The 922,746-nt window shown below is 30.9% G+C and carries 867 protein-coding genes, 16 tRNA genes, 6 rRNA genes, 2 other RNA genes, 3 pseudogenes, 6 riboswitches and 6 other annotated features (2 of these 906 running past the window's edge); of the genes and pseudogenes, 798 read left to right on the forward strand and 96 right to left on the reverse strand.

Annotation, left to right across the window (positions count from 1 at the left end; genetic code table 11):
• From KQI41_RS04190 to KQI41_RS04230, 9 genes are all read left to right on the forward strand, one after another.
• Nucleotides 1–1,652: the 3' portion of a methyl-accepting chemotaxis protein gene (locus tag KQI41_RS04190; protein WP_154439266.1), read on the forward strand. The gene continues 427 nt to the left of window position 1, outside the view; 1,652 of the gene's 2,079 nt are visible here — the last part of the coding sequence; its start codon lies off the left edge, out of view; its stop codon occupies nucleotides 1,650–1,652.
• A gap of 144 nt (nucleotides 1,653–1,796) precedes the next feature.
• Nucleotides 1,797–2,171, forward strand: a complete 375-nt coding sequence (locus tag KQI41_RS04195; RefSeq protein WP_154439265.1) for a DUF2500 domain-containing protein — start codon at nucleotides 1,797–1,799, stop codon at nucleotides 2,169–2,171.
• Nucleotides 2,161–2,808, forward strand: coding sequence for a signal peptidase I (gene lepB / locus KQI41_RS04200; protein ID WP_154439264.1), 648 nt, complete (start codon nucleotides 2,161–2,163; stop codon nucleotides 2,806–2,808). The genes KQI41_RS04195 and lepB overlap by 11 nt, the downstream gene beginning before the upstream one ends.
• A gap of 19 nt (nucleotides 2,809–2,827) precedes the next feature.
• Nucleotides 2,828–3,439: a DNA-3-methyladenine glycosylase gene (locus KQI41_RS04205; protein ID WP_154439263.1), complete on the forward strand. Its 612-nt coding sequence runs from the start codon at nucleotides 2,828–2,830 to the stop codon at nucleotides 3,437–3,439.
• Nucleotides 3,440–3,592: 153 nt separating this feature from the next.
• The gene (locus KQI41_RS04210) at nucleotides 3,593–4,045 is read left to right on the forward strand and encodes an RNA polymerase sigma factor (protein WP_154439262.1); all 453 of its coding nucleotides are present in this window, start codon (nucleotides 3,593–3,595) and stop codon (nucleotides 4,043–4,045) included.
• Between the two features lies 1 nt (nucleotide 4,046).
• On the forward strand, nucleotides 4,047–5,609 hold the full coding sequence (locus KQI41_RS04215) for a DUF4179 domain-containing protein (RefSeq protein ID WP_154439261.1): 1,563 nt from the start codon (nucleotides 4,047–4,049) through the stop codon (nucleotides 5,607–5,609).
• An 88-nt stretch (nucleotides 5,610–5,697) separates the two neighbouring features.
• Nucleotides 5,698–6,102 carry a nucleoside-diphosphate kinase gene (gene ndk, locus KQI41_RS04220; RefSeq protein WP_154439260.1) on the forward strand — a complete coding sequence of 135 codons (405 nt, stop codon included), beginning with the start codon at nucleotides 5,698–5,700 and terminating at the stop codon, nucleotides 6,100–6,102.
• 179 nt (nucleotides 6,103–6,281) lie between these two features.
• Nucleotides 6,282–7,496, forward strand: a complete 1,215-nt coding sequence (dapG, locus tag KQI41_RS04225; protein ID WP_154439259.1) for an aspartate kinase — start codon at nucleotides 6,282–6,284, stop codon at nucleotides 7,494–7,496.
• A gap of 102 nt (nucleotides 7,497–7,598) precedes the next feature.
• Nucleotides 7,599–8,762 carry an AI-2E family transporter gene (locus KQI41_RS04230; RefSeq protein ID WP_154439258.1) on the forward strand — a complete coding sequence of 388 codons (1,164 nt, stop codon included), beginning with the start codon at nucleotides 7,599–7,601 and terminating at the stop codon, nucleotides 8,760–8,762.
• A 28-nt stretch (nucleotides 8,763–8,790) separates the two neighbouring features.
• Here KQI41_RS04230 and hisC read toward each other — a convergent pair whose 3' ends face one another.
• Nucleotides 8,791–9,870, reverse strand: coding sequence for a histidinol-phosphate transaminase (hisC, locus tag KQI41_RS04235; RefSeq protein ID WP_154439257.1), 1,080 nt, complete (start codon nucleotides 9,868–9,870; stop codon nucleotides 8,791–8,793).
• A gap of 223 nt (nucleotides 9,871–10,093) precedes the next feature.
• Here hisC and fusA (KQI41_RS04240) point away from each other — a divergent pair, with 223 nt between their 5' ends.
• From fusA (KQI41_RS04240) to radA, 6 genes are all read left to right on the forward strand, one after another.
• Nucleotides 10,094–12,157, forward strand: coding sequence for an elongation factor G (gene fusA, locus KQI41_RS04240; RefSeq protein WP_154439256.1), 2,064 nt, complete (start codon nucleotides 10,094–10,096; stop codon nucleotides 12,155–12,157).
• A gap of 257 nt (nucleotides 12,158–12,414) precedes the next feature.
• Complete coding sequence (locus KQI41_RS04245) at nucleotides 12,415–12,873, forward strand: CtsR family transcriptional regulator (protein WP_154439255.1); 459 nt, start codon at nucleotides 12,415–12,417, stop codon at nucleotides 12,871–12,873.
• 15 nt (nucleotides 12,874–12,888) lie between these two features.
• Entirely contained in the window at nucleotides 12,889–13,404 is a 516-nt protein-coding gene (locus tag KQI41_RS04250) for a UvrB/UvrC motif-containing protein (RefSeq protein ID WP_154439254.1), read from the forward strand.
• Nucleotides 13,397–14,422, forward strand: a complete 1,026-nt coding sequence (locus KQI41_RS04255) for a protein arginine kinase (protein ID WP_154439253.1) — start codon at nucleotides 13,397–13,399, stop codon at nucleotides 14,420–14,422. The genes KQI41_RS04250 and KQI41_RS04255 overlap by 8 nt, the downstream gene beginning before the upstream one ends.
• 4 nt (nucleotides 14,423–14,426) lie before the next feature.
• Nucleotides 14,427–16,853: an ATP-dependent Clp protease ATP-binding subunit gene (locus tag KQI41_RS04260; RefSeq protein ID WP_154439252.1), complete on the forward strand. Its 2,427-nt coding sequence runs from the start codon at nucleotides 14,427–14,429 to the stop codon at nucleotides 16,851–16,853.
• A gap of 53 nt (nucleotides 16,854–16,906) precedes the next feature.
• On the forward strand, nucleotides 16,907–18,283 hold the full coding sequence (gene radA / locus KQI41_RS04265) for a DNA repair protein RadA (RefSeq protein ID WP_154439251.1): 1,377 nt from the start codon (nucleotides 16,907–16,909) through the stop codon (nucleotides 18,281–18,283).
• A 165-nt stretch (nucleotides 18,284–18,448) separates the two neighbouring features.
• Here the strand turns inward: radA and KQI41_RS04270 are convergent, their stop codons facing one another.
• A complete protein-coding gene (locus tag KQI41_RS04270) occupies nucleotides 18,449–18,862 on the reverse strand; it encodes a nucleoside triphosphate pyrophosphohydrolase family protein (RefSeq protein WP_154439250.1) in 414 nt (137 codons plus the stop codon).
• A 234-nt stretch (nucleotides 18,863–19,096) separates the two neighbouring features.
• On the opposite strand from KQI41_RS04270, the gene KQI41_RS04275 reads away from it, so the two are divergent.
• From KQI41_RS04275 to KQI41_RS04645, 75 genes are all read left to right on the forward strand, one after another.
• Nucleotides 19,097–19,603, forward strand: coding sequence for a CarD family transcriptional regulator (locus tag KQI41_RS04275; RefSeq protein WP_154439249.1), 507 nt, complete (start codon nucleotides 19,097–19,099; stop codon nucleotides 19,601–19,603).
• Between the two features lie 69 nt (nucleotides 19,604–19,672).
• The gene (locus tag KQI41_RS04280; protein ID WP_154439248.1) at nucleotides 19,673–20,767 is read left to right on the forward strand and encodes a PIN/TRAM domain-containing protein; all 1,095 of its coding nucleotides are present in this window, start codon (nucleotides 19,673–19,675) and stop codon (nucleotides 20,765–20,767) included.
• An 87-nt stretch (nucleotides 20,768–20,854) separates the two neighbouring features.
• Nucleotides 20,855–21,595: a 2-C-methyl-D-erythritol 4-phosphate cytidylyltransferase gene (gene ispD, locus KQI41_RS04285; RefSeq protein WP_154439247.1), complete on the forward strand. Its 741-nt coding sequence runs from the start codon at nucleotides 20,855–20,857 to the stop codon at nucleotides 21,593–21,595.
• A 17-nt stretch (nucleotides 21,596–21,612) separates the two neighbouring features.
• Nucleotides 21,613–22,092: a 2-C-methyl-D-erythritol 2,4-cyclodiphosphate synthase gene (gene ispF, locus KQI41_RS04290; RefSeq protein WP_154439246.1), complete on the forward strand. Its 480-nt coding sequence runs from the start codon at nucleotides 21,613–21,615 to the stop codon at nucleotides 22,090–22,092.
• Between the two features lie 34 nt (nucleotides 22,093–22,126).
• Nucleotides 22,127–22,328: a binding site (T-box leader), on the forward strand.
• 523 nt (nucleotides 22,329–22,851) lie between these two features.
• Entirely contained in the window at nucleotides 22,852–24,573 is a 1,722-nt protein-coding gene (locus KQI41_RS04295; protein ID WP_154439245.1) for a proline--tRNA ligase, read from the forward strand.
• 232 nt (nucleotides 24,574–24,805) lie between these two features.
• Nucleotides 24,806–24,961 carry a hypothetical protein gene (locus KQI41_RS04300; protein ID WP_154439244.1) on the forward strand — a complete coding sequence of 52 codons (156 nt, stop codon included), beginning with the start codon at nucleotides 24,806–24,808 and terminating at the stop codon, nucleotides 24,959–24,961.
• Between the two features lie 149 nt (nucleotides 24,962–25,110).
• Nucleotides 25,111–26,592, forward strand: a complete 1,482-nt coding sequence (gltX, locus tag KQI41_RS04305; RefSeq protein WP_154439243.1) for a glutamate--tRNA ligase — start codon at nucleotides 25,111–25,113, stop codon at nucleotides 26,590–26,592.
• 43 nt (nucleotides 26,593–26,635) lie between these two features.
• Complete coding sequence (gene cysS / locus KQI41_RS04310) at nucleotides 26,636–28,033, forward strand: cysteine--tRNA ligase (RefSeq protein ID WP_154439242.1); 1,398 nt, start codon at nucleotides 26,636–26,638, stop codon at nucleotides 28,031–28,033.
• A gap of 3 nt (nucleotides 28,034–28,036) precedes the next feature.
• Nucleotides 28,037–28,459 (forward strand): Mini-ribonuclease 3, encoded by a 423-nt coding sequence (locus KQI41_RS04315; RefSeq protein ID WP_154439241.1) that lies wholly within the window; start codon nucleotides 28,037–28,039, stop codon nucleotides 28,457–28,459.
• 16 nt (nucleotides 28,460–28,475) lie between these two features.
• Nucleotides 28,476–29,240 (forward strand): FAD-dependent thymidylate synthase, encoded by a 765-nt coding sequence (gene thyX / locus KQI41_RS04320; protein WP_154439240.1) that lies wholly within the window; start codon nucleotides 28,476–28,478, stop codon nucleotides 29,238–29,240.
• A 182-nt stretch (nucleotides 29,241–29,422) separates the two neighbouring features.
• Nucleotides 29,423–30,157, forward strand: coding sequence for a 23S rRNA (guanosine(2251)-2'-O)-methyltransferase RlmB (rlmB, locus tag KQI41_RS04325; protein WP_154439239.1), 735 nt, complete (start codon nucleotides 29,423–29,425; stop codon nucleotides 30,155–30,157).
• The gene (locus tag KQI41_RS04330) at nucleotides 30,150–30,692 is read left to right on the forward strand and encodes an NYN domain-containing protein (RefSeq protein ID WP_154439238.1); all 543 of its coding nucleotides are present in this window, start codon (nucleotides 30,150–30,152) and stop codon (nucleotides 30,690–30,692) included. Before rlmB ends, KQI41_RS04330 begins: the two co-directional genes overlap by 8 nt.
• 62 nt (nucleotides 30,693–30,754) lie before the next feature.
• Nucleotides 30,755–31,399 carry an RNA polymerase sporulation sigma factor SigH gene (gene sigH / locus KQI41_RS04335; RefSeq protein ID WP_326828302.1) on the forward strand — a complete coding sequence of 215 codons (645 nt, stop codon included), beginning with the start codon at nucleotides 30,755–30,757 and terminating at the stop codon, nucleotides 31,397–31,399.
• Nucleotides 31,400–31,453: 54 nt separating this feature from the next.
• Nucleotides 31,454–31,529, forward strand: a tRNA-Thr gene (locus tag KQI41_RS04340).
• Nucleotides 31,530–31,636: 107 nt separating this feature from the next.
• Nucleotides 31,637–32,830, forward strand: a complete 1,194-nt coding sequence (gene tuf, locus KQI41_RS04345; RefSeq protein WP_216584918.1) for an elongation factor Tu — start codon at nucleotides 31,637–31,639, stop codon at nucleotides 32,828–32,830.
• 278 nt (nucleotides 32,831–33,108) lie between these two features.
• Nucleotides 33,109–33,258 carry a 50S ribosomal protein L33 gene (gene rpmG / locus KQI41_RS04350; RefSeq protein WP_216584919.1) on the forward strand — a complete coding sequence of 50 codons (150 nt, stop codon included), beginning with the start codon at nucleotides 33,109–33,111 and terminating at the stop codon, nucleotides 33,256–33,258.
• A 29-nt stretch (nucleotides 33,259–33,287) separates the two neighbouring features.
• Nucleotides 33,288–33,491, forward strand: a complete 204-nt coding sequence (gene secE, locus KQI41_RS04355) for a preprotein translocase subunit SecE (protein ID WP_154442954.1) — start codon at nucleotides 33,288–33,290, stop codon at nucleotides 33,489–33,491.
• A gap of 69 nt (nucleotides 33,492–33,560) precedes the next feature.
• On the forward strand, nucleotides 33,561–34,076 hold the full coding sequence (gene nusG / locus KQI41_RS04360; protein WP_216584920.1) for a transcription termination/antitermination protein NusG: 516 nt from the start codon (nucleotides 33,561–33,563) through the stop codon (nucleotides 34,074–34,076).
• A gap of 94 nt (nucleotides 34,077–34,170) precedes the next feature.
• On the forward strand, nucleotides 34,171–34,596 hold the full coding sequence (gene rplK, locus KQI41_RS04365; RefSeq protein ID WP_154442952.1) for a 50S ribosomal protein L11: 426 nt from the start codon (nucleotides 34,171–34,173) through the stop codon (nucleotides 34,594–34,596).
• Nucleotides 34,597–34,650: 54 nt separating this feature from the next.
• The gene (rplA, locus tag KQI41_RS04370; protein ID WP_154442951.1) at nucleotides 34,651–35,349 is read left to right on the forward strand and encodes a 50S ribosomal protein L1; all 699 of its coding nucleotides are present in this window, start codon (nucleotides 34,651–34,653) and stop codon (nucleotides 35,347–35,349) included.
• A gap of 37 nt (nucleotides 35,350–35,386) precedes the next feature.
• Nucleotides 35,387–35,519: a sequence feature (ribosomal protein L10 leader region), on the forward strand.
• A 16-nt stretch (nucleotides 35,520–35,535) separates the two neighbouring features.
• Complete coding sequence (gene rplJ / locus KQI41_RS04375; protein WP_216584921.1) at nucleotides 35,536–36,063, forward strand: 50S ribosomal protein L10; 528 nt, start codon at nucleotides 35,536–35,538, stop codon at nucleotides 36,061–36,063.
• A 33-nt stretch (nucleotides 36,064–36,096) separates the two neighbouring features.
• Entirely contained in the window at nucleotides 36,097–36,483 is a 387-nt protein-coding gene (rplL, locus tag KQI41_RS04380) for a 50S ribosomal protein L7/L12 (protein WP_154442950.1), read from the forward strand.
• Between the two features lie 241 nt (nucleotides 36,484–36,724).
• Entirely contained in the window at nucleotides 36,725–40,474 is a 3,750-nt protein-coding gene (gene rpoB, locus KQI41_RS04385) for a DNA-directed RNA polymerase subunit beta (RefSeq protein WP_154442949.1), read from the forward strand.
• 31 nt (nucleotides 40,475–40,505) lie between these two features.
• Nucleotides 40,506–44,084, forward strand: a complete 3,579-nt coding sequence (gene rpoC, locus KQI41_RS04390) for a DNA-directed RNA polymerase subunit beta' (protein ID WP_195838060.1) — start codon at nucleotides 40,506–40,508, stop codon at nucleotides 44,082–44,084.
• A gap of 110 nt (nucleotides 44,085–44,194) precedes the next feature.
• Nucleotides 44,195–44,437 carry a ribosomal L7Ae/L30e/S12e/Gadd45 family protein gene (locus KQI41_RS04395; protein WP_154442947.1) on the forward strand — a complete coding sequence of 81 codons (243 nt, stop codon included), beginning with the start codon at nucleotides 44,195–44,197 and terminating at the stop codon, nucleotides 44,435–44,437.
• 26 nt (nucleotides 44,438–44,463) lie between these two features.
• Nucleotides 44,464–44,883, forward strand: a complete 420-nt coding sequence (gene rpsL / locus KQI41_RS04400) for a 30S ribosomal protein S12 (protein ID WP_154442946.1) — start codon at nucleotides 44,464–44,466, stop codon at nucleotides 44,881–44,883.
• 124 nt (nucleotides 44,884–45,007) lie between these two features.
• Nucleotides 45,008–45,478 (forward strand): 30S ribosomal protein S7, encoded by a 471-nt coding sequence (gene rpsG, locus KQI41_RS04405; RefSeq protein WP_216584922.1) that lies wholly within the window; start codon nucleotides 45,008–45,010, stop codon nucleotides 45,476–45,478.
• 72 nt (nucleotides 45,479–45,550) lie between these two features.
• The gene (gene fusA, locus KQI41_RS04410; RefSeq protein ID WP_216584923.1) at nucleotides 45,551–47,620 is read left to right on the forward strand and encodes an elongation factor G; all 2,070 of its coding nucleotides are present in this window, start codon (nucleotides 45,551–45,553) and stop codon (nucleotides 47,618–47,620) included.
• A 25-nt stretch (nucleotides 47,621–47,645) separates the two neighbouring features.
• Nucleotides 47,646–48,839, forward strand: a complete 1,194-nt coding sequence (gene tuf, locus KQI41_RS04415; protein WP_216584918.1) for an elongation factor Tu — start codon at nucleotides 47,646–47,648, stop codon at nucleotides 48,837–48,839.
• Between the two features lie 336 nt (nucleotides 48,840–49,175).
• The gene (rpsJ, locus tag KQI41_RS04420; protein WP_072976851.1) at nucleotides 49,176–49,493 is read left to right on the forward strand and encodes a 30S ribosomal protein S10; all 318 of its coding nucleotides are present in this window, start codon (nucleotides 49,176–49,178) and stop codon (nucleotides 49,491–49,493) included.
• Between the two features lie 53 nt (nucleotides 49,494–49,546).
• Nucleotides 49,547–50,173, forward strand: a complete 627-nt coding sequence (rplC, locus tag KQI41_RS04425) for a 50S ribosomal protein L3 (RefSeq protein WP_154440249.1) — start codon at nucleotides 49,547–49,549, stop codon at nucleotides 50,171–50,173.
• Nucleotides 50,174–50,200: 27 nt separating this feature from the next.
• A complete protein-coding gene (gene rplD / locus KQI41_RS04430; protein WP_154440251.1) occupies nucleotides 50,201–50,824 on the forward strand; it encodes a 50S ribosomal protein L4 in 624 nt (207 codons plus the stop codon).
• A complete protein-coding gene (gene rplW, locus KQI41_RS04435) occupies nucleotides 50,824–51,117 on the forward strand; it encodes a 50S ribosomal protein L23 (protein ID WP_154440253.1) in 294 nt (97 codons plus the stop codon). The genes rplD and rplW overlap by 1 nt, the downstream gene beginning before the upstream one ends.
• 25 nt (nucleotides 51,118–51,142) lie before the next feature.
• Entirely contained in the window at nucleotides 51,143–51,973 is an 831-nt protein-coding gene (rplB, locus tag KQI41_RS04440; protein WP_154440255.1) for a 50S ribosomal protein L2, read from the forward strand.
• A 26-nt stretch (nucleotides 51,974–51,999) separates the two neighbouring features.
• A complete protein-coding gene (rpsS, locus tag KQI41_RS04445) occupies nucleotides 52,000–52,284 on the forward strand; it encodes a 30S ribosomal protein S19 (protein ID WP_154440257.1) in 285 nt (94 codons plus the stop codon).
• A gap of 20 nt (nucleotides 52,285–52,304) precedes the next feature.
• A complete protein-coding gene (rplV, locus tag KQI41_RS04450) occupies nucleotides 52,305–52,640 on the forward strand; it encodes a 50S ribosomal protein L22 (RefSeq protein WP_216584924.1) in 336 nt (111 codons plus the stop codon).
• A 17-nt stretch (nucleotides 52,641–52,657) separates the two neighbouring features.
• Nucleotides 52,658–53,326, forward strand: coding sequence for a 30S ribosomal protein S3 (gene rpsC / locus KQI41_RS04455; RefSeq protein ID WP_154440259.1), 669 nt, complete (start codon nucleotides 52,658–52,660; stop codon nucleotides 53,324–53,326).
• Between the two features lie 30 nt (nucleotides 53,327–53,356).
• The gene (gene rplP, locus KQI41_RS04460; protein WP_154440261.1) at nucleotides 53,357–53,800 is read left to right on the forward strand and encodes a 50S ribosomal protein L16; all 444 of its coding nucleotides are present in this window, start codon (nucleotides 53,357–53,359) and stop codon (nucleotides 53,798–53,800) included.
• Nucleotides 53,790–53,996: a 50S ribosomal protein L29 gene (gene rpmC / locus KQI41_RS04465; RefSeq protein ID WP_154440263.1), complete on the forward strand. Its 207-nt coding sequence runs from the start codon at nucleotides 53,790–53,792 to the stop codon at nucleotides 53,994–53,996. Before rplP ends, rpmC begins: the two co-directional genes overlap by 11 nt.
• A gap of 6 nt (nucleotides 53,997–54,002) precedes the next feature.
• Complete coding sequence (gene rpsQ, locus KQI41_RS04470; protein ID WP_154440265.1) at nucleotides 54,003–54,257, forward strand: 30S ribosomal protein S17; 255 nt, start codon at nucleotides 54,003–54,005, stop codon at nucleotides 54,255–54,257.
• Nucleotides 54,258–54,286: 29 nt separating this feature from the next.
• Nucleotides 54,287–54,655, forward strand: coding sequence for a 50S ribosomal protein L14 (gene rplN / locus KQI41_RS04475; protein ID WP_154440267.1), 369 nt, complete (start codon nucleotides 54,287–54,289; stop codon nucleotides 54,653–54,655).
• Nucleotides 54,656–54,670: 15 nt separating this feature from the next.
• On the forward strand, nucleotides 54,671–54,985 hold the full coding sequence (rplX, locus tag KQI41_RS04480) for a 50S ribosomal protein L24 (protein WP_154440269.1): 315 nt from the start codon (nucleotides 54,671–54,673) through the stop codon (nucleotides 54,983–54,985).
• A 26-nt stretch (nucleotides 54,986–55,011) separates the two neighbouring features.
• Nucleotides 55,012–55,554 carry a 50S ribosomal protein L5 gene (gene rplE / locus KQI41_RS04485; RefSeq protein ID WP_154440270.1) on the forward strand — a complete coding sequence of 181 codons (543 nt, stop codon included), beginning with the start codon at nucleotides 55,012–55,014 and terminating at the stop codon, nucleotides 55,552–55,554.
• A 17-nt stretch (nucleotides 55,555–55,571) separates the two neighbouring features.
• A complete protein-coding gene (locus KQI41_RS04490) occupies nucleotides 55,572–55,757 on the forward strand; it encodes a type Z 30S ribosomal protein S14 (RefSeq protein WP_154440272.1) in 186 nt (61 codons plus the stop codon).
• A gap of 31 nt (nucleotides 55,758–55,788) precedes the next feature.
• Nucleotides 55,789–56,184 carry a 30S ribosomal protein S8 gene (gene rpsH / locus KQI41_RS04495; protein WP_154440274.1) on the forward strand — a complete coding sequence of 132 codons (396 nt, stop codon included), beginning with the start codon at nucleotides 55,789–55,791 and terminating at the stop codon, nucleotides 56,182–56,184.
• Between the two features lie 33 nt (nucleotides 56,185–56,217).
• On the forward strand, nucleotides 56,218–56,757 hold the full coding sequence (gene rplF, locus KQI41_RS04500; protein ID WP_154440276.1) for a 50S ribosomal protein L6: 540 nt from the start codon (nucleotides 56,218–56,220) through the stop codon (nucleotides 56,755–56,757).
• Between the two features lie 16 nt (nucleotides 56,758–56,773).
• Nucleotides 56,774–57,136 (forward strand): 50S ribosomal protein L18, encoded by a 363-nt coding sequence (gene rplR, locus KQI41_RS04505; RefSeq protein WP_216584925.1) that lies wholly within the window; start codon nucleotides 56,774–56,776, stop codon nucleotides 57,134–57,136.
• Nucleotides 57,137–57,153: 17 nt separating this feature from the next.
• Complete coding sequence (rpsE, locus tag KQI41_RS04510; protein WP_154440278.1) at nucleotides 57,154–57,660, forward strand: 30S ribosomal protein S5; 507 nt, start codon at nucleotides 57,154–57,156, stop codon at nucleotides 57,658–57,660.
• Between the two features lie 12 nt (nucleotides 57,661–57,672).
• On the forward strand, nucleotides 57,673–57,849 hold the full coding sequence (rpmD, locus tag KQI41_RS04515; protein ID WP_216584926.1) for a 50S ribosomal protein L30: 177 nt from the start codon (nucleotides 57,673–57,675) through the stop codon (nucleotides 57,847–57,849).
• 20 nt (nucleotides 57,850–57,869) lie between these two features.
• A complete protein-coding gene (rplO, locus tag KQI41_RS04520) occupies nucleotides 57,870–58,319 on the forward strand; it encodes a 50S ribosomal protein L15 (protein WP_154440280.1) in 450 nt (149 codons plus the stop codon).
• The gene (secY, locus tag KQI41_RS04525; RefSeq protein ID WP_154440282.1) at nucleotides 58,320–59,594 is read left to right on the forward strand and encodes a preprotein translocase subunit SecY; all 1,275 of its coding nucleotides are present in this window, start codon (nucleotides 58,320–58,322) and stop codon (nucleotides 59,592–59,594) included.
• Between the two features lie 19 nt (nucleotides 59,595–59,613).
• Nucleotides 59,614–60,261 (forward strand): adenylate kinase, encoded by a 648-nt coding sequence (locus tag KQI41_RS04530; protein WP_216584927.1) that lies wholly within the window; start codon nucleotides 59,614–59,616, stop codon nucleotides 60,259–60,261.
• A gap of 69 nt (nucleotides 60,262–60,330) precedes the next feature.
• Nucleotides 60,331–60,612, forward strand: coding sequence for a KOW domain-containing RNA-binding protein (locus KQI41_RS04535; RefSeq protein ID WP_154440284.1), 282 nt, complete (start codon nucleotides 60,331–60,333; stop codon nucleotides 60,610–60,612).
• Nucleotides 60,613–60,642: 30 nt separating this feature from the next.
• On the forward strand, nucleotides 60,643–60,861 hold the full coding sequence (gene infA, locus KQI41_RS04540; protein WP_154440286.1) for a translation initiation factor IF-1: 219 nt from the start codon (nucleotides 60,643–60,645) through the stop codon (nucleotides 60,859–60,861).
• A gap of 16 nt (nucleotides 60,862–60,877) precedes the next feature.
• Nucleotides 60,878–60,991: a 50S ribosomal protein L36 gene (rpmJ, locus tag KQI41_RS04545; protein WP_072976919.1), complete on the forward strand. Its 114-nt coding sequence runs from the start codon at nucleotides 60,878–60,880 to the stop codon at nucleotides 60,989–60,991.
• A 51-nt stretch (nucleotides 60,992–61,042) separates the two neighbouring features.
• The gene (gene rpsM / locus KQI41_RS04550) at nucleotides 61,043–61,405 is read left to right on the forward strand and encodes a 30S ribosomal protein S13 (RefSeq protein WP_154440288.1); all 363 of its coding nucleotides are present in this window, start codon (nucleotides 61,043–61,045) and stop codon (nucleotides 61,403–61,405) included.
• Between the two features lie 19 nt (nucleotides 61,406–61,424).
• Nucleotides 61,425–61,823 carry a 30S ribosomal protein S11 gene (gene rpsK, locus KQI41_RS04555; RefSeq protein WP_216584928.1) on the forward strand — a complete coding sequence of 133 codons (399 nt, stop codon included), beginning with the start codon at nucleotides 61,425–61,427 and terminating at the stop codon, nucleotides 61,821–61,823.
• 17 nt (nucleotides 61,824–61,840) lie between these two features.
• Nucleotides 61,841–62,464, forward strand: a complete 624-nt coding sequence (gene rpsD / locus KQI41_RS04560; protein ID WP_154440290.1) for a 30S ribosomal protein S4 — start codon at nucleotides 61,841–61,843, stop codon at nucleotides 62,462–62,464.
• A 68-nt stretch (nucleotides 62,465–62,532) separates the two neighbouring features.
• On the forward strand, nucleotides 62,533–63,480 hold the full coding sequence (locus tag KQI41_RS04565; RefSeq protein ID WP_154440291.1) for a DNA-directed RNA polymerase subunit alpha: 948 nt from the start codon (nucleotides 62,533–62,535) through the stop codon (nucleotides 63,478–63,480).
• A gap of 23 nt (nucleotides 63,481–63,503) precedes the next feature.
• Nucleotides 63,504–63,845, forward strand: a complete 342-nt coding sequence (gene rplQ / locus KQI41_RS04570; protein WP_216584929.1) for a 50S ribosomal protein L17 — start codon at nucleotides 63,504–63,506, stop codon at nucleotides 63,843–63,845.
• Nucleotides 63,846–64,267: 422 nt separating this feature from the next.
• Complete coding sequence (locus tag KQI41_RS04575) at nucleotides 64,268–65,089, forward strand: energy-coupling factor transporter ATPase (RefSeq protein ID WP_216585917.1); 822 nt, start codon at nucleotides 64,268–64,270, stop codon at nucleotides 65,087–65,089.
• A complete protein-coding gene (locus KQI41_RS04580) occupies nucleotides 65,086–65,949 on the forward strand; it encodes an energy-coupling factor transporter ATPase (RefSeq protein ID WP_154440295.1) in 864 nt (287 codons plus the stop codon). Before KQI41_RS04575 ends, KQI41_RS04580 begins: the two co-directional genes overlap by 4 nt.
• A complete protein-coding gene (locus tag KQI41_RS04585; RefSeq protein ID WP_154440297.1) occupies nucleotides 65,942–66,739 on the forward strand; it encodes an energy-coupling factor transporter transmembrane component T family protein in 798 nt (265 codons plus the stop codon). Before KQI41_RS04580 ends, KQI41_RS04585 begins: the two co-directional genes overlap by 8 nt.
• Nucleotides 66,740–66,747: 8 nt before the next feature.
• On the forward strand, nucleotides 66,748–67,488 hold the full coding sequence (gene truA / locus KQI41_RS04590; protein ID WP_154440299.1) for a tRNA pseudouridine(38-40) synthase TruA: 741 nt from the start codon (nucleotides 66,748–66,750) through the stop codon (nucleotides 67,486–67,488).
• 117 nt (nucleotides 67,489–67,605) lie between these two features.
• Nucleotides 67,606–68,034: a 50S ribosomal protein L13 gene (rplM, locus tag KQI41_RS04595; protein WP_154440301.1), complete on the forward strand. Its 429-nt coding sequence runs from the start codon at nucleotides 67,606–67,608 to the stop codon at nucleotides 68,032–68,034.
• A gap of 25 nt (nucleotides 68,035–68,059) precedes the next feature.
• Entirely contained in the window at nucleotides 68,060–68,452 is a 393-nt protein-coding gene (gene rpsI, locus KQI41_RS04600) for a 30S ribosomal protein S9 (protein WP_216584930.1), read from the forward strand.
• 647 nt (nucleotides 68,453–69,099) lie between these two features.
• Nucleotides 69,100–69,921, forward strand: a complete 822-nt coding sequence (locus KQI41_RS04605; protein ID WP_216584931.1) for a TnsA endonuclease C-terminal domain-containing protein — start codon at nucleotides 69,100–69,102, stop codon at nucleotides 69,919–69,921.
• The gene (locus KQI41_RS04610) at nucleotides 69,905–71,968 is read left to right on the forward strand and encodes a Mu transposase C-terminal domain-containing protein (RefSeq protein ID WP_154440305.1); all 2,064 of its coding nucleotides are present in this window, start codon (nucleotides 69,905–69,907) and stop codon (nucleotides 71,966–71,968) included. Before KQI41_RS04605 ends, KQI41_RS04610 begins: the two co-directional genes overlap by 17 nt.
• The gene (locus tag KQI41_RS04615; protein WP_216584932.1) at nucleotides 71,949–73,334 is read left to right on the forward strand and encodes an ATP-binding protein; all 1,386 of its coding nucleotides are present in this window, start codon (nucleotides 71,949–71,951) and stop codon (nucleotides 73,332–73,334) included. The genes KQI41_RS04610 and KQI41_RS04615 overlap by 20 nt, the downstream gene beginning before the upstream one ends.
• Entirely contained in the window at nucleotides 73,331–74,596 is a 1,266-nt protein-coding gene (locus KQI41_RS04620) for a TnsD family Tn7-like transposition protein (protein WP_154440307.1), read from the forward strand. Before KQI41_RS04615 ends, KQI41_RS04620 begins: the two co-directional genes overlap by 4 nt.
• Before the next feature lie 399 nt (nucleotides 74,597–74,995).
• A complete protein-coding gene (locus tag KQI41_RS04625) occupies nucleotides 74,996–75,298 on the forward strand; it encodes a hypothetical protein (RefSeq protein ID WP_078025161.1) in 303 nt (100 codons plus the stop codon).
• Nucleotides 75,299–75,316: 18 nt separating this feature from the next.
• Nucleotides 75,317–75,739 (forward strand): hypothetical protein, encoded by a 423-nt coding sequence (locus KQI41_RS04630; protein WP_078025160.1) that lies wholly within the window; start codon nucleotides 75,317–75,319, stop codon nucleotides 75,737–75,739.
• Between the two features lie 13 nt (nucleotides 75,740–75,752).
• Nucleotides 75,753–75,914 (forward strand): hypothetical protein, encoded by a 162-nt coding sequence (locus KQI41_RS04635; RefSeq protein WP_154440309.1) that lies wholly within the window; start codon nucleotides 75,753–75,755, stop codon nucleotides 75,912–75,914.
• 55 nt (nucleotides 75,915–75,969) lie between these two features.
• Nucleotides 75,970–76,281 carry a hypothetical protein gene (locus KQI41_RS04640; RefSeq protein WP_078025159.1) on the forward strand — a complete coding sequence of 104 codons (312 nt, stop codon included), beginning with the start codon at nucleotides 75,970–75,972 and terminating at the stop codon, nucleotides 76,279–76,281.
• Nucleotides 76,282–76,455: 174 nt separating this feature from the next.
• The gene (locus KQI41_RS04645; RefSeq protein ID WP_216584933.1) at nucleotides 76,456–77,889 is read left to right on the forward strand and encodes a DNA primase family protein; all 1,434 of its coding nucleotides are present in this window, start codon (nucleotides 76,456–76,458) and stop codon (nucleotides 77,887–77,889) included.
• Between the two features lie 296 nt (nucleotides 77,890–78,185).
• On the opposite strand, the gene KQI41_RS04650 is transcribed toward KQI41_RS04645, so the two are convergent.
• Nucleotides 78,186–78,848, reverse strand: a complete 663-nt coding sequence (locus KQI41_RS04650; RefSeq protein WP_154440312.1) for a hypothetical protein — start codon at nucleotides 78,846–78,848, stop codon at nucleotides 78,186–78,188.
• A 136-nt stretch (nucleotides 78,849–78,984) separates the two neighbouring features.
• On the opposite strand from KQI41_RS04650, the gene KQI41_RS04655 reads away from it, so the two are divergent.
• From KQI41_RS04655 to KQI41_RS04845, 39 genes are all read left to right on the forward strand, one after another.
• Entirely contained in the window at nucleotides 78,985–79,170 is a 186-nt protein-coding gene (locus KQI41_RS04655; protein ID WP_154440314.1) for a hypothetical protein, read from the forward strand.
• A 1,478-nt stretch (nucleotides 79,171–80,648) separates the two neighbouring features.
• Nucleotides 80,649–81,581, forward strand: coding sequence for a ParM/StbA family protein (locus tag KQI41_RS04660; RefSeq protein WP_154440316.1), 933 nt, complete (start codon nucleotides 80,649–80,651; stop codon nucleotides 81,579–81,581).
• 4 nt (nucleotides 81,582–81,585) lie between these two features.
• Complete coding sequence (locus KQI41_RS04665; RefSeq protein ID WP_154440317.1) at nucleotides 81,586–81,864, forward strand: hypothetical protein; 279 nt, start codon at nucleotides 81,586–81,588, stop codon at nucleotides 81,862–81,864.
• Nucleotides 81,865–82,025: 161 nt separating this feature from the next.
• Entirely contained in the window at nucleotides 82,026–82,628 is a 603-nt protein-coding gene (locus tag KQI41_RS04670) for a hypothetical protein (RefSeq protein ID WP_154440319.1), read from the forward strand.
• An 11-nt stretch (nucleotides 82,629–82,639) separates the two neighbouring features.
• Nucleotides 82,640–85,933 (forward strand): N-6 DNA methylase family protein, encoded by a 3,294-nt coding sequence (locus KQI41_RS04675; protein WP_154440321.1) that lies wholly within the window; start codon nucleotides 82,640–82,642, stop codon nucleotides 85,931–85,933.
• An 11-nt stretch (nucleotides 85,934–85,944) separates the two neighbouring features.
• The gene (locus KQI41_RS04680) at nucleotides 85,945–86,721 is read left to right on the forward strand and encodes a hypothetical protein (RefSeq protein WP_154440323.1); all 777 of its coding nucleotides are present in this window, start codon (nucleotides 85,945–85,947) and stop codon (nucleotides 86,719–86,721) included.
• A complete protein-coding gene (locus KQI41_RS04685) occupies nucleotides 86,714–87,163 on the forward strand; it encodes a hypothetical protein (RefSeq protein ID WP_154440325.1) in 450 nt (149 codons plus the stop codon). Before KQI41_RS04680 ends, KQI41_RS04685 begins: the two co-directional genes overlap by 8 nt.
• A 16-nt stretch (nucleotides 87,164–87,179) precedes the next feature.
• Nucleotides 87,180–91,322: a hypothetical protein gene (locus KQI41_RS04690; protein WP_154440327.1), complete on the forward strand. Its 4,143-nt coding sequence runs from the start codon at nucleotides 87,180–87,182 to the stop codon at nucleotides 91,320–91,322.
• Between the two features lie 9 nt (nucleotides 91,323–91,331).
• The gene (locus KQI41_RS04695; RefSeq protein ID WP_154440329.1) at nucleotides 91,332–93,809 is read left to right on the forward strand and encodes a PglZ domain-containing protein; all 2,478 of its coding nucleotides are present in this window, start codon (nucleotides 91,332–91,334) and stop codon (nucleotides 93,807–93,809) included.
• Nucleotides 93,806–95,089 (forward strand): BREX system ATP-binding protein BrxD, encoded by a 1,284-nt coding sequence (gene brxD / locus KQI41_RS04700; protein ID WP_154440330.1) that lies wholly within the window; start codon nucleotides 93,806–93,808, stop codon nucleotides 95,087–95,089. The genes KQI41_RS04695 and brxD overlap by 4 nt, the downstream gene beginning before the upstream one ends.
• A gap of 9 nt (nucleotides 95,090–95,098) precedes the next feature.
• Entirely contained in the window at nucleotides 95,099–97,237 is a 2,139-nt protein-coding gene (locus KQI41_RS04705) for a DEAD/DEAH box helicase (protein WP_154440332.1), read from the forward strand.
• 21 nt (nucleotides 97,238–97,258) lie between these two features.
• Entirely contained in the window at nucleotides 97,259–97,462 is a 204-nt protein-coding gene (locus KQI41_RS04710) for a hypothetical protein (RefSeq protein WP_078025145.1), read from the forward strand.
• 35 nt (nucleotides 97,463–97,497) lie between these two features.
• Nucleotides 97,498–97,764 carry a DUF1653 domain-containing protein gene (locus KQI41_RS04715; RefSeq protein ID WP_229768563.1) on the forward strand — a complete coding sequence of 89 codons (267 nt, stop codon included), beginning with the start codon at nucleotides 97,498–97,500 and terminating at the stop codon, nucleotides 97,762–97,764.
• Between the two features lie 15 nt (nucleotides 97,765–97,779).
• Entirely contained in the window at nucleotides 97,780–98,385 is a 606-nt protein-coding gene (locus tag KQI41_RS04720) for a hypothetical protein (protein WP_154440334.1), read from the forward strand.
• A 40-nt stretch (nucleotides 98,386–98,425) separates the two neighbouring features.
• On the forward strand, nucleotides 98,426–99,130 hold the full coding sequence (locus KQI41_RS04725) for a hypothetical protein (RefSeq protein ID WP_154440335.1): 705 nt from the start codon (nucleotides 98,426–98,428) through the stop codon (nucleotides 99,128–99,130).
• A 611-nt stretch (nucleotides 99,131–99,741) separates the two neighbouring features.
• Nucleotides 99,742–100,245 carry a hypothetical protein gene (locus KQI41_RS04730; RefSeq protein WP_154440337.1) on the forward strand — a complete coding sequence of 168 codons (504 nt, stop codon included), beginning with the start codon at nucleotides 99,742–99,744 and terminating at the stop codon, nucleotides 100,243–100,245.
• Between the two features lie 348 nt (nucleotides 100,246–100,593).
• On the forward strand, nucleotides 100,594–101,007 hold the full coding sequence (locus KQI41_RS04735) for a hypothetical protein (RefSeq protein WP_059031719.1): 414 nt from the start codon (nucleotides 100,594–100,596) through the stop codon (nucleotides 101,005–101,007).
• Between the two features lie 250 nt (nucleotides 101,008–101,257).
• Nucleotides 101,258–101,824, forward strand: coding sequence for a site-specific integrase (locus KQI41_RS04740; RefSeq protein ID WP_216584934.1), 567 nt, complete (start codon nucleotides 101,258–101,260; stop codon nucleotides 101,822–101,824).
• A 60-nt stretch (nucleotides 101,825–101,884) separates the two neighbouring features.
• A complete protein-coding gene (locus KQI41_RS04745; protein WP_195837977.1) occupies nucleotides 101,885–102,361 on the forward strand; it encodes a DUF4365 domain-containing protein in 477 nt (158 codons plus the stop codon).
• A 334-nt stretch (nucleotides 102,362–102,695) separates the two neighbouring features.
• Nucleotides 102,696–105,992, forward strand: a complete 3,297-nt coding sequence (locus KQI41_RS04750; protein ID WP_195837978.1) for a serine/threonine-protein kinase — start codon at nucleotides 102,696–102,698, stop codon at nucleotides 105,990–105,992.
• Between the two features lie 2 nt (nucleotides 105,993–105,994).
• Entirely contained in the window at nucleotides 105,995–107,329 is a 1,335-nt protein-coding gene (locus KQI41_RS04755; RefSeq protein WP_154440341.1) for a hypothetical protein, read from the forward strand.
• Nucleotides 107,330–107,378: 49 nt separating this feature from the next.
• Nucleotides 107,379–108,137, forward strand: coding sequence for a hypothetical protein (locus KQI41_RS04760; RefSeq protein ID WP_154440343.1), 759 nt, complete (start codon nucleotides 107,379–107,381; stop codon nucleotides 108,135–108,137).
• A 51-nt stretch (nucleotides 108,138–108,188) separates the two neighbouring features.
• A complete protein-coding gene (locus KQI41_RS04765) occupies nucleotides 108,189–108,749 on the forward strand; it encodes a DUF1643 domain-containing protein (protein WP_216584935.1) in 561 nt (186 codons plus the stop codon).
• Nucleotides 108,750–108,811: 62 nt separating this feature from the next.
• Nucleotides 108,812–109,657 (forward strand): hypothetical protein, encoded by an 846-nt coding sequence (locus KQI41_RS04770; RefSeq protein WP_154439950.1) that lies wholly within the window; start codon nucleotides 108,812–108,814, stop codon nucleotides 109,655–109,657.
• Between the two features lie 107 nt (nucleotides 109,658–109,764).
• Entirely contained in the window at nucleotides 109,765–110,886 is a 1,122-nt protein-coding gene (locus KQI41_RS04775; RefSeq protein WP_154439949.1) for a hypothetical protein, read from the forward strand.
• A 1-nt stretch (nucleotide 110,887) separates the two neighbouring features.
• Nucleotides 110,888–111,187 (forward strand): hypothetical protein, encoded by a 300-nt coding sequence (locus KQI41_RS04780; RefSeq protein WP_154439948.1) that lies wholly within the window; start codon nucleotides 110,888–110,890, stop codon nucleotides 111,185–111,187.
• Nucleotides 111,188–111,274: 87 nt separating this feature from the next.
• Nucleotides 111,275–111,547, forward strand: a complete 273-nt coding sequence (locus KQI41_RS04785) for a hypothetical protein (RefSeq protein WP_154439947.1) — start codon at nucleotides 111,275–111,277, stop codon at nucleotides 111,545–111,547.
• Nucleotides 111,548–112,749: 1,202 nt separating this feature from the next.
• Nucleotides 112,750–113,484 (forward strand): N-acetylmuramoyl-L-alanine amidase CwlD, encoded by a 735-nt coding sequence (gene cwlD, locus KQI41_RS04790; RefSeq protein WP_154439946.1) that lies wholly within the window; start codon nucleotides 112,750–112,752, stop codon nucleotides 113,482–113,484.
• A gap of 643 nt (nucleotides 113,485–114,127) precedes the next feature.
• Nucleotides 114,128–115,222, forward strand: a complete 1,095-nt coding sequence (gcvT, locus tag KQI41_RS04795; RefSeq protein ID WP_154439945.1) for a glycine cleavage system aminomethyltransferase GcvT — start codon at nucleotides 114,128–114,130, stop codon at nucleotides 115,220–115,222.
• A 21-nt stretch (nucleotides 115,223–115,243) separates the two neighbouring features.
• On the forward strand, nucleotides 115,244–115,627 hold the full coding sequence (gcvH, locus tag KQI41_RS04800; protein ID WP_154439944.1) for a glycine cleavage system protein GcvH: 384 nt from the start codon (nucleotides 115,244–115,246) through the stop codon (nucleotides 115,625–115,627).
• Nucleotides 115,628–115,630: 3 nt separating this feature from the next.
• Nucleotides 115,631–116,977, forward strand: a complete 1,347-nt coding sequence (gene gcvPA / locus KQI41_RS04805; RefSeq protein ID WP_154439943.1) for an aminomethyl-transferring glycine dehydrogenase subunit GcvPA — start codon at nucleotides 115,631–115,633, stop codon at nucleotides 116,975–116,977.
• Nucleotides 116,974–118,428: an aminomethyl-transferring glycine dehydrogenase subunit GcvPB gene (gene gcvPB / locus KQI41_RS04810; protein WP_154439942.1), complete on the forward strand. Its 1,455-nt coding sequence runs from the start codon at nucleotides 116,974–116,976 to the stop codon at nucleotides 118,426–118,428. The genes gcvPA and gcvPB overlap by 4 nt, the downstream gene beginning before the upstream one ends.
• A 9-nt stretch (nucleotides 118,429–118,437) precedes the next feature.
• Nucleotides 118,438–119,847 carry a dihydrolipoyl dehydrogenase gene (gene lpdA, locus KQI41_RS04815; RefSeq protein ID WP_154439941.1) on the forward strand — a complete coding sequence of 470 codons (1,410 nt, stop codon included), beginning with the start codon at nucleotides 118,438–118,440 and terminating at the stop codon, nucleotides 119,845–119,847.
• A 48-nt stretch (nucleotides 119,848–119,895) separates the two neighbouring features.
• Complete coding sequence (locus KQI41_RS04820; RefSeq protein WP_154439940.1) at nucleotides 119,896–120,504, forward strand: phosphatase PAP2 family protein; 609 nt, start codon at nucleotides 119,896–119,898, stop codon at nucleotides 120,502–120,504.
• A gap of 105 nt (nucleotides 120,505–120,609) precedes the next feature.
• The gene (locus KQI41_RS04825) at nucleotides 120,610–121,641 is read left to right on the forward strand and encodes a M42 family metallopeptidase (protein WP_154439939.1); all 1,032 of its coding nucleotides are present in this window, start codon (nucleotides 120,610–120,612) and stop codon (nucleotides 121,639–121,641) included.
• Nucleotides 121,642–121,733: 92 nt separating this feature from the next.
• Complete coding sequence (locus tag KQI41_RS04830; protein ID WP_154439938.1) at nucleotides 121,734–123,134, forward strand: hypothetical protein; 1,401 nt, start codon at nucleotides 121,734–121,736, stop codon at nucleotides 123,132–123,134.
• Nucleotides 123,135–123,264: 130 nt separating this feature from the next.
• On the forward strand, nucleotides 123,265–124,245 hold the full coding sequence (locus KQI41_RS04835) for an ABC transporter substrate-binding protein (RefSeq protein WP_216584936.1): 981 nt from the start codon (nucleotides 123,265–123,267) through the stop codon (nucleotides 124,243–124,245).
• Entirely contained in the window at nucleotides 124,220–124,975 is a 756-nt protein-coding gene (locus KQI41_RS04840; protein WP_216584937.1) for an ABC transporter permease, read from the forward strand. The genes KQI41_RS04835 and KQI41_RS04840 overlap by 26 nt, the downstream gene beginning before the upstream one ends.
• Nucleotides 124,954–125,640: an ABC transporter ATP-binding protein gene (locus tag KQI41_RS04845; protein ID WP_154439935.1), complete on the forward strand. Its 687-nt coding sequence runs from the start codon at nucleotides 124,954–124,956 to the stop codon at nucleotides 125,638–125,640. The genes KQI41_RS04840 and KQI41_RS04845 overlap by 22 nt, the downstream gene beginning before the upstream one ends.
• 30 nt (nucleotides 125,641–125,670) lie before the next feature.
• Here the strand turns inward: KQI41_RS04845 and KQI41_RS04850 are convergent, their stop codons facing one another.
• The 6 genes from KQI41_RS04850 to KQI41_RS04875 form a co-directional block, all read right to left on the reverse strand.
• Complete coding sequence (locus KQI41_RS04850) at nucleotides 125,671–127,491, reverse strand: ABC transporter ATP-binding protein (protein WP_195837963.1); 1,821 nt, start codon at nucleotides 127,489–127,491, stop codon at nucleotides 125,671–125,673.
• A gap of 11 nt (nucleotides 127,492–127,502) precedes the next feature.
• A complete protein-coding gene (locus KQI41_RS04855; protein WP_154439934.1) occupies nucleotides 127,503–129,296 on the reverse strand; it encodes an ABC transporter ATP-binding protein in 1,794 nt (597 codons plus the stop codon).
• Between the two features lie 358 nt (nucleotides 129,297–129,654).
• Complete coding sequence (locus KQI41_RS04860; protein ID WP_216584938.1) at nucleotides 129,655–129,924, reverse strand: putative Se/S carrier protein; 270 nt, start codon at nucleotides 129,922–129,924, stop codon at nucleotides 129,655–129,657.
• Between the two features lie 8 nt (nucleotides 129,925–129,932).
• Nucleotides 129,933–130,145 carry a sulfurtransferase TusA family protein gene (locus KQI41_RS04865; RefSeq protein WP_216584939.1) on the reverse strand — a complete coding sequence of 71 codons (213 nt, stop codon included), beginning with the start codon at nucleotides 130,143–130,145 and terminating at the stop codon, nucleotides 129,933–129,935.
• Entirely contained in the window at nucleotides 130,138–131,235 is a 1,098-nt protein-coding gene (yedE, locus tag KQI41_RS04870; RefSeq protein ID WP_216584940.1) for a YedE family putative selenium transporter, read from the reverse strand. The genes KQI41_RS04865 and yedE overlap by 8 nt, the downstream gene beginning before the upstream one ends.
• Before the next feature lie 143 nt (nucleotides 131,236–131,378).
• Nucleotides 131,379–132,059, reverse strand: a complete 681-nt coding sequence (locus tag KQI41_RS04875) for a Crp/Fnr family transcriptional regulator (RefSeq protein ID WP_244971088.1) — start codon at nucleotides 132,057–132,059, stop codon at nucleotides 131,379–131,381.
• A 280-nt stretch (nucleotides 132,060–132,339) separates the two neighbouring features.
• Here KQI41_RS04875 and KQI41_RS04880 point away from each other — a divergent pair, with 280 nt between their 5' ends.
• From KQI41_RS04880 to KQI41_RS04895, 4 genes are all read left to right on the forward strand, one after another.
• A complete protein-coding gene (locus KQI41_RS04880) occupies nucleotides 132,340–132,624 on the forward strand; it encodes a hypothetical protein (RefSeq protein ID WP_154439929.1) in 285 nt (94 codons plus the stop codon).
• A gap of 22 nt (nucleotides 132,625–132,646) precedes the next feature.
• Nucleotides 132,647–133,240, forward strand: a complete 594-nt coding sequence (locus KQI41_RS04885) for a DUF4230 domain-containing protein (RefSeq protein WP_216584942.1) — start codon at nucleotides 132,647–132,649, stop codon at nucleotides 133,238–133,240.
• Nucleotides 133,241–133,335: 95 nt separating this feature from the next.
• On the forward strand, nucleotides 133,336–134,055 hold the full coding sequence (locus KQI41_RS04890; protein ID WP_326828325.1) for a L,D-transpeptidase family protein: 720 nt from the start codon (nucleotides 133,336–133,338) through the stop codon (nucleotides 134,053–134,055).
• A 90-nt stretch (nucleotides 134,056–134,145) separates the two neighbouring features.
• Nucleotides 134,146–134,631, forward strand: coding sequence for a ferritin (locus KQI41_RS04895; RefSeq protein ID WP_216584943.1), 486 nt, complete (start codon nucleotides 134,146–134,148; stop codon nucleotides 134,629–134,631).
• 52 nt (nucleotides 134,632–134,683) lie between these two features.
• Here KQI41_RS04895 and KQI41_RS04900 read toward each other — a convergent pair whose 3' ends face one another.
• A complete protein-coding gene (locus KQI41_RS04900; RefSeq protein WP_154439926.1) occupies nucleotides 134,684–134,905 on the reverse strand; it encodes an alpha/beta-type small acid-soluble spore protein in 222 nt (73 codons plus the stop codon).
• A gap of 285 nt (nucleotides 134,906–135,190) precedes the next feature.
• On the opposite strand from KQI41_RS04900, the gene KQI41_RS04905 reads away from it, so the two are divergent.
• The 19 genes from KQI41_RS04905 to KQI41_RS04995 all read left to right on the forward strand — a co-directional run bounded on the left by KQI41_RS04905 (nucleotide 135,191) and on the right by KQI41_RS04995 (nucleotide 149,661).
• Nucleotides 135,191–136,303, forward strand: a complete 1,113-nt coding sequence (locus KQI41_RS04905; protein WP_216584944.1) for a sodium ion-translocating decarboxylase subunit beta — start codon at nucleotides 135,191–135,193, stop codon at nucleotides 136,301–136,303.
• A gap of 10 nt (nucleotides 136,304–136,313) precedes the next feature.
• Nucleotides 136,314–136,427, forward strand: a complete 114-nt coding sequence (locus KQI41_RS04910; RefSeq protein ID WP_154439924.1) for an OadG family protein — start codon at nucleotides 136,314–136,316, stop codon at nucleotides 136,425–136,427.
• Nucleotides 136,428–136,538: 111 nt separating this feature from the next.
• Nucleotides 136,539–136,739, forward strand: a complete 201-nt coding sequence (locus tag KQI41_RS04915) for a spore coat associated protein CotJA (protein ID WP_216584945.1) — start codon at nucleotides 136,539–136,541, stop codon at nucleotides 136,737–136,739.
• Nucleotides 136,732–136,992 carry a spore coat protein CotJB gene (locus KQI41_RS04920; RefSeq protein ID WP_154439922.1) on the forward strand — a complete coding sequence of 87 codons (261 nt, stop codon included), beginning with the start codon at nucleotides 136,732–136,734 and terminating at the stop codon, nucleotides 136,990–136,992. Before KQI41_RS04915 ends, KQI41_RS04920 begins: the two co-directional genes overlap by 8 nt.
• A gap of 11 nt (nucleotides 136,993–137,003) precedes the next feature.
• Nucleotides 137,004–137,576: a manganese catalase family protein gene (locus tag KQI41_RS04925; protein WP_154439921.1), complete on the forward strand. Its 573-nt coding sequence runs from the start codon at nucleotides 137,004–137,006 to the stop codon at nucleotides 137,574–137,576.
• Nucleotides 137,577–137,777: 201 nt separating this feature from the next.
• On the forward strand, nucleotides 137,778–138,323 hold the full coding sequence (locus tag KQI41_RS04930) for a rubrerythrin family protein (protein ID WP_154439920.1): 546 nt from the start codon (nucleotides 137,778–137,780) through the stop codon (nucleotides 138,321–138,323).
• A 115-nt stretch (nucleotides 138,324–138,438) separates the two neighbouring features.
• Nucleotides 138,439–139,005: a DUF5317 domain-containing protein gene (locus tag KQI41_RS04935; protein ID WP_216584946.1), complete on the forward strand. Its 567-nt coding sequence runs from the start codon at nucleotides 138,439–138,441 to the stop codon at nucleotides 139,003–139,005.
• Nucleotides 139,006–139,110: 105 nt separating this feature from the next.
• Nucleotides 139,111–139,815, forward strand: a complete 705-nt coding sequence (locus KQI41_RS04940; RefSeq protein WP_154439918.1) for a PrsW family intramembrane metalloprotease — start codon at nucleotides 139,111–139,113, stop codon at nucleotides 139,813–139,815.
• Between the two features lie 100 nt (nucleotides 139,816–139,915).
• Nucleotides 139,916–141,127: a CapA family protein gene (locus KQI41_RS04945; RefSeq protein ID WP_154439917.1), complete on the forward strand. Its 1,212-nt coding sequence runs from the start codon at nucleotides 139,916–139,918 to the stop codon at nucleotides 141,125–141,127.
• A 114-nt stretch (nucleotides 141,128–141,241) separates the two neighbouring features.
• Nucleotides 141,242–142,075, forward strand: a complete 834-nt coding sequence (gene cdaA / locus KQI41_RS04950; RefSeq protein WP_154439916.1) for a diadenylate cyclase CdaA — start codon at nucleotides 141,242–141,244, stop codon at nucleotides 142,073–142,075.
• Nucleotides 142,056–143,270 carry a CdaR family protein gene (locus KQI41_RS04955; protein WP_154439915.1) on the forward strand — a complete coding sequence of 405 codons (1,215 nt, stop codon included), beginning with the start codon at nucleotides 142,056–142,058 and terminating at the stop codon, nucleotides 143,268–143,270. The genes cdaA and KQI41_RS04955 overlap by 20 nt, the downstream gene beginning before the upstream one ends.
• Nucleotides 143,271–143,281: 11 nt before the next feature.
• Nucleotides 143,282–144,373: a butyrate kinase gene (buk, locus tag KQI41_RS04960; protein WP_216584947.1), complete on the forward strand. Its 1,092-nt coding sequence runs from the start codon at nucleotides 143,282–143,284 to the stop codon at nucleotides 144,371–144,373.
• Nucleotides 144,366–145,268: a phosphate butyryltransferase gene (locus KQI41_RS04965; RefSeq protein WP_154439913.1), complete on the forward strand. Its 903-nt coding sequence runs from the start codon at nucleotides 144,366–144,368 to the stop codon at nucleotides 145,266–145,268. The genes buk (KQI41_RS04960) and KQI41_RS04965 overlap by 8 nt, the downstream gene beginning before the upstream one ends.
• A gap of 10 nt (nucleotides 145,269–145,278) precedes the next feature.
• Nucleotides 145,279–146,346, forward strand: a complete 1,068-nt coding sequence (gene buk, locus KQI41_RS04970) for a butyrate kinase (protein WP_154439912.1) — start codon at nucleotides 145,279–145,281, stop codon at nucleotides 146,344–146,346.
• Nucleotides 146,347–146,358: 12 nt separating this feature from the next.
• A complete protein-coding gene (locus KQI41_RS04975) occupies nucleotides 146,359–147,036 on the forward strand; it encodes a nucleotide-binding protein (RefSeq protein WP_154439911.1) in 678 nt (225 codons plus the stop codon).
• Between the two features lie 19 nt (nucleotides 147,037–147,055).
• Entirely contained in the window at nucleotides 147,056–147,271 is a 216-nt protein-coding gene (locus KQI41_RS04980; protein WP_154439910.1) for a 4Fe-4S dicluster domain-containing protein, read from the forward strand.
• A gap of 29 nt (nucleotides 147,272–147,300) precedes the next feature.
• A complete protein-coding gene (locus tag KQI41_RS04985) occupies nucleotides 147,301–148,362 on the forward strand; it encodes a 3-methyl-2-oxobutanoate dehydrogenase subunit VorB (protein WP_154439909.1) in 1,062 nt (353 codons plus the stop codon).
• Nucleotides 148,362–149,108, forward strand: a complete 747-nt coding sequence (locus tag KQI41_RS04990; RefSeq protein ID WP_154439908.1) for a thiamine pyrophosphate-dependent enzyme — start codon at nucleotides 148,362–148,364, stop codon at nucleotides 149,106–149,108. Before KQI41_RS04985 ends, KQI41_RS04990 begins: the two co-directional genes overlap by 1 nt.
• A 1-nt stretch (nucleotide 149,109) precedes the next feature.
• Entirely contained in the window at nucleotides 149,110–149,661 is a 552-nt protein-coding gene (locus KQI41_RS04995; protein WP_154439907.1) for a 2-oxoacid:ferredoxin oxidoreductase subunit gamma family protein, read from the forward strand.
• Nucleotides 149,662–149,715: 54 nt separating this feature from the next.
• Here the strand turns inward: KQI41_RS04995 and KQI41_RS05000 are convergent, their stop codons facing one another.
• Nucleotides 149,716–150,603: a CsxC family protein gene (locus KQI41_RS05000; RefSeq protein WP_216584948.1), complete on the reverse strand. Its 888-nt coding sequence runs from the start codon at nucleotides 150,601–150,603 to the stop codon at nucleotides 149,716–149,718.
• 203 nt (nucleotides 150,604–150,806) lie between these two features.
• Nucleotides 150,807–150,938: riboswitch (cyclic di-AMP (ydaO/yuaA leader) on the forward strand.
• A 98-nt stretch (nucleotides 150,939–151,036) separates the two neighbouring features.
• Here KQI41_RS05000 and KQI41_RS05005 point away from each other — a divergent pair.
• Both KQI41_RS05005 and KQI41_RS05010 read left to right on the forward strand, forming a co-directional pair.
• A complete protein-coding gene (locus KQI41_RS05005; protein ID WP_216584949.1) occupies nucleotides 151,037–152,161 on the forward strand; it encodes an NAD/NADP-dependent octopine/nopaline dehydrogenase family protein in 1,125 nt (374 codons plus the stop codon).
• Nucleotides 152,161–153,801, forward strand: coding sequence for a cobalamin B12-binding domain-containing protein (locus KQI41_RS05010; RefSeq protein ID WP_216584950.1), 1,641 nt, complete (start codon nucleotides 152,161–152,163; stop codon nucleotides 153,799–153,801). Before KQI41_RS05005 ends, KQI41_RS05010 begins: the two co-directional genes overlap by 1 nt.
• An 83-nt stretch (nucleotides 153,802–153,884) precedes the next feature.
• Here KQI41_RS05010 and fabZ read toward each other — a convergent pair whose 3' ends face one another.
• Nucleotides 153,885–154,316, reverse strand: a complete 432-nt coding sequence (gene fabZ / locus KQI41_RS05015) for a 3-hydroxyacyl-ACP dehydratase FabZ (protein WP_216584951.1) — start codon at nucleotides 154,314–154,316, stop codon at nucleotides 153,885–153,887.
• 200 nt (nucleotides 154,317–154,516) lie between these two features.
• Between fabZ and KQI41_RS05020 the strand changes: the two genes are divergently transcribed.
• From KQI41_RS05020 to yihA, 28 genes are all read left to right on the forward strand, one after another.
• The gene (locus KQI41_RS05020; protein ID WP_244971089.1) at nucleotides 154,517–155,515 is read left to right on the forward strand and encodes a beta-ketoacyl-ACP synthase III; all 999 of its coding nucleotides are present in this window, start codon (nucleotides 154,517–154,519) and stop codon (nucleotides 155,513–155,515) included.
• Nucleotide 155,516: 1 nt separating this feature from the next.
• The gene (gene fabK / locus KQI41_RS05025; protein WP_216584952.1) at nucleotides 155,517–156,479 is read left to right on the forward strand and encodes an enoyl-[acyl-carrier-protein] reductase FabK; all 963 of its coding nucleotides are present in this window, start codon (nucleotides 155,517–155,519) and stop codon (nucleotides 156,477–156,479) included.
• Nucleotides 156,466–157,434 (forward strand): ACP S-malonyltransferase, encoded by a 969-nt coding sequence (fabD, locus tag KQI41_RS05030; RefSeq protein ID WP_216584953.1) that lies wholly within the window; start codon nucleotides 156,466–156,468, stop codon nucleotides 157,432–157,434. Before fabK ends, fabD begins: the two co-directional genes overlap by 14 nt.
• A 79-nt stretch (nucleotides 157,435–157,513) precedes the next feature.
• Nucleotides 157,514–158,260 (forward strand): 3-oxoacyl-[acyl-carrier-protein] reductase, encoded by a 747-nt coding sequence (gene fabG / locus KQI41_RS05035; protein WP_216584954.1) that lies wholly within the window; start codon nucleotides 157,514–157,516, stop codon nucleotides 158,258–158,260.
• Nucleotides 158,261–158,566: 306 nt separating this feature from the next.
• The gene (acpP, locus tag KQI41_RS05040; RefSeq protein WP_154439901.1) at nucleotides 158,567–158,800 is read left to right on the forward strand and encodes an acyl carrier protein; all 234 of its coding nucleotides are present in this window, start codon (nucleotides 158,567–158,569) and stop codon (nucleotides 158,798–158,800) included.
• Nucleotides 158,801–158,822: 22 nt separating this feature from the next.
• A complete protein-coding gene (gene fabF, locus KQI41_RS05045) occupies nucleotides 158,823–160,061 on the forward strand; it encodes a beta-ketoacyl-ACP synthase II (protein ID WP_154439900.1) in 1,239 nt (412 codons plus the stop codon).
• Between the two features lie 119 nt (nucleotides 160,062–160,180).
• A complete protein-coding gene (locus KQI41_RS05050) occupies nucleotides 160,181–160,363 on the forward strand; it encodes a hypothetical protein (RefSeq protein ID WP_154439899.1) in 183 nt (60 codons plus the stop codon).
• 80 nt (nucleotides 160,364–160,443) lie between these two features.
• On the forward strand, nucleotides 160,444–161,169 hold the full coding sequence (locus KQI41_RS19075) for a LytR/AlgR family response regulator transcription factor (protein WP_154439898.1): 726 nt from the start codon (nucleotides 160,444–160,446) through the stop codon (nucleotides 161,167–161,169).
• A complete protein-coding gene (locus KQI41_RS05060) occupies nucleotides 161,160–162,443 on the forward strand; it encodes a sensor histidine kinase (RefSeq protein ID WP_154439897.1) in 1,284 nt (427 codons plus the stop codon). Before KQI41_RS19075 ends, KQI41_RS05060 begins: the two co-directional genes overlap by 10 nt.
• Nucleotides 162,444–162,616: 173 nt before the next feature.
• The gene (locus KQI41_RS05065; RefSeq protein ID WP_195837960.1) at nucleotides 162,617–162,760 is read left to right on the forward strand and encodes a cyclic lactone autoinducer peptide; all 144 of its coding nucleotides are present in this window, start codon (nucleotides 162,617–162,619) and stop codon (nucleotides 162,758–162,760) included.
• A gap of 11 nt (nucleotides 162,761–162,771) precedes the next feature.
• Nucleotides 162,772–163,116 (forward strand): accessory gene regulator B family protein, encoded by a 345-nt coding sequence (locus KQI41_RS05070; RefSeq protein ID WP_195837962.1) that lies wholly within the window; start codon nucleotides 162,772–162,774, stop codon nucleotides 163,114–163,116.
• A 143-nt stretch (nucleotides 163,117–163,259) separates the two neighbouring features.
• Nucleotides 163,260–164,084 carry a hypothetical protein gene (locus KQI41_RS05075; protein ID WP_154439894.1) on the forward strand — a complete coding sequence of 275 codons (825 nt, stop codon included), beginning with the start codon at nucleotides 163,260–163,262 and terminating at the stop codon, nucleotides 164,082–164,084.
• A gap of 58 nt (nucleotides 164,085–164,142) precedes the next feature.
• On the forward strand, nucleotides 164,143–164,661 hold the full coding sequence (locus tag KQI41_RS05080; protein WP_154439893.1) for a hypothetical protein: 519 nt from the start codon (nucleotides 164,143–164,145) through the stop codon (nucleotides 164,659–164,661).
• A 391-nt stretch (nucleotides 164,662–165,052) separates the two neighbouring features.
• Entirely contained in the window at nucleotides 165,053–165,364 is a 312-nt protein-coding gene (locus KQI41_RS05085; RefSeq protein ID WP_195837961.1) for an ATP-binding protein, read from the forward strand.
• Between the two features lie 173 nt (nucleotides 165,365–165,537).
• A complete protein-coding gene (locus KQI41_RS05090) occupies nucleotides 165,538–165,681 on the forward strand; it encodes a cyclic lactone autoinducer peptide (RefSeq protein ID WP_195837960.1) in 144 nt (47 codons plus the stop codon).
• Between the two features lie 11 nt (nucleotides 165,682–165,692).
• Nucleotides 165,693–166,250 carry an accessory gene regulator ArgB-like protein gene (locus tag KQI41_RS05095; RefSeq protein WP_195837959.1) on the forward strand — a complete coding sequence of 186 codons (558 nt, stop codon included), beginning with the start codon at nucleotides 165,693–165,695 and terminating at the stop codon, nucleotides 166,248–166,250.
• 1,131 nt (nucleotides 166,251–167,381) lie between these two features.
• The gene (locus KQI41_RS05100; RefSeq protein WP_154439889.1) at nucleotides 167,382–167,882 is read left to right on the forward strand and encodes a hypothetical protein; all 501 of its coding nucleotides are present in this window, start codon (nucleotides 167,382–167,384) and stop codon (nucleotides 167,880–167,882) included.
• A 117-nt stretch (nucleotides 167,883–167,999) separates the two neighbouring features.
• Complete coding sequence (locus tag KQI41_RS05105) at nucleotides 168,000–168,839, forward strand: hypothetical protein (protein WP_154439888.1); 840 nt, start codon at nucleotides 168,000–168,002, stop codon at nucleotides 168,837–168,839.
• Nucleotides 168,840–168,870: 31 nt separating this feature from the next.
• The gene (locus tag KQI41_RS05110; protein WP_154439887.1) at nucleotides 168,871–169,290 is read left to right on the forward strand and encodes a hypothetical protein; all 420 of its coding nucleotides are present in this window, start codon (nucleotides 168,871–168,873) and stop codon (nucleotides 169,288–169,290) included.
• 206 nt (nucleotides 169,291–169,496) lie between these two features.
• Nucleotides 169,497–170,840, forward strand: a complete 1,344-nt coding sequence (locus tag KQI41_RS05115; protein ID WP_154439886.1) for a CCA tRNA nucleotidyltransferase — start codon at nucleotides 169,497–169,499, stop codon at nucleotides 170,838–170,840.
• Nucleotides 170,841–170,921: 81 nt separating this feature from the next.
• Nucleotides 170,922–172,268 (forward strand): phosphoglucosamine mutase, encoded by a 1,347-nt coding sequence (gene glmM, locus KQI41_RS05120; protein ID WP_154439885.1) that lies wholly within the window; start codon nucleotides 170,922–170,924, stop codon nucleotides 172,266–172,268.
• An 18-nt stretch (nucleotides 172,269–172,286) separates the two neighbouring features.
• A complete protein-coding gene (locus KQI41_RS05125; protein WP_154439884.1) occupies nucleotides 172,287–173,123 on the forward strand; it encodes a DegV family protein in 837 nt (278 codons plus the stop codon).
• 65 nt (nucleotides 173,124–173,188) lie between these two features.
• A tRNA-Leu gene (locus tag KQI41_RS05130) sits at nucleotides 173,189–173,272 on the forward strand.
• Between the two features lie 146 nt (nucleotides 173,273–173,418).
• Entirely contained in the window at nucleotides 173,419–174,708 is a 1,290-nt protein-coding gene (gene tig / locus KQI41_RS05135; protein WP_154439883.1) for a trigger factor, read from the forward strand.
• A gap of 18 nt (nucleotides 174,709–174,726) precedes the next feature.
• The gene (gene clpP / locus KQI41_RS05140; protein WP_326828322.1) at nucleotides 174,727–175,308 is read left to right on the forward strand and encodes an ATP-dependent Clp endopeptidase proteolytic subunit ClpP; all 582 of its coding nucleotides are present in this window, start codon (nucleotides 174,727–174,729) and stop codon (nucleotides 175,306–175,308) included.
• A gap of 18 nt (nucleotides 175,309–175,326) precedes the next feature.
• Entirely contained in the window at nucleotides 175,327–176,607 is a 1,281-nt protein-coding gene (clpX, locus tag KQI41_RS05145) for an ATP-dependent Clp protease ATP-binding subunit ClpX (protein WP_216584955.1), read from the forward strand.
• Nucleotides 176,608–176,674: 67 nt separating this feature from the next.
• On the forward strand, nucleotides 176,675–179,029 hold the full coding sequence (lon, locus tag KQI41_RS05150; protein WP_154439881.1) for an endopeptidase La: 2,355 nt from the start codon (nucleotides 176,675–176,677) through the stop codon (nucleotides 179,027–179,029).
• Nucleotides 179,016–179,600, forward strand: coding sequence for a ribosome biogenesis GTP-binding protein YihA/YsxC (yihA, locus tag KQI41_RS05155; protein ID WP_154439880.1), 585 nt, complete (start codon nucleotides 179,016–179,018; stop codon nucleotides 179,598–179,600). Before lon ends, yihA begins: the two co-directional genes overlap by 14 nt.
• Before the next feature lie 62 nt (nucleotides 179,601–179,662).
• On the opposite strand, the gene rd is transcribed toward yihA, so the two are convergent.
• Nucleotides 179,663–179,821 (reverse strand): rubredoxin, encoded by a 159-nt coding sequence (gene rd / locus KQI41_RS05160; protein ID WP_154439879.1) that lies wholly within the window; start codon nucleotides 179,819–179,821, stop codon nucleotides 179,663–179,665.
• Between the two features lie 177 nt (nucleotides 179,822–179,998).
• On the opposite strand from rd, the gene KQI41_RS05165 reads away from it, so the two are divergent.
• The 7 genes from KQI41_RS05165 (at nucleotide 179,999) to KQI41_RS05195 (ending at nucleotide 188,204) form a co-directional block, all read left to right on the forward strand.
• Nucleotides 179,999–180,394 (forward strand): ATP-binding protein, encoded by a 396-nt coding sequence (locus KQI41_RS05165; RefSeq protein WP_229768536.1) that lies wholly within the window; start codon nucleotides 179,999–180,001, stop codon nucleotides 180,392–180,394.
• Between the two features lie 302 nt (nucleotides 180,395–180,696).
• Nucleotides 180,697–182,532: an ABC transporter ATP-binding protein gene (locus KQI41_RS05170; protein ID WP_216584956.1), complete on the forward strand. Its 1,836-nt coding sequence runs from the start codon at nucleotides 180,697–180,699 to the stop codon at nucleotides 182,530–182,532.
• Nucleotides 182,533–182,655: 123 nt separating this feature from the next.
• Nucleotides 182,656–184,482, forward strand: a complete 1,827-nt coding sequence (typA, locus tag KQI41_RS05175) for a translational GTPase TypA (RefSeq protein WP_216584957.1) — start codon at nucleotides 182,656–182,658, stop codon at nucleotides 184,480–184,482.
• A 16-nt stretch (nucleotides 184,483–184,498) separates the two neighbouring features.
• Nucleotides 184,499–185,956 (forward strand): cardiolipin synthase, encoded by a 1,458-nt coding sequence (cls, locus tag KQI41_RS05180; protein ID WP_216584958.1) that lies wholly within the window; start codon nucleotides 184,499–184,501, stop codon nucleotides 185,954–185,956.
• 43 nt (nucleotides 185,957–185,999) lie between these two features.
• The gene (locus KQI41_RS05185) at nucleotides 186,000–186,926 is read left to right on the forward strand and encodes a hypothetical protein (protein ID WP_216584959.1); all 927 of its coding nucleotides are present in this window, start codon (nucleotides 186,000–186,002) and stop codon (nucleotides 186,924–186,926) included.
• A 20-nt stretch (nucleotides 186,927–186,946) separates the two neighbouring features.
• Nucleotides 186,947–187,789, forward strand: coding sequence for an aminotransferase class IV (locus KQI41_RS05190; RefSeq protein WP_154439873.1), 843 nt, complete (start codon nucleotides 186,947–186,949; stop codon nucleotides 187,787–187,789).
• 247 nt (nucleotides 187,790–188,036) lie between these two features.
• Complete coding sequence (locus KQI41_RS05195; protein WP_154439872.1) at nucleotides 188,037–188,204, forward strand: aspartyl-phosphate phosphatase Spo0E family protein; 168 nt, start codon at nucleotides 188,037–188,039, stop codon at nucleotides 188,202–188,204.
• A 30-nt stretch (nucleotides 188,205–188,234) separates the two neighbouring features.
• Here KQI41_RS05195 and KQI41_RS05200 read toward each other — a convergent pair whose 3' ends face one another.
• Complete coding sequence (locus KQI41_RS05200; protein ID WP_154439871.1) at nucleotides 188,235–189,008, reverse strand: ZIP family metal transporter; 774 nt, start codon at nucleotides 189,006–189,008, stop codon at nucleotides 188,235–188,237.
• A 283-nt stretch (nucleotides 189,009–189,291) separates the two neighbouring features.
• On the opposite strand from KQI41_RS05200, the gene KQI41_RS05205 reads away from it, so the two are divergent.
• From KQI41_RS05205 to KQI41_RS05260, 12 genes are all read left to right on the forward strand, one after another.
• Nucleotides 189,292–190,164, forward strand: coding sequence for a DegV family protein (locus tag KQI41_RS05205; protein ID WP_216584960.1), 873 nt, complete (start codon nucleotides 189,292–189,294; stop codon nucleotides 190,162–190,164).
• Nucleotides 190,165–190,313: 149 nt separating this feature from the next.
• A complete protein-coding gene (locus KQI41_RS05210) occupies nucleotides 190,314–191,252 on the forward strand; it encodes a DDE-type integrase/transposase/recombinase (RefSeq protein WP_216584566.1) in 939 nt (312 codons plus the stop codon).
• A 222-nt stretch (nucleotides 191,253–191,474) separates the two neighbouring features.
• Nucleotides 191,475–191,547: transfer RNA gene (locus KQI41_RS05215), tRNA-Lys, on the forward strand.
• Nucleotides 191,548–192,000: 453 nt separating this feature from the next.
• On the forward strand, nucleotides 192,001–193,536 hold the full coding sequence (locus tag KQI41_RS05220) for an IS1182 family transposase (RefSeq protein ID WP_280634075.1): 1,536 nt from the start codon (nucleotides 192,001–192,003) through the stop codon (nucleotides 193,534–193,536).
• Between the two features lie 684 nt (nucleotides 193,537–194,220).
• Nucleotides 194,221–195,939 carry an ABC transporter substrate-binding protein gene (locus KQI41_RS05225; RefSeq protein ID WP_216584962.1) on the forward strand — a complete coding sequence of 573 codons (1,719 nt, stop codon included), beginning with the start codon at nucleotides 194,221–194,223 and terminating at the stop codon, nucleotides 195,937–195,939.
• A 96-nt stretch (nucleotides 195,940–196,035) separates the two neighbouring features.
• The gene (locus tag KQI41_RS05230; protein ID WP_154440022.1) at nucleotides 196,036–197,001 is read left to right on the forward strand and encodes an ABC transporter permease; all 966 of its coding nucleotides are present in this window, start codon (nucleotides 196,036–196,038) and stop codon (nucleotides 196,999–197,001) included.
• Between the two features lie 12 nt (nucleotides 197,002–197,013).
• On the forward strand, nucleotides 197,014–197,925 hold the full coding sequence (gene opp4C / locus KQI41_RS05235) for an oligopeptide ABC transporter permease (RefSeq protein WP_154440021.1): 912 nt from the start codon (nucleotides 197,014–197,016) through the stop codon (nucleotides 197,923–197,925).
• Nucleotides 197,926–197,940: 15 nt separating this feature from the next.
• Nucleotides 197,941–198,924, forward strand: coding sequence for an ABC transporter ATP-binding protein (locus KQI41_RS05240; RefSeq protein WP_216584963.1), 984 nt, complete (start codon nucleotides 197,941–197,943; stop codon nucleotides 198,922–198,924).
• Entirely contained in the window at nucleotides 198,925–199,911 is a 987-nt protein-coding gene (locus KQI41_RS05245) for an ABC transporter ATP-binding protein (protein WP_154440019.1), read from the forward strand. It begins immediately after the preceding gene.
• 33 nt (nucleotides 199,912–199,944) lie between these two features.
• Complete coding sequence (locus tag KQI41_RS05250; protein ID WP_216584964.1) at nucleotides 199,945–200,136, forward strand: hypothetical protein; 192 nt, start codon at nucleotides 199,945–199,947, stop codon at nucleotides 200,134–200,136.
• Nucleotides 200,137–200,274: 138 nt separating this feature from the next.
• The gene (locus KQI41_RS05255) at nucleotides 200,275–201,000 is read left to right on the forward strand and encodes an HAD family hydrolase (RefSeq protein WP_216584965.1); all 726 of its coding nucleotides are present in this window, start codon (nucleotides 200,275–200,277) and stop codon (nucleotides 200,998–201,000) included.
• A 193-nt stretch (nucleotides 201,001–201,193) separates the two neighbouring features.
• Nucleotides 201,194–202,267 (forward strand): GerMN domain-containing protein, encoded by a 1,074-nt coding sequence (locus tag KQI41_RS05260; RefSeq protein ID WP_216584966.1) that lies wholly within the window; start codon nucleotides 201,194–201,196, stop codon nucleotides 202,265–202,267.
• Between the two features lie 259 nt (nucleotides 202,268–202,526).
• On the opposite strand, the gene KQI41_RS05265 is transcribed toward KQI41_RS05260, so the two are convergent.
• Nucleotides 202,527–204,389: an ATP-dependent helicase gene (locus KQI41_RS05265; protein WP_216584967.1), complete on the reverse strand. Its 1,863-nt coding sequence runs from the start codon at nucleotides 204,387–204,389 to the stop codon at nucleotides 202,527–202,529.
• A gap of 146 nt (nucleotides 204,390–204,535) precedes the next feature.
• Here KQI41_RS05265 and KQI41_RS05270 point away from each other — a divergent pair, with 146 nt between their 5' ends.
• The 21 genes from KQI41_RS05270 to KQI41_RS05370 all read left to right on the forward strand — a co-directional run bounded on the left by KQI41_RS05270 (nucleotide 204,536) and on the right by KQI41_RS05370 (nucleotide 224,471).
• Complete coding sequence (locus KQI41_RS05270) at nucleotides 204,536–205,093, forward strand: phosphatase PAP2 family protein (protein ID WP_216584968.1); 558 nt, start codon at nucleotides 204,536–204,538, stop codon at nucleotides 205,091–205,093.
• 66 nt (nucleotides 205,094–205,159) lie between these two features.
• The gene (locus KQI41_RS05275) at nucleotides 205,160–205,975 is read left to right on the forward strand and encodes a nitroreductase family protein (protein ID WP_154440013.1); all 816 of its coding nucleotides are present in this window, start codon (nucleotides 205,160–205,162) and stop codon (nucleotides 205,973–205,975) included.
• A gap of 116 nt (nucleotides 205,976–206,091) precedes the next feature.
• Nucleotides 206,092–208,218 carry a heavy metal translocating P-type ATPase gene (locus KQI41_RS05280; RefSeq protein ID WP_154440012.1) on the forward strand — a complete coding sequence of 709 codons (2,127 nt, stop codon included), beginning with the start codon at nucleotides 206,092–206,094 and terminating at the stop codon, nucleotides 208,216–208,218.
• A gap of 62 nt (nucleotides 208,219–208,280) precedes the next feature.
• On the forward strand, nucleotides 208,281–209,219 hold the full coding sequence (locus KQI41_RS05285) for a tetratricopeptide repeat protein (protein ID WP_216584969.1): 939 nt from the start codon (nucleotides 208,281–208,283) through the stop codon (nucleotides 209,217–209,219).
• Nucleotides 209,220–209,254: 35 nt separating this feature from the next.
• A complete protein-coding gene (map, locus tag KQI41_RS05290; protein WP_154440010.1) occupies nucleotides 209,255–210,007 on the forward strand; it encodes a type I methionyl aminopeptidase in 753 nt (250 codons plus the stop codon).
• Nucleotides 210,008–210,041: 34 nt separating this feature from the next.
• Nucleotides 210,042–210,710 carry a PAQR family membrane homeostasis protein TrhA gene (trhA, locus tag KQI41_RS05295; RefSeq protein WP_154440009.1) on the forward strand — a complete coding sequence of 223 codons (669 nt, stop codon included), beginning with the start codon at nucleotides 210,042–210,044 and terminating at the stop codon, nucleotides 210,708–210,710.
• A gap of 65 nt (nucleotides 210,711–210,775) precedes the next feature.
• The gene (locus KQI41_RS05300; RefSeq protein ID WP_154440008.1) at nucleotides 210,776–211,426 is read left to right on the forward strand and encodes a response regulator transcription factor; all 651 of its coding nucleotides are present in this window, start codon (nucleotides 210,776–210,778) and stop codon (nucleotides 211,424–211,426) included.
• A gap of 136 nt (nucleotides 211,427–211,562) precedes the next feature.
• Nucleotides 211,563–212,525, forward strand: coding sequence for a M23 family metallopeptidase (locus tag KQI41_RS05305; RefSeq protein ID WP_154440007.1), 963 nt, complete (start codon nucleotides 211,563–211,565; stop codon nucleotides 212,523–212,525).
• A 471-nt stretch (nucleotides 212,526–212,996) separates the two neighbouring features.
• Nucleotides 212,997–214,409, forward strand: a complete 1,413-nt coding sequence (locus KQI41_RS05310) for a radical SAM protein (RefSeq protein ID WP_154440006.1) — start codon at nucleotides 212,997–212,999, stop codon at nucleotides 214,407–214,409.
• Nucleotides 214,381–215,535 (forward strand): P-loop NTPase family protein, encoded by a 1,155-nt coding sequence (locus KQI41_RS05315; RefSeq protein ID WP_154440005.1) that lies wholly within the window; start codon nucleotides 214,381–214,383, stop codon nucleotides 215,533–215,535. Before KQI41_RS05310 ends, KQI41_RS05315 begins: the two co-directional genes overlap by 29 nt.
• 9 nt (nucleotides 215,536–215,544) lie before the next feature.
• Entirely contained in the window at nucleotides 215,545–215,799 is a 255-nt protein-coding gene (locus tag KQI41_RS05320; RefSeq protein ID WP_154440004.1) for a hypothetical protein, read from the forward strand.
• A gap of 70 nt (nucleotides 215,800–215,869) precedes the next feature.
• The gene (locus tag KQI41_RS05325) at nucleotides 215,870–216,064 is read left to right on the forward strand and encodes a hypothetical protein (RefSeq protein ID WP_154440003.1); all 195 of its coding nucleotides are present in this window, start codon (nucleotides 215,870–215,872) and stop codon (nucleotides 216,062–216,064) included.
• Between the two features lie 108 nt (nucleotides 216,065–216,172).
• Nucleotides 216,173–217,498 carry an ABC transporter permease subunit gene (locus KQI41_RS05330; protein WP_154440002.1) on the forward strand — a complete coding sequence of 442 codons (1,326 nt, stop codon included), beginning with the start codon at nucleotides 216,173–216,175 and terminating at the stop codon, nucleotides 217,496–217,498.
• Nucleotides 217,499–217,528: 30 nt separating this feature from the next.
• Nucleotides 217,529–218,440 carry an ABC transporter ATP-binding protein gene (locus tag KQI41_RS05335; protein WP_154440001.1) on the forward strand — a complete coding sequence of 304 codons (912 nt, stop codon included), beginning with the start codon at nucleotides 217,529–217,531 and terminating at the stop codon, nucleotides 218,438–218,440.
• Nucleotides 218,433–219,623, forward strand: coding sequence for an ABC transporter permease (locus KQI41_RS05340; RefSeq protein WP_195837968.1), 1,191 nt, complete (start codon nucleotides 218,433–218,435; stop codon nucleotides 219,621–219,623). Before KQI41_RS05335 ends, KQI41_RS05340 begins: the two co-directional genes overlap by 8 nt.
• A gap of 58 nt (nucleotides 219,624–219,681) precedes the next feature.
• On the forward strand, nucleotides 219,682–220,368 hold the full coding sequence (locus KQI41_RS05345) for a peptidylprolyl isomerase (protein WP_154439999.1): 687 nt from the start codon (nucleotides 219,682–219,684) through the stop codon (nucleotides 220,366–220,368).
• A 105-nt stretch (nucleotides 220,369–220,473) separates the two neighbouring features.
• Nucleotides 220,474–220,623 carry a hypothetical protein gene (locus KQI41_RS05350; protein ID WP_195837967.1) on the forward strand — a complete coding sequence of 50 codons (150 nt, stop codon included), beginning with the start codon at nucleotides 220,474–220,476 and terminating at the stop codon, nucleotides 220,621–220,623.
• A gap of 338 nt (nucleotides 220,624–220,961) precedes the next feature.
• Nucleotides 220,962–222,134, forward strand: coding sequence for an MFS transporter (locus KQI41_RS05355; RefSeq protein ID WP_154439998.1), 1,173 nt, complete (start codon nucleotides 220,962–220,964; stop codon nucleotides 222,132–222,134).
• A 5-nt stretch (nucleotides 222,135–222,139) separates the two neighbouring features.
• Nucleotides 222,140–223,300 carry a sensor histidine kinase gene (locus KQI41_RS05360; RefSeq protein ID WP_154439997.1) on the forward strand — a complete coding sequence of 387 codons (1,161 nt, stop codon included), beginning with the start codon at nucleotides 222,140–222,142 and terminating at the stop codon, nucleotides 223,298–223,300.
• Between the two features lie 20 nt (nucleotides 223,301–223,320).
• A complete protein-coding gene (gene ybaK, locus KQI41_RS05365) occupies nucleotides 223,321–223,803 on the forward strand; it encodes a Cys-tRNA(Pro) deacylase (RefSeq protein ID WP_326828328.1) in 483 nt (160 codons plus the stop codon).
• Nucleotides 223,804–223,814: 11 nt separating this feature from the next.
• On the forward strand, nucleotides 223,815–224,471 hold the full coding sequence (locus KQI41_RS05370) for a pentapeptide repeat-containing protein (protein WP_154439996.1): 657 nt from the start codon (nucleotides 223,815–223,817) through the stop codon (nucleotides 224,469–224,471).
• Nucleotides 224,472–224,487: 16 nt separating this feature from the next.
• Here KQI41_RS05370 and ymfI read toward each other — a convergent pair whose 3' ends face one another.
• The gene (gene ymfI / locus KQI41_RS05375; RefSeq protein WP_154439995.1) at nucleotides 224,488–225,228 is read right to left on the reverse strand and encodes an elongation factor P 5-aminopentanone reductase; all 741 of its coding nucleotides are present in this window, start codon (nucleotides 225,226–225,228) and stop codon (nucleotides 224,488–224,490) included.
• 270 nt (nucleotides 225,229–225,498) lie between these two features.
• Between ymfI and KQI41_RS05380 the strand changes: the two genes are divergently transcribed.
• The 6 genes from KQI41_RS05380 (at nucleotide 225,499) to KQI41_RS05405 (ending at nucleotide 230,928) form a co-directional block, all read left to right on the forward strand.
• On the forward strand, nucleotides 225,499–226,431 hold the full coding sequence (locus KQI41_RS05380) for a helix-turn-helix transcriptional regulator (protein WP_216584970.1): 933 nt from the start codon (nucleotides 225,499–225,501) through the stop codon (nucleotides 226,429–226,431).
• A 68-nt stretch (nucleotides 226,432–226,499) separates the two neighbouring features.
• A complete protein-coding gene (locus KQI41_RS05385; protein ID WP_154439993.1) occupies nucleotides 226,500–226,757 on the forward strand; it encodes a zinc ribbon domain-containing protein in 258 nt (85 codons plus the stop codon).
• A 121-nt stretch (nucleotides 226,758–226,878) separates the two neighbouring features.
• On the forward strand, nucleotides 226,879–227,859 hold the full coding sequence (locus KQI41_RS05390) for an ABC transporter ATP-binding protein (RefSeq protein ID WP_154439992.1): 981 nt from the start codon (nucleotides 226,879–226,881) through the stop codon (nucleotides 227,857–227,859).
• Complete coding sequence (locus KQI41_RS05395) at nucleotides 227,856–228,656, forward strand: ABC transporter permease (RefSeq protein WP_154439991.1); 801 nt, start codon at nucleotides 227,856–227,858, stop codon at nucleotides 228,654–228,656. Before KQI41_RS05390 ends, KQI41_RS05395 begins: the two co-directional genes overlap by 4 nt.
• 4 nt (nucleotides 228,657–228,660) lie before the next feature.
• A complete protein-coding gene (locus KQI41_RS05400) occupies nucleotides 228,661–229,461 on the forward strand; it encodes an ABC transporter permease (RefSeq protein WP_154439990.1) in 801 nt (266 codons plus the stop codon).
• Nucleotides 229,462–229,575: 114 nt separating this feature from the next.
• Entirely contained in the window at nucleotides 229,576–230,928 is a 1,353-nt protein-coding gene (locus KQI41_RS05405) for an MATE family efflux transporter (RefSeq protein WP_154439989.1), read from the forward strand.
• Between the two features lie 38 nt (nucleotides 230,929–230,966).
• Here KQI41_RS05405 and KQI41_RS05410 read toward each other — a convergent pair whose 3' ends face one another.
• Nucleotides 230,967–231,329 (reverse strand): DUF1667 domain-containing protein, encoded by a 363-nt coding sequence (locus tag KQI41_RS05410; protein WP_216584971.1) that lies wholly within the window; start codon nucleotides 231,327–231,329, stop codon nucleotides 230,967–230,969.
• Nucleotides 231,330–231,421: 92 nt separating this feature from the next.
• On the opposite strand from KQI41_RS05410, the gene KQI41_RS05415 reads away from it, so the two are divergent.
• The 3 genes from KQI41_RS05415 (at nucleotide 231,422) to KQI41_RS05425 (ending at nucleotide 233,462) form a co-directional block, all read left to right on the forward strand.
• The gene (locus KQI41_RS05415) at nucleotides 231,422–231,931 is read left to right on the forward strand and encodes a nitroreductase family protein (RefSeq protein WP_154439987.1); all 510 of its coding nucleotides are present in this window, start codon (nucleotides 231,422–231,424) and stop codon (nucleotides 231,929–231,931) included.
• A 30-nt stretch (nucleotides 231,932–231,961) separates the two neighbouring features.
• A complete protein-coding gene (locus KQI41_RS05420; protein ID WP_154439986.1) occupies nucleotides 231,962–232,663 on the forward strand; it encodes an MgtC/SapB family protein in 702 nt (233 codons plus the stop codon).
• A gap of 193 nt (nucleotides 232,664–232,856) precedes the next feature.
• The gene (locus KQI41_RS05425) at nucleotides 232,857–233,462 is read left to right on the forward strand and encodes a peptidylprolyl isomerase (RefSeq protein WP_229768546.1); all 606 of its coding nucleotides are present in this window, start codon (nucleotides 232,857–232,859) and stop codon (nucleotides 233,460–233,462) included.
• 67 nt (nucleotides 233,463–233,529) lie between these two features.
• On the opposite strand, the gene KQI41_RS05430 is transcribed toward KQI41_RS05425, so the two are convergent.
• Entirely contained in the window at nucleotides 233,530–234,330 is an 801-nt protein-coding gene (locus KQI41_RS05430; protein ID WP_154439984.1) for an ABC transporter permease, read from the reverse strand.
• On the reverse strand, nucleotides 234,323–235,096 hold the full coding sequence (locus KQI41_RS05435) for an ABC transporter ATP-binding protein (RefSeq protein ID WP_154439983.1): 774 nt from the start codon (nucleotides 235,094–235,096) through the stop codon (nucleotides 234,323–234,325). The genes KQI41_RS05430 and KQI41_RS05435 overlap by 8 nt, the downstream gene beginning before the upstream one ends.
• Nucleotides 235,097–235,244: 148 nt before the next feature.
• Here KQI41_RS05435 and KQI41_RS05440 point away from each other — a divergent pair, with 148 nt between their 5' ends.
• From KQI41_RS05440 to KQI41_RS05455, 4 genes are all read left to right on the forward strand, one after another.
• Complete coding sequence (locus KQI41_RS05440) at nucleotides 235,245–235,817, forward strand: thymidine kinase (RefSeq protein WP_154439982.1); 573 nt, start codon at nucleotides 235,245–235,247, stop codon at nucleotides 235,815–235,817.
• Between the two features lie 5 nt (nucleotides 235,818–235,822).
• A complete protein-coding gene (gene nudC, locus KQI41_RS05445) occupies nucleotides 235,823–236,647 on the forward strand; it encodes an NAD(+) diphosphatase (protein WP_154439981.1) in 825 nt (274 codons plus the stop codon).
• A gap of 286 nt (nucleotides 236,648–236,933) precedes the next feature.
• On the forward strand, nucleotides 236,934–238,556 hold the full coding sequence (gene abc-f / locus KQI41_RS05450; RefSeq protein ID WP_154439980.1) for a ribosomal protection-like ABC-F family protein: 1,623 nt from the start codon (nucleotides 236,934–236,936) through the stop codon (nucleotides 238,554–238,556).
• 16 nt (nucleotides 238,557–238,572) lie between these two features.
• Nucleotides 238,573–239,274, forward strand: a complete 702-nt coding sequence (locus tag KQI41_RS05455) for a metallophosphoesterase family protein (protein WP_154439979.1) — start codon at nucleotides 238,573–238,575, stop codon at nucleotides 239,272–239,274.
• A gap of 43 nt (nucleotides 239,275–239,317) precedes the next feature.
• Here the strand turns inward: KQI41_RS05455 and KQI41_RS05460 are convergent, their stop codons facing one another.
• From KQI41_RS05460 to rodA, 5 genes are all read right to left on the reverse strand, one after another.
• Nucleotides 239,318–240,454: a DUF4932 domain-containing protein gene (locus KQI41_RS05460; protein ID WP_216584972.1), complete on the reverse strand. Its 1,137-nt coding sequence runs from the start codon at nucleotides 240,452–240,454 to the stop codon at nucleotides 239,318–239,320.
• 23 nt (nucleotides 240,455–240,477) lie between these two features.
• Nucleotides 240,478–241,812, reverse strand: a complete 1,335-nt coding sequence (locus tag KQI41_RS05465; protein WP_154439977.1) for a DUF4097 family beta strand repeat-containing protein — start codon at nucleotides 241,810–241,812, stop codon at nucleotides 240,478–240,480.
• On the reverse strand, nucleotides 241,802–242,395 hold the full coding sequence (locus KQI41_RS05470) for an HAAS signaling domain-containing protein (RefSeq protein WP_154439976.1): 594 nt from the start codon (nucleotides 242,393–242,395) through the stop codon (nucleotides 241,802–241,804). The genes KQI41_RS05465 and KQI41_RS05470 overlap by 11 nt, the downstream gene beginning before the upstream one ends.
• Nucleotides 242,392–242,709, reverse strand: coding sequence for a PadR family transcriptional regulator (locus KQI41_RS05475; RefSeq protein WP_154439975.1), 318 nt, complete (start codon nucleotides 242,707–242,709; stop codon nucleotides 242,392–242,394). Before KQI41_RS05475 ends, KQI41_RS05470 begins: the two co-directional genes overlap by 4 nt.
• Nucleotides 242,710–242,796: 87 nt before the next feature.
• Nucleotides 242,797–243,903 (reverse strand): rod shape-determining protein RodA, encoded by a 1,107-nt coding sequence (gene rodA / locus KQI41_RS05480; protein WP_154439974.1) that lies wholly within the window; start codon nucleotides 243,901–243,903, stop codon nucleotides 242,797–242,799.
• Between the two features lie 112 nt (nucleotides 243,904–244,015).
• On the opposite strand from rodA, the gene KQI41_RS05485 reads away from it, so the two are divergent.
• The 71 genes from KQI41_RS05485 (at nucleotide 244,016) to ssrA (ending at nucleotide 328,307) form a co-directional block, all read left to right on the forward strand.
• Complete coding sequence (locus tag KQI41_RS05485) at nucleotides 244,016–244,855, forward strand: deoxyribonuclease IV (protein WP_154439973.1); 840 nt, start codon at nucleotides 244,016–244,018, stop codon at nucleotides 244,853–244,855.
• On the forward strand, nucleotides 244,843–245,880 hold the full coding sequence (gene queG / locus KQI41_RS05490) for a tRNA epoxyqueuosine(34) reductase QueG (RefSeq protein WP_154439972.1): 1,038 nt from the start codon (nucleotides 244,843–244,845) through the stop codon (nucleotides 245,878–245,880). The genes KQI41_RS05485 and queG overlap by 13 nt, the downstream gene beginning before the upstream one ends.
• Before the next feature lie 59 nt (nucleotides 245,881–245,939).
• The gene (locus KQI41_RS05495) at nucleotides 245,940–247,130 is read left to right on the forward strand and encodes a glycine C-acetyltransferase (protein ID WP_154439971.1); all 1,191 of its coding nucleotides are present in this window, start codon (nucleotides 245,940–245,942) and stop codon (nucleotides 247,128–247,130) included.
• A 65-nt stretch (nucleotides 247,131–247,195) separates the two neighbouring features.
• The gene (locus tag KQI41_RS05500; RefSeq protein ID WP_154439970.1) at nucleotides 247,196–247,477 is read left to right on the forward strand and encodes a DUF503 domain-containing protein; all 282 of its coding nucleotides are present in this window, start codon (nucleotides 247,196–247,198) and stop codon (nucleotides 247,475–247,477) included.
• 8 nt (nucleotides 247,478–247,485) lie between these two features.
• Nucleotides 247,486–248,136 carry an endonuclease III gene (gene nth / locus KQI41_RS05505; protein ID WP_216584973.1) on the forward strand — a complete coding sequence of 217 codons (651 nt, stop codon included), beginning with the start codon at nucleotides 247,486–247,488 and terminating at the stop codon, nucleotides 248,134–248,136.
• A 156-nt stretch (nucleotides 248,137–248,292) separates the two neighbouring features.
• Nucleotides 248,293–249,645: a VanW family protein gene (locus KQI41_RS05510; protein ID WP_154439968.1), complete on the forward strand. Its 1,353-nt coding sequence runs from the start codon at nucleotides 248,293–248,295 to the stop codon at nucleotides 249,643–249,645.
• Between the two features lie 45 nt (nucleotides 249,646–249,690).
• The gene (locus KQI41_RS05515; protein ID WP_216584974.1) at nucleotides 249,691–250,365 is read left to right on the forward strand and encodes a DUF2225 domain-containing protein; all 675 of its coding nucleotides are present in this window, start codon (nucleotides 249,691–249,693) and stop codon (nucleotides 250,363–250,365) included.
• Between the two features lie 89 nt (nucleotides 250,366–250,454).
• Complete coding sequence (locus KQI41_RS05520; protein WP_154439967.1) at nucleotides 250,455–251,282, forward strand: type II restriction endonuclease; 828 nt, start codon at nucleotides 250,455–250,457, stop codon at nucleotides 251,280–251,282.
• Between the two features lie 30 nt (nucleotides 251,283–251,312).
• Entirely contained in the window at nucleotides 251,313–252,401 is a 1,089-nt protein-coding gene (locus tag KQI41_RS05525) for a DNA adenine methylase (protein WP_342366210.1), read from the forward strand.
• Between the two features lie 184 nt (nucleotides 252,402–252,585).
• Complete coding sequence (locus KQI41_RS05530) at nucleotides 252,586–253,239, forward strand: CPBP family intramembrane glutamic endopeptidase (RefSeq protein ID WP_216584975.1); 654 nt, start codon at nucleotides 252,586–252,588, stop codon at nucleotides 253,237–253,239.
• Nucleotides 253,240–253,461: 222 nt separating this feature from the next.
• Complete coding sequence (locus KQI41_RS05535) at nucleotides 253,462–254,172, forward strand: LytR/AlgR family response regulator transcription factor (protein WP_216584976.1); 711 nt, start codon at nucleotides 253,462–253,464, stop codon at nucleotides 254,170–254,172.
• On the forward strand, nucleotides 254,169–255,497 hold the full coding sequence (locus KQI41_RS05540; protein ID WP_216584977.1) for an ATP-binding protein: 1,329 nt from the start codon (nucleotides 254,169–254,171) through the stop codon (nucleotides 255,495–255,497). The genes KQI41_RS05535 and KQI41_RS05540 overlap by 4 nt, the downstream gene beginning before the upstream one ends.
• 190 nt (nucleotides 255,498–255,687) lie before the next feature.
• Nucleotides 255,688–255,894, forward strand: coding sequence for a hypothetical protein (locus KQI41_RS05545; protein ID WP_216584978.1), 207 nt, complete (start codon nucleotides 255,688–255,690; stop codon nucleotides 255,892–255,894).
• A 148-nt stretch (nucleotides 255,895–256,042) separates the two neighbouring features.
• Nucleotides 256,043–256,279 carry a hypothetical protein gene (locus KQI41_RS05550; protein WP_216584979.1) on the forward strand — a complete coding sequence of 79 codons (237 nt, stop codon included), beginning with the start codon at nucleotides 256,043–256,045 and terminating at the stop codon, nucleotides 256,277–256,279.
• 73 nt (nucleotides 256,280–256,352) lie between these two features.
• Nucleotides 256,353–257,360 carry a CPBP family intramembrane glutamic endopeptidase gene (locus KQI41_RS05555; RefSeq protein WP_216584980.1) on the forward strand — a complete coding sequence of 336 codons (1,008 nt, stop codon included), beginning with the start codon at nucleotides 256,353–256,355 and terminating at the stop codon, nucleotides 257,358–257,360.
• A 31-nt stretch (nucleotides 257,361–257,391) separates the two neighbouring features.
• Nucleotides 257,392–260,622, forward strand: a complete 3,231-nt coding sequence (locus KQI41_RS05560) for a lantibiotic dehydratase (protein ID WP_216584981.1) — start codon at nucleotides 257,392–257,394, stop codon at nucleotides 260,620–260,622.
• Nucleotide 260,623: 1 nt separating this feature from the next.
• Complete coding sequence (locus KQI41_RS05565) at nucleotides 260,624–261,955, forward strand: lanthionine synthetase C family protein (RefSeq protein WP_216584982.1); 1,332 nt, start codon at nucleotides 260,624–260,626, stop codon at nucleotides 261,953–261,955.
• A 20-nt stretch (nucleotides 261,956–261,975) separates the two neighbouring features.
• Nucleotides 261,976–262,689 (forward strand): flavodoxin family protein, encoded by a 714-nt coding sequence (locus KQI41_RS05570; RefSeq protein ID WP_216584983.1) that lies wholly within the window; start codon nucleotides 261,976–261,978, stop codon nucleotides 262,687–262,689.
• A gap of 71 nt (nucleotides 262,690–262,760) precedes the next feature.
• Entirely contained in the window at nucleotides 262,761–264,596 is a 1,836-nt protein-coding gene (locus KQI41_RS05575) for an ABC transporter ATP-binding protein (RefSeq protein WP_216584984.1), read from the forward strand.
• A 279-nt stretch (nucleotides 264,597–264,875) separates the two neighbouring features.
• Nucleotides 264,876–265,076, forward strand: a complete 201-nt coding sequence (locus KQI41_RS05580; protein ID WP_154440988.1) for a hypothetical protein — start codon at nucleotides 264,876–264,878, stop codon at nucleotides 265,074–265,076.
• Nucleotides 265,077–265,264: 188 nt separating this feature from the next.
• Nucleotides 265,265–265,396: a hypothetical protein gene (locus KQI41_RS19080; RefSeq protein ID WP_280634051.1), complete on the forward strand. Its 132-nt coding sequence runs from the start codon at nucleotides 265,265–265,267 to the stop codon at nucleotides 265,394–265,396.
• 179 nt (nucleotides 265,397–265,575) lie between these two features.
• Nucleotides 265,576–266,583, forward strand: a complete 1,008-nt coding sequence (locus KQI41_RS05585) for a CPBP family intramembrane glutamic endopeptidase (protein ID WP_216584985.1) — start codon at nucleotides 265,576–265,578, stop codon at nucleotides 266,581–266,583.
• Nucleotides 266,584–266,804: 221 nt separating this feature from the next.
• A complete protein-coding gene (locus KQI41_RS05590; RefSeq protein WP_216584986.1) occupies nucleotides 266,805–268,190 on the forward strand; it encodes an IS1182 family transposase in 1,386 nt (461 codons plus the stop codon).
• 322 nt (nucleotides 268,191–268,512) lie between these two features.
• Nucleotides 268,513–268,701, forward strand: a complete 189-nt coding sequence (locus KQI41_RS05595; RefSeq protein ID WP_154440982.1) for a GHKL domain-containing protein — start codon at nucleotides 268,513–268,515, stop codon at nucleotides 268,699–268,701.
• Between the two features lie 59 nt (nucleotides 268,702–268,760).
• Nucleotides 268,761–269,255, forward strand: coding sequence for a methylated-DNA--[protein]-cysteine S-methyltransferase (locus tag KQI41_RS05600; protein WP_216584987.1), 495 nt, complete (start codon nucleotides 268,761–268,763; stop codon nucleotides 269,253–269,255).
• Nucleotides 269,256–269,298: 43 nt separating this feature from the next.
• Entirely contained in the window at nucleotides 269,299–270,540 is a 1,242-nt protein-coding gene (locus KQI41_RS05605) for an esterase/lipase family protein (protein ID WP_195837995.1), read from the forward strand.
• A gap of 18 nt (nucleotides 270,541–270,558) precedes the next feature.
• Nucleotides 270,559–270,745, forward strand: a riboswitch (cobalamin riboswitch).
• Nucleotides 270,746–270,847: 102 nt separating this feature from the next.
• Nucleotides 270,848–271,825, forward strand: a complete 978-nt coding sequence (locus KQI41_RS05610) for an ABC transporter substrate-binding protein (RefSeq protein ID WP_154440976.1) — start codon at nucleotides 270,848–270,850, stop codon at nucleotides 271,823–271,825.
• A gap of 13 nt (nucleotides 271,826–271,838) precedes the next feature.
• Nucleotides 271,839–272,882: a FecCD family ABC transporter permease gene (locus tag KQI41_RS05615; RefSeq protein ID WP_154440974.1), complete on the forward strand. Its 1,044-nt coding sequence runs from the start codon at nucleotides 271,839–271,841 to the stop codon at nucleotides 272,880–272,882.
• A gap of 12 nt (nucleotides 272,883–272,894) precedes the next feature.
• Nucleotides 272,895–273,674, forward strand: a complete 780-nt coding sequence (locus KQI41_RS05620) for a heme ABC transporter ATP-binding protein (RefSeq protein ID WP_154440972.1) — start codon at nucleotides 272,895–272,897, stop codon at nucleotides 273,672–273,674.
• A gap of 101 nt (nucleotides 273,675–273,775) precedes the next feature.
• Nucleotides 273,776–274,588 carry a Cof-type HAD-IIB family hydrolase gene (locus KQI41_RS05625; protein ID WP_154440970.1) on the forward strand — a complete coding sequence of 271 codons (813 nt, stop codon included), beginning with the start codon at nucleotides 273,776–273,778 and terminating at the stop codon, nucleotides 274,586–274,588.
• 15 nt (nucleotides 274,589–274,603) lie between these two features.
• Complete coding sequence (trmL, locus tag KQI41_RS05630) at nucleotides 274,604–275,071, forward strand: tRNA (uridine(34)/cytosine(34)/5-carboxymethylaminomethyluridine(34)-2'-O)-methyltransferase TrmL (protein WP_154440968.1); 468 nt, start codon at nucleotides 274,604–274,606, stop codon at nucleotides 275,069–275,071.
• A gap of 88 nt (nucleotides 275,072–275,159) precedes the next feature.
• Nucleotides 275,160–276,779, forward strand: a complete 1,620-nt coding sequence (locus tag KQI41_RS05635; protein WP_154440966.1) for a Na/Pi cotransporter family protein — start codon at nucleotides 275,160–275,162, stop codon at nucleotides 276,777–276,779.
• A gap of 144 nt (nucleotides 276,780–276,923) precedes the next feature.
• Nucleotides 276,924–277,027: riboswitch (glycine riboswitch) on the forward strand.
• A gap of 299 nt (nucleotides 277,028–277,326) precedes the next feature.
• The gene (gene trxB, locus KQI41_RS05640) at nucleotides 277,327–278,265 is read left to right on the forward strand and encodes a thioredoxin-disulfide reductase (RefSeq protein ID WP_154440964.1); all 939 of its coding nucleotides are present in this window, start codon (nucleotides 277,327–277,329) and stop codon (nucleotides 278,263–278,265) included.
• A gap of 36 nt (nucleotides 278,266–278,301) precedes the next feature.
• Nucleotides 278,302–278,622 (forward strand): thioredoxin TrxA, encoded by a 321-nt coding sequence (gene trxA / locus KQI41_RS05645; protein ID WP_154440962.1) that lies wholly within the window; start codon nucleotides 278,302–278,304, stop codon nucleotides 278,620–278,622.
• 87 nt (nucleotides 278,623–278,709) lie between these two features.
• Nucleotides 278,710–279,996, forward strand: a complete 1,287-nt coding sequence (locus tag KQI41_RS05650; protein WP_154440960.1) for a glycine/sarcosine/betaine reductase component B subunit — start codon at nucleotides 278,710–278,712, stop codon at nucleotides 279,994–279,996.
• An 82-nt stretch (nucleotides 279,997–280,078) separates the two neighbouring features.
• Nucleotides 280,079–280,552, forward strand: coding sequence for a glycine/sarcosine/betaine reductase complex selenoprotein A (gene grdA / locus KQI41_RS05660; RefSeq protein ID WP_154440958.1), 474 nt, complete (start codon nucleotides 280,079–280,081; stop codon nucleotides 280,550–280,552).
• A gap of 43 nt (nucleotides 280,553–280,595) precedes the next feature.
• The gene (gene grdB / locus KQI41_RS05665) at nucleotides 280,596–281,912 is read left to right on the forward strand and encodes a glycine reductase complex selenoprotein B (protein ID WP_154440956.1); all 1,317 of its coding nucleotides are present in this window, start codon (nucleotides 280,596–280,598) and stop codon (nucleotides 281,910–281,912) included.
• A gap of 129 nt (nucleotides 281,913–282,041) precedes the next feature.
• Nucleotides 282,042–283,580, forward strand: a complete 1,539-nt coding sequence (grdC, locus tag KQI41_RS05675; RefSeq protein ID WP_154440954.1) for a glycine/sarcosine/betaine reductase complex component C subunit beta — start codon at nucleotides 282,042–282,044, stop codon at nucleotides 283,578–283,580.
• Between the two features lie 10 nt (nucleotides 283,581–283,590).
• A complete protein-coding gene (gene grdD / locus KQI41_RS05680) occupies nucleotides 283,591–284,778 on the forward strand; it encodes a glycine/sarcosine/betaine reductase complex component C subunit alpha (RefSeq protein WP_154440952.1) in 1,188 nt (395 codons plus the stop codon).
• A gap of 170 nt (nucleotides 284,779–284,948) precedes the next feature.
• Nucleotides 284,949–286,055, forward strand: a complete 1,107-nt coding sequence (locus tag KQI41_RS05685) for a BMP family lipoprotein (protein ID WP_216584992.1) — start codon at nucleotides 284,949–284,951, stop codon at nucleotides 286,053–286,055.
• A 77-nt stretch (nucleotides 286,056–286,132) separates the two neighbouring features.
• Nucleotides 286,133–287,659, forward strand: coding sequence for an ABC transporter ATP-binding protein (locus KQI41_RS05690; RefSeq protein ID WP_154441006.1), 1,527 nt, complete (start codon nucleotides 286,133–286,135; stop codon nucleotides 287,657–287,659).
• Nucleotides 287,646–288,755: an ABC transporter permease gene (locus KQI41_RS05695; protein WP_154440950.1), complete on the forward strand. Its 1,110-nt coding sequence runs from the start codon at nucleotides 287,646–287,648 to the stop codon at nucleotides 288,753–288,755. Before KQI41_RS05690 ends, KQI41_RS05695 begins: the two co-directional genes overlap by 14 nt.
• Entirely contained in the window at nucleotides 288,748–289,725 is a 978-nt protein-coding gene (locus tag KQI41_RS05700) for an ABC transporter permease (protein WP_154440948.1), read from the forward strand. The genes KQI41_RS05695 and KQI41_RS05700 overlap by 8 nt, the downstream gene beginning before the upstream one ends.
• A gap of 126 nt (nucleotides 289,726–289,851) precedes the next feature.
• On the forward strand, nucleotides 289,852–291,228 hold the full coding sequence (gene rpoN / locus KQI41_RS05705; protein WP_154440946.1) for an RNA polymerase factor sigma-54: 1,377 nt from the start codon (nucleotides 289,852–289,854) through the stop codon (nucleotides 291,226–291,228).
• A gap of 163 nt (nucleotides 291,229–291,391) precedes the next feature.
• Nucleotides 291,392–292,423, forward strand: coding sequence for a sugar-binding transcriptional regulator (locus KQI41_RS05710; protein ID WP_154440944.1), 1,032 nt, complete (start codon nucleotides 291,392–291,394; stop codon nucleotides 292,421–292,423).
• A 48-nt stretch (nucleotides 292,424–292,471) separates the two neighbouring features.
• Nucleotides 292,472–293,476, forward strand: a complete 1,005-nt coding sequence (gene gap / locus KQI41_RS05715; RefSeq protein ID WP_154440942.1) for a type I glyceraldehyde-3-phosphate dehydrogenase — start codon at nucleotides 292,472–292,474, stop codon at nucleotides 293,474–293,476.
• Nucleotides 293,477–293,590: 114 nt separating this feature from the next.
• Nucleotides 293,591–294,787: a phosphoglycerate kinase gene (locus KQI41_RS05720; RefSeq protein WP_154440940.1), complete on the forward strand. Its 1,197-nt coding sequence runs from the start codon at nucleotides 293,591–293,593 to the stop codon at nucleotides 294,785–294,787.
• A 40-nt stretch (nucleotides 294,788–294,827) separates the two neighbouring features.
• Nucleotides 294,828–295,571 (forward strand): triose-phosphate isomerase, encoded by a 744-nt coding sequence (gene tpiA / locus KQI41_RS05725; RefSeq protein ID WP_154440938.1) that lies wholly within the window; start codon nucleotides 294,828–294,830, stop codon nucleotides 295,569–295,571.
• Nucleotides 295,572–295,583: 12 nt separating this feature from the next.
• Complete coding sequence (gene gpmI, locus KQI41_RS05730; RefSeq protein WP_154440936.1) at nucleotides 295,584–297,116, forward strand: 2,3-bisphosphoglycerate-independent phosphoglycerate mutase; 1,533 nt, start codon at nucleotides 295,584–295,586, stop codon at nucleotides 297,114–297,116.
• Between the two features lie 19 nt (nucleotides 297,117–297,135).
• Nucleotides 297,136–298,428: a phosphopyruvate hydratase gene (gene eno / locus KQI41_RS05735; protein ID WP_154440934.1), complete on the forward strand. Its 1,293-nt coding sequence runs from the start codon at nucleotides 297,136–297,138 to the stop codon at nucleotides 298,426–298,428.
• Between the two features lie 222 nt (nucleotides 298,429–298,650).
• A riboswitch (cobalamin riboswitch) is annotated at nucleotides 298,651–298,835 on the forward strand.
• Nucleotides 298,836–298,950: 115 nt separating this feature from the next.
• Nucleotides 298,951–299,103, forward strand: coding sequence for a DUF2292 domain-containing protein (locus KQI41_RS18865; protein ID WP_216584993.1), 153 nt, complete (start codon nucleotides 298,951–298,953; stop codon nucleotides 299,101–299,103).
• A 133-nt stretch (nucleotides 299,104–299,236) separates the two neighbouring features.
• Nucleotides 299,237–300,205 carry a DUF4430 domain-containing protein gene (locus KQI41_RS05745; RefSeq protein ID WP_154439148.1) on the forward strand — a complete coding sequence of 323 codons (969 nt, stop codon included), beginning with the start codon at nucleotides 299,237–299,239 and terminating at the stop codon, nucleotides 300,203–300,205.
• Nucleotides 300,206–300,221: 16 nt separating this feature from the next.
• Nucleotides 300,222–300,926, forward strand: coding sequence for an ABC transporter ATP-binding protein (locus KQI41_RS05750; protein WP_154439147.1), 705 nt, complete (start codon nucleotides 300,222–300,224; stop codon nucleotides 300,924–300,926).
• Nucleotides 300,923–302,722: a COG1361 family protein gene (locus KQI41_RS05755; RefSeq protein ID WP_154439146.1), complete on the forward strand. Its 1,800-nt coding sequence runs from the start codon at nucleotides 300,923–300,925 to the stop codon at nucleotides 302,720–302,722. Before KQI41_RS05750 ends, KQI41_RS05755 begins: the two co-directional genes overlap by 4 nt.
• Nucleotides 302,722–304,026: an ABC transporter permease gene (locus KQI41_RS05760; protein WP_154439145.1), complete on the forward strand. Its 1,305-nt coding sequence runs from the start codon at nucleotides 302,722–302,724 to the stop codon at nucleotides 304,024–304,026. Before KQI41_RS05755 ends, KQI41_RS05760 begins: the two co-directional genes overlap by 1 nt.
• A gap of 175 nt (nucleotides 304,027–304,201) precedes the next feature.
• Nucleotides 304,202–305,122: a DUF4430 domain-containing protein gene (locus tag KQI41_RS05765; RefSeq protein WP_216584994.1), complete on the forward strand. Its 921-nt coding sequence runs from the start codon at nucleotides 304,202–304,204 to the stop codon at nucleotides 305,120–305,122.
• 69 nt (nucleotides 305,123–305,191) lie between these two features.
• Nucleotides 305,192–309,568 (forward strand): DUF5018 domain-containing protein, encoded by a 4,377-nt coding sequence (locus KQI41_RS05770; protein ID WP_154439143.1) that lies wholly within the window; start codon nucleotides 305,192–305,194, stop codon nucleotides 309,566–309,568.
• Nucleotides 309,569–309,579: 11 nt separating this feature from the next.
• Nucleotides 309,580–314,016, forward strand: a complete 4,437-nt coding sequence (locus tag KQI41_RS05775) for an InlB B-repeat-containing protein (protein WP_216584995.1) — start codon at nucleotides 309,580–309,582, stop codon at nucleotides 314,014–314,016.
• 38 nt (nucleotides 314,017–314,054) lie between these two features.
• Nucleotides 314,055–315,077, forward strand: coding sequence for a prenyltransferase/squalene oxidase repeat-containing protein (locus KQI41_RS05780; RefSeq protein WP_216584996.1), 1,023 nt, complete (start codon nucleotides 314,055–314,057; stop codon nucleotides 315,075–315,077).
• A 34-nt stretch (nucleotides 315,078–315,111) separates the two neighbouring features.
• Entirely contained in the window at nucleotides 315,112–315,822 is a 711-nt protein-coding gene (locus KQI41_RS05785; protein WP_216584997.1) for a DUF4430 domain-containing protein, read from the forward strand.
• Nucleotides 315,819–316,715 (forward strand): energy-coupling factor transporter transmembrane component T, encoded by an 897-nt coding sequence (locus KQI41_RS05790; RefSeq protein WP_216584998.1) that lies wholly within the window; start codon nucleotides 315,819–315,821, stop codon nucleotides 316,713–316,715. The genes KQI41_RS05785 and KQI41_RS05790 overlap by 4 nt, the downstream gene beginning before the upstream one ends.
• A complete protein-coding gene (locus tag KQI41_RS05795) occupies nucleotides 316,688–318,352 on the forward strand; it encodes an ABC transporter ATP-binding protein (RefSeq protein WP_154439138.1) in 1,665 nt (554 codons plus the stop codon). Before KQI41_RS05790 ends, KQI41_RS05795 begins: the two co-directional genes overlap by 28 nt.
• Nucleotides 318,334–319,065: an ECF transporter S component gene (locus KQI41_RS05800; RefSeq protein WP_154439137.1), complete on the forward strand. Its 732-nt coding sequence runs from the start codon at nucleotides 318,334–318,336 to the stop codon at nucleotides 319,063–319,065. Before KQI41_RS05795 ends, KQI41_RS05800 begins: the two co-directional genes overlap by 19 nt.
• Nucleotides 319,066–319,233: 168 nt before the next feature.
• Nucleotides 319,234–319,458, forward strand: coding sequence for a preprotein translocase subunit SecG (gene secG / locus KQI41_RS05805; protein WP_154439136.1), 225 nt, complete (start codon nucleotides 319,234–319,236; stop codon nucleotides 319,456–319,458).
• 17 nt (nucleotides 319,459–319,475) lie between these two features.
• Nucleotides 319,476–321,473, forward strand: coding sequence for a sodium-translocating pyrophosphatase (locus tag KQI41_RS05810; RefSeq protein ID WP_154439135.1), 1,998 nt, complete (start codon nucleotides 319,476–319,478; stop codon nucleotides 321,471–321,473).
• A 150-nt stretch (nucleotides 321,474–321,623) separates the two neighbouring features.
• On the forward strand, nucleotides 321,624–322,388 hold the full coding sequence (locus KQI41_RS05815) for an alpha/beta fold hydrolase (RefSeq protein ID WP_326828299.1): 765 nt from the start codon (nucleotides 321,624–321,626) through the stop codon (nucleotides 322,386–322,388).
• Nucleotides 322,389–322,460: 72 nt separating this feature from the next.
• Nucleotides 322,461–323,975 carry a UDP-N-acetylmuramoyl-tripeptide--D-alanyl-D-alanine ligase gene (locus KQI41_RS05820; protein WP_154439133.1) on the forward strand — a complete coding sequence of 505 codons (1,515 nt, stop codon included), beginning with the start codon at nucleotides 322,461–322,463 and terminating at the stop codon, nucleotides 323,973–323,975.
• 20 nt (nucleotides 323,976–323,995) lie between these two features.
• Nucleotides 323,996–325,159, forward strand: coding sequence for a D-alanine--D-alanine ligase family protein (locus tag KQI41_RS05825; RefSeq protein ID WP_216584999.1), 1,164 nt, complete (start codon nucleotides 323,996–323,998; stop codon nucleotides 325,157–325,159).
• Between the two features lie 118 nt (nucleotides 325,160–325,277).
• Complete coding sequence (gene rnr, locus KQI41_RS05830) at nucleotides 325,278–327,389, forward strand: ribonuclease R (protein ID WP_216585000.1); 2,112 nt, start codon at nucleotides 325,278–325,280, stop codon at nucleotides 327,387–327,389.
• Between the two features lie 64 nt (nucleotides 327,390–327,453).
• On the forward strand, nucleotides 327,454–327,918 hold the full coding sequence (gene smpB, locus KQI41_RS05835) for an SsrA-binding protein SmpB (RefSeq protein WP_154439131.1): 465 nt from the start codon (nucleotides 327,454–327,456) through the stop codon (nucleotides 327,916–327,918).
• Between the two features lie 61 nt (nucleotides 327,919–327,979).
• Nucleotides 327,980–328,307, forward strand: a transfer-messenger RNA (tmRNA) gene (ssrA, locus tag KQI41_RS05840).
• A 339-nt stretch (nucleotides 328,308–328,646) separates the two neighbouring features.
• On the opposite strand, the gene KQI41_RS05845 is transcribed toward ssrA, so the two are convergent.
• A complete protein-coding gene (locus tag KQI41_RS05845) occupies nucleotides 328,647–329,051 on the reverse strand; it encodes an LAGLIDADG family homing endonuclease (RefSeq protein ID WP_154439130.1) in 405 nt (134 codons plus the stop codon).
• 120 nt (nucleotides 329,052–329,171) lie between these two features.
• Between KQI41_RS05845 and KQI41_RS05850 the strand changes: the two genes are divergently transcribed.
• From KQI41_RS05850 to argS, 4 genes are all read left to right on the forward strand, one after another.
• On the forward strand, nucleotides 329,172–330,263 hold the full coding sequence (locus tag KQI41_RS05850; protein WP_216585004.1) for an AAA family ATPase: 1,092 nt from the start codon (nucleotides 329,172–329,174) through the stop codon (nucleotides 330,261–330,263).
• Nucleotides 330,260–330,925, forward strand: coding sequence for a DUF4276 family protein (locus KQI41_RS05855; RefSeq protein WP_154439129.1), 666 nt, complete (start codon nucleotides 330,260–330,262; stop codon nucleotides 330,923–330,925). The genes KQI41_RS05850 and KQI41_RS05855 overlap by 4 nt, the downstream gene beginning before the upstream one ends.
• Nucleotides 330,926–331,140: 215 nt before the next feature.
• The gene (locus KQI41_RS05860) at nucleotides 331,141–332,079 is read left to right on the forward strand and encodes a DDE-type integrase/transposase/recombinase (protein ID WP_216584757.1); all 939 of its coding nucleotides are present in this window, start codon (nucleotides 331,141–331,143) and stop codon (nucleotides 332,077–332,079) included.
• A gap of 223 nt (nucleotides 332,080–332,302) precedes the next feature.
• Nucleotides 332,303–332,508: a binding site (T-box leader), on the forward strand.
• A gap of 96 nt (nucleotides 332,509–332,604) precedes the next feature.
• Nucleotides 332,605–334,368: an arginine--tRNA ligase gene (gene argS / locus KQI41_RS05865; protein ID WP_154439128.1), complete on the forward strand. Its 1,764-nt coding sequence runs from the start codon at nucleotides 332,605–332,607 to the stop codon at nucleotides 334,366–334,368.
• Between the two features lie 296 nt (nucleotides 334,369–334,664).
• Here argS and KQI41_RS05870 read toward each other — a convergent pair whose 3' ends face one another.
• The 4 genes from KQI41_RS05870 to KQI41_RS05885 form a co-directional block, all read right to left on the reverse strand.
• On the reverse strand, nucleotides 334,665–336,923 hold the full coding sequence (locus KQI41_RS05870; RefSeq protein WP_216585006.1) for a transglutaminase-like domain-containing protein: 2,259 nt from the start codon (nucleotides 336,921–336,923) through the stop codon (nucleotides 334,665–334,667).
• Nucleotides 336,916–338,124, reverse strand: a complete 1,209-nt coding sequence (locus KQI41_RS05875; protein ID WP_216585007.1) for a DUF58 domain-containing protein — start codon at nucleotides 338,122–338,124, stop codon at nucleotides 336,916–336,918. The genes KQI41_RS05870 and KQI41_RS05875 overlap by 8 nt, the downstream gene beginning before the upstream one ends.
• A complete protein-coding gene (locus KQI41_RS05880; protein ID WP_216585008.1) occupies nucleotides 338,117–339,058 on the reverse strand; it encodes an AAA family ATPase in 942 nt (313 codons plus the stop codon). Before KQI41_RS05880 ends, KQI41_RS05875 begins: the two co-directional genes overlap by 8 nt.
• A gap of 166 nt (nucleotides 339,059–339,224) precedes the next feature.
• Nucleotides 339,225–340,223 (reverse strand): sigma-54 interaction domain-containing protein, encoded by a 999-nt coding sequence (locus tag KQI41_RS05885; RefSeq protein WP_216585009.1) that lies wholly within the window; start codon nucleotides 340,221–340,223, stop codon nucleotides 339,225–339,227.
• Between the two features lie 288 nt (nucleotides 340,224–340,511).
• Between KQI41_RS05885 and KQI41_RS05890 the strand changes: the two genes are divergently transcribed.
• From KQI41_RS05890 to KQI41_RS06135, 50 genes are all read left to right on the forward strand, one after another.
• A complete protein-coding gene (locus tag KQI41_RS05890; protein ID WP_154439123.1) occupies nucleotides 340,512–341,552 on the forward strand; it encodes a zinc-binding dehydrogenase in 1,041 nt (346 codons plus the stop codon).
• Nucleotides 341,553–341,756: 204 nt separating this feature from the next.
• Complete coding sequence (locus KQI41_RS05895) at nucleotides 341,757–342,365, forward strand: superoxide dismutase (RefSeq protein WP_216585010.1); 609 nt, start codon at nucleotides 341,757–341,759, stop codon at nucleotides 342,363–342,365.
• 215 nt (nucleotides 342,366–342,580) lie between these two features.
• Nucleotides 342,581–345,160, forward strand: coding sequence for a bifunctional lysylphosphatidylglycerol flippase/synthetase MprF (mprF, locus tag KQI41_RS05900; RefSeq protein ID WP_216585011.1), 2,580 nt, complete (start codon nucleotides 342,581–342,583; stop codon nucleotides 345,158–345,160).
• 15 nt (nucleotides 345,161–345,175) lie between these two features.
• Entirely contained in the window at nucleotides 345,176–345,934 is a 759-nt protein-coding gene (locus KQI41_RS05905) for a sugar phosphate isomerase/epimerase family protein (protein ID WP_216585012.1), read from the forward strand.
• A gap of 4 nt (nucleotides 345,935–345,938) precedes the next feature.
• Nucleotides 345,939–346,793, forward strand: a complete 855-nt coding sequence (locus tag KQI41_RS05910) for a cobyric acid synthase (protein ID WP_216585013.1) — start codon at nucleotides 345,939–345,941, stop codon at nucleotides 346,791–346,793.
• Nucleotides 346,794–346,805: 12 nt separating this feature from the next.
• Entirely contained in the window at nucleotides 346,806–347,753 is a 948-nt protein-coding gene (gene cbiB / locus KQI41_RS05915) for an adenosylcobinamide-phosphate synthase CbiB (protein WP_244971090.1), read from the forward strand.
• A 160-nt stretch (nucleotides 347,754–347,913) separates the two neighbouring features.
• On the forward strand, nucleotides 347,914–348,588 hold the full coding sequence (locus KQI41_RS05920; protein ID WP_154439117.1) for a response regulator transcription factor: 675 nt from the start codon (nucleotides 347,914–347,916) through the stop codon (nucleotides 348,586–348,588).
• On the forward strand, nucleotides 348,585–349,874 hold the full coding sequence (locus KQI41_RS05925; RefSeq protein WP_216585014.1) for a sensor histidine kinase: 1,290 nt from the start codon (nucleotides 348,585–348,587) through the stop codon (nucleotides 349,872–349,874). Before KQI41_RS05920 ends, KQI41_RS05925 begins: the two co-directional genes overlap by 4 nt.
• A gap of 22 nt (nucleotides 349,875–349,896) precedes the next feature.
• Nucleotides 349,897–350,607, forward strand: coding sequence for a zinc metallopeptidase (locus KQI41_RS05930; protein WP_216585015.1), 711 nt, complete (start codon nucleotides 349,897–349,899; stop codon nucleotides 350,605–350,607).
• Nucleotides 350,608–350,691: 84 nt separating this feature from the next.
• Nucleotides 350,692–352,434, forward strand: coding sequence for a methyl-accepting chemotaxis protein (locus KQI41_RS05935; protein ID WP_216585016.1), 1,743 nt, complete (start codon nucleotides 350,692–350,694; stop codon nucleotides 352,432–352,434).
• Nucleotides 352,435–352,777: 343 nt separating this feature from the next.
• Nucleotides 352,778–353,188 (forward strand): Fur family transcriptional regulator, encoded by a 411-nt coding sequence (locus KQI41_RS05940; protein WP_154439113.1) that lies wholly within the window; start codon nucleotides 352,778–352,780, stop codon nucleotides 353,186–353,188.
• 16 nt (nucleotides 353,189–353,204) lie between these two features.
• Nucleotides 353,205–353,507 (forward strand): hypothetical protein, encoded by a 303-nt coding sequence (locus KQI41_RS05945; RefSeq protein WP_216585017.1) that lies wholly within the window; start codon nucleotides 353,205–353,207, stop codon nucleotides 353,505–353,507.
• 100 nt (nucleotides 353,508–353,607) lie between these two features.
• Nucleotides 353,608–354,591, forward strand: a complete 984-nt coding sequence (locus tag KQI41_RS05950) for a metal ABC transporter substrate-binding protein (RefSeq protein ID WP_216585018.1) — start codon at nucleotides 353,608–353,610, stop codon at nucleotides 354,589–354,591.
• Between the two features lies 1 nt (nucleotide 354,592).
• Nucleotides 354,593–355,294 (forward strand): metal ABC transporter ATP-binding protein, encoded by a 702-nt coding sequence (locus tag KQI41_RS05955; protein ID WP_154439110.1) that lies wholly within the window; start codon nucleotides 354,593–354,595, stop codon nucleotides 355,292–355,294.
• A 1-nt stretch (nucleotide 355,295) separates the two neighbouring features.
• Entirely contained in the window at nucleotides 355,296–356,162 is an 867-nt protein-coding gene (locus KQI41_RS05960) for a metal ABC transporter permease (RefSeq protein WP_154439109.1), read from the forward strand.
• On the forward strand, nucleotides 356,162–356,689 hold the full coding sequence (locus tag KQI41_RS05965) for a TIGR03943 family putative permease subunit (RefSeq protein WP_154439108.1): 528 nt from the start codon (nucleotides 356,162–356,164) through the stop codon (nucleotides 356,687–356,689). Before KQI41_RS05960 ends, KQI41_RS05965 begins: the two co-directional genes overlap by 1 nt.
• A gap of 122 nt (nucleotides 356,690–356,811) precedes the next feature.
• Nucleotides 356,812–356,991: riboswitch (cobalamin riboswitch) on the forward strand.
• 163 nt (nucleotides 356,992–357,154) lie between these two features.
• Nucleotides 357,155–357,871 (forward strand): energy-coupling factor ABC transporter permease, encoded by a 717-nt coding sequence (locus KQI41_RS05970; protein WP_154439107.1) that lies wholly within the window; start codon nucleotides 357,155–357,157, stop codon nucleotides 357,869–357,871.
• Nucleotides 357,855–358,148 (forward strand): energy-coupling factor ABC transporter substrate-binding protein, encoded by a 294-nt coding sequence (locus KQI41_RS05975; RefSeq protein ID WP_154439106.1) that lies wholly within the window; start codon nucleotides 357,855–357,857, stop codon nucleotides 358,146–358,148. Before KQI41_RS05970 ends, KQI41_RS05975 begins: the two co-directional genes overlap by 17 nt.
• Nucleotides 358,132–358,812 (forward strand): cobalt ECF transporter T component CbiQ, encoded by a 681-nt coding sequence (gene cbiQ / locus KQI41_RS05980; protein WP_216585019.1) that lies wholly within the window; start codon nucleotides 358,132–358,134, stop codon nucleotides 358,810–358,812. Before KQI41_RS05975 ends, cbiQ begins: the two co-directional genes overlap by 17 nt.
• Nucleotides 358,813–359,616 (forward strand): energy-coupling factor ABC transporter ATP-binding protein, encoded by an 804-nt coding sequence (locus tag KQI41_RS05985; RefSeq protein WP_216585020.1) that lies wholly within the window; start codon nucleotides 358,813–358,815, stop codon nucleotides 359,614–359,616.
• Entirely contained in the window at nucleotides 359,613–360,362 is a 750-nt protein-coding gene (locus tag KQI41_RS05990) for a sirohydrochlorin cobaltochelatase (protein WP_216585021.1), read from the forward strand. Before KQI41_RS05985 ends, KQI41_RS05990 begins: the two co-directional genes overlap by 4 nt.
• Nucleotides 360,362–361,015: a precorrin-2 C(20)-methyltransferase gene (locus KQI41_RS05995; protein ID WP_216585022.1), complete on the forward strand. Its 654-nt coding sequence runs from the start codon at nucleotides 360,362–360,364 to the stop codon at nucleotides 361,013–361,015. The genes KQI41_RS05990 and KQI41_RS05995 overlap by 1 nt, the downstream gene beginning before the upstream one ends.
• Before the next feature lie 10 nt (nucleotides 361,016–361,025).
• The gene (locus KQI41_RS06000; RefSeq protein WP_216585023.1) at nucleotides 361,026–362,057 is read left to right on the forward strand and encodes an ABC transporter substrate-binding protein; all 1,032 of its coding nucleotides are present in this window, start codon (nucleotides 361,026–361,028) and stop codon (nucleotides 362,055–362,057) included.
• A 12-nt stretch (nucleotides 362,058–362,069) separates the two neighbouring features.
• On the forward strand, nucleotides 362,070–363,074 hold the full coding sequence (locus KQI41_RS06005; RefSeq protein WP_216585024.1) for a FecCD family ABC transporter permease: 1,005 nt from the start codon (nucleotides 362,070–362,072) through the stop codon (nucleotides 363,072–363,074).
• A complete protein-coding gene (locus KQI41_RS06010) occupies nucleotides 363,071–363,883 on the forward strand; it encodes an ABC transporter ATP-binding protein (RefSeq protein WP_216585025.1) in 813 nt (270 codons plus the stop codon). The genes KQI41_RS06005 and KQI41_RS06010 overlap by 4 nt, the downstream gene beginning before the upstream one ends.
• Before the next feature lie 36 nt (nucleotides 363,884–363,919).
• Complete coding sequence (locus tag KQI41_RS06015) at nucleotides 363,920–364,969, forward strand: pyridoxal phosphate-dependent aminotransferase (protein ID WP_216585026.1); 1,050 nt, start codon at nucleotides 363,920–363,922, stop codon at nucleotides 364,967–364,969.
• Entirely contained in the window at nucleotides 364,970–366,289 is a 1,320-nt protein-coding gene (locus KQI41_RS06020) for a cobyrinic acid a,c-diamide synthase CobB (RefSeq protein WP_154439098.1), read from the forward strand.
• A 1-nt stretch (nucleotide 366,290) separates the two neighbouring features.
• Nucleotides 366,291–366,911 (forward strand): precorrin-8X methylmutase, encoded by a 621-nt coding sequence (locus tag KQI41_RS06025; RefSeq protein ID WP_154439097.1) that lies wholly within the window; start codon nucleotides 366,291–366,293, stop codon nucleotides 366,909–366,911.
• Nucleotides 366,908–367,984 (forward strand): cobalt-precorrin-5B (C(1))-methyltransferase CbiD, encoded by a 1,077-nt coding sequence (gene cbiD / locus KQI41_RS06030; protein ID WP_154439096.1) that lies wholly within the window; start codon nucleotides 366,908–366,910, stop codon nucleotides 367,982–367,984. Before KQI41_RS06025 ends, cbiD begins: the two co-directional genes overlap by 4 nt.
• Nucleotides 367,978–368,574 (forward strand): precorrin-6y C5,15-methyltransferase (decarboxylating) subunit CbiE, encoded by a 597-nt coding sequence (gene cbiE, locus KQI41_RS06035; protein ID WP_154439095.1) that lies wholly within the window; start codon nucleotides 367,978–367,980, stop codon nucleotides 368,572–368,574. The genes cbiD and cbiE overlap by 7 nt, the downstream gene beginning before the upstream one ends.
• Nucleotides 368,561–369,115, forward strand: a complete 555-nt coding sequence (gene cbiT / locus KQI41_RS06040; RefSeq protein WP_154439094.1) for a precorrin-6Y C5,15-methyltransferase (decarboxylating) subunit CbiT — start codon at nucleotides 368,561–368,563, stop codon at nucleotides 369,113–369,115. Before cbiE ends, cbiT begins: the two co-directional genes overlap by 14 nt.
• Nucleotides 369,108–369,863: a precorrin-4 C(11)-methyltransferase gene (gene cobM, locus KQI41_RS06045; RefSeq protein WP_154439093.1), complete on the forward strand. Its 756-nt coding sequence runs from the start codon at nucleotides 369,108–369,110 to the stop codon at nucleotides 369,861–369,863. Before cbiT ends, cobM begins: the two co-directional genes overlap by 8 nt.
• Complete coding sequence (gene cbiG, locus KQI41_RS06050) at nucleotides 369,860–370,882, forward strand: cobalt-precorrin 5A hydrolase (RefSeq protein WP_154439092.1); 1,023 nt, start codon at nucleotides 369,860–369,862, stop codon at nucleotides 370,880–370,882. Before cobM ends, cbiG begins: the two co-directional genes overlap by 4 nt.
• The gene (cobJ, locus tag KQI41_RS06055) at nucleotides 370,875–371,597 is read left to right on the forward strand and encodes a precorrin-3B C(17)-methyltransferase (protein WP_154439091.1); all 723 of its coding nucleotides are present in this window, start codon (nucleotides 370,875–370,877) and stop codon (nucleotides 371,595–371,597) included. The genes cbiG and cobJ overlap by 8 nt, the downstream gene beginning before the upstream one ends.
• Nucleotides 371,594–372,343: a precorrin-6A reductase gene (cobK, locus tag KQI41_RS06060; RefSeq protein WP_154439090.1), complete on the forward strand. Its 750-nt coding sequence runs from the start codon at nucleotides 371,594–371,596 to the stop codon at nucleotides 372,341–372,343. Before cobJ ends, cobK begins: the two co-directional genes overlap by 4 nt.
• The gene (locus tag KQI41_RS06065) at nucleotides 372,344–372,598 is read left to right on the forward strand and encodes a cysteine-rich small domain-containing protein (protein ID WP_154439089.1); all 255 of its coding nucleotides are present in this window, start codon (nucleotides 372,344–372,346) and stop codon (nucleotides 372,596–372,598) included.
• A gap of 17 nt (nucleotides 372,599–372,615) precedes the next feature.
• A complete protein-coding gene (cobT, locus tag KQI41_RS06070; protein ID WP_154439088.1) occupies nucleotides 372,616–373,689 on the forward strand; it encodes a nicotinate-nucleotide--dimethylbenzimidazole phosphoribosyltransferase in 1,074 nt (357 codons plus the stop codon).
• 13 nt (nucleotides 373,690–373,702) lie between these two features.
• Nucleotides 373,703–374,239 carry a bifunctional adenosylcobinamide kinase/adenosylcobinamide-phosphate guanylyltransferase gene (cobU, locus tag KQI41_RS06075; RefSeq protein WP_154439087.1) on the forward strand — a complete coding sequence of 179 codons (537 nt, stop codon included), beginning with the start codon at nucleotides 373,703–373,705 and terminating at the stop codon, nucleotides 374,237–374,239.
• Nucleotides 374,236–374,970: an adenosylcobinamide-GDP ribazoletransferase gene (gene cobS / locus KQI41_RS06080; protein WP_154439086.1), complete on the forward strand. Its 735-nt coding sequence runs from the start codon at nucleotides 374,236–374,238 to the stop codon at nucleotides 374,968–374,970. Before cobU ends, cobS begins: the two co-directional genes overlap by 4 nt.
• Nucleotides 374,961–375,527, forward strand: coding sequence for a histidine phosphatase family protein (locus tag KQI41_RS06085; protein ID WP_154439085.1), 567 nt, complete (start codon nucleotides 374,961–374,963; stop codon nucleotides 375,525–375,527). Before cobS ends, KQI41_RS06085 begins: the two co-directional genes overlap by 10 nt.
• Nucleotides 375,528–375,693: 166 nt before the next feature.
• Entirely contained in the window at nucleotides 375,694–376,233 is a 540-nt protein-coding gene (locus KQI41_RS06090) for a helix-turn-helix domain-containing protein (RefSeq protein WP_216584828.1), read from the forward strand.
• Nucleotides 376,196–376,771 (forward strand): IS630 family transposase, encoded by a 576-nt coding sequence (locus KQI41_RS06095; RefSeq protein ID WP_216585027.1) that lies wholly within the window; start codon nucleotides 376,196–376,198, stop codon nucleotides 376,769–376,771. The genes KQI41_RS06090 and KQI41_RS06095 overlap by 38 nt, the downstream gene beginning before the upstream one ends.
• Nucleotides 376,772–377,462: 691 nt before the next feature.
• Nucleotides 377,463–378,998: an ABC-F family ATP-binding cassette domain-containing protein gene (locus KQI41_RS06100; protein WP_154439084.1), complete on the forward strand. Its 1,536-nt coding sequence runs from the start codon at nucleotides 377,463–377,465 to the stop codon at nucleotides 378,996–378,998.
• Between the two features lie 366 nt (nucleotides 378,999–379,364).
• The gene (locus tag KQI41_RS06105; RefSeq protein WP_154439083.1) at nucleotides 379,365–379,805 is read left to right on the forward strand and encodes a LytTR family DNA-binding domain-containing protein; all 441 of its coding nucleotides are present in this window, start codon (nucleotides 379,365–379,367) and stop codon (nucleotides 379,803–379,805) included.
• A 7-nt stretch (nucleotides 379,806–379,812) separates the two neighbouring features.
• Nucleotides 379,813–380,214, forward strand: a complete 402-nt coding sequence (locus KQI41_RS06110; protein ID WP_154439082.1) for a DUF3021 family protein — start codon at nucleotides 379,813–379,815, stop codon at nucleotides 380,212–380,214.
• A gap of 12 nt (nucleotides 380,215–380,226) precedes the next feature.
• Entirely contained in the window at nucleotides 380,227–380,925 is a 699-nt protein-coding gene (locus tag KQI41_RS06115) for an ABC transporter ATP-binding protein (RefSeq protein WP_154439081.1), read from the forward strand.
• A gap of 4 nt (nucleotides 380,926–380,929) precedes the next feature.
• A complete protein-coding gene (locus KQI41_RS06120; protein WP_154439080.1) occupies nucleotides 380,930–382,651 on the forward strand; it encodes an FtsX-like permease family protein in 1,722 nt (573 codons plus the stop codon).
• 677 nt (nucleotides 382,652–383,328) lie between these two features.
• On the forward strand, nucleotides 383,329–384,003 hold the full coding sequence (locus tag KQI41_RS06125; RefSeq protein WP_154439079.1) for a biosynthetic peptidoglycan transglycosylase: 675 nt from the start codon (nucleotides 383,329–383,331) through the stop codon (nucleotides 384,001–384,003).
• Between the two features lie 272 nt (nucleotides 384,004–384,275).
• Nucleotides 384,276–386,573: an RNA polymerase recycling motor HelD gene (gene helD / locus KQI41_RS06130; protein WP_195837913.1), complete on the forward strand. Its 2,298-nt coding sequence runs from the start codon at nucleotides 384,276–384,278 to the stop codon at nucleotides 386,571–386,573.
• Between the two features lie 165 nt (nucleotides 386,574–386,738).
• The gene (locus KQI41_RS06135; protein WP_154439077.1) at nucleotides 386,739–387,326 is read left to right on the forward strand and encodes a DUF3841 domain-containing protein; all 588 of its coding nucleotides are present in this window, start codon (nucleotides 386,739–386,741) and stop codon (nucleotides 387,324–387,326) included.
• Nucleotides 387,327–387,547: 221 nt separating this feature from the next.
• Here KQI41_RS06135 and KQI41_RS06140 read toward each other — a convergent pair whose 3' ends face one another.
• Together KQI41_RS06140 and KQI41_RS06145 are read right to left on the reverse strand one after the other, a co-directional pair.
• Complete coding sequence (locus KQI41_RS06140) at nucleotides 387,548–389,284, reverse strand: ABC transporter ATP-binding protein (RefSeq protein ID WP_154439076.1); 1,737 nt, start codon at nucleotides 389,282–389,284, stop codon at nucleotides 387,548–387,550.
• A complete protein-coding gene (locus KQI41_RS06145; protein WP_154439075.1) occupies nucleotides 389,281–391,017 on the reverse strand; it encodes an ABC transporter ATP-binding protein in 1,737 nt (578 codons plus the stop codon). Before KQI41_RS06145 ends, KQI41_RS06140 begins: the two co-directional genes overlap by 4 nt.
• A gap of 150 nt (nucleotides 391,018–391,167) precedes the next feature.
• Here KQI41_RS06145 and KQI41_RS06150 point away from each other — a divergent pair, with 150 nt between their 5' ends.
• From KQI41_RS06150 to KQI41_RS06190, 9 genes are all read left to right on the forward strand, one after another.
• Nucleotides 391,168–392,037 (forward strand): LysR family transcriptional regulator, encoded by an 870-nt coding sequence (locus KQI41_RS06150; protein WP_154439074.1) that lies wholly within the window; start codon nucleotides 391,168–391,170, stop codon nucleotides 392,035–392,037.
• A 314-nt stretch (nucleotides 392,038–392,351) separates the two neighbouring features.
• Entirely contained in the window at nucleotides 392,352–392,753 is a 402-nt protein-coding gene (locus KQI41_RS06155; protein WP_216585028.1) for a BlaI/MecI/CopY family transcriptional regulator, read from the forward strand.
• Nucleotides 392,746–394,485, forward strand: coding sequence for a M56 family metallopeptidase (locus KQI41_RS06160; RefSeq protein WP_154439072.1), 1,740 nt, complete (start codon nucleotides 392,746–392,748; stop codon nucleotides 394,483–394,485). The genes KQI41_RS06155 and KQI41_RS06160 overlap by 8 nt, the downstream gene beginning before the upstream one ends.
• 21 nt (nucleotides 394,486–394,506) lie before the next feature.
• On the forward strand, nucleotides 394,507–395,778 hold the full coding sequence (locus KQI41_RS06165; protein ID WP_216585029.1) for a S8/S53 family peptidase: 1,272 nt from the start codon (nucleotides 394,507–394,509) through the stop codon (nucleotides 395,776–395,778).
• A gap of 95 nt (nucleotides 395,779–395,873) precedes the next feature.
• Nucleotides 395,874–397,112: a S8/S53 family peptidase gene (locus KQI41_RS06170; protein ID WP_216585030.1), complete on the forward strand. Its 1,239-nt coding sequence runs from the start codon at nucleotides 395,874–395,876 to the stop codon at nucleotides 397,110–397,112.
• A gap of 395 nt (nucleotides 397,113–397,507) precedes the next feature.
• Nucleotides 397,508–398,995, forward strand: a complete 1,488-nt coding sequence (locus KQI41_RS06175; RefSeq protein ID WP_154439070.1) for a radical SAM protein — start codon at nucleotides 397,508–397,510, stop codon at nucleotides 398,993–398,995.
• A gap of 26 nt (nucleotides 398,996–399,021) precedes the next feature.
• Nucleotides 399,022–400,041, forward strand: a complete 1,020-nt coding sequence (locus tag KQI41_RS06180) for a hypothetical protein (protein ID WP_154439069.1) — start codon at nucleotides 399,022–399,024, stop codon at nucleotides 400,039–400,041.
• Nucleotides 400,041–400,757, forward strand: a complete 717-nt coding sequence (locus KQI41_RS06185) for a TraX family protein (protein WP_229768486.1) — start codon at nucleotides 400,041–400,043, stop codon at nucleotides 400,755–400,757. The genes KQI41_RS06180 and KQI41_RS06185 overlap by 1 nt, the downstream gene beginning before the upstream one ends.
• Nucleotides 400,758–400,928: 171 nt before the next feature.
• Entirely contained in the window at nucleotides 400,929–401,129 is a 201-nt protein-coding gene (locus KQI41_RS06190; RefSeq protein ID WP_154439067.1) for a hypothetical protein, read from the forward strand.
• Between the two features lie 110 nt (nucleotides 401,130–401,239).
• Here KQI41_RS06190 and KQI41_RS06195 read toward each other — a convergent pair whose 3' ends face one another.
• From KQI41_RS06195 to KQI41_RS06205, 3 genes are read right to left on the reverse strand one after another with little or no spacing between them, the layout of a single operon-like run.
• Entirely contained in the window at nucleotides 401,240–401,485 is a 246-nt protein-coding gene (locus KQI41_RS06195; protein WP_154439066.1) for a hypothetical protein, read from the reverse strand.
• A 4-nt stretch (nucleotides 401,486–401,489) separates the two neighbouring features.
• On the reverse strand, nucleotides 401,490–402,524 hold the full coding sequence (locus KQI41_RS06200) for a M56 family metallopeptidase (RefSeq protein ID WP_229768485.1): 1,035 nt from the start codon (nucleotides 402,522–402,524) through the stop codon (nucleotides 401,490–401,492).
• A gap of 32 nt (nucleotides 402,525–402,556) precedes the next feature.
• A complete protein-coding gene (locus tag KQI41_RS06205) occupies nucleotides 402,557–402,958 on the reverse strand; it encodes a BlaI/MecI/CopY family transcriptional regulator (protein ID WP_154439064.1) in 402 nt (133 codons plus the stop codon).
• A gap of 285 nt (nucleotides 402,959–403,243) precedes the next feature.
• Between KQI41_RS06205 and KQI41_RS06210 the strand changes: the two genes are divergently transcribed.
• The 15 genes from KQI41_RS06210 (at nucleotide 403,244) to KQI41_RS06280 (ending at nucleotide 419,607) form a co-directional block, all read left to right on the forward strand.
• Nucleotides 403,244–403,567, forward strand: coding sequence for an ArsR/SmtB family transcription factor (locus KQI41_RS06210; RefSeq protein ID WP_154439063.1), 324 nt, complete (start codon nucleotides 403,244–403,246; stop codon nucleotides 403,565–403,567).
• A 24-nt stretch (nucleotides 403,568–403,591) separates the two neighbouring features.
• Nucleotides 403,592–403,942, forward strand: coding sequence for an arsenite efflux transporter metallochaperone ArsD (arsD, locus tag KQI41_RS06215; RefSeq protein ID WP_229768484.1), 351 nt, complete (start codon nucleotides 403,592–403,594; stop codon nucleotides 403,940–403,942).
• A 46-nt stretch (nucleotides 403,943–403,988) separates the two neighbouring features.
• A complete protein-coding gene (arsA, locus tag KQI41_RS06220; RefSeq protein WP_216585031.1) occupies nucleotides 403,989–405,734 on the forward strand; it encodes an arsenical pump-driving ATPase in 1,746 nt (581 codons plus the stop codon).
• Nucleotides 405,735–405,782: 48 nt separating this feature from the next.
• Nucleotides 405,783–406,844, forward strand: coding sequence for an ACR3 family arsenite efflux transporter (gene arsB, locus KQI41_RS06225; protein WP_154439060.1), 1,062 nt, complete (start codon nucleotides 405,783–405,785; stop codon nucleotides 406,842–406,844).
• A 275-nt stretch (nucleotides 406,845–407,119) separates the two neighbouring features.
• A complete protein-coding gene (locus tag KQI41_RS06230; protein WP_216584757.1) occupies nucleotides 407,120–408,058 on the forward strand; it encodes a DDE-type integrase/transposase/recombinase in 939 nt (312 codons plus the stop codon).
• Nucleotides 408,059–408,313: 255 nt separating this feature from the next.
• Nucleotides 408,314–408,570 (forward strand) — a binding site (T-box leader).
• Nucleotides 408,571–408,654: 84 nt separating this feature from the next.
• Nucleotides 408,655–409,869 carry a tyrosine--tRNA ligase gene (gene tyrS, locus KQI41_RS06235; protein ID WP_154442980.1) on the forward strand — a complete coding sequence of 405 codons (1,215 nt, stop codon included), beginning with the start codon at nucleotides 408,655–408,657 and terminating at the stop codon, nucleotides 409,867–409,869.
• Nucleotides 409,870–410,165: 296 nt separating this feature from the next.
• On the forward strand, nucleotides 410,166–411,470 hold the full coding sequence (locus tag KQI41_RS06240; RefSeq protein ID WP_195838062.1) for a S8 family serine peptidase: 1,305 nt from the start codon (nucleotides 410,166–410,168) through the stop codon (nucleotides 411,468–411,470).
• Nucleotides 411,471–411,826: 356 nt separating this feature from the next.
• Entirely contained in the window at nucleotides 411,827–412,933 is a 1,107-nt protein-coding gene (locus KQI41_RS18870; protein ID WP_154442979.1) for an HD-GYP domain-containing protein, read from the forward strand.
• Nucleotides 412,934–413,145: 212 nt separating this feature from the next.
• Complete coding sequence (locus KQI41_RS06250) at nucleotides 413,146–413,883, forward strand: GntR family transcriptional regulator (RefSeq protein WP_195838061.1); 738 nt, start codon at nucleotides 413,146–413,148, stop codon at nucleotides 413,881–413,883.
• 91 nt (nucleotides 413,884–413,974) lie between these two features.
• A complete protein-coding gene (locus KQI41_RS06255; protein WP_154442977.1) occupies nucleotides 413,975–414,532 on the forward strand; it encodes an ECF-type riboflavin transporter substrate-binding protein in 558 nt (185 codons plus the stop codon).
• Nucleotides 414,533–414,556: 24 nt separating this feature from the next.
• Nucleotides 414,557–416,275: an ABC transporter ATP-binding protein gene (locus KQI41_RS06260; protein WP_154442976.1), complete on the forward strand. Its 1,719-nt coding sequence runs from the start codon at nucleotides 414,557–414,559 to the stop codon at nucleotides 416,273–416,275.
• Nucleotides 416,265–417,098, forward strand: coding sequence for an energy-coupling factor transporter transmembrane component T family protein (locus KQI41_RS06265; protein ID WP_154442975.1), 834 nt, complete (start codon nucleotides 416,265–416,267; stop codon nucleotides 417,096–417,098). Before KQI41_RS06260 ends, KQI41_RS06265 begins: the two co-directional genes overlap by 11 nt.
• 16 nt (nucleotides 417,099–417,114) lie before the next feature.
• Entirely contained in the window at nucleotides 417,115–417,957 is an 843-nt protein-coding gene (locus tag KQI41_RS06270; RefSeq protein ID WP_154442974.1) for an SAM hydrolase/SAM-dependent halogenase family protein, read from the forward strand.
• Between the two features lie 8 nt (nucleotides 417,958–417,965).
• Nucleotides 417,966–418,772 (forward strand): GNAT family N-acetyltransferase, encoded by an 807-nt coding sequence (locus KQI41_RS06275; protein WP_154442973.1) that lies wholly within the window; start codon nucleotides 417,966–417,968, stop codon nucleotides 418,770–418,772.
• Nucleotides 418,765–419,607 carry an SAM hydrolase/SAM-dependent halogenase family protein gene (locus KQI41_RS06280; RefSeq protein ID WP_154442972.1) on the forward strand — a complete coding sequence of 281 codons (843 nt, stop codon included), beginning with the start codon at nucleotides 418,765–418,767 and terminating at the stop codon, nucleotides 419,605–419,607. Before KQI41_RS06275 ends, KQI41_RS06280 begins: the two co-directional genes overlap by 8 nt.
• Nucleotides 419,608–419,785: 178 nt before the next feature.
• On the opposite strand, the gene KQI41_RS06285 is transcribed toward KQI41_RS06280, so the two are convergent.
• From KQI41_RS06285 to KQI41_RS06295, 3 genes are all read right to left on the reverse strand, one after another.
• Nucleotides 419,786–420,883, reverse strand: a complete 1,098-nt coding sequence (locus tag KQI41_RS06285; RefSeq protein WP_195838080.1) for an IS4 family transposase — start codon at nucleotides 420,881–420,883, stop codon at nucleotides 419,786–419,788.
• 138 nt (nucleotides 420,884–421,021) lie between these two features.
• A complete protein-coding gene (locus tag KQI41_RS06290; RefSeq protein ID WP_154442887.1) occupies nucleotides 421,022–421,945 on the reverse strand; it encodes a pseudouridine-5'-phosphate glycosidase in 924 nt (307 codons plus the stop codon).
• Between the two features lie 4 nt (nucleotides 421,946–421,949).
• On the reverse strand, nucleotides 421,950–422,876 hold the full coding sequence (locus KQI41_RS06295; protein ID WP_154442886.1) for a carbohydrate kinase family protein: 927 nt from the start codon (nucleotides 422,874–422,876) through the stop codon (nucleotides 421,950–421,952).
• Nucleotides 422,877–423,121: 245 nt separating this feature from the next.
• Between KQI41_RS06295 and KQI41_RS06300 the strand changes: the two genes are divergently transcribed.
• The 4 genes from KQI41_RS06300 to KQI41_RS06315 are packed head-to-tail and all read left to right on the forward strand — an operon-like array spanning nucleotide 423,122 to nucleotide 427,331.
• On the forward strand, nucleotides 423,122–424,186 hold the full coding sequence (locus KQI41_RS06300) for an ABC transporter ATP-binding protein (protein ID WP_154442885.1): 1,065 nt from the start codon (nucleotides 423,122–423,124) through the stop codon (nucleotides 424,184–424,186).
• Nucleotides 424,183–425,079, forward strand: a complete 897-nt coding sequence (locus KQI41_RS06305) for a carbohydrate ABC transporter permease (RefSeq protein ID WP_154442884.1) — start codon at nucleotides 424,183–424,185, stop codon at nucleotides 425,077–425,079. The genes KQI41_RS06300 and KQI41_RS06305 overlap by 4 nt, the downstream gene beginning before the upstream one ends.
• 14 nt (nucleotides 425,080–425,093) lie before the next feature.
• Complete coding sequence (locus KQI41_RS06310; RefSeq protein WP_154442883.1) at nucleotides 425,094–425,915, forward strand: carbohydrate ABC transporter permease; 822 nt, start codon at nucleotides 425,094–425,096, stop codon at nucleotides 425,913–425,915.
• Nucleotides 425,916–425,966: 51 nt separating this feature from the next.
• Nucleotides 425,967–427,331 carry an ABC transporter substrate-binding protein gene (locus tag KQI41_RS06315; RefSeq protein WP_216585032.1) on the forward strand — a complete coding sequence of 455 codons (1,365 nt, stop codon included), beginning with the start codon at nucleotides 425,967–425,969 and terminating at the stop codon, nucleotides 427,329–427,331.
• 66 nt (nucleotides 427,332–427,397) lie between these two features.
• Here KQI41_RS06315 and KQI41_RS06320 read toward each other — a convergent pair whose 3' ends face one another.
• The gene (locus KQI41_RS06320; protein ID WP_216585033.1) at nucleotides 427,398–427,958 is read right to left on the reverse strand and encodes a CD3072 family TudS-related putative desulfidase; all 561 of its coding nucleotides are present in this window, start codon (nucleotides 427,956–427,958) and stop codon (nucleotides 427,398–427,400) included.
• A 212-nt stretch (nucleotides 427,959–428,170) separates the two neighbouring features.
• Here KQI41_RS06320 and KQI41_RS06325 point away from each other — a divergent pair, with 212 nt between their 5' ends.
• The 3 genes from KQI41_RS06325 to KQI41_RS06335 all read left to right on the forward strand — a co-directional run bounded on the left by KQI41_RS06325 (nucleotide 428,171) and on the right by KQI41_RS06335 (nucleotide 429,970).
• Complete coding sequence (locus tag KQI41_RS06325) at nucleotides 428,171–428,479, forward strand: winged helix-turn-helix transcriptional regulator (RefSeq protein WP_154442880.1); 309 nt, start codon at nucleotides 428,171–428,173, stop codon at nucleotides 428,477–428,479.
• Between the two features lie 174 nt (nucleotides 428,480–428,653).
• A complete protein-coding gene (locus tag KQI41_RS06330) occupies nucleotides 428,654–429,355 on the forward strand; it encodes a pirin family protein (RefSeq protein ID WP_216585034.1) in 702 nt (233 codons plus the stop codon).
• 15 nt (nucleotides 429,356–429,370) lie between these two features.
• A complete protein-coding gene (locus KQI41_RS06335) occupies nucleotides 429,371–429,970 on the forward strand; it encodes a nitroreductase family protein (RefSeq protein WP_154442879.1) in 600 nt (199 codons plus the stop codon).
• 66 nt (nucleotides 429,971–430,036) lie between these two features.
• On the opposite strand, the gene KQI41_RS06340 is transcribed toward KQI41_RS06335, so the two are convergent.
• From KQI41_RS06340 to KQI41_RS06350, 3 genes are all read right to left on the reverse strand, one after another.
• The gene (locus tag KQI41_RS06340; protein WP_342366189.1) at nucleotides 430,037–430,681 is read right to left on the reverse strand and encodes a DMT family transporter; all 645 of its coding nucleotides are present in this window, start codon (nucleotides 430,679–430,681) and stop codon (nucleotides 430,037–430,039) included.
• A 159-nt stretch (nucleotides 430,682–430,840) separates the two neighbouring features.
• The gene (locus KQI41_RS06345) at nucleotides 430,841–431,938 is read right to left on the reverse strand and encodes an IS4 family transposase (RefSeq protein WP_195838080.1); all 1,098 of its coding nucleotides are present in this window, start codon (nucleotides 431,936–431,938) and stop codon (nucleotides 430,841–430,843) included.
• 104 nt (nucleotides 431,939–432,042) lie between these two features.
• Nucleotides 432,043–432,285, reverse strand: coding sequence for an EamA family transporter (locus tag KQI41_RS06350; RefSeq protein WP_216585036.1), 243 nt, complete (start codon nucleotides 432,283–432,285; stop codon nucleotides 432,043–432,045).
• Nucleotides 432,286–432,612: 327 nt separating this feature from the next.
• Between KQI41_RS06350 and KQI41_RS06355 the strand changes: the two genes are divergently transcribed.
• The 22 genes and pseudogenes from KQI41_RS06355 to KQI41_RS06455 all read left to right on the forward strand — a co-directional run bounded on the left by KQI41_RS06355 (nucleotide 432,613) and on the right by KQI41_RS06455 (nucleotide 455,412).
• Nucleotides 432,613–436,047, forward strand: coding sequence for a pyruvate carboxylase (locus KQI41_RS06355; protein WP_154442877.1), 3,435 nt, complete (start codon nucleotides 432,613–432,615; stop codon nucleotides 436,045–436,047).
• A gap of 349 nt (nucleotides 436,048–436,396) precedes the next feature.
• A pseudogene (locus KQI41_RS06360) lies at nucleotides 436,397–436,564 on the forward strand (hypothetical protein); the annotation flags it as partial.
• A gap of 193 nt (nucleotides 436,565–436,757) precedes the next feature.
• On the forward strand, nucleotides 436,758–436,946 hold the full coding sequence (locus KQI41_RS06365; RefSeq protein ID WP_154442876.1) for a hypothetical protein: 189 nt from the start codon (nucleotides 436,758–436,760) through the stop codon (nucleotides 436,944–436,946).
• A gap of 146 nt (nucleotides 436,947–437,092) precedes the next feature.
• On the forward strand, nucleotides 437,093–437,953 hold the full coding sequence (gene dpsA, locus KQI41_RS06370; RefSeq protein WP_154442875.1) for a dipicolinate synthase subunit DpsA: 861 nt from the start codon (nucleotides 437,093–437,095) through the stop codon (nucleotides 437,951–437,953).
• 2 nt (nucleotides 437,954–437,955) lie between these two features.
• Entirely contained in the window at nucleotides 437,956–438,534 is a 579-nt protein-coding gene (locus KQI41_RS06375; RefSeq protein ID WP_154442874.1) for a dipicolinate synthase subunit B, read from the forward strand.
• A 119-nt stretch (nucleotides 438,535–438,653) separates the two neighbouring features.
• On the forward strand, nucleotides 438,654–439,142 hold the full coding sequence (locus KQI41_RS06380; RefSeq protein ID WP_216585037.1) for a YkvA family protein: 489 nt from the start codon (nucleotides 438,654–438,656) through the stop codon (nucleotides 439,140–439,142).
• Nucleotides 439,111–439,539 (forward strand): hypothetical protein, encoded by a 429-nt coding sequence (locus tag KQI41_RS06385; protein WP_216585038.1) that lies wholly within the window; start codon nucleotides 439,111–439,113, stop codon nucleotides 439,537–439,539. Before KQI41_RS06380 ends, KQI41_RS06385 begins: the two co-directional genes overlap by 32 nt.
• Nucleotides 439,540–439,682: 143 nt before the next feature.
• The gene (locus KQI41_RS06390; RefSeq protein WP_154441975.1) at nucleotides 439,683–440,564 is read left to right on the forward strand and encodes a YitT family protein; all 882 of its coding nucleotides are present in this window, start codon (nucleotides 439,683–439,685) and stop codon (nucleotides 440,562–440,564) included.
• A gap of 205 nt (nucleotides 440,565–440,769) precedes the next feature.
• Nucleotides 440,770–440,907 carry a hypothetical protein gene (locus KQI41_RS06395; protein WP_154441977.1) on the forward strand — a complete coding sequence of 46 codons (138 nt, stop codon included), beginning with the start codon at nucleotides 440,770–440,772 and terminating at the stop codon, nucleotides 440,905–440,907.
• Between the two features lie 130 nt (nucleotides 440,908–441,037).
• A complete protein-coding gene (locus tag KQI41_RS06400; RefSeq protein ID WP_154441979.1) occupies nucleotides 441,038–441,721 on the forward strand; it encodes a response regulator transcription factor in 684 nt (227 codons plus the stop codon).
• Nucleotides 441,722–441,739: 18 nt separating this feature from the next.
• Nucleotides 441,740–443,155, forward strand: coding sequence for a sensor histidine kinase (locus KQI41_RS06405; RefSeq protein ID WP_195838025.1), 1,416 nt, complete (start codon nucleotides 441,740–441,742; stop codon nucleotides 443,153–443,155).
• Between the two features lie 221 nt (nucleotides 443,156–443,376).
• Nucleotides 443,377–444,063 (forward strand): polyphosphate polymerase domain-containing protein, encoded by a 687-nt coding sequence (locus KQI41_RS06410; RefSeq protein WP_216585039.1) that lies wholly within the window; start codon nucleotides 443,377–443,379, stop codon nucleotides 444,061–444,063.
• 25 nt (nucleotides 444,064–444,088) lie between these two features.
• A complete protein-coding gene (locus KQI41_RS06415) occupies nucleotides 444,089–444,781 on the forward strand; it encodes a DUF4956 domain-containing protein (RefSeq protein ID WP_216585040.1) in 693 nt (230 codons plus the stop codon).
• 15 nt (nucleotides 444,782–444,796) lie between these two features.
• Complete coding sequence (locus KQI41_RS06420) at nucleotides 444,797–446,662, forward strand: CotH kinase family protein (RefSeq protein WP_216585041.1); 1,866 nt, start codon at nucleotides 444,797–444,799, stop codon at nucleotides 446,660–446,662.
• A 146-nt stretch (nucleotides 446,663–446,808) separates the two neighbouring features.
• The gene (locus KQI41_RS06425; protein WP_216585042.1) at nucleotides 446,809–448,497 is read left to right on the forward strand and encodes a phospho-sugar mutase; all 1,689 of its coding nucleotides are present in this window, start codon (nucleotides 446,809–446,811) and stop codon (nucleotides 448,495–448,497) included.
• A 142-nt stretch (nucleotides 448,498–448,639) separates the two neighbouring features.
• A complete protein-coding gene (locus tag KQI41_RS19255; RefSeq protein WP_342366190.1) occupies nucleotides 448,640–449,506 on the forward strand; it encodes a sulfide/dihydroorotate dehydrogenase-like FAD/NAD-binding protein in 867 nt (288 codons plus the stop codon).
• On the forward strand, nucleotides 449,506–450,891 hold the full coding sequence (gene gltA / locus KQI41_RS19260; protein WP_154441993.1) for an NADPH-dependent glutamate synthase: 1,386 nt from the start codon (nucleotides 449,506–449,508) through the stop codon (nucleotides 450,889–450,891). The genes KQI41_RS19255 and gltA overlap by 1 nt, the downstream gene beginning before the upstream one ends.
• 103 nt (nucleotides 450,892–450,994) lie before the next feature.
• A complete protein-coding gene (locus KQI41_RS06435; RefSeq protein ID WP_216585043.1) occupies nucleotides 450,995–452,362 on the forward strand; it encodes an MATE family efflux transporter in 1,368 nt (455 codons plus the stop codon).
• Between the two features lie 137 nt (nucleotides 452,363–452,499).
• A complete protein-coding gene (locus KQI41_RS06440; protein WP_216585044.1) occupies nucleotides 452,500–453,210 on the forward strand; it encodes a LytR/AlgR family response regulator transcription factor in 711 nt (236 codons plus the stop codon).
• A gap of 2 nt (nucleotides 453,211–453,212) precedes the next feature.
• Nucleotides 453,213–454,547, forward strand: a complete 1,335-nt coding sequence (locus tag KQI41_RS06445) for a sensor histidine kinase (protein WP_154441999.1) — start codon at nucleotides 453,213–453,215, stop codon at nucleotides 454,545–454,547.
• A gap of 117 nt (nucleotides 454,548–454,664) precedes the next feature.
• Nucleotides 454,665–455,099, forward strand: coding sequence for a hypothetical protein (locus KQI41_RS06450; RefSeq protein WP_216585045.1), 435 nt, complete (start codon nucleotides 454,665–454,667; stop codon nucleotides 455,097–455,099).
• Nucleotides 455,100–455,244: 145 nt separating this feature from the next.
• On the forward strand, nucleotides 455,245–455,412 hold the full coding sequence (locus KQI41_RS06455) for a hypothetical protein (protein ID WP_216585046.1): 168 nt from the start codon (nucleotides 455,245–455,247) through the stop codon (nucleotides 455,410–455,412).
• A gap of 94 nt (nucleotides 455,413–455,506) precedes the next feature.
• On the opposite strand, the gene KQI41_RS06460 is transcribed toward KQI41_RS06455, so the two are convergent.
• The 6 genes from KQI41_RS06460 to KQI41_RS06485 all read right to left on the reverse strand — a co-directional run bounded on the left by KQI41_RS06460 (nucleotide 455,507) and on the right by KQI41_RS06485 (nucleotide 464,900).
• The gene (locus KQI41_RS06460; protein ID WP_216585047.1) at nucleotides 455,507–456,553 is read right to left on the reverse strand and encodes a flavodoxin family protein; all 1,047 of its coding nucleotides are present in this window, start codon (nucleotides 456,551–456,553) and stop codon (nucleotides 455,507–455,509) included.
• Nucleotides 456,550–457,809, reverse strand: a complete 1,260-nt coding sequence (locus KQI41_RS06465) for a Rossmann-fold NAD(P)-binding domain-containing protein (protein ID WP_216585048.1) — start codon at nucleotides 457,807–457,809, stop codon at nucleotides 456,550–456,552. Before KQI41_RS06465 ends, KQI41_RS06460 begins: the two co-directional genes overlap by 4 nt.
• 17 nt (nucleotides 457,810–457,826) lie before the next feature.
• Entirely contained in the window at nucleotides 457,827–462,647 is a 4,821-nt protein-coding gene (locus tag KQI41_RS06470) for a cytidyltransferase (protein ID WP_216585924.1), read from the reverse strand.
• Nucleotides 462,647–463,516 carry an L-serine ammonia-lyase, iron-sulfur-dependent, subunit alpha gene (sdaAA, locus tag KQI41_RS06475; RefSeq protein ID WP_154442009.1) on the reverse strand — a complete coding sequence of 290 codons (870 nt, stop codon included), beginning with the start codon at nucleotides 463,514–463,516 and terminating at the stop codon, nucleotides 462,647–462,649. Before sdaAA ends, KQI41_RS06470 begins: the two co-directional genes overlap by 1 nt.
• Before the next feature lie 4 nt (nucleotides 463,517–463,520).
• Complete coding sequence (sdaAB, locus tag KQI41_RS06480) at nucleotides 463,521–464,189, reverse strand: L-serine ammonia-lyase, iron-sulfur-dependent subunit beta (protein WP_154442011.1); 669 nt, start codon at nucleotides 464,187–464,189, stop codon at nucleotides 463,521–463,523.
• Nucleotides 464,190–464,255: 66 nt separating this feature from the next.
• Entirely contained in the window at nucleotides 464,256–464,900 is a 645-nt protein-coding gene (locus KQI41_RS06485) for an undecaprenyl diphosphate synthase family protein (protein WP_216585049.1), read from the reverse strand.
• Nucleotides 464,901–465,076: 176 nt separating this feature from the next.
• On the opposite strand from KQI41_RS06485, the gene KQI41_RS06490 reads away from it, so the two are divergent.
• From KQI41_RS06490 to KQI41_RS06775, 59 genes and pseudogenes are all read left to right on the forward strand, one after another.
• Nucleotides 465,077–466,846: a peptide ABC transporter substrate-binding protein gene (locus tag KQI41_RS06490; RefSeq protein ID WP_216585050.1), complete on the forward strand. Its 1,770-nt coding sequence runs from the start codon at nucleotides 465,077–465,079 to the stop codon at nucleotides 466,844–466,846.
• 134 nt (nucleotides 466,847–466,980) lie between these two features.
• Nucleotides 466,981–467,928 (forward strand): ABC transporter permease, encoded by a 948-nt coding sequence (locus KQI41_RS06495; RefSeq protein WP_154442017.1) that lies wholly within the window; start codon nucleotides 466,981–466,983, stop codon nucleotides 467,926–467,928.
• Nucleotides 467,928–469,046 (forward strand): ABC transporter permease, encoded by a 1,119-nt coding sequence (locus tag KQI41_RS06500; RefSeq protein WP_154442019.1) that lies wholly within the window; start codon nucleotides 467,928–467,930, stop codon nucleotides 469,044–469,046. The genes KQI41_RS06495 and KQI41_RS06500 overlap by 1 nt, the downstream gene beginning before the upstream one ends.
• Nucleotides 469,047–469,059: 13 nt before the next feature.
• Nucleotides 469,060–471,057 (forward strand): ABC transporter ATP-binding protein, encoded by a 1,998-nt coding sequence (locus tag KQI41_RS19265; RefSeq protein ID WP_342366191.1) that lies wholly within the window; start codon nucleotides 469,060–469,062, stop codon nucleotides 471,055–471,057.
• Nucleotides 471,058–471,178: 121 nt separating this feature from the next.
• Nucleotides 471,179–471,343: a hypothetical protein gene (locus tag KQI41_RS06510; protein WP_154439234.1), complete on the forward strand. Its 165-nt coding sequence runs from the start codon at nucleotides 471,179–471,181 to the stop codon at nucleotides 471,341–471,343.
• 662 nt (nucleotides 471,344–472,005) lie between these two features.
• Nucleotides 472,006–473,409 (forward strand): radical SAM protein, encoded by a 1,404-nt coding sequence (locus tag KQI41_RS06515; RefSeq protein ID WP_216585051.1) that lies wholly within the window; start codon nucleotides 472,006–472,008, stop codon nucleotides 473,407–473,409.
• On the forward strand, nucleotides 473,399–474,442 hold the full coding sequence (locus tag KQI41_RS06520) for a P-loop NTPase family protein (RefSeq protein ID WP_154439232.1): 1,044 nt from the start codon (nucleotides 473,399–473,401) through the stop codon (nucleotides 474,440–474,442). The genes KQI41_RS06515 and KQI41_RS06520 overlap by 11 nt, the downstream gene beginning before the upstream one ends.
• A gap of 23 nt (nucleotides 474,443–474,465) precedes the next feature.
• Nucleotides 474,466–474,648, forward strand: coding sequence for a hypothetical protein (locus KQI41_RS06525; RefSeq protein WP_154439231.1), 183 nt, complete (start codon nucleotides 474,466–474,468; stop codon nucleotides 474,646–474,648).
• A gap of 184 nt (nucleotides 474,649–474,832) precedes the next feature.
• The gene (locus KQI41_RS06530) at nucleotides 474,833–476,155 is read left to right on the forward strand and encodes an ABC transporter permease subunit (RefSeq protein WP_154439230.1); all 1,323 of its coding nucleotides are present in this window, start codon (nucleotides 474,833–474,835) and stop codon (nucleotides 476,153–476,155) included.
• A 40-nt stretch (nucleotides 476,156–476,195) separates the two neighbouring features.
• Nucleotides 476,196–477,527 carry an ABC transporter permease subunit gene (locus KQI41_RS06535; RefSeq protein WP_195837920.1) on the forward strand — a complete coding sequence of 444 codons (1,332 nt, stop codon included), beginning with the start codon at nucleotides 476,196–476,198 and terminating at the stop codon, nucleotides 477,525–477,527.
• Nucleotides 477,528–477,569: 42 nt separating this feature from the next.
• The gene (locus KQI41_RS06540) at nucleotides 477,570–478,901 is read left to right on the forward strand and encodes an ABC transporter permease subunit (RefSeq protein WP_154439228.1); all 1,332 of its coding nucleotides are present in this window, start codon (nucleotides 477,570–477,572) and stop codon (nucleotides 478,899–478,901) included.
• Between the two features lie 42 nt (nucleotides 478,902–478,943).
• Nucleotides 478,944–480,275: an ABC transporter permease subunit gene (locus tag KQI41_RS06545; protein WP_154439227.1), complete on the forward strand. Its 1,332-nt coding sequence runs from the start codon at nucleotides 478,944–478,946 to the stop codon at nucleotides 480,273–480,275.
• A gap of 40 nt (nucleotides 480,276–480,315) precedes the next feature.
• Nucleotides 480,316–481,638, forward strand: a complete 1,323-nt coding sequence (locus KQI41_RS06550; protein WP_154439226.1) for an ABC transporter permease — start codon at nucleotides 480,316–480,318, stop codon at nucleotides 481,636–481,638.
• A gap of 42 nt (nucleotides 481,639–481,680) precedes the next feature.
• Entirely contained in the window at nucleotides 481,681–483,003 is a 1,323-nt protein-coding gene (locus KQI41_RS06555; RefSeq protein ID WP_154439225.1) for an ABC transporter permease subunit, read from the forward strand.
• Between the two features lie 11 nt (nucleotides 483,004–483,014).
• Entirely contained in the window at nucleotides 483,015–484,250 is a 1,236-nt protein-coding gene (locus KQI41_RS06560) for an ABC transporter permease (protein ID WP_154439224.1), read from the forward strand.
• A complete protein-coding gene (locus KQI41_RS06565; RefSeq protein ID WP_154439223.1) occupies nucleotides 484,247–484,972 on the forward strand; it encodes a peptidylprolyl isomerase in 726 nt (241 codons plus the stop codon). The genes KQI41_RS06560 and KQI41_RS06565 overlap by 4 nt, the downstream gene beginning before the upstream one ends.
• Before the next feature lie 15 nt (nucleotides 484,973–484,987).
• Nucleotides 484,988–485,884, forward strand: coding sequence for an ABC transporter ATP-binding protein (locus tag KQI41_RS06570; protein WP_154439222.1), 897 nt, complete (start codon nucleotides 484,988–484,990; stop codon nucleotides 485,882–485,884).
• A gap of 161 nt (nucleotides 485,885–486,045) precedes the next feature.
• Complete coding sequence (locus tag KQI41_RS06575) at nucleotides 486,046–487,017, forward strand: MBL fold metallo-hydrolase (RefSeq protein ID WP_154439221.1); 972 nt, start codon at nucleotides 486,046–486,048, stop codon at nucleotides 487,015–487,017.
• Between the two features lie 50 nt (nucleotides 487,018–487,067).
• The gene (locus KQI41_RS06580) at nucleotides 487,068–488,237 is read left to right on the forward strand and encodes an iron-containing alcohol dehydrogenase (protein ID WP_154439220.1); all 1,170 of its coding nucleotides are present in this window, start codon (nucleotides 487,068–487,070) and stop codon (nucleotides 488,235–488,237) included.
• Nucleotides 488,238–488,379: 142 nt separating this feature from the next.
• Entirely contained in the window at nucleotides 488,380–489,312 is a 933-nt protein-coding gene (locus KQI41_RS06585; protein ID WP_154439219.1) for a 1-phosphofructokinase family hexose kinase, read from the forward strand.
• Between the two features lie 68 nt (nucleotides 489,313–489,380).
• A complete protein-coding gene (locus tag KQI41_RS06590) occupies nucleotides 489,381–490,313 on the forward strand; it encodes a DUF5700 domain-containing putative Zn-dependent protease (RefSeq protein WP_154439218.1) in 933 nt (310 codons plus the stop codon).
• Between the two features lie 121 nt (nucleotides 490,314–490,434).
• On the forward strand, nucleotides 490,435–491,514 hold the full coding sequence (locus KQI41_RS06595; protein ID WP_154439217.1) for a metallophosphoesterase family protein: 1,080 nt from the start codon (nucleotides 490,435–490,437) through the stop codon (nucleotides 491,512–491,514).
• A gap of 4 nt (nucleotides 491,515–491,518) precedes the next feature.
• Nucleotides 491,519–493,954, forward strand: coding sequence for an ATP-binding protein (locus KQI41_RS06600; RefSeq protein WP_216585052.1), 2,436 nt, complete (start codon nucleotides 491,519–491,521; stop codon nucleotides 493,952–493,954).
• Between the two features lie 78 nt (nucleotides 493,955–494,032).
• Complete coding sequence (locus KQI41_RS06605) at nucleotides 494,033–494,722, forward strand: metallophosphoesterase (RefSeq protein WP_216585053.1); 690 nt, start codon at nucleotides 494,033–494,035, stop codon at nucleotides 494,720–494,722.
• 5 nt (nucleotides 494,723–494,727) lie between these two features.
• Nucleotides 494,728–495,453 carry a glucosamine-6-phosphate deaminase gene (gene nagB / locus KQI41_RS06610; RefSeq protein ID WP_216585054.1) on the forward strand — a complete coding sequence of 242 codons (726 nt, stop codon included), beginning with the start codon at nucleotides 494,728–494,730 and terminating at the stop codon, nucleotides 495,451–495,453.
• 14 nt (nucleotides 495,454–495,467) lie between these two features.
• Nucleotides 495,468–496,010 (forward strand): class IV adenylate cyclase, encoded by a 543-nt coding sequence (locus tag KQI41_RS06615; protein ID WP_244971091.1) that lies wholly within the window; start codon nucleotides 495,468–495,470, stop codon nucleotides 496,008–496,010.
• A gap of 64 nt (nucleotides 496,011–496,074) precedes the next feature.
• Complete coding sequence (locus KQI41_RS06620; RefSeq protein WP_154439212.1) at nucleotides 496,075–496,269, forward strand: hypothetical protein; 195 nt, start codon at nucleotides 496,075–496,077, stop codon at nucleotides 496,267–496,269.
• Between the two features lie 109 nt (nucleotides 496,270–496,378).
• A complete protein-coding gene (locus KQI41_RS06625; RefSeq protein WP_154439211.1) occupies nucleotides 496,379–497,770 on the forward strand; it encodes a TldD/PmbA family protein in 1,392 nt (463 codons plus the stop codon).
• Nucleotide 497,771: 1 nt separating this feature from the next.
• The gene (locus KQI41_RS06630) at nucleotides 497,772–499,121 is read left to right on the forward strand and encodes a TldD/PmbA family protein (RefSeq protein ID WP_216585056.1); all 1,350 of its coding nucleotides are present in this window, start codon (nucleotides 497,772–497,774) and stop codon (nucleotides 499,119–499,121) included.
• 78 nt (nucleotides 499,122–499,199) lie between these two features.
• Nucleotides 499,200–499,406 carry a hypothetical protein gene (locus KQI41_RS06635; RefSeq protein ID WP_154439209.1) on the forward strand — a complete coding sequence of 69 codons (207 nt, stop codon included), beginning with the start codon at nucleotides 499,200–499,202 and terminating at the stop codon, nucleotides 499,404–499,406.
• A 126-nt stretch (nucleotides 499,407–499,532) separates the two neighbouring features.
• Nucleotides 499,533–499,867 (forward strand): annotated as a pseudogene (locus KQI41_RS19380) (putative PEP-binding protein); the annotation flags it as partial.
• Nucleotides 499,868–500,116: 249 nt separating this feature from the next.
• Complete coding sequence (locus KQI41_RS06640) at nucleotides 500,117–501,652, forward strand: glutathione ABC transporter substrate-binding protein (protein WP_216585057.1); 1,536 nt, start codon at nucleotides 500,117–500,119, stop codon at nucleotides 501,650–501,652.
• A gap of 104 nt (nucleotides 501,653–501,756) precedes the next feature.
• Nucleotides 501,757–502,683: a nickel ABC transporter permease gene (gene nikB, locus KQI41_RS06645; protein ID WP_216585058.1), complete on the forward strand. Its 927-nt coding sequence runs from the start codon at nucleotides 501,757–501,759 to the stop codon at nucleotides 502,681–502,683.
• Between the two features lie 28 nt (nucleotides 502,684–502,711).
• Nucleotides 502,712–503,599, forward strand: coding sequence for an ABC transporter permease (locus KQI41_RS06650; protein ID WP_154439207.1), 888 nt, complete (start codon nucleotides 502,712–502,714; stop codon nucleotides 503,597–503,599).
• Between the two features lie 18 nt (nucleotides 503,600–503,617).
• Complete coding sequence (locus KQI41_RS06655; RefSeq protein ID WP_154439206.1) at nucleotides 503,618–504,607, forward strand: ABC transporter ATP-binding protein; 990 nt, start codon at nucleotides 503,618–503,620, stop codon at nucleotides 504,605–504,607.
• A complete protein-coding gene (locus tag KQI41_RS06660) occupies nucleotides 504,608–505,573 on the forward strand; it encodes an ABC transporter ATP-binding protein (RefSeq protein WP_154439205.1) in 966 nt (321 codons plus the stop codon).
• A gap of 103 nt (nucleotides 505,574–505,676) precedes the next feature.
• Complete coding sequence (gene eutH / locus KQI41_RS06665; RefSeq protein WP_154439204.1) at nucleotides 505,677–506,759, forward strand: ethanolamine utilization protein EutH; 1,083 nt, start codon at nucleotides 505,677–505,679, stop codon at nucleotides 506,757–506,759.
• Nucleotides 506,749–508,527 (forward strand): aminopeptidase P family protein, encoded by a 1,779-nt coding sequence (locus KQI41_RS06670; protein WP_154439203.1) that lies wholly within the window; start codon nucleotides 506,749–506,751, stop codon nucleotides 508,525–508,527. Before eutH ends, KQI41_RS06670 begins: the two co-directional genes overlap by 11 nt.
• A gap of 165 nt (nucleotides 508,528–508,692) precedes the next feature.
• Entirely contained in the window at nucleotides 508,693–509,919 is a 1,227-nt protein-coding gene (locus KQI41_RS06675; RefSeq protein WP_216585059.1) for an FprA family A-type flavoprotein, read from the forward strand.
• A gap of 134 nt (nucleotides 509,920–510,053) precedes the next feature.
• Nucleotides 510,054–511,931: an excinuclease ABC subunit UvrC gene (gene uvrC, locus KQI41_RS06680; protein WP_216585060.1), complete on the forward strand. Its 1,878-nt coding sequence runs from the start codon at nucleotides 510,054–510,056 to the stop codon at nucleotides 511,929–511,931.
• Nucleotides 511,932–512,123: a PspC domain-containing protein gene (locus KQI41_RS06685; protein WP_216585061.1), complete on the forward strand. Its 192-nt coding sequence runs from the start codon at nucleotides 511,932–511,934 to the stop codon at nucleotides 512,121–512,123.
• A gap of 226 nt (nucleotides 512,124–512,349) precedes the next feature.
• The gene (gene nifJ, locus KQI41_RS06690; protein ID WP_216585062.1) at nucleotides 512,350–515,874 is read left to right on the forward strand and encodes a pyruvate:ferredoxin (flavodoxin) oxidoreductase; all 3,525 of its coding nucleotides are present in this window, start codon (nucleotides 512,350–512,352) and stop codon (nucleotides 515,872–515,874) included.
• Between the two features lie 383 nt (nucleotides 515,875–516,257).
• On the forward strand, nucleotides 516,258–516,695 hold the full coding sequence (locus KQI41_RS06695; protein ID WP_216585063.1) for a hypothetical protein: 438 nt from the start codon (nucleotides 516,258–516,260) through the stop codon (nucleotides 516,693–516,695).
• A 279-nt stretch (nucleotides 516,696–516,974) separates the two neighbouring features.
• Entirely contained in the window at nucleotides 516,975–517,352 is a 378-nt protein-coding gene (locus KQI41_RS06700; RefSeq protein ID WP_216585064.1) for an amidase domain-containing protein, read from the forward strand.
• 29 nt (nucleotides 517,353–517,381) lie between these two features.
• Nucleotides 517,382–517,819: a hypothetical protein gene (locus tag KQI41_RS06705; protein ID WP_216585065.1), complete on the forward strand. Its 438-nt coding sequence runs from the start codon at nucleotides 517,382–517,384 to the stop codon at nucleotides 517,817–517,819.
• Between the two features lie 312 nt (nucleotides 517,820–518,131).
• Nucleotides 518,132–518,488 carry a hypothetical protein gene (locus KQI41_RS06710; RefSeq protein WP_216585066.1) on the forward strand — a complete coding sequence of 119 codons (357 nt, stop codon included), beginning with the start codon at nucleotides 518,132–518,134 and terminating at the stop codon, nucleotides 518,486–518,488.
• Between the two features lie 272 nt (nucleotides 518,489–518,760).
• Nucleotides 518,761–519,705, forward strand: a complete 945-nt coding sequence (locus tag KQI41_RS06715; RefSeq protein ID WP_154439197.1) for an ABC transporter ATP-binding protein — start codon at nucleotides 518,761–518,763, stop codon at nucleotides 519,703–519,705.
• Nucleotides 519,702–520,397: an ABC transporter permease gene (locus KQI41_RS06720; protein ID WP_154439196.1), complete on the forward strand. Its 696-nt coding sequence runs from the start codon at nucleotides 519,702–519,704 to the stop codon at nucleotides 520,395–520,397. The genes KQI41_RS06715 and KQI41_RS06720 overlap by 4 nt, the downstream gene beginning before the upstream one ends.
• 1,090 nt (nucleotides 520,398–521,487) lie before the next feature.
• Nucleotides 521,488–521,655 (forward strand): hypothetical protein, encoded by a 168-nt coding sequence (locus KQI41_RS06725; protein WP_154439195.1) that lies wholly within the window; start codon nucleotides 521,488–521,490, stop codon nucleotides 521,653–521,655.
• 94 nt (nucleotides 521,656–521,749) lie between these two features.
• On the forward strand, nucleotides 521,750–522,721 hold the full coding sequence (locus KQI41_RS06730) for an ABC transporter ATP-binding protein (RefSeq protein WP_154439194.1): 972 nt from the start codon (nucleotides 521,750–521,752) through the stop codon (nucleotides 522,719–522,721).
• Nucleotides 522,722–522,723: 2 nt separating this feature from the next.
• The gene (locus KQI41_RS06735) at nucleotides 522,724–523,494 is read left to right on the forward strand and encodes an ABC transporter permease (protein WP_154439193.1); all 771 of its coding nucleotides are present in this window, start codon (nucleotides 522,724–522,726) and stop codon (nucleotides 523,492–523,494) included.
• Nucleotides 523,494–524,264, forward strand: coding sequence for an ABC-2 family transporter protein (locus KQI41_RS06740; RefSeq protein ID WP_154439192.1), 771 nt, complete (start codon nucleotides 523,494–523,496; stop codon nucleotides 524,262–524,264). Before KQI41_RS06735 ends, KQI41_RS06740 begins: the two co-directional genes overlap by 1 nt.
• 19 nt (nucleotides 524,265–524,283) lie before the next feature.
• Entirely contained in the window at nucleotides 524,284–525,507 is a 1,224-nt protein-coding gene (locus KQI41_RS06745) for a YcaO-like family protein (RefSeq protein ID WP_216585067.1), read from the forward strand.
• A complete protein-coding gene (locus KQI41_RS06750; RefSeq protein ID WP_154439190.1) occupies nucleotides 525,473–526,327 on the forward strand; it encodes a peptide arginase family protein in 855 nt (284 codons plus the stop codon). The genes KQI41_RS06745 and KQI41_RS06750 overlap by 35 nt, the downstream gene beginning before the upstream one ends.
• 522 nt (nucleotides 526,328–526,849) lie before the next feature.
• Complete coding sequence (locus KQI41_RS06755; protein WP_195837918.1) at nucleotides 526,850–528,361, forward strand: S41 family peptidase; 1,512 nt, start codon at nucleotides 526,850–526,852, stop codon at nucleotides 528,359–528,361.
• Nucleotides 528,362–528,664: 303 nt separating this feature from the next.
• Complete coding sequence (murB, locus tag KQI41_RS06760) at nucleotides 528,665–529,576, forward strand: UDP-N-acetylmuramate dehydrogenase (RefSeq protein ID WP_154439188.1); 912 nt, start codon at nucleotides 528,665–528,667, stop codon at nucleotides 529,574–529,576.
• Complete coding sequence (locus tag KQI41_RS06765) at nucleotides 529,577–530,344, forward strand: PHP domain-containing protein (RefSeq protein ID WP_154439187.1); 768 nt, start codon at nucleotides 529,577–529,579, stop codon at nucleotides 530,342–530,344.
• A 12-nt stretch (nucleotides 530,345–530,356) separates the two neighbouring features.
• Nucleotides 530,357–531,214: an RNase adapter RapZ gene (gene rapZ / locus KQI41_RS06770; RefSeq protein ID WP_154439186.1), complete on the forward strand. Its 858-nt coding sequence runs from the start codon at nucleotides 530,357–530,359 to the stop codon at nucleotides 531,212–531,214.
• 12 nt (nucleotides 531,215–531,226) lie between these two features.
• On the forward strand, nucleotides 531,227–532,231 hold the full coding sequence (locus tag KQI41_RS06775) for a gluconeogenesis factor YvcK family protein (RefSeq protein ID WP_154439185.1): 1,005 nt from the start codon (nucleotides 531,227–531,229) through the stop codon (nucleotides 532,229–532,231).
• A 10-nt stretch (nucleotides 532,232–532,241) separates the two neighbouring features.
• Here the strand turns inward: KQI41_RS06775 and KQI41_RS06780 are convergent, their stop codons facing one another.
• Together KQI41_RS06780 and KQI41_RS06785 are read right to left on the reverse strand one after the other, a co-directional pair.
• Nucleotides 532,242–532,763: a hypothetical protein gene (locus KQI41_RS06780; RefSeq protein ID WP_154439184.1), complete on the reverse strand. Its 522-nt coding sequence runs from the start codon at nucleotides 532,761–532,763 to the stop codon at nucleotides 532,242–532,244.
• Between the two features lie 148 nt (nucleotides 532,764–532,911).
• The gene (locus tag KQI41_RS06785) at nucleotides 532,912–533,937 is read right to left on the reverse strand and encodes a M42 family metallopeptidase (protein ID WP_154439183.1); all 1,026 of its coding nucleotides are present in this window, start codon (nucleotides 533,935–533,937) and stop codon (nucleotides 532,912–532,914) included.
• Between the two features lie 155 nt (nucleotides 533,938–534,092).
• Between KQI41_RS06785 and KQI41_RS06790 the strand changes: the two genes are divergently transcribed.
• The 27 genes from KQI41_RS06790 (at nucleotide 534,093) to KQI41_RS06925 (ending at nucleotide 564,874) form a co-directional block, all read left to right on the forward strand.
• The gene (locus KQI41_RS06790) at nucleotides 534,093–534,494 is read left to right on the forward strand and encodes an NUDIX hydrolase (protein ID WP_154439182.1); all 402 of its coding nucleotides are present in this window, start codon (nucleotides 534,093–534,095) and stop codon (nucleotides 534,492–534,494) included.
• A 20-nt stretch (nucleotides 534,495–534,514) separates the two neighbouring features.
• Nucleotides 534,515–535,474, forward strand: coding sequence for a DNA-binding protein WhiA (gene whiA, locus KQI41_RS06795; protein ID WP_154439181.1), 960 nt, complete (start codon nucleotides 534,515–534,517; stop codon nucleotides 535,472–535,474).
• A complete protein-coding gene (locus tag KQI41_RS06800) occupies nucleotides 535,467–535,853 on the forward strand; it encodes a GrdX family protein (RefSeq protein WP_154439180.1) in 387 nt (128 codons plus the stop codon). The genes whiA and KQI41_RS06800 overlap by 8 nt, the downstream gene beginning before the upstream one ends.
• 114 nt (nucleotides 535,854–535,967) lie before the next feature.
• Complete coding sequence (locus KQI41_RS06805; RefSeq protein ID WP_154439179.1) at nucleotides 535,968–539,438, forward strand: DNA polymerase III subunit alpha; 3,471 nt, start codon at nucleotides 535,968–535,970, stop codon at nucleotides 539,436–539,438.
• A 37-nt stretch (nucleotides 539,439–539,475) separates the two neighbouring features.
• Entirely contained in the window at nucleotides 539,476–539,670 is a 195-nt protein-coding gene (locus tag KQI41_RS06810) for a hypothetical protein (protein WP_154439178.1), read from the forward strand.
• A gap of 20 nt (nucleotides 539,671–539,690) precedes the next feature.
• Nucleotides 539,691–540,650, forward strand: coding sequence for a 6-phosphofructokinase (gene pfkA / locus KQI41_RS06815; RefSeq protein ID WP_154439177.1), 960 nt, complete (start codon nucleotides 539,691–539,693; stop codon nucleotides 540,648–540,650).
• A 47-nt stretch (nucleotides 540,651–540,697) separates the two neighbouring features.
• Nucleotides 540,698–542,455, forward strand: a complete 1,758-nt coding sequence (gene pyk, locus KQI41_RS06820) for a pyruvate kinase (protein WP_154439176.1) — start codon at nucleotides 540,698–540,700, stop codon at nucleotides 542,453–542,455.
• Between the two features lie 19 nt (nucleotides 542,456–542,474).
• Entirely contained in the window at nucleotides 542,475–543,485 is a 1,011-nt protein-coding gene (locus tag KQI41_RS06825) for an aldo/keto reductase (RefSeq protein WP_154439175.1), read from the forward strand.
• Between the two features lie 122 nt (nucleotides 543,486–543,607).
• Complete coding sequence (locus tag KQI41_RS06830; protein ID WP_154439174.1) at nucleotides 543,608–544,249, forward strand: GntR family transcriptional regulator; 642 nt, start codon at nucleotides 543,608–543,610, stop codon at nucleotides 544,247–544,249.
• Between the two features lie 185 nt (nucleotides 544,250–544,434).
• A complete protein-coding gene (gene grdA, locus KQI41_RS06840) occupies nucleotides 544,435–544,908 on the forward strand; it encodes a glycine/sarcosine/betaine reductase complex selenoprotein A (RefSeq protein WP_154439173.1) in 474 nt (157 codons plus the stop codon).
• 54 nt (nucleotides 544,909–544,962) lie between these two features.
• Nucleotides 544,963–545,346 (forward strand): GrdX family protein, encoded by a 384-nt coding sequence (locus tag KQI41_RS06845; protein ID WP_229768490.1) that lies wholly within the window; start codon nucleotides 544,963–544,965, stop codon nucleotides 545,344–545,346.
• 31 nt (nucleotides 545,347–545,377) lie between these two features.
• Nucleotides 545,378–546,664, forward strand: a complete 1,287-nt coding sequence (locus KQI41_RS06850) for a glycine/sarcosine/betaine reductase component B subunit (protein WP_154439172.1) — start codon at nucleotides 545,378–545,380, stop codon at nucleotides 546,662–546,664.
• Between the two features lie 25 nt (nucleotides 546,665–546,689).
• Entirely contained in the window at nucleotides 546,690–547,988 is a 1,299-nt protein-coding gene (locus KQI41_RS06855; RefSeq protein ID WP_244971092.1) for a glycine/betaine/sarcosine/D-proline family reductase selenoprotein B, read from the forward strand.
• A 100-nt stretch (nucleotides 547,989–548,088) separates the two neighbouring features.
• The gene (locus tag KQI41_RS06865; RefSeq protein ID WP_154439170.1) at nucleotides 548,089–549,171 is read left to right on the forward strand and encodes a YkvI family membrane protein; all 1,083 of its coding nucleotides are present in this window, start codon (nucleotides 548,089–548,091) and stop codon (nucleotides 549,169–549,171) included.
• Nucleotides 549,172–549,424: 253 nt separating this feature from the next.
• A complete protein-coding gene (locus tag KQI41_RS06870) occupies nucleotides 549,425–550,828 on the forward strand; it encodes an MATE family efflux transporter (RefSeq protein WP_154439169.1) in 1,404 nt (467 codons plus the stop codon).
• A 143-nt stretch (nucleotides 550,829–550,971) separates the two neighbouring features.
• The gene (locus tag KQI41_RS06875; protein WP_154439168.1) at nucleotides 550,972–551,829 is read left to right on the forward strand and encodes an AraC family transcriptional regulator; all 858 of its coding nucleotides are present in this window, start codon (nucleotides 550,972–550,974) and stop codon (nucleotides 551,827–551,829) included.
• A gap of 70 nt (nucleotides 551,830–551,899) precedes the next feature.
• Nucleotides 551,900–552,031, forward strand: coding sequence for a hypothetical protein (locus KQI41_RS19085; protein ID WP_268233506.1), 132 nt, complete (start codon nucleotides 551,900–551,902; stop codon nucleotides 552,029–552,031).
• Nucleotides 552,032–552,359: 328 nt separating this feature from the next.
• Nucleotides 552,360–553,199, forward strand: a complete 840-nt coding sequence (locus KQI41_RS06880; RefSeq protein WP_216585071.1) for a pirin family protein — start codon at nucleotides 552,360–552,362, stop codon at nucleotides 553,197–553,199.
• A gap of 203 nt (nucleotides 553,200–553,402) precedes the next feature.
• Nucleotides 553,403–554,341 carry a linear amide C-N hydrolase gene (locus tag KQI41_RS06885; RefSeq protein WP_244971093.1) on the forward strand — a complete coding sequence of 313 codons (939 nt, stop codon included), beginning with the start codon at nucleotides 553,403–553,405 and terminating at the stop codon, nucleotides 554,339–554,341.
• A 130-nt stretch (nucleotides 554,342–554,471) separates the two neighbouring features.
• Nucleotides 554,472–556,355 carry a ribosomal protection-like ABC-F family protein gene (gene abc-f, locus KQI41_RS06890; protein ID WP_216585072.1) on the forward strand — a complete coding sequence of 628 codons (1,884 nt, stop codon included), beginning with the start codon at nucleotides 554,472–554,474 and terminating at the stop codon, nucleotides 556,353–556,355.
• 13 nt (nucleotides 556,356–556,368) lie between these two features.
• Complete coding sequence (locus KQI41_RS06895) at nucleotides 556,369–558,549, forward strand: DNA topoisomerase III (protein ID WP_216585073.1); 2,181 nt, start codon at nucleotides 556,369–556,371, stop codon at nucleotides 558,547–558,549.
• 146 nt (nucleotides 558,550–558,695) lie between these two features.
• Nucleotides 558,696–560,351, forward strand: a complete 1,656-nt coding sequence (locus tag KQI41_RS06900; RefSeq protein ID WP_216585074.1) for a phosphoenolpyruvate carboxykinase (ATP) — start codon at nucleotides 558,696–558,698, stop codon at nucleotides 560,349–560,351.
• A 109-nt stretch (nucleotides 560,352–560,460) separates the two neighbouring features.
• Nucleotides 560,461–561,294, forward strand: coding sequence for a CvfB family protein (locus tag KQI41_RS06905; protein ID WP_154439163.1), 834 nt, complete (start codon nucleotides 560,461–560,463; stop codon nucleotides 561,292–561,294).
• Between the two features lie 23 nt (nucleotides 561,295–561,317).
• The gene (locus tag KQI41_RS06910) at nucleotides 561,318–561,848 is read left to right on the forward strand and encodes a TDE2712 family protein (protein ID WP_216585075.1); all 531 of its coding nucleotides are present in this window, start codon (nucleotides 561,318–561,320) and stop codon (nucleotides 561,846–561,848) included.
• Between the two features lie 65 nt (nucleotides 561,849–561,913).
• Entirely contained in the window at nucleotides 561,914–563,269 is a 1,356-nt protein-coding gene (gene rlmD / locus KQI41_RS06915) for a 23S rRNA (uracil(1939)-C(5))-methyltransferase RlmD (protein ID WP_154439161.1), read from the forward strand.
• A 314-nt stretch (nucleotides 563,270–563,583) separates the two neighbouring features.
• Nucleotides 563,584–564,600 carry a DNA cytosine methyltransferase gene (locus tag KQI41_RS06920; RefSeq protein WP_154439160.1) on the forward strand — a complete coding sequence of 339 codons (1,017 nt, stop codon included), beginning with the start codon at nucleotides 563,584–563,586 and terminating at the stop codon, nucleotides 564,598–564,600.
• Nucleotides 564,566–564,874 carry a hypothetical protein gene (locus KQI41_RS06925; RefSeq protein ID WP_216585076.1) on the forward strand — a complete coding sequence of 103 codons (309 nt, stop codon included), beginning with the start codon at nucleotides 564,566–564,568 and terminating at the stop codon, nucleotides 564,872–564,874. The genes KQI41_RS06920 and KQI41_RS06925 overlap by 35 nt, the downstream gene beginning before the upstream one ends.
• Here KQI41_RS06925 and KQI41_RS06930 read toward each other — a convergent pair.
• The 3 genes from KQI41_RS06930 to KQI41_RS06940 are packed head-to-tail and all read right to left on the reverse strand — an operon-like array spanning nucleotide 564,855 to nucleotide 566,874.
• A complete protein-coding gene (locus tag KQI41_RS06930; RefSeq protein ID WP_097033496.1) occupies nucleotides 564,855–565,649 on the reverse strand; it encodes a PDDEXK family nuclease in 795 nt (264 codons plus the stop codon). The genes KQI41_RS06925 and KQI41_RS06930 overlap by 20 nt on opposite strands.
• Complete coding sequence (gene dcm, locus KQI41_RS06935; protein ID WP_154439159.1) at nucleotides 565,649–566,629, reverse strand: DNA (cytosine-5-)-methyltransferase; 981 nt, start codon at nucleotides 566,627–566,629, stop codon at nucleotides 565,649–565,651. Before dcm ends, KQI41_RS06930 begins: the two co-directional genes overlap by 1 nt.
• A 41-nt stretch (nucleotides 566,630–566,670) precedes the next feature.
• Entirely contained in the window at nucleotides 566,671–566,874 is a 204-nt protein-coding gene (locus KQI41_RS06940; protein WP_058009470.1) for a helix-turn-helix domain-containing protein, read from the reverse strand.
• Nucleotides 566,875–567,144: 270 nt separating this feature from the next.
• Here KQI41_RS06940 and KQI41_RS06945 point away from each other — a divergent pair, with 270 nt between their 5' ends.
• Complete coding sequence (locus tag KQI41_RS06945; RefSeq protein ID WP_216585077.1) at nucleotides 567,145–568,971, forward strand: helix-turn-helix domain-containing protein; 1,827 nt, start codon at nucleotides 567,145–567,147, stop codon at nucleotides 568,969–568,971.
• On the opposite strand, the gene istB (KQI41_RS06950) is transcribed toward KQI41_RS06945, so the two are convergent.
• Both istB (KQI41_RS06950) and istA (KQI41_RS06955) read right to left on the reverse strand, forming a co-directional pair.
• Nucleotides 568,957–569,718 carry an IS21-like element helper ATPase IstB gene (istB, locus tag KQI41_RS06950; RefSeq protein WP_154440362.1) on the reverse strand — a complete coding sequence of 254 codons (762 nt, stop codon included), beginning with the start codon at nucleotides 569,716–569,718 and terminating at the stop codon, nucleotides 568,957–568,959. The genes KQI41_RS06945 and istB (KQI41_RS06950) overlap by 15 nt on opposite strands.
• Nucleotides 569,715–571,295, reverse strand: a complete 1,581-nt coding sequence (gene istA / locus KQI41_RS06955; protein ID WP_154440364.1) for an IS21 family transposase — start codon at nucleotides 571,293–571,295, stop codon at nucleotides 569,715–569,717. Before istA (KQI41_RS06955) ends, istB (KQI41_RS06950) begins: the two co-directional genes overlap by 4 nt.
• A gap of 695 nt (nucleotides 571,296–571,990) precedes the next feature.
• Here istA (KQI41_RS06955) and KQI41_RS06960 point away from each other — a divergent pair.
• From KQI41_RS06960 to KQI41_RS07160, 41 genes are all read left to right on the forward strand, one after another.
• On the forward strand, nucleotides 571,991–572,485 hold the full coding sequence (locus KQI41_RS06960) for an RNA polymerase sigma factor (protein ID WP_154439157.1): 495 nt from the start codon (nucleotides 571,991–571,993) through the stop codon (nucleotides 572,483–572,485).
• 111 nt (nucleotides 572,486–572,596) lie between these two features.
• Nucleotides 572,597–572,806, forward strand: coding sequence for a hypothetical protein (locus KQI41_RS06965; protein ID WP_041160340.1), 210 nt, complete (start codon nucleotides 572,597–572,599; stop codon nucleotides 572,804–572,806).
• Nucleotides 572,799–573,116 carry an rRNA biogenesis protein rrp5 gene (locus tag KQI41_RS06970; protein WP_154439156.1) on the forward strand — a complete coding sequence of 106 codons (318 nt, stop codon included), beginning with the start codon at nucleotides 572,799–572,801 and terminating at the stop codon, nucleotides 573,114–573,116. Before KQI41_RS06965 ends, KQI41_RS06970 begins: the two co-directional genes overlap by 8 nt.
• Nucleotides 573,113–574,240: a DUF2800 domain-containing protein gene (locus tag KQI41_RS06975; protein WP_154439155.1), complete on the forward strand. Its 1,128-nt coding sequence runs from the start codon at nucleotides 573,113–573,115 to the stop codon at nucleotides 574,238–574,240. The genes KQI41_RS06970 and KQI41_RS06975 overlap by 4 nt, the downstream gene beginning before the upstream one ends.
• 5 nt (nucleotides 574,241–574,245) lie before the next feature.
• A complete protein-coding gene (locus KQI41_RS06980) occupies nucleotides 574,246–574,806 on the forward strand; it encodes a DUF2815 family protein (protein ID WP_154439154.1) in 561 nt (186 codons plus the stop codon).
• Nucleotides 574,803–577,664 carry a DNA polymerase gene (locus KQI41_RS06985; RefSeq protein ID WP_154439153.1) on the forward strand — a complete coding sequence of 954 codons (2,862 nt, stop codon included), beginning with the start codon at nucleotides 574,803–574,805 and terminating at the stop codon, nucleotides 577,662–577,664. The genes KQI41_RS06980 and KQI41_RS06985 overlap by 4 nt, the downstream gene beginning before the upstream one ends.
• 86 nt (nucleotides 577,665–577,750) lie before the next feature.
• Complete coding sequence (locus KQI41_RS06990) at nucleotides 577,751–578,542, forward strand: phage antirepressor (protein WP_113784416.1); 792 nt, start codon at nucleotides 577,751–577,753, stop codon at nucleotides 578,540–578,542.
• Nucleotides 578,543–578,545: 3 nt separating this feature from the next.
• Nucleotides 578,546–578,965 carry a DUF7768 domain-containing protein gene (locus KQI41_RS06995; RefSeq protein ID WP_009052904.1) on the forward strand — a complete coding sequence of 140 codons (420 nt, stop codon included), beginning with the start codon at nucleotides 578,546–578,548 and terminating at the stop codon, nucleotides 578,963–578,965.
• Entirely contained in the window at nucleotides 578,962–581,307 is a 2,346-nt protein-coding gene (locus tag KQI41_RS07000) for a virulence-associated E family protein (RefSeq protein ID WP_154439152.1), read from the forward strand. Before KQI41_RS06995 ends, KQI41_RS07000 begins: the two co-directional genes overlap by 4 nt.
• 257 nt (nucleotides 581,308–581,564) lie before the next feature.
• On the forward strand, nucleotides 581,565–581,846 hold the full coding sequence (locus tag KQI41_RS07005; protein WP_097033507.1) for a VRR-NUC domain-containing protein: 282 nt from the start codon (nucleotides 581,565–581,567) through the stop codon (nucleotides 581,844–581,846).
• 221 nt (nucleotides 581,847–582,067) lie between these two features.
• Nucleotides 582,068–583,654, forward strand: coding sequence for an IS21 family transposase (gene istA, locus KQI41_RS07010; RefSeq protein ID WP_216554205.1), 1,587 nt, complete (start codon nucleotides 582,068–582,070; stop codon nucleotides 583,652–583,654).
• The gene (gene istB / locus KQI41_RS07015) at nucleotides 583,651–584,409 is read left to right on the forward strand and encodes an IS21-like element helper ATPase IstB (protein ID WP_280634044.1); all 759 of its coding nucleotides are present in this window, start codon (nucleotides 583,651–583,653) and stop codon (nucleotides 584,407–584,409) included. Before istA (KQI41_RS07010) ends, istB (KQI41_RS07015) begins: the two co-directional genes overlap by 4 nt.
• 36 nt (nucleotides 584,410–584,445) lie before the next feature.
• On the forward strand, nucleotides 584,446–585,687 hold the full coding sequence (locus KQI41_RS07020) for a DEAD/DEAH box helicase (RefSeq protein ID WP_154441581.1): 1,242 nt from the start codon (nucleotides 584,446–584,448) through the stop codon (nucleotides 585,685–585,687).
• A gap of 4 nt (nucleotides 585,688–585,691) precedes the next feature.
• Nucleotides 585,692–586,150, forward strand: coding sequence for an ArpU family phage packaging/lysis transcriptional regulator (locus tag KQI41_RS07025; protein WP_044036416.1), 459 nt, complete (start codon nucleotides 585,692–585,694; stop codon nucleotides 586,148–586,150).
• A 119-nt stretch (nucleotides 586,151–586,269) separates the two neighbouring features.
• Nucleotides 586,270–586,629 carry an HNH endonuclease gene (locus tag KQI41_RS07030; protein WP_154441583.1) on the forward strand — a complete coding sequence of 120 codons (360 nt, stop codon included), beginning with the start codon at nucleotides 586,270–586,272 and terminating at the stop codon, nucleotides 586,627–586,629.
• A 112-nt stretch (nucleotides 586,630–586,741) separates the two neighbouring features.
• Nucleotides 586,742–587,293 carry a P27 family phage terminase small subunit gene (locus KQI41_RS07035; RefSeq protein ID WP_154441585.1) on the forward strand — a complete coding sequence of 184 codons (552 nt, stop codon included), beginning with the start codon at nucleotides 586,742–586,744 and terminating at the stop codon, nucleotides 587,291–587,293.
• A 17-nt stretch (nucleotides 587,294–587,310) separates the two neighbouring features.
• Nucleotides 587,311–588,492 carry a methionine adenosyltransferase gene (gene metK, locus KQI41_RS07040; RefSeq protein ID WP_141396866.1) on the forward strand — a complete coding sequence of 394 codons (1,182 nt, stop codon included), beginning with the start codon at nucleotides 587,311–587,313 and terminating at the stop codon, nucleotides 588,490–588,492.
• On the forward strand, nucleotides 588,467–589,708 hold the full coding sequence (locus KQI41_RS07045) for a site-specific DNA-methyltransferase (protein ID WP_154441587.1): 1,242 nt from the start codon (nucleotides 588,467–588,469) through the stop codon (nucleotides 589,706–589,708). Before metK ends, KQI41_RS07045 begins: the two co-directional genes overlap by 26 nt.
• Nucleotides 589,701–591,860, forward strand: a complete 2,160-nt coding sequence (locus KQI41_RS07050; RefSeq protein WP_097033513.1) for a DNA cytosine methyltransferase — start codon at nucleotides 589,701–589,703, stop codon at nucleotides 591,858–591,860. Before KQI41_RS07045 ends, KQI41_RS07050 begins: the two co-directional genes overlap by 8 nt.
• A gap of 100 nt (nucleotides 591,861–591,960) precedes the next feature.
• Nucleotides 591,961–592,746 (forward strand): virulence protein, encoded by a 786-nt coding sequence (locus KQI41_RS07055; RefSeq protein ID WP_097033514.1) that lies wholly within the window; start codon nucleotides 591,961–591,963, stop codon nucleotides 592,744–592,746.
• Nucleotides 592,746–592,973: a DUF4314 domain-containing protein gene (locus KQI41_RS07060; RefSeq protein WP_009052894.1), complete on the forward strand. Its 228-nt coding sequence runs from the start codon at nucleotides 592,746–592,748 to the stop codon at nucleotides 592,971–592,973. Before KQI41_RS07055 ends, KQI41_RS07060 begins: the two co-directional genes overlap by 1 nt.
• A 135-nt stretch (nucleotides 592,974–593,108) precedes the next feature.
• Complete coding sequence (locus tag KQI41_RS07065; RefSeq protein WP_097033515.1) at nucleotides 593,109–594,008, forward strand: amidoligase family protein; 900 nt, start codon at nucleotides 593,109–593,111, stop codon at nucleotides 594,006–594,008.
• A 37-nt stretch (nucleotides 594,009–594,045) separates the two neighbouring features.
• Nucleotides 594,046–594,504, forward strand: a complete 459-nt coding sequence (locus KQI41_RS07070; protein WP_097033516.1) for a gamma-glutamylcyclotransferase family protein — start codon at nucleotides 594,046–594,048, stop codon at nucleotides 594,502–594,504.
• Nucleotides 594,497–594,682, forward strand: coding sequence for a DUF5049 domain-containing protein (locus KQI41_RS07075; protein WP_021401016.1), 186 nt, complete (start codon nucleotides 594,497–594,499; stop codon nucleotides 594,680–594,682). The genes KQI41_RS07070 and KQI41_RS07075 overlap by 8 nt, the downstream gene beginning before the upstream one ends.
• Before the next feature lie 56 nt (nucleotides 594,683–594,738).
• The gene (locus KQI41_RS07080; protein WP_425335885.1) at nucleotides 594,739–596,346 is read left to right on the forward strand and encodes a terminase large subunit; all 1,608 of its coding nucleotides are present in this window, start codon (nucleotides 594,739–594,741) and stop codon (nucleotides 596,344–596,346) included.
• A gap of 18 nt (nucleotides 596,347–596,364) precedes the next feature.
• Entirely contained in the window at nucleotides 596,365–597,621 is a 1,257-nt protein-coding gene (locus KQI41_RS07085; protein ID WP_097033517.1) for a phage portal protein, read from the forward strand.
• Nucleotides 597,618–598,298 (forward strand): head maturation protease, ClpP-related, encoded by a 681-nt coding sequence (locus KQI41_RS07090; protein WP_009052888.1) that lies wholly within the window; start codon nucleotides 597,618–597,620, stop codon nucleotides 598,296–598,298. Before KQI41_RS07085 ends, KQI41_RS07090 begins: the two co-directional genes overlap by 4 nt.
• A gap of 11 nt (nucleotides 598,299–598,309) precedes the next feature.
• Nucleotides 598,310–599,509 carry a phage major capsid protein gene (locus tag KQI41_RS07095; RefSeq protein ID WP_056975865.1) on the forward strand — a complete coding sequence of 400 codons (1,200 nt, stop codon included), beginning with the start codon at nucleotides 598,310–598,312 and terminating at the stop codon, nucleotides 599,507–599,509.
• Nucleotides 599,510–599,521: 12 nt separating this feature from the next.
• On the forward strand, nucleotides 599,522–599,743 hold the full coding sequence (locus KQI41_RS07100) for a Head fiber protein (RefSeq protein WP_216585078.1): 222 nt from the start codon (nucleotides 599,522–599,524) through the stop codon (nucleotides 599,741–599,743).
• A gap of 17 nt (nucleotides 599,744–599,760) precedes the next feature.
• Nucleotides 599,761–600,069: a head-tail connector protein gene (locus tag KQI41_RS07105; RefSeq protein WP_024400893.1), complete on the forward strand. Its 309-nt coding sequence runs from the start codon at nucleotides 599,761–599,763 to the stop codon at nucleotides 600,067–600,069.
• A 3-nt stretch (nucleotides 600,070–600,072) separates the two neighbouring features.
• Nucleotides 600,073–600,408 (forward strand): head-tail adaptor protein, encoded by a 336-nt coding sequence (locus tag KQI41_RS07110; protein WP_046058035.1) that lies wholly within the window; start codon nucleotides 600,073–600,075, stop codon nucleotides 600,406–600,408.
• Nucleotides 600,401–600,832, forward strand: coding sequence for an HK97-gp10 family putative phage morphogenesis protein (locus tag KQI41_RS07115; RefSeq protein ID WP_021401134.1), 432 nt, complete (start codon nucleotides 600,401–600,403; stop codon nucleotides 600,830–600,832). The genes KQI41_RS07110 and KQI41_RS07115 overlap by 8 nt, the downstream gene beginning before the upstream one ends.
• A complete protein-coding gene (locus KQI41_RS07120; RefSeq protein ID WP_024400890.1) occupies nucleotides 600,829–601,182 on the forward strand; it encodes a hypothetical protein in 354 nt (117 codons plus the stop codon). Before KQI41_RS07115 ends, KQI41_RS07120 begins: the two co-directional genes overlap by 4 nt.
• Nucleotides 601,183–601,185: 3 nt before the next feature.
• Entirely contained in the window at nucleotides 601,186–601,788 is a 603-nt protein-coding gene (locus KQI41_RS07125) for a major tail protein (RefSeq protein ID WP_021401015.1), read from the forward strand.
• 11 nt (nucleotides 601,789–601,799) lie between these two features.
• Entirely contained in the window at nucleotides 601,800–602,183 is a 384-nt protein-coding gene (locus KQI41_RS07130) for a hypothetical protein (RefSeq protein ID WP_021401022.1), read from the forward strand.
• Between the two features lie 214 nt (nucleotides 602,184–602,397).
• Nucleotides 602,398–604,956 (forward strand): phage tail protein, encoded by a 2,559-nt coding sequence (locus tag KQI41_RS07135; RefSeq protein ID WP_216585079.1) that lies wholly within the window; start codon nucleotides 602,398–602,400, stop codon nucleotides 604,954–604,956.
• 13 nt (nucleotides 604,957–604,969) lie between these two features.
• A complete protein-coding gene (locus KQI41_RS07140) occupies nucleotides 604,970–605,743 on the forward strand; it encodes a distal tail protein Dit (RefSeq protein WP_021401045.1) in 774 nt (257 codons plus the stop codon).
• 4 nt (nucleotides 605,744–605,747) lie between these two features.
• A complete protein-coding gene (locus tag KQI41_RS07145; RefSeq protein ID WP_216585080.1) occupies nucleotides 605,748–608,270 on the forward strand; it encodes a phage tail spike protein in 2,523 nt (840 codons plus the stop codon).
• A gap of 15 nt (nucleotides 608,271–608,285) precedes the next feature.
• Nucleotides 608,286–608,480, forward strand: a complete 195-nt coding sequence (locus KQI41_RS07150) for a hypothetical protein (protein ID WP_009052876.1) — start codon at nucleotides 608,286–608,288, stop codon at nucleotides 608,478–608,480.
• A 9-nt stretch (nucleotides 608,481–608,489) separates the two neighbouring features.
• A complete protein-coding gene (locus KQI41_RS07155; protein WP_046058039.1) occupies nucleotides 608,490–609,071 on the forward strand; it encodes a hypothetical protein in 582 nt (193 codons plus the stop codon).
• A 41-nt stretch (nucleotides 609,072–609,112) separates the two neighbouring features.
• Nucleotides 609,113–610,570: a glycosyl hydrolase family 18 protein gene (locus tag KQI41_RS07160; RefSeq protein WP_216585081.1), complete on the forward strand. Its 1,458-nt coding sequence runs from the start codon at nucleotides 609,113–609,115 to the stop codon at nucleotides 610,568–610,570.
• A 13-nt stretch (nucleotides 610,571–610,583) separates the two neighbouring features.
• Here KQI41_RS07160 and istB (KQI41_RS07165) read toward each other — a convergent pair whose 3' ends face one another.
• Both istB (KQI41_RS07165) and istA (KQI41_RS07170) read right to left on the reverse strand, forming a co-directional pair.
• The gene (gene istB, locus KQI41_RS07165) at nucleotides 610,584–611,345 is read right to left on the reverse strand and encodes an IS21-like element helper ATPase IstB (protein WP_154440362.1); all 762 of its coding nucleotides are present in this window, start codon (nucleotides 611,343–611,345) and stop codon (nucleotides 610,584–610,586) included.
• The gene (gene istA, locus KQI41_RS07170) at nucleotides 611,342–612,922 is read right to left on the reverse strand and encodes an IS21 family transposase (protein ID WP_154440364.1); all 1,581 of its coding nucleotides are present in this window, start codon (nucleotides 612,920–612,922) and stop codon (nucleotides 611,342–611,344) included. Before istA (KQI41_RS07170) ends, istB (KQI41_RS07165) begins: the two co-directional genes overlap by 4 nt.
• Before the next feature lie 116 nt (nucleotides 612,923–613,038).
• On the opposite strand from istA (KQI41_RS07170), the gene KQI41_RS07175 reads away from it, so the two are divergent.
• The 32 genes from KQI41_RS07175 to KQI41_RS19090 all read left to right on the forward strand — a co-directional run bounded on the left by KQI41_RS07175 (nucleotide 613,039) and on the right by KQI41_RS19090 (nucleotide 645,910).
• Nucleotides 613,039–614,043, forward strand: a complete 1,005-nt coding sequence (locus tag KQI41_RS07175) for a hypothetical protein (RefSeq protein ID WP_216585082.1) — start codon at nucleotides 613,039–613,041, stop codon at nucleotides 614,041–614,043.
• Between the two features lie 81 nt (nucleotides 614,044–614,124).
• Nucleotides 614,125–614,535, forward strand: coding sequence for a phage holin family protein (locus KQI41_RS07180; protein ID WP_044036476.1), 411 nt, complete (start codon nucleotides 614,125–614,127; stop codon nucleotides 614,533–614,535).
• Complete coding sequence (locus tag KQI41_RS07185; RefSeq protein WP_044036478.1) at nucleotides 614,532–615,233, forward strand: N-acetylmuramoyl-L-alanine amidase; 702 nt, start codon at nucleotides 614,532–614,534, stop codon at nucleotides 615,231–615,233. The genes KQI41_RS07180 and KQI41_RS07185 overlap by 4 nt, the downstream gene beginning before the upstream one ends.
• A 132-nt stretch (nucleotides 615,234–615,365) precedes the next feature.
• Nucleotides 615,366–615,587, forward strand: coding sequence for an SHOCT domain-containing protein (locus KQI41_RS07190; protein ID WP_097033525.1), 222 nt, complete (start codon nucleotides 615,366–615,368; stop codon nucleotides 615,585–615,587).
• A gap of 61 nt (nucleotides 615,588–615,648) precedes the next feature.
• On the forward strand, nucleotides 615,649–617,214 hold the full coding sequence (locus tag KQI41_RS07195; RefSeq protein WP_097033526.1) for a recombinase family protein: 1,566 nt from the start codon (nucleotides 615,649–615,651) through the stop codon (nucleotides 617,212–617,214).
• A complete protein-coding gene (locus KQI41_RS07200) occupies nucleotides 617,215–617,628 on the forward strand; it encodes a recombinase family protein (protein ID WP_097033527.1) in 414 nt (137 codons plus the stop codon).
• A gap of 27 nt (nucleotides 617,629–617,655) precedes the next feature.
• The gene (locus KQI41_RS07205; protein WP_425335886.1) at nucleotides 617,656–619,203 is read left to right on the forward strand and encodes a recombinase family protein; all 1,548 of its coding nucleotides are present in this window, start codon (nucleotides 617,656–617,658) and stop codon (nucleotides 619,201–619,203) included.
• Between the two features lie 135 nt (nucleotides 619,204–619,338).
• On the forward strand, nucleotides 619,339–619,851 hold the full coding sequence (locus KQI41_RS07210; RefSeq protein ID WP_097033529.1) for a hypothetical protein: 513 nt from the start codon (nucleotides 619,339–619,341) through the stop codon (nucleotides 619,849–619,851).
• A 41-nt stretch (nucleotides 619,852–619,892) separates the two neighbouring features.
• Complete coding sequence (locus KQI41_RS07215) at nucleotides 619,893–620,393, forward strand: hypothetical protein (RefSeq protein ID WP_097033530.1); 501 nt, start codon at nucleotides 619,893–619,895, stop codon at nucleotides 620,391–620,393.
• Between the two features lie 21 nt (nucleotides 620,394–620,414).
• Nucleotides 620,415–621,233: a hypothetical protein gene (locus tag KQI41_RS07220; protein ID WP_047341614.1), complete on the forward strand. Its 819-nt coding sequence runs from the start codon at nucleotides 620,415–620,417 to the stop codon at nucleotides 621,231–621,233.
• 108 nt (nucleotides 621,234–621,341) lie between these two features.
• Complete coding sequence (locus KQI41_RS18885) at nucleotides 621,342–621,812, forward strand: SEC-C metal-binding domain-containing protein (protein ID WP_097033531.1); 471 nt, start codon at nucleotides 621,342–621,344, stop codon at nucleotides 621,810–621,812.
• A 207-nt stretch (nucleotides 621,813–622,019) separates the two neighbouring features.
• Entirely contained in the window at nucleotides 622,020–622,958 is a 939-nt protein-coding gene (locus KQI41_RS07230) for a DDE-type integrase/transposase/recombinase (RefSeq protein ID WP_216584757.1), read from the forward strand.
• A 234-nt stretch (nucleotides 622,959–623,192) separates the two neighbouring features.
• Nucleotides 623,193–623,286, forward strand: a riboswitch (NiCo riboswitch).
• Between the two features lie 114 nt (nucleotides 623,287–623,400).
• A complete protein-coding gene (locus KQI41_RS07235; RefSeq protein WP_097033532.1) occupies nucleotides 623,401–625,938 on the forward strand; it encodes a cation-translocating P-type ATPase in 2,538 nt (845 codons plus the stop codon).
• Nucleotides 625,939–626,062: 124 nt separating this feature from the next.
• Complete coding sequence (locus KQI41_RS07240) at nucleotides 626,063–626,647, forward strand: hypothetical protein (RefSeq protein ID WP_097033533.1); 585 nt, start codon at nucleotides 626,063–626,065, stop codon at nucleotides 626,645–626,647.
• A 362-nt stretch (nucleotides 626,648–627,009) separates the two neighbouring features.
• Complete coding sequence (locus tag KQI41_RS07245; RefSeq protein ID WP_154442970.1) at nucleotides 627,010–627,774, forward strand: MerR family transcriptional regulator; 765 nt, start codon at nucleotides 627,010–627,012, stop codon at nucleotides 627,772–627,774.
• A 2-nt stretch (nucleotides 627,775–627,776) separates the two neighbouring features.
• On the forward strand, nucleotides 627,777–628,748 hold the full coding sequence (locus tag KQI41_RS07250; protein WP_154442969.1) for an alpha/beta fold hydrolase: 972 nt from the start codon (nucleotides 627,777–627,779) through the stop codon (nucleotides 628,746–628,748).
• A gap of 195 nt (nucleotides 628,749–628,943) precedes the next feature.
• Complete coding sequence (locus KQI41_RS07255; RefSeq protein ID WP_154442968.1) at nucleotides 628,944–629,216, forward strand: AbrB/MazE/SpoVT family DNA-binding domain-containing protein; 273 nt, start codon at nucleotides 628,944–628,946, stop codon at nucleotides 629,214–629,216.
• The gene (locus KQI41_RS07260) at nucleotides 629,206–629,472 is read left to right on the forward strand and encodes a type II toxin-antitoxin system RelE/ParE family toxin (RefSeq protein WP_154442967.1); all 267 of its coding nucleotides are present in this window, start codon (nucleotides 629,206–629,208) and stop codon (nucleotides 629,470–629,472) included. The genes KQI41_RS07255 and KQI41_RS07260 overlap by 11 nt, the downstream gene beginning before the upstream one ends.
• A gap of 198 nt (nucleotides 629,473–629,670) precedes the next feature.
• Entirely contained in the window at nucleotides 629,671–629,898 is a 228-nt protein-coding gene (locus KQI41_RS07265; protein ID WP_216585083.1) for a hypothetical protein, read from the forward strand.
• A gap of 306 nt (nucleotides 629,899–630,204) precedes the next feature.
• Nucleotides 630,205–630,354 (forward strand): hypothetical protein, encoded by a 150-nt coding sequence (locus KQI41_RS07270; RefSeq protein WP_154439628.1) that lies wholly within the window; start codon nucleotides 630,205–630,207, stop codon nucleotides 630,352–630,354.
• 270 nt (nucleotides 630,355–630,624) lie between these two features.
• A complete protein-coding gene (locus tag KQI41_RS07275; RefSeq protein WP_154439629.1) occupies nucleotides 630,625–631,857 on the forward strand; it encodes a copper amine oxidase N-terminal domain-containing protein in 1,233 nt (410 codons plus the stop codon).
• A gap of 276 nt (nucleotides 631,858–632,133) precedes the next feature.
• Complete coding sequence (locus KQI41_RS07280) at nucleotides 632,134–633,162, forward strand: hypothetical protein (protein WP_154439630.1); 1,029 nt, start codon at nucleotides 632,134–632,136, stop codon at nucleotides 633,160–633,162.
• A 139-nt stretch (nucleotides 633,163–633,301) separates the two neighbouring features.
• Nucleotides 633,302–634,306, forward strand: coding sequence for a hypothetical protein (locus KQI41_RS07285; RefSeq protein ID WP_154439631.1), 1,005 nt, complete (start codon nucleotides 633,302–633,304; stop codon nucleotides 634,304–634,306).
• 191 nt (nucleotides 634,307–634,497) lie between these two features.
• Nucleotides 634,498–636,909, forward strand: a complete 2,412-nt coding sequence (locus tag KQI41_RS07290) for a restriction endonuclease (protein ID WP_154439632.1) — start codon at nucleotides 634,498–634,500, stop codon at nucleotides 636,907–636,909.
• Nucleotides 636,910–637,270: 361 nt separating this feature from the next.
• The gene (locus KQI41_RS07295; protein WP_216585084.1) at nucleotides 637,271–638,275 is read left to right on the forward strand and encodes an AAA family ATPase; all 1,005 of its coding nucleotides are present in this window, start codon (nucleotides 637,271–637,273) and stop codon (nucleotides 638,273–638,275) included.
• 463 nt (nucleotides 638,276–638,738) lie between these two features.
• A complete protein-coding gene (locus tag KQI41_RS07300; RefSeq protein ID WP_216585085.1) occupies nucleotides 638,739–638,993 on the forward strand; it encodes a hypothetical protein in 255 nt (84 codons plus the stop codon).
• Between the two features lie 226 nt (nucleotides 638,994–639,219).
• The gene (locus KQI41_RS07305; RefSeq protein ID WP_216585086.1) at nucleotides 639,220–640,914 is read left to right on the forward strand and encodes a recombinase family protein; all 1,695 of its coding nucleotides are present in this window, start codon (nucleotides 639,220–639,222) and stop codon (nucleotides 640,912–640,914) included.
• Between the two features lie 817 nt (nucleotides 640,915–641,731).
• Nucleotides 641,732–642,976: a group II intron reverse transcriptase/maturase gene (gene ltrA, locus KQI41_RS07310; RefSeq protein WP_216585087.1), complete on the forward strand. Its 1,245-nt coding sequence runs from the start codon at nucleotides 641,732–641,734 to the stop codon at nucleotides 642,974–642,976.
• Nucleotides 642,977–643,158: 182 nt separating this feature from the next.
• Nucleotides 643,159–643,527 carry an IS66 family insertion sequence element accessory protein TnpA gene (gene tnpA / locus KQI41_RS07315; protein ID WP_216585088.1) on the forward strand — a complete coding sequence of 123 codons (369 nt, stop codon included), beginning with the start codon at nucleotides 643,159–643,161 and terminating at the stop codon, nucleotides 643,525–643,527.
• A complete protein-coding gene (gene tnpB, locus KQI41_RS07320; RefSeq protein ID WP_154443011.1) occupies nucleotides 643,524–643,880 on the forward strand; it encodes an IS66 family insertion sequence element accessory protein TnpB in 357 nt (118 codons plus the stop codon). Before tnpA (KQI41_RS07315) ends, tnpB begins: the two co-directional genes overlap by 4 nt.
• 113 nt (nucleotides 643,881–643,993) lie before the next feature.
• Nucleotides 643,994–645,568, forward strand: a complete 1,575-nt coding sequence (gene tnpC / locus KQI41_RS07325; RefSeq protein ID WP_244971094.1) for an IS66 family transposase — start codon at nucleotides 643,994–643,996, stop codon at nucleotides 645,566–645,568.
• Nucleotides 645,569–645,787: 219 nt separating this feature from the next.
• Complete coding sequence (locus KQI41_RS19090; RefSeq protein WP_277720476.1) at nucleotides 645,788–645,910, forward strand: hypothetical protein; 123 nt, start codon at nucleotides 645,788–645,790, stop codon at nucleotides 645,908–645,910.
• A gap of 551 nt (nucleotides 645,911–646,461) precedes the next feature.
• On the opposite strand, the gene istB (KQI41_RS07330) is transcribed toward KQI41_RS19090, so the two are convergent.
• The 3 genes from istB (KQI41_RS07330) to KQI41_RS18890 form a co-directional block, all read right to left on the reverse strand.
• Nucleotides 646,462–647,175, reverse strand: coding sequence for an IS21-like element helper ATPase IstB (istB, locus tag KQI41_RS07330; RefSeq protein ID WP_216585089.1), 714 nt, complete (start codon nucleotides 647,173–647,175; stop codon nucleotides 646,462–646,464).
• Nucleotides 647,168–648,403, reverse strand: coding sequence for an IS21 family transposase (istA, locus tag KQI41_RS07335; protein WP_216584826.1), 1,236 nt, complete (start codon nucleotides 648,401–648,403; stop codon nucleotides 647,168–647,170). Before istA (KQI41_RS07335) ends, istB (KQI41_RS07330) begins: the two co-directional genes overlap by 8 nt.
• 93 nt (nucleotides 648,404–648,496) lie before the next feature.
• A complete protein-coding gene (locus KQI41_RS18890; protein WP_216585090.1) occupies nucleotides 648,497–648,715 on the reverse strand; it encodes a helix-turn-helix domain-containing protein in 219 nt (72 codons plus the stop codon).
• A 471-nt stretch (nucleotides 648,716–649,186) separates the two neighbouring features.
• Here KQI41_RS18890 and KQI41_RS07345 point away from each other — a divergent pair, with 471 nt between their 5' ends.
• A complete protein-coding gene (locus tag KQI41_RS07345; RefSeq protein WP_216585091.1) occupies nucleotides 649,187–650,893 on the forward strand; it encodes a methyl-accepting chemotaxis protein in 1,707 nt (568 codons plus the stop codon).
• 130 nt (nucleotides 650,894–651,023) lie between these two features.
• Nucleotides 651,024–651,476 carry a chemotaxis protein CheW gene (locus KQI41_RS07350; protein ID WP_216585092.1) on the forward strand — a complete coding sequence of 151 codons (453 nt, stop codon included), beginning with the start codon at nucleotides 651,024–651,026 and terminating at the stop codon, nucleotides 651,474–651,476.
• Nucleotides 651,477–651,499: 23 nt separating this feature from the next.
• Here the strand turns inward: KQI41_RS07350 and KQI41_RS07355 are convergent.
• Nucleotides 651,500–652,620 (reverse strand): IS3 family transposase gene (locus KQI41_RS07355; RefSeq protein WP_154439633.1). Its coding sequence is split into 2 segments (ribosomal slippage): nucleotides 651,500–652,371 and nucleotides 652,371–652,620, totalling 1,122 coding nucleotides; the frame shifts between segments, so codons are not numbered across the junction.
• A gap of 76 nt (nucleotides 652,621–652,696) precedes the next feature.
• On the opposite strand from KQI41_RS07355, the pseudogene KQI41_RS07360 reads away from it, so the two are divergent.
• The 31 genes and pseudogenes from KQI41_RS07360 to KQI41_RS07510 all read left to right on the forward strand — a co-directional run.
• A pseudogene (locus tag KQI41_RS07360) lies at nucleotides 652,697–653,449 on the forward strand (phosphomethylpyrimidine synthase ThiC); the annotation flags it as partial.
• Nucleotides 653,450–653,648: 199 nt separating this feature from the next.
• Nucleotides 653,649–654,830 carry a GNAT family N-acetyltransferase gene (locus tag KQI41_RS07365; RefSeq protein WP_216585094.1) on the forward strand — a complete coding sequence of 394 codons (1,182 nt, stop codon included), beginning with the start codon at nucleotides 653,649–653,651 and terminating at the stop codon, nucleotides 654,828–654,830.
• Nucleotides 654,831–654,918: 88 nt separating this feature from the next.
• Nucleotides 654,919–655,620 (forward strand): flavodoxin family protein, encoded by a 702-nt coding sequence (locus KQI41_RS07370; protein WP_244971095.1) that lies wholly within the window; start codon nucleotides 654,919–654,921, stop codon nucleotides 655,618–655,620.
• Between the two features lie 52 nt (nucleotides 655,621–655,672).
• Nucleotides 655,673–655,912 (forward strand): hypothetical protein, encoded by a 240-nt coding sequence (locus KQI41_RS07375; protein WP_154439635.1) that lies wholly within the window; start codon nucleotides 655,673–655,675, stop codon nucleotides 655,910–655,912.
• Nucleotides 655,913–656,100: 188 nt separating this feature from the next.
• The gene (locus KQI41_RS07380) at nucleotides 656,101–656,661 is read left to right on the forward strand and encodes a hypothetical protein (RefSeq protein WP_216585095.1); all 561 of its coding nucleotides are present in this window, start codon (nucleotides 656,101–656,103) and stop codon (nucleotides 656,659–656,661) included.
• A gap of 10 nt (nucleotides 656,662–656,671) precedes the next feature.
• The gene (locus tag KQI41_RS07385; RefSeq protein WP_154439636.1) at nucleotides 656,672–657,064 is read left to right on the forward strand and encodes a hypothetical protein; all 393 of its coding nucleotides are present in this window, start codon (nucleotides 656,672–656,674) and stop codon (nucleotides 657,062–657,064) included.
• A gap of 55 nt (nucleotides 657,065–657,119) precedes the next feature.
• Complete coding sequence (locus KQI41_RS07390) at nucleotides 657,120–657,842, forward strand: Cache 3/Cache 2 fusion domain-containing protein (protein WP_216585096.1); 723 nt, start codon at nucleotides 657,120–657,122, stop codon at nucleotides 657,840–657,842.
• A gap of 132 nt (nucleotides 657,843–657,974) precedes the next feature.
• A complete protein-coding gene (locus KQI41_RS07395) occupies nucleotides 657,975–659,429 on the forward strand; it encodes a serine hydrolase domain-containing protein (protein WP_216585097.1) in 1,455 nt (484 codons plus the stop codon).
• Nucleotides 659,430–659,827: 398 nt separating this feature from the next.
• The gene (locus KQI41_RS07400; RefSeq protein ID WP_154439639.1) at nucleotides 659,828–660,172 is read left to right on the forward strand and encodes a BMC domain-containing protein; all 345 of its coding nucleotides are present in this window, start codon (nucleotides 659,828–659,830) and stop codon (nucleotides 660,170–660,172) included.
• 16 nt (nucleotides 660,173–660,188) lie between these two features.
• Nucleotides 660,189–660,629 carry a EutP/PduV family microcompartment system protein gene (locus KQI41_RS07405; protein ID WP_154439640.1) on the forward strand — a complete coding sequence of 147 codons (441 nt, stop codon included), beginning with the start codon at nucleotides 660,189–660,191 and terminating at the stop codon, nucleotides 660,627–660,629.
• Between the two features lie 2 nt (nucleotides 660,630–660,631).
• The gene (locus KQI41_RS07410) at nucleotides 660,632–661,210 is read left to right on the forward strand and encodes a cob(I)yrinic acid a,c-diamide adenosyltransferase (protein WP_154439641.1); all 579 of its coding nucleotides are present in this window, start codon (nucleotides 660,632–660,634) and stop codon (nucleotides 661,208–661,210) included.
• Nucleotides 661,211–661,262: 52 nt separating this feature from the next.
• A complete protein-coding gene (locus tag KQI41_RS07415) occupies nucleotides 661,263–662,402 on the forward strand; it encodes a 1-propanol dehydrogenase PduQ (RefSeq protein ID WP_154439642.1) in 1,140 nt (379 codons plus the stop codon).
• A 24-nt stretch (nucleotides 662,403–662,426) separates the two neighbouring features.
• Complete coding sequence (locus tag KQI41_RS07420) at nucleotides 662,427–662,771, forward strand: BMC domain-containing protein (protein WP_154439643.1); 345 nt, start codon at nucleotides 662,427–662,429, stop codon at nucleotides 662,769–662,771.
• Between the two features lie 152 nt (nucleotides 662,772–662,923).
• Nucleotides 662,924–664,354 carry an ethanolamine ammonia-lyase reactivating factor EutA gene (gene eutA, locus KQI41_RS07425; RefSeq protein WP_216585098.1) on the forward strand — a complete coding sequence of 477 codons (1,431 nt, stop codon included), beginning with the start codon at nucleotides 662,924–662,926 and terminating at the stop codon, nucleotides 664,352–664,354.
• Between the two features lie 20 nt (nucleotides 664,355–664,374).
• Entirely contained in the window at nucleotides 664,375–665,742 is a 1,368-nt protein-coding gene (locus KQI41_RS07430) for an ethanolamine ammonia-lyase subunit EutB (RefSeq protein WP_216585099.1), read from the forward strand.
• A 25-nt stretch (nucleotides 665,743–665,767) separates the two neighbouring features.
• On the forward strand, nucleotides 665,768–666,673 hold the full coding sequence (eutC, locus tag KQI41_RS07435; protein WP_154439646.1) for an ethanolamine ammonia-lyase subunit EutC: 906 nt from the start codon (nucleotides 665,768–665,770) through the stop codon (nucleotides 666,671–666,673).
• Nucleotides 666,674–666,704: 31 nt separating this feature from the next.
• Entirely contained in the window at nucleotides 666,705–667,358 is a 654-nt protein-coding gene (gene eutL, locus KQI41_RS07440) for an ethanolamine utilization microcompartment protein EutL (protein WP_154439647.1), read from the forward strand.
• A 12-nt stretch (nucleotides 667,359–667,370) separates the two neighbouring features.
• Complete coding sequence (locus tag KQI41_RS07445) at nucleotides 667,371–667,976, forward strand: BMC domain-containing protein (protein WP_216585100.1); 606 nt, start codon at nucleotides 667,371–667,373, stop codon at nucleotides 667,974–667,976.
• Nucleotides 667,976–669,454: an acetaldehyde dehydrogenase (acetylating) gene (locus KQI41_RS07450; protein ID WP_216585101.1), complete on the forward strand. Its 1,479-nt coding sequence runs from the start codon at nucleotides 667,976–667,978 to the stop codon at nucleotides 669,452–669,454. The genes KQI41_RS07445 and KQI41_RS07450 overlap by 1 nt, the downstream gene beginning before the upstream one ends.
• A 65-nt stretch (nucleotides 669,455–669,519) precedes the next feature.
• The gene (locus KQI41_RS07455) at nucleotides 669,520–669,810 is read left to right on the forward strand and encodes a BMC domain-containing protein (protein ID WP_094899924.1); all 291 of its coding nucleotides are present in this window, start codon (nucleotides 669,520–669,522) and stop codon (nucleotides 669,808–669,810) included.
• A gap of 112 nt (nucleotides 669,811–669,922) precedes the next feature.
• Nucleotides 669,923–670,618: a hypothetical protein gene (locus tag KQI41_RS07460; protein WP_154439650.1), complete on the forward strand. Its 696-nt coding sequence runs from the start codon at nucleotides 669,923–669,925 to the stop codon at nucleotides 670,616–670,618.
• A gap of 10 nt (nucleotides 670,619–670,628) precedes the next feature.
• Complete coding sequence (gene eutD / locus KQI41_RS07465; RefSeq protein ID WP_154439651.1) at nucleotides 670,629–671,264, forward strand: ethanolamine utilization phosphate acetyltransferase EutD; 636 nt, start codon at nucleotides 670,629–670,631, stop codon at nucleotides 671,262–671,264.
• Nucleotides 671,265–671,269: 5 nt separating this feature from the next.
• Nucleotides 671,270–671,887: a hypothetical protein gene (locus tag KQI41_RS07470; protein WP_216585102.1), complete on the forward strand. Its 618-nt coding sequence runs from the start codon at nucleotides 671,270–671,272 to the stop codon at nucleotides 671,885–671,887.
• Between the two features lie 13 nt (nucleotides 671,888–671,900).
• Complete coding sequence (locus KQI41_RS07475; RefSeq protein ID WP_216585103.1) at nucleotides 671,901–672,170, forward strand: EutN/CcmL family microcompartment protein; 270 nt, start codon at nucleotides 671,901–671,903, stop codon at nucleotides 672,168–672,170.
• A 41-nt stretch (nucleotides 672,171–672,211) separates the two neighbouring features.
• Nucleotides 672,212–673,297, forward strand: coding sequence for an ethanolamine utilization protein EutH (locus KQI41_RS07480; RefSeq protein ID WP_154439654.1), 1,086 nt, complete (start codon nucleotides 672,212–672,214; stop codon nucleotides 673,295–673,297).
• A 42-nt stretch (nucleotides 673,298–673,339) separates the two neighbouring features.
• Nucleotides 673,340–673,795: a cupin domain-containing protein gene (locus KQI41_RS07485; protein WP_195837943.1), complete on the forward strand. Its 456-nt coding sequence runs from the start codon at nucleotides 673,340–673,342 to the stop codon at nucleotides 673,793–673,795.
• A 135-nt stretch (nucleotides 673,796–673,930) separates the two neighbouring features.
• Entirely contained in the window at nucleotides 673,931–674,374 is a 444-nt protein-coding gene (locus KQI41_RS07490; RefSeq protein WP_154439655.1) for a GNAT family N-acetyltransferase, read from the forward strand.
• Between the two features lie 125 nt (nucleotides 674,375–674,499).
• A complete protein-coding gene (locus KQI41_RS07495; protein ID WP_154439656.1) occupies nucleotides 674,500–674,994 on the forward strand; it encodes an HD domain-containing protein in 495 nt (164 codons plus the stop codon).
• A 460-nt stretch (nucleotides 674,995–675,454) separates the two neighbouring features.
• The gene (erm, locus tag KQI41_RS07500) at nucleotides 675,455–676,333 is read left to right on the forward strand and encodes a 23S ribosomal RNA methyltransferase Erm (RefSeq protein WP_154439657.1); all 879 of its coding nucleotides are present in this window, start codon (nucleotides 675,455–675,457) and stop codon (nucleotides 676,331–676,333) included.
• A 202-nt stretch (nucleotides 676,334–676,535) separates the two neighbouring features.
• The gene (locus tag KQI41_RS07505) at nucleotides 676,536–677,003 is read left to right on the forward strand and encodes a MarR family winged helix-turn-helix transcriptional regulator (protein WP_154439658.1); all 468 of its coding nucleotides are present in this window, start codon (nucleotides 676,536–676,538) and stop codon (nucleotides 677,001–677,003) included.
• Between the two features lie 28 nt (nucleotides 677,004–677,031).
• A complete protein-coding gene (locus KQI41_RS07510) occupies nucleotides 677,032–677,565 on the forward strand; it encodes a flavodoxin domain-containing protein (protein WP_154439659.1) in 534 nt (177 codons plus the stop codon).
• 145 nt (nucleotides 677,566–677,710) lie between these two features.
• Here KQI41_RS07510 and KQI41_RS07515 read toward each other — a convergent pair whose 3' ends face one another.
• The 6 genes from KQI41_RS07515 to KQI41_RS07540 all read right to left on the reverse strand — a co-directional run bounded on the left by KQI41_RS07515 (nucleotide 677,711) and on the right by KQI41_RS07540 (nucleotide 685,727).
• Entirely contained in the window at nucleotides 677,711–679,465 is a 1,755-nt protein-coding gene (locus KQI41_RS07515; protein WP_154439660.1) for an ABC transporter ATP-binding protein, read from the reverse strand.
• The gene (locus KQI41_RS07520; protein WP_154439661.1) at nucleotides 679,462–681,192 is read right to left on the reverse strand and encodes an ABC transporter ATP-binding protein; all 1,731 of its coding nucleotides are present in this window, start codon (nucleotides 681,190–681,192) and stop codon (nucleotides 679,462–679,464) included. The genes KQI41_RS07515 and KQI41_RS07520 overlap by 4 nt, the downstream gene beginning before the upstream one ends.
• Nucleotides 681,193–681,452: 260 nt before the next feature.
• The gene (locus KQI41_RS07525) at nucleotides 681,453–682,550 is read right to left on the reverse strand and encodes a hypothetical protein (RefSeq protein ID WP_154439662.1); all 1,098 of its coding nucleotides are present in this window, start codon (nucleotides 682,548–682,550) and stop codon (nucleotides 681,453–681,455) included.
• A complete protein-coding gene (locus tag KQI41_RS07530; RefSeq protein ID WP_154439663.1) occupies nucleotides 682,547–684,340 on the reverse strand; it encodes an HSP90 family protein in 1,794 nt (597 codons plus the stop codon). Before KQI41_RS07530 ends, KQI41_RS07525 begins: the two co-directional genes overlap by 4 nt.
• A gap of 309 nt (nucleotides 684,341–684,649) precedes the next feature.
• A complete protein-coding gene (locus KQI41_RS07535) occupies nucleotides 684,650–685,225 on the reverse strand; it encodes an IS630 family transposase (protein ID WP_216585027.1) in 576 nt (191 codons plus the stop codon).
• Nucleotides 685,188–685,727, reverse strand: coding sequence for a helix-turn-helix domain-containing protein (locus tag KQI41_RS07540; RefSeq protein WP_216584828.1), 540 nt, complete (start codon nucleotides 685,725–685,727; stop codon nucleotides 685,188–685,190). The genes KQI41_RS07535 and KQI41_RS07540 overlap by 38 nt, the downstream gene beginning before the upstream one ends.
• A 208-nt stretch (nucleotides 685,728–685,935) precedes the next feature.
• Between KQI41_RS07540 and KQI41_RS07545 the strand changes: the two genes are divergently transcribed.
• Nucleotides 685,936–686,760: a MerR family transcriptional regulator gene (locus KQI41_RS07545; RefSeq protein WP_154439664.1), complete on the forward strand. Its 825-nt coding sequence runs from the start codon at nucleotides 685,936–685,938 to the stop codon at nucleotides 686,758–686,760.
• A gap of 37 nt (nucleotides 686,761–686,797) precedes the next feature.
• The gene (locus tag KQI41_RS07550; protein ID WP_154439665.1) at nucleotides 686,798–687,310 is read left to right on the forward strand and encodes a GrpB family protein; all 513 of its coding nucleotides are present in this window, start codon (nucleotides 686,798–686,800) and stop codon (nucleotides 687,308–687,310) included.
• 18 nt (nucleotides 687,311–687,328) lie between these two features.
• On the opposite strand, the gene KQI41_RS07555 is transcribed toward KQI41_RS07550, so the two are convergent.
• Together KQI41_RS07555 and KQI41_RS07560 are read right to left on the reverse strand one after the other, a co-directional pair.
• Entirely contained in the window at nucleotides 687,329–687,889 is a 561-nt protein-coding gene (locus KQI41_RS07555) for a chromate transporter (protein ID WP_154439666.1), read from the reverse strand.
• Nucleotides 687,882–688,460 (reverse strand): chromate transporter, encoded by a 579-nt coding sequence (locus KQI41_RS07560; protein ID WP_154439667.1) that lies wholly within the window; start codon nucleotides 688,458–688,460, stop codon nucleotides 687,882–687,884. The genes KQI41_RS07555 and KQI41_RS07560 overlap by 8 nt, the downstream gene beginning before the upstream one ends.
• 123 nt (nucleotides 688,461–688,583) lie before the next feature.
• On the opposite strand from KQI41_RS07560, the gene KQI41_RS07565 reads away from it, so the two are divergent.
• From KQI41_RS07565 to KQI41_RS07610, 10 genes are all read left to right on the forward strand, one after another.
• A complete protein-coding gene (locus KQI41_RS07565) occupies nucleotides 688,584–689,474 on the forward strand; it encodes a LysR substrate-binding domain-containing protein (RefSeq protein WP_154439668.1) in 891 nt (296 codons plus the stop codon).
• 203 nt (nucleotides 689,475–689,677) lie between these two features.
• Nucleotides 689,678–690,271: a DUF3841 domain-containing protein gene (locus KQI41_RS07570; RefSeq protein WP_154439669.1), complete on the forward strand. Its 594-nt coding sequence runs from the start codon at nucleotides 689,678–689,680 to the stop codon at nucleotides 690,269–690,271.
• A 35-nt stretch (nucleotides 690,272–690,306) separates the two neighbouring features.
• Complete coding sequence (locus KQI41_RS07575) at nucleotides 690,307–690,861, forward strand: DUF3841 domain-containing protein (protein ID WP_195837944.1); 555 nt, start codon at nucleotides 690,307–690,309, stop codon at nucleotides 690,859–690,861.
• Between the two features lie 233 nt (nucleotides 690,862–691,094).
• Entirely contained in the window at nucleotides 691,095–691,433 is a 339-nt protein-coding gene (locus KQI41_RS07580) for a PadR family transcriptional regulator (protein WP_154439671.1), read from the forward strand.
• Complete coding sequence (locus KQI41_RS07585) at nucleotides 691,420–692,052, forward strand: DUF2812 domain-containing protein (RefSeq protein WP_154439672.1); 633 nt, start codon at nucleotides 691,420–691,422, stop codon at nucleotides 692,050–692,052. Before KQI41_RS07580 ends, KQI41_RS07585 begins: the two co-directional genes overlap by 14 nt.
• 73 nt (nucleotides 692,053–692,125) lie before the next feature.
• A complete protein-coding gene (locus KQI41_RS07590) occupies nucleotides 692,126–692,461 on the forward strand; it encodes a hypothetical protein (protein ID WP_154439673.1) in 336 nt (111 codons plus the stop codon).
• Nucleotides 692,462–692,617: 156 nt separating this feature from the next.
• Complete coding sequence (locus KQI41_RS07595; protein ID WP_154439674.1) at nucleotides 692,618–692,983, forward strand: DUF4180 domain-containing protein; 366 nt, start codon at nucleotides 692,618–692,620, stop codon at nucleotides 692,981–692,983.
• A gap of 234 nt (nucleotides 692,984–693,217) precedes the next feature.
• Complete coding sequence (locus tag KQI41_RS07600) at nucleotides 693,218–694,573, forward strand: MATE family efflux transporter (RefSeq protein ID WP_216585105.1); 1,356 nt, start codon at nucleotides 693,218–693,220, stop codon at nucleotides 694,571–694,573.
• Between the two features lie 150 nt (nucleotides 694,574–694,723).
• Nucleotides 694,724–695,029 (forward strand): AbrB/MazE/SpoVT family DNA-binding domain-containing protein, encoded by a 306-nt coding sequence (locus KQI41_RS07605; protein ID WP_216585106.1) that lies wholly within the window; start codon nucleotides 694,724–694,726, stop codon nucleotides 695,027–695,029.
• Nucleotides 695,022–696,188 (forward strand): macrolide family glycosyltransferase, encoded by a 1,167-nt coding sequence (locus KQI41_RS07610; RefSeq protein WP_216585107.1) that lies wholly within the window; start codon nucleotides 695,022–695,024, stop codon nucleotides 696,186–696,188. The genes KQI41_RS07605 and KQI41_RS07610 overlap by 8 nt, the downstream gene beginning before the upstream one ends.
• 67 nt (nucleotides 696,189–696,255) lie before the next feature.
• Here KQI41_RS07610 and KQI41_RS07615 read toward each other — a convergent pair whose 3' ends face one another.
• Together KQI41_RS07615 and KQI41_RS07620 are read right to left on the reverse strand one after the other, a co-directional pair.
• Nucleotides 696,256–697,431, reverse strand: coding sequence for a MalY/PatB family protein (locus KQI41_RS07615; protein WP_216585108.1), 1,176 nt, complete (start codon nucleotides 697,429–697,431; stop codon nucleotides 696,256–696,258).
• A gap of 152 nt (nucleotides 697,432–697,583) precedes the next feature.
• The gene (locus tag KQI41_RS07620) at nucleotides 697,584–698,123 is read right to left on the reverse strand and encodes a TetR/AcrR family transcriptional regulator (protein ID WP_216585109.1); all 540 of its coding nucleotides are present in this window, start codon (nucleotides 698,121–698,123) and stop codon (nucleotides 697,584–697,586) included.
• A gap of 211 nt (nucleotides 698,124–698,334) precedes the next feature.
• On the opposite strand from KQI41_RS07620, the gene KQI41_RS07625 reads away from it, so the two are divergent.
• The 10 genes from KQI41_RS07625 to KQI41_RS07670 all read left to right on the forward strand — a co-directional run bounded on the left by KQI41_RS07625 (nucleotide 698,335) and on the right by KQI41_RS07670 (nucleotide 708,752).
• Nucleotides 698,335–699,270 carry an ABC transporter ATP-binding protein gene (locus KQI41_RS07625; RefSeq protein ID WP_216585110.1) on the forward strand — a complete coding sequence of 312 codons (936 nt, stop codon included), beginning with the start codon at nucleotides 698,335–698,337 and terminating at the stop codon, nucleotides 699,268–699,270.
• Nucleotides 699,270–700,376: an ABC transporter permease gene (locus tag KQI41_RS07630; RefSeq protein ID WP_244971146.1), complete on the forward strand. Its 1,107-nt coding sequence runs from the start codon at nucleotides 699,270–699,272 to the stop codon at nucleotides 700,374–700,376. Before KQI41_RS07625 ends, KQI41_RS07630 begins: the two co-directional genes overlap by 1 nt.
• Nucleotides 700,369–701,418, forward strand: coding sequence for an ABC transporter permease (locus KQI41_RS07635; protein ID WP_216585112.1), 1,050 nt, complete (start codon nucleotides 700,369–700,371; stop codon nucleotides 701,416–701,418). Before KQI41_RS07630 ends, KQI41_RS07635 begins: the two co-directional genes overlap by 8 nt.
• Nucleotides 701,419–701,715: 297 nt before the next feature.
• Nucleotides 701,716–702,738, forward strand: coding sequence for a ribosome small subunit-dependent GTPase A (gene rsgA, locus KQI41_RS07640; RefSeq protein ID WP_216585113.1), 1,023 nt, complete (start codon nucleotides 701,716–701,718; stop codon nucleotides 702,736–702,738).
• Between the two features lie 3 nt (nucleotides 702,739–702,741).
• On the forward strand, nucleotides 702,742–703,710 hold the full coding sequence (locus tag KQI41_RS07645) for a GNAT family N-acetyltransferase (RefSeq protein WP_216585114.1): 969 nt from the start codon (nucleotides 702,742–702,744) through the stop codon (nucleotides 703,708–703,710).
• A 48-nt stretch (nucleotides 703,711–703,758) separates the two neighbouring features.
• A complete protein-coding gene (locus KQI41_RS07650; protein WP_216585115.1) occupies nucleotides 703,759–704,439 on the forward strand; it encodes a class I SAM-dependent methyltransferase in 681 nt (226 codons plus the stop codon).
• 161 nt (nucleotides 704,440–704,600) lie between these two features.
• Entirely contained in the window at nucleotides 704,601–705,245 is a 645-nt protein-coding gene (locus tag KQI41_RS07655) for a hypothetical protein (RefSeq protein ID WP_154439689.1), read from the forward strand.
• Between the two features lie 78 nt (nucleotides 705,246–705,323).
• Complete coding sequence (locus KQI41_RS07660) at nucleotides 705,324–706,409, forward strand: sodium ion-translocating decarboxylase subunit beta (protein WP_154439690.1); 1,086 nt, start codon at nucleotides 705,324–705,326, stop codon at nucleotides 706,407–706,409.
• 114 nt (nucleotides 706,410–706,523) lie between these two features.
• Entirely contained in the window at nucleotides 706,524–708,026 is a 1,503-nt protein-coding gene (locus tag KQI41_RS07665; RefSeq protein WP_154439691.1) for an ATP-binding protein, read from the forward strand.
• A 24-nt stretch (nucleotides 708,027–708,050) separates the two neighbouring features.
• Entirely contained in the window at nucleotides 708,051–708,752 is a 702-nt protein-coding gene (locus KQI41_RS07670; RefSeq protein ID WP_154439692.1) for a response regulator, read from the forward strand.
• An 82-nt stretch (nucleotides 708,753–708,834) separates the two neighbouring features.
• On the opposite strand, the gene mnmA is transcribed toward KQI41_RS07670, so the two are convergent.
• The 3 genes from mnmA to KQI41_RS07685 all read right to left on the reverse strand — a co-directional run bounded on the left by mnmA (nucleotide 708,835) and on the right by KQI41_RS07685 (nucleotide 711,723).
• Nucleotides 708,835–709,947 carry a tRNA 2-thiouridine(34) synthase MnmA gene (gene mnmA, locus KQI41_RS07675; RefSeq protein ID WP_154439693.1) on the reverse strand — a complete coding sequence of 371 codons (1,113 nt, stop codon included), beginning with the start codon at nucleotides 709,945–709,947 and terminating at the stop codon, nucleotides 708,835–708,837.
• Nucleotides 709,948–709,995: 48 nt separating this feature from the next.
• The gene (locus tag KQI41_RS07680) at nucleotides 709,996–710,937 is read right to left on the reverse strand and encodes a phosphoglycerate dehydrogenase (RefSeq protein WP_216585116.1); all 942 of its coding nucleotides are present in this window, start codon (nucleotides 710,935–710,937) and stop codon (nucleotides 709,996–709,998) included.
• Between the two features lie 66 nt (nucleotides 710,938–711,003).
• On the reverse strand, nucleotides 711,004–711,723 hold the full coding sequence (locus KQI41_RS07685) for a zinc dependent phospholipase C family protein (protein ID WP_154439695.1): 720 nt from the start codon (nucleotides 711,721–711,723) through the stop codon (nucleotides 711,004–711,006).
• Between the two features lie 211 nt (nucleotides 711,724–711,934).
• Between KQI41_RS07685 and thpR the strand changes: the two genes are divergently transcribed.
• The 4 genes from thpR (at nucleotide 711,935) to KQI41_RS07705 (ending at nucleotide 715,506) form a co-directional block, all read left to right on the forward strand.
• A complete protein-coding gene (gene thpR, locus KQI41_RS07690; protein WP_154439696.1) occupies nucleotides 711,935–712,492 on the forward strand; it encodes an RNA 2',3'-cyclic phosphodiesterase in 558 nt (185 codons plus the stop codon).
• 87 nt (nucleotides 712,493–712,579) lie between these two features.
• On the forward strand, nucleotides 712,580–713,470 hold the full coding sequence (locus KQI41_RS07695; RefSeq protein ID WP_154439697.1) for an acyl-CoA dehydratase activase-related protein: 891 nt from the start codon (nucleotides 712,580–712,582) through the stop codon (nucleotides 713,468–713,470).
• 1 nt (nucleotide 713,471) lies between these two features.
• The gene (locus KQI41_RS07700; protein ID WP_216585117.1) at nucleotides 713,472–714,569 is read left to right on the forward strand and encodes a 2-hydroxyglutaryl-CoA dehydratase; all 1,098 of its coding nucleotides are present in this window, start codon (nucleotides 713,472–713,474) and stop codon (nucleotides 714,567–714,569) included.
• Entirely contained in the window at nucleotides 714,550–715,506 is a 957-nt protein-coding gene (locus KQI41_RS07705; RefSeq protein WP_216585118.1) for an acyl-CoA dehydratase activase, read from the forward strand. The genes KQI41_RS07700 and KQI41_RS07705 overlap by 20 nt, the downstream gene beginning before the upstream one ends.
• A 34-nt stretch (nucleotides 715,507–715,540) precedes the next feature.
• On the opposite strand, the gene KQI41_RS07710 is transcribed toward KQI41_RS07705, so the two are convergent.
• Nucleotides 715,541–717,106, reverse strand: coding sequence for an FAD-dependent oxidoreductase (locus KQI41_RS07710; RefSeq protein ID WP_216585119.1), 1,566 nt, complete (start codon nucleotides 717,104–717,106; stop codon nucleotides 715,541–715,543).
• 486 nt (nucleotides 717,107–717,592) lie between these two features.
• Here KQI41_RS07710 and KQI41_RS07715 point away from each other — a divergent pair.
• The 3 genes from KQI41_RS07715 to rrf (KQI41_RS07725) all read left to right on the forward strand — a co-directional run bounded on the left by KQI41_RS07715 (nucleotide 717,593) and on the right by rrf (KQI41_RS07725) (nucleotide 722,334).
• Nucleotides 717,593–719,122 (forward strand): 16S ribosomal RNA (locus KQI41_RS07715).
• An 89-nt stretch (nucleotides 719,123–719,211) separates the two neighbouring features.
• Nucleotides 719,212–722,105, forward strand: a 23S ribosomal RNA gene (locus tag KQI41_RS07720).
• Nucleotides 722,106–722,217: 112 nt separating this feature from the next.
• A 5S ribosomal RNA gene (rrf, locus tag KQI41_RS07725) occupies nucleotides 722,218–722,334 on the forward strand.
• The 16S, 23S and 5S rRNA genes sit together here, the layout of an rRNA operon.
• A gap of 394 nt (nucleotides 722,335–722,728) precedes the next feature.
• Here rrf (KQI41_RS07725) and feoB read toward each other — a convergent pair.
• Both feoB and KQI41_RS07735 read right to left on the reverse strand, forming a co-directional pair.
• Complete coding sequence (feoB, locus tag KQI41_RS07730) at nucleotides 722,729–724,864, reverse strand: ferrous iron transport protein B (protein ID WP_216585120.1); 2,136 nt, start codon at nucleotides 724,862–724,864, stop codon at nucleotides 722,729–722,731.
• Between the two features lie 19 nt (nucleotides 724,865–724,883).
• Complete coding sequence (locus KQI41_RS07735; protein WP_154443119.1) at nucleotides 724,884–725,123, reverse strand: FeoA family protein; 240 nt, start codon at nucleotides 725,121–725,123, stop codon at nucleotides 724,884–724,886.
• A 124-nt stretch (nucleotides 725,124–725,247) separates the two neighbouring features.
• On the opposite strand from KQI41_RS07735, the gene KQI41_RS07740 reads away from it, so the two are divergent.
• The 12 genes from KQI41_RS07740 (at nucleotide 725,248) to KQI41_RS07795 (ending at nucleotide 735,035) form a co-directional block, all read left to right on the forward strand.
• Nucleotides 725,248–725,724 (forward strand): metal-dependent transcriptional regulator, encoded by a 477-nt coding sequence (locus KQI41_RS07740; protein WP_154443120.1) that lies wholly within the window; start codon nucleotides 725,248–725,250, stop codon nucleotides 725,722–725,724.
• A gap of 251 nt (nucleotides 725,725–725,975) precedes the next feature.
• Nucleotides 725,976–726,659 carry a helix-turn-helix domain-containing protein gene (locus KQI41_RS07745; RefSeq protein WP_216585121.1) on the forward strand — a complete coding sequence of 228 codons (684 nt, stop codon included), beginning with the start codon at nucleotides 725,976–725,978 and terminating at the stop codon, nucleotides 726,657–726,659.
• Between the two features lie 20 nt (nucleotides 726,660–726,679).
• On the forward strand, nucleotides 726,680–727,504 hold the full coding sequence (locus KQI41_RS07750) for an IS3 family transposase (RefSeq protein ID WP_342366211.1): 825 nt from the start codon (nucleotides 726,680–726,682) through the stop codon (nucleotides 727,502–727,504).
• A gap of 50 nt (nucleotides 727,505–727,554) precedes the next feature.
• Entirely contained in the window at nucleotides 727,555–728,790 is a 1,236-nt protein-coding gene (gene istA, locus KQI41_RS07755; protein ID WP_216584826.1) for an IS21 family transposase, read from the forward strand.
• On the forward strand, nucleotides 728,783–729,571 hold the full coding sequence (gene istB / locus KQI41_RS07760; protein WP_216584825.1) for an IS21-like element helper ATPase IstB: 789 nt from the start codon (nucleotides 728,783–728,785) through the stop codon (nucleotides 729,569–729,571). The genes istA (KQI41_RS07755) and istB (KQI41_RS07760) overlap by 8 nt, the downstream gene beginning before the upstream one ends.
• An 18-nt stretch (nucleotides 729,572–729,589) precedes the next feature.
• Nucleotides 729,590–729,733, forward strand: coding sequence for an IS3 family transposase (locus KQI41_RS19385; RefSeq protein WP_425335887.1), 144 nt, complete (start codon nucleotides 729,590–729,592; stop codon nucleotides 729,731–729,733).
• A gap of 168 nt (nucleotides 729,734–729,901) precedes the next feature.
• Nucleotides 729,902–730,471: a GNAT family N-acetyltransferase gene (locus tag KQI41_RS07770; protein ID WP_154441850.1), complete on the forward strand. Its 570-nt coding sequence runs from the start codon at nucleotides 729,902–729,904 to the stop codon at nucleotides 730,469–730,471.
• Between the two features lie 307 nt (nucleotides 730,472–730,778).
• Nucleotides 730,779–731,552 (forward strand): hypothetical protein, encoded by a 774-nt coding sequence (locus KQI41_RS07775; RefSeq protein ID WP_154441848.1) that lies wholly within the window; start codon nucleotides 730,779–730,781, stop codon nucleotides 731,550–731,552.
• Between the two features lie 112 nt (nucleotides 731,553–731,664).
• Nucleotides 731,665–732,426, forward strand: coding sequence for a hypothetical protein (locus KQI41_RS07780; protein WP_154441846.1), 762 nt, complete (start codon nucleotides 731,665–731,667; stop codon nucleotides 732,424–732,426).
• Nucleotides 732,427–732,568: 142 nt separating this feature from the next.
• Nucleotides 732,569–733,048 carry a superoxide dismutase family protein gene (locus KQI41_RS07785; RefSeq protein ID WP_154441844.1) on the forward strand — a complete coding sequence of 160 codons (480 nt, stop codon included), beginning with the start codon at nucleotides 732,569–732,571 and terminating at the stop codon, nucleotides 733,046–733,048.
• Nucleotides 733,049–733,159: 111 nt separating this feature from the next.
• Nucleotides 733,160–733,984, forward strand: coding sequence for a metallophosphoesterase (locus KQI41_RS07790; RefSeq protein ID WP_154441842.1), 825 nt, complete (start codon nucleotides 733,160–733,162; stop codon nucleotides 733,982–733,984).
• A 4-nt stretch (nucleotides 733,985–733,988) separates the two neighbouring features.
• On the forward strand, nucleotides 733,989–735,035 hold the full coding sequence (locus KQI41_RS07795) for a DNA polymerase IV (protein WP_154441840.1): 1,047 nt from the start codon (nucleotides 733,989–733,991) through the stop codon (nucleotides 735,033–735,035).
• Between the two features lie 174 nt (nucleotides 735,036–735,209).
• On the opposite strand, the gene ftsH is transcribed toward KQI41_RS07795, so the two are convergent.
• On the reverse strand, nucleotides 735,210–737,054 hold the full coding sequence (gene ftsH, locus KQI41_RS07800) for an ATP-dependent zinc metalloprotease FtsH (protein WP_154441838.1): 1,845 nt from the start codon (nucleotides 737,052–737,054) through the stop codon (nucleotides 735,210–735,212).
• A gap of 30 nt (nucleotides 737,055–737,084) precedes the next feature.
• Nucleotides 737,085–737,528, reverse strand: a complete 444-nt coding sequence (locus KQI41_RS07805) for a MarR family winged helix-turn-helix transcriptional regulator (protein ID WP_154441836.1) — start codon at nucleotides 737,526–737,528, stop codon at nucleotides 737,085–737,087.
• Between the two features lie 545 nt (nucleotides 737,529–738,073).
• Here KQI41_RS07805 and KQI41_RS07810 point away from each other — a divergent pair.
• The 5 genes from KQI41_RS07810 (at nucleotide 738,074) to KQI41_RS07830 (ending at nucleotide 744,942) form a co-directional block, all read left to right on the forward strand.
• Nucleotides 738,074–739,876 carry a MutS family DNA mismatch repair protein gene (locus KQI41_RS07810; protein WP_154441834.1) on the forward strand — a complete coding sequence of 601 codons (1,803 nt, stop codon included), beginning with the start codon at nucleotides 738,074–738,076 and terminating at the stop codon, nucleotides 739,874–739,876.
• A 94-nt stretch (nucleotides 739,877–739,970) separates the two neighbouring features.
• Nucleotides 739,971–740,645, forward strand: coding sequence for an ABC transporter ATP-binding protein (locus KQI41_RS07815; protein WP_216585123.1), 675 nt, complete (start codon nucleotides 739,971–739,973; stop codon nucleotides 740,643–740,645).
• Nucleotides 740,645–743,158 (forward strand): ABC transporter permease, encoded by a 2,514-nt coding sequence (locus KQI41_RS07820; RefSeq protein ID WP_216585124.1) that lies wholly within the window; start codon nucleotides 740,645–740,647, stop codon nucleotides 743,156–743,158. The genes KQI41_RS07815 and KQI41_RS07820 overlap by 1 nt, the downstream gene beginning before the upstream one ends.
• 78 nt (nucleotides 743,159–743,236) lie before the next feature.
• Nucleotides 743,237–743,914, forward strand: coding sequence for a response regulator transcription factor (locus KQI41_RS07825; protein ID WP_154441828.1), 678 nt, complete (start codon nucleotides 743,237–743,239; stop codon nucleotides 743,912–743,914).
• The gene (locus tag KQI41_RS07830) at nucleotides 743,911–744,942 is read left to right on the forward strand and encodes a sensor histidine kinase (protein ID WP_216585125.1); all 1,032 of its coding nucleotides are present in this window, start codon (nucleotides 743,911–743,913) and stop codon (nucleotides 744,940–744,942) included. The genes KQI41_RS07825 and KQI41_RS07830 overlap by 4 nt, the downstream gene beginning before the upstream one ends.
• Nucleotides 744,943–745,108: 166 nt before the next feature.
• Here the strand turns inward: KQI41_RS07830 and KQI41_RS07835 are convergent, their stop codons facing one another.
• On the reverse strand, nucleotides 745,109–745,345 hold the full coding sequence (locus tag KQI41_RS07835; protein ID WP_154441826.1) for a hypothetical protein: 237 nt from the start codon (nucleotides 745,343–745,345) through the stop codon (nucleotides 745,109–745,111).
• Nucleotides 745,346–745,369: 24 nt separating this feature from the next.
• Nucleotides 745,370–745,843, reverse strand: coding sequence for a glycine/sarcosine/betaine reductase selenoprotein B family protein (locus KQI41_RS07840; protein WP_154441824.1), 474 nt, complete (start codon nucleotides 745,841–745,843; stop codon nucleotides 745,370–745,372).
• A 233-nt stretch (nucleotides 745,844–746,076) separates the two neighbouring features.
• Between KQI41_RS07840 and KQI41_RS07845 the strand changes: the two genes are divergently transcribed.
• The 12 genes from KQI41_RS07845 to KQI41_RS07900 all read left to right on the forward strand — a co-directional run bounded on the left by KQI41_RS07845 (nucleotide 746,077) and on the right by KQI41_RS07900 (nucleotide 762,302).
• Entirely contained in the window at nucleotides 746,077–746,745 is a 669-nt protein-coding gene (locus KQI41_RS07845; protein WP_154441822.1) for an N-acetylmuramoyl-L-alanine amidase family protein, read from the forward strand.
• A 239-nt stretch (nucleotides 746,746–746,984) separates the two neighbouring features.
• The gene (locus KQI41_RS07850) at nucleotides 746,985–748,457 is read left to right on the forward strand and encodes a DUF1538 domain-containing protein (protein ID WP_216585935.1); all 1,473 of its coding nucleotides are present in this window, start codon (nucleotides 746,985–746,987) and stop codon (nucleotides 748,455–748,457) included.
• Nucleotide 748,458: 1 nt separating this feature from the next.
• Nucleotides 748,459–749,145 carry a P-II family nitrogen regulator gene (locus tag KQI41_RS07855; protein ID WP_229768609.1) on the forward strand — a complete coding sequence of 229 codons (687 nt, stop codon included), beginning with the start codon at nucleotides 748,459–748,461 and terminating at the stop codon, nucleotides 749,143–749,145.
• A gap of 102 nt (nucleotides 749,146–749,247) precedes the next feature.
• Entirely contained in the window at nucleotides 749,248–750,009 is a 762-nt protein-coding gene (locus KQI41_RS07860) for a MerR family transcriptional regulator (protein WP_154441818.1), read from the forward strand.
• 139 nt (nucleotides 750,010–750,148) lie between these two features.
• Nucleotides 750,149–751,534 carry an IS1182 family transposase gene (locus KQI41_RS07865; protein WP_154441216.1) on the forward strand — a complete coding sequence of 462 codons (1,386 nt, stop codon included), beginning with the start codon at nucleotides 750,149–750,151 and terminating at the stop codon, nucleotides 751,532–751,534.
• A 287-nt stretch (nucleotides 751,535–751,821) separates the two neighbouring features.
• On the forward strand, nucleotides 751,822–752,526 hold the full coding sequence (locus KQI41_RS07870) for an ABC transporter ATP-binding protein (RefSeq protein WP_154441816.1): 705 nt from the start codon (nucleotides 751,822–751,824) through the stop codon (nucleotides 752,524–752,526).
• On the forward strand, nucleotides 752,526–755,732 hold the full coding sequence (locus KQI41_RS19270) for an FtsX-like permease family protein (protein ID WP_195838020.1): 3,207 nt from the start codon (nucleotides 752,526–752,528) through the stop codon (nucleotides 755,730–755,732). Before KQI41_RS07870 ends, KQI41_RS19270 begins: the two co-directional genes overlap by 1 nt.
• Before the next feature lie 236 nt (nucleotides 755,733–755,968).
• Nucleotides 755,969–758,086 carry an MASE3 domain-containing sensor histidine kinase gene (locus KQI41_RS07880; RefSeq protein WP_154441812.1) on the forward strand — a complete coding sequence of 706 codons (2,118 nt, stop codon included), beginning with the start codon at nucleotides 755,969–755,971 and terminating at the stop codon, nucleotides 758,084–758,086.
• A gap of 151 nt (nucleotides 758,087–758,237) precedes the next feature.
• Nucleotides 758,238–759,605, forward strand: coding sequence for a sodium-dependent transporter (locus KQI41_RS07885; protein ID WP_154441810.1), 1,368 nt, complete (start codon nucleotides 758,238–758,240; stop codon nucleotides 759,603–759,605).
• A gap of 122 nt (nucleotides 759,606–759,727) precedes the next feature.
• Complete coding sequence (locus tag KQI41_RS07890; protein ID WP_154441808.1) at nucleotides 759,728–760,003, forward strand: hypothetical protein; 276 nt, start codon at nucleotides 759,728–759,730, stop codon at nucleotides 760,001–760,003.
• 134 nt (nucleotides 760,004–760,137) lie between these two features.
• Nucleotides 760,138–761,490, forward strand: a complete 1,353-nt coding sequence (locus tag KQI41_RS07895; protein WP_216585126.1) for an MATE family efflux transporter — start codon at nucleotides 760,138–760,140, stop codon at nucleotides 761,488–761,490.
• Nucleotides 761,491–761,552: 62 nt separating this feature from the next.
• The gene (locus KQI41_RS07900) at nucleotides 761,553–762,302 is read left to right on the forward strand and encodes an acyl-[acyl-carrier-protein] thioesterase (RefSeq protein WP_154441804.1); all 750 of its coding nucleotides are present in this window, start codon (nucleotides 761,553–761,555) and stop codon (nucleotides 762,300–762,302) included.
• Nucleotides 762,303–762,357: 55 nt separating this feature from the next.
• Here the strand turns inward: KQI41_RS07900 and KQI41_RS07905 are convergent, their stop codons facing one another.
• Complete coding sequence (locus KQI41_RS07905; RefSeq protein WP_154441802.1) at nucleotides 762,358–762,855, reverse strand: hypothetical protein; 498 nt, start codon at nucleotides 762,853–762,855, stop codon at nucleotides 762,358–762,360.
• A 217-nt stretch (nucleotides 762,856–763,072) separates the two neighbouring features.
• On the opposite strand from KQI41_RS07905, the gene KQI41_RS07910 reads away from it, so the two are divergent.
• From KQI41_RS07910 to KQI41_RS08000, 19 genes are all read left to right on the forward strand, one after another.
• A complete protein-coding gene (locus tag KQI41_RS07910; RefSeq protein WP_342366192.1) occupies nucleotides 763,073–763,510 on the forward strand; it encodes a methylglyoxal synthase in 438 nt (145 codons plus the stop codon).
• A 241-nt stretch (nucleotides 763,511–763,751) separates the two neighbouring features.
• Complete coding sequence (locus tag KQI41_RS07915) at nucleotides 763,752–763,949, forward strand: cold shock domain-containing protein (protein WP_154441800.1); 198 nt, start codon at nucleotides 763,752–763,754, stop codon at nucleotides 763,947–763,949.
• A gap of 123 nt (nucleotides 763,950–764,072) precedes the next feature.
• Nucleotides 764,073–764,822, forward strand: a complete 750-nt coding sequence (locus tag KQI41_RS07920) for a peptidylprolyl isomerase (protein ID WP_154441798.1) — start codon at nucleotides 764,073–764,075, stop codon at nucleotides 764,820–764,822.
• A gap of 153 nt (nucleotides 764,823–764,975) precedes the next feature.
• Complete coding sequence (locus KQI41_RS07925) at nucleotides 764,976–765,959, forward strand: RnfABCDGE type electron transport complex subunit D (protein ID WP_229768579.1); 984 nt, start codon at nucleotides 764,976–764,978, stop codon at nucleotides 765,957–765,959.
• On the forward strand, nucleotides 765,956–766,561 hold the full coding sequence (locus KQI41_RS07930; RefSeq protein WP_154440818.1) for an RnfABCDGE type electron transport complex subunit G: 606 nt from the start codon (nucleotides 765,956–765,958) through the stop codon (nucleotides 766,559–766,561). Before KQI41_RS07925 ends, KQI41_RS07930 begins: the two co-directional genes overlap by 4 nt.
• Complete coding sequence (locus KQI41_RS07935) at nucleotides 766,561–767,193, forward strand: NADH:ubiquinone reductase (Na(+)-transporting) subunit D (protein ID WP_154440819.1); 633 nt, start codon at nucleotides 766,561–766,563, stop codon at nucleotides 767,191–767,193. Before KQI41_RS07930 ends, KQI41_RS07935 begins: the two co-directional genes overlap by 1 nt.
• Nucleotides 767,190–767,780 carry an NADH:ubiquinone reductase (Na(+)-transporting) subunit E gene (locus tag KQI41_RS07940; protein WP_154440820.1) on the forward strand — a complete coding sequence of 197 codons (591 nt, stop codon included), beginning with the start codon at nucleotides 767,190–767,192 and terminating at the stop codon, nucleotides 767,778–767,780. The genes KQI41_RS07935 and KQI41_RS07940 overlap by 4 nt, the downstream gene beginning before the upstream one ends.
• A gap of 11 nt (nucleotides 767,781–767,791) precedes the next feature.
• Nucleotides 767,792–768,895, forward strand: a complete 1,104-nt coding sequence (locus KQI41_RS07945; protein WP_154440821.1) for an NADH:ubiquinone reductase (Na(+)-transporting) subunit F — start codon at nucleotides 767,792–767,794, stop codon at nucleotides 768,893–768,895.
• 106 nt (nucleotides 768,896–769,001) lie between these two features.
• Nucleotides 769,002–770,348, forward strand: a complete 1,347-nt coding sequence (locus tag KQI41_RS07950; protein WP_154440822.1) for a GTP pyrophosphokinase — start codon at nucleotides 769,002–769,004, stop codon at nucleotides 770,346–770,348.
• Nucleotides 770,349–770,428: 80 nt separating this feature from the next.
• Nucleotides 770,429–772,192 carry a DUF4153 domain-containing protein gene (locus KQI41_RS07955; protein ID WP_154440823.1) on the forward strand — a complete coding sequence of 588 codons (1,764 nt, stop codon included), beginning with the start codon at nucleotides 770,429–770,431 and terminating at the stop codon, nucleotides 772,190–772,192.
• A gap of 96 nt (nucleotides 772,193–772,288) precedes the next feature.
• A complete protein-coding gene (msrA, locus tag KQI41_RS07960; RefSeq protein WP_154440824.1) occupies nucleotides 772,289–772,765 on the forward strand; it encodes a peptide-methionine (S)-S-oxide reductase MsrA in 477 nt (158 codons plus the stop codon).
• 46 nt (nucleotides 772,766–772,811) lie between these two features.
• Nucleotides 772,812–773,690: a radical SAM/SPASM domain-containing protein gene (locus tag KQI41_RS07965; RefSeq protein ID WP_154440825.1), complete on the forward strand. Its 879-nt coding sequence runs from the start codon at nucleotides 772,812–772,814 to the stop codon at nucleotides 773,688–773,690.
• Nucleotides 773,691–773,789: 99 nt separating this feature from the next.
• A complete protein-coding gene (locus KQI41_RS07970; RefSeq protein ID WP_216585127.1) occupies nucleotides 773,790–776,114 on the forward strand; it encodes an anaerobic ribonucleoside triphosphate reductase in 2,325 nt (774 codons plus the stop codon).
• Nucleotides 776,115–776,126: 12 nt separating this feature from the next.
• Entirely contained in the window at nucleotides 776,127–776,594 is a 468-nt protein-coding gene (gene nrdG, locus KQI41_RS07975) for an anaerobic ribonucleoside-triphosphate reductase activating protein (RefSeq protein ID WP_154440826.1), read from the forward strand.
• 58 nt (nucleotides 776,595–776,652) lie between these two features.
• Nucleotides 776,653–777,150 carry a GAF domain-containing protein gene (locus KQI41_RS07980; protein WP_154440827.1) on the forward strand — a complete coding sequence of 166 codons (498 nt, stop codon included), beginning with the start codon at nucleotides 776,653–776,655 and terminating at the stop codon, nucleotides 777,148–777,150.
• A gap of 112 nt (nucleotides 777,151–777,262) precedes the next feature.
• A complete protein-coding gene (locus tag KQI41_RS07985) occupies nucleotides 777,263–778,717 on the forward strand; it encodes an aminoacyl-histidine dipeptidase (RefSeq protein WP_154440828.1) in 1,455 nt (484 codons plus the stop codon).
• Between the two features lie 86 nt (nucleotides 778,718–778,803).
• Nucleotides 778,804–779,214 carry a DUF1292 domain-containing protein gene (locus KQI41_RS07990; protein ID WP_195837993.1) on the forward strand — a complete coding sequence of 137 codons (411 nt, stop codon included), beginning with the start codon at nucleotides 778,804–778,806 and terminating at the stop codon, nucleotides 779,212–779,214.
• A 97-nt stretch (nucleotides 779,215–779,311) separates the two neighbouring features.
• Nucleotides 779,312–780,259, forward strand: coding sequence for a tRNA modification radical SAM protein MnmL/YtqA (gene mnmL, locus KQI41_RS07995; RefSeq protein ID WP_154440829.1), 948 nt, complete (start codon nucleotides 779,312–779,314; stop codon nucleotides 780,257–780,259).
• Nucleotides 780,260–780,360: 101 nt separating this feature from the next.
• Nucleotides 780,361–780,795, forward strand: a complete 435-nt coding sequence (locus KQI41_RS08000) for a hypothetical protein (protein WP_154440830.1) — start codon at nucleotides 780,361–780,363, stop codon at nucleotides 780,793–780,795.
• A gap of 35 nt (nucleotides 780,796–780,830) precedes the next feature.
• Here KQI41_RS08000 and KQI41_RS08005 read toward each other — a convergent pair whose 3' ends face one another.
• Nucleotides 780,831–780,992 carry a DUF1540 domain-containing protein gene (locus tag KQI41_RS08005; RefSeq protein WP_154440831.1) on the reverse strand — a complete coding sequence of 54 codons (162 nt, stop codon included), beginning with the start codon at nucleotides 780,990–780,992 and terminating at the stop codon, nucleotides 780,831–780,833.
• A 130-nt stretch (nucleotides 780,993–781,122) separates the two neighbouring features.
• Here KQI41_RS08005 and KQI41_RS08010 point away from each other — a divergent pair, with 130 nt between their 5' ends.
• Both KQI41_RS08010 and KQI41_RS08015 read left to right on the forward strand, forming a co-directional pair.
• Nucleotides 781,123–781,845 (forward strand): pseudouridine synthase, encoded by a 723-nt coding sequence (locus KQI41_RS08010; RefSeq protein WP_154440832.1) that lies wholly within the window; start codon nucleotides 781,123–781,125, stop codon nucleotides 781,843–781,845.
• A gap of 47 nt (nucleotides 781,846–781,892) precedes the next feature.
• Entirely contained in the window at nucleotides 781,893–782,447 is a 555-nt protein-coding gene (locus tag KQI41_RS08015; RefSeq protein WP_154440833.1) for a DUF6648 family protein, read from the forward strand.
• Nucleotides 782,448–782,477: 30 nt separating this feature from the next.
• On the opposite strand, the gene KQI41_RS08020 is transcribed toward KQI41_RS08015, so the two are convergent.
• Entirely contained in the window at nucleotides 782,478–782,999 is a 522-nt protein-coding gene (locus KQI41_RS08020) for an endolytic transglycosylase MltG (protein WP_154440834.1), read from the reverse strand.
• Between the two features lie 101 nt (nucleotides 783,000–783,100).
• Here KQI41_RS08020 and KQI41_RS08025 point away from each other — a divergent pair, with 101 nt between their 5' ends.
• The 14 genes from KQI41_RS08025 to KQI41_RS08090 all read left to right on the forward strand — a co-directional run bounded on the left by KQI41_RS08025 (nucleotide 783,101) and on the right by KQI41_RS08090 (nucleotide 803,461).
• A complete protein-coding gene (locus tag KQI41_RS08025) occupies nucleotides 783,101–784,069 on the forward strand; it encodes an RluA family pseudouridine synthase (RefSeq protein WP_154440835.1) in 969 nt (322 codons plus the stop codon).
• 16 nt (nucleotides 784,070–784,085) lie between these two features.
• Nucleotides 784,086–785,753 (forward strand): nucleoside kinase, encoded by a 1,668-nt coding sequence (locus KQI41_RS08030; RefSeq protein ID WP_154440836.1) that lies wholly within the window; start codon nucleotides 784,086–784,088, stop codon nucleotides 785,751–785,753.
• A gap of 16 nt (nucleotides 785,754–785,769) precedes the next feature.
• Nucleotides 785,770–786,681: a glutaminase A gene (glsA, locus tag KQI41_RS08035; RefSeq protein WP_154440837.1), complete on the forward strand. Its 912-nt coding sequence runs from the start codon at nucleotides 785,770–785,772 to the stop codon at nucleotides 786,679–786,681.
• A gap of 109 nt (nucleotides 786,682–786,790) precedes the next feature.
• Complete coding sequence (gene nagZ / locus KQI41_RS08040; protein WP_216585128.1) at nucleotides 786,791–788,029, forward strand: beta-N-acetylhexosaminidase; 1,239 nt, start codon at nucleotides 786,791–786,793, stop codon at nucleotides 788,027–788,029.
• A gap of 22 nt (nucleotides 788,030–788,051) precedes the next feature.
• The gene (locus tag KQI41_RS08045) at nucleotides 788,052–791,156 is read left to right on the forward strand and encodes a PD-(D/E)XK nuclease family protein (RefSeq protein ID WP_216585129.1); all 3,105 of its coding nucleotides are present in this window, start codon (nucleotides 788,052–788,054) and stop codon (nucleotides 791,154–791,156) included.
• Complete coding sequence (locus KQI41_RS08050; protein ID WP_154440840.1) at nucleotides 791,156–794,422, forward strand: UvrD-helicase domain-containing protein; 3,267 nt, start codon at nucleotides 791,156–791,158, stop codon at nucleotides 794,420–794,422. The genes KQI41_RS08045 and KQI41_RS08050 overlap by 1 nt, the downstream gene beginning before the upstream one ends.
• 40 nt (nucleotides 794,423–794,462) lie before the next feature.
• Complete coding sequence (locus KQI41_RS08055; RefSeq protein ID WP_154440841.1) at nucleotides 794,463–794,666, forward strand: hypothetical protein; 204 nt, start codon at nucleotides 794,463–794,465, stop codon at nucleotides 794,664–794,666.
• Nucleotides 794,667–794,676: 10 nt separating this feature from the next.
• Entirely contained in the window at nucleotides 794,677–796,488 is a 1,812-nt protein-coding gene (locus tag KQI41_RS08060; protein ID WP_154440842.1) for a hypothetical protein, read from the forward strand.
• Nucleotides 796,489–796,561: 73 nt separating this feature from the next.
• Entirely contained in the window at nucleotides 796,562–798,289 is a 1,728-nt protein-coding gene (locus KQI41_RS08065; RefSeq protein ID WP_154440843.1) for an ABC transporter ATP-binding protein, read from the forward strand.
• Nucleotides 798,290–798,354: 65 nt separating this feature from the next.
• The gene (locus tag KQI41_RS08070) at nucleotides 798,355–798,672 is read left to right on the forward strand and encodes a hypothetical protein (RefSeq protein ID WP_154440844.1); all 318 of its coding nucleotides are present in this window, start codon (nucleotides 798,355–798,357) and stop codon (nucleotides 798,670–798,672) included.
• Nucleotides 798,673–798,965: 293 nt separating this feature from the next.
• Nucleotides 798,966–799,853 (forward strand): polysaccharide deacetylase family protein, encoded by an 888-nt coding sequence (locus KQI41_RS08075; protein WP_154440845.1) that lies wholly within the window; start codon nucleotides 798,966–798,968, stop codon nucleotides 799,851–799,853.
• A 19-nt stretch (nucleotides 799,854–799,872) separates the two neighbouring features.
• Entirely contained in the window at nucleotides 799,873–800,568 is a 696-nt protein-coding gene (locus KQI41_RS08080) for a response regulator transcription factor (protein WP_154440846.1), read from the forward strand.
• An 11-nt stretch (nucleotides 800,569–800,579) separates the two neighbouring features.
• Nucleotides 800,580–801,980: a sensor histidine kinase gene (locus tag KQI41_RS08085; RefSeq protein ID WP_154440847.1), complete on the forward strand. Its 1,401-nt coding sequence runs from the start codon at nucleotides 800,580–800,582 to the stop codon at nucleotides 801,978–801,980.
• Nucleotides 801,977–803,461, forward strand: a complete 1,485-nt coding sequence (locus KQI41_RS08090) for a hypothetical protein (protein ID WP_154440848.1) — start codon at nucleotides 801,977–801,979, stop codon at nucleotides 803,459–803,461. Before KQI41_RS08085 ends, KQI41_RS08090 begins: the two co-directional genes overlap by 4 nt.
• 46 nt (nucleotides 803,462–803,507) lie before the next feature.
• On the opposite strand, the gene KQI41_RS08095 is transcribed toward KQI41_RS08090, so the two are convergent.
• On the reverse strand, nucleotides 803,508–803,747 hold the full coding sequence (locus tag KQI41_RS08095; RefSeq protein WP_154440849.1) for a GIY-YIG nuclease family protein: 240 nt from the start codon (nucleotides 803,745–803,747) through the stop codon (nucleotides 803,508–803,510).
• 6 nt (nucleotides 803,748–803,753) lie between these two features.
• Complete coding sequence (locus tag KQI41_RS08100; protein WP_154440850.1) at nucleotides 803,754–804,374, reverse strand: regulatory protein RecX; 621 nt, start codon at nucleotides 804,372–804,374, stop codon at nucleotides 803,754–803,756.
• Between the two features lie 208 nt (nucleotides 804,375–804,582).
• On the opposite strand from KQI41_RS08100, the gene KQI41_RS08105 reads away from it, so the two are divergent.
• The 5 genes from KQI41_RS08105 (at nucleotide 804,583) to KQI41_RS08125 (ending at nucleotide 810,298) form a co-directional block, all read left to right on the forward strand.
• Nucleotides 804,583–805,011 (forward strand): FHA domain-containing protein, encoded by a 429-nt coding sequence (locus KQI41_RS08105; RefSeq protein ID WP_154440851.1) that lies wholly within the window; start codon nucleotides 804,583–804,585, stop codon nucleotides 805,009–805,011.
• A 12-nt stretch (nucleotides 805,012–805,023) separates the two neighbouring features.
• Nucleotides 805,024–806,271, forward strand: a complete 1,248-nt coding sequence (locus tag KQI41_RS08110) for an FtsW/RodA/SpoVE family cell cycle protein (protein ID WP_154440852.1) — start codon at nucleotides 805,024–805,026, stop codon at nucleotides 806,269–806,271.
• Nucleotides 806,255–807,661 (forward strand): peptidoglycan D,D-transpeptidase FtsI family protein, encoded by a 1,407-nt coding sequence (locus KQI41_RS08115; RefSeq protein ID WP_154440853.1) that lies wholly within the window; start codon nucleotides 806,255–806,257, stop codon nucleotides 807,659–807,661. The genes KQI41_RS08110 and KQI41_RS08115 overlap by 17 nt, the downstream gene beginning before the upstream one ends.
• Before the next feature lie 13 nt (nucleotides 807,662–807,674).
• Nucleotides 807,675–809,477, forward strand: coding sequence for an oligoendopeptidase F (pepF, locus tag KQI41_RS08120; protein WP_154440854.1), 1,803 nt, complete (start codon nucleotides 807,675–807,677; stop codon nucleotides 809,475–809,477).
• A gap of 212 nt (nucleotides 809,478–809,689) precedes the next feature.
• Entirely contained in the window at nucleotides 809,690–810,298 is a 609-nt protein-coding gene (locus KQI41_RS08125; protein WP_154440855.1) for a hypothetical protein, read from the forward strand.
• A 75-nt stretch (nucleotides 810,299–810,373) separates the two neighbouring features.
• On the opposite strand, the gene KQI41_RS08130 is transcribed toward KQI41_RS08125, so the two are convergent.
• Entirely contained in the window at nucleotides 810,374–811,171 is a 798-nt protein-coding gene (locus KQI41_RS08130; RefSeq protein WP_216585130.1) for an NAD(+)/NADH kinase, read from the reverse strand.
• A gap of 104 nt (nucleotides 811,172–811,275) precedes the next feature.
• Between KQI41_RS08130 and KQI41_RS08135 the strand changes: the two genes are divergently transcribed.
• Entirely contained in the window at nucleotides 811,276–812,178 is a 903-nt protein-coding gene (locus KQI41_RS08135; protein ID WP_154440856.1) for an RluA family pseudouridine synthase, read from the forward strand.
• Nucleotides 812,179–812,211: 33 nt separating this feature from the next.
• Here KQI41_RS08135 and KQI41_RS08140 read toward each other — a convergent pair whose 3' ends face one another.
• Entirely contained in the window at nucleotides 812,212–812,823 is a 612-nt protein-coding gene (locus KQI41_RS08140) for a hypothetical protein (RefSeq protein ID WP_154440857.1), read from the reverse strand.
• A 129-nt stretch (nucleotides 812,824–812,952) separates the two neighbouring features.
• On the opposite strand from KQI41_RS08140, the gene KQI41_RS08145 reads away from it, so the two are divergent.
• From KQI41_RS08145 to ssrS, 3 genes are all read left to right on the forward strand, one after another.
• Nucleotides 812,953–813,234, forward strand: coding sequence for a hypothetical protein (locus KQI41_RS08145; RefSeq protein ID WP_154440858.1), 282 nt, complete (start codon nucleotides 812,953–812,955; stop codon nucleotides 813,232–813,234).
• A gap of 133 nt (nucleotides 813,235–813,367) precedes the next feature.
• On the forward strand, nucleotides 813,368–815,113 hold the full coding sequence (locus KQI41_RS08150; protein WP_154440859.1) for an ATP-dependent metallopeptidase FtsH/Yme1/Tma family protein: 1,746 nt from the start codon (nucleotides 813,368–813,370) through the stop codon (nucleotides 815,111–815,113).
• A 63-nt stretch (nucleotides 815,114–815,176) separates the two neighbouring features.
• Nucleotides 815,177–815,352, forward strand: a non-coding RNA gene (gene ssrS / locus KQI41_RS08155) — 6S RNA.
• A gap of 34 nt (nucleotides 815,353–815,386) precedes the next feature.
• Here ssrS and KQI41_RS08160 read toward each other — a convergent pair.
• The 3 genes from KQI41_RS08160 to KQI41_RS08170 form a co-directional block, all read right to left on the reverse strand.
• A complete protein-coding gene (locus KQI41_RS08160; RefSeq protein ID WP_154442654.1) occupies nucleotides 815,387–816,187 on the reverse strand; it encodes a histidinol-phosphatase HisJ family protein in 801 nt (266 codons plus the stop codon).
• Nucleotides 816,188–816,262: 75 nt separating this feature from the next.
• Entirely contained in the window at nucleotides 816,263–818,278 is a 2,016-nt protein-coding gene (locus tag KQI41_RS08165; protein WP_154442652.1) for an ABC transporter ATP-binding protein, read from the reverse strand.
• A gap of 10 nt (nucleotides 818,279–818,288) precedes the next feature.
• Nucleotides 818,289–820,040 carry an ABC transporter ATP-binding protein gene (locus KQI41_RS08170; protein ID WP_154442650.1) on the reverse strand — a complete coding sequence of 584 codons (1,752 nt, stop codon included), beginning with the start codon at nucleotides 820,038–820,040 and terminating at the stop codon, nucleotides 818,289–818,291.
• Between the two features lie 188 nt (nucleotides 820,041–820,228).
• Between KQI41_RS08170 and KQI41_RS08175 the strand changes: the two genes are divergently transcribed.
• The 14 genes from KQI41_RS08175 to KQI41_RS08240 all read left to right on the forward strand — a co-directional run bounded on the left by KQI41_RS08175 (nucleotide 820,229) and on the right by KQI41_RS08240 (nucleotide 837,903).
• Nucleotides 820,229–820,414 (forward strand): ferritin family protein, encoded by a 186-nt coding sequence (locus KQI41_RS08175; RefSeq protein WP_154442648.1) that lies wholly within the window; start codon nucleotides 820,229–820,231, stop codon nucleotides 820,412–820,414.
• 92 nt (nucleotides 820,415–820,506) lie between these two features.
• Nucleotides 820,507–820,938 (forward strand): YtxH domain-containing protein, encoded by a 432-nt coding sequence (locus KQI41_RS08180; protein ID WP_154442646.1) that lies wholly within the window; start codon nucleotides 820,507–820,509, stop codon nucleotides 820,936–820,938.
• A 13-nt stretch (nucleotides 820,939–820,951) separates the two neighbouring features.
• A complete protein-coding gene (locus KQI41_RS08185; protein WP_154442644.1) occupies nucleotides 820,952–821,425 on the forward strand; it encodes a methyl-accepting chemotaxis protein in 474 nt (157 codons plus the stop codon).
• Nucleotides 821,426–821,607: 182 nt separating this feature from the next.
• On the forward strand, nucleotides 821,608–822,492 hold the full coding sequence (locus tag KQI41_RS08190; RefSeq protein WP_154442642.1) for a diacylglycerol/lipid kinase family protein: 885 nt from the start codon (nucleotides 821,608–821,610) through the stop codon (nucleotides 822,490–822,492).
• 33 nt (nucleotides 822,493–822,525) lie between these two features.
• Nucleotides 822,526–822,978 (forward strand): MarR family winged helix-turn-helix transcriptional regulator, encoded by a 453-nt coding sequence (locus KQI41_RS08195; RefSeq protein WP_154442640.1) that lies wholly within the window; start codon nucleotides 822,526–822,528, stop codon nucleotides 822,976–822,978.
• 22 nt (nucleotides 822,979–823,000) lie between these two features.
• Nucleotides 823,001–828,376 carry a diguanylate cyclase gene (locus KQI41_RS08200; RefSeq protein WP_154442638.1) on the forward strand — a complete coding sequence of 1,792 codons (5,376 nt, stop codon included), beginning with the start codon at nucleotides 823,001–823,003 and terminating at the stop codon, nucleotides 828,374–828,376.
• A 208-nt stretch (nucleotides 828,377–828,584) separates the two neighbouring features.
• Nucleotides 828,585–830,114, forward strand: coding sequence for a histidine ammonia-lyase (gene hutH, locus KQI41_RS08205; protein ID WP_154442636.1), 1,530 nt, complete (start codon nucleotides 828,585–828,587; stop codon nucleotides 830,112–830,114).
• Between the two features lie 12 nt (nucleotides 830,115–830,126).
• Nucleotides 830,127–832,154, forward strand: a complete 2,028-nt coding sequence (locus KQI41_RS08210) for a urocanate hydratase (protein ID WP_154442634.1) — start codon at nucleotides 830,127–830,129, stop codon at nucleotides 832,152–832,154.
• 17 nt (nucleotides 832,155–832,171) lie between these two features.
• Nucleotides 832,172–833,068 carry a glutamate formimidoyltransferase gene (gene ftcD, locus KQI41_RS08215; RefSeq protein WP_154442632.1) on the forward strand — a complete coding sequence of 299 codons (897 nt, stop codon included), beginning with the start codon at nucleotides 832,172–832,174 and terminating at the stop codon, nucleotides 833,066–833,068.
• Nucleotides 833,069–833,076: 8 nt separating this feature from the next.
• Nucleotides 833,077–834,342, forward strand: a complete 1,266-nt coding sequence (hutI, locus tag KQI41_RS08220) for an imidazolonepropionase (protein ID WP_154442630.1) — start codon at nucleotides 833,077–833,079, stop codon at nucleotides 834,340–834,342.
• A gap of 98 nt (nucleotides 834,343–834,440) precedes the next feature.
• Entirely contained in the window at nucleotides 834,441–835,565 is a 1,125-nt protein-coding gene (locus KQI41_RS08225) for a TMEM165/GDT1 family protein (RefSeq protein WP_154442628.1), read from the forward strand.
• A gap of 50 nt (nucleotides 835,566–835,615) precedes the next feature.
• Nucleotides 835,616–836,074 carry a chemotaxis protein CheW gene (locus tag KQI41_RS08230; RefSeq protein ID WP_154442625.1) on the forward strand — a complete coding sequence of 153 codons (459 nt, stop codon included), beginning with the start codon at nucleotides 835,616–835,618 and terminating at the stop codon, nucleotides 836,072–836,074.
• A 5-nt stretch (nucleotides 836,075–836,079) separates the two neighbouring features.
• Nucleotides 836,080–837,240, forward strand: coding sequence for a sensor histidine kinase (locus tag KQI41_RS08235; protein WP_154442623.1), 1,161 nt, complete (start codon nucleotides 836,080–836,082; stop codon nucleotides 837,238–837,240).
• Nucleotides 837,241–837,243: 3 nt separating this feature from the next.
• A complete protein-coding gene (locus KQI41_RS08240) occupies nucleotides 837,244–837,903 on the forward strand; it encodes a response regulator (protein WP_154442621.1) in 660 nt (219 codons plus the stop codon).
• Between the two features lie 112 nt (nucleotides 837,904–838,015).
• Here KQI41_RS08240 and KQI41_RS08245 read toward each other — a convergent pair whose 3' ends face one another.
• Entirely contained in the window at nucleotides 838,016–838,930 is a 915-nt protein-coding gene (locus KQI41_RS08245) for a selenium metabolism-associated LysR family transcriptional regulator (RefSeq protein ID WP_216585131.1), read from the reverse strand.
• Between the two features lie 528 nt (nucleotides 838,931–839,458).
• Here KQI41_RS08245 and KQI41_RS08250 point away from each other — a divergent pair.
• The 48 genes from KQI41_RS08250 to KQI41_RS08485 all read left to right on the forward strand — a co-directional run bounded on the left by KQI41_RS08250 (nucleotide 839,459) and on the right by KQI41_RS08485 (nucleotide 878,353).
• Nucleotides 839,459–840,988 (forward strand): 16S ribosomal RNA (locus KQI41_RS08250).
• A gap of 54 nt (nucleotides 840,989–841,042) precedes the next feature.
• Nucleotides 841,043–841,119, forward strand: a tRNA-Ile gene (locus KQI41_RS08255).
• 158 nt (nucleotides 841,120–841,277) lie between these two features.
• Nucleotides 841,278–844,171, forward strand: a 23S ribosomal RNA gene (locus tag KQI41_RS08260).
• Nucleotides 844,172–844,282: 111 nt separating this feature from the next.
• A 5S ribosomal RNA gene (gene rrf / locus KQI41_RS08265) occupies nucleotides 844,283–844,399 on the forward strand.
• Nucleotides 844,400–844,509: 110 nt separating this feature from the next.
• A tRNA-Asn gene (locus tag KQI41_RS08270) sits at nucleotides 844,510–844,584 on the forward strand.
• Between the two features lie 17 nt (nucleotides 844,585–844,601).
• Nucleotides 844,602–844,690, forward strand: a tRNA-Leu gene (locus KQI41_RS08275).
• Nucleotides 844,691–844,819: 129 nt separating this feature from the next.
• Nucleotides 844,820–844,896 (forward strand) — tRNA-Met (locus tag KQI41_RS08280).
• A gap of 34 nt (nucleotides 844,897–844,930) precedes the next feature.
• Nucleotides 844,931–845,005, forward strand: a tRNA-Glu gene (locus KQI41_RS08285).
• Nucleotides 845,006–845,118: 113 nt separating this feature from the next.
• Nucleotides 845,119–845,194, forward strand: a tRNA-Val gene (locus KQI41_RS08290).
• Nucleotides 845,195–845,321: 127 nt separating this feature from the next.
• A tRNA-Asp gene (locus tag KQI41_RS08295) sits at nucleotides 845,322–845,398 on the forward strand.
• A gap of 4 nt (nucleotides 845,399–845,402) precedes the next feature.
• Nucleotides 845,403–845,478, forward strand: a tRNA-Thr gene (locus KQI41_RS08300).
• Between the two features lie 64 nt (nucleotides 845,479–845,542).
• Nucleotides 845,543–845,627 (forward strand) — tRNA-Tyr (locus KQI41_RS08305).
• 50 nt (nucleotides 845,628–845,677) lie between these two features.
• A tRNA-Gly gene (locus KQI41_RS08310) sits at nucleotides 845,678–845,752 on the forward strand.
• Nucleotides 845,753–845,770: 18 nt separating this feature from the next.
• A tRNA-Gly gene (locus KQI41_RS08315) sits at nucleotides 845,771–845,844 on the forward strand.
• A 13-nt stretch (nucleotides 845,845–845,857) separates the two neighbouring features.
• Nucleotides 845,858–845,934: transfer RNA gene (locus KQI41_RS08320), tRNA-Arg, on the forward strand.
• Nucleotides 845,935–846,779: 845 nt separating this feature from the next.
• Nucleotides 846,780–848,129: a radical SAM/SPASM domain-containing protein gene (locus tag KQI41_RS08325; protein WP_216585132.1), complete on the forward strand. Its 1,350-nt coding sequence runs from the start codon at nucleotides 846,780–846,782 to the stop codon at nucleotides 848,127–848,129.
• Nucleotides 848,130–848,260: 131 nt separating this feature from the next.
• A complete protein-coding gene (locus tag KQI41_RS08330) occupies nucleotides 848,261–848,620 on the forward strand; it encodes a VOC family protein (RefSeq protein ID WP_154441088.1) in 360 nt (119 codons plus the stop codon).
• 92 nt (nucleotides 848,621–848,712) lie between these two features.
• Nucleotides 848,713–848,959: a binding site (T-box leader), on the forward strand.
• 50 nt (nucleotides 848,960–849,009) lie between these two features.
• Nucleotides 849,010–849,990 (forward strand): aspartate--ammonia ligase, encoded by a 981-nt coding sequence (asnA, locus tag KQI41_RS08335; RefSeq protein ID WP_195837998.1) that lies wholly within the window; start codon nucleotides 849,010–849,012, stop codon nucleotides 849,988–849,990.
• 208 nt (nucleotides 849,991–850,198) lie between these two features.
• Nucleotides 850,199–851,851 carry a glycosyl hydrolase family 18 protein gene (locus KQI41_RS08340; RefSeq protein WP_154441084.1) on the forward strand — a complete coding sequence of 551 codons (1,653 nt, stop codon included), beginning with the start codon at nucleotides 850,199–850,201 and terminating at the stop codon, nucleotides 851,849–851,851.
• Between the two features lie 48 nt (nucleotides 851,852–851,899).
• Nucleotides 851,900–852,436, forward strand: coding sequence for an O-acetyl-ADP-ribose deacetylase (locus KQI41_RS08345; RefSeq protein ID WP_154441082.1), 537 nt, complete (start codon nucleotides 851,900–851,902; stop codon nucleotides 852,434–852,436).
• A 69-nt stretch (nucleotides 852,437–852,505) separates the two neighbouring features.
• Nucleotides 852,506–853,159 carry a zinc dependent phospholipase C family protein gene (locus tag KQI41_RS08350; protein ID WP_154441080.1) on the forward strand — a complete coding sequence of 218 codons (654 nt, stop codon included), beginning with the start codon at nucleotides 852,506–852,508 and terminating at the stop codon, nucleotides 853,157–853,159.
• A gap of 128 nt (nucleotides 853,160–853,287) precedes the next feature.
• On the forward strand, nucleotides 853,288–854,391 hold the full coding sequence (locus KQI41_RS08355; protein ID WP_154441078.1) for a transglutaminase domain-containing protein: 1,104 nt from the start codon (nucleotides 853,288–853,290) through the stop codon (nucleotides 854,389–854,391).
• Nucleotides 854,392–854,409: 18 nt separating this feature from the next.
• Entirely contained in the window at nucleotides 854,410–854,883 is a 474-nt protein-coding gene (locus tag KQI41_RS08360) for an endolytic transglycosylase MltG (protein ID WP_216585133.1), read from the forward strand.
• A gap of 162 nt (nucleotides 854,884–855,045) precedes the next feature.
• Nucleotides 855,046–855,780, forward strand: a complete 735-nt coding sequence (locus KQI41_RS08365) for a hypothetical protein (protein ID WP_216585134.1) — start codon at nucleotides 855,046–855,048, stop codon at nucleotides 855,778–855,780.
• A gap of 19 nt (nucleotides 855,781–855,799) precedes the next feature.
• Nucleotides 855,800–856,432, forward strand: coding sequence for a CBS domain-containing protein (locus KQI41_RS08370; protein ID WP_154441072.1), 633 nt, complete (start codon nucleotides 855,800–855,802; stop codon nucleotides 856,430–856,432).
• 68 nt (nucleotides 856,433–856,500) lie between these two features.
• The gene (locus KQI41_RS08375; RefSeq protein ID WP_154441070.1) at nucleotides 856,501–857,091 is read left to right on the forward strand and encodes a BofC C-terminal domain-containing protein; all 591 of its coding nucleotides are present in this window, start codon (nucleotides 856,501–856,503) and stop codon (nucleotides 857,089–857,091) included.
• A 162-nt stretch (nucleotides 857,092–857,253) separates the two neighbouring features.
• Nucleotides 857,254–857,718 carry an IS200/IS605 family transposase gene (tnpA, locus tag KQI41_RS08380; RefSeq protein WP_154438790.1) on the forward strand — a complete coding sequence of 155 codons (465 nt, stop codon included), beginning with the start codon at nucleotides 857,254–857,256 and terminating at the stop codon, nucleotides 857,716–857,718.
• Nucleotides 857,719–857,906: 188 nt separating this feature from the next.
• A complete protein-coding gene (gene ruvC / locus KQI41_RS08385; RefSeq protein ID WP_154441068.1) occupies nucleotides 857,907–858,401 on the forward strand; it encodes a crossover junction endodeoxyribonuclease RuvC in 495 nt (164 codons plus the stop codon).
• 21 nt (nucleotides 858,402–858,422) lie between these two features.
• Entirely contained in the window at nucleotides 858,423–859,013 is a 591-nt protein-coding gene (ruvA, locus tag KQI41_RS08390; protein WP_154441066.1) for a Holliday junction branch migration protein RuvA, read from the forward strand.
• A 13-nt stretch (nucleotides 859,014–859,026) separates the two neighbouring features.
• Nucleotides 859,027–860,037, forward strand: coding sequence for a Holliday junction branch migration DNA helicase RuvB (ruvB, locus tag KQI41_RS08395; protein ID WP_216585136.1), 1,011 nt, complete (start codon nucleotides 859,027–859,029; stop codon nucleotides 860,035–860,037).
• Between the two features lie 27 nt (nucleotides 860,038–860,064).
• Nucleotides 860,065–861,444: a SpoIID/LytB domain-containing protein gene (locus KQI41_RS08400; protein WP_154441064.1), complete on the forward strand. Its 1,380-nt coding sequence runs from the start codon at nucleotides 860,065–860,067 to the stop codon at nucleotides 861,442–861,444.
• A 35-nt stretch (nucleotides 861,445–861,479) separates the two neighbouring features.
• A complete protein-coding gene (queA, locus tag KQI41_RS08405) occupies nucleotides 861,480–862,505 on the forward strand; it encodes a tRNA preQ1(34) S-adenosylmethionine ribosyltransferase-isomerase QueA (protein ID WP_154441062.1) in 1,026 nt (341 codons plus the stop codon).
• Nucleotides 862,506–862,518: 13 nt separating this feature from the next.
• A complete protein-coding gene (gene tgt, locus KQI41_RS08410) occupies nucleotides 862,519–863,643 on the forward strand; it encodes a tRNA guanosine(34) transglycosylase Tgt (RefSeq protein WP_216585137.1) in 1,125 nt (374 codons plus the stop codon).
• Nucleotides 863,644–863,698: 55 nt separating this feature from the next.
• A complete protein-coding gene (gene yajC / locus KQI41_RS08415) occupies nucleotides 863,699–864,016 on the forward strand; it encodes a preprotein translocase subunit YajC (RefSeq protein ID WP_154441058.1) in 318 nt (105 codons plus the stop codon).
• Nucleotides 864,017–864,109: 93 nt separating this feature from the next.
• Complete coding sequence (locus tag KQI41_RS08420; RefSeq protein WP_154441056.1) at nucleotides 864,110–864,487, forward strand: TIGR04086 family membrane protein; 378 nt, start codon at nucleotides 864,110–864,112, stop codon at nucleotides 864,485–864,487.
• Between the two features lie 76 nt (nucleotides 864,488–864,563).
• On the forward strand, nucleotides 864,564–864,704 hold the full coding sequence (gene scfA, locus KQI41_RS08425) for a six-cysteine ranthipeptide SCIFF (protein ID WP_154441054.1): 141 nt from the start codon (nucleotides 864,564–864,566) through the stop codon (nucleotides 864,702–864,704).
• A 67-nt stretch (nucleotides 864,705–864,771) separates the two neighbouring features.
• Entirely contained in the window at nucleotides 864,772–866,133 is a 1,362-nt protein-coding gene (scfB, locus tag KQI41_RS08430) for a thioether cross-link-forming SCIFF peptide maturase (RefSeq protein ID WP_154441052.1), read from the forward strand.
• 10 nt (nucleotides 866,134–866,143) lie between these two features.
• Complete coding sequence (secD, locus tag KQI41_RS08435; RefSeq protein ID WP_154441050.1) at nucleotides 866,144–867,445, forward strand: protein translocase subunit SecD; 1,302 nt, start codon at nucleotides 866,144–866,146, stop codon at nucleotides 867,443–867,445.
• Nucleotides 867,442–868,308 carry a protein translocase subunit SecF gene (gene secF / locus KQI41_RS08440; protein WP_154441048.1) on the forward strand — a complete coding sequence of 289 codons (867 nt, stop codon included), beginning with the start codon at nucleotides 867,442–867,444 and terminating at the stop codon, nucleotides 868,306–868,308. The genes secD and secF overlap by 4 nt, the downstream gene beginning before the upstream one ends.
• Before the next feature lie 148 nt (nucleotides 868,309–868,456).
• Complete coding sequence (recJ, locus tag KQI41_RS08445) at nucleotides 868,457–870,226, forward strand: single-stranded-DNA-specific exonuclease RecJ (protein ID WP_154441046.1); 1,770 nt, start codon at nucleotides 868,457–868,459, stop codon at nucleotides 870,224–870,226.
• 121 nt (nucleotides 870,227–870,347) lie between these two features.
• On the forward strand, nucleotides 870,348–872,510 hold the full coding sequence (locus KQI41_RS08450) for a RelA/SpoT family protein (protein WP_154441044.1): 2,163 nt from the start codon (nucleotides 870,348–870,350) through the stop codon (nucleotides 872,508–872,510).
• Nucleotides 872,511–872,524: 14 nt separating this feature from the next.
• Nucleotides 872,525–872,974 carry a D-aminoacyl-tRNA deacylase gene (dtd, locus tag KQI41_RS08455; protein WP_154441042.1) on the forward strand — a complete coding sequence of 150 codons (450 nt, stop codon included), beginning with the start codon at nucleotides 872,525–872,527 and terminating at the stop codon, nucleotides 872,972–872,974.
• A gap of 2 nt (nucleotides 872,975–872,976) precedes the next feature.
• Nucleotides 872,977–873,606 carry an MBL fold metallo-hydrolase gene (locus KQI41_RS08460; RefSeq protein ID WP_342366193.1) on the forward strand — a complete coding sequence of 210 codons (630 nt, stop codon included), beginning with the start codon at nucleotides 872,977–872,979 and terminating at the stop codon, nucleotides 873,604–873,606.
• Between the two features lie 26 nt (nucleotides 873,607–873,632).
• Nucleotides 873,633–875,111 (forward strand): coproporphyrinogen dehydrogenase HemZ, encoded by a 1,479-nt coding sequence (gene hemZ / locus KQI41_RS08465; RefSeq protein ID WP_154441038.1) that lies wholly within the window; start codon nucleotides 873,633–873,635, stop codon nucleotides 875,109–875,111.
• Between the two features lie 17 nt (nucleotides 875,112–875,128).
• Nucleotides 875,129–875,515, forward strand: a complete 387-nt coding sequence (locus KQI41_RS08470; protein ID WP_154441036.1) for a bacteriohemerythrin — start codon at nucleotides 875,129–875,131, stop codon at nucleotides 875,513–875,515.
• A 60-nt stretch (nucleotides 875,516–875,575) separates the two neighbouring features.
• Nucleotides 875,576–875,773 (forward strand) — a binding site (T-box leader).
• A gap of 43 nt (nucleotides 875,774–875,816) precedes the next feature.
• Complete coding sequence (gene aspS / locus KQI41_RS08475; RefSeq protein WP_154441034.1) at nucleotides 875,817–877,604, forward strand: aspartate--tRNA ligase; 1,788 nt, start codon at nucleotides 875,817–875,819, stop codon at nucleotides 877,602–877,604.
• A 48-nt stretch (nucleotides 877,605–877,652) separates the two neighbouring features.
• Nucleotides 877,653–878,075 (forward strand): SoxR reducing system RseC family protein, encoded by a 423-nt coding sequence (locus KQI41_RS08480; protein ID WP_154441032.1) that lies wholly within the window; start codon nucleotides 877,653–877,655, stop codon nucleotides 878,073–878,075.
• Between the two features lie 17 nt (nucleotides 878,076–878,092).
• Nucleotides 878,093–878,353, forward strand: coding sequence for a metal-sensitive transcriptional regulator (locus KQI41_RS08485; protein WP_229768583.1), 261 nt, complete (start codon nucleotides 878,093–878,095; stop codon nucleotides 878,351–878,353).
• A gap of 2 nt (nucleotides 878,354–878,355) precedes the next feature.
• Here the strand turns inward: KQI41_RS08485 and KQI41_RS08490 are convergent, their stop codons facing one another.
• Complete coding sequence (locus tag KQI41_RS08490) at nucleotides 878,356–878,793, reverse strand: threonine/serine exporter family protein (RefSeq protein ID WP_154441028.1); 438 nt, start codon at nucleotides 878,791–878,793, stop codon at nucleotides 878,356–878,358.
• Entirely contained in the window at nucleotides 878,794–879,567 is a 774-nt protein-coding gene (locus KQI41_RS08495) for a threonine/serine exporter family protein (protein ID WP_154441026.1), read from the reverse strand.
• Between the two features lie 161 nt (nucleotides 879,568–879,728).
• Between KQI41_RS08495 and KQI41_RS08500 the strand changes: the two genes are divergently transcribed.
• From KQI41_RS08500 to KQI41_RS08530, 7 genes are all read left to right on the forward strand, one after another.
• Nucleotides 879,729–880,958, forward strand: coding sequence for a serine hydroxymethyltransferase (locus tag KQI41_RS08500; RefSeq protein WP_154441024.1), 1,230 nt, complete (start codon nucleotides 879,729–879,731; stop codon nucleotides 880,956–880,958).
• A 97-nt stretch (nucleotides 880,959–881,055) separates the two neighbouring features.
• Entirely contained in the window at nucleotides 881,056–882,399 is a 1,344-nt protein-coding gene (locus KQI41_RS08505; protein ID WP_154441022.1) for a DUF512 domain-containing protein, read from the forward strand.
• Between the two features lie 11 nt (nucleotides 882,400–882,410).
• Nucleotides 882,411–883,727 carry a ribosome biogenesis GTPase Der gene (gene der / locus KQI41_RS08510; RefSeq protein WP_154441020.1) on the forward strand — a complete coding sequence of 439 codons (1,317 nt, stop codon included), beginning with the start codon at nucleotides 882,411–882,413 and terminating at the stop codon, nucleotides 883,725–883,727.
• Between the two features lie 2 nt (nucleotides 883,728–883,729).
• Nucleotides 883,730–884,323, forward strand: coding sequence for a glycerol-3-phosphate 1-O-acyltransferase PlsY (gene plsY / locus KQI41_RS08515; protein WP_154441018.1), 594 nt, complete (start codon nucleotides 883,730–883,732; stop codon nucleotides 884,321–884,323).
• A gap of 13 nt (nucleotides 884,324–884,336) precedes the next feature.
• Entirely contained in the window at nucleotides 884,337–885,365 is a 1,029-nt protein-coding gene (locus tag KQI41_RS08520) for an NAD(P)H-dependent glycerol-3-phosphate dehydrogenase (protein WP_154441016.1), read from the forward strand.
• A 117-nt stretch (nucleotides 885,366–885,482) separates the two neighbouring features.
• Nucleotides 885,483–886,961, forward strand: coding sequence for a stage IV sporulation protein A (gene spoIVA / locus KQI41_RS08525; RefSeq protein ID WP_216585138.1), 1,479 nt, complete (start codon nucleotides 885,483–885,485; stop codon nucleotides 886,959–886,961).
• Between the two features lie 221 nt (nucleotides 886,962–887,182).
• A complete protein-coding gene (locus KQI41_RS08530) occupies nucleotides 887,183–887,431 on the forward strand; it encodes a GlsB/YeaQ/YmgE family stress response membrane protein (RefSeq protein ID WP_154441014.1) in 249 nt (82 codons plus the stop codon).
• Nucleotides 887,432–887,589: 158 nt separating this feature from the next.
• On the opposite strand, the gene KQI41_RS08535 is transcribed toward KQI41_RS08530, so the two are convergent.
• Nucleotides 887,590–887,757: an aspartyl-phosphate phosphatase Spo0E family protein gene (locus KQI41_RS08535; protein WP_154441012.1), complete on the reverse strand. Its 168-nt coding sequence runs from the start codon at nucleotides 887,755–887,757 to the stop codon at nucleotides 887,590–887,592.
• 463 nt (nucleotides 887,758–888,220) lie between these two features.
• Here KQI41_RS08535 and KQI41_RS08540 point away from each other — a divergent pair, with 463 nt between their 5' ends.
• The 3 genes from KQI41_RS08540 to istB (KQI41_RS08550) all read left to right on the forward strand — a co-directional run bounded on the left by KQI41_RS08540 (nucleotide 888,221) and on the right by istB (KQI41_RS08550) (nucleotide 890,750).
• Entirely contained in the window at nucleotides 888,221–888,358 is a 138-nt protein-coding gene (locus KQI41_RS08540) for a hypothetical protein (RefSeq protein ID WP_154441010.1), read from the forward strand.
• A 375-nt stretch (nucleotides 888,359–888,733) separates the two neighbouring features.
• Nucleotides 888,734–889,969, forward strand: coding sequence for an IS21 family transposase (gene istA, locus KQI41_RS08545; RefSeq protein ID WP_216584826.1), 1,236 nt, complete (start codon nucleotides 888,734–888,736; stop codon nucleotides 889,967–889,969).
• Nucleotides 889,962–890,750 (forward strand): IS21-like element helper ATPase IstB, encoded by a 789-nt coding sequence (istB, locus tag KQI41_RS08550; RefSeq protein WP_216585139.1) that lies wholly within the window; start codon nucleotides 889,962–889,964, stop codon nucleotides 890,748–890,750. The genes istA (KQI41_RS08545) and istB (KQI41_RS08550) overlap by 8 nt, the downstream gene beginning before the upstream one ends.
• 324 nt (nucleotides 890,751–891,074) lie before the next feature.
• Here istB (KQI41_RS08550) and KQI41_RS08555 read toward each other — a convergent pair whose 3' ends face one another.
• A complete protein-coding gene (locus tag KQI41_RS08555; protein WP_195838079.1) occupies nucleotides 891,075–892,178 on the reverse strand; it encodes an IS4 family transposase in 1,104 nt (367 codons plus the stop codon).
• Between the two features lie 285 nt (nucleotides 892,179–892,463).
• Nucleotides 892,464–892,537: transfer RNA gene (locus KQI41_RS08560), tRNA-Pro, on the reverse strand.
• Between the two features lie 919 nt (nucleotides 892,538–893,456).
• Here KQI41_RS08560 and KQI41_RS08565 point away from each other — a divergent pair.
• The 18 genes from KQI41_RS08565 to pyrR form a co-directional block, all read left to right on the forward strand.
• Nucleotides 893,457–894,113, forward strand: coding sequence for a TetR/AcrR family transcriptional regulator (locus KQI41_RS08565; RefSeq protein WP_154442957.1), 657 nt, complete (start codon nucleotides 893,457–893,459; stop codon nucleotides 894,111–894,113).
• A complete protein-coding gene (locus KQI41_RS08570; RefSeq protein ID WP_154442958.1) occupies nucleotides 894,106–894,384 on the forward strand; it encodes a hypothetical protein in 279 nt (92 codons plus the stop codon). Before KQI41_RS08565 ends, KQI41_RS08570 begins: the two co-directional genes overlap by 8 nt.
• 684 nt (nucleotides 894,385–895,068) lie before the next feature.
• Complete coding sequence (locus KQI41_RS08575; RefSeq protein ID WP_216585140.1) at nucleotides 895,069–898,071, forward strand: S-layer homology domain-containing protein; 3,003 nt, start codon at nucleotides 895,069–895,071, stop codon at nucleotides 898,069–898,071.
• 90 nt (nucleotides 898,072–898,161) lie between these two features.
• Nucleotides 898,162–902,418 (forward strand): S8 family serine peptidase, encoded by a 4,257-nt coding sequence (locus KQI41_RS08580; protein WP_244971149.1) that lies wholly within the window; start codon nucleotides 898,162–898,164, stop codon nucleotides 902,416–902,418.
• A gap of 324 nt (nucleotides 902,419–902,742) precedes the next feature.
• On the forward strand, nucleotides 902,743–908,070 hold the full coding sequence (locus KQI41_RS08585; RefSeq protein ID WP_216585142.1) for a S8 family serine peptidase: 5,328 nt from the start codon (nucleotides 902,743–902,745) through the stop codon (nucleotides 908,068–908,070).
• Nucleotides 908,071–908,163: 93 nt separating this feature from the next.
• Complete coding sequence (locus tag KQI41_RS08590) at nucleotides 908,164–914,394, forward strand: S8 family serine peptidase (protein ID WP_216585143.1); 6,231 nt, start codon at nucleotides 908,164–908,166, stop codon at nucleotides 914,392–914,394.
• A gap of 291 nt (nucleotides 914,395–914,685) precedes the next feature.
• On the forward strand, nucleotides 914,686–915,060 hold the full coding sequence (locus tag KQI41_RS08595) for a hypothetical protein (RefSeq protein ID WP_154438298.1): 375 nt from the start codon (nucleotides 914,686–914,688) through the stop codon (nucleotides 915,058–915,060).
• A gap of 23 nt (nucleotides 915,061–915,083) precedes the next feature.
• Nucleotides 915,084–916,367, forward strand: a complete 1,284-nt coding sequence (locus tag KQI41_RS08600) for a biotin/lipoyl attachment domain-containing protein (RefSeq protein ID WP_154438296.1) — start codon at nucleotides 915,084–915,086, stop codon at nucleotides 916,365–916,367.
• Between the two features lies 1 nt (nucleotide 916,368).
• The gene (locus KQI41_RS08605) at nucleotides 916,369–917,073 is read left to right on the forward strand and encodes a YggS family pyridoxal phosphate-dependent enzyme (protein WP_154438294.1); all 705 of its coding nucleotides are present in this window, start codon (nucleotides 916,369–916,371) and stop codon (nucleotides 917,071–917,073) included.
• Between the two features lie 10 nt (nucleotides 917,074–917,083).
• Nucleotides 917,084–917,524 (forward strand): cell division protein SepF, encoded by a 441-nt coding sequence (locus KQI41_RS08610; RefSeq protein WP_154438292.1) that lies wholly within the window; start codon nucleotides 917,084–917,086, stop codon nucleotides 917,522–917,524.
• Between the two features lie 19 nt (nucleotides 917,525–917,543).
• Entirely contained in the window at nucleotides 917,544–917,810 is a 267-nt protein-coding gene (locus tag KQI41_RS08615; RefSeq protein ID WP_154438290.1) for a YggT family protein, read from the forward strand.
• 10 nt (nucleotides 917,811–917,820) lie between these two features.
• Nucleotides 917,821–918,606, forward strand: a complete 786-nt coding sequence (locus tag KQI41_RS08620) for a YlmH family RNA-binding protein (RefSeq protein ID WP_154438288.1) — start codon at nucleotides 917,821–917,823, stop codon at nucleotides 918,604–918,606.
• A 14-nt stretch (nucleotides 918,607–918,620) separates the two neighbouring features.
• Nucleotides 918,621–919,154, forward strand: a complete 534-nt coding sequence (locus tag KQI41_RS08625; RefSeq protein WP_154438286.1) for a DivIVA domain-containing protein — start codon at nucleotides 918,621–918,623, stop codon at nucleotides 919,152–919,154.
• Between the two features lie 51 nt (nucleotides 919,155–919,205).
• Nucleotides 919,206–919,958, forward strand: coding sequence for a bifunctional 3-deoxy-7-phosphoheptulonate synthase/chorismate mutase (locus tag KQI41_RS08630; RefSeq protein ID WP_154438284.1), 753 nt, complete (start codon nucleotides 919,206–919,208; stop codon nucleotides 919,956–919,958).
• Nucleotides 919,959–920,078: 120 nt separating this feature from the next.
• A complete protein-coding gene (locus KQI41_RS08635) occupies nucleotides 920,079–920,714 on the forward strand; it encodes a TraR/DksA C4-type zinc finger protein (protein WP_195837878.1) in 636 nt (211 codons plus the stop codon).
• Nucleotides 920,715–920,827: 113 nt separating this feature from the next.
• Nucleotides 920,828–921,283: a signal peptidase II gene (gene lspA / locus KQI41_RS08640; protein WP_154438280.1), complete on the forward strand. Its 456-nt coding sequence runs from the start codon at nucleotides 920,828–920,830 to the stop codon at nucleotides 921,281–921,283.
• 9 nt (nucleotides 921,284–921,292) lie between these two features.
• Entirely contained in the window at nucleotides 921,293–922,210 is a 918-nt protein-coding gene (locus KQI41_RS08645; protein WP_154438278.1) for an RluA family pseudouridine synthase, read from the forward strand.
• 7 nt (nucleotides 922,211–922,217) lie between these two features.
• Nucleotides 922,218–922,746: the 5' portion of a bifunctional pyr operon transcriptional regulator/uracil phosphoribosyltransferase PyrR gene (gene pyrR / locus KQI41_RS08650; RefSeq protein WP_154438276.1), read on the forward strand. It continues 5 nt past the right edge of the window; 529 of the gene's 534 nt are visible here — the first part of the coding sequence; its start codon is at nucleotides 922,218–922,220; its stop codon lies off the right edge, out of view.

Raw genomic sequence — 922,746 nt, forward strand, 5'->3', positions numbered from 1 at the left:
CAGATATAGCAGGTACGAGTCAAGATGATGCTGAAGCTGCATTCTATTATAACGCTATAAAAGCAGGAGAAGGAATATGGGGAGACCCTTATTTAAACCATGGAAATATTAATGTAATGACCTACTCAGCTCCTATTGTTGTAGATAATGAAACATTAGGAGTAATAGGGGTAGACTTACGTGTAAGAGATTTAATAAAAGGTATAGAAGCAATAGAATTATATGATACGGGATATGGATTTTTACTTAATAAAGATTATGACTATTTAGTTCATCCTACTTTAGATAGTAGCAGCAATTTTAAAACTATAGACGGTGGAATATATAGCAGTATAGCTGATGAGATTGGAAGCAATGATTTTGGAACCAAAGATATGCAATTTGGTGGAGAAAGTAAAATCATGGGTTTTGCTAAACTAAATGATGGAAAGATAATAGTCTTAACAGTTCCTAAAACTGAAATATTAAAGGAGATGTACAGTACAGTTTATGTTATTTTAGGGGTTGTATTGGTAGCATCTATACTAGCTGCTATTATATCCTTTGTTATGGGAAAAATGATTTCTAACCCAATAGTATTTATTACTGAAGTAATAGAGACTACATCAAAATTGGACTTAACAGATATTGAAGAGACCAAGAAGATAAAACTTTTATTTAATAGAAAAGATGAAGTAGGTTCTATTTTTAGAGCTACTGGGCTTTTAAGAGAAGAAATGAGAAGAATAATAAGTGCAATAGAAGAAACCACAACAAATATTGTTGAGAACACTAATAGTTTAACTTCTGCTACAGAAGATACTGCACAGTCTATAAGTGATGTGGCTAGAACTGTGGAGGAATTAGCAGAAGCCTCTATGGGACAAGCATCGGATGCAGAAACAGGCTCAGAGAAACTATATAAGTTAGCTAATGAAATAAAAGAGGCAGTAGTAGATGGAGAAACAGTAGTTGGAAGTTCTATAAAAGCTCAAGAGATGAACCAACATGGATTAAAATCAATGGATGAAATGATAGAAAAGTTTAATATAACCAATGAGTCTACTAATTCTGTAGTAAAGAATATTGATTCTTTACTAGAAAAGTCTAAATCAATAGGAAACATTTTAAATATTATAACTGGAATTTCAGAGCAGACAAACCTTTTGGCCCTAAATGCGGCTATAGAAGCAGCTCGTGCAGGAGAAGCTGGAAGGGGTTTCGCTGTAGTAGCTGAAGAAATCAGAAAGCTATCTGAACAAACAGGAAATGCTACTAGGGACATAGAAGGAATATTAAGTATTATTCAATCTGAAGTAGAAAATACAAAAGAGAATATGGACGAATCTGAAATTGCCTTAAATGAGGCTAATGTAACTTTATCGGAGGTTAAGAAGGCCTTTGAAGAAATCAATTCAGCCATAAGTATATCTATGGAGGCGATTACTCAGTTAGAACAAAGATTAGAGATTGTAGATAATGATAAGGAAGATGTAATATTGGCTATTCAGAGCATATCTTCAGTAACAGAAGAAACAGCAGCCTCAACGGAAGAATTATCTGCATCTATGGAAGAACAAGCTGCAACTATGGAAAATATATCAAATAACACAGACAATTTAGCTCACACAATAGAAAAATTAAATGAATTAGTTAATAGATTTAAGTTATAATAAAAACTGAATAGGATTTCCTATTCAGTTTTTTTATGGCAACTATTTATGGGTTTCAAGAAAATCTGCATTGTTAATATTTCAATATAAGCTTTTTTATATTAATAAAATTTGTGATATAATAAATTAGAAGGAGGGATTACAATGTATTTTTCTTTTATAGGATTAATAGTTCCAATATTTTTTATAGTTATATTTGGAATATTTATATTTACTGCTGTAAAGGGAATTGGACAATGGCATTCAAATAATCAGCAACCAGTTTTAACAGTGGCGGCTAAGGTGGTATCTAAAAGAACCAATGTAAGTAGGCACAATCATACGAATGACAATAATATTCACTCAACAGCAGATACTACTTATTATGCTACTTTTGAAGTAGAAAGTGGAGATAGAATGGAGTTTCATATCTCGGGGAAAGAATATGGAAAGTTAGCTGAAGGCGATATTGGAAAGCTTACATTTCAAGGAACAAGATACCAAAATTTTGAAAGGATAAAAACTAGTTATGAAGAGTAATTTATTTGTATCACATCAAAAGAGAAGAAGAAATGTTTTTATTAGAGAGGTAATAAGTTGGTTAACAACAATTATTTTAACAATTATAATAGCCTTGTTTATTTCTGGAAATATATTTTCATTAACTGGAATAAAGGGACAGTCAATGGAACCTACTTTTTATGAAGATGAAAGGGTAATTAACTATAAATTAGGATATAATTTTACAGCACCTAAAAGAAATCAAATTGTTATTATAAATAGATATGAAGGACAAGAAAGAGGAATAGTTAAAAATATCATTAATGAAGGTAAAGATATTATAACTAATATATTAAATAAGTTTACTAATAATATAGATGAAAAATATATAATTAAGAGAGTAATAGGAGTACCTGGAGATATTATTGATATTAAAGATGGAGATGTTTACCTAAATGGACATAAGTTAGAAGAAGATTATATAAAAGGAAATACCTTTGCAAGAGAAGATTTAGGCTATCCTTTGACTATTCCAGAGGATAAAGTATTTGTATTAGGAGATAATAGAGAACATAGTCTTGATAGCAGAGACTTAGGATTAATAGACTATAGTCAAGTAAAGGGCAAAGTAACCTTTAGAATTTGGCCATTAAAGAGCATTAGTAAGGTATCATAGATTTGAAAGGAAGTTTTACATGAGATTAACGAGAGAATTCTATGAAAGAAACACTATTTTAGTTGCTAGAGATTTACTTGGAAAGACTTTAGTATATAATGATAAAGGAAATATATATAAAGGAAGAATAGTGGAAACAGAGGCTTATATAAATGCTAAAGATGATGGTGCTCATTTTAATAAGGGCATTACTGACAGAACCAAAATAATAGATGAAGCTGGTGGACATATTTATATTTACACAATATATGGAATGTATCTTTTATTTAATATAGTTGCAGAAAAGAAAGGTATTCATGGGGCAGCATTAATTCGAGCTATAGAGCCAATAGAAGGTATAGATAAGATGTATGAAAACAGATATAAAAAGGAATTTAACAATCCTCCAAGAAAAGAAATAATCAATCTAACTAATGGACCAGCTAAGTTTGTAATGGCATATGGTATGACTAAAAGTGATTATGGCTTAGATTTAGTAACAAGTGAAAAGATTTGGGTAGAAGATTCACCAAGACTATCTTTAGATAAAATTGTCAGAAGTAAAAGAATAAATATAGATTATGCAACAATGGCAAAGGATTATTTACTAAGATTTTATATTAAAGATAATCCATTTGTATCAAAAAAATAATCATCAAAACATTAGAGCAAAATTATTTTGCTCTTTATTTTTTTATGGGAACTTTTATACATATAAATACATCTAATTAGTAGAGGGAAAGGAGGGATAGGTATAATTAAGCTGAGTAATAAAAAATTAGTAAAAAAAATAAAATCAAGAGATATGGAAAATCTAATGACTTGGGTTATGGAGAGACAAGATAAGTTTTATAAAATAGCTTGGTCTTATGTCTATAATCATCAAGATATTGAAGATATACTTCAAAATACTATGATAAAAGTCTATGAAAATATTAAAAGTTTAAGAGATACTAATCTCTTTGAAACTTGGTTTACTACTATTTTAATTAACGAATGCAGGCAGTGTTTAAGAAAGAGAAAAAGAGAAGTTCTCCAAGAATATATAGAAATACACGGTCATTATAGTGATGAATATAATTTTTTTCAGGAAATCCATTCTGTTGATGAAATATTTAGGGAGGTCATTATACTTAAATATATAATAGGATATAGCCAAGAAGAAATATCCAATATATTAGATATTCCAATGGGTACAGTAAAGTCTAGGATATATAGGGGGGTAAAGGCACTTAGAAATTTAGTAGAGGAGGAATAGTATGGATTGTAATTTCATAGGAGAAAAAATCATTGATTACATTGATGGAAATTTAAGTAAAGAAGATAAAGAAAAAGTAAAATGCCATTTAGAAAAATGTCCTCAGTGTAATAAAGAATACAACGAAATTAAACTAACCATAGAGAAATTATCAGAAAAGAGAAATATGATTAATACAAATAAGGAAATAAATTTAAAATTAAAGAAATCTGAAATTAAACCAATTAGAAGTATAAGAAGAACTATACTTATTGCGGTTATACTTACTTTTACTTTAGTAATGACTGCCATTGCAGCAGATAATTTTGATTTTCTTAAAAGTTGGAAAAAACAAAGTGAGGTAACAATTACTGCATGGGAAAAATTACTTGATGCTGGAGTTGGACAGAAGTTAGATATATCTGTAATAGACAATGACATTAAAGTTACTGCAGAAGGAGTAATAGCGGATGAATTAAATACTGTTATATTTATTAAAGTAGAAAATTTAAAAGACAATTTAAGATTATCACCACTTGTTTTTGCTAATCAAGATCATGATCCGATTAAAATAGGTGGAGATATTGAAAATATATATACTAAAAACAATACATTAACTCCAGAGCGTCAAGAATCGAGTTCAATGGTTGCTTTTTCAAGTTTATATACGGAAGATGAAAATTCCACTAGATTTATGATAAATACAGATACTTTAATTGGAGAAGAAGGCAATATAGATATTAATATTAGTAATTTATATACTATGTTTAATAAAGATGAGGAAAGTATCTTAGATATAGAAGGAGACTGGAATTTAAAGATTCCTGCAAAAAAAATAAAATCCAAATCATATTATCCTAATGAAAGTATTGAATTTCATGGAAATAAGGTTGTCATAGACAAGATTACAATAGCTCCTACGGCAACTAATATAAATTATAGGATAAAAAACTATAACGAAGAAAAGAAATACTATATAAATCAAGTAAGATTTTCTATAAAAAACAAACTAAAAAAATATAAATATTCTTCTTTATATTCGAAAAGTTCTCTTTCACAGAATAATGGATATTTAACAACAAATGCAGGACTAGAATCCTTATATCTTGAAGACCCTAAAAAGATAAGCTTGATAATTGATAGTTTTGAATATACCACAAAAAATAGGGAGGTTTATGATATAGATGTAGATAAATTGCCTCAAACCATAGAATATAATGGCAACGAATTAATCATTGAAGATATTATATACAATAAGGCCAATACTGAGGTTATATTAAGAGAAGATAGTAGAAGGAACAGAAAGTATAATGACTCGAGTTTGGAAATTACGGCAAAGGACAAGGCTAAGGATCTTGTTCGCATGTATACGGAAATATTAGATTTTGAATATAGAAATTCAAAAGGAAAAGTTCCTAAGGAATTAGATTATTATGTACGGAGTATATCCAAATTAAAAAGGTTAGTATTAAAAAATAGGGATGAAGAACCTAATAATGATAAAATAATTCCAGAAAAGTTAATTATACATGGTCAAGAATATACTATGTATCCCAATAAAAAAATAAAGATTAAGTTAAAGTAGTGGTATCCACTACTTTTTTTAATACTTATGATGCAATTGGGTAAGAATACCAATAATTACAATATCAATATATAATAGAGGTGTTTATATGGAGAAAACTTTTATAATGATTAAACCTGATGGAGTTCGTAGAGGGCTTATGGGTGAAATCATAGGAAGAATTGAGAGGAAAGGTTTTAAAATCACAAAGGCAAAGTTGTTTAAACCTAATGTAGAATTAGTAGAAAATCATTATATGGAGCATAGGGAAAAAGATTTCTTTAATGAGCTAGTAAATTTTATTGCTGAAGATTTAGTTATGGCAATGAAGGTAGAAGGGGAAGCAGTAATTGAAGTTATGAGGCTTATGATAGGTCATAGAGATTTTAAAGTAGCTTCTCCAGGAACCATTAGGGGAGACTTTGCTAATACTATTACACAAAACATTATACATGGTTCAGATTCTTTAGAGTCTGCTAAAAGAGAATTAAATCTATGGTTTGAGGAGTTTTAATTAAGTTTTGCTGAATAAAAAGTTATTTTCATCTTTCATAAAAAAGTTCACAATATATTAAATATAAACTATAATATATAGTGATATTAAATATAGACTATATATTATAGTGTCAAAAATAGTAATAACTGAATAATCATATAATAAGTGAATATAGAATTTTGATGGAGTTGAAGACGATGAAAATAATTGTTCAAAAATTTGGTGGAACTTCTGTAATTAATGAGGAACGAAGAGGATTAGCCATAGATAAAATTGAAGCTGCTATAGAAAAGCATTTGAATCCTGTTGTAGTAGTATCTGCCATTGGAAGGTCAGGAGACCCTTATGCAACTGACACCTTAATAAACTTAGCTAAATCAACAGGAATAGAACCTAATACAAGAGAACTTGATATTCTAATGTCCTGTGGTGAAATAATTTCGGCTGTAGTTTTATCTAATACCTTAAAAGCTAGGGGATATAAGTCCTCTGTATTTACTGGAGGGCAAGCAGGAATCATAACGGATAATAATTTCTCCGATGCTAGAATACTTAGGGTAAATCCTCAAAAAATACTAGAAGCCTTAGAAAATGGAGAAATACCTGTAATAACAGGATTTCAAGGAATTACAGAAAATGGAGATATTACAACTTTAGGAAGAGGAGGCAGTGATGTTACTGCATCTATAATGGGAGAAGCTTTAAGTGCCGAGTTAGTGGAGATATATACAGATGTAGACGGAGTAATGACAGCAGACCCTAAAATAGTACCAGATGCTAAAGTAATGGATACAATCTTTTATAATGAAGTATTTCAGATGACAGAATATGGTGCAAAAGTTCTCCATCATAAAGCGGTAGAAATAGCTATGCGTTCCAATATACCTATAGTTATTAGGAATACTACTTCTGATTACAATGGTACATTGATTACAAACTATCATAGAACTAGGTCGTATATAGATGAAAATACAAGAATAATTACATCTGTTGCAAATATAAATAATAGAATTCAAGTAAAAATAACTCCAAGAAAAGACGATTATGATAATCATGAATTAATATTTGACAGTATAGCAAATGTAGGAGTTAGTATAGATATGATAAATATATATCCAAATCAAATCTTTTTTATTATAGATGAAAAAGATAAGAAAAAGCTAGAAGATGTATTGGAGAAATTAAGATTTAAATATGAATTGCTGGAAAACTGTACAAAGGTAACTCTTATTGGAAATCGAATGCGTGGAGTACCTGGAGTAATGGCGAAGGCAGTTGCTGCATTAGCTAAAGAAAATATTGAGATATTACAAACCTCAGACTCACATACTACAATATCTTGCTTAATAGAATCAAAGTATACAAATAGAGCAGTAAACGGATTACATGGATATTTTGAGTTAGGTAAATAAAGTGTTTTACAGGAACGATTTTTTTATTGTTCCTGTAATTTTTTGTCATATTTATTTATAAGTATGGTATAATGGACTATAAAATAATGTTAGGGGGAGAGTATGAAAGTAAATTGGAATTCTAAATATACGACTATATCGGTATATTCATTTCTAGTGGTTTGCGCAAGTGTTATATTTTATTTAATTGCATCAGAAATAAGTTCATTTCAAATTAAGGTAGGAGAAAGTGTAGCAACTTTTATGCCTTTTATAATAGGTTTTATTATGGCATATTTATTTAATTTTATATTGAAGTTTTATGAGAATAATATGCTGAAATTAGATTTTTTTAATAAGAAAAGTCATAAGTTTAAAAGAGCCATAGGATTATTATTGACTTATGCAACTGTAGCATTACTTGTATTCTTATTTTTTAATTTTGTATTTCCACAACTACTATCAAGTATAATGGGGTTAGTTAATGATATTCCTTCTTATGTAAGTCAGGCAACTGATTTAGTTAATGATTTCAATGACAAATACGAAATACAAGAAGAATATTATAATTTACTATTGGAAAGATGGAATACATATAAAGATAGTATTATAAAATTCGCAACAAATCTTATACCAGTTTTGGGGAATTTTGTAAAGAATACTCTATCCTATGTATGGAATATAGTAATTGGTCTTATAGTATCTATATATTTATTGATAGATAAAGAAAGATTCTTTGGAATGATTAAAAAGATAAATAGAGCAACATTTTCTGAAGGTACTGCAAATAGACTGGCTGAGCTAACAAGTAGATCGAATTATATATTTGGACGATTTTTATCTGGAAAGATATTGGATTCATTTATTATAGGAGTATTGACCTTTGTGGTCATAACCATATTTAAAATGCCCTATACAATACTAATATCTTTTATAGTAGGAATAACTAATATAATTCCTTTCTTTGGTCCATTTATTGGTGCTATACCTTCTGCAATAATAATTCTATTTGTATCACCAATAAAGGCATTATGGTTTATAGTTATAATACTTATTATCCAACAAATCGATGGTAATATAATAGGGCCTAAAATTCTAGGAGATTCCCTTGGAATATCTGCATTTTGGATTTTATTCTCCTTATTAGTCAGTGGAAAGATTTTTGGATTTATAGGACTAGTCATAGGAGTTCCCCTATTTGTACTTATATATTCCATAGTTAAAGATATAGTAGAAAATAGGTTAAAGAAAAAGAATTTACCTTATGAAACTGATGATTATATGTAAAAAGTGGTGAGTAAAACTCACCACTTTTTTAATCTATTACTTCTTTTAGTTTTTCAATAAACAATCTATTTTCATCCATAGTGCCTATGGATACTCTTATAAAGTCTCCACCCATAGGTCTTATGATAACTCCTCTTTTCTGCATTTCTATAAAGACCTCTTGTCCATTTTTACCTACATTAACAAATATATGGTTTGTTTCTGATGGTGGATAATAGAATCCTAGTTTATCAAACTCACTATAAAGGTAATTCTTACCTTCAAGGTTAAGATTATAACTTTTTTCCAAGAATTCTTTGTCCTCTAATGCTTTAATTGCTGCCACCTGTGCTAAAGTATTTACATTAAATGGACCTCTAACTTTGTTTATAGTTTCTATAATATCTTTATGGCCAATAGTATAAGCTACTCTAATGCCAGCTAGTCCATAAGCCTTTGAAAAAGTTCTCATAACTAAAAGGTTAGGATAATCTTTTAAAAGTTTTACAGTGTTATGTGGATAATCATCTCTAGTAACATATTCTCTATATGCTTCATCAGATATTACTAAAACATTAGAAGGTATTTTATCCAAGAAATCTACAAATTCTTTTTCTGTAATCATTGTACCTGTAGGATTATTAGGATTACATATCCATATAATTTTAGTCTTATCCGTGATTTTACTCAAGATTCCGTCTAAATCAAAGGTAAATTCCTTTAAAGGAACTATAACTGGAGTACCGCCCATCATCTCTGTAGTTTGTATGTATCTTGGGAAAGTAATATCAGCCATGATAATTTCATCGTCTTTGTTTATATATGCCTTTGCTATTGTGTCAATCATTTCATCTGAACCACTACTAGGCAATACTTCATTAACATTTATTTGATGTATTGATGCTAAAGCTTCTTTTAGTTCAGTACAATTTCCATCTGGATATATTCCTAGTTCATTTACGGCGTTTACTATTGCCTCTCTAACCTTTGGAGAACAACCTAATGGATTTTCATTTGAAGCAAGTTTGATAACTTGTTGAAGACCATATTCCTTTTTTACATCTTCTATTGGTTTACCTGGTTCGTATGCCTTTAAATTTCTGATTTCCTCTCTAAAACTAATTGACAATATAAACATCTCCTTTCAGTATACACTAATATTAGTGTATCAATATGTAGAGGATAAAAAAAGACTATGATAATAATATGTCTTATGATATAATTAAAAGAGTAACTACTTTTTTAAATTTCTTTAAATGAAATTAACTAAAAATTTTGTCAAATGTGTAAAATAGGTATAAAGATTTTTAAAATCTTTTAAATAAATATGCTGGTTAAGGGGGCAATGTATAATGAAAACATATTCAGCTGATAAAATCAGGAATGTAGCATTATTAGGGCACAGTAGTAGTGGTAAAACAACTTTAACTGAAGCAGTACTATTTGCAACAGGAGTAACAAAAAGACAGGGAAGAGTAGACGACGGAAATACTGTATCAGATTTTGATAAACAAGAAATTGCACGAAAAGTATCCATAGGTACAACTGTTATTCCAGTTGAATGGAATAATTTCAAATTTAATTTATTGGATACACCAGGATACTTCGATTTTATCGGTGAGATGTATGGTGCAAAGAGAGCATCTGAAGGTTCTATATTATTGGTAGATGCTTCTGCAGGTATTGAGGTTGGTACAGAAAAATCATGGAAAAACTTAGAAAAATATATAACTCCAAGAATTATCTTTGTAAATAAAATGGATAAAGAAGAAGTTGATTTTGATAATTTAGTATCTGAATTAAAATCAAAATTTGGAGATAAAATAATACCATTTACACTACCAATAGGAGTGTCAAGTGATTTTAAAGGAATTATAGATGTAATAGATGAAAAAGCATATGAATATAACGGAACTCAAAGAAAAGAAGTAAGTCTTACGGAAGATCAAAAATCGGAAATAGAATTTATAAAAGAAGAATTAGTTGAGAAAATAGCGGAAACAGACGAAGCTTTAATGGAAAAATACTTTGAAGGAGAGGCTTTTACTGCTGAAGAGATAAATAAAGGATTAAAACTTGCAGTTAAAAATGGAGATTTAGTTCCATTATTAATAGGATGTACAGAAAAAGCCTTAGGTGTAGACATTTTATTAGAAGCAATAGAAAAATACATACCATCACCAATGGATGTAGAGCCAGCTAAGGGATTAAAAGATGGCAAAGAAATAGAAAGAAAACTGGATTCTTCTCAGCCATTTTCAGCAGTTGTATTTAAGACAATTATAGACCCATTTGTTGGTAAATTAACTTTATTTAAAGTTATGTCAGGTAAAATAACTAAAGATATGGAATTATATAATTCCACCAAAGATAAGTTGGAAAAACTAGGGGGATTATTCTTACTTAGAGGTAAAAACCAGGTGGAAGTTAATGAAATACAGGCAGGAGATATTGGAGCCACTGCGAAATTAAACTTTACTCAAACAGGAGATACTCTTTGTGCTAAAAATGACCCTATTCGTTATGAAGAAATTAAATATCCTCAACCAACATTATTTTTAGCTGTAGAACCAAAATCTAAAGGTGATGAAGAAAAAATTGGTACAGCATTACAAAGATTAACAGAAGAAGACCCTACTTTTATAGTTCAAAGAAACTCTGAAACTAAACAACTTCTAATAGGTGGTCAAGGCAATATGCAGTTAACTGTTATTGTGGATAAATTAAAAAATACCTTTGGAGTAGATGTAAATTTAACTAATCCAAGGATTGCATATAGGGAAACAATAAAAAACACTTCATCTGTTCAAGGAAAACATAAGAAACAATCTGGTGGTGCAGGTCAATATGGAGATGTTCATATAAGATTCGAGCCATGTGAAGAAAGCTTTATATTTGCAGAAGAAGTATTTGGCGGTGCAGTTCCTAGAAACTACTTCCCAGCAGTAGAAAAAGGACTTTCAGAATCCTTGGAAAAAGGAGTATTAGCGGGTTATCCAGTAGTAAATGTAAAGGCTACTTTATTTGATGGATCTTACCATCCTGTAGACTCTAATGAGATGGCATTTAAAATAGCTGCTTCCCTTGCATTTAAAAAAGGTATAGAAGAAGCAAAACCCATATTGCTTGAACCTATAATGAAATATGAAATATCTATACCTGAAGATTATATGGGCGATGTAATGGGAGATATGAATAAACGTAGAGGAAGAATATTAGGTATGGAACAGCAGGATGACGGAAGTCAGAAAGTTACTGCAGAAGCACCTCACTCTGAAATGTTTGAGTATGCCATTGATTTAAGAGCTATGACTCAAGCTAGAGGAAGCTTTACAATGGAGTTTGCAAGATATGAAGAAGTACCATCTAATATTGCAGAGAAGATTATAGCGGAATCAAAAATTGAAAAAGAATAGAAATAATTTGTCCAGCCTATTGTGGCTGGACTTTTTACATAAACTATTGTAAATAATATAAAATATGATTATAATAAAATTAAGAGATTGAATATAATATACTAAAAAAAGTAAATTTAAAAGTTAGCATGATAAATGATAATAAATAGTATAATAGTGGTAGATAATCTTAATATAATAAATATTTGCTCTAACGAATTCTTAGAGCAAATATTTTAAAAGGAAGGTCAGAGAAAGTCAAGAAGAGGAGAATTGATATGTCTGGTTTAAGCAATATAATTGAAAGGTTTATTAAATCTATGATAGAAGCAGCAGAAGATAGTACAATTGAAATTCAGAGAAATGAGCTAGCTGAAAAGTTTGATTGTGCTCCTTCTCAGATAAATTATGTATTAACAACTAGATTTACACCCTATAAAGGATATTATATTGAGAGTAGAAGAGGTGGTGGTGGGTATATTAAGATTATAAAAGTAGGAATAGATATAAATGAAGACATAAATAATATTATTTCACATACTATTGGTGAATCCATTACCAGAAATAAGGCATATCATATAATTGATGGGTTAGTGGAAGAAGAATTTATAAGTGAAAGAGAAGGAAAAATTATAAAGTCTGTAATGGAAGATAGGGCTTTAAGTGTGGAAACTGCAGAGAATAGAAATAAATTAAGGGCAAATATATTGAAGAATATTTTATTAATTCTTATTTAAGTAGGAGGTGGTTTGATGTTATGTCAATCATGTAATAAAAATAATGCTACTATACATTTTACAAAAATAATCAATGGAAATATAGAAGAGACTCATTTGTGTGATAGTTGTGCTAAGAAGAAAAATGATTTTGATTTAGATTTCCCATTTCCATTTCAAAAAATTTTCACAGGACTTATAGGTTCAGTTCAGGAAGGACAACAGGAGTTTAAAAATATTACTTGTCCAAAATGTGGATTAACATATAAGAAGTTTTTAGAGGCAGGAAGATTTGGGTGCGATAAATGTTATGAAGCCTTTGAGGAAGATGTTGAATCCTTAGTAAAGGGAATTCATGGTCATACGGAACATAAGGGAAAGATACCAGCTGGTGCAAGTAACAAAATTCAGCATAAAAAAGCCATTGATTCTTTGAGAAAGGAATTAGAAGAATCTATTGTTAAAGAAGATTTTGAAAGAGCTGCCTTTCTAAGAGATGAGATAAAAAGATTAAGTTGTAATATCAGTCAAGGATGTGATGAATATGACTAAATGGCTAGAAAGTGTAGGTACAGATGAAGATGTGGTAATTAGCACTAGACTTAGAATAGCAAGGAATATATCAAATTATAAGTTTCCAGATTTTATGACTATAGACGAAGGTCAATCTGTTACAGAAGAAGTTTTAAATGCTATGAAAGACAATAAGGATATATATAAATTCTACAGAATAGAGGATTTATCTCAATTGGAAAAGACTCGATTTGTAGAAGACCATTTAATAAGCCCTAGTTTGGCAACAACTACTAAAAGTGGAAGCTTTCTTTTGAGAGATGATGAGAAATCCACTATAATGATTAACGAGGAAGATCATATACGTATACAAGTTTTATTATCTGGTTTAAATACCTACGAAGGATGGGAACTTTGTTCAGAAATAGATGATTATTTGGAAAAAAATATTGAGTATGCTTTTCATGAGAAATTTGGATATTTAACTTCTTGCCCAACTAATGTAGGTACAGGTCTTAGAGCTTCAGTAATGGTTCATTTACCTTGTCTATCTATGACAGGACATATAAATACTATAATAGATGGTCTAGGGAAAATAGGGCTAACCTCTAGAGGGATTTATGGAGAAGGCTCTAAAGCATTGGGGCATTTATTTCAAATATCTAACCAAATTACCTTAGGAGAAAAAGAAGAGGATATAATTAAAAAATTAAATAAAGTAGTTTTACAAATAGTAGCAAGGGAAAGAAGTACTAGAGGGTATATGTTAGATAGAAAAAAGATAGAGTTGGAAGATAAAGTATTTAGATCCTTAGGTATTTTAAACTATAGTAGACTTATATCATCTACAGAGGCAATGGCTCACTTATCTAATGTTAAATTAGGATGTGATGTAGGTATAATAAGTGGTATTAATCCTAAGGATATAGTTAAACTAATGATAGACATACAGCCAGCAAATATACAAAAAAGTTCCAATAAGGAAATGATGAAAGATGAAAGAGATGTATATAGGGCACAAATAATAAGGAATAAATTCATAGATATGGAGGGGTAGTAATATGGCAATGTTTGGAAGATTTACAGAAAGAGCACAAAGAGCAATACTATTATCTCAGGAGGAGGCAAAGAGCCTAAAGCATAATTATGTAGGTACAGAACATTTGCTCCTAGGTCTTATTGCAGAAGGAGAAGGAGTAGCTGCAAAAGCATTATCCAAACTAGGTGCTACATTAGATAGAGCTAGAGGCGAAGTGATTTCCGCCATAGGTCAAGGTGAATATGGAGCAGATATTTTAGGATTTACTCCTAGAACTAAAAGGATATTTGAATTAGGATTTGTAGAGGCAAGAAATCTTGGACATAATTATGTAGGTACAGAGCATCTATTACTTGGATTATTAGAAGAAGGTGAAGGTGTTGCTATAGTTGTATTGAAAAAGTTAGGAGTAGATATAGATAAACTAACGGAAATGATTCTTAGTATGATAACAGATGCAAATCAAAAAGGAGGACAAAATACAGAATCTAGTAATCCTAATACTCCAAATCTGGCTAAATATAGTATAGATTTAAATAAAATGGCTCAAGCAGGAGAAATAGATCCAGTAATAGGTAGAGCAAAGGAAATAGAAAGGGTAATCCAAATTTTAAGTAGGAGAACAAAAAATAATCCAGTTTTAATAGGAGAACCAGGAGTAGGAAAAACAGCCATAGCTGAAGGATTAGCACAAAGAATAATAGAAGGTAATATACCAGAAATCATAAAGGATAAAAGAGTGGTTACATTGGACTTACCTGGAATGATAGCTGGAGCAAAATACAGAGGAGAGTTTGAAGAAAGATTAAAATCTGTAATGAAAGAATTGAAGGAAGCAGGAGATGTTATTCTTTTTATAGATGAACTTCATACAATAGTAGGGGCAGGAGCTGCAGAAGGGGCTATAGATGCTTCTAATATTTTAAAGCCAATATTAGCCAGAGGTGAACTGCAAGTAGTAGGAGCAACTACTATAGATGAATATAGAAAGCATATAGAAAAGGATTCTGCTTTAGAAAGAAGATTTCAGCCTATAATGGTTGAAGAGCCTACTATAGAAGATACGATTAAGATATTGGAAGGATTAAGGGATAAATATGAGGCCCATCATAGGGTTAAAATAACAGATGAAGCTATAAAAGCAGCAACAGAACTATCTAGCAGATATATAACTGATAGATTTTTACCTGATAAGGCAATAGATTTAATAGATGAAGCTGCATCTATGATTAGAATAAATTCTTATGTTGCTCCAGATGAACTTAAAAGTTTAGAGGAAAGATTAGAAGAACTGTCACAAGAAAAAGAAGAGGCAATCAATACTCAAAACTATGAAAAAGCAGCAAAAGTAAGGGATATGGAAAGACAAGTAAAGGAAGAGCTGGAAAGCAACAAGGTAAAATGGCATCAAGAAAAACAAATATCAAGTATGAAGGTCGGATATGATGAAATTGCTAAAGTTGTATCCAATTGGACCGGAGTACCAGTGACTAAGATGACAACAGAAGAAAGTGAGAGACTGTTAAACTTAGAAAAGATATTACATGAGAAAGTCATTGGCCAAGAACAGGCAGTAAAGGCTGTAGCAAGTGCAGTAAGAAGATCTAGAGTAGGACTTAAAGACCCTAAAAAGCCAGTAGGAAGCTTTATATTTGTAGGGCCTACAGGAGTAGGTAAAACATATTTAGCGAAAGCATTGGCAGAGGCTTTATTTGGTGATGAAGAGGCTATGATTAGAATAGATATGTCAGAGTATATGGAAAAACACTCAGTATCTAGATTAGTGGGTTCACCTCCAGGATATGTTGGTTATGATGAAGGGGGTCAATTAACAGAAGCCATAAGAAGAAAACCTTATGCTGTGGTCTTATTTGATGAAATTGAAAAAGCCCACCCCGATGTATTCAATATGCTTTTACAAATATTAGATGATGGACGACTAACGGATTCAAAGGGTAGAACTGTAGATTTTAAAAATACTGTAATTATAATGACTTCAAATGTGGGAGCTACATCTATTAGAAAGCAAAATGTATTAGGTTTCTCTGCTGGTAAAGCTGATAATAGAGAAGAATATGAAAAGATGAAAGAAACCATAACGGAAGAACTAAAAAGGACTTTTAGACCAGAGTTTCTAAATAGGCTTGATGAAACCATAGTATTCCATAGCTTAGAGGAGAAACACATAAAAGAGATTGTGGAAGTTATGATAAAGGATTTAGAAAAACGTCTTTCAAGTATAGGTGTAAAAATAAATGTATCCGAAAACACAAAAAATTATATTGCAAGTAAGGGATTTGATCCTATTTATGGAGCAAGACCTCTTGAGAGAACCATAAGAAGAATGATAGAAGATGAATTGGCAGAAGAAATCTTAAGGGGAAATGTATCTAAAGACGATAGTATTATAATTGATTATGAAAATGATAAATTAGCATTTAAAATTTAGATAATGTATAAAGGCGGTCTTTGACCGCCTAAAATATGTATTAGGAGATAAATATGAAAAAAAGGATTATATATAGATGTGAAAATTGTGGTTATCAAAGTAGCGGACATTTGGGAAGGTGTCCTGAATGTAGTGCTTGGAATAGTATTAAAGAGACTTTGATGGAAGACAAAAAAGAAACTTCAAAATCTAAAATAAAAGCAGAAAGAAAACCAATTAAAAGGTTACAAGAAGTAGCGACTACAAATAGTCATAGGATTGTAACCAGTATAAATGAGTTTAACAGAGTAATGGGTGGAGGAATAGTAAAGGATTCAATTACTATACTTTCGGCAAAGCCAGGAGCGGGTAAATCAACTTTATTGTTACAAGTAGCCAATGACTTAGCCAATATGAACTATAAAGTTCTATATGCCTCAGGAGAAGAAAGTGAGTCTCAAATAAAAAGCCGTGCTGATAGAATTATAGAAAAAATTAATGATGATGTATGGGTAATATCTGATAATAGTATGGATAATGTTTTAGGCATTATAAATGAGGTTGACCCTGATTTAATAATAATTGATAGTATTCAAACTTTTACTTTAGATGAATTTCCTAGTTCTAGAGCAGGTTCTCCTACTCAGACCATGGAATGTGCCAATGCTTTAGTAGAGGTGGCAAAAAATATAGACAGGCCTAGAGCAATTATTTTAGTTGGACAGATGACTAAAGAAGATGAAATAGCAGGTGTAAGAGCATTAGAACATTTAGTAGATGCAGTCCTTATTATAGAAGGTGAAAGTGGAGAAGAATTAAGGACCTTATTAACTACAAAGAATAGATATGGCTCCACTGGAGAAATGGGTTTCTTTTATATAACAGATAAAGGCATGATTTCTATAGATAATCCTTCTGAGTATTTTATGACATCAAGAGAAGGCAATAAAGTTATGCCAGGAAATGCAATTACTGTAGTTAGGGAAGGAACTAGACCTATTATTCTAGAAATAGAAAGTTTAGTTTCAGATTCATTTACTCCTTATCCTTCAAGAATAGGGGAATGTCTAAAGAGAGAGCAATTAAATACTTTAGTATCCATAATAGAACAGAGAGGTGGAATGAAATTTTATGATAAGAATGTAGTAATCAAAACTACTGGAGGTATAAAGCTAAAGGAACAGGCATCTAATCTAGCTGTTCTCATGAGTATTATATCTTCTGTGAAATCTGTTGGGATACCTAATGATACTGTTTTCATAGCTGATGTTGGTTTAACAGGAGAGCTAAAAAGAGTGCCATCTCTTGAAACTAGACTTAGAGAACTGGATAGAATGGGATTTAAAAAGGCATATGTAGCCCCTCATAGTGGAAAGGGGATAAAGACTAATAATTTAAAGATTATAGAATTAGAGACTTTAAGAGATGTTATAAGAAGTATTTTTAATTAAGAAAACCAAGCCTAAATACTAAGCTTGGTTTTTTAATTATAATTTTAAATTGGCATAGCCATTTTATGGCGAATATGAAAGTTCTACAGTTTTATATTTTATAAAGAACTTTCAATTAATGAGTATCAACAACAGATACATTTAATGTTTTCACATAAGCTTTTGTTATTTTAAGCTAAATACACCTAAGGTTTTAATTGTATTATATTCGCTTTTTAAGATTTCATCTAAATCCAAATCTAAAGAGTTACAAAGAGCAGCCAAGTAAAAAATATAGGAACCAATTTCTCCACTAAGAACTTCTTTGCAACTATTACAAATTTCCCCATTAAGGTGGTTCTTAACTGAATCTAGCATTTCTTCAAAACTATCGTTGCTGAAGTCTTGCTTACTTGCATTGATAGAAATACATCCGCAAGAAGTAACTGATTTTGCCACTGCTCTATTAATTCTGGCATTATATTCATCAAGCTTGGTAGTTATATCTAATATACTTTTATGCCTAATAAGAACTTGTGAAACTTGTTCTTGAAGATCCTTACATAATGAATTTTTATCAATATTTATATTATTACTCATACTCTCCACTCCCGTCAAAATTTTTTGCTGTTATAGTTCAATTATACTTATGGAGACAAGCAGTTGTCAAATATTTCTATCAATTATTTAAAAAATATAATTTTTATAATTCGTTGAAAAAAACATAATAAAAATGATTGACAACTGAAATGAGACTATGATACAATATAAACTTTACAATTTCAGCATTTTAAGGTATAATATAAAGAGAAAAGGTGAATAGGAGGTAGTGGAATGTTTAATATTGGTGATAAAGTTGTATATCCTATGCATGGTGCTGGAATTATTGAAGGTATTGAAGAAAGAGAAATATTGGGAGAAAAAAGAAAATATTTTATTATGAGAATGCCCATTGGAGATATGAAAGTTATGGTTCCTGTAGACAATGTAGAAGAAGTAGGAGTTAGGGAAGTAATTACTAAAGTGGATTTAGAAAGGGTAATTTCTATACTTAAAGGTAATAAAACATCTATGCCTCAAAATTGGAACAGAAGATATAGAATAAATATGGATAGGATAAAATCTGGTGATATTTTTGAAATTGCAGCTGTTGTTAGAAATCTTTTGATGATGGATATGGAAAAAGGATTATCTACGGGAGAACGTAAGATGTTAATTTCTGCTAAACAAATGTTGCTTTCAGAAATGGTTTTAGTATCAGAGTATGATGTTGAGCAAGTTGAAGAAGTAGTATTAGAGGCTATTAAACATGAAGAAGAGGAAGACATTACAGAAAAATAATTGTCAAAGTATAAAGAAATGGTTTATTTTTAGAAAAACTGGCAATAAATATATATAGGAGGTGAATAGATGATTGGTAAAATTTTAAAAGGGGCAATAGGAATACTAGGTATGCTAATAGGATATGGTATTTTATCTTTATTCATCAGTTTAGAGATTATACAGATTAATAAGGCAGGATGGCTGAATTTAGTCTTATATTTAGGTGTATCTATTATATTCGGAATTATATTCTTTTCCTTATCATCTAAAATAATTGACAAAGGAAGAAAGTTAGTTAGATTGATTGAAAACGAATTAGAAAAGTTTTCTGCATATGATATTGCTATATCAGCTGTTGGACTTATTCTTGGACTTATAATTGCATTTTTATTAACTCAGCCATTAAACAATTTAGGCATACCTTATGTGGGAGTTCCAGTATCCATAGCTCTTTATGTTGTACTTGGATATTTAGGATTATCTATACCAAATAGGAAAAAGGATGATATAACTTCAACTTTAGGCAACATTAGAAAGACACCAAGAGATAGGGCTAAAGCCCAAAATAGAACATATCCTAAAGTACTAGATACATCTGTTATAATCGATGGTAGAATAGCAGATATATGTAAAACAGGATTTATTGAAGGACCTCTTGTTATACCAGAATTTGTATTGTCAGAATTACAGCATATAGCAGATTCTTCTGATTCCCTAAAAAGAAATAGAGGAAGACGAGGATTGGATATATTGAATAAAATACAAAAAGAATTAGACATTGAGGTAATAATTCATGACAAGAAATTTGAAGATGTTCCTGAAGTAGATTCAAAACTATTAAAATTAACTCAACTACTTAAAGGGAAAATAATAACAAATGATTACAACCTAAATAAAGTAGCAGAAGTACAAGGAATTGATGTGCTGAATATAAATGAATTAGCAAATGCAGTTAAACCAGTTGTACTTCCAGGAGAAGAAATGCTTGTGCAGGTAGTAAGAGATGGAAAAGAATTAGGTCAAGGTCTTGCATATTTAGATGATGGAACCATGATAGTTGTAGAAAGCGGTAGAAAGTTCATAGGTGAAACCATAGATGTAGTAGTTACATCAGTACTCCAAACATCTGCGGGTAGAATGATATTTGCCAAGCCAAAGTCAATGGTAGATAGAGCAGTTTAAGACCCTTAGGGGTCTTTTATTTTTGGTATAAAAAATAATATATTTATTTATAATGTACTATGTTATAATACTCTAAGAGGTGAGATGATGTATAAAGACTACTATGTATCTGTAATCATAGCTGCTGCTGGAATGAGTAATAGAATGGGAAGCAAAATCAATAAACAATTTATTGCAATAGGTGGCAAGCCTATATTAGCTCATACAATAGAAAAATTTGAAAGATGCAGATACATTGATGAAATAATTTTAGTAGCAAAAGAAGAGGAAATTGAATATTGTAGAAAAGAAATCGTTAGAAAATATAAATTTAATAAAGTTGCTAATATAATAAGAGGTGGAAAGGAAAGACAGGATTCGGTATATAATGGTATACTAGCCTTAAATGAATGCTCAAATATAGTGCTTACCCATGATGGTGCTAGACCTTTTGTAAAAAATGAAAATATTGAAGATGGTATAAGGGGTGTAATAGACCATGGGGCTTGTGTCATAGGAGTACCTGTAAAGGATACAATAAAGATTGTAGGCAGTGAAAATAATATAGATGATACTCCACCAAGAAATCTAATCTGGGCCGCCCAAACTCCACAATGTTTCTTTAAAGAAATACTTGTTAAAGGCTATGAAAATGCAATGTCCACTGGATTTTTTGGAACTGATGATAGTTCAATTGTTGAGGAAATTGGTTATAATGTTAAGATGATTATGGGAAGTTATGAAAATATAAAGATTACTACCCCAGAAGATATTATTCTTGCAGAGTCCTTAATCAAAGACAGGGATATGATTTTTAACAGAAGAGAGTTTGTATTTCAAAGTAGATAATAGAAATAGGTGATAATATGAGAATTGGATTTGGTTATGATGTTCATAAACTTGTAGAAAACAGAAAGTTAATACTGGGTGGTGTAGATGTGACCTTTGAAAAAGGTCTATTAGGTCATTCTGATGCAGATGTTTTAGTTCATGCTGTAATGGACAGTATTCTAGGGGCATTAGCTTTAGGTGATATAGGCAAACATTTTCCAGATACTGATAATAAATATAAAGATATATCAAGTATTTATCTTTTGTCTCAAGTTTACGAACTTATGGAAGAAGCAGGATATACTATTGGAAATATAGATGTAACTGTTGCGGCTCAAAGACCTAAATTAGCTCCTTATATAGAGGAAATGAGAAAAAATATTGCCAATACTTTACATACTTCCATAGACAATATAAATGTAAAAGCCACTACTACAGAATGGTTAGGCTTTGAAGGAAGAGAAGAGGGAATATCTTCCTATAGTGTTTGTATGCTTAAAAAAGAAAATAATTGACACAATATAATAGTACTAGTATAATATGTATAATATCCTAGCAAAGAAGGGAAATAGTAAGTATTATAGGTCCTAGAGAGGAAGTTAAATGGTGGAAAACTTCTGTCCTTCCTAATATTGAACCTACCCCAGAGCATTTAAGCCAAAAGCTTAAACGGTTGTGCGTTATAACTATTGAGTGAACCTGTTTAGGTTTATTAGAGTGGTACCGCGGAATTTAACCTTTCGTCTCTTACAAAGAGATGAAAGGCTTTTTTTATGACCTAACCCGATTTGCGTTTTTTGCAAATCGATGGTAGGTCAAACGCAATGAGAACCCAATTTATACGAGTGTAACGAGTAAATAAATTGGTGTTTCGAAACTGCGTAGTCACTGCATCAAACAATCCAACTCAACGAAGTCAACAAACTGTAGGTAGGTCAAACGCAACGAGAACCAAATTCATACGAGCATAGCGAGTAAATGAATTTGAGTTTCGAAACTGCGTAGCCACCGTGTCAAACAATTGAATTTAACGAAGGTAACAAATCGATGGTAGGTCAAACGTACCTACTCTGTCCGTTTTATCTACAATTCGCTATGCTCATTGGACAAAAAGGCAACGAGAACCAAATTCATAAGAACATAGCGAGTAAATAAATTGGGATTTCGAAACTGCGTAGTCACCATATCAAACAACTGAATTTAACTAAGTCAACAAATTTATAACCTAGTCAACATTTTTAATTTTTTATATAAATATAAGGAGAGTGATTTTTATGAGAATGTCAAAATTTTATATACCTACTTTAAGAGAAATGCCATCAGATGCAGAAATAGCAAGTCATAAATTACTTTTAAGAGCAGGTATGATGAGAAAATTAGTTAGTGGTGTGTATTCTTATCTTCCAATGGGATATAGAGTAATAAGGAAGGTAGAACAAATAGTTAGGGAAGAAATGGATAGGGCAGGTGCTCAGGAATTATTGATGTCTGCAATTCAACCAAAGGAAATATGGGAAGCTTCTGGAAGATGGGAAAATTTTGGTCCAGAAATGTTTAGACTTAAAGATAGAAACAGTAGGGAATTCTGCCTTGGACCTACCCATGAAGAATATTTTACAGATTTAATAAAGGATGAAGTAAAATCTTATAAACAACTTCCATTAAATCTTTATCAGATTCAAACAAAATATAGAGATGAGAAAAGACCAAGATTTGGCTTAATGAGATGTAGAGAATTTATAATGAAAGATGCCTATAGCTTTGATGTAGATGAAGAAAATATGAAAACATCATATCAAATAATGTGGGAAGCTTATGATGAAGTATTTACAAGGCTTAAACTGAAATATAAAGTAGTTCAAGGAGATACAGGAGCCATGGGAGGAAAAATATCTCACGAATTCATGGCAATGTCAGAAGCAGGAGAAAGCTTGGTTGCTTATTGCGATAATTGCAACTATGCAGCTACTGATGAAAAGGCAGATGTAGTATATAAAGTAAACAATGAAATAGAAGAAGAATTAAATATGGAGCGAGTTCATACTCCAAATGTAACTACTATTGAATCTTTAGTAGAATTCTTTGGCATTGATCATGGCAGATTTGGAAAAGCGTTGGTATATAATATAGGAGAACCAATAGTTGCAATCATCCCAGGAGATAGAGAACTAAATGAAACTAAGTTATGTAATTATTTAGGAATAGGAGAACATGATTTAGAATTAGCCAATGAAGAAATTATACTAGATATAACTGGAGCAAATAAAGGCTTTACAGGGCCAGTAGGAATTAAGAAGGGAGTTAAAGTTCTAGTAGATTCTAGAATTGCCAAAATGAAAAATTTAATAGTAGGTGGAAATGAGACAGATTACCATCTAAAAAATGTAAATTATGGTAGAGACTTTACAGGAGAAGTAGTAGAAGATTTACTTTTAGTAAGAGAAGGAGATATATGCCCTAAATGTGGTGAGCAGCTTAAAATGGAAAGAGGAATTGAAGTAGGAAATATATTCCAGTTAGGTACTAAATACTCATCAGCTTTAGATTCTAACTTTTTAGATGAAAATGGTAAGGAAAAGCCATTTGTAATGGGATGTTATGGTATAGGAGTTTCTAGGTCAGTGGCAGCAGTTGTAGAACAATATCATGATGAAAATGGTATAATATGGCCATTAGTTGTAGCTCCTTATCATGTAATTATAACTGTAGTAAACACAAAGGATGAAAGTCAAGTAAACTTAGGTGAAAAGTTATACCAAGAATTAGGAGTATTAGGTGTTGAAGTTATAATAGATGATAGAAATGAAAGAGCAGGAGTTAAATTTAAAGATAGAGATTTAATAGGAATTCCAATTAGAATAACTGTAGGAAAAAAAGCAGGAGAATCTATTGTAGAATACTCAGTTAGAGGAGAAGAAGATAAACAAGAAGTAGAAGTAGATAAATTAATATCTTTAATAGAAGAAGAATTTACTAAAGAGGGTTTGAAATTATAGTATGATAAAAAGATAGTCCAAGGGGACTATCTTTTTTATTATAAAAGAAGGAATTTTTTAAATTATGTCGAATATATATAAGTATAATATTTCAGAAGATTCAAACATGGAGAAGGCTAAAAAATATCTAAAATAAAACATTGTTTTCAAGCATTTAAGTAATTTCTAAGAAATATAAACATAAGGTAAATAATAAAAATATATTATAATACTAATGAAAGGTGAGGGAGTTATGAATGTAGGTTTAGAATTGGCTAAGGTATGTGAAGAATTTATTTGTATATTAGAGGTACTGAAAACAAATGATTTAATAACAGAAGAAGAATTTATACTACACTCAAAGATAAAAGAAAAGTTTATAGAAGAAAAATCCTCTTTAGAATCTTAAAACCATAATATTTTTAAAATGGGCAATACTATAGTAAAATCTTTTCAAAGATTTTTTACTATAGTATTTTTACTTATTTAGATAGAGAGTTTACAGTAATGAACTGGTGATATATAATATAATATAATTAATTTAAGGAGGTAACAGTTTTGAAAGAAATTAGATTAAGATTTGCCCCAAGTCCAACGGGTTTCATACATATAGGCTCTATTAGGACTGCTTTATACAATTATCTATTTGCTAGACGCAATAATGGAAAGTTTATTTTGAGAATAGAAGATACTGATCAAACTAGATTTGTTGAAGGAGCTATAGAGAATTTAATAGAGTCTTTGCATTGGGCCGGAATAGAATATGATGAAGGAATATTTGTGGAAGATGGAAAGATTGTTCAAAAAGGAGATTATGGTCCATATATTCAATCTGAAAGATTAGATATATATAAGAAATATGTAGATGAACTTATTGAAAAAGGTCATGCTTATTATTGTTTCTGCTCTAAAGAAAGACTTGAAAGTGTTCGTGAGGAACAAAAAATTAAGGGTCTAGTTCCAAAATATGATGGATTCTGTAGAAATATTTCTTTAGAAGAAGCAAAAATAAGAATTGCCAATGGTGAAGAATATGTTGTTAGATTAAAATTACCTCAGAACTATGATATAAAGTTCCACGATTTAGTTAGGGGAGATATTGTAATAAATACTGACGATATTGACGATCAAGTACTACTGAAGTCTGATGGATATCCAACTTATCATATGGCTGTAGTAGTAGATGACCATTTAATGAAAATATCCCATATAGTTAGAGGAGAAGAATGGCTGCCTTCTACACCAAAACATATTTATTTATATGAAGTATTTGGATGGGAAAAACCAACATATGTGCATTTACCTACTGTTTTAAATAAAGACAGAAAGAAATTAAGTAAGCGTCAAGGAGATGTTTCTGTAGAAGATTTTAGAGATAAGGGATATTTACCAGAGGGATTAGTAAATTATTTAGCATTGGTGGGATGGAGTCCAGAAGATAATGAAGAAATATTATCTATGGAAGAATTAATAAACAAGTTTTCCTTTGAAAGAGTATCAAAAACAGGTGGAATTTTTGATAAAGATAAATTAAACTGGGTAAATGGACATTATATAAGAAGTTCGTCTGTGGAGAAAATCACAGATTTGGCTATTCCTCATTTAACAGAAGCTGGTTTAATTGACAAATCTTTTACTAGAGATAAATATGATTGGCTTAAATTATTGGTTCATACTGTTCAAGAGAGTTTAGATACTATAAGTGATGTAGTGGAAAAAGTAGAATTCATATTTAAAGATCATGTAGAGATAGTCGAAGAAGATGCGTTGGAAATAATAAAAGGTGAACAAGTAAGCTCTGTACTTACGGCTATTAAGGAAGAGTTAAACAATGTAGAAGTAGTAGATGAAGAATATGCTAAAGGATTTATGAAGCTAATCCAAAAAGCAACTGGAGTAAAAGGCAAAAATTTATTTATGCCAGCAAGAGTAGCTTTAACAGGAACAGCACACGGACCAGAGTTTGTGAATATACTAGTTTTACTAGGGAAAGAAAATATAATAAAGAGAATTGAGTATGTAGAGAAGAATTATATTTAGTGAAAAGAAAAAGACCCTTCACTAAAAAAGAAGGAGGTTAGGTATGAGGATTTATAATACTTTAACAAGAAAAAAAGAAGAATTTATACCAGTAGTGGAAGGACAGGTTAGTATGTATACCTGTGGACCAACGGTATATAACTATATACACGTTGGAAATGCTAGACCCATAGTAATATTTGATACTTTAAGAAGATTTTTTATGTATAGGGGATATGAGGTTAAATATATTTCAAATTTCACAGATATTGATGATAGAATAATAAGCAAAGCAAATGAAGAAAATACTACATTTAAAGAAATATCCGAGAGATATATAGAAGCTTTTATGAATGATACAAAAGGCTTAAATGTATATGAAGAAAAAACTATACATCCGAAAGCTACAGAATTTATTCAGCCAATGATAGAATTTATAGAAGCTTTGATAGAAAAAGATGCAGCCTATAATGTAGATGGAAATGTTTATTTTAATATAAATAGTGCTAAGGATTATGGTAAATTATCCAAGAAAAATATTGAGGATTTACTAAGTGGTGCTAGAGTTGAAGTAAGTGATGAAAAACAAAATCCTATGGATTTTGCATTATGGAAAAAGGCTAAAGAAGGAGAACCATCATGGAAAAGTCCATGGGGATTAGGTAGACCTGGATGGCATATAGAGTGTTCTGTAATGGCTAGGACTTTAGTAGGAGATACAATAGATATACATGCAGGTGGAGATGATCTTCAGTTTCCACACCATGAAAATGAAATTGCTCAGTCTGAGACGTTAACGGAGAGGCCCTTTGCTAATTACTGGATGCATAATGCTATGTTAAATGTAGAAAATCAAAAGATGTCAAAATCCTTAGGTAATTTTTTTACTGTAAAAGAAGTTGGAGAGGAATTTGACTTGGAGATTCTTAGATTTTTCCTATTATCTGCACATTATAGATCTCCTATAAACTTTACTAGAGAAATAATGTATCAAATGGAAAATGCTTTAGAAAGGCTATATAATGGCAAGAAAAATTTAGAATATTTATATGACAAGGCTGAAGATAGAGAATTAAATGAAGAAGAAGATAATCATCTGAAAGAAATCGAGAAATTTAAAGAAGAATTTATAGAGAGTATGGAAGATGATTTAAACACTGCAGATGCTATTGCAGCAGTATTTGAGCTAGTAAAATATGCCAATACCCATGTAAATGAAAAGAACTCTAAAGAATTGATACGAAAAACTTATGATCTTCTTATGGAATTATGTAATGTTCTAGGAATATTAAATAAAAAGGAAGAAATCCTAGAAGAAGAAATAGTAGAATTTATTGAAAAAAGAACTGAAGCAAGAAAAAATAAAGATTTCAAACTAGCTGATGAAATTAGAAATATATTAAAAGAAAAAGGAATAGTTTTAGAGGACACCCAAGAGGGTGTGAAATGGAAACGAGTGTAGATTATGGAAAAAGACAATTTATTTAGAAAAACAAACCAAAAATTAACTGCAGAGGATATAGCTATGCTGTCTCCTTTGCAGCTTGCTTATATAGGCGATGCAGTATATGAATTATTAGTGAGAACTTATTTACTGCAAAAAAAACTTCCAGTAAATAAACTGCATAAAGCAACAATTGAATATGTAAAAGCTAAGGCACAAGCAAATATTGTCCATATATTGGAGGAAGACCTTAGTGAAGAAGAGCAAACAATAGTAAAAAAAGGAAGAAATGCTAAATCACATACAATGCCTAAAAATGCAAATATGATAGATTATAAATATGCTACAGGATTTGAGGCGTTAATAGGGTATCTTTATTTACAAAAAAAGGATGAAAGAATATCTGAAATATTTGAAATGATTTCAAATATGGATATTGAATAAATAGAGGGGGGTTGAAATGTTAAAGGTAAAACTTTTAAGATATACACCTGATGGTGAAAAGTTAGTTGCATCAGCTGCAAAACTATGCTACTCTCCTGTAGGGATTGATGAAATTGAAGAAAGTTTAGACGAAGAAAAAGTTGAGTCCTTTTTATCTCTCTTAATGGATTTAAACCATGAAAGTCCAATAGAACATATTAGCTTTACATTCGGAATTGAAGGAGTATCACGGACATTGACTCATCAATTGGTGAGACATAGAATTGCAAGTTTTTCTCAGCAATCCCAAAGATATGTAAAACTTGAACAATTTGAATATATAATACCACCTAATATTTCAAGTAATAAAAGTGCTAAAGAATTGTTTATAAAGGCAATGGAAGATGACCAAAAGTATTATAATGAAATAACTGAAATATTATTTCAAGAACATTATAATAAATATATAAACCAAGGATTTTCAGAAAAGGAATCTAAAAACAAGGCAGAAAAAGAATCTATAGAAGATGCTAGATATATTTTTCCAAATGCCTGCGAAACCAAAATAGTAATTACTATGAATGCAAGGTCATTGCTTAATTTCTTTAATTTAAGATGCTGTAATAGGGCTCAATGGGAAATAAGAAGTCTTGCAACATCAATGTTAAAAGAAGTTAGAAAAGTATATCCAATACTATTTAAAAATGCAGGTCCTAGATGTGTGAATGGACCTTGTCCGGAAGGAAAGATGAGTTGTGGAAAAATGGTTGAAGTTAGGGAAAGGTTTAGAACCAGTGAATAGTTAAAACATAGTGAAGAGTGAATAGTGAAAGGTGAATAGTTAAGAAACAGTGAAGAGTGAAAAACGAAAGATATGTCATTCTTGGAAAAGGTAAGTCAATAGTTTCAAGTTCGCTTGAAACTACCACAACTATTCACCATTAGTTATTAGTTATTCACTGAATTAAAGAAAGGTGTGAATAAATGGATTTTCAATATGTTGTAGGAAGAAATCCTGTTTTAGAAATACTTAAAACAGACAGAGAAATAGAAAAACTATATATTTTAAAAGGAGAACTCCAAGGCTCCATAAATAAAATAATTGGTATGGCAAAGGATAGAAATATTGTAATTCAACAAGTGGATAAAAATAAACTTGACTCTTTATCAGAAGGTAATGCACATCAAGGGGTAGTTGCTTTAGTTACCTCCTATACCTATGTAGATATAGATGATATATTAAATAAGGCTAAAGAAAAAGAAGAGCCACCCTTTGTTGTAATCTTAGATGGATTAGAAGATCCACATAATTTGGGTTCCATAATTAGAACAGCAGAATGTGCAGGGGTTCATGGGATAATTATTCCTAAAAGACGTTCTGCAGCAGTTAATCAAACGGTATACAAAAGTTCTGCTGGAGCAGTAGAGCATATGCTTGTGGCAAAAGTAAATAATATTGTCAATGCAATAGAGGAGTTAAAAGAAAAGGGCCTATGGATTTATGGTGCAGATATGACTGGTGCTGATTATTATAAAACATCTTTAAATGGTGGAGTAGCATTGGTAATAGGCAATGAAGGGAAAGGGATTTCCAGACTAGTTAAAGAGAAATGTGATGTACTAGTTAAAATTCCAATGCTAGGTAAAGTATCTTCTTTAAACGCTTCTAATGCGGCATCTATATTAATGTATGAGGTAGTAAGACAAAGCAATGGCTAAAAGAAATAAAAAGATTAAAGAATATCTTTTTGTTGACGGATATAATATTATTAATTCATGGGACAGGTTTAATAATCTAAAAAAAGCGCACCTAGAAGAAGCACGCAATGAACTCATAGAAATTATGATGGAATATAAGCATTATTCTGGTATTGAAGTAATAGTTGTATTTGATGCACATTTAGTAAAAGGGAATTATGGAGCACAGGAGAGCCACAATGGGTTGGAAGTAATATATACTAAAGAAAATGAAACAGCAGATCAATATATAGAGAAAAAACTAGATGAAATAGGCAGAATAAAAACAGTACGGGTAGCTACATCAGATTGGATGGAACAACAGATTATACTAGGTCGTGGAGGCACTAGAGTATCTGCAAGAGAATTGGAGATGGAAATATTCAACCAAAAAAAACTGATGAAACGAAAAAGAAGCAATGAAAATAAGAAAAATGATTTATTACTAGGTAGATTAGATGAAGAAACTATAAAAAGATTGAATAATCTAATTAGTAATTCAAATGACCTTGACTAATAAAAAACTATTGAATATAATAAAGTTGACAGAATTTAACATCTATGCTGGGGGGATTATTGGTGCATTTAAGTTTGTATAACGACATGGAATTAACCACCTATATGAATATGAGTGATGAAGAAATAGTGGCATTTGCTAAAGCTGATAATGATATGGCATTGGAATATTTAATCAATAAATATAAAAATATTGTAAAATGCAAAGCTAGATCTTATTACTTAATAGGTGCTGACAAAGAAGATATTATACAGGAAGGCATGATAGGTCTTTACAAGGCTATTCGCGATTATGATAAGGACAAGCTTGCTTCATTTAAAGCCTTTGCAGAAATTTGCATCACGAGACAAATTATTACAGCTATTAAAACTGCTACTAGACAAAAGCATATTCCATTAAATTCTTATGTTTCTCTTAATAAACCTATATACGATGAGGAGTCCGACAGAACTTTACTAGATATTGTTACTGGTGTAAATACATCAGACCCAGAAGAGTTAATGATAGGTAGGGAAGAACTAGATTTTATGGAAGGCAAAATAGGAGAAATATTATCTGAACTAGAATGGGAAGTTTTAATGTCCTATGTAGATGGAATGAGCTATCAAGAAATTGCAGCAAACTTAGACAGACATGTAAAGAGTATTGATAATGCTTTACAAAGGGTAAAAAGGAAATTAGAGGGAATACTAGAAAATAAGATGTAAATGGCTTGACAATTTTAAAGGTAAATAGTAAAATAACAAACAGTGAGTGAAAATGCCCACGTAGCTCAGGAGGTAGAGCACTTGCATGGTAAGCAAGAGGTCACCGGTTCGAGTCCGGTCGTGGGCTCCACATTTTTTTTACAAGTCATGAAACACCAGGACGAGTTTTCTTAGAATGTTTCTAAAAAGACTTAAAGTAAAATTATTAAAATATAAATATTAAGGAGGAATACCGAAATGGCAAAAGCAAAATTTGAAAGAACTAAACCCCACGTAAACATAGGAACAATAGGACACGTAGACCATGGTAAGACAACATTAACAGCAGCTATAACAATGGTATTAAACAAAAGATTTGGTTCAGGAGAAGCAATAAGCTATGACAACATAGATAAAGCACCAGAAGAGAGAGAAAGAGGAATCACAATATCTACATCACACGTAGAATATGAAACAGCAAATCGTCACTATGCACACGTAGACTGCCCAGGTCACGCTGACTACGTTAAGAACATGATAACAGGAGCAGCACAAATGGATGGAGCAATCTTAGTAGTATCAGCAGCAGATGGTCCAATGCCACAAACAAGAGAGCATATCCTATTATCAAGAAACGTAGGAGTACCAAAGATAGTAGTATTCTTAAACAAACAAGATATGGTAGATGACGAAGAGTTAATCGAATTAGTAGAAATGGAAGTAAGAGAATTATTATCAGAATATGACTTTGATGGAGATGGAACACCAATCGTAGTAGGTTCAGCATTAAAAGCAATAGAAGAGCCAGACGGACCATGGGGAGACAAAATAGTTAAACTAATGGAAGAAGTAGACGCATATGTTCCACAACCAGAAAGAGATACAGACAAACCATTCCTAATGCCAGTAGAGGACGTATTCTCAATAACGGGAAGAGGAACAGTAGCAACAGGAAGAGTAGAAAGAGGAATCGTAAAAACAGGAGACAACGTAGAAATCGTTGGATTAGCAGAAGAAGCAAGAACAGTAGTAGTAACAGGAGTAGAAATGTTTAGAAAACTACTAGATGAAGCCCAAGCAGGAGATAATATAGGAGCCTTATTAAGAGGAGTTCAAAGAAACGAAATCGAAAGAGGTCAAGTATTAGCAAAGCCAAAATCAATAAACCCACACTTAAAATTTGAATCAGAAGTATATGTATTATCAAAAGAAGAGGGTGGAAGACATACTCCATTCTTCAACGGATATAGACCACAATTCTATTTCAGAACAACAGACGTAACAGGCGATATCAAATTAGAAGAAGGCGTAGAAATGGTAATGCCAGGAGATAATGCAAAATTCACAATAGAATTAATTACTCCAATAGCAATAGAAGAAGGATTAAGATTCTCAATTCGTGAAGGCGGAAGAACAGTAGGTTCAGGAGTTGTAACTAAAGTTCTTGCATAATAAAAAAGACTAGGTCTTTTGACCTGGTCTTTTTTCTGGATAAAGTTAGAATAATACTTTAATAAAAAAGGAATAATGTTTAAAAGAAAGTTATATAAAATTGATTTGAGCTATATGGTTTGAAAAAAAGTTATATTATAATGCTTTGATAGAAACTTTTTTTATTGACATAGTTTTTAATTTATGATAGTTTATATTAGTAACGTTGTTAAAGATGGGGAAAAGTACCCGAAAGCGATAGCTTAACATATATATAGCGTTTGTAGGAGGTGTTTTAAGTGAGAGATAGAGTCACATTAGCTTGCACAGAATGTAAACAAAGAAATTACAATACTACTAAGAATAAGAAAAACAATACTGAGAGAATTGAACTAAAAAAATATTGTAAGTTCTGCAAAAATCATACTGCTCATAAAGAAACTAAATAATACTATAACAAGGTAAGGATGTGAGTGTTATGACAGCGCCAACAGGCACAAAAAAAACAAAGATGTCCACCTACTTCAGAGGCGTTAAATCTGAAATGAAAAAAGTAATTTGGCCTAGTAAAAAAGAATTAATAAACTATACAGGAATAGTTATAATGATTAGTGTTATTGTAGCTATTATTGTATGGGTACTAGACTTAATAATACATGGTGGTCTTCAATTTATAATTTAGTTACAAGAGGGAGGGAAGGAACAATAGGTTCCTGAATTTATGACGGAGAAAAGTAGGGAAGAAAGGGCTATGGATGCAAGATGGTATGTAGTCCATACTTATTCAGGTCATGAAAACAAGGTTAAGGCTAACCTTGAGAAGATGGTAGAGAATAGAGGTATGAGAGATGATATATTTGAAGTAGCTGTGCCTACTGAAGAATATATGGACAGCAAGGGCGGGAAGAAAAAACTTAAAGAAAGAAAACTTTTCCCTGGATATGTTCTTGTGAAGATGATTATCAATGATGAATCATGGTACTTAGTTAGAAACACAAGAGGAGTTACAGGATTTGTAGGACCAGGTTCTAAACCAGTTCCGTTGACGGACATAGAAGTAAAGGCATTGGGAGTACAGGAAGCTATATTGCCTACAATGGATTTAAATGTAAATGATGTAGTAAAAGTATGCTCAGGTCCTTTTGAAAACTTTATGGGAAATGTTGACAGTTTAAATGTGGAAAAGAGAAAAGTAAAAGTTTTTGTATCCATGTTTGGAAGAGAAACACTAGTTGAATTGGATTTTGACCAAGTTGAAAAGTTATAAGTTTTTAAAAGCAAAATGCTTTTTAAATATATATAATTAAGTGGGAGGGTTTTATCCCGCCAAACCACAAAGGACACGAGGAGGTGGAAGTATTATGGCAAAAAAAGTTATGGCTTTAGTTAAATTACAAATTCCAGCTGGTAAAGCAACTCCAGCCCCACCTGTAGGAACTGCATTAGGACCTCATGGAGTAAATATTATGCAATTTACAAAGGAATTTAATGCTAAAACTGCAGATCAAGCAGGAATGATAATACCAGTTGTTCTTACTGTTTATCAAGACAGATCTTTTTCTTTTATAACAAAAACACCACCAGCTGCAGTATTAATTAAAAAAGCTGTAGGTATAGAATCAGGTTCAGCTGAACCAAATAAGAAAAAGGTTGCTAAACTTTCTCAAGCTAAGGTTAGAGAAATAGCTGAATTAAAAATGCCAGATTTAAATGCTGCTTCAATTGAAACAGCTATAAGTATGATTGCAGGAACTGCAAGAAGTATGGGAATCACTGTAGAAGAATAATTATTAGGAAAATAGTGGGAGGAAATTCCGTTATAACCACAAGGAGGTAAAGTTATGCCAAAAAGAGGTAAAAATTATACAGAAAGTATGAAATTAGTAGATAGAACTACTCTTTATGATGTAGATGCTGCTATTGAATTAGTACAAAAAACAGCAAAAGCTAAATTTGATGAAACTATAGATTTATCAGTAAGACTAGGAGTAGATCCAAGACACGCTGATCAACAAGTAAGAGGTGCTGTAGTATTACCACACGGTACAGGTAAAAGTAAAACTGTACTTGTTATTGCAAAAGGCGATAAAATAAAAGAAGCTGAAGAAGCTGGAGCTGAATATGTAGGTGGAGAAGAATTAGTTGCTAGAATTCAAAATGAAGGCTGGATGGACTTTGATGTAGTAGTTGCGACACCAGATATGATGGGACTTGTTGGTAGAATAGGTAGGATCCTTGGACCAAAAGGATTAATGCCGAATCCAAAGTCTGGAACTGTAACTTTTGAAGTAGCAAAAGCTATCGATGAAATTAAAGCAGGAAAAGTTGAATATAGAGTTGATAAAGCTAGTATTATAAATGTACCTATAGGAAAAGTATCATTTGGTGCAGAAAAACTAACAGAAAACTTCAATGCAGTTATGGATGCTATAATTAAAGCAAAACCTGCTGCTGCTAAAGGAAGATATTTAAAATCAGTTGCTATATCCAGTACAATGGGTCCTGGAATTAAAATAAATGGACAAAAATTAATGGATTAATCTATTGACAATATAATTGTAAAATGATATAATTTTTATGTTAATTAAATAGATGCCGTAGACAGTAGGTACCCAAGGGTTTAAACTCCTACCGAGGTGAGAACGAACTAATTATAAAATTGAAATTAGGGTCTCTCTGTGTCTACGGAGGGACCTTTATTTATTGTCCTATGGGAGGTGAATTCAGTGAAGGAACAAACCCTTCAAGCTAAAAGCCAAAATGTAGAAGAGATTAAAGGAAAGATTAGCAAAGCTCAATCTGTTGTATTAGTTGATTATAGAGGACTTAATGTTGAACAATTAACTGAATTAAGAAGTAGATACAGAAAAGCTGGTGTTGAGTATAAAGTTTATAAGAACACTATGATGAGATTTGCTTTTAAAGATTCAGGTCTTGAAGAATTCGATGAGTTTTTAAAAGGACCAAGCGCTATTGCTTTTGGATATGATGATCCAGTTCAAGCAGCTAAAATTACAGCTGATTTTGCTAAAGAGCATGATAAACTTGAAATAAAAGCTGGTGTTGTAGATGGTAAAATAATAGACGTTAATGGTGTAAAAGATTTAGCAGATCTTCCACCAAGAGAAGTACTTATTGCACAAGTACTTGGAGGATTTAATGCACCAATTCAAGGATTTGCTAATGTACTTCAAGGTACAATTAGAAGCCTTGCAATTGTTTTAAATGCTATTCAAGAAAAGCAACAAGCCTAAAAAAATAAAATTACTGTGGAGGGATATATAAAAATGGCAAGTGAAAAAGTATTAAATTTAATCGAAGAAGTTAAAAATTTAACTGTATTAGAATTAGCGGATTTAGTTAAAGCATTAGAAGAAGAATTTGGAGTAAGTGCATCTGCACCAATGGCAGTGGCAGCAGCTCCAGCGGCAGGCGGAGCAGCAGCTCCAGCAGCAGAAGCAAAATCAGAATTTGATGTTATCTTAGCATCAGCTGGTGCAGAAAAAATCAAAGTTATCAAAGTTGTTAGAGAAATAACTGGTTTAGGATTAAAAGAAGCTAAAGAATTAGTAGATGGAGCTCCAAAGCCAATTAAAGAAGGTGCTTCAAAAGAAGAAGCTGATGATATTAAAGCTAAATTAGAAGAAGTTGGAGCACAAGTAGAAGTAAAATAATTATAGTTAATAAAAAAGGCTTTCAAATTTAAAGAAAGCCTTTTTTACATTTATACATAAGAAATGCCTTGACATAAGAGCTATATTATGGTAATATATCTAAATGCTAATAGAGAAAAATATTGTCTATTGTATAAAATTACAATTAATTGACAATATTATAATATATTTGTTTTGAAAAAGATTTACCAAAAGTATTTAATGCTTTTGGATATTTTAGTTTAATAAGGGGTGAATTTTAATGGTACATCCTGTAACTTATGGAAAGCGTGTTAGAATGAGTTATTCACGCATTGACGAAGTATTAGATTTGCCTGATCTAATTGAGGTACAGAAATTTTCTTACCAATGGTTTGTAAATGAAGGGCTAAGGGAGGTCTTTGAAGATATTTCCCCAATTCAAGATTATACTGGAAACTTAATACTTGAATTTGTTGACTATCATATTGGAGAAAATATTAAGTATGAAGAAGATGAGGCTAGAGAAAGAGATGCTAATTACTCGGCACCGCTAAAAGTGAAGGTAAGACTTATTAACAAAGAAACTGGTGAGGTAAAAGAACAAGAAGTATTTATGGGTGATTTACCTTTAATGACTGATAAGGGTACCTTTATTATTAATGGTGCTGAAAGAGTTGTTGTTAGCCAGTTAGTTAGATCTCCTGGTGTTTATTTTGTAGAGGAAATAGACAAGACAGGGAAAAGATTGTATTCTTCTACACTAATACCTAATAGGGGAGCTTGGCTAGAATATGAAGCGGACTCTAACGATATAGTATATGTTAGAGTGGATAGAACAAGAAAAGTACCTATTACAATTTTATTGAGAGCATTGAAGTTACAAAGTAACTCTGAAATCATAGAGGTACTTGGTGAAACCGAACAATTGTTAAATACCTTGGAAAAGGACAGTACTACTAATGAAGAAGAGGCATTATTAGAAATATATAAGAGACTTAGACCTGGAGAGCCACCTACTGTGGATAGTGCTAGAACTCTTATTAACAACTTGTTCTTTGATCCTAAGAGATATGATTTAGCTAGGGTAGGAAGGTATAAGTTCAATAAAAAATTAGCTTTATATAATAGGATATATGGTAAAAGAGCTGCTAATGATATTCATAACCTTGAGACTGGTGAGATTTTGGTGTCACAAGGAGATAAGATCACTAGAGATCAAGCTATAGAAATTGAAAATAGTGGTATAAATGTAGTTGATATATTATTAGAAGATGGAAAAACCATAAGAGTCTTAGGAAATAATTTTGTGGATTATAAAGCTTTTGATTTACCTTTCTCAATAGAAGAATTTGGACTTAAAGAAAAGGTATACTATCCTCTTATGAAGGAATTAATAGATACCTATGAAGACCAAGAAGAATTAAAAGTTGCTATAGGTGAAAGAGTAAAAGAATTGTCACCTAAGCATATAATCATAGACGATATAATTGCATCTGTAAATTATGAATTCAATTTGTTCTATGGTATAGGTGGAACTGATGATATAGACCACCTTGGAAATAGAAGATTAAGGTCTGTAGGAGAATTATTGCAGAATCAATTTAGAATAGGTCTAGCTCGTATGGAGAGAGTAGTTAGAGAAAGAATGACAATACAAGATATTGATGTGGCTACTCCTCAAGATCTTATAAATATAAGACCTGTTGTTGCTTCAATTAAAGAATTCTTTGGTAGTAGCCAGTTATCTCAATTCATGGATCAAACCAATCCACTTGCAGAATTAACACATAAAAGAAGAATGTCAGCCTTAGGACCTGGCGGACTTAGTCGTGACAGAGCAGGATTTGAAGTAAGAGACGTTCACCACTCTCACTATGGTAGAATGTGTCCTATAGAGACTCCTGAGGGACCTAATATAGGGCTTATAACATCACTAACTACTTATGCTACTATTAATGAATATGGATTTATAGAATCTCCTTATAGGAAAATCCAAAAAGGTGAGGGCAGAGTAACAGGTGTAATTGATTATTTAACTGCGGATGTGGAAGACGAGTTTATCATAGCTCAGTCTAATGAGAAGCTTACAGAAGATGGAAGATTTGAAAGTGCGAGAGTTGTAGCAAGGGGAAAAAATGGAGTAATAGATATATTCCCAATTGAAGAAGTTGATTATATGGATGTTTCTCCTAAACAACTTGTATCAGTAGGTACTGCCATGATACCATTCTTGGAGAATGATGATGCCAACAGAGCACTAATGGGAGCTAACATGCAGAGGCAAGCTGTACCACTTCTAAAAACAGAGTCTCCTATTATTGGAACTGGAATAGAATATAAGGCTGCAAAAGATTCTGGAACAGTAGTATTGGCACATAATTCAGGAGTAGTATTGAAAGTAAGCGCATCTGAAATATTAGTAAGAAAAGATGAAGATAATAAGGTAGAGAAGTATAAGCTGCTGAAATTTAAAAGATCTAACCAAGGAACAACCATTAACCAAAGACCTATTGTTGAAGAAGGAGAAAAGGTTGTTAAAGGTCAGGTAATAGCAGATGGACCAAGTACAAATTTAGGTGAAATAGCTTTAGGTAAAAACATATTAATCGCTTTCATGACATGGGAAGGTTATAACTATGAGGATGCTATTTTAATAAATGAAAAATTAGTAATGGACGATGTTTTAACATCTGTTCATATTGAAGAATACGAATCAGAAGCAAGAGACACTAAGCTAGGGCCTGAAGAAATAACTAGAGACATTCCTAATGTGGGAGATGATATGTTAAAGGATCTAGATGATAGAGGCATCATAAGAATAGGTGCAGAGGTAAAGCCAGGAGATATTTTAGTTGGAAAAGTGACTCCTAAGGGAGAAACTGAATTAACTGCTGAGGAAAGATTACTTCGTGCTATATTTGGTGAAAAGGCTAGAGAAGTAAGAGATACTTCCTTACGTGTTCCTCACGGTGAAGCTGGTATTATAGTGGATGTAAAGATATTCTCTAGAGAAAACGGAGATGAACTTCCACCAGGAGTTAATCAAATGATCCGTGTATATATAGCAACTAAGAGAAAGATAAACGTTGGAGACAAAATGTGTGGACGTCATGGTAACAAAGGGGTAGTATCTAGAATAATGCCAGAAGAAGATATGCCTTACTTACCAGATGGTACACCAGTCGAAATAGTTTTAAATCCTCTAGGAGTACCATCTCGTATGAACTTGGGTCAGGTTTTAGAAGTCCACTTAGGGCTTGCGGCTAAGAAATTGGGGTGGCATGTTGCTACACCAGTATTTGATGGAGCCAATGAAGAAGATATTATTCAAGCATTGAGAGATGCAAACTACCCAGAAACTGGAAAAATATATTTAAGAGACGGCAGAACTGGAGAGGCTTTCAATAATCCAGTAACTGTAGGATACATGTATATGTTAAAACTTCATCACCTTGTTGATGATAAGATTCATGCTAGGTCTACTGGTCCATACTCTCTAGTTACTCAACAGCCATTAGGTGGTAAAGCACAATTTGGTGGACAAAGATTTGGAGAGATGGAGGTTTGGGCACTTGAAGCATATGGAGCTGCTCATACATTACAAGAGATATTGACAGTTAAATCTGACGATATTGTAGGTAGGGTTAAAACCTATGAGGCCATTGTAAAGGGAGAAAATATACCGGAGCCAGGTATTCCTGAATCCTTTAAGGTTCTAATAAAAGAACTTCAAAGTTTATCATTAGATATTAAGATTTTAACTGAGGAAAATCAGGAAATAGAAATTCAAGAATCTGCAGATGATGAATTTTCAGATTTAGAGAATATAGGTGAAGAGTTAACTGGAGAAAAAGTATTCTCAAACAATGAAGAAAGAGAATATGAAGATGAGGATGAAGAGGAGGTAAAATCAGAAGAAGATGATTTGCCTACTGGATTTATCCTAGAAGAAGATAGTGAAGAAACAGATTTAGATATTGATTTGGATATTGACGAAGATGAAGAATATGAAGAATATGATGATTTTTAATTAATTCCTCGGGCTTATGCCCGGGGACAATATGAAATTAACATTCTTATATAATTTTATTATAGAAAGGAGAGAATGCTCCTTGTTTGAATTCAATACATTTGATTCAATTAAAATTGGGCTAGCTTCACCAGAGAAAATTAGACAATGGTCTAAAGGAGAAGTAAAAAAACCTGAGACAATAAACTATAGAACATTAAAGCCTGAGAAGGAAGGACTATTTTGTGAAAAGATATTTGGACCACAAAAGGACTGGGAGTGCCATTGTGGTAAGTATAAAAGAGTAAGATATAAAGGTGTAGTTTGTGATAGATGTGGAGTAGAAGTAACAAAATCTAAAGTTCGTAGAGAAAGATTAGGTCATATTGAGTTGGCTGCTCCAGTATCTCATATATGGTATTTTAAAGGTATTCCTAGCAGAATGGGACTCTTATTAGATATGTCCCCAAGATCTCTTGAGAAAATATTATACTTTGCCTCCTACGTTGTTATAGATGGTGGAGATACTTCTCTATATGAAAAACAACTTTTAACAGAAACTGAATATAGGGAAGCTTATGACAAATACGGAAATAAATTCAAAGCAATGATGGGTGCAGAAGCTGTAAAAGCTTTATTGGCAAAGATAGATTTAGATAAGGAAGGCAAGGAATTAAGACAACAGCTAAAAGATGCTTCAGGACAGAAGAAAATAAGAATAACTAGAAGACTTGAAGTAGTAGAAGCTTTTAGACAATCAGGAAATAGACCTGAATGGATGATTTTAGATGTTGTTCCAGTAATACCACCAGATTTAAGACCTATGGTACAATTAGATGGTGGTAGATTTGCTACATCTGACTTAAATGACTTATATAGAAGAGTTATTAACAGAAATAATAGATTAAAAAGACTTCTAGATTTGGGAGCACCAGATATTATTGTTAGAAATGAAAAGAGAATGCTTCAAGAGGCAGTAGATGCTCTTATAGACAATGGACGTAGAGGAAGACCAGTAACAGGACCAGGTAATAGACCTTTAAAATCTTTATCAGATATGCTTAAAGGTAAGCAAGGTAGATTTAGACAAAACTTACTAGGTAAGAGAGTAGATTATTCTGGACGTTCTGTAATAGTAGTAGGTCCTGACCTTAAATTCTATCAATGTGGTATACCAAAGAAAATGGCTTTAGAACTATTTAAGCCATTTGTAATGAAGAAATTAGTAGAAGAGGGTCATGCTCACAATATTAAATCTGCCAAGAGAATGGTTGAAAGAGTAAAACCGCAGGTATGGGATGTATTAGATTCAGTAATAAAAGACCATCCAGTACTTCTAAATAGAGCTCCAACTCTTCATAGACTAGGAATTCAGGCTTTTGAGCCTGTATTAGTTGAAGGTAAGGCTATAAAACTACATCCATTAGTATGTACAGCATATAATGCTGACTTTGATGGTGACCAAATGGCAGTTCACGTACCTTTATCTACTGAGGCACAAGCGGAAGCAAGACTTCTAATGCTATCTACAAATAATATTCTTGCACCGAAAGATGGTAAACCAATAACTACTCCAACACAGGATATGGTTTTAGGAGCTTATTATCTATCAGTTGAATCTCCTGGAGAACCAGGGGAAGGAATGATATTCAAAGATTATGACGAAATGCTTCATGCTTATTACAATGGCTCTGTAGGTCTGCATGCAAGAGTAAAGGTTAGAATGAGACTTAATGAAGATGATAAAGGTCAATTAGTTGAGTCTACAGTAGGTAGATTTATATTAAATGAACATCTTCCTCAAGATTTAGGATTTGTTGATAGAACTAAAGATAAATACTCTTTAGAAGTGGATATGTTAGTAAATAAAAAAGCTTTAGGAACTATTATAGAGAAATGTTTTGCAAAACATGGTAATGCAGTTACTGCAACGGTACTAGATCATATTAAAGAAACAGGATTCCATTATTCAACTTTAGGGGCTATATCTATTTCTATGAACGATATAATTATTCCTGACTCAAAGGGAGAATTATTAAAGAAAGCCCAAGAAGAAGTTGATAAGTTTGAAAGATCATATCGTAGAGGTTTAATATCAGATGAGGAAAGATATGAAAAGGTTATTGAAATTTGGAATAAAGCTACAGATGATTTAACTAGTATATTGATGGACGGTCTAGACCCAATGAACAATATCTATATAATGTCTCTATCTGGAGCAAGAGGTAGTGTAAACCAGATTAGACAGTTAGCAGGTATGAGGGGGCTTATGGCATCTGCATCTGGTAGAACCATAGAAATTCCTATAAAGGCTAACTTTAGAGAGGGATTAGACGTACTTGAATTCTTTATTTCTACCCACGGTTCTAGAAAGGGACTAGCGGATACTGCTCTTAGAACTGCTGACTCTGGATACTTAACTAGAAGATTAGTTGACGTAAGTCAAGATGTTATAGTAAGAGAAGTTGACTGTGGTACTGATGAGTATTTATTAGTTAAACCTTTTACTGATGGAAGAGAAGTAATTGAAGAGTTACATGATAGAATTGAAGGAAGATATGCCTTTGAAGATATATTACATCCTGAAACTGGAGAAGTCTTGGTTAAAGAAAATGAAATAATCTCAAACAGTAAAGCAGAAGAGATTCAAAATCTTGGAATAACAGAAGTTAAGGTACGTTCCGTTTTAGGCTGTCAAGCTAAATATGGAGTTTGTGGTCACTGTTATGGTAGAAACTTAGCCACTGGAGATGAAGTAAATATAGGAGAAGCAGTTGGAATTATTGCAGCTCAATCAATTGGTGAGCCAGGAACACAGCTTACAATGCGTACTTTCCATACAGGTGGAGTTGCTGGAGCAGATATTACTCAAGGTTTACCTAGGGTTGAGGAGCTATTTGAGGCAAGAAAGCCTAAGGGTCTTGCTGTAATTTCTGAAAATGCCGGAGTCGTTAGCATAGAAGAAAGTAAGAGAAAGAAAGAAGTTATAATTACTTCTTCAAATGGAGAATCAATGAACTATAATATAGTTTATGGCTCTAGATTAAAAGTGAGGCCAGGAGATATAGTTGAAGCTGGTGATGAACTAACAGATGGTTCTGTAAACCCTCATGATATTCTTAAAATCAAAGGAGTGCAAGGGGTACAAAATTATTTAGTTAAAGAAGTTCAAAGAGTTTATAGACTACAAGGTGTAGATATTAATGATAAACATATTGAAGTAATAGTTAGACAAATGTTATCTAAGGTAAAAGTTGAAGAAGCGGGAGATACTAATATGTTGCCAGGTTCTTTAGTTGGGGCTCATGATTTTGAAGCAAATAATCTAAAAGCTATTCAAGAAGGATTAGAACCAGCAGAAGGTAAAAAGACTTTACTAGGTATTACAAAGGCCTCATTGGCTACAGACTCATTCTTATCAGCAGCTTCATTCCAAGAGACTACAAGGGTTCTAACACAAGCTGCAATAGAAGGAAAAGAAGATTTCCTTCTAGGATTAAAAGAGAATGTTATCATTGGAAAACTGATTCCAGCAGGAACAGGAATGAAAAGATATAGAAATATAGAAATTTCTGGAGATGAAAATATTCAAATTTTAGAAGAATTAAATGTTGACAGTGAAAATAACTGATGGTAAAATGTATTAGTGTGTAAACTTAGAAAATGCTCTGGATGACATAAAGATTATGTGGGTTTAATATCCACATAATCTTTAAGATGTTTAAAGGAGGAGACGATTTTATGCTATCAAAACTTAATACCGACAAAAAAGTTGTTGGTGCTAAGCAAGTAAAAAGGGCTTTAAACTCTTATGAAATTGAAGTAGTTTTTATTGCAAAGGATGCAGAGAATAAGGTTACAGACGAGATAAAAGAAATTTGCATTGTCAAACACATTGAACTTATCCTTGTGGATAATATGAAAAAGTTAGGCGATGCCTGTGGCATTGATGTTAGTGCAGCAACTGCTGCATTATTAAAATAACATACAAAATAGAAGGAGGTGCCTTGATGCCAACTATTAACCAATTAATTAAAAAAGGTAGAGAGAAAGTTCTTTACAAATCAAAATCTCCAGCTTTAGGAGTAAACTTAAATACTCTTAGAAAAAAGGAGACAGAAGTTAATTCACCACAAAAAAGAGGGGTATGTGTTGCTGTTAGAACAGTTACACCTAAGAAACCAAACTCAGCTTTGAGAAAGGTTGCAAGGGTAAGACTTACTAATGGTGAAGAGGTTGCAGCATATATTCCGGGAATTGGACATAACCTACAAGAGCATAGTGTTGTTCTAATTAGAGGTGGAAGAGTTAAAGACCTTCCAGGAGTTAGATATCACATTGTTAGAGGTACCTTAGATGCTTCTGGCGTTGACAAAAGAATGCAAAGCAGATCTAAGTATGGTGCTAAGAAGCCAAAGGTAAAAAAATAATAGTGCTTAAAATGCAGGATTAAATCCGTTTATATATAATATAGATGCATTTTGGCGCACGACGGTAATTTTAAATTACCGAGTACCAATGAATCAACTTTATATAGTTAAGGAGGGAAGTAAAGTGCCAAGAAAAGGACATATACCAAAAAGAGAGGTTATGCCAGATCCGATTTATAACGATATGGTAGTAACTAAATTAATCAATGGAATCATGTTAGATGGTAAAAAAGGAATTGCTCAAAACATAGTATATGGAGCGTTTGATTATATAGCTGAAAAGTCAAATGAAGATCCATTAGAGGTATTCTATAAAGCTATGAACAATATAATGCCAGTACTAGAAGTAAAGGCAAGACGTATTGGTGGAGCAACTTATCAAGTACCAATAGAAGTAAGAACAGAAAGAAGAGAAACTCTTGGTCTTAGATGGTTAGTAGACTATTCAAGAAAAAGAGGAGAAAAAACTATGGTTGAAAAATTAGCAAAAGAAATCTTAGACGCTTCCAATGGAATGGGCTCAAGCGTTAAGAAAAGAGAAGATACACACAAGATGGCTGAAGCTAATAAAGCTTTCGCACACTATAGATGGTAATATATATTTAAGTAGTATATCGTTGTTAATGTGTGGAGGGGGACCAACAATCAAGAAGAAGGAGGAAAAATTGTGCCAAGACAAATTTCATTGGAAAAAACTAGAAACATCGGCATAATGGCCCATATTGATGCAGGAAAAACAACCACCACAGAGAGAATTTTATTTTACACTGGTAAGATACACAAAGTAGGAGAGACCCATGAGGGTGGAGCCCAAATGGACTGGATGGAGCAGGAGCAAGAAAGAGGAATCACAATTACATCTGCTGCAACAACTTGTATGTGGAGAGAGCATAGGATTAACGTTATTGACACACCAGGACACGTGGATTTTACTGTAGAAGTAGAAAGATCTCTACGTATCCTTGATGGAGCAGTATCTGTATTCTGCGCCAAAGGTGGAGTTGAACCTCAATCTGAAACGGTTTGGAGACAGGCTGATAAATATCAAGTACCTAGATTAGCATTTGTTAACAAAATGGATATTCTTGGAGCTGACTTTTATAGAGCAGTAGATATGATTAGAGAAAGACTTAAAGCCAATCCAGTACCTATACAATTACCAATTGGAAAAGAAGATGACTTTCTAGGAGTAGTTGACTTAGTTAATATGAATGCTAGGGTTTATTTAGATGACCTAGGTGAGAAACTTGAAATAAGAGAAATACCATCAGATATGGTGGATTTAGCTAATGAATATAGAGAAAAAATGCTTGAAAATATAGCAGAACACGATGAAGAGTTAATGATGAAGTATTTAGATGGAGAAGAATTAACTGTTGAAGAAATCATGAGAGGTATCAGAAAAGCTACAATTAGCGTAGGTATGACACCAGTTTTATGTGGTTCTTCATATAAAAACAGAGGGGTTCAGCCTCTACTAGATGCTGTAATAGACTATCTACCTTCTCCAGTAGATATACCAGCAGTAAAAGGTATGAATCTAGACACTGAAGAAGAAGAAGAGAGACTGGCGTCAGATAACGAACCATTCTCAGCATTAGCGTTTAAAATAGTATCAGATCCTTTCGTAGGAAAACTTGCATACTTTAGAGTGTATTCTGGTAGTTTAAAATCAGGTAGTTATGTAAAAAATACTTCTAAAGGCAAAAAAGAAAGAATAGGTAGAATTCTACTTATGCATGCTAATAAAAGAGAAGAAGTGGATGAAGTTTTTGCAGGAGATATAGCGGCTGCAGTTGGTTTAAAGGATACAAGTACAGGTGACACTTTATCAAGTGATGAAAATCCAATAGTGTTAGAAACTATGGAATTCCCTGAACCGGTTATTCACGTTGCTATAGAGCCAAAGACAAAAGCATCTCAAGACAAAATGGCTGCTGCTTTAGCGAAATTAGCTGAAGAAGACCCTACATTTAAAACTTATACTGATGAAGAGACAGGTCAAACAATAATTGCTGGAATGGGTGAACTTCACCTAGAAATAATTGTTGATAGACTTTTAAGAGAATTCAAAGTTGAAGCAAACGTAGGTAGTCCACAGGTAGCATATAAAGAATCTATTCAAGCTTCTGCTGAAGCAGATTCTAAATATGTAAGACAGTCAGGTGGTCGTGGACAATACGGTCATGTTAAATTAAGAGTTGAACCACAAGAACCAGGTAAAGGTTATGAATTTGTAAACGCTGTAGTTGGAGGAGCAATTCCTAAAGAGTATATGAATGCTATAGACAATGGAATTCAAGAAGCCTTAGAATCAGGTGTTATTGGTGGTTATCCAGTATTAGATATAAAAGTTACTGTTTATGATGGATCATATCACGAAGTAGACTCTTCAGAGATGGCATTTAAAATAGCTGGTTCTATGGGTGTTAGAGATGCAATTTCTAAAGCAAAACCAACATTACTTGAGCCGATGATGAAAGTTGAAGTAACTGTGCCAGAAGAGTATATGGGTGATGTTATAGGAGATATAAACTCCAGAAGAGGTAGAATAGAAGGAATGGAGCCTACAAATGGTGTTCAGATAATTAGATCATTTGTACCACTATCAGAAATGTTTGGTTATGCGACTGACCTTCGTTCAAATACTCAAGGTAGAGGATTATATTCTATGCAGTTTGACCATTATGAATCAGTGCCAAATAGTATTGCAGAAAAAGTTACAGGTAAAAAATAATCTATAATTAAGGAGGAATACCGAAATGGCAAAAGCAAAATTTGAAAGAACTAAACCCCACGTAAACATAGGAACAATAGGACACGTAGACCATGGTAAGACAACATTAACAGCAGCTATAACAATGGTATTAAACAAAAGATTTGGTTCAGGAGAAGCAATAAGCTATGACAACATAGATAAAGCACCAGAAGAGAGAGAAAGAGGAATCACAATATCTACATCACACGTAGAATATGAAACAGCAAATCGTCACTATGCACACGTAGACTGCCCAGGTCACGCTGACTACGTTAAGAACATGATAACAGGAGCAGCACAAATGGATGGAGCAATCTTAGTAGTATCAGCAGCAGATGGTCCAATGCCACAAACAAGAGAGCATATCCTATTATCAAGAAACGTAGGAGTACCAAAGATAGTAGTATTCTTAAACAAACAAGATATGGTAGATGACGAAGAGTTAATCGAATTAGTAGAAATGGAAGTAAGAGAATTATTATCAGAATATGACTTTGATGGAGATGGAACACCAATCGTAGTAGGTTCAGCATTAAAAGCAATAGAAGAGCCAGACGGACCATGGGGAGACAAAATAGTTAAACTAATGGAAGAAGTAGACGCATATGTTCCACAACCAGAAAGAGATACAGACAAACCATTCCTAATGCCAGTAGAGGACGTATTCTCAATAACGGGAAGAGGAACAGTAGCAACAGGAAGAGTAGAAAGAGGAATCGTAAAAACAGGAGACAACGTAGAAATCGTTGGATTAGCAGAAGAAGCAAGAACAGTAGTAGTAACAGGAGTAGAAATGTTTAGAAAACTACTAGATGAAGCCCAAGCAGGAGATAATATAGGAGCCTTATTAAGAGGAGTTCAAAGAAACGAAATCGAAAGAGGTCAAGTATTAGCAAAGCCAAAATCAATAAACCCACACTTAAAATTTGAATCAGAAGTATATGTATTATCAAAAGAAGAGGGTGGAAGACATACTCCATTCTTCAACGGATATAGACCACAATTCTATTTCAGAACAACAGACGTAACAGGCGATATCAAATTAGAAGAAGGCGTAGAAATGGTAATGCCAGGAGATAATGCAAAATTCACAATAGAATTAATTACTCCAATAGCAATAGAAGAAGGACTAAGATTCTCAATTCGTGAAGGCGGAAGAACAGTAGGTTCAGGAGTTGTAACTAAAGTTCTTGCATAATTTTTAGATTTAGCAGGGGTTATAAAATTTTAAGCCCCTGCTAAATATATAAATATGTAAAAAAACAAAAAAACTAAGATATTTTGAAAAAAAGGCTTGAGTTTTTATTAATCATGTTATAAAATGTATTAGTGTTCAAATTAAGACATTGCGATGATGCAAAAGGTGGCTGTTAAAAGCAGGGAATTTTTGCTGAGAATGTCCGGTTAAAAATCGGGCGACTGGAGTTGTCATGGGTGAAAAAGTTAAAAAAAAATAACAACACACCCGGAAGTGTGTATCGGCAACCCCACGTCGCATGTAAAAAAACAGCATGCGATAAAAGGAGGGAATTAAATGTCAAACAATGGTAAACAAAAAATAAGAATTAGATTAAAAGCTTATGATCATGAACTTTTAGATGCATCAGCTCAAAGAATAGTTGAAACTGCTAAAAGAACAGGTGCTACTGTATCAGGTCCAGTACCGCTACCAACTGAAAAAGAAATAATAACAATATTAAGAGCTGTTCATAAGTACAAGGATTCTAGAGAGCAATTCGAGCAAAGAACTCATAAGAGATTGATCGATATCTTAAATCCAAATCAAAAAACTGTAGACTCACTTATGAAATTAAATTTACCTGCAGGGGTAGATATTGAAATAAGATCATAATTGTTTATATGATTACGTAAGTAATCCGCTGTAAGATAATAGGAGGTGCAAGTATGAAAAATATGATAGGAAAGAAGATTGGTATGACTCAAATCTTCAAAGAAGATGGATCTATTGTTCCAGTAACTGTAATTGAAGCTGGTCCATTGGTTGTTGTGCAGAAAAAAACTGTTGAAAATGATGGATATAACGCAATCCAAGTTGGATTCCAAAATATAAAAGAACAAAGAATGAATAAGCCAGCAAAAGGTCATTTTGACAAAGGGAACCTTGAATACAAAAAATACTTAAGAGAATTTAGAGTGGAAAATCCAGATGAATTTGAAATAGGTCAAGAAATAAAAGCGGATGTATTTGAAGCGGGAGACTTAATCGATATTACTGGTACTTCTAAAGGTAAAGGAACTCAAGGTGTTATAAAAAGACATGGATTTGGTAGAGGAAGGGAATCACATGGTTCTAAATTCCATAGAGCGCCAGGTGGTATGTCAGCAGGTACTTATCCAGGAAGAGTATTTAAAGGTCATAGAATGGCTGGAAGAATGGGTAATGAAAGAGTAACTGTTCAAAATCTTGAAATAGTTAGAGTGGATGCTGAAAAAAATCTAATACTTATAAAAGGTGCAGTGCCAGGACCTAAAAAAGGTTTAGTAACTATAAAAGAAACGGTTAAAAAGTAATAATTAAGGCGGAAAGGAGGATGCAAAATGCCTAAGGTAAAAGTTTACAACATGTTAGGAGAACAAGTAGAAGAAATCGAATTAAATGAAAATATATTTGGTATTGAAGTAAACCAACATGTAGTTTATGAAGTAGTAAAGAATCAACTTGCTAATAAGAGACAAGGAACTCAGTCTGCTAAAACTAGAGCAGAAGTAAGAGGCGGTGGAAGAAAGCCTTGGAGACAAAAAGGTACAGGTAGAGCTCGTCAAGGAAGTATTAGAGCCCCTCATTTCTCAGGTGGTGGAGTTACATTTGCACCGAAACCAAGAGATTATAGCTATAAAGTACCTAAAAAGGTTAAAAGACTTGCAATGAAGTCAGCTTTAACTTCAAAAGTTTTAAATAATGAGATAATAGTAATTGATGATATAAAATTTGATGCACCGAAAACTAAAGATATGGCTAATTTCTTAACTAAAATCAATGCAGATAAGAAAGCGCTAATAGTTATGGGTGAGAAAAATGATAACGTTATAAAATCAGCGAATAATATTCCAAATGTACAAACTGCTCTTGTTAATACTTTAAATGTTTATGATATATTAAAATACAATTCATTTATTATAACTAAAGATGCAGTAAGAAAAGTGGAGGAGGTGTATGCATAATGCGTAATCCACACGATATTATAATTAGACCAGTAATAACTGAAAGAAGTATGGATGATATGGCATACGGTAAGTATACTTTTGTTGTTGATAAAAGAACAAACAAAGCTGAGGTTAAAAAAGCTATAGAGACTATATTCGGTGTTAAAGTTGAAAAGGTTAGTACAATGAATATGCTTGGTAAAGTAAAGAGACAAGGTGTTCATTCAGGTAAAAGACCAGATTGGAAAAAAGCTATAGTAAAACTAACTGAAGATTCTAAGAGAATAGAGTTCTTCGAAGGAATGGAATAAAAGTTTTATAGAAGGAGGGAAAACGATGAGCGTTAGAAAATTTAAGGCAACTTCCCCTGCACTTAGACAAATGACAGTATCTTCTTTTGAAGAAATAACAAAAAAAGAGCCTGAAAAATCACTATTAGTGGATTTAAATAAAAGCGGTGGAAGAAACTCTCAAGGTAGAATTACTATTCGCCACAGAGGTGGTGGAGCTAAGAGAAAATATAGAATAATAGATTTTAAAAGAGATAAAGACGGAATACCAGGTCGTGTAGCAGCTATTGAATATGATCCAAATAGAACGGCTAATATAGCTTTGATAAATTATGTTGATGGTGAAAAAAGATATATTCTTGCACCTCATAACTTAAAAGTTGGAGATATGATAGAATCTGGAGAAAATGCAGATATTAAAATAGGTAATGCGATGAAATTAAAAGATATGCCAGTTGGTACAAATGTTCATAATATTGAGTTGAAACCAGGAAAAGGTGGTCAACTTGTTAGATCAGCTGGAACATCGGCTCAATTAATGGCAAAAGAAGGTGAATTTGCACAACTTAAACTTCCATCAGGAGAATTTAGATTAATTAGAATGGAATGTCGTGCAACAATCGGTCAAGTAGGAAACATATCTCATGAGCTTATTACAATTGGTAAGGCTGGAAGATCTAGACATATGGGAATTAGACCTACTGTTAGAGGTAGTGCCATGAACCCAGTAGACCATCCACATGGTGGTGGAGAAGGTAGAGCGCCAATAGGTATGCCTGCGCCATTAACTCCATGGGGTAAACCTGCATTAGGATTAAAAACTAGAAAGAAAAATAAAAAATCAGACAAATATATCGTGAGAAGAAGAACTAAATAGTTAAATATCTGAAAGGAGGAGTAATCATGGGTAGATCTCTAAAAAAAGGACCATTTTGTGATGATCATCTTCTTAAAAAAATAGAAGAATTAAATAAAAGTAATGATAAAAAAGTTGTAAAAACATGGTCACGTCGTTCAACTATATTCCCGGAAATGATTGGTCACACCATAGCAGTACATGATGGAAGAAAACATGTTCCTATATATATAACTGAAGATATGGTAGGTCACAAACTGGGTGAGTTTGTTCCAACGAGAACATTTAGATCTCATGTTGATAAAAACGAAAGGTCATCTGGTGTAAGATAAGAGAGAAGGAGGGAAATATAGTGGAAGCTAGAGCTATAGCCAAATATGTACGAATTTCACCACTAAAGGTAAATTTCATATGTAAAGAAATTAGAGGCAAACAAGTAGATGAAGCTTTATCAATTTTAAGATTTACACCTAAAAAAGGTGCTAGAGTTCTTGAAAAAGTACTAACATCTGCAATTGCCAATGCTGAAAATAACTTCAATATGGATAGAGAAAATCTTTATGTGGATAATGCCTATGCAAACGATGGTCCACATATGAAAAGATTTAGACCAAAAGCAAGAGGAATGGCTTATCCAATAATAAAGAGAAGTAGTCATATAGGAGTAGTTGTAAAAGAAAGAGACTAGAAAAGGAGGGATAGTTAATGGGTCAAAAGGTTAACCCACATGGATTAAGGGTCGGAATAATAAAAGATTGGGATTCAAAATGGTATGCGGATAAGAAAACTTTTAATGAATACCTAGTTGAAGATAATAAAATACGTGAATATGTAAAGAAAAAATTATTTATTTCTGGTGTTTCTAAGATTGAAATCGAAAGAGCTGCTAATAGAGTTAAAGTTACAGTTCATACTGCTAAACCTGGTATGGTTATAGGTAAAGGTGGTTCAGGAGTAGAAGAACTAAGATTAAATCTTGAGAAATTAACAAAGAAATCTGTAGTTATAAATGTTGAAGAAATAAAGGTTCCTGAGTTAGATGCTCAACTAGTGGCTGAAAACATAGCTTCTCAACTTGAAAGAAGGGTTTCATTTAGAAGAGCAATGAAACAAGCGATTCAAAGAACAATGAGAGCTGGAGGAAAGGGAATCAAAACTGCAGTGTCAGGAAGACTTGGCGGTGCAGATATGGCTAGAACTGAAGGATATAGTGAAGGAACAATACCTCTACAAACATTAAGAGCGGACATAGATTATGGTTTTGCAGAAGCGAACACTACTTATGGTAAGCTTGGAGTAAAAGTATGGTTATATAGAGGTGAAGTTCTTCCTACTAAAAAAGAAGAAAAAGTAGAGAAATCTGTGGAAGAATAATATAAATTCCGTAGGAAGGAGGAAATAAAAATGTTAATGCCTAAAAGAGTAAAATATCGTAGAGTTCATAGAGGAAGAATGAAAGGTAAGGCTACTCGTGGTAATACAATTACTTATGGAGAGTTTGGATTACAAGCTTTAGAACCAACTTGGATTACTTCCAATCAAATAGAGGCTGCTAGACGTGCTATGACAAGATACGTTAAAAGGGGCGGAAATATTTGGATTAAGGTATTTCCAGATAAGCCAATTACTGAGAAACCTGCTGAAACACGTATGGGTTCAGGAAAAGGTTCACCAGAATATTGGGTAGCAGTTGTTAAACCGGGTAGAATTTTATTTGAAATGAGTGGAGTATCAGAAGAAGATGCTAGAGAAGCAATGAGACTAGCTGCGAATAAATTGCCAATAAAGACAAAATTCGTTACTCGTGAGGATGCAGGAGAAAAGGGTGGTGAAGCTAATGAAGATTAAAGAAGTACGCCAATTATCAGAAGCGGAATTAAATAATAAATTATCAGAACTTAAAACTGAATTATTTAACTTAAGATTTCAATTGGCTACTGGTCAATTAGACAATCCATTAAGAATAAAAGCAGTAAGAAAAGATATAGCTCGTGTAAAAACAATAGTTAGAGAACGAGAATTAGGTATAGGAAAGGAGGTTTAATCTTAGATGGAAAGAGGAAATCGTAAGGTTAGAATAGGCAATGTTGTAAGCGACAAGATGGATAAAACTGTAGTTGTTGCTGTTGAAACTTTCGTAACACATCCTTTATATAAAAAGCAAATAAGACAAACCACTAAGTTTAAAGCTCATGATGAAAATAATGAGTGTGGAATCGGTGATGTTGTTAAAATAATGGAAACCAGACCACTTAGTAAAGATAAAAGATGGAGAGTAGTAAATATAGTAGAAAAGGCTAAATAGGCTATTCAACTCAGAAGGGAGGTATTCGCATGATTCAAACGGAAAGCCGTATGAGAGTAGCTGATAACTCTGGAGCAAAAGAGGTATTGGTTATTAGAGTATTAGGTGGAACAAATAAAAAGTACGCAAGAGTTGGAGATATAGTAATTTGTACTGTAAAAACAGCAACACCTGGTGGAGTTGTTAAAAAAGGTGATGTAGTTAAAGCAGTTGTTGTAAGAACAAAACATGGTGTTAGAAGAAATGATGGCTCTTATATTAAATTCGATGATAATGCAGCTGTTATTATAAAAGACGATAAAAACCCAGTGGGTACTCGTATATTTGGACCTGTTACAAGAGAACTTAGAAGAGGAAACTTTATGAAAATAATTTCCTTAGCACCGGAAGTACTATAGGAGGAGGTGTAGACTATGCACGTAAAAAGTGGAGATACAGTAGTTGTTATCGCTGGAAAAGATAAAGGAAAAAAAGGAAAAGTATTAAGAGTATTTCCTAAAGATAGTAAGGTAATAGTTGAAGGCGTAAACATGCTGACAAAACATAAAAAGCCACAAGGACCTACAGCTCCAGGCGGAATAGTTAAAATGGAAGGTCCAATAGACTCATCAAATGTAATGTATTTTTGTGATAAAGACAAAAAAGCAGTAAGAGTAGGCCATAAAATATTGTCAGATGGCAAAAAGGTAAGAGTTTGTAAAAAATGTGGAGAAGCTTTAGATAAATAATTTAATGCAGAGAGGAGGTAATAGGAATGGCTTCCAGATTAATAGAAAAGTATAATAACGAAGTAGTAAATGCACTGATGGAAAAATTCCAATATAGCAATATAATGGAAGTGCCAAAGCTTGAAAAAGTAGTAATTAACATGGGTATCGGAGAGGCAAGAGACAACCCTAAAATACTTGAATCAGCAGTGAAAGAGTTAGAAATGATAGCGGGACAAAAACCTGTTATAACTAAGGCTAAAAAATCAATAGCAAACTTCAAACTACGTGAAGGTATGAGTGTTGGTACGAAAGTTACTCTAAGAGGAGATAGAATGTACCACTTTTTAGATAAACTTATGAATATTGCATTACCAAGAGTTAGAGACTTTAGAGGTGTAAATGCAACTTCCTTTGATGGTAGAGGCAATTATGCATTAGGAATTAAAGAACAGTTAATATTCCCTGAGATCGAATATGATAAAGTTGAGGCTATTAGAGGTTTAGACATCATAATCGTAACTACAGCAAACACTGACGAAGAAGCGAAAGAGTTCTTAGCACTAATGGGAATGCCCTTTAAAAAGTAAAGAAGGAGGGAAAGTTTTTGGCAAAGAAATCTATGGTTGTTAAACAACAAAGAAAACAAAAGTTCAGCAGTAGAGAATATAATAGATGTAAAATATGTGGAAGACCTCATGCTTATTTAAGAAAATATGGAGTTTGCCGTATTTGTTTTAGAGAATTAGCGTATAAAGGTCAAATACCTGGAGTTAAAAAGGCGAGCTGGTAGTAAGAAGTATATGAAAGGAGGTAGCTAAATTATGATGACAGACCCAATAGCGGATATGTTAACGAGAATAAGAAATGGAAATAATGCAAAGCATGATTCTGTTGATATTCCTGCTTCAAATATAAAGAAAGAATTAGCTCAAATCTTGTTAAGTGAAGGATTTATAAAGGGCTTTGACGTTATAGATGATGGGAAACAAGGTATTATAAGAGTAGATTTAAAATATGGAAAACATAATGAAAAAGTTATATCTGGAATTAAAAGAATTTCTAAGCCAGGACTTAGAGTTTATGTAAAATCTGATGAAATTCCAAGAGTGTTAGGTGGTCTTGGAATAGCAATACTTTCTACTTCTAGTGGTATAATGACTGATAAAGTTGCTAGAAAAGAAGGCGTGGGCGGAGAAGTTATTTGTTACGTATGGTAATAAATAACTAAATTACGTGAAGGAGGTGCACTCATGTCAAGAATAGGTTTAAAACCGATTAATATTCCAGCTGGTGTGGAAATTAAAATAAATGATAATAATATAGTTGAAGTAAAAGGTCCAAAAGGACAATTAGCTGAAAAAATAAGTTCAGATATGGAAATCAAAATAGAAGATGGTGTGCTAACAGTTGCTAGACCAACTGATAACAAAAAACATAGATCTCTACATGGTTTATCAAGAACTTTAATTTCAAACATGATAGTAGGAGTTACAGAAGGCTATTCAAAATCTTTAGAAATCGAAGGTACTGGATATAGAGCTGCAAAACAAGGGAAGAAACTAGTACTTACTTTAGGATATTCTCATCCAATAGAACTAGAAGATCCAGCAGGAATAGAAGTAGAAGTACCTGCTACTAACAAGATTATAGTTAAAGGTATAAATAAACAGCAGGTAGGAAACTATGCAGCTAACATAAGAGAATTTAGAAAACCTGAACCTTATAAAGGAAAAGGTATTAGATACTCTAACGAAGTGGTTAGACGTAAGGTTGGTAAGACTGGTAAGTAGAAGGGAGTGAAAATACGTGCTTAAAAAGATAAATAGAAATGAAAATAGAAAAGCAAGACATGAAAGAGTAAGAAAAAAAATCAATGGCACTCCTGAAAGACCAAGACTTACTGTTTATAGGAGTGGAAACCATATTTATGCTCAAATAATTGATGACTCAATAGGAAATACACTAGTTTCAGCTTCCACATTAGACAAATCTTTAAATCTTACTTCTACAAAAAACAAAGAAGCTGCAAAAAATGTTGGAGAAGCTATTGCCAAAAAAGCACTAGAAAAAGGAGTTTCTGAAGTAGTATTTGATAGAAGTGGATATATTTATCATGGAAGAGTAAAAGAACTTGCAGAAGCTGCAAGAGAAGCTGGACTTAAGTTCTAATAGAAGGAGGGGAATCAATGGAACGTTCATATAAAGACGGAAGTGAATTAGAATTAAAAGAGAGAGTTGTTAGTATCAACCGTGTTACTAAAGTTGTAAAGGGTGGTAGAAACTTTAGATTTAGCGCTTTAGTAGTTGTTGGAGACGAAAATGGCAACGTTGGAGTAGGAATGGCTAAGGCATTAGAAGTACCTGAAGCTATTAGAAAAGCTATACAAGATGCTAAAAAACACATAATATCAGTTCCGCTTGTTGGAACTACAATACCACATGAAATAATTGGAGAATTTGGTGCAGGAAGAGTATTACTTAAGCCATCTAAAGAAGGTACAGGAGTAATTGCTGGAGGAGCAGTACGTGCTGTATGTGAGTTAGCTGGTATTAGAGATATAAGAACAAAATGTTTGGGAACTAATAACCCAAGAAACGTAGTTAATGCTACAATGGCAGCGCTACAAGGATTAAAAAGAGCAGAAGATGTTGCGCGTCTAAGAGGAAAGACTGTAGAAGAAATATTAGGATAGGGGGGATTTAAAGTGACTATGATCAAAATTAAATTGGTTAAAAGCCCTATCGGCAAACCTGAAACTCACAGAAGAACCATAGAGGCTCTTGGATTAAGAAAAATTGGTCAGGTAGTGGAAAAGAATGATACCCCTCAAATAAGAGGTATGATACATCAAGTAGACTACATGGTTGAAATAGTAGATTAAGCAAAGAAGGAGGTGTACCTATGAAACTAAATGATTTAAGACCAAATGCTGGTGGAGGAAGTAAACCTAAGAAGAGACTTGGTAGAGGTATCGGTTCTGGTCTTGGTAAAACTTCTGGTAAAGGACATAAAGGTCAAAATGCAAGATCAGGCGGTGGAGTTAGACCAGGCTTTGAAGGTGGTCAAATGCCACTATTTAGAAGAATTCCAAAGCGTGGATTTACTAATATATTTGCAAAAGAATATGCTATAGTAAATATTGAAGAACTAAATAGATTTGAAGAAAACACAGTTGTTACTCCTGAGCTTTTATTTAGTGAAGGAATAGTTAAAAAAGGTAAAGCAAAAGATGGAGTTAAGATACTTGGAGACGGAGAAATTAGCATCAAACTTACTGTACAGGCACAAAAATTTAGTAAAACTGCCGCTGAGAAGATTGAAGCTGCAGGAGGAAAGGTAGAGGTGATATAAATGCTTTCAACCTTAAGGAATGCCTGGAGGATACCTGAGATTAGAAAGAAAATTATATTCACATTATTGATGTTATTGGTTTTTAGATTAGGATCTAGTATACCAGTACCATATATGAATAAGGTCATCATAGCAGATTTATTTGAAAAGTCTAGAGGTGGAATTTTAGAATTCCTTGATTTAATGGGCGGTGGAACCTTTAGTAACTTTAGTATATTTGCAACGAATATTTATCCATATATTACTGCATCCATAGTAATTCAACTTCTTACTATAGCTATTCCTAGATTAGAAGAATTAGCTAAAGAAGGGGAAGCAGGAAAAAAGAAAATAACAAAATATACTAGATATACTGCTATTGGCTTGGCATTAATTCAAGCTGTAGGATTTACATTTGGATTATTTAGTACTGCATTAGAAACTACTAATGCTTTACAAAATGTAATAGTAATAATCACCATGATAGCTGGTACTGCGTTTTTAATGTGGTTAGGAGATATGATAACTGAGAAGGGAATAGGAAATGGTATATCCCTTATTATCTTTATAGGTATAATATCTAAACTACCTACAGACCTAATAAATACATTTAGATTAGTAAGAATAGGTCAATTAAATGTGATAAAAGTAGCTATCTTTGGTATAGTTTTCTTATTTATCATAGCTTTTGTAGTTGCATTACAAGAAGGAGAAAGAAGAATTACTGTCCAATATGCTAAGAGAGTTGTTGGAAGAAAAATGTATGGTGGTCAATCCACACATATACCTGTAAAGGTATCAATGGCTGGTGTAATGCCAGTAATATTTGCATCATCTTTACTAGCATTTCCACAAACAATAGCATTATTTACAAAAGGAGCTCCTTCAGAATGGATAACTAAATATCTAACACCACAAGGAAGCGTTGGAGTGTGGATATATTCTATATTAAATATAGCATTAATAATGTTCTTTACGTATTTCTACACAGCTATTCAATTTAATACTGTAGAATATGCGAAGAATTTACAACAAAATGGTGGATTTATTCCAGGGATTAGACCAGGAAGACCAACATCAGAACATCTAGGTAAAGTTGTAAATAGAATTACTTTTGTTGGTGGATTAGCTTTAGCAGTTTTAGCATCTTTACCAATTATTTTATCTAAAATATTTGGAATGAATGTTAATTTCGGTGGAACAGCTATAATAATCGTTGTAGGTGTTGCATTAGAAACAGTTAAACAAATGGAAGCTCAGATGTTAATGAGACACTATAAAGGATTTTTAAATTAAACTATAGGAGACGATTGTTGTGAGATTGATTTTATTAGGACCACCTGGAGTGGGTAAAGGAACTCAAGCATCAGCTATAGTTAAAAAATATGATATACCACATATTTCAACAGGAGATATATTTAGAGCCAATATAAAGGAAGGTACTGAGTTAGGTACAAAGGCAAAAGAATATATGGATAAAGGACTTTTAGTTCCAGATGAACTTGTGGTTTCAATTGTCAAAGATAGATTAACTAAAGAAGATTGTGAAAAAGGTTTTCTTCTAGATGGATTTCCAAGAACTATTAACCAAGCAGAAACTTTAGACAAGGAACTTACAAAAATGGGTATAAAACTTGATAAAGTTGTTAATATTCAAGCAAGTAAGGAAATTTTAATTGAAAGAGCTGTTGGTAGAAGAATATGTAAAAAATGTGGTGCTTCCTACCATATTACATTTAATCCACCTAAAGTTGAAAACATATGTGATATAGATGGTGGAGAACTATTCCAAAGAGATGATGATACTCATGAAACAGTTTCTACAAGAATAGAGGTATATGAAAATCAAACACAACCTTTAATTGATTATTATGAGAAAAAAGACATAATACTTAATGTAGATGGGACTAAGCCCATAGACAAAGTATATGAAACTATAGTAGAAGCTTTAACTAATAGGTAATGAGAAAGGCATAGCCTTTCTCTAAAGGAACCAGCGGTAAATAGGCTATTATAAAGAGGTGAATTTATAATGGATTTAAGTGACGACATAGCCATTGGTCAAGTGGTTAAGTCGAGAGCTGGAAGGGATAAAGGCAAAGTTTTCTTAGTATTAGAAGTCATAGATAATCAAAATGTATTGATTGTAGATGGAAATTTAAGAAAGCTTGACAACCCAAAACAGAAGAAGTTGAAACACTTAATTGTTTATAATACAGTTTTACCCGAATTAGGGTATAAATTAGAAAACAAAGTAAAGATAAATAATGCGTACATTCGAAAATTGTTAGAACCCTTTAACAAGGATTTCTAAATTTGCTTGAACAGGAGGTTAAAAAACCTAATGTCTAAATCTGATATTATTGAAGTTGAAGGTACAGTAGTAGATGCTTTACCTAATGCTATTTTTAAAGTAAAACTGGAAAATGGTCACGAAATATTAGCCCATATTTCTGGAAAACTAAGGATGAATTATATAAGGATACTTCCTGGAGATAAGGTAACAGTAGAACTGTCACCCTACGATTTAACTAGAGGTAGAATAACCTGGCGAAACAAGTAGCATAGGAGGGAATTAAATGAAAGTAAGACCATCAGTTAAAAAGATATGTGAAAAATGTAAAATAATCAAAAGACATGGAAAAGTTATGGTTATTTGTGAGAATCCAAGACACAAGCAAAAACAAGGCTAGTAAATAACTGGTTGATTTTGCGATGAATTATATTAGGAGGTGTAAACATTAATGGCTAGAATAGCAGGTGTTGACTTACCAAGAGACAAAAGAATTGAAGTTGGTTTAACATATATATATGGTATTGGTAGACCAAGATCAAATGAAATATTAACAAAAGCTGGTGTTAACCCAGATACTAGAGTAAAAGACTTAACAGAATCCGAAGTAGCAAGTTTAAGAGCTGTTATAGACGGTTACCATGTAGAAGGCGATCTTCGAAGAGAAATAGCTCTAAATATTAAAAGACTTAGAGAAATCAATTGTTATAGAGGAGTTAGACATAGAAGAGGACTTCCAGTAAGAGGTCAAAGAACTAAGACTAACGCAAGAACTAGAAAAGGTCCAAAGAGACTTGTATCTAAGAAGAAGTAGGTAAAGGAGGGGAAACTAAGTGGCAGCTAAAAAAGGCAAAGTGACTCGTGTTAGAAGAAGAGAACGTAAGAATATAGAAAGAGGTCAAGCACATATCTCATCAACATTTAACAATACTATGGTTACCTTAACAGATTTACAAGGTAATGTATTGTCATGGGCTAGTGCAGGACAGTTAGGTTTTAGAGGTTCAAGAAAATCTACTCCTTACGCAGCACAACAGGCAGCTGAAGAAGCAGCTAAAAAAGCTATGGAACACGGATTAAAGAGTGTAGAAGTATTCGTTAAAGGACCAGGTTCAGGAAGAGAAGCGGCTATTAGGTCCTTACAAGCAACAGGATTAGAAGTAAATATGATTAAAGATGTTACTCCTATTCCTCATAATGGTTGTAGACCACCAAAACGTAGAAGAGTTTAATAGGAGGTGTAAAATACATGGCAAGATATACAGGTCCAGTTTGTAGATTATGTCGTAGAGAAGGTATGAAACTTTTTCTTAAGGGAGATAAATGTTATACTGAACAATGTGCAATAACTAGAAGAAACTATGCTCCAGGACAACACGGACAATCAAGAAAAAAGGTTACAGAATATGGAATGCAGCTTAGAGAAAAACAGAAAGTTCGTAGATTCTATGGAATTTCTGAATCTCAAATGGTTAAATATTTCCTAATGGCAGATAAAGCTAAAGGAATCACAGGTGAAAACTTACTTAGATTACTTGAACTAAGATTAGACAATGTAGTATATAGAATGGGTTTTGCATCATCAAGAGCAGAAGCAAGACAATTAGTTACACATGGTCATTTTTTAGTTAATGGTTCTAAAGTAGACATACCATCTGTAATCCTTTCAGCAGGAGATACAATTCAAGTAAAAGAGAAATCAAGAAGTAGTGAAAAAATAAAATCACTAATTGAAAATCATAATGGCAACACTGTTAAATGGATAAGTGTGGATCTTGATCAATTTAAGGGTAGCATAGTAACTGAGCCAACTAGGGAAGATATAGATATACCAGTAGAAGAACACTTAATCGTTGAGTTATATTCTAAATAATAGTATTCATAATAAAATCAGTTGCCCTCGTACTTTAACAAACCAAATTTTAAGGAGGGTTAATGTTAATGATAGAAATTGAAAAACCAAGAATCGAAATTCTAGAGTTGAGTGATGATGAGAGTTATGGAAAGTTTATGGTAGAGCCTCTAGAGAGAGGCTATGGTACAACTTTGGGAAATTCCTTAAGAAGAGTGCTATTATCTTCACTACCAGGTGCAGCTGTATCATCAATAAAAATTCAAGGAGTACTTCATGAATTTTCAACTATACCAGGGGTATTAGAAGATGTACCAGAGATAATTTTAAACATAAAAGGTCTTGCTGCAAAAATATATGTTGATGAACCAGTGACTCTAAAAATAGAGGCACAAGGTTCTCAAACTATAACAGCAGGAGATATTATTACAGGTCCAGATGTTGAAATAATCAACAAGGACCATCATATTGCTACCATAAATGAAGACGGTAATCTATATATGGAGCTTGAATTAGTAAAGGGTAGAGGGTATGTAGTAGCTGATAGGAATAAAAAAGAGGGGCAGCAAGTAGGTGTTATACCTGTTGATTCCTCATTTACTCCAGTTACAAAAGTGAACTTTACTGTGGAAAATACGAGAGTAGGTCAAATCACTGATTATGATAGATTGATTCTAGAAGTATGGACCAATGGAACCATGAATCCAGATGAAGCTACATCTTTAGGAGCAAAAATACTTACAGAGCACTTAAATCTTTTTATTGGGCTAACTGAACATGTTAGTGAAGTGGAAATAATGGTAGAAAAAGAAGAGGACAAGAAAGAAAAAGTCCTTGAAATGACTGTGGAGGAGTTAGATCTTTCAGTTCGTAGCTATAACTGTCTGAAGAGAGCAGCTATAAACACAGTGGAAGAGTTAACACAAAAGACAGAAGAAGATATGATGAAAGTAAGAAATCTTGGTAAAAAATCCCTTGAGGAAGTACAAAGAAAACTTGCTGAATTAGGATTAGGTCTCAAAAAATCTGATGAGTAACAAGGCATGAAGGAGGGATAAATGTGACAACATTAAGAAAACTTGGTCGCCCTACAGATCAAAGAAGAGCAATGCTTAGAAATTTAGTAACATCTTTATTGAGAACCGGAAAAATAGAAACAACAGTTACTAGAGCTAAGGAAACAAAAAGAATGGCAGATAAAATGATTACCTTAGCAAAAAGAGGGGATTTACACGCTAGACGTCAAGTACTAGCTTATGTATATGACGAAGATGTAGTGAAGAAATTATTTGATGAAATAGGACCAAAGTATCAAGAGAGAAATGGTGGATATACAAGAGTATTAAAAGTTGGACCACGTCGTGGAGATGGGGCAGAAATGGCTATAATAGAACTAGTATAAATGTAGGGGATTAAGTTTAAACTTAGTCCCTTTTATTTTATGACCTAACACAGCGAACGACAGTGAGCTGATGTAGGTCAAACGCAATGAGCACCAAATCTATACGAGCATAGCGAGTAAATAGATTTGAGTTGCGAAACTGTGGCAAATGACCTAACTTAGCGAACGATAGTGAGCTTTAGTAGGTCAAACGCAACGAGAACCAAATCTATACGAGCATAGCGAGTAAATGAATTTGAGCTTCGAGACTGTGGAAAATGACCTAACACAGCGAGCAAACCAATTTTAGTTTTAAAATATATTGGTAAACTTATGCCGTAAATCTATAAGATTATGAATTGTAGATTGAATTAAGGGTATCCTTATGTTATATTATAGTATGAAAATAATATAAAAATAGAGGTATAACAATGAGTGATATAATGATAAAAGCAGATAATGTAACCTATGAATATAAATCCTTAATAGATGATAATATACATCAGGCAGTAAAAGAAATAAGTTTAGAAGTAAAAAAGGGTGAATTTTTAGTTATACTTGGACATAATGGTTCAGGTAAATCTACATTGGCCAAGCTTATGAACGGTCTTATTATGCCTACAAATGGTAATGTATATGTGGCAGGTATGGATACTCAAGATGAAAAAAACATATGGAATATACGAGAAAAAGCAGGTATGGTGTTTCAAAACCCTGATAATCAAATAGTTGCTACAATAGTAGAAGAAGATGTGGCATTTGGTCCAGAAAACTTAGGTATTGATCCTAAAGAAATAAGGGCTAGAGTAGATAAAGCACTAGAAGTTGTAGAAATGACTGAATACAAAAAACATGCACCTCATCTATTATCAGGTGGTCAAAAACAAAGAGTAGGAATTGCAGGGATTTTGGCAATGAATCCAGATTGTATTATTTTAGATGAACCTACAGCCATGTTAGATCCCATAGGCAGAATAGAAGTAATGAATACAATAAAAAAGTTAAATAAAAATGAAAATAAAACCATAATATTGATTACTCATTATATGGATGAAGCTGTAGAAGCTGATAGGATTCTTGTTATGGAACAAGGACAAATAGTTATGGAAGGATGTCCAAGAAATATATTTAAACAAGTCGATAAAATTAAAGAATTAGGGTTAGACGTACCACAGGTAACAGAATTAGTATATGAATTACGAAAAGCAGGGATCAACTTAAAAGATGATATAATATCTATAGAAGAATTGGTGGAATTACTATGATTATGAAAATAAATAACTTAAATTATATATATAATCCCAATACTCCCTTTGAAAAAAAGGCATTAGACAATATAAATTTGGAAATAAATGAAGGAGAATTCATAGGGCTAATAGGTCACACAGGATCAGGAAAATCTACATTAGTTCAGCATTTAAATGGACTAATAAAGCCAAGTTCTGGAGCTATAATAATAGATGGAGTAAATATTACAGATAAAGATGTTAATTTGAAGGAAATAAGACAAAAAGTTGGTCTAGTATTTCAATATCCAGAACATCAATTATTTGAAGAGACCATATATAAAGATATTGCCTTTGGACCAAAGAATTTGGGGCTTAGTGACGATGAAGTAGATAAAAGGGTAAAGGAATCCATGGAGCTAGTAGGATTAGATTTTGAAGCATTAAAGGATAGGTCTCCTTTTGAACTAAGTGGTGGTCAAAAAAGGAGAGTTGCCATAGCAGGTGTAATAGCTATGAAGCCTAAGATACTGGTTTTAGATGAACCTACAGCAGGATTAGACCCTCATGGTAGAGATGAAATTCTAGGTGAAATTCAAAAACTTTATGATAAGGAAGGGATTACTATAATACTTGTATCCCATAGTATGGAAGATATAGCAAAGCTTGTGCAGAGAATTTTAGTAATGCACAGGGGAAAGCTAGAAATGGATGGAAAGCCTAGAGAGATATTTAAAAAAGTTGATGAATTGGAAAACTTGGGATTAGGAGTTCCACAAATAACTAAATTTATGAAGATATTTAAAGAAAAAGGAAACCATGTTAATGATGACATATTAACAGTTCATGAAGCTAAAGAAGAAATATTAAAGTTTTTAAGGAGAAAAAAAGATGCTTAAAGATATAACCATAGGGCAATATTTTCCTGGAGACACTATAATTCATAGACTGGATCCAAGAATAAAGATAATTATAATTTCATTATTTATAGCATCATTATTTTTTGTAAATAGTTTTATACCCTATATATTCATAGTAGCATTTATCCTCCTAACAGTTAAAATATCAGGAGTGCCATTAAAATTCATTTTAAAAGGTATAAAACCTCTTTTATTCATTATATTAATAACCTTTTCGATAAATATATTTATGACTAAAGGAGAAGTACTATATGAGTTAGGGCCATTGACAGTTACAAAAGAAGGAATATACTTGGCTACCTTTATGGCTCTTAGATTAATTTTTTTGATTACAGGAACTTCACTTCTTACTCTTACTACATCTCCCATAGCCTTAACAGATGGAATAGAGAAGCTATTATCTCCATTTAAAAGAATTGGATTACCTGCACATGAGCTGGCTATGATGATGACCATAGCTTTAAGATTTATCCCTACTCTATTAGAAGAAACAGATAAGATAATGAAGGCACAAATGGCAAGAGGAGCTGACTTTGAATCTGGAAATATCCTTAGTCGAGCAAAAAATCTAGTGCCTCTTTTAGTTCCTTTATTTATAAATGCCTTTAGAAGAGCAGATGAACTTGCTACAGCCATGGAAGCAAGATGCTATAGAGGTGGAGATAATAGGACTAGATTAAATGAGTTAAAGCTCAAGAAACTAGATATAGTGTCATTAATATCTATGACTATATTCTTTGGTCTTATTATAAGTACAAGGTATATATAGGAGATAAAATGAAAAACATCAAGCTTACTATTGAATATGAAGGAACTAATTATGCAGGATGGCAGAGACAAGATAATGTAATTACAATTCAAGAAAAACTTGAAGGAGCTTTAGAAATATTAACAAATGAAAAAATAAAACTAATAGGGTCTGGACGAACTGATGGAGGAGTACATGCCTTGGCACAAGTTGCTAATTTCATAACAAATGCGACGATTCCGGGAGAAAGATATAAATATGCACTAAAATTTTTATTACCAGATGATATAACCATAATGGATTCAGAAGAAGTGGATATAGGATTTAATTCTAGATTTAGTGCCACTAAGAAAACATATAAATATATAGTATACAATGGAGAACTTCCAAAGGCATTATATAGAAATTTTTCTTATTATGTGCCTTATGATATAGATATTGATAAAATGATTGATGCTTCAAAATATTTAATAGGTACTCATGATTTTGCTTCATTTATGGCAGCTAAATCAAGTGTGAAAAGTACCATAAGAACAATTTATAGTATATCAATAGAAAAAGAAAAGGAAAATGAATTAATAATTTTTAAAATAGAAGGGAATAGCTTTCTTAGAAATATGGTAAGAATAATAGTAGGTACTTTATTAGAGATAGGATTTGGAAAACTTAATGTGGAGGATTTATGTAAGATAATTTCAGAGAAAAATAGGGAATTAGCAGGACATACGGCACCACCACAAGGATTATTTTTAGAAAAGGTTTTTTATTGACAAAAAACGTCTTGACATAGGTAATTACTTGTATTAGAATATATTAGAGTGTTTTAAAAAAGCCCCGGAACTTTTTTAATTTTTTATTGCTCAACGCTGTGATAAGGAGGGAAAATGATGAAAAGCTTTATGGCTAAAACAAACGAAGTTGATAGAAAATGGTATGTAATAGACGCAGAAGACAAAGTCTTAGGAAGATTAGCTACAGAAGTAGCTACAATATTGAGTGGTAAAAATAAGCCAATATATACTCCTCATGTAGATACAGGTGACTTTGTTATAATAATAAATGCAGAAAAAATCAAATTAACTGGAAAAAAATTAGAACAGAAAACTCATTTCTACCATACTGGGTACCCAGGAGGAGGAAGAGAAATATCATACAAAAGAATGATGGAAGAAAAACCAGAAATGGTTATTGAATTAGCAGTAAAAGGAATGCTTCCTAAAAATAGTTTAGGAAGAAATATGATTAAGAAATTAAAAGTATATAGTGGAGCAGAACATAATCACGAAGCTCAACAACCTGAAATATACGAATTTTAATGCTCACGAGAAAGGAGGACTGTAAGTGGCTAATATACAATTTTTGGGAACAGGAAGAAGAAAGACTTCTGTAGCAAGAGTTAGATTAGTGCCAGGTAATGGTAATATTGTTATAAATAAGAAAGATATAGAAACTTATTTTGATTATGAAACTTTAAGAGTAATTGTAAAAGAACCACTAGTTATTACTGAAACTTTAGATAAATATGATGTTTTTGTTAATGTTCATGGTGGAGGATTTACAGGTCAAGCTGGAGCAGTTAGACATGGTATAGCTAGAGCTCTTATTGAGTCAGATGAAGAATTAAGACCAATACTTAAAAAAGCAGGACATTTAACTAGAGATTCAAGAATGAAAGAAAGAAAGAAATATGGTCTTAAAAAAGCAAGAAGATCACCACAATTTAGTAAGAGATAGTATAATTGTCGACTTACAAAAGAGTCGGTTCAAAATTACAAAGTTTGTTCACGAAAGATACAGAGCGTCAGACTGGGAAACCAATCTGGCGCCTTTTATTTGTGCAGAAGTAGATCCCCCCGCCACAAACATTCCCGAAATCCAACAACCAATAATCCCCCGTAGCCCAGTGAAATCAATATATATAAAAATATAAGTAAATACCTCCCCTATGCATATCGCACTTACATCTCATATAATTGTTCCTATTTTTCCACGAGCAAACTTTGTCATTCTTCACTGCTCACGAGCAAACTCGCTTGTCATTTTCTCATTTTTTATCTCTTTTTTTCTATTTTTTAAGTAAATGCAACCCACGAACAAACTTTGTCACTCAAAGTAAGTTATGGGCGATAGACCTTGCAACCACTCGCTTACCATCCGAGCAAACTTTGTCACTACGTGAGCAAACTCGTGTGTAATTGGACATAGTAGAAAAAATAATAAATATAAAAATAGAGTGAAATTCTGAAAAAATTTCTAATATTCATCCCTTTGTTTTTAGCCAAATAATTGAATAAGTAAGAATTTAATAGATACTATATTGAAAACTTTTATGTTCTGCGTTAACATCACATCCAAGAAGTATGAAAGAAAGGAAGATTTATATGGCGAAAAGAGATACTACTTGGACAGTGGCTAAGTATAAAAGGTTTTTATCTAAAAATCGTGGTAGTGGTGAGTTAGCCTCTTACAAGCCTTGGCTTTCAATACAAGACTTTCCGTCAAAAGGCAGGGTATCACGTGTGAAAGGCTGGAAAACTAATAGAATACATCATTTCTTTTCAGATATACAAACGAGATGTTTCTATATGTTCGAATGGGACAATGAGGTAGTAGATATTAGAGAACATTATCCTCTTTTAGATTTAGTAGAGGTAGTGAAAGAGAATAAAGACCTTAAACAAGATTTCTTTACTAATGAAGAGCCTCCATATATTCTTACTACTACATTCTTGCTTACTTTGAAGAATCATAAATATGTTGCAAGAACTGTAAAATCATCAAGTGAGTTAGAGAAAAAGTCTGTATTAGAAAGGTTGGAAATAGAAAGGCGATACTGGGCAGCAAAAGAAATTGACTTTGGAATAATTACTCAAAAAGAAATCCCTATTAAAATGGTAAAAAATATAGAGTGGATACATCAAAGTTTATATACCTATGAAGAAAGAGGTTTAACAAAAAGTTTACTGGAGAATTATTGTACCATTCTAATTGATAAATTTAGAGACAGTAATTATTCAATAAGAAAGATAACTTCAGATTTTGATAAAGAAAATAATGTATCAGATGGTACAGGCCTATACATATTTAAATACCTTCTAGCATCTAAATTAATAACCATTGAAATGAATGAATCTATAGATATAACAAAAAGTAATCCAAAATTAATCATTGATTGGGGTGCAAGATATGCTTCCAACCAATAGTGTGATTTTATTTGAAACAATTCAGGGTAAAAGATATGAACGAATTCTATACCGTTACAAGGATATTATCTACCTAATTGATATTTACGGTAATTCAATGCCTACTACAGTCTCGGAATCCTTTATTCAGAATGGGTTAAATGATGGCACAATATTTGTTTTAGAAAATGAACCATATATGATAATTAAAGAAGAAGAGGATATTCTACCAAAACACAAAGCCATAAGAGACAAGGCTTATAATGCCATTAAAGACATTGTTACATTTGAGCCTGATATATACATCCCTGATAAGAGAGTTAAACTTGTCAGAGAATATATTGATAATATTCACGAAGCAACAGTTATGAGATATCTGAAGCGATTTTGGCAGAGAGGTATGCATAAAAACTCCTTACTTCCTGACTATTATAAGTGTGGAAAGACACAAGGTGATAAAGTAATCAATAATACTTTTATTATTACCCCCGAGACGGTAAAAATTTTCAATGCTGCTCTTAATAGATTTTATTATAATTCATCACAGAAGACATTGACATTAACCTATGAACTTATGATTAAAGAATACTTTAGTGAAAATGGAATAGTAAATGATGAAATTCCTACCCTAAGACAATTTAGATATTGGTTTAATAAAGAAAGAAATATCAAGAAGGAAGTATCAACTAGAAAAAGTGCAAAGCGATATGAGTTACAACATAGAGGACTTACAGGGTCTGCTACTGAAGAAGCATTTGGTCCGGGAGCAATATTTCAAATAGATGCAACTGTAGGGGATGTGTATTTAGTGTCCCAATATAATCGAAATTGGATTATAGGAAGGCCAGTTATATATACTGTTATGGATGTGTTTTCACGTTGCGTAGTAGGAATTAATATATCTTTGGAAGGACCTAGTTGGATTGGAGCAAGTATTGCCTTAATTAATGCTGCTACTGATAAAGTGTCATTTTGCAGGAAGTACGATATAGAGATTAATAATGATGAGTGGAATTATTGTAGTACCTTACCTGAAGCAATTATAGCAGATCGAGGTGAATTAGAAGGACAGAATATAGAATCTTTAATAACAGCCTTTGGAATAAAAATATTAAATACTAGTCCTTATAGAGGCGATATGAAAGGAATTATCGAAAGGTATTTTGATACACTAAACCAACATACTAAGCCATTTTTACCCGGAGCAATCAAAAGCCAATACCGTGAAAGAGGAGAGCAAGATTATAGGCTTTCAGCGACTCTTGACTTGAAACAGTTTACTCAAATTATAATTAAATGTGTATTGTATCATAACAATCATCACTATTTAAAAAAATATACCAGAAGTGAAGATATGATTGCAGACGGAGTAGAGCCCATACCCAAGTTAATTTGGGAGTGGGGTGTTGCTAATAGAACAGGGCGGTTAAGAACTGTCGATGAAGACTTATTGAAATTAAATCTACTACCAAATGACAAAGCGACTGTAACACAGCACGGGATAAAATTCAAGGGGATGTTCTTTGGTTCTAAAATTTCAGTAAAAGAACGATGGTTTGAGAAGGCTAGAAGCAATGGGGCTTGGAAAGTTGACATATCATATGATCCACGAGATATGAGTTATATTTATATTAAGTATGAAGATGGTAGAAAGTTTGATAAGTGTTTTTTACTAGAACATCAGTCAAGATACAGGGAAAAAGCAATTGAAGAAATAACCTATCTACTAGAATATGAAAAGATGCAGGCTAAAGCCTCAAAGAAGGTAGAACTGCAAAATAAGATTAATTTATTAGAAGACATAGAGAATATTATAGAGCAGGCTAAAGATGATACTAAAAATGAAGTTAAAGAAGGTATAAGTAAAAAGAGGCGTATCCAGAATATCAGAGATAATCGGAATTTCGAGAAGCAGCAGGAGCGGAAGCAAAATATTATCGAAATAAGACCAAAAGAGCCTAAGATAGTAATTGAAGAAAAGTCCTATGGTGATACAGACCAAGATATGATTGAATTACTATTAAAAGCACAGAAAGAGGGGAAAGACCGTGCAGGAATTGATACATAATGCAGAATATAAGGAACAGATTATTTCAGAGTATAAAGATAATCCATTTATAGAAGCATTACCTAAGATTTCATCGCCAAATGAAATAGTATCAAAGTTAGCATATTTTCCTCCCTATGATAAAGAGGAAAGACAGTTAGATAGTCAATATAGAACACATCTTGTTGGACGTCTATATGACGTTTTTCAGCCTCTAAAGATACATTTAGATTTGGAAAGTAGAATTAGTAGAGTTTTAAGGCAAGGATATATAGGAAGAAATATATTGGATAAAGCCTATGTTTCAAACCATTATCGTAGCACTGCAGGCTCTTTCACACTTTTAGGAGTGTCAGGTATGGGGAAAACCACTGTTGTAAATAGGATATTAACAATGTATCCACAAGTTATTGTCCATAGCAAATTTAAAGATAGAGAACTTTCAAGATATCAGGTAGTTTTCTTAAGACTAGAATGCTCTTACGATGGAAGTATTAAAGGCTTATGTTTATCATTCTTTAATAAGGTTGACGAAATATTAGGAACTGACTATTATTCAAGATTTGGTAGTGGAAAACTTTCAGTTGATAATATGCTTGTCGCTATGACTAATATTGCTAAAAATATTTCATTGGGACTTTTAGTAATTGATGAGATTCAAAACCTTAGTAAGTCCAAGTCTGGTGGAGCCGATAGGATGTTGAACTTCTTCGTTACCCTAGTTAATACTATAGGATTACCAGTTTTGTTAATTGGTACTCCTGAGGCTATGGGGGTATTACAAGGAAAGTTTAGACAGGCAAGGCGCGGCTCAGGACAAGGAGATTTGGTGTTTGAAAGGTTAGATAATGATATTAACTTTAATTTACTTATAAACGCAATATGGGGCTATCAATGGACTAAAAAACCTACTGTATTGACAGACGAACTGATAGATACCCTATTTGACCAATCCCAAGGAATAATTGATATAACGGTAAAACTTTATGTCCTTGCTCAAACAAAAGCAATTTCAAGTGGAAAAGAGACTATAACCCCTGAATTAATCAAACAAGTGGCTGACGAAAGTTTAAGGTTAGTAAAACCAATGTTAAATGCATTAAGAACAGGCAATGTAATGGAAATAGCAAAATATCCTGATATTTATACAGGGAGCATAAATTTAAATTATGAAGAGCCTCCTCAAAATAGGTTTGTAATACCCACTACTCCTAAACCATCTGTAGTAGAGAGTAATGATAATCCAGTAAAAATTAAAACAAAGAAGATACCTCCAAGTGCAGAAAATGATATTAGAGTTATAGTACAAAGTGGTGCAGGAGAAGGATTAACTACCTATGAGATATTAAAAAATTACGGAATAATTAAAGGATTTGAAGTTGTATGATGACATTCTTTCCTACACCATATCAAGATGAAATACTATACAGTGTTTTTGCTAGATATCACGATAAAAGTCCAAATTTCAATGGTAGTGAAACTGCAAGGGATCTATTTAATGTAAATCGTATAGTGTGTAGTCTGGAGTTCCCAACACTATTGGTTAATTTGCTCCAAAATATGCCCTTAAACAGTCCTTTTGATGCAGACAGGCTAATAGTCGAACATACACTATTTCCGTTTTATACAGCCTTTTTAAGCCTTAAGAATAAGAATATAATAAGACAGTATATGTTATATGGAGATGTTGAGATATATAATAAAATTACAAGTATTATAAATCCATTGGCTGAAAATAAATTCTTAAGATTTTGCCCAAAGTGCAATAAAGAGGATTTGGATATATATGGCGAATTATATTGGCATAGGATTCACCAGATAAGAGGTGTTTATATTTGCCCCATTCATAAAACACCTATTTATGATAGTAGTGTATCATTTGAAGAGAATAAATATAAATACGTAGCAGCGACTGAGAAAAACTGCATTGTTGAAAGTGAGATTGTGTATGAACATAAAATCTATGAGAAATTACTGCTCATTGCAGAGGATATGCAATGGATTTTGAATAATCCTCAAATTAAAACAAACATAAAGAACCAATACCTAAATCAGTTGAAGATATTAGAGTATGCTACAGTTAATGGAGGTATACGCCAGAAAAATCTTATTACTGATTTTGAAGCCTTTTGGAGTGATGATATACTTCAAATGACACAAAATACAATCACTAAAACTAATAATTGTAATTGGCTTTTTAAGATGGGATGGGACAAGGCAACTATAGAAGACCCATTAAAGCATATATTATTTATGAGGTTTTTAAGTCTAACTCCAGATGTGCTATTTAACCATAATATAGAGTATCTTCCTTTTGGTAAAGGACCATATCCTTGTTTAAATCCTGTTTGTGTGCAATATGAAAATGAAGTAATTGGGAATGTAGAAATTAGGAATAGTTATAAAACTAAAAGTCCAATTGGATATTTTACTTGTCCAGAATGTGGTTTTTCTTATTTAAGACGTGGTCCAGATAAGAAAATAGAAGATAGATACAGGTATTCTAGGATTGTAGATTATGGGGATTATTGGAGAGAAGAATTAATGCGGTTATTAAAGTATAACAGCGTGCCAAAGGTTGCAAAATTAATGGGGACAACACATACTACAGTTTATGATTATATAAGGCGATTGGGAGTTAGAAAGTAATTGAAGCATTGATTTTACAAATATCTCAAAAAATATTGATATAAATATTTGACAAATGAAAAATGTCGAGTTAATATTTAAGCATAAAAAACTAGAGATTTCATAATTAATGATTTATTTGTCAATAGGTTGATAAATAACTTTATAAGATATGTAACTAAACTGTAATGTTACTTAGCAAGAAATTGTGGTAATATATATAATATACAAAGCAAAATATTTTTTTATCGATTAGGTACAGACAATTAAATAATTAATAATTATAGAATTCTAACAGAGCAAAATGTATTCAGTGTTATTTGACACTGGTATTTTGCTCTGTTTTTGTTTTCTTAAAAGGAGGTGCAACCTAATATGAAAATATAAATGTTGTGACTGTTTGGAAAGGAGGTTGAATAAATGGCAATTATCTATGCTAATGAAAAAACAGGGGTCATAGCAAGAGCATCAGATTTAACTGGTATTAAAGAATTAGCAGAAGATCTTGGTTTTAAGATACTGATTAATAATTATAGGTCTTTCTTCTATGGGATCTATAGAAGATTCAACTCTGAAACTAAGAAATTTGAATTCAGAAAAGTATCTAAAATAAACGAGGAAAAAGAACAAGTGCTCTTAAATGAAGGATTCGAAAAGATAAAAGATGCTTATAGTAATCAAATTCCAAAAGAATTCTTATGGAATACCCATATTAGAAAATAGAATCTAAGGAGGAGTTAAATGTCTAGCAAGGTTTATGAGTATGTAAAAAAGGAAATTAAGATGTTTAATTTTCAAAGTGGACAATCTTGGATGAATGAAGAAAAAATTATTAAAGTATTAGGAAAGAAGTTCACAAACCAAGATTTATATGAAGTATTAATGTGGAGATTTGTAGTTGAGGAAAATAAAATAATTGCATATGATTTGGAAAACAGAAAGAGAATCATTTGTAATATAACAGATTATGACACATTAGAGGGTGTAAGAGAAGACTTTATTTCAATTGCAGGATGCTACTTATGGGGTGTTTTTTATGATGAACAAAATCGTCCAAGGCTAGAACTATATTTAGATGAGATACACAAGGAATCAGGATTACTGGATTTTATATTTGCTTTGCTGCAGACAAGTGTAGAGTCTTGTTTAAGAAGTAGAATTTAAAGGAGGTTAATAAATGGAGGAAAACAGATTCATTTTAAAAGATATTGATTACGATGAAGAGATAGCAAAAATGAATTTACAGAAAATAAGAAATTTAAGTGACTCTCCATATGAATACACTACATCCGAAGATTTTTGCTATGAATATGGCTACTTCTTTGATTTTTATGAATGAAAATATTAATAAATGTATATTAATTTGTGTTGTATTTTTGAAAGGAGTGTTTTTAATGAGAAAAATAATTAATAAGAAAGTGTATGACACTGAAACTGCTGAATTCGTGGCTGAATACCATAATGGTTATTTCAGAAGAGATTTTCGTTATGAATATGAAGGATTATATAAATCAAAAAAGGGGCAATTTTTCATTCACGGTATTGGGGGAGCATTGTCAAAGTACAGTGAGTCATATGGGAATGGTAGAACAGGGATAGAAACAATAGTTTTGTTAACTAAGGAAGAAGCCCTTGAATGGTTATCAGAACATAATAAATTAGAAGAAATCGAGAAATATTTTTCTGATAACATTCAAGAAGGATAAGTACTAATCACAAATATTAAATATAAATAAATCATTATAACAGGGCAAAAAATGAAATATCAATAGTATGTAACATAATACCAAGAAAGCATTCTAATAAAGCATAAAGAAAAAACAAATAATAGTATTCTAACATAGCAAGCCCTTTGTTTAAAAACAAAGGAGGTATTGTTAATGGGTAAAAATGAAGAGTACAAGGATTTAATTAAGGAAATGGGCCTGCCAGATCCTAATGATAGTAGTTATTTTAGAGAATCAAGTATAAAAAATAAACAAAGAATAAATGGGAAGTATAATGTAAGTGGTGATAAAGTACCTGAGTGGGTTCAAGTAAGTGAGAATGGGAAAGTTACAATTAATACTGGATTATTGGCAGATTACTTAATAGATAATATCCCTGCTATTTATGTAGCAAATCAATTTTATATTTATGAAAATGGTGTATATCGTAAAAGTTTAGAAGATGAGGATTTAACAATTGTTAAAGAATTGATCGATAGTAAGTATTCAACGATGTATAGGATTAAAGATGCTGCTGCTCAATGGAAAACTGACAGAAAAGTTAAGATATTTCCTCATCAAATTAATTATAATCCATATATTATCAATTTAAAAAATTGTCTCTATGATTTAAGAGATAATCAATGTTATAAACATACATCTAATTATAAGACTACAATCCAACTAAATGCAAATTACAATCCGAATGCTAAAGGAGAAACCTTTGAGAGATTTATTAAAGAGGCCATTCCAAATGAACTCAATCGAAAAATTGCACAGGAGATTTTAGGATATTGCTTAACATCTTTTACTGAAGCAAAGAAGTTATTTATCTTATTAGGGAAAAAAGATACAGGTAAATCAACTTTTTTAAGAATTATAGAAAACTTAATACCTGAAGAAAATGTTTCACACGTAGAACTTCAAGCAATCAATAAAGATTATAATACAGCGCAATTATTTAATAAATTAGTTAATATTTTTGCTGATCTTCCTGATCAAGGAATTAAAGATGTAGGGTTAATTAAGGCTTTGACTGGTGAAGATACAATATCTGCAAGGCATATATATGGAACACCATTTGATTTTATAAATAAGGCAAAAATGATTTTTTCTACAAATAATATGCCGCCTAATTATGGAGATAAAAGTGATGCATTTTATGAAAGACTCATTATACTTCCTTTTAATCAACAAAAAAAGGATGGAGAAAAAGACCCACAATTAAAATATAAACTAGCAGAAGAAAATGATTATATCTTTATGTGGGCTTTAGAAGGTTTAAAACGTTTGATAAAGCAAAATTTTATATTTACTTACTCACCTGAAGTAAGGGCATTAATTAATGAGTATAAAACAAGTTCTAATAGTGTTCTTCAATTTGTAGATGAAAAGTGCATTATAAATGAAAATATGTGGGTTTATAGGAGTTTACTATATAAGGAATATAGAGAATTTTGTCAAGAAAATGGATTACTACCTTTAAATTCAACAAAGTTTAATAAAGAATTGGAAACGAACCTTAGTCTCAAAAGGAAACAGATGGGACCAAAAAGGTTAAGGGCGTTTATAGGGCTCGGATTAATAAATAATGATAGAGGAGAGTAAACACTCTCCTTTTTTAAAAGGAAAATATGAAAAACGAACAAAATCTGAACGATAATAAATAGCGAATTTTAAACATTTGAACGAGATGAACTATCTATTGTTTTAAATTACATAAGTATTAAAACTACATAAGTGAAATAGCAGTAATTTTAATCAGGTTCAATTTAAAAGTCGTTCAACCCGTTCAAGTTAAGTAATACAATTGTTTTAGTAAGGATGTACTGGTTCATTTATTATCTTTGACGTGAGGGGTTATACAACTATGACTAAAGCAAGATTACGGAATGTGATATTTTTTATGGGGTAAACTCCGGGATAAGTTCTGTTTCTAGAAAATCTAATGCTCTAAACCATATATTAAGCAATTTATTGTGGGTGTCCTCATTTAACTGTGCTTCATTAGTTAATTTTTGCTCAGTAATTTCTTTGTGTAATTGGTCTATTGTCAAGCGTTCTTCTTCTATAATCTTTAAGGCACGGCGATTTTCAATATACGGTTGAACCAAATTGAACCTCTTTTCACAATATGCATCAATAGATTTTATATAATAGTGAAGACTGCAGTAGAACCATCCAGAGATGATTATATTGATATAGTTAACTCTTTTTCCGTCATCATCTAATATAATTTTTAGTAATTCTATAGCCCATTGAATGGAATCGTTTATGAAATCAAGATCATTTTGTTCTATTATTCCATCTTTTAATACCGACTTTAATATATTACGGCTATAGTTTAATTTTTGATAATGTAGTTGTAAAAATTCAACCCAAAGCATACGCTCTTCTGAAAATAACTTCTCATTTCTATCAAACTCTAAGACAATATCTTCCAGTGATGCTAGCAAACAGAAGCACATTTTACGTAAATGATATTCCTTAGATTTGAGCAAATCTAAAGTAAAATTTTCAACATTGATATAATCTTTTATATCTGAAACATCAATTGGAAATCCCATAGGATGAAAACCGCCTCCTTTGTTGTATTATGCGTTACATCATAACATTTTAGAATTAGGATATCAAGTTTTAACATATGGCCCTGAAAATGTAACTAGAAGATGGTATACTAAAGTAAAAAATGGAGGGATTCTATTGAAAATAAAAATATTATTAATATTGCTAATGCTTGTAGCAGGGATAGTAGGTGGAGTAGCGGGAGTAATAGAACTATTTGATATATTAGAAGGGAAGAAGGCATTTCTTACATTAGGGCTAATCTTAGTATTATTCTTATTTCCTACATTAAAATGTTGGATGAACTTAGAAAATCATAATTGAGGGGCTGCGTATTCGTTTTGATCTTGATATAATTAATATAGTAGTTACTGACATTCCTTTCTTTTGTTTAATATAGATTTAGAGAACCACTGTGAACTTTGTAGTGATGCCTTGTGCAGATATATCGAAAGTTCCATAGTGGTTTTTCTATTTAATAACAGATAATAACTGTTATTAATAAATAATAATGGTTGTTAATGATTATTAAAATATACAATCAATAATAACTAGTAATAACAGTTATTAATAGATTATCAAGGAGTTAAATAATAAAGGCTTAACTTCTTTACAAGACATTTATCAGGATTTAATAACTAATAATAACTATTAGGAACAGTTAGCAATAATTAATAATAGATAATAAATATTATTATTGGTTATTAAGATAAAGATATAATTAAAGTGCTATATCGAAAAAAGAGAAAGATTATATTTTTTTCGTAAGTAAAGAATAATCAATGAAAAAAATAGAAATAAAATGAATTAATTAGATATGATAGCGAAAAGAAGCAAATATAGTATTTATTCATTAAAAATAGCATTAATCAGTTTAATTTCACAAATAATCAGTTTCATATTATTATTAAATTTTCGATAAAAAGTAAAAAAGCATTCAGTATTTAATGGGATATGTATAAATTTTTCGTGATAATATAGAAGATTTTACTAAAATCATTTTTTTCATTTATTTCGTCACGAAAAAAATACCTACTAAAGGACTCATAATAGCAAAAAAAATAAAAAAAAAGAATTAAATAGGAAAATATATGGATATGCATAACATTTAATCATAATGAGTGTATATCGCAATATTTGAAGTTATTTCAGGTATTTTGGGATAATCGCATAAAAAATAAATATGATATTAGAATTCTGAAAAAGCAGGAGTTTAAGTTGATTTGTTTAAGAGATAAGTATGGATTATACACTTATGATAGAGGGTTTATGGAGTTATTTAAGGTTATAAATATCCATAATCTCTTTTCCATACAGATAGCATAATCTAGAGACAAATTAACTAGGGGGTGTTACTATAGTATAAATTATAGCATTATTTATTGCAGTGGTTTGAGTGGTGCAAATCATTTGTAGAATTAAGTCTGACGGTAGTTATAATCAAAGTAGTGTCATATGTGAAATTCCTTTAATATTAAGATGTAGCCGGCTCTTTAGCCGGCTACATACTTTTTTAGGGAAATAATCTATAGTAATAGTGTCAATTCAATAACCTAAAATACTGAATGAAGATTATTTTAATATAAACAAGGAGTAGCACTAGTTTTATTGAATAGGTAAATATGAATAAATTACTCAAGAAAGATAGAGGAACATAAAGGATATTAATCCATATTATGATTCCTCTTTTTATTTTCAAATTAGAAAGAAGGGATGATAACTTATTTAGGTTCTAAAATGTTCTATCAAAAATTAATCAGGTTCCATTAGGAACTAAAAACAAATGAAAGGGGATTTTTCAAATGGAAGAAAGCAATAACATTATAATTGGTATTGACCACGGCAATACCAGCATTAAAACAAATACTGGGTTTGAATGCAAGTCAGGTTTTACTATTCTCAACGATGAGCCTATTACTCAGAGGGGATTACTAAATTATCAATCTAAGTACTATTCCATAGGAACTGAGAGGCTACCTGTAAAAATGGATAAAACAAAAGATGAGGACTTTTTTATTATAACCCTTGCTGCAATAGCAGAGTCATTAAGTTACGGATCAGAATATATCTCAACTATAGAAAAAGATATTACACTTTCAGTTGGACTGCCTATAGTAAATTATGGGCATTTAAAGGAGAGATTTAAGTCTTATTTTATTAAAGATAATGTTTTTTATGAATATGAGGAAAAAGAGTATCTGATAAATATTAAAGATTGTTTTGTTTTTCCACAATCATATTCAGCATTACTCACAAGATATTCTGAATATAAAAATGTCCAACTTATCAATGTATGCGATGTAGGTGGTGGAACTACAGATTGTTTTAAGATGGAGAATGGGATAATTGACATTTCATCTTGTTTTTCCTTACCACTTGGAGCAGTTCATTTATTTAACGCTATTGTTCAAGAAGTTCTTGCAAAAGGATACTATTTAACTGAATCTCAAATACAACAAATTATTTTAGGAATGGAGCCAGTTTTCGATGAAGAAGGTATTAGTAAGATTGCAAGAGAAGAGACTCAACAATTTACAAATAAGTTGATCTCAAACATTATTGAACACGGGCTAGAATTAAGGATTAATCCTACAATTTTTGTCGGCGGAGGTTCAATTCTCTTAAAACAGTATATTAATGATATCAAAATTGGTTATGTAGAGATTATTGAAGATACATTTGCTAATGCAAGGGGATTTGAGATGCTTGCTAGACAAATATTATTAAAAAGGTGATCGTATGGATTGTATCAAGAGAATAAATCTTAGTTTTGATTTAAGAAGGGATAGGGATAGGCAGGCATATAATATATTAGTTCAGGTTCAACATAAGACAGCATTTATAGTAGAAACTGTGCTCTATTATGAAAAGGACAATCAAAATAAATTTGACAAAAGTACTATTAAACAAGCACTAAAAGAAGTTCTTAGTGAAATTAACTTTACAATAGATAAGAATAATGAAGATGGAGAAGATGAAATTCCAGATGAAATATTTGATCTATTTGAGCAATTATAATCAAAAATATGCCATTACAAAGTGGCATATTTTTTGTTGCATAATAAAGTTGACGGCTTGGTAAAACTTGTATTTACTAATGAAAAAAGTGACAACTTATGATATCATAAACTTATATTGTATTACGGAACTATTATCATTTCAATGGGGAGGAATGGGAATTGAATATAAGTGAGAGTAAAACGGAATTTATAAATATTATAGAAGATTTTAAGAGGGAAATTGAAGATACCTTAAATAGAAGCATTTATTCAAGCGACATAGATGAATTAAGGCTTGGCTATGAGGGAAAATTTAGTAAAGAACGCTTTAAAGAGTATCTGGTTAAGAAAAACGCTTTACATATAGTTTTTAAGTATATTTTTATAAGGATGATGTCTGAAGGAGAAAGATTAGTGAATCCTAAACTAAATAAAGAAGGTATTACTAATTGGAAAGAGATGAGCAAAAACTATCGTGGAGATTATTTAATGCTTTTTAAAATAGCCAGTGAAGATTTAAGAAGAATAGAAAAGACAAGAGATTTTTTTGAACCAACTCTTTATGATAAATACTTAGATAAATTAGAATATAGTATTTTTAATAAAAACAATGATAATTTTATAGAAAAATTAAGGGTTTATGATTTTAGAACTTTAGATCCAAATACGGCTGTTAGTTTATTTGATAGTTTATATCCTAGTGAAGACAGAGAAAAATTACAAGGATTTTTAGATGAATCTCATATAACAACATATTTAATGACATCACTAGGATTGATGTAAGGGGTGAAAGGATGATTATTGAAAACACATTTGATAAATTAAAACTTATTTCTGAGTTGAAAGAAATACATATTGAACTTGTGGAAGTCTATAAAAAGATATTTGATTATAAATATAGGACAAATGCAGATTTTGAAGCGTTTATAGACAAAGAATATAAGGAAAATAAAATAAGTGACGGAGAACAACAGGTGTGGAATGATAATTTTTGCCATAGAGCCTCTTATACTCTTTTAAATAAAATATTATTTATAAGAATATGCGAAGATAAAGGGTTTATGTTGAATCCTGAGGACTATGTGGCAGGTGAACCTAAGGATCCACATATAGGCAAAAAATTATCTAGAATAGGTCTTCAGAAATGGGCTAATCTTGTAACAAATTATACACTAGGAGAACTAGTTAAATTAGCCTTCTTAGATATGAAAAAATCTTATGGTAACATTGCGCTCTATAAAGATGATAAATATGAGATGCTAACCCCTACAACTGAAGAATTAAGCCTCAAATACTTAGATGGTGATGAAGAAGCACAGAAATTAGTATTGCAATTTGAAAACGCACTAGGCAATATTGTCGAAAAGTTGGATACAAACAACTATAATTTTAATAGTACAGATGGCAATATATTGGGTGATGTTTATGAAAAGTTTATGGATAGAGAAACCCGTAAGGCTATTGGACAGTTCTATACCCCAGAATTTGTTATTGAGTATATATTAAATAATACAGTTGCGAAGGCGGATGTAGTAGAAAATCCTTTTGTAAGCGTTGCAGATATTTCTTGTGGTTCAGGGCATTTTTTAATTATGGCTTATGACATATTAAGAGAAAAGTTTATTAATAATTTAGAATTATTAAGGGACAAGTATGCTGATGAAGTATACACTCTTAAAAAGAACGGGAAAGTAGTAGAACTAACTGGAAAGGGCTATTGGAAAGAGGAACATATTCATTATCATTTATTAAAACATTGTATTTATGGGGCTGATATTGATAGTTTTGCAGTTCAGTTGACTACTATTAACCTATTATTAAAGGATTTAGATAACTTTACAGATGAACTAAACATTGTAGAATGTGATAGTTTAATAAAATGGGAAAAAGACTATGATTGGAAAGAACTGAAGCAACAATTGGGAGAAGAGTTTGAAACGATTGAATATACGCAAACTAATTTAATTGGAGAAGAAGAGAAAATTGTAGTTACTAGTAAGAAAGAATTATTTGAATTAAGATATAAGGATATTATTGGAGTTGAAAGAGTTGAAATGGTTGATAGAGAAAGAGCGCAGGAATTAATCAACTTATGTGAATTTTGGGATTGTAAGTTTGATTATGCAATTGGGAATCCACCCTATGGCTCTAGAAAGAGGATCGATGAAAGCAAGAAAATTTACTATGGTAATAAGTATTTTGAAGAAGGTGACTATGACACCTATATGTTTTTTATATGGCGTTCTATTGAACTGTGTAATCTTAAAATTGGGTTTATTACACCTAACGGTTACTTTACAAATATTTACAATAATAAATTAAGGACATTCATACTTAATAATACTCATCTTGAGGAGATAGTTAATTTAAAAAGTAATGTTTTTGAAGATGCAAATGTGGATACCGTTATAACCATATTTAATAATAAAGAAATAGATAAAGAACAGATTTTGATAAAAGCAATTGAAAAATTTAATACAAGTATTTATGATTCTCAGTTTAATAATTTTTCTATCTATTATAGTGAGATACTAAAAGATCCTAATAAGATGATATATATCAATAGCAAAGAAGGATTAGAGTTAGAAAAAATTTTGTTTAGAAATTCTAAAAAATTAAGAGATATTGCGTATTGTGGACAAGGAGTTATTGTTTATGGAACAAAGGAAGAAAGTAGAAGAGGAGGGTACTTAGAAGTTACATCGGAGACAGGTTTATGGAAAAAAACTCTAAAAGGCAGGGATATTGGAGACTTTTATATTGAATGGAAAGGCTTAAAGGTTAAATATGGAAATTGGCTAAGAAGGTCAAGAAATGAAGAACACTTAAAATCAAATAAAATTTTGATTCAAAGATTAAGAAATCAGAAATTAAGTAGGAGATTAGTTTGTGCATTAGACGAAGAAGGGTATTATGTATTAAATAATCTTAATTATGTCATCTCAGAAAATAAAGATTATGATTTAATATATTTATTAGGCATACTTAACTCAAATTTATTAAACTATTATTATGCAACAAAATATACTGATGTTAATATTAAAGAAGAATATATAAGAAACCTTCCTATAAAAAAAGTTAACAGTAAAAGCGAAGAAATAATTCAAGTAGTAGATAAAATTAATAGATTAAGAAAATACAACTTTAAAAAAAATATAGTTGATTCCTTGATAACTAAAACTTTTACTGAAGAAAAATTAAGTAATATTATTAAAAATAGTTTGGAAATAAACGCACTTTTAAATGAAAATCTAGTTTTGCTAAACATGTTAATATATAACTTATATGAAGTTGATATAGATATAATTCAAGATGCTGAAGTACATGTTTTAGGATACTTATCATTAGAAAGAAAAGAATTATTCCTAGACTTTCTAGAACTATCATTTGAAGATGCAAATTCAGCACTAAATAAAATCAAGATAGATTCATACAAAGAATTAGTTAAGTATTTAAGTAAAGATGAATTATATGAAAGACATGTAATTAACAATGAACCTTTGGAGCAAATTGCTACAAGTTATAATTGTGAGTTATTTACATTAATATATTATATGGAACAAGTCATACAATCAAATCCTAGCCAAATATGGGATATTATTAACTTTAGTGAAATTTATCAAGCAATAAATGAGTATATTAGTATAAAGTGTACTACTTTATTAAGAGATAATATTGAAGTAACAGATATAAGTCAAATAAAAGATTGGTTTGTTAATAATGATTGTAATTACAAAATCATCTTAAAAATTTTTAGGAAAGATAACCACACTAAACAAGTAATAGATTTATTTAAAGATGCTTTAAAGGGAGATATGTATACTTGGAATACATACAGAAAAGCAAAGACTGAAGGGAAAAATGATAAAGTATTTATCAAGTATGATGCGAATAATTATGGTCTAGCAGAATGGTCAGACGAAATCCATAAAAATTACTTTTTAGATGCTATTGAAGAATACACGGTAAATAACCCAAATGAAAAGAAAGCAAAAGACATACTTAAACTATTCGAGGACTTAGACATAGAAGACAAGCAGGACTATATTGAAGTTATTGAAGAAAAAATTAGAAAAACCTTTAAGTAAGGGGTGAGAAATTGAATATACAATCAATATCAGAAAAAATACCTATAGAGGAAACAATAAAAGGAATTGAATTTATTAAATACGAAAGAAGTATAGAAAAACTAAAATCTTATATGGACGATATAATGCCATTTGGTGAGAAAACTACTGTTAAATATAGAAATAAATTTTTTCAAAGATTTGTAGAAACTGAGGGAGAGGAAATTGCTTATACTCCACTTTTGAAATTCATTAATAGTGCTGATAGTTTTCAAACTAAAAAAGAAGTAATTTATTTCATAGTTTGTGAAACATCAGATGCAGTAGGTGAGATTGTCAAAGGTTTTTATGAAGGTTCTATACCAGAACAAATAGAGTCAGATCAATTTATTGAAGTTTTTAAAGCAGCAATGCCCGATGCAAAAGAAAGTTCTATTAAAAAAACTTATAGTGTAGTTACTACAATCCTTGAGGATTTTGGGATATTGAATTCAAAAAAGGATGAGGTTACAAAGAAAAAGGTATTTCTTTTAAATAATAATATCAGATCTTCCAATGAAGGAATCCTATTTAATTTGTATTATGAGTTCATAAAGATAAAAGGAAATAAAATGCCAGAGGAAGAATTGGTTTTAAATTGTGATACCTTCAAGTATTTCATAATGAGCGATTTAATGAAAAAGAGGCATTTAAAATGGATGTTAGATCAAGGATATCTTGAACATTATGTAATGGGTGGGAATTCTAAATATCAGTTTTCTTATGATTCACTAGATCTTCTTGTAGAAAAGGTGATTAAAAATGATTGAACGTATTGAGAGTACACTAGACAGTATGGGGCAGAGAAGGATGTTATTTATAATCGGAGACCATTTAAGTGGGAAAACGAAATTGGTTAAGGATTGTTTAGTTAGTTGGTTTGGACAAGATTCAGAGAGCCATTATGTAGATGTAGGCTTGTATATTAAAAACAAAGTTGCTGATGAATATTTAGATATTTATAAAATTTATCCAGAAGAATTTAGAGAAGATGCTGAAGGTTTTTTTAACCAACTTATAGAAGAAAAGTATAAGGATAACAGACTGGTTGTATTTGATCATATGGAATATTTGCTTTCTGAAAAGTATACTGGATGGATTAGGCTTCTTGATAAAGTAACTTTAAAAGATAATACTGCCATCATAGTTGTACCAACTGAATATGAAAAGAGTTTGCCACTTTTGGCGTACAAGTATTTAAGAGTTGAATGAGAATGGGGGGAAGGAAATGAAGATTAGAGAGATTATTGAAGTACCTAAGATTGATAAAATTGTTAGGCTTACAGATAATATGTCTGATCAAGCGGATAAAAAGAAACTAGAGGACTTACTTAAAGGCTATGTCATTACTGAAAGTGTTGAAAAGAATCTAAGCAATTTTTTCTACAAAATAACTAATTTTAAGGATAAAGGTCACGGATTTCTCATATCGGGGCTTCCCGGATGTGGTAAGTCTCATTTTATGTCTGTTTTAGGATTGCTTGTTAAATACAATGAAACATTTAATATAATGAGAGGAAAAAGCGAATCTATCGATAGTGCAAAAACCTTTTTTGAAAAAAGAAAAGTTTTTGTTGTACCAATTATGGCAGAAGAGGGTGGACCTGAGATTTCACTAGAAGAAATGTTTTTCAATGCTGCAGAAGATATAACAGGTTTTCCTTTTACTGATGATAGTTACTATATAAAACAGTTTGAAGAGGCTATTGTAGCAAATTCTAATTATGAAAAAAAGGTAGACGATTTTGTAAGAATAGATTCAGAGGGAATGTTCTTAACGTGGGCTGATTTCAAATCAAAGATTAAGAGTAGCAGAACTATAACAAAATTGATCAAAGCCTTTATTGATAAATATGAAATTACATTTTTCAATCCTAATAGAGGTAGAAAGGATAGATTAGATTATCTTTATAAGTGGTTAGATGAAGAAAACTATGATGGTGTACTTGTATTAATTGATGAATTATCAGAATACTTGAACGACAGAGGGGTTAGGGCAAGAAATGATGCACTATTTCTTAAAGTATTCCTAGAAAATGCTGAGAAGGAGAGAAATGGGAAGGTTATTCCTGCTTGGATTGTAGGAGCATTTTTATCTTCATTAAATGATATAACAGTACCTGATGTTTATGACTTGATGAAGGACAGGTTTCCAACAGAAAATCAATTTACATTAAAAGTAGATGATGTTGAGGAAATAATAGATCAAAGGCTAATCATTAAGAAAAAGTCAGATAAAATTGAAGAAGCCTATGTATTATTAAAAAATAAATATAATGCTTTTGATAAAGTGGATAAAAAGACATTTCAACAAGTATATCCTCTTCACCCAGAAACTCTTAATATTCTTTCAAAATCTGTTCGGTTCTTATCAAGACAAAGATCAATTGTTGATTTTGTATTAAGTGAAGTAAAAGGTAATTTAGATGAGGGCGGCAAGACAAAAGGGATAATGGATGAGGATTTTTTAAGACTTGTGACTCCAGATAGAATACTTAATCATTTTCAAGAGAGAATCAGAGAATTAAGCGATAAGAGAGAATACTTTGAAAGCATTTATTCTTATTATATGGGCCCTGAAGGTTTAGGAAATGGGAAAATCAAAGAGTTATTTAAAGACGGAGATACTGATAGGGAAACCGCTTGCAAGTTAATCGATGTTATGACACTTTTGAAAATATTAGATTTAGAGAAGGAGTACAATGTCAGAGATTTAACATATATGATTCAATATCCTAAGATGCAGGGAGATTTTGCTGAAGAAAAAGTAAATAAAATTCTTCTAAGGATGTATGACAAAGGAAGATTCATTGAAATTGACCCAAGTAACAGCGATAGTAATGTAGGAGACAATAAATACTATATAAATAAAGATGTAAGTCTTTCCACTAAAATTAATCAAGATTTAAAGAAAAAACTAGGATTACTTGAAGGAGAAAGTGTAGTTTCTATTGTTCCTGAAATTGCAAAAACATTAACCCAGGAACCTTTAAATATAAGTAGTTATTTTAATGAACCTACTCCATATAGAATAAATTGGAACAACACAGCAAGAGAAGGAGTAATTATATTCAATCAAATAGAAAAGATTGGATCAAAAGAATACTTATCAAAGTCACTAAATGACTTAAAAAATTCAGAGAATGATTTTTACCTATACATTGGTACAATTTTTGAGTATGAGCAGCAAAAGAATTTCATAGATAAATCCCTAAAAGAGGTAAGTAGTAATACTAAACAACAATCTTTATTATCTATGTGGTCAAATTATGAAGATGAATCTTCAAAAGAGATTGAAAAAAGGCTATCTAGGGCTATAGTATATTGGCTTCCTTCAGATGAACTAGAAAAAGAAGAAGGAAAGGACAAGTTACAAAGATTAAAGGAGTATTATGCTTATTTAGAACTTCGTAAGGAATATAAGAAGAATAATGAGGATACAAATTCAAAAGAGAGTATCCAGTTACTAGGGAAAGTAGACGAGAAGATATTAAACTTAGAGGATGAAGTTTTTCAAGTACTGAAAAGTCTTTACCTAAATGGCAATTTCTTCAACATAGATGGAAAACTAGACATTAACATTTCTTCTTATGGCAATGAGTCATTAACTAAGATTATAAAAGCAGTTATAGGTAATGTACTTCAACAAGTATATAGCAGCAACAAATTTATTTGTCCTGATGAAAGTCTAGGCTTAACAGATAATGTGACTAATAAATTTTTAAACAATTATATATTTGGTGGAAAAACTGATCCAACGGGCATAGATGTCAGTATAATTAAAAATATAGTTAAAAAATTTGGAGAAGCCAATATAAAAATAGATTCCTTTAAATTTACTGTGGATTCAAAAAATAATAGTCTTGTAAAACTAATAATAGAAAGTGTAGAAAATAAGGATGAGGTAATTTTTAAGAATCTATATAATAAAGTTAGAAAATCCTCATTTGGTCCAGATAGAAATATGACTGAGATTCTTTTTGGAATGATGATAAAAAAAGGCTTCCTTATACCTGTTAAGAATGATATGCCAGTTGGAATAGCAAATGTGAAAGCACCTTTAAATACTTCTGTTACAAAGTTTAAAATGGGTGAATTTGTTGATGATAAGTATACTGAAGGATTGATAAGAATAACAAAACTCTTCTTTGATAGGAAATTTGAGAAACAAGATCTTTCATTTCAAGAAGAACTTTGGGAAGATTTAATTGAATTTAAAAACAATACAGTATCTACAATAAATAACATATTATTCGAAGTATCCAATTTTAGAAAACCTTTAGATATAGAAAAGGACTGTTTTACTAAGACATATGATATTGTTGATACAATTAAAAGAATATTAGAAGACATTGTAGAGTCTAATGGTTCTAAAGATGGTTTAGAATATTTTATAGAGGAAAATAAAGATAGTATTACCAAGGGTGATTTAGAAAGTCAGTACAAAGACTTTGGAATGATAGTTGAATGGATTAATTCAGAAGTCCCTATGGGTATTAGAAGAGTCAATGTAATGCTTAAAGGATACAAAGAATTTATTCCTGATAAGGAGGAATATAAAGATTTAATTAAACAGTATGAAGATATATATAATCTTCTAAGTAATGGAGATGAGTTCATATTTGGGTCCGTTACAAGTGAAATGAATAAAAAATTTGATATTTTTAAGAACAGTTTTATATCCCTATATGTAGAGGAACATAATAGAGAAAACAGCAAAGAAGAATTTGAAGAACTGAGAAGTATCTTAGAAGATGATAATTTTAAATTCCTATCCAAATTGAGTCATATTGAAAGAATTAATATGGATTATGATTACATCAATATTAGAAATGATATAGATAAACAATTAGAGGGGCAATGTAAGGAATCACCGTTGAAACATATTAATGGCGGGGAGAGTAGTTGCATTTGTCATTTTAAACTAGGGCAGAAGAAATATGTTGATAGTAGGGATTATTTTGACAGTGCAATTGATAATGCTGTATTGGGTTATATAGATGAACTGAATACAAATGCCAATAAAGAGAAGGTATTTAAGTATATTAATGACCTTAGAGAAATAGGAGAGAAGAAAGATGTAATTACTTTAGTGGAAAAGATGTATGAGATACCTCTTGATGATAATAGGGTATATAAATATAAGCAATTTTTGACAATAAATCCTGAGGTTATACCATTCATTGATAGAGCCTTGAAAGTAAATATTAATTTTATACAAAGAGATATCAACAAGTTAATAGAGGTTTTTAAAGATAAGGCTTACTCTAAAGAAGAAATGATACAGAAGTTTACTCAAGTAGTTGAGGGACAAGACGACATCAAACCAAATCTTTATATTAAGTTTACAGATTTTAGAAATGATGATTAGGTGATTATAATGGGTGAAATGTATAGATATTATCTTCAGAAATATTTAGAAAAGATGACTAACTTAGAAAGCCATCTGTTGGTGCTCCAAGATAAGAACAAACTATTGGATGATATTAAGGATATAGAGTTATATCTATATCCTTATAAAGTCATTTTTGCAAACGAAAATGTTGTATTTAGGGCTCTATATGAAGATATAAAAGAAAACAGAGGAAATTATTATATAATAATCTTAAAAAATGAAGATATACAAAATAAATTATTAGATTTCATCAAACGATCTGAAGGCGGAACAGTAAAAGAAATCACTATGCAGTCACTACTTGAGTGTGTTGAAGAAGATCTTAAATGGAATGAAGAAGTTAACGAGTTTGGTAGTATAGATATTAAGAAAAAGTTCAATGAATTAATTTACTATCGAAAACTTATTAGAAAAAGAAATATAGAGAAACTCGAGACCGATAAAGTGATGTTATCTTCATTACTTGAGTTAGATGCTGTTCATATAAATGATGAGGCAGATTGTTATTTATATTATAGAGATATAAGAGATTTATATGGTGGAATTGGAAACTTAAAATTTAGGACTGATGTAAAAGGCTTGATTCGAAAGATATTTTTAGAATATGGCTCAATTTTATCGAATGTAATAGAAATGAATTTATTTGAAGAATTTGAGCGTTTCCTATGGGTATGCTGCGGATTGGATAGTTTTGATAGACTTTCTGATGAAAATTTAAAAATTGTTCTAGAGGATGAGTACGAAAAACTGAATGCCTTTACTGAACACTTAGATAAATTGGTGGAGTTTGCAAATCTTATAGGTAAAAAAGATAAAAAATATTATATACAAAAGAAGGATTGGGCTGAAAAATTAATACTAAATGCAAAAATAGATATTCTCTCAAGTGAACATAGTTATAAGGAAATACTTAGAGAGGGAACTGGTTCTCTAATTAATGTTCTTGAGAGTATAAAAGCCGTGCTTAAGGACTATAATTTGGAAGGGCTAAAGAAGGTATTTAAGTATAATTTAGATAACCTTTATGAACTAAATGTATTAATTAAAGAAAATGTTAATTATAAGACTGAAAATATTAGTAAATTAACAGATTTATATGATTTAATAATCAATTTCTTTAGTAGAGTGGAATATGCTGAAAAACAAATATATTTTGCCGACAGCATAAGTAGTTATAGTGAATGGGAGTCTTTTTATAAGAATTATCTTTATGATTTGCAATATAAATTATCAGAATTGAGATATTTAGATAAACAAAACTTAATAGATGAGCATAGATACGTTTTGGTCGATAAACGCGTGAGTAATATATTAAATAGGTATAGGGAGAATTTTGCAAGATTTCTAGAAAAAGATTATGATTATTGGATCAATAGTCCTTACGGGGTATCAAGGCCTTTGTTAAATAGCGATATTCCTAATATACTCAATTTAGATTCCCAGAAGACATATATTATTATTTTTGATGGTATGAGATATGATGCTTGGGAATATATTGTTAGACCTTACTTTGAAAAAGTATTTACAGTTAGAAATACAAAATACAGGAGTTCTTTTGCACTTCTACCAACTATTACTTCAATTTCAAGAGAGGCTATATATTCAAGTATTCTAAAGGAAAATAAGAATGATACCACTTTCCTTACTAAGCCAGAAAGTGTAAAAAAAGAGGAACAGTTAAAAGAGATAATATTACAAGATAAAAAGATAAATATATTAATATTTAATATGTTCGATAATGACGGACACAAAGCAACAGAAGATTTCTATATATTCTACGATAAACAGAAAAAGGTTTTTGAAAATAGTATAACAGAACTATTAAAAATGATTACTGAAGATTCAAATATTGTAATTGCTTCGGACCACGGATTAATGCGTGTTGATGAAAATATTAATATGAAGGACCAAGAAGGAATAGTAAGCGTTAAATCAAGATATTTAAAAACCAATGGAGAACCTTATTTAGGTAGATGTATAAATATCAAAGATAGTATTGCATTGTCGTACGATAATAAAGGATATTTTGTAGGTGGTGGTGAAAAGGATTTTTACAGTCACGGTGGTGCAAGCATTGAGGAAGTAATTGTTCCATTTATAATTGCAGAGGCAAAAGTAACAAAGAAGGATTCTATCTTTATTGGGGAAAATTCTTTATCATCTACATATTCAGAGATATTGCAATTAGATCAAGATACCAAATTAAAGTTAAAATTCAAATTAAGTGAAAAGGAAAGAATTATACTTACTTCATTATATGGATTTAAAAATCAAACTATAAGTAATAGGGATATTGAGAAGATATTAAAAAACAAAACAGGATCCGCAGGATTAGTAAGTGCAATAGTAAGAAGACTTATTAAAAAACTACAAAAAGACGGACTAGATATCATTGAAGAATCTGCTATGGGTGATTTAATTATGTATAAGTTTAATCACGATAGATTGGAGGAGATACTATGAAGAATGAACTTCTAAAAGATATTATCGACGCTCTGAGGAATGGTACAGTTCCAGCAGAAGGGACAGAGAATATTGCAGTTGGTATAGATGAGGAATTATTAGAAATTGATATACAACTTGATAATGTACAAAAAGGTAAATCTTCATTTAAATTTGTTATTGGAGATTATGGTTCTGGTAAAACTTTTTTTAGTACAGCAGCGAGAGAGAAGGCATATGATAAAGGGTTTGTGGTTTCTTCAGTAGTTATATCACAAGAAGCCCCACTTCATAAGTTTGAAGAACTTTACCGAAAAATTATGGACGGTATGAGAATACCAGATAATAAAAAGATTCCTGCATTTACTCTTATCCTTGAAGAATGGCTTCTAAACATAGAAGACAAGATAATTGAGATAGAAGGAATAGATCCTGAAGAGGATATGGAAAGATTTTCACAAGAAATGTACAAAAGAATTAATGAGGAACTACAGATAGTTGGTTCTATTGCTGCTTCTTTTGCTAATGCAATTAGGGGGTTTTATAAAGCAAAATATGAAGGAAATCAAATTCTATCTCAAGGGGCAATTGCGTGGCTTAAAGGTGAAAATGTAAGACCAGAGATTAAAAAAGGCTTAAATGTAGCAGGTTCGGTAACTAGAGAAAACTCATTTGAATTTTTCAAGGCATTACTTCATATGATAAAATCTGCGGGATATCAAGGATTAGTAATTTTACTTGATGAGGTAGAAACAGTGCAGAAACTAGTGAGAGCAGATATGCGTAATGCTGCATATGAGAATCTTAGGTTCTTTATCGATGAGGCAGACAAGAATAACTTTCCAAATTGCTTTTTCTTATATACAGGAACCACTGATTTAATGGAGAGTGAAAAGGGATTTAAATCATTAGAACCTTTGTATCAAAGAGTTAAAGTAAAAAGAGATAAAACATTTAAAAACTTAAGGCAGCCTGTAATGTTTTTAGAGGGGCTTAATAAGAAGAAATTAAATGAGGTTGCAAAAAAAGTTAGGAGTATTCACGGTGAGGTATATTCTTGGACTCCAAATGAAAAAGTCAGTGATTCTTTTATAGAAAAACTAATTGATGATATGGCTACGGGTTTTGGTGGAGAAATAAGTATTGGACCAAGAGGTTTTTTAAGAACATTAGTAGATATACTTGATAAGAGCCAAATGTATGACAATTATGTACCAGTAGAGCAGTTCGTATTTAATGATGAAATTAGAACAATGGCAGAAACAGTTGAGAATACTGCTGCACATATTGTTAACTTTTAGGTGGTTAATATGTCAAATTTTCATATGCTTTGTGAACCTATAAAAGAAAAGATTATAAACAAACTTGGTTGGAGAGAGTTAACACCAGTTCAAGAAATGACTATTCCTGAAATAATAAATGGGAAAAATTCAATAATTCTTGCACCTACTGCAGGCGGAAAGACTGAAGCAGCATTTTTTCCTATTCTACATACTATCCATATAGAGGATATAATAGGAACATCAGTGATTTATGTATCTCCAATAAAGGCATTACTTAATAATCAGGAAGAAAGGCTTAAGAATCTTTCTTCTTTTGTATATGGAAGTGTCTTTAAGTGGCACGGAGATGTTGAATCCAGTGAAAAGATTAAGTCATTTAAACAACCACCTAATATACTTATGATTACACCAGAATCATTAGAGGTAATTCTAATGAATAAAAAAATAGATAAGAATAATTTTTTTAAGAATATTAGATTTGTTGTGGTTGATGAAATTCATTCTTTTGCAGATAGTGAAAGAGGAGTTCATCTAATGGCACTTATAGAAAGAATACAGGATTATTCACAATATGATATTCAAAGAATTGGTCTTTCTGCAACTGTAGGTAACCCTAGAACTATTGGTCAATGGATGCAAGGAAGTAGCAATAGAGAGTTGACTATAATAGATCCACCTAGACAAAATAGTCAAAAACTTATTGAGATAAAACTTAACAAGAAAAATGAAGACTTCGGTGCTGAAGTATGTAAAAGAATTTATGGAAAGAAGGCTCTATTTTTTTCTAATAGTAGAAGTGCAGCAGAAGGATTAAAAAAATCTATCGAAGATTATGGCATAGAAACTTTTGTTCACCATTCATCAGTAGATAAAAGATTTAGGGAAAAGGCAGAGGAGAGATTTAAGATTGGCAATAATACTTGTATTATTGCTACTAGTACATTAGAGTTGGGAATTGATATTGGAGATTTAGATATTGTTTTACAACTTGATTCTCCTAATACAGTCTCATCTTTTTTACAACGTATGGGAAGAACAGGTAGAAGAAAAGGTACAATTGCTCATTATGTATTTTTCCCGACGAAATCTAATAAATTTATCTTAGCAATCGCTATATTGAATCTTGCAATTAAAGGGTTTGTTGAAAATGTATACGTTAGTAAGATATCATATGATTTAATGTTTCATCAAATATTAACTATGTCTCTTGCAGAATTTGGTATCAATAAAGATAAAGTTTTTGAAGTGCTAAAAGGAACTTATTCATTTTCAGGAATTAGTAGAGAAGAATATGAAGATCTTCTAGGATATATGATAGATAAGAAATTTATACAAATGGAAAAAAATAATATATATGTAGATACTCAAACCGAAAAAAGTTTCGGAAGACAAAACTTTATGACATTATATTCTGCCTTTGAAACTAATAAGGAATTTACAGTTAAGTATAGAAACAGAAGCATAGGTACATTAGAAAGATGGTTTGTTAATGCATTGGGAGATAACTTTCAATTTATTTTAGCGGGTAAATATTGGCAGACAGATAAGATAGATTATGATAAATCAATAATACACGTAGTAGAAACAAAAACAGCATTGCCTCCAAGGTGGATGAGTGGAGAAGGCTTTTATTCTTATGAGTTATCCCAAGAAATACTCAAAGTATTAAGCACTGATGAAGATTATTCTTTTCTAAATGGTTATGAAAAAAATGTACTAAATGAAATTAGATATGAAGAGAAGGCTTTCGGGCTTAAAATTGGGAAAGTGATTATCGAGGAGATTAAAGATGGATATCACTTTCATACCTACGCAGGAAACCGTGTGAATTATACACTGGCTACTGCTTTAAGTTTAATAAATAAAATGATTGATATAAAAAGTATTACGTGGAGTGGATTTAAGTTAGTTGTGGTAGATAAAGATTTTAGACCAACAGATAAAGAAATCTTAGATGAAATTCACAATATGAAAAATGATGAGGATTATTTTAATTGCATTTATGATGAACTAATCAATCGTGTACCGGACATTTCACTATCTAAATATCAGAGATACTTGCCAGATACATTAAGAAAAAAGATGAGTGCAGATTATGCATATGATGTAGAAAAAACTAAGGAATTCACTAAGAATGTTTCAATAGAAATATTAAAGATATATTAATGTTGGGAAGGGGGAAGAGTTTTGCCTAGTTTTAATAATTTAAAGGATTTAGAAAATTATCTAAAGAAAAATCCTGAAATAGTACTTGAACAAAATATAGGTAAAGTAATCGAATATGAGTGTCCTAAATGTAAAACAGTTGAAAAGATAAAGATTACTTCTAAGAATAAGGGAAGATGTCAAAAGTGCAATAGTGATATTGAAATCACAATGGTTATAGAATAATCTAAGGCTATTTTAATTTTAGGGGAGTTTTTACAATGAAAGATAATAATTCAGTAGTTTTTACAAAAGATAGAAAGATGAATAATCGTAATTTAACAATCGGAAAGAAATATAGGCATTTTAAAGGAAAGGAGTATCTTGTTTTGCATATTGCAAGACATTCAGAAACATTAGAAGAACTTGTTGTTTACCAAGCATTATATGGCGAAAAGGGTATCTGGGTAAGACCACTTGATATGTTTTTAGAACAGGTTGAAGTTAATGGGATGTTAGTAAATAGATTTGAAGAGTGTGAGGAATAACAAGGAGAGATGGGTATGACCTCTGTAAAAAGATCAGAATGTATAGATGATATAACTTTACACGAAGCAATCAAAAGAGTTATAAATGAATACGGTTCTACTACAGTTGAAGAAATAACTTTAAGAGTTAATGAATATGGTCTATATGAAAGAAAAGATAAGAAACCTATACCTAAAAATCAGGTAAGTGCTCGAATTAGAAAATATCCTGATCTGTTTATAATAGAGGATGGGAAAGTGTACCTAAATTGTAAAAACAATATTCTATCCATTGAGGCATTTGTAGGAGGTTATTTTGGAAGTTCTTATCAAGTGTCAATAGACTTAGAAAACAATACTGCAACTTATAAAAAACTTGAAGATGGTTATGAGATTATTAATGATAGAGAAGTTGTGATAGAAAATACTGAAATTGAAAAGTTTCGTTCGGAATTAGAAAGTATCCGTATTTTAAAATGGGAGAAGGAATACTTTGCTTCTGTTTTAGATGGGACAAGTTGGTCAATTATTATTAAAACCGCAGATGGGGAATTTGAAAGTAGTGGTTCCAATTCTTTCCCAAGAAATTGGAATAGGTTTTGTAGTAGCATAGAGAAGATTATTATGAGTGAGTTTAGGTGATTGCAGTATCTAAAAGTAAGGGTAAAAGAAGGTGAATTATATGCTATCTAAACAAGATATTAAGAAAATGTGTGAGGCTCCTGCTGATAATAAGGCATATTATAGGCCAATCATCTGTAAAGGTGAATTATCTAAAGTTGATATTTTCTTTGTAGGCACCAATCCTGCGACTCCGATTTATCCATTAGATATGGATTTGGATACATATGTAGATTTACTTATGAATTATGAAAGATTTATTGAGTTTTATAAGATGTACAGAGTAAAAAAAGGTAAACAAGAAGTTTCTCGAACTCGTACTGGTATGAAATCTTTTCTTAATTGGCTCTCAAGTAATACTTGTGAAGCAATTGCTGAGACAGAAGTTATCCCTTATCCAACAGAAAGCCTAAAATTATTAAAAAAAGAACCTGACTTTATAATTGAGCGAGGTAAAGAAGTGTTCTATGAGTTACTTATGGAAATTAAGCCTCGATTAATTATTCTTCACGGAAAGAGAACTGTTGAATATTTTGATGAAATATTAACTGAAAGAGGTGCTATACCCTCAAAATCTATTTGCTTAGATAAAACTATTGAAGATATAGAAAAGCAACTACCGTTATATAGATTTAAATATCAAAATGGAAAGATTGCGAGTATTATGGCTTGTAGACACTTTATGTATTATGGTATGAAAGGGGAATCATTTAAGTCATTTAGAGAAAATATCTTAAAGGTATTAAAAGATAATATACATCAATAATATTTGTTAAGAGTAATTTAATTTTGAAGGTTTTATAATATAAGTTTAATAGAAATTAAGTGAACAGGTAATTTGGAATTCGTTAGATAATGATTTAATGCATTCCAAACTATCTGTTTTTTTATTTTGAAAATTGTGATTAAATTTATAAAAAATGCTTGACAAATTCAATTTTTGTTTATAAAAAAGTTTCCATAGACAAAAAAGATGAAACTGTAATGTAACTTTTTCATCTTTTTCATCCTTTTTTGCATAAAAGAAGAGATACATAACAGGAAATGAGTTAGAAAATGGTAAATTTGGAATGATTCGAATAAAAAATTTTGCTTTTAAAAAGTGGTCTCAAACTCAGTGATGGTGATGTGTTAGCAATTTTTATCTACGAAATTACGGAAATAAACTTTAATAGTAATAGTTTACAGCCTTTTAAGCCTTTCGATATAATTATATTATAAAGAATAACGGCCTTTATTTCTTTTATAAACTGAAACTTCAATTAAGTTCAAAGATATTTTTTAAAAAATTTATAGTTTATTGTTTTATTAGGTGAAAGTTGCAACTATGTGCGATCTTATAAGTAACACTGCTAAATATAAAAGGGAGGAATAAAAATGCAAATTTTAAAAGAACGTATAAAAAATGCTCAAAATGGTGTGGAAACATTAGAAATGCTTGATAAATATATTAATGATTACCCAATGGGAGAACCTTTAACAGGTTATGAGTTTGACTTTGCAGCAACTCTAATTAAAGAAGAAGAGTTTGTTATAACCGAAAATGGATATAAGGTTGGTTTTGTAAAAGGAAGGTCTTTCGCTTATTTTATCTATTACAAAGAGATACCTTCTTTATATGAAAAAATTAGCGGTATTGATAGGAATTTTTTAATCCATCAGTGCAATACTCTTTTATTTATTATTAATATTCAAGAGTTTTCAAAAAGAATACTTCATTTTTTTGAGAATATTAATGATAGCATAACATCAGAAGGTTTGAATACATTAATTTGTAATTATCTAACTCTTGTTTATGGTAGTGTGGAAAATTATCAAAAGAAAAAACAAGAATTAAGAGAATGGTATGAGGAAAAAATTGGGAAAGAGAGTGGAGAGTAATCTCCATTTCTTTTACTATAGCCTAGGGGTACTAGAAAAATATATTTCATTTAATATCCTCAACATAATATAAATTATGCTGCCGTTGTCCGCTTTTACCCGAGGATCAAGAGATGATTAATACAAAATATCAACATAGTTTAAGAGGAAATTGCAGTATTATTTGAAGACATAATTTATGGAGTGTTATTTAGTAATAAAACATCTGTTAATGATAGAAGTTTCAATGTAGTTAACACAGTTTTATCGCTATTGATTAGCAGCAGTTGTTAGCCATAGAATTGCTAAAACAGATTACACCATAATATGGTATTATAAAGAAAATATCATTTATAAGGGGGAGAAAGGATGTCGATTCCAAATTTGCAAATTGTGCTCAAAACAATCAGAGAAAATTATAATTGCTCGCTAACAACCATTAAAGGTAAACGAATTATGTTTGAAGGAGTGAGCAATAACAAGAAATTAGTTCTTTGTACTCCATCTTCAAAGTTGCATTCTCAAGGTAAAGGCTGGTTTGATCTCACAACTAAACAAGTCGAACTTCTAGATGATTCAGACATTTCGATACTTGCAGTTCGGTTAGAAGGAGGAAAAGTATATTATATTAACTTTAAAGATCTTAGAAGGTTAATGGAACCAGAGATGATACTTGAGAACCCAAGAGAAGGTAAACACTGGAAGTTTTATGTTTGGCCAAGTTATTTAAAAGTTCAAGGTAATGAAAAAGAATTTCATATTCAACCTGAAGTTGTTTACTAAGAAGTAGATACCCTTCCATTTGATAAAATTTATAAGAGTCAGGTGATAATCCTGACTTTTGTATTTAAATAATTTTCTATTCGAGTGTAACACAATTAAAAAAGAGTTAATCTCATAAAATGGCTGAAAGCCTTGAAAAATAAACATCCCTTTAATAATATCATAATTTATGTCTTATTAGTGTAACATATTGGGCTGCCTTATAACAGTAAGCGTGATATAATGAGACTAGAAAAAATTTCTGGAGGGAGTGTTTACCATAGAATTAGTTCAGCCAATAAAAGATATGGATAAGATTATTGAACTCAAAAGAGAACTGCTGAAGCGCAATTATAAGTATTATATGCTTTGTATTATGGCATTTAACACAGGAATGCGTATTGGAGACATAATTTCTCTAAAAGTTTCAGATGTAAAAAATAAAACTCATATTGTTATTAGAGAAGAAAAGACAAATAAAACAAAGTTGTTCCCAATCAATGAACAGTTAAGGCAGGAAATTAATAGTTACATTGTTGGAATGCAAGAAGAAAATTACTTATTTCCAAGCAGGCAAAAAAATGCGAATGGGGTAAAATCACATATTACTAGAGTACAGGCCTATAGGTATATTAAAAATGTAGCAGAGAAATTAGGAATAGAGAACTTTGGAATGCATTCGTTTAGAAAATCATTTGGCTATTTTTACTATCAACAAACAAAAGATATTGCAAAATTAATGCAGATTTTCAACCATAGTTCTCAGGAGGTAACTAAAAGGTATATTGGATTATCACAAGAGGAAATCGACGAAAGTTTGCAGAATTTCTTTTTATAACAATTATAGATGTAATATTCCTAGGGCTAGAAGTTTAGATTTTATAATGGAGGGAGATATATGCCAAATACTGATTGGTCTTTATTAAACACATTGCAATTAGGGCGATATGCTGAATATTATGCAAAAATGGAATTTGCTTCTTATGGTCTAGAGATATATTCATCTGAGGTAGATGATCACGGAGTAGATTTTATTGTAAAAGATAAAAATGGTCGTTTTTGTGAAATACAAGTAAAATCTTTAAGAAATAAAGGGTATGTTTTTGTTCAAAAGAGCAAGTTTGATATAAGTAATAAAAATTTGTACCTTACATTATTGTTATTTGAAAATGGAAAGAGTCCTGATATGTTTATAATTCCATCAGGGGTATGGGAAAAACCTAATGAAGTATTTGTTGATAGAAACTATGATAAACCCGGGCAAAAAAGTGCTCCAGAGTATGGAATTAATATATCACTGAAAAACTATGATATCTTGGATATATTTAGGTTTCAAGAAGTCATTAGAGAATTTACTGAGAAAAAATTATGTTAAGAGAAATTAGAGAGTAAAATTAATGAAACAAAGCGTCAGACTTGGAAATAATCTAGTGCATTTTATTTTTGTAAATGAACACTCATCCGCTAGAAAGAAATCCAATATTATTTTAGATCAAATAGAAGACGATGATTAATATTAGTCAGTCTTCTATTTTTTGTGGCAAGAATTTACAATATCATATATAATTATAGTAATAGATTTGTCGATACCAAGTATAAAAGTATAACTATGATATCACTATGTTGTATTGGTCGGTATTAATTCTTCATTTTATTAGAACAAGATGTATGAATGAATGCAAAAAAGAAGTAAGGAGGGGTTGGGTAGGATGGTACTAAGCAAATATGAAGTTGTAAGAATATTAAAGCCAGGAAATAACAGTTATTCAGAGGTATCTGAGATTAAAGATATATCCACAGAGAAACATTATGCTATGAAAATAATTAAGGGAATTAATACTCCTTTACATAATGTTATTTTTGAAAGAGAAGTAGGGGCATTAACTAAATTAAGAACGTGTAGTAATATCGTCAGATTAGAACATTATGATATTCATAATGATGATAATTATGGAAAATGCGGACGAGTATTTCTAGAGTATATTGAAGGGGAACAACTGCAAAAAATTGATGTCCTAGAATTAAATACTATTGAAAAAGTCAAAATTATAGAGCAATTGATAAGTGCTATTCAGACAGCACACGAAAATAATATAATACATAGAGATATAAATCCTAAGAACATAATGATTACTCCAGATAAACAAGTTAAATTAATTGATTTTGGAATTAGTAAAATAAAAGATATGGTAAACTCTGATACTTTATTTCAGTTTGCCACCAATAAATATGCTGCCCCAGAAGTTCATACTCATAGTGAGAATGCTACAGAAAAGAGTGATATATATTCATTAGGAGCAGTATTATATTTTATATTTACGGGAGAAGAGCCACCAATAGCAAATGAGTTTGAAACAAAGTTAGAAAAGACTGGTGGAATTGATATTGAATTTAAAGAAATAATCAAAAAAATGGTAAAGTTATCGCCTGAGGATAGATACGATAATATTTTTGAAGTTAGAAAGGAATTAAAAAAGTTATTTAATAGATTTACTAAGCAAAATAGAACTTATATCTTTTCAATTGATTCAGGTAAAATAGTACATATGAGAAATCTTTCTTTAGTTCCTAATAGTGATAATTTTGCTGATATAATAGAAAATTACATTAATGAAGATTTTTTGGAAGCCTATATATTTATTGAAAATGATGATGAAGAAGATAAAATAGAGGAGTTATATACGCTTTATGGTATTCACTATTATTTTGAGTGTTATTATGATGATAAGAACCAGATATTCCGTATTACTAAAGTAGATAAGTTACAACCTTATAAAAGAGAGCAAATTAAGAGAAAAGCAATGTATGTTAATGGGGATGTTAAGTTTATTTTGGGTGGAAAAAGAATACCTTCTAATAATAATTTTGAATTAACAATTAGTACTAAAGATAGCAAAAAGGACTTCTTATCTTCTTCTAATGTCAATAACGAATACACGAAGAAGTTTTTCGCGTGGCATAAATTACTAGATATAATGGAAATAGAATATAAGAAGAATGTTATTAGAGTAAACTATGATTCATTTAAAATAGAAGATAATGTTTGTGTTTTTTCTATTAATGAACAGGATTATTATTTACTTGATGAAAATAAGGATGAAATTACATTTATATATGAAAATACGAAGGGCAAAAGAAATAAGGTTGTTGAGATAGGAAATCTAAAGAGTATTTATATTGATAATGAAAAATTCTATTTAAAACTAAATAATATAAATACGGGGTTGAAGTCAAAGTTACCTAAAATTGGAGTTATATGTGAAGATTATAGAAGAAATCTTTCTTTGATTAATAGAGAAAAAAAGGCCTTAAATTCTTTTAATAATGAAGACTATGTAAGTCCCTCAAATTTAAAAAGCATCTTTTCTGGCATACAATCAGCAAGTTTTTTTAATGCACCTACAGGAAGAGTTTATTTTAACGAATTACTAGATGGAACGCAGAAAAAAGCAGTTACTAAAGCGTTAAATTCTCAAGATATATCACTAATACAAGGGCCACCGGGTACAGGAAAAACTAATGTAATAATTGAGATTTTAAGACAAATACTTGAAATGAACAACCAAGGGCAAATATTTAAACAGAAAATTTTGCTAGTATCTCAAGCACACGCTGCTGTGGACAAGATGCTTGAAGATTTAGATCAAACTTCTAGTGATAATATAAAAGTTATTAGAATAGGAAGAGATGAAAATTTATCAGATACTGTTAGGGAGAAATATGCCGTAGATTATGCACAATCAAGATGGGTTAATAGAATTATTGACGGTAGTAATAATTTTGCAAAAAATTTGTTATCATCTTTAGAAATTGATAAGGAAGAGTTCGATAAGTATTGTGAAGCGATTATGGAAACTAAGTTTTCTAAGGGAGAAGATGAAAAATTATATGAAAGTGCTATGTCTTTTATAACATATTTCGAAGAAAAGTATAAAGAACTATTAGAGACAAAGGACTTTAAATCTCTTCAAATACAAAAAGATTGGGTAAATAGAATTGTTGGTAGAATGGATATTCAGCAGCACTTTATAAAAAATGCTGAGATTGTTTCAGGAACTTGTACAGGTGTTATATCCAATTATGTAATAAATGATATGGTATTTGACTATGTAATAATCGATGAAGCAGCAAAAGCAACATTTCCAGAATTATTAATATCCATCATTAGAGCAAAAAAAATTATAATGGTTGGCGATCATAGGCAACTTCCACCAGTATTGGACGAAGAACTAATAAAGAATAGTAAGCAAACATTTATTGAGAGCAACTTAGATTTTAATACATTATATAATAGTATATTTATGAAACTATTTGAACATCTTCCTAGTGAAAATAAGCAAGTGTTAAATACACAATATAGAATGCACCCCACTATTGGAACAATGATAAGTCAACTTTTTTATGATAATCAAATTTTAAATGGAGTTTCAATAAAAGATAGAAAGCATAATATCAAGAAGTATATGGACTTAGCCATTGTTTGGCTAGATACCTCAAAGTCACCAGATAGATTTGAGGAGAATATTTCAACTACGTATAGGAATATGCTAGAGGCAAATATTGTAAAAGAACAATTAAAACTTATAAATAACAGTATAGATAGTTCTGAGTATGATGTAGGGGTTATTACACCATACAGTGGGCAAAAGAATTTAATTCGTAATGAAATACAGCAAAATACCTATGATAACATAAATAGTAATGTAGTAGTGAATTCAGTTGATGCTTTTCAGGGCGGTCAAAAGGATATAATAATTTATTCTACTGTCAGAAGCAGTGATAAACACAAAAATATTGGATTTCTAAAATCCGAAGAAAGATTAAATGTTGCATTTTCAAGAGCGAAAAGACTTTTAATAATAATTGGAGATGCTGAGTTTTTAAGTGATACAAGCATTAATGACAACAAGTTTCCATTAATAATAAAATATATAAAGGAAAATCCGGAACATTGCAGGATCATTGATTATCTTTCTTTAAATGCAGACGGAAATAGGGAGGTTTAAATATGTGGAATATTGCTTATGATTTAAATAGATTAATTCCTCCTATAAAAAGTGGCTATAACTTTATTAAATCGATAAAGTTATATATACCGTATAAAGAAATAGGACTTAAGACATTGGTTAGAAAAGAACAACCATTACCCTTTTTTTATGAAATAATACTGAAGTTAGTTGACTGTAAATATAATGAAATACATAATATTTCAGAATTGACTGGTGTAGAAGAAGAAATTTTAAATGATGTAGTAGGTGAGATGTCAGGGAGCGACTTATTATACATCAAGAGTAACATAATTACTTTAACACCTAAAGGAAAGGAATCATTGAATAAATTAAAAAGGACTGTTATTGAAAAAGAGGAATTAAATAGGATTTATATAAATGCTATTACTGGTGAAATCAAGGATTTAGATCGTACATATAAAAAACCTGATTATATGTGTCCTTGTTTAGACGAAAAAATTAAAATTACTGATGAATTTATTACAAACCATTTTAGTGATTTTGATGAATATTACCAAAAGAGACAGGAAGACTACGAAGTTAAAGAACAACATAATAGTATCAGAAATGAAATTTACCAGATAATTGGGAAAGAATATGAAAAATTATGTTATATTGAAGAAAGAGCATTTATATATAAGAATATTAGAGATAATGATTTATTATTTGAATGTGAAAATGACCCAGAGAATATATATGGAAATACTCTTGCAAGACAAATTTATGACTGCACTGGTGCAAGAAGTTTTTTAGTTCCTCCTTTTAATTGTGGCAAATATTTAGACATACAAGTTAGTATAGATGGTGAAAAAAAGGAAAACACTGAAAAATTAGTGCAGGTTTTATCGAATAATACTACTTTAGATAATAAAAGTAAGGAAGAGATAGAAGAATACTATTTTACGGATAGATATTTATTAGAGAATGAGTATTTCGATATTCTAACTTCATTAAAAAATATTAAACCATCTGAAGTTGTAATATCATCAGGAGAATTATCGAAGATGTTAAATGATGAAGTTATTTCAGCATTACAATCAATTATTAATAAAACTAGAATTTATATTATATATGATAAGAATGAATATAAAATTAGTCAACTAAAGAGTAAATTAATGAATTATATGAAGAAAAATCGAAATAGGATACAATGGATTGAACAAGAGAACATTACTCAAACTGATATAGTATTATATCCTCAATGTTTAATTAACATTAAATATAACCCCATTCCAGTTGGAAAAGACTATTTGATAGAAGAGGTTCCAGAGATAATTTTTGATAGAGAAAAGATAAAGATTCAGAAAGATAGTCTATTAACCAAGAATAAATGATTTTTTCTGTTAATACTTAACAAGTAAAATACTGGTTGAGGAGTGAAAGATGATGTCTCAGATAAACAATAAACCTTTATTGATGACGTCTGATAAATATGTAATGTTGAGACAGAAGTACGACTATAATTCGCCAGACTGTAAATTAGAAATTGTGAAAACAGGTAACATATATAATGTAGGAAAGTTTATTGGAATATTTGCAAGAGAAGTACCAAATGGAAATCCTAATGGTATAAATATTAGAAGATTTGAAAGTATTGTACAAGAAGTATTTCAAGATTGCTATGCTGCATTTATCTCCAATAATCTTACAGATAATCATATAATAAATTTGAAGCAAATATCTTCAGCAATTGTATACTGGAAAATGACAAGTCAAGGTGGGCGTGCTAAATTAAAGATGGACAATGTCTTGGCTAAGTGGAATGCTGACACGGTAAATCAGTTAATGAATGCATATGAGAAAAAGGATATGTCACTTTTCCGAATTGGAGGAGTTAGAATACCTACAGCAACAACATTTATGCGGTTCCTGTTTCCAAATGATTTTGGAGTGATGGACTCCCGTGTAGTAGGCAATCATACACAACCTAATGGTATAACGGCTCTTAGTTTAAGAAAAGATGGTTATATAAATGATACTAAGCAGAATGTAATAAAGTATGAAACTGAATATACAATATTTCTCAGAAGTCAGGCAGCATATCTTAATGAGTTGGGTATTAAATTTAAAGATGTTGATGATCGGGGGAAAATATTTTTATCAAAATTTCGTGCTTCTGATATCGAAATGAGTTTATTCTAAACGATAATTATCAATAGGATAATGTTTAAGGCGAGAACAAGTGAAAAGGGTGTGAAAACAATTAAAGATATAGTTGAAGTTAAGAATATGATTGAGACAGACCAGAAGCAAATAAATACAGAAGTGAAATTTTTAAAAGATGGACAACATACATATCGATACCTGTTAAAAAAACAATGGAGTGAAGGTAAAAATACCGCAGCAGTCATAATGTTAAATCCTAGCAAGGCTAATTCTCTAAAAATGGATCAAACGGTTATGAATGTTATGAATTATCTTGTTGATAATGGATTTAGTGGTATGTCCATAGTTAATTTGTTTTCATATATGTCTACTAATCCTGATAATTTAAAATATAGAAATCAAGATTATGAAAGTGTTAATATTGAATATATAGAGCAAGCATTTGAAGATTCATCAATAATAATCATTGCTTGGACAAGAGGTGGACAGATAAATGAGAAGAGAAGAATTAAAGGTATATTAAAGAAATATGAACATAAGTTGAAATGTTTTAAAGATGGTAATGATAAAATAATGAGGCATCCGAGTAGAGGATTTAATGATAAGTGGACCTTAGTAGATTATAATTTTAACATAGAAGGATTATAAATTTCTATCAATTTAATGAAGGATAAGCAATATCTTTAGTATACGAAATGGAGAGTGAGTAAATGACGCCAGAGAAAAGTCTACATTATACAATGATTAAATACTTAGATATAGAAGGTGAAACTCAACTTAGTAACTTTATCAAACATTCAAAAATAGTATATGATAGGCGTTGGGATTATTCAGGTATAGTGTCGAATCAAAGAAAGATGTTCATTAATATTAAAACACCTATTGAGTTTAAAAAGACTTTAGAAGATAATCTAGAGAAGTTAGAGAAAATCTGTTTCGAGATTTATGAAGATGATGAAGAATATGCTGCGGTAGGTGTTTATATAAGTACATTAGCATATAACATAACAAGTGTAGAAATTGATGAAATTGAAAATGAAATTGTGGAGGATTCCATTTATCGGAACTTTATGTTGGAAATCTCAAGTATGGATATTGATCAGATTGAAAAGAGATATTTATATGAGGCTTGTGAATGTGGAATAAGAGATAATAGATTAGCAGCGAGTACAATGCTAGGATGTGCTGCAGAATACCTATTAATTAATCTTAGCAATGCATACTATAAATATTTGGAGAACAATGGAACGTCTAACGAAATTGAAAATTTCAAACGCAAAGTTATTAATGCAAAATCTGCTTATGATAGACTTGATGAATTTGAAAAAAGGATAGAATCAAATATAAGTTTATTTCAAGAATTAGGGTTTGAAAATCCTAAATTGAATTTTAACTTTCTAGATATTATCCGAAAGGTCAGGAATCAATCTGGACATCCAACAGGGCTAGAGGTTTCTGAAGGAGATTTAAAAATGTTCTTCGGCAATTATCAGCACTTTATAAAATTGGCCCATAAACTAATTGATGTATTTCCTACATATAGTGTTGAGGGGTAGATTTATTTGTTCGTTGTCGACTTATAAGTAAATCAATTCAGAATTACAAAATATGTTCACGAATAAAACCGGTATAAATAAAGATTATATATGGGAGTGGAAGAACTATGGTTGAAGGGAATTCAGTACAACCTGTTAAGATTGAGTTAGAAGTATTAAATACACTAGATGTAAACGATGTTTTTAGTCGGAAAGAAACCGAAATAGATTCTCAATTAATTGATGGGTTAATAAATTTAGTAAAGTCTAAAGATAATTTTTCTTCAATTAAGGAAGCCCCTGAAAATGTAAAAGATCTGTATGAAGTGGTTATTAAACCACATCTTCAGGAAGGAATAGATTCAGGAAATTTAGAATGGAATGGTGTTAGTGCTCAGATACGAAACAAGAAGAATGGGGAAATAGCAGGAAATATTGAACTATCAAAATACGAATTAGAGCAGGTGGTTCCCAATAAAAGTGCAATAAGTAATGCAACCAAAGCCATATGCAGTGTTGCAGGACAAATGCAATTAGTTGAAATTACGCAAAGATTAGAACAGATATCAGAGAAGATAGATTTATTAATAGAAAATGAAAGAGATAAAACAAACGCAAGACTAACTGGCACTTTAAAGACTTTGCAGAAAGCATTAATGATTGATGACAACAGTTCCTTTAAATTTGCTAGAATCGACAGATGCATTGATAGATTGCAGGAGTTAGTAGATTATTTTGAAATAAAAATTGATAAGGACTTAAACAAAGAAATAAAAAGGGGTATGCTAGAGTCTATTATTGACAGTTTTAAACCTTCAAATAGGCAAGATATAAAATTTTACGATTCTATGAAGAAATGGTTGGATAATAGCAATTATTATATTCAAGGGTATGTTTACTCTAAATTAGCATTAGCAAAATGCTATGAGGTTATCGAGGGCATTGAAGAAGGTCAGAGAGAACTTTATGAATGCAAACAAGTTTACAATGAATATCTTTTACGAATAGGTGAAAAAGTTACATATTTGCTTAAGGAGAAAGGATTATCAGTATCTGAAAGTCAAGACATTAATCAAGTTATTGATTACATAAGTAAAAGGCAAAAACATTCAAGGATAAAAACGAATCTGATTAAATTAAAGGAAAATACTGTTAAAGGTAATGATGATATTAGCAAACTTGATACTCAAGGAACAGGTTCAATTATTTTGGAATTGCAGGATATACAAGGTCTAGATAAGGAGGATTAAAATGCTTGAGGGATTCTGTTCAAATTGTCAGAAGAAGTCTTATTTTACCCATATAAAAAACAACACATATAAATGTAGTTTTTGCGGGATTGAATTTAAAAAGTGTAAAAACAAAAAGCACAATTGCTTAAATATGATAAATATTAAAAATCCTTCAGGATATTGTGATGACTGTATTAATAATGGGATAAAAGTTGGTAGAGTAGGACCAATTGCTGTTCTTGGTGGCATAGGTGTCTTTGCTTGGAAAAATAAAGGCAAAATTATTAAAGTTGCATCTAAAGTTATCAAAAGAGTATAAAAAATAGTAGATATAAAAAATTAATACGTTTGCTCATAAGGAGAGGGAAAAATGTATTAACTATATTAGAAAGGAGGAAAACATAATATGAAAGAACAATTTGAAAGGTATCTGATAGATTGTGGATATAAGCAAATAACTCCAAGTGGTAATCCTAGCACGGTTTATGATTATATCAAAAGAATTGATAAGATTTGTGAATGGGAGAATATCTCTTGGGAACAACTGGCTACTAATATACATATAATTCTACCGCAATATAATGTTGGAGGTAATAAAGAGGATTTGGGGAAAAAGTCACACAATGCAGTAATAAATGCTTTGAGACGTTTTTCAGATTATGTAATCCAAAACCTTTAAAAGTACGAAGATAAATAGAAGTCTGGAATTTGGGGAATTAAATTAAAGGTTTCTGAGACGATTCTTCTGAAGAAGTATGGACATTTTATAGATTTAAACGTATATCTAAACCTCTAATTTGGAAAGACGAATATAGCACACATTAAGTAAAATATTATATAGTATATTTAGGTCAATAAAATACCCTATATATAATGTAGGAAAAATTTTATTAATAACTAAATATATTAATTATAATTTATTACAATAGGCTTATTTGTTCATTGTCGACTTACAAAAGAGTCGGTTCAAAATTACAAAGTTTGTTCACGAAAGATACAGAGCGTCAGACTGGGAAACCAATCTGGCGCCTTTTATTTGTGCAGAAGTAGATCCCCCCGCCACAAACATTCCCGAAATCCAACAACCAATAATCCCCCGTAGCCCAGTGAAATCAATATATATAAAAATATAAGTAAATACCTCCCCTATGCATATCGCACTTACATCTCATATAATTGTTCCTATTTTTCCACGAGCAAACTTTGTCATTCTTCACTGCTCACGAGCAAACTCGCTTGTCATTTTCTCATTTTTTATCTCTTTTTTTCTATTTTTTAAGTAAATGCAACCCACGAACAAACTTTGTCACTCAAAGTAACTTATGGGCGATAGACCTTGCAACCACTCGCTTACCAGCCGAGCAAACATTGTCAGTGGATGAGCAAACTCGTGTGTAACTGGACAATAATAATATCAAAATCCCTCAAGTATTTATATTTGAGGGATTTGTTGCTTTTATAATAAAAAAAGGAAGATTTACACCTTTTATTCTAAAGGCTTTTCGTAGATGATTTCCAAGAAAATTTGTTTTGGGAATTCCAATAGTGCTAATAAAGAAAAATAAACCATAAAAACAACCTAATAAATCGGATAAAAAATAATATAAAAAGCCTAGAAATCATACGACTTCTGGATCTCTTATATTATTTTTTTGTGTATAAATCATTGTGAAAAAAATAATAAATTTAATTTTGCTGTTTATAATTTCTAAAATGTCATTAGTATACTTGATTGCTTTAAGAGTCAATTTATTCAAGTTTTATAGGGTCCTAGAATTGGAATTTGATACCCTTTTTGTAGAATAATAAAAGCTTAATAATTACTCTTTCCTAGGAATATCCTTTGAATAAATACAATATATTTCTATAGGAGGGGATAGAATGAAGCTAATAATCATAAAGAAGAAGTATCTGCAAATACTCTGCATATTATTAATAGGAATTCTGATTTTAGGATTCTTTATATTAAAAAAGTCAAAAACAATGCCTGTTACCTATTTACCTATAGCGAATAAGGTTATTGCCATAGATCCAGGACATGGCGGGGTAGACCCAGGTGCAGTAAGCAAAAATGGAATCAAAGAAGATGAAATAAATTTACAGATAGCACTGAAATTGAAGCGATTAATAGAGCAAAGTGGAGGTATAGTAGTAATGACTAGATTTGAAGATGAAGGTTTATATACATCAGAATCTAAAACATTACGACAAATGAAAAGAGAAGATTTATTCAATAGAAAGGAAATAGTAAATGGAAGTAACAGTGAAATATTTATATCAATACACTTAAATAGCTTTATTAGACCTACATATTATGGGGCACAGACCTTTTATAATAAGGATTCAGAAGGAAGTCAACAACTGGCCTTGATAATACAAAAGGAATTAAAAAATATATTAGATAAAGATAATAATAGACAACCTCAAGTTAGGGATGATATTTTTATATTAAATGAAGTTAATATACCCTCTGTATTAGTAGAATGTGGTTTTCTATCAAATTCTAATGAAGAAAAACTCTTAATTAATGAATCATATCAGGAAAAAATAGCTTGGGCAATTTATGTAGGCATAATGAATTATTTCAATGAGTTAGACTTAGGATTTGATTATTGAATGTGGATAATTATTGTGGATAACATAAGGATATGTTAGTAAATAAAATACATTATTTACTAAACTTTAAATATAAAAGATTTAATTAAATTATAAGTTTACATAACTTATCCACTGCTGATTGTGGATAATGTTAATAAAGTGGATAAGTAAATGGAGTAATATTCAAATACTTCATTTATTTGTACATTCGACAAATTAAACTTATTAAAAACTTTATATTTCCAAAGAAATGTATTTTTCGACAATGGAATTTATTTACCATATATATGTAGAAAACTGTCAAATTATAACCTTAATGTGTTGTGACAAAATAGTCAATAAAAGGATAAAAGTATAAGAAGTAAATTTTAAATCAATGATAAAGTAAAAAGGTTAGAGAATTATAATGTAATTTATTTATAGACAAATTTTTATCAATCATTGATAAATACTTGTAAAACCAGAGAATATCAGATATACAAGGAATGATTGTTAAATAATTTGAAAAATAACAGTATTGCATAATTTTTCCTACTCTTGTATAATTAAAGCGTACTACAATATTATAATACTTAATACTATATATATAAAAACTGGTTTGAATTATAAATATTAGGGTAGCATATATGTAGTATGAAAAAATAAGGGAAGGAGTGGTAAAATGGAAGCAAAGAAAACCCCATTATACGATGAACACGTAAAACTTGGAGGAAAAGTAGTTGACTATGCAGGATGGTATCTTCCAATACAATACGAGGGTTTAGTTCCAGAACATGAGGCAGTTAGAAATAAAGTAGGATTATTTGATGTATCCCATATGGGAGAAATCACAATAAAAGGTAAAGATGCTTTAGCGTTTGTAGATTATCTTATGACAAATGATATATCTAAAGTTGTAGATAATCAAATAGTTTATACTTTTATGTGTGCACCAGATGGTGGAGTAGTAGACGACTTATTGGTTTACAGATTGGCTCATGATGACTTTTACTTAGTAGTAAATGCTTCAAATACAGACAAGGATTATAAATGGATTACAGAGCAAAAAGGTAATTTCGATGTAGAAATCGTTAATATTTCTGATACTGTTGGAGAAGTAGCAATACAAGGACCCTTAGCCCAAAAAGTACTACAAAAATTAACTAATACTGACTTAAATACAATTACCTTCTTTACTTTAAATAGAAAAGTAGATATTAATGGAGTAGAGTGTATGGTTTCAAGAACTGGATATACTGGAGAAGATGGATTCGAAGTATATACTACAAATGAAGGTGTAGTAAAGGTTTGGAACGATATACTTGAAGCAGGAAAAGAAGAAGGCATAAAGCCATGTGGTTTAGGATGTAGAGATACACTTAGATTTGAGGCTTCATTACCATTATATGGACATGAAATGTCTGATGTAATATCACCATTAGAAGGTGGATTTAAATACTTTGTTAAACTTGACAAAGCATCAGACTTCATAGGAAAAGAAGCACTTAACAAACAATGGACAGAAGGACTAAAAAGAAAATTAGCTGGATTTGAGATGATTGGAAGAGGTATTCCAAGAGAAGGCTATGAAATACAAAAAGATGGTAAAGTAATAGGACATGTAACTACAGGATATATGTCACCTACACTTAAGAAAAATATAGGTAATGCACTTATAGCAACTGAATATACAGAATTAGGTACAGAAGTGGATATAATGATTAGAAATAAGCCTGTTAAGGCTAAAATAATTAGCAAAAAATTCTTAAGCAAATAATATAAATTAGGAGGGTTAATAATGAAAGTACAAAAAGGTTTACATTATACAAATGATCATGAATGGGTTAAATTAGAAGGCGATGTAGCAGTTATAGGTGTTGCAGATTATGCACAACATCAATTAGGAGATATAGTTTATGTAGAACTACCAGAAATTGATGATGAAATTGAAAAAGAAGAAGCTTTTTCAGCTGTAGAATCCGTTAAGGCAGCAGCAGATATTTATATGCCAGTAAGTGGTAAAGTAGTGGCAATAAATGAAGAACTAATAGATGACCCTGCTCTTTTAAATGCTGATCCATATGAGAATTGGATGATTAAAGTAGAAATGACTAATAAAGCTGAATTAGACGAATTAATGACAAGTGAGGAATACGAAAAGTTTTTAGCTGAGGAGGAATAAAATATGTATCCATACATTCCAACTACTCGTGAAGACGAGCAGGAGATGCTAAAGTCCATAGGGCTTAACTCTCCAGAAGATCTTTTTAGTGACATTCCAAAGGACTTACAATTAAATAGAGAATTAAATCTACCTAAGTCCAAATCTGAATTGGAAGTTAGTTCATATTTAACAGCTTTAGCTAATAAAAACTGTTCTATAAGTGAATTAACTTGCTTCCTTGGAGCTGGAGCATATGATCATTATATTCCTTCAATAATAAATCATATTATTTCAAGGTCTGAATTTTATACATCATATACTCCATACCAGCCAGAAATAAGTCAAGGAACACTACAATATATATTTGAGTTCCAAACACTTATATGTAATTTAACTGGAATGGATGTTGCAAATGCTTCATTATATGATGGAGGTACAGCAATTACTGAAGCGGCTTTAATGGCTGCAGCACATTCTAGAAAAGATGAAATAATAATTTCTAAAACAGTGAGACCAGAATCAATTCAAATTTTAAAAACTTATGCTCATGTTCAAGGACTAAAAGTTATAGAAGTTGATATGAAAGATGGAGTTACTGATTTAGAAGCATTAGATGGTTTAGTAAATGATAATACTGCAGCAGTAGTGGTTCAAAGTCCAAACTTCTTTGGTATAATAGAAGATTTAAAAGCTACAAGTGAAATTGTTCATAAAGCTAAAAAGGCTAGTTTTATAGCATCAGTTGACCCAATATCTCTTGCTGTCCTGAAAAAACCTAGTGAATTAGGGGTAGATATTGTAGTGGGAGAGGCACAAGGAATGGGAATACCTGTATCATTTGGTGGACCATATCTAGGATTTATAGCTGCAAGATCTGAATATATGAGAAAGTTACCTGGTAGAATAGTTGGACAGACTGAAGATAAAAATGGTAAAAGATCTTTTGTTCTAACTCTTACAGCTAGAGAACAACATATAAGAAGAGAAAAAGCTACTTCCAATATTTGTTCAAACCAAGGTTTAAATGTTTTAGCTGCAACTATATACATGGTTACCATGGGTAAAGAAGGACTTAAAGAAGTTGCACTTCAAAGTACTAAGAAAGCACATTATGCTTTTGAACAACTTACTAAATCTGGTAAATATAAGCCAGTTTTTGATAAACCATTCTTTAAGGAATTTGCTGTTACATCAGATTTATGCCCTGAAAATATTACTAAAGAATTAAGAAAAGCTAATATTATAGGTGGCTATAACTTAGGTAAAGATTATCCCCAATTAGAAAATGCTGTCCTTTATGCAGTAACTGAAAAGAGGACAAAAGATGAAATAGATAGATTAAGTAGTGTATTGGAGGGGATAAAATGAGAAAGTATGATAAATTAATATTCGAATTATCTAAACCAGGAAGAAAAGCATATAATCTTCCAGAACTAGATGTAGAAGATAAATGTATAAAGAATTTTATTCCAGAAGAATTTTTAAGTGATAGTGAAGTTAACTTCCCAGAACTATCTGAAGTTGATGTAGTTAGACACTATACTAATTTATCCAATAAAAACTATGGATTAGATACTGGATTTTATCCACTTGGATCTTGTACAATGAAATATAATCCAAAGATTAATGAAGATACAGCAAGATATGATGGATTTGCCAATATCCATCCTTATCAATCAGAAGACTGTGCTCAAGGAGCATTACAGTTATTATATGAATTAGATAAATCACTTGCTGAAATAGCTGGTATGGATAAAATGAGTTTACAACCAGCAGCTGGTGCTCATGGTGAGTTAACTGGTATAATGGTTATAAAAGCATACCATGAGAACAATGGAGATTTCAATAGAAATAAAATCATAGTTCCAGACTCAGCTCATGGTACTAACCCGGCTACTGCAGCAATGGCAGGATATAAAATAGTAGAAGTTAAATCAACTAAAGAAGGTTTAGTTGATATAGAGGCTCTTAAAGCCGTAGTTGGAGATGATACAGCAGGTTTAATGCTTACAAATCCAAATACTTTAGGTATATTTGAGAAGGATATTAAAGAGATTGCGAAAATTGTTCATGATGCTGGTGGACAACTGTATTATGATGGAGCAAATGCCAATGCAATTCTTGGCCATGCGAGACCAGGAGATATGGGATTTGACGTAGTTCACTTTAACCTTCATAAGACTTTCTCAACACCTCATGGTGGTGGAGGACCAGGAGCAGGACCTATAGGAGTTAAGAAACACCTAGAGGAATTCTTACCAGTTCCAATTGTACAAAAAGAAGGAGAAAGATACTTCTTAGATTACAATGTTCCACATACTATAGGTAAAGTTAAAGATTTCTATGGACACTTTGGAATATTAGTTAGAGCATATACTTACATCCTAACAATGGGTAGTGATGGATTAAAGAAAGCTAGTGAAATAGCAGTATTAAATGCTAACTATATGGCTAATAAGCTAAAAGAACATTTCTATTTACCAATAGATACATTATTCAAGCATGAGTTTGTATTAGGTGGATTAAAAGATACATTATCAGAAGTAACTACATTGGATATAGCCAAGAGATTACTTGATCTTGGTTATCATCCACCAACAGTTTACTTCCCGTTGATTATTAATCAAGCAATAATGATTGAGCCTACAGAAACTGAATCTAAGGAAACTCTTGATGAGTTTATTGATGCTATGATTCAAATTTCTCAAGAATCAAAGGATAATCCACAAATATTAAAAGATGCACCTAATAATACTAGAGTAAGTAGACCAGATGAAACTAAGGCAGCGAGAAGTCCAATTCTTAAATATGAAGGGTAGGTGTACTATTTGACTAAAACTATTGCAGTTATAGGAGCTGGTCCAGGAGGCTATGTAGCGGCAATAAGAGGAGCTCAACTTGGTGCAAATATCATCTTAATAGAAAATAGAGAAGTAGGGGGTACATGTCTCAACCGAGGCTGTATCCCTACTAAAACATATTTTAGAAATGCAGAAATAATGTCTAATTTCAAGAGAGCAGAAGAATTTGGCATTACAGCAGGAGAATTTAAGATGGATGGAAAAGCACTTCAAGAGAGAAAAAATAATGTAGTAGGTACTTTAGTAAAAGGTATCGAACAACTTATATCTTCTTATAAGAATATAGAATTCTATAATGGAACAGCTAATATAAAAGACAAGAATACTATTTCCATAGATTTAAAAGATGGTACTGAAAAGACAGTTACTGTAGATAATATAGTAATTGCCACAGGCTCTAAACCTCAAATGACTGAAACCAAAGGGGTAGATTTAGATGGAGTAATTACATCTGATGAACTTCTGGAGATGGAAGAGATTCCAGAAACCTTAATTGTAGTAGGTGGTGGAGTTATAGGATTAGAGTTTGCAAGTATTTATCAAGAATTAGGCTCTCAAGTAATTCTTTTAGCATCAAGAATATTAAAAGATGCAGATAAAGAAATTTCAAGAAGATTAACTCCTATACTGAAAAAACAGGGTATTGAGACATATATAGATATAAGGGCTAAAGAAATCACTAAAGAAGGAAATAAATTAAAAGTTTTAGCCAAGTATAAGGAAAAAGATGAAGAAATAGAAGTAATAGGAGATAAAGTACTTATTGCATCAGGTAGGGGACCTGTATTAGAGGGACTAAACCTAGATGAATTAGGAATCAAATATGATGACAAAGGTATATTTGTAAATCAGGAATTTGAAACCCACATAGAAGGTATATATGCTATAGGAGATGTAAACAGGGGAGTACAGTTAGCCCATGTGGCATCAGCTCAAGGTGTATATGTAATGGAAAAAATAATGGGTCATACCCCTGATATTAATATGGACATATATCCTAATTGTGTGTTTACAATGACTGAAGTAGCCCATGTAGGGTATACTGAAGAAGAACTAAAAGAAAAAGGAATACCTTATAAAGCTAGTAAGTTTATGTTTGCAGCCAATGGTAAAGCCTTATCTTTAGGAGAAGGAGAAGGTATAATTAAAATCCTTGCTGGGGAAGAAGATAAGAAGGTTTTAGGAGTTCATATTCTAGGATCTCATGCAAATGATTTAATACATGAAGGCGCATTGGCTATATCTAATGATTTAGATATTAATAGTATAATGAGAACGATTCATGCCCATCCAACTCTTTCAGAAGCATTCTTTGAAGCTACATTAGGATTGGAAAATCAAGCAATTCATATAGCACCACCAAGAAAAAGAAGATAAAAAGACGGGGAATTTTTCCCGTCTTTTTTGTAACTAGTAGGAGGAATTATGAGTAAAGATACTAAGATTATTATATTAAGCCTTATGATGATTATATTCTTTGCATTAGGGTTAATGGTTAGGGGAAATAGTGAAGGAATTCTTTTTGATGCAAATATAATGGAATATGTGCATAAAGATATTAATCCCAATTTATTGTCTATTATGAGAACTATATCTTTTATTGGATCAGAAAAGTTTTTAATTCCTGCTATAGCTATGGTTATAGTATATACCTTAGTTAAGAAGGAATATTATATATCTAAATTATTATTAACATCTTCATTAGGATGCTATATATTAAATTTTATATTAAAGCAAATATTCAATAGAACAAGACCAATAAAATATTTTTTGGTGAAACAAGGCGGATTAAGTTTTCCTAGTGGACATTCTATGGTTACTATGAGCCTTTATTCTACAATAGCATTTTTATTGGCGAAAAAAGTAAAAGACAAAAGGAAACAAAGGTTAATATACATTGTATCTTTTGTCATGATTTGTATAATGGGTCTAAGCAGGATTTATCTAGGGGTACATTGGCCAACAGATATAATAGGAGGTTTTCTTATAGGATATGTATTCCATTATTTGACTATTACTTTAGTTAAGGAATAGAGGGATATAATTTTTACTTAAATCCTCAAACATTCTGAATTTGCAATCAATGGCATATCTGCTATAATTTAAATAGATACAAATAAAATAAAGGGAGGTATAAAATTGAATATAGATATAGAAAAGATTTTAGACAAGATGACAAAATACTTGGATATACCTAGTCCCACTGGCTATACAAAGGAAGCCATAACAGAAGTCCAAAAAGAATTTGAATATCTAGGACTGTCTACTCAATTGACTAAAAAAGGAGCTTTAATCGCTACTTTAAATGGACAAAATAATGATGAACATGTAATGCTATCGGCTCACATTGATACTTTAGGTGCCATGGTTAAAGAAATAACTAACGATGGTAAGCTAAGATATAATAAAGTTGGTGGAGGTAGTTGGTCTGCTATAGAGGGAGAAAATTGCTACATAATAACTAGAAAAGGTAAAAGAGTCCGAGGATCCATAGTTCCTAAAATTGCTTCAACTCACATTTATGGTCAAGAAAAAGCAAATGTAGCAAGAGATCAAACCAATATGCTTGTTAGAATTGATGAAATAGTAAAATCAAAAGCAGATGTGCTTAAGTTAGGCATTAATGTGGGAGACTTCATAGCTCTTGACACAAGAACAGAAATAACAGAAAGTGGATTTGTTAAAAGCAGATACTTAGATAATAAGTTAGCAGTTGCCATTTTACTAGAAATATGCCGATATTTTAAAGAGAATTCTATAACGCCTAAATATACTACACATTTTTATATAAGTAATTATGAAGAAGCAGGTCATGGGGTGTCTGTGATTCCAGAAAAGACAAAAGAAATGATAGCAATAGATGTAGGAATTGTGGGAGAAGGGCAAGAATCTAATGAGTTTAGTGTAAGCATTGCAGCTAAGGATAAAAAAAGCCCATATAATTTTGAATTTAGAAATAAGCTTGTAGATATAGCTGAAGAAAATAATATAGATTATGTAGTTGATGTATATAATTTTTATAGTTCTGATGCTACCCAATGTATGCATCAAGGAAAAGATGTAAATTTTGCTTCCTTAGGACCTGCAGTAGATTCTTCTCATCATTATGAGAGAACTCATGTAGGATCTATAATAAATACAACTAAATTATTAATTAAATATTTGTATTAGATATTAATATAAAGTAGGTTTTAGATTTATTTTCACCTACATAACCTTCTTTGCATATTCTAAAGTACTAAAGAAATGCAAGGAGGGATATTATGTCCATTGAATTAAATGCTCTACACTATGTGTATCTCTTATTTACATTAATAATATTAGGTGTAATGATTAAAAAGAGAGATACTACATTAGTTTGTATTCTGGGGATATTTATATTAGGGCTTATTGCAACATCTTCGCTGTCACAATCTGTAATGGGTGTTTTTAATTCTTTTATTTATGCCATAGTAGAATTAATGGGAACGATTCTAATAATTTCAGTAATAGTAGGAATGAGTACAATACTAACTAATACAGGAATAAATGAAATAATGATCTCACCTTTTACTAAATTAATTAAAAATCCTACATTGGCCTATTGGACAATAGGAATACTTATGATGATTATATCCTGGTTTTTCTGGCCTTCACCAGCAGTGGCATTAATAGGAGCTGTTATGTTACCAGTAGCAATAGGAGCAGGATTACCTGCTTTGGGAGTAGCTGTAGCCATGAACTTATTTGGTCATGGAATAGCTTTATCAGGAGATTTTATTATTCAAGGTGCACCAAAACTTACAGCAGATGCAGCAGGATTAGCAGTGGGAGAGGTAATATCAGCTAGCATTCCATTAGTAATTACCATGGGAGTAGTTACAACTTCTATAGCTTTTATAATGCTGAAGAAAGACTTAAAAAATGGTAAACTGAAATTAGAAGAAAAAACAAATATAAGAAAATCAGAAGAAAATGAAGAAAATATAAAAGAAGTTCTAAGTATAAAAACCAAGAAAACTTTATCAATAATAATTCCATTATTATTTGCTCTAGATGTTGTAATTATGTTTATAGCAAAATTACAAGGTGGGGATGCTACAGCTTTAATAGGTGGTACTGCAATATTTATACTCATTCTAGTATCACTTTTAACCTTCAAAGGAAAAGCATTAGAAGAAATAACAAAACATCTAGTAAAAGGATTTAAATTTGGATTTGAAATATTTGGTCCTGTTATTCCAATTGCTGCATTTTTCTATTTAGGTGATGATGGCTTTCTAAAAGTTATTGGAGAATTTTTACCTCAAGGTTCGGAAGGTTTAGTCAATGATTTAGGTATAGCATTGGCTAATATTGTTCCATTAAACCCAGGAGTAGGAGCAGCAACTCTTACAACTGTAGGTGCCATAACAGGTTTGGATGGTTCGGGATTTTCTGGAATATCTTTAGCAGGTTCAGTAGCCAGACTTTTTGGGGCAGCCATAGGAAAAGGAGTAGCTACACTTACAGCATTAGGTCAAGTGGCTGGTATATGGGTAGGTGGAGGAACTATAATTCCTTGGGCAGTTATTCCAGTAGCAGCCATATGTGGTGTAGACCCATTTGAATTAACAAGGAGAAACTTTAAACCTGTAGTCACTGGATTAATTGTAACGACAATAGTAGCAATGTTTATAATGTAGATATATGAAATAAATATAAAAAAGGTTTTCTAAAGGATTTATGAGTTAGAAAACCTTTTTTTAAATGAAATGTATATATGATATAAAGTATATGATATAATAATAACAAATTATGGAAAGGGGATTAAATATGAAAAGATATTTTAGATTATTAGTAATATTAGTCATTATAACATCATTAACTATTGGGTGTACTAAAGACACAAATATAAATAAGGAATTAAAAACCATAAGTTTTGCCTATCAAGATGGTACACCAGCATTGACAGCAGCTAAACTTGCTTTGGAGAATGAAACTTTAGATGAATATATAGGTATTGATTATGAGATGGTAAAGTCGCCAGACTTGTTAGTTAGTAAGATACTAAAAGAAGAGGCAGATATAGCCATAGTACCATCTAATTTAGCGGCTCAAGCTTTTAATAAAGGTTTATCCTATGAAGTAGTAGGGACTTCTGTATGGGGATCACTTTATTTAACAAGTACAGAGGATATAAATAATATTGAAGAGCTAAAAGGTAAAGAAATACATAGCTTTGGTAAAGGGTTGACTCCAGATTTAGTTTTTACATATATTCTAAATAAAAATGGTATTGATTCAGTAAAGGATGTAAATATAAGCTATTTAAATGCTGCTTCAGAGGTTGGTCCCATATTTCTAAGCGGAAAAAGTAATTTAGCTATTCTAGCTGAACCATTGCTTACTACAGTAATGATGAAAAAAGAAGATGCTAAAATAGTTTTTGATTTAAACAAGGAGTGGGAAAGGGCAACAGGGGCACAAAATGGTTTTCCTCAAGCTAGTTTAGTGATAAAAAGAGACTTAATAGAAAGTAATCCAGAGTTCGTAGAAAGCTTTATTAGTGCTTATGAAGAAAGTAGAAAATGGGCAGGGGAAAATAAAGAGAAACTTGCTGAATATGCTGAAAAACTTGAAATCAGTGTAAATAAAGAAACCATAGAGAAAGGAATCCTATGGAACAATATAGAGATATTTGGTATTGAAGACTGTAAAGAGGAGTATAAGATTTACTACAATGCTATATTGGATTTTGCACCAGATTTCATAGGGGGAAAAATACCAGATGAAAAGCTTTACTTTGAAAAATAGAAGATTATCTGTTATTTCAAAATTATTAATAATAGTCCTATGGATATTACTATCAAGAACTATAGATAACGAAGTGATATTTCCTACAATAAGTAGTACATTTCATAGTTTTACGGATATAGTTAGAAGACCAAGTTTTATAATTATTATAAGTCATTCTCTAATAAGAACTTTGATTGGATTTGTTATTTCGTTAGTATTGGCAGTTATTATTGGAATATTATCTAGTATTTCTAATATTATATATCACTTAATGATACCTATAATCAATTTTTTAACATCAGTACCAACCATGGCAATCATCATATTAGCTCTTATATGGCTAAATAATGAATTTGCACCAATGTTTGTAGGGTTTATTATGGTATTTCCAATATTATATGAAACAGTTCTAAAAAGTATATTGGATTTAGATAGCAACATTATAGATATGGCAAAAGTATATAAAGTACAAAAGATGACTCTTATAAAAGATGTCTATATACCAAATATCTTTTTAAATTTAAGTTATATTTTCCCTTCTGCATTGGGAATTAATTTTAAAATGGTAATAGCAGGAGAGGCTTTATCTCAACCTAAATACGCCATAGGAACTAATCTTCAATTACAGAAGATGTATTTAAATACATCTGGAGTTTTTGCTTGGATAATTATAATCCTCCTTATGTCTAAGATATTTAAGTATGTATTAGAAGGAGTAAATCATTTATGTATAAAATCAAAAATATAAATAAAAGTTATAAGGATTTAAAAGTTCTTGAAGATATTAGTATTGACTTTCCTAAAAATAAAACCATATGTATATTAGGTTCATCTGGATGTGGAAAAACTACTTTATTAAATATATTATTGGGAATAACCAATAAGGACTCGGGAGATATAATTGGATTTGAAGAAGATATATCTGTTGTGTTTCAGGAGGATAGGCTTATTCCGTGGAAAAACATAAAAGATAATATTAAATTTGTATTGAAAAGAAAAATGGAAAAAGAACAAATAGAAAGTATTATAGATGAGTATTTTGAATTAGTAAATTTACAAGAATACAAATATTATTACCCTAAAAATATTAGTGGGGGGATGAGACAAAAAATAAATATATTAAGAGCATTTCTTTATCCATCAAATATACTTATAATGGATGAGCCTTTTAAATCCTTAGATATTAACAGTAAGGAAGTTTTAATAAACTTTTTTAAGGATTTGAGAATAATTGAAAATAAGACTTGTATAATAGTAACTCATGATATAGATGAAGCAATAGCTTTAGGCCATAAGATAGTAATACTTACAGATAAACCTACTATGGTGAAAAGAGTAATTGAATCAGAGGGGATAAAAGATAAAACTGAATTAAGAATACTTATAGAAGAAGAGTTAATTATAAAAAAATGAAGTATCTAGGGAAACTAGATACTTCGTTTTCTATTGGCTTAATACATCTAAACTTTTTTCCTCAATAAATTGATTAGTATATAAATTATAGTAGTACCCTTTCTTTTTGATTAATTCCTTATGATTTCCCATTTCTTCTATTTTTCCATCTCTTATAACTAAGATTCTATCTGCATTTCTTATGGTAGACAGTCTGTGTGCTATAACAAATGAGGTTCTTCCATCTAGTACTTTGTTAATTGCATCTTGAATGATTTTCTCTGTTTCAGTATCTATAGAAGAAGTTGCTTCATCTAATACAAATAATCTTGGATTTCTAACAATAGCTCTTGCAAAGGATATAAGCTGTTTTTGACCAGTGGAAAGAAGTCCTCCTCCTTCACCAACTTCCATTTCATATCCTTTTTCAGTTTCCATTATAAAATCATGGGCATCTACTAATTTACTGGCTTGAATAACGTCCTCATCAGTAGCATTTAAATTTCCATACCTAATATTATCTTTTATTGTACCACTAAATAAATGTGGAGACTGTAGTACATAACCAAGATTTTCATGTATCCAGTTTTGAGGCATATCTTTGTAATTTATACCATCTATTAAAATTTCACCAGAAGTAGGTTCATAAAATCTACAAAATAGATTTACTATGGTTGATTTTCCAGAACCAGTTTCTCCAACTAAGGCTATGGTTTCACCAGGTTGAATCTTTAGATTGAAATTTTCTAATATAGTTTCACCAGTTTTATAGGAAAACGATACATTTCTAAATTCTATTGATCCTTTAATATCAGGCCAATTTTCCTTTTTCGGATTTAAAAGATCACCATATTTTTCAACTACTTCATCTCTGTCAATTATTTCAGGAACTTCATTAAGAAGAGAAAATACTCTTTCAGCAGAAGCCTGAGCAGCTTGTAATTCAGCAAATATTACAGCTATTTGACGAATAGGTTCAAAAAATTGAGTAGTGTAAGAAATAAATGCAAATAAAGTTCCGTAGGATATAGCATTTAGCATAACAGACTTACCACCATTAGATAATGCTAAAGCTGTACCTACACTACCCAAAGTAAGAACTATAGGTAGGTAAATAGAAGAAATTATTGTAGCATTTATGGATTTATCTCTCATGGAAGTAGTTATATCTTGAAATTCTTCTAAGTTTATTTCTTCCCTGACTAAAGTCTTTGTAGTTTTAGCACCTTGTATATCTTCATTATATGCAGCAGTAATTTTAGAATTTATTTTTCGTACACCTCTTTGAGCCTGTAGGATTTTCTTTTGAAAGTAAAAACTAACTATGGCTATAAGAGGTACAACTGATAATGTAATTAAAGCTAATTTTGCATTCAATCTAACCATAGCAATGGTTACAGCAATCATCATAGAGAATCCCCATGCTAAATCTACTAAGGACCATGATATGGTTTCAGATAATCTAGATATATCAGATGTCATTCTAGACATTAACCAACCAACAGCTTTGTCATCGTAGTAGGATAGGGGAAGAAGCTGAAGCTTTTCAAAACCCATCTTTCTTATGTCATAGGCCATCTGCATTTCTAACTCTCCTGCTTTGGAAATAAATAGATAGACAGTAAGAGCCAAAGCGATTACTGCTGCAAGATATACTATACTAAAGGTCTTTATACCAGCAATAGTATTTTTTTCAACAAAATTATCTATGGCATATTTAGTTAAAAGTGGGAAGATAGAGTCCAGTATTCCTAAAGCTATCATCATTAAAGTAAGTATGGCAAATTGCTTTTTATATGGTTTTAAATATTTAAAGAAATTTTTCCATACACCAATTTGAATTTTATCGTAGTTTAAATTTTCTTTTTCCAAATTAACACCTCCTAAAGATTTATCACTTCATCATCTAAAGAATTTTGGATATTATATACTCGTTTATATAGTCCTTCTTCATTGATTAAGCTATTATGAGTACCCCTTTGAATAATTTTTCCCTTATCTATTACAAGGATTAAATCAGCCTCGGATACAGTTGAGATCCTATGGGATATAATAAAAGTTGTGGCTTTATTTTGTCTTTCTTTTAAAGCTTTTCTAATAGATATATCAGTTTCTGTATCTACAGCAGAAAGAGAATCATCAAATATAACAATAGGGGAATTATTTATTATAGTTCTGGCTATGGCCATTCTCTGTTTTTGCCCCCCAGATAAAGAAACACCACGTTCTCCAACTAAAGTTTCATAGCCTAATTCAAAAGAATTTATATCTTCGTGAATAGAAGCAATTTTAGCAGCATCAAATACTCTTGAATCCTTCATAGAAGGATTAGCAAGTCTTATATTTTCCTTAATAGTTTTAGCATATAGAAAAGGTTCTTGAAGAACTAATCCTACATTTTTCCTAATCCAAGCCTTATCTATAGTATTAAGCTCTATACCATCTATTTTAATTGAACCTTGATTATATTCATATAACCTTGGCAGTAAATGAACTAATGAAGATTTACCAGAACCAGTAGGTCCAATAAAAGCAATGGTTTGACCAGCCTTGATATTAAAAGTAATATCTTTTAATACAGGCTTACCTTTTTCATATTCAAAATAAACATTTTTAAACTCAATATTACCATCAATTTTAGGCTCATGATGGTTTTCCTCTAATACTTCTATAGGCTCCTTTAGTATTTCATCAATTCTACCTAGAGATACAAAGGCTTTACCCATATCAGTTAAAGTTCTACCCATTTGTCTAACTGGCCATATGATCATATTAATGTAACTAGTAAAGGCTATTAATATACCTAAAGATATTTCACCTTTATAAGTTAAATAAGAACCAAATATTATTACACAGCCCACTTGAACCATACTAAGAAAGTCTGATAGAGCCCAGTATAAAGACAAATTTTTAATAAGTTTATAAGTTAAGTTCTTATAATCTAAGTTTTTTTCATCAAATTTATTTACCTCAAATTCTTGTCTAGAAAATGCTTTAACTACTCTAACTCCTGTTAGGTTTTCCTGTAATGTAGTAGTCATCCTAGCTTCAGCTTCATCTGAAGCCTCAAAATTCTTTTTGACCTTCGTAAAGAAAATAAAGGAAAAGAAAAATGTAATAGGTAATACTAAAATAGATACTAAGGTCAACTTAATGTTAAGAGTTAACATTACATAAAGTATAAATACCAACATAAATATAGAACCAGCTACTTCCACAAGTTGAATAGCTAAGAATCTTCTTATGGTATCTACATCAGATGTACATTTTTGTATAAGTTCTCCGGTTTCACTTTTTACATGAAATTCATAAGGCAATCTTTGAATATGGTCATAAAGTCTATCTCTTATTTTTTTAGTAGTATTTTCTGCTGCTTTACTGGCTAAGGTATTTTTCAAGTATAGAAATATGCCTCTTAGTACAGCAACAAAAACAAGAATAAGTCCAATAATCCACAATCTTTCTTTAATTAATTCTTTTCCTCCCAGTAAATTTACAATACTTTGGATAATAGGGGAACTAATGGATTTTTCTCCTATTATACTGTCAACTGTAGTACTTAGAATTAAAGGGGTAACAGTAGTAAGCATTTGAGATATAAGGATTGATATCATTCCCAGTAAATAAATTAACTTATATCCCTCCATAAATTCAAGTAGTTTTTTAAAATTCTTCATTTTCTCCCTCCTTAATAAAAAAACCATAGGGTATAATCCTATGGTTAATTGAAAATATATAAGACGGCATAATCTTAGTATAAAAGGACATAAAAAAACCATAGGCTAACACACCTATGGTAATAGTTTTTACAATGATAAATTAAAACTTATTAATAGGTCGTGCCAAAATTTTTATAAAGTTTTCATTTATTTTAACTGCATAATTAATTCTTATCATCTTCACGACCTCCTTTCATATATTTGCCAATAATACTATTATATACGAAAATTTAGAAAAATCAAGTATTTTTTTAAAAAAATGTTAAACTAAATAATTAAAAGGAATATAGCGGTTTTAACACTATATTCCTTTTAATTATTTAGTTATATATTTAGAAAACCAAGACGTTCCTTTCTTATTTATTACATGATGAAAATCATCTATAGGTATGTCTTCTTTAATACATAATGTTTTTACATCTTCTTCTATGTCACAAGGTATTTTTGCAGCAGTTCCACAACTGGAACTAACTTGCCTTGGCACAGGCATTAATTTTACATCTATATTGTTTTCTTTCATAAAGTTTTCAAAGATTAATGCGTGTTGAGTAACATGAAATGTAACTACACAGTAAAATTCCTCCACCAAATCACCTATTTCTTAATAATTAATTTAAATTCTCCATTATTTTCTTCTACATTTACATTATATCCTTTACCAGTAGCAAATCTAGTAATATTTTCAACGGCAACATGAGTGTCCACTAAGACCTCCAAAGATATATTAGGGTTAGAATCAATTTGATTTTTAGTCATAATTACAGGTTCAGGACAAGACCTACCTCTAGCATCAATAATATTAACCATTTATCTTAACCTCCTTTTTAGAATGAGAATTGGATTTTCTAGTATCTACTATAACTCCATAGGCTATAATTAAAACAAACAGTATACCTATTATAACAGCAAATTTACCATTAGCTGTAACACCCTTAGCACTAGAAGCTAATCCAAAGTTATGAGCAAAGGCGGCACCAGCTATGAGACCTAGAACTGTAACTCCAGCATCAGTATCTCCTTCACTGGCTAAAATAGTTTGTCTAATAGGACATCCACCAAGTAAAACAGAGCAAAGACCTACAAGAACCATACCCAGAAAGTTCCAAAGATGATTGGTGTGAGCTACTGGTTGCTCTATAAATCCTAAGTGGAATTTATCAAAGTTTAATATAAGATTTCCTGCTAAAGCAAATACAAAGATTCCAATTAATCCCCATAAAAAATAAGAGTCTTTAATTAATATTAAATCTCTAAATCCGCCTGCTGTACAAATTCTACTTCTTTGTAGGGCTATACCAACTACTGCTCCTAATACTAAAGCTATAGCAATAGGTGCCGCCATAGAGCCAGGACCTTCACTACTAAATAAAATAAAAGCAGGCCTTACGACTAAGAAAATAAGTAAAATAACAGCTATGATGGGATAAATAAATCCAGCAATCTTTGGCTGGTCTATACTTTTACCGAGGGTATATCCTTTTTTAAGGAATTGAACTCCAATAAATATTCCTGCAACATATCCCACTAATCCAACTAAAGCATTTAAGTCACCATTTGCTAAACGTAAAATCATACGAAGAGGACAACCTAAAAATACAAGAGCTCCTATCATTAAAAAGAACCCTAAAACAAATCTTATTAATGGTGAAGAACCACCTTTAACCTTAAAATCTCCTGTAATATAAGAGATAATAAATGAACCAAAAATTATTCCGATAATCTCAGGTCTGATATACTGAACTACCTCAGCACGGTGTAGACCTAGTGCACCTGCAATATCCCTCCAAAAGCAGGCGATACAAATACCCATATTACCAGGGTTACCTAATTTCATTAAGACAGCACCTATGAGTCCTACAATGCCACCATAGATAAACATTTTACGTTTACCACTCATTTTATAAAACCCCCTTGAAAAATAATTATCAAACTTAATTAGATTATATAAGAGTAGTTTAAAATATAAAAATAGAAAATATCTATGGTTTAATTATAGCCATAGATATTTTCTATCCATAAAATGGAAGTTATATTTAAAACTTATTTTAGCAAACACTCTTCAAGCAATTCTAAGTCAATGATTTTTAAATTATCTTTATAATAGTCAATTATACCATCTTCTTTCATTTTCATCAGTTCTCTAGATAAAGATGGTCTTGGAACATTTAATAACTCAGCCATTTTTTTTCTGCAAAATGGAAGAGTTAACAGTTTACTATTTTGTTTCTCATATTCAATTAAAATAGTATTTGCTATTTTTTTTCTAACACTATCATAAGAAAGATTTGTAATTCTATCGTTTAACATTAGTATACGGTTGGATAAAACTGATACAAAATTATTTAAAACCTTGTCATCCTTAGTCATTAACTTAATTATATCATCTTTAGATATATACATTATTTTTGAATCACTGGAGGAAACTATTGTTGCAGGGTACTTATGTTTACCTGAAAATACTAAAGCTTCACCAAAGACATTCCCAGCTTGAAAATTACTTATTGTAACAACTTTTCCAGAGGGAAAAGGTTTCTGAATTTCTACTGTACCACTAAGTATTATACCTAAACTATTACAATCATCATCCTCAATTGCGATTATATCATCTTTTCCATAATCACTTATATTATAGGATACAGAAGAAACTAAAGACTTTATTTTTTCTATTTCTACATTTTTGAAAAGTATAGATTTACTTAAACTATCTAAATATTTTTCCATCATAAGCTCCTTTCTAAATCTTAATAATAGGAAGGTTATTTGATTAATAATTATATCATATATGGATTAATCTTATAACATAATATATGTAAATCATTGTATTATCTAATTTGGCACAGTTTTAAAAAATTGTGAAGTTATTATAATCAGTATAAATAAAATTAATAATAAAATAATATTTATAAATGGGTTTTGTTTAAAAAATATTGGGTAATAGAATAAAGGATGATTGTAAATTTTGAGAAGGAAAATCTCATAAAATTAAAAAGGAGTCTTTTAAATGAATAAAATCATGTTAATTAGCAGATTAAGTCCAGAGGATTATACAGAGGAAAGGAGAAAAATATTTTTTTTATTAGGTAATAAAAATGATGTTATAATAGAAAATAAAATCATAGATACTATACATAATTTGGGTAAAGTGGATTTAAACGATATAGTTTTAAAATATAATGGAATTGAGTTAAATATTACTACGCAACAAATTCCTGCTATAATTAAACTCCTATGCAGTGAGAATATTTCAATATATAGTGTTTATCAATACTATAATCCAGATTTATAGAATAGCTTAAAGAGGTGAATATATGAAATATTTTGAAGGAATTAAAGGAAAGTTACTATTAATTGCTATTGTGGTAATTTTCATTCTAGGCACAATAGGATATGCTAAGATTTCTGTACAAAGAAAAACCAATTTATTATCTAATAAAGTAGAAGAACAAGTTACAAAGTTAATGGAATTATCAACTGTAAAATATAGTTATACAAATGTAGTGGAATATGAAGATAAGATGCAATTAAGTGGGATAAATCTTCCCTTTACCAATAAAAGATTTATTTTAAAATATAGTGGATATATTAAAGCTGGAATAAATTTAGATACCATAGAGGTAAAAGTAAAGGATAAAAATTCAGTAGAGATAATAATGGAAAATGCAGAAATATTTGAAAATGTAATTCCTGAAGAAGAGGTTTATTTTTTTGATGAAAAAGAATCTATATTTAACAAGCTAAGCTTTAAAGATCTTTATGTAGTTTTAATAGAAGAAAAAGATAAAATGGAAAAGGAAGCAGTAGATAAAGGTCTTTTAAATGATGCAGAAAAAAATGGCAGTGAAATTATAAAATATCTATTAGAAGGAATGGGCTTTAAAAATATAACAATTAGATTTAAATAGAGAACTTCCCATAGAAGCAACCATTTTATAAATTAAGATGATTATAAGTTTAATTTATAAAATGGTTGCATATTAATGTATGGGGAGGGATATTAGTGAATAAAGAAGGGAAAATGTTTATTCTAATAATATTATTGGTTGTTGTTTTTTTAATTCTAGGAAACTCCATACATAGATATTCGTTTATGAAAAAGATTAATTCAGAAGACGTTTATTTAAGAAATAAAGAACAAAAGTATACTATATTAATTGAAGTTGATACAAAACAATTAAAATTAGTAGATAGGGAAAATGAAAATATAGTAAAGACATATCCAATAGCTACAGGAAAACCAAGTTCACCTACTCCCTTAGGAGTATTTCAAATTATAGAGAAGGGAAAATGGGGAGAAGGTTTTGGAACTAGGTGGATGGGACTTAATGTACCCTGGGGTAAATATGGAATTCATGGAACTAATAAGCCAGGTTCCATAGGAGGAAACCTGTCAGCAGGATGTATTAGAATGAGAAATAAAGATGTAGAGGAGCTTTACTCTATGGTTAATCATAATACTATAGTTATCATAACTAACGGTTTATATGGACCTTTAGGTCAAGGATTTAGAGATTTAAGACCTGGAGATAGAGGAGCAGATGTATTGGAGGTACAAAAAAGATTAATGCAAAAAGGATACTATGAAGGTGAATTAGATGGAATATATGGAGAAGGTATGAAATCATCTTTAATTAAATATTTAAAGGAAAACAATATTGAATTAACAGATAAAATAAATCAAAAGATATATAATGCTTTAGATATTATTATTATGGAATAGTAAATTTATGATTAATCATAAGTAACAGGGGTATTATAGAGACGTAAGGAAATATAAAAAAGATGAATATAAATAATGGGGGTATATATTATGGCAACAGAAAAATTATTAGATGCACTTAATGATCAATTTAATTTTGAATTATTAGCAGGATACTATTATATGGGAATGGCGTCATATTGTTCTGATAAAAATATGAATGGATTTGCTCATTTTCTAATAGAGCAAGCTAAAGAAGAATACGAACATGCTATGAAATTCTATGATTTTATTTATGATATGGATGGTAGAGTAAGGACTCAGGCTATGAATCAACCTGAAAATGACTATAATTCATTTTTAGCAGTATTTGAAGCAGCACTTGAGCATGAGAAATTAGTTACATCTAGAATTAATAAATTAATAGAAGTAGCAGAAGAAGAGAAATCATATCCAACTATCCAATTTTTACAATGGTTTGTTGAAGAACAATTAGAAGAAGAAAATAGCATGAAAGATATAATATTTAAATTAGAAGGCATTAAAGATAGTTTCCAAGGATTATATTTATTAGATAAAGAACTAGGAGCAAGATAATATAAATAAAAAAAGATAGACTTAAGTCTATCTTTTTTTATTTATGGATATACTATTTTATAGTTCCACCCATGTTTTGTTGAGCCATTCTAACTAAGTTTTTAGTCATATATCCACCAACATAACCATTTTGTCTTGATGGAAGATTACCTTTATCCATTGAATCATAGTTTGCCATACCTAATTCAGAAGCTATTTCTAATTTCATTTGGTTAAGAGCTTGACGTGCTTCTGGAACAAGAATTTTGTTACTGTTATTGTTATTTGTAGTCATTTTAAATTTCTCCTTTCAAATAATTAATTTTGTAAAACTTTGGTGTAGTAGTATTATGTGTAGAAAATAATTTAATAATCATGTAGTATTAACCAATACTGAAGCTGTTTTCCAGTTTTACCATAAACATCAAATTTTTAAAAGAGATTTTTCTTTTATATTAGATAAAATATCTCCTATATTATAAATGTAGTGTTTAATTTAAGTAGATATTCTTATGATTTCAAATTCTATAAGTATATGATATAATAAGCTGTTTAGATTTATAGAATAGGAGGAATAAATTTGGAAGAATTATTAGTAGGTATTAAAAGTCTTCAATTTAATCAGGTGATTATGTTTTTAGTTGGTGGCGTACTTATTTATTTAGCAATTAAAAAGGATTATGAACCGATGTTGTTATTGCCAATAGGGTTTGGGGCAATACTTACAAATCTGCCTGTTGTTGCAGGTATTCCTGGAATAGCCAGTGATGAAGGAATTTTAGGAATACTTAAAAATGCAGGTATTTTAAATGAATTATTTCCAGCTTTAATTTTTATAGCTGTAGGAGCAATGATAGATTTTTCACCACTACTTCAGATGCCATCTATGCTATTTTTTGGTGCAGCTGCACAGTTTGGAATTTTTATGACTATAATACTTGCAAACAAGTTCGGTTTTGATATTAAAGAAGCAGCATCCATAGGTATTATAGGAGCCGCAGATGGACCAACGTCTATATTTGTAGCTACAAGGTTTGCCAAACATTTGCTTGGACCAATTTCTGTAGCGGCATATTCCTATATGTCTTTAGTACCTATGATTCAACCAGTAGTCATAAAACTTCTAACTACTAAAGATGAAAGAAAAATAAGGATGGAATATAAAGAAGTTAAAATTTCTAAGACTGTAAAGATAATATTTCCAATAGCAGTTACTATAGTAGCAGGTATTATCGCACCTATATCTGTTACTTTAATAGGATTTTTAATGTTTGGAAATCTTATTAGGGAATCAGGAGTATTAGAGAGATTGTCACAATCGGCTCAAAATGAATTAGCTAATTTAGTCACTTTATTATTAGGTATAACTATTGGTTCTACAATGACCGCAGAAGCATTTCTTAATGTAGATACTTTAAAGATAATGGGACTTGGATTAGTTGCATTTATATTTGATACAGCAGGTGGAGTATTATTTGCTAAGTTTTTAAATTTATTTGTGAAGAAAAAGTACAACCCTATGGTTGGAGCTGCGGGTATTTCTGCATTTCCAATGTCTGCTAGGGTAATACAAAAGTTAGCTAAAGAAGAAGATCCTATGAACTTTATTCTAATGCAAGCAGTATCAGCCAATGTGGCTGGACAAATAGGTTCAATTATAGCAGGTAGTATTGTATTGATATTGTTATCTTAGGAGGAATAGTATGGACAATATATTATTGAAACTATTAATCTATGGAATGGGTACTACATTTTTTGTACTGATATTATTTTATTTCGTTATAAGAATCTTGGTTAAAGTATTTCCAGAAAAATAATCCCTTTAGGGATTATTTTTTATTTAATAAATTAATTTCAAAACTTTTACTTGTAACTCTTTGATTTCTTTTGCGTAAGATGTACTGTACAAACTTTTAGGGGGGAAAGAAATGAACAGAGAGTATAATATAGACAATGAACCATGTTGTCCAGGTGGATTAGCAAGAGCTTGTGTTCCTATGCAAATAATGAATGAAGTATTTAGTCCAAGAGAAGCTTTAAAAAATGGTACTCTATTTCCAGAGTTAATTAAGCCTGATTTTACAACAGGAATAGGAGATAGAGAAAGAGGAGGAAGATACTATGGATAGGGCACAAATGGATTTATTATTAGAAATAATGGAAGTATCTTTTGTAATAGATGAAACATCTTTATATTTAGACACCCATCCAAATGACGAAAAAGCTTTAAGGCTTCATAATAACGCATCTCAAAGATATTTTGAATTAAAAAATATGTATCAGGCAAGATATGGTCCTCTAACAAATAGAGATATGAGCAGGTATCCTTGGGCATATATTGATGGACCTTGGCCTTGGGAAATAAATTTTACTAATTTTTAGGGGGGATCAATATGTGGTTTTATGAAAAAAAATTACAGTACCCAGTGAGGGTAGACACAACTAATCCTACATTAGCAGCCATGATAATAGAACAATTTGGAGGAGCTGATGGAGAATTGTCAGCAGGAGTAAGATATTTGACACAAAGATGGACTATGCCCACTAATCAAGGTAAGGCAATACTTACGGATATAGGTACAGAAGAATTAGCCCATTGGGAAATGATTGGAACATTGGTATGGAAACTAGTAAAAGATGCAACAGTAGATCAAATAAAGGGTACCCCTTTTGAAGCACATTATGTAAATCATGGAAAAAGTCCTTTTCCCCATAGTGCAGCAGGAGAAGCTTGGACAGCTTCATATATTGGGTCAAAAGATGATCCGATAGCAGATTTACATGAAGATATGGCAGCGGAGGAAAAAGCAAGGGCTACCTATGAATGGTTAATTCGTGTAAGTGATGACCCAGGAGTAACAGATACTTTAAGATTTTTAAGAGAAAGGGAAATAGTACATTTTCAAAGATTTGGTGAAGTATTGATGATAGTACAAGATGAAATAAATAAGAAAAAATGTTATTAATTAATATATAAAACTAAAAGCTCATATCCTACGTAGATATGGGCTTTTATATGACAAGGTTTTAACAAAACAAAAGATAATTTTAATTATTTGATTAGAACAATGAAAAAATGGATATATAAAAAGAGATTTGAATAACTAGACTTTGTCTAGAATAATATATACAATATACAAGACATATTTTATAAAGGGGGAGTTTTAATGAACGCAATGACAGCAGAAAATTTAAGATCAGCATTTGGTGGAGAGTCTCAGGCACATATGAGATATAGAATATGGGGAGATAAAGCTAAAAAAGATGGTTTCCCAACAGTAGCTAGATTATTCATGGCAACATCAGATGCGGAAGAAGTGCATGCTACACTACATTTTAAAGCATTAAAAGACATATCAGGTGACTTTCTAGTAGCATCAGGAGCAGGATTTGGACTGAGCCATACTTCAGATAATCTTCAAGGAGCAATAGATGGAGAGTTACATGAAGTTAATCAAATGTACCCTGCATACATAGCAGTTGCAGAAATGCAAGGAGAAAAGACAGCAGTATCAGCTATGAGATTTGCAATAGAAGCAGAAAAGGTTCATGCAGATTTATTTACTAAAGCTAAGGAAGCTGTAGATGCAGGTAAAGATTTAGAAGCAAAAGTAATAGAACTATGTCCAGTATGTGGATATATTTCATTAACAGGCGAAGAGGATAATTGTCCACTTTGTAAAGCAAAAAAGGAACTGTTTATAGGATATTAATAAATAATGCTAGACATACGCATATGTCTAGCATTATAATTTTATATAAGTATAAATTTTAAATTTATACTTATTGATGATTTTTACTGTCAATAGATGTAAAGGAGTGCATTATATGGTTACAGAAATTATTACTTTATCCTTACTTCTTGGTAAATTAACAGGTGGAAAGATACGAAACATAGGTAATTTATATATTAACGGATGGTATTTATTTGTTATATCATTTTTAACAGAAATTATATGCCTTTTAATAGCTTCAAAAACTAATGGAAGATTAAGTATTATAATAGAAGATAATTTCTTCTATATACATATATTTGTTTATTTACTATTGATTATAGGACTTATAATGAATTTTCATGAAATAGGACTTAGAACAACATTGGTTGGAGCTATTTTAAACTTTTTACCACTTCTTTTAAACAATGGAAGAATGCCAGTTTCAATTAACGCCTTAAAGTTTTCTAAACTATATACTCAATTATCACTATTAGATGAAGGCAGAATAATGACTCATGCTTTAGTGGATAAGAGTACAAAACTATGGGTTTTAGGAGATATAATACCTATACCAAAACCTTATTTTTTCCCTAAGATTATTAGTATCGGAGATATTTTAATTGCATTAGGACTTTTTATTTTAATTTTAACTAATATGAAGAAAAGATATTCAACTTAAAAAATCATAGAATTTTATAAATCCTAAATTCATTAGGATTTATTTTTTAGAATTCTTTTCTGTGTTTTTGGGAAACTATAAGAAAAGACATAAGGAGGTATTTTTTTGAGACTTAGACTTTTCATTATAGCTGTTATACCTGCTGTGATTATTCTTTTAGGTATATATTTATCAGATAGGCGAGATAGAGAACCTTTAAAAGTTTTGTTATTTACTTATATACTAGGAGCATTAACAGTGATTCCTTCAATAATAGTTGAAGAAATATTAATAGCTTTTAATATATTTCCTGGTATACTAGGTTCCCTTTTTAATGCCTTTATTGTTGCAGGACTTACAGAAGAATACTTTAAGAGATTAGCAGTGTTAAAATACCCATATAAAACAAAATTTTTTGATGAAAAATTAGACGGTATAGTCTATTCTGTTTTTGTAACTATGGGGTTTGCTACTGTAGAAAATATAATTTACGTAGCTTATAGATATACAAATAATCCATTTATAGGATTATATAGAGGAATATTTTCAGTACCAGCCCATGCTGTATTTGGAGTAACCATGGGATATTATCTATCTTTAGCAAAGTTTGATACAGATATAGATAGAAAAAGAAAAAATATGAAAAGATCCCTATATATGCCAGTGATTATGCATGGAATGTTTGACTTTATATTAATGGCAGAAATTCCCCATCTTACAATAATATTTATTCCATATGTAATATTTTTATGGATTTTAAATCAAAGAAGATTAGCAAGTTTTATGTATGATTCAAGATCTAAAATAATGAGTTTTAGAAAAGAAGAATAAATTGTTATTGTATAAGTATTAAACACAGTATAAAATCAAAGGTAGAGGGTTCTCTACCTTTTGTTCTTAGGACAAGTTATAAAGATTTAAGGGGGAAAAGATGAAAAAATTAATGATTATTTTTGTACTGGTAGCTAGTTTATCTATTGGTATACTTGGTTTTACCGTATATAAGGAAATTCTTGTATTTAAAAACAATGATTATGTAGAAGTAAATAAAGATTCAGTGTATGAAGACTTAAAAGTCGAAGAAGATGAAACTATTGAAAGTACTGAAGAAAAAGTATCTACCGTGAAACTATTAACAGTAGGAGATATTATGTTTCATTCTCCACAAAATAAAGCAGCCTATAATCCGGAAACCAAAACCTACGACTTTAATCAATCCTTTAAGTATATTAAAAAATATACAGAAAATGCAGATATAGCTTTAGGAAATTTTGAAACTGTAACGAGAGAAGATGTAAGCTATTCGGGGTTTCCAAGGTTTAATACACCTAAAGAATCATTATTAGCTTTAAAGGAAGCAGGCTTTGATATACTTTCTACAGCAAATAATCATTGTTTAGACCAAGGAAAAAAAGGATTGGTTGATACTATAAATAATATACATGAATATGGAATGAAAAACATAGGAACATATATAGAAACAAATAATATGCTTGTAGAAGAAGTAGAAGGCATAAGAATAGGATTTCTTTCATATACCTATGGTTTAAACGGCATGGATGGTATGTTGTCCAAAGAAGAATTAGACTATATGGTAAATAGAATTGATGAAGATAGAATAAAGCAGGATATTGAAAATATAAAGGACTTACAAACAGATATAATAGTTGTATCTATTCATTGGGGAAATGAATACGAAATGGAACCCTCTAGTTATCAAATGGAATTAGGTGAAAAAATGGTGGATTGGGGTGCAAATATTATTTTAGGTAGCCATCCACATGTAATTCAAAAATCTCAAATAATTAATAAAAATGGTAAGGATAATTTTATCATATATTCCCTAGGAAATTTTATATCTAATCAAAGGAAAAGCACTATGGATAATTCCTATACTGAAGACGGTGTTATGGTTCAATTGGAAATAGAAAAGAATTTTTCAAAAGGAGAAACTGAAATTAAAAACATAGACTATATACCTACATGGGTTCATAAATATAGAAAAGATAATAGATTATTTTATGAAGTTCTTCCTATAAGCGATTATCTCAATGGAGAATTAGAAGTTTCAAATAAAGAAGATATAAAAATAAGATTAGAAAAATCCCAAAAAGACACAATGAGTAAAATGATTGAAAATTAGAGCATTTCAGAATTGAATTAAATTTATTATATTCAATTTATTAGTTCAAATAAGACAATATATATTATATAATAGAAGCAAGTAACAAAAATATGATAAGAGGTGTGATAGTCCTTGCAATTTTTCAAATCGTTATTTTCCAATCTTAGAATAGCTGACATAATAGATATCATAATAGTAGCAGCAGTTTTTTATAAGCTTTTTAAACTAATAAGAGAGACTAGAGCGGAGCAATTAACAAAAGGGATTTTTGCACTATTTATATTTGCCAAAGTTAGTGGACTTTTAAAACTATATACTATTAACTGGATATTAGAAAATGCAATGACAGTTGGAGTTATAGCAATATTAATTGTATTTCAGCCAGAACTACGTAGAGGATTGGAGTATATAGGAAGATCAAGATTTTTTACTAAATCTTTCTTGGAAATTAAAGGAGAAAGTCTTTCAAGAACTGTAGATGAAATAGTGGAAGCTTGTGCTTCTTTATCTAGACAAAAAATAGGTGCCCTAATAGTTTTAGAAAGACAAACAGGTTTAAATGAAGTTGTAGAAACAGGAACCAAAATCAATGGACAGGTATCTAGTAATTTACTCATAAACATATTTATTCCAAATACCCCATTGCATGATGGAGCAGTAATTATAAAAGAAGATATGATTAAGGCAGCAGCTTGTTTTTTGCCTCTTACAGAGAATATGAATATTAATAAGGAATTAGGAACTAGACATAGGGCAGCATTAGGCATATCAGAAAGGTCTGATAGTCTATCTATAATTGTTTCAGAAGAAACAGGGGCAATATCTATAGCAGAAAATGGAGCTATAGCAAGACATTTGGATTCTCAAACACTTAAACAAATATTAACAGATATGTATAAGCCGAAGGATTCACAGGAAGCATTTATTATAAAATGGAGGCGAAAAGATGAGCAAGGAGAAGAATGATTTAACCTTAAAAATCTTTGCTTTTGCTATAGCGATTGTTTTGTGGAGTTATGTTATGAGTATAGAAAACCCAGATATATCAAAGGAATATAGAAATATAACATTAACATTAAACAATATTGATGAATTAGATAGACAAAAATTAATAGTTATGGAGCCAAAGGAAGCTACTATATCTGTAAAAGTAACAGGTAGAAAGTCTGATATGGCAAACTTTTCACCTGATTTAATAAAGGCTCAAGTAGATTTATCTGGTTATAGTGAAGGCAAGAAGAAAGTACCAGTAAATGTAAGTTTAAATCAACTTAACAATGTAAAAATAGTAAATTATGAACCTAAAGAGATACTATTTACATTTGACAAATTAATAACTGTAGATAAGCCTGTTACTGTTAAAACAGTAGGTAAGTTAGAACCCAACCATGTAATAGGAGATATAACAATAAAGCCTGGCTCAATTTTACTGAAAGGTCCTAAAACTTGGGTAAATGAAGTGTCAGAAGTAATAGCAGTCTTAGATGTAACTGGAAGAAAAGGTGATATTCATGAACAAGTACCTATACAATTAATAGATTATGAGGAAAATGATGTTCGAGGAGTAGATAAAGAACCTAGTGTAGTAGATGTTTATGTGCCTGTATTTAGAACTGTAACTGTACCAATTGAACTTAAAACGGAAAATCAACTTCCGGCTCAGTATGAAATTACTAATATTACAATAAATCCTAGTACCGTAAGTTTAAAGGGTGATAGTAGTATAGCTAATTTAAAATCTATTCAGACTAAGGCAATAGATATAAATTCGTTGGTAGAAAATACAACTCAATTAGTAGATTTGGATTTACCAGCAAATGTATCCCTTTTAAATCCAAACGAAAAGATTAGTGTTTCCTTAAATATTGAAGAAATTTCCACTAGAGTATTAGAATATACTTTAGAAGATATAGGTATAACAAATTTAGATTCAGACTTAGTTATAGACAAAGAATATTCTAATGAGCCTATATATGTGACAGTAAAGGGGAACAAGCAAATCATTGAAAGTTTAAGTAAGGAAGATTTAGAGTTGAGCTTAGATTTACTTCATCTTGATGAAGGAATTCATAAGGTGAATTTAGGAGTAAATGTGCCAACAGGAGTTGCAGTTAAAGAAATTACACCACAGACTGTGGAGTTAAAATTAACTAAATACTAAGGGGGAAAAAGATGGAAAGAAAATATGTATTAGCAATTAATCCAGGATCTACATCTACTAAAGTAAGTCTATTTGAAGAGAATAAAGAGTTAAAGACCTTTAAAATAGACCATAAAAAGCAGGAGTTAGATAATTATAAAAGAATAGCTGACCAATATGATTATAGATTGAATTTAATCAAAGATTGGTTGCAAAGAGAAAATATTAACTTAAGTTCTTTGAGAGCAGTAGTAGGGAGAGGTGGGTTATTAAGACCTATGCCTGGTGGCACATATATAGTTTCTGATTTTATGATAGAAGATTTAAAGATTGGAATACAAGGGGAACATGCCTCTAATCTTGGTGGAATGTTAGCCAAAGGATTGGGAGATTTGGCGGACATACCTTCTTTCATAGTAGATCCTGTGGCGGTAGATGAGTTTCATGAAGTCGCTAGAATTTCTGGTTTAAATGAAATCTCAAGAAAGTCATTGATTCATGCACTAAATATAAAAGCAGTAGCCCATAGAAGAGCTAATGAAATAAATAAGGATTTAAAAGATATGAATTTAGTAGTTGCCCATTTAGGTGGTGGAATATCAATTGCACCAATTGAAAACGGAAAAATGATTGATGTAAATAATGCTAAGGAGATGGGTCCATTTTCTCCAGATAGAACAGGTGGACTTCCTATGGGAGACATAGTTAAGATGTGTTATTCAGGAAAATACACCTTAAATGAGATGAAGCTCAAGGTTCAAGGAGAAGGAGGATTATTTTCCTATTTAGGTACTATGGACGGTAGAGAAGTTGAAGATAGAATAAATCAAGGTGATAAATATTCAAAGCTTATATATGATGCTATGGCTTACCAAATTGGAAAAGAAATAGGAGCATATTCTACTGTACTCAAAGGTAAAGTTGATAATATAATACTTACAGGTGGACTAGCTTATTCTAGTTATCTTATGGAAAAGATAAAAGAAATGATTGAGTTTATAGCAGAAGTAGTGGTTTATCCGGGTGAAGATGAAATGGATGCACTGAATAAAGGTGCGTTAAGAGTTATCAATGGCTATGAAGAAGCAAAAATATATGAAACAGAGGTGGACATAAATGGCTAAATCATTTAAAGATTTATTAGAATTAGCTAAAACTAGAGGACCAAAGAAGGTATCAGTAGCTGTAGCTGAAGACAAAGACGTATTATCTGCAGTAAAAGAGGCTACGGAATGTAAAATAGCTGAACCTATATTAGTAGGAAACAAAGAAAAAATATTAGAAATATCAAAGGAAATAAACTTTGATTTATCAGGTACTCAAATAATTCATGAGGAAGATAAGGTTCTTGCTTGTAGAATAGCTACAGAATTAGTTAGTAGCGGAAAAGCTGATGTTTTAATGAAGGGACTTATAGATACTTCTGTAATAATGAAACAAGTATTAGATAGTGAAATTGGACTTAGGACAGGTAATGTAATATCTCATGTAGCTGTGTTTGATGTGCCTACTTATCATAAAGTATTTATTGTAACTGATGCAGCTATGAATATAGCTCCTGACCTTAACCAAAAGAAAGAAATTATTGAAAATGCTGTAGTATTAGCAAGATCATTAGATATAGAAATGCCAAAAGTTGCAGTTTTAGCTGCAAAGGAAAAAGTATCTCCAAAAATGGAAGCAACAGTCCATGCTAAGGAATTGGCAGATATGAATAAAGCTGGTGAAATTAAGGATTGTTTAGTAGATGGACCTTTTGCTTTAGATAATGCCATATCTAAAGAATCTGCAATTTTAAAAGGAATCCATAGTGAAGTAGCAGGAGATGCAGATATACTTTTAGCACCTAGTATTGATGCAGGAAACGTACTTTATAAATGTTTAGCATTTTTAGCAAATGCAAAATCAGCAGGACTTATAGTAGGTACTAAAGCTCCAATAGTTCTTACTTCTAGAGCTGATAATGAAGAAGCAAAATTAAATTCAATTGCCTTAGCAGTATTAATGGCTTCAAAATAGGAGGGTAAAAATGACTAGACTTTTAATTATAAATCCAGGTTCTACTTCTACAAAGATAGCAGTATTTGATGATGAAAAAAGTATATTTGAAGAAACCTTAAGACATTCAGTTGAAGAATTATCTCCTTATGAGAAAATATATGACCAATATGAATTTAGGAAAAATATTATTGTAAATATATTAGAGAAAAATGATATTACAATAGATTCATTAGATGGAGTAGTAGGGAGAGGTGGGCTTCTTAACCCAATAGAAGGTGGAACTTATGAAGTAAATGACTTAATGTTAGAAGATTTACGAATAGGTAAAAAAGGAGAGCATGCTTCAAATCTAGGCGGTATAATAGCTTATGAAATAGCTAAGGAAGTAGGAAAACGTTCATTTATAGTAGATCCAGTTGTAGTAGATGAATTACAAGATGTAGCTAGAGTATCTGGATTAAAAGAAATTGAAAGAACATCTATATTTCATGCACTAAACCAAAAAGCAGTGGCGAGACGTCATGCTAAAGAATTAGGACAAAATTATGAGGATTTAAACTTAATAGTAGTCCATTTAGGTGGTGGAGTTTCAGTAGGAGCTCATGAAAAGGGCAAAGTAATAGATGTAGCAAATGCTTTAGATGGAGAAGGACCATTTTCACCTGAAAGAGCGGGATCTTTACCAGTTGGAGACATGATAAAATTATGCTATTCAGGAAAATACACATATAATGAAGTAAAGAAAATGCTTACTGGAAATGGTGGAATTGTTTCATATTTAAAGACTAATGATGCTAGGGAAGTTACAGAAAGAATTGCAAATGGAGATAAATATGCAGAACTAATATATAATGCCATGGCATATCAAGTAGCAAAAGAGGTAGGAGCATGTGCTGCAGTTCTTAAAGGAAAGGTAGATGGTATTCTCCTTACTGGGGGAATAGCATATGATAAGTTGTTTACTTCATGGGTAGAAGAAAGCGTAAAGTTTATTGCTGATGTAACTATTTATCCTGGAGAAGATGAACTTACAGCTTTAGCAGAAGGTGGATTGAGAGTTTTAAGAGGAGAAGAAGCAGCAAAAGTTTATAAATAGGATATGGTGACTATGTTAAATAATGATAAAAGAATAAGAGTTATAATTGGGCATTATGGCAGTGGAAAATCTGAATTCAGTGTGAACTATGCTGTGAAATTAGCTCAGATGGGGAAAAAGGTTGCTTTAGCTGATTTGGATATAGTAAATATGTATTTTAGATCCAGAGAGAAGGCTTTGGAAATGGAAGGTGTAGGCATAAAAGTAATTGGAAGTCAAATCAATGCACCAGCCATAGAAGTACCGTCTATATCAGCAGAAGTATATACACCATTACAAGATGAAAGTTATAATTTAATCTTAGATGTAGGTGGAGACCAAGTAGGAGCTAGGGCATTGGGAAGATATGTAGAGTATTTTGAAGAAGGTAAATATGATATGTTTTTTGTCCTAAATGCTAATAGACCTGAAACTCAAACAGTAGATAAAGTACTTGAATATATGACAAAAATTCAAGATGTATCTAGAGCTAAAATAACAGGTATTATAAACAACACTCATTTACTAAAATCTACAACCTATGAAGATGTATTAAGAGGGCAGCAATTGGCTTTAGAAGTTCAAGAAAGAACTGGAATAAAGCTTAAATATATATCTGTACTAGAAGAAGTAATACCAAGTCTTCCTAATAACTTAGAAGGCGAAATATTCCCCATAAAATTATTTATGAGGGATGAATGGATGCTATAAAATAAAAGGAGGGTTAAAAATGGCTAAAGGTAAAGTAACATTTAATGAAGACATCTGTAAGGGATGTGGACTTTGTACAACTGTTTGTCCTGTAAAAATACTTGCATTAGATAAAACAAAAATAAATGCAAAAGGATACCACCCAGCATCAGTAACAGACCCAGAAAAATGTATCGGTTGTGCAAACTGTGCAACTATTTGTCCAGATGTAGTTATTACAGTAGAAAGATTCTAACTATACTTTAAAAAAGGAGGTTTTAAAATATGACTAAAGTTCTTATGAAAGGTAATGAGGCTATAGGTGCAGCAGCAATTCAAGCAGGATGTAAGTACTTCTTTGGCTACCCTATAACTCCTCAATCAGAACTACCAGAATATATGTCAAGGGAGTTACCAAAGGTAGGAGGAGTATTCTTACAAGCAGAATCAGAAGTAGCTGCAATAAATATGGTTTATGGTGCTGCAGGAGCAGGTGCTAGAGTAATGACATCGTCATCAAGTCCTGGAATGGCATTAAAACAAGAAGGTATTTCATATATTGCTGGTGCAGAATTACCTTGTCTTTTAGTTAATATAATGAGAGGTGGTCCAGGTTTAGGAAGTATTCAGCCTTCACAAACTGACTATTTCCAAGCAACTAGAGGCGGAGGAAATGGAGACTATAGAATGGTAGTATTTGCTCCAGCAAATGTTCAGGAATTAGTTGATTTAATTATAGAAGGATTTGATCTAGCAGACCAATACAGAAATCCAGTTATGGTTCTTGGAGATGGTATGATTGGACAGATGATGGAGCCAGTTGAATTTAAAACTCCAACAAAAAGAGATTTACCAGAAAAAGATTGGGCTACAGTAGGTACTGGAGATAAGAGAAAACCAAATATAATAAACTCTTTATATATAGCAGCAGAAGATTTAGAAGCTCACAATATTAGACTTCAAGCTAAATATAAAAAAATGCAGGAAACCGAGTGTAGAGTAGAATCATATAATATAGAAGATGCAGATGTGGTTATAGCAGCTTATGGAACTACATCAAGAATAGCAAAAACAGCCATAGCAAAATTAGAAAAAGAAGGATATAAAGTAGGACTAATTAGACCTATTACATTATGGCCATATCCATTTGATGAATTTAAGAAAATAAATCCAAACTGTAAAGGTATACTAACAGTTGAAATGAATAATGGACAGATGATAGATGATGTTAAAATAGCTGTTGAAGGTAAATTTCCTGTATCTTTCTATGGAAGATCAGGAGGAATGGTACCTACACCAGACGCAATAATTGAACATGTAAAGAAAATCTATGGAGGTGATAAATAATGACTATAGTTTTTGAAAAAACCAAAGGATTAACAGATGTACAAACTCACTATTGTCCAGGATGTACTCATGGAATTGTTCATAGATTAGTAGGAGAAGTATTAGTAGAATTAGGGGTATTAGATAAAGCCATAGGAGTTGCCCCAGTAGGATGTTCAGTATTTGCATATAATTATTTCAATTGTGATATGCAGCAAGCTGCACATGGTAGAGCACCAGCAGTAGCTACAGGAATAAAAAGAGTTCATCCAGATAATTTTGTATTTACTTATCAAGGTGATGGAGATTTAGCTTCCATCGGTACAGCAGAAATAGTTCATGCTGCTCATAGAGGAGAAAAAATTTCAACAATATTTATAAATAATGCTATTTATGGTATGACAGGTGGACAAATGGCACCTACAACACTTATAGGACAAAAAGCTACAACTGCACCTTTAGGAAGAACTGAAGAACATAGTGGTAGACCAATAAAAGTAAGCGAGATGTTAGCTACAATTCATGGAGCAGCATTTGTAGAAAGAGTTGCAGTAAATAACCCAGCAAATATAAGAAAAGCTAAAAAAGCTATAAAAGAATGCTTCCAGATACAACTTGAAGGAAAAGGATTTGGAATTGTAGAAGTATTATCCACATGTCCAACTAACTGGGGATTAACAGCTCCAGAGGCTATGAAATGGCTAGAGGAAAATATGATGCCTTATTATCCTCTTGGAAACTATAGACGTCCAGAGGAGGTTGAATAAAATGGAAGAAAGAATAGTAATTGCAGGATTTGGTGGACAAGGTGTAATGGCATTAGGTCAACTTTTAACATATTCAGGCATGACAGAGGATAAAAAAGTATCTTGGTTACCTTCTTATGGTCCAGAGATGAGAGGAGGAACTGCAAACTGTAACGTTATTATATCATCAGATGCAGTAGGTTCTCCAGTTGTTATAGATTCAACTTCAGCAATAGTAATGAATAGACCATCCTTAGATAAATTTGAAGATTCAGTAGTACCAGAAGGAAGACTGTTTATTAACTCATCATTAATAGATAGAAAAACTACTAGGGAAGATATAGAAGTATATTATATTCCAGCTAATGAAATAGCTAATGAAATTGGTAACCCAAGAGTAGCCAATATGGTAATGTTAGGAGCATTTTTAGAAGCTACAAAGGCAGTTGAGGTAGATACTATATTAAATAAAGCATTTACAGCAGTATTTGGAGAAAATAGAGTTAATTTACTTCCAATAAATAAAGAAGCATTGGAAAGAGGAGCAGAATTAGTAAAAGAGCAAAGAAAATAAATTACTATGAAAATAAGACCAGTTATAACACTGGTCTTATTTTATAGCATAGATTTAATCTTTGTTTGCTGAACATGGGAATTTAGGATGGCATCCTCCAGAAGTATCAGTTACTGCGGGAATTTGAACTTGCCTATTTTGTAAAACTTTAACTGTAAATTCTATAACCATTTTTTCTTCTATTCTGTTAAAGAATTTTTCCTCAATTGGGAACTCAGCACCACAAGGGCGATGACGACCAATGAATTCATCAAATTCAAAAATTCTTGCATTAATTAATTCGCAGAATGGAAGTTCATTGAAATTTTCAATTATAATCTGATTAAACTCCGATAAATCTCCAGATAGTAGTTTATCTTTTTCAGCAAAATGTTTATCCGGTAAATTACTAACCTTAAAGTATTCAAATTCAGTACTGGAATTTACAGCAAGTTCTTCTGGCGGAGTATAGAAAGTAAGTGGTGTTGAACATTCAAAAGGAACATCTATTGTACAATGATGTAGTTCTCCACATATACCTTCCATATTTGCACAATTGCCTGTAGTATAGTCAATGTTTTTACGGATAAACCCTTTAATAAACAATATATTAGTGGGTTGAAGTAAAAGACATTGAGTGATTTTTACTTTTTTCTTTATATTTTTAACATCAAGAGCTAATTCTGGTAATTTAATTAGTGAACTAAGATGAAATTGTACAGTTAATTCAGCTAATACTACTGGAATTTTAGCTATGACACCTGTAGTTATACCCACTGGAGTAATTGGTGTATTAGTACAACTATCTAACATATTAGTTTGAACTTCTACGCAAGAGTGGGGATATTTTGAATTACTACTACATTCCGAAATTGAAGGGCTATAGTTACCTTTTGTTCTTCCATGGGTATTATCAAATACTCGTACATTACTAATATTTGTACCTTCTACTGATCTATACATATTTTATTTCCTCCCTATATAATTAGTCATTAATAGCTTGTATTGTCTGTACATACTATAATATATTCAGATCGTCCAATTAGGTGATAGTAAACAACAGAAAAATAAACATTAAAAAATTATAGAAAATTAAATTATCAAATTTTTCCAGAAAAGGGTTTTTGCAAAAAAATGGTTAATATGGTATAATAATTCTAGTCTCGAAACGAATAATGCTTAATTCGATTTTTGAAGCGGGGGAACCAATTTTTTTGGGGTGAATCCATTATAGGACGGGCATAACCCTTTAGCCCGAACCCGACAGCTAACCTCGTAAGCAAATAAAGGGGGCATGAAATCTGTTGATTTCAAAACTATGGAAGCCCATAGTTTTTTTTGTCCCTCAAATCCAGTTAACATAAAATGAGACAAAAAATTCAAGGGGGATGATTAAATGCTAGGATTAAAATTTAGTATTATAGGTGCAGGAAATGGTGGAATTGCAATGGCAGGTTATTTAGCCATGATAGGATATGAGGTAAATTTATACAATAGGACATTAGAAAATATACTATCTTTAATAAATAATCCAACAATATCTCTAACGGGAGAAGTAACAGGAAAAGGCAAATTAAACAAGGTAACTAACATAATGGAAGAAGCTATAGATGGGGCAGATATAATTATGGTTACAGTACCTGCAATGGGGCATTATCAGATGGCTATAGAAATGACACCATATTTAAAGGATGGGCAAATAATAGTTTTAAATCCAGGTCGTACAGGTGGGGCATTGGAGGTATATGAAGCATTAAGACAATACAACTGCAATAATAAGGTAGTAGTTGCAGAAGCTCAAACTTTTATATACGCTTGTAGAGCCACTTCACAAAATAGTGCCCATATATTTCAGGTGAAAAATGAAGTAACCATAGGAGCTATACCTTCATCTAAAACAAATCATGTAATCAACTTACTTAAATTTGCTTATCCACAATTTATTCCTGCTAAGGATGTTCTTGAAACAAGTATAAATAACTATGGAGCAATATTTCATCCAGCACCAACATTATTAAATAGTGGGCATATTGAAAGAGGGGCAGCTTTTGAATATTATATAGAAGGCATAACTCCATCCATAGGAGATTTTTTAGAAAAAATGGATCATGAGAGAATGGAAATAGGAAAAATTCTTCAAATAAATACTTTATCTGCTAAGGAATGGTTATGCGAATCCTACGGAGCAAAAGGAAAAAATCTTTATGAAACAATTCAAAATAATTCTGCATACAAAGGACTTCAGGCACCAAAGGGGTTAAATATTAGATATATCTATGAAGATGTACCTTATAGTTTGATACCTATGGCATCTATAGCTATAGAATTAGGGATCCAAACTCCAGCTATTAATTCCATTATAAATATTGCAGAATTAATAACAGGAAGGAATTTTTATGTAGAAGGTCGAACTATAGAGAAATTAGGATTAAAAGGACTATCAGTATATGATATGCATAAAATTGCACAAATAGGAGGAATAGACAAAAAAGATAAAAAAGGTGAGGAAGGTGTTGCTTAGTGAAAAAGATTATAGCGGGAACTTTAGGTAACTGTGTACATGTGGCAGGAATAATGAATTACTTAAATTTAGCAGATCAAGAGAAGTATTATACTGATTTTATAGGAATAGGTAAATCAGTAGATGAAATAATAAATTTAATCAATGAAAAAAAGCCTGATATAGTAGCTTTATCCTATAGATTAACTCCAGAGCCACTTTATCAAATTCTAGAAGAACTAAAAGAAAAGATAATTGAAAATAATATTAAAGATATAATTTGGTTATTTGGTGGAACAGAACCTACATCATTAGTGGCTAAGGAGTATGAAATTTTTCATAAAGTATTTGATGGCAGTGAAGATATTGACGAAGTCATAGCATATCTAAAGGGTCAAGATTTATCAAAAGAAGAATCTTATCCAAAAGACCTAATAAACAGAATAAAATCTAAATATCCGTATCCAATATTAAGACATCACTTAGGATTACCAACTATAGAAGAAACCATAAAGTCAATAGAAAAAGTATCAGAATCAAAAGTAATAGATATAATTTCTATTGCACCAGATCAAAATGCTCAAGAATTTTTCTTTGACCAAGAAAATATGGATGAAAGACTAAATGGAGCAGGTGGGGTACCCTTAAGAAGTAAGGAAGATTTTAAGGAAGTTTATAATGCAGCACAAAGGGGAAATTTCCCACTATTACGTTCCTATAGTGGGACAAAAAATATAATACCTTTTGCCGAATTGTTAAAAGAAAGCATAGATAATGCTTGGTGTGCAGTTCCATTATTTTGGTATAGTGAACTAGATGGCAGAGGACCAAGAAAATTAATAGATGCCTTAAAAGAAAATCAAGAAGTAATGAAATGGCATGGGGAAAGAAATATTCCAGTAGAAGTAAATGATCCACATCATTGGAGTTTAAGAGATGCCCATGATTCCATAGCTGTGGCAGTAGCATATATTGCTGCCTATAATGCAAAAAAAATGGGAGTAAAAGATTATATAGCTCAATATATGTTTAATGTACCAGCATCTATTTCTCCAGAAATGGATTTAGGTAAGATGTTGGCAAAGATAGAATTAGTAGAAAGTTTAGTAGATGATGATTTTAATGTATATCGTCAAGCAAGGGCAGGTTTAGCAAGCTTTCCCACTAATCTTTATCAAGCTAAGGGGCAGTTGGCGGCCTCAGCATATTTAGCCATGGGAATTAAACCTCATATATATCATGTAGTAGGATTTTGTGAAGCTCATCATGCAGCAAAAGCTGAAGATATAATAGAGTCAGCTATGATAGTAAGGGGAATACTAAAAAATGAATTCTTAGGCTCAGTAGATATGACTAAGGACAAAAATGTTCTTGAAAGAAAAAACACACTGATAAAAGAAGCGAAGGTAATAATAGATACAATAGAATCTCTAAATTTAAGCGTAGAAGATCCATTAATAGATCCAGCAACTTTAACTGAGGCAGTAAGAGTTGGAATACTAGATGCACCTCATTTACAAGGCTCTAAAATAGCCAAAGGTACTCTTAAAACCAGAATGGTAAGTGGAGCATTATATGCCTATGATGAAAAGCAAGGAAAGATTATAAATGAAGAAGAAAGAATAGATATAATTTTAAAAGAAGCTATTAGCAAACAATAAAAAGAGTATGATAAACCTTTAAAAATCTTAATAACTATAAAAGGATTAAGAAATTTTCTTAATCCTTTTTTAAATATGGATATTTACTCTATAGCAAACAAAAACTCTCCTTCGCAAGCAAGTTCATCTCCAACGTAGGCCTTACCTTCACCAACTCCTACAGAACCCCTAACTCTAGTTAGAATCACTTCCATTTTAAGGGTGTCTCCAGGTACTACTTTTCTTTTAAATCTTACTTTATTTATTCCAGCAAAATAAGGGGTTTTTCCTTTATATCTTTCATCTGATAAGAGAATCACAGCTCCAACTTGAGCCATGGATTCAACAATTATTACTCCAGGCATTACAGGCATATTTGGAAAATGGCCTTGAAAAAATGGCTCATTTATAGTTACATTTTTATATCCCAATCCTTTAACTCCAATTTCTTCTATTAAAACTTTATCTATAAAGAGAAAAGGATACCTATGAGGAATAATCTCTTTTATTTCTTCTATATTTAACAATTTATCCATAAAATCGCTCCTTTTTTGATTTTTATAGTGAAAAATTAATGATTGCTTATTTTATTATATTCATATATACTAAATCTTAAAGTTCTAATTATATTATAGTATTAATATTAATCTAAAGAAAACTAATTTGCAAATATTTTTAAGGAGGTGGTAGATGAAGAAGAGGAAGGACAAATCACAATTAAATATGGAGGTGGAAAATGAAAAGTATTTATGTAGGTATCTCTGGTGTAGGTAGTTATGTTCCTGAAAGAGTTGTTACTAATGATGCTCTATCTAAAATTGTAGATACATCTAATGAGTGGATTGTTGAAAGAACAGGAATTGAAGAAAGAAGAATAGCAGAGGATGATACGGCGACTTCTGACTTAGGAACATTAGCAGCTAAAAGAGCTTTAGAAGATGCAAAATTACAACCAGAAGATATAGATTTAATTATTGTTGCAACAGTTACAGCTGACCACGCTTTTCCATCAACTGCCTGTATAATTCAAAAAAATATAGGAGCGATGAAGGCAGCAGCATTTGATATAAATGTAGGATGTTCTGGATTTGTATATGGTTTATCCATAGGGGAGAGTTTCATTAAATCAGGAACATATGAAAAGGTGTTAGTTATAGGAGCAGAAGCATTATCCAAAATAGTGGACTGGCAAGATAGAAATACTTGTGTATTATTTGGAGATGGTGCAGGAGCTTGTGTATTGGAAAAATGTGAAGAAGGATTTGGAATTCTTTCTAGTGAACTAGGCTCAGATGGTACAAATGGGCAAGTATTAAGTCAACCAGCAGGAGGATCTAGATTACCAGCCAGTATTGAAACTCTAGAAGATAGACTTCACTATGTAAAGATGGATGGAAAAGAAGTATTTAAATTTGCCGTTAGAGTTATGGAAAAAACATCAATGAATGCTTTAGAAAAAGCAAATTTAAATTTAGCAGATTTAGACTTTTTAGTTCCTCATCAAGCTAATATGAGGATTATAGACGCAGCAGCTAAGAAATTAAAACTTGAAAAAGATAAGATTTGTATAAATTTAAATAAATATGGTAATATGTCTTCAGCCTCTATTCCAGTTGCCCTTGATGAAGCAGTTAAGAATAAAAAAATTAAGAATGGTGACAATATACTTTTAGTAGCATTTGGAGCAGGACTTACTTGGGCTTCAATGACCATAAAGTGGAGTAGGAGGAAATAAAATGTGGAGGACTAGAATAACAGATATTTTTAATATTAAATATCCTATACTACAAGGGGGAATGGCTTGGGTGGCTACCCATGAATTAGCGGCAGCTGTATCAGAGGCAGGTGGTTTAGGGATCATTGGAGCAGGTAATGCCCCAGGAGAAGTAATAAGAGAAGAGATTAGAAAGCTAAAGGAATTGACAGATAAACCTTTCGGTGTAAATATTATGATGATGTCACCTTTTGCTGAAGATATTGTAGGTATAATCTGTGATGAAGGAGTTCCTGTTGTAACTACAGGTGCAGGAAGTCCAGGAAAGTATATAAAGAAGTTAAAGGAATACAATGTAAAAATCATACCTGTAGTACCTACTGTGTCTTTAGCAGTGAGATTAGAAAGAGAAGGCGTAGATGCCTTAATCGTAGAAGGAACTGAAGCGGGAGGCCATATTGGAGAATTGACTACTATGGCATTAGTTCCTCAAATAGTAGATAAAGTTAATATTCCTGTTATAGCAGCAGGAGGAATTGGAGACGGAAGAGGATTTTTAGCAGCTTTAAGCCTAGGGGCAGAAGGCGTTCAACTAGGAACTAGGTTTGTATGCTCTACTGAAGCAAATGTTCATATAAATTATAAAGAGGCCATAGTAAAATCTAAGGATAGAGATGCACAAGTAACTGGGAGAAGTACTGGGCATCCTGTTAGAGCATTGAAAAATAAATTTACTAGGGAATTTTTAGAGTTAGAAAAAAACAATGGATCTCTTGAAGAACTAGGGTTATTAGGTTCAGGAAGATTAAAGTTAGCTGTAGTAGATGGAGATATAGAAAAAGGATCTTTAATGTCTGGACAAATTGCTGGATTAATAGAAGATATTAAACCATGTAAGGAGATAATTGAAGATATAGTTTCATCTGCAGAAAAACAATTAAATTCATTGTACTCCCTAGGAGGTGAGAACAATGAAAAAAAATAAATTAGCTTTTATATTTCCTGGTCAAGGATCACAATACGTAGGAATGGGCAGTGACTTTTATGAATCCTTTGCAGAATCAAGAAAAGTATTTGATGAAGCAAATGAAGTACTAAATATGGATTTAAAATCCATATGCTTCAATGGAACTGAAGAAGATCTAAAGAAAACGGAAAATACTCAACCAGCTATATTGGCAACAAGTATTGCAATACTTAAGGCTATGGAGGCTAGAGGTATAGACTGTGAATATACAGCTGGACTAAGTCTCGGAGAATATAGTTCCTTAGTTACAAGTAAAAGCTTAGAATTTAAGGATGCTCTAAAGGTTGTAAAAGAAAGAGGAAGATTTATGCAGGAGGCAGTTCCCCTAGGAGTTGGTGGAATGGCTGCAATTCTTGGATTGGATAAAGAAAAATTACCTTTGATTATACAAAAAACTAAGGAATACGGAATAGTTGAAGTCGCTAACTATAATAGTCCAGAACAAATAGTATTATCAGGAGAAATGAAAGGTCTAAAAGTTGCCTGTGAAGAGGCAGTGAAACTAGGAGCGAAAAAAGCAGTGCCGTTATCTGTATCTGCACCATTTCACTCATCATTACTATCTTCAGCAGGAGAAAAGCTAAAGAATGAATTATCTAAGGTGGATATAAGAGAAACTCAAAAAAAGTTTATTTCCAATGTAGATGCTAAACTTAGTTCTAACAGAGATGAAATAAAGCCTAAGCTAGTAAACCAAGTAAGCAATTCAGTATTATGGCAGCAGTCTGTAGAATATATGATAAATGAAGGTGTAGACACATTTGTGGAGCTAGGACCAGGAAAATCTCTATCAGGCTTTGTAAAAAGAATCGGAAAATCCATGGGAAAAGAAGTAAAGGCATTAAGTGTAAATGATGTTAATTCCTTTGAAGAAACAATTAAATATATAAAATCAGTAAAAGATAATGAATAGTGAAGAGTTTCAAGTAGACTTGAAACTTCCATAACTATTAACTATTAGTTATTCACTATATACAGGAGGGGGTGAACAAGTGAGCCTAAAAGATAAAGTAGCCCTAGTAACTGGAGGATCTAGAGGTATAGGAAAAGAAATTGCTTTAGAACTAGCTAGAAATGGTGTTAATGTAGGAATTACCTATGTTAACAATGAAGAAAAAGCTAAAGAAGTAATAGACGAAATAAAATCCCATGGAGTAAAGGGAATTGCCATAAAAACAAATGTATCCATAGAAGAAGATGTATTACAAATGATAAAATCCATGGAAGAAGAACTAGGGACTATAGATATATTAGTAAATAATGCAGGAGTCACAAAAGATAATCTCATTATTCGAATGAAAGAGGAAGATTGGGACGAAATAATGAATGTAAACCTAAAGGGAACATTTTTAACTACTAAGGCAGTAACAAGGATAATGATGAAGAAAAGATATGGAAAGATCATAAATATTACTTCTGTAGTTGGTATAATGGGTAATGCTGGTCAAGGAAATTATAGTGCTTCAAAGGCTGGAGTTATTGGATTTACAAAATCCATGGCAAAGGAATTAGCCAGTAGGGGTATTAGAGTAAATGCCATAGCACCAGGATTTATAGAAACCGATATGACTGAAGTATTAAAAGAGGATATAAAGGAAACAATGCTAAAAGCAATACCACTAAATACCTTTGGTAACCCAAGAGATATAGCAAACCTAGTAGTATTTTTAGCCAGTGAAAAATCAGACTATATAACAGGCCAAGTAATAAATGTAGATGGTGGAATGGTTATGACCTAACACAGTGAACGATAGTGAGCTGATGTAGGTCAAACGCAACGAGAACCAAATCTATGAGAGCGAAGCGAGCAAATAGATTTGAGTTTCGAGACTGGGAGGTAGATAAATTATAAAAAACGAGTCTCCAGTTCAAGATTTGTGAAATATCACAACACAGAAAAAATAGTTTTGCAAACTCTCTACGCTCAAACAGTGCAAAATTTACGATTTTTTTCCTTAGTTGGATATTTCAATCAAATCATTCACAGTCGAGTCTTATTTTTATAATTTATCTAACAGAATTAAAAATATAGGAGGAATGTAAAAATGATATTTGAAAAGGTTGTAAATATAATAGCAGAGCAATTAGGAGTAGATGATATAGAAAGTATTACAATGGAGACTTCTATGATGAAGGATTTAGAAGCAGATTCATTAGATGCAGTAGAAATTATGATGGCTTTAGAAGATGAGTTTGGGATTTCTGTACCAGATGAAGATGCCGAAAACTTTAAGAACATTGGTGATATAGTAAAATATGTAGAAAAAAAGGCAGAATAATACCTTATATTGGAGGTAAAAAATGAAAAGAGTTGTAATAACAGGATTAGGAGCAGTTACTCCTATAGGTATAGGAAAAGAAAATTTTTGGAATTCCTTGATACAAGGTAAATCAGGGGTTGGACTTATAACTAGATTTGATACTACAGAATTTGATACAAAAATAGGTGCAGAAGTTAAGGATTTTAATCCATCTGACTATATAGATAAAAAAGAAGCCAAAAGAATGGATAGGTTTACACAATATGCAGTAGTAGGTTCAAAACTAGCAATAGAAGATGGAAATATAGATTTAGATAAATTAGATTTAGATAAAGTTGGAGTTGTAATTGGAGTTGGTATCGGTGGTATGGAGACTATGGAAACAGAGTATGAAAAACTAAGGGATAGAGGACCAAGTAGAGTTAGCCCACTTTTCATACCAATGATGATTTCCAATATGGCACCAGGACAAATATCCATGACCTTTGGATTTAAAGGACCAACAATGACAGTAACTACGGCCTGTGCATCAAGTACCCACGCCATAGGGGAAGCTTTTAGAATGATAAAATCAGGCAATGTAGATATGGTAGTAGCAGGTGGAGCAGATGCGTCTATAACACCTATTTCAGTGGCAGGTTTTTGTTCAATGAAAGCTCTTTCAACTAGAAATGATAATCCTACAAAGGCATCTCGTCCATTTGATAAAGAGAGAGATGGATTCGTAATGGGAGAAGGAGCAGGTATATTGATTTTAGAAGAGTTGGATCATGCACTTTCTAGAGGAGCAAATATATATGGTGAAATTGTAGGATATGGCTCTACTTCAGATGCTTTCCATATAACTCAACCAGACCCAGAAGCAAGAGGGGCAACAAGAGCTATGGAATTGGCATTGGAAGAAGCAGTAGCTAGTTACGAAGATGTGGATTATATAAATGCTCATGGTACATCAACATACTTTAATGACAAATTAGAAACTTTAGCAATAAAAAATGTCTTTAAAGACCATACAAAGAATATAAACATAAGCTCAACAAAATCAATGACAGGTCATTTACTAGGAGCTGCCGGTGGAATAGAGGCTATAGCAACCCTTATGGCAATAAAGGAAGGAATCATCCCTCCAACCATAAACTACGACAATCCAGATGAAGAGTGTGATTTAAACTACACACCAAATATTGCCGTAAAAAGAGATATAAAATACGCCATATCCAATTCATTAGGATTTGGTGGACACAATGGAACAGTATTGTTTAAAAAATATATAGATTAAACAAAAAGGACTTTGATTTTTCAAAGTCCTTTTTGTTTCGAGATAACTTTAACAAGTTTTAGGACAATAAATTATTTATATGATAATATAGAGGTAAGGAATAATAGGGGGTATAAAATATGTTTACAGTTAAGGTATTACCACCGTTATCATCATTAGTAATTGGATGGATTGTAATTGCAATAATAGTTTTAGTAGTTATAGCTATACCAATTTTTGGTTTTGTTAGACTAAAAAGAAAAATCAACAATATAGAAAACTCTCTTAATGAAATAAAAGAACAATTAGATAAAGATATATAGGTAAAATAAGATTGAAGAAATAAAATATAATTAAAAAGTAAAGATGATATAATATGTAATTTTATAGAAGGTGGTATTCAGTGTTAAGAATAGCTATATGTGATGATGAAAATTCAATATGTAATCAATTAGAGGAAATTTTAGAAAGATTTCAAAAGAAATCTTCAAAGGAATTACAAATAGATATTTTTCATTCTGGTGAGGAATTATGTTTATATTTATCTCAAGATAATCATTATGATATTATTTTCCTTGATATTGAACTAAAGGAAATGAATGGCGTAGAAGTGGGACAAATAATTAGAGATAAGATGTTAAACGAAACTACTCAAATTATATATATTTCAGGGAAAGAAACTTATGCAATGGAACTTTTTAAAGTAAGACCCTTAGATTTTATTATAAAACCTTTTAATTATAATAAAATACAGAAGGTTCTTGAGATTGCTTTAAGGATTATACAAAGAGATGAAAAGGTCTTTCAGTATAAAGTTGGACATACAACATACAATTTACCAATAAGAGATATTATATACTTTGAAAGTAAAAACAGAGAAGTTATAATACACACTATAAATGGGTCAGAAGTATTTTATGGAAGATTAAAAAATATATATGAGGATCTAAATCAATCTAAATTCATTCATATTCATAAATCCTATTTAGTAAATTATAATCATATTATAAAACTTGAATATCATCAAGTTACTATGTCAAATAAAGTGATTTTGCCTATTAGTCAAGCAAATAGAAAGAAAGTAAGAGAATTACAGTTAGAGTTAGAAAGGGATAGGATATGGCATTAAATATTTATGACTATTTTTATTTAATAACTAATATTTTGAGGGCATATACTACATATAAATTCATGGATATATTCTTTGATACCAGAAATACAAATAAAAAAGTAGAAATCTTTTCCTATACATTTTATTTTATTGTAATTAGTTTTGTATATTTAACTATTAATACTCCTGTAGTTACATTTATAAGCAATATATTATTATATTTTGTTTTAACATTTAACTATAAATCATCTATAAAACATAAGATTATATCCATTATGAATATATATATGATTTTAATGTCTATAGAAAGTATAATCGTCTTATTATCAGGATTTATTTATACTAATGGTTTCAGTAGCAATCCATTATATTCTTCAATTATAGGAATGATTGCCATAAATATAATTTCATATATGATTGCACTAATAATGGGGGGATATAAAAATATAAAGCAAGGTATAGATATTCCAAATGTTTATTGGTTATCTATATTTTTAATACCATTAGGAAGTTTATATATTATCTTGACTCTTTTACAGAACTTTAACTTAGATATATACAAAACTGTAGCTTGTATTATTATATTATTTTCAATAAACATAATTATTTTCTATTTATATGATACTTTAAGTAGAGCATTTAAAGATAAAATAGAGAAAATAATACTTGAAGAACAAAACCACTATTATCAAAGACAGCTTGAAGTTATAGATAGTTCCTATGAGAATATAAGTTCTTTGCGTCATGATATAAAGAATCATTTAATAGCATTAAAGGGATACATAGAAAATGGAGGAGAAGAGAAGGCTATTGATTATATTTCACAAATAAATGAAAGCCTCTATGAAAAGGAACAATTTTCTAAAACAGGTAATATAGAAATAGATAGCATTTTAAACTATAAGTTGCAAGAGGCCAAATTAAAAGGAATTTTAGTATCACTGGAACTAAAAATTCCATCTAAATTGAATATCTCTCCATTGGATACAGTAGTGATCTTAGGGAATTTGTTAGATAATGCAATAGAAGCTAGTGCCAAAGTTGAGAATAATAAGACCATTGATATTAGAATTAAATATAAGAATGATATACTATTTATTTATATTAATAATTCTTTTGATGGCTCTATTGTCTATGAAGGAGAAAAGATAAAAACAACGAAAAAGGACAAAGAAAATCATGGTATAGGATTAAATAATATAGAAAAGATTTTAAAGAAATATGATGGTACCATGAAGGTATATCATACTGAAAATAGATTTCATGTTGATATATTAATGTATAGAGTTTAATGGATTAGATAGTTGGGACTTTGAGAAATCAAAGTCCTTTAATATTTTAATGATAAATATACAAAAATTGTAAGTTTCAACAAAAACATATATAAGTTTCAACAAATTCTCAAAGACCTATTATTTCTTATTGTATAATGAATATACAAAAAATAACAAAGGGGATGATTCGTTTGAAGAAAGTTATTTTAAGATTTGGTGGAGTTCTTGCAAGTTTAGCATTGATGGTAACATCTATGAATGTAAATACAACATGTATGTATCTTGCTCATCAGCCTGAATTGCCAAAAGGTGCAGAAAAACTTCGTAAAAATTAATGGAAAATAATATGATTGAGAAAATAACAAACTACTTTGTTGTTAATGAGCTAATAAAAGATGAGGATAAAGAGATTTATGCCTATGGATTACATCAAGGACTTTTAATACTAATAAACATCATAACAACGATCTTAATAGGATTTATATTTAAAGCAGTCTGGGAAAGCATTTTATTTATAATAGTGTATACTCCGCTTAGAGCTTATGGAGGAGGGTATCATGCTAAAACTGAAGTTAAATGTTATTTGTTTTCTATAATTTTAATTTTAGTAGTATTATTAGGAATAAAAACTATTCCAGAGACAGATGTGATAATCCTAGCTTTAACAGAAGTAGGAGCAATTATAATCTGATTTCTAGCATCTGTAGAAGATAGCAATTTGAGTTATGGTTAAAAAAATTACATTTAAATATGAGATAATAGCAATTAAAATCAACTTACTAGCTGAATCATTGTGTTGTAAATTTATTGAAATTTAAAATCTTGGAGGTTTTTATGAATAATAGAAATAAAGGTTTTCTTCTTATTTTGAGTATTCCTTTAATATTAGCTTCATGCTCAAATTCAGAACCTGATAATGAATATACGAAGTTAACAGATACAGAACTTGCTTATATTGAAAATTATTCAACAGATACAATTATAAAAGAACTGCAAAGCAAAATTCAAAAGCCTATTTTGGAATTTGATAATATAGAAATAAAAGAATTAAATGTCTATGAAGATAAGCTATTAATGAAACCCAAAGAGAATAAGAAAGAGTTTGCAAATATATTTATAGATGCATACTTAATATTAGATAAAAGTTTAAGTTTTGAAGAAGCTACTAATTTAAGTGAAGAATGTATGGATAAAATAACTGATATTTTTAGAGAAAGGAAGGGTGGAGAATTTAGACTTTCTACAATATCTGTTGTATTTGAATCTGAAAACTTTAAAGAAATTCTAAAAGAAAATATACACTTTCGAGATATTGATAAAGATATAAATGTATTGAGTCTAAAACAATCAGAAGAAGACTTTAATATTCAGACAATCATATTTAATGAATTTTCTAAAGATAATGAAGTTGATATTTTAAGATTAGGGCTAGAAGATATATCTAATAATTATATTATAGAAATAAATATATTTGAAGTAACAAATACTGAGACTTATATTGATGATATAGATTCAAAAAATGATGAATTAATAAAAATATTCTCCAATAATGAAGACGTTAAAAAATACTTTAAAAGTAATTCTGTAAATAAATTAAAACTAATTTATAATATGCCATGGCATAAAGAACCACAACTTATATATGATTTTGAACTTTAAATAATATGGTGCATAAATTAGTTTATTTATTTAATATATTATACAAGGGGGAAAAGAAATGAAAAAGGTTTTATCAGTTTCATTAATTATCATGATGTTATTAACTGGAACACAGGTATTCGCTATTAAGGATATAGGTGTGAAAGAATTCTATGGTGATTCAATGGATAAGTTAAGGCAACAAGTAGGAGAGACAGAAATTCGTGAAGCTATAAGAAAGCCACAGATGGAGAGAGGACCGGGTAGTGGATGGATGTATACTAGTACTGACAGATATATACTTTCTCAACAAGGGATTGATTTAGCAACTTTAAGAACTCGTGTCAAATGGGAAGCAGATGATAGGGGAAATATACTTGCTTATACTTATGATCTCTTTGAATTTTCAAATGTTAAATCAGGTGTTAATACAATTAGAACATATAGACATTATGAGCCAATGACTGGTATTGCTAGACTAACATTAACAGGAGAGGCTGCTGCAGGAGGAGAATCATTTGGATTAAGAGATGCAGTTGACCATGTATATCATGTATATGCAGATGGGAAATATGCGTTTTCAAGATATACAGAGTAAAACTTAATATAAATCTACTAAAACAATATAGAGTATAACTATAAATAAAGGGGATGTTTCATAATAAATAAGCCCTAAAATAAAAAAAGGTCAAAGATGAACAGACTCCCATTAGTTAGAACAAAACTCTAACTAATGGGGGTCTGTTTTAATTGATTTGTCCTCCAAAAGTTGAACATATAATAAGGATTGAGTTCTATATGGAGGAGAAGAGAAGGCTATTGATTATATTTCACAAATAAATGAAAGCCTCTATGAAAGGGAACAGTTTTCTGAAACAGGTAATATAGAGATAGACAGCATTTTAAATTATAAGTTACAAGAGGCTAAATTAAAAGGAATTTTAGTATCACTGGAACTAAAAATTCCATCGAAATTGAATATATCTCCATTGGATACAGTAGTGATCTTAGGGAATTTATTAGATAATGCAATAGAAGCTAGTTCCAAAGTTGAGAATAATAGGATCATTGATATTAGAATTAAATATAAGAATGATATACTATTTATTTATGTTAATAATTCTTTTGATGGTTCTATTGTTTATGAAGGAGAAAAGATGAAAACAACGAAAAAGGACAAAGAAACTCATGGTATAGAATTAAATAATATAGAAAAGATTTTAAAGAAATATGATGGTACCATGAAAGTATATCATACTGAAAATAGATTTCATGTTGATATATTAATGTATAGAGTCTAATAGATTAGATAGTTAGGACTTTGAGAAACCAAAGTCCTTTAATAATTTAATGACAAATATACAAAAATTGTAAGTTTCAACAAAAACATATATAAGTTTCAACAAATTCTCAAAAAGCTATTATTTTTTATTGTATAATGAATATACAAAAAATAACAAAGGGGATGATTCTTTTGAAGAAAGTTATTTTAAGATTTGGTGGAGTTCTTGCAAGTTTAGCATTGATGGTAACATCTATGAATGTAAATACAACATGTATGTATCTTGCTCATCAGCCTGAATTGCCAAAAGGTGCAGAAAAACTTCGTAAAAATTAATGGAAAATAATATGATTGAGAAAATAACAAACTACTTTGTTGTTAATGAGCTAATAAAAGATGAGGATAAAGAGATTTATGCCTATGGATTACATCAAGGACTTTTAATACTAATAAACATCATAACAACGATCTTAATAGGATTTATATTTAAAGCAGTCTGGGAAAGCATTTTATTTATAATAGTGTATACTCCGCTTAGAGCTTATGGAGGAGGGTATCATGCTAAAACTGAAGTTAAATGTTATTTGTTTTCTATAGCTCTAATTTTAGTGGTATTATTAGGAATAAAAATTATTCCAGACACAGATTTGATAATCCTAGCTTTAACAGAAGTAGGAGGAATTATAATCTGGTTTCTAGCACCTGTAGAAGATAGCAATAAGCCTTTGGATAAAGAGGAAAGGATTATATATAAAAAGAGGACAGGTATTATTCTCACTACAGAGATAATAATTACCATATCTTTATTAGTATTGAATTTTAAAGAAATAGCATTGGTTATGGCCATATCAATATTTGTAGTAAGTTTAATGTTGGTTTTGGGGAAAAAAGTTAATAAAGATTAAATATATTATTTTAGTTATGTATTCAAACTTCGCACATAAATATTCCCTTGTAAACCTTGAAAATTCAATATTTGATCAGAACTATATATACCTTATATTGCTTTTAAGAACATAAACCCTAAAAACACTTCGTTTTGATTTGTATGACACCTTACAATTAGATTTAAGGATAGCAAAAAATAATATCAGTCCGACAAAACCTATGTTTCGTGCTATATTTGTCGAAAATAGGCGAACGAAATAAGTGGACTTTACCATTCTTGTATGTTAATTTATATACAAGTTAGCCTCATAGATTTATTGAGTATTTCCAAATTTCATTGTTTAAGATATATAAATCTTGTATAGGTTAAAACACACTTGTGTATCTATAAACTTGAAGTTCTATAAACTTGAAGTTCTATAAACTTGAAGTTCTATAAACTTGAAGTTAAGTTTAGTCAACTATTGAAACTACAAGGTTTGACTAGGAAAATCAACTGCGAAGTATGAGTTATGTATTAGAAGCAAAGCCCTATATAAATAGGAGGTGATACCAATGAATATGCTAACTCACAAATGACATTAATTGGTGAAGTTACATTTAGAGAAAGTGGTAGTACCTATAGTATATCATTGTATAAAACATCTACTGTACCTAAGAGATATACTTGCAGAGTTTCATCGGAGGTAAAGACATATAGTGGAGCTAGTAATGCAACTAGGAGTTTAGTAAGTAGTGGGGTAAAATATTAGAATTTATCATATTGACGTTTCTATCAAAAGTGTTGCTTTCTAGACATACTATCAACAAAACCATACAAAGCATAAGGCTTAATGCTAATACTAGAAATCTCTATTCTTCCACTACAAGTAATTAATTTATTAAAGAATATAGGGGTGTTTCTATTCAGTATAAATATGAGGAAAACATGTTTTTAGGCTTAAAGTCAATATGAAAATTTTATTTGTCAAATAAAGTTATTAAGATTTCTAGATTAAGCTAACATATTTAAAAGTTATAAAGATTTTGAAAGAGCTGTATTACACTTTTTATCATATTAAAAAGGAACCTAATATAAGGATTTTAACCATAAATAAGTTAAAAAATACGAGAATATAAGTATATAATTAAATTATGGAGGTTTTATAATGAGAAAAAGAATATGTACATTATTAATTATTGCAATATTAGCCACATCTGGTGCAGTATTTGCAGAAACGCAGCAAATAAATCCTAAGAATATGAGTTTAAATGAGTATGCAGACTGGATAGAAGAAAATGTTGAACCTAGAGAGTATGAAGGCATAAAAAAAGGAAATAGAGAAATAAGAGAATGGTTATATACAGGAGAGGAGTATAATACTATATATAATGGGTTATACGATTATATAGGATGGATGGCTACAGAGGCTAAATGGTTAGTAAATGAAAGACTTCAAGTTCTTGACTATGGAACAGTAACTTTTAGGCATGGTAAAGCAAGAGAATCAATTACAGCACATCCACATTCTGATTCAGCTTGGATAGCTAATGATAATGTAAGACTAATTTATCAGGTGGACTTTGTAGAATGGTCGGGGGATCATTATATAACACATATGTATAACTTACATGGAAATGGAAAGGTTTCCCTTCGTGTTATTAATTAAGGTTATCGAGTACGACTTTGATTATTCTATATCCAATATTAATATAATATAGGTATTATGAGTAAGAGGTAATCAATAGCCTCTTACTCATATTATTAAAGGGAGGTAAGCTTAACTATGAAAAAAATAAATTATTATATTATTGGAATAATTTTACTTTTGTTGGTAACATCATGTGGCTCTGGTAGTATATCTAAGGAAGATATAAATAAAGTAAAAAATATTAGTTATGATGAGGTTGTAACAAATCTTTCAGGTATAATTAATGATTTTTTACATGGGTATGATTATTATACTGTTTCTAATTTGGAATTTATAGAAGATAAATTAGCCATAGATAATATTAATGAAGTAAAAAAGTTTAATAATATAAAAATACTACTGGATATAGAGGTGGATTTAGATAAATTTTCTACTGATTTAGAAAAAGACAGGACTATAGCAGAAAAAGATCAAGCTTTTAATGAACTGGCAAAAAATACCAATAAGGATTTATTAGATATATTACATAAGGAAAGTCCTATTGAATATTCAAAAGTTGGAAGATTGGAAATATTATATACAGATACAAAAAATAAGTTAAAATATAGTTCAAATATAAACAATTCAAGGGATTCCCAAACAATGATAACTTTAAGAAATGAAGAGTCTAAAGGCGAAAAATTAATATTGGAAGAGATATTTGATTATATAAGACAGTATAAGAAAAACTATGAATTAAAAAGATTTGGTAAAGACAATAATGAGCTAATTATAGAATTTGATTTATATACAGTTAATGAAATACATAATCAAGAAATTGAAAAGATAAGTAATGAATTATTTGAGTTAATTATGGAGAATGAAAATACTAATAGATATATAAATGATGGGGAGGTTAAGTCTATGAAGATTGTATTTAATAAAGAAGTAAATGATATGGATCCAATTGTCTTTGAAAAAGAGATTTTAATGTAATTTATAGTGGACATATAAGGTGATTATATGTATGAAAGGTAAAATTAAAAAATTTCAAAGTAAAATTGCAATTACTATAATTATATTAATTTCATTTATTTTTGCATATTCTGTTATTAACTCTTTCAGTGAAGATCATTTAAAACGATACATTCCTCATTATACTGTTGATATTATTCTAGCCATAATTTCTGCGATTATTTTCTTATATATGTTTATAAGAGAAGAAACAAATATTTTGAATAATAGTCTTTCGTTTTTTATGTTTTTTTTATTAAATCTAGCTACAATGGTTTTGCTACATCGAAATTTTACATCATCAGTTAAATATCTAGATGCTACTGGTTTTGGTGGAAATGTAATATATGGTTCATTGGCAATTGTTGCATTTATACTCTGTATTATTTCTCTAATAAAATCAATATTTATTATATACAATAAATATAATTAAAGAAATAAAGATTAAGACAGATATAATATAAGATCTCACAAAGTAATTCTATAAATAAATTAAAACTCAATACTAATTTACAATACAGAATATAACCACAAAGAAAGGCATTGGAATGATTTCCAATGCCTTTCTTTGTATAAAAAAACTTGTCTGCCACAAATACTATGATATACTAAAATAAGATGAAATATTGGAGTGATAATATGGAATGGAATATTCCAGAGTATGTAGATAGAATTATAGATAAGCTTGAAGCTAATGGATATAGTGGATATATAGTAGGCGGATCTGTTAGGGATATTTTAATAGGAAGAGAACCTTCAGATTTTGACATAACTACAGATGCTTTGCCAGATGAAATAGAAGAAGTTTTCAAAGAATATAAGACTCTTGAAGTAGGCAAACAATTTGGAACTATAGTTGTAGTTCAAGAGGAAGGGATTGTAGAAGTAACTACATTTAGAGCAGATGGAGAGTATGTAGATGGAAGAAGACCAGAAAGAGTATATTTTTCAAAAAATATTATAGATGATTTAAGTCGTAGAGATTTTACTATTAATTCAATGGCATATAATAAAAAAGCAGGACTAATAGATTATTTCCAAGGAAAAGAGGATTTAAAAAAAAGACAGATAAAAACTGTAGGAGATCCAAAAGAAAGATTTAGTGAAGATTATTTAAGAATAATGAGAGCACTTAGATTTGCATCACAGCTTGAATTCTCAATTGAGGAATCTACTTTTCAAGCTTGTAAATTATATAGTGAATATATTTTAAATATCAGCATAGAAAGAATTAGAGAAGAGTTTTTTAAGATTTTACTATGTAAAACCCCTTCAAATGGAATTAGGTTAATGAAAGATACAGGAATGCTTTCTATAGTTTTGCCAGAGATAATGGATACAGTAAGATTTAATCAACACACTCCTCATCATGACAAGGATGTATTTGAACATATACTGTGTGTACTAGATAATACAGATCCTATTTTAGAATTAAGACTTACTGCACTTTTACATGATATAGGAAAGCCTCATACATTGACTATAGATGAAAACGGCATAGGACATTTTTATAATCATGATAAAGTAGGGGCTAAAATAGCTGAAAAAATATTAAAAAGACTAAAAGCTTCAAATGAACTAATTGAAACTGTTAGTTTATTAATATATAAACATATGACACAGCATGATAATTTAGGAGAAAAAGGGTTAAAAAGACTATTGGCTATCATGGGAGAAGAAAGGATATTTACACTATTGGAATTAAATAAAGCTGATAGGCTATGTTCAAATAAAGATGCAAATATACAGGATTTAATAGAGAGAGAAGAGAAAATAAAAAGAATTATAGAAAATAAAGAAGTATATGAAAAAAAACAATTAACAATTAATGGTCATGATGTGATAAAATTAGGATATAAAGAAGGAAAAAAAATAGGAGAAATATTAAATTATCTATTAGAAAAGGTATTAGAAAATCCTGAATTAAATGATAAGGAAAAGTTGATTGAAATTATAAAAGAAAAGTTTAAAGCTAGTGAATAGTTAAAACGACCAATGGATTGCTGTTCTCAATTAAATGAGGAATTTTTGTTTTAGTTATTCACTAATGGGGAGGTTTATAATATGGGTAAACTATTTGGTACAGATGGTATTAGAGGAATTGCAAATAAGGACTTAACTCCAGAGTTAGCCTATGAAGTAGGGAGAGCAGGTGCTTATATATTAGCTAAAGAAAAAAAAGGTATAGTAATAGTAGGAAAAGATACAAGGGCATCAGGTGATATGTTAGAAGCTGCCATAACAGCAGGTATTTGTTCCATGGGATTAGACGTTATATCCGTAGGAGTTATACCTACTCCAGCAGTGGCATATTTAATAAGAAAATATAATGCTCTATCAGGGGTAGTTATATCTGCGTCTCATAATCCAGGTGAATATAATGGGATTAAATTTTTTAATAACCAAGGATTTAAACTGCCAGATGAGGTAGAGGAGGAAATTGAAGACATTATATTAAATAAGAAAGAATTAGATATAAGACCAATAGGAGAAAATATTGGTAAGGTAATAAAAGAAGAAAACGGACCAAAGGATTACATAGATTATTTAGTATCTACATCTAATATAGATTTAACAGGAGTTAAAATTGCTATGGATTGTGGGCATGGTGCATTATATAAAATTGGTCCTGAAACTATAAAAAGACTTGGTGGAGAAGTGGTAGTAATAAATACTGAACCAGATGGAATGAATATAAATAAAAATTGTGGTTCTACTAATCCTAAGATGATTCAAGAGCTAGTATTGAAAGAAAAAGCAGATATAGGTATCTCTTTTGATGGTGATGGAGATAGGATAATAGCCGTAGATGAACTGGGAAACGTATTAGATGGTGACCATATATTGGCTATTTGCGGACAATATCTTAAAAAACAAGGCAAACTTAAAAACAACACTATTGTAGGTACTATAATGACTAATATGGGGTTAGACACCTTTTTACAGGAAAATGGTATGAATATAGTAAAAACTAAAGTCGGAGATAGATATATATTGGAAGAAATGATTTCTAAAGATTTTGTATTAGGTGGAGAACAATCAGGCCATATAATCTTTCTAGATTATAATACTACAGGAGATGGTTTGGCCACTGGACTTCATTTACTTGAGGTAATGAAAGCTACAGGAAAAGTTATGTCGGAATTAAATAATCTAATGACTGATTTCCCACAGATATTAGTAAATGCAAAAGTAAGAAATGAACTTAAATATAAATATTATGAAAATGAAGAAATAAGAGAAGAAATAGAAAGAATTGAAGATATGTTTAAAGGTCAAGGAAGAGTAGTCATAAGACCTTCAGGTACAGAACCTTTAGTTAGAGTAATGCTTGAAGCTAAGGAAGATATAGGGCTTTTAAAAATAGCATCTGATTTAGCAGAGTTTATTGAAATAAGATTAGGAAATTAAAAAATGTGGGGTGATTAGATGAATTATAAAATTGTAGCAGATAGTAGTTGTGATTTAAATGAAGAACTAAAGGAAAATCTTAATATAAGCTTAGTTCCATTTAAAATAGATGTAGACGATAAAAAATTTATTGATGATGAAAGCATGAATCCTATAGAATTAATTCAAGCTATGAGAAATAGTTCAAATCCAGTAAAGACTTCCTGCCCTTCACCTGGAGATTTTGTAACTGAATACAGAAAGGCAGATAATATTTTTGCTGTTACCATCTCAAGTCAGCTAAGCGGAACATATAATTCAGCATTGTTGGCAAAAGAAATGGTACAGGAGGAAGATCAAAATAAATTTATTCATGTATTTGATTCAAAGTCTGCAAGTATAGGAGAAACTTTAATATCTATGAAAATACAGGAATTAGTAGAAAAGCAGTTAAGTAACTTTGAAATAGTAGAAAAAGTAGAGAGTTACATTAATGGAATGAAAACATTTTTCATTTTAGAGAGTTTAGATAATTTAATTAAAAATGGAAGGATTTCAAAAACAAAGGGATTAATAGCTAATGTATTAAACTTAAAGCCTATTATGGGATCTACTGATGACGGGGAAATAAAATTAGTTGAAAATGTAAGGGGTACCAAAAAGGCTTTCAAGAGACTAATTGAGATAATTGGAGAAACTGGAGAAAAATTTGAAGAAAAGATTTTAGCCATTTCCCATGCAAATGCTCTGGACAAAGCTGAGGAATTAAAGAGAGAAATTCAAAGTAGATATAATTTCAAGGACATAATTGTAGTAAAGACAGCAGGTCTTAGTACGGCATACGCTTATGATGGGGGAGTAATACTTGTCTTTTAAAAAAATATTGACAAGTAAAAACAACATGGTATAATAATAAAGTGAGTTAAATTTATTTTATTTATGCGGGAGTGGCGGAATTGGCAGACGCGCTAGACTTAGGATCTAGTGTCATTGACGTGGGGGTTCAAGTCCTCTTTCCCGCACCATGTTAAAACCAGTGGATTTGGACCATTGGTTTTTTTACTATGTTTTTGTGATTTATAGTGTTGGATATTGTTATTTGTTATGTTATAATTTTATGATATAATAGGTTAGTTAAAATGGATAAATATACTGGAGGAGGAAAATATAAATGAAAGCTGTATTAGAAAAAAAAGAGAGTAATAAAGTTAGTTTTACCATTGAAATACCAGAGGTAGATTTTGAAAAAGCAACGCAAGAAGCGTATATAAAAAACAGATCAAGATTCAATATTCCAGGATTTAGAAAAGGAAAAGTACCAAGAAAGATTATAGAACTAAATTATGGTCCAGAATTTTTTTATGAAGAAGCTATTAATCTTATTTTGCCAGAAGCATATAATAATGCAGTAGAAGAATTAAAGCTTGAACCAGTTGACCAACCAGAAGTAGATATTGATGAAATAGAAAAAGGGAAACCTATTGTTGTTAAAATAGAAGTAGTAGTTAAACCAGAGGTAAATATTGGAGATTACAAAAGTATAGAAATCGAAAAAATAGAGTATAATGTAACAGATGATAATATAACAGAAGAATTAAAATCAGTTCAGGAAATGAACGGAAGAATAATAGATGTAGAAGATAGAGCTGTTACAACTGGTGATATATTAAATATTGATTATAAAGGATTTGTAGGAGAAGAACAATTCCAAGGTGGAACTGCTGAAGCACAAGAATTAGAAATTGGTTCTGGAAGATTTATTCCAGGTTTTGAAGAACAATTAGTGGGTAAGAATAAAGGAGAAGAAGTAGATGTAGTAGTAACTTTCCCAGAAGAATACCATGCAGAAGAGTTAAAAGGCAAAGAAGCCATATTTAAAGTAAAGATAAATGAAATAAAAGAAAAAGAATTACCAGAACTTGATGATGAGTTCGCAAAAGATGTATCTGAATTTGATACTTTAGAAGAATATAAAAATGATATTAAAGAAAAACTAGAAAAAGAATTCAAAGAAAAAGAAGAAGTAGAAAATGAAAATAATCTAATTGAAAAAGTAATAGAATCTTGCGAAGTGGATATACCAGAAGCTATGATAGATACTCAGTTACAAAATGAATTATCTGATTTTGATTATAGAATGAGAACACAAGGAATCAATTTAGAGCAGTATTTACAAATAACTAATTCAACTATAGATAGCTTAAAAGAACAGTTAAGACCTATGGCGGCTCAAAGAGTTAAAGGAGACTTAGTTCTTGAGGCTATTGCTAAGGCTGAAAATATTACTGTAACAGAAGAAGATATAGACAAAGAATTAGAAAAAATGGCTGATTCCTATAAGCAAGAAAATAAAGAGAAATTTATTGAAGATATGAGAAAGGGAGATTTATCTTTCTTAGAAACAGCTATTACTAATCAAAAGGTTATTGAATTGCTTAAATCAATCGTTAAATTTAAATAATTAATGGAGGGATGTAAAGTGACTTTAGTTCCTATGGTAGTAGAGCAAACTAACAGAGGGGAAAGATCTTATGATATTTACTCTAGATTATTAAAAGAAAGAATAATATTTCTAGGCAGTGAAGTTAATGATGTCAGTGCAAATCTTATAGTTGCACAATTATTATTCCTAGAAGCAGAAGACCCAGAGAAAGATATTCAACTTTATATAAATAGTCCAGGTGGTTCAGTAAGTGCAGGATTTGCTATATTTGATACTATGCAATATATAAAACCAGATGTATCAACTATATGTACTGGTATGGCAGCATCTATGGGTGCATTTTTACTTGCAGCAGGAGCAAAAGGTAAAAGATTTGCTTTGCCAAATGCTGATATTATGATACACCAGCCTTTAGGTGGAGCTAAAGGTCAGGCTGAAGATATAAGAATTCAAGCTGAAAAGATTATTGAAATAAGAGAAAGAATAAATAGAATATTGGCAGAAAGAACAGGTCAACCATTAGAAAAGGTATCTAAAGATACAGACAGAGATTATTACATGACAGCAGAAGAAGCAAAAACATATGGAATAATAGACGAGGTAATATCAAGAAAATAATATAAGTGAGGTGTCATCGTGGTAAAATATGATGAAAGACAGCTTCGTTGCTCTTTCTGTGGGAAGCCCCAAGAACAAGTCAGAAGGCTTATTGCAGGGCCAAATGTTTATATATGTAATGAATGTATAGAATTGTGTCAAGAAATAATTGAAGAGGAATTCATTGATAGTTTCGATTATGAAATGCAAGATTTACCAAAACCTGCTGCCATAAAGGATACTTTAGATGAATATGTTATAAAACAGGATAGAGCTAAAAGAGCTTTAGCCGTAGCAGTTTATAATCATTATAAAAGAATAAACAAGAAACCCACAAAGAGTAACGATGTGGAGCTACAAAAAAGTAATATTATTATGTTAGGGCCTACAGGTTCTGGTAAAACATTATTAGCACAGACTTTAGCAAAGATATTAAATGTACCTTTTGCAATAGCAGATGCTACTTCCTTAACAGAAGCAGGATATGTAGGAGAAGATGTAGAGAATATAATCTTAAAGCTTATTCAAGCAGCAGATTATGATATAGAAAGAGCTGAAAAAGGTATAATATATATAGATGAGGTAGATAAAGTAGCTAGAAAAACTGAAAACCCATCTATTACAAGAGATGTAAGTGGTGAAGGAGTACAGCAGGCACTTCTGAAAATACTAGAAGGCACAGTTGCAAATGTCCCACCTCAAGGTGGAAGAAAACATCCTCATCAAGAATTCATTCAAGTTGATACAACGAATATATTGTTCATAGTTGGAGGAGCTTTTGATGGTTTAGATAAGATAATTCAAAATCGTGTAGGTAAAAAAGCTATGGGTTTTGGCGCAGATATAACTTTACAAAAGGAACAAAAGATAGGAGAACTTTTAAAACATCTTCAACCAGAAGACCTTCTTAAATTTGGATTGATTCCAGAATTTGTAGGAAGACTTCCAGTTACGGTGACTTTAGAGGAATTAGATGAAGAATCACTAGTAAAAATCCTTACAGAACCTAAAAATGCACTTGTAAGACAATATAAAGAATTATTCAATATGGATGGAGTAGATCTTGAATTTGAAAACGAAGCTTTAGTATCCATAGCTAAAAAAGCTATAGAGAGAAAGACAGGAGCAAGAGGACTTAGAAGTATAATAGAAGAAGTAATGCTGGATATTATGTATGAAATTCCTTCTAGAGATGATGTAGAAAAATGCGTCATAACTAAAGAAACAATAGAGAATAAAGTAGAACCTACTTTAGTAATTTCAGATAGAAAAAAGAAAAGTAGATCTAATAAAACAAATAACAAGGAATCTGCATCTTAAAGGCTCACTTTTTGTGGGCTTTTCCTTGTATTTATACATATTGCAGTTTATTGGAGGGATATTAGAATTGAATCAATATAATATAGAGAAGAAAACCCTGCCATTAATACCACTAAGAGGCATATCCATGTTTCCGCATATGGTGGTTCATTTTGATATTGGACGAGATAAATCCATTAAAGCTTTAGAAAAGACCATGATGGATGATTCTGAAATCCTTTTATGTACTCAAAAAGACCCTAAGGTCAATGAACCAAGTATAGATGATTTTTATCATACAGGAACTATAGCAAAGGTAAAACAAATGTTAAAATTACCTGGTGGAAGTATTAGGGTATTGGTGGAAGGAGTAAATAGAGGTAAAGTAACAGATATAATCCAAGAAGAACCATATTTTATAACTGAAGTAGAAGAATTAAAATATGAAGAAGAAGATATAGAAAAAGATTCTACTACAGAGGCAGCCATGAGACTTGTAGTAAATGATTTTGAAGAATATATCTCCTATAATGATAGAATATCTTCTGAAATCTTAATTACCATAACAGATATAGAAGATCCAGGAAGGCTTGCAGATGTTATAGCCTCTTATATATATTTAAAACCAGAAGATGACCAAAAAATATTAGAATCCTTTGATTTTTATGAACGATTGGAATTACTTCATATAATGCTTCAAGAAGAAATAGAAGTGTTAAAAATTGAAGATCAAATAAATCAAAGAGTAAAGAAACAAATAAATAAAGTTCAAAAAGAATACTACCTTAAAGAACAAATAAAAGCTATTCAAAAAGAATTAGGTCAAGATGATGATATAATAGTGGAAGCAGAGGAATATGAAGAGAAAATAAATGGAATAAAGATGCCTAAAGAAGTAAAAGAAAAGGCAATGAAAGAAGTTGAAAGACTTCTCAGATTATCATCTCACTCACCAGAAACAGGAGTTATTAGAACTTATTTAGACTGGATAATAGACCTTCCTTGGAATAAGGAAACTAAAGATAAAATAGATATTAAAAAATCTAGAGATATATTAAATGAAGAACATTATGGATTAACTGATGTAAAGGAAAGAATACTAGAGTTTATAGCAATTAAGAAGCTGACTAATAGTATGAAAGGGCCTATAATCTGTTTAGTAGGACCTCCAGGAGTAGGAAAAACGTCCATAGCAAGGTCAATTGCTAAATCTCTCAATAAAAAATTTGTTAGAATGTCTTTAGGTGGAGTAAGGGATGAAGCAGAAATAAGAGGTCATAGAAGGACTTATATTGGTTCTATGCCAGGAAGTATAATTAATTCCATGAAAAAAGCAGGAACTAAAAATCCAGTATTCTTATTTGATGAAATTGACAAATTAAGCAGTGATTATAGAGGAGACCCAGCCAGTGCATTATTAGAGGTTTTAGACCCTGAACAAAATGTAACATTTACAGATCATTATTTAGATGTACCTTTTGATTTATCTAAAGTGCTATTTATAACTACTGCAAATACTACAGCTACAATTCCAGGGCCACTTTTAGATAGAATGGAAGTAATTAGAATATCAGGATATACAGAAGAAGAAAAGTTGCAGATTGCATTAAATCACTTGTTGCCTAAACAAATAAAAGAACATGGTTTAAGTGAAGATAATTTAATAGTATCAGAATCTGCCGTTAGAAGTATAATAAATAATTATACTAGAGAAGCAGGAGTTAGAAATTTAGAAAGAAATATAGCCAATATATGCAGGAAATCAGCAAAGAGAATTGTAGAGGAAAACAAAAAGAAAATTAGAATAAATAATAACAATTTATCAAACTATTTAGGGGCTGAAAAATATAGATTTGATACCTTAGAAGAGGAAAATCAAATAGGGGTAGCAAATGGATTAGCTTGGACAGCTGTAGGAGGAGAAACACTTTCTGTAGAAGTAAATAGTATGAAAGGCACAGGAAAAATTCAACTAACAGGAAAATTAGGAGATGTAATGAAGGAGTCAGCCATGGCAGCAATTAGTTATATTAGAGCTAATTCCAATACTTTAGGTATTGAAGAGAACTTCCATAAAGAAATGGATATACACATTCATGTTCCAGAAGGAGCAATACCAAAAGACGGTCCATCTGCAGGAATTACCATTGCTACAGCAGTTATTTCAGCACTATCTAATAGACCAATTAAAAGGGAAGTTGCAATGACAGGAGAGATTACCTTAAGAGGTAGAGTACTCCCAGTTGGTGGTATTAAAGAAAAGGTATTGGCAGCTAATAGAATGGGAATAAAGAAGGTGCTATTACCTTTAGAAAATGAAAAAGATTTAGAAGAAATTCCGGATAAAATAAGAAGAAAAATGAAATTTGTTCCTGTAAAAAATATGGAACAAGTAATAAAACAAGCTTTAATTGAAAGAGTTGATAAAAATGAAAATAATTAAATCGGATTTACATTCAATTGCAGTAGGTCCAAAGCAATATCCTCAAGATGACCTTCCAGAAATAGCCTTTGCCGGAAGGTCCAATGTAGGAAAATCCTCTTTTATAAACTCCATGGTTAATAGAACAAATTTAGCAAGAACTTCAGGAAAACCAGGAAAAACTAGAACTATTAATTTCTATATAATAAATGATAGTTTTAGATTTGTGGATTTACCTGGATATGGTTATGCAGTAGCTTCTAAAAGTGAAATCGAAAAATGGGGAGAAATAATAGATAGGTATTTAACCCAAAGAGAAAACTTAAGGGAAGTAGTTTTAGTTGTAGATATACGACACGAACCAACTAGCCAAGACTTACAGATGTACCAATGGATTAAATCCTTTGGATATACAGGTATAGTAATAGCAACTAAGGTAGATAAGATTTCAAAGGGAAATTGGCAAAAAAACGTAAAGATAATTAAAGACAAACTGGGAATCAAGGACACCAACCTTATAATTCCTTATTCATCAGAAAAAAAGATAAACAAGGAAAAAGTATGGCAGGTATTTGAAGAGATTATTTCATAGAAAAAAACAAAGGCTAGTAGTTTAAAAACTACTGGCCTTTATGTAAGGAATATTATCCTTTTTTATTCTTGAGAAAATTGGCTTTTATCTGCACCACATACTGGACACACCCAATCCTCTGGTACATCTGTCCAAGCAGTTCCTGGAGCTACTCCATTATCTGGATCTCCCTCTGCTGGATCATAAACATAACCACATGGATCACATACCCATCTTTCCATTTCCATCCTCCTCTCATTTTGTAATCATGTAGATGATACCCAAATATAAGATTAATAAACTTATAAAATAATAATTATAAAAACTTTTTTAAGCTTATTTATAATGTGGGTTAGATTAAGAAAAATATGGGTAAAATATAAATAGACAATAAGAAGTTAAATATTTAGATGGAAGTGATGACATTGGATTTTAAGTACAGTGGCACTGTATGCAGCGACTTAGAAATGATAAAAAACTTTATTGATGATATTTTAAAGAAATTAAACAAGATAATATCGAACAGAGATACTATGTTTGACATAAAACTAATACTAAATGAACTAGTTATTAATGGAGTTTTACATGGTAATGATAGTATTATATCCAAATGTGTTAAACTATCTTTAGAGGTAGAAGAAGATAAAATAACAATTCAGGTGGAAGATGAAGGAAAGGGTATAGACTATGACTGCAAATCCTATGATCCTACTGATCTAAAATGTTTTGGAAGAGGATTAGTTATTGTAAATGGTCTTTCAGATGAGTTTTATATACAAAAAAATAAAGTTACAGCAATAAAACGAATAAACTAAAGATTAAAATCAATAAATCAGGTCTTATTTTGAAGACTTGATTTTTTTATTATAAATATTTAAGTAAGAAAAATAATACAGAAAAAAGTTAAATTTTCAGACAAGGTTCGACAAAAGAACAAATATATATATGATATAATAGATAAGATATTAAAACTTTATATAATGATATGAAATATACTATCTATTTGATTTAAGAAGAAATAGTAATGGCAACTGTAAGACATACATTACAAGCGTTAGAATATAGAGAATAAACATCAAAAGATTATGGTAAAATAGAAACTATAAAGGAGAAAACTATGGATCATGAAATATATTCATTTAACTTAAAAGATGCAATAAAATCCTTCAAATCATTTCCAAAGGTATTTAAGTTGCTGTGGAATGTTAAACGAACATATTTAATATTAATAACGATATTTTATATAATAAATGGCATACTTCCAGCGGCTTCAATACTTGCTACACAATCTTTACTAAATTCAATACAAACCAGTATAGGGAAAGAATTTACCTATGTATTATATCCATTGATAATATATTTAGCTTTAAATTCTTTTGGATATATAATTTCACAACTCAATTCATATTTACAGAATATATATAGAATAGATTTAAACTATAAAATGAGTGTAATGATATTAGAGAAAGCTAAAATCCTTAGTCTAAGTGATTTTGAGAATTCAGAAGTCTATGATAAGCTAAGGAGGGCACAAAATGAGGCAATAGAAAGACCCTATGCAGTATTCTCCATAGTACTAAGTTTAATAAGCCAATTTTTAGGCTTTATATCATCCTTAGCTATATTATTATATTGGAAACCATGGATAATACTTTTAGTAGTAGCTATTCCATTTATATCAACAATTTATATGGCTAAAATAGGGCATTTACAATATAAAATAGAATATGAAAGATCACAGGAAAGAAGAAAAGCTTGGTATCTTAATTATCTAATGACAAATGATATAGCATTTAAAGAAATAAAGATATATAGATTAGGAGATTACTTTATTGAAGGATATAAAAAACTAAGTAATAGTTTTATTAAACAAGATAAAAAAATAATCAAAAAAAGAACATTTACATCATTTATATTTGAAATATTAGACCAAATAATAGGAGGATTTATACTATATCTAATAGTACAATCTGCTTATATAGGAGAAATACTACTAGGAAATACAGTAGCGTACATAAGAAGTCTTTCAAACATAAAAGGAAACATGGAAGGGTTACTAGGCTCAATATTAGCAATGTATCAAAACAACCTATATATAAAACAGCTATTTGACTTTCTGGAAATGCCGGTAAAAGAAGAACTACCAATATCAGATAGTATACCAATAGAAGAAATAAATACAATAGAATTTAGAGACGTTAGTTTTAAATACCTTAATAGACAGGAATATGCCTTAAGAAATATAAGCTTTAAAATAAGAAAAGGAGAAAATATTTCTTTAGTGGGAGAAAATGGTTCAGGAAAATCTACATTGGTAAAGTTAATATCGGGGTTTTATTATGATTATGAAGGAGAAATATTAATTAATGGAGTATCAATAAAGAGAATAGATAAAAAAGATTTAGGCAATAAAATAGGAATTATATTTCAAGATTTTAATAGATATGAATTAACTTGCAGAGAAAATATAGGATTAGGAAATATAGATTTAATAGATAATGATATAAAACTACAAGAGGCAATAGATAAGGCTTATGCAAGAGGGATGGTTAGTAATTTGCCAAAAGGAATAGATACACAGCTAGGAGTATGGTTTGATGAAGGAGTTCAATTATCGGGAGGACAGTGGCAAAGAATAGCATTGTCTCGAGCATTTTTAAGAGATGCAGACTGCTATATATTAGATGAACCAAGTGCATCTTTAGACCCAATATCAGAACATGAAATATTTAAAAGAGCTTCGGATTTATCAAAAGATAAAATAAGTATATTTATATCCCATAGATTATACAATCTAAGAAAAATATCTTCTAAAATAATGGTATTAAAAGATGGAAGATTAATAGAGTATGGAACTCATGAAGAGCTTATGAACTTAAATAAACATTATAGATATCTTTATGATCTACAAAACACTATTGATATGCAAGATGAAATAAAAACGACTGCATAGTAACGATAAAATAAAATCTGATATATAAATATCAGATTTTATTTTGTTTTATTCTTAAAGTATGATAAAATGAATTCTGTTAAAGCTATAGATAAGAATTTTAAATATGAAAGGACTTGTTGTATGAAGATCAAAAGAAACGATATAAGAAATATTGCTATAATTGCCCATGTAGACCATGGAAAGACAACTTTAGTTGATAGTTTATTAAAGCAATCAGGAGTTTTTAGGGCAAATCAAGTAGTAGAAGATAGAGTAATGGACTCTAATGATATAGAAAAAGAAAGAGGTATAACAATACTTGCAAAGAATACTGCAATAAATTACAAAGATGTTAAAATAAATATAATAGATACTCCAGGGCATGCGGATTTTGGTGGAGAAGTGGAACGTGTTTTAAAGATGGTAAGTGGGGTAATCTTAGTGGTAGATGCTTTTGAAGGACCAATGCCTCAAACTAAATTTGTTTTGAAAAAGGCATTTGAACTAGATTTACCAGTAATAGTATGTATCAATAAAATTGATAGACCAGAAGCAAGACCAAATGAAGTAATAGATGAAGTTTTAGATTTATTTATAGAACTAGGTGCAAATGAAAGTAATTTAGATTGTCCATTTTTATTTGCCTCTGCTAAAAAAGGTATAGCTACTTTATCCTTAGAAGATGAAGGAGAAAATATGGATCCATTATTTGAAACTATAATCGAAAATATACCTGCCCCAGAGGGTGATATAGACGAGCCTTTACAGGTTTTGGTATCTACAATAGACTACAATGATTATATAGGAAGAATAGGAATAGGGAAAATTGAAAGAGGAAAAATAGCTGCTAATGATGAAGTGTTAATAGTAAATATTGAAAGTCCACATAAGCAGCAAAAAGTTAAAATATCTAAAGTATATGAATTTGAAGGATTAAACAGGGTAGAAGTAGAATCGGCATCAGTAGGAAGTATCATTGCCGTAACTGGAGTAGAAGATATTCATATAGGAGACACATTATGTGATATTGATAAATCTGAAGCCTTACCTTTTGTAAAGATTTCAGAACCAACTATTGCCATGACTTTTTCAGTAAACAATAGTCCTTTTGCAGGAAGAGAAGGAAAGTTTGTAACCTCTAGACAAATAAGGAACAGGTTGTTTAAAGAACTACAAACAGATGTAAGCCTTAGAGTAGAAGAAACTGAATCTACAGATGCCTTTAAAATATCAGGCAGGGGAGAGCTTCATTTATCAGTTTTAATTGAGAATATGAGAAGAGAAGGATATGAGTTTCAAGTATCTAAACCAGAAGTTTTATTTAAAGAAGAAAATGGTAAGAAAATGGAACCAATGGAGAAGGTAACAATAGATTTATCTAATGATTTTATTGGAGCAGTTATAGAAAAATTGGGACAAAGAAAAGGTGAGCTAATTAGTATGACTGAATCCAACGGCGGATATGCTAGACTGGAATTTTTAATACCAGCTAGAGGTTTAATAGGCTATAGGCAAGAATTTATGACAGACACAAAGGGTAATGGAATACTTAACTCCGTGTTTGAAGGATATGCAGCTTATAAAGGAGAAATTCCAAGAAGAAAAGTAGGCTCTCTTATTTCATTTGAAACTGGTGAATCTACAGCCTATGGACTTCACTCAGCGCAGGAAAGAGGAATATTATTTATAGGTGCTGGTATACCAGTATACACTGGTATGATAGTAGGTTCTAACCCTAAAGGATTAGATATAGATGTAAATGTATGTAGAAAAAAACAACAATCAAACGTTAGGGCCTCTGGTTCAGATGAATCATTAAGACTTTCACCACCAAGGGATATGTCTTTAGAAGAGGCTTTAGAATTTATCGAAGATGATGAATTAATAGAAATAACGCCTATTAGCTTTAGAATAAGAAAAAAAATATTAGATAGCAGCAAGAGATATAAAGCAAAGAAAAATAATTAATTTCTAGGGGGGAAATATGGAATTTCTGTTTACATCTTATGGATGGATATTTAGAAATATATTATGGTTAAATATTTTATTTGCTATTTTACTTGTATTCTTTGAAAGAAGAAATCCTACTTCTACTTGGCTTTGGGTAATGGTTTTAACATTTTTACCAGGAATAGGTTTTATTTTGTATCTATTTATTGGTCAAGATCTAAGCAAGAAAAGATTATTTAAAATAAAAGAGGAAGAAGATTATTGTTTTAAAAATTTGGCATTGAGCCAAGAGGAACAAATGATAAATGATGAATATAAGTATAGGGACCCAAATTATACCAGATATGAAGATTTGATAAAAATGCACTTAATTAGTTCAGACTCGTTTTTTACCCAAGATAATAATGTAGCCATATATTTTGATGGAAATGAAAAATTTGAAGCATTATTGGAATCCATAAAAAGTGCAAAACAATATATTCATTTACAATATTATATATTTAAATCAGATAATCTAGGAATTAAAGTAATAGATGCCTTATGTGAAAAAGCTAAGGAAGGAATAGAGGTAAAACTTTTAATTGATGGAATGGGAGGCAGAAATTTTTCAAAAAAATATATCCATAAATTAAAAATGGCTGGTGGAGAAGTTGGAGTATTTTTCCCACCATTTGTTCCTTTAATAAGTCTTAGAATCAATTATCGTAATCATAGGAAGATATGTATAATAGATGGAAAAGAAGCTTTTATAGGTGGTTTTAATATAGGTGATGAATATATTGGTTTGTCTAAAAGATTTGGATTTTGGAGAGATACTCATTTAAAAATAAAGGGTTCTGCTATATCATCTTTACAGTGGAGATTTTTTCTTGATTGGAGATTTGCTACAGGTAAAGAAATAACTAGATGTCAAACATATCTTGCAGCAGAAGATGATTGGGGAAATACTGGAATTCAAATAGTTTCTTCAGGACCAGATTCAAAATGGCCCAGCATTAAAGATGGGTATCTTAAGATGATTTCTAATGCAAAAGAAAAGATATATATAGAGACTCCCTATTTTATACCAGATGACAGTATATTTGAAGCCTTAAAATTAGCAGGATTATCTGGATTAGATGTAAGGGTTATGATACCTTGTAAACCAGACCATCCATTTGTCTATTGGGCTAGTATGAGTTATATTGGGGAATTACTTCAAGCAGGAGTAAGATTCTATACTTATGAAAGAGGTTTTCTTCATTCAAAAGTGGTTTTAATGGATGATTTCATTTCCTCAGTAGGAACAGCAAACTTAGATATTCGTAGTTTTAAATTGAATTTTGAAGTTAACGCATTTTTATATGATGAATCTATAAATTTAAAATTAACAGATAAATTTATAGATGATTTACAGTATTGTAAGGAAATAACTTTAAATGAATATAGAAATAGGAGCAATATAGTAAAAATTAAAGAATCTTTTTCTAGATTATTATCTCCTATTCTTTGATAAAATAATTACCTCTGGAAATAATAATCTAGAGGTGATTATTTTGAAAAGAGTTAAATTATCTATATTATTCATAGCAATATTGTTTACGTTAAGTGGATGCAAAATAACTAAAAATCAAAGTGCAAAATTTGAAAAGAAAGATAAAGCACCAAACTATCTAAGAGATATAAGTGGAGAACTTCAAGATACACTCAAAAATATAGAAAAAATTGAGAAAATCTTAGATGGTACTTATGTCGAGGAAAAGCCTAAGGAGAATAATCATAAACATCAAGAATCTACAGGAGAAAAAGGTAAAGAACAAGGGCAAAATCAAAATTCTAGTAATGAAAAATCAGGCGGCCAACAAGGGCAAGGGAATAGTGAAGGTGGAAGTAGTAAGGAAGATGTGAATAAAGAAAGTACAAAAAATAAAGAGCAGGAAAAAAAAGAAAAAGATAAAGAAGAACTTTTAAAAAACTGGCAGGAAATAGATAAGAAGATAGAAGATATACACAAGAATTGGAATGATTACGAACCAGAAGGAATAAAAAAAGGAGCTACTACAGAAAAGACTGATAGTTTTAGATCTAGTTTAAATTTATTAACAAAAAGTGTTGAAGAAAGAAATATAAGAAAAGTTTATAACTATGGCAGTCAAACTATGTTAAACCTTGTACCTATTATGAGTTTATATAGAGATGAGGTGGGAGGAGAAATAAATAAAATTAAATATGCTGTATATCAAGCATATATAAATTCGTTAGAAGGAAAAAATGCTAAAGCTTCTGATTTATTAAAAAGTGTAGAAGAAGATCTAGATAAAATGAGATTGAAATTTGAAAAAGATGATGATAAAGTAAAGATATTAGAGAAAATCAACTTATCTATAGAAGATATGCGAAAGTCATTATCACAAAAAAGCGTAAAGCTAATTAGAATTAAGAAGGATATAATTATAAACAATTTGGAGGAAATAGAAAAGTAATATATAAAAGGGGGATAAAAATGAAGAAAGAAGCAATTAAAGATTATGTAATTTTAAACGGAAAGATTATAAAAACAGAAGAAATCGAAATTTTTGAGAAAGTAGAAAAGCCACCTATATACGAAGTTATAAGAACTATAGATGGAGTTCCTCTTTTTTTAGAAGATCATTTAGAAAGAATGTTTGAATCAGCCAATATAATTGGATATAGAATAGATAAAGATATTTACGAAATAAAAAATGATATTAAAAAACTCATTTTAAAAAATAATATAGATAAATTAAATATAAAACTTTTATCTACTGATATTGAAGGAATAGGAAAAGTATTTTTAGTTTACAATATAGAAAGCTTTTATCCTCCAGAAGAATATTATAAAGATGGAATACATACTACAATATTTCATCATGAACGTAACAATCCCAATGCAAAAGTATTATTTACATCCTTTAAAGAAAATGTGACAAAGAAATTAGAAGAAAACAAGGCATTTGAAGCATTACTTGTAAATAAATCAGGTTATATACCTGAAGGAAGCCGTTCCAATATTTTCTTTGTAAAAGGTGATAAAGTTTATACAGCAAAAGGCACAGATGTACTAATAGGCATTACGAGAAAACATATATTTAATATATGTAATAAGCTAAATATAAAAATAGTGGAAGAAAGTATTCATATAGATGATATAAGAAAAATAGATGGAGCATTTATGTCAGGAACATCTGTAAATGTATTGCCTATATCAAGTATTGATGATATAAAAATAGATTCTATTAACAATAAAATTATAAGAGAGATAAAGAATACCTATGTAACTGAAATGAATAATTATATATCGAACAATAAAAAACAATGGAAATAGTTATTCCCATTGTTTTTATTGTTAAAAGTATATTATAAAATTGTAAAAAGGATTTTTTAAGACTCTAATTATTATATTATTTATATAAATAATATAAAAGATGTGTTTAATATAAATTAAACTGGATATAATACAATAAAGTATTAATTGGATGAACCTTTAATGAATATCTAGAATTGCAAAGATAAAATCTACGTTCCAAATTTTATTTTAGTAATATTTTTGATAATAGAAAGGTTGTGAAGCCATGGGTGAAAATGTAAGATTAAAGGAAGTAAGAAATGAAATTGAACAAAAAAGAAAAGAGTTAAATGAGATTATTGTAGAAGGTATAGATAAAGAAAAGATTGTAACTTTCAGCCAAGAGTTGGATGTACTTATAAATAAATATTATTTCTTGAAAGTAGAGGAGTGACAAAAAATAGCAGATTAATCTGCTATTTTTTTATCCCAAAGTAACATCTAGTATCATCATAATAACAAAACCAATTATGACACCATAAGTAGCCTCACGTTCATATCCATTATTGTGAGTTTCAGGGATTATTTCATCTGATATAACGAATAACATTGCACCGGCTGCAAAGGCTAAAATAAATGGCAATATAGGCTTAAAAACCGACACAAGTCCAATACCTAGTATACCACCTATTGGCTCTACTAGTCCTGTTAATAGTGCTACTAAAAAAGCTTTTTTAACATCGTATTTTTCTCTAACTAAAGCCAAGGCTACAGCTAGACCTTCAGGAATGTTTTGAAGTCCTATACCTAGGGCAATTGATAAGCCGTTTCTTATATTATCATCACCAAAACCAACGCCTACAGCCAAACCTTCAGGAAAATTATGAAGGGTTATTGCAATGATAAATAACCATATCTTTTTTAGAGATGTACTAGCTCCTTCAGTTCTTTTATCTAAAAGATGAACATGGGGTGAATATTTGTCTGTTAAATCGAGAAATATAGCACCTACTAATATTCCTAATGCAGTTATAAAAGCACCTTTAACAGTACCACCTGAATATTCTAAGCTAGGCACTATGAGGGAAAACGAAGTAGCTGCTAACATTACACCAGCAGCAAAACCTAGTAAGGTATCTAACATTTTTTCAGAGATATTTTTTGTGAAAAATATAGGAATAGCCCCTATACCTGTAAATAGACCGGCTATGGTACTGGCTAATATACCTAATAAAAAAGTATTTTCTAGTAAAGTCATAAATATCCCTCCTTTATATTAAGTATAAGAAGGTAAAGTTAGTAAGTCAATACTTAAACTAAAAAAGGAATACCTATTAAACAAATAATCATTAAAATTAATATTGCAATTATCCAAAATAAAGTTTTTTTCTTAATAAAGAATAATTTCATGAAATTCAGCTCCTTAAAATAATAGTAATATAATCTATTTAAAAAATAAAAAATATATTCCATTATTTTCATTTTATTGTTAATTCTATTTAAATAATGTTGTATAATATTATAGAGGGAGGGATATAAAAGTGGGAATAAAAATATTAAGTGATAGTGCTTGTGATTTACCAAAAGAATTAATACAAGAATATAGTATAGATATTTTACCTATTGTTGTGATTAAAGATGATAAGGAATATTTAGATAATATTACAATAGAATCTAAGAAAGTATATGATGATATGAGGAATGGTGAAGTATATAAAACAGCACAGATACCACCTAGTGTATTTCAAGAAAGGTTTACAGAATATGCTCAAAATGGGGACAATGTTATATATATAGCTTTCTCATCAGGATTATCTGGAACTTACCAAACATCTTTATTTGTAAGAGATGAAATTTTAGAAAAATATCCAAAGTTTCAATTGGATATAATAGACTCTAAATCAGCTACTGTTGGTTTTGGATTGATTGTACTTGAGGCAGCAAAAATGGCGAAAGAAGGAAGAACAAAAGAAGAAATCATAAAGGCAATAGAATTTTATGTAGAAAATATTGAACATATATTTACTGTAGATGATATTGAATATTTATTTAGAGGAGGGAGGGTATCCAGAACTCAAGCTTTTTTTGGAGGATTATTAAATATTAAACCAGTTCTTCATGTAGATGATGGTAAATTAGTTCCATTAGAAAAAGTAAGAGGGAAAAACAAAGTATTTAAAACTATGTTGGATATTATGGAAAAGAGAACCTCTGAAGTTGAATTAAAAGATCAAATTGTTGGAATTAGTCATGGTGATAATATAGAAGGAGCTATGAAATTAAAAGAACTAATTTCCGAAAAGTTTGGAGTTGAAACTTTTATTATAAATACCATAGGTGCTTCAATAGGTGCTCACTCTGGTCCAGGAACATTAGCAATATTTTTTCTTAGAGAAAGATATAAAGACAATTAAAGAAATAGAAAGCTAAATAAATTTTTATTTAGCTTTTTTTATACTTGATATGAGACAATACATTTGTGACAAGTAAATATGAAAAAAGGAAAGACCTCTGATATAATGTTGTTTACCATAACAAACAAAAATCGGAGGGATCTTTCCTTATGAAAACAATTATAACAGAAGAGATGAGATTTCGTCAAAGGGTAGTTAAATATGCAATTAAACATGATAATAATGCTAAGGCAGCTAGAAAATACCATACCAGCCGTCAGCAAGTTCAACGCTGGAGAAAAAGATATGATGGTGATGTAAAATCCTTGGCCAATAGAAGTACAAGACCAAAGTCACATCCTAATCAACATACTCAAGAAGAGTTAGATTTAATAAGATATAAGCATCGATACCATCAGCATGAAGGTTATGCACAGATATATCGTAAGTTAAGAGATGCAGGGTATAAAAGAACCTATGATTCTATGTGTAGACAGATAAGAAAAATGAAATTAAATGTAGCAAAGAAAAGAGTGAGCTATCCTAAATCTAACTATCATAAAAACCTTGCTACTTATCCAGGGGAAAGAGTACAAATAGATGTAAAGTATGTTCCAAATGAATGTATTGGCTTTGCAAGTAATCATAGCAGATACTACCAAATAACAGCTATTGATGAATATTCAAGAAAGAGATATTTAGAATTAGTTAATGAACTTAGCACATATAGTACATCTAACTTTTTAACACGATTAGAAGATAAATTAGGATTTAAAGTTGAATTGGTTCAAACTGATAATGGAATCGAATTTGTTAATGATCAAGATATTACAAATAAGAAAACTAGATTTGAAAAGTATTTAGAAAAGCTAGATATAAAACACAAACGTATTCGTCCATATTCACCATGGCAAAATGGTATAGTAGAGCGTAGTCATAGGATAGATAATGAATTATTCTACAGCAGAAGACGGTTTAGTAGCTATAAAGAAATGGAGAAGTCATTTAGAAGATATAGTAACAAATACAATAACATAGCAAGGAAAATTCTTAACTTTAAGACGCCAAATGAAATAGTTGAGGAGTACTTCTCTAAAAATGCTGCTTAAGATGGTATTACTAATAATTATTTAATCAAGGATCGCTATCGCTTTCCTCCTTGACAAAATAATTACTAGCAATTTAAGAAAACCACAGCATTATTCAGAGAAAATTTTTCAGAGGTCTGTGTCACATATGTTTGACTTCTCTAGAATTTTTATTTAGCTTTTTTTATACTACTATAGACAAATATAAACTATAGTAGTATAATGATAATGTTAATTAGATTTGCACCTTTAGCTCAGATGGTAGAGCAACTGACTCTTAATCAGTGGGCCCAGGGTTCGAGTCCCTGAAGGTGCATTATATAAAAAAAGAGTTATTTCATAACTGATTTATCAGTTATGAAATAACTCTTTTTTTATATCAAAGTTGAGAACTAAGTTATATAAATTTATATAAATATTAAATATATTTTTTCTAGATTAATTTAGGGTGTATGAAATAAAGATTAGATTTTTCTAAACTTTTTTTATTTATATTATTTTGCTTTCTAAATTGCTTCTTTATATCTAACAAAATCTAATTTATCTGCCTTTATTTTACTACTTAGTTTTCTTATACTTATTGAAACACTTAATAACTTTACTTCTGAAACCACTTTTTCCATCTAAAAAAGGGGCTGTTTCAAAATAAATAACCCTTAATAAAAGAAAAAGAGTTCAGAAAGCGATTGCTCTCTGAACTCTTTTTTAGTATGATTTATCTGCTATGAATATACATACTAAAGTTAATCATAAAGCAAAAATCAAAAAAATGCAACTAACTTTTAGTTTTGATTTGACTAATAATTTTGATATGGATGATGAGGTTTTCCTGGTGCACAATATTATTGAGGGGATGAATTTAAAGTTTTTAGATAGTGCCTACTCTAATAAAGGTAGAAAGCCAGTTGTAGAATCAAAGACCATGTTGAAAATTCTAGTTTTTGCATACATAAATAGAAAATATTCAGCTAGAGATGTTGAAGATGCCTGTAAGTATGATCTTAGATTCAGATGGCTTTTAGATAATGGAAAACCCCCTGATCATGTAGCCATCAATAGATTTAGGAATAAGATATATTCCTTCATGGATGAAATATTACATCAACTAGTAAATCTGCTAGTAGAACAAGGAGAAATAGATTTAAAAAGTATATACATAGACGGAACGAAAATTGAAGCAAATGCTAATAAATACACATTTGTGTGGAAAAAATCTATACTTAAATATCAAGAGAAACTAATGCAGAAAATACTAGAATACTTCGGAATTAATAAAAATTTATCTAGTGAAGATTGTAAAAAGCTTGTTTTACTTGAGTTCAATAACATAAGAAACATTTGCAAATCAAAAAATATAGTATTTGCTTATGGTAAAGGGAAGCGAAAATTAGAAGAACAAAAGAAATATGAAATGTTGGAAGAGTGGCTTGATAAGCTAAATATATATGAAAAACATTTAAATATACTTGGTGAAAGAAATAGCTATTCAAAAACAGATAAAGATGCAACTTTCATGAGATTAAAAGATGATCATATGAAAAATGGTCCTTTAAAACTTGCTTACAATATTCAATGTGCAACGAATGGTGGGTATATTGTAGACATAGAGGGATTTAGTAATCCTACAGATGTTAGAACCTTAACTCCTTTTATGGATAAACTTTTAAAAAAATATGATACAAAAATAAATAGAATTGTAGCAGACTCAGGCTATGAAAGTGAAGAAAATTATCTTTACCTAAGAGAAAAGAAAATAAACCCATTCATAAAACCCTTAAATTATGAAGTGAAAAAGACAAGAAAATATAGAAATGACATATCAAGAAAAGAGAATATGACTTACTGTAAAGCAGAAGAACATTATCTTTGTCATAATAATAAAAAGCTTAAATTTGAAAAGATAATATATAGAAAAAATAAATATGGATTTAAAAGTGAGTCTAAGGTTTATCTATGCAATGACTGTCTAAATTGTACATATTCTAGTGATTGCATAGATATGAAAAACAAGACTGGATTGAAACGCATATATGTTTCTGAAAGATTTGAAGAATTAAGAAAAGAGTCAGAAAAAAATATAATAACAGAAGAAGGAATTACAGAAAGGCTTAATCGTTCAATTCAGGCAGAAGGAGTATTTTCATATATAAAATCAAGAATGCAATATTTAAGATTTAAACATAGAGGTATGGAAAAAGTTGTTTCAGAAATAAAGCTACTAAGTGTTGCAATAAATATAAGAAAACTAAGTAGTAAAATAAAGGCAGACAAATTAGGTTTTGTTAGATATAAAGAAATAATTTAGGAAGGAAAAATAATATAAATAAAAAAGTTTAGAAAGATCTAAGCTTTATTTCTTGTACCATAAATTAATCTAGAGAGAGTATATTTTATATTTATAGAGATTTATATAACTTAGTTATCAACTTTGATATAGGGAAAGAGGAGTTTCATAACTGATTTATCAGTTATGAAACATCCCCTTTTTTATCTAGTTTAAATATTCCAAAAAAGGAATATAAATAGGAAAATATTAATACCCTTAAATTAACCATTTTGAAACAATCTTTTTTAATTTTTGATTCAATTATTTACTATATTCTATATTTTAAATTTTAAATTTATAAAGAATTGCTTGACTATTCCGTGAAAGAATATATACTATATATTAATACAAATTAAAAAATTCTATTGAACTTGTATTAATAAATTTCATTGTAAAGCATATTATTTATTAAGCTTATATTTTGAAAAAACATTTAGTAAGTATATAAATTTCAAGTATATAAAGAGTATATAGAATATAGATTCTAAACAAAAAAGTTAGATTTTAAAAAACTATTGAAATTATCTGTAAAATGTATTAAAATATAAATAATTATTTTAATGATTACATTTCAAAGTATTACGCTACGTTGTTTTTGAAAAGTAATATGGGAAACCATATTAGCTTTTTAAAATATAATAATTACAAGGGGGAATGAAAACAATGATGAAAAAAAGTATTATTTTTCTATTAGTTTTGACTTTAGTACTATCAGCATTCCTAGCTGGTTGTAAACCTAAAGATACAGCAGTGGATACTCCACCTGATGTAGCTGATGATAGTAACAAAGATGAACCAAAGGAAGTTTATCCAGGTTCTGAAAGAGGAAATGTGTTAACAGTTGGTGGAACAAGTCCAGACGGAATATTTAACCCAATTACATACTCAGCTACTTATGACTATTATATGATTGAGTTAATGTTCAATTCACTACTAAACGTTGAAAAAAATGGTGCACTTACAACTGAAGGTGCATTGGTTAAAGATTATACTGTATCAGATGATGGATTAAAATATACTTTTAATCTAAGAGAAGGGATAAAATGGCATGATGGCGTTGAAGTTACAGCTGATGACGTTGTATTTACTTTCAATGCTATATTTGCACCAGATTACAAAGGTAGAGGATATACTCTAGTAATGCAAGACATCGTTGGTGCTAAAGATGTTAAAGCAGGTAATGCTGAAACAGCTGAAGGTGTTAAAGCATTAGATAAATATACAGTAGAAATTACTGTAGAACAAGCTAAAGCTACTACCCTTAGAGGTTTGGCTATAATGCCAATACCAAAGCACTACTACGGTGATAAGACTGCAGATGAAATGGCAGCTCTAAATCGTGACCCTATAGGAAACGGAGCTTTCAAACTTAAAAAATATGAAGCTGAGCAATATGTAGAGTTAGAGGCAAACCCAGATTACTGGCAAGGCGCTCCAAAGCTTGACGGTATAATTTGGAAAGTTATAGCTAATGTTGACGAATTATCAGAATTTGAAATAGGTGCAATTGATGCTGTTAACTTCGAAGGTTCTATAGAAAACTATGAAACAATCGAAGGTGATGCTTACAAACATGGTACATTAATTAACAATATGAACAATGGTTACGCATATGCTGGATTTAACTTTACTAATCCAATATTCCAAGATAAAAACGTTAGACAAGCACTAGCATATGGTCTTGATAGAAAAGGATTTATTGAATCCTTCTTTGGTGATAAAGGTGGTTTCGTAGCTCATACACCTATTTCTCCAGTATCATGGGCTTATCCAGATGAAAGCCAACTTAATTTATATGAATATAATAAAGATAAAGCTATTGAATTACTTGAAGCATCAGGCTGGAAGCTTGGAGCAGACGGTATAAGAGAAAAAGATGGTAAGAAATTAGCATTTAAATGGCACTCATACCAAGAAGCTCTTTGGTCAACTAAGATAACTGCTTTAGCAGCTGAACAATGGAAACAAATTGGTGTTGATTGTGAAATCGTACTAATGGACTTCAACTCCTTATCAACATTGATTTCTGATCCAGGAAATAAAGACAAATATGATATGTGGAACATGGCTTGGGGATTAGGAGCAGACCCAGATATGTCAGGTGTATACTCTAAAACTTTATTCCCTCCAGGAAACAATAGAGGATACTTTGACAATGAAAAGATAGAGCAGTTAATGAAAGATGGAGTAGTTGAGTTTGATGAAACTAAGCGTAAAGAAATTTATCAAGAGTTAGCAAGAGAGTTTAATGAAGAACTTCCATACCTATATATTTATATAAGAATGAGTCCATGGTTAGTAAATAAGAGAGTTAAAAACTTTAACCCATCAGAATTTATTTACTGGTCAAGAGACGGTCATTTAATAGAAATAGCACAATAATATAAGTTTTCAAAGTCATAAAAATAACAAACTTAATATAGCCTAGCTCGACTAGGCTATATTAAGTTAAAACTATTTTGATAAGGAGGAATATAAATGGGTAGATTCATTACCAGACGTTTGTTACAGCAAATTCCCATACTTATAGGTGTAAGTATATTGGTATTCTCCATAATACAACTTGCACCAGGAGATCCACTTGCTAGTTACACTCAGGACCCTAATATGACTAAAGAGACACTAGAGGCTCTTAAAGAGGCTCATGGATTGAACAAGAGTCCCGTATTACAATATATAGATTATGTTAAAAATGCTTTACAAGGGAACTTTGGATTTTCATTTCAATTAAAACAACCTGTAGAAAAATTAATAGCTGAAAGATTATGGCCAACATTTTACATAGCTTTTGGTTCACTAATTATTAGTATTATTATTGCAATACCTATTGGTGTTATTTCGGCGACTAAACAATATTCAGTTTTTGATTATGCAGGTACAGTATTTGCTTTAGCAGGAATTTCAATACCAGCTTTCTTCTTAGCCCTATTACTTAAAAAATGGCTTGCTATAGATCTCAGACTATTTCCACTATCTGGAATAGAAACACCAGGGGCAATGTATACTGGGTTTGCTAGGATGATGGACTATTTAAGACATACATTTATACCATTGATTGTTCTTGGATTAACTGGAGCAGGTGGACTTATGAGATATACTCGTTCCAGTATGCTAGAAGTAGTTAGACAAGACTATATAAGAACTGCAAGAGCAAAAGGTTTAAAAGAAAGAGTTGTTATATATAAACATGCTTTAAGAAACGCTTTAATACCAGTTATTACTTTATTAGGATTTACTTTACCAACTCTATTTTCAGGAGCAGTAATTACTGAAATCATGTTTGCATTGCCAGGAATGGGTAAATTACAACATCAAGCAGTTATGCAAAGGGATTATCCAGTGTTGATGGGGACAAACTTATTCTTAGCTATATTTACTCTATTAGGGAACTTATTGGCAGATATTTCTTATGCCTTAGTAGACCCAAGAATTAGATTAGATTAGGGGTGAGATTTGATGATAAAAGAAAAAGGACAAATAAATGAAAATCAAGAAGAAAATCTAGCCACCAGCAGTAAAGTGGAGAGTCCCTGGACAATTGTAGGGAGACGTCTTAGAAAAAATAAACTTGCTATGATAGGTTTAGTTGTAATTACAATTTTATCTTTAGCAGCAATATTTGCACCTTTTATAACAGGTATTCCGAGAGATATTACTAATTTAGCCAATACAAATGCTCCTCCTAGTAGCGAGCATCTTTTAGGTACAGATTCACTGGGAAGAGATATGTTAACGAGGTTAGCCTATGGTGGTAGAATATCTTTAACTGTAGGATTTGTATCAACATCACTAAGAATATTAATAGGGGTTATACTTGGAGGTATAGCTGGATATTATGGTAAAGGCATAGACAATGTTATAATGAGAATAGCAGATATTTTCTCCTGTTTACCATTTTTACCTATAGCTATTACTTTCGTAGCAGTATTAGGACCAAGTATATACAATATAATGATTGTATTGGCGATTTTAGGATGGCCTGGAATTGCTAGGATTGTAAGGGCAGAGATATTATCTTTAAGGGAAAGAGAATTTATGGAAGCTGCCACAGCATTAGGAATTGGTGACTTTAAAAAAATTGTTTCTCACTTAATACCAAATACAATGGCTTCAATTATAGTATCAGCAACAACTGGTATAGCATCTGCTATACTTACTGAATCGGCTTTAAGTTTCTTAGGGTTAGGAGTTGCGCCTCCTACACCAACATGGGGAAATATGATGTATGATGCACAGAGTCAATATGTACTTAAGAATCGTTGGTGGCAATGGGTTCCACCTGGAATAATAATTTTCCTTGCAGTAATAAGCTTGAACTTACTAGGTGATGGACTAAGAGATGCTCTAGATCCAAGACTAAAACAATAAGCTAGGGGTGATTATATGAAATACTTATTAGAAGTGAAAAATTTACAGACTCATTTCTTTACAGAGGACGGAATAGTACCAGCTGTAGATGGAGTTGACTTTGAATTAGAACCTGGACAAACTCTAGGTATAGTAGGAGAATCTGGATGTGGTAAGTCTGTTACGTCCGTATCTATTTTACGATTAGTTCCAAATCCTCCTGGCAGAATTGTAGGTGGAGAAATATTATTTGAAGGCAAGGATTTAGTTAAGGCTACAGAATCGGAAATGCAGAGTATAAGAGGAAATGATATAGCAATGATTTTCCAAGAGCCTATGACTTCATTAAATCCTGTTTTCACCATAGGAAAACAAATTTCTGAGGCAATAATGCTTCATCAAAAATTGGACAAAAAGGCAGCAAAGGAAAGATGTGTCCAAATGTTAAAATTAGTAGGTATACCTAGAGCAGAACAAGCAGTAGACGAATATCCTCACCAATTTTCTGGGGGTATGAGGCAACGTGCTATGATTGCCATGGCACTATCTTGTAATCCAAAGCTATTAATAGCTGACGAACCTACTACAGCTTTAGATGTAACTATTCAAGCACAAATCATTGAACTTATGAAAGATTTAAAGGAAAAACTAAATACAGCTATAATGCTTATTACTCATGACCTTGGAGTTGTAGCAGAAATGTCAGATCATGTTATAGTAATGTATGCAGGTAGAGTTGTTGAAGAGGCAGATGTAATAGATTTATTTAAAGACCCAAAACATCCTTATACCATAGGTCTTATGAAATCAAAACCCAGCTTAGATGGTAATGCAAAGAGATTAGATGTTATTCCTGGAGCAGTACCTAATCCATTGGCAATGCCTAAAGGATGTGCTTTCCACCCAAGATGCTCACATGCAATGGATATCTGTAAGGAGAAAATGCCAGAGTTAAATAAATTTGGCGACAACCGAAAGATACGTTGCTGGCTGCATGAAAAAGAGGGAGGGGAGAAATAGATGGCAGAAAAACTTATAGAAACTAATGACTTGTTAGAAGTTAAAAATCTGAAGAAATACTTCCCTATAAAAGGTGGATTTTTAAAGAAAACCATAGGACATGTTAAAGCTGTAGAAGATGTTTCATTCACCATTAAAAAAGGGGAAACCTTGGGTATAGTTGGAGAGTCAGGCTGTGGTAAATCAACTACAGGACGTACTTTACTTAGATTATTAGAAAAAACTGATGGTGAAGTATATTATGATGGTCGTGAAATATATGGATTACCAAAAGATGAAATGATAAAATTACGTACTAAAATGCAAATAGTATTCCAAGACCCATACAGTTCATTAAATCCACGTAAAACAGTATCACAAATATGTGGTGAGGCTTTAGTGGAGCATGGTCTTGCGAAGAAAGGTAAAGAAGTTAATGAAATAGTAAGTGATGTTATACAAAAATGTGGATTAGCACCATATCATATAAGAAGGTATCCACATGAGTTTAGTGGAGGACAAAGACAAAGAATAGGTATTGCTCGTGCGTTAGCTTTAAATCCAGAATTTATAGTATGTGATGAACCAGTATCTGCTCTTGACGTTTCAATCCAATCACAGGTAATAAACTTACTTATGGATTTACAGGAGGAAATGGGTTTAACATATCTATTTATATCCCATGACTTATCTGTAGTAAAACATATTAGTGACCGTATAGGTGTAATGTACTTAGGTAGCTTAGTTGAGTTAGCGCCAAAGGATGACTTATATGCAGAGCCACTACATCCATATACACAGGCTCTTTTATCTGCTATACCAATTGCAGATCCAACATATAAGAAAAAAAGAATTATATTAAAGGGAGATATACCAAGTCCTGCAAATCCACCATTAGGATGTCGTTTCCATACAAGATGTCCTTATGCTATGGATAAATGTAAGACTGAAGTACCAGAGTTTAAGGAAGCTAAACCAGGACATTTTGTGGCTTGTCATTTGGTTTAATTTAAGATATAATAAGGTTATTGGAGGGATATTATGTTTACTGATCCATATAGCAATAGAACTGAAGCTCCAACAAACAAGAATACTGTAGACGATGTTGAGGTATCTTGGAAAGACATATTGGCTATGATTATTGCTGCATATCAAGTAATATTTCCCTTTGTAGCCATATTAGCTCTTTCTTTTGCAGTAATTGTTGTTATATTTAGATTATGGGTAATGTAACAAAAACGGTGATTTAATTAAATAATATAAAATCAAAAGAAAGAAATCGGTACTGATTAAGTGCCGATTTTTTTATGGAATGATTTAATGCTAATTGGGTATAACTTATATAATAATAAAAAAAGTAAGGATGATATTATGAAAAATATAGCTGCATTTTTTGATATTGATGGTACAATATTTAGAAATTCTTTGATGATTGAACATTTTAAGAAACTCAATAAATATGAAGTTATAGACCCTGCTATTTGGTATACAAAAGTAAAGAAAGTCTATGAAGAATGGGAAAAAAGATTTGGAGACTTTGAGCTTTATTTAGAAACATTGGCAGATGTATATATTCAAGAATTAAGAGGAGTAAATAAAACCTATATAGAATTTATAGCAAGTCAGGTAATCAATGTTAACGGTGATATGGTATATAAATATTCTAGAGATCAAATAGAATGGCATAAAGATCAAGGGCATAAGGTATTTTTTATTTCTGGAAGTCCCGATTTTTTAGTATCAAAGATGGCAGAAAAATACGGTGCTACTGAATATAAAGGAACAGTATATAAGGTAGATGAAGAAAATAAATTTACAGGTGAAATAATTAGAATGTGGGATTCAGAAAGTAAGCAAAAAGTCTTAAGGGACCTTATTGAAAAATATAATGTCGGGTTAGATAGAAGCTATGCCTATGGAGATACTACAGGAGATTTATCAATGCTTAGGATGGTAGGAAATCCAATAGCAATAAACCCAAATAAGCCTTTATTTCTTGCCATAAGAGAAGATAAAGAATTATCACAAAAAATATCCATAATAGTAGAGAGAAAAAATGTAATATACAAACTAAATCCAGATGTAGACATACTTTAATTTTAGGAGTTATTTATATTTTAAACAGTAGAATCATGTTTTTATTATGGTCAATGTTAGTTATCTACAGACTTAAAGAAATTTTGTAACTCTATCGTAACGACTTTTTTAATAAAATATATTATAATAAAAATAAAAGGGGATATAATCTATATGAATTAAGAATGAATAATTTAAATATAGGAGTGATAATATGAAAAGGACTTTTTATTTATTATTAGCATTAGTAATGACAATTTCTTTATTCGGATGTAAAAGGGTTATATCTAAAGAACAAAATAATGCAAATGTATCTAAAGAAGATGACAAATTAAATAAGGATATTTTAACAATAGAGGACTATTATCCTTTTAAAGAAAACCTTGTTATGAGCTATGAAGGCATAGGAAATGAATATGCAGAACAGCAGGTATTTGTAGAATTCATTGAGAATAAAAAAATGCAAATAAAAATTATGAATCCTGGAACAGTATTTGTAAAGGTTTTGGAATACAAAAATGGTGAACTAACAGAGGTATTTGGAGAAGGCGAATTTTATCATATTGAAAATATGTTAAATGCCAATACAAATAGCCAAAACATCATATTAAAAGAGCCCTTAGAACTTAATAACACTTGGAAAGATGATCAGGGTAATACAGTTAAGATTACTAGTCTAGATAAGCAAATGGAAACCCCTGCAGGAACCTATAATACTTTAGAAGTAACTACAGATTTTGGAGAAGGCAGAACTAATAAAGACTATTATGCAAAAGGTGTTGGATTGGTTGCAAGAATTTATATAGATGGAGAGATGGAAGTAAAAACCTTATTGGAAGAGGTAAATACTAAAAAACAAGAAATGGAAATATTAGCTTATTATCCAACATCTGATGATATTTCTACCGAATATGTTAAAGAAAATATAGAATTTGGTACAAATGATAATATTGAAAACATTTTAGAAAATATAATGAAAAATCCACCAAGTAATAAATTAATATCTCCAATTTCAAAAAATACTAATATAAATAAGATTCACTTAAATAGAGATGCTTGGACTTTAGAAGTAGATTTTTCTAAAGAATTGATAGAAGAAATGAATGTAGGTTCTTCTTTTGAAATGGAGATTTTAAAATCTGTAGTAAATACATTGGGTAAGTTTTATGATGTGGAAAAGGTATATATAACTGTTGAAGATAAGCCTTATGAATCAGGTCATTTTGGTATAAAAAAAGATGAAGCGTTTGAAGTTGAAACTTTAGATATAAAAGAATTAAATGAGTAAATAAAGATCCCTTTAAAAGGGATCTTTATTTATTAGTGACATTATCTATCATCGTTTTTGTTTTGTTCTCTGTTATCATTATTGTTTTGATTTTGTTCTTGGTTTCTATCTTGGTTTTTGTCTTGATTTCTTTTTGAATTGTTCTTATTTTTAGCCATTGTAAATTCCCTCCTTATATAAAATTTACTTTTTCATATATAGTATTACAAATAAATTAAATTTTACTCATAAATTTAGGAAAAAGTTTTAAATGGCTATATTAAGCTTTTTTGTTCTGTAATTCTAATAAAAATCGTGATGGAGAAACAGATTTATCTCCTATATTATGGGGGGTAATTAAAGATAGATGATGTTTTGCTCTGCTCATTCCCACATAGAACAATCTTCTCTCCTCTTCTATTAATTCATATTTTCCTTTTTCAGAAGCATCAACACTTGAAGAAGAAGGAAAATCACCGTCTATAAGATCTATCATATACACTCTGTCAAACTCTAAACCTTTGGCAGAATGAACTGTGGATAGTGTTACTGAATTTTTTGTATTAGGAGAACTTCTGCACAAATTGTCTAAATATCTTAGTCTATTTAATAACTCATTTAGATTTTCAGTATTATTTGCTATAAGTTTTAAATAGTATAATATAGTTTTTAAGGAATCATAAGTATATCCAAACCTCATGGAATTTTCCTTCAGATACCTTTCATACTCTAAATCATACTCTATGAATCTAATTGCTTCAGATGGACTTAGTTTGGAAAGCTTTTTAAAGTCTAATTTTAAATCCATAAGAGTTGATTTATAAAAATTTGATAGACCAGGAAAATCCATTATTCTATCAAATACTGAAAGGTTATAATTAAGAGTCTTAGCATAGTTAATTTGTTTTTTAGATATATATCCTCTCTTTTTATAATAAATATTTTCATATATATTCATATTACTTGTATCACCAGAAAATATAATAAAGTTTATTATATCTTGTATAAGCCAGTGGTTAAAAAACTTAACTTTAATATCACGCATATAAAATGGAATTTGATTTCTTTCAAAAAATTCTATAAGTCCTATGGAAGACAGATTATTCCTATATAAAATGCAGCATTTAGATAATTCTCTGTCTTTTAAATCATCTATTATATATTTATATTGTTGGCTAATAGAATTAACTTTTACTATATTAATAGGTTCAATAAATTTATTATAGGTTTTAATATTTTTATTATAACGTAATTTGTTTTTCTTAATAAATTCATTACATACTGATACAATGTTTTGGGAAGATCTATAATTATCCTCCATAAAAAATAATTTACCCTTAGGGTAAATATTATTGAAATTAAGCAAACCCTTTGGATATGCGCCTCTAAATCCATATATGGACTGGTCATCATCTGCTACTATAAATAAATTATCTTTAGGCTTTGATATTAACTTTATTATTTCCATTTGAACCTTTGAAGTATCTTGCCCTTCATCTACTTGTAAAAAGTCATATTTACTACGATAATTGTTTAATATATGTTTGTTTTCTGTAAGGATTTCTAAAGATAAAGTTAGCATATCATCGAAATCGATTAAGTTATTGTCTCTTTTATGTTTTTCATATGTATTGTATATGGTTTTTAAATTTTCAATATCAGTTTTATTGTTTTTTAAGAACTCATCTACTGTAATCATCATATTTTTAATATACCCTATGGCATTTAGTAAAGATTCTAATTTTTCTTCAGTAATATATTGGTGATTTATATCAAGATATATTTTTTTTATTAAATTAAATTTATTTAATTCTTCCTTTTCACCTTCAATTAAAGTATATTTAATTTTATTAATATAAGCATATTCTCTAATTAAGCTAAAACAAAAGCTATGAATCGTGGAAAATTCAATGGGAATAGAGGTATATCCAAAAAAACTATCAAATCTTGACTTCATATCCCTAGCAGATGCCTTACTAAAGGTTATGGATAAGATTCGTTTCGGATTTATTTTATGATTTAAAATTAAATTAGCAGTTCTATGGATTAGAACTGTAGTCTTACCTGCACCTGGTACGGCTAATACTAAAGCAGGACCTTCTAAATGTTTTACTGCATTTTGCTGTTCCATACTTAAATTCATCTCTACACCTACTTTTCTAATAATCATTTATATTCTAACATAAAAAATATATAAGTAGTATAATTATATAAGTCTATAAAATTATAAACATCTGGGTAATAATAATTTAATATAGTAAATTTAGTAAAGTTCACAGAGGTGAAGATATGAAAGATAAATTGAAAAAGTTTGATGATTTTCTTATAAATTTAATTAATATAAAAATGAGCCACAAATACTTAGATACTATAATGTCTAGAGCTACAAACCTAGGGGGAGTAATATTTTCTTCTCTTTTAGTAGTAGTTTTAATACTAATAGGAAGCAGTCATATAAAGCTTATGGGTTTTGAACTTTTAGGAGTTTTGGCTATTAGCCAAATTATAGTTCATACTTTAAAGATGCTTCTAAGTAGAGAAAGACCATATAATATTATAGAACATTTAAATACCTTTGGTATAGATTTAAAAGACTATTCCTTCCCATCAGGTCATACTACTGCAAGTTTTTCCATGGCGGTAACCATAGCTCTAAATATACCTAGATTATCCATATTAGTCTTTATCATTGCCATGGTGGTTGGAGTTTCTAGAATATATTTAGGAGTTCATTATCCTACAGATGTAGCGGCAGGTATGTTTGTTGGTTGTTTTACATCTATTCTAGTACATTTTTATTTATTAGAATTTGTATATAATATAGCAGAAGCTCTAGGGCTAAAATGATAGATTAAAAAACTATAAAAGTGGTATATATTTCATAGATTTATATTATCTAAGGGGGTTTTTTATATGTTAATGACTAATTTTTTAAGGGAAAGGAAATCTATAAGAGAATTTAAAAACAAAAAAATAGATGTAGATGTATTAGCTGAACTTAAATCCTATTTAAACTCAATAGAAAATGATGATGGCAGTGGATATATAAGATTTAGATTATATGAATATGGTGAAAATTTATATAAGGAGCTAAAGGGGATTGGCGGATATTCAGGAGTTATGATTGAAAGTCCCCATTATATAGGTCTGGAACTAATAAATAATCAAGAGGATACCATTATATATGGTGCATATTATATGGAGAAGATAATAACTAAACTAAACTCTTTAGGTATTGATACTTGCTGGGTTAGTATAGGAGATGCAGATGAAGGACAAAAAGAGAAGATATTTGGAGAAATAATAGGTAAAATTAACTATATCTTAGCCATAGGATATGGAAAACCAAGAAATCCTTTTATAAATGAGTCTATTAGCCATAGAATCGGTGTGGAAGACTTAGTTTTTGTTGATAAAATAGGAAATTCTCCAAAAGCAGACGAATTGGAAAATAGAGGATTAGATGACTTGTTTTATTATATAAGATTTGCACCATCAGCTTTTAATAATCAACCATGGAGATTTTTACTTAAAAAAGACAGAGTAAGTTTATTAATTAAATATAATGATAAAGAAAAACCAAGTCTTATGGATGCAGGAATAGTAATGTATTATTTTGAATACTTGGCTAATTCCATTGGAATAAATAGCAAATGGGAGTTAATTAAGGATATGACAGTAGAAGACGAAAATACGCACTACAAATATATAGGAGAATTTAAGCTATAATAAAAGCACTGAAAAGTGCTTTTTTCTATTGACAAAAATTAAATCCCGTCATATAATTATATTAACATATGAATGATTGTTCATATGTTAATATGTAATATAGGGGGACAGGAAATATGAAGCAGATTGAATTGGAATTAAACGGTCTAAATTGTGCTGGTTGTGCAGGAAAAATAGAAAAATTGTCTAATGAATTAGACGGAGTTGAAACTGCCAACTTAGATTTTGTGTCTAAAAAATTAAAGGTAAATGTAAGGGAAGATGAAAAAGCAGCCATAATAACAGAGGAAATAAAAAGAATAGTAAATAAACTGGAACCTCATGTGAAAGTAATAGATAAGGCAGAAAGCCATGATCACAATCATGAACATAGTGATGGCTGTTGTGGCCATGACCATGGTGGGGAAACAAGTAAAAAGGAAATCATAAAGTTAGCTATAGGTGGATTATTATTTATACTTCCTTATCTTTTAAAATTAGAGGGAACACCAAGGCTGATGGTTTATGTTCTTTCTTATATTATAGTAGGTCATGAAGTTATTTTAATTGCAGTTAAAAACATATTGGCAGGAATACCTTTTGACGAAAATTTTTTAACGACCATAGCTACCATAGGTGCCTTTGTAATAGGAGAATATCCAGAAGGCGTTGCAGTTATGTTATTCTATCAAGTTGGAGAAATGTTTCAAGGAATGGCAGTTAATCATTCAAGAAAGTCCATATCTTCATTATTGGATATACGTCCAGATTCAGCTAATTTAGAGAGAAATGGAAAGATAATAGTAGTAGATCCTAATGAAGTAAATATTGGTGATATTGTGATCGTAAGACCAGGTGAGAAAGTTCCTCTAGATGGAATTGTAGTAGAAGGAGAATCTTCCTTAGATACTTCAAATATAACTGGAGAATCTGTTCCAAGAAATGTAGGAATTAATGATAATGTTTTATCTGGAACTGTAAATAATCATGGATTATTAAAAATTAAAGTAACAAAGAAATTTGGAGAGTCTACAGTATCCAAGATACTTGATTTAGTGGAAAATGCCTCAAGTAAGAAGGCACCAACAGAAAAATTTATTACAAAGTTTGCTAGATATTATACACCTATAGTGGTGTTTGCAGCATTAGCCATAGCCATAATACCTACTGTATTTATGGGTGGAGATTTAAGGGAGTGGGCATATAGCGCTTGTGTATTCTTAGTTATATCCTGTCCTTGTGCTTTGGTTATATCTATTCCACTAGGTTTCTTTGGAGGAATAGGTGGCTCATCTAAGGCTGGAATACTTGTAAAAGGTGGAAATTATTTAGAGGCTTTAACTGGAGTAGATACAATAGTATTTGATAAAACAGGAACTATTACTAAAGGGACATTTAAAGTGACAGAAATAATTTCTTATGGAGAATATTCAAAGGAAGAAATATTGGAATTAGCAGCTTATGGAGAAAGCCATTCAAATCATCCTATTGGTAAATCAATATTAGAAGCATATAATAAAGAGATAAACAAGGAATATATAAAATCATATAAAGAAATAGCTGGAAAAGGTATAGAAGTATCTATAGATGGAAAAGAAATTATACTGGGAAATAAAAAAATCTTTGATGAAAAGGGTATAAAGGTAAAAGAAAGTGATTCCATAGGTACTGTAGTATATATAGGAAAGAGTAATAAGCATATAGGAACAATTATTGTATCTGATGAATTAAAAGATAATGTAGTGGAAGATATTAAAAAATTAAAGTCTTTAGGAATCAAAAGAACTATTATGCTTTCAGGAGACAATGAAAGTACTGCTGAAAAAGTAGGAGAGCTAGTGGGCTTAAATAAAGTATATGGAAATCTTCTTCCACAAGATAAAGTAAACAAATTTGAAGACATAGTTAGAGATAGCAAGGGGAAAGTAGTTTTTGTAGGTGATGGAGTAAATGATGCACCAGTTCTTGCTAGAGCAGATGTAGGTATAGCCATGGGAGGTCTAGGCTCAGATGCTGCCATAGAAGCCTCAGATATAGTTATTATGACAGATGAAGTAGGAAAAATTGCCACAGGAATTAAAATAGCCAGAAACACTAAAAAAATAGTTACTCAAAATATTGTATTAGCATTGGGATTGAAAATAGTAGTTTTAGTACTGGGGGCTATGGGAATGGCTACTATGTGGGAGGCTGTATTTGCAGATGTTGGTGTATCTATTATAGCCATATTAAACTCAATAAGGGCATTAAAAATAGAGGAATAATAATTCCTCTATTTTTTTTAGTATAAAATGTGGTAGACTATAAGTAGTATATAACTTGAGAGGTGGGTTTATTGAGTAAAATAACCAACAATAATAAACAATATAATTATATTTTATTGGCAGAAAACTTTTATTTAAACAATGATAAAGAAAAGGCAATTAGTTTTTATAGAAGAGCATTAGAATTTACAGAGGAAATAGGAGAATATACGTCAATATTATATAATATTGCTGAAATATACGATGAACTGGATTATATGGAAAAGTCTTTATATACTTATGCAAACATAATAAAAATTAATCCAAAGGAAGCAGGAGCTTATTATGGTATGGCGATGATATATGAAAAGATGAATGATTTTGATAAGGCATTAGTATACTATCATAAAGCTATAGATATAGACCCGAATTATGATAGAGCATACTATTATTCTGCAAATATATTTGATGAAAAAGGTAATAAGGATAAAGCTATTGAGTATTATAACAAGGTAATTGAATTGGCACCTAATGACTATATAAGTTATAATAATATAGGATCTATATATGAAGAATTAGGACAATATAACAAGGCATTAGAATTTATACAAAAAAGTTTAGATTTAGAGCCTGAATACTATAAAGCATTATTTAATATGGGAGTTGTTTCAAAGGCATTGGGAGATAATAAAAAAGCTTTAGAGTATTATTATAAGGTTATAGATATTAATCCTGAATACTCCTATTCATTTTTAAACGTATCTGCAATTTATATAGAGGAAAATAAATATAGAGAAACAATAGATATATTGACAGAAGGAATAAATCATAATCCAGATGCACATGATTTATACTATAATAGAGCTTGTTGTTATTCTTTATTGAATAATGATAGAAAAGCTATTAGTGATTTAAGAAAAGCTGTAGTTTTATTACCAAGTATAATAGAATATATAAAGACAGATAAAGATTTTATAAATCTGCATGAGAATAAAGATTTTATAAAATTAATAAATAGGTGAAATAATAATTTATATAGAAAAGAAAGGGAGATTATATGATTATATTAAAAACACAGGAACAAATGGAAAATATGAAAAAAGCAGGAGAGATATTAGCCAATCTACATAAAGAAATAGCTAAGATGATAAAACCTGGAATATCTACTATGGAAATCGATAAATTTGTAGAAAAGTATTTAGAAGAACGTGGAGCATATCCAGAGCAAAAGGGCTATCATGGTTATCCTTATGCAACTTGTGCATCTATAAATGATGAAATCTGCCACGGGTATCCTAGGGTAGAGCCATTGAAGGATGGGGATATAGTAACTATTGATATGGTAGTGAACTTAAATGGATGGCTTGCAGATTCTGCTTGGTCCTATGCTGTAGGCGATATATCTGATGAAGCAAGGAAGTTGTTGGATATAACGAAAGAAGCCCTATATAAAGGAATAGAAAAAGCTGTAGTAGGAAATCGACTAGGAGATATAGGCCATGCTATACAATCTTTTGTAGAATCCCAGGGTTACTCTGTAGTTAGGGATTTTGTAGGTCATGGAATTGGGAAAAATATGCACGAAGACCCTCAAGTACCTCATTATGGAGTACCAGGTAGAGGGCAAAGACTTGTAGAAGGTATGGTTATAACCATAGAGCCAATGATTAATATGGGAACATACCATATGAAAATAGATGATAATGAGTGGACAGCAAGAACAGTGGACGGAAAACTATCAGCCCAATATGAACATACCTTAGGAATTACAAAAGATGGACCAATAATTTTAACAGACCAAGGAGAATAAAAAATAAGGCTTTTAAGAAAGGATAGGTGAAAGTATGAAAAATGAAAATCTAGTTCAATTGTTAAGCAAGAAGTATACAGTGAAAGAGGAAATAGCCAATGGTATAACCCATGGATTAGGGGTGTTGTTTGGTATAGTATCTTTAGTTGTATTATTGATGTTATCTATACAAAAAAGACAAACGATTTCTATAGTTGCATTTAGTATTTATGGTTCATGCTTAATTTTAATGTATCTGGCATCTACATTGTACCATAGTATTCCTTATGAAAAGGCAAAACAAATACTTCGTGTATTTGACCATTCATCTATATTTTTATTTATAGCAGGAACATATACCCCAATAGCACTTCTTACTATGACAGGAGCATTGAGAGTTGGAATATTGATTTCAGTATGGTCCATAGCTATACTAGGAGTTGTATTTAAAATATTTACCTTTGGAAAATTTGATAAGTTTAAAGCAGTATCTCTAATTATGTATATAGGTATGGGATGGATAGCAGTATTTACAATAAAGCCAATTATTAGAATGGCTTCTTTAGGATTTTTCATGTGGATATTGGGAGGAGGACTACTTTATACACTGGGAACTATATTCTATAGTACAAAAAAAATTCCCTATAATCATGCAATATGGCATCTATTTGTATTGGCGGCTTCTGTGTTACATTTTGTAGGTATTGTAATATATTTAGCATAATAATACCTCCGATTTTGTTGACCCAAAATCGGAGGTATTGAATATTCTGAAAGGAGAGAATCACCATGATCAGAGTTTTAATCGTAGATGATCAAAGTCTAATACGAGAAGGTCTTAGAATGATGCTAGGGATTTATGATAATATATTTGTAGTAGACGAGGCTATTAATGGAAAGGAAGCCATAGAAGCATTAAAATATAAAGAAGTAGACTTAATTTTAATGGATATACGAATGCCTATAATGAATGGAGTAGAGGCTACAAAGATAATAAAAGAAAATTATCCAGATATAAAAATATTAATACTAACTACTTTTAATGAAGATGAGTACATATTTGAAGGACTAAAAAATGGTGCAGACGGATACTTGTTAAAGGATATATCCTCCCAAGAGTTGGTTGGCTCAATAGAAACAGTTTATAAAGGAAATGTACTTTTACAGCCTGATGTTGCTAAGAGAATATTAGGGTCTATAGGAAATAATAGAACCATACAAAATAATAGAAATGAAGATATATTTAAAGACCTGACTAAGAAGGAATATGAAATATCTCTATTAATTGGAGAAGGAAAATCCAATAAGGAAATAGCAAAAACTTTGTATATAGCAGAAGGAACTGTGAAAAATCATATAACTAAAATATTAGATAAATTAGATTTAAGAGATAGAACTCAATTGGCATTACTTATTAAGGACGGAAAAAGCTATGATTAATTAATCATAGCTTTTATATTACTTTAGTAATATAAAAATATGACCTTAGTTAGATTTAGAATATTCAATATTATTATATAATTAAAGTATTGGAACCTTCTGTTTCCTAAATATAAATAGGCTATGGGGTGATACTATGGTATCTAATAAAGTAATTATTTTTTTGGCTAACCTATATTGTCAGATAATATTACCATGTGAATTAATATATATGATTTTTACTGTAAGGTATGACACAGTAAGTGAATATATTTTATTGGTTATATATGTACTAGTAATGTTCTTTTTTCATTTTTCATTTTTCTATTGGGGATATACTAGTTTTTATTTGAGATATGTATATAGCTTTTTTATAATAATTGGTACTTTTTTAATTATCTATAGAATTATATTTATTCAAGATATTACATTTGGGCAATTAAGTGATTTGATAAATAGTTTCAGAAGGATTATTTTTATTATAGTTTTTACCATAATTGATATTAATATTATTTTAAGTAAAAGGAAAAAGAAAAATTGTTTTGATTTAACATTCCCTTTTAAAAATGGTAGATTTTTAGTTATTGATGGTGGAGACGGTAAAAAGTCATATTTTACTAATTATCATTATTATGGATGGAAAAGAAAAAACATAAAAAATTACTATTCTATGCGATTTGCTGTAGATTTGATTAAGTTAAACAAATGTGGCTTTCAAAAAGGTAATCTACTGTCATCTTATAATAAGGCTTACAATATTTATGGAGAAAAAGTATATAGTCCCATAGCAGGTCAGGTAGTAAAAGTAATGGGAAATCTAGATGATAATATTCCACATAGTAGATTCCCTAATAATACAGGAAATCAAATTATTATTAGAAGCAACAATTATTATATATCTTTATATCATTTTAAAAAAGATACTATTGTAGTAAATCTTGGTCAAAATCTAGAAATAGGTGATTATCTTGGGGAGGTGGGTAACTCAGGTTACTCAATAATACCCCATCTTCATATTCAGGTTGTATACTCTGAAGACAGTGATTATTGGTTAGGAGAAAGTATTCCAATAATATTTGATAATATATACCCCGTTAAGAATTATGTAATTAAATCTTAGGTTGTTTCTAAGAAAAATATAAATAAATTTTATAGCTTAGTATTCAAATTTATTATTAGCATTAATAAATATATTAAGAAAATAGGGTATATAGACATGTATAGTAGCAACAGAAAATAATAATTATAATGGAGGTAATACTATGAAAGAGCTGAGAAAAACCATCTATTTTATATCTTTTTCATTATCCTTTATAGGTAATGGTGTAAGAATATGTAGAAATATGGGCAAAAATAGTGGAAAAAGTTTTTAAATTACCATCTGATATGTGTTACAATTAGGATAAACAGTTCATGAACAACAATCTAAAAAGCTTATATAATTTCAAAAAGATATAAAACTTTTCAAATCATTCAAATCATAGGAAAAAACATTAATAGCTATTTTAGAAAGTAATATAACATTATATTTATAAATCAAATATAATGTGTTTTTGTTATACAATTATGAGCATTTTGGAGGAGAGTGTGTATGAAACCATTTATTCATCTTTTTAAAACACCTAAAAATTATTATTTTTACGATGTAAATAAAAATGAAAATGTAAGAATTGAACACAGCTTATATCAATATTTAAACAATATGATGTCTGGTTCTAATAAGATTGATATTAATAATGAATTAGAGGACAAACTAAAGGATTTAAAAGAAGGGGGGTACTTATCAGATAATAGGGTAAAAGAAATAAAACATCCAACTACTGATAGTTTGGGTTTATACTTAGAACGTCAAACTGATATGCTAATATTACAATTAACACAGTCTTGTAATTTACGTTGTAGTTATTGCAACTATACTTCTAATAATGGTACAGAGAGAGTGCACAACAGTGCAAATAAAATGTCATGGGATTTAGCGAAACAAAGTATAGACTATTATATAGAGAAATCTGTAGATTCACAACAAATTACGATTAATTTTTATGGTGGTGAGCCATTATTGGAGTTCGAGTTACTAAAAAAATGTGTTGACTATGTAAATCAAGTATTTAAAGGTAAAGGTCGAAACTTTCATATGACAACAAATGCAACGTTGTTGGATGATGAAAAGGCAAGATATTTAAATGATAATAATTTTAATTTAGTTATTAGCCTTGATGGAACCAAGACAATAAATGATAGAAATAGGAAATTTGCTAATGGGAAAGGAAGTGTTTTTGAATCTGTCATAACAAATATTGAAAATATTAGTAAATATTATCAAAATTTATTTTCTAATTTATGTATTAACATGGTTTTAGACCCAAGTGCTACATTTGAGAATTACATTAAGGTTTTTGATGAATTTGAGTTTCTTAAAAGTGTTCGGGTTATGAGTAGCATTGTTGATGATAGTTCATTAGTGAATAAAAATCAAGTGTCACTTGAATTTATTGAGTCGTACGATTACTATTCATTTCTTAGTTATTTACATATGCTGGGAAGAGTAAATTTGAAAGATAAATTCTATTTACTAAGCAATTATCTAATGCAATGTACGGAGGTTTTAGAAGGTCTTACTAATAGTGTAAGATTAGGTAAAGTATATGCTCCAAGTGGCCCTTGTCTGCCTGGAAAACAAAGGCTGATGGTAAATGCAGAGGGAAAGATGCTTCCGTGCGAACGTGTTAGTGAAATAATAGAAAAAAACCATCTTGGAAATATTCAGAACGGAATAGATTTGGAAAGGGCACTAAGAATTTTAAATGTTGCCAAATCTAATGAAGATACATGTAAAAATTGTTTTGCATTTAGACATTGTTCATTGTGTGCTAAGGCATATGAATGTGCTTCAATAAGCAAAGATATTCTTAAGGAATCATGTAATAGGTGTAGAGATTCTTTCCATGATAAATTGGTAGATATGGAAATATTAAATGAAATTAGGTATGATAATCTATTATAGAAAAAATATTCTTAGAGAAGGTGATTATATGTTGACAAAGGATGATAAAATTTTAATTTATCCATTTTCTTATAAGGCTTTTTCAATAGTAAAACTATTAGTTGAAAATAAATTTAATATTATAGTAGCAACAGAAGATGGAACTGGTCTAATAGGAAAAGACATAGCTTTTTCAGTAAACAGAAAGAAATCTGATGTATCAGTATTAAAATACTCAGATGAACTATTAGAAGAAGTTGATCTTTTATTTATACCCGAGGGATATATTGGTGATCCAATAAATGAAGGAACAAAAGATGTTCTGCAAAAAGCAATTAAAACAAACAAAAGAATAATTTCATCACTAAAGTTAGATGAAGAAAATAAACACCTTTTAGAGTATAGCAAATATATTGACTTGTTAACTACAAAAAATTTAAAGATAGATTCATATCTAACAAGGATAAAAGAAAATAGATTATCTTTCTTTATACCAAATATTCCAGTGATATATGTAGGTGGGGTTTTCGATATTGTCGATAATAATTACATTACTATTTCTTTAAAGCAAAAATTTAAAGAAAATGGATATAGAGCATGTTGTATCATGGCAGATAATTCTGGAAAATTATTTGATTGTCTTACGTTTCCTAAAAACTTCATAAATAATGGGTTATCCATTGAGGATAGAATAATGGAGCTTAATAATTATATTAGAGCATGTGTAGAGTTAATAAAACCACATGTAATAATAATTCAAATACCATTTGGTATGATTAGATATAATAAGTATTTTGAAAACTCATTTGGTAGTTATGCATTTATGATATCTCAGGCAATAAAAAGTGATTACTTTATATGTGCTTCAACTCCAGAATTAATAGATAGTAGATATTTTAAGGAATTGTCGTCTATTTTTGACAGACAATTTAACAGCGCAATAGATGCTTTACATATATCAAATTGTGAACTAGATATACCAATGATTAATAGGGCAAGTAAGGTAGAGGTTATTTTTAGTAATGAATCAAAGATAAATGATATAATTGGTAATCTGAATAAAGATTTAAACTTTAAAGTATTTAATGTTTTTATGGAAAAAGATTTAGAAAATTTATTTCAGGATATAATAGAACAATTGGGATAGGGGGATTTTATGGAGACTATATTAAATGATGTTTGTAAGATAGTGTCAAATTTATTTAATATATCGTTAGATGATGTAAAAAACAATGAAGAAAGATGTTTATTTAGCCAACCTTTTTATTTTAGACCTACGGAACTATTGTTTATATTTTTCTATCTAGAAGAAAAATATAATATTCACTTTGATGAAAAGGATGTGTTTGATTTTTCATTTATCAGTATAAGAAGTATTGCAAACAACGTAAGTAATCACATCAATAACTAAGTTATTAACTTGCACATAGATGTTGTTTTAAGTAGCTATTACTTTGTTATTTTAGAAAGGGGAAAATAATATGAAATCACTTAATAAGAGAAAACAAAGCCTAAGTAGTGCGAGAGAAATTGCAAATGCATGTGCATGTAGTAGGCATCCTTGTCATTGTTATCCTACCTTCGATGCTCATATTGATAGTAGTGAGAGTTTATATGCAGCTTCAAGAAATATGTCAGTAAGGGGAGTAGAGCCTACGTCTATTAATAAGATATAAATTTAATGTGATTCGCTGATGTAGTATAAATAAATACGTTATCGTCTATGTGCTAGTTAATTAATAAATTTTTTTATCTGATTAAAGCCTATTTCTAGGAGGTAGAGAATGGGAAAATACATATGGTTTGAATTTAAGAGACAAATTGGTCAAGCTAGAACATGGTTTTTAATTTTATTAATTTTTATTTTATCTTTTCAGAAAATATTAGACTATAAAACCAAGTCATTAACAGAGACTTCTGCAATCAACTTTGATTCGCTTGGGAGATATATGGAAAACGCTGGTAGTAGATTGTTAGATGAATATAAAGATGGACCAAAAGAATCTCAGAATGCTTCTAATGTTCTTATTGATATAGGAACACAGATGAGAATTGCTGCAAAAGAGGAAGATTATACGGAGTGGGAGCGATTAGCATCATTTGGATATTTAATAAGAGGTAAAGCTGCAGTACAAAGGTTTGGTGGTTTAAGAGAGGAAAGCTTTCGTATAAAATCCATGAAATTTTGGGATGAAGTAAATGGTGGAATAGAGTATGAAGATATAGATTTTAAATTTGGAGTACTAGGTTCTACAAGAGAAAAAGTAGATACTTATTTAATTACAGCTAAATATTATAATATTTTATACAAAAACAATCTTCAGCCAGTTGAAAAGTATCATATGGATAGCATGATGTTTTTATATCATTATTTTAACCATATAATACCAATCGTAATAGGTTTTATTATACTTGCAATTATTTTTAATAGCATTAATGATGAGTGGAATACTGGGAGTCTAAAGCTTATTCTCACACAACCTTTTTCTAGAAATAAGTATTTGGGTTCTAAAACTATTGTAGGTATATTGATTTCTTTGTTTATAATCATTATTCCAGCATCAATTATTTCTATAGGATATGGAGTTATAGATGGGTTTGAAAACTATAATTATCCAGTATTGTTTATGAAAGATACTATGATAACTTTTAAATCATTACCTGACTACTTAGAGAAAGATATAGAAACTAGAGGATATAATGACTCCTTGGGAATTAGTTTATATGCCAGTGCAGAAGGTGGAGATAGAGATATAAATAAAAAGTTAGACTTTATTTCCCTATATAAATTACTATTGTTGGCCTTAGTGCTATTAGTATCTTCTGTAATATTTTATGTTACTTTAAACTTATTTATATCATCCATAGCAAAAAATCCAGTAATAGGTTTTGTTTTTTCTGGATTAATAACCTTAGTTGGAACTATTTTAAGCAAAAAATGGACAATAAAAGGTGGATACAATTTAAGTCCATTTTATATGAATAATCCTGTGAGGATATTAAATGGAACATATAGAGTGACAGCTTTAGCTGCATTGTCAGTATTATTAATTACAGCCTTATTCATATTTTTATGTAATGTTATATACTATCGAGGAAAAGATTTATAGTTTAGATTAATTATAGTAGGTGATTTTATAATGAATAATAAATATGTAGTAGTTGTTGAAAACTTAAACAAAACCTATGGAAAAAGACATATATTAAAAGATGTATCCTTTAAAATTTCTCATAATGAAATTGTAGGTTTTATTGGACCAAATGGAGCAGGCAAATCAACAACAATGAAATGTTTGTGTAATTTAGTAATTCCTGATAGTGGGAAAATTCAAATCTGTGATGTAGACTTATTCAAAGAAAAGGAAAAGGCTTTAAGTTATCAAGCTTCTTTAATTGAAACTCCAGGACTTTACTTAGATATGACTGGGAGAAAAAATATTCACCTCATATCAAAAATGAGAGATATCACAAAAGAAAGAGTTAAAGAAATTGAAGACTTTATTGGATTAAGGGATAAATTAGATATTAAGGTATCTCAATATTCTATGGGAATGAAACAAAGGTTAGGGTTAGGAATTGCACTTCTTAGTAAACCTAAGTTTTTGATTTTAGATGAACCTACCAACGGATTGGATCCTAATGGAATTATTGATTTGAGAAATACACTACAACAGTTAATTAAAGATGAAGATATTTCAATTTTATTTTCTTCCCATCAATTAGGAGAGGTAGAAAAATTAGCTGATAGAATAATATGTATAAATAATGGAAAAATCATAGAAACTCCAGAAGTTATTTCCGAACGATTTAGTTACATCTTACAACTCTCAGACTTAGAAAAAGCAAGACCAATTATAGAATCTATAATTGATAAAGAAAAAATACAATATATTTCACTAGATAATGTAAAGGTTTCCTTGGAAAATCAAAAATTATTATCAGAATTGTTGTCTGAATTATTAGAAAAAGGAATATTAATATTAGATATTAATAAAGCAGAAATAGATATTGAATCAGTCTATCAACAGGTTTATGGTGATAAAAATGATTAAATTAATAAAAAGTGAATGGAGTAAATTTGTAGAAAGTAGGAAAAATAGAATTGTTTTGTTATTATTAATTGGTTATTTAATAGGTCTAGTATTTTATTATGTAAAACTAGATAGAGAGTTTTTTAGTATAATGGAACAAAATATGAGAATTCAAAGCTTTGAAGCTAATCAGAAATCAAATATAATTTCTATACTTGAAGAACATGTAGAAGATTATGAAAAGAACCCAAACGAAGTAGCATTTTTAGCCATAGAAGGTCGTACATCTACATTGTTAGAAGATTACTATAAAGCTCCGAAAGTTAATGATTGGCGACACAACCTTGAACTTGAAAATAGCAAATTTAAAAATTTAATTTTCGGAGAAAAAAATGAATTTATACAAGAAACCATTTTAAAAGCTAGGAATCAACATCCAACTAAGTTAAAACAGCAGATAATGATGAATGAATTTTTACTAGAAAATAGTATGGAGCCTTATTTATCACCATATAAATTGAATGGGGTACAGTTTTTAACCTTTTTATTAAAAAGACATAATCCAATGATATTAATTATATTTTCTATTATATTATCAATAGATGTTTTTATGGGAGAGATTGAAGAAGGAAGTTATAAATTATATTTTACCCAACCTTATTCTAGAAAGAAAATATATTGGTCAAAGTTATTGAGTATTCTACTTTTTTTAATAGTAATAATGGTATCATTGATATTAATCTTTTTTATAATAATAAGTATGATTTATGGAATAGGAAAGGGAGACTTTCCACAAGTAATAGGTTCTACAAAGATCCTAATTTCTTTAACTAGTAACGTAGATAATCTTGGAAATTTTCAAGTCATATCTACAAGTGGATATTTAATATTAGGATATGTTTTGTTACTTTTCAGTGTGATAATGTCCATACTATTAACTGTAGCTTTTTCAATTTTGATTAATTCTATTTCAAGGACTTTAGGATTAATCACAGGTCTAATTATGCTAAATTATGTATTTGAATCTTTTTTAGATAATAAATCTATGTTACGATTTTGGTTACCATTATCATATCTAAATATAGAGCAAGTAATAAAGGGTGAAGTTAACGCATCTTATTTATTGGGAATAACAATTACTGTCTTTTTATCCATAATACTAACTGCCATTAGCTATGGTAAATTTATAACGGATGACTTATAAGGAGCAAAAAACTAATGGATAGGAAAATATCAATACTGTCAATAGGAGGACAAGGGCAATGAAAAAGAAAAGAATTATATTGGCTGTGATTTTATTAATATTATTTCTACTATTGTGTTCCTGTTCAAAAAGAAAATCCATAGATTTAGATCAGTTAAAGCTTCCAGAAAAAGGCGAAGAAGTGATTGTGATGAAAACAGATTTAGGTATTATTAGGATCAGACTATTTCCTAATGTAGCACCAAAGGCTGTGGAAAACTTCAAAGGCTTAACAAAGAAAGGATATTTTGATGGTCAAAGTTTTTATAGAGTCAGAAAAGATTATTTTATCCAATCAGGAGATCCTACTGGAGAAGGTAAGTATGGGGAAAGCATTTGGGGAGATGAATTTGAAGATGAATTTAGCTTAAATTATCGACATTTCTATGGAGCCTTATCCATGGCAAACAGTGGACCTAATACAAATACTAGTAACTTCTTTATTGTTCAGGGAAACGATGTTGATAATGATATAATAGAGCTTATGAAAGAAATAGGAGAAGAAGGTGGATATACTGATGAAGTGATTAAGGCCTATGAGACATTGGGTGGTGTTTATGATTTAGATAATAAACATACTGTTTTTGGTCAAGTATTTGAGGGAATGGATGTAGTTGATGCCATAGCTAATACAGAAATAGATACAGTAGTAGGCCAACCTATTAAATCAATAGTCATAGAAAAGGTGGAACTTGTATCTTATTAAGGGAATAATCTCATGAGGAGAAAATAATATGAAAGAGAATACATATAAAAAAACTAAAAAATCCATAAAACCAATAATACAATATATTTACGAAATCTCTCCAATTTGTCATTTTTTAAAGTTGTAAAGATGGTGGCAATAGGAAAGGATTTAGTAGGAGGTATAGTAGCTTATATAGAAAGTTTAAGTGCTATACAGTCAAATGTAGCTAGTTTTTTAAATAGTGTATCACAAATTTATAATGATATTTTATAAGTAGAACAATTTTATAAATTATTAGATTTGGAAATAAAGGCTAATGAGAATAGGATAATAAAAATAAAAGAAATAGAATTCAAAGAGGTATTTTCTTTAGTAGGTGATGGTATTGAGGAAGAACTGATAAAAAGTTGTGAAGAATATATGGAACTGTTGGAACTAAAAAACAATATAACTAATCTGTATTTTTTTGATGAAAATTATTTGGAAAAAGTGAAATCTAACATATTACTATAGTCATAGAAAAACATGACCATGATAATGACATTAGATAGATTTTTTATTTTCAAATTTCCTATACACTTAAAATAAGAATATATAGGAGGTTTTTTATTATGAGAGGATTATACAACACCATCTATTTTATATCTTTTCCATTATCCTTTATAGGATTTATATTTCCAATATATGCCTCATCTATAGGGGCAAATGTTATCCAAATAGGGTATCTTTATTCTATTTTTTCAATAATAAGCATTATCATAAGACCAATAGTAGGAAACCTAATAGATAAAAGGGGAAGAAAGACAGGAATATTAATAGGTACTATTCTGTATACAGTAGTTAATGTGTTTTTTATAATGGCTAGAGATTTTAAGTATTTATTAATAGGAAGAATAATTCAGTCCTTAGGAGCCTCCTTTTTATGGATAAGTGTAGACACATTTATTTCCGATATTAGTGATAAAACCAATAGAGGACAAAATTTTGGATTATTAGATCAGTGGATGGCTAAAGGTGAATGGATAGGCAGCATTATTGGATTTACTATTCTATACAACAATTTTACTGATAATCCATTTAGATTAATATTTATTATTTTTATGGTTACTAGCTTAGCATCTGTTTATTATACGATTAAAAATCTTCCAGAGACTGTTAATATTAAAAAGGGGTATGAAGAGGGTAATATTAAAAATAAGAAAGAGTTGAAATATTTCCTGGGAATAATAGGAGTTATTTCATTGATAATCAGTTTAACAGCACCAATATATTTATTATATTTACAGGAACATATTACATATGACCTTAGTCTAATAACTTTCTTATTTATTCCAGCATCTATTTTAGCTCTTTTTTTACCAAAGAGATTTGGAAGTTTCTCAGATAAATATGGGAGAGAAAAGATAGTTATAGTTGGAATGTTTATAAATGCCATACTTCAAATATTGATACCTTTTAATAAAGGGTATTATAGTTTTATGATTTTATATACTTTGATTTCTACTATAGTAATGTTCTATAGTCCTGCATTTTCTTCATTGATAATTGATTTTGTGGGAGAAGATAAAAGAGGAAGATCCTATGGATTATATAGTTTTGCCAGTGGTATAGGTGGAGCAATAGGGTATACAGCTGGTTCTTATATATACGAAAATATAGGAAATGATATAGTGTTTTATACTAAAGGAGTACTTTTACTTGTAATGACTTTATTTATCTGCTATCTTTATATTAAGAATATAAGAGTGAAAACAGAAATAGAGATAACTAGAACAATGAGGTAATATAGATGAATAAAATTTACAAGTACAATCGTTATTTGTATAAGGCAGTACAGATTCTTATAGGGATGGATGTTATTTATCGTTGTAGAGACAATAATATTAAGGCATTAATTTGCTTTGTATTATTTTTAGTAATAGTAATAAATGATTATCTAAGAACAAAATATTTTTATAAAACTATAAAAGAATATTATTCATCTATATCTTTAGCAATGATAATAAACTTAATATTATCATTGCATGTAGAGGGATATATCGATATATATTTTTATCTGATTTTGTATGAATTAATTTTATATGGAGAAGGAAAAATTTCAAGATTATTCATATCATTAGAAGTAATATCTCTTCTAGGTCTAATTTCATTTAGAATAATATCGGATTATGATAATATAGATTATGATAATATATTAGGTATTATTATGGTATCAACTGGAATATGTTTCTATTTAGTAAGTTTATTTGGATATAAAGCTTTAAGAAAAGAAAAAAAAGAAGTAGATAGGCTAAATAAAGAATTGGCATTATCCTATGAAAAGCTAAAGGAGCAATCAGAGAAAATAGAAGAATTAACTATAAGTAAAGAAAGAAGCAGGGTGGCAGAAGAAATTCACGATAATTTAGGACATAATCTTATAGCTTTAAATATGAATCTAGATGTGACAGAGAAGATTATAGATAGAGACATAGATAAAGCTAAAGAGCTAATTAATAAATCCCATATATTGACCAAGAGAAGTATGGATGATTTGAGAAAAGCGGTTTATGCCTTGAAAGAGAAAGTCACTAAAACATTTATAGATTCCTTAAAAGAAATAGTTGCTAATATAGAGGATACAGGAAAGGTTAAAATAATATTAGATGTGGAGGAAAGTATAGAGGAGATTTTACCTGAATATAAAGATATAATATATACTTCCATAAAGGAAATCATAACTAATAGTGTAAAACATGGTAAATGTAGTGAAATAAATATAAGTGTCAAGGCTTATATCGAAGAAATAAAGATTATAGTATCTGATAATGGAGTAGGATGTAATGAGTTCATTAAAGGAAACGGATTGTTGGGAATTGAAAAAAGAATTTTGGATTACAGAGGTAAAATTAATTATGATAATAGTATAAGCAAGGGATTTAAAATTGAATTAGTGTTGCCAAATATATAATCAATTAGGTGGTGAATAATGTGTCCAATATAAAAACTAATGCAATGAGAATTTTAGACCAGATGAAAATAGATTATAATACTATTACTTATGATAAAAGTGATGATAGAATAGATGGAATTTCGGTTTCAGAAAAAATTGGGAGAGAACCAAAATTTGTTTACAAAACATTAGTAACTCAAGGTCATAGTAAAAATATTTATGTTTTTCTTTTACCTGTACATAAGGAACTAGATTTTAAAAAAGCTGCAAAATTAGCAGGAGAAAAAAATATAGATATGATACCGGTAAAAGATGTATTTAAATTTACAGGATATATAAGAGGCGGATGTTCTCCCATAGGAATGAAGAAAAGCTATAAGACTTTCATTGATGAAAGTGCTTTAGAAATAGACAATATTATTGTAAGTGCAGGAAAGATCGGTGTTCAAGTGGAGTTACAAGTAGTAAAATTGGTTCAATTGGTACAAGGAGAGATTGGAAATTTTATTGTTGATCATTAGGGGGAAATAAAGTGTCAAAAGTAAAAGATGAAATAAAGATTCTATCACCTGAAATTCCAGAGAAATTGGAGCAGTTGGATATAGGAAATAAAACCATAGAAGATGAAGATTTTTTTAGTATGGGTATTATTAGTGATTGTTATATAGAAGAACAAAGGGCAGATAAGGTAATATTTGAAAAGGTAATATTTAAAAATGTAATATTTGAAGATGTATTTTTAAATGCTCTTGAGCTAACAGATGTAAAGTTTATTAATTGTGATTTATCCAATATAGATTTAAGCGGAGGAATTATACATAGAGTAGAATTTGTGGATTGTAAAATGATTGGAGTAAAATTAACTAATGGAACATTGAGAAATGTACTATTTACTAATTGTAATCTTAATTATTCTATTTTTAGATTTTCTGATTTAAAACAAGTAAAATTTATAGAATCTCTATTAAATAATGTAGATTTTCAAAATTCTAAGTTTTCGAAGATAGGTTTTACAGATATTGATATGAAAAGAATACAAATGGTTGGAGTAGCATTAAAAGGCATAGATTTAAGAACCTGCAATATAGAGGGAATAGGAATAAGGATAGAGGATTTAAATGGAGTAATAGTCTCAAATATGCAGGTAATTCAATTAGCAGGATTATTGGGAGTTGTAATTAAGGAATAAAGTAGATAAAAACAAACTAAATCACAAATCCACCATTGGGACTAATTATTTGTCCAGTTATAAAATCAGCATGATGAGATGCCAAGAAAAGTACACAATTAGCAATGTCATAAGGAGTTCCTAATCTCATTAAAGGAGTATTTTCTTTAAGGACATTTAATTCATCTTCACTATAAGAAGAAAGCATATCAGTTTGAATAACACCAGGTGCAACAGAATTTACTTGAATATTTGAAGGACCTAGTTCTTTTGCTAAGGCTTTTGTTAATCCTATTATACCTGCTTTAGTAGCAGAATAGTGAACTTCGCAAGAAGCACCTATGATACCCCATATAGAAGAAATATTGATGATTTTTCCTTTTTTATTGGGAATCATATACTTTAAAACTTCTTGTGTACAGTAAAAAACACTTTTAAGATTGACATCTATCATATTATCTAAATCCTCATCAGTAATATCTGTAAATAATTTTGATTGACTTATTCCTGAATTGTTAATAAGTACATCAACATTATGAAACTCTTTAATGCAAAAATCTATCATTGAATTTACTTCATCTCTTTTGGAAACATCTGCTTTAAATAATCTTACAGATAGACCTTTGTTTTTAAGCTTATTATATAAATTAAAGACATTTTCTTCGGATTTATTAAAGTTAATTAAAACATTATAACCTTCATTGGCAAATAATTCTGCTATAGATTGTCCGATGCCTTTAGAAGCACCAGTTACAATTGCAGTTTTTGAAAAAATCATGAATAACCCACTCCTTATGTATAACAGTTTATATTAATTTTATAATCTATTTTTATATAATAATAATTATACTCTATATTTTAAGTTAAGGAAATATATAGAAGAACCAAAAACAATATATTAAAGTGAGATTGTTATATGATTATTGAAAACAAAATAATAAAATTTAGAGGTCTAGAATGGGTACTTCCTTGTCTTATTATTAAAGAGGAAGGACTGTATACACAGGAAGTAGGTAAAACATAATAACAACAAAAGGGGAAATAAATAATGAAAATAGATAGGCTGCTTTCTATTATAGTTATATTACTTAATAAAAATAATATAACTGCTAAAGAATTGGCTAATAGATTTGAAGTTTCATTAAGGACTATATATAGAGATATAGAAACTATTAACTTAGCAGGTATCCCTATAGTATCTAACCAAGGCAGAGATGGAGGATTTAGAATTTTAGACAACTATAAAATGAGCCATCAGCTACTGACACTGGATGATATGGCTTCAATTGTAATTGCGCTAAAAAATATAGAGAATTTTTCACATAATAAAGACATTGACTTAACAATTGACAAAATAAGTAATATTGTACCAAGAGATAAAAGAGAGGAATTCGATTATTATTTTAATGAATTGATAATATGTGACTTGCCTTGGGGATATAGAATTGATTCTGGAGATAAAGAGAAATATAATATTATATATGAAGGAATAAGCAAAGAAAAATTATTATATATAGGCTATAGAAATCGTGATGGAAATATAACAGAAAGAAGAATAGAACCTATGAGTCTTGTATTGAAAGGACTTAATTGGTATGTTTTTTCATATTGTCTTTTGAGAAATGGATATAGGTTTTTTAAGCTTTCTAGGATACATAGGATTCATTTATTAGAGGAAGGCTTTAATAGAAGAGAAATGAGTTATGAGGAATTTAAGTATAAAAGTATTCCTAAAAATAATATGGTAGATTTAGTTCTAAAGTTTTCTTCTAAGGTACGGCAAAGAGTAGAAGAATTTTTTTATGAAGAAGATATTACCATAGATGAAGATGGATCTATAATAGTTAGAACTTCATTTCCAGAGGATGAATGGGTTTATTCCATGATATTAAGCTATGGTGAATATATAGAAGTAATTGAGCCGTTTTATATTAAAGATATAATTAAGAAAAAATCACGAAAAATTTATGAAAAATATTAAATATGACATACTGTTGACAAAACATAATGGTATCATAAGATAAATAATAGAAATAAGGGGGAAATCTTATGAAACAAGAATATTGTCAAAGCTGTGGGATGCCAATGGAAGATACTAGTCTTTATGGTACAGAGAAAGATGGGAGTAAAAGTCTGGATTACTGCACTTATTGTTATGAAGATGGAAGTTTTAGAAAGCCAGAGGAAACAATGGAAGAAATGATAGAAACTTGTGTACCTTTTATGAAAGAAAATGGAATGGCCGAGGAAGATGCTAGAGCAATACTAAACAATTCACTTCCACATTTAAAACGATGGAATAAATAATCATTATAGCTTAAAAACTCTTATATAACAAATATGTTACATAGGAGTTTTTTTATTGACTTTACCTGCTTACTTTGATAAAATCAACCTTACGCTTTAAAAATGGAGAGGGGGTTTAGTCATGGTTATTGTAGCAAATCAGTTGTCTAAGGAGTATAAAATAGGACAGAGAAAGTCAGGCATAGTAGGAGGATTACAAAATATTATACACAAGGAATATAAAATAGTAAAAGCTTTGGAAAATATATCCTTTGAAATAGGTGAAGGGGAACTAGTAGGATATATTGGACCTAATGGGGCTGGAAAATCTACTACTATTAAAATATTATCTGGAATATTGACACCAGATTCAGGGGAGTGTAAAGTATTAGGGAAAGTTCCATACAAGGAAAGAATAAATTATGTAAAAGATATAGGAGTAGTATTTGGACAAAGAACTCAGCTTTGGTGGGATTTACCTGTAATCGATTCTTTTGAGCTCTTAAAGGATATTTATAAGATTCCAAAGGGGGATTACATAAAAGTAAAAAAGGAACTTATAGAATGGCTAAACTTAGAATCCTTTATAAACACTCCAGTAAGACAATTGAGTTTAGGTCAAAAAATGCGATGTGAACTTGCTGCATCATTACTTCATTCTCCTCAAGTACTTTTTCTTGATGAACCTACCATAGGCTTAGACGCCATATCTAAATTAGCAGTTAGAGAATTTATAAAAAAGCTTAATAAAGAAAAAGGAGTTACGGTAATTCTCACAACTCATGATATGGATGATATAGAAACTCTATGTAATAGAGTAATGGTAATAGGAAAGGGACAAATTCTTTTAGATGGTTCCTTAGAAACCCTTAGAAATACAGTATCTAAAGATAGAAGAATGATTTTAGAAACTTATGAAGGTACAAACGGCTTTTCCATAAATGGAGCAACTCTAATTGAAGAAGAAAAAAATAGGCTTATGATAGATTTCAATCCTGATATAATAACTCCTGCAGAATTAATAAATATTTTATCAACTAAATATAAGATAAAAGATATATTAATAGAAAACACTCCTATTGAAGAAATAATTGCTAAATTATATGGAGAATTAAATATATGAAGCCATTTATATCTATTATAAAAATTAGATTTAATTTGATGTTACAATATAGAGTGGCTGCTTTTGCAGGGGGAGTCACTCAATTTTTCTTTGGAATGGTTATGATAATGGTTCTATATGGATTTTACAATTCTTCAAGTGGAGAAATTCCTATTGATTATAAAGTGGCAGTTACTTATATATGGATTGGTCAAGCTATGCTTGGTATGTTGCCTTGGAATGGAGATAGGGAAATTCAGGATTTAATTAGAACAGGAAATGTAACATACGAACTTGTAAGACCTATGAATTTGTATAACTATTGGTTTGCAAGGGCATTTGCTTTGAGAACTGCTCCAACTTTGCTTAAATCCATTCCTCTATTTATAGTAGTTTTATTACTGCCCAAAGATTATAGTATGGAATTGCCATTAAATATGTTATCTTTCATAGGATGGATAGTGACTACCTTTGGAGCACTTCTTATTTCTTGTACCATAACAAATATTATAAATATAACTACTCTTTACTCTATTTCAGGAGATGGTATTCAAAGATTACTATCATCTATTGTCACCTTATTTTCAGGAATGATAGTACCATTACCACTTTTCCCAGATAAATTGAAACAAATATTAAATTATTTACCTTTTAGCGGTTTAGTAGATATTCCCGCTAGATTTTTTACTGGTGAAATTCCCTTTTATCAACTGTTTAAATACTTCTTATTTCAATGTATTTGGGCATTGATAATCTATATATTGGGACAATGGATACTAAATAGAAAAATAAAAGATTTAATAGTACAAGGAGGCTAAAGATATGGAAAGTATTAGATTATATTTTAAATATGTTAAATTAAGTATAGAATCTCAGCTTCAATATAAGGCTTCCTTTATTATGATGGTCATAGGTCATTTTTTAATAACATTTATTGAATTTCTAGGTATATGGGCATTGTTTCAGCGATTTGGGAATATACAAGGTTTTACTTTTGAGGAAGCAGCTTTATTCTATGGAATAGTTCATATTGCATTTGCTATTACGGAAGGATGGACTAGAGGATTTGATATTTTTCCTAGATTAGTTAGGCTGGGTGATTTTGATAGAATACTACTTAGACCTAGAACAACAGTGTTGCAAATTTTAGGATATGATTTTCAGATAATGAGAATAGGCAGACTTTGTCAAGGTCTCGTTGTCCTTATATGGGCTGCAATTAGATTAAATATAAAATGGACAATAGGTAAGACATTATTATTATTTGGATCAATTATAGGGGGAAATTTCTTGTTTTCAGGGCTTATTGTACTTCAAGCTACTTTATCCTTTTGGTCTGTTCAAAGTTTGGAAATAGTAAATTCTTTTACTTATGGAGGAGTTCAGGCGGCACAGTATCCCATATCTATATATAAGCCTTGGTTTAGAAAAATACTTATATATATTATTCCACTGGCTACAGTCAATTATTTTCCTGCCATGAGTATATTGGGAAAGACAGAACTATATAATTATCCCATATGGTTGGGATGGATTTCACCTTTAGTTGGAACAATGTTCTTTTTATTATCTTTACTAGTATGGCAAATAGGAGTCAAACATTATACTTCAACAGGAAGTTAGAAGCGAATAAAGTTCTATTATAGCTTTCAAATATCTTGATTAATTTTATTTTTTACTATACAATTATTTAGAGTTACTAAACATAAATTTATTAATTAGCAAAGGGAGATTTATATGCAAAAAAATATTAACTTAACAGAAGGAAATATATCCAGTACCCTTACTAAATTGGCTTTGCCTATTATGGGTACATCTTTTATACAGATGATGTATAATTTAACAGATATGATGTGGCTAGGCAGACTTAGTACCAATGCTGTAGCTGGAGCGGGAACAGCAGGATTCTTTATGTGGTTTGGTATGTCTCTTGTACTTATATCCTCAATAGGAGTAAGTGTAGGGGTTGCTCAAGCCCATGGAAGGGATGATATGGCTGATGCAAGGGAATATATATCAAATGGATTAAAACTAGATATATTTGTAGGACTTATGTATTCTTTAATTCTATTGGTATTTAGAAATCAAGCCATTGGATTTTTTAATTTAGGAGATGCAGAAGCTATTCAAATGGCTACTGATTATTTAGTAATTGTGGCTTGTGGATTTATATTTAATTTTGTAAATCCAGTATATTCTGCTATATTCAATGCTTCAGGAAACAGTGTAACACCTTTTATTATTTCAAGTATTGGATTGGTGGCGAATATGGTTTTAGACCCAGCTTTAATCTTTGGATTTGGGCCAATTCCAGCCATGGGAATAAAAGGGGCAGCATTGGCTACTATAACTGCACAATTTATAGTTACATTGATATATATAGTTGTTTCAAGGAAAAATAGAGTTTTATTTTCACATTTAAACCTATTTAAGTTGCCTAATATGAATTATATTCAAAGAATATTTAAGTTAGGATTTCCATCTTCTCTACAATCAGGGGCTCATGCCTTAATATCTATGGTACTGACAAAAATATTAGCAAATTGGGGTCCAACTCCAGTTGCAGTATCCTCCGTAGGTTCACAGATAGAATCAATATCATGGATGACTGCAGAAGGTTTTTCCACTGCCATAGCAGCTTTTGTAGGGCAAAACTATGGGGCAAAGAATTATGATAGAGTAGAAGAAGGTTATTATAAGGGACTTAGAATAGTAAGTATTATAGGTATGTTTGCTACATTCTTATTGATATTTGCAGGAGGACCAATATTTAAAATATTTACTCCAAACGATGTGGTGGCAATAGAAATGGGAAAAAAATACTTGTGGATATTAGGATTATCACAATTCTTTATAACTATTGAAATAGCTTCTACAGGAGGATTTAATGGAATTGGAAAGACATATATTCCAGCTACTACAGGAATTATCTTGAATTTACTTAGAATTCCTGGAGCATTGGTATTATCAGCTACTGCATTGGGAATGGCAGGAGTTTGGTGGAGTATGAGTATTAGTACTGTATTTAAGGGAATAATTTTAACAGGATTATTTATATATACTTTAAAGAAAGGGCTTCATAAAGAATAACTCCAATTTTTGGTACTTAGCACCAAAAATTGGAGTTATCATAGACTATTTACTTTTCGAGCTGCTACTACATCTACGCCAGTATTTAATATATTCTTTATAATAATATCTCCCTTTTCTACAGGAGCAGATACTTCAGCTATTTTAATTATTTCCATACATTGTTCTACTAGTCTTTCAGGAATAATGTCAGTGGTCTTTACTGGAAGTCTGCTCATAGGACCATTTTTTAAGAGTACTCTAGATGTAAGGATGCGTGAAGGTTCTATAATTTCTTTTATGCCATATTCTTCACCTCTATTACATCGATTGCCTTCAACGAAGTATTCATTATTGTCATTGGTGATTTTAAGATTACATCCTACTGGACAGACTTTACATTGTTTTTCAATTATATTCATAGGTATAACCTCCATTATTATTTACATAATTATTATAACACAATATAAAAATAAGAATAAATATAATATAATAAAATAAAAGGAGTGGTAAAATGGATGTATTAAAAGCTATTATGACTAGGAGAAGTATAAGACGATTTACTGGGGAAGTAATTACTAATGAACAGATAGATACATTACTTAGAGCAGGATTTCAAGCTCCATCTGCCCACAATATGCAGCCTTGGCATTTTGTAGTACTAAAAAATAAAGAATTACTTCAAGAAGTATCTGAATTTCATAAGTATGCACAGATGTTGCCTAATGCTGGATGTGGAATAGTTGTTTGTGGAGATGAAGAAAAACAACCTGCTAGAGGATTTTTAGTAGAAGACTGTGCTGCAGCTATACAAAATATTCTTTTAGCATCTCATGGAATTGGATTAGGAGCAGTATGGTGTGGATTATATGATTCATCTGATTTAGTAAATTCTATGAAAGAGGTTTTAGGGCTACCAAGTAATATAATTCCCATAGGAATGGTAGTAGTAGGAAATAAAGATGAAGAAAAAGAACCATCTAATAACTACCATGACGGCAAAATTCATTATGATAAATGGTAAGAGTATATATACTTTAAAGGAGCTGCTTTCATGATTTCAAAAGTTGAGATAATTGGAAGGCTTTTACTATCTGCCATAGTAGGTGGATTAATAGGTGTTGAGAGAGAAGCAAATAATAGACCTGCAGGACTTAGAACACATATTTTAGTAACATTGGGGTCTACCTTAATTATGCTTATTTCTATAGATGGTTTTTTAAAACTTAATGATAGTGTGCCTAGAGGAGACCCAGCCAGACTGGCGGCTCAAGTTGTTAGTGGTATAGGTTTTCTTGGTGCAGGAACTATTATGAGAACAGGAAACAATATTAGCGGACTTACGACTGCTGCCAGTCTTTGGGTTTGTGCTGGTATTGGATTAGCCATAGGTTCTGGCTATTATTTAGGTGCAGTTGTTACTACAGTCATAGTTTTAACTACTTTAACCAGTGTAGGAATTTTTGAAAATAGAATATTGGTAAAGAAATATAAAACTATTGAAGTAATAGCCACAAATAGACCAGGTATTATCGGTCAGATAGGAGTCCTTTTTGGCAAGTATTATTTATCCATTAAAGATATTATTATATTAAACAATAGTGGATATGATGAAGAAAGTGGAATAATGGAGATTCGTTTTATAGTTAAAACACCTAATAATTTTAACATTAGCAATCTATATAAAGAAATTTATCAAATACATGGAGTTATAAGTGCAAATTTTGAGGGAAATATTGTATCAGATAATAATTAGATGAACTAATACGACTATATAAAACCATAAAATTATGCTATATTATTAACTAGGAGATGGAAAGATGTATAAGCTTAATAAAAGAATTATGCTAATATTGTTTATTTCTTTTGTTGTATTATTTGCAGTAGGATGTAAAGGTAATGGAGATACTGAAGTAGAAGATATTGATCAAAATCAAGGAGGAAATGTGATGAATTTAGAACAATTAAAGATGCCTAAGGATGGAGAAGAGGTAGCTATTATTAGTACAAATTTTGGAGATATTAAAATAAGATTATTTCCAGATGTAGCACCAAAGGCAGTAGAAAACTTTAAAACTCATATTGAAAATGGATACTATAATGGAATTATGTTCCATAGAGTAATCAAAGATTTTATGATCCAAGGGGGAGACCCACAAGGTACAGGTGCAGGTGGGGAAAGTATATGGGGAGCACCTTTTGAAGATGAGTTTGATTCAAACTATCATAACTTTAGGGGAGCATTATCCATGGCGAATGCAGGACCAGGTACAAATGGAAGTCAATTCTTTATAGTTCAAAACTCAGCTGTAGATAAGAATCTAATGAACCAAATGAAAGAGCTAGGAGAAAAATCAGGTTTTTCAGAAGATGTAGTAAAGGCTTATGAAGAGTTAGGTGGTACTCCATGGTTAGACTTTAAACATACTGTATTCGGTCAAGTATATGAAGGGATGGATATAGTAGATAAGATTGCTAATGTAAAAGTTGGAGCTAATGATAAGCCAGTGGAACCAGTTATAATGGAAAAAGTAGAAATTGTAAAATATAAATAATAAAAGAACCTCATTTACAGTAAAAAGTGATTACTGTAAATGAGGTTTTTATTTTAACTTTTTAACCTTACCATTTTCTAAATTTATTTTCCAATATGGAAATTGCTTTGTACATAAATACTGATATAACAGCTAAAATAAATATGCTCATCATAACTATATCCAATTTAAACACTTGACCACCATAGACTATTAAATATCCTATACCAGCTTTAGATACTAGAAACTCCCCTACGATTACTCCTACCCATGATAATCCAATATTGATTTTTAATGTATTTATAAGTGTAGGAATAGATGATGGAATTATTATTTTTTGTAATATTTGCAACTTAGTAGCACCAAAGGTATTTAATAGCTTTATTTGATCGTTATCCACTGATATAAAACTTTCAAACATATTCATAATTGTAACCACTATAGACACTGTAATTGCAGTAACTATAATACCGCTATATCCTGCACCAACCCAAATAATTATAATAGGTGCCAAGGCAGTTTTAGGAAGACTATTTAACATTACTAAATAGGGGTCTAATACCTTTGCCCAAAAATCTGACCACCAAAGACCAATTGCTATAATAACGCCTAATAAAGTTCCACCTAAAAAGCCTATTATAGTTTCCATGACAGAAATCCCAACATGGTAAAATAGATTACCATGCTTTATATAAGTCAAAAATAGTTTCCAAATTTGCGATGGATAACTAGTTAAGAAAGTATCTATCCACTTAAAATGTGCTGCTACCTCCCATAATAAAAGACCTAGTATCAAAATACTTATTTGAGTTAAGAATATATTTCTATTTTTTTTCTTTAAGTTAATTAAATACTCTTCATGTTCTTTAGAAGGTTTTTTATTAGACATGTATATCCAACTCCTTCCATATCTTATTGAAATAATGCCTGAATTCAGGTGCTTCCCTACATCCTAAAGGAGTTTCTTTCCCAATTGGACAGGTTAGTTTAATATCTACAATTTCTTTGATTGTTGCAGGCCTGTTGGAAAGGATTACAACCCTATCTGATAAACTAATAGCCTCAGCTATATCATGAGTTATTAACAATCCTGTTTTTTGTTCCTTTTTTAGAATAATACCGATCTCGTCTGCTATGGCAAGTCTAGTTTGATAATCTAAGGCAGAAAAGGGCTCATCTAAAAGAAGTAACTCAGGCTCTAATAGAAGAGTTCTAATCAATGCAACTCTTTGTCTCATACCACCTGATAACTGTCTAGGATAGGAAGATATAAATTCTCCTAGTCCATAACTGTGAAGCATGGCTTTGGCATTATCATAAACTTCTGGAGTTAATTTTCTTTGAATTTCTAATCCAAGGACTACGTTTTCTAAAATATTTCTCCACTCTAAAAGCTGATCTTTTTGAAACATATATCCAATATTACTATTAGATTTACTTACTTGTTTTCCATTTATTAATACATTCCCCTTACTTGGAGTTATAAGTCCTGCTATTATTGATAATAAGGTGGACTTTCCACATCCACTAGGCCCTACTATTCCAACTATTTCCCCTTTGGATATATTTAAATTTATATCTTTAATGGCTTCCGTTTCACCTTTTAAGCTGTGATAAGTCATTCCAATGCCGTTAATTTCAACTAAAGGTTTCATATAAAAAACACCTCCTGCAATAAATAATATATAGTAATTTATTGTATTCCCAAGGAATGCAATATGTGAGATTACAAAATATTAATTTTGTCCAAAACCATAAAAAATGGTATAATACTTCAGTAATAATATTAAGGAGGAGTTTATTTTGCATCAATACAAAGGAAAGCTAATTATACATACAGGGTCCATGTTTTCAGGGAAAACATCAAGTTTAGAAAAAGACGTAAAAAGATTTAATATAGCAGGATATAAAACAATAGCCTTTAAACCATCAATAGATACTAGGTATCCTAAATCAGAAATAAGAACTCATGACAATACAACATTAAATGCAGTTATGGTAAATAATATATTTGAAATCTGTGAATACTGTAAATCTTATGACTTAGACGTTATAGCAATAGATGAAGTACAATTTCTAGGAGGTAAAATAGAAGATATTGTAGATACAATCAATAAGTTTTTAGAAAAGGGAAAAACAGTCATACTTGCAGGACTTGATATGGATTTTTCAGGACAAGCTTTTGAAATAGTAAAGGAACTTATGCCTATGGCAGATTATCTATATAAACACCATGCAGTATGTGTTAAATGTGGTACAGATGCTTGGGTAAGTCATAGAAAGACTAAAGCTCAAGAACGAATAGTAATAGGAGCAACAGACGAATATGAACCTCTTTGCAGAAAATGTTTTTTGGAAGAGCAGAAAGGACAGTGATATAAGTGGGAGAATATATAAAATTTGAACCTTCAAAAGAGCCACTATATGGTGAATATAAGAAGTGGAATATGTATTTATTTCATAAAGATAAACTTCTGGTAAAGATAGACGGAGATAAGTTTATTATACCTAATGGAGATGATATAAAAAGGCTTAAATTAGATGTTTATCATCTTCAATGTTTAGGAGCTTATGAAAAGACCGATTGTTACTCAGGAGAAATAGAAGAAATTAAAGATGATGAATATAAGTTTATAGATTTAAGAACTTATTCTAAAAATATAAGTCATGATGAATTTTTAGTGGGAGCGAAGGCATTACTTCTATTGGATCATGTAAGAAATAATCAAAAATGTGGAGTATGTGGAACTAAAATGATTATGAAAGTCAGTGGAAATGATAGAGCCATGATTTGTACCAATTGTGATAATATGGTATGGCCTAAAACTGCTCCTGCTATAATTGTAGCAGTTACAAAGGAAGATAAAATATTATTAGCCCATAATAAAATGTTTCCAGAAGGAACATATAGTGTACTAGCAGGGTTTGTAGAAATGGGAGAGACTTTTGAGGATTGTGTAAAGAGGGAAGTATTTGAAGAAGTAGGTATTAAAGTACATAATATTAAATATTTTGGCTCTCAGCCTTGGCCATTTCCAAATTCCATGATGATTGGATTTACGGCAGAATATCTTGAAGGCGAAATTAAGGTAGATAATGAAGAAATTGTAGATGCTAAATGGTTTTCAAAAGAAGAAGCTAGAAAAATATCTAGAAAATCCATTAGTATCAGTAGTGATTTAGTAGAATGGTTTGTTAATAGATAATTTGAAGATTTTCTTGCAAAATAAGATAATTTGTGATAATATTTAATTAATTTAAATAATAGAAAAGGATGGAAACTAGAACAATGAGAATATAATCCCTTTATTAAAAGAACAATTTGATTTGAAAAAATAATACCTAGTATACTTAGGTTTATTTTAGTTTACAAATGTTCTGAAGGTGATTATAATGGTCTCTTATTCTTAAATTAACCTATATGGTTGATTTATTCCTTTTGCAATAATAAAGACATTAATCCCTTCAGACAAAATTAGGAGGGATTTTTTTATGTTAGTTTTAGATATAAATAATTTAAAAAAGTATTTTGAATATAGACTTGTATTAAATATTAAGGATTTAAAAATATACTCAGATGATAAGATAGGTCTAGTTGGATTAAATGGTTCTGGGAAAACTACATTATTAAATTTAATTGCAGGAGAAATTAACCCAGATTCTGGAACCATAAGAACAAATATTAAGCCATTCTATATTAAACAGCTAGAAGATAGTTCAAATAAGGAAGTAGATGGTGAATATATAGGTAAATTAGGACTAAAGGAAAAAAATAAAGAATTTATGAGTGGGGGAGAATTAACTAGACTAAAAATCGCTGGATTTTTAACTGATAATGGTAAGTTTCTTCTTGCAGATGAGCCTACTTCAAATCTTGATTTTGAAGGAATTGATTTTTTAATAGAAAAATTGACTAATTTTGAAGGTGCTATGGTTATAACTTCTCATGATAGAGATTTACTAGATAAGGTATGTAACAAAATAATAGAACTTGAAGATAGTAAAATTAAAATATATGATGGAAACTATTCTCATTATAAGGTTCAAAAAGAATTGGAAAGAAAGACTCAAGAGTTGGAATATGAGAAGTATATAAATGAAAAAAGAAGGCTAGAAAAGGTTTTAGTTGATACCAAGACAAAATCAGATAAAATAAAAGGACCTCCTAAGAGAATGGGAAATTCTGAGGCAAGACTTCATAAAATGGGGGGACAAAAAGCCAAGAAAAAGCTGGATAATAAGGTAAAAGCAATAGCTTCTAGAATAGATAAATTAGAGGTAAAAGATAAATTAAAGGAAGTAGATAAAATAAAAGTGGATATTAGTGGAGAGGAGATATTTTCCAAAATAGTTATTGAAGGTAAAGAATTGACTAAATCTTTTGGAGAGAGAACTTTATTTAAAGACTCTAATTTTCAAATATATAATAAATCTAAGGTTGCATTAATTGGTGGAAATGGTAGTGGAAAGACTACATTACTAAAAATGATAATGGAAAATGAAGATAATATTAATATTTCTAAGAAGGCAAATATAGGATATTTTAGCCAAGACTTAAATATTCTAGATGAAAGCAAAACCATACTAGAAAATTTATTGGAAGTAGGTCTGGAACAAGATGCAAGGGATATTTTAGCAAGATTTCTCTTTAAACGAGATGATGTATATAAAAAGGTTAGTGTACTAAGTGGAGGAGAGAGAGTAAAGGTATCTTTAGCAAAGATATTACTTAGCGATTTTAATATATTGATATTAGATGAACCTACTAATTATTTAGATATATATTCAGTTGAGGCAGTGGAAGAAGCACTAATAAGCTATAATAACACATTATTATTTGTTTCCCATGATAAAAGATTAATTGAAAATGTAGCTGATACTATAATGTATATTGAAAATGAAAAAATAAATACTTTTCAAGGAAACTTAAATGATTACAATAAAAATAAAGACAATGATTTTCAACATAAGGATATTGCAAATAGAAGGGCTATATTGGAAAATAAATTAAGTGAAATAATAGGGCTTATTTCCATTGCAAAAAAGCCAGAGGATAAGGAAAAACTTGATTTGGAATATACAAATATATTAAAAGAATTAAATAAAATTAGATAAAATAAGGTGATAATATATGAAATATGTAACCAGTGATATACATGGCAAATTAGATAGGTTAAAAAGGTTAATTGAAACTATTGAGCTTTCTGAAGACGATAAACTTTATATAATTGGAGATTTAGTGGATAGAGGTGATAAACCTATGGAAACTATAGAATTTGTCATGAATTATCCACAGATAGAAGTAATTATGGGAAATCATGATGAGATGATGCTCTATGGACTTAAATATAAAGACGAAAAACAAACAGAAAGATGGAGCAGAAATGGTTGTGAGCCTACTATAAAAGGATTTAATAAAAGAACCTCAGAAGAACAAGAAAAGATTTTATCCTTTATAGAGGGATTGCCATATTTTAAAATAGTGGATAATAAATATTTACTTGTCCATGGTGGATTTGAACCAGAAAGACTAATTGAGAGTTTGAAAGAAAAATCACTAGAAGATGCTTTAACTGAACAAAGAGATAGACTTGTTTGGGTAAGAGATGATTTTATAAAAAATAAAGCTTTAGATAGTTTAATTACCATATTTGGACATTCCCCTAGAAGATATATAGATAAGATATTTGAGGTAGAATCAAAATTACCCTATGAAATTTGGTTTGATAAAATCTATAATGACAAAATAGGTATAGATACAGGAAATTGTTATGATGATGGAAGAATGTCTTGCTTAAGATTAGATGATTATAAGGTGTTTTATATTGAGTAAAAAATGTGACAGGTAATTCAAGATTACCTGTCACATTTTTAAGTTAGTTTTTGAATTGATCCAATGCCTTTAAAAGCTCAGGATAAAAATCCTCTATTGTAGGGTATTTATCTCGATTGTCTTCATATTCTTCTAGTTTATTGTATAGTGCTTCTACATATATAAAGTTTTTTTCCTCTTCTGCTTTGAGAAGATTCCTGCCTTTAGTTTTATTTTCATGAGAAGCAAATCTTGAAGTCAAGGCACGAATTATATGCTCATTTAAGCAGGTTTCCCATTCTGCATAAGCAAGGTATTTCATTTCATCTTTTATAGGCTCAAAGAGTTCCTCATAAGAATTTGCTAAATCCAGATTTTTTGAAGTTGTTGGATTAATAAACGAATGACTAAATTCGTGTTGTTGGAGATAATTAAAGTAGTCTATAGTTCCAAAGGAGGGATCAAGATTTCCGTTTAACATCTGACATCCTATAATACTATAAATTTCAACATCTTGGTTTTTATTAGATATACTAGGTCCATATGCTCCTGCTCCGTATAATGAGGATAATACTATGTTGTAACTTTTATTTTGCCAACCGTAGTAGCCTTCTAGATGATTTATAATATCAAATTCATCATCTATTAAGAAAAGAGTATTATCAATAATAGTATTGTAGTATTCTATATTATCATTAAAAAATGAAGTAAAATCAGAGATTGAAGCAAAGTCCTCAAGAAGATTATAAAGTTTAATTATATTTTCACGGCTACCAGCTCTTCTGGCTATATAATCAGTTAATTCTACATCTTTTCTTACTTTAAAATTATTGTCCATAAAAAGCATTGAAGTTGGAGGAGCATCAAAGGTAAAACCATTTTTAGAAATTTCATTAAAAAATTTTATAGCCTCATGTTTTCTAAACTCCATAAAATGCTTTCTTACTTTGTCTTTATACTCAAAACTTTCCATAGTAATCAATCCACTGGCAATTGTATTATAATTACTTAGATATTGGACTATTGATAACAATTCTATTCTCGGGTCTACTGAAATATTTAAAGAATTTTTTGTTTTAACTATTGGTTCCATAAGAATAACACTATTATCAGTTGATGTTTTTATAGAACCACAAGCAGTCATTATATTTGATATTACAATACAGATAACTACAAATAAAATTAAAGATTTTCTATTCACCTTAACCCCTCCATAACTAATAGTTATTTACTAAATCTAACATTTCCAGATGAAGTACTAATATCAATAGATTTTTCCCCTGAACCTATTGTAGCTCTAAATCTGCCTTTATCGTTTTCTTGTATATTGATATTTCCAAATGTAATAAAATCACCTGAAGAAGTAGTGCCTTGGATAGTGTAACTAGGATTATCACCTAAACTAATAGATATATCACCAGAACTAGTGGATAATTTCATATTTTCTTTTGACTTTTCATTATCTAAAGAAATATGACCAGAGTTAGTAGATATTTTAAGTTCACCTATACAATCTTCTAACTCTATATCTCCAGAAGTAGATGATAAGTCTAATTTTTTGCCTTCAACATTTTTATACCTTTGTTCACCAGAATTAGTAGACACTTTAATCTCGCCTACACAATTTTTTAATTCTATATCTCCAGAACTAGCTGATAAGTCTAGTTTTTGACCCTCAACATTTTCAAATCTTTGTTCGCCAGAACTAGATTTAGATTCAACTTCACCTATGGAATTTTTTAATGTAATGTCTCCAGAAGTAGCAGTTAAAGTTAATTTATTGCCTTCAAGATTTTCCAGATGCTGTTCGCCAGAATTAGAGGAAATGTTGAAGTTTTTTCCAGCTAAACCTTTCATATAAATATCTCCAGAAGTAGCAGTGACATGAAAGTTACCATTATAAGATTTCGGTACAAAAATTTCTAAAATAACATCAGAAGTTACTACAGAATAATTATTCCTATTTGTTTTAAGTTTAATATCTAAACTATTAGACGTTTTGTCTACATTTAAAGTTGGTACTATATTGGTTTTCATTTTACCATAATAATGAATACCAACATCATCTCTTTCCTCAGAAGTTATCTTAACATCAATAAAATCAGGAGAAACTATTATAGTATCTATTCCAGTTATTTCAGCTTGAGTTTCTTCATCGATAGTTTCCCATTTTAAATTTCTGGAATTTATACCGAACCAGTTCCAGTTACTAAAAAATGATTTGTTTTTTTCCTTAATATTAACACCATTTAAGCCAATAGAAACCTGTTCATCTCCATCCTTAACTTTGACTCCATCCCAACCAATAGAAACACCATTCTTTCCATCGTTGACTTTAATGCCGTTCCAACCAATGGAAACTTGATCATCCCCATCTTTAACTTGTATTCCATCTTCATCTATTTTTACTATTTCATCATTAGATCTAACATTGACCCAGTTAATAGAATTAGAGCCTATAAACTTATAATTGTCATTATATCTTAAAGATAATATGCCTACTCCAAAAGCAACTAAAACAACTACTGCTAAAATTGAAACAACTTTTTTAGTATTCATTTTCTAAACCTCCCAACTTATTGATTAGTTCTAAATTCCATTTAATATATTTAATTGTAAGTTGATATAATAGTTTCGTTAAATATACAGATAGTATAATTCCCAATGTACCTAATGCAAGTAATCCTATACCAAAAGCTATGGAAGTAAGAATATGAGGTGTAGGTATTGGAGTAAAAATACTAATTGGAAAACCAAATAAAACTACAAATCCACTTACTATAATACTGATACCAACTCCATAAAAACTAAGAAGGACACCTGCTAAACCTAAATAAGGTCCTGCTACTATTATTATATTAAAGGCTATTAGTCCTATGGTAACCAGTAGTCTTTTTGTATCATTACTGGAATAATTTGTATTATCCATATTTTGGGTATCATTATAGCCATATATTGTTTTGTAATTATTGGCAACTTCCATAGGGTCTCCTAGTTCTTTTGATATTTCTTCTTCCGATTTGCCTTTTGAAATACCCATACGAAAGTGTTCTTCATAGTCTGAAAAAATATCTTCTAGCTCAGATATAGGTAATCCTTGAAGATAGTACATTAGTCTATCTAAGTATTCTTGTTTATTCATGATAAATCACCCCTTAATATATTATTTACCCCGTCAATAAAACTTTCCCATTCAATGACTAATTCTTCAAGAACTTCCATACCCCTTTCAGTTAATTTATAGTATTTTCTCGGAGGTCCTTCTTGAGATTCTTCTAGGTAATTTGTGACATAGCCTTCAGTTCTAAATTTCCTTAGTAGAGGATAGATGGTTCCCTCTGAAATATCTATATATTGAGAGATATGTTCTACTAGTTCATAGCCATAAAAATCCTTTTTCTCTAATAAGGAAAGAACACAAAGCTCTAATACACCTTTTTTAAATTGAATGTTCATTGGCATATCTCCTTTTATTTTCTTAACTACACTATATCATATGCTACCTTTCATTACAAGGTACTAAAATAAAAAAATAGAGAGGAATTAAAAAGTTAATTCTTCTCTATGAACACTTATACTTAAAACTATACCTATACAAATCATATTAGATAGCTGGAAAGTTCCTCCATAGCTCATAAAAGGAAGGGGAATACCTGTTATTGGCATAAGCCCAATGGTCATGCCTATATTTTCCCATATATGGAAAAGAAACATTGCAGCAAATCCGATTATCATTAATGAACCAAATAAATCCTTAGATTTTCTAGATATTGCAATAAATCTATTAAGTAGTATAAAATATAGGATAATTAGTCCAAAACCCCCCATAAATCCCAGTTCTTCTACAATTACAGCAAATATATAGTCAGTTTGTTTTTCAGGGATATAATTAAATTGAGTATATACTCCTTGAAATAATCCTCTGCCAAAGATTTTCCCTGAACCAATGGCAACTCTACCCTGCATAGCTTGATATCCAGAATTAGGTAGATCTCTTTCAGGATCTATAAAGTTAAATATACGATCCTTCTGATATTGATCTAGCTTAAACCATAGAACAGGAAGACTTAAAAGCCCTAAAGATATTGCATAGCCAATATACCGCCATTTCACTCCAGCAATAAACAACATAGCAGCTATAAAAAATATAAATACCATTGCAGTACCAGCATCAGGCTGCATAAGAATAAGAACTACTGGAAAAAAGGCAAAGCCCAATATCTTTAACAATATAAAAGGTTCATTTATACTATCTTTATGATTATCTATAAATTTAGCTAGGGATATAATTAAACCAATTTTTACAAACTCTGCTGGTTGAAACCTAACAGGTCCAATTTTCAGCCAAGACCTTGCACCCCATTGATCTTCTCCAATTCCAAATATAAGAACAGCCACAAGAAGTAGATTACATATTACATAAATAGGTATATAAAGTTTTCCTAGAAATTCATAATCAAGTAGAACAAGTATAGCAATTACAACTAGCCCTAAAATTGTAGCTATTCCTTGAGTTTTGACATTACTCATAGTTTCGTGACTTAAAGTAGCACTCATTATCATAAGCAGACCATAAGCACAAAGTAATAGCATAGTGAAAAATAAGGTATAATCAAAATTTTTGTAGGCTTTTTTCTTTAAATTAAACATAATATTTCTCCCTTTCTCAACACTAATGAATATTATAACATATTTTAATCTATTGAAGTAGTTAAAAATAAATGACAATGTGGTATTATATATAAAGAAAGGGTGATAAGATATGTTAAATATTGGCTGTCATTTATCCATTTCAAAGGGATATTATAATGCAGCATTAGAGGCAGTATCCATAGGAGCTAATACATTTCAATTCTTTACTAGAAACCCTAGAGGGGGGAAGGCAAAAGAAATTGATATAAAAGATATAAATAAACTTAAAGAGTTGATGAATGAATATAAATTTGCACCACTTTTTGCTCATGGAGCATATACTATGAATCTTTCCTCAAATAAGGAAGAAACTAGGGAATTTGCAAATATGATTTTAAAGGATGATTTGGAAAGGCTAAGAATAATTCCAAACACTTATTATGTATTCCATCCAGGTTCTCATGTGGGGCAGGGCAGTGAAAAAGGTGTAGAAATTATAGTAGATGCCTTAAATAATGTCATAAGTGAGGACAATAATACAGTGATTTTATTAGAAGGAATGTCAGGTAAGGGAACAGAAATAGGCAGAAATATGGAAGAGCTTAAATCCATAATAGATGGTGTAAAATACAATAAAAACCTTGGCATATGTATAGATACCTGTCATTTATATTCTGCTGGATATGATATAGTTAATAACTTAGATGGAGTGCTTCAAGAAATAGATAATATAATTGGTATAGATAGAATTAAGGCAGTACATCTAAATGATAGTAAAGTAGAATTTGCTTCTAATAAGGATAGACATGAGGTTATAGGAGAAGGCACCATAGGTTCTGATACTATAATAAATGTTATAAATCATCCATTATTAAAAGATTTACCCTTTAATTTAGAAACCCCAAATGAATTAGATGGATATAAGAAAGAAATTGAAATTCTTAGAAGGGAATATAAATGGGAGAACTAAACCAATATATATTAGAAAAATCTAAAGAGCTAAATATAGATATTTGTGGATTTACAGATTCATTGCCCTTATATAATTTAGAAGAGTATCTACTGTATAGGGAAAAAAATAATGTAAAGACTGAATTTGAGGAAAAAGATATAAATAAAAGAATAGACCCGAGACTTACTATGGATAATTGCAAATCAATAATAGTTCTTGGACTATCCTATAATATAGATTATGATGAAAAACCAGATTATCTGTTAAGAGGAAAATTATCAAAATCAAGTTGGGGAATTGACTATCACTTAGTTTTAAGGAAAAAGATAGAAAGTCTTGTTGAAGAAATAAAAAAGAAAATAGACTTCCAGTATAAATATTTTGTAGATACAGGGCCTTTAATAGATAGAGAGCTAGGTAGAAAATCTGGTATTGGATATTATGGTAAAAACTGTTCCATAATAAATAAAGAATACGGTTCTTTTATATTTTTAGGATATATATTAACTAATTTAAATTTAGATATAAGTAAAGAGGCAGAATCTGAATGTGGTGATTGTAATTTATGTATCAATGCTTGTCCTACAGGTGCTTTAGAAGAACCATACAAGCTAAATCCTAAAAGATGTATATCATATTTAACTCAAACAAAGAGTAATATACCTATAACTTTGAGGGAAAAGATGGGGATGAAAATATATGGATGTGACACCTGTCAATTAGTTTGTCCAAAGAACAAAGGTATAAAAAAATCCAATCATGAAGAGTTTATTCCGATACTGACTAAGGGTTATATGAATCTAGAAGAATTACTTACCATATCCAATAAAGAATTTAAAAGGAAATATGGAACTATGGCAGGAAGCTGGCGAGGGAAGTCTATATTAAAAAGAAATGCCATAATAGCTTTAGGCAATATGAAAAGAACAGAGAATATTCAATTGTTAGTAAATTTGTTAAAGGATGAAAGCCCTGAAATAAGAGAATATTCAGAATGGGCCATAGTAAATATTTTTTTAACAATCAGTCAAAAATCGATTTAATAAATATAAAAGATGTGTTATAATATATCTCGAAAGAAGAAATTTAAGGAGGTTATACTATGTCTAATATTCATGAATTAAGTTATTTAAAGGAAAAGATAGAAGAACTGAAGAAGGATGGAGTATATAGAACGTTGCCAGTGATGGAAACAGCAAGTGAGGCAGAAGTAATACTAAACGGAAAAAAAGTTATAAACTTATCATCAAATAACTACCTTGGATTCGCTAATAATGATAGAATAAAAAAGGCAGCTATTGCAGCAATAGAAAAGTATGGTGCAGGTTCAGGAGCTGTTAGAACTATAATAGGAAATATGGATATTCATGAAGATTTAGAGAAGCTTTTAGCTAAATTTAAAAAAGATGAAGCTGCATTTTTATATCAATCAGCTTTTAATTGTAATGCTGGTACTATTCAAGCTATAACTGAACCAGGAGATATTATAATATCTGACGAATTAAATCATGCTTCAATAATAGACGGTTGTAGATTATCAAAAGCTTCAAAAACTGTTTTCAAACACTCTGATATGGACAGTTTAGAAGAAGTTTTGAAAGAGTCAAGAAAAAACTATAAAAATATCTTAATCATTACTGATGGTGTTTTCAGTATGGATGGAGACATAGCTAAACTTCCTGAAATAGTAGAATTAGCGGAAAAATATGAAGCTATGACATATGTAGATGATTCTCATGGTTCTGGAGTATTAGGTGAAAGCGGAAGAGGTACTATAGACCATTTTGGATTACATGGTAGAGTAGATTTCTCAATGGGATGTCTTTCAAAAGGAATCGGAGTAATGGGTGGATATGTATCAGGTTCACAAACTATGTATGATTGGTTAAGCCATAGAGCAAGACCAGTACTATTCAGTACATCATTACCACCAGCAGTTGTTGGAGCTGTTACAGAAGCAGTAACTATGTTAATGGAATCAACAGAATATACAGATAAACTTTGGGAAAATGCAAGATATTGGAAAGAAAAAATTGGCAGCTTAGGATTTAATACAGGACATAGTGAGACTCCAATTACTCCAGTAATTATAGGAGACGAAGCAAAGACTATGGAATTCAGTAGAAAATTACTAGAAAATGGGGTTTTCGTATCAGGTATTGTATTCCCAACAGTTCCAAAAGGAACAGGAAGAGTTAGATGTATGGTAACTGCAGCTCATACAAAAGAACAACTAGATAGAGCAGTTGAAGTGTTTGAAAAAGTAGGAAAAGAAATGAATATATTAAAATAATTAAGGGGAGAATAATTCTCCCTTTTTCTTTTACATAAAAATAATATAGATTAGGAGATAATAAAATGATAATAGGTTCTTGCTCATTGAAGATAATAATATATGAATCTAATTCTCTAAAGGATAAGAGACAAGTAATTAAAAGCATAATGGGAAGACTACAATCAAGATTTAATATATCCATAGCAGAAGTAGATTTAAATAATAGTTGGCAATCTTCCATAATAGGATTTGCCTGTGTAACAAATGATGTTAATCATGCTAACGAAATTTTATCAAATGTAATTAAGTTTATAGATGATGATGGTAGGGTAGAAATAGTAGAGCATGAAATAGAAATATTGTAGGTGATAAAATGAAGAAGATGTTATCAAAAGAAGAAATAAAAGTAGTTTTAGAAAAACTAGACGAAAGGTTTCCAGATGCAAAGGCAGAGCTAAACTATACTAATCCATTTGAACTATTAATAGCGACTATACTTTCAGCACAATGTACAGATGTTCAAGTAAATAAGACTACATCCGTACTATTCCAAGAACTTAAAACACCAGAGGATTATATAAAGTTATCAGAAGAAGAAATAGGAAAAAGAATCAAATCCTGCGGATTTTATAAAACTAAGGGAAAGAATATATTGGAAACTTGTAGATTACTTATAGAAAATCATAATAGCCAAGTACCTGATACTATGGAAGAACTGACTAAACTCCCAGGAGTAGGTAGAAAAACTGCAAATGTAGTATTATCAAATGCCTTTGATATACCAGGCATTGCCGTAGATACTCATGTTTTTAGAGTGGCTAATAGAATAGGATTAGCTGATAGTAAAAATGTTTTAGATACAGAAAAGGATTTAATGGATAATATAGATAAACAAATATGGTCAAAGGCTCATCATTTACTAATCTTTCATGGAAGAAGAATTTGCAAGGCTAGAAAACCTTTATGTGATATATGCCCCGTAAGGGAATATTGCTTTTATTATGAAAGGGAAGTTCAAGAATAGATGAATATTAGTTTAGAATATATAGATAGACCTTAGATAATAATAAAATGAATAATAATAAATCAATTTATGAGTAATAAACATTGAAGCCATATAAATATAATATATAAGAATAAATTTATGTAAAAATTGATTATTATAATTCGGAGGTAATATATGAAAAAGTCCATAATTATATTATTATCTATTTCTATAATATTAGTGGCTACAATCTTAGGAGCAGGAATTTATGTTTATAAAAACATTTTAAATATAAACACCATTTATAAAGGTGTAAAAATAGATGGTTATAGTGTAGAGAACAAAACAAAAGAACAAGCCTTAGAGTTTATAAAGAAAACAAAAGAAGCTGAAATTCAAGAAAAATATATGAATTTGTTATATGGTGGAAAAATATATAAAATAAATTTGAAGCAGATAGGATTTTCCTATGAATATGATAGTGCTGTTAGTCATGCTTTTACTTTAGGCAGAGAAGGAAACTTTATCAAAAGATTAAGGGATATAAAAAAGTTAAAGACAGGTCTGGATATTCCTCTTAAATCCTTTTATAGTGAAGATAAGATAGAAAATATATCAAAAAACATTTCCCGGGAAATAAATATAGAACCTATAGACGCTAAGATAAATTTTAATAAAGGAAAAATTACAGTTACAGATCATACAGTTGGAAAAAAAGTTGTTTTGGAAGATTTAGTCACTTTAATAGATAAAAATATATATGAATTAAAAGATATAGAGATTCCAGTTAAAGATATAGTGCCTAATCTTACAAAAGAATTTTTAAGTAGAATAAATGGAGTAATAGGGGAATACTCCACGTCTTTTAAAGGAAGTAGTAAAGGAAGAATAGAAAATATTAGGTTATCAGCTGAAGCAATTAGTAATAAACTTATTTTACCTGGACAAGAATTTTCATATAATAATACCACTGGACCAAGAACTCAAGAGTCTGGATATAAAGAAGCAAATGTAATTATAGGGGGAGAATTAACTCCAGGGCTTGGTGGGGGAGTTTGTCAAACTTCAACTACCATGTATAACGCATTATTATTGGCTGACCTTACGATTATAGAAAGAAGTCCTCATTCAATCCCAGCAAGGTATGTACCTTATGGTCAAGATGCAGCAGTTTCTTATGGATATTTAGATTTGAAATTTAGAAATGACTTTGATTTTCCAATATATACTTATTCAAAAATAACAGGAAATCAAATATATATTTATATTTATGGAGATATAAATACTAAGAATTATCAAGTAAAAATAAATCCACAGATTGTAGAGACTATACAACCTAAAACTGAAACAATATATGATGGAAAATTGTCTCCAGGTGAGAAGATAAATATACAAAAAGGCAGAACAGGATATAAAGTTAATACCTATAAGACTATTATGAAAAACGGAAAAGTGGTGTCTAAAAAACAAATCACCACGGATCATTATAGAAAAAAAGATTATATATATAAAATAGGGCCTTACTTACCTGCCAATTCTAATAATTAGTGATATAATATAATTAGGTATAATTATAGAAAGGTGGAGTAGTAAGTGTCAGAAACCAATGAATTATTTGATAAAAAAGTGAATTGTCCTATATGTAAAAGAGAATTTACAACTAAAAAAGTAAGGACATCGAGATTAAGGCTTATAAAAAGGGATGAGGACTTTTTAAATCATTATAGCACGGAAAATCCTATAAAATATAGTGTGTTTGTATGCCCCCATTGTGGATATGGAGCTTTAGAAACTAGATTTGAAGATATTAAACCTAGCGAAATAGAAATAATTAGAAAGAATATATCTCCTAAATGGTATAAAAGAGATTTTGGTGGAATAAGGAATTTAGAAGAATCAATAGAGACTTATAAATTAGCATTACTTGCTGCAAATTTAATAAATGCAAAAAAAATTGAAATTGCAAATATTTGCTTAAATCTTGGATGGCTATATAGATTAAGTGAAAAAAATGATGAGGAGATAAGATTTCTAACTTTAGCAAGAGATACTTTTATAGATGTATATAATAATGAATCTTTAATAGGAACTAATATGGATGAAAGTAAACTATGCTATTTAGTAGGTGAGTTATCTAGAAGAATAGGTGAGAAAGATAAGGCTTCATCTTGGCTTCGCATTTGTATAGAACTTCCAACTACAAAAATGAATCCAGGCTTAGATGATATGGCTAGGGAACAGTGGAGATTAGTTAAAGAGATGGAATAATGAAAAAGGATCATTTTACAGTTAAAAAGATAATTAATATATCTATTTGAAAAATACTTAATACATAGAATACAAAGGGGATTGGGAATATGGAAGCTGAAAAATTTAGAATGAAACTACTGACGACAGTCAATGATAATATAAATATTTTGCAAACCCATAATAAAGATTGGACAGTGAAAGGATTTATAGATATATATAAAAATATATATACAATTTCCGTTGATACAAAAGTAGTAAGCAAGATTATGGAGTTAATGTTGTTTCCTATTATACATAAGTTTGCAGTTGATAATGACTTAAAGATTGAACTTGCAGAATACCAGAATCATTATCCCGATATAACTTTTATATGCAAAGATGGGACAAAATATGCATTAGACATCAAATCAACTTATAGAACAAGTGATACTACTGTAAATGGATTTACACTGGGAGCATTTACTGGATATTTCAGAAATAGACAAAGTAATAAAAATATACTTTATCCTTATGAACAGTATTCTAAGCATTTTGTATTGGGTATTATTTATACTAAGCAAGATGGAGCTATAGATGAAAGAGAAATATATACTTTAGAGGATATAGAAGATATTCTTTCAGTAGTGACGAATATAGAATTCTTACTACAGGAAAAGTATAAAATAGCAAATACACGACCTGGATCTGGAAATACAAAGAATATTGGAGGAATTACCAATATAAAAAAACTTAAAGAGGGAGAAGGACCATTTTCAAAGCTAGAAATAGATATATTCGATGATTATTGGATGTATTACATGACAAAAGATATGATGGAAGAAGGTAAGCCACCCTATAAAAACTTAAAAGAATATATAGAATATAAGAAAAAGTCTCCCAATCTTAGTGTTGAAGATGTTGAAGAAGAAGATTTAATAGTGGAAGATGAGGAGTAAATTAGGAAGGTGATTTAAATAGAGCAGTTAATACTTAAAGGAGTAGAAGAATTTGAAGATGCAAATAACAGTCAAAGCTTTGAGAACTATTATTTCCCTACAACAAGATTTCAAGGTAGTAAGGCAAAGATAATAGACTGGATATGGTTTAACACTAAAGATTTTAAATTTAGGACTGTATTAGATGCTTTTGGTGGAACAGGCTGCGTCTCTTTTATGTTTAAACAGCAAGGAAAGCAAGTGTATTACAATGATATATTAAAATTTAACTATATAATAGGAAAAGCATTAGTTGAGAATACACATGAACAACTAGAGGAAGATGATATTGAATATATATTGGCAAAACATGATATTAAATATCCATCTTTTATTCAAGATAATTTTAAAGATGTTTTTTTTCTAGAGGAAGAAAATCAATGGTTAGATATGGTTATCACAAATATAAGAAATATAGACAATGAATATAAACAAGCAATAGCATGGTTTGGATTATTTCAATCATGTATAATAAAAAGACCTTATAATCTGTTCCATAGGGCTAATCTTTATGTAAGGACAGATGAAGTTAAAAGGAGCTTTGGCAATAAAACCACATGGGATAAATCATTTAAAGACCATTTTGTTAATTTTGTAGATGAGGCAAATAGAGCAGTATTTGATAATAAGCAGAAATGTAAATCCTTGAATTATGATGTTTTAGAGTTACCAATTGAGGACTATGATTTTGATTTGGTCTATATAGATAGTCCTTATATTACATCTAAGGGCGTGGGTACAGATTATTTAGACTACTATCATTTTTTAGAAGGAATGTTAGACTATGACAATTGGGAAAATAAAATTCTTCCAAAGTATAAACATAAGCCATTAAAGGGAAAAGGCGAAAGTCCATGGACTAAAAAGAATGAAATACTAGATGCCTTTGATAAGTTATTTAAAAGGTATAGAGATTCAATTTTAGTGGTATCTTACAGGTCAGATGGAATTCCATCCTGTGATGAAATATTAAATTTACTAAAGAAATATAAAAAAAATATCAGAGAATTAAAAAAGACTGATTATAAATATGCATTATCACATAAGAAAACTGAAGAGATTTTATTTATAGCAGAGTAGGAATTAAGAAAAGAGTAGTATAGTATCTACTCTTTTTTGTTGTTTAAATTCCATAATTCAGCCTAATAATTAAGAGGTAATGTCTAGTTTTGTCGATTGGATTGAAAATAATATAGCCATATGTTAGCTTAATAGTACGTAGTGTTAAGATATTAAAATCTAATTAAGAAAAGAGGCCATAGATATGGAAAACAATATTGAACCAATTAAATATTTTAAAAGAAAAAATATCAAAGCAATAGATATGATTAAACTATTTATATATCAACATGCTGTTGTTTATACAATTTTATTATTTTTAATTATAATTGAATTCATATTAAATACTAAAGGATATTCAATGTATAAAGGTATTCTATATAAAGTTGATAAATCCGCTATTAGCATTACGTTTTGGACAGGTGTTCGTATTTGTTTGATTTCGCCATTTATAGAAGAATTTGTTTTTAGAGATTTAATATTAAGATTACTAAAAAAATATGGAGTCAAATTTGCTATAATAACTCAAGCATTAATATTTGGTATTCTTCATAACAATATAATTACAATTGTACATACTACAGTATTCGGGATATTATATGGATATATTGCAGTCAAAACCAATTCAATTGTAGTAACAACTATTTTACATATAATGCAGAATTCATTTACTGTTTTCATGGGTATGACTATATTAAAAAATGTAGTCAATGTAGACTTAGCACAAATCCTCATGGCTATAATATATCTTATAGTAGCAATAATAACTTTATATCACTCTAACTGGAAAATTAGAGTAGGTGATGAAATAAATATTGATGTAAAAGAGATTTTATTAAAATATAAATCAAATAAGTAATGGGGTGTATATTTTTAATATAATAGTTAATAAATATATACAGTTGCTTAATATTTTAAATAACTTCAAAAGATAAAAGTTACTTTTAAATATAAAAAAAATAACTTTTTACATTATGACAAAATCCGACAAAGTATTTACTGTCTTTATGATATACTAAACTTATTGAAAAACAAAATATTATCAATGATAATAAATATTTCTCAAGAGTAGGTGTATATAATGCATATAGCCGTCTGTGATGATGAAAAACTTTATAGGAACAAAATTAAAAATTATTTAGAAGAATACATAACCTTATATCCAGAAATGAGTATAGTAGAATTTAGTTGTGGAGAAGATTTGATTAATGCCTATGATGATGAGCAAAAAATTGATTTTCTTTTTTTGGATATAGAAATGAAAGAAATAAATGGTATAGACACTGCACAAGAAATAAAAAAAAGAAATAATCATATAATAATCTTTTTTATAACAAGCTATGTGAATTTTGTGTCAGACACTTTTAGGATAGGAGCTTTTCAATTTCTTATAAAGCCTATTGATAAAGATGAATTTAGAAAAGATTTTAATAGAGCGATTGAACAATATAAGGTCAATAATTATAGGTACATAGTTAAATACAAGGATTCTACTGCTACATTAGAAATTAAAGATATAATTTATATTGAGGCATATAATAGACATTTGTTTATATTTGATGGAATTAATAGATATGAATGTATAGGTAAATTAAAAGATGAGGAGAAAAAACTATCATTTTATGGATTTGTTCGTTGTCATCAAGGATTTTTAATAAACATGGCATATATAAAGATTATTGATAAAACCTTAATTCTACTAAAAAATGGAGATAATGTTCCAATTAGCAAAAGATTAAGATCAAAAGTAATGGAAGATTTTAATAGATTTATTACGAGGAATATAGTATGAATAACTCTAGAATATTAATAGATACTGTAGGATTATTTCTTGAGACAGCTATAACATATTATTATATGAGAGCATTACTAAAAGACTGTAAGGTGAATAAAGAAATAGAACTGTTATCTTATTTTATTATGATGAGTCTTACAATTATTACAACTATATATTATAAAAATACAATTGTATTTCCTATAATTTATTTTATATTGCTTATGTTTATATCTATGCTATATAAAGGAAAACTGTTATTAAAGATAATACTAAATTTAATTCTTATTATTTTTCTAGTATCAGCCGAAGTAATAGTAATTGCAATTCTTGTTGCTTTAACTGGTGAAAACCCACAATTTATTTTAAATAATATAATATATTATCTGCAAGGGCTACTTGTATCTAAGTTATTAGTACTTATTATAGTAAAGATATATGAATATAGAAGAAATAATAATTATTCTTTAATCTATCAAAAAATATTATTTTCAATAATATTAATGCCTATTTCAAGCATTTTAGTACTATTTATTATTACTGAGAAGATTTTTGCCACTACAAATACATATATTGCTTTATTGATTGTTTTAACTATTTCATTATTAATTATAGCCAATATTTTCGTTTTTTATTTATTTGAAAAACAATTGAAGTATGAAAGTGAAAAGCTTAAACTTGAATTTTTCAGGCAGCAGATCAAAGATCAGAAAAAACATTTTGAAGAATTAACTGAAAATCAAAGAAGGATTAGCATAGCAATTCATGATACTAAAAATCAGCTACTAGCAATATTAGGATATATAGAGAATAATGAAAATAAAATAGCCATAAAAAACTTAAAATTATTATGTAAGGATATTGTTGGAGGCCAAGGTTTCATTAATACTGGTAATGTAGCTGTGGATTCATTAATAAATGCAAAGATAAAAAGAATAAATGAATTAGGTATAAATTTAGAGACTTCTATTTTCTTAGAACAAAATACTCAAATAGAAGGAATAGATTTATGCATAATACTAGGTAATCTATTAGACAATGCTATTGAGGCTTGTGAAAAGATACAACTGAAAGATAATAAAAAAATTCAAATTAAAATTATTCAGGTAGAAGAGTATTTATCAATAAAGATAAGTAATTCAATATTTAACAAAGTTAAAATTCATAAAGGCAAAATTCCTACTACAAAAAAAGATAAGCTATTTCATGGATTTGGACTAGAAAGTGTAAAAGAAATGGTAGAAAAGTATAATGGACATATAAATTATGAGCAGAAAGAAAACAATTTTATAGTTAATATATTATTGCAAAATTCCGCAACGAGTCCAATGTTGCAGAAATAATGCCCAGTTTTGCAGAGTATATTGAAAGGAATATAACAAAATGATACTTTAATAGGCAGGAAGAGTAATTGAATTAATTACTTAAATGCCAAATAAAGTATCATTTTTTATACCTTATTTAACTTAGTAGGAAGATTTGTAAAAAAATATGATGAAATTACATTTCAGAGCTAAAAAGGAGATATATTAAATGAAGGACAAATCTTATATGCCTATAGTGGTACTTATAATAACTTATATAATTACTCGAGTTATTTATAAATTAACAGGATTTAGTTATAGTTTTTCTGAAGGAATATTAAATATAAAGCTGTTAATAGACGTAAGTCTATGGATTATAATATCTGTATTGATTAATACCATTTTAAATAAGATATTATTAAAATCTAAGGAGTAGTTTAAAAATAATAAAGAAAAATAGTAGAGCTATTGACATTTTATATAACAAGATTGGATTTTAGACAAGATAAATATATGTTTTTAAATGTGCGAGCTGTAATAAGAGGATATTAATTAAATTTTCGGGATAAAAAAAGGAGGACGCTATGTCAAAATATGATGAATTTGATTTAGATATAAAAAGTATAGGAATGGATAATGAGTATAGTACAAATGGTTGGAGTGATGGTTGGAAGTGTAAAGCTTCAGAGGAAATTATAAAGTATATTACAGAAAAAGTAACAGATGCTGCAATTGAAAGTGTGAAACAAGGTTGTGGTTCAGATAATTGTCATGGGCCTAGAACATCTATGCATAGTATAGTTGTAAGAGAATACGAATAGTATATTTGTAGGAAAATAAGCTAAATAAAAATTACAGCTCCACACATTTAATTTTATAGATAAGGAGAACAACATGAGTTTATATTCGTTAAATGAAATGGAAAAAGATTTAAATAAATTAGGATGGGTTTATTTAAAAGGTAGATCTATGATTTTGATAGTAGATTTTATATTTTCTTTAATTAGTGCATTATTATCCTCAAGTGGAAGATTATCAGTAATAGAAAGTAGTTATTTTATTAATATTCGTATTAATATATCCTTTTTATGCTTATTTTTAATGCTATTATTTCATTATAGAAAGGAAAATATATTATCTAAAGACATATTTAATATTGAAGGCATAGGATTAATGACCATAATTAAAGCTTTTATTATTAGTTATCCTATTATGATGATAGGAGTTTATATAACTGATCTAATATTTACGTTTCTAGATTTATTAGGAGTTACATTTGTATTTGACCCTGAAATATTTTCATCAGATAACATTACATCTATAGCAACAATAGTTTCTACTTGTTTAGTAGCCCCTATTTTAGAAGAATCTATATTTAGAGGGATAATATTAAATATTCTTAGAAAGTATGGAGATAAATTTGCAATCATTACTTCTGCATTATTGTTTGCGCTTATCCATGGAAATATATTTCAATTTTCTACAGCTTTTACCACGGGGTTATGGTTAGGCTATTTATTTATAAAAACTAAATCTTTAACCTTAACCATAGTAATGCATGGATTATCTAATTCTTTAGCTTTATCTTATGTAATATTTGAGATACCAGTGATTATTAATATAGCAATTAAAATAGGATTTGGATTAATAGCAATTGTTATATATTTTTATTCAGGCAAGAAGTATAAGTTAAGTAAGAATGTCACACTTTTGGAAAAAAGTGACACGATTTTTTGCAGAGATAAATCTATTGCAAAGAAACAAGAGAAACAATATCAATCAGAAATTCCTTTAGAAATCACTAGTCCATATGAATGTTTTTATGGACAAGTACCTGTTAGATTATTCCTAATGATTGATATTGCCATTATTATAATAGTTACTTCATTTTCTACGAAATAACTAATTTTTTAAAGTTATGGAGGGATTGAATATGTTTGATAAAATATATAATTGTGGAGATTTCTATATGTTGCGAACTCCAATTTTAGATTCGTCAATTTATTTAAATTTAATGGATACTCTAAGTAAAGAAGACACATTAAATAGAATATCTCTATCCAATTTAAAAAATGCTGAAGTGATAAAAGGGTCTTTAGCTATAGCAAGCTTAGATTTATATCATGAAATAAAAAGAACATACGATAAGAACATAAATAAATTGAATCAAAATCTAAGTAATTCTATTATGAAATACTTAATTCGAATGTCAACTAGACCAACACCATATGGAACTTTTTCAGGTGTTACTTGTGGAACATTTTCTGACAATACAAATATTATGTTAGCGTCTTCCAATGAACACATAAAAAGAGCTAGAGCTGATATGATATGGATATATGGAATTGTAAAAGAATTAGAAAAAGATAAGACAATACTTAATAATATTAAAGTAAGATTTAACAATCAATGTTATAGCCATGGTAATCGTATGAAAAATCCATATCGAACCAATTATGGACAAACGTATAATCAAAATGAGATAGATTCCAAATTTGACCAATCTAACATTAGATATACAAGATTAGTAAAATTTGTACAAGAGTTTTCTAAAACACTTGTAAGTTACAAAGATTTGTGCGATTCAATATTAGAAAAATATGATGATGTACCTATTGAAATAATTGAAAAATTTTTAAGAGGGTTAATTGATAATGAATTTCTAATAACAGAGTTACGACCACCGATTTATTGTAAAGATCCATTAGATTATATTATATCATTATTGTCTATGGCGGATTCTAAAAATAATATATTACATAATCTAAAAATAATTCAATATAAAATAAATAAATTTAATCAAGAAAAGATAGGGAATGATTTACAAATATATTTTGAAATAATTAATCTCATGGAAAACATGTATAAATCTAATTCATATTTACAGATAGATACGTCGATTGCCTGCATAAATAATTCGATTTCCAGTATTGTAAAGCAAGAGTTAGATGATTTATCAAAAGTTTTGACTATGATAGCTGAAGAATATAATGAACCGTCATATCTAAAACAGTATAGAGAAAAGTTTATGGAAAGATATGGTGTGGATACTGAGATTTCTTTACTTGAACTTACTGATAATGATATAGGATTGGGTTTTCCTGATGATTATGATTTTAATTATTCGCATATAAGGAGTAATAGATCATTATCTCGTAGAGAAGAAAGATTTAAAAAATTAATTAATGATAAAATTATAAAAGCAATCAAAAAACAAGATAAACAGATTGATATAATAGATGAAGAACTTAAATATGTTAATGAGGAATTTAAGGCAGATAATCTAAATTTTTCTCAGTCATTTGAATTAAATGTAATAATTACTTCGGAGTCCCAAGAGGAAATAGATAAAGGAAATTTTCAACTTAATATTGGACCTAACTACGGATCAGATAAAGCTGGAAACATGTTTAGCAGATTTAGTGATTTGTTGGAAGAGAAATACACTCAGAAATTAAATAATTTATATGAATCCGAAAAAAAGAATTGTAAGGATAACTATATTATTGTAGATATACATGAAATGTATAGAAATGGAAGAATAAACAATATATTAAATAATAGTAGCAATCATGATTACCATATTGTATTATCATCAAATACAAGTTCTCCTGATAGAGAACTAGATATTAGGGATATTTATATAGGGATTGATGAGAATACAAATAGATTTTATGTAAAATCAAAAAAGTTAAATAGCAAATTAAAGGTAATATCTGATAATATGTTAAACACTGCATCATGCAGTAAAATAAATAGATTACTTAGGGAAATATCAAACGCTTATGAAGTACATATAGTGAATAGACTAATAAATATAACAAATAAAGACTATAAATATATTCCTAGGATTGTTTATGGCAAAACAATATTATCAAGTGCAAGATGGACAATCTATAAAGATGATTTTAGAGAAATAGATAGCTTGTCTAAGTTTAAAATAGAGATACAGGAATTCATAAATAGTTGGGATATACCAAGATATGTTTATGAAACAAAAAGTGATAATAGATTATTATTAGATTTGAAGAAAGATGTGCATATAGAGTATCTCTATAAGTTATTAAAGAATTCATTTAATCCTATTATTCTTACAGAATTAGAAGGTAATGGTTTTGATAATTTATGGGTGAAAGATAAAAATAATATGAAATACTTTTCGGAGATCGTTGTACCATTTGTTTTAAATAAAAGATCAATGAAAGGATTGCATCCAAAAGAAAATAGAAATGTATTGGAAACGAAATCCAATATAGGAATAAATAAGAATATAATTTCTATTATTGATAATAAGCGATTAATATGTCCTGGAGATAATAATTGGATTTATTTTAAATTATATGGTACGAGGACAAGGATAAATGAATTAATAGGGATTTATCTAAATGAATTTTTAGAACCCTTATTGGAAAGTGGCTCTATAGATAAATATTTCTTTATTAGGTATGCTGACCCTGAGCAGCATATTAGATTAAGAATAAATGGGTCATCTGATATTAGCATATTTCAACTGCTTCCACAAATTATAAGATGGATTAAAGATATGCAAAGAGATGGATTGGTATCCAGATTTACCATTGATACTTATGAGAGGGAGCTAGAGAGATATGGTGGAGTGGAATTAATAACTTATGCTGAAGAAGTATTTTTTAGAGACAGTATGTTAGTTTCAAGAATATTAGGATTAAAAGAGAAAAAAAACTTTAATATAGAAGACGATATTCTAGGAATCATAGGAATTATGACGTTAATAGATAAATTTATTGATGATGTAGAAATAGAGGAAAACCTTTTATCAATGGTTATTCAAAAAAATGAGTATAGAGATCAATTTGTAAAGGAAAGAAATAAATATATTGATATTGTAAACTCTGTATTAGATTGGCAGGAGAATAATGATTTAATTGAAATAAATGTATTAAGAGATCTTTTGATTTTAAGAGATGATAGTATTTTAAAGTATAGGAGAATGATTAATGAAGTTGATGATCGTGGAAACTTAGCTAATACAAAAACAAATATTCTTTTAACTGTTATTCATATGTTTTGTAATAGATTTATGGGAGATCGAAACTGGGAAAGAAAAATTCTAGCATTAACTCGACATAGCTTATATGCTATAAATGCCAAGAAAAGAAATATGAAAACGTTAGTGGGAGGATAAAATGAACATAAAGCAATTAGTTATTAAAGAAAGTTGTTTTGAACTAAACTCTAGCCGGCTAAAAAAGATTGATAGGATATTAAATAGATATTTTAATGATTTATTAACATCTGTTAATAGATCAATTACAAATCCCTTAGAATTGAATGAATATATAATGACAATTGCGGAAGCTTTTCCGTTGTTTGAGGATAAAGACAAATGGTTGGAAATATCTTATATTATTATGAATGATATAAAAAGAGAGCTAATAAATCCTGCTATTAACAAATCAATATCTTTATTTGGTGGACTTTGTGATACAGGATTTGCTACGTACTTGCTAAATAAAAATACTGGACATTATGGTAAATTTTTAGATAGTATAAATAAATTAATTTTTAATTATATAAAGCAGTATTTAGATTACTGTAATTCTAACTTTAATGAACTAACAATGCAACATTATGATATAATATCTGGTTTAGCAGGAATGGGATACTATATGCTATTAATTCATAAAAATGAACAAGAAAATGAATTGCTTCATGATGTAATGCGATATCTGATAAAGTTATCAGGGAAGCACTTATTAGAAAAAGAAATGATACCTAATTGGCATATTAAATCAAGAAATCAATTTAGAAATGATGAAAAATTAAAATTTCCAAAAGGAAACTTTAATTTCGGATTAGCTCATGGAATTGCTGGTCCCATGGTTACACTTTCAAAAGCTTATGGTCAAGGAGAAATTCTAGAGGGGCATAGAGAAGCAATTGAAAGTTTTATAGAGGAATATAAAAACTATTCCATTACATCCCAAGATGGAAGTATATTTTGGCCAACTCAACTAAGTTTTGAAGATTATATAGCTGGAGTGGCCAATGACGAACTCAGACCAAGAATTGCAAGCTGGTGCTATGGGAATATTGGTATCTCAAGATCTCTATATGTGGCATCAAAGAATATAGGTGATGAAAAAATGATGAAGTTTTCCTTTGAAAATATGGAGAAGATAGCTTTAATGAATATATTAGATTATAATCTGGAGTCACCAATACTTTGCCATGGGTATGCAGGATTACTATCTATACTAAATTTAACTTATAAAGAGACTAAAAATGATAATATTAAGAATGGTATGTATAAAATAATAGATGAATTACTTAGTCTATACGTAGAAGAGTCACGATTTGGTTTTAAAAATAAGGAAACTTTATATGAAGATGGAAAGATTGTTAAGAGAGCTACTGAAAATAATAGCTTTTTAGAAGGGACATCAGGAATTATATTGTCATTAATTTCAATAGTTAAAGATAAAACAGATTTTGAAAATCATTTAATAATAAAATAGATTGAAAAGAGGTTAATATAATGAAAAAGGTATTTGCTTTTACAGCTTCAAATTCAAAGAATTCGATTACCTTCCATTTATTAAATGAGATATTGAAGAATATGCAAATTTTAGATACTAATATAGTTTACGATATATATCACAGTGGATTTATAGATTTAAAACCATGCCTAGGATGTGGACAGTGTTTCAGACAAGGTAAATGTCCTTTGGATAAATTAGATGATATGAGAATTCTTAAAGAAAAAATGTTAGATGCTGATATTATTATATTTGCGTCACCTGTCTATGCTCATAATGTATCAGGAACAATGAAGATTTTTATAGATAGAATATCATATTGGCTTCATTTATTACGTTTAAGTGGTAAACTTGGTGTGGTTTTTGTTACAAGTAGTAATAATGGATGTGAGTATGTTGAATCATACTTAGTAAAGATGTTAACCTATTTAGGGACAAATGTTATTGGTAAATATAGATATGAAACTATTAATAAAAATGCTAGAGAGATAGAGTTTGTTGAGTCAGTATCTAGTGGATTAATTGAATCAATTAAAATGAATAAAGGAAAATCAAACCAGATATTAGAAGAGATATTTAATTTATTTAAATCTACGTATTCCTCTGTTGATAAAGATATATTAGAAAAATCAGAAGACAGTGAAATAAGATACTGGGTAGATACTGGGTTGATTTCTTATAATAGCTTACAGGAATACATATCAGAATTGTAATCACCGAAATATGAAAAAAAATTGACAAAATAGAGTACCAGTTTCATAAGTATTGACCAAAGGAGGAGACTATGAATCAAGAAATATATTCATTTAATTTAAAAGATGCAATAAAATCCTTCAAATCATTTCCAAAGGTATTTAAACTATTATGGAGCATTAGAAAACTTCATCTAATATTAATTAGCATGTTTTATATAATAAATGGTATGCTTCCTGCAGTTTCTATACTTGCCACACAATCCCTTTTAAATGCCATACAAACAAGTAGAGACAAGGAGTTTATGTATGTATTGTATCCATTAATAGTATATTTAAGTTTAAATTCATTTGGATATATAATTTTACAATTAAACTCATATCTACAAAGTATATTTAAAATAGATTTAAATTATAAAATGAGTGTAATGATACTAAATAAGGCAAAAACTCTTAGCCTAAGTGATTTTGAAAACTCAGAAGTCTATGACAAGCTAAGAAGGGCACAAAATGAAGCCATAGAAAGACCCTATGCAGTATTTTCCATAGTGCTAAGTCTAATAAGTCAATTTTTAGGGCTTATATCATCCTTAGCTATACTATTACATTGGAAACCTTGGGTGATACTTCTAGTAGTAATTATTCCAATTATATCAACAATTTATATGGCTAAAATGGGACATTTACAATATAAAATAGAGTATGGAAGATCACAAGAAAGAAGAAAATCTTGGTATCTCAATTATCTAATGACCAATGATATAGCATTTAAAGAAATAAAGATTTATAGACTAGGAGATTATCTTATTGAAGGATATAAGAAACTAAATAAAAAGTTTATTAAACAAGATAAAAAGATAATCAAAAAGAGAACATTAGCATCATTTATATTTGAGATATTAGATCAAATAGTGGGAGGATTTATACTATACCTAATAGTGAAATCTGCTTATATAGGAGAAATCCTATTAGGAAATACAGTTGCGTACATAAGAAGTCTTTCAAATATAAAAGGAAATATGGAAGGTTTACTAAGCTCAATATCAGCAATGTACCAAAACAATCTATATATAAAACAACTATTTGACTTTCTAGAAATGCCAGTAAAAGAAGAACTATCAATATCAGATAGTATACCAATAAAAGAAATAAACACAATAGAGCTCATGGATGTTAGTTTTAAATACCCTAATAGACAAGAATATGCTTTAAGGAATATAAGTTTTAAAATAAGAAAAGGAGAAAACATTTCTTTAGTAGGAGAGAATGGTTCAGGAAAATCCACATTGGTAAAGCTAATATCAGGATTTTATCATGATTATGAGGGCGAAATACTAATTAACGGAGTGTCAATAAAGAGAATAAATAAGGAAGATCTGGGCAGTAAAGTAGGGATTATATTTCAAGACTTTAATAAATATGAATTAACCTGTAGAGAAAATATAGGATTAGGAAATATAGATTTAATAGATAATGATATAAAACTACAAGAGGCAATAGATAAGGCTTATGCAAGAGAGATGGTTAGTAATTTACCAAAAGGAATAGATACACAGCTAGGAGTATGGTTTGATGAAGGAGTTCAATTATCAGGAGGACAATGGCAAAGAATAGCACTATCTCGAGCATTTCTAAGAGATGCAGATTGTTATATATTAGATGAACCAAGTGCATCCTTAGATCCAGTATCAGAACATGAAATATTTAAAAGAACTTCAGATCTAACAAAAGATAAGATAAGTATATTTATATCCCATAGATTATATAACCTAAGAAAGATATCATCTAAGGTACTTGTATTAAAAGAGGGTAAATTAATAGAAGAGGGAACCCATGAAGAATTAATGAATTTAAATAAACACTATAGATACCTTTATGATTTACAAAATGCCATTGATTTAGTAGATGATATTGAATCCATTGCATAAAAAAATAAATTTACTTATAGTATTGCGGAATTATTCAAGTTCTAATTATAAAATACTATGATAGAAGAAATAAGAAATGATTTGAGGTTTAAATTAAATAAAGATTTACATTGAAATCCATAAAGACAAGAATATCATAGTGATTTTTATAATGACCAGGTAATTTAAATGTATAGATAGAGCTAATAAATTTTAAAGTGTTTTTAAATGTGTAGGGTATGTTGGATATGATATGAGGATACTAATCAATAGAATTTATAAGATAAAAAGGAGGATACTATGTCAAAATATGATGATTTTGATCTAGATGTAAAAAGTCTTGGAGTAGATAATACTTATAAGCAAATAGATTTACCATGTATATCTGCTTCTGCTTCAGTTACTTGTGAGATATTTAAAAGCATAATTGAAAGATGTGTATCAGATAATTGTTCAGTAGGGCCTTGTACATCTATGAATAGCATAATTGTAAGAGAATAAAAAAATAAAGTTAAATTAAACCCACAGCCCTACACTTTTAATTTTACAATAGCTTTATCTAGTTTAGATATTACCTTAGCAAGTTTTACATTATATTTACTTTATATCATAATATATCATCTTTGCAAGGAGTAATGAATTAAATGTATTTATCACCATTATATTTGAAAATTTAAGGAGGGGATAGAATGAATAAATATGATGATTTTGATTTAGATTTACAAAATATTAAGATTGAAATTGATAATTCTAATAAAATTGCAACTATGCTGTGTACAGCAAGTACATGTTCATGTATATCATGTGGCATATTATGCTGATTGTGTCCTGTTAGGTTATATTTTAGATTTATGATTCACAAGATTTAGATTGTGAACTTGAATTACAAATAGTCAATAATAGGTATATAATTATTTAATCCAAATTAACGGTGAAAGAGAGATCAAATATAGAAACTTACAGCTTCACACATTTAATTTTATAAATAAAGGAGAATAACATGAGTTTATATTCATTAAACGAAATGGAAAAAGATTTAAATGAATTAGGGTGGGTTTATTTAAAAGGTAGATCTATGATTTTAGTAGTAGCTCTTATATTTTCTTTAGTCAGTGCATTATTATCTTCAAGTGGTAAATTAACAGTAATAGAAAATAGTTATTTTGTAAATATTCCTAGTAAAATATCATTTATGAGTTTGCCTTTAATACTATTATTTCATTATAGAAAGGAAAATATATTATCTAAAGATATATTTAATATTGAAAGTATAGGGTTAATATCCATAATTAAAGCTTTTATTATTAGTTATCCTATTATGATGATAGGATCTTATATATCTGTTATGATATTCGCATTTTTGGACTTATTTGGATTTACTTTTGAATTTGACCCTGAAAAGTTTTCATCAGATAACATTACATCTATAGCAACAATAGTTTCTACTTGTTTAGTAGCGCCTATTTTAGAAGAATGTACATTTAGAGGAATAATATTAAATATTCTTAGAAAGTATGGAGATAAATTTGCAATCATTACTTCAGCATTATTGTTTGCACTTATTCATGGAAATATGTTTCAATTTTTTACAGCTTTCACGGTGGGGTTATGGTTAGGTTATTTATTTATAAAAACTAAATCCTTAGTCTTAACCATATTAATGCATGCCTTATCTAATTCTTTAGCTTTATCCTATGGAATATTTGAGATACCAGTAACTATTAATAGAACAATCGAAATAGGATTTTTATTAATAGCAATTGTAATATATTTTTATTCAGGCAAGAAGTATAAGTTAAGTAAAAATGTCACACTTTTGGAAAAAAGTGGCACGATTTTTTGCAGAGATAAATTTATTGCAAAGAAACAAGAGAAACAATATCAATCAGAAATTCCTTTAGAAATCACTAGTCCATATGAATGTTTTTATGGACAAACACCCATTATATTATCGCTGATGATTGATATTGCCATTATTATAGTAGTTACTTCACTTTCTATGAAATAACTAATTTTTTAAGCATTATAGATACCTTTGTGATCTACAAAATACTTTTGATGCAACAAATGATATTTAGCTAACTCTTAAAATATAAAAAAGTTACTTTAAAATTAAAGTAACTTTTTTATATTGAGTTCATCGAAAAAGTAAAATATTTTTAAGAAAATCCTAAATTCAAAAAGGATTTTCTTTTTTTATGTCGTATATAGTATATGAGGTGATATATTATGATGACAAGAGGCAAAAGAAAGAATCAACAATTTGAATTGGAATTAGTAATGTTAGAACAGTTAGTAAAACCAGATCATGACTTAAGAAAAATAGATAAACACATTAACTTTGACTTTATCTATGACTTAGTTGAGCCATATTATGCAGAAGATAGAGGTAGACCATCAATTGACCCTGTAGTATTGTTTAAAATGTCACTTATTCAAGCACTTGATGGCATCCGTTCCGAAGAAAAGCTAGTAGATGCAATACATCATAATATGGCTTACCGTTGGTTCTTAGGATATGGATTAACTGAATCCATACCAGACCATTCAACCATAAGCCATAATAGAGCAGTAAGATTCAAAGATTCAACAATATACGAAGATATATTTAACGAAATAGTACTAATGGCTATAGACCACGGATTTGTAGAGGGAAAAATTGTATATACCGATTCGACACATGTAAAGGCTAATGCTAGTAACTCAAAGTTTGAAAATGTAACAGAAGAACGTGTAATAGAAGAAGATGAGTCGTTACTAATGTTAATAAACGATAAGCGAATTAGTAAAGATCAGAAAGCCTTAAAGCCAGCAGATTCTAAAATAGAAGTTCATTCAAGAAAAGTAAGTAAGACCGATCCTGATAGTGGATATATGCATCGAGACAGAAAACCAATAGGATTTTATCATTTGGTTCATGGCACAGTTGATAGCTCAAATAATATACTACTAAGTGCACACGTAACACCAGGCAATGTTCATGATAGCACAGTATATATAGATAACCTAGAGGACATGTTTAAAAAACTAAATTTAGCTCCAAAGTATGCAGGTGCAGATGCAGGATATTTTAATCTAGATATAATAGAAGAACTAAGTACTAAAGGAATAACACCAGTAATTGGACCAAGAAAATATGCAGGAAAAAAAGGTAAAAAATCAAAGTATTGGTTTGAATACTACCCAGAAGAAGATATATATCGTTGCTTTGAAGGAGAAGAATTAAAATATAAAACTACAACACGACAAGGTTATGTGGAGTATGAAAGTGATAAAAACATTTGTAATAAATGTCCTAAACGCGATAAATGTTTATACGAAAGTAATACCACAGGAGAAATTTCCTCAGAGCAAACAAGGATAATTAGACGACATATCAAAGAACATTATGCCGATGAAGTTCGCTCTTTCATGAAGACAGAAAAGGGCAAAAATCTTTATCAACGAAGGAAAGAAACCGTTGAAAGGGCATTTGCAGATTTAAAAGAATTGATGGGTATGAGATATGCACATTATCGTGGGTCACATGCAGTAAAAGCTCAAGTCCTAGTGACAGGGGCTGCTTATAATGTCAAAAAGATTGCAAGACTGCTGGACAAGCAGGAAAAGGAATAGTGATAATACCAGAAAAGCCATTAAATATAGGGTAACTTCAATTAAAATTTAATAAATTTAATTATATAAGGAGAAAAAAGCCTAATTTCTTACTTTTCTTAAGAAATTAAGGCTTTTTTCGATAGTCTCAATATAAAAAAGTTACTTTAAAATTAAAGTAACTTTTTTATATTCTGATTCCTTCAAAATTTGATAAAATATTTACTATATCTATGATATATTTAAAGATATGGTAGAGATGAAGGTCAAAGTAGTAATTATTCTTTTATTTATTAAAAGATACTATTGTAAGAATACTTATCAATATAAATAAGGAATTTTTTTGATAAAGCTAGAATTGAAAAAGACAGGATTTGACTACAAAAAAGACAAGCTGTTTCACGGATTTGGTTTGGAGAATATAAATAAAATAGTAGATAAATATAACGGGTATATGAATTATGAACAAGTTGAAAATACATTTATAGTTAAAGTATTGTTACAGAATTCCTTAACTAGTCCTATATCATAAATAAAATTTATGATAAAATACTTATAAGATTTAAATTTAAATACTAGGAGATGAAAAAAATGAATCCAAAATATTACTCATTTAATTCACCCATAGGAAAACTAACAGTATATTTTATTGAAGAAGGAGTTATAGGTCTTTCCTTTGCAGAAGAAGGGGACAATTTGAAATATATGAAAAGATACTACGGTACTCCTGTAGAGGTAGATAAAAATGATTATAATTATCATGATGAAATAATTAAGTATCTAGAAGGAAGTCTAAAGGAATTTACTATACCTTTTTTATTTAAAGGAACTCCTTTTCAAGAAAAAGTATGGAAAGAGCTAATAAATATTCCCTATGGTGAAACTAGAACTTATAAAGAAATGGCTGAAATAGTAGGATGTCCAAAGGGACCTAGAGCTGTAGGAAGTGTATTAAATAAAAATCCTGTGGCTATAATTGTACCTTGCCATAGAGTAGTTGGTACTAATGGAAAGTTAGTAGGATTTGCAGGTGGAATAGATTTAAAAGAAAAATTATTGAATCTAGAAAAGAATAACATTATATAATTAACTTGAATATCCTAATATAAAAACAGAAGGGAGAATGATTATGGATTATCCTATTGTTTTTATACCAGGACTTTTTGGCTCCATGGGCGATGATGTAATAAATGGAACTGGAGATTTTTCCTTTGGATTTGCAGAGAAAATCTATAGACCATTTATTGGAATACTAAACTCTATGGGTTATGAAGAAAATAAAAACTTATATATATCCTATTATGATTGGAAAAAACCTGTATTGGAAATAGTAGAAAGGTATTTGATTCCCACTATTGAGGAAGCCAAAAGAAAATCAGGAATGGATAAGGTAATTCTTATAGGGCATAGTTTAGGTGGATTAGTGGGAAGAGCCTATATGTGCTATATATATCCTTTAACTATAGATAAACTAATTATGATAGGTACTCCAAATTTAGGTTCTGTAAATGCCTATTATTTTTGGAGTGGAGGGAAATTGCCTTATTCTAAAGTAGAAGATAATATTTTATATAATGCAGTGAAATTTGGGTTTATATTATACTATAGTTTGTTTCATAGGGTAAACTATATAGAAGGTTTAAGAAAAATATTTCCAGTGGTACAGGATTTACTTCCAAGTTATAAATATGGAGACTATTTATTATTTAAAGATAAAGAAGTTATGAAGACGGTCTCTGTCGAGGATATGATTGTTAGTAATCCATTTTTAAATGGACTGGAAAATATTATAATGGATAAAAATAAAACGTTCATTGTAAGTGGTACAGGAGTAGCTACAAATAATGAGTTTATAGTAAACATAAATAAAAGAAAGAAAGTATTATGGTCAGATGGAAAGCCTATAGATACAATTAAAACAAGTTATGGAGATGGCACAGTAACTACAACTAGTACATTGGGATATTTAGGTGGGAATCATATAGTATTAGAAGGAAATCATACAAATATCTTATATAAATCCAAGAATTATTTGGAAGATATATTAGGAAAAGTATCTTCAATGGAAGAAATAACTGAGGAACAAGTAGAAAAGGTATATTTTATTATAGCTGACAACTGTAATGCCATAAATATTCAAACTTCAGAGTCCAATCAAGTGTCTAGTAAATCAATAAACATTGTTGATGATAAAATTCAAGCTATAAAACTGTCCCCTAATAGATTTATGATAATGATTGCAGGAGATAAGGATTTAAGTTTTAAAATCAATATAGATTCATATATAAAATCTAAGGCTGAAATTCATATGTTTATTGTTGATAATAATGGTATTAATATGGAAAGGGACTACTTGAAGTATATAATGTAATATGATATTATTTTTTTACAATGTAATAGCTTTATAGGTGTTTCATACATTATTATGAAACTTAATAGGGAAAGTGGTGAAATGCCACTACAGCCCCCGCTACTGTAAATGGGTACGAAACCAAAATAGCCACTGGGAAACTGGGAAGGCATTGGAACTAGGATGAACCATAAGTCAGGATACCTGCCTATATTTAAGCCTCGGAGGGAGGGATGAGATATAAAAAACTTATCCTTAATAAAGGCTTAAGTTTTTTTGTTTTCAAAGAGGCAAGTTATTGTAGATAATAAAAAACAGGAGGAAGAAAATGAGAAGAATTAAAGGGTTAGCATTATTATTATCATTGTTATTAGTATTTTCAATAGTTGGCTGTACTTCTAAGGAAAAACCAAATGAAGAATTGTCATTAGAAGATATAGATTCACAGGGTAGTGAAGTAGATGAAGAGATAGTATCTTTTCCAGTAGAAATAGAAGATAGCTTTGGAAACAAAGTAACTATAGAAAAAGAACCTACTAAAATAGTATCTTTAGCACCAAATAATACAGAAGTGTTATTTGCTTTAGGATTGGGAGATAAAGTAATAGGAGTAACATCTTATTGTGATTACCCAGAAGAAGCTAAGACTAAGGAAGTTGTAGGAGATTTTAGTGGAAATAATTTGGAAAAAATAGTGGAGTTAAACCCAGATTTAGTTTTAATTTATGGTGCTGGAAATGAAGAAGATAATAAGATACTAAAAGAGGCAGGAATAAAAGTTCTTGGATTTATGCCTGAAACTATAGATGCTGTAATGAAGGATATAGAAACAGTAGGAAAGGCTACGGGAAAAGATAAAGAAGCATCTGAATTTATAAAATCTATGAATAATAAGAAGAATGAAATACTAGATAAGGTAAAAGATCAAGAAAAAATTAAAGTATTTTATGAAATATGGCATGATCCATTAATGACAGCGGGTAAAGGTTCATATATAGATGAGTTAATTACTTTATCTGGAGGAGAGAATATAGCACAAGATGCAGATGGTGCATATCCACAATATGATTTAGAACAATTAGTTGAAAGAAATCCAGAAGTTTATTTAACATCAGCAGATACTGAAGATAAAACTGTTGAATCTATAAAATCTAGACCAGGTTATGAAAATATATCAGCCATAGAAAATGATAGAATCCATATCTTTGAAGGAAATGAATCAAATATCATGTCTCGACCTGGGCCAAGAATAATTGAAGCATTGGAGTTAGTGGCAAAATCCATTCATCCAGAATTATTTAAATAAAGTTGGGGTTTAGATGAAAAAAGACATAAGTAAGACAAGATATAGTTTGATTATAGTTATATTAATATTGATCCTAACATTTGCCATAGCTTTTTTTTCCGTAATAGGTACTGCAAATATTGGTGTAATAGATACATTTAGAATTGTTATTTCAAAGATACCTATTATAGAAAGATGTATAGATATTTCAGATATTTCTAAGTCACATGAAACTATAATTTGGTCCATAAGACTTCCTAGAGTATTGTTAGGAGCTTTAGTTGGTGCTAGTCTATCTATGACAGGTGCTGCTTTCCAAGGAATATTTAAAAATCCAATGGCTGATCCTTATGTAATAGGAATTTCATCAGGGGCTGCACTTGGTGCTTCCATAGCAATAATACTTGGAATAAATATATCCTTTATGAATTTATCAACTATATCTATATTTGCATTTATTGGGGCCTTATCTGCAGTTTTTACAGTATATAATATAGCAAGAATAAAAAACAAAGTTCCTGTAACTACTTTACTTTTAGCAGGTATTGCCATAGGTCAGTTTTTAACTGCAATAATGTCTTTTTTAATGGTTATTTATAGTAAAGATATGGCAAAGATAATATACTGGACCATGGGAAGTTTGGCGGGAAAAGGGTGGACACCTTTAATAAGTATAACTATTCCTGTAGTTATATCAATGACGGGTATCGGCTTTTTTGCAAGAGACTTAAATATTATGCTAATAGGAGAAGAATCGGCCCAAAGTCTAGGGATAGATGTGGAGAGAACGAAGGTATATATACTTATACTAGGAAGTTTCTTGGTTTCCATGGTAGTATCTGTATCAGGGATCATAGGATTTGTAGGACTTATTATACCTCATATAGTGAGAATAGTATTGGGGCCAGATAATAGAATATTACTTCCATCATCGGCTTTAGTAGGAGCTATATTTATGATATTTGCAGATACCATAGCTCGTACAATAATTTCCCCAGTAGAAATTCCAGTTGGAATAATAACTGCTTTATTTGGAGGTCCATTTTTTCTATATTTGCTGCGAAAGAGTAAGAAATAGTGAGGTGTTGCTATGTATACTTTAGAAGTTAAAGATTTAAGCTTTAGTTATGGAAAGAAAGCAGTATTAAAGAACATATCTCTTAATATAGAAAAAGGAAACTTTATAAGCATAATAGGTCCTAATGGTTCTGGGAAATCCACTCTTTTAAAAAATCTTAATAATTTATATAAACCTGATAATGGAAGCATATTTTTAGATGGACTAAATATAAAGAAAGTAAAACCTAGGGAATTGGCCATGAAAATAGCTTTAGTGCCTCAAAATACTGTTATTGATTATGACTTTACAGTGGAAGATATAGTTCTTATGGGAAGACATCCTTATAAGGGAAGATTTCAAAAGGAAGATGAAAGCGATTATAGGATTGTAAATGAAGCAATGGAAATGACTAATACCCTTTATTTAAAGGATAGGATAATTACAGAGATTTCAGGTGGGGAAAGACAAAGGGTTATAATAGCCAAGGCTCTAGCCCAAAATCCTTCTATTATACTATTAGATGAACCTACTTCTCATTTAGATATAAATCATCAAATAGAAATACTAAATCTATTGAGAAAATTAAATCAAGAAAAAGGTACAACTATAGTGGTAGTAATCCATGATATAAATCTGGCATCAAGGTATTCTGATGAGATTATTCTGATAAAGGATGGTCAAATAAAAGCTACAGGTAGTCCTCAAAAGGTTATAACGAAGGAAAATATTGAATTTGCATATAATATTAACGTTGAAATAGACATGAATAAGTATTCAAATAGTTTATATTTAACACCAATTAATGAGTGAAGATTAAATATAAAAAAACAAACTAGTTTAAACTAGTTTGTTTTTTTATATTTAATTTTTTTATTTGTTATGTTATATTAAATAATTGAGGAGTGATAAAAATGAAATATAAATTAGTTGCAATAGATATGGATGGAACACTTTTAAATAACAATAATGAAGTTTCTGAAAGGACAAGGAAAGCTATAGACAAAGCCAAAGAAAAAGGCGTTCATATTGTTATATCTACAGGAAGGGTTCTCAAATCAGCTTTATACTATGGGAAGTCATTAAATTTAAAAGCCCCAATAATTGCATGTAATGGTGCCATTATTGCAGATGAATCAGATAATATTATTTATAAAAATTCTATAGATAAAAATTTAATAAAGTCAATAATTGATATTGCAAAAGAGAGAAATATATATTATCATTTCTATGATGAATCTAGATTTTATTCTCATGTTAAAGTTGAAGAAGTATTGAAATTTTATAATGAAGGAAACAAAGAAAATAGTATAGATATAAAAGTATTTGAAAATATAGAAGAAATTATAGAAGATAAAGATTTGAATGTATATAAATTTATATTTATAGATGAAAATAAAGATAATCTACAGAATTTAAGGCGAGAATTGGGTAATATAGATAATATAGGTATATCCAGTTCGTGGGCAAACAATATAGAGGCAATGGGATGTAATGTGTCAAAGGGAGAGGCAGTAAAAGAATTATGTACAAAGCTTAATATTAAACCAGAAGAAGTAATAGCCATAGGTGATAGTGAAAATGATTTACCCATGTTACGTTTTGCAGGTTTAGGAGTTGCCATGGGAAATGGAAATGAAATAATAAAAAAAGAGGCTGATTATATTACAGATACAAATCAGGAAGATGGAGTAGCTAAGGTAATAGAGAAATTCATACTAGAATAGGAGAGTAAACAATATATGTCATTAAATATAGTACTTGTGGAACCTGAAATACCTTCAAATACAGGAAATATCGCTAGAACTTGTGCTTTAACAGGAACGGTACTTCATTTAGTAAGACCTTTAGGTTTTTCAGTAGATGATAAGGCACTTAAAAGAGCTGGACTTGATTATTGGAATCTAGTGGAAATCCATTATTATGATAATTTTTTTGAGTTATTGGAAAAATACCCTTATGGGGATTTTTATTATGCCACAACTAAGGCTAAAAATAACTATACAGAATTTAACTACAATGATAATTCATTTTTTGTTTTTGGTAGGGAAACGAAAGGGTTATCAAAGGAAATATTAGAAGATAATTTTGACAAAGGTATTAGAATACCTATGAAGACAAATATAGCTAGATCTTTAAATTTAGCTAACTCAGTAAATATAGTATTATTCGAAGCTTTAAGGCAATTGAATTTTCCTAATATAGAATAAAGTTAAAAAAAACGATAATAACCACAATAAATGTGGTATTATATATTTAGAATAAATAGGTTAATAAATTTACTTAGGAGGTTAACTTATGGATATAGCTCTGCCAGTACTTGGTGGACTTGGATTGTTTCTTTATGGAATGAATCTAATGGGTACAGGTTTACAAAAAGCAGCAGGTGAAAAATTAAAGAAATTAATTGAAGTTTTAACTAATAATAGACTTATGGGCGTAATTGTAGGAGCACTTGTAACTATGGTTATTCAAAGTAGTTCTGCTACTACAGTTATGGTAATAGGATTTGTAAATGCAGGTCTTATGTCGTTATCTCAAGCTGTTGGTGTTATTATGGGTGCTAATATAGGTACTACAGTGACAGCTCAGCTAATTGCTTTTAATTTAACAGATTATGCACCTTTAGCAGTGGCAATAGGTGTAGGGATTTGGATTGCAACTTCAAAGAAAAAAGCTAAGGATATTGCTGAAATACTTATTGGATTCGGTATTTTATTTATTGGTATGGACATGATGAGTGGTGGTCTAAAGCCATTGGCAGATTTACCAGCTTTTACTAATATTATGATTAGCTTAAATAATCCTGTTCTAGGTATGCTAGTAGGATTAGGACTTACTACTATTGTTCAAAGTAGTAGTGCTTCAATAGGTTTATTACAAGCTTTGGCTAGTCAAGGATTACTAAATATCAACATTGCATTTCCAATTCTTTTTGGAGACAATATAGGTACAACTACTACAGCTATGATTTCATCAGTTGGAGCTAATAAGACAGCAAAACGTGCAGCTATAATACACTTTTTATTTAACTTAATTGGTACAATTATATTTATGACAATTTTAAAAAATCCGATACAAGATTTGGTAACTAAAATATCTCCTAATGATGTTCAAAGGCAAATAGCCAACGCCCATACATTCTTTAACTTAATAAATGTAATTATTCAATTACCTTTTGCTGGATTACTGGTTAAGGCTGCCACAGCTATAGTGCCAGGAGATGTAAAACAGGATGCTCAAGAATCAAAATTCCTTGATTTTAGAATTATAGAAACTCCTTCTATAGCATTAGGACAAGTAAGAAAAGAAATTGCAAGAATGGGTGACTTTGTAGAAGACAACTTAGATAAAGCTAAAAAGATATTTGTAGATAATAAATATAAGGAAATTGACTCTGCTTTAGAACAAGAACAAAAAATAAACAAACTCCAAAGGGAAATTACCGAATACCTAGTTAGGCTTTCTAATGCTCCTATATCTGATGAAGAACATAAACAACTAAATGTACTTTTCAATAATATAAATGATATCGAAAGAGTAGGGGATCATGCTGAGAATATAGTAGAGCTTGCCCAAGAAAAAATGGAAGGTAATATGCAGTTTACAGAGGAAGCTATTGAAGAACTAAATGAAATATTTGGTAAATGTCAAACTGCATTTAAACAATCTATGAATGCTTTTAAAATCAATGGAGAAAAAGAAGCTAGAGAAGTTTTAGTTTTAGAAGATGAAGTAGATGCTTTAGAAACAAAAAATAGAACAAATCATATAGATAGATTGAACAAAGGATTATGTTCTACAGGACCTGGGATAATTTTTCTAGATTGTATAAGTAATTTAGAAAGAATATCAGACCATTGTTCTAATATAGCCTTATATGTATTAGATAACTATAAGAGTAAGCCTAAACATTAATAAAAAAAATTAATAGTTAAAAGGGTTGTATAATTATATTTTATGTATTATAATACTAATTGGATGTGAAAAAAGTATCAAAATAACTGATTTTGCATACCATAACATTAAAGAAAGACATAATTTTAAAATTTAATTGTCTGGATGATTAATGCGGAAGAGACCATATATTATGGCGCCGAAGGAACAAGTTGATGGGTTAGCCGATCCACAATGAAACTCTCAGGCAAAAGGACCGTATTATGACAGAACTCTGGAAAGCGCAAGCACCGAAGGAGCAACCCCAAAATGGGAGAATCTCTCAGGTAAATGAACAGAGTAAGTAGGCCTTATAGACCTATTTATTCTGTTTTTTATTTTTGTATTTCTAGAGAAAGTATAAAAAAATATTGATTTTTTAAATTTGTATGACTATAATTAGGGTAATATGTTAATATGGCGGATAATATTTCTTTTAACCATAAAATTTTAGGGATATTATTAGTGATATTTGGCAAAAATGCAATACTAGACAACTACATAAATATATATTAAGGGAGGAAAACAAATGATTTATGATGTAATAATCATAGGAGCAGGTCCAGCAGGATTAGCAGCAGGTCTTTATTCATCAAGAGCAAGACTTAACACTTTAATCATTGAAAAAGATGGAGATGGAGGACAAATAGCTACTACTGATGAAGTTGCTAACTATCCAGGTTCAATTGAAAATGCAAGTGGACCATCTTTAATTGCAAGAATGGTGGAACAAGTTAATGAATTTGGTGCTAAAAAAGTAAATGATGAAATTAAATCAGTAGAATTAAATGGAGACATTAAAGTTTTAAAAGGTGCAAAAGAAGAATATCAAGCTAAAACAGTTATTATAGCTACAGGCGCTACACCAAAACCAATAGGTTGTCCAGGAGAGAAAGAATTAACAGGTAGAGGAGTTTCATACTGTGCTACATGTGATGCAGCTTTCTTTGAAGACCTAGAAGTATTCGTAGTAGGTGGAGGAGATTCAGCAGTTGAAGAAGCTATGTACTTAACAAAATTTGCTAGAAAAGTTACTATAGTTCATAGAAGAGACGAGCTTAGAGCAGCTAAATCAATCCAAGAGAAAGCATTTAAAAACGAAAAAATGAACTTCATGTGGGATACTACTATTACTGAATTAAAAGGTGATGGTATTCTTGAATCAATGATAGTTAAAAATGTTAAAACTGGTGAAGAAAAAGAAATATTTGCAGATGAAGATGATGGAACATTTGGAGTATTTGTATTCGTAGGATATAACCCAGCTACAAAATTATTTGATGGCATAATTGACATGGAAGATGGGTATATAAAAACTGACGCAGATATGAAGACAAATATACCAGGAGTATTTGCTGCTGGAGATAACAGAGTTAAATCACTTAGACAAGTAGTTACAGCTACAGCAGATGGTGCAATAGCAGCAGTTCAAGCTGAAAAATATATAAATGAGCATTTTGAAGACTAATTTAGATTAAAATTAAATTTAGGAGGTATAATAGAAATGTTAGAACTAAACAAAGATAATTTTGAAGAAGAGGTATTAAAAGCAGAAGGTTATGTTTTAGTTGATTACTGGGGACCAACATGTGAACCATGTAAAGCACTTATGCCACATGTTCATGCTTATGAAGAACAATATGGTGATAAAATTAAATTTACATCATTAGATATTACAAAAGCAAGAAGACTTGCAATTGGACAAAAAGTTATGGGATTACCTGTAATTGCTATTTACAAAGATGGAGAAAGAATAGATGCTGTAGTAGCTGATGATGCTACAAAAGAATCAGTAGAAGAGTTAATTAAAAAATATTATGCTTAATTAACTAAATTGACATTGGTTTTAATTCTGGGCTAAGGCCCAGGGTTGAGATATAGATATTTGCCAAAATAAGAGGAGGTGAATTTTATGCGTCTGGAATTAGGCCATGTGCTAATTAAAGATGTTCAGTTTGGTAATGAAACCAAACTTGAAAACGGGGTGCTAACAGTAAATAAAGATGAATTAATCAACTTGATTAAGGAAGATGAGCACCTTGCATCAGTAGACGTTGAAATTGCAAAACCTGGTGAAAGTGTTAGAATTACACCTGTTAAGGACGTAGTAGAACCAAGAGTTAAGGTTGAAGGTCCAGGAGGAGTTTTCCCAGGAATATTATCAAAGGTTGATGTTGTAGGTTCAGGAAAAACTAATGTATTAAAAGGTTGTGCTGTAATGACAACTGGAAAAATCGTTGGTTTCCAAGAAGGTATAGTAGATATGACAGGACCTGGAGCAGAATATACTCCATTCTCCAAAACTATAAACTTAGTTATGAAATGTGAACCAATAGAAGGATTAAAGCAACACGATCATGAAAAAGCTGTTAGATTTGCTGGATTTAAAGCTGCTGCTTATTTAGCAGAAACAGCAAAAACATTAACTCCAGATACAGTAGAAGTATACGAAGTAGATACATTCTTAAAAGGAATTGAAAAATATCCAAATCTTCCAAAAGTAGGATATGTTCAAATGCTTCAAACTCAAGGATTACTTCATGATACTTATGTATACGGAGTAGATGCTAAGCAAATAGTACCAACTATAATGTACCCAACTGAAATAATGGATGGTGCAATTGTAAGTGGTAATTGTGTATCAGCTTGTGACAAGAATACAACTTACCATCAAATGAATAACCCAGTTATTCATGACCTTTTAGCAGCTCACGGTAAAACAGTAAACTTCGTAGGTGTTATAATCACAAACGAAAACGTTTACCTAGCTGATAAAGAAAGATCATCAAACTGGTCAGCTAAACTTGCTGAATATCTAGGACTTGATGGAGTTATAATTTCACAAGAAGGTTTTGGTAACCCAGATACAGACCTTATTATGAACACTAAGAAAATAGAAGCTAAAGGTATCAAAACTGTAATCATCACTGATGAGTATGCAGGTAGAGATGGTGCCAGCCAATCTCTAGCAGATGCGGATCCTTCAGCTAATGCAGTAGTTACAGGAGGTAATGCTAACGAAATAATCGTATTACCACCAATGGATAGAGTAATTGGTACTTTAGATTATACTGACATCATTGCAGGTGGATTTGATGGAAGTTTAGCTGAAGATGGTACAATTACTGTAGAAATCCAAGCTATTACTGGAGCAACTAATGAAGTAGGCTTCAACAAAATGTCAGCAAGAGGATTTTAATTTAAACATATAAATATATATGTGAAAAATACGAATTATATACTAATGAAGAAGAAATAAAATTAAGAAAGGAAGTGGCGAAATGTCAATATTTAATGAAAACTCAAAAGTTATCATTATCGGGGACAGAGATGGTATACCAGGACCAGCTATGGAAGAATGTATAAAAACCACTCCTGCAGAAGTAGTATTTTCAGCAACAGAATGTTTTGTCTGAACGGCTGCAGGCGCAATGGACTTAGAAAATCAAAAAAGGGTTAAAGATTTAACTGAAAAATACGGTGCAGAAAATATGGTCGTATTAATTGGTGGAGCAGAAGCTGAATCAGCAGGATTAGCAGCTGAAACAGTTACAGCAGGAGACCCTACTTTCGCAGGTCCATTAGCAGGAGTTCCGTTGGGACTTAAAGTTTATCATGCAGTAGAACCAGAATTCAAAGAAGCAGTAGATGCTGATGTATATGATGAGCAAATTGGTATGATGGAAATGGTTCTTGAAGTTGATGAAATCGTTTCAGAAGTAAAAGGTATGAGAGACGAACATACAAAATATTAATATATAATATCCCGATACGCAATACATGAGAGGAGGGAAACAAATGGGGAAAATTAAAGTAGTACACTATATTAACCAGTTTTATGCTGGAATTGGTGGAGAGGAAATGGCAGACCATAGACCAGAAGCAAGAGAAGGTGCTATGGGACCTGGTTTAGCTATTCAAGCAGGATTTAAAGACGAAGCAGAAATCATAGCTACGGTTATATGTGGTGATGGATATTTTGGCGAAAATCTAGAAGATGCAAAAAAAGAAGTACTTGAATTAATTAAACAATATAACCCAGACCTAGTTATAGCTGGACCAGCATTTAATGCAGGTAGATATGGAGTTGCAGCAGGTACAGTTACAGAAGCTGTACAAAATGAACTAGGAATACCAGCTGTAACTGGTATGTATATAGAAAACCCAGGTGCTGATATGTTCAAGAAGTCAGTATATGTTGTTTCTACAAGAAACTCAGCTGCTGGTATGAGAGATGCAGTTAGTAAATTAGTGCCATTAGCACTTAAAGTAGCTAAGGGTGAAGAAATAGGTTCTCCAGAAGAAGAAGGATATTTAGAAAGAGGAATCAGAAAGAATTACTTCACTGATAAGAGAGGTTCTGAAAGAGCAGTTGATATGCTTGTGAAGAAACTTGCAGGAGAAGAATTTGTTACTGAGTTCCCTATGCCAAACTTCGATAGAGTTGATCCAAACCCAGCTATAAAAGATTTATCTAAAGCTACAATAGCAATTGTAACTTCAGGTGGTATAGTTCCACACGGAAACCCTGATCACATTGAGTCATCATCAGCTCAAAAATATGGTAAATATGATATTGAAGGTGTTGATGATCTTAAAGAAGGAGAATGGGAAACAGCGCACGGTGGACATGACCCAGTATATGCTAATATAGATGCAGATAGAGTTATTCCAGTTGACGTTTTACGTGAAATGGAAAAAGAAGGAAAAATTGGTAAACTACACAGATATTACTATTCAACAGTAGGAAATGGTACTGCTGTAGCAAGCTCTAAGAAATTCTCAGAGGAATTCTCTGCAGAAATGAAGAGAGATGGAGTAGACGCAGTTATCTTAACTTCTACGTGAGGCACTTGTACACGTTGCGGTGCAACAATGGTAAAAGAAGTTGAGAGAGCTGGTATTCCAGTAGTTCATATGTGTACAGTAGTTCCAATATCATTAACAGTAGGAGCTAATAGAATAGTTCCAGCTATAGCTATTCCTCATCCATTAGGAGATCCAAAATTAGATCCTAAGGAAGAGAAAGCTCTTAGAAGAAAATTAGTTGAAAGAGCATTAGAAGCTTTAACAACTGAAGTAACAGAACAAACTGTATTTGATGTTAAAAAATAATTAATAAAAATTATAAAAGGGTGATTTCTATCACCCTTTTATAAGCAAAGTACTAAAAAGTAAAATTAAGGTATCTTTGCTTGAATTCACAGAAGACAATTACATACCAAAATTTATGGAGGTGGACATATGAATTATTCAGTAGTAAAAGGAACATCTTATGTTCTAATGCAAGCACCAGATATGATTATTCACAATGGTACAACTCAAACAACAGAGAGATTACTACACCCAGATTCAGAATATTTAAAGGAATTACCAAAGCATATTCGTAAATTTGAAGATGCTGTTAACTATTTACCAAACCAAGTTTACATTGGAAACCATAAGCCAGAAGAGCTTAAAACAATAGAACAACCATGGTATGATAAAGATGTTCAAGATGCAAAAAGAGATGGTAAATTTGGTGAAATAATGCCACAAGATGAATTTATAGGTCTAATTAAAATAGTAGACGTATTTGATCTTGTGTTATTATCAAAAGAATTCACAACAATGGTTAAACCAAAACTAGATGCACATCCACTAATTAAAGATGAATTTGTTGCAAAATTAAAAGATGGTGCAGAAATAGCAGATATTGAAAAATATATTAACGAGCAAGGTGCAGAACCACTATATCATGATGAAAAAGTAGTAGGTTGTGTAAAGAGAGCTCACGATGTAGACGTTAACTTAACAGCTCACGTTATGTTTGAAAACTTAGTTACAAAAGCATCAGGAGTATTAGCTGCATTACATTGTTTAGCTAAAAATGATTTAAATCCTGAAGAAGTTGAATATGTAATTGAGTGTTCAGAAGAAGCTTGTGGAGATATGAACCAAAGAGGTGGCGGTAACTTTGCTAAGGCAGTTGCAGAAATGGCTGGACTTACAAATGCTACAGGTTCAGATTTAAGAGGATTCTGTGCAGCTCCTGCTCATGCTATAGTATCAGCAGCTTCATTAGTTCAAGCAGGAACTTATAAAAAAGTTATGGTTGTTGCAGGTGGATGTACTGCTAAATTAGGTATGAATGGTAAAGACCATGTTAAAAAAGATATGCCTATATTAGAAGACGTTATTGGTGGATTTGCAATGATAGTTGCAGAAAATGATGGCGTAAACCCAGTTCTTAGAACTGACTTAGTTGGTAGACATACTGTAGGTACTGGTTCATCACCACAAGCAGTTGTTACTTCATTAGTTACAGCTCCACTTGATAAAGCAGGATTAAAAGTAACTGATATAGATAAATACTCAGTAGAAATGCAAAACCCAGATGTTACAAAACCAGCGGGAGCAGGAGATGTTCCAGCAGCTAACTATAAAATGATAGCAGCTCTAGGAGTTAAGAGAGGCGAAGTTGAAAGAACTGGTATAGACGCATTTATTCAAAACCATGGTATGGAAGGATGGGCACCAACTCAAGGACATATTCCTTCAGGAGCACCATATGTTGGATTTGCTAGAGAAGAAATGTTAGAAGGTAAAATGAATAGAATGATGATCGTAGGAAAAGGAAGTTTATTCTTAGGTAGAATGACTAACTTATTTGACGGTACATCAATAGTAATGGAAAGAAATACTGGAAAGTTAGATGACAATAAAGGTGTATCAGAAGAGGAAGTTAGAACACTTGTGGCAGAAGCTATGAGAGATTTTGCTTCTCATCTACTTCAAGATTAGAGGTGATAATATGTCAGATAACAATATAAAAGACATGATTGGTAAAGTCTTTAATGATATTGCCGATGCCATGCAAACTGGACAATTTGGCGAAAGAGTTAAAGTAGGTATTACAGTAGCAGGTTCAGAATTAGGAATTGACAATATAGTAAAAGGTGCTGAAATGGCTCAAGCTAGAGATAAGAGCATTGAGGTAGTATTAATAGGACCTAAAGTTGATTCAGCTCTTACTCAACATAACGTTGAAGGTGAAGATGCTCAACATAAGAAAATGGAAGAACTATTAGACAGTGGAGAAATTGGAGCTTGTATTACAATGCACTATAATTTCCCAATAGGGGTTTCTACAGTAGGTAGAGTTGTAACTCCTGGACAAGGTCGTGAAATGTTCTTAGCTACAACTACAGGAACATCATCACCACACAGAGTTGAAGCTATGGTTAAAAATGGTATATATGGTATTATAACTGCTAAAGCTATGGGGATTAAAGACCCAACAGTAGGTATCCTAAATGTTGATGGTGCAAGACAAGTAGAGAGAGCTTTCAAAGACTTAAATAGCAAAGGCTATCCAGTTAATTTTACAGAATCAGGAAGAGCAGATGGTGGTTCAGTAATGAGAGGTAACGACCTTTTAACAGGAACACCAGATATTATGATAACTGATACATTAACAGGTAATCTTTTAATGAAAGTATTCTCATCTTTCTCAACAGGTGGTTCTTATGAAGCACAAGGCTTTGGATATGGCCCAGGAATTGGTGAAGATTACAATAGAACAATTCTGATTCTTTCAAGAGCATCAGGTACTCCAGTAGTGGCTAATGCAATAGCTTATGCAGCGTCTTTAATAAGAGGAAATGTAACTCAGATTGCTAAAGAAGAATTTGAAAAAGCAAATAAAGCAGGGTTAAAAGATATATTAAAAGGTCTTACAAAAGACACTAAAAAGGTAGAGGCTAAAGAAGAAGAAGTTGTAGAAGCTCCACCAGCAGAAACTGTAACAGGAACTATAAACGGTATAGATATTATGGAACTAGAAGATGCTGTTCAAGCACTTTGGAAAGAAGGTATCTATGCTGAATCTGGAATGGGTTGTACAGGACCAATAGTAATGGTAAATGAAGCTAAGTTAAGCGAAGCTATTAAAGCATTAGCAAAAGCTGGCTATGACGTAGGCGAATCCGATCCATGCTAAGATTTAAGGCTCCAAGGAAACTTGGAGCTTTTATATTGAAAAAAAACTGAATATACATTATAATGTTATTGTAAGAAAATTTGCCTAAAGGGGTAATTATATAATATTATTTAAATAATATTATATAAACAATATTATTTAAACAAATAAAAATTTGGGGGTAATGAAAAGTGAAAAGAAAATTATTAGCATTATCATTAGTCTTAGCATTAGTTTTATCCTTTGCACTAACAGGATGTAAGCCAACTGAGAAGGCTCCGACAGATGATAACAATGTAACAAATGAAGATACTAATACACCAGATGACAATGATGCAGAAGCTACAGATATTAAAGTTGGTATGGTTACAGATGAAGGTGGAGTAAATGACCAATCATTTAACCAATCAGCTTGGGAAGGTTTAGAACAAGCACAACAAGAATTAGGAGTTACTGCAAAATATCAAGAATCACATCAAGAGGCAGATTATGCACCTAACTTTGAAACATTATTAGATGCAGGTAATGATTTAATTTGGGGAATCGGATATAAACTAGCAGATGCTGCATTAGCTGCAGCTGAAGCCAATCCAGATACTAAATATGGTATAATTGACTCTGCTTATGGAGATGATACACCAGAAAATATGGTAGGAGTATTATTTAAAGCAGAACAACCATCATTTTTAGTTGGATACATTGCAGGTAGAATGACAGAAACTAATAAAATAGGTTTCGTTGGTGGTATTGAAGGAGAAGTTATTGGTTCATTTGATTATGGATTCCAAGCAGGAGTTCAATATGCAGCAAAAGAATTAGGAAAAGAAATTACTGTTTTATCACAATATGCTGATTCATTCTCAGATGCAGCTAAAGGTAAATCAATAGCTACTAATATGTATCAACAAGGTATGGACGTAGTATTCCATGCAGCAGGTGGAGTAGGCGATGGTGTTATTGAAGCAGCTAAAGAGCAAAACAAATGGGTAATTGGAGTAGATAGAGACCAAAGCGATATGGCTCCAGACAATGTTTTAACTTCAGCTATGAAACGTGTAGATATAGGTGTATACAATATAGTTAAAGCATTAAAAGATGGAAATTTCCCAGGTGGTACTACTGTAACATATGGTTTAGCAGATAATGGTGCTGTAGATATAGCTCCTACATCAGATAAACATGTTCCAGCTGATATATTAACAAAAGTAGAAGAAATCAAACAAGATATTATAAATGGCAAGATAGAAGTTCCAGTTAATCAAGATACTTATGATGTATTTGTAGAAGGTTTAAAATAATAAAAATAAAGCAGCTCAGGCTATAGTCTGAGCTGTTTAACTCTAAATAGGAGGGAAACCTGTTGACCACTGAAAAAATGGATATAAAAGCAATAGAAATGAAGAATATAACTAAAAAATTTGGTGATTTTACTGCTAACGATAATATAGATTTAACAGTCCATAAAGGTGAGATTCATGCCTTATTAGGTGAAAATGGTGCAGGAAAAAGTACTTTAATGAATGTTCTTTACGGACTTTATACACCAACTTCAGGTGATATTTACATAAATAGTAAGAAAGTAAACATTACTAACCCTAATATAGCAATAAAAAATGGTATAGGAATGGTACATCAACATTTTATGCTAGTAGATACTTTTACAGTGGTAGAGAATATTATTTTAGGTATGGAAACCACAAATGGTGCTGTATTAAACATAAAAGAGGCAACTAAAAGAGTAGAAGAAATTTCTAAAAAATATGGTTTACTAGTAGATTGCCATGCAAAAATACAAGATATTTCTGTAGGAATGCAGCAAAGAGTAGAGATACTTAAGGCTTTATATAGAGGTGCTGATATTCTAATATTAGACGAGCCAACAGCAGTTCTTACACCTCAAGAAATTGATGAATTGATTAATATAATTCATTCCTTAGCAGATCAAGGTAAAACTATAATTATAATTACCCATAAATTGAAAGAAATCAAGGCAGTTGCTGATTACTGTACAATCATTAGAAGAGGTAAAAAAATTGATACAGTAAAAGTTGAAGATGTAAACGAAGAAAATTTAGCAGAAATGATGGTAGGTAGGGAAGTAAGTTTTGTTACAGATAAAAAGCCTATAAATAGAGGTAAAAAGATATTAAATATAAATAATGTTCTTATAAAAGATAATAGAAAATTAAATGCAGTAAATGGATTATCCTTAGAGCTTCATTCAGGAGAGATACTAGGAATTGCTGGAGTAGATGGAAATGGGCAATCTGAACTAATAGAAGGTATTACGGGACTTAGACATATTGAGTCTGGAAATGTAATCCTTGATGGAAAAGATATAACAAATAAAACTCCTTTTGAAATAATAAACTCTGGTTTAAGTAATATTCCAGAAGACAGGCAAAAAAGAGGTTTAGTATTAGACTTTACAATTGCAGAAAATATGATATTGGAAAATTACCATAAAGAACCTTTTTCTAAAAAAGGTAGGTTAAATCATAAATCTATAGAAGATTTTTCAAAGAAATTAATAGAAAAATTTGATGTAAGACCAAATAATCCAAGCCAAAAAGTAGGTGCATTATCTGGTGGTAATCAGCAGAAAGTAATTATAGCCAGGGAAGTAACAAACAATCCAGAAGTGTTAATTGCTGCTCAACCAACGAGAGGACTAGATGTTGGAGCTATTGAATATGTTCATAGATATTTAATAGAACAAAGGGATAATGGAAAAGCAGTACTTCTTATTTCCTTTGAACTTGATGAAGTAATAAATCTTTCTGATAGAATAGCAGTTATTTATGAAGGACAAATAGTAGATATAATAGATGCTAAAGATGCAGATGAAAGAAAACTAGGTCTTCTTATGGCTGGAGGAGGTGTAAATAATGAAAAAAAATAACAAATTTATAGTAACCTTATTCTCAATATTTTTAGGACTAGTAGTGGGAGCTATAATCTTATTTATATCAGGATATAATCCAATAGAGGCTTACCAAGTAATGTTTATGGGCATATTTGGTAGTCCAAAATATATTTCTTATACAATAGTTAGATCTACCCCTATAATAATAACTGGTATATCAGTGGCATTTGCTTTTAAAACAGGATTATTTAATATAGGAGCAGAGGGACAATTTATAATAGGTTCAATATTTGCAATGATAGCAGGATATTTATTTAAATTACCTCCAGTAATTCATGGTTTAGTGGCTATTCTAGTAGGAGCACTGGCAGCAGGTATATGGGCAGGAATAGTTGGAGTACTAAAATCTAAATTTGGGATAAATGAGGTAATTTCATCTATAATGTTAAACTGGATAGCTTTATATATGAATAATTATTTTTTAACATTTCCACTTCTAAGAAGACCGAATTCAGATGCTTCATTTAAAGTATTAGATACAGCAAAAATAAACTTTTTAGGACAATGGAAGGTATCAGAGGCAGGAAAAGCATTTTTGAAGGATAATAAATTTTTAAGAGAATTATTGAACCCACCAGTAAATTATGGTTTTTTAATAGCCATATTATTAGCCATACTAGTATGGTACATACTAAAGCATACTACATTAGGCTACCAACTAAAAGCTGTTGGATATAATAAAGATGCTGCTGAATACGGTGGGATAAATATTAAGAAAAATATAGTAGTATCTATGATGATTGCAGGTGCAATATCTGGGATTGCAGGTGCTACACAGGTTCTAGGAGTAGAACATCAAATAGGAATTCTTGCTGCATCTCAAGGATATGGATTTAATGGCATGGCAGTATCTTTAATTGCAGGAAATAATCCTTTAGCCACTATACCAGCAGGATTATTATTTGGTGGATTGACTTATGGTGGTGGAAAACTTAATTCTTTAATTGGAGCACCGTCAGAAGTAATAAATATAGCCATAGGTTCCATAGTATTCTTTGTGGCTATGCCAAAACTATTTGAAATGTTTGGTAAAATCTTTACTAGAAGAAAAAGAGGTGAAAATCTTGATTAGTATAATCAATAATCTAGGAATTATAATAGGAATATCTTTAATGTATTCAGCACCTCTTATATATACTGCCCTAGGTGGAGTTATATCTGAAAATGCAGGTGTAGTTAATATAGGTCTTGAAGGTATGATGACTATAGGTGCCTTAGTAGGTGCAACAGTAGGTTATTATTCAGGAAACCCTTGGTTGGCATTTTTAGCAGCAGGTATTGCAGGAGGAATTATGGCTATACTCCATGGTATCGCGTCTATTACCTTTACTGCTGACCAAATAGTATCTGGTATAGCAATTAACTTTATAGGACCTGGACTAGCTTTATTCCTTTCAAGATTGTTTTTTGAAGGAGCAACAATGACTAAACCTATTCCATTAGATAATAAAATGCCACAGCCATTTAAAAATATTTTACCAGAAGTTACACAGGTAGAAACCATAAAAGATGCTATGATAAACTTCTTTAGAAATGCAATTTTTAATCAATATATAACGGTTTTTATTGCTTTTATATTAGTATTTATAGTATGGTTTGTATTATATAAGACAAAACTAGGTCTTAGAATCCGATCTGTAGGAGAACATCCAAGAGCAGCAGATACATTAGGTATAAATGTATATAGAATCAAATATATAGCAGTTATTTTATCAGGCGTATTTGCAGGATTTGGTGGTGCTGCAATGAGTATAGCAGTAGTAGCAAACTACAGAGCAACATTAATATCTGGTCAAGGATTTATAGCTTTAGCGGCTATGATATTTGGTAAATGGAAACCTCAAGGGGCTATGTGGGCTTGTTTATTATTTGGTGCAGCTCAAGGTATTGCAATTTATCTTGGAGGTACAGCAATTAAAGTGCCATCAACTTTACTAGCCATGACCCCTTATGTAATTACATTATTGGCATTGATATTTGTAGTTGGAGAAGGAAATGGACCTAAAGCTAATGGACTTCCTTATGAAAAAAATCAAGGTTAAATAAATTATATATTTCAAAAAAGACTTCTTTAAATGATTTTATGGAAGTCTTTTTTTATTTTGTACTTTGTTAATATTCTGATATAATATAATTAAATACAATTTTATTTAGGAAGGTTGAATTTTATGAGACTTAGCTATGATTTAATCCTTGAACAATCTCAAAAGTTAATAATGACTCCAGAATTAAGACAAGCTATAGAATTATTACAATTTAATAGCTTGGAATTAAAAGAATATATTACCAACGAATTAGAAGAGAACCCTATGCTTGAATCAGCAGGTGCCAATGAAGAATTTGAAAACCTAGATAAGTATAAAGATGATAATGATATTGACTGGAAAGAGTACCTAGAAAAGTATGATGATATTAGTTATAGAGCCCAAGTAGATAAAAATGTAAAGGAATATAATTATGAATCCTTTATAAGCCATGGACCTACATTAAGGGAACATTTACTATCACAACTAAGCCTTATTTCCCTGGAAAATAAAGAATATAAAATAGGGGAAAACATTATATATAATATTGATGAAAACGGATATTTAAGTACTTCCATAGAAGATATTGCAAAATTTATGAAATCAAATATAGAAGAGGCAAAAATATTATTAGATATTATACAAGCCTTTGATCCAGTAGGAGTAGGAGCTAGGGATTTGAAAGAATGTTTATTAATTCAATTAAGAGATAGAAAAGATGTTCATCCCTGTACTCAAACAATAATTGAAGATTATTTAGAGGACATAGGATATAATAGGGTACAGAAAATTTCAAAGGAGTTAGGTCTTGAACTTGTAGAAGTGCAAGACATCTGTGATTACATAAAAAACTTAGAGCCTAAGCCAGGTAGGACATTTAGGGGAGAAAGTGGGGATGCAAGATATATAACTCCAGATGCTGAAATCAAACTTGTAGATGGAGAATTTGTTGTTATAATAAATGATTCTACAGGTCCTAAACTTAATATCAATAATTATTATAAGGAACTTATGAAATCAGAAGGAGATAAAGATACGATAGACTTTCTTAATGAAAAGTTTAATTCAGCAATGTGGGTAATTAGAAGTATAGAACAAAGAAGATCAACTATTAGAAAAGTAATTGAGTCTATATTAAAGTTTCAAATGGATTTTTTTATAGAAGGAGAAAAATCCCTAAAGTCTCTTACATTAAAGGATGTAGCAGAAGACATAGAAATGCACGAATCTACCATATCTAGAGCTACAAATGGAAAATATGTGCAAACTCCTAGAGGATTATTTGAGCTAAAATATTTTTTTTCATCTGGAATATTAAGTGAAGAAGGAGAACTATCATCTACTAGTATAAAGGTTACATTAAAGGAAATTATAGATAATGAAAACAACAAAAAACCTTATAGTGATCAAAAAATAGCTGAGTTATTAAAGGAAAAAGGAATAAATATTTCAAGAAGAACTGTTGCAAAATATAGAGACGAATTAAATATACCTTCCTCAACAATAAGGAAAAGATATTAAATGAATATATTATTTAATATTGCATAATATATAAATGTATTATATACTAGAAGTGGTAGAATTTTTATTCTACCATTTCTTTAAAGATACTGGGACTAAAAATGCACTACTGGGACTAAAAATGACCAAGTAGGATAATACTTCCAATTAAGAGGTGAATTATATGGAAATGCTAGAATTATTAAAAAAGATAACTCCAGAAATAGTCGATATAATTGAAAAAAGATATCTTATTTTAAGGGCTATTTCCTATAATCAACCTATAGGAAGAAGAGCCTTGTCTACAGAATTAGGTTTTAAAGAACGAACTGTAAGAGACGAAGTAGGAATACTTAAAAATCAAGGGTTGTTAAGCATTGATTTAATGGGTATGTATATAACCCATGAGGGGAAAAATGTGTTATCAAATCTACATTCAATATATGGCAATCTAAAAGGTATTCCTAAAATGGAAGAAAGATTAAAAGAAGTTTTAAAAATAAGAAAAATAATCATATCACCAGGTAATTTGTCAGAAAACAGCATGGTTCTAAAGGATATGGGTAAAATTACAAATAGGTTGTTAAAAGAATCTTTGTTGGCTAAAGAGGTAATAGGTATTACTGGAGGAAGTACTATGGCAGCAGTAGCTGATGAAGTTACTTCTGATAACAAAATAAGAGATGTAATAGTAATACCAGCTAGGGGAGGATTGGGACGTGAGGTAGAGACTCAATCAAATTCCATAGCAGCAAAACTAGGTCAGAAATTAGGAGGTTCCTATAGGTTATTATATGTACCAGATGGGCTGGAAGAAAAAGCTTTAGAACTTATGTTAAAAAATGAAGAAGTTAAAGAGTCTATGGAGCTAATTGATAATATGAATACCCTTGTATTTGGAATTGGTAGGGCAGATACTATGGCAAAGAGAAGAAATTTATCTGAAGAAAAAATAGACGCATTAATTAAAGCTGGTGCAGTAGCTGAAGCTCTTGGACATTATTTTGATATTAAAGGAAATGAAGTTTGGGAATTTAAAACCATAGGATTATCCCTTGGAAAATTTAAGGCTTTAAATAACCTTATTGGAGTAGCAGGTGGAGAAGAAAAAGCTGAATCAATAATTGCAGTATCTACATTAAATCAAAATATGACTTTGATAACAGATGAATCTGCTGCAAAAAAGATATTGGATATAGTAAGTAATGCTACATAGTAGCCAAAATATATAAATAAAAAAATATAATAAATAGGAGGAAGAGTTATGTCAATGAAAGTTGGATTAAGTGGATTTGGTAGAATAGGTAGAGACGTATTAAGAGCTTATGCAGAAAATGGTGTAGATGAATTTGAAATAGTAGCAATAAATGCTTCAGGAAGTTTAAATGATTTAGCACATCTATTTAAGTATGATACTATGTATGGTAAATTCAATGGTACACTAGAAGTAGTTGAAGATGGATTTATTATTAATGGAAAAAAGGTTAAAGTAGTGGCTCATAGAGATCCATTAGAAATACCTTGGAAAGACCTTGGTGTTGAATTAGTAATAGACTCTACAGGAGCATTTAGAGATAGAGATGGTCTATCTAAACATATAAAAGCAGGTGCAAAAAAGGTTATCATAACTGCCCCAGCTAAGGATGAAGACATTACCATAGTACTTGGAGTAAATGAAGACAAATATGATCCAGCTAATCATCATATTATTTCAAATGCTTCATGTACAACAAACTGTTTAGCACCAGTGGCTAAAGTTATACTTGAGAAATTTGGCATTAAAAAAGGTCTAATGACTACAATCCATGCTTATACAAATGATCAACAAATTCTAGATAAAAGACATAAAGATCTTAGACGTGCAAGAACAGCGGCACAAAATATTGTTCCAACAACAACAGGAGCTGCTAAGGCAGTAGCTTTAGTACTTCCAGAATTAAAAGGAAAACTTAATGGTTTCTCAGTAAGAGTACCAGTTCCTACAGTTTCTATGGTAGATGTAGTGTTTGAAGTGGAAAATAAAGCTACAGCAGAAGAAATAAATCAAGCATTAAAAGAAGCCAGTGAAGGAGAATTGAAAGGAATACTAGGTTACTCTGATGAACCATTAGTATCATCAGACTATATAGCTGATCCTCGTTCATCAATTGTAGATGGATTATCAACTATGGCTATAGATAATATGGTTAAAGTAGTTTCTTGGTATGATAATGAGTGGGGATATTCAGAAAGAGTAGTAGACCTTGCAAAATTAGTAGCAACTAAATAGGCTTACGCCAATTATGAATGTTGAATTTTAAATTGTGAATTAAAACAACTAACAATTTGATACTGAGTATCAGATTGTTAGTTGTTTCATAAATATTGGTGAAGAGGTGTTAATATGTTAAATAAAAAATCGTTAAAGGATTTTAATTTTGCAGGAAAAAGAGTATTAGTTAGATGTGATTTTAATGTTCCAATGGACGAAAATGGAAATATTACAGATGATATAAGAATTACATCATCATTACCTACTATAAATTATTTAATAGAACAAGGGGCTAAGGTAATATTAATGTCACATCTAGGTAGACCAAAAGGTGAAGCGAATAAAAAATATACATTAGAAGCAGTTGCCAATAGACTTAAAGAATTATTAAATAAAGAAGTAATATTTGCAGATGATGATAACGTAGTGTCTAATGCTGTAAAAAAACAAGTAGAGGCTATGGAAGACGGAGATGTTTTATTACTTCAAAATACTAGATTCAGAAAAGAAGAAGAAAAAAATGAAGAAAATTTTGCTAAAGATTTAGCATCCTTGGGAGAGATATATATAAATGATGCTTTCGGTACTTCCCATAGAGGTCATGCATCTAATGTAGGGGTGTCTACATATTTACCATCTGCTGTGGGATTTTTAGTAGAGAAAGAAATATCTATTATGGGTAAAGCCTTAGAATCACCAGATAGACCTTTTGTAGCAATACTTGGTGGTGCAAAGGTATCTGATAAAATAGGAGTAATAGAGAATCTTATAAATAAAGTAGATGCCATAATAGTTGGTGGTGGCATGGCTTATACCTTCCTAAAAGCACAGGGATATGAAATAGGAAAATCCTTACTTGAAGAAGATAAAATTGATTTAGCAAAGAATTTATTAAAAAAAGCAGAAGATAATAATGTAAAGTTAATGTTGCCAGTAGATGTAGTAGCTGCAAAGGAATTTAAAAATGATACTGAATTTAAAACAGTTAAAATAGAAGAGATTCCAGAAGATATGATGGGATTAGATATAGGTGAAGAATCCATAAAATTATTTTCAGCTGCAATTAAAGAAGCAAAAACTGTAATCTGGAATGGACCAATGGGAGTATTTGAAATGGATAATTTCAAAAAAGGTACAGATGCCGTAGCAAAAGCTATGTCAGAAACAGAAGGTATAACCATAGTAGGTGGAGGAGATTCTGCATCAGCAGTTGAAAAATCAGGCTTCGCTGAAAAAATGACTCATATTTCAACAGGTGGAGGAGCATCACTAGAGTTACTTGAAGGAAAGATTTTACCTGGAATTGATGCAATAAGTGAAAAACAGTGAATAGTTATTAGTTGTTAACTAAAGAAATGGAGGAGATATAATGCGAACTCCTATAATCGCAGGAAATTGGAAAATGAACAATACAATTAAAGAAGCCTTGGAGTTAATAGAAGAAATCAAGTCCTATGAATTAAATAAAGATGTGGAAGCTATAGTTTGTGTACCTTTCACATGTCTTTCTGATGTTAAAAAATCATTGGAGAACACAGAAATCAAACTGGGTGCACAAAATATACATTGGGAAGAAAATGGAGCTTTTACAGGTGAGATTTCTCCTAAAATGTTAAATGAGATGGGAGTTGATTATGTAATAATAGGTCACTCTGAAAGACGTCAATATTTCAATGAAACAGATGAAACTGTAAACAAAAAAATAAAATCTTCTCTAAATCATGGTCTTAAACCAATAGTTTGTGTAGGAGAGACATTAGATGAAAGAGAATCTGGTATAGAGAATGATATAGTAAAAAAGCAAATAAACAAAGCTTTTGAAGGTATAGAAGAAAAGGATTTAGACAATATAGTAATTGCCTATGAGCCAATATGGGCAATAGGTACAGGAAAAACAGCATCTGCAAGTGATGCAAATAATATGCTAGGATTCATAAGGGAAACTATTGGACAAAAATATGGAGAAAAGAAAGATCATATTAGAATACAATACGGTGGAAGTGTAAAGCCTAGCAATATAAAGGAATTAATGGATAAAGAAGAAATAGATGGTGCCTTAGTTGGTGGAGCTAGTTTAGTGGCTAAGGATTTTGTAGATTTAATAAATTTTTAATTGGAGGATAATATGAATAAATCGCCAGTTATGTTAATAATACTAGATGGTTTTGGTGTGGGAAAGACATACGAAGGAAATGCAGTAAAACTGTCTAAAACTCCTAATATAGATAAATTATTTGAACAATATCCTAATACTACTTTGGATGCCTCTGGTTTCGCGGTAGGTCTTCCAGAGGGTCAAATGGGAAATTCAGAAGTCGGACATTTAAATATAGGCTCAGGTCGTATAATATATCAGGATTTAACTAAGATAACTAAATCTATAGAAGACGGAGATTTTTTTAATAAAAATGAGTTTTTAGAAGCCATAGAAAATGCTAAAAAGAATAATTCTAAAATTCATCTAATGGGTTTAGTATCATCAGGTGGAGTTCATAGCCATAATAGTCATTTATATGGATTGTTGGAATTAATGAAGAATCATGATTTCTACAATGTTTACATACATGGAATATTAGATGGAAGAGACGTACCACCAACATCAGGTAAAGAAGATATAAAGGAATTAATAGAAAAGATTGATGAAATAGGTGTAGGGCATATTGCTACAATATCTGGCAGGTATTATGCTATGGATAGAGATAAAAGATGGGATAGAATTAAATTAGCTTATGATGCTTTTACTTTAGGTAAAGGCAAAGAAAGTGAGAATCCTTTAATAGCAATAGAAAACTCTTATAACGAAGGAGTAACAGATGAGTTTATCATACCTACTGTTATTAAAGAAGAAGGTAAGCCTGTAGGAACTATAGATAGTGGCGACTCTATTATATTCTTTAATTTTAGACCAGATAGAGCTAGACAAATTACAAGAGCCTTTGTAGATAAAGATTTTGATGGTTTTGAAAGGGAGAAAATAGTGGATACTTTCTATGTAACTATGACGGAATATGATAGGACTATAGAAAATGTTCATGTAGTATATACTGATGAATCTCCTATAAATACATTGGGAGAATATATAAGTAATAAAGGATTAACACAATTGAGAATTGCTGAAACTGAAAAATATGCTCATGTGACATTTTTCTTCAATGGTGGAATAGAAGAACCTTATGAAAATGAAGACAGAGCACTTATTCCATCACCAAAAGTGGCAACTTATGATCTTCAGCCAGAAATGAGTGCTATGGAGGTAAAGGATGAGGTACTAAATAGGCTCAGTATGGATAAATACGATTTAATTATATTAAACTTTGCAAATCCAGATATGGTAGGTCATACAGGAATAGTATCAGCTACAGTAAAAGCTATAGAAACTGTAGATACTTGTTTAGGTGAAATAATAGAACTTCTAATTAAAAAAGGTGGTAAAGCACTAATTACAGCAGACCATGGAAATGCAGAGATGTTGATAAACGAAGCTGATGGTAGCCCTATAACATCTCATACAAATAATAAGGTGCCATTGATTCTAGTGGGAGCAGGAGATGTAAAGTTACAAGAAGGAATATTAGCGGATTTAGCACCAACAATACTAGAACTTATGGATTTAGAAAAACCAAAAGAAATGACAGGGAAATCATTAACTATTTGCTAAATAAAAAGGAGGAATTGTTTTGAGTATAATAACAGATGTATATGCAAGAGAAGTATTGGATTCTAGAGGAAACCCTACAGTAGAAGTAGAAGTATTAACAGAAACTGGGTCTTTCGGTAGAGCATTGGTTCCATCTGGAGCATCTACAGGAGCTTTTGAAGCTGTAGAATTAAGAGATGGAGATAAAGAAAGATTTCTAGGCAAAGGTGTTATTAAAGCAGTAGAAAATGTTAATAATATAATAGCAGAAGAAATAATAGGTTTAGATGTGTTTGAACAAACGGCAATAGATAAATTGATGATTCGCTTAGATAATACACATAATAAAGGGAAACTAGGGGCTAATGCAATTCTAGGGGTATCCTTAGCAGTAGCAAGGGCAGCAGCAGATGAATTAGGTATGCCATTATATCAATATGTTGGTGGAGTAAATGCTAAAACTTTACCAGTTCCTATGATGAATATTTTAAATGGTGGAGAACATGCTGATAATAATGTGGATATTCAAGAATTTATGGTAATGCCCGTGGGAGCAAAGAGTTTTAAAGAAGCTCTTAGAATGGGAGCTGAAATATTCCATAACTTAAAATCAGTTTTAAAATCTAAAGGATTAAATACTGCTGTAGGAGATGAGGGAGGATTTGCACCAAACTTATCTAGTAATGAAGAAGCTTTAAAAACCATAGTAGAAGCAATAGAAAAAGCTGGATATAAACCAGGAGAAGAAATAATGCTTGCATTAGATGTGGCTGCTACAGAAATGTATGATACAGATAAAAAAGTATACAATTTAGCAGGAGAAGGAAGAGTTCTCACAGTAAATGAAATGATTGATTACTATGAAGAATTAGTAAATAAATATCCTATTATATCTATTGAAGATGGATTAGCAGAAGATGATTGGGATGGCTGGAAACTATTAACTGAAAGACTAGGAAATAAGATTCAGTTAGTAGGAGATGATTTATTTGTTACAAATACTGAAAGATTATCTAAAGGAATAGAATTGGGAATTTCAAATTCAGTATTGGTTAAATTAAATCAAATTGGTACTTTAACTGAAACCTTAGATACTATAGAAATGGCTAAGACTCATGGTTATACTGCTGTAATTTCTCATAGATCAGGAGAAACTGAAGATACTACTATTGCAGATTTGGCTGTTGCAATGAATGCAGGACAAATAAAAACTGGTGCTCCATCAAGAACTGATAGAGTAGCAAAATATAATCAATTACTTAGAATAGAAGATATGCTAGGAGAAGAAGCGGTATACAAAGGAATTAAAACTTTTTATAATCTAAAAAAATAATATTTAAACATAAGAAGATTTCATTGTATTTAATGAAATCTTTTTTTATTTTATAGAAATTTAAGAATAAATAAGAAAATCTTTTCATATTCTCTAGTATTAATTAAACTTTTTATATGTTATTCATTTTATAATTAGTTAAATATAGAAGTTCCATAGTTAATATTCTAAATCTATTGTTAAAATTCAAGATATGGTATATAATGGAAATAATTATAAAATTAAATATAAAAATACTTAGGTTCTTTATATAATAGAGATTAAAAGATAATCATGTGTAAATCATGAACGGTCCGGCCACTGTAAATGGAGAGCAATTTTTTGACACACCACTGGAAAAATTCTGGGAAGGTAAAGAAAAGCTACGACCCATAAGTCAGGAGAACTGCCTAAGCTATATTTTCATTAGCCTTCCGGGATTGAGGTTAGATGTAGTGACTATGTGTATTGATATATGATTAAAATGTCTTAACTCCTGGAAGTTAAGACATTTTTTTTATTTAGGGGAGGTGCTATGCAAAGGTGAATGATAAAAATGTTAGTTTAAGGCTTACAGATAAGGAAAAAAATCTTATAGAATTAATAAGAAATACGGAATTTGGAGAAATCAAAATTATAATTCAGAATAGTGAACCCGTAAGAGTGGAAGAATTAAAGAAGTCGATAAAACTATAGAATATGCTGACCAGAAAACTGGAGGCACTACTTGTAATAAGGTAGTGTTTTTTTGTTTTTGTAGAAATTAAGAGGGGAATTTGTATTGAAAAGATTTATACCTTTTACATTAGTTAAATTATGGAGGGGTAAAATGAAGAAAAATATCATAAAAAAATTAATTCTTTTTTTCATCTTAATTACATTAATCATTCCTTTAACAGGATGTTTTTCAGATAAGGCTGAGGGAGTAAGCAGTAATGAGGATTTAGAAATAGACTATTTTATAGAGAACAAAAAAGATGAAGAAAGTTTAAAAGCGACTTCCCTACTGGCACAGATGAGAGAAAAGTTATCATCAAAAAATGAGGATGAAATTGAAATTGCAATAGAGGAAGAAGATGTAGTTCAGCAGGATAAAAAGGAACTATCATTTTGGGAGAAATTAAGATTAAAAAATTCGGAGAAATCTAAAGACGAAGAATTAAGGTTTGTATTAAAAGATAAAGAAGAAGGAAAAGATAATGTAGAAATAAAGCCAGCAGAGGACAAGAAAAAAGATAACTTTTTTGAACAAAAGTTAAGGGAGAAGGAAAGTAAAAAGGAAGAAGAAAAAGAGAAGGAAAAAGAAGAAAAGAAAAAAGAGAAAGACAATAGTAGAAATGAAAATAAAGGGGAAACGGAAAAAGAAAAAGAGCCAGAGAAACAGAAACCAAAGGAAAATACAGTAACCCTTACTATACGTTGTGACACAGCAGTAAATAAAGATATGCATAAAGACCCTAAATTTAAAGGAATAGTACCAGAAAGCGGAGTGATCTTATCTACAACCACATTTAAAATAAAAGATGGAGATACGGTATTAAATGTATTGGAAGTCGCAAGGGATAAATATAAAATACAGATGGCATATAGAGGAAATAAAGAATCAGCATACATAGAAGGGATAAATAATCTTTATGAGTTTGATGGAGGACAATGGAGCGGATGGATGTATTGCGTAAATGGCTGGTATCCTAACTATGGAGCTGGAGTATATGTATTGCAGTCAGGAGATGTAATAGAGTGGAATTATACCTGTGACTTAGGAAAGGATCTAGGTCAAGAATGGCTAGGGAATTAAATAAGAGGAGAATATAATGTCTTTTATTGAACTAAGGAATATTAAAAAAGAATTTAAAATAGGAGAAAATATAGTAAAAGCTCTTGATGGAATCAATTTATCTATTGAAAAAAAAGAAATCATTAGTATTACTGGGCGTTCAGGCTCAGGAAAATCCACCTTATTAAATATTTTAGCAGGATTAGAAAAATCAACAGATGGGGAAATTATAATTGAGGGAGAGCATATTGAAAAGATGGGAGAAAGTCAGAGAATAAAATTTAGACGTAAAAATATAGGATTTATATTTCAGTCATATAACCTATTACCTCAATATACTGCCTTGGAGAATGTAGCTCTTCCTCTGGCATTAAAGGGAATTGAACCAAAGGAAAGAATTGAAAAAGCCAGGGAGATAATGAAACAAGTAGGGATAGAAACCCATGAGAATCATAGACCTAATGAGATGTCAGGGGGACAGCAACAAAGGGTAGGAATTGCTAGAGCACTGATAACAGACCCAGCTATTGTACTGGCAGATGAACCAACAGGTAACTTAGATACTAGAACAAGCATAGAAGTCATGGAATTATTAATTAATCTTTTTAAAGAAAAGGGGACAACTTTCTTACTGGTCTCCCATGATGAAGTAGCTAAAAATTATACTGAAAGAACTATTAATCTACTAGATGGCAAAATCGTAGATATTGAACAAATATTTAGGGGGACAATTTTAACATGAAGAAGAGAAAAATATCCATTCTTTGTTTTATACTAGCAGTTTTTATAACTGTAGCTATGGCTAACTCAGTTTGGGCAGATACAACTACAACACCTGCACCATCACCTGCTAGAAACCAAGATAAGGTAGAAGGATCAGATAAAAAAGCAATAGTAATAGCAGACACAGGTGCATCTGCTGCCTTTGGAAAACCAGGAGAGAACATTATCATAGAACTCCCTCTAGCTGTAAACAGGGAATACTTACCCACAAGAAAGTATGTACTTAGAAATATTACCATAGAACCAATTATACCTGTAAAGCAGGAGGATATGAAGAAGTGGCCTTTTGAAATAAACCAGACAAGCTATGTAAAAAAGATGGAAGATATGACCTATGGAAGCATGGCAGATGTTTTTTATAGCTTCAAAATATCTGAAACAGCCAACAAAGGACTTTATCCTGTTACGTTTTCAATAAATGCAACAGTGTGGAGATTAGATGATATAAATGGAACCGATATAAAAGAAGATATAGAATTTCAGCTTGTGACTTATGTAAATGTACTAGAAGATGGAAGCCAGTCACAAAAGATTAATGAGTTAGGAGCATTGGCAATAGCGTCAGTTGATGAAGATGGAGCCATAATACCTGCCCCTGCAGGAAATGCAGGAGAAAGAGTAAATCTTAGACTTCCCATTGTAAATAATGGAGGAAATCTATCAAATATCAGCATAACTCCAGTTATATCTACATCGTTGGATGAATGGCCCTTTGTAGTGGAAGCAGTAAACTATGGGAAGAGTCTGCCACATATGAAGCATGGGGATATAACTTTCTTAGAATATGATTTCAAAATTTCTCCCAATATATCTGAAGGAGCAAAACCAATTAACTTCAGAGCAACATATAAAGAAAATGACGTATATATGGAGAGCTTGTTTTCAGCATATATCAATGTAGCAAAGGGAAAACCAGAGATAAAGGAACTTCCAGATTCTGTGCCTAAGCTGATAATTACAGGATATAGTATAGAACCAGAGGTAGTGTATGCAGAAGATGAGTTTCAATTGGTTTTAAACTTCCAGAATACCTCTCATAGTTCAACTATAAAGAATGCAGGTATTGTATTGACTTTAGAAGAAAATAGTATCATGCCTGCTAAAGGAGAAAGTGATACTAGGTATATAAATTCATTGAAGCCAAGGGGAACTACAAGTAGTACTTTTAAGCTTAAGGCATTGCCTACAGCCTTAAATTCCACAACTACAATTGCAGTTACTATGGATTATGAAAATGAAAAGGTTGTAAAGGGCACTGCCACCCAAGGAATAGTAATTCCCATTAAACAGAAAATGGAGGTATCAGTAGAAGAGCCTCTAATCTATGATGAGGATACTGCCGTAGGAGATCCTATAGCCGTAAGCATGGCAATTGTAAATAAAGGAAGGACTAAGGCGTTTAATTTAGAAATTGATATTGAAAGTGAAGATATTCTTATGTTTGAAAAATATTATGGGGGAGATTTGATACCAGCAGGTAAACATAGTGCAGATTTTCAAATTATCGGAGGAAAGACGGGAACCCTGACAGGTGATTTTGTAATAACCTATGAAGACATAGATGGAGAGATATTTGAAGAGAGAAAACCTTTTCAGGTGGAAATACTTAGTGAAACCTCTGACACAGATAAGATAATTCAAGGAGAAATTCAACAGCCTAAGAAGAAATCAGCATTGCCTTGGATAGGAGGCACAGGAGGAATAGGAGCCATTGCTTTAGGATATTTATATAGGTTTAAGTGGAGGAAGAAATAATGAAGTTTTCAGATTTTTTTCGTATGGGATTTATAAATCTAAGGCGAAGAAAAGTACGAACTATTTTAACAGCAGCAGCCATGGCAGTAGGAGTAGCCTGTATAGTGGTACTCATATCCATTGGAATTGGCTATAACCAAACATATCAGGAGTCTATTTCTGAAATGGGAAGTCTGACGAAAATAGATGTAACCCCTCCAAGGGAAACCAAGGGAAAAGTAGCTTTACTAAATGATAAAGCAGTATCAGCATTTAAAAAGTTAAAGGGAGTAGAGGCTGTAACTCCTGTTGTACAAGTAGTACCATATTTAAAAGGCGGAAAGTATATAGCTCCCATTAGACTATATGGAATTGATTTAGACACAGCAGGAGACTTTCAGATAACTCCATTGAAGGGACAACTGCCGTTGAAGGGCACAAAGCTTGTACCTCAGATTATATTAACAGATGATGTGGCAGACTCCTTTGCAGATCCTCAAACATGGGAGCAAATTAAGGATATGAAAAACAAACATCTAATAGACCCCATGAAGGGAAATATTAGACTTACCTTTGATTATAATACATTATCAGGACAGTATGTAGAAGGAGAAGATGGCAGAGCAGTACCAAGTGGGAATATCTATAGGATAGAGGTAACAGGAATCACCAGTATGCAAAACTATACATATTCTACTTCAGGATTTATACAGCTTAAAATATTAGAGGAATTAATAGAAGCCAATGAGGATTTTTTGCCTCCTTCCAATACAGCTAATGATATGAAAAATATAAAAACCTACCCTTTAGTATGGATAAAGGCTGATGATATAAAAAATGTACAAAGTATTACAGATGTAATAAGAAAGGCTGGATTTGAGACTTATTCCTTAAACGATATGTTAGAATCGGTAAAAAAGCAATCAAAACAAATTCAGGGGATGCTGGCAGCCATTGGGGCAGTAGCACTTTTAGTGGCTGGTATTGGAACAGCCAATACTATGATGATGGCAATCAATGAGAGAACTAAGGAAATAGGAATACTCAAGGTTCTAGGAACTGATTTAGGAGATATAGTAAAGATGTTCTTAGTAGAATCTGCAATAATAGGAGTTATAGGAGGAACCATAGGACTTTTTGTTAGTCTTATATTGCAAGGAATATTACCTATACTATTGAAGGAGATGGAAGTTCGCTCCATTATACCAATTTGGCTAGCAGGAGGAGCAGTAATATTTGCAGTATTTGTAGCGGTAATATCTGCACTGGGACCAGCAATAAATGCTATGAGAGTCAGTCCCCAAGTGGCCATAAGGGCTGAATAATTAGCAGTTTGGTTAAAGTGTAGTTTATTATAAATAAATCAAAAGATTGGAGGTATATAGAGGACTAGAGAGAAACAGGGAATTACATCCATAGTAAAGACAGGAAACAGTAATCTTAAGGGATAAGCCCATAAGATGAGAGAAAGAGATTTATAAGAAGAAAGGGGATAAGAGTATGTTTAAGAAGTTTAACAACAAAAAAATATTTAGTTTATTACTAGCATTAGTACTAGTATTGGGAATGAGTGTATCATCATTTGCGGCGACATTGACAGATGACGGGATATTAGTAGTAAAAGCAATAGAGGGTTCAAATGAGTATACAGCAGAGATGAAATTTGTAGATGTAGGGGGAGTCACCAGATATACAGGATATATTGAGTTTCCTAATTCCTCAAGTGTGGATTTAAGCGACGTGGAGATAGTTGCCACAATCGCAGGGTCATATACTCTAGAAGTAGATGGAACTCCTTATACTCCAAATATGAGTGTGGATTTTAGTGAGGGGTATGTAGATTTTGTTCTAAAATCAGGCAGTACAGTTTACAGAACTTATCAAATGAATGCTAATATCCAAGGAACAAGTGTTTTGATATTTGTAACCATTGATTTGGAAAATGCAAATGATTGGTTAGATGGAACTTATACAAGTCCTAATACCGGAGGTTATGTAGCTCCTACAGCAGCAGCTTATCCTGCAGCAGCAGCTAGAGTACAGAATGCAGTAACTGGACTGGAAAGTGGTTCATTATTCATACCGGTAACAGCGGAAGTAGGAGAGTCAGCAATGGATGTATTCCAAAAGGCAGTAGATGGAACCAATCTTAATGTAATCGGTATAAACAGCGGCTATGTAAGTGAAATTGGCAGAGGCGCTGACCCGACTTTGCCAGATCTATTATTCCAAAAAACAGAAGGGGAGCCAGATTTCCCATCATGGGATTGGGAGAAGGACAGAACAGGCTGGATATATCTTATAAATGGTGAGGTTGCTAATATAGGAGCATCTCAATATATTATAACAGCTAGTGATAGTACCTTAACATGGGGATATACCTTTGACTGGGGTATAGACTTAGGAGGACCTGAGTGGTAGAAGATGAATAAGGGTAAGGGGCTTGTGCCCCTTACTTTTTACATAAAATAAAAGAATAGGAAGATTTATATGAAAAAATATTTAAAACTAAAAAAAATATTAAGCTTTTTTTTAGCAATTCTAATTTTATTTACATCAGGGAATATTTCCTTTGCTTCAATTAGTGGTAGAGATTGGGTAGTCTATGCTTTTCAATCAATAGAAACTAAAGAGCATTTTAGCCCGGGAATGATTGTTCCAGATAATATATTAAACACTACTGGAGCGATTAGTATAAACTCTACTTTTATCCCCATAAAGGTTAAGGAAGCCACCATAACAAAGGCGAAAACATCTGCGTATAGCAATTCAAAAAATGGAAACTGGAATCAACCGCCATTGGGAGAACTAGTTATTGATGGACAAAAGCGTAACTATGAACTACCTTTAAAGTATCTTTATAGATTTACCTATGATAATGATACTAGGGAAGACTTTATGCCTGTATGGCTTATGGAGAATTATGACAAAAGTCAAAGAGTAGACCCTAAAGATGTAGAGGATTTAAAGGAGGATTTTAAAGAGGCTTTAGATGTAATTCAGTCCTTGGCAGATAAAATTGCCAGACAGGGGGAACCTAAAAAAACTGGGGATTATCACCCTATGCATAAAAATTATGCTATAAATGCAATTCGAGAATGGAAACAGATACTCTTAACAACTACGAATTCCACAGAATTCAGCCAGTTTCTTTCCAGAGAGAAAATAGAAGCATCTATTCCACTGCTTTATGATGTAGTAAAGTATATAGAATCCCATAGGATAAATGAACCTGAGATACTTGATTTTAAAATCGGTGAGTATTCAGGTGTAATTGATAAAGAAAGTTCTTTAGTGAATTTATATGTTCCGGAGGGAATAGAGCCGGATAAATCTCAGGTGGAGATTATCACACCTGATTGGGTAATTGGAAGATATAAATCTGGAGATTTTGAAATAGGGAGTTCTGCAATTTATTCTATAAGACCTATAGATGCGTCCCATGACAAATATATAGAATACTATGGTTTAAAGGATTATAGTCATATGGAAAAGGAGTGGACAGTCAAAGTATTAGAAGAAGAACCTAGACTGCTGATTAACTCTTTAAATTATACCAGCGAATATGGGGAAAAAATAGGTGGGATAATAGGAGAAGATAGCATAGACTTAGATATACCATTTTATATTGATTCACAGGAACTATATCTGGATATCTATCATACAGGTGATGAAGCCTATTATATAGATGAAAATAATAATAAAATTAAAATTGAAAAAAATAAAAATGTAAATATAGAAAAGATAAATAGTATAAAAATCGTAAGGGACGATTTAGAAAAAACATATACCTTAAATGTAACTTTAGAAAGGTCTCATAATAATGAAATTCTTTATTTTGGTATAGATGACTATAATGTAAATATCGACCATGATAATGGAAGGATTAATATTACAGCACCCTATGGAACCGATATTACTGCTTTAACACCAGATATTGGGATAGATTATAGAGCCAGTGTAGTTCCAAAGTCTAAAAAAACACAGGATTTTACAAATCCTGTCATATATACAGTAACATCTGAATCGGGGGAAACTAAAGAATATGAGGTAATAGTATCACATGGTATTGCTTCTTCTGAAAATAAGATATTATCTTTTAAGGTAGGAACCATAGACGGGAAAATAGAAGAAAATAATATTAAAGTGGAAGTTCCAAACACAGAAAATTTAAGTAATATAAAACCCTTTATAGGGATTTCTCCAAATGCAAAAGTAAAACCTGCTAGTTCGGAGGAAGTGGATTTTTCAAAGGGAGAAATTGATTATACAGTGACTTCCCAAAATGGGGAACAAAGAGTATATAAAGTATCCGTAATCCATAGTCAGGAAGAAGCCGTTGGCCCTGATGAAGAATATATGAACAAACTTAAACAATTAAGAGACAATATATACAATAAATATAAAAATGAAGCAACTCATGAAGATTGGGAATGGATGAACATAGGATTATACGAAGGAGAAAAAAATGGCACCTCTGATGGGATAAGGAGAACGACTGAAGATTTGCCTCAACGATTCGACATGTATGATGAAGTAGGAGAATTATCCAGCAGTAAAATTACAGATTTTGCCAGATTTGCTATGACTTTAACTGCTATGGGAGTAGATGCTACTAATCTAGAACCATTCAAAATTTATGGTAAACCCTTTAAGACGGATTTAGGTAGACCTTTCGGGAAAGAAGTTGTCAATATAATGGAGATGATGTATAACGGGGGTATCGGCGGTATAAATGGAGGAATTTATTCCCTTATAGCTTTAGATATGGGGAATTATTCCATACCTGCCAATGCTGATATTACCAGAGATGATTATATTGAATTTTTGCTAAATCATGAATATGGTTCCGATCCCTATGGAATTGATATGGTAGCCATGCTGATGCAGGGATTATACCCATACCAGAATCATCCCGTCTATGGTGATAAAGTAATGGATAAATTAGAAGAAGGGGTAGAGTCATTCTTAGGGGATAAGCGAGGAGGAAAATCAGTTAAAGGAGTAGAGCCATTAAATGATGATTTCTTAGGGATTTCATGGGGAGATGTAAACAGCGAATCCACATCTCAGGCTATCATAGCCCTATGTTCCATGGGTATCGATCCTTTTTCAAATTATAGATTTTCCAGAGGACCAGAGGATAATATGATAGTCAATTGGATTAATAAATTTGCTACTCCTGCAAGGGACGGATTCGGACATACTAATAATAGTTATAATTTCATGGGAACTTATCAAGGAATGTATGCTCTTCAATGGTATATCAATTTTGTAGAAAATGGGGGAAAAGCCTATTCCTTATACCATGATGCAGTTCCATTTGATTTTAGCTCCAATTTCAGCGATAAAGCTGAAATCACCTATTTTGAGTTATTAGGTAAGGAAGGAATGATTGACCATGAAAATAGCACAATAACTATTGAGATTCCCATGAATACTACAGATGAACAGTTAAAGGTAAAACCTATTATAAAGATTTCTAAAAATGCAGTCATTAATCCAGCAATAGGGGTGCTTCAAGATTTTACAAAAGAGATTTCCTATATTGTAACTGCTGAAGACGGGAGTACAAGAAAGAACTATAGTATTATAGTTGAGAAAAAAGAAGATATATTAAGCGGAGAAAAAGAAATAACCTCCATTGGTATAAAGGAATTTCCCACTGCCAAAGTCAATATAGATAACCATAATAGAGAAATATCCATAATTCTTCCTAGCGATACTGAAGAATCCAAGTTGAAAAATCTAGTATTAGATATAGACTTTAAAGGTAAAAGCATAGAAGTTAAAAGCAAAAATCCTAATCCTAGTGAACCACAAGACTTCACTAAAGATGTAATATATATGATAAGGGCAGAGGATAGTTCCATAGCTGAATTTACAGTAAAGGTCTCAATTGAAAAGGAAGACTCATATGAATTTACAAAATTTGTGCTTCGTGGAGTAGAAGGGGAAATAGATACTATTTTCAATAAAATAGTGATAAATTTTCCGAAGGAAGCATCTAGAGATTATCTAAGACCAAATGAATTTGAATTTGAACCAGATGAAGTTAATACAACAGTAAATCCAGGTTATAAGGTAGTAGAGTCTTTTGAAGATGAAGAAGAATATTCAATAAATCCCTATCCAAATTTTCAAGATGGAGTAACATATACTGTAACATTAAACACAGAAATTGAAATTGGAGGAAATAGCGAAATTGAAAAATTCTCTATTGGAAATCATGTGGCGGAAGTAGTCGGAAAATCTATTAAATTAAAAATACCAAAAGGAATGACCAAGACGAAATTTATAGAAAGTTTAAGCGATCAGGAACCGGAAATAGAATGGAGTGGAAAGAGTATTGATCCTATGCCAGGAAGTGAAAATAATTCTTTAAAGTATGAATTCATAAATTCTCAAGGATACAAGGATTATAAAGATGATTTTCTAAAAGATTATGTTCTAACTGATAATGATAATAATGTAAACTTGTATACAGTTGAATTTATTGGCGGAAGTACATCTCCTGGTACAGGAGACGATGAAGAAAATGATGATATAGAAATAACCTACTTTACTGTAAATGGCATAAAGGCGACTATAGATAACGGAAACGGAAGGATTTTTCTAGATGTTCCATTTGAAATGGAAAATTACAAGGTATTTCCCATAATCACGGCAAGTGAGGGTACAAGTGTATATCCTGATTTAAGACAGCCTATAGATTTAAGGCGAAATAATATATTTACCCTTAAAAAGGGAGACACATATAAACACTATACTCTGATAGTAAGACGGGCAGAACCAAAGCCTGCAACTTTGCTTTGGCGATATATGGAAGAGGATTTAAATATACCTTATTATCAATTAGTTGAATAAAGGAGGAGACTATGAAGAATTTTATCAGAGGAGTAATGATATTTGTTTTAGTGCTTATAAACATAATAAATATAAACACAGCATTTGCAGAAACGGAACCAGAAACAATAACATTGACCATAAGGGCAGTTGTAAATGATAAAAAGATAGATGAATTGATAAATGCGGGAATAGTAGTAGAAAAAGATGGAGAGGAAGTATTAAAAAATACCGTAAAAGTAGAACTGGGGACAACAATAACAATAAGGGCAGTAGACGGAAATAAAAGCTTTTTTAAGGAATGGAAAAGACCTACTGGTGTGAATAATTTAGATTTTATTGAGCTATTCGGAGGCTCACATGAGACTCCAGAATTGACATTTGTGGTAACAGAAGAGTTTAAAACAAGAGAGATAAAAACCATAGAAGCCAGTTATAACCATTTTATTGAAATAGATCCAAGCAGAACGGACTTTGGAAAAGGGACTGTTGATATTGAAGTGACAGGAAAGGGAGCTAATCTTTACTCGAAGAATGGATACCCTTTAGGACAAAATAATGATATAGTAAAATTTAAAGCTGATGCAAAATCGGGATATGAATTTGAAAAGTGGGAGTTTATAAGGGCAATGCCCATAATAGGATTAGGGGCGGCATCAAATCAAGATGTGAAAGAAACTGATGCTGAAATAGAAATAATTCTTCCTGCAATACCTAAACAAGGCCCCTCTTTCCCTCAGAATTACCTTCCTGTAATAGCTCATTTTAAAGTTTCTGAAAAACAAAGCTACAGGGTATCCTTTAACACAAATGGAGGAAGCACTATAGAGGAGCAGCTAATAGATGAAGGAGAAAAAGTTGTAAAACCAGCAGACCCTACTAAAGAAGGATATAAATTTATAGATTGGTATATAGATGAGACCTTAGAAAATGTATTCGACTTTGATACAGTTATTTCAGAGGATACAACTCTATATGCAAAGTGGAAGGATAATAATAAAACCTTAGATCCTAGTGATTATATAACCAATATAAAAATTCCTATTAGTCCAAAATCTCCAGACATAAACACAGTTTTTTTTCATAAGTATGAGCTTGTGGATAATAAAATGCTTCTATATATAGGAAAGGATTCTTCTTCTTGGAAAAATCCGACTTATAATGCATTTCTAGGATTTACTGATCCAATTAACGGTATGGGAAGATTGATGAATGATAAGCTTGTTATAGAAACCACAGGTATAAAGGAAATAAAGGTGGATAATCAGGCAGAGAATGAAACTATCTCTGATCCCAAACTCATAAGTATTAAAGGTTTTGGAGCAGAAGCGGATAAATGGAGAGAAGGTATATGGTTTAATGATTTTGGTGCTAAGGTCATATATAAGGACGGTACGGAACTTAATAGATCCAGATTTGATAAGGATAAACCCCCTTTATTTACTTTTATAACAGAGAATGGAGATGAATTTACCTTAACTTGGGAAGCTATCAAGGTAGAGGCAGAAATTGAAGAACTGATTGAACTTACAGTAAAAGCCTCTGATACAACATATAATATTTATGACCCAGAAGTAAAAGCTGGTATTCTGCAAGAGAATGAACTAATAGGATATAAGGAACTTAAAAAAGAGGATAGAGTTAGTATAAAAGCAGAAGATGGTAACAAGAGTTTTTTTACTAGATGGAAAATATGGAGAACGGAAGATATTGATATAGATAATAAATTAAATATACTTTTAGGAGAAGAGATCACAAATAGGGAAATAGAATTTAAGATAGGAGATTATGCCTTTGAATTGGCAAAAAATTATAGATTACAAATTGAAGCACTATATAAGACATATACTATTATAGATACAACTCAAACATCATATGAGGAAGGAAATATAGATATTTTAGTATTTGATATGAACGGAAAGGAAAGGAAAGACTTCAACTCAAAGGACGGTTTCCCTCTTTCAGATACAAAGGATATAATAAAGTTTCGAGCAATACCCGAAGCTGGATATGCCTTTGATAGATGGGAATTTATAACTCCTGGTGTTGCAGGGACAGGTACTAAAAATCCTAATGTGAATTTAAATTCTCCGGTCATTCAGATTGAGCTTCCAGAAATGATTTCGGGAGGTGATCCTGAGAAGAACTATAACCTTAGACTTAAAGCTGTTTTTTCCGAAAATACTAAAAATATTGAAGAAATACTAGATATGGAAGATGAAGAATTCATCCAAGGATATGATAACTATCAATTGCCTTCAACAGTAAAGGTAAGATATGATGATGGAAATGGAGGTTTAGAAATAATAAACTGGAATGAATCCGTAGAAACAGCTATATTAGGAAAGAATATATTTACAGGTACTATTGGAGATACCGATGAAGTAGTAAAGATTAATGTCATCATGAAAAAAATCACAGACATCAATGAAGAAGATAAGATTCAAGAAATAACAGTTTATAGGGATTTCTTTGGGGAATATCAAAGCTATCGTTTGCCAACAACCATTGGAGTGAAATTGAATGACGATAGTGAGAGAAGCATAAATATTGGAGAATGGAAAGGCAAAGATGTATACTATAATGTTAATCATTACAGTATTCGTTACTACAACCACGATACCTATAAAGCAGAGGGTACAATAAAAGGTTTTGATGGGAAAATTGAATTAACATTAAATGTAAAAAGGGAATCGGAGAAGCTGAAACTGAAGGTTGAATTTAATTCCAATGGTGGTAGCTCAATCACTTATCAAGAGATATTAGAGGGTGAAAAAGTAACCATACCCCCTCAGAAACCTACAAAAGATGGGTATAGCTTTGCAGGCTGGTACAAGAATGAAGAATTAACACAAGAATTTGATTTTGATACACCAATTACAGGAAATTTAACTCTATATGCTAGATGGGAAAAGGAACCTATACCTGAAACCCTTGAAATAACATCTGTAAAGCTATTCAAAGATGATAAAGAGATTTCTACAGGAGTAAAGGTGGGAAATACATTTACTCTTACACTTCAAAAGGGTTACAGTGAAGAATTGGATGTAGGTCATATTTTGAAAGTTACAGGTACTGAAGGCTCATGGCTTCAACAGGATAGAGGACATGGGGTTCCTATAGAGGAGTGGACTGCAGGAGGAGTATCTAATAGCATTGTTACAGGAGAAGTAAAAAAATTCACCATATCTAAAGATGGTGAGTCTCGGATTTACTATATAGAAATTAAATCCTTTGAAGAAGAAATACAGAGATATACAGTAAGTTTCAACACCAATGGTGTAAGTAATATCTCTTCTCAAGATGTAGAGAAAGGAAATACTGCTAAAAAGCCTAGCAATCCAAGTAAAGATGGATATAGATTCATAGGCTGGTATATGGATCCAAGCCTAACCCAAGCTTTTGATTTCAATACTTCTATAGATAGAAATATAACCCTATATGCTAAATGGGAAAAAGTTGAAGACCCTAAAGAACCTACTAATGAACTTCCTAGAATTCTAAAATTTTCTCTTTTAGGATATGAAGCCTCAATAGATGATAGAAATGAAAGGATTACTATTAATATACCATATAATATGGATCTAAGCAATCTTGTTCCAAGTATTACAATAACTGACGGTGCATCTATTTCTCCAAGTAAAGACAGTGCAGTAAATTTCAATCGTACTGTTTACTATACAGTATATGGATCAGGTAATACTCAGAAGACATATCGTGTAATAATAAATATACCATCTGATAGAGATTCACGTTACTGGGATGATTATTATGATAATTATAAAAAGGAACGAGACGATTACTACAAGAGAAGGGGAGAAATCTCTTGGTGGGAATTAGCAAAGGAAGCAAAAGAAAAAAGAGCAGAAGAAGAAGAATTGAAAATAAAATCGAAAAGAGATGAAAAGTTAGTACTGACGGAAAGAGCAAAGATTTTAAATGATATAGGTAAGATTGAATCAAGAGCTAGAAATAGCCGCAGCTCTTTGATGATAAATGATCGATTTGATCATATAGAAATCAGACCTACTGTTTCAGATTTCAAATCAGGATTCAGTAATATAATAACCATACCCAAAGATGTTCTGCCAAATTTATTAAAGGGAGAATATGAATTCATAAAATATCATACTGGGGTTGTAAATATAGAGATATATCCATCTATGGAAACAGCATCTGGATTAAAACTAAATTTATGTGACATACCTAAGGATATACGAGAAAAATGGAATAAAGTAAAGGGAAAGGGTTATATATTCCAAGTAGAATCGGATTCTACTAAGGGTGGACTTTCCTATGAAATAAATCTAGAAAAACAGTATCCAGTGGAAAAACTTAGATTTGTAAAATACAATTATATGAAGGGTAATTTTGAAGATGTTTCTCCTGAGAAATGGTATGTATTCAACGGAAAACTTCGTTGTGATAAGGTTTCATCAGGGATTTATGGAATAATATACAAGGACTAGAATATTAATTGAAATATATAGATAGGGAGGGTTAATATATGAAGAATAAAGTCAAAAATTTATGGAGGATTACTTTTCTTATTATATTAAGCTTTAGCCTTATATCATGTACTGTTACAACATCCTCAACAGATTATAATATAGAAGAAAAAATAGCGGAAACAGCTAATTTTATGCAAGAAACTGTACCTGATCCAACAGTGTCCTCCATAGGAGGAGACTGGACTATAATGTCTTTGGCAAGGGCAGATATAGAGATTCATAAGGATTATTTTGAAAACTATTATGATAATGTGGTAAATATACTTGAAGAAAATCAAGGTATACTCCATGAAAGAAAATATACGGAATATTCCAGAGCTATTCTTGCCTTAACTGCCATTGGGAAGGACCCTTCAGATATAGCTGGATATAATTTGCTTGAGAAATTAGCAGATTATGAAAAGGTTATATTTCAAGGGATAAATGGACCCACATTTGCATTACTAGCCTTGGATTCCAAAAACTATGAAATTCCTTTAGTTCCAGAGGTAAAGATTCAAGCTACTAGAGAAATGTATATAGATAATATATTAGAAAGGCAACTACCAGACGGAGGGTTTTCCATAGCAGGTGATGATGCTCCTGCTGATCCAGATATGACAGGAATGGTATTGCAAGCTTTATCAAAATACAAAGATATAATTAAGGTAAAGGACGCTATAGATAAGGCTGTGGAATGTTTATCTAAGCTTCAATTGGAAGATGGAGGATATGAAAGTTGGGGAGCTACTAATTCTGAATCTGTAGTGCAGGTTATTATGGCTTTAACAGAGCTGGGGATTGATCCAAATGATAGTAGATTTGTAAAGAGTGAAAAAACGTTAATAGATAATTTAATGACTTTCTATGTAGAAGGCGGAGGCTTCATGCATATAAGAGAAGGTGAAAAGGAAAATGGAGGAGCACAGGCGGGATTAGTAGATCCTATGGCAACAGATCAAGGAATGTATGGAATAGTAGCGTATCAAAGATATATGAACAATATGAATAGTTTCTATAATATGACTGATGTGAATTAACTATAACTTAGGATATAAATTAAGGTGATAAAAGATGAAAAATAGAAAAGTTAAAATAGGAATATTTGTAATCTTTGTATTGATAGTTACATTGTTTTGGGGTGGAAACAAAACTGTAAATCCTCTTGATTCCAATGAGATTTATGTAGATATTGACATAAATCAGGATGAAATAAATAAGGAACAAAAATTAGAGAAACAAAACATAATAGAAGAAGATAAAAATAATAGTGATGAAAAGGATAAATACTTAACAGACCCAGTTCCAGAGGGAAAGCCAAATCCAGTTGAATGGCAGGATATAACCATAAATAAGGAAAAACAACTGACAGCAACTCTATCTGTTACAAGTAAGACCATATTAAATAATATACATTTATTTAATAAAGATAAACTTGAAGTGCTGCCTGAGGATGGAATTATTTATCCCCCTCAGACAGTAAATTTCTACGAAGGAGAATCTGTATTCCATGTTTTGCTAAGAGAGATGCAGGCAAATAAAATTCATATGGAGTTTGTAATGACTCCAATATACAATAGTCATTATGTAGAGGGAATAAACAATATATATGAGTTTGATTGCGGAGAATTAAGTGGATGGATGTATAAGGTAAATGACTGGTTTCCCAATTATGGATCTAGCAGATACCTATTAGAGGATGGAGATATAATAGAATGGATTTATACCTGTGATTTAGGCAGGGACATAGGTAGCGGTTTTGCTGTTACAGGAGGAGAAGAATGATGTATGATAGTTTTTCTAATTTTCACCCTATAGTAAATTTCATATATTTTTTAGCTGTATTAATCTTTAGTATGTTCTTTATGCACCCTATATTTCAAATAATAGCTTTAATATCAGCTATTACTTATTCAATTATGATAAAGGGATTAAGAAAAGGTATAAGATTCAATATTATATATATGATGCCAATGTTATTGTTTATGGCAATTCTCAATCCTTTGTTTAACCATGAGGGAGTTACTATATTATTTTATCTAAAGGATGGAAATCCAATTACATTAGAATCCATACTCTATGGCATAGCTTCAGCCACCATGTTTATTACAGTTATTATATGGTTTTCTTGTTATAATGCAGTTATGACCTCCGATAAATTTATCTATTTATTTGGGCGGATTATACCTTCATTATCTTTAATTTTTTCAATGACTCTTCGGTTTGTTCCAAGATATATAGAACAAATAAAGGTGATTTCCAACGCACAAAAATCTATAGGCAGAGATTTATCTCAAGGAAATATTATTAGAAGGGCTAAAAATGGAATCAAAGTATTATCCATAATGACCACATGGGCATTGGAAAATGCCATCGAAACAGCGGATTCCATGAGGTCAAGGGGCTATGGATTACCTGGAAGGACTAGCTTTTCTATATTTTCTTTTGATAATAGAGATAAAATAGGAATTTCAGCCATATTACTATTAGTGCTGGTTATTTTAACAGGGGCATTTAAAGGAGAAAACACAATTAGATTTTTCCCATCTATTAAATTTAGTGAAGTAACAGGATTTAGCCTACTGGTATATCTAGCATATTTAATATTATGTATGATGCCTGTAATTATAAATATTCAGGAGGAAGTTAAATGGAAGTCTATAGAATCAAGGATTTGAATTTCACATATCCATTAATGGATAAAAAGGCATTAAATAATATAAATCTTATAATAAATAAGGGTGAATTTTTAACGATATGTGGGAAATCAGGTTCAGGAAAGAGTACTTTGATTAGACAATTAAAAACTATACTTTCACCTCATGGAAAAAAAGAAGGTGAAGTATATTTTTCTGGACAACCTCTACCAAAGGTTGAACATAGGATTCAGGCTTCTCAAATCGGATATGTATTTCAAAATCCAGATAATCAAATAGTAACAGATAAGGTTTGGCACGAGTTAGCTTTTGGACTGGAAAGCCTAGGATATGATAACAAAACCATCCGAATTAGAGTAGCAGAGATGGCTAGTTTTTTTGGTATTCATAATTGGTTTCATAACAAGGTAACTGAGTTATCAGGAGGACAAAAACAAATTCTAAATTTAGCAGGTATAATGACAATGCAGCCTTCTGTATTGATTCTAGATGAGCCTACATCTCAGTTAGATCCCATTGCTGCCTCAGAATTTATTGAAACCATAAAAAAAATCAACCAAGAATTAGGTACAACTATTATAATGACTGAGCATAGATTAGAAGAAATAATTCCAATATCAGATAGGGTTATAGTTATGGATGAAGGAAGTATTATTAGTGAAGGTACACCTGAAGAAGTTGGTAAAGATTTACATAGAAATAACCATCCAATGGTTCATAGTATGACATCAGCTATGCAGATATATGCAGGAGTAAGAAATCAGTTGCCTTATCCTATTACGGTGAATGAAGGAAGACGGTGGATTGATTCGTTTATGGAAGGAAAAGATATAAAGATAAATTCTGTAGAATCTATAAGAGAAAAAAGAGATGTAATAATAAAACTTAAAGATATTTGGTTTAAATACGATAAAAGCTTACCTGATACCATTAAAGATATGTCTTTGGAAGTAGAAAAAGGGGAAATATACTGTATATTGGGAGGAAATGGAACTGGAAAGACTACAGCATTATCAATTATTAGTGGAATATTAACTCCTTATAGAGGTAAGGTTTTCATAGGGAATAAAAACCTAGCTAAGATGAGTACCAGAGAAAAATTCATCAATAATCTAGGGGTATTACCTCAAAACCCTCAACACTTATTTGTAAAAAAGACTCTTGAGTTAGATTTGTATGAAATGTTGTCAGAGTTAAAGATACCTAAAGAGGAAAAGTCTCAAAAGATTAAAGAAGTAGTAGAGCTAACTGAATTGGAGAACCTATTGAATCGGCATCCCTATGATTTAAGCGGTGGAGAACAGCAAAGAGGGGCTCTTTCAAAAGTATTATTACTAGAACCTAAAATATTGTTATTAGATGAACCTACTAAAGGGTTAGACAATTTTTTTAAGGAGAAACTTGCAAAAATTCTTAAAACTTTAAGTAATAAAGATGTAACAACTGTAATGGTGTCCCATGATATAGAATTTTGTGCAAAACATGGAGATACTTGTGCTATGGTTTTTGACGGAAATATAGTCAGTTCTAAACCAACTAAGGAATTTTTTGCTGGGAATAGTTTTTACACTACATCTGCAAATCGTATTTCTAGACATATTTGTTCAAAAGCAGTAACTATAGAGGATGTGATTAGATTATGTCAAGAAAATATTTAGGGGAGAATTTTTTAAAGTCTAGAACTTTAATCTCAGCAATTATTATTTTAGTACTGATTCCAATAACTATTTTTTTTGGAATATACTTTTTAGATGATAGGAAATATTATTTCATTAGTGTTTTGATTATTATTTACACTATAATCCCATTTATAATGATATTTGAGAAACGAGAGCCACGGGCTAGAGAATTGGTTGTCATAGCTGTATTAACTGCCATAGCTGTAGCAGGGAGAGGTGCATTTTATATGCTACCTCAATTCAAGCCTGTTGTGGCAATTGTAATTATTACTGGGGTGTCACTTGGACCAGAATCTGGTTTTCTTGTGGGAGCAATGACTGGATTTGTATCTAATTTTTTCTTTGGACAAGGTCCTTGGACACCGTGGCAGATGTTTTGTTTCGGAATAATTGGATTTTTAGCAGGCATATTATTTCAAAAAAAAATTCTTAAGAAGACCAGATTATCATTATGTATTTATGGTGGGTTATCTACATTTTTCATATATGGTGGAATCATAGATATTGGAAGCCTTCTAATATTTACTTCTAATTTTTCATGGAAAGCTTTATTAGCAACTTATATTTCAGGGTTTTGGTTTAATATTGTTCATTCTATTTCCACAGTCTTTTTTATATTTTTCATTTCTCAGTCTATGATTGAAAAATTAGATCGGATTAAAATTAAATATGGTTTGATTGAGATAGAATAGTATTGAAGTTAAATTTTTATTAGTTAAGACCCTATATATTTGAAAATAATGGGGAATATATAGATTACTATTTAATATGTATAAGTCTATAAACTATTGATTTTATGCTTCTACTATGTTAAAATAGTAATGTTTTAGGGGATATATAAATTGTTGGGAGGTGTAAATATGACAATATTTTTCTCAGTAGTAGTACTTATATCAAGTTTATCATTAATAGTTTCAGTAGTAATGCAGGAAGGCAGTGAAAGCGGTTTAGGTGCCATAGGTGGGGGATCAGAACCATTATTCGGTAAGTCAAGAGGAACAAGCCGTGAAGACATGCTTAAAAGAATAACAGTAATATCAGCTGTTATCTTTATAATATCTACTTTAGTTTTAGCAGCTAAATAATAAAGGAGGAATAAAAGATGAATTTGGCATTAATTTCTGCGCCAGTAGTAGGTATATTGGCGCTGTTATTTGCTTTTTATAAAGCAAACAGTATCAATCAGGTTAGTCCAGGGAACGATAGGATGAAGGAAATTGCAGCTTATATCGCAGACGGAGCCATGGCTTTCCTAAGAAGACAATACAGGTCTTTAGCAATCTTTATAGTAGCACTTTTTATTATTTTATCATTTGCACCAGGACTTGGTTTAAGTACTGCAATTTGTTTCTTATTTGGAGCATTATTCTCTATTGCAGCAGGATACTTCGGTATGAAAGTGGCTACTAAAGCCAATGTAAGAACTGCAAATGCAGCGAAAGAATCAGGTATGACAAAAGCGTTAAACGTTGCATTTTCAGGTGGAGCAGTAATGGGAATGTGCGTTGTAGGATTAGGGCTTTTAGGAGTAGGTCTATTCTATATAATATACGGAGACGCAAATATTATAACTGGATTTGGACTTGGAGCTTCATCTATAGCATTATTTGCAAGAGTTGGTGGAGGTATTTATACTAAGGCAGCAGACGTAGGAGCAGATTTAGTAGGTAAAGTAGAAGCAGGTATTCCAGAAGATGACCCAAGAAACCCAGCAGTTATAGCAGATAACGTTGGAGATAACGTTGGAGACGTAGCGGGTATGGGTGCAGACTTATTTGAATCCTATGTAGGAGCTATTATATCAGCAATTACTTTAGGAATAGTTGCATATGGAGAAAGTGGAGTTTACTTTGCTCTTGCACTTTCAGCAGTAGGAATCATAGCATCAATTATAGGTGTTTATTTTGTTAGAGGAGATAAAGATCCTCAAAAAGCATTAAATAATGGTACATTAGCTAGTTCAGTAATTACTGTAGTAGTTGGTTTCTTTTTAAGCAATTATATGTTATCATCAATTAAACCATTTATTGCAATATTATCTGGACTTGCAGTAGGTCTTATTATAGCTAAAATAACAGAATACTATACATCTGGAGATTATAAACCAGTACAAAGAATTGCGAAAGAATCAGAAACTGGAGCATCAACAAATATTATAGGTGGATTATCAGTAGGTATGATGTCAACAGCTATGCCAATAGTAGTAATTGCTATAGGTATATTAGTAGCTTATTATGTATCAGGTGGATCAAGCGAACCTGCACATGGACTATATGGAATTGCTTTAGCAGCAGTAGGTATGTTATCAACAGCAGGTATGACTATAGCAGTAGATGCTTATGGTCCAATAGCTGATAACGCTGGTGGAATCGCAGAAATGTGTGAGTTACCAAAAGAAGTAAGACAAATTACAGATAAACTTGACTCAGTAGGAAATACTACAGCGGCAGTAGGAAAAGGATTTGCAATAGGCTCAGCGGCTCTTACAGCTCTTGCATTATTTGCTTCCTATACACAAGCAGTAGGTTTAACAAGTATAGACATGACTAAACCAACAGTTATAGCAGGTGCATTTATAGGAGGTATGTTGCCATTCCTATTCTCAGCTATGACAATGGATGCAGTAGGTAAAGCAGCATTCTCAATGATTGAAGAAGTAAGAAGACAGTTTAGAGAAATACCTGGTATTATGGAAGGAAAAGCAACTCCTGAGTATGGTACTTGTGTAGACATCAGTACAAAGGCTGCACTAAGAGAAATGATAATTCCAGGATTATTGGCAGTAATAGTACCTGTAGTTATAGGTCTTGTACTAGGTGCAGAAGCATTAGGTGGATTATTGGCAGGAGCATTAGTTACAGGAGTACTAATGGCTATATTTATGTCAAATGCTGGTGGTGCATGGGATAATGCTAAGAAGTATATAGAAGAGGGAAATCATGGTGGAAAAGGTAGTGAAGCCCATAAAGCGGCAGTTACTGGAGACACTGTAGGAGACCCTTTTAAAGATACTTCAGGACCGTCATTAAATATCCTAATTAAACTTATGACAATTGTAGCATTAGTATTTGCAGGATTATTTGGAAGCGGAATATTTTAATTAAAATCTCTAACATAGTTGCACCCCAAATGTTATATGGTAGACATTTGGGGTGTATTTTTATAGTATAAAAATCTATTTCTATATGATATAATTATGTAGTTGAGGACATAATTATATATAAAAGAGTATAGAAAGGTAGTAATGAAAATGAAAGTAGAAGATACAAAATTAAATTACATAGTAGAAGGAAAAGGAAAAGATATACTTATACTTCATGGTTGGGGAGCAAATATAAATACTGTACTTCCCATAGTAAATATACTTAAGAATAAATTTAGAGTACACGCTTTAGACTTGCCAGGCTTTGGAGAAAGTACTGAACCATCTGAGCCAATAGACTCTTTTAAATATGCAGAAATAGTTAAAACTTACATTGATAATATGGAAATTGAGAAGGTTACTTTAATAGGTCATTCTTTTGGAGGGAAATTATCTATTATACTGGGAGCCAAGTATCCAGAACTAGTGGAAAAAATAGTTTTAGTAAATAGTGCAGGATTAATACCAAAGAGGGGACCTAAATATTATTTTAAAGTATATAGCTTTAAGACTTTGAGATTTCTATATAAAACCCTTTTTTTCTGGATGAAAAATGAAGAAAAAATGGAAAGATTTTATAAAAAATTTGGATCTACTGATTATAAGGATTCATCAGGAATCATGAGAAAAATATTGGTTATAGTAGTAAATGAAAATCTATTGCCATTATTAAATAAAATAAAAGCTCCCACATTACTTATATGGGGAGATAAAGATACAGCAACTCCGCTATATATGGGGAAAATAATGGAAAGAGAAATAAAAGACTCAGGTTTAGTAGTATTAGAAGGTACAGGTCATTACTCATATTTAGATGATTATCAAAGATTTACAGTTATATTGAGGAACTTTCTACAGTATGATGCAATATAGTATATAGTAAAGAGCTTAAAATAGCGAATAGTTAAGAAAGAATAACTATTCACAATATAGTGGGGTGTTTTTATGTTAATTATATTTATTGTTATAGGTATTATTGCTATAGTTTTAATAGGAAACAGATCAAAATATTTATTACATATGATGCAGCTTGAGGGGTATAATTCAGAGCAATTTGAAAAATGGATAAATAACAATAAGAAAAAGGCATTTTCTTGGAAAAACAACACTGGTGATACCAAAAAACCATTAGTATTTACAAATAGGGCTAAGAGGCTATATACAGCTAATTTAGTGGCAAATAGTATATTTATCTTGTATTTTATATTTAAAGTCAGTATATTACGTGAGCTTTCTAATTTATTTATTGCTCTAAATTCAATTATATTAGTAATTCTAATTGGGATACTTTATTACCTACAACCTTTAATGTTCTTGGCAGTAAATAAAATAATCAGTCCCATGGAAAGAAAAATCAATATGAAATTTTACGAAGAAGCTCAAGAAAGGATAAAAAATAGAAAAGATTTAAATATAGTAGGAATTACAGGAAGCTTTGGAAAAACCAGTACAAAGTTTATACTGGGGACTATATTAGGTGAAAAATTCAAGGTATTAAATACTCCAGAATCATATAATACTCCTATGGGTTTATCAAAGGTAATAAACAATGATTTAACAGAAGAACATGAAGTATTTATTGCAGAGTTAGGAGCAAGAAATATAGGAGATATAAAAGAAGTCTCTGAATTGGTTCAGCCTAAAATAGGTGTTCTTACTTCTATTGGACCCACCCATATGGAAACTTTCAAAAATATTGATAATATAATGAAGACAAAGTATGAGCTAATAGAAGAATTACCACCAGATGGTGTAGCAATATTTAACTATGATAATGAACATATTAAAAAACTAGCAGATAAGACTTTCAAAGAAAAGATACTTTATGGATTTGAAAATATAGAACAATTAGACTTATATGCTGAAGATATAGAAGTGTCAGAACTGGGTTCTACTTTTACTGTCAAGGATAAAGATGGTAACTCTATAAGATGCACTACTAAGTTATTAGGCAAACATAATATATATAATGTTTTAGCAGGAGTGGCAGTGGGAAAGGTTTTAGGTTTATCTTTTGAGGAAATTAAAGAAGGAATAAGAAAAATAGAACCAATACCTCATAGATTAAATATAATGAATCCAGGGACAGGAATCATAATTATAGATGATGCCTTTAACTCTAATCCCATAGGAGCTAAGGCTGCTTTAGAAGTATTATCTCAGTTTAAAGAAGGAAGAAAAATAATAGTGACTCCAGGAATGGTAGAACTAGGTGCTATGGAAAAAGCTGCTAATAAAGAGTTTGGTATAAATATAGGAAAAGTTTGTGATTATGTAATATTAGTAGGACAAAGTAGAACAAAGCCAATATTCGAAGGATTAATGGAAGTAAACTATAGTAAGGATAATATATTTATTGTAAATACATTAGATGAGGCAACAGGATATATTCAAAAGATAGCAAGACCAAAGGACATTGTCTTATTTGAAAATGATTTGCCAGATAACTATAGTGAATAATATATAAGGAGGTCCTCTATGTGAAGAAAATCGGTGTATTTTTTGGGGGTAGAAGTGCAGAACATGAAGTATCTGTAATTACAGGTATGCAAATAATAGAAAATATAGATAAAACCAAATATGAAGTAGTGCCTATATATGTAAGTAAAGAAGGAAAATGGCTAACTGGTAGTAGTTTATTAGATTTTAAGAATTATAAAGATGGAAAATTTAAGGATACAAAGGAAATAATACTATCTCCTAACTATGAAGATAACAATGTATATGCCCATCCTGAAATAGTAGGTTTATTTGGTAAAAAAATAATAGATAAAATAGATATAGCCCTTCCTGCATTTCATGGAATGAATGGTGAGGATGGTACTGTACAGGGTATATTTGAACTTATGGATATTCCGTATGTAGGCTGTGGGGTATTGGGTTCAAGTGTGGGAATGGATAAGGTCTTAATGAAAGATGTCTATAAAGCAAATAACTTACCTATAGTTGATTATACTTGGTTTTATAGATCAAAATGGTTAAAAGACAAAGACCTAGTTATAAACCAAATTGAAGAAAAATTATCTTATCCTATGTTTGTTAAACCTGCTAATTTAGGATCAAGTATAGGAATTACCAAAGCTAAAGATAGAGATGGACTTATATTAGCCATAGAAATAGCAATCAAATATGATAGAAAGATAATCATAGAAAAAGCAGTAGAAAATTTAAGAGAAATAAACTGTGCTGTAATGGGATTTGATGAAGAGGTTAGAACTTCTTTATGTGAAGAACCTATTGGTTGGGAAGAAATTTTAACTTTTGAAGATAAATATGTAAAGAGCAATGAAAAAGGTGGAAAAGTCAGTGGAGAAAGAAGAATAATACCTGCTGATATTGATGAAGAAGTTAGAGTGGAAATAGAAGAATTGGCTAAAAAGGCATTTATAACTATAGATGGCAGAGGAGTCTCAAGAATTGATTTCTTATTAGACCAAAATAATAAAGTGTTTATAAATGAAATAAATACTTTACCAGGTTCCATTGCATTTTACTTATGGGAAGGAAAAAATTATTCTTTCACTAAATTAATAGATGAATTAATAAATATTGCAATTAAGGTTCATAAAGAGAAGAAAGATAATATATACTCTTATGAAGCAAATTTATTAAATAGAACTAGTTTCGGTTCTAAGATTAAGTAGGGTGAGCAAAGCTCACCCTTAATCTTTAATTATATAATATAAAGTGGATTATTATTGGAAAAAGGGTAAATACTAAAAGTAAAGAAAAATATAGAATACTCCAAAGGGAGGAATAGAAATGAGCATTAGAGAAATAATTATTGAATTTATGGAAGAAAAAAAATATAGTCCCATGTTAAAAGAAGAACTAGCAGTTCATTTTGACATAGGACGTAGAGAATTAGAAGACTTTTATAATATATTGCAAGGCTTAGAAAAAGAAGGAATAATTATAAAAGCGAAAAATGAAAGATATGGATTAATAGATAATGACTATTTAGTAGCTGGTATTTTAGAAGGACATGAAAGAGGATTTGGATTTGTTGTATCTAAGGATAAAACAAGGCAAGATATATTTATTCCTGCTGAAAACATGAATGGAGCTATGCACGGAGATAGAGTAATTGCTAATCTTACAAAGAGACAAGAGGGACAACGTAGAGAAGAAGGAGAAATCATTAGGATTCTTGAAAGAGGAAATAAAACTATTGTAGGAACTTTTGAGGATAATAGAAACTTTGGATTTGTTGTACCTGATGATCGTAAAATTGGATATGATATATATATTCCAAAGGCTAAGACTATGAAGGCTAAAACTAGTCAAAAAGTAGTTATAGAAATAACACAGTGGCCAGAACCAAGGAGAAATCCAGAGGGTAAAGTAATAGAAGTTCTTGGATACTTAGATGAAAAAGGTACAGATATTTTGTCTATTATCAGACATTTTAACTTACCAGAGGAGTTTCCCAACAGAGTACAAGAAATTGCAGAAAGAATTCCTCAAGAAGTAGAAAGAGATGAGGCATCAAGAAGAGTAGATTTGAGACATTTAAATACCTTTACCATAGATGGAATAGATGCAAAGGATATAGATGACGCTGTATCAATTGAGAAAAAAGATAATGGAAATTATTATCTTGGAGTCCATATTGCAGATGTTGCTCACTATGTTAAGGAAAGGGCAGTTTTAGACAAGGAAGCATTTCAAAGAGGTAATTCAGTATACTTAATAGATAGAGTAATTCCAATGCTGCCAAAGGAACTTTCCAATGGAATATGCTCCTTAAATCCTAATGTAGATAGATTAACTTTATCTGTAATGATGGAAATAGATAAAAAAGGTAAGGTAGTTGACCACGAAATAGTTGAAGGACTAATCAATAGCAAACAAAGACTAGTATATGATGATGTTTCTGACTTCTTAGAAAATGATGATGAGGAAGCTAAGAAAAAATTGGTTAATGTAGCAGATGATCTGAAACTAATGGAAGAACTATGTCATATTCTATATGAAAAAAGAGAGAGAAGAGGAAGTATAGACTTTGAATTTCCAGAAACTAAGATTATCTTAGATGAAAAAGGAGCACCAGTAGAAATAAAAAAAGAAGATAGAAGAATAGCCAACAGATTAATAGAAGAGTTTATGCTAGTATGTAATGAAACTGTGGCAGAAAGATTTTTTTGGTCTCAAACGCCATTTTTATATAGGACACACGAAGAGCCTTCACCTGAAAAGATTGCAACATTTAGTAAATTAATACACAATTTCGGATATACTCTAAAGGGACAAAATGAAATTCATCCTAAGGAACTTCAGCTACTAACTAGAGAAGTAAAAGGAAAAAAAGAGGAAACCTTGATAAATACCCTTATGTTAAGATCCCTTAAAAAAGCAGTATATAGCAGTGAACCAGGAATTCACTTTGGTCTTGCAGCACAGTATTATTCTCACTTTACAGCACCAATTAGAAGATATCCAGACCTTGTAATTCACAGAATAATAAAATCATATTTACATGGAAAACTGAACCATCAAGTTCAGCAAAAACTTGAAGTAACTTTACCTGAAATAGCAGATCATACTTCAATGACAGAGAGACGAGCAGAAGAGGCTGAAAGAGAAGTTGAAGATATGAAAAAGGCTCAATACATGACAAGACATATTGGGGAAGAGTTTGAAGGAATAGTATCATCTTTAACTAGCTTTGGAATGTTTGTACAACTAGAGAATACAATTGAAGGTCTAGTGCATTTTAATAATATGTTAGATGATTATTATCATTTTGATGAAGAAAAATATTATATAATTGGTGAAAAAACTAATAGAATCTATAGATTAGGAGATATAGTTAAAATAAGAGTCATAGATGCTAATGTAATGACTAGAAATATCGACTTTGAATTGATATAGAACATTGACATCACCATGGATATTTGTTAAACTTAATTACAAGAAACTATAATGTGGTGATAATATGAAGAAAAAGGGAACCAATGTAGTTGCAACTAATCGAAAAGCAAGATATGAATATTTTATAGAGGAAACTATAGAAACAGGATTAGTGCTGACAGGAACAGAGGTTAAATCCATAAGACAAGGAAAATTAAATATAAAAGATAGTTACGCATCTATAGAACAAGGAGAAGTATTTATAAACAATCTCCATATAAGTCCTTATGAACAAGGAAATATATATAATGTTGATCCCCTTAGGAAAAGAAAACTATTACTTCACAGAAGAGAGATAAGGAAACTAATGGTTGCCATAACACAAAAAGGCTATACATTAGTTCCCTTATCCGTGTATATAAAAGATGGTCTAGTAAAAGTAGAGTTGGCAACTGCCAAGGGTAAGAAACTTTATGATAAAAGAGATGATATAGCTAAGAAAGATGCTGAAAGAAGAATGCAGCAGCATAGTTCTGAGAAATACCAATAACAGTTGACATAATACTATTAATTTGTTACAATAGTTAAGCAAAATTAAATATGGGGGCGAATTTGGTTTCGACGGGGATGTGGAATCAGGAGTAGCGAGTCGTTGTCGCCAAGCAACGTTAAAAGTGGCAAAATAAATTAAACGCAAACGATAATTACGCATTTGCAGCTTAATTAAGCTGCTCGTTCTACCTAAGTAACCCACGGCTAAGGATAGAACGTCAATCTAGTGGGGCACCGCACTTAGGAAAGCTTTGACCTAAGGACGGAATCTATGAAGCTACTGAAACTTGAACCTTGTCAGTAAGGGTCAAGTAGAGGGAATGTTAAATTACTGACTGCACTCGGAGAAGCTCTTGTGGAAGTGTTTTCGGACGTGGGTTCGATTCAAGTAGGAGTCGCCCTATGGGGTAATCCATAGGTGAAAACTTGGCTTTATCGGTGAAGGCTTTAAAATGCTAATACCGAGGGGTATGTGGAGAAATCCAACAGCCCTGTATCGACTTATAGGCTGCTAAGTCTTATGATATGCAGTACTAGGATGGAAGAGAAAAACTATAATAACTTCCATAATACGCCAAGGAACTTTGAGAAAAGTTTAAGATATAGTCAGTGCCTTTAGGAAACTATTGGATAACATGTCCCACCGCCTCCACCATACATAATTACAAAACCCTTGATTAAGTAACTTAATCAAGGGTTTTATAATTCCATGAAATCTAAATAAAATTATTCTTTTGCTATTTTTTGTTCATTATTATATCTACCATTTCTCAAAGTAACTTCTTTGTACTTAGAAATAATATGTCTTGCCCTAGCTTTTTTCTTCTCTATTACTAAATAAGGTTCGATATTTTGTAAGAGTTGTATAGCTTCGTCATATATTATTGTATATGTATAGGAATTCTTATGTCTTTCTTTATTATAATTTTTTTTAGTAGTAATTTTACCAGACTTTATAGTATTTTTAATCCATTCTAATAGCTCTAGGTCAGTAGAAGAAATTGAAATACATGGAGAATGATATTGATTTTTATGAAATCTAGTAAGCACAATACTACCTTCTCCATCTATTATACCAGCTATATAAGCTTTCTCAGTATTTGTCGTTTTAATTATATAATAAATGGGCATAATAGCAAATATTCTATTTTATTTTAATATATAATATTATTATGAATCCATTTTATGGTAGTTAAATAGGGTTTATGATATAATTTAATTTATATTGATATTCAAGTGAGGTGGCTGATAGTGAATGATAAGCAAATAACTAAAGTTCAGATAAAGGGATATAAGTCCATTAAAGAATGTAATTTAGGTCTTGATATGTTAAATGTGTTTATTGGTTGCAATGGTGCCGGTAAATCAAATTTTATTTCTTTATTTAAAATGTTACAGCATATTATTGATAATAAATTAGAGTACTATGTTACTAGTCAAGGTGGAGTTGATTCTATCCTACACTTTGGTAGTAAAACAACAGAACAATTATTTGTAGATTTTAAATTTGGAGATAATGGATATGGATTTATTTTAGTGCCTACAAAAGATAATAAACTAATGTTTGAAGAAGAATGGTTTTATTGGGAAATATCTGGTAAGAAATATTTAGGTAGTGGTTACCTTGAATCAAGATGGAAAAAAGGCACGGATACAGGCATAGACAATTATGTAATGCCTATTTTAAAAGAACAAAAATGGAGGGTCTATCATTTCCATGATACTAGTGATACAGCACTTATAAAGCGGGAGCACGGTATAAATGATAATATCAGCTTTGCTACAGATGCACGTAATTTAGCTGCTTTTTTATATATGCTAAAAGAAACAGAAAGTCAACATTATGAAAAAATTGTTAAGACAATTAGATTGGTAGCACCGTTTTTTGATGATTTCATTCTTCGACCAAATCCATTAAAAGGAGATAGGATTCAGCTTGAATGGAAAGGAATAGATAATGATATACCATTTACAGCTTCGCAGCTATCAGATGGTACTTTGCGTTTTATTTGCCTTGCTACTTTATTGCTTCAGCCACCTAGGTTAATGTCAGAAACAATACTAATTGATGAGCCAGAACTCGGGTTACATCCATATGCAATTACTATACTTGCATCCCTTATAAAATCTGCATCAAAGAAGAAACAAATAATTATTTCAACCCAATCTGTAGAATTATTAAATCAATTTGATGTTGAAGATATTGTAGTAGTTAATAGAGAAGAAAATAACTCTACATTTAATCGGCTAAATGAAAAAGAATTAGAAATATGGCTTGAAAATGAATATACATTAGGTGAATTATGGAATAAGAATCTTTTGGGGGGGAGACCTGCCAAATGATAAGATTATTTATTTTATGCGAAGGGCAAACAGAAGAACGGTTTGTAAATGAATTACTTTCTGGATATTTATCTAGCAAAGGAATAATAGTAATACCTATAATTTTAGCTACTAAAAGAACTCCAACAAAGAAATATAAAGGTGGTATATCTAGTTATAATAAAATTAAAAGTGAAGTTGAGATATTATGTAAAAGTGATAAAGCTGCATTTGTAACTACAATGTTAGATTATTATGCACTACCATTAGATGTTCCTGGACGTAAAGAACCAATTGGAAAAGATATATATGAAAAAGTATGCTATGTTGAAGGGCAAATGTATGAAGATATAGCTCTTGAGAATTTTATGCCTAATATAATATTACATGAATTTGAAGGACTATTATTTTCAAATCCTGAATGTTTTTCATATTGTGATTCTGATACAAGAAGAATTGAAGAGATTGTTAAGATAAGGGAAGAAAATGAAACTCCTGAACATATAAATGATGGAGTAAGTACAGCCCCATCAAAAAGAGTAGTAAAAATATTTGATAATTATGATAAGATTATTGATGGAATCAATATAGCAATTAATATTGGAATAGATTGTATTCTAAAGGAATGTCATCATTTTGGGAAATGGATAGACAAGCTATGTAAATTGGTTAATGAGGATTGAAAATGAGCATGATTTTAAGTAAAAGAATTATACGAGTTTATTATGGTTTGTATACAGACTAGAATATTGTGTTATTAAAAAAAGCATACTATGATTACTACTAAAAAATCTTGATATGAGACAATACATTTGTGACAAGTAAATATGAAAAAAGGAAAGACCTCTGATATAATGTTGTTTACCATAACAAACAAAAATCGGAGGGATCTTTCCTTATGAAAACAATTATAACAGAAGAGATGAGATTTCGTCAAAGGGTAGTTAAATATGCAATTAAACATGATAATAATGCTAAAGCAGCTAGAAGATACCACACTAGCCGTCAGCAAGTCCAACGTTGGAGAAAAAGATATGATGGAGATGTAAGATCTTTGGCAAATAAAAGCAGAAGACCACAATTTCATCCTAACCAACATACTCAAGAAGAGTTGGACTTAATAAAGCATAAACATAGATACCATCAGCATGAAGGATATGCACAAGTGTATCGGAAGTTAAGGGATGCAGGGTATAAAAGAACTTATGACTCTATGTGTAGACAGCTAAGAAAAATGAAATTAAACGTAGCCAAGAAAAGAGCTAGTTATCCTAAATCTAATTATCGTAAAGATGCTACTACTTATCCTGGAGAAAGAGTGCAAATAGATGTAAAATATGTTCCAAATGAATGTATTGGTTTTGCAAGTAATCATAGTAGATACTACCAAATAACAGCTATTGATGAATATTCAAGAAAGAGATATTTAGAATTAGTTAATGAACTTAGCACATATAGTACATCTAACTTTTTAACACGATTAGAAGATAAATTAGGATTTAAAGTTGAATTGGTTCAAACTGATAATGGAATCGAATTTGTTAATGATCAAGATATTACAAATAAGAAAACTAGATTTGAAAAGTATTTAGAAAAGCTAGATATAAAACACAAACGTATTCGTCCATATTCACCATGGCAAAATGGTATAGTAGAGCGTAGTCATAGGATAGATAATGAATTATTCTACAGCAGAAGACGGTTTAGTAGCTATAAAGAAATGGAGAAGTCATTTAGAAGATATAGTAACAAATACAATAACATAGCAAGGAAAATTCTTAACTTTAAGACGCCAAATGAAATAGTTGAGGAGTACTTCTCTAAAAATGCTGCTTAAGATGGTATTACTAATAATTATTTAATCAAGGATCGCTATCGCTTTCCTCCTTGACAAAATAATTACTAGCAATTTAAGAAAACCACAGCATTATTCAGAGAAAATTTTTCAGAGGTCTGTGTCACATATGTTTGACTTCTCTAGATACTATGATTACTACTAAAAAATCTTTCATTGACTTTTCGTAATGTATAATATAAAATCAACAATAATTAATAAAATTAGAAATTCTAGGAAGAGGAAAGTAATCATTTGAGTTTCTAACAGCGAACAAGAACAGAGTGAGAGTCTTGTAAGAAAGCTTATGGTGAAGAGAGCCTCGGAGAAGATGTCTGAGCAATTGCGAGGATAATACGTTAACTGCGTTAAAGTATTTAAGTGGACTTATGTCAATTTGAGTGGTACCGCGGATTTAAACCCGTCTCAGTTTATGAGGCGGTTTTTTTATTTATGTATATTTTGATGTTATAGTAATAATCCAATTTACTGAAACATCTAATATAGTTAAATTTAAGGAGGGAAGCCATGGAAAAATTAATTAAAATATTAAGTAGGATAGTTGAAGATGCTTTTGAGCAATGTGGATATGAAAGAAATTTTGGTAATGTTACTATATCCAATCGTCCTGATTTATGTCAATTTCAATGTAATGGAGCTCTACCTGCATCTAAGAAGTATAAGAAGTCACCTATACAAATTGCTAATGAGATATTAGAAATATTGAAAAATACTAATGTTTTTAAAGATGTTTTTTCTGCGGGACCTGGTTTTATAAACATAAATATAAAGGATAACTTCTTAGCCGATTACCTAAATGATATGAGTAAAGATAAGAAATATGGTTGTTCTAAGCCAGCAAAACCTATGACAATCATAGTAGATTATGGCGGAGCAAATGTTGCAAAACCCCTTCATGTTGGTCACCTTAGAGCTGCAATTATTGGTGAAGCAATAAAGAGAATTTCTAGATTTCTAGGGCATAATGTCATAGGTGATGTTCATTTAGGTGATTGGGGTTTGCAAATAGGAATGGTAATATCTGAGATTAGAAGGCGTATGCCCGAGCTACCTTATTTTGTTGAGAGTTATAAAGGTGAATATCCTGAGGAGGCTCCTTTTACAATAGATGAACTTGAAGAAATATATCCAGCAGCAAGCTCCTTAGCGAAAAGCAATATTGAAGCAATGGAAGAAGCTAGAAAGGCTACTTTCGAATTGCAAAGTGGGAGAAAAGGATATATAGCACTTTGGAAACATATTTTAAATGTTTCTGTAGAGGATTTGAAGAGAAATTATAGCGCTTTAAATGTAGAGTTCGATCTCTGGATGGGTGAAAGTGATAGTCAGAAATATATTAATGAAATGGTAAATTATCTAGAAGAAAACAACTATACCCATAAAAGTGAAGGGGCATTGGTTATAGATGTTGCTAAGGAAACTGATACTTATACCATTCCACCGATAATAATATTAAAATCAGATGGAGCTATACTATATAGTACTACTGACCTTGCTACTATTTGGCAAAGAGTAAAGGATTATAATCCGGATCAGATAATATATGTTGTTGATAAAAGACAGGGACTACATTTTGAACAAGTTTTTAGATGTGCCAAAAAAACAAGAATTGTAAATGAAAATCTATCCTTTGATTTTATTGGCTTTGGAACAATGAATGGTAAAGATGGGAGACCTTTTAAAACTAGAGAAGGCGGTGTTATGAGGCTACAAGATTTGATTAGAATAATTCAAGATAATGTAGTGAGTAAACTTGATGACAATAAGGGTTTTAGTGAATCTGAAATATATGATATAGCAAGAAAAGTCGGACTGTCTGCATTAAAATATGGTGATTTATCTAATCAGGTTACTAAAGACTATATATTTGACATGGAAAAATTCTCATATTTTGAAGGAAATACAGGACCATATATTTTATATACCACTGTAAGAATTAAATCTATTTTGAGAAAAGCTAGTGAGGAAAAGATGAATAATATAGATGTAATATGTGAACCCTATAGCCAGAGTGAAAGAGATTTAATGCTAAAGCTTTCAAAATTTAATGAGGTGATAGAGTTTAGTTTCTTGGAAAAGGCGCCAAACAAATTATGTGAATATATTTATGATCTATCTAATCTATTCAACAAATTTTATCATGAAAATAAAATTATAAGTGAGGAAAATATTGAGAAGAAAAACTCTTGGTTAAGTCTTATTACCTTAACAAAGAATATTTTAGAAACTTCTCTAGATTTACTTGGAATTGAAGTGCCTGATAGAATGTAAATAACAAAGTCAGAATTGAATAAAGATTTATAGATAATGAACAGGCTAAAAAGTATAGTAAAATATCAAGCAGGGAAGTCCAAGCTGGCTTCCCTGTTAAAGTATTTAGCTAGATTAATATCTTCTGGCAATTTTATAAAGTTAGATTTCGATAATCCATTTAAACGTATTCTTTATTAAGAATAGTATGAAGTTTATAACGAAGTTTTATGAAAGCAAGCTAATATCAAGAAATTCTTGGTAACTCTATGGTTAATAAATTATACCTAGTAAGGATATGATTAAAAATACTAAAATCAATATATTCCTTTCACATATTTCTGATAGTAATATCTCATTTTACCCAAATAATTTTTAAGTCGTTTCTCCATAGTCTTTCTATACATTTCCAATTTCAATACGTTTTCATCTGAAGAAATAGAGTTACTATACTTACTTTTTACAAAAATTTCTGTAATTTCTTTTATTCCTATGTCATCATAGGAATGGAACTTATACGCAATACGATTTGCATATTCATAGTGAGTTTCTCCATATAGCTGTGGACAACCCATCAATTCTTTAAGTCTTAGAATTTGCTGATATAGATAAATAACTCTTTTATTATTGGACAACTTTTTAGCTTTAGCTTCGCCATAGCTATATTGTAATAATCCTACTAAAGATTTTAGAGGGATAATTAATAATAAAAGGACTATAAATAAGCCAATAGTATTACTTGGTAAACCAGTAGATGTATCTTCGTAGTTTTCCTCATAGTTTGGTTTCATTTCATCCATAGCAATTTGGTCACTATCAATAATTTGACCATCAATATCATTTCTATGAGTTCTAATATTTTCCCTAGATTCATTTAACTCCATATTCTTATGAGATTCATTTAGCTGATAATTTTCTAATCTAGATTCTACAGGATAAGCCGGTGTAGGCTCAAAGGTCATCCAACCAACTGGTTCAATAAATGCTTCTACCCATGCATGAGCATTTTCATGTTTCACTTCATATATACCATCTTCAATAAGGTCTTTAGCTAAATAGCCTTCTATATACCTGCTTGGTATTTCTGCTAGGCGAAGCATTACAGCCATAGATGTTGCATAATAAGTGCAGTAACCCCTTTTTTCTTCAAATAAGAAATAGTCTACAAATTCTCGATGTTCTGGTACATATTTCACATCTAAGCTATATTTATAATTAGTTCTAAGATAATTCTCAATAGCTACTGCCTTTCCAAAGTCATTTTCTGCATCCTTTACAATTTCGTTTACTAGATTTCTTATTCGTTCAGTTATTTTTTCATTTGGAATTTGAAGATATATATTCAAATCGGGCAGATACGTCTTCTTATTTTCCATTCCAGTGGAGACAAGAATTCCATAGGGAAGAGGTTTTTGGATTTCAATAGTGTAACTTTCCCTATCATAAACTCCATTTGGGAAAATAATAACATCATCATTATTTACTTTTAATATATGATTATCCTTGAAATTAACTTTACTTGGTTTGTAGGGACTAAAAAGAGTAGTTGATGCAAAATCATTGTTGGTTATTATAATATGTTCTTCTTTATAAAAATATTGTTGTTCTTTATAAGTAAGCTTACTAAAATCTTCCCCTAACTTATAATCATATAAAGGTTTCAGTATGGAATCCCAAGAATCTCCAGTATATACATGTTTCACATTCCCTCTAAGATAAATGCTATCATCTGCATATACAGTCATAATTTTTTTGTTACTTAAATTTACTGGACCTCCTAACTTTGAAATTTTGCTTTGAAAACCTGTAGTAGAGAAATCAAATAAAATTGCCTCTCCTGATTTTCGAGTATATTTATCATAGGAGCGTAAATTTTCAACAAAAGGAAATGCAGTATAAACTTTTTGCTGCAACCAAAACCATTCAATATAGTTGTAATTTTTGGGCAATAGTAAAGCTATAAAAACAATTAATATACTATAGTTAGTTAATATTTTGAGCCATGGAGCATAAAGGTTTTGTATCTTTTTCTTAGAATATTTATCTAATCCCATAAGAATAAAAAAAGCTATTAAAAATATGGAAATCATCCAATATGCTTGATTAAAAAAGTTGTACCAATAGTAAAGGAAAGTACTTATATAAATAGGAAGCAATAGATAAATAGTTTTGCCTCTAAACAAGATAAATGCAGTAAAAAGTGACACTAAAATTATAAGTATTCCCCAGAATAATAGTATATTATCTGATGCAATATTTTCTTTTCCTCGGAAGTTAGCTATTATGTTTTTAGATAAATAAAGGACTCTTTCTACAATGGTAAATAAAATGGGAGCAGCAAAACGGTGTATTAAAATAGTTATTATAGAGCTAATAGCTATAATTCCATATAGGATTAGTGGATTTAGAAGAAAGAATTTAACCATCATACTTCCTAGAAATACTATTAATACTTGTAGCATAATATTTATTTTTAGTCCTATTCCCAAGCCAAAAAGATACACTAGAGAAAATACAAAAGAAGCATATAACAGGTTAATTATCAGATTTTCACTTTTATTAGATATTCTATCCATGGTAAACCTCCAATACTTCTTTAATGCTAGTATTATAATCTAATATATATGTAGGAATTCCTTCCTGTTTTAATCTTTTCATAACCATCTGATCAATATATCCTGTCTTGTTACCTAAGTCAGTTATAGTTATAAACAAAGGATGAAGATTTTTCATTTTCAACTGGATTCCTTGTGCACCCATGGTCTTATCTAGGTTAGGAGTAATAATTATAACTGTTGAACCTTTATTTAAAGTTTCCACCTTTGACATAAGAATAGATTTAAACTCAAGAGCCCCGTTACCTCTAAATCTAGCTAAGGTTTCCAAAAAAGGTTTTAAGTCAGAAGGTTGTTGACCTTTTAATTCTATTTGAGTTTGATTATTTTGAGTTTCTAAATTCACTTCTATGTTTTGACTTAAACAATAATTTACTATGCTAAGAGCAGCATCTACTGATTTATCTTCAAGGTGACGATCTATATCACCTTTAAATAGTTTTGACTCATTGTCTAAGAAAATAATAACATTTGTATCTCCTCGATTTTCATAGTCTTTAATTATAGGAATATCTTTTTTTGCTGACAATTTCCAATGAATGGCTTTAACAGAATCACCTTCCCTATATTCCCTTAAAGAAGCAATTCTGCTCTTATCTTGAAAGTCTGAGGTCTGCACTAGAAGTTCCCCAGACTGATGGCTGGCAGTTATCTTGAAAGTAGAAAGAATAATAGTTTCGGGATAGACTAATAGAGAGGCAGGAGTAGTAATTTTTTTCTTGAAAGAATAAAATCCAAAGACATCTTCAACTGTTACCTCTATTTCTCCAAACTGGTAGTACCCCCTTTTTTTTAGGATCACAGATTCACTACTGTTATAGGATTCTTTTTTTTCCAGTGCTAATGTTACTTTAGGAGAATTAGTTCCTGTTAATTGTCTTGAAATATTAGATTGAATTTCTAAATAGGGTATTGGAAGAATACTGTTGTTTTCTACCTGATAACTTATATTGATTACTTCACCAGTGAATAGAGATTTCCTTGGAATCTCTATAGAACCTTTCAACCTCTTAAGGGTAATTAAGCAGTGAATTAAAGGAAGAATGAATGTGAGCAATAGTATATAAAACAAAAAGTAAGGTAAGGTTCCACCAACTAACAATACGAAGGCAAATATAATTATAAAGAAGATCAGTGGAAGACTAATTTTTATGTTATTCATTTATTATCACCGGTACAAATACATGATTAAGAACTCCCTTTAGGACTTCATCAATACCCTTTCGTTCTATTCTAGCCTCTGGAGAAAGAATTAGTCTATGTCCCAATACAGGTACCACCATTTTTTTCACATCATCATGAATGACATAGTCGCGACCTGCTAGAAACGCCTTGGATTTTGCAGCTTTCAGCAAATCAATAGAAGCTCTGGGGCTAGCTCCTAGACGCAAATCTTCATAGACCCTAGTTGTATTAGAAATACTAACAATATAATCTATAATGTCACTATGAACAGTTATTTCATCTACCATGGATTGCATCTCTAATATATCTTCCTGAGAGACAACTGGCTCTATAAGATTAAGATTTTTTATGGATTGATAATTTTGCAGTATTTCTATTTCAGATTGCTTTTCTGGGTATCCCAGAGATAAACGCATTAAAAAACGATCTAGCTGTGCTTCTGGTAAAGGAAATGTTCCTTGGTACTCTAGTGGGTTTTGAGTTGCTAATACCATAAAGGGTTTCTCTAAAATATAGTGATTTTCTTCTGTAGACACTTCTCCCTCCTCCATAGCCTGCAATAAACTAGACTGAGTTTTTGGAGAAGTTCTGTTGATTTCGTCAGCTAGGAACACTTGATTAAATATTGGACCTTTCTTGAAAGAAAAATCTCCAGTATTTTTATCATAAACACTAATTCCTATAATATCAGAAGGCATTAGGTCTGGCGTAAACTGGACCCTTTTATATGATAAATCCATACTTTTAGCAAGTGCTTTGACTAAAGTAGTCTTTCCAACTCCAGGAACATCTTCGATTAAAAGATGGCCTCTGGCAAATAATGCTATTAATACCTTTTCTAGAACTTCATCTTTACCAATAATTATTTTTTTTAAGTTTTCTAAAATATCCAATGCTTTTTTATTATCCATATTTACCTCCATTACTCTTTTAGAGAGATTAAATTTATTAATAAACTTTATAGTTTTGAGGAATTCATATGCTATGTTAATTATACCATTAAAACTATTGTATTACGCAGAAAATATGAGGAAGATAACCCCCTTGATTAGAGTCATATCTAATCAAGGGGGTTTATTATTTTTGTAATCCATATTCATTAATTTTATTAAATAGCTGACGGGTACTAATATCAAGTCTACGAGAAGCCTCTGCTACATTACCGTTTACTTCATCTAAAACCCACTGTAAATATTTAGTTTCTGTATCTTTTCTAAAGTCTTTTAATGGAACTATAGATTCAAATCTATTTGTACTGAAACCAGATTTATGTTTTCCAATGGCATATAGAATTGGAAGATCATCCTTTCTTATAATGCCATTTTCTGATAATACTACTAGTCTATCAATAGTATTTTTAAGCTCACGAATGTTTCCAGGGTAATCATAATTATATAAGAACTCATTTACCTCAGGTTCAATATAAGAGATTTCACATTTGTTTTCAGCACAAGCTTGTTTTAAGAAAAATTGTACCATATCCATAAGGTCTTCTTTACGTTCTCTAAGAGGTGGAATTCTAATGGCTATGGTGCTAATTCTAAAAAAAAAGTCTTCCCTAAAAGTATTATTCAAAATGTTTTCTTCTAAATCATTATTAGTTGCACAAATAAGTCTAAAGTCTATTAACATAGGTGTATTAGAGCCAATTCTTTCAAATTCCTTAGTTTCTATAACCCTTAAAAGCTTAACTTGAGTAAGTAAACTAGTATCACCAATTTCGTCTAAAAACAGAGTTCCTTCATGAGCAAGCTCAAATTTACCTTTTTTAGATTTCAAGGCACCTGTAAAAGCTCCTTGCTCATATCCAAACAGTTCAGACTCTAAAAGAGTTTCAGTAAAAGCACTGCAATTAACAGTCACCATATTATTTGAAGCTCTTGGGCTACAGGCATGAATATATTGAGAAGCTACTTCTTTACCCGTACCAGATTCTCCTATTAGTAAAACATTAGCATTGGAGTTAGCAACTTTTTCACAGTATCTTAAACTTTCTGCAAAAGCAGGACTTTTAGTATTTAGAAAAAAATTCTTTTTAATATTATTTATTTCTTTATTATTGGTGTATTCACCCATGTAATTTGTCTCCTTATTAGAATATTATATACATAATAAATGAAATAAATTTCATAGTCAAGAAATATATTTCATTTGTTATTGATAATAATAAATAAAATTCATAAAAAAATAATAATAAAATGTGAAAATTGATTTTTATAATCAATAGATGGCTATAATCTTCATACTTAGATATATTATGTAAAATATAGATTAAGTTTAAATGAAATAATGAAATGTGGCAAGGAAATTGCAAATATAACTTAGCAATATAAATTATGTTTTAATATAGAGGGAGGAATGGAGATGAAAGGGTTTGCAATGCTTGAATCAAATAAAGTAGGATGGATAGAAAAAGAAAGACCAATTGCAGGGCCTTATGATGCAATACTTAGACCTCTAGCATTAGCACCATGTGTATCAGATATTTATACTGCATATCAAAGTCAATTAAATTATAGAGAAAATTTGATTTTGGGACATGAAGCTATTGGAGAAATTGTAGAGGTTGGAGAAAAGGTTAAAGATTTTAAAACAGGGGATAAGGTAATTGTACCAGCTATTACACTTGATTGGAAAAGTAATGAATCAAATAATACTTTTGAACAACAGATATTTGGAAGAAGATATTCGAATATAAAGGATGGAGTTTTTTCAGAATATTTTCATGTAAATGATGTAGATATGAATTTAGCATTATTACCAGAAGATATTTCACTAGAGACTGCCATTATGCTTACGGATACAGTATCTACAGGACTTCATGCCGTAGAATTAGCAGAGGTAGACTATAATGATACAGTAGTAGTTTTAGGCACCCCATCTATATCATTGATGTCAGTTGCCGGTGCTAAATTAAAAGGAGCCAGAAGAATTATTGTAGTAGGAACTAATAAGGAGTCAATAGATGCTGCTAAATTTTATGGAGCAACAGATATTATATATCACAAATATGGTCCAATATCTGATCAAATTCTTGAATTAACAAAAGGTGAAGGAGTAGATAAAGCTCTAGTGTCAGGTATGGATTCAGATGCAATTACAAATGCAGTAAAGGTTGTTAAGCCAGGAGGATATATAGGAAATGTAAATCACTTTGGTAGTGGAGAAAGGTTTTCAATTCCTAGACTTGAATTTCCAAGGGATACTAAATTAAGTATCATGGGGAAAATAACACCTGGTGGTAGGAAAAGAATGGAGAAACAGATTGAGTTGGTAACATCTGGGACAATTGACCCTAGTAAAATAGTAACCCATGTTTTTCATGGATTTGAAAAAATAGAAGATGCACTAAATATGATGAAGACTAAGTCTTTGGATTTAATTAAACCAGTAGTAATACTATAATTTTAAATATTCAGTTCTAATGAAATAATATTACTCCTTTTTGTAGCAGTCAGTTAAGATAATAAAAACTGTAACTACAATAAGGAGTATTTTTAATAAAAAGTATAACATTTCTAAGTGATAATGTTTATCATTTAGAAATATGGGCATATATATAATAAGATGATAATACTCAAATTAATATAGATAAAAAGGAGAGATAAAATGAAATTTTTATTACCAGAATTAAAATATTCATATGATGCTTTAGAACCACATATAGATAAATTAACTATGGAAACACATCATTCAAAACATCACCAAGCTTATGTAGATAATTTAAATAAAGCTCTAGAAAGTCATGAGAGATTTCAAGAAATGGAGATAGAAGATATTTTAAAATCTCTAGATGGATTGCCAGAAAGTATTAGAACTGCTGTAAGAAATAATGGTGGTGGGCATTACAATCATACTTTATTCTGGGATATAATGTCACCTGAAGGTGGAGGAAATCCAGAAGGAGAACTTGGAAAGAAAATTGATGAAGATTTAGGTGGATTTGATAAATTTAAAGAGGATTTTAAAAAGTCAGCTTTAGGTCAATTTGGTAGTGGATGGGCATGGTTAGTACTTCACAATGGAAAACTTGAAATAGTTGCCACATCAAATCAAGATAATCCAATTTCACAAGGAAAAGTACCGCTTCTTGGTATAGATGTATGGGAACACGCTTATTATTTAAAATATAAAAATAAAAGAGCAGACTATATAGATTCTTGGTGGAATCTAGTTGATTGGAATAGGATAGAAGAAATATATAATAAAGCTAAATAGTAAATAATATTATTTAAAGAAGTTAGTAAAAACCAAAATAGATTTTAAAATCTGTTTTGGTTTTTACTATTTATAATAAATCAACTAATTGAATCTACAATATTTAACTCCATTGATAAAATTTGAAAAACGATGTAATATATTATTTAGGTATTAGAATAAATATAGAGTTATAGAGAATAGTAAATTAATGAGTATGGCAGATGGAGGAGTATATGGAAACGATTAAGTTGCTATTAAAGAAAAATGGAGCAAAGATTTCAAGAATAATATTTATAATGATTATGACAGTAGTTATAATTACTGGGGGAATAAGGGAATTAAAATCAATAGATTTTGCTAAGACAATATCTATAATCAGGGAATTTCCTATGCCTCTTATATTTATATTTACTATTTTGGGAATATTAGCAGTATCATCAATGAGCTTATATGATTTTGCAATAATAGAATATCTAAATTTTAATATAAAAAAGACAACTATATTTAGTATTACTTTTGTGGCTAATACAATAAATAATATTTCTGGGTTAGGTGGATTAGCAGGTGCTTCCATTAGATCACTATTATTTAAAAAGAGTGCTAACAATAAGGAAGATATTATAGATTATAATTTACTACTAGTTCCATCAACAGGTATAGGTCTTTCTCTTATGATGGTTATTGCACTATTTAAGTATCAATATATAAATTCACTTTTAGAGAAATATAGGTGGATGATTATAGCCATTATTGCTTTTATGATATACTTTGTTATCTATTTTTTCATAGATAAAATATTTAATATCTTAAAGAAAAGTTCAAGAGAAGTGGATAATAATAGAATTATTTTGAGAGTGAAACTACTATTTTTATCCTTTGTAGAATGGATGACTGCCTTTACTTTATTCTTTGTTATTGTTAGACAGTTTAGTCAAGAGGTAAATTTAGATATAGTATTTATTATATTTACTTTAGGATCTATAGCTGGTATCTTAAGTTTATTGCCTGGTGGAGTAGGGTCATTTGATTTAGTGGTGCTACTTGGTTTTCAATATTATGGTGTAGGAACTGAAAATGTTTTAGCCATATTAATATTATATAGAGTCTTTTACTATATACTACCTTTGCTAATAGGAATAAATCTTACTTTAATAATACAATCTCAAAGTGAGGATGAATTAAATAAGTTTATAGATTTTTCAAAGGTAACAGATTTTATCAATAAAACATCTAGTATTACAAATCTATTATTATCAATATTAATATTAGCATCTGGAGTAACCTTATTATTATCTGCATTAGCTCCAGGGGCAATTGAACGAATTAAAATAGCTTCAAGGCTTTTATCATTTCCAATTTTACAGTTATCAAGACAACTAACAATATGTATAGGAATATTGCTGGTAGTTATCTCTAGGGAAATAAGAATGAAGGTAAAGCGTAGTTATAAAATTACTATGTGGCTATTGTTTTTTGGTGCTATATTTGCAATGATTAAGGGGTTTGCTTATGAGGAAGCGATTTTCCTAATATTAGTTCTAATAATATTAAAAATGTCCAAGCATAGTTTCTATAGAAAAAGTTTGCCAATTGATTGGTTTAAAGCCATTATGACTTTGATATTAGCATTTATCGGGATTCTAGCCTATACAAAAATTTCCCATATAATATTGAGGGATTTCATAAGAATTAATTATTTTAAGTCTTTAATCACAAAAGGAATCTCTTGGCCTATACCTAGTGGAGTTATTGCTTATGGTCTTCTCATTATTTTTGTTATCTATTATGAGTTGACAAAGGAGAGGATAATGAATAATCATAGATATGAAGGCGTTGATGAAGAGAGGGTAAATAAATTTTTACAGGAATATGATGGAAATTTCTTAACTCATCTTATATTTTTAAAGGATAAACATTTATTTTGGTCTAAAAATAATAAGGTTTTAATTCAATATGAGATAAGTCATGGTATTGCTGTAGTTTTAGGAGATCCAATTGGAGATCCAAAGTACTTTGGAGAAGCTTTAATAGAGTTTCAGGACTTCATAGATGAATATGGATATAAATCAGTCTTTTATCAAACAAGTGAAAGGTTATTGCCTTTTTATCATGACCACGGATATTATTTCTTTAAACTAGGTGAGACAGGACTAGTAGAGCTTGATAATTTTGACATAAATAGCTCCAAAAGTAGAGATTTTAGAAATATACTTAGACGATTTGAGAAAGATGGTTTTATTTTCGAGATATATTATGAGAACTCCATAGATGAAAATCTGTTTTTAGATTTAAGAAAGGTTTCTGATGAATGGTTAGCTCATAGAGAAGAAATGGGATTTTCACTTGGATGGTTCAGTAAGGAGTATTTAGACAAATCTAAAATTGGAGTTGTAAAGAATAGAGAAACAGGAGAAATAATAGCATTTGCTTCCTTAAGTCCTAGTTATGATGATAGATCGGTTTCAATTGATTTAATGCGTTTTAGAAAGGAAGTACCTAATAACACTATGACTTTTCTTATATTAAATTTGATTTTGACATTTAAAGATGATAACTATAAGATATTCAATCTTGGAATGGCTCCACTTTCAAATGTAGGTATAGCCCAGAATGCTCATATCCAGGAGAGAATTGCACACTTGGTATTTAAATATGGTAAACATTTTTATAGTTTTGATGGTTTAAGAAAATATAAAAATAAATTTGACCCAAGATGGGAAGGAAAATATTTGGTTTATGAGGATTTACTATTGTTACCATCTTCTTTGATAGAAGTAACTTGGTTGATTCATTCGAAGAAGAATAAATCTTAAAGGATGAGTGAGTATATGAAAAGAAAAATATTAAAAACCATAAGTACCATAGATAGTTTAAATATGGAAGAGTTTGAAAAACTCAATATAGGTATTGAAATACAAGATTTTACAGAGCCTAATTTATCATTGGATGAAATTAATATGATAATCCACAGATATAAGACTAAGTTTAAAGAGTTTAAAAATATTAAAGCCTTACATGGACCTTTTTTAGATCTAAAGCCTTCAAGCCCAGATAAATTAATTAGAGAGGTAAGTTATAATAGATATTTATATACTATAAATGTGGCTAAAGAGTTAAACATAGATTACTTAATATTTCATAGTCAAATAAATCCATATTTAAATCAGCCATCCATAAGGAAGTTAAATAATATTCAAAGTAAAGAATTTTGGGAAGAGATATTAAAGGAAGTACCAGATTATAAAGGAATAATACTCTTAGAAAATATATTTGAGGAAACTCCCAGTATGTTAAAAGAGTTAATAGAAACTATAAACCTGCCTAATGTTAAAATCAATCTAGATATAGGACACGCTAATTTAGGTAAGGTTACATTGGAAGAATGGATAAAGGAGCTTGAAGATTATATTTTTTATATTCATATTCATTCTAATGATGGATTATACGATAATCACCAAACTCCAACTCTAGAGGAAATAAAAGAGCTATATTATCTATTAGATAAATATAATATAAATCCAGTATTATCATTAGAATATAAAGTAAATGATTTAAAAGAAGAAATAAAGAAATATAGAAAGGGGTAAAGAAATGACAAATATTATGATACAAGGTACAACATCGTCAGCAGGTAAAAGTTTAATGTGTACAGGTTTGTGCAGAATATTTAAGGAAGATGGATATAAGGTTTATCCTTTTAAATCTCAAAATATGTCATCGAAATATTATACTACTAAAGAGGGGTATAAAATAAGTACAGCACAAACTTTACAGGCTATGGCAGCAGGACTTGAACCTCATCCAAGTATGAATCCGATTTTACTTATACCGAAATCAGATAAAGGGTCTATGGTAGTTATAAAAGGTGAAGATAAAGAGGATATGGAAGCAGTAGAGTATTTTAAGTATAAAAATACTCTTAAACCAATGATACTAGATATATATAAAGAAATAGAAAGTAAAAATGATATTGTAGTTATAGAAGGTGCAGGAAGCCCTGCTGAAATAAATTTAAAACAAAATGATATAGTAAATATGGGTATGGCTGAAATGGCAGATGCTCCAGTACTGTTAGTAGCAGATATAGATAGAGGAGGAGTATTTGCTTCTCTTTATGGCACAGTGATGTTATTAGAAGAACATGAAAGAAAAAGAATAAAAGGACTTATAATCAATAAGTTTAGAGGAGACAAAACCCTTTTAGATCCAGGAATTAAAATGATTGAAGAAATATTAAATATACCAGTTGTGGGAACTATACCTTTTGCACATTTAGAGTTAGTAGATGAAGATAGTTTAATTGACTATGATAAGGAATGTAATATAAATCCACAGACAGAAGAAGAAATGGAGAGGGAATTAAATAAATTAGCCTTACTACTTCGCCAGAATATGGATATGGATTATATTTATAAAATAATGGGGCTGGATTTAGTAAATAATTAAGGAGAATTTAATATGTCAATGAGTGTAATTTTAGGAATTTTATTGGACTTTAAGTTAGGAGATCCTTATAATTTCCCTCATCCAGTAAAACTGATGGGGAGGATAATCTCTTTTGAAGAGAAATTAGTAAGAAGAATTATTAAATCTAAAAATGGACTTAAACTTGCAGGACTTATTATTGTTATAATTAATATTTTACTTGGATTTACAGTTCCGTATTTACTATTAAAACTTATAAAACAATATAGACTTATTTATATCCTAGTAGATACATACCTAATTTATACTTGTATAGCTGCAAAATGTTTAGACTACGAGGCAACTAAAGTATCTGAAGCTTTAGACAGTGGTATAGAACAGGGGAGAGAGAGACTTTCTTATATTGTTGGGAGAGAGACTAAAAATCTTTCAGAAGAAGAAGTCATAAAAGCAACTGTAGAGACTGTGGCAGAAAATACTTCCGATGGAGTTATAGCTCCTTTAATGTATATAATTTTATTAGGAGCACCCGGTGGACTAGCGTATAAGTTTATAAATACTATGGATTCTATGTTAGGATATATGAATGATAAATATATAGATTTAGGATATTTCCCTGCGAAGATAGATGATATATTTAATTATATTCCTGCAAGACTTACTGGAATTTTTATGTGTTTAGGTTCCATAGGAAGGTTTAATATGAAAGATGGTTTTAGAATAATGATAAGAGATAGAAAAAATCATAAAAGCCCCAACTGTGCATATCCAGAGGGAGCTGTTTCAGGACTTTTAGGGGTTCAGCTAGGTGGAAATAATTATTATCATGGAAGACTAGTTGAAAAACCAACTATTGGAGATAATATAAGACCTATTGCAAAAAAAGATGTAAGAAATACAATAGATATTATGTATTTAAGTGAGATATTATTTTTGACTACTTGTATTATAATTGAATTAATAATAATTAATATAAAATAATATTTAACTATAAAAATAACTCTTTTAAATTAAGAGTTATTTTTATAACTAATTTTTATAAAAATTAATATTCAGTTCATATTAGTTTTCTATAATTATATAAGGATTTCGTTAGTACTATTGATTTATTTTTAAAATAATATTGTTAAGAGGGATATATATGATTAATATTCTAGTAGCTGAAGATGATAAGAATCTGCAAAAATTAATTGGAGCTGTATTAAAGCAGCAAGGATATAATGTTTTAATGGCTAATGATGGTATCCAAGCATTAGAAATATTAGATATGGTACATATAGATTTAATTATCAGTGATATTATGATGCCAAACATGGATGGTTATCAGTTAACTGACCTACTTAGAAAATCCAACTATAACCTACCGATTCTAATGGTAACTGCTAAAGAAACCCTTGATGATAAGAAAAAGGGATTTATTGTAGGAACAGACGACTATATGGTAAAACCCATAGATATAGATGAGATGGTATTAAGAGTAGCAGCATTACTGCGTCGTTCTCGTATTGTTAATGAAAATCGTCTAACAATTGGTGAATTAGTTTTGGATTATAATACTTTAGATGTGAATAAAAAAGACATCTCTATAAATCTTCCCAAGAAGGAATTTTATTTATTATTTAAGCTGTTGAGTTATCCCAAGCAAATTTTCACAAGGCAACAGCTTATGGATGAAATATGGGGGATGGATTCAGAAGCTGAAGAACGTACAGTAGATGTCCATATTAAGCGTTTAAGGGATAAGTTTTCTGAATTTGAGGAATTTGAGATTATTACAGTTAGAGGATTAGGATATAAGGCAGAGATAAAAGCATGAAAAAGATTGCTGTAAAATTAGCTTTATTTTTTATTATTATAATTTATAGTTCTTCTTTTCTATCCTTTATTATATCAACTATATTTACTGAGAATATTGAAGATGAAATTAAATTAAATCAATTTAAAATAGCAAACTCTATATTACAGTTATATGAAAAGACAGATTTAAGTATAGAAGAAATTGCAGATATTACGTCTACTTCCACGTCCCATGTAAGTAAAATTGAAAATATTGATTTATTTAAGTTCACAGAAAAAGAGTTAGAAAAAATTTATAATCATGAGCCTGTTTTCTCATATGAAAGTAAGCGAAACAGTCCTGTAGTAGTATTATTTTTAGATGATTCATTTATACAAATTAGCCTATACCCTAAAAATACAATCTTTAAAATAGTAGTATCTAGAGTATGGTTTACCATGTTAGTGTATGTTGCTATAGGGAGCCTATGTATTATACTTTTATCTAAGAGAATAGTCAAACCAATATTGGAACTAACCTCAGCTACGCAAGAAGTAGCAAAGGGAAATTTTGATGTATCTGTTGAAGTTGAAAGACAAGATGAAATAGGACAACTGACCCATAACTTCAATAAAATGACTAAAGAACTAAAAAACATAGAATATCTTCGTAAGGATTTTATAACAAATGTATCACATGAATTTAAAACTCCAATTGCATCTATTCAAGGATTTGCTAGATTATTGCAGAAAGGAAAATTAACGGAAATTGAAAGAGAAGAATATACAGATATAATTGCAGAAGAAACCGTAAGGTTGTCTAAGCTTTCCTCCAATATTTTAAAACTTTCAAAATTAGAAAGCCAAGAGATAGTAGAGAGGAAAACAGAATTTTCCTTAGATGAGCAAATAAGAAAAAGTATTTTACTTTTGGAATATGAATGGAGTAAAAAAAATATTGAGTTTGATATTGAACTTCATAAGGTTAAATATGCAGGAGATGAAGGATTATTTCAGCAGGTCTGGATCAATCTTTTGGGAAATGCAATAAAATTTTCAAGAGATAATAGTGTTATTAGTATAAAACTTGAGGAAATAGATTCAATTATAAGAGTAGAAATTAAAGATAATGGTGTTGGTATGAATGAAGAAGTATTACAGCGTATTTTTGAAAGATTCTATCAAGGGGATAGATCCCATTCTGCTGAAGGTAATGGATTGGGATTACCTTTAGTAAAGAAGATTATAGATTTATATGGAGGAAATATTCATGTTCATAGTATTCCCAATATAGGCTCTGTTTTTACAGTTGAGTTAATATATTAAAATAAAATTAAGGAGTGATTATATGTTATATTCAAGAGGGTTTTATGGATTTGATCCTACAATGATTATTTTGCTTCCAGCAATTATTTTAACAATCTATGCTCAAAGCAAGGTAAAAACAAATTTTGCTAAATATTTAAGAAAATCAACACAGAAGTCATACACAGGGGTTCAAGTAGCAAGAACTCTTCTGGATCAGCATGGATTACACAATATACCAATAGAAATTTCAAAGGGACATTTAAGCGACCACTATGACCCAGGAAATGGTATACTTAGATTATCCCCTGAAGTCTATCAAGGTAATTCTATTGCTTCTGTTAGTGTTGCTGCACATGAAGTAGGTCATGCTATTCAGCATGCTAATGGATATATTCCCTTATCCTTGAGAAATATGATATTTCCTTTGGCTAGTTTTGGATCTTCTACGGCTTGGATTTTTATTGCCGTAGGACTTATGATTCCTAGTCTTGGTGGATTAATGGATATTGGTATATGGATATTTGGAGCTGCTGTGGCTTTTCAGATAATTACCCTGCCAGTTGAATTTAATGCAAGTAGTCGTGCTCTACAACTACTTGATAGCAATGGATTTATTGTAGAAGATGAGATTAAAGGGGCAAAAAAGGTTTTAAATGCTGCGGCTCTAACATATGTGGCGGCTATGGCCAGTGGTATCGCACAGCTATTGCGATTAATATTGATTAGAAATAGAAATAGTAGAGAAAAATAAAATAATCAATATAGAAATTATTATAATATAACCTTATTTAATAAAAAAATTGGTACCATTTTACGTAATTTAAGGGGGAAATAAATGAAACGTGCAACGAAAAATAAGAAAAAGACAACTTTGCGTAAACAGTGGACAAGAAATATAATGATCTTTATAATTGTTTTATTTTTAGGATTTGGATTTTTCGTTTATAAAACAGTGAATATAGCAGCACATCAAATGTTGAATATCTCACTTAATGCTATGATGGGAATTGCCACAAGGGAGTTATCTCAATATGATTTAAAGGAACTTGCAGTGAGTAAGGATGAAAACAGTCAAGACTACCAGCATATTGTAAATACATTAGAAGAAATATCAAGTAAGGCTAAATCCATACTGGAAGATATTTATATATTTACAAAGGATTCCAATAACAAATGGATATATATAGCAAATACATCTAGCAGTGATAAGCACAATATAGGAGAGTATTTATCCTATGATAATGAAGAAATGAACATGGCATATGAAACAGGAAGTACTCATACTGTGGCAATAGATCAGGATTTCCTTACTCAAGAAGCATACTCAGCAGTCTATATACCTATTTCTCAGAATGATGAAGTAACAGCTGTTTTAGGTGTAAATGTAAATACAAAAGCCTTTATAAAATTACAGACTCTATTCTTAGGTATACTAATAGCTATATTGGCAATAAGTTTGTTTTTCATATGGTGGATTGTTCGATTTATAACTATGCGACAAAGCAAATCAATAGAAAGTCTAGTAATTAAGATGCGAGAAATAGCAGAACTAAGTGGAGATCTTACTAAAAGACTGGAAATTGAGGAAAATAACGAAATAGGAGAATTAGCAATATGCACAAATCAAATGCTTGATACAATACAGAGTATATTATTGAATGTAGATGAAAATTCTAGAAATCTACTGGATAATACTCAACAGTTTTCTAAAGCATTTGAAGAGGTTAGTATATCCTTTGAACAAATAGATGATACTGTTGATAATGTAACTGAAAGAATAGCAGGGCAAACAGTTGAAATGTCGAAAATGACTGATTCAATCTCAGGGACACATCAAGCTATTAAAGATATAGCTAGACATTCACAACAAGTAACAGTAGAAGCTACAGAAACTCGAAATAATGCAATCCAAGGAAATGAAGCAATTGAAAAAATGAAAAATCATATTAATGATGTAGGTAAAGTTGTTAATGAAACCACAGAATTAATGATGATGTTAGATGAACATTCAAATCAAATAAATAGCATAGTAGATACTATTACAGGCATAGCTAAACAGACAAATCTTTTAGCATTAAATGCTTCAATAGAAGCTGCCAGAGCAAAGGAACATGGAGCAGGATTTACAGTAGTAGCAGAAGAAGTAAGAACCTTAGCAGAGGAATCATCAAAGTCGGCAGGTGAAATATCTAATCTTTTAGAGGATATACGGGAAGGGATTTTAAATGCTTCAAAGTCCATGCAGGAAGTATCTCAAAAAGCAGCAGCAAGTCATATACAAGTAGATGATGTAATAAATCGCTTTGAAAGTATTACAGAGTCTATACAGAAGGTATCATCTATGGTAGAGGAGGTATCTGATTCTACAGAAGAAATAACTTCAAGTACTGCAATAATATCGGAAGGAATGGAAAACCTAGAAGCTATTTCAGAAGAAAATACTGCATCAGTAGAAGAAATTGCATCTAGCATAGATAGTGAAACAAATACCATTAAAGATATATTACAGATAGTATCTCATATGGAGAATGAAACCTATGAATTAAATGAAAGATTGAGTAAACTCAAGCTAAGATAAATCTTTCACTTTGGTTTTGATTTCTTGATTTTTATCCCTAATCCATTTTGATTAGGGATTTTTTTGTAGGTCAATTAGTTAATTGAACTAGCTTAAAATATAATATTTAGATGCAAAATGATAGAGGCATTATTTTGGCAATAAGGTCATATGATATTAACTATTAGAATTTTTTTATTGGATTTTGATATTAATATTGAAAAAGTTTTTATATAATATAAATAATAGGACCTTTGGAATAATCTTAACAAGATTTTGCTTGACAACGCTTTTAATATTCAATAAAATTATGAATATGAAAATCGTTTCCAAATTACTATTTTATTAAAGGAGACGAAAATACATGAAAGTTAGAAAAAGTTATAATACGAAACAGAAGAAATTGATTATATCTTACCTTCAAGAGAATAAAGATCGTCATGTAACAGTGGAAATGATAGCAGATTATCTGAATAATAAAGGAGAATCTGTAGGACAAACCACTATTTATAGGAATCTGGATAAGTTGGTTAAGGATGGTATTGTTCTGAAATTTATAGAGCCAGAAGATATGCGTTCCCATTATCAATATTTAGAAAAGTCTTATGATAATTCGGATTATTATCACCTTATATGTGTTGGGTGCGGACAGGGAGTTCGTTTGAATTGTAATCATATCAACGAGCTTACAATACATATGCAGGAAAAACATGGATTTAATCTTGATAGGGACAGAACGATTCTATATGGGTATTGTGAAGAATGTAGACCATAGGAAAGGAGAAAGCACAATGAATATAAAACATTCTAATACAAAAAAGCTGATAGTTTTACTTATTATTTGTATAGCTATGACTTTCATTCTTTCTGAATTGTTTATTATCACCCATGCTGCTCATGATTGTATTGGTGAGCATTGCTATGTCTGTGCACAAATTCATACTTTAGAAAATCTTCTCAAGCAACTTAGCATAGTTGGTATTATTATAATGGCTGGTTTCTTTAAATCCCTAACTACTTTTGTATTTGTTAGTGGAAACAAGTCCTATGTAAATATGACACCAATAATTTTGAAAGTTAGAATGAATAATTAAAATATACCTCACAAGGGAGTAATATGTCCTTTTTTAGTAAGGCTTTAGTGTCCCTTGTATTTTTATGCCAAAAACAAGAATAAATGGAGGTTATATTTTTATGAAACGATTTATTTCAATAATATTGGTGTTTTTTATTTTTATATCCATCTTAACTGGATGCAGTAAAAATGAAAATACCATTGCTAGTGATAAAATAAGTGTTGTTGCCACTATTTTTCCTCAATATGATTTTGTTAGGGAAATTGCAGGAGAGAATGTTGAATTGACCATGCTTCTTCCTCCAGGTTCTGAAAGTCACTCCTTTGAACCTACTCCTAAAGATATTACTACAATACAAGATTGTGATGTGTTCATCTATGTAGGAGGAGATTCTGATTCATGGATTAAAGGAATTTTAGAATCTATGGATACAAGCAAAATGAAGATCGTATCACTTATGGATATGGTAGATGTAGTAGAGGAAGAAATAGTAGAGGGAATGGAAGATGATCATGGACACGACCACGATCATGACGATGACCATGACCACGATGATGAACACCATGAGGAATCAGAATATGATGAGCATGTGTGGACATCTCCTAGGAATGCTAAAATTATCGTTCAAGCTATTTCTGAAGTATTATGTGATATAGATAAGGATAATTCTTCTATATACAGACAGAATACAGAGTCTTATGTGGCAAAACTAGATGAATTAAATATAGATTTTAAAAATATTGTAGATGAAGGAGTTAGAAAAACCATAGTTTTTGGTGACAGATTCCCATTTAGATATTTTGCTGATGAATATGGACTTGACTATTTTGCCGCATTTCCTGGTTGTTCTACAGAAACTGAACCCAGTGCTGCCACTGTAGCGTTTTTAATTGACAAAATAAAGACTGAGAATATTCCTGTAGTATTCCATATTGAACTTTCCAACGAAAAAATGGCAGATACAATTTGTGAAGCTACAGGTGCGAAAAAGCTATTGCTTCATGCTTGCCATAATATTGCTAAAAGCGATTTTGAAAAGGGCATAAGTTATTTGGACTTGATGACAGCTAATCTTGAGGCAATAAAGGAGGCTGTTAAATAATATGTCACTTCTTATTTGTAAGGATGCCTCCTTTGCTTATGAGGGGCATACTGTAATCAGTGATTTGAATTTTTCGGTTAATAGTGGAGATTATTTGTGTATTGTAGGAGAAAATGGATCAGGTAAAAGTACGCTCATTAAAGGCTTACTTCGTTTAAAGGTTCCTCAAAGGGGAAGTATTCTAATGGATGAAGGACTTAAATCCAATGAAATTGGTTATTTACCTCAACAAACCATTGTTCAAAAGGATTTTCCTGCCAGTGTCTATGAAGTTATTTTGTCTGGAAGATTAAGTAAGATGGGAATTCGTCCTTTCTATTCAAAATTGGATAAAACTATTGCTGAAGAAAATCTTGTCCTTCTAGGAATTGAACATCTTCGCAATAAATGCTATAGAGAATTGTCTGGAGGTCAGCAGCAGCGTGTGCTGTTGGCCCGGGCACTTTGTGCTACACAAAAGTTATTGATTTTAGATGAACCAGTAGCAGGACTTGATCCAATAGTGACTCAGGATTTATACAAGCAGATTTTTAAAATAAATCGTGAGATGGGAATTGCAATTATTATGGTTTCTCATGATGTTCACAGTGCTGTTAAATATGCTGACCTTATTTTACATTTAAAAGGACAGCAGATATTTTTCGGAAAAACATCTGACTATGTTAAATCCAGTGTTGGATATGGTTTTTTAGGAGGTGAGTAGCATGGTTAATATATTAATTCAAATGTTTTCATATCCATTTCTTGTTAGAGCAGTAATTGTAGGATTGTTGGTTTCCCTTTGTGCAGCATTGCTTGGTGTGAGTTTGGTGCTGAAACGCTATTCAATGATTGGCGATGGCTTATCCCATGTAGGCTTTGGAACTTTGGCTATTGCCACAGCCATGAATGTAGCGCCTTTGACAATTTCCATACCCGTATGTGTTATGGCTGCATTTCTGCTACTTCGGATTAGTGAAAATAGTAAAATTAAAGGTGATGCTGCTATTGCCATAATTTCCACAAGTTCACTTGCCATTGGTGTTGTAGCTATATCCATGACTACTGGTATGAACACCGATGTATGTAACTATTTATTTGGAAGCATTTTAAGTATGAGCCATGCAGATGTTAAATTAAGTGTGACACTGTCCATCTTAGTCTTAGGAATGTTTATACTTCTTTATAATAAAGTTTTTGCAGTAACCTTTGACGAAAATTTTGCTAAAGCTACAGGTATAAAAACTGACATTTACAATATGTTAATTGCATTTTTAACAGCAATAACAATTGTATTAGGTATGCGAATGATGGGTGCCCTACTTATTTCCAGTTTAATTATATTTCCTGCCCTAACATCGATGCGATTTTGTAAGCAATTTAAAACTGTGACAATTTGTTCAGCTATTATATCTATAATCTGCTTCTTTTTGGGAGTAGTAGGTTCTTATGTTTATGCTACACCTACTGGAGCCAGTGTAGTTATAGTTAATATTGGAGCCTTTGTATTATTTTGGTTTGGAAACTTAGTTAGAATGAAGGTAAATGGAGTTAAGTCTATAAATGGAATAGAGAAAAGAGGGATTAAGTAATGAAAAAATACCTTATAATGATATTTGTTTGCCTTATATTATTGACTGGATGTAAGGAGCAAATCCAAGAGGATAATTCTTCTGATGATATTTCAACTATTATACAAGAGACGGACTCACAAAATGATGGAATCCAGCATAGTACCATAGATATTCCCCCTTCTGATATGGATATAATCGAAATAAAGGAAAAAATGTTCATTGCCCAAACCAATGATATTTATATAAATTCTGAAGACTATTTAGGAAAAACTATTAAATATGAAGGTATATTTACTTCAATTTATTATGATGTAAATGATACAAACTATAATTTTGTTATTCGTTATGGACCAGGGTGTTGTGGATATGATGATAATGCAGGTTTTGAAGTAGTTTGGTCTGGTGAATATCCTGATGAAAATGATTGGGTAGAAGCTATAGGAGTATTAGAAGAATATGAGGAGGAAGGAGAAGTGTATTTACGTCTGAACTTATCATCCTTAACTGTTCTTGATACTCGAGGGGAAGAATATGTGTATCAATAGATAACTTAGGTTTATTTAATAAGCTAGTATTCTGAAACAATTAAATTGATAAAAAAGGTCATATTTTAGAATATAAAAATATCTTGTATTAAATATTGTTTTATGATAGCATTAAAGTGAAAATTAAATATAATACATTAGGTTCTATAAATGATTAATAGGGAAATAAGTGAAAGTCTTATACAGCCCCCGCTACTGTAAGTGATGATGAAATCAGTTTATACCACTGGAGAAATCTGGGAAGGTACTGAAAGTAAGATAAATCACAAGTCAGGAGACCTGCCTAGTAGTATTGAAGTGACCTTCGGAGGGAAGGAAAATCTTAACTTTATACTATTTACAATTAAGTCTAGTATAATTTCCATCCCTAATCTATTTTGGTTAGGGACTTTTTATTTCCTTTATGGTCACCTAATTTAGTTATAAAGGAGAGTATTCCTTTAAAAATAAATGAGAGGTGATTTTATGAAAAAAAGATTAATGATGTGGAGTGTATTGTTGCTTTTACTTGTAACTCCACAACTAGGTCATGCAATGCACATTATGGAGGGGTTTTTACCATTGAAATGGGCTATTGTATGGGCAGTGCTATCTTTACCATTTTTAATTGCAGGATTTAAGAAACTAAGTAAAGGTTTAAAGCCAGAGCAAAAAATGTTTTTAGGTTTAGTAGGTGGATTTGCTTTTGTTTTATCTGCACTTAAAATTCCGTCTGTTACAGGGTCTTGTTCTCATCCAACAGGAGTAGGCTTGGGAGCAATAATGTTTGGACCAACGACTATGACAGTAATAGGAACCATTGTACTATTGTTCCAATCTCTATTATTAGCTCATGGTGGAATTACAACATTGGGAGCCAATGTATTTTCCATGGCTGTAGTAGGGCCTTTAGTATCATTTTGGATTTATAAGTCTTTGAAAAATAAGAACAGGGGATTAGCAGTATTTTTAGCAGCAGCTTTAGGAGATTTAGCAACTTATATTATTACATCTATTCAACTTTCTATTGCATTTCCAGATGCAGCAGGAGGATTTTTTACATCTTTAACAAAATTCATATCAATATTTGCAGTTACTCAATTGCCATTGGCAATAGTTGAAGGAATTATAACTTTAATGGTATTTAATCTTATTGCAGAATATAAAAAAGAAGGAGTGATTGAACTTGAAGAGTCTATATAAAAAAAATATTATCCTTTTACTTTTAGCAGTTATAATAATAATCACTCCATTGATCATAAAAAGAGACTCAGAATTTGAAGGAGCAGATGGGCAAGCAGAGGGACTGATTCAAGAAATAAATCCAGAGTATGAACCATGGTTTGAGCCATTATGGGAACCACCAAGTGGGGAAATTGAAAGTTTATTGTTTTCATTACAGGTAGCAATAGGTGCTGGAATTATAGGCTATACATTTGGAGTACTAAAGGAAAGACGAAAAATTGTTGCTAATAGATAAATATGCTTATACAAACAAAATAAGATGTTACTCACCACAGGCAAAGATACTTCTTGCCTGTGGTACTATAATTATATCAAGAATAATCAACAATTATTATTTTGATTTATTGACTATTATACTTATGTCTGTATTAATAGTTGGAATAGCTAAAATTCCTTGTAAAGCCTATTTTAAAATGTTACTTATCCCATTATCATTTTTATTAGTCAGTATAGTAGCAATAGTAATTTCAGTTAATGATGTAAATTATATTTATTGTTTTAAGCTTATAAACAGTTATATAGGTATAACTTATGAATCCTTCAATACTGGAGCTAAATTATTTACCACAGTGTTATCATCTCTAACATCAGTATATTTTCTGATATTAACTACTCCAATAATAGACATTATTAAAGTTTTAAAAAAATTAAAAGTACCTAGTCTATTTATAGAATTGATGGTACTTATTTATAGAAGTATATTTATATTTATAGAAGAAGCAAATAATATTCATATGGCACAAACCATGAAGTTTGGATATGAAAATAAGAGAAATTCATTAAAATCTATATCATTACTTATTAGAAATCTTTTCCTTAGAATATTTATAAAACATAATGAAATGAATATATCCCTTGAATGTAAATTATATGATGGGGAATTTAAACTAGGTGATTAAATGTTAAAGATAAATAATTTATACTATAAATATGAAGATGGTACAAATGCATTAAACAATATAAACATAGATACATATAAGGGAAAAGTAATAGGAATTATTGGAGCTAATGGTTCAGGAAAATCCACCTTATTTTTAAATATTATGGGAATATTAAGACCAAGTAAAGGTGAGGTAATATATAATGATACATCCCTAAAATATGATAAAAAATATTTAAGGGAATATAGAAAGCAGGTTAATATTGTATTTCAAAATCCTGACCAACAGCTATTTTATTCTAATGTATTTGATGATATAGCTTTTTCTTTAAGAAACATTGATGTTGCTGAAGATATAATCAAGGAAAAAGTATTTAAAGCATTGGAAAAGGTTGGTGGACTTGATTTAGTAAATAAACCTGTACATTTTTTAAGTTATGGGCAAAAGAAAAGAATTGCCATTGCAGGAGTTTTAGTTATGGACTCTAAAGTATTGCTATTAGACGAACCTACCTCTGGACTTGATCCATATATGACTAAGCAGATGAAGGAAATAATAAATGAAATAAGTAAAGATAAAACAATTATAATCTCCAGCCACGATATGGATTTAATCTATGATATTTGCGATTATATTTATATACTCAGTAAGGGTAATATCATTGGACAAGGAGAGAAAGAACTGATTTTTACGGAAGATAAGCTAATTGAAGAAGCAAGATTGGTTAAACCATGGCTTGTAAGAATTCATCAAAAATTTGATTTACCATTATTTAAAAATGAAGAAGAATTTAATTTATATAAAGGAAAGGGGATTTTATGAAAAAAGGAATAATAGTAGCTAGTTTTGGAACTACTTATGAAGAGACTAGAAAGTTATGTATAGAAAGTATAGAGGATAGAATAAAGGAAAGGTACAAAGATTATTTGGTACTAAGGGCTTTTACCTCTAGGATAGTTGTTCGTAGATTAAAGCAAAGAGATAATATTAATGTGTTAAATGAAATAGAAGCAATAGAAGAAATGAAGAATCAAGGTATAGAAGAAATATATATTCAACCTTTGCATATAATTCCTGGGCATGAATATGATAAACTTACTAAGTATGATATAAAGGTAGGATTGCCGTTACTTTGGCTAGAAGAAGACCATAAAAGTATTGTACATGATACTGGAGTTAATGAATTAGGAAATAATGAAGCTTTAGTTTTCATGGGACATGGTTCTGACCATGAGGCAGATGAAGCTTATGAGGTGTTGGAAAATACTTATCATAAGGAAGGTTTTAAAAATATATTTATTGGTACAGTAGAGGGAAGTAAAACCATAGAAGATATAGTAATGAAATTAAAAGAAAAAAATATAAAAAGGGTAAAATTAAAACCACTTATGTTAGTAGCAGGAGATCATGCCCAAAATGATATGGCTTCAGAAGAAGATGATTCATGGAAATCAATACTTGAAAAAGAAGGATTTGAAGTTGAGGTATGTCTAAGGGGATTAGGTGAATATAAAATTATCCAAGAAATATTCTTGAAACATCTTGAGCAAATAATAGGAGAGAAATAATGAAAAAACTATATGGAATTGGAACTGGTCCAGGAGATAAAGAATTACTTACCCTTAAAGCTGTTAAAACAATAGAAAAATCATCAGTTATATTTGCTCCAAATAATAAAGGGAAAAATATGGCTATAGATACTGTAAAAGATTTTATTGGAGATAAAAGAGTAGTATTTATAGATTTTCCCATGGGACAAGTTCAAAAAGAAGATTATAAAAATGCAGCAGAAATTATATTGAAAGAGATACCAGAAGATGAAATAGGTTCATTTCTTACAATAGGAGACCCCATGATATATAGTACATTTATATATATTATGGATGAATTAGAAGGAAAGGATATTGATGTAGAAATAATATCAGGAATTCCATCTTTTGTAGCAGCAGCTGGTGAAAGCAAAACTCCTATAACTGTAAAGGGAGAAAATTTTTTACTATGTGATGAGTTAGATAAGTCTCTATTGGAAAAGGTAGACTCCATAGCCATATTGAAGACCTTAAAAGATAAGGAAAGCATATTAAATGGTTTAGAGGAGCAGGATTTTAGTTATAAATACATTAAAAGAGCAACCTTGAAAGAACAAGAAATCATAATAGATAAAGACGAAATATTGAAGGATAAAGACTATATATCATTGATAATAGGCAGAAGGAATTAGGAGGACAACAATGAAAAACAAAAAAATATTATCGCTGTTACTAGTATTTATATTAATGGCAACCATATTAACAGCTTGTAAAACCAAAGAAAATAATGAACCGATAGTGCAAACAGAAGGTGACTCACAACCACTAGAAATAAATGAAGATATAAAAGAGGAATATGGAATAACAATTACAGATAAAACTGTGTCCTTTGTAGATGGTAGGGGAGAAGAAGTTACTTTAAATAAAAATCCTGAAAAAGTAGTAGTTATATATAACTCCTATTTAGATATATGGATGAAAAACGGTGGTAAAGTAATAGGTAAGTTAGAAGATTCTGTTGGTCAAGAAATAATATCAGGAACTGATGATGCTGAAATTGTAGGAGCTCTTGGCTCCATAAGTTTAGAGAAGATACTGTCATTAAATCCTGATTTAGTAGTTTTAATATCAACTCAAAAATCACAAATAGAATTAGTTCCTTCATTTGAAGAGAATAATATACCATTTATAGCAATGGAATACTATGTTAAAGAGGATTATTTTAAATTAGCAAGATTATTTTCTGCTCTTAACGAAAGAGAAGATTTATACGAAGAAAATGTCCTAAAGGTTAAAAATGAAATAGACAGTATAATTGAAAAATCACCAAAAGATAAGGAAAATAAAGTACTTATAATGATGGCCAGTGCTAAATCTGTTACTGCTAGAGGTTCAGATTCTACAGTTGGAGAGATGTTAAAGGATTTGAATACCATAAATATTGCAGATACATCTAATGATATGCTAAGTGATAAAAACTTTAGTATTGAGAAGATACTAGAAGAAGATCCAAATTTCATATTTGTACAAACTACAGGAAATGATATGGATAAGGTAATGGAAAGAATTAAAGAAGATGTGGAGTCCAATCCTGCATGGGCATCTCTTTCAGCAGTTAAGAACGATAGATATGTGATTCTACCAAAGGATCTTTATATGTTTAAACCAAATCATAGATACGCAGAGGCATATGAAGGACTAGCTAAGATTTTATACCCAGAAGTATTTAAATAAAAAGGAGAGGCTATGATTAAATATGCAAAAGAGGAATCTAAGAAAAAGACAATAATTACTGTCTTTATTATCTTATTCATAGTCAGCTTTTTCTTCAGTGTTGGCAATGGAGCAGTACAAATAAGTCCCATAGGAATAATTAAGTCAATTTTATATGAGAAAGGTACAGTTAACTATCAAATAATATGGAATGTAAGATTACCAAGAACCATAGTTGCAGCATTAGTAGGCATATGTTTGTCATTATCTGGTGCTATATTACAAGGAATAATGAGAAATCCCTTGGCAGGACCTAATATTATAGGAGTATCCTCTGGGGGAGGATTTTTTGCCCTTGTTATTCTTATAATTTTTCCAAGCTATTATTATCTCGTCCCCATAGGTGCATTTATTGGTGCCCTGTCAGCTACTTTGTTTATATATTCTTTGGCATGGAAAGAGGGAGTACTTCCTACTAGATTAGTCTTAGCTGGGGTAGCTGTTTCATCCTTATTTAGTGCAGGTACGAATGCTCTTATGACCTTTTTTCCTGATAGAGTTCATGGAGTTTTAGGATTTATGGTTGGAGGTCTTTCGGCTATAACTTGGAAAGATGTAAGGATGATTTTACCCTATGCAATTCTAGGTATGATATTGATATTATTCCTACCAGATAAATTAAATATCCTTATGCTAGGAGACGAAGTTGCTACAGGATTAGGATTAAGAGTTGAAAGGACTAGATTTGTTTTTATCATAATATCCTCCTTACTAGCAGGAGCAGCAGTATCAGTAGTGGGTCTATTAGGTTTTGTTGGACTTATTGTACCGCATATGACAAGATTATTTATTGGCTCAGATTATAGATACCTCTTTCCAGGAACTATATTTTTTGGTGCATCTATTGTGATGATTTGTGATACTTTGTCAAGAATATTATTTGCACCAATGGAGATTCCAGTAGGTATTATAATGTCAGCATTAGGAGCACCATTTTTTCTTTATTTATTAAGGAAAAAGGAGGCAATGAGACAATGAGTATGGAGACAAAAAGCTTACAGGTTAAATATGGTGAAAAGCTGGTATTAAAGGATATCAACTTTAGAGTGAGCAATGGAGAAATAGTTACTATAATTGGACCAAATGGATCGGGTAAAACTACTCTCATTAAATCATTGTCAAGATATATAAAGGCTTATTCGGGAGAGATATATCTTGATGGAAAGGATATATCTCAAATACCTACAAAGAAAATAGCAAGGGAAGTAGCCGTATTACCACAGGTGAAAAATGTATCAGCCGATGTTACCATAGAAAATCTTGTATCCTATGGCAGATACCCACATTTAAGCTTTGGTAAAAGAATAAACAAAAATGATAAAGATATTATTAATTGGGCAATTGAAAAGACAGGACTTGTGAAGCTTAAGGATAGATATATAGCAACACTATCTGGAGGAGAAAGACAGAGGGCTTGGATAGCAATGGCACTGGCACAGAAACCTAAGATATTACTTCTTGATGAACCTACTACATATTTGGATATATCCTATCAACTGGAAGTATTAGAGTTGATAAAGGAATTAAATGAATCTTTAGGTATTACAGTAATAATGGTTTTACATGATTTAAATCAAGCGGCTAGATATTCAAATAATATCTATGTATTGAGAAATGGAGAAATTTGTGAATATGGGAAACCTAGTGATATATTACAAGCTAAACTATTAAAAGATGTATTTAGAATAGATGCACATATATATGAAGACGAAATAAATCGCTGTCCATATTTTATACCACATAAATTGAGTTTGAATTCAACAAATAATGATTTAAACTTAGTTTGAGTCCATAAGATAATATTATATAAAGAAGGTGATGAAGTGGAGCATGGAGGAGACTTGTTATCCTACGAAGACTATTATGATGGAGAATTAATAGATTATAGCAGTAATATAAATCCTTTAGGACCACCAAAGGGATTGGAAAAGATTTTAATAGATAGTTTTAATAGTCTTGAAGCATATCCAGATATTAAATATAGAAAATTAAAGAAATCTATATCTAGTTACTTAAAATGTAATGATGAGAATATTGTAGTTGGTAATGGAGCAGTAGAGCTAATAGATAATTTTATAATATTATCCAATAGGGTATTTGTCTGTACACCTTCTTTTTCAGAATATGAAAAAAGAGCTATTGTTCATGGAAAAGAAGTAATTAGAGTACCTTATAAGGATGATTTTACAATAGATATTCTAGCCATAGGGAGCAAAATACAGAAAGGTGATTTAGTAATATTAGGTAACCCCAATAATCCTACTGGTCTTAGGATAGATAAAATAGAGTTAATAATGCTATATGATTTAATAAAAAAAACTAAGTCATATTTATTATTAGATGAAGCGTTTTTTGAGTTCTGCCCTATGGATTATGATAGTATTGAAGTTTTTAGAAATACAAATTATGAAAACTTAGGCATCATAAGGGCTGCTACAAAGTTTTTTGCATTACCTGGTATTAGATTAGGATATGGATGTACTTCTGTTGATTTAGTTGAGAAAATATCTAATATAGAATTACCATGGAGCATAAATTCGTTGGCGGAATCAGCAGGAAACTATATATTTCACAATGAGGAATATATAGAAGAAAGTAAAGAGTATATAAAAAAAGAAAGAGACTATCTTTTTAAGGAATTATCTAATATAGAAGGAATAAGAGTATATCCTACTGAAACCAATTATATTTTAATTGAATTATTGAATTGGAATGAAGAATATGTATTTAAGTTTTTCTTAGAGAGAGGAATAGTTATTAGAAAATGTTCCAGCTTTATTGGATTAGATAATAATCATATTAGAGTTGCTGTAAAGAGCAGAGAAAATAATATAAAACTTATGGAAATTCTTAAAGAATTGGAGAATAAATAGATGAGAACCGTAATGATTACAGCTCCATCAAGTAATACAGGAAAAACAACTATAACCCTTGGACTAATTAGAGCCATAAAAAATAGAGGTTTCAATATATCTGCATTTAAGACAGGTCCTGATTTTATAGATACAAAATATCTAGAACAAGCCTCAAATAAAAAAGCAGGAAATCTTGATATACATTTAATGGGGAAAGATGGCATAAGAAATTCTTTAGAGATGAATTTAGGAGATTATGGTGTTGTAGAAGGGGTAATGGGGTATTTTGATGGAATATATAATACTTATGAAAACTCAAGCTTTCATATATCTAAGGAGTTAGATATTCCTGCTATATTGGTATATAAACCAGAGGGAGAAATGTTTTCGGCAATTCCCAAAATAAAAGGTATGGTGGAATTTTCTGATTCAAGGATTAAAGGGATTATATTTAATAAAGTGGATAAAAATATGTTTCTTTTATTGAAAGAAAAAGTAGAAGAATATATAAATATAGAAGTATTAGGATATTTACCTAAGGATACATCTTTAGAAATTGATAGTAGATATTTAGGATTAAAACAGGTTCATGAAAATCAACAGTCTGAATATTTAATATCAAAGGCGGCGGAAGCCTTAGAAAACACAGTAAATATAGATCGAATACTTGATTTGACTAATAATATAGAACTGGAGCCATATAACTATCCTGAAAAAAGAAATATAACTGTTGCCTTAGCCTATGATAAAGCATTTAATTTTTACTATAATGAGAATTTAAAGTTATTAGAGAATATATGTAATATAGAATATTTTTCACCTATGAAGGATAAGAAAGTTCCAAAGGCTGATATTATATATATAGGTGGAGGATATCCAGAACTATATAAAGAGGAGTTATCATCTAATGTATTTATGATAAATGATATAAGGGAAAATGCAGAAAAAGGTATACCTATTATAGCAGAGGCAGGAGGATTAATGTATCTTTTAACATCTATAGAAGATATTCCCATGTGTAATATATTTAGTGGAAATGCTATTATGACAAATAGACTACAGAGATTTGGATATGTAAATATAGAATTAAAAGAGGATACAATAATAGGAAAAAAAGGCACTACTGTTACAGGAAATGAATATCACCGTTCTCAAGTAGATACTGACGAACAGCCAGTATTTCATATTACAAAGCCAATGAATAACAATAGATTTTGGGAATGTGGTTATACTTATAAAAATGTATTAGGATACTATCAGCATATTAATTTCCTTGGAAATATAAATGCTTTTAATTATTTGTTGGATATGGCAGAAAACATAAGAAAAGAGGGATAAAATGTATATAAAAAATCCTATGGAAATAGAAAACAAAAGTATGGATATTATAGATGAAGTCATGAATGACACTAGTTTTTCAGAAGAAGAAAAGATAATAGCTAAGAGAATGATTCATACAACTGGAGATTTTGACTATAGAAATATAATAGTATTTAAAAATGATTTCATAGAAGAAGGAAAAAAGGCTATATTCAAAGGAACTACAATTTTTACAGATACAAAGATGGCATATATGGGAATCAATAAACCTGCTCTCAAAAAGGCAAATTGTGAATTGAAATGTTTCATAGATGATGAAAGAGTATTTGAAATGTCTAAAGCATTGGGAACTACAAGGTCGGCTTGTGCAGTGGATTTAGCCATAGAGGAAGGTATAGACATATTTGTAGTAGGAAATGCGCCTACTGCATTGTTTAGGATATTGGAGTTGGTGAAGGAAGGAAAAGCAAATCCTAAACTAATTGTAGGAGTGCCTGTAGGCTTTGTTGGTGCAGCGGAGTCAAAGGAATATTTAAGAGAATTTGACATTCCATCTATATCTACAGTAGGTACTAAGGGTGGGAGTAATGTGGCTGCTTCTATTATTAATGCTCTATTATATATGGTGGTAGGAAGATGACTTTAGATTTGTATGTAGTTAAAGAAGGAAAAAGTTTAAGATGTGGCTATACTACAGGTTCCTGTGCAGCGGCAGCAGCTAAGGCAGCAGCTATTATGCTGGAAGAAAAAGGTGTAATAAACTATGTGGAAATAGATACACCAGCTAATATTAGACTAAAACTTGAAGTAACTAATCCAGTTATTGAAGGGAATAAGGCTATATGTTCCATTGTAAAAGATGCTGGAGATGACCCAGATAATACAGATGGTATAGAAATATATGCAGAGGTTTCTAAGAGAAATGATGGAGAAGTTTTCATAGAAGGTGGAGAAGGTATTGGAAGAATAAAGAGAAAAGGATTATTTGGAGAAGTAGGAGAAGCGGCTATTAATCCAGTACCTAGAAAGATGATAGAAAAGGAAGTAAGGGAAGTTTCAAATAATGGCTATGACATAGTTATATTTGCCCCCCAAGGAGAAGAAATTGGGAAAAAGACTTTTAATAAAAACATAGGTATTGAAGGGGGTATATCTATTATTGGAACTAAGGGAATAGTATATCCTATGAGTGAAGAAGCCCTTATAAAAACCATATATATGGAAGTGGATATGATAGAAGAAGATCAGGGAAAAGATAATATAGTTTTAGTACCAGGTAATTATGGGGAAAAAATAGGAGAAGAATTGGGAATTAAAGAACCAAAGGTAAAAATATCAAACTTTATAGGAGATAGTCTACTATATGTTTATAATAAAGGGTTTAAATCCATGACTTTAATAGGTCATATAGGTAAATTTGCTAAACTAGCCATAGGTGTATTTAATACTCATAGTAAGGTATGCGATGGAAGAATGGAGGCGTTTATATATTATTTATCTTTTATGGGTGCCCCAGTTGAATTGCTTAATAAAGTAAATAATGCAGTAACAGCAGAAGAAGGATTAAATATATGTATAGAAGCAGGTTATGGCAGTGTTGTAAAGCGTATGGAAAAGGGAGCAGAGGAAAGAATACGAAAGTATTTAAAAGATGAAGATTATAATGTAAAAGTAATTATATATTCCATGGAAAGAGGTACGAATATATGTTAATAGTAGCAGGAATAGGCCCGGGGAATCCAAATTATTTAACTTATGATGTAAGAGAAAAAATAGAAAATACCGAACATATTTTAGCCTTTGGAAGAATTGCAAACTCTCTTAAAGATATTAGAGATGATATTGTAGAAGTAAATAAAGTAGAAGAAATATTAAATTACATAGATGATGAAAAAGAAATATTGTTACTTGCCTCAGGAGATCCTAATTTTTTTGGAATAGTAGAATTTCTAAAGAAAAAAGGACTGAGGGTAAAGGAAGTATTGCCTGGAATTTCTTCATTTCAATATATGATGGCAAAGCTTCAAAGATCATGGCAAGAAGGAGTATTTTTGTCTCTCCATGGCAGAAGTGGAGGTTTGGAAAGTATTAAGGACAATAGACTTAGTATACTTCTTATAGATAAAGATAATTTGCCTAGCAAAATATCTAAGGATTTATATAGATTAAATATTAAAGGAAAAATATATGCAGGATTTAATCTGTCTTATGATGATGAAAAAATAATAGTAAGAAACATAGGAGAAGAAATAGAAGATATTTCTTCCCTTGGGGTGGTGGTAATTGAAAATGAAATGGATTAAAGATGAAGATTTCATAAGAGGAAATATTCCTATGACTAAATTTAATATTAGAATCCTAACTTTAGGATATTTAGCCATAGAAAAAGGAGATAGATTTTTAGATATAGGAGCAGGTACAGGTTCCATATCTATAGAAGCAGCTCTTCATGGAGCAAGGGTTTATGCCATAGAGAGGGAAGAAGAAGGAGTAGAACTAATAAAGACCAACAGAGAAAAGTTTGGTGTAGATATTGATATAATAAAAGGACAAGCACCAGAGGATTTACCTAATATAAAGATAAATAAATGTTTTATAGGTGGCAGTGGTGGTCAATTGGAAGGAATATTTTCTTATTTAGATATAAACTTAGAAGATAATGGAATAGTATGTGGAAATTTTATAACTATTAAAAACTTAAATAATTTTATAGAGCTACTTAATAAGTATAGATATAGAGATATAGAAGTACAACTTATTCAAGTATCTACCATGGATAAAATAGGACTTTTAAAGGGACAAAATCCCATATTTATAGTAAAGGGAGTGAAGGATAATGATTAGCTTTGTAGGTGCAGGGCCAGGGAATGTGGATTTAATCACAGTAAAGGGAAGAAGGCTTTTAGAAGAAGCAGATGTTATTATATATGCAGGTTCATTAGTATCTAAGGAGCATCTAGAGTTTTGCAAGGAAGGGGCTAAACTATACGATTCAGCTTCAATGACTTTAGAGGAAGTAATTGAAGTAATGGAAATATCCATAAGAGACAATCTAAAGGTAGTTAGATTACATACAGGAGATCCTACTATATATGGAGCCATAAGAGAGCAAATGGATTTATTGAACAGTAAGGGAATAGGGTATGAGGTAATACCTGGAGTAAGTTCCTTTACTGCTGCTTGTGCTTCCATAAAGAGAGAATTTACATTACCTGATGTAAGTCAAACTGTAATACTTACTCGTATAGAAGGACGTACTCCAGTGCCAAAGGAAGAGGACTTAGAAAGTTTAGCTAAACACAAGGCTTCCATGGCAATATTTTTATCAGTACAGGAAATAGGCAGAGTAGTAGAAAAACTAGTAAAAGGATATGGCAGAGACGATATACCTGTAGCAGTAGTATATAAAGCTACATGGGAAGATGAAGATATATTATTTGGTACTCTTTCTAATATAGAGGAAAAGGTAAAAGAGAAGAATATCAATAAAATGGCACAAATATTAGTAGGCAATTTCATAGAAGGAGAGTATGAAAGGTCAAAATTATATGACCCTAGTTTTACCCATAAGTTTAGGAGTGCATCTCAATGAAAATAGCCTGTCTATCCTTTACCCATAAAGGTAAAGAAATAGGTGACAAATTAAAAACCCTTAGTGAAAAGGGAAAATATCTATTTCATCATTATTCAAATGATGAAATAGAAGGCGGAATAAAAAGTCGATTGGATTATATCTGGAAAGAATATAATGGATTAGTGTTTATTTCATCTACTGGCATAGCCATACGAATGATAAATTCATATATAAAAAACAAAACTATGGATCCAGCAATAGTAGTCATAGATGACTGTGGCAGATTTTCCATATCTTTATTGTCAGGACATTTAGGTGGGGCAAATGAGCTTTCTAATTGGATTGCAAAAGCAATAGATGCTATGCCAGTTATAACTACTGCATCTGATAATAGAGGCATAGAGGCAATAGATATATTTGCTAAGAAAAACAACTATTATATGGATAATATGAAATTGGTGACTAAAATAACTGGAATCATGGTAAATGGGAAGACCTTGGGATTTTATTCTGAAGATAATAAAACAATTAATTATCCCAATATAGTAACAGTTAAAGATTTAAACAATATACCTTCTGAAATAGAAGGTTTAGTTATAGTAAGTTCAGAAAACCAACAGATTGAAAATATAAATATTCCCTATATATATCTAAGACCTAGAAATATAAATATTGGAATTGGATGTAGAAAAGGAGTAGAGGGAAAAAGAATTATTGAATCTGTAAAATCTGCCATGAAGGAATTAAATCTTTCAGAGAATAGTATACAAGCTATTGGTACAGTAGAAGTAAAAAAAGATGAAGAAGGTATTATAGAAGCTGCAAAATATTTTAATTGTCCAATTAAAATATTTACCATAGAGGAAATAAAAGAGGTAGAAGATAAATTTGAGAAATCTCAGTTTGTGAAAGATACAATAGGCGTTTATTCAGTATCAGAGCCTTCCGCATACTTACTTGGAGGAAAATTAATTAAAGAGAAATCAAAATATAATGGTATTACAATATCCATATCAAAGGAGATAAGAAATGGCTAAATTATATGTAGTAGGCATAGGACCAGGCGGTAGAGAACATATGACTTATAAAGCGGTGGAAGTAATTAAAAAAAGCGATTTGGTAGTAGGCTATACTCCTTATATAGAATATTTGGGAGATTTAGTAGAGGGAAAAGAACTTTTTTCCACAGGAATGAAAGGTGAAATAGAGAGATGTAAAGTGGCCATAGAAAAGGTTAGAGAAGGAAAAAATACAGCAATTGTAAGTACAGGGGACTCGGGTCTTTATGGAATGGCAGGGCCGATTTTAGAATTGGCAGAAGACATAGAAGTGGAAATAATACCAGGAGTTACAGCGGCATTTTCTGCAGCAGCAGAACTAGGTTCTCCTATTATGCACGACTATACCTCAATTAGTTTGTCTGACTTACTTACTCCTTGGGAAGTAATAGAAAGCAGATTAGAAAAAGCTGCTGAGGCTGATTTTGTAATTTCCATATATAATCCTAAATCAAAGGGAAGAAAGGAACACCTAGAGAAGGCAGTAAATATAATCTTAAATCATAGAAAAATTGATACACCAGTAGGTATAGTTAAAAATTCAGGTAGAGAAGGGACAGAAATCATTATTACTACTTTAGGAAGTATAGATTATGATAAAGTAGATATGCTTTGCGTACTTATTATTGGAAATTCCAACACTTATATAAAGGGTGATAAAATCATTACACCAAGAGGATACAATATAAAATGATTTGGATAATAGGTGGAACCAGCGAAGCACGAGAAATAGTAAATAGGATAAAAGATATAGATAATTATATTGTTACCATGGCAACAGATGGAGGAAAGGAATTTCTTCATAGTAATAAAATTCTAATAGGGAGAATGAATTATGAGGAAATGATAGAGTTTTCCAAGAAAAACAAAATATCTTTAATAGTAGATTTAACTCATCCCTATGCTAGAATAGTATCAGAAAATGCAAAAAAAGTGGCAAACACTTTAGAAATAGATTATATTAGATATATAAGAGATAAAGTAGACGTAGAAAATAATATTATCTATTTACAAAGCTACGAGGAAGCTTATGAATATATATCAAAGATTTCAGGAACAGTGTTTTTTACAACAGGCTCTAAAAATATTGGAGATTTTGAAAAGATACGAGGAAATAATAGATTTATATATAGAATACTTCCTGCATTAGAAAGCATAGAGGAATGTAAGAAATATAATGTACAGATGAAAGATATAGTTGCAGTATTAGGCCCATTTTCTAAGGAATATAATAAGGTTATGTTTGAGGAATATAATCCTAAATATTGTGTTATGAAAGATAGTGGGCATAGAGGAGGTACTCTGGAAAAGATAAAGGCCTGCAAGGAATTAGATATAACACCAATAGTAATAGGCAGAGGATATGAAAATGGAATTAGAGATTTAAATATAATAGAGAATATAATCAGAGAAAAAAATAATAAGAAAGGAGAGATATAAATGGAAAATTCCTATAGATTTTATAGAAATACTGATTGTGACTATTTTCCATGTCATAAAGTAGAAAATACAGAAGAGTTTAATTGTATGTTTTGCTATTGCCCCTTATATTTATTAGAGGATTGTGGCGGGAATCATATGGAAAATTATGGTGTGAAGGACTGCTCTAATTGTCTTTTACCCCATAGACCAAATGGTTATGATTATATAAATAAAAAGTTAATTGAACAAAATAATCTTAAAAGAAACAAATAAGATAAGGATGTGTACATATGAAACTACTTAAAGATACTTTAGAATTAATAACACCCACAAATGAGGAAGTGAAAAATCTAGTAAGAAATCAGTGGGATGGACTAGTAAAACCAATGGGAAGTCTAGGTACATTGGAAGAAGCAACTATAAAAATAGCAGGTATGACTGGAAAAGTAAACAACAAAATTGATAAAAAGGCAATTGTTGTAATGTGTAGTGATAATGGAGTAGTAGAAGAAGGAGTCAGCTCTGCTCCACAGATATTTACTAAGGTACTAACTGAAAGTATGACAAAAGGAGTAACAGGAGTTGCTACTTTAGGTAAATATACGAGTACAGATATAGTTACTATAAATCTAGGAGTAATAGGAGAAATAGATGACCCTAAAATAATAAATAGAAAAATTGCCAATGGAACAAAAAACTTTGTAAAAGAACCTGCAATGACTTATGATGAAGCAGTTAAATCAATAGAAGCAGGTATAGAAGCAGGGGACAAGCTATATGGTGAGGGATATGATATATTAGGTACTGGAGAAGTTGGTATAGGAAATACCACTACTGCAGCAGCAGTTTTATCAGCTTTAACAGGTTTAGATGTAGATATAACTTGTGGAAAAGGTGCAGGTTTAACTGATGAACAACATTCAAACAAAAAAGATGTAATAAGAAAAGGTATAGAAAAAAATAAACCCAATGGTAAAGATCCTATTGACGTAATAGCAAAAGTAGGGGGTTTTGATATAGGAGGTATGTGCGGTTTGTTTTTATCCGCTGCCAAAAACAAAAGACCTGTAGTCATAGATGGATTTATATCATCTACAGCGGCCCTTTGTGCTGTTAAATTAAACCCTTTAGTTAAAGAATATATAATTCCATCTCATTTATCTGGAGAACCTGGGGCAAAGTATGTAATGGATAAATTAGGTCTAAAACCTATGTTAAATTTAGGTATGAGATTAGGTGAAGGCTCAGGATGTCCACTGGCTTTTCAAATTATAGAAGCAGGATTGTATACATTGGAGAATATGGGAACCTTTGAATCTTTGTCATTAGATGGTGATGCATTAGTAGATATAAGAGAAGACTAAATGGAGTGGTAAAATGATTACATTAGTTACAGGTGGTGCAAGGTCAGGGAAAAGTAGATTTGCAGAAAGTATATATAAAGATACTTTAGATGTGGTGTATATAGCCACATCTAAGGTTACAGATAATGAAATGGCAGAACGAATAAATCTCCATAGGGAATCTAGACCAAAGGAGTGGAGAACCTATGAGGGAAATTATGAACTTCAAAATGCAGTAGGTGAAGAAAAAAATTACTTTTTAGATTGTATAACAGTCCTTACTTCCAATATAATGTTTGATATATCTAAGGATGTGGAGTATATAGACTATGATTTGCAAAATAAAATAGAAAATACTATAATAGAGGAATTAAAAGCCTTAATAGATAAAGTTAGAGAAAAAGATTATGATCTAGTATTAGTAACAAATGAAGTGGGAGATTCCATAGTTCCGGAACATCATATATCTAGAGTATTTAGAGACATTCAAGGAAGGATAAACCAAAGGATAGCTTCAATTTCAGATCAGGTTTATTTGGTATGTTGTGGCATACCGGTGAAAATTAAATGATAAAAGGGCTTATACTTTCTCTGCAGTTTTTTACGAGAATCCCTATCAATATAAATGTAGATTTCAATGGAAAAAATATTAAATATAGTGTATTTTTCTTACCCTTAGTAGGAGCAATAATAGGAGGATTGGCAGGTTTAGTTTATTACCTAATATCACCCTATAATATTCAATTAGCCTCCTTTTTAACATTATTAACTACAATTATATTGACTGGAGGACTACATTTAGACGGATTATCAGATACCTTTGATGGATTTTTATCGGGGAGAGATAAAGAAAGAACTCTAGAAATTATGAAAGATAGTAGAATTGGGGCTTTTGGAGTAATAAGCTTAATTCTTTTAATTTTATTTAAGTTTATCTTGATTTCAAGTGTAAAAAACTTACCTTTAGCCATAACCTTATCCTTTGCAAATAGTAGACTAGTACTTAGTTATATAATATCTTATAAGAAGAATGGAAGACCAGGAGGCTTAGGAGAATTATTTCATAAAAGTAATCCTAAGAATATGATGTTTATAAGTGGAATTATATATATTGCCATATTAATTTTATTAGACATAAAATATATCATACCCCTTATAATTACATTTTTATTTGGAGAATATATGTCCTTTATATCTTATAAAAAAATAGATGGATTAACAGGAGATGTATATGGTGCAATTATAGAATTAGGAGAGGGCATTTCTCTACTTAGCTTTTGGAGTGTGATGATATGGATATAATTATGATAAGACATGGGGAAACAGAAGACAACGTGAAAAAGATATTTAGTAGAGATAATACTAGACTTACAGATAATGGTATAGAACAAATTAAAAAGACTAAAGAACTACTAAGGCATTTTGACTACAGTAAAATATACTATAGTCCCTTAACAAGAACTGTGGAGACTTTAGAAAATCTAGGGTTAGAGGGGATAAAAGAGGATAGAATTAGAGAAATTAACTTTGGTATATTCACTGGAAAAACATTTGAAGAAATATCAGAAATTTATCCTATAGAAAGTAAGGATTGGGTAGAAGATTCAATTAATTATGTAATTTCTCAAGGGGAAAGCTTAATAGATGTATATAATAGACTAAGTGAATTTTTAGAAGAGATTTCTAAAGAAGAAGATAATATTTTATTGGTCTGCCATGATTGTATAATAAGACTGGCATTATGTTGGATATTTGATAATCCCGATTACTTTTTTAGATTTAAAGTAGATAATGGCAGTATCAATGTAATATCAATAGATGATGGATTCAAATATATAAAGAAATTAAATTATAGCTAAAAATCTAAAATACAGTTCTTCAATGTAATAAATGAAGGACTGTATTTTGTAAGTACATAATAATATGATATATAGGGATCCAACTCAATACATTAAAATAATCAGTGAATAAAGTAAATTTCTTTCCACAAACTAATTCTATAGTAATTAACAAAGGAGAATTAGCATGGGAAGAAAAGCCGTAGAAGTTAAAACTTTACATGGATACACAATAGAGCAATTAAAAGATATTAGAGAAAAAACTGATGATAATTTTAAAAAAGAAATTATACTTGCAATTATGATGCGTTATCAAGGTATTAAGTCCGAAACAATAGAAAATATATTAGGTAAGTCTAGACCTACAATCCTTAAATATATTCATAAATGGAATGAGTATGGCCTTGAGGCTACTGAAGACCATAGAGGAGGATCTATAGGGACATTTACTGATGAAATGAAAGATGATTTATTAAGAACTTTAGTAGAGACTAAGCCTATAGACCATGGCTTTAATTCATATTCATGGACTTGCAATCTATTAGCAGATTATATTAAAAACAAATATGACATTCAGTACTCTGGAGAGTGGATAAGACGAATAATTAAAGCTGAAAATTTCACATATAAAAAAGCACAGCGAAAGTCCTCTTTAGCTAAAGAATCAGAACAATTAGCTTTTAAAAAAAATGAAACAACTACTGAATACTGTAGAAAATTCTTCTGAAATAGCAATGTATGCACTCGATGAAACATATGTGAGAAATGAACCTAATAACTACAGGAGTTGGAGCCCTAAAGGGAAACCCCTTGCACTAGAATCTAATGGCTCACATAAAGGAGTTAATGTTATAGGAGCCACAGAAATACTAAGTACATTTGAAACTTATGCTGATGTTTATTCTCACAAAAAATCTATAACATCTAGTGAAGTACAAAAGCTATTAGAGCGATTATTAGAAGAAAATCCTACCAAAAAAGTTTATGTTATTCTTGATAATGCCAAGTCTCATAAATCAGTAGGTATACAGGCATTTTCAAAGAGCAATGCTGAGCGAATTGAGCTAATATATCTTCCGCCATATTCTCCAGAATTAAATCCTCAAGAAAATGTATGGTCAAGAGTTAAAAATATAATTCATCAAACAGTAGCCAGATGTTCTGAAGATGAATTATTTAATGATTTTTCATCAGTTTACCAAAAACTTAATTCTCTAAAATATAAAATGAAATCTATTGTACATGCAGAAAGTTTTTATAAATAGTTAAACTTTGAAGTTGGATGCCTATAGATAACCAACATCATAATAAAAAATACCGTTCCTGCTGTTTAGAATATGGATAACTCCTGCAATTCATTCAGCTACAAAATCCTAAAATTTATAACTCCCTTTGCTCAAATAGATAGATTTCTTTACGGATTTTATGGCTTCACTTATGTAAATAAAGATATTATTTTAAGCACTGAAGTCTATTTAAGGCATTATAATATTTGGGAAATATCAGAAAAGATCGCAATAAGATTTCAGACTATTTTATTTATTGTTTACAATCTCAAATAAATGTGATATTATAAAGAAGCTTATATGTAGTAAATTTGGGGGTTATTATGGTGAATCATATTATTATAGATCAAATGACAAGAGAAATCTGCTCTGTACAATTGAAGCCGATGAAGCATTGTACCGAGCTTAAACTAAAAGCATGAAGCTTTCCATTCATCGGTAAATAGGTTGTTTTAGGCGTATATTGTTACGCTTTGTTTTCGTACCTATTTTCCGAGTAATTATGAGTGGTTTATTGGCCGTGGACAATGTTTTGTCTGCGGCCTTTTGTGTGAGCTCAAACTAAATTTTGAGCCGTAATGTACGTTAATAATACGTACTATTAGGAAGCAGAAGGTCGTGTGTTTTGCACAAGACCTTCTGCTTTTTTTATTAGAAAGGAGTTTTAAACATGAGTTTATTAGAAATTAAAAATTTGTCTCATACTTATGGAGACAAGATATTATATAAAAATGAATCTCTTGCATTGTTCAAGGGAGAACATATGGGTATTGTAGGGCAGAATGGTACAGGAAAAAGTACCTTAATTGGAATGTTGTCAGGAGAAATCATTCCTGATAGGGGGCGTATTATTTGGCAGCCAAATATAAAACTTGGACATCTTGATCAACATGCAGTTGTTCTAGGAGAATATACAGTTATAGAGTACTTGAAAACAGCATTTCAAAATTTATACATCTTGGAAGAAAGGATGAATAAGCTGTACGAGAAATATGCTATTACTGGTAATGAAAAAGATTTATTACAAGCAGCAGAGTGTCAAACCATCTTGGAAGTTCGAGAATTCTATATTATAGAGTCACGAATAGAAAAGGTTATGAATGGACTTGGACTATCTGCCATTGGTGGGGATAAACTGATTTCACAGCTAAGTGGTGGTCAACGAGCAAAAGTAATTCTTGCGAAGCTACTGTTGGAAGAACCAGATGTTTTACTGCTTGATGAACCTACAAATTTTTTGGATAAGGAGCATGTTCTGTGGCTTTCAGAATATCTATCTACATTTCCTAGTGCCTTTGCTGTAGTTTCCCATGATTATGATTTTCTCGAAAAAATTTCTAGTTGTATTTGTGACATTGATGGAGGAGTAATCAGAAAATATACGGGAAAATATTCTAATTTTCTGAAACAAAAAGAACACTTAAGAGAGGAACATATTCGTAGATATTATGCTCAACAGCAGCAGATCAAAGAGACTGAGGAATTTATCCGCAAGAATATTGCAGGTGTAAACAGTAAAAATGCTAAGGGAAGACGAAAACAACTTGAACGTATGGAACGAATAGTCCCACCTTCTGTTACAATTTCAAAGCCAGAGTTTTGTTTCCTAGAAAGTCCTAGTTCAGCACATGAAGCATTAAAAGTAAAAAAACTTGAGGTGGGTTATTACTATCCTTTATTATCACCTTTAAATTTTACTATTGATGGTGGTCAAAAAATTGTGATTACAGGTTTTAATGGAATAGGGAAATCTACCTTGCTTAAAACCTTAACTGGATATATTGAAAAAATATCAGGTGAGTTTATATTTGACAATTCTGTGAGAATTGAATATTATGAGCAGGATATTATATGGGAAAATCCATCACTCACACCCCTTGAGATAATTACTAGATGCTATCCGTCCCTAAACATTAAAGAGGTACGCCGACAACTTTCACGATGTGGCATAAGTAATGATCATGTAATACAGCCAGTGTCAACATTAAGTGGAGGGGAACAGGCAAAAGTGAAATTATGCAAACTAATGCTATCTCCTTGTAACTTTTTAATTCTTGATGAACCGACAAATCATCTGGACTCTACTGCTAAAGAGGCACTTAAAAATAGCTTAAAGAATTTTAGAGGTACTGTATTGATAGTATGCCACGAAGAAGCATTTTATCGTTCATGGGTAGACAAGGTAATAAACATAGAACTAACATAAGTATTGATATTTCAAATTATGAATTTAAGATTAATAGTGCGAACTTCTATATTTAAACAAATATCAAAAATAGGAAATATTAAGTTAAAGGTTTTTTAATTAAATATCTAGTGTGTTATAAATTCCCTCAAACCAATGTTTGAGGGAATTTATTATATGCGAAAAAACAAACTTTAGAGATATTCAGATATATTGTAATTTAATATATATTATAATATGATGTACACAATGTAAAAAAGTAGGAGAATTTATGTGAAAGGCATTTAGAATAAATTTTGCATGATAGTAAAGTAAATTTGCATCTTGGTTTTAGAGGTATTGTTTTATAGTATATGATGTAATATATTGAACTAGGAGGCAGGAATTATGATAATCAAACTAGAGGAGAACCCCAATCAAAAAGAACTTGAAGTGTCTATAAAATGTACAAAAATTGATAAAAAGGTTAAACGTATTGTTTCACTTATAAGATCTGTTGACAATATAATTAAATGTAGTTTGGAAAATCAAGAAACTTGGATTGATGCTTCCTATATTTATTATATTGAAAGTGTTGATAAAAAGACATTTGTCTATTGTGAAAAATCCGTATATCGTACAGAGTTTCGCTTATATCAGTTGTTGGAACAGCTTAGTTCTTGCGATTTTGTACAGATTAGCAAATCATGTATTTTAAATTTGAATGTGCTGGATAGTATACGTCCCCTAGTCAATAGTCGTCTGGAAGCCACACTTATAAATGGGGAGCGACTATATATTACTCGTAAATATCTTGCAGAGATAAAGTTAAAATTACAGGAGAGGTGATGAGAAATTGAGAAAAATAATAACAAATATATTTGCTGCAACAGGACTAACTTTAATTATATTAGCTGTTATTGCAAGTTTATATGGAGGGGAGTTTTTGTTTATTAGTAGTGTCTATCAAGCTCTTGCTGTAAATTTAATTATTGCTTTAGGATTAAATATTATCCAAAATATTGAAAGTAAATATTTTATTATTGAAGTTTTTCGAGATGTTACTTTTACCCTATGTATACTCATCTTTGCAGGTTATCTTTTTAATTGGTACAGCAGTACTCCTATTTTAGTGGTTATTATTATGGGTTTAGTAATATATGTTATAAGCTATCTTATAAATATAATAAAAATTAATGATGATATTGCATTTATCAATAACCGATTAAAAGTAAATAGAGATATAAAGAAAGATTAGGAGAACATTTCTATGTCTAAAATATTGGTATCACAAAGTATAACAAAGGAATTTAACAAAAAAGAACAAATTCTAAAAGGTATTTCTTTAGGGATTGAGGAGGAAACTTTTACTGTAATTTTAGGACCTAGCGGTTCTGGTAAATCAACCCTTCTCAATATATTATCAGGGCTGTTGAAACCTACTTCTGGTAAAGTGGTGTATAGAGGAAAAGAATTAACATTATTTACTGAAAGTCAGTTGGCAGATTGGAAACGTAATGAAGTGGGGTATGTTTTTCAAAATTATATGTTGTTAAATAATCTGACAGCTGAAGAAAATATTAAAATCGGTATATCTCCTAATTCTACGCCACTTCCATTTGATAGACTTACTCGTATTTTAGGAATAGAAAGTATTCTTGATAAATTTCCATCTGAAATGTCGGGAGGAGAGCAACAACGTACTGCAATTGCCAGAGCTGTAATAAAAAATCCAAGTATTTTATTTTGTGATGAAGCTACTGGTTCCCTTGATGAGTCAAACAGTAAAAAGGTAGTGGAACTTTTACATAGTTTAAAGAATATTTTTGGTATTAGTGTACTTTTTATAACACATAATCTTCAAATTGCCGAAACAGCAGATAGGATCATTACAATTAAAGATGGCTTATTGTTCGAGGACATAATTAATCATAATCCAATATCTGCAAGTAATATGATTTGGGGGTGATACCATGTATTTATTTAAGCAAATTACTAGAGAAATAGTGAGAAATAAAATATTTGTATTTTTATTATTTTTACTAAGTGCGTTTACTTCGTTTATGTATTTTTTTGTACAATTTTCAATTGACGGTAATATGAAAATGCTAAAATCTTTATCTGTTTTAAGTGAAAATCAATTACTTTATCAAAAGGCATTAAATTCTAATGTAATTCTTTCTAAAAACTTTCTTATTGTTTTAATAGGTTTAACATCTTTTGTATTTGCTATGTTCTTTTATAGATTTTATAAATCAAATGGAAAGCAAATAGGATGTTTAAGGGCATTGGGGTATAAAAATCGAGTATTAAGGAGTTATTTTGTCAGCTTTACTGCGATACTTTCTCTTGTTGGAGGATTGTTTGGATTTGTTTTCGGTTATTTTGCATCAGATATTCTCATAAATGCAAATAAACAGTCCTATAATTTAGCAGGTCTTATAAAAAATATTGATTTATCAAGTATTATCATTGGCTTACTTGCTCCAATAGTTATATTTTGTATTGTGACATTTTTCAGCTATGGTTTTGTTGGACGTATGGAGGTTGGCAATTTACTTTCTGGAGTAAATAATAAGTACGGATTTTCAGGGATATTGAAATTCGTAAATAGTTTCGTCAAAATTTTGCCTGTTAAAGATAAGTTTCCTTATCGTATAGCATTTAGAAAGCCTATTGCAGTCTTACTTATTATTACTGCTGTTATGGGATTTACGGTTATGTTTATTATGGGTTATTCACTAAACCGCAGTAGTCAAAAAGTATTTTTATCACAGACTGTTGGACATAGATATATGTTTGACACCCATTTTACAGAATTTAAAATAAAAGATGAAGAAAAAGATAATTCCATATATTATCTGATTTCTGATGTTGTTGTTAAATCCCAAAATGGCACAGAGGTGGAACAGCAGATTATCGGTATAGAACAAAATGATAAAATATTAGCTCTTCAAGACAGAAAAGGAAAGTTACTGAATGGTATTAAAAAAGATAAAGTTTATATTTCTCCAGCCTTAAATGAATTATATGGTTTTAATATTGGAGACAAGATTATTCTTACTTTTAGCGAAAAAAACTATCCTGTAATAATTGAAAACATAGCCATTAATGCCAAATCAAAATCAATTTATATATCTAAAGAAAAGTTGGCTGAGATTTTAAACCTCCCAGCAAATGTTTACAATGGTATATTAAGTATAGAAGAGGTATTAAGTGATGAAGGTATAACAACAACCTATGAACAAAAAATCGCCAATCTTGAGAGAGACTCTGTATCCAATCGAAATAGTGCGGTTATCAATCAAATTATTGGATTTATTGTTGGTTCTATTTTACTTTATTTGGCTCTTTTAATAAATTTTCAAGAAAACAAAAGAGATATACTTATTTTACACCTAATGGGGTACAAACCTAAAGCAATAGGAACGTTGCTGATTGATATTTATAGGCCTATTATTGGAATGACTTTCTTGTTAACACTTATGCCAAGTATTATGATTGCTCAATCAGTGCAAAAAACATTATCTATTCAAACTGGTGACTATATGCCTTTTCAGATAAGCTATTTATTTATATTTGTTATTTTTATTTTATTAAATATGCTTTATTCATTAGTGAAGATTACTTTTAGCAGAGAAATTAAGAGTATTATCAAAAGAGAAAATATAACTCATTATACAAATACGAATTAAAACTGGATAATAATAAAAAAATGTTATATATCAATTAATATTTAGCTACAAAAAAATTATCTTGCCACTTAACTTACTTATCTTATATTATGGGAATATCTATTAAATCAATTGGTTTTTCCCATAAACTTGAAAAGAGTGGATATGACTTATTTGGAAGATTTGGTGATGATGTTTTGTATATGGCGAAGAATAATGACGGAAATTAGATAATAATTATCAAGGCATAAAAATAAATATAACAAATACTAATTCAAATATTGTCACCTGATTTAGCATCAGGTGTTTTTTACTTCAAAAACATTAATATCATATTAATCTTATTAGTAGTGCAAGTCATATCAAGTTTTTATTAGTAATGGATGATTGGATTGAAGATAATATAACAGAAAATCCAACTTTGGTTGAAATGTCCAATTATGTTGGGTACTCTCCATTTTATTGTTCAGCAAAATTTCATAAAAATAAATGAATAATGTATTGTATGGGATACACTTAAAGAATAATATGTATCTAGAAGGGGATGTGAGAAGGATATTATTCATGTCTTTAAAAGGTTAAAATTTATCACTTTCTTATTCTTACAAAATTGTTAGGCGATTGTAAGGTAAATTAATGGCAAATGTATGGTTTATATAATATAATTAATTAGTAGAATACGAAAGGAGCAGGTGGAGATGAAAAAGAAAATAATTGTTTTAATTATATGTATTTTTCTCATGGGCATTTTTGCATTAGGTATATTTACAGCTCCGACTATTATTACTGGATATGAAATGTATAAATCTGCTATAGATAACACAAATCTTGAAGATGCAATTAATCAAGTTAGAGATGATGAAAATTATATTGAACTTGATAAAATATCAGATGACTATTTAAAACTTGTTTTAAAGTCAGAGGATAAGCGATTTTATTATCATTTTGGCATTGATTTTATTGCAATAGGGAGAGCTGCATACAATAATTTAAAGGCTGACTCCTTGGTACAGGGAGGAAGTACAATAACTCAACAGTTGGCGAAAAATTTATATTTTTCCTTTGATAAAAAGTATGAGCGTAAGATTGCAGAGGTCTTTGTAGCAATTGATCTTGAAAAGATGGTAACAAAAGATGAAATACTGGAATTATACTGTAATATCGCTTATTTTGGCGAGGGATGCTATGGAATTAAAGAAGCTGCTAATTATTATTACGGAGTAGATCCCATTGAATTATCAACTGAGCAGTCATATGCTTTAGTGTATACACTGAAAAGTCCAAACAATTATAATCCAAATGTTTATAAACCAATAGCAGTCTATGTGTTACCATGGACTCGTGCAATCCGCCCTAAGCAAATAAAAGCTTAAGGCGGATTTTTCATTTCCTTAAACTATGAGTTTAGGGAAAAATTCTTTTGTAAGTATATTCTAGCTTAGAAAGATTAGATATACAAAAATAACTTAAAATATTACGAATTATAGAGATTATATGATATAATACTCTTCTCATATAATAGAGCCATATATTTATTAATATCATGGGCTTTATTTTTTTCTATATATTATATAGAATTAGTGTACCGTCATTTCACCGCTTAACGGCTTATTTTAAATTTATAATTTTATATTGGAGGTGTCTTATGCAAGCTAAAAATCACCCAGAATTTAATATGGAAGACAAATATTTAAAGGATACTTGTGAACTTATAGACAGTGAAATAATTTACCTTGCTGATGAAGTGGAAAAGGCTGATGAGGAATTATTAAAACTTAAAAGGTCTGTAGGTGGTAACTATAGTGATGATGTAATTGTAAAAAATACGATCTATGAAGCAAATAAGAGAAAACTTAATCAACTGAGAAGTGTAGATGATAAACCTTATTTTGGAAGAATTGATTTTAAAGAGCTTGGAAAAGATGAACATGAAACTTTTTATGTAGGAAAAACAAGTTTAACTAAAAAAGATACTAACAAAATGCTTATTATAGACTGGAGAACCCCTATGGCAAGTTTATATTATAGCGGAGAAATAGGAGAAGTAATGTATAAAGCACCTGAAGGGTTGATAATAGGGGATTTGGAGCTCAAAAGACAATATGAGATACAGAAAAAGGAGCTAATTAATATTTTCGATAAAGGGCTTACTCCTATGGATGAATATTTGCAAACAGCATTATGGGAAAAGAAAGATAATAGACTTAAGGATATTGTAAATACCATACAAGGTGAGCAAAATGATATTATAAGAGCTGATAAAGAAAAAGCCTTAATTGTTCAAGGAGTAGCAGGAAGTGGAAAGACTACCATTGTGCTCCATAGAATAGCATATCTTATGTATACCTATCAAGATATATTTGATGCAGAAAAGTTGTTGATTGTAGTACCTAACAACCTGTTTTTAAACTATATTTCTGATGTGCTGCCAGACTTAGGAGTTGAAGAAATAAAACAGTCCACCTTTGAAGATATTGTAATGTCTTTATTAGGTGAAGAATATAAACTTACAGATACAGAAACTAAGTTTTATCAGTTACTAGATTATAAGGGATTATCAGAAGAATATAGAAGAAATTTACAATTAACCTCATATTTTAAAGGCTCCATGACATTGAAAAACATAATAGATAAATATGTGGTAGATTTAACCTTAGATTTAGTTCCTCAAATTGATCTAAAGATAAATGATATTACTATATATTCCTATAATGAAGTACTAAAGATGTATGAAAAAGATTATAAATACCTTCCCGTTGTACCGCGTTCAAAGAGGATACAAAAATATATGGAAGCAAATATTTCAGAAAAAGTTAAAGTAATTCAAGATAAAGTAACTAAAAAATGTGATAGGAAAATACAAGAGATGAAGGATTCTGTAGATGATATAGAAACCATTAGAGGTAAAATTAGACGTATATATAATAAGAGAGATAGAATCAATCAAGAGTTGGAAGGTTCTATGTATAAGGCTGTAAAGGAATATTTTAATCAGTGGAAGAATCTTGATATTCTAACATTATATCAGAATTTACTTTCAGATTCTCAGAAATTGGAGAAATATAGTAATGGTGAAGTTGATAAAGATATATTAGATTTTATTAGCAATTACTCTAAAAAGATATTTGATAATGGAATGTTAGAAAGAGAGGATTTAGCTGCATTGTCATATCTTGATTTGAAGCTAGAAGGACTATCTTTAAAGAGTAAGTACAATCATATAATAGTAGATGAAGCACAGGACTATAGTGAGCTTCAAATGTATATATTAAGACAGCTTAGTAGTAATGATTCTTTTACAATAGTAGGTGATATTTCACAGGGAATACATTCATATAAGGGTATAGGTGACTGGAAGGAACTAATGGAAAATGTATTTAAAAGCTGTGATAAGGAACTATTAAAGTTAAAAAAATGTTATCGTTCAACTATGGAAATAATGAATTTTGCTAATGAAGTCATAAAGAAATGGAAAAAAGAAGAAATAACTCTTGCAGAGCCTGTACTAAGGTCTGGAGATAAACCCTTTATTTTGAGGAAAAATAATGACCAAGAGATTATTAAAGATATAAGTTCAAGATTAAAGGAATTAAAGAAAGAAGGACATAAGTCCATTGCCATAATATGTAAGACTACGGAAGAAAGTACAAAAGTATATGAAATTCTAAAGGATACTTTAATTGATGATATACATTTGATCACAGATAAGGATGTTTTCTATAATGGGGGAGTAGTAGTAATTCCTGCATATTTATCAAAAGGATTGGAATTTGATGTGGTTATGGTGTTTAACTGCTCCAATGATAATTATATTGATAATGAACTTCACATAAAATTACTATATGTTTCAATAACAAGACCTTTGCATAAGCTTTTTATATATTATAAAGATAAGCCATCTGTACTGTTAGATATTAATAGTGAATATTTTAATATCTTATAAAATTTGAACACTGATAACAGCATATTATTTTCTACAGTGTTTTTAGGATAAAATATAAATGACATGGTAATTTAAGTGATGAAGGATTAAAATTAAAATAAGCAATGGGAAAAACAAATTAACATAAGGAGTATTAAATGAATTGAAAAATAGGGAGATTTAAGCATGAGAATATGGACCATACAATCAATTGATGTTTGGAATAAGCTAAAAGAAGAAAAGATTGTTACCTGTGATGAGAAGTTAGCATTTTATTTAAAAGATGAAAATTATTCATTTTTGGAGCAATATAATTGGATTAGAGATAAAATGATAAATAGAATAGGCCATAGCTCTTATAAATCTAATATATATCCTATATGGGGATGGTATCTTTATAAAGGGCAACATAAGAAACCAGATTTAAGACACTCAGCTCACGGGCCATTAGGTGAACAAATGACTTGTATTGAATTAGAGATTCCAAATGAGAAAGTCTTATTAAGTGACTTTGAGTTATGGCATTATGTTTTGAACAATGGATATATAGGGAATAGTACGAATGAAGAAGAACTGGATTCTGAATGTGAATGGTTGGACTCATTACCAAAAGAAAAAAGACGAAATTTAATCGAAGAATCATGGGATAAAATATTCAACATAAAAGAACTGCTTAATAATGGAATTTACTCCTCGGGAGAATATATTCAAGGTACATTTTGGGAGTTGAGATTTGATGAAGTGAAAAAGGTACAAATATTTAAAGCAAGATAAAACTATGTAGTGTTGGAGAATTAATACAGAAGGGTTATTTTTTTCAATCTTGTGATACTAATGTTTGCCGTACAACTGATAAATTCGTTTCTTTTTATTTCTAAATAAATATTGATTGTATAAGTTAGCCTCCATAAAGGATGTTAATAACATTTCCATTAGTAAAGAGATAAAAAACCTTAGAATATTAATATCTTAAGGTTTTTCCTGTAAACAATAATCTATGAATGTGCAAATTGGCTGTTATAAAGTCTTTCATAATAGCCACCACTTTCTAATAATTGACTATGAGTTCCACTTTCTACAATATTACCATTATCCAAGACTAAAATTAAGTCCGCCTCTCGTATAGTTGAAAGCCTATGAGCTATAACAAAGCTTGTTCTACCTTCTACCATCTTCAAGAATGCTCTTTGTATATTGATTTCTGTTCTAGTATCTATGTTACTTGTGGCTTCATCTAAAATAAGCATTGGTGGATCAACAAGCATTACTCGAGCAATGGTGAGAAGTTGTTTTTGTCCTTGCGATAAATTTCCGCCATCATCAGAAATAAAAGTGTTATAACCATGAGGTAAACATTGTATGAAACTGTGAGCATCAGCAGCTTTGGCAGCTGCAATGATTTCTTCATCTGTGGCATCTGGCTTACCATAAGAGATATTATCTTGTATAGTACCTGAAAATAGCCATGTATCCTGAAGCACCATACCAAAATTGGATCGTAGACTGTCACGAGTGATGGTATTGATATCAATACCATCAATAGATATGGAGCCTTTATTAACATCATAGAATCTCATAAGTAAATTTACAAGAGTTGTCTTACCCGCACCAGTTTTACCTACTATGGCAATTCTAGTACCAGGTTTTACATTTAGGTTGAAATTTGTAATTAAAGGATTATCAGGATTATATGAAAAACTCACATTATTAAAGTCTATTTTACCTAGACTATGGTTAATATTAATAGCATCTATGGCATCAGGTCTTTCTGGAGGTAAATCAAGAATATGAAATATACGTTGTGCTGATGCAGCAGCAGCCTGTATTTGAGTAAATATTCCAGTTATCTCATTAAAAGGTTTTGCAAATAAGTTTGAGTAAATAAGAAAACTAGATATTTCTCCAACTGTGATTTTACCTAAAATAGCTAAGGTACTACCAATAATACCTATAATAGCATAGGTGATATTATTTACAAGTCGAGTAGTAGGTCCAGATAATGAACCATAAAATTGTGATTTTACTCCAGAATTATATAAGGTGTTGTTAATTTTTTTAAATTTCTCGAAAGAACGATCTTCATAATTAAAGGCAGTAACAATTTTTTGTCCACTAATAATTTCTTCCACATAGTCATTTAACTTTCCTAAGCTTTTTGCTTGGTTTCTAAACATTTGTTGTGAACGATTAGCAATAAATCGTGCTATTAAAAAGGAAGCAGGAGCAGAAAAAATCACTATTATTGTCATAATTGGACTTATATATAGCATAAATCCTATTGCACCTATGATAGTAACCATGGCTGTAAGCAATGTTGAAAGTCCATGAAGCATTCCATCTGAAACAGTATCTATATCATTTATAAAACGACTTATTGTGTCACCATGAGGGTGACTATCATAGAACTTAAGAGGCAGTATACTAATTTTATCAAAAAGTTGATGACGCATATCATTGACAGTTTTATATGAAATCCAATTTGTTAAATAGGTCAAGAGCCATGTAAATAGGTTACCAAGACCATAGATCAATGCTAAAATGATTAAAGTTTTGAATAGTAATGTAAAATTTACAGCATCTACTCCAATCATATGGTCAATAGATTTACCTATGAGCATAGGACCGATTAAACTTGACACAACACTTAAAAAAGCGGCTATGAAGGAACCAAATACATAAACTTTGTAGTTTTCAATATATTTTAAAGTTCTTTTTAATATATTCTTATTCATATGGAAGCCTCCTCATTTGAAAATTGTGATAGACATATTTCTTTATACACTTTACAATTATCCATAAGTTCTTTATGTGTACCAGTGCCTACAATATGTTTGTTATCAAGTACAATAATTTTATCCACTTCTTTTATGGTGTTAACTCTTTGAGACACTATTATTACAGTCATGTTTTTACTAATATCATTAATTGCTTTCCTTAGTGCTGCATCTGTGGCAAAGTCTAATGCACTTGCAGAATCATCAAGTATCAAAATATCAGGTTTTGAAACTACTGCACGAGCAATGGTTAGACGTTGTTTTTGTCCACCAGAAAAATTTAATCCACCACGTGATACCTGTGTGTTATATCCATCAGGAAGCTTTGAAATAAATTCATCAGCCTGTGCAATTTTAGCTGCTATTATAATCTCTTCATCTGTGGCATTTTGTTTGCCCCAACGAATGTTTTCTGCTATAGTTCCTGTGAATAGCACAGCATTTTGTGGTACAATACCAATTTTATTACGGAGTTCATTGAGCTTATAATCTTTGACATTTATCCCGTCTACAAATATATTACCTTTTGTGGCATCATAAAATCTTGGAATAAGGTTTGTAAATGTAGATTTTCCCGATCCAGTACTACCTATAAGTCCAATGGTTTCTCCAGGATGAATAGTTATTGAAATATTTTCAAGGGCCATATCACCTGTATTATTATAAGCAAAGGAAACATCAGTAAACTGAATTGATGGAGTGTTATTATTTACAATATTGGTAAGAAACTCTGTATTGTCCTTAATTGATGTAGTAATGGCTAACAATTCATTTATACGGTCGGCAGAAGCAGATGCTCTAGTAAATATAATTACAAGATTTGACACCACCATAAGTGCAAGTAGTATTTGAGTAATATAATTGACAAATGCAATAATTTCTCCGTGGGAAAGCCTTCCTGTATTAACATGGAACCCAGCCACCCATAATATAGCTATGATAGCAACATTCATTACAAATGAAGTCATAGGATTAAGTAATGCAGATATTTTACCAACATTAATGGCAGACTCAGTTAAATCATCATTTGCGGCATAAAATCGTTGTTTTTCGTTTTTAGTTCTAGCAAATGCACGGATTACTCTTACTCCAGAAAGATTCTCACGCAATATTAGTCCCATTTTATCCAATTTTTTTTGATATTTACGATAAAGAGGTGAAGATTTGCTTATAACAAAATACAATATAATTGCAAAAATAGGTGTAACAGCTAAAAAAATCAATGATAATTTAAAGTCTAGTATCATGGCCATAATGATTGCACCTATACATATAAAAGGTGCACGTATAACTAGGCGTATAAGCATTGCAACTGCAAGTTGAAGTTGATTTACGTCATTTGTAATTCGATTTATTAGTGATGATGTACCAAAAGTATCTATTTCAGAATGAGAAAAAGAAGATATATGTTTAAAAAGGGTATTTCTTAAAGTCGTACCAAAACCTTGTGATGCACGTGCCGCATAATATTGACATATCATAGAACTACAAAATCCTAGTATTGCCATTAGGAGCATAAGTCCCCCCATTTTAAGTACATAATTTGTATCGTGATTAGCAACACCATTATTAATAATAAGTGCTATAATTGTAGGCAGTAGTAATTCAAGAATTGCCTCCAATAGTTTAAAAGCTGGCCCGATTATACATTCTTTTTTATATGGTTTTAAAAAGACTGCAAGTTTGAACAAATCTATCATCCTCCATCATAATATAATGATTAGAAATATTGCATATTTTCATATCTCAGACTATAATTGTATCATAAGGGTTTCCATATTTAAAATATCTATTTAATATATATAATATATTAAAATCATATATCATTTTGGAGGTTTTTTATGGATTTAAGACAATTAAAATATTTTCTTACAATTGCAGAGGAAGGTCAGATAACTTCAGCGGCTAAAAAACTTAATATGGCACAGCCTCCTCTAAGTCAACAACTCAAGCTGTTGGAAGAGGAGCTTGGTGTAAAGCTCGTGGAGCGAGGCTCACGACATGTGAAACTTACAGATGCAGGGAAAATCCTAATGAACAGAGCACGTCAAATCTTAGAATTGTCCAATTCAGTTGTAAGGGAAATTGATGACTTTAGTAAGGGATTAAAAGGAACATTATCAATAGGCACAGTTTCCTCCTCAGGCGAAACGCTTTTAAGCGGAAGAATATCAGAATTTCGCAGGGAACATTCTGGTATTAAGTTTGAAATATACGAGGGTAATACTTTTACGCTTATTGATCTTCTAAACAAAGGTATTATAGAAGTAGGTATTGCCAGAACTCCATTTAATGCTTTGAACTTTGAGTGTAAATATACAAAGGCTGAACCTATGATAGCTGCAATACCAAAGGAATGTCATTGGGATTCTACTGATTCTACTATATCAGTTAGTGAACTAAAAAATAAACCATTGATCATTTATAGAAGGTTTGAACACTTAATTTATGAAACCTGTATGGAGCATGGATTCGAGCCAGAAATATTTTGTAAAAATGATGATGCTCGAACCACCATTTTGTGGGCAAATGCAGGACTTGGAATAGCTATAGTTCCTAAGTCTGCATTTGAGCTTGCAGCTAATAGAAATCTTATCTACAAAGAGATAGAAAGTGAAAAGTTGAAAACTCAAATAGCTGCAATATGGGTGAAAGATAGATATATTTCTCCTATTGCATTAAAATTTATAGAAAGTTTTGGGAGTCCATAGGTGTTAAAAGTTTTAGAAATCTTATGTATATGTTTAATATTTTTAACTAGAATAATAAAGAAATAAGTTTTAAATCTAAAAGACTTACTTTTAAAAGTAAGTCTTTTTTTACTATTATAAGTTTCATAGGATAACAAATGTATTAGTTGCATTTAGGAATTTTAATTATATTTCTGTAATCGACTAAGAGAATTTTTCGCCCAAATTTTGATTTGCTAATTAAAGTAGGCAGATGCCTACAAATAATAGTTGACAATATTGAAATTTATATATTATGATATGAGTAGGCAATTGATTACTATGGAGGTGATAAATTGGATAACAGAGAAAAAACAAAACTTACAGATACAGAATGGAAAATAATGATGCTTTTATGGGAGAAAAATCCTTTAACCTGTAGACAGATGGAAGATGATTTAAAGGAGGAAACAGGTTGGTCAAGACATACAATTATTTCATTTCTAAAACGTATGCAGAAAAAGAACTATATTCGTATGGAAGAGGCAAACCCTGCAAGACTTTATTACCCTTTGCTAAATAAAGATGAAACCGTATTACAGGAAACACGTTCATTTGTAGAAAAAATATTTGATGGAAAAATGGGGTTACTTGTTTCCTCATTAGTAGATAGTGAGGATATTACAAAAGACGAAATTAATTCCATGTTACAATCTCTTAAAAAGGCGTTAATTGAAAAGGAGGATCAAAATGAATGAAGTTTTGAACTTCTTAATACATAATTCAATCCTTGCATCTTTGTTGATACTACTTATTTTTATGCTTCGATTTATTTTTAAAGATAAGATAAATCCAAGAATACAATATGCTTTATGGATGATCATTGCATTAAGATTGATTATTCCTTTAAATCTTCAATGGGAGATTGAAGTCAAGAATATTTTTCCGCAAATTCAAGCTTTAGACTTTAGACTCGATAATGATTTGGATTTATATGAGAGTAATATATATCAACATTTAGTTAATGAAGATACTACCAGTTATACACGAATATGGAATAATGGATCAGGGGATAATTATGATGGTTTATTTGATATTTTATCTATAGTATGGATTTTAGGAGTTATTTATATATTAGCTGTTTTTGGGATACGCAATGTTTTTTTTCAAAGGAAAATTCTGAAGAGTGCGACATTCTATGATTTTCATGATTATGATGAAGTTGCTGAGATGGCAGGATTGAAACATAATATTCCAGTATATATTTCTCAAAATCTAAAATCTCCTTGTCTAATTGGAATATTTAATCCAAGTATCATTCTAACAGAAAATATCATTCATGATACTAAAGCAATTAAATTTGCACTTATACATGAAATGGTTCATTACAGGCAAAGGGACAACTTTATTCGTCTACTGGGAAATATTCTTTGTGCTTTATATTGGTTCAATCCCCTCATCTGGCTATCCGTAAAGGTGTCAAGGAATGACGCTGAACTATCTTGCGACAGCAGAGTTATTGAAAAAATAGGCTCAAGTGAACATCTCAATTATTGTACTACGCTTCTATCCATAGCTGACAGTGGCAATCAAATAGTTGCTGCTATGTCAACAGGAGGCAGAAAAATGAAAAATCGTATTGAAATGATACTCAAGCCTCCACAAAAATCTAATATTGCTCTTATTGTAGCCATAATTTGTATCTCTTTTGGTGCAGTCTCATTTATCAATATAAATGTAAGAGCGGAGAATTCAAATATAATCGAGGGATTGACTGAATCTATTTCTCTTGGGAATATATATGAAGTTTATCAGCTTTTAACCTCACTTGAAAATCCCAATGACAATTATAAAATCAATACTATTATAATTGACAATAGAGGAAATAGAAAAGATCTGGATGATGTAGGACGAAGTCTGTATTTGGGATATGAATTTTCCAGAAGTGATAGTGTCTCAGGTCTTAAGGATGACCATGTGAAAAGAATAAACAAAAATGCTTTATATCTATTTTCTAACATAGTTGATTTAGAAAATATAACGATTTCTTATATTGATAAGCCTGCCAATTCAGCTATTAAAAATGAAAAAGCACCCATTTCTTATATTTATAAAAGAAGTGAAATTGAAGAACAATATGGTGACTTGTCCGTAGTTGGAATTGATATGGAAAGTTTAAATATTACTCCTAAAATTGATAATAGTTTTTGGCAAAGTATGGGCGGTAATAATGTGATTATCGTATATGGATATTCGGATTTTTTTTCTAGTTTAGGAATTGAAGAAAAGGAATACGAGAAAAATCCAGCAATAGTAAATAAGTTGTTTTCAAAATTAGGGGATTATAGTGACTCTTGGCAGAATAATGTAGGGACACTATATAAATTTTCTCCAAATCCCATATATAGTGAATGGGCAGATTTTATGATTACAATTGATGAACTTGGTAATCTTAAAAGTCATGGAGTTATTTTATCGGATTTAAATTGATAACAGGGGAGGAAAATTAAGATGAAAAGATTTATTTGTTTATTTATAGCAATATCAATTTTACTGGCAGGATGTGCTCCAGCTAAAACAACACAAACAGAAATATCAGAAATACCAGAACAACCAGATGAAATATTGGAAACTCTAGAAGAGTCAGAGGAATATAGGACGTTGCTATCGCCAGAAAATCAGTTGACCATTGTGAGAAAACCTAGTGCGGCAGATTATTCTTTTATTAATCCTGGAAAAATGAAAGAGTTACCAATTTATAATTCGGATTCAGATGAAATGTGGCAGATTGATTTGAGGAGCAGTGATTTAACAAAGCTTGATTTATCAGAAAGGCTGAACGATTTACTTAATGCTAATTTTGACAGTAAAACCCAATGGCCAAATAAATTACCTGAAGGATTTGATCCTGAGATGATAATGGAATTAGGGAAAAACCCTGGATTGGGAATAAGAGAACTCCATAAAAAAGGAATCACTGGAAAGGGAATTGGTATAGCAATAATTGACCAAGGTTTATTAGTGGATCATGTAGAGTATAAAGAGCAATTAAAATTGTATGAGGAAATTCACTGTATTGATGAAGTTGCAGCAATGCACGGACCAGCAGTTGCATCTATTGCTGTAGGTAAGACAGTTGGAGTAGCACCTGAAGCAGATCTTTATTATATTGCTGAAACACATGGAATTTTTGAAAATGGAGGATTTGAATGGGATCTTTCTTGGCTTGCAAAATCTATTGATCGTATTGTAGAGATTAATAAAATACTGCCTAAAGGGGAAAAAATCAGAGTTATATCAATTTCTTTAGGAGTAGGGGGAAACATGAATGGATATGAACAAGTATTTGACTCAATTAAGAAAGCGAAAGAGGAAGGAATTTATACTGTATATGTAGGAAGTAATCCATATTTTGGACTTGGACGTGACCCTTTAAAAAGCCCAGATGATATTAATTCGTTTACAAAAGGAGATTTTTGGAAGAAACAAATATATGAAAATGACCGACTTTTAGTTCCTATGGATTATAGATGTACTGCAAGCCCTACAGGTGTTGATGATTATGTCTTTTATAAAGAAGGCGGTATGAGTTGGACAGTACCTTATATTGCAGGATTATATGCACTTGCATGTCAAGTTAATCCTGATATTACACCTGAAGCTTTCTGGAGAGAAGCATTTAATGCAAGTGATATAATATCTGTTGATAACAATAGTCAAGAGAAACTTGGTAAAATAGTTAATCCAATAAAATTGATTGAAAAGATAGAGAATATAAAATAGTAATAGTGAAATCTATTAGATAAGAAACTTCAACTATTAGGTTAGCCTTGCTACAGCAACACAATAAATTCAATTATTAAGAAAGGGGTGTCTGTATGAAACGCATTACTGCCATAAAAATAATGGTTTCTTTGTTTGTTTTGATAATTATGCTAATGGGGTGTTCCGACAAAACCTTCCTGCAAAGTCTTGGGAAGATAGATGTATATTCTGCTTCCAATGAAAGTAGTGAAATAATTGAAATAGGTATACATAAGACTACAAAGCCTAATCCTGAAACGCATGGAACTTTAGATTCTTTTCCTGAAGCCCCAAATGACAACACTACCAGAATAGATGTTGGGAGCTATAATATAAGTAAGTTGGATATTTCCAAGTATGAAGATTTACTATATTATATTCGGTTTAACACAAAGACTATTTGGCCAGAAAAATTACCAGGAAATTTTGATCCAAATAAGATTATTGAATTAGGGAAAGATCCGGGACTTAATGTACGTGATTTACATGCTCAAGGAATAGATGGAAGAGGAATATCAATTGGGATTGTTGATGTGACATTATTTACAGGACACGACGAATATAGGGATAATCTTATATATTATGAAGATATTCCTAAGAGTGATGCAGAGTGGCATATGCATGGTGCAGCGGTGGCGTCCCTCGCAGTAGGGAAAACCACAGGAGTTGCTCCAGGTGCAAAGTTATATTTTATAGAAGCTTCATGGGATGATGAGAATGGTAAAGAAGGGGATATGACATACAGATATTATGCAGAAGGTATACACAGATTGTTGGATATAAACAAGCAATTACCGAATAAAGAAAAAATAAAGGTAATTTCTATTTCTGCTAATCCTAGTCCAGATTATGGTGTCAGCAACTATGCAGACTATGAAAAAGCTTTGAATAGGGCGAAAGAAGAAGGAGTATTTATTATGGCAGTCTCATCTGATGTGGATTATGGTTTTCGCTTTGGTGGACTTAGTAGAGAACCTCTTGGTGATCCGAACGATCTTAATTCATATTATGCTACTGATCTGAATGAATGGAAGGATGAGGGGCGTATTTTCTTCCCAATGGGTTCCCGTGCCTTTGCTAGCTATGCAGGTGAGAATGATTACACATGGATGCGATCAGGGGGAGCAAGCTGGACAGCACCATATATTGCAGGACTTTATGCTATGGCTTTGCAGGTTAACCCTGAAATTACTCCAGATTTATTTTGGAGTTCAGTTGAAGAAACTGCTGATGTTAAAATGGACTCTGTTTATAATAAAAATATTTTAATTGCTAATCCTGTTAACTTAATTACCAAACTAGCTGAAAAATAATGTTTCGCATTATATCTTATATCTCTCTAAGGATACAGAATTTAAGGATCTTATATTAAAGCCAATGGCCTTTACTTTGTCAACTCCCATGCTTTTATAAGGATTATCTGAAAGTTATATTAGGATGATTACTGGTTAAATATAAAACCCTCAGAATGCTAATAAATTTGGCATTATGGGGGCTTTATATTTTTTTCTCAAATCTAGTATCATCAATATCAAAATATTATAGTTTATATTAAATACATAAATATTGTATAAAAATTATTGACATTTACAATAGGGTGATATATCCTATAATAGAGTTATATATAGAATAATACTATTATATTCAAAATGAAATGGTGATATTAATCAAGTGATTTTAGATAATATTGAATGGAAAGGAGTATATTATGAAAAACCAAAGATATGGAATGATATTTGAAACTTCGAAGAAAAACAATTATTTTTATGATTCAGGAACTGGAAAAGTAGTAGGCTGTGATTTAAAAGAAATAAAATTAATTCATAGAATTCTTAATAATAAACTTTCACTAGAAAGGGCTTGTAAAGAAAATAAAACATTTAAAGAATTTATTGAAAAAGAAAACTTGTTTAAATATCCTGAAAGAATACCTTTTTCTATTCCAACAGTTAAAGAGTTGGAAAAGAGCTTAAATGGACAATGTACACAAATAATTATAGAATTAACGGAGGAATGTAATTTAAGATGTGGATATTGTATATATAACGAACACCATCCTAAATATAGAAGTTTTGGAAATAAAAGTATGCCTTTTGAAATTGCAAAAAAAACATTAGATATTGTTTTAAAAGATTATAAAAGAGATAGATTCTTTTTGACATTTTATGGTGGAGAACCATTAGCAAATTTTGATTTAATGAAAAAATGTATAGAGTATGTTAGGAATAATTATAAAAATATAAATCTAGGTGTTTCATTTACAACAAATTTAACTTTATTAACTTTAGACATGATAAATTATTTCAATACTCTACATAGCGATAACATTAGTGTTAATATTATGTGTAGTATAGATGGTCCTATGGCTATACATAATAGATTTAGAAGGTTTAAAAATGGAAAGGGATCATTTGAAATAGTAATAGAAAAGTTTAATCTATTGATGGATAATTTTTATGAAAAAAATAATGGAAATAAAAATATATCTATTAATTGTGTTATTACACCTCCCTGTAGTGAAGAAAAAATTACACTAATAAAAAAATATTTTGAAAAAGAACTAAATTTACCTAATGATGTTAAGTTTGATCTAGGATATGTTGACGAAGGAGATATGGTTTTTGACTATAATGAAAACAAGAAAATAAATGGAGAAGAAGAGAATAATTTAAAGTCAGTAAATATAACAAATTGGGTGACAAATACTGTTATTAAAGACAATGAATCTTCTATTAAAAGAAGTGATCTTAATTTACTTTTAACGTCAATACAATCAGTATCACATAGAGAGGTTTTAAATAAAGGTGTGTTTAAAGAAAAATTTTTACATGGGAATTGTGTTCCTGGACAAAGAAGACTTTATGTAACAGTAGATGGTGAATTTAAGCCTTGCGAACGTATTGGAAATTGTCCATCTATTGGAAATTATAAAGATGGAATTAATATAGAAGATATTTTGAAATATTATTTTAAAGAGTATATAGAGTATTATGAAGATAAGTGTAGTAAATGTTGGGCTCAGGGGTTATGTAATATTTGTTATTCAAGAAATATGGGGGAAAATGGAATTGATGAAGAAGAAGGATTGTGTGAAGAAACTAAAAAAGAAATAAAAATGAAATTTATAAACTATTATAATCTATTAGAAAATAAAAAATCTGCATTGAAGGAAGTAGTAAATGAAATAATAGTATAGCAAATCTAAAAGAAAGAGGTTAAAGAATGGATTTAAAAAGTAACGATTCAATAAAGAATATAAATAAGTTTTTAAATCTATTAAGTTTGATTTTTCTTGCGTTTATAATTCTTATATTCTTTTTTCAATTTGATATAGTAAGAGGAAATTACATAAAAGATATTCCAAATATTATTAAATATAATAGCTTTCGATTTAACATATCTAATATATATTCTAATGCAATTTTTTATGGAGTAAATATAAAATTTATTATATACCTTATAATATTTAATATCTTTATATTTATCCCCATAGGATGTATTTTAAATATACAAAATATATCTAAGAAAAAGTCTATAATTATATTTTTAATAATATCAATACTTTATGAACTTATAAAATCATTATTACATATCAGCCAACTAGGAATGGATATGGTATTTTTACATTTTATAGGATTATATCTGGGACATGTAGTGACAAGATTCTATGTATACAAAGCAAAAGATAGATTTTTGAAAAAGGGAATATTATTAATCATTTTCTTTTTCATTTTTACGTTGATTTCTCAATTTAGAATTATATATGAATTTTTTTTTATTGACCTAAATAGTACAACTGAGCAAAATTTTATTGAGGAGGTAAGATTAGAAAAACTTTATGATCCGTATGAAAAGTATCTTTATGATTCATACAAAAAATATTTAGAAAGTATAACAGACAATAAACAGATTAAAGGAGATCTTAAAGGCCTTCTATTCAAAGATAATTACTTATTTGTTAATATCTCTGATGAAATTCATAAGTTTAAAATTGATGGAGAAAGCAAAATTATTGATAAACAAGTTTTAGATTATGATCATCATAAAATATATGTACATCCTAGATTAAATGATATATTTAAAGATAATTTAGATGATAAAAATATCTGTAAAATTAATGAAAGATTAGCAACCCTTATAAGTTCTGGAGCTGAAGTTAATGTTATTTTTGATGAAAACAATATATTGAAGTTTTTATGTATATCCAGTGAACTCTACAAAAATGGGGTGAATAAATTTTGATGAAAATTAAAAATAAAATAGTAAATAATAATGGGGAGAAATTACTAAGTTCTAATGAACTCAAAACAATAGCGATTATTTGTATGATTATTCAACATGCTATGTATAGTGGTTTGATTAAAAACTATTATAAATTACCAGAAATTATTGGAACTATAACAATGCCTTTAATTACTTTCTTACTAGTTGAAGGATACATTCATACCAAGAATATATATAAATATTTTCTTCGTTTAGTAATAGCTATGCTTATTTCTGAATTTCCGTATAGATTAATATTTCCTATAATGCCTCAAGAAAGATTTTATTTTGGAAATATAATGGCCACACTTGCATTAACACTTGTTGCGGTATATTTATTCGATACAGTTAAAAATAATTTGTTTTTAATTGGATTTTCATTTACTTTAATAATCATTTTAACAAATATATTGTCAACAGATTATGGTTTTTTTCCTATAATTTTAGCCTTTAATTTTTTCTTTTTTAGAGATAATCCTGCTATAAAACTTATAATATGTTATTTGATTTACATAACTAGATATTCTAATTTTTTAATAGGACTGATAATAATATTGTTAATAGGAATGTTTAATAATAATCTTACAAATAAAGAAAACTTGGCTTTAAAACAAAAAGAAGTTTTTAAATATAGCTATTACTTAATCTATCCATTACATTTTATTGTTTTAAAAATAATCAAATTGATTATATGAAGTGGAAATGAATAAAAATAATTTAGATAAAAACTCAAATAGATATATAAATTTTATTTGGTGAGTTTTACAACTATATAAGTTCAATTATAATAGCGATAATAATGGATAAATGATGCTAGCTCATTTATATCCTTATTATAAATTAAACTTAAAACAGGGGGGAAAAAAGTGAGAATTATTGACGACTTTTCAAACAATGGTAATATTACACCTAATGCAGGATGCATATGTAATGGACAACTGGATAATCAAGCTGATACAAAAGGTTGGTGGGATCCAATTATTCGCTGTAAAGCTTCTTGTATAGGTAAAGAGAATCGTGATGGTAATAAAAATTGTGCTAAAGAAGAAACGAGGACAGCTTATTAGAAGGATAAAGTAAATATACCCTAGATTCATATTTGATTAAATATGAGTCTAGGGTATATTAATGCAAATTTTTATATTCCTATTAAACTTTAAATATTTCAATATACTGCTTATACCCACTGCCAGTCAGTTAACCACTCACCAGCAGTAAGTGACCATAAACGCTTTTGTTTTTTCCCATTAACTGTCCTATAATACCATCTTACTTTTTCATATTGAGGTTCAATAGACTCATCAAATACTTTTGAATATTCCATAAGAGTTTGAATACTTCCTTCACTAGCATAAATAGTATTACTAAAAATAAGTGTACTAAAAATCGTAATTAAAAGTAAAAGTATTTTCTTCTTTTTCATAAATTCACTCCTTATTTTTTATTTTTAATATATAACTATCTCTTTCATATATAAAATCATCTTCTTCTATAAAAATATAATCTTCCTTCGGATAATATATAGGTTTAAATGTAAAAATATATGATGACATAAAAATAGCGATAAATACGAAGCAAAATATTAAATTGTATTTTTTATTTTGTTGCTTATTATTATGATCTAAAACTAGATTAAATCTTTGTTTTAATTTATTATCATCATCATTATATAAAGCAGATACTTGTAAATTATTAATTAAAGCATTACTATTAATATATTTAGTATTTTTTATTATAGCAAGGATGCTTTCTAAATACTTAATACGTTCTTTATCTGTCATATATGATACAGTTCTAATATCGCATTGAATTTCTAATATATGATCTATATCTTTATTTAAAAGATAAATAAAGGGATTCCACCAGAATAATATTTTAAATAATAATATTATTATCTTTTTAAAATTATCCTTACCTTTTATATGATTTAATTCATGAATCAATATATTTCTTAATTTATTTTCCGAAAGTATTATATTAGGTAAGTAGATACTAAATTCAGTTATTCCCACTACAATTGGAATAGTTATTTCATTAGAACGATATAGATTTATATTTTTGTCTATATTCAATTCTTGCTTTATTTTTTCTAATAACTCTAAATCTTGAATGTAACTAAATTTAGATATATTTTTTAAATATATTTTAAATTTATAATATGTAAATATAGTCTTTAAACTTATAATACAACTACCTATTATCCAAATAAATAAAAAAAATGATAATAGAGTTAAATTTGAATCCACATATAGTGGCATTCTCAGCCAATCAATAATTTTAGGAAGGATAATTTTTGAATTAATATTAATAGAATTTTTAAATTCAAAATTAAATAAAGTCCTAAATATAATTAAAATAATAAAAACTATTAGGGAAGTAACATTAAAGTGTTTAATAAATTTGTTTTTATTTTTTAATAATGAAAGAAATAATATGAGAATATTTATTAAACATATAGACATTATTAAAGAAAAAAAAGAAAATTTCAAATTTATCAATCCTCTTTGTATTTTTTAATTAAGTTTTCTAATTCTTCTAAAGTATCATTTTCAATATTTTGAGATTCAATTAAAGCCGAAAAGAAATTTGTTAATGCTGATTTACTAGGTTTAAATTCTTTGAAAGAGTTTTTTAATTGCATTATTTCATATTCGTCTTTTGTCAATGTTGGCTTATAAGTCCTTCCATAACTTTTTCCTGTTCTTACAATATCATCTATTTTAATAGCATCTTTTTCTAAAAGTTGATTTAATAAAATATGAATAGAACTTTCTTTCCAAGTTTTATTGGATGTTAAATCTATTATTTCAGAACGTGTTAATGATTTATTCTCTCTCCATAATGTTTCTAGAATTTGTTCTTCGTTATTAGAAAGTTTAAAATTAATTTTTGACATTTTTTATTCTCCTTTTAATTCATTAATAATAGGGTTATATTATATAATATACTATCATGTATAAGATAGCAATATATAAAATGTATGAATAGTGAATTTTGTTATTAAAAAACAAATAAAGTAAAATTAATAGTAAGCTGTCAAGTATATAATAAAAATAATAAAAAACTTTTATATTAGGATTGCTTCAAAAACTAAGCAATCTTTTTTATTTATATTGACAATACATAGATAATCATCTATATTAATATATAGATGATTATCTATGTAGGAGGTGAAGGATGAATGAATAATTATGATAAAAATGCAAAAATACTAAAGGCTGTTGCTGATTCAAACAGATTAAAGATAATTGATATATTATCATGTGGTGAACTATGTGCCTGTGATATACTGGAGAATTTTGATTTTACACAACCAACACTTTCACATCATATGAAGGTTTTGGCTGATGTTGGTTTGGTTAAGGTAAGAAAGGATGGGATTTGGAACTATTATTCATTAGATATGATTAAGTGTAATAATATAGTTAAATTTTTAAATGATGTATTTCATGAATCTGAAAACTGCATTTGTAAAGTAATTGATAATAAAGAGTGTAAATGTTAATAGGAGGAGATTCAATTGAAGAAAATGGAAATATTTGATCCGGCTATGTGTTGTTCTACTGGAGTTTGTGGACCCTCTGTAGATAAAAATTTATTAAGAGTTGCTACGCTCTTAAATAGATTGGAGAAAAAAGGTGTAAAAGTAGAAAGACATAATCTAACTAGTGACCCAAAATCATACGTGGATAACAGTATTGTAAATAAATTGCTGCTTGACAACGGAGTCGATATTTTGCCTATAACCATGGTTGATGGAGAGGTGGTTAAAACAAAGGAATATCCAACTAATGAGGAGTTTGTAAGTTTACTTGAAATACCTGAGGAGTATATTATGTCTGAATTAGGTGCTAGAAAGGCTAGACACGAAAAACAATAATGTTATACAGAGTGGATATTATTAATATAGGTGAGGAGGAGATAAGATGTTCAAGGATTTTAATGTAAAAGATATGGATTTAACAAAATATTTATTTTTTACTGGAAAAGGTGGAGTTGGGAAAACCTCTACAGCCTGTGCTATAGCTGTTAGTCTAGCAGATAAAGGCAAGAAGATTATGCTTATAAGCACTGATCCAGCTTCAAATTTACAGGATGTATTTGACACAGAGCTTAACAACAAAGGAGTTCCTATAAAGGACGTACCAAACCTAGTAGTTGCAAACTTTGATCCTGAGGAAGCAGCGGCAGAATATAGAGAAAGCGTAATAGCACCATATAGGGGAAAACTTCCAGAAGTTGTTATTCAAAACATGGAGGAACAGCTTTCAGGGTCCTGTACAGTTGAAATAGCTGCCTTTAATGAGTTCTCAGGATTTATAACAGACAAAAAAGCTACAGAGGAATATGATCATATAATATTTGATACTGCCCCTACAGGTCATACCCTAAGAATGCTTCAATTACCATCTGCTTGGACTAATTTTATAAGCGAAAGCACTCATGGAGCATCATGTCTTGGTCAATTATCAGGGCTAGAGGAAAAAAAGGATATATATAAAAATGCAGTAGAAAACTTAGCAGATAAGGAAAAGACTACTCTTGTACTTGTTTCTCGACCTGAAGTATCAGCACTAAAAGAGGCTGATAGAGCATCAAAGGAGCTACAGGATATTGGAGTAAGTAATCAGCTTTTAGTAATAAACGGAGTATTAAAAGAGCATGATGATGAGCTTTCAAAGAAAATTTTTAATAAGCAACAAGATGTGCTGAGGGATATACCAGAAGGACTAAGGAATTTAGAAATATTTGAAATACCACTAAGACCATATAATATTACAGGAATTGAAAATATTAGAGCATTTTTTAATAGTGGAGATATAAAATATTCAGATGAAGAATTAAAACCAGAAGTAATCCCCACTTTAAGTAATGTTATAGATGATTTATATAATTCAAATAAAAAGGTAATTTTTACAATGGGTAAAGGTGGCGTAGGAAAAACCACTATAGCTGCTACAATTGCTAGCGAACTAGCTAAGAGAGGAAAGAAAGTGCATCTAACAACTACTGATCCAGCAGCCCATATAGGCTATGTAATAGATGAAAGCTTTGGAATTACTATAAGTAATATAGATGAAAAAAATGAATTGAAAAAATACCAAGAAGAAGTATTGAGCAAAGCTAGAGAAACAATGAGTGATGAAGATATTGCCTATGTAGAAGAAGATTTAAGATCACCATGTACCCAAGAGATAGCTGTGTTTAGAGCATTTGCGGAAATAGTAGAGCGCTCAGAAGATGAGGTTGTGGTCATCGACACAGCACCTACAGGTCATACTCTATTATTATTGGAATCAACCCAAAGCTATAACAAGGAAATAGCACGTACACAGGGTGATATTCCAGAATCAGTTAAAAATCTGTTACCTAAGCTAAAGAATGATAGTTTGACAGAGGTAATAATTATAACATTAGCTGAAGCAACTCCTTACTTTGAAGCTATGAGATTACAGGAGGACTTAAATAGAGCTGAAATATTTAGCAAGTGGTGGATAATCAACTCTAGTTTTTATGCTACTGACACAACAAACGAGATTTTAAAAGCAAAGGCAAGTAATGAAATACAATGGATAAATAAGGTGAATGAAATCTCTAAAGGAAACTTTGCAGTAGTTAAGTGGACCCCAGAGGAACTAAAGGGAGAAAATCTAAGTAAGCTCTTAAAATAGAGCTTACTTAGCAAAGTTAAATAATTTTAAATGAAAGGTGGAATATTTATGACAAAGGAGAAACTATCACCAGGAATTAGTTTCTTTGAAAAATACCTTACTATATGGGTAGCTATATGTATGATAATTGGAGTGTTAATAGGAGTCTATCTGCCAGGTATTCCCGAATTTTTAAATAAATTTGAGTATTATAATGTATCAGTTCCTGTAGCAATATTAATATGGCTGATGATATATCCAATGATGTTAAAAGTTGACTTTAATAGTGTAAAGAAAGTGAGGGAAAACCCGAGAGGACTTATAGTTACTTGGGTTACAAATTGGTTGATTAAGCCATTTACCATGTATGGTCTGGCATATTTTTTCTTTTTTATATTATTCAAAAATATGATTTCTCCTAATCTAGCTAAAGATTATCTAGCGGGAGCAGTGCTTTTGGGAGCAGCTCCATGTACAGCCATGGTATTTGTTTGGAGTCACTTAACAAAGGGAAATCCTGCCTATACCCTTGTACAAGTTGCGACAAATGATCTTATTATTTTAATAGCATTTGTTCCAATAGTAGCGTTTTTATTAGGTATAAGTGGATTTACAATTCCTTGGGGTACTCTTTTTTTATCTGTAGTATTATTCGTAGTAGTTCCTTTAATTGCAGGAATTTTCTCAAGGAACTTTATTACAAAGAAAAAAGGTGTAGAATACTTTGAAAAGGTGTATATACCTAAATTTAGTAGTGTTACGATTGTTGGATTATTATTAACATTGATAATTTTATTTTCATTCCAAGGTCAAACTATTATTGAAAATCCTTTAGATATATTGTTAATTGCAGTACCATTGACAATTCAAACATTCTTAATATTTTTTATAGCATATTTATGGTCAAAAGCATGGAAACTTCCATTTGATGTTGCAGCACCAGCAGGTATGATAGGTGCATCAAACTTCTTTGAGCTTGCAGTAGCTGTAGCAATATCATTATTTGGATTAAAATCAGGAGCTGCTTTAGCAACAGTAGTAGGTGTACTCACAGAAGTACCTATAATGTTGGCTCTTGTAAGTGTTGCCAATAGGACAAAGTATTGGTTTGCTAAACCAAATAATAACTAATTCTAGTTTTGAGGTATACCGAATTAAGGAAAGAATAGAAGATTTAATTAGGAGAGTAAAGAATAGAGAAATATGAAGATACTTTGGAACATTCCGTGTATTGTAGGTTATAAAATATATCTAACAGGGTATTTAAAAAAGTTTGCTCATTGATATTGCTCAAATTATTTATGATATGAGACAATACATTTGTGACAAGTAAATATGAAAAAAGGAAAGACCTCTGATATAATGTTGTTTACCATAACAAACAAAAATCGGAGGGATCTTTCCTTATGAAAACAATTATAACAGAAGAGATGAGATTTCGTCAAAGGGTAGTTAAATATGCAATTAAACATGATAATAATGCTAAAGCAGCTAGAAGATACCACACTAGCCGTCAGCAAGTCCAACGTTGGAGAAAAAGATATGATGGAGATGTAAGATCTTTGGCAAATAAAAGCAGAAGACCACAATTTCATCCTAACCAACATACTCAAGAAGAGTTGGACTTAATAAAGCATAAACATAGATACCATCAGCATGAAGGATATGCACAAGTGTATCGGAAGTTAAGGGATGCAGGGTATAAAAGAACTTATGACTCTATGTGTAGACAGCTAAGAAAAATGAAATTAAACGTAGCCAAGAAAAGAGCTAGTTATCCTAAATCTAATTATCGTAAAGATGCTACTACTTATCCTGGAGAAAGAGTGCAAATAGATGTAAAATATGTTCCAAATGAATGTATTGGTTTTGCAAGTAATCATAGTAGATACTACCAAATAACAGCTATTGATGAATATTCAAGAAAGAGATATTTAGAATTAGTTAATGAACTTAGCACATATAGTACATCTAACTTTTTAACACGATTAGAAGATAAATTAGGATTTAAAGTTGAATTGGTTCAAACTGATAATGGAATCGAATTTGTTAATGATCAAGATATTACAAATAAGAAAACTAGATTTGAAAAGTATTTAGAAAAGCTAGATATAAAACACAAACGTATTCGTCCATATTCACCATGGCAAAATGGTATAGTAGAGCGTAGTCATAGGATAGATAATGAATTATTCTACAGCAGAAGACGGTTTAGTAGCTATAAAGAAATGGAGAAGTCATTTAGAAGATATAGTAACAAATACAATAACATAGCAAGGAAAATTCTTAACTTTAAGACGCCAAATGAAATAGTTGAGGAGTACTTCTCTAAAAATGCTGCTTAAGATGGTATTACTAATAATTATTTAATCAAGGATCGCTATCGCTTTCCTCCTTGACAAAATAATTACTAGCAATTTAAGAAAACCACAGCATTATTCAGAGAAAATTTTTCAGAGGTCGTGTCACATATGTTTGACTTCTCTAGACTCATTGATATTGCTCAAATTATTTAACCGTTGACTTAATAAGAATTATAATATATAATCTTGCTAATTAATGATTGAATAACGAATATTTGTTGTATTTAGATTATAAAAATAAAAGTTATGATAAGAATTAGTAGCAATCAGTATACCAAACAGAAAGTTACCGTATGATGAGAGGTGCATGGTTAGGGATTGTGAATACATCTTTGAGCTTTGCACCGAAGAGTTTTTACTTAGTAGGCTGCAACGGAAATCAGCTACCGTTATCTTGCTAGGGTATCTCATCTATGATGATGTACTTAATGAGGTAAGTAATGTGAGTTACTTACGAATTTAAGGTGGTAACACGAAATAATCTCGTCCTTTTGGAAACAATGGACGAGTTTTTTTATTGCTAAATTTTATAGGATTTGTGCAGGTATTGAAAATATTATTTTAAGGAGATGTTAAATATGTTAAAACCAGAAGAACAAATGCCAATTATTTTAAAGGGAGTTCATACTTTAATAAATGAGGAAGAATTACTAGAAAAACTTAAAAAGTCCTATAATCAGAATAGCCCCCTAACTATTAAACTGGGACTTGATCCTTCTGCACCAGATATACATTTAGGTCATGCAGTTGTATTGCGTAAAATTAAGCAAATGCAGGATTTAGGACATCGTGTAGTAATTGTAATTGGTGATTTTACTGGAAAAATAGGTGATCCAACTGGGAAGTCAAAGGGTAGAACTGCTTTAACTGATGAGGAAGTAAAGGAAAATGCTAAAACCTATTGTGAACAGATATTTAAAATACTTGATGTAGAAAAAACTGAAGTAAGGTTTAATAGTGAATGGCTTTCTAAACTTACTTTTGAAGATATTATTAAACTAGCTGCCACTACTACAGTTGCTAGAATTTTGGAACGAGATGATTTCCATAATAGGTATCAGAATCAAGTTCCAATAGGAATTCATGAGTTTTTTTACCCATTAATGCAGGCATATGATTCTATTGAGTTAAATTCAGATATTGAACTTGGAGGAACAGATCAAACATTTAATATTCTTATGGGGAGAAATCTCCAAAAGCCATTTGAACAGGAACAGCAGATTGCTATGTTTATGCCTATTCTTGAAGGTTTAGATGGTGTAGAAAAAATGAGTAAAAGTCTCAAAAATTATATTGGTATAAATGAACCCGCTGAGGTAATGTTTAAAAAGGTCATGGAAATCCCTGATAGACTTATTATTAAATATTTTGAGCTGACGACTGATGAGCATCCAGATAAAATAGATAAAATTAAAGCAGAACTAAATAATGGTGCAAATCCTCGAGATATTAAATATCATTTGGCTAAAATTATAGTGTCCCTTTACCATAATCCGAAAGAAGTAGAAAGAGCTATTGTGTACTACGATACAGCATTTAGCAAAAAAGATATTCCAGATGATATTCCAGAACTTTCAATTGATGGGGATAAAGAAACCATTGGAGATATTATTTTAGAAATAGTAAAAATGAATATTGTAAAAAGTAAAAGTGAATTTATTCGATTAATAAATCAGGGAGGAGTTCAATTAAATGGTGAAAAACTAATATCAGAGGATATGAATAGAAGAATTAAACCAGATGATGTCATGAGAATCGGAAAAAAACGATTTTTAAGATTTAAATATAAGTAGTATTATCATAGAATGTAACTATAAACCAATAAAATTAAATGTTATAATATAAGAATATATAACGTGGAGAATATGGATAGATAAATTATCAAGTCAGACTAGTATATAGGAGGCATTGACTATGGCTACATTTGGAATTACAACTTAATTATACAAGAAAATATAAGGAGCCGGTTTAATATTTTGTTTGACTGTAAGTGTAGTTTGCAAGAAATGATACAGGGTGATTCTGTAATAGTAAGGCTGTTCAGAAAATCTATTTAACATAAAACCAATAAAATAGGAGGAGTGTTAAGATGAAAAGAGTTTTGAGTTTATTTTTAGTAATTATGATCTTACTAGTTGGCTGTACTCCATCTAAACCAATTGAAAAGGAAGCATCAGAGTTACTGGAACAACCTGAAGAGGTAATAGAAACATCAGAACAACCAGAAGAAATATCAGAATCAGTAGAACAACCGAAGGAATATAGGACGTTGCTATCCCCAGAAAACACCTTAAGTATTGTGAGAAAACCTGGTGTAAATGACTACTCACTTATTAATCCTGAAAAAATGACAAAGCTTCCAATTTACAATCCAAATTCAAGTGAAATGTGGTTTCAAGTGGATTTAAGGAGCAGGGATTTGACAAATCTTGACTTATCAGATAGACTTAATGACCTCCTTCATGCCAATTTTGACAGTAAAACTCAATGGCCTGATAAAATTCCTGATGAATTTAATCCTCAGATGATAATGAAATTAGGGAAAAATCCTGGACTAGGAATAAGAGAACTACACAAAAGAGGAATTACTGGAAAAGGAGTAGGTGTAGCAATCATTGACCAAACATTGTTGGTTGATCATATAGAATATAAAGAACAATTAAAGTTATATGAAGAAATCCACTATATTGATGAAGTTGCGGCAATGCACGGACCAGCAGTTGCATCTATTGCTGTAGGCAAGACAGTTGGAGTAGCACCTGAAGCTGACCTTTATTATATTGCTGAAACACATGGAACTTTTAATCTTGGGGGCAATTTTGAGTGGGATCTCTCATGGCTTGCACAGTCTATTGACCGTATTGTAGAGATTAATAAAATACTTCCTGAAGGAGAAAAAATTAGAGTTATATCAATTTCCTTAGGAGTAGTAGATTTTAATGGTTATGAACAAGTACTTGATTCAATTAATAAGGCCAGTGAGGAAGGAATCTATACTGTATATGTAGGAAGTAATCCATATTTTGGACTTGGTCGTGACCCTTTAAAAAGTCCAGAGGATATTATTTCATTTACAAAAGCTGATGCTTGGAATAAACAAATGTATGGAAATACTAGAATCTTGGTTCCTATGGATAGTAGATGTACTGCAAGTCCTACAGGTACTGAGGATTATGTTTTTTATAAAGAAGGTGGTCTGAGTTGGACAGTACCTTATATTGCAGGGTTATATGCACTGACATGTCAAGTTAAACCCGACATTACACCTGAAATTTTTTGGAGAGAAGCCCTCGATACAACAGATACCATATCTCTTGGCAGTGGCAATCAAGAAGAACTTAGTAGGATAATTAATCCAACGAGATTACTTGAAAAGATTGAGAAAATAAAATAGCCCATATCTCTCGTCTCAAAATATGTCTTTGAGGCGAGAGTTTTTATTTAATTAGGAAACTCTTACTTTTTTATATTTTATAAATAAAGAAATTTATATAAATAAGTTTAAACTAAAACTATATTTAACACTTAATAAATAAAAGAGGGTCCATTAAATGGTTAAAAACTAACATCAGAGAATTGAAAAGAGGAATAAAGTCAAATGATGCCATGAGTAAAGGAAAATTTCAGACTTAAATAAAAGTCAATACTATAATAGGAAGAAACTTGACAATCACTTTAATTGAATGTTACAATTTCCATATTAATTTCTAAAGGAATTAAAATACGTATTGGTACTAGAGGTGTAAAGTAGTGAGAAGGATTCCAATAGAATATGCCAAAGAGGGAGATGTTTTAGGCAAGACCTTGTATAATGAAATGGGTGGTATGCTATTAAAGGAAGGGTCTAATCTTAATTGGTATATGATAGAAAAGTTGAAATCATATGGTTATTTAAGTATATATATTAAAGATAAATATACGGAAGAAGATATTGAAGAGATTATAAAGCCTGAAGTTGTAAATAGGATATATAGCCTACAGGGGAGTTTAAATAATGTAATAAGAGGTTCCAGCAATGAGAATAAAATAGATAGTAAAAAGGTAAGAAGCCATGTAAAGAATCTTAATGAGATAATAAAAGAGGTGGCTTATGATATTGTATCTAGTAAAAATGTATTGGAAAACTTGGCAAGCATTTCCATTTATGATGATTATACATTGACTCATAGTTTAAATATGATGATGTTATCTATAGTTATTGCTAGAGATATAGGATTTAATATGAATGAGATAAAATCATTAGCAACAGGATGTGTATTTCATGATATAGGAAAAATATTTTTACCTATAGAATTAATTAATAAACCAGGAAAATTTACTGATGAGGAGTTTAGTTTAGTACAATCCCATACTGAAAAAGGATATAGATTTTTGACTGATCATACAGATTTATCTGCTGTTTCAAGAAATATTTCCTTATGTCATCATGAAAGAGAAGATGGATTAGGATATCCTAGGGGATTAAAAGGTGATGAAATTCATATATTTAATAAAATAGCTTCTATATCTGATGTCTTTGATGCACTTACTTCAGATAGACCATATAGAAGAGCTGTACCTTTACACGATGCTATGGAGTATTTATTAGCATCAGGAGGAAATCACTTTGATATAGATTTAATTAAGGTATTTTCCCAATCAATCAATGTTTTTCCTAAAGATACCTTTGTACATTTAAGTGATAACAGAGAAGGGATTGTATATGAAATAAACTCAGAATTTCATACGAGACCAAAGATAAAGGTTTATGGAGAAAACGGTAAAAAAGTAGCACCTTATATAATAAACTTAAAAGAACATAATAATATAGTTATAGAAAAAGTCATACATGTCTTTTCTTTTGATAAAACCAATTAAAAGAAGGTTATCGAAATCATCGATAACCTTCTTTTTTATAATTAATAATAAAGTTTTATTATATAGTACGTCATATAAAATATTTGAGATGGGATAATAGAAATAATTCTATTAGTTGTCCTTGACAAAGCCTTATTGATAGAATATTATAAAAATAAGAAACTTGTTCAACAAGTATATAGTTGTTAGACATGTATAAATGGAGGTATAATATGGCCACAAGAAAAATAAGAAGTCAATCTTCATCTAAAATTCCATCTTATTTGCCTATATATAATATGTTGTACTCTGATATTATCAACGGATTATATGAAGAAGGAACTATACTGCCTAGTGAAAGTACATTAAGTGAAAAGTATAAGGTTAGCAGACATACCATAAGACAAGCCTTAACTATTTTAACAGAGGATGGACTAATACATAAACAACAGGGAAAAGGCAGTATAATAACAAATAAAAGTCAGGCAAATTATAATCAAGAAAAGAATATCTATAATATAATTTTGGAGTGTGCTAAAAAAGAAATTGATGAAATTGATATTAAATATAATTTTTCGCCACCTACAGATGTTGCCATGGAAAGATTGGGTATAAATGCAAATGAGATTGTAATGGCATCTAACAATATATACTATATTGAAGGTAAACCTGTAGGACATGGATTTTTTCAGATTCCAGTAAAACATATTAACCTGCTTCCTATTGATTTAAATAAAGAAAAGGATGTATCAGAATTAATTAATAGAAATATTTTCGATATGGCTTATTCTGCTAAGCTACATGTTAGATTGGTTTTGGCAGAAGATAATATTACTCAATTTTTAGATATAGAAGAAAATGAACCTATAATATATATAGAAGAAATATTAAAAAATGAAAAAGGTGAAGGAATTGCTAGATGTAAATATTACTTTATACCAAATTATTTTGATATAAATTTAAATTTATAATTATTATAGAAATTCATTATGTCTCAAGACTAAAATATATTAAGTTAAGTTGTTTAGTGTAGGCTTATATTAATTATTAAGGAGGAAGATTATGAACAAATACTTTAAAGTAACAACTAAAACCATAGTTGCAACAGGTTTAGGTGCTGCAATATTTATGCTTTTATTTATGTATGTAAAAATACCTTCACCAATTCCTGAAACCAGTTTTCAAACTGCATATGGCATATCTGCATTCTTTGCAACCATATATGGACCTATTGCAGGAGGACTTATAGGATTTATAGGACATGGACTTAGTGATGCTCTTCAATACGGTTCCCCATGGTGGAGTTGGGTAATCGCCAGTGGACTTTCAAGTTTTATCTTTGGATTTGCATATAAGAATACTGGAGTAGAAGATGGTGAATTTAAAGGTCAAGATATTGTAAAATTCAATATAATTCAAGTAATTGGAAACATTATTGCATGGATGATAGTTGCACCAGTACTTGATATTGTAATCTATGCAGAACCTGTAAAGCTTGTATTTGCACAGGGAGGAATAGCTGTAATTATGAACTCTATTAGTGCAGGAGTAATAGGTACATTTTTCCTTATTGCATATTCTGCAACAAGAACAAAGAAAGGTAGTATAAGTAAAAAATAAACCATATCATATTTGGAGGCATATATGAATAACCAACCAATTATCGAATTCAGTGATTTTACATTTCAATATTATAGTCAAAGTGAACCTACACTTCACAACATTAACTTAAAAATCTATCCTGGAGAGAAGATCCTGATAGTGGGGCCAAGTGGTAGCGGTAAAAGTACCCTTGGACATTGCTTAAATGGTCTCATTCCCTTTTCCTATAAAGGGGATATATCAGGTAGTCTAAAAATAGATGGACTTGAGACAAAAGAATTAGATATATTTAAATTATCCAAATCTATTGGTACTGTTTTGCAAGATTCAGATGGTCAATTCGTTGGATTGACTGTAGGTGAGGATATTGCATTTTCATTGGAAAATGATAATGTAAAAAACAGTATTATGAGAGAAAGGGTAGAAGAAGTATCTAGAATGGTAGATATGAATAATTTTCTAACCTCATCTCCATATGATTTATCAGGGGGACAGAAACAACGAACAGCTTTAGCTGGAGTTATGATAGATGATGTAGATGTACTTTTGTTTGATGAGCCTTTGGCAAACTTAGACCCGTCAACGGGGAAAAAGGCCATAGAAATCATTGATAGTATTCATAAAGAATCTAAAAAGACAATTATAATAATTGAACATAGGCTAGAAGATGTACTTCATCAAGATATTGATAGAGTTATTTTAATAAATGATGGACGTATACTAGCGGATATGAATCCACATGAATTAGTTTCTTCTTCTGTACTTGTTGATAATGGAATAAGAGAGCCTCTTTATATAACAGCATTAAAATATGCTGGTGTAAAAGTAAATGAGAAAATGATGCCTGGTTATATATGGAGTTTAAAAATAGAAGATAAGGATAATAAAATACTTAATTGGCATAAATCAATAAAAGAAGAAAAGATAATCCTAGAAAGTAATTCATTTTTAAGGGTTGAGGATATTTCATTTTCCTATACTTCAAAGCGAAAAGTATTAGAAGAAATAAGCTTTGATATTAAAGAAGGTGAAATGGTATCTATAGTTGGCAAAAATGGTGCAGGAAAATCTACCCTATCTAAAATTATATGTGGATTTGAAAAACAGAGTAAAGGTAATATCTATTATAAAAATAATAATATTAAAGATATGACTATTAAGGAAAGAGCAGAGATTATAGGATTTGTAATGCAAAATCCTAATCAGATGATTTCTGAAAATATGATTTATGATGAAATAGCCCTTGGACTTAGACTTAGAAATATAAATGAAGATGAAATAAAGGAAAAAGTAGATAAAGTTCTAAAAATATGTGGATTATCCCCTTTTGTAGATTGGCCTATTTCAGCTTTAAGTTATGGTCAGAAAAAGCGTGTTACCATAGCCACAATTTTAGCTTTAGATCCTAAAATTATAATATTAGATGAACCAACTGCAGGTCAAGATTATAAACATTATTCCGAAATCATGGAGTTTTTGAAGGAAATTAACTCCTTAGGTATAACAGTAATATTTATAACCCATGATATGCACTTAATGTTAGAGTATACTAAGAGAGCCATTGTGTTATCTGATGGTAAAATAATTGCTGACGATAAACCCTCAGTAATTCTTACAGATAAAAATATAATAGATAATGCAAATTTAAAAGAAACATCTCTTTTCAATCTTGCACAAATAGTTGGTATAGAAGATGAAACAAAGTTTGTACAGGGTTTTATTGATTATGAAAGGTCGGTGGGATTCCTAAATGAAAAATAATTTATTTTCATATAATTTAGTAGATACACCAATTCATAGACTATCTGGCCTTACTAAACTAATAGCATTTTTATTGCTGACTTTTGCAGTTATGTTTTCTTATGATATTAGGGTGATTATATGTGTGATGATTTTTTCTTTCTACATATTAAAAGTATCACAGATTAAGTTTTCTCAAATAAAGCTTATGGTAATTTATGTAGGACTTTTCCTAATTACCAATACTATAATTACTTATTTATTCTCACCAGAAGAAGGTGTAGGAATTTATGGGACAAGGCATGAAATAGTACATTTAATTGGTAGATATAGTTTAACAATGGAGCAAATTTTTTATCAGACTACAAAGTTTTTAAAATATGCTTCAGTAATACCGCTGGGAATTATATTTCTATTAACAACAAATCCTAGTGAATTTGCTTCATCCTTAAATAGGGTAGGAGTCAATTACAAGGCAGCTTATGCCGTAGCATTAACTTTAAGGTATTTTCCTGATATACAAAGGGAATATGTAGATATAAGTTTGGCTCAACAGGCTAGAGGTCTTGACTTATCAAGTAAGGCAAAGTTAAAAGATAGATTTAAGAATGCTTTACTTATAATAGTACCTTTAATATTTTCGACTATGGATAGAATAGAACTAATTAGTAATGCCATGGATTTAAGAGGTTTTGGAAAATGTAAAACAAGAACCTGGTATAATTCAAAATCAATGAATAAAGGAGATTTTATTGCAATAGGGATTTCCATATTAATTTTTATAGGAACTATTTTAGTATCTATATTTATTAATAAAAGTAGATTTTATAACCCATTTATTTAAGGAGGAAAAGAAAAGTATGAAGCCAATATTAGTATTTCAAACAGATTTTACGTATAAAGAAGGTGCTGTTTGTGCCATGTATGGAGTTGTTAAAACAGTAGATAGGTCACTTGAAATAATTGATGGAACTCATGAAATACCACAATATGATATATGGAGCGGTTCTTATAGATTATTCCAATCCATGAAGTTTTGGCCAGAAGGAACCATATTTGTATCTGTAGTTGACCCTGGTGTAGGAACTAAGAGAAAAGCTTGTGTAGCAAGAACTTCAGATGGATATTATGTTGTTACTCCAGATAATGGTTCTTTAACCCATTTGAAAAAGTGGATAGGAATTGAAGAAGTAAGGGAAATTGATGAAAATGTAAATCGATTAAAAGGAAAAGACACAGAAGGAGTTAGTATATTCCATGGTAGAGACTTATTTGGATATTGTGCTGCAAAACTTGCAAGTGGAATAATTACTTATGAAGAAGTAGGACCATCATATCCGGTAGAAGAAATAGTAGAACTACCTACACATGAACCAGTAATAGAAAAAGGTTGTGTTAAAGGAATGTTTGAAATAGGAGACCCTAATTTTGGTAACCTATGGACTAATATTCTGTTGAAGGATTTCAATGAAGCAGGCTTTAATTATGGAGATAGAATAACAGTGAAAATAAGCCACAATGGTGAACTGAAATTTGAAGAAACTTTATTATTTGAAAAGTCCTTTGGCTATGCAGAAATAGGAGAAGCCTTAATATATAATAATGAATTGATGAAAATAAGTGTAGCAGTAAGTCAAGGTAGTTTTGCCGATAAATATTCCATAAGCTATGGTCCAAAGTGGACTGTGGAATTCAGTAAGTAGGATTAGGTATGTTAGTTAAAGCAATAGAAAATCATAGGGAAGAAATATTAAACTATTGCCTAGAGGAAGAAGTTTTCAATATCTTTATAATTGGAGATATTGAAAACTTTGGATTTTCATCTGAAATACAAGATATATGGTATGAAAAAGAAGATGATAAAATCATGGGAATAGCACTTAGATACCATACTACACTTATTGTTTATAGTAAAGATTTAAATATGGATTTTTCATTAATTACATCTATTACTGACAATATGAATATAGAAAACATAAGTGGTAAATCTACGGTAATGGATAAACTTTATCCTTATTTAAAATATAATTATAGCAGGAAAGACACTAAATTTTGTCAGCATAGAGATATAAATGCTTTAAAAGAAGTGGAAGAAGATATAAAAATAGCAAAAGAAGAAAATGCCATGGAAATAGCCAATATATATGGTAAAATTCCTGAATTTAAATCTTTATATTCATCTGATGTAAATATTAGATATAAGCAAATTTATAACCGTATTTCTACTGGTGAAGGTAAACATGTATTTATAAAGGATAGCTTAGGAATAGTATCTCATGGAAATACTACAGCAGAAAATAGTAATAGTGCTATGATTGGTGGAGTATTTACAAGAGAAGATAAAAAGAGAATGGGTTATGGAAGTCAAATAGTATCTTATTTAACTAAGGATTTATTAAATAGAAAAAAGAATGTATGCTTATTTTATGAAAACAAAATAGAAGGACAGTTTTTTGCGAAACTAGGCTTTGAAACCATAGGGAGTTGGACTGTACTAAGGAGGGAAAAGGATGAATAAACTTTTAGTATTGCAAAGTGACTTCGGGTTAGTAGACGGAGCTGTAGCAGCAATGATAGGAGTTGCTCATGAGGTAGATATGAATCTTAAAATATATAGTTTAACTCATGATATAACTCCATACAATATATGGGAAGCCTCCTATAGATTATTTCAGTCAGTAAAGTTCTGGCCAAAGGGTACAGTTTTTGTGTCGGTAGTAGACCCAGGAGTTGGCTCTTCAAGAAAATCTGTAGTAGCTAAAACTAAAGATGGACATTTTGTAGTTACTCCTGACAATGGAACATTGACTCATATAAAGAAATATATAGGCATAGAAGTAGTAAGAGAAATAGATGAAAAAAATCATAGAAGGAAAGAATCTGAGCTTTCACATACCTTCCATGGAAGAGATATATTTTCTTATACTGGTGCTAGATTAGCTTCTGAAAAGATTAGTTTTGAAGAAGTAGGAGGAGAACTTCCTGTAGATAAAATAGTAGAATTAGAAGTAGGGAAAGTTACTAGAACTGAAAGCAGTATAAAAGGAAATATAGATATATTAGATGTTCGTTTTGGCAGCCTATGGACCAATATAACTAGGGAAGACTTCTTGAAAATAGGATTTGAATATGGTGATAGAGTAGAAGTAGTTATAAAGAATGGTTCTACTTTAGTTTATAATAATAGAATAACCTTTGGAAAGTCTTTCGCAGATGTATATGTAAGTGAACAGATAATATATGTAAACTCATTGCTTAGAATGGCAGTAGCCATAAATCAAGGAAACTTTGCTAAAGCCTATAGTATAGGTACTGGAATCCATTGGACAATAGAATTTAAAAAAACAAGTTAATATAAAATAAATAAGAGCCTGAAGTACTAGTGTTGCATTAATGTAAAATTTAAGCTTTGACAAAATGGATGCTCTAAATACAGCATCCATTTTGTCAATATTATACTATATATCATATATTTACCATCTATTACGTATGGAAAACCAAGGCTAGAAAAGAAATACTTTTTTTAAAAGCTTAACCACTTAATAAATTTAAAACTGATGATTCTTCTAATAAATTTACTTCAATTATTCTACTTATTGAAATCATAGAAGATTTAATTTTCATTCTTGTCTTTAATAAAGCTAGTATTACATAAGATATTAATGCTGAATATATTTGTATTTTAACAGCATTTTGATTATGGCCTAACCATTTCTTTATTTTTAAGTTTTGCTTAACCCATTTAAAGAAAAGTTCTATTTTCCATCTCAATCTATATAATTCCATAATTTCTTCAGCTTCTATATCAAATACATTTGTAAGAAATCTTATTTCTTTCCCCTCTTCATCAAAGGTTAGAATTTCTCTATATTTATTATGTGTTTTATTTTTACTGTAATCAGTTCCTAAGGTGATTTCAGCATCAAATACTAATTCGTTCTCAACATAAGTTGATCTTATTTCCTCAATTACAGCATTAGTATTTTGTCTTGTAATGAACTTATATCCATTGTCAGTCAAATTATCATACCAATTATAATTATAGTAACCTCTATCAAAGAGATATAATGTATCCTTATCATCAAAAAAGTCATCAATACACTTTCTATCATTAATTTTTGCAGGTACAATATTTACTTTTTCAGGTAGGCTTTGAGATATATTCAATAAAGTACTAATCTTTATTCCTGATGACTTACCTTCAAAAAATAATTCAGGTGCTAAAGAGGAAGCTATTGTAATAACTGTTGAATCAAAAGCCTTAATTTCTTTAAATTTTTCATTAGATTTCTTAATTCCTAACTCCTTTTTAGCCATATTTATCATGCTATAATAAAGTTCTTCAAATATTCTATAGTCTCTATTGGCATTCTTCCTTGAAAGTTGTGAAAGGCTTGGAACATTAACTGTTCGTTGTAATTTTGGACTATAATTTAATTTATCAATTAAGCCTCTTAAGCTTTTCGTATTACTTAACTGAAGATAAAGCATGGAAAAAACATGAGATTTAGTGTTAAAATGTTGAATCCTATAATCTGAATTATATTTATTAATTATATAATTTAACTTATTTCCATTTATTACTTCTATTAATTTACTAAAAACTGTTTTATTATTATATTGAACCATAAAAAAGAACCCCATTTCATTGTTTTCTAGTCAAAAACAATTTAACACAAGGGGTTCTTTTTTTCATTATATAAATTTTTCCATGTCAACCTGTAATTATTTCTTTAATGCAACACTAGTAAGCCTGAAGGCTCTTATTTATTTTATATTACATAACTCAGATGCAATTTGTGCTGCTAGCTTTACATTGTTATATACTAATTGGATATTTGCCTCAAGGCTTTTACCTTCTGTAATCTTTTGAATTTTATCTAATAAGTAAGGAGTAGTTTCTTTTCCTTTTATTCCAAGTTTATCTGCTTCAACAGTGGCTTCTTCTATTGCCTTTGATATATAAGCACTATCCATAGCATATTCCATAGGAATAGGGTTGGTAATAACCATTCCACCTGTCATATTTAAATCTTCTTTTGCTTTCAAAGCTTTTGCTATTTCCGTAGGTGTATCCATTCTATAATTTACATTAAACCCACTTTCTCTAGTATAGAAGGCAGGAAGCTCTTCAGTTTGATAACCAATAACAGGAACTCCTTTAGTTTCTAAATACTCAAGAGTTAATCCCAGGTCTAAAATAGATTTTGCACCAGCACATACAACAGCTACATTAGTATTAGATAATTCTTCTAAGTCAGCAGAAATATCCATAGTAGTTTCTGCACCTCTATGAACTCCACCTATACCACCAGTACCAAATACTTTTATTCCAGCAAGAGAAGCTATTATCATTGTAGCAGCCACAGTTGTAGCACCATCTTCTCCTCTTGATACAAGAATAGGTATATCTCTTCTACTAGCTTTAGTTACATTAAGTCCCTTTTTACCAAGATAATCTATTTCATCAGGTGTAATACCTACAGTAAGCTTTCCACCAATAATAGCAATAGTTGCAGGAATAGCACCATTGTCTCTGACTATTTTTTCAACATTTAAAGCGGTTTCTACATTTTGAGGATAAGGCATACCATGGGATATAATTGTAGATTCCAATGCTACTACAGGTTTATTTTCGTCAATTGCCTTTTGTACTTCGGGATTGATTACTAAAATATCTTTTAAATTCATATAATTACCTCCAATTGTTTTCCATTAAATTTATAATATGTTCTTCTGATATATTTTCAGATACTGTTGAATTAGAATTAATACAAATATAAGAAGCTGATAGACCAGCCTTAGCTGACTTTTCTAAATCAAAATTCTTTAGATATGCCCAAACAACAGCAGCTATATAACTATCTCCTGCACCAGTAGTATTTATAACTTTAGTCTCTATAGGTAAGATATTTCCTTTATGAGTACCATCAGTGTAATAAACTCCCTTAGATCCTAAAGATATAAATAGTCTTTTTACACCTTTTTCAAGAATAATATTAGTTGCCTTTTCTAAATCTCCTATGGTGTTAATTTTCATATTAGAAAGGATTTCAGCCTCAATGATATTTGGCTTTAAGGTGTGAATATTTTGAATGGAATCTTTAATTTTTTCAGTTTTCTTAGTAGAAACTGTATCAAGAAATATAGGAACATTACAATTATTCATCAAATATTTAAGAGATTCTTCAGGTATATTAGTATCAACTACACATACTTTAGAATTATTGATTACTTCAAGTTTTTCTTTTAGATAATTAGGAGTAATATACCTATATATTTCCATATCAGAAATAGCCACTTCCATTTCACCAGATTCGTTAGTGATACACAGGTAGGTAGATGTTCGTTCATTAGGAATAATAAGAGAATGTTCTAAACTAATATTAAGCTTTTTACAACTACTGGTTATTTCCCTAGAGTATCCATCACCTCCCAATACTGTGATAAATTCCACATTAACATTCATTCTACTGAGATTTTCAGCAATATTTCTAGCTACACCACCTAAAGATAAAATAGTTTTACCTGGGTTGGAATCATTAGGATTTAATCCATAATGGGGTGTACCTGTAATGTCAATATTAGCACCACCAATAACAGTTACATACTGTTTTTTCATTTATTCACCTACTTTAAATATACTTGTACATATATATTATACCCTAGATTTTAAATTAGCAATAATGAATAATTATTTAGTTTTTTAAGATTTTAAACAATTAAATTAATCTATAGTAACTCATATAAATATAGAAATATCGAATTTAACTTATGAACTTAAAAATGTTATTCTATAGGTTGGTAGAAAAACATGATTTATGAAAATAAATATTAGAATCTGAATATAGGAATTTGAGGGATTATATGAAAATTATTTTAGAAAATATATGTAAAACATTTGGCTCAGTTAAAGCAGTAAGTAATTTGAATTTAGAAATAGATGATGGAGAATTAATATCTATATTAGGACCCAGTGGCTGTGGGAAAAGTACTACATTATCTTTAATTGCAGGACTTTTAAAACCTGATAATGGAGAGATATATTTTGGAGATAAAAAAGTTACAAATATAGAACCTGAGTATAGGGGAATAGGAATGGTATTTCAGAACTATGCACTATATCCCCATATGTCTGTGTTAAAAAATATTATGTTTCCATTGAAGATGAAAAAAATCCATAAAAAAGAAGCCAATAAAATGGCTATCCAAATGGCTGAACTTACAAAAATAGAAGATTTGCTACATAGAAAACCTTCTGAACTCTCAGGAGGACAACAACAAAGAGTTGCAATTGCTAGAGCCTTAGTAAAAAAACCTGAAATATTATTGTTAGACGAACCTTTATCTAATTTAGATGCAAGGCTTCGTATTGAAATGAGAGAAGAAATCAGACGAATTCAGCAGGAAATAAACATAACTACTATTTTTGTTACTCATGACCAAGAGGAAGCAATGAGTATTTCAGATAAGATTTTATTGATGAAAGATGGGTTGTATCAACAATATACTACTCCAAGGGAAATGTATTCTAATCCTTCTAATAAGTTTGTAGCTAGGTTTTTAGGAAATCCACCTATTAACTTTATAGAAACTGAGATAATGTATAATGGAGAAGTTGTAAAATTACATAATAGTCGTATTATATTAAATCTATCTAGACATTTAAAAGGCAAAGGAATAAAGGAAAACCAAGTAACATTGGGAATTAGACCAGAGGATTTTATTATAACTAATAAAGATGAAGCATTATTTTCTGTAGAGGTAATAGGTATCCAAATCATGGGAAAGGAAATCTATATTATTGCCAATATAGACGAAGGGATAAAGGTTACATTAGTTGCTTCATGGGATTTTAATATAGATGTAGGGGACAGGCTATATTTAGACGCTAAAAACATCCACATATTTCACAGGGGGGATGTTTGTTGAAAAAAATAGATAAATTAAGAAAATCCAATACCTTTAAGGGATTATTATATATTTTTCCTGCAACATTAATTTTAATTGTATTTAAGATTTATCCCATAATTAAATCCTTTACTATGTCTTTTTATACTGACTTTGATTATTTAAGTGGTGAAGTATACAAAAGGGGACTTGATAATTTTCAATATGTATTAAGGGACCCAGATTTTTATTTAGCACTTAAAAATACATTTTATTTTGTGTTGGGAGCTGTTCCTTTATCAATAATACTATCCCTAGGGTTTGCTTTGTTATTAAACTCTAATATAAAGCTAAATAGTTTCTTTAGATCTATATATTTTCTACCTTTTGTTACTTCAACAGCTGCCTTAGCTATTATATGGAGGTGGATTTTTAATGGTGATTATGGACTAGCTAATTATATGGTTTTATTATTAGGAGGAAAAAAAATAAAGTGGCTAACAGATCCTAGCTTTACAATTCCAATCCTAGTCTTATTTAATGTATGGAAGGGCATGGGGTATAAAATAATTATTTTCTTGGCAGGATTACAAAATATTGATAAAAAATACTATTTATCTGCCAAAATAGATGGTGCAAGTAAATGGAATATATTTACAAATATTACTTTACCGTTACTAAGTCCTACTTTATTCTTTGTATCTATTACTTCTGTAATAGGTGCTTTTAAAATATTTGATGAAGTCTTTGTATTATATAACACTGGCACAGGACCATTGAAAAGTGGACTAACTATTGTTTACTATATATTTAATAAATTCTATAGACATTGGCAATTTTCCATTTCTGCAGCAGCAGCCTTTGTACTATTTATTATAATACTTATATTTACTTTAATTCAGCTGAAAATTGGAAAGACCAAGTCTAATTACTAATAAGGATGATATTGATGAAAAGAACATTACAGAAAACTTTAATATATATGATACTTACAGTAGGTGCACTTTTTATACTAATACCCTTTATATGGATGATATCAACTTCTTTAAAGCCCTCCAATGAGGTGCTTATAATGCCACCAAAGTTTATCCCTTCCAAGTTAATATGGGAGAATTACAAGATAGCTTTGGAGGCAGCCCCCTTTAATACATATTTTAAGAATAGCATAATAGTTACAGTTTCTGTTACAGCAGGAGAAATAATAACTACTATATTGGCAGCATTTGCTTTTTCTAGAATAAACTTTAAGGGCAGAGACCTTATATTTACTATTCTTATAGCTACTATGATGGTACCTGGGGAAGTTCTTACTATACCTAATTTTGTGACATTGAGTAAGCTCGGATGGATAGATTCGTATAAGGCATTGATAATTCCTTGGTGTGCCAGTATATACTCTATATATTTGCTTAAACAGCATTTCATGAGTATACCAGATGAGTTATATAATGCTGCCAAAATTGATGGATGTAGTGATTTTAAATTTTTGTGGACCATAATGGTTCCACTGGCAAAACCTGCCATAGTTACCTTGATTATATTGAAAGTAATCAGTAGCTGGAATTCATTTTTCTGGCCTCTTATAGTAACTAATTCTAAGGAAATGAGAACATTACCTTTGGCTTTATCCGCATTTACTGATGAATTTGGAACAGAGTACAATGTTTTAATGGCTGCAACAAATATTATAGTATTGCCTGTAATAATATTTTATACGATACTTCAAAAACATATTATATCGGGAGTATCTAAGGCAGGAATAAAAGGATAATTTAAACACTTAATAAGTGATTAAATAAAATAAAAAGTAGGAGGATATTAAATGAATAAACAGTTATTATCATTATTTTTAGTATTAATATTATCCCTAGGACTTGTGGGTTGTAAATCAAACCCTGTAACTCCAGTAGATAATAATGAAAAAGTAGACAATGCAGAAGAAGTAAAAGAAGATGGAATTTTAACAGAAATTACAAATCCCACAGAAGTCGTATTTTGGCATGCAATGAGTGGTTCAAATGAAGAAGCTTTAACTAACTTAGCAAATAAATTTATGGATGAAAATCCAAATATAAAGATAAATCTTCAATTTCAAGGCAATTATAGAGAATTGTTTGAGAAGTTAATGGCGGCTGCTAAAGCGAATCAATTGCCAACTATGACTCAAATATATTCAAATAGATTATCTTGGTATATTGAAAAAGGATTAGTTGAAAATCTAAATCCTTATATGGAAAATGAAAAAGTTGGATTAAGCAAAGAAGAATTAGCAGATTATCCAGCGTTATTTTTAGATGATGGAATATGGAATGGTAATCAATATGCTATGCCTTTTAACAAAAGCCAAATGGTTCTATACTATAATGTAGATATGTTTAAAGAAGCAGGAGTTGAAGTACCTAAAACATGGGAAGAATGGAAGTCAGTGGCAGAAAAGTTGACTAAAGATACTGATGGAGATGGAGAACCAGATGTATATGGAATAGTATTTGCAAATAATATTTCTACAGATATAGCTCCTTGGTTAAAACAAGCAGGGGGAATGACTATGAATGAGGATACAAATGAACTGTATTTCGATACTCCAGAAACAGCTGAAGCAATTGAGTTTTTAAATGGTTTAATTCAATCAAAAGTAGCTCGTACAGCAGGAGAAGATAAATATGCAAATGTTCCATTATCACAAGGAAGAGCAGCTATGTGTGTAGCATCTACATCAGCTATATCTACTATAGAAAAAGATACATTGGAAGGAGTAAATTTATTTGCAGCACCTCTACCAGGACACAAGACAAATGATCAGTTATATTATGGTACAAACGTAGCAGTATACAATACGGCTACACCAGAGGAAAAATTAGGTGCTTGGTTATTTAGTAAGTTTTTATCAACACCAGAAAATACAGCTTATTTAGCACAAGAAACAGGATACTTGCCAGCTAGATATTCTGCTAGAGAAATACCTGAATACAAGGCATACCTAGAATCAGCTCCAATTAAAGCAGTTGGACTAGAGAGTTTTGATATTGGTTTCCAAGGAACAAGAAATATTGGTGGAATAAATGCACTAGATGTACTAGGAGAAGAACTAGATCTAGTATTTGCTAAAGAAAAATCTATACCAGAAGCTTTAAAAGATGCTCAAGAAAGAGGAACTAGGGCTTTAGAAGAGGCAAGAAAGAACTAATAAAATTGACTTATTTAAACATACCCCTGTCAACTTGACAAGGGTATGTTTAATTTATGTTGATTTTTATAATGATTTTTTTATTTGATCTATTATTGACACTAAATTTTCTTTATGAAAATCTATCATAGGTATGTCCAAATTGTGATTTTCAAATATTTTATATATTTCTTCCATAAATATTCCACTATCTTCTATACTAGAAATAGTATTTATGATACCTTGTATATCAGGGTTAGATCCTATTTCTCCACCCCAATTACCTGAACAAGTTTTATAGATGCCACAAGTAGGGCTTCCATATATTCCCATTAAAGAGACTATTTCAAAACCATTAGATTGATACTCTAATATTTGTTCTAAGACCGGTTCAAATAAGTCGCGACATATTTTTCTATAATGGGGATGATCATATTGTTCTTTTACTTGGCCCCATCTCTTTAGACCATAGCCTTTCAACTCAGGACAAGAAAGCTGAATAATTCCAATCTCATTATCTAAGAGAAATTTTAAAAAATCCATAGTATTTAATTCCGTTATTTTTTCATATTTATCCCATTTTTTTACTTTAGAATATTCATTTAATATGCAATGAGATAATATAATTACCTTTTTAGCTTTAGTCATTTAATCACTCCTATTTACTTTATCAGGCAATTAGGCCAAGCTTCATTATATGTTTTGTTAAAAAAATAGTCAAATTGAAAAATATTATAGATAAGTAAGGGTTTATTAGTAAAGTTAACTAAAAACTATAACTTGTAATAAAGAGTATAATATAATAATATACTTACTATTTTCAACTAAAGGTGATATACTATTAGTAGGTGGTGAGTCAAATGGAAAAGTATCATTTATGTCCAAAGTTTGAAGATGCTTTTGAATTATTAGGTAAAAGATGGACTGGATTAATTATAAGAACATTGCTAAATGGACAAAAGCGTTTTACAGATATATCTGCATCTATACCAAATATGAGTGCAAGAATGCTTACAGAAAGGTTCAAAGAGCTAGAGCAAGAAGGAATAGTAGTACGAAAGGTCTATCCAGAAACACCAGTAAGAATTGAATATGAACTTACAGAAAAAGGAAAAGCACTGCAAACTGTTATGGATGAAATCCAGAATTGGGCTGAAAAGTGGAGCTAATATATAAAAAATCCTCTAATTATTAGGGGATTTTTTATTTTTAATTTTTTAAAAATATGCTTGACATATAAAATTATATATGTAATAATAAAAACATAGCAAGTAATTAAAAGTAAGTTAATAATAAATAGGGAATTAGTATAAAAAAATAATTAAATTGAAAGAGGTGGAAATGTGTTAAGAAAATTAGATAGTACAAATATGGGCAGATCTGACTTAGGATGGTTACAAAGTATATTTCATTTTTCATTTTCATCATACTATAATGTGGATAATATGAATTTTGGGGTATTAAGAGTAATAAATGACGATTTAGTTAAAGCAAATACAGGATTTGAAATGCACCCTCATAAGGATATGGAGATAATATCCTATGTAGTAGATGGAGAATTGACACATGGAGATAGTATGGGAAATAAAAATACTATTACTAGGGGTCACGTACAATATATGAGTGCAGGAACAGGCATATATCATAGTGAACATAACTTAGGAAAAACAACATCAAGATTTTTACAAATATGGATACATCCAGATAAAAAAGGACTTGAGCCAAACTATGGTGACTATAAATTCCAATGGGAAAATAGAAAAAATAAATGGCTTCAAATAGTATCAAGTACCGATGGAGATGGATCAATTAAGATTTACCAAGATGCAAATATATATGTATTAGAGCTAGATGAAAATAAAGAAATTGATTTTAAAGTCAATGAAGAAAGACAGGCGTATTTAGTACAAATAGAAGGAAGTGCAGAAATAAATAATATTTTGTTAAACAACAGAGATGCTTTGGAAATAGTGGAGGAAGATATAGTAATAAAATCAAAGGAAAAGTCTCATATTATAATTATAGAAATGAAAAAATCAAATTAACTGGAGGAATAGAAAATGGCAAAGAATTTTTATGAAGCAGTAGAACAAAGAAGGTCATATTATGGAATTAGTAAAGATATAGTATTATCTGATGAAAGAATTCAAGAAATAATAGAACATGCAGTAAAACATACACCATCAGCATTTAACTCACAAACTACAAGGGTAATTTTATTATTAGGTGAACATCATACAAAATTATGGCATATTACTAAGGAAGCCCTTAGAAAAATTGTACCTGCTGAAAAGTTTTCATCTACAGATGAAAAAATCAACTCCTTTGATGCTGGATATGGTACAATATTATTCTTTGAAGACAATAGTATAGTAGAATATTTACAAAATGAATTTCCAACATATAAAGATAATTTTCCAATATGGTCACAACATACAAGTGGAATGCACCAATTTGTAATATGGACAGCATTAGAATCAGAAGGATATGGAGCATCACTTCAACATTACAATGAACTTATTGAAGCAGATGTAAAAGAAGAATGGAATGTGCCTAGTAGTTGGAAACTAATAGCTCAAATGCCATTTGGTAAGCCAACAGATGAGCCAGGAGAAAAAGAGTTTAAACCATTAGAGGAAAGAGTTAAGATATATAAATAATATAGAAAAATACCTTATGATTAAATCATAAGGTATTTTTTATAATGAATAGGAAAGCATTATTGTTTATTTCTCAAAAAAAGAAATTATTATAACTCCTAATAATATAAATAAAATTCCAAGGAATGTTTTTATTCCAAAACTTTCATCTAATAATAATACTCCTATAATTACACTTGTAATAGGTTCAAAGGTACTTAAAATAGATGTATTTTGAGGTCCTATTGCCTTAATACCAAATTGAAAGAGAGTTACTCCAAATCCTACTGATAAGGATAATAATAATGCCATTATCCATCCTAGGGGTTTCATGTTTATAACAAATGTTTTAGTTATAAGACTAAAAATTAGCATCATAATTGCTGCAATTAAGCAAAGATAAAATGTTAATTTAATGGTACTAATTTTCTTTAAGTCGCTTTTATCCAGATATACAGTATAGAAAGCAAAGGTAATACTGGACATAAAAGAAAGAAATATTCCAGTGAAATCAGTATTTCCTTTGCCATCAAAAAACATTAGAACTCCAAACAAACAGAGTATAACTGCAATTAATTTTGGAATGCTTGGTTTTTCTTTAAAAAATAATATACAGCCTAGTATTACAAAAACTGGATATATAAAATGAATAGTTGTTGCCATACCAGATGGAATATAATTATAGGATAGATATAGTAACAAAGCTGTTGCTCCATATCCCAAAGTAGCCACAAGGGTACTAGTGTTGCATTAATGTAAAATTTAAGCTTTGACAAAATGGATGCTCTAAATACAGCATCCATTTTGTCAATATTATACTATATATCATATATTTACCATCTATTACGTATGGAAAACCAAGGCTAGAAAAGAAATACTTTTTTTAAAAGCTTAACCACTTAATAAATTTAAAACTGATGATTCTTCTAATAAATTTACTTCAATTATTCTACTTATTGAAATCATAGAAGATTTAATTTTCATTCTTGTCTTTAATAAAGCTAGTATTACATAAGATATTAATGCTGAATATATTTGTATTTTAACAGCATTTTGATTATGGCCTAACCATTTCTTTATTTTTAAGTTTTGCTTAACCCATTTAAAGAAAAGTTCTATTTTCCATCTCAATCTATATAATTCCATAATTTCTTCAGCTTCTATATCAAATACATTTGTAAGAAATCTTATTTCTTTCCCCTCTTCATCAAAGGTTAGAATTTCTCTATATTTATTATGTGTTTTATTTTTACTGTAATCAGTTCCTAAGGTGATTTCAGCATCAAATACTAATTCGTTCTCAACATAAGTTGATCTTATTTCCTCAATTACAGCATTAGTATTTTGTCTTGTAATGAACTTATATCCATTGTCAGTCAAATTATCATACCAATTATAATTATAGTAACCTCTATCAAAGAGATATAATGTATCCTTATCATCAAAAAAGTCATCAATACACTTTCTATCATTAATTTTTGCAGGTACAATATTTACTTTTTCAGGTAGGCTTTGAGATATATTCAATAAAGTACTAATCTTTATTCCTGATGACTTACCTTCAAAAAATAATTCAGGTGCTAAAGAGGAAGCTATTGTAATAACTGTTGAATCAAAAGCCTTAATTTCTTTAAATTTTTCATTAGATTTCTTAATTCCTAACTCCTTTTTAGCCATATTTATCATGCTATAATAAAGTTCTTCAAATATTCTATAGTCTCTATTGGCATTCTTCCTTGAAAGTTGTGAAAGGCTTGGAACATTAACTGTTCGTTGTAATTTTGGACTATAATTTAATTTATCAATTAAGCCTCTTAAGCTTTTCGTATTACTTAACTGAAGATAAAGCATGGAAAAAACATGAGATTTAGTGTTAAAATGTTGAATCCTATAATCTGAATTATATTTATTAATTATATAATTTAACTTATTTCCATTTATTACTTCTATTAATTTACTAAAAACTGTTTTATTATTATATTGAACCATAAAAAAGAACCCCATTTCATTGTTTTCTAGTCAAAAACAATTTAACACAAGGGGTTCTTTTTTTCATTATATAAATTTTTCCATGTCAACCTGTAATTATTTCTTTAATGCAACACTAGTACCACAAGGGTTATTTTTTTAAATTCCTCTTTTTCAATTTTTAAAGTTTCCTTGCCATCTTTTTTAATTAATAGATATAAAAAAGGAAGTATTAATAAAAATCTTAAAAATGCTAAGCTTGTGGCATTACCACCAGATTCATAAACAAACTTAGCCATTAAAGGCATACTTCCAAAAATAGTAGCAGAAACAATTACTGCTAAAATTCCCTTGGATTTAGTATTCATAAAAGTTCCCTCCATATAATGTCATATTTCTAGTATATATAATTTTTTTATTATAAACAATTAATATATCTTTAAAGCATGAAAATTCAAAAGTAATAATTCTATAAATTGCAAGAATGAAACAATTAACTTGCAGAAATATATTGAAGTTATTAAAGATATATGCTAAAATTGTTTAAAACATTAGCAAGATGAAAGTTTTAATAAAAGTTTTGTCAATTGTATTGGTGAATTTTTTATAAAAACATAGGAAAAAAGAATTGTGAATAAGTTAAAGAGGCTGTAATTATTTTTATAAAAAATTATGATTAACCATGGAGGTGTAACATGAAAAAGAAATTTAAGAAGGTTTTAGTTGCAAATAGGGGAGAAATTGCCATAAGAATATTTAGAGCTTGTAGTGAACTTGGAATAAGAACTGTGGCTATTTACTCCAATGAAGATAAAAATTCCTTGTTTAGAACAAAAGCTGATGAGTCTTATTTGATTGGCAGAAACAAAGGAGCAATAGAGGCATATTTAAATATAGATGAAATTATTAAATTAGCATTAAAAAAAGGAGTAGATGCAATACATCCAGGATATGGATTTCTATCTGAGAATCCAGAATTTGCAAGAAAATGTAAAGAAGTAGGTATTGAGTTTATAGGACCAACTTATGAGATGATGGATAGTCTAGGAGATAAAATAAGGTCTAAAAAAGTAGCACATAGTGTAGGAGTTCCAACTATTCCAGGAATTGAAAAAGCTGTAGCTTCTGAGGAGGAAGCAATAGAGTTTGCTAATTATGCAGGATACCCTATAATACTAAAAGCTACCGCTGGTGGAGGTGGTAGAGGCATGAGAGTAGTAAAAGATGAAAAGAATTTAATAAGGGAATATCATAGTGCAAAAAATGAGGCTAAGAAGGCTTTTGGTATAGATGATATATTTATTGAAAAATATCTTGAGAAACCAAAGCATATAGAGGTTCAAATCTTAGGGGATAAATATGGAAATATAGTTCATTTATTTGAGAGGGATTGTTCCATACAAAGAAGGCACCAAAAGGTTATTGAATATACTCCTGCATTCTCTATTACAGAGAAACAAAGAAAAAACATATGTGATGATGCAGTTAAAATAGCAAAGGCCGTTAAGTATTGGAATGCTGGAACAGTTGAATTTTTGTTAGACAAACATGGAAACCACTATTTCATTGAAGTGAACCCTAGGATACAGGTAGAACATACTGTATCTGAAATGGTTACTGGAATTGATATAGTACAGTCTCAAATTTTAATAGCTGAAGGATATTCTTTAGATTCTAATGAAATAGGAATAAAAGGACAGGAAAGTATAGAAGTGAGGGGCTATGCTATACAATGTAGAGTTACTACAGAAGATCCATTAAACAACTTTGCTCCTGATACAGGAAATATTGATATATATAGAACTGGATCTGGATTTGGAATTAGACTTGATGGAGGTAGTGGCTTTACAGGTGCAAATATTAGTCCTTATTATGATAGTCTTTTGGTGAAGGTAACTTCTTGGTCTAGAACTTTTGAAGATACTACAAGGAAAGTTAAAAGAGCATTAAAGGAGTTAAAGGTTAGAGGAGTAAAAACAAATATTCCTTTTTTAATAAATGTATTAAATCACGAAGAATTTTTAAAAGGTAAATGTGATACTGGATTTATTTCCAATAACCCAGAGTTATTTGATATTACAGCAAAAACTGATATTGAATTAAAGATTCTAAATTTCATAGGGGAAAAGGTGGTAAATGAAACAAATGGTGATAAACCAGATTTTGATATTCCAAATATACCTAAAGTTGTTAGACCTGAAAGACAATATGGTACTAAACAAATTTTAGATGAAAAGGGTCCGAAAGGTTTAGCAGAATGGATTAAAGACAAAGAATCTCTATTGATAACAGATACAACTTTAAGAGATGCTCATCAATCTTTAATGGCTACTAGAATGAGAACTGATGATATGTATAAGATTTCTAAGGCCCTTTCAGTATTAGGAAATGATTTGTTTTCTTTAGAAATGTGGGGAGGAGCAACCTTTGATGTTGCCTATAGATTTTTAAATGAATCTCCTTGGGATAGGTTGGAAGTTTTAAGAAAGAAGATACCTAATATATTATTCCAAATGCTTCTAAGAGGGTCCAATGGCGTAGGATATAGAAATTATCCTGATAATGTTATTAGAGAGTTTGTAAAGGAATCGGCAGAAAAAGGAATAGATATATTTAGAATATTTGATTCACTTAATTGGCTGAAAGGTATGGAAGTGGCCATAGATGAAGTATTAAAAGTAGGTAAAGTAGCAGAGGCCTGCATATGTTATACAGGAGATATATTGGATAAAAGCAAAACTAAATATGATTTGGACTATTATATAAAGACTGCTAAGGAAATAGAAAAAACAGGAGCTCATATATTAGGAATTAAAGATATGTCTTCCTTATTAAAACCTCAAGCAGCCTATGAACTAGTTAAGGCATTAAAATCTGAAATTAAAATACCTATACATCTTCATACCCATGATACCAGTGGAAATGGAATAGCAACAGTACTAATGGCAGCTCATGCTGGCGTAGATATTGTAGATACTGCCTTTAATAGTATGGCTGGACTAACATCTCAACCTGCATTAAACTCAGTAGTTGCGGCTTTGGAGCATACAGATAGAAGCACAGGGCTCAATTTAGATGATTTACAAATTATATCTGATTATTGGAGTAGTGTTAGACCAATATATAGTAAATTTGAATCTGGACTAAAGTCAGAAACAGCAGAAATATATAAATATGAGATTCCAGGAGGTCAATATTCCAATCTTAAGCCACAGGTGGATAGCTTTGGTTTGGGTCATAGATTTGATGATGTGAAGGAAATGTATAGAGTTGTAAATGAAATTCTAGGAGATATTGTAAAGGTAACACCTACTTCTAAAGTTGTAGGAGATATGGCTATATTTATGGTGCAAAACGATTTAACTCCAGAAAACATCTATGATAAAGCCAAGGATATGGCATTCCCAGATTCAGTAGTATCATATTTCCAAGGTATGATGGGGCAACCAATGGGAGGATTTCCTGAAAAACTTCAAAAACTAGTATTAAAAGGAGAAGAACCCATTACTTGCAGACCTGGAGAATTGCTTCTGCCTGAAGACTTTAAAAAAATTGAAAAGTATTTAAGTGAGAAGTATAATATGGTTCCGCAAAGAAAAGACTTATTATCTTATTCTCTATATCCTAAGGTTTTTGAGGATTATCTAAAGTATGTTGAAGAGCATGGAGATTTTAGTAGGATGGGAAGTCATATATTCTTCTATGGTTTAAGGGAAGGTGAAACAGGGGAAATAGAAGTAGAAGAAGGTAAGACTTTAATTATCAAGTTCCTTGAAATAGGTAGATTAGATGATAAAGGATATAGAACTTTATATTTTGAAGTCAATGATAGTAGAAGGGCTATAAAGATACTTGATAAGGCAAGTAATATTGTAAAAGAAGGATTAGTTACAACACAGATGGCAGATTCTGAAAATAAATTAGAAATTGGAGCAAGTATCCCAGGAGTTGTAGCAAAGATTTTAGTAAAGGTTGGTGACAAGGTTACGGAGGGACAATTAGTTGCAATAATTGAAGCTATGAAGATGGAAACCCAAATTACTGCGGCCACTGGTGGAATTATAAGTTCAATAGTTGTTAAAGAAGGGCAAAATGTAGAGGCTGGAGAACTATTGCTGAGATTGGAATAGAAAATATAAAAGGTTAGACTAATTAATTAGTTTAACCTTTTAATAATTTGTTTTGAAAAAGTATAGCAAGATTAAAGTATATAAAAGTTGTAGATGAATCTTTTATAATTGGACTAAATTAACAAACCTTTATATTATAAGGTTTTATCTAAGTTGGTCTATTTTTGTGTTATAAATTATAAAGAAGCTTTTATATGAAACTCAGAAGTAAGTGAGAACCTTCTTAATTTGTTATAAAAAACATGAACATAACTAGAGGTTATTACAATATATACATGAGAAGCTGATTTATATATAAGTTTTCTTAAATTTAAAGACATCATAAGAATGGGGAAGGAGGGACAAACATCAAGCAGATGATTTATATCAAGAACCCTTTTTAAAACCCATAGAGTTATGTCACAAAATAGATAGAAACAAAAATCCAAAGAGCTTTCTTATAGCTATTGCAGCAAATATAATGTATAGAATTATGGAATGTGATGATATAGAAGTTTTTGCAGACAGGGGAGATTAGTATTAATACAGACTATGAAGGAATTAATGCTTTATTTGACTTGCCCATAGATCCATCAAAAGGAAATTATGAGGAAGCAGAGAAGTACATTCAGACATTGTGAAGAGATGATGAAGAAGTATTAAATGAAGAATTTCCAGAGATAGAAGAACTATTAAAAGATGCCGTATTAATACCAGAATGTGTACAGAAAGTGGTTCCAGACAAAGATGGCATGATTGATTACTACTTTGCTGAACATAAACTTAGGGCAGATATTAATAGTTTATTTGAAGAAGGTCAAGTAGGTTTCTCTAATAGCAGATTTATGGATGAAGAAAATATACTTGTTTTTTCAAGGGATATTGATGGAGTCATTACAGTTATGACCTACAGAAAATAAAAATTAAGGAAGTTTTAAATGGGAAAAGTCTTAATGTTTTTACATTAAGGCTTTTTCTATTTATAGAGATATACAAGCACCTTAAATATTTATATACATAATATATATTAGTCTCTAAATAGTAAACAAAATATTGGAGGGATCATATGAAAATAGTTGTATTAGGTGGAGATAGGAGAAGTATTAAATTGGCAGAATTATTAAAATATGATGGCTATAATGTTCAAGTATTTGGTTTTGATAGATCAGAGGTCAATTCACTAAAATTTAGTGAAAATCTTTATTATGCCATTGAAAATGCAAAAATAATTATAGGACCACTTCCTTGTTCTGAAGATAATATTTTATTAAATACACCATTATATTCAGAGAACATAAAAATAGATGAAGTATTTGAATATATGACAGATGAACAAATTTTTATAGCGGGAAAAATATCTGATGAAGTACTCAAAAAAGCTAAAGCGAACAATATACTCACTATAGATTTATTCAATAGAGAAGAAATGACAGTTTTAAATTCGATACCTACAGCAGAAGGTGCAATTGAAATAGCCATGAAAGAAATGGATATTACTCTTCATGATTCTAAGGCTATGATTTTAGGCTTTGGAAGAATAGGAAAGATTTTAGCCAAGATGCTGCAAGGAATAGGGGCAAAAGTATATGTTGAAGCTAGAAATTATGCAGATTTAGGATGGATACACAGTTATGGATATAATCCAGTACATTTAGATAAAATGAAAGACTTAATTGGGGAAATGGATGTAGTATTTAATACGATTCCTAGTATGATTTTAACTGAAGAGGTTTTATTAGAATTGAATAAAGACGCATTAGTAGTTGATTTAGCCTCTAAACCAGGAGGAGTGGATTTTGAAAAGGCAAAGGACCTTGGAATCAAAACCATTTGGGCTTTGGGACTACCAGGTAAAACAGCACCTACAACAGCAGCTGGGATTTTGAAGAATACTATTTATAATATTATTGAGGAATTGGGGGTATAACTATGTTGTTAAATGGAATAAAAGTAGGTTTGGCTATTACAGGTTCATTTTGTACATTTGATACCATATTAGTTGAAATAGAAAGATTAGTTGAAGAAGGGGCAGATGTATATCCAATAATGTCCTATAATGCAAGTAGTTTTGATACTAGATTTGGTTTAGCAGAAGATTGGAAAAATAGGATAGTGGAATTAACAGGAAAAGATATTATAGAAACAATACAAGATGCTGAAGGAATAGGACCCAAGAATTATCTTGATATAATAGTTGTAGCGCCATGTACAGGAAATACCTTAGCAAAACTGGCAAATGCAATTACAGATACACCAGTATGTATGGCGTTTAAGGCTCATTTGAGAAACAATAAACCTGCAATAGTTGCCATATCCACCAATGATGGACTTAGTGGTAATGCAAAAAATATAGGAGTTTTGCTAGATAAGAAAAACGTATACTTTGTACCATTTGGCCAAGATGATGCCATAAATAAAATTAATTCACTAATTGCTCATTATGATATGATAGTACCTACTATTATAGAAGCATTAAAAGATAAACAAATACAGCCATTGTTGGTATAAGTAATTAAGGAAGTCTAGATATCTAGACTTCCTTAATAAATTTTATATAAAATATTGGATAAAAAGTCTAAAAGAATAGTATAATTAAGATAAGGAAAAAGAATAAATGGAGGATAAAAATGAAAATAGACTTTGAAGAAATAATAAGAAAATTAGAGTCAAAAGCAAATACAATTTATTTTGATACAGATAAGCTTAAACAACTTTTAATTACAGCTAAAGAAAAGGCAGAGGGAAATAAACAGTTAATGGAGATTTGGGAGGATTTAAAACTAATTATTGATTTGGTCAAAGATTGGATAAAAGGAGATTATAAGGAACTATCAAAGACTTCTGTAATAATGATAATAATATCATTATTATATTTAGTAAATCCCTTGGATTTAGTGCCAGACTTTTTACCCGGAGGATTTATTGATGATTTAGCTGTAATAGCATATGTGATTAAGAAGATTTCAGATGAATTAAAAACTTATAAACAATGGCGAAGTATAAACAAAACAGATGAAACCATAGAAATGAAGGCAGAATTTGTAGATGATACAGCAGATGTAGAAGACATAGATGATATATTAAATGAAGATGAAGATACTGATGAAGAAATTTGATTTAGATGAATTGTACTGGGGGGATTGGAAGGAGTTACTAGAAAACTCCAATAAGTTAGAGGAGCTATTTCTTTATATTGAAGACTATGATTCTAGAAGTGTAGAAGAATTATCCCAAATATTAAAACTATATAGCAATCCCTCGGGAGTATTTACAATTGAGTTTGCAGATATAGTTGCTGAACTATATAAAAGCGATAAAATAAAATTTATGAAGGCTTTAAATTTAGTTCAAGATGAAGCCATTAACCTTGTATATATCTTTAGAAACTTACAAATATTTTCAGATGGAGATGAAGAACTAAAAGAAGTACTTAGCAAAGAGAATCTATCACAGAATGAGATAGATACAGCTAGTATATTTTATCAGATGTATAAAAACATATGTAGTTCTTGAGTGTAAAAAAGAGAGAAGGATTCTCTCTTTTTTTACTATTTAAGATATGATTGATTATATTTTGCTTATAAGGTAATATAGTAGATGGAATAATATATAATATATAAAGCATTAAATAAAACATAGAAATAAGGAGTTCATAAATGAAAACAAGCAAAATGGAAAAGTCAATATTAGGAAAACCTAAAGAAATATGTACGAAAGTATTTTTTATAGTTTTAGGTAATTTATTATGTGCCTTGGCAATTAATTTATTCTTTGTACCCAATGGATTATTAAGTGGAGGCGTTGGTGGGATTGCAATTATGATTCAATATTTAACAAATTTACCTACGGGAATATCTGTATTCTTAATGAATTTACCATTGTTTGTATTAGGGGCTAAAATGTTAGATAGAAAATTTGTAGTATATGCCTTTATATCCATGATAGTGTTTTCTTCTTGGCTGACTATAACAAAGGGATTTTCAAAATATTTTATAATAGACGACATATTCCTCGGGTCAGTTTTTGGAGCAGTATTTAATGGAATTGGTATGGGACTAATGTTTAGACATGGAACTTGTCAAGGAGGATTTGATGTAATAGCTGCAATCCTTAAAAGGAAGTATAATATGAATATTGGAACAGGATTGATGATGGCAAATACTATTATAATTTCACTTTCATCTTTATTATTTGGATATAAATCTGCAATGTATACCTTAATAGCAATGTATGCTGGGTATCAAATACTTGATAAGGTACAAATTGGATTTAATATACAAAAAAATGTTATAATTGTATCAGAAAGGTCTCAAGAATTATCTCTTGCTATTATAGAAAGAATACACAGAGGAGTTACTCTCCTAAAGGGTCAAGGAGGATATACTCATGAAGATAGAAATATTATATATTGTACTCTTACCTCTAGAGAAATTGCAAAGCTAAAAGAAATAGTAAATGATGTAGACCCCAAAGCATTCTTTACTATAACCGATGTAGTAGAAGTAAAGGGAAAAGGATTTAAAACAGCAGAAATATAATAACAAATTATTAGTTTTAATTTATAAAAAGAAATAAAATAATGTAAAGATAATTATAAGGGATGTCCTACGACATCCCTTTACAATTGTCTTTATTATTTTATTAAAGCTTAGTGATTTTTTTATCAAAGTTTGATATAATATAAACAAATGGAAGCATTTTATTTAATGAATATCATAATATGTTTATATAGGGGGTGGAAATATGGCTGCATCCGTAACAGCAGTTAAGTTTATATGTAAGGACTGTGGGCATATCTGGGATGAGAACTATGAAGAAGGTATAAGTTGTCTAAAGTGTCATTCTGAGAACACCGAAGAAATAAGTAGAACGAGATATTGATCAAGAGGGTAGATAATACTACCCTCTTTTTTCATACTTATATCTATAAAATTTATCACATAACTAACACATTGAAGATTTATAATATAGATAAGGAAGGATTTCCTAGAAGATATATAGGAGGAGTTTTATGTTTAGGATACTTGTTGTAGATGATGAGGAGAGAATTCGAGAGGTTATCAGAGAGTATGGAGAATTTGAAGGACATCAAGTGTTAGAAGCCAAAGATGGAATGGAAGCTGTGAATATATGTAAAGAACAAGATTTTGATGTTATAGTAATGGATATAATGATGCCTAAATTAGATGGTTTTTCTGCTTATAAGGAGATTAAAAAGATAAAGAATATACCTGTACTTATGCTCTCTGCACGGGGAGAAGAATATGATAAATTATTTGGTTTTGAAATAGGAATTGATGATTATGTAGTAAAGCCTTTTTCACCCAAAGAAATTATGGCTAGGCTAAATGTAATTGTTAGCCGTAATAAGAAAATACAAAATGATAGCAATTCTAATGAAATATATGAATTTGATGGTCTTGTAATTGATATGCTAGGAAGAAATGTGTTTGTTGATGAAGTAAAAGTAGATATGACTCCAAAGGAATATGAGTTATTATTTTATTTGGTTAAAAATAAGAACGTTGCTTTGACTAGGGATAAATTATTAAATGAGGTCTGGGGGTATGATTTCTTTGGTGATTATAGAACCATTGATACCCATATAAAAATGCTTAGAAATAGTATAGAACCATATAGGGATTTTATTGTAACCTTAAGAGGATTAGGATATAAATTTGAATATATAAAATAAATAGAAATGGTGGTAATTTTGAAAAATAGATTAGATGTAAACAGTCTAAAATTTAAATTGTGGACATATTTTGTTTTATTTGCAGCAACTATTATGACCATATTATGGCTTCTTCAAATTGTATTTTTAAATACCTATTATAAGTCAATGAAGACTAATGAGATTAAGAAAATTGGAGACAGCCTAGTAGTAGAATATGGAAAGGATGATTTTGAAGATATTATTTATACAATATCCTTCAGTAAAGGGCTAATTATTCAGATACTAAATGAAGATGGTGTTCCAATATTTCCTATGAATACATCCTTTGACCCTAGACCTCCTAAATTTGATTTTATGGAATCAAGGAAATTTATAGATAAATTAGAGAAAGAAGATCAAGAAAAAATTTTATATACTACAGAAGATTTCAGATTAGGAAGACCAACCATAGTTTATGGTGCTGTATTACAAGGGCAGAATGGAGAAAATCTATATTTATACATCAATGGATTATTAGATCCCATAGATTCCACTACTTTTGTTTTAAAAAATCAGCTTATTATAGTAACTATAATATCCTTGCTATTATCATTGGGATTATCATTTATTATTGCATCTAAAATATCTAAACCTATTACCCAAGTAACCAATGCGGCATCAGTTTTGGCTAAAGGTAATTATAATATTGTGTTTGAAAAAGGTGATTATACAGAAATAGATAATCTAGTTTCTACGTTAAATTACACTACAAAGGAACTATCGAAAGTTGAAGAACTAAGAAGAGAGTTAATTTCAAATGTATCCCATGATTTAAGGACACCACTTACATTAATAAAATCTTATGCAGAGATGATAAGAGATATATCAGGCGATAATCCAGAAAAACGAAAGTCTCATGTAAACGTAATTATAGATGAATCAGATAGACTGACTACACTTGTTAATGATATTTTAGATTTATCTAAGGTTGAGGCAAATCTTAGTCAGATGAATCATGAAGAATTTGATGTAGTTGGGACTACGAAGGATATTTTAAAGAGATTTTTAATTCTTGAAGAAAAAGAAGGATTTACTTTTATTCTAAACTGTGATGATGAAGTAAAAGTATGTGGTGATGAGAAAAAAATAGAGCAAGTAATTTATAATCTAATTAGTAATGCCGTGAATTTCACTGGAGATGATAAGTCGGTATTTATAAATATTAAAGATGTTGGCAGTTATATTAAATATGAAGTAAAAGATACAGGAAAAGGAATTCCTAAAGAAGAGTTAGATCACATATGGGATAGATACTATATGGTAGGTAAAAACCATAAGCGGGCAGTAATAGGGACTGGGCTAGGACTTTCTATTGTCAAAAATATATTGATGGCTCATAACTCAGATTTTGGGGTGGAAAGTTATACTAACCAAGGAACCATATTTTGGTTTCAATTAAAAGCTAATAAATAAATATAACCATAAAAGATAAGATTTGATATGATACTTCCAAAGTAGACAGTCTAATTAATTAAAATTAGACTGTCTACTTGGAGGTATTTTTTATGATCTAATTCAATAAGTCATGCAAAAATACGGAAAATGATTTTCACAAGTATTTCTATTAGTTATCATCTAGATTTCACAAAAGAAATATATCCTTAATCTAGATATAAAATTTGGAGGTGAAAAATATGAATAGTATCAAATATAGACATGAGCATAAACTTTATATAAATTTAGGAGATTACTATGTTATTAGAACTAGACTAAAACATCTGATGAAATTAGATAAAAATTCTAAAGGAGATGAAGGATATTTCATAAGAAGCATATATTTTGATGATATAAATGATAAAGCTTTATTTGAAAAAATAGCTGGTGTAAATCATAGAGAGAAATTTAGAATTAGATTTTATAATAATGATGTCTCTTATATTAAATTGGAAAAAAAGATTAAAAACAATGGACTTACAGCAAAATTCAGTACTTTAGTTTCTGTAGATGAATGTAATAAAATTTTAAATGAAGATATTGACTGGATAAGATATAAGGATGATGATTTATTAAAAGAACTTTATATTAAGATGAAAAGTGAATTATTTATACCAAAAACCATAGTAGATTATAATCGTGAAGCTTATACTTATTCCACAGGTAACGTTAGAGTAACCTTTGATAAATCAATAAGAACAGGTATTTTTTCAAAAAAAATATTTGATGAAGATATTCCCACTGTAAAAGCATTGGATTCAAATATAATTATTTTAGAAGTAAAGTATGATGAATTTATTCCAAATATTATATCTGACATACTTCAAATAGGAGAAAGAAGGATTACTTCAGTTTCAAAATATGCTCTTTCAAGGGCATTTGGCTAAAACTAATAAAATTGGAGATGAAAAAATGAATACAACAAATACAATAAATTTTGGAGACGTTTTTAAATCAAGTTTCTTAGATAAAATAGGCGGAATTTCTGCAATGGATATGATTATAGCTTTGGGACTTGCCTTTGTTTTAGGATTATTTATTATGACAGTTTATAAGAAAACATTTACAGGAGTTATGTATTCTTCAAGTTTTAGTGTGGCACTTATGGCTTTAACCCTTATTACAACACTGATTATATTGGCTGTTACTTCCAATATAGTTCTATCTCTTGGTATGGTTGGTGCATTATCAATTGTTCGTTTTAGGTCTGCAATAAAAGAGCCTATTGATATAGCATTTTTATTTTGGTCAATTTCTGGAGGAATAGTATTAGGAGCTGGGTTAATACCACTGGCAATATTTGGCTCAATATTTATAGGGATTGTATTGGTTTTATTTGTAAATAAAAAGACAAATGAAACACCATATATAATGGTAGTTAATTGTGAAGGTGATAAATGTGAAAAGGATGTTTTAGATATTATAAATAATAGAGTACAAAAATATTTAATAAAATCTAAGACTGTTTCAAAGTATAATGGTATAGAACTTACTGTTGAAATTAGATTAAAGGAAGTTACTACTGATTTTATAAATGAACTATCATATATAGAAGGAGTTTCCAATGTAGTTATGGTTAGTTATAATGGAGATTATATGGCTTAGTGAGAAGGTGATTTGATGATAAAAGAGAGAAGTTTAGCAATCATATCAGTGATTTCTATTTTTCTGGTTGCTATGATACTAATGGTTTCTATGAAAAATATGACTAACAGTAATGATATAGATAGTGCTAATATTAAACAGCCAGACTATGTAAGCAAGATATTTAATAAGAATAAAGTATCAGAAATAAATATTAAAATAGATGAAGAACAATGGACTGATTTATTACAGAATGCCATAAAAGAAGAATATTATAATTGTGATATTACTATAAATGGGGAAACATTTTCAAATGTAGGGATCAGGGCAAAAGGTAATTCTAGTTTAAATATGGTAGCAAGTGATGATACTACAGATAGATATAGTTTCAAGATTAAATTTGATAAATATATTAAGGGACAGGACTACTATGGCTTAGAGAAATTGGCATTGAATAATAATATTGGTGATACTACAAATATGAAGGAGTATTTATCATATGAAATTTTCGATGAATTAGGAGTTGCTGTACCTGGCTTTGCTTATACGAATATTAAGATAAATGGACAGGAGTGGGGACTATACTTAGCAGTGGAGGTAATGGAGGAAAGTTTTATTGAAAGACAATTTGGAAGTCTAGAAGGCAATCTTTATAAACCAGAAACCATGGAAATGGGTAATATGAACAGGAACATGGAAAGACAACCAGAAAAAAATAATGAGGACATAGTAGAACATAAAAATGATACCAAGAATCCAAGGAGTTTTGGTGACTTTAATAGAGGAAATAGCGATACAAATCTAGTATATACTGGAGACGATATTTCTAATTACTCTGGAATCTTTCATAACTCCATATTTAAGACAACTAATGAGGATGATTATAATGTAGTAGTTGAAATGATGAAGAATTTAGATGCAGGTACAAATTTAGAAGAGTATTTAGATGTAGATGAGATACTTAGATATTTTGCAGCAAATACATTTCTTGTAAATCTAGATAGTTATGCAGGAAACTTAAAACATAATTACTATTTATATGAAAGGAATGGAAAGTTTCAAATATTACCGTGGGACTTTAATCTCTCCTTTGGGGGACATGAAATAAATAATGGATCATTGGCCATAAATTTTCCAATAGATAATCCAGTTACAGATACTATGGAAAATAGTCCTCTTATATCTAAACTACTAGAGAAACAAGAATATAAGGAAATATATTATCAATATTTAGAGGATTTAACTATAAATTATATTGAATCTGGGAAATACAAAACATCTATTAGTAGAGTTAATGAATTAATAAAAGATTATATAAAAAGTGATCCTACTGCCTTTTATACCTATGAGGAATATCAAAATTCCCTTCCTGTATTATTGCAGTTTGGGAAAGATAGGGCAGAAAGTGTTATGGCACAGCTTAAAGGACAGCAGCCAACTACTACCTATGGACATATAAAAACTAATATAGATTTATCAGCATTAGGTTCTATGGGGAAAGATGTTGGAAATAATATGATGAATTCAGATAAAATGACTCCACCTGGTAATTTTGGAAATGGAGAAAATCCAGATACTATGTTTAAGGCAATGGAGATAATCAGAGAATTGTCTGGTGAAGAATTGACAGATAAGGAGAGGAGGAAGTTAGAGGAATTAGGGTTAAATAGTGAGCAAATAGAAGAATTACTGAATATAACAAAACAGATGCCAAATAATATGAGAGATAAAACTAATAGAAATATGTCTCAGCAAGGTACTAAAAATAGGAATAATATGGAATATGAAAATAATATAGATACAAAAAAATTAATTATATTTATTGCTTCTATAGTGGCATTAATATTATCTTTAATTTTTATAAGTAGTTTCAAGCGAAAAAAGTATATTAGACCCCTTTAAATAAATAAAAACATTTCTAGAACCATGGCGTTTTGGGAATGTTTTTATAATTATATTGATATTGCCCTAAACTATGGACAAATTAGGTAATAACAAATACAATATAAGAAAAGAATGAAACCAAATCAATATATTGAGGTGATTTTATGAATTATAAAGATAAATACAATAGCTGGTTAGAAAATGATTATTTTGATGAAGAAACGAGATTAGAACTTAGACAAATTACAGATGACAAAGAAATAGAGGACAGATTTTATACTGATTTATCCTTTGGAACAGCTGGACTAAGGGGAAAGGTTGGAGCTGGAACCAATAGAATGAATATATATACTGTATCTTTAGCCACTGAAGGACTAGCAAAAACCATAGTAAATAAAGGAAAGGAAGCTATGAATAGAGGTGTGGCTATTGCCTATGATGTAAGACATTATTCAGATAAATTTTCTCAAATAGCTGCTAGAGTATTGGCAGCCAATGGAATAAAGGTTTATTTATTTGAAGGAATAAGACCTACACCTTTATTGTCTTATACTATTAGAAAGTTAGATGCCATATCTGGAATAGTAGTTACAGCAAGTCACAATCCAAGGGACTATAATGGATATAAGGTTTACTGGGAAGATGGTTCTCAGATTTTAGACGATATAGCAGATGAAATCCTTATGGAAATAAAAAATATAAAAGATTTTTCAGAAATAAAACTTATGGATTTAGATGAGGCTAAGAATAAGGGTTTAATTGAATATATAGGTAAAGAAATTGATGATGATTATGATAAAGATTTGCTTAGTTTATCACTTGATGATGATATAGATAAGGATATAAAGATTATATATACACCTCTTAATGGTACTGGAAATATTCCAGTAAGACGAATACTTTCAAAACGAGGATTTACCAATATAATCGTTGTACCAGAACAGGAGAATCCAGATCCAAACTTTACAACAGTAGGATATCCAAATCCAGAAGATGTAAAGGCATTCGATTATGCTAAAGTATTGGGGAAAAAAGAAGATGCAGAATTAATTATAGCAACTGATCCAGATTGTGACAGGGTTGCTATGATGGTAAGGAATAAGGATGGAGAGTTTAAATTTATTAATGGCAATCAAGCGGGAGTGCTATTAGTAAATTATATATTATCTCAAAGAAATAGATTAAATAATATTCCAGAAAATGGAGTTATAGTTAAATCAATAGTTACTGGAGATTTAAGTAAATCAATAGCCAAAAAGTATGGAGTGGAAACTATAGAAACTTTGACTGGATTTAAAAATATTTGTGGTAAAGCCAATGAATTTGACAAAACAGGAGAGCATACTTTTATATTTGGATATGAGGAAAGTATAGGATATGTATATGGAACTATGGTAAGAGATAAAGATGCAGTAAATACTTCCATGCTTATAGCAGAAATGGCAGGATTTTATAAAAAACAAGGAAAATCATTACTAGATGTATTGGAAGATATATACAAGGAGCATGGATATTATAAAGAAAAACTTATATCTATAGTATTGGAAGGTATAGAAGGAAGTCAAAGAATAAGCAGAATGATGGAAGAAATTAGAAAAAGACCAATAATGGATTTTGATGGCATAAAACTTGAAAAAACTATAGATTACCTGTTAGATAATACAGGAAATCCTAAATCCAATGTTCTAAAATACTACTTAGAAGATGGTTCTTGGTATGCCGTAAGACCTTCAGGTACAGAGCCAAAAATAAAGCTTTATATTTATTCAAAAGATATAAATAGTAAGGTTTCAGAGGACAAAATAAACACTATAGAATCTGCAGTTCTAAAAAAAATAAATTCAATTGAATAATAACTAAGATTATTTAATTCTAAATTAGGTTGAATTAAATATACGGATATGTTAAAATTTTGGTGATGTAAAATAAAATGTTTTATAAATTACTAAAAGTTTTAAAGCATGAAATAAATATATTATTAAGGGGGAAGTACAATTGTATAAAATTGTAGAAAAAGAAATTCTTGCTCCAAATATTTTCTCAATGGATATTTTGGCTCCAAGAGTAGCGAATTCCGCTAAGCCAGGACAATTTGTTATTGTAATTACAGATGAAACAGGTGAGAGATTACCACTTACAATTTGTGACTACGACAAAGAAAAAGGAACAGTACAAATAGTAGTTCAATCTATGGGTAGCTCTACTAAAAAACTTGCAGCATTTGAAAAAGGAGATTCATTAAAGGACTTTGTTGGACCTTTAGGAGTTCCATCAGAGTTTGTAAGTGAAGACCTTGATGAGCTAAAGAAAAAGAAAATGTTATTTGTAGCTGGTGGAGTAGGTACGGCACCTGTTTATCCTCAAGTAAAATGGCTGCATGAGCACGGTGTAGAAGTTGATGTTATTATGGGAGCTAAAACTAAAGATTTAGTTATTTTAGAGGACAAACTAAAATCAGTTGCAGGAAATCTATATGTAGCAACAGATGATGGTTCTTATGGATTCCATGGATTAGTTACTAATTACATAGAGGACTTAGTAAATAATCAAGGAAAACAATATGATGTATGTATAGCTATAGGACCTATGATAATGATGAAATTCGTTGCGTTGACAACTAAAAAATTAAATATTCCTACTGTTGTATCACTTAATCCTATAATGGTAGATGGAACTGGAATGTGTGGAGCTTGTAGAGTTACAGTAGGTAATGAAACAAAGTTTGCATGTGTTCATGGACCAGAATTTGATGGACATCTTGTAGACTTCGATGAGGCATTAAAAAGACAAGGACAATATAAGACTGAAGAAGTTAAAAAAGATGAAGCTTATAAATGTCAACTAGAGGAGGCTAGAAAATAATGGATAAATTTACAAGAACTCCTATTGCAGAGCAAGACCCACAAGTAAGAAACCATAACTTTGAAGAAGTATGTCTTGGATATACAGAAGAAGAAGCAATACAGGAAGCTAAAAGATGTATACAATGTAAAAAACCTTTCTGTAGACCAAACTGTCCAGTTTCTATAGATATTCCAGGATTTATTAAACATATAGCAGAAGGTAATTTTGCAGAAGCTGCTCAAGTTCTAGCAGAGTATTCAGCACTTCCAGCAGTTTGTGGTAGAGTTTGTCCACAGGAAGTTCAATGTGAAAGCACTTGTATCTTAGGTAAAAAAGGAGATGCAGTTGCAATCGGTAAATTAGAGAGATTTGCTGCTGACTGGGCTAGAGAAAATGGAATCGAAGTTGGAAAAGCTAAAGAAAGTAACGGTCATAAAGTTGCTATTATAGGTTCAGGTCCTGCTGGTGTTACTTGTGCAGGTGAATTAGCTAAGGAAGGTTATGATGTAACAATATTTGAAGCTCTTCATGAGCCAGGAGGAGTATTAGTATATGGTATTCCTGAATTTAGACTTCCAAAGGAAACAGTAGTAAAAAATGAAATTGAAAACTTGAAAAAATTAGGTGTTAAAATAGAAACTAACGTTATAGTTGGTAGAACAATTACTGTAGATGAAATATTTGAAGAAGGCTTTGAAGCTGTTTTCATAGGTTCAGGTGCAGGACTTCCTAAATTCATGAATATTCCAGGAGAAAACCTTAACGGAGTATTCTCAGCTAATGAATTCTTAACTAGAAATAACCTAATGAAAGCTTTCAGACCAGAATTCGATACACCAATTAAAGTAGGTCAAAAAGTAGCAGTAGTAGGTGGAGGAAACGTTGCTATGGACGCTGCTAGAACTGCTAAAAGACTTGGTGCAGAAGTATATGTAGTATATAGAAGAACAGAAGAAGAATTACCAGCAAGAGTTGAAGAAGTTCACCATGCTAAAGAAGAAGGAATTATATTTGAACTTCTTACAAATCCAATAGAAGTTCTTGGAGACGAAAATGGTTGGGTAAAAGGACTTAAATGTGTAAGAATGGAATTAGGTGAACCTGATTCATCAGGTAGAAGAAGACCTAGAGAAATAGCAGGTTCAGAATTTGAATTTGAAGTGGATACTGTTATAATGTCCTTAGGTACATCACCAAATCCATTGATTTCTTCAACTACAGATGGATTAGATGTAAACAATCATCTATGTATAGTAGCTGATGAAAATGGTCAGACATCAAGAGAAGGTGTATTTGCAGGTGGAGATGCAGTAACAGGAGCAGCTACAGTAATACTTGCTATGGGCGCAGGTAAAGATGCAGCTAAAGCAATGGATGAGTATATAAAATCAAAAAATAATTAATATAAAAAACAAACTCTCTCTAGGGAGTTTGTTTTTTTGTTTTTCTATGATATAATATTTAGAGTGTCGAACTAAATATAAGGAAAGTAAAGGTGAATTGTAAATGGAGTCTGTTCTTAATAAGAAAGATCTAAGAAATCAAATAGTTAAAATAGCATCGCCTGTTTTGATTGAACTCTTAATGGGAACTCTTTTCGGTATGGTAGATATGATGATGCTTGGCAGATCTGGAGATGCTGCTACTACAGCTGCATCTATTGCTGCAGTCGGTGTTACTAATCAACTGGTATTTTTAGGATTAGCATTAGTACAATCCTTAAATATTGGTGCTACAACTATGGTAGCGCGTTACATAGGAGCAAAACGAGAGGATAGGATTGAATCTGTAGTAAAGCATGTTACTATACTTACTCAAATCCTATTAGTTGTCCCCATACTATTTATAGGTTTAGGTATGACAGATACTGCTATGAAATTCTTTGGTGCTCATGAGGATACTCTTATTATAGGTAGAGATTATTTTAGGGTAATTGCTTCAGGATTTATATTTCAAGCTTTCAACTTTTCTATATTTGCCTCTTTAAGAGGCTCAGGAGATACTAAAACACCTATGAAAATAAATATTATTGCCAATTTATCAAATGTAGTTGGTAACGCCGTTTTAATTTATGGATTATTTGGATTCCCAAGACTAGGGGTTTTAGGTGCCGGAATATCTACATCTCTATCACAGGTAATAGCAAGTATATTATTGATGAGAGTTGTATTTAATCAAAAAAACATAGTCCATATAAATTTGAAGAAAAAATTTAAATTTGATAAAGATATAGTATATAATTTAATTAAAATTGGATTGCCAGCCTCGGGAGAGCAACTTGCTATGCGAGCAGGAATGCTAATATTTACAAAGATTATAGCTTCTTTAGGTACTGTACCCTATGCAACACATCAGATTTGTATAAGTATATTGAATCTATCTTTTACTCCAGGTCAGGCATTTGGAATATCTGCATCGACTTTAGTGGGGCGAAGTCTGGGAGAAGAAGAACCAGATAAAGCAGAGGCATATGTAAAAATGTGTGGTAAAATAGGTGCGATAATAGCAACAGTTATGGGTGTTATATTTTTCTTCTTCGGTTCAGCCATAGCAGCTTTATATACTGATAACAAGGAAGTAATTCTAGGAGCAGGAGCTGTACTGAAATTAGTGGCGTTTATACAACCTTTCCAATGTTCTCAATTGATTATTTCAGGAGGACTTAGGGGAGCAGGGGATACAGTATGGACATTAATATCTACTTTACTAGGAATTTTAATTATTAGATGGATTTGTGCACATATTTTTGTAATAAAACTAGGTATGGGACTTTCAGGAGCGTGGTTAGCCGTATTAATCGACCAAAGTATTAGATGGATATTTATTTCCATCAGATTTAGAACCAACAATTGGAAATATATTACCATAAGATAAATAAAAGCTATGATGGCTAAACCATCATAGCTTTTTGTTTGTTGTTATAAATTAGAAGTGATGTCAAAGATTTACTTGATTATGCTATAATTATATTATCTATAAAATATTCAATACATAGAATAGGAGAGAAGATGATGATAAATATTGCTATTTGTGATGATGATAAATATTTTTTAGATTACATATCATGTAAAATAAAGGAAGTCTTAATAGATGAAGAAAAGATCATAGCAATTAATAAATTCACAGATGGAATAGAATTATTGGAAAGTCTCAAGCAAGAAAACACTAATTTTGATATTATTTTTTTAGATATAAATATGCCTAATATGGATGGCATAGAAGTAGCTGATGCTATTAGGAGGAAGGACAATGAAGTTCTATTAATATTTTTGACTTCTATGGAAGATAAAGTATATCAGACTTTTAAATACAATATATTTAGATTCATTAGGAAAATGTATATTGATACTGAGTTAGTAGAAGCACTACAAAGTACAATGGAAGTATTAAAAGATGAAAAATATATATTTCAAACTATAGAAGAAGAAATACGGTTATATCTTAGAGAAATATTATATTTTGAATTTATAGATAGGGTTGTATCTATTAGAACATTTAGTAGAAAATATAAAACAAATATAAGAAGATTTAAAGATATTGAAGATATATTTTTATCTAAAGGCTTCGTGTCCATTCATAGGGGTTGTATAGTAAATGAAAATTATATAAAGAGCATTGGGAACTTATACATTACCCTAGATACAGAGGAAAAACTGTCTGTAAGTAGATATAAAATAGAAGAAGTAAAAAAAGCTTTCATAAGAGCCGCAAGGAGAGGATAAAAATGGGACAGTCTTTGCTATGGGGATTATATGAATACATACTATGCTTATTTGAAGTGATTTTGTTTTATGATTTTTCAAATTATATGTTAGGTAGAAATAAGGAGATAAAAGAGAAAATATATTATTCGTCCATTATAATACTATCAATACTTATATATATATTAACTAAAATAAATATATATTCAATAGAGAGGACCATATTGTTTTTTCTAATATCTTTATATGGAGTCAGTAAATTATTTAAAGGAAATATAAGAGAAAAATCATACTATACTTCTATGTTTTTTTTCTTGTTAATATTTTCTGATATTGTTACAGCCAATATACTAAGTTATTTCATTAGTAAAGATATTCAACAAATTATTGTAGATCAAACATGGAGCAGAGTGCTAGGGTCACAAATAGCTAAGTTAATATTATTTATATCTTTGAGAATTGTAAAAAATAATTCTAAAGACAATGATACAAATATTCCAAAATATTATTGGTATTGGATATTATTTGTATATTTAGTGTCAGGAGTAAATTTATTAGTGATATTTAAGATAAGTATTATTTTAAATGACTTAAATATAGAAATACAATATTTATCAATCCTAATTAGTTTAGGTTCTCTACTAATAGTTGTAATAACATATTATATATTTATAAAACTGAACCAAGTTTATAAAGAAAGAAGTAACTATAAAATAGTAGAAATAAAGAATGAAATGCTCATAAAAGAAATAGAAGAAAAAGAAAAGATATATACAGAAATTAGAAAGATTCATCATGATTTCAAAAATCATATAGTTTGTATAGATAAACTATTAGAACAAAGGAAAATAGAATCTGCGGAAAATTATATAAATAATCTAAGAGATGAAGTAATTGAAACTCACGCTTGGATTAAAACAGGTAATGATATATTAGACACCATATTAAACCAAAAAAAATTAGAAGGAAAAAAGAAAGGTATTAATATAGATATAAAGATAAACCTTTCGAAAGATATAAATATAAATCCCATAGACTTATGTACAATACTAGGAAATTTATTAGACAATGGGATTGAAGCAAATGAGAAAATAGTTAATAAAGAAGAAAGAAATATGAATATAAGTATAAGTACATATAAGGAGTATCTACATATAGATACATCTAATCCAACACAAATTAACCCAATAAATAAATACGGAAATCTTGAAACCTCAAAGGAAAACAAGGAAAGCCATGGATTTGGAGTAAAAAGTATACAAGCAATAGTAAAAAAATATAATGGAATCTTAAACTATGAGTGGAATAATGGAATATTTCAATTAAATATAATGTTACCTATGGAAAAGTTAGATTAATATTAATCTAGCTTTGATGGAACTGTCCAAATTATATATGCGAGAGTATGTTTTTTGAAAGTTATAAGGTAGGAAATAAAATATAACTATTAAATTATATTATGAGGAGGTAATTTTATGAATAAAAATACTAGGTATGTGGGAAAAAGAAATATGATTCTATTTGGAGTAGGGCTAATTATAATAATATTTGCATTGTACCTTATTGTATTTCCTAAAACTAAAGTAAAAGCTGAAAAGGATATAAATATATCGATCAATAGTATTGTAGCAAAAGAAGTAGTATCTGTAGGTAAAGTTAAATTAGAAAAAAATATTAGTTATAAAATAGATATATCTATGGAATCAGAGGATAAAATATTTGTAGCATTAAGTGATGCTAAAGATATTGTAAATGCTCAAGGAGTAGAATGGAAACAGTATTTTGAAATAACAGGCAAAGAATTACAACATACTTTTACAGGTATAGAAACTGGAGAATTTTATGTTTATGTCGGAAGTAAAGGTGGAGCTTTAGAAAATATAGAAGGCAAGTTATCCATTATATCCTAATAAAATAAAAATATTATTGTTTACAATTAGATTTTGAGGATAGCAAAAAACAATATCAGTCCGACAAAGCTTATATGTTAATCTTTATATAAAATAGTCTCATAGATTAATATTTAAGATATAATATGAAAACAGGTGATATAAAATGTCTGACAATAAAAAAAAGAATTATAGAATGATAATAGTAATTATGATATTTCCATTTTACTTAATTTTTACAATATTTTTTGAGATTATATTAGGTGCTGTAATTGGAGATAAATGGGATAAATTAGTTACTTTGGTTGATGAAAAAATTGATAAAAAAATATAATTAAAAAGTCCCTCACTAGGTATATTATGATGTTACCCCTTAATTCCATATGTGGATTTAGGGGTAACATCGTTAGGATATTTTTAAGTATAAATCATATACTATTTATTATCCTTTCTGCAAAGGAATTTGCTAAGGTTTCTATATTTGGCACTTTTTCTATGGAGCCTTTATCATTGGCAATTGCCATAAGGGAGAAATAGGGTGGAAGTCTAAAGGTTTTATTCATATTTAAACTAGAAATCAGTTGTTTCCCTAAGGCATCTCCACCAGAATAGCCAGATACTATAATGGAAAATATACTTTTATCATAAAATTTAGTTTGTCTATATAAAGCAGTGAGCCTATTTATGGTGGCTACTAAATTTGCAGTTATCATATCATTATAATTAGGGCAAATAAATAATAATGAGTCTGCTTCAAGTATAGCAGGATAAATTTCCTCTACTACTATTCCACCATAGAAACAACGACTTTGATTTCCTAAATGTTTACAGGTCTTATAGGGGCAACCTTTACAATCCAGTACATTTCCATTGCCTACGTTGATTTCATTTATTTCAATATTATGGAGGCTTTTCTTTACCATATCCCAAAGAGTAAGGGTATTTGATACTTGTCTATTACTGGAATGGAGAACCAATAATTTTTTCTTTTTTTCAATAGAGTTAAAATCATCACAGAAAAATCTTTTACCTAATTCCTGACATTGATATAAACAAATATTTTCTAGGGGCATATTATATACTTTTTCCATAGCTATGAAATTTTCTAAATTTCCAGTGGCTTCTACTAAAGGTCTGCCTACAAAACTACAGCCAAGATTATTAGCTAAGAAGATTACAGACTGAGCCATGGTTTTTGTAAACATAGTATAGTTGCTATGGATTAAAACAGTGCCTTCAGAGTCCTTTAAAGAATCTTTTCCCATTTTATAGAGTTTGGAAAAAATATTGTTCAATACATTAGATGTACCAATTTCATTTAATTCCAAGACAAATAATATCCTTTTATTTTGTAAGTTTTCCACTTCATCTGCAGATTTTACTATTGTAAAATCTCTATTATCCAACACGGTAGACATCATCTTAGATAATAATTTACTAGGATTTTCTGGAACTATGACTACTATTTCTTTCATATAATCATCGCCAATTTATTATAAGTTTCTTGAAGTTTACTAAATAGTTCATTAGATAAATCAAGCTGTTCAACTTCAATTCCAGATGGAAGCAATCTACACTTAGAGCCCATATATACTTCCTTCATATATGTAGAGCCATAGAACCAATTACCATTTATAGTAGATATAATAGATAATGCACCAGAAGAAAGGGAAGGGGCCACAAAGGGTTTATATCCAAATCCTCTAACTTCTTTATTTGCGTTTATTGTTTTATCTGTTAAATAATTTGATATTTCTTCATTGTAGTTTTTTATACTATCTGCCACAATTAAACCTTCTCCATGAGGTCCAAATACTCTTCCTTCTTCAATATAATGAATCATTTCAGAAGATTGTTCTGCATAAAAACAAGCTCTACCATTCATTACTCCTAGGCCATATCCTATTATTTGATCGGAACTTAAGCCCTTAAAGTCCATATTTCCCTCATTATCTTTATTACTTTCAAGAAATGCAACCTTACAAAGTAAATCTACAGGATCTGATACTACTGCAAATATACCCTGAAAATTTCTTTCTCTAGCTAACTTTGAATATTCACCAATGATTTCAGAATTAGATTTAAGCTGAGCCATCCGTACATCTGTTATATCACTGCCCACTGGTGGTATGCCTTTAGATGCACAAAATATAAACATATCGCAATCAAATAAATAATCTTCTTCTAAGGGAATAACTTTAGGGAATGCTAGTTCATCAAAGGGACGTCTTATTTGATTTAGCTCGTATTCCCATCTTTTTAATCTATTTAAGTTTCTGTCATAAATACCTATAGTATCTATAAACTCTCCACCAAGAAGCCTTAGGCCTATAAGAAGTGTACTTCCCACATCTCCCAATGCTATAAGGTTTAGTCTCCACTTTTTCTTTATTGGTTTAAGAAGTAAGTTTTTCCAACTAGGATAGTTTGTATTTATGGACATAATTTTTCTCTCATTGATTTTATCTATTATCCAACTTGGAATATGAGAACTATAGTCTACAGAGTCTAATTGTAATATATTTAACCCTTCCTCTTTTAAATATAATAAAGAAGGGGAGGATATAGCAAAAGATTTTCTTGAATTTATAGGATTCATTGGGTTAAGAAAATATATTAAATCACTAATGGATTTTATTTCTTCTTCTGATACTTCATTGAGTTCATTATATTTACATAAGGAAAATAAATAATTATCTCCAAACTTATAGAACTTAAATTTTTCATACATTTATAAAGCCTCCTTATTTATCTTCTGATAATATTTTCTAATCTCATTAGGTATTCTAAATCCATATCTATACAAGCAGAAGGTTTAATATTTCTTGTCGAATTAATATTTCTTGTATCTGGATGTCTCGGCGATACTATTATTTCATCTAAGCCTTTGATATTTAAACTTTTCTGATTTATGGACTGATAAACTTCTTCAATGGATTTGAATATCATAAATGAATTCTTTAAGCAAATCTCCGATAAATTATATATAGCATCATTCTTGGTGTTTTTTATAAATTTTGGTGCTACATAGGGGAGAATCATATTTATACTTGGTATAGAACTTGACTGTAAAATAGTTTTATCTACCATATCACCACCGATAAAGGGGTACTGACTACTTTCGTTAAACCATAATTTTAGATTTGGTATGAAATATGCGTAGTCTAAAGGTAGATTTTTTTCTTTTCCAATTTCACTTCCTCTACCAGAGAGAATACCTAATATAACTTTTTTGATTTCTATTCCCATACTTTTTAAAATAGGTTCTATAACATTTATTCTATATCCTTTGTGAAGTAAATCATCTACCAATATAACAGGTCTATTAAAGGATTTTAGAATTTTAGCCTGTTCTGCTAAATTAAGATAGTGGGGATAAGCTTCAATATTGAAATCAATAATATTTGATTTAAAAACTTTTTCTGTGTGCATAGTCTTAGTGACAGTATTTGGTACGATGCTACTATTTAGTATAGAGCCGAATGGTACACACATATTAGGACCTAAAATTCTCCTTGAGGACTGAATTATACTAACTCCATTTGTATCACATATTTTTTGTATCAATTTGCTATAAGTCATATCCCTATTATAAGTAAGCAAAAGTTCTCCTGGATAAAGATTGACTAAGGCTTCTTTAAGTCTGATTCTGGTGTCTCTTATGGTTTCTAAAACCTTCAAATTTGTACTATAAGGTGGCTTCAACATATTTTCCAAATCTAAATTTAGGGTAATAGGGTTGTTCATATTTACCATGAAAATCGGGCTATTATTATATATAAAATCAGTCATGGCAAAACCCTGTAGTAATAACTGTTTTTCAACTTTAGGATTTATTTCTTTAGTAAGAGAATTATTATAAATTGCATAATTATAATCTCTATTTATGGCAACGGATAATGTTTCATTCAAAACAGTCTCTATTAAATAATCACTATTATTTTTAACGCAGACTCCAGATATTAAAACTATTCTACCTTTTACACTTTGCCTAATATATTCTGTAATAGACGAATTATTAAATTCATCATATAATATGCTTTGACGAATCCAATAGAAGGTGGAAAAACCTAATAATTCATGGCTATTTGCTTCTCTGACTAATAAAATTCTATAGCTTAATTTATTTCTAAGAGATTCTAAATGTTTTATATTTATTACTTCTCCGAATTGTTCTTTTATTTCATTTAAAAGTTTTTCACTTAAATTTCTCGCTACATTAACTTCGAGAGTTTTAGATTGTAATAAAGTTTTGTATTGAGGTTCCCTAAGATAGAGTCCATAGTCATATATATAGGATTCTGCAAGGGGGTCTATAAATTTAGATATGTCCCTATTTAAATCTATATTTTTTCTTATTTGAGAGGAACTAATATCTTCATATTGCGGTGGTAGAGAAAGTCTAATAATATTAGCCCTTATATTTTCAATACTTTCTTCTAGTTTTTTTTCATCATCATCCTTGGATATACTTGACTTTCTATCAAAGATAATATGTGGAAAATCTAGTATGGGACTTTCAATTTTATAAGCAGAGGCATTGACTAAAACATCTGAACCAACTACAATATACACATCATCAGAAGGAAATAGTTCTTTTAATTTATATAAATCATTTGGATTACTAATATTTATTGGTATATCTTTAGGAAATAAATAAATATCATTTTCTAAAGCAATGCTCATATTTATAATATTTCTTCTAAAAATATGAGGTTCTGTTCTCTTGGACCAAGAAAACTCATCTACAGCTAAATATACTTGAAATCCTTGATCCCTTATTTCTATGGCAATTTCTTTGTGGCCTAGAGAAAACGGGTCAAAGCTGCCTGGAAAGAAAGCAATTTTTTGTTTATTAATTTTTACTAAATCCTTATGATAAAATTCATAAAGAGAGATAAATCTATAGATATGGTTTAATGAGGCGGCATTACTGTAGAATAAAAAATCATCCTCTTTGTCTGTATATAAAAGAGTTAAAATCTTTTTCCCAATTCTATCAAAAATATTGAACTTTTCATCTAGACTAAGTGTCTTAGATTCAAATAGATTAGAACTCAAAATCATTAAAGACTCATTCTTAATATCCTTATCATAGGATGCCATAGCAATAGATAATAGACCTAAAAGTCTGTCTCTTCTTTTATAATAAATTTCTTGTTCTTCCTCAAATCTTTTTATATATTCACCATAATTTTCAATAGAAATAACTATAGTATTTAATAATAAAAATACTACTCTTGAACTAACAGTTTTTATTTTATCTTCAAAATCATCTATAATTTCATCTAGCTCATTAGGTGGCAGATAAAGAAGCAGTTGTCCTAAATAATAGGGAATAAACTTTGTAAATTGATAGTTATCCATTTCCAAAGCTCTTAGTAATTCTACTGCCACATCATTTTTTTCTTCAGGGGATAAAAGATGAAATATATTTAGCAGAGTTTCACCGCTATAGTTTCTAATTCTTTCTATGGCACTTACTTTAAGTATATTACATAAGTGCATAGCAGTATGGAGACCTTTACCCTTCGGATTTTTGACTACTTGGTCATATAATATATCTATATTTACTTTCTTTTTCACCCATTCAGTTGCAGTCTTTAGATTTTCTAAGAATATTTCAGAAGTATCATTTTGATTTTCTGCATAATTACTATCTAAAATCTCTTGGTAATTGGGAGATATGTTTATTTTCATACCTATAATATACTTTAGATAATTATCTGCTGGTATAGATGATTTTTGTAAATTAGCTATTATCCAGTTTCGGATAGAGGCAATAAACATTATATTATTAGTTGTGTTCAATATTTCATAAATAATATCCAATGTACTAAGCCTTATTTCTATATTATCTGAATCCAGTTGTTTTAATATATAGGTATATAATTTTAATAATCTATTATTATCTAAAGCTTTAATAGGAATATAATTAATAGTTTGAGATAAATAGAATTGTGCAGCAATAGATAAATCATTATAGTTATCATAATATTTATTTAAAACATCAAAGTATTTATTATAATTTGATCCATGGGATACTTCAAATAAAGATTTTATTATGTTTTTTAAATTATATAGCCATTCTCTCTGAGAATCTGCAACCTTGTGGTCAGGATAAAGAAGTTTATTCAGGAATTCGTCTAGTAAAATTTCAGAGGATTCTTTTGTTTCATAAGATTTCACTGATGAAGGTAGTTCTTTTCTATATTCCTCATCGAACAGTGCTATTAGTCTTCCTATTAGTTCAGCAGCTTCTTTTCGTATATCTTCACCAGTATGAAGCAGTAAATCCCACAGAAAATGTAAGGTAGTTGTTTTTTGTTCCTGTGTAAGGTAAATGGAATATTCCTTAAATATTTGCAAATAGAGCCTAAGTTTTCTCCAATTGGTTTCTCCCCTTGCCATTTCTATTATTGCATTAAAAGAGGAACTGTCTGTTAGCTTAGACATGAGATAAATATTATGTTCTATTGATATATATTTTATATTATCTAATACTTCTTTTTTATTCATTAACTCAAAGGGCTTTTTCTGAAGTTGTATAAGTTGATTATTTAAAGTAGTATCAAGTCCTAGAGATATAATATAATCTTCAAAATCCTTTAGCTTTTTATATACCTTTTTATATCTATTTTCCTTGGCAACATCTACATTATCTAATTTATCTAAAATTACATCAAATGAATCTTCTAAGGAGAATATATACATTTTGTAAACATTATTTTCCACCTTATTTTTAACTCTAAAGTCTGAGTATATAAGAATTAAGGATTCAATAGATAGGTTCTCCAGTTCTAAATCCCAAGTTGAATGGTTAGTGGCTATATGACCGATTTTATCCATATTAAATCTTTTGAACCATTCTTCAGTATAATAATAATGAAGATATGGGACTCTATTTATTTCATCTTTGAGAACACCATATTTACCTATATCATGGCCCAAGCTAGTTCCTGCTACAACACCTAAATCTACAGGAAGTCCTAAAGAATTGAGCTGTCTTGCAATATACATACTTAAATAATTTACTCCTATAACATGATGAATAGTATTGTGTCCAGTAATAGCCATATCTAAATACATTAGTTCCTTAATATAACAATTATAAAATACATCTTTAAAAGTAAAATACTCTGGTGTAATATTATTCATCAGTTCTTCTTCGCTAGTAAGAAAAGTTAGGGGATATTTATTGGTGAAGTCACTATTATCAGTTGATTCTATTTTGTCTAAAGAATAATTTAAAACTTTCAAGAAAAATTCATATATTGGAACTAAATCAAAGTTAAATTCATTTATACCCTTGTGAGGAAAAGACTTATTATTGAGCCAGTTAAATATTTGAACAATATAATCTCTAGAGCTACCTGAATCATACTGATTAAAATAATCTATAAACAAATCAAATAAAGAAAAGACAGAAAAGTCTCTGTCTTTTACATAATTGTCCAATTTAGATTGAAACTTTTCACTATTTATATACTTGTAAAGAGTTTCTTTGTATCTTAATAAGTAATCTTTTTCAATTTCCTTAATTAAAAAATCATATAGTTCTGCTTTCATCAACTGTGAATCCTCCTTCGAAGTGCCTCTCCTGTTGGAGTAGTAGCCACACCTCCTAAGGCAGTTTCTCTTAAAGCTTCAGGAAGTAATTTACCTACTTTATACATAGCTTCAACTACTTCATCGAAAGGAACTAAAGATTTTACTCCAGCTAATGCTAGATCGGCAGAAATCAGTGCATTGACAACTCCAGAAGCATTTCTGAGGGCACAGGGATATTCTACTAATCCACCTATAGGGTCACAAACTAATCCCATTATGTTGACTAATGCAAAAGCAGCAGCATCAAAAGAAGCTTCTGGAGTACCACCAGCCATTTCAACAATTGCAGCAGCAGCCATTGCGGCAGCAGAGCCACATTCAGCTTGACATCCTCCTTCAGCCCCAGAGACAGTTGCATTTTTAGCAATTATTTCACCTATACCAGCAGAAGTAAAAAGTCCTGCTAAAAGTTCATCGTCATTTAAACCTAATTTTTGACCAGCAGATAACAATGCACTAGGTAATATTCCAGATGCACCAGCCGTTGGAGCTGCAACTATTTTCCCCATAGACGCATTTACTTCAGATGTGGATAATGCTTTAGCCATGGCAGAAATAATAAGGTCTCCAGTCAATGTTTTTCCAGAATTTCTATATTCTTCAACTCTCTTTGAATCTCCTCCAGTTAGGCCGCTAACTGATATAATTTCTTTATCTAAAGCAGTAGTAGCAGAGTTTTTCATTACTAATAGAGTTTCTTTCATTCTGCTTATTAATTCATCCTGTGAGATTTCAGAGTTTTTAAGCTCCTTTTCTATTACTATTTCAGATATTTTTTTATTCTTTTCATTACATAATTTTAATAATTCTTCAGCTTTATTAAACATATTATCACCTCTTAATCGGGTTTATTCCTTTAATGTATATTATTTCATCTAGTGTATCCATTTCATTTACAATATCCTTATTTATTTCTGAATCAGTTTCTACAACCATAGTTGCAATATCACTTTCTCTAGTTACTTTCATTGTAGCTATATTAATGCCGTTAGTAGATAAAATGGAACTAATACGAGAAATAACGCCCTTTTGATCTATATATTTAATAAGCATAGTAGGATAATCGCCACTAAATTCAACCTTGTTTCCATTAATATCTGTAATTAGTATATTCCCTCCACCTATAGAAGAACCTATAATATAAATATTTTCCTTATCTTCGAACTCAAATACTATTTTTACAGTGTTGGGATGCTGATAGCCTAAGTCAGCTTCTATAAACTCAAAATCTATATTTTTTGATTTCGCAATTTCAAAGGAATTTCTAAGATCTTCATCAGAAGGTTCCATTCCAAGAATACCTGCTACTAGTGCTTTATCAGTGCCGTGACCTTCAAAAGTTTTTCCAAAAGAGCCATGTAAGTAAAAGGTTACTTTATGAAATTCAGCATCTACAACATCTTTTGCCACTTTAGCTAATCTTGCAGCACCAGCAGTATGGGAGCTTGATGGACCAATCATAACAGGACCTAAAACATCAAATACTCCATAATCTTTCATTATACTACCCCCTTATTCTTTTTAATCAATTCATTCTATCATTATATACCCAATTCTGCAATAAAATTAACCTCCAAGAGTAATATCTTGAACATTGTACCAGTTTAAAGCATCATGAAGATGTTGTGACTTAAAATCAGGCCAATAATCTTCAATTATATAGAAATCTGAATAAACAGATTGTAAAGGTAAAAAACCACTGAGCCTTCTTCTGCCACCCCATCTTATAATTAAATCAACTCTAGAAATATCTCTAGACTTAATTGAACTAAAAGGATTGGACTTGTTTCCCCCTTGGACTAAATAATCTTTTAAATCCCATTGCCATCCATAGTTCACTAAGAAATTAACTTTAATTCCACCTTTACCAAATCTTTGTCTTTTAATTGAAAAAGGTATTAGTTCCTTTGGAAACATATCTGATTCTGTATTACCAAGGACTAATAAATCTGCATTTTCCTTTGATAATAAATTAACTGCATTTATACAAGCCTCTGTAAAGGCTAATCTTTGAAATTTTGGTCTCTTAGTATTATCTACTGTAAATCCATAGTAAGTAATTTCTTTTATTCCAATGTCTTCACAAAGCTTAAATAATTTTAATCCTGGATCCAATCCTTCATCATAGCCTTTATCTTTAGTCATACCATTTTCTACTGCCCAGCGTCTATTACCATCTGGGATTATACCTATATGATTTGGTATTCTCATATTGATACCTCCTAAATTATGTTAAGTTTAGTATTCCATATGTAGTAAAAAAGAATACATAAAATAAGATACAAATAAATATTATGGTAATTATTTCATAAATCAAAACTATAATGTAATAAGGTAATGTAAGTATAAATACATATTACCCAAATTATTAATAAGGAGGAATCATAATGAAAAGGTATCTAGCTTTATTGTTGGCAATAATACTAATTGCCTCGGTCTTAGCAGGTTGTGGAGGAAAAGAGGTAGCACCAGAAACAGAGATCGAGGTTGAAGAAGTAGATGAAACTAAGGAAGAACCAGTTGAAAAGGGACCAACAGTTTATAGGATTGCTGGAAGTAAGACTGCAACATTGAACCCTCATATTTATGAGACAACTGCAGAATCAGATACTATGCTTTTTATTTTTGGTAACTTATTAAAACTAATTTATGATGAAGATATTGATAGCTATAAATTTATTGGGGATCATGCAGAAGGTGTTCCTACAAAAAATGAAGAAGGAACAGTATGGACTTTTAAGTTAAAAGAGGGACTTAAGTGGGAGGACGGCGATCCTCTTAATGCTAATGACTATGAATACTCTTATAAAATGCTTTTAGATCCAAAGCTGAAAAACATGAGAGGACCTCAAGTTTTTGATGCTGATGTGGTAGTAGTAAATGCTAAAAAGTACTGGGATGGAGAATGTGCGTGGGAAGATGTAGGTATAAAGGCTTTAGACGATTATACACTGGAAATAACTATTGGTTTTCCAGTTCCAGAGATGGATTTTTACTTAGGATTTACAAATGGTGGAGCTAGTTCACCAGTACAAGAAAAAATATATGAAGCTGGAATGAATGAAGACAGAACAGAAACTAACTATGGGACTTCTATGGAGACCACACCTTCTTCAGGACCATATAAATTTGAAGAGTGGATAAGAGATCAAAATAAAATATATGTAAGAAATGAATATTCTCCTATAGCAGAAATTTATACTGTAGATAGAATTGAGTCAAGAGTTGTAGAAGATGCTAATACAAGAGTTCAATTATTTGAAAATAATGATATAGATAGCGTAGTACTATCAGGAGCTAACTATGATAAATATTCAGAAGATCCAAGATTAGTATTTTCAAAAACAACTGGAGTATGGTCAATGTTTGTAAATATGACATCAGAAACTAAACCATTTTTAAGAGACGTAAACTTTAGAAAGGCTTTATTCTATGGAATGGATAGAAAAGCTATAGCAGAAGACATCTATAAAACAGCAGTACCAGCACCTTATGTTGTTTCAACTGCTAAAATAGCTGCTCCGTCAAAGGGATTAGCATATCGTGATACAGATATTGGAAAGAATATATTACCAGAAAATAATGGTTATGACTTAGAATTGGCAAAAGAATATTTTGATAAAGCATATGAATCTTATGGAAAGAAAATGGAATTAGAAATTCAATATTTCGATAATAGTGAAAACATGAAAAGAACAGCAGAATTCTTAGAACAAGAATATGAAAATGCTTTTGGATCAGATAGATTAGATGTGGTTTTAAGAGGCGTACCATGGCAAAATGCTTATGATAATATGGAAAATGGAAACTATGATTGTGGATTTGGATCATGGTCTGGTGGAGAATTTAATCCTTGGTCAAGTATGGAAGTTTATACACAAGGATTTACAAGTAAAATTGATCAATTTGGAAACGATGAGTTTGATAAACTTTTTGAAAGAACTGTTAGGGGAGATTTAATATTTAAAGAAGAAGAAAGACTACAAGCATTGGCGGAAATGGAGGAAATGTTATTAGATGCAGTACCTTTTGTACCTATGTATGAACCACAAATAACTTCAATATTTGCAGATAGAGTTCATTTAATTACTAAAGGTAAATATGTACCTGGAATAGGATTTGCTACACTACAATCTGAATATGATCCACTGGATTAAGTATAGATTATCAAGAATTATGAGCTAGGACATAAAATATCAAGTATTTATAACGATAAAAATCGTTATAAATACTTGGTACATAATAAAAAATGCTGATAAAACAGTGAAATTTCTTGAAAGGGGCAAAAACAATGTTTAGGTATACTGCTCAAAGATTAACCTTGTTAGTTATTACTTTATTTATGATAATTTCAGTTTCATTTTTTGTATTACATTCAATGCCGGGAAGTTTTATTACTGATCCTAAAATGCCTAAAGATGTAAAAAAGGCTATTGAAGATAAATATCATCTAAATGAGCCAATGATAGTTCAGTATGGATATTTTCTAAAGGATTTTTCAAAATTTGATTTTGGTTTATCTATAGCAATACAACCAAAAGTTCCAGTAAATCAAATATTAGCAACTAAAGTACCAGTATCGATGCAGCTTAATATTTTCTCCTTACTTCTTAGTTTACCTATTGCTATTGTATTTGGAATCTGGGCAGCTCTTAAAAAGAATAAGCTTCCAGATCATATTATTTCCATTATGATAATAGCATTTATAGCTATTCCTTCATTTGTATTTGCATCTTTATTACAGTATTTTATAGCATTTAAACTAGGATGGTTTCCTATAGTCGTTAGTACAGAAAAAGTACTTACATGGAATAAATTTAAATCCATTATACTTCCAATATTGGCACTTTCATTTGGTTCCATTGCAGGAGTAGCAAGGTATACACGTGCAGAGCTATGTGAAGCACTTAATTCTGAGTATATGCTTCTTGCAAAGGCAAAAGGTTTAACACAAGTTCAGGCAACTACTAGACATGCCATGAGAAACTCATTTATACCACTTGCCAATATTATAATCCCAATGTTTACTGGAATATTAGGTGGTTCTCTAGTTATAGAAAAGATATTTAGTATTCCAGGTATGGGAAGTGTTATGCTTGATGGAATAAATGCAAAGGACTATCCAGTAGCTATGGGAGTATTGTTTTGGTATTCCTTACTAGGATTATTGACTATTTTAATAGTGGACTTGTCCTATGGAATTATAGATCCTCGTATACGTATAGGAGGGAGAAAATAATGAAGAATAATACTAAAAAGAACATAGAAAATAAATTTGAATTTATACAATTAGATGAAATATTAAAGGATGAAAAATTTGAAGGTGAAGCTATTGGTTTTTTTAAAGATGCAATGATAAGGTTTAGAAAAAATAAGGCATCTGTCACCTCTTTTGTTATTATATCATTTTTAGTATTTATGGCTATTTTTGGTCCTATGATGAATGAATATGGCTTCAAGGAGCAAAATTTGAAATTAACTCTTATGCCTGCTAGAATACCTATTATTGAAAAAATGGGAGTATTTGATGGAACTAAGGTTATGAATATTTCAAAAGACAATATAGAAGGAAAATATAAAGGTGCAGTACTACAAGTCATCAAGGAATACAAAGTAAAAGACAGAGAAATGGCTACAGTAAAAGTAGATATGTATAAATATAAAGAGGTAAAAGATAAATATTTTTGGTTTGGAACTGATTCTCTAGGAAGAGATCAATGGACTAGACTATGGAGAGGTACAAGAATATCACTAATTATATCAGTTATAGCCATGTCAGTAAATATCGTTATTGGAGTAGTATATGGAGCTATATCTGGATATTATGGAGGTTTAGTAGACTTAGGGATGCAAAGATTTATTGAAGTATTAAACGGAATTCCATTTTTAGTAGTTATAATTCTGTTTGTTTTATATTATGGACCAGGAATTATTCCTATTGCCTTGGCTTTATGCCTTACTGGATGGATTGGAATGAGTCGAATGATAAGGGCACAGTTTTATAAATATAAAGGAATGGAATATGTATTAGCTTCTAGAACTTTAGGAGCAACAGATAGAACCCTTATTTTTAGGCATATATTGCCAAATGCTTTTGGTATTATTATTACCATGAGTGCACTTGCAATACCTGGAGCAATATTTCAAGAATCCTTTTTAGCATATATAGGATTAGGAATTCAAGCACCAGAACCATCTATAGGTGTATTGTTAGCAGAAGGACAATTGGTATTATTGGAGTATCCGCATTTAACTATATTTCCTGCATTGGTAATTTCAATTCTGATGATTTCTTTTAACCTATTAGGAAATGGTTTAAGGGATGCTTTTGATCCAACATTAAGAGGGCAAGAATAAGGGGGGGCACAGGATGAATAATGGAATTAGTATATTAGAAGTTAGGGATCTATATGTGACCTTTAATACATATGCTGGAAAGGTCCATGCAGTTAGGGGTGTTGATTTAAGCCTTAGAAAAGGTGAGACTTTAGCAATAGTTGGAGAATCAGGTTCTGGTAAATCTGTTACTGCAAGAACAGTAATGGGATTATTAGCTAAAAATGCTAATATCGAAAGGGGAGAAATTCTATATAAGGAAAAGGATTTGACAAAGCTGAATGATAATGAAATGTCAAATATTAGAGGGTCCGAAATTGCAATGATATTCCAAGACCCTATGTCTTCTTTAGATCCAGTTATGAAAATAGGAAGACAGATTACAGAGGCACTTAGGATTAAACAAGGAATCCCTAGTGAAGAGGCTAAAAAGAAGGCATTGGAGTTAATGAAAGCAGTGGGAATTGATGAGGTTGAAAAAAGATTTAATCAATATCCATTTCAATTTTCTGGTGGAATGAGACAACGTATAGTTATTGCCATAGCATTGGCTTGTGACCCAGATATATTAATATGTGACGAGCCTACTACAGCACTGGATGTTACAGTTCAGGCAAAAATACTTGATTTAATAAAGGAAATACAGAAGGAAAGAAATATAGGTGTAATATTTATTACCCATGATTTAGGTGTAGTAGCCAACTTAGCAGATCGAGTTGCTGTAATGTATGGAGGAAAAATAGTGGAATATGGAACTGTAGATGAAATATTTAAAAATCCGAGAAATCCTTATACCATGGCATTACTTTCTGCAATGCCAGATTTGGAAACAGATTCTTCTACAGAACTATATGTCATACCAGGCACACCTCCAAATATGCTTTATCCGCCAAAGGGTGATGCCTTTGCACCTAGAAATCAATTTGCCATGAGGATTGATTTAGAAGAACATCCACCTATGTATAAAGTATCTGATACCCACTATGCAGCTACTTGGCTCCTACATGAAGATGCGCCAAAAGTTGATTTAAATAGTTATAGAAAGAAAACTACAGATGATAGGAAAATTCTAGATAAAATAAATCAAAGACCAAAAGATGAAAAGCCCATAGTAGAAGTTAAAAATTTGAAACAGTATTTTACATCAGGATTTGGTAGAAGAAAACTTGTAGTAAAGGCAGTTGATGATGTAAGCTTCCATATATATAAGGGGGAAACCTTTGGATTAGTAGGAGAATCTGGCTGCGGAAAAACCACTACAGGAAGGTCTATTATTAGACTCTATAACCCAACAGATGGAGAGATTTACTTTAAAGGAAAACTTATATCAAAGAAATCAAGACATAAGGAGATAAAAGAAAATACAAGAGGAATCGCAATGATATTTCAAGACCCTATATCATCATTAAATCCTAGAATGACTGTTAAGGAAATAATAGGGGAAGGTTTGAGAATAAATAAATTATATAATAGTGAAGAAGAAATAACAAATAAAGTGTATGAAATGCTTGAGACTGTAGGGCTTACTAAAGAACATGCAAACAGATACCCCCATGAGTTCTCTGGTGGCCAAAGACAACGTATAGGAGTAGCTAGGGCTTTAATCACAAACCCTGAGCTAGTAATAGCTGATGAGCCTATATCAGCTCTAGATGTATCTATACAGGCACAAATTCTTAATTTATTAAACAATATAAAGAAGGAATTAGGACTTACTGTAATGTTTATAGCCCATAATCTTTCAGTAGTTAAGTATTTTTCAGATAGAATAGGAGTAATGTATTATGGAAAATTAGTGGAAATAGCGAATGCAGAGGAATTATATAGAAACCCATTACATCCATATACAAAATCTCTATTATCGGCTATTCCAATACCAGACCCTGATTATGAAAAAAATAGAAAACATATATATTATGATCCGACGATCCATGACTACAGTATAGAAAAACCTGAAATGGTTGAAATAAAAGAAGGACATTTTATATATGCCTCACCTTCTGAAGTAGAAGAATATCGAAAATCTTTATAGATAGATCATAATTATAAATATATTTAATGATTTTTAAATTTAAAAAAAGATATTTATATATCCTAAAATTACCTTGTATGTAAAGAAAAATAAAACTAAAAATACATACGAGGTGATAAAGATGAAAGATAAACAAAGTAAAGATACTATTGATAAGAATTTCTTTAAGGCTATGAGCTATGAATTCGCTGGAGAAATTGGAGTAGTAGATAATGAAGAAATGAAAAATAATGTAGGACTCTCTTCAGATAAGGATGAAAAAAAGTTAAAGGAAAATAAGAAATAATGGGGCTATTTCATAACTATTAAATTAGTTATGAAATAGCTCTTTTTTTAGGTGAAATTTAAATCATAAAATTTTTATTACTAAATGACCCCTTTATTTTACCATTGGTACAAAAATACATACTATTGGTACAATAATTAACAAATTATTGGAAGATTGTGTTAATATAATTTTAAATAAAATCAATGATGTGAATAAATGTTAGAAAGATTGTATCATCAGTAGCTCAATAAGTCCAAATTCTAATAAATTTGGATTTATCGGTTACTAATATTAGGAAATATAAATAATAGGAGAACAATAACTATATCAATTGTAATTATTTTATTTATAGTAAAGTGGCTGTATGTGCCATAATAAAAATATGTTAAGGGAATTGACCACTGAAGAGAAAGTAGAGGATTATATATATAGTAATCATTATACAAATTTCTGCTGGTGTCGAAATTTGTATAAATAAATCTGTTGACATGGATATTTGCGTATGATTAAATTAAAACTAAAGTCAGAATATTAATTCAATACAGAATTCTTCATATATATTTAGCTGATAATTGATTAAGTAAAAAATATATAAAGGTTATGATAGGGTAGATAATTTATATTTAGATAACTTTAGATTCTTTAACTTTATGAGGTTAAAAATGGAAGGGGGAAAATTTTTGATTAATAAGGTATGGGAACAAAATGGGAAATATTATGTTTATGATGCTCAAAGGGATACTTATCGCAAAATTTCCAGGGGATTATATGATTTGATTTCAGAAAAAAAAGAAGTTTTAAATAATGATGTTATTGGAGAAGAGTATAAAAGTCTTCAGCAGGATGGATTTTTTAAAGATGTAAATATTGAAGAATTTTGTCATCCTCTTACGGATAGTTTGGAATATTATCTAAATAGAAAACTTTCATTAGTAACCCTTCAAATAACACAAGATTGTAATCTTAGGTGTTCATATTGTCCTTATACTGGAAACGACAATGTAAATCGTCTACATAAAAAGAAATATATGGATATTGATTTAGCTAAGAAAGCTATTGACTATCTCTACGCACATTCCATAGATAGTGAAAAGATTACAATTGGATTCTATGGAGGAGAACCTCTCCTTGCTTTTGATACTATGAAATCAGTTGTAGACTATGCACATAATTTGATACAGGACAAGCTCCTTAGCTTTACAATAACCACCAATGCTACTTTAATGAATAGAGAGATATTGGAGTTCTTAAATGATAATAATTTTGATTTAGTCATAAGTATTGATGGTCCAAAAGAAATAAATGATGCAAATCGAGTTTTTGCTAATGTCAAAGATAGTGTATTTAATAAGGTTATGGAGAATATAGAGATTATTTATAGGGAGTACCCTGATTTGTTTAATAGAACTACTATCAACATGGTAATTGACCCTAGATTTAGTCTTGATAAGTATGCAGAGCTTTTCAATATCAATGAAGCTATGAGAAAGATAAAAGTTCAGTCTACAGTTTTAGATGATACTTATAAATCTATTAAAAACCATTTTTCTGATGAATTCATGGAGAGTTACTATCAATATAAGGAGGAGATGGGTAAGTTTTTATTTGAAGGAAATAATCTTTCGGATCGAGTTTCATATCAACTTGGAATGCCTTTATTCAACTCATTATTTGAAAGAATAATAAATGGATTTGATGAAAAATGGGGATTTTCTAAAAATATATGTCCTTCGGGACCATGTATTCCAGGAGCAACACGCTGGATGGTAGATATAAATGGTAATTTCTTTCCTTGTGAGCGTATCAGTGAAACTGTAGAAGAAAATGTAATCGGAAATATAGAAGAAGGATTTAATCTGGAGAAAGCAAAATTCATATTGAATATTCATAATCTATCAAAGGATAAATGTATAAATTGCTTTGCTTTTAGACATTGTGATGGATGTATAAAAAAATATGAAGGTTGCATATCTGGTAATGAAGAACAATTAGAAAATGAATGTAACCAAATAAGAGCTGGATTTGATAACATATTACACGATATTATTAATTTTAATGAAAGGTATGGATATTATGGACAATAAACTACAGTTATACCCAGTAAATAAACATTGTATGCCCTTAGCATATTACTATAAATATACTGATAAATCTATATCTTATTATACAGATGAATTGTCACCTTTAAATGGACAAAATTTAGGCGAGATTTTAAATATAAAGGGTTCATTTGAAACTATTGGGTCATTGGAAAATCTATCAATGAAGGAGAATATATTTTTCAATGATTTAGGTTATGAGGATAATCAGCTTTTGGAGAAAAGATTGCAGTCATTTACTGAAAAATACAAGAAAAGTTTTATTAGAAAATTAAGCGATATTAAATATGAAGATGCAGAATTAATCAATGGAGTAACCAATAATTTAATATCTTTAAATATCAAATTTTCAGAGAGTATAGGACCTATTGTTATTGCAGTTTCTGGATTTTATCAATCTATATATACTAGTATTATTGCATCGGTGTTAAAAGCAAAACTTGAGAAAAATGGAAATAAAGTAGTTATGCTATCTGATAATCCAAGCAATCAATCTATTGCATTACCATTATTTGGTACGAACTTTCAACAATTCACAGGAGTTTCTACAGGTGAAATTTATGAACTCAATATGAAATTAAAAGCAATAGAGATGACATTGAATCCTGATTTTATAATTATAGATATACCAGGAGGAATGATGAGAACTGATGAATTTTTTATGAATGACTTTGGAATTCATCTTTGGTCAGTAATGCAGTCAATCAAACCTGATTTTTACTTCAATGTAGTGCCTTTTACATTATATGATAATGAGTATAGGGAAATTGTAAATAAATATTTATCAAAATCATTCAATATAGATGTGGATTATTTTATTGTAACTAATGAATTTTATAAATTTCAGCAGACAAGAATGGATATATTGCCAGAAGCAGAATTTCGAAATATTTCAGATGACAAACTTTTGCATGATATAGACATTTCAGATAATGTGATTTATGCAGATTCACTTGAAAGGAATATATTGGATTCTTGGGTTAGTAATATAGTATCTTATAAACTTGATTGCATATAGATAAATTATTGGGAGGGATTTTAATGAATAGAAGGGAAGAGAAAAGAACTAATAGTTTTAAGAACATAATGGCAGACTGTTATTGCGATACTAGAGAAAATTGTACCTGTGGAATTGATCGAACTCAACGTACAACTCTAGCTATGAAGTGGATACAACCAATGAGAGAACAAGCTTGGTCAGGAGTTAGACCATCGTCATTATAATAGAAAAAGTAAGAGATATGGAAATTAGTAGAATAATAGGCTAGGATATAATATTTATGAGGATGGAACATGATTATAGTGATTAACTAAAGGTTTGATGCAATCAAGTATAAGATAAGTTATTCACTATTAATTAGCTGTATCCATCCTCCCTATTATTGGATCTTGGAGAAAGGGGGAAATCATGTTAAAGAGTTATGGAATAAGGCAAGTTTTAAATAAGAAAGTATTTTTTATTCTAATAGTGGCTATTATTTTTGTTTGTATTAGTGAATTAAATAATCTTAAATTAGAGGATTTTAATAATAGAAGTACTATAGGAATAAGTAATTCTATTAATGTGATTAAGGGTAAGGAAAGGACAGAATTTGTATTATCACTATATAAAAAAGATGGAATATATATACCAGATTTTAACTTGGCTTTTAAAAGTGCAGAGTTGGCAATGAAGAATATTGAAAATGGAAACTATACAGAGGCTTATAAATATGAAATGATGGTGAAAATTTTAGATTTAAACCTATATTCTCATCTTGAACAAAGAGAATATATAGAGCCAATTGCAAGACCTATATGGGAAGATATAAGTCCAGATATTGAATATCCAGATAATAATGGGGAAGAGTTTGATATTGATAAACCATCAGCTATTAATACCAATGTTAATTTTAAATATTGGCTTACTCATTTACAATATTTATATACCTGTTACAACTTGGGAATTCCATATGTTGAGGATCATAGTGCCAATAATATGGTGTTTTTATATAAAATCATGGATAAAATCATACCTGTATCTATTATTCTATTTATACTTCTATTAACCTACGATACAGTTAGTGAAGAACATAGAATTCATATATCAAGAAATATACTATCTCAACCATTTAAAAGACATACATATTTACAAAAGAAAATCATATCAAATATAGTTGCAATAGTTCCAGCTATAATAATCACAATTATTTTGATATGTATATTTGCTGGAATATACACAGATTCACACTCTTTAAAAATGCCAATTCTAACAACTAATAATCAATGGACAGAATTTCGCCATGATGGAATGAATATAGATAAAGAACAAAATAGTATGTTGTTTTGGAGAAGTAAATTAGGTCCAGTAATTTTTGATGTAGTAGACTTAGTAACAAAATTATTTGATAAAGTTGTATATTTTCCATTTTGGAAAGTGTTACTGATTTATTCTTTGGAGCTGATATTATTTGTTATATTTATACTTGCTATAACAATATATATATCAGCTATGACCAATAAAAAATCTATTTCTATGGTAGTAGGTGTTGGATTTATAGGAGGATTATATTTGGTATATAAGTATTTTCCTAAAATACCTAATCCACTACTTGCGTTAGAAACAAGAAACATAATAAGTGGTGCATCCAATTTTACATTATTATCTCTTACACTTATACAAGTAGCAAGTATATTAATAGTAGTTTTACTGGGAAATTATTTATTTAATAGGAAGGATATAAGCTATTGATATAAAATAGCTCTGCTAATTAATGAGAAAGGGGGAAATCATGTTAAAGATCTATGGAATAAAGCAAGTTTTAAATAAAAAAGTATTTTTTATTCTAATAGTGGCTATTGTTTTTGTTTGTATTAGTGAATTAAATAATCTTAAATTAGAGGATTTTAATAATAGAAGTACTATAGGAATAAACCATTCTATTAATGCCATTAAGTTCAACGAAGGGCTAGAGACCATATTTTTATCCTATGAGAAAGAAGGAAGAGATGGAAAATATGTACCATATTTTAACTTGGCTTTTAAAAGTGCAGAATTGGCAATGGAGAATATGAAACAGGGGAATTATACAGAGGTTTATAGATATGAAATGATGGTGAGAATTTTAGATTTAAACTTATATTCTCATCTTGAACAAAGAGAATATATAGAGCCAATTGCAAGACCTATATGGGAAGATATAAGTCCAGATATTGAATATCCAGATAATAATGGGGAAGAGTTTGATATTGATAGACCATCAGCTATTGATACCAATGATGATTTTAAATATTGGCTTACTCACTTACAATACTTATATACCTGCTACAACTTGGGGATTCCATATGTTGAGGATCATAGTGCCAATAATATGGTGTTCTTATATAAAATCATGGATAAAACCATACCTGTATCTATTATTCTATTTATACTTCTATTGACCTACGATACAGTTAGTGAAGAACATAGAATTCATATATCAAGAAATGTACTATCTCAACCATTTAAAAGACATACGTATTTACGAAAGAAAATCATATCAAATATAGTTGCAATAGTTCCAGCCATAATAATTACAATTATTTTGATCTGTATATTTGCTGGGATATACACAGATTCACACTCTTTAAAAATGCCAATTCTAACAACCAATAATCAATGGACAGAATTTTATCATAATGGGATGGACATAGAGAAGAAACAGGATAGTAAAATATTTGGAAGTGATAACTTAGGGCCTACACTTGTTAATAAGATAGATTTAGTAAAAAAATTGTTTGATAAAGTGGTGTATATTTCGTTTTGGCAGATGATAGTAACTTATTTCTTGGAAATGATTTTATTTATTATATTTATTTTAAGTATAACAATATATATATCAGCTATGACCAATAAAAAATCTATTTCTATGGGAGTAAGTGTTGGATTTATAGGAGGATTATATTTAATTTATAAATACTTTCCTAAAATACCCAATCCACTACTTGCGTTAGAAACAAGAAACATAATAAGTGGTGCATCCAATTTTACATTATTATCTCTTACACTTATACAAGTAGCAAGTATATTAATAGTAGTTTTAGTAGGAAGTTATTTATTTAATAGGAAGGATATAAGCTATTGATATAAAATAGCTCTGCTAATTAATAAGAAAAGGGGGGAAATCATGTTAAAGAGTTATGGAATAAGGCAAGTTTTAAATAAGAAAGTATTTTTTATTCTAATAGTGGTTATTGTTTTTGTTTGTATTAGTGAATTAAATAATCTTAAATTAGAGGATTTTAATAATAGAAGTACTATAGGAATAAACCATTCTATTAATGCCATTAAGTTCAACGAAGGGCTAGAGACCATATTTTTATCCTATGAGAAAGAAGGAAGAGATGGAAAATATGTACCATATTTTAACTTGGCTTTTAAAAGTGCAGAATTGGCAATGGAGAATATGAAACAGGGGAATTATACAGAGGTTTATAGATATGAAATGATGGTGAGAATTTTAGATTTAAACCTATATTCTCATCTTGAACAAAGAGAATATATAGAGCCAATTGCAAGACCTATATGGGAAGATATAAGTCCAGATATTGAATATCCAGATAATAATGGGGAAGAGTTTGATATTGATAGACCATCAGCTATTGATACCAATGATGATTTTAAATATTGGCTTACTCACTTACAATACTTATATACCTGCTACAACTTGGGGATTCCATATGTTGAGGATCATAGTGCCAATAATATGGTGTTCTTATATAAAATCATGGATAAAGTCATACCTGTATCTATTATTCTATTTATACTTCTATTGACCTACGATACAGTTAGTGAAGAACATAGAATTCATATATCAAGAAATATATTATCTCAACCATTTAAAAGACATACGTATTTACGAAAGAAAATCATATCAAATATAGTTGCAATAGTTCCAGCCATAATAATTACAATTATTTTGATCTGTATATTTGCTGGGATATACACAGATTCACACTCTTTAAAAATGCCAATTCTAACAACCAATAATCAATGGACAGAATTTTATCATAATGGGATGGACATAGAGAAGAAACAGGATAGTAAAATATTTGGAAGTGATAACTTAGGGGCTACACTTGTTAATAAGATAGATTTAGTAAAAAAATTGTTTGATAAAGTGGTGTATATTTCGTTTTGGCAGATGATAGTAACTTATTTCTTGGAAATGATTTTATTTATTATATTTATTTTAAGTATAACAATATATATATCAGCTACGACCAATAAAAAATCTATTTCTATGGGAGTAAGTGTTGGATTTATAGGAGGATTATATTTGGTATATAAATACTTTCCTAAAATACCCAATCCACTACTTGCGTTAGAAACAAGAAACATAATAAGTGGTGCATCCAATTTTACATTATTATCTCTTACACTTATACAAGTAGCAAGTATATTAATAGTAGTTTTACTGGGAAATTATTTATTTAATAGGAAGGATATAAGTTATTGATATAAAATAGCTCTGCTAATTAATAAGAAAGGGGGGGAAATCATGTTAAAGAGTTATGGAATAAGGCAAGTTTTAAATAAGAAAGTATTTTTTATTCTAATAGTGGTTATTGTTTTTGTTTGTATTAGTGAATTAAATAATCTTAAATTAGAGGATTTTAATAATAGAAGTACTATAGGAATAAATCATTCTATTAATATCATTGAATGGATCGAAAGACTAGAGAGAACATTTTCGTTATATGAGAAAGAAGGAAGAGATGGAAAAGAAGTACCATATTTTAGATTGGCTTTTAAAAGTGCAGAGTTGGCAATGGAGAATCTTGAACAGGGGAATTATATGGAGGCTTATAAATATGAAATGATGGTGAAAATTTTAGAACTAAACTTATATTCTCATCTTGAACAAAGAGAATATATAGAGCCTATTGCAAGACCTATTTGGGAAGATATAAGTCCAGATATTGAATATCCAGATAATAATGGGGCGGAGTTTGATTTTGATAGACCATTATCTATTGAGAGTAATGTTGATTTTAAATATTGGCTTACTCACTTACAATATCTATATACCTGCTACAACTTGGGGATTCCATATGTTGAGGATCATAGTGCCAATAATATGGTGTTCTTATATAAAATTATGGATAAAATCATACCTGTATCTATTATTCTATTTATTCTTCTATTGACCTACGATACAGTTAGTGAAGAACATAGAATTCATATATCAAGAAATATATTATCTCAACCAATTAAAAGATATACATATTTAAGAGAGAAAATCATATCAAATATATCTGCAATAGTTCCAACCATAATAATTACAATTACTTTGATATGTATATTTGCTACTATATACACAGATTCACACCCTTTAAAAATGCCAATTCTAACAACTAATAATCAATGGGTAAATTTTTATCATAATGGAATGAATATAGATAAAGAACAAAATAGTGAAATGTTTTGGGGAAGTAATTTAGGGCCAGTATTCTTTAATATAGTAGACTTAGGAACAAAATTATTTGATAAAGTTGTGTATATTCCATTTTGGCAGGTGTTACTGATTTTTTCTTTGGAGATGATATTATTTGTTGTATTTATTTTAAGCATCACAATATATACATCAGCTATGACCAATAAAAAATCTATTTCCATAGGAGTAGGTGTTGGCATCATAGGAGGATTATATTTGGTATATAAGTATTTTCCTAAAATACCTAATCCACTACTTGCGTTAGAAACAAGAAAGATAATAAGTGGTGCATCTAATTTTACATTATTATCTCTTACACTTATACAAGTAGCAAGTATATTGGTAGTAGTTTTAGTAGGGAATTATTTATTTAATAGGAAGGATATAAGCTATTGAGAGAGAATAGCTTTGCTAATTAATAAGAAAGGAGGAAATCATGTTAAAGACCTATGGAATAAAGCAAGTCTTAAATAAGAAAGTATTTTTGATTTTAATAACATCATTCATTTTTATTTGTTTTAGTAGGCTTAATAATTTAAAAATGGAAGATTTAAATAATAGAAATACTACTGATTTAAGTTTTTCCACTGTAACAATTCGGGAGGGAGATTTTGTGGAGAGTTTAATAGATAGAACAGAGGGAATGGTAAAAGAATATTTTTCTTTAACTCTTAAAAATTCAGAGTTAGCGTTGGAGAATAAGGATTTAGAAAACTACATAGAGGCATACAGATACGAAATGATAGGAAGAATTATAGATTTAAATGCTGTCTTTAAACTAGAACAGAGACAATATATAGAACCTATTGCAAAAACAATATGGAAGAATATAAATCCAGAAATAGCATATCCAGACAATAATGGACAAGAATATAAACTTGATTATACAGGTATAAAACCAGATCATATTTTAAAATCTTGGGTTTTAGATCTAAAATATCTATATACTTGTTACATCTTAGGAATTCCATATGTAGAAGATGACAGTGCCAATAATATGGTATTCTTATATAAAATCATGGATAAAATTATTCCCATATTTATAATAGGATTTGTTCTACTATTGACCTATGATACAGTTAGTGAAGAAAATAGACAACATATATCAAGAAGTATATTATCTCAACCAATTAAGAGAACTAAGTATTTACATGAAAAATTCTTTTCAAATATAGTAGTTATCGTTCCAACTATAATGATTATAATTACTTTAATATGTTTATTTGTTGCTATAGATACAGGTTCATATTCTATGAATATGCCAATTTTAACAACTAATAATCAATGGAATACATTTATTCATCACGGAATGAATTTGGAGAAACCACAAAACTCTACTAGATATGGAATATATGAAATAAGGAAATTAGGACCTACACATGTTGAGTGGAGGAGTTTAGGTTCAGAACTGTTTCAGAAAGTAATATTTCTTCCATTTTGGCAGATATTATTGGTTTATTCTTTAGAGATGATATTATTTGTAGTATTTATACTTGCTATAACAATATATATATCAGCTATGACCAATAAAAAGTCCATTTCTATGGGAGTAAGTGTTGGATTTATAGGAGGATTATATTTGGTATACAAGTATTTTCCTAAAATACCTAATCCACTACTTGCGTTAGAAACAAGAAACATAATAAGTGGTGCATCCAATTTTACATTATTATCTCTTACACTTATACAAGTAGCAAGTATATTAATAGTAGTTTTACTGGGAAATTATTTATTTAATAGGAAGGATATAAGTTATTGATATAAAATAGCTCTGCTAATTAATAAGAAAGGGGGGGAAATCATGTTAAAGAGTTATGGAATAAGGCAAGTTTTAAATAAGAAAGTATTTTTTATTCTAATAGTGGTTATTGTTTTTGTTTGTATTAGTGAGTTGAATAATCTTAAACTAGAGGATTTTAATAATAGAAATATTTCAGAGCTTAAACATTCAACTAGTATGAATAACAGTAAGGGAAGTTTAGAAAGAACAATATCCATATATAGAAAAGGTGAGAAGGAAGTACCTTACTTTAGATTAGCCATAAAAAATTCGGAGATAGCAATAGAAAATATAGAACAAGGAAATTACATAGAGGCATATAGATATGAAATGATGGTGAGAATTTTAGATTTAAACTTATATTCTCATCTTGAACAAAGAGAATATATAGAGTCTGTTGCAAGACCTATATGGGAGGATATAAGTCCAGATACTGAATATCCAGACAATAATGGAGAAGAATTTGATTTTTATAGTGGTTCGTCTCCTAATAGTCATACTGATTTTAAATACTGGCTTACTCACTTACAATATCTATATACCTGCTACACCTTGGGAATTCCATATGTTGAGGATCATAGTGCCAATAATATGGTGTTCTTATATAAAATCATGGATAAAGTCATACCTGTATCTATTATTCTATTTATACTTCTATTGACCTACGATACAGTTAGTGAAGAACATAGAATTCATATATCAAGAAATGTACTATCTCAACCATTTAAAAGACATACGTATTTACGAAAGAAAATCATATCAAATATAGTTGCAATAGTTCCATCCATGATAATTACAATTATTTTGATATGTATATTTACTGGGATATACACAGATTCACACTCTTTAAAAATGCCAATTCTAACAACTAATAATCAATGGACAGAATTTTATCATAATGGGATGGACATAGAGAAGAAACAGGATAGTAAAATATTTGGAAGTGATAACTTAGGGCCTACATTTGTTAATAAGAGGGACTTAGTAACAAATTTATTTGATAAAGTTGTATATCTTCCATTTTGGGAAGTGTTACTGATTTATTCTTTGGAGATGCTTTTATTTATTATATTTATTTTAAGTGTCACAATATATATATCAGCTATGACCAATAAAAAATCTATTTCCATAGGAGTAAGTGTTGGCATCATAGGAGGATTATATTTGGTACATAAATACTTTCCTAAAATACCCAATCCACTACTTGCGTTAGAAACAAGAAACATAATAAGTGGTGCATCTAATTTTACATTATTATCTCTTACACTTATACAAGTAGCAAGTATATTGGTAGTAGTTTTAGTAGGGAATTATTTATTTAATAGGAAGGATATAAGCTATTGAGAGGTGAGACTATGAAAGGATTAAAATTTGAAGTGAAAAAAGCATTAACACAGAAAAAAACATGGTTTATGCTGGTTTTAGTGTTATTGTATTGTATAGGATTAGTATTCGTTTTAAATCGTAAAGAAAAAGATTTTCTGGCTCAACAACAGAGGTATAATCAAAATACCATAGAAGAATACTCTGGACTTTTAAGTATGGCTAGAATAAAAATTATGGATTTAGAATATAGAGAGCCTGAAAATCATACTGAAATTGCCAAACAAGAAAGAGAAGCAGAATTTTATCAACATCTCTACTCTAAATCCCTTTTATCTGAGGAGATATATAATAAGATGGCATTGAGAAAGGAACTGAGTCAAAGTGAACTTTCAATTTTATTTATGAATAATAAATCTATGGATCAAGTTATTTTAAATGGTTATATAGAGGGCGTTGTTGATGAAAGCTGGATGGAAGAAAGAAGTTTGACACAAGAAAAACTAGAGAAGCAAATTACTGACTATGAAAATATTGAGACTTTAGATATAAAATATGAACCTAATCCATATGTGTTAAATGCTAAGAACTATATTAAGTTCTTCCTCCAGCAGATGAATATATTTATAATTCTTGTCCTGATTTTATTTATATCTATAAATGATTATGAAGGAGAAATTGAAGAAGGTTCTTATAAACTTATATATACCTCCCCATGGAACAGGAAAAGTCTATTATTGTCAAAATATATAGTAAGATCCATTGTAAACCTTCTACTTATTGTGATACCAGTATCAATTGTAATATTGATGATAGGATTAAGTTTCGGATGGGGAAATATGCTATATCCAGTTAGAGTTAGTGAGGAGGCAATGAAACTTTCTCTATTGTTGATATCAAATAATGAAACATATATTTCAACAAGTGGGTACTTAGGATTTCAAACCATAGGATTTATTTTTATAATAATATTTCAGACAATTATAGGAGTTTCCTTATCTGTATTACTAGAAGATAGCTCTACTAGTTTTGGATTGGTTTTAGGTATAATGATTGTATCGTTTATAGGTTCTATGTTAGACAATATATTAGCTGTACAAGTATTTTTTAATCCTTGGATATTTATGGATTTTACTGCTATTCTCAGTATAAATACCAAGGTAAGTATGTACTATGGGGTAATACTTCAACTATTGATTATGATAATAGTTACTATGTATACATCCTATATATTTAATAAAAGAGATTTAATAGGAGGTAAGTCATGAAAAAAAGTATTGTTATTTTAACGGTCGTAATTGCTTTGATAATATCAGGTTGTAAAAATACAGATAATCAAGAGGAAACATACATGGACATAAAGGAGCCAGAAGTAGTAAATTATCAATCTATTCAATGTAGGCAGATAGAAGAAGCATTGAAAGAAGAAATAACTGCAACTATTGAAACCAATTATGGTAGTGTAGTTGTATCATTATTTCCTAAAGAGGCTCCTTTAATGGTAGATAATTTTATTAAACTTGTTGAAGAGAAATATTATGAAGATTTTGGACTTGTAAATGTAACTTCTGTGTCCATAGGAGTAGGAAAAATAGGAGAGCCTGATTATACCTTTAAAACAGCAACAGGAGAAAATATCCCTGTGGAAATAAATGAGGACTTTGGAATGATATATGGTAGTTTAGTAGCACCTCGCCGCATCAATGTAGAAGGGGAAGAATCTTTAAATACAGGGAATTTTGCCATTATAGATAAGGACTTTCTGACAGATGAAGAAGAAAAGGAGCTTATAGATATGGAGATGACACAGGAACTGCGAGAGGCATTTCAAACAGTGGGAGGAAATATAAGAAATCATAAGGACATTACTGTATTTGGTCAAGTAATTAAGGGTATGGAAGTTATTGAGGAAATAAGAAAATTAGAGGTAGGACCATTAAATCAGCCTAATAAGCTAATACAAATATTGAGTATAAAAATTTCAGAGTAAAAGTAGGTGAAAACTATGGAAAAAATTTTAGAAATAAAAGATTTAAATAAAAGTTTCGGAAAAGAAAAGATTCTTCATGATATTAATATGGATATTTATCCAAATGAAATTGTAGGTTTCATTGGTCCAAATGGTGCTGGAAAGTCTACAGTTATGAAATGTATACTTTCCCTTATTTTTCCTGATAGTGGTACTATTACTGTAAATGGATTTGATATAAAAAAAGAACGTTTAAAGGCTTTGGACTGTATGGCAGGAGTTATTGAATCTCCAGGTTTGTTTTTGGATATGTCAGGGGAGAATAATATAAAGCTATTTGCAGAACTAAGAGGAATTGACTCCAAACGTGTAAAGGAGATAATGGAATTTACAGAACTAGGACATAGTTTGAAAAGAAAGGCTGGGAATTATTCCATGGGAATGAAACAGCGTCTTGCTTTAGGAATAGCTTTACTAAGTAAGCCTAAACTATTGATTTTAGATGAGCCTACAAATGGGTTAGATCCTACGGCTGTTATTAATTTGAGAAATGAACTTTTAGAACTAGTCAATAAAGAGGATATTTCTATATTATTCTCATCACATCAATTGGAAGAAGTAGAAAAACTAAGTGATCGTTTAATTTGTATTAATAAAGGAAGAATAGTTCATCCAGAGATAAATGCTTCTTTACAGGATATATATATTATTGAAGTAAATAATATGGAATTGGCAAGAGAATTTTTTCAAAAAAATAATATCAATTATAATACTAATGACAGTAAAATTGAAGTGGTTATTGATAAAGGTGAGATACAAAACCTTATAGTTTCAATGGCTAATGAAGGAATAAATATAAGTAATCTGGAGAAAAAGATTGTTACACTGGAGGAATTATATAAAGGTATATATTGTGAAGTAAAAAATATATAGTTATAAAAAGCACCTTTAACATTTTGGCAATTATCAAATGTAGAGGTGCTTTTTATAACGAATAGTAATTTTCCTACATATACCAAATATTAAATTTTCATTTGACAACCTTTCCATAACAAAATACTATATAGATAAAAGAATACAGCGAGGTGAATAATTTGGTTACTAAGGTTTATGAAAATATATATATGATTGAAGTGGTTCTTCCAGAAAATCCTTTAAAAGCCTTAAATTCATATGTAATAAAGGGTAAAAACAAGTCTTTAATAATAGATACAGGATTTAATAGAAAGGAATGTATAGATGGACTTTTTCAAGGATTAAAAGAATTGGATATAAATATAGAAGATACTGAATTGTTTATTACACATCTTCATGCAGACCACTCAGGAATGGCATCTATATTTAAAGATAGAGGAATTAAAATATATGCTGGAGAAATAGATGGAAGACTAATCAATGAAATGACGTCAATGTCTTATTGGGAAAGATTTGAGGAATTTAAAGTATTATTCGATTTAGAAAGGGATAGAGTTACATTTAGTGAACACCCTGGATATAAATATTGTTTAAAAGAACCAGTTGAATTTACATATATTAGTGAAGGAAAGGGGATACAGGTTGGAAATTATTTTTTTGAAGTAATAGATATACCAGGTCATACTCCTGGACATATAGGTTTATATGAAAGAAATCATAAGCTGTTTTTCTGTGGAGACCATATTTTAGATAGAATTACTCCTAATATTGGATTTTGGGGATTTGAAGAAAATATTTTAGCTGTATATTTTAATAGTTTGGCAAAGATATACTCTTATGATATAGACTATTTATTTCCTTCCCATAGAAATATAATTAGAGATCACACTAGACGAATTACTGAATTATTAGCTCATCATAAGGAAAGATTAGGTGAAATACTTTATATATTGGAAAGTGGTGAGTCTACTGTAAGAGATGTGACTGCTAGAATGGAGTGGAAAATACGGGCTAATTCCTTTGAAGATTTCCCTATTCCTCAAAAATGGTTTGCAGCTGGAGAAGCAATGGCTCATTTAGAGTACTTATATTGTACTGGAAAACTTTATAAGGAATTAAGAGAAGGGAAGTTAATTTACAAATTAAAATAAAGTTCTTTGGGTATTATATATAAGAAAAAGAAATTAAAGGAGATGAATATATGTTAAATTTTAATTATAATATACCTACTAGAGTTTTCTTTGGAGAGGGTAAAATAGAAGTCTTAGGAAAACAAATAAAGAAATATGGCTCTAGGGTACTTCTTACTTATGGTGGTGGAAGTATTAAAAAAATCGGACTATATGATAAAGTAATAAGTATATTGAAAGAAAATAATATTCCGTACTTTGAATTATCAGGTATAGAACCAAATCCAAGGGTTGAGTCTGTAATTGAAGGTGTGAAAATATGTAGAGAAAATAATATTGACTTTATACTGGCAGTAGGTGGAGGTAGTACCATAGATTGCTCTAAAGTCATAGGAGCGGCATATTATTATGATGGAAATCCATGGGATTTAGTTATAGGTAAATCAAAAGTTGAAAATGTACTACCCATAGGCACTATATTGACACTATCTGCCACTGGTTCAGAAATGGATGCAGGTGCAGTTATAACAAATTTAGAAACAAATCAAAAATATGGTATAGGACATTCCGGTATGTTTCCTAAGTTTTCAATTTTAGACCCTACTTACACTTATACAGTTTCAAAATATCAAACTGCTTCAGGTGTAGCTGATATTATAAGTCATACCCTTGAAGAATATTTTAGCAATGTTAAAGGTGCATATCTTCAAGATAGATTAGCAGAAGGAATATTAAAAACTTGTATAAAATATGGTAGAATAGCCATAGATGAACCAACAAATTATGAGGCAAGAGCAAACCTTATGTGGGCTTCCTCTTTAGCCATTAATGGATTAATAGGATATGGAAAAGATTCAGCTTGGACAGTTCATCCATTGGAGCATGAATTATCTGCATATTATGATATTACCCATGGAGTAGGATTAGCCATACTTACACCTCATTGGATGGAACATGTATTAGATCAAGATAATTTATGGAAGTTTGTGGAATATGGAGTGAATGTATGGGATATAGATAGAAATCTTGATGATATGGAAATAGCCAAGAAATCAATAGAAAAAACCAGTGAATTTTTCAAATCCCTAGGTATACCTATGACTCTGAAAGAAGTTGGAATCGGGGAAGAAAAACTTGAAATAATGGCTAAGGCATTAATGGAGTATGCAGAAGGGTCTGTAGGTAATTTCAAACCTTTAGCATATGAAGATGTATTAAGTATATATAAGAAATCACTATAATAAAGGCTTTCATGGAAGAGTTAAATGTAGCTTTTGTTGAAACTTATTTAGGTAATAACAAGTTCAAAGATTTTAAAAAGGAAAAAAGTAGAACTTTCCTATTCGTTATAAAAAAATAGTTGATGGTTAGGGGGTGATAAATGTGATTTTAACCATAGATTTAAATCCTGCCATAGAAAAAAGATATATTGTAGATAATATTTCCATAGGAGATAATATAAAAGCTAGTTCTTTTACTTATAATCTATCTGGAAAAGGAATAAAAGTGGAGAAACTATTAAATATTTTCAATGAAAACTCATTTCTTACTGGATTTTTAGGAGGTATAAATGGGGAATACTTCCATATGAAACTGAAAGATGCAGGAATACCTCATGAGTTTGTTGGTATTAAAGAAGAAACCAGAACTATTATTAAACTAAAGGATATATCGGAAAATTATATTAATATAATGGAAGAAGCTCCTAGAATCACTAGGGAAGAATTGACTAAATTCTATAATTTATCTTCTGACTTATTGGAAAATATGGATATTATATGTGGATTAGGATCAACATTTCATCCAAGTGTACCAAAAGATATTTACTTTGATTTAATAACTTTAGCCAATAAGAAAAGAAAAAAGTTCATTTTAGATGGAACAGAGGATAAAACAAGGTACGGAATAGATGCTTCTCCTTATATGGTAGTACTAAATAAGAGGGAATTAGAAGGTCTAATGAATGTAACCTTAGATTTTGAAAATCAAATTATTAAATCAGGGCAATATATCCTTGATAGGGGAGTAGGTTTTGTAATCATTGATTTACAAGAAAAAGGCAGTATAGTCTTAGGACAGGACAAAGGCTATAGAGTTGAAATTCCTAATTATGAATGTGAATTAGGAACTGATCATAGTGGTATGATAGCTGGATTTGCCCTTGGTATAAATAGAAACTATGATTTAGATATGACTATGAAATTGGGACAATCCTTTAGTATAGTATCCAATATGGATTCCAATTTAGAAACCACTGAAATAAGTGATATAAAAAGAATTATGGGACAAATAGACATATATTCAATTAATTATTAATTATATAGAATACTCCTTTTTTAAAGCCATATATATTTATTATAATGCTTTAAGAAAGGATTTTTTTTGTGAAAATTCATATGGAAAGTATAAAAATACTATTAGATATATTAGAGGAAAATAAAACAGATTATCAAAAACTAGTTAAATTCACTAAGACTAAGGAAGTCCAAGGCTTTATTCAACATGAAAAAATTTTTAATAGAAAAATAAGCGAAGACATTATAATTAAAGAAATAATAAAGCTAAAAACTAGAACTGATTATAAAGATAAATATGATTTTTATATAATAAAAAACAATATAAATATAATAAGGGACAGCTTAAACTATATAGAAACACACCAATATTTAATTATCAAACAGGCTTTAGACAGGATTAAGAATATAGTGCCTGAAAACATAAAAACAAATTCTAATATTTATCTTTACATAGGAGGAATAGATGGGGGATTTTCAATATATGGAAAGAATATATTTATTAACTATATAAAATATTTTAATAAAACAGATGAACTGATTAAAATCTTAAGTCATGAATTATTCCATTGCAGAATTACACCATTTAAAAATAAATTTAGAATTTTTCTATTTTTAGATACTAAAAAATATATATATGAGATTTTAGGAAAGATTTTAGAAGAAGGAATTGCATCATTGATACAACATGGAACAACTTTAGAAAAAGATGACCCTATAGGAACTGTCACTAAGGAGAAAATAAAGAATATAGAAGAAAAATTTCAAGTATTAAATAGTGTATTATTGAAACTGAAAGGTGGAAATATAGATTATTTGCAACTTGGAGAAATAGATATTTATTCCATAGGATATTATATGGTAAGTTTCTTATATAGATATTATGGTATAGAAATACTGAAGCCTTGGATATTTAAATATGACTATAATATATGTATAGAGTCATATATCCATAAGGCTGAAAAAGAAGGGCTTAATTCTGGATTTTCAAAGGAAATAGAAGAGTGGATATTAAATTTATAAAAATAGTTGTTTAAAACATAGACTAGCTTAAATCAGTTTAATATTAGCTAGTTTTCTTTTTATTGGAAATAGGCTAGACAACTATGATATAATTTTAGTACTAAGGCTTGGAGGTGAATTTATGGTTAGATTTATTCATACTGGAGATTTACATCTTGGTTTAAAATTTAGAAATGTATCTTTTGAAAAGGAAAAGGCAGCAGAAAGAAGGAGAGAACTATGGACTACCTTTGAACGAATAGTACAATATGGGAAAGATAATAAGGTAGATTTTTTGTTAATTGCAGGAGATTTATTTGAAGAAGCTTATTTTACCATAAGTGATATTACTAGAATAAGAGATACCTTTAGAAATGCAGAAAATATCAATATAATTATATCTGCTGGAAATCATGATTATAGAGGAAGAAAATCATTGTATGATAAAATAGAATGGACAGAAAATGTAACTATCTTTAATGGGAGTAAAATTCAAAATAAGGAATTTAAAGATTTGAATACTGTAATATATGGGTATAGCTGGGATACTGTAGAAATAAAAGAGAACAATTTGTTTTCTGAAATAACAGTAGATACTACTAAAAATAATATCCTTGTATTACATGGAGATTTAGGACATGGTTCTACATACTTGCCATTAAAAATAGGGGAATTGAATCGATTAAATATGGACTATATAGCACTTGGTCATATACATAAACCACAGATTATTTCAAAGAACATTGCATATAGTGGGTGTCCTGAACCCTTAGACTTTGGAGAAATAGGTGAGAGAGGTATAATAGAAGGGGTAATAGAGAATAAAGAGACAAAAATTAAATTAACACCATTTAGCAAACGAAAGTTTATGGAAACCAATATAACAATAAATGAAGATATGGGGTATATAGATATATTAGAAAGTATAAGAAATTTAGATATAGGTAATAAAAGTATGGATTTTTTTAGAATCAATCTTTCTGGTTTTTTACGAAAAGATTTGGAGATTAAAAACTTAGAAAAAGATTTATATAATGATTTTTACCATTTAGAGATAATAGATAATACTATATGGGATTATAACTTAGATGAGTTGGAAGAAGAAAACAAATATAATATAATTGGGAAGTTTATAAACACCATGAAAGATAAAGGTTTAGATGATCCAGTAGTAAAAGACGCATTATACACTGGACTAGAGGTGCTTTTAAAGGGGAGGTGATAAAATGCTTCTTAAAGAACTGAATTTACTAGGATTTGGGAAATTTCAAAATGAAAGCTTTACTTTTAATAAAGGTATAAATATTATATATGGAGAAAATGAAGTTGGAAAATCAACTTTACATAGTTTTATTGATGGGATGTTCTATGGATTTCTAAGACCTAATGTTAAATCCACATTGTATTTAGAAGAACATGAGAAATATAATCCTTGGAATGGTAATAAATATGCAGGAATCATAAGGTTTGAACATAATGGAAAATCCTATAGAATAGAGAGGAATTTTACTAAAGGACAAGAAAAAACTAAAGTTATAGATGAGGTCACTGGTAAAGATATTACAAAGAATATTGATGTAGGAAAAGGCAGAGTTTTACAACCGGGAATTCATTTTTTTGGATTTAATACTAGAGTTTTCTCTAACACCATATTTATTAAACAATTAGGCGTTAAAACAGATGAAAAACTTGCTAAAGAAGTTACAGAGAAATTGATAAATATTACTACAGCTTTAGATGATAATATATATGTAGATAAGGTAATAGACGAATTAAAGGAACAAATTGCAGAAATTGGTACTGATAAAGCTTATACTAAACCCTATGCTTTAAATCTTAAACATATAGAAGAACTTCAGAAAAGAAGAAAAGATATAATACTAGAGAAAGATAACTATGAATCCTACATAGAAGAAGAGACTAGAGTAAAAAATATGCTTGGTATGGATATGGAAAAACTTTCAAGCTTAAAGGAAAAACTAAATAAGATAGAAGTATTAGAAAAGGCAAAAATAGTTGAAGAAGTAGAAATATTATCAGACGAAATAAAAAATATAGAAAAGAAAATAGAGACTTTAAAAACTTATGTAAACTTTTCTATAGATGAATATAATGAAATCATCAACTTAAATAATTCTATCGAATTTTTAGAGAGTAATATCTTTGATAATAGAGAAGAAATAGATGAAATAGAAAAGAAAATAAAAGATAATCATAGAGAAAAGAATGAAAATAATGATAATGAAATAATTGAAATGAATAATGATTATAATGTCTTTGAAGAAATAGAAGAAGAAAAGAATAAGATTCTATATAATCAAGAGAACAATCAAATTGAATTTTTAAAAAGAGATTATATTGATTATAAAGATAAATTATATAAGAATAAATTGAATAAAATTGGCATAGGTGTACTTTTATTGGTTTTTCTATTTGTCGGAATTATGTTTAAGCAATATTTTCTTTGTATCATTGATATTCCTTTAATTATTTTATTTGTATATCTATCTAATAAATCTAAAAAAATAACATCAGCCATGGAAATATTAAAATCTCAGATAGATAAATATTATATAAGAGAAAAAGAAAAACAAAATAGAATAGAAGAAATAAAAATTCTACAAAGAAAATTACTAGAAAAATATAAAATTGAAAATAAAATGGAGTTTAAAAAATTACTTCAAGAAATTCAAATGGAAAGTTATAGAAATAAGGAAATAGCAGAATTATATAAAGAACTTAATAATAAAAAGGATTTCTTGATGAAAAAGATCAACGGAGAAAAACTTAAGAAAGAGAATGATACCAATAAACTTAAGGAAATTTTATATAAAAATAATGTTGATAATGTAGAAGCGTTCAGAGAAGGATTAGACAAAAAGGCTTTATATGAAAAATATATAAATGAATTAGAAACTAAAAAAGAGCTTTTATTTAAGCTAATGGGGGAAAATTCCATAGAAGATTTCAAAAGTCAACTTAAAGGAATCACTTTAGCATTAGATAGGGAGCTATTAAAAGTAGATAAAAATCAATTAAGATATGAAATTGAAAGAACTGGCGAAAGTATTTCAGATTTTAAAATAGCTCTAAAAGGAATAGAAGAGAATTTAAAAATACTTGGAAAAAATATGGATAAGCTTGTTGAAATTGAAGAAGAATTAGAAAAAAGAGAAAAATATAAGGACAAAATGGAATTTAAAATTAAATCCTTAGAATTGGCAATTAACACTATAGAAGAATTATCAACAAATATTCATTATGAATTTGCACCTAGTATAAATAAAGGAATTAGTACAATTGTTGAAAGGATTACAGGCGGAAAATATAATAAGGTCAAAGTAAGTGAAGATCTAAATATTAGCATTGAAAACCCTATTACCAGGGAAATAATAGGAATAGATAGTTTAAGCGGTGGTACAATAGATCAATTATATTTTTCCCTTAGATTTGGTATAGTTAATTCTATGATTGGTGACAATTATCCTTTGATTTTAGATGATTGTTTTGTTCAATATGATAATAAAAGATTAAAAAATATTATGAAGTTTTTATATGAAATCAGCCATGAAAGACAAATAATTTTATTTACATGTCAGAATCGTGAGAATATAATATTAGATGAAGTAGGAGTAGATTTTAACTTAATTAATTTAAGTTAAAGTAATACTTTAACTTAAAGGATATTGAAAACACTAAGGTCTAGCTTATGTTCATCAACAACATTAAGAGGTGGTATTTTGATATTTGCTATTGGAGATTTACATTTTGATAATACTGGTAAAAAACCCATGGATATATTTGGAGATAATTGGTTAAACCATGAAGAAGAAATTATAAACAATTGGAAAAAGGTTGTAGGAGAAAATGATTTGGTTCTGCTGGCAGGAGATATATCGTGGGCATTAAAACTGGAAGAAGCCTATGAGGATTTAATGAAAATAGAAAGTCTTCCTGGAAGAAAAATAATCATAAAAGGAAATCATGACTATTGGTGGAGTAGTTTGAAAAAACTTAATGATTTTCAATTTAAAACTATTGAATTTATTCAAAATAATAGTTTTATACATGGGAGTGTAGGAATAGTAGGAACTAGAGGTTGGTCTTCAATAGACACAAATGAGTCTGATGAAAAAAATCAACGAATCTTTAATAGAGAACTAAATAGATTGAAATTATCATTGGATTCATTACAAAATAAGATGGAAAAGATCATAGTTGTACTTCATTATCCGCCCTTTAATCCAAATCTTAGTACAAATGAATTTGTAAATATTATGAGAGACTATGATGTGGATATATGTATATATGGACACTTGCATTCTGAAGGACATAAATATGTTGTTGAGGGTAATATAGATGAAATTCAATTTCACTGTGTATCATGTGATTATATTGATTTCATGCCAAAAAAAATATTAGAGGAGTGAAAAAGATGAAAATATTAGTAGAAAAAGATTATGAAGCTGTGAGCAAGAAAGCTGGTGAAATATTTAAAGAAGAAATATCAAAAAAACCAGATATAGTTTTAGGTTTGGCTACTGGAAGTACGCCTATTGGAATGTATAAAGAATTAATAAAGGCTCACAAAGAAGAAGGACTAGACTTTTCAAAGGTTAAAACTTTCAACTTAGATGAATATATAGGTTTATCTAAAGATAATCCAAATAGTTATGGCTATTTTATGGATACTGAGCTTTTTAATCATATTAATATAGACAAGAAAAACACTCATGTACCCAATGGAAAGGCAGAAAATATAGAGGAATATTGTAAGAAGTATGATGAATTCATAGCTGAAGCAGGTGGAGTAGATATTCAGGTATTAGGAATAGGAGAAAATGGACATATAGCCTTTAATGAACCAGAAGAAGCTTTATCTGTAGGAACAAATATTGTTAAATTAACTGAAAGCACTATTGAAGTTAATTCTAGATTTTTTGATTCAATGGAAGAAGTACCTAAGACAGCAATAACCATGGGAATTGGAACTATATTAAAAGCAAAGAAGATAGTGCTTTTAGCCAGTGGAGAAAAGAAAGCCCCTATTATAAAAGAATTGCTAAACAGCAATAGAGTAACTACTAAATTACCAGCATCATTTCTATTACTTCACCCTGATGTAACTATTATAGTAGATGAAAAAGCATATAAAGGTTAATGGAAAGGGTTAATATGAAAGAACTTGAAGTAAAAATATTAAATATAGATATAAATGAGATGGAAACAAAGTTAAAGGCATTAGGTGCTACATTAATAGATAAAGAGGTTCAAGTAAATACATTAATTGATTCTAAGGAAGATTTTATTCAAAATAGTCTAGACAGCTACTTGAGAATAAGAGAGACTAAATCTTTATTAACTAATAACATTAAGTTAACATTAACTATGAAGAAAAACATTAATAGGGAAGGTATTAGAGAAAGTATTGAAATCAATACAGATATAACCGACAAAAAAGCTCTTTTAGAAATATTTAAGTCTTTAGGATACTATGTTTATCAAGAAGGATTTAAAGAAAGAACTTCATATTCCTTAAATAATGTAAGATTTGATTTGGATAAATGGGATGATTTAACTTATCCTGAACCCTATATGGAAATTGAAGTTAATGATGAAGATGAACTTCAAACTATGATAGATGTATTAAAAATTCCGAAAGAAAACATATCTACCAAATCCATTGCTGAACTTAGAAGAGAAAAAGGGTTAGTATAACAAATGTAACCAAAACCCACCTATAAGAATAATATATATTAATCTAAAATAGGGAGGTTTTCATATGTTAAATAATCTGTTTGGTGGCGATAATAATAATATGTTATTAATTATTATCTTAATATTTCTATTACTAGGCAATGATGATTGTGAATGTGGTCATGATCACAATCAATGTGGTGGTTTCGGAGGTCTCTTTGGGGGAGATAACATAATATGGATACTTATATTATTACTTTTCTTAGGTGACTTTTTCTAAAAAACAGCAGATTATCTGCTGTTTTTTTATTTTAATTAGAATAATATTCCAAATATACAATTAATATTATATAATGTTAATTAAATATTCAAAAAAAGGGGGAGTTTCTTTGCTAGATAAAAAAATTATAGAAAATGTACTTTGTGCAGCTTTAGGTAAAGGTGGAGATTTTGCGGAAATATTTGTTGAAGATAAATATAGCTCTAGTATCAAATTAGTTGGTGGACTTATTGAAAATAATATTTCAGGTAGAGACTATGGAGTAGGCATTAGAATTATTGATAAATTAAACTGTATCTATGCTTTTACAAATGATTCAACAGAGGAAAATTTAATAAAAGTTGCAAAAGAAGCGGCATCAGCATTACAAGGAGCATCTATTGATTTAAAGCTAAATTTTATGAAATCAAATGTAACTAATTATAATCCAATAAAAATAATGCCATCATCTATTGAGAAAAAGGAAAAAGTAGATTTAATGAAAAAAGGTTATGAGGCTGCTAAAAACTATGATTCAGTTATATCACAAGTTGCAGTAAACTATCTTGATGAGGAACAAAACGTACTTATAGCTAATACAGAAGGATTAATGGGTGAAGATAAAAGAGTTAGGACAAGATTTACAGTTGGATCAGTAGCATCTAAAGATGGAGAGATGCAACAAGGATTTTATGGACCAGGTGCATCTATGGGTTTTGAATTATTTAATAAGATTAATGTAGAAGAAGTAGGAAAAGAAGCCTCAAGAATTGCTAAAACCATGGCGTATGCAGAGCATTGTCCATCAGGAGTTATGCCTGTAATTATGGATAATGAATTTGGTGGAGTATTATTCCATGAAGCTTGTGGACACTCTTTAGAAGCGGCTTTTATATCAAAAGGTACGTCAGTATTTACAGATAAATTAGGAGAATTAGTAGCTTCGCCTTTACTAACTGCCATAGATGACGGAACAATACCTAATGAGTGGGGAACTACAAATATAGACGATGAGGGGACTCCTACGAAAAGAAATCTACTTATAGAAAATGGTGTCTTAAAATCATATTTAATTGATAAATTAAATGGGAGAAGAATGAATATGGAATCTACTGGTTCAGGCAGAAGACAATCCTATAAATTTGCTCCTACATCTAGAATGAATAATACCTATATAGCCAATGGTGAATCTAATTTTGATGAAATAATATCCAGTACGGAAAATGGATTATATGCTAAAAAATTAGGTGGTGGCTCTGTAAATCCTGCTACTGGTGACTTTAACTTTGCAGTTATGGAAGGATACTTAATTAAAAACGGAAAGATATTAAAACCTGTAAGAGGTGCTACACTAATAGGTAATGGGCTTAAAGTCTTAGAGCTGATTGATATGGTAGGAAATGACTTATCTTTAGGTCAGGGAATGTGCGGTGCAGATAGTGGAACGGTACCTGCAGGACTAGGGCAGCCTCCTCTTAGGGTAAAATCTCTAACAGTTGGTGGAAGAAAGGGGGATGAATAATATGGCTTATAGAGAACTAATTAATAAGATATTTCATAAGGGAAAAGAAAAAATGGAAGATTTAGAGGTATATATAGAAAACTCCAAAGAAATTGAAATTAAAGTATTTAATGGTGAAATAGATAAATATAGTATATCCGAATCTGGAGGATTATCTCTAAGGGGAACGAATAATGGAAAAATGGGATATTCATATACGGAAAAGATAGATGAGTCCTCCATTGATATGCTTATTAATGAAGCTTGTGAAAATGCTAAATACATCGATAGTGAAGACGAAGAAAAAATATTTGTAGGTTCAGATGACTATAAAGAGATTAAATTTCATAGTGAAGGACTATCTACTGCTTCCATAGAAGAGAAAATAGATTTAGTAAAAAAATTGGAAATAGAGGCTTTGTCTCTTGATAAAAGAGTTACTTCAATTCAAGAATGTGTATATAAGGAGTTTGATAAATCTAGATATATTGTAAATACAAAGGGTATTGATTTATCAGACACACTAAATGGTGCAGCAATTTATGTTGCAGTAATAGCAAAGGATGGAGAAGATATTAAGACAGGTATGGGATTTAGATTGATTAAGGATATAAGCCAAGTAGATTATAAAACTATTGCCAAGGAAGCTGTCCATGAGGCGATTTCTAGTTTAGGTGCAAAGCCTATTAAATCAAATAATTATCCATTAGTAATAAAAAATACAATATTTGCAGATTTATTATCTTCATTTGCTTCTATTTTTTCAAGCGATCATGTACAGAAAGGAATGTCTTTATTAAAGGATAAAGTGGAAACTAAAATTGCATCTCCTTTATTGACCATAGTAGATGATCCTTATTTAAAAGATGGCTTTATGTCCCGTTGCTTTGATGACGAAGGAACAAAAACTACTTATAAGAAGATTGTAGATAAGGGAGTTTTAACTACTTATTTGTATAATTGGAAAACTGCTAAGAAAGATAATGTGAGTTCCACTAGTAATGGGACTAGAGGTTCATATAAATCATCCTTATCCATATCACCCACAAACTTCTATATAGAAAAAGGAAATAATACATTTGAAGAATTAATTGGTAGTATAGACAATGGAGTATATATAACAGATGTAGCTGGATTACATTCAGGATTGAATCCAATATCAGGAGACTTTTCTTTATCAGCAAGTGGATATGAAATAGTAGATGGTAAAATCCAAAGACCAATTAATCAAATAACAATAGCAGGAAATTTTTTCGAAGTATTAAACGATATTGATGCCATAGGAGATGACTTAGAATTTGGCCTTCCATCTTTAGGCTATTTTGGTTCACCTTCTATAAAAATAAATAGCATATCTATTTCAGGAGAGTAAAGTTTTTAAATTATAGTAACCACTTATATATCAATTTCATAATATAAAGTGAGGAATAAATATAAGGAGGTTATTATAATGACTGAAGATTTAGGAGTAAGAAGAGAAAACAGAGGTATATTTGGAGGTTGTGATGATATTGATAGTTCATTGTTATTCTTCTTCCTATTACTAGTTGTATTATTTACAAACTCAGGATGTTGGAATGATAGAACAGATGATTCGTTACTATTCTTCTTCTTGTTATTAGTTGTATTATTCTGTGGAGAAGGTTTTTGCTTCTAATTAATACCTAAATGAAAAATCCCGTAAAACGGGATTTTTTTTATTGGATAATATTAAATTCAAATAATTATATGATATAATTATTTGAATTTAATATAGGAAGATACCCAAAATTACCTTTAGGCAGAAGGAATTCAAATGATAGATGGGTCTAGTATAGGAAGTAATGACCCACTCAACTTGTAATGTGAGCAGATAGAGATTCAGGAATACTCAATAACATGGAATATTTTGACGAAAGAAATTAAGCTGTAAAAGTGCTATTTTGATTTTTATAAAAACTGTACATAAATATGGAAAAACTATTTCGATTTGTAGTCAAGGGCCTAGTCAATATCCAGCATTTTTGTGGAAGAAGGAATTGACAGTATAAGTGTTAATCTAGATACAGTGGGATATACAAGGAGATTATTGGTTTCAGTAAAACAAAAATCATGTTAAGAAAACTTAGAAATATATAATAGATAGAAAATATCTATAGTTCAGATATTATTATAGATTAATATTTCATATAATAATTTTTTCAGTTGTCAAAACTATAAGAATATAGTATAATTTATTATGTTGGAAAATATAGAATAAAATCAATTAGTCTGGATTAAAGTATTATTGAGGAACATATATGAAATTATTGGAAGATTATAATGAGTATATGTTCCTTAATGTTATAATGCTACTAATCTAGGAGAAAAATCAAAAGGAGTGATTCAATGTTTAAGAACAAAAAAATTCTATCACTAGTAATTACTATCCTAACTTTATCACTTGTTTTATCTGCATGTGGTGGAAGTAAAGGAATTACTAGAAAGAACCCGGCTGATACTTTAGTTGTTGCACAAGGTGCAGATGCTAAGTCATTAGACCCTCATGCTACTAACGACCAACCATCATCAAGAGTTATGAAGCAAATTTATAACACTTTAGTAGCTTCAACTGTAGACATGGAAATAGTTCCAGCTTTAGCTGAAAGTTGGGAAAGTATTGATGAATTAACATGGGAATTTAAACTTGCTTCAGGTGTTAAATTCCATAATGGTGAAGAATTTAAAGCATCAGATGTTAAGTTTACTTATGATAGAATGTTAGCTTCACCATCTGTATCACACATTCTTGGACCGGTTACGGAAATTAAAGTTGTAGATGATTATACAGTACAAATAATAACTTCTGAGCCATTTGCTCCGTTATTATCACACCTTACTCATACAGCTTCCTCAATATTAAATGAGAAAGCAGTTACAGATTCAGGCGAAGATTATGGACAACAACCAGTAGGAACAGGTCCATTTGCATTTGATACTTGGCAATCAGGAGACAGAATAACTCTTAAGGCATCTGAAGATTATTTCCAAGGTGCAGCAGCTGTAAAAACAGTTATATTTAGAAATGTTCCAGAAGGAAGTAATAGAACTGTAGGACTTGAAACTGGAGAAATTGATATAGCTTATGATGTTGAGCCTATTGATAAAAACCTAGTTGCTGATAATGCAGGACTAGAGTTAATAGAAGGACCGTCATTATCAAGTCAATATTTAGGATTCAATACTCAAAAAGCTCCATTTGATAACGTAAAAGTTAGACAAGCTATTAACTATGCTGTTAAAGTAGAAGAAATCATAGACGTAGTTTTAGAAGGTGCAGGAGAAGTTGCTAAATCACCTTTAATGGAATTAATATTTGGTTCTAATGAAGAAATCCAAGGTTATTCTTATGATGTTGAAAAAGCTAAAGAATTAATGAAAGAAGCTGGATTTGAAAATGGATTCAAGACTTCCATTTGGACAAATGACAGCCCAGTAAGAGTTAGAATAGCAGAAATCGTTCAAGCTCAACTTAAAGAAATAGGTATTGATGCTAGTATAGAAGTTGTTGAATGGGGTGCTTTCCTAGATAGAACATCAGCAGGAGAACATGATATGTTTATCCTTGGTTGGACTACAGTAACTGGAGACGCAGACTATGGTCTTTATGCTCTATATCACAGTTCACAACATGGAGATGCTGGTAACAGATTCTTCTATACAAATCCAGAAGTAGATAAATTATTAGACATTGGTAAAACTGAGGTAGACACAGATAAGAGATTAGCTGCTTATAAGGAAGCACAGGAAATAATAGTAGCTGATGCTCCACAATTATTCCTATATTTCTCAACTCAAAATGTTGGTGAAAACAAAGCTATAAAAGGCTTCCAATTACATCCTGCTGGACATCACTCACTATACAATGTAACTATAGAACAATAATATTGTTAGTTGGATATTGGGAAGCGGGACTTATGTCTCGCTTCCCAATCTATATATGGTAATAAATAACATTGACAATGTCTATTAGATAAGGAGGGAAAGAAGTGCATAAATATATATTACGTAGATTATTGCTGTTAATTCCAGTAATATTAGGAGTTACATTTTTAGTTTTCACAATTATGTACTTTACACCAGGAGACCCAGCGAAACTTATACTTGGTGAAAGTGCGCAACCTGCACAGGTCGAAGCTTTAAGAGAAGAAATGGGATTAAATGACCCATTTATTGTGCAATATGTTAGATTTATAACTAAGGCCTTAACAGGAGACTTTGGAAGGTCATATTCAACTAATAGACCAGTTTTTGATGAGGTTTTTGCTAGATTCCCTGCCACTTTAAAGCTTACGGCAGCGGCTATGTTGATAGCAATTGCAATAGGTATTCCTGTAGGTATTATTTCTGCAACAAAGCAGTATTCAGCCTTAGACAGTATATCTATGATCGGTGCTTTAATAGGAGTTTCCATGCCAGTGTTCTGGTTGGGACTAATGCTTATTTTAGTATTTTCTGTTAATTTAAGACTTCTGCCATCAAGTGGTTCTGAAACAATTAAACACTTAATTTTACCAGCGTTTTCACTAGGTGTTGGTTCAGCCGCAATTATAACTCGTATGACTAGATCCTCAATGCTTGAAGTAATAAGACAAGATTATATAAGAACTGCTAGATCAAAGGGAGTTGCTGAAAAGAAAGTAGTAAATAAACATGCCCTAAAGAATGCACTTATACCAGTAGTTACAGTTGTTGGACTACAATTCGGAGGTCTTCTTGGTGGTGCGGTACTTACTGAGTCAGTATTCTCATGGCCAGGAGTTGGAAGACTTATGGTAGATGCTATTAGACAAAAAGATAGTCCAATGGTTTTAGCATCAGTTGTATTTATATCTGTAACATTTAGCTTTGTTAACCTTTTGGTTGACTTACTATATGCATTTATAGATCCAAGAATAAAATCACAATATAGATAATCAATACTCAAGGTAAGGAGGTAGAATAATGTCTGACAAAGCTGTACAAAAAAATACAAGTAAAAAGAAAAAAGGACAATGGTCAGAAGTTTGGAGAAGACTTAGAAGAAATAAAATGGCCATGTTAGGTTTAACTATAATTTCTATTTTTATATTATTAGCTTTATTCGCTGATGTAATTGCAGATTATGATGAAGTAGCTATAAAGATGAATACTTCAATTAGGCTTCAAGGACCAAGTAAAGACCATATTCTAGGTACTGATGAATTAGGTAGAGATATATTTGCTAGAATAATTCACGGTGCTAGAGTTTCTTTACAGGTAGGTATCATAGCTGTAGGTATTGCCATAATAATTGGTGGTACTTTAGGAGCTATAGCAGGATTCTATGGTGGTAAATTTGATAATATCATAATGAGAGCCATGGATATATTCTTAGCAATTCCAAGTATACTACTTGCAATTGCCATAGTATCCGCCCTTGGTACAAGTATGCTAAATCTAATGATTGCAGTAGGTATATCATCCATACCTAGTTATGCACGTATTGTAAGAGCTTCTGTACTTTCCATTAAGGATCAAGAATATATAGAAGCTGCTAGAGCAATTGGAGCTAAAGATACTAGAATTATATTAAAACATATAATACCAAACTCATTAGCCCCTATAATTGTACAAGGTACATTAGGAGTTGCAAGTGCTATACTATCAACAGCAGGTCTTAGCTTTATCGGTTTAGGTATTCAAAAACCAGCTCCAGAATGGGGAGCAATGCTTTCATCTGGTAAAGATTTTATTAGACAATCATGGCACGTAACTACATTCCCGGGTATAGCGATTATGCTTACAATACTATCACTAAATTTACTTGGTGACGGTTTAAGAGATGCTCTAGATCCTAGATTAAAACAATAAGAGAGGAGGAACTTTTAAATGAGTAATGAATTCTTAAATATTAAAAATTTACACATCCACTATGTTACAGAAGAAGGTACAGTTAAGGCAGTGAATGGTGTAAATATGGAAATAAATAAAGGTGAGACATTAGGTCTTGTTGGTGAAACAGGTGCAGGAAAAACTACTACTGCTCTGGGAATTCTAAGATTAGTTCCGAATCCTCCAGGAAAGATTATTGATGGAGAAATATTCTTAGAAGGACAAAGCATATTAGAGTTGCCAGAAGATGAAATGAGAATGATAAGAGGAAATAAGGTTTCCATGATATTCCAAGACCCTATGACGGCTTTAAACCCTGTTATGACAGTAGGAGAGCAAATATCTGAGGTTATTGAAATACATGAGAAACTATCTAATAAAGAAGCATTTGAAAAGGCAAAGAAAATGCTAGAATTAGTTGGAATTCCAGGAGCTAGAGCAGTTGATTATCCACATCAATTCTCAGGTGGAATGAAGCAAAGGGTAGTTATTGCCATAGCTTTAGCATGTAACCCTGGACTATTAATAGCAGATGAACCTACAACAGCTCTTGATGTTACTATTCAGGCTCAGGTTCTTGAATTAATGAATAACTTGAAAAACGAATTTAACACAGCTATGCTTTTAATCACTCATGATTTAGGTGTAGTGGCAGAAGTTTGCGATAAAGTTGCTATAATGTATGCTGGTGAAATAGTAGAGTATTCAAAAATTGAAGACTTATTTGAAAACCCAAGCCATCCATATACTAGAGGACTATTTGGTTCAATTCCAAACTTAGATGAAGAAGTAGATAGATTAAAGCCAATAAAAGGCCTTATGCCAGACCCAACAAATCTACCTTCAGGATGTAAATTCCATCCAAGATGTCCTCACGCTACAGAATATTGTAAGGAAAATCATCCAGAAGATACAGAAATAGCACCAGAACACAAGGTAAAATGTCATATATATACTGGACAAGTAAAACCAAAGGGGGAAATATAGATGGAACCAATTTTACAAGTCAAAGATCTAAAGAAGTATTTCAATACCCCTAAAGGACTACTTCATGCAGTTGATGGTGTTACTTTTAATATTGATAAAGGTGAAACATTAGGTGTTGTAGGAGAATCAGGGTGTGGAAAGTCAACTTTAGGTAGAGTAATACTTCATTTGCTAGAGTCTACAGATGGACAAATAATTTATGAAGGTGAAGATATTACTAAAATCAATAAAGATAAGTTTAGAGAATTGAGAAATGAAATGCAGATTATATTTCAGGACCCATTTTCTTCTCTAAATCCTAGAATGACAGTTAGTGAAATAATAAGAGAACCTATAATAATTCACAAAACCATAAAAGATAAAAAAGAAATCGAGAAAAAAGTATCATCACTAATGGATACTGTAGGTTTAGCAGAAAGACTTGCTAATACTTACCCTCACGAATTAGATGGCGGTAGAAGACAAAGAATAGGTATAGCTCGTGCATTGGCACTTAATCCAAGCTTTATTGTTTGTGATGAGCCAGTATCAGCACTTGACGTATCAATTCAAGCACAGGTTCTTAACTTAATGCAGGACTTACAAAAAGAATTAAATTTAACTTACATGTTTATCACTCATGATTTATCAGTTGTTAAACATATATCAAATGATATACTTGTAATGTATCTTGGTCAATTAGTTGAAAAATCAGATGCAAAGGATTTATTTAAAAATCCATTACATCCTTATACAAAAGCTTTACTTTCAGCAATTCCAGTGCCAAGTTTAAAACATAAAAGAGAAAGAGTTTTACTAAAAGGTGAGCTTACTTCTCCAATTAATCCAAAACCAGGATGTAGATTTGCACAAAGATGTGTCTATGCTAAAGAAAATTGTCACCATGACAATCCAGTAATAGAAGAAGTATTACCAGGACATTTTGTTTCATGTCATTATGTAAGAGAAATAAATAACTTAAAATAATATCTATTATAGATAAAAAGGCAGATAATCTGCCTTTTTTCTTTTATTAGTTATATAAATATAGTATAATAAAATCATTATAATTTGAAATATGAGGTGAAAGATGATTTATATAATGGTTATCTTTTCCGCTATTGCTGGAATAGATAAAATATTAAATAATAGATTTGGGTTAGGAGAAAAGTTTGATGAAGGCTTTAAATCCTTAGGTGGATTAGCAGTATCTATAATAGGTATTTATAGTTTATCTCCAATTATTGCTAAGGCCCTTGTTCCAATACTTAATCCAATAGCAAATGTTTTAAATACAGATCCTTCTGTATTTATAGGAAGTTTACTGGCTCCAGACCTGGGAGGTTACAACACAAGTGTTGAAATAGCATTAAATAAATCAATAGGAGAATTTAATGGACTTATGCTTTCTTCTATGCTTGGAACTGTTATATCTTTTACCATACCTATTTCAGTGGAACTAATACCTAAAGAGGATTTTAACTACTTTGCTAAGGGTGTATTAGCAGGTATTATGACTATACCCATTGGAATGGTCGTTGCTGGAATCATGATGGGAATAGAATTTATTTACATTGTATTTAATTTGATTCCAGTTATAATATTTTCGGCTTTGATAATTATTGGGATATTTAAAATACCCAATACCATAGTTAGAATATTTAATGTAATAGGTAAAGTCATTATAGCCATTAGTACCTTTGGCTTAATTGTGTCTATTTTAAACTTTATGTTTGAAGTTGAAATAATAAATGGTTTAATCCCTTTAGAGGAAGGGGCAATATTAGTAGTAAAAATAGGAATTATATTATCAGGTGCCTATCCAATGTTTCATTTTATATCTAGAGCATTACAAAGATATTTAACTAAACTAGGAAGTAAACTTGAACTCGATGAATATTCTATACTTGGAATATTCAGCTCTTTAGCTCATAGCATTCCAATGTTAGGAATTTATGATAAAATGAATGAAAAAGGAAAGATAATAAATGCAGCCTTTGCTGTATCGGCTTCCTATGTTTTTGGGGGACAATTAGGATATATTTCATCAGTTTCTCCAGAAAATGTTAATGCCTACATAGTAAGTAAATTAGTGGCTGGTATATCTGCAGTTATAGTAGCCATTTTAATAATAAAATTAGAAAAGACTAGGGGGGTAAAAGATGGTAATTAATGAAAGAGTAAAGAAACTAAGAGAACTAATGAAAGATAAAGGTATTTCTGCATATATTGTGAACACAGGAGATCCACATCAATCTGAATATGTAGCAGACTATTATAAAGGAAGAGTATGGATATCAGGATTTACAGGTTCAGCTGGTATTGTGGTGATTACACAAAAGGAAGCAATTCTATGGACTGATGGTAGATACTTTGTTCAGGCAGAGAAAGAATTAAAAGGTTCAGAGTATAAGTTGTTTAAAATTGCAATACCAGGATTCCCAACTTATACAGAATGGTTAAGGGATAACTTAAATAATGGAGATACCATAGGGTTTGATGGTAAAGTATATTCACAATTTGCAGTTGAAAATTTAGAAAAAGAATTTAAAGGAAAAAATATTAAATTTATTGATGAATATGATTTAGTAGGAGAAATTTGGACTGATAGACCAAGTTTACCTACGGAAGAAGCTTTTATACATGAATTAAAATATACAGGTAAAACTGGGAAAGAAAAAATTGAAGAAGTAAGAGCCGAAATGAAGAAACAAGGTGCAGATTATTTTCTTATAGGAAGTTTAGATGACATAGCTTGGCTATATAACATTAGAGGAAGAGATGTATCAAATAATCCTGTAGTCATATCCTATGCACTAATTTCCACGGATAAATCTTATTTATTTACAGATAAAAGAAAGATAAGCAGTGAAGTTGAAGCTTTTCTAAAAGAAAACGGAGTAGAGATTGCTGAATATAATGAGGTTATTGATTATATAAGTAAAATAGATAAAAAGACAAATATTTATATTGATAAAAATAGAATAAACAGATGGTTATATAAGGCTATACCATCGGAATGTAATATAGTAGAAGGCACAGACATTACAACAAATTTAAAAGGTAGAAAAAACCCTACTGAAATTCAAAATCAAAAAAATGCTTATATTAAAGACGGAGTAGCTTTAGTTAAATTCTTATATTGGTTAGATAAAAATGTAGGAAATATTCAAGTTACTGAAGTATCAGCACAGGAAAAGTTATTAGAATTTAGAAAAGAGCAGGAAGGATTTATTGAACCAAGCTTTGGTACTATATCTGCTTACAAGGCAAATGCAGCTATGATGCACTATTCAGCCAATGAAAATTCAAATGCTGAAATAAAAAGAGAAGGATTATATCTAGTGGATTCAGGTGGACAATACTTTGATGGAACTACTGATATAACTAGAACTGTAGTAATGGGACCTATAACTGAAGAAGAAAAAAGAGATTTTACATTAACTTTAAAAGGCCATATAAACTTAGGAAATGCAAGATTCCTTTATGGTGCTACAGGACATAGCCTTGATGTATTGGCAAGATACCCATTATGGCAAGAAGGTATAGATTATAAATGTGGTACTGGCCATGGCATAGGGTTTTTATTAAATGTCCATGAAGGTCCTCATAGAATTGCACCAATTGTAAATACTGTAGTTCTTGAAAAAGGAATGGTAGTAAGTATAGAACCAGGAGTATATAAAGCTGGAAGTCATGGAATAAGAATAGAAAATATTGTAGTAGTAGATGAGGATATAAAAACAGATTCAGGTCAATTTATGAAATTTGAAACATTATCTTTTGTGCCAATAGATTTAGAAGGTGTAGATGTGGAGTTATTATCTGAAAAAGAAAGACTATGGTTAAATGAATATCATAAAGATGTATATAATAAACTTGAATCCTATTTAAGCCACGAAGAAAGAGAATGGCTAAAAAATGAAACTAGAAGTATATAGAGGCTAATAAATATATAAAACTGCTAAACAATATAATTAGCAGTTTTATATTGTAATATTCTGATTTGTTTTTATATCCAATATATGGGTAAATAAGAAATAGTTTAATATATATCAAGGTATGAAGATTAAGACAATAAAGGTAATAATGTAAGGGGGATGTAAATGAATGTAACAAAGGTTACTGAAGATATTTATCAGCTTTCAGTAAATGTAGAAAATATACTATTTGAAGGATTATGGGAAATACCTAATGGGGTTTCTGTAAATTCTTATATAATAAAAGGGGAGAAAACAGCAATAGTAGATGGAGTATGTGGTTGGGATGGAGTACCAGAGTCTCTATTTAAACTTCTAGGTAAACTAGAGATAGACCCAAAATCCATAGAGTATCTTATAATAAATCATATGGAACCTGATCATTCAGGATGGATAGAAGATTTTAAAAAGATAAATAATGATTTTAAAATAGTTTGTAGTCAAAAATCTGCAGAGTTATTAGATGCCTTCTATAATCATAAAGAAAATATTACAATTGTGAAGGATAATGATACTTTAGATTTAGGTAAAGGTCATGTTTTAAAATTTGCAGAAATACCAAATGTTCATTGGCCAGATACCATAGTGACTTTTGACACATTAACAGGGACTTTATTTTCTTGTGATGCTTTTGGTTCTTTTGGAAAAGTTACAGATTCAAATTATGATGATTTATTAAAACAAGAAGAAATAGAGTTTTATGAAAGAGAAGCTGTTAGATATTATTCAAATATAGTTGGAGCTTTTTCTATGCCAACAAAAAAAGCCATTGAAAAATGTGCACCATTGCCTATAAAAATCATAGCACCAGGTCATGGAATAGTATGGAGAAAAAATCCAAGTAAGATTATTGAAGATTATATTAGATATGTTTCTTATCAAAAAGGACCTGCAAATGAAGAAATTACTATTATTTGGGGTTCTATGTACGGTATGACAGAAAAGGCAGTAAACTATGTAGTTGAATTGTTAGAAAAGGAAAGTATAAAAGTCAAATTACATCAAGTACCACAGGATTCTTGGGGAACAGTACTAGCATCAGCTTGGAATTCAACGGGAATAATTCTTGCTATGCCAACTTATGAATATAAAATGTTTCCACCAATGGCAGCAGTTTTGGAGGAACTAGGAAAGAAAAAAGTTCAAGGGAGAAAAGCTTTTAGATTTGGTTCCTATGGATGGTCAGGTGGTGCTCAAAAAGAACTAGATGAAATAATGAGTAGATACTGTATGAATTGGGATTTTATAGAACCAGTTGAGTTTAAAGGAGCTCCTAGAGAGGAAGATTTACAGCTAATTGGAGATAGAGTTAAGGAACTAGTGAAAATAGTAAAAGAATCAGTAAATAATTAATATGATTTAAAATGCGATACTACTTTTAGTATCGCATTTTAAATATCTAAATACAAATAAATTTGGTATAATAAGAATATAGGTTCTAATTAACAATTTTAAATTTAAAATTGACATAAGCATGAGGTGATTTGATGTTTGATATAGAAGAAGAACTAAAAAAACTACCTGATAAGCCAGGTGTTTATATAATGAAGGATAAAAATGAAGAGATAATTTATGTAGGAAAGGCTATTTCTCTTAGAAAAAGAGTAAGACAGTATTTCCAATCAGGAAAAAACAATCCACCTAAGGTAAATGCCATGGTTAAGCATATATTTGAGTTTGAATATATTATGGTAGATAATGAAGTAGAGGCTTTAATATTAGAGGCTAATTTAATAAAGAAGCATAAACCTAAATATAATATTCTACTTAGAGATGATAAGCAATATCCTTATATTAAAGTAACGTTAAATGAAAAATATCCTAGAGTAATGAAGACCAGACAGGTATTAAAGGACGGAGGAAGATATTTCGGACCATATCCCAGTGTATATGCAGTAAATGATGTAATAGAAATTTTGAGAAATATATATCCTTTAAGAACTTGCAATCGTAATTTAAGTAGCTATACTAAAAAAACTAGACCTTGTTTGAATTTTTATATGGGAAGATGTTTAGGACCATGTCAAGGTGAAAATGTAAATGAAGAGCAATATATGGGAATGGTAAATGAAGTTCTCATGTATTTAAATGGCAAAGAAGATAAATTAATTGGAATAATTGAGGATAAGATGAAAGAGGCATCGAAGAACTTGGATTTTGAAGAAGCTGCAAAATATAGAGACCAAATTAATTCTTTAAATTTACTTCATGAAAAACAAAAGATAGAATCCACTACTAATTTGGTAGATCAAGATATAATAGGAATGGCTAGGGGTATAAAAGAAGTATGTATACAAATATTTTTTATTAGAAATGGAAAAATTGTAGGTAGAGAACATTTTATATTGGAAGATACCTTTGAAGAAGACAGAAAAGAAATTCTTAGTTCATTTATTAAACAATTTTATATTGGTGCTTCTTATATACCAAGAGAAATTATAATAGAAGAAGAAATTCAAGATATGGAAGCTATATCTAAATGGTTAGGAGAAAAGAAAGGAACTAAAATAAATATACTAATACCAAAGCGTGGTGATAAAGTTGGATTAATAGATATGGTTAGAAAAAATGCCTTAGATATGCTGAATAAATATGGTGATAGATTTTTAAAGAAAGCAATGGAAAACCAAAAAGCCTTAGAAGAATTGAAAAGTACCTTAGGCATTAGTAACGATTTAAATAGAATTGAAGCCTTCGATATATCAAATATTAGTGGAGTAGAATCTGTTGGTTCCATGGTAGTATTTGAAAAAGGAGAATCAAAAAAATCAGACTATAGAAGATTTAGAATTAGGACTATAGTTGGTGCAGATGATTATGGAAGTATGGAAGAAATCTTAACTAGACGATTTACTAGAGGTTTAGAAGAAAAACGACTAATGAATGAAAATAAAATAGAAGTAAAGGGATTTTCAAATTTTCCAGATTTGATAATGATGGACGGTGGAAAGGGGCAGGTAAATGTGGCTATTAGAGTATTAAAAAACTTAAACCTAGACATTCCAGTATGTGGACTAGTAAAAGATGATTTTCACAAGACAAGAGGAATAATATATAATAATAAAGAGATAAGTTTAAATGAAGATTCTCTAGGGTTTAAATTAATTTATAGGGTGCAAGAAGAAGCCCATAGATTTGCCATATCTTATCATAGATCATTAAGAACTAAAAGGATGTTTAAATCTGAGCTAGATGATATAAAGGGCATAGGAGAAAAAAGAAAAGTGGAACTACTAAAACATTTTCAAAGTATAGAAAAAATAAAGAAGGCATCTATAGAAGAATTATCAGAAGTAAAAGGGATGAATAAATTAGCGGCAGAAGAATTGTATAATCATTTTAATAAGAAAAAGGAGGGCGAATAAATGAAACAATTATTTTTATCTAATACAGATAAGAAAATATCTGGAGTATGTGGAGGAATTGCAGAGTACTTTGGAATAGATTCTACTCTAGTACGACTTGGATGGGTATTATTATCTATTTTTAGTGCAGGATTTCCGGGCATAATAGCATATATTATAGCATGTATGATAATTCCAAAAAGAAGTTTTTAAATTGTTAAGTTTTTTTAACTATTTCTGCAATTTAAGAGGATAGATATAGAATAACTATAAATCTATTCTCTTTAATTATGTATTCCAAAGATTGACTTTCTACCCAATATTTCATATACTTAAAGGGTAAGAAAATATGGTTATAAAGTATTGAAACACTTTTGATTAGCGAAGTGTTAATTTTTCAACAAACTTACTAGTTTTATAATAAAAAGGAGGTATACAAATGGCAAAAGTAATGAAGACTATGGATGGTAATACGGCTGCATCCCATGTAGCTTATGCTTTCACTGATGTAGCAGCAATTTACCCAATTACACCATCTTCAACAATGGCAGAATTAGTAGACGAATGGTCTGCTAATGGCAGTAAAAATATTTTTGGTCAAGAAGTATTAGTTAAAGAAATGCAATCTGAAGCAGGAGCAGCAGGAGCAGTTCATGGTTCTTTATCAGCAGGAGCATTAACTACTACATTTACAGCTTCACAAGGTCTACTACTTATGATTCCAAATATGTATAAAATGGCAGGAGAATTACTTCCAGCAGTGTTCCATGTTACTGCAAGAGCTCTAGCAGGACATGCACTTAGTATATTTGGAGATCATCAAGATGTTATGGCAGCTAGACAAACGGGTTTTGCATTACTTGCTTCAGGTTCTGTTCAGGAAACAATGGATCTAGCAGGAGTTGCTCATCTTGCTGCTATAAAAGGAAGAGTGCCATTCTTACATTTCTTTGATGGATTTAGAACAAGTCATGAGATTCAAAAAATTGAAGTAATGGATTATAAGGATTTAGAAAAACTGGTTGATTACGATGCACTTAACGAATTTAGACAAAGAGCATTAAATCCAGAAAGACCGTATACAAAAGGTACTGCACAAAATCCTGATATTTATTTCCAAGCTGCAGAAGCTGCTAACCCATACTATGAAAAAGTAGTAGATGTTGTAGTGGAATATATGAACGAAATAAATAAAATAACTGGTAGAGATTATAAACCTTTCAACTACTATGGACATCCAGAAGCTGAAAGAGTAATAGTTGCTATGGGTTCAGTTACTGAAACTATAGAAGAGACTATTGATTACTTAATGGAAAAAGGTGAAAAAGTAGGGGTTATTAAGGTACATCTATATAGACCTTTCGCACCAGAATACTTCTTTGATGTATTACCTAAGACTGTAAAGAAAGTTGCAGTATTAGATAGAACTAAAGAAAAAGGTGCTGTTGCTGAACCACTACATTTAGATGTTAAAAACATATTCTATGATTCAGACATAAGACCAGTTATAGTTGGCGGAAGATATGGATTAGGTTCAAAAGATACTACTCCATCACAGATATTAACTGTGTATGAAAACTTAAACCAAGATAAACCAAAAGATAGATTTACTATAGGTATAGTTGATGATGTAACTAATCTATCATTAGATATAAAAGAAGTTATAAACACTGAACCAGAGGGAACAATTAAATGTAAATTCTGGGGATTTGGTTCTGACGGAACAGTTGGAGCAAATAAGCAAGCTATAAAGATTATCGGTGACGATACAGATATGTATGCACAAGGATACTTTGCATATGACAGTAAGAAATCCGGTGGAGTTACTATTTCTCATTTAAGATTTGGACATGAGCCTATAAAATCTACTTATTTAATTACTGATGCAGACTTTATATCATGCTCAAAGCAATCCTATGTATATCAATATGATTTATTAAAAGGACTAAAAGACGGCGGAACATTCCTTCTAAACTGTACATGGAATGAAGAAGAACTAGATTCACATCTACCAACATCAATGAAAAGATATATTGCAGAACACAATATTAACTTCTATACAATTGATGCAACTAAGATGGCAGTTGATATAGGACTAGGCGGAAGAATAAACATGATAATGCAGTCAGCTTTCTTTAAATTAGCTGAAGTATTACCATTAGAAGAGGCAGTTGCTCACTTAAAGAAATCCATAGTTGACGAATATGGTAATAAAGGTGAAGAAGTAGTTAGAATGAATTATGAAGCAGTAGATAAGGGAATTGATTCCTTAGTTAAGATAGATGTTCCAGCAACATGGAGAGATGCTGAAGCTGAAGTTGTAGAAGATAACAAAGACGTTCCAGAATTTATAGAAAAAGTTCTTAAACCAATGAATAGACAAGAAGGTGATGATTTACCTGTAAGTACTTTCGTTGGCAGAGAAGATGGTTCATTCCCACATGGAACATCAGCATATGAAAAACGTGGTATAGCAGTAGATGTACCAAAATGGATACCAGAAAACTGTATTCAATGTAATCAATGTTCATATGTTTGTCCACATGCAGTTATTAGACCTATTCTTGTAAACGAAGAAGAGAAAAATAATGCACCAGAAACATTTGAAACATTAAAAGCTACAGGAAAAGGATTAGAAGAATATGGATTCAAGATTCAAATTAGTCCATTAGATTGTACAGGATGTGGAAACTGTGCTGATGTATGCCCAGCAAAACAAAAAGCTTTAGTTATGACACCATTTGAAGAAGAATATGAAGTAGAAGCTAAAAACTGGGAATATGCTATGACAGTTAAGGCTAAAACTGATGTAATGGATGAATTCAGTATAAAAGGCTCACAATTCCAAGAACCATTACTTCAATTCTCAGGAGCTTGTGCTGGTTGTGGAGAAACTCCATATGTAAAATTAATTACTCAATTATTTGGTGATAGAATGATGATTGCCAATGCTACAGGTTGTTCATCAATCTGGGGTGGTTCTGCACCATCTATGCCATATTGCAAGAATCAAGAAGGTAAAGGACCTTCATGGGCAAACTCATTATTTGAAGACAATGCTGAATACGGATATGGTATGGCAGTAGCTGTTAGCCAAATGAGAGATAAATTAGAAGATTTAATGAAGGAATTTGTTGAATTAAATATAGATGAAGAATTAAATACTCATTTTAATGCTTGGATAGAAGGCAAGAAAGATGCAAAAGCTTCAAAGGCTGCCACTGGTATGATCCTACCAAGATTAAATAAAGAAGTAGATAACGCAAGAGGAAAAGAAATCCTTGCTGAAATCGAAGAGTTAAAGGACTATCTAATCAAGAGATCTATGTGGATATTTGGTGGAGATGGTTGGGCATATGACATAGGATTTGGAGGACTTGACCATGTTCTAGCTTCAGGAGAAGATATAAATATATTTGTTATGGATACTGAAGTATATTCAAATACTGGTGGTCAATCATCTAAAGCAACTCCAACAGCAGCAGTTGCGAAATTCGCAGCTTCTGGTAAGAGAGTAACTAAGAAGAACTTAGGTCTAATGATGACTTCCTATGGATATGTATATGTAGCTCAAGTAGCAATGGGTGCTAATATGAACCAATTAATGAAAGCACTTAAAGAAGCAGAATCCTATGATGGACCATCTATAGTTATAGCTTATGCACCATGTATCAACCATGGAATAAGAACTGGTATGGGTACAACAATTAAGCAAGAAAAGAAAGCTGTAGATACAGGATACTGGCATTTATTTAGATTTGACCCAAGATTAAAAGATGAAGGTAAAAATCCATTTGTTCTTGATTCTAAAGAACCAACAGAACCATTTATGGACTTCATCAACTCTGAGGTTAGATATACTTCATTAAGAAGAACATTCCCAGAGGTAGCAGATGAATTATTTGATGCAGCTGAGAAAGATGCTAAGGATAGATACGAGCAATATAAAAAAATGGCTGAATAATATATAACAGTAAAAAAACAAGGTTGTGGGGACGCCCACAACCTTGTTTTTTTATATTGTAACATATGACTAAATTGAATTTAAAGTTAACGAAAACAGATAGTTAGACAAAATTCGAGTTTCTTGCAAAATTTGTCTAACCAAATATGTTGATTTTGCTATTACTGTATGTTTTAATGTATATTAATGAACCTTGTTGTACAACTAAAAAATTCTAATGGAAGATGGTATCATTCAATTATGATAACAGGTGAATCTAGGGGAGAATTATTATATTCAGGACATACCAATGACAATTCAAATGAAGTATTAAGGGATACTGGTGAGAGGCAATATAGGATAATAAGATACTAATATATTAGACTATAGTAGGGTGATTTTGAATGAATAAAAAAAAGATATTAATCAGTATATCTATAGTATTTATCATTATGATTTCTATAATTATATATATGAGAAGTCAATCAATTTATGCAAAAAGTGAAAATGGAGAATGGAAAGCTTATTATAGAAGGGAGTTTTTAGACCCAAAAGCAACATGGAGTGGGTATCTTTATTATACAGGACAAGATACTGATATAGAAGTAGCTACTACATTCATTGTAAATGGAAATAAATATGCTGATAACAGTCATTTTTCTAGTAGAGATGTGAATTATACTCCTTCTTTTTTGGAGAAACTTGCATTTGGAGGAAATCCAAAAAAAGTATTTACATTTGCAGTATTTGGAACGGAAAAGAAAGCGAGTGAAGATTGCGAATTAATAATTAAATATAAGGTTGATGGGGATATATATGAGGAGAAACTAGTTTTTAAATAGTAGTTGTATAAATATAAATAAATATTAAATAGAATCTTTTTAGATTAATTTAAGGTGTAGGAAATAAAGTCTAGTTGTTTCTAAATCTCGTGTTATTTACATTATCTTTTATCTTTAAAAATTACTTCTTTATAAATATGAGGGTACTGAAAAAGTATACTTTTTCAGTACCCTCATAAAATTCAATTATTTTTCTTCCATATTAGAGATTATTTTTTGAAACGGCTTACTTTATTTTTAAAATGATATGATAAAAATTGTGTGTATAAGAAACGATAAATGAGTATAAATATAAAAACTGGAATTACTAATACTGTAAGTAGATGGTATAGCATAAAATATGATGAATGGCATGGAAATAATTCTGTATATAAATGGAAAGAATCATCCTATTGGATAGGAGTTGAGGATTTTTATGCCTATAGTATTAGGAATGGAGCGAGATCATATATCTGTGATTCTTTTAGGGAGATAGAAAATAGAGCACGTATAGGAGATGTTGTAAAACTAAAAATTTCTAATGGAAGATGGTATCATTCAATTATGATAACAGGTGAATCTAGAGGCAAGTTATTATATTCAGGACACACCAATGACCATTCAAATACAGAGTTAAGGGATACTGGTGAGAGCCAATATAGGATAATAAGATACTAATATATTATAATATAGTAGGGTGATTTTGGATGAATAAAAAAAAGATATTAATCAGTATATCTATAGTATTTATCATTATGATTTCTATAATTATATATATGAGAAGTCAATCAATTTATGCAAAAAGTGAAAATGGAGAATGGAAAGCTTATTATAGAAGAGAGTTTTTAGACCCAAAAGCAACATGGAGTGGGTATCTTTATTATACAGGACAAGATACTGATATAGAAGTAGCTACTACATTCATTGTAAATGGAAAAAAACTTGTTGATGATGGCTTTTTTTTCAGTAAAGGTAGCAAGTATAACCCTTCTTTTTTAGAGAAGCTTGCATTTGGAGGAAATCCAAAAAAAGTATTTAATTTTGCAGTATTTGGAATAGAGAAAAAAGCTAGTGATAATTGTGAATTGATAATTAAATATAAGGTTGATGAGGATATATATGAGGAGAAACTAGTTTTTAAATAGTAGTTGTATAAGTACAAATAAATATTAAATAGAATCTTTTTAGATTAATTTAAGGTGTAGGAAATAAAGTCTAGTTGTTTCTAAATCTCGTGTTATTTACATTATCTTTTATCTTTAAAAATTACTTCTTTATAAATATGAGAGTACTGAAAAAGTATACTTTTTCAGTACCCTCATAAAATTCAATTATTTTTCTTCCATATTAGAGATTATTTTTTGAAACGGCTTACTTTATTTTTAAAGTGATATGATAAAAATTGTGTGTATAAGAAACGACAAATGAGTATAAATATAAAAACAGGGGTGATATTTATGCAAAGACGGGAAAAAAGAAAATTTATAAAGGAGGGTATAGTTGGATACATACAAAAAATAATAATTGCAGTTATTATAGTTCTTATGATTGCTTTTATAATAAGTTTGCTTACTGATGCAAATTTTAAAAAAGTATTAGGGTTTTCTGCCTTAATAACTTTGACTATGGGCATATTTTCTACTTATGGAAGCAATAGTGCTATTCGACAAAGTGGATATATATTTATAAGGGAACAATCAGGAGGGGCAAATGCAGCAAAACGTAATTTTGAACTGCGCAATGATAGCTATAGATTTTTCATATCCACGGGGATTACAGCAGGTATTTTATATATTATATATTTACTGATATAAAATGTGAATAGTAACAAAAAAGTCGAATTATGTCTAAAAAAATCGAACCAAATTCATTGACAAGGTTTTCTATAGATTAGTATAATAAAGCCAACCTTAATCATAACTTGGGCTATTTACATAGGAAAAGGATAATTACAAAAAAATAATGAAACTTTTCTAAGTATAGGAGGCGAGATAATGAGTCAATGGGGATATTTTGCAATATTTTTAACTATAGCAATTATAACTAAGGGGTATGGATATTATCTTAAAAAGAAAGGGAAAAATAAATGAATAAGATAGTACAGATTAAGAATGTACAGAAAAGATTTGGAGATAATATAGCTCTTGATAATATTAGTGTTGATTTCAATGAAGGATGTATACATGGATTACTAGGCCACAATGGAGCTGGAAAAACAACGTTAATAAGGATTATAGGAGGAATTTATAAGCAGGATAAGGGAGAAGTAGAGGTATTAGGGTTAAATCCAATTCATGATGGATATGAGCTTAGAAAAAACATAGGTGTCTTATCTGAAAATATGTGTATGTATGATAGATTAAGTATTTATGACAATTTAATGTTCTATGGAAAGCTTTATAATATAGAAAAAAAAGAATTAAAAAGCAGAATAGATAATTATCTTAAAATGTTTCAAATTTCAGAGTTTAAAAATAAGCTCATTAAAGATTGCTCTACAGGAATGAAAAAGAAGACAGGAATAATTAGGGCGATTATCAATGAACCAAAATTACTTTTATTAGATGAAGCTTCCAATGGATTAGACCCCATAAGTAAAGACGAATTTCATGGGCTTATTAAGGAATTAGTTAAAATAAAAAATATTTCTGTGGTCTTATGTAGTCATGATTTAGGAGAAGTGACGAAGTTATGTGAACATATCACTATAATAAAAAAAGGAAATGTTGTATATAGTGATAGTGTAAGCAGTTTATCCAGTAATAAAGAGTCTATAGGAATTAAAATAGATACTATTCAAGATTTATTTTCATTTAAAGAACAAATACAGAAGGAATTAAAAGATAATAAAATTGATTACACAAAGTTTAATAGGAACTCAATAGAGATGGAGATTCCCAGCTTAAATGATATAAATATGGTTATAAAGGTTCTTATAAATTATAATTTAAATATTATAAATGTGGAGCATAAAATATTTGATTTAAACAAAATTTATTTAGACAGCCATAGAGAGGAAAATGCAATATGATAAAGGCTATTGTAAAAAAAGAAATGAAAGAGTTATTAAAATCAAAAGAGTTTATTTCATATTATATAATGCTCATTATAGTCATAGGAATTATGATACCTATATCCTCAAAAGAGAGTATATTAAATAGGAACTGGTATGTAATGGGGTTTTTGTTTCAGATTATAGCCAGTGTTATTCCTTCTGGATTGACAGCAGACTCTTTTGCAGGAGAAAAGGAGCGAAAAACAATAGAAACTCTATTCAATTCTCCAGTACCATTGATATATATTTTTTTAGGAAAAGTAATATATATAGTCATTGTGACCTTAATTATTATGACTATAATTTTTGGAATAAGCTATATATTATTTATAATAATGAATTTTATAGAATATAAAAATCTGATTTTCAACTTTTATTCTTTTAAAGCCATATATTTTATATTTATCAATTCCTTAATAGTATGTTTTTTTACAACTTTTTTAGGAGTGTTGATTTCTCTGAGAAGTAAAACTGTAAAGGCAGCTAATCTATTTAATTATTTTATATCAATGCCTATAATAGCACCAGTTTTAGGAAAGCTATATACTGGAACTATGCCATGGTCTTTTATATTAATATATCAGCTGATTTTATTCATAGGCATTGGTCTATTATTAGTTATAATTAAAAACAAATTTAAAATACATTCTATACTGGAAAATATGTAGTTTAATGGTATTGTTTTAGTTTATTATAACTATATTTGAAATAACATCTAAAGAATTGAATTATACTTTTATAGATATACTAACATAAAGATTTTCAATATTAGTTTTCTAAATTATAAATATAAAATAGGCATATTTTTTATAAGAAATATGCCTATTTATTATTAACTATTAATACAATATTCAGAGATGTATGCAACAGAGATTATATCATTAATTTCTTTATAAAAGTAGTTGAATTTTATTATAAATTATATTATGATATATCAATGAAAATATAGATTTAATATGATGGGAGACAATTTATGGAGAGACAAAGTAAAGCTATTAATAAAATTACTGAAGGAGTTGTTTGGAAACAACTGCTTATTTTTTTTATATTGTAACATATGACTAAATTGAATTTAAAGTTAACGAAAACAGATAGTTAGACAAAATTCGAGTTTCTTGCAAAACTTGTCTAACGAAATATGTTGATTTTGATATTACTGTATGTTTTAATGTATATTAATGAACCTTGCTGTACAACTAAAAAATTCTAATGGAAGATGGTATCACTCAATTGGATAGGTTACAATAAACTAGACAATAAAAATAAGGTTATGTAAACGATTAATAGAAAAAGGAGAGAGTTTATATGACAAAAAGAGAAAGAAGAACCTATACCTAAGAATTCAAAGATCAAATGGTAAAACTATACGAAAGTGGTAAGTCTAAGAATGATATTATATCTGAATATGACTTAACACCCACGAAGTACTTATTACTATGAATCAAAAGCTAAAGAGTCTGAAGATGAAATAACACCAAAAGTTATTGCTATATTTAAAGCAAGTAGAAATAACTAGGGCACAAGAAAAATCAAAGTCGAACTTAAAAAAGCAGGCTATGAAGTATCTAGAAGAAAAATAGATAGAATATGAAATAAAATGGCTTAGTATCAAACTATAAAGTTGCCCAGTACAAGCCTCCTGTGGATAAATGTAATAAATCAAAGATAATACGATATTAGAAATGCTTTTTAGTTTCAACACGATAAGTTTTTATCTAATAAATATTCAATATCAAATGCAAAAAGGTGGTGAAGTTTATGGGTAGAAGGCGTAGTGAAGTAAGTATGATAGAATGCTCTAATTACAATTTAGAGGAAGACAACCTATTTTATATGGATATAGAACAAGCAAAAAAATTGATGAGATTAAGAGAAGTTTCTCCTATAGAAATTAGAATATTAAAAGAACTTAATGCTCAAGTGTAGAATTTATAAAATTTTGTTTTACTGAATATTTATATTCTGTATTTAAGATAACTAAACTTATCGTGTGAAATTAATTTAGTAAAGGAGAAATAAGATGGAAAAGAAAGTTATAGAATGTTCAAATTTAAATTACTCATATACTTCTTATGAGAAAAAGCAGGGGTTGAAGGGAACTCTTGCTGATTTTTTTAAAAGAGAAAAAATACAAATTGATGCTATTAAAGATATAAACTTGACTATCTATGAAGGAGAAATAGTAGGTTTACTGGGTTCAAATGGTGCAGGTAAGACCACATTAATTAAACTTTTAACAGGAATATTAGAGAAAAAGAGTGGAGAAATAAGTTGTTTAGGTTCAAATCCTTTTAATAGGAGAAAAGAATATTTAAAAAATATAGGTGTACTATTTGGTCAAAAAAGTCAATTGATTTGGGATCTTCCACCTATGGACACATTATATATGCTCAAAGAGATGTATAATGTAAGCACATCAGTATTTGAAGAGAATATTAAGGAATTATTTAATATTCTTGATTTACATCAATGGAAGGATACTCCAGTAAGAAAATTATCATTAGGGCAAAAAACAAAATTTGATTTAGTATGTACCCTATTTTACTCTCCCAAAATAGTTTTTCTTGATGAACCTACAATAGGTTTAGATATTAATAGCCAAAATCAAATACATAAATTTCTGTTAGAAGTAAACAAAAAGAAAAAAACTACAATTATTCTGACAAGTCATTATATTAAAGATATAGAGAAGTTAGCAGAGAGAGTAGTTATTATTAGCAAAGGTGAAAAAAAAGAGGATTGTTCAATTGCAGATTTGTCCAATAAATTCAAGGTTAAAAATTCATATATAATAGAGAGTAAGAATGGTGAGCTACCTTTTTTACAAGACGAAGAAATGATTGTAAGTCAAATCAATGATTTGACTTTCAAAATAACGCTTTTTAGTGGGACATTAAAGTCAATAAATTTAGATTTGGCTAATATTCTTTCTATTAGAGAAGATACTCCAAATTTAGAAGATATACTTTCTGAAATATTTTTGGAGGTTTGATAATGAATACATATATAAAAATAACCATTAATCAAATTTTAATTGAATTAACATATAAGTTTAATTTTATATTATCAATAATATCTAATGTTATTCAATTGATGACTGGGATTTTTGTTTGGAATAGCATTTATGCATCAAATGTTACAATTGAAAAATATAGTTTCAGTGAAATTGTAATATACCTTATATTAACTACAGCAACAGGATTATTATTTTCATTTGAACCAATATTTAGATTAGGGCGCATGATCCATAATGGAAAGTTGAATGAAATGTTAGTTAGGCCAGTGAGTATATTAGGAGAATCTTTTGCTTATTATACTGGAAAAAAATCAATATTTATATTTATTTATACTATGCTAATTTTAATATTTGGTATTAATGCTATAGAAAAACAACTTTTACAGATAATTATGTTGCTAGTAGTAAATTATATTATGTTTTTTATGTTGATATCGTTAATTTCAACCATATCTTTTTGGATTATTGAAATTTGGCCTTTAAGACCAATCCTAAATGCTTTTTATATGTTGTTAGGTGGAATTTATTTTCCTCTTGATTTACTACCAGATGAGATGTATAGAATAATTAAATATAATCCATTTTCAATAGTTGGACATTTTACAACTAGAGTTATTCAAGGGAATTATGACAGTAGAGTCATTAAAACGTTAACATTAGTTTCCATACTTTATGCAATTATATTTTTTATCCTATATAAAAGAATTTTCAAAAAAGGGTTAAAAAAATATGAAGGAGGTGGAAACTAATGAATTTTAAGATATATAAGAATTTATTATATCAGAGTTTCTCAGAGATGATGTCACATCGATTTACATCGATTTGTATAATAATATTTGGAATAATGTTTATTGGAATTGAATTTATTGCAGGATATGTATACTTTCAGTTTTCAGATTTATTGTTAGGATGGAGTAGGGATGATTATTTTTTACTTATTAGTTCTTTTAATATAATAACATATGGTTATCAATTCTTCTTTATATTATCACATGAGATATTATCAGAATCAATAATTGAGGGTGAACTAGATTATATTCTTATTCGGCCATTGAACTCATTCTTTTTTTACTCTCTATATAGAGTTGATATTCCAAGTATTATAGGTTTAATCATTTCTATAATCACATTTAGTTTTTTCTTGCCAATAAGGTTAGGTTTATTAGAAATTGTCATAGTTTTTCTTATGTTTGTATTAAATATTGTATTTGTATTTTTAATAAATCATATTGTAGTAATAACATCTTTTTGGAGCGAGAAGTCGGAAAAATTATTAGCTCTTCCAGAATATATTATGGATTTTTCTGCAAGACCAAGAAACTTTTATCCGAGAGGAATTAAGTTTATTTTTAGCATAATTATTCCCTCGTTTATAGCCACAAATTCTATTGTTGATTTTATTCGTAAAGAGTTTAATATATTGGAATATATTTGGTTTTTAATTTTTATATTTATTTTAGGAATTCTATCATATTATTTTTGGAATAAAGGCTTGGAAAAGTATCAGTCAGCAAACTAATATGAAAGGTTGAGTGAATGTGAAGAATATAGAAAGAGCCTTAGATACAAAGCAGGCAATTAGATTCGCAAAGGAGCATATAAATAGATTAAATTTAGATCATAGTATTCATACTTATAAATCAAGTAATAAGCATATAAATACAACTGTAGTTAATATTAGTAATTATGATTGGCTAGGTGGCAACTTAATAGGGAATGGGAAAGGATTCGGAGAACAATCACTTGCTAGTGCACTTTTTGAAACTTTAGAACATTATTATTATGCTGAGGATGCTAAGAATTATGAATTTACTAATCTAAAGATTCAAGAAATTTTGGATAGGTGTCCCGTATTAAATAAAGAATTTCCAATAAATTATATTCATAATATGAACATAGATGAAGATATTAAATGCTTTGGATACAAATCATTTAATAAGGCTAGTGAGATTTTTTATCCAGCATTTCTTATAAACGTAGATTTAAATTATACTGTTGATGAAAAGTTGAACAGTGTATTAAAATATGTATCTAATAGTGGTTTTGCAATGGGAATTTGTTTCGAAGAAGCTGCTATACATGCTATTAATGAATTACTTGAACGAGATGCATTATCAATGCATTATATTGATTCTTTTATTAATGAGGAGCCTAGAAGGATAGTTAAAAAGAGTTCTTTGAATGAATATTTATTAATGCTTGTTGATGTAGTAGAAAAAACTGTAGGGGCTGAAGTGGAGATAGTTGATATAACAAGTAATTTAAAAATTCCGAGCTATATGGTATACTTTAAACGGTCAGATTTTAAAATTCCTATAAAGGGGTTTGGGACATCATTAATTGCAGAATATGCACTTGAAAGAGCACTTTTAGAATGCTTACAAGCATTTCATTTATATGATATTGATTTAGAGATAGAAGACCAACAAATACTGATAAATTTTGAAGAATACCCCGTTTATAAAAGAATTGCTCTCTTGGATTACAATATTAATTGTGTAAATGTAGAGATGAAGACAGAAAATAATAATCAGTATACGGTTAAAGAATTATTGAATATTATAACTGAAAAATTAGACTCGAATAATTTACATGTATATTATAGAGTTATTTACGATTCAAACAATGTTTGTTGCATTAATGTAATAATACCTTCCATAGAGAAGTTTTATCTTGTCGGCTTGGGGATGTGTGTCATACCTAATGATAGAGGAATGGAGAGGATAAATGGTGGAAAAAATTACAATTATAGCAGAACATAATGAAGCTTTTAAGAAAATAGTTCATTTTCATCTTAAAAATAATGTAGTATATGATTTAATTCATATAGATGAACACCATGATTTAGGATCGCCTATTGTTAATCAAAATAGCTGGAATCAGCTTATAAAGGATAAAGAGCAAATAGACATAATATCACCAATATTGGATGATATTACTTTTAATCAACTTAAGATATCAGATTATATAATTTCTTCCATTTATTATGGTGCAGTTAACTCTGTTTTCTGGCTCTCTAATAGAGAACTAGAAAAGTATATGGAATTTACATTAGAGACAGAAGCTGTTAGTGAAAGCCATATGTTGATAAGCATTAAACCTGAAATAATAAGTGGAGGAGGAAATAACTTTTTACTTGAGGTTAAGCCAGACACAAACATTGAAGCTTTTATGAAAAATAGAATTATTCTAAGTATTGATTTAGACTACTTTTCGTGCAATGATGTGGTTGGAGAACATGGAAATATTGAGATTACAGAAAATGAATATAAATCATTTATTACAGATAATAATCATAAATTTAAATTATTATTTGGAAGCAAGGTAGCGGCTTATTCTAGGGAGGGTCATTACTTTCTTGAATATAATGAGTTTGATGGGCCCTTAGAGAATAAGATTCGAAATAAAGATGATATAATAATTAAAATAGATCAGATAATAAAATTTTTAATATTTAATAATGTAATAATTGATTATCTAATAATATGTAGATCAAATATCAGTGGTTATACAACTACTGAAGAAGCAATATGGATGGAAACAAAATTAATAGATGCTTTTGAAATGTCAGGACTAATTTAACCTGTTGTGCTAGTAAAACTTACTAATAAAAAACTCTGACAATTATATTATCCTCTTATCATTGATAGCCACAACGAATGATAGGAGGATAATATATGCCAGAGCTATATAAATCTTTAACTATTATAGGAGACAAAGGTTATGGGGTGAAAAGCTAACTTTAGAACTAAAACAAGAAAAAGAAATAGACTTAATTTCTATGAAAAGAAATAACAGTAAATCTCAATTTCCACAGCCGCTTCGACAGTTAATTTTTAAAGCTAGAAGAAGGATAGAGATCTCATTCTCTCAATTGACTGAGCAGCTTAATCTAAATAAAGTTAAAGCTAAGTCTCTATGGTGCTTAATAACTAGACTAAGAACTAAAATTTTAGGTCATAATATTTGGATTATGATTTCCTAAAGATAGTCTAGCCTTATATATTACCAAACTGTTCCTATAGATAATTAATTTTATATAGCACAACAGGTTAATTTAAATAGTAGTGTTTAGTGTATAATTTCAAGATGGAGGTGCTAAATATGAATTATTTTATGCTAATTATAGTTTCTCTATGTACTATTTTATTATCTGGTTGTTCAAAGGGGAAACATATGGAGAGCATAAATGATTTGTTAAAAGAAATAAATACAAGTCGGGTTAGCTCTCATGAAGTTATAGATGATTTAAGTAGATTTATTTATAATTTTAATAAAGACGAAATAGGTTTAAGTAATGAAGATATAGATTTGTTGACAGAGTATGATATGAATTCTCTTGATGAAAAATTTAATCCATATAGACAAATTACTAAAGTCCAAGCCATAAAAGATGTAGATTATTTATTTGATTTTCTAAAATATTCATATGCTCCATATACATTTTTTGGTGGAGACCAAATTTTTAATAATGCCAAATTTAGTACCATCAATACCATTAATGAAATAAATGCGGATACATTAACAGCAGAATATTTTTCAGATATACTAATAGACAACTTAAATTTTATTCAAGATGCTCATTTTTCCATAAATGGACATCAGCTTGTAGATAAAAAGTATTATTTTCATAACGACGAATTAGAATTTTTATTAGATCCTAGAAAAGGATATTATACATATATAGATAATATTAGATATTATCTAAAAGATATTGATAATAGAAAAAAATATGATGACTATTTAAAATTATCTATAAATAAAGAAGGGGATTTAATTTATTATCTAGGTAAGGTTCAATCATTAGGACAGACTTTAACTTTAAATGTAAAATTATTTGATGAAGATAATAGGGAAATACTAAAGACAATAAAATTGAAAGAGGCTAAAATTTTAGACATAGAAAATGATAAAGTTTTCAATGAAAAAATTGAAGGGAATATTCCAATAATATCTCTGAGAACTATGGTAGAGAAAGAAAATAATACTATCTTTATAGAGACACCTAGTGTGATAAATCAATACCCCATTAGTATTATTGATATTAGAGGAAATTCTGGAGGGCAAGATACCCTAGGAATTAAGTGGTTTACTAACTTTACAGGAGAAAGTCCTAAGAAAATTTGTACAACTGCTACTTTATATAGCAAAGTAAACAGTTATATCACTGAGAAATATTTACAAAATATAGATACTGATTATGATGATGAATATATTAAAGAAATAATAGAAAATGAAAAACAAAAAATAGAATCAAATATAAATCAATGGGGTATATCCTTGGGAAGCAATACTAAAATAAAAAATAATAATATTATTTTTGTATTAGTTGATAAAAGAACAGCTTCTTCAGGTGAATCTTTTGTAGAATTTCTATATAATTTAGAAAATATAGTTTTTGTAGGTACAAATACTGGAGGAGTTACATTAAGCGATAGATATGTTGAAGGAAGGCTTTATAGCTCTAAAATAAATTTTCAGTTTGGGCGTGTGTTAAGTATATATGATGAAAAAATCCATAAAGAGGGAGTTGGATTTTTTCCAGATATATGGGTAGGAGATAATGATACTCTTGAAAGGGTTTTATTATTAGTAAATAAATATACTAGGAAATAGAAATTTGACATTTTTATATCATTGATTTTTTTCTAAAAGTAGTTAAATTTTATTATAATTTATAATAAATAGATGGGAGATACTTTCATACTTCTATATTATTTATTTTTTATTATATGAAATTTCTAAAGAAAAAGAATATATAACTATAACTAGGTAGGGCTTATATGCCCTACTTTTTATTGTACATAAACAAAGGATTTTAAGAATATTATAATGTAATGGGTATAAAATAAATTAGTAATACTAGGCTAAATTTGGTACAATAATAAAGATAAAGACAATACACAAGGGGTGATTTACTTGAAAATAAAAGGACTACAAGAAATCTTTGAAAATAAATCTTTTGGAAAAATTTTATTTAATGAACCAATGAGAAATCATACTACCTTTAAAATAGGTGGTCCAGCAGATGTAATGATTATTCCATCTAATGAAGAAGAACTAATAAATGTAATTATATTCTGTAGAGAAAATAATATAGATTTTTTAATCATGGGAAATGGAAGCAATTTACTTGTTAGAGATGGAGGTATAAGAGGTGTTGTAATTAAAGTAAATGAAGGGTTTAATGAATTAACAGTAGACGGAACTAAAATATATTGTCAGGCTGGAGCATTACTATCTACTGCTAGTAAATTAGCTTTAAAACATAGTCTGAAAAACTTTGAATTTGCATCTGGTATACCAGGTACCATAGGAGGAGCAATTACAATGAATGCAGGAGCCTATGGAGGGGAAATGAAAGATGTAGTTAAAATGGTTAGAGTGTTGGACAAAAATAACCAAATTAGGGAATATACAAACGAAGAAATGAATTTTAGATATAGAAACAGCAGAGTATGGGATGAAGGATTAATTGTCCTTGGTGTAGAGTTAGATTTAGAAGTGGGAGAATATTCAGCTATTGAAGAGGTAATGAAAGATTTGACCTGTAGAAGAACATCTAAACAACCACTTGAGCTGCCAAGTGGAGGTAGCACATTTAAAAGACCAGAGGGACATTTTGCTGGAAAATTAATTGAGGATGCAGGACTGCGTGGACTACGACATGGGGGTGCTCAAGTTTCAGAAAAACACTGTGGATTTGTAGTAAATGTAGATAATGCCACTTGTAAGGATATATTACATCTAATATCTGTTATTCAGAAAGTAGTTAAAGATAACCATGGTGTGGAATTAGAAACGGAGATAAAGTTATTGGGAGAGGATTAGATGATAAAACTAATTGGTGATTACCATACTCATACTGTATATAGCAGTGGGTTTAGAAAAGAAGGCAAACATGCAACAGGCACCATAAGAGATAATGCAGAGGTTGCTTTATCTAAGGGACTTAGAGAAATTGCAATTACTGAACATGGACCTTCTCATTATCTTTATGGTCTTAGAGAAAAGAGGATTCCTGCTGTTAGGGAGGAAATAAATAGATTAAATGAGGAGTTTATACCTAAAGGACTTAAAATTTTACTTGGAGTAGAGTCTAATTTAATAGGTTTAGATGGTACTATTGATATAGAGGAAGAATCTCTTAAATATATAGACTTTCTGATTATGGGCTATCACTATGGTGCAACTCCAAAAGGAATTAGAGATGGTTTAGGGTTATATGGATTAAATCCATTATCCAAGTGTTTGTCCATATGCGAAAAAAAAGCTATAGAACTGAATACTAAAGCTTATATAAGGGCATTGAGGAAATATCCTATAGATATGATTTCTCACCCAGGTTCTAAGGCAAAGGTAGATATAGTAGAGCTTGGGAAGGAAACAAAAAAATATGGTACTGCACTAGAAATAAGTTCAAAGCATAGTCAGTTATCGGTGGAGAGTATCAAGCTTTTATTGGATATGGATATAGTCTATATGGTAAATAGTGATGCCCATAGACCTGAAGATGTAGGAAATGTGGAAAATGCCATAAGAAAGGCAAAAGAGGCAAACTTACCTCTTAATAGGATAAAAAATATAGAGATAAACTAATGAGGTGTAATTATGGAGTTTTTATTGATTAGTGGAATGTCAGGAGCTGGTAAATCTCAGGCAATGAAGGTAATGGAAGACATGAGTTATTATTGTATGGATAACTTGCCTCCTGCACTTTTACCAAATTTTGTAGAGTTATGTTATGAGCTGAGAAAAGATATTGATAAGGTAGCAGTAGTAGTAGATATTCGTTCAGGAGAATTCTTTGATCATTTATTTAAAGGTTTAGAAGAACTTAAAACTAGAGGTATAACATATAAGATACTTTTTCTTGATGCAGCTGATAATGTTTTAATAAAAAGATATAAAGAATTAAGAAGACCTCACCCCTTAAATCCAGAAGGAAGTATTAGTGAAGGAATTAAGGAAGAAAGGGAAATGTTAAATGAGGTAAAAAAGAGAGCTGACTATATAATAGATACATCTAATTTAACCTTAGGGATGTTGAAGGAAGAAATGTCAAATATTATTTTAAAGGGAAAGAAATCTAGAAATATATCTATTTCAGTAATTTCTTTTGGATTTAAACATGGAACCTTATTAGATGGTGATTTAATATTTGATGTAAGATTTATTCCAAATCCTTTTTATATTCCAGAATTAAGAGAGTTTACAGGAAAAGATCAAAATGTAAAAGATTATGTATTTGGATGGCCAGAAACTAATATTTTTATATCAAAAACCATAGATATGTTAGAGTTTTTAATTCCTCATTATACGAGGGAAGGAAAAACACAGTTAATTTTAGGAATAGGATGTACTGGTGGAGTCCATAGATCAGTGGCAATAGCAAATAAAATTGCCGAGATACTAACAGCTAATGGACATAGAGCAGCAGTAGATCATAGAGATAATAGATTAAAATAAAGGGGAATATTTATGAAGGATGTAGAAATAAAAAAGAAATTGTCCATGGGACCTAAATTTGTGGTTATAGGCGGAGGTACAGGGCTATCAGTCTTACTAAGAGGATTAAAAGGATTTACATCAAATATTACAGCCATAGTTACTGTAGCTGATGATGGGGGAGGTTCTGGAAAGCTTAGAGAAGACTTGGGTATGCTTCCTCCAGGAGATATTCGTTCCTGTATACTTGCCCTTGCAAATACAGAACCTACCATGGAAAAACTTTTACAATATAGATTTACAGATGGAATATTAAAAGGACAAAATTTTGGTAATTTATTTATAGCGGCCATGAATGAAATATATGGAAGTTTTGAAAAGGCAGTAAAAGAAACCAGTAATGTATTAGCCGTTACTGGAAAGGTACTTCCTATGACATTAGAAGATGTAAAACTTTGTGCAGTACTTGAAAATGGCTCTACCCTTAAAGGAGAATCCCATATACCAATTGATGCAATAAAAGAAGGAAGCAGAATAGATTATATTTATACTGATCCTAAAATATCATATCCCTTAGAGGAATCTGTAGAAGCAATTAATGAGGCAGATATTATAGTTTTAGGTCCTGGAAGTTTATATACCAGCGTTATACCAAATCTTTTAGTAAATGATATAGTGGATACAATCTACAATGCAAAGGCACCTAAAGTATATATTACAAATGTCATGACTCAACCAGGAGAAACTGATGAGTATGATGTACTAGACCATGTAGATGCAATACTAAAACATAGTACTTTAGATTTCTTAGACTATGTAATAGCCAATACAGAAGAAGTACCTTATTATATACTTGAAAAATATGTAATGGATGGTTCTAAGGCTGTTTTAATGGGGGTAAAAGACGAAGAAATATTGAGATCTAAAAATATAAAGCTAATAGGGTCTAAGTTAATAGATATTAGAAAAGAATATATTAGGCATGATAATATTGAATTAAGCAGACTATTAATGGAAATAGCAAAAAAAGAAAAATAAGCAAAGGTGCTTATTTTTTCTTTTCATCTATTAATCTAGATATAATATTTCCAGCAGTTTTTTTAGTCAATGTATCATAATTTACCTGATAGTTTAGTTCACCAGCTAATTTTTTTATAGTTTCTATCTGCCTAGGAGTAGGAGGTTCTTCTGAAGAAATTGGATAATTTTCTTCTCCATCAGATACTACTGATTCCTCAATAGACAATTCTTCCACTGCAGTCATACCTACATTGGTTAAGTCCCTAAGAACCCTAGCTTTAGCACGAGTAGAAGCCATTCTAATTAGATGAGGAGCTAATGCAGAATTAACAGACCGTGGAGAGGCATCTCCTATATCTTGAAATCGTTCATTTTCTGTAGTGGCTATTGCCTTACATATGGCTGTCATATTATTCTCATTAGTAGGTATTTGGATTATCTCTACTTCTAAAGAGAGAAGATTCATTTGATGTGCCAAATCAAGAAGCCCTTCATAAGTTACAAAGGATTTGCCTTGTAAATTTATAATAAATCTTTCATTTACAGTCATAAAATCACCTCTAATTATATATTCCCCAAATAAAAACTTATAATCGTTGGATAATACTGGAATCAAGTTTTTAAAAAATAAACACTGAACAAAAAATATACTTTAGTCCAGTGTTTAATTCATAATGTAAAACTATGTTATAGTATAATTACTTAGTTAAATATGCTATTCCTAATTTTATAGTGCTGTCAATTGCTTCAATATGAGTTCTTTCAAAGCTATGGGAAGCGTCAACTCCAGGTCCAATTAAACCTACCTTAATATCATATCCAGCTCTAAGAGCAGCAGATCCATCAGAACCATAGAATGGATATATGTCTATTTGGTGATTTATATTATTTTCTTTAGCTAGATTAACAAGTCTTTTTCTAAGGTCATAATCATAAGGACCTGTACTGTCTTTAGCACAAATTGTAACTGAAAATTCATCAGAAGTTTGTCCCTCTCCAGGAGCTGCCATATCCACTGCTATGAATTCAAAAGTTTTTTCAGGTATAGAAGTAGAAGCACCATGTCCAACTTCTTCGTAAGTAGATATAAAGAAGTTAGTTGTATAGTTAGGAGTGATATTATTTTCAACTAGATATTTTGCCATACCCAATAAAGATATAACTCCAGCTTTATCATCTAAATGTCTTGATTTAATAAAACCTGATTCAGTAACTACCGCTCTTGGATCAAAGAATACAAAGTCTCCTACATTGATGCCAAGATTCAAAGTATCTTCTTTTGAGAAAACCCTTTCATCTATTCTAATTTCCATATTATCTGCATTTCTTTCAATAGTCTTAGTGCCTTCGCCATGAACGTGTGAGGAAGCTTTAGTAGTCATTATAGTACCAGTATAAGTTTTTCCTTCAATAGTTTCAATAGTTACATGTTCACCTTCTATTGTACTCCAAACATATCCACCTAATTGAGTAATTTTAAGTTTTCCATTTCCTTTTATTTCTTTTACCATTCCACCTAAAGTGTCTACATGGCCAGATAATGTTACTTCTTTATCCTTATTTTTTCCTTCAATTGTAGCTATTAAAGCACCTTTATTTGTTCTTACTGTAGGAATATTTAATTCTCTAAACTTTTCTTCTATAAAAACTATAGCTCTTTCTGTATTTCCAGTGGGACTTGGAATGTTAAGTAGTTGTATCAAGTTTTCAGTTAAATATTTCATGTTTATCTCCTCACTTTCTAAAATGTCTATAGATATATTATATTGCTATTGTAATTATAAGTCAAAATCATTTAGCAAATCTAGCAATAATATAGTATAATTAGATTATATGTTTCTTGGGAATAATTTAATTAATATATTGGGAGTTGGTTTCAATGATGGAAGAAGTAAGTGCTGGAGGTGTGGTAACATTTGGCAACACCATATTACTTTTAAAAAAATTTAATGGTGATTGGGTACTACCTAAGGGAAGAGTAGAAAAAGACGAGACTTTAAAGGAAACAGCTTTAAGAGAAGTTTTAGAGGAATCTGGAGTAAAAGCTGAAGCTGTAAAATATATAGGTATGGTTCATTATAAATATAAAAATTTAAAAGAGAATGAAATGGTTTATAAAACTGTTCATTGGTATTTAATGAAAACAAATAGTATGGATTGTACTCCGCAAAAAAAAGAAGGATTTGTAGATGCGATGTTTGTTCATATAGATAAGGCTAAAAATTTAGTAAGGTATCAAGATGAAAAAAATATTATTATCAAGGGATTAAAGATGTTGTAGATATGAATTGAGGTGATTAAATGTCATTTTCAGCCACAACTAAAAATGAATTGTCTAGAATACCTTTAACGGATCGATGTTGTGCGATGGCAGAACTAGCGGCTCTTGTACGAATGAATGGCACTATACAAATATCAGGAATGAAAAAGATTAATCTAAAATTTACTACTGAAAACGCCGCCATTGCCAGAAGGATTTTTTCTCTATTGAAGGCAATTTACAATACTGAAGTAGAGGTAATGGTTAGAAGAAATAAACAGCTAAAGAAAAATAATAATTATTTAATAATAATCAATAATAAAGATATATCAAGAAAAATATTAGAAGATATAGGATTTATTAGAGATGAGTCAAGTGTTTTTAATCCCAATTTTACAATTCCAGAAGAACTCATAAAGAACAGATGTTGTAGACGTTCCTATATTAGAGGTGCATTTTTAGGTGGAGGTTCTATTAGTAATCCAGAAAAGACTTACCATCTTGAATTTGTAACCAGTAATGAGGAACATGCTATAGATTTATCTAATGTAATCAATTCCTTTGGATTAAATTCCAAAATAGTTATTCGAAAGGAAAACTATGTAGTATATATTAAGGAAGGTGAACAAATAGTAGATTTATTAAATATCATAGGAGCACACCAGGCGCTTTTAAAGCTTGAAGACATTCGAGTATTAAAAAATGTGAGAAATAATATTAACAGAATAGTAAACTGTGAAACTGCAAATTTAAGTAAAACCATAGATGCTTCTATGAGACAAGTAGAAAGTATAAAATACATTAAAAATACTATTGGTTTGGAAAAACTACCAGAAAATTTGAGGGAGGTTGCAAGACTTAGATTAGAGTATAGTGAAGCTAGTCTAAAAGAAATAGGTATGATGCTGGAACCACCTGTTGGGAAATCTGGAGTTAATCATAGATTTAGAAAAATAGAAGAACTAGCAGATAAGTTGAGAGGAGATAGGAACAATGTCTAATTTTATAGTTACAAACAATCCTTATGTATATGAGAAGTATAAGGATAAAATGGATATGATTTATAAAGAGGAACTTAATTATATACAGTTATTGGAGTTCATAAGAGATAAAATTCATGAAGGTCATCAATTACTTACTCATCCACTATCAGGAAGTATAAAGCCTAATGAAACACCTTATAAAACAGTTATGATTTCAAAGGATAAAGGAAGCCTTGATACAAGTGGAATGTTAATAGTTGAAGAAAGTATAGAGACAGCTAAAAAGTTTCAAACTAATAAACCTACTCCTGATTGGGTAGAAAGCGTTTTAGATGATTTTAGAGTTATAGATTTATCTTTAATAGAAAATGTAATTGATAAACTCGGACATAGATAGGATTATATCAATTTTGAATTTTGAATTATGAATTAAAAGATTTCCTCAGTATAGGGAAATCTTTTGTTTTATGATAAGATATATCTATATAAATAATTAGAAAGGGATATAAAGATGTATAAAGATAAATTTAGTCATTTACATGTCCATACTGAATATAGCTTATTAGATGGTTCCATTAGAATAAAAGACTTAATTTCTAGAACTAAGGAATTAGGTATGGAATCCATAGCCATAACAGATCATGGCTCTATGTTTGGAGTTATTCAATTTTATAAAGAAGCTAAGAGACAAGGAATTAAACCAATACTTGGCTCTGAAGTTTATGTGGCTATAGATAAATATACTGAAAGAGAGCCAAAGGATAAGAATCAATACCATTTAGTGCTTTTGGCAGAAAATAAACATGGTTATGAAAATCTAATGAAAATAGTATCAGAAGCATATATAAATGGATTTTATTATAAACCTAGAATAGACCATGATATACTTAAAAAATATAGTAAAGGGATTATAGCTCTATCAGCTTGTCTAGGAGGAGAAGTACAAAAGCATATAATGAATAACAATATAGATAAAGCTAAAGAAATATCGCTATTATATAAAGAGATATTTGGTCCGAATAATTTCTTTCTTGAATTACAAGATCATGGAATTGAAGAGCAAAGAAGTGTAAACAGAGAACTAATAAAAATATCTAAGGAAATGGACATAGGATTAGTAGCCACAAATGATGTACATTATCTAAGAAAACAAGATGCAGAAGTTCATGATATTTTATTATGTATACAAACAGCAAGTACAGTAGAGGAAACCAACAGAATGAAGTTTCCTACAAATGAATTTTATTTAAAATCACCAGAAGAAATGAGAAATATTTTTGGAGACAATTTACAAGCTCTAGAAAATACTGCATGGATTGCAGATAGATGTAATGTGGAGTTGGATTTTGATACATTGCACTTACCTGAATATAAGGTACCAGATGGATATACAAATATAGAATATCTAAAGAAACTGTGTTCTGAAGGATTACAAGAAAGATATAAAGAAATTACTCCAGAAGTACAAGATAGATTTGAATATGAATTTAATGTTATAACTCAAATGGGATATACAGACTATTTTCTTATTGTATGGGATTTTATAAAGTTTGCTAAGGACAATGGCATAATGGTAGGTCCAGGAAGAGGTTCTTCTGCTGGAAGTGTTGTTTCTTATGCTCTTAAGATTATAGATATAGACCCATTGGAATATGGGTTGATATTTGAAAGATTTTTAAATCCAGAAAGAGTATCTATGCCTGATATAGATATAGATTTTTGTTATGAAAGACGAGAAGAAGTTATTCAATATGTTATAGATAAATATGGAATAGACCATGTAGCGCAAATAGTTACCTTTGGTACTATGGCAGCTAGAGGCTCCATAAGAGATGTAGGCAGGGCAATAAATATGCCTTATGGTGAAGTAGATTATATTGCAAAACAAATACCAATGGAATTAGGTATGACAATATCTAAAGCTCTAGAAGTAAATAAATCATTAAAAGACAGTTATGATGAAAATGAAAATGTTCGGAGGTTAATAGATGTGGCTAAGGCAGTAGAAGGGTTGCCTAGACACACATCAACCCATGCTGCAGGAGTGGTTATATCTAAAGACCCTGTGACAAGCTATGTTCCTCTTCTGAAAAATGGAGATGCCGTATCTACCCAATTTAATATGGTAGAATTAGAAGAATTAGGATTATTAAAAATGGATTTTTTAGGTTTGAGAACCTTAACTGTAATTAGAGACGCTGTTAATTTAGTGGAAGAAAATCATGGAATAAAACTTGATTTAAGTAATATAAATCATGAAGATCCACTTGTACTTGAAATGTTTGCAAAGGCTGAAACTCTAGGCATATTTCAGTTTGAGTCCCCTGGAATGAGGGCATTTCTTAGGGAGCTAAGACCAAATGTATTTGAAAACCTTATAGCCGCCAATGCTTTATTTAGACCAGGACCTATGAATCAGATTCCACAGTTTGTTGCATCTAAACATGATTTTTCAAAAATTGAGTATTTACATTCAAGACTTATACCCATATTAGATATGACTTATGGTTGTATAGTTTATCAAGAACAGGTCATGAAGATTGTAAGAGATATAGGTGGTTTTACTATTGGAGGAGCAGATTTAGTAAGACGTGCCATGAGTAAAAAGAAAATGGATGTAATGGAAAAGGAAAGAAAACGATTTGTATATGGTGAAACTGATGAAAATGGAGAAGTAATCATAAATGGTGCCATAAGAAATGGTATAGATGAGAAATCTGCAAATAAAATATATGATTTAATGATTGATTTTGCTAAATATGCCTTTCCTAAAGCACATTCAGCTGCTTATGCAGTAGTAGCATATAGAACTGCATATTTAAAATATTATTATCCAGTGGAATTTATGGCAGCTCTTATTTCTTCTGTTATGGGGAATACTAACCAAGTATCACTTTATATACAAGAATGCAAAAGACTTGGAATAGATATATTGTCACCAGATATAAATGAATCCTACAATAAATTTACTGTATCTAAAAATAAAATTAGATTTGGATTATCAGCAGTGAAAAATGTAGGAGAAAACTTTATAAATGCCATAGCAAATGCTAGAAAGCTAGGAAGATTTAAATCATTTACAGATTTCATTGAAAGAATAGAAAAGGTAGATTCATCTGTAATGAACAAAAGAGCAGTAGAATCCTTGATTAAATGCGGTGCCATGGATAGTCTAGGTGCAAATAGGGCACAATTACTGGCAATATATGAAAAGATAATAGATGGAATTCATGCTGATAGGAAAAGAAATATAGAAGGACAATTTTCCATATTTGATACTATAGATGAAAATGTTTCAAAAGATAATTTACCAGATTTAAAAGAATTTCCTAAAAATATATTGCTTACAATGGAAAAGGAAATGGTAGGAATTTATATATCGGGTCATCCATTAGAACCATATAAATCTGAACTGGAAAAGGTATCAACTACTACAACCTTTGATTTACTAAATATAAATGATGAAATAGGTAAAGAACTAAACGGATTAAAAGATGGCTCTACAATAGTATTAGGTGGGATTATTGTTGAAAAGAAAAATAAGATAACTAAAAACAACAATATGATGGCGTTTATTACTTTAGAGGACTTATATGGTGTCATAGAATGTATAGTTTTTCCTACTACTTTTGAAAGATATAATAAATATTTAAAAGAAGATAATATTATAGTGATTCAGGGTAAAATTAGTATGTCTGAAGTAGAGGAACCAAAGATTATAGTTGAGAAAATATCTGAGTTAAATATTCATAAAAAAGAAAAAATATATGTAAAACTATCATCCAACAGTCATGTTAATATATTAGATAAGATTAAAGCTATTCTAATAAAATATACTGGAGATACACCAGTATATTTATACCTTGAAAAAGAAAGAAAAACTGTAATAGCAGATAGGAAATTATGGATTGATATAAATAATAGAAATGTAATATCAGAATTAAAAACATTACTTGGGGAAGATTCAGTTAAAATTTCTTAAATAATATCAATTGTGAATTTAAAAGGAGTGCTTTAATATGTGGACAGCAGTTCATATGACTACAGGAGTAGAAAATGCTCGAGATATAGAAAAGAGATTGAGACAAGAGGGTTTTTTAGTAAAGATAAAATATTTTACTAAAGAAGGTGAAGACGAACTATATGAAATATTAGCTCCAGAATTTGAAGCGGCAGATATTCAAGAGGCTATGATAGAATTAGGAATTATTTAATTTATATAAGGGGGAATTAAATGAAGACTATAGGAATACTGACTAGTGGCGGAGATGCACCAGGTATGAATGCAGCCATTAGAGCAGTTGTAAGAGCGGGGATATATAATGGATTTAAAGTAATGGGTATAAGACAAGGATATAATGGACTTATTAATGGAGATATATATGAAATGAATCTTTCTTCCGTTGCAGATATAATACATAGAGGAGGGACTATGCTCAGATCTGCTAGATCAGAAGAATTTAAAACAGAAAAAGGATTTAAGAAAGCTTTAAATGTATTAGAAGTATTTGGAATAGACGGGTTAGTGGTATTAGGAGGAGACGGTACACTTAAAGGTGCAAGGGAAATATCAAATGCTTCCATACCAACTATAGGAATACCTTGTACAATAGATAATGATTGTGGATATTCTGATTTTACCATTGGATTTTTCACTGCTGTAGAAACAGTAGTAGATGCCATATCTAAAATCAGAGATACATCCACATCTCATGGTAGAGCAAATGTAATAGAAGTTATGGGTAGACACTGTGGAGATATTGCTTTATATGCAGGTCTTGCAGGTGGAGCTGAAAGTATAATAGTGCCAGAAGTAGAATTCAATATAGATGAAGTATGTAAAAAAGCCATACAAGGTAAAAATAGAGGAAAACTACATCATATTATTGTCCTAGCAGAGGGAGTAGGAAATGCTTATGATGTATCTAAGGCAATTGAGGAGAAAACCGGAATAGATACTAGGGTAACAGTTTTAGGATATATTCAAAGGGGAGGAAATCCTACATCTTATGATAGAATTATAGCAAGTAAAATGGGAAGCAAAGCCATAGATTTATTAAAGGAAGGGAAATCTGGAAGAGCCCTTGGAATTAAATGTAACAGCATAATAGATATGGACATAAATGATGCTTTAAAAGTGGAGAAAAGTTTTGATATAGAAATGTATGATACTACAAAGATTTTATCGATATAGCTTAGATTAATAATATATATAAAATCAAACTAATGGAGGGAAAGTAGATGAAAAAAACAAAAATAGTATGTACAATAGGGCCAGCATCTGAATCTGAGGAAGTATTAAAGGAATTATTTTTAAATGGGTTAAATGTGTGCAGGCTTAACTTTTCCCATGGTACTCATGAAGAACATAAAAAAAGAATAGATACCATAAAGAAAGTTAGAAAAGAACTTAATATGCCTATAGGAATTATGCTAGATACAAAGGGACCAGAAATAAGACTAGGAGATTTTAAAGATGGTACTATAGAAATTGAAGAGGGTAATATATTTACTTTAACTACTAGAGATATACTAGGAGATGATACTATTGTATCTATTTCTTATGATGGACTGCCAAAGGATGTTAAAATAGATAGTAGAATTTTAATAGACGATGGACTAGTAGAATTTAAAGTAATAGAAATAATAGGAGAAACAGATATAAAATGTGTAGCTTTAAATAATGGAACATTAAAGAACCATAAAGGTGTAAATGTACCAAATGTAAAAATCAATTTACCAGCAGTAACTAGAAAGGATACAGACGATATATTGTTTGGAATAGAAAATGGAATAGATTTCATAGCGGCATCTTTTGTTAGGAAAGCATCTGACGTTTTGGAAATAAGAAAGATACTAGAAGACAATAATGCAGATTTTATAGAGATAATTTCAAAAATAGAAAACCAAGAAGGCGTAGATAATATAGATGAAATACTTTTAGCATCTGATGGAATAATGGTTGCTAGGGGAGACTTAGGAGTAGAGATACAGACAGAGGATATACCATTAGTTCAAAAAGATTTAATTAGAAGATCAAATTTAGCAGGAAAACCAGTTATTACAGCTACGCAAATGTTAGATTCCATGATGAGAAACCCTAGACCTACAAGGGCTGAAGTAACAGATGTTGCCAATGCCATTCTTGATGGAAGTAGTGCAATTATGTTATCTGGAGAAACTGCCGCAGGAAAATATCCTATTGAATCTGTAAGAACAATGTATAATATTGCCACAAGAACAGAAGACTCTTTAAATTATGGAGAAATATTAAAATCAAAAACTACTATAGCAGAAGTGTCAACTACTAATGCAATAGGAAAGGCAACATGTACTACAGCAATGGATTTAGAAGCATCTGCCATAATTACTGCAACATCTTCAGGTTATACTTCAAAGGCAATATCTAAATTTAGACCAAAATCACCTATAATAGCAGCTACAACTACAGAATCTGTAATGAGAAGACTATCTCTAGTATGGGGAGTTTATCCAGTGTTATCACCTTATAGCAACTCTACAGATGATGTAATAGAACTATCTATACAATCAGCAGTAGATAGAGGATATGTAAAAGAGGGAGATTTAGTAGTTATTACAGCAGGAATTCCTGTAGGAACATCAGGTTCTACTAATCTTATTAAAGTTCATACAATAGGAAAAGTTTTGATTAAAGGAATGGGAATTTGTCAAGGTTCTACTTTAGGCAGAGTTTGTATTGCAAACAATAAGGAAGAATTGGAATTGAAGTTTAAGGATGGAGATATTATAGTGACGAGAGATACAGATAGAGATATGATACCATTTATTGAAAGAGCTTCTGCCATAATAACTGAGCAAGGTGGACTTACATCTCATGCAGCCATAGTAGGGTTAAACCTTAATAAAACAACTATTGTAGGTGCAGAAAATGCTACAACTTTATTAGAACACGGAGAGATGGTAACGGTAGATAGTACTACAGGACTTGTATACAAAGGAGAAGCAAGGGTTTTATAGAAGTATAAGGGGGATTAGTATGGAAAAGCGAAAACTAGGAAGGACTAATTTAGATGTATCTGTTATTGGCTTCGGAGGAATTCCCATACAAAGAGTAGGTAAGGAATTATCCCATGAGCTTCTTCAAGAGGCCTATAACAGAGGAATAAACTTTATAGATACAGCCAGAGGATACAATGAATCAGAAAGTTTAATTGGAGAGGCCTTGGAGAAAATAGGCAGAGATAAATTTATATTAGCTACAAAATCAATGAAAAGAGATTACAATGGAATGACAGAAGAATTAAATACTAGTTTAAAAAGCTTAAAAACTAGCCATATAGATTTGTTTCAATTTCATAATATTAGAACCTTAGAAGAATTAGATTTCATTATGAGTGAAAACGGAGCATTTAAAGCATTGGAGGAAGCTAAAGAGAAGGAAATAATAAAAGAAATAGGGATTACATCCCATAGTCCAGAAATATTAGATAAAGCCATAGATACAGGAAAATTTTCTACTATACAATGTCCATATAATCCAGTAGAACGTCAGGCAGAAGAATTGTTTAAAAAAGCTAAGGATATGAATATAGGAGTAATAGTTATGAAACCCTTAGCGGGAGGTGCTATTACTAAAGGGGAATTATCCCTTAGATTTATAGTAGATAATCCAAATATATCTGTAGTTATTCCAGGGATGGATACTTTGGATCAAGTAAAATCTAATACAGAAGTAGGAATTAATATAAGAAAGCTGACAGAAGAGGAAGGCAGTATTTTATCAGAAGAAGCTAATTCCCTAGGAACAGAATTTTGTAGAAGATGTGGCTATTGCCTACCTTGTCCTCAAAAAATAGATATACCTACTCAATTTTTGATGGAGGGATATTATACAAGATATAATCTAAAGGAATGGGCTCAAAGCAGATACGATGCCATGGAATATAGGGCGATTCACTGTATAGAGTGTGGGCTATGTGAAACTAGATGTCCATATAATCTCCCCATAAGAAAGATGATGAAAAATGTAGTGGAGAAATTAGGATAGGTTAGTCTGAATAATTCCGATTTTTAGTGATAATACTGAGAATCGGAATTATTATATTTGATTATTTTTTGTATAACAAATATAATAATACTTAATAACAATTTTAAGTAAGGGGTATGATTATGACCGATATTAAACTAGATACAGATAAGATATATGAAATATTAAAATCAAGGATTATACATCTTGAATATGAACCAGGATTAGTTTTAAATGAAGTAGATTTAGCAGAGGAATTTAATATAAGTAGAACACCAATTAGAAAGGTTTTTCAATTATTACATAGTGATAAACTTTTAAATATTGTGCCAAGATTTGGAGCTCAAGTTACACCTATTGACTTTAAACAGATGAAGTATATATTTGAAGTGACTAGAGAGCTAGACCCTTTTGCTTCAAGACTTGCAGTAGAAAGAATAAGTGAAGAAAAAGTAAAAGAACTTGAAGAAATTATGCTAAGGTTTGAAAACTATGATATAGGTAAAGATTATCAAAATGCCATTAATGATGACGAGCAATTTCATAGTATTATACTTTCATCCTGTGGTAATCCGTGGTTACAAGACATCTTGACATCTTTACATTATCATACAGAAAGATTGTGGCATTATTGTGAGCAGTATTTTGATAGTATTGATTTATTTAGTCATACTTTAGGAAAAGTATTAGAGGGAATAAAGGAGAAAGATTTAGATAAAGTAGAACAATATGCTAGGGAACATATAGATGAATTTGTTTTTAAAATAAAAAAAGAAATGTTATAGAATTTTAAAGAAAGCTTCAATTTTAGATGGTTCGGGTCATCTGAAATTGAGGCTTTTTAATTTTTTTGAAGAAAAATTTGTAATTTTATTAAAATACACTTGAAATACAATTAAAAAACATATAGAATGTAATTAAGAAACAAATGAAAAACATATATCAAACAAAAAAGAAAGGAAGTGGCAAAATGTCAATATTTAATGAAAACACAAAAGTTATCATTATTGGTGACAGAGATGGTATACCAGGACCAGCTATGGAAGAATGTATAAAAACCACTCCTGCAGAAGTAGTATTTTCAGCAACAGAATGTTTTGTCTGAACGGCTGCAGGTGCAATGGATTTGGAAAATCAAAAAAGGGTTAAAGATTTAACTGAAAAATACGGAGCAGAAAATATGCTAGTATTAATCGGTGGAGCAGAAGCTGAATCAGCAGGATTAGCAGCTGAAACAGTTACAGCAGGAGACCCAACTTTTGCAGGTCCATTAGCAGGGGTTCCGTTGGGACTTAAGGTTTATCATGCAGTAGAACCAGAATTCAAAGAATCAGTAGATGCTGATGTATACGATGAACAAATTGGTATGATGGAAATGGTTCTTGAAGTTGATGAAATCGTTTCAGAAGTAAAAGGTATGAGAGATGAATATACGAAGTTTTAATAATTAATTCTGTTTAATATAGATCCCAAAAAAACAATAAGAGGAGGGAAATCTATGAAAAATAATATGAGTTATCAAATAGTAACTAATAATCCAAATGTTAAGAAGGACTATAAAGAAGTAATCTTTGTTGAAGGCAGTTTTGAAGATGTATTATTTAAGGTAAGAGACTTAGTGCATACAGGTTTTGAGCTTATTAATCATCCTCTAGGAGCAAGTTTAAGAATGTTTTTCTCCCCATATCGTTCGATTATTGTAAGGGAGAATATAGATAAAACAAATAATATTTATGCAGAAACAATTGAAAATAGTATCGTGAATTACCAAAAACATATGAGTGTTAGAAATGTAGACGTGGTAAATGGTGAAGACTATGCTTTGATTGATGCTGAATTATTGAAATCTGCATTAGATGAATATGAAAGAGTTTATAATTAAAAAATTTAAAATAAAGCGGAGGTGACTTTCCTTGAAACTTGAACTTAGAAGAATCCATATTAAAGATATTCAATTAGGAAATGAAACAACTGTAAAAAATGGAGTTCTAACAGTAAATAAAGAGGAATTGATTAGTAAGCTTAAAGAAGACGAAAGAATTAAAGATGTTAAGCTTGACGTAGCTAGACCTGGAGAAAAAGTAAGAATTATTCCAGTAAAAGACGTTATTGAGCCAAGGGTAAAAATTGAGGGAGAAGGAAATGGTTTCCCTGGAGTATCTACAAAGATGGCTCAATTGGGAGACGGAAAAGTAAATGTGCTTTATGGTGCAGCAATTGTAACAGTGGGAGATATAGTAGGATTCCAAGAGGGAGTAGTTGATATGTGGGGCGAAGGTGCAAAATGGACTCCATTTTCTCAAACCTTTAATTTAGTAGTAGATATTATTCCAGTGGAAGGATTAGCGCCACATGTTCATGAAACAACTGTTAGATTAGCAGGACTTAAAGCAGCTGAATTTGTAGGAGAAGCAGGTAGAAGTGTGGAGCCAGATGAGGTATTAGTATATGAAATGGGCAGCCATGCAGAAGAAAGCAAAAAATATCCAGACCTACCAAAAGTAGCATATGTGGAAATGCTTATTTCTCAAGGATTACTTCATGATGGATATATATATGGTGTTAATAGTCAATTAATATTACCTACACTACTACATCCAAACGAAGAATTAGATGGAGCAGTAATTAGTGGTAACTGTGTTGCGGCTTGTGATAAGATAACAACTTACCAACACCAAAACAACTCAGCGATTCTCGATTTATATGCAGAACATGGAAAAACTATTAATTTCTTAGGAGTAATACTTACTCCAGAACTAACTACTCTTGAAGGTAAATTTAGAACTTGTGATTATACAGCTAAATTATGTAAGAGCTTAGGAGCAGATGGAGTTATTATATCTGAAGAAGGTTATGGTAACCCAGACTCTGATTTATTAATGATTTGTAAGAGATTAGAAGACTCAGGAATAAAGACAGTACTAATAACTGATGAATGTTCTGGTTGGGATGGAATGAGTCAACCATTGGCAGATACAGCAAAAGAAGCAATAGCAGTAGTATCTACAGGAAATGTTAGCCACGTAGTTACATTACCACCAGCAGATAGAGTTATTGGAAATGATAAAGCAATAGCCACTTTAGCAGGAGGATGGGAAGGTTGCTTAGAGGAAGACGGAAGTTTAAAATGTGAGCTAAATGCAGTAATTGGAGCAACATCAGAAATCGGATACCATAACTGTACAGTTAAATTATATTAATTAGCTTGGAAAGGAGGAGAAAAATATGAAATTCAAGGTATTATATTATGTTAATCAATTCTTTGGTCAAATAGGTGGAGAAGAAGAAGCGGGAATGGCACCAGTTTTCAAGAAGGAAAACATTGGACCAGCATTAGGATTTAATGGTCTTCTTGGAGAAGAAGGAGAAGTAGTAGGCACATTAATATGTGGTGATAACTACTTTAATGAAAATAAAGAAGAAGCTTTAGAATATATAATGAATGTAATAAAAGAAAGCAATCCAGACATTGTTGTTGCAGGACCAGCTTTTAATGCAGGAAGATACGGTATGGCTTGCTCAGGAGTTGCTAATGCAGTAATAGATGAATTAAATATTCCTGTAGTTACAGGTATGTATATAGAAAACCCGGGATTAGATTCTTGTAGGGCTAAAGCAATCGTAGTGGAAACTACAGATTCAGCAGCTGGAATGAGAAAAGCGTTACCAGTAATGGCTAATATCGTAAAGAAATTAATGAAAAATGAAGAACTAGGTCTTCCGGCAGAAGAAGGATATATTTCTCAAGGAAAGAGACTTACTGTTTTATCAGATAAAAGAGGTTCTAGAAGAGCAGTAGATATGCTATTGGCTCGTTTAACTGATGAACCTTTTGAAACAGAACTACCAATGCCAGTATTTGATAAGGTAGACCCAGCACCAGCTATTAAAGATTTAAGCAAATCAACTATTGCTTTAGTAACTAGCGGTGGAATGGTTCCACATGGCAACCCAGATAGAATTCAGTCTGCTAGTGCTCAAAAATGGGGCAAATATGATGTAAGTGGCAGAGAGGCTTTAACAGGAGAATATTGTACAATTCACGGTGGATTTGACCCTGTATATGCAAATGAAATCCCAGATAGAGTAGCTCCCCTTGATATGCTTAAAGAATTCCAAAAAGAAGGAGTTATCGGTAATGTATTTGAATATTTCTATACTACTACTGGTACAGGAACATCTGTTGGAAATTCAATAAAATTTGGGACTGAAATTGGAAAGGAATTAAAAGAAGCTGGAGTAGACGGTGTTATCTTAACATCTACTTGAGGTACTTGTACACGTTGCGGTGCAACGATGGTAAAAGAAATCGAAAGATATGGCATACCTATAGTTCATATGTCTACTATAACTACAATCTCAGAATCAGTAGGAGCTAATAGAATTGTTCCAACTATTGCAATTCCTTATCCTGTTGGAAATCCAAATCTTCCAGAGAATGAAGAATATACATTGAGAAAGAAAATGGTTGAAAGAGCTTTAAAAGGATTAAATACAGAAATAAAAGAAGTAACTCAGTTCTAGTTCTATAATTTTTCCATCATTAGAAATAAAAGGGGCTATTGATGCCCCTTTTGACTAGAATAGTTAATAAGGTACTATTAATTTATAGGAGATGATAACTATGGAAAAACAGCAAATAAACTGGGGTAGAACTATGACTTATGCCGGGGCATATATTGCCTTTCTAATAGGTTCAGGATTTGCAACGGGACAAGAAGTTATGCAGTATTTTAGTGCATATGGATACTTAGGAATATTAGGAGTAGTAGTAGCGTTTCTATTATTTGTTTATGTAGCAGTTGAGTTTGTAACAGTAGGTAAAGAACAACAGTTTCCAAAAGGAAGCGATGTATATAAATATTATTGTGGAAATATAATTGGAAACTTTTATGATTATTTCTCCATAGCATTTATTTATATGTCATTTATAGTTATGATGGGTGGAGCAGGTGCTACTATAAATCAGCAATACGGACTACCTACATCATTAGGTGGAATACTTATGGGCATATTAGCAGGAGGTACTGTAATATTTGGTTTAGGAAAGATAGTAGATGTAATAGGTAAGATAGGTCCAGCAATCGTTTTATTAACAATTATATTAGGTATAGCATCTATAATAAAAAATCCATCAGGACTATCTGAAGCTAATGAAATAATACCAAAGCTTAATTTATTAAAGGCATCTTCTAATTGGTTCTTTGCAGCTGGTTCTTATGTAGGATTCTGTATGTTGTGGTTGGCAGGATTCTTAACGCCTCTAGGAGGATCAAGTGAAAGTAAAAAAGAAATTACTACTGGAGTAGTTTTAGGTGCAGCAGGATTCAGTATTTCACTTGCAATTATTACCCTAGGTATTATTGCAAATATTGACCAATTAGCTGGTACAATGGTACCTACATTGATACTTGCAGGTAATATAAATTCAATACTTGCTATAATATTTTCATTCATAGTAGTAGCAGGTATATATACAACAGCAGTACCACTTTTATGGCAAGTTGTTGCAAGATTTTCAGAAGAAAAAACTAATAAATTTAAAATATTAACAGTAGTTTTAGCTGTAATTGGAGTATTTATTGGCCTAAAAGTTCCTTTCGATAAACTAGTAAATATAATATATGTAATAAATGGATATGTAGGTTTTGTACTATTAGGGTTTATGGTAATTAAAACCATAAGGACAAAATTAATAAAGAATTGACATTAAATAAGGAGACAACTCATTTGAGTTCTCAATAGATTTGTAGAAAACTTTTCCCCATGAAGTTTTCTCCTCTATAAATATTTTGGCAAAATATTTATAATCTTAAGTTTAAAATTATGACACATGAAAATATAAGTTAGACCAATTTGGTCTAACTTATATTTTTTTTTATACCTACTTTTCTTTTTTAGAGAAGATGATATAATATATATATGTTTAGCGACTCGAAATATATAGAAAGAGGTGGAATATGAATAAGCAAAATAAAACAGAAATGATTTTAAAAGGAAATATATATAATGTACTTATTACTTTATCAATTCCAATTATAATCAACAGCCTTATACAGACTCTATATAATCTAGTAGATGGTGTATGGGTTAGTAAAATATCTTCAGTTCATTTTGCAGCAACGGCTTTTGTATGGCCTGTAAACTTTTTATTTGTGTCACTGGGTATTGGATTATCTATAGCTGGTACTTCGATTTTGTCTCAATTAATTGGAGGAGATAGAATAGAGGATACAAGAGAATACTCAACTCAATTAATAGCTATTACTATATTATCTTCAATTGTATTTACTGCCTTAGGGTATTTAATAAGCCCGACTATAATTAGATTAATGGGTGGAACTGGAGATTTAGGATTATATGGTAATATTTACTTGAGAGTTACATTTTTAGACTTGCCATTCATGTTCCTATTCTTTAATATTACCTCTATTATGAATGCCCAAGGAAATACCTTAGCTCCAACTATACTTAGTGCTATTTCAGCAATAATAAATGTAGTTTTAGACCCAATATTTATATTTACATTTGGTTGGGGAATTGCAGGAGCCGCTTGGGCTACTTTAGTGGCTAGAGCAGTCTTGGCACTGGCAGGAGTCATTATGCTATTTACTGAAAGTAATAAAATAAGACCAGATTTTAGAGGATTTAGATTTAATAAATCAATAGTAAAAGAAATAATCACTGTAGCATTACCATCTTCAATAGGGCAGTCAGGAGCTTCCTTAGGATTTATTGTACTTAATGGATTTATAGGATCCTATGGAACAGCTACCATAGCAGCATATGCCATGGTAAATAGAATAACATCTTTAGTAATGCAGCCAGCCATGGGAATGGGTTCAGCTTTAACTGCAATAGTAGGGCAAAATATAGGTGCTAATCAAATTGATAGGGCTAGAGAGGCTTTCCATAAAGCATTGAAATTAACAATTCTTATAGGAACTATAGGTTGTGTACTTTTAATAGCATTTGATGAGCCTATTATAAACTTTTTTATGCAGTCAAAAGATGATATTTCAGTTATAGAGCTAAGCTTAACTTATTTATTCTATATATCCTTATCAATGCCTTTAATGGGTATATTCAGCGTACTACAAGGAATATTCCAAGGTTCTGGAAATACCAAGTATTCCATGGCAATGGAAATAGGCAGACTTTGGTTTGTTAGACTCCCAATGATACTTATATTTAAACATTTGACAAATTGGGGGCCTACTGGAATATGGTTTTCCATGAGCTTTAGTAATCTTATAGTATGTCTATATGGTTACTGGGTATATAGAGGCAACAAATGGCAAAAGAAAGTAATCAAGACAGATGATGAATGTCAAAGTGAAGGTGCCTTTGGAGTAATTGAATAAAATAATTATAAAAACGAAGAATTAATTCTTCGTTTTTGCAATTAGAATATCATTAATTTTATGATAACTCTCTTATTTGTGCATGAATGGAGAGGAAAAAATAGCTGGATTATATTATACTTAATTGTAAAGGAGAGAAGAGGATGGAATGGATAGAACGATTAAATAGTGCCATAAGTTATATTGAAGAACATTTGGAGGATGAAATTGATTATGAATATATTGCAAAAATTGCTTGCTGTTCTACATTTCATTTCCAAAGAATGTTTTCTTATATAGCAAATGTACCTCTTGCGGAATATATTCGTCGTAGACGTATGACAATGGCAGCTGTTGATTTGCAAAATAGTAACGAGAAAGTCATCGATATTGCTTTAAAATATGGATATAATTCTCCGACTGCATTTAACCGAGCTTTTCAAAATATACATGGAATTACACCATCACAGGCTAGAACAAAAGGCGTTTTAATCAAGGCATTCCCTCCAATTAGCTTCAGAATAACAATTAAAGGAGATGTGGAGATGAATTATAGAATTGAACAGAAAGATAGTTTTAGAATCATTGGAGTGGCAGAATCTTTACATAAGGAGATTGAGAAAAACTTTGAGATTGTTCCACAAATGTGGCAAAGGGTGGCAGAAGATGGCACTGTGGGAAAACTTGTTTCTATGATGAGTTCTGAGCCCATGGGTGTACTTGGAGTAAGTGCCTGTAATGAAGAAGAAAATTGGAAGTATTATATTGCTGTCGCAAGCGATAAATTTATTGATAAAGAGTTTGAAGAATTCATTGTTCCGGCATCAACGTGGGCAATTTTTTATGGAGAAGGTACTATGCCACATTCTATACAAGAACTTGAAAAGAGAATTATAACTGAATGGCTTCCTACATCAGGCTATGAATATGCCAATGCACCTGATATTGAAGTATATCTATCAGCAGATCCCCAGGATGCAAAGTTTGAAGTATGGATACCTGTTATAAAAAAACATAATTAATATAGAATATTAGATAGAAAGAGGACGGTAGGAATATAAATCTTCACCTTTCGGACAATTGATGGAGGCTATGAAATCATTTGGACAGATTAGTGGATATAATGATATCTTTATTCCTGCCATGAGAAGATTATCTCCTGCATATGTATTTCATTTATCAATATACTACACATATCAAGAGGTAAGGTTGATAAATTATTAGAAAGAGATAAAATTAAGAGTATGGAAAGCTTATGCTAGCCATGCTCTCTTGTTTATATGAAGCTATTTTTACTTTTAAGAGATTGGAGATAGATGTAGATTAGTAAGAAAATTTAATAGAATTTTTAATAATATTGATTTAAATCTATGGAAAGGGGGATAAGTCTATTAAGGTTCCGATTTATCTTTAATTAGAGATAACCATATCTAATTAGAGATAAATTAATGAAGATAGGTCAAAAATAATGAGGCGACTTTATGTAAAAGACAGAACTTAAGAGGAACAAGAAAATATATTAAATTATATGAAAAATTTGGAGGGCTATAATATGAAAAGAAAGATAAAAGATAGAGTGACAGGCTTTAGAACCAAGGATGGAGCAGGAGTAAATTTAGTTAGGGTTTTGGGACATAATACAATTGAAACTTTTGATCCTATTTTGATGCTTGACTCTTTTGATAGTACAAATCCTGATGAATATACAGCAGGTTTTCCGATGCATCCTCATAGAGGTATAGAGACTATTAGTCTAGTAGTTAGAGGTCATATGGTACATAGGGATAGCCTTGGACATGAGGACGGAATTTCCGATGGAGAGGTTCAGTGGATGACAGCTGGTTCCGGAATATTACATGAAGAGAAGCTGCCTGCGTCTGATAGGCTTTTAGGAGTTCAGCTTTGGTTAAATATGCCTAAAAAAGATAAAATGGCTGCTCCAGAGTATCACAGCATAAAGAAAAATGACATAAAAGAAATTCCTATTGATGGAGGGATATTAAGACTTATAAGTGGCAACTATAAAGAATATGAAGGATTCAAGGGAAAATATTTACCACTTGATTACTATCATATAATGTTGCAAGCAAATAATAAATTTACTATTGAAACTGAAGAAAACAAATCAGTATTAGTATTTTTATTATCTGGTGATGCTAAAGTAGCAGATGAAACTATAAGTGAGAAGACAGCAGTTAAGCTAACAAAGGGAGATTCATTAGATATAGAGTCTCTTAATGAAGATATACAGATTTTATTTATAAGTTCAGATAAGTTAGATGAGCCAGTATCATGGGGCGGACCAATTGTTATGAATACAAAGGAAGAGGTTCAACAAGCATTTGCTGAGTTGAGAAATGGAAGTTTTTTAAAAGAAAAGGTTGAATACTAATAAATTCTTAAACATTGAAAATGACAATTTTAGAGAGGATTAAATATCTATTTAATCCTCTCTAAAATTATATTTAAAAAGTTGTTAAAGGTGGTTCTTATTGGAATGAAAGAAAATATAAGCTATAATTAAAATATAGATAATTAAGTTATTTCTAAAGTGTTTTTTTTCAAAAAATATATTATGATAATAAGAGGGATAATATGTGTACAGGTATAAAAATAAATTATAATGATGGCTGTGTCATGGGGAGGACAATGGATTATGAAGTTCCTCTAAATTACAATGTAATTTATTTACCAAAGAAGTATAATTTTTGTAATGATTTAATGGGCAGACCATTGTATTCAAAATATAAAGCATTAGGTCTATGTTTTGAAAATAGAGACCCATTGAAAGACGGTATAAATGAATATGGATTAATAGGGATTACCAATGCTTTTTCGGGATTCAATCTTTATGCTAATCAGGTGAAATCGGAAAAGATTAATATTTCTAGCTTGACTTACTTGACCTATGCACTTACAAGCTATAAATGTGTAGAGGAATTAATTGGAGACCTACCAAATATCCATATGTCTACTAAAAATCATAAGGGAGAAAATGTAATATCACCAGATTTTCATTTTATGTTTGCCGATTCTACTAAAAGATGTATTGTTGTTGAGCCTAGAAAAGGGGAATTGATATGCTATGAAAATCCATATGATGTAATGACAAATTCACCCAGATTTGAATCTCATGTTAGAAGACTGAATCAAATTTTAGATTTAGATAATCTTGAAGGTTTTAACTCTGCTAAAGATTTACCAGGAGGTTACGATCCTATTTCTAGGTTTATTAAAGCATTTTATCTAACTAAAATGAATATTAAACCTAATAGTGCTAAAGAGGCACTTTCATACTCTTATAATATAATGAATGCAATGACTATGCCAAATGGGTTTGTTAAAAACACTAAGTATAATTATACTACTTATACTAGATACATTTGTTCCTATGATTCAAAGAATAAGATACTAACTGTAAAATCTAATACTAATCCAACGGTTTATCAGTTAGGATTTGAAGACATAGACGATAAGGATAAAAGACAAGCATTTTTTTTAGATACAGATTTTATCGTAGAAAAGTTAAAATAATAGAGATTGTAGATTTTCTAGGCTATCAATATCAGAGTAAAACGGAGAATTAATTCTCCGTTTTTTGTTTTGTATGCCCAATATATGTTATAATATTAAGTTAGAAAAACTTAAACGAAAGGGTAATATTATGAATTTAATATCTATAGAAAATTTATCAAAAGCATATAATGAAAAACAGGTACTTAAAGATATAAGTTTAGGAATTAATGAAGGAGACAAAATAGGTCTTATAGGGGTAAATGGTACTGGAAAGACTACATTTTTAAAGATTATAGCAGGAATGGAAGAACCAGATATAGGCAGAATAATAAAAGGCAACAATGTGAATATAGAATATCTATTACAGGACATAGATTTTGACCTCGAAGTTACAGTAGTAGAGCAGGTCTTTAGAGGTAATTCTAAAAATATTCAATTAGTTAGAAGATATGAAGAGGCAATTTTAAATCCAAATACTAAAAGTGAAGAAATATTAAAATTAACAGAAGAAATGGATAATGCCAATGCTTGGGATTTAGAAAATGAAGCAAAATCAATATTGACTAAACTTGGTATTACAAACTTCAATGAAAAGATAGGTAACTTATCTGGAGGACAAAGAAAAAGAGTAGCCTTAGCATCTGCTTTAATCAATCCATCAGAATTACTTATATTAGATGAGCCAACTAACCATTTAGATAATGATACAATAGAATGGCTTGAAGAGCACTTGAAAGGTAGAAAAGGAGCAGTCCTTATGATTACCCACGATAGGTACTTTTTAGATAGAGTGACTAATCAAATAGTGGAACTAGATAGAGGAAGTATTCATCTATATAAAGGTAATTATAATTATTTTCTAGAAAAGAAATTAGAAAGAGAAGAAATAGAATTAGCCAGTGAGAGAAAAAGACAATCCTTATTTAAAAAAGAATTAGCATGGATAAAGAGAGGGGCAAGGGCTAGAACTACAAAACAAAAAGCTAGAATAGAACGTTTCAATGAATTGAAGGAAGGAGGAATAGATATATCAAATGAAAAATTAGATATATCTGTAGGAGGCACTAGGTTAGGTAAAAAAATAATTGAAATAGAAAATATAGAGAAATCATTTGATGAAAAGAAAGTAATAGATAACTTTAGTTATATTATTTTGAGAGATGATAGAGTAGGAATTCTTGGTCCAAATGGTAGTGGAAAATCTACTTTAATGAATATAATTGCAGGAAAACTTAATCCAGATAAAGGTATAGTACATGTGGGAGAAACTGTAAAAATTGGAGTATTTGCCCAAGAAAATTTAAATATGGATAATGATATTAGGGCAATTGAGTTTATAAAGCTGGGTGGAGAATTTATTCAAACCTCTGATGGAGAAAAAATCTCTGCATCTCAGATGATGGAAAGGTTTTTATTTCCTAAAGAACTTCAATGGACACCCATAGGAAAACTTTCAGGTGGAGAAAAAAGAAGACTTCATCTACTTAGAGTATTGATGGAAGCACCAAATGTACTTTTATTAGATGAGCCTACTAATGATTTAGATATAGATACGCTTAATGTATTGGAAGACTATATTGAAGAGTTTCCGGGACCAGTAGTTATAGTATCTCATGATAGGTATTTGTTGGATAAAATAGTGGATAAATTATTTGTATTTGAAGGAAATGGAAAAATAGCAGGATATACTGGAAACTATGAGTATTTTAAAGAAGTATCAAAAGTTGAAAAAGAAAGTCTTCAGACAGATAAAAAATCTGAACATAAAGAGAAGCAAAAGACAAATAGTAAATTGAAATTTTCATATAATGAACAACGAGAATGGCAGGAAATAGATACTATTATTGCTAAATTGGAAGATGATATAGCCAAAATAGATAAGAAAATAGAAATAGCTGCTACAGATTATACTAAACTTCAAGAATTACTAGAAGAGAAGGAAAAGATTGAAAATAAACTAGAAGAAAAAATGGATAGATGGGTTTATTTAAGTGAATTAGCAGAAAAAATAGAAGAGCAAAACAAAAATTGAAAGGATGTTTTTAATGAGTAAATCATTGGTTTTAGCAGAAAAGCCTTCAGTTGCTAGAGATATAGCACGAGTGCTTAATTGTAACAAAAAAGGTAATGGGTTTTTAGAAGGAGAAAAATATATTGTAACATGGGCATTAGGTCACTTGGTTACTTTAGCTGACCCTGAACAATATAATAAAAAATATAAAACTTGGAGTATGGAAGACCTTCCAATGCTTCCAGATAATATGAAACTTGAAGTCATCAGACAGAGCAGTAAGCAATTCTATACAGTTAAGGAACAGATGTATCGTAAAGATGTAAATGAAATAATTATAGCGACAGATGCAGGTAGGGAAGGAGAGCTTGTAGCTCGCTGGATAATAGAAAAGGCTAATGTAAAAAAGCCAATCAAAAGATTATGGATTTCATCAGTTACAGATAAGGCAATAAAGGATGGATTTAATAAATTAAAGGATGGTAAAGCCTATGAAAATCTTTATCATTCAGCCGTAGCTAGGGCAGAGGCAGATTGGATAGTAGGTATAAATGCTACTCGTGCTCTTACCGTAAAATATAATGCTCAGTTATCCTGTGGTAGAGTTCAAACTCCTACTTTATCTATGATTGCACAACGAGAAGAGGAGATTAAAAAGTTTGTACCAAAAGAATATTATGGCATTACTGCAAATATAAAGGAATTAAAATTAGTATGGCAAGATAGTAACACTAAGGACATTAAAACATTTGATAAAGCTAGAACTAATAAAATACTAGATTCTATTAAAGGACAAGATGCTGTAATAGTTGATATAGAAAAGTCTAATAAAAAGTCCTATGCCAAAGGACTATATGATTTAACAGAGCTGCAAAGAGATGCCAATAGAATATTTGGATACTCAGCAAAAGAAACATTATCTATAATGCAAAGATTATATGAAAATCATAAGATTTTGACATATCCAAGAACAGATTCTAAATATATATCAGATGATTTAGTAGATACACTTAAAGATAGAATAAAAGCCTGTAATGTTGGTCAATATGGAAGAATTGCATCGAAGTTACTCAATTCTCCAATAAAGACTAATAAATCTTTTGTAGATAATTCTAAGGTAACAGATCATCATGCTATAATTCCTACGGAAGAAAGAGTATTGTTATCAAATTTAAATGATAATGAAAGAAAGATATATGATTTAGTAGTAAAAAGATTTCTATCAGTGCTTTATCCACCTTTTGAATATGAAGAGACTTCCATTAAAGCTAAAATAGGAAATGAAAATTTCATAGCAAAAGGAAAAAGGGTAATATCATTAGGTTGGAAGGAAGTCTATGAAAATAATTATTACGATGAAGAGGAAGATAATGATGAACAAAATCTTCCAATAATAAATAAAGGGGATATATTGAAAGTAATATCCATAGTACAAACAACAGGAAAAACTAAACCACCAGCACCATTTAATGAAGGGACTTTGCTTCAAGCTATGGAAAATCCCGTAAGATATATGAGTGATGAGAGTAAAACATTGAAAAAGATAATTGGTGAAACAGGTGGAATAGGAACTGTAGCAACTAGAGCAGATATAATCGAGAAGTTATTTAATACATTTCTAATTGAGAAAAATGGTAAAGATATTTTCATAACATCAAAGGGAAAACAATTAATGGAGTTAGTACCGGAAGATTTAAAGTCACCAGCTTTAACAGCAGAATGGGAACAAAAACTTAGTCTTATTTCCCAGGGAAAGCTAAATAAAAATAATTTCATAAAAGAAATGAAAGAATACTCTAAAACAGTAGTAAAAGAAATAAAAAACAGCGATGAAACCTTTAGACACGACAATATGACTAGAAATAAATGTCCGGAATGTGGGAAATTCATGTTAGAAGTTAAAGGAAAAAAAGGAAAGATGTATGTATGTCAGGATAGAGAATGTGGTCATAGAAAAAATATATCTAGAGAAACAAATGCAAGATGTCCTAATTGCAAAAAAAGATTGGAGCTTCGTGGAGAGGGTGATTCACAGATATTTACTTGTCAATGTGGATATAGAGAAAAATTATCTACTTTTAATGAAAGAAAATCAAAGGAAAAGAGTAATGTATCTAAGAAGGAAGTTTCTAATTATCTGAAGCAACAAAATAAGAATAAGAATGAATCCTTAAATACAGATTTAGCAGATGCTTTATCTAAGTTGAAATTTTAGTATAGTGACGTACTAGTGTGGAATATAATAAAAAAAGTATAACACATATATTAAAAAAATATATCATATCTTGTTTCAAATCGTCGAATTATCTGTTATAATATGATTATTAAAATAATATGTATTATAGGGGGTAAATAAAAACAATGGCAACGACAGCAAACTATAGAAGAGAAGATATAAGAAAGGATAATCCGATTTTTTCTTCTATACGTACTACAATTGAATCTACTTTTTATGGTAATAATGTAATTAAAGTTTCTTCATTATCAGAAGCATATAAGTTAGCAGAAGCTTCATCGGGGACAATAGTTACGGATATGCCAGTACATAGACCAACAGAATTAGGATTAGATGAGGGTTCAAAGATTCTTTTATTTAATGATGGTGAAATAACTGGAAGATTCGCAGGAGCTAGAGTTATTATTGGAGAAAATAATGTAGATGAAGGACAATTTGCAGGTATTGCAAGAGAAGCAGTATTTCATACAAGATATAAAAAACTATACCATGCTCAAGTGGTTATAGGATTACATGAAGATTTCATGGTAAAGGCTCATTTATTAATTCCAGAAGGCTATGAAAACACAATGTATAGTTGGATGCTTAATTTCCAATATATAACAGAGGAATATATCAAAATGTATAAAAATTCTACAAAGTTGCCAGAAGGTGATATTTATATATTATCTGATCCAGAATATTACCCACCTACTCACCCAAATGGATTAGCATTATTTGATCCACAGCATAATTGTGCATTATTATGTGGAATGAGATATTTCGGTGAGCATAAGAAAGGAACATTAACTTTGGCTTGGGGTATAGCAAATAGAAATGGATTTGCTTCATGTCATGGTGGAATGAAAAGATATAATTTCTCAAACAATGAAAAATACACTATTGGAGTATTTGGATTATCTGGTTCAGGTAAATCTACACTTACTCATGAAAAACATGACGGAAAATATGATATAACAATATTACATGATGATGCTTATGTAATATCTACTAAAGATGGATCTTCAGTAGCTTTGGAACCATCATATTTTGATAAAACTCAAGATTATCCAACGGACCATCCATCAAATAAGTATTTAATAACAGTACAAAACTGTGGAGTTACTTTAGATGATGAAGGAAAGAAAGTTATAGTAACAGAAGATTTAAGAAATGGTAATGGAAGAGCTGTTAAATCGAAACTATGGGCAGAAAATAGAATAGATAAAATAGATGAACCAGTGGATTCTATAGCTTGGTTAATGAAGGATGCAACTATTCCACCAATAGTGAAAATAACTAACCCTGTACTTGCATCTGTAATGGGAGCTACCCTTGCAACTAAAAGATCTACGGCTGAAAGACTTGCTAATGGTGTAGATATGAATGCTTTAGTTATAGAGCCTTATGCAAATCCTTTTAGGACTTATCCTCTTAAAGATGATTATAATAAGTTTAAGGAATTATTTGAGAACAGAAATGTAGAATGTTATATATTCAATACAGGACATTTTCTAGATAAGAAAATTCCAAAAGAAGTTACCTTAAAATTACTGGAAGATATAGCAACTAAGAAAATAGAATTTAAAAAATTAGGTAACTTTACTGATATTGAATATGTGGAAATAGAAGGATTTACTCCAGATATGGAAAATACTGAATATCAAAAAATGTGGTTAAGTAGTATAAACTACAGAAAAGAGTTTTTAAATAATATGGAAACTTTTAAAGGCGGAAGAGACAAATTACCACAGGAAGCATTAGATATACTTGAAAAATTAGAAAAAGAAGTTTCTAAATAATTAATTAAGGGCGAACTTGGTTCGCCCTTTAAAAATTTAAAATTATTTAGATAAAATATAGTTATTGTGATAAAATAGTAGTAGAAATAATAGGAAAAGGAAGTGAAATATGATAAAAATAGGAAAAATACAGAAATTAAAAATAAAAAGATTCACATCTGTAGGAGCTTATTTGAATATTGATGATAGCAGAGAAGATGATGTATTGTTACCTAAATCTCAAATACCAGAAGAGGCAAAGGTGGGAGATGAAATAGAAGTAATGGTATATAATGATTCCAGAGATAGAATTATTGCTACCACAAAAAGAGCAAAAGCCCAAGTAGGAGAAATGGCTCATTTAATGGTAATTAGTCAAACTAAAATAGGCTCATTTTTAGATTGGGGATTAGAAAAGGATTTGTTTTTACCTTTTAGTGAAACTGTAGGGTCAGTTGAAAAAGGAAAGGAATATTTAGTAGGAGTTTATTTAGACAAATCTGATAGACTTTGTGCTACTATGAAAATAAAAGATATGTTAAGTACAGAGTCTCCATACAAGGAAAATGATAAGGTAAAGGGAACTATTTATAGCATCAATAGAGATATTGGAGCATTTGTAGCAGTAGAAGATAAATATGATGGACTGATTCCCAAAAAAGAACTACTAGGTGTTTATGAAGTAGGGGAAATAGTAGAAGTAAGAGTAACTAAAGTAAAAGAAGATGGCAAACTAGATTTAAGTCTAAGGGATAGGGCTCATCTTCAAATGGATAAAGACTCAGAGCATATTTTATTAAAACTAGAGGAAAGAGATGGATTTTTACCTCTAAATGATAATACTGACCCAGAGAGAATAAAAAAAGAACTGAGTATGAGTAAATCAGGATTTAAAAGAGCCATAGGAAAACTATATAAAGAAGGATTAATCACAATAGAAGACAAAGGAATTAAATTAAAATAACTAAGGATTAGGAGACGATTTTAATGGTGAAGACAATAAAGACTAATTTTGATACAGTGGAAATGATGCTATTTATCTGGCAGTCTATTGCTGATAGAGAGAAAGTAGTAGATTCTTTTTTTATAGATGTTGCAAATAAAGAAGATATGAAATATCTATACGACGAAGAATTTAATGAGGAATCTGTTAGAAAAGTATTATCAGCTATATCCAATAGAGAAATGTTAAATAACTCAAGTAAAAAGGAAAGAAAATTTTGGAATAACCATATGTGGATGCTAGAAGACTTAGAAAACATGAACAATATGGTTAGACCTGTTAAAACATTGAACTTAGATGATGTGAAAGAAAAATTACCAAAAGATGCAAAGTTTGAAGAATTAGAAGTAATCTTTATACCTGGACATGAAGCTGAATATTATGTAGATGGAAATAAACTAATAATCAACTTCTTTAGAATAATGGTAGACCCTATGGATCAAACTAAGGTAAATATATCTGGTAAACCTCTTAAAGAATATGTAGAAGAAAGATTAATGGAAATAGCAAAATAAATTATAGATAAATACCCTTTAAGAAGGGTATTTATTTTTAACATCAAATTATAATGGAGGAAGTTATGGGAATTAATGTTGGAGATAGATTTGAAGGAGAAATAATCGATTTTACCCATGAAGGTAACGGAGTAGTAAAGGTTGATAATTTTACAATTTTTGTTTCTGGTGGAGTAATTGGGGATAAAGTAGTGGGAAAAATAGATGAGGTTAAGAAGAATTTTGCCATAGGTCAGGTAACTAATATTATAGAGCCATCAAAAGATAGAATAAAGCTAGATTTTAATATAGAGGAAGCTAGAGGTGGAATACCTTTAATAGAATATAAATATTCTAAGCAACTGGAGTGGAAGAAGAATAAGGTAAAGATGGACTTTCTTAAAATAGCAAATTTAGATAATATAAAAATTAATGATACTATAGGTATGGATAACCCCTATAGATATAGAAACCATGTTCAAATACCAGTAGGTGAAAAAAATGGAGAAACAGTTATCGGATTTTATGAACAAAATACAAATGATATAGTCAATATGAATGAAACCATACTTCAACCTGAATTGGGAAATAAGATAATAAAAATAATCAGACATTGGATGGATTCATTTAATATAAAACCCTATAATAAAAATACTAAAAAAGGAATAGTACGTCATATAGGTATAAGAATTAATAAAGATAATAAGGCTATGGTGATTATAGTCATAGGTAGTAATAAGATACCCTATGAAAAAGAATTAATAAATATGTTGATTAAAGAAGATATAATCAGTATTTATCAAAATATAAATAAGCTAAACTCATCTACTACATATGGGAAAGAATATATAAAAATATATGGAGAAGATAAATTATTAGATTATATAGGAGAGTATGAGTTTTATCTATCACCTAACTCATTTTTCCAAATAAATAGAACTCAAGCAGAGGTTTTATATAATAAAGCTATAGAATACTTAAATATAGATAAAGATGATATTATCTATGATTTATACTGTGGAATTGGAACTATCTCCTTATATATGGCAGAAAAAGCTAAGAAAGTATATGGAGTGGAAATAGTAAATAAAGCTATAGAAGATGCTAAGGAAAATGCGAGATTAAACAATATAGATAATGCGGAATTTATAGTGGGAAAAGCCGAAGAAGTATTTCCTAAATTAATGGATAAAGGAATAAAGGGTAACAAGGTAGTAGTTGATCCACCTAGAAAAGGTTGCGAAAAAGAAATTATAGAAGCCATTATAAAATTAAGCCCAGAGAAAGTTGTATATGTGTCATGTAACTCTGCTACTATGGCTAGGGATGTGAAGTATTTGGCGGAGAATGGGTATAAGGTAGAGGAAGTTCAGCCGGTGGATATGTTTCCGCATACTGGGCACGTTGAGTGTGTTGTCTTGATGTCAAGGGTTGAGAAGTAGCTCTACTAAAAATACTGATAAATAAAGGGTTTTCAAGGTTGTAAGATTTTCTGTCTGATGTCTGGCAGTCCTCTTAACCTTGGAAATCCTTATTTTTATTTATTGAGGAAACAGGTCGACTGTAAAAAAGTGTGTAGGGTTGAGTTGACAGATTAGATAAAATCGTAGGGTCGAGGAGATAGGATAGATATACATGGGGTTAAACAGATAATTGATTGAGAAAACACTTAGTAATTTAGGACTAAAGAACTTGAAATTATAGCGCAATGCGCTATAATGATAGTAGAAATTAAAACTTAAAGAGGAGATTCACTATGATTAATATAAAGAAAAAGTCGCTTTCTGGTTTTACTTTTATCGATTTATTTGCAGGATTAGGTGGTTTTCGAATTGCATTAGAATCGCTGGGTGCAAAATGTGTTTATTCAAGTGAATGGGATGAACCTGTAAGAGAAGTTTATGCAGAGAATTTTGGAGATATCCCTGATGGAGACATTACTCAAGTAGATGAAAACTCTATTCCTGATCATGATATTCTATGTGCTGGATTTCCATGTCAGGCTTTCTCAATAAGTGGGAAACAGCGTGGATTTGAAGATAGTAGAGGTACATTATTTTTTGATGTCGCAAGAATTGTGAAAGCTAAGAAGCCAAAGGTAGTTTTTATGGAAAATGTTAAGAATTTTGCTTCTCATGATAATGGTAATACTTTGTCCGTGGTAAAAACCATTATGGAGGAGTTGGGGTATACATTCCATCAGAGAGTTTTAAACGCTGCTGATTATGGAATTCCTCAAAAGAGAGAGCGTATTTACATGGTTTGCTTTAGAAATGATTTAGACATTGGAGAGTTTAATTTTCCAAAGCCTTTCCCATTGAAAAAACATGTTGAAGACTTTTTATTAGAAGATGAAAGCCAGGTAGAACATCTATACATACAGAGGCCAGATACTTATTTCAATGGGGTGGAAGATAACAAGTACAGTAACAAACCAATTAGATTAGGAATAGTAAATAAAGGCGGTCAAGGTGAAAGAATATATAGTGTAAAAGGGATAGCGATTACGCTATCGGCTAACGGTGGAGGAATATTTGCCAAAACGGGAGGATACTTAATTAATGGAAAAACCAGAAAATTGCATCCTAGAGAATGTGCTAGACTAATGGGGTTTCCAGATAGTTACAAAATTTGCAAGAGTGATAATCAAGCCTATAAGCAATTTGGTAATTCTGTAGTTATTGATGTTTTGCAACTGATTGGTCAAGAGATAGGAAGTGCCATGGAGGGAGCAAAGAATGAGGGAAATAGAATTCAGACAATGGCTATCTAAAAATAATATATCCAAAAAGATGCAAAGTGATCTTGTGTCGAGATTGAAACGTTTTGAAAAGGCGATAGAAAACTGCGATATTGATGAGCAATATCGCAGTGATAAGTTTTATTACCTATTCTCCCTTTTTCAAAACAAAGGTTTAAATGACAATATGAATAAGTTTAAAAATGTAGATTTGCCAATTGGTAAATACCAGCTTAGTATATTTAAGTATGCACTAAATAAGTATAAGCAATTCATTGAGGACGAGATTACCTCAAAGCCTGAATGAACTCATCTGGTCCAATACCGCTTTTATTTGACTTTAAGTCAATTGAAAAAATGACGTTTGCATTAAATGTATTAGAAAGCTTTCTGATTTCGTATTCAGAGTCTCGTAGAGAGAACATATATTCATAACCGTGTAATAGGAAACGTTGGTTGTGTAAGGATTCCGCTGAAACGACAAAAAGCTTGCCAGCATCTGTTCTTGAGCTTTCAATATTATAGCCATTGGATTTAATATAGTTTAGAACATTGGATATATTACTCTTTCCAACATGACTTGACCCACTGCGTTTAACTCTGTATTTAGCACTAACATTAAAATATTCACTAAATCTTTCAACAGGTAAAATAGTATAGTTATTTGTTATAAAATAGCGAGCACCCTTATTTCTGTAGCTGTCGATAATCCAATTTGAAAAGATTTCAGAACCATTATTCATTACTATATCTTTTCCTGCTGTTCCAGCCTCCTTAAACTCGTCAAATTGGGCATTCATATGTTCAATGATTTGTTTTGCGTATGTATTAATTGGAGTGGTATTTAGACGGCTATAAATAAATGTACTTGATGCAATATCTGGTAGCAAAACAAATTGACCACATTGTGCTGGAGAGTGCTTTGCATCAATGTAAAAAATATTGCCAGACTTAGTTGTAACTTTAATGTCTGGTATAGTGGAGTCAGATCCCCCCTCATGTTTAAAGCTTGCATAATCACCGAATTTTCTATTTAAATATTCGGTACAGTCAATTTCAAAATCTTCCCATATTGATGACATTATATTACCTCCTCTTTTTTAAGATGTTTAATGATACAATCACCTAACTTTTTAATGACATTAACTGTCATTGCATTTCCAGCCTGCATAAGTAAGTGTCTATTTGTAACACTGTCTTTTACTTTTTCTGCATATTGTACAGGAAAACCTTGTAAAAGTAGTGCTTCAAAACCTGTTAGTTCTTTAATGGCATGATTTTTTATGTAAAAGATCCCGTCTCTTTGAGAGCGTAAAGTTGGCACCTTTCCACGGTATAACCTTAAATCTGACATTCTTGTATCGATTATAAGTAATTCTTCATCCAAGAAATCTGTTGGTACATACTTTCCCTGATTTGTTGGGTTTTTTAGGTAATATGTGAATTTTTCAAGATTAATCTCTGATATATCGTTGTTTGAATCAATTAAATAATTTTCTAAACCAGGTACGGGCTCTACTGTTGGCCATTCGAAGCCATCGGCAGAAAGATTCGATTTTTTATCAAATCCAATGAAATATACTCGTTGCCGCATTTGAGGAACGCCGTAATCAAGGCTGTTTAAAACCTTATAAACAACTGAGTATCCAATATCATCAAATTCAGTCATAATCTTTTTAATTGTTGCACCTTTGTCATGGCTCACAAGTCCACGTACATTTTCTAATATGAAACATTTCGGGCGAGTCTCGTTAAGGATTCTTATAAGGTGAAAAATGATCTGCCCTCTATCATCATTAAATCCTGCTTTTCTACCTATGACAGAGAATGTCTGACAAGGGAATCCTGCAATTAGAAGATCAAATGATGGTAGAGTTTCACTTTTAATTTTTTTTAAGTTTCCATAATTCTTTTCATTTTCAGTATCAAACATCTGTTTATATGTTGCTACCGATAGTCTACTTGTATCTGAATAACCGACACATCTTAATCCACTTTGCTCTAAACCGAGCCTTCCGGCTCCGATTCCCGAACAAAAGTCGAAAAATGTATTTATTTTCATAATGACCTCCGTATATTTGCTTAGACTTCTGCTTAATAAGGCTAGTCTTTTATTATTTCAACGATATCGGAAATATCGCAGTCAAGTGCTTTACAAACTTTAGTTAAAGTTTCTGTACTTACATTTTCATTCTTCGCCATTTTAGTAATGGAAGATGAGCTTATTCCTGCAGCTATCTGTAAATCTTTCTTTTTCATATCTTTGTCGATAAGTAATTTCCATAATTTTTTATAACTTATGGACATCAATTTCCACCTCTCAACTTCTACATTAAAAGAAGTAAAGTGGCTTAATAATAGGCCACTTTACAAGTCCTTTTTCAAGTATATCACCTCAAAATGTAAAAAACAATGCTTAAAGCATGAATAATCATGCGATAGCAAGATTTTCATGCAGAATCGATTGAAAGCTCTTTATTGCGATGTTACAATATTATCCAAGGGATTAATAAAAAGAGAGATATTTTAGAAGCAGAATAAATCTTTTTAACATTGATTGGAGAGGGGGATAATATAGTGGCGGGTAATCGTTCTTTTAAAGACTATGTGGCAGATAGGTTCTATAATGAAATATTTGCTACTATACAAAGTTACACCACGGATAACTACGATGATTTAGACTTAAGGCTATACAGGGTTCGAAATATTGGTGGCATAGAATTATCAGATATAGAAGTAAAGTTTGTATCTGTTAATGACTTACCAGGTATGAAAATAGAATTTGATGTTGTTGTGGAAGCCGAATTAGAAGTCCGTGAGTCAGACTATCATTATGATGAATCGGAAAATTGTAGGCAGTGGTTTATGCTGACATGTTCAGGAGATTTGGCTTGCAATTTAGATGACTTTACAATCTCTAGTGTAACTGAGTATACCAGTAAAAATAAGCAGCCCAAACCTATGTCGGACTCTCTTGTCCCTATCATTCATAAGGAGCAACTTGAATCTGTCGCTACAGACTTTCTTCGCAGACATTACCCAGAAGCACTAAAAACCCCAATGGCAATTGAACCACAAGTACTAGCAGAAAAAATGGGTCTTACAGTGGAAATGAGAGAAATTACAAAGGATTTCTCTGTTTTTGGACAGCTATACTTTCATGATTGTGATGCAGTATTCTATGATGAGGACAGTGATGAAATGGTACAGACCCATGTAGATGCCAGAACTATCATAGTTGATCCAAAAGCGTTCTTCCTACGTAATCTAGGATCGGTAAACAATACCATTGTCCATGAGTGTGTTCATTGGGATCAGCATAGAAAAGCATTTGAATTGGAGCGGCTCTATAACAACAGTCTAACACGAATCAAGTGTCAGGTTGTTGGTGGCATAAAAGACAATAGCAGAGATGCAACTGATTGGATGGAATGGCAGGCAAATGCTCTCACTCCAAAGATACAAATGCCACTTGCAATGTTTAAAACCCAAGCGTTTAAGTATATTAAGCAATTTCGTACGGAATTAGGAACGTCTGAACTTATAGATGTAATGGAACCAGTTATTGACGCTTTGGCTACGTTTTTCTGTGTTTCTCGAACCGCAGCAAAAATCCGAATGATTGATGCTGGGTATGAGGAAGCAATTGGAACTTTTACTTACATAGATGGTCGTTACGTCAAACCTCATAGGTTTAAGAAAGGTGCACTTGAAAGAAATCAAACGTTCTCTATAAGTGCGGAGGATGCTGCCATCCAAAGCATAACTAATCCTGAAATGGCAGCTTTAGTTGGAGATGGAAGTTATGTTTATGTAGATTCTCACTTTGTTTTAAATCATCCCAAATATTTAACACAGGATATATTTGGACAGACTGTACTTACTGATTATGCACGAACCCATATGGAAGAGTGCTGTTTGGCTTTTAACTTATCAGTCAAGTCTGGATGTAAGGAAAGATATTATACTGAATGTTTTCTCAACCGAGATAAGACATCAAATATTGATTTCGACATAAAATACTGTAACGGTTTTGAACACGCAACTCCAGAGAAGAAAGCAAAGATACTAGCTGATACACTAGCTGAAGAAACGCGGATCTATAATGAACTGCCAAATAGTTATACAAGCTCTCTTAAAATAGTGCGTGAATGGAAAAATGTAACTTATAAAGAATTAGCTGAACGAATACTGATTAATGAACGTACTATAAGACGAATCGTTAATGGTGAAGAGCCAGGTTCTATCAATTCCATAATCTTAATTTGCCTTGGACTTCATCTACCACCTAATATTAGTAGTCATATAATTCGCAATTCCCCCTTTGTATTTGTCAACCGAAATTTCCCCCATATTTTACTCCAAAATTCCTCTAGTTGGATAAAAAAATTATTGCTCTTCTAACCAAAGCTGTGTTTCTTTAAATCTATAAGAATTTCCATTCATATTAACTATATATGATTTATGTGTAAGCCTATCTATCATAGCAGCTGTCATTACTGGGTCTTTAAATATTTCATCCCATCTTTCAAATGATAAATTAGTTGTAATTATTGTTGACTTCCTTCCTGCTCTTAATGAGAGATAAGTAAATAATAATTCTGAAGCCTCTTTATCAAAGGAGATATATCCTAATTCATCTGCTATTATTAAATCATACTTTTCAAAACGTTTTTCAAAGGCCCTAAGTGTTTTCTCTGATCTGCTTTCTTTTAATTCATTTACAAGTAAAGGGATTGTTGTAAATAATACCTTGTAACCCTTTGTACAGGCTTTAATACCTATTCCTATAGCCATATGTGTTTTTCCTGTTCCAGGATTACCAGCTAATATTATATTTTGCCCTGTTTTTATAAAGTCTAAGGATGAAAATACCTTTACTTTATCCCTTGCGTCTTGTGGTAAGTCCTCTAGACTTAAATCTTCTAGATATTTTTTATATGGAAATCTTGCTTGTCTAATTCTACTTTTTATCCCATTAGTTTTTCTTAAGTCGTACTCATTTTCAAGTATTGATAAAAGAAAATCTTCATATGTTAAATTTCTTATATTTGCTTCATTAATTTCTTCTTCTACACTTCTATTTATATATGGAAGCTTTAGCTCCTTTGCTAGATTTTTAATATTTTCTTTAGCCATATTCTTTTTCATATTATCAAAGCTCCTTTATCAAATTCTATACTTGAATTGTTTAATAGTTTTCCATAATCACTTAGAATTAGCTTTGATTGCTTTTCTATTTCTGTATTTTTATATTTATTTTCCTCCATGGCTTCATTTTTTCTATAACATAAAAGTTTTATTTTTTCTGTATCTATATTTAAAGGACTTATTTTTTCTAATTCTTTTATAATCTTTTCTATTTTCTCTAAATCTTCTTTTGAAATTAATTCAATTAGGTCTATGAAATCTCTTGGATTTTGTGTATAATATTTATTATAGATGTTTTGAAGCTTGGAATTCATTTGACGCATGGCTGTGCTGTTATGAATTGCCCCAGGCTTCTTTTTTAATGTATTTAAATAATGTTTTATTTCTATATCCCATGTACTTAATCCAAAACTTCTTTTATGTTCTGCTACCTTATTATTTTCATGGTAGATTATTATCTTGTTTGGATATACCTTTGTCATTACAAACTTTCCCACTAGATAGTCTGGTACTGAGTATTTATTTTCATCTATTGTTATTACTGAGTATTTATTTACTCTTAATTCTATTAATCTTGAAATATCATAAGTAGGCATAAGTTTTATTAAGTAGGGGACTTCCTCTATTAATATATCTTTTGCTGTTTTGTTTTCATTATATTTTTGTTCTTTTGAATTTAATTTAATTAATTCTTCTTCCAGATATTTATTGGCCTCCTCTAATGTTTCAAATTTATCTTTTTTACTAAATGCTTTTCTTCTTACATACTCTACTGATCTTTCAACATGTCCCTTTTCATTTCCACGTCTAGCATTACAAAATCTATAGTTAAAGCCATAGTACATAGATAATTTTAAAAGTTCTTCTGTTGGTTCTTTTTCAGTTTTTGTTACAAATCTTTTAACTGCCACTTTCATATTGTCATAAACTATTTCCTTGTGAACACCTCCTATATGGTTAAAAAACCTAACATGAGAGTCTAGAAAACTTTCCATTTTTTGATTTTGATAAAGGTATGCAAACCTGTAATTACCTTTAGCTGTTACCATTACAGCCATTTGTATGTTTTTATCTTCACCATCTATTTCTAATTTAACATGACCCCAGTCAAATTCAACCACATGACCTAATTCATATTCTTGTCTGATGTATGCTTCCTTTTTTTCATTTAACTTATTTCTGATATAGTTACAAACCGTTGAATAACTAATATTATGTCCTTCATCAATTAAACAACTATGTATATCTATATTTTTCTTTTGTTGTTTACCCTTACCCGTACTTCTTTTTTCCCGGTTTTCCTCTAGATAGAAATCTATCTTATCCATTATTACTTCAGTTAACTTTATCTTAGTTCTGTTGCTTGAATCATATTTTGGTGACTCTACTATTTCCTCAGTTAGCATTAATTTATCACCTTCCCCACTCAATAATTTAGATCTACTTTCTTCATATTCCCTAATATATTTTCTAATTGTCTTTCTATCAAATCCTGTATTTCTATGAATTTCCCATTGAGAATTTCCTTTTAAAAATCCGTCTATTATTATTCCTTGTTTATCCATTAAACTTATCATCCCCTAACCCCCTATGAATTGTCATAGGGATATTATATATTTCCTCTAGAGGAATTTTCAATTATTATTTGGGGTACTTTTAGGATATCATAAACACCCTTTTCGTTAAACTTCAATAACGATAGTCATATTTGGTATAATTTTGCCCTGACTCACCTATATCCAAAATCGATGGATGAGATTAGAGCGTTTTTACAGGAACATGGTGCAGACCCATTATAAAATTTCAAAATATTTTTGAAAAAGCGGACACGGGATGTCCGTTTTTTTAGCTGTTAGGCACATGAGCCATACATGAATCCTTTTAAGGGTTTGTGTATGGCTTTTTTTATTGCTGTTTTTAGGTGTTTATGAGGAGAAAAGCATCATTTTGAGTATGAAATAACCGGGCATGAGGTGTCCGCCAAGGCTGTCCATTTCTACCTTACAATAATATTAGACGAAGGAAAGGTCCTTCGTAAGTAGCTAGATTAAGACCGTCCCTCGTCTACAAAAAAATATCGAATGCCTGATTTGCAATAAGGGCAGAGGATACATATTGTTTCGCTCCAATCCGTAAGGATTGTTGCGGTGCAATAGAAGTACCTTACCTTATTGCGCTCATTTTCAGGATAAAAAGGTCTGTGTACTTCTGGTACAGGCCTATTTTTGTATCCTTTGCCGCCAATGCAAACCGGCGGAAAGGATGCAAAAACATGTCAAGAGCGTACAAAACAAGTAAAAAAAAGAGAACTAACTACATTTATTACACCGCTGAAGGAACAAAGATTGTAATAACCCCAGGCGAAGATGGAGTCACCGAAGCTGATATCGAGCTTTTACATACTATGGATGATGACGAAGTGGACGAGCAGCGCCGCTATGATTACAGAGTTACAACTCATTTAGATGCCTATCATGATGGTGAAAATGAATTGGCAAATGACCGCAATAAGTATCTTGCGGATGATACTGCGAATCCCGAACATCTTATGCTCCAAGCGGAAGATGAAACTGAGTATCAAGATATGCTGGACAAGTTAACTAAGGCAATGGAATGTCTTTTACCACAACAGAAAGAACTTTTCCAAAAAGTATATCTTGAGAAACGCTCCAACACTGACATTGCAGCAGAAGAAGGTGTGACAGAAGCTGCCATTCGCGGCCGCCTTAAGAAGCTTCATGAAAGACTTAGAAAAATTCTATACTAATTGGGTTCTAAAGAATCTATTAAAAAATCTTTTCTGAAAGGGGGTTCGAAAGAACTCTCTTTTTCGCTTATCGGTGAGGGGAGATAAATTGCCCCGGAAAGGAGAGGGAATATGAGCCTAAAACATAAAGTCACTATTAATGTGGCAAAGCCAAATGGCGAAAAAAGCTCCGTCATTCAAAGTAGTCGTAAGACTATCCGAACTAGAATGCTTGATTTCCTATTTGGAAAGAAAGCCAGTTTGTTAGTAATTACTCCAGGTGACTCAGTTGAGACGGTAGAAATTAAGGAAATAAAGGAAGGAGGTGTAGGACATGAGTAAGATTAAGCTCCTTCTTGATGTAGTGTCAGATCTTCGAGCACTGGCAGATAGTTTGCAGGCTGTAGCTGATGCCCTTGGAAGTAATGAGCCTAAGGAGGATAAAAAGTCAGAGCAGCCAAAACATGAAAAACAGCCTGAAGAAAAGCAAATTACCTTAGAAGAAGTAAGAGCGGTGCTCGCGGAGAAAAGTCATGATGGATTTACTGCTCAGGTTAGAGGTCTTCTAGAAAAGTATGGTGCATCAAAACTTAGTCAGATTGATCCAAGTAAGTATGCTGTACTTCTTGCTGATGCGGAGGAGTTGAAATGAGTAAACATGCAATTCTCTCCGCGTCAGGGGCTCATCGCTGGATGAACTGTACACCATCGGCAAGGCTAGAACAGGAGTTTGATGACAACAGTGGTGAGGCTGCAGCTGAAGGTACAGCAGCTCATGCATTAAGTGAACACAAACTCCGAAAGGCACTTAAGATGAGATCAAAAAAGCCGGTCTCTCCATACGACTCAGATGAGATGGACAATTATACCGATGGTTACGTGGAGTTTGTACTTGAAGTGATTGAGCAAGCTAAGCAAATTTGTAGTGATCCCCTAATCTTGATAGAACAGCGGCTTGATTTTTCAAAGTATGTACCTGAGGGATTTGGAACCGGGGATTGTTTAATTATAGCTGATGGAACTCTTCACATTATTGATTTTAAGTACGGTCAGGGTGTCTTAGTCAGCGCAGAAGACAATCCTCAAATGAAACTTTATGCCCTTGGTGCACTGGATCTATTTGATGGCATTTATGATATCGAGATGGTTTCAATGACAATTTATCAACCCCGTCGAGAAAATGTCAGTACATCCACAGTCTCAAAAGAAAACTTGTATCAGTGGGCTGAAGAAGTTTTAAAACCTAAAGCTGAATTAGCCTTCAATGGTGACGGCAACTTCTGTCCCGGTGAATGGTGTCAATTTTGCAGAGCAGCTGTGAAATGTAGAGCAAGAGCAGAAGCAAAAATGAAACTGGCTACGTTTGAGTTTGCTCTACCACCACTTTTATCTGATGAAGAGATTGCTGACATTTTATCTTCTATCGGTGATCTCACTAACTGGGCAAATGAGATTATAGCCTATGCGACGGATGAAGCAGTTAATCATGGAAAGAAGTGGCCTGGCTTTAAAGTAGTCGAAGGTCGCTCCAACCGTAAATACAAAGATGAAGAAGCGGTCGCAGAAGCGGCAAAGAATGCAGGTTACCGCGACATATACAAACAAAGTCTCATCACCATTACTGAAATGGAAAAATTGATGGGCAAGTCAAAATTCAATGAAGTCCTTGGTGGATTAGTTATAAAGCCACCAGGCAAACCGACGTTAGTACCAGTTTCAGACAAGCGTCCTGAAATGAACACATCATCAGCAAAAAATGATTTTATGGAGGTATAAAAATTATGTCAAAAACAGCAAAAAGAACAAATCCAACAAAAGTAGTTACAGGAGTTGTCAGACTTTCTTATGCTAATGTGTGGGAACCTAAATCAATCAATGGCGGTGCTGAAAAATACAGTGTGAGCCTGATTATTCCTAAGAGTGATACTAAAACCTTAAGTGCTATCAATGAAGCGGTGAATGCTGCAATAGAAGAAGGTAAAGGTAAATTCGGTGGCAAGATTCCAAATAAAGCGGCGTTAAAGCTTCCTCTACGTGATGGAGATATTGATCGTCCAGATGACGAAGCTTATGCAAATAGCTATTTTATCAATGCCAATAGCAATACTGCCCCACAAATTGTAGATAAAAATATCAATCCAATCCTTGAGCGTTCAGAAGTATACTCCGGTGTTTATGCAAGAGTAAGTATCAACTTTTATGCCTTTAACTCCAATGGGAATAAGGGTATAGCATGTGGTCTTGGAAATATTCAAAAAATCCGCGATGGTGAGCCTTTGGGTGGAAGAACTAATGCAGCTGATGACTTTGCCACTGACGTGGATGATGACTTTTTATCATGAGAACCCTCAGCATAGATATAGAAACATATAGTAGCGTAGACCTCGCCAAAAGCGGGGTCTATCGTTACGCTGAAGCACCGGATTTTGAGATTTTACTTTTCGGTTACAGTGTAGATGCTGGGCCGGTACAAGTAGTGGATTTCGCTTGTGGCGAAAAAATACCTAAAGAAATACAGCAAGCGATTTTAGATAATAATGTTACCAAATGGGCATTCAATGCGCAGTTTGAACGGATTTGCTTATCTAAACACTTTGGTATTCACCTAGAACCTGATTCTTGGCGTTGTACGATGGTATGGTCTGCGTATCTTGGACTTCCTCTATCTTTGGAAGGGGCAGCAATTGTAACAGGAGCAGATAAGAAAAAGCTGACAGAAGGTAAAGAGCTCATCCGATATTTTTCAGTTCCATGCAAACCAACAGGGGCGAATGGTGGTCGTACACGAAATTTACCTGAACATGCTCCAGAGAAGTGGAATAGCTTCAAAGAATATAACCTTCGAGACGTTGAAGTTGAACTTTCCATACAGGCAAAGCTTCAAAAATTTCCTATGCCGGAAGAGGAGTGGAAGAACTATATTCTAGACCAGCAAATCAATGATCGAGGTATTCAGTTGGATTTGGAATTGGTAAAAAAAGCGATTCAATGTGATGAAAAAGTAAGAGAAGAGCTAACAAGCAGACTAAAAGAACTAACTGATCTTGATAATCCTAATTCAGTTGTTCAAATGAAGTCCTGGCTATCAGAAAATGGTCTGGAAACAGACAGTCTTGATAAGGCATCAGTTAAGGCACTATTAAAGGAAGCTCCAGAACATCTGAGTGAAGTACTGGAACTGAGACAGTTACTAGCTAAATCCAGTGTAAAGAAATACACCGCTATGGAAAATGCTGTATGCACTGACGGAAGAGCTCGGGGACTACTACAATTCTACGGTGCTAATCGAACCGGTAGATTTGCAGGAAGGCTTATACAAGTTCAAAATCTCCCTCAGAACCATTTGTCGGATCTGGAACAGGCACGATGCTTGGTTAGAGGTGGCCATTTTGATACCTTGGAAATATTGTATGACTCTATTCCGGGAGTTTTGTCTGAATTAATCCGAACCGCTTTTGTGCCAAAGAAAGGATATAAGTTTATCGTTGCTGACTTTAGTGCAATAGAAGCTAGAGTAATTGCTTGGCTTGCTGGGGAGACATGGAGAAATGAAGTGTTTGCAAATGGCGGAGACATTTATTGTGCTTCAGCATCGCAAATGTTTAATGTTCCTGTTGAGAAGAATGGCGTTAACGGACATTTAAGGCAGAAAGGTAAGCAGGCAGAACTGGCTTGTATAGCACATAATAGTCTTGTGTTAACGGATAAAGGACTTGTTCCAATTCAAGATATTACAACAAAACATAAATTGTGGGATGGTGAAGATTGGGTAAAACATGATGGTGTCATTTCAAAAGGTGAAAAGGAGGTTATAACTTATGGAGGACTTACAGCTACAAAAGACCATCTTGTATGGGTCAAAGGGAAATCGAGGCCAATACAATTTGGAGAAGCTGCCACCTGCAAAGCACATCTCATACAAACCGGAAATGGTAGGAGAGCAATACGGCTGGGTGAAAATAATAAGTGCACAGAAAAGATGGAATGCAAAGATGAATCATTGCTATGTCCTAACACAATGCACAGGTTGTCACAGTATACAGTGGCAAAATTTAAACAGCTTAAAATCTGGAAAATCAAAAGGCTGCCAGAGATGCTCTCAACAAAGGAAGATACCTTTGTGGCTACAGAAAAGACTTGCTGCCGCAAAGCAGCGTTGCGAGAATCCAAAGGCAAGGAATTACCATTTATATGGGGGAAGGGGTATAAAATTCAATTTTCCCTCAGTTCTCAGTGCGGGGATATGGATATTGAAAAATGTAGAAAATGTACGCCAAGATTTAGAGATGGACAGGATAGACAACGACGGAAATTACGAAAAGGGCAATATTCGTTTTGTTCCAAGAAGTATAAATCAAGCCAACAGAAGAATATCAGTAATCCCAGATTTCAAACAAGAAAATTGGCCCTATGCAAGAAGTGTTGTTACAAGGATGATATCCAATGGCATGACAAGAGAAGGAATTATAGCATCAGCAGAAATGGCAGTTATAGAACAGAGAAAGAACTGGAGATTAATCCAAGCAAGGTTAGAGTTTATGACATATTAAATGCAGGTAAGAATCATAGATTTACTGTTTCAAATGTGTTAGTTCATAACTGTGGCTATGGAGGGTCAGTAGGTGCATTAAAAGCAATGGGTGCACTTGACATGGGTCTTACCGAAGAAGAATTAAAACCGCTAGTCTATGCTTGGAGGAATGCAAATCCTAATATTGTTAGACTTTGGTGGGATGTTGATCGTGCTGTCAAAGAAGCTGTAACAGAAAGGTGTAGAACCGAAACCCACCGTATCCGTTTTGAGTATCGTAGCGGGATGCTATTAATATGGCTTCCTTCTGGCAGACAACTTACTTATGTTAAACCAAGAATAGGTATTAACAGCTTTGGCAGTGAAGCAGTGACTTATGAAGGAGTTGGTGCCACAAAGAAATGGGAGCGCATTGAAAGTTATGGTCCTAAGTTTGTCGAGAATATTGTGCAAGCTATTTCAAGAGATATTCTTTGCTGTGCCATGAGAAAGCTTGATGAAAAAGGTTTTGATATTGTAATGCATGTCCATGATGAGGTAGTTTTAGAAGTCCCTTTAGAAGTAACCGTTACTGATATATGTACTCTAATGAATCAGACGCCAACTTGGGCTCAAGGACTTTTACTTCGCGCAGATGGATACGAATGCAATTTTTATAAAAAAGATTAATTTGAGGGGGTTCGAAACCTCCTCTTTTTTTGCTTATAGCTGAGGGCATGTCTTATTGCTCTACTACAATAAGCAGGAGGTTCAATATGAACAAAATAACTATATTCAACTATGAAGGCAACACAGTAAGAACAGTAATGAAGGATGGAAATCCTTGGTGGGTTCTAAAAGATGTATGTTCGGTACTAGACATTGGAAACAGTCGTGATGTTATGGCTCGTTTGGACAGTGATGAAAAGGGAGTCGATATTATCGACACCCCTGGAGGAAAACAGGAAGTATCTATTATCAATGAAAGTGGTCTTTATAGCGTGATATTGGTTTCTCGAAAGCCAGAAGCTAAAAAGTTTAAGCGCTGGGTAACCCATGAGGTGCTTCCTTCAATCAGAAGGCATGGCCTTTATGCTACAGATGAGTTACTTGCTAATCCAGACTTTTTGATTCAGGCACTACAGGAGCTTAAAGCGGAAAGAGCTAAAAATGCTGAGTTAACTACTACCATTAGCATTCAAGAACAGCAAATTGCAGAAATGAAACCTAAAGCAAGTTATTACGATGTGGTACTTAACTGTAAGGATGCGGTGTCTATCACAACAATAGCCAAGGACTATGGAAAGTCAGGGCGCTGGTTTAATGAGTATCTGCATAATTTAGGTGTTCAATTCCGTCAAGGGAAGATTTGGCTTCTATATCAAAAGTACGCTCAACATGGATATACGACGACAAAAACCCATACTTACCTTGGAAATGATGGGACGATGCATTCAAAGGTTCATACTTACTGGACTCAGAAAGGACGCTTGTTCATTTATGAGCTTCTTAAGGATCATGGTATTTTACCATTGATTGAACAAGAGTCCGAATTCGAGGAGATGTAACTTATGGATAGATATAACGCTGAAGGCTATCCAGATCCAACTGCAGCAGAAGCCTTGGAAAATATCATGCGTGAAGAAAAAGCAAAAAACTATAAACCTTGCGTTTTTATTTGTTCTCCTTTTGCTGGAGACATAGAAAAAAATCTGAATAAAGCTAGAGAATACCTGAAGTTTGCAGTGAAGCAAGGAACCATTCCTTTTGCTCCTCATCTGCTATACCCTCAAGTGCTAGATGATGGCGATCCTGAACAAAGAAAACTAGGACTATACTTTGGCATGGTATGGCTTAGAAAGTGTGATGAGCTGTGGGTATTTGGTCGCTATATCTCAAAAGGGATGCAAGCAGAGATAAATAAAGCATCGAAGCATCGTATACCTATCCGGTATTTTTCTGAAAACTGCGAGGAGGTGCAGAAGCTATGAAGATAGCGGTTGGTAACAGCCGAATGGATAAAAAGTGGAAGAACAAAGATATCACATGGGAGGACTTTATCTCACGAGTTAAATCTACCATACGAACAACAGAAACTGTATCTGAGTTCCGAAAAATGAGTCGCGCTCAACAGGACTCAATAAAAGACGTCGGTGGATTTGTGGGAGGAGCTCTCCGTGAAGGAAAGCGCAGAAATGGTTATGTCCTCTCCCGCTCCCTCCTGACTTTAGATATGGATTATGCCAAACCGGGGATTTGGGATCAAATTGAAGCGTTACATGATTTCAAATGCTGCATCTATTCTACCCATAAACATACACCAGATGCACCAAGATTAAGACTTATTATTCCACTTAAAAGAGAAGTAACAGAGGATGAATACCCAGCCCTTGGTCGGATGGTTGCAAAGGAGATTGGGATTGATTTATTCGATGACACCACTTATGAACCTTCAAGACTAATGTATTGGCCTTCTACACCGTCAGATGGAGAGTTTGTCTTTAAAGAAAAAGATGGAGAACTGTTAGACCCAGATGGCTATCTTTCAAAATATGAAGACTGGCGGGATACTTCCATGTGGCCTGTATCTTCTAGACAGTCAGAGGTTGTGCAAAGGAAAATAACTAAACAAGCAGATCCATTAATTAAAGAAGGTGTTATAGGAGCATTTTGCAGGGCCTATACCATTGAAGAAGCCATCGAAGCTTTTCTACTGGATGTATATGAACCTAGTACCATGAATGGCCGATTTGATTATATTCCAGCAGATTCTTCAGCGGGCTTGGTAATCTATGACGGTAAATTTGCTTATAGCCATCATGCCACCGATCCAGCATGTGGAATGCTGCTAAACGCTTTTGATTTGGTCCGAGTGCATAAGTTTCGGGACTTAGATGAAAAGGTCGCAGAAAATACACCGCCAAGTAAACTACCTTCGTTTAGAGCTATGACAGATTTGGCTTTAGAGGATGAACGGGTAAAAGAGCAGTTTGCAGAAGAACGAAAGGCTCAGGCTGAAAAAGAGTTTATTGATGAAGATTGGGAAAAGCAGCTGGAACTTGATAAGACAGGAACAGTTAAAAATACCCTTAGAAATTTGATTTTGATACTTGAAAATGATCCAAACCTGAAAAGCATTGTGTTTAATCAGCTATCAGATAGCCTTGAAATTAAAGGTGAGGTTCCTTGGCCACATCCATCAAAGTTCTGGAGAGATGCAGATGATGCCCAGCTAATCAGCTACATTGACACCCACTACGGGACCTTCTCTGCAAGAAACTATGATGTAGCGGTAGCGAAGGTCGCTGACGACAGGTCTTATCATCCGATTCGTGAGTTTATTGATGCACTCCCTGAATGGGATAAGGTAGCTAGAGTAGATACCTTGCTAATCGATTATCTAGGTGCATCAGATAACCCATATGTTCGGGCTGTGACAAGAAAAACTTTATGTGCGGCTATCTCTCGTGTACTGACTCCAGGAATCAAGTTTGATTCCATGTTGGTCTTAAATGGCCCGCAGGGAGTTGGAAAAAGTACTCTTATAGCCAAGTTAGGTGGAGACTGGTTTTCTGATAGCTTGAACTTATCGGATACCAAGGATAAGACCGCTGCAGAAAAGTTACAGGGTTATTGGATTTTAGAAATTGGAGAGCTAGCTGGACTGAAAAAAGCTGAAGTGGAAACCCTAAGGAGTTTTCTATCTCGCCAGAATGATATTTATAGAGCTAGTTTTGGCAGAAGGGCTACTCCCCACTTAAGGCAATGTATATTTTTTGGTACAACTAATGCTGAAAAAGGCTATTTACGTGACACTACAGGAAACCGTCGTTTCTGGCCGGTAAAGACTCCGGGGAATGGAACTAAAAAGTCATGGCAGCTAAAGCAGGATGAAATTCTTCAGATATGGGCTGAAGCTCTTACCTTCGTTAAGGCTGGAGAGAAATTGTACCTTGATGCCAGTCTTGAGAAGCTTGCAAAAGAAGAACAGCGGGAAGCCATGGAATCCGATGAGCGTGAAGGTTTAGTACGAGAGTACCTTGACATGCTTTTACCTGAAGATTGGGACACCATGGATTTATATGAACGCCGAGCCTATATCAATGGAACTGAGTTTGGTGAAAGCAAGAGGGTTGGTGTTTGGAAACGAAAATCGGTTTCTAATATGGAAATTTGGTGTGAGTGCTTTGGAAAGGATCGAGCCAACCTGCGAAGGGTGGATGGTAATGAAATATCGGCGATTATGGCAAGTATCGGAGGCTGGACAGGTCTCGTGAAAAAAGAACGAATCCCGCTTTATGGACCACAATGGGTTTATGTTCCCAAAGAATAATTTAGTTTGGAACACATGGAACAATTTTTTCTCTGGAACAAATTTTACCTGTTCCGGTGAAACAAAAATGGTCATTTGGTACACCTCATCGGAACAGGCGGCAGCCCCTTGTAAAGTAGGCTACTTTATAACCTCTGTTCCATTGTTCCAATAATTATTATTAAAAATAATCCTAAAGACAAAAAGAAGAAATTACCTACAAACGCGTATATACGCACGTATAGAGACTTTTTGGATTTAGGGAACATGGAGGATTTATGAGAGAGAAATTGATTGAACAGCAACTAATAAAATCAGTAAAAGATATAGGCGGCATTGCACTTAAGATTGTATCACCAGGTTTTGATGGAATGCCAGACAGATTGATTCTATTACCTAATAGAAAAGTTGCTTTTGTAGAGGTAAAAGCACCAGGTAAAACCTTAAGGCCTCTACAGGAAAAGCGAAAAAGACAGTTAGAAGCACTTGGTTTTTTGGTGTTCTGCCTGGATCATATAGAACAGATTGGAGGGATACTTCGTGAAATACAAGCCTCATGAATATCAGGTTTATGCCACTGAGTATATCCTCAATCATCCTATAGCAGCAGTGCTCTTAGATATGGGATTAGGTAAGAGTGTCATAACCTTAACTGCTATCTTTGATTTAACACTGGATAGTTGTTTATGTTAATCTAAAAGTAGACCACCATAATAATTGAAAACTGGTCCACCTTAAAATATAATACCCCTTGAAGATATCTTTTGAGGGGGGACAAGAGGTGATAAAGCTGGATCAGAAAGCAGAAATACTAATGAAATATTTTAGAGAAAATATGTCTCAAAGAGCAATAGCTAGAGAGATGAAGGTTTCTAGAACTACAGTAAGAAAATATATTAATAATTATGAATCTAAGTGTGAAGAAATAGAAGAACTAGCTAAGGATAATAATATTACTAATAGTGATACTTTAAATCTTGTTTCAGAAATGGTATCAGCACCTAAATATGATACTAGTAAAAGGACTAGAATTAAATTAACAGATGAAATAATAGAAAAGATAAATGAATTAATAAAAGAAAATGAGAGAAACCGGTTACTCGGTAGACATAAGCAATTAATGAAGAAAATTGACATACATGAAAAATTGATTGAACTAGGATTTGATATTAGCTATCCTACAGTTTGTAATTACATAAGGGATAATCATGAGAAAAAGGAAGCTTTTATCAGACAGGAATATGATTTAGGGGAAACACTAGAATTTGATTGGGGTGAAGTTAAAATTACAATAGGTGGTAAGCCTACAACTTTTCAAATGGGTCTTTTAACTACAGCCTGTGGTTCACATCACTATGCAAGACTTTACCAAAATCAGAAGATGGAAAACTTTTTAGATATTCATGTTAGGGCCTTTAATCGTATGGGTGGGGTCCATAGAGAATTAGTTTATGATAATCTAAAGCAGGCCGTAAGAAGGTTTGTTGGAAGAAATGAGAAAGAAGCTACAGAGGATTTAATTAAAATATCAATTTACTATGGGTTTAAATACAGGTTCTGCAATGTGGCTAAAGGAAATGAAAAAGGTCATGTAGAAAAAGGGATTGAATATGTTAGAAGAAAAGCATTTTCAAGTCAAACTGACTTTGAGTCTATAGAAGAAGCAAATACTTACCTTGGTGAGAAACTATTAGAACTTAATTCTAAAAAAAGAAACTGGTTACAAAATCAAAGTCCCTTAGATATATTAAATCAAGAAATGGCTTATCTAATACCGTTAAAGCCACCCTATGATGCCTCTAGAAGAGTTGAAGCAAGGGTTAATAAGTATAGTGTAATAACCATAGATCAAAATAAATACTCAGTACCAGATTATCTAGTAGGTAAATTTGTAAATGTAAAAATATATCCAGAGATAATAGAAATATATTACAAAGATAATAAGATAGCTGAACATAAGAGGTCATATCAAGCCCATTATTGGAGTATAGATATAAATCATTTTATTCATACATTAAAAAAGAAGCCTGGAGCATTACACGCAAGTGTTGGTAGACACCAGCTTAGCCCAGAGCTTCAAGAAACATATCAAGAATATTATACCAGTAATCCAAGAGATTTCATAGAACTTTTGGAATTAATAAAGGAAAAAGATTTAGACAGCGTATTAAAAGCAGTAGAAGAATTAAGGAAAATAAAGAAAGAATTAGTAACAACAGATAATATTAAAAATATAATTTTCAAACTTCCAATGGATAAAGAATCCTTAGAAACTAAGGATATATCAATACAAAATGCATCATTAAAGCAAATCTCAATATTAAATGATTTGTTTAACTTAAAACCAATAGGGAGGTATGAAAATTGAATGAAATATTACAAGAAATTAAAAAATATGTATCAGAACTGAAGATTCCAGGTGTGAATCAAGGGTTAAAGATGAGCATTGAAGAAGCATACAAATTTGATAAACCCTATGAAGAATTCTTAAGAGATATCTTAATAGAAGCCTATGATATGAGAAAGGAAAATGGCAAGAAAAACAGAATTAAGAATGCTAGATTTCCCTACAAAAAGTATCTAGATGAACTAAGGGTAGAATATTTACCAGAAGACTGTAGAAAGAGGCTTAAAGAGCTTAAAACACTTAATTTCATAGAGGAAGGTAGGAATATAATACTAGCAGGAAATCCAGGAACGGGTAAGACCCATCTTTCAATAGGACTGGGCATAGAAGCCTGCAATACGGGCTATAAAGTGTACTTTACAACAGTAGCATCCCTAATAAATGAATTGAAAGAATCCAGAAGTGACAAGAAATTATATACTTTTGAAAAAAGATTTGAAAAGTATGATTTAATCGTGGCAGATGAATTAGGATATATTTCTTTTGACAAAGAAGGAAGTGAATTACTTTTTACATTTCTCTCCCTCCGGGCAGAGAGAAAGTCTACAATAATAACTACTAATTTATCATTTGATAGATGGAATGAGATATTCAATGACCCAGTTTTGACAGCTGCATTAATTGATAGATTAACCCATAAATCTTATGTAATAAATATGAATGGTGATTCTTATAGGATTAAAGAAACTAGGGAATGGTTAGAAGAAACCAATTAGTTTACATTACCAAGTGGTACAGTTTTCGATTATTATATGGTACACTTTTCAGTTGACAAATACAATAGTTTTCTCGTTCGTAAGGTTCTGGTTATTGCACCACTTCGAGTAGCGAGAGATACATGGCCTGCAGAGATTGAAAAGTGGGATCACCTAAAGGGGCTTAAATACACCGTAGCAGTTGGTTCGGAGGTTCAGAGAAAAACAGCCCTTATGAAAAGAGCTCAAGTCTACATTATCAATCGAGAAAATGTGGAATGGCTAATTTCAAGAAGTGGAATTCCCTTTGATTTTGATATGGTGGTAATTGATGAGCTGTCCTCTTTTAAATCTCATCAAGCCAAGAGATTTAAAAGTTTAATGAAAGTTAGGCCAAAGGTAAATAGGATAGTAGGACTTACTGGAACCCCATCCTCCAATGGATTGATGGATTTGTGGGCACAGTATCGCTTATTAGATATGGGACAGCGATTAGGTAGGTTTATTGGCAGATATCGAGAGGATTATTTTGTACCAGATAAACGTAATCAACAAGTGATCTTCTCCTACAAGCCAAAACCGGGAGCAGAAGAAGCAATTTATAGGCTAATATCTGACATCACTATTAGCATGAAAGGGACAGACTACCTGAAGCTGCCGGAGCTGGTTATAAACGAAGTGGATGTAAAGCTTTCTGAAAAAGAAATGAAAACCCTCGACACTATGAAGCGGGATTTAATTACAACGGTTAAAGGTGAGGAAATTACTGCAGCCAATGCAGCAGCTCTTTCGGGAAAACTCCTGCAGATGGCAAACGGAGCGGTCTATGATGACCAAGGTACAGTCCTTCATATACATGACCGTAAGCTGGATGCACTGGAAGACTTAATCGAAGCCGCTAATGGCAAGCCAGTTCTAATTGCTTATTGGTTTAAGCATGATTTATCTCGAATACAAAAGCGCTTTGAGGTTGAGGTATTATCCACTAGCGATTCTATTAAGAGGTGGAATGATGGAGAAATCCCCATTGCAGTCATCCATCCAGCATCAGCAGGACATGGACTGAACTTGCAAGCTGGAGGTTCAACTCTTGTATGGTTTGGTCTAACTTGGAGCCTAGAGCTTTATCAGCAAACCAACGCCCGTCTTTGGCGGCAAGGACAAAAAGAAACGGTAGTGATTCATCACTTGATTTCCAAAGGCACCATTGATGAACGTGTAATGAAAGCCCTAAATGATAAAAACAATACTCAATCCGCACTGATAGATGCGGTTAAAGCCACACTAAAGGAGGTCTGATAAAATGAACATTGTCTGGCAATATTTAGATAAAAGAGCAGCGGCAATTAATGCCCTAAAAGATTACAGCAGCATGAAGTACATCATAGAACATACCGATGAGGACATTGCAACCCTCAACGAAGAAATGAGTTCCCCAGCTTCTCCAGTTTTAAATGGCATGCCATCGACCCATGATCCAAAAGCTGGAGAGAAAAGGCTCATTGCTTGCATCAATGAAATTGATGTATTGAAAGAACGTTATCGTCAAGCACTGGAATACATGGACTGGTTTCAACCGGCGTGGGATGCTTTAACAGAAGATGAGCAGTATGTGTTAAAGGAGTTCTATTTGGATGATGAACAAAAGCAGATTGATGCAGTGTATAACATTTGTGATCACTTTAATATTGAACGTTCTTCTGCATACAACAAAAAGAATCGAGCGCTTCAGCATCTTGCACTACTACTCTATGGAAAGTAATGAGTAATATCATGGACGATTTTATTAGAAATCCATAATACAATGGTATTGTGAAAAATTGTAGAGAGCCTTCGTGGAAAAACCGCGGGGGCTTTTTGCATGTCCAAAGGAGGTACGAAATGCCAAAGAAACCAAAACGACCATGTTCTTCTCCTGGTTGTCCTGAGCTGACAGATGAACGCTTTTGTCCGGAGCATGCCAAAAAGGAAGCTTCTCGTTATGAAAAATATCAGAGAGATCCTGAAACGAGGAAGCGTTACGGTCGTGCATGGAAAAGAATACGTGACCGTTACATTACAGCCCATCCACTATGTGAAGAGTGTAAAAGACAAGGAAAGCTGACACCGGCTGCTGAAGTGCACCATATCCTTCCCTTGGCACGAGGTGGGACACACGATGAAAGCAACCTAATGGCTCTTTGTACTCCTTGTCACTCAGCTATCACAGCAAGAGATGGAGACCGTTGGGGAACCCGGTAGGGGGAGTCATATCTCCACAGCTATTTAAATGTGCAACGGGCGTGGGGTTTCGTGTGAAAAGTCGCAGTTTCAAACGGGGTAATACCCCCTTAATAAGAAATGAGGTGAGTTAATGGCCAAAGATGGTACAAATCGAGGTGGTGCCCGTATTGGATCTGGTCAGAAAAAGAAAGCACTTATAGATAAAATTGCTGAGGGAAATCCCGGAAAAAGAAAACTGGAAGTTATTGAATTTAAAAATACCGCAGAACTTCAAGGGCAGGAGATGCTACAGCCAAGGGCTATGCTTTCAGCAGTACAAAAGGATGGTAAAACCTTAGTAGCTAGCGAAATTTATGAGCTTACGTGGAAATGGCTTGAGGAGCGAGGGTGTGCACATCTAGTTCTACCACAGCTATTAGAAAGATATGCCATGAGTGCTGCTAGGTGGATACAGTGTGAGGAAGCAATAAGTGAGTTTGGTTTTCTTGCTAAACATCCAACTACTGGCAACGCTATCCAAAGTCCATACGTTTCCATGAGCCATAATTTTATGAGCCAAACCAACAGACTCTGGATGGAAATATATCAGATCGTTCGTGAAAACTGTGCGACAGAGTATTCCGGTGCAAATCCACAGGATGATGTAATGGAACGACTGTTGACTGCCCGTAGAGGTAAATAATGATAAGGAGATGTGAGATGAGTAAGAGATATTTAACAGCAGAAAGTGTATGTGCAGGACATCCTGATAAACTGTGCGATATTATTGCTGACAATATTTTGGATGAATGCCTTAGAAAAGATAAAGCATCACGCGTAGCGTGTGAGGTTATGGCTACTAAAGGAAAAATTATCGTGGCGGGCGAGATCTCCTGCAGCGAGAAAATTGATATCAGAAATATTGTTAAGAATGTGCTTAAAGAACTAGGTTATAACCCTTTGAAATTTTTAATTTATGTATATGTACACAATCAGAGTTCTGATATTGCATCTGGGGTGAATACTGCACTAGAAGCACGAAATGGTATAAACGAACAATATGGTTCTATCGGTGCTGGTGATCAAGGGACTATGTATGGCTATGCCACTAAAGAAACTAGAGAAATGCTTCCTCTTCCCCTTGTCTTATCTCATCGAATTGTAAAGAGACTAGATGAGGCAAGAAAAGGTAAGCTGATTAAAGGTATCCTTCCCGATGGAAAAGCACAGGTAACGATTGAGTATGATGATGATGTTCCAGTGAGAGTTAAAACCATTGTAGTGTCAGTTCAGCATAAAAAGAATAAAACTCAGGAAGAGCTAAAATCCGATATTTTAAATAATGTGTTATGGCAGTGTTTTGAGGATTTTCCTTTTGATGATGAAACAGAAATTCTTATCAATCCATCTGGCCAGTTTGTATTAGGTGGACCTGCTGCAGATACAGGTTTAACTGGAAGAAAGATCATGGTGGACACTTATGGCGGACTTGCATCACATGGTGGCGGAGCACTATGCGGGAAAGATCCCACAAAAGTTGACCGAAGCGGTGCTTATATGGCTCGGTATATTGCTAAACATATCGTGTGGTGTGATTTTGCTGAGAAATGTGAAGTGGCTATTTCCTATGCCATTGGTAAGGCAAATCCTGTAGCCTTTTCTGTAAATACCCTTGGCACGGGTATTGTTTCTGACGAAATATTAACTCTTGCTGCACAGGAGGTTTTCAACTTAAGACCTGCGGCAATCATTGAGAAGTTGCGTCTAAGGAATGTGATTTATTCTGATACAGCAGTTTATGGTCACTTTAATAGTTGTCTGTTTCCGTGGGAAGATGTAAATAACTATAGTGAATTTAGAAAGGCGGTGGAAAAGTATGTTGATAGAGAAGATAAAAACTAAACAACTCATCCCCGCTGAATATAACCCAAGGAAGGATTTAAAACCGGGTGATCCGGAATATGAGAAACTTAAACGCTCCCTTGAGGAGTTTGGATATGTAGAACCGGTTATTTGGAATAAGACCACAGGCAGAGTCATCGGAGGTCATCAGCGTTTGAAAATCCTGCTGAGTATGGGCATGGATGAGATAGAATGCGTAGTTGTTGAAATGGATGAGCAAAAGGAGAAGGCGCTGAACATTGCACTAAATAAAATAAGCGGCGATTGGGATAAGGAAAAACTGGCACTTCTCATCACAGACTTAAATGCTTCAGACTTTGATGTGTCTTTGACAGGTTTTGACCCAGGAGAGTTGGACGATCTTTTCAAGGATTCCCTTAAGGATAATATAAAAGAAGATGATTTCGATGTAGACAGCGAGCTGAAAAAGCCCGCTGTTTCGCATTTAGGGTATATTTGGCTACTTGGACAGCATCGATTAGTCTGCGGAGACAGTACAAAGAAAGACACCTTTGATGTCTTGATGGATGGGAAAACTGCTAATTTGGTAGTTACGGACCCTCCATATAATGTTAACTATGAAGGCACTGCTGGAAAAATCAAAAATGACAACATGGCTAACGAAGCGTTCTATGATTTTCTGCTTGCGACATTTCAAAATACCGAAGCGGTAATGGCAAAGGACGCTTCTATTTATGTGTTCCATGCTGATACCGAAGGACTCAATTTTAGAAGAGCATTCTCTGATGCTGGATTTTATCTTTCTGGCACTTGCATTTGGAAAAAGCAGTCCCTTGTTCTCGGTCGCTCCCCTTATCAGTGGCAGCATGAACCTATTCTCTTTGGGTGGAAAAAGAAAGGCAAGCATCTCTGGTATTCAGACCGCAAGCAGACCACCATCTGGGAGTTTGAGAAACCAAAGAAAAATGGCGACCATCCAACCATGAAACCAGTGGCACTTGTGGCATATCCCATTATGAACTCAAGCCTTAGTAACTGTATTGTGCTCGATCCTTTCGGCGGTTCAGGAAGTACACTGATTGCCTGTGAGCAGACAAATAGAATCTGCTACACCATTGAACTGGATGAAAAGTACTGTGATGTCATTGTAAAAAGGTATATTGAGCAAGTGGGAAATTCTGATGGTGTGTTTCTTTTAAGAGATGGTTCGAAATTCAGATATTGTGACCTACCGGAGGTGAATGCAGATGAGTAAATTGACACTTGGTTCCCTTTTTGATGGGAGCGGAGGTTTTCCTCTAGGTGGTTTGCTTTGCAGCATCGAACCTTTATGGGCATCTGAAATTGAGCCGTTTCCTATACGGGTTACGACTAAACGTATCCCTCAGATGAAGCATTATGGGGATATAAACAAATTAAATGGCGCGGAGCTTCCGCCTGTAGATATCATAACCTTTGGCTCTCCCTGCACGGATATGAGTGTGGCGGGTAAAAGAGCTGGTCTGGACGGAGAGCAATCCGTCCTTTTTTATGAAGCAATCCGAATTATCAAGGAAATGAGGTGTAAGACCAATGGACAATATCCAAGGTACGCAGTCTGGGAAAATGTCCCCGGTGCATTCTCATCAAATAAAGGGGAAGACTTCAAGGCAGTCCTCGAAACGGTCATCAGCGTCAAAGAGCCGAACACCTCGGTGCCTTTACCTGAAAAAGGTCGATGGCCATACGCTGACATCTATATGGGAGACGGATGGAGTGTGGCTTACCGAACTATCGATGCGCAATATTTCGGAGTCCCCCAGCGTCGTCGTAGAATCTACCTTGTCGCAGATTTTGCAGACAGATGTGCCGGAGAAATACTATTTGAGTCCGAAGGCATGCCAAGGAATTTTACGCCGAGCGGCAGCCCGTGGCAAAGAACTGCCGGAAATGCTAAAAACCGCTCTGGAAAAACAGGCGATAGCATAACTTGCCTAAATGACCAAGGCGGAAGAGTGATGTCTGTTTCGAAGGATATTACAGCAACACTTCGAGCAGAGGAACATGGACATCAGCCTTGCGTAATGCAGTCAAGCGGATTTTGTACTGAACACAGTGCCAAGAGCAGAAGTGTAGGATATGAGGAAGAACGTTCCCCTACACTTAGAGCAGGTGTTGTCCCAGGTGCAGTCATGTCCTTTGAACCGGGTGCTGCTTCTCGAGTTGGTGGCCATACTGACGAAAACTTAAGTGGATCACTTCGTGCAAACATGGGAGATAATCAAACAGCTGTTGTCATTGAAAACCATCCAACTGATAGCCGTGTGAAACTCTCGGAGGATAATAAAGTACAGACGCTAACCTCTCGTATGGGAACTGGCGGTGGGAATGTACCTCTTATTATGAATACACCTAAAACATTAAAAATCCGCTCTGGCTGTGAAGGCGGTGGTAAGGGTGCATTGATACAAGATGATAAGTCTGCAACTCTTGGATGCAATAATGATCAGACTGTTTTTGTGCCTACCGCATATGGCATCTGTTCTGATAAAAGCAATTCCATGCAGTCAAGCAATCCACATAGCGGTATATATGAAGCAGATACTTCTCGAACCATTGATGCTAATGGAGGAAATCCAGGATGTAATCAAGGTGGTATTGCAGTAGTTGCTCTGCAAGGCTCGATGATTGGAAGAGAGGATAAAAATGGTCCCAAAGGAAGCGGTATAGATGAAGAGGTTTCTTTTACGCTTAATACCGCTGATCGCCATGCTGTTGCCTATGCCATGACTACCGGAGCCTATGCACAGGTTGAAGAAGATAAAGCACCAACGTTATTGTCGAGAGATTATAAGGATGCTCCTGTAGTGACTCAGCCTTCTTACGGTATTGATAGGGCGGCTTTTAATCAAGGACAGAACGCTCTGTATAAACCTTCTATAGATGAAGAACAGCAACCTACGCTCACAGCAAAAGGCCCTGGAGCAGTGGCACACTCAGCTTCGTTTTATCCTCAGATGAAAGCTGAAAGTCAATGCTACAGACAGGACGGCACATCAAATACGATTATCAATGGCACCAATCCAGGCTATCAAAACGGATTGGTTGAGCCGGACTATATTGTTCGAAGGCTCACACCAACGGAATGTGCAAGATTGCAAGGTTTTCCCGATAATTGGTGCGATGATCTTGGTACAGAAAATCCTACAGAAGATGAAATCTCATTCTGGACGGAGGTTTGGGAAACCCATCGCAAAATCATGGGTAAGAGTAGCAAGCCGAAAACAAGAAAGCAAATTATTAAATGGCTTAACAACCCCCATTCCGATTCAGCTGAGTACAAAATGTGGGGTAATGGTGTAGCACTTCCATGCGTCTGTTTTGTGCTGACTGGCATTGTGTTATCTGCACGGAATACCGCCGATTAATGGAACAGTATTTTCTACAGAAAGATGCCCTAAATGACTTGATATTAACAGCCTTTAGAGTGATATATGTATGTACCGAAAATAGAAAGGCGGTATAAAAATGCAGATAAACTATAATGTCACAGGAGCAAAAAGAAAAGAGTTAGTCAACGCAATCAGCCAAAAACTGAATGCTCCTGTAAGATATCTTGGAGCACCTACATTTGCATATGAGGTGGCAGACTACAATATTGACAAAAATGGAGTAGTCAGAGGACCAGATAATTCTGAACTGGTTGATGCTCTATTAAGCTTTCATGACTTCAAGGCAGCTACGGAAGAATATGACACACCACTTCCAAAAGCAGAGCTTGTTCCTGAAAATATTCAAATTCCCTATGAAGCGGCTCTTGGTGGAAGGGTAAGCCCATATAATGATTACGAAGAATCTCCCGTATACGCCGAGCCAGATGAAATCGAAGATGTTAGATTGATTATTCAAATGCCGAGGGAGGGTTTTACCGAAATCGCACTTGATAACCTAAAAGGATTGGTAGAAAGCAAAGAAACCCTTATAAAGAAAGCACTTGATACTGACTCTATTCCCATTATCGTAAATGAGGAATTTGTAACCTTCCCCTGGTTCCAAAGTGAGTGCTCCGCAGAGGAGGTTAAGGCTTATACCCACTTTGTAACAGCACTTTGCGAAATGGCAAAGAAGCAGACCCGCGTCAACTCGACCGAGAAATCAGTGGAGAATGAAAAGTACGCTTTCCGTTGTTTCCTTCTAAGACTTGGTTTTATCGGGCCAGAATACAAATCAGAACGAAAAATTCTCCTCTCCAAACTGTCGGGTAGCTCTGCCTTCAAAAGCGGAAGTCCCAAGCATGAGGAGGTGAGTGAATAATGAATATCATTCACCCAGAAATGCTAAAGCAACTTAGAAGTTATTACACTCCGGGAACTCGTGTCATGCTACTTAAAATGAATGACCCTTATACCAAACTTCAGCCTGGAACTAAAGGTACGGTTACTAGTGTTGATGACATGGGAACCATCCACGTCAGTTGGGATTCAGGCAGTTCCCTTGGAGTGGTCTTTGGAGAGGATTTATGCAGGAAAATCGAAGAGTAAACATACACATTTTAAGACCAATATGGCAGTAAATATGTAGATTTATATTGCAGAATTGTCTTGCTATATAAGCCTTTTAGAGTGATATATGTACATGCCGAAAGGACAAACACACTTTAAAAGGAGCGAGATACGATGTTAAGTGCAAAATTCGGAATCGAGATTGAATTTACAGGGATTACAAGGGAAAGGGCAGCCAGAGTTGCTGCAGAGTTTTTGCAAGGTACTTATAGTGAAGGCGGGACTTACTACGACACTAAGAAGGTAAAAACTCCAGATGGTAGAGTTTGGAGATTTATGTATGATGGGAGCATTCACTGTCAAAGAAAAGAAGGTAGAAGAAAAGTAGCTGCAGGTAGAGATTATAGCGTTGAGCTAGTTAGCCCAATCCTAACTTACCGGGAGGACATTGAAACTTTGCAGGAGCTAGTAAGAAAGCTTCGCAAAGCTGGAGCCTTTACAAATACATCTTGCGGCATTCACATTCATCTAGACGGTGCTGAACATACCCCGCGAAGTATTCGAAACTTTATAAATATCATTGCAAGTAAAAATGACTTATTTTATAAAGCACTTCAGATTGCACCGGAGCGAATGCGCTACTGCAAAAAGATGGACAGCATTTTGGTTGAGAAGATGAACCACAAAAAGCCTAAAACCATGAGACAAATTGAGGACATTTGGTACGAGGGCTACAGCGAGAGTAGAAGCACTCATTATCACAACAGCCGCTACCATTTCCTCAACCTTCACAGCTTTTTTACCGGAAACCATACAGTTGAACTTAGAGGATTCAATAGCGAACTTCATGCAGGAAAGATAAGAAGCTACATTGTTCTTGCCTTAGCTTTAAACAACCAAGCTTTAACGCAAAAATTTGCCTCTGCGAAGAAGCCTCAAGTAGAAAATGAAAAGTTTGCCATGAGAACCTACCTAAACCGTATTGGGTTTATAGGAGAAGAGTTCAAAAACTGCAGAGAGCATTTAACAGCAGCACTTTCAGGTTCTGCAGCTTGGCGGTTTCGGGCGGCCTGAGCTGCCCTAAGGTCCTAAGCTAGGAAGGAGGAAAACAATGAGTAACAAACTATATCTTGCCTATGGCTCCAACCTTAATCTAAAGCAAATGGCCGACAGATGCCCCACAGCTAAGGTGGTAGGAGCAAGCCAAATCAATGACCACCGCCTATTATTTAGAGGGGCACACGCGGGCGCTGTGGCGACAATCGAGCCTTTTGAGGGTGGCAACGTACCAGTTTTAGTTTGGGAGATTACACCGACCGATGAAGCGGCACTTGACCGTTACGAGGGATGGCCGTTCCTTTATCGAAAGGAAACAATAAAAGTGAAGTTGGGAAGCAAAACCGTCAAGGCGATGGTCTACATCATGAATGATGGTAGACCGCTTGGACAGCCAAGTTGTTATTATTACAGTACAATTTTAGAAGGCTATAAGAGTGCGGGCTTCGATGTGGAAATCCTGCGCAAAGCGACAACCGATTCAGTAGAATCGGAGGAGGTAGCCAATGAATGAGATAATTATGCAACAAATACTTGCCATTCGAGAAACAGGTGAAACGAATATGTTTGATCTTCCGGTTGTGACAAGTATTGCTTTAAGAGCAGGTTATACGGAGCTAGTAGATTACCTTGAAAAGAACAAAGGAGAATATGTCCATTTCATTTTGACAGGGGAAGCGAAAACAGAATAACCTAAACAAATTTTGAAGGAACTCTGCGGGGTTCCTTTTTTCGTAGCCATAAGGAGGTGGCGGCCATACGTAAACTAAAAAAATATAAGCCGACCATCTTTAAGGCAGATGGTTCGGTATATGATAAGGACGCTGCAGACATTGCGGTGTCTTTTATTAATTGCTTAAAACATACGAAGGGAGAATGGTATGGGCAACCATTTGAACTTATAGACTGGCAGGAACAGATTATCCGCGATGTGTTTGGGATTATAAAGCCTAATGGTTACCGTCAATTTAATACGGCATATATCGAAATCGCTAAAAAGCAAGGGAAATCTGAACTTGCAGCAGCGGTTGCGTTACTGCTTACCTGTGGTGATTTTGAGCATGGCGGTGAAGTATACGGATGTGCATCTGACAGACAGCAAGCTTCCATTGTTTTTGATGTAGCAGTGGATATGGTAGAACAATGTCCAGCTCTGAAAGCAAGAATTAAACCGGTACTATCGCAAAAACGACTTGTTTATAAACCGCTAGGTAGTTTCTATCAAGTTTTGTCTGCAGAAGCGTATACCAAGCATGGACTAAATGTGCATGGTGTTGTATTTGATGAACTTCATGCGCAACCAAATAGACAGCTTTTTGATGTCATGACCCATGGCTCAGGTGATGCAAGAAAGCAGCCGCTGTATTTTTTAATTACGACTGCCGGAAATGATACTCACTCTATTTGCTACGAGGTGCATCAAAAGGCTAAAGATATTCTAGAAGGACGAAAGGTTGACCCTACATTCTATCCTGTCATTTACGGTGCTGACGAAGATGATGACTGGACAGATCCAAAGGTATGGGCGAAAGCCAACCCCTCTCTGGGTATTACAGTGGACATTGAAAAGATACAGATTGCTTGTGAAAGCGCAAAGCAAAACCCAGCCGAAGAGAACCTATTCAGGCAGCTTCGTTTGAATCAATGGGTTAAACAGTCGGTGCGCTGGATGCCTATGGAAAAGTGGGATAAATGTGCTTTTACTGTAAACCCAGAAAGTCTTACAGGGCGTGTGTGTTATGGTGGTTTGGACTTATCCTCTACAACCGATATAACAGCATTTGTTCTTATCTTCCCGCCTGAGTATGAGGGAGATAAATATATCATCCTTCCCTATTTCTGGATTCCGGAAGATAATCTGGATCAAAGGGTAAAGCGTGATCATGTACCTTATGACGTATGGGAGAAACAGGGGTTTTTACACACCACTGAAGGAAATGTGGTGCATTATGGTTACATTGAAAGTTTTATTGAGGAACTTGGGATGAAATATAACATTCGAGAAATTGCCTTTGACCGTTGGGGAGCTGTGCAAATGACTCAGAACCTAGAAAACCTAGGATTTACGGTAGTTCCTTTTGGTCAGGGATTTAAAGATATGAGTCCACCTACAAAGGAATTAATGAAGCTTACCTTAGAGGAGAAACTGGCCCATGGTGGACATCCGGTTTTGCGATGGATGATGGATAATATCTTTATACGTACTGATCCTGCTGGGAATATCAAGCCTGATAAAGAAAAATCAACTGAAAGAATCGATGGAGCTGTCGCTACCATTATGGCTCTTGACCGAGCAATCCGCAAAGGTGGATCAGGAAATTCTGTTTATGACGGTCGAGGGCTTCTTATTTTGTAGCAAAGGAGAGTGATGCAGATGGGATTGTTTTCTAATATTTTCAAAGCACGTGATAAGCCGCAAAATCGAACCACAGGAAGCAATTACAGCTTCTTTTTTGGTGGAACAACCAGCGGTAAGCCTGTAAACGAACATACAGCAATGCAAATGACAGCGGTCTATTCATGCGTAAGAATACTTGCAGAGGCTGTGGCAGGGCTCCCCCTACACCTATATAAATACACTGATAGCGGTGGTAAGGAGAAAGCACTTTCTCATCCACTGTATTTTTTATTACATGATGAGCCGAATCCAGAGATGAGTTCTTTCGTTTTCCGAGAAACGTTAATGACTCATCTTTTATTATGGGGTAATGCCTATGCACAAATTATTCGAAATGGCAAAGGCGAAGTCATAGCACTATATCCGTTAATGCCTAATCGAATGTCGGTGGATCGGGATTCCAGTGGCGCTCTTTATTATACTTATACTAAGTATTCTGATGAAGCACCTACGATGAAAGGTATGACAGTCACACTTAGACCAAGTGATGTATTTCATATACCTGGCTTAGGCTTTGATGGACTAGTGGGCTATTCGCCGATTGCAATGGCTAAGAATGCTATAGGTATGGCAATTGCTTGTGAGGAATATGGAGCTAAATTCTTTGCTAACGGAGCTGCTCCAGGAGGGGTACTTGAGCATCCAGGTACCATTAAAGACCCTCAAAAAGTACGGGATAGTTGGAATGCAGCCTATCAGGGAAGCAGTAACTCTCATCGTGTAGCGGTGCTTGAAGAAGGAATGAAGTATCAGCCTATTGGTATCTCACCAGAACAAGCTCAGTTCTTAGAAACAAGAAAATTTCAGATTAATGAAATCGCTCGAATTTTCCGCGTACCTCCACATATGGTAGGAGACTTGGAAAAATCGAGCTTTTCTAATATTGAGCAACAGTCACTGGAGTTTGTGAAATACACATTAGATCCTTGGGTGATTCGTTGGGAGCAGACCATCAGCCGAGCACTTTTAAGGCCAGATGAAAAGAAACTTTATTTTGCCAAGTTCAATGTAGATGGACTGCTTCGAGGTGATTATGTTTCTCGAATGAATGGGTATGCAACCGCGAGACAGAACGGCTGGATGAGTGCCAATGATATTAGGGAGCTTGAGAACCTTGATCGAATCCCACCAGAGCTTGGAGGAGATTTATATCTAATCAATGGCAATATGACCAAACTTGAAGATGCGGGTATTTTCGCAAATAAAGAAGGATTGGAGGGAAAACCTGAATGAAGAAATTTTGGAATTGGGTTCGCGACACAGATACACAGACACGAACCCTCTATCTAAACGGTGCAATTGCCGAGGAGAGTTGGTTTGAGGATGATGTTACCCCAGCTGCTTTTAGAGAAGAGCTAATGAGTGGTGAAGGAGACATAGTAGTTTGGATTAACTCTCCTGGTGGTGATTGTATTGCAGCATCTCAGATATACAACATGCTAATGGATTATAAAGGAAACGTCACTGTAAAGATTGACGGTATTGCTGCATCAGCTGCTTCTGTCATCGCTATGGCAGGGACGGAAGTCTTAATGTCTCCTACCTCACTGATGATGATCCATAATCCCTTTACCATAGCTATTGGCGATAGTGAGGAGATGCAAAAAGCAATCCAAATGCTTGATGAAGTGAAAGAGAGCATCATCAATGCATATGAGCTTAAAACCGGCTTATCTAGAACAAGGTTGTCGCACCTGATGGATGCTGAAACTTGGCTAAACGCCAATAAGGCAGTTGAGCTTGGTTTTGCAGATGACATTATGTTCAAACCAGGAGAGAGTTCACTACAAGACAGCTTTGTATTCAGCAGAAGAGCAGTGACCAATTCACTAATGAATAAACTTCAAAAACCAGTTGTAAAACAGTCAGTAGAGCCGCTTTATGAGCGGCTTAATTTATTGAAATATTAGGAGGAATAAAAATGAGTAAAATTCTTGAACTGCGTGAAAAACGCGCAAAAGCATGGGAAGCAGCAAAGGCATTTCTTGATTCAAAGCGTGGTAGTGATGGGCTTGTATCCGCAGAAGATGCAGCAACCTATGACAAAATGGAAGAAGACATTATTAATCTCGGTAAGGAAATAGCAAGATTGGAACGTCAAGAGGCTCTTGAAGCAGAGCTTAATAAGCCAGTAAATATGCCTCTTACTGGAAAGCCAGCTGTTCCAGGGATGGATACAAAGACCGGAAGAGCCAGTGATGAATATAGGAAAGCATTCTGGAACGTAATGCGTAGCAAAAACCCTCGTCATGATGTGTTAAACGCCTTATCTGTAGGCACTGATTCTGAGGGAGGATACCTTGTTCCTGATGAATTTGAGCGCACCTTGGTTCAAACTCTTGAGGAAGAGAATGTATTCCGTAAACTTGCAAAGATTATTCAAACTTCAAGTGGTGATCGTAAAATCCCGGTTGTGGTGACCAAAGGCACAGCTGCTTGGCTTGACGAAGGTGAGGAGTTTGATGAGAGTGATTCTGTATTCGGTCAGACATCTATTGGTGCTTACAAGCTGGGTACAATGATTAAAGTTTCTGATGAACTTCTCAATGACAGTGTATTTGATCTGGAGAATTATATCTCCACTGAATTTGCCCGTAGAATCGGTGCTAAGGAAGAAGAAGCTTTTTTAGTTGGAGACGGAGATGGAAAACCTACTGGTATTTTCAACGCAACAGGCGGAGCACAGCTTGGAGTGACAGCAGGGTCTGCAACTGCTATTACTGCAGATGAGATTATCGATCTTGTTTACTCATTAAAAGCGCCATATAGAAAGAACGCGGTATTCCTGATGAATGATGCAACAGTAAAGGCAATCCGTAAGCTGAAAGACGGTCAAGGTCAATATCTGTGGCAGCCTTCTTTAACAGCAGGTACTCCAGATACTTTATTAAATCGTCCGGTTTATACTTCAGCTTATGCTCCTACTATTGAAGCTGGAGCTAAAACTATTGCCTTCGGTGATTTCGGATATTATTGGATTGCCGATAGACAGGGACGTTCTTTCAAACGTTTAAACGAGCTTTTTGCAACCACAGGGCAGGTTGGTTTCCTTGCGAGCCAGCGTGTAGATGGAAAGCTTATCTTACCTGAAGCCATCAAAGTTCTTCAGCAGAAGGCTTAATGGGAGGTGTAAATGATGAGCTATAACGCAAAGAACTACACCGAACAAGGTGGAGAAAAAACCGTTATTGGTGGAGAACTTGTCATTGAAGAGGGAGCCAAAGTAACTGGGCTCCCTGTTCTTGAAAATCAACCGGCAAGCACTGCGGATACTGTAGAAGCTCTAGTGACGGACTTTAATGCCTTGCTCAGTAAGCTGAAAACTGCAGGAATCATGAATGGAGATACACCTTAGAAAGGATAGTGATGGTGATGACACTTTTAGAAAAAGTTAAAGCAAATCTAATTCTTGAGCACGATCGCGATGATGAACTTCTTCAGATGTACATCACCACCGCTATCGCATATGCCGAGAGTTACCAGCATGTACCGGAAGGTCATTATAATGAGAACACAATGCCGCCAACTACCGAGCAGGCCGTCATTATGCTGTCATCTCACTTCTATGAAAGTAGGGATGGTAGCACTGGCGGCTTTTTTGCTGATAACGTGCAGGCTGGCCAGCAGGTTTGGAACACTGTAAATTTACTGCTCAGGCTTGACCGGGATTGGAAGGTGTAGAGTATGAGTTTTGGAAAAATGAATACCTTTATCGATCTCATTTCTGTTGAAAGAACGAAAGACAGTGAAGGCTTTGGTAAATCTAAGGACACCATCCTCGCTTCCGTTCGTGCTTATAAGGAAGATCGTCATGGAAATGAAAAGTGGACTAACCGAGCGGCATTTTCTGAAGCAACTGCGCTGTTTCGTTTTCGTAGGATACCTGATGTTGAGGTATCTACCAATATGGTGATTGTGTGTAATGATGGCCGCTATGAGATTACAAATGTTGAAGATGTAAAAGGTCGAGGCATGTATATTGAAGCCTTGGCAAAAAAGGTGGTGGGGTCAAGTGGCTAAGGTACAAGTGAAAATGCCTGAGGATTTTCTTTTAAAGCTTTCAAAGCTTGGCGATAAGACGGATGAAATCATTCCAAAGGTACTTGAGTCAGGCGGGGAAATCGTTTTGGAAAAGGTTAGATCTAATTTGCAAGCTGTAGTTGGTAGTGGAACAAAAGAAAAAAGTCGGTCTACAGGTGAGCTTATTAGTTCGTTGGGTCTCTCTCCTGCTAAAGTGGACCGAAATGGCAATTTCAACGTGAAGATAGGTTTTAAGGAGCCACGAAGAAGCGGCGAAAGTAACGCTAAGATTGCCAATATCATCGAATACGGAAAATCGGGTCAGCCGCCAAAACCATTTTTAAAGCCTGCAAGAAGGGCTTCAAGAAAAGCATGTATTGACGCTATGAAGAAGAGGTTTGAGCAGGAGGTCGAAAACTTATGAGTATATTAAATGAGCTTAATCTCATAGCAGATTTGTGCGGTATCCCAGTAGAAACAGGAAGATTTTCTGGTGTTCCTCCTGATACTTATCTTGTGATTACACCTCTTATTGATTTGTTTGAGGTTCATGCGGATAACACACCGGGATATGAAGTACAGGAAGCCAGACTTTCCTTATTTGTTAAAGGTAGTTATACAGCTATAAAAAATGCAATTGTCCGCACTCTTCTAGGTGCGGATTTTACGATAACGGATCGTCGATACATCGGACATGAGGATGATACCGATTATCATCATTATGCCATAGATGTGGCTAAACCATATGAATTTCAATTGGAAAAGGAGGAATAAAACATGGCTACAATCGGTCTTGATAGACTTTATTATGCAAAAATCACCGAAGATGACAACGGTGATGAAACCTATGATACACCGATGCCGCTGGCAAAAGCAATCAGTGCAGAACTTTCCGTTGAGCTTGCTGAGGCCACTCTTTATGCCGATGATGGTGCCGCTGAAATTGTCAAAGAATTTAAAAGTGGTACCCTAACTCTCGGTATTGATGATATAGGGGTAGCAGCTGCAGGAGATTTAACAGGAGCAACCATTGATGACAACCATGTACTCATTTCAACCAGTGAGGATGGAGGGGCTCCTGTTGCAATTGGCTTTAGAGCACAAAAAGCAAACGGTAAATACCGATACTTTTGGCTGTATCGTGTGAAGTTTGGAATTCCTGCAACAAACTTGGCGACCAAAGGTGATAGTATTACTTTCTCAACTCCGACCATTGAAGGAACAGTACTTCGTAGAAATAAGCTGGATGGTCAGGGTAAGCATCCATGGAAAGCAGAAGTAAACGAGGGTGATGAGGGCGTAACCCAGGCAATTATTAATGGTTGGTATAGCGAAGTGTATGAGCCTACATTTGCTGCTTCTGGCGGAAGTGGAGAATAAGGGGGATTGGAATGGATAACGAAAGAAGTGCAAAGATCAATATTGGCGGGCAGGAGTATGAGCTTATTCTTACCACTAAAGCTACAAAAGAAATTGCTGGGAGATATGGCGGTCTTGAAAATTTGGGTGAGAAATTAATGAAGTCTGAGAACTTCGAAATGGCACTGGATGAAATAGTCTGGTTGATAACTTTAATGGCCAATCAGAGCCTACTCATTCACAACCTTCGAAATCCAGATAATAAAAAGCCGCTGCTTACTCAAGAAGAAGTTGAACTTCTAACCTCTCCTTTGGAACTAGCTACTTATAAGAACGCTTTGACAGAAGCAATGTTTAAGGGAACCAAGAGAAATGTAGAATCTGAAGATGACTCAAAAAACGTGCAAACCGGGTAAACGAGAATGAACTCTTTACCCGGCTTTTATATTACGGGACAGTTCATTTAAATCGTACCGAAGAGGAAACATGGCTTACACCTATTGGCTTGCTTATGGATTTATGGGAGTGCCATAAGCAGTTTCTTGGAATGTCCAAACCAAAACGGAAGATTTACATCGATGACATTATTCCTTATGGTATTTGATCTTTCAAAGAAAGGAGGCGGTAATCTTGGCAGATAATTTTGGTTTAAAAATCGGAGTGGAAGGCGAAAAGGAATTCAAAAATGCACTTCGTGACATTAACCAAGCATTTAAAGTATTAGGTAGTGAGATGGCTCTAGTCAGTTCCCAGTTTGATAAAAATGATAAATCCATCCAAGCCTTAACTGCGCGAAATGAAGTATTAGAAAAATCCATTGATGCACAAAAAGAAAAAATAGAGACACTACGAGCTGCCCTAGATAACGCCTCTACTTCTTTTGGAGAAAACGATCGTAGAACTCAAAACTGGCAGATTCAACTAAATAAAGCTTTGGCTGAACTTAATGGCATGGAGCGGGAACTTGAAAATAACCATAAAGCGCTACGAGACCATGCCGACGCCACAGATGACAGTGCTGATAACATGGAAGATGCCGCTGATGCAGCCAATGAACTTGCAGATAATGTTGATGATGTTGGCGATGAAATGGATGATGCTAGCAAAAAAACCTCTATTTTTGGAGATGTACTTAAAGCAAATTTACTATCAGAAGCCATAATTGGTGGGGTAAAAGCTTTAGGATCAGCCATTGCGGGAATTGGAAAGGCCTTTATAGGCGCTATGAAAGATGGCGTTGAGTACAACGCTCAAATGGAAAACTACACAGCTTCCTTTACCACCATGCTTGGTGATGAGGCTAAAGCTCAAAAGCTGGTTAATGATCTGAAAAAAGAAGCAGCAGCTACACCATTTGGAATGCAGGATCTTGCCCAATCAGCTCAAACCCTTATGAGCTTTGGTATGTCTGCAGAAGAAGCTCAAAAACGCATGAAGCAGCTGGGTGATATATCTCAGGGAGATGCCGAGAAGTTCAAAAGCCTGACACTGGCATTTGCACAAATGTCCTCTACTGGTAAGTTAACCGGACAGGACTTGATGCAAATGATTAATGCAGGATTTAACCCACTAGAGGAAATCTCGCGTAAGACAGGAAAATCCATTGGTGAACTTAAGGATGAAATGTCCAAAGGGGCAATATCTGCAGATATGGTCGCAGAAGCGTTTGCCTCAGCTACATCGGAAGGTGGGCGTTTCTATGGGTCAATGGAAGCACAATCTAAAACTTTTTCTGGGCAAATGGCAACTCTTGAGGATGGGGTTGCATCGTTAAAGGGTCAGCTTGCTGAAGGGTTAACAACCATGCTTTCTGGTACTGTTCTTCCGATGGTTAATGGTTGGATTGATGAATTATCTCAAGCTTTTGAGAAAGACGGTGTCCAAGGCTTAATTGACGTTTTTGGTGGAATCTTAGAAGAAGCTGTTCAATTTATTTCTGAGCAATTGCCAATTGTAGTGGATATTGCTTCTCAAATAATTATCTCTTTAATTCAAGGACTTACCTCTGCATTACCGAAAATAACAGAGGCGGCTGTCATGCTACTGATGACACTAGTCAATGGAATCATTGAAACTTTACCTGCACTTATTGCGGCAGGAGTACAAATGATTGGAACTATTGTAAGTGGAATTGCAGAAGCACTACCGCAGTTAATTCCGGCTGCGGTATCAGCAGTGATACAAATTGTGCAGGCACTTTTGGATAACCTACCAATGATCTTAGAGGCAGCATTTCAGCTTGTGCTTGGACTAACTCAGGGAATTTTGGATGCTCTTCCAGTGTTAATTGCAGCATTGCCAGTCATTATTACTGGGATAGTAGATTTCATTATTGGTGCAATACCTCAAATAATCGAAGCTGGTATTCAACTTCTAACATCTTTAATTTCAGCTTTACCAGAAATCATCACAGTAATTGTAGAAGCGATTCCGCAAATTGTAGACGGGTTAATAACAGCGATTTTAGGTTCAATACCGCAGTTAATTGATGCCGGAGTGCAATTGTTAGTGGCACTGATTCAAAATCTGCCACAGATCATTTCGACCGTTATTACTGCTATACCAAAGATTGTGTCCTCTCTTGTGAATGCTATTATTGGTAACATTCCTCAGATTATTCAGGCGGGGATTATGTTGTTAGTTTCACTGATTAAGAACCTTCCAACGATTATTGTAGAGGTTGTAAAAGCTGTGCCACAAATTATTACAGCGCTGGTTAAAGGTTTTACAGGATCTATTTGGCAAATTGCCCAGGTTGGGACCAATTTAATCAAAGGTTTGTGGCAGGGTATTTCAGATGCCGGAGCCTGGCTTTGGGATAAAATCTCAGGTTTTTTTGGTGGTGTAGTAGATAAAATAAAAAAATTCTTTGGAATTCGATCGCCATCTACATTGTTTGCTGGAATTGGCGAAAACATGGGAGAGGGTATTGGTGTCGGTTTTGAAAAAGCCATGAATAGTGTTAGCCAGGATATGCAAAACGCTATCCCTACTGATTTTGACATTAACCCTAATCTGAATATGAATGGAGCCGGTTTTAGTAGCGGATATGGAACAATTGGAGGGTCATTAATTACGATACAGCAGATGATTGTTCGAAGTGAAGACGATATTCGGAAGATTTCACAGGAGTTATACAATTTGATGCAGACAGGATCTCGAGCACAAGGAAGATTTATAACTGCGTAAAGGAGGGCGATGTATGGGCTTTATTTATAACGGTATTAACTCAAAGAATATGAAGATAAAAGCAAGGCTCACAAGTTGGCAGGCATCTCCCGCATTAAGAAACGCGTATGAGGTTGTTCCGGGGAAGGCAGGGGTTGCTGACTTTGGTTGTGATATCTCAGAGCGGATCATTACGATTAGCTGTAGCATATATCCTCAAAAGAGCTTTGCAGATTTAGTGAGCGTGTTAGATGATCTTGCAGAGTGGCTCAACCCAATGAACGGACTTAAGCAGCTTATATTAGAGGATATTCCGAATCGATTCTTTTATGCTCGCCTCACTGAACAAGTAGACTGCGAGAGATTACTTAGAACTGCAGGTGCCTTTGAGTTGAAGTTTATCTGCCCTGATCCTCACGCTTATGCGCTGACAGATGAACAATTCACGATTTCAAGTGTTGGAACTCATGAGCTCCAAAGAATAACCGGGAATACAGATTCAGAACCGATATATCAACTTAAGGGCACAATCAGTGGATCTACATCCACATATATTTCTATTACCACGAATGGAGAGGAACTTCGAGTGGTTGGAGCTTTGACGGCAGATGAAGTGCTTGTAATTGATAGCGGATTAGTGACAGCAAAAATAACCGATGCCAACGGAAATACACTTCGAAATGGGCTTCCAGTCCTGGATGAGTTAAACTTCCCTGTACTTCACAAAGGTGAAAATGAAATAACAGTATCAGCTGTGGGAGCAACATTTTCGGAGCTGAAGATTCTGGCCAAAAGCAGATGGAGGTGATCTGGTGGCAATTAAATCAATCTTAACATCACAGACGGATTTTACGGGTGAGTTTCCTGTAAGCGAGAAGACAGTTGCTCTGTGGCGATTTAATGAAGCCGCACCAGATAGCAACAACATGCTTACAGATGACTCCGGTCATAACAGAAACTTCTTTGTATCCGGATGGTCAGGCACATCCGCCAACTTGTTATCCGGTAGATTAGGAAGATATTTCAGGCAGAATATCATTAATCCAACAAGTGAAAAGACTCATTTAGTGGCTACCAATGACGGTAGCTTTTTTAGTGATTTAGGTGAAAAGATTGTTGTTGGCGGATGGATAAATCCAACTACTTATTCTGTAGGGCAGACATATATCCCGATTTTTAATACTAGACAAGGGCCTGGTCAGCCAATTTTTTATGTTTCTTTATTTCAGGGAAGGTTGCGATTAATGCTGTATAATGCCTCAGGCTCCTTGATATATGATCAGACCGAAACGCCTACTATTACCCTAAAGAATAACGGGTGGTACTTTATCGCTTCTGTTATCGAGGTAAACAACAAAAGGGTGCAGAACTTACTTTGTGACCGAAGTGATGGGGCTGTCTGGCAATCTCCAGTTCGAACATTCACTGGAGACTTAAATCAATCTTGTGTTGCGGATATAGTGATGGGGATGCATGCAAATACCTATTATTACGCAGGAGGATTTGATGACTGGTTTTATGAAAAAGATTCTTTACTTACCATGGAGGATCTTATTTCCTATTTCAAATTTTCAATTTTGGCAAACGGTGGTGACAGTGCTGCTGATGTAGATGCTCTTGCGGATCCTGGCTCTGTCATGTTGAAAGCAACAAGCGGAGTCTATGCACAAAGTGGTCAGCTTTTTACGATAGCAGCTGCCTGTAGTCTTGCAGGAACGGGCAGGGTATCAGTTACAAGTGAATACACCGCAGGTATAACAGCCATAAGCCTAGTGGAAACTTCTACATCAGACGATCTGTCTAGCTGGACTGAATGGCAGGCCGTTGGAGCAAGCGGGGAACTGCAGTCGCCTAACAGAGAATATATCCGCTATCGAATTACATTATCTACTCAAGACACCAGTAGAACTCCTAAACTTCTTGAAATACAACTACATGATATACCAAAACCACCTTATGAGAGACTTGGATTTGCCAGACCAGTTGTGTTGGATACTAACGGTGCTTGGGAAGCAGTGCTAGAGAATGCCTTTGATATCATAGTGACAAGTGAAGTGAATGGCGCTGATATTCTGGAGTTTAAACTGCCATTTCATGATTCCAAGCGAGTGACATTAGACAATGAAAAACAGGTGCAGATCGTCAATGATGTTTATCGTATTCGAACTATAACAGATGAGAAAAGTTCAGATGGTAGAGTTGTAACTCAAGTATATGCGGAAGCTGCCTTTTATGATCTTTCCTTTAGCGCTGAAAAAGAACCCATGGAATTTGTCGCAGAGACACCGGAAGTTCCTATGCGCTATGCCTTACTTGGTACTGGCTGGTCATTAGGAAATGTCACTGTCAGTACAAAACGAACATGGCAATCAACAGAAAAGAATGCATTAGCTATACTACGAACAATACAGAATATTCATGGTGGTGACTTGATTTTCGATAGTGCCAATCGTTTGGTACACCTTTTGACATTTGGCGGTACGGATAGCGGGGCCTTATTCTGCTATAGAAAGAACATGAAAAGTATACAGCGCGTGGTGGATACAAGAAGTCTAATTACCAGGCTTTATGCTTATGGTAAAGATGGCATGACGTTTGCCTCCATCAATGGTAATAAGGAGTATGTTGAGGATTATAGCTATTCATCAGAAGTCAGAGTAGGAACGCTGGATGCTTCATCAATCAGCAACCCTTATCAGCTGCTTGAGTTCGCTAATATGCGCTTAGCTCAGTATGCGAAGCCACGAATCTCATATGTTCTCTCTGCAATGGACTTATCAGTGTTGACAGGATATGAGCATGAGGCATGGAAACTAGGTGATATAGTAACTGTGGATGATAGAGATTTGAATTTATCTGTCAAAACTCGTGTGGTACGCAGACAATATAATCTCCAAGAACCATGGAAAACAGTGCTGGAGCTATCAACAACGTTAAGAGAACTGGGGGATTCATCTGCTGTTTGGGATAAAGCTGCTGATATTTTATCTTCAGCTGATGTTCTTGACCGTCAGGAAGTAAAAGACTTAGTTCCTTTTAATCATCTAAGAAATTCACGAGCTGATGACGGGTTAACCTATTGGTTAAGTTCAGGTTTTACAGTGGACCCTAATAATGGGGTATCAGGATCAGCTTCTTTTAAAGCTGAGGGAGTTTTAGGAATGACAAAAAGTCTATCACAGACTGTGTATCCTGCTAGTAGAAAGAGTTACACATTTTCAGCGCAGATTGCATCGGAAAATCTACAGAAAGGGCCAAACGGAAAAGTTGGAATTGAAGTTGTCATTGAATATGAGGACGGTTCGACAGAAACTAGGTTTATTGATCTCTATTAGGAAGGAGGTAGCGATATGGCTTATTTTTCACAGACAGCTCATGCTATTACACCGAGAGGTTTTGGCAAGATAAAGTCGCTTACCATCCGTCTTTTCATTACTGATTGTACTGGTGAGGTATTCTTTACGGATATGCTTTTGCAAGGTGGCTCTGTTGCTACGGGCTGGGTTGGTCATGTGTCAGAAATACAATGGACGCTGGATGGGTAGGTGGTGCAAATGTCAGTTGCATTTACCAGATTTACCGAGACGATTCATTGTAAAGAGGATAAACGAGTAGTAAGCGTAACAGTGAATTTACTTCTTGAAGATTGTACAGGTACGGTATATTTTACTGATATTCAAGCACAGGAAGGAAATCACCTTACTGGTTATACAACTAACACAGAGTGCATGCTGCAAAAATATCGAGAGAATGAGACAATTGTTCCTGTTCGCTTTTATAATGGAGTAGTTCGAAGCAGAGAGACGATTATTCTCTTCAATCTGGGTTCAACTTCCGCTGGCCTTGACTGTCATATTTATCCCAACCAAAATATGGCTGCAGGCAGTATCCAATTGTCTCAAGGAGCAGGGGCGCACAAGGTGATATTTAATGAGGCAGTTAGTCCAGGTGATACCTTTTCGCTACTAGCATCAACTAGGCAGTGTTTAAAGAACGGAAACCCAACTGATAAGGAAGGTTTTTTTCAATATACAGCATCCGGTGATAGCAAACATGTGGTGAAGCTAGAGGACAGAAAATCAGCTCGGTTATTGTTCGAATTTCAAGAAATGCAGGAAGGAAGTGAGCGCCCTTGATTGATTACCTAAAAGGTAAGCGGTGCATGGTTTGGAGTTTCATGGGAAATGCCCGCATGTATCAGGCGCTACGAGACTATGGCGATCGAATTGATACGGTGGGTATTTTTACTTTTGAAGTGGATATCACCGGGACCATAACAGAAACAGGAACAAGCATATCCAGTATGCTTACTTACATTAACCGCTGGCCTCATATCAAATGGCTACTTACAATCATGAATCATGGTACGGCTTCTATTTTTACAGCCCTTAGAAATAACACCAATGGTGCAAAGGATAAATTTCTTACTGAGATTATTCGCATCATGAATAAGTATCCTTGGTGTGCTGGAGTGGATATAGACTTGGAACGTGGAGGTGGCTACGAGAACAAGGATGCTGCCAATGCCCTATTTCGTGACATATATAATACTGTCAAAGCCTATGATTCTTCTAAACTCGTTAATATTTGTTTACCGGGAATGACGGGAGTACAAGGCTCGGTTGGTGGCGAAAATTGGTGTGTCTATGAAGACTTAAATCCGTACTGCGATACGGCAGCGATTATGAGTTATGGCATGGCATGGGCTGGTTCTGCTCCGGGACCGGTATCTCCGAGGGATTGGTTGGAAGGTATTTATGATTATGCAGTTCAGGTTATGAATCCTGAAAAAATATTTTTGGGATTGCCCGCCTATGGCTGGAACTGGAGGATACATGATACACCAGAGAACCTTGGAATAACATATCGTGGGATTTCAAACACTTATTATGCAGCAAAGCTTTGGATGACTGGAGGATATAACTTTACTGATGACGGGCCGCCACAACCAATGATACCAATCATTGCATATTGGGATGATTATGATAAGGTGCCTTGGGCCTTGCCCCATGTGTATGACTACATGGAAGGCTGGGATGCAGTTTCAAGAACATACCCATTACTTGAGGAATCCTATAATCGTCGCAGATATTTGACCGCCTATAGTAAGCAGCAAAAAACTGAATTTGGCACAATCTATGTAGATCGTAGTGGTGGAACACCTGATAACTATTTTGGTAGTGTATCAGTTTCATCTCAATTTATTACACTTGGAGATGAAGGTGAAGCCAACTACGAATTTGAAATAGAATCTGCTGGTTTTTATGATGTAGCCATTCGCTTTTCTTTTCCTTTCTGGGACAAGAATACTATCCATGTTTCGCTTGACGGAATGAATAAGGTATTTAGTGAGAGTAGGTTATGGTGGCCATATTGGCGAACAACTTGTTGGCTTTCCTTGGTTTCTGGTGTATTTCTTTCAGCTGGTACCCATACTGTCACAGTTAGTTCCTCAGTAACAGGAGTACAGTTCTATGGATTTCGGGTATGTTCAAGCTTTAGTGAAGAACCTTCTGCTGGAGAGGCTGACTTCATGTTATCCCCTCGCCAGTTTAAAGATGTGAACGGTTTAATGGTTCAGTCCTGTATTTGTCAACCGAAATTTCCCCCATATTTTACTCCAAAATTCCTCTAGTTGGATAAAAAAATTATTGCTCTTCTAACCAAAGCTGTGTTTCTTTAAATCTATAAGAATTTCCATTCATATTAACTATATATGATTTATGTGTAAGCCTATCTATCATAGCAGCTGTCATTACTGGGTCTTTAAATATTTCATCCCATCTTTCAAATGATAAATTAGTTGTAATTATTGTTGACTTCCTTCCTGCTCTTAATGAGAGATAAGTAAATAATAATTCTGAAGCCTCTTTATCAAAGGAGATATATCCTAATTCATCTGCTATTATTAAATCATACTTTTCAAAACGTTTTTCAAAGGCCCTAAGTGTTTTCTCTGATCTGCTTTCTTTTAATTCATTTACAAGTAAAGGGATTGTTGTAAATAATACCTTGTAACCCTTTGTACAGGCTTTAATACCTATTCCTATAGCCATATGTGTTTTTCCTGTTCCAGGATTACCAGCTAATATTATATTTTGCCCTGTTTTTATAAAGTCTAAGGATGAAAATACCTTTACTTTATCCCTTGCGTCTTGTGGTAAGTCCTCTAGACTTAAATCTTCTAGATATTTTTTATATGGAAATCTTGCTTGTCTAATTCTACTTTTTATCCCATTAGTTTTTCTTAAGTCGTACTCATTTTCAAGTATTGATAAAAGAAAATCTTCATATGTTAAATTTCTTATATTTGCTTCATTAATTTCTTCTTCTACACTTCTATTTATATATGGAAGCTTTAGCTCCTTTGCTAGATTTTTAATATTTTCTTTAGCCATATTCTTTTTCATATTATCAAAGCTCCTTTATCAAATTCTATACTTGAATTGTTTAATAGTTTTCCATAATCACTTAGAATTAGCTTTGATTGCTTTTCTATTTCTGTATTTTTATATTTATTTTCCTCCATGGCTTCATTTTTTCTATAACATAAAAGTTTTATTTTTTCTGTATCTATATTTAAAGGACTTATTTTTTCTAATTCTTTTATAATCTTTTCTATTTTCTCTAAATCTTCTTTTGAAATTAATTCAATTAGGTCTATGAAATCTCTTGGATTTTGTGTATAATATTTATTATAGATGTTTTGAAGCTTGGAATTCATTTGACGCATGGCTGTGCTGTTATGAATTGCCCCAGGCTTCTTTTTTAATGTATTTAAATAATGTTTTATTTCTATATCCCATGTACTTAATCCAAAACTTCTTTTATGTTCTGCTACCTTATTATTTTCATGGTAGATTATTATCTTGTTTGGATATACCTTTGTCATTACAAACTTTCCCACTAGATAGTCTGGTACTGAGTATTTATTTTCATCTATTGTTATTACTGAGTATTTATTTACTCTTAATTCTATTAATCTTGAAATATCATAAGTAGGCATAAGTTTTATTAAGTAGGGGACTTCCTCTATTAATATATCTTTTGCTGTTTTGTTTTCATTATATTTTTGTTCTTTTGAATTTAATTTAATTAATTCTTCTTCCAGATATTTATTGGCCTCCTCTAATGTTTCAAATTTATCTTTTTTACTAAATGCTTTTCTTCTTACATACTCTACTGATCTTTCAACATGTCCCTTTTCATTTCCACGTCTAGCATTACAAAATCTATAGTTAAAGCCATAGTACATAGATAATTTTAAAAGTTCTTCTGTTGGTTCTTTTTCAGTTTTTGTTACAAATCTTTTAACTGCCACTTTCATATTGTCATAAACTATTTCCTTGTGAACACCTCCTATATGGTTAAAAAACCTAACATGAGAGTCTAGAAAACTTTCCATTTTTTGATTTTGATAAAGGTATGCAAACCTGTAATTACCTTTAGCTGTTACCATTACAGCCATTTGTATGTTTTTATCTTCACCATCTATTTCTAATTTAACATGACCCCAGTCAAATTCAACCACATGACCTAATTCATATTCTTGTCTGATGTATGCTTCCTTTTTTTCATTTAACTTATTTCTGATATAGTTACAAACCGTTGAATAACTAATATTATGTCCTTCATCAATTAAACAACTATGTATATCTATATTTTTCTTTTGTTGTTTACCCTTACCCGTACTTCTTTTTTCCCGGTTTTCCTCTAGATAGAAATCTATCTTATCCATTATTACTTCAGTTAACTTTATCTTAGTTCTGTTGCTTGAATCATATTTTGGTGACTCTACTATTTCCTCAGTTAGCATTAATTTATCACCTTCCCCACTCAATAATTTAGATCTACTTTCTTCATATTCCCTAATATATTTTCTAATTGTCTTTCTATCAAATCCTGTATTTCTATGAATTTCCCATTGAGAATTTCCTTTTAAAAATCCGTCTATTATTATTCCTTGTTTATCCATTAAACTTATCATCCCCTAACCCCCTATGAATTGTCATAGGGATATTATATATTTCCTCTAGAGGAATTTTCAATTATTATTTGGGGTACTTTTAGGATATCATAAACAAGTCCGATCGAGGATTTAAATTGACAACGGAAGTACTTCGTAGAAAGCCTGATTCAGCACTAATTTGGTATGAGGACTTTCGAGATGAAAATCCACTACCATCCAGCTATTGGACAACATTAAGCGGAGAGTGGGAGGTGTGGCAGAACAAGAATGATCCAGCTACTCGCCCTTATTCACAGCTTGATGGACATGGGAGGTTGGCGTGGAAATATAATGGTTTCTCAGATGTTCATTTAAGAGCGAGATTAGCTTTTCCTTCAGATGGAAGTGGTCGAGCTGGCGTTTTTTGTGGAGAAATCTTTTGCTGTTTAAATATTAATTCACAGCGTATTGAACTATATAATGGTTCTGCTCTAATCGGAAGCTATGCAACCGAAATTTCTAAAACTCCATCATCAGATCTTCGCTCAAATCCAAGAATGTACACCATTGAAATGAGGATACGTAATAATTCTGTAAGGGTTTATTCTGGAGCAAGTAGTGTTTTGCGATTCACAGCGAATCTTGATGGTTATTCAGGTGGTTATGCCGGAGTTCAATCTGATGGACGTATTCTATGTGAATTAATAAGATTAGGAGATGCCTGGACTTATGAACCTTATGAAAGATTTGATGTAATCTTCCCAGATGGAACTAGAACGGAGTATGGGAGACTAGAAAGAACTGGTGTTACATGGGATAGTGAGTTTCAGGTTTTTACAGTTAACAGTGATGTGGAGGAAGCTTCAACAAGAAGTCAGGATATTTCCATGGATTATGATTTTTTTCACTCAGAGCTTTTATCATTGGTCTGTGGAAATGACTATTCAGTAAAGATTGTGCCTAAGGACATTAATGTATGGATTTCACGCCTATTTCTCGGGGATGCTGATGGCTTCTCAATTCTTTACTACCAAGACGTGGATAGCCTAGTCTATTGGGCAAATGAGGCAGCGTATCGATGGAAGCTTAGGGGGATTGCGATATGGTCTCTGGGACAGGAGGATATGAGGTTATGGGAAGCCTTACCTAAACAAATATAATTAACACACTGAACCAAGAGTGTTTGCGATAATGCAGACACTCTTTTTATATATGCACCAATCATGAAGGAGGTAAAAATAATGAAGGAAATTTGGAGTTGGATACAAACTGCATTTACTGTACTTGGCGGACTCTTGGGATGGTTTTTAGGAGGTTTTGATGGATTTTTATATGCATTAGTGGCATTAATGGTGGCTGATTATATCACCGGTGTCATGTGTGCCATTGTTGAAAAGAAGCTATCAAGTGAAATAGGGTTTAAGGGCATCTTTAAAAAAGTGCTCATTTTTATTCTAGTTGGAATTGGACATTTGATTGATACGAACCTGATCGGAGATGGAAGTGTGCTCCGGACTGCCATTATCTTTTTCTATTGCTCCAATGAAGGAGTATCTATGCTAGAAAATGCTGGCCGGCTAGGACTACCAATACCAGAAAAATTAAAAGATATTCTTGTTCAGTTGCATAATAAAGGAGGTAAGGAACAATGAATCTAAGAAAACTTATTCTGACTGAAAATGCATGTTATAAGGCAGGAAAAAAGATTACACCGAAAGGTATCATGGTTCATAGCACCGGTGCCAACAATCCTTATCTTCGTAGATACGTTGGACCGGATGATGGTCTATTAGGTGTAAATCAGTACAATAATCACTGGAATCAGGATAGACCTGACGGAAGACAGGTTTGCGTCCATGCTTTCATTGGAAAGCTTAAGAATGGTTCAATTGCCACTTATCAAACTCTGCCATGGGACCATCGAGGGTGGCATGCTGGAGGAAGTGCAAATGATACACATATTGGCTTTGAAATATGCGAGGACGGATTGACCGATGCCACGTATTTTAATGCGGTTTATAAGGAAGCGGTAGAGCTTTGTGTGTACCTTTGCAAACTCTACAACTTAACTGAAAAAGATATCATTGGCCATTATGAAGGCTACCAAAGAGGGATCGCAAGTAATCATGGGGATCCGAAAAACTGGTTTCCGAAGCATGGGAAGAGCATGGACACATTTCGTGCAGATGTGAAAAAACTTCTAAGTGAAGGAGCTAAACCTGCAGAATCAGAGAAAAAGAAATACTACCGCGTTCAAATCGGTGCTTATTCCGTCAAAGCCAATGCAGAGGCCCAGCTTGCCAAAGCGAAAAAGGCTGGCTTTACGGATGCGTTTATAAAGTATGATTAACACTTTTACCTATGACCTGAGGAGTGTAATAGCTCTTCGGGTCATTTTTTTTTTGACCTTTAGGGGTTCGAATCATTAGGGATTTTTGCATATAGGTGCAGGGGTCTACCTGTAGAAATGGAGGTTACCTATATGCAGATTACTAAAATTACAGATAAACAGGATCTACTATTAAATCCAAAAAGGAAATATCTAAGTGCCGAGGCTCTTCAAAGAGAATTTGATTATTATAGGGCGGAAAAGCTATTACATCAAATGCTTGATAAGGGTCTTATTTCAAAGGAAGAGTTCAACAAAATTATGCTATTAAACCGCGAAACTTTCTCACCTATGTTAGCACAGATAATGCCCTGAAATCGTTGATATATAAGGGTTTCAGAGGTAATATGTGACCTACCAAGAAGGAGGTGAGAGGATGAAAAAGATAACAAAAATAGAAGGAAATCTAGCCAACTCTTTTCTTAAGCCAAAAACACGAGTGGTTGCCTACTGCCGAGTTTCAACAGATAGTAATGAACAGCTAGTCAGCTTGCAAGCACAAAAGGCTCATTATGAGTCCTACATAAAGGCAAATCCAGAATGGGAATATGCAGGCTTATATTATGACGAGGGAATCAGCGGTACGAAAAAGGAAAATCGCTCTGGTCTTCTTAAAATGTTATCAGACTGTGAAACTGGGAAGATTGACTTAATTATTACAAAGTCCATCAGCCGATTTGCGAGAAATACTACAGACTGCTTGGAGATGGTTCGCAAACTGATTGACCTTGGGGTTCATATCTATTTTGAGAAGGAAAATATCAATACGGGGTCAATGGAAAGTGAGTTGATGCTTTCTATATTAAGCGGGCTTGCAGAAAGTGAGTCAATTTCCATTTCGGAAAATACTAAGTGGGCAATTCAAAGACGATTTCAGAACGGAACTTTTAAGATTTCATATCCACCATATGGTTATGACAACATTGATGGTCAAATGGTGATAAACCCTAAGCAGGCTGAAGTTGTGAAGTATATTTTTGCAGAGGTATTATCGGGAAAAGGTACACAGAAAATTGCAGATGATCTTAATCAAAAGGGTATTCCATCAAAAAGAGGTGGTCGTTGGACGGCTACTACCATTCGAGGGATTCTGACCAATGAAAAATATACTGGCGATGTTATTTTGCAAAAGACCTATACTGACCGCCATTTTAACAGGCACACCAATTATGGTGAGAAAAATATGTATCTAGTAGAAAACCACCATGAGGCAATTATCAGCCATGAAGATTTTGAAGCTGTGGATGCCATTCTCACTCAGAGAGCAAAGGAAAAAGGCATCGAAAAGCGCAATAACAAATATCAAAACCGATATTCTTTCTCCAGCAAAATTATCTGCTCGGAATGTGGCAGTACCTTTAAAAGACGGATTCATTCGTCTGGAACAAGAAAATACATTGCTTGGTGCTGTAGCAAGCATATAAGCCAGATAACGGAATGTTCTATGCAGTTCATTCGAGATGATGATATAAAGACGGCATTTGTTACGATGATGAATAAACTCATTTTCGGTCAGAAGTTCATATTAAAACCACTTTTGGATGGGTTACGTAACCAGAATAGTGCAGCGAGTTTTCTCAGAATTGAAGAGTTGGAAACTAAGATTGAAAACAACATGGAGCAGAGCCAGATGCTGACAGGTTTACTGGCCAAAGGATATCTGGAACCTGCTCTGTTTAATAAAGAAAAGATTTCACTGGAAGCAGAAAGAGAAAGACTTCTTGCTGAAAAGGATCAACTTACTCGTTCCATCAATGGCAATTTTGCAAAAGTAGACGAGGTTGACCGTCTGCTTAAGTTTACCACTAAGTCCAAAATGCTCAAAACCTATGAGGATGAGCTGTTTGAAAATTACGCAGAGAAGATTATTGTTTATTCACGAGAGATAGTTGGATTTGAATTAAAATGCGGAATCACATTGAAGGAAAGGTTGGTGAATTAGATGGGTCACATACCCTATGGATATAGAATTGAAAACGGTAAGGCTGTTGTGGATGAAATAGCATCGGAGCGGGTAAAAGAATTATTTTCAGGATACTTGGCAGGACTTTCTTTGAAGGGTGCTGCTAAAAAAGCTGGGATAGACTGCTACCATGCCACAGTAAGTAAGATGTTGCAGAATAAGCACTACCTTGGCGATGAATTCTACCCTCCAATTATTGATGAGGAGACCTTTGAAAAAGCCAGAGTAGAAAGACGAAAACGAGCAGAAAAGCTAGGAAGGATATGGGAGCCTAAAGATGAACCAAAAACGGATTATCCTGTAAAGTTCAAAGCAAAGTCTCTGGTGCAAAAATATGAAGACCCATACAAGCAGGCAGAATATGCTTACAGTTTGATAGAAAGTGAGGTGTAACCAGTGGCGGTAAGTAGGAATGTAACAGTGATTCCAGCAATTAAACGAGTCGGAAATAATAAAAATAGTGAAAGCAAACCCAAAATTCGAGTGGCTGCTTACTGCCGTGTTTCAACGGATAGTGAGGAGCAGGCTTCGAGCTATGACATTCAGATTGAGCATTATACAAATTATATTAAGAAGAACAAGGAATGGGAATTGGCAGGGATTTTTGCGGATGACGGTATCACAGGTACAAATACCAAAAAGCGTGATGAATTCAACCGCATGATTGAAGAGTGCATGGCAGGCAATATTGACATGATCATCACAAAATCCATAAGCCGATTTGCCAGAAACACGTTGGACTGCCTTAAATACATCCGTCAGTTAAAGGATAAAAACATCGCTGTGTTCTTTGAAAAAGAGAATATAAACACCATGGATTCTAAGGGTGAAGTCCTGCTGACCATTATGGCATCCCTTGCCCAACAGGAAAGCCAGTCCTTAAGCCAAAACGTTAAGCTGGGTATTCAGTATCGCTATCAGCAAGGTGAAGTTCAGGTCAACCACAAGCGTTTCCTTGGATACACCAAAGATGAAAATAAGCAATTGGTGATTGACCCAGAGGGTGCTGAGGTTGTTAAACGGATTTACAGGGAGTACCTTGAGGGTGCGAGCCTTTTACAAATAGCAAGAGGACTGGAAGCAGACGGTGTTCTAACAGCGGCAGGCAAAGCAAAATGGAGACCTGAAACACTGAAAAAGATACTGCAGAATGAAAAATACATCGGGGATGCACTCTTGCAAAAGACCTATACGGTTGACTTCCTTTCCAAAAAGCGTGTCAAGAATAATGGTATTGTTCCCCAGTATTATGTGGAAAACAGCCATGAACCTATCATTCCCCGTGACCTTTTTATGCAGGTTCAAGAAGAGATGGTTCGAAGAGCGAATCTCCGAGGCGGTAAGGGCGGTAAAAAGCGAGTCTATAGTAGTAAATATGCCTTATCGAGTATTGTTTACTGCGGGCAATGCGGTGATATTTACCGACGAGTACACTGGAATAACCGAGGTTACAAGTCTATTGTTTGGAGATGCGTCAGCCGTTTAGAGGAAAAAGGATCTGAATGTACGGCCCCTACCATAAACGAGGAGACATTACAGACAGCAGTGGTCAGGGCTATTAACGAACTTTTGGCTAACAAAGAGCCTTTCCTCTCAACCTTGCAGAAAAACATAGCTACCGTACTTAATGAAAAAAATGATAATGCCACCGATGATATTGATAGAAAATTGGAAGAGTTACAACAACAGCTCCTTATACAAGCAAAATCCAAGAATGACTATGAAGATGTGGCTGATGAAATTTATCGACTTCGGGAGTTAAAGCAAAATGCACTTGTAGAGAATGCAGAGCGAGAAGGGAAAAGGCAACGAATAGCTGAAATGACTGATTTCTTTAATGAGCAATCCTGCGAGTTAGAGGAATATGATGAACAGTTAGTAAGGAGGCTTATTGAAAAAGTTACGATTCACGATGGCAGGGTTGAAGTGGAATTTAAGTCAGGCATTAGTATAGACATTGAAAATTGAATAGAAATAGTTATTAGAATCTAACACCTTGCTGAAATGCAGGGTGTTTTTTAATGAGTCAATACAAATTAGTTTATTAGTATTTACAAATTAGTGGTATAATTTGTAATAGAGTAAATAGTGGAGGTGTAGACGGTGAATAAGAGCGTGACCTTTACAGTGGATGCAGATGTGTATGAGAAATTCTGCATCGCATTGAATTTAACAAATGAAATACAAGATGTTGCAGTGGAAAGCTGTATGCGTTGGTATATTGCAAAAACCTTTGAAAAAGCATCACAAGCCTATAACCCAAAAACAATAGCAAGACAGAATGAAGATACAAACAGGGATTTTTACGGAAAAGCAAATCAACGAATCCCAGTATGGGCTATAAAGTCGAATCAATATAACCACAAGATCATCCGTGCTTATTTTAAGGCGGTTGCCGCCACAGGTCGTGCTACCATAGATATGATGGAACGCTTATGCAGTGAAGAAAACAACCCGGAACTGTACGTGCCAACTTTTAAGAATAATTACTCACAGATGAAGTTGGATGGACCTAAAAGTCACGGTAAAGTATTTGAGGATGACGGTGAAACGGTAACTATCTGGCATGAGGTTGAAGATACGCTAATGAAATACAAATCGAGTTTTTGTGATTAAGGGAGCAAATTTATGCTTTAATAAGATAGGGGGATTACATAATGAGTAATCAATTAACAGAACGAGAAGTTTTACAACAATTGAATATTCCGGATTTTCGGTATATTACAAAAGATAAAATTATGACTTTTGCATCCATGCTGCAGAATATGGAGCCAGAAGTTGCAAAGAAAGCGTTAGAGCAATTCCCAGAGTTTGCAAAAATGGCTTTGGAAGTGCTGAAAGATTATAGAAGTGTCATGGAAAAAACACTGGATGGAAATTCAGCGAGTAGCAAGCAGTGCTATGACATATACAATGAAGTCATTGATGCCTTAAAGACTTGTTTGGCGAAGGGTGACTTGCCTTTCGAGGAGAAAAAATATTACATCGAAAAAATGATGGAAATTGCAAAAATGGCCGAAAGTAAGGATACAGAAAACAAAGGATTTAACTGGAGAATGATTTCGTTAGGCACATTGGCAGTCTTTACAGTTGTTGGTATAGGCGCAAGCATTCTTGGTGGTAACACTAATATTAAGTTGCCAAAACCAAAGCTATGATTATAGAAGGTAGGTAGTTAAATGTATGATTTTGACTTGAGAACACCTGATAGAGCGTATGATTTTTTACTTACTTTCTTTAATATGTCTGGAGAAGAATATATTGAAGAGCTTATTATCAATAGTAATAATGAGTTTGAAAAATTTTGGGATCGCAATGCAGCAAAGGTAAATAACATCAATATGGATACTATTAGAATATGGGGATTTCATGTTATAGGGTCTTTAGATGAATGCGGAGAAATTCATAGTCAAGGCTTAAAGAATCTCCAAAAGGTTTTATCTGGGGATACTCTATTAAGCAGAATGCTAAAATCCAATGGCGTATTTTTTGATGTGGAAAGACGTTTATTGTTCTATAAAGGTAAAGAGTACAATGTGGATTATGATTGGTATAGGAATAATGATTATTCAATGTCTCCGGAGAAATATCTCAAGCCGATTGCACATCGAGTTTATTACGACTATTGCGTTAATGGATTTATGATGAATGATGATATTTTTTCCTATGGAACAAATATTCATGAAAGACCAGAATTTTTGATGAAACTTTCCGCTGCTTTTCCGGATTTGAAAAAGATGGAGGAAGAATGGGCTAAACGTAGTAAAGGCTATAAAGTGAATTTTTACGCAACGATAGATCAAATCCATCGGTTCAATTTTGACTTAAATGATACTCAAGAAGAACTGACAGATGAGGAAATTGTACATATAAAACGGTGGATGGTAAGCCGTGCGATTGATCGAGCTAATAATAATTTGATTTCTGAAGTGTTCTTATATATAAAAGACGAAATAGATATTCCGCCTGAGCAAATAACCAGTTGTGAGGAAATATAGATTTTTGAGTACAGATGTTATTATAGACACTAGGATAACTGGAGTTCAGAATCTGTTGAAAGACACGACGGTTTGTTTAGTACTATTTGCGAATGAAGGTGAAAAATAATGAGAATAGGAAGAAATGATCCTTGTCCATGTGGTAGCGGCAAAAAATATAAAAAATGTTGTCTTGGAAAAGCTGATGATGTTTACTATTCTAATCCACTTAATCTTCTAGAAACCTATAAAAAAGTGCGAAAAGAATCGAGAATTAAAAGATGTCTACATCCTAAATCAGACGAATGCTCTGAAAAAATAATCGGGGCACATTCAATCCAAAACAATAAAATAATCAAGCGTTTATCTTCTAATGGTATAGTGTATATGCCTTGTCCAAAATCGGACAATCCATTTGCGCCAATGACTGTGTACGGTAGAAAAGAAGCAACTGTTTTTACAGGATTTTGTGGATATCACGATAAGACGGTATTTCAACCTATCGAGGATGGAATGTTTGACAAAAGCATACAGCATATTTTCCTTTATACATATAGATGTTTTGCCATTGAATATCATAAAAAGATAATTCTTAAATAAGGCAACAATATGACTTTAATATAAAAAATGTAAACAAATACTGTAATTGCAACATATATAATCAGCACCTGATTATTGGATAATATAAAATGGAAATTGAATTTGATATGAGACAATACATTTGTGACAAGTAAATATGAAAAAAGGAAAGACCTCTGATATAATGTTGTTTACCATAACAAACAAAAATCGGAGGGATCTTTCCTTATGAAAACAATTATAACAGAAGAGATGAGATTTCGTCAAAGGGTAGTTAAATATGCAATTAAACATGATAATAATGCTAAAGCAGCTAGAAGATACCACACTAGCCGTCAGCAAGTCCAACGTTGGAGAAAAAGATATGATGGAGATGTAAGATCTTTGGCAAATAAAAGCAGAAGACCACAATTTCATCCTAACCAACATACTCAAGAAGAGTTGGACTTAATAAAGCATAAACATAGATACCATCAGCATGAAGGATATGCACAAGTGTATCGGAAGTTAAGGGATGCAGGGTATAAAAGAACTTATGACTCTATGTGTAGACAGCTAAGAAAAATGAAATTAAACGTAGCCAAGAAAAGAGCTAGTTATCCTAAATCTAATTATCGTAAAGATGCTACTACTTATCCTGGAGAAAGAGTGCAAATAGATGTAAAATATGTTCCAAATGAATGTATTGGTTTTGCAAGTAATCATAGTAGATACTACCAAATAACAGCTATTGATGAATATTCAAGAAAGAGATATTTAGAATTAGTTAATGAACTTAGCACATATAGTACATCTAACTTTTTAACACGATTAGAAGATAAATTAGGATTTAAAGTTGAATTGGTTCAAACTGATAATGGAATCGAATTTGTTAATGATCAAGATATTACAAATAAGAAAACTAGATTTGAAAAGTATTTAGAAAAGCTAGATATAAAACACAAACGTATTCGTCCATATTCACCATGGCAAAATGGTATAGTAGAGCGTAGTCATAGGATAGATAATGAATTATTCTACAGCAGAAGACGGTTTAGTAGCTATAAAGAAATGGAGAAGTCATTTAGAAGATATAGTAACAAATACAATAACATAGCAAGGAAAATTCTTAACTTTAAGACGCCAAATGAAATAGTTGAGGAGTACTTCTCTAAAAATGCTGCTTAAGATGGTATTACTAATAATTATTTAATCAAGGATCGCTATCGCTTTCCTCCTTGACAAAATAATTACTAGCAATTTAAGAAAACCACAGCATTATTCAGAGAAAATTTTTCAGAGGTCTGTGTCACATATGTTTGACTTCTCTAGAGATAATATAAAATGGAAATTGAATTGCACTTGACAAAATAATTTTCATATATTATAATATAAATATCTCTTTGCACTGCATATAAATCTACGGTACAAACTGAGCAGGCGATGAACAATATTGTTCGTGGGGCCGGGCTGGAAACAGCAGCAGATTGAATTATTTCACATCTGTGGGACAGTAAAATGTTTCATAGGTGTGTTTTTTTATACTTATTTGAAACATATAATTAGAATTTGCAATGCCATAGAGCTATCTTAATAATGCTTAAAAAGCAAAAACTGGAGGTAACTTATTATGACAGAACAAAAAAATCAAAATTTAGAAGGCTTGACAAGTGAGCAAGCCAAAAAGTTGCAGGAACAGTTTGGTAAAAACGAACTGGCAACTGTAAAAAAACAAAGTTTTATTAGCAAGGTTATTCACATTGTTTTAGAGCCGATGTTTTTATTGTTAATTGTTGCATCAATCATCTATTTTATATTAGGTGAACCACGAGATGGTGTGATTATGCTAATCTTTGTAATTGGTATCATCAGTATAGAAATAATTCAGGAATGGAAGACAGACAAAACATTAAATGCACTTAAAGATTTATCAGCTCCACATGTAATAGTTATTCGAGATGGAAAAGAGCAGACAATTTTAAGTGAAGACTTAGTCCCAACTGATTTAATGATAATCAACGAAGGCGTTAAAATTCCTGCTGATGGTGAGGTTATCAAGGCAAGTGATCTTTGTGTTGACGAATCATCTCTTACAGGTGAATCTGTAGGTGTTTGGAAAGTGACTGTTGATAATGCCGATAAAAATAATACAGATTATTGGCGCAAGGATTACTGCTATGCAGGTACTCTCGTTACGCAAGGAAGTGCTACAATTCTTGTAGATAAAATAGGCTCTAATACAGAGTATGGTAAAATAGGTATTAATGTAGCATCTGCTCCAGACAGTCCAACGCCTTTAGAAAAGCAAACAAACAGCATTGTTAAGACATGTGCAATAATAGCAGGTATTTTATTTATTCTTGTTACAGTAATAACTTATTTCAATATTCCGGATCATAAATTTACAGATAGAATTATTGAAAGTATTTTATCAGGAATAACTTTAGCAATGGCTATGATACCTGAAGAATTTCCTGTTATATTGACAGTGTTCTTATCTATGGGTGCATGGCGTCTTGCTAAAAAACAGTCTCTTGTTCACAAGCTTTCTTCTGTTGAAACATTAGGTGCTGTATCAGTTCTTTGTGTAGATAAAACAGGTACGATTACAATGAACAAAATGGCTGTTCAGGATACTTGGGCAATTGATGATGATAATTATAACTTATGTGAAATTATGGGGCTTGGCTGTGAAACAGATGCATATGACCCAATGGAGAAGGCAATGCTTTTACATTGTGAAAGCATTGGAATTTCAAAAGACCATTTATTTGGTGGTGAACTGATATCCGAATATGCATTTACAAATGAACTTAAAATGATGGGGCATGTTTGGCGACATGATGGAGAAATTGTTATTGCAGCAAAAGGTTCGCCTGAAAGTATATTGACTATATGCAAATTATCAGACGAACAAAGAAAGCAAATTGAAAATAAAATAAATGAAATGTCAAGGGAAGGTTTAAGAGTAATAGCTGTTGGTACAATGAATCCAAAGAGTGAATCTGACATTCCTGATAATATTACTGATTGCAAGTTAACATTTTTAGGTTTAATTGGTCTTGCTGATCCTCCAAGAGAATCTGTGAAAGAAGATATCAAGATGTGTAATAAAGCAGGGGTTCGTGTAGTAATGATTACTGGTGATAATGGAATCACGGCAAGTTCCATTGCAAAACAAATTGGAATGAAAAACAGCGATAATATTATTACTGGTGATGAACTGAACAATATGACAGATTCTGAACTTATGGAACGTGTCCATGATGCAAATATATTTTCAAGAGTTTTGCCGGAACATAAAATGCGCATAGTTAAAGCATTTAAGGAAAATGGTGAAGTTGTTGCCATGACAGGTGATGGTGTGAATGATGCTCCAGCTCTTAAATATGCAGATATAGGAATTGCAATGGGCAAGCGTGGCTCTGAGGTTGCAAGAGAAGCTGCTGATTTAATTTTGATGGATGATAACTTTTCAACAATTGTTCATACAATTGAAGATGGAAGAAGAATTTATGATAACATCAAAAAAGCTATAGGTTATGTATTTACTATTCATATTCCTATTGCATTTGCATCACTGTTTGCACCTCTTTTAAATATTAGTCCTGCAAGTCTTTTATTGCTTCCTGTGCATGTTGTGCTTTTAGAGCTTATTATTGACCCAACTTGTTCTATTGTTTTAGAACGTCAGCCTGCTGAAAGTAACATAATGGATCGAAAACCAAGGGATCCTAATGAAAAAATTCTTACAGCTGGAGTATTGACAAAAAGTATTCTACAGGGGCTGGCTATATTCATAGCTTCTTTTGGAACATATTATATGCTTATTAAACAACAACCTGAAAATCCACAATTGGCGAGAACAATGGGACTTAGTATTATAATGATTGCAAATTTATTTTTAGTTCAAGTAAACAGTTCAAATTATGATAATGCATTTAAGACGATGAAATATCTAATTAAAGATAAAGTTATGTGGGCTGTTATTATTGGTACTGTTGCAGGTCTTTTGTTAATGCTTTACACTCCTCTTAACAGAATTCTAAATCTTGCACCATTATCATTATCACAGTTCTTTATAGCCGTAGGTATTGCAGCTGTATCAGTTCTTTGGTATGAAATTGTAAAAATTTTCAACAATATGAACTTAAATAAAAACAGTTAGTATATTTTAGTTTGGTTTTCCTCAAAAACCTAAATTAAACAAAAGCAACTTCGCTCTCAATAAAGAAAGTGAAGTTGCTTTATGACTCATTTCAAAGCAAGAAGTTGTTAACATAGAAAGGTACATGTTTAAAATAAAACCGTCATTAGCAGATATACCAGATGAAGATAATCCATATCGTGGAATGCATATGGCAATTGATGATTTTCAGAATGTTAAAAAAATCTTTGATACTGCTTTATTGACTGGTAACTATGATGTGCTTTCTAGTGTTGTGTGGGAGTTTGATCAACCAGTTAGATTTGCGGGTACTGGTTTTGAAGCTATGACACATGATTTGGAAGGGAACAAAATACAAAACTTGCTAAATCCTAATGTTTCAGCAAAGCATATTTTTGTTATGGTGTTTCCAGAAGGCGAGAAAACATATTGCATTATATCTTGGCTCAAGGAAAATGATGCTTTATTTGCAAAGTATAAACAGCAACTCTTGAGTTTGCCAGAAGAAAAGAAGAAAATATATATCAATAATTTGTTACCCATGATTAGTGAAAATATTGTTGTAAACCCTGAAGCATGGGATAATTGGGAAGAATACAAACGTAATGAATTCGGTGCAATAGAGTTTGGAATAGCAACTTTGTTTGAAGCTGAAGGAGACTACTGGGATAGACTCGAACCACCTGTTTATGATTTGTTTGATTTGTAAAAAATTATTGAAATTCTATCTAACTAGCAGACTATAGCTGGTTGACATGTTCCCGTCTACCGATAGTGCCAAAAATGCAGTGGATATGTTTCCGAGAACGGACATACTCAAATGACATTCGTTCTATCCTCTCGAGCCATTGTGAGGTAGTCGTTAAGTTAGAAAAACAATAGGATGTAGTAATATAAATAGTTTGGACCATTGAGTGTGTAGATGCATTCAATGGCTTTTGTGTTTGGGACTTATAGCTTAACTGCTTAAATATAATAATCTGTAAGAAAACTAATTTTAATAAAAATGATAAAAAGCTTGCATATTACGTTACGTAATGTGTTTTAATATAAGTATATGGAGGTGATTAAATGAAAGATGAAAATATATTTTCGATTGGTGAAATTGCTAGACTAACTGGTGTAACCATTCGTACCCTTCAATATTACGATAATATTGGGCTAGTACCCTTAGATAAAACAGATACGCAGGGACGAAGATATTTTAGGGAATCTGATATATCTCGATTACAGCAAGTAATGTTCTACAAATCTATGGGATTTAAAATTAATAAAATTCAGGAACTACTGTCAGAAACAGTGACTCCGCAGCAATTTTTAAATGTCTTATGTGATCAAAGATATATGCTAATTCAAAAGTTGAATGATTTAAATAGTAGTATGGCGATTTTGGAAGCTAGCATAGCCAGTATAGATGAAAATAAGACAATACCTTGGGGAAATCTAATACAAATGATTAATTTATTTAACAAAGAAACAGTACTTGAATATAATAAAGTTTCTTTTGATAATAGAGCTCAAAATGTTTTTTCAGCACATTATAAGAGCATTGATGTGATGCTAAAAGATTATTGGGAATGGAAAACACTTGTTTTAGAAGCTATATCACACACGCTGAACAAAGTAGACCCAAGAGGCAATCAAGGGCAAGTATTTGCGGAAAAGTGGAATAAGATGGTTGGAAGGATTACTAATAACGATGATGAACTTTTAGAAGCACATAAAAGATCTTATGAAAATCGAAATTTATGGCCGAAAGAAGACCAGCGACTAATGGAATTTGCTAATAGTTTTATTGATGATGCAATGAATTATTACAAAATAAATGAGGTGTAACAATGAAAAAGAGATATAAGGTTTTAATTGGAATCCTTGTTATTTTTACCGCAATATCAATCTTACCTTTCCTGTTTCAAGATTCAGATCAATTAGGTAAGTTTAGAACAGTAGAAGGAGAAGGCAAGTATAAAGAGGCTTATGCTAATGCTATGAGACTGCTTCCGGAACCAAATCGAACCCTTGATATTGAAACAGATTATGGTGTGGTAAGGGTCTATGAATTTATAAATTCATCAAATATATTAGAAATACCCATTGTTCTTTTGCCTGGAAGAACATCAGGTACCCCAATGTGGGTAGAGAATTTGGAAGAGCTTTTAAGTCAGCGTACTATCTATACAATTGATATTCTAGGGGATGCAGGAATGTCAGTTCAAAATAAGCCAATAGAAAATGCATATGATCAGGCACTTTGGCTGGAACAAGTATTCAAAGCAATTGAATTATCTCGGTTCCACCTTATTGGACATTCCTTTGGAGGGTGGAATGCTGCAAACTATACTGTTCATTATCCTGACCGGGTGATGTCTTTAAGTCTATTAGAGCCAGTTTTTGTTTTTACAGGTTTGAGATGGGATTTTTATATAAAATCAATACCTGCTTCATTACCATTTTTACCTGATAGTATGCGAGAGAAAATGTTAGCAGATATTGGAGGGACGGCCGAAATTGATATGGATGATCCCTTAGCAAGGATGATTGCAGAAGCGACGGAGCACTACGCAGTGGCATTACCATTGCCAAAGGAGATTGAATCAAAACAATTATCAGAGTTGGATATGCCTGTTTATGTTGCCTTAGGAGGAAAAAGTGTTCTTCATAATTCACAAAAAGCCTATGATAATGCTTCGCAGAATATAAGAGAGTTGACAATAAAAATATGGAAAGATGGAACACATTCATTGCCGATGGAATATTCAGAAGAAGTCAGTAAAGAATTACTTGATTTTATGAGAAATATAGACGATTAAGAATTGTGATGATATATCCCAAATGACTGAAATGATTATCTTATAATATGGAAAAACAATAAATTCTTAATTATTTTAAATATTGGATATCATAATGCAATTAATATGTTTAAAGAAAATAAAAACTATTGAATGTAACTTTAAAATATTATATAATATAATCAGAAAGTGAGAATTTCTGAAAGGAAGATAGCTATGATGATAGAAATACGTGGAAGGTCTCAAATTACTATTCCTTCTGAGATAGTCAAAAGTCTTGGAATAAAAGAAGGAGATAAATTTGAAGTAATTGAAAAAGATGGAGGAATATTTTTATGCCCTGTAGTTGTTTATCCTAAAAAGGAAATGATCCGTATAGCCAAACTAGTTAAGGAAACAGATGCTGAGTATAAAAGTGGTGAATTAAAATTATATGATGATGTTGACAAAATGTTCATGGATATGGGAATCAACCTAGATGAAATTTAAAATTGTTATCACTAAAACTTTTGAAAAGAATTTAAAAAAACTAACTAATGTTGAACAAAAACAGGTGGCATCAAAATTAAAATTATTACAAACAGATCCATACTACCCTTCTTTACGGACTAAGAAAATTAAGGGATTTCAAGATTTATTTGAATGTAGTGTAAATATGGATATAAGGATACTTTGGAAGTATGAAGGAGCGAATATAATAATAACATTAGATATTGGACATCATACTATTGTGGATAAATTATAATTATTATTAGGCCGCTTGTGTGGAAAAAAAGAAAGAAAGCAAATTTAGCTGTAAAAATAAGAATTAGATAAAAGTGAATATATTGCGATAAATAAAGCCTTCAAGATATAGAATTTATTTTGAAGGTTTTATTGTTTGCAATTTGTATGATTGCAGAATATAAAGATTGCTCCCTGCCACCAGGGGGGAAATATCTTAGTGCGACATCATTATTGTCTGCTCAAGGCACGTGGAATGCGTGGTAGGAATACAGAAAATTTAACAGTAGAATTAGACCGAAAAATGGCTAATTATCAACGAAAACGATATGTTATTATGAAATTTACTCATGATGAAAAGCATATCATTTTTAAAGATGTAGGGAAGGGCAGAAGAATAAAAGAGGTTTTTGATGAGGTTGAGGTTATTATTGCTATGATTGCATGAAATACATAGTTTTGATTCTTAGCAAAATGTGGTACACAGTTTAATTAGTAGTGTGGTACATATTCCCCTATTCATAAAACTTGATATCAAGCGAATTTTACTACTCTTATTCTTACGGTCACTCCTGCCATAAGACCTGCTATTTATTTCATAGTATGATGTTCAAAAAAGTCATCTTGGAATTATAGAAAATGAAATGTGGGAAGTTGTGGTAGTTCATTTGGAAGAAAGACCTGGAACCCTACAAATGAATGACTAAAACGAAGGGTGTGACAGTATAATGGGAAATATGAGAAAAAAGGATAAGTGAGATGTAAGAATCAGCATATATATGAAGAAGTTATATATAAAGCATTTGTTTGTAGCTTCAACGCCTTGGGGGAAAACAAAGAGGATTCCATAGAGAAGTGGAAAGCTGAAGATGGAGATGAACTTAGGAGTTTTTTTGAATTGTAGAAGATGGAATGGAATTTGAAGAATTTGATATAGATTCTTATTTCAAAATGATAGAAAAGATGACAGTATTTGAAGGTCGGATAATTATTGGAATGCATGATGTTACAAAGATTGAGTGTGTAATTGAATAGATTAGGGATTGAGTTTAGAGCTAGTTGGGATTAGAAGCCATAGTCCTGACTGGCTTTATTGCTTGTTTAATATGGAGGGGTTTGGTAATATGTAAGTAAGATTAAGGATCTTTTTTAAAAATAAAGGGGGAAAATGGGAATGAAAAAAACTTTAAAGATATTATTAACATTTGTATTAGTTATAGGATTTATAGCTGCATCACCCAAAACTATAAATGCATCTAGTGGTATCAAAGTATTATTAGAGGGGCAAGAATTGAAATTCGATGTACCACCACAAATAATTGAAGGTAGGACATTACTTCCACTAAGAGCAATATTTGAAGCTTTAGGACTAGAAGTAGGTTGGGACGATGCTACAAGAATAATAACTGGAGTGGCAGAAGGTAAAGAGATAATATTAGAACTGGATAGCAAAGAAGTCAAAGTTAATGGCGTAGATAAAACGCTTGATGTTCCTGCAAAAGCCATCAATGGGAGAACTTTAGTGCCAGTAAGGTTTATTGCAGAAAGCTTGGATATGAATGTTGTATGGAATCAAGAAAGTAAGACAGTTAAAATAAGTAAAGATGATATTCTAGAGTGGAAGTACGAAGGATATGAAGGCACAGAACCTTTTAAAGAATATGAAAGAAAATATGTAAATGGTGTAAAATCAGATGAGACTAGATATAATGGTAAGAACCATGTATTTAAAACTGTTAATTTGTATAGTGATGATGGAAGAATTATACCAAATGTAAGAGAAGATAAAATTGCTAATTATGGTGCTGGATGGTATACCAAATCTCCACTTATTGGTAAAACTTATTGGGTTAGAATTGAATCATATGGTAGGTATGCAATAATTAATCCTGATACAGGACAAGAATATTCAGAAAACCTTTTGACTAATCATGATAGAGATGCTCGATATATTAAAATTAGAATTGATGAACATTATTTTGATAAGGACGAGATTTTTAAAGAAAGAGGACAAAAAGTTACAGACGGCAAAGAAATATATCATACAGATACATTAATTAAAGGTGTAATTAATGATGAAATAAAGGCTGTAACTTCAACATATAGAATTACAGGTTTATTAAAAGAGGAGAAATCAGGCGAAGGGAAATATCGTATTTTTGATAAGGATCCAAAAACAATCTTTAAATGGAAAGAATCTGTGTGGAAAGATTTGGGACAGGGGAAAAAGTGGATAGGAATGACCAAAGACATGCTAATTGTACACATGGGTAGACAACCAAACAAAATTAACAGGACGGTTGTAAAATCAGTGACAAGTGAACAATGGGTATATAGCTGGAGTTATGGAATATCAAGTGAATACTACTATTTTGAAAATGATAAATTAGTTGGCTGGCAAGACTAAATTTTATCTTTACTAAAAGGTTATAAACAAGTAATAATTATAAAAAAGCATCTTAAGAAATTAGAAATAATTCACAGTTGAATAATGGTCTTATAACAGAACCAGTTGGGATTTGAAGATATAATTCTGACTGGTCTTTTTTATGCTTATTTAAAGCAATATATTGGATTATTATGGTATAATGGAAATTAAATTGGGAGAAGTTTGAAACGTAATAAATTTTTGTTATTAATTTTGTAAATATGAACCTTATAGAAAACAGTAGGGGGGATTTAAGTGAAAAATAGTGAAATATTTAGAAATTTGCTTAATGAATTATTAATTGAAAGTCCACAGTATAAAAGTGAATTAAAGAATTTTCAAGAGTATTTGAAGGATAGAATGCTCGAGGAAAAGGTTTTCAACTTAAATGTTACTCACATTGACGAGTATTTTGTATATTCATATGATACTAAAATCGGTTCAATACCTTCATTAACTAGTCATATAGCTGCATTAAAGAGATTATTTGATTTTCTTATTAATAGAAAGTTTGATTTCAATACCCTATATGGTTACATAAATACTGTTGGTTTTAAAGAGAAACTAAGTAAACAACTAGAACAGAGTTTTCAGAAACCTGTTATTAATGAGACTTTATTAAATTCTATTTTATATAGGTTTGATTTATACATAAGTGATAATATTAATAATAAATTTAAAACTAAAAGTGAAAAAAATAGATTTGTAAATATATTAATTTCGAGATTATATGCAAAACTAAGTTTAATACTTCCACTTAAGCCAAATGAAATGTTAGAGCTCCAATTATTTGATATAACTGATGGGTTAACTAGAACCATAGAACATAACGGAATTCTAATTAAGATTCCAAATAGCTTAAGGGAGCAAATTATAGAATCAATTAAATTTATAGAAAGACACTATAATAAAGTCTATTTAGATGATGATAAATTGTTCTATTTTCTATATAATGCATTAGATAGAACTGATATAAGTTCATCAAGAATTAGTGAGTCATTTATCACAACATATAAAATACTTGGCATTGATGAAATGCTTAAGCAAAAAAAAGTAGGAAAAAAGATTCATTATGTATATCCACCTGAGAGTTATAAAATAACAGCAATTTTGGACATGCTAAATAATGGAGTAAATATAGTGTATTTGAAAAAATTAACAGGTTTAGATATAGGAACTTTAGTATCCAATTTTAACTTTGAAAATAAGCCTGACCTTAAAGATAATGTATCAATTGATATAAATAAAGGTCTGATGAGTACAGAGTATTATGTTTATCTATAATTAATTATGAACCTCTTTTTGTATAAGCTTATATTAAAATAAATTAGTATTCTAGCTAGAAACTTCAGAAGAAAGAATTAGATAACATTGAAACAAAGAATAAAGATTACTGTAAAAAAATCTTAAGGAGGCTTAATTTATGAAAAAGTCTATGTCTATTATATTCTTATTAGTTTTACTTGTAATTTCTTTTACTGGATGTTCCAAACCGATAAGTTTTGATGAAGCAGTGAAAGAAGCACATAGCATTCAAAAAGAATTACTTTTGACCGACATGACACTGGAAAGTGCTAGATCTAAAGTATCAGATATAATAAGAAGTGTTAAGAATATAGATAATTCACAAAAAGCGAAGCTGAATGAGATGGAGAAAGATCTTGATATGATTTATAGTAGTAAAAAAGATTATAAGGATATTATGGAGGAAATTTCAAAAGAAAATTTTAGTTATGCCTTTTTTAATATGTATGAGGCTGTTGGCACTTATAAAGATAGTTATGGGGATATTTTGAAAGAATGTATCGGTGAAATATATATAATGAACGAAAAAGATTTAGAAAAAGGCATTATAGAAGACATTCAGCAAAATATAGACATATCAGCGTTAAAAGAGAAGGAGTATATAAATGATAACCATATAATAAACTTTGTTAATGCGGCTAATGAAAGACTTAATAACATGGATTATTTTTTTGAACAAATAGGGCAAACAATGTCAAACGATTTAAAACTAAATCTTGATATTCTAAAGCCAAAGGCAGAAGTTGCACTTAATATTACTGATGATTTGCAAGTTAAACAAAAAATAATAGAGGAAGAAGCAAAAAAATTAGCTGAAGAAGAAGCCAAGATTGAGGCTAAGGAAGAAGTAAAAAAATACGAACCTGAAAAGATAGTTGATAGTGATGGGAAACAGATTTGGAAGATATATATATCAGAAGGTAGTTTACATCTTAAAGGCACATATAAAGGTAGTGGGAACTTTATAGTTAAACTTTCAAACTCAAATCAAGAACTGATGGAGGTTTTAGTTAATGAAATTGGAGACTATATAGTGGATAAAACATTTATTGTACCTTATGTAGGTTGGTATTATCTTGAAATTTATGGCTCACAGGGTAATTGGACTTATGAATGGTATTAATAAAGGTAACAATTTAATTAGTTAGGAGAGTATCAGTGGGGCTAGTTAAATTTAAGTATCCATGAGTGCCATATACAAATGTATGAAGGGTTAATGGAATTAGTTTGCATCTAGAATAAAATAAATATAGGAGATCATATTGGATTATTTGAATCTTCTTAAATATAAGAGGATAAACAGGGGGAGATATTATGTTTAAAAACTTATTTAAAGGTCTTAGTAAAAATAATGAAAATATGAGAAATAGAGAAAAAAAGTTGGTGACCAATGCTGTGCCTAAGAAAGAGTTACAAAGCTTAATTACACATGAAAATAACATGTCAATGGATATAGAAAATGAATTAAAGCAACATGTAGATGAGGAAATTCAAATTACTAAAGGTACACTCGTTAACGATGATAATTTAACTCTTGAAAAGCCAGCTAAAAAAACTACTGAAAAGTTTACTGAATATAAACTATTCTACAGGGACAATTTTCTAAAATGTAAAAGTATTAATGAAGTATTAGATACCTATTTAAAATACACAGATTCTGATAATATTATGGATGAAATACGTCTAAGATATGTTAGCATGTATCTTTTTAACACTAGTTTGAGTAATGATAAATTAGAAATCATAGATTTAAAGTCATTACTGACAAAAAGGTTATCAGAAACAGATATAGAAAATGAATTAAAGCAACAAGGGCTAGATGAGGAAATTCAAATTACTAAAGGTGCATCTGTTAACGATGATAATTTAACTCTTGAAAAGCCAGCTCAAAAATCTACTGAAAAACTAATTAAATATAAATTATTTTATAAGGACAAGTTTGTAAATTGTAAAAGCATTAACGACGTATTGGATACTTATTTAAAATACACCGATTCTAATGATATGATGGAAGAAATACGTCTAAGATATGTTAGCATGTATCTTTTTAATACTGGTTTAAGCAATGATAAATTAAACATTAAAGATTTAAAGTCATTACTGGCAAAACGATTATCAGGAGACCGTAAAGTTGATGATACAGTTATGCTAGATGATAATAATATATTAAACGGGAAACTTTATTCTGAAATTAAGTTGCATTTTAAAGATGAAATACATAAGCTACATCAAGCTGGGCAAGATGCGAACATTGACAGACTATTAATATCATTATTTCTTCATTATGAAGTAGAAGCAATTGACTCGGTTGTGTTTCTTAGATCATTACTAAGGGTTATAAAAGACATGGATTTGTCAAAAATAGACACTGAAGATAATTATTTTGGAAGCTACTTGAAACAAAGGATTTTAAATATTAAAGATACAGAATTTTGGCAGGAAGATGAAGAAAGGTTTTATAGGTGTGAAATCTTGATTATTGGAAGATATATAATGGTTAAGACAAAAGGTTTCGTCCATATTATTTCTAATTTAAAAGAAGGGCCTATGTATATAAATGTAACTTCAATTAATAATAATACTTTGTTTAATCTAAATATAGATGGTACTGTATTCGTGACAAATGCATGGGATAGGGATAAAATTCTCAATTATTTTAATTTTGTTAATGACGAAATCCTAGAAGAAGTAAATCAAAAGGTTAATACAATAGTTAAGGAAGTTGAAAATGTATCCTTAGAGTTAATTGCAGTAATTGAAAATTTCCTAAATATAATGCCGTTAAATATTTTGTTAGATAGGGATTTGTATATTGCTTTTGAACATTTAATTTCATTTAATAGTTTTGTTGCACAACAATTACTAGATAGCAATTCGGAACAGAGAGATAATATTATAGACAAGTTAAGGGGAGATGCTAATTTTTATAATAATTTACAAAGTTTTATTGACGAGAACTACAAAAAACTTGTTAAAATTGCAGGTAAATATATTAATACCGCAGAGGAGTATCATTCTTCGGTTATATGGAAATTGATTAGAAAGTCATCTCTTCAATTCATATCTGAGTATTGGAAGAACGAATATGGTATTTATATTAAGGATGATATTCAAGCAACTGACCTGAGTGAATATGTGGATGCATATTGTAGATGCTTAGATATTCCTACTAAAAATATTGTTACTGTAGGCTCTTTTACCTATTATTTAATGGGTAGAGACATGTTTCCAACGGAGATAGAAAGAAATTTTGTACAGTGTAATATCTACCTCATAGAAAAGATATTACAAAAAATTGAAGAACTTGAATTAGAAATATTTGAAAATAGACTTACTAATAGACAGGTACAAAAAAGTGTAAAGTACTCAATTAACGATGTGGATTTAATGGATGGACATGAGTTTGAACGATTTGTTAGTCTCCTTTTTACAAAGATGGGTTATATGACAGAAATAACAAAAGGCTCTGGTGATCAAGGAATGGATGTCATTGCAGAGAAAAATGGTAGTAGAATTGGAATTCAAGCAAAATGCTATTCTAGTAAAGTAACAAATAAAGCAGTACAAGAAATTTTTACATCGTTGAATTACTATAATTGTAACAAAGGAATGGTAATAACAAATAACTATTTTACAGAATCAGCTTTGGAATTAGCTCAATCAAATAATATTGTACTATGGGATAGGGATATTCTGAAAAGAAAAATTGATGAGATATTTAATTAGTATTAATACTCACTTTAACTATTCGATATTTCCGAATAGTTAAAGTGAGTATTTAAGCATAGCTTAAATTTAATTAATAGTAAACAGATTATCTAAACCAAGATAAATATTTTTGGTAACCTTGATGCAAAAAATATCTGGGTTATTTTTTTACCTTTTTTCAAATCTAGACTTCGTAAATGACCCTCTAAATGTGGAAACATATAGAGGGATATTTTTGTTTGAAAAACTTTTTAGATTAGACTTCAAAATCAAGGTTTAAATGTGGAAACAGATAGAAGGGACATCTTTTTAAAAAAATTCCAATTAGACTTGAAAAATCGACTTCAAATGTGGAAACAAGTAAGGAGGTGAATTTTAGATGACAAAAAAATTTAATACAATTGATGGTGAAACTTTAATGACGATGCCACTTAAACCAATTAACTTCATTATTGAAAACCTACTATCAGAGGGCCTTCATATTCTGGCAGGGTCACCAAAGGTGGGAAAGTCTTGGCTTGCTTTATGGTTATCAGTGGCAGTAGCAAAAGGAGAGGAGGTTTGGGAGAATAAGGTTAAAGAAGGGACTACCCTTTACCTTTGTTTTGAAGATAGTCAAATAAGAATTCAAAATAGACTATTTGATATTACAGATGAAGTAACAGACAGGGTAAACTTCTGTACGGAAAATGCAATGCTGGGTGGTGATTTAGAAGAAAGGATAGTAAACTTCATAAAAGAACATCCAGATACTGTTTTGATTATTATTGATACCTTACAAATGATAAGAAATACAAGCAAGGATCATAATTATGCCAATGACTATAATGAGTTAACCATATTAAAAAATCTAGCAGATAAATATGGAATAGCTATTTTACTAATTCATCACTTAAGAAAAGAATATGATAAAGATCCCTTTAATCGTATCTCTGGTACTACTGGAATTCAAGGAGCAGTAGACAGTAGTTTTATACTAATAGAAGAATCTAGAGGAAGTAAAGTGGCAACTTTATCTTGTGTTGGTAGAGATATTGACTATCGAGAAATCAAATTAAAAAGAGATGAAGATAATATTTGGCAAGTAGTAACAGATAGTTTTATAAATAAGGATGTTCTACTAGATGATATTGTTATTCTTCTTTCTGACTTTATGAAAGACAAAGAATATCACAAATCAACTCCTACAGAATTAGCAGAGGAACTATCTAGAAACAGGGACGATAATATTTCTCCAAAGACCCTTAGTAAAAAGATATTACAAAATACAATGGAACTTGAAGAACGTTCAATCTCTGTTGTTATCCGTAAGAGCAATGGTAAAAGATTGATTGAAATTTTTAGAAATAGGGACATTAGGGACGATAAAATGGCTACCCCCTAAGTCCTCAAACTAACGTCCCTGTTGACCCTGAAAGTGTAGCCCTGTTTCGCCCCGTGTACCATTTGAATAGGTATATAGGGTAATTGGTCGAGGAGGGGGATGAAAATCAAATTTTGGGCAAGATGTTGGGGGATGTTGGAACCTTGGTAGTAAGTGATGTTAGTCACATTAATAATAAGAATATTGATTTTAAAAAGCAAATATTCAGTTGAATCCCCTATCGATTTTAGTGCAGGATAAAGGAAGGTGGTCAAAAGATTCCACCTTCCAGCCACATCCCCCGGCAGTGCCGTGGGTTGAAAGAAAAAAGATAGGTGGTCGGAATTAGGGTTTTGTGTCAGCTTAGGTGGTCAGAAATGATGAAAACCCGCATAAACAGGCATTTATTGGTGTCACCTATAGGTGGTCAAAGAAAGTTTAAGGGAAATTATATAAAAGTTATAGATAAGATTGGAGGTTTTTAATGAAAAAGAAATTAAGATCACTATGGAAGAAAATAAAGATAATTTTAAAAGATATAAAAGCAGAAGGGGATATAGAAACAGTAGCAAATATTCTATTTACTCCAGTAGGATATAAATTCTTAAAGAATAATATAGAAAAATATAGTTTACAAATGGGAATGTTAAATCGATTATTAAAAGAAGAATTAATTTCAGAAAAAGAACATTTAACTATAAGGAATAGTATAAAGAGAAAGTACGAAATAAAAGAATAGGGAGAAATAAGTAAATAGAAAGGAAACAATAAAATATATTTGGACAGGCTTATCTTTCCTATTTTACTTTCTGTGTTTATTCTTTCAAATTTCTAGAATAAGTACAAAGATATAAGCTCTGGGACACTGATAATTAGCTTGACTAAGAAGAATCTTCTATCTATAATCCTTGTAATCCCTGGTAGGAATACAAGGATTATAGATCAAAAGAAAGGTTGGTGAAAATATGAGAAGAGTAGAAGTAATTCAAGCACAGAAAGAGAAAATTGATAGAAATACAGGGAAGACATTAAACAAATTGCGTGTAGCAGCTTATTGTAGAGTAAGTACAGATTCTGATGAACAAATGAATAGCTATCAAGCCCAAGTAAACCATTACACAGACCTAATTAAAAAGAATAAGGAATGGGAATTTGTAGATATCTATGCCGATTCAGGAATATCAGGTACTCAGTCAGATAATAGAGATGAGTTTCAAAGGATGATATCTGATGCTAGTAATGGTCTCATAGACATAATAATTACTAAATCCATATCAAGATTTGCTAGAAATACTATGGATACCTTAAAATATGTTAGAATGTTAAAAGATGAAAATGTAGCCATAATCTTTGAAAAAGAGAATATAAACACCCTAACAATGAATGGAGAAATGCTCTTAACAATCCTAAGTTCTCTGGCCCAACAGGAAAGTGAATCCCTCTCTGCCAACACTAAAATGGGTCTAAAAATGAAGATGAAAAGGGGAGAGTTAGTAGGACAAGCTTCATGTTTAGGTTATGATTATGACAAGGAAAAGAAAAAATTAATTATAAATGAAGAAGAATCTAAGATAGTAAAATATATATTTAATAGATATACTAGTGGAATTGGATGCTTTGTACTAGCAAGGGAACTAACAGAAAAAGGTTATAAGACTAAGAAAGGCAATACAACTTGGTCAGATTCATCTGTTAGAGGAATTATTAAAAATGAAAAATATGTAGGGGATCTTCTAATGGGAAAGACCTTTACTCTAGATCCCATAAGCAAAAGAAGATTAGATAATTTTGGTGAAGAAGAAAAGTATTATATAAAAAACAACCATGAAGCTATTATATCAAGAGAGCAATTTAATAAAGCAAAAGAAATATTAGAAAAGAGAAGTAGGAATCATAATCAGGGAAGAATGAAAAAACATAGCTTAAAATATGCATTTTCTAGCATGATGAAATGCGCCTACTGTGGTGGAAATATTACCAGGAGAAGATGGCATAGTGGAACTGATAAACAAAAGGATGTCTGGTTCTGCACAACTGCAATCAGGAAGGGAAAGAAGTCTTGTCCTGAATGTAAGGCAGTAGAAGAAAAGATAATAGAAAATGCCTTTGTAAAAGCCTTTAATATTTTATGTAGGGATAATAAAACAATAGTAGAGGAATTTCTAGAAAATATAGAAAAAGAACTACAGTCAAAAGATAATAAAAAACTATTAAATAAAATAGATGGGGATATAAGAAATGTAGAGAATAAGATAAGTAAACTCCTAGATCTACATCTAGAAGATAAAATAGATAAAGAAAACTATGAAGAAAAATATACCGAATTAAAGAAAGAACTCCAAGAACTAAAAACAGAAAAGAAAGAATTAGATATAGTAGAGGATGAAGAAAAAACTATTAAGGAAAGAATAGCATCTTTCAGGAAACTATTCCAAAGCAAAGAACCATTAGTAGAATTTGATAGGGAAGTATTTAAAACTGTAGTGGAGGAAGTTATCATAGGTGGGTATAAAGAAGATGGAAGTATAGATCCTTATATGCTGACCTTTATATTTAAGACAGGTTTAACTAGCAAAATTGATGGACATAAACAAATTTCTAAAAGTGAGCAAAATGCAGGTTTACAAAAATGCACCTATCAAGAGGACGAGCCACGTTGAAGTCGTAACACTACTTACAAGGAACGTGTCCTGATATAATAAAGTCTTGCTCTTTTAAATAAAGTCCTGCCTTTGTTATAATAAAGTTTTGCTTCCACCAAAATATTCCTTCTTCCTTTTCCTCATAAAAGGAAAAGAAAAGGAGAAACAGAAGAGGAAGTTGGTGTAGAAATTGACAATAATAATGAGAATAAGAAAGGGATAAATAGTTGAATTAAGAAGGAGAAAAACTTTTATTTTCAGCGATTTATCCTTCTTTGTTTCTCTTATACATCGTAAGCGGTTAAGTGTGTCCTGAAGTACCAAGAAATTAGTGGTGCAGGCTTTAAGAGAGATGGGAGTAGGCCTCCCGAAATCGACATCCAGATGTAGGTTTCAAACCACCTTTGGGTGCTGTAGCCAAAAGTTATGGTGCTGAGCACAAAGGCAAAAGGCTGTTGGAACAGTCAGGTATGTGTCATGGAGCTAAACGAAAGTGAAGTGTTCGATGAAGCATCGTTAATACTAAAATACAGTCAAAACCATTTGCTTTGATCACAGATGGGATAAGTTTAGAAGAAATCTGGTTACTGGCTAAACGGCTGTCGGTGTAAAGACTCTAGGAACATGACATAGGCTTTCTTAAGGAACAGGAGAATCCTGTACAGTAATGTTAAGCGAAAATCCAAGCGAGAGAACGACAAGGATGATAGTAGCGATGAACTATACAGGTGCGGAAGAACTCGTAGTAGTGATGAAGTCTTTGTAATGAAGATGGAGCGAAGGGGTTCTATCATTCATAACTCGAAAATTTAACAACCAGAAATGGGAGGATTTTATGAACGAGGGAAAATCGTTTCAAATTTCACAAGGATTAGTTCTAGCAGCATATAAACGTGTAAAAGCAAACAAAGGTGCTAGTGGAGTAGATGGTATCAATTTCAATGAATATGAAAAAGAATTGAAAAATAACTTGTATAAGTTATGGAATCGTATGTCATCAGGTAGTTACTTTCCAAAGGCTGTTAGAGGTGTTGAAATACCTAAGAAAAACGGGAAGAAAAGGCTATTGGGAATACCAACAATTGAAGATAGAGTAGCACAAATGGTAACTCTAATGGTATTTGAGTCAAACGTAGAGAAAATTTTTCTTGATGATTCCTATGGATATAGGCCAAATCGTTCAGCAATAGATGCAGTAGGAGTAACAAGAGAACGATGTTGGAAATATGGTTGGGTCTTAGAGTTTGATATAGTTGGATTATTTGACAACATAAATCATGACCTCTTAATGAAAGCTGTAAAAGCTCACACCAACGAAAAATGGGTGATATTATACATTGAAAGATTTCTAAAAGCGACAATGGTAATGCCTGATGGAAGTATTAAGGAAAGAGTGTCTGGAACGCCACAAGGTGGAGTAATCAGTCCAGTTCTTGCTAATCTTTTTATGCACTATGCGTTTGATACCTGGATGAAACATAATTTTCCTGATAACCCTTGGGTGAGATATGCAGATGATGGAGTCGTACATTGTGTCAGTGAGAAACAAGCCAAATACATATTGTACAGACTTAAGAGACAGATGAATTTATGCAGCTTAGAAATTCACCCAGATAAGACTCGGATTGTATACTGTAAGAGTGACAAGTTCCAAGGAACCTACGAGTATACTTCTTTTGATTTTCTTGGTTATACATTTCGTACAAGATATGTAAGAAGTAAAAATGGGAATTTCTTCAATGCATTTACACCAGCTGTCAGTAATGAATCATCCAAATTGTTTCGCAGTAAGATAAAGGATATTAGACTGAATAGCAAAATTCTCTCTATGGATAAACTAGCAGAGTTGATGAACCCTATTATCAGAGGTTGGATGAATTATTTCATGGTATTTGGTTCTGGAGAAGCACGAAAAAGCCTCGATTACATTAATATATCACTTGTGAAATTTGTCCATCGTAAATATAAAGGTAAAGGAAAATCCATGGGTAAATCATGGAGATTTCTTGGTCGATGGGCTAAGAGCAACCCCTCATTTTTCTACCATTGGGAAAAGGGGATTGTACTTACGATAGGATGATAAGAGCCGTATGACAGGAGACTGTCACGTACGGTTCTGTGAGAGGTTTGAGGTGAAATTCCCCTTATCTACTCGACTAATCTCATGGATTTAAAAGTATTATACAACATGAGATAATATTCTCTACAAAGTACTTTTAATGTTCACAAAATAATTTTTCCAACATTAGAAGTGTAGGGAGGATGATTAATATTACTACTATGAAAACCACAAAGCATGAAATCCTAAGATCACAATGGATTGAAATCATTAAAAAACATAGTCAAAGTGGCCGGTCCATTAGCCAATGGTGCGGAGAGAATGATATTTCAAAAAGTAAATTCTACTATTGGCAGAGGGTCATTAGAGAAGAATCTCTAATTAAAGCTGGGACGCTGGCAGTTACAGGAAAAACCCAATTTGTGGAGGTAAAACCAAGCATCACTGAATTTAAACCTAACAACCAAGGTACTTGTGCCATTCTTCGTTCAAATGGAAATGAAATTGAAGTTCTAAATGGGGCGGATCCAAATACATTGGGAGAATTGCTTAACTTAATTAGAGTTCTATGAAAGTAAAATTCCCTGATGATATAAAAATATACATTGCCTGTGGGAAAACTGATATGAGAAAATCAATAGATGGTCTCTCACAGATAGTATCCCAAAACTTTAAACTTAATCCATTTGAGAATGCATTGTTCCTTTTTTGTGGAGGGAAAAGAGATAGAATGAAAGCTATACTTTGGGAAGGAGACGGATTTCTTCTTTTATACAAGCGACTTGAAAATGGCGTTTTTCAGTGGCCAAGAACTACAGAAGATGTTAGAGAAATTAGTCCTCAGCAGTATAGATGGTTAATAGAAGGATTGACAATAGACCAGAAAAAAGTAATTCAAAAGTTAGATAATAAAATGATAATATAAATGCTTGAAACTATTGAAAAATACGTGGTTTCATGCATCTTTTTTCTTGTTTTTGACTGCTGAAAATGGTATAATATACTTAAATAAAAGCTCGAAAGAAAGGCTAAATTCCAATGACTGAAAACTCTTTAATACGAACTCTACAAGATACAATTGAATCTCAGAATAAAACCATAGAAGCTCTTAGAGAAGAGTTGAAAAGATCTAATGAAAATATGGAATATCTAATACAAAAACTCTATGGTAGAAAAACAGAAAAAACCTTTGCCATAGATGGTCAGCTAGTAATTAATGATATAGAACTAGGTTTATTCAATGAAGCAGAAAGCGAAATGGATCCAGCTGTTCTAGAACCAGTTCCATTTGAAGAGCCAATTAAAAGAACTAGAAAAGGATACAAGAGAAAAGATCTATTTAAAGATTTACCTAGCCACGACCAAGTATTTAAAATAGAAGAATCGAAACAAATATGCCCAACAGATGGCAATAGACTTTCCGTTGTAGGTAATAAATTCGTAAGATCAGAAATCAGATATGTACCAGCAGAAGTATCTGTAGTTAATATATACCAAGAAACATATGAATGCAGAACATGTAAGAAAGAAAACAGACCTGGGATGTTTAGTCCATCTACACCAGAGCCTGTACTTCAACATTCCTATGCTACTGCTTCAAGCGTAGCATGGACAATGTATCAGAAATTTGTCCAAGCAGTACCACTGTATCGTCAAGAAAAAGATTGGAAGCAGATGGGATTTCCATTAAGCCGTGCAACCTTATCTAACTGGATCATAAAAACATCAGAAGAATGGCTAAATCCAGTAGTAGAAAAACTACATGAAGAACTCCTAAAGGAGAAATACTTACATGCCGATGAAACCCCAGTCCAAGTATTTAGAGAAGAAGGTAAAAAGAATACCACAAAATCCTACATGTGGGTCTACTCTACCTCAACCGATTCTAAACATGGAATCAGAATATTTAAATATGCTAAAGGTAGAACAGGCGACAATGCCAAGGACTTCCTGAAAGGTTTCAATGGATATCTACATACAGACGGCTATACTGGTTATGGTAAAGTGAAAGATATTCACCATTGTCTATGCTGGGCACATGTCAGAAGATATTTCAAGGATGCTCTTCCTAAGGATATGGAAAGTCCTGAAGCCACCTTACCTGCAACAGGAATAGCATATTGCAACCAGTTATTCGACTGGGAAAGAAAATTTAAAAGTCTATCACCAGAAGATAGGAAAAAGATGCGTCTGGAAAAGGAAAAACCAGTTTTAGATGCCTTTTGGTCATGGGTAGAAAGTTCAAATGAAAAAGTACTTCCTAAATCCAATATTGGGAAGGCTCTTCAATATGCCCTAAATCACAAAGAAAAATTAGAAACCTATTTAGAAGATGGAAACTGTGTAATCTCCAACAATATTGCAGAAAACAGCATACGCCCATTTACCATAGGTAGAAAGAATTGGACCTTCTGTGGTAGTCCTGAAGGAGCCAATGCAAGTGCATGTGTATATACACTAGTAGAAACAGCAAAAGCCAATGGACTAAACCCCTATAAATACTTAGAATTTGTATTATCAAGATTGCCAGGATCTGATTTCAAAACAAATCCCAAAATCTTAGATTTAATGATGCCTTGGGCTGAACTTATTCAAAAAACATGTAAAGCTTAATAAAAGACTCTATGGGAAGATGATACATCATCTTCCCATAGCTATCAATACATCTTTTATTGTACGCTTACTATACATCTTTGTTTTCCAATATAAATTCATTCTTTATTTTCCTTAATCCTTATTTCTTAATCCTTATTCCTGTTTCTATTCCTGCATTATAAAAACAAAACTTTATTATAATTTTAATAAAGTCTTGATTCAAAATTGAGAGATAAAATGGGGAAAAAGAGAGAAATAAGCAGAACTTTATTATTATTTTTGACGAAGGAATGCAGGTTTGAGGGGGATGAAAAAGCAGAACTTTATTATAAAGGAACATGTGGTTCAGAGGAGAAATAATGGGGTTTCGCCACAACATATAGTGGTTGAAGGACAAAAAATGGGTCAAAAATCGGAGGAAAAACACCGTTTTTTGACCCTTAAAAGTGGGCAAAAATATAGATGACATTGGATAAATTGAGTAGTGCTGGTTTGAAACTGAAAAAACAGGGTCAAAAAGATAGGAGAACAACCTTGACTATAAGAACGATTATTTGTGTAAACAGTAGAAGCACCAGGTAAGAAAGTCTTGAAAATGAAGAATGTTTTCAAGTTTTTTTATTATTTTTTACTATTTTCCATCTGCATATCTCTAAATTTTAAGAAGTCTATAAAATGCTCTAAGTCCTGTTGACTTTTAGGTGATAAATTACTTATATCCTCTAAAAGTTTATCATATAGTGTGATGATTATATTTTCTTTTTCAATAATTTGATTGTTACTGTCAACGACAATCTAATTCTACATAAAAAAGTCATTTAAAAAGTGCAGAGAATTTATTTATTTAAAAGAGTATTTGTGATTTCTTTTCTAGAAGACATATACTCTTTTCTATCTTTTAATCTGTATGATTATCCTTTAATATTAACTACCGTTGCGTGATGAAGTATTCTATCTAGAATAGCAGCCGCTATTGTATTATCTGAAAATACTTCACCCCACTGTGAAAATGACTTATTTGAAGTAAATATAGTTGAACACTTTTCATATCTTTTAGCTATTAGTTGGAAGAATAGGTTAGCCCCTTGAATATCCATAGGAAGATACCCTATTTCATCTATTATCAATAGCTTGTACTTAGCGTAATGTTTGAGTTTCTTTTGAAGTTGGTTTTCAAAGTGTGCCTTATTTAGTTCTGATATTAAGTCCTGACAACTAATATAATATGTTAAATGCCTATTCTTAGCTGCTGTGATACCTAATCCTATAGCTAAATGGGTCTTACCAACTCCAGGTGGTCCTAAGAACACCACATTTTCAGCATTATGCACAAACCTTAATGTAGATAATTCTTCAACTAATCGTTTATCAACTGAAGGTTGAAATTCAAATTCAAAGTCTTCCAAGGTTTTTCTATATGGAAAACCTGCTACATTTACCTGTATTTCTGAAGCTCTTGTGTCTTTAAATTTAGTTTCTTGATCTAAAAGATAGTCTAGTATATCTACTATATTGGTTTCTTCTTTTAAGGCTATTTCCAAATAGTTATCTATTATTTCATTTATTTTTGTTAGTTTTAGCTTTTCTAAGTTATTTTTAATTCTCTCATAAGCTACATTACTCACTTTTTCCCTCCTCATAAATTTCATCATATGTTGATAAATCTCTATCTTCTACATCAAAAGAGGGATTAACATTTGTTTTAATCAATGTATTTTTACCATATCTTTTTGGAGATACTATACCTATAGATTCATAATGCTCTTTTAAGACTATTAGTTTATTCCTATCAAAGCATGTGCTATGAGTTGATATTAATGAGCTATTATGATAAATTTTAACTAAGTTGTCTGTAGAGAATACTGAAACTTCTTTTCCTATATATTCTGGTGGGACAGAATATTTATTACCCTTAAAGGAAATCAAGCAGTCTTTCTCTACTTTTCTTTTTTCTTCAATACTTAAAACATATTCTCGATCGAATTTATTTAACTTTTCTTTTTGCAGCATTTCATAAGGAATTTTATTTGTAGTTCCGTGGACCTTTCTATTTATCTTTTCACACCAGGAGAGAGCTTCATTATTTAAATCTATTAGGTTAACAAATTTAATACCAGTAAAGAAGTTATCCCTTACATATCTGACTGTTCTTTCAATTTTACCCTTAGTCTGGCCTCGGTAAGGCCTACATAGTATAGGTTTTATTCCGTAAAATCCTGCAAAGTCCTCAAATAATGGATTTAACTTAGAATCTTCTTGCTTTATCATTCTTTTTACAACAACTTGCTTCATGTTGTCATAGAGTATATGCTCTGGATATCCATTAAAATATCTAAAAGCATTATTATGACATCTTATTAGAGTTTCTGTGCTCATCTCTGTAACAAATTCTATATATCGCATTCTCGAGTACCCTAAAATCATTAAAAAACAATACAGTTTATGTTCTCTTCCTAGTTCATCCATGAATGTTCCAAAATGAGCCCAATCAACTTGACCCTGTTTCCCAGGTAAAGTTTCGAATCTGACTGTAGCTTTTGTATTTAGCTCTTTCTTTTTAGTTCTAACATAGTTTTTAACTATACCAATTTTACCATCAAACCCTTGATCAGTTATTATTTCTAATATCCTTACAGCACTATATGGGGCTTCCTCTAGTAACTCATCTATCATAGGTTTAAAGTCATCTAACTTAGAAGGTTTATCTTTAGTTAATGTATATTTTGGCGTCTCAATAGCTGCTGCATACTTTTTAGCTGTTCTCCAATTGATATTATATTTTCTTGATATTTCTGAAATGGATAGCCCCTTAAGATAATCATTTCTTATATCCATCCAAAGTTCTCCTTTCATATTCACACCACCTATTATTTTTTATTCTTTAGGTAGTGTTCCCTCTTTGATTAAGAACTCTGTACTTTTTGATTACCTTTTATCTGTATTTTATCATTGTCCTTTACAGTTACAGATACCAAGTAAATAATCTAAACTAGTATTAAACATTTGTGCTATTATCTTTGCATTTTCCAATGTAGGCATTTTTCTGCCATTTTCATAGTAAGCTATTGTACTTTGTGTTAAGTTAAGTTGCTTAGCAAGTTCTTCTTGAGTTAAACCGAGATTCTCCCGGAGTTGTTTTAAACGATATGGAAATATAAAAATCACCCCAATTTTATTATAATATTATTATCATTATTTCATCGAAGTATGACAGAAAAAAATATTATCTATTGAAATAAATGACTAGAGGGCATATAATATAGAATAATGGTATTTTATGGTTTAATTTGTCAATGCCTTATATGGAACCAGTAAGCACTAATAGAAGTTTTTTCTTGTTATTTATCCTACCCAAGAGCGTGAAGGTTATTAAAACACAGATAAAAATATCGAGATGATTGAAAAGATTTAATTTAATTTTAAAATTATAGATTTCAACATTGTTGACAGATACATACTTTCATATTTTAATGAAATATTAAGTAATTTACATATAGAAAATAGATAAATTTACAGGTGATATGATTTAATATAAAACCACGTGAAATACTATATGAGGGGGGAGTTTAGGGAAGTTAAAATCTGTAACAAACAAATTTACCACATTGTCAAATTTTAAGATAGGGGGAAATAAAAATGTTTAAGTTTGGAAGCTTTAAAATTAGTAAGCGTTTGTACTTAGGATTTGGTATAATTTTGGTGCTTATGTACATCGCAGGAGCATTTGCTTTAAATGGGTTACGTACAAATTCGAAACTTATGGACCAGTTATATAATAATACATTGGTAGTAAGGGCTGCTACTTTGGAATCCAATGCTGACATGATTGCAATTAATAGAAGTATGAAAGATGTAGTTTTATCAAGAGATACTCAATCCCTAGATCTTGCAATACAAGCTATTGATGAATCTGATAAAAATATACAGAAAAACTTTGCATTGATCAAAAGCCACTTCCTTGGGGAACAGGAAATAGTAGATAATATATATAAGACATACCTTGATTGGGAACCTATTCGTGACGAAACTATTAAATTTGCTAGAAATGGAGAACTGGAGAAAGCTATAGAAAACATAAGTGGAAAAGGAGCAGAACAAACCGCATCAATTAGAAAAGGTATGGATGAACTAATGGACATCACACAAAAAAATCTAGAAAGATTTTATAATGGTATTAATACTACTACAAAGAATACAATAGTGATATTTATCTTGGTGTTAGTTATTGCTATGATAGTTGGTATAGCAATAGCTTTATTACTTACCCACAGCATAACAAGACCGATTAGTCAGTTTACTGAACTAGCGCAGGCAGTAGCAGAAGGTGATCTAACTAAGGATGTAAAAATAAAAAGTAAAGATGAAATAGGTATACTTGCAGGGGCATTTAACACTATGATTGTAAATTTAAGAACCATAATTGAAAAAATTAATGAAGTATCACAAAATGTAGCAGCTACGTCACAGCAATTATCAGCATCATCAGAAGAGTCAGCAGCAGCTTCGGAGGAGGTATCATCAACAATTTCAGAAGTAGCGACAGCAACAAGTGATTCAGCAGCTGACATAACTGAATCTAGTAACTTGGTTAATGAAATACAATATGGTACAAATGAAATGTTAGAAAATATTCAACATGTAAATGAATCTGCTAATGTTACATTGAAATCAGTTGAAGGTGGATTAAAGTCATCGGAAGATGCAGTTGAAAAGATAAATAATATTAAGAAGTCAACTGTAGAGACTTCAAAAACTATTGGCCGATTAAATGAAAGTTCTAAACAGATAGAGAGTATTATAGATGTTATAAATGCAATTTCTGAACAAACGAACTTGCTAGCATTGAACGCAGCCATAGAAGCAGCTAGGGCGGGAGATGCAGGAAGAGGTTTTGCTGTAGTTGCAGAAGAGGTAAGAAAGTTAGCTGAACAATCCTCTGAGTCAACTGGAAAGATTGGACAACTTATATCGGGGATACAAAATCAAATTCAATCTGCTGTTATTTCTATGGATGAGAATAGTAGGGAAGTTGATTTAGGGGTTGAAATAATTAATAAGTCCAGTGATGAATTCTCAAATATATTTAATGAGATCAATGAAGTTTCTAATGAAATTAATAAGATATCTGATATAGTTAAAGTTATTGTGGAAAATGCAAATAAAGTAACAGATAACTTTGAACATATGTCTGCTATATCACAGCAAACTGCAGCATCAGCCCAACAAGTTGCAGCAAGTTCGGAGGAACAAACTGCTGCAATTGAGGAAGTAGCCTCCTCAGCAACAAATCTTGCAATTATGGCAGAGGATTTAATTAAATCGATTGCAATATTTAAATATTAACAGTACTTTGGCTAGGCTAAGGTATGAGGAATATTTATGTAATTAAGACAACAGGAAAAAGATATTCTTCTACCCTGATCTAGAAACCTCCTAAGAAAGACAAGAAATTTTAATGGAAAGGAGAAGCTATATGGATAGACAATATGTTACATTTAATCTAAGGAATGAAGAATACGGCGTGGAAATAAAAAATGTGCAAGAAATAACAGAACTAAAAGAATATATAAAGATACCAAACTCACCTAAGTTTATTGTAGGTATGGTTAATATAAGGGGAACGATTACTCCTATAATTGATCTTAAAGAACGATTTAATCTAATTAATGAAAATGAGAAAAAGGATAAACGAATAATTATAATTAATTTAGATGGTAAGCAAATTGGTTTTATGATTGATGATGCATCAAGGGTTATAACACTAAGGGATGAACAAATAGATTCGCCACCAGAAGTAATTTCGAAAAGAATTAGTGAATATATTACAGGAGTGGGGAAGTTTGATAAGAAATTAATTCTTATATTAAATCTAGAAAGGATATTAACGATGGAGGAAAAAGAAGAAGTACTGAAAATGGAGGTTTGAAAACTTGGAAAGGCAACACTTATTTAGACAGTTTTTTTAAGGTTATGTAATTTATACTGTCTAGGGCTTAAATATCCTAGTGTTCCATGTATCCTAATATTATTAAACCAATTTACATAATCAGCTAACATAATTTCTAATTGCTCTAGGGTTTCAAAATGATAGTTATTGGCGAATTCAGTTTTAAATATCTTAAATGTTGCTTCGGCTACGGCATTATCATGAGGACAGCCCTTCATACTTAAAGAACGCCTAATATTAAAGGTGTCAAGGACTTCATCTATTATTTTATTTTTAAATTCATTACCTCTATCTGTATGAAATAAAGTAATATTATCTAACCTAGTTTTAACCCTTGCAAAGGCTCTATAAACTAGGGGTGCATCTTTATTAGGACCAGCACTATAACCAATTATTTCTCTGTTAAATAGGTCGACTAAGAAACATACATAATTCCATTTTCTATTAACTCTAACATATGTTAAATCACTGACTACAGCTGAATAAGGTTTATCTGTATTAAATTCTCTATTTAGTTCATTGGCAATTTTTGATTCATTACATTTATTCACATGTGGCCTATACTTGGCGATTGTATAGTTAGATACTAAGCCATTTTGCTTCATTATTCTACCTATTTTTCTTCTAGATACTATATAACCTGCTTTCTTAAGCTCTACTTTAATTTTTCTGGTACCATAGTTATTTCTACTTGCTTTGAATATTTCTATTACTTTTGGTGTTATTTCATCTGTAGGTTCTTTAACTTTCGATTCATAGTAATAAGTACTTCTAGGGATTTGTAGGACTTTACACATTGCTGATATACTGTATTTGTGGGAATTATTCTTAATCACAACTACTTTCGTCCTAATATCAGCGCCGCTTGCTTTAAAATATCATTCTCCATTTTTAATTGTTGGTTTTCTTTCCTTAATTTTATTAATTCATTTTCTTCTGGGGAACGATTATCTTTTTCCTTAAAGGATCCAGTAGTTTGGCTTCTTTTTATCCAGGTATTAAAGGCAGTAGGTGTTAAGTCATATTCAGCTATAATATCTTTCTTAGACTTACCACTTTCATATAGTTTTACCATTTGTTCTTTGAATTCAGGGGTATAGGTTCTTCTTTCTCTTTTCGTCATATAAACTCTCTCCTTTTTCTATTTTTAGTTTACATGACCTTAATTTAGTTGTCTAGTTTATTGTAACCTATCCAGAGGTTCTTTATTATATGCATGGATGGAATTAAACAATAAGGAAAATCCTTTTTATGAATACTATGATGAATTACTAGATATATGTGCAAAATATGATATGACCATAAGCTTAGGCGATGCCTTGAGGCCAGGTAGTATAGCAGATGGTACAGATGCACCGCAGATTGCAGAATTAATGGTGTTAGGAGAGTTAACAAAGAGAGCTTGGGAGAAAAATGTACAAATTATAATAGAAGGACCAGGACATATGAAATTAAATGAAATTGAGGCAAATGTATTATTAGAAAAGAAACTATGTTATGGAGCACCTTTCTATGTATTGGGTCCACTAGTCACTGACATAGCGCCAGGATATGATCATATAACTTCAGCAATAGGCGGGGCTGTAGCTGCAAGTCATGGGGTAGATTTTTTATGTTATGTGACACCGGCGGAGCATTTAAGACTACCTACATTAGAAGATATGAAAGAAGGAATTATAGCTTCAAAGATAGCAGCACATGCAGGGGATCTAGCTAAAGGAATACAAGGTGCAGATGAATGGGATTTAAAGATGAGTAGGGCTAGACAGAGATTAGACTGGGAAGAAATGTTTAATTTGAGTATAGATGATGAAAAAGCTAGAAGATATAGAAAAGAATCTACTCCAGAGCATCAAGATAGTTGTACTATGTGTGGAAAAATGTGTTCTATGAGAAATATGAATAGGATTATGGAAGGAAAAGATATAAATATACTAAGATCCGAGGACTAAAGGTAATATAAAACTAAATATAAAAATCCGAAGAAGCGAAGTACTCTGTTAACTTATAATCCATAGACTTCGTTTCTTTTTATGCAAAAAATAATAAACAAAGTGGTTCTTAGTCAGAGGAAAAGTGAAAGTATACTTTATTTTATATAAAGATAAAGATATAATTATATCAAGACAATGAGATAAAGGGTGTGAAGCTATGGAATATGAAATTATATATTTACCAAAAGAGAAATGGAAGGGGACTGTTATTCCAATAGGATATACAACAGACAAATATTATGATGTTTTAGTTAATAAAACAGATAAAGGATTTGATATTAACATAGAAAAGAAAGATTTTAACAAGTCAGTAACTCATACACCAGAAGAATATGATTTTCCAGATAAGTTATATGAGGATCATTGGGATAATGCTTATGCTTGGGGAGTGTTAGTTAAGGATGAATTAATTGCTGCAATTGAAACGAATCAAGAATTATGGTCTAATCGTCTAAGAATTACAGAACTTTGGGTATCAGAAAAATATCAAAAGCAAGGAATAGGTCATAGGTTAATTGAGATGGCAAAGGAGCAAGCAAGAAGAGAACGACGTCGTGCCGTTATACTAGAAACACAATCTTGTAATGTTAATGCAATAGATTTTTATCAGCATGAAGGTTTTACCTTAATTGGTATGGATACTTGCTGTTACAGAAATAATGATTTGGAGAGAAAAGAAGTAAGGTTAGAATTTGGATGGTTTCCTGAAGAAAAGAAAAGATTAAATAGAGAAGATATAGAAATTAGAATGGAGACAAGATCAGATTGGTATAGTGTAGAGTTGATGACACAACATGCTTTTTGGAATAAACATCATCTGGGATGTGATGAACATTATCTTGTGCATAAATTACGCCAAGATAAAGACTATCTTCCAGAGTTAAGCAGAATAGCAGTAAAAGATGGAGAGGTAATAGGGTGTATAATGTATTCAAAGGCCCGAGTCATTGATGGATCAGATATACATGAGATTATAACCTTTGGACCTCTTTGTGTAGAGCCTAAATGGCAGGGATGTGGAGTTGGTGAGTTGCTATTAAGAGAAACAATGGAATTAGCTGCAAATAGAGGATATAAAGGAATTATAATTTTTGGAGAACCAGATTATTATCCTAGAATAGGATTTAAAACATGTGATAATTTTAATATTACAACTTCAAATGGTAAAAATTTTGATGCATTTATGGGAATTGAATTAGTAGAAGGTAGTATGAAAGATATAAAAGGAAAATTCTATGGATCTGAAGTCTTTGAGAATCTTCCAAAGGAAGAAGTAGAAGAATATAATAAAAAGTTTCCACAACTGCAAAAATTAAGATTTCCAGGGCAGTGGAATTAATTAAATATTAAAATAAGATAAATTAAATGATAAAATGGTAGAAGTAGAAAGGTAAGAAACTATAAAATAGATATTTGGAGGCCCTGAGATGATAAAGATTACAGTAATTCATGGACAATCACATAAAGGGAGTACTTATAATATTACCAAACAAATAATTGATAAAATCTTAGATACTAACAAAGAAATTTATGAGTATTTTATGCCAAGAGATACACCAAACTATTGTATTGGGTGTTATAATTGCTTTAATGAAAGTGAGAATTCCTGTCCACAAGCAGAAAAGGTACAAAAAATTGTTAAGTCTATGGAAATATCTGATATTATTGTTATTGATTCACCAACGTATTGCTTTGAAATGACAGGACAACTGAAAACTTTATTTGACCATTTTGGGTATATGTGGCTCTCCCATCGACCAAAGCAAGTTATGTTTAATAAAGTGGGGATTGTGATTTCAACAGCAGCAGGGGCAGGAGCTAGGAAGGTTACCAAAGCATTAGCACAGCAAATGTTTTGGCTTGGAATACCTAAGGTTTTCCAATATAGTAAAAATGTAAGTGCTTCCAATTGGGAAATGGTTCCAAATAAAGTTAAAAAATCAATTGAACATGATATTTCTAAACTTTCTACGAAGGTACAGTCTAAAGTAGGGAAGGTAAGTCCAAATTTTAGATTAAAATTTATATTTATTATAATGGGAATGATGCAAAAATCAAATAATTGGAATAAGGTTGATCAAAACTATTGGAAAGAAAATGGTTGGTTAGATAAAAAAAGACCTTGGTAGTTAAAATAGATATTATTGTTGCTAGATATTATAAGAATCTAATGGATATAAGGTGTTAAACTATACTCCATTTTCTTGTAGCCAAAATATTCAAGGAACATATCCAATAATGGTGCAAATATTTATATGTAATGCTGATGGAGAATTATTAAACAAAAGTAATGAAACGAAAAATATTAGATGGATGCCGTTAATAGAATTAAAAGGATTATTAGAAAGTAATAAAGGTCTATTTTATCCAATGCACATTACTACTTTAGAAAGATATTTAAAAATGAAATTAAAATATTAATAGTTTACAGTATTCCTAATTTAATGTCATTACGAATATAAATTAAACTAAAGGTACATAGCATAATCACATTTGATAATCATGTTTGGAGAATATAAAACAAATAAAAGGAGGGAAGTTACCAAGGAATGGAGATATTACAAAAGCATTCAAGTTATAGATTTTTGTAAATCTTTGGTAGCGGTAAAATGAATAAAAAGTTATTTGGTAAAAGGAGTACAATGTTATTAGGATTAATGGCATTTATTGCAACTGGAGGAGGCTTAATTATTTCAACAGCAGCTAATGAAGAAAATTTTTATAAGACAGAAATTTTAATAATTTTTGGATGTTTCTTTGCCATAAGTTTAGTAGATCACTTTAAAAATTTAATAGGAAGAGACGATAAAATCGAGGTTAATAAGAAAAGTTTATATGTTTTAATATGTTCATTTATAGGGGTTACTTTAACATGGTTTATAAATCATGAAATGGGATATGGAGCAGTTATTGCCAATGGATTAGTAGGTGTAATGGCTGCCATATTTCTTCCAAACGATTTGGCTGGTATAACATATACATCATCATTTATTGGAATGAGTTCATTGGCAGTGATACCCTCTATGGGGGCAGCTGCACTAGGTGGTTTAATAGTGGGCTTAATTCTTTTAACTACTGTGGAAATTTACGCAGGTATTGGTGGAAAAGGTGGAACTACAGCAGCATTGTCTACAATAATTACGAAAACAATAATCAGAATTTTTAGTTAGGAGGTATTACATGGAAGAAGTGATTATTTTAATAATATCAATAGTTGCAGGCATGGCTACTTATATAGTAGCCAATATTTTAAAGAGAGGTGCAGTTATTGCTTCAGCTATCATAACTTTGGTATCGGGACTTATGCTTCCCTATTTTTTTCCTTTAACGGGTGGTGTATTGGCAACGGCTGCAGCTTGTTCTTCTTATGCTGGAATGATTTCTCTTGAAAATGCACTAAATCTTTTAGAAATGGCTGTAATATCTTTAATGACAGGAATACTCTTTATAGCTGCTAAAAGTGCATATATAGGTATTGGTGGAAGGCTCGGTACAATAGCTGCTATATCATGTTTTGCATGGCTGGGATTTAAAAAAGTATTTGTAGGATTAGATGAAAAATCTGAAGGCTAAACATTTGTTATACAAAGCAGGAAGTATAAATGGTAAAAGGGAGGGAAAATAATTTATGAAAATCAATAAAACAAAGTTAATAGCATATTGTGGGATGATAGCCTTGTTAGCTAGTATGATTGTAGGTTTATTAGGATTTTCAAACAGTACAAAAAATATAAATGATATTAAAAATCAATTGCTAAAAAAACATGTTGAAAATAATATAAATTTAACAATGAAATATATTAATAACTCTTATGGTACATTAACTCAAGGAGATGGAACCTTACTTGATAGTGATGGTAACAGTATAGAAGGTAGATTTGGGGTGGTAGACTCTGTATTAGAAGATTTAGGAGATAAGTCTACTATTTTTGTTAAAGTTAAAGATGATTTTAAAAGAATTTCAACAAACATTATGTCTGATGAAAACGAAAGGGCAATAGATACATTTTTAGGTACTGACCATAATGCGTATCAAACAGTAATAAATGGTGAGTTGTATATAGGGGAGGCAGAAATACTAGGTGAAAGTTATTATACTGCCTACCAGCCTATAAAAGATAAAAATAATAATGTAATAGGGTTATTGTTTGTAGGTATGCCAACAAAAACATTGGATGATATTGTAAAATCACATGATGCAGAAATGAGTAAAATCAACATATTAATTATTGTATTAAGAGCTATTTCACTAGGCTCACTAATTGCATTGGTCGGTGCATCAGTGGTTGGTACAAAATTTAATATTGCCAAGACACATACATCAGAGGAATTTGCTGATATGTCTGAATAACTATCTCTAATTTCAGATGATATAGATAAATAAGACTTAACAAAATCAGCTCAAATTATTCAGTATGGGTGTAAACTGTGAACGTAGAGTATTTATATTATCCTCATATTATTTTTCCAAAACGGAGGGTCTATGAAAAATATTATTGTTTTTGTTATAGCGTCAATTATACTATTCTCAGGATTGGCAACACCAAGTTATGCGTTGTCAGATTCGCAATCTAATTCAATACAAACATTGTTGGATGATGCTTGTCGTATATCAGGTGTTCCAGGAATGTCAATTTCAATACTTGTGAAGGATGAAGTTCTCTACTTTTCTTCAGGATATGCAGATCGTGAAAAGGGACTGCTGGCAAGCGAGAATACTCTATATGAGCTGGCTTCAGTCAGTAAAGCTTTTACTGGTATGGGTATTCTGCTAATGGAAGAACAAGGATTACTGTCAATGACTGACACCATCCAAAAGTATTTACCTTGGTTTACATTAAAGTATCAGGGGAAACCTATTGATATGGGAAGTATTACACTAAATAATTTTTTACATCATACTAGTGGATTAACAAATGAAAGTCACTTTCAAAACATCCCACAAGGAAATACTCCAGATATGTTGCAAAAAACTATAGAAATGCTTGTAGATGCTGAATTGTCTTTCTATCCTGGTGAGCAGTATAATTATGGAACTGTTAATTATGACGTATTAGGTCTGGTTATTGAGATTGTGTCGGGTCAGAGCTATGAAGACTACATGAAAAAACAAGTGTTTCAGCCGTTAGGACTACACCAGACGTATGTTTATAAAGAAGATGCTCAAGCTACTGGACAATTGGCACAGGGCTACCGATCTTCCTTCTTTATGACGACCCCATATGATGCACCAAATTATGCCGGGAATAAACCTGCAGGTTACATCATTTCTTGCACCAAAGATATGGCACGTTGGATGGGCATACAGATGGGTATTGTGCAGGATATACCCAAAGTATTCTGTGATGTCGTTAAGACATCACATCAGGGAGATATGTCAGTTTCGGATGTTAACGGAATGTTTTATGGGGCAGGGTGGTCAGTAAATTCTGACCAAACAATTATTGAACACATGGGAGGTAATCCTAATTTTGCAACTGAAGTGGTAATACTGCCAAACCAACGCACGGCCATATGCTTGTTGACCAATGGTGCAAATACTAACACCAATTTAGTGTTAAAAGTTAAGGAGATATTGGATGGTAATATGTCTCAGTCCTATGAAATAAGCACCACACAGTTTTTTGACATCACTTTGTCGTTTGCCACAATTATTTGCTGTATGTTGGCTGTTCTGTTCTTTCTTTTAGGATTACGCAGAAAGAAAATGAATAAGCAGCAGCCAATACCAAAAAAGAGCATAATCGCGGCTATTATTTGTTTAATAGTTACTATAATATGCTGGGTTTTCCCAATGTTTATGGGATACAATTGGTCAACGATACTTATTTGGCAAACATATAGTATTATTACAGCTTTAATTTCACTGACGTTATTAACAGCATGTATTACATGGTTTGTATACATTTGTCGATATAATGATATATTTAGAAAATAAGGGGTTTATACGTTTTTCTCATGCTAATAAAAGTGAATGTAAATCAGAATTACCTGCATATCAGACACATCTGTGCCTATCTAGCTAGTTAAGGGACCAGTAGCATTTTGTTCATTTCATACATTGTAAACATGCTAAATATTATATGTGAAAATTATATAAAATTAAAACTATAAATGCACTAAGACAAAAAAGTCCTAGTGCATTTGTTTTATATTAATCCAAAACCAAATACTGATAAAATGTCTTGAAAAAGAATAATGAGATATAAACTTGGTTACCCTATGCTTTATATAAAAGATTTTAGAGTTAAAAAGAGATATTTATTTTTGCATTATAAAGCAAAAAATATAGTATAAACAATGGTGTTGTGCTTTTATTATGAAAAGAGGGAATCAATGAATATATTAGAAAGAAAGATATTTGAATCAGTACCAGGAAAACAAGTGACGTTGGCACATATCATAGCAAATCCAGATGATCGAATCTTTGAAAAATTAGGCTTAAATGACGAAAAGTATCATGCAATTGGTATTTTAACCATAACTCCACCAGAGGTTGCAATCATTGCTGTGGATATAGCTAAGAAGACTGCACCTATTAAAATAGGATTTGTTGATAGATTCAGTGGTTCAGTATTTATTTTAGGAGATGTATCAGCTATACAATCTGCTATGGAACAGGTTGTCACTTCTCTAAGAGATCTTATGCAGTTTTCTGTCCCCAAAATAACAAGAACTTAATAGGTAGGTATAAAAAATGAAAAAAATCATGTTAATTGGATCAGTTGGAAGTGGGAAAACCACCCTTTGCCAAAGAATTCAAGGAGAGACAATTAAATATAAAAAAACACAATCAGTTGAGTTCTATTCTCAGATGATAGATACACCAGGTGAGTTTGTCCTGCATAGAAGATTTTATAGTGCTTTGCAAATGATGGCTGCTAGTTCAGATGTTATTGGGTTTGTCTGCAGCGTTACAGAATTAGGACAGACATTTTCTCCCTATTTTGCACAAAATTTTACGAAACCATGTATAGGGATTATTACAAAGATAGATCTAGCACCAAATGAAGAAGCTATTATAAATGCTGAGAAAAGATTAGAGCTAGCAGGTGTTGACAAAATCTTTCGTCTCTCAGCTGTTGAAGATGAAGGAATAGCAGAGTTGATAGCTTATCTTTCTAAAGAGGAGGAATAAATTTGCAAATTTATACTAGAACTGGTGATAAAGGTTATACTAAGATAATTGGTGGTATTCAATTAGCAAAAGATAGTGAACGTATAAAAGCATATGGAACTATTGATGAACTAAATAGTTTCGTAGGATATGCTATTACACTTATAAAGAATAATGATTCTTTGAAAAACGAATTGACACAGATTCAACAGTATTTATTTGATTGTGGCAACGATTTAGCGACACCAGCAGGAAAAGGAATATATAGAGTTACATCTGATTTGACACAGTGGATTGAAAAATGTATTGATGATTATGCAGGTATTCCCAAAGAAGTAGAGTCGTTTATTTTGCCAGGTGGTTCACAGGTAGCAAGTATTTTACATATTTGTAGAACAATTGCTAGAAGGGCAGAAAGAGAGATAGTAACATTCCAATGGACTAATGATATGAATGAAGAGGTTTTGATATTTATTAATCGCTTATCAGATTACTTTTTTTCATTAGCACGTGTTGTAAATGCAAATGAAGGCATAGAAGATGTACTTTATGAAAGAAGTGGAAAGGTATTCCATATAAATTTGAAAAAAGAAGATTTATAATAACTAAAAATATATTTTCCTATGGATTTTTTGTTGGAAAGGAGTAGTAGCTATGCAAAAAATAAGATTTGGAACAACGTTATATATAGGTGAAGAGAGTCTGGAAAGACTATCAGATTTCAAGAATGAAAAGATTTTGATAGTAACCGATTCTTTTATTGCTTCATCAGATTTACTTTCACGCATTAAAAGTTATATTGATAGCAGCACAGAAATAATGGTATTTTCTGAAGTTATTCCAGATCCCCCAATTGATAATATTGTTGCTGGGTTAGAATATAGTAAGGATTTTCCAGTCACCATTTTATTAGCAATAGGTGGTGGCTCTGCTATAGACGCAGCAAAAGCTATGTTTTATTTTGGTAAATTGACCGAGAGATTTAATCAGATACGATTTATTGCTATTCCTACAACAAGTGGAACAGGCTCAGAGGTTACAAATTTCTCCATTATCACCGATGATGAAAAGGGAACAAAATATCCATTGATTACAGATGAAATATTGCCAGACGAAGCTATTTTAGATTCTGGTCTTGTTGCAGGTTTACCACCTAAGCAAACTGCTGATACGGGTATTGATGTTCTTACTCACGCTATAGAAGCTTATGTTTCTACTAGTGCCAATGATATTTCTGATGCTTTAAGTGAAAAAGCTATACGCTATGTATTCACTTATTTAGAGAGGGCTTATAAAGATGGAAACGATAAAGAAGCACGTGAAAAAATGCATATGGCATCAACAATGGCTGGAATGGCCTTTAACATAGCTTCACTAGGGTTAAACCATGGTATAGCACATGCAGCAGGAGCACGTTGGCATATTCCACATGGAAGAATAAATGGTATTTTATTACCAAATGTTATTTGCTATAATGCAGGAGTTATCAAAGGAAATTATACTAAGAATACTACCCCCGCTGCAAATCGGTATGCAGAAATAGCTAAATTTTTAGGATTAAATGCTGGAAATACACAAATGGGTGTACGAAGTCTAGTAAATGCAATTCTTGCACTTGAAAAGAGACTTTCCATTCCAAAGAGTCTTTCTGAATGGGGAGTTAGTAAGAAACAATTTGAATCAGATAAAAATGTAATAGCAGAAGCTGCTTTGGCAGATCGTTGTACAGAAACCAACCCTATTACTCCAACTAGAGAAGATGTAATTAGTATTCTAGGGAAATCATTTATATAAACTTTAATTAAATGAGGTGATTACTTGGAGGGAAATGAAAGAATTATACAGGAATATGTTCCTGGCAAACAAATCACTGTTGCTCATGTTATTGCAAAGGCTGATTTAGAATTATATCAAAAGATGGGGATAGTACAATCTGGAAATGAAGCAGTGGGAATTTTAACTATAACACCAAGCGAAGCATCAATTATCGCTGTTGATATAGCAACAAAGTCTGCTGAAATAGAAATTGGTTTTGTTGATAGATTCTCAGGTGCAGTAGTTATAATTGGGGATGTTTCTTCAGTTAAGATTGCTTTAGAAAACATTTTAGAAACTATGGAAAGTCTTTTAGATTTTACGGTTGTACCTTTATCTAGTACCTAAATTACATTTAAAATAAATATATAAACTATGATAATCATGTCATAGATAAAAGCAAAGGAGCTTAATAAGGGGACAATTATAGACCTTTTATTAAGCGTTTATTTTTTAAAAAAGTTTTTAAATATACAACATATTTAAAGGGAGTAGATAAGATGGCAGAAACTTTATTAAGTGTTGGTATTGATATTGGAACATCAACAACACAATTAATTTTATCAGAACTTTCAATTGAAAACATGGCATCAGTTTTTACAATTCCAAGAGTTTCCATTACGGATAAAAAGGTGATATTTAAAAGTGATATTATCTTTACTCCTATATTAGAAAATAATCTAATAGATTCTGATGGTATAAAGGAATTTGTAGAGCAGCAATACAAAAGAGCAGGTATTACAAAATCAGATATTCAGACTGGGGCAATCATTATAACTGGGGAAACAGTTCGAAGGGAAAATGCCCAGACAGTTGCTAAAGCTTTAAGTGGTTTTGCTGGAGATTTTGTTGTGGCAACAGCTGGACCTGATTTAGAGAGTATTATTGCTGGGAAAGGAGCAGGCACTTATTCCTATTCTGAGAGACAACATACAACTGCGGTAAACCTTGATATTGGAGGTGGGACGACAAATTTAGTAGTATTTAACGATGGTGATATTGAGGATACAGCTTGCTTTGATATTGGAGGTCGTTTGATAAAAGTGGACGGCAATGAAATCATTCGTTATATTTCTCCAAAAGTAAAGGAAATCATTAAAAAAGAAGACTTAGATATTTATCTAAATGAAAAGATGAATCTTAAGGAATTAGATAAACTTTTAGATATATTTGTACAGGTGCTGGAAAACAGCGTTGGATTAGGTAAAAAGAGTCCTTATTTTGACTTATTAATAACTAACAAACCATTGAATACAAATCTAAAAATTAAATGTATTTCATTTTCAGGTGGCGTAGCAGACGGCATTACAAAAGAAAGTTTACAAAATCCTTTTGTATATGGTGATATTGGACTTTTGTTAGGTAAGAAAATAAGCGGTTCACTCCTTATGACAGCTCTTGAGGTAATTCCAACTGTAGAAACCATTCGTGCAACTGTAGTGGGAGCAGGATCACACACCACTGATGTTTCTGGAAGTACAATCACCTATAAAGAAGATATACTTCCACTTAAAAATATTCCCATTTTACAGTTATCCAAAGATGATGAAAGCACGTATAATTGTGGGAATTTAGGAAATATTATTCAAGAAAAAGTAAAATGGTTCATAGTAGACGAAGAAGTACAAATTATTGGATTAGGTGTAGAAGGTGTACATAGTCCTTCCTTCAAATTTATTCAAGATTTAGCAAAAGAGATAATAAAGGGTTTAGATTTATTGATTCATGAGGAATTGCCACTGGTTATTATAGTGAAAGAAGATATGGCGAAGGCACTGGGTCATAGCCTATATGAACATCTGCCTAAAGATTATCCATTTGTATGTATAGATAGTATTCATGTGCGAAATGGAGATTATATCGACATTGGAAAACCCATTGCAGAAGGTTCTGTTTTACCAGTAGTAGTAAAGACATTAGTATTTAATTAAAGATAAAAGGAGGATGTACAATGATTTTAAAGACAAAGCTTTTTGGAAAAACCTATCAATTTTCATCTGTAATGGAAGTTATGGGGAAGGCTAATGAAGAAAAATCTGGTGATAATTTAGCTGGAGTTGCGGCAGAGAGTGCTGAAGAAAGAGTTGCAGCTAAAGTTGTTTTATCGCAATTAACACTTTCAGATTTATTTAACAACCCTGCAGTGCCATATGAAAAGGATGAGGTAACGCGCATTATTATTGATAATATTAATCTTAAAACTTATGAAAAGATTAAAAATTGGACAGTAGCTGAATTAAGAGAATGGATTTTAAATAGTAATACGACAAACTATGATATTCATCGTATATCAAATGGTTTGACTTCTGAAATGGTAGCAGCAGTTACAAAAATCATGTCTAACTTAGACTTAATACTAGGTGCTCAAAAGATTACAATAACTAAGACTGCCAATACTACAATTGGTATTCCAGGAACTTTTTCAACTCGTCTACAACCAAATCATACTACTGATAATGTGGATGGCATCATGGCTTCAGTTATGGAAGGCTTATCTATGGGATCTGGAGATGCAGTAATAGGTTTAAATCCAGTAGACGATACAACTGAAAGTGTAAAGCGTATTCTTCATAAATTTAATGATTTTATTAATGAGTGGGAAATACCAACACAACATGTTGTTTTAGCCCACGTGGCTACTCAGATGGAGGCAATGGAGCAAGGGGCCCCAACAGGATTGGTATTCCAATCTATTGCAGGATCTGAAAAAGGAAATACAGCCTTTGGAATTTCTGCAAAAATGCTTTCAGAAGCAAAGGATATGGCTTTGAAGTTGGGTACTGCAGTAGGTCCAAATGTTATGTACTTTGAGACAGGTCAAGGTTCAGAACTTTCTTCTGATGCACATCATGGTGTAGATCAGCTGACTATGGAAGCTAGATGTTATGGATTTGCAAAATATTTTGATCCATTCCTTGTTAATACAGTTGTTGGATTTATTGGACCAGAGTATCTGTATGATTCTAAGCAGGTTATTCGTGCAGGTCTGGAGGATCACTTTATGGGTAAGTTAACTGGTATTTCAATGGGGTGTGATGTTTGCTACACCAACCATATGAAAGCCGATCAAAATGATGCTGAAAACTTAACAGTTTTACTTGCAACAGCTGGTGTAAACTTTATTATGTCTATTCCAAATGGTGACGATATTATGTTGAACTATCAAACCACAGGCTACCATGAAGGTGCATCAATTAGGCACTTATTGAATAAACGAACAATAAAAGAATTTGACCAATGGTTAGAAAAAATGGGATTCAGTGAAAATGGACGTTTAACTTCTAAAGCTGGTGATGCATCTGTATTCTTGAAGCATTAAATATTTCTAAGAGGAGGGATAACTAATGGACGAATTAAACTTAAAAGAAATGATTAAATCAATTTTAAATGAAATGGTAGATGAAGTATCACCAGTTATAAATGATGATACTACAAAAGCAAGTATAAGTACAATACAATCTATTAAGCCTCAGGAAGTTGAAGAGGGATTTATACCAGACATTACAGAAGTAGATATTCGGAAGCAATTTTTAGTACCAGATCCAGTAGATAAAGAAGGTTATTTAAAAATGAAATCATATACACCAGCTCGCTTGGGATTATGGAGGGCAGGTACAAGATATATGACGGAACCCAGTCTTCGATTCCGTGCTGACCATGCTGCTGCTCAGGATGCTGTATTCTCTTATGTTAATGAAGATTTAGTTAAAGAACTTGGGTTTGTGGAGGTTAGCACCCAATGCAAGGATAAAGATGAATATCTTACACGTCCAGATTTAGGTCGTAAGTTTTCAGATGAAGCAATAAATACAATAAAAAAAACTGTGCAGCCAAATCAGAAGATACAAGTTATCGTTGGGGATGGTTTAAGTTCGGCAGCAATAGAGGCGAATATTAGAGATATTTTACCTTCTTTACGGCAAGGACTTAAGATGTTTGGATTTGATTTCGGAGAGGTTGTGTTTATAAAACATTGTCGCGTACCAGCTATGGATCAAATTGGAGAAGCAACAGGAGCAGATGTAGTCTGTCTTTTAATCGGAGAAAGACCAGGCCTTGTTACATCAGAATCCATGAGTGCATATATAGCTTATAAACCCACAATTGGCATGCCAGAAGCTAGAAGAACGGTAGTCTCCAATATTCATAGACAAGGAACTCCAGCAGTAGAAGCAGGAGCATATATTGCTGAAATTATCAAGAGAATGTTAGATAATAAAGCGTCTGGATTAGATTTGAAGGAAAAATAAAGATTGCCAGATTTAAAAAGGAGGTTTCCTAATGAAAAACGAACGATTAGGTGCAAATGTTCTAAGTGTAAAAATCATTCCAAATGTTGATGATGGATTGGCAAAGGAATTAAAATTAGCACCAAACCAAAAAAGTTTAGGGATTATCACATCTGATTCTGATGATGTAACATATGTAGCACTAGATGAAGCGACAAAGGCATCAGATGTAGCAGTTGTATATGCAAGAAGTATGTATGCTGGAGCTGCTAATGCTTCTACAAAATTAGCAGGAGAAGTTATTGGAATTTTAGCAGGTCCAAGTCCATCAGAAATACGAAGTGGTCTAGACCGAGCTATTGAGGTAATAGAAAATGAAGCTAGCTTTTATAGTGCAAATGATGATAATTCAATAATTTATTTTGCTCATCCTGTATCCAGAACAGGTTCTTATCTTTCAAAGGGAGCAAATGTTAAAGAAGGAGAAGCTATTGCTTATTTAATAGCACCACCACTTGAAGCAATTGTAGCTATTGATGCGGCTTTGAAAGCTGCTGATGTAAAAATGAGTGTATTTTATGGACCACCATCTGAAACAAACTTTGCAGGAGCATTACTAACAGGGTCACAGTCTGCTTGTAAAGCAGCATGTGAAGCATTTGCTAAAGCAGTGGAAGCTGTTGCTGATAGCCCAACCAGTTATTAGGTGGTGGTTAATATGGCTAAAGCATTAGGTTTAATTGAAGTACGTGGAAAGTTAGGAGCAATTCTAGCAGCAGATGAAGCTATAAAGGCTGCAAATGTAATTTTACTTGGAGGAGAAGTAATCCGTGGAGGATTGACTACGATTTATATTATTGGAGATGTTGCAGAAGTAAAATCATCAGTTGAGGCAGGTGAAATTGCAGTGGCAGATAAGAATTGTCTAATCAGTAGCCATGTTATTCCACGTTTGGATGACCAAGTTGAGCAGATGTTGATGAAATCATTTGGTAAAAAAGAGGATAATCCTTCAGATTCAAAAGAATCAAATCAGCCCATTAAAGAAGAAATAGGGAAAGATGAAATAATTGAAGAAAAAAAGGATACTTTACTTGTACCTTTGAGTGAATCAAAAGAAATTTTGCAAGAAAATTTGGAACATGGAAGAGATACAATTATAGATTCATCTTTTAATAAAAGAGAATTAGAAAAAATGAGAGTGGCCGATTTACGTTCACTTGCATATAAATTAAATCTTTCTACCATAAAGGAATCAGAAATTAAATCTGCTAATAAAGCAGTACTTATTGAAGCATTGCTAGATAAAGGAGTTGAGTATTAATGGGATTGATAGATAAAGACCTTGTTTCGGTTCAGGAGACTAGGGATCTGCTGAGGAAAGCAAAAGAAGCACAAAAAGAAATAGCAAAGTTATCTCAAGAGCAAATTGACACCATTTGCAAGGCTATAGCAAAGGCAGCTTTTGACAATCGTGTGAAGTTAGCTAAAATGGCACAAGAAGAAACAGGATTTGGAAGATGGCAGGATAAAGTCCTTAAAAATTCCTTTGCATCAAGAGACTTATTAAATGCAATTAAAAATATGAAAACAGTTGGTGTAATCACAAATAATATAGAAGCTAAATATATGGAAGTAGCTGTTCCTGTAGGAGTGGTTGCAGGTCTTATTCCTTCAACAAACCCCACATCAACAGTCATCTATAAATCACTAATAAGCATCAAGGCAGGAAACGCTATTGTATTTTCACCTCATCCAAGTGCAGTAAATTGTATCAAGGAAACAGTTCGCATTATAAATGAAGCAGGAAAAAGTGTTGGATTACCAGATGGTGCTATTAGTGTAATTACAACAGTTACAATAGAGGCAACAAATGAATTAATGAAAAATGAAAATACAGACTTAATTCTTGCTACTGGTGGGTCTGCAATGGTTCGTGCAGCATATTCCTCTGGAACACCAGCAATTGGAGTTGGGCCAGGTAATGGACCTGCATTTATAGAACGTAGTGCAGATATTCAAAAAGCAGTTGAGCTTATTATTGAATCTAAGACATTTGATAATGGTACGGTTTGCGCATCTGAACAGTCTATTATTGTTGAAGAAATTAGTAAAGAAAAAGTAATTGCAGAATTCAAGAAACAAGGAGGCTATTTTTTATCAAAAGAAGATGCCCTAAAACTTGAAAAGTATATTCTACGACCAAACGGTACAATGAATCCGAGGATTGTTGGAAGAACTGCCCAAGTTGTTGCTGAATTAGCTGGCATTTCTGTACCAGAAAATGCAAAGGTTCTCATTGCTGAAGAAACACGTGTTGGTAATCTTGCACCTTTTTCAAGGGAAAAATTATCACCAATTTTAGCTTTTTATACAGTAAATACTTGGGAAGAAGCCTGCGATCTAAGTATTGAGATTTTAAATTTTGAAGGTGCAGGACACACCATGGTTATTCACACAACAAACAAAAAAGTTACAGAAGAGTTTGCCTTAAGAGTACCAGTTTCACGTCTACTAATAAACTGTTCGGCTACATTAGGTGGAATAGGAGCAACTACAAACCTTATGCCTGCATTGACACTAGGTTGTGGAGCTGTAGGAGGGAGTTCTACTTCCGACAATGTTGGACCACAAAATTTATTTAATCTTCGCCGAGTAGTTTATGGCGTTAGGACATTAGATGAAATACGCGGAGAAGATATATTTGAAGAAGTTAGTTCTATAGCTGTTGGAGATTTAGGACTTAGTAAGGATCAATTGGTAGATTTATTAGTTGAACGTGTTTTACAAAGATTAAAGTAAGTAAAGAAAAGTACAATAACATTGGTAATAAAATGAAAATATAAAAAATCTAGGAGGATATTATAATGGCTAATACAAACGCATTAGGTATGATTGAAACAAAAGGATTGGTTGCAGCAGTAGAGGCAGCAGATGCAATGGTTAAAGCAGCAAATGTGACATTAATTGGAAAAGAACAAGTAGGTGGTGGATTAGTAACAGTTATGGTTCGTGGAGACGTAGGAGCTGTTAAAGCTGCAACAGATGCTGGAGCAGCAGCGGCAGAAGCAGTTGGTGAATTAATATCTGTTCATGTAATACCACGTCCACATATGGAAGTAGATGTGATTTTACCAAAATACGATACCCAATCATAACCAGATTCAAATACTAATGATGAAAGCTTAAAGTTGGGAGATACAAAGTGAGGCTGAGGCATAATAAAAGCTTATGCCCAGCCTTTTCTTTATGGAGGGGAAGTGAATACTAATGGCCATTTTAACGGAAAGTAAAATAAAAAAACTACTCCGTACGACAAAATTAAAAGAAACAAAATTCTTGATTTTAGAACCTGGGACTGTAATTACACCTTCTGCAAAAGAATATCTAAGGGACATTACTATTGAATATATGGAAATACCAGAAGAATCTGAGATTGAGAATCAAGAAGCAGCCTTCCCAATGAGCCAGTTGGAAGTAAGCGAAGCAGAAAATATAAAAGAACAGAAAACATGGAAAAGTCATTTAGCTTATCAAGGTAAATTTGATATTATAATAAGCCATATTCTGACTTTGCAAAAGAAAAGCCATCATATAGGAAAGATGGAGTTAGTAGGGGCTTTAAATACTATCTTAGTTATAGTTCAGACAATGACTATGGAGACTTTAGCTTCAGACAAGTTGGATCTGATACAGGAAATTGAAAATTGGTTGGAAGACAAAAAGTCATATGTTGCAAGTTTATATCCTGAAGGTTCTTTTATTCCAACCTATAAAGATGAAGAATGGGTCATAGATTTATTTAAGTTACATGGATATTTACAAGAACTAGAACATTTTATTTCCAAAGAAATGAAGGATTTTCTAAAATCTGAAGACTATATAAATTGCATTTCAATAGTGACTATTTTAAAGGATTATTGTTGGGTTTTAATGGTACAGTCAAAAGAAAATTCAGTGGAATAGAGGTGAGAATATGACTAAAAACAATATTGATACAATCGTGGATATAGTTGTCTCTCGTATATACGAAGTAATGGACCAAACTTTTGAAATTGAAGCAAGTGGAAGACATATCCATCTAAATAGAGAGGCAATAGATTCCCTATTTGGAGAGGGTTATGAATTACATCCATCCAAATACCTATCACAGCCAGGAGAATTTGCATCAGAAGAACGAGTGAGTATTAAAGGACCTAAAGATACTATTCACAATGTTATAATTCTTGGACCAGAGCGAAAAAACTGTCAAGTGGAAGTTTCATTAACAGATGCACGTCTACTAGGTGTAAATGCTCCAGTTCAATTAAGTGGAAATATTGAAAATACCCCAGGAATTATTTTGATGAATGGTTCTAAGTCTTTTGTCTTAGATAGAGGTGTCATAGTGGCAAAACGCCATGTTCATGTAAAAGATATAGATGCCCAAAGGCTAGGTGTCAAAGATCAAGAAAGGGTATCCGTTCAGGTGTTTAGTGAAAGACCACTTATATTTGATGACGTTATAGTGAGAGTAAGTCCCAAGTTTGAGACTTATATGCACATCGATTACGATGAAGCAAATGCCTGTGGTTATAAGAAAGGCGTACGAGGACGTATTGTTAAGAGGTGACATATATGGATAATGTTGAAATACTAGTTCAAAAAATCACAGATATTATTATTCAACGTTTACAGAAGGAAGAATCCAGAGGGACAGTTACATTTTTAGGGAAAGAATATTTAAGTATTCGAACTTACTACGAAAGAAGAGGTTATGAAATAGTACCAGTTAAAGATAAATTTAATCCAGATATAGTAATTGTTACTGAACTGTCTATTTTAAGTATGAATCGTATAGCACTGGGACTTCCTCAAACAGAAGATGAAGTAACTATTTGGAAACGGTTATTGAATAAGAAGGATGTTATTTTTTTAGAAGAAGGCATGGAGATTCAAACAAGTCAACATGTGGCTCCACGAGCACTGCTACAGGTTCTTGTGAATTATAAAAACCAATTGGTAAGGTATGGTGCTTCTATATTTCCATTAAAGAATTTTGAAGAAAGAGATCAAACTATAAATAAGGAGGTAAAAGATGTAATTCATAAAAGTGATAAGAAGGAACTTCTTACCATAGCAAAAGTACGAAAATTGAACTTACAGGCAGGAGATATCTTTGAAACAGATAAGAACATCATTATTACAGCATTGGCTAGAGATTATATGCGTGATTTAGGTGTTCAAATAGTATAGAAAGGAGCATACTATGTTCATTGGGAAAGTTGTTGGTAGCTTATGGGCTACTCGTAAGGATGAAAAATTAAATGGTTCAAAGTTTCTGCTCATTGAAAAACAACTAAACAAACATGAGGTGGATCCTGCTCTAGTCGTTGCAGTTGATCGGGTAGGTGCTGGAATCGGAGAATCTGTACTGATTACGACTGGTAGCTCTGGTCGTCTGTCTTTTGATGGTAAAAGTATTCCTGTTGATATGGTTATTGTCGGTATTATAGATACAGTGGACTATCCAGAGTAATGATGAAAGTTGCTATTTATAAATAGAATGGAGTGAAATAAATGGGTATAAATGAAATAATAATTTGGATTATGGCAATTATAATGGTCATAGGTGCAATTGACCGTTCACTGGGTAATAAAACTGGTTTAGGTCAACAATTTGAGGAAGGAATACTAGCAATGGGTTCTTTAGCACTTTCAATGGCGGGTATAATTGTTATAGCACCCAAGTTATCAGATTGGTTGAGTCCTATAGTGGTTCCATTATATAAATTGTTAGGAGCAGATCCAGCAATGTTTGCAGGAACTTTACTAGCAAATGATATGGGCGGGTTTTTCTTAGCACAACAGATGACTACTGACCCGCTAATTACACTTTTCTCAGGTGGTATTTTAGGAGCAATGATGGGAGCCACCCTTGTATTTACAATCCCAGTGGGATTAGGTATTATCAGTAAGGAAGATACAAAATATCTGGCACAAGGAGTATTATGTGGTATTGTAACTATTCCAATCGGAGCATTAGTTGCGGGAATTGTAATGGGTATGCCAATAGTTAAAGTCTTTATGAATTTAATACCTATAATAGCTGTAGCGATTTTAATTTCAATTGGGCTATTTAAAATCCCTGAAGGAATGATTAAAGGGTTCAATATATTTGGGAAAATTATAGTAGCTGTTGCAGCCATTGGGTTAGCAATCGGCGGATTAGATTTGCTATTAGGTATTAAGATATTTGAAAATCAAGATACACTTGAAGTTGGATTCCAAACAGTTGGTAGTATTGCCATTACTTTAGCTGGTGCTTATGGATTGGTATTCTTGATTACAAAACTATTTAAGAAACCATTGCTGAAACTAGGGCAATTGTTAGGAATGAATGATGTTGCTGCAGCAGGTCTAATTGCATCTCTTGCCAATAACATCGCCATGTTCCAAACAGTAAAGAGCATGGATAAACGTGGAAAGGTAATTAATATTGCTTTTGCAGTTTCAGCATCTTTTACATTTGGTGACCATTTAGGATTTACAGCTGGTGTTGCACCAGAATTGATTGTTCCAATGATTATTGGTAAGTTAGTCGGTGGTATTTCTGCCATTTTTGTTGCTATATTTCTATCTAAGCGTGTCTTTAGGATTGAATAAAGCTAATACTATAGAGATTTAAGTAGGGATGGAGGCAAGATATTGAATATAGACAGATCAGAAATTGAAAATTTAGTTCGTAGTATCATAATGGAAGAATACAGTAATAAGTTAAATGATTCTTCAAAGAGACATGTTGATCCTAGTGGCGTAATGGCAATCTCGTTGCCGTTGTTTTCTGTAAGTGAAGAAGATCGACTGGACACAGGGAACCCTAACCATAAAGTGTATACAAAGGATTTAGTATCACTTACTGAAAGCCCTAGATTGGGTTGTGGCCTAATGGTAATGGAGGATACTACCTTCGACTGGACTTTAGGATATGATGAAATAGATTATATTATTGAAGGAACTCTGACTATTATCATAGATGGACGGCATATAACTGCCAATGCAGGAGAATTGATTTTGATTCCAAGGGGTTCAAGTATTCAGTTTTCAGTTGAAGGAAAGGCAAGTTTTATCTATATAACCTATCCAGCTGATTGGCAATCATAAATTCTAAAAAGGCAAATTAATGGATTAAATATCATTAATTTGCTTTTTGTTATTAATATTTGTTACAATGGATTTAATAGCATATATTGATTTGGGGAAAAATAAACAGGAATTTATGGAGGAAATTTAAGAAAAATGAATTATAAAATAAAAAAGTTTAGTGAATTAACAACTAAAGAATTGTATGAAATATTAAAAGTAAGAGTAGAAGTTTTTGTTGTAGAACAGAATTGTATATATCAAGATTTAGATTCAAAAGATGAGGTATCTTTTCATGTGTTTTTAGAGGATAATAGTGAAATAATAGCATATTTAAGGGTTCTTCCAAAGGGTATATCATATCCAGAAACATCAATTGGTAGGGTACTGACAAAAAATCCCTATAGAAAAAAAGGACTGTCGAAAGAAATAGTACAAAAAGCAATAGATTTTATTATAGATACTTTGGAAGAAAAAGAAATTAAGATTTCTGCACAGGCATATCTGCAAAAATTTTATGAGAGTTTTGGATTTAAGTCAACATCTGATATATATCTAGAGGATGGAATAGAGCATATTGAAATGTTATATCAAAAGTAGGATTATAGCATGGAGACAAAAATAAGTAGAAAGTCGATAAAATTTGATAATATATGATAGTTTAAGTGATAACAGGGCTATGAATATAAGTAGGATAATATACGGCGAAAAATATGGAGGTTCTTATGTACGAAGAAAAGATAATTAAAGAAATGAAAGAAGTATTTACAGAAATACCTTTTGGGATAGATCATACTCTTAAGGTATTGGAAAACGCAGAAGAAATAATGAAGGGTGAGAATGTAGAAGGAGAAGAAAAGGAAATAATTACAATTGTGGCTATATTGCATGATATTGGTGCAGTTGAAGCTCAAAAAAAGTATAGTTCAATTGATGGCGAATATCAAGAAAAAGAAGGGCCAGCAGTAGCACAAAAAATATTAGAAAAAGTAGGCTATGACAAAAACATTGACAGGATACTATTTATAATTGCTAATCATCATACCCCTTCTAAAATTAATGGGATTGATTTTCAAATACAATGGGAAGCAGATTTATTGGAAAATTTAACAGTTATGGATATACAGAAAGAACAGAATGAAATAAAGAAATGTATTGATGAAAACTTCAAAACAAATACAGGAAAAAACATTGCATATAAACGTTTTATTTTAGAATAGTTGCTATTAATACTTGTTAAATATATATAACTATGCTATAATGCTTTTAATTAATAGAAAGGAGAGTTGCAAGATGGGTATAGCTTCAATAAGAATTCGTAATTTAGTTGTTAAATAAATACAACTAAATAAAATTAATATAAGGTAATCTGCCTAAAAATTAGGTTTTATTTATCATACCTTGTATTAGTGGATTCTAATAGTGAAAAACCCATGCAGCTAACTATATTTTAATTTATTATATCCTTAAAATAGGATATTTTTTGAGCTTTTTTATAACAGCTAAAAGATTATAATTTATCAAGTAAATTTATTATTTGATATAAATTTTGTATAAAAAAATATTGTTGAATTTATAGAGCTATAGATGGATAGTTTATTCATTTATAGCTTTTTTTGTTGTCATGGATTATTCAATATACATGAATCCACATCAAATATTTTTAAGGTGGTGGATTTAATGTTAAATAAAGATAATCAGATAAAATTACAGTACTCACAAAATTTTTTATACAGCAAAAAACTAGTGTCCGATTTAATAGGTCAAAGCAATATATGTAAAGATGATATTGTTATAGAGATTGGAGGAGGTAGAGGTATTATCACCGAACAATTAGTAAAAAAGTGTAAGAAAGTATATGTTATAGAATATGATTTCAACTTATATAAAAGTCTAAAGGATAAGTTCTATGATATAAAAAATGTGGAAATAATTCATGGAGACTTCTTAGAATTTGAGTTGCCGAAAGAATATAGATATAAGATTTTTTCTAATATTCCTTACAATATTACTTCAGCTATTTTATCAAAATTAATATTTGCTGACAATCCTCCTGATGATATATATATTATACTTCAAAAGGAAGCAGCAGAAAAATATGCTGGTAAACCTTATGATGGAGAAAGTATGCGTTCTTTACTTCTTAAACCATATTTTGATTTTGAAATTATAAGGAATCTTAAGAGAACAGATTTCAATCCAGTTACTAGTGTCGATAGTGTATTTTTACAAATTAAAAAAAGAGAGAATAGACTAATAAGAAAGGATAAAGGAAACTTATACTCTGATTTTATTGCATACATCTTTAGTAATACAGGTAAAGATATGAAACTTAGATGTAAACATATATTTTCTTATAAACAGATTAAACGGCTATCCAATGATATAGGTTTTAAAATGACAGATAGTCCAACTTGTTTAAGTTATGAACAATGGTTAAAGGTGTTCCAATATTTCGTAATAGGTGTATCAGATGAAAAGAAAAAATTGGTCAATAACTCATATTCAAAGCTAATGAAAGAGCAAGATAAAATAGATAAATTATATCGCAGTAGATAGATACAGATAGAAAATTAGCTTTATATAAATAAAATTTTAAATAATTGTTAGATACATCAATATGATAAAAATATTATTAGTATTAAATAGGGTAGCTTGTGAAATATTCTAGTTCCATAATTTAACTTGACATGATTATCAAACTAATATAGAATAAAATAAAGGTAATATATTACCTTTATTTTATTCTATGGAGGTTAGTATGAAAGAATTAGAAAAATTATATGATATTGATAAAAGGTATCGTATTTTTGGAATGATATTTTTATTATCCAATAAGCTGGAGACCATTGGAAATAGTTTCCTTGGTGAACTTACTACTAAGCAATGGTTCTTTATGCTGACATTAACAACTTTTTTCGAAAGCCCTCCCACACTTAGTCAATTGGCTAAACAAATGGGAACATCTCACCAGAATTCAAAACAATTGGCCATAAGACTTCAAGAAAAGGGTTTTTTAACTATTGAGAAAGATCAATTGGATAATCGAGCGATACGAATATTTCCTACAAAGAAGATGGAGGAATATGTAAGAGTACGCCAAGATAAAGATCATAAATTTATTGAAGATTTTTTTAGAGTGTTAAAAGACAGAGAGATTAAAGAACTTGATGAAATATTATTTAGGTTGATGGATAGTATCCAAAATATTGAAGAGAAATTATCTTGATTTTGAGGGGAATAGGAGATGATAGTATATGAACAATATAGCTATAGTATATAAATCTAAATATGGCAGTACTAAAAAATATGCTCAATGGATAGCAGAAGAAACTAAAGGAGATTTATTTGAGTGTTCAGAAATAGATATTAATAAATTAAGGACATATGATACTATTATTTATGGTGGTGGATTATATGCAAGTGGAATTGCTGGAATTTCTATCATAACTAAAAATTTTGAGGTACTAAAAGATAAGGAAATAATAGTTTTTACTGTAGGATTAGCCTCAACTGATAGAGAAGAAGTTTTTATTCCAATTACAGAAAAGTGGTTTTCACAGGAAATGCGGGAAAATATAAAATTTTTTCATCTACGTGGTAGTATTGATTATAAGAAATTAGGAATAATACATAAATCCATGATGGCAATGCTAAAGACTGTAATTTCTAGGAAAGATTCTAATGAGTTATCAGACGATGATAAAGAACTTTTGTCTACTTATGGAAAAAAAGTAGATTTTACAGAGAAAAATACTATAACACCTTTGTTATTATTTTTAAAAAACTAAGGTGGGAACTTAATTAAAACAATTTAAGATAGACAGAAAAGATTAGGTTTTATTTTAGTAGTTTAGTATAAATTAAGGGGCAAAATCAGTGACAAACACTATTTTGACCCTTTTAGTTATTGTTTATAGTAAGATAAGATCTATTTTATGGTAGTTTCTGAAATTGACTCATATACAAACTTTCATAAAAACCTTTCTTTATCATTAATTCATCATGAGTACCCTGTTCAACAATAGCTCCATTATTCATAACAAGGATTAAATCTGCATTTCTAATTGTAGATAGACGGTGAGCAATAACAAAGCTTGTTCTGCCTTTCATAATATTCTTCATGGCAGTTTGTAGCATTGACTCAAGTCTTGTATCTACCGAACTTGTTGCTTCATCAAGGATTAAAATAGATGGATCTGCCAAGAACGCTCTTGCTATAGTTAATAATTGTTTCTCTCCAGCAGATATATTGGAAGATTCCTCATTTAATATCATATCATAGCCATCTGGCTGTGTCTTAATAAAGTGATGTACATTTGCCATTTTAGCAGCATTTATAATATCTTCCCTAGTTGCATTTTCATTACCATACTTGATATTATCAGCAATACTTCCATTAAACAACCATGTATCTTGTAAAACCATACCAAAAATAGAACGAAGTTCATCTCTGCTCATATCTTTTATGTTTACACCATCTACTTTAATAGCACCACTATTTACATCATAGAAACGCATTAAAAGGTTAATCAGTGTTGTTTTCCCAGCACCTGTAGGCCCTACAACTGCTACCATTTGACCACTTTTAACATCTAAATTCAAATCCTTAATTAATATATTATCTTTCGTATAACCAAAAGATACATCTTCAAAAGTAACATTTCCTTTTAAATCTTTAATTTTAAGAGGTTTAACTAACTCTGGTATTTCTTCTTCTGCTTCAAGAAAATCGAAGACCCTTCTTGAGGCAGCAATGGCAGACTGAATAGCTGATGATAGTTGAGTTACTTGTTCCAGTGGTTCGTTTAACTGCCACATATAACGTATAAATGCTTGAAGCTGTCCCACAGTTATTGCACCAGAAATTACAAAAGTTACTCCTACAAAAATAACTGATACCATTGCAATATAAGTAACTAAGGATATTAATGGTGACATAAGCCCTGATACAAATTGTGCCTTAAATCCATTTTCGGCTAGATTATTATTAATTTTTTTAAATTCCTCAATAGATTCTGCTTGTTTCCCATATAATTTAATCTCTGTTAAACCTGTATATCTTTCTTGAATATATCCATTTAAAGTTCCTAAGGCATTTTGCTGATTCTCAAACATAACATTAGAACGTTTTACAATGAATCTCATTATAAAGATACTACATGGAACAATTAAAATAGCTATTATAGCCATAGTAGGATTAATGTAAAACATTAAGGAAACAGCTAAAGTTATGGATAAAACCGAACTTAATATTCTAGATAAAGATTGCTGTAAGGCATTTGATATTGTATCTATATCATTAGATATAATACTTAAAATATCTCCAACTGTACGATTATCAAAATAACTAATTGGAAGTTTTGTAATCTTCTTTTGAACTTCATTTCTTAAATCACGCATAGTATTTTGAATACCATCAGTTAAAAAATATTGAGATAAAAATCCACAAGTTATATTTCCTATATAGATAGCAAATAATATTTTTAAAATCTTAAGGATATAGGAAAAACTAATGGCTGCTCCAGGAATATTATTAGCAATATTAGCAACATCATCCTTTAATCTAGTTGTAATCAATCCTTCTACCATTGGTGCTGCTGCTAGAAAGCCTGAATATATAACTAAGAGAAGAATTGAAGCTATAAAAAATTTCAAATAGGGTTTCATATAAGGGTATAATTTTTTCATTGCTCTAATTCCTCCTTTCTTAACTGTGATTCTGCAATTTCATAATATACATTACATGTTTTCAATAATTCTTTATGAGTTCCTATTCCGACTATTTCACCTTCATTTAGAACAATTATCTTATCGGCATTCATTATTGTACCAATTCTTTGTGCCACTATTAATACAATAGATTCTCTTGTTTCTTCCCGTAAGGCTTTACGCAATGTAGCATCTGTTTTATAATCAAGTGCTGAAAAGCTATCATCAAAAATATAAATTTCTGGCTTTCTAATAATTGCTCTTGCTATGGAGATTCTTTGCTTTTGTCCACCAGAAAAGTTTTTAGCACCTTCACTAATATGCTCTTGTAATTTATCTGGCTTATTTTCTATAAAATCCTTTGCTTGAGCTATTTCAATAGCATGGTTCATTTCTTCTATTGTTGCATTTGGATTACCAAATTTTAAATTATCCTCTATAGTTCCACGAAATAAAAACGCTTTTTGTGGAATAAATCCAATATTTTTACGAAGTACGTCTATATCGTAATCTCTAATATCCATATCATTTATTTTTATTGTTCCCTTTGTAACATCGTAAAATCTTGGAATTAAATTAATCAATGTACTTTTACCACTTCCAGTACTACCTATAAAAGCAATTGTTTCACCTTGATTTGCTGTAAATGATATATCTTTTAATATAGGAAGCTCACCATTAGGATATTGAAATGTAACATGGTCAAATTCTAATTTTATTTTGCCATTTAAATCTCTTGCTCCATTATTAGAATTTGTTATAGTTGGTTCTTCACTTAATAGTTCCTGAATACGATTTGCAGAAACTCTGGCTCTAGGATACATTATAAATACCATGGAAAATAGCATAACAGAGAACAAGGCATGAAACTGATAGTCTAAAAATGCAACCAATTGACCAACTTGTAGAGTTCCTTTATCAATCATAATGGTAGAAACCCAGAACACTGCCATCATAGATAAATGTAATAAAAAGAAAAATGCTGGTTGCGTAAAGGAAATTATTTTAAATAAATTTTTTGAACTAGAGGCATATCTTTCATTTACTGCTGCAAAGCGTTCTGTCTCATATTTACTTTTTCTAAAAGCTCTAATAACCCTAGTTCCCATTAAATTTTCTCTTGAAATCCTATTTAAACGATCCATTCCTCTTTGTTGTCTATCAGAAATGGGATTAGTTACTTTAGCAACTATAATTACACCTAGAATAATAAATGGAAAACTTGCCCCAATAATTAAAGATAGGCTTAAACTTGTTTTCATTGTCATAAATACACTTATGAAAATCATAATTGGTGCTAATAATGCTGTTCTAAAAAGCAAGTTCGAGAATAACATCAATTGAAATGCGTCACTAGTTGTACGTGTAATCATTGATGACACACCAAATTTATTATATTCTGTATGAGAGAATTTCTGTGATTGTGCAAAAACATCATTTCTAATATCACGAATCATATATGTTGAAATTCTTGAAGAAGCATAAGAAATCAAAATCGTTCCTGCACCACCTATAATACTTACAAGTAGCATGACCATTCCCATTTTCTTAACATAATCGATATCACTGTTACCAATACCTTTGTCAATCATTGCTCCCATTATTGTAGGAATGCCTAATTGAACTGCAACAAAGCTAAATATTCCCAAGATATTTAATAGAATTAATTTGGGATATTTTTTAAGATACTTTAATATTAACTTCATAATAACCTCCATTTAATAACATTGTTTTAATAATATATTTTAAGATTTCTTGATTTTAAGGAACACTTGAATTATTATAAACTATAAGGTTGTATTATAGTCAAGATAAATTCATAAAAATAATAATGATTTTAAGGAGGTTATGATGTCCAATAATAAAAATGAATATTTGAGCAAGAGTAAAATAAAAGATAAAAAACTAATTTCTTTATAAATATAAAGAAATTAGTTTTTTATTGAATATTCAGGTTACCTATATATTAAAATACTAATTTTTTCATTTTATTAATAAAATTCATATAAAAAGTATTTCTATTACGTGTATCAAACTTTTCTCCGATACTTAGTGCTTGATCTTTACAATAATTGATAATATCATCAACTAGATAGATACCGCTTTCTTTATAAAATGGAGTATCTTCCGGTAATATAAGTTTACATTGCTCTCTTTTTTCCTTGAATTTAAAACTTTCCCATAACATCCATGCCCCTATATAGAAGTTGAAATTATCGTCTGCATTATTTGATGATAATGCCCATTTCAAATGTTTAGTAAAAATTTTCACTCCCTTTTTAGGTTCGGTTATTGCAAAATATATAAATTGAATTCTCATATTACTAAGATAAATCTCATCCTTACTTATAAGTCTATACATCTTTTCCCTATACTCTTTTGCCTCTTCCAACATATTATTATTTATATAATATTCAAGAAAATGTTCGTAGGTAAGGGGAAGAGCTGTAGTGCATTTTTTTTGACCTTTAAATATGGGATCAGCTAACTCCAATGCCTTCTCATATTTATTTAAAAACAGTTCATATTCCACTTCAAACCTTAATTCGCAAACTTCACAGTCACTAATCTCATCTCGAGGACAGGACTTGAATTTTTCAAATGACTCTTTTACTTTTTCTACATCTTCTAAATCCATGTAAGTAAGGGTCATATATTTATAATATACTCTCAATGAATACCCATATTCTATACACCTTACTTTGTACTCCTCTATTATTTCATTTAATTTTTCATACTCAATTTGATAGTAATCATCACATGTATACATCATACTCTCTAGTACCCATACTATATAAAATTGTACATATTTTCTCTGTTTATTTGATTTTTTAAGATATTCATCTCCTGCCCATAAGAGCTTAGGAAATGTTAATATACCTTTAAATCCATCACCAGTAAACTTATCTATACGTATGATTTCTTTTCTTCCTTCAAAGGAATATAACATATTATTTTCTGAATCTGCTACTTTTACTAATTCTTCACAAATTAAAAGCCTTTCTTTAGAATATTTTGGTGACTTATTCATCATATCTATTAATCTATCTAACCTTTCACTCATTTACTAAGTCCCCATTCTATCAAAGATTCTATACCATTATTTAAAGTTTTCATTTCATTATTTCTAAGAGGAAAGTGTCCTATTAAAAGGGCTTGTACATATATTAATTTTATACAGTTACTAAGAGCTAATTTATCTTCTAAAGATATAAGTTTATTTACTAAAGGATTATTTATATTAAAATATAGTTTTGCATAAGAGTTGTTTTCCATTTCTTTTGCAAATCCATCTAATATGCTTACAAAGCTGTTGTCTATATCTTCCTTGTCTTTTAATATATTTCTGTATGTCATAGCATCTTCATTTATTGTGTATAAAACCGGCAATTCCTGTGGACTGAATTTTTTTATATCAACTTCACATTTAAATTCATTAAGAGTAATATTTGCAATCTTTAAAAGCATATATGATCTCTCTTGTTCTTCAAAAGTTATATCTTCCATAATTTCATATAAATCCATACCTATTATAAGTTCTACAGATACATCATTAAATAGAATAGGCAGCTTTTCTAGAAGCTCCTTATCATATATATAACCTGCATTTACAAGTAATTTATTTTGTGCTGCAAATATACTAGACATCTGCCTGAATTCGTCAACAGAATAAGTATATATTATCTTTTCAGAGGATGTTCTCAGTTCATAGCCCGTTTTATTTCCTTGAGACGTAGGAAAGGTTAAGTAGTCTATAAATGCTTTATACACCTTATCCTCCTCTACCGCTAATGATTTAATAGCTAAACTATGTATATCTATAATATAAGAAAGTTTTTTAGGTGCTATTTTAGATAATCTCGATAAATAGTTAATTATACATTCTCCTAATTCTTCTCTGGTTTTATCTAAAGTTTCATCTTCACAAAAGCTTTCTCTAGAAGCTGTAGGAGTTAATTCATTTGCATTTAAGGTACATTTAACAAAAAATGCCCAATTTGGAAGTAGATCTTGACCTTTTTCTGTAAGTAACATGTTTTTCAAATATATTCGATGTGTTCTATTCTCACTACTCACTACTTTACGAGGTATAATATAGGCAAATCCATTAATTCCTCCAGTTTTAGAGTGTATTGGAATATAATCCAAAAATTCTTCTGAAAATATATCTTCTCCGAATTCTAATATTTCTTGAGGTGATAAGGTCATATCATCCCAAGGGGAGATTTCGATATTTAACTTTATATCTTTACCGTCTACATTTAAATAGATAGGTACTGGTAAAAGAAGCCCATAATATTTTAGTAAACTAATAAGTTTATCTTTCGTGAAATATTTTTCATTTCCTTTCTTACATTTAAGGTAAATTGAAGTTCCAACTGCTATACTGGTTTCTAACTTATTTAAAGTATAAGTTCCATCTGGTTTTCCTTTCCAATGATATGAAATATTATCCTTTATAGACCTAGTTATAACATCTATTTCATCAGATACCATAAAACAAGATAATAGACCTATTCCAAAGTGGCCTATATAATTTGCATCTACTATACCTTCCAGTATATCCTTCTTGGAGGATTCTCCTATTATGGAAAGAAACTTATGTATCTCAGCTTCAGTAAGCCCTGCTCCGTTATCTTCAAATACAATAGTATTTGTATCTTCACTTTGCACTAAGCTGATACATACCTTTCCTTCAGTCCAATTTTTTTCTATTAGTCTTCTTGCATTTATAGCATCTACACTATTTTGAAGTAGTTCTCGAATAAATACATCTTGACTACTATACAAATGATTTCCTAATATATCAATCATTCCACCTAAGTTTACTTTAAAACGAAATATATCTTGCATAATTCACCTCTGTTTTCTGTGATTATAAATATAAGAGACAGTCTTATATTTATAATTCAAAATAATTTTTAATAATAGATTGACATTTCACTTAGATTATTTATCGACACAATTATCTGTAACTATAGTCTAATATTAGATAAAAGATGAATATTTAAGATTTTGAGATGATTATTTTTCAATAGAAGTGTAAATTAAGGATCTTATTAAAATAGTTTGAAATTAAATCTCTTGTTAATGCTAGATATTATTATAAATTGTTTTATTTTTGAGCTTGTTTATCTATAGGCATCCAACTTCAAAGTTTAACTATTTATAAAAACTTTCTGCATGTACAATAGATTTCATTTTATATTTTAGAGAATTAAGTTTTTGGTAAACTGATGAAAAATCATTAAATAATTCATCTTCAGAACATCTGGCTACTGTTTGATGAATTATATTTTTAACTCTTGACCATACATTTTCTTGAGGATTTAATTCTGGAGAATATGGCGGAAGATATATTAGCTCAATTCGCTCAGCATTGCTCTTTGAAAATGCCTGTATACCTACTGATTTATGAGACTTGGCATTATCAAGAATAACATAAACTTTTTTGGTAGGATTTTCTTCTAATAATCGCTCTAATAGCTTTTGTACTTCACTAGATGTTATAGATTTTTTGTGAGAATAAACATCAGCATAAGTTTCAAATGTACTTAGTATTTCTGTGGCTCCTATAACATTAACTCCTTTATGTGAGCCATTAGATTCTAGTGCAAGGGGTTTCCCTTTAGGGCTCCAACTCCTGTAGTTATTAGGTTCATTTCTCACATATGTTTCATCGAGTGCATACATTGCTATTTCAGAAGAATTTTCTACAGTATTCAGTAGTTGTTTCATTTTTTTTAAAAGCTAATTGTTCTGATTCTTTAGCTAAAGAGGACTTTCGCTGTGCTTTTTTATATGTGAAATTTTCAGCTTTAATTATTCGTCTTATCCACTCTCCAGAGTACTGAATGTCATATTTGTTTTTAATATAATCTGCTAATAGATTGCAAGTCCATGAATATGAATTAAAGCCATGGTCTATAGGCTTAGTCTCTACTAAAGTTCTTAATAAATCATCTTTCATTTCATCAGTAAATGTCCCTATAGATCCTCCTCTATGGTCTTCAGTAGCCTCAAGGCCATACTCATTCCATTTATGAATATATTTAAGGATTGTAGGTCTAGACTTACCTAATATATTTTCTATTGTTTCGGACTTAATACCTTGATAACGCATCATAATTGCAAGTATAATTTCTTTTTTAAAATTATCATCAGTTTTTTCTCTAATATCTTTTAATTGCTCTATTGTGTATCCATGTAAAGTTTTAACTTCTACGGCTTTTCTTCCCATGCTAATTCTCCTTTGTTAATTACTATAGAATTAGTTTGTGGAAAGAAATTTACTTTATTCACTGATTATTTTAATGTATTGAGTTGGATCCCTATATATATAAGATTTCTTGATTTTAGGGAATACTTGAATTATTATAAACTATAAGGTTATATTATAGCCAAGGAAAATAACTCATAAAATATTATGAGATTTTTGGAGGGTGATCATGTCTAGTAGTAAAAACGAATATTTAACCACAGGTGAATTTGCTAAACTTTGTGGTATTCCAAAACATATTTTATTTCATTATGACCAAATAGGATTATTTCAACCTGAAATTATTAAAGAAAATGGTTATCGATATTACTCATTTCGTCAATATGATACCTTTTCTATTATTACAGCTTTAAAAAGATTGGGTATGCCTTTGAAGGAAATTAAAGAATTTATGGATAGGCGAAATCCAAATGCTTTAATATCTTTATTAGATCAAAAATCAAAAGAAGTTGTGGAAGAACTTGTTAGGCTAGAGCAAATTAAACATGAAATTGATGCCTTAAAAGATTTAACAGAAGAAGCCTTAAATTTAGAATATAATAAAATTGAATTAGCTTACCATAAAGAAGTATATGCTCTACGAAGTTCATTGATGGATAATGGGATGGATGATTCTTATCCTGATTTTATTTCTTCCATAATTGCTTTTCGTGAAAGTAGTAATGCTAGTATGATTGATTTTCTAGGGGGAGTTCTTACTATTGATAATATTCTTGAGAAAAGATTTAATAGCTTTTCTTATTTATATACTAAAGGTGAAAATATCCATGACAAAGATACTACTTTAATACGGAGAGAAGGTTGGTATCTTCAGGTTTATTATAAGGGAAGTTATCAAAATATTAGTGAAATGTATAACAAGATTATTGAATATGCTGAAAAACATCAGATTAAGCTAGGAAAACATGCTTATGAAGAATATCTTATTTTTGAGATTGGTACAAACAATCGAGATGATTACGTTACCTTGATATTGGTTGAAATATTAGAATAAACTTTTCTATAAATAGTAAATTGTAAAGGAGAATGTAATGAAAACAAAATATGTAGTAGTAGAAGATTATAATCCAGAATGGAAAAATGAATTTGAACGTATAAAAAACGAATTATTAACAGTTTTGGCTGAAAAAATAAATTCAATTGAGCATGTGGGGAGCACATCTATTGAAGGATTAGCTGCAAAACCAATTATCGATATAGACATTGTGATTGACAAAAATTTTGAAGAAGTAAAAAAGGCATTAGAATCTATTGGATATATATATGAAGGAGATCTAGGTATATCTGGTAGAGAAGCATTTGATTATAAAAATAAACCACATTTAATGGTACACCATTTATATGTATGTAATAAAGACAATAAAGAATTGTATCGTCATATAACATTTAGAAATTATTTAAGACAGCATAAAGAGGATAGAGATAGATATGGTTCAATAAAAAAAGAGATGGCTTTGAAATATCCAGAAGATATAGATTTGTATATTAAAGGAAAGGAATCTGTAATTCTAGATATTTATAATAAATGTGGCTTATGCAAATAAATTTCCTTAGACTAATGGTTAATAAAAAAGCAAACCTACAAAACCCGTTAAAACCAAAATCAGTATAGGATTTAGTTTGTACTTTCTCAATAAAAATAAAGAAATAATAAATATAATTATAGCAGTAATATTTATGCTAATATCTTTAATATTGTAAGATGAAGTCCCGAGAAAAGCAATTAAAACAATAGTTGATGCAGCAGAAGCAATTAGTCCCACAGAACTAGAACGTAATCCTTTTAATATATTGGAAATACTATCTATTTCTTTATGTTTTTTAAAAAACTTATATAAAAAGATAGAAATAATGAATCCAGATATAATACTTCCTAAGGTAGCCAATATGGCCCCAGATATTCCAGCTATACGTATTCCTACAAAAGAAGCAGTATTCACAACTAAAGGTCCAGGTGTCATTTGGGAGATTGTGATAATATCTGTATATTCTTGAAGCGTAATCCAACTATGATAATTTACTAACTGTTCCTGTATCAATGGTATAATAGCATATCCACCACCTATACTGAATGATCCAATTTGTAAAAATGTAATAAATAATGTAAAAATAGTTTTATTCATCTTGGATTCCTCCTTGTCTGCTTTTTATATAAGTTTGGATAAAACACAAAATAGAACAGAAAATAATAATAACTAATACATTGATATTAAAAATAAAACTAGCTAAAAATGCAATGGGAGCCATTAAAGTTAACAGCAAATTTTTTTCTTTTAAAATTCCCTGACCCATATCAATTACTAAATCTACAATTGTAGCAGCAACTCCTGCCTCCATACCTTTTAAGATTGCAGAAATAACCCTATTATCCCTAAAAGATTTATAGAATGAGGATATAACTGATAATATTAACAAGGGAGGTAAGACTGTTCCAATACAAGAAATAATTGCACCTATAATTCCAGAGATTCGATAACCCACTAATACAGCAATATTAACTGCAATAGCACCTGGAGTTGATTGTGCAATTGCAGCCATATCTAGTAGTTCCTGCTCACTAATTAACTCTAGGCCATTAACAAAATACTTACGCATCATAGGAATAACTACATATCCTCCTCCAAAAGTAAAAGCACTAATAGAAAATGTGATTCTAAAAAGTGAAAGATATAACTTCAATTTTTTTATCTTCATAATAGTGAACCCTCCAATACATTTATTTTCAACATTGTTTATTATATACCTTGAATCAGTATAAGTATAATAGTATTATTTTATATAATACATAACTAAATGATAATGAATAAGGGGTTAAATATGAAAATAAGACATTTACGTATTTTTAAAATAGTGTGTGAGGAAGAAAGTATCACAAAGGCAGCAGAAAAATTATTTATGACACAACCAGCAGTTTCTAGTGCAATTAGTGAATTAGAAAGCTATTTAGGGGTTCATTTATTTGATAGAATTTCAAGGAAGATTTATTTAAATGAAACAGGTAAATTATTCTTAACAAAGGTAATAAAATTGTTAGATTTATATGATGACTTAGAACAAAATATTAAAGAGTTAGAAGATAATGCAACTATTAAAATTGGATCAAGTATAACTATAGCCAACTTTATTTTACCTGAAGCAATAGTAAAATTTGAAAAAATTTATAGGAATACTCCAACAAAAGTTATAGTTGGAAATGCTGGAAAAATTGAAGAGATGTTATGTAATAATGAGATTGATTTAGGTTTAATTGAAGGTGTTATTTATAATGAAGAATTAATAAAAATTCCATTTTCGTCATATGAATTAGCAATAATATGTTCTCCCAAACATAAATTAGCTTTAGATGAACCTATAAATATCAATAAGTTAATCCAAGAAAGATTATTACTTAGAGAAAAAGGCAGTGCAATCCGTGATGTTTTTGATAGTGCATTGTTATTACATAATTTAAAAGCAAATCCAGAATGGATAAGTATAAATTCACAAGCCCTTATTTATGCGGTAAAACAAAATTTAGGAATAAGTGTGCTGCCTAAAATTCTAATAGAAAGAGAAATCGAAAGTGGTGGAATCTTTGAAATAAAGGTAAATGATTTTGAATTAATTAATGTAAATCATATTGTATTCCATAAAAATAAAATTCAAACAAAGAGTTTTAAAACATTAATTGAAATAATTAAGAATAACGTAAGTGGCAAGCGATCATAACCATGATTGTATTACAATCATGGTTATGATATTATATAAATTAACAAAGTTAAACATTTTAATATTAATAAATTAAAGACTTATATAACTGATCTTGAAAAATTTGGAGTTAAATCTCCAGTTAGAAGAAAAATATTCTAATAATTTTCATATCATAATAAATTAATACAGAATAAGAAAGTCAAAAGAGGAGGCGTAGAGATATGACAACTGATTTATATAATCTTAGTGATAAAGTAAAACTTTGGACAAGACAGCATAAAAATGTTCTTAAAGAGTTAGAAAAATATGGAGTTTATAGAGTTAAGAAGGAGTATATTCTAGAAAAGATGGATACCATATCAGATTATTACTTAAATCTATATGAATGGTATGGAAGAAATGCAGCTAAAGTAGTGCCTAAACCAGAAGGTGTAATATATCCTATTTGGCTTTCTATATCTTCAGATATGATGCTGCAGCCTACAGAGGATACTATTATTTTGGAAATAGAAGTAGATAGAAAAAATGTTATTTATACTGATGTAGATAAATGGGGATATGTAGTGAACTATTTTTATTTACCTATTGATCCAGAGGATGAAGAAAGACATAATGAAGAGCTAAAAAAATTTGGTATAAGTGATGAGTCTGCTCTAATTACAGGTGATAAAGGTAATTTCTATCCATTACTTAAAAATAAGATAATCAAAAGTTGGGAAAGACTATTTGAACCGTTAGGTGAGGAAAGCACACTAGTACAAGCAACTATATGGGAAATAAAAAAGGAATGGGTAGTAGATATTATACATGGATAAATGGTAAATTTAAAAGATGGGGGTAGATGTCTCAATTGAATAAAAAGATAAAGTTATATACATCTCAGAGGGAAATAGTCTTAGATACTATTAGAGAAAAAGGGATATACCATGTTAAAAAAGAATTCATAATTAAAAAATATGAAAATGTAGCTAATGTCTTTTTAGAACCTTATAATTGGTTTATTAGAAAAGCAGTAAATATAGTACCTAAGCCAGAGGGGGCAGAATATCCCATATGGCTATTTACGGATTTAAGATATGTTGAAAACCATGAGGATAGTAAAGTTTTAGAGATAGAGGTTGATATTGAAAATGTAATTCTATTTGATCCATTCAAATGGAATAGAATATTAAATTTAGCTTATATACCGAAAGATGAAAAGGATTGGGCGGAATATAATGACTCTCTAGAAAAACAAGGAATTAAAAATGAAGCTAGTATTTATATGACTAATTTTTATCCTCATTTGAAACAAAAGGTAAGAAAAAGCTGGGATTTTTTATTTGAGGATAATATAGACTTATCAAAGCCAAATCAAGCTGCTCTATGGGAGTTGCGAAGGGAATGGATAGTATCAGAGTTTTAATTTTATAAAAAAGTGTTGCACTTGATACAAGTTTGCAACACTTTTTAATTTTTTGTATATAAGCTTACATTAGAAATTAAAGTATAGTAAAAAAAATCTTGACATATACAGTTGAACTATATATAATAACGATATACAGTTATACTATATATTTAGACTGAATACTATTAAAGTTTAATTTTATTGAGGAATTCAGTTAAGTATACGATATCAAAATATTAAGGAGGTTAGTTATGAAGCGTGATAAAAATTTACCACTTACGGAAACAGTATATTATATTTTACTTTCATTATTTGAACCATTGCATGGGTACATGATTATGCAAAAAATTGAAGACATGAGTAATGGACAGGTCCGTATGGCAGCGGGAACACTGTATGGTGCTATTGAAAATCTACTAAAGCTTAAATATATACAGCCAGTTTTTTCTGAGGATAAAAGGAGAAAGGTTTATCAAATTACAGAGAAAGGTAAAGAAATTTTGTTGATGGATATGAGTCGTATGGAACATATGATAACTGTTACAAAGCAGGCTTTAGAAGCAGGAGGAAAAGAAGATGAAAAAATTTAAGTTATTTTCAAGTTATTCAGCAGAAGAAAAATGGTTAAATGAACAATCCAATTTAGGTTGGAAATTGGTGAAAAAAAAGTTATTTTATACTTTTCATAAAAACACACAAAATTCATCAGTATATGCAGTTGATTATCGTATTTTTAAAAACAAAGATAGTTATCAAGACTATCTCAATCTTTTTCAAGATTCTGGTTGGATACATGTAGCGGGAAGCCGTTTATCTGGAGAGCAGTATTTTATTTCCTTATTAAATGAAGACAAAGATGTATCCATCTTTTCAGATAGAGAGTCTTCCCAGTATCGTTATAAAAAGAAGATGATAAATAGTATTCAAGGAATAGGGTATCTATTAACTTACTTGGTTGTAGCAATACTATATGGATATTTTGATATAAGAATGATTATGGAACCTAGATATGCTTTTCTTACACCTGGTCTCTGGGAGAAAAGTGGCATGGAATTTTGGAAAGCATATTTATTTGAACTACCATTTGCTCTTATTTTCCGTATACTTCCTGTGATTTTAATCATAGGTTATATAATTTTAATGGTCACTTATTTACTTTGGGCATTTTATAGCCAAAATAAAGAAAGGAAGTTTGAAAATGAAAATTAAAACTAATTATGACCATTGGATGTTTGGGGTTTACGGTTAAGGCAAACCTATTATATTAGAAAAGGAGAATGAAATGGCAAATCATGAATTTGGAATTATGGAAACTACTCCTAAAGAGAACCAAAGGTTTGATGAATATGATCCAAAAAAATATAAGCATATTAAAATAGATGATGATTTCATTGAGCCATTGTTGGCTGAATTTCAGAGTATCCCTTGTTATTGGCATACATTAAAACACCCAGAAACTAACCTTGCATATTATGGTATAACACTAATACCCCCTGAATCTATGGGTAACTTTATATCTGTTTTTAACAGTCAGCCTTCAGAACAGTATAATGAGATAATTGAATTATTTGAGCAAGCCAAAAGAAAAAATAAATATATTATTCACTTTGGAATTTAAACAGGAACATACAATGCCTTCAAATAAATATTGATTTGAAAGTTTTACTTTATATGTTGATAGATTAATAGATGAATTATATGATATAATCTATATAAATTAAGAATTATTTATATTATAGTGTATAAGAATTATTTATTTAGATGGAGGATAGTTATGAAAATAAATACTATAAAAGAAAATAATATTGACATTGCTGTTGTAAATAGTAAGGATATATTAATAACAGATGTTCAGTCAGCATTGGATTTTATGATGACGATACAGTATAAAACTAACTGTAATCGTATAGTTTTGAACAAATCGGCAATATGTGAAGAATTTTTTAATTTAAGTACAAAAATTGCTGGTGAAATACTACAAAAATTTGTTACTTATCAAGTAAAAATGGCTATTGTAGGAGATTTTTCTGAATATACAAGTAAGAGCTTGAGGGATTTTATCTATGAATGTAACAAAGGAAAGGATATATTTTTCTTATCTGATGAAAAAGAAGCCATTAAAAAATTAAGTATGGTATAGTATTTACTAATACAAACAAATAGACAATAAGAATTTATTATTGTAAATAGCTTGACAAAGAAATTCCACTTTGATATTATACAAGGAAAATGAATAGATCTCATAGTATTATTCTCGCCGGAGAATAATACATCTATAAAGAGATAAAAGAATCGCATCGGTAGGCCTGAGGTTGCGTCAGGTCTACCTTTTTTATTTATTTTTTTTATTTATATTCTAAGAGGAGGAGAAAGTATGAAAAATAATGAAGTAGCAGTTAAAAATCAATCAAAGAACATGTTTAGGTTATTACTGTCCTATATTGTACCTGGAATAGCAGGGCTTCTATTTAATTCCCTATATATTGTTGTTGATGGTCTTTTCGTGGCAAGGATGCTTGGAAGAGAACCATTGGCGGCAGTAACTGTTGGTGTTCCTGTTGTAGAAATACTGTTAGCTTTAAGTATGCTTATATCAGTAGGAGCAGGTGTACTGATTTCTAGTAAAAATGGTAAAGGAGAATATAAAGAAGCAAGAGGTATTTTTAATATATCCGTTAGACTATTAGCTATAGTGTCTATATTAATAGCAGTAGGTGCATTGATATTTATACGTCCTATTGCAAAGATGCTGGGGGCTACTCCTGATATAATGGATTTGGTAGTTGAATATATGAAATATTTCTTTGCATTCAGCCCTGCTTTCATGTTTAGCTATGCCATGTGTACATGGTTAAGAAATGATTCACAACCGAAACTTGCAATGTTTGCTCAGATTGTTGGAGCATTATCAAATGTGTTTCTTGATTGGTATTTCATGGGACCTTTAAAAATGGGAATAGGTGGAGCAGCATTAGCTACTGGCTTGGGTCCTGTATTCAGTATGACAATAATGTTGCCACATTTTATATCAAAGAAAGGTAATTTATATTTTGAAAAAATAAAAATGGATTTTAAAATCATTTCTGATATGTTATTAAAGGGTATACCATCATTTGCTATGGAATTTGCTTTGGGTATAACAACATTATGTGTTAATATTGCAATTGGAATACACATGGGAGCTTTAGGGTTTGCCGCATTCGGTATAGTAGGATATATAGCTTTAATAATTTTATCATTATTTTTAGGTATGGCAGAAGGTTCACAGCCATTAATAAGCTTTTACCATGGAGCCAATGAAGATAAGAATATGAAAGTAATTTTAAAAATTAGTTTGCGTATATCAATAGCTATAGGAATAATAGCATACTTACTATTGTTTAAATATACAGAAGTTCCAGTATCTATATTTGCCGATAATGATATTGAGCTCGTTAAAGCTGCTACCACTGCAACCATTTACTATTTCCCAGCTTTATTTGTATCAGGTATAAACATTCTTTTAGCATCGTATATGCAATCCATAGGACATTGGAAGGAGTCTGTAGCAATATCTCTATGTAGGTCCTTAATTTTATTGCTTCCATTATTGCTAGTATTACCTAAATTTTTAGGAGATAATGGTATATGGTTATCAGTGCCATTTGCAGAAATATTAACATTACCTATAGCTTATATATTGTGGAATCCAAAGAATAGTATAATAACACAATCATCTATATCTAGATAATGGTATAGAAATAAAAAGAGATTAAGTTTCTAGGTCAACTTAAAAGACCAAATAGACTTAAGCTCTTTTTTTATTACGTTGACAAAAATTCAATACAAGAATATAATTAGTATAACAAGTATGAAAAGTAATACTGAAAGGAAGTGTACTATGAATAATAAAAATCTGGAAGAAAAATATATGGGGTCTGTTAAGGTAGGTTCAAAGGGTCAGATTGTTATTCCAAAGGAAGTTAGAGATATGTTTAATATATCTCCAGGAGATACTCTAATTTTACTGGCAGATGCCCAAAAAGGCATTGCAATAGAAAGATATGATGTGTTTTCTAAGATTGCTGATGCAATTTTTGCAGGTAAAGCACAGGAAATTTATCCATCAGAATCAGAAGAAGATTCACTTATCTTTGCCAAAGAAATAAGAAAACTGACTGAGTCTGGAGAAAAGGACAATGAGTAAAATAGTATTTTTCAATATCCCAGCTTATGGACATACTAATCCTACCATAGCAGTAGTAGATGAATTGGTAAAACGGGGTCATGAAGTTTGGTATTATTCATTTTATGAGTTTCAGGAGAAGATTGAAAATGTAGGGGCAAAATTTATACCATGTGATGAGTATTTGCCAGAATTTACTCCAGAGGTAGAACGGAAAGTTGGAAAGGATTTCGCAGCCCTTATTGAGATGACAGCAGATACAACAATGAATTTAGATGAAAAGGTATGTAGAGAACTTAAAGAATTTAATCCAGACTGTATTGTATCTGACTCCATATGTATATGGGGGAAATTATTTGCAATAAAATTAGATATACCTTATATCTGTTCTACTACGACCTTTGCAATGAATAAATACACTGCGAAACTGATGAAGCAAAGTCCAAAAGAAATATTCCGTATGTTTATGGGCATTCCAAGAATCAATAGAAAGATAAAGCTACTTCAGAAAAAAGGATATAAGGTAAAAAATATTATAAATATTATTCAAAATGATAATGATACAGATACAATTGTCTATACATCTAGAGAATTTCAGCCTATGGTAGAAACATTTTCAGAGAAGTATGCTTTTGTAGGACCTTCTTTTCAAGTTCCAGAAATTAAAGAAACTCAAAAGAAATATCCACTGATTTATATTTCATTAGGGACGGTGCTAAACCAAAACAGAGATTTTTATCAAAATTGTATTCAGGCATTATCTGATGTTGATTGTGAAGTTATTATGTCTGTTGGAGACAAGACGGATATTTCTAGATTTGGTAAGTTGCCAGACCATTTTAAAGTTTATACTAAAGTTGAACAATTAAAAGTTCTACAGCAGACGGATTTGTTTATTACTCACTGTGGAATGAATAGTATAAGTGAAAGTTTATATTTTGGCGTTCCATCTATTTTGTTCCCATTGCATAGTGAACAGCTCATGGTGGCAAATCGAGTAGCAGAATTAAATGCTGGAAAAAGATTAAATTCATGTACTTCGAATAGTATTAGGGAAATCGTTTTAGAAATGTTGAATGACATATCCTATAAAAAAAATGCAGAAATAATTTCAAAAACCTTGCAGCAAGGAGGAGGACCCAGTGCAGCTGCAAATAAGATAGAGAAGGTATGTAGCTGATGATATAATTCCCAAAACTTATGGATAATATATAAGTTTTGGGAATTATTAGGATTCTACAATTGGTTTATAGTTTATTAACTGCTTTTTCTATCCTTTCTAGTGCCTCTTGTAATACTTTTTTACTAGTGGCTATATTCATACGTTGAAACAATTTACTTTCTTTACCGAATATAATACCCTCATTTAATAATATCTTACATTCTTTAATAAAGAAGTTATTTAGTTGATTTTCATTCATATTAAGTTCTTCGCAATCCAACCATAAAAGATAAGTTCCTTCTGGTGGAATAACTTTTATTTTTGGAATTCTTTTTTCAAAAAAGTCTATTGAAAACTCTAAGTTTTTATCCAAGTATTTCATTAACTCCTGATACCAGCTTTCACCTTTTGAATATGCAGCTTCTTGTGCAATATCTCCAGGAACTGAACCTCCTTGAATACAAAGTTTGTCTGCTTGGATTTGGTATTCTTTACGTAGCTTTTCATTTGGAATAATAATATTTGCTGTTTTAAAGCCTGCAATGTTAAATGTTTTATTTGGTGCAGTGCATACAATAGAGTTTTGAGCAAACTCTTCGTTTATACTAGAAAATACAGTATGAGTATTTGGCTTGTATACAATGTCTGCATGAATTTCATCAGATACTATTAAAATATTATGTTTAATACATATTTCACCTAACTTTTTTAGTTCTTCTTTTGTCCAAACCCTTCCAACTGGATTATGAGGACTACAGAGAATCATTAATCTTGTTCTTGGTGTTATTATTTTTTCAAGATTTTCAAAATCCATTTCATAACGATTTCCATTTCTTCTAAGAGGATTTTCTATAACACTACAACCATTATCTTTAATCAGTTTTGCAAAAGGATGATATACAGGTGTTTGGATAATAACATCATCTCCAGGCTTTGTATAAGCACCAATGATTATATTAATTCCTGGAACGACTCCTGGTGCAAATTCAAACCATTCTTTTTTTACTGTCCATTGAAATCTTTTTTGAAACCAATTGATTGCAGCATTATAATAAGAATCAGGAATAAATGTATATCCATAAATTTGATGTTCTATTCTTTGTTTAATTGCTTCTACAATTTCAGGTGCTACTTCGTAGTCCATGTCAGCAATCCAAAGAGGAATGAGATCATCATCTCCATATGTTTGTTTTAATTGATCCCATTTAATACAATTACTTCCTTTTCTATTTACTATTTTGTCAAAATTATATTCTTTCATATTTTCAACTCCTAGTATGGTCTTTTGATTAATATTAACATATAAAAAATCAATAGACAATTGGATATTCATTTAAATTAGTACATTTGGATTTGAATTGAGAAAAGAGGAACACCTTCTCTTGCTGTTGTTCTCTTAAAAGCTTATAATATCTATTTTACTATAGAATAGATGATTTTAGCCATTTCTTCTGGAGTTTTTCTAGGCATCTCTGTACACCAGAGTAAAGTTAGTTTCCAGAAGCCAGCAAGCTTAAACTCAAATTCGTATTTATATCTATCCATGAAATTTTCATCTACATTTTGTTCTTCAATATGCCCTATTTTAATTGCTACTTTATAAATAATTTCAAATAGATTATCCTCAATAAAATATAGAAGATGGGCTTTTTTCATTAAAAGTAATGTATCTATATGGCTTTCCCAAAACTTAAAATAGGATGTTGAAATAGTAAATAATGAATCTGCTTTATCATTTAAAATTGTCTGTGCAAAATCATTTGCTAAATTTAGACCAATATAATTGAAAATATCGTCCTTTGATTTAAAGTATCGATAGAAAGTTCTTCGACCAATATCTGCTTTATTAACAATCTGAGAAATTGTTATATCTCGATACTCCTTTTTTTCTAATAACTTTAAAATAGCTTCAACTACCCAGTCTTTAGTTTGATTTACTTCCGTGGCTTTCATAAAATATCACCTCTATATATTAATGGCACAAAACCAATATTATGTATCACTTCTTGAGAATCTATTGTCTTATACATTCAGTAATATTATACTAAACTTATACTTGTGGCACAAGCGTGTCATATCTAATCTTTGTATATATTTAAATAAAAATAAAAATGTACTTTTGAGTTAGTTATATCTAACTATGAAGTGCTGAAAGGGGAATTACATGAATATAGTAAGGGTAAAAAATTTAACTAAAAAATACAAAGATATTACTGCTGTAGATAATGTAAGTTTTGAAGTAAAAAAAGGTGACATTTTAGGATTAGTTGGACCAAATGGTGCTGGTAAAAGTACTACTATTCAAATGATTTCAGGATTACTAATACCTGATAAAGGAGTGATTTTATTTGAAGAAAATAAAAGTTTTAAAAATTGGCATTTTAACTTAGGATTAGTACCTCAAGATTTAGCAATCTATCCTGATTTATCTGCTGAGGAAAATGTAAGATTCTTTGCTTCTCTATATGGTTTAAATGGGGAAAATTTAAAAAAGCAAGTTAATGAGTCACTTACATCCGTTGGATTACATGAGCAAAGAGATAAAAAAGCAAAGTACTTCTCTGGAGGAATGAAAAGAAGACTCAATATTGCTTGTGCAATTACTCATAAGCCAAAATTAATTATTATGGATGAACCAACTGTAGGAATTGATCCACAATCAAGAAACTTTATTTTAGAAAGTATTAAAAAACTTCAAAATCAAGGAACAACCATAATTTATACTTCACATTACATGGAAGAAGTGGAAGAAATTTGCAACAAGCTCCTAATCATAGATCATGGACAAATTATTTTATCTGGAGCTACAGATGAGATAAAAGCATTGTATAAAAATAACAGAATACTGACGGTATCATTTCAAGCAGAAACCCTAGATTTTGCAAAAGTAAGAGAGAGTATATTGAACATAACAGGGGTAACAGAGGTAAATATGAAAAACCAACGCTTTAATATCCATTGTAGGAAAGATATGAATGACTATGATACTGTTTTTAATATACTAAAGCAATTCCATATCTCTATAATTAGTATTGAGCATACAGTTCCTACCCTTGAAGAAATCTTTTTATCTTTAACAGGAAAGGAGCTTAGAGATTGATGATAAGAAATATGTATACCAAGGAACTAAAACAATTCTTTAGAAAATCATTTAATGTTGTATTTATGTTAGTAGTCCCAATGATTCTTATTCTGATTATGGGATATGCCATGTCTAACATAATAGGAGTAACAGGAATAAAAATGGAAACAAAATCCGAAGAAAGTATTCTCTATTACTTAGAAGATAATTACCATTCAAGATATGATAGAGAATTTCAACAGTTTCAAGTAGCAGTAGAAGACAAATTTAATGTGACCTTTAAAAAAGTAAATGATTATGAAAATGGTTGTGAAAAGGTGGATAAACATAAGTCTATAGCACTTATTAAGCTATCTAACAATGGTTTCTATTATTATCGCTCCCCTTATAATGAAACAAGTTTAAGTAAATTAATAAGAGCTTCTTATGAAAATTTATTAGGAAATATAAGTATATCTTCTGATGATTATATTACATCTAAAGAAGTAGAAAAAACAACTATTGATTCTTATACTTATTTCACTTTTGCAGAATTAGGTTTAATTATAATGTATATTGCTTTAATTGTTGGGCAGAGTGTATTCAGTGAAAAAGAAATAAAAGCTTTTGAGAGAATTTATATTTCTAAAATAGGCATAAATAAACTGATGTTAAGCAAAGTTTTATTTGGTACTACAATTGGTGCAATTCAAATCGTGCTTGTTTATCTTATGTCTACTATTTTATTAGATGTACATTGGGGAAAATATTTTCCATTTATTTTTGCACTTTATCTAGTCTTGGCTTTATTTAGTTCTACCCTAGGTGGAATAATGGGTCTATTTACAAAACAGAGAACAGCCTTAAATGACAATATTTTAATGATTTCTATTATATTAGTTCTCATGGGTGGAGGGCTTACTCCTTTATCATACTTAGAATCCATAAAAATAGTGTCTATATTGAGTAAAATAAGTCCATTATATTGGGTAACAAATTCCGCATTGGATTTATCAGGGGGTATGCTTACCAACAACTTTTTCGTATCTTTAGCTATGTGCTTTATCATCATTCTTTCTCTTTGGATTATTTACTTATTGAAAAAGAGAGAAGAGCAGAGAAAAGGGGTGACCATTTATGAATAATATTTTCAAAAATACTTGGATGATTTTCGTAAGGAATAAGGAGTATATTTCAACAATAGTAGTTGCTCCTGTTATTATGCTTTTAGTTTTCTCTTTTATCCTTTCTTATCAATCAAAGGTTAATATTGCAGTAATTAATCAAGACCATAGTGAAATAGGGTCTATGGTGGAACATACCCTTGATAATACGGATTTGTTTCATACAATTGATATGGATTTAGATGAAGTAAATCAAAGCATTATTCATAATAAAATTGAATTTGCCGTTGTAATTAAAAGCGATGGAGAAAGTATAGATTTAACAAAAGAGAAACCCATTGAAATAATAAAGGCAAAAGATTCTAAATTAGCCGATTACATGGAAACTATATTAAATAACAATATAAATGCTAAATGCAATAATCGTGTTCATGATTTTGAAATACGAAAAAATGAAGTACCCAAGAAGGGAGTGCCTATAAATAATGCTTTAGGTATGGTAATTTTTAAAATGATTGGTTCCTGCTCTTTGCTTGCTGGATTGATTATTGCAGAAAAAAGGAATGGGATTCTAAATAGAATTTATATGAGCAAAACAAAAATGTCCGCCTATCTGTTTGGACGTGGTAGTGCATTTTTTATGAATTTAGTCTTATTTATTTTTGTTTATTTTATTACATCAAAGATATTTAAATTTGATTTTGCAATGAAAAATCCTTTTAATTTAATAGTTGTTTTTTCTGTATTAGCAATCTTCACCATTGCCTTTGGTTTAGTTTTATCTGCATTTACCAATGATGAGAATCATGTTTGGAACTTTTCAATTTTAGTTTTACTTCCCAGTTCCATATTATCTGGAGCTTTATTTCCATATAATGCAATGCCTAAAACAATGCAGAAAATAGGAGCAATTTTCCCTCAAAGATGGATTATCTCAGCTATTGAAACATTACAAAAAGGAGGAAGTTTAGTAGATACTATTGTTCCTTTGGCCAGTGTATTGGTTCTTTCAATTTTACTATTTATTATAGCTGTTAATAAGATTAATAGTTTGATCCTTTAGGCGGGGAATTAGTTAGTTTGTGATGATAGAATTATATTTATATAATTTAAAATTACAGTTGTATTCTTTATTTTATTCTAGTATAATCTAAGGTAATATAGCTTTCAATTTTATTTCGAGGGGAGTTGATTAAATTATGGCAAACATGAATATGGTGATGAATCAATAATTTAATATTTGGGTGTACGTTAGAGCAGAGGCTTTTCGTATACTCTATAAAAACAACCCTTTGTAAATAATGTATAAACATAACTTGCCAATGGGCAAGTTTTTTTTGTGCAAAAAATTGGAGGTAATATGGTGAGGTTTGAAGAGATTTATAAGATAGAAAAAGGTAATTTAATCATGGCACGTATTAGCGAAGTACAGAGAGAATTATTCAAAGTAATATGCAAATATGGAGAAACCAATGCAAAATTAAAAGGTACTTTTTATAAATATAAAAATAATAAAGAATATCCTGTAGTTGGAGATTATGTTCTTATGCAATATAATGAAAATGGAAATTCTTTAATTGAAGAAATATGTGAGCGGAAAAGTATTTTTTCTAGAACAGATTTTTCAGGACATGGTGCTGGGTATGTAAAAACAGTGAAAGAGCAGGTAATCGTAGCCAATTTTGACTATATATTTATTCTTTCATCTCTGAACCATGATTTTAACTTAAACAGAATAACAAGATATATTAGTGTGGCTTTACAAAGTGGTGGAAAACCCATAGTGATTTTGACAAAAGCAGATGAATGTCACAACCCAGATACTTATGTAACACAGGTAAAAAGCATATCAAAACAGATTGATGTCTTTGCTATTAGTGCCAAAACAGGATATGGAATGAAACAATTAGATATATATATGGAGGCAGGAAAAACTATAGTTTTTATAGGATCTTCTGGGGTAGGGAAATCCACACTTGTAAATGCAATTGCAGAAGAAGAAATCATGATGGTAAATGATATACGTGAAAATGATTCTAAAGGTAGACATACTACAACTCATAGGCAGTTAATTGAACTTACATCAGGAGTAATAATTATTGATACTCCAGGAATTAGGGAACTTGGAATGTGGGATGCTGAGAATGGTATAAACCATACATTTTCAGATATAATTGAACTCTTTGATAAATGTAAATATCGTAATTGCAGTCACAGCAAGGAGCCAGGATGTGCAGTAAATCAAGCTATTGAAAATAATATACTTTCCATAGAGAGATGGAAAACATATTGCCAGTTGTCTAATGAAAATCAATGGGGCAAGAATAAATCCATATATACTAAAAAAGGAAAGTTAGAGAATAAGATAAAAAGGGGAAAATAAAAAATGAAATTCTATAATATGGAACCAAAATATGTAAAAGAAGCACTTGAATTAGCACTTGAAGAATACAGTAATGAGTGTACAAAATGTCCTCAGTTAATGAGGGTAAATTTTGAAAAAGAATTGGAAGTTCTTATTCAACGATTATTTAAAAATAAGTATGGAAAAGTGGCTGTTGAAAATGGAAAGGTTATAGGATATTTAGCATTTCAAGAGCCTAGAGATGGATTTCATGGGAATGTAAAAGGGGTATTTTCGCCATTAGGAGGAAGTGCATTTGCAGGTGAGAATAGAAATATTCTTGCTTCAAAATTACTACAAAAAGTTACAGAAAGCTTGGTTACTGATGGAATATGTAGTTTTTCATTAAGCAGATATGCTCATGATGAAGAAGTGGGTAGATCTTTTATAATGAATGGATTTGGCATTAGGTGTAGTGATGCTATTATGAAACTTAATACTCGTACAAAAATAAGTGAATTTAATAAAGATATTAGATTTCAAGAGTTAGTGAAGGGTGATAAAAGAGAAATATCAAGTCTAAGGAAAGAATTAATAAAGCATTTAGCCAGTGCACCAATATTTTTTCCTACCAGCATGGCTCAAGATGATAATTGGTTTGAAAACCATAGAACTCGAGTATTTGCAGCAAAACAAGAAAATAGAGTTATTGGATATATGGAATTAGATACAGAGGCAGAAACTTTTGTTTCTGAAAGTGATAATATTTATAATATTTGCGGAGCATATGTTGATGAAGAGTATAGGAGCAAAGGCATAGCACAGCAATTATTAGAATACATCTGCGAAATTTCCGAGAAGGAAGGAAAAGAGTATCTAGGGGTTGATTGTGAAACATTAAATCCTACTGCTCTTAGGTTTTGGAGTAAATATTTTGATAGTTATACCTATGGCTATACTAGAAGGATTGATGAAAGGGTGCTGGGTTACAATAGTATCTTTTCTAAGTAATTTTTCTAAGATTTCTATACAAATAAAAGTTTTTTGGAGGTGGTTAATTTGAAAAAATATTATCAAGCATATGAACAAAGATATAAGAAAATACATGAAGAAGGATTGTTGTGGTTTTCTAAAGAACCTACTATGGAATTAATTAATTGGATACAGCACTACAATATTCCTATAAATGATGATATATGCGAAATAGGATGTGGAGAAGGCAGAGATGCTCTATATCTTGCAGAACAAAAGTATAACATCACTGGTGTAGATATTTCAGAAGAAGCTATAAAAAAATGTAAAGAGTTATCTAAAGAAAGAAAAGTTTTGGCAGAGTGGATGGTTTCAGATGCTTTAGATTTAAGAGAAAAGCTTAATAGACAATTTGATTGGATTTATTCAATAGGAACTCTACATATGTTAGTAGAAGACGAGGATAGAAAAGAATTTTTAAAGACAATAAATTCACTACTTAGACCTAAAGGGAAATTTTTGTTAGTTAGTATGGGAGACGGGAAAATACAAAGAAAAACGGATGTCTCAGCTGCATTTGTATTGCAAGAGAGAAATCATACGTTGACGGGAAAAACATTTAAGGTAGCAAGTACTTCCTATAGAGCTGTTAATTGGGAAGAACATAAAAGAGAGTTAAAAGAAGCAGAGTTTCTTGTTGAAAAGATGATGGATACTGAAAATGAAGAATATTTTAAATGTATGACTGTCTATTTAACAAAAGAATAGTTAATTATTATGTTTTATCTAAATTTAAATAAGTAGTCATGGAAAGTCGAGAGAATTAATCAATTTTCTCGACTTTTTGATTTTCTTAACAACTTCTTTATACATATTTCTTTTATAATTAGTGTGACTAGTAAAATATTAGAATGAAAAAGGAGGAATATATGTTAGAAGAACGCGTTTTTACTATTGAGTCTCCGAAGAATAAGTTGATAACCCTAGATGTAATTCCAGGTCACTTTACTACAGGAAATGCACATTTAAATTATTACTTGAATATGAGCCGAATAAAAGCAAATGCACTAGTAGCAAGAGATGTAGCAAGAGAAATGGCTATTCCTTATTTATCAAAAAGCCTTGTAGATACTATTATTTGTATGGAAGATACTGAGGTTATTGGTGCATATATGGCTGAAGAACTTCTGGAAAATGGCTCCATGGTAGTCAATAGTGATAGAGATATTCATGTGGTACGTCCTACAGTTTCTATAGGTGGACAATTGATTTTTATGCAAAGTACTCAAAAATTTGTTTACAATAAACACATTGTTCTACTTATAAGCTCTGCTTCTACTGGAAAAACAATTTTAAAGGCATTGGAGTGTATCAGCTATTATGGAGGAAATCTAGAGGGAATATCTGCTATTTTTTCTGCAAGAGCTAAAATAGCAGGTCAAGAAATCAATGCCATTTTCAGTACTGATGATATACCAAATTATGAAGTGTCAAAACCATCGGAATGTAAAATGTGTAAAGACAAACAAAAGATAGATGCAATTGTTAATCACGATGGATACACAATGGTGTAATATACAAAAGATTAGGAGATGATGTAAATTAATTACATAACTAATATAATAGACAGTTTAACCCTATCTCAGATAATAATGGTAGTTTTATCACTTGCTCTTGCATATATGGCTGTGGAAAGAAAGTATGAACCATTACTTCTTCTTCCATTGGCATTTGGAATGCTTATTGCTAATATACCTATTGCAGGTTTGTCTTCTTATGATGAAGGTGGATTAATTTATTATTTATATAAGGGAATTGAGCTTGGGATTTATCCTCCTATGATTTTTATCTGTATTGGTGCAATGACAGATTTTAGTCCATTAATTTCATCACCTAAGACAGCATTAATTGGTCTTGGAGGTCAGCTTGGTATTTTTGCAGCGATGTTTGGAGCATTAGGTTTAGGATATGTATTTTCATATTTTATTCCTGGATTTGAAAATTTCACTATGCAGGAAGCAGCAGCAATTGGAGTTATAGGAAGTTCAGATGGACCAACATCAATTTATATAACAAAACAGTTGGCAAGTCATTTGCTTCCAACAATTACCATTGCAGCGTATTCATATATGGCTTTAGTACCTCTTATTCAGCCACCTATAATGAGAGCACTTACTACTAAAAAGGAAAGAATGATAGTTATGCCTATTCCTAAAAAGGTGTCTAAAACCAAGAAAATTCTTTTTCCTATTGTAACAACTTTGGTAGTTTTAATTTTAGTACCTTCTGCAGCCACATTGATTGCAATGTTAATGCTTGGCAATCTTATTAGAGAGAGTGGTGTAACAGAAAGATTATCTAGAATGCTTCAAGGAGATTTATTGAATTTACTTACTTTATTAATTGGTTTGTCTATTGGAGGAAGTGCAACAGCTGATAGAGTATTAAATATTAAAACACTTTTGATTATTGTTTTAGGACTTTTTGCATTTGCCATGGGAACAGCTGGGGGAGTAATAGTAGCAAAAATTTTATGCAAATTAACAGGAGGAAAAGTGAATCCTCTAATTGGAAATGCAGGAGTATCTGCTATGCCTATGGCTGCTAGAATATCTCAAAAGCTAGGACAAGAATATAATCCTTCAAACTATCTTTTAATGCACGCAATGGGACCTATTGTAGCAAGTACCATAGGTTCAGCAATTATAGCAGGAATTTTTATTACCATGTTTGGATAGTAAAATACTAATGTAGAAGCTATTTTGAAAACTATGATATAATAGATTATAGTATATGAAGATGAAAGCGTTCATCTATCAGTTATAATTATAAAAAGTGTAAGGTGGATTAATTTGAATAAGAAAATAGCTAAAAATATTACTTTCTCTATTTGTATTCTTTGTAGTACATTGCTTATATGTGAAATTCTTTATCGTTATGATTTAGGACATCAAAATATAAATATTGTAATGTCTATGGCAATATTTATTATTACAGCAGTCACAGAAGGATATATTTATGGGATCCTGTCAGCAGTCATAGGAGTATTTACTTATGATTTTCTAATAACTTCACCAAGATTCGGTTTTAGTTTTACTGTGGATTTTCCAGTAACTCTTATTATACTGTTGATTGTAGTTTTTACTAGCAGTACTATTACTGCTAGGATTAAGACACAGGCAAAACAGGCTAGACAAAAACATCAACATGCTGAATTGCTATATAGTATAAATAGGAAGTTTCTTTCTACAAGGGATTTGAATACGATAGTAAGGTATGCTATGGAATACTTGAAAGATGAATTAATACATTCCATAGCTTTTTTTGAAGATATAAGGCCAAAAGGAGAACTGAATCCATATTTTAGATATGTAAAAGATGATGTAAGTATTGAGTATTTTACCAAAGATGAAATATTTCACTTAGTAAGGATTGCTGCAGATAGGCAAGAAATCTTAGATAATAAGGACTATGGCTATTTTTTACCCATAGTTACACAGAATATTACTTACGGAGTATTTGCTTTTTCTTTTAGAGAGAAAGATTTGAGCAAAAAGCAAAAGATGTTTTTAGAATTAATAGCAGAGCAAATGGGGCAAGCACTTAGAATGTATCATCTTACAGTAGAGCAGCAGAAAGTTAAGGTAATGATTGAAGCAGAAAAGGTAAAGAATGACTTTTTAAGAAGTATATCTCACGATTTAAGAACTCCGCTTACTGGTATAATAGGTGCCAGCTCTACTTTACTGGAAGAAGGAGAAAAAATACCTTATAAAGTACAGAAAAAATTAATAGAGGGCATACAAAATGATTCCCAATGGCTTTTAAATATGATTGAAAATATATTATCCATTACAAGGGTTCAGAAAAATGATATGATAATTGATAAATCAGAAGAAATTGTAGAAGAAGTTATAGAAAGTGCCGTATTAACCTTCCGAAAACGTTTTCCTAATACTGAAATTACTGTAAAACAGCCTAAAAATGTAATTTTACTTCCTATAGATATGATGTTGATTTCTCAAGTTCTCGCTAATCTTTTGGAAAATACACAAAAACATGCCCAAGGACAAAAGTCAGATGTAGTAATAGAAGTAAGAGAAATGGATGGTTTTGTAGGCTTTATTATAACAGATACTGGTCCGGGAATAGATCCAAAGATTCTTCCCATACTCTTTAACTTTGCAGTTACATCTGAGAATCCATGTAAAGATTCAACCCGAGATTTGGGAATCGGACTTTCCATTTGTAAAACCATAATCAAAGCCCATGGAGGAGAGATATATGCAAATAATCTACCAGAAGGTGGAGCAGAATTTATGTTTACAATACCCATTTGCAAAGAACAAGATTAAACAGATTAATAGAAAGGTATTGATATGAAAAATAAACCTGTTATTATGATAGTGGAGGATGAGGAGGCAATCATCGAATTCATTTCTATAAAATTAGAACTACAAGGTTATAGGACACTGAAAGCTGTCAATGGACAAGAAGCAATTTCTCTTGCCTCATCTCATTGTCCAGATTTAATTTTACTGGATTTGGGATTGCCAGATATGGATGGAATGGAAGTACTTAAATCCATTAGGAGTTGGAGTTTGGTTCCTGTGATTATTGTATCGGCAAGAAATGAAGAAAAATTTATTATATCAGCCCTTGACAGTGGTGCAGATGACTATATTACAAAGCCCTTTAACAATGCTATTCTAATGGCAAGAATTAGAACAGCTTTAAGAAAGGGACATATATCAAAAATAAAAAGCAGCAAGGTGAACCAATTTTTTATTTTAGGCGATTTATATATTGATTATGATAAGAGAATAGTAACTGTAGATGGAGAAGTGGTACATTTAACTCCTATAGAATATCGGATTATTGTTTTATTATCTCTGAATGCAGGTACTGTATTGACTCATGAATTCTTATGCCGTGAACTTTGGGGACCTTATGTGAACAAAAGTAAGGCACTGAGAGTTAATGTTGCAAATCTAAGGAGAAAAATTGAAAAAGATACGGCAGATCCTCAGTATATTTTAACAGAAATGGGAGTAGGGTACAGGATGTTAGAAGAAGTATGATAGATTTATATATAATTATTATAAAATAAAGAACACCTTTAAAGCTTAGGCTTTAAAGGTGTTCTTTATAAAAAATATTAGATTATATTGTATTTAAATATAAATACTTTTGTTCTAAAGGTTCTATAGACTTGATTATACAACCACCAAGGCATACTTCATCTTGATATAATACTGCTACTTGCCCAGGAGTTACTGCTTTTACAGGATAATCATATTTAATATAAAGATTTCCATCTTCTAATATATTTACTGTTACAGGTATATCTCCTTGTCTATATCTAAATTTAGCAGTACATTTTAAAGGCATAGAAGGAGCAGTTCCTAATATCCATTTAGGTGTTTCTCCAATCAATGAAGTAGAATAAAGAGCAGGATTTTTTTCACCTTGAGCTACATATAAGATGTTTTTCTTTAAATCCTTTCCAGCTACAAACCAAGGCTCTCCAGTTCCTACTCCTCCAATACCAATACCTTTTCTTTGACCTAAGGTATAATGTATGAGTCCACTGTGTTTTCCTATTTTATTACCTTCTATATCTATTATATCTCCTTCTTTAGTTAGAAGATATTTGTCTAGAAATTCATCAAAATCTCTTTCACCTATAAAGCATATTCCAGTAGAATCTTTTTTTGAGGCTGTAGTTAAATTGTGTTTCTCTGCTAGCTCACGAACCTGTTTCTTTTCCAAATGCCCTATTGGGAACAAAGTCTTAGAAAGAGCACTTTGATCTATTCGAGATAAAAAATAACTTTGGTCCTTATTATTATCATTTCCTCTAATCAAATAAGATTTACCATCTCTTTTCTCTACTTGCGCATAATGTCCCATGGCTATATAGTCAGCGTCTAATTTAAGAGCATAATCTAAAAAAGCGTTAAACTTTATTTCTTGGTTACACATTACATCAGGATTTGGTGTTCTACCTTTTTTATATTCATCAAGAAAATAAGTAAATACTCTGTCCCAATATTCCTTTTCAAAATTTATAGTATAAAAAGGAATTTCTAGTTGGTCAGCAACTTGTCTTGCATCTTCGGAATCAATTGTAGCAGTACAAACGCCATCCTCATCTTTTTCATCCCAATTTTTCATAAAAAGTCCAATCACTTCATATCCAGCTTCTTTAAGCAGTAAAGCAGCAACAGATGAATCTACTCCACCACTCATACCTAAAATTACTCTTTTTTTCATAAGTTCTTCCTTTCTTCAAAATATCTTAATATGTATTCAAAGAGGATATTAATATCCTCTTTTTAAATCAACAATATTAATTAATTTTTCGCCATTTATATACTTTTCCATATTTTTATAAACTATTTCATATCTTTTATTATTATTCATTTCTGATACCCAAGAATTGTGGGGAGATATAATTACATTTTCCATTTCCCATAATGGATTGTTTTCAGGTAAAGGTTCTACTTCAAATACATCTAAAGCAGCTTTTTTTATTTTACCAGATTTTAAATTCTCTATAAGAACTTTTTCATCTATAATACTACCTCTAGCAATATTGATTAAATATGTTCCATCCTTTATATGAGAAAATACCGATTCATCCATGAGATGGTGGGTCTTTTCCGTATATGGAGTAGCAATTACTAAGAAATCACATTTAGGTACTACATCATAAATTTTCTCAATACTAAAGGTTTGATGAAAATGTTCTGCTTCTTTTCCGCTGGAATTGATACCAATTATGTTTACATCGAAGGGTTCTAATCTTTTAGCAGCTTCGCTGGCAATGGAGCCAGTTCCTATAAATCCTATGGTTTTTCCTTGAAGTTCCATAAGAGAAGTATCTATTTTCCATGTTTTCTTATTTTGTTTATTATAGAATTCCTTAGTATTTTTAATCATCTCCAATATTTTAAGAACAATCCATTCGGCTATTGGAATACTGTATCCACCTCGATTATTTGTAAGTATAATATTTTGCGATAATATTTTATCTATTGGCACATGGTTAATACCTGCACTTGAAAGTTGGATCCATTTAAGATTTGGAAATAAAGATATATCTATTTTATTAAATGGATTAAAACATACTATTAAATCTATATCTTTTATATTATCAGAAAAAATTAGATCTCTTTCATCTCTAAAAATTATATCATAACCTAGTTTTTCTAGTTTTTTTATTTCTTCTTCAGCATATTTAAAAGTAATCAATGCCTTCATAGTCACCCTCCTTCCAGTATCATATTAATATAATACCTTTATTTATTTGTTAAATCAACTTTATATCTAATTAAGTTGATTTAATTCTTTAGTGAATATATCTTTATAGAATAAAATCATGGCACCAGCTGTAGTTCTTTTGGCTAAGGGGAGGGTGCATCTGCTAGTCCGATAAAATCTAGTTTCATCATCAGAAATGTTTTTAAATTTCTTATATACTCTAATGGCTACTCTAGCATTGAATCTTATATAATCTCTTATGGAGTCAAGTAAATAGGCACCTGTTTCTACCTGAAAATCTTTCATATATTCATGAGTACGTTTAACATAATTTTCATACTGATGATGGTTATCTAGTAAACGAATATTAGCATGTTGAGGAATAGTCATATCTTGAATAATGTGTAAAGATGCACCAAAATAGAATAATGATTTGTTAAAGTCTCCTTGTTTCCATAGGTTAATGGATTCATTATAATAATCAACTCCTAAATCCATAGCACTTTTTCTTCCATATAATCCTTTCTTTGTAGTTGGATTATAGAAATGATTTGAGCTTTTAAAATCTTGGTCTGCCCATACAGCTCCTTCGTTAATATGATAAATATAACTTGTAAAGAATTCATATTCTTTAACATATTCATCATTCTTAAGAATTTTCAAAGCCCTTATATTAATAAATTTATGAACCCTACAATGAGTATTTATAATAGATTTTTTAATAGGATTAGCCATGTCAAAAACTGTCTTTAATGCTTTATCGTAAGTGGTTTCTAAGAAATCCATTTTTATCACTCCTATGTTTTATTAATTTTAGTATTGGTATTTTTACAAATATTATAAATAAGTATGAAATATAATATCTTTTTAAATCTAAGTAAGTGATAATTTGTGGATTATGGGGAATATATATAAATTGACATTGGGTTTTTCTGTTGGTATTATAAATGAATTTAATAAAACATAAGGTATATAACTAGAATTGGAGTGGATAATAATGCGTATATTTATAGCAGTAGAATTTTCAAATGAGATAAAAAAATATTTACACAATATACAGGAGATAGTAAAGAAAAATAGTATCTCAGGAAAATTTACTGATAAGGATAATTTTCATTTAACTATTAGGTTCATAGGAGAAATTACAGAAGTGCAGTTAAATAATCTAAAGAAGGCTATTGATAATGTAGCTTTAAATCAAGAGGAGTTTGAATTGAATTTCAGCAGATTAGGAGAATTTCCTAGAGGTGAAAAGAGAATAATATGGTTAGGAATAGAAGCAAATCAAATGATGGATAAATTATATTTTAAATTAGAGAATGAATTAGAAAAACAAGGTTATGAAAAAGAGGGAAGAGGTTTTGTTCCCCATATTACCATGGGCAGAGAAGTAGTTATTGCAGAGGAGTTTAAAGAATTAGAAATGAAGGCTAAAATCATCGATGGAATAATATCTGTAGATAAAGTGTCAATAATGGAAAGTACAAGAATAAATGGAAAACTAACTTATATTCCAGTTTATGTTAGAGAATTTAGTGTAAGTACTAATGGTTAAAAAATAAAAAAGCTTAAATTGGAATATTTTTGATATACATAGGTGATACTCCATAAATGTGATATTAATTTACATAAGGAGGATAAAATGATAGTAGGAATTCCAAAAGGGCTTTTATATTACAAATATAATCCTTTTTTACAAACATTTTTTAGTGAACTTGGAGCTGAAGTAATTACCTCTGAAGACACTAATAAAAAAATACTAAACGAAGGTATTAAATATTCGGTGGATGAAGCTTGTCTTCCAATAAAGGTGTTTCATGGACACGTTTTTTCATTGAGGGATAAAAGTGATATTATTGTAATTCCAAGAATAATGCAGGTTAAAAAAAGAGAATATATATGTCCAAAATTTTGCGGACTTCCTGAAATGATTATAAATAGTATTCCAGATATGCCTAAAACAATTACAGAACCTATTTACGCCATATCAAAGAGAAAACTTTATAATTGGGCAGAAAATGCAGGGAGTATTATAACTAAAGATAAATCAAAGATTAAAAAGGCATTTAACAGAGCTTTAATAGAGCAAAAAGGTTATGATTCAGGAATAAAAGATGAGAATTATAGATTAAATATTGCCTTAGTGGGACATCCATATAATATATATGATGATTTTATAAATATGAATATAGTAAAAAAACTTAATAAATTAGGTATAGGAGTTATAACTGAAGAGTGTCTAAGTGAAGATTTAATAAATAAAGAAGTTGACGATTTATACAAAAGACCATTTTGGACTTTTGCAAGAAACTCTTATGGATTTGCATCTCATATTTCTAAGGAAAAGCAAGTAAATGGAATTATATATATATCATCATTTGCCTGTGGTATAGATTCTGTTGTAGTTGAACTTATTAAAGATAAAATAGATGAATTTCCTTTCATGATATTAAAGATAGATGAACATACTGGTGAAGCAGGTCTTGATACAAGGGTAGAGGCATTTGCTGATATGTTAGAAAGGAGTTGCTAGGATGAAAATAACAGCACCACATTTGGGAAATGTATATTTAGCAGCTAAGGCGTTATTTGATGGACTTGAAATAGATTATATTATGCCTCCCTTAAGTAATAAGTCAGCTATAGAAATAGGGTCTTTGTATTCTCCAGAAGAAATATGTCTACCTTTTAAGATAATGGTGGGGAATTATATACAGGCGATCGAAAAAGGGGCAGATACAGTAATAATTCCTGGAAGCTGCGGACCCTGTAGGTTTGGAGAATACGGAGAAATGCAAATGAATCTATTGAATAAATTAGGATATGATTTAGAATTTATATTGATAGATTCTCCAGGAGATATCGGAATTAAAGAATTATTCAATCGAATCGATAGAATATCTACAAAAAGCAATAAATCGGGACGTCAAAAAATAAAGGTCTTATCTGATGCTATAAAGATTATGAATTTAATTGATAAAATAGAAGGAGAGGCTAGATACCTTACGGGATACGAGGAAGAAAAAGGTAAGTGTAAAAAAATATTAAATAGTTGTATAAGAGAAGCATTGAAATGTAATAATCCTCAAGAAATGATACAAGTATTGAAGGAATATGAGATGGAATTAAATAATATCAAATTAGATAAAAGTAAAAATCCTGTGAAGATTGCCATAATTGGAGAAATATACACCATAATAGAACCATTTTCAAATCTATATATAGAAGATAAGCTTATGGATTATGGGGTGTCAACTCAAAAAAAATTAACTCCTAGCTGGTGGGTAAAAAATATGGCATTATCCCCTGTTAAATTAAATTCATTGGATATAAAAAATGCAGGAAAAGAATATTTATCCATAGGGGTTGGAGGTCATGGAAGAGAGTGTATCGGAGAGGCTGTATTGGCCCATGAAAATGGATTTGATGGAGCTATTCAAATATTTCCCATGGGTTGTATGCCTGAAATTGTATCAAAGGCAATTTTACCAACTATTTCAAAGGATAAAGATTTCCCCATAATGTCTCTTATTGTTGATGAAATGACAGGTGAGGCAGGATATGTTACTAGGATTGAAGCATTTGTAGATTTGCTTGAAAGGAGAAAGGTAGATGCATTATCTTGGAGTTGATGTAGGTTCAGTAAGTACAAATATTGTACTTTTAGATGAAGAAATGGATGTTGTAGAGAAAATATATTTAAGAACTAAGGGAAGTCCCATTAAAGCAGTTCAAGATGGGTTTAAAATATTAAAGGCTAATTATAATGATATGAAAATTGGTGGAGTTGGAACTACTGGAAGTGGTAGGCATATAGCGTCTACACTAATAGGTGCAGATGCAGTAAAAAATGAAATAACTGCCCATGCAGTTGCAGCTCTTGAAATTGATAAAGACGTAAAGACTATAATTGAAATAGGGGGACAGGATTCAAAGATAATAATTTTGAGAAATGGAGTAGTATCTGATTTTGGAATGAATACAGTATGTGCAGCAGGTACAGGATCATTTATTGATAGGCAAGCAGAAAGACTTGAGATTCCAATTGAAGAATTTGGTGATTATGCACTGGAATCAAATACTACAGTAAGGATTGCTGGAAGATGTGCAGTTTTTGCGGAGTCTGACATGATACATAAACAACAATTAGGATATAATAAGTCTGATATTATCAGAGGCCTTTGTGATGCCTTAGTTAGAAATTATCTCAATAATGTAGGAAAAGGAAAAGAAGTTCTACCAAAGATATTTTTTCAAGGGGGAGTAGCTGCTAATAAGGGAATAAAGAAAGCCTTTGAAAATGCATTAAGTTATGAGGTATTTGTTCCAGAACATTATAATGTAATGGGTTCAATAGGTGCTGCAATTATTGGGAGAGAATCTGCAGAAAAATTAGGTATGACAAAATTTAAAGGGTTTAACCTTGCAGAAAGTAAGTTTACATCTACAAGCTTTGAATGTAATGATTGTACAAATAGATGTGAAGTTGTTAAAATCAATGAAAATAATAATGATATTGGTTGCTTTGGAGATAGATGTGGAAAATGGAGTCATAAAATTGTAATGTAAAAGAAGCTTAGAAATTTCTAAGCTTCTTTTACATTTAAAAATCGTCTTTAAATAGTTTTTCAATAGTATTTACATCATGTTCAAGTTTTAAAGGTTTTGTGGCAGGTCCCTCTAATACTTTTCCTTCATAGGAAAATCTTGAACCATGGCAAGGACAGTCCCAGGAACTTTCTGCGGAATTCCAATTTAATTCGCATCCCATATGGGTACAAGTAGTATTTACTATATGGAGTTTCCCTTGGTAATCTCTATAGGCTCCTGCTCTTTTACCCTGAAATTCAAATATCTTAGATTCTCCATTTTGTAAATTAATATCATTATCTGAGGATGATAATTTTCCTTTTAAAAGGTGTTTTGCAACATCGGTATTTTCCACTATAAAGTTTTTTGAAGATGCTGCAATTGTTTTACGAGACGGGTTGTATACATCTGCCCAAGGACTTTCACCTTTTATAATTAAATCTCTAATAATGATAGAAGCAACAGTACTGTTTGTCATACCCCATTTTTGAAAACCAGTAGCGATATAAAGATTTGGTGTATTTGAAGTAAAGTTTCCTATATAGGGAATGCTATCTAAGGTCATACAATCTTGAGTAGACCACCTAAAAGGTATATCTTCCACAGTGAATAAATCATTTGCAAAATTCATTAATACTTCATAGTGTTTATTCATATCTTCTCCCTGACCAGTTTTATGACCCTCTCCTACTATAAGTATAAGTTCGCCATTTTCTGTATTTTCACATCTGATTGAACGAGAAGGCTCTTCTGCATTTATATACATTCCACCTGGATATTTCTCTTTTGCTTTAATTCCAGTAATATAAGTTCTTGATGGGTAGATTCGAGTAAAATACATTCCATGCTTATTATAAAAGGGATAGTGAGATGCGATAATAACTTTCTCTGCATTTACCTTACTCCCATTTATAGTCGTAATAATGTAATTATCATTATTTTCTTCAATGTCCACTGCCGTGGTCTGTTCATATATATGAACTCCTTTTTTATTTATATTCTTTGTTAATGAATACAAATATTTAAGAGGATGAAACTGTGCTTGGTTATTAAATTTAATTGCTCCCTTAATAGGTATTGAAAATGGAACATTTTGTACGTAAGAAGCTTTAATTCCTAGTTCTGATGCTGCTTTAACTTCATCATGAATTTTTTCGATATATTCATCTTGCTGAGTATATATAAAAGATGATTGAGAAATATAATTACAATCTATATTATATTCATTAGCAATTCTTTTAATCTCATGAATAGCAGTTTCATTTGCAGTAGCATATTGTTGAGCTAGTTCCTTTCCTACTTGAGATTGTAATTTATTATAAATAAGGTGATGCTGTGAAGTGATTTTTCCTGTTGTATGGCCAGAGGTACCATGACCTATACGATTGGCTTCTAAAACAGCAATGCTTAGCCCCTCTTTATGTAGTTGATAAGCACATTGAATACCTGTTAGCCCCCCACCTATAATGACTACATCTACATCAATATCTTCATTTAAAATAGGGTATTCAGCCAATGAAGTAGATAGAATCCAATAGGAAGCAGGTGTATTTTTAAAATACTTTTTATTATTAATCATTATATTATCCTCCATATATGAAATTTCAATATATTTATTCTCTGCCTATATGATAAAAAATATTCCCATATATGTTCATGAGACATATATGGATAAATATACCTTGAATATTTTTAAAAATTTGTTTGCAAATCATAAAAAAGCATGGTATACTAAATATCCAGTCAAAAATGGCTGGAAAGTTGATGGGAAATTAAGTTTTGAAATAAAATAAAAAACTTATAAAAAACCGTTGACAGTAATAAACAAAAATGTTATTATAAGAAAGTTCCCTCGAGAGAGGAAACGTTATGACCTAACACAATGAGCGTAGCGAGTTGATGTAGGTCAAACGCAATGAACACCAAATTTATACGAGCGTAGCGAGTAAATAAATTTGAGTTGTGAAACTGCGATGAACCTAGAAAACTAAACAGTGTGAGAAACTTTGAATTATAAAAAGTAACACATGAAATAACAGTCAGCAAATTTGAGCTAATCAGACTTTTAAATGAGAGTTTGATCCTGGCTCAGGACGAACGCTGGCGGCGTGCCTAACACATGCAAGTCGAGCGAAGTTTTCAAAGCAGATTTCTTCGGAATGAAGCTTTGATTATCTTAGCGGCGGACGGGTGAGTAACGCGTGAGAAACCTGCCTTTCACAAAGGGATAGCCTCGGGAAACTGGGATTAATACCTTATGACACTTAAGAGTCGCATGACTTTTAAGTCAAAGCGTAAAGCGGTGAAAGATGGTCTCGCGTCCCATTAGTTAGTTGGTGAGGTAATGGCTCACCAAGACCGCGATGGGTAGCCGGCCTGAGAGGGTGAACGGCCACACTGGAACTGAGACACGGTCCAGACTCCTACGGGAGGCAGCAGTGGGGAATATTGCACAATGGAGGAAACTCTGATGCAGCGACGCCGCGTGAACGATGAAGGCTTTCGGGTCGTAAAGTTCTGTCCTTGGGGACGATAATGACGGTACCCAAGGAGGAAGCCCCGGCTAACTACGTGCCAGCAGCCGCGGTAATACGTAGGGGGCAAGCGTTGTCCGGATTTATTGGGCGTAAAGGGTGCGTAGGCGGCCATTTAAGTCAGATGTGAAAGATCACGGCTCAACCGTGGTAAGCATTTGAAACTGAAAGGCTTGAGTTAAGGAGAGGAAAGTGGAATTCCTAGTGTAGCGGTGAAATGCGTAGATATTAGGAGGAATACCAGTGGCGAAGGCGACTTTCTGGACTTATACTGACGCTGAGGCACGAAAGCGTGGGGAGCGAACAGGATTAGATACCCTGGTAGTCCACGCCGTAAACGATGAGTGCTAGGTGTTGGGGGTCAAACCTCGGTGCCGCAGCTAACGCATTAAGCACTCCGCCTGGGGAGTACGTACGCAAGTATGAAACTCAAAGGAATTGACGGGGACCCGCACAAGCAGCGGAGCATGTGGTTTAATTCGAAGCAACGCGAAGAACCTTACCAGGGCTTGACATGCCCCTGACCGTCCTAGAGATAGGACTTTACCTTCGGGTACAGGGGACACAGGTGGTGCATGGTTGTCGTCAGCTCGTGTCGTGAGATGTTGGGTTAAGTCCCGCAACGAGCGCAACCCTTGCCTTTAGTTGCTACCATTAAGTTGAGCACTCTAGAGGGACTGCCGATGACAAATCGGAGGAAGGTGGGGATGACGTCAAATCATCATGCCCTTTATGTCCTGGGCTACACACGTGCTACAATGGTCGGTACAGCGAGCAGCGACTTAGTGATAAGGAGCAAATCTCTTAAAGCCGATCCCAGTTCGGATTGTAGGCTGCAACTCGCCTACATGAAGTCGGAGTTGCTAGTAATCGTGAATCAGAATGTCGCGGTGAATGCGTTCCCGGGTCTTGTACACACCGCCCGTCACACCATGGGAGTTGGCAATACCCGAAGCCAGTGAGCTAACCTTTGGAGGCAGCTGTCGAAGGTAGGGTCAATAACTAGGGTGAAGTCGTAACAAGGTAGCCGTATCGGAAGGTGCGGCTGGATCACCTCCTTTCTAAGGAGTTCAAAAGGACTCGCACTGATTTTGTTTAGGTTTACACTGAACATTGAAAACTAAAGAATGCAATATAAATAAGTAATTAAGGTCAAGTTATTAAGGGCGTAGGGCGAATGCCTTGGCACCAAGAGCCGATGAAGGACGGGATAAGCACCGATATGCTTCGGGGAGCAGCAAATATGCATCGATCCGGAGATTTCCGAATGGGGAAACCTACTTGAGCAACCCTCAAGTATCATGCACTGAATACATAGGTGTATGAAGGAAGACCAGGGGAACTGAAACATCTAAGTACCCTGAGGAGAAGAAAGAAAAATCGATTTCCTAAGTAGCGGCGAGCGAACGGGAAACAGCCCAAACCAGATTTATCTGGGGTTAAGGACCAGCATAACGGAATAATGAATCTAATAGAAGAGGATTGGAAAATCCCACCAAAGACGGTGATAGTCCGGTATATGAAAGATGAGTTTACCAGCTGGTATCCAGAGTACCACGGGACACGAGAAATCCAGTGGGAAGTAGGGAGGACCACCTCCCAAGGCTAAATACTCCTTGGTGACCGATAGAGAATAGTACCGTGAGGGAAAGGTGAAAAGAACCCCGGAAGGGGAGTGAAATAGAATCTGAAACCCTACGCCTACAAGCAGTGGAAGCACATTATTAGTGTAACCACGTACTTTTTGTAGAACGGGCCAGCGAGTTATGGTAGTGAGCAAGGTTAATGACTTAAGGTCAGGAGCCGTAGGGAAACCAAGTCTTAATAGGGCGAAATAGTTCCCTGCCATAGACCCGAAACCGGGTGACCTATCCATGGGCAGAGTGAAGTTGAAGTAAAATTCAATGGAGGCTCGAACCCGTTAGCGTTTAAAAGCTATGGGATGACCTGTGGATAGGGGTGAAAAGCCAATCGAACTCGGAGATAGCTGGTTCTCCTCGAAATAGCTTTAGGGCTAGCCTCAAGGAAGAGTGAAATGGAGGTAGAGCACTGAATGGTCTAGGGGCGCATAGCGTTACCAAAACCTATCAAACTCCGAATGCCATAATCATACCCTTGGGAGTCAGACTATGTGGGATAAGCTTCATAGTCGAAAGGGAAAGAGCCCAGATCACCAGCTAAGGTCCCTAAATCCAGATTAAGTGGTAAAGGATGTGAGGTTTCACAGACAACCAGGATGTTGGCTTAGAAGCAGCCATACATTTAAAGAGTGCGTAATAGCTCACTGGTCGAGAGACCTTGCGCCGAAGATTTCCGGGGCTTAAATCTGGTACCGAAGCTGTGGGATTCGAAAGAATCGGTAGAGGAGCATTGTGTGTGGGTAGAAGGTATACCGAAAGGAGTGCTGGACTGCACACAAGAGAGAATGCTGGCATAAGTAGCGAGAGGTGAGTGAGAATCTCACCCGTCGAAAGCCTAAGGTTTCCTGAGGAAGGTTCGTCCACTCAGGGTAAGTCGGGACCTAAGCTGAGGCTGAAAAGCGTAGGCGATGGACAACAGGTTGAAATTCCTGTACTAGTTACAAGCGTTTGAGAGATGGAGTGACGCAGGAGGATAAGCTAAGCGTGCCGTTGGTTGAGCACGTCCAAGCTTTTAGGGAGTTGAGATAGGCAAATCCGTTTCAACAATCCTGAGAAGTGATGGGGATCGAAAAACAAGTAGAGAAGTAGCTGACTCCACACTGCCAAGAAAAGCTTCTATCGAGTAAGTAACTACCCGTACCGCAAACCGACACAGGTAGGCGAGGAGAGAATCCTAAGACGAGCGGAAGAACCATTGTTAAGGAACTCGGCAAAATAGCCCCGTAACTTAGGGAGAAGGGGTGCCAGGGAAACCTGGCCGCAGTGAATAGGCCCAAGCGACTGTTTACCAAAAACACAAGTATCTGCTAAGTCGAAAGACGAAGTATAGGTGCTGACACCTGCCCGGTGCTGGAAGGTTAAGGGGAAGAGTTAGGGAAACCGAAGCTTAGAACTTAAGCCCCAGTAAACGGCGGCCGTAACTATAACGGTCCTAAGGTAGCGAAATTCCTTGTCGGGTAAGTTCCGACCCGCACGAAAGGTGTAACGATTTGGGCACTGTCTCAACAATGGATCCGGTGAAATTGTAGTATACGTGAAGATGCGTATTACCCGCGACAGGACGGAAAGACCCCGTGGAGCTTTACTGCAGGCTGACATTGGATTTTGGCATTGCATGTACAGGATAGGTGGGAGGCTTTGAAGCCAGGGCGCCAGCTTTGGTGGAGTCAACCTTGGGATACCACTCTTGTAATGCTGAAATTCTAACCTGGTACCATGATCTGGTATAGGGACACTGTCAGTTGGGCAGTTTGACTGGGGCGGTCGCCTCCTAAAGAGTAACGGAGGCGCTCAAAGGTTCCCTCAGCACGGTCGGAAATCGTGCGAAGAGTGTAAAGGCAAAAGGGAGCTTAACTGTGACACCAACAAGTGGAGCAGAAACGAAAGTTGGACTTAGTGATCCGGTGGTTCCGAGTGGAAGGGCCATCGCTCAACGGATAAAAGCTACCCCGGGGATAACAGGCTTATCTCCCCCAAGAGTCCACATCGACGGGGAGGTTTGGCACCTCGATGTCGGCTCGTCTCATCCTGGGGCTGGAGTAGGTCCCAAGGGTTGGGCTGTTCGCCCATTAAAGAGGCACGCGAGCTGGGTTCAGAACGTCGTGAGACAGTTCGGTCCCTATCCGTCGTGGGCGTAGGAAATTTGAGAGGAGCTGTCCTTAGTACGAGAGGACCGGGATGGACAGACCGCTGGTGTATCAGTTGTCATGCCAATGGCACGGCTGAGTAGCTAAGTCTGGAAGGGATAAGTGCTGAAGGCATCTAAGCACGAAGCCCCCCTCAAGATAAGATTTCCCACTTTTAAAGATAAGACTCCAAGAAGACCACTTGGTAGATAGGTCTCAGGTGTAAGAGTAGTAATACTTTAAGCTAAGAGATACTAATAAGTCGAGGACTTGACCTTTATGACCTAACACAATGAAACTTTGTTGAGTTGATGTAGGTCAAACGCAATGAGTACCAAATCTAATAGATTTGAGTTACGAAACTGTGTATATTGCATTTAATAGTTTTCGTCTGGTGACGATAGCAAGATGGACACACCTGTACCCATACCGAACACAGAAGTTAAGCATCTTAACGCCGATGGTACTTGGTTGGAAACGACCTGGGAGAGTAGGAAGTTGCCGGGCTACATATATATATAGAAGGCTCTATTACGTTGGTCGTAGTAGGGCTTTCTTTTTTTTATGACCTAACCCGATTTGTGTATTTTGCAAATCGATGGTAGGTCAAACGCAATGAGCACCAAATCTACATGAGCGTAGCGAGTGAATAGATTTGTGATGCGAGACTGCGTGGTCACTGTGTCAAACAGCTCAATCTAACGAACGAAGAGAGTTCTGGTAGGTCAAACGCACCTACGCTGTCCGTTTTGTCTACAATTCGTTACACTCATTGGACAAAAAGGCAACGAGAACCAAATCTATACGAGTGTAACGAGCAAATAGATTTGAGTTGCGAAACTGCGAAAGTACATATTACAAAATATCGCAGTCTCGTAATTAGTATAAGGTATACACTCATTTATATCAATCCTAGTAATTTTACAAAACTAGTAACTATAAAACAAGTTATAATACCAAATAAAGTTGGAAGCATAAAAGAAATAAAGGTCCATTTAAAACTTTGAGTTTCTTTCTTTATGGTTAAACAAGTAGTTGCACAAGGCCAGTGCATAAGGGAGAATAGCATAACATTTATAGCTGTTAACCAAGTCCAGCCATTTACTATAAGAAGCTCTTTCAATTGCACTAAGCTATCTAATTCAATTAAAGAACCTGTAGCCATATAACTCATAATTATAATTGGAATAACTATTTCATTTGCAGGAAAACCTAAAATAAATGCCATGAGAATATAACCATCTAATCCAATCAATTTTGCAAAAGGATTAAGAAAACTAGCAGAATAATTGAGTATACTAATATCATTAATAAATACATTAGCCATTATCCATATAATCAATCCTGCAGGAATAGCCACAGCCACAGCACGACCAAGAACAAACAACGTTCTGTCAAATATAGACCGAACTATGATTTTACCTACTTGTGGTTTTCTGTATGGTGGTAATTCCAATGTGAAATTTGAAGGGATTCCCTTTAATATAGTTTTAGATAACAGTTTAGATGATACTAAAGTCATAAAAATACCTAGTATTATGACTCCAGTGAGAATAAGAGTTAATACAACAGAACTTAAAGGACCATCTATAACTCCAGCGAAGAACATAGATATAATAGCTATTAATATAGGAAATCTTCCATTACATGGTACAAAATTATTTGTAATAATAGCTATTAATCGTTCTCTTGGGGAATCTATTATTCTACAACCAATTACACCTGCTGCATTACATCCGAATCCCATACACATAGTAAGTGCCTGTTTACCACAAGCACGGGATTTTTTGAAGAAATTATCAAGATTAAAGGCCACTCTAGGTAAATATCCTAAGTCTTCCAATAATGTAAACAATGGAAAAAATATTGCCATAGGTGGTAACATTACAGATACTACCCACGCTAGTGTACGATAAACTCCTAGTACTAATACTCCATGAATCCACTTAGGAGTGCCTAACCAATTGAAAAATATGGTTAATTTATTTTCTATCCAAAAAAAGCCTTTGGCAAGTAATTCAGAAGGAACATTAGCACCAGTAATTGTAATCCAAAATACTATGGAAAGAAGAAAAATCATAAGTGGGATTCCAAATGTTTTTGAAGTAAGATATTTATCTATTTTTCTATCAAAATCATTATAATTTGTATTTTGGAAAGAAACGACTTTACTACTAATATCTTCGGCAATATTTACAAGTCGGCTAACAACCTTATCACGAAAAACCTCTTGATCCATTCCTAAGGTATTTAGATAATCTATTGTATTATGGACTTTTTCCATCAATTCTCTATGTTCATTTAAATTAAATCCGATATGTTTATTTATTGAATTTATTAAAGTTGAGTCTCCTTCTATTAATTTTAGTGAAATCCATCTAGAATTAAGACTATTATCAATTAATAGATTAAGGACTGTATCAACTTCAGTAATTGCTTTTTCTATCTCCTTTTGGTATTTAATTTTAATAGGATTTAAATTAAGTTTATTTACAGATACATTGTAAATCTGATCCATTAAAGTTTCTAATCCATTGCCTGTAATAGCACTAGTCCCTACTACTGGCACCCCAAGTTCATCAGATAATTTATCTAAATCTATATTTATATTTTTCCTTTTTGCCTCATCCATAAGATTTACACATACTACAACCTTTGAAGTAATTTCAAGAGATTGTAATACAAGATTTAAATTTCTTTCTAGACAAGTGGCATCTACAACGATGACTGTAGTATCTGGATTACCAAAACATATGAAATCTCTAGCCACTTCTTCCTCGACAGAGTTTGCCATTAAAGAATAAGTCCCAGGAATATCTACTAATATGAAGTTTTTATTATTGTATGAGTACATTCCATGGGCATTTGTAACGGTTTTACCAGGCCAATTGCCAGTATGCTGATTTAATCCAGTTAAGTTATTAAAGACTGTAGATTTTCCAACATTAGGGTTTCCACCTAAAGCAATAATTTTATCATCAGGTGTTAATTTTTCTATTTTTAGTTCTGCTTCAAAACTTCCTATTCCCTTTGACATACATTCCCTAACCTCCTTATTAAAGTTTTTCTACTAAAATCATAGCTGCTAACTCAGAACGAAGAGCAATTACGGCTCCCCTTATGGAGTAAGCAACAGGATCACCGGAAGGACTCTGATGTAAAGGTTCAATTATAGTATTATCTATTATTCCTAAGTCTAGCATTCTTCTTCTTATTAAACCTTCAGAAGTTAATTTCTTAACTTTACATTTTTCACCTATTGATAATGAACTAAGAGATATATAGTTATCAATCATATTAAAACCTCCCAAAAAAATTTAGCCGCGGGAAAACTTTCCCTATATCAAAATATGAAAATACTTTGTAAGTGTTACTCATATATATAAATAAAATATATTATTTTAATGTGGGGGTGATAAATTGGATAGTAATTTTTGGACTGTAAGGGGATACGAATTAAAAAGACATAATAAAGCCAATCTTACTCCAGCTTTAGAAGACTATCTTGAAATGATATACAGAAATACTTTAGTAGAATCGTATATTCGTATAAATACATTGGCAAAACTATTAAATGTAAGAGATTCTTCTGCTTCAAAAATGGTAAAAAAACTTTGGGAACTAGGCTTAGTTGATTATGAGAAATATGGAATTGTAACTTTAACTGAAGAAGGAAAGAAAGAAGGAGAATTTTTATTAAATAGACATAATATTATAGAACAATTTTTATATTTCATAGGATGTGAAGACAATACTCTATTACAGACAGAGATGATAGAACATTATATTTCAACTAGTACAATTGAAAATATAGAAATTTTATATAATTTCTTTTATGATAACAGAGATATATTAGAGAGATATATTAATTATAGGGAAGCAAATTTGGAAAAATGAAGATGGTAAGGTAATAATTCTTCATCAATAATTGATAGCTGTTTAAATTGACTGTATAAAGCTAAATATGGTAAAATTTAGTCTATAATTACATACCTTTCCTTTGGGCAATTTTACTAGATAATTTAATTGTACCAAAAAGAAAGGTATTGTTTATATTAAAAAACCTTGAAAGTCATGGTATGATATGCTCCCCTTGTAGTAGACAGTTAAAATAATAAAACTGTTTACTGTAAGGAGGAGTATTTTTTATGGGAAGAAAAAGTAGCTTCACAATAGATGAAAAACTTGAATATATTCATAGATGTATAAGGGGAGACGATTCCGTCAATCATGCAGCAAAACTAATTGGTGTTAGCAATAATACTTTAAAGAGGTGGATCCGTAATTATGAATCATTGGGTATTGATGGCTTAAATAACACCTCTAAAAATACCATTTATTCAGAAGAGGTTAAAAATATGGCTGTGAGAGACTATCTTGATGGAAAAGGGTCATTATCTGATATATGTAAAAAATATGGAATTAAGTCAACTAAACAGTTACGAAACTGGATTTTAAAGTATAATAGTCATGAGGAACTAAAATCTTCTGGAACGGGAGGAATAGCAATCATGACTAAAGGACGTAAGACAACTTATGAAGAACGAATTGAAATAGTAAAATATTGTATAGAGCATCAAAATAACTATGCTGAAACAGCACAACATTTCCAAGTATCATATCAGCAGGTCTATTCATGGGTGACAAAATATGAAAAGGATGGAGTTGAAGCTCTTCAGGATAGACGTGGTAAAAGAAAATCTGTAGAAGAAATGTCCGAGCTAGAGAAATTAAAAGCAGAGAATAAATTATTGCGGGCAGAAAATAAAAGAAAGCAGATGGAACTTGATTTTCTAAAAAAGCTGGAAGAGTTAGAAAGGGGTCGATACTAAGTCAGGTAAGACATGAAAATATATATCTAGCAATACGTGATTTACATGATACTAAAAAATATCCGGTAACAGAATTATGTAAATTGGCTGGAATACAAAGATCATCTTACTACAAATGGCTTAATAGAAAAGAAAAGATTAATGAGAAATTTAATAAAGAACTAATCCCATTAATTAAAGATGCCTATGAGGAAAGAAATGGAATACTAGGCTATAGACAAATGACATTAAAACTTAATCGTGAGCATAACCTAAAAGTCAATCATAAAAGAATTTATCGTCTAATGGATATATTAAAGCTAAAATCAGTATGCCGTAAAAAGAGGAAAAATTACATTAAATCAACTCCTGAAATTACAGCTGATAATATACTTAATCGAGACTTTAAATCGAATCAATTTGGAGAAAAATGGCTCACAGATGTAACAGAGATGAAGTATGGGTCTGGAGGTAAAGCATACCTTAGTGCAATATTGGATCTTGCGGATAAAAGTATTGTGTCTTTTGTATTAGGACATTCAAATAATAACAAATTGGTATTTGATACCTTTGATATAGCTCATTCTAAATATCCAAACAGTAGTCCAATCTTTCATAGCGATAGAGGTTACCAATATACAAGTAAGACATTTAAAAAGAAGTTGGATGAAGCAGGTATGATACAAAGCATGTCCAGAGTATCAAGATGCATTGATAATGGACCTATGGAAGCATTTTGGGGAATGTTAAAGTCAGAAATGTACTATCTTAAAAAGTTTAACACATATACCGAGTTAGAGTCTGCTGTTGTAAAGGACAATGATAAAATACAGATAAAAGGTAATCAAAAAGTACAGAGTTCTTAATCAAAGAGGGAACACTACCTAAAGAATAAAAAATAATAGGTGGTGTGAATATGAAAGGAGAACTTTGGATGGATATAAGAAATGATTATCTTAAGGGGCTATCCATTTCAGAAATATCAAGAAAATATAATATCAATTGGAGAACAGCTAAAAAGTATGCAGCAGCTATTGAGACGCCAAAATATACATTAACTAAAGATAAACCTTCTAAGTTAGATGACTTTAAACCTATGATAGATGAGTTACTAGAGGAAGCCCCATATAGTGCTGTAAGGATATTAGAAATAATAACTGATCAAGGGTTTGATGGTAAAATTGGTATAGTTAAAAACTATGTTAGAACTAAAAAGAAAGAGCTAAATACAAAAGCTACAGTCAGATTCGAAACTTTACCTGGGAAACAGGGTCAAGTTGATTGGGCTCATTTTGGAACATTCATGGATGAACTAGGAAGAGAACATAAACTGTATTGTTTTTTAATGATTTTAGGGTACTCGAGAATGCGATATATAGAATTTGTTACAGAGATGAGCACAGAAACTCTAATAAGATGTCATAATAATGCTTTTAGATATTTTAATGGATATCCAGAGCATATACTCTATGACAACATGAAGCAAGTTGTTGTAAAAAGAATGATAAAGCAAGAAGATTCTAAGTTAAATCCATTATTTGAGGACTTTGCAGGATTTTACGGAATAAAACCTATACTATGTAGGCCTTACCGAGGCCAGACTAAGGGTAAAATTGAAAGAACAGTCAGATATGTAAGGGATAACTTCTTTACTGGTATTAAATTTGTTAACCTAATAGATTTAAATAATGAAGCTCTCTCCTGGTGTGAAAAGATAAATAGAAAGGTCCACGGAACTACAAATAAAATTCCTTATGAAATGCTGCAAAAAGAAAAGTTAAATAAATTCGATCGAGAATATGTTTTAAGTATTGAAGAAAAAAGAAAAGTAGAGAAAGACTGCTTGATTTCCTTTAAGGGTAATAAATATTCTGTCCCACCAGAATATATAGGAAAAGAAGTTTCAGTATTCTCTACAGACAACTTAGTTAAAATTTATCATAATAGCTCATTAATATCAACTCATAGCACATGCTTTGATAGGAATAAACTAATAGTCTTAAAAGAGCATTATGAATCTATAGGTATAGTATCTCCAAAAAGATATGGTAAAAATACATTGATTAAAACAAATGTTAATCCCTCTTTTGATGTAGAAGATAGAGATTTATCAACATATGATGAAATTTATGAGGAGGGAAAAAGTGAGTAATGTAGCTTATGAGAGAATTAAAAATAACTTAGAAAAGCTAAAACTAACAAAAATAAATGAAATAATAGATAACTATTTGGAAATAGCCTTAAAAGAAGAAACCAATATAGTAGATATACTAGACTATCTTTTAGATCAAGAAACTAAATTTAAAGACACAAGAGCTTCAGAAATACAGGTAAATGTAGCAGGTTTTCCATATAGAAAAACCTTGGAAGACTTTGAATTTGAATTTCAACCTTCAGTTGATAAACGATTAGTTGAAGAATTATCTACATTAAGGTTTGTGCATAATGCTGAAAATGTGGTGTTCTTAGGACCACCTGGAGTTGGTAAGACCCATTTAGCTATAGGATTAGGTATCACAGCAGCTAAGAATAGGCATTTAACATATTATATTAGTTGTCAGGACTTAATATCAGAACTAAATAAGGCACACTTTGAAAACCAACTTCAAAAGAAACTCAAACATTACGCTAAGTACAAGCTATTGATAATAGATGAAATAGGGTATCTTCCTATGGATATTCAAGGGGCTAACCTATTCTTCCAACTAATAGCTAAAAGATATGAAAAGTGTTCAACTATATTTACTTCAAATAAGTCATTTTCACAGTGGGGTGAAGTATTTTCAGATAATACAATAGCGGCTGCTATTTTAGATAGAATACTTCATCACGCAACGGTAGTTAATATTAAAGGAGAATCATACAGATTAAAAGATAGAAAAGAGTATATGTCTTCTAGAAAAGAAATCACAAATACTCTTTTAAATAAATAAATTCTCTGCACTTTTTAAATGACTTTTTTATGTAGAATTAGATTGTCGTTGACAGCTGTTATAGAATATATAAATTATTACAATAATCATAGATATCAGAAGCGATTAAAGTGCATGAGTCCACTAGAATACAGATGTTATCTTTTAGATTTAGTCGCATAGAATAAAATTACGCCAATCATAATTTAATGATTGGCGCACAAAGTTTTTTATTATTTCCACTGTCTACTTGACAGGGGCATGTTCAGTAATGGAGGGTTTTATATATTAATTATATAAATAAGTTTTAAGGTATTATATTAGGTAGATACAGAAGAAGGAGGGAAATTGATGACTAGCAATTATTGGGTCGGTAAAAAGATAAGGCTTCGTGCAGTGGAGTTAAAAGATATTGATAGTTTTTTCAAAGCAAGTTTTGATGCAGATACAGATTTAGATAGATTTTGTGATGAGATACACTTTCCGCAATCGAAAGAAAAAATGCGAGAAAGGTTAGAAAATATTATTAAAAGTGAGTCACAGAGTGACGAGTTCTGGTGGATTATTGAGGATATAAATGGAAATGCAGTAGGTAATATTAATACATTTGAATGCAATAGAAGAATTGGAACATTTAGATATGGTATTGGGTTGGAGAAACCTTATTGGGGAAATGGGTATGCAAAAGAAGCAATCAAAATAGTATTAAGATATTATTTTAGAGAATTAAGATATCAGAAAGTTAATGCATATGTCTATTCATTTAATCAAAGATCATTAAAACTCCACGAATCATTAGGATTTCAACAAGAAGGCAGATTGAGAAGAATGGTCTATACTAATGGAAAGTTTTATGACGAAATATATTATGGTATGACTTGTGAAGAATTTGATGCAATAGATATACCAAAAGATTTATAGGAAATTGGTGAGATGGATTCTATTCATATAAAGTTGGAAAACAGTGAGGTTGACTATTTAATAAGAGTTGCTTTTCAAATTATTATTGGAGCTATTCTATTTTTTGTTTTTTCGGGAACATTAAAGAATTATATGAAAGAAAATGAAAATTTTGAGGCTACATCACTCATACAAAATGTTCGTATACAAAATATAGACTTCTTCTTTACATATGGTAAATCAAAAAAAATTGTTCTGTAGCTTGGAGTACTGTATTTACTTAAAAGATATAAAATAGTATAATTTGATTAATCTAGGGGGTGAGTATATGTTAAGGGATATTAGCTCATTTAAAGATATTGATAGTTTCATTGAACACTTGAAAAAGAAGGATGATATTGTAGGAATTGTTGAATATGGTGGTAGAACACATAGTGATATGGGTTTTGGCGGAGATTACGATTTAACTGTTATATTTAACAAGCCTATATCTCATAATTTTACAGGGATACATTTCCATATAGGGGGAATACCAATAGATTGTATGATTTTATCTGTAGATGATTTTTTATTAGATGTTCCTTTAAATGAGTTCCTATTGGTCCATTTGAATTGTAAAATACTTTTTGATAGAAATAATATAACTAAAGACATCTTAGATAAAATAAAAAAGACTTGGAAAGCTCCAGAATATTTATCAGAGTATGAGATAAGTACTTTTAGGTTCACGTTTCAACATATAATAGATAAATTAGAACATAGATTATATGAAAATGAGTTATATTCTAAGTATTTTATATTTTCATCTTTTGATTGGTTTCTTCAATGTTATGCAAGAATAAAAAATTTAGAAATAGGAAAGCCCAAAGTACATTTGAACTATATTGAAAATAATAATCCGGAATTATTTAATATTATTAACCAGATGTATACTACAGAAGATTTAAGTGTAAAATTTGAAATGCTAAAAAAATGTGCATACCATATGTTGGAGCCAATTGGTGGATTATGGCAAAGGGATGAAATTTTATTTCATATGACACCTGATGGAAAGATTATAGATGAGGAACAACAGTCAGTTATTAGGTTATTGTTTGAGTAAAATTTTGGAATGTATTAGATTGTCTTGCACAGTAATCTCTGGAGGGTAAAAACTAATAAAGATTAGGTAGAATAAAGAAAGAATAATTATATTTGCTGGAGGGAAAAAGATATTGAGATTAGATCATTTTGTCATAAATGTAGATCAAAAGTACCAGAAAGACATCCAAATCATTAAAAGTATAGAAAACAGTGGCTTTCCTTATAAACCTTCATGGGGGAAAGGAACAAAAGGATTTAAGGCATCTAATCTATGGATTGGAAGCGAATACTTTGAAATGATCCATATTTTAAAAGAAGATGGAGGTGGATGGAAAAATGAATGGGTTGACCATTATAATAATGGACATCTGGGCTTGATTTGTATAATGATTGACACAGATAATTTGGATAAGATTTATGAGGCATTAATCAAAAAAGACATAAAGATTACACCGCCAGTTTTTTTACAGTTTAAATGGTTTTTTAATTTACTAACTAGAACAATGCCTTGGCGTAATAGTTATCTACCTTTTTTTGAAGGTATTCCATTACAGATAGGATTTCAGCAAATGAAAGATAACAAGGCACGAGAATTTATGGAGCAGTATATGGTTCCAAATAGTAGAGATAATCAGATATATGGGATAAAGGATGTAATTGTTCAAGGAGCATATACAGAAAATGATTTTAAATTAATAAAAGCTGTATTTTCAAACTATAATGAAGATGAGAGAAGTATAACGATAAACTTTTCAACCAATCAAAAGCTTACATTTCAGAATAATGAAAGCTATGGTGTTGAAATAATAACTGAATGTAAAAATAAATCATATATTGATAATACCATTCAAATTGAAAATATTAGATTGTCCAACGGCAATGAATTGGAATAGTATCTAAATATTATTAAGATGAAGCTAAATGATAAATAACATAGTTTAGATAAAATATTTTACTTATTTTCCATATGAAAATATCTATATCACACCTATTATAAACTCCCTTCATATTATAGTTTGAAGGGGGGAATAGATAATGTGCTATGAAAACAGAACCAAGGCATACGCAAGAATAAAGGGGGGCAATTTATACCCCAATTTACATGGTATAGTATTTTTTGATGATGTGGAAGGTGGCACAGAGGTAAGTGTAGAAGTGTGGGGATTGCCTTTATATAAACCTGCTAAAGGTAATAATCAGCCCATAGGACCACATGGATTCCATATACATGAAAAAGGAATATGTGAAGTTACAGATCCTAATAATCCATTTGAATCTGCAGGAGAACATTATAATCCAACAAATCAACCTCATGGAAATCATATCGGAGATTTTCCAGTTTTATTTTCAAATAACGGATATACTAGAATGAGATTTTTTACAGATAAGTTTAAGCCAGAAGATATTATAGGTAGATCAGTTATAATTCATGAAAATCCTGATGATTATAGAACTCAGCCATCTGGTAATTCAGGTAAGCGTATAGGATGTGGAGTAATATGCAAAACTAATTAAGTAGATTGAAATAGTTAGACTCTAACTATATAGTTAGAGTCTAACTATTTTTGATATTGTGATATAATTAATATATTATAGATACATTATTTTTCTAATGGGAGGATAAAGGTGAAATTGTTGAAAATTATATTTATTATTATAGCTTTTGGAGTGGTTATATTTCTTTATAATTATGATCAGATAAGTAAATTTAGGGTGAGGAATATAAGAATAGATTCTAAAAAAGTGAAAAATGATTTTAAAATAACTCAAATATCTGATTTTCACTCTAACCATCTAGTTAACTTAGGAAATATGGTAGATAGAATAAGAAAATTTGATCCAAATTTTATAGTACTAACAGGTGATATTCTAGATTCTAGAGATATAAAATTAGATACTGTAATCAAGCTGTTTGAAGCATTATTAGAGTTAAATAAAGAGATCTATTTTATACAAGGAAATCATGAAAATAGAAATCAATTATATAATGATTTAAAAGACGAGATGAAAAAGTTAGGAATAATCATCTTGGAAGATAGTTCCCATACAATTATAGTAAATAATGAATACATAAACATCACTGGTCTTAAATTTTATCCAAAGTCTAGAGAAGATAAAGAAGTTACATATTATCAAGAAGGAATTAAGAATCTAAATTTAGACTATTATAATATTCTACTGAGACACTCTCCCAATAATGTGGAAAGTATTTTAAATGGAAATGAAGATTTAATCCTATCTGGACATACCCATGGTGGACAAGTAAGACTGCCATTAATAGGAGCAATTGTAGCTCCGGGACAAGGCTTATTCCCAAAGCTTGACAAGGGAATTTTTAAAATAAATGATATAAATTTATATATAGATAGTGGATTAGGAAATAGTGCTGCATCAATAAGGGCATTTAATCCTGTTCAAATTTCAAATATAACTATTAAGGGAATGAAATAAAGATATGACATTAAATATAATTCATGTAGATATGGATGCCTTTTATGCAGCGGTGGAAGAAGAAGACAATCCTAAACTTAAAGGATTACCAGTTATAGTAGGTGGTCTTAGTAATCATGGTATAGTGACTACAGCTAATTATGAAGCTAGAAAATATGGAATTCATTCTGCTATGCCTATATTTATGGCAAAGCAAAGATGTCCAAAGGGTTTTTATATTTCTCCTAGAATGAAAAGGTATCAAGAGGTATCAAAGAACGTTTTTAATATTTTATATGAATTTACAGATTTAATAGAGCAGGTCTCCATAGATGAGGCTTATTTAGATATTTCTCATATTGATTTAGAACCATTAAAGCTTGTTGAAGAAATGAAGTATAAAGTTCAACAAAGTACAGGTCTAACCATGTCAGTAGGTATTTCATACAATAAATTTCTAGCAAAATTGGCATCGGACTGGAATAAACCAAATGGTATAAAGATCATAACTAAGGAAATGGTACCGAATATATTACTTCCATTGCCCATTAGAAAAGTTCATGGAGTAGGTCCAAAATCTGCTAGGAAACTAAATGGAATAGGTATATATACTGTTGAGGATTTACTTGGGCTTACAGTAGAATTTCTTGAAGAATTATTTGGAAAATCTGGCAGAGAGATATATGATAGAATTCGAGGAATAGATAATAGAGAAATAAACACAAATCGAGAGAGAAAATCTTTAGGCGTAGAGAGAACTTTTGAAGAGATAACAGATAATAAAGAAGTACTTATAAATTATTTGAAAACATTTTCTGAAGAATTATCCTATGATTTGAAGAGTCGAAACATACAAGGCAGGACAATAACAGTAAAAATAAAAGATGAAAATTTTATAGTACAAACTAGAAGTAAAACCTTAAATGAATATATCAATGATTTACCAAGGATATTTGATATGGCATTAGAACTTTTAAATGATATAGAATTAGATAGTAAAATTAGATTATTAGGTGTAACTGCGTCAAATCTTATAACATCAGAATTAGAACAGTTGTCATTATTTGACTAATTAAGCATTAATAATATAACTTTTTTCTTGAAATTTAGGAAGGTTATAGTAAGTTTTAAAATAAAAAAGATATAAAGGATAATTTCCATGTTCTTTATAAAAATAGGGATATAGTTTTTAACTATATCCCTATTAAAGATATTTCAAATAATATTATATTTCAAAACATAAGATTTATTTCATATTATCATATTTGTTTTCAGGTAGTTCTAGTACATTCATAAATTCTTCACCTGTAATAGTTTCATGTTCCAGTAGAAACTCAGATAGTTCATGAAGTTTTCCAATGTTTTCATTAAGAATATTCTTTGCTTTATCATGGGCATCTTTTATAATTTTAAGAACTTCAACATCTATCTTAGCTGCCATTTCTGGAGAACAAGCAAGAGACGCATCTCCACCTAAATATTGATTAGATACAGTTTCCAGTGCCATCATATCAAAATCGCCACTCATACCATAGCGAGTCACCATTGCTCTTGCTATTTTAGTAGCTTGTTCAATATCATTAGAAGCACCAGTAGTGATAGAATTAAAGATAATTTCTTCTGCCGCACGACCACCAGTTAAAGTAACTATTTTATTAAATAGATCTTCCTTAGACATTAAAAACTTTTCTCCTTCTTCTATTTGCATAGTATATCCTAATGCTCCAGAAGTCCTTGGAATAATAGTTATTTTGTGAACAGGAGCCGAATTCTTTTGTTTTGCTGCAACTAAAGCATGACCGATTTCATGATAAGAAACGATTAGTTTTTCCTGTGTAGATATTACAGCTCCTTTTCGTTGATAGCCAGCTATGACTGTTTCAACTGATTCTTCAAAATCAGATTGATTGACTTTAGTACGATTACATTTAACAGCACGAAGAGCAGCTTCATTTGCAATATTTGCCAGTTCTGCCCCTGATGCACCAGAAGTAGCTCTAGCAATTGCATTATAGTCTATTCCATTTTCTACTTTTATTTTTTTAGAGTGAACTTTGAGAATATCCTCACGTCCCTTTAAATCTGGAAGCTCTACTGGAATACGTCTATCAAATCTTCCAGGACGTAGAAGTGCCTTATCTAATGTTTCAGGTCTATTAGTAGCAGCTAGAATAACAACACCTTTGCTACCATCAAATCCATCCATTTCAGTAAGCAATTGATTAAGGGTTTGTTCACGTTCATCGTTACCACCCATACCAGAATTATCACGCTTTTTACCAATGGCATCGATTTCATCAATAAATACTATACAAGGGGCTTTTTCTTGAGCTTGTTTAAATAAATCTCGTACACGTGCAGCACCCATACCTACAAACATTTCAACAAATTCAGAACCAGATATTGAGAAGAAAGGAACTTGAGCTTCACCAGCAACTGCTTGAGCTAATAGAGTTTTACCAGTTCCAGGAGGACCTACAAGTAAAGCTCCCTTTGGAAGCAGAGCACCAATTTCTCTGTATTTTTCAGGAGTGTGGAGAAAATCTACAATTTCCGTAAGAGCTTCCTTTGCTTCATTTTGACCTGCCACATCTGCAAAAGTTTTTCCAGTTTGAGCCTTTACATAGACCTTAGCATTGCTTTTACCAAAGGTCATAGAGTTACCACCTAATCTTCCCTGTAAATTACGAGAAAACAATTGTCCAATTCCTATAAATAGAAATATTGGAATAATCCATGTTAATAAAAAGTTGACAATAGGAGACATTTCCTTTGGAATTGTACTTAAGAACTTAATTTCTTCATGCTGAGATAAACGATTTACCAAATCAGGATCATCCATTTTTCCAGTTATAAACAATTCATCTTTATCTTCATCACTTAGAACAGTAAAAACAATTTGATTTTCTTGAATTTCAACTTCCTTAATATTTCCAGATTCTATCTGGTTTAAAAATGTCCCATAATCAACTTGAGTTATTTGTTTTTTAAAAAATGATGGAAATACAAATGTATTTAGAACCATCATTACTAACATCACAATAGCATAATAAAAAATTAAAGGTTTTTTAGAATTTTTTCGTTTGTTCATTAATATTTCAACCTTTCTAAATAGAAGATTTTATACTTTGTTCATCCTAATTAACAAATCTTTTAAGTTTTGCAGACCAAGTATAATAGTTTGAATATCATCATGATTTTCACTTGAGAATATAGGTGTGTATATTTGTTTTAAGATATTATCAATTTCTGCTATAGTAGATATACCCTTGTCAGTAAGCTGTATTTTTACTACTCTTTCATCTGACATATCTCTATGTCTTTCTAAATACCCTTTTTTTTCTAATTGTTTACACATAGATGAAGTATTTCCACTTTGTATATTCATTATCTTGGCTAAACTACCAATACTATGATTTTGATCATCATTTATATGTTTAAGGATTTGAGCTTGTATAAGGGTCAAATCGTATTTATGAACGATAGGAAGAAAGGCATTATCAATGTTTACAGATACGTCTCTCATTAAATCTACTAATTGATCTTTGAACTCCAAAACATCCATTTATAAAATCCTCCTTTTATATTTAAGAATATCACAATAATGATATAAGGTATATTATATATACTGTATATATAATATACCTTATAGGGTAGCTTGTCAATATAATTCACTTTATCTGAATCATAACTAGAGTATATTAAAAGTGAATACTTATGGCTATAACTTAGTAAGATTTTATTTTAATGGAAGCCTAAGATTCCAGATGAAAATCCTTGAATAAAATTGGATTGAATAAATGTATATTTTATCATTGTAAGCTTCAAAAGATATTTCTAAACAATCCTTCTTCCATTATACCATTAATAATATTAACTATAACAGAAAATAAAATAAAAATAGTAGAAGTATTTTTTACCAATAATAACTATAATCCTAATTGTCTGATAAAAAATATTGTTGTCTACGATTTCCACATCACTGTTCATAGTTAGTGCAATTCTCCTATTTTATCTTCATAAGTTAGTAAAACAATTTAGAATTAGAAAACAATTGTAATCTAATGAAATTACTGAAAATATCGTGTATAATTAAGAGGAGGTGATTCAATGATTAAAGATAAATTTATAATGAAAATACAGAAAGAAAATGAAAATATTGAAAAGTATAGTAAGAAATCTAATTTAATTAGTATGGCTAGATTTATAGTATTTATAGGAATTATAGCCACTACCTATGTAATGATTAAGATAGATTATAAAGCAATTTATGCAGTAATAGATTTTATTTTAACAGTAATATTTATTGGCTTAATAATATATCATAATGTAATTAAAGATAGATTGAACTTTTCACAAGAGATTATAAATATAAATAATGAGTATTTAGATAGAATTAATGGAAATTGGATTGATTTTAATGATATTGGGGAGGAATTTATAAATAAGGAACATAAATATTCTTTTGATTTAGATATAGTAGGAAAAAAATCTCTATTTCAATTTATAAATATAGCTAATACATGGAATGGTAGAAGAAAATTAGCAAAAACCTTGTTGGAATCTAAGTATAATAAAGATGAAATATATTTAAGACAAGAAGCCATAAAGGAATTGGGAAGTAAACTAGATTTTTGCCAAGAATTAGAATATCTAGGAAGAAAACATAAAGAAGAATTACAAAATCCCGAAAGCTTAATGGAATATACTAAGAATAATGAAGAAGTGATGAAGTCACAGAAAATAAAAAAGATTCTTCATTTCCTTCCAATATTTGTTATACCATTGTCCATAGGAATTTTAGTATTTAAAGTTAAAGAAGTATATTCATTGATTCCATTATTGATATTACTCCAATATTTATTATGGGTAATAGGGTTTTCCAAACTCAATAGAATATTGGTACCAGTTGGAAAATTCAAATCTAATTTAGAGACCTATTTAGATATATTAAAGCTATTAGAAAAAGAAAAATTTGAATCTAAAAAGTTAAAGGATCTAAAGGAAATCTTATTTAATAAAGACTACTCATCTATACTGGGAATAGAGGAACTTGATAGAATTACAGAAAAAATCAATCTAAGATATAATAATGCCTTAATATACTTTTTATTTAATGGACTATTTTTATGGGATTATGAGTGTGCTTATTTATTGGAGAATTGGAAGAAAAAATATGGTGTGGAAGTAGAAAAATGGATTGAAGTTATAGGAGAAATTGAAGCATTATCTAGTCTAAGCGTTTTTATACAAATAGAAGAAGATATTTCTTTTCCAACTATTGATAATTCTAAATTAAAAATAAAAGCAGACAGTTTAGGACACCCACTTATAAATAGTGATATAAGAATACTAAATGATATAGAGATGGATAATAATATTTTTATTATTACAGGATCAAATATGTCAGGAAAGACTACATTTTTAAGGACATTGGGAATCAACTTAGTATTAGCATATAGTGGAGGACCTGTATATGCTGACAAAATGTCTTGTCCAATAGTGAGTATATATACATCTATGAGAGTAACAGATGATTTGAAAAATGGAATATCAACTTTTTATGCAGAGCTTCTTAGAATAAAAGATATTATCAATGAGGCAAAGGAAAATAAAAATATGATTTTTCTTATTGATGAAATCTTTAGAGGAACAAATTCCATAGACAGAATATTGGGAGCCAAAAATGTTCTTGCTAATCTAAATAAACTAGAAGTAATTGGAGCAATAACTACTCATGATTTAGAACTATGTGTGCTGGATAAATATAATAGAATAAAAAACTATCATTTTTCTGAGGAGTATAAAGATAATAAAATACATTTTGATTATAAAATTAGATTAGGCAGGTCCACTTCAACCAATGCAAAATATTTAATGAAATTAGTAGGTATTGAAATAATAGATGATTAAGAGAAGTTTGTAAGAAGATTGTAAGAAGTAAACTATATAATTTAGACTGTAAAGAAAATTACAGTCTATTTTTTATTTAAAGGAGGATTTTAAAATGATTATACTAAAAGCAGAGAATCTGAAAAAGTATTATGACAAGGATGTGAATATAGTAAAAGCTCTTGATGGAGTTGATGTTGAGATAAAAAAAGGTGAATTTGTTTCTATTGTCGGCACATCAGGCAGTGGAAAAAGTACATTACTACATATGTTAGGAGGTCTAGATAGGGCAACTGATGGAAAGGTATATGTGGATGATAAAGATATTTTTTCCATGACTGATGATCAGTTGACAGTATTTAGGCGTAGAAATATAGGATTTGTATTTCAAAACTATAATCTAGTTCCTATACTAAATGTCTATGAGAATATCGCACTTCCTATTGAACTTGATGGTAATAAAATAGATAAAAATCATGTAGATAATATTATTAAAACCCTTGGTCTTACTGAAAAAATCAATAATTTACCTAATAATTTATCTGGAGGACAACAACAGCGAGTTGCCATAGCTAGAGCCCTTGCTACAAAACCAGCTATAATCTTAGCTGATGAACCTACAGGTAACTTAGATAGTAAAACAAGTCAGGAGGTATTAGGTCTTTTAAAGATAACCAGTGAAAAATTTAACCAGACAATAGTTATGATTACTCATAATGAAGAGATTGCCCAACTTGCAGATAGAACTATTCGTATTGAAGATGGACAGATTGTAAGAGGTGATAGATAATGTATGAAAATAATAACAAAGCTATTGTAAAAAAATTAGCAAAACGCAGTATTAAAACTAATAGAATGAGAAATGTTTTTGCTGTCCTAGCTATTATACTTACAACTGTATTATTTACAACGGTGTTTACCATAGGAATTAGCATGGTTAAATCCATTGAATATAGTATTATGAGACAAGTAGGTAGTTCGGACCATGGAGGATTTAAATATCTTACAACAGAAGAATACGAAATTATAAAGAAACATAAGGATATAAAAGAATATGGAATAACTGTTCCAGTAGCCCTTGCAGAAAACCCAGAACTTGCAAAAAGACAAATTGAAATCAGCTATATAGATGAAAATGGAGCTAAATATAGATTTATATCCCCCCTTCATAAAGGAAATATGCCAAAGAGAGAAAATGAAATTGTACTAGATACTATAACTTTAGATATGCTAGGTTTAGGATATGAATTGGGGCAGGATATTACTTTCGATTATAGTATTAATGGAAAAGATTATAGCAAGAAATTCGTTTTAACTGGATATTATGAAGGTGATATTGTATCCATGGCAAGCTCAGCTTGTGTATCAAAGGAGTTTATAGAGAAAAATCTTTCAGAAATAGACCAGAAACGTTCTAAAGAAGACGGTTCTTATACAGGTACAATACTTCTTGATGTAATGCTCAATAATAAATTTAATATTGAAGAAAAGCTACTTAAAATATTATATGATAGTGGCTTTGAAGAAGGCAGTATTTCATATGGAATAAACTGGGCATATATGGGCAGTGGTTCATCTATTGAATTGAGTAATATAATACCATTAGTAGGTTTACTACTTTTAATAATGTTAAGTGGCTACCTTATTATATACAATTTGTTTTATATATCAGTTGTGAAGGATATACGATTTTATGGACTTCTTAAAACAATAGGTACAACATCAAGCCAACTAAAAAGATTAATTATAAAACAGGCAATGATACTTTCTTTTATAGGTGTTCCTTTTGGATTAGCTATGGGATACTTAGTAGGAATCATTCTTTTACCATATGTTCTGCAAATATTAACATTTTCACATTCTGCTATTTCAATAAATCCTATTATATTTGTTGGATCTGCATTGTTTTCAATTATCACTGTATTAGTAAGTTGCCATAAACCTGCTAGATATGCAGCTAAAACATCTCCTATGGAAGCAGTTAGATATACTGGTCTATCCAATTATGGGAATAAAAAGACCAAAAAATCTGGGAAGGGTGTAAGGCTATATAAAATGGCATTTTCTAATGTATTCAGAAATAAGAAAAAGGCTTTTGTAGTTATAGTTTCTCTTTCCCTTAGTATGATTTTACTGAATAGTGTTTATACAATTGTCTCTGGTTTTGATATGGATAAATACCTAAGTGGGCAAGCTGGTACAGATTTTACAATAGGTGATGCTACTTTTTATAGATGGCGTTTTGAGGAGGAAAATTCTAATGCTGTTACAGAAGAATTATGTAATGAAATAGAACAGCTTGCAGGTGTTGAAGGTGTTGGTAAATTATATAACAAACAAGTAATCATACCAACTACTGGTGAAATGGAACTATTAGCTAAAGACGAAGTAGAAACAGAAGACAAATCTATTTTGGAAGGTATTATTAGAAACAAAGAGATATGGATTGATATGTATGGTATAGATAATATACTTTATCCGTTACTTAATGAATATATAATCCACGGAGAATTTGATGACGAGCTATTTAAAACTGGAAATTATGCAGTGATATATAAGGGCTTATGGGATATAAACATCTATGATATTGGTGATAAAATAAATATATTATCCGATGAAGGACAGAATAAAGAATACACCATTATGGCAATTGTAGATAGATTACCATTATATATGTATAGTGGGAAGGTTATTGTAGGTGCAGTTAATATATATATTCCTTCGGAAGAATATACAAGATATACAGACAATATTTCAATAATGACTGCATTATTTAACGTAGAAGATGAATATATTCCCAATATGGATCAGTATATTCAAAATAAAATAAAAGAAATTCCAACTCTTGACTATCGTTCAAAGGCAGTTTATGAACAGGAGTATAATGATATGGTAAACACTTACAATGCTGTAGGATATACTTTAAGTCTTATTATTGGCTTAATTGGTATACTGAACTTTATAAATGTTATGATTACAAGTATTATATCTCGTAGGCAGGAATTTGCAACAATGCAAAGTATAGGTATGACAAATAAACAGCTTAGAAAAATGCTTATCTTTGAGGGACTATACTACGCTTTAATTACTTTTGCTGTTGTTTTAGTAATAGGTATACCAATTATTTATTTTGGAGTTAACTCATATGCAGGGGGAATGTCATTCTTTAGTTATCACTTTACAATATTGCCAATATTTATATGTATGCCTATTTTAATTGTTATTTCTGGAATAATACCTGCTTTGTGCTTTACTAATATTAAAAATATCAGTGTAGTTGAAAGACTGAGGGAAATAGAATAATTTTAAATACATAAACGGGCTAGAAATAGTCCGTTTCATGTTATAATATGTGATATAAAAGGTAAAGGATTTGATTATATGAGTACCATATTAATAATAGAGGACGATAAGCTACTAAATGAAGGAATAACCTTTTCTTTGCAGAGTGAAGGATATATAGTATTATCAGCATATAATGGAAAACAGGCTATGGAATTATTGAATTATAATCCTGATTTAATCATATTAGATATAAATCTTCCTGATAAGAATGGTGTGACACTTTGCGAATATATTAGAGAAGATATAAGCGTACCTATTATTTTTCTAACGGCCAAAGATACAGAAGAGGATATAGTAAAGGGCTTTAAAGCAGGGGGAGATGATTATATAACAAAGCCATTTTCTTTACCTATATTGAAGGAAAGAATAAAGGCTGTGCTGAAACGCAGAATTATACAAAGGGATAGTGTATATTATTATAAAAATCTTATATTTGATTTTGATAAGCTGAAGCTTATTAAAGACGATGTAGAAGTCCCTATTACTGCAACAGAAGTAAAGTTATTGGAACTATTTATTCAAAATAAGGGGAAGGTACTGACAAGAACACAAATACTTGATAAAATTTGGGATATAGATGGTGATTTTGTAGATGAAAATACCATTAGTGTAAATATTCGAAGACTTAGAGCTAAAATTGAAGATGACCCATCAAAACCCATCTTTATTAAAACCGTATTTGGTATAGGATATATATGGGGTGATAATAGGTGAGAGATTCCATAAAGAAGCTAGTTATTGTTACCATTATATCAATAATAATTCTTTCTGCTTTTTTCCTAGGAATTACTTCAAATCTTCTTTCCAATTTTGATATAAAAATAGTTGGGTTAGTATCAATTTTCTCTGTTTCTATAATAGTTATTTGCACTATATTTGTTTTCTTAGTGTCTAAAAATGTGAATACTACACTTGAGGCTTTGAGTCAGACTATTGAATCAATAATAGATGACAATCCAAAGGATATTTTTTCTACAATTGAGGATACTATGCTTTCAAAATTACAAAGTCAAGTAATAAAATTGTCAGATATTTTAAAGTCTCATAATATTAGGCAGAGAAAAGAAAAAGATGACTTAGCATCATTGATTTCAGATATATCTCACCAGCTTAAAACACCACTTGCTAACCTTAATATATATAATTCACTATTACTAGATACTAGTCTTTCAGATGATAGGAGAATAGAATTTACTAAAAATATGCAAAGTCAAATTGAAAAATTAAATTGGCTTATGGAGTCCTTGATTAAGATGTCAAAACTAGAAACGGGAATCATAAAATTAAATATAAAAAATCAATCCATAACACAGACTGTATTGCAGGCAATACTTATGGTATCACCAAAGGCAGAACAGAAAGGAATTAATATTACATTTAGCAGTGAAAAGGATATAATCTGTAATCATGATACTAAGTGGACACAAGAAGCCATATTTAATATTTTAGATAATGGAATAAAATATAGCCCAGATAATACTGAAATACATATGTCAATCATAAAATATGAATTATTTTGCAGAATAGATATACAGGACAAAGGTGATGGAATAATAGAGTCTGACATTAACAAAATTTTTACAAGATTCTATAGAGGTGAGAATTCTAAGAATATAGATGGTGTAGGAATAGGGTTATTTTTATCTAGAAAGATTGTTTCTCAGCAGGGAGGATATATTAAAGTAAAATCTATATTGGGAAGAGGTTCTGTATTTTCTGTATTTCTACCTTTTGAAACATAGGATATAAAGATAGTTTAGTAGAAGATAATTAAGAATCTTAATAAAGTAGAGAAATAAGTCATAGGGATTAAAGATAATAAATATATAGAATTTTATTGCACTAATAAAAGATAAAAACACAGGATATTAATTATAATTTTCCTGTGTTTTACATTAAATAATATTTTTATTTCAATTTATAATCTAATCTAACTAATTCTTCGGGTTCACCATATATGGCGAAATCAAGTAAATCTTTTATAATTCTTGTTTGTAATTGGGTATCAAAGGCCCTGCCAAAAGTCCTGCCAAGTGGAAATGGTATATGCATCATTCTTGGAGGTTTAACCTTTTCTGCAACTTTAGGTAAATGTACAATTGATGCTGTTCTTATACCACGGGATTCTATCTCTCGCTGAATCAATCCTACAGATTGATGACATATATATCACCCAGGAGATAATAATGCTATATCCACATTATCTTCTACTAATATATCAGCTATTTCAGGAGCAGATTCATTGATTAACAGATCAACTTTAGGGATATAGCCCATAAGCCCAAAATTATGAGGAGCTACATTACTAATATATCCTTCGTTCTGTAGATTTCTAAGAATTTCTAAAGGAAATACACAATTAATATCTTTTAAAGCCTCTTCTTTATCATAGTGATCATGGGTAATTGTCAAATCATCAAAATCAACATCTCCAGGAATGAATCTAAAAGTATGATCTCCATTAGTATCAAATGGCCTGTCTTTTTTAAGATGAACACCTGCAGTAGTTATAAAAGCTACTTTTGAATCCTTTAAAGTTTTGTTTGCCTCTGCTATGGGAGGTGAAGAAGTTATACTGTTCACCATAAACTCTGCGACTTTACCAATTATTTTTTGTTTTAAACCTATATTGTTTTTTATCATATGAATTTTTCCTTATACTTTATTTTTGGTTAACTTTATTTTATATATACCTTAATAAAAGAAATATAATCTTAGAAAAAACTAGCATAAATTTGTTAAGAATACCGGACTTACTAGTTTATTTGATAATCTACTTAAAAATGCAATTAGTGAAGTTTATTTGAAAGTATAAAGATATTTGAAAATATGATACAATTAAGTATAAATTAAAGGCATTATTGGGGGATAGACAGATGATATTTAGAAGACTTAGGGCAGTTGTTTTGATAATAGTACTAATACTTATTTTTTTCAATGTATTTCAAAGATTTTCTTTACTAAAAAGAGGCTTTATTTCATCAAACAAAGTAATAATCATAGATCCTGGACATGGAGGGAAAGATTCTGGCACTATTAGTGTTAGCGGTTATTATGAAAAAGATATAAATTTAGAAATATCTAAAAAATTATATAAAAAACTTATATCCATGGATTATAAGGTTATTTTAACTAGGAAAACAGATGAATTTGTAGATAACAACCATAGAGCAGAGATAGCAAATGAAAATAAGGCTAGGGTATTCATTAGTATTCATGGTAATGCTATGGAAAATAATAATAGTATAAATGGAATTCAAGTATTATATTACCCAAACAGAAAGAATAATATTAATGATTTGTTGGCTCAAATTATGCTAGACGAATTAGTAAAAGGTACTGGAGCTGCTGATAAAGGTATTATAGGTAGAGAGGATTTAATAGTTTTAAATCAAACTAAAATGCCAGCTATAATAGTTGAATATGGATTTTTATCTAATGAAAATGAAGAAAAGCTCTTGTTAACTGATTCTTATCAAGACAAGGTAGTAGATTCTATAGTGAATGGATTAGAATATTATTTTAGTCTAAATTTAGAAAACTAAAAAATATAATTCATAAATAGAAAAATTAAAGATAAAATTATATATAACACAGCAATGGGGATATTAGTAATTAATATCCTTATTTTTTAAATTAAAAATGATATTTTTAGTATAATTTTATAAAAGAATTTTTAGGGAATCGAAAAAAAAGGTTTACATGGAAATAATCTATATTATATAATATCTATGAACTAAAAAATATATATTATATACAGAAAGGATGCTGATACTATTTGAACATGTTAACTCAAAAATTGAAAGAGGTTACACTTGCGGTATTTCCAATTACCCTTATAGTGCTGATTTTAAACTTTACTATAGCTCCAATAGGAGCGAATTTAATGTGGAAGTTTATAATTGGAGCAATATTTATTATATTTGGTTTAGCTATATTCCTATTTGGAGCAGAGCTAGGAATACAACCTATAGGAACCTTAATGGGGTCATCCTTAACAAAGACCAAAAATATATGGATTATTATAATATTTGGATTCATACTTGGTTTTTTTATAAATGTTGCAGAGCCTGATTTATTAGTTCTAGCAAGGCAAGTAAGTGAAGTAACTTCTGGAGTATTATCACAAGCAAGTATCGTAATAGTAGTTTCAATTGGAGTAGGTGTATTAGTTGCTGTTGGACTATCAAGGATTATATTTAACATTCCATTACACAAACTTTTAACAGTATTGTACGGCATAATATTTTTTCTAGTAATTTTGGCACCTACGGAATTTCTAGGAATAGCATTTGATTCAGGCGGAGCCACAACTGGATCAATGACAGTACCATTTATTTTGGCATTAGGATTAGGTGTGTCTTCAACAAAGGGTGGTAAAGAATCTGAAGAATCAAGTTTTGGATTAGTTGGAGTAGCTTCTGCTGGTCCTATGATGGCAGTTCTAATAATGAGTCTGCTTTCTGGTATAAAATCTCTAACAGGAAGTTTACCTTATCAGTCTGTTGATACGAAGGGTGTATTAGCTTCCTTCCTACATGAAATACCTGTACTATCAATGGAAGTTATGATGGCAATGATTCCATTATTAATCTTGTTTTTTATATTTCAAATTATATTTTTTAAACTATCTAAAAAACAAGTTAATAAAATTCTAAAGGGGTTGCTTTATACATTTATAGGTTTTGTATTATTCTTAACTGGAGTAAATGCTGGATTTATGGAGGCAGGGACTGCCATAGGCCATGCTGCTGCATCTCTTGATAAGAATTGGCTTGTTATAGCAATAGGGTTTGTTCTTGGATTCACAGTAATATTTGCAGAGCCAGCAGTATATGTATTAAATGAGCAGATTGAAGATGTTACAAGTGGACATATTAAGAAAAAAGTAATATTATATACATTATCCATAGGAGTAGCTGTAGCGGTATCTCTTTCTATGATAAGAATATTAATTCCAAGTATTAAATTGTGGCATTTCCTTGTACCATGTTATTTATTAGCAATAGCTTTATCTTATTTTGCACCTAAACTATTTGTAGGTATTGCCTTTGACTCAGGTGGAGTAGCTTCTGGGCCAATGACGGCTACTTTTATATTGGCATTTGCTCAAGGTGTAGCAGAAGCAGTAGAAGGAGCAGACGTATTAATGGATGCCTTTGGTGTAATTGCCATGGTAGCACTGACGCCTTTAATTGCTATACAAATATTAGGTCTAGTATATGATCGTAAGGCTGGAAAAAAGGAGTTGAACTAAATTGAACCTAGATATGATCAATAAAGAATTAGTTTTATCCGCTGTTATAGTAAATTTAGGAAGTGGAAGTAAAGTTTTAAAAGAGGCAAAAAAAATTGGTGTAGCAGGGGGAACTATTTTCTTAGGAAGAGGAACAGTGAAAAATCATATTTTAGAAATATTGGGACTTAATGAGGTAAAGAAAGAAATAGTATTGATGATTTCAGAAAGTGGGCTTGAAGACAAAATTCATGAAGTTTTAACTCAAAAACTTCACTTAGATAAGCCTAATCATGGAATAATCTTCTCTTCGCCTGTAAAGAAAGTTTTAGGTATAAAAAATTATGGTGAGTCTGATGGAGACCTAAGAATAGGAGGAAAAGATGAGATGGAATATGAAGTAATATTTACTATAGTAGAAAGAGGTCTTGGAGAAGAAGTTGTAGATGCTGCTACTTCAGCAGGAGCAAGGGGTGCTACTATTATTAATGCAAGAGGTTCCGGAATACATGAAAATGTTATGTTTTTTTCAATGAATATTGAACCAGAGAAAGAAATAGTTATGCTAATAGTTGAAAAAGAAAAATCAAATAAAATAGCAAAAGTCATAAAAGAAGCTATGAATCTTGACGAACCAGGTAAAGGTATAATGTTCATTATGGACGTCAATAAAACTTCAGGGTTATTTCAATCTAAAGATTTAAATTAAATGAGAGCCAGTTGAGAAATTTTATTTTCTTAACTGGTTTTTTGTTTATTGACATTGACGTAACGTAAAGGTTTATAGTAGATTTAGAAGGAGGTGAACGAAATGGAATATACAGTGCAAAGATTGGCTAATTTAGCAGGAATCAGCAGTAGAACACTTAGATACTATGATGAAATAGGAATTCTTAAACCAGCAAGAATTAATTCATCGGGATACCGAATATATGGAAGTAAAGAAGTTGATAGATTACAACAGATATTATTCTATAGGGAATTAGGTATGGATTTAGAGAGTATAAAAAATATAGTAGCATCAGATTCTTTTGATGAGTCAACGGCACTTATACAGCACCGTGAAAAGCTCCTTCATCAAAGAGAAAAAATAGATTTATTAATATCCAATGTTAATAAGACTATAGCATTAAAAGAAGGGAGAATTAAAATGAGTGATAAAGAAAAATTTGAAGGTTTTAAACAAAAAATGATTAATAGTAATGAAGAAAAGTTTGGTAGAGAGGCTAGAGAAAAGTATGGAGATGACAAGGTAGATAAATCAAATGAAATGTTAAAAAATATGACTGAAAAGCAGTATAAAGAGCTACAAGAACTTAGTGCTAATGTTATAGACACATTAAAATTAGCATATTATACTAAAAATCCATCAGGGGAACTAGCACAAAAAGCAGTAGATTTACATCGTCAATGGTTAAGCTATTTTTGGGATTTTTATACTAAAGAAGCCCATGCTAGTCTTGCTCAAATGTATGTTGATGATGAAAGATTCAAAGAATATTATGATAGGGAACAACCTGGGTTAGCAGAATTTTTAAGAGATGCAGTTTATATTTATGCTAAAATAGACTAAACTAAAGAGAAGAAGCAATTAATTTAAATTAATTGTTTCTTCTGAGTTCATCGAAAAAGTAAAATATTTTTAAGAAAATCCTAAATTCAAAAAGGATTTTCTTTTTTTATGTCGTATATAGTATATGAGGTGATATATTATGATGACAAGAGGCAAAAGAAAGAATCAACAATTTGAATTGGAATTAGTAATGTTAGAACAGTTAGTAAAACCAGATCATGACTTAAGAAAAATAGATAAACACATTAACTTTGACTTTATCTATGACTTAGTTGAGCCATATTATGCAGAAGATAGAGGTAGACCATCAATTGACCCTGTAGTATTGTTTAAAATGTCACTTATTCAAGCACTTGATGGCATCCGTTCCGAAGAAAAGCTAGTAGATGCAATACATCATAATATGGCTTACCGTTGGTTCTTAGGATATGGATTAACTGAATCCATACCAGACCATTCAACCATAAGCCATAATAGAGCAGTAAGATTCAAAGATTCAACAATATACGAAGATATATTTAACGAAATAGTACTAATGGCTATAGACCACGGATTTGTAGAGGGAAAAATTGTATATACCGATTCGACACATGTAAAGGCTAATGCTAGTAACTCAAAGTTTGAAAATGTAACAGAAGAACGTGTAATAGAAGAAGATGAGTCGTTACTAATGTTAATAAACGATAAGCGAATTAGTAAAGATCAGAAAGCCTTAAAGCCAGCAGATTCTAAAATAGAAGTTCATTCAAGAAAAGTAAGTAAGACCGATCCTGATAGTGGATATATGCATCGAGACAGAAAACCAATAGGATTTTATCATTTGGTTCATGGCACAGTTGATAGCTCAAATAATATACTACTAAGTGCACACGTAACACCAGGCAATGTTCATGATAGCACAGTATATATAGATAACCTAGAGGACATGTTTAAAAAACTAAATTTAGCTCCAAAGTATGCAGGTGCAGATGCAGGATATTTTAATCTAGATATAATAGAAGAACTAAGTACTAAAGGAATAACACCAGTAATTGGACCAAGAAAATATGCAGGAAAAAAAGGTAAAAAATCAAAGTATTGGTTTGAATACTACCCAGAAGAAGATATATATCGTTGCTTTGAAGGAGAAGAATTAAAATATAAAACTACAACACGACAAGGTTATGTGGAGTATGAAAGTGATAAAAACATTTGTAATAAATGTCCTAAACGCGATAAATGTTTATACGAAAGTAATACCACAGGAGAAATTTCCTCAGAGCAAACAAGGATAATTAGACGACATATCAAAGAACATTATGCCGATGAAGTTCGCTCTTTCATGAAGACAGAAAAGGGCAAAAGTCTTTATCAACGAAGGAAAGAAACCGTTGAAAGGGCATTTGCAGATTTAAAAGAATTGATGGGTATGAGATATGCACATTATCGTGGCTCACATGCAGTAAAAGCTCAAGTCCTAGTGACAGGGGCTGCTTATAATGTCAAAAAGATTGCAAGACTGCTGGACAAGCAGGAAAAGGAATAGTGATAATACCAGAAAAGCCATTAAATATAGGGTAACTTCAATTAAAATTTAATAAATTTAATTATATAAGGAGAAAAAAGCCTAATTTCTTACTTTTCTTAAGAAATTAAGGCTTTTTTCGATAGTCTCAGAAGAAGCAATTAATTTAAATTAATTGTTTCTTCTCTTTAAATTATAGTTAACATATTGATAAAATATGATAGACTCTATATTATAGATGTTTTTATTATTAAGAATTATATTTAAAAAATAAAGAATATATATCATTAATTAAGGAGTAGACAAAGATGGAAAAATATATTGATTTTCAAAATGTAAAAAAATTATATCAAATGGGAGAAGTGAAGATTGAAGCTCTGTCTGGAGCAAGTTTTTCCATTGATAAAGGGGAGTTTGTTGTTATAGCAGGAGCTAGTGGTGCTGGTAAAAGTACAATATTAAATATATTAGGAGGTATGGATATAGCAACATCTGGAAAAGTCATTGTAGATTCTAAAGAAATAACATCCTTTACTAATAAGGAACTTATAACTTATAGAAGACATGATATAGGTTTTGTATTCCAATTTTATAATTTAGTTCAAAATTTAACTGCCATAGAAAATGTGGAATTAGCAACTCAAATATGTAACAATCCATTAGATACTGAAGAGGTATTAGAGGCTGTAGGTCTTAGTCATAGAAAGGGAAATTTTCCAGCCCAGCTATCAGGTGGAGAACAACAAAGAGTAGCCATAGCTCGTGCTTTGGCTAAAAATCCTAAGTTGCTTTTATGTGATGAGCCAACAGGAGCTTTAGACTATAATACAGGAAAAGCTATTTTAAAATTACTTCAGGATACTTGTAGAAATATGGGAATGACAGTAGTTGTAATAACTCATAATCTAGCAATAACTCCCATGGGAGACAAGGTTATTAAAGTTAAAAATGGAATGATAGAAAGTCAAGTAAAAAACCAAAATCCAACTCCAGTAGAAAGGATTGAATGGTAGTGAAAAAATCTGCATTAATAAAAGATATGATAAGGGATATTAGGAAGTCCATAGGTAGATTTATATCTATTGTCGCTATTATTACATTAGGAGTTGCATTTTTTTCAGGAGTAAAAGTTTCTCCAAAAGTTATGGAATATACAGCTGATAGATATTATGATGATTATAATTTAATGGATATAAGAATATTATCTACTTTAGGATTAACAGATGATGATTTAAAGGAAATAAGTAAAACTGAGGGTATAAAAGAAAGCATAGGGACTTATGTCATAGATACCTTGGCAGAATATGATGAAAAAGAAGTGGTAATTAGACTTCATGGAATTGATTCCTTTAATAAGATAAATGATGTAAAATTAATAAAAGGAAGATTACCAGAAAAAATTGATGAATGTGTAATTGAAGCAGGAAAGGATAATTCTACAAGAGTTCCTATAGGCTCTAAAGTTAAGCTTTTTTCAGGTAAAGAAGAAGAACTGTCTGAGACCTTAGAGAATACAGAATTTATAGTAGTAGGTGCTGTTCAAACTCCATACTATTTATCATTTGAAAAGGGAAGCAGTAATATTGGAAATGGTCAAGTAAGAGATTTTATTATGATTCCTAAAGAAAATTTTAAATTAGATGTATATACAGATATTTTACTTACTGTGGAAGATGCTAAGAATTTAAATTCCTATGATAAAGAATATTTTGATATAGTTAATCCAGTTACAGATAAAATAAAAGATTTAGCTAAAATAAGAGAAAAGATTAGATATGAGGAAATTCTAATAGATGCGCAGGAAGAATTAGAAGAAGGCAAAAGAGAATATTTTGATGAGAAAGCAGATGCTAACAAGAAGTTGGAAGAGGCTTTAGAGGAATTGAAAGATGCAAAGAAAGAAATAGATAATGGAGAAAAACAGCTTAAAGCTAATGAATTAAAATTTAAATTATCTATAAAGGAAGGTAAAGAAAAAGTAGAACAGGCAGAAAAAGAATTATTAAAAGGTGAAGAAGAATATGAAAAAGGTCTTGAAACTTTTAATGAAAATAAAATATTAGCAGAGAAAGGCTTTTTACAGGCTGAAAATGAAATAAAAAAGGGAGAAGAAAGCATATCTCTTTTAGAAAAACAAATATCACAAATTAATAATAATTTAGAAAATCCTTTAATTACACAGGAAGAAAAAGAAAAGTTACTCGTAGAATTACAAACTGCAAAAGGAACTTTACAAGGGGTAAAGGCAGCAGTTGAAAATGGTAGGACAGAGTTAGCAAGAAATAAAGAGAAGGTTTTAAATGCAGAAAAGGAACTTAAAAAGACTAAAGAACTATTAAATTCATCAAAAAAAAGAATTGAAACTGAAAAATTAAGCCTTAAAAAAGGAGAAGAAGAAGGTATTTTGGAAATAGCAAAAGTTAGAGAAAAATTAGAAAGAGGAAAAAAGGATTTAATAGAAGCAGAAAAAGAATATAATGATTCTAAAGAAAAAGCTGAAAAGGAATTTGAAGATGCTTGGAAAAAAATACAAGAAGGTGAAAATGATTTAAAGAAAATTGAAAAAGCTAAATGGTATGTGTTAGATAGAAAGTCACATTACTCTTATGTAGACTATGGTGGAGCTGCTGATAGAATAAATGCCATATCTCAAGTTTTTCCAGTTTTCTTTGCTTTAGTTGCAGCCTTAGTATGTCTAACTACTATGACAAGAATGGTAGATGAACAAAGGACAAATATAGGGACTTTAAAGGCTCTGGGATACAATAAAAGTGATATTGCATTTAAATACATATTCTATGCCTTAACAGCAACTATATTAGGCTGTATAATTGGAATTCTCATAGGGTATACTCTATTTCCAACTATTATATTTAATGCTTATGGAATCATGTATATACTGCCACCTGTAATACTTAAATTCAATGTGGCTTTGGCTGCTTTTATATCTTTAGGAGCCATAGGATTAACTACAATGACTACATTTATTTCTTGTAACAATGAGTTGAAAGACAATCCATCTTCTTTAATGAGACCAAAAGCACCGAGGCTTGGAAAGAGAATACTTCTTGAAAAAATACCTTTTATTTGGAATAGATTTAATTTTAGTTACAAAGTTAGTATTCGAAATATATTTAGATATAAGAGAAGATTTTTTATGACTATATTTGGAATAGCAGGTTGTACAGCTTTGATGCTTACTGCTTTTGGAATAAAGGATTCTATTAAAACTGTAGTAAATAGGCAATTTGGAAATCTATTTACTTATGATGTAACTATAGGATTAGAAGATAATGGAGAAAAACATTTAGAAGAAAATAAAAGCATAATAGATTATGAACTAATTTCCATGGAAAGTGGAACTATTATATTAGATACAATGGAAAAGGATATATCTATAATTACTCCAAAGGACAGAATCAACATAAATAAGTTTATCCATTTGCAAAATCGTAAAGGAGGCAAAGAACTTACTATTGAGGAAAAAGGAGTAGTAATAACTGAACAGATAAGTAGAAGTTTAAATGTATCTGTAGGAGATGAGATAACTTTAATAAATAAAGAAAAAGATGAAGCAAAAGTTAAAGTAACTGGAATTACAGAAAATTATACTTTTAATTATGTATATATATCCCCAGAGTACTATGAGGAGATTTTCAAAATACCAGTAGAATTTAATCAGGCCATTGGAATTTTATCTGATACATCTAAAGAATTCGAATATGAACTATCTAGAGAATTAATAAAGAAGGAAGGAATAAGTAGCATAAGCTTTAATACTTCAATTAGAGATAATTTTGAAGATACTATTCGAAGTCTAAATTATGTAGTAATAGTTATGATTATTTCAGCAGGAGCCTTGGCATTTGTAGTTTTATATAATTTAACTAATGTGAATATATCTGAAAGAATAAGGGAAATTGCAACTATAAAGGTTTTAGGCTTTTATGATAATGAGGTATCAGTCTATATATATAGAGAAAATACTATACTGACTATTATGGGGGCTTTAACAGGACTTATAATGGGAATATTTTTGCATAGATTTATAATGACAACAGTTGAAATGGAGAATATAATGTTTGGGCTTAAATTAGAATGGAAGAGTTATATTTTCTCTATATCATTAACTTTAATTTTTGCAATTCTTGTGAACTTTGCGATGTATTATAAACTTAAAAAAGTAGAAATGGTAGAATCCTTAAAATCAGTGGATTAGAAGATTGTAAGTAAATGATGAATAATGTCTTTAATGTAACATTAAAAGCATAATAAAAGTTTTAAATAATTAATATTTGAAAAATAAAACCCTGATAAACTGTAGTTTAGTTTTTTAGGGTTTTATTTTTTTATAAAAATTTTTTAAAAGTCCAAGTTATGACAAAATATTACATAAAAGTTTTGTATAATAGGTTTTGAGTTTATTTTAACAAGAACTAGGAGGAAATAAGAGTAATGGAAAGTATAAAATATACATTATTGGATTTTAAAAGTGAAAGTAAGGTGAAAAAAGTTTTAAGGTATATCTTTATTTTGGGATTATCCATGTATTTAGGTTATAAAGATTTTGAAATATATCATTTATTTATAGAGTTAGCAGGGTCTATAATTAGCTTCTTAATGGCAATTATAGCCTTAAATACTTATAAAACTAATCAAGATAATAGAATAATATTTTTAGGTATGGCTTTTGGATTCGTTGCTTGTTTTGATTTGATTCATTTAATTACATATGAAGAAATAGGTATAATAGGACACAATACATATAATATTTCGTTACAATTACTAATAGTATCAAGCTATATGAAAAGTTTATCTTTTTTAATTTCTATTATATTTTTGAATAAAAAGATTGATATTAGATATGGGTTCTTTATATATTTGACTATTTCAATATTGTTATTTATATCCATATTATATTTAGGTATTTTTCCAGATTGTTTTATAGAAGAAGTAGGATTTACACCTTTTAAAAAAATAAGTCAATATATAATTTGTGGAATCTTGTTATTAAGGATTATATATTTTTTAAAGACAAGCTCTAAAGATTTAGATATCACCAATAGACATATTATTTATTCATTAGTTATAATGATTACCTCTGAATTTATTTTTATAATTAATAATGATTCTCAAGGATTATTATCAATTATAGGGCATATATTTAAATTTTTATCTCTTTATTTAATTTATAAGGCAATAGTTCGAACGGGTATACAGGAGCCTAATTTGAATTTAATTGAATTAAATATACTTCTAGATAGAAAAAATGGGAATTTAGAAAATTTAGTACACAAACTTAGACTAAAATGTGAGGAAATGAAAAGATTAGAAACAGAGAATTCAAAGAAGAAGGAAATTCTAGATGCTATATTAGAGGCATCGGACAATGGTATTTTAGTAATAGGAGATGATAATAAAGTTATTCATGCCAATAGACTGCTTATGGAAATATGGGATATTTCACGAGAGACAATTTATAATGGTGATTATTGTGAATTAGGTTTAGTTGCAAAACAACAATTGAAGTATTCAGAAGAAATAAGGCTTTTTGCCAAAGAATTAGGAAATAAAAAGGATTTTAATATTTGTGACCTACATTTAAAAGATGGAAGAGTTATAGAAGCTTCTGTACTTCCCTTTATAGAAAAAGGAGTACCTACTGGAAGAATAATCAGCTTTAGAGATATTACTCAAAAAAATAAGGTTATAGAATTACAGAAACAAATAGAAATAAAACAAGCATTATTACAAAAAGCAAAAGAAGTAGATGAAATGAAAAATAACTTCTTTTCTACAATATCCCATGAATTTAGAACTCCTTTGAATATTATACTGGGAGTAACTCAACTATTTCCGTTTAATGATAATATGGAAATGAATATAGATAGGGGTACAGTCAATAAATATATTAAAATGATAAAGCAAAATTCCTATAGGTTAATTAAACTTTCTAACAATCTTATAGATATTACAAAGATTGATGCTGGGTTTATGAAGATGAATTTTGAAAACTATAATATCGTTTCCATTATAGAAGATATTACATTATCTGTTGTAGAGTATAGTAAAACTAAAGGCATATCTATAGTATTTGATACAGAAATAGAAGAGCGGATAATGGCATGTGATGCGGATAAGTTGGAAAGGGTTATGTTAAACTTACTGTCAAATTCAGTGAAGTATGTAGAACCTGGTGGAAAAATTGAAGTAAGTATTAAAGAAAAAAATAACATGGTTTTAATAGAGGTAAAAGATAACGGTGTAGGAATTCCCAAGGAAATGACAGAAATAATATTTGATAGATTTAAACAAGTAGACTCAACTCTAAGGAGAAAAAAAGAAGGAAGTGGTATAGGTTTATCAATAGTAAAATCAATGGTCGAATTACATGGTGGAAGTATATATCTAGATAGTGAAGTAAATAAGGGAAGTACCTTTACTATTAGCTTGCCAATATATGAAGTAGATATTAATAATATAAATTCCACTGAATGTATGTCTAGGGAAATAAATGTGGATAAAATAAACATAGAGTTTTCTGATATATATGAGTTAAGTAGAGAATATTAACATAAATTTTATTGATGGTAATTATATCAAAAACTTTGATACAAAATAAACTTACAGAATAGTCTAAATATTTGTTTACTTTATTGCCTAAACATAGTATAATCAATTAAACTCATCAATATAATATAAAAAAGTTGTAAGGAGGTATATTATGGAAGATAAAAGTAAAGTTCAAGAAAGAGAATCTTGGGGTTCAAGTTTTGGCTTTATTATGGCAGCAGCAGGTTCGGCTGTAGGTTTAGGGAATCTATGGAAATTCCCATATCTGGCAGGAAAAAATGGTGGTGCTGTGTTTGTTGTAACATATTTACTAATGGTTATATTGATTGGATTTACTATGATGTTAGGTGAAATGATAATTGGTAGAAAGACACAATTAGATCCTTATGGGGCATATAAAAAACTTAATAAAAATTGGGGATTTTTAGGTTCGATTGGAATTGTAACTGCATTTTTAATTTTATCTTATTATAGTGTTGTAGGTGGATGGGTAATAAAATATATCATAGCTACCTTAATGGGAGGAATTGGTGTCGATAAGGCAGCATATTTTAATGGATTTATAGGTGCTCCAATAGAGCCTCTAATTTATCATGGAATATTTATGATATTAACTGTAGCAATAGTATTTAAGGGAATATCTGGTGGAATAGAAAAGGCAAGCAAAATTATGATGCCTGCACTTTTTATCATGCTTATAATAGTTGCCATAAGATCAGTTACTCTTAAAGGTGCTTCTCAAGGACTTGCTTATTATTTAAAGCCTGATTTTAGTAAATTTAATGGAAGGGTTCTTGTAGATGCTTTAGGGCAGGTCTTTTTTTCTTTAAGTTTAGGTATGGGAGCTTTAATTACCTATGGTAGTTATCTAAAGGGTGATGAAGACTTAGAGAAAAATGCCTTAATAATACCTGGGTTAGATACAGCAGTAGCGTTATTAGCAGGGTTTGCTGTTCTGCCTGCAGTATTTGCTTTTGGGTTTGAACCTAGTCAAGGACCTGGACTTATGTTTGTAACTTTACCAGCAGTATTTGAAGCTATGCCTTTTGGAGCAGTATTTGGTGTAATTTTCTTTATTTTAGTATTTTTTGCAGCTATTACTTCAGCGATTTCTCTGCTGGAGGTATCAACAGCTTACTGTATAGATCAGCTTAAATGGTCAAGAAATAAATCTGTTACTATAGTTTCATCTATTATGTTTGTAATAGGAATTTTTGCTTCTCTATCTATGGGTGTTTTATCAGATTTTAATATTCCTATATTAAATTTAGGAATATTTGATGCCTTGGATTTTATTACTTCTAATGTATTAATGCCTATTGGTGGCTTACTAATGGCTATATTTTTAGGATATGTATGGGGTGTTGATGAAGCTATAAAAGAAGTAAAGAAAAGTCCAAATGTAAAATTCAAGCTTGAAAAACTTTGGATAGTATTAATAAAATATGTAGCACCAGTTGCAATATTCATAGTACTTCTCAGTTCATTAGGATTCCTAGATAGATGGTTAGGTAATTAAATTAGTATTAGTGAAGAAAATTTAAAAATATTATAAAACTAACATAAAAAACTTCTTTAGAGAGAAGATATTATTAAGTGGAGTTAAAACTAGATTTATAATAATCTAAAGGAGGATAAATTATGTTATTTAACAATATTAGTGAAAGACGAATTGTAAAAGATGGACTTCATAAATCAGTGCTAGAGATGACAGCTGAAGATTATAACAAATTATATAATAATCAATATAATGAAAAGATTGCTGAAGAAATTATAAATCGTCATTTAGAAAGAAGAGGAGATGATGGTAGAGCAACTAATATTCAAATCCAACACGATGATAATAGCAATATAGTAAGGATTTATGCAAATATTGACTATTTAGGAAATGACCACACAACATATGGAATACATTAAAATATAAGGATGCTTTGGCATCCTTATATTTATTAAGAGGTATTTTAAATAAATTATACAAAATTCTGTTTAAATATTGTATAATGTACAATGGATAGTTCTTTTATATTTAAAGCATAAATTGGAGGTAATAAATGATAAAATTTTGGCAGAATAAAAGATTTTTAAAGGATATGTTGATAAATGCAATTCCAATTGCATTACAAAATCTAATAACTTCGTCCTTAAATATGGTAGATACATTGATGATATCAGAACTTGGCAAATCAAGTATAGCAGCAGTAGGTTTAGCTAATCAGCTATTCTTTTTTTATTCCCTGATTATTTTTGGAATCAACAGTGGAACATCTATTTTTATTTCTCAATATTGGGGTAAAAAAGATACAGAAAATATTAAAAAAGTATTAGGATTATCCATTACTCTAAGTGCTATTGCAGGTTTGTTCTTTACAATAATAGCATTATTTTTTCCTGAAACAGTAATGAGGTTTTTCATAAAAGAACCTATGGTAGTTAAATTAGGAAGTGATTATCTTAGGATAGTATCTTTATCTTACATAATAACGGGAGTATCTTTTGCATATAGTATAGCATCTAGAAGTATAGGACGCCCTAATATGCCTATGATAGTAGCTGGAGTTTCTTTTATAACAAATACTATTTTTAACTATTTACTTATTTTCGGTAAATTTGGTTTTCCAGTATTAGGTGTAAAAGGTGCTGCCTATGGAACATTAATTGCTAGGATAGTTGAAATTTTACTTATACTTTATTTTGTATATAAAGATATAGAACCTCTAGCCGCTAAATTAAGTGAATTAACCACATGGACAAAGGATTTTGTTAAGAGATATTTAATAACTATATCTCCTGTAATAGTAAATGAAGCATTTTGGGCATTGGGACAAGTTATGTATTCAGTAGCCTATGCAAGAATTGGAGAAGAAGCTACAGCAGCAGTTCAAGTTTCAAGTACTATTCAAAATGTATTTTTTGTATTAGTAAGGGGACTAGCTAATGCTTGCACTATTATGGTAGGTAATAAAATTGGTGCAGGAGACGAGGATGAATCCTATGACTATGCAATTCAATTTTTAGCTATGTCTACAGTAGCTGGATTAGTATTGGGAGGAATCTTAGTCTTAACTCCAGATTTAACATTGAAATTATTTAGAAATTTAGATGCTGATGTATATGATTTGTCTAAAAAATTAATAATGATTGGTGGTATGTTTTATTTCATTAGAACCTTTAATGCAACCTTAATTGTAGGAGTTCTTAGGGGTGGAGGAGATACTAATTTCTCTATGTATCTTGAAATGGGAGCAGTATGGCTTATCGGTGTGCCTTTAGCGTTTATGGGTGTATTATTATTTAAAATGCCTGTTTACATGGTATTCATTTTAGTGTCCTTTGAAGAAATAGTTAAGGCAATTATAGGTTTACCAAGAATAAAGTCAAAAAGATGGATTAAAAATATTACATAAAACTAGCTTAATGCTAGTTTTTATTGTAACCATTACAAATTTATAAAAGGAGTTGATTATTTATGAAGAAATATAGAAAGCATTTCGAAATACCCTATTATGAATCAGATAAGAATGGAAGGTTAAGACAAGTATCTTTACTAGAATATCTAGGTGAAACATCAGGAGAACATACTGATTATTTGGGATTTAATTCTGAAGATATTAAGGAACTAAATTGTGCATGGATGTTAAATAGATGGAAGGTTAAAGTTCTTAGGTATCCAAAGGTAAAAGAAAAAATAATTATAGAAACCTGGACATCAAAAATGGATAGATTTTATGCCAATAGAGAATTTAAAATATATGATGAGGAAAATAATGAAATAGGAAGGGCTTCTACTGTATGGATATTTATTGATATGAATAAAAAGAAACCCGTAAGAATTCCTACTATATTATTTGAAAAAGTTAATCTTGTTGAAGAGATAAATTTTGAGGATTTCTATGATTTTAAAAAAACAATAGATATAAAAGATACTCTAGATTTTCATGTGAGAAAATCTGATATTGATTATAATAACCATGTAAATAATACTAAATATCTTTCATGGGTATTGGAAACTATTCCTGAAGATATTTATGAAAATTGTCAATTAAGTGAATTTGAATTATTATATAAAAAAGAAGCAGTATATGGAAACACAATATTGGCAGGAATTAATATATTAAATGAGAAAAACCATGAGAAAGATTTTATTCATAAGATTATGGATATTGATACAAATGAAATTCATGCATTAGGGATGACTAGATGGATAGAGATAAAATAAAAAAGTCCGATTTTTGAAGTTATACCTCAAAAATCGGACTTTTTTATTAAATCAATTATCCTCCAAAATCTACTTTTATTATCTTACCATTTTCATCTAAACTCATTTTTGTAACCTTAGTTAGCTTTGGAACATTATCAATTTTAGAACATTCCAGCATATGATATACCTTAGAAGTATCTCCAGTTTCTTTATAAACTTGTCGAAGTAGTTTTAGAAGAGAATAAGGATGCTCTGGTTCTTTTAAAGTTACAAAGGATGTATTTGGTTTTGACATGGCTTCAGCAATTAATTTTTCAAAATCCAAATTATCTAATCCAGGTATTAGATAATACTCTACATCATTGTTTAAATCCTCGAATCCTTTTACCTGAACAGAATTAAAATTACTTTTTGCTACAGCCATTAAGGCTGCCATTAAAGGTCTTATCCCAGCTGATCTATGACCAGATACTATAACAGATTCTTTCCTTTGAATAGCCTCATCAATATAATTACCTTCAGCTTCAGTCATAAATCCTTGACTTACATATTTTTGAATCATTGAATTCATTTAAAACTCTCCTTTATCTATTAAATTTAATTAATGAACTTAACTCAACTATTTACATCAATATGATAACATTAAAAGCTCTGAAAATAAAGTTTTGTTATAATTTAAACAAGATTCTAACTTTATTCTATATAATTTTACCCAATTTAATGATAAAATAAATAAAGTAAGCTAAAATAATTATTAATTGAAGAATTGAATTAAGGAGGAAATAAGTTTGAAAGTAGAAATGAATATACGAAAAAACATTGCTCTTATTGCCCATGATAATAAAAAAGAGGATTTAATAAATTGGGTAAAAGAAAATAAAGATAAATTGTCAGAACACTTTTTATGTGGAACTGGAACAACAGCAAAGAGAATAAGTGAAAGTACTGGATTAGAAGTTAGAGGATTTAGATCTGGTCCCCTTGGAGGAGATCAACAAATAGGTTCACGTATTGTTGAGGGAGATATTGATATGATGATTTTTTTCTGGGATCCGTTGGAAGCCCAGCCTCATGATCCTGACGTAAAAGCACTTTTGAGAATAGCAGTATTATATGATATCCCAGTTGCAAATAATAAATCATCTGCTAATTATATAATATCTTCTCCAATTATGAGTTCTAAGTATGAAAGAGAAATCGTTAATTTTAGTAAGTCACAAAAGTAAAATAAAATAAAATTTATAAAATTTTAAAAATATGAATAAATTTCAATAAAAAATCATATAAATATAGTTGCAATCTAAGTTATAGTATGGTAATATTAGGTTGTAGCTTTAATTCGGAAGTAAATAATCGATACACAATAATTTCTATAGGTAGCATATTTTATCTGCATATAGTAAAGAAATTTTATTGTTAGTATTTTTACAAAAGAATTAAAGAAATAAAATTTCGGAGGTATATGCAATGAAAGGTACAGTAAAATGGTTTAACGCAGAAAAAGGATTTGGATTTATTACTACTGAAGAAGGAAACGATGTATTCGCTCACTTCTCACAAATCAACAAAGATGGTTTCAAAACTTTAGAAGAAGGCCAAGAAGTTGAATTCAACGTTGTAGAAGGCGCTAAAGGATTACAAGCTGAGAATATAACTATTATCTAGTAAAACGGATACCTATACCCCTTAAAGATTATCTTTAAGGGGTTTTCTGTGTTGACAACAAAAAAACTATATGTTACCTTTAGTAAGATGGTATTTTTAAAATAGACAAAAGGAGAATAGATTATGAGCGAAAAAAAAGTTCTTGCAGTAGTAAATGAAAAAGAAATAACTGAGGATACTGTACTTAAATTCCTTAATGATTTAGGACCTCAAATGGCAATGCAATTTCAATCACCAGAAGGTATGAAAAGAGTAGTAGATGAATTAATAAATCAAGAAGTAATGTACTTAGATGCAAAAGAAAGTAAATTGGACTCAGACGAAAATTTCATAAAAGAATTAGAAAGAGTTAAAGAAGGATTATTAAAACAATACGCGTTAAATCAGCTATTATCTGGCATATCAGTAACAGAAGGTGAAGCCTTAGAATTTTATAATGAAAATAAAGAAAACTTTAAAAAACCTGAAACTGTAGTTGCTAGTCATATCTTAGTGGAAGAGGAAGAAAAAGCAAAAGAGATAATAAAAGAAATAGAGAACGGTATGTCTTTTGAAGATGCTGCAAAGAACTATTCAACTTGTCCTTCTAAGGCACAAGGTGGCAATTTAGGAGAATTTGGAAGAGGTCAAATGGTTCCTGAATTTGAAGATGCTGCTTTTAATATGGAAGTAGATAGTATTTCAGAACCAGTAAAAACACAATTCGGTTATCATATAATCAAGTTAATAAATAAAAATGCGGAAGGATTGAGTTCCTTTGATGAAATAAAAGATCAAGTAACTCAACAGGTTTTAGGTACAAAACAGCAACAAGCTTATATAAATAAGACAAATGAACTAAAACAAAAATATGAAGTAAAAAATAATATGTAGAGATTTTAAAGAGAGATTTTAATCTCTCTTTTTTTATGTAAAATTATAGGATTTTTTTAGAACCATATCATATAATATCCAGTAAATGTTTTTTTCAGAAAATTTAGGGAATATATGAATTGTAACTAGTTTAAAAAATATGGAGGTGTTATTTTGTTAAGACAGAAATTTTCAAAACATTTTATGAAACAAAAAATGATGAGAACAGTTATTGTATCTTTAATTCCATTAATATTTTCATCAATATACTTTTTTGGATGGAGAACACTAATACTCTTAGGCATTGTGACTATTGCTGGATTAACAACTGAATGGATTTTTGCAAAAAGATACAATAGGAAGGTTTCGGAAGCAATATTTGTCAGCTGTATTTTATATACCATGACTTTGCCACCTGCTACTCCATATTGGATAGCTATAATAGGGATTATATTTGGTATTATATTTGGGAAAGAAGTATTTGGAGGCTTTGGAAAAAATGTATTTAATCCTGCCTTAGTAGCCAGAGCATTTGTATATGTATGTTTCCCAGCACCTCTGACCATAGAATGGTCAAAGTCAGCATTAGGATTTCCAGGAGGGTTTAGCACTTATATTACTGAAGGTGTAGAGGCAGTTTCACAAGCTACTCCAATGCTATTATTTAGAGATACAGGAAAAATGGCTTCTTTAATGGATTTATTAATAGGAAATGTATCTGGGTCAATAGGAGAAACCTCATCAATACTAATTATTCTTGCAGGAGTCTACTTAGTATATAAAAAGGTAGCTTCTTGGCAGATAATGACAGGAGTTTTAGTTGGATTCACAGGACTAAGCAGTATTCTTTATTTATTAGGAAATAGCCAGATTCCAAGCCCAATATTTGGAGTTCTAGCAGGTGGATTATTATTTGGTGCTGTATTTATGGCTACAGATCCAATTTCTGCTCCAAAAACAAAAGAAGGTAAATGGATATATGGAATTCTTATAGGAGTAATTACAGTAGTCATCAGGGGATATGCACTGTTTGCTGGTGGAATGATGTTTGCAATACTTATAGCAAATACATTTGCTCCCATAATAGACGAAGGAGTCAATGCTTATAAAAAGCATAAGAAGGAATCTAAAGCAAAGAAAGAAGAGGTGGCAATATGAAAAAATCTTTTAGTTTTCCAATAATATTTATGGTTGTTATCACCGCTTTCTTTACTTTTATATTGGCTTTTCTAAACTATAGCACTGCTGATAAAATTGCATTTAACCAAGAACTAGAACTAAATAAAAAATTACTTTATATTTTTGATATAGAGTCATTATCTGAAGAACCAGAAGACATACATCAAGCCTTTATGGATAATATAGGGTCTATATCCTTTGAAGGAGAGGATTTATATGTATACTATGGAGATAATGAACAGATTTTAGGATATGCTGTGCCAATAAATGGCTCTGGACTATGGGGAAGCATAGAAGGCTATGTTGGAGTTTCAGCAGATTATTCTAAGATATTAGGGTTAGAGTTTATTTCCCATAGTGAAACACCAGGCTTAGGTGGAAGAATATCTGAGGATTGGTATAAGGAACAATTTAGAGGGATAGATTTAACTAAAACTACAGATGGAAACTATATTATATATAAACCTTTAGCAGGTGGAAACGTAGATGCTATAGCAGGGGCCACCTTGACATCAAAATCTGTAAGTAAACTTTTGAATGAGGACTTAGAAGAATTTATGAAAAAAGGGGTGAATAAATAATGAAGGGAGATAGTCCAAAAAAGATATTTAAAATGGGACTTTGGGAAGACAATCCAGTATTAGTGCAAATAATTGGTATATGCTCAGCTTTAGCAGTAACTAACCTTATGTTAAATTCATTAATTATGGGAGTTGGTCTAATATTTGTTACAGCACTATCATCATTTACTGTATCTATACTTAGGAATTACACACCAAAACACATTAGAATGATGGTTCAAGTACTTATAATAGCCGCCTATGTAATCATAGTAGATATTTTCCTAAAAGCTTATATGCCAGAAATGAGCAAGGCATTAGGACCATATGTAGGTTTGATTATTACAAATTGTATAATTATGGGTAGGGCAGAAGCTTATGCACAGAAGAATCCACCTATTCCCTCATTTTTAGATGGAGTAGCCTCTGGTCTAGGTTATACTTTAGTTCTTTTAGTTATAGCTTTCATTAGAGAGCTATTAGGCTTTGGAACAATTTTTGGTATTCAAGTTTTAGGAGAGTGGTGGACCCCTTGGACTATAATGATTATGCCACCAGCTGCATTTTTCATATTGGCAGTTGTTATATGGATTACAAAAACTATTCAAGAGAAAGAGAAAGATAATAAGAAAGGTCAGGTGGCTAACTTATGATAGAACTTAATCCTTTTGTTATATTCTTTGCAGCAATTTTTACAAACAATATGATATTTAGTAACTTTTTAGGAATGTGTTCTTATATAGCAGTATCAAGAGAAATCCCTACATCTTTAGGACTGGGTCAGGCAGTTACTTTTGTCCTTACTTGTACAACTATAATAAACTATCTTATATATCATTATATATTATTGCCTCTTGGACTAGATTATTTGAGATTTATAGTTTTTATTGTCAGTATAGCAGCTTTTGTACAACTTCTAGAGATGTTTGTGGAAAGATACCTTCCTAATTTATATTATGCACTAGGTATATTTTTACCTCTTATAACTGTAAATTGTGCTATATTAGGAGTTTCGTTATTTATGATAATTCGTGATTATAATTTCCTTCAATCCATAGGATTTAGTATTGGGTCTGGAATTGGATGGACATTGGCAATAGTTGCATTGGCAGGAATTCGTCAGAAATTAAAGAAAGCTTCAATACCTAAGGGACTTGAAGGACCTGGTATAACTTTAATCATTACTGGTTTAATGGCTTTAGCTTTCATAGGTTTTTCAGGTATTGTTCAAATCCAATAGGAGGGAAATATATGAATGAAATAATTATAACAACCATATCCATTACAGGAATATCGGCTATATTTGCTTTTCTGCTTACTCTTGCCGATAGAACAATAGGAAATTATGGAGAAATAGAGTTAAATATAAATGATGATAAAGACTATATAGTTCAGGGAGGTTCCTCACTTTTATCTACTTTAATAGATGAAAAGATATTTATTCCATCAGCTTGTGGAGGTAAAGGTACTTGTGGATATTGTAAAGTAAAAGTGCTAGAAGGTGGTGGTCCAGTACTTCCTACTGAGATTCCATTTTTAACTGAAGAGGAACTAAATAACCATGTAAGGCTTTCATGCCAATGTAAAGTAAAAGACAAAATTAAAATTGAGATACCTGAAGAATTATTTAATGTTAAAGAATATTTTGCTGAAGTAGAAGTTTTGGAGGATATGACTTCTGTAATTAAGAGAGTGAGAGTCAGATTACCAGAAGGAGAGGAAATAAAATTTAAGCCAGGGCAGTTTATTCAACTGAAAGCACCTTTATATGAAGGTAATGACGAAGAAGTTTATAGAGCCTATTCAATAGCTTCTGCTGCAGGAGATAAAAATAATATAGAACTATTTATAGGATATGTACCAGGTGGAAAATGTACTACTTATGTTCATAAACATTTAAAAGTAGGAGATACAGTACAAATAAATGGACCATATGGAGACTTTTATTTTGATGATGAGAGTAATCGAGAAGTTATATTAGTTGCAGCAGGTACAGGCATCGCTCCTATACTTTCCATACTTAAACATATGAGAGAAAAAAATATAAACAGAAAGGCTAGATTTTACTTTGGTGCTAAAACTCCAGATGATTTATTTTTGCTGGACTACTTTAAGGAATTGGAAGAAGAATTATATGATTTTAAATTTATACCAACTCTATCAAGGGTAACAGAAGAGCATAATTGGACTGGAGAAACAGGTAGAGTTAATAATGCCATAGATAAATATTTAACAGACTCAGAAAATAAAGAAGCCTACCTTTGTGGCAATGAAAAAATGATAGCTACTATGGTAGAAGCTCTTATGGACAAAGGTATACCTGAAGAATTAATATACTTTGATAAATTTGATTAAGAGAAATCCTAGTGATTTCTCTTTTTATGGACTACTTTAAGAAAAAATATGATATAATTATACTGAAGTATAATCAATACATAAAAAATCCTTAGGGGGACGAGGCATGAAGCTTGAGTTATTTGACTTTATAGACGAAACCTTAGAACTGATAGAAAAAAGAAAGGAGAGTATTGAGAAGGTTGCAAATTCTTTAGAAAAGTTTTTTACTGATAGCTTTTTTATACAGGATCATTTTTTAAATGTTAGCTATAGAATAAAATCACCAGAGAGTTTAAGAGAAAAGATATTGCGTCATAATTTCTACATAAAGTATAAGACTCCAGAAAACCTATTGGACAATTTATCAGATTTAATAGGGTTCAGAGTAGAGTGTAGATTTATCGAAGATGAGGACAAGATTTATAGAGATATAATGAAGTTATTTAATATAAAATGTAAAGATGGTTTTTATACAAACTGTCTTAATTCAAATATTATGTTGCAATTAGAAGATAAACAGCCACAGAAACAAAAAAATGGATTTGAAATATATAAAATTGATGGTAAGTATTGTAAAGATGGAGTATGTATTAACTTTGAGTTACAAATAAAATCTTTAGTAAATGTTTTCTGGGGAGAAATTGACCATAGAGTATTGTATAAAAATTTCAACTATATGTTAACAGAAGACTTTTTTAGAGATATAATGTCTTCAATAAAAGACAATTTATCCATGATTGACAGGCAATTAATGCTTGTGTATAATCATTTAAATGGAATGGATGCCAGCAACTCATTGACGAAAAGAATTCAATTACAAGCATTGTTATCAAAGATTATTCATGATATTTATATAGTTAAAATAAGACAGGAAATAGGATTTGTATTAGACTTCAAAAAATCTACAGATGTTATTGTAAACTATATATTTATGAAAGGTGGATTAGAAGAGTCTGAACATTATAGTACCAACTTTTTAAGAGTGTTAAATAGATTAAATGAAATAGGAAAAAATCATATATCATTTAATAGATACATGAACTTTGAAAGAGAAATTTTTTTCAATGATGATTTTACAAGAAAAATAGGAAATAGTATTCTAGAAATAATAAATAAAGATTTTAGGTGGAATTTATTTTTTAGAATAATATTTGAAATAGAGGAAGGAAATAATGCAGAAGATTTTGAAGGGTTTTTAATATTTGTTAGATATAGATTTCATGAAAACTTAATGTTGATTTTGGAAAATAAAGATTTCATTGATGAAGAAAAAGAAGAAATTCTTCACTGTATATTGAATACAATAGCAACTAATTTTTGTAAAGATTTAGATGTTGATTTTTTAAGTGATTGTAGTATCAAGAAATTAAACAATACCATAGGAAAAGCTTTTGAAAACATAGAAAGCTTTAATGATTGGATAGAGAATAAAGAAAAATTAATTGATATGATATTAAAACATGACTTTTAAAGTATTTGAAAGAATTTCAAATACTTTTTTTTCTAATTGGGTAAAGATATAGTACACCATAAATATTAGGAGTTGATATAATGAAAGTCTTTGGAAGAATAAAATCCACCTTATGGAATATACAAAAAAGTATTAAGAGATTTCCTATAACCATAGGAATTTCTACAATTTTGGCTATATTTCTAATATATTTAAATGAGAGCCATTTGGCATGGGAGACAAAAGAAAAACTAGACCAAATAACTTTAGTGTTAGGATTAGGAATTCCTTTATCTTTATTTATTAGTCTAGGTATAGAGCGATTTTTTGAAAAAAATAAATTAGTCTCAACAATTCTATATTGTGTTGGAGCTGGATTTTTATTATTGTATTATTTTATATTTTTAGAGGATAATAATACTGCAGAGATTTCCAGATATATAGGTACTATGATATTTTGTATTTTAGGATTTTTATATATTTCAAGGATTGGAAAGAATAAGGATTATGAGTACTATATAATGGATATATACTATAGTTTCGTCTTAACCTTTGTATATTCATTTGTGCTTTACTTTGGCTTATCAGCAATCTTTTTTACTATTGACCAGTTATTTGATGCTAATGTTCCAGTAGAGTTATATTATTATATGTTTTTAATCGTATTCTTTATATTTGCAATATCATTATTTTTATCAAAGTTACCTTATGTGGATACCCAATATGAAGAAATAGAATATGGAAAACCTTTAACCATATTACTAACTTATATAGTAATTCCTTTAATAACTATTTATACTATAATACTATATATATACTTTGGTAAAATACTTTTAACTAGAATATGGCCAAGAGGGTTAGTATCACATTTGGTACTTTGGTATTCAACTATATCAGTTGGAGTTATATTCTTAATAACTCCAATACTAGATGAAAATAAAATTGCAAATACATTTAAAACCTTTTTTCCTAAAATAATAATTCCCATTATATTGATGATGTATATATCTATATATCAAAGGGTAAATCAATATGGAATAACAGAAAATAGGTACTATTTAATAGTATTAGGATTGTGGGTACTAGGTATAATGATATATTTTGCAGTGAAAAAACCTTTGAAAAATATTGTTATACCAATTAGTTTGTCTGTAATAATGTTGAATTCCGTATATGGACCTTTTAGTAGTTTTGCCATATCTAAATATAGTCAAAATAAAAGATTTGAAAATATATTAAAAAGAAATCATATGATTTCAAATGGTAATATAGTATTAAGTCCAGATATAACTAAGGACGATAAAAAAGAAATAAATAATATACTAAGTTATTTTAATACAAACCATAGTATCCAAGATATAAAGGTTTTACCTAAGGATTTTAGTTTTGATAAAATGGAAAATGTATTTGGATTTAAATATAATGCTTATATGCCATATGAAAACAATAGGTATTTTTACTTTGGAATTTATGGAAATAGAGAGCCTATAGATATAAAAGGATTTGATTATTATATAAATATAGAATATTGGAATGAAGACAAAATAGAAACTGGAGGATTAACTTTACAGTTTAATAAAACAAAAAATGTATTAACTATTTCTAAAGATGATAGAATTATATTGGAACAGGGTATAATGGAATTTGTAAAAGATATATATAATAAACAAGCATCTAAAGAGGAAGATAAAGAAAAGTCTATGGTTTCCTATAAAGATACAACATATAACGTTTCCATAAGAGATAGTATAGACAATATAGACCTTAAATTTATATTTACCAATATAAGTGGAAGAATAGATGATCAAGATTTATTGGAAATTGATAATGTAGAATTTATATTACTAATTTCAAATAAACAATAAGTTGAAAAATATATACCCTGTTTTTTAAAAAGAATTAGTATATAATACTATTTATTATAGGTAAATTATATTATAATATAGATTGGAGGTATTAAAATGAAAGAAATATATTTAGCAGGCGGATGTTTTTGGGGTGTAGAGGAATATATGTCTAGATTAGACGGAGTAGTAGATACTGAAGTTGGATATGCCAATGGAACAAAAGAAAATCCAACCTATCAAGAGGTTTGTACAGGGATTACAGGTCATACTGAAACAACCTATATAAAATATAATGAAAATATAATTTCTTTAGAACAGTTATTAAATAAGTTTTGGAAAATAATAGATCCAACTGTATCCAATAGACAAGGACCAGATATCGGAAATCAATATAGAACTGGAATTTACTATATAGATAAAGAGGATTTAGATATTATAAATAAAACATTGGAAGAACAACAAAAGAAGTATGATAAGCCCATAGTAACAGAAATTATGCCACTGAAAATTTTCTTTAATGCAGAAGAATATCATCAAGACTATTTAAAGAAAAACCCTGGTGGATATTGTCATATAGATTTAAGTAAATAAAAGGAATCCCTTAGGGGATTCTTTTAATGTGCATGGAGATGAAGATATGAAAAAATTCAAAAAAGTATATATAGAAATAACTAATGTTTGTAATCTGCAATGTGAATTTTGTCCTACAACCAATAGACATAATAGATTTATTGAAATAGATGAATTCTATCATATCCTTGATGAAGTAAAGGGTTTTACAGACTATTTATATTTTCATGTAAAGGGAGAACCTTTATTGCATCCTGATATAGATAAATTATTGGATATATCCTATGACAAAGGTTTTAAAGTCAATATAACCACCAATGGAACTCTGCTTTCAAAAGTGGGAGATAAATTATTAAACAAACCATCCCTTAGACAGATTAATATTTCCCTCCATAGCTTTGATGGAAATAATGGAATGGAAAATAAAGATGATTATTTAGATAATATATTTAGCTTTATTAAGTCTACTAAAAATAACAAAGATATAATAATAGCTTTAAGACTTTGGAACTTGACAGAGGATAATGTATTTAATAAAGAAATAAATAAAAACAAAGAAATATTGGATAGAATTCAATTGGAATTTAATCTTCCTTTTAAAATTGAAGATATAATAAATCCACAAAAGGGATTTAAAATAAAAGACAGAATATATTTAAATCAAGACTTTGAATTTATATGGCCAGATTTAAATAATGAAGACTTTGGAAGTGAAGGATATTGTTATGGTTTAAGAAATCAAATAGGTATACTGGTAGATGGAACAGTGATTCCCTGCTGTTTAGACGGGGAAGGAAAAATTCCTTTAGGGAATATCTATAATGAGTCATTAAATCAAATATTATCCAGTACTAGAGCTAGAAATATATATGAAGGATTTTCTAAAAGAGTAATAGTAGAAGAAATGTGTAGAAAATGCGGTTATAGAATAAGATTTAATTTATGAAGAAAATTTAAGATGTTTATTTATGGTTTAAAGATTGACACAAGATATAGTGGTTTGGTAAAATTAAGTAACGATATATAGAAAAAGAGGGGGATTTAAGTGATTACTAAAATAAAAAAAAGGGATGGAAGGGAAGTTCCTTTTAATGTGGAGAAAATCTCTAATGCAATATTCAAAGCTGCACAGGCAGCAGGTGGATATGATTATAATACTTCAATGGCATTGGCAGAAAAGGTGATTATACTAACTAATGAAAAATATAGTGGAAAAACACCAGGTGTAGAGGATATACAAGATATAGTAGAAAAAGTTCTGATTGAATCGGGACACGCTAAAACTGCTAAAGAGTACATATTATATAGAGCAGATAGAAATAAAGTGAGAGAAATGAATACTAGACTAATGAAAGTATTTGAAGATTTAACTTTTAAAGATGCTAAAGATGTGGATATAAAAAGAGAAAATGCCAACATAGATGGAGATACTCCTATGGGAACTATGTTAAAATATGGCTCTGAATCAGCTAAACAATTTTACGACTTGTTTGTTTTAAATCCAGCACACTCAAGAGCTCATAAATCAGGGGAAATTCATATACATGATTTAGATTTTCTTACATTAACAACTACCTGCTGTCAAATAGATTTAATAGAATTATTTAAAAATGGCTTTAGTACAGGTCATGGATTTTTAAGAGAACCTAGAGATATACATTCATATGCAGCACTAGCTTGTATTGCTATACAGTCAAATCAAAATGACCAACATGGAGGACAATCCATACCTAATTTTGATTATGCCATGTCCTTTGGGGTAAAGAAGACTTATATTAAACAATATAGACAAAATTTAAGAAAATCTATTGAGATACTAGTAGAAGATGTGGATTTAGACGAAAACCTTGATAATGTATTTAGTATCCTTGAAGAAGAATATAACCTAGTTCCAACTTTAAGTAACAATGAAGAATATCTATTAAAGGAAGCAGAATATTTAAAAGAATTACTAAATGATGATGAAATAGTGGATAAAGTACAAAGGTTTACTGAAAAGAATAGTTATAAAGATACAGATAGAAGAACTTTTCAAGCTATGGAAGCTTTGATTCATAACCTTAACACTATGCACTCTAGAGCAGGAGCTCAAATACCATTTAGCTCAATAAATTATGGAACAGATACATCAGTAGAAGGAAGAATGGTAATTAAAAATTTACTATTAACAACAGAAGAAGGACTAGGAAATGGAGAAACACCTATATTTCCAATACAGATTTTTAAGGTAAAAGAAGGTATTAACTATAATAAAGAGGATATAAACTATGACTTATTTAAACTATCTTGTAAAGTAAGTGCTAAAAGATTGTTTCCAAACTTCTCATTTATAGATGCACCTTTTAATCTTAAATATTATAAGGAAGGTCATCCAGAAACAGAAATAGCCTATATGGGTTGTAGAACTAGGGTAATAGGAAATGTATATGATCCATCTAGGGAAATTGTAAATGGAAGAGGTAATTTAAGCTTTACAACTATTAACTTACCACGAATAGGCCTTGAAAATAGGGGTAATATAAATAGTTTTTATAAGAAATTAGATGAAACTATAGATTTAGTTATAGAACAGCTAATAGAAAGGTTTGAAATCCAAGCAAGTAAAAAAGTAAGTAACTTCCCGTTTCTAATGGGACAAAGAATTTGGATGGACTCAGATAAATTAACTAGAGATGACAATATAAGAGAAGTGCTAAAACATGGAACATTATCAATTGGTTTTATAGGATTAGCAGAATGTTTAAAAGCACTAATCGGCAGTCATCATGGTGAAAGTAAGGAAGCACAAACATTAGGATTAGATATAATTAAACATATGAGAGCCAGAATGGATGATATTAGTAAACAATATAAAATGAATTTTACTTTAATTGGAACACCTGCTGAAGGAACGTCAGGTAGATTTGTAAAAATGGATAGGGAAAGATTTGGAAGTTTAGAAGGTATAACAGATAGAGAATATTATACAAATAGTTTCCATGTACCAGTTTATTATAAGACTAAGGCTATAGATAAAATAAATATAGAAGCTCCTTACCATGAATTGACTAATGCAGGACATATAACATATGTAGAAATAGATGGAGATCCATCTCAAAACTTAGAAGCTTTCGAGAGAATTGTTAAAGCCATGAAGGAAGCTGGAATTGGCTATGGTTCTATTAATCACCCTGTAGACAGAGATCCTGTATGTGGTTATACAGGAATTATAGGAGATACATGTCCTCAATGTGGGAGAGAAGAAGGCAATATTAAATTTGAAAGAATTAGACGTATTACTGGATACTTAGTAGGAACTCTTGATAGGTTTAATGATGCTAAAAAAGCAGAAGAAAGAGATAGAGTAAAACATTTTTCTTGTTCCAAATAAGGGGTAGTAATTATGGATAAAATAAGAATAGCAGGAATAGAAGAGGAATCCATTGTAGATGGTCCAGGAATTAGATTAGTGGTGTTTACCCAAGGATGTAAACATAACTGTGTTGGATGTCATAATCCTAGTACCCACTCTTTTAATGGAGGGAGCTTAATAGAAGTAGATAATATAGTAAAAATGGTGAAGGAAAATTCTCTGCTAGATGGTATTACTCTCAGTGGAGGAGAACCCTTTGAACAAGCATTGGAGTGTAGTATCTTAGCTAGAAAAGTTAAAAGCCTTGGATTAAGTGTAGTAACATATACTGGATATACTTTTGAACAAATGCTTAAAAATAAAAAGTTTAGGGAGTTGCTATTGCAGACAGATATTTTAATAGATGGCAAATTCGACATATCAAAAAAATCTATGATGTTACAGTTTAGGGGTTCAACAAATCAAAGAATAATAGACGTTAAGAAATATTTAGGGTAGCTATAAATGGAATTTAGTATTATTTATAAAGAGAGAGTGCTTATGAGGTGAAATAGATATGTTTAAATTAGATGGAATAAAAGATATGAACCAAGAAGAAAGAATGCGATATATGATTCTTCTTGTAAAAGGGCAGCTTAGTTCAGAACAGGATGATTTAGCAAATATTTCAAATATAACAGGCATAATAATGGCATGTGCAGATAGATTGAATTGGGCGGGGTTTTATATATTAAGGGACAATGAATTGGTTTTAGGACCATTCCAGGGGCTTCCAGCTTGTAATAGAATAAGTATGGGAAAGGGAGTTTGTGGAAAAGCAGTGGAGACTAGAGAAACTCAATTAGTACCAGATGTACACTTGTTCCCAGGACATATTGCTTGTGATAGTCAGTCTAATTCAGAACTTGTTATACCAATAATAAAGAATAATAGAGTCTATGGAGTACTGGATTTAGATAGTCCAGAAAAAAATAGATTTACAGAACTAGAGGAAAAATATTTTACTAATCTTGTAGAATTATTAAATCAAAATATAAATTGGGAAAAAATATAGTTAAATAAAAGATTTAATGTAAGTTTAAGAATTATAAATTATGGTAAAGATTATAATACTATATAAACTAAATTGACTATTTTAGGGTGTATAGGAATAAGGAGGATATAAAATGGGAGTTTTACAAGGACTAAAGCCAGAAAGGGTAATGTACTACTTTGAAGAAATATCTAAGATACCTAGATGTTCCTATGATGAACAAAAAATAAGTGACTATCTAGCCAGTGTAGGCAGAAATTTAGGATTAGAAGTTATACAGGATAAGGCTTTGAATATAATTATAAAAAAACCAGCTTATAAGGGATACGAAAATAGTCCTACTATAATACTACAGGGACATATGGATATGGTAGGAGAGAAGGTAGATAACTCAAATCATGATTTTTCAAAGGATCCTATAAAACTTGAAGTAGAAGGAGATTATATTATGGCCAAAGAAACTACCCTTGGAGCTGATAATGGTATTGCCGTAGCAATGGCGTTGGCTGTACTGGAGTCAAAAAATATAGCCCATCCTCCCTTGGAGGTTCTTATAACATCTAATGAAGAATCTGGTATGACTGGAGCAGCAGCCTTAGAACCACAAAGTGTAACAGGTAAAATACTAATAAATATAGATTCAGAAGAAGAAGGAACAATACTTGTAAGTTGTGCAGGGGGAGAAAGAAATCTAGTTACAATTCCCATAGAATGGGATGAAATGTTAAACAATAAGGAAATATATGAAATATCAGTATCTGGACTTAAAGGTGGACACTCTGGAATGGAAATTGATAAAGGAAGAGGGAATTCTAATAAAATAATTGGAAGAGTGCTTCAAAGATTAAATAGAGAGATAGATATAAATTTATGTTATATAGAAGGTGGTTCAAAATCAAATGCCATTCCTAGATATACAAAAGCAGTTGTTGCTATGGAAAAATATAATGTAGAAAAAGCTAATGCGATTATTAAAGAAATAGAAAAAGAATTTAGATTTGAGTTACTTTCTACTGATAAAGATGTTGAATTATCTTTTATAAAAGTAGATGACAAAAGAGATAAGGTGTTTTCTAAGGATACTACACAAAAAACAATTACTGCTTTGATGCTTTTTCCAAATGGAGTTAACTCCATGAGTATGGATATTAAGGGTTTAGTAGAAAGCTCAAGTAACTTAGGCGTTATAATAACTACTGGAGACAGTATAACTATGGAGTCTGCCATAAGGTCTTCCATTGGAAGTCTAAAGACTTATATAGCAAACCAAATAAGAGTACTTGCTGAAAATATTGGAGCAGAGTGGGAAAGTACATCATCTTATCCTGCATGGGAATATGCTAAAGAATCTTATATAAGAGATGTATTTAAAGATGCTTATAAAGAACTATATAATAACGAAATAAATATTGATGCAATACACGCAGGACTTGAATGTGGCTTATTCAAGGAGAAATTTGGCAGCATAGACATGATCTCTTTTGGTCCAAATATGTATGGAGTACACGCACCAGGGGAAAAACTAAGTATATCATCTACAGAAAGAACATATAAATTGCTTTTAAAGGTACTAGAAAAAATTCATTGATTTTATAAAATATATATGTACTTATATATCTAAATAGGGTATCATTAGCATATAATTAATAAATATAAAGGTAAAGGAGAATGAAAATGGACAATAAAAAAGATGAAGCTTTTGAATATAATGATGAGCATTGTGGTGGCTGTGGTTGTGGATGTGGCTGTGATGATCATGACCATGAATTAGATGATTTTGATTTTGAGGATATGGAGGAAAACGATATAATATATCTTACACTTGATGATGATACTGAATTAGAGTGTAGTGTTTTAGGTATATTTGAAGTTGAAGATGTTGAATATATTGCATTATTACCAATGGGTGATGATGAGGTATTGCTTTATAGATATGTTGAATTAGAAGATAATGAATTTGATTTATTGCCAATTGAAAATGAAGAAGAATTTGGAACTGTATCTGAAGCTTTTGAAGCTTTATTTATAGATGATGAAGACTTTGTAGAGTATGAAAACTATGATGAGTTAGATGACGAAGAATAGTATAAAGGGCGCTTTACCTTTGGTAAAGTGCTTTAACTATATAATTGAGTAAGACTTACTTAAAAGGGTATTAAGTTCATAAGGAAGGAGGAAAAGGTTGAGCACAGTATATAATACCTATTCTAAATATTTGAGTGAAAAATTTGGTGAAAAGGTATATAAACTACCTATATCTTTGCCATTGACCTGTCCCAATAGGGATGGTACTGTAGGGAGAGGGGGTTGTATATTTTGTGGAGAGGAAGGTGGTTCTTTTGAAAACTTATCATCTTCCATATCAGTAAGAGAACAGTTAGAGAGGAATAAAAGATATATAGGTAATAAGTATAAAGCAAAAAAATTTATAGCTTATTTTCAAAATTTTACAAATACTTATTTACCTTTTGAAAGCTTTAAGGAGTGTATAGACCAAGTTTTATTAGAGGATATAGTTGGGGTGTCTATTTCAACTCGTCCAGATTGTATCAATGACAACTATTTAGAATATTTATCAAAAATTAAAGATATATATAATATAGATATAACAATTGAATTAGGACTTCAGACAGTAAACTATTCTACTTTAGAAAAAATTAATAGAGGCCATACATTAGCTGAATTTATAGACGCAAGTATAAGGATTAAAAGATATGGATTAAGAAATTGTACACATATAATCTTAAATCTTCCTTGGGATACAGAAGCTGATGTAATTGAAAATGCTAAGGTATTATCAGCCCTAGGAATAGATGAAGTGAAACTACATGCCTTATATATAGTTGATGGAACAACTTTAGGAACTTTATATAAAAATGGAGAAATAGCTTTAATTTCTAAAGAAGAATATATAGAGAGGGTAATTTTATTTCTAGAATATCTTGATCCTAATATTGTGATTCAAAGGATTATAGGAAGAGCACCTGAAGAAAATTCACTATTTGTCAATTGGAATGAGTCTTGGTGGAAAATAAGAGATACTATAATCGCCTTGATGGAGTCCAGAAATTCAAGACAAGGGATTAAATTTAATTATTTAAATGGAAGAGGACTAAAAAAATTCCAATAGGTTTTTTAAATTTTCAAAAAGTTTCTTCAAAAAAGAAGGAAATAATCGAATTATGTCGAATATATAATATATAATAAAAAGAAAGGTAGAGGTGGTTAGTCATGGTTAAATTAATTTTGGGTGAAAAAGGTGCAGGAAAGACAAAATGGTTAATCGATAATGCTAACAAGGATATGAAGGCGGGTAATGGTAATATTGCTTTTATTGATGTGGATGACGACCATATTTTTACTTTAGATTATAATGTACGACTAATTAATGCCATGGAATTCAATATAATAAATATTGAATCTTTCTATGGCTTTTTGTGTGGTTTAATTGGAATGGATTATGATGTGGAAAAAATTTATGTAGACAGCATCTACAAAGTAATTGATTTGAGTATTCCAAATCTAGAAAAGTTAGTGGAAAAATTAAAGAAAATAGGAGAAAAATTGGAAGTAGAATTTTTCATAAATGTAAATTATACTATGGATCAAATACCAGAACATTTACGAGAATATGCAATAGAATTAGGACTTGAATGTGCAGTATAAATAAAGGAGACAGTTAGCTGTCTCCTTTATTTATACTATTTTGAAGATTTAAAAGTACCACAATCTGTTTCTTCGGATGTAGAAGCGTTTCTAGGTAATATTTCAATTTTACCAGCTGTACATAAATCTCCTGATTTATAATAGTGACAAGTATTTACTACACATTTTACACCTTCAGTAATTTGTTCGTTGTGCATGGTAATCTCCTTTCAAATTAAATATTCTTACACTAATAGTCTTACTATTTTAACAAAAAATATTCCTAAGATAGTTTAAATAAAATGGGAAATAAGGTAGAATAATATATAGAATATGGAAGGTGATAATATGGCAAAAAAAGAAAGACTAGATAAAGTTCTTGCTAATATGGGATATGGAAGCAGAAAAGATGTAAAAAAGTTTATTAAGGATGGAAGAGTAAAGGTAAATAATAGTATTATTTGCAATAATGAATTTAAAGTAAATCCATATGAAGATGAGATTTTTTTGGGCGAGGAAGAAGTTTTATATAGAGAATATATATATTTAATGATGAATAAACCTCAAGGACTTGTATCTTCTACTGATGATCCTAGAACTAAAACAGTAATAGATTTATTATCAGAAGAATATTTAATTTATAAGCCTTTTCCAGTAGGAAGATTGGATAAAGATACAGAAGGATTTTTATTAATAAGCAATGACGGTAAATTAGCCCATGAACTATTATCTCCTAAAAAAGGAGTAAATAAAAAATATTATGTGGAAGTAGACGGATATGTTGAAGATAAATACATTGAAGTTTTTAAAAAAGGAATCACCTTAGATGATGGATATAAAACTTTACCAGCAGATTTAGAGATAATTAATGGAAATATAATATCTAAGGTATATTTAACTATACAAGAAGGAAAGTTTCATCAGGTAAAGAGGATGTTTGAAAGTATTGGAATGAAAGTTTTATTTTTAAAGAGAATTTCCATGGGACCATTGGTTTTAGACCAGCTATTAGACTCAGGAGAATATAGAGAATTAACAAAAACAGAAATATCTTTATTAAAAGAGCTATAATTTATGATATAATATAATTTGAAAATAAATTAGATAGGGTGTGTAGCTTGATTTTTTATAGCAAAACTGGGGACAACTTTGAAACATTTTTTCATAGAAGATCCTCTTTAATATTTGAGTTTGAAAAAGGAAATATAACAAAGAAACAATTTTTAGAATATAACTATGATTTAGTAATGAGAATGAATTTTAAACCTTTTTTAAGAATTGATAGTTATGAAATGGGAATGTTTAATTATCAGTATTATAATGTCTTAGCCAAGTACTTTTCTATGTTGGCTAAAGAAGTAAAGAATACCAAAAAACATCAAAAATATTATAATTATTATTTGAATAAAGGAAATAATTATTATAATGAAAAGGACAAAGCTGCTTTAAATTTACTTGAGTATTTGGAATTTAAAGATATTGAAGCATATTTTGTCAGCTTAAACTCAAAGCGTTTAGATGATAAACTTTATGAAATTGTACTTCTCAATTATAAGGAAGCAATATTTCACTCAAAGGCAATTTGGTTATTAGATATATTAAAAGAAAAAGGAGTATTTTTAGAAGAAAAAAAATTATCTTTAATAGATGGATATATTAATGAAACCTATTAATTAAAAATAAAGTCTTCCATTAGGAAGACTTTATTTTGTAAGTATTTTAAGAATTTCTTCTATTGAACTATTGGATTTGATTTCATAGTCTCCTGATTTTAGCTTAGTATCTAACTTTAATTCTTGAGCTTTTATAACAAAATCTTCTTTGCTGCTTACTAAACCATTTTCTGCTAATATATTACCGATTTTAGATGGTAATGAGCCTGGTGGAATGTTAAATTTAACCATGTTACCACTGTTGTTAGTATCTTTTGGTTTGTTTTCATCTTTATTATTGTTAGTATTATTATCTTCCTTAGGGCCATTATTTTCATCTGATGGATTTTCGCTATTATCTTTATCTGAATTAGAATCTTCATTACTTTTATTTTCACCATTATTATCTTCAATAACAATATCATTTGGTGGCATATCCAAGGCATCTTTTGCAAACAGAAGGTCTAACCTCCAACCTATAATAAATATTACAATTCCTACTATTCCTATCATTATTATGTAGTCTACAGAATCATATAAAATATCCTTTATGATCTCAAAAAACTTTTTCATAATTTCACCTCTTTAAAAACTTTTGTAAAAATTTAGGTTTTAATCTTATAATTGTGTATAATATAATTATAACATAAGATTTAGAAAAAGGTGAGAAAACTTTGAGAGAAATAATAATAGATAAAAATGAAAATGAACAAAGGCTTGACAGATTCTTGAAAAAATATTTAGCTGAGGCTCCTCAAGGATTTGTGTATAAAATGATTAGGAAAAAGAATGTAAAGCTAAATGGGGCAAAGGTCCAACCAGAAACCACAATTTATGAAGGAGATAAAATACAACTTTATTTATCAGATGAGACTATAGATAAATTTATAGCCAAAAAAGAAGAAGTAAAATCTAAAATTATACCAAATATTATCTATGAAGATAACAATATAATATTAATAAATAAACCTATAGGAATATTATCTCATGGTGCATCTAAGGAATTTGAAGAAAATATAGTAGATAGCATGGTATCATACTTGATTCAGAAAGGTGATTTTGTACCAAGAATACAAAAGACCTTTACTCCTTCCATATGTAATAGACTAGATAGAAATACTTCTGGAATAATAATTGGTGCTAAAAACTATGAGTCATTAAAGATTATAAATGAAGCAATTAAGAAAGGTAAAATAAGAAGATTTTATAAAACTATAGTGAAGGGAAATATTAAAAAAGAATTTACAGCAGAGGCATACCTATCAAAGGACGAAGAGAGGAATAGAGTAACAATATATAAAGATGATTTAGAGGGAACTAAGAAAATTGAGACTATAATTAAACCATTGAAAAATAAGAAAGGATATTCTCTACTTGAAATAGAATTGATTACTGGAAGAACACATCAAATAAGGGGCCACTTATCATCTCTTGGTTATCCAGTTATAGGAGATAGAAAATATGGCGATGGAAATATAAATAAAGAATTTAAGGAGAAGTATTCTTTAGAAAATCAATGGCTTCATGGATATAAAGTGGAATTTAATGGATTATCTGATGAATTACAGTATTTAAATAGTAAAATATTTATTAGTGAAGTAGGAGGAAAAGTTGGAGAAATAGAAAAAGATTTGTTCGAATAATTAGGGGGGGATTGTTTTGAAAAATGAAATGAAAATATATGTAGAAAACATAGGGGAATACATATCCTTAAAAGAAGGAACAAATTTAAAAGAGGCAACAGAAATTGTATTTAAGGAAAAACATAAAAAATATTTAGGTGCTAAAATAAACAATGAAGTTTTTAATTTAAATAAAATGGCTGAAGATGGTATGAGCATAAATTTTTTAACTATAGAAGATACAGATGGTTACAGAATATATACAAGGACTATATCTGCTGTTTTTATAATGGCTTGTAAAAGTATAATACCAAATAAGACAGTGAGAATTGAACACTTTCTTGGAGAAGGGCTTTATGCAAGTTTTGAAAAGGATTATTCTATTACCTTTAAGAAAGTAAAAGAAATCCAAGATAAGATGGATGAAATAATCAAAAGTGACATTCCAATAATCAGACAAAAGATGTCTAAAGAAACAGCAATGAAAGTATTTGAGGAATATAATTATATTGATAAAATAAGGCTTTTTAATACCTTAGATAGAATAGATATTGATGTTTATGATATAGGTGGACATATAGATACTTACCATGGTTTTCTAGCTCCATCTACAGGTTATTTAGAAATTTTTGAACTTAAATATTATTATCCAGGAATTTTAATATTATTTTCAGGAATGAACTCTAATTATAAATTACCTGAGTTTAAAGAATTAAAAAAGCTATCAAAGGTTTTTAAAGAGGCTAATGATTGGGGAGATATATTGGACCTTGCCTACATAGGTTCATTAAATGAAAAAATTATAAATGGAGGCATAGGGGAAGTAATTGGAATATCGGAAGCACTTCATGAAAAAAAGATAGCCAATATTGCAGACAAAATTTGTGAAGATGAGGACCTTCATTTAGTTTTAATAGCAGGACCTTCATCTTCAGGGAAAACTACTTTTTCTAAAAGATTAGAGATGCAATTAAAAGTAAATGGAAAAAAACCTATATCTATATCTGTAGATAATTATTTTGTAGATAGAGAAAAAACTCCTTTGAACGAAGATGGAAGCTATAATTTTGAAACCATAGATGCCATAGATTTAGAAAGTTTAAATGAAGATTTAGTAAAGCTATTGGAAGGTGAAGAAATTGAGTTGCCTAAGTTTAATTTTATTACTGGGAAACGTGAAAAATCAGGGAAAAAGCTTAAAATAGACAAGTCAAATCCAATAATAGTTGAAGGAATACATAGCTTAAATCCTAAGATGACAAGTTATATCCCAGAAAAAAACAAATATAAGATATATATATCAGCATTGACTCAATTAAATATAGATGCACATAACCGTATACCTACTACAGATGCAAGGCTAGTTAGAAGAATAGTGAGAGATATAAAATATAGAGGGATCGATGCTACTAAAACTTTGGAAATGTGGGCAGGAGTTAGAGCAGGGGAAGAAAAATATATTTTTCCTTTTCAAGAGGAAGCTGATATAATGTTTAATTCTGCATTGGTATATGAACTGGCAGTACTAAAGAAACATATAAAGCCTTTATTAGAAGAAATAGATAGCAATAATATTTATTATGGAGAAGCAAAAAAACTTCTTAAATTTTTAGAATACTTTGTAGACATTGAAAATGAAGATTTAATTCCACCAAACTCTATTTTAAGAGAGTTTATAGGTAAAACTGCCTTTGATATTCATTAATTATGTGGAGGTAAATATGGAAAAAATACTAAATAAAATTATAGATAATAATAGATATTTAATAAAAGAGGGAGCAGTGGCAGACTATATACCTGCTTTACTGAAAGCAAACCCGAATCATATAGGAATATGTGTTATGGATGTAGATGGAAATATTTATAAAGCTGGAGATTATACCGAAAAATTTACTATACAAAGTATATCCAAAGTTATGAGTCTTATGCTAGCTTTAATAGATAATGGAGAAGACCAAGTGTTTAAAAAAATTGATTATGAACCCACGGAAGAACCCTTCAATACATTGTTTAAGCTGGATTTTCCTCATACTATAAAACCATCTAATCCAATGATAAACTCTGGTGCCATAGTAACGACCTCGCTTATAAAAGGAGAAGGGGAGGAAAGGTTTAATAGATTACTCACACTTATTAGAACAGTAACTGAAAACCCTAATATATCCTATAATGAAGAAGTATATTTGTCGGAAAAGGAAACAGGCAATAAAAATAGAGCCATGGCATATTTAATGAAGTCTAGAGGATTTATAGAGGGTGATGTAGAGGATATATTAGACACATATTTTAAACAGTGTTCCATAGAAGTAACAGCAGTTGATATTGCTAGAATAGGTTTGTTTATAGCCAATAGATGTAAATTATCTAAAGGAGACAGAATATGTGATAATAAAACAGCGTCTATATTAACAGCAATTATGGCCACCTGCGGAATGTATAATTTTAGTGGAGAATATGCTTCAACAGTAGGTATACCATCAAAAAGTGGTGTAGGAGGAGGAATATTAGGTACTATACCATATAAAATGGGAATAGGAGTATTTAGCCCAGCCTTAGACCAATATGGAAATTCCATAGCTGGATACGGTATTATGGCAGATTTATCCAAAGAGTTGAATTTAAATATATTTTAGTAACAACAAACGGAGAGATAAAGATAACTCTCCGTTTGTTGTTTAATTATATTGCAAATAAGGATATACTATAATAAAACTAATCAATAACATAAGAAAAGGTGATAAAATGAAAAAGACTATAGTATTTATTTTAATTACTCTTATTATATTAATTTTAGTGGGATGCAGAAAAGATAATATAAATCTTGGAGATGCAGATATGTCTGAGCCTAATGAACTGCCTTCAGAAAATAACAATATACAAATAGACCCTATAAAAGACAGGATTAAATCCATGACTTTAGAAGAAAAAATAGGGCAATTACTTATAGTAGGTTTTGAGGGTACAGAGATTAATAATGAAATAGTAAATTTTATAGAGGAGCTTAAAGTAGGTGGGTTTATATTATTCTCTAGGAATATAGAAGATGAAAATAAAACATTAAAGCTCTTAAATAATATAAAGGAAGCCAATTCAAATAATGATATTCCCCTATTCTTATCCATAGATGAAGAAGGTGGAAGAGTAAGCAGGCTTCCAAAAACTTTTACTAGACTTCCAGAGTCTGTAAAGTTGGGAAAGAAAAATAATAAGGATATTTCTTATAACTATGGTAAAATATTAGGTGAGAGAGTAAAGGCTTTAGGTTTTAACCTTGATTTTGCACCAGTTTTAGACATTAATTCAAATCCTAAAAATCCTGTTATTGGAAACAGGTCATTTGGTAATACAACAGACATTGTAGTAAGCAATGGAATACAAGTAATGCTTGGAATAAGAGATACAGATACAATTCCAGCAGTAAAACATTTTCCAGGACATGGAGATACAAGTATGGATTCTCATGTTAACCTACCAATAGTAAATAAAAGTATGGAAGAGTTAGAATCCATGGAATTAATTCCTTTTATAAGAGCAATAGAGGAAGATGTGGATATGATTATGGTGGCACATATATTATACCCTGCCATAGATAAAGAATATCCTTCTACTATGTCACAGAAAGTCATACAAAATCTATTAAGAGATCAATTAGGATACAAGGGAGTAATAGTATCTGATGATATGACCATGGGTGCAATAGTAGAAAACTACTCACTGGAAGAAGCTTCTTTAAGGTTTATTAAATCCGGTGGAGACATTGCATTAATATGTCATGGAAAAGATAATCCTAGAAAGGTTATGGAATATATAAAGGAATCAGTAGATACTGGTAATCTAAATGAAAAGGATATAGATGAAAAGGTATATAGGATTTTAAAATTAAAAGAAAAATATAATTTAGAGGATAAAATAGTAGAACTTAACGATTTAGAAGGGTTAAATATTGAAACTAAGAAACTAATAGAAGAAATCAATAAATAGCCAATAGAAGGGATGATATATAATGACTGACAGAATAATATATTTTGGACCTTTCAATAATAGCAAGAAGTATGATTTAGTACAAAAAACCATGGAAAGTTTAAAAAAAGGAGAAGGTCATAGATTTTATTATTTACTTCCTAATGGAGAATTACTTGCAAAGTATAGAATGAAATTTATTGATGAAGTAGAGCAAAGTTTTGAAATCAATCTTTTTACCTTTGATGATATAGTAAATGAAATATTAAATGATAATATTGACTTAACTATTAATGAATTTGCTAAAGATATAATCATAAAAAATTCAATACTTAAATTGTATAAAAAAGAAAAGATTGTATATTTTAGAGATGCTATTTCTATGGACGGATTTATTGAAAGTTTAGGGTATATAATAGGTGAAATCAAAAGGTCATTGATTCATCCAAAGGACTATATTGAAACCTGTCCTGATTCAGCCTGTTTTCAAGAAATAGGACTTATTTATTCTGAATATGAAAGGGAACTTAAAAGATTAAATTTAATAGATAGAGAAAGTTCATATTTTAAAGCAATCGAAAAATTAAAAGCTGATGGAAATTATTTTGAAAGTTTGGATTTTATAATTATAGATGAATTTTATGATTTTAGACCTATAGAGATGGAGATATTGAAAGAGATATGTAAGACTGATATAGATATATATATAAATATTCCTTTTCAGACAAAAGCAAATATGTCTAGTATCAATAAAACTATTACTAATTTACAATCTATAGGTTTTAAAAAACAATATGTAGAGAAAAAAGAATTCAATATATTTGAAACCATAGGACAAAATTTGTTCAGTGAAGAAACACTAAAATTTGAATATAATAATAAACTGACTTTAATAAAATCACCTTCTATTTATTTGGAATTTAAAAGAATTTTTCAGGAAATAAAAAGCCTTAGGAAAGCTGGAATGGATTTATCTAAGATTGCAATTATATTGTTAAATAATGATTATAAAGATACATTATTTCAAGTAGCACAAGAGGAAAATCTCCCAATAAACTTACAAATAGAAACTGCACTAAAAGAAATTCCTTTAATTAAAGAGTTTTTAAATATATTTGGGCTTATGATAAAAAAAGGAGATAGAGGAAGTATAATAAATAGGATTAAATCCAATTATTTTACTATTATAGATAAATCATATAAAGACGAAATGGAATTTGCTTTAAAAAATATTAAATTTGATAATATATTTGAATTAAACAAGATTTTAGAAGAAGAAAATAGTTTAAATATATCCATGAACAATATAGATACGCTCAAAAATGTATTAAATCTTATCTTAAGTGAAATGAATAAAATTCTATATAAGGATTCAATAAATAACTATAATAAAATATTCTTTGAAATAATAGATAGCTACAATATAGATAATAAAATAAAAGATATATATGCTACCTATAAAGATTATGATATTTTCTATCGAGATACTTTAGCTTTAGAGAAATTAAAAGAAATCATAGAGAAAATGAATCAAATATCTATGATTATAGAAGAAATTTCAATTGAGGATTATTATTTGGGAATTACAAAGCTATTAGAGGATGAAAGAATTTTAAAACAAAATAAGAATTCAAAGGGTATAAAAATATTAAATCCCATAAACAGTAGAGGTTTTCAGCATGATATTATTTTTGTAACAGGATTATCAGGAGAGTATTATCCACTTTTACAGGAAAATAATTTTTTGCTCAATGATAGAAATTATATCGATTTACTAAAAATCAAATTAGATTATAAAAATTACTTAGAGAGATTAAACAACGAATCGGTAAAATTTGCTTCTTTAATTGCTTCATGTAAAGAGAAACTTTATTTATCTTATAGTGAAGGATTAAATGAAGATAGTATACCTTCAATTTTTTTAGATGAAATAATAAATATGTTTAATGGAGAACAATTGGAAGAAAAGTTTCAAATTATAAATCTAAGTTTAAATTATTTATTTAAAGATCATATAAAGGATATAACTACAATAGATGAATTGTCTAATTACCTAATACTTAACCATTATGAAAATTTATCAGAAGAAACAAAGGAGTATTATAGGTTTCACAATATGGCAAATAAGGACAAGCTTAAGATTATAAATAATAAAATTATTTGTGAATATAAAAGAAATAGTAAATCTTTTAATGAATATAAGGGGCTAATAACAGAGGATATAATAAACGAAGATATAAAGTCATTTAATAAAAATAATATATATTCTAACACCTATCTTGAATCCTATAACAAATGTCCTTATGCTTTTTTACTTCAAAGAGTTTTGAATATAGAAAAACATGAGAATGATTCTGAAGAATATAGTAATATAGATATAGGGAATGTTTATCATGAGGTTTTGAGACATTATTATAATATATATAAAGAGGATTTAAAGGAATCTATAGAAGATAATATAAGTTTTGTATTTGAAGATACAATAGATACATTAAAGGAGTTAGTAGAAAGATATTCTACTGGAATAGGCTTAAATAAGCAATATAAAAAGGATTTATTAATAGTAGAAAATATCTTTGATAGATTGATGAATTTTATAAAAAACGATATAGAACGATTATTTAATTCAAAAGAAAAATTAATTCCCTATGAATTTGAATTGGAATTCGGAAGATATGGAGACTTTTCATTGCAGACTAATAAAGGAGAAATAAAAATAAGGGGAAAGATTGATAGAATTGACAAAGTTCTAGGAGAAGAGAAATATGTAATTATGGACTATAAAAGTAGCACCTATGGAATCTATGATATAGACCATATGTCAAATGGTTTGTCACTTCAGTTGCCAATATATATAATGTCTCAGAAAAACAAAGATATAGTTGCTGGAATATATGGTATAGTTTCCAATGGTGAGTTTCAAACTAAATTAGGCAAAATTGAAGAAACAAAATTAATAACTAAGAAACATAAAGGAGCTTTAGATAATAATCAATGGAATGAATTACTGGAAATTACAAAGTCTAATATACAACAGACAATAGATAGAATAAACAGTGGAGATTTTTCCATAAATCCTTTGGAATGTTCATCCTATTGTATATATAAGGATATTTGCAGATATGAAAATGTATTGGAGGTGGAGTGATGACAATAGATCCACAGCAAATAGCTATAAAAACCATAGAGAAAAACGTAGCTGTAAATGCAGGGGCAGGTACAGGAAAAACTAAAGTGCTGACAGAAAGGTTTATACATATATTAGAATATGGAAACCTAGAGGAAAATAAAGAAATAGAATCCATAGTGGCAATTACATTTACTAAAAAAGCTACTCAAGAAATGATAGATAGAATTAGAAAAGAAATAAGAAAAAACTTTTATAGGGGAAATGTGTGGAGGAAGTATTATAGAGATATGGAAAAGGCAAATATTTCCACCATCCATAGTTTTTGTGCAAAGATATTGAGGGAAAACCCTATTGAAGCAAATATAGACCCATTATTTGAGGTATTAGAAAATTATGAATCTATGAGTCTCTTAAATAAAACAATACAAGATGTATTGAATAGAGGCTTGGAAAATAATAAGGGAGTATATGAATTACTAAGAATATTTAAAAAGAACAATATAAGCTTCTTAATTGATGATTTTTATCAGCTTTATAATAAGGCTAGAACCATAGGACTAACTTTCAAAGACTTAAAACAAAAAACTTTAGAATATATAAATTCCTTGGAGTTTGAAAAAGAGGATATTTCATTTATAAAAGATAAGTTTATATATTTAATGGAAAAATTGCCTAAAAACTCAAAGATATTTAAGCTGCAAACAGATTTAAATTGGATTAAATTTAAAGACAATCATTATTTAGATGAGGAATTACCTAGCTTATTGGCATATCTATATGAAAACATAGGTACAAGCTCTAAGGAAACTGAAAATATAGATATGTTAAAATCATCTATAGAAAAGTCTTTACTAGGATGTGAAAAATACAATATTCATATCTATATGATTATATTAGATTTGCTTATGGATATTGATAAGGAATATGAGTCAAAAAAGAAAGAAATTAAAGCCTTAGACTATGATGATTTACAAATAAAAGTTTTGGATTTATTAGAAAATACCTATATTAGAAATAAATACCAAGAAATATATAAATATATTATGATAGACGAGTTTCAAGATACGAATGAGTTGCAAAAAAAGATATTCTATAAACTAGCTACAGTAAATGAAAAACTAGACAGGTCTAATTTATTTGTAGTAGGAGATCCAAAACAATCTATTTATGGCTTTAGGGGTGCAGATTTAGAAGTTTTTTATGATGTAATGTTAGATATTCAGGAAGTCTCTAAAGAGGAAATAATTACATTACAAAAAAATTATAGAACTGTAGAAACTGTATTGAAATTTATCAATAGTATATTTAGTAAACTAATGACAAATAAGTATACAGAGCTAAAAGAATTTCATAAATCAAAAAACTCCATAGATGTAGAAATCTTGGAAAAAGAAGATTTAGAAGTACCGGATAATCAAAGTCCTAGTAATTATCATAGACATTATGAAGCACAATTAATAGCAAAGCGAATAAAGGAATTAGTATTACAAGGAAAATATAAATATGGTGATTTTGCTATGCTCTTTAGAGCAACTACTAGAAATCATATTTATGAAGAAGCCTTAAAAAACTTTGGAGTACCCTTTTATAATTTAGGTGGAAAAAGGTTTTTTTTACAGCAGGAGGTATTGGATTTAATTAATGGTTTAAAATCCATAGGAAATCCATTTGATACCATAGCAACCATAGGTTTTTTAAGATCTCCTATGATAGGGCTTACAGATAAAACTATATATTGGATACTAAGAAATAAGAAGACAACAGTATATAATGCTATGGTAAATATTGATTATGATGAAAAAATAAATGATGAAGAAGAAAAAATCAAAGAAGCCATAAACATCATGGATTACCTATATAATATAAGAGATTTGTATGGACTAACTAAGTTATTAGATGAATTGATTTCAAAAACATATTTTATAGAAACATTACTTTTAAAACAAGGTGGAAAACAATGTATTGCAAATATTTATAAGTTTAAAGATATGGCAAAAAAATATGAATTGAACTTTAGAGGAACAGTAACAGATTTCATTGATTACTTAGAAGAAATTAAAACTAGAGATGAAGAAGAAGGAAAAATAGAATCAGAAGATGCTGATGTAGTTAAGATACTGACTATACATAAATCTAAAGGACTTCAGTTTCCAGTGGTGATAATCCCAGAAATGGCTAATTCCAACGGTGGGACTTATCCAAATATGTTATTTCACAAGGAAGTAGGTATAGGGGTTCAATTAGAAAATAATAGAGCATTATACGATAATATAAGAAAAGAATTATATAAAAAGGATAAAGAAGAAACAGAAAGAATTTTATATGTTGCTATGACTAGAGCAGAAAAGATGCTTATTTTAGGCAGTCAAGGAAAAGACAGTGGATTTAAAAAACTTATAAAGGACTTTATAAATCCTACAGAATGTAAAATTATATCTGAAGTCCATGTTCCAAGTGAGGAATATATTCCAGTTAGATTAATAAATAATGAATTAGTGAATCAAGATAGTATTACAGATATGGAGTTACCTTTATTATTTAAAGATACTAACTATCCTAAGGATACCATAGATAGATATAATATAACTCAGTATCTTACATTCTTAGATTGCAATAGAAAGTTTTATTTTGATTATTATAGAAAGTTATCTCACATAGGGCTAGAGTTAAGGACTGAAAAAGAACAGCTTATTAGTAGTATTCAAAAAGGAAATATTATTCATAAATTTTGCCAGTACTATAAATTGAATATGGATGTAGAGGAATTGTTGCAAAATATATGCAAATCCTTTGGAATATATTATACTTCTTCTATATATGAAGAATTAAAGCCTTATATCGAAAATTATTTAAAACTGTACAATGAGGATTATGATAAAACCTTTATAGAAAAAACTTTTTATTTAAAGTTAAAGGACAAATATATAACAGGAGTAATAGATAGGATAAATATTAAAGGACAAAAAGCAGAAATAATTGATTACAAAACAAATAAGGTAATAAATAAACATTCTCTTATGGAATACTATAAGCCACAACTACAACTATACTCATATGTTGTTAAAAATATAATGGATATAGAAATCCATAAGACTAAGATAATATTTTTAGAGAATGGAGAATCTATAGATATTCCAGTAGATGATAATAGTCTAAGAGAAAATATATATTGGATTGAAAGGTTTATGGACTTTACGTCTAGGAAGGAAAGTATATATGATTATGAAAAAAGTAATAGATGTCCAAGTTATTGTAAATATAAAGGTATTTGTGATTTGGAATAATGTATTTTTATTTGGTACATTTTTAGTGGAGGGATAATAGGTGATAATAGGAATCTTTTTTATATTAATTAGTGGATTTATTTATATAAAAGAAAAATATAACGTAGTTACAATAGAGGGAGAAAGAGTTTTTAACAAAAAAATAGATATAATACAAGATGGAAGATATAGGTATAGTATTCTCATAAGTATATTATCATTTATATTAGGAATTTTTAGTATATTAAGTTCAATTATATATTAAGGTGATTGATATGATAAAAAAAATAATAAATTTTATATTAGTATTTATAATAATTTTAATTCCAAGTAAGATATTTGCTGAACCTATTAAATCGATTTTAATACTAGTTGATGAGCTTAAAATAGAAACAATAGAAAATTTAGAATTAGACAAACTTAGTCTAGGATTTATAAATTTAAAAACTAGACCTCCCTACTCGGAGGAAGGTCTATATCTATCAGCTAATACAGGAAAAAAGTTAACTGTAAAAGACCTTGGGAAAAAAAGTATAAATTTAGAATATCTAGGAGATGTATTGAAAAAAGAAAAAACATCCTATATTGGAAATGGAAAGGGAGCACTTTTAATTTCTAATAAAGATAGGATTGTTGATTATGAAGAAAATTCTATTGTTTATAATTTGGATTGGCTAAGGAAAGTTACAGATAAATTTTTAGATAAATCCAATATATTGTTGTTGGAGTATGATATTCAAGAAGAAAAAAATAATGTGGAGATTCTAAAAAGATACTTAACTGAATATAAGGATAATCAGATAATTATATTGCCTAAAAAAGTAGCAGAGAAGGATAAGTATTTATTAAACAAATATCTGGTTCCGATAATATATATTGATGGAGAAAATAATGGGCTATTAACAAGTAATTCCACTAAAAGAGAAGGATTTATTGCAATAGAAGATATTTCTGTTCAATTGAAAAACACCTATGGATATGCGAAAAAAGTCAATATAGGAAAACCATTTAAGTTTCTAGAAGTAGAGAATCCTATAAAAGAGATAAATAAACTATATAGAATAAATATGAATCTACTTATTAGTGCTTATTTATTCCATGGAATCACCTATTTGTCAATTATACTATTGTGTATTTCAATAATGAAATCCAATAAGGTAAATAACAAATTATATTTTTTCTATTCATTTATATCTGTAAATATTCTAATATCATTAGTATTAGGACTATTTAAGTTAAATCAAAGCATTGTTATTTATTTAATCCTTAGTATGCTGATTTCATATATAATCACAAAATTAATTATAAAAAAAGAATTAAATTTTGTGAAAACAATAAGTAGTTTCACCTATATATTTGTAGTTTTAGGAACTATGTTATATCCAAATATGATTTATAATTCTTATATTGGATTCAACAATCTAGTATATGGTGCAAGATATTATGGTTTGAATAATGGAATAATGGGAGTATTACTGGCTACTTCCATATTATTTTTCTTTAGTATGACTAAGGATATAAAAAATATAAATTTTAAAAGAGTTATAGGTGTAATTATATTTGTAGTTAATATGATTACTTTGTCTACTCATTTTGGTGCTAATACAGGTGGGTTTATAACTTCAGTTTCATTATTTGGATTTATGATTTATATTATGTTTTTTTCCAAGAAAAATGGAATAAAAGAGATACTTATATTTCTATTAATAGGATTATTTATATTTGGAATAAATATGTTTTTTGATATTCTTAGGGAAGATAATACCCATGCAATAAGTTTCTTTTATAGAATAAAAGAAAATGGAATAAGTGAATTTATATCTATGGCATCATTTAAGGCAAAAGAATTGATGAAACTAACATTAACTCCTCCATTTTCCCTTGCCATTATAGCCGAGATTATTATATTTAAAAAACTATATAAATATATAATATCTAATAAAAGTTTAAAAGAAAAAGCAATAATAGTATTGCTTACTTCCATTATAGGCTTTTTGATAAATGATACAGGGGTTATAACTTTTATTTATATGAATTATTATTTAATTTTAGATATAATTAGTAATAGGTTAGAATGGGATTGTTGAAAAAAAATACAAAATATAATATAATATTCGTGACACGAAATATTCTTAAAATTAAACAAGGAGGAGAAGAAATTTGCTTAAACGATTTATATCATATTACAAACCACATAAAAGACTATTCTTCATAGATATGTTTTTTGCATTTCTTATATCTGTATCGGATTTAATCTTTCCGGTTTTTACAAGAAAAATGATTAATGAAATTATTCCAAATGGAAGAATGGACCTTTTAATTAGATGGACTATTATAATGTCCTTATTATTTGTTCTTAGATATATTAGCAATTATATTGTAGCTTATTGGGGACATTTACTGGGAGTAAGGATAGAGCACGATATGAGGGGAGATATATTTTCTCATTTACAAACATTGCCTTTTAGTTATTTTGATAACAATAAAACAGGTCATATTATGTCTAGAATAGTTAATGATTTACGAGATATAACTGAATTGGCACATCATGGGCCAGAGGACTTATTTATATCCTTAGTCATGTTATTAGGCTCTTTTATTGTGTTGATTAGAATTGAGTGGAGACTTACTTTGGTATTATATGCGTCTATACCAATTATTATATGGTTTGTTATATCTAAAAGAAATAAAATGTCAAATTCTTTTAGGGAAGTTAGAAAGAAAATAGCAAATGTTAATTCCCAGTTAGAAAATAGCATTTCAGGAGTTAGAGTTGCGAAATCTTTTACTAATGAGGATTATGAGATTGAAAAATTTAATAGAGGAAATCTTGAATTTAGTGATGCTAGAAAAGGCTCCTATAAGGTTATGGCTGAGTTTGAAGCAGGAATAGGAATAATGGCTAGTATTCTTAATCTATTGGTTATAAGTTTAGGAGGATATTTTGTATATAGAGACATAATTAATTTTGGAGACCTTTTCTCTTTCTCTCTTTACGTTAATTTCTTTATGCAGCCAATTAGAAGACTGTCACAATTTGCACAACAGTTGCAAGAAGGAATGACTGGCTTTGAAAGATTTATTGAGATTATGGACATTAAATCAGATATAACTGATAAGGAAAATGCCTTAGAATTAAATGATATAAGCGGAAAAATTAGATTTAAAGATGTTTCATTTAGTTATAATAATGGAAAACATACAGTACTTTCTAATTTAAACTTAGATATAGAACCTGGTAAGACTGTGGCATTAGTTGGACCATCAGGGGCAGGTAAGACAACTTTATGTCATCTGATTCCAAGATTTTATGAAACAAATAGTGGTGAAATTCTTTTAGATGATATTGATATTAAAGATATACAAATAAAATCTTTAAGAAAAAATATTGGACTTGTACAGCAAGATGTATTCTTATTTACTGGTACAATTAGAGATAATATAGTTTATGGAAATCCTGATGCTAGTGATGAAGATATAATAAAAGCAGCTAAAAAAGCTAGGATACATGAATATATTATGTCTCTACCAGAAAGATATAATACTTTTATAGGTGAAAAAGGTGTTAAATTATCTGGAGGACAAAAACAGAGAATTTCAATTGCAAGGTTATTTTTGAAAAATCCGCCAATACTAATATTGGATGAGGCCACTTCAGCTCTTGATAATGAAACTGAAATTATGATACAAAAATCTTTAGAGGAATTATCCCAAGGAAGAACTACTTTAGTTATTGCCCATAGATTATCAACCATAAAAAACGCAGATGAAATTTTGGTATTAACAGGAGAAGGCATTGTTGAAAAGGGAAATCATGAAGAATTATTGGAAAAAGATGAATTATATGCTAAGTTATATAAATCACAATTTAAGAGTTTATTGCAGTAATAAGTAGCAAAAATACCTCTCCTTTCATAATATAATTAGAGGAATAAGAAAGGGGAGGTGTTTTTATGTCTTATGATTATCCAGAACTATATTATAGAATATATCCTAAAGTCATATCAAGAGTGGATGAACATTTAAGTGGAAACTATTCTATGGAAGAAATTACAAAGGAACAAATGGAGAAAATGGTAGATGATATATATATAAAGATGGTTGAAGAATGTCCAGAGATACATGAAGATCCATATGAAAGAAGACATAGAGGAAGATATAGGGGAATGCAAAATATCTTTTATGGAAGAAGCAGAATTGTAAGGGATTTAATAACAATCCTTTTAATTTCTGAACTACTAAGAAGAAATCAAAGTTTTTATCCATTATAACAAAAGATTCGATGGAGCATTAAATATAGCCTTTGTTGAAGCTTTTTTAGAGAAAGTTCATTATTTATAAAGATAAAAAAGTAGAACTTTCCTATTGGTTATAAAAAAATACCCATTATAATAAATAGGCTGATTTCAGCCTATTTAGTTTTAAATTTTAAATTTTGGAAATATATAAGATAATGTAAGAGTTTTGTAACTAATTATTAAATTATTTGTAACCAATAGAATTAATAATTATTATATGCTAAAATTAGATTATAGGTATGACATAATGTAAAGGAGTGACATAAATGAAAAAAAGGAAAAAATCATTTACCATGAGAAAAATGAAAATCATTTTTTTAGCTATTATATTTTTTTTAATAGGGACTACATCTGTAAAGATTTTTAATAAATCGAACAATGCAGCTGTTGCCATAAGTGTGACAGATATTCTAAATATAATGGGTGAAAAAAATCCCATTAATCAAGCATTAGATGAGGAAATTAAACAAATTGAGGCAAAGGCTGAAGAAGATAAAAAAATTGCGGAAGAAAAAGCAAAAGAAGAAGAAAGAGCAAAGGCCAATGGAAAAGAGAATAAAAATACTAAGTTAGCTTATTTGACATTTGACGACGGTCCATCTAAATATGTAACAAACCAAATTTTAGATATTTTAGATGAATATGATATTAAAGCAACATTTTTTATTTTAGGCAAAATGGTTAATTCAAACCCAGATGTATTAAAGAGAATTCATGAGGATGGACACTCCATAGGACATCATTCTTATAGCCATAATTATAAATATATATATAAAGATACTAAAAATTTTTTAGGTGAAGTAGAATCAACGGAAAAGGCTTTGAAAAATGTCTTAGGTGAAGAATTTGAAACAAAACTATTGAGAATGCCAGGAGGGTCTTTTGAAAAACATAAACAGAAGTTTTTAAAGATGTTTGAAGAAATGGGATATAAAAACTATAATTGGAATTCATTAAATGGAGATGCAGAAGGTATAGGTTTATCAAAAGAAAAACTAGTAAATAGAGTGAAAGCCACAACAAAAGGGAAAAAAGAAGTAATTATATTAATGCATGATACAGATGCAAAACAAACAACTGTAGACGGACTGCCAGAAATAATAAATTACCTTATTAATGAAGGATATGAATTTAGAGCTTTAAGCCAAGAGTAAATTAAGGAAGGGATTTTAAATGAATAACTCAATTCTAATAATAGAAGATGAATCTTCCATAAGAAAATTTATAAAAATAAATCTTGAAAGAAATGGTTTTAACGTATTTGAAGCAGGAAGTGGTGAAGAGGGTATAAATATTGCTAGAAAAGAAAAACTAGATATAGTAGTTTTAGATATTATGCTTCCTGGAATAGATGGATTTCAAGTATGTAAGATTTTAAGAGAAGAATTTCCAAGACTGGGCATAATAATGCTTACAGCCAAAACTCAAGACATAGATAAAATTATGGGATTAGAGTATGGAACTGATGATTATATGACTAAGCCTTTTAATCCTACAGAATTAGTTTTAAGAGTAAAATCTTTAGGAAGAAGAATGGAGTCTATAGGAAATATAGATGTAAATAGTATATTAAGTTCTGCTCCTTTTAAAGTAGATATATATTCACGTAAGTTTTATAAAGATGATAAAGAAATAGAACTTACGCCTACAGAGTATGCCATAGCAAAGATATTTATAGAAAATCCAGGAAGAGCTTTTAAAAGGGATGAAATTTTAAATCAGGTTTGGGGATATGATTTTATAGGAGATTCTAAAATTGTAGATGTGAATATTAGACGACTTAGGGCTAAAATAGAAGACGATCCTAGTGAACCAATATTTATACAAACAGTTTGGGGAATTGGTTACAGATGGAAGGATAAAAGTTAGAGGTTGAATACATGAAAAAAAGTATAAAGACTAGATTAGTTAAAAACTTTATGTTGATTATTGTTATAACTGTGCTAATTTTAGAAATAGGACTTATTAATGGAGTCAGAACATATTATTATAGAAGTATTGAAGATATACTTAGCAATCAAATTGAGTTTTCTAGGGATTATTATTTAAGATATTTTTATTCTGATTCCCTGGAGGATATTATTATAGACGATGTAGATGTATTTTGGCAGCATACAAATGCAGAAGTTCAAATACTAAATCCAGAAGGAAAACTATTGATGGACTCTTTAGGTGTTGCAAATGATGACTCAAATTTATATCCTGATATAAAAGCAGCTATAAATGGAGATAAAGGAGTATGGACAGGCAAGGTTGACTATTATGATAATACAGTTATGTCTGTATCAACAGCACTAAAAGAGCAGGATAGAGTAATAGGGATTATTAGGTTTATTACATCTCTTAAAGAAACTGATAATACAATAAGATCTGTTTCTTTTTTGTTACTTAGTATGGGACTAGTAGTGGTTTTTATATCAGGTTTGGTAAGTGTGTTTTTAGCCAACTCCATAGTAAAACCCCTTAAAGAAGTAACAGATGTGGCAGAAAAAATGGCAGATGGACAGCTGAAGGTTAGAAGTCAAATAAAACTTCAAGATGAAATAGGTAAACTATCGGATACTTTGAATTATATGGCAGAAGAATTAATAAAAAAAGAACAAATTAAAAATGATTTTATATCATCTGTATCTCATGAACTGAGAACTCCATTAACATCAATAAAAGGATGGGCAATAACATTGAAATCTGAGGATTTTAATGAAAATGATATTATATTAGATGGTCTTGAGATTATAGAAAAAGAAAGTGATAGATTGACTACAATGGTAGAAGAACTTTTAGATTTTTCACGATTTGTTTCTGGAAGAATACAATTAGAAAAAGATGATTTTAAAATTGCCGACACTATTAATATAATAGGAAAGCAATTATATCCTAAGGCTATTAATAATAAGATACAATTTATTACCAATATTGATGAGAATTTAGGAACTATATTAGCTGATGAAAATAGAATAAAACAAGTCCTCATTAATATTTTGGACAATGCCTTTAAATTTACATCTGAAGGTGGAGTTGTAGTATTAAATGCTTTTACGGAGGATGATAATTTAGTATTAGAAGTAAAGGACAATGGTTCAGGTATCTCTGAAGAAGATTTACCAAAAGTAAAGGAAAAATTTTATAAAGGGAAAAATAGTCAGTCCCATAGTGGTATAGGATTATCCATATGTGATGAGATAATTAAGCTTCATAATGGAAACATGGATATATATTCAAGTATCAATGAAGGAACTTTAGTAAGAGTAACTTTGCCCTTAGGAGAGGTTAATAAATGAAAAAACTATATTTAATCATAATATCTATAATCTTAATTTCTTTGTTAAGCTCATGTAGTATTAGTAAGTTTGAAACTAAAGATAAAATAAAAGCACCAGAAAATAAATTACCACCACTATTAGGTAAATGGGCCATAGAAAAAATCATAGATGAAAATGAAGAAGTATCTACAATGGATAAGGAAGCTTTATTTCACGAATCAGCAGTTGTCATAGGAGAAAATTATGCTTTAAATCCTGTTTATAAATTAAAGAATGTAAATCTTTCCGACTATTTATTATATAAATATAAAATGAGTCCTGAAGACTTAGGACTTAAAGAGGGAGAAGTTCAGATAATAACAGTATTTAGTAACAATCAGTTTTTTAATGAATTTATAAAATATAATGATGATGAAATTGTAAGTTTTATCCAAGATAAATTTTATTTTTTTAAGAAGTCTGTAGATAAAATAAGTAAGGAAGAAATCCATAGATATATAAATGTCGAAAACAGTATAATGCGAACTTCAAATATAGAAGAAGTGGATACTTTACGATCAGGAATTCTTTTGGGAATTAAATCCCATTTCTATGATGAAGAAAGTCAAAAAGACAACTGGAGTTATAAGACTCTTTGGATTAGGACAAATAATCGTAATACAGCATCTATATATGAATTAAAAGACTTATTGCTTCCTAGAAAAAAAGGATTTTGGTTAGTTAATGTAAATAGAGAAAATAATAATGGAGCTATTAATGATAAAATAAATGCAGTACAAAAAGGAAAGTTTAAAGAGGAGATAAATGACGAATCTTTTTACTCATTTAGAACAGCAAAAATTTCTAATGATACTAATGTTATAAAGCCTTCAATACTGAAAAATATTTTATATGTGGGAAATGACTATATATCTACAGAAACCATAGAGATATTAAGTAATAAAAAGACTATACAAGTATATCCAATAGATTCTTTAAATGATGAAAAAGCTATTAAGATTTCAGATGTAATAGGAGAAGATGGATTAAAGACATTTATAGAAGGTGCACAGGGTATAATCAAAGCTAATTCTAATATAGGGTTAAATGAAGAAAGTTTTGGTCTATCTAGAAGAAATGGATATTGGATTATGAAGGGAAGAATAAACTATATAAGTGGTGATGAAGAATTATATAAGGATTATAATATAAAAACTATTCCACCAAAAGAGTTAGTGAACTATGATAATCTGATTATTCCATGGAATATAATAAAATCCAAGGTTCCTGAAGCTATAGATGCCTTTACATCCCCCAATGAAGATATAATTCTTATTGTTACAAGAAACAATATATTAATATATGGAATTCATGATCATGATATATCTCAAAAGGAAATAGGAAAAATTAAGTTGAATAGTTCAGATAGTGTAGTCATGGCAGAATGGGCAATAGGAAGATATACCATGATTTGGGAAGATGAGGTTATAAAAAATGGAGCAGAGAATATTTATCCTTAATTTAAATAAAGGATAAATATTCTCCTTTATAATTAATAGGAATGTTTTACTTTTTTATAAGAGTTAATTTTTCTGTTCTTGAAAGTTGTTTTATGGCATATTCTCTTTTTTGAGCCTCAATTTTATTATCAAATTCTTCAAAATATACTAGTTTAACAGGAGTTCTGCCACGAGTATATTTTGCAGCCTTTCCTAAATTATGTTTATGAATTCTTTTATCTAAGTCCACAGTCCAACCAGTATAAAGTGTATTGTCTTTACATTTCAGTATATATACATAGCACAAATTATTTCACCTATCTTTAAGGGCTTCTTTCATTACCTTAGAAATAGTATCATAAGAGTATCCTTTTCGTTGTAAGAAGCCACTAAGTTTTCTATAAATAGAATTTTTGTCATGGTTTTTATAAGAATTTAATTTCTTCATTGCCAGTTCTAAAGCTATATCATATTGTTCATCTTTATCTAGAATTAAAACATCTTCTATAATTTCCTTGGGAATACCTTTTAAGATTAGTTCATATTTTATTCTTTCAGGACCCAACTTATTAAGATTTACTTTGTCATGAACGAAAGCTTCTGCAAAGGCTTTATCATTGATATAATTATTTTCCTTACAATAGGCAATGGCATTATTTATATAAAAGTCTTCAAAATTTTTACGTTTCAATGCCATATAGATTTCTTTTTCAGATCTTAGCCTATAAGATAATAAATTAAGTGCATGACTTGTTACTTTATTCTGCTCTTCGGCTTTAAGAATTTCTTTAATAAATTCATCAGTTACTTCCATCCCAACCTCTAAGTGATATTTAAACCTTAACTCCTCTTCTATACCTATGGAGAAAATATTATCCACATATATATTGACTCTATTCTTATTTCTTTGGGGTTCAATATTAGTAATTTTCATAGTTACCTCTTTCGTTAAATCTAAGTATTTTATTATATTATATCATAAAGTAGAATTTGAAAGAAATTTTATCTGAATCATTGATTAATTAATATATATATGCCTAATAATAGTAATAATTATTTAAATGCTATAATTTGAAAATCATTCACATTAGACTAAGTTTGTGATAACATAATTAGGTATAAAGAATTTTGGAGGAATGAGAATGTATAATATATTGGCTATATTGTTTAAATATATATTTATTATAATCATATATTTATTTATTTTTAGTATTATAAGACTTATATATTTAGATATAAGAAGTATGGAAGGAATATCTTCAGATAATAGGGTGTATTTAAAGTTAATCAATAGGAAAGAGTCCTTGCCATATAAAATCAAGGAGTACTATTCCATTGATAAAAATATAACTCTAGGCAGAAATAATCAAAATAATATTGTAGTAAAAGATCCATTTATATCTAAAAAACATTTTCAAATAATAGAAGATGAGGGAGAATATTATCTTGAGGATTTAAATAGTGCAAATGGTACACATTTAAATGGAGATAAAATATTTGATGCAATGCAATTAGAAGATGGAGATATTATTAGGGCGGGACAAATAGAGTTTTTGTTTGTAAATAGATGATAGGAGAATATTATGTCAAAAAAAGGAATCAGACCAAAGTCACCGAGAAACTTATTATTCGTTTTTGAAATTTTAGCATTATTATTATTATTTGTCTATGAAGGAGACAAAATAGATAGACTAACTTTAGGCACAGGTATTGGTTTAGTTATTATAATATATTTATCAAATTATATATTAACTAAGATTTCCTATGGAGATAATTACATATTTTTAATTGTTACTATGCTTATATCCATAGGAATAGTTATGATATATAGGATTGATTCAAGTCTTGGGATAAAACAGCTGATATGGTTATCCATAGGGATATTTTTATTTTTCTTAACCTACTTTATTTTAAAGTATATTAGAGGTTGGAAAAACTTCATATATCTTTATATAATTGCTTCATACATTTTGTTTTTTATTACCTTTGTATTTGGAAGCAGAAAAGGTGGAGCTATAAACTGGGTTAGTTTTGGTGGAATTGCCTTTCAGCCTGCTGAGATTACCAAACTTTTAGTAATATTCATACTAGCCTCTTACTACTCTGATACTTCTAGATGGAAAGAGTTAAAATATGGTCCTTATTATTTAATGGGAATTATATATTCCTTTATTTTATTACTATTTTTACAAAGAGATTTAGGTACGGCTTTAGTGTTTTATGGAATATTTATTATGATTCAGTTTATCTATGAAGAAGATAGAAAACTTGTATTATATAATATAGGATTATTTGCCATAGGCGGCATATTAGGATATACACTATTTGACCATGTTAAAATTAGATTTCAAGCTTGGTTGAATCCTTGGAAATATATAGAAAGACAAGGGTATCAAATAACTCAATCTTTATTTGCCATTGCTGAAGGAGGATTTTTTGGCAGAGGTTTAGGATTAGGGTATCCTGATTTTATTCCAGTAGTATATACAGATTTTATTTTTTCTGCTATATGTGAAGAAATGGGGGTATTCACTGGAATAGGTATAATAATGTTATTCATGATTCTTGTATATAGGGGATTTAAAATAGCCATTTCTCAAGAAAGTCTATTTTATAAAATACTGGCTTTAGGTATTAGTATTTTATTTGGAATTCAATCCTTTATTATTTTAGGTGGAGTTTTAAAGATGATACCACTGACAGGACTGACTTTACCTTTTGTTAGTTATGGGGGGAGTTCTATATTATCTAGTTTTATTGCCCTTGGAGTTCTACAAATATGCTCTGAAGAAATAAAGATAAAGGAGGAATTTGATGAACAAAGAGACTAAAAGAATAATAGTTGTATTAGTTGGGTTTTGCCTAATGTTTATTAGTTTAATAGTATATATAAGCTATTTTCAAGTATTTAAGGCAGAGGCAGTAAAAAACAACAGTTATAATAAAAGACTATGGATCAATGAAGAATCCATACTTAGGGGGTCTATCTTAGATAGAAATCATAAGGTCTTAGCCTATAGTGAAAAAAAAGATGATTTATATAAAAGATACTATCCTTATGGCAGATTGTATAGTCATATAATAGGATATAGTTATCGTGAGTATGGAAAAGTAGGTTTAGAGCTTCAATATAATAATGCTCTTTTAAATATAAATGAAAATGCAGCTATCAATGAAATAAAAAATTTAGTTATACCTACTACTGAGGGAAATAATCTAAGACTAACTATAGATCATGAATTACAAAATAAGGCCAGAGGATTGTTAAAAGGGAAGAAAGGCTCTATTGTTGCAATGAATCCTGTTACTGGTGAAATATATGCAATGGTCAGCCTCCCAGATTTTGATGTTTCAAATTTGAAGGAAGATTGGAAAGAAATATCGGAAAATCCAAATAGTCCTTTAGTAAATAGAGCTACTCAAGGATTATATGCTCCAGGCTCTACTTTTAAGATTTTAACTACTGTTGCAGCTTTAGGAACACCAAATTTAGATAAAGATTACGATTGTGTGGGAAGTACAAAGATTAATGGGTATATATTTAAAGACTATCAAGGGAAGGCTCATGGGCATATAGATTTAAAACAAGCATTGGTTAAATCATGTAATACTTATTTTACAGAGAAGTCTATTGAAATAGGAAAGGAAAAAATGGGAAATGTAGCAGATAAGTTTTTAATTAATGGTGATATTCCTTTTGACCTGCCTACTAAAAGCTCACAGTATCCTTATAAGGGTAATTTAGATAAAACAGATATTGCGGCCTCTGCCATAGGTCAAGGTAAAGTATTGGTAACTCCATTAAATATGGCATTAGTAGCTTCTGGTATTGCCAATGGGGGAGAAATAGTAAAGCCAATATTAGTAAAAGAGATAATATCTAAAAATGACAAAGTGATGAAATCCTATAATACTGAAGTATTATCTCAAGGTACAGATCCTATTACTGCAGAGAAAGTAAAAGAGATGATGGTAGAAGTAGTAAAATCAGGTACAGGAACAAATGCTAGAATTAAAAATATAGAAGTAGCAGGGAAAACAGGAACTGCTGAAAATGCAAGTGGAAAATCCCATGCTTGGTTTGTAGGATTTGCTCCAGCAAAAGAACCAAAAGTAGCTGTTGCAGTTATATTAGAAGAAGAAGGTTCAACAGGAGGTAAAACAGCAGCACCTATAGCAAGAGATATTATGATTCATGTAATAAATAATATCAAAGATTAAGGGAGGAGATTCAATGGAAAGTAAAAAAGAAACATTGGAACGAAAAGATTTACCACAAGAATTAAAATGGGACTTAGAATCTATGTACAAAGATGTAGGAGAATGGGAAAAGGATTATAATAAGGCTAAGGAAATGGCTAAGAATTTTGATTCCCATAAGGGTGAAGCAGTTTCCAGCAGTGAGAATTTATATAATACATTAAAGGATAAAGATGAATTATATAGACTGGCAAGTAATCTATATTCTTATACTCATATGAAATTAGATGAAGATACTAGAGATGGAAAGTCTCAAGCTTTATCAGATAAAGGTTTAAGTCTCTATATAGAAGTAGAAGAAAAGACGTCTTTTTTAGTACCAGAGATATTAACTTTAGATTTGAATGTTTTAGAGAAATATTATGAAGAAAAACCTGAGTTAAAATTATATAAAAAATATATAGATAATATTTTAAGACAAAAGAGTCATGTGCTATCTGCTAGAGAAGAGTCTATATTAGCACAAGTTGGAGAAATAGGTTCTGCACCAGAAAAGATATATTCTATGTTAAGTGATGCAGATTTAAAATTCCCTGTTATAAAGGATGAAGATGGTAAAGATGTGGAGATAACTCATGGAAACTTTATTCCACTGATGGAATCCAAAAATAGAGATGTAAGAAAAAATGCTTTTGAAGCTTTATATAATACTTATGAAGGATTTAAAAATACATTTGCAGCTGCCCTAAGTGGAGATTTAAAGAAAAATATATTTAATGCAAATATTAGAAACTATAAATCAAGCAGAGAAGCTTCCTTAGATACAAATAATATTCCTTTATCTGTATATGATAATTTAATTAATTCTGTTCACAATAATTTAGACAGTATGTATAAATATATGGAAATTAGAAAAAGAGCATTAGAAGTAGAGGAACTTCATATGTATGATTTATATACTCCAATAGTAAAAGATGTAGATTTCAAAATTCCATATAAAGAAGGAGTAGAATTAGTTAAAAAGGCTTTAGTTCCTCTTGGTGAAGAATATATGGATGTAGTAGAAGAAGGATTTAGTTCACGTTGGATAGATGTATATGAAAATAGAGGTAAAAGATCAGGTGCATATTCTAGTGGGTCCTATGATTCTAAACCATTTATATTATTAAATTATCACGATACATTAGACAATGTATTTACTACAGCTCATGAAATGGGTCACTCAATTCATAGCTATTTTACAAGAAAAAATCAACCCTTTGTTTATGGAAATTATTCTATATTTGTAGCCGAGGTTGCATCTACAGCTAATGAATCTTTGCTTATGGACTATATGTTAAAGAATGTAGTGGATAAAAATGAAAGATTATATCTACTAAATCATTATTTAGAAAGTTTTAGAACCACTGTATTTAGACAAACTATGTTTGCAGAGTTTGAAAAGATAATAAATGAACATCTAGAAAAGGGTGAATCATTAACAGCAGACTATTTATGTGAAGAATATAAGAAATTAAATGAACTATATTATGGACCGAGTGTGGTAGTAGATGATGAAATAGCAATAGAGTGGGCAAGAATACCTCATTTCTACTACAACTACTATGTATTCCAATATGCTACAGGATATTCAGCAGCAGTTGCGCTATCTCAAAAGGTACTTGAAGAAGGGAAGGAATCAGTAGATAAATATCTAAACTTCCTAAAGAGCGGAAGTTCAGATTATCCTCTAAACGTGCTAAAGCTGGCAGGAGTAGATATGACCACAGAAGAACCAGTAAACAACGCAATGAAGTTATTTAGTAAATTAGTAGATGAAATGGATAAGTTAATATAGATATAATAAAAAAGATACCAATGCTTGGTATCTTTTTTATGCAAAGAAAAATAAATGTTTAGATTTATTAAAAAATAACGACAGGTTTATTTGAAAGGGAATGTATAAAATGGTAATATGTAAATAGATTGTAATAAATTTGAAAACAAGAGATTTTCAAATAATAATTGAATGGATAGAAAATAAATAAGTTAATATTTAGGAGATTCAATATGAATTTTATTAATTTTATAACAATTTTTATTCCACTAAACTTTATGGCTATGTATTTTTTAATAAAGGTTAGGAATATGTATTTTTTTATACCAATAATCTGTATATTCTATATTAAGATATTCGATTTAGAAAATAAAGCCTATTATAATATTCCAGAAGATTATAAAAAAATTAGGGAGAAATATATTCCGAAAGAATTTAGTGTTTCTTCTGAAAAAACTTTTCTTATGCACTATCTAGATGCTTCGAGGAGAAGGGCAATTCGCAAGAAAAAATATAGAATAAAGATATTTGTGATGGCTACTATATTCATGGTTATTATAACTAAACTATATGGTGAGAAGGCGTTCAGTAGTATTGTAGAATTACTAGCTTATATGACTACTATTATGGTCATATTATGGGTTTCAATAGCACTATACTATGACATTAAATCATATAAAAAGTATATAGAAATATATGGAGAAGCGGAAAAAGAAATTGATAAGTTTCTGATATTGAAAAGTGCTTTACACCTACTAACACAGCTCTTTGCTATTGTTTTTATGCGTATAAGTATAACCAGACTATATAGACCACGGAGAAGGTTCTGGAGAAGGTACTGAATCTAAAAATCAATAGATAAACCCCTTAATTTAAATAATGTAATTAAGGGGTTTTGTTCTATAAGGGGCAGTTTTCTATAAAAACTTACTTCTTAAATTACTCCAATACATATCTTTATCAAAATTTAATTTCTTAATAGTCTTATGGGAAAGCTTTAAATTTATACTGGTGATATTATTATACTTAAACTCAACTCCATCATTTATAATTAAAATAGAATTTTCATATCTAAATTCGGGTTTAATGGATATTGTTATATCTCCAGGAACTACAGCACTATTAGGTAAAGACCGATATACCTTAGAGCTAATAGGAGATAGGGGTGTTAATTGTAAAGTCTTTAGTGATGGATATATTATACTGCCACCACTGGAAAAATTGTATGCTGTACTACCTACTGGTGTAGATATAATTACTCCATCTCCACTGAATTTTTCTAAATAATTGCCATCTAAAGATATTTCCAGATGAACAACTTTAGACTTTATGCCCTTTATAACTATTTCATTTACTCCAGTAAGAAAGAAAGATTTACTTTTAGTACATATCTCTGCACTTACTAATGAAATTTCTTCTACCAAATAATCTTTATTTATATATTTATTAATAAATTCATCTATATTTTCAGGTAGAATTTCTTGGAAAAAGCCTAAGTGTCCAGTATTTATACCGACAAAGGGGATACTTGGAAATTTATTACGGTGTATGGCTCTTAAAAATGCTCCATCTCCTCCCACGCATATATTTAATTCTGCATTATCATTATATTTTTCTGATATATGAAAACCTTTATTTTTAAGTTTATCCGATAAAATTTCAGATGTTTTTTTAGATTCATAGTTATAATTTGAAATAATATTTATTATTCTCACGAATGTACCCCCTAAATGGTTTAGTCTTTAAATTTATATAATATCTGATATAATTAGTTTACCTATATATTATATAATAAACATAAAAAGATTTGGAGGTAAATATGGATTTATTTAAGGAAAGTGAAAACATTGTTACTTTTAAAGTAGATAACCATGATTTAAATTTAGAAGAATTTCTTGTTACTAAGGATTTATCAGGAAGATTATTCAGAAAACTATATAAAGAAAAGAATATTTATGTAAATGGGAAAACTAGAAGAAAAGGACTAAAACTTGAAAAAGGAGATATAGTATCTATTCTCATGGAAAATGAAGAAGAAAATACTATGCCAGAAAAAATGGATATAGATATAGTCTATGAGGACTTTGATTTATTAATTTTAAACAAACAGCCAAATGTTGTAGTGCATCCCACAAAATCCCATCAAGAAAATACTTTGTCTAATGGTATATCATATTACTTTAAAGAAAAGGGAATACAAAAGAAAATTAGATTTGTAAATAGATTAGATATGAATACTACAGGAATTTTAATAGTTGCTAAAAATCCTTTTGCTCATCAGCAAATGGCATTACAATTTGAGTCCAATATGGTAGAAAAAAAATATCAAGCAATAGTTAAAGGAAGTGTAGAAAAAGAGGAAGATTATATAGATTTACCCATTGGAAGGGAAGAGGAAAAAAGTATTAAAAAGACAATAACAGACAACGGACAAGATGCCTTAACTAAATACTCTGTAATAGAAAGATATAGTAATGGTAGTCTTTTAGATGTTCAAATATTTACAGGAAGATCTCACCAGATTAGAGTCCATTTAAATCATATAGGTCATCCCATAATTGGAGATACTTTATATAGTGAAGAAAGTAGTTATATAAACAGACAAGCTCTTCACTCCTATTATTTAAAAATAAAACATCCTAGAACAAAGGAAGATATAGAATTTATTGCACCATTACCAGAAGATATGAAGGGACTAATAAACCATCTAAAGAATAAGTAAATTTACTTATTCTTTAGATGGTTTTCTATTATCCTACTTTTTTTCTTCAGTTTTAGATGTAGGAGTATTTAATACCTTCATTATTTCCATCATAGCATTCATTTCTTTCATCTTATCACTATTTTTTTGACTATCTCCAGTTAGCATAGGTCCAAGAAGGCTCATTAGTTGAGTAGGATCTTTTACTGCATCTTTATTTCCCATTACTGAACTCATCATCCCAAACATTTGTTTATATTTATCCATGTTGACGATAAAATCCATCATCATTCCAAGATTTTTAACTTCTGTATTAGGCGTTTCTTTTTGAATTACATTGACCATTTTACTTATTCTTTCCTTATTATTATCTACAGATATTGGCTCTTTGATATAAACATATTCATCGTTTTTCATGAAATCTGCTAATTCATTTATTTTTATTAATCTTTCAGTAAATAATATTGATTTATTTATCAAAGGTATGTATTGTTCAGGAAAATACGCTCCAACCTTTTTTGCTAATTTAATCTTTTCAGCAGTATATTTAGGGTCTATGTCCATGGAGTTTACAAAATTTCCTAAGGAATTTAATGCAGCCACATCACTTTCTTTATTTTTGCCCATTATTAGTAAAAATAAAAATATTAATATTTTATTATCCAAAATTATCCCTCCCAAATCTAATATAATAACCATTATATGCAAAAAGGAATTAATAGTTGCAGTGCAATTTAGTAATATATTTAATTTAGCTTTCATAAATTAAAATATAAGATAGAAGGGGGTAATGTAATGAAGGAAAAAGATATACAAAAAATTGTAGACAATATAGGTAAATACAATCCTAGTGAGGAAGATATTATGCTAATTGAAAGTTTACAGGATCAATATATGGATAAATCTGATGATGATTTATTTGTAGAAATAATAAGAGTAAATGATGAAATCGAAAATAACCTAAGTCCAGAACAATATGAAGAAATATTTCATAAGCTAGAAAGTATTAGACCAATGTTAAGTGAAGAACAAAATCTAAAATTAGATAAGATACTAAAAATTTTAAATAAGGATTAATATATGAAAGGGCTGACTTTTAAATAGTTGGTCCTTTCTTATTATGGTATTTTAACAAATCTAGGAAATAGACATGGCAATCATAAGGTGCTATAATGTAATAGACATTATGTAAACCAAAAGGAGTGGTTTAATGCAAATAAATAAGAAGTTAAAGTTAGTTCTACTTATGGCTATTTCTATTATCCTATTATCCACTGTGCTATTCTATATGCAAAAGAATAATGAGGTAGAAGATATGCCCTATACCTTATTTTTAAATCACTTGGAGAAAGGATTAGTTGAAGAAGTAGAATTATCTAATAGTGGAAAAATAAAGATAAAGCTTACAAATAATAAAGTTGCTACTACAGATAATCCAAGAACCGACAGATTTAAAGAAGAGCTGTTAATGTATGATGTGAAAGTAATAGAGAAGACTAATGGTGTAAATCAAGCTATACCAATGTTAATACTAGTATCGGCAATGGGATTGATGATATTTTACTTAAATAAGAATATGTCTAAACAGGCTGAGAAAGAAATGACCAAGATGTCACAAATAGATGCAGAGTTATCTAAAAAAAGAATAACTTTTAAAGATGTGGCAGGTAATGAGGAAGCTAAAGAATCTTTAATGGATATGGTAGATTTTATAAAGAATCCAGAGATTTATAACAACTTTGGTGCAAGATTACCTAGAGGAGTCCTTTTATATGGTGCGCCGGGAACAGGAAAAACTCTTATGGCTAAGGCAATGGCAGGAGAGGCAGAAGTTCCTTTTTATGCTGTATCAGGATCTGATTTTGTACAAGTATATGCAGGACTTGGTGCCAGTCGTATAAGAGAGTTATTTAAAAAAGCTAAAGAAGCTGGAAAGTCTGTTATATTTATAGATGAAATAGACTCCCTTGGAAAAAAGAGAAAGTCTGGAGATAATCCTTCAGGAAGTGAGGAAGGGGATAGAACATTAAACGCATTGTTAACAGAGATGTCTGGATTTAAGGATAATGAAGGAATAATAGTAGTTGCAGCAACAAACAGGATAGATATCCTAGATGAGGCTTTATTGAGACCGGGAAGATTTGATAGACAAGTGGAAGTTTCTTTACCAGATGTAAATGGAAGATATGAAATTCTTAAACTACACAGTAGAAATAAACCAGTTGCTAAAAATGTAGATTTAAAAAAGGTTGCATTAGAGACCATTTACTTTAGTGGTGCTAAGCTTGAAAATTTAATGAACGAATCTGCCATTATAGCTGTAAAGGAAAAATCCAAAGAAATTACAATGAATCATATAAATAAAGCATATTATTCAGTATTGGTTGGAGATGAAAAAAAGGATAGGTCAGCAATAAGCCATGTAGATAGAGAAATAACAGCCTATCATGAAGCAGGACACGCTTTGGTGGCAAAGTTAGTAGCAAAGGATAATAGAGTTACTAAAGTAAGTATTATTCCAAGCACAAAGGGTATGGGAGGATTTAGTCTAAACATTCCACCGGATAAAATGTATCAGACTAAAAAAGACATACTAAGAAATGTAATGATTTCATTAGGTGGAAGAGTAGCAGAGGAAATAATATATGGTAAAGAAAATATTACAACAGGAGCTTCTTCAGATTTAGAGAAAGCTACAGATATGACTTTATCTATGATTGGTGTATTTGGTATGGATGAAGAAGTAGGGCTTTTAAACTATAATGTTTTATCTGGTAGGGATATTAATAATGGAGTTTTAATAAAGAGAGCAAAGGATATATTAAATACTCTTTATGAGGATACTATTAACTTATTAAATACTAATATAGATATTTTACATTCTTTAGCAGGAAAGCTTATAGATAAAGAAGTTCTTTATGAAGATGAAATAAACAATATAGTTTACAAATCATAACAAATAATATATTTAGAGTTTACTTGAAAAAATACAAAAAAAGATGTATAATGAAAATATAAAGAAACTCTGCGATGTGCGTTGGCTTTGATAATTCAACCGACATAACAGACATGGGAGTCTGGGTTTAACATTGGATAACAAGCCCCCTTGAGGGGACGTTAGAATATGTTAACAAGAAACCCCCCTTTTAGAAGGCGGGTATGAATTACCTTAGTTGACGGCATTGCGGGAAAAATCCTCTCAAGTTTTACTTGAGAGGATTTTTGTTGTTTATACAATATTTATCGGAAATTTTTTTCTTTCTTTAAAAATATGGACATATTTGAATCCCAGTTCTTTCAACATTTTTTCAGCAGATCTATATCCATATCCTATGGTATCAGGCTTATGGGAATCTGAGCCTATGGTTATTATTTCTCCTCCTAATTCTCTATATAATTTTAAGATTTGAATCTTAGGGTGAAAATAACCTAAGCCATACCTCATTCCAGCAGTATTTATCTCAATTCCTTTGCCATTTTCAATTAAAATCTTTAATATGGATTCTATCATATAATGGTATTCATCATATTTTGGAATAGTAGAGTAATCATCAAAATATCTGTCAATATAATCTAAATGTCCTAGAATATCAAAATTATTAAATCCTTTTACACAAGTATACATATCATTATAGTACGCCTCTAAAGCTTTCAGAGGTTCAATTTCTTTAGTAAAACCATCAGCATGTATATCTAGTTTATTTACTGAATGAACAGACATTAAAACAAAATCGAAGTTATTGTCATCAATAAATTCATTGTATCTTTCAAATAAATGTGGCTGGATGCCTATTTCTACACCTGCCAGTATTTCAATATCCTTCATATACTTATACTTCACTTGTCTAATATTTTTGAAGTAATCAGATGTTCTAAAAACAAAATCAATTCTTTCTACGGTGGAATCTAAATCAACATGATCAGTAAAACATATACTTTTTAAATTATTGTCAATGGCAGCTAATACCATGGATTCCATAGATGCTTTAGAATCAATGGAATATTCACTATGAAGATGAAAGTCATACATTTGATTAACACTCCTAAAATTATATTTATTATATTTATAAAGAATTTTACTAAAGAATAGAGAAATAGTAAAGACTTATTTAGCAAAGTCCTCTTTATATTGAAGCCTATATAAATCGTAATACATCCCTTCCATAGATAATAATTCTTGGTGGGTACCTATTTCTTTAATATTACCTTTACTAAGAACTATGATTTTGTCTGCATGTTGAATAGTAGATAATCTATGGGCAACAGCAATACTGGTTCTGCCTTTAATTAATTTTTCAAGAGCATCTTGAATTAATAGTTCTGTCTCTGTATCTATACTTGATGTAGCCTCATCTAATATTAATATACTTGGATTGTAGGCTAAAGTTCTAGCAAAGGAGAGAAGCTGTCTTTCGCCAGAAGATAAAGTTGAACCTCTTTCCATTACAGGTTCCTTATATTTAAGAGGTAGTTTATTTATAAAATAATCTGCATTAACATACTTAGCCACCTCTATAATTTTGTCATCAGAGATTTCAGTATTGTTTAATCTAATATTATCTTCTATGGTTCCAGTAAATAGAAAAACATCTTGTAATACTACACCTATTTTTTGTCGTAATTCATATTTATTATATTCTTTTATATTAATATCGTCTATTAATATTTCCCCTTTTTGTATATCATAAAATCTAGTAATTAAGTTCATAATAGAGGACTTACCAGCTCCTGTTGCTCCAACAAATGCAATAGTTTCACCAGGGTTTATTATGAAACTAATATCTTTTAATACCCAATTATCAGATTCGTAGGCAAACCAAACATTTCTAAACTCAATCTTACCTTTTATATTGTCAATACTCATAGGGTTATTAGGATTTTCTACAATATCTGTATTATCTAATATATGAAAAATTCGCTCACTTGAAGCCATGGCAGATTGAAGTATATTATATTTTTCAGTCAAATCAAGTATTGGTTGAAAGAACCTTTGTAGATACTCTATAAAGGCATATAATACCCCAAATTCTATTGAATTTGAAATAACTTTATCACCACCATAATATATAATAAAAGCTATACCTAGTGAACGAATAACTTCTATGGAAGGTCTAAATATGGCAAAAAGAGTAATTTCTTTTTTTGCTGTTTTCAAATAATCTTGATTGATTTTATCAAACTGATTTGAGATTTTGTTTTCTTTCTTAAATATATGGATTATCCTCATTCCAGTTAGATTTTCGTTTAAAGTAGAATTAATTTTAGATAATTGTACTCTTGCCAGTCTATACACTACTCTGATTTTCTTTCTAAAGATAATAGATGCCACAATGATTAAAGGAACTAAGGCAAAAGAAATTAAAGCCAAAGTTAAATTCATTTTAATCATAATAAAGATAATACCTATAAGGACAAATATATCCTTAAATAAGTTGACTAAAACAGATGTATACATTTCATTTAAAGTTTCAGTATCATTTGTAACTCTAGTTACTAGTCTTCCAATAGGATTCTTATCAAAAAATGATATAGAAAGACTTTGAATATGAGCAAATATCTCTTGTCTTATATTGAAAATAATCTTTTGTGAAGTATAATTTAAAATCAATACTTGAAGATAATTTAAAACAAAAGCAAGTACAATAGAAACCAAGAAAATAAGAGCTATTTTGTTTATGCCTTTAATATCTGGATTTCTAAAATTTATATATGAATCATTATCTAAGAGAATTCTATTTTCCACTGATTTATCTTCATAATCACCAAGGTAATAGTCTCCATTTTCTTTTACTATATTTACAATAGGATAATCTTCTAACTGTAAATTATCTACTGTGTTTATGGAATTAACTTTTACATATTTTTTATTATTAAATATTATTCCTTCATATGTAGAATCAATTTCCATTTCATACATAGGTTTTGTATAACCTGATAAATAGTCATCTATAGTTACTTTAAGTAAATAAGGTTTTATAAGTTCTAAACCTGTAATAGTAACCATCATAAGAATAGCTAGGAGCAAATATAAAGTATAGGGTTTAGCATATTGTAAAAGTCGTTTCATTAATTTACTATCATAGGATTTTCCTACTATTTCATCATCATATTCTCTACTCATTATTTTCCTCCTAATTATTAATTATTTTTTCTTCTAACAATTGGTTCTCATATAAGTTTTTATAGAAACCATTATTTAATAAAAGAGATTCATGAGTTCCTCTTTCGGCAATTTCACCATTGGACAATAAAATTATTTCATCACAGTCTTTAATAGTAGATATTCTATGACTAATTATAATAGTAGTTTTTGTATCCATTATAGTCTTTAAATTATTTAATATTTTTTCCTCAGTTTCGGTATCTACACTAGACAAACTATCATCTAATATAAGTACTGAAGGTTCTTTAATTAAAGCACGAGCTATGGAAGTTCTTTGTTTTTGACCACCAGACAATGTAACTCCCCTTTCGCCTAAAATAGTTTCAAATCCATTTTCAAACTCTATTATATTATTGTAAACCTCAGATAACTTAGCGGCATTTACAACTTTTTCGGAAGAAGTAGGTTTATCAAATGAAAAAGCAATATTTTCTGCTATAGTATTAGAAAACAAGAAATTATCTTGTGGCACATAGCCTATATTTTCCCTAAGAGATTTTAAAGACAGGTCTTTAATGTCTATATTATCGAAGAGTATATTACCATCTTGAGCATCGTAAAGTCTAAGAAGCAGACTTGCAATAGTTGACTTTCCACTTCCTGTTCTACCAATTATAGCTAGTGACTTTCCCTGTTCTATTGAAAAATTTATATTTTTTAAAGCATAGTTATCAGAATCAGGATATTTAAAGCTGACATTTTTAAATTGAACTTGTCCTTTTGGTTGTTCCAATTCAATAGTCTTTGGATTATTAACTATATCTGGGGTTTCTTCCAGAATAATGTTTATTCTGTCCATTGAGGCAGCTCCTCTTTGAAATATATTTATAACCCAACCTAATGCCATCATTGGCCATACTAATAGACCTAAGTATGAATTAAATGCAATAAAGTCGCCTAATGAGATTTTATTTAATATTACTTCTTTACCTCCATAAAAAATAATTAATAGAAAGCTAAGGGAGGATATAAACTCAATGAATGGATGGAAAGTCCCAGATATTTTAACCAAATCTAAATTCTTTTTTAAATTATCATTATTTACTTTTTCAAATTTACTTTGAATAAGATTTTCTTGTACAAAAGATTTTACTACTCGAACACCAGAGAAACTTTCTTGGGTAATGTCAGTAAGATCAGAAAAAGCCTCTTGAACTATTTTAAAACGTTTATGAATAATCTTACCAAATTTACTTACTACAATAACGATAAATGGTAATGTAAATAATGCAATAAAAGTCAATCTAATATTTGTTGTTTTTACCATCATAATCAAAGTAAGTACTATCATAAACATAGAGTCTACAATCATTATAGTACCTTGACCAATGGCCATTCTAACAGCATTTACATCGTTTGTAGCATGAGCCATTAAATCTCCAGTCTTATGAGTGTTAAAGTAATTTGGAGATAAGGATAGTAAATGATCGAATATCTTTTTTCTTAAATAGTATTCGAGTTCTCTGGAAGTGCCTAAAATATATATTCTCCAAAAAAAACGTCCAACAGCAATTGCTATTCCAGTTAATAAAATTAAAAACACATACTTTAATATAGCCTTATTATTTAAGGCATTGTTTTGAAAATCGTTCGTTAGCCACCTAAAGATTTGAGGAACTATTAGTTGTATAGAGTCTATTATTAAAAGCCATATTACTCCAATTAAATAGTTCCATTTTTGTTTTGAGAAAAAATCCTTCAAAGTAAAAAAAGTTGACAAGTTGTAATACCCCCTTATTATAATAGTTTTTTAAATTTAGATACTCGAAGTAATTTCTTAATATATATTATAAAGGAAATCTGGATAAAATGAATGAATATTTGAAAATTTTATTATAATAAGTATAAAATACTTAGGAATAAGAGACAATTAAATAGAGATTATTAAATAAAATTAGGAGGTATATTATGGAATTAACTACAAAAGAAATTTTAAAGAAGATGATATTGGATTCACAGGAAATGGTTAGAGATTATGAAACCCATTCTAAGAAGGTAAACGATAGTGAAGTAGCTGATATATTTAAAAAATTTGCTGAAGAATGTGGTTATCAAGCAGCAGAATTACAAAAAGTATTGAAAGAAAAATTTTAAATTCAAAAATCTAAAGTATATTGATTATAACTCCCATTTTGGGGTAGAAATGACAAATAAAATAGATACAATATAACAAAGGGGAGATAAAAATGTTAAACAAATTTATTGAAGAAAAGAAAAAAAGAATTGAAAAAGAAAAAAAAATGGAAACTGCTAAAAACCTTGCCGTTGGAACAGCCATAGGTACAGCAGTTGGTGCTGCAGCTGGTTTATTATTAGCTCCTAAATCTGGAAAGGAAACAAGAAAAGATATAGGTGATAAAACTAAGGAAGTAGCAGAAAATATAAAAACTACAGTAAATGACCAAATGGAAGCAACAAAGGATTTTGGAGAAAAAATAAAATCAGAAATTAAAAATGTTTATGATGATATTAAAGAAAAGGCAAATGAAGCAAAGGAAGATATTATAGAAGAAGTGGAAGATATGGATATTATAGAAGAAGTCGTGGAAGATATGGATATTATAGAAGAAGTCGTAGAAGATGATCAAATAGAAAAAGATGAGAGAGAAATTGAGTAAGGGGGCATAGATAATGAATGCTACCCTTACTGTTCAAGATTTATTTAAACTAATACTTTTTTTATTAGGTATAGGTGCTTTAACTTATTTAATTTTAATTTTTAAAAATTTAAATAAGATAATATCTAAAGCTGATACTATAATGGAATCAAATATAAAAGAAATTGACGATATACTTAAACAATTGCCTATTATAAGTGAAAACATACAATCTATTACAACAAATATGGACAATGTTTTAGAAGAATTAACTCCAGAGATAGATAGTACAGTCTGTAATATAAATAAGATAACAAAAAATGTAGGTTCAATTACTGATTCTATTGAAAATACAACGCATAAAGCTTATGAAACTTTTGATATAGTTACTGAAAGTATATCAGAAACAGCATTTTCTCTTCAAAACAATATAAAAAGTTTCGATAGCTATTTAAAATTAATTTTAGATGTAGTTGATAGTATAAAAAATATTATCAAAAAAAGATAAGAGTCTATTAGGCTTTTATCTTTTTTAATCCTATAATTAATACCATTAATAAATCAAATTTTTAAAATTCTTTCACAATTATTGGATTATTGGTATAATAGATATAATATTCATAGATAAATAAAATAGATATTAATTGCATATAAATATATAAATTACTATAAGATGAGAGGCTGAGTTTTATGAAAAAAGTTAAGGTAATATTTAATCCATCTTCAGGAAGACAATCTACAGAAAGAAAACTAGATCGTTTATGTAAATTGTTATTAGATGATGGATATTTAGTAAATAAATTCATTACTAAAAAAAAAGATGACGCTATGTTAGAGACAATTAAAGCTTGCAAAGAAGATTGGGATATTATAATTGTCAGTGGAGGGGATGGAACTGTAAATGAGGTAGCTAAGGGAATAGCTAAAAGTGAGAGAAAAATACCAGTAGCTATTTTATCATCTGGCACAGTAAACGATTTTGCTAATTATATGGAGATTCCTAAGAATATCAATGAGTTTTATGAAATGATAAAAAGAGAAAAGTTTATAGATGTGGATTTGGGTAAAGTAAATGACGAATATTTTGTAAACGTAGCAGCTGGAGGTATTTTATCAAATGTAGGTTATCAAGTATTGCCTGAAACTAAAATGGTCTTAGGTAGGTTAGCATATTATATAGAAGGATTGAGAGAAATAACTCTTCAAAATTTGGAATCCATAAACTTAAATATAGAAAGTGAAGAATATTCTTTAAATGATGAGGTATTATTGTTTATTGTATCCAATAGTTCTTCCATAGGTGGATTTAAAAAATTAGCTCCAGAAGCAGATGTTCTTGATGGGCTATTAGATGTAGTAATTATAAAGAAATCTGGAGTTCAAGATTTGGCAAATATTTTTATTAACATATTTAGTGGAGGGCATGTCAATCATCCAAATGTATTGTATTTTAAGTCAAAGAAGGTAGAGCTAAAGACGAACCGAGATGTACCTATTGATTTAGATGGTGAATATGGAGGAAAACTTCCGGCTACTTTTGAAGTCGTACCTAATGCCTTTAGAATTATTATATAATGATTTTAAGGGAAAATGAAGGAGGAGGTTCAAATGAACAAAAATGAAAGCTATGAAAATGTATCCAATATAGAAAGATATTTGAGAAAAATAGACTATATTATAAGAAAAAAAGGTAGAGCAATATTAGCCGACTTTAATATTACTGTACCTCAATTTTCGGCTTTACAGATATTAATAAATCAAGGAAATATGACCATAGGAGAGTTAAGTCAACATATGGCATTAGCTTGCAGCACTATTACAGACCTGGTAGATAGGATGGAAAAAGCAGACCTAGTAGTTAGAAAAAAACATGATAAAGATAAGAGAGTAGTAATAGTAGAGGCATTGCCTAAGGGATATGATATTTTGGAAAAGGTAATGAGTAAAAGAATTGAATTTTTATCAGGTAAACTAAGTGATTTTGAAGATGATGCTAAAAGTAGGCTAGATTTAGGATTAAAAGCTTTATATGAAGCAATGAAAGATGAAACCCAAGACTAGATACTAAAAAGAGGGGATATTAATGAGGATTATAGATAATAGATATAAAATTGAAGAAAGTTTAAATGATACCTTTTATTATGAATCATATAAGGTAATTGATTTATGGGAAGGTGATAAAATACAGTTGATGAAACTTTATAATCACAATATCCAAAATCAAGTAATTGATTACTTTTCGGACAACTTCATTCATCTATCTAATATTCGTCATGAATATTTATTATCCTCAGAATCATTTAATTTAGTAAAGACAATAGACACTAAAAAAACAAACATGCTATTATACTATTCAATAGTAGAATATGTTCAGGGGTCTAGACTAAGCAGAATAAAAGACAAGTTGAATTTTCATGAAAGATTAAAGATTATACTTGATATTATGGTGGTAATTGATTTTTTGCATTTTAGAGGATTTATATATAAATTATTAAATCCTTTAGCAATATTTATAACAGAAGATAAAACTATGAAACTTATGGATTTGCCTACAAACCTTGAAAATAGATATAGTTCTAATTATGATGATTTGTCAAGATATTTTATATTACCAGAAACCTTAATAGATAAAGAACAAGATGATAAAAATACAGATTATTTTTCAATAGGAGTATTGATTAAATATTTGTTTTTAAAAGATTTTACTGTTGATGATACAGACAGTTTTATATACAGTGATTTTTTAATAACTGAAGAACAAAAGGAAGTATTAAATAGTATTATAAAACAGCTTACTAAGCGAGACTTTATCAACAAAGAATTGAATTTAATGGAGATTGTAGATAGAGTAGTGATTGCTTTTAATCTTGACTATTCCTATGATTTAGTAAAGGATAGAAATGTCTTACATTTTAACAATAAGATCATAGGAAGAAAAAACGAAATTAGAAGATTTATGTCACTAGATGATAATATTGCAAGAGGAACAAATGATTTAAGGGGATTGGTTTTAAATGGTGATTTAGGAGTTGGAAAAACAAGATTTCTAAGGGAAATATCTTTTAAACTTAAAATGAAAGGTAGAGACGTATATTTTGTTGAGATACACGATGACCAAAGTAATCATTTGTTAGACATGGCTAATATTTTGAAACAGTCAATAAAAGATACATCTCCGGAACTTATAAATAAGTACAGGTCTGAACTTTCTAAAATATTACCAGAATTAAGACTAAATATAGATGAGGAAATAGATACAGACTTGAGTCAAAGGATAGAAAGGTTTAGATTATACAATAGAATTGCTAATTATTTCACAGAACTATCTAAAGACAAAATTATATATATTATTGTTGATGATATTCAAAAATGTAACACTACTTTTATAATGATTCTAGATTATTTAATCCAAAATACAACAAGTAATAATTTGTTTTTTGTTTTTTCCTATGATAAAAATGACGAAAATATCCATCCTTTAGTGAAGGAAAAAATAGAGCAATGGGAAAAGGAAGTATATATACAGTTTATGAATTCACATAAATTAAATCTAGAAGAAATAGGAGAATTAGTTAAAAGTATATTGGGAATATCCTATGTTCCTTATAGTTTGGCTTCTGTTTTATTTAGAGAAAGTAAGGGGAATCCAAGACGAATTGAATATATAATTAAACATTTATTCAACACTGGAGAATTATACATGAAAACTTCAGGAAGATGGTACCTAAAGGTTGATGATTACGATGACTTATCTATTCAACCAAATGTAGAAGATGACTTTTCAAAGCAATTGAATATAATTAAAGAAAATTATTTTAAAGAGAATTATTTTGATATATTCAAAGTAATGTCAATATTTAGCGATAAACTACATAAAAGAATATTACTTGAGATGTTGGAAATAGAACAACACAATATAGAAGATGCCTTAAATGAATTAATAAATTTAAAACTAATAGATGAAAAAGTAGCAGACTGGGGATACAGTTATAATATAAATGGTAGTGAACTAAAAAGGCTAATTTACAATCAAATATCTGAAGAAGAAAAAACAGCCTTACATACAAAGGCAGCTAAAGTCATTCAAGATTTAGATGATGGACTTATATTAGAAGAATTAATATATCATTTAATTAAATCTAATCAAAATAAAAAGGCTTTAGATATAGTTTTTAATGAGATAGAAAAACTTGAAAACAAGTATGGAAGTCAAGCTAAGTTTTTGTTGCAACAGGCATATAATATAGTTAAAGATAATGATAGCGAAGAAAAGCTTGAAGTTTTAGAGGGATTAGTTAATATATATTATTTAAAAGATGAAACAGATAAAGGAAAAGCATATTTAGAAGAGTATCAAAAAACTGCAAAGCTATTAAAAAACTTTGACCATATAATCAAAAGTAAATTTGTAATTATAGATATTAATTTTAGAAAAGGTGAAAAGGAAAAGGCTTTACAAGAAGTAGAAGTCATAGAAAAGATTTCCAAAGAAAATAATATCGTTGAGGGGAAAATAATGGTATTGGCCACTAAGGCAAGATTTGGAATATCTAATGGTGAATTAAAAGAGTCAGAAAGATATTTAAACGAAGGAATAAAACTATCTCAAAATAATGGAAATATAAATTGTTTAGGGATTCTTTACAATAGGCTGGGACTCATAAAACATTTAAGTGGAAACACAAAAGAGGCAATAAAGGACTATAAAAAAAGTATTTTTTATTATGAAGCCATAGGGAACTTTATGGATGTTACCAGACCTATTAATAATATCGGAATCATCTATGCAGATTATTATGCAAACAATCAAAAAGCTATGGAATATTATAAGAAGGGTTTAACCATAGCAAAAAGTACTGGTCTACAAGAGGTGGAAACTGTTTTCTTAAATAATATAGCTGAGTTGTATATAATGGATTATAAGTTTGATGATGCTTTAAGATATATGGAAGAATCAAAGCAAGGCAGTTTAGAACTTCAGGATTTTAGAATGACTATTTTAGTTCATATTAATTTAGGAACTATATATCTTGCAACATCGGAATATACAAAAGCATATGGATGTTATCTATATTTAAAAGAAGTATTTGAATCAAAGGAAATATTTGATTTTGAAATAAATGTACAATATCATGAGTTTTTAGGAGAATTCTATGGTTGTTTCGGACAATGGGAGAAGGCAATAGAATCATATAATGTTGCTTTGAAATTATCTCATGAAGTTAATGCACGAGATTACCTAAGAAGTAAATTAATGATTATTTGTTTTACATTTTTAAAGGAATCTACTTTAAATATAGAAGAAGTTGAAGAATTGAGAAATTCCTATAGAAATACAGAATTTATTCAAGATAGAAGAAAAGCACTTTTATATTTATCTATTATTTGTCTTTTAAATCAGGATAGAAAATATGCTCTCAATTTAATAGAAGAAGATACAGATTTAGTGGAATTAGTAGATATAGATTTTTTACACAAAATAAGAGAAATAATATTATATGCCTTAGACCTTTCAGATTCTTCCATCGAAAATTTAATTTTCATGGAAGAGGAAACTGATGATGGAACTTTTTCTTTGACCTTGTATCTTAATACTTTAATAGGATTTGTATTTTATTCTAGAAATAAATATAAAGAAGCTATTAAATATCTACTGGATTCCTTAGATAGAATTTATCGATTGACTTTAAAGATACCAGATTCACAATTGAAATTTAGCTATATTAAAAGTAAAAAAGGGGATTTAATAAAGGAAAAAATAGTAACCTGCATAAAAAATGAATATAATCGTGAAGTAAATTATCCATTACTAGAGGAAGTAAATGAAAAAGATTTAAATTACTTTTTTGATATTACTTCTATGATTGATGTAATAGGTAGTGAAGAGTTTGTAAAAATAACTAAACTGGATTATTTGGATAATGTTTTGGATATCAATACTACAGAAGAATTAATATCTAGATTTACTGATGATTTCAAACATAATTTAGATATAATACTTAACTATTTAGGAAAGGAAACCTTTGCTAAAAAAGGTTATATTCTAGGTTATGATGATAAAGAAAAGGATTATATAGTGTATTCGTCATTAGATGATAAAAGCGATTATAAAATTAATAAAGACATCCTATCTTTAACTGATAAACATAAAATGGGAATTTTAATAAATAGTAATTTCCAAACTGTATATAATCAGAATTATAAGGAGTTTTTATCTAATGATAAAAAAGGGATAATATGTGTTCCCATATTTAAATCTAATGAATCAGTTAATAGAAAGATAGAAAGAAGAAAGATTATATACGAGGAAAGCCGTAGCCAAGGTTATATTTACTTAGAAACTGATAAGGTATTTAACAGATTTGACATTCAAAGATTGGAATTAGTTAAAAATCTTTCTAGTTTAGCATTTATTAATTTAGAAAATAATAAGTTGAAGTTAATGGCTATTCAGGATAAACTTACTGGAGTATTTACTAGAAAGTATTATGAAGGAAAACTAGTAGAACTTATTAATCACGCTAAGTCCACAAATGGAAATTTTTCGATTTTACTGTTAGATATTGATAAGTTTAAGAATATCAACGATACTTATGGACATAGAAAAGGAGACCAAATTCTTGCTTTAATAGGTGAAGTCTTAAAATCAACAGTAAGAACCTCTGATATAGTGGCAAGATATGGTGGAGAAGAGTTTATTATACTTATTAAAAATACTAAAGAATATGAAGCTAAGAAGATTGCAGAAAAAATACGTAAAAATGTTGAGAATTTTAAAATTAAGGGAATAGAACATTCAATTACCATAAGTATAGGAATATCTCTTTATCCACATCATAGTCAATTTAAAGAGGAGCTAGTTGAAAAAGCAGATCAAGCTTTATATCATGCTAAAGAAACAGGAAGAAACAAATCTGTTATATGGAATCCTCAGATGGACAATACAATAAATAGAGTTGATAAATTAGCAGGTATTTTAACAGGGAATACTGAAGATGATAATAGAAATATATTGGCTCTTATTAATACTCTTGAATTAATAAAAGAAAATCAAAGTATTGAAAAAAAGACTTTCAAATTTTTAGGAAGAGTGTTAGAAACTCTAGATGCAGAGTGGGGTTCCATAATATTTATTGATGATGGAGATATTAAAAGAACCTTGAGCCGAGCTAGATTTAATGATAGCTGGATAGAAAACATACAGATAAATCATAGAATCATCGATAGAATATTATATACTCAAAAAGGTGAATTTTTAATAGATTGGGATAATATTGACAATATTGATTCTTTAACAGGACTGCCGAACTGGCAATCTGTTATAATTTTACCACTAATAAATAATGGGCAAGTAAAGGGAATTTTATATATTTCCACTGCTATTAAAAATAAAGAGTTTGACTTTGATGATTTTAATTTATCTAAAAACTTTGGTAATATATTTTCTGCAATAATATAAAATATGTTTACTATTTTGTATTATATTATGTTATAATTGATTTAAGTTTTGAAATTTCCAATATTTAAAGTAGGGGAGATTATGCTTAATAGACAATTTATTTTAAGAGAATTAAATTTAAAGAAAACCACAGAAATTATCTGTGGTTTTTTTATGCACTTTATCTAAGTAATGAAATATAATGATGAACTTGAATGGAGGTTGTAACATGGAAAAAATATTTATAGACGGTAATAGTCTAACTCTAGAGGAATTTGTGGAAGTTGCAAGAATGGGTAAAGAAGTAGAATTATCTAAGGAAGCGATTTTAAAGGTAGAAAAAGCCAGAGCTTTGGTAGACAAATTTGTAGATGAAAATAAAGTAGTATATGGTATAACTACTGGATTTGGAAAGTTCAGTGATGTTGTAATCACTGGAGAGGAAACAAAAACACTACAAAGAAATCTGATTATAAGCCATGCTTGTGGAGTAGGCAATCCCTTAGAGGAGGAAGTAGTTAGGGGAATTATGTTACTTAGAGCTAATGCCTTATCTAAAGGTTTCTCAGGTATAAGACTATCTACATTAAACACATTAGTAGAAATGTTAAACAAAAAGGTCCATCCTATTATTCCAGAAAAAGGTTCCCTTGGAGCTAGTGGAGATTTAGCACCGCTTTCCCATATGGTATTAGTTATGATAGGTGAAGGTGAAGCTATATATGAAGGAAAAAGAATGTCTGGTAAAGAGGCAATGGCAAAGGCGAATATTCAAACAGTTGAATTGACATCAAAGGAAGGGTTGGCTTTAATCAATGGAACTCAAGTAATGACTTCTATTGGTGCATTAACAATACATGATTCTATAGTTTTAAGCAAAACAGCTGATATTGCTGCATCATTAACTATGGAAGCCCTAAATGGAATAACTGATGCTTTTGATCCTAGAGTTCATAGTGTAAGAGCCCATGAAGGACAAATAAATACAGCTAAGAATATATTATCCATATTAGAAAATAGCTCCATGACTACAAGACAGGGCGAAGTTAGAGTACAAGATGCTTATTCATTAAGATGTTTGCCTCAAATCCATGGAGGAAGTAAAGATTGTTTCAAATATGTAAAAGAAAAAATTGAAATAGAAATGAATTCAGCAACAGATAATCCTTTAATATTTGTAGATGAAGAAGAAGTCATTTCAGGTGGAAACTTCCATGGTCAACCAATGGCTTTAAGTTTCGATTTCTTAGGAATCGGTTTATCTGAACTGGCAAATATATCTGAAAGAAGACTTGAAAGATTAGTAAATCCATCTTTAAGTAATGGATTACCTGCATTTTTAGTTAAAAAGGGAGGACTTAATTCAGGATTTATGATAGTACAATATTCAGCAGCGTCTTTAGTATCAGAAAATAAAGTATTAGCTCATCCTGCCAGTGTAGACTCCATACCATCTTCTGCTAATCAAGAAGACCATGTGTCCATGGGAACAATTGCAGCAAGAAAAGCTAGGGAAATACTAGGAAATGCTAGAAAAGTTCTTGCTATGGAAATACTAGCAGCTTGCCAAGCAATAGATTTAAGAGATAATAAAGGATTAGGAAAAGGAAGCAATATAGTTTATAATATAATAAGGGAAGATATTCCATTTATGGAAGATGATAGAGTTATGTACTCTGATATTAATAAATCAGAAGATATATTAAAAACTGGAAAAATAGTTAATGAAGTTGAAAAAGAAATTGGAAGATTATTATAGGAGGGATAGTTAATGATTAATAATTTAGGGATTTCTCAAGCTATGACTATTAAATTAGGAAATGAATTACCACCAGAGCCAAAGTTTCAAGAAAATATAAGAAGAGCTCCTAAGAGAGAGTTAAATTTAACTCAAAGAGAGATAGAAATTGCTCTTAAAAATGCTTTAAGGTATGTACCAGAGGAATTACATGAAAAATTAGCACCAGAATTTTTAGACGAGTTATTGACTCATGGTAGAATATATGGATATAGATATAGGCCAGAAGGAAATATTAAAGGAAAATCACTAGATGAGTATAAGGGAAAATGCATAGAAGGTAAGGCGTTTCAAGTAATGATAGATAATAATCTTGACTTTGATGTAGCATTATATCCTTATGAATTAGTCACTTATGGGGAAACTGGTCAAGTATGCCAAAACTGGATGCAATATAGTCTGATTAAGAAATATTTAGAAGAATTAACTGATGAACAGACTTTAGTAATTGCTTCAGGACACCCAGTAGGTTTATTTAAATCTTCTGTTACAAGTCCTAGAGCGATTATAACAAACGCACTTATGATAGGTGCTTTTGATGATCAAGAACATTGGATAAAGGCTCAGGCAATGGGAGTTGCAAACTATGGACAAATGACAGCAGGTGGCTGGATGTATATAGGACCTCAAGGTATTGTTCATGGAACATATAATACAATTTTAAATGCAGGTAGAATGAAACTAGGAGTTAAAGAAGATGGTGATTTAGCAGGTCATCTATTTGTAAGTTCTGGTTTAGGTGGAATGAGTGGAGCACAGGGTAAAGCTACTAAAATTGCTAAAGGTGTAGGAATCATAGCGGAAGTAGATTATTCAAGAATAAAAACTAGATTAGATCAGGGTTGGATAGATAAATCCTTTGATGATTTAAAAGAATTATTTGCATATGCTCATGAGTTCATGGAGAAAAAAGAACCAGTGGCAATTGCATACCATGGTAATATTATAGATTTATTGGAATATGCAGTAAACAATAATGTTCATATAGAATTATTATCAGATCAGACTTCATGCCATGCTCCTTATGATGGGGGATATTGTCCACATGGTATTACTTTTGAAGAAAGAACAGAGATGTTAGAAAAAGATAAAAAAGGATTTATAAAATTAGTAAATGAATCCTTAATCTATCATTTTGAATTAATTAAAAAACTAGTGGAAAAAGGAACTTATTTCTTTGATTATGGAAATAGTTTCATGAAAGCTATTTATGATGCTGGTGCAAAGGATATTTCTAAAAATGGAATAGATGAATCAGAAGGATTTATATTCCCTTCCTATGTAGAAGATATAATGGGACCTATGTTATTTGATTATGGATATGGACCTTTTAGATGGGTTTGTTTAAGTGGCGAACATGAAGATTTAATTAAAACAGATAAAGCTGCTATGGATATAATAGACCCTAATAGAAGAGGTCAAGACAGAGATAATTATATATGGATAAGAGATGCAGAAGCCAATGGACTTGTAGTAGGTACTCAAGCTAGAATTTTATATCAAGATGCTTTAGGAAGAACGGAAATTGCATTGAAATTTAATGAAATGGTTAGAAATAAAGAGGTAGGGCCTATAATGTTAGGTAGAGACCACCATGATACAGGAGGTACAGACTCTCCATTTAGAGAAACTGCTAATATCAAAGATGGAAGTAATATTATGGCAGATATGGCTACTCAATGTTTTGCAGGAAATGCAGCAAGGGGAATGAGCCTTATAGCACTTCACAATGGTGGAGGAGTAGGAATCGGAAAGTCTATAAATGGTGGATTTGGAATGGTGTTAGATGGTTCAGAAAGAGTAGATAATATCCTTAAAACTTCAATGCCTTGGGATGTAATGGGTGGAGTAGCAAGAAGAGCTTGGGCTAGAAATGAAAACTCTATTTCAACTTGTGTAGAGTATAATAATAAATTCAAGGATACAGACCATATAACAATACCATATGTAGCAGATGATAAATTAGTTAAAGAATTAGTTGAAAATAAATTAAATAAATAATAATAGGGGGAATATAAATGGCTAGGATAATTCAATGTGTGCCAAACTTTAGTGAAGGACAAAATAAAGAGATTATTGAAAAGATAGTTGAAGAAATAAGGGTTGTAGAAGAAGTAAAGTTACTGGACTATTCTATGGATAAAGACCACAATCGTACAGTAGTTACATTTATAGGTGAACCCGAAAAGGTAATAGAAGCTGCTTTTAATGCTTGTAAAGTAGCATCAGAATTAATTGATATGAAAAATCATAAGGGAGAGCATCCAAGAATGGGTGCAACTGATGTTATACCACTAATTCCAATATCAGATGTAACTATGGAGGAAGCAGTAGAATTATCAAAGAGATTAGGGAAAAGAATTGGAGAAGAACTTAATATATCTGTATTTTTATATGAAAAATCTGCAAGTTCAATAGATAGAGAAAATCTAGCTGATGTAAGACGTGGACAATATGAAGGTATGGAAGCTAAGTTGAAAGAAGATAATTGGACTCCTGATTTTGGACCTGTTGAATTAAATAGAGAGGCTGGAGTTACAGCAGTTGGAGCTAGAATGCCTTTAGTGGCATTTAATGTAAACTTAGGTACAAATGATGTTAGTATTGCTAAAAATATCGCTAAATCCATTAGATCAAGTGGTGGTGGGTTTAAATATTGTAAGGCTTTAGGGATAGAAATTAAGGAAAGAAACATAGTTCAAGTAACCATGAATATGGTAGACTATACAAAGACACCATTATTTAGAGTATTTGATGTTATAGAAAGAGAAGCTAAAAGATATGGTGTAAATGTCATAGGTAGTGAGATAATAGGATTAGTTCCTATGGCAGCAATGGTTGATGTGGCAGACTATTATTTAAGAGTAGAAAACTTTGATCATAGTCAAATTTTAGAAAAAAGAATGATGGAATAGGTGATAAAATGAAAGCCACTTTAATTATCAAAAATATAGATAATTTAATAACCTTAAAAGGTGAGAATAAAGCTAGAGTTAAGGAAGAATTAAAAGATATTGGATTGATTAAAAATGGTATAATAGCTTTAAATAAAGATAAAATATTATATGTAGGAGAAGGAGAATTGCCATCTGATATTACTTTAGATGAAAGTACTATTATTCTAGATGGAACTGGGAAAACCGTAACCCCAGGATTAGTAGATTCCCATACTCATTTGGTACATGGTGGTTCTAGGGAAAATGAATTGGCAATGAAGCTAAAGGGTATACCTTATTTAGATATACTTGCAGCAGGTGGAGGAATTCATTCTACAGTAAAAGCAACTAAAAATGCAAGTTTTGAGGAGTTGTATAATCAAGCAAAGAAAAGTTTAAATACTATGTTATCCTTTGGAGTAACTACAGTTGAAGCAAAAAGTGGATATGGTATAGACGACTTTGAAACTGAAATAAAACAATTAGAAGTAGCTAAACATTTAAATGAGGATCATCCAGTAGATATTATATCTACGTTTATGGGTGCTCATGCTATACCTAATGCCTATAAAGATAATTCTGATGAATTTGTAGATATTATTATAAATGATATGATTCCTAAAGTAGCCCAAAAAAAATTGGCTAAATTCTGCGATGTATTTTGTGAAGAAGGAGTATTTACCATAGAGCAATCTAAGAAGATTTTACTTGCAGCTAGAGAATATGGAATGGGTCTTAAACTTCATGCTGATGAAATAAAACCATTAGGTGGAGCTGAATTGGCTGCTGAAATAGGATGTATTTCTGCAGATCATTTAATAGCAGCCAGTGATAATGGAATTAAGGAAATGGCTAAGAATGGTGTAATAGCTAACTTATTACCAGGAACTAGCTTTAACCTACAAACTGGTAACTTTGCTAAAGCGAGGAAAATGATAGAAGAAGGTGTACCTGTATCGTTATCTACTGACTATAATCCAGGGAGCTGTCCAACGGAAAACATACAGCTGATTATGAGTTTTGGAGCATTGATTATGAAATTGACTCCAGAAGAAATAATTACATCAGTAACAATAAATGGTGCGGCCTCATTAGGTTTAGAAGAAAAAATAGGAAGTTTGGAATCAGGCAAACAAGGGGATTTAGTAATCTTTGATTCTCCGAATTTAGAATATATATTATATCATTTTGGTATAAACCATGTAGACAAAGTAGTTAAGAAAGGTGAAATAGTATATACTAAAGAAAAATAAAAGTTTAAAGAATACTTTTAATTAAATAAATTAACTTTTAGCTTGTTAGAAATACTATCAAGCTAAAAGTTTTTTCATTATGAAAGGAAGAAAGCTAAATGTTTGGAGAACTTATTAGAGCTTTTTTATTAATTTTTGCCGCTGAAATGGGAGATAAAACTCAGATAATAGCTATGACATTTGCGACTCAATACAAAGTAAAAGAAGTAATATTTGGAGTTATACTAGGAGTTATTTTTAACCATGGTATTGCAATATTATTAGGTAGATTTATTTCTACAGTTGTTCCTATGAATTTAATTCAAATAGTTGCAGGAATTATGTTCGTTGTATTTGGAGTAATGGCCTTAAAAGATGAAGATATAGATGAAACCAATGACAAGAAATCATTTAGCCCTATTATAACAGTAGCCATAGCTTTTTTTGTTGGAGAGTTAGGTGATAAAACCCAATTAACTGCAATGACTTTGTCTATAGAAGCAAGTTATCCAATATTTATACTAGTAGGTACGACTTTAGGGATGGTTGCTACTTCTGGATTTGGAATATTTATAGGATCCAAAATTGGGGAAAAAATACCTGAGATAGCCATTAAAGTTGCCTCATCTATAGTATTTATATTTTTTGGAAGTTTAAAATTATTCAATACAATTCCAAAGGACTATATAAATATCACTAATATTATATTATACTTATTAATAATAGCAATAATTGAAATTATTTTAATGAAAAAATTGATTAATAATAGACGAGGAAAAGAGAAATCTCCTATGATTGATGTAGCTTCTAAGTTATATAATCAAACAAAGGTTATAAATGAAACTATAGAAAGCATATGTTTAGGGGAAGGAAAGTGTGGGAAATGTATTGGCTCTAACTGTTTAATAGGATATACTAGATTTATAATTAAAGAGGCAAGAAAAAATGGAAATTATTATTCAGATGCTTATATTAATCTAGATTTTTTGATAAAAAAGGAATATGATAATAATAAAGTTTTAGAAGCTTTAAGTATTATAATGGTAGACTCAGTAAATAACAGTTGGAATACAGATGAAAATTTTGTAATCAATAAGGTTAGGAATTCATTAGAAGTAATCATTTTTGGACAAATTATAGGTCATAAATCTGACATCAATACTTATTTTAAAGAAGCTAAACTACTAAACAAAGAGTATGGAACATTGTTAGAAAAGAAGGTTTATACAAAATTACACAATTAATACTTCGTCTTAATTGTGAGAATAATTTATAAAACAAGGAGGTAAATATCATGGCTGAAAATCAATATGTGGTTTTTAAATTAGGAAAAGGAGAGTTTGGTATTGATATAATGAATGTAAAGGAAATCAGTGTTTATGAAGAATCTATTTCTCTTCCTAATACACCATCATTTATTGAAGGTGTTGTAAACTATAGAGGAAATGTTATACCTATTATCAACCTAAAAAAGAGATTATTATTAGGAGAATTTGAAGTAACAAAAGATACTAGAATTATTGTAATTAATTTAGATGATAGAGAAATTGGATTTATAGTAGATGAGGCATCTCAGACTTTAAGGTTAGATGAAGAACAAATAGACCCTGCTCCAGCGTTCATTACTGGGATTGATAAAAAGTATATAACAGGTGTAGGAAAGCTAGATGAAAAAAGACTACTGATCTTAATTGATCTTAATAAAATTTTAACTGAAAATGAAATAGAAGAGATACAAAATTTAGAGGTTTAAAAATTATGAAGTCGGATTCAATAGGGATTAGAAGGTTAAATGAAATACTAGAAACTACAATTAATTCTATAAAGGGAAGTAAAGATGAAATCTTTGAAATTGTAGATTATGCTAGAGCGGAATGTAAAAAGTTGGAAGATGAACTTAAAAACATTCAAGCGAAAATGATAGAAATCATTGAACAAGTAGAAAATTTGGAAGATCTAGATAAAAGGAGCAGAAGAAATTTATTAAATAAGAGTAAGAACTTTAATTTATTTAATGAAGATGAGATTAGAGAAGCTTATGATTTAGCCAATGCTATTAGGGTAGATCTTTTGTTGAAAAGAGGGGAGGAGAAAAATTTAATAGAGAAAAGAAAAGATTTGGAAGTACGTTTGAAAAATTCTTATGAAGTATATAAAAAGGCAGAAAATGTTAATAAACAAATATCTGTTGCTACAGAATATTTAATGGGAAATTCTAAGGATATTTCAGACACTCTTGATGAATTAAGTAAAAAGCATTATTTAGGAATAAAGATTATTGAAGCACAAGAAGAAGAAAGGCTTAAAGTAGCTAGAGACATCCATGACGGACCAGCCCAATCTTTAGCCCATGTCATAGTGAAAGCAGAGTTATGTGAAAAACTACTAAATATAGATCAAGAAAGGGCAAAAAATGAACTCAATAATTTAAAATGGATTATTAGATTAACTTTAAAGGATGTTAGAAGAATAATATATGATTTAAGGCCTATGTCCTTAGATGATTTAGGACTTATACCAACACTGGAAAGATACATATCTATTTTTCAAGAGGAAGCTGAAATTAAGGTTAACTTTAAGCCTTATGGAAAATTTGACGATTTAGAGTCTGCTGTTCAAGTGGCTATTTTTAGAATAATTCAAGAGGCTTTAAGTAATATTCGAAAACACTCCCAAGCACAGTCATCATCTATTATAATTGAGAAAACATTGAATAAAATTAACTTATTGATTATAGATGATGGTATTGGATTTAATCCAGAAAGTTACAAAGAAGGATGCAATTCAGTATCTAGTGGATTTGGATTAATGAATATAAAAGAAAGAGTTGAATTATTAAACGGGAAGTTCAACATAACATCTTCTTCAAATGTAGGTACTAAAATAAATTTATTTATACCTTTATACGAGGAGGAGTAAGTGATGAAGGATAAAACTATTAGTGTAATAATTGCAGATGATCATCAATTAATAAGAGAAGGAATAAAACAAATATTAGAGTTAGAAGGCAATATAAATGTGGTTGGACAGGCTTGTAATGGAGAAGAAGCTTTTAATATGGCTAAGGAATTAGAACCTGATATAATATTATTAGATATAAATATGCCTAAACTAAATGGTATAGAAACTTTAAAGAAAATTAAGGATATGGGAATAAAAACAAAGGTAGTCATTCTGACTATCCATGAAGATAAAGAGTATATATTAAAGACTTTAAAACTAGGGGCAGATGCCTATATGTTAAAAGATTTAAGTTCAGATAATTTAATTAGAGGTATTCAGGAAGTGGCTAAAGGGAAAAAATATATTCAATCCAGTGTGGCAGATTTAGTTAAAGAGTTTTCTAGTTACGAAGAATATCCTGATACTAATATTAATAAAATTAATTCATTGACCAAGAGAGAGTATGAGGTCCTTATATTAATAGCAGAAGGATTAAATAATAAAGATATTGCAGAGAATTTATATATAAGTGAGAAAACAGTGAAGAATCATGTATCTAATATTTTTAAAAAACTTGATATAAATGATAGAGTGCAAGCAGCAATATTTGCATATAAAAATAATATAAAGAAACTATAGAAAGAAAAAACATCAAAGCCATTAAAATTTCAGTGTCTTATGCAATGAAATTTTAATGGCTTAATTTAGTTCCAAGGGAAAAGTGACCACTACCCCTAATAATTGTTTTTAATCATTTTAACGTAGACGAATTTGCAAAATCTAAAATATGATTTTTGAAGGCTTCGCTTAGTGGTGAAAGTTGTCTGCTTTTATGAAAAGCAAAATAAAATTTCCTAGTAAAATCTAATCCATCAATATAAAACGCTTTATATTTGTTAAGAGATAAATCTGACTCTATAGCTTTTTCAGATAAGAAACTGACACCTATACCAAGAGATACTAATTCTTTGACTGTTTCAGTATCTTCCACATATGCAGCAATATTTAACTTATTCAAAGAGATATTAGATTGCTGTAATACATTTTCAACTAAATCCCTAGTGCCAGAGCCTTCTTCTCTAAATACTATATTTTCTTTCAGTAAAACCTCTTTATTAATAAATGAAAAGTTCTCATCTGGAAATTTAGGGGAATTAGGAGTAATTAAAATCAATCTATCTTCCATTAAATCAATATATCTAAGGTTGTTTGAAGAATGTTTGGCACCTAAAATACCAAAATCTGTTTCGCCATCTAATATTCCTTTTACCACCTTTCTGGAATCTTTATCTCCAATTGTAAAGGAAACATCAGGATAGGAATTTAAAAAGTTTTTGATAATCGTAGGAAGTAAATGTTTTCTAGGAACGGAGCTAGAAAATATGTGAAGATGTCCTTGTATCTTACCTTGATAGGAGGCCAAATCAAACTTTGCCATCTCACAGGAATTCAATATATTTACTGCATACTTATATAATAAGCCGCCTGCATCAGTAAGTGTTAACCTTTTGCCAAATCTATTTATCAGCAGTGTTCCAAGTTCTTTCTCTAAATTTTGAATATGATTAGTTACAGTAGGTTGTGTAATGAAAAGCTTTTCAGCTGCTTTTGAAAAGCTTTTTAGCTTTGCAACTTCTACGAAGGTTTCTAATTGTCTAAAATCCACTTGCATCACCTCTTATATATTATTGTTGTCTTTAACTATATTGTAGCAAATAATATATATAAATCTACATTTTTTTATTAGAAATATAAAAAACAGAATATAAGCTATAAACAATCAAATCAAAAAAGCCTAATAATAGAATAATAAGGGAAATTAATAAAAAATAAAAATAGCGTTGACAAAACAATATAAACAGTGTATAGTTATAAAATGTCAGCAACAAACTTTTCAAATTTTCAAGTTAAAGTAAAATATAAAAAATTGAAAAAAGTAGTTGACAGCAAATGGAAAATTTGCTATACTGAATAAGTCATCTCGAGAGAGACGGCATTATGACCTAACACAATGAGCGTGGCGAGTTGATGTAGGTCAAACGCAATGAACACCAAATCTATACGAGCATAGCGAGTAAATAAATTTGAGTTGTGAAACTGCGATGAACCTAGAAAACTAAACAGTGTGAGAAACTTTGAATTATAAAAAGTAACACATGAAATAACAGTCAGCAAATTTGAGCTAATCAGACTTTTAAATGAGAGTTTGATCCTGGCTCAGGACGAACGCTGGCGGCGTGCCTAACACATGCAAGTCGAGCGAAGTTTTCAAAGCAGATTTCTTCGGAATGAAACTTTGATTATCTTAGCGGCGGACGGGTGAGTAACGCGTGAGAAACCTGCCTTTCACAAAGGGATAGCCTCGGGAAACTGGGATTAATACCTTATGACACTTAAGAGTCGCATGACTTTTAAGTCAAAGCGTAAAGCGGTGAAAGATGGTCTCGCGTCCCATTAGTTAGTTGGTGAGGTAATGGCTCACCAAGACCGCGATGGGTAGCCGGCCTGAGAGGGTGAACGGCCACACTGGAACTGAGACACGGTCCAGACTCCTACGGGAGGCAGCAGTGGGGAATATTGCACAATGGAGGAAACTCTGATGCAGCGACGCCGCGTGAACGATGAAGGCTTTCGGGTCGTAAAGTTCTGTCCTTGGGGACGATAATGACGGTACCCAAGGAGGAAGCCCCGGCTAACTACGTGCCAGCAGCCGCGGTAATACGTAGGGGGCAAGCGTTGTCCGGATTTATTGGGCGTAAAGGGTGCGTAGGCGGCCATTTAAGTCAGATGTGAAAGATCACGGCTCAACCGTGGTAAGCATTTGAAACTGAAAGGCTTGAGTTAAGGAGAGGAAAGTGGAATTCCTAGTGTAGCGGTGAAATGCGTAGATATTAGGAGGAATACCAGTGGCGAAGGCGACTTTCTGGACTTATACTGACGCTGAGGCACGAAAGCGTGGGGAGCGAACAGGATTAGATACCCTGGTAGTCCACGCCGTAAACGATGAGTGCTAGGTGTTGGGGGTCAAACCTCGGTGCCGCAGCTAACGCATTAAGCACTCCGCCTGGGGAGTACGTACGCAAGTATGAAACTCAAAGGAATTGACGGGGACCCGCACAAGCAGCGGAGCATGTGGTTTAATTCGAAGCAACGCGAAGAACCTTACCAGGGCTTGACATGCCCCTGACCGTCCTAGAGATAGGACTTTACCTTCGGGTACAGGGGACACAGGTGGTGCATGGTTGTCGTCAGCTCGTGTCGTGAGATGTTGGGTTAAGTCCCGCAACGAGCGCAACCCTTGCCTTTAGTTGCTACCATTAAGTTGAGCACTCTAGAGGGACTGCCGATGACAAATCGGAGGAAGGTGGGGATGACGTCAAATCATCATGCCCTTTATGTCCTGGGCTACACACGTGCTACAATGGTCGGTACAGCGAGCAGCGACTTAGTGATAAGGAGCAAATCTCTTAAAGCCGATCCCAGTTCGGATTGTAGGCTGCAACTCGCCTACATGAAGTCGGAGTTGCTAGTAATCGTGAATCAGAATGTCGCGGTGAATGCGTTCCCGGGTCTTGTACACACCGCCCGTCACACCATGGGAGTTGGCAATACCCGAAGCCAGTGAGCTAACCTTTGGAGGCAGCTGTCGAAGGTAGGGTCAATAACTAGGGTGAAGTCGTAACAAGGTAGCCGTATCGGAAGGTGCGGCTGGATCACCTCCTTTCTAAGGAGTTCAAAAGAACTCACACTGTAAACTAGGTTTTAATAAATATAATATGGACTTGTAGCTCAGGTGGTTAGAGCGCACGCCTGATAAGCGTGAGGTCGGTGGTTCGAGTCCACCCAGGTCCACCATTATGACCTAACACAATGAGCGTAGCGAATTGATGTAGGTCAAACGCAACGAGAACCAAATCTACACGAGCGTAGCGAGTGAATAGATTTGAGTTTCGAGACTGCGATGGTAATTGAACATTGAAAACTAAAGAATGCAATATAAAATAAGTAATTAAGGTCAAGTTATTAAGGGCGTAGGGCGAATGCCTTGGCACCAAGAGCCGATGAAGGACGGGATAAGCACCGATATGCTTCGGGGAGTCGCAAATAGACATTGATCCGGAGATTTCCGAATGGGGAAACCTACTTGAGCAACCCTCAAGTATCATACACTGAATACATAGGTGTATGAAGGAAGACCAGGGGAACTGAAACATCTAAGTACCCTGAGGAGAAGAAAGAAAAATCGATTTCCTAAGTAGCGGCGAGCGAACGGGAAACAGCCCAAACCAGATTTATCTGGGGTTAAGGACCAGCATAACGGAATAATGAATCTAATAGAAGAGGATTGGAAAATCCCACCAAAGACGGTGATAGTCCGGTATATGAAAGATGAGTTTACCAGCTGGTATCCAGAGTACCACGGGACACGAGAAATCCAGTGGGAAGTAGGGAGGACCACCTCCCAAGGCTAAATACTCCTTGGTGACCGATAGAGAATAGTACCGTGAGGGAAAGGTGAAAAGAACCCCGGAAGGGGAGTGAAATAGAATCTGAAACCCTACGCCTACAAGCAGTGGAAGCACATTATTAGTGTAACCACGTACTTTTTGTAGAACGGGCCAGCGAGTTATGGTAGTGAGCAAGGTTAATGACTTAAGGTCAGGAGCCGTAGGGAAACCAAGTCTTAATAGGGCGAAATAGTTCCCTGCCATAGACCCGAAACCGGGTGACCTATCCATGGGCAGAGTGAAGTTGAAGTAAAATTCAATGGAGGCTCGAACCCGTTAGCGTTTAAAAGCTATGGGATGACCTGTGGATAGGGGTGAAAAGCCAATCGAACTCGGAGATAGCTGGTTCTCCTCGAAATAGCTTTAGGGCTAGCCTCAAGGAAGAGTGAAATGGAGGTAGAGCACTGAATGGTCTAGGGGCGCATAGCGTTACCAAAACCTATCAAACTCCGAATGCCATAATCATACCCTTGGGAGTCAGACTATGTGGGATAAGCTTCATAGTCGAAAGGGAAAGAGCCCAGATCACCAGCTAAGGTCCCTAAATCCAGATTAAGTGGTAAAGGATGTGAGGTTTCACAGACAACCAGGATGTTGGCTTAGAAGCAGCCATACATTTAAAGAGTGCGTAATAGCTCACTGGTCGAGAGACCTTGCGCCGAAGATTTCCGGGGCTTAAATCTGGTACCGAAGCTGTGGGATTCGAAAGAATCGGTAGAGGAGCATTGTGTGTGGGTAGAAGGTATACCGAAAGGAGTGCTGGACTGCACACAAGAGAGAATGCTGGCATAAGTAGCGAGAGGTGAGTGAGAATCTCACCCGTCGAAAGCCTAAGGTTTCCTGAGGAAGGTTCGTCCACTCAGGGTAAGTCGGGACCTAAGCTGAGGCTGAAAAGCGTAGGCGATGGACAACAGGTTGAAATTCCTGTACTAGTTACAAGCGTTTGAGAGATGGAGTGACGCAGGAGGATAAGCTAAGCGTGCCGTTGGTTGAGCACGTCCAAGCTTTTAGGGAGTTGAGATAGGCAAATCCGTTTCAACAATCCTGAGAAGTGATGGGGATCGAAAAACAAGTAGAGAAGTAGCTGACTCCACACTGCCAAGAAAAGCTTCTATCGAGTAAGTAACTACCCGTACCGCAAACCGACACAGGTAGGCGAGGAGAGAATCCTAAGACGAGCGGAAGAACCATTGTTAAGGAACTCGGCAAAATAGCCCCGTAACTTAGGGAGAAGGGGTGCCAGGGAAACCTGGCCGCAGTGAATAGGCCCAAGCGACTGTTTACCAAAAACACAAGTATCTGCTAAGTCGAAAGACGAAGTATAGGTGCTGACACCTGCCCGGTGCTGGAAGGTTAAGGGGAAGAGTTAGGGAAACCGAAGCTTAGAACTTAAGCCCCAGTAAACGGCGGCCGTAACTATAACGGTCCTAAGGTAGCGAAATTCCTTGTCGGGTAAGTTCCGACCCGCACGAAAGGTGTAACGATTTGGGCACTGTCTCAACAATGGATCCGGTGAAATTGTAGTATACGTGAAGATGCGTATTACCCGCGACAGGACGGAAAGACCCCGTGGAGCTTTACTGCAGGCTGACATTGGATTTTGGCATTGCATGTACAGGATAGGTGGGAGGCTTTGAAGCCAGGGCGCCAGCTTTGGTGGAGTCAACCTTGGGATACCACTCTTGTAATGCTGAAATTCTAACCTGGTACCATGATCTGGTATAGGGACACTGTCAGTTGGGCAGTTTGACTGGGGCGGTCGCCTCCTAAAGAGTAACGGAGGCGCTCAAAGGTTCCCTCAGCACGGTCGGAAATCGTGCGAAGAGTGTAAAGGCAAAAGGGAGCTTAACTGTGACACCAACAAGTGGAGCAGAAACGAAAGTTGGACTTAGTGATCCGGTGGTTCCGAGTGGAAGGGCCATCGCTCAACGGATAAAAGCTACCCCGGGGATAACAGGCTTATCTCCCCCAAGAGTCCACATCGACGGGGAGGTTTGGCACCTCGATGTCGGCTCGTCTCATCCTGGGGCTGGAGTAGGTCCCAAGGGTTGGGCTGTTCGCCCATTAAAGAGGCACGCGAGCTGGGTTCAGAACGTCGTGAGACAGTTCGGTCCCTATCCGTCGTGGGCGTAGGAAATTTGAGAGGAGCTGTCCTTAGTACGAGAGGACCGGGATGGACAGACCGCTGGTGTATCAGTTGTCATGCCAATGGCACGGCTGAGTAGCTAAGTCTGGAAGGGATAAGTGCTGAAGGCATCTAAGCACGAAGCCCCCCTCAAGATAAGATTTCCCACTTTTAAAGATAAGACTCCAAGAAGACCACTTGGTAGATAGGTCTCAGGTGTAAGAGTAGTAATACTTTAAGCTAAGAGATACTAATAAGTCGAGGACTTGACCTAATGACCTAACACAATGAAACTTTGTTGAGTTGATGTAGGTCAAACGCAATGAGTACCAAATCTAATAGATTTGAGTTACGAAACTGTGTATATTGCATTTAATAGTTTTCGTCTGGTGACGATAGCAAGATGGACACACCTGTACCCATACCGAACACAGAAGTTAAGCATCTTAACGCCGATGGTACTTGGTTGGAAACGACCTGGGAGAGTAGGAAGTTGCCAGGCTTTATGACCTAACCCAACGAGCTTTAGCGAGTTGTAGGTAGGTCAAAAGCAATGAGCGCCAAATCTATATGAGCATAGCAAGTAAATAGATTTGAGTTGCGAAACTGCATTCTTGGGTAGCTCAATGGCGGAGCAACCGGCTGTTAACCGGTAGGTTGTGGGTTCGAGTCCCACCCCAAGAGCCATTAGAAACATAAAAAACGCCGGAGTGGCGGAACAGGCAGACGCACAGGACTTAAAATCCTGCGATCCTCACCGATCGTACCGGTTCGATTCCGGTCTCCGGCACCATTATGACCTAACACAATAAGCGTAGTGAATTGATGTAGGTCAAACGCAATGAGCACCAAATCTATATGAGTGTAACGAGTAAATAGATTTGAGTTGCGAAACTGCGAGAATGAGAGATAAACTAGATAGCGCGGGATGGAGCAGTCTGGCAGCTCGTCGGGCTCATAACCCGGAGGTCGTCGGTTCAAATCCGGCTCCCGCAACCAAAATTTTTTTAAAAATATATTGTAGAATAAATAAGGCCCCATGGTCAAGCGGTTAAGACATCGCCCTTTCACGGCGGTAACCCGGGTTCGAATCCCGGTGGGGTCACCATTATGACCTAACTTAATGAACGATAGTGAGTTATAGTAGGTCAAACGCAACGAGCACCAAATCTATACGAGTGTACGAGTAAATAGATTTGAGTTGCGAGACTGCGATAATATGGGCGCATAGCTCAGTTGGGAGAGCACCTGCCTTACAAGCAGGGGGTCACAGGTTCGAGCCCTGTTGTGCCCACCATTTATGAACAATTTATGACCTGACACAGTGAACGATAGTGAGCTGATGTAGGTCAAACGCAATAAGCTCCAAATCTACATGAGCGTAGCGAGTGAATAGAATTGTGATGCGAAACTGCGAAATGTTTGGCCTGGTAGTTCAGTTGGTTAGAATGCCAGCCTGTCACGCTGGAGGTCGAGGGTTCGAGTCCCTTCCAGGTCGCCATTATGCTGGCGTAGCTCAATCGGCAGAGCAACTGACTTGTAATCAGTAGGTTGGGGGTTCAATTCCTCTCGCCAGCTCCAAATAAAGTTATTTTTATAAATTGCTTTGAAAATATGGTAGTCCTTAGGGCTCTGTTTTAAATTAGGAGGAGTACCCAAGTGGCTAAAGGGGACGGACTGTAAATCCGTTAGCTAAGCTTTCACTGGTTCGAATCCAGTCTCCTCCACCATTATAATTGATTTAGTTGAATTAATATCAGTAAGTGTAAAATTTGATTATGCGGAAGTGGCTCAGTGGTAGAGCATCGCCTTGCCAAGGCGAGGGTCGCGAGTTCGAATCTCGTCTTCCGCTCCATAAGTATTTATTTGTTATGCGGGTGTAGCTCAGTGGTAGAGCCCCAGCCTTCCAAGCTGGTTGCGAGGGTTCGATTCCCTTCACCCGCTCCATTTATATTTATTTGTACCCTTAGCTCAGCTGGATAGAGTGTCTGGCTACGAACCAGAAGGTCGGGGGTTCGACTCCCTCAGGGTACGCCAAAACGTTGGAGTTTTAATATCTTAATAAAAGCGAATTGTGTACAAAGAAGATTTAGCCAAATTGTACATCATTCGTTTTTTTGTTTTCTGTATTTCTATAACTGATATAACTTTTTTAATTTTAAATTTTCTTCAATGCAGATCTTGTTCAATTCAGCAAGATCTTTTTTAAATTCTGATCTCTTTTTTATAAACATCTAGTTTTATTCCAGTGCAAAGGACATTATAAATACCTGATTAATATAAAGTATAAAGAGTCATTTAATAAATTTGTAAAAGATTGTAGATATTTGTAAAAGATTCGCAAGATTTGTAATATTTATAATATTTGAAAAATTACCTTGACTTTTAATAAACCTTCTAATATAATTTATATATACACCATAGTATAACGCAAAAAGGTGAAACGTTATTTAATACTAGGGAGGTGAAAATATAATGAAAATGAAGCCGATTATTGAAACTAGTTGGGATTTACAAAATGAAGCTAAGAATGACTCAAGTATGGGGCCAATGGTGGGAATTGGTAATCAATGGTGTTGTGCTTGCTAAGCTTAACAAAGTGGTTTAGCTTACTCTCTTACTGAATATTTGATTCTAAAAAAGCTGAGCTACATAACCCTTCTATCACAATAATCCAAATTATTTAGTGATAGAAGGGTTTTTATCACAGATGACATCTTGCCAAATATTTTGATTATTATAGTTGTGGGAATGTGATTTGTTGCCAAGTTATGTGTGTCATAGGTTGGGTGGAGATGATTGGTATTTGGAATATATATTTTGGACATGCTAGTAAGTTTAGAACTTCATTAACAAAACAATCAGCTTTAGGGGGGAAAGTAATGAAATTAATTAAACACATGATATTTGTAGATATACACGATAACAAAAAACTGTTGATAAACTCTTTAACAGGCACCATGGACGAAATTGACGCTCCGATTTACGAAACTTTGTCTAAGTGGCAGACTTGTGAAGAGATTGTAACAGAAAATGATTTAGAAGCTGAGTTATTGAGCAATCTTCAATCCAGAGGATATCTGGTAAATAATCATGAAGAGGAAGTGGCTAAAAAGAATGAAATTTTAAAGATATTGCGTGACGAGCACGTCCAAATGCAAAAAGACCAAAAAACTGTTGTCTTTGTTATGACTTATGACTGTAACTTTAGATGTCCTTATTGCTTTGAGGGTGATGCTTATCTTAAAAAGGAGGTTATAGCTCCTGAACAAATTGATGTTGCTTTAAAGTTTGCAGGTGAGGGTGTGCAGACAATATGTCTTTTTGGCGGAGAGCCGTTACTTCCAAAAACCAGACCTACTTTGGAACATCTTTTCAAAAAGGCACCCGACAAAACATACCAAATTTTTACCAATGGGTATTATCTGACAGAATTTCTTGATTTGCTTTTGTCTATAAATATTTCTCAAGTTTTAATTACTTTGGATGGTAGCGAGGAATCTCACAATAGCAGGAGAGTCTTAGCTAACGGAAAGCCTACGTTCAAAAAAATTATGGATGGTATAGAGAAGTGTTTAGAAAACGGGATAAATATCCGAATCAGAATGAACCTTGACAAGACCAATTACGAGGAAGGAATTGATTTAAGAGAAAAGCTACTTGACAAATTTTCAGGATATAAGGACAATTTATCCTTTGAATTGGCCACATTGATTGGAGACTCTTATGAAGAACGAATGGATATAATAACTGAATTATATCATACAGATGTAAAGCATTCCTTCAAAGATAGGGAAAGAATAAACGATTTTATAACTAAAAAAAATTCAATACTAGACCACTTAGTATATGGCAGAGCCATAAAGCCTTTGTACTCCTATTGCTACGCTCATGTAGATGGTATGGCGTTTGACCCCTATGGAGATATTTATCCATGCTTGGGGTGTGTTGGCAAGGAACGCTTTTCTATAGGAAAGTATCATCCCTTAATTGAGTTCAAGGAAAACTCAATACGTAACCGAAATATAGAAAAAATTCCTGAATGTAGGGATTGTACATATTCTCTTCTTTGTGGAGGAGGCTGTCCTTTGGGGTTAAATGACAGTAGTGATTTTTTCAAGCCTATGTGCTATTCCGTTAAAACTCTTTTGCATGAAGAGCTTCCCATATTCTATAAAGAAATGGAAGAAGGTATGAAAAAAACTGAAGAAGCAGTAAATAGTGCATATTGATGGGAGGGGGGATTGTTATCCCTGAAACCATCAGGGTACGCCTGAAAGACATAGTTTTTCTTAAGAAAAACTATGTCTTTTTTATATAAAAAATATGATATAATTAACAAATAAAGGAGTGATATTCAATTATGAAATTAAATTGGGTTACAATTTATGTAAGCAATTTGGAAAAGAGTTTATATTTTTATACAAAGATATTAGGTCTTAATGTTTCAGTGAAATTTGGTGATGAGAATCACCAAATTGTCATGCTTGGTGAAGCAGATGAGACTAAGATTGAATTAATATTTGAGTCAAACACTAAAATAGAAAATCCAGGTAAAGGTGTATCAATTGGACTCGAAACTGATAATTTAGAAAATTTAATAGAAGAATTAAATAATATTGGATATAAAGTGACAGGACCTATATCACCTAATCCACATATTCGTTTCTTTTTTGTTCAAGATCCAGATGGATATACAATTCAATTAATTGGGAAAAGCTAAATTGAACTACTAAGTGAGAAAAGTGCTTTAAAAATATGTATTTTTCCTCTTGACTTTACTATAATATGAGGCTATACTATTAATAATTTAAAAATAAAGCGTTGATAGAAAGAGTAGTTTATTAAGTAAGTTATAGAGAGTCGGAGATTATGGTGGAAGTCTGATACTAATTAATAAATGAAGAACATTCTTGAGCATCTAACCGAAATTGCAAAAGAGTAGGCTTAGACGGGTGTAGCCTGATATTGACTATGGAGTATCGATTAATATAATCTGTACTTATTTAAGAGAGCTTGCTAACTAAGGTGGTACCGCGAAAATCAACCTTTCGTCCTTTATCAGGATGAAAGGTTTTTTTAATTATAGCAAATAAAATGGGAGGAATAAAGATGACAGAACTAAATCCAAGAAAAACTCAAATAGCAATAAAGCAAATAAAAGACTATTTTGAAACAAAATTGGCTGAAAAACTTAATTTAATCAGGGTATCAGCCCCATTATTTGTTACACCTAACAGTGGGTTAAATGATAATTTAACAGGAGTAGAAAAAGCTGTATCTTTTGAGATGAGAAAATATAATGAAATGATAGAAATAGTTCAATCTCTAGCCAAGTGGAAAAGAATGGCTTTAAAATGGTATGAATTTAATATTGATGAAGGTCTTTATGCAGATATGAATGCCATAAGACCAGATGAAGTATTGGACAATATACATTCTATATATGTAGACCAATGGGATTGGGAAAAGATAATAAAAAGATCAGATAGAACTATGGAATATCTAGTTCATACTGTAGAAAATATATATAATGTATTTAGAGAGACAGAAGATTATATTAGTGAATTATATCCAGATATATTTACAAAAAAATTGCCTAAAGATATAAAATTTATTACTAGTCAAGAACTAGAGGATTTATACCCTAATGAAACCCCTGATGAAAGAGAATATTTAATAGTAAAAAAATATAAAGCAGTATTTATATCAAAAATTGGGGGAACTTTAAAATCTGGAATTTCCCATGGAACTAGGTCACCAGATTATGACGATTGGAATTTAAATGGCGATATTATATTTTGGAATCCAATAACGGAAGAAGCCTTGGAATTATCCAGTATGGGAATAAGGGTAGATAAGGAAGCATTGGAAAAACAACTTAAATTATCTGGAGCTGAGGAAAGAAAAACACTAGATTATCATAAAAAGTTATTAAACGAAGAATTACCTTATACAATAGGTGGTGGAATAGGACAGTCTAGAATTTGTATGTTTTTCTTAGAGAAGAAACATATAGGAGAAGTTCAAGCATCGGTTTGGACAGATCAAATATTAAAAGAATGTAAAGAGAATAACATATTTTTATTATAGATTGTATTAAATATAATAGACTATAAAATGGGCAGCTAATATTTATAATATTGGCTGTTTGTTTTTATAGGAAATTCCACCCCCCGATCTTGTGGTTCGTAGCCAGACACATTATCAATGGAACTAATTAGATTTGTAAAAATAATATATTTCAATTATAATAATTAATAGGACAAGTTATTGATTTCTTAAAGTAGGAGGAGACAATATGAGAAAAGTAAGTATATTTATACTTTTAGGATTGGTTATAATAGGCTTAGGTGGATTTATTTATCATGAAATTCTTGTATCACCAAGCAAAAAAGTAATGACTTACTCAGATGATTTATATTTAATAGTTGAAGAACAGGAAGCAGAAGATGGGTCAGTATTGTTTTCTGAAGATATATTATATCTTTCACTTTCATCTATTGAATATTTTATAGATAAAGATATATTTTATGATGATGCAGAAGAGACATTGATAATTACAGATAAAAGTAGAGTTATTAGATATAAATTAAACTCTGATAAAGGCAGTATGAACAATAAAGAATTTTTAATATCTAACCCCATAAGGGAATTTAATGATAAAGTATATATTCCAGTAGATATAATCCTTAAAAACTATGATGTAGATATTAATTATTTTGAAGAGACAAATGCAGTTGTATTGGATTACAAAAATATTGAGTATTTGAAAGGTGAAATAATAGGTGATGATGCTGTTTTAAGAACAGACTTAGATATTAAATCACCTATAATATCAAATAACCTTCCAACAGGAACCATAATAAATGTTTATGGAGAATATGAAAATTGGTATAAAGTAAGAAGTATAGACGGAGTACCAGGATTTATTGAGAAAAAGTACCTAAAAATAAACTATGTAAAAGATATGTTTAAAGTAGAATTGCCTATTGAAGATACCTCTGATTATGGTAAAGAAAAAATCAGCTTAACTTGGGACTATACTTATAGAAAAGTCCAAAATACTGACAATATCAAACCAATTCAAGGAGTAAATATAATTTCTCCTACATGGTTTTCTGTTATTGATACAGATGGGAATATACAGGACAAAGGTAGTACAGATTATGTTAAAAAATATAGAGACTTAGGTTATGAAATATGGCCTCTTATTAATAACAGCTTTGACCCTGATTTAACTCATGAACTTTTATATAAAAGTAGTACAAGGGAAAAACTGATAAATGAGATACTAGAGGTTTATAAAGAATATGGTTTTCAAGGGATTAATATTGATTTTGAAAATGTACATTTAAAAACAAAGGATCTGTTGACTCAATTTGTAAGGGAATTATATCCTCTATTTAAAGAGTCAGGTTTAAGTGTTTCCATGGATGTAACTGGAATGTCAACTTCTGAAAACTGGTCTTTAAGTTATGACAGAGAAAGACTTTCCAAAGCAGTAGACTATATGATTTTAATGGCATATGACCAGCACTGGGCTAGTAGTCCTGTAGCTGGTTCTGTTGCAGAATATACATGGGTAGAAAAAAGTATATTGGGAGTGTCAGAATACATTCCAAATGATAAATTAGTATTAGCAGTACCATTTTATACCAGACTTTGGATAGAAAAAGATGGGAAACTATCTTCTCAGGCACTATCAATGGAAACAGCCAATAAGTTTATAGATGAAAATAATATTGAGCTTATGTGGGATACTAAGGCATTACAGTATTACGGTGAAATAGAAAAAGACAATGAATTATACAGGATTTGGTTAGAAGACTCAGAATCACTAGCTGCTAAAGTATCATTGGTTCACAAATATGATCTAGCAGGAATAGCGTCTTGGCGAAAAGGGTTTGAAACTGATAATATATGGAGTAGCTTAGATAAATCTTTAAATTAAAATAATAGGGTTTAAAAAGGGATTTTAAATTAATATAGGAGTGATTTAATGTATATATATAAAGATACAACGATTAATGTGTTATTAGGGGATATAACAGAAGTAAAAGTAGATGCCATAGTAAATGCAGCAAATAATACTTTACTAGGTGGTGGAGGTGTTGATGGAGCTATACATAGAGTTGGAGGTAAAACAATTCTAGAGCAATGTAAAAAGATAGGAGGATGTCCAACAGGAGAAGCAAGAATAACTACAGCAGGAAATCTTCCAAGTAATTATATAATACACACTGTAGGGCCTATATATAAGGATGGAGATTCAAGAGAAGAAAGATTATTATACGAAGCTTATTATAATTCACTACTTCTTGCAGAAGAATATAATATAAAATCTATAGCCTTTCCATCTATATCAACTGGGGCATATGAATACCCAATAGAAAAGGCTATGAAGGTAGCTGTTAGAGCCATTATGGATTTTATAGATAAAGAAGGAAAAATTTCAAGTATAAGTTTTGTACTATTTAAGGAAACTGATTTTATATTATATAATGATTATTTAAAAGAGAAAATATTACAAATTTGATATTATTTTTAATTGACTTTATATTCAAATTGTTATACTATCAAGTAGAACTTAAATCCAAACAAAGGGGTGTTTAAAATATTTGCAGATTCTCATAAAGTTATTGCATCTAAGATATATGATAATATATTTGATATATATGGTGTGAAACTAGATAAGGATAAATTATTATGGGGGGCTGTATGTCCTGATATACTACCACAATTTAAGTTAATTAGACATTATAAAGAAGAAAGCTTGAATGCTGTTGCTAAGGAAATCATGAAAATTATTTTCATTAGCAGATATTTAGAGTTTAATAAAATTCTTGATCCTTTGGCAATGAAAATATTAAGCAAAAAAATAGGGATTATATCTCATTATTTATGTGATTATGTTTGCATTCCTCATGCTAATAGATGGACATTTATAGATGGTATGGATGTTATGATAAAACATATAAAATATGAATCTCAATTAGACAATGTGGCTGTATCCCATGATTTTAAAAAGAATGTTATTAATGTTAAAGATTTAGATATATATGATATAGATGAAACGGAGCTAAAAAATAAAATAAAAGACTATATAAATAAAGTTGTTGAAGAGTATTCTTTAAAGACAGACTTTAAAAATGATCTGAACTTTGCATTATCGTTAAATTTAAAAATATCATACTTTATATTAGATACTATTTCATCATACTCAGAAGAATTAGATGGACATTTTGCTTTAGAATTTTAGTAACTTTTAAAAGATAAGCTCTATATTAGATTAATTGAGCTTATCTTTTTTATTGTAAAAAACCATTTTAGTTGGAAGAATAAAAAAAATAATATATACTATATTAGGAAGGAGTTGAGGAAAGGGATATGATGAAAAAGCTTACTAAGATTTTAATAATTGGATTCTTAGGTGTTTTATTGTTTTTTCTATATTTTGTTTTTAAATATGAGAAGTATAATATTTCTATATTAAATGATGTAACAGCTAATGAACATAGTGAGATAGATCAGGGTGAAGGAAAATCTAAGCTATATATAGAGCTTGAAAAAATGTTATTAGAAGGAGAAGAAGATATACAGTTTAAAAATACATTGTTGTTTAAAGATTCTAATGAAATATTTAGTACATTAGAAGAAATATCAAATGACAATCCAGAAATAATGTACTATAAGGGAGCAGAACATAGTTTTGGAAAGTTAAGACTTATATATTCAAAAGGAAAAGAAGAAATAAAAGAGCATAAAGAAGATATAAGAAAAATAAGAAGTGAATTCATATCTAAATATATACTACAAGAAATGTCAGATTACGAAAAAGTATTGACTATACATGATTATATAGTCAACAACAGCAGATATGATAATAGATTATTGACATCGGGAATAGTACCTCCAGAATCCTATAGCAGTTATGGAATATTGTCTTTAGGACTGGGAGTATGTGAAGGATATGCTAAGGCAATGAAATATTTACTAGATGGTATAGGGATTAAATCTATAATAGTAATAGGGGAGTCTAAGGGCCAAAGTCATGCTTGGAATTTAGTAGAAATAGAAGGTGAATATTATCATATAGATTCTACTTGGAATGATCCAATTACAAAGGATGGCTCAGATGTGTTAAGATATAATTTTTTTAATTTAAATGATAGTGAAATTTCCAAAACTCATAGCTGGAAAAAGGAGAATTATCCTGAATCTAAAGGTGAAAAATTCAATTATTTTAGATATAATAATTTAATAGTAGAGGATGAAGAAGAACTAATAAAAAAAATAAAGAGCATACTTTTTAATAGGGAGTCATATTTATTAGTTAAAATAATGAACTATAGTAGTGAAGAAATATCCATTAATAAAATAGTTGAGAAAATAGTATATGATAATTATGAATTAATACGACTAAACACCTATACATATTCCATAGATGAAGAATATGGCATAATAGAATTTAAGTTTGACTACAAAAAATAATTTAATGGAGGTTTAACAATGGGGAAGAAAGGTAAAATAGTGTACTTAATTTTGGGACTAGGTATAGGGGTTATTCTTACCAATATTCTACACTCACTTTATCCAATTGTAAAATATGTTGATTTAAGTGATGATATGATAATTGAAAGATCTAAAGAATTAGGTATGGTCAGCTTAAAAGAAAGCATAAATACTAATTTGGAGAAAGAAAAAGAGGAAGTTGTAGTTCCGCCAATAGAAGAAAAAGAAATCATAGAAGAAATTTTAGAGGAAGCAGAAATTGAAGTAGTAATCAAAAGTGGTGAAAGTTTAACACAGATTGCAAAAAAACTATTTGAATTAGGAATCATAGATAATGAAAAAGAATTTATTCAATTGGGAAAGAATAAAAAGTTATCTACCAAGTTTATAGTCGGAACTTATAAAATCAAAACCAATACAGATTATGATACAATTATGGATATTTTAACTAGAAAAGAAATAGAAAAATAATAAAAGATATAATATATTAAGTTTTTGTTAGAAATCTATTATAGGTTTTTAAACAAATATACATCTATTTATAGTATAATGGTTTATGTTTCCATTATATTTTAATGTTATAGGTTTAAAAATTAAACAGTTGTAAATAATTGGTAAAAAGGAGGTTTTGGTATGGCAATAGAAAACAATGATTTATTAAGTATTTATGAAGGACTAATACATAGATTTCTTTATAAAAATGATATTAATTCCATACATATCCTTCTTAATCTATATGATTTAGAAGAAAATATTACAAATATTCGACCAAAATATATCTCTATTTACCATTTAAAAAAACATATGAGCAGATTTCTAAGAAAGAAAAGGGGAAACAATTTAATTGCTTTAAATCTTGGACAACTAATACATGAGGATATTAATAGGTTAGAATTATTTATTTATCTGGAAGGCTATAAACATGGTTATTACAATAATTATTGGGTAAATATTCTAGAGAAAACAATAGTCAAAAACATACCTGTAGAAAGATTATATAAAAATCAATATTTATATCACTTTGATAATAAGACTAAAGAGATACTTGATATTAAAAATTTAATCAATAAAGATATTCAGGAAAAAGAAAAACAGGATAAATATTTATTTAATAGTATAAACGATTACTGCTCAAAGGTATTAAGGGAAAAGATATTTAGTTTAAATAAATATTTAGATAAACAATTAACCATAGAGTATAATTCCAAGTACTATAGTATAAAAGAAGATTATAGTTTGTTAACAAGAAGTGAATTAAATAAAATATACGAAGAAATTATCAAAGTAGTACTTAAAGATGGATTTAAACATTATAAAGAAGCTTACTGGTATGGACTAAATGATAGAGTATTAAAGAGATATAAATAATAATTAAGGGGGAATTACAATGTTTATTAAAAACTATATGTTACCAAAAGAGGAGTTAATCACTGTTGATTTATCTGAAAGTATAGGAGAAGCTCTTAATAAAATCAATGAGGGGAATTTTTTATCTTTACCAGTAGTAGATGGTGCTGAGTTCAAAGGTATAATTATGAAAGAAGCAATCTATAGAATTTATTTAGAGTCAGGTAATTGCAACAGAGATGAATACTTAAATAACACTAAAGTAAAAGATATATATAATAATGATTATGAAAGCATTTCAGCAGATGAAAGAATCGAAACTGCTTCATATTTATTAAAACAACTTAGAACACCATTTTTACCTGTTTTTGACTCTACGAATAAATTTGTAGGTATATTAACTCATTTTGCAATTTTTAAAGCCTTTTCCGAAATATTTGGTATTGATAAAGGAACTAGAATTGTAATAAATATGTTTGATTTACCAGGACAACTAGCTAAACTTACAGATGTAATCAGAAAAGAAAATATAAATATAATAAATTTTGCTATTATGGACCCAGAAGTATTAGATTTAATTCAAGTAGTTCTTAGAGTAGATTCAGAAGATGTAGAGAGATTAGTAGAAAAGATTCAATCAGCAGGATTTAGAATTGGTGAAGTTGAAAAATAGTATAAGATGTATAAAATTTCATAAAATGGATACAATATCCCTCTAGATAGTATTCTGGAGGGATATTTATGAAAAAAGATAAAATTATACCTGTTTTTTTCTTTTCTTTAACTTTGTTTCTAATAAGTTTTATTGTTGGCTATCAATTAATGGGGAATAAATTAAATCCTCAAATTAGTAAAATGAAAGAAGAACAAGAAAACATACAGGATTATTCTGATTTGCAGATTTTAAAAGAGGATATTAGGATTTCCCCAAATACCTTTATTGAAGAAAGAATTCATCATACTACTTGTAATCATGTGGTTACAAAGGTTAATGAATCTAATGACGAATTCGTAAATATGACTAGAAATGAATTTGTAGATTATTTAGAAGAAAATTACCCTAATAAAAAACTTATATCATTCTCATCTAGTAATGTAACCATTGGAACTACAAAAAACCATTTGTGTGAGAATCATTATGTAGTAGGGGAAAAAGACGGCTCCATAGCCATATTTACAATAAATGAAGATGGTGAAAGAGTATTAGAAAATATATTAACAGACCATTCTATATCCTTATTGATGGAAGTGGATCAAGAAAAATTAATTGAGGGAATTGTTGTAGATAATGAAGACGAACTATCTGAAGTTTTAGAGAATTTCATTAGCTAACTAAGTTAGAAATCTAACTTAGTTTTTTCTTTGTTTCTGAATACCACCCGCTAAGCGGGTGGTTCCAAAGAGCTTTTAGCGGTGAACAGAAAATAATAAACCTCCTTTGATATAATAAAGTTAGGTCTGACCAACCAAACTTAATCAAAGGAGGCATCCATAATGGATAATAATAGTTTATCACATACCAAATGGGATTGTAAATATCACATAGTTTTTGCACCAAAGTATAGAAGACAAATAATCTATGGGAAAATAAAAACAGATATCGGAAAGATATTAAGACAGTTATGTGAATATAAAGGAGTAGAAATAATAGAAGCAGAGGCATGTAAAGACCATATACACATGCTAGTAACTATTCCACCAAAACTTAGTGTATCAAGTTTTATGGGATATTTGAAAGGAAAAAGTAGTTTAATGATATTTGATAGACATGCCAATTTAAAATATAAATATGGAAATAGACATTTCTGGTGTAAAGGATATTATGTGAGTACAGTAGGTAGAAATAAAAAGGTAATAGAAGAGTATATAAAGAAACAATTACAAGAGGATATAGCATATGACCAATTAAGCATGAAAGAGTTTGTAGACCCATTCACTGGGGAAAAAATAAAAAACTAGATACAAGAAAAACCCCTTTAGGGGTTGCTTGAGAAAACAAAGCGGTTGGCAGACCTTTCAATGTGTCTTGAGACACAGCAAGTACCATGCCCTTATAGGGCTAGAGCAAACCACCCGTTTTACGGGTGGTCATGATTTGCAAATATGATACAATAGTATTTGAAATTAATGGAGAAAGGTGGCTAGAAATGATAATACTTGGAATTGACCCTGGAATAGCCATAGTAGGTTATAGTATTATAGAATGTAATGGGAATAAGTTTAATGCCATAGATTATGGTGCCATAAGAACAGATGCAGATACTTTATTTCCAGATAGAATAAAGATAATTTATGACAAGTTAATAGAGATTATAGACAAATATAATCCAGAAGATTTGGCTGTAGAAGAATTGTTTTTTAATAAAAACGTAAAAACAGCTATAAAGGTAGGACAGGCTAGAGGGGTAGAGATTCTGGCAGCAGTAAATAAAGGATTAAAAATATATGAGTATACTCCATTACAAATAAAACAGGCAGTAGTAGGGTATGGAAGAGCAGAAAAAGCACAGGTACAGGAAATGGTTAAAGTCTTGCTAAATTTAAAAGAGAAACCAAAACCTGATGACGTGGCAGATGCTTTAGCAGTAGCAATATGTCATGGTAGTTCTTTGAAATTTAAAGAATCTTTTAGAATGAAATAATATTTATAAAGGGTGAATATATTGTTTGAATTTATTATAGGAGATATAGTTGCTATAAATGAAGATTACATAGTATTACAAAATAATGGAATTGGATATAAGATATTTACTTCTATTAATTCAATGGTTAAACTGGAATTAGGAATGAAAAATTCAATGATTTACACAGAGCTTAGTGTAAGAGATGATGGTGTATTTCTTTATGGATTTATATCTCAAGAAGAAATGGATATGTTTAAATTATTGCTGATGGTTTCAAAGATTGGTCCTAAAATAGCACTAGGAATACTATCACATCTTACAACAAATCAGATTAAAGCTGCCATAATGAAAAAGGACTTGGATACATTATGTAAAGCACCGGGAATAGGTAAAAAAACTGCTGAAAGATTGATTTTGGAATTAAAGGATAGAATAGATAAAGATTTTGATATAGAGGAAGAAGATTCTAACAAATTAAACCTAAATGGCTATAATGAAGCCATAAATGGGTTAATGTCATTGGGATATACACGAATGGAAATAGAAAAGATCACTAGAACCATGGATATATCCAATATGGATATAGAAGATATAATTAGGGAAGCATTAAAAAGATTATCAAAACAGTAAGAAGGTGAAATAAGTGTCAGATAATAATGATAGAATAGTGGCTGGAGCCTTGAGAAGTGAAGACTTAGAAAGTGAACAAAGTTTACGTCCTAAATGGATAGCAGAATACATAGGACAAGATAAAGTAAAAGAAAAATTAAATATTTTTATTCAAGCAGCTAAAGGGAGGAATGAATCTCTAGATCATGTACTATTATATGGACCACCAGGATTAGGAAAAACTACATTGGCAAATATTATAGCAAATGAAATGGGAGTAAATATTAAAATAACATCAGGTCCAGCAATTGAAAGACCTGGAGATTTAGCAAGTATTTTAACTAATCTTTCAGAAGATGATGTTTTGTTTATTGATGAGATACACAGAATAAATAGGACTGTAGAAGAAATCTTATATCCTGCAATGGAAGATTTTGCTTTAGATATAATTATAGGGAAAGGACCTTCTGCTAGATCTGTAAGACTAGATTTGTCTAGATTTACCCTTATAGGTGCTACTACTAGGGCTGGGCTTTTAACTTCTCCACTTAGAGATAGATTTGGAGTAATGTTAAATTTAGAATTATACGATGAAGAAAACTTAAAACAGATTATAATTAGGTCAGCGGATATATTAAATATAGAAATTGAATCAGAAGGAGCTTTAGAAATTGCCAGAAGGTCTAGGGGCACTCCTAGAATAGCCAATAGGCTTCTAAGAAGAGTAAGAGATTATGCTCAAGTAGTAGAAAAAGGTATAATTACTTTAGAAGTAGCAAAAAAAGGTCTGGAAATTCTTGAAATAGACCCTCTAGGATTGGACAGTGTAGATAGAAAGCTTATATTGACTTTAATAGAGAACTTTGCTGGAGGTCCTGTAGGAGTAGATACATTGTCAGCTGCTACAGGAGAAGAAAGAATCACAATAGAAGATGTATATGAACCTTATCTTTTACAAATAGGTTTTTTAAATAGAACACCTAGAGGTAGAATAGTAACTAAAAGAGCATATGACCATTTTCATATTCCATATGAGGAAGATTAGAAATTGTAACAAGAAAGGGGCACACTTATGAAAAAAATATTAGCAGTTTTTTTAATTTTATTGTTCGCTGTAATTTTAATTCCTACTAATAACTCTTATGCCAATTCTATAGCAGGACAATATATAGATATTAAACTTACAAAACCCTCAAATCAAAAAAACCATATTAATTTCAGCAGTAGTACAGGATTTTCCTTAATAGATGCTTTAAATAAAGATTATATATTAATGGATATACAGGAAACCAATATAATTGCTACAGTAGATAACGGTAATATTTATTTAATGGATTCAAGGAATAATATTATATTTGATTTACCGAAGGACGGTAGTATTTTAATTAAATCCAATACATTGAATGATTCTATAATAACTGTTGAAAAAGACCGTTATAGGGATTATATTAAATTAATAAGTAAAAATAATGAAATACTTGTTATAAATCATGTAGAACTTGAGAATTATCTATATGGATTAGTTCCAGCAGAAATGCCAGTTAGTTTTCATAGGGAAGCATTGAAAGCTCAAGCAGTAGCAGCTAGAAGTTATACTCTTAAAAATATAAATAAACATAAAAACGAAGGGTTTAATCTTTGTGATACAACTCATTGTCATGTATATTCAGGATTTGAGTATGAAAACCCGATAACAAATTCTGTAGTTGATGAAACAAGAGGTATACTAGCCTATTATAATGGAGAAGTGATAGATGCTATATACCATTCCACCAGTAGCGGAGTTACAGAAGATAGTGCCAGTGTCTGGGGTGGAGACTTTCCTTATCTTAAATCTGTAGAAGATAATTTTTCCAAGGATTCACCTTATAGTAGCTGGACAATTAGTGTTGGATTTAATGAAATAAATAATAAATTAAAATCATCTGGAATAAATATAGGTGAATTTCAAGGAGTAGAAATAGTAGAGGAAACTTCCGCTGGAAGAGTAAACAAAATGAAAATTATTGGTACTAGTGGAGAAAAGATTATATCAGGTGCAGATTTTAGAAATCTAATAGGTGCAAGTAAATTTAAAAGTTCTTCTTTCAGCGTGAATGGAGGAATTAGTAGTAGAACTAGTGCAGGAAATAAAAAAGTTTATGTAATAGATGGTAATATGAATAGTGTAAAAACTGTAGATATTAACAATGCTTATATCCTAGACAATAAAGAAAAAAATACAGTAACTAGAAGTAGTGTAACGCGAGGAATAAGTAAAGATAGAATTGAAAATATAGGTGAGAACCAATCTACTTTAACATCTACATCAACTACAGAACTAATAATAGAAGGAAAAGGCTTTGGACATGGAGTAGGTATGAGTCAGTTTGGGGCAAAAAAAATGGCAGAGTTAGGATATTCTTTTGAACAAATTCTCAAATACTATTATACAGGAATAGATATTAGGTAAAAATAAGGATAATTATAACAAAGAAGGATGATTAAATGAAGCGAGAGGATTTTAATTTTATTTTACCAGAGGAGTTAATTGCTCAGCACCCTTTAGAAAATAGAGAGGAGTCTAAGTTATTAATATTAGATAAAGAAACTGGTAATATAGAACATAAACATTTTAAAGATATTATTGATTATTTAAGTAAAGGTGATTGTCTGGTTTTAAATGATACAAGAGTAATACCTGCCAGACTCTATGGTAATAGACCAAGCAAAGAAGAAAGTATAGAGATATTGCTTCTTAAAAGAATGGAAAATGATATTTGGGAAGTATTGGTAAAGCCAGGTAAAAAAGCTAGACCTGGGCATACAATAGAATTTGGGGAAGGTATATTAAAAGGTACAATTTTATCAATAGAGGAAGATGGGACTAGATTGATTAAATTTGAGTATAAAGGCATATTTGAAGAAATATTAGATAAACTAGGAGAAATGCCTTTACCTCCATATATAACAGAGGTTCTGGAAGATAGGGAAAGGTATCAGACCGTATATTCAAAAAATATAGGCTCAGCGGCAGCTCCTACAGCTGGACTACACTTTACTAATAGACTATTAGAAGATATTAAGAATAAGGGAATCAATATTGCTTATATAACCTTACATGTAGGTCTTGGAACTTTTAGACCAGTAAAAGTAGACAATATTTTGGAACATCATATGCACTCAGAGTATTATCAAATATCAGAAGAATCTGCTGCAATTATTAATAATACTAAATCTAAGGGAGGAAAAATCATATCTGTAGGTACTACTTCTACAAGGACATTGGAGACTGTAAGTAACGAGGATGGAAAGATCACTGAATCATCTGGATGGACAGATATATTTATTTATCCAGGATATAAGTTTAAAATCGTAGATAAGTTGATTACAAATTTTCACTTACCAGAATCAACATTACTTATGTTAGTTAGTGCATTGGCCACTCAAGAAAACATTCTTAATGCGTATAAAATAGCTGTAGAAGAAAAATATAGATTTTTTAGTTTTGGAGATGCAATGTTTATAAAGTAATAGGAGGAAAATAATGGCTATAAAGTTTGAACTAATAAAAGAGGCAAAGGATTCAAAAGCAAGACTTGGAAAATTATATACACCCCATGGAGTTATAGAAACTCCAATATTTATGCCAGTGGGAACTCGCGCAACTGTTAAAGCTATGACACCAGAAGAAGTAAAGGATTTAGGTGCACAAATAATTTTGAGTAATACCTACCATTTATATCTAAGGCCAGGACATAAATTAGTAGAAGAAGCAGGAGGACTCCATAAATTTATGAATTGGGACGGACCAATTTTAACAGATAGTGGTGGTTTTCAAGTTTTTAGTTTAGGAGATTTAAGAAAAATAAAAGAAGAAGGCGTAGAATTTAGATCTCATATAGATGGGTCAAAACATTTCATAAGTCCAGAAAAATCAATAGAAATTCAAAATTCATTGGGTTCAGATATTATGATGTGTTTTGACGAATGTACTCCCTATCCAGCAACTTATGAATACGCTAAACATTCAATGGAAAGAACTACTAGATGGGCTAAAAGATGTAAAGAATATCATAAAAATTGGGATAAACAAGGTCTGTTTGGTATAGTTCAAGGTGGAATGTATAAGGATTTAAGGGCACAAAGTGCAAAGGAATTAGTAGAGTTAGATTTTCCGGGATATGCCATAGGTGGTTTAAGTGTTGGAGAGCCAAAAGAATTGATGTGTGAAATGTTAGACTTTACTACTCCATTGTTACCTAAAGATAAACCCAGGTATAACATGGGTGTTGGAAGTCCAGATTACTTATTTGAGTCAGTAATAAGAGGAATAGACATGGCAGACTGTGTATTACCTACAAGAATTGCTAGAAATGGTACTGCAATGACCTCTCAAGGAAAGGTAGTTATTAGAAATGCAAAGTATTCAAAGGATTTTACTAAATTAGACTCAGAGTGTGATTGTTATACTTGTAGAAACTATTCTAAGGCATATATTCGCCATCTATTTAATGTTGATGAGATTTTGGGCTCTAGACTCACTACTATTCATAATTTATATTTTTTAATAAAGCTAATGGAAAATATAAGAGAGGCAATAAGGCAGGATAGATTATTGGAATATAGAGATGAATTTTATGAAAAATATGGTTACAATGATAAAAAATAGATGAAATATTTATTTTTTATTGTATAATAGATATAGAAAGGGAGGGATTTTTTATATGCCACAACAATTACAAGGGTTAATAATACCAATAGGTTTTTTTGCTTTACTGTATTTTATGATGATTAGACCACAAAAGAAAAAAGAACAACAAATAAGAGAAATGCGAAATGCTTTAAAAGTAGGCGATGAAGTAGTTACCATTGGTGGAATTCAGGGTAAGATTATTAAAGCTAAAGAAGATGTTATAACTATTGAAGTAGGAGCATCAAAAACAAGACTTGAAATGACTAGATGGTCTGTTGGTTCAGTAGTTAGTAAAAATGAAAAAGATAACAAAAATGAAGAAGTAAAAACTGAAGAAGATAAAGAGTAACAAAAAAGCTTCCTAAATTTCTAAGGAAGCTTTTTTTATGTAATAAATTCCTCTTTATTAAAATAGATTAAACTAAAGATAAGGAGGGATAATATGAAAGTCAAAAATTTAGACAAAGGTATTTACTTATTAAAGGGGTTATTGCTATCTTATATTGTTACTTGTATTCTAATATTGTTTTTCTCAGTATTGTTAACTTATTCAAACATGAGTGAAGGAAAAATGCCTTTATTAAATACTATAACAATGTTAATAAGTATAACAATAGGCAGTATTTATACAGCAGGGAAAGTAAAAGAAAAAGGTTGGATTAGTGGGGGGTTAGTAGGTATATCTTATTATATTATATTAATTGCACTAAATATGATATTTTTAAAACCACTGGTATTCGACATATTCTCTGCTTCTAAAATAATATTATCATCTGTCATGGGAGTAATAGGAGGAATTATAGGAATAAACTTGTCATAAAAAATAAAAAGAACTTTAAATAAAAAAAGTAATATGATATAATAAATAGCAGAAAAATACACAGGGAGGGATTAAGATGAAATACATAAAGACTATATCAAGCAGTAACCTAAAGAAGACCATAGCAAAAGGTGGATGTGGAGAGTGTCAAACATCTTGTCAGTCAGCTTGTAAAACATCCTGCACTGTAGGAAACCAAAAATGTGAAAATAAATAAGTAAATGAAAGGTGGTGGTTTATCCACTACTTTTTATTTTGTAAAATAATAATTGGGAGGAAGTTTAATGAGTAAAGCATCCAAGATGCATAAGTTTTTTTTGAATAATAAATATATAGTATTAGATGTAAATACTGGTGCAGTCCATGTAGTTGACAAAATTGTATATGAAATTTTAGATTTCTATGGTGAAAAATCTAAAGATGAAATAATAGAAATATTTAAAAGTGTTTATGGTGCTAAAGCTGTAGAAGATGTATATGAAGAAATAGAAGAATTGGTTAAAGAAGGATTACTATTATCTGATGATGTAGATATATCAAACTTTAAATATAATGAATCAAATATTGTTAAGGCAATGTGTCTACATGTAGCTCATGATTGTAATTTAAAATGTAACTATTGCTTTGCATCACAAGGAAACTTTAAAGGTGAAAGATCCATGATGTCTTTAGAAGTAGGAAAAAAGGCATTAGAGTATCTTGCTAAGAATTCAGGTTCAAGAAGAAATTTAGAAGTGGATTTCTTTGGAGGAGAACCACTTATGAATTTTGAATTAGTTAAGGATTTAGTAGATTATGGCAGAAGTTTAGAGAAGGAATATAACAAAAATTTTAGATTTACAATTACAACTAATGGAATATTGTTAGATGATGATAAAATTGACTTTATCAATGAAAATATGGATAATGTAGTTCTTAGTTTAGATGGAAGAAAAGATGTCAATGATAATATGAGGAAAACAATTAGTGGTGAGGGAAGCTACGATATTATTCTTCCAAAGTTTAAAAAAATGGTGGAAAAAAGAGGAGACAAGGATTATTATATTAGAGGAACTTTTACTAGCAACAATACTGACTTTTCCAAGGATGCTTTAGATTTTTATAATAATGGATTTAAAAAAATATCAATAGAACCTGTTGTAACACCAGAGGAAATGGATTATGCTTTAAGAGAAGAACACTTAGAGTCTGTTTTAAAGGAATATGAAGAATTCTCTAAGGAATATATTAATATAAAAAGAAATGATAAAGATTTTTATTTCTTTCATTTCATGATAGATTTAAATCAAGGGCCTTGTATTATTAAAAGAGCTGTAGGTTGTGGTGCAGGTTCTGAGTATATGGCTGTTACTCCAGAAGGGGATTTATATCCTTGTCATCAGTTTGTAGGCGAAGAGGATTTTAAAATCGGTGATGTTTTTGAAGGAGTAAAGAATACTGATTTAAGAGATAAATTTAAAAATGCAAATGTATATAGTAAAGAAGAGTGTAGAAAATGTTGGGCTAGATTTTATTGTAGTGGTGGATGTCATGCCAACTCATATCATGCACATAATGATTTGAAAAAAAGTTATAGTTTAGGATGTGAAATGGAGAAGAAAAGAATAGAGTGTGCTATTTCTATATTGGCAAATTTAGATAATTAGGAGGAAAAATATGAAATCTAAAAATACTATACTATTGGTACTTATATTTTCAATAGTAATAGGAAGTATATTTATATCCCTAAATGGTATTAAAATTGGAAAATATGAAATACCCAAAATTAAAGATGCCATAGATCTTGGATTGGATTTAGCAGGAGGAGTTTATGTAGTTTTAGAAGCTCAAACCAATGCAAAGGGAATAGAACTCCAAAAAATCATGGAGCAAACTAAGGTAATTATCGATGAAAGAGTAAATAGCTTAGGAGTATCAGAACCTAATATTACAATTGAAGGTAGCAATAGAATAAGGGTAGAATTAGCAGGTATAGATGACCCGCAAAAAGCTATTGAATTAATTGGAAAAACAGCACAATTACAATTTATTGATCCAAATAAAAATATAGTTTTAACAGGTAAAAATGTAGTAGGCTCAGAGGTGCAATATCATGAGAATCAGTTAGGACAACAGGAGATTGTTGTAAGTCTAGAATTAGATAAAGAAGGTACTAAGAATTTTGCTGAGGCTACGGGAAGACTTACGTTAGAAAAGAATATAGAAGATAGAATTATTTATATAGTATTAGATGACCAAATAATATCATACCCAGCAGTACAAAGTGCTGAAGAAGGGGGAACAGCTATTACAGATGGAAAAGCTGTTATAACAGGTAGTTTTACTTTGGAGGAAGCTAGTGAGCTAGCTGCTTTAATAAGAGCTGGTGCATTGCCAGTAGAGATGAAAGAGTTGCAAACATCTATTATAGGACCAACTTTGGGACTAGAAGCTTACGAAAAGAGTTTAAAGGCAGTAGGTATTGCACTTATTATAATTATGGTATTTATGGTAATTATATATAGGATACCTGGTTTGATAGCTTCCATTGGACTAATTATATATACATTAATAACAGTATTTACTATGTCAGCACTGGAAGTAAAATTAACTCTTCCTGGAATAGCAGGTTTAATTTTATCAATTGGTATGGCAGTAGATGCAAATGTTATTATATTTGAAAGAATAAAAGAAGAGATAAAGGTAGGGAAAACTTTAAGAACAGCTGTAGATGCAGGATTTAGAAGAGCCCTTACATCTGTAATGGATTCAAATATAACGACATTAATAGCTGGAGTAGTATTATACTATTTTGGTATAGGACCTATTAAGGGCTTTGGAGTAACTTTAATAATAGGTATAATAGCTTCTATGTTAACAGCAGTTATTATTTCTAAATATTTACTAAAGTTAATGGTATCTGTTACAGGTGGAAAGAACACTAAGCTTTATGGAGCTAATAGCGAGGTGAAAAGATGAATATTATAAAAAACAGAAAGATTTTTACAGTATGTTCAATTGTTATAATAGCTGTAGGACTTATTATGTTCTTTGTTAAAGGCTTTAACTATGGAATAGATTTTACAGGTGGAACATTAATAGAAATAAACACAGGAAAATTTATACCAGTAGATGAAGTAAGAGAAATCACAGATGAATATGATAAAAGTGCAAGTATTCTGCATGGTGGAGAGAACAAAAGTCAACTGATAATAAAAAGTACATTGGACTTTTCGAACAATACTGTAACAGATATAGTTAATAATCTTGCAGAAAAATACGATATAAATAACAAAGACTTCCAATCAGAAAAATTCGGACCTTTTATGGGGAAGGAAATAAGGAATAAAGCTTTATTATCTATATTAATAGCCACTGTACTTATGTTAATGTATATATCATGGAGATTTGAATTTGATTTTGGATTAGCAGCAATTATTGCTTTATTACATGATGTGTTAATTATGATTGCTGTTTATTCTATATTTAGAATACCAGTGAATAGCTCATTTATAGCAGCAATTTTAACAATTCTAGGATATTCTATTAATGATACCATCGTAATATTTGATAGAATAAGAGAAGAATCAAAACTTTATCCAAAGGAATCTATAGAGAATCTAGTAAATAATAGTGTAAAGAAATCTTTAACAAGAACAATTAACACTTCCCTTACTACCTTAATAGCTGTTATTGTATTATATATAATAGGAGTTGAGGATATAAAAGTATTAGCTTTACCTTTAATAGTAGGTATTATAACAGGAACTTACTCCTCCATATTTATTGCATCTCCTATTTGGTATAAACTTAAAAATAGAAAAATAAAAACTGCTAAATAAGCAGTTTTTATTTTATAATAGATAGTTAAGTTATATTTTATCGAAAAATGAAGAAATAGATAATAATAACTAGAATTAACATAGATAAAATGATAGAATTTATATAATAATTAAAAATATTTTAAATTTATTTATTGGAGTGAAATAGTTGGAAAAATGGTTTATACGAAATAAGTCAGCTGACTATAAGAAAATAGCGGCTCATTTTAAAATATCTGAGTTTTTGGCTAAATTATTAATTAATAGGGATGTAAATGACCATAGACTAATTGATAGCTTTATATACTCAAATTTAGATAAGTTACATAACCCTAAGACAATGAAGGATTTATCTAAGGGTGCAAATATCATTAAAGAGAAAATAATAAATAAAGATGCCATCCGAATAGTAGGAGATTATGATGTAGATGGAGTAATTTCTATTTATTTATTATATACTGTAATAAAACAATTTGGCGGAAATGTGGACTACGTTATTCCAAATAGAATCGATGATGGTTATGGTATAAATAATGAAATTGTAAGAGAAGCAAAGAAACAAGGTATAGATACAATAATAACCTGTGACAATGGCATAGCGGCTATAGAGCAGATAAAGTTAGCTAAAGAATTGAGTTTAACTGTAATAGTTACAGATCATCATGATTTACCATTTATAATAGATGAGTCAGGAGAAAAAGTATATTTAACCTTAGAGGCTGATGCAGTAATAAATCCAAAGCAACCAGATTGTGATTATGCTTTTGAAAAGCTTTGCGGTGCTGCAGTTGTGCTTAAACTAATCCAAGAGTTATATCTTTTATTCAATATCCCTTTGGAATCTACTTATGACTTACTGGAATATACTGCAATTGCAACAGTTTGTGATGTAGTTGATTTAGTTGATGAAAACAGAATTATAGCCAAAAAAGGTTTAGAACTTATAAATGAGACTAAAAATATTGGTTTAAAAGCTTTAATAAAAGAATCAGGAATAGAAAATAAAGAAATTGGAATCTATCATATAGGATTTATAATTGGCCCTAGCATTAATGCCTCTGGTAGATTAGATTCAGCGCTAAAATCTTTAGAATTACTTTTATGTGAAGAGGAAGAACTTGCACATACATTGGCTAAGGAACTTCGAGAAATAAATGAAGAAAGAAAGCAAATGACCATAGAAGGTGTAGAAAGAATCGTTAATACAATTGAATACTCTAACTTAAAGGATAATAAGGTTTTAGTTATTTATGAACCAAAAGTCCATGAAAGCATAGCAGGTATAATTGCAGGAAGGATTAAAGATAGATATAATAGGCCTACAATAGTTTTAACCAATGGAAAAGAAGGAGTAAAAGGCTCTGGAAGGTCCATAGAAGGATATAATATGTTTGAAGAACTATCAGAATGTAAAGAACTATTATCGAGATTTGGTGGACATCCTATGGCAGCAGGTCTATCTTTAGAGTATGAAAACATTCATATTCTTAGGGAGAAATTAAATCATAATATAAAATTAACAGAGGAAGATTTGATACCTAAGGTATATATCGATATGCACCTTCCCCTAGAATATATTAATTTTGCATTAATTAATGAACTGAAGCTTTTAGAACCCTTTGGAAAGGGCAATAATAAACCTATATTTGGTGAAAAGGATTTGAAAATAAATCGGGGATTTAGATTAGGTGTCAATAAGAATGTCTTAAAACTAATACTAGAAAACAAAAATAAGTCTGTTGTAGAAGCCATTTATTTTGGAGATATAGATGATTTTGAAGATTTAATAGTTACTAGATATGGAAGAACTCAACTTGAAAATATATACAAGGGTATAGATAATAATATAAATATAGATATATTATACTATCCTTCAATTAATGAATATAATGGAAAGACCAATATACAGATCACAATTCAAAGCTATAGGATTAGTTAATAATTTATTTATATTAAAATAATGATTAAAACAAATATAATCCCTAAAAACTGGGTAATTATAAGTAATTAAACTTTAATATTGTTGTAAAAATTCATTTTACGTAAAGAAGGTGAATCTAATGTTAGAAAACTTACTCTTAAAAATTGAACAGTATAATCCACAGGCTGATTTAAGCCTTATAGTTAAGGCTTATAACTTTGCACAATCTGCCCATGAAGGGCAGGTAAGAAATTCAGGTGAGAACTTTTTTATACATCCTTTCAATGTGGCAGTAATACTGGCAGATTTAAATATGGATACAGATACAATAATAGCAGGTCTGCTTCATGACGTTATAGAGGATACTGATAGGTCATATGAAGTTGTAGCTGAAGAATTTGGTATAGAAATAGCTGACTTAGTAGAAGGTGTTACAAAGCTAAAAAAACTTAATTATAAGACTAAGCAAGAGAGTCAGGCTGAAAATTTGAGAAAAATGGTTTTAGCCATGGCAAAGGACATTCGAGTTATTATAGTTAAATTAGCAGATAGACTTCACAATATGAGAACCTTAGAATATATGAGAGATGAGAAAAGAAAAGAAAAAGCTTTAGAAACATTGGAAATCTATGCACCATTGGCTCATAGATTAGGAATTTCAAAGATAAAATGGGAATTAGAGGATTTATCACTTAGATATCTGGACCCTGAAAATTATTATGATTTAGTTGACAGAGTTTCAAAGCGAAGACAAGAAAGAGAAGCCTATGTAAAAATAATTGTAGAAACCCTAAGTAAAAAATTAGATGAAGTTAAAATAAGATATGATATTAGCGGAAGACCAAAGAACTTTTATAGTATATATAAAAAAATGGTTCATCAAGGTAAAGCTTTTGAGCAGATATTCGATTTAACAGCCATAAGAATCATAGTAGATGATATGAAAGATTGTTATGAAGTTTTAGGTATAGTACACAGTCTATGGAAACCGCTTCCAGGAAGATTTAAAGACTATATTGCCATGCCTAAGCCAAATATGTATCAATCAATTCATACTACAGTAATTGGTCTAAAGGGAGAAATATTTGAAGTGCAAATTCGTACTTGGGAAATGCACAGAACAGCAGAATATGGTATAGCTGCTCACTGGAAATATAAAGAAGGAATAAATAAATCAGATAGCTTTGATGATAAACTAACATGGCTAAGACAATTAATGGAGTGGCAATCTGATTTAAATGATCCTACAGATTTTATGGAAACATTGAAAATCGATTTCTTTACAGATGAGGTTTTTATATTTACTCCGAAAGGAGATGTAATAAACCTTCCAGACGGCTCTACTCCTATAGATTTTGCCTATAGAGTTCACACTGAAGTAGGTAATAAATGTGTAGGAGCAAAAGTAGATGGAAGGATTGTTCCTTTAAATTATAAATTGAAAAATGGAAATATAGTAGAAGTTATTACATCGCCTAATAGTAATGGGCCTAGTAGAGATTGGATTAAGATAGTAAAAAGTACCCAAGCAAAAACTAAAATTAGGCAATGGTTTAAAGCTAAAGAAAAAGACTTTAATATAATAAGAGGAAAAGAAGCTTTAGAAAAAGAGGTTAAAAGATTAGGTTATAAATCATCAGAAATACTAAAAGATGAATGGATAAAAAATATTGCATCTAAGGTAAGTATAAACTCAATAGATGATTTATACGCTGCTGTTGGATATGGTAGTATAACTTTAAATCAGGTTATTTCAAAGCTTAAAATCCAATATAATGAATACTATAAAGTAGAAGATGAGAAAGCATTTGTAGAAAGTAAGATACAGCAGCCTACTCAAAGTAATGCTCAAAAACATACTCAAGGTATTAAAGTAAAAGGATTAGATAATATTAAAGTAAGATTTTCTAAATGCTGTAATCCAGTGCCAGGAGATGAAGTAGTAGGATATATAACTAGAGGTAGAGGTGTTTCTGTTCATAGAACCGATTGCCCCAATATAACAACATCAGATGAGACTGAAAGGTTTATTGAGGTTGAGTGGAACTTCCAAAAGAAAGCATCTTATCCAGCTGAAATTCAGATAAAAGCATCAGATAGGGCAGGGCTTTTAGCTGAAGTTACTCAGAAAATAACGGATTCTGATTTGGGAGTTTTATCTTTAAACGCTAGAACATCAAAGGATAAAATAGTATTTATAAATCTGACTCTCGAAATTAGAAATATTGAGGAACTAAAGGATTTAATGAAAAAGATAAAGAAAATAAGAAATATAATAGATGTATATAGAGTTACAGCTTAGAAAGAGGGAGAGACATGAGAATAGTAGTACAAAGAGTTTCAGAAGCATCAGTTAAAGTAGATGGAGAAATTGTGGGAAGTATAGATAAGGGTTTGCTCGTATTACTTGGTATAGGAGAAGGAGATGATTCTAAGGATTTAGATTATATGATAGATAAGGTATTGGGTCTTCGCATATTTGAAGATGAAAATAATAAGATGAACTTATCATTATTAGATATAGGAGGAGAATTATTAGTAGTGTCACAATTTACCCTCTATGGTGATGTGAGAAAAGGAAAAAGACCTAGCTTTATAGATTCTGCTCATCCAGATATAGCAGAAAAATATTACTTAGAATTTATTCAAAAAGCCATAGATAATGGAGTAAAAACTGAAAAAGGTATATTTGGAGCAGATATGAAGGTAAGTCTTATAAATGATGGACCTGTAACAATTTTATTAGATAGCAAAAAAACATTTTAGGAGTGATTAAGTTGGAAATAACTAGAGTACCAGCAGGAGTATACGCTGCTAACTGTTATATCATATATTCTAAAACTACTAAAGAGGGAATAATAGTAGACCCTGGAGGAGATGCAGACGATTTAGTTGAATATATAAAAAGAAATGATTTGAGTATAAAGCATATTATCCTCACCCATGGTCACGGAGATCATATAGGAGGAGTGAAGGAGTTAAAGGAAGCCCTTGAAGCTACAATTATGATACATGAAGACGATAGGGAAATGTTAATAGACGGGAATAAGAATCTTTCCACATCAATGGCAATGGGGACTGTGGAAATTGAACCAGATGTATTGCTTAAAGATGGAGATATTATAGAATTTGGAGATTTAAAGGCAGAAGTAATTCATACTCCTGGCCATACTGAGGGATGTATTTGTATAAAAATAGGAGAAAATATAATTACTGGAGATACATTATTCGCAGGTTCTATTGGCAGAACAGATTTATTTGGGGGGAACTATGAATCCATAATCAAATCAATAAAAGAGAAGTTAATGATTTATCCAGATGAAATTCAAGTATTTCCAGGACATGGAACTCCATCTACCATAGGTAAGGAAAGAGTATCCAATCCTTTTTTACGTTAATATACTCTATTAAATAAGGTGATTGAATGATAAAAGTATTACTAGTGGGTCATAAAGTTAAGTATGAATTAACTGAACTAACTAAAGTGTTTTTTCCCAAAGAAGAAATACAGTTTATTGAAGATAAAGAAGAATACTTAGGTGAAGGAATCTTTATAATCAGTGAACTATATGAAAGCAATAAAGAGATAAAAGCCATAACAAAATTATATATAGATAATATTTTAGCCAATCAATCAATTGAAGATATTAATCTAATAGAAATATATAGAGATACTTTAGATAAATATATAAGAATTGGAATTAAAAAATCCTTATATAATACATTAATAAATATATCTGAGAATGAAACTCCTTGGGGTATTTTAACTGGAATAAGACCAATAAAAATTATTCATGATCTATTAGATAAAAATATAGATGAAGATATAATAATAAAAACATTGACAAAGGAATATAAGCTAGACATTAAGAAAGCTAAACTTACATTGGATATTGGAAAAAGACAAAGAAGCTATATCTATCCTTTAGATAAAGATAGATATAGTCTTTATGTTAGTATACCTTTTTGTCCTACTCGATGTTTATACTGTTCTTTTCCAGCATTACCAATAGATAAATATAGAGACTATATTGAAGAATATATCATAAAACTAATGGATGAAATCAAGAGTATAAAAAACATAATGGAAGGTAAAAAGATAAATACAGTATATATAGGTGGCGGCACACCAACGGCAATTTTCCCAATGGAACTTGAAAGAATTATTCAATTTATATATAATGAATTTGGAGAGAAAAATATAAGGGAAATTACTGTGGAAGCAGGTAGACCTGATACTATAACTAAAGAGTATTTGGAAATGTTAAATAAAAATAATATTGGTAGAATAAGTATAAATCCTCAAACCATGAACGATAATACATTAAAACTTATAGGAAGACATCATAATTCATATGATATTATAAAGACTTTTAACTTGGCAAAAGAAATCGGATTTAATATAATAAATATGGACTTAATTATAGGGTTGCCAGGCGAAGGAGTTAGAGAAGTGAAACATACATTAGAAGAAGTTCAAGAGCTAGATCCAGAAAATCTTACTATACATACTCTTTCAGTAAAAAGAGGTTCTAAGTTTAAGGATACTATGGATAAGTATTCAATAGAAACTCAGCATGTTTTAAGTGAGATGTTAAATAAAACCATAAAAGCTTCAGATAAAATGGGACTAGTACCCTATTATCTTTATAGACAGAAGCAAATATTAGGAAACTTTGAAAATATAGGATATTGTAAACCAGAAATGGATTGCATATATAATATTATGATGATGGAAGAAAAAGAAACTATAATGGCAGCAGGTATGGGTTCAGTATCCAAGATTTATTTTCCACAGGAAAATAGAATAGAGAGAGTTCCAAATTTTAAAGATTTAAAGGAATATTTAAATAGAATTGATGAATTAATTGAAAATAAAAGAAAGATATTAGAAAATCACTAATAAAAGGGGATGACTTTATGTTATGGTGGACTGAAGATCTTGAAACGGGAATAGATACAATTGATGAGCAGCATAAAAGTATTTTTGACAAGGCAAAAGAGATTTTTGATTTAGGACCTGAATCTGATATAGAAACTGTTGAAAAAATATTTATATTTTTAATGAATTATGCAAATAATCACTTTTATGAGGAAGAAATGTTAATGCTGGAAAACTCATATAAAGGATTTCTTAATCATAGAAAAAAACATAATCATTTCATAGAAGAGATATATAGGATATATCAAAAGACCATAGAAAACAGTTCTGAGGAGAATCTAAATGAATTGAAAGTTCTAATCATAGATTGGTTGGCAAACCATATAAGCTGTGATGATAAAGAATTTATTACCACTTTAGATTAAAACTATAATAGTTCTTGACACTAATTATTTTTTGGTCTATAATTAATGAAAATAAATATAATTATTACAAAGATAAGGAAGAGTAATTAAATTTCTTAGTTATAGAGAGTCGGTAGAAGGTGAAAACCGATACTAATATTTAATGAAGACACCTTTGAGTAAGTAATCTGTAAGGATTAATTCGCAGAAATGCGTTAAAATTTCGAGTGAGGAAAACCTAATTAGGGTGGTACCGCGAGATAACCTCTCGTCCCTGAATATCAGAGATGAGAGGTTTATATTTTTTTGAGGAGGTTATAATATGGGAGAAAAAATGGGAAATTTAAGAAGAACCATTATGTGTGGAGAACTAAGACCAGAACATGACGGTAAAGAAGTAGTGTTAATGGGATGGGTTCAAAGAGAAAGAAATTTAGGTTCAATTATATTTATGGATTTAAGAGATACTACAGGAATTGCTCAAATTGTATTTGATAATACTGTGTCTAGTGAAGTATTTAATAAAGCTGAAAAAATCAGATCAGAATTCGTATTAGCAATTAAAGGAAAAGTAAGAATCAGACAAAGCATTAATAAAGAAATACCTACTGGCGAAGTGGAAGTTTTAGTAGATGAACTTAAAATCCTAGATGAATCTGAAACTACACCTATATATATTAAAGATGACGACAATGTGTCTGAATCTATGAGACTAAAATATAGATATTTAGATTTAAGAAAACCATCTATGCAGGAAAGATTAAAACTAAGAGCTAAAACAGCCAAAGTAGTAAGGGACTTCTTAGATGAAAATAGCTTTATTGAAATAGAAACACCTATGCTTACAAAGCCAACGCCTGAAGGAGCAAGAGATTATTTAGTGCCTAGTAGGGTAAATCCTGGAGAATTCTATGCACTTCCTCAATCTCCACAGTTAATGAAACAGCTTCTGATGGTTGCAGGAATGGATAGATATTTCCAAATAGTTAAATGTTTTAGAGACGAAGATTTAAGAGCCAATAGACAACCAGAATTTACTCAAATAGATATTGAAATGTCTTTTGTAGATATAGAAGATATTATTTCTATAAATGAACAATTGTTATATAGATTATTCAAAGAATTAAAAGGTGTGGAAATAGATCTTCCTATTAAGAGAATAACTTATAATGAAGCCATGGAAAGATATGGAGTTGATAAGCCAGATTTAAGATTTGGATTTGAGTTAAAGGATATTTCCGACTTAGTAAAGAACTGTGGATTTAAAGTATTTAGTGGAGCCATTGAAAACAACGGTGCTGTAAGAGGAATCAATGTAAAAGGATATGGAGATAAGTTTACAAGGAAGGATATAACTGCTTTAGAAGACTATGCAAAAACCTACGGTGCAAAAGGATTAGCATGGATTAAAATAACTGAAGAAGGAGTGACTTCTCCTATTGCTAAGTTCTTTAGTGAAGAAGAGTTCACAAACATTATAGAAAGAATGGAAGGGGAAAAAGGAGATTTAATTCTCTTTGTAGCAGACAAAAAATCAATTGTATTTGATAGTTTAGGTAATTTGAGAAACGAAGTGGCAAAAAGACTAAATATAATTGATCCTAATGATATGAAATTAGTCTGGGTTACAGAGTTCCCACTATTTGAATTTGATGAAGAAGAAAATAGATATGTGGCTAAACATCATCCTTTTACTCACCCAATGGAGGAAGATATAGAACTTTTAGAATCTCATCCTGAAAAAGTAAGGGCTAAAGCTTATGATATAGTTATTAATGGAGATGAAATGGGTGGTGGAAGTATTAGAATTAATAATTCTACTTTACAAAAGAAAATGTTTAGTGCCTTAGGATTTACAGAAGAAGAGGCTTGGGATAAGTTTGGATTCTTATTAGAAGCATTTAAATATGGTACTCCACCCCATGGAGGCATTGCTTATGGTTTTGATAGGCTTATTATGCTTTTATCAAATACATCTAATATTCGAGATGTTGTAGCATTTCCTAAGACTCAATCAGCTACTTGTTTAATGACTAATGCACCTACTGTAGTTTCTCATAAGCAACTTCAAGAGGTTCATATTCAAACTACTAAGAATCAGAATATATAACATTTCATATTCTACTATGATATAATATAGGAGTATGGAGGTGTAGATATGGATCAAGTTGGATTAGTAAGAAAGGTGTTAAATGGAGAAGCAGAAGTAGAAGTCAGAAGAATTTCAGGCTGTGGAGAAAATTGTAAAGGCTGTGGTGGTGGATGTAATGTTCCAAGTCATGTAGTGATTTTACCTAATAATATAAATGCTGAGGTAGGAGACTTTGTAGAGATACAGGGAGAAACAAAAAATATATTGAAATATACTATGATTATATATATGATTCCATTTGCATTTCTTATTATAGGAATATCATTGAGCATGAAGATTTTAAAGAATATGTCTATATCTAGTTATGAACCATTAAGTTTTTTTATAGGTTTGATATTTTTAGCTTTTGGTTATTTAGTAGTCAAATTTATAGATAAAAAGGTTGGCAAAAAAGAGGAAAATATTATAAAAATGACAAGGATTATTTAATTAAAGGAGTGTAATTGTTGGGAGATAAGGATGCTGTCATCAAAAGGTTAAGAAGGGTTGAAGGACAAATAAAGGGCATACAAAAAATGGTAAATGAAGAAAAGTTTTGTGGTGATATATTAATCCAAATAGCTGCAGCTAGGGCAGCTTTAAACAGTGTAGGTGGATTAATATTAGAGAATTATATGAAAGATTGTTTAAAAGGATATTTACAAGGAGTAAACGAAGAAGAGGCCTTAGATAAATTAGTTGATATAATGGTTAAATATTCTAAATAAACTCAGTCTTTTAGTTTTACTCTCTTTATTGACCTAGAGAATGCTGATGAAATTATTACTCCTACAGCTATAGCTGTGGCTACAAAGAAGGTTTCTACCCCTTTAGTGGCAGCCATAGTAAAGTCATTTTCTATTATTGCAAGCATAGTATAATACATGCCAGCACCAGGAACCAATGGAATTATTCCAGAGGTAATAAATATGGTTGCTGGCTTTTTACATTTTCTTGCCAATAGCTCCCCTAATAGACCAACTGTTAAGGCACCTAAAAACGTAGCACTTACATTGCTATGGAATATATTTGCAGTTATAAAATATACTGTCCATCCAATAGCTCCAGTAAGACCATTGTATCCCAAAGTCTTTGTAGGAGAACCAAATAATATGGAAAAGCCTATTGTAGAGAAAAATGATATAATTAGCTGTTTTATAATTACCAATTAAAAAACTCCTTTCGCATAAAAATTAAGAATGATTCCAACTCCCAGAGCTATGGCAATAGCAGAGAATACGGCTTCCATACCTCTAGATAAACCAGATAAAAATTCTCCAGACATAGTATCACGAATAGCATTTGTAATTGCCACACCGGGAACTAGACACATTATAGAACCAATTATAACTTTATCAAGATTTTGACCTAATCCTACCATGACTGTAATAAAAGATAAACCACTTGCCAGTATAGACCCAAATAAATTATTGACAAAAAACGTAAGTTCAAGTTTTGAAATTTTATTTATAAAAGTTAAAACAGTTAAGCTGACAATAAAACTTGATATAAAGTCTAAAAATGTACCGCCAAATAAAACACAAAAGAGTGCTGCTCCTAAGGAGCCAAATAAAGATTTTGTTTTTGATTTATAAGCATCTGTTTTATTAATTCTCTTTAGTTCTTTAATTCCATCATCTATAGACATTTGAGAATTAACAAAAGAACGAGAAAATTCATTGACCATATCAATTTTATTTAAGTCTATGGAAATAGTTTTGTTTCTCTTTATATAAGATAATAATTCACCTTTATATTCTAGAGATATAAAGATTCCAGTTGGAACTACATAGGCATCTACATATCTTATATCCTTTCTCGACTTACAAATCCTTATTATTGTATCTTCTGCTCTATAGGTTTCTGCTCCAGCTTTAAGCATTATTCTTCCCGCCATTGTTGCTAAAAGTAATAACTTTTTAACTTCTTCCCTTTCATCCATATTATCACCTCTTTAATTAATGTTCTTGTAAAATTTGTGAAAAAAATATATAATGTAAATGGTTATATTTTAAATTTACAATTAATTATATATATTATAACATAATATAATTTTATAATTAATTAATTACAAAAATAAAAGATAAGGAGAGATATAAGGATATGGATTTCACAAATTTAGCGAAGTATGATCCTGAAGTAATGAACATTATTGAAACGGAACTAAATAGACAAAAGAAACATATTGAACTTATAGCTTCAGAAAACTTTGTAACACCACAGGTAATGGAAGCAGCAGGTAGTTATTTAACTAACAAATATGCTGAAGGATACCCAGCAAAGAGATACTATGGCGGTTGCGAAGTAGTAGATGTGGTTGAAAATCTTGCTATAGATAGATTAAAAGAAATATTTGGTGCAGATCATGCCAATGTGCAGCCACATTCTGGCTCTAATGCTAACTTAGGAGTATATTTTGCTGTATTAAAACCTGGCGATAAAGTATTAGGTATGAATTTATCACAAGGTGGTCACCTAACTCATGGTAGCCCAGTTAATATTTCAGGAACTTATTTTAATTTTATAGCTTATGGAGTAAATAAAGAAACAGAAGTAATAGACTATGAAGAGGTAAGGGAAATAGCTTTAAGAGAAAAGCCAAAGATGATTGTAGCTGGTGCTAGTGCATATCCTAGACAAATTGACTTTAAGAAGTTTAGAGAAATTGCAGATGAAGTAGGAGCATATTTAATGGTAGATATGGCTCATATAGCTGGTCTTGTTGCAGCAGGCTTACATCCGAATCCAGTTCCTTATGCAGATTTTGTAACTACTACAACTCATAAAACCTTAAGAGGGCCAAGAGGTGGTGCAATTCTTTGTAAAGAAGAATATGCTAAAGCTATTGATAAGGCAATATTCCCTGGAATACAAGGTGGACCATTAATGCATATTATAGCTGCTAAAGCAGTTGCATTTGGTGAAGCTTTACAAGATGATTTTAAAGGTTACCAACAACAAACTATTAACAATGCTAAGGCGTTAGCAGAAGGATTAATAAAAAATGGATTTAGACTAGTATCTGGTGGTACAGATAATCACTTAATTTTAATAGATGTTAGAACAAAAGGTTTAACAGGAAAAAAAGCAGAAGCACTTTTAGATGAAATTGGTATAGCAACTAATAAAAATACTATTCCATTTGACCCAGAATCACCATTTATAACAAGTGGAATAAGAATAGGTACTCCAGCAATGACAACTCGTGGAATGAAAGAAGAGGATATGTTAGAAATTGCTGAAATAATGACTTTAGCACTAGATGAAACTAAAGACAGAAATGAAATAAAAGCTAGAGTAGAAAGATTATGTGATAAATATAAATTATATTAATTATAAGGCCTACAGATAATTCTGTAGGCTTTTCTTTACATATTTGTTATACTATATTAGAGTAGGCATAGATTTAAAAATAATTGAGGTGTAAAAATTGGAATCAAATAACTACGAATTAAATAATTATTCGGAAGATAGAAATATTATAGAAGAAGTTACTGAGGGTAGCATAGCCGAAGAATTAGAAATAGAACCAGGAGACATATTACTAACAATTAATGATATACCTGTAAAAGATATTATTGATTATAAATACTTAGTGTCTGATGATTATCTTATAGTTGCCATAGGAAAAAAAGATGGTGAGATATGGGAATTGGAAATTGAAAAAGATTTTGATGAGGATTTAGGTCTGATATTTACTAATCCTTTAATAGACAAGGCTAAATCCTGTAGAAATAAATGTATGTTTTGTTTTGTAGATCAATTACCGCCCAATATGAGAGAAACCCTATATTTTAAAGATGATGATTCAAGATTATCATTTTTACAAGGTAATTTCATAACTCTTACTAATATGAGTGATGATGAAATAGACAGAATAATACGGTATAGATTAAGTCCCATAAATGTAAGTGTCCATACTACAAATCCTGAACTTAGAATAAAGATGTTGAATAACAAGAATGCAGGTAGGATATATGATATACTAAAGAGGTTCAAAGAGGCCAACCTTGAAGTGAATTGTCAAATAGTTTTAGTCCCAGGAGTAAATGATGGAGAAGAATTAAATAGAACATTGTCTGATTTAAAGAATTTATATCCAACTGTTGAAAGTATAGCAGTAGTGCCTGTGGGTATAACTAAGTATAGAGATGGACTTTATGATGTAAAACCATTTACTAAAGAAGGCTCTGAAAAGTTGTTGGAATTTATATCTAATAAGCAATCAGAGTTTTTAGAAGAAATAGGAACTAGATTTGTATTTGCTTCAGATGAATTCTTTGCAACAACAGAGAAAGAATTACCTAGTTATGATAAATATGAAGGATTTCCCCAGCTGGAAAATGGAGTAGGGCTTATGAAATCCTTTGAGGATGAAATAGTTAAAGAACTGAATAAGATAAAGGTACCCATAAATAATAAGAAGAAATATATAATAGCTACAGGAACTTTAGCATTTAATTTTATAGAAGGTATCAAGGATAAAATAATTAGGAAATTTAATGAATTAGAAATAATAGTTGTGCCAATAGTTAATAAGTTTTTTGGAGAAACTATAACTGTATCTGGACTTGTAACAGGTGGAGATTTAGTTTCTCAGCTAAAGGATTATAAAGATATTGATGGAATTATTATTCCAAGTTCTATGTTGAAAAGAGACGAGGAAATATTCTTAGACAATTTGACCCTTGTGGAAGTATCAAGGAAATTGAATATTCCCATTATCCCTTCTAAATTAGAAGGAAAAAGTTTAATAGATATAATAAAGAATTGAGGGATGAACAGATGAATAGAGCCATTGTTTGTATAGTAGGAAGACCAAATGTAGGTAAATCAACTTTATTCAATAAAATAGTTGGAAAAAGAATTGCAATAACAGAAGATACTCCAGGAGTAACTAGAGATAGGATATATGCTGAAGGGGAATGGTTAGGAAAATATTTTACAGTAATAGATACTGGAGGACTTGAACCTGAAAATGAAGAAATAATAATGTCCAATATAAAGAGGCAGGCAGAAATGGCAGTAGATACTGCTGATGTTATCTTATTTGTAGTAGATGGATTAGCTGGACTTACTTCTACAGATAGAGAAATAGGGAATATGCTTAGAAAATCAGGAAAAAAAGTAATAGTAGCTTGTAACAAAATAGATACTCCAAAAACTCCAGATGAAATATATGAGTTTTATGAACTAGGTCTTGGAGAACCTATAGTTATATCTGGAGAGCAAGGACTTGGTATAGGAGATTTATTAGATGAAATAATAGAAAGTTTCCCAGGAGATAGAGACACAGATTATGATGAGGATTTAATAAGAGTTTCTTTAATAGGTAAACCCAATGTAGGTAAATCATCTTTAATTAATAATATTTTAGGTGAAGAAAGGGTAATCGTGACGAATATACCAGGTACAACTAGAGATGCAATAGATACTTATTTTAATTATAATGAACATAGATATGTATTTATTGATACAGCAGGCCTAAGAAGAAAGAGAAGTATATATGAGGATATAGAAAGATATTCTGTCATAAGGACTTTAACAGCAGTAGATAGATCTGACATATGTATATTGGTCATAGATGCTACTGAAGGAATTACAGAGCAAGATACTAAAATAGCAGGCTATGCCCATGATAATGGAAAATCTATTATAATTGCAATCAATAAATGGGATTTAGTAAAAAAAGACACTAACACACATTTAGAGTTTGAAAAAGAAATTAGAAAAGAATTAGGATTTATTGCATATGCACCTATAGTATTTATATCTGCCTTAACAGGACAGAGGGTAGATAAATTATTGGAGTTAATAAATGTAGTAAATAACAATTATAATCTAAGAATTAGTACAGGTGTATTAAATGATATAATCAATGAAGCAGTGCTTATGAATCAGCCACCTAGTGATAAAGGAAAGAGAACAAGGATTTACTATGGAACTCAGGTATCTGTAAGACCACCTAAGTTTGTAATATTTGTAAGGAATGCAGAACTAATGCATTTTTCATATGTTAGATATTTAGAAAACCAAATAAGAAACCATTTTGGGTTTGTAGGAACACCTATTCAATTTGAATTTAGAGAAAAGGGAGAATAAAAATGAAAATATTTTTGTCTATATTACTACCTTATTTAATAGGATGTTTTTCATCTGCATATTTTTTAGGTAAAGTGTCAAAGAACATAGATATAAGAAACTATGGAAGTGGCAATGCTGGAGCAACTAATGCCCTTAGGGTTTTGGGTAAAAAAATGGGAGTATTGACCTTTGTTTTAGACATATTAAAGGGTATAGTAGCAGTATTATTGGGAAAAGCATTATTAGGATTTAATGGAAGCCTTTTAGCAAGTTTCTTTGTTGTTCTAGGGCATAACTTTCCAATATTTCTTAAATTTAAAGGAGGAAAAGGAGTTGCGACTTCTTTTGGGGTTCTATTAATCCTTAGCTGGAAGGTAGGACTATTATGTTTGTTAGGAGCAGCTATTGTAATTTTATTTACTAGATATGTATCACTAGGCTCTATTACTGCAGCTGTTCTTGCACCTTTGTTTATAGTACTGACTTCAGACACAGTGGATAAAACTCTTTATTTTACTGTATGGATACTTGCTACCCTTTTAGTACTTAGACATAAAGCGAATATAATCAGATTATGTAATAGAGAAGAAAATAAATTAGGAAATAACATATAGGTAGGTGTTTTTAATGAGTAAAAGAATTGGAGTTTTAGGTGGTGGAAGCTGGGGGACTGCTTTAGGAATTTTACTAGCCAATAAAGGTTATGATGTTCATATGTGGTTAAGAGATGAAAACCAAATTATGGATATGAATGAAACTAGAATAAACAACAAATATCTTCCTGATATTACACTACCATCTAATCTAAAATTAACTAATGATTTGGAAAAGGTTAATTTTAATAAAGATGCTATTGTATTATCTGTGGGAACTCATGGAATTAGAGAAGTGCTTAATAATTGTAAATCATATATTAAAAAAGATCAAATAATAGTTAATGTTTCTAAAGGTATTGAAAATCAAAGCTTACTTAGAATATCAGAAATTGTTGAAGAAATAGTACCAAATAGTAGATACACTGTACTATCAGGGCCTTCTCATGCAGAGGAAGTGGCTAAGAACATGCCTACTACAGTGGTTTCAGCTTCCAAAAGTAAGGAAGTGGCACAATATGTTCAAGACCTATTTATAACTCCTAGTTTTCGAGTATATACTAATCCAGATGTTATAGGAGTAGAACTAGGAGGAGCATTGAAGAATATAATTGCCTTAGGTGCTGGTATATCAGATGGTTCGGGATGGGGTGACAATACTAAGGCGGCACTTATGACTAGAGGAATTTATGAAATGGCTAGGTTAGGAGAAAAAATGGGTGCACAAGCCAGTACTTTTTTAGGATTGGCAGGTATAGGAGATTTAATAGTAACCTGTACTAGTATGCTTAGTAGAAACAGAAGAGCAGGAATATTAATAGGAAAAGGTATAAAAGTAGAAGATGCTATAAAAGAAATTGGAATGGTTGTAGAAGGTATAAAAACAACAAAATCTACATTTGACCTATCTAAAAAATATAATATAGATATGCCTATAGCTGAAGAACTTTACGGTGTATTATATGAAGGCAAAGATGTGAAAAATTCAGTTTCTAGTTTGATGGTTAGAGATAAAAAACATGAAATGGAAAATATAGTTTTGGAAAATAATAATTTATGGTAACCTGCTCAAGAGAGAGCAGGTTTTTTTCATCAGCTTGTAATATTTCTGAATTCCTAACGTATATATATAATGTTAAGTTTTGTATTTTAATAATTATATTTATAAGGGGGGAACGATGTGGAAGTATTTGATATATACAAGGATATTTCAGAACGAACAGATGGAGACATTTATGCAGGTATTGTGGGTCCAGTTAGGACAGGTAAATCCACATTTATAAAGAGATTTATGGAATTATTGGTTTTACCTAATATCGATAATAAGCATAAAAAAGAAAGAGCTAAGGACGAATTGCCTTTAAGTGGGTCTGGAAAAACAATAATGACTACAGAACCAAAGTTTGTGCCTAATGAGGCAGTAGAACTTACTTTAAATGAAAATGTAAATTTTAAGGTAAGAATGGTAGATTGTGTAGGATATTTAATTAGTGGTGCCTTGGGACATGAGGAAAACTTTGCTCCTAGAATGGTAACTACACCATGGTATGATGAAGAAATCCCTTTTGAAGATGCAGCAGAAATAGGTACAAGAAAGGTTATAGCCGATCATTCAAGCATTGGATTAGTAGTGACAACAGATGGTTCCATAACTGATATAGACAGATCTAATTATATTAAGGCAGAAGAAAGAGTTATATCAGAATTAAAAGAATTAGGAAAGCCTTTTGTTATTGTACTAAACTCGAAACATCCTAATTTAGATAGTACAATGGCATTAAAGGAAAGTTTACAAGGTAAGTATGGGGTATCAGTAGTAGTTGTAGATTGCTTAAATATGGATACTCAAGATATTGAAAAGATATTTGAAAAACTATTATTTGAGTTCCCAGTAAAAGAAGTAACTATAAATCTTCCAAAATGGATAGAAGGATTACCAAAGAGACATTGGATAAAATCAAATATATTAAATGCTTTAAAGGAAACTATAGAAGGACTTCATAAATTAAACGAGGTTTCAAGTTTTTTAAATCCTTTAAAGGATTTGGATATAGTGAAAAACGTAAATCTATCTGAAATTAAATTGGGAGAAGGGGTTGTACACTCTGAAATAATAGTTGATGATGGGTTGTTCTATAGTGTGTTAAATGATATGACAGGATATTCAATAGAAGGAGACTATCAACTATTAGGTCTGATTTCAAAACTAGCAGATACTAAGAAAAAATATGATAAAATTGAAAAAGCATTAATTGAAGCTAAAGAAATTGGATATGGATTAGTTAGCCCTAGTTTAGATGAAATGGAATTGGCAGAACCAGAAGTTTATCGTCAAGGAAATAGATATGGAGTAAAATTAAAGGCAAAGGCTCCATCACTTCATGTATTGAGGGCAGACATAGCTACAGAAGTATCTCCGCTAATAGGTACAGAAAAGCAATCTGAAGAACTTATTAACTATCTACTATCAGAAGTTGAAGGAGACCCTTCAAATATTTGGCAGTTAAATTTATTCGGTAAATCATTATATGATTTAGTAAATGAACAACTTCAAGGAAAGCTTAGTACAATGCCAGAGGATGCAAGACAAAAACTTAGAAGGGCCCTTGAGAGAATAATTAATGACGGCAGTGGTGGATTGATCTGTATAATTATATAATAATTAATAAAAGTAAGGTTAAAAACAGCAGAAAAGGACCAGTAAGGTCCTTTTTATTTTGTAAAATATAATAGACATAGTAGAACAATCTAATAACTATATAAACAATATATAGAGTTAGGTTAGTAAGACAGATAAAATAATAGTACTGTTTATTTTAATTGTATATAGGGTATTTTAAATACAAGATAATTAAAATAAACAGTAGGGGAGTTGACACTATGGGATATATTGCATGGATAATATTAGGAGCACTATCTGGTTGGATAGCAAGTATGATAATGGGTAAAAATTCACAAATGGGTGCTATTGCAAATATTATAGTTGGTATTATAGGTGCTTTTATAGGAGGTTTTGTATTTAGATTAATAGGAGCATCAGGTGTTACGGGGTTAAATTTATGGAGTGTAATAGTGTCTGTAGTTGGAGCTTGTATATTATTATTTATAGCTAACAAGATTCAAAGATAATTTATATTTTAAAAGAAACCTAAAATCAGGTTTCTTTTCTATGTACAAATGAATTATTAGAACAGAAAGAATAATAGAGCCAATAGGCTCTTTTTTCATGCAAGAACTTGCTTAAAAAATAAGCGCAACAGGTTAAATATAGTTAATTAATTATTTGTTTATTTTAAATCTTCATACTCGGACAAGAGCTTATCCAGTAATTGACTTAGTTTGATTACCTCAGAATCAAGAAGATTATATTTCTTCTCAGATATTAAATCATGAAGTTTAATTCTAGTTATTTCAATTTCTTTAACCAGTTTTTTGATTGCAGCTTTATTGTTCAATTATCATACTCCTATTCTATGGTAGATTTATTTAACCTGTTACGCTAATATAAGTTTACAAAAAATATAAGGTAGGTGGTGATATGAAGAAAAAAGGTGGAAAATTTAGTGAATATTAAATATAGTGAAAAAATAAATGGATAGTTATAGATGGAGTAACAGCAGATTGAAAAATCATTAAAAAGACACGTTAATTAATAGAACTAAATTAAAATGTAAAAATAAAGTGCTAGAGCATATAACATGAATCAAGCACATTTTTTTGAAAGATGTTTATTCACTTTATTTTTTACTATAGATAAGGGGAATATTTAGAATTAATCTAAGAAGTTTAGGTAGAAAAGGAATTAAAGAAATTATTGAAGTAGACACACAAATCTCTAGTCTTTTCTTTATGTTTTGAAGGAATTTTAAAATAAATGTAGAAATATATAAGTAAATCTTATATAAGAGGTGGTAGGTAATGATGGGGAGTTTGTTGCTTATATCTAAGGATTTATTATATTCTTTAGATGTTATGAGGTTTATAGAAAATGAAAGAAATCATATAATTAGTGTATTAAAAAAAGTTATAGATGTATCGTTAATAGAATTAGATTAGGAAAGAATAGTTGGATAGAGCTTTGTAATATGAAATATATAATTAACTTAGGGATACTTTAGAGTAAAATCTAGGATCTTTTTTATTTATTTTCCATAATTTCCCAGGCATAAAATAGAAAATAAATCACATAATATAAATGTAAGGTTCGTAAATAGGTTTCGAAAAAATATGTTTTTATTTTATAGGGTCCGTAATGGATTTTTATAAATAAACATATTGCTCGGTTCCATTACGGACCTTACTTTTTTATTTTGTAAGAAATATTGTAAAGGACAATGATAAAATACAGATAAAAGGTAATCAAAAAGTACAGAGTTCTTAATCAAAGAGGGAACACTACCTAAAGAATAAAAAATAATAGGTGGTGTGAATATGAAAGGAGAACTTTGGATGGATATAAGAAATGATTATCTTAAGGGGCTATCCATTTCAGAAATATCAAGAAAATATAATATCAATTGGAGAACAGCTAAAAAGTATGCAGCAGCTATTGAGACGCCAAAATATACATTAACTAAAGATAAACCTTCTAAGTTAGATGACTTTAAACCTATGATAGATGAGTTACTAGAGGAAGCCCCATATAGTGCTGTAAGGATATTAGAAATAATAACTGATCAAGGGTTTGATGGTAAAATTGGTATAGTTAAAAACTATGTTAGAACTAAAAAGAAAGAGCTAAATACAAAAGCTACAGTCAGATTCGAAACTTTACCTGGGAAACAGGGTCAAGTTGATTGGGCTCATTTTGGAACATTCATGGATGAACTAGGAAGAGAACATAAACTGTATTGTTTTTTAATGATTTTAGGGTACTCGAGAATGCGATATATAGAATTTGTTACAGAGATGAGCACAGAAACTCTAATAAGATGTCATAATAATGCTTTTAGATATTTTAATGGATATCCAGAGCATATACTCTATGACAACATGAAGCAAGTTGTTGTAAAAAGAATGATAAAGCAAGAAGATTCTAAGTTAAATCCATTATTTGAGGACTTTGCAGGATTTTACGGAATAAAACCTATACTATGTAGGCCTTACCGAGGCCAGACTAAGGGTAAAATTGAAAGAACAGTCAGATATGTAAGGGATAACTTCTTTACTGGTATTAAATTTGTTAACCTAATAGATTTAAATAATGAAGCTCTCTCCTGGTGTGAAAAGATAAATAGAAAGGTCCACGGAACTACAAATAAAATTCCTTATGAAATGCTGCAAAAAGAAAAGTTAAATAAATTCGATCGAGAATATGTTTTAAGTATTGAAGAAAAAAGAAAAGTAGAGAAAGACTGCTTGATTTCCTTTAAGGGTAATAAATATTCTGTCCCACCAGAATATATAGGAAAAGAAGTTTCAGTATTCTCTACAGACAACTTAGTTAAAATTTATCATAATAGCTCATTAATATCAACTCATAGCACATGCTTTGATAGGAATAAACTAATAGTCTTAAAAGAGCATTATGAATCTATAGGTATAGTATCTCCAAAAAGATATGGTAAAAATACATTGATTAAAACAAATGTTAATCCCTCTTTTGATGTAGAAGATAGAGATTTATCAACATATGATGAAATTTATGAGGAGGGAAAAAGTGAGTAATGTAGCTTATGAGAGAATTAAAAATAACTTAGAAAAGCTAAAACTAACAAAAATAAATGAAATAATAGATAACTATTTGGAAATAGCCTTAAAAGAAGAAACCAATATAGTAGATATACTAGACTATCTTTTAGATCAAGAAACTAAATTTAAAGACACAAGAGCTTCAGAAATACAGGTAAATGTAGCAGGTTTTCCATATAGAAAAACCTTGGAAGACTTTGAATTTGAATTTCAACCTTCAGTTGATAAACGATTAGTTGAAGAATTATCTACATTAAGGTTTGTGCATAATGCTGAAAATGTGGTGTTCTTAGGACCACCTGGAGTTGGTAAGACCCATTTAGCTATAGGATTAGGTATCACAGCAGCTAAGAATAGGCATTTAACATATTATATTAGTTGTCAGGACTTAATATCAGAACTAAATAAGGCACACTTTGAAAACCAACTTCAAAAGAAACTCAAACATTACGCTAAGTACAAGCTATTGATAATAGATGAAATAGGGTATCTTCCTATGGATATTCAAGGGGCTAACCTATTCTTCCAACTAATAGCTAAAAGATATGAAAAGTGTTCAACTGTATTTACTTCAAATAAGTCATTTTCACAGTGGGGTGAAGTATTTTCAGATAATACAATAGCGGCTGCTATTTTAGATAGAATACTTCATCACGCAACGGTAGTTAATATTAAAGGAGAATCATACAGATTAAAAGATAGAAAAGAGTATATGTCTTCTAGAAAAGAAATCACAAATACTCTTTTAAATAAATAAATTCTCTGCACTTTTTAAATGACTTTTTTATGTAGAATTAGATTGTCGTTGACAATATTCATTGGATTAAATTTGACCATTTAATTTAGAATACGTTATTTTAAAAAAATATCGTTCCAAATAAAAAATAAGAACCTAAAAAGGTTCTAGTGTTGCATTTAGGAAACAATTAAATATTGACAAAGTGAGAATCCCTTGGATGATATAAATTACATCCAAGGGATTCCTAATTCTACAGTGTAATACATAATTGTCTAATATTACCATATAGGGAGCTAAAAGTGCTACAAGGCTAATTAACAATCATCCAATTTTATCCAAGTATTATCCCGTCAATAAATATTCTATACTTTCATTGAAATTCTCTAATATATTTACTTTTATAATCCTTGTAAGAACTAGCATTGATAATTTAGAGTTTATTTTCATCTTAAAAATATATAACAGCATATACATTATCAAGGCAGTATATATTTGGATCTTTATAGCATTTTCAGAATACCCGATACACTTCTTTATTTTAAGATTTTGTTTAATCCACTTAAAGAACAACTCTATTTTCCAACGTTTCTTATATAAAGCTATTATTCCTTCTGCTGGTATATCAAATATATTTGTTACAAGTCTAAATTCTTCCTCGTTTTCATCAAAAGTTAGGATTTCCCTATATGTGTGCTCGGTTTTATTCTTACTATATTCAGTTCCCATTGTAATTTCATAATCAAATATTAAATCATTTTCCACATAGGTGCTTTTGATTTCTTCAACACAGGCATTAGATACCTGCCTTGTTATAAATTTATATTTATCATCAGTTAATTTATCATACCATTTATAATCAGAATATCCTCTATCAAATAGATATATAGCATCCTTATTATTAATCATGTCATCTATACATTTTCTATCATTTACTTTTCCTGATACTATGTGTATCTTTTCAGGGAAATCGCCATTAAAAAGAGTACTTACTTTAACTGCCGAACGTTTCTGTTTATTATCATAACGAAATTCTTTAACAAAATTGAAAGGCAAATCTATCATAGTAGAGTCTATAATTTTAATTATTGGAAGATCCTTATTGATACGCTGAAGACCAAACATTTTTGTAGCCTTGTTTACTATATGATAGTAAAGTTCCTCGAAAACCCTATAATCCCTGTTAGCATTCTTTCTTGAAAATTGGGAAACACTTGGTACATTAATCATTTTTCTTAATTTATTATTATTTGAGATATTAGTTTGCAGTTCCCTCAAACTATTTAAACCCTTTAACTGAAAGAAAAGCATTGCAAGTAGGTGTGAAGAAGTATCAAAATGCTGCGTCCTGTAATCTGTATTATATTTTTTGACAAGCATATTTAGTATATTACCATTAATTACTTGTGTTATTTTATCAAAAAATATTTTATTATTATTTATATACATGAAAAAGAACCTCCTTGGTGTATGGTTTCTCGATAATTCCATTAAACCAAATGAGGCTCTTTTTTTCATTAATCAAATTTTACCATGTCAACTGGTATTTTTTATTTTGATGCAACACTAGAACCTAAAAAGGTTCTTATTTCAATGATGTATATCATTAATCTCAGTGTCAATTTCTGTGCCATTTAGTTCAAACACAGCAAGTTGTACCTAAACATATCAATTTAACATAATAAAGAATGGCTACTTTTCAATATTATCAGCCTATACCCTAAGATAGAAAAGTCGGGATGACAGGATTTGAACCTGCGACCCCAAGTCCCCCAGACTTGTACGCTACCAAACTGCGCCACATCCCGAAAATATTTAGTCATTCTTGTAATCAAGTATATATCAAGATTACAAAGGGCTTTGCTCTTCTTATTAATCAACATTATAGCATGGATTATTTTAAATTGCAAACTATTTGCAAACCCAGCTACTTTAATTGGAATTGTTTACTTAGTAGAGCTAAAAAAATTATCCATCCCTTACAGTAGCTGAAATGCCTAGTATATATAGAAAAATTAAAAGAAGTAAGGAGCTAGATTTAGTTATAAACGATTACTTGCAACTTCACTGGATAAAATGTATGTTTAGTAAGATAGGAACCAAGGAAGAGGACTGTATATAAAGAAAGTTACAAAAACGAATGAATCTTTATAGAGATAAAAAGAATCGGGGATAAACCCCGACTCAATTATTCTAAGTTAGAAGGAATCACAGCTACAGAAAATAACTACTAAAAGTAAAAAGAAGAATAATAAAGAAGTATCCATACCGCATTCATCTTCACATCCTCTTCTGCCACCAAATAAGCCACCCATAAAAACACCTCCGATCTAGTTTATATTAAATACTCTTACAATAGAATATGAGGGATAGTAGTAAAGTGTTAATTTATTAATAAATAAATTTAAGAAAGATGAAGGAATATGATTAAAAACCGAATAACAACTATAGCGGAAGAAGCAGAGTATTACTGTAAATAAGAATTATACAAACAAGTAAAGGAAATAAAAGACTTTGAATTATGGCAAAAATATGAATTTCATATTGAATGTAAAGAATGCTAAAATTAAATATTTTATTGAAATATCGTATTATTCAAAAATAATTTTACGGTATTAAAAACATAATTAATTAAACTAATAATAAATTGAAGAAAATATTCTTGACATTTAATAATTAATATTATAACCTATACATACTGACGGTCGGTATGTAAGGAGTGATTAAATGTCTAGAAATAAAGATCCAGAACAAACAATCGAAAAAATATTATCTGTTTCAGAAAGATTATTTATCGAAAAAGGATTTGATAAAACAAGTATACAGGATATTATTAATGAGCTAAAAATGTCGAAAGGTGCAATTTATCATCACTTTAAATCCAAAGAAGAAATTTTAGATGCAATAACTAAAAAGCAATTTAGTTATTCGAATCAGATGTTAAAAAAATTAATAAAATATACAAAAGCTAATAACGGCAGAGAAAAGCTTGTACATATACTAGAAGCTACTATGTCTGATGAAAAGGCACATTATTTAGATAATGTACTAATAGGTCAAATAAAAAATCCCCAATTTGTAGTTTTGGGTATTAAAACAGGTATTAACGGTGATGCACCCATTTTAAGTGAAATAATACAAGAAGGAATAGAGGATGGTTCCATTAATACGGAGTTTCCAAATGAATGTGCTGAGATATTTATGTTACTTATTAATATTTGGATAAATCCAATTTTATTTAATCGTAATATTTCTGAAACATTAAGTAGACTAAAGTTCTTACAAATGTTAATGAAACATCTTGGAGTTGACATTGTAAGTGATAAGCTTATTGAACAAATTTTAAAAAGACATTCATATATTATGGAGGATACAAATGAATAATATTAATGAAAAGCTTTTGCACATAACAAGAAAAGCACTAGCTAGAACAGAAAAAGCAATGGAAAGAACAGGAGAAATACCTAAGGTATCCTTTGAAATTCAATATAAGGGTTGTTTAGTGGGATTAGGTATTGGAACGATACTTATAGTAGGTGGAATTATTGGACTATTAATGAAAAAGCAAATATGGGGATTAGGCACTTTAATTGCTGGAACAACAACTATTATTAGTAATATTATAACTATGAAAAAATTACAGGCCCAGAGGTAAATTATTATAGAATTATAGTAATAAAATATGTAAATATAAATAAATGTATAAAACAATTTTAATACCGTATTATTCAGAAAGGAACTGTGCAGTATTTTATTAATATCGTAAGAATTAAATTATAGATAGAGGTTCTAGGAATCCAAGGAGAGAAATTAAATCCTTGGGTTTTTATTTTTGTAAATGAGGATATGTAGGATTTATAGATAGAATTAAATAAATACATAAATGGCTTCATTAATAGAATATAAATTTACAAAATATTCAAAAATCGGTCATGAAATCTTAAATAAAAGAAAAGAATATCAGAAGATTATTTTGCTACTAATTGAGAGAATAAGACACTTACAGTAGATATATCTTTGTCTATGAATATAAAAATATATTTATTAAATTGTAGAAATAAGTATATAAAGAGATATTTTGTAAACCATTAAAAAAATTCTTCTTAAATATGACAGATATATTTATAGAGTAACAAATTATTAAGGTTATTGTATACTTATTTAACTTAATGTTAATCTAAAGTAAACATACTAAAGCTCCTTTTTTGAATGGATGCAGGGGTGTAGACAATAATCTACACTCAGTAAAATATGTCATAACTTGCTTCTAGACTTTACTTTAAATCAAGTATTATCATATAAATGAGACAAGTATAACTATTAAAGGAGGGGTATTTGTATGAAAAAAATATTATCGCTGATTTTTTCTTTAGTCATCCTCATGTCTACAGGCATAGTTGCATTGGGGCAAGGAGGAGATTATGAAGACAATTGGGCGAAGCGTGAAATCAACTACATGAAGGATAAGGGAATTCTTTCAGGTTATCCAGATGGAACTTTTAGACCTACTAACAATATAAGTAAATCTGAATTTTACAAGGTTGTTAATGGTATAATGGGTTTTACTCAAAAATCTGAGGTTAACTTTAATGATTTAAGTCCTACAGATTGGTATTATGATGAGGTACGAAAGGGAGTGAATGCTAATTATATACTTCCAGGAACATCATTAAATGCTAATGAGAACATTACTAGGGGAGAGGTTGCCAGAATAATTGGTGTTATTTTTGGAATAGAGGAGGACAAGCTTGAAGCATCTAAATTTACAGATAGTTTAACTTTACCTGAAGAACTTAAAGGTGTTGTCGGAGGGTTAAAGAAAAATGGATATATAAATGGTTATCCAGATGGAACTTTTAGAGCAAATGCAGAAATTACAAGAGCTGAAGTGGTTAAGATGTTATGTAACATTTCAGGTGAGATAGTTAATACATCTGGGATTATAAATAAAAATATAAAGACAAACCTTATAGTAAATACAAAAGATGTAATGTTGAAGGATATAGTAATCGGAGGTAATTTATACTTAACAGAAGGTATAGGGGAAGGCAATACAATTCTTGATAATGTAGTAGTAAAGGGTAAAGTGATTGTTAATGGAGGAGGGGTAAATAGTCTAAGCATTAATAATTCTAAATTAAATTCTGTATCTATAGATAAAAAACAAGGGTTAGTAAATGTAGTTCTTTCTAATACAACAGTAGAAGAGGTCAAAACTGTAAAACAGGCAAGATTGGAGCTTACTAAAGGTAGTTATATAAAGAAGGTTGAAGTGAGGGATAAAGCAAGTATTATATCAGCAAAGGATACATCAATTGATAGCCTTAGTATAGTTGGTGTAGATGTGATTGTAGATTTGAAAGGTACTATAAAATCAATTAAGTCAGGAACTCAAATTAAGGCTAATGGATCAACATTAAAAACTAATGTAGAGTATAAGGTAGTAAATGGAAAGTTAGAAGAATCTAATCCAACTATAGTATCCACCAAAAAGTCCACCACCACAAAGCTGCCTACAAGACCAGATCCAGTAACATTAAACAGAATTTCGGTTAAATCATTACCTGATAAGCTGGTTTATACAGTAGATGATGAGTTGGATATTACAGGTTTAGTTATAGAGGGAATATATAGTGATGGTAGCAGAGAAATAGAGAGAGTAACAAAATCTAATATAACAGGATTTGATAGTAGGGAGCCAGCAGAAAGACAAGTTTTGACCATAAAAGCTGGTGGGAGAACTACTACTTATACAATAAAGATTCAAGAAGATAACACAGTGAAACTAGAAGTAAACAAAAGAAAGTTGGCAGAAGCAATAGCTGAAGCTAGAAGAAAGAATGAAGAAGATTATACCGAGGAATCTTGGAAACTATTTGAAGTGGCTTTAGATATGGCTATAGAAATAAATGAAGATAATGAAGCTACACAAAGAGAAATTAATCAAGCATTATCAGAATTAAATGCTAGAATGAAGAAATTGGTAAAAATAGAAGGGGGAAATCTAGATTTTGAGCCTGAAGAGGCAGATAAATCAGGGTTAATAGTTGCTATATATATAGCAGAAGAAAAAAATGAGGAGGACTATACTCTAGAAACATGGAGACCATTTATAGAGTCTCTAGAAGTAGCAATACAAGTAAGAGATAATCCAGAAGCTACTCAAAGGGAAGTTAATGATGCACTATATGAATTAAATGATAAAATGGATGAATTGATAGAAGAACTGTTAAATCCAGAACCAATAGTAAATAAATCAGAATTAATAGATGCAGTGGATAGGGCAGAAAGAATGAATAAAGAAGATTATACAATAGAAACATGGGAAGAACTTGAAATAGTACTAGAAGCTGCTATAGAAGTTATAGATGATTTAGAAGCTACTCAAAGTGAGGTAGATCAAGCATTAGAAAATTTAAATGTAGCAATAGAAGGATTAGAAATAAAAGAAAATCCAGTAGAACCATTCATTACAAACATCCTACCAGACCAAGATATATTCCTTAAAGCTGGGGACATATTAGAAGTCAGATTTAATGCACCGGAAGGTGGAGAAGGTTGGTTCAGAGTATTACTTCCATATGAAAATTCAATGGATAGGAATATAAACAGAATGGCTGATGAAGAGTTTAATAAGTATAAAATGGAAATGGAAGAGATGGAAGGAGTATATTTTGCAACATGGAAAATACCAGAACAGGTAGTTGGAAGAGAGCTCCAAATTGAAGTAGAGTTTAAGATTGAAGGAAATAAGCCAATAAGAAAAATAGCAGAAGGAAGAATAAATATAATGATGGAGGACTCAGATCCAGTAGTAGATAAAACTGCATTAACAGCATCTATAGCAGAAGCTATAACAAAGAAAGAAGAAGATTATACCGAGGAATCTTGGAGACCATTTGCAGAGGTGTTACAAGAGGCTATAGAGATAAATGACAATGATGAAGCTACTCAGGAAGAAGTTAATATGGTATTAACCAAACTGAATACTTGTATGAGTGCCTTGGTAGAGAAAGAAGGGCCTATAAATCCAGTTGAAGAACCAAAAGTAATAGTAGAGGTTCGTAATTCATCACCTAATTTTTTTCCAGCCTTAATTGAGATCAATGTAGTGGTTGAAAATATATCAAATGCTACAAAATATGATGTGGTGTATCAGTTATCTGGAGGAAAACATGAAAATACTTCTATATTTGATTTAGGTACATGGTCTACAGAATCCTTTTTCTTCAACCCAAGAACCATAACAGATAAGGTAACTATCAGAATTTATGATGTTGATAAGAATTTATTATACACATTTGAAGATGTGGTCTTAGTAAATCCAATGATTCCAAAATAACCATCCATAGTAATTCAGAATCACTTTGAATTAATCATTTTTCAAATGAATGATTAAATAAAATTAAAAGGAGGAAGCGATTTGAAGAAAATGAATAGGTTTTTAGCATTATTACTTGTACTAACTCTGATAATACCAGGGTTTACCTTTGCAGAAAATGAAAACTCAACTCAGGGGGAAGTATTAACAAGAGTAACAGATAAGTTCAAGGCAGATGAAAACGCTGAAAAGATTAAACTAGAAGATGAGTTAGGAGAGTTTTTTGAAGACGATGATGAGGTTAGAATTATTGTCGAATTAAAATCTGATCCATCAATAGTTTACGCTACAGAAAGAAATTTAAGCTATGAAGAAATGTCAGAATCTTCAATCAAACAAGTCGAAAGAAGAATAGATGAGGAACAAAGACAAGTCAAGAAAAACATTGAGGCCAACAGAGTGGATATGAAGTTTATAAATAGCTTCAATACAACATTTAATGGATTTAGCGGTATGGTCAAATTTGAAGATATTAAAGTTATTGAAAGTTTGCCTCAAGTCAACAAAGTATATATATCTAATGAATATGAAAGACCAGAGATAATACCAGATATGGATACATCCAAGGATATGATTGGAACACTTCCAACTTGGGATACAGGATATAAGGGTGAAGGTACTGTAGTAGCTATTATAGATACTGGTATTGATCCAAGCCATAGAGACATGGTACTTAGTGAAGGAATTGATCAAAAAATCACTAGGAAAACGTTAGAAGGCAAGAATTTACTTGGTAAATATTATACTGAGAAAGTTCCTTATGGATATAACTATTATGATTTAAATGATGAAATATTAGATTTAGGTCCAGATGCATCAATGCATGGAATGCATGTAGCTGGTACAGCAGGAGCAAATGGTAATATCGATAATGGAGGAATCAAAGGAGTAGCTCCAGAATGTCAATTACTTGCTATGAAGGTATTTTCCAATGACCCAATTTATTCAACTACATTCAGTGACATATATCTAGTAGCTATAGATGAGGCCATAAGACTTGGTGCTGATGTTTTAAATATGAGTCTAGGTTCAACAGCATCTTTCTATGTTCCAGAATCAGCGGAAAATGTTGCAATAACCAATGCTACAAATAATGGAATAGTATGTTCAGTTTCGGCAGGAAATTCTGGTTCAATGACCTATGGATGGACGGCAAACCCGTGGAAACAAAATCCTGACATAGGTGTAGTAGGTGCACCAGGAATCAATACAGATACTATACAGGTAGCATCAATTGAAAATACTCACCAAAAGGCAAATGGATTAACTTATATAAAAAATGGTAAGGAGCATAATATTCCAATGGCAGTAGCAGGGTCCATAAATCCAGCAAAAACATTGCTAGGACCACAACTATTTGTAGATGGTGGATCAGGTCATCCATCTGAACTTACTAATGTGGCAGGTAAAGTAGCTCTAGTAGTTCGTGGAGGATTGACATCTAACTTTACAGAAAAAATAGAAAATGCTCAAGCAGCGGGAGCGATAGGAGTAATAGTTCGTAATCACGAAGCTGGGGGAGAGGCTTTAGTCAACATGGCTACACCTCCAGGACAAAATATTCCAGCAGTATTTATAGGATACAAAGGTGGATTAGACTTATTGGGATTAGAAGAAAAACTTCTTACTTTCTCTGATATGATGATGACTATACCTAATCCTAATGCAGGAAAAATGGCAGACTCTACATCATGGGGAGTTACTCCTTCCTTAGAATTTAAGCCTGAAATAACAGCACCAGGTGCGCAGATATATTCTACATTAAATGATAATAAATATGGGACAATGAGTGGTACTTCAATGGCAGCGCCTCATGTAGCAGGTGGCTCTGCTCTTGTTATGGAATATATTAAAGAACATGAAATCTATGGAGAATTAGATTTAGCAGAACAGACTAGACTTGCTAAGGTGTTATTGATGAATACAGCTATACCAGTATTGGATCAATATGAAACTGAATATTCACCTAGAAGACAAGGTGCAGGTATAATGGACCTTTATGGTGCAGTATCTACTCCTGTTAGAGTAGTAGATGCTAGAACTAATGAAGCAAAAATAGAATTAAAGGATTTTGAAAATACAGAGTTTACCATGAAATTTAAAGCTATAAATGATTCAAATACAGATATAACCTATAATGTAGATGTTACAGTTTTAGCAGATTATATTAATGAATTAGGCTTCAATATATTGTTATCTGATTATATTTACGATGCAGATATAGATAAACCAGAGTCAGTGACTGTTCCAGCAAATGGAGAATATGTATTTGAAGTAACTGTAGACATAGGAACAGATTCTACAGTTTATAGAAATATGTTTGTGGAAGGTTTTGTTACTTTGCTTGACCCTACTGATGAAAAACCAACACTTTCCATTCCATATGTGGGATTTTATGGTGACTGGGGAGAACCTACTATTCTTGATGGTATGAGATTCATTGATCCAGCAGGAAACTCTTATTTCAACACGTCAGGTATGTTATATCGGGATGCTAAAGGTAATGGATATTTCTATACTACACCACATATATTCATGAATCCAGGGACAGTAGCTGGAAATGAGAAAGGTACTGGTAATATAATGCCGTATCTATCATTTATGAGAAATGCGGAATCAGTTAATTATAATATATTAGATAGCGAAGGTAATCTGTTGAGAACTATCTTGATGCAGCAATACAAGAGAAAGAATTATATTAATGGAGGTAGAAATCAGTCTGTTGGAATGGTTACTGCTGCACAGTGGGATGGAATAGTAAATGGTGAAATTGTTCCAGATGGAAACTATTTCTATGAAATCGCCGCCAAAATCCATTATAGTGGAGCGGAAGTACAATCCAAGAAGATTCCAATAACTATTGATACCGTTGGGCCAGAGATAAGTAATTTATCATATAATCCGCAGACAAATAAACTTACTTGGAATTCAGTAGACAAAGGCATAGGTATATTGGGATTCATGTTTAATATAAATGGACAGGAAATGGAAGCAGTTGTTCCTGGAGAAGAAGGAAAGACCTCATATGAGTTAGATATAAAGTCATATATAACTGATGCAAAAGAATATAATGTAGAAGTAATATCTGTAGATAAATTATATAATACGAATTCTTCTGAACTTACTTTTAATATAGACAACACTCATCCATATATATACATCTACGAACCTAAATTACTTGAAATGTATACTACGAATGATATATTATTCGAAGGCTATGTTGCAAACTTCTCATTATTAGATAAGGTACTTGTGAATAATGTTGAAGCTGATATTGAATTTAAAGACCATGTGGATTTGCAACATCCAGATGATCCAAGTACACGTATTTACTCAGGGCCAGCATTTAAGTTTACGAAAACTTTAACCATGGAAGATGGTTATCAAGAGGCTAAGATAGAGGCTGTATCCAAGACTGGAGCATCCAGCAGTTTAGTGAGAAGATTTTATGTAGATACTACTGATCCAGAACTAAACATAGATATATTAAATATCGATAAAGAATCGAAAACAGCAGAACTAGAAATTACAATGATGGATAATTTGGGATACCTAGAGTTATTCCTAGGTGACAGTCAGATATATATTTATGATTATCCTCTTATTATAGTTGAGCCTGCTAATGAAACAATAAGCCACACCGTAAATCTTGTAGAAGGAGATAATTATTTCCTATTTACTTTAAAGGACAAAGCAGGACATAGTACAGTTAAATCTGTAATTGTTAATCTAGAATCAGGAGAAGAACCACAAGAACCATCTATTAGAAATATTAAACCATCAAGAGATGTAGAACTTGAAGCTGGAGGTACTTTAAATATAAGTTTCAATGCTCCGATTGGCGGTTCTGCATATTATAGAATGCTGCTTCCACTCGAAGTAAGCAGAAGTAGCTATGGAACCCCAATGACTGAAGAATCACCAGGATTATATACAGCTACTTGGACAGCTCCAGATGGATTTATAGCATCAAATTTAGCAATAGAAGTAGTATATGTTGCTGAAGATAGTACTGAAATATTTGAGACAGCAGAAGGAAGAGTAACTGTGAAAGGGGCTATGAAGAATATCCCTGCAAACTCCATTATATTAGGTGATGAGGCATTTGATATGGACCTTTTAGATAATGATGCAAGTGCACAGAGAAAGTTAACTGAATGGTATAATACTGGAAAGCCTGTTTATATCAAGCTTGGATCCAATACTATAGTGGATGAAGATGGAAATCTAGTAGATTTAGATATTTTACCAAATAGATTGATTCATAAAGATGCATTTGGAACCATAAGGATATTTGAGAGATATTAAAGTAAATAGAAATGTTACCCCTAAAAGATGTTTAGGGGTAACTTTCTTATTTAACTAGATATTGACAAATTATTGGAAAATAATATAAAAAAGGCAAGAAACTATAAACACTTGCCATACTTTGATAAATATTAACAATATCTCAGAATATTAAGGAAATCATGACAATGAATGAAATAAGTAAGGGGTGGTGATAAATAACTCCTTATGACATATATATAGAAATTACAGTATTTTGCTAAAGTTTTGATTTTACATAATTAAAAAAAGGAGGTGTAAAAAAGATTAAATATTTTGCAAAAAACTGAAGGGGGGAATTGTTAAATGTCAAAGAACAACCAAGTAAGAAAAGTATTATCCCTAATAATAAGCCTTATTATGGTATTGGGATATTTTACATCCTTTGTTTATGCAGAGAACAACCAACTTAGTTCAGCAAAAGAAGATTTATATGAATTAGCTGCAAATAAAATTTCAGCTGAGGTAAAGGAAGACATAGATAATGAACACCTAGTGGAAATACTCATATATATGGGGGAGCAAGTGGATACAGAAAAAGTAGCCCATGCTACAAGATCAGCTGTATCATCAGCTATGACCCCATATCAAACTAAGCTGGAAGTAAGAAGTGCAGTATTGGAATCTCTAAAAGATACTGCAGAAATAACTCAAGCTAATGTTTTAAAATATTTAGAACAAGAGATGGAAAATGGAAATGTAGTAGAATTTACACCTTATCATATAGTTAATATGGTATATGTAAAAGCTACAAAGGAAGTAATAGAGAATCTTTCCTATATGCCAGAAGTAGATAAAATCTACAAAAATAAAACTCATATATTAGAAAATCCAGAGATGAGCAATGAAATAGAACCTACAGCTAATAGAGTAGAGTGGAATGTTGAGAAGGTAAAGGCAGACCAAACATGGGATCTAGGATACGATGGAACAGGAGTAGTAGTAGCCAATATAGATTCAGGGGTAGATTGGACTCACCCAGCACTTAAGAATAAATGGAGAGGCTATGACCCAAATACAGAAACTACTAATGCCAGTGGAAACTGGTTTGACCCTGTATACAACGCATCACTACCAGCAGATTCAGATGACCATGGAACTCATGTAATGGGAACAATGGTTGGTCAAGAAGCAGATGGATCTAATAAAATAGGTGTGGCACCAGGAGCAAAATGGATAGCAGCAAGAGTATTTAATACTGCTGGTTCTACAACAGATGCCATATTATTATCAGCAGCACAATGGATGTTAGCACCAGGTGGAAATCCAGACAATGCTCCAGATGTGGTCAATAACTCATGGGGTGGAGGAGCTGGAATAGATGATTGGTATAGAGAGGCTGTTAGAAATTGGAGAGCAGCAGAGATATTTCCAGCATTTGCAGCAGGAAATCAAAGATTAGGGGAACCACTGCCTTGGCCAGGTTCTATATCATGCCCAGCAAATTATCCAGAATCCTTTGCAGTAGCTGCAACTGATAGAAATGATATAAGGGCATCTTTCTCAAAACTTGGACCATCACCATATGATGAATCTTTAGTTAAACCAAATATATCTGCGCCAGGTGTAAATGTAAGATCATCAGTACCAGGAGGCGGATATGCAGGTAATTCAGGTACCTCAATGTCAACTCCAGCAGTAGCAGGAGTAGTTGCACTGGTATTATCAGCGAATGTTTCATTATCAGTAGCAGATGTTGAAGAAATTCTTCAGGATACAGCTACACCATTAACTGACTCCACATACCCAACAGCACCAAATATGGGTTATGGCTATGGTATGGTAGATGCATTTGAGGCAGTATCATCCATAGCAACAGGAACAGGATATATTTCAGGTAGAGTATTAGTTCCTGGAGAAGATACATCAGAGGCAACTATAACTCATGAACAAGAAATATTTGAAACCTATATGGGTTCAGACATAGAAATCCTTGCAGAAATATCAGATGATGTTGCAATAACAGAAGCAGAGCTTTTAGTTAAACAACAGGGAAAATCCTACTGGATGGTAGCTCCAATGAATAGAATTTCAGGAGATCACAAGAATGGAATGTATAAAGGAACTATAACTCATGATATGTTAATGGGAGATAGTATTGTATATAAGATAAAAGTAAGAGACTATGGAGGAGATGTAGTAGTTACATCAGATTATAAAATAGATATAGAATTTGGTGTAATCCCAGGAGAATATACTCAAGGCTTTGAGAATAATGCTAATGGCTGGATATTCAATGGAGCGTGGGAATGGGGAGTACCATCAAATGTTGGTCCAAAGCCATTTGAAGGAGAAAAACTAGTAGCAACTACATTAGATGGAAATTATCCAAATAATGCTGATAGCTGGATGATTACTCCTCCAATAGATTTAAGAGATGGAAATTTAGAAACTGCTTCACTAAGATTTTATGAGTGGTATGAGATGGAAAATAATTATGACAAAGGATATGTACTAATTACAAATGATTATGGTGAAACTTGGACTGAAGCAAGGGGAATCATAACAGGTAGTGCTATGAATTGGAAGGAATCACTTGTGAATCTTGGAAATTATATAGGGTCTAAAGAACCAGTATTTGTAGCATTTAGATTTACATCTGATTCATCAGGTCAGAGAGCAGGATGGTATATAGACAATGTAAGACTAATGGCTCGTGATAACGAACCACCAGCAATACCTACTAACCTGACAGCAGAAGCTAACATGAGAGGAATTAAGCTAAGCTGGAACCATTCACCAGATGCTGATTTATCACATTATAATATTTATCGTTCAGAAACATTAGGCGAAGGATATGTTAAGATAGGAGAAATTAACAATAATAGTTTTATAGATTCAGAAACAAGTCCTAACACAATGTATTACTATGTAATAAATGCAGAAGATTTATCAGGCAATATCAGTGAAAATACAGAGGAAGTATCTGCTACAGCTTTAGCCTTTACTACTATATTTGGTACAGACTTTGAAAACAATGACAGAGGATTTACTACTGGCGGAACTAATAACCCATGGGCATGGGGAGTACCAACATCAGGACCTAATGGAGCTGCTTCAGGAACAAAACTATGGGCAACGAACTTAGGAGGTAACTATCCTATGAACAGTGACAGCTATATAGTTAGTCCAGCTATAGTACTTCCAGAAGGAAGCAATTCGGTATTGACATTTAATCATTGGGTTGACATGGAAGGGACAACTACTTTATATGATTATGGGCAAGTACAAATTTCTACAGATGATGGAGTTACTTGGACCAATATAACTCCTGCAGAAGGTGGAAAATATGGTAGAAGAGTTCAAGCATGGACTAATGAAGAGATATCCTTAGCTGCTTACACTGGGAATACAGTAAATCTTAGATTCTTCTTCCATTCAGATGGCTCACTTTCATATACTGGCTGGTATATAGATGATGTATTTGTTATGGTGGGCACTACAGAATCAGCATCAAAACCAGGGCCAGTACAAGAAACAGAGTTGATAAGAAGAGATTCGAAGAAAGCTGATTATATAGAACCATTAGCACCTAATTATAAATTAAATAGAACAGGAACAAATAAGTTTGAAACAATAGAGGATATAGAAGTACAAAATATGCAAATGGTATTTGCAGGAATCCCAATATCTGATGCTGTAGTAACAGTATTGGAAACAGGAAGAAGTGTTAAGGTTGACCCTGTTACAGGTAAATTCTTTATGAGATCTCCAATTGGCGAATATACTTTAGTAGCAGAAGCTTATGGATATTATTCTAAGGAAGCTAGAGTAAATGTAGTTGAAGACCAAACTGCAAAATCAAACTTCATATTAGAACCTAAACCACAAGGAACTATTACAGGTAGAGTATTTGATAGATATTATGAAACTCCGGCAGCTTACGCTGTAGTAAGAATAGTAGAAGATTCAAAAGTAGCACCAGTTACAGCTGATGCAGATGGATATTTTGTAATTCCTAATGTTCTAGAGGGAACATATACACTTAAAGTAGTAGCAGATGGATTTGAGCCAGGAGAAACTACAGTAGATGTAGCTGGAAATGAAACAGTAGATGTAAATATAGGATTAAAGAGGTTTGTAGGTTATGAAGACAATATAATCTATGATGATGGAACAGCTGAAAATGCATTAGTACTAAATGCAGCACCTAATGGATTAGCAGTAAGATTTACACCAGATCAATTTGGTAAAGTAAAAGGTACAAATATTTACTTCTGGGATACTTCATGGCCAAGTCCGGGAGGAAATAGAATAGGACTTACAATATATGGAATAGATGCAAATGGCAAACCATACAAAGTTGGAGAACCAATATTCCAAGATGTAGTTAGAGGTGAATGGAACTATATAGACCTATCAAGCTTTGGCTTCTCAACAGATAAAGACTTCTATATCTCAACTATCCAAGACGCAGCAGGTACTCAGTGTCCAGGAACAGGTATAGACCAAAATTCACCATATGAAGATAGATCATATATGAATATTGACGGAGAATTTAAACTACTAAGCTCTGAAGATACTCAAGGCGGATTGATGATTAGAGCAAGAATGGAATATGCAATGGATGTTCCAGAAATAACTAATCTAGCTCCAGAAAGCTATACAAATCAAGATTCAGTAAGAGTAGAAGGAAAGGTCACAGCAGATGGTAAGGTAAATGTATATGTAAACGATATAAAAACAACCTCAATAGATTCTGAGAATAGAGAATTTGAAGTAGAAGTACCTTTACCAGAAGAAAGAAATACAATTAAGGTAACAGCTGAGCTGAATGGAATAGAAACAGAACCATCAGCATCAGTAGTAGTAATAAAAGATAAATTAGCACCAGTTTTAACAGTAGATGAGCCATTAGACAATGCTAAGATAAATGTAGAAGTAGCTCATGTAATAGGTACTGTAACTGACAATATTGGCTTAGAAAAATTAGAGATAAATGATAAAGAAATATCAGTAGATGAATCTAATAACTTCCATGAAAGATTGATGCTAAATCAAGGTGAAAATACTATTACTGTAAAAGCAACTGATGGAGCAGGAAATATAACTACAGTTGTAAGAACTGTGGTAGTAGGGTTAGAGGAACCAGCTATTACAAATATTTTGCCAGATGAAGACATAAATCTTAGAGAAGGAGACACTTTTACTGTTAGCTTCCAAGCACCAACAGGAGGGAAAGGATATTTCAGGCTGTTAATGCCATTTGGATTAGATAGCAATGAAATAGGAATACCAATGACAGAAGAAGAAGGATTATATACTGGAACTTGGACAGCACCAGCAGGATTAGTGGTTGCAGGACTAAAAGTTCAAGTCGTATATATTAGCGAATATGGAGTTAAGGTAACAGAAATGGCAGAAGGAAGAATAACCGTAATAGGAAATATGAGAGATTTAGTATCTAATTCAATGATAATAGGTGATGAGGCATTTGATATGGACTTTTTAGATAATGATGCAAGTGTACAGAGAAAGTTAACCGAATGGTACAATACCGGAGGTGAAGTGTATATCAAGCTTAATGATACTACCATAGTCAATGAAGAAGGGGATCTAATATCTATAGATGAATTACCAGACTTCATAACATATTTTGATGTAAGAGGAAATGTAACATACTACGAAAAATAAGATGATAAATGGGAGGCTCCTAGTCATAGGGGCCTAATCCTGAAAATGAGGTTAGCTCAAATTTTGCCAAAAACTAAAGGAGGGAATTTTTAAATGTCAAAGAACAAACAAGTAAGAAAAGTATTATCCTTAATAATAAGTCTTATTATGGTATTAGGATATTTTACATCTTTTGTTTATGCAGAGAACAACCAACTTAGTTCAGCAAAAGAAGATTTACGCAAAGAGGCTTCAATGAAGATAGAACCTGAAGTAATGAAAGAGCTAAATAATGAAGACTTAGCTGAGGTATTGGTCTATATGGCAGATCAAGTAGATGCAGAGAAGGTAGCCTACGCAACAGAATCTGCTTTATCATCAGCCATGACACCACATCAAACTAAACTTCAAGTCAGAAAAGGTGTTATAGAGGCCTTAAAGGATAATGCAGAATTAACTCAGATGAATATTTTGAATTATCTGGAGAAGGAACTGGAAAATGGAAATGTAGCAGAATTTACACCTTATCATATAGTGAATATGGTATATGTAAAAGCTACAAAGGAAGTAATAGAAAATCTTTCCTATATGTCAGAAGTAGAAAAAATATATGAAAATAAAATTCATACATTAGGTGAGGTAAAATTAGATAATGAAATAAAACCTTCTGATAATAGTTTAGAGTGGAATATAGAAAGAGTAAAAGCTAATGAAGTATGGGAGCTGGGATACGATGGAACAGGAATAGTAGTAGCAAATATAGACTCAGGAGTAGATTGGACTCATCCAGCACTTAAGGATAAATGGAGAGGTTATGATCCAAATACAGAAACTACTAATGCCAGTGGAAACTGGTTTGACCCTGTATACAACGCATCACTACCAGCAGATTCAGATGAACATGGAACTCATGTAATGGGAACAATAGTTGGTCAAGAAGCAGATGGCTCTAATAAAATAGGTGTGGCACCAGGAGCAAAATGGATAGCAGCAAGAGTATTTAATACTGCTGGTTCTACAACAGATGCCATATTATTATCAGCAGCACAATGGATGTTAGCACCAGGTGGAAATCCAGACAATGCTCCAGATGTGGTCAATAACTCATGGGGTGGAGGAGCTGGAATAGATGATTGGTATAGAGAGGCTGTTATAGCATGGAGAGCAGCAGGAATTGTTCCTGTTTTTTCAGCAGGAAACCAAAGAGCAGGAGAACCACTGCCTTGGCCAGGATCTATATCATGCCCAGCTAACTATCCAGAATCCTTTGCAGTAGCTGCAACTGATAGAAATGATATAAGAGCATCTTTCTCAAAACTTGGACCATCACCATATGATGAATCTTTAGTTAAACCAAATATATCTGCACCAGGTGCAAGTATACGTTCATCAGTACCTGGAGGAGGATATCAAGGAGGCTGGTCAGGAACTTCCATGTCAGCACCTGCTATTTCGGGAATAGTAGCACTTCTTTTATCAGCTAATGCCTCCTTATCAATAGAAGATATGGAAGATATTATACAGAATACAGCTAGACCATTAACTGACTCCACATACCCAACAGCACCAAATATGGGTTATGGCTATGGTATGGCAGATGCATTTGAGGCAGTATCATCCATAGCAACAGGAACAGGATATATTTCAGGTAGAGTATTAGTTCCTGGAGAAGATACATCAGAGGCAACTATAACTCATGAACAAGAAATATTTGAAACCTATATGGGTTCAGACATAGAAATCCTTGCAGAAATATTAGATGATGTTGCAATAACAGAAGCAGAGCTTTTAGTTAAACAACAGGGAAAATCCTACTGGATGGTAGCTCCAATGAATAGGATTTCAGGAGATCATAAAAATGGAATGTATAAAGGAACTATAACCCATGATATGTTAATGGGAGATAGTATTGTATATAAGATAAAAGTAAGAGACTATGGAGGAGATGTAGTAGTTACATCAGATTATAAAATAGATATAGAATTTGGTGTAATCCCAGGAGAATATACCCAAGGCTTCGAGAATAATACTAATGGTTGGAAATTCAATGGAGCATGGGAATGGGGAACACCATCAAATGTTGGTCCGAAGCCATTTGAAGGAGAAAAGCTAGTGGCAACTACATTAGATGGAAATTATCCAAATAATGCTGACAGCTGGATGATTACTCCTCCAATAGATTTAAGAGATGGAAATTTAGAAACTGTCTCACTAAGATTCTATGAATGGTACAATATGCAGAACAGTTATGATAAGGGTTATGTTCTAATAACAGATAACTATGGTGAAACTTGGACTGAGTCAAGACCAGTTGTCACAGGTATTAGAGAAGAATGGAAAGAGGCACTTGTGAATCTTGATAGTTATATAGGGTCTAAAGATCCAGTATTTGTAGCGTTTAGATTTACATCTAATGCTTCAACACAGGCAGCAGGATGGTATATAGATAATGTAAGACTAATGGCTCAAGATAATGATGCGCCAGCAATACCTACTAATCTAACTGCAGAAGTAGGGTTAACAGGGATTAAACTAAGCTGGAACCACTCACCAGATGCTGATCTATCACGTTATAATATTTATCGTTCAGAAACATCAGGCGAAGGATATGTTAAGATAGGAGAAACTACCAGTAATAATTATCAAGATGCTGAAGGAACTGTTGGAACAACATATTATTATGTATTAAATGCAGTAGACCTTTCTGGTAATATAAGTGGTTATACACAAGAGGTATCTGCTGTTCCAGTGGAAGCACAGATTCTATTTGGTGCAGATTTTGAAAATGATAATGGTGGATTTGTAACAGGTGTTACAGCTGGAACTGCTAATCCATGGGAATGGGGAGTACCAACATCTGGACCTAATGCAGCATATTCAGGTGAAAAACTATGGGCTACTAACCTTGCAGGAAATTATGATCATAGAACTGATGCCTATATAGAAACTCCGTCCATAGTGATACCAGAAGATAAAGATGGCATGCTAATATTCAATCACTGGGTTGATATGGAAGGAACAACAACTCTATGGGATTATGGTCAAGTTTTAATCTCTAAAGATAATGGAGCTACTTGGAACAATATAACTCCAGTAGCAGGTGGAAAATATGGTAGAAGAGTCCAAGAATGGACTAATGAGGAAATAGCCCTAACAGGATATAGTGGAGAAACCATAAAATTAAGATTCTTCTTCCACTCAGATACTTCAGGAGTATATACTGGATGGTATATAGATGATGTATTTGTTATGGGTATAGACCATGTAGAACCAGAGCCAATTGAAGGTGAAGAATTAATTTATGATGATGAAACGGCAGAAGATGCATTAGTATTAAATACAGCAGGAAATGGGTTGGCAGTAAGATTTACTCCATCACAATTTGGTAAAGTTCAAGCTGCTAATATTTATCTATGGGGTAATGATTGGCCAACACCTGGAGGAAATAGATTAGGATTTGTTATTTATGATTCAAATGGTAATCAAGTAGGAACACCTATGTATGTGAATAATCTAGTTAGAGGCGGATGGAATCTAATAGATCTTTCTAGTTTTAATTTCTCAACAGGTAGCGATTTCTATATATCAACTATGCAAGATGCAATTGGTGATAATAGTCCAGGAACCGGTTTAGATGATAATTCTACATCAGATTGGACCAGATCTTATCTGAATGTTGGAGGACAATTAAGTCCATTAGCAGATTCAGGTGCAGACTATGAAGTAGCTGTAATGATTAGAGCCATTATGGACTACGATAATGCTGAAGCAACAGCCGGTAATCCTTTAATTAGACCAGTAGTAAAGAAGAAATCAATGGGCAATGTGGACGCTGGTATGATGAGATTAGGGGAATTAGAAGTTAAAAAAGATGAGATTGATAAAGTAGATTACGTAGAACCAACAGCACCAAAATATAGTTTAAAATCAAATGAGATGCTTAGAGCTAATAACTTTGAAACCATAGAAGATATAGAAGTACAAAATATGCCAATGGTATTTGCAGGAATTCCAATATCTGATGCTGTAGTAACAGTATTGGAAACAGGAAGAAGTGTTAAAGTTGACCCTGTTACTGGTAAATTCTTTATGAGATCTCCAATTGGCGAATATACTTTAGTAGCAGAAGCTTATGGATATTATTCTAAGGAAGCTAGAGTAAATGTAGTTGAAGACCAAACTGCAAAATCAAACTTCATATTAGAACCTAAACCACAAGGAACTATTACAGGTAGAGTATTTGATAGATATTATGAAACTCCGGCAGCTTACGCTGTAGTAAGAATAGTAGAAGATTCAAAAGTAGCACCAGTTACAGCTGATGCAGATGGATATTTTGTAATTCCTAATGTTCTAGAGGGAACATATACACTTAAAGTAGTAGCAGATGGATTTGAGCCAGGAGAAACTACAGTAGATGTAGCTGGAAATGAAACAGTAGATGTAAATATAGGATTAAAGAGGTTTGTAGGTTATGAAGACAATATAATCTATGATGATGGAACAGCTGAAAATGCATTAGTACTAAATGCAGCACCTAATGGATTAGCAGTAAGATTTACACCAGATCAATTTGGTAAAGTAAAAGGTACAAATATTTACTTCTGGGATACTTCATGGCCAAGTCCGGGAGGAAATAGAATAGGACTTACAATATATGGAATAGATGCAAATGGAAAACCATACAAAGTTGGAGAACCAATATTCCAAGATGTAGTTAGAGGTGAATGGAACTATATAGACCTATCAAGCCTTGGCTTCTCAACAGATAAAGACTTCTATATCTCAACTATCCAAGACGCAGCAGGTACTCAGTGTCCAGGAACAGGTATAGACCAAAATTCACCATATGAAGATAGATCATATATGAATATTGACGGAGAATTTAAACTACTAAGCTCTGAAGATACTCAAGGCGGATTGATGATTAGAGCAAGAATGGAATATGCAATGGATGTTCCGGCAATAACTAATCTAGCTCCAGAAAGCTATACAAATCAAGATTCAGTAAGAGTAGAAGGAAAGGTCACAGCAGATGGTAAGGTAAATGTATATGTAAACGATATAAAAACAACCTCAATAGATTCTGAGAATAGAGAATTTGAAGTAGAAGTACCTCTACCAGAAGAAAGAAATACAATTAAGGTAACAGCTGAATTGAATGGAATAGAAACAGAACCATCAGCATCAGTAGTAGTAATAAAAGATAAATTAGCACCAGTTTTAACAGTAGATGAGCCATTAGACAATGCTAAGATAAAAGAAGAATCAGTTCATGTAATAGGTACTGTAACTGACAATATTGGCTTAGAAAAATTAGAGATAAATGATAAAGAAATATCAGTAGATGAATCTAATAACTTCCATGAAAGATTGATGCTAAATCAAGGTGAAAATATTATTACTGTAAAAGCAACTGATGGAGCAGGAAATGTAACTACAGTTGTAAGAACTGTATTAGTAGAGTTAGAGTCACCAACTATTACAAATATCCAGCCATCAGAAGATATAGAACTTGGAGCAGGGGATGTATTGACAGTTAGCTTCAATGCACCTACAGGAGGGCAAGGATATTTTAGAATAATGGTTCCGTTTGGGTTACAAAGCAATGAAATAGGAATACCAATGACAGAAGAAGAAGGATTATATACTGGAACTTGGACAGTTCCAGAAGAAACAGGAGCAGAAAATTTATTGATTGAAGTAGTATATAGAAATGAATATGGCTATGAAATAACACAAATGGCAAAAGGAAAAGTTAAGATAATAGAAGGTGAAGGACCTGTTGATCCAGAACCAGCAAGAATTACAAATCTCCATCCAACCGAAGATACTGAGCTTAGAAGTAATGAAACCTTAGAAATAAGCTTTAATGCACCATCAGGAGGTAGAGCATATTATAGAATAATGCTTCCATTTGGACCTTCAACTAATAGACTTGGAAATGAAATGACAGAGGTTGAGCCAGGATTATACGAAGCAACATACAAAGCACATGAAGGAGTAGTAGCATCAGACTTGCAAATAGAAGTAATATTTACAGGTGAAGATGGAACTGCATTAACAGAAATAGCAGAAGGAAAGATAACATTAGTAGGAGATATAGAAGATCTTCCAGTTAGTGCAGTTATTATAGGTGATGAGGCTTTTGATACAGATTACCTAAATAATAACGCAAGAGCACAAGCTAAGCTAGTAGAGTGGTATAACTTAAACAATCCAGTTTATATTAAGCTTAACAATAACACTTTTATCACTGAAGATGGTGAAAAAGTATCAGTTGATGTATTGCCAGAATTGCTACAATACTTTGATACAACAGGTATTAAGTTATACGCAAAATAAAATATAGATTTAATAAAATATAAGAAGAATTCTCTAAAAACGGAACAGAAGGCTATTAATAGCCTTCTGTTCCGTTTTTAGAGTGTCTTTAAGAAACAGCTAAATCGCAAATAATATACAAATCCTACAGTTATATGAAAGATATGATAATCTAAACAAATATTATCATAATTGATAAACATTTAAATTTAAAATAAATACTTTAGTATTATAATTCATTTCGTAAAGTAGTTTAAAACAACGTTTAATTATGTTATACTATTAGTATATTTTGAATTCGGAGGTGTTAGCTTGTTAGAATATATTCAGACCATTTTAATTTTACTTTTCATAACTAGTATATTTGGGTATATATTTGTAATTTTAAAAGAAAAAATGTACTTGAAAAATAATATAGTAATTATAGATAAAAAAACAGTAACTCCAGAGCATTTAAAAGAAGCTGATATGAAGGAATTTATATTAGATGGTATAAGAGCAAAGGCAGGAGATGAAGTTAAAGTCATAACAAAAGAAAAGAAAAGATATAATGGAATCCTTTTAGGTGCTAAGAAAAAAGATAAATCTATATTGATGGTTACATATAAAGATGAAATAAAGATATTTAAAATAGATAATATTGAGAAGTTTAAGATACTTAGTAAATATGGGAAATTTTTTAATTAAAAGATGTACAAAGGGTGAATATTATGTCTTATGAGAAGAGAGAAAAAAGTAGGAAGAAACGAAAAGTTTTTCGAATTATAATTATATCCTTTGTTTCTCTATATCTATTGTTTAGATCTGTTCCATCATTACTTGCTAATGGTACAAAAACTGTTCTTCCAGAAAGAGGAGTTTTAATTACTAAATTTTCTGCTGAAGGTTTTTTAATAAAGGATGAAACAGTAACAAAATCTCAAGTTAAAGGACAATTAGAAATGTCAACTAATGAAGGTACTAGATTGGCAGCAGGTTCTGAGGTGGCTTCTGTTAACTCCTTAAATGATACGTCTTCATTAAAAGAAGAGTTAGAACAGGTGGAGGAATCTATTTCAGCTTTAGAAAAGTCTGAAGCTGAAACTAATTTAATAATAAATGAAAAAGAGAAAGTGGGAAATCTAAAGGAATCTTTAGTGAATAAATTACAGACAAATATAATAGAAGGAAACTTCGATGAAGTGTATTTACTAAAGGAGCAATTAGCCCTATATGATGAAAAAGTTAAGGATGTTTCTTTCACCAACACTTTGGCAGGTCAAAGTCTTGAAAATTTGAAGTCAAAAAAAGAGGTTATAAGTAAAGAAATAAATAGTAATCATGTGAAATATTATTCACAATATGGAGGAATTGTATCATATATAATAGACGGATATGAGGAAACATATTTACCTAGAGAATTTGAAAATTATACTTATGATAAATTAAATTCTACTAAGCTTAAAAAAGATGAAGTAAAAACTAATGTAAATGTAGGACAACCTATATATAAAATAATCAACAACTTTGAATGGTATCTAGCTGTAAAAATAGAAGATTTAAAGGAAATAGAAGGTTTTGAAGTAGGGGATAATGTTCAAATTCATATGAAAAAAGACAAGGAAGAGTTAAGAGGAAGAATCGTTGCAATTAATAGCTCAGGAAAAAAGGGAGCAATGGTAGTAAAATTTACTACTATGCTGCATGATTATTATGATATAAGATTCGCAGAAGTGGATATTATTCAAAGTAAAAATGAAGGTTATAGAATACCTACCAAGGCAATAATAAATAAAGATAACATGCAAGGAGTATATATCAAGGATAAAAGTGGCATAGTGAAGTTTAGACCTGTGAATATAATAGGTCAAGACGATAATTATACTTATGTTGATATGGGTGATAACGGTAATATTTTCTTGGAAGGTGAAGAAAAGCCTACAAGAACTATTACATTATTTGATGAAATATTTATAAATACTACTAATATAAAAGAGGGACAAATACTTAACTAAAATGGAGGGGATAAAAATATCTATTCAAGACAATATACAGATTATTGAGGAAAATATTGAAAAAGCCTTAAGAAAATCTGGCAGAGAAGGAGAAAAGGTAGAACTAATAGCTGTAACCAAAACTGTAGATATTAATAGGATAAAAAATGCCCTTGATTATGGAATTATTAATATAGGTGAAAATAGAGTTCAAGAATTAGAACTTAAATATAATTCATTAGGTGATAAAATAAATTACCATATGATAGGACATTTACAGACCAATAAAGTAAAAAATATTATCAATAAAACAAGGTTAGTGCATTCCTTAGATAGATTATCCTTAGCAAAGGAGATAGACAGAAGATCTAAAAATGAAGGAATAGTTACAGAAGTTCTATTACAAGTAAATGTGGCTGAAGAAGAGACAAAGTTTGGACTTAAATTAAACGAAGTATTAAATTTCTTAGAAGATGTTTTAGTTTTTGATAATATTAAAGTTAGAGGTTTAATGACCATAGCTCCTCATGTAAACCATGAGGAAACTTTGAGAAATATTTTCAAAACTTTATACAACTTAAAAGAAGACATAAAAAGTAGAAATTATAAAGAATTATCTATGGATTATTTGTCCATGGGAATGTCAAATGATTATGAGTTAGCTATAGAAGAGGGTTCAAATATGATTAGAGTTGGATCTAATATATTTGGCAAAAGAAATTATTAGGAGGGATACAATGAATACCTTTATGGACAAGATTAAATATTTTATAGGTGTACAGGATTTGGAGGAAGAAGAGAGATATGAGGAAGAATATTCCGATTACGATGATGATTATGATACAGTAGTACCAACAAAAACAAAAAAGTTAAATAATAAAGTAGTAAATATCCATACTAATAGTAATATGAAAATTGTAGTACATGAACCTCTTAGTTATGACGAAGCCCCTAGTATAATAGATGATTTAAAAGCTAGAAAAACAGTTATAGTAAATTTAGAGCAATTGGATAATGGAATTAAGAGACAAATTTTTGATTTTATAAGTGGTGGATTATATGCAATGGAAGGTAATATTCAAAAGGTTACAAAGGATATATTTATCTTTGCCCCTAGCAATGTAGAAATTGACGGATTAAAAGAAGAACTAAAAAATAGGGGACTATTTTCTTGGTAAGAAGGAGTAGATTATATTAATGATACTTTTACACAAGTCCATTACAATATTACTTAATTTAATTGAATTGTTGATTATAGTAAGAATAATATTTTCCTTCTTGAATATTCATGGAGACAATATTATTACTAGGTTTGTTTATGAACTAACAGAGCCAGTTCTTGGTACAGCAAGAGAATTACTTGCCAAAACTGGTATAAATACTGGAATGCTAGATTTCTCACCACTATTGGCTATTCTATTTTTAAGATTGATATATACTATTGCCAGTAGGATTTTGTTATAGGTATATTAATATGAAAATAGATAGGGAAAAATATACTTCGCATATTAAAGATAATGATAAACTTATTGAAATGCGAAGAATAATAGATAAAATTGAAGTGGTACTTAATAATCATTCCTTTGAATCTACAGATTTTCTTGATCCTTATGAAAGATTACTAGCTAAGTCAATTCTTAATAGATTTATGGAAGTAAATTATCTAGAAAATGGTGGAATTATACAGGCTGAAAGACAGATTTTAACCATTTATCCTGATTATTATAGTGAACTAGATGCTCCTCATGATATTAAATATTTACGAATAAATGTAGATACAGAAGGACTATCACATAAAGATTTTTTAGGTTCTATACTTAATCTTGGTATAAAGAGAAGGAAAATAGGGGATATTTTAGTACATGAAGGTTATGGAGATATAATAATCAAACAGGAAATAAGTAATTTTATTTTATTTAATCTAAATAGAATTAAAAATAGAAAAGTAATTGTAGAAGAAAAATCTTTAGATTCTATTTCCTTTATTGAGCCTGAATACAAAGAAATAAATAAAGTAATATCTTCTTATAGACTTGATGCTTACATTAGTTCTAGTTACAATCTATCAAGGCAAGAGAGCATAGATATAATAAAGTCAGGAAATGTAAAAGTTAATTGGGAATCTATAGATAAAGCTTCTAAAGAAATTACAGTTGGGGATATAGTTTCTGTAAGGGGATATGGACGTTCCATATTATATTCTGTTGAGGGGATAAGCAAAAAGGGTAAAATAAAAGCTACTATAAGAATATTAATTTAAATGGAGTGAGGAAAATGATTACACCATTGGATATACAAAGTAAGGAATTTAAGAAAGCTTTAGGTGGATATAATACTCGAGAAGTTGATGCTTATTTAGATGCAATCAATACTGATTATGAGAAGTTATATAGAGAGAACATTGAACTTAAAGATAAGATAGGAATGTTGACTGATCAAATAAGACAATATAACAACCTAGAGGAAACCTTAAAAAGTACTTTAGTTATTGCTCAAAGTACAGCAGATGAAGTGACAAGTGCTGCAAGAAAAAAAGCAGAGTTAATAATAGAAGATGCTGAAATTCAGTCTAAAAATAGAATCAATGCAGCTAGAGATGAAGTGAAAAATATAATGAAGGAATATGATCATCTGAAAAAAGAAATTTTTATATTTAAAAATAGGTATGAAACTTTTATTAAAGCACAGCTTATTTCTTTGGAAGAATTCCATGAGGAATATGAAAGCAAAGGTAGTAATGAAATACTAGAAGAAACAACTATAGACGAAAGTCATGATTTAAATGAAGTAGATGATTTAGGGGCATAGTGGCCTCTTTTTTCTTTGAAAAGATAATTTTTGGTAGTTGGAGGAAGGAAAATGAGTAGAAAGATAGAAGTAAATAGGGATATATATATTGGAGGCAAGTCTTTTAATATTATAGCAGGTCCCTGTGCTGTAGAAAGTTATGAACAAATAGACGAAATAGGTAGATTCTTGCACAAAATAGGAGTAAAAATATTACGTGGTGGTGCTTTTAAGCCTAGAACTAATCCAGATTCTTTTCAGGGATTAGGTTTAGAAGGATTAAAAATGCTTTATGATATGAAACAAAAGTATGGTCTTAGTATAATTTCTGAGATAATGGATCCTCGAGATATAGATTCATCCCATGATTATATTGATATTATTCAAATTGGATCTAGAAATATGCAAAATTTTTCTCTTTTGAAAGAAATGGGAAAAATAGATAAACCAGTAATGTTAAAAAGAGGTATGAGTGCAACTATTAAGGAATGGATAATGGCAGCGGAATATATTAAAATAGGTGGAAATGAAAAGATAATATTATGCGAAAGAGGTATTAGGACTTTTGAGGATTATACAAGAAATACTTTGGATTTAATGAGTGTTCCAATATTAAAAGAAATATCGGATTATCCTGTATTTGTTGATCCCTCCCATGGAACAGGTAGAAAAGAATTAGTTTTACCTGCTTCAAAGGCTGCTAAGACTTTAAATGCAGATGGTATAATTGTAGAGATACATCCTGAACCAGATAAAGCATTATCAGATGGTTTGCAATCTCTTAACTTTAAAGAATTTGAAAAATTATATAAAGAATTAATTTAATGAATTTAAGCAGATTTTAAATAATGTAATTTTATTCTAACTCAAATGCTGAATGTTTATTATTTCCTCTGGTTATATTATTATTCAAGACATAAATTATATTATAAACTGGAGGTAACTATGGATAAAGATAAACTTCATTATTTTGAAAATAGATTACTAGAAGAAAAAGAAAAGCTATTAAAAACATTAGACAATATGAATAATATGGAAGAATATGGTTCAATGGATGTATATTATAGTGAGCTATCTAATTATGATAATCATCCTGCAGACATAGGTACAGAGTTATTTATGATGGAACAAGACAATGGATTTAAAAATAGTACAAAAGATACTCTATATGAAGTAGAAAGGTCTTTTGAGGATATAAAAAATGGTGTTTATGGAATCTGCAAGTCTTGTGGTAAGGAGATTAATGGGGAAAGACTAAACCTTATCCCTTATTTGAAAAGTTGTATAGAATGTGCCAATGATATTGTGATTACGCCAAATAAAGAAGTAGAATATAGACAGTTTGTTCCCATTGATGAAGAGAATAGCACCTCATTCAGCGATACTACTGAGGACATGATCGAGTTTGATAGAGAAGATTCTTATCAAAAAGTGGCTTCTTATAATTATGTTTCAGATGACCCATCATTTCATACCGGAGACCTTTTACTAGTAGATGATGAAGAAGATGGTGATGGAGGAGATGGAGTGGAAGATATAGAAAATATATCTCAAGAATATTATGATGAAACTTTAAAATAAAAATTCTCTGGTATATACTTCCAGAGAATTTTTTAAATTATTGAAACTATTGATATTAATATTCTAATAATATAAAATAGAATGTATATCTAAAAGATTAGGAGTGATAAGTTTTGATATTTATATTTTCCATTATTATTGTTTTACTTGACCAAATAAGTAAATATGCAGCAATTAAATACTTAAAAGACACCTACTCACACGTTATAATACCTAATTTTTTTAGGCTAAGTTATGTTGAAAATTATGGCGCAGCCTTTGGAATTTTACAAAATAAAAAGATATTTTTTGTCATTATAACACTTATAGTAATAGGTTCTATTTCTGTCTTTCTTGTAAGAAACTATCATAAAATCAATCTCTTTACGAGAATAGGATTGGGAATGTTTTTAGGAGGTACTATTGGTAATTTTATAGATAGAGTTAGATTTGGATATGTTGTAGATTTTTTAAGTTTTAGATTATTTAATAGATATGAATTTCCTGTTTTTAATATAGCAGATATTTTTATAGTTATGGGAACTATTATTATTTTAATCTTAGTTTCATTGGATAAATACGAAGTATAGGAGAATAAAATGAATACAGTTGAAATCTATGTTAATGAAGAAGATGAAGAGAGACTTGATTCCTATCTTGCTGAAGAATTAAATGAAGTTTCTAGATCTTATATACAGAAATTGATTAAAGAAAAATTAGTTTCTGTTAATGATAAATATATGAAATCTAGTTATTTAGTTAAAGAAGGAGATTATATAAAAGTAAACCTTCCTAAACCTAAAAAGTTGGAGATAATTGCAGAAGATATACCTATAGATATAGTTTATGAAGATGAAGATATTGTTATTGTCAATAAACCACAGGATATGGTAGTTCATCCTGCACCGGGAAATTACACAGGAACTTTAGTAAACGCATTGTTATATCACATTGGCAATCTGTCTTCCATAAATGGCATTATTAGACCTGGTATAGTACATAGACTAGATAAAGATACGTCTGGAATATTGATTATAGCTAAAAATGATAAGGCACATAGGATCTTGTCAGAAGAACTGAAAAAAAGAAATGTAAAAAGAACGTATATTACTTTAGTTCATGGTACATGGTTAAATGATGAAGGTACTATAAACGCTCCCATAGGAAGACATACAAATGATAGAAAGAAAATGACTGTTACACAAAAGAATAGTAAAGAAGCTATAACTCATTATAAAGTTTTGGATAGGTATAATAACTATACACTTTTAGAAGTAAACTTAGAAACAGGAAGAACCCATCAAATAAGAGTACATATGGCTTATATCAACCATCCAGTTGTTGGTGATCCAGTATATTCTAAGGGGAAAAATGAATTTGGATTACAAAGGCAAATGTTACATGCCTATAAATTAGGGTTGATTCATCCTAGTACAGAAGAATATATAGAATTTCAAACAGATTTACCAGAATATTTTAAGGAAATTTTAAATGGTTTAGATAATAAAAGGAAGTAGGGATTAAATGGATATTAAAGCAATAATCTTAGATGAAAAGGCTATACAAAGGGCAACAACAAGAATAGCTAACGAAATAATTGAAAGAAATAAAGGAATAAAAGATATTATCTTAGTAGGAATTAAAACTAGAGGATGTCCTTTCGCAGAAAGATTATCAAAAAAAATTGAAGAAATCGAAGGGGAAGCTGTTCCAGTATTTTCCCTTGATATAACATTATATAGAGATGATTTAACTGAAGTTAGAGAACACCCCATTATAAATGAAAAATTTAACCAAGATATTAATGATAAGACTGTTATTTTAGTAGATGATGTTATATATACTGGTAGAACAGTTAGAGCCGCTTTAAATGCCTTAGTAGAAAAAGGAAGACCTTCTAGAGTGCAATTAGCCGTATTAATAGATAGAGGTCATAGAGAACTTCCTATTAGACCAGACTATGTAGGTAAAAATCTTCCCACATCAAGGTCTGAAAATGTAAAAGTAAATTTTAAAGAAATAGATCAAGTAGATAAAGTATTTATAATTGAGA

The sequence above is a fragment of the Tissierella pigra genome (assembly GCF_018917845.1).
GTDB lineage: Bacteria > Bacillota > Clostridia > Tissierellales > Tissierellaceae > Tissierella > Tissierella pigra.

What these genes read in the sequence shown, in the direction of transcription:
- arsD (WP_229768484.1), top strand. Translation starts at nt 403,592, where the DNA reads ATGGAAATATTTGATCCGGCTATGTGTTGTTCTACTGGAGTTTGTGGA.
- KQI41_RS05020 (WP_244971089.1), top strand. Translation starts at nt 154,517, where the DNA reads ATGAAAAGTATTTATGTAGGTATCTCTGGTGTAGGTAGTTATGTTCCT.
- KQI41_RS06555 (WP_154439225.1), top strand. Translation starts at nt 481,681, where the DNA reads ATGTTAAAGAGTTATGGAATAAGGCAAGTTTTAAATAAGAAAGTATTT.
- fabZ (WP_216584951.1), bottom strand. Translation starts at nt 154,316, where the DNA reads ATGGATAAATTGTTAAATATAGAAGAAATAAAAGAGATTATTCCTCAT.
- KQI41_RS06255 (WP_154442977.1), top strand. Translation starts at nt 413,975, where the DNA reads ATGAACAAATACTTTAAAGTAACAACTAAAACCATAGTTGCAACAGGT.
- KQI41_RS07275 (WP_154439629.1), top strand. Translation starts at nt 630,625, where the DNA reads ATGAAAAAAACTTTAAAGATATTATTAACATTTGTATTAGTTATAGGA.
- KQI41_RS05910 (WP_216585013.1), top strand. Translation starts at nt 345,939, where the DNA reads ATGACAAATATTATGATACAAGGTACAACATCGTCAGCAGGTAAAAGT.
- KQI41_RS06265 (WP_154442975.1), top strand. Translation starts at nt 416,265, where the DNA reads ATGAAAAATAATTTATTTTCATATAATTTAGTAGATACACCAATTCAT.
- KQI41_RS07945 (WP_154440821.1), top strand. Translation starts at nt 767,792, where the DNA reads ATGAATGAAATAATTATAACAACCATATCCATTACAGGAATATCGGCT.
- KQI41_RS06435 (WP_216585043.1), top strand. Translation starts at nt 450,995, where the DNA reads ATGGAGTCTGTTCTTAATAAGAAAGATCTAAGAAATCAAATAGTTAAA.
- KQI41_RS08345 (WP_154441082.1), top strand. Translation starts at nt 851,900, where the DNA reads ATGTATATATATAAAGATACAACGATTAATGTGTTATTAGGGGATATA.
- arsB (WP_154439060.1), top strand. Translation starts at nt 405,783, where the DNA reads ATGACAAAGGAGAAACTATCACCAGGAATTAGTTTCTTTGAAAAATAC.
- KQI41_RS06700 (WP_216585064.1), top strand. Translation starts at nt 516,975, where the DNA reads ATGAGTATAAATATAAAAACTGGAATTACTAATACTGTAAGTAGATGG.
- KQI41_RS06895 (WP_216585073.1), top strand. Translation starts at nt 556,369, where the DNA reads ATGAGTAAATCATTGGTTTTAGCAGAAAAGCCTTCAGTTGCTAGAGAT.
- KQI41_RS08360 (WP_216585133.1), top strand. Translation starts at nt 854,410, where the DNA reads ATGGGGAAGAAAGGTAAAATAGTGTACTTAATTTTGGGACTAGGTATA.
- KQI41_RS06905 (WP_154439163.1), top strand. Translation starts at nt 560,461, where the DNA reads ATGATAAAAATAGGAAAAATACAGAAATTAAAAATAAAAAGATTCACA.
- KQI41_RS07350 (WP_216585092.1), top strand. Translation starts at nt 651,024, where the DNA reads ATGGATAGACAATATGTTACATTTAATCTAAGGAATGAAGAATACGGC.
- KQI41_RS07775 (WP_154441848.1), top strand. Translation starts at nt 730,779, where the DNA reads ATGTTAAGGGATATTAGCTCATTTAAAGATATTGATAGTTTCATTGAA.
- KQI41_RS08135 (WP_154440856.1), top strand. Translation starts at nt 811,276, where the DNA reads ATGGATTTATTTAAGGAAAGTGAAAACATTGTTACTTTTAAAGTAGAT.
- KQI41_RS06880 (WP_216585071.1), top strand. Translation starts at nt 552,360, where the DNA reads ATGAAAAGAAAGATAAAAGATAGAGTGACAGGCTTTAGAACCAAGGAT.
- KQI41_RS08075 (WP_154440845.1), top strand. Translation starts at nt 798,966, where the DNA reads ATGAAAAAAAGGAAAAAATCATTTACCATGAGAAAAATGAAAATCATT.
- KQI41_RS07150 (WP_009052876.1), top strand. Translation starts at nt 608,286, where the DNA reads ATGGCTTATTTTTCACAGACAGCTCATGCTATTACACCGAGAGGTTTT.
- KQI41_RS07215 (WP_097033530.1), top strand. Translation starts at nt 619,893, where the DNA reads ATGAGTAATCAATTAACAGAACGAGAAGTTTTACAACAATTGAATATT.
- rplD (WP_154440251.1), top strand. Translation starts at nt 50,201, where the DNA reads ATGCCTAAGGTAAAAGTTTACAACATGTTAGGAGAACAAGTAGAAGAA.
- KQI41_RS05535 (WP_216584976.1), top strand. Translation starts at nt 253,462, where the DNA reads ATGCATATAGCCGTCTGTGATGATGAAAAACTTTATAGGAACAAAATT.
- KQI41_RS08200 (WP_154442638.1), top strand. Translation starts at nt 823,001, where the DNA reads ATGAGGATTATAGATAATAGATATAAAATTGAAGAAAGTTTAAATGAT.
- istA (WP_216584826.1), top strand. Translation starts at nt 888,734, where the DNA reads ATGAAAGGAGAACTTTGGATGGATATAAGAAATGATTATCTTAAGGGG.
- KQI41_RS19085 (WP_268233506.1), top strand. Translation starts at nt 551,900, where the DNA reads ATGAAATCATTTGGACAGATTAGTGGATATAATGATATCTTTATTCCT.
- KQI41_RS04630 (WP_078025160.1), top strand. Translation starts at nt 75,317, where the DNA reads ATGTCTAGCAAGGTTTATGAGTATGTAAAAAAGGAAATTAAGATGTTT.
- secE (WP_154442954.1), top strand. Translation starts at nt 33,288, where the DNA reads ATGACAGCGCCAACAGGCACAAAAAAAACAAAGATGTCCACCTACTTC.
- KQI41_RS08340 (WP_154441084.1), top strand. Translation starts at nt 850,199, where the DNA reads ATGAGAAAAGTAAGTATATTTATACTTTTAGGATTGGTTATAATAGGC.
- KQI41_RS19265 (WP_342366191.1), top strand. Translation starts at nt 469,060, where the DNA reads ATGAATAATGGAATTAGTATATTAGAAGTTAGGGATCTATATGTGACC.
- KQI41_RS04775 (WP_154439949.1), top strand. Translation starts at nt 109,765, where the DNA reads ATGGTTGAAGGGAATTCAGTACAACCTGTTAAGATTGAGTTAGAAGTA.
- KQI41_RS05925 (WP_216585014.1), top strand. Translation starts at nt 348,585, where the DNA reads ATGAAAAAGATTGCTGTAAAATTAGCTTTATTTTTTATTATTATAATT.
- KQI41_RS06675 (WP_216585059.1), top strand. Translation starts at nt 508,693, where the DNA reads ATGAATGTAACAAAGGTTACTGAAGATATTTATCAGCTTTCAGTAAAT.
- KQI41_RS05540 (WP_216584977.1), top strand. Translation starts at nt 254,169, where the DNA reads ATGAATAACTCTAGAATATTAATAGATACTGTAGGATTATTTCTTGAG.
- KQI41_RS06350 (WP_216585036.1), bottom strand. Translation starts at nt 432,285, where the DNA reads ATGAATACTAAATCCAAGGGAATTTTAGCAGTAATTGTTTCTGCTACT.
- KQI41_RS05940 (WP_154439113.1), top strand. Translation starts at nt 352,778, where the DNA reads ATGAAAGTTAGAAAAAGTTATAATACGAAACAGAAGAAATTGATTATA.
- KQI41_RS07250 (WP_154442969.1), top strand. Translation starts at nt 627,777, where the DNA reads ATGAAAAAGAGATATAAGGTTTTAATTGGAATCCTTGTTATTTTTACC.
- KQI41_RS05080 (WP_154439893.1), top strand. Translation starts at nt 164,143, where the DNA reads ATGAAAAAGGTTTTATCAGTTTCATTAATTATCATGATGTTATTAACT.
- tgt (WP_216585137.1), top strand. Translation starts at nt 862,519, where the DNA reads ATGGCTATAAAGTTTGAACTAATAAAAGAGGCAAAGGATTCAAAAGCA.
- KQI41_RS07305 (WP_216585086.1), top strand. Translation starts at nt 639,220, where the DNA reads ATGAGAAGAGTAGAAGTAATTCAAGCACAGAAAGAGAAAATTGATAGA.
- KQI41_RS06970 (WP_154439156.1), top strand. Translation starts at nt 572,799, where the DNA reads ATGAGTAAGATTAAGCTCCTTCTTGATGTAGTGTCAGATCTTCGAGCA.
- gap (WP_154440942.1), top strand. Translation starts at nt 292,472, where the DNA reads ATGTCAATGAAAGTTGGATTAAGTGGATTTGGTAGAATAGGTAGAGAC.
- KQI41_RS07050 (WP_097033513.1), top strand. Translation starts at nt 589,701, where the DNA reads ATGAGTAAATTGACACTTGGTTCCCTTTTTGATGGGAGCGGAGGTTTT.
- KQI41_RS05220 (WP_280634075.1), top strand. Translation starts at nt 192,001, where the DNA reads ATGCAACTAACTTTTAGTTTTGATTTGACTAATAATTTTGATATGGAT.
- KQI41_RS06710 (WP_216585066.1), top strand. Translation starts at nt 518,132, where the DNA reads ATGCAAAGACGGGAAAAAAGAAAATTTATAAAGGAGGGTATAGTTGGA.
- KQI41_RS08635 (WP_195837878.1), top strand. Translation starts at nt 920,079, where the DNA reads ATGGATAAAGATAAACTTCATTATTTTGAAAATAGATTACTAGAAGAA.
- KQI41_RS08450 (WP_154441044.1), top strand. Translation starts at nt 870,348, where the DNA reads ATGTTAGAAAACTTACTCTTAAAAATTGAACAGTATAATCCACAGGCT.
- KQI41_RS04280 (WP_154439248.1), top strand. Translation starts at nt 19,673, where the DNA reads ATGATTGGTAAAATTTTAAAAGGGGCAATAGGAATACTAGGTATGCTA.
- KQI41_RS08615 (WP_154438290.1), top strand. Translation starts at nt 917,544, where the DNA reads ATGATACTTTTACACAAGTCCATTACAATATTACTTAATTTAATTGAA.
- KQI41_RS04315 (WP_154439241.1), top strand. Translation starts at nt 28,037, where the DNA reads ATGGAAAAAGACAATTTATTTAGAAAAACAAACCAAAAATTAACTGCA.
- KQI41_RS04880 (WP_154439929.1), top strand. Translation starts at nt 132,340, where the DNA reads ATGAATAAAATCATGTTAATTAGCAGATTAAGTCCAGAGGATTATACA.
- KQI41_RS07035 (WP_154441585.1), top strand. Translation starts at nt 586,742, where the DNA reads ATGGCCAAAGATGGTACAAATCGAGGTGGTGCCCGTATTGGATCTGGT.
- KQI41_RS08050 (WP_154440840.1), top strand. Translation starts at nt 791,156, where the DNA reads ATGACAATAGATCCACAGCAAATAGCTATAAAAACCATAGAGAAAAAC.
- KQI41_RS06735 (WP_154439193.1), top strand. Translation starts at nt 522,724, where the DNA reads ATGAATACATATATAAAAATAACCATTAATCAAATTTTAATTGAATTA.
- KQI41_RS07285 (WP_154439631.1), top strand. Translation starts at nt 633,302, where the DNA reads ATGAAAAAGTCTATGTCTATTATATTCTTATTAGTTTTACTTGTAATT.
- KQI41_RS07785 (WP_154441844.1), top strand. Translation starts at nt 732,569, where the DNA reads ATGTGCTATGAAAACAGAACCAAGGCATACGCAAGAATAAAGGGGGGC.
- KQI41_RS05100 (WP_154439889.1), top strand. Translation starts at nt 167,382, where the DNA reads ATGAGAAAAAGAATATGTACATTATTAATTATTGCAATATTAGCCACA.
- KQI41_RS04730 (WP_154440337.1), top strand. Translation starts at nt 99,742, where the DNA reads ATGCAAATTTTAAAAGAACGTATAAAAAATGCTCAAAATGGTGTGGAA.
- gcvPA (WP_154439943.1), top strand. Translation starts at nt 115,631, where the DNA reads ATGTATCCATACATTCCAACTACTCGTGAAGACGAGCAGGAGATGCTA.
- KQI41_RS06285 (WP_195838080.1), bottom strand. Translation starts at nt 420,883, where the DNA reads ATGGTTCAATATAATAATAAAACAGTTTTTAGTAAATTAATAGAAGTA.
- glmM (WP_154439885.1), top strand. Translation starts at nt 170,922, where the DNA reads ATGGGTAAACTATTTGGTACAGATGGTATTAGAGGAATTGCAAATAAG.
- nrdG (WP_154440826.1), top strand. Translation starts at nt 776,127, where the DNA reads ATGGATAAAATAAGAATAGCAGGAATAGAAGAGGAATCCATTGTAGAT.
- rnr (WP_216585000.1), top strand. Translation starts at nt 325,278, where the DNA reads ATGAGCATTAGAGAAATAATTATTGAATTTATGGAAGAAAAAAAATAT.
- KQI41_RS04945 (WP_154439917.1), top strand. Translation starts at nt 139,916, where the DNA reads ATGAAAAAATTAATGATTATTTTTGTACTGGTAGCTAGTTTATCTATT.
- hutI (WP_154442630.1), top strand. Translation starts at nt 833,077, where the DNA reads ATGAAAGCCACTTTAATTATCAAAAATATAGATAATTTAATAACCTTA.
- secG (WP_154439136.1), top strand. Translation starts at nt 319,234, where the DNA reads ATGACAATATTTTTCTCAGTAGTAGTACTTATATCAAGTTTATCATTA.
- KQI41_RS08005 (WP_154440831.1), bottom strand. Translation starts at nt 780,992, where the DNA reads ATGCACAACGAACAAATTACTGAAGGTGTAAAATGTGTAGTAAATACT.
- KQI41_RS06000 (WP_216585023.1), top strand. Translation starts at nt 361,026, where the DNA reads ATGAAAAACAAAAAAATATTATCGCTGTTACTAGTATTTATATTAATG.
- KQI41_RS07495 (WP_154439656.1), top strand. Translation starts at nt 674,500, where the DNA reads ATGTACGAAGAAAAGATAATTAAAGAAATGAAAGAAGTATTTACAGAA.
- KQI41_RS06290 (WP_154442887.1), bottom strand. Translation starts at nt 421,945, where the DNA reads ATGAATTTAAAAGATATTTTAGTAATCAATCCCGAAGTACAAAAGGCA.
- fabD (WP_216584953.1), top strand. Translation starts at nt 156,466, where the DNA reads ATGAAAAAAAATAAATTAGCTTTTATATTTCCTGGTCAAGGATCACAA.
- KQI41_RS06020 (WP_154439098.1), top strand. Translation starts at nt 364,970, where the DNA reads ATGAGAACCGTAATGATTACAGCTCCATCAAGTAATACAGGAAAAACA.
- KQI41_RS06485 (WP_216585049.1), bottom strand. Translation starts at nt 464,900, where the DNA reads ATGAGAATACCAAATCATATAGGTATAATCCCAGATGGTAATAGACGC.
- KQI41_RS05800 (WP_154439137.1), top strand. Translation starts at nt 318,334, where the DNA reads ATGTCAAGAAAATATTTAGGGGAGAATTTTTTAAAGTCTAGAACTTTA.
- KQI41_RS04900 (WP_154439926.1), bottom strand. Translation starts at nt 134,905, where the DNA reads ATGACTACAAATAACAATAACAGTAACAAAATTCTTGTTCCAGAAGCA.
- KQI41_RS06390 (WP_154441975.1), top strand. Translation starts at nt 439,683, where the DNA reads ATGAAAACAAGCAAAATGGAAAAGTCAATATTAGGAAAACCTAAAGAA.
- KQI41_RS07255 (WP_154442968.1), top strand. Translation starts at nt 628,944, where the DNA reads ATGATGATAGAAATACGTGGAAGGTCTCAAATTACTATTCCTTCTGAG.
- rplP (WP_154440261.1), top strand. Translation starts at nt 53,357, where the DNA reads ATGTTAATGCCTAAAAGAGTAAAATATCGTAGAGTTCATAGAGGAAGA.
- KQI41_RS05570 (WP_216584983.1), top strand. Translation starts at nt 261,976, where the DNA reads ATGAAAAAGGTATTTGCTTTTACAGCTTCAAATTCAAAGAATTCGATT.
- KQI41_RS05230 (WP_154440022.1), top strand. Translation starts at nt 196,036, where the DNA reads ATGGGTAGATTCATTACCAGACGTTTGTTACAGCAAATTCCCATACTT.
- KQI41_RS06785 (WP_154439183.1), bottom strand. Translation starts at nt 533,937, where the DNA reads ATGAAATATTTAACTGAAAACTTGATACAACTACTTAACATTCCAAGT.
- KQI41_RS06980 (WP_154439154.1), top strand. Translation starts at nt 574,246, where the DNA reads ATGTCAAAAACAGCAAAAAGAACAAATCCAACAAAAGTAGTTACAGGA.
- KQI41_RS07850 (WP_216585935.1), top strand. Translation starts at nt 746,985, where the DNA reads ATGTTAACTCAAAAATTGAAAGAGGTTACACTTGCGGTATTTCCAATT.
- KQI41_RS07025 (WP_044036416.1), top strand. Translation starts at nt 585,692, where the DNA reads ATGAACATTGTCTGGCAATATTTAGATAAAAGAGCAGCGGCAATTAAT.
- KQI41_RS06725 (WP_154439195.1), top strand. Translation starts at nt 521,488, where the DNA reads ATGGGTAGAAGGCGTAGTGAAGTAAGTATGATAGAATGCTCTAATTAC.
- mnmA (WP_154439693.1), bottom strand. Translation starts at nt 709,947, where the DNA reads ATGAAAAAAAGAGTAATTTTAGGTATGAGTGGTGGAGTAGATTCATCT.
- yihA (WP_154439880.1), top strand. Translation starts at nt 179,016, where the DNA reads ATGAAAATAATTAAATCGGATTTACATTCAATTGCAGTAGGTCCAAAG.
- KQI41_RS07540 (WP_216584828.1), bottom strand. Translation starts at nt 685,727, where the DNA reads ATGGGAAGAAAAGCCGTAGAAGTTAAAACTTTACATGGATACACAATA.
- KQI41_RS04705 (WP_154440332.1), top strand. Translation starts at nt 95,099, where the DNA reads ATGTCAAATTTTCATATGCTTTGTGAACCTATAAAAGAAAAGATTATA.
- KQI41_RS08630 (WP_154438284.1), top strand. Translation starts at nt 919,206, where the DNA reads ATGAGTAGAAAGATAGAAGTAAATAGGGATATATATATTGGAGGCAAG.
- fabK (WP_216584952.1), top strand. Translation starts at nt 155,517, where the DNA reads ATGTGGAGGACTAGAATAACAGATATTTTTAATATTAAATATCCTATA.
- KQI41_RS05520 (WP_154439967.1), top strand. Translation starts at nt 250,455, where the DNA reads ATGGAAGCTGAAAAATTTAGAATGAAACTACTGACGACAGTCAATGAT.
- KQI41_RS06025 (WP_154439097.1), top strand. Translation starts at nt 366,291, where the DNA reads ATGTATATAAAAAATCCTATGGAAATAGAAAACAAAAGTATGGATATT.
- KQI41_RS07530 (WP_154439663.1), bottom strand. Translation starts at nt 684,340, where the DNA reads ATGCAAGATATATTTCGTTTTAAAGTAAACTTAGGTGGAATGATTGAT.
- KQI41_RS06810 (WP_154439178.1), top strand. Translation starts at nt 539,476, where the DNA reads ATGTGGACAGCAGTTCATATGACTACAGGAGTAGAAAATGCTCGAGAT.
- KQI41_RS06420 (WP_216585041.1), top strand. Translation starts at nt 444,797, where the DNA reads ATGATAAAAGAGAGAAGTTTAGCAATCATATCAGTGATTTCTATTTTT.
- dcm (WP_154439159.1), bottom strand. Translation starts at nt 566,629, where the DNA reads ATGAAAATAAATACATTTTTCGACTTTTGTTCGGGAATCGGAGCCGGA.
- rlmD (WP_154439161.1), top strand. Translation starts at nt 561,914, where the DNA reads ATGGGAATTAATGTTGGAGATAGATTTGAAGGAGAAATAATCGATTTT.
- KQI41_RS06620 (WP_154439212.1), top strand. Translation starts at nt 496,075, where the DNA reads ATGTTAAATAATCTGTTTGGTGGCGATAATAATAATATGTTATTAATT.
- KQI41_RS06525 (WP_154439231.1), top strand. Translation starts at nt 474,466, where the DNA reads ATGAATAGAAGGGAAGAGAAAAGAACTAATAGTTTTAAGAACATAATG.
- KQI41_RS05360 (WP_154439997.1), top strand. Translation starts at nt 222,140, where the DNA reads ATGAATAAAATTTACAAGTACAATCGTTATTTGTATAAGGCAGTACAG.
- KQI41_RS05885 (WP_216585009.1), bottom strand. Translation starts at nt 340,223, where the DNA reads ATGGGTGAATACACCAATAATAAAGAAATAAATAATATTAAAAAGAAT.
- KQI41_RS06530 (WP_154439230.1), top strand. Translation starts at nt 474,833, where the DNA reads ATGTTAAAGAGTTATGGAATAAGGCAAGTTTTAAATAAGAAAGTATTT.
- KQI41_RS07475 (WP_216585103.1), top strand. Translation starts at nt 671,901, where the DNA reads ATGTTCATTGGGAAAGTTGTTGGTAGCTTATGGGCTACTCGTAAGGAT.
- pyk (WP_154439176.1), top strand. Translation starts at nt 540,698, where the DNA reads ATGAAAAAAACAAAAATAGTATGTACAATAGGGCCAGCATCTGAATCT.
- KQI41_RS06345 (WP_195838080.1), bottom strand. Translation starts at nt 431,938, where the DNA reads ATGGTTCAATATAATAATAAAACAGTTTTTAGTAAATTAATAGAAGTA.
- KQI41_RS07365 (WP_216585094.1), top strand. Translation starts at nt 653,649, where the DNA reads ATGGAATATGAAATTATATATTTACCAAAAGAGAAATGGAAGGGGACT.
- KQI41_RS08620 (WP_154438288.1), top strand. Translation starts at nt 917,821, where the DNA reads ATGAAAATAGATAGGGAAAAATATACTTCGCATATTAAAGATAATGAT.
- KQI41_RS06385 (WP_216585038.1), top strand. Translation starts at nt 439,111, where the DNA reads ATGAAGATGAAGATACTGATGAAGAAATTTGATTTAGATGAATTGTAC.
- KQI41_RS07070 (WP_097033516.1), top strand. Translation starts at nt 594,046, where the DNA reads ATGAGTAACAAACTATATCTTGCCTATGGCTCCAACCTTAATCTAAAG.
- KQI41_RS08585 (WP_216585142.1), top strand. Translation starts at nt 902,743, where the DNA reads ATGTCAAAGAACAACCAAGTAAGAAAAGTATTATCCCTAATAATAAGC.
- thpR (WP_154439696.1), top strand. Translation starts at nt 711,935, where the DNA reads ATGCGTATATTTATAGCAGTAGAATTTTCAAATGAGATAAAAAAATAT.
- KQI41_RS06095 (WP_216585027.1), top strand. Translation starts at nt 376,196, where the DNA reads ATGAAACAACTACTGAATACTGTAGAAAATTCTTCTGAAATAGCAATG.
- KQI41_RS07515 (WP_154439660.1), bottom strand. Translation starts at nt 679,465, where the DNA reads ATGAAAAAATTATACCCTTATATGAAACCCTATTTGAAATTTTTTATA.
- KQI41_RS07085 (WP_097033517.1), top strand. Translation starts at nt 596,365, where the DNA reads ATGGGATTGTTTTCTAATATTTTCAAAGCACGTGATAAGCCGCAAAAT.
- eutH (WP_154439204.1), top strand. Translation starts at nt 505,677, where the DNA reads ATGATTTATATAATGGTTATCTTTTCCGCTATTGCTGGAATAGATAAA.
- KQI41_RS05550 (WP_216584979.1), top strand. Translation starts at nt 256,043, where the DNA reads ATGTCAAAATATGATGAATTTGATTTAGATATAAAAAGTATAGGAATG.
- KQI41_RS06445 (WP_154441999.1), top strand. Translation starts at nt 453,213, where the DNA reads ATGGGACAGTCTTTGCTATGGGGATTATATGAATACATACTATGCTTA.
- KQI41_RS07645 (WP_216585114.1), top strand. Translation starts at nt 702,742, where the DNA reads ATGAAATTCTATAATATGGAACCAAAATATGTAAAAGAAGCACTTGAA.
- rplE (WP_154440270.1), top strand. Translation starts at nt 55,012, where the DNA reads ATGGCTTCCAGATTAATAGAAAAGTATAATAACGAAGTAGTAAATGCA.
- KQI41_RS08625 (WP_154438286.1), top strand. Translation starts at nt 918,621, where the DNA reads ATGATTACACCATTGGATATACAAAGTAAGGAATTTAAGAAAGCTTTA.
- brxD (WP_154440330.1), top strand. Translation starts at nt 93,806, where the DNA reads ATGAAGAATGAACTTCTAAAAGATATTATCGACGCTCTGAGGAATGGT.
- KQI41_RS08645 (WP_154438278.1), top strand. Translation starts at nt 921,293, where the DNA reads ATGAATACAGTTGAAATCTATGTTAATGAAGAAGATGAAGAGAGACTT.
- tuf (WP_216584918.1), top strand. Translation starts at nt 31,637, where the DNA reads ATGGCAAAAGCAAAATTTGAAAGAACTAAACCCCACGTAAACATAGGA.
- eutL (WP_154439647.1), top strand. Translation starts at nt 666,705, where the DNA reads ATGAAAAACGAACGATTAGGTGCAAATGTTCTAAGTGTAAAAATCATT.
- KQI41_RS04980 (WP_154439910.1), top strand. Translation starts at nt 147,056, where the DNA reads ATGGCTAAAGGTAAAGTAACATTTAATGAAGACATCTGTAAGGGATGT.
- nth (WP_216584973.1), top strand. Translation starts at nt 247,486, where the DNA reads ATGAAGAAGATGTTATCAAAAGAAGAAATAAAAGTAGTTTTAGAAAAA.
- KQI41_RS07160 (WP_216585081.1), top strand. Translation starts at nt 609,113, where the DNA reads ATGGGAAATGCCCGCATGTATCAGGCGCTACGAGACTATGGCGATCGA.
- KQI41_RS04230 (WP_154439258.1), top strand. Translation starts at nt 7,599, where the DNA reads ATGAAAGTAAATTGGAATTCTAAATATACGACTATATCGGTATATTCA.
- KQI41_RS07710 (WP_216585119.1), bottom strand. Translation starts at nt 717,106, where the DNA reads ATGATTAATAATAAAAAGTATTTTAAAAATACACCTGCTTCCTATTGG.
- KQI41_RS06300 (WP_154442885.1), top strand. Translation starts at nt 423,122, where the DNA reads ATGAAAATTATTTTAGAAAATATATGTAAAACATTTGGCTCAGTTAAA.
- KQI41_RS06550 (WP_154439226.1), top strand. Translation starts at nt 480,316, where the DNA reads ATGTTAAAGACCTATGGAATAAAGCAAGTCTTAAATAAGAAAGTATTT.
- KQI41_RS05300 (WP_154440008.1), top strand. Translation starts at nt 210,776, where the DNA reads ATGATCAGAGTTTTAATCGTAGATGATCAAAGTCTAATACGAGAAGGT.
- nusG (WP_216584920.1), top strand. Translation starts at nt 33,561, where the DNA reads ATGGATGCAAGATGGTATGTAGTCCATACTTATTCAGGTCATGAAAAC.
- KQI41_RS07890 (WP_154441808.1), top strand. Translation starts at nt 759,728, where the DNA reads ATGTTATTTAACAATATTAGTGAAAGACGAATTGTAAAAGATGGACTT.
- KQI41_RS04925 (WP_154439921.1), top strand. Translation starts at nt 137,004, where the DNA reads ATGTGGTTTTATGAAAAAAAATTACAGTACCCAGTGAGGGTAGACACA.
- cls (WP_216584958.1), top strand. Translation starts at nt 184,499, where the DNA reads ATGGAATTTCTGTTTACATCTTATGGATGGATATTTAGAAATATATTA.
- KQI41_RS06765 (WP_154439187.1), top strand. Translation starts at nt 529,577, where the DNA reads ATGATAAAACTAATTGGTGATTACCATACTCATACTGTATATAGCAGT.
- cobS (WP_154439086.1), top strand. Translation starts at nt 374,236, where the DNA reads ATGATAAAAGGGCTTATACTTTCTCTGCAGTTTTTTACGAGAATCCCT.
- rsgA (WP_216585113.1), top strand. Translation starts at nt 701,716, where the DNA reads ATGGTGAGGTTTGAAGAGATTTATAAGATAGAAAAAGGTAATTTAATC.
- KQI41_RS06660 (WP_154439205.1), top strand. Translation starts at nt 504,608, where the DNA reads ATGGAACCAATTTTACAAGTCAAAGATCTAAAGAAGTATTTCAATACC.
- KQI41_RS05250 (WP_216584964.1), top strand. Translation starts at nt 199,945, where the DNA reads ATGTTTACTGATCCATATAGCAATAGAACTGAAGCTCCAACAAACAAG.
- KQI41_RS06800 (WP_154439180.1), top strand. Translation starts at nt 535,467, where the DNA reads ATGTCTAATTTTATAGTTACAAACAATCCTTATGTATATGAGAAGTAT.
- KQI41_RS04985 (WP_154439909.1), top strand. Translation starts at nt 147,301, where the DNA reads ATGACTAAAGTTCTTATGAAAGGTAATGAGGCTATAGGTGCAGCAGCA.
- KQI41_RS05905 (WP_216585012.1), top strand. Translation starts at nt 345,176, where the DNA reads ATGAAAAGAAAAATATTAAAAACCATAAGTACCATAGATAGTTTAAAT.
- rpsL (WP_154442946.1), top strand. Translation starts at nt 44,464, where the DNA reads ATGCCAACTATTAACCAATTAATTAAAAAAGGTAGAGAGAAAGTTCTT.
- KQI41_RS07180 (WP_044036476.1), top strand. Translation starts at nt 614,125, where the DNA reads ATGAAGGAAATTTGGAGTTGGATACAAACTGCATTTACTGTACTTGGC.
- KQI41_RS06460 (WP_216585047.1), bottom strand. Translation starts at nt 456,553, where the DNA reads ATGAAAGAAATAGTAGTCATAGTTCCAGAAAATCCTAGTAAATTATTA.
- KQI41_RS05575 (WP_216584984.1), top strand. Translation starts at nt 262,761, where the DNA reads ATGAATCAAGAAATATATTCATTTAATTTAAAAGATGCAATAAAATCC.
- KQI41_RS04250 (WP_154439254.1), top strand. Translation starts at nt 12,889, where the DNA reads ATGTTATGTCAATCATGTAATAAAAATAATGCTACTATACATTTTACA.
- fusA (WP_154439256.1), top strand. Translation starts at nt 10,094, where the DNA reads ATGAAAACATATTCAGCTGATAAAATCAGGAATGTAGCATTATTAGGG.
- KQI41_RS08590 (WP_216585143.1), top strand. Translation starts at nt 908,164, where the DNA reads ATGTCAAAGAACAAACAAGTAAGAAAAGTATTATCCTTAATAATAAGT.
- nifJ (WP_216585062.1), top strand. Translation starts at nt 512,350, where the DNA reads ATGGCAAAAGTAATGAAGACTATGGATGGTAATACGGCTGCATCCCAT.
- KQI41_RS07680 (WP_216585116.1), bottom strand. Translation starts at nt 710,937, where the DNA reads ATGAAGGCATTGATTACTTTTAAATATGCTGAAGAAGAAATAAAAAAA.
- KQI41_RS05255 (WP_216584965.1), top strand. Translation starts at nt 200,275, where the DNA reads ATGAAAAATATAGCTGCATTTTTTGATATTGATGGTACAATATTTAGA.
- KQI41_RS06105 (WP_154439083.1), top strand. Translation starts at nt 379,365, where the DNA reads ATGATAATCAAACTAGAGGAGAACCCCAATCAAAAAGAACTTGAAGTG.
- KQI41_RS07610 (WP_216585107.1), top strand. Translation starts at nt 695,022, where the DNA reads ATGAGTAAAATAGTATTTTTCAATATCCCAGCTTATGGACATACTAAT.
- KQI41_RS06990 (WP_113784416.1), top strand. Translation starts at nt 577,751, where the DNA reads ATGAACAAAATAACTATATTCAACTATGAAGGCAACACAGTAAGAACA.
- KQI41_RS04750 (WP_195837978.1), top strand. Translation starts at nt 102,696, where the DNA reads ATGGTACTAAGCAAATATGAAGTTGTAAGAATATTAAAGCCAGGAAAT.
- KQI41_RS08115 (WP_154440853.1), top strand. Translation starts at nt 806,255, where the DNA reads ATGAACAAAGAGACTAAAAGAATAATAGTTGTATTAGTTGGGTTTTGC.
- KQI41_RS07230 (WP_216584757.1), top strand. Translation starts at nt 622,020, where the DNA reads ATGAAAACAATTATAACAGAAGAGATGAGATTTCGTCAAAGGGTAGTT.
- nagB (WP_216585054.1), top strand. Translation starts at nt 494,728, where the DNA reads ATGAAAATATTAGTAGAAAAAGATTATGAAGCTGTGAGCAAGAAAGCT.
- KQI41_RS07345 (WP_216585091.1), top strand. Translation starts at nt 649,187, where the DNA reads ATGTTTAAGTTTGGAAGCTTTAAAATTAGTAAGCGTTTGTACTTAGGA.
- trmL (WP_154440968.1), top strand. Translation starts at nt 274,604, where the DNA reads ATGTCATTAAATATAGTACTTGTGGAACCTGAAATACCTTCAAATACA.
- cwlD (WP_154439946.1), top strand. Translation starts at nt 112,750, where the DNA reads ATGAAGCTAATAATCATAAAGAAGAAGTATCTGCAAATACTCTGCATA.
- KQI41_RS04845 (WP_154439935.1), top strand. Translation starts at nt 124,954, where the DNA reads ATGTATAAAATCAAAAATATAAATAAAAGTTATAAGGATTTAAAAGTT.
- cbiB (WP_244971090.1), top strand. Translation starts at nt 346,806, where the DNA reads ATGTCAATGAGTGTAATTTTAGGAATTTTATTGGACTTTAAGTTAGGA.
- KQI41_RS06180 (WP_154439069.1), top strand. Translation starts at nt 399,022, where the DNA reads ATGGATTTAAAAAGTAACGATTCAATAAAGAATATAAATAAGTTTTTA.
- KQI41_RS08180 (WP_154442646.1), top strand. Translation starts at nt 820,507, where the DNA reads ATGTTAAACAAATTTATTGAAGAAAAGAAAAAAAGAATTGAAAAAGAA.
- KQI41_RS04930 (WP_154439920.1), top strand. Translation starts at nt 137,778, where the DNA reads ATGAACGCAATGACAGCAGAAAATTTAAGATCAGCATTTGGTGGAGAG.
- KQI41_RS06195 (WP_154439066.1), bottom strand. Translation starts at nt 401,485, where the DNA reads ATGAAAAAGAAGAAAATACTTTTACTTTTAATTACGATTTTTAGTACA.
- KQI41_RS07940 (WP_154440820.1), top strand. Translation starts at nt 767,190, where the DNA reads ATGATAGAACTTAATCCTTTTGTTATATTCTTTGCAGCAATTTTTACA.
- pfkA (WP_154439177.1), top strand. Translation starts at nt 539,691, where the DNA reads ATGAAGACTATAGGAATACTGACTAGTGGCGGAGATGCACCAGGTATG.
- KQI41_RS08540 (WP_154441010.1), top strand. Translation starts at nt 888,221, where the DNA reads ATGATGGGGAGTTTGTTGCTTATATCTAAGGATTTATTATATTCTTTA.
- argS (WP_154439128.1), top strand. Translation starts at nt 332,605, where the DNA reads ATGGAAAAATTAATTAAAATATTAAGTAGGATAGTTGAAGATGCTTTT.
- rpsQ (WP_154440265.1), top strand. Translation starts at nt 54,003, where the DNA reads ATGGAAAGAGGAAATCGTAAGGTTAGAATAGGCAATGTTGTAAGCGAC.
- KQI41_RS05790 (WP_216584998.1), top strand. Translation starts at nt 315,819, where the DNA reads ATGATGTATGATAGTTTTTCTAATTTTCACCCTATAGTAAATTTCATA.
- KQI41_RS07295 (WP_216585084.1), top strand. Translation starts at nt 637,271, where the DNA reads ATGACAAAAAAATTTAATACAATTGATGGTGAAACTTTAATGACGATG.
- KQI41_RS05105 (WP_154439888.1), top strand. Translation starts at nt 168,000, where the DNA reads ATGAAAAAAATAAATTATTATATTATTGGAATAATTTTACTTTTGTTG.
- KQI41_RS07545 (WP_154439664.1), top strand. Translation starts at nt 685,936, where the DNA reads ATGTCTAGTAGTAAAAACGAATATTTAACCACAGGTGAATTTGCTAAA.
- KQI41_RS07895 (WP_216585126.1), top strand. Translation starts at nt 760,138, where the DNA reads ATGATAAAATTTTGGCAGAATAAAAGATTTTTAAAGGATATGTTGATA.
- KQI41_RS04910 (WP_154439924.1), top strand. Translation starts at nt 136,314, where the DNA reads ATGGACAATATATTATTGAAACTATTAATCTATGGAATGGGTACTACA.
- KQI41_RS05165 (WP_229768536.1), top strand. Translation starts at nt 179,999, where the DNA reads ATGACATTGGATTTTAAGTACAGTGGCACTGTATGCAGCGACTTAGAA.
- KQI41_RS07985 (WP_154440828.1), top strand. Translation starts at nt 777,263, where the DNA reads ATGGGAGTTTTACAAGGACTAAAGCCAGAAAGGGTAATGTACTACTTT.
- KQI41_RS07905 (WP_154441802.1), bottom strand. Translation starts at nt 762,855, where the DNA reads ATGAATTCAATGATTCAAAAATATGTAAGTCAAGGATTTATGACTGAA.
- KQI41_RS04895 (WP_216584943.1), top strand. Translation starts at nt 134,146, where the DNA reads ATGGCAACAGAAAAATTATTAGATGCACTTAATGATCAATTTAATTTT.
- rplB (WP_154440255.1), top strand. Translation starts at nt 51,143, where the DNA reads ATGAGCGTTAGAAAATTTAAGGCAACTTCCCCTGCACTTAGACAAATG.
- ftcD (WP_154442632.1), top strand. Translation starts at nt 832,172, where the DNA reads ATGGCTAGGATAATTCAATGTGTGCCAAACTTTAGTGAAGGACAAAAT.
- KQI41_RS08225 (WP_154442628.1), top strand. Translation starts at nt 834,441, where the DNA reads ATGTTTGGAGAACTTATTAGAGCTTTTTTATTAATTTTTGCCGCTGAA.
- KQI41_RS05200 (WP_154439871.1), bottom strand. Translation starts at nt 189,008, where the DNA reads ATGACTTTACTAGAAAATACTTTTTTATTAGGTATATTAGCCAGTACC.
- rplL (WP_154442950.1), top strand. Translation starts at nt 36,097, where the DNA reads ATGGCAAGTGAAAAAGTATTAAATTTAATCGAAGAAGTTAAAAATTTA.
- KQI41_RS05765 (WP_216584994.1), top strand. Translation starts at nt 304,202, where the DNA reads ATGTTTAAGAAGTTTAACAACAAAAAAATATTTAGTTTATTACTAGCA.
- KQI41_RS05585 (WP_216584985.1), top strand. Translation starts at nt 265,576, where the DNA reads ATGAGTTTATATTCATTAAACGAAATGGAAAAAGATTTAAATGAATTA.
- KQI41_RS06355 (WP_154442877.1), top strand. Translation starts at nt 432,613, where the DNA reads ATGAAAAAGAAATTTAAGAAGGTTTTAGTTGCAAATAGGGGAGAAATT.
- KQI41_RS05855 (WP_154439129.1), top strand. Translation starts at nt 330,260, where the DNA reads ATGATAAGATTATTTATTTTATGCGAAGGGCAAACAGAAGAACGGTTT.
- KQI41_RS07695 (WP_154439697.1), top strand. Translation starts at nt 712,580, where the DNA reads ATGATAGTAGGAATTCCAAAAGGGCTTTTATATTACAAATATAATCCT.
- KQI41_RS07935 (WP_154440819.1), top strand. Translation starts at nt 766,561, where the DNA reads ATGAAGGGAGATAGTCCAAAAAAGATATTTAAAATGGGACTTTGGGAA.
- KQI41_RS04215 (WP_154439261.1), top strand. Translation starts at nt 4,047, where the DNA reads ATGGATTGTAATTTCATAGGAGAAAAAATCATTGATTACATTGATGGA.
- KQI41_RS04605 (WP_216584931.1), top strand. Translation starts at nt 69,100, where the DNA reads ATGGCGAAAAGAGATACTACTTGGACAGTGGCTAAGTATAAAAGGTTT.
- KQI41_RS05240 (WP_216584963.1), top strand. Translation starts at nt 197,941, where the DNA reads ATGAAATACTTATTAGAAGTGAAAAATTTACAGACTCATTTCTTTACA.
- KQI41_RS07885 (WP_154441810.1), top strand. Translation starts at nt 758,238, where the DNA reads ATGGAAGATAAAAGTAAAGTTCAAGAAAGAGAATCTTGGGGTTCAAGT.
- KQI41_RS07125 (WP_021401015.1), top strand. Translation starts at nt 601,186, where the DNA reads ATGGCTACAATCGGTCTTGATAGACTTTATTATGCAAAAATCACCGAA.
- KQI41_RS07525 (WP_154439662.1), bottom strand. Translation starts at nt 682,550, where the DNA reads ATGAGTGAAAGGTTAGATAGATTAATAGATATGATGAATAAGTCACCA.
- KQI41_RS06975 (WP_154439155.1), top strand. Translation starts at nt 573,113, where the DNA reads ATGAGTAAACATGCAATTCTCTCCGCGTCAGGGGCTCATCGCTGGATG.
- KQI41_RS08070 (WP_154440844.1), top strand. Translation starts at nt 798,355, where the DNA reads ATGTCTTATGATTATCCAGAACTATATTATAGAATATATCCTAAAGTC.
- KQI41_RS06930 (WP_097033496.1), bottom strand. Translation starts at nt 565,649, where the DNA reads ATGTCATCAATATGGGAAGATTTTGAAATTGACTGTACCGAATATTTA.
- eutA (WP_216585098.1), top strand. Translation starts at nt 662,924, where the DNA reads ATGGCAGAAACTTTATTAAGTGTTGGTATTGATATTGGAACATCAACA.
- ltrA (WP_216585087.1), top strand. Translation starts at nt 641,732, where the DNA reads ATGAACGAGGGAAAATCGTTTCAAATTTCACAAGGATTAGTTCTAGCA.
- infA (WP_154440286.1), top strand. Translation starts at nt 60,643, where the DNA reads ATGTCTAAATCTGATATTATTGAAGTTGAAGGTACAGTAGTAGATGCT.
- KQI41_RS08080 (WP_154440846.1), top strand. Translation starts at nt 799,873, where the DNA reads ATGAATAACTCAATTCTAATAATAGAAGATGAATCTTCCATAAGAAAA.
- KQI41_RS07635 (WP_216585112.1), top strand. Translation starts at nt 700,369, where the DNA reads ATGAATAATATTTTCAAAAATACTTGGATGATTTTCGTAAGGAATAAG.
- KQI41_RS04780 (WP_154439948.1), top strand. Translation starts at nt 110,888, where the DNA reads ATGCTTGAGGGATTCTGTTCAAATTGTCAGAAGAAGTCTTATTTTACC.
- KQI41_RS05750 (WP_154439147.1), top strand. Translation starts at nt 300,222, where the DNA reads ATGTCTTTTATTGAACTAAGGAATATTAAAAAAGAATTTAAAATAGGA.
- KQI41_RS06985 (WP_154439153.1), top strand. Translation starts at nt 574,803, where the DNA reads ATGAGAACCCTCAGCATAGATATAGAAACATATAGTAGCGTAGACCTC.
- glsA (WP_154440837.1), top strand. Translation starts at nt 785,770, where the DNA reads ATGGAAAAAATACTAAATAAAATTATAGATAATAATAGATATTTAATA.
- KQI41_RS04965 (WP_154439913.1), top strand. Translation starts at nt 144,366, where the DNA reads ATGGCTAAATCATTTAAAGATTTATTAGAATTAGCTAAAACTAGAGGA.
- KQI41_RS06885 (WP_244971093.1), top strand. Translation starts at nt 553,403, where the DNA reads ATGTGTACAGGTATAAAAATAAATTATAATGATGGCTGTGTCATGGGG.
- buk (WP_216584947.1), top strand. Translation starts at nt 143,282, where the DNA reads ATGGAAAGAAAATATGTATTAGCAATTAATCCAGGATCTACATCTACT.
- tig (WP_154439883.1), top strand. Translation starts at nt 173,419, where the DNA reads ATGAAAGCTGTATTAGAAAAAAAAGAGAGTAATAAAGTTAGTTTTACC.
- cysS (WP_154439242.1), top strand. Translation starts at nt 26,636, where the DNA reads ATGAGGATTTATAATACTTTAACAAGAAAAAAAGAAGAATTTATACCA.
- KQI41_RS05590 (WP_216584986.1), top strand. Translation starts at nt 266,805, where the DNA reads ATGATGACAAGAGGCAAAAGAAAGAATCAACAATTTGAATTGGAATTA.
- KQI41_RS06720 (WP_154439196.1), top strand. Translation starts at nt 519,702, where the DNA reads ATGATAAAGGCTATTGTAAAAAAAGAAATGAAAGAGTTATTAAAATCA.
- KQI41_RS05275 (WP_154440013.1), top strand. Translation starts at nt 205,160, where the DNA reads ATGTTAATGACTAATTTTTTAAGGGAAAGGAAATCTATAAGAGAATTT.
- KQI41_RS06655 (WP_154439206.1), top strand. Translation starts at nt 503,618, where the DNA reads ATGAGTAATGAATTCTTAAATATTAAAAATTTACACATCCACTATGTT.
- KQI41_RS05815 (WP_326828299.1), top strand. Translation starts at nt 321,624, where the DNA reads ATGAAAGTAGAAGATACAAAATTAAATTACATAGTAGAAGGAAAAGGA.
- KQI41_RS07670 (WP_154439692.1), top strand. Translation starts at nt 708,051, where the DNA reads ATGAAAAATAAACCTGTTATTATGATAGTGGAGGATGAGGAGGCAATC.
- KQI41_RS05870 (WP_216585006.1), bottom strand. Translation starts at nt 336,923, where the DNA reads ATGGATAGAATATCTAATAAAAGTGAAAATCTGATAATTAACCTGTTA.
- trxB (WP_154440964.1), top strand. Translation starts at nt 277,327, where the DNA reads ATGATTTATGATGTAATAATCATAGGAGCAGGTCCAGCAGGATTAGCA.
- KQI41_RS05510 (WP_154439968.1), top strand. Translation starts at nt 248,293, where the DNA reads ATGAAAAAGTCCATAATTATATTATTATCTATTTCTATAATATTAGTG.
- KQI41_RS07385 (WP_154439636.1), top strand. Translation starts at nt 656,672, where the DNA reads ATGGAAGAAGTGATTATTTTAATAATATCAATAGTTGCAGGCATGGCT.
- eutD (WP_154439651.1), top strand. Translation starts at nt 670,629, where the DNA reads ATGACTAAAAACAATATTGATACAATCGTGGATATAGTTGTCTCTCGT.
- KQI41_RS08580 (WP_244971149.1), top strand. Translation starts at nt 898,162, where the DNA reads ATGAATAGGTTTTTAGCATTATTACTTGTACTAACTCTGATAATACCA.
- KQI41_RS07585 (WP_154439672.1), top strand. Translation starts at nt 691,420, where the DNA reads ATGAAAAAATTTAAGTTATTTTCAAGTTATTCAGCAGAAGAAAAATGG.
- KQI41_RS05000 (WP_216584948.1), bottom strand. Translation starts at nt 150,603, where the DNA reads ATGTATAGATCAGTAGAAGGTACAAATATTAGTAATGTACGAGTATTT.
- KQI41_RS08125 (WP_154440855.1), top strand. Translation starts at nt 809,690, where the DNA reads ATGAATTTTATTAATTTTATAACAATTTTTATTCCACTAAACTTTATG.
- KQI41_RS08000 (WP_154440830.1), top strand. Translation starts at nt 780,361, where the DNA reads ATGGTTAAATTAATTTTGGGTGAAAAAGGTGCAGGAAAGACAAAATGG.
- rpoC (WP_195838060.1), top strand. Translation starts at nt 40,506, where the DNA reads ATGAAATTAACATTCTTATATAATTTTATTATAGAAAGGAGAGAATGC.
- KQI41_RS07795 (WP_154441840.1), top strand. Translation starts at nt 733,989, where the DNA reads ATGACATTAAATATAATTCATGTAGATATGGATGCCTTTTATGCAGCG.
- KQI41_RS07140 (WP_021401045.1), top strand. Translation starts at nt 604,970, where the DNA reads ATGGGCTTTATTTATAACGGTATTAACTCAAAGAATATGAAGATAAAA.
- ymfI (WP_154439995.1), bottom strand. Translation starts at nt 225,228, where the DNA reads ATGATTTTTTCAAAAACTGCAATTGTAACTGGTGCTTCTAAAGGCATC.
- KQI41_RS08195 (WP_154442640.1), top strand. Translation starts at nt 822,526, where the DNA reads ATGAACAAAAATGAAAGCTATGAAAATGTATCCAATATAGAAAGATAT.
- KQI41_RS04585 (WP_154440297.1), top strand. Translation starts at nt 65,942, where the DNA reads ATGCTTAAAGATATAACCATAGGGCAATATTTTCCTGGAGACACTATA.
- KQI41_RS05890 (WP_154439123.1), top strand. Translation starts at nt 340,512, where the DNA reads ATGAAAGGGTTTGCAATGCTTGAATCAAATAAAGTAGGATGGATAGAA.
- ispF (WP_154439246.1), top strand. Translation starts at nt 21,613, where the DNA reads ATGAGAATTGGATTTGGTTATGATGTTCATAAACTTGTAGAAAACAGA.
- lepB (WP_154439264.1), top strand. Translation starts at nt 2,161, where the DNA reads ATGAAGAGTAATTTATTTGTATCACATCAAAAGAGAAGAAGAAATGTT.
- helD (WP_195837913.1), top strand. Translation starts at nt 384,276, where the DNA reads ATGCAAGCTAAAAATCACCCAGAATTTAATATGGAAGACAAATATTTA.
- KQI41_RS05600 (WP_216584987.1), top strand. Translation starts at nt 268,761, where the DNA reads ATGAATCCAAAATATTACTCATTTAATTCACCCATAGGAAAACTAACA.
- KQI41_RS05495 (WP_154439971.1), top strand. Translation starts at nt 245,940, where the DNA reads ATGTCTAATATTCATGAATTAAGTTATTTAAAGGAAAAGATAGAAGAA.
- KQI41_RS06170 (WP_216585030.1), top strand. Translation starts at nt 395,874, where the DNA reads ATGAAACGCATTACTGCCATAAAAATAATGGTTTCTTTGTTTGTTTTG.
- KQI41_RS07370 (WP_244971095.1), top strand. Translation starts at nt 654,919, where the DNA reads ATGATAAAGATTACAGTAATTCATGGACAATCACATAAAGGGAGTACT.
- KQI41_RS05970 (WP_154439107.1), top strand. Translation starts at nt 357,155, where the DNA reads ATGAAAAAAAGATTAATGATGTGGAGTGTATTGTTGCTTTTACTTGTA.
- KQI41_RS07045 (WP_154441587.1), top strand. Translation starts at nt 588,467, where the DNA reads ATGTTGATAGAGAAGATAAAAACTAAACAACTCATCCCCGCTGAATAT.
- KQI41_RS05820 (WP_154439133.1), top strand. Translation starts at nt 322,461, where the DNA reads ATGTTAATTATATTTATTGTTATAGGTATTATTGCTATAGTTTTAATA.
- KQI41_RS05555 (WP_216584980.1), top strand. Translation starts at nt 256,353, where the DNA reads ATGAGTTTATATTCGTTAAATGAAATGGAAAAAGATTTAAATAAATTA.
- KQI41_RS05475 (WP_154439975.1), bottom strand. Translation starts at nt 242,709, where the DNA reads ATGAACATTCAATTTAAAAAAGGTGTATTAGAGCTTTGTGTTCTTTCC.
- KQI41_RS07660 (WP_154439690.1), top strand. Translation starts at nt 705,324, where the DNA reads ATGGTAGTTTTATCACTTGCTCTTGCATATATGGCTGTGGAAAGAAAG.
- KQI41_RS04535 (WP_154440284.1), top strand. Translation starts at nt 60,331, where the DNA reads ATGGATTTAAGTGACGACATAGCCATTGGTCAAGTGGTTAAGTCGAGA.
- KQI41_RS08185 (WP_154442644.1), top strand. Translation starts at nt 820,952, where the DNA reads ATGAATGCTACCCTTACTGTTCAAGATTTATTTAAACTAATACTTTTT.
- rpoN (WP_154440946.1), top strand. Translation starts at nt 289,852, where the DNA reads ATGAGACTTAGCTATGATTTAATCCTTGAACAATCTCAAAAGTTAATA.
- KQI41_RS07560 (WP_154439667.1), bottom strand. Translation starts at nt 688,460, where the DNA reads ATGAAGATAAAAAAATTGAAGTTATATCTTTCACTTTTTAGAATCACA.
- KQI41_RS08555 (WP_195838079.1), bottom strand. Translation starts at nt 892,178, where the DNA reads ATGTATATAAATAATAATAAAATATTTTTTGATAAAATAACACAAGTA.
- gpmI (WP_154440936.1), top strand. Translation starts at nt 295,584, where the DNA reads ATGAATAAATCGCCAGTTATGTTAATAATACTAGATGGTTTTGGTGTG.
- KQI41_RS07735 (WP_154443119.1), bottom strand. Translation starts at nt 725,123, where the DNA reads ATGATTGATAACTATATATCTCTTAGTTCATTATCAATAGGTGAAAAA.
- istA (WP_216584826.1), top strand. Translation starts at nt 727,555, where the DNA reads ATGAAAGGAGAACTTTGGATGGATATAAGAAATGATTATCTTAAGGGG.
- KQI41_RS06150 (WP_154439074.1), top strand. Translation starts at nt 391,168, where the DNA reads ATGGATTTAAGACAATTAAAATATTTTCTTACAATTGCAGAGGAAGGT.
- KQI41_RS04990 (WP_154439908.1), top strand. Translation starts at nt 148,362, where the DNA reads ATGACTATAGTTTTTGAAAAAACCAAAGGATTAACAGATGTACAAACT.
- KQI41_RS08565 (WP_154442957.1), top strand. Translation starts at nt 893,457, where the DNA reads ATGTCTAGAAATAAAGATCCAGAACAAACAATCGAAAAAATATTATCT.
- scfA (WP_154441054.1), top strand. Translation starts at nt 864,564, where the DNA reads ATGAAATACATAAAGACTATATCAAGCAGTAACCTAAAGAAGACCATA.
- KQI41_RS05195 (WP_154439872.1), top strand. Translation starts at nt 188,037, where the DNA reads ATGGGTGAAAATGTAAGATTAAAGGAAGTAAGAAATGAAATTGAACAA.
- KQI41_RS06740 (WP_154439192.1), top strand. Translation starts at nt 523,494, where the DNA reads ATGAATTTTAAGATATATAAGAATTTATTATATCAGAGTTTCTCAGAG.
- KQI41_RS06925 (WP_216585076.1), top strand. Translation starts at nt 564,566, where the DNA reads ATGAGGGAAATAGAATTCAGACAATGGCTATCTAAAAATAATATATCC.
- KQI41_RS08575 (WP_216585140.1), top strand. Translation starts at nt 895,069, where the DNA reads ATGAAAAAAATATTATCGCTGATTTTTTCTTTAGTCATCCTCATGTCT.
- ruvC (WP_154441068.1), top strand. Translation starts at nt 857,907, where the DNA reads ATGATAATACTTGGAATTGACCCTGGAATAGCCATAGTAGGTTATAGT.
- KQI41_RS06400 (WP_154441979.1), top strand. Translation starts at nt 441,038, where the DNA reads ATGTTTAGGATACTTGTTGTAGATGATGAGGAGAGAATTCGAGAGGTT.
- KQI41_RS05710 (WP_154440944.1), top strand. Translation starts at nt 291,392, where the DNA reads ATGGAAATGCTAGAATTATTAAAAAAGATAACTCCAGAAATAGTCGAT.
- queG (WP_154439972.1), top strand. Translation starts at nt 244,843, where the DNA reads ATGGGAGAACTAAACCAATATATATTAGAAAAATCTAAAGAGCTAAAT.
- KQI41_RS05545 (WP_216584978.1), top strand. Translation starts at nt 255,688, where the DNA reads ATGAAGGACAAATCTTATATGCCTATAGTGGTACTTATAATAACTTAT.
- KQI41_RS06100 (WP_154439084.1), top strand. Translation starts at nt 377,463, where the DNA reads ATGAGTTTATTAGAAATTAAAAATTTGTCTCATACTTATGGAGACAAG.
- arsA (WP_216585031.1), top strand. Translation starts at nt 403,989, where the DNA reads ATGTTCAAGGATTTTAATGTAAAAGATATGGATTTAACAAAATATTTA.
- KQI41_RS05070 (WP_195837962.1), top strand. Translation starts at nt 162,772, where the DNA reads ATGATTGAGAAAATAACAAACTACTTTGTTGTTAATGAGCTAATAAAA.
- KQI41_RS06670 (WP_154439203.1), top strand. Translation starts at nt 506,749, where the DNA reads ATGGTAATTAATGAAAGAGTAAAGAAACTAAGAGAACTAATGAAAGAT.
- KQI41_RS06995 (WP_009052904.1), top strand. Translation starts at nt 578,546, where the DNA reads ATGGATAGATATAACGCTGAAGGCTATCCAGATCCAACTGCAGCAGAA.
- KQI41_RS07060 (WP_009052894.1), top strand. Translation starts at nt 592,746, where the DNA reads ATGAATATCATTCACCCAGAAATGCTAAAGCAACTTAGAAGTTATTAC.
- KQI41_RS08500 (WP_154441024.1), top strand. Translation starts at nt 879,729, where the DNA reads ATGGATTTCACAAATTTAGCGAAGTATGATCCTGAAGTAATGAACATT.
- KQI41_RS04635 (WP_154440309.1), top strand. Translation starts at nt 75,753, where the DNA reads ATGGAGGAAAACAGATTCATTTTAAAAGATATTGATTACGATGAAGAG.
- whiA (WP_154439181.1), top strand. Translation starts at nt 534,515, where the DNA reads ATGTCATTTTCAGCCACAACTAAAAATGAATTGTCTAGAATACCTTTA.
- KQI41_RS06090 (WP_216584828.1), top strand. Translation starts at nt 375,694, where the DNA reads ATGGGAAGAAAAGCCGTAGAAGTTAAAACTTTACATGGATACACAATA.
- KQI41_RS06910 (WP_216585075.1), top strand. Translation starts at nt 561,318, where the DNA reads ATGGTGAAGACAATAAAGACTAATTTTGATACAGTGGAAATGATGCTA.
- KQI41_RS05320 (WP_154440004.1), top strand. Translation starts at nt 215,545, where the DNA reads ATGGAGACTATATTAAATGATGTTTGTAAGATAGTGTCAAATTTATTT.
- KQI41_RS06730 (WP_154439194.1), top strand. Translation starts at nt 521,750, where the DNA reads ATGGAAAAGAAAGTTATAGAATGTTCAAATTTAAATTACTCATATACT.
- tnpA (WP_216585088.1), top strand. Translation starts at nt 643,159, where the DNA reads ATGATTAATATTACTACTATGAAAACCACAAAGCATGAAATCCTAAGA.
- KQI41_RS06185 (WP_229768486.1), top strand. Translation starts at nt 400,041, where the DNA reads ATGAAAATTAAAAATAAAATAGTAAATAATAATGGGGAGAAATTACTA.
- KQI41_RS06845 (WP_229768490.1), top strand. Translation starts at nt 544,963, where the DNA reads ATGAAAAATAATATGAGTTATCAAATAGTAACTAATAATCCAAATGTT.
- rplK (WP_154442952.1), top strand. Translation starts at nt 34,171, where the DNA reads ATGGCAAAAAAAGTTATGGCTTTAGTTAAATTACAAATTCCAGCTGGT.
- KQI41_RS06410 (WP_216585039.1), top strand. Translation starts at nt 443,377, where the DNA reads ATGAATAGTATCAAATATAGACATGAGCATAAACTTTATATAAATTTA.
- nagZ (WP_216585128.1), top strand. Translation starts at nt 786,791, where the DNA reads ATGAAAAAGACTATAGTATTTATTTTAATTACTCTTATTATATTAATT.
- buk (WP_154439912.1), top strand. Translation starts at nt 145,279, where the DNA reads ATGACTAGACTTTTAATTATAAATCCAGGTTCTACTTCTACAAAGATA.
- KQI41_RS05060 (WP_154439897.1), top strand. Translation starts at nt 161,160, where the DNA reads ATGGCATTAAATATTTATGACTATTTTTATTTAATAACTAATATTTTG.
- KQI41_RS06570 (WP_154439222.1), top strand. Translation starts at nt 484,988, where the DNA reads ATGGAAAAAATTTTAGAAATAAAAGATTTAAATAAAAGTTTCGGAAAA.
- KQI41_RS05500 (WP_154439970.1), top strand. Translation starts at nt 247,196, where the DNA reads ATGATAATAGGTTCTTGCTCATTGAAGATAATAATATATGAATCTAAT.
- scfB (WP_154441052.1), top strand. Translation starts at nt 864,772, where the DNA reads ATGAGTAAAGCATCCAAGATGCATAAGTTTTTTTTGAATAATAAATAT.
- KQI41_RS07100 (WP_216585078.1), top strand. Translation starts at nt 599,522, where the DNA reads ATGATGAGCTATAACGCAAAGAACTACACCGAACAAGGTGGAGAAAAA.
- KQI41_RS04575 (WP_216585917.1), top strand. Translation starts at nt 64,268, where the DNA reads ATGATAAAAGCAGATAATGTAACCTATGAATATAAATCCTTAATAGAT.
- KQI41_RS06205 (WP_154439064.1), bottom strand. Translation starts at nt 402,958, where the DNA reads ATGTCAAAAATTAATTTTAAACTTTCTAATAACGAAGAACAAATTCTA.
- KQI41_RS05960 (WP_154439109.1), top strand. Translation starts at nt 355,296, where the DNA reads ATGGTTAATATATTAATTCAAATGTTTTCATATCCATTTCTTGTTAGA.
- KQI41_RS05115 (WP_154439886.1), top strand. Translation starts at nt 169,497, where the DNA reads ATGGAATGGAATATTCCAGAGTATGTAGATAGAATTATAGATAAGCTT.
- KQI41_RS05625 (WP_154440970.1), top strand. Translation starts at nt 273,776, where the DNA reads ATGAAATATAAATTAGTTGCAATAGATATGGATGGAACACTTTTAAAT.
- KQI41_RS06425 (WP_216585042.1), top strand. Translation starts at nt 446,809, where the DNA reads ATGAATTATAAAGATAAATACAATAGCTGGTTAGAAAATGATTATTTT.
- KQI41_RS06415 (WP_216585040.1), top strand. Translation starts at nt 444,089, where the DNA reads ATGAATACAACAAATACAATAAATTTTGGAGACGTTTTTAAATCAAGT.
- KQI41_RS06470 (WP_216585924.1), bottom strand. Translation starts at nt 462,647, where the DNA reads ATGAAAGCAGAACTATATGATTTTTTAATTAAGGAAATTGAAAAAGAT.
- KQI41_RS18885 (WP_097033531.1), top strand. Translation starts at nt 621,342, where the DNA reads ATGAGAATAGGAAGAAATGATCCTTGTCCATGTGGTAGCGGCAAAAAA.
- KQI41_RS07880 (WP_154441812.1), top strand. Translation starts at nt 755,969, where the DNA reads ATGGAAAGTATAAAATATACATTATTGGATTTTAAAAGTGAAAGTAAG.
- dapG (WP_154439259.1), top strand. Translation starts at nt 6,282, where the DNA reads ATGAAAATAATTGTTCAAAAATTTGGTGGAACTTCTGTAATTAATGAG.
- KQI41_RS04715 (WP_229768563.1), top strand. Translation starts at nt 97,498, where the DNA reads ATGAAAGATAATAATTCAGTAGTTTTTACAAAAGATAGAAAGATGAAT.
- KQI41_RS05785 (WP_216584997.1), top strand. Translation starts at nt 315,112, where the DNA reads ATGAAAAATAGAAAAGTTAAAATAGGAATATTTGTAATCTTTGTATTG.
- KQI41_RS07965 (WP_154440825.1), top strand. Translation starts at nt 772,812, where the DNA reads ATGAAAAAATTCAAAAAAGTATATATAGAAATAACTAATGTTTGTAAT.
- KQI41_RS07700 (WP_216585117.1), top strand. Translation starts at nt 713,472, where the DNA reads ATGAAAATAACAGCACCACATTTGGGAAATGTATATTTAGCAGCTAAG.
- KQI41_RS07520 (WP_154439661.1), bottom strand. Translation starts at nt 681,192, where the DNA reads ATGAAGTTAATATTAAAGTATCTTAAAAAATATCCCAAATTAATTCTA.
- KQI41_RS04865 (WP_216584939.1), bottom strand. Translation starts at nt 130,145, where the DNA reads ATGGTTAATATTATTGATGCTAGAGGTAGGTCTTGTCCTGAACCTGTA.
- KQI41_RS06790 (WP_154439182.1), top strand. Translation starts at nt 534,093, where the DNA reads ATGATGGAAGAAGTAAGTGCTGGAGGTGTGGTAACATTTGGCAACACC.
- plsY (WP_154441018.1), top strand. Translation starts at nt 883,730, where the DNA reads ATGAAAATATTTTTGTCTATATTACTACCTTATTTAATAGGATGTTTT.
- KQI41_RS04300 (WP_154439244.1), top strand. Translation starts at nt 24,806, where the DNA reads ATGAATGTAGGTTTAGAATTGGCTAAGGTATGTGAAGAATTTATTTGT.
- KQI41_RS04650 (WP_154440312.1), bottom strand. Translation starts at nt 78,848, where the DNA reads ATGGGATTTCCAATTGATGTTTCAGATATAAAAGATTATATCAATGTT.
- KQI41_RS07865 (WP_154441216.1), top strand. Translation starts at nt 750,149, where the DNA reads ATGATGACAAGAGGCAAAAGAAAGAATCAACAATTTGAATTGGAATTA.
- rplA (WP_154442951.1), top strand. Translation starts at nt 34,651, where the DNA reads ATGCCAAAAAGAGGTAAAAATTATACAGAAAGTATGAAATTAGTAGAT.
- KQI41_RS06920 (WP_154439160.1), top strand. Translation starts at nt 563,584, where the DNA reads ATGATTAATATAAAGAAAAAGTCGCTTTCTGGTTTTACTTTTATCGAT.
- KQI41_RS07065 (WP_097033515.1), top strand. Translation starts at nt 593,109, where the DNA reads ATGTTAAGTGCAAAATTCGGAATCGAGATTGAATTTACAGGGATTACA.
- KQI41_RS05965 (WP_154439108.1), top strand. Translation starts at nt 356,162, where the DNA reads ATGAAAAAATACCTTATAATGATATTTGTTTGCCTTATATTATTGACT.
- KQI41_RS06500 (WP_154442019.1), top strand. Translation starts at nt 467,928, where the DNA reads ATGAAGAATAATACTAAAAAGAACATAGAAAATAAATTTGAATTTATA.
- KQI41_RS07200 (WP_097033527.1), top strand. Translation starts at nt 617,215, where the DNA reads ATGGGTCACATACCCTATGGATATAGAATTGAAAACGGTAAGGCTGTT.
- KQI41_RS07920 (WP_154441798.1), top strand. Translation starts at nt 764,073, where the DNA reads ATGAGCGAAAAAAAAGTTCTTGCAGTAGTAAATGAAAAAGAAATAACT.
- KQI41_RS06440 (WP_216585044.1), top strand. Translation starts at nt 452,500, where the DNA reads ATGATAAATATTGCTATTTGTGATGATGATAAATATTTTTTAGATTAC.
- KQI41_RS08060 (WP_154440842.1), top strand. Translation starts at nt 794,677, where the DNA reads ATGATAAAAAAAATAATAAATTTTATATTAGTATTTATAATAATTTTA.
- KQI41_RS06755 (WP_195837918.1), top strand. Translation starts at nt 526,850, where the DNA reads ATGAATTATTTTATGCTAATTATAGTTTCTCTATGTACTATTTTATTA.
- KQI41_RS07615 (WP_216585108.1), bottom strand. Translation starts at nt 697,431, where the DNA reads ATGAAAGAATATAATTTTGACAAAATAGTAAATAGAAAAGGAAGTAAT.
- KQI41_RS04835 (WP_216584936.1), top strand. Translation starts at nt 123,265, where the DNA reads ATGAAAAGATATTTTAGATTATTAGTAATATTAGTCATTATAACATCA.
- KQI41_RS08165 (WP_154442652.1), bottom strand. Translation starts at nt 818,278, where the DNA reads ATGAGTAGAGAATATGATGATGAAATAGTAGGAAAATCCTATGATAGT.
- KQI41_RS04755 (WP_154440341.1), top strand. Translation starts at nt 105,995, where the DNA reads ATGTGGAATATTGCTTATGATTTAAATAGATTAATTCCTCCTATAAAA.
- KQI41_RS06565 (WP_154439223.1), top strand. Translation starts at nt 484,247, where the DNA reads ATGAAAAAAAGTATTGTTATTTTAACGGTCGTAATTGCTTTGATAATA.
- KQI41_RS19080 (WP_280634051.1), top strand. Translation starts at nt 265,265, where the DNA reads ATGAATAAATATGATGATTTTGATTTAGATTTACAAAATATTAAGATT.
- KQI41_RS05210 (WP_216584566.1), top strand. Translation starts at nt 190,314, where the DNA reads ATGAAAACAATTATAACAGAAGAGATGAGATTTCGTCAAAGGGTAGTT.
- KQI41_RS06595 (WP_154439217.1), top strand. Translation starts at nt 490,435, where the DNA reads ATGGTTAGATTTATTCATACTGGAGATTTACATCTTGGTTTAAAATTT.
- KQI41_RS04665 (WP_154440317.1), top strand. Translation starts at nt 81,586, where the DNA reads ATGGATTGTATCAAGAGAATAAATCTTAGTTTTGATTTAAGAAGGGAT.
- KQI41_RS07105 (WP_024400893.1), top strand. Translation starts at nt 599,761, where the DNA reads ATGACACTTTTAGAAAAAGTTAAAGCAAATCTAATTCTTGAGCACGAT.
- KQI41_RS05565 (WP_216584982.1), top strand. Translation starts at nt 260,624, where the DNA reads ATGAACATAAAGCAATTAGTTATTAAAGAAAGTTGTTTTGAACTAAAC.
- KQI41_RS08235 (WP_154442623.1), top strand. Translation starts at nt 836,080, where the DNA reads ATGAAGTCGGATTCAATAGGGATTAGAAGGTTAAATGAAATACTAGAA.
- KQI41_RS04620 (WP_154440307.1), top strand. Translation starts at nt 73,331, where the DNA reads ATGATGACATTCTTTCCTACACCATATCAAGATGAAATACTATACAGT.
- KQI41_RS07090 (WP_009052888.1), top strand. Translation starts at nt 597,618, where the DNA reads ATGAAGAAATTTTGGAATTGGGTTCGCGACACAGATACACAGACACGA.
- KQI41_RS08110 (WP_154440852.1), top strand. Translation starts at nt 805,024, where the DNA reads ATGTCAAAAAAAGGAATCAGACCAAAGTCACCGAGAAACTTATTATTC.
- tnpB (WP_154443011.1), top strand. Translation starts at nt 643,524, where the DNA reads ATGAAAGTAAAATTCCCTGATGATATAAAAATATACATTGCCTGTGGG.
- KQI41_RS06900 (WP_216585074.1), top strand. Translation starts at nt 558,696, where the DNA reads ATGGCAACGACAGCAAACTATAGAAGAGAAGATATAAGAAAGGATAAT.
- rpmJ (WP_072976919.1), top strand. Translation starts at nt 60,878, where the DNA reads ATGAAAGTAAGACCATCAGTTAAAAAGATATGTGAAAAATGTAAAATA.
- KQI41_RS08190 (WP_154442642.1), top strand. Translation starts at nt 821,608, where the DNA reads ATGAAAAAAGTTAAGGTAATATTTAATCCATCTTCAGGAAGACAATCT.
- KQI41_RS08175 (WP_154442648.1), top strand. Translation starts at nt 820,229, where the DNA reads ATGGAATTAACTACAAAAGAAATTTTAAAGAAGATGATATTGGATTCA.
- KQI41_RS07110 (WP_046058035.1), top strand. Translation starts at nt 600,073, where the DNA reads ATGAGTTTTGGAAAAATGAATACCTTTATCGATCTCATTTCTGTTGAA.
- KQI41_RS08240 (WP_154442621.1), top strand. Translation starts at nt 837,244, where the DNA reads ATGAAGGATAAAACTATTAGTGTAATAATTGCAGATGATCATCAATTA.
- rapZ (WP_154439186.1), top strand. Translation starts at nt 530,357, where the DNA reads ATGGAGTTTTTATTGATTAGTGGAATGTCAGGAGCTGGTAAATCTCAG.
- KQI41_RS07685 (WP_154439695.1), bottom strand. Translation starts at nt 711,723, where the DNA reads ATGGATTTCTTAGAAACCACTTACGATAAAGCATTAAAGACAGTTTTT.
- KQI41_RS05075 (WP_154439894.1), top strand. Translation starts at nt 163,260, where the DNA reads ATGAATAATAGAAATAAAGGTTTTCTTCTTATTTTGAGTATTCCTTTA.
- KQI41_RS04565 (WP_154440291.1), top strand. Translation starts at nt 62,533, where the DNA reads ATGATAGAAATTGAAAAACCAAGAATCGAAATTCTAGAGTTGAGTGAT.
- KQI41_RS06510 (WP_154439234.1), top strand. Translation starts at nt 471,179, where the DNA reads ATGAAAGATAAACAAAGTAAAGATACTATTGATAAGAATTTCTTTAAG.
- KQI41_RS06635 (WP_154439209.1), top strand. Translation starts at nt 499,200, where the DNA reads ATGACTGAAGATTTAGGAGTAAGAAGAGAAAACAGAGGTATATTTGGA.
- KQI41_RS06210 (WP_154439063.1), top strand. Translation starts at nt 403,244, where the DNA reads ATGAATAATTATGATAAAAATGCAAAAATACTAAAGGCTGTTGCTGAT.
- KQI41_RS07705 (WP_216585118.1), top strand. Translation starts at nt 714,550, where the DNA reads ATGCATTATCTTGGAGTTGATGTAGGTTCAGTAAGTACAAATATTGTA.
- KQI41_RS04205 (WP_154439263.1), top strand. Translation starts at nt 2,828, where the DNA reads ATGAGATTAACGAGAGAATTCTATGAAAGAAACACTATTTTAGTTGCT.
- KQI41_RS07630 (WP_244971146.1), top strand. Translation starts at nt 699,270, where the DNA reads ATGATAAGAAATATGTATACCAAGGAACTAAAACAATTCTTTAGAAAA.
- typA (WP_216584957.1), top strand. Translation starts at nt 182,656, where the DNA reads ATGAAGATCAAAAGAAACGATATAAGAAATATTGCTATAATTGCCCAT.
- KQI41_RS04915 (WP_216584945.1), top strand. Translation starts at nt 136,539, where the DNA reads ATGAACAGAGAGTATAATATAGACAATGAACCATGTTGTCCAGGTGGA.
- KQI41_RS05325 (WP_154440003.1), top strand. Translation starts at nt 215,870, where the DNA reads ATGAAATCACTTAATAAGAGAAAACAAAGCCTAAGTAGTGCGAGAGAA.
- KQI41_RS05380 (WP_216584970.1), top strand. Translation starts at nt 225,499, where the DNA reads ATGAAAATAGATAGGCTGCTTTCTATTATAGTTATATTACTTAATAAA.
- KQI41_RS08570 (WP_154442958.1), top strand. Translation starts at nt 894,106, where the DNA reads ATGAATAATATTAATGAAAAGCTTTTGCACATAACAAGAAAAGCACTA.
- fabF (WP_154439900.1), top strand. Translation starts at nt 158,823, where the DNA reads ATGAAAAGAGTTGTAATAACAGGATTAGGAGCAGTTACTCCTATAGGT.
- eutC (WP_154439646.1), top strand. Translation starts at nt 665,768, where the DNA reads ATGGACGAATTAAACTTAAAAGAAATGATTAAATCAATTTTAAATGAA.
- rpsE (WP_154440278.1), top strand. Translation starts at nt 57,154, where the DNA reads ATGGAACGTTCATATAAAGACGGAAGTGAATTAGAATTAAAAGAGAGA.
- yedE (WP_216584940.1), bottom strand. Translation starts at nt 131,235, where the DNA reads ATGAGTGGTAAACGTAAAATGTTTATCTATGGTGGCATTGTAGGACTC.
- KQI41_RS05455 (WP_154439979.1), top strand. Translation starts at nt 238,573, where the DNA reads ATGAAATATGTAACCAGTGATATACATGGCAAATTAGATAGGTTAAAA.
- KQI41_RS08145 (WP_154440858.1), top strand. Translation starts at nt 812,953, where the DNA reads ATGAAGGAAAAAGATATACAAAAAATTGTAGACAATATAGGTAAATAC.
- KQI41_RS04195 (WP_154439265.1), top strand. Translation starts at nt 1,797, where the DNA reads ATGTATTTTTCTTTTATAGGATTAATAGTTCCAATATTTTTTATAGTT.
- KQI41_RS07870 (WP_154441816.1), top strand. Translation starts at nt 751,822, where the DNA reads ATGGAAAAATATATTGATTTTCAAAATGTAAAAAAATTATATCAAATG.
- KQI41_RS07915 (WP_154441800.1), top strand. Translation starts at nt 763,752, where the DNA reads ATGAAAGGTACAGTAAAATGGTTTAACGCAGAAAAAGGATTTGGATTT.
- KQI41_RS07195 (WP_097033526.1), top strand. Translation starts at nt 615,649, where the DNA reads ATGAAAAAGATAACAAAAATAGAAGGAAATCTAGCCAACTCTTTTCTT.
- cobJ (WP_154439091.1), top strand. Translation starts at nt 370,875, where the DNA reads ATGGCTAAATTATATGTAGTAGGCATAGGACCAGGCGGTAGAGAACAT.
- KQI41_RS06940 (WP_058009470.1), bottom strand. Translation starts at nt 566,874, where the DNA reads ATGTCCATAAGTTATAAAAAATTATGGAAATTACTTATCGACAAAGAT.
- KQI41_RS08530 (WP_154441014.1), top strand. Translation starts at nt 887,183, where the DNA reads ATGGGATATATTGCATGGATAATATTAGGAGCACTATCTGGTTGGATA.
- KQI41_RS05695 (WP_154440950.1), top strand. Translation starts at nt 287,646, where the DNA reads ATGAAAAAAAATAACAAATTTATAGTAACCTTATTCTCAATATTTTTA.
- KQI41_RS07845 (WP_154441822.1), top strand. Translation starts at nt 746,077, where the DNA reads ATGATATTTAGAAGACTTAGGGCAGTTGTTTTGATAATAGTACTAATA.
- uvrC (WP_216585060.1), top strand. Translation starts at nt 510,054, where the DNA reads ATGTTTGATATAGAAGAAGAACTAAAAAAACTACCTGATAAGCCAGGT.
- KQI41_RS06280 (WP_154442972.1), top strand. Translation starts at nt 418,765, where the DNA reads ATGAATAAACTTTTAGTATTGCAAAGTGACTTCGGGTTAGTAGACGGA.
- KQI41_RS05345 (WP_154439999.1), top strand. Translation starts at nt 219,682, where the DNA reads ATGAAAAAGAAAAGAATTATATTGGCTGTGATTTTATTAATATTATTT.
- KQI41_RS05755 (WP_154439146.1), top strand. Translation starts at nt 300,923, where the DNA reads ATGAAGAAGAGAAAAATATCCATTCTTTGTTTTATACTAGCAGTTTTT.
- sdaAA (WP_154442009.1), bottom strand. Translation starts at nt 463,516, where the DNA reads ATGTTTAATAAAGCTGAAGAATTATTAAAATTATGTAATGAAAAGAAT.
- KQI41_RS05400 (WP_154439990.1), top strand. Translation starts at nt 228,661, where the DNA reads ATGGAAAGTATTAGATTATATTTTAAATATGTTAAATTAAGTATAGAA.
- rplX (WP_154440269.1), top strand. Translation starts at nt 54,671, where the DNA reads ATGCACGTAAAAAGTGGAGATACAGTAGTTGTTATCGCTGGAAAAGAT.
- KQI41_RS04690 (WP_154440327.1), top strand. Translation starts at nt 87,180, where the DNA reads ATGAAGATTAGAGAGATTATTGAAGTACCTAAGATTGATAAAATTGTT.
- KQI41_RS05470 (WP_154439976.1), bottom strand. Translation starts at nt 242,395, where the DNA reads ATGAATAAACAAGAATACTTAGATAGACTAATGTACTATCTTCAAGGA.
- KQI41_RS05485 (WP_154439973.1), top strand. Translation starts at nt 244,016, where the DNA reads ATGTTAAATATTGGCTGTCATTTATCCATTTCAAAGGGATATTATAAT.
- KQI41_RS04770 (WP_154439950.1), top strand. Translation starts at nt 108,812, where the DNA reads ATGACGCCAGAGAAAAGTCTACATTATACAATGATTAAATACTTAGAT.
- KQI41_RS07555 (WP_154439666.1), bottom strand. Translation starts at nt 687,889, where the DNA reads ATGAATAAAACTATTTTTACATTATTTATTACATTTTTACAAATTGGA.
- sdaAB (WP_154442011.1), bottom strand. Translation starts at nt 464,189, where the DNA reads ATGAAAGATTATGGAGTATTTGATGTTTTAGGTCCTGTTATGATTGGT.
- KQI41_RS07260 (WP_154442967.1), top strand. Translation starts at nt 629,206, where the DNA reads ATGAAATTTAAAATTGTTATCACTAAAACTTTTGAAAAGAATTTAAAA.
- KQI41_RS05950 (WP_216585018.1), top strand. Translation starts at nt 353,608, where the DNA reads ATGAAACGATTTATTTCAATAATATTGGTGTTTTTTATTTTTATATCC.
- KQI41_RS07590 (WP_154439673.1), top strand. Translation starts at nt 692,126, where the DNA reads ATGGCAAATCATGAATTTGGAATTATGGAAACTACTCCTAAAGAGAAC.
- queA (WP_154441062.1), top strand. Translation starts at nt 861,480, where the DNA reads ATGAAGCGAGAGGATTTTAATTTTATTTTACCAGAGGAGTTAATTGCT.
- KQI41_RS06830 (WP_154439174.1), top strand. Translation starts at nt 543,608, where the DNA reads ATGACCGATATTAAACTAGATACAGATAAGATATATGAAATATTAAAA.
- erm (WP_154439657.1), top strand. Translation starts at nt 675,455, where the DNA reads ATGTTAAATAAAGATAATCAGATAAAATTACAGTACTCACAAAATTTT.
- KQI41_RS08605 (WP_154438294.1), top strand. Translation starts at nt 916,369, where the DNA reads ATGGAGGGGATAAAAATATCTATTCAAGACAATATACAGATTATTGAG.
- KQI41_RS04330 (WP_154439238.1), top strand. Translation starts at nt 30,150, where the DNA reads ATGGCTAAAAGAAATAAAAAGATTAAAGAATATCTTTTTGTTGACGGA.
- KQI41_RS06960 (WP_154439157.1), top strand. Translation starts at nt 571,991, where the DNA reads ATGTCAAGAGCGTACAAAACAAGTAAAAAAAAGAGAACTAACTACATT.
- KQI41_RS05605 (WP_195837995.1), top strand. Translation starts at nt 269,299, where the DNA reads ATGGATTATCCTATTGTTTTTATACCAGGACTTTTTGGCTCCATGGGC.
- KQI41_RS08375 (WP_154441070.1), top strand. Translation starts at nt 856,501, where the DNA reads ATGAAAAAAGATAAAATTATACCTGTTTTTTTCTTTTCTTTAACTTTG.
- gcvPB (WP_154439942.1), top strand. Translation starts at nt 116,974, where the DNA reads ATGAGAAAGTATGATAAATTAATATTCGAATTATCTAAACCAGGAAGA.
- tuf (WP_216584918.1), top strand. Translation starts at nt 47,646, where the DNA reads ATGGCAAAAGCAAAATTTGAAAGAACTAAACCCCACGTAAACATAGGA.
- KQI41_RS07445 (WP_216585100.1), top strand. Translation starts at nt 667,371, where the DNA reads ATGGCTAAAGCATTAGGTTTAATTGAAGTACGTGGAAAGTTAGGAGCA.
- gltA (WP_154441993.1), top strand. Translation starts at nt 449,506, where the DNA reads ATGGATAAATTTACAAGAACTCCTATTGCAGAGCAAGACCCACAAGTA.
- KQI41_RS06775 (WP_154439185.1), top strand. Translation starts at nt 531,227, where the DNA reads ATGAAGGATGTAGAAATAAAAAAGAAATTGTCCATGGGACCTAAATTT.
- KQI41_RS07405 (WP_154439640.1), top strand. Translation starts at nt 660,189, where the DNA reads ATGAAAAAAATCATGTTAATTGGATCAGTTGGAAGTGGGAAAACCACC.
- KQI41_RS05265 (WP_216584967.1), bottom strand. Translation starts at nt 204,389, where the DNA reads ATGAATTTAAGTATGGAACAGCAAAATGCAGTAAAACATTTAGAAGGT.
- KQI41_RS05955 (WP_154439110.1), top strand. Translation starts at nt 354,593, where the DNA reads ATGTCACTTCTTATTTGTAAGGATGCCTCCTTTGCTTATGAGGGGCAT.
- rpsS (WP_154440257.1), top strand. Translation starts at nt 52,000, where the DNA reads ATGGGTAGATCTCTAAAAAAAGGACCATTTTGTGATGATCATCTTCTT.
- KQI41_RS07005 (WP_097033507.1), top strand. Translation starts at nt 581,565, where the DNA reads ATGAGAGAGAAATTGATTGAACAGCAACTAATAAAATCAGTAAAAGAT.
- rplM (WP_154440301.1), top strand. Translation starts at nt 67,606, where the DNA reads ATGAAAAGCTTTATGGCTAAAACAAACGAAGTTGATAGAAAATGGTAT.
- thyX (WP_154439240.1), top strand. Translation starts at nt 28,476, where the DNA reads ATGTTAAAGGTAAAACTTTTAAGATATACACCTGATGGTGAAAAGTTA.
- KQI41_RS04275 (WP_154439249.1), top strand. Translation starts at nt 19,097, where the DNA reads ATGTTTAATATTGGTGATAAAGTTGTATATCCTATGCATGGTGCTGGA.
- KQI41_RS05620 (WP_154440972.1), top strand. Translation starts at nt 272,895, where the DNA reads ATGTATACTTTAGAAGTTAAAGATTTAAGCTTTAGTTATGGAAAGAAA.
- KQI41_RS06165 (WP_216585029.1), top strand. Translation starts at nt 394,507, where the DNA reads ATGAAAAGATTTATTTGTTTATTTATAGCAATATCAATTTTACTGGCA.
- KQI41_RS07130 (WP_021401022.1), top strand. Translation starts at nt 601,800, where the DNA reads ATGGATAACGAAAGAAGTGCAAAGATCAATATTGGCGGGCAGGAGTAT.
- KQI41_RS07235 (WP_097033532.1), top strand. Translation starts at nt 623,401, where the DNA reads ATGACAGAACAAAAAAATCAAAATTTAGAAGGCTTGACAAGTGAGCAA.
- KQI41_RS07185 (WP_044036478.1), top strand. Translation starts at nt 614,532, where the DNA reads ATGAATCTAAGAAAACTTATTCTGACTGAAAATGCATGTTATAAGGCA.
- KQI41_RS05410 (WP_216584971.1), bottom strand. Translation starts at nt 231,329, where the DNA reads ATGAATATAATTGAAAAACAATGTAAAGTCTGTCCAGTAGGATGTAAT.
- KQI41_RS04975 (WP_154439911.1), top strand. Translation starts at nt 146,359, where the DNA reads ATGTTAAATAATGATAAAAGAATAAGAGTTATAATTGGGCATTATGGC.
- KQI41_RS08470 (WP_154441036.1), top strand. Translation starts at nt 875,129, where the DNA reads ATGTTATGGTGGACTGAAGATCTTGAAACGGGAATAGATACAATTGAT.
- KQI41_RS07770 (WP_154441850.1), top strand. Translation starts at nt 729,902, where the DNA reads ATGACTAGCAATTATTGGGTCGGTAAAAAGATAAGGCTTCGTGCAGTG.
- rpsD (WP_154440290.1), top strand. Translation starts at nt 61,841, where the DNA reads ATGGCAAGATATACAGGTCCAGTTTGTAGATTATGTCGTAGAGAAGGT.
- KQI41_RS04625 (WP_078025161.1), top strand. Translation starts at nt 74,996, where the DNA reads ATGGCAATTATCTATGCTAATGAAAAAACAGGGGTCATAGCAAGAGCA.
- KQI41_RS04395 (WP_154442947.1), top strand. Translation starts at nt 44,195, where the DNA reads ATGCTATCAAAACTTAATACCGACAAAAAAGTTGTTGGTGCTAAGCAA.
- KQI41_RS04735 (WP_059031719.1), top strand. Translation starts at nt 100,594, where the DNA reads ATGTCGATTCCAAATTTGCAAATTGTGCTCAAAACAATCAGAGAAAAT.
- KQI41_RS05385 (WP_154439993.1), top strand. Translation starts at nt 226,500, where the DNA reads ATGAAACAAGAATATTGTCAAAGCTGTGGGATGCCAATGGAAGATACT.
- KQI41_RS07900 (WP_154441804.1), top strand. Translation starts at nt 761,553, where the DNA reads ATGAAGAAATATAGAAAGCATTTCGAAATACCCTATTATGAATCAGAT.
- KQI41_RS06115 (WP_154439081.1), top strand. Translation starts at nt 380,227, where the DNA reads ATGTCTAAAATATTGGTATCACAAAGTATAACAAAGGAATTTAACAAA.
- KQI41_RS05690 (WP_154441006.1), top strand. Translation starts at nt 286,133, where the DNA reads ATGGATATAAAAGCAATAGAAATGAAGAATATAACTAAAAAATTTGGT.
- rodA (WP_154439974.1), bottom strand. Translation starts at nt 243,903, where the DNA reads ATGTTTAATTTAAAGAAAAAAGCCTACAAAAATTTTGATTATACCTTA.
- KQI41_RS06650 (WP_154439207.1), top strand. Translation starts at nt 502,712, where the DNA reads ATGTCTGACAAAGCTGTACAAAAAAATACAAGTAAAAAGAAAAAAGGA.
- KQI41_RS07220 (WP_047341614.1), top strand. Translation starts at nt 620,415, where the DNA reads ATGTATGATTTTGACTTGAGAACACCTGATAGAGCGTATGATTTTTTA.
- KQI41_RS07510 (WP_154439659.1), top strand. Translation starts at nt 677,032, where the DNA reads ATGAACAATATAGCTATAGTATATAAATCTAAATATGGCAGTACTAAA.
- KQI41_RS08160 (WP_154442654.1), bottom strand. Translation starts at nt 816,187, where the DNA reads ATGTATGACTTTCATCTTCATAGTGAATATTCCATTGATTCTAAAGCA.
- KQI41_RS06175 (WP_154439070.1), top strand. Translation starts at nt 397,508, where the DNA reads ATGAAAAACCAAAGATATGGAATGATATTTGAAACTTCGAAGAAAAAC.
- KQI41_RS05190 (WP_154439873.1), top strand. Translation starts at nt 186,947, where the DNA reads ATGAAGAAAGAAGCAATTAAAGATTATGTAATTTTAAACGGAAAGATT.
- der (WP_154441020.1), top strand. Translation starts at nt 882,411, where the DNA reads ATGAATAGAGCCATTGTTTGTATAGTAGGAAGACCAAATGTAGGTAAA.
- KQI41_RS06320 (WP_216585033.1), bottom strand. Translation starts at nt 427,958, where the DNA reads ATGACTAAAGCTAAAAAGGTAATTATATTATCTCATTGCATATTAAAT.
- KQI41_RS07395 (WP_216585097.1), top strand. Translation starts at nt 657,975, where the DNA reads ATGAAAAATATTATTGTTTTTGTTATAGCGTCAATTATACTATTCTCA.
- KQI41_RS06325 (WP_154442880.1), top strand. Translation starts at nt 428,171, where the DNA reads ATGGAAAAGTATCATTTATGTCCAAAGTTTGAAGATGCTTTTGAATTA.
- cobU (WP_154439087.1), top strand. Translation starts at nt 373,703, where the DNA reads ATGATTACATTAGTTACAGGTGGTGCAAGGTCAGGGAAAAGTAGATTT.
- KQI41_RS05860 (WP_216584757.1), top strand. Translation starts at nt 331,141, where the DNA reads ATGAAAACAATTATAACAGAAGAGATGAGATTTCGTCAAAGGGTAGTT.
- KQI41_RS06275 (WP_154442973.1), top strand. Translation starts at nt 417,966, where the DNA reads ATGTTAGTTAAAGCAATAGAAAATCATAGGGAAGAAATATTAAACTAT.
- tpiA (WP_154440938.1), top strand. Translation starts at nt 294,828, where the DNA reads ATGCGAACTCCTATAATCGCAGGAAATTGGAAAATGAACAATACAATT.
- KQI41_RS07300 (WP_216585085.1), top strand. Translation starts at nt 638,739, where the DNA reads ATGAAAAAGAAATTAAGATCACTATGGAAGAAAATAAAGATAATTTTA.
- KQI41_RS05430 (WP_154439984.1), bottom strand. Translation starts at nt 234,330, where the DNA reads ATGTCTAATAAAAAACCTTCTAAAGAACATGAAGAGTATTTAATTAAC.
- metK (WP_141396866.1), top strand. Translation starts at nt 587,311, where the DNA reads ATGAGTAAGAGATATTTAACAGCAGAAAGTGTATGTGCAGGACATCCT.
- KQI41_RS07415 (WP_154439642.1), top strand. Translation starts at nt 661,263, where the DNA reads ATGCAAAAAATAAGATTTGGAACAACGTTATATATAGGTGAAGAGAGT.
- KQI41_RS05405 (WP_154439989.1), top strand. Translation starts at nt 229,576, where the DNA reads ATGCAAAAAAATATTAACTTAACAGAAGGAAATATATCCAGTACCCTT.
- smpB (WP_154439131.1), top strand. Translation starts at nt 327,454, where the DNA reads ATGAAGAAAAAGGGAACCAATGTAGTTGCAACTAATCGAAAAGCAAGA.
- KQI41_RS06250 (WP_195838061.1), top strand. Translation starts at nt 413,146, where the DNA reads ATGGCCACAAGAAAAATAAGAAGTCAATCTTCATCTAAAATTCCATCT.
- gcvT (WP_154439945.1), top strand. Translation starts at nt 114,128, where the DNA reads ATGGAAGCAAAGAAAACCCCATTATACGATGAACACGTAAAACTTGGA.
- cbiG (WP_154439092.1), top strand. Translation starts at nt 369,860, where the DNA reads ATGAAAATAGCCTGTCTATCCTTTACCCATAAAGGTAAAGAAATAGGT.
- rlmB (WP_154439239.1), top strand. Translation starts at nt 29,423, where the DNA reads ATGGATTTTCAATATGTTGTAGGAAGAAATCCTGTTTTAGAAATACTT.
- KQI41_RS07075 (WP_021401016.1), top strand. Translation starts at nt 594,497, where the DNA reads ATGAATGAGATAATTATGCAACAAATACTTGCCATTCGAGAAACAGGT.
- KQI41_RS08325 (WP_216585132.1), top strand. Translation starts at nt 846,780, where the DNA reads ATGAAATTAATTAAACACATGATATTTGTAGATATACACGATAACAAA.
- KQI41_RS05425 (WP_229768546.1), top strand. Translation starts at nt 232,857, where the DNA reads ATGAATTTAGAACAATTAAAGATGCCTAAGGATGGAGAAGAGGTAGCT.
- KQI41_RS07455 (WP_094899924.1), top strand. Translation starts at nt 669,520, where the DNA reads ATGGCTAATACAAACGCATTAGGTATGATTGAAACAAAAGGATTGGTT.
- rpoB (WP_154442949.1), top strand. Translation starts at nt 36,725, where the DNA reads ATGGTACATCCTGTAACTTATGGAAAGCGTGTTAGAATGAGTTATTCA.
- KQI41_RS07460 (WP_154439650.1), top strand. Translation starts at nt 669,923, where the DNA reads ATGGCCATTTTAACGGAAAGTAAAATAAAAAAACTACTCCGTACGACA.
- rpsC (WP_154440259.1), top strand. Translation starts at nt 52,658, where the DNA reads ATGGGTCAAAAGGTTAACCCACATGGATTAAGGGTCGGAATAATAAAA.
- KQI41_RS07550 (WP_154439665.1), top strand. Translation starts at nt 686,798, where the DNA reads ATGAAAACAAAATATGTAGTAGTAGAAGATTATAATCCAGAATGGAAA.
- KQI41_RS05125 (WP_154439884.1), top strand. Translation starts at nt 172,287, where the DNA reads ATGAATTATAAAATTGTAGCAGATAGTAGTTGTGATTTAAATGAAGAA.
- KQI41_RS08420 (WP_154441056.1), top strand. Translation starts at nt 864,110, where the DNA reads ATGAAAGTCAAAAATTTAGACAAAGGTATTTACTTATTAAAGGGGTTA.
- KQI41_RS04610 (WP_154440305.1), top strand. Translation starts at nt 69,905, where the DNA reads ATGCTTCCAACCAATAGTGTGATTTTATTTGAAACAATTCAGGGTAAA.
- KQI41_RS07290 (WP_154439632.1), top strand. Translation starts at nt 634,498, where the DNA reads ATGTTTAAAAACTTATTTAAAGGTCTTAGTAAAAATAATGAAAATATG.
- KQI41_RS07600 (WP_216585105.1), top strand. Translation starts at nt 693,218, where the DNA reads ATGAAAAATAATGAAGTAGCAGTTAAAAATCAATCAAAGAACATGTTT.
- KQI41_RS06600 (WP_216585052.1), top strand. Translation starts at nt 491,519, where the DNA reads ATGCTTCTTAAAGAACTGAATTTACTAGGATTTGGGAAATTTCAAAAT.
- rplW (WP_154440253.1), top strand. Translation starts at nt 50,824, where the DNA reads ATGCGTAATCCACACGATATTATAATTAGACCAGTAATAACTGAAAGA.
- map (WP_154440010.1), top strand. Translation starts at nt 209,255, where the DNA reads ATGATTATATTAAAAACACAGGAACAAATGGAAAATATGAAAAAAGCA.
- KQI41_RS04875 (WP_244971088.1), bottom strand. Translation starts at nt 132,059, where the DNA reads ATGGAAAAATATTTAGATAGTTTAAGTAAATCTATACTTTTCAAAAAT.
- KQI41_RS06335 (WP_154442879.1), top strand. Translation starts at nt 429,371, where the DNA reads ATGGCAAAGAATTTTTATGAAGCAGTAGAACAAAGAAGGTCATATTAT.
- cobT (WP_154439088.1), top strand. Translation starts at nt 372,616, where the DNA reads ATGAAACTACTTAAAGATACTTTAGAATTAATAACACCCACAAATGAG.
- KQI41_RS06545 (WP_154439227.1), top strand. Translation starts at nt 478,944, where the DNA reads ATGTTAAAGAGTTATGGAATAAGGCAAGTTTTAAATAAGAAAGTATTT.
- KQI41_RS08230 (WP_154442625.1), top strand. Translation starts at nt 835,616, where the DNA reads ATGGCTGAAAATCAATATGTGGTTTTTAAATTAGGAAAAGGAGAGTTT.
- istB (WP_154440362.1), bottom strand. Translation starts at nt 611,345, where the DNA reads ATGAAAAAGAATATGGCTAAAGAAAATATTAAAAATCTAGCAAAGGAG.
- secD (WP_154441050.1), top strand. Translation starts at nt 866,144, where the DNA reads ATGAAATCTAAAAATACTATACTATTGGTACTTATATTTTCAATAGTA.
- KQI41_RS05760 (WP_154439145.1), top strand. Translation starts at nt 302,722, where the DNA reads ATGAAGTTTTCAGATTTTTTTCGTATGGGATTTATAAATCTAAGGCGA.
- KQI41_RS07430 (WP_216585099.1), top strand. Translation starts at nt 664,375, where the DNA reads ATGATTTTAAAGACAAAGCTTTTTGGAAAAACCTATCAATTTTCATCT.
- KQI41_RS04260 (WP_154439252.1), top strand. Translation starts at nt 14,427, where the DNA reads ATGGCAATGTTTGGAAGATTTACAGAAAGAGCACAAAGAGCAATACTA.
- rplO (WP_154440280.1), top strand. Translation starts at nt 57,870, where the DNA reads ATGAAACTAAATGATTTAAGACCAAATGCTGGTGGAGGAAGTAAACCT.
- KQI41_RS07565 (WP_154439668.1), top strand. Translation starts at nt 688,584, where the DNA reads ATGAAAATAAGACATTTACGTATTTTTAAAATAGTGTGTGAGGAAGAA.
- KQI41_RS05355 (WP_154439998.1), top strand. Translation starts at nt 220,962, where the DNA reads ATGAGAGGATTATACAACACCATCTATTTTATATCTTTTCCATTATCC.
- grdD (WP_154440952.1), top strand. Translation starts at nt 283,591, where the DNA reads ATGTCAGATAACAATATAAAAGACATGATTGGTAAAGTCTTTAATGAT.
- KQI41_RS04295 (WP_154439245.1), top strand. Translation starts at nt 22,852, where the DNA reads ATGAGAATGTCAAAATTTTATATACCTACTTTAAGAGAAATGCCATCA.
- cbiD (WP_154439096.1), top strand. Translation starts at nt 366,908, where the DNA reads ATGACTTTAGATTTGTATGTAGTTAAAGAAGGAAAAAGTTTAAGATGT.
- KQI41_RS05810 (WP_154439135.1), top strand. Translation starts at nt 319,476, where the DNA reads ATGAATTTGGCATTAATTTCTGCGCCAGTAGTAGGTATATTGGCGCTG.
- KQI41_RS06695 (WP_216585063.1), top strand. Translation starts at nt 516,258, where the DNA reads ATGAATAAAAAAAAGATATTAATCAGTATATCTATAGTATTTATCATT.
- KQI41_RS05780 (WP_216584996.1), top strand. Translation starts at nt 314,055, where the DNA reads ATGAAGAATAAAGTCAAAAATTTATGGAGGATTACTTTTCTTATTATA.
- KQI41_RS07155 (WP_046058039.1), top strand. Translation starts at nt 608,490, where the DNA reads ATGTCAGTTGCATTTACCAGATTTACCGAGACGATTCATTGTAAAGAG.
- yajC (WP_154441058.1), top strand. Translation starts at nt 863,699, where the DNA reads ATGCCACAACAATTACAAGGGTTAATAATACCAATAGGTTTTTTTGCT.
- KQI41_RS08020 (WP_154440834.1), bottom strand. Translation starts at nt 782,999, where the DNA reads ATGAAAAAGTTTTTTGAGATCATAAAGGATATTTTATATGATTCTGTA.
- abc-f (WP_154439980.1), top strand. Translation starts at nt 236,934, where the DNA reads ATGTTAGTTTTAGATATAAATAATTTAAAAAAGTATTTTGAATATAGA.
- KQI41_RS05560 (WP_216584981.1), top strand. Translation starts at nt 257,392, where the DNA reads ATGTTTGATAAAATATATAATTGTGGAGATTTCTATATGTTGCGAACT.
- KQI41_RS04685 (WP_154440325.1), top strand. Translation starts at nt 86,714, where the DNA reads ATGATTGAACGTATTGAGAGTACACTAGACAGTATGGGGCAGAGAAGG.
- KQI41_RS07820 (WP_216585124.1), top strand. Translation starts at nt 740,645, where the DNA reads ATGTATGAAAATAATAACAAAGCTATTGTAAAAAAATTAGCAAAACGC.
- KQI41_RS06875 (WP_154439168.1), top strand. Translation starts at nt 550,972, where the DNA reads ATGGAATGGATAGAACGATTAAATAGTGCCATAAGTTATATTGAAGAA.
- KQI41_RS04645 (WP_216584933.1), top strand. Translation starts at nt 76,456, where the DNA reads ATGGGTAAAAATGAAGAGTACAAGGATTTAATTAAGGAAATGGGCCTG.
- KQI41_RS08010 (WP_154440832.1), top strand. Translation starts at nt 781,123, where the DNA reads ATGGCAAAAAAAGAAAGACTAGATAAAGTTCTTGCTAATATGGGATAT.
- KQI41_RS06965 (WP_041160340.1), top strand. Translation starts at nt 572,597, where the DNA reads ATGAGCCTAAAACATAAAGTCACTATTAATGTGGCAAAGCCAAATGGC.
- KQI41_RS05420 (WP_154439986.1), top strand. Translation starts at nt 231,962, where the DNA reads ATGATTTCAAAAGTTGAGATAATTGGAAGGCTTTTACTATCTGCCATA.
- KQI41_RS08495 (WP_154441026.1), bottom strand. Translation starts at nt 879,567, where the DNA reads ATGGATGAAAGGGAAGAAGTTAAAAAGTTATTACTTTTAGCAACAATG.
- KQI41_RS07505 (WP_154439658.1), top strand. Translation starts at nt 676,536, where the DNA reads ATGAAAGAATTAGAAAAATTATATGATATTGATAAAAGGTATCGTATT.
- KQI41_RS08480 (WP_154441032.1), top strand. Translation starts at nt 877,653, where the DNA reads ATGGATCAAGTTGGATTAGTAAGAAAGGTGTTAAATGGAGAAGCAGAA.
- istA (WP_154440364.1), bottom strand. Translation starts at nt 612,922, where the DNA reads ATGATAAGTTTAATGGATAAACAAGGAATAATAATAGACGGATTTTTA.
- KQI41_RS06200 (WP_229768485.1), bottom strand. Translation starts at nt 402,524, where the DNA reads ATGTCTATATGTTTAATAAATATTCTCATATTATTTCTTTCATTATTA.
- KQI41_RS06450 (WP_216585045.1), top strand. Translation starts at nt 454,665, where the DNA reads ATGAATAAAAATACTAGGTATGTGGGAAAAAGAAATATGATTCTATTT.
- rplN (WP_154440267.1), top strand. Translation starts at nt 54,287, where the DNA reads ATGATTCAAACGGAAAGCCGTATGAGAGTAGCTGATAACTCTGGAGCA.
- KQI41_RS07095 (WP_056975865.1), top strand. Translation starts at nt 598,310, where the DNA reads ATGAGTAAAATTCTTGAACTGCGTGAAAAACGCGCAAAAGCATGGGAA.
- KQI41_RS04660 (WP_154440316.1), top strand. Translation starts at nt 80,649, where the DNA reads ATGGAAGAAAGCAATAACATTATAATTGGTATTGACCACGGCAATACC.
- opp4C (WP_154440021.1), top strand. Translation starts at nt 197,014, where the DNA reads ATGATAAAAGAAAAAGGACAAATAAATGAAAATCAAGAAGAAAATCTA.
- KQI41_RS06010 (WP_216585025.1), top strand. Translation starts at nt 363,071, where the DNA reads ATGAGTATGGAGACAAAAAGCTTACAGGTTAAATATGGTGAAAAGCTG.
- KQI41_RS05415 (WP_154439987.1), top strand. Translation starts at nt 231,422, where the DNA reads ATGGATGTATTAAAAGCTATTATGACTAGGAGAAGTATAAGACGATTT.
- KQI41_RS06160 (WP_154439072.1), top strand. Translation starts at nt 392,746, where the DNA reads ATGAATGAAGTTTTGAACTTCTTAATACATAATTCAATCCTTGCATCT.
- KQI41_RS04920 (WP_154439922.1), top strand. Translation starts at nt 136,732, where the DNA reads ATGGATAGGGCACAAATGGATTTATTATTAGAAATAATGGAAGTATCT.
- KQI41_RS06230 (WP_216584757.1), top strand. Translation starts at nt 407,120, where the DNA reads ATGAAAACAATTATAACAGAAGAGATGAGATTTCGTCAAAGGGTAGTT.
- KQI41_RS05390 (WP_154439992.1), top strand. Translation starts at nt 226,879, where the DNA reads ATGGTTATTGTAGCAAATCAGTTGTCTAAGGAGTATAAAATAGGACAG.
- KQI41_RS08520 (WP_154441016.1), top strand. Translation starts at nt 884,337, where the DNA reads ATGAGTAAAAGAATTGGAGTTTTAGGTGGTGGAAGCTGGGGGACTGCT.
- KQI41_RS06395 (WP_154441977.1), top strand. Translation starts at nt 440,770, where the DNA reads ATGGCTGCATCCGTAACAGCAGTTAAGTTTATATGTAAGGACTGTGGG.
- KQI41_RS06260 (WP_154442976.1), top strand. Translation starts at nt 414,557, where the DNA reads ATGAATAACCAACCAATTATCGAATTCAGTGATTTTACATTTCAATAT.
- KQI41_RS06535 (WP_195837920.1), top strand. Translation starts at nt 476,196, where the DNA reads ATGTTAAAGATCTATGGAATAAAGCAAGTTTTAAATAAAAAAGTATTT.
- istA (WP_154440364.1), bottom strand. Translation starts at nt 571,295, where the DNA reads ATGATAAGTTTAATGGATAAACAAGGAATAATAATAGACGGATTTTTA.
- feoB (WP_216585120.1), bottom strand. Translation starts at nt 724,864, where the DNA reads ATGTCAAAGGGAATAGGAAGTTTTGAAGCAGAACTAAAAATAGAAAAA.
- KQI41_RS04695 (WP_154440329.1), top strand. Translation starts at nt 91,332, where the DNA reads ATGGGTGAAATGTATAGATATTATCTTCAGAAATATTTAGAAAAGATG.
- KQI41_RS06715 (WP_154439197.1), top strand. Translation starts at nt 518,761, where the DNA reads ATGAATAAGATAGTACAGATTAAGAATGTACAGAAAAGATTTGGAGAT.
- KQI41_RS07470 (WP_216585102.1), top strand. Translation starts at nt 671,270, where the DNA reads ATGGATAATGTTGAAATACTAGTTCAAAAAATCACAGATATTATTATT.
- KQI41_RS05935 (WP_216585016.1), top strand. Translation starts at nt 350,692, where the DNA reads ATGAAACGTGCAACGAAAAATAAGAAAAAGACAACTTTGCGTAAACAG.
- ftsH (WP_154441838.1), bottom strand. Translation starts at nt 737,054, where the DNA reads ATGAACAAACGAAAAAATTCTAAAAAACCTTTAATTTTTTATTATGCT.
- KQI41_RS05845 (WP_154439130.1), bottom strand. Translation starts at nt 329,051, where the DNA reads ATGCCCATTTATTATATAATTAAAACGACAAATACTGAGAAAGCTTAT.
- KQI41_RS06005 (WP_216585024.1), top strand. Translation starts at nt 362,070, where the DNA reads ATGATTAAATATGCAAAAGAGGAATCTAAGAAAAAGACAATAATTACT.
- KQI41_RS06315 (WP_216585032.1), top strand. Translation starts at nt 425,967, where the DNA reads ATGAATAAACAGTTATTATCATTATTTTTAGTATTAATATTATCCCTA.
- KQI41_RS07390 (WP_216585096.1), top strand. Translation starts at nt 657,120, where the DNA reads ATGAAAATCAATAAAACAAAGTTAATAGCATATTGTGGGATGATAGCC.
- secY (WP_154440282.1), top strand. Translation starts at nt 58,320, where the DNA reads ATGCTTTCAACCTTAAGGAATGCCTGGAGGATACCTGAGATTAGAAAG.
- KQI41_RS07980 (WP_154440827.1), top strand. Translation starts at nt 776,653, where the DNA reads ATGTTTAAATTAGATGGAATAAAAGATATGAACCAAGAAGAAAGAATG.
- KQI41_RS05110 (WP_154439887.1), top strand. Translation starts at nt 168,871, where the DNA reads ATGAAAGGTAAAATTAAAAAATTTCAAAGTAAAATTGCAATTACTATA.
- KQI41_RS06490 (WP_216585050.1), top strand. Translation starts at nt 465,077, where the DNA reads ATGAAAAGGTATCTAGCTTTATTGTTGGCAATAATACTAATTGCCTCG.
- KQI41_RS07000 (WP_154439152.1), top strand. Translation starts at nt 578,962, where the DNA reads ATGAAGATAGCGGTTGGTAACAGCCGAATGGATAAAAAGTGGAAGAAC.
- KQI41_RS05330 (WP_154440002.1), top strand. Translation starts at nt 216,173, where the DNA reads ATGGGAAAATACATATGGTTTGAATTTAAGAGACAAATTGGTCAAGCT.
- KQI41_RS08045 (WP_216585129.1), top strand. Translation starts at nt 788,052, where the DNA reads ATGACTGACAGAATAATATATTTTGGACCTTTCAATAATAGCAAGAAG.
- KQI41_RS05435 (WP_154439983.1), bottom strand. Translation starts at nt 235,096, where the DNA reads ATGAAACCTTTAGTTGAAATTAACGGCATTGGAATGACTTATCACAGC.
- KQI41_RS04210 (WP_154439262.1), top strand. Translation starts at nt 3,593, where the DNA reads ATGGAAAATCTAATGACTTGGGTTATGGAGAGACAAGATAAGTTTTAT.
- istA (WP_216584826.1), bottom strand. Translation starts at nt 648,403, where the DNA reads ATGAAAGGAGAACTTTGGATGGATATAAGAAATGATTATCTTAAGGGG.
- abc-f (WP_216585072.1), top strand. Translation starts at nt 554,472, where the DNA reads ATGAATTTAATATCTATAGAAAATTTATCAAAAGCATATAATGAAAAA.
- KQI41_RS07805 (WP_154441836.1), bottom strand. Translation starts at nt 737,528, where the DNA reads ATGGATGTTTTGGAGTTCAAAGATCAATTAGTAGATTTAATGAGAGAC.
- KQI41_RS05635 (WP_154440966.1), top strand. Translation starts at nt 275,160, where the DNA reads ATGGATATAGCTCTGCCAGTACTTGGTGGACTTGGATTGTTTCTTTAT.
- KQI41_RS07745 (WP_216585121.1), top strand. Translation starts at nt 725,976, where the DNA reads ATGGGAAGAAAAAGTAGCTTCACAATAGATGAAAAACTTGAATATATT.
- KQI41_RS07620 (WP_216585109.1), bottom strand. Translation starts at nt 698,123, where the DNA reads ATGAAAGCCACGGAAGTAAATCAAACTAAAGACTGGGTAGTTGAAGCT.
- KQI41_RS05775 (WP_216584995.1), top strand. Translation starts at nt 309,580, where the DNA reads ATGAAGAATTTTATCAGAGGAGTAATGATATTTGTTTTAGTGCTTATA.
- KQI41_RS07840 (WP_154441824.1), bottom strand. Translation starts at nt 745,843, where the DNA reads ATGATAAAAAACAATATAGGTTTAAAACAAAAAATAATTGGTAAAGTC.
- KQI41_RS07120 (WP_024400890.1), top strand. Translation starts at nt 600,829, where the DNA reads ATGAGTATATTAAATGAGCTTAATCTCATAGCAGATTTGTGCGGTATC.
- KQI41_RS06375 (WP_154442874.1), top strand. Translation starts at nt 437,956, where the DNA reads ATGTTGTTAAATGGAATAAAAGTAGGTTTGGCTATTACAGGTTCATTT.
- KQI41_RS05305 (WP_154440007.1), top strand. Translation starts at nt 211,563, where the DNA reads ATGGTATCTAATAAAGTAATTATTTTTTTGGCTAACCTATATTGTCAG.
- KQI41_RS07380 (WP_216585095.1), top strand. Translation starts at nt 656,101, where the DNA reads ATGAATAAAAAGTTATTTGGTAAAAGGAGTACAATGTTATTAGGATTA.
- KQI41_RS06825 (WP_154439175.1), top strand. Translation starts at nt 542,475, where the DNA reads ATGGAAAAGCGAAAACTAGGAAGGACTAATTTAGATGTATCTGTTATT.
- KQI41_RS07595 (WP_154439674.1), top strand. Translation starts at nt 692,618, where the DNA reads ATGAAAATAAATACTATAAAAGAAAATAATATTGACATTGCTGTTGTA.
- KQI41_RS05315 (WP_154440005.1), top strand. Translation starts at nt 214,381, where the DNA reads ATGAAATTAGGTATGATAATCTATTATAGAAAAAATATTCTTAGAGAA.
- KQI41_RS07990 (WP_195837993.1), top strand. Translation starts at nt 778,804, where the DNA reads ATGGACAATAAAAAAGATGAAGCTTTTGAATATAATGATGAGCATTGT.
- KQI41_RS06520 (WP_154439232.1), top strand. Translation starts at nt 473,399, where the DNA reads ATGGACAATAAACTACAGTTATACCCAGTAAATAAACATTGTATGCCC.
- KQI41_RS07055 (WP_097033514.1), top strand. Translation starts at nt 591,961, where the DNA reads ATGCAGATAAACTATAATGTCACAGGAGCAAAAAGAAAAGAGTTAGTC.
- cbiE (WP_154439095.1), top strand. Translation starts at nt 367,978, where the DNA reads ATGTTAATAGTAGCAGGAATAGGCCCGGGGAATCCAAATTATTTAACT.
- KQI41_RS07815 (WP_216585123.1), top strand. Translation starts at nt 739,971, where the DNA reads ATGATTATACTAAAAGCAGAGAATCTGAAAAAGTATTATGACAAGGAT.
- KQI41_RS04245 (WP_154439255.1), top strand. Translation starts at nt 12,415, where the DNA reads ATGTCTGGTTTAAGCAATATAATTGAAAGGTTTATTAAATCTATGATA.
- hutH (WP_154442636.1), top strand. Translation starts at nt 828,585, where the DNA reads ATGGAAAAAATATTTATAGACGGTAATAGTCTAACTCTAGAGGAATTT.
- tnpA (WP_154438790.1), top strand. Translation starts at nt 857,254, where the DNA reads ATGGATAATAATAGTTTATCACATACCAAATGGGATTGTAAATATCAC.
- KQI41_RS07825 (WP_154441828.1), top strand. Translation starts at nt 743,237, where the DNA reads ATGAGTACCATATTAATAATAGAGGACGATAAGCTACTAAATGAAGGA.
- KQI41_RS06295 (WP_154442886.1), bottom strand. Translation starts at nt 422,876, where the DNA reads ATGAAAAAACAGTATGTAACTGTTATTGGTGGTGCTAATATTGACATT.
- KQI41_RS05050 (WP_154439899.1), top strand. Translation starts at nt 160,181, where the DNA reads ATGTTTACAGTTAAGGTATTACCACCGTTATCATCATTAGTAATTGGA.
- KQI41_RS07605 (WP_216585106.1), top strand. Translation starts at nt 694,724, where the DNA reads ATGAATAATAAAAATCTGGAAGAAAAATATATGGGGTCTGTTAAGGTA.
- KQI41_RS06540 (WP_154439228.1), top strand. Translation starts at nt 477,570, where the DNA reads ATGTTAAAGAGTTATGGAATAAGGCAAGTTTTAAATAAGAAAGTATTT.
- KQI41_RS07655 (WP_154439689.1), top strand. Translation starts at nt 704,601, where the DNA reads ATGTTAGAAGAACGCGTTTTTACTATTGAGTCTCCGAAGAATAAGTTG.
- tyrS (WP_154442980.1), top strand. Translation starts at nt 408,655, where the DNA reads ATGTTAAAACCAGAAGAACAAATGCCAATTATTTTAAAGGGAGTTCAT.
- pepF (WP_154440854.1), top strand. Translation starts at nt 807,675, where the DNA reads ATGGAAAGTAAAAAAGAAACATTGGAACGAAAAGATTTACCACAAGAA.
- acpP (WP_154439901.1), top strand. Translation starts at nt 158,567, where the DNA reads ATGATATTTGAAAAGGTTGTAAATATAATAGCAGAGCAATTAGGAGTA.
- KQI41_RS05270 (WP_216584968.1), top strand. Translation starts at nt 204,536, where the DNA reads ATGAAAGATAAATTGAAAAAGTTTGATGATTTTCTTATAAATTTAATT.
- KQI41_RS08105 (WP_154440851.1), top strand. Translation starts at nt 804,583, where the DNA reads ATGTATAATATATTGGCTATATTGTTTAAATATATATTTATTATAATC.
- KQI41_RS06640 (WP_216585057.1), top strand. Translation starts at nt 500,117, where the DNA reads ATGTTTAAGAACAAAAAAATTCTATCACTAGTAATTACTATCCTAACT.
- KQI41_RS19385 (WP_425335887.1), top strand. Translation starts at nt 729,590, where the DNA reads ATGACTTTTTTATGTAGAATTAGATTGTCGTTGACAGCTGTTATAGAA.
- KQI41_RS07570 (WP_154439669.1), top strand. Translation starts at nt 689,678, where the DNA reads ATGACAACTGATTTATATAATCTTAGTGATAAAGTAAAACTTTGGACA.
- dpsA (WP_154442875.1), top strand. Translation starts at nt 437,093, where the DNA reads ATGAAAATAGTTGTATTAGGTGGAGATAGGAGAAGTATTAAATTGGCA.
- KQI41_RS04255 (WP_154439253.1), top strand. Translation starts at nt 13,397, where the DNA reads ATGACTAAATGGCTAGAAAGTGTAGGTACAGATGAAGATGTGGTAATT.
- KQI41_RS06140 (WP_154439076.1), bottom strand. Translation starts at nt 389,284, where the DNA reads ATGAATAAGAATATATTAAAAAGAACTTTAAAATATATTGAAAACTAC.
- KQI41_RS05745 (WP_154439148.1), top strand. Translation starts at nt 299,237, where the DNA reads ATGAAGAAAAATATCATAAAAAAATTAATTCTTTTTTTCATCTTAATT.
- KQI41_RS04820 (WP_154439940.1), top strand. Translation starts at nt 119,896, where the DNA reads ATGAGTAAAGATACTAAGATTATTATATTAAGCCTTATGATGATTATA.
- KQI41_RS08100 (WP_154440850.1), bottom strand. Translation starts at nt 804,374, where the DNA reads ATGAAAATTACTAATATTGAACCCCAAAGAAATAAGAATAGAGTCAAT.
- KQI41_RS07190 (WP_097033525.1), top strand. Translation starts at nt 615,366, where the DNA reads ATGCAGATTACTAAAATTACAGATAAACAGGATCTACTATTAAATCCA.
- KQI41_RS06495 (WP_154442017.1), top strand. Translation starts at nt 466,981, where the DNA reads ATGTTTAGGTATACTGCTCAAAGATTAACCTTGTTAGTTATTACTTTA.
- KQI41_RS06685 (WP_216585061.1), top strand. Translation starts at nt 511,932, where the DNA reads ATGAAACAATTATTTTTATCTAATACAGATAAGAAAATATCTGGAGTA.
- KQI41_RS07955 (WP_154440823.1), top strand. Translation starts at nt 770,429, where the DNA reads ATGAAAGTCTTTGGAAGAATAAAATCCACCTTATGGAATATACAAAAA.
- KQI41_RS05880 (WP_216585008.1), bottom strand. Translation starts at nt 339,058, where the DNA reads ATGGATAATAAAAAAGCATTGGATATTTTAGAAAACTTAAAAAAAATA.
- secF (WP_154441048.1), top strand. Translation starts at nt 867,442, where the DNA reads ATGAATATTATAAAAAACAGAAAGATTTTTACAGTATGTTCAATTGTT.
- mprF (WP_216585011.1), top strand. Translation starts at nt 342,581, where the DNA reads ATGGAAACGATTAAGTTGCTATTAAAGAAAAATGGAGCAAAGATTTCA.
- KQI41_RS06135 (WP_154439077.1), top strand. Translation starts at nt 386,739, where the DNA reads ATGAGAATATGGACCATACAATCAATTGATGTTTGGAATAAGCTAAAA.
- KQI41_RS07450 (WP_216585101.1), top strand. Translation starts at nt 667,976, where the DNA reads ATGGGATTGATAGATAAAGACCTTGTTTCGGTTCAGGAGACTAGGGAT.
- cobM (WP_154439093.1), top strand. Translation starts at nt 369,108, where the DNA reads ATGATTAGCTTTGTAGGTGCAGGGCCAGGGAATGTGGATTTAATCACA.
- KQI41_RS05170 (WP_216584956.1), top strand. Translation starts at nt 180,697, where the DNA reads ATGGATCATGAAATATATTCATTTAACTTAAAAGATGCAATAAAATCC.
- KQI41_RS07240 (WP_097033533.1), top strand. Translation starts at nt 626,063, where the DNA reads ATGTTTAAAATAAAACCGTCATTAGCAGATATACCAGATGAAGATAAT.
- KQI41_RS05990 (WP_216585021.1), top strand. Translation starts at nt 359,613, where the DNA reads ATGAAAAAAGGAATAATAGTAGCTAGTTTTGGAACTACTTATGAAGAG.
- KQI41_RS05245 (WP_154440019.1), top strand. Translation starts at nt 198,925, where the DNA reads ATGGCAGAAAAACTTATAGAAACTAATGACTTGTTAGAAGTTAAAAAT.
- KQI41_RS04830 (WP_154439938.1), top strand. Translation starts at nt 121,734, where the DNA reads ATGTCCATTGAATTAAATGCTCTACACTATGTGTATCTCTTATTTACA.
- KQI41_RS06870 (WP_154439169.1), top strand. Translation starts at nt 549,425, where the DNA reads ATGAATAAGCAAAATAAAACAGAAATGATTTTAAAAGGAAATATATAT.
- KQI41_RS08355 (WP_154441078.1), top strand. Translation starts at nt 853,288, where the DNA reads ATGATGAAAAAGCTTACTAAGATTTTAATAATTGGATTCTTAGGTGTT.
- KQI41_RS06270 (WP_154442974.1), top strand. Translation starts at nt 417,115, where the DNA reads ATGAAGCCAATATTAGTATTTCAAACAGATTTTACGTATAAAGAAGGT.
- KQI41_RS07860 (WP_154441818.1), top strand. Translation starts at nt 749,248, where the DNA reads ATGGAATATACAGTGCAAAGATTGGCTAATTTAGCAGGAATCAGCAGT.
- KQI41_RS06865 (WP_154439170.1), top strand. Translation starts at nt 548,089, where the DNA reads ATGGAAAAACAGCAAATAAACTGGGGTAGAACTATGACTTATGCCGGG.
- KQI41_RS05795 (WP_154439138.1), top strand. Translation starts at nt 316,688, where the DNA reads ATGGAAGTCTATAGAATCAAGGATTTGAATTTCACATATCCATTAATG.
- rd (WP_154439879.1), bottom strand. Translation starts at nt 179,821, where the DNA reads ATGGAAAGATGGGTATGTGATCCATGTGGTTATGTTTATGATCCAGCA.
- KQI41_RS08400 (WP_154441064.1), top strand. Translation starts at nt 860,065, where the DNA reads ATGAAAAAAATATTAGCAGTTTTTTTAATTTTATTGTTCGCTGTAATT.
- KQI41_RS05920 (WP_154439117.1), top strand. Translation starts at nt 347,914, where the DNA reads ATGATTAATATTCTAGTAGCTGAAGATGATAAGAATCTGCAAAAATTA.
- gcvH (WP_154439944.1), top strand. Translation starts at nt 115,244, where the DNA reads ATGAAAGTACAAAAAGGTTTACATTATACAAATGATCATGAATGGGTT.
- KQI41_RS04885 (WP_216584942.1), top strand. Translation starts at nt 132,647, where the DNA reads ATGAAATATTTTGAAGGAATTAAAGGAAAGTTACTATTAATTGCTATT.
- KQI41_RS08090 (WP_154440848.1), top strand. Translation starts at nt 801,977, where the DNA reads ATGAAAAAACTATATTTAATCATAATATCTATAATCTTAATTTCTTTG.
- KQI41_RS06705 (WP_216585065.1), top strand. Translation starts at nt 517,382, where the DNA reads ATGAATAAAAAAAAGATATTAATCAGTATATCTATAGTATTTATCATT.
- truA (WP_154440299.1), top strand. Translation starts at nt 66,748, where the DNA reads ATGAAAAACATCAAGCTTACTATTGAATATGAAGGAACTAATTATGCA.
- KQI41_RS05005 (WP_216584949.1), top strand. Translation starts at nt 151,037, where the DNA reads ATGCTAGGATTAAAATTTAGTATTATAGGTGCAGGAAATGGTGGAATT.
- KQI41_RS06085 (WP_154439085.1), top strand. Translation starts at nt 374,961, where the DNA reads ATGGATATAATTATGATAAGACATGGGGAAACAGAAGACAACGTGAAA.
- KQI41_RS07400 (WP_154439639.1), top strand. Translation starts at nt 659,828, where the DNA reads ATGAATATATTAGAAAGAAAGATATTTGAATCAGTACCAGGAAAACAA.
- KQI41_RS04725 (WP_154440335.1), top strand. Translation starts at nt 98,426, where the DNA reads ATGCTATCTAAACAAGATATTAAGAAAATGTGTGAGGCTCCTGCTGAT.
- dtd (WP_154441042.1), top strand. Translation starts at nt 872,525, where the DNA reads ATGAGAATAGTAGTACAAAGAGTTTCAGAAGCATCAGTTAAAGTAGAT.
- KQI41_RS04270 (WP_154439250.1), bottom strand. Translation starts at nt 18,862, where the DNA reads ATGAGTAATAATATAAATATTGATAAAAATTCATTATGTAAGGATCTT.
- KQI41_RS06120 (WP_154439080.1), top strand. Translation starts at nt 380,930, where the DNA reads ATGTATTTATTTAAGCAAATTACTAGAGAAATAGTGAGAAATAAAATA.
- KQI41_RS06380 (WP_216585037.1), top strand. Translation starts at nt 438,654, where the DNA reads ATGAAAATAGACTTTGAAGAAATAATAAGAAAATTAGAGTCAAAAGCA.
- KQI41_RS05720 (WP_154440940.1), top strand. Translation starts at nt 293,591, where the DNA reads ATGTTAAATAAAAAATCGTTAAAGGATTTTAATTTTGCAGGAAAAAGA.
- KQI41_RS06560 (WP_154439224.1), top strand. Translation starts at nt 483,015, where the DNA reads ATGAAAGGATTAAAATTTGAAGTGAAAAAAGCATTAACACAGAAAAAA.
- KQI41_RS06310 (WP_154442883.1), top strand. Translation starts at nt 425,094, where the DNA reads ATGAAAAGAACATTACAGAAAACTTTAATATATATGATACTTACAGTA.
- rpsJ (WP_072976851.1), top strand. Translation starts at nt 49,176, where the DNA reads ATGTCAAACAATGGTAAACAAAAAATAAGAATTAGATTAAAAGCTTAT.
- KQI41_RS07810 (WP_154441834.1), top strand. Translation starts at nt 738,074, where the DNA reads ATGATTAAAGATAAATTTATAATGAAAATACAGAAAGAAAATGAAAAT.
- KQI41_RS05395 (WP_154439991.1), top strand. Translation starts at nt 227,856, where the DNA reads ATGAAGCCATTTATATCTATTATAAAAATTAGATTTAATTTGATGTTA.
- grdC (WP_154440954.1), top strand. Translation starts at nt 282,042, where the DNA reads ATGAATTATTCAGTAGTAAAAGGAACATCTTATGTTCTAATGCAAGCA.
- trxA (WP_154440962.1), top strand. Translation starts at nt 278,302, where the DNA reads ATGTTAGAACTAAACAAAGATAATTTTGAAGAAGAGGTATTAAAAGCA.
- KQI41_RS08330 (WP_154441088.1), top strand. Translation starts at nt 848,261, where the DNA reads ATGAAATTAAATTGGGTTACAATTTATGTAAGCAATTTGGAAAAGAGT.
- istB (WP_154440362.1), bottom strand. Translation starts at nt 569,718, where the DNA reads ATGAAAAAGAATATGGCTAAAGAAAATATTAAAAATCTAGCAAAGGAG.
- cbiT (WP_154439094.1), top strand. Translation starts at nt 368,561, where the DNA reads ATGAAATGGATTAAAGATGAAGATTTCATAAGAGGAAATATTCCTATG.
- KQI41_RS05260 (WP_216584966.1), top strand. Translation starts at nt 201,194, where the DNA reads ATGAAAAGGACTTTTTATTTATTATTAGCATTAGTAATGACAATTTCT.
- KQI41_RS08600 (WP_154438296.1), top strand. Translation starts at nt 915,084, where the DNA reads ATGTCTTATGAGAAGAGAGAAAAAAGTAGGAAGAAACGAAAAGTTTTT.
- KQI41_RS04995 (WP_154439907.1), top strand. Translation starts at nt 149,110, where the DNA reads ATGGAAGAAAGAATAGTAATTGCAGGATTTGGTGGACAAGGTGTAATG.
- KQI41_RS05650 (WP_154440960.1), top strand. Translation starts at nt 278,710, where the DNA reads ATGCGTCTGGAATTAGGCCATGTGCTAATTAAAGATGTTCAGTTTGGT.
- KQI41_RS06455 (WP_216585046.1), top strand. Translation starts at nt 455,245, where the DNA reads ATGTCTGACAATAAAAAAAAGAATTATAGAATGATAATAGTAATTATG.
- KQI41_RS08365 (WP_216585134.1), top strand. Translation starts at nt 855,046, where the DNA reads ATGGCAATAGAAAACAATGATTTATTAAGTATTTATGAAGGACTAATA.
- ispD (WP_154439247.1), top strand. Translation starts at nt 20,855, where the DNA reads ATGTATAAAGACTACTATGTATCTGTAATCATAGCTGCTGCTGGAATG.
- KQI41_RS04760 (WP_154440343.1), top strand. Translation starts at nt 107,379, where the DNA reads ATGATGTCTCAGATAAACAATAAACCTTTATTGATGACGTCTGATAAA.
- KQI41_RS04840 (WP_216584937.1), top strand. Translation starts at nt 124,220, where the DNA reads ATGAAAAGCTTTACTTTGAAAAATAGAAGATTATCTGTTATTTCAAAA.
- KQI41_RS04720 (WP_154440334.1), top strand. Translation starts at nt 97,780, where the DNA reads ATGACCTCTGTAAAAAGATCAGAATGTATAGATGATATAACTTTACAC.
- KQI41_RS04745 (WP_195837977.1), top strand. Translation starts at nt 101,885, where the DNA reads ATGCCAAATACTGATTGGTCTTTATTAAACACATTGCAATTAGGGCGA.
- KQI41_RS06780 (WP_154439184.1), bottom strand. Translation starts at nt 532,763, where the DNA reads ATGACTGTAAATGAAAGATTTATTATAAATTTACAAGGCAAATCCTTT.
- KQI41_RS19090 (WP_277720476.1), top strand. Translation starts at nt 645,788, where the DNA reads ATGGGGAAAAAGAGAGAAATAAGCAGAACTTTATTATTATTTTTGACG.
- rplF (WP_154440276.1), top strand. Translation starts at nt 56,218, where the DNA reads ATGTCAAGAATAGGTTTAAAACCGATTAATATTCCAGCTGGTGTGGAA.
- KQI41_RS04935 (WP_216584946.1), top strand. Translation starts at nt 138,439, where the DNA reads ATGGTTACAGAAATTATTACTTTATCCTTACTTCTTGGTAAATTAACA.
- KQI41_RS05310 (WP_154440006.1), top strand. Translation starts at nt 212,997, where the DNA reads ATGAAACCATTTATTCATCTTTTTAAAACACCTAAAAATTATTATTTT.
- KQI41_RS07580 (WP_154439671.1), top strand. Translation starts at nt 691,095, where the DNA reads ATGAAGCGTGATAAAAATTTACCACTTACGGAAACAGTATATTATATT.
- aspS (WP_154441034.1), top strand. Translation starts at nt 875,817, where the DNA reads ATGGGAGAAAAAATGGGAAATTTAAGAAGAACCATTATGTGTGGAGAA.
- KQI41_RS04580 (WP_154440295.1), top strand. Translation starts at nt 65,086, where the DNA reads ATGATTATGAAAATAAATAACTTAAATTATATATATAATCCCAATACT.
- KQI41_RS07625 (WP_216585110.1), top strand. Translation starts at nt 698,335, where the DNA reads ATGAATATAGTAAGGGTAAAAAATTTAACTAAAAAATACAAAGATATT.
- KQI41_RS08370 (WP_154441072.1), top strand. Translation starts at nt 855,800, where the DNA reads ATGTTTATTAAAAACTATATGTTACCAAAAGAGGAGTTAATCACTGTT.
- KQI41_RS06615 (WP_244971091.1), top strand. Translation starts at nt 495,468, where the DNA reads ATGAAAGAACTTGAAGTAAAAATATTAAATATAGATATAAATGAGATG.
- KQI41_RS06125 (WP_154439079.1), top strand. Translation starts at nt 383,329, where the DNA reads ATGAAAAAGAAAATAATTGTTTTAATTATATGTATTTTTCTCATGGGC.
- KQI41_RS05875 (WP_216585007.1), bottom strand. Translation starts at nt 338,124, where the DNA reads ATGAATAACATAAAAATTAGTCTTCCACTGATCTTCTTTATAATTATA.
- KQI41_RS05225 (WP_216584962.1), top strand. Translation starts at nt 194,221, where the DNA reads ATGATGAAAAAAAGTATTATTTTTCTATTAGTTTTGACTTTAGTACTA.
- rpsM (WP_154440288.1), top strand. Translation starts at nt 61,043, where the DNA reads ATGGCTAGAATAGCAGGTGTTGACTTACCAAGAGACAAAAGAATTGAA.
- cobK (WP_154439090.1), top strand. Translation starts at nt 371,594, where the DNA reads ATGATTTGGATAATAGGTGGAACCAGCGAAGCACGAGAAATAGTAAAT.
- KQI41_RS04785 (WP_154439947.1), top strand. Translation starts at nt 111,275, where the DNA reads ATGAAAGAACAATTTGAAAGGTATCTGATAGATTGTGGATATAAGCAA.
- KQI41_RS07950 (WP_154440822.1), top strand. Translation starts at nt 769,002, where the DNA reads ATGAAGCTTGAGTTATTTGACTTTATAGACGAAACCTTAGAACTGATA.
- KQI41_RS06240 (WP_195838062.1), top strand. Translation starts at nt 410,166, where the DNA reads ATGAAAAGAGTTTTGAGTTTATTTTTAGTAATTATGATCTTACTAGTT.
- KQI41_RS05465 (WP_154439977.1), bottom strand. Translation starts at nt 241,812, where the DNA reads ATGAATACTAAAAAAGTTGTTTCAATTTTAGCAGTAGTTGTTTTAGTT.
- KQI41_RS06065 (WP_154439089.1), top strand. Translation starts at nt 372,344, where the DNA reads ATGGAAAATTCCTATAGATTTTATAGAAATACTGATTGTGACTATTTT.
- rpsH (WP_154440274.1), top strand. Translation starts at nt 55,789, where the DNA reads ATGATGACAGACCCAATAGCGGATATGTTAACGAGAATAAGAAATGGA.
- KQI41_RS05985 (WP_216585020.1), top strand. Translation starts at nt 358,813, where the DNA reads ATGTTAAAGATAAATAATTTATACTATAAATATGAAGATGGTACAAAT.
- KQI41_RS05335 (WP_154440001.1), top strand. Translation starts at nt 217,529, where the DNA reads ATGAATAATAAATATGTAGTAGTTGTTGAAAACTTAAACAAAACCTAT.
- hemZ (WP_154441038.1), top strand. Translation starts at nt 873,633, where the DNA reads ATGATAAAAGTATTACTAGTGGGTCATAAAGTTAAGTATGAATTAACT.
- KQI41_RS05895 (WP_216585010.1), top strand. Translation starts at nt 341,757, where the DNA reads ATGAAATTTTTATTACCAGAATTAAAATATTCATATGATGCTTTAGAA.
- KQI41_RS06630 (WP_216585056.1), top strand. Translation starts at nt 497,772, where the DNA reads ATGGCTTATAGAGAACTAATTAATAAGATATTTCATAAGGGAAAAGAA.
- KQI41_RS04955 (WP_154439915.1), top strand. Translation starts at nt 142,056, where the DNA reads ATGAGCAAGGAGAAGAATGATTTAACCTTAAAAATCTTTGCTTTTGCT.
- KQI41_RS07930 (WP_154440818.1), top strand. Translation starts at nt 765,956, where the DNA reads ATGAAAAAATCTTTTAGTTTTCCAATAATATTTATGGTTGTTATCACC.
- KQI41_RS05930 (WP_216585015.1), top strand. Translation starts at nt 349,897, where the DNA reads ATGTTATATTCAAGAGGGTTTTATGGATTTGATCCTACAATGATTATT.
- KQI41_RS06580 (WP_154439220.1), top strand. Translation starts at nt 487,068, where the DNA reads ATGTTAAATTTTAATTATAATATACCTACTAGAGTTTTCTTTGGAGAG.
- rplC (WP_154440249.1), top strand. Translation starts at nt 49,547, where the DNA reads ATGAAAAATATGATAGGAAAGAAGATTGGTATGACTCAAATCTTCAAA.
- KQI41_RS05770 (WP_154439143.1), top strand. Translation starts at nt 305,192, where the DNA reads ATGAAAAAATATTTAAAACTAAAAAAAATATTAAGCTTTTTTTTAGCA.
- KQI41_RS04640 (WP_078025159.1), top strand. Translation starts at nt 75,970, where the DNA reads ATGAGAAAAATAATTAATAAGAAAGTGTATGACACTGAAACTGCTGAA.
- KQI41_RS05340 (WP_195837968.1), top strand. Translation starts at nt 218,433, where the DNA reads ATGATTAAATTAATAAAAAGTGAATGGAGTAAATTTGTAGAAAGTAGG.
- KQI41_RS07030 (WP_154441583.1), top strand. Translation starts at nt 586,270, where the DNA reads ATGCCAAAGAAACCAAAACGACCATGTTCTTCTCCTGGTTGTCCTGAG.
- KQI41_RS05095 (WP_195837959.1), top strand. Translation starts at nt 165,693, where the DNA reads ATGATTGAGAAAATAACAAACTACTTTGTTGTTAATGAGCTAATAAAA.
- KQI41_RS05615 (WP_154440974.1), top strand. Translation starts at nt 271,839, where the DNA reads ATGAAAAAAGACATAAGTAAGACAAGATATAGTTTGATTATAGTTATA.
- KQI41_RS08210 (WP_154442634.1), top strand. Translation starts at nt 830,127, where the DNA reads ATGATTAATAATTTAGGGATTTCTCAAGCTATGACTATTAAATTAGGA.
- asnA (WP_195837998.1), top strand. Translation starts at nt 849,010, where the DNA reads ATGACAGAACTAAATCCAAGAAAAACTCAAATAGCAATAAAGCAAATA.
- KQI41_RS07020 (WP_154441581.1), top strand. Translation starts at nt 584,446, where the DNA reads ATGGTACACTTTTCAGTTGACAAATACAATAGTTTTCTCGTTCGTAAG.
- rpmC (WP_154440263.1), top strand. Translation starts at nt 53,790, where the DNA reads ATGAAGATTAAAGAAGTACGCCAATTATCAGAAGCGGAATTAAATAAT.
- KQI41_RS06465 (WP_216585048.1), bottom strand. Translation starts at nt 457,809, where the DNA reads ATGTATGAAAAATTTAAGTTCTATAAGTTTGGAGATAATTATTTATTT.
- KQI41_RS07245 (WP_154442970.1), top strand. Translation starts at nt 627,010, where the DNA reads ATGAAAGATGAAAATATATTTTCGATTGGTGAAATTGCTAGACTAACT.
- KQI41_RS07490 (WP_154439655.1), top strand. Translation starts at nt 673,931, where the DNA reads ATGAATTATAAAATAAAAAAGTTTAGTGAATTAACAACTAAAGAATTG.
- KQI41_RS05280 (WP_154440012.1), top strand. Translation starts at nt 206,092, where the DNA reads ATGAAGCAGATTGAATTGGAATTAAACGGTCTAAATTGTGCTGGTTGT.
- KQI41_RS05610 (WP_154440976.1), top strand. Translation starts at nt 270,848, where the DNA reads ATGAGAAGAATTAAAGGGTTAGCATTATTATTATCATTGTTATTAGTA.
- KQI41_RS06805 (WP_154439179.1), top strand. Translation starts at nt 535,968, where the DNA reads ATGTATAAAGATAAATTTAGTCATTTACATGTCCATACTGAATATAGC.
- KQI41_RS07535 (WP_216585027.1), bottom strand. Translation starts at nt 685,225, where the DNA reads ATGAAACAACTACTGAATACTGTAGAAAATTCTTCTGAAATAGCAATG.
- KQI41_RS05945 (WP_216585017.1), top strand. Translation starts at nt 353,205, where the DNA reads ATGAATATAAAACATTCTAATACAAAAAAGCTGATAGTTTTACTTATT.
- KQI41_RS04855 (WP_154439934.1), bottom strand. Translation starts at nt 129,296, where the DNA reads ATGAAGAATTTTAAAAAACTACTTGAATTTATGGAGGGATATAAGTTA.
- KQI41_RS06750 (WP_154439190.1), top strand. Translation starts at nt 525,473, where the DNA reads ATGGTGGAAAAAATTACAATTATAGCAGAACATAATGAAGCTTTTAAG.
- KQI41_RS04675 (WP_154440321.1), top strand. Translation starts at nt 82,640, where the DNA reads ATGATTATTGAAAACACATTTGATAAATTAAAACTTATTTCTGAGTTG.
- KQI41_RS05530 (WP_216584975.1), top strand. Translation starts at nt 252,586, where the DNA reads ATGGAAAACAATATTGAACCAATTAAATATTTTAAAAGAAAAAATATC.
- KQI41_RS08085 (WP_154440847.1), top strand. Translation starts at nt 800,580, where the DNA reads ATGAAAAAAAGTATAAAGACTAGATTAGTTAAAAACTTTATGTTGATT.
- KQI41_RS08150 (WP_154440859.1), top strand. Translation starts at nt 813,368, where the DNA reads ATGCAAATAAATAAGAAGTTAAAGTTAGTTCTACTTATGGCTATTTCT.
- tnpC (WP_244971094.1), top strand. Translation starts at nt 643,994, where the DNA reads ATGACTGAAAACTCTTTAATACGAACTCTACAAGATACAATTGAATCT.
- radA (WP_154439251.1), top strand. Translation starts at nt 16,907, where the DNA reads ATGAAAAAAAGGATTATATATAGATGTGAAAATTGTGGTTATCAAAGT.
- trhA (WP_154440009.1), top strand. Translation starts at nt 210,042, where the DNA reads ATGAAAAATGAAAATCTAGTTCAATTGTTAAGCAAGAAGTATACAGTG.
- ndk (WP_154439260.1), top strand. Translation starts at nt 5,698, where the DNA reads ATGGAGAAAACTTTTATAATGATTAAACCTGATGGAGTTCGTAGAGGG.
- KQI41_RS08610 (WP_154438292.1), top strand. Translation starts at nt 917,084, where the DNA reads ATGAATACCTTTATGGACAAGATTAAATATTTTATAGGTGTACAGGAT.
- KQI41_RS05995 (WP_216585022.1), top strand. Translation starts at nt 360,362, where the DNA reads ATGAAAAAACTATATGGAATTGGAACTGGTCCAGGAGATAAAGAATTA.
- KQI41_RS07480 (WP_154439654.1), top strand. Translation starts at nt 672,212, where the DNA reads ATGGGTATAAATGAAATAATAATTTGGATTATGGCAATTATAATGGTC.
- KQI41_RS05580 (WP_154440988.1), top strand. Translation starts at nt 264,876, where the DNA reads ATGTCAAAATATGATGATTTTGATCTAGATGTAAAAAGTCTTGGAGTA.
- msrA (WP_154440824.1), top strand. Translation starts at nt 772,289, where the DNA reads ATGAAAGAAATATATTTAGCAGGCGGATGTTTTTGGGGTGTAGAGGAA.